At 35.0% G+C, this 922,746-nt stretch carries 868 protein-coding genes, 5 pseudogenes, 14 riboswitches and 11 other annotated features (2 of these 898 cut by a window edge); of the genes and pseudogenes, 417 read left to right on the forward strand and 456 right to left on the reverse strand.

The annotated features are described in order from the left end of the window. Positions 1-520 carry the 3' portion of a sensor histidine kinase gene (locus tag LKE46_RS03960; RefSeq protein WP_291718635.1) on the forward strand. Its footprint begins 281 nt before the window's first position, so the window shows 520 of its 801 coding nt (coding positions 282-801); the start codon falls outside the window, past its left edge; the stop codon is at positions 518-520. Positions 521-596: 76 nt separating this feature from the next. On the opposite strand, the gene LKE46_RS03965 is transcribed toward LKE46_RS03960, so the two are convergent. Continuing rightward, positions 597-992 carry a DUF6483 family protein gene (locus tag LKE46_RS03965; RefSeq protein WP_291718637.1) on the reverse strand — a complete coding sequence of 132 codons (396 nt, stop codon included), beginning with the start codon at positions 990-992 and terminating at the stop codon, positions 597-599. Between the two features lie 244 nt (positions 993-1,236). On the opposite strand from LKE46_RS03965, the gene LKE46_RS03970 reads away from it, so the two are divergent. From LKE46_RS03970 to LKE46_RS03980, 3 genes are all read left to right on the forward strand, one after another. Next, the gene (locus tag LKE46_RS03970) at positions 1,237-2,196 is read left to right on the forward strand and encodes a helix-turn-helix domain-containing protein (RefSeq protein WP_291718639.1); all 960 of its coding nucleotides are present in this window, start codon (positions 1,237-1,239) and stop codon (positions 2,194-2,196) included. A gap of 107 nt (positions 2,197-2,303) precedes the next feature. Next, positions 2,304-4,085, forward strand: coding sequence for an ABC transporter ATP-binding protein (locus LKE46_RS03975; protein ID WP_291718641.1), 1,782 nt, complete (start codon positions 2,304-2,306; stop codon positions 4,083-4,085). Further along, positions 4,078-5,808: an ABC transporter ATP-binding protein gene (locus LKE46_RS03980; protein WP_291725558.1), complete on the forward strand. Its 1,731-nt coding sequence runs from the start codon at positions 4,078-4,080 to the stop codon at positions 5,806-5,808. The genes LKE46_RS03975 and LKE46_RS03980 overlap by 8 nt, the downstream gene beginning before the upstream one ends. Positions 5,809-5,871: 63 nt before the next feature. Here LKE46_RS03980 and lepB (LKE46_RS03985) read toward each other — a convergent pair. Together lepB (LKE46_RS03985) and LKE46_RS17675 are read right to left on the reverse strand one after the other, a co-directional pair. Further along, positions 5,872-6,264, reverse strand: a pseudogene (gene lepB / locus LKE46_RS03985) (signal peptidase I); the annotation flags it as partial. Positions 6,265-6,276: 12 nt separating this feature from the next. Continuing rightward, a complete protein-coding gene (locus LKE46_RS17675; protein ID WP_366847184.1) occupies positions 6,277-6,444 on the reverse strand; it encodes a hypothetical protein in 168 nt (55 codons plus the stop codon). Positions 6,445-6,537: 93 nt separating this feature from the next. Between LKE46_RS17675 and LKE46_RS03990 the strand changes: the two genes are divergently transcribed. The 10 genes and pseudogenes from LKE46_RS03990 (at position 6,538) to LKE46_RS04035 (ending at position 14,744) form a co-directional block, all read left to right on the forward strand. After that, positions 6,538-7,230, forward strand: coding sequence for an ABC transporter ATP-binding protein (locus LKE46_RS03990; protein ID WP_291718643.1), 693 nt, complete (start codon positions 6,538-6,540; stop codon positions 7,228-7,230). Further along, positions 7,231-8,013, forward strand: a complete 783-nt coding sequence (locus LKE46_RS03995) for a hypothetical protein (RefSeq protein ID WP_291718645.1) — start codon at positions 7,231-7,233, stop codon at positions 8,011-8,013. Between the two features lie 57 nt (positions 8,014-8,070). Next, entirely contained in the window at positions 8,071-8,979 is a 909-nt protein-coding gene (locus LKE46_RS04000) for a sensor histidine kinase (RefSeq protein ID WP_291718647.1), read from the forward strand. A 12-nt stretch (positions 8,980-8,991) separates the two neighbouring features. After that, positions 8,992-9,693 carry a response regulator transcription factor gene (locus LKE46_RS04005; RefSeq protein WP_291718648.1) on the forward strand — a complete coding sequence of 234 codons (702 nt, stop codon included), beginning with the start codon at positions 8,992-8,994 and terminating at the stop codon, positions 9,691-9,693. Positions 9,694-9,727: 34 nt separating this feature from the next. Next, positions 9,728-10,630 carry an ABC transporter ATP-binding protein gene (locus tag LKE46_RS04010; protein WP_434735208.1) on the forward strand — a complete coding sequence of 301 codons (903 nt, stop codon included), beginning with the start codon at positions 9,728-9,730 and terminating at the stop codon, positions 10,628-10,630. Further along, positions 10,623-11,411 carry an ABC transporter permease gene (locus LKE46_RS17680; protein ID WP_291738910.1) on the forward strand — a complete coding sequence of 263 codons (789 nt, stop codon included), beginning with the start codon at positions 10,623-10,625 and terminating at the stop codon, positions 11,409-11,411. Before LKE46_RS04010 ends, LKE46_RS17680 begins: the two co-directional genes overlap by 8 nt. A gap of 502 nt (positions 11,412-11,913) precedes the next feature. Next, a complete protein-coding gene (locus LKE46_RS04020) occupies positions 11,914-12,294 on the forward strand; it encodes a VOC family protein (protein WP_291718654.1) in 381 nt (126 codons plus the stop codon). 87 nt (positions 12,295-12,381) lie between these two features. Continuing rightward, positions 12,382-12,643 (forward strand): annotated as a pseudogene (locus LKE46_RS04025) (TfoX/Sxy family protein). Between the two features lie 97 nt (positions 12,644-12,740). After that, positions 12,741-13,850: a C45 family autoproteolytic acyltransferase/hydolase gene (locus LKE46_RS04030; RefSeq protein ID WP_291718656.1), complete on the forward strand. Its 1,110-nt coding sequence runs from the start codon at positions 12,741-12,743 to the stop codon at positions 13,848-13,850. 21 nt (positions 13,851-13,871) lie between these two features. After that, positions 13,872-14,744, forward strand: coding sequence for an AraC family transcriptional regulator (locus LKE46_RS04035; protein WP_291718658.1), 873 nt, complete (start codon positions 13,872-13,874; stop codon positions 14,742-14,744). Positions 14,745-14,979: 235 nt separating this feature from the next. On the opposite strand, the gene LKE46_RS04040 is transcribed toward LKE46_RS04035, so the two are convergent. Genes LKE46_RS04040 through LKE46_RS04050 form a run of 3 tightly spaced genes read right to left on the reverse strand, consistent with a single transcriptional unit; the run spans position 14,980 to position 16,486 of the window. Then, positions 14,980-15,459 (reverse strand): flavodoxin domain-containing protein, encoded by a 480-nt coding sequence (locus LKE46_RS04040; protein WP_291718661.1) that lies wholly within the window; start codon positions 15,457-15,459, stop codon positions 14,980-14,982. Then, positions 15,460-15,876 (reverse strand): FMN-binding protein, encoded by a 417-nt coding sequence (locus tag LKE46_RS04045; protein ID WP_291718663.1) that lies wholly within the window; start codon positions 15,874-15,876, stop codon positions 15,460-15,462. A gap of 7 nt (positions 15,877-15,883) precedes the next feature. Beyond that, positions 15,884-16,486 (reverse strand): TetR/AcrR family transcriptional regulator, encoded by a 603-nt coding sequence (locus LKE46_RS04050; protein WP_291718665.1) that lies wholly within the window; start codon positions 16,484-16,486, stop codon positions 15,884-15,886. Positions 16,487-16,886: 400 nt separating this feature from the next. On the opposite strand from LKE46_RS04050, the gene LKE46_RS04055 reads away from it, so the two are divergent. The 4 genes from LKE46_RS04055 to LKE46_RS04070 all read left to right on the forward strand — a co-directional run bounded on the left by LKE46_RS04055 (position 16,887) and on the right by LKE46_RS04070 (position 19,822). Next, on the forward strand, positions 16,887-17,591 hold the full coding sequence (locus LKE46_RS04055) for an alpha/beta hydrolase (protein ID WP_291718666.1): 705 nt from the start codon (positions 16,887-16,889) through the stop codon (positions 17,589-17,591). 22 nt (positions 17,592-17,613) lie between these two features. After that, on the forward strand, positions 17,614-18,405 hold the full coding sequence (locus LKE46_RS04060) for a DUF1835 domain-containing protein (protein WP_291718668.1): 792 nt from the start codon (positions 17,614-17,616) through the stop codon (positions 18,403-18,405). Positions 18,406-18,424: 19 nt separating this feature from the next. Further along, the gene (locus LKE46_RS04065; RefSeq protein ID WP_291718670.1) at positions 18,425-19,003 is read left to right on the forward strand and encodes a stage II sporulation protein M; all 579 of its coding nucleotides are present in this window, start codon (positions 18,425-18,427) and stop codon (positions 19,001-19,003) included. A gap of 135 nt (positions 19,004-19,138) precedes the next feature. After that, a complete protein-coding gene (locus LKE46_RS04070) occupies positions 19,139-19,822 on the forward strand; it encodes a DNA alkylation repair protein (protein ID WP_291718672.1) in 684 nt (227 codons plus the stop codon). A 501-nt stretch (positions 19,823-20,323) separates the two neighbouring features. Here the strand turns inward: LKE46_RS04070 and LKE46_RS04075 are convergent. Continuing rightward, a complete protein-coding gene (locus LKE46_RS04075; protein WP_291718674.1) occupies positions 20,324-21,010 on the reverse strand; it encodes an aspartate/glutamate racemase family protein in 687 nt (228 codons plus the stop codon). Between the two features lie 6 nt (positions 21,011-21,016). Beyond that, positions 21,017-21,505 (reverse strand): peptide deformylase, encoded by a 489-nt coding sequence (locus tag LKE46_RS04080; RefSeq protein ID WP_291718676.1) that lies wholly within the window; start codon positions 21,503-21,505, stop codon positions 21,017-21,019. Between the two features lie 102 nt (positions 21,506-21,607). On the opposite strand from LKE46_RS04080, the gene LKE46_RS04085 reads away from it, so the two are divergent. The 11 genes from LKE46_RS04085 to LKE46_RS04135 all read left to right on the forward strand — a co-directional run bounded on the left by LKE46_RS04085 (position 21,608) and on the right by LKE46_RS04135 (position 33,262). Next, positions 21,608-23,032, forward strand: a complete 1,425-nt coding sequence (locus tag LKE46_RS04085) for a PLP-dependent aminotransferase family protein (RefSeq protein WP_291718678.1) — start codon at positions 21,608-21,610, stop codon at positions 23,030-23,032. 70 nt (positions 23,033-23,102) lie between these two features. Beyond that, on the forward strand, positions 23,103-23,927 hold the full coding sequence (locus tag LKE46_RS04090) for a pentapeptide repeat-containing protein (protein WP_291718680.1): 825 nt from the start codon (positions 23,103-23,105) through the stop codon (positions 23,925-23,927). A 42-nt stretch (positions 23,928-23,969) separates the two neighbouring features. Further along, positions 23,970-24,509 carry a flavodoxin domain-containing protein gene (locus tag LKE46_RS04095; protein ID WP_291718683.1) on the forward strand — a complete coding sequence of 180 codons (540 nt, stop codon included), beginning with the start codon at positions 23,970-23,972 and terminating at the stop codon, positions 24,507-24,509. A gap of 30 nt (positions 24,510-24,539) precedes the next feature. Next, positions 24,540-24,965, forward strand: a complete 426-nt coding sequence (locus LKE46_RS04100; RefSeq protein WP_291718685.1) for an HTH domain-containing protein — start codon at positions 24,540-24,542, stop codon at positions 24,963-24,965. Between the two features lie 170 nt (positions 24,966-25,135). After that, the gene (locus LKE46_RS04105; RefSeq protein ID WP_291718687.1) at positions 25,136-26,452 is read left to right on the forward strand and encodes a peptidase dimerization domain-containing protein; all 1,317 of its coding nucleotides are present in this window, start codon (positions 25,136-25,138) and stop codon (positions 26,450-26,452) included. 35 nt (positions 26,453-26,487) lie between these two features. Beyond that, positions 26,488-27,291, forward strand: a complete 804-nt coding sequence (locus LKE46_RS04110; RefSeq protein ID WP_291718689.1) for a DUF3100 domain-containing protein — start codon at positions 26,488-26,490, stop codon at positions 27,289-27,291. Continuing rightward, positions 27,292-27,744, forward strand: coding sequence for a hypothetical protein (locus LKE46_RS04115; protein ID WP_291718691.1), 453 nt, complete (start codon positions 27,292-27,294; stop codon positions 27,742-27,744). It begins immediately after the preceding gene. Positions 27,745-27,965: 221 nt separating this feature from the next. Then, positions 27,966-29,690 (forward strand): ABC transporter ATP-binding protein, encoded by a 1,725-nt coding sequence (locus LKE46_RS04120; RefSeq protein WP_291725560.1) that lies wholly within the window; start codon positions 27,966-27,968, stop codon positions 29,688-29,690. Beyond that, complete coding sequence (locus tag LKE46_RS04125; RefSeq protein ID WP_291718693.1) at positions 29,687-31,513, forward strand: ABC transporter ATP-binding protein; 1,827 nt, start codon at positions 29,687-29,689, stop codon at positions 31,511-31,513. The genes LKE46_RS04120 and LKE46_RS04125 overlap by 4 nt, the downstream gene beginning before the upstream one ends. A 71-nt stretch (positions 31,514-31,584) precedes the next feature. Further along, positions 31,585-32,403 (forward strand): nitroreductase family protein, encoded by an 819-nt coding sequence (locus tag LKE46_RS04130; protein WP_291718695.1) that lies wholly within the window; start codon positions 31,585-31,587, stop codon positions 32,401-32,403. A gap of 10 nt (positions 32,404-32,413) precedes the next feature. Beyond that, positions 32,414-33,262: an undecaprenyl-diphosphate phosphatase gene (locus LKE46_RS04135; RefSeq protein WP_291718697.1), complete on the forward strand. Its 849-nt coding sequence runs from the start codon at positions 32,414-32,416 to the stop codon at positions 33,260-33,262. Between the two features lie 188 nt (positions 33,263-33,450). Here the strand turns inward: LKE46_RS04135 and LKE46_RS04140 are convergent, their stop codons facing one another. Both LKE46_RS04140 and LKE46_RS04145 read right to left on the reverse strand, forming a co-directional pair. Beyond that, entirely contained in the window at positions 33,451-35,817 is a 2,367-nt protein-coding gene (locus LKE46_RS04140) for a PEP/pyruvate-binding domain-containing protein (RefSeq protein WP_291718699.1), read from the reverse strand. 26 nt (positions 35,818-35,843) lie between these two features. Next, the gene (locus tag LKE46_RS04145) at positions 35,844-36,467 is read right to left on the reverse strand and encodes a TetR/AcrR family transcriptional regulator (RefSeq protein WP_291718701.1); all 624 of its coding nucleotides are present in this window, start codon (positions 36,465-36,467) and stop codon (positions 35,844-35,846) included. A gap of 191 nt (positions 36,468-36,658) precedes the next feature. Here LKE46_RS04145 and splB point away from each other — a divergent pair, with 191 nt between their 5' ends. Then, complete coding sequence (gene splB, locus LKE46_RS04150; protein ID WP_291718703.1) at positions 36,659-37,666, forward strand: spore photoproduct lyase; 1,008 nt, start codon at positions 36,659-36,661, stop codon at positions 37,664-37,666. 58 nt (positions 37,667-37,724) lie between these two features. Here the strand turns inward: splB and LKE46_RS04155 are convergent, their stop codons facing one another. Then, positions 37,725-38,429, reverse strand: a complete 705-nt coding sequence (locus LKE46_RS04155; protein ID WP_291718706.1) for a lysozyme inhibitor LprI family protein — start codon at positions 38,427-38,429, stop codon at positions 37,725-37,727. A 101-nt stretch (positions 38,430-38,530) separates the two neighbouring features. Beyond that, positions 38,531-39,307, reverse strand: a complete 777-nt coding sequence (locus LKE46_RS04160; RefSeq protein ID WP_291718708.1) for an IclR family transcriptional regulator — start codon at positions 39,305-39,307, stop codon at positions 38,531-38,533. Between the two features lie 226 nt (positions 39,308-39,533). Between LKE46_RS04160 and LKE46_RS04165 the strand changes: the two genes are divergently transcribed. The 7 genes from LKE46_RS04165 to LKE46_RS04195 all read left to right on the forward strand — a co-directional run bounded on the left by LKE46_RS04165 (position 39,534) and on the right by LKE46_RS04195 (position 48,373). Beyond that, on the forward strand, positions 39,534-40,676 hold the full coding sequence (locus LKE46_RS04165; RefSeq protein WP_291718710.1) for an iron-containing alcohol dehydrogenase: 1,143 nt from the start codon (positions 39,534-39,536) through the stop codon (positions 40,674-40,676). 26 nt (positions 40,677-40,702) lie between these two features. Next, positions 40,703-42,385, forward strand: coding sequence for a dihydroxy-acid dehydratase (gene ilvD / locus LKE46_RS04170; RefSeq protein WP_363316084.1), 1,683 nt, complete (start codon positions 40,703-40,705; stop codon positions 42,383-42,385). Between the two features lie 28 nt (positions 42,386-42,413). Beyond that, positions 42,414-43,310 (forward strand): dihydrodipicolinate synthase family protein, encoded by an 897-nt coding sequence (locus LKE46_RS04175; protein ID WP_291718714.1) that lies wholly within the window; start codon positions 42,414-42,416, stop codon positions 43,308-43,310. Positions 43,311-43,517: 207 nt separating this feature from the next. Further along, on the forward strand, positions 43,518-44,786 hold the full coding sequence (locus tag LKE46_RS04180) for an MFS transporter (RefSeq protein ID WP_291718716.1): 1,269 nt from the start codon (positions 43,518-43,520) through the stop codon (positions 44,784-44,786). A 240-nt stretch (positions 44,787-45,026) separates the two neighbouring features. Beyond that, on the forward strand, positions 45,027-45,599 hold the full coding sequence (locus LKE46_RS04185) for a TetR/AcrR family transcriptional regulator (protein WP_291718718.1): 573 nt from the start codon (positions 45,027-45,029) through the stop codon (positions 45,597-45,599). A gap of 101 nt (positions 45,600-45,700) precedes the next feature. Next, on the forward strand, positions 45,701-47,119 hold the full coding sequence (locus tag LKE46_RS04190; protein WP_291718720.1) for a DHA2 family efflux MFS transporter permease subunit: 1,419 nt from the start codon (positions 45,701-45,703) through the stop codon (positions 47,117-47,119). A 39-nt stretch (positions 47,120-47,158) separates the two neighbouring features. After that, positions 47,159-48,373: a Bcr/CflA family efflux MFS transporter gene (locus LKE46_RS04195; protein ID WP_291718723.1), complete on the forward strand. Its 1,215-nt coding sequence runs from the start codon at positions 47,159-47,161 to the stop codon at positions 48,371-48,373. A 121-nt stretch (positions 48,374-48,494) separates the two neighbouring features. Here LKE46_RS04195 and hutI read toward each other — a convergent pair whose 3' ends face one another. From hutI to LKE46_RS04220, 5 genes are read right to left on the reverse strand one after another with little or no spacing between them, the layout of a single operon-like run. Continuing rightward, the gene (gene hutI, locus LKE46_RS04200; protein ID WP_291718725.1) at positions 48,495-49,736 is read right to left on the reverse strand and encodes an imidazolonepropionase; all 1,242 of its coding nucleotides are present in this window, start codon (positions 49,734-49,736) and stop codon (positions 48,495-48,497) included. Between the two features lie 5 nt (positions 49,737-49,741). Beyond that, the gene (locus LKE46_RS04205; protein WP_291718727.1) at positions 49,742-51,775 is read right to left on the reverse strand and encodes a urocanate hydratase; all 2,034 of its coding nucleotides are present in this window, start codon (positions 51,773-51,775) and stop codon (positions 49,742-49,744) included. A 27-nt stretch (positions 51,776-51,802) separates the two neighbouring features. After that, positions 51,803-53,143: an amidohydrolase family protein gene (locus LKE46_RS04210; protein WP_291718729.1), complete on the reverse strand. Its 1,341-nt coding sequence runs from the start codon at positions 53,141-53,143 to the stop codon at positions 51,803-51,805. Between the two features lies 1 nt (position 53,144). Further along, complete coding sequence (locus LKE46_RS04215) at positions 53,145-54,404, reverse strand: M20 family metallo-hydrolase (RefSeq protein WP_291718731.1); 1,260 nt, start codon at positions 54,402-54,404, stop codon at positions 53,145-53,147. Positions 54,405-54,435: 31 nt separating this feature from the next. Then, positions 54,436-55,299, reverse strand: a complete 864-nt coding sequence (locus LKE46_RS04220; protein ID WP_291718733.1) for a MurR/RpiR family transcriptional regulator — start codon at positions 55,297-55,299, stop codon at positions 54,436-54,438. A gap of 461 nt (positions 55,300-55,760) precedes the next feature. Between LKE46_RS04220 and LKE46_RS04225 the strand changes: the two genes are divergently transcribed. Genes LKE46_RS04225 through LKE46_RS04255 form a run of 7 tightly spaced genes read left to right on the forward strand, consistent with a single transcriptional unit; the run spans position 55,761 to position 62,755 of the window. Further along, positions 55,761-56,327 (forward strand): ABC transporter permease, encoded by a 567-nt coding sequence (locus LKE46_RS04225; RefSeq protein WP_291718735.1) that lies wholly within the window; start codon positions 55,761-55,763, stop codon positions 56,325-56,327. A gap of 19 nt (positions 56,328-56,346) precedes the next feature. Beyond that, entirely contained in the window at positions 56,347-57,264 is a 918-nt protein-coding gene (locus LKE46_RS04230; RefSeq protein ID WP_291718737.1) for a glycine betaine ABC transporter substrate-binding protein, read from the forward strand. 24 nt (positions 57,265-57,288) lie between these two features. Beyond that, a complete protein-coding gene (locus LKE46_RS04235) occupies positions 57,289-58,251 on the forward strand; it encodes an ABC transporter ATP-binding protein (protein ID WP_291718740.1) in 963 nt (320 codons plus the stop codon). Positions 58,252-58,264: 13 nt separating this feature from the next. Next, entirely contained in the window at positions 58,265-58,930 is a 666-nt protein-coding gene (locus LKE46_RS04240; protein WP_363316086.1) for an ABC transporter permease, read from the forward strand. Between the two features lie 24 nt (positions 58,931-58,954). Further along, on the forward strand, positions 58,955-59,896 hold the full coding sequence (locus LKE46_RS04245) for a 4Fe-4S binding protein (RefSeq protein WP_291718744.1): 942 nt from the start codon (positions 58,955-58,957) through the stop codon (positions 59,894-59,896). Further along, positions 59,889-61,169, forward strand: a complete 1,281-nt coding sequence (locus tag LKE46_RS04250) for an O-acetylhomoserine aminocarboxypropyltransferase/cysteine synthase family protein (protein WP_291718746.1) — start codon at positions 59,889-59,891, stop codon at positions 61,167-61,169. Before LKE46_RS04245 ends, LKE46_RS04250 begins: the two co-directional genes overlap by 8 nt. A gap of 17 nt (positions 61,170-61,186) precedes the next feature. After that, the gene (locus tag LKE46_RS04255; protein ID WP_291718749.1) at positions 61,187-62,755 is read left to right on the forward strand and encodes an HAL/PAL/TAL family ammonia-lyase; all 1,569 of its coding nucleotides are present in this window, start codon (positions 61,187-61,189) and stop codon (positions 62,753-62,755) included. A 57-nt stretch (positions 62,756-62,812) separates the two neighbouring features. Here the strand turns inward: LKE46_RS04255 and LKE46_RS04260 are convergent, their stop codons facing one another. Further along, positions 62,813-63,760, reverse strand: a complete 948-nt coding sequence (locus LKE46_RS04260) for a sensor domain-containing diguanylate cyclase (RefSeq protein WP_291718751.1) — start codon at positions 63,758-63,760, stop codon at positions 62,813-62,815. A 308-nt stretch (positions 63,761-64,068) separates the two neighbouring features. Here LKE46_RS04260 and LKE46_RS04265 point away from each other — a divergent pair, with 308 nt between their 5' ends. Together LKE46_RS04265 and hcp are read left to right on the forward strand one after the other, a co-directional pair. Beyond that, positions 64,069-65,322 carry an IS110 family transposase gene (locus tag LKE46_RS04265; RefSeq protein WP_291718422.1) on the forward strand — a complete coding sequence of 418 codons (1,254 nt, stop codon included), beginning with the start codon at positions 64,069-64,071 and terminating at the stop codon, positions 65,320-65,322. A gap of 257 nt (positions 65,323-65,579) precedes the next feature. After that, the gene (hcp, locus tag LKE46_RS04270; protein WP_291718753.1) at positions 65,580-67,241 is read left to right on the forward strand and encodes a hydroxylamine reductase; all 1,662 of its coding nucleotides are present in this window, start codon (positions 65,580-65,582) and stop codon (positions 67,239-67,241) included. Between the two features lie 116 nt (positions 67,242-67,357). Here hcp and asnB read toward each other — a convergent pair whose 3' ends face one another. Continuing rightward, entirely contained in the window at positions 67,358-68,947 is a 1,590-nt protein-coding gene (asnB, locus tag LKE46_RS04275) for an asparagine synthase B (RefSeq protein WP_291718755.1), read from the reverse strand. A gap of 48 nt (positions 68,948-68,995) precedes the next feature. Next, positions 68,996-69,268 (reverse strand) — a binding site (T-box leader). A 902-nt stretch (positions 69,269-70,170) separates the two neighbouring features. On the opposite strand from asnB, the gene LKE46_RS04280 reads away from it, so the two are divergent. The 11 genes from LKE46_RS04280 (at position 70,171) to ilvA (ending at position 84,828) form a co-directional block, all read left to right on the forward strand. After that, positions 70,171-70,527, forward strand: a complete 357-nt coding sequence (locus LKE46_RS04280; RefSeq protein WP_291718757.1) for a PilZ domain-containing protein — start codon at positions 70,171-70,173, stop codon at positions 70,525-70,527. A gap of 26 nt (positions 70,528-70,553) precedes the next feature. Next, a complete protein-coding gene (locus LKE46_RS04285; protein ID WP_291718759.1) occupies positions 70,554-72,548 on the forward strand; it encodes a methyl-accepting chemotaxis protein in 1,995 nt (664 codons plus the stop codon). 37 nt (positions 72,549-72,585) lie between these two features. Continuing rightward, positions 72,586-73,719 carry a glycosyltransferase gene (locus LKE46_RS04290; RefSeq protein ID WP_291718761.1) on the forward strand — a complete coding sequence of 378 codons (1,134 nt, stop codon included), beginning with the start codon at positions 72,586-72,588 and terminating at the stop codon, positions 73,717-73,719. Between the two features lie 22 nt (positions 73,720-73,741). Further along, positions 73,742-74,137 (forward strand): response regulator, encoded by a 396-nt coding sequence (locus LKE46_RS04295; protein WP_291718763.1) that lies wholly within the window; start codon positions 73,742-73,744, stop codon positions 74,135-74,137. Between the two features lies 1 nt (position 74,138). Next, the gene (locus LKE46_RS04300) at positions 74,139-75,371 is read left to right on the forward strand and encodes a lipopolysaccharide biosynthesis protein (protein ID WP_291718765.1); all 1,233 of its coding nucleotides are present in this window, start codon (positions 74,139-74,141) and stop codon (positions 75,369-75,371) included. Continuing rightward, complete coding sequence (locus tag LKE46_RS04305) at positions 75,364-76,536, forward strand: glycosyltransferase family 4 protein (protein WP_291718767.1); 1,173 nt, start codon at positions 75,364-75,366, stop codon at positions 76,534-76,536. Before LKE46_RS04300 ends, LKE46_RS04305 begins: the two co-directional genes overlap by 8 nt. A 2-nt stretch (positions 76,537-76,538) precedes the next feature. Continuing rightward, positions 76,539-77,426: a glycosyltransferase family 2 protein gene (locus LKE46_RS04310; RefSeq protein ID WP_291718769.1), complete on the forward strand. Its 888-nt coding sequence runs from the start codon at positions 76,539-76,541 to the stop codon at positions 77,424-77,426. Beyond that, complete coding sequence (locus LKE46_RS04315) at positions 77,423-81,757, forward strand: hypothetical protein (protein WP_291718771.1); 4,335 nt, start codon at positions 77,423-77,425, stop codon at positions 81,755-81,757. Before LKE46_RS04310 ends, LKE46_RS04315 begins: the two co-directional genes overlap by 4 nt. A gap of 23 nt (positions 81,758-81,780) precedes the next feature. Next, the gene (locus tag LKE46_RS04320; protein WP_291718773.1) at positions 81,781-82,836 is read left to right on the forward strand and encodes an HD-GYP domain-containing protein; all 1,056 of its coding nucleotides are present in this window, start codon (positions 81,781-81,783) and stop codon (positions 82,834-82,836) included. A gap of 17 nt (positions 82,837-82,853) precedes the next feature. Further along, on the forward strand, positions 82,854-83,213 hold the full coding sequence (locus tag LKE46_RS04325; RefSeq protein WP_291718776.1) for a PilZ domain-containing protein: 360 nt from the start codon (positions 82,854-82,856) through the stop codon (positions 83,211-83,213). A 72-nt stretch (positions 83,214-83,285) separates the two neighbouring features. Further along, positions 83,286-83,538: a binding site (T-box leader), on the forward strand. Between the two features lie 78 nt (positions 83,539-83,616). Next, positions 83,617-84,828, forward strand: a complete 1,212-nt coding sequence (gene ilvA / locus LKE46_RS04330; protein ID WP_291718778.1) for a threonine ammonia-lyase — start codon at positions 83,617-83,619, stop codon at positions 84,826-84,828. A gap of 46 nt (positions 84,829-84,874) precedes the next feature. Here the strand turns inward: ilvA and LKE46_RS04335 are convergent, their stop codons facing one another. Both LKE46_RS04335 and LKE46_RS04340 read right to left on the reverse strand, forming a co-directional pair. Further along, complete coding sequence (locus LKE46_RS04335; protein WP_291718781.1) at positions 84,875-85,750, reverse strand: DMT family transporter; 876 nt, start codon at positions 85,748-85,750, stop codon at positions 84,875-84,877. 20 nt (positions 85,751-85,770) lie between these two features. Continuing rightward, positions 85,771-86,046, reverse strand: a complete 276-nt coding sequence (locus tag LKE46_RS04340) for a metal-sensing transcriptional repressor (RefSeq protein WP_291718782.1) — start codon at positions 86,044-86,046, stop codon at positions 85,771-85,773. Positions 86,047-86,231: 185 nt separating this feature from the next. On the opposite strand from LKE46_RS04340, the gene LKE46_RS04345 reads away from it, so the two are divergent. Together LKE46_RS04345 and LKE46_RS04350 are read left to right on the forward strand one after the other, a co-directional pair. Then, a complete protein-coding gene (locus LKE46_RS04345) occupies positions 86,232-87,188 on the forward strand; it encodes an ROK family protein (protein ID WP_291718785.1) in 957 nt (318 codons plus the stop codon). A 74-nt stretch (positions 87,189-87,262) separates the two neighbouring features. Continuing rightward, positions 87,263-87,365, forward strand: a riboswitch (SAM riboswitch). A gap of 248 nt (positions 87,366-87,613) precedes the next feature. After that, a complete protein-coding gene (locus LKE46_RS04350) occupies positions 87,614-88,960 on the forward strand; it encodes an amino acid permease (RefSeq protein ID WP_291718787.1) in 1,347 nt (448 codons plus the stop codon). 146 nt (positions 88,961-89,106) lie between these two features. Here the strand turns inward: LKE46_RS04350 and LKE46_RS04355 are convergent, their stop codons facing one another. After that, entirely contained in the window at positions 89,107-90,030 is a 924-nt protein-coding gene (locus tag LKE46_RS04355; RefSeq protein ID WP_291718789.1) for a S66 peptidase family protein, read from the reverse strand. Positions 90,031-90,212: 182 nt separating this feature from the next. On the opposite strand from LKE46_RS04355, the gene LKE46_RS04360 reads away from it, so the two are divergent. From LKE46_RS04360 to LKE46_RS04370, 3 genes are all read left to right on the forward strand, one after another. Further along, complete coding sequence (locus LKE46_RS04360) at positions 90,213-91,928, forward strand: methyl-accepting chemotaxis protein (RefSeq protein ID WP_291718791.1); 1,716 nt, start codon at positions 90,213-90,215, stop codon at positions 91,926-91,928. 87 nt (positions 91,929-92,015) lie between these two features. Then, on the forward strand, positions 92,016-92,537 hold the full coding sequence (locus tag LKE46_RS04365; protein WP_291718793.1) for a peptidylprolyl isomerase: 522 nt from the start codon (positions 92,016-92,018) through the stop codon (positions 92,535-92,537). 13 nt (positions 92,538-92,550) lie between these two features. Beyond that, a complete protein-coding gene (locus LKE46_RS04370) occupies positions 92,551-93,081 on the forward strand; it encodes a flavoprotein (RefSeq protein WP_291718795.1) in 531 nt (176 codons plus the stop codon). Between the two features lie 70 nt (positions 93,082-93,151). On the opposite strand, the gene brnQ is transcribed toward LKE46_RS04370, so the two are convergent. After that, positions 93,152-94,510 (reverse strand): branched-chain amino acid transport system II carrier protein, encoded by a 1,359-nt coding sequence (brnQ, locus tag LKE46_RS04375; RefSeq protein WP_291718797.1) that lies wholly within the window; start codon positions 94,508-94,510, stop codon positions 93,152-93,154. A 69-nt stretch (positions 94,511-94,579) separates the two neighbouring features. Here brnQ and LKE46_RS04380 point away from each other — a divergent pair, with 69 nt between their 5' ends. After that, positions 94,580-95,092: an NUDIX hydrolase gene (locus LKE46_RS04380; RefSeq protein ID WP_291718799.1), complete on the forward strand. Its 513-nt coding sequence runs from the start codon at positions 94,580-94,582 to the stop codon at positions 95,090-95,092. 39 nt (positions 95,093-95,131) lie between these two features. On the opposite strand, the gene LKE46_RS04385 is transcribed toward LKE46_RS04380, so the two are convergent. Further along, on the reverse strand, positions 95,132-96,076 hold the full coding sequence (locus tag LKE46_RS04385; protein WP_291718801.1) for a sugar-binding transcriptional regulator: 945 nt from the start codon (positions 96,074-96,076) through the stop codon (positions 95,132-95,134). A gap of 260 nt (positions 96,077-96,336) precedes the next feature. On the opposite strand from LKE46_RS04385, the gene LKE46_RS04390 reads away from it, so the two are divergent. The 9 genes from LKE46_RS04390 to LKE46_RS04430 all read left to right on the forward strand — a co-directional run bounded on the left by LKE46_RS04390 (position 96,337) and on the right by LKE46_RS04430 (position 115,242). After that, on the forward strand, positions 96,337-97,137 hold the full coding sequence (locus tag LKE46_RS04390; protein ID WP_363316038.1) for an SDR family oxidoreductase: 801 nt from the start codon (positions 96,337-96,339) through the stop codon (positions 97,135-97,137). Positions 97,138-97,189: 52 nt separating this feature from the next. Further along, positions 97,190-97,855, forward strand: coding sequence for a fructose-6-phosphate aldolase (locus LKE46_RS04395; RefSeq protein ID WP_291718803.1), 666 nt, complete (start codon positions 97,190-97,192; stop codon positions 97,853-97,855). Between the two features lie 309 nt (positions 97,856-98,164). After that, a complete protein-coding gene (locus tag LKE46_RS04400) occupies positions 98,165-98,914 on the forward strand; it encodes a thioesterase II family protein (protein WP_291718806.1) in 750 nt (249 codons plus the stop codon). 30 nt (positions 98,915-98,944) lie between these two features. Then, positions 98,945-99,637, forward strand: a complete 693-nt coding sequence (locus LKE46_RS04405; RefSeq protein ID WP_291718808.1) for a 4'-phosphopantetheinyl transferase family protein — start codon at positions 98,945-98,947, stop codon at positions 99,635-99,637. A gap of 35 nt (positions 99,638-99,672) precedes the next feature. Then, the gene (locus LKE46_RS04410) at positions 99,673-101,292 is read left to right on the forward strand and encodes a (2,3-dihydroxybenzoyl)adenylate synthase (RefSeq protein ID WP_291718810.1); all 1,620 of its coding nucleotides are present in this window, start codon (positions 99,673-99,675) and stop codon (positions 101,290-101,292) included. Continuing rightward, positions 101,289-107,600 carry a non-ribosomal peptide synthetase gene (locus LKE46_RS04415; protein WP_291718812.1) on the forward strand — a complete coding sequence of 2,104 codons (6,312 nt, stop codon included), beginning with the start codon at positions 101,289-101,291 and terminating at the stop codon, positions 107,598-107,600. The genes LKE46_RS04410 and LKE46_RS04415 overlap by 4 nt, the downstream gene beginning before the upstream one ends. A 13-nt stretch (positions 107,601-107,613) precedes the next feature. Continuing rightward, positions 107,614-113,073 carry a non-ribosomal peptide synthetase gene (locus tag LKE46_RS04420; protein ID WP_291718814.1) on the forward strand — a complete coding sequence of 1,820 codons (5,460 nt, stop codon included), beginning with the start codon at positions 107,614-107,616 and terminating at the stop codon, positions 113,071-113,073. After that, the gene (locus LKE46_RS04425; protein ID WP_291718817.1) at positions 113,063-114,160 is read left to right on the forward strand and encodes a saccharopine dehydrogenase NADP-binding domain-containing protein; all 1,098 of its coding nucleotides are present in this window, start codon (positions 113,063-113,065) and stop codon (positions 114,158-114,160) included. The genes LKE46_RS04420 and LKE46_RS04425 overlap by 11 nt, the downstream gene beginning before the upstream one ends. Further along, positions 114,160-115,242, forward strand: a complete 1,083-nt coding sequence (locus tag LKE46_RS04430) for a Gfo/Idh/MocA family oxidoreductase (protein ID WP_291718819.1) — start codon at positions 114,160-114,162, stop codon at positions 115,240-115,242. Before LKE46_RS04425 ends, LKE46_RS04430 begins: the two co-directional genes overlap by 1 nt. Before the next feature lie 9 nt (positions 115,243-115,251). On the opposite strand, the gene LKE46_RS04435 is transcribed toward LKE46_RS04430, so the two are convergent. Next, entirely contained in the window at positions 115,252-116,232 is a 981-nt protein-coding gene (locus LKE46_RS04435) for a helix-turn-helix transcriptional regulator (RefSeq protein ID WP_291718820.1), read from the reverse strand. A gap of 194 nt (positions 116,233-116,426) precedes the next feature. On the opposite strand from LKE46_RS04435, the gene LKE46_RS04440 reads away from it, so the two are divergent. The 9 genes from LKE46_RS04440 (at position 116,427) to LKE46_RS04480 (ending at position 126,331) form a co-directional block, all read left to right on the forward strand. Beyond that, positions 116,427-117,035, forward strand: coding sequence for an MptD family putative ECF transporter S component (locus LKE46_RS04440; protein ID WP_291718822.1), 609 nt, complete (start codon positions 116,427-116,429; stop codon positions 117,033-117,035). An 11-nt stretch (positions 117,036-117,046) separates the two neighbouring features. Next, entirely contained in the window at positions 117,047-117,727 is a 681-nt protein-coding gene (locus LKE46_RS04445; RefSeq protein ID WP_291718824.1) for an energy-coupling factor transporter transmembrane component T, read from the forward strand. Between the two features lie 4 nt (positions 117,728-117,731). After that, positions 117,732-119,174, forward strand: coding sequence for an ABC transporter ATP-binding protein (locus tag LKE46_RS04450; protein WP_291718826.1), 1,443 nt, complete (start codon positions 117,732-117,734; stop codon positions 119,172-119,174). A 13-nt stretch (positions 119,175-119,187) separates the two neighbouring features. Further along, positions 119,188-120,945 carry an ABC transporter ATP-binding protein gene (locus LKE46_RS04455; RefSeq protein ID WP_291718828.1) on the forward strand — a complete coding sequence of 586 codons (1,758 nt, stop codon included), beginning with the start codon at positions 119,188-119,190 and terminating at the stop codon, positions 120,943-120,945. Then, positions 120,942-122,648: an ABC transporter ATP-binding protein gene (locus tag LKE46_RS04460; RefSeq protein ID WP_291718830.1), complete on the forward strand. Its 1,707-nt coding sequence runs from the start codon at positions 120,942-120,944 to the stop codon at positions 122,646-122,648. The genes LKE46_RS04455 and LKE46_RS04460 overlap by 4 nt, the downstream gene beginning before the upstream one ends. Positions 122,649-122,677: 29 nt before the next feature. Further along, positions 122,678-123,478 carry an alpha/beta hydrolase gene (locus LKE46_RS04465; protein ID WP_291718832.1) on the forward strand — a complete coding sequence of 267 codons (801 nt, stop codon included), beginning with the start codon at positions 122,678-122,680 and terminating at the stop codon, positions 123,476-123,478. A gap of 114 nt (positions 123,479-123,592) precedes the next feature. Further along, positions 123,593-124,078: a PH domain-containing protein gene (locus LKE46_RS04470; protein ID WP_291718834.1), complete on the forward strand. Its 486-nt coding sequence runs from the start codon at positions 123,593-123,595 to the stop codon at positions 124,076-124,078. Beyond that, positions 124,071-125,462 (forward strand): PH domain-containing protein, encoded by a 1,392-nt coding sequence (locus LKE46_RS04475; protein WP_291718836.1) that lies wholly within the window; start codon positions 124,071-124,073, stop codon positions 125,460-125,462. The genes LKE46_RS04470 and LKE46_RS04475 overlap by 8 nt, the downstream gene beginning before the upstream one ends. Before the next feature lie 272 nt (positions 125,463-125,734). Then, a complete protein-coding gene (locus LKE46_RS04480) occupies positions 125,735-126,331 on the forward strand; it encodes a TraR/DksA C4-type zinc finger protein (RefSeq protein WP_291718838.1) in 597 nt (198 codons plus the stop codon). Between the two features lie 103 nt (positions 126,332-126,434). Here LKE46_RS04480 and LKE46_RS04485 read toward each other — a convergent pair whose 3' ends face one another. Then, positions 126,435-127,547 (reverse strand): alpha/beta fold hydrolase, encoded by a 1,113-nt coding sequence (locus LKE46_RS04485; RefSeq protein WP_291718840.1) that lies wholly within the window; start codon positions 127,545-127,547, stop codon positions 126,435-126,437. 155 nt (positions 127,548-127,702) lie between these two features. On the opposite strand from LKE46_RS04485, the gene LKE46_RS04490 reads away from it, so the two are divergent. The 18 genes from LKE46_RS04490 to bioA all read left to right on the forward strand — a co-directional run bounded on the left by LKE46_RS04490 (position 127,703) and on the right by bioA (position 143,811). Next, complete coding sequence (locus tag LKE46_RS04490) at positions 127,703-128,263, forward strand: TetR/AcrR family transcriptional regulator (RefSeq protein ID WP_291718842.1); 561 nt, start codon at positions 127,703-127,705, stop codon at positions 128,261-128,263. A gap of 51 nt (positions 128,264-128,314) precedes the next feature. Next, positions 128,315-128,614, forward strand: a complete 300-nt coding sequence (locus tag LKE46_RS04495) for a DUF503 domain-containing protein (RefSeq protein ID WP_291718844.1) — start codon at positions 128,315-128,317, stop codon at positions 128,612-128,614. A gap of 110 nt (positions 128,615-128,724) precedes the next feature. Beyond that, complete coding sequence (locus LKE46_RS04500; protein ID WP_291718846.1) at positions 128,725-129,156, forward strand: Lrp/AsnC family transcriptional regulator; 432 nt, start codon at positions 128,725-128,727, stop codon at positions 129,154-129,156. Positions 129,157-129,434: 278 nt separating this feature from the next. Then, a complete protein-coding gene (locus LKE46_RS04505) occupies positions 129,435-130,298 on the forward strand; it encodes a D-amino acid aminotransferase (RefSeq protein WP_291718848.1) in 864 nt (287 codons plus the stop codon). After that, positions 130,295-131,407, forward strand: coding sequence for a DUF4392 domain-containing protein (locus LKE46_RS04510; protein WP_291718850.1), 1,113 nt, complete (start codon positions 130,295-130,297; stop codon positions 131,405-131,407). Before LKE46_RS04505 ends, LKE46_RS04510 begins: the two co-directional genes overlap by 4 nt. A 13-nt stretch (positions 131,408-131,420) precedes the next feature. After that, complete coding sequence (locus LKE46_RS04515) at positions 131,421-132,206, forward strand: putative hydro-lyase (protein ID WP_291718852.1); 786 nt, start codon at positions 131,421-131,423, stop codon at positions 132,204-132,206. A 9-nt stretch (positions 132,207-132,215) separates the two neighbouring features. Continuing rightward, positions 132,216-132,971, forward strand: a complete 756-nt coding sequence (locus LKE46_RS04520) for a LamB/YcsF family protein (RefSeq protein ID WP_291718854.1) — start codon at positions 132,216-132,218, stop codon at positions 132,969-132,971. A gap of 123 nt (positions 132,972-133,094) precedes the next feature. After that, complete coding sequence (gene alr / locus LKE46_RS04525; RefSeq protein ID WP_363316037.1) at positions 133,095-134,117, forward strand: alanine racemase; 1,023 nt, start codon at positions 133,095-133,097, stop codon at positions 134,115-134,117. Positions 134,118-134,137: 20 nt separating this feature from the next. Further along, positions 134,138-134,845: a 5-oxoprolinase subunit PxpB gene (gene pxpB / locus LKE46_RS04530; protein ID WP_291718856.1), complete on the forward strand. Its 708-nt coding sequence runs from the start codon at positions 134,138-134,140 to the stop codon at positions 134,843-134,845. Beyond that, entirely contained in the window at positions 134,842-135,843 is a 1,002-nt protein-coding gene (locus LKE46_RS04535) for a biotin-dependent carboxyltransferase family protein (protein ID WP_291718858.1), read from the forward strand. Before pxpB ends, LKE46_RS04535 begins: the two co-directional genes overlap by 4 nt. Positions 135,844-135,863: 20 nt before the next feature. After that, entirely contained in the window at positions 135,864-136,316 is a 453-nt protein-coding gene (locus LKE46_RS04540) for an acetyl-CoA carboxylase biotin carboxyl carrier protein (protein WP_291718860.1), read from the forward strand. Positions 136,317-136,318: 2 nt separating this feature from the next. Then, the gene (accC, locus tag LKE46_RS04545; RefSeq protein WP_291718862.1) at positions 136,319-137,662 is read left to right on the forward strand and encodes an acetyl-CoA carboxylase biotin carboxylase subunit; all 1,344 of its coding nucleotides are present in this window, start codon (positions 136,319-136,321) and stop codon (positions 137,660-137,662) included. Between the two features lie 101 nt (positions 137,663-137,763). Further along, entirely contained in the window at positions 137,764-138,429 is a 666-nt protein-coding gene (locus LKE46_RS04550) for an ABC transporter ATP-binding protein (protein ID WP_291718865.1), read from the forward strand. A gap of 1 nt (position 138,430) precedes the next feature. Continuing rightward, positions 138,431-139,723 carry an ABC transporter permease gene (locus tag LKE46_RS04555; protein WP_363316036.1) on the forward strand — a complete coding sequence of 431 codons (1,293 nt, stop codon included), beginning with the start codon at positions 138,431-138,433 and terminating at the stop codon, positions 139,721-139,723. Between the two features lie 16 nt (positions 139,724-139,739). Further along, a complete protein-coding gene (locus LKE46_RS04560; RefSeq protein WP_291718866.1) occupies positions 139,740-141,044 on the forward strand; it encodes an ABC transporter permease in 1,305 nt (434 codons plus the stop codon). A 113-nt stretch (positions 141,045-141,157) separates the two neighbouring features. Beyond that, on the forward strand, positions 141,158-141,700 hold the full coding sequence (locus LKE46_RS04565; RefSeq protein ID WP_291718868.1) for a biotin transporter BioY: 543 nt from the start codon (positions 141,158-141,160) through the stop codon (positions 141,698-141,700). A gap of 37 nt (positions 141,701-141,737) precedes the next feature. After that, positions 141,738-142,463, forward strand: coding sequence for a dethiobiotin synthase (gene bioD, locus LKE46_RS04570; RefSeq protein ID WP_291718870.1), 726 nt, complete (start codon positions 141,738-141,740; stop codon positions 142,461-142,463). Between the two features lie 4 nt (positions 142,464-142,467). Beyond that, positions 142,468-143,811 (forward strand): adenosylmethionine--8-amino-7-oxononanoate transaminase, encoded by a 1,344-nt coding sequence (gene bioA / locus LKE46_RS04575; RefSeq protein ID WP_291718872.1) that lies wholly within the window; start codon positions 142,468-142,470, stop codon positions 143,809-143,811. A 50-nt stretch (positions 143,812-143,861) separates the two neighbouring features. On the opposite strand, the gene bioB is transcribed toward bioA, so the two are convergent. Next, positions 143,862-144,848: a biotin synthase BioB gene (bioB, locus tag LKE46_RS04580; protein WP_291718874.1), complete on the reverse strand. Its 987-nt coding sequence runs from the start codon at positions 144,846-144,848 to the stop codon at positions 143,862-143,864. A 209-nt stretch (positions 144,849-145,057) separates the two neighbouring features. Between bioB and LKE46_RS04585 the strand changes: the two genes are divergently transcribed. From LKE46_RS04585 to LKE46_RS04715, 27 genes are all read left to right on the forward strand, one after another. Next, positions 145,058-147,058, forward strand: coding sequence for an FAD-dependent oxidoreductase (locus LKE46_RS04585; RefSeq protein WP_291718876.1), 2,001 nt, complete (start codon positions 145,058-145,060; stop codon positions 147,056-147,058). A 14-nt stretch (positions 147,059-147,072) separates the two neighbouring features. Further along, a complete protein-coding gene (locus LKE46_RS04590) occupies positions 147,073-148,383 on the forward strand; it encodes an aconitase X (RefSeq protein ID WP_291718878.1) in 1,311 nt (436 codons plus the stop codon). Continuing rightward, positions 148,376-148,813 (forward strand): aconitase X swivel domain-containing protein, encoded by a 438-nt coding sequence (locus LKE46_RS04595; RefSeq protein ID WP_291718880.1) that lies wholly within the window; start codon positions 148,376-148,378, stop codon positions 148,811-148,813. The genes LKE46_RS04590 and LKE46_RS04595 overlap by 8 nt, the downstream gene beginning before the upstream one ends. A gap of 35 nt (positions 148,814-148,848) precedes the next feature. Then, positions 148,849-149,688 (forward strand): methyl-accepting chemotaxis protein, encoded by an 840-nt coding sequence (locus tag LKE46_RS04600; protein ID WP_291718882.1) that lies wholly within the window; start codon positions 148,849-148,851, stop codon positions 149,686-149,688. 247 nt (positions 149,689-149,935) lie between these two features. Further along, complete coding sequence (locus LKE46_RS04605) at positions 149,936-155,101, forward strand: fibronectin type III domain-containing protein (RefSeq protein WP_291718884.1); 5,166 nt, start codon at positions 149,936-149,938, stop codon at positions 155,099-155,101. A gap of 121 nt (positions 155,102-155,222) precedes the next feature. After that, complete coding sequence (locus LKE46_RS04610; RefSeq protein ID WP_291718886.1) at positions 155,223-156,413, forward strand: acetyl-CoA C-acetyltransferase; 1,191 nt, start codon at positions 155,223-155,225, stop codon at positions 156,411-156,413. 143 nt (positions 156,414-156,556) lie between these two features. Next, entirely contained in the window at positions 156,557-157,237 is a 681-nt protein-coding gene (locus LKE46_RS04615) for a cobalt-factor II C(20)-methyltransferase (protein ID WP_291718888.1), read from the forward strand. Next, a complete protein-coding gene (gene cobM / locus LKE46_RS04620; protein WP_291718891.1) occupies positions 157,238-157,993 on the forward strand; it encodes a precorrin-4 C(11)-methyltransferase in 756 nt (251 codons plus the stop codon). A 26-nt stretch (positions 157,994-158,019) separates the two neighbouring features. After that, positions 158,020-158,577, forward strand: a complete 558-nt coding sequence (gene cobU / locus LKE46_RS04625; RefSeq protein ID WP_291718893.1) for a bifunctional adenosylcobinamide kinase/adenosylcobinamide-phosphate guanylyltransferase — start codon at positions 158,020-158,022, stop codon at positions 158,575-158,577. A gap of 128 nt (positions 158,578-158,705) precedes the next feature. Then, a riboswitch (cyclic di-GMP riboswitch) is annotated at positions 158,706-158,789 on the forward strand. Between the two features lie 111 nt (positions 158,790-158,900). After that, positions 158,901-159,911 carry a galactose ABC transporter substrate-binding protein gene (locus tag LKE46_RS04630; RefSeq protein WP_291718895.1) on the forward strand — a complete coding sequence of 337 codons (1,011 nt, stop codon included), beginning with the start codon at positions 158,901-158,903 and terminating at the stop codon, positions 159,909-159,911. Positions 159,912-159,944: 33 nt separating this feature from the next. Next, on the forward strand, positions 159,945-161,651 hold the full coding sequence (locus LKE46_RS04635; protein WP_291718897.1) for a methyl-accepting chemotaxis protein: 1,707 nt from the start codon (positions 159,945-159,947) through the stop codon (positions 161,649-161,651). A 165-nt stretch (positions 161,652-161,816) separates the two neighbouring features. Continuing rightward, the gene (locus LKE46_RS04640; protein ID WP_291718899.1) at positions 161,817-163,115 is read left to right on the forward strand and encodes a glutamine synthetase family protein; all 1,299 of its coding nucleotides are present in this window, start codon (positions 161,817-161,819) and stop codon (positions 163,113-163,115) included. Between the two features lie 38 nt (positions 163,116-163,153). Next, complete coding sequence (locus LKE46_RS04645; RefSeq protein ID WP_291718901.1) at positions 163,154-163,972, forward strand: alpha/beta fold hydrolase; 819 nt, start codon at positions 163,154-163,156, stop codon at positions 163,970-163,972. Between the two features lie 95 nt (positions 163,973-164,067). Further along, complete coding sequence (locus tag LKE46_RS04650) at positions 164,068-164,754, forward strand: DUF421 domain-containing protein (RefSeq protein WP_291718903.1); 687 nt, start codon at positions 164,068-164,070, stop codon at positions 164,752-164,754. Between the two features lie 263 nt (positions 164,755-165,017). Next, positions 165,018-166,178 carry a putative heme d1 biosynthesis radical SAM protein NirJ1 gene (gene nirJ1, locus LKE46_RS04655; RefSeq protein ID WP_291718905.1) on the forward strand — a complete coding sequence of 387 codons (1,161 nt, stop codon included), beginning with the start codon at positions 165,018-165,020 and terminating at the stop codon, positions 166,176-166,178. Positions 166,179-166,195: 17 nt separating this feature from the next. Continuing rightward, positions 166,196-167,209 (forward strand): putative heme d1 biosynthesis radical SAM protein NirJ2, encoded by a 1,014-nt coding sequence (gene nirJ2 / locus LKE46_RS04660; protein WP_291718907.1) that lies wholly within the window; start codon positions 166,196-166,198, stop codon positions 167,207-167,209. Next, positions 167,199-167,651, forward strand: a complete 453-nt coding sequence (gene ahbA, locus LKE46_RS04665; protein ID WP_291718909.1) for a siroheme decarboxylase subunit alpha — start codon at positions 167,199-167,201, stop codon at positions 167,649-167,651. The genes nirJ2 and ahbA overlap by 11 nt, the downstream gene beginning before the upstream one ends. Positions 167,652-167,659: 8 nt before the next feature. Beyond that, on the forward strand, positions 167,660-168,127 hold the full coding sequence (gene ahbB, locus LKE46_RS04670) for a siroheme decarboxylase subunit beta (RefSeq protein ID WP_291718911.1): 468 nt from the start codon (positions 167,660-167,662) through the stop codon (positions 168,125-168,127). A 22-nt stretch (positions 168,128-168,149) separates the two neighbouring features. After that, on the forward strand, positions 168,150-168,470 hold the full coding sequence (locus LKE46_RS04675) for a putative heavy metal-binding protein (protein WP_291725567.1): 321 nt from the start codon (positions 168,150-168,152) through the stop codon (positions 168,468-168,470). A gap of 141 nt (positions 168,471-168,611) precedes the next feature. Continuing rightward, the gene (locus LKE46_RS04680) at positions 168,612-169,175 is read left to right on the forward strand and encodes an HMA2 domain-containing protein (protein ID WP_291718914.1); all 564 of its coding nucleotides are present in this window, start codon (positions 168,612-168,614) and stop codon (positions 169,173-169,175) included. Positions 169,176-169,186: 11 nt separating this feature from the next. After that, positions 169,187-169,549 carry an HMA2 domain-containing protein gene (locus tag LKE46_RS04685; RefSeq protein ID WP_291718916.1) on the forward strand — a complete coding sequence of 121 codons (363 nt, stop codon included), beginning with the start codon at positions 169,187-169,189 and terminating at the stop codon, positions 169,547-169,549. Between the two features lie 12 nt (positions 169,550-169,561). Next, on the forward strand, positions 169,562-171,763 hold the full coding sequence (locus LKE46_RS04690) for a heavy metal translocating P-type ATPase (RefSeq protein ID WP_291718918.1): 2,202 nt from the start codon (positions 169,562-169,564) through the stop codon (positions 171,761-171,763). Position 171,764: 1 nt separating this feature from the next. After that, a complete protein-coding gene (locus LKE46_RS04695; RefSeq protein WP_291718919.1) occupies positions 171,765-172,598 on the forward strand; it encodes a hypothetical protein in 834 nt (277 codons plus the stop codon). Positions 172,599-172,611: 13 nt separating this feature from the next. Then, positions 172,612-172,917, forward strand: coding sequence for a hypothetical protein (locus LKE46_RS04700; protein ID WP_291718922.1), 306 nt, complete (start codon positions 172,612-172,614; stop codon positions 172,915-172,917). A 122-nt stretch (positions 172,918-173,039) separates the two neighbouring features. After that, complete coding sequence (locus tag LKE46_RS04705) at positions 173,040-173,375, forward strand: YnfA family protein (protein ID WP_291718923.1); 336 nt, start codon at positions 173,040-173,042, stop codon at positions 173,373-173,375. Between the two features lie 212 nt (positions 173,376-173,587). After that, entirely contained in the window at positions 173,588-173,839 is a 252-nt protein-coding gene (locus LKE46_RS04710) for a hypothetical protein (RefSeq protein ID WP_291718924.1), read from the forward strand. 166 nt (positions 173,840-174,005) lie between these two features. Further along, complete coding sequence (locus tag LKE46_RS04715; RefSeq protein WP_291718925.1) at positions 174,006-174,344, forward strand: hypothetical protein; 339 nt, start codon at positions 174,006-174,008, stop codon at positions 174,342-174,344. 85 nt (positions 174,345-174,429) lie between these two features. Here the strand turns inward: LKE46_RS04715 and LKE46_RS04720 are convergent, their stop codons facing one another. After that, positions 174,430-175,725, reverse strand: a complete 1,296-nt coding sequence (locus tag LKE46_RS04720; protein ID WP_291718926.1) for a hemolysin family protein — start codon at positions 175,723-175,725, stop codon at positions 174,430-174,432. Between the two features lie 732 nt (positions 175,726-176,457). Between LKE46_RS04720 and LKE46_RS04725 the strand changes: the two genes are divergently transcribed. The 6 genes from LKE46_RS04725 (at position 176,458) to LKE46_RS04745 (ending at position 179,549) form a co-directional block, all read left to right on the forward strand. Continuing rightward, positions 176,458-176,580, forward strand: coding sequence for a hypothetical protein (locus LKE46_RS04725; RefSeq protein ID WP_291718927.1), 123 nt, complete (start codon positions 176,458-176,460; stop codon positions 176,578-176,580). Positions 176,581-176,664: 84 nt separating this feature from the next. Beyond that, positions 176,665-177,030: a hypothetical protein gene (locus tag LKE46_RS04730; protein WP_291718928.1), complete on the forward strand. Its 366-nt coding sequence runs from the start codon at positions 176,665-176,667 to the stop codon at positions 177,028-177,030. Between the two features lie 16 nt (positions 177,031-177,046). After that, a complete protein-coding gene (locus LKE46_RS17685; protein WP_363316035.1) occupies positions 177,047-177,232 on the forward strand; it encodes a 2-dehydropantoate 2-reductase N-terminal domain-containing protein in 186 nt (61 codons plus the stop codon). A 57-nt stretch (positions 177,233-177,289) separates the two neighbouring features. Beyond that, a complete protein-coding gene (locus LKE46_RS04735; protein ID WP_363316033.1) occupies positions 177,290-178,012 on the forward strand; it encodes a ketopantoate reductase family protein in 723 nt (240 codons plus the stop codon). Between the two features lie 270 nt (positions 178,013-178,282). After that, a complete protein-coding gene (locus LKE46_RS04740; protein WP_291718930.1) occupies positions 178,283-179,032 on the forward strand; it encodes a hypothetical protein in 750 nt (249 codons plus the stop codon). Continuing rightward, positions 179,025-179,549: a QueT transporter family protein gene (locus LKE46_RS04745; RefSeq protein ID WP_291718931.1), complete on the forward strand. Its 525-nt coding sequence runs from the start codon at positions 179,025-179,027 to the stop codon at positions 179,547-179,549. Before LKE46_RS04740 ends, LKE46_RS04745 begins: the two co-directional genes overlap by 8 nt. A gap of 42 nt (positions 179,550-179,591) precedes the next feature. On the opposite strand, the gene LKE46_RS04750 is transcribed toward LKE46_RS04745, so the two are convergent. The 3 genes from LKE46_RS04750 to dapB all read right to left on the reverse strand — a co-directional run bounded on the left by LKE46_RS04750 (position 179,592) and on the right by dapB (position 182,636). Then, on the reverse strand, positions 179,592-180,242 hold the full coding sequence (locus tag LKE46_RS04750) for a CatA-like O-acetyltransferase (RefSeq protein WP_291718932.1): 651 nt from the start codon (positions 180,240-180,242) through the stop codon (positions 179,592-179,594). A gap of 138 nt (positions 180,243-180,380) precedes the next feature. Beyond that, entirely contained in the window at positions 180,381-181,640 is a 1,260-nt protein-coding gene (locus LKE46_RS04755) for a hypothetical protein (RefSeq protein ID WP_291718933.1), read from the reverse strand. 180 nt (positions 181,641-181,820) lie between these two features. Then, the gene (dapB, locus tag LKE46_RS04760) at positions 181,821-182,636 is read right to left on the reverse strand and encodes a 4-hydroxy-tetrahydrodipicolinate reductase (protein WP_291718935.1); all 816 of its coding nucleotides are present in this window, start codon (positions 182,634-182,636) and stop codon (positions 181,821-181,823) included. Between the two features lie 183 nt (positions 182,637-182,819). Between dapB and LKE46_RS04765 the strand changes: the two genes are divergently transcribed. The 3 genes from LKE46_RS04765 to LKE46_RS04775 all read left to right on the forward strand — a co-directional run bounded on the left by LKE46_RS04765 (position 182,820) and on the right by LKE46_RS04775 (position 186,620). Next, on the forward strand, positions 182,820-183,446 hold the full coding sequence (locus LKE46_RS04765) for a TrkA C-terminal domain-containing protein (protein WP_291718936.1): 627 nt from the start codon (positions 182,820-182,822) through the stop codon (positions 183,444-183,446). Between the two features lie 605 nt (positions 183,447-184,051). Continuing rightward, the gene (locus LKE46_RS04770; RefSeq protein WP_291718937.1) at positions 184,052-185,461 is read left to right on the forward strand and encodes an aspartate ammonia-lyase; all 1,410 of its coding nucleotides are present in this window, start codon (positions 184,052-184,054) and stop codon (positions 185,459-185,461) included. A gap of 43 nt (positions 185,462-185,504) precedes the next feature. Beyond that, positions 185,505-186,620: a 4-hydroxybutyrate dehydrogenase gene (locus LKE46_RS04775; RefSeq protein WP_291718939.1), complete on the forward strand. Its 1,116-nt coding sequence runs from the start codon at positions 185,505-185,507 to the stop codon at positions 186,618-186,620. Positions 186,621-186,671: 51 nt separating this feature from the next. On the opposite strand, the gene LKE46_RS04780 is transcribed toward LKE46_RS04775, so the two are convergent. Together LKE46_RS04780 and LKE46_RS04785 are read right to left on the reverse strand one after the other, a co-directional pair. Beyond that, positions 186,672-187,160: a GNAT family N-acetyltransferase gene (locus tag LKE46_RS04780; protein WP_291718941.1), complete on the reverse strand. Its 489-nt coding sequence runs from the start codon at positions 187,158-187,160 to the stop codon at positions 186,672-186,674. A 71-nt stretch (positions 187,161-187,231) separates the two neighbouring features. After that, positions 187,232-187,480, reverse strand: coding sequence for a hypothetical protein (locus LKE46_RS04785; RefSeq protein WP_291718942.1), 249 nt, complete (start codon positions 187,478-187,480; stop codon positions 187,232-187,234). 131 nt (positions 187,481-187,611) lie between these two features. Here LKE46_RS04785 and LKE46_RS04790 point away from each other — a divergent pair, with 131 nt between their 5' ends. From LKE46_RS04790 to LKE46_RS04800, 3 genes are all read left to right on the forward strand, one after another. Then, positions 187,612-189,000, forward strand: a complete 1,389-nt coding sequence (locus tag LKE46_RS04790; RefSeq protein ID WP_291718943.1) for a HAMP domain-containing sensor histidine kinase — start codon at positions 187,612-187,614, stop codon at positions 188,998-189,000. Further along, a complete protein-coding gene (locus tag LKE46_RS04795) occupies positions 188,993-189,682 on the forward strand; it encodes a response regulator transcription factor (RefSeq protein WP_291718944.1) in 690 nt (229 codons plus the stop codon). Before LKE46_RS04790 ends, LKE46_RS04795 begins: the two co-directional genes overlap by 8 nt. Positions 189,683-189,794: 112 nt before the next feature. Further along, a complete protein-coding gene (locus tag LKE46_RS04800; protein ID WP_291718946.1) occupies positions 189,795-191,645 on the forward strand; it encodes an APC family permease in 1,851 nt (616 codons plus the stop codon). Between the two features lie 85 nt (positions 191,646-191,730). Here LKE46_RS04800 and LKE46_RS04805 read toward each other — a convergent pair whose 3' ends face one another. After that, entirely contained in the window at positions 191,731-193,710 is a 1,980-nt protein-coding gene (locus tag LKE46_RS04805; RefSeq protein ID WP_291718947.1) for a methyl-accepting chemotaxis protein, read from the reverse strand. 248 nt (positions 193,711-193,958) lie between these two features. After that, positions 193,959-194,345 carry a winged helix-turn-helix transcriptional regulator gene (locus tag LKE46_RS04810; protein WP_291718948.1) on the reverse strand — a complete coding sequence of 129 codons (387 nt, stop codon included), beginning with the start codon at positions 194,343-194,345 and terminating at the stop codon, positions 193,959-193,961. 131 nt (positions 194,346-194,476) lie between these two features. Here LKE46_RS04810 and LKE46_RS04815 point away from each other — a divergent pair, with 131 nt between their 5' ends. The 15 genes from LKE46_RS04815 to LKE46_RS04885 all read left to right on the forward strand — a co-directional run bounded on the left by LKE46_RS04815 (position 194,477) and on the right by LKE46_RS04885 (position 211,007). Continuing rightward, the gene (locus tag LKE46_RS04815) at positions 194,477-194,878 is read left to right on the forward strand and encodes a pyridoxamine 5'-phosphate oxidase family protein (RefSeq protein WP_291718950.1); all 402 of its coding nucleotides are present in this window, start codon (positions 194,477-194,479) and stop codon (positions 194,876-194,878) included. Between the two features lie 91 nt (positions 194,879-194,969). After that, positions 194,970-195,545 (forward strand): TetR/AcrR family transcriptional regulator, encoded by a 576-nt coding sequence (locus tag LKE46_RS04820; RefSeq protein WP_291718951.1) that lies wholly within the window; start codon positions 194,970-194,972, stop codon positions 195,543-195,545. Between the two features lie 134 nt (positions 195,546-195,679). Continuing rightward, entirely contained in the window at positions 195,680-197,926 is a 2,247-nt protein-coding gene (locus LKE46_RS04825) for an efflux RND transporter permease subunit (RefSeq protein ID WP_291718952.1), read from the forward strand. Then, positions 197,916-200,108, forward strand: a complete 2,193-nt coding sequence (locus tag LKE46_RS04830) for a hypothetical protein (protein ID WP_291718953.1) — start codon at positions 197,916-197,918, stop codon at positions 200,106-200,108. Before LKE46_RS04825 ends, LKE46_RS04830 begins: the two co-directional genes overlap by 11 nt. A 172-nt stretch (positions 200,109-200,280) precedes the next feature. Then, entirely contained in the window at positions 200,281-202,446 is a 2,166-nt protein-coding gene (locus LKE46_RS04835) for a YhgE/Pip domain-containing protein (protein ID WP_291718954.1), read from the forward strand. A 24-nt stretch (positions 202,447-202,470) separates the two neighbouring features. Further along, positions 202,471-204,630, forward strand: a complete 2,160-nt coding sequence (locus LKE46_RS04840) for a YhgE/Pip domain-containing protein (RefSeq protein WP_291718955.1) — start codon at positions 202,471-202,473, stop codon at positions 204,628-204,630. Positions 204,631-204,749: 119 nt separating this feature from the next. Next, on the forward strand, positions 204,750-205,079 hold the full coding sequence (locus LKE46_RS04845; protein ID WP_291718957.1) for a PadR family transcriptional regulator: 330 nt from the start codon (positions 204,750-204,752) through the stop codon (positions 205,077-205,079). Continuing rightward, positions 205,079-205,447: a DUF1048 domain-containing protein gene (locus LKE46_RS04850; protein ID WP_291718958.1), complete on the forward strand. Its 369-nt coding sequence runs from the start codon at positions 205,079-205,081 to the stop codon at positions 205,445-205,447. The genes LKE46_RS04845 and LKE46_RS04850 overlap by 1 nt, the downstream gene beginning before the upstream one ends. Beyond that, positions 205,444-205,800 carry a DUF1048 domain-containing protein gene (locus LKE46_RS04855; RefSeq protein ID WP_291718959.1) on the forward strand — a complete coding sequence of 119 codons (357 nt, stop codon included), beginning with the start codon at positions 205,444-205,446 and terminating at the stop codon, positions 205,798-205,800. Before LKE46_RS04850 ends, LKE46_RS04855 begins: the two co-directional genes overlap by 4 nt. A gap of 9 nt (positions 205,801-205,809) precedes the next feature. Next, the gene (locus LKE46_RS04860; RefSeq protein WP_291718960.1) at positions 205,810-206,160 is read left to right on the forward strand and encodes a DUF1048 domain-containing protein; all 351 of its coding nucleotides are present in this window, start codon (positions 205,810-205,812) and stop codon (positions 206,158-206,160) included. A gap of 14 nt (positions 206,161-206,174) precedes the next feature. Further along, positions 206,175-206,933 (forward strand): ABC transporter ATP-binding protein, encoded by a 759-nt coding sequence (locus LKE46_RS04865; RefSeq protein WP_291718961.1) that lies wholly within the window; start codon positions 206,175-206,177, stop codon positions 206,931-206,933. Continuing rightward, entirely contained in the window at positions 206,934-207,704 is a 771-nt protein-coding gene (locus LKE46_RS04870; protein WP_291718963.1) for an ABC transporter permease, read from the forward strand. Between the two features lie 135 nt (positions 207,705-207,839). After that, on the forward strand, positions 207,840-208,529 hold the full coding sequence (locus LKE46_RS04875; RefSeq protein WP_291718964.1) for a FadR/GntR family transcriptional regulator: 690 nt from the start codon (positions 207,840-207,842) through the stop codon (positions 208,527-208,529). A 277-nt stretch (positions 208,530-208,806) separates the two neighbouring features. Beyond that, on the forward strand, positions 208,807-209,598 hold the full coding sequence (locus LKE46_RS04880; protein ID WP_291718965.1) for a TetR/AcrR family transcriptional regulator: 792 nt from the start codon (positions 208,807-208,809) through the stop codon (positions 209,596-209,598). Positions 209,599-209,624: 26 nt separating this feature from the next. After that, positions 209,625-211,007, forward strand: a complete 1,383-nt coding sequence (locus tag LKE46_RS04885; protein WP_291718966.1) for a radical SAM protein — start codon at positions 209,625-209,627, stop codon at positions 211,005-211,007. 233 nt (positions 211,008-211,240) lie between these two features. Here LKE46_RS04885 and LKE46_RS04890 read toward each other — a convergent pair whose 3' ends face one another. After that, complete coding sequence (locus LKE46_RS04890) at positions 211,241-211,822, reverse strand: TetR/AcrR family transcriptional regulator (protein WP_291718968.1); 582 nt, start codon at positions 211,820-211,822, stop codon at positions 211,241-211,243. 137 nt (positions 211,823-211,959) lie between these two features. Between LKE46_RS04890 and LKE46_RS04895 the strand changes: the two genes are divergently transcribed. The 5 genes from LKE46_RS04895 (at position 211,960) to ppsA (LKE46_RS04915) (ending at position 217,406) form a co-directional block, all read left to right on the forward strand. Then, positions 211,960-212,949, forward strand: coding sequence for a medium chain dehydrogenase/reductase family protein (locus LKE46_RS04895; RefSeq protein WP_291718969.1), 990 nt, complete (start codon positions 211,960-211,962; stop codon positions 212,947-212,949). A gap of 18 nt (positions 212,950-212,967) precedes the next feature. Beyond that, the gene (locus LKE46_RS04900) at positions 212,968-213,204 is read left to right on the forward strand and encodes a hypothetical protein (protein ID WP_291718970.1); all 237 of its coding nucleotides are present in this window, start codon (positions 212,968-212,970) and stop codon (positions 213,202-213,204) included. An 8-nt stretch (positions 213,205-213,212) separates the two neighbouring features. After that, a complete protein-coding gene (locus LKE46_RS04905) occupies positions 213,213-213,917 on the forward strand; it encodes a hypothetical protein (protein ID WP_291718971.1) in 705 nt (234 codons plus the stop codon). Between the two features lie 151 nt (positions 213,918-214,068). Beyond that, a complete protein-coding gene (locus LKE46_RS04910) occupies positions 214,069-214,686 on the forward strand; it encodes a TetR/AcrR family transcriptional regulator (protein ID WP_291718972.1) in 618 nt (205 codons plus the stop codon). A gap of 68 nt (positions 214,687-214,754) precedes the next feature. After that, a complete protein-coding gene (gene ppsA, locus LKE46_RS04915) occupies positions 214,755-217,406 on the forward strand; it encodes a phosphoenolpyruvate synthase (protein ID WP_291718974.1) in 2,652 nt (883 codons plus the stop codon). 19 nt (positions 217,407-217,425) lie between these two features. Here the strand turns inward: ppsA (LKE46_RS04915) and LKE46_RS04920 are convergent, their stop codons facing one another. After that, positions 217,426-218,004 carry a TetR/AcrR family transcriptional regulator gene (locus tag LKE46_RS04920; protein WP_291718976.1) on the reverse strand — a complete coding sequence of 193 codons (579 nt, stop codon included), beginning with the start codon at positions 218,002-218,004 and terminating at the stop codon, positions 217,426-217,428. 140 nt (positions 218,005-218,144) lie between these two features. Between LKE46_RS04920 and ppsA (LKE46_RS04925) the strand changes: the two genes are divergently transcribed. Continuing rightward, on the forward strand, positions 218,145-220,766 hold the full coding sequence (gene ppsA / locus LKE46_RS04925) for a phosphoenolpyruvate synthase (protein ID WP_291718978.1): 2,622 nt from the start codon (positions 218,145-218,147) through the stop codon (positions 220,764-220,766). Between the two features lie 93 nt (positions 220,767-220,859). Here the strand turns inward: ppsA (LKE46_RS04925) and LKE46_RS04930 are convergent, their stop codons facing one another. Together LKE46_RS04930 and LKE46_RS04935 are read right to left on the reverse strand one after the other, a co-directional pair. Beyond that, positions 220,860-222,218 (reverse strand): nitrogenase component 1, encoded by a 1,359-nt coding sequence (locus LKE46_RS04930; protein ID WP_291718980.1) that lies wholly within the window; start codon positions 222,216-222,218, stop codon positions 220,860-220,862. Then, a complete protein-coding gene (locus LKE46_RS04935) occupies positions 222,211-223,683 on the reverse strand; it encodes a nitrogenase component 1 (RefSeq protein WP_291718982.1) in 1,473 nt (490 codons plus the stop codon). The genes LKE46_RS04930 and LKE46_RS04935 overlap by 8 nt, the downstream gene beginning before the upstream one ends. 386 nt (positions 223,684-224,069) lie before the next feature. Here LKE46_RS04935 and LKE46_RS04940 point away from each other — a divergent pair, with 386 nt between their 5' ends. From LKE46_RS04940 to LKE46_RS05030, 20 genes are all read left to right on the forward strand, one after another. Further along, positions 224,070-224,558: a CBS domain-containing protein gene (locus LKE46_RS04940; protein ID WP_291718984.1), complete on the forward strand. Its 489-nt coding sequence runs from the start codon at positions 224,070-224,072 to the stop codon at positions 224,556-224,558. 369 nt (positions 224,559-224,927) lie between these two features. Continuing rightward, positions 224,928-225,005 carry a K(+)-transporting ATPase subunit F gene (gene kdpF / locus LKE46_RS17690; RefSeq protein WP_363316039.1) on the forward strand — a complete coding sequence of 26 codons (78 nt, stop codon included), beginning with the start codon at positions 224,928-224,930 and terminating at the stop codon, positions 225,003-225,005. Between the two features lie 22 nt (positions 225,006-225,027). Then, entirely contained in the window at positions 225,028-226,701 is a 1,674-nt protein-coding gene (gene kdpA / locus LKE46_RS04945; protein ID WP_291718986.1) for a potassium-transporting ATPase subunit KdpA, read from the forward strand. A gap of 23 nt (positions 226,702-226,724) precedes the next feature. Further along, entirely contained in the window at positions 226,725-228,782 is a 2,058-nt protein-coding gene (gene kdpB / locus LKE46_RS04950) for a potassium-transporting ATPase subunit KdpB (protein WP_291718988.1), read from the forward strand. A 25-nt stretch (positions 228,783-228,807) separates the two neighbouring features. Then, a complete protein-coding gene (kdpC, locus tag LKE46_RS04955; RefSeq protein WP_291718990.1) occupies positions 228,808-229,431 on the forward strand; it encodes a K(+)-transporting ATPase subunit C in 624 nt (207 codons plus the stop codon). A gap of 46 nt (positions 229,432-229,477) precedes the next feature. Then, complete coding sequence (locus tag LKE46_RS04960; protein ID WP_291718992.1) at positions 229,478-232,189, forward strand: sensor histidine kinase; 2,712 nt, start codon at positions 229,478-229,480, stop codon at positions 232,187-232,189. Between the two features lie 18 nt (positions 232,190-232,207). Further along, positions 232,208-232,906, forward strand: a complete 699-nt coding sequence (locus tag LKE46_RS04965; protein ID WP_291718994.1) for a response regulator — start codon at positions 232,208-232,210, stop codon at positions 232,904-232,906. Positions 232,907-232,988: 82 nt separating this feature from the next. Next, a complete protein-coding gene (locus tag LKE46_RS04970) occupies positions 232,989-233,675 on the forward strand; it encodes a sigma factor (protein ID WP_291718996.1) in 687 nt (228 codons plus the stop codon). Then, positions 233,668-234,573, forward strand: a complete 906-nt coding sequence (locus tag LKE46_RS04975; protein ID WP_291718998.1) for an anti-sigma factor domain-containing protein — start codon at positions 233,668-233,670, stop codon at positions 234,571-234,573. Before LKE46_RS04970 ends, LKE46_RS04975 begins: the two co-directional genes overlap by 8 nt. Positions 234,574-234,588: 15 nt before the next feature. After that, on the forward strand, positions 234,589-235,050 hold the full coding sequence (locus LKE46_RS04980) for a methylated-DNA--[protein]-cysteine S-methyltransferase (protein WP_291725569.1): 462 nt from the start codon (positions 234,589-234,591) through the stop codon (positions 235,048-235,050). Between the two features lie 45 nt (positions 235,051-235,095). Continuing rightward, positions 235,096-235,201, forward strand: a riboswitch (SAM riboswitch). A gap of 87 nt (positions 235,202-235,288) precedes the next feature. Further along, the gene (locus LKE46_RS04985) at positions 235,289-236,461 is read left to right on the forward strand and encodes a trans-sulfuration enzyme family protein (protein ID WP_291719000.1); all 1,173 of its coding nucleotides are present in this window, start codon (positions 235,289-235,291) and stop codon (positions 236,459-236,461) included. 179 nt (positions 236,462-236,640) lie between these two features. Continuing rightward, positions 236,641-237,237 (forward strand): zinc dependent phospholipase C family protein, encoded by a 597-nt coding sequence (locus LKE46_RS04990; RefSeq protein WP_291719002.1) that lies wholly within the window; start codon positions 236,641-236,643, stop codon positions 237,235-237,237. Then, entirely contained in the window at positions 237,234-238,379 is a 1,146-nt protein-coding gene (locus tag LKE46_RS04995; RefSeq protein ID WP_291719004.1) for a glycosyltransferase family 4 protein, read from the forward strand. The genes LKE46_RS04990 and LKE46_RS04995 overlap by 4 nt, the downstream gene beginning before the upstream one ends. 122 nt (positions 238,380-238,501) lie before the next feature. Further along, positions 238,502-240,559 carry a methyl-accepting chemotaxis protein gene (locus LKE46_RS05000; RefSeq protein WP_291719006.1) on the forward strand — a complete coding sequence of 686 codons (2,058 nt, stop codon included), beginning with the start codon at positions 238,502-238,504 and terminating at the stop codon, positions 240,557-240,559. Positions 240,560-240,816: 257 nt separating this feature from the next. Further along, entirely contained in the window at positions 240,817-242,304 is a 1,488-nt protein-coding gene (locus LKE46_RS05005; protein WP_291719007.1) for a methyl-accepting chemotaxis protein, read from the forward strand. A 115-nt stretch (positions 242,305-242,419) separates the two neighbouring features. Then, entirely contained in the window at positions 242,420-243,424 is a 1,005-nt protein-coding gene (locus tag LKE46_RS05010) for a ketoacyl-ACP synthase III (RefSeq protein ID WP_291719008.1), read from the forward strand. Positions 243,425-243,563: 139 nt separating this feature from the next. Further along, entirely contained in the window at positions 243,564-244,304 is a 741-nt protein-coding gene (locus tag LKE46_RS05015; RefSeq protein WP_291719009.1) for an alpha/beta fold hydrolase, read from the forward strand. Between the two features lie 91 nt (positions 244,305-244,395). Continuing rightward, positions 244,396-244,755 carry a PilZ domain-containing protein gene (locus LKE46_RS05020; protein WP_291719010.1) on the forward strand — a complete coding sequence of 120 codons (360 nt, stop codon included), beginning with the start codon at positions 244,396-244,398 and terminating at the stop codon, positions 244,753-244,755. 46 nt (positions 244,756-244,801) lie between these two features. Continuing rightward, positions 244,802-245,845 carry a BMP family lipoprotein gene (locus LKE46_RS05025; RefSeq protein WP_291719011.1) on the forward strand — a complete coding sequence of 348 codons (1,044 nt, stop codon included), beginning with the start codon at positions 244,802-244,804 and terminating at the stop codon, positions 245,843-245,845. Positions 245,846-245,865: 20 nt separating this feature from the next. After that, positions 245,866-247,890 (forward strand): methyl-accepting chemotaxis protein, encoded by a 2,025-nt coding sequence (locus LKE46_RS05030; protein WP_291719012.1) that lies wholly within the window; start codon positions 245,866-245,868, stop codon positions 247,888-247,890. A 9-nt stretch (positions 247,891-247,899) separates the two neighbouring features. Here the strand turns inward: LKE46_RS05030 and LKE46_RS05035 are convergent, their stop codons facing one another. After that, positions 247,900-249,297, reverse strand: a complete 1,398-nt coding sequence (locus LKE46_RS05035; RefSeq protein WP_291719013.1) for an MFS transporter — start codon at positions 249,295-249,297, stop codon at positions 247,900-247,902. A 201-nt stretch (positions 249,298-249,498) separates the two neighbouring features. Here LKE46_RS05035 and LKE46_RS05040 point away from each other — a divergent pair, with 201 nt between their 5' ends. From LKE46_RS05040 to arsB, 6 genes are all read left to right on the forward strand, one after another. Then, entirely contained in the window at positions 249,499-250,644 is a 1,146-nt protein-coding gene (locus LKE46_RS05040; protein WP_291719014.1) for an MGDG synthase family glycosyltransferase, read from the forward strand. A 216-nt stretch (positions 250,645-250,860) separates the two neighbouring features. Continuing rightward, positions 250,861-252,507: an FAD-dependent oxidoreductase gene (locus tag LKE46_RS05045; protein ID WP_291719015.1), complete on the forward strand. Its 1,647-nt coding sequence runs from the start codon at positions 250,861-250,863 to the stop codon at positions 252,505-252,507. A gap of 22 nt (positions 252,508-252,529) precedes the next feature. Beyond that, positions 252,530-252,895 (forward strand): ArsR/SmtB family transcription factor, encoded by a 366-nt coding sequence (locus LKE46_RS05050; protein WP_291719017.1) that lies wholly within the window; start codon positions 252,530-252,532, stop codon positions 252,893-252,895. Then, on the forward strand, positions 252,892-253,263 hold the full coding sequence (arsD, locus tag LKE46_RS05055; RefSeq protein ID WP_291719019.1) for an arsenite efflux transporter metallochaperone ArsD: 372 nt from the start codon (positions 252,892-252,894) through the stop codon (positions 253,261-253,263). The genes LKE46_RS05050 and arsD overlap by 4 nt, the downstream gene beginning before the upstream one ends. Then, the gene (gene arsA / locus LKE46_RS05060; RefSeq protein ID WP_291719021.1) at positions 253,263-255,008 is read left to right on the forward strand and encodes an arsenical pump-driving ATPase; all 1,746 of its coding nucleotides are present in this window, start codon (positions 253,263-253,265) and stop codon (positions 255,006-255,008) included. Before arsD ends, arsA begins: the two co-directional genes overlap by 1 nt. Positions 255,009-255,033: 25 nt before the next feature. Then, on the forward strand, positions 255,034-256,074 hold the full coding sequence (gene arsB, locus LKE46_RS05065; protein WP_291719023.1) for an ACR3 family arsenite efflux transporter: 1,041 nt from the start codon (positions 255,034-255,036) through the stop codon (positions 256,072-256,074). Here arsB and LKE46_RS05070 read toward each other — a convergent pair. The 4 genes from LKE46_RS05070 to LKE46_RS05085 all read right to left on the reverse strand — a co-directional run bounded on the left by LKE46_RS05070 (position 256,071) and on the right by LKE46_RS05085 (position 259,991). Continuing rightward, complete coding sequence (locus tag LKE46_RS05070; RefSeq protein ID WP_291719025.1) at positions 256,071-256,841, reverse strand: ABC transporter permease; 771 nt, start codon at positions 256,839-256,841, stop codon at positions 256,071-256,073. The genes arsB and LKE46_RS05070 overlap by 4 nt on opposite strands. Next, positions 256,838-257,494, reverse strand: a complete 657-nt coding sequence (locus tag LKE46_RS05075; protein WP_291719027.1) for an ABC transporter ATP-binding protein — start codon at positions 257,492-257,494, stop codon at positions 256,838-256,840. Before LKE46_RS05075 ends, LKE46_RS05070 begins: the two co-directional genes overlap by 4 nt. 60 nt (positions 257,495-257,554) lie before the next feature. Continuing rightward, positions 257,555-258,628, reverse strand: a complete 1,074-nt coding sequence (locus tag LKE46_RS05080; protein WP_291719029.1) for a GIY-YIG nuclease family protein — start codon at positions 258,626-258,628, stop codon at positions 257,555-257,557. 91 nt (positions 258,629-258,719) lie between these two features. Continuing rightward, complete coding sequence (locus LKE46_RS05085) at positions 258,720-259,991, reverse strand: LysM peptidoglycan-binding domain-containing protein (RefSeq protein ID WP_291719030.1); 1,272 nt, start codon at positions 259,989-259,991, stop codon at positions 258,720-258,722. 194 nt (positions 259,992-260,185) lie between these two features. Here LKE46_RS05085 and lipB point away from each other — a divergent pair, with 194 nt between their 5' ends. From lipB to LKE46_RS05170, 17 genes are all read left to right on the forward strand, one after another. Beyond that, positions 260,186-260,929 carry a lipoyl(octanoyl) transferase LipB gene (lipB, locus tag LKE46_RS05090; RefSeq protein ID WP_291719032.1) on the forward strand — a complete coding sequence of 248 codons (744 nt, stop codon included), beginning with the start codon at positions 260,186-260,188 and terminating at the stop codon, positions 260,927-260,929. Continuing rightward, the gene (lipA, locus tag LKE46_RS05095) at positions 260,904-261,770 is read left to right on the forward strand and encodes a lipoyl synthase (protein WP_291719034.1); all 867 of its coding nucleotides are present in this window, start codon (positions 260,904-260,906) and stop codon (positions 261,768-261,770) included. The genes lipB and lipA overlap by 26 nt, the downstream gene beginning before the upstream one ends. 145 nt (positions 261,771-261,915) lie before the next feature. After that, on the forward strand, positions 261,916-263,880 hold the full coding sequence (locus LKE46_RS05100; protein WP_291719036.1) for a sigma-54-dependent Fis family transcriptional regulator: 1,965 nt from the start codon (positions 261,916-261,918) through the stop codon (positions 263,878-263,880). Positions 263,881-264,118: 238 nt separating this feature from the next. Then, on the forward strand, positions 264,119-265,057 hold the full coding sequence (locus tag LKE46_RS05105; RefSeq protein ID WP_434735209.1) for a thiamine pyrophosphate-dependent dehydrogenase E1 component subunit alpha: 939 nt from the start codon (positions 264,119-264,121) through the stop codon (positions 265,055-265,057). 1 nt (position 265,058) lies between these two features. Further along, positions 265,059-266,030: an alpha-ketoacid dehydrogenase subunit beta gene (locus LKE46_RS05110; RefSeq protein WP_291719040.1), complete on the forward strand. Its 972-nt coding sequence runs from the start codon at positions 265,059-265,061 to the stop codon at positions 266,028-266,030. A 27-nt stretch (positions 266,031-266,057) separates the two neighbouring features. Further along, a complete protein-coding gene (locus LKE46_RS05115; RefSeq protein ID WP_291719042.1) occupies positions 266,058-267,401 on the forward strand; it encodes a 2-oxo acid dehydrogenase subunit E2 in 1,344 nt (447 codons plus the stop codon). A gap of 24 nt (positions 267,402-267,425) precedes the next feature. Beyond that, on the forward strand, positions 267,426-269,156 hold the full coding sequence (gene lpdA, locus LKE46_RS05120) for a dihydrolipoyl dehydrogenase (RefSeq protein ID WP_291719043.1): 1,731 nt from the start codon (positions 267,426-267,428) through the stop codon (positions 269,154-269,156). A 133-nt stretch (positions 269,157-269,289) separates the two neighbouring features. Beyond that, positions 269,290-270,273 (forward strand): D-isomer specific 2-hydroxyacid dehydrogenase family protein, encoded by a 984-nt coding sequence (locus LKE46_RS05125; RefSeq protein WP_291725571.1) that lies wholly within the window; start codon positions 269,290-269,292, stop codon positions 270,271-270,273. Between the two features lie 69 nt (positions 270,274-270,342). Next, positions 270,343-271,503 (forward strand): methyl-accepting chemotaxis protein, encoded by a 1,161-nt coding sequence (locus tag LKE46_RS05130; RefSeq protein WP_291719045.1) that lies wholly within the window; start codon positions 270,343-270,345, stop codon positions 271,501-271,503. 147 nt (positions 271,504-271,650) lie between these two features. Then, positions 271,651-273,525, forward strand: coding sequence for a molecular chaperone HtpG (gene htpG, locus LKE46_RS05135; RefSeq protein WP_291719047.1), 1,875 nt, complete (start codon positions 271,651-271,653; stop codon positions 273,523-273,525). Positions 273,526-273,616: 91 nt separating this feature from the next. Next, positions 273,617-274,510 carry a deoxyribonuclease IV gene (locus tag LKE46_RS05140; RefSeq protein ID WP_291719049.1) on the forward strand — a complete coding sequence of 298 codons (894 nt, stop codon included), beginning with the start codon at positions 273,617-273,619 and terminating at the stop codon, positions 274,508-274,510. Positions 274,511-274,525: 15 nt separating this feature from the next. Further along, a complete protein-coding gene (locus LKE46_RS05145) occupies positions 274,526-275,983 on the forward strand; it encodes a cell wall-binding repeat-containing protein (RefSeq protein WP_291719051.1) in 1,458 nt (485 codons plus the stop codon). A 180-nt stretch (positions 275,984-276,163) separates the two neighbouring features. Further along, entirely contained in the window at positions 276,164-278,737 is a 2,574-nt protein-coding gene (locus tag LKE46_RS05150; RefSeq protein ID WP_291719053.1) for an N-6 DNA methylase, read from the forward strand. A gap of 43 nt (positions 278,738-278,780) precedes the next feature. After that, positions 278,781-279,728 (forward strand): AEC family transporter, encoded by a 948-nt coding sequence (locus LKE46_RS05155; protein WP_291719055.1) that lies wholly within the window; start codon positions 278,781-278,783, stop codon positions 279,726-279,728. Between the two features lie 59 nt (positions 279,729-279,787). Further along, positions 279,788-279,989 (forward strand) — a binding site (T-box leader). A gap of 51 nt (positions 279,990-280,040) precedes the next feature. Next, positions 280,041-281,420: an FAD-binding oxidoreductase gene (locus tag LKE46_RS05160; RefSeq protein WP_291719057.1), complete on the forward strand. Its 1,380-nt coding sequence runs from the start codon at positions 280,041-280,043 to the stop codon at positions 281,418-281,420. Between the two features lie 205 nt (positions 281,421-281,625). Next, positions 281,626-281,823: a cold-shock protein gene (locus tag LKE46_RS05165; protein WP_291719058.1), complete on the forward strand. Its 198-nt coding sequence runs from the start codon at positions 281,626-281,628 to the stop codon at positions 281,821-281,823. A gap of 204 nt (positions 281,824-282,027) precedes the next feature. Further along, positions 282,028-283,320: a phenylacetate--CoA ligase family protein gene (locus LKE46_RS05170; RefSeq protein ID WP_291719059.1), complete on the forward strand. Its 1,293-nt coding sequence runs from the start codon at positions 282,028-282,030 to the stop codon at positions 283,318-283,320. 55 nt (positions 283,321-283,375) lie between these two features. On the opposite strand, the gene LKE46_RS05175 is transcribed toward LKE46_RS05170, so the two are convergent. Next, complete coding sequence (locus LKE46_RS05175) at positions 283,376-284,386, reverse strand: ketoacyl-ACP synthase III (RefSeq protein WP_291719061.1); 1,011 nt, start codon at positions 284,384-284,386, stop codon at positions 283,376-283,378. 175 nt (positions 284,387-284,561) lie between these two features. On the opposite strand from LKE46_RS05175, the gene LKE46_RS05180 reads away from it, so the two are divergent. Then, a complete protein-coding gene (locus tag LKE46_RS05180; RefSeq protein WP_291719062.1) occupies positions 284,562-286,094 on the forward strand; it encodes a methyl-accepting chemotaxis protein in 1,533 nt (510 codons plus the stop codon). 546 nt (positions 286,095-286,640) lie between these two features. Here LKE46_RS05180 and LKE46_RS05185 read toward each other — a convergent pair. Then, positions 286,641-286,976, reverse strand: coding sequence for a helix-turn-helix domain-containing protein (locus tag LKE46_RS05185; protein WP_291719063.1), 336 nt, complete (start codon positions 286,974-286,976; stop codon positions 286,641-286,643). A gap of 257 nt (positions 286,977-287,233) precedes the next feature. Here LKE46_RS05185 and LKE46_RS05190 point away from each other — a divergent pair, with 257 nt between their 5' ends. From LKE46_RS05190 to LKE46_RS05210, 5 genes are all read left to right on the forward strand, one after another. Continuing rightward, entirely contained in the window at positions 287,234-288,922 is a 1,689-nt protein-coding gene (locus LKE46_RS05190; protein WP_291719064.1) for a bifunctional diguanylate cyclase/phosphodiesterase, read from the forward strand. A gap of 20 nt (positions 288,923-288,942) precedes the next feature. After that, on the forward strand, positions 288,943-290,187 hold the full coding sequence (locus tag LKE46_RS05195) for a methyl-accepting chemotaxis protein (RefSeq protein WP_291719065.1): 1,245 nt from the start codon (positions 288,943-288,945) through the stop codon (positions 290,185-290,187). A 90-nt stretch (positions 290,188-290,277) separates the two neighbouring features. Continuing rightward, positions 290,278-291,216, forward strand: a complete 939-nt coding sequence (locus tag LKE46_RS05200) for a ketopantoate reductase family protein (RefSeq protein ID WP_291719066.1) — start codon at positions 290,278-290,280, stop codon at positions 291,214-291,216. Positions 291,217-291,248: 32 nt separating this feature from the next. Next, the gene (locus LKE46_RS05205) at positions 291,249-292,142 is read left to right on the forward strand and encodes an MBL fold metallo-hydrolase (RefSeq protein ID WP_291719067.1); all 894 of its coding nucleotides are present in this window, start codon (positions 291,249-291,251) and stop codon (positions 292,140-292,142) included. A gap of 34 nt (positions 292,143-292,176) precedes the next feature. After that, positions 292,177-292,695 carry a GNAT family N-acetyltransferase gene (locus LKE46_RS05210; protein ID WP_291719070.1) on the forward strand — a complete coding sequence of 173 codons (519 nt, stop codon included), beginning with the start codon at positions 292,177-292,179 and terminating at the stop codon, positions 292,693-292,695. A 96-nt stretch (positions 292,696-292,791) separates the two neighbouring features. Here the strand turns inward: LKE46_RS05210 and LKE46_RS05215 are convergent, their stop codons facing one another. Beyond that, entirely contained in the window at positions 292,792-293,067 is a 276-nt protein-coding gene (locus LKE46_RS05215) for a DUF2196 domain-containing protein (RefSeq protein WP_291719072.1), read from the reverse strand. 237 nt (positions 293,068-293,304) lie between these two features. Beyond that, positions 293,305-293,414, forward strand: a riboswitch (SAM riboswitch). Between the two features lie 246 nt (positions 293,415-293,660). On the opposite strand from LKE46_RS05215, the gene LKE46_RS05220 reads away from it, so the two are divergent. The 4 genes from LKE46_RS05220 to LKE46_RS05235 are packed head-to-tail and all read left to right on the forward strand — an operon-like array spanning position 293,661 to position 297,467. Beyond that, positions 293,661-294,716, forward strand: a complete 1,056-nt coding sequence (locus tag LKE46_RS05220) for a sulfate ABC transporter substrate-binding protein (protein ID WP_291719074.1) — start codon at positions 293,661-293,663, stop codon at positions 294,714-294,716. Between the two features lie 32 nt (positions 294,717-294,748). After that, complete coding sequence (gene cysT, locus LKE46_RS05225) at positions 294,749-295,567, forward strand: sulfate ABC transporter permease subunit CysT (RefSeq protein ID WP_291719076.1); 819 nt, start codon at positions 294,749-294,751, stop codon at positions 295,565-295,567. Between the two features lie 11 nt (positions 295,568-295,578). Continuing rightward, positions 295,579-296,406 carry a sulfate ABC transporter permease subunit CysW gene (gene cysW, locus LKE46_RS05230; RefSeq protein WP_291738341.1) on the forward strand — a complete coding sequence of 276 codons (828 nt, stop codon included), beginning with the start codon at positions 295,579-295,581 and terminating at the stop codon, positions 296,404-296,406. A 2-nt stretch (positions 296,407-296,408) separates the two neighbouring features. Then, positions 296,409-297,467: a sulfate/molybdate ABC transporter ATP-binding protein gene (locus LKE46_RS05235; protein ID WP_291725575.1), complete on the forward strand. Its 1,059-nt coding sequence runs from the start codon at positions 296,409-296,411 to the stop codon at positions 297,465-297,467. A 64-nt stretch (positions 297,468-297,531) separates the two neighbouring features. Here the strand turns inward: LKE46_RS05235 and LKE46_RS05240 are convergent, their stop codons facing one another. Beyond that, positions 297,532-298,008 carry a peroxiredoxin gene (locus LKE46_RS05240; protein ID WP_291719078.1) on the reverse strand — a complete coding sequence of 159 codons (477 nt, stop codon included), beginning with the start codon at positions 298,006-298,008 and terminating at the stop codon, positions 297,532-297,534. Positions 298,009-298,152: 144 nt separating this feature from the next. Here LKE46_RS05240 and LKE46_RS05245 point away from each other — a divergent pair, with 144 nt between their 5' ends. The 6 genes from LKE46_RS05245 (at position 298,153) to LKE46_RS05270 (ending at position 301,867) form a co-directional block, all read left to right on the forward strand. Further along, on the forward strand, positions 298,153-299,571 hold the full coding sequence (locus LKE46_RS05245; RefSeq protein WP_291719080.1) for an amino acid permease: 1,419 nt from the start codon (positions 298,153-298,155) through the stop codon (positions 299,569-299,571). 66 nt (positions 299,572-299,637) lie between these two features. Next, a complete protein-coding gene (locus tag LKE46_RS05250; protein WP_291719082.1) occupies positions 299,638-299,844 on the forward strand; it encodes a DUF1657 domain-containing protein in 207 nt (68 codons plus the stop codon). Positions 299,845-299,858: 14 nt separating this feature from the next. After that, positions 299,859-300,719: a DUF421 domain-containing protein gene (locus LKE46_RS05255; RefSeq protein ID WP_291719084.1), complete on the forward strand. Its 861-nt coding sequence runs from the start codon at positions 299,859-299,861 to the stop codon at positions 300,717-300,719. A gap of 38 nt (positions 300,720-300,757) precedes the next feature. Then, positions 300,758-300,958 (forward strand): DUF1657 domain-containing protein, encoded by a 201-nt coding sequence (locus LKE46_RS05260; RefSeq protein ID WP_291719086.1) that lies wholly within the window; start codon positions 300,758-300,760, stop codon positions 300,956-300,958. Positions 300,959-301,126: 168 nt separating this feature from the next. After that, positions 301,127-301,552, forward strand: coding sequence for a flavodoxin (locus tag LKE46_RS05265; RefSeq protein WP_291719088.1), 426 nt, complete (start codon positions 301,127-301,129; stop codon positions 301,550-301,552). A 120-nt stretch (positions 301,553-301,672) separates the two neighbouring features. Next, positions 301,673-301,867 (forward strand): hypothetical protein, encoded by a 195-nt coding sequence (locus tag LKE46_RS05270; protein ID WP_291719090.1) that lies wholly within the window; start codon positions 301,673-301,675, stop codon positions 301,865-301,867. 130 nt (positions 301,868-301,997) lie between these two features. Here LKE46_RS05270 and LKE46_RS05275 read toward each other — a convergent pair whose 3' ends face one another. Beyond that, positions 301,998-302,318, reverse strand: a complete 321-nt coding sequence (locus tag LKE46_RS05275) for a rhodanese-like domain-containing protein (protein WP_291719092.1) — start codon at positions 302,316-302,318, stop codon at positions 301,998-302,000. 154 nt (positions 302,319-302,472) lie between these two features. Between LKE46_RS05275 and LKE46_RS05280 the strand changes: the two genes are divergently transcribed. Continuing rightward, positions 302,473-303,348 carry a cation diffusion facilitator family transporter gene (locus tag LKE46_RS05280; protein ID WP_291719094.1) on the forward strand — a complete coding sequence of 292 codons (876 nt, stop codon included), beginning with the start codon at positions 302,473-302,475 and terminating at the stop codon, positions 303,346-303,348. 25 nt (positions 303,349-303,373) lie between these two features. Here the strand turns inward: LKE46_RS05280 and LKE46_RS05285 are convergent, their stop codons facing one another. Further along, complete coding sequence (locus tag LKE46_RS05285) at positions 303,374-305,068, reverse strand: M3 family oligoendopeptidase (protein ID WP_291719096.1); 1,695 nt, start codon at positions 305,066-305,068, stop codon at positions 303,374-303,376. 174 nt (positions 305,069-305,242) lie between these two features. Here LKE46_RS05285 and LKE46_RS05290 point away from each other — a divergent pair, with 174 nt between their 5' ends. The 4 genes from LKE46_RS05290 to LKE46_RS05305 all read left to right on the forward strand — a co-directional run bounded on the left by LKE46_RS05290 (position 305,243) and on the right by LKE46_RS05305 (position 309,338). Continuing rightward, entirely contained in the window at positions 305,243-305,974 is a 732-nt protein-coding gene (locus LKE46_RS05290; protein WP_291719097.1) for an ABC transporter ATP-binding protein, read from the forward strand. Further along, on the forward strand, positions 305,967-307,136 hold the full coding sequence (locus LKE46_RS05295) for an ABC transporter permease (protein ID WP_291719100.1): 1,170 nt from the start codon (positions 305,967-305,969) through the stop codon (positions 307,134-307,136). Before LKE46_RS05290 ends, LKE46_RS05295 begins: the two co-directional genes overlap by 8 nt. Before the next feature lie 156 nt (positions 307,137-307,292). Continuing rightward, on the forward strand, positions 307,293-308,030 hold the full coding sequence (locus LKE46_RS05300) for a LytR/AlgR family response regulator transcription factor (protein ID WP_291719102.1): 738 nt from the start codon (positions 307,293-307,295) through the stop codon (positions 308,028-308,030). Positions 308,031-308,075: 45 nt separating this feature from the next. Further along, complete coding sequence (locus tag LKE46_RS05305; RefSeq protein ID WP_291719104.1) at positions 308,076-309,338, forward strand: sensor histidine kinase; 1,263 nt, start codon at positions 308,076-308,078, stop codon at positions 309,336-309,338. Here LKE46_RS05305 and LKE46_RS05310 read toward each other — a convergent pair. Beyond that, positions 309,330-309,464 carry an AgrD family cyclic lactone autoinducer peptide gene (locus LKE46_RS05310; RefSeq protein WP_291719106.1) on the reverse strand — a complete coding sequence of 45 codons (135 nt, stop codon included), beginning with the start codon at positions 309,462-309,464 and terminating at the stop codon, positions 309,330-309,332. The genes LKE46_RS05305 and LKE46_RS05310 overlap by 9 nt on opposite strands. A gap of 1 nt (position 309,465) precedes the next feature. Then, positions 309,466-310,035 (reverse strand): accessory gene regulator ArgB-like protein, encoded by a 570-nt coding sequence (locus LKE46_RS05315; RefSeq protein ID WP_291719108.1) that lies wholly within the window; start codon positions 310,033-310,035, stop codon positions 309,466-309,468. Positions 310,036-310,254: 219 nt separating this feature from the next. Here LKE46_RS05315 and LKE46_RS05320 point away from each other — a divergent pair, with 219 nt between their 5' ends. From LKE46_RS05320 to LKE46_RS05395, 16 genes are all read left to right on the forward strand, one after another. Continuing rightward, positions 310,255-310,944 (forward strand): DUF3298 and DUF4163 domain-containing protein, encoded by a 690-nt coding sequence (locus tag LKE46_RS05320; protein ID WP_291719110.1) that lies wholly within the window; start codon positions 310,255-310,257, stop codon positions 310,942-310,944. A gap of 88 nt (positions 310,945-311,032) precedes the next feature. Further along, positions 311,033-311,270: a binding site (T-box leader), on the forward strand. Between the two features lie 46 nt (positions 311,271-311,316). Next, positions 311,317-311,417, forward strand: a riboswitch (SAM riboswitch). Beyond that, positions 311,411-311,656: a YezD family protein gene (locus LKE46_RS05325; protein ID WP_363316031.1), complete on the forward strand. Its 246-nt coding sequence runs from the start codon at positions 311,411-311,413 to the stop codon at positions 311,654-311,656. It overlaps the preceding riboswitch by 7 nt. 121 nt (positions 311,657-311,777) lie before the next feature. Next, a riboswitch (SAM riboswitch) is annotated at positions 311,778-311,889 on the forward strand. 139 nt (positions 311,890-312,028) lie between these two features. After that, positions 312,029-312,247, forward strand: a complete 219-nt coding sequence (locus LKE46_RS05330) for a hypothetical protein (RefSeq protein WP_291719112.1) — start codon at positions 312,029-312,031, stop codon at positions 312,245-312,247. 162 nt (positions 312,248-312,409) lie between these two features. Then, positions 312,410-313,417 carry an ROK family transcriptional regulator gene (locus LKE46_RS05335; RefSeq protein ID WP_291719114.1) on the forward strand — a complete coding sequence of 336 codons (1,008 nt, stop codon included), beginning with the start codon at positions 312,410-312,412 and terminating at the stop codon, positions 313,415-313,417. A gap of 95 nt (positions 313,418-313,512) precedes the next feature. After that, positions 313,513-313,680 (forward strand): YezD family protein, encoded by a 168-nt coding sequence (locus LKE46_RS05340; RefSeq protein ID WP_291719115.1) that lies wholly within the window; start codon positions 313,513-313,515, stop codon positions 313,678-313,680. A 60-nt stretch (positions 313,681-313,740) separates the two neighbouring features. Next, a riboswitch (SAM riboswitch) is annotated at positions 313,741-313,848 on the forward strand. 272 nt (positions 313,849-314,120) lie between these two features. Beyond that, positions 314,121-314,588, forward strand: coding sequence for a GNAT family N-acetyltransferase (locus LKE46_RS05345; RefSeq protein ID WP_291719117.1), 468 nt, complete (start codon positions 314,121-314,123; stop codon positions 314,586-314,588). Positions 314,589-314,655: 67 nt separating this feature from the next. Next, on the forward strand, positions 314,656-315,408 hold the full coding sequence (locus LKE46_RS05350; RefSeq protein WP_291719119.1) for a TetR/AcrR family transcriptional regulator: 753 nt from the start codon (positions 314,656-314,658) through the stop codon (positions 315,406-315,408). A gap of 119 nt (positions 315,409-315,527) precedes the next feature. Continuing rightward, entirely contained in the window at positions 315,528-315,734 is a 207-nt protein-coding gene (locus tag LKE46_RS05355; RefSeq protein ID WP_291719121.1) for a hypothetical protein, read from the forward strand. Between the two features lie 4 nt (positions 315,735-315,738). Then, positions 315,739-316,527: an ABC transporter permease gene (locus LKE46_RS05360; protein ID WP_291719123.1), complete on the forward strand. Its 789-nt coding sequence runs from the start codon at positions 315,739-315,741 to the stop codon at positions 316,525-316,527. 32 nt (positions 316,528-316,559) lie between these two features. Beyond that, positions 316,560-317,612: a taurine ABC transporter substrate-binding protein gene (locus tag LKE46_RS05365; protein WP_291719125.1), complete on the forward strand. Its 1,053-nt coding sequence runs from the start codon at positions 316,560-316,562 to the stop codon at positions 317,610-317,612. A 35-nt stretch (positions 317,613-317,647) separates the two neighbouring features. After that, complete coding sequence (locus LKE46_RS05370) at positions 317,648-318,442, forward strand: ABC transporter ATP-binding protein (protein ID WP_291719127.1); 795 nt, start codon at positions 317,648-317,650, stop codon at positions 318,440-318,442. 3 nt (positions 318,443-318,445) lie between these two features. Further along, positions 318,446-319,687, forward strand: a complete 1,242-nt coding sequence (locus tag LKE46_RS05375; RefSeq protein ID WP_291719128.1) for a radical SAM protein — start codon at positions 318,446-318,448, stop codon at positions 319,685-319,687. Between the two features lie 14 nt (positions 319,688-319,701). Continuing rightward, positions 319,702-320,166: a hypothetical protein gene (locus tag LKE46_RS05380; protein WP_291719131.1), complete on the forward strand. Its 465-nt coding sequence runs from the start codon at positions 319,702-319,704 to the stop codon at positions 320,164-320,166. Between the two features lie 125 nt (positions 320,167-320,291). Beyond that, positions 320,292-320,400: riboswitch (SAM riboswitch) on the forward strand. A gap of 227 nt (positions 320,401-320,627) precedes the next feature. Beyond that, a complete protein-coding gene (gene metK / locus LKE46_RS05385) occupies positions 320,628-321,830 on the forward strand; it encodes a methionine adenosyltransferase (RefSeq protein WP_291719133.1) in 1,203 nt (400 codons plus the stop codon). A gap of 143 nt (positions 321,831-321,973) precedes the next feature. Beyond that, positions 321,974-322,083, forward strand: a riboswitch (SAM riboswitch). Positions 322,084-322,095: 12 nt separating this feature from the next. Beyond that, on the forward strand, positions 322,096-322,527 hold the full coding sequence (locus LKE46_RS05390) for a hypothetical protein (RefSeq protein ID WP_291719135.1): 432 nt from the start codon (positions 322,096-322,098) through the stop codon (positions 322,525-322,527). An 11-nt stretch (positions 322,528-322,538) separates the two neighbouring features. Next, positions 322,539-323,630: an iron-containing alcohol dehydrogenase gene (locus LKE46_RS05395; RefSeq protein WP_291719137.1), complete on the forward strand. Its 1,092-nt coding sequence runs from the start codon at positions 322,539-322,541 to the stop codon at positions 323,628-323,630. A 51-nt stretch (positions 323,631-323,681) separates the two neighbouring features. Here the strand turns inward: LKE46_RS05395 and LKE46_RS05400 are convergent, their stop codons facing one another. From LKE46_RS05400 to LKE46_RS05415, 4 genes are read right to left on the reverse strand one after another with little or no spacing between them, the layout of a single operon-like run. Continuing rightward, positions 323,682-324,482 (reverse strand): ABC transporter ATP-binding protein, encoded by an 801-nt coding sequence (locus tag LKE46_RS05400; RefSeq protein ID WP_434735188.1) that lies wholly within the window; start codon positions 324,480-324,482, stop codon positions 323,682-323,684. Further along, entirely contained in the window at positions 324,458-325,510 is a 1,053-nt protein-coding gene (locus LKE46_RS05405; RefSeq protein ID WP_291719141.1) for an ABC transporter permease, read from the reverse strand. The genes LKE46_RS05400 and LKE46_RS05405 overlap by 25 nt, the downstream gene beginning before the upstream one ends. Positions 325,511-325,526: 16 nt before the next feature. Next, entirely contained in the window at positions 325,527-326,546 is a 1,020-nt protein-coding gene (locus tag LKE46_RS05410; protein WP_291719143.1) for an ABC transporter substrate-binding protein, read from the reverse strand. Positions 326,547-326,577: 31 nt separating this feature from the next. Then, a complete protein-coding gene (locus LKE46_RS05415) occupies positions 326,578-327,915 on the reverse strand; it encodes an O-acetylhomoserine aminocarboxypropyltransferase/cysteine synthase family protein (RefSeq protein ID WP_291719145.1) in 1,338 nt (445 codons plus the stop codon). Positions 327,916-328,180: 265 nt separating this feature from the next. Here LKE46_RS05415 and LKE46_RS05420 point away from each other — a divergent pair, with 265 nt between their 5' ends. Then, positions 328,181-328,630: a pyridoxamine 5'-phosphate oxidase family protein gene (locus tag LKE46_RS05420; RefSeq protein ID WP_291719147.1), complete on the forward strand. Its 450-nt coding sequence runs from the start codon at positions 328,181-328,183 to the stop codon at positions 328,628-328,630. A gap of 40 nt (positions 328,631-328,670) precedes the next feature. Here LKE46_RS05420 and LKE46_RS05425 read toward each other — a convergent pair whose 3' ends face one another. Then, positions 328,671-330,968 carry a heavy metal translocating P-type ATPase gene (locus LKE46_RS05425; protein WP_291719149.1) on the reverse strand — a complete coding sequence of 766 codons (2,298 nt, stop codon included), beginning with the start codon at positions 330,966-330,968 and terminating at the stop codon, positions 328,671-328,673. 214 nt (positions 330,969-331,182) lie between these two features. On the opposite strand from LKE46_RS05425, the gene LKE46_RS05430 reads away from it, so the two are divergent. From LKE46_RS05430 to LKE46_RS05635, 42 genes are all read left to right on the forward strand, one after another. Beyond that, on the forward strand, positions 331,183-332,577 hold the full coding sequence (locus tag LKE46_RS05430; protein WP_291719151.1) for a sensor histidine kinase: 1,395 nt from the start codon (positions 331,183-331,185) through the stop codon (positions 332,575-332,577). Between the two features lie 215 nt (positions 332,578-332,792). Continuing rightward, a complete protein-coding gene (locus tag LKE46_RS05435; protein ID WP_291719154.1) occupies positions 332,793-335,594 on the forward strand; it encodes a cell wall-binding repeat-containing protein in 2,802 nt (933 codons plus the stop codon). Positions 335,595-335,811: 217 nt separating this feature from the next. Continuing rightward, positions 335,812-337,263 carry a cell wall-binding repeat-containing protein gene (locus LKE46_RS05440; RefSeq protein ID WP_291719156.1) on the forward strand — a complete coding sequence of 484 codons (1,452 nt, stop codon included), beginning with the start codon at positions 335,812-335,814 and terminating at the stop codon, positions 337,261-337,263. A gap of 70 nt (positions 337,264-337,333) precedes the next feature. Next, a complete protein-coding gene (locus LKE46_RS05445; protein WP_291719158.1) occupies positions 337,334-338,521 on the forward strand; it encodes a sulfite exporter TauE/SafE family protein in 1,188 nt (395 codons plus the stop codon). A 68-nt stretch (positions 338,522-338,589) separates the two neighbouring features. After that, entirely contained in the window at positions 338,590-339,333 is a 744-nt protein-coding gene (locus LKE46_RS05450; protein WP_291719160.1) for a hypothetical protein, read from the forward strand. Between the two features lie 26 nt (positions 339,334-339,359). Next, on the forward strand, positions 339,360-340,076 hold the full coding sequence (locus LKE46_RS05455) for a response regulator transcription factor (protein ID WP_291719162.1): 717 nt from the start codon (positions 339,360-339,362) through the stop codon (positions 340,074-340,076). 38 nt (positions 340,077-340,114) lie between these two features. Continuing rightward, positions 340,115-340,219, forward strand: a riboswitch (SAM riboswitch). A gap of 189 nt (positions 340,220-340,408) precedes the next feature. Then, on the forward strand, positions 340,409-341,875 hold the full coding sequence (locus LKE46_RS05460) for a nitrogenase component 1 (RefSeq protein ID WP_291719164.1): 1,467 nt from the start codon (positions 340,409-340,411) through the stop codon (positions 341,873-341,875). 1 nt (position 341,876) lies between these two features. Continuing rightward, the gene (locus LKE46_RS05465; RefSeq protein ID WP_291719166.1) at positions 341,877-343,205 is read left to right on the forward strand and encodes a nitrogenase component 1; all 1,329 of its coding nucleotides are present in this window, start codon (positions 341,877-341,879) and stop codon (positions 343,203-343,205) included. 115 nt (positions 343,206-343,320) lie between these two features. Next, positions 343,321-343,677 carry a NifB/NifX family molybdenum-iron cluster-binding protein gene (locus tag LKE46_RS05470; protein ID WP_363316030.1) on the forward strand — a complete coding sequence of 119 codons (357 nt, stop codon included), beginning with the start codon at positions 343,321-343,323 and terminating at the stop codon, positions 343,675-343,677. Positions 343,678-343,703: 26 nt separating this feature from the next. Beyond that, positions 343,704-345,005: an O-acetylhomoserine aminocarboxypropyltransferase/cysteine synthase family protein gene (locus LKE46_RS05475; protein ID WP_291719168.1), complete on the forward strand. Its 1,302-nt coding sequence runs from the start codon at positions 343,704-343,706 to the stop codon at positions 345,003-345,005. A gap of 28 nt (positions 345,006-345,033) precedes the next feature. Further along, a complete protein-coding gene (locus LKE46_RS05480) occupies positions 345,034-346,464 on the forward strand; it encodes a nitrogenase component 1 (RefSeq protein WP_291719170.1) in 1,431 nt (476 codons plus the stop codon). A 4-nt stretch (positions 346,465-346,468) separates the two neighbouring features. Further along, positions 346,469-347,791 (forward strand): nitrogenase component 1, encoded by a 1,323-nt coding sequence (locus tag LKE46_RS05485; RefSeq protein WP_291719172.1) that lies wholly within the window; start codon positions 346,469-346,471, stop codon positions 347,789-347,791. A 12-nt stretch (positions 347,792-347,803) separates the two neighbouring features. Further along, positions 347,804-349,288: a nitrogenase component 1 gene (locus LKE46_RS05490; protein ID WP_291719174.1), complete on the forward strand. Its 1,485-nt coding sequence runs from the start codon at positions 347,804-347,806 to the stop codon at positions 349,286-349,288. Position 349,289: 1 nt separating this feature from the next. Further along, positions 349,290-350,588: a nitrogenase component 1 gene (locus tag LKE46_RS05495; RefSeq protein WP_291719176.1), complete on the forward strand. Its 1,299-nt coding sequence runs from the start codon at positions 349,290-349,292 to the stop codon at positions 350,586-350,588. A gap of 80 nt (positions 350,589-350,668) precedes the next feature. After that, a riboswitch (SAM riboswitch) is annotated at positions 350,669-350,774 on the forward strand. Positions 350,775-350,954: 180 nt separating this feature from the next. Beyond that, the gene (gene nifH, locus LKE46_RS05500; protein ID WP_291719178.1) at positions 350,955-351,773 is read left to right on the forward strand and encodes a nitrogenase iron protein; all 819 of its coding nucleotides are present in this window, start codon (positions 350,955-350,957) and stop codon (positions 351,771-351,773) included. A 92-nt stretch (positions 351,774-351,865) separates the two neighbouring features. Beyond that, the gene (gene nifB, locus LKE46_RS05505; RefSeq protein WP_291719180.1) at positions 351,866-353,104 is read left to right on the forward strand and encodes a nitrogenase cofactor biosynthesis protein NifB; all 1,239 of its coding nucleotides are present in this window, start codon (positions 351,866-351,868) and stop codon (positions 353,102-353,104) included. A gap of 99 nt (positions 353,105-353,203) precedes the next feature. Beyond that, positions 353,204-354,673, forward strand: a complete 1,470-nt coding sequence (locus LKE46_RS05510; protein WP_291719182.1) for a nitrogenase component 1 — start codon at positions 353,204-353,206, stop codon at positions 354,671-354,673. Further along, entirely contained in the window at positions 354,673-355,989 is a 1,317-nt protein-coding gene (locus LKE46_RS05515; RefSeq protein WP_291719184.1) for a nitrogenase component 1, read from the forward strand. Before LKE46_RS05510 ends, LKE46_RS05515 begins: the two co-directional genes overlap by 1 nt. A 30-nt stretch (positions 355,990-356,019) precedes the next feature. After that, positions 356,020-357,090, forward strand: coding sequence for an ABC transporter substrate-binding protein (locus LKE46_RS05520; protein ID WP_291719186.1), 1,071 nt, complete (start codon positions 356,020-356,022; stop codon positions 357,088-357,090). Positions 357,091-357,118: 28 nt separating this feature from the next. Continuing rightward, on the forward strand, positions 357,119-358,192 hold the full coding sequence (locus tag LKE46_RS05525) for an ABC transporter substrate-binding protein (protein ID WP_291719188.1): 1,074 nt from the start codon (positions 357,119-357,121) through the stop codon (positions 358,190-358,192). A gap of 31 nt (positions 358,193-358,223) precedes the next feature. Next, the gene (locus tag LKE46_RS05530; protein WP_291719189.1) at positions 358,224-359,075 is read left to right on the forward strand and encodes an ABC transporter permease; all 852 of its coding nucleotides are present in this window, start codon (positions 358,224-358,226) and stop codon (positions 359,073-359,075) included. Between the two features lie 36 nt (positions 359,076-359,111). Then, entirely contained in the window at positions 359,112-359,996 is an 885-nt protein-coding gene (locus LKE46_RS05535) for an ABC transporter ATP-binding protein (RefSeq protein ID WP_291719191.1), read from the forward strand. Positions 359,997-360,088: 92 nt separating this feature from the next. Next, a complete protein-coding gene (locus LKE46_RS05540; protein WP_291719193.1) occupies positions 360,089-361,636 on the forward strand; it encodes a nitrogenase component 1 in 1,548 nt (515 codons plus the stop codon). A gap of 37 nt (positions 361,637-361,673) precedes the next feature. Beyond that, on the forward strand, positions 361,674-363,029 hold the full coding sequence (locus LKE46_RS05545; protein WP_291719195.1) for a nitrogenase component 1: 1,356 nt from the start codon (positions 361,674-361,676) through the stop codon (positions 363,027-363,029). 38 nt (positions 363,030-363,067) lie between these two features. Then, positions 363,068-363,889: an ABC transporter ATP-binding protein gene (locus tag LKE46_RS05550; RefSeq protein WP_291719197.1), complete on the forward strand. Its 822-nt coding sequence runs from the start codon at positions 363,068-363,070 to the stop codon at positions 363,887-363,889. A gap of 25 nt (positions 363,890-363,914) precedes the next feature. Next, the gene (locus LKE46_RS05555) at positions 363,915-364,922 is read left to right on the forward strand and encodes an ABC transporter permease (protein WP_291719199.1); all 1,008 of its coding nucleotides are present in this window, start codon (positions 363,915-363,917) and stop codon (positions 364,920-364,922) included. 19 nt (positions 364,923-364,941) lie between these two features. Continuing rightward, positions 364,942-365,706 carry an ABC transporter permease gene (locus LKE46_RS05560; RefSeq protein WP_291719201.1) on the forward strand — a complete coding sequence of 255 codons (765 nt, stop codon included), beginning with the start codon at positions 364,942-364,944 and terminating at the stop codon, positions 365,704-365,706. Between the two features lie 21 nt (positions 365,707-365,727). Then, a complete protein-coding gene (locus LKE46_RS05565; RefSeq protein WP_291719203.1) occupies positions 365,728-367,227 on the forward strand; it encodes a nitrogenase component 1 in 1,500 nt (499 codons plus the stop codon). Positions 367,228-367,258: 31 nt separating this feature from the next. After that, entirely contained in the window at positions 367,259-368,617 is a 1,359-nt protein-coding gene (locus LKE46_RS05570) for a nitrogenase component 1 (protein WP_291719205.1), read from the forward strand. Positions 368,618-368,646: 29 nt separating this feature from the next. Beyond that, positions 368,647-370,134, forward strand: coding sequence for a nitrogenase component 1 (locus LKE46_RS05575; RefSeq protein WP_291719207.1), 1,488 nt, complete (start codon positions 368,647-368,649; stop codon positions 370,132-370,134). Positions 370,135-370,187: 53 nt separating this feature from the next. Further along, on the forward strand, positions 370,188-371,513 hold the full coding sequence (locus LKE46_RS05580; RefSeq protein WP_291719209.1) for a nitrogenase component 1: 1,326 nt from the start codon (positions 370,188-370,190) through the stop codon (positions 371,511-371,513). Positions 371,514-371,565: 52 nt separating this feature from the next. Continuing rightward, a complete protein-coding gene (locus LKE46_RS05585; protein WP_291719211.1) occupies positions 371,566-373,353 on the forward strand; it encodes a methyl-accepting chemotaxis protein in 1,788 nt (595 codons plus the stop codon). 82 nt (positions 373,354-373,435) lie between these two features. After that, on the forward strand, positions 373,436-374,710 hold the full coding sequence (locus LKE46_RS05590) for a 2-hydroxyacyl-CoA dehydratase subunit D (protein ID WP_291719213.1): 1,275 nt from the start codon (positions 373,436-373,438) through the stop codon (positions 374,708-374,710). Further along, positions 374,707-376,392, forward strand: coding sequence for an acyl-CoA dehydratase activase (locus LKE46_RS05595; RefSeq protein WP_291719215.1), 1,686 nt, complete (start codon positions 374,707-374,709; stop codon positions 376,390-376,392). The genes LKE46_RS05590 and LKE46_RS05595 overlap by 4 nt, the downstream gene beginning before the upstream one ends. Before the next feature lie 162 nt (positions 376,393-376,554). Beyond that, a complete protein-coding gene (locus tag LKE46_RS05600) occupies positions 376,555-378,024 on the forward strand; it encodes a nitrogenase component 1 (protein ID WP_291719218.1) in 1,470 nt (489 codons plus the stop codon). Positions 378,025-378,151: 127 nt separating this feature from the next. Continuing rightward, positions 378,152-378,733 carry an ANTAR domain-containing response regulator gene (locus LKE46_RS05605; RefSeq protein ID WP_291719220.1) on the forward strand — a complete coding sequence of 194 codons (582 nt, stop codon included), beginning with the start codon at positions 378,152-378,154 and terminating at the stop codon, positions 378,731-378,733. Between the two features lies 1 nt (position 378,734). Continuing rightward, complete coding sequence (locus tag LKE46_RS05610; protein WP_291719222.1) at positions 378,735-380,150, forward strand: sensor histidine kinase; 1,416 nt, start codon at positions 378,735-378,737, stop codon at positions 380,148-380,150. Positions 380,151-380,383: 233 nt separating this feature from the next. Then, positions 380,384-381,787, forward strand: a complete 1,404-nt coding sequence (locus tag LKE46_RS05615; RefSeq protein WP_291719224.1) for an ethanolamine ammonia-lyase reactivating factor EutA — start codon at positions 380,384-380,386, stop codon at positions 381,785-381,787. Positions 381,788-381,817: 30 nt separating this feature from the next. Continuing rightward, on the forward strand, positions 381,818-383,158 hold the full coding sequence (gene eat, locus LKE46_RS05620; RefSeq protein ID WP_291719226.1) for an ethanolamine permease: 1,341 nt from the start codon (positions 381,818-381,820) through the stop codon (positions 383,156-383,158). 21 nt (positions 383,159-383,179) lie between these two features. Continuing rightward, positions 383,180-384,550, forward strand: a complete 1,371-nt coding sequence (locus tag LKE46_RS05625) for an ethanolamine ammonia-lyase subunit EutB (protein ID WP_291719228.1) — start codon at positions 383,180-383,182, stop codon at positions 384,548-384,550. A gap of 13 nt (positions 384,551-384,563) precedes the next feature. Next, complete coding sequence (gene eutC / locus LKE46_RS05630; RefSeq protein ID WP_291719230.1) at positions 384,564-385,271, forward strand: ethanolamine ammonia-lyase subunit EutC; 708 nt, start codon at positions 384,564-384,566, stop codon at positions 385,269-385,271. A gap of 69 nt (positions 385,272-385,340) precedes the next feature. Continuing rightward, positions 385,341-386,075, forward strand: coding sequence for a phosphatase (locus LKE46_RS05635; protein ID WP_291719231.1), 735 nt, complete (start codon positions 385,341-385,343; stop codon positions 386,073-386,075). Positions 386,076-386,141: 66 nt separating this feature from the next. Here the strand turns inward: LKE46_RS05635 and LKE46_RS05640 are convergent, their stop codons facing one another. Then, positions 386,142-386,465 (reverse strand): DMT family transporter, encoded by a 324-nt coding sequence (locus LKE46_RS05640; RefSeq protein WP_291719234.1) that lies wholly within the window; start codon positions 386,463-386,465, stop codon positions 386,142-386,144. 266 nt (positions 386,466-386,731) lie between these two features. On the opposite strand from LKE46_RS05640, the gene LKE46_RS05645 reads away from it, so the two are divergent. The 7 genes from LKE46_RS05645 (at position 386,732) to LKE46_RS05675 (ending at position 393,094) form a co-directional block, all read left to right on the forward strand. Further along, the gene (locus LKE46_RS05645; protein WP_291719236.1) at positions 386,732-388,723 is read left to right on the forward strand and encodes an alkaline phosphatase family protein; all 1,992 of its coding nucleotides are present in this window, start codon (positions 386,732-386,734) and stop codon (positions 388,721-388,723) included. Positions 388,724-388,730: 7 nt separating this feature from the next. Further along, positions 388,731-389,096 carry a thioredoxin family protein gene (locus LKE46_RS05650; RefSeq protein ID WP_291719238.1) on the forward strand — a complete coding sequence of 122 codons (366 nt, stop codon included), beginning with the start codon at positions 388,731-388,733 and terminating at the stop codon, positions 389,094-389,096. Then, entirely contained in the window at positions 389,071-389,877 is an 807-nt protein-coding gene (locus LKE46_RS05655) for an ABC transporter permease (RefSeq protein ID WP_291719240.1), read from the forward strand. The genes LKE46_RS05650 and LKE46_RS05655 overlap by 26 nt, the downstream gene beginning before the upstream one ends. Beyond that, the gene (locus LKE46_RS05660; RefSeq protein WP_291719241.1) at positions 389,877-390,917 is read left to right on the forward strand and encodes a taurine ABC transporter substrate-binding protein; all 1,041 of its coding nucleotides are present in this window, start codon (positions 389,877-389,879) and stop codon (positions 390,915-390,917) included. The genes LKE46_RS05655 and LKE46_RS05660 overlap by 1 nt, the downstream gene beginning before the upstream one ends. A 12-nt stretch (positions 390,918-390,929) precedes the next feature. Continuing rightward, a complete protein-coding gene (locus LKE46_RS05665; protein WP_291719242.1) occupies positions 390,930-391,766 on the forward strand; it encodes an ABC transporter ATP-binding protein in 837 nt (278 codons plus the stop codon). Next, a complete protein-coding gene (locus LKE46_RS05670; RefSeq protein WP_291719243.1) occupies positions 391,759-392,094 on the forward strand; it encodes a thioredoxin family protein in 336 nt (111 codons plus the stop codon). Before LKE46_RS05665 ends, LKE46_RS05670 begins: the two co-directional genes overlap by 8 nt. Positions 392,095-392,188: 94 nt before the next feature. Beyond that, positions 392,189-393,094, forward strand: coding sequence for a LysR family transcriptional regulator (locus LKE46_RS05675; RefSeq protein WP_291719244.1), 906 nt, complete (start codon positions 392,189-392,191; stop codon positions 393,092-393,094). Positions 393,095-393,119: 25 nt separating this feature from the next. Here the strand turns inward: LKE46_RS05675 and LKE46_RS05680 are convergent, their stop codons facing one another. The 3 genes from LKE46_RS05680 to LKE46_RS05690 all read right to left on the reverse strand — a co-directional run bounded on the left by LKE46_RS05680 (position 393,120) and on the right by LKE46_RS05690 (position 395,421). Continuing rightward, complete coding sequence (locus LKE46_RS05680) at positions 393,120-393,605, reverse strand: dihydrofolate reductase (protein WP_291719246.1); 486 nt, start codon at positions 393,603-393,605, stop codon at positions 393,120-393,122. Then, positions 393,605-394,396, reverse strand: a complete 792-nt coding sequence (locus LKE46_RS05685; RefSeq protein ID WP_291719247.1) for a thymidylate synthase — start codon at positions 394,394-394,396, stop codon at positions 393,605-393,607. The genes LKE46_RS05680 and LKE46_RS05685 overlap by 1 nt, the downstream gene beginning before the upstream one ends. Before the next feature lie 101 nt (positions 394,397-394,497). Further along, positions 394,498-395,421: a metal ABC transporter substrate-binding protein gene (locus LKE46_RS05690; RefSeq protein WP_291719249.1), complete on the reverse strand. Its 924-nt coding sequence runs from the start codon at positions 395,419-395,421 to the stop codon at positions 394,498-394,500. A 149-nt stretch (positions 395,422-395,570) separates the two neighbouring features. Here LKE46_RS05690 and LKE46_RS05695 point away from each other — a divergent pair, with 149 nt between their 5' ends. The 14 genes from LKE46_RS05695 (at position 395,571) to LKE46_RS05760 (ending at position 406,994) form a co-directional block, all read left to right on the forward strand. After that, positions 395,571-395,975 (forward strand): NusG domain II-containing protein, encoded by a 405-nt coding sequence (locus LKE46_RS05695; protein WP_291719250.1) that lies wholly within the window; start codon positions 395,571-395,573, stop codon positions 395,973-395,975. 182 nt (positions 395,976-396,157) lie between these two features. Further along, positions 396,158-397,267, forward strand: a complete 1,110-nt coding sequence (locus tag LKE46_RS05700; protein WP_291719252.1) for a YibE/F family protein — start codon at positions 396,158-396,160, stop codon at positions 397,265-397,267. A gap of 102 nt (positions 397,268-397,369) precedes the next feature. Further along, complete coding sequence (locus LKE46_RS05705) at positions 397,370-398,425, forward strand: stage II sporulation protein P (RefSeq protein ID WP_291719254.1); 1,056 nt, start codon at positions 397,370-397,372, stop codon at positions 398,423-398,425. Between the two features lie 98 nt (positions 398,426-398,523). Then, positions 398,524-399,003, forward strand: coding sequence for an S-ribosylhomocysteine lyase (locus tag LKE46_RS05710; RefSeq protein ID WP_291719255.1), 480 nt, complete (start codon positions 398,524-398,526; stop codon positions 399,001-399,003). Between the two features lie 66 nt (positions 399,004-399,069). Then, on the forward strand, positions 399,070-399,609 hold the full coding sequence (locus LKE46_RS05715) for a nitroreductase family protein (protein ID WP_291725580.1): 540 nt from the start codon (positions 399,070-399,072) through the stop codon (positions 399,607-399,609). A 44-nt stretch (positions 399,610-399,653) separates the two neighbouring features. Next, positions 399,654-401,120 carry a PLP-dependent aminotransferase family protein gene (locus LKE46_RS05720; RefSeq protein WP_291719257.1) on the forward strand — a complete coding sequence of 489 codons (1,467 nt, stop codon included), beginning with the start codon at positions 399,654-399,656 and terminating at the stop codon, positions 401,118-401,120. 93 nt (positions 401,121-401,213) lie between these two features. Then, complete coding sequence (locus LKE46_RS05725; RefSeq protein WP_291719259.1) at positions 401,214-401,864, forward strand: LysE/ArgO family amino acid transporter; 651 nt, start codon at positions 401,214-401,216, stop codon at positions 401,862-401,864. Between the two features lie 152 nt (positions 401,865-402,016). Next, complete coding sequence (locus LKE46_RS05730; RefSeq protein ID WP_291719260.1) at positions 402,017-402,649, forward strand: YhbD family protein; 633 nt, start codon at positions 402,017-402,019, stop codon at positions 402,647-402,649. Position 402,650: 1 nt separating this feature from the next. Then, the gene (locus LKE46_RS05735) at positions 402,651-403,436 is read left to right on the forward strand and encodes a polymer-forming cytoskeletal protein (RefSeq protein ID WP_291719261.1); all 786 of its coding nucleotides are present in this window, start codon (positions 402,651-402,653) and stop codon (positions 403,434-403,436) included. Positions 403,437-403,586: 150 nt separating this feature from the next. Continuing rightward, the gene (locus LKE46_RS05740; protein ID WP_291719262.1) at positions 403,587-404,441 is read left to right on the forward strand and encodes a Rossmann-like and DUF2520 domain-containing protein; all 855 of its coding nucleotides are present in this window, start codon (positions 403,587-403,589) and stop codon (positions 404,439-404,441) included. Beyond that, positions 404,441-405,265, forward strand: coding sequence for a 3-methyl-2-oxobutanoate hydroxymethyltransferase (gene panB, locus LKE46_RS05745; RefSeq protein WP_291725581.1), 825 nt, complete (start codon positions 404,441-404,443; stop codon positions 405,263-405,265). Before LKE46_RS05740 ends, panB begins: the two co-directional genes overlap by 1 nt. A gap of 38 nt (positions 405,266-405,303) precedes the next feature. Continuing rightward, positions 405,304-406,158 carry a pantoate--beta-alanine ligase gene (gene panC / locus LKE46_RS05750; protein WP_291719264.1) on the forward strand — a complete coding sequence of 285 codons (855 nt, stop codon included), beginning with the start codon at positions 405,304-405,306 and terminating at the stop codon, positions 406,156-406,158. A gap of 18 nt (positions 406,159-406,176) precedes the next feature. After that, on the forward strand, positions 406,177-406,560 hold the full coding sequence (panD, locus tag LKE46_RS05755) for an aspartate 1-decarboxylase (protein WP_291719266.1): 384 nt from the start codon (positions 406,177-406,179) through the stop codon (positions 406,558-406,560). 104 nt (positions 406,561-406,664) lie between these two features. Beyond that, a complete protein-coding gene (locus LKE46_RS05760) occupies positions 406,665-406,994 on the forward strand; it encodes a HesB-like protein (RefSeq protein WP_291719268.1) in 330 nt (109 codons plus the stop codon). Positions 406,995-407,101: 107 nt separating this feature from the next. Here LKE46_RS05760 and LKE46_RS05765 read toward each other — a convergent pair whose 3' ends face one another. The 3 genes from LKE46_RS05765 to LKE46_RS05775 form a co-directional block, all read right to left on the reverse strand. Next, positions 407,102-408,052, reverse strand: coding sequence for a 3D domain-containing protein (locus LKE46_RS05765; RefSeq protein ID WP_291719270.1), 951 nt, complete (start codon positions 408,050-408,052; stop codon positions 407,102-407,104). 190 nt (positions 408,053-408,242) lie between these two features. Next, the gene (locus LKE46_RS05770) at positions 408,243-409,208 is read right to left on the reverse strand and encodes a polyprenyl synthetase family protein (RefSeq protein ID WP_291719273.1); all 966 of its coding nucleotides are present in this window, start codon (positions 409,206-409,208) and stop codon (positions 408,243-408,245) included. Positions 409,209-409,240: 32 nt separating this feature from the next. Further along, positions 409,241-411,112 (reverse strand): FAD-dependent oxidoreductase, encoded by a 1,872-nt coding sequence (locus LKE46_RS05775; RefSeq protein ID WP_291719275.1) that lies wholly within the window; start codon positions 411,110-411,112, stop codon positions 409,241-409,243. Positions 411,113-411,297: 185 nt separating this feature from the next. Here LKE46_RS05775 and LKE46_RS05780 point away from each other — a divergent pair, with 185 nt between their 5' ends. The 12 genes from LKE46_RS05780 (at position 411,298) to LKE46_RS05835 (ending at position 423,245) form a co-directional block, all read left to right on the forward strand. After that, the gene (locus tag LKE46_RS05780; protein ID WP_291719277.1) at positions 411,298-411,804 is read left to right on the forward strand and encodes an FMN-binding protein; all 507 of its coding nucleotides are present in this window, start codon (positions 411,298-411,300) and stop codon (positions 411,802-411,804) included. A gap of 64 nt (positions 411,805-411,868) precedes the next feature. Further along, complete coding sequence (locus tag LKE46_RS05785; protein ID WP_291719279.1) at positions 411,869-412,804, forward strand: 1,4-dihydroxy-2-naphthoate polyprenyltransferase; 936 nt, start codon at positions 411,869-411,871, stop codon at positions 412,802-412,804. A 38-nt stretch (positions 412,805-412,842) separates the two neighbouring features. Next, complete coding sequence (locus LKE46_RS05790) at positions 412,843-413,577, forward strand: class I SAM-dependent methyltransferase (protein WP_291719281.1); 735 nt, start codon at positions 412,843-412,845, stop codon at positions 413,575-413,577. Between the two features lie 222 nt (positions 413,578-413,799). After that, positions 413,800-414,732 (forward strand): nickel ABC transporter permease, encoded by a 933-nt coding sequence (gene nikB / locus LKE46_RS05795; protein WP_291719283.1) that lies wholly within the window; start codon positions 413,800-413,802, stop codon positions 414,730-414,732. A gap of 57 nt (positions 414,733-414,789) precedes the next feature. Continuing rightward, entirely contained in the window at positions 414,790-415,548 is a 759-nt protein-coding gene (locus LKE46_RS05800) for a class I SAM-dependent methyltransferase (RefSeq protein ID WP_291719284.1), read from the forward strand. Between the two features lie 48 nt (positions 415,549-415,596). Further along, positions 415,597-416,463 (forward strand): ABC transporter permease, encoded by an 867-nt coding sequence (locus LKE46_RS05805; protein ID WP_291719287.1) that lies wholly within the window; start codon positions 415,597-415,599, stop codon positions 416,461-416,463. Positions 416,464-416,486: 23 nt separating this feature from the next. Then, the gene (locus LKE46_RS05810; protein ID WP_291719288.1) at positions 416,487-417,272 is read left to right on the forward strand and encodes an ABC transporter ATP-binding protein; all 786 of its coding nucleotides are present in this window, start codon (positions 416,487-416,489) and stop codon (positions 417,270-417,272) included. Positions 417,273-417,289: 17 nt separating this feature from the next. Then, positions 417,290-418,225 (forward strand): oligopeptide/dipeptide ABC transporter ATP-binding protein, encoded by a 936-nt coding sequence (locus LKE46_RS05815; protein WP_291719290.1) that lies wholly within the window; start codon positions 417,290-417,292, stop codon positions 418,223-418,225. A 26-nt stretch (positions 418,226-418,251) separates the two neighbouring features. Beyond that, positions 418,252-419,871, forward strand: coding sequence for a nickel ABC transporter substrate-binding protein (locus LKE46_RS05820; RefSeq protein ID WP_291719292.1), 1,620 nt, complete (start codon positions 418,252-418,254; stop codon positions 419,869-419,871). Between the two features lie 46 nt (positions 419,872-419,917). Continuing rightward, positions 419,918-420,148: a binding site (T-box leader), on the forward strand. Positions 420,149-420,226: 78 nt separating this feature from the next. Beyond that, positions 420,227-421,918 carry an arginine--tRNA ligase gene (argS, locus tag LKE46_RS05825; protein WP_291719294.1) on the forward strand — a complete coding sequence of 564 codons (1,692 nt, stop codon included), beginning with the start codon at positions 420,227-420,229 and terminating at the stop codon, positions 421,916-421,918. 70 nt (positions 421,919-421,988) lie between these two features. After that, positions 421,989-422,786, forward strand: a complete 798-nt coding sequence (locus LKE46_RS05830) for a ribonuclease H-like domain-containing protein (RefSeq protein ID WP_291719296.1) — start codon at positions 421,989-421,991, stop codon at positions 422,784-422,786. A 75-nt stretch (positions 422,787-422,861) separates the two neighbouring features. Next, on the forward strand, positions 422,862-423,245 hold the full coding sequence (locus LKE46_RS05835; protein ID WP_291719298.1) for a CBS domain-containing protein: 384 nt from the start codon (positions 422,862-422,864) through the stop codon (positions 423,243-423,245). A 75-nt stretch (positions 423,246-423,320) separates the two neighbouring features. Here LKE46_RS05835 and LKE46_RS05840 read toward each other — a convergent pair whose 3' ends face one another. The 3 genes from LKE46_RS05840 to LKE46_RS05850 all read right to left on the reverse strand — a co-directional run bounded on the left by LKE46_RS05840 (position 423,321) and on the right by LKE46_RS05850 (position 425,589). Beyond that, positions 423,321-423,485: a FeoB-associated Cys-rich membrane protein gene (locus tag LKE46_RS05840; RefSeq protein ID WP_291719300.1), complete on the reverse strand. Its 165-nt coding sequence runs from the start codon at positions 423,483-423,485 to the stop codon at positions 423,321-423,323. Positions 423,486-423,499: 14 nt separating this feature from the next. Next, a complete protein-coding gene (gene feoB, locus LKE46_RS05845; RefSeq protein WP_291719302.1) occupies positions 423,500-425,263 on the reverse strand; it encodes a ferrous iron transport protein B in 1,764 nt (587 codons plus the stop codon). Between the two features lie 104 nt (positions 425,264-425,367). After that, the gene (locus tag LKE46_RS05850) at positions 425,368-425,589 is read right to left on the reverse strand and encodes a FeoA family protein (RefSeq protein ID WP_291719304.1); all 222 of its coding nucleotides are present in this window, start codon (positions 425,587-425,589) and stop codon (positions 425,368-425,370) included. A 154-nt stretch (positions 425,590-425,743) separates the two neighbouring features. Between LKE46_RS05850 and LKE46_RS05855 the strand changes: the two genes are divergently transcribed. The 6 genes from LKE46_RS05855 to LKE46_RS05880 all read left to right on the forward strand — a co-directional run bounded on the left by LKE46_RS05855 (position 425,744) and on the right by LKE46_RS05880 (position 435,190). Beyond that, positions 425,744-427,909, forward strand: coding sequence for a DNA topoisomerase III (locus LKE46_RS05855; RefSeq protein ID WP_291719306.1), 2,166 nt, complete (start codon positions 425,744-425,746; stop codon positions 427,907-427,909). Positions 427,910-427,924: 15 nt separating this feature from the next. Continuing rightward, positions 427,925-428,869 (forward strand): AEC family transporter, encoded by a 945-nt coding sequence (locus tag LKE46_RS05860; protein ID WP_291719308.1) that lies wholly within the window; start codon positions 427,925-427,927, stop codon positions 428,867-428,869. Positions 428,870-429,049: 180 nt separating this feature from the next. Beyond that, positions 429,050-429,250, reverse strand: a binding site (T-box leader). Positions 429,251-429,736: 486 nt separating this feature from the next. After that, positions 429,737-429,933 (forward strand) — a binding site (T-box leader). A 211-nt stretch (positions 429,934-430,144) separates the two neighbouring features. Next, entirely contained in the window at positions 430,145-431,158 is a 1,014-nt protein-coding gene (ilvC, locus tag LKE46_RS05865) for a ketol-acid reductoisomerase (RefSeq protein WP_291719310.1), read from the forward strand. A gap of 29 nt (positions 431,159-431,187) precedes the next feature. Next, a complete protein-coding gene (ilvB, locus tag LKE46_RS05870; RefSeq protein WP_291719312.1) occupies positions 431,188-432,888 on the forward strand; it encodes a biosynthetic-type acetolactate synthase large subunit in 1,701 nt (566 codons plus the stop codon). Positions 432,889-433,047: 159 nt separating this feature from the next. Continuing rightward, entirely contained in the window at positions 433,048-434,706 is a 1,659-nt protein-coding gene (ilvD, locus tag LKE46_RS05875) for a dihydroxy-acid dehydratase (RefSeq protein WP_291719314.1), read from the forward strand. Between the two features lie 91 nt (positions 434,707-434,797). After that, complete coding sequence (locus LKE46_RS05880) at positions 434,798-435,190, forward strand: hypothetical protein (RefSeq protein ID WP_291719316.1); 393 nt, start codon at positions 434,798-434,800, stop codon at positions 435,188-435,190. A gap of 88 nt (positions 435,191-435,278) precedes the next feature. Here the strand turns inward: LKE46_RS05880 and LKE46_RS05885 are convergent, their stop codons facing one another. The 5 genes from LKE46_RS05885 to LKE46_RS05905 all read right to left on the reverse strand — a co-directional run bounded on the left by LKE46_RS05885 (position 435,279) and on the right by LKE46_RS05905 (position 437,844). Further along, positions 435,279-435,464, reverse strand: coding sequence for a hypothetical protein (locus tag LKE46_RS05885; RefSeq protein ID WP_291719318.1), 186 nt, complete (start codon positions 435,462-435,464; stop codon positions 435,279-435,281). A 78-nt stretch (positions 435,465-435,542) separates the two neighbouring features. Further along, entirely contained in the window at positions 435,543-436,487 is a 945-nt protein-coding gene (locus tag LKE46_RS05890; RefSeq protein WP_291719320.1) for a sensor domain-containing diguanylate cyclase, read from the reverse strand. Beyond that, on the reverse strand, positions 436,480-437,112 hold the full coding sequence (locus LKE46_RS05895) for a chemotaxis protein CheC (RefSeq protein ID WP_291719321.1): 633 nt from the start codon (positions 437,110-437,112) through the stop codon (positions 436,480-436,482). The genes LKE46_RS05890 and LKE46_RS05895 overlap by 8 nt, the downstream gene beginning before the upstream one ends. 4 nt (positions 437,113-437,116) lie before the next feature. Then, positions 437,117-437,482: a response regulator gene (locus LKE46_RS05900; RefSeq protein ID WP_291719323.1), complete on the reverse strand. Its 366-nt coding sequence runs from the start codon at positions 437,480-437,482 to the stop codon at positions 437,117-437,119. Positions 437,483-437,652: 170 nt separating this feature from the next. Beyond that, positions 437,653-437,844: an alpha/beta-type small acid-soluble spore protein gene (locus tag LKE46_RS05905; RefSeq protein WP_291719325.1), complete on the reverse strand. Its 192-nt coding sequence runs from the start codon at positions 437,842-437,844 to the stop codon at positions 437,653-437,655. A 188-nt stretch (positions 437,845-438,032) separates the two neighbouring features. On the opposite strand from LKE46_RS05905, the gene LKE46_RS05910 reads away from it, so the two are divergent. Next, complete coding sequence (locus LKE46_RS05910; RefSeq protein WP_291719327.1) at positions 438,033-438,323, forward strand: hypothetical protein; 291 nt, start codon at positions 438,033-438,035, stop codon at positions 438,321-438,323. Between the two features lie 4 nt (positions 438,324-438,327). On the opposite strand, the gene dinB is transcribed toward LKE46_RS05910, so the two are convergent. Beyond that, complete coding sequence (gene dinB / locus LKE46_RS05915) at positions 438,328-439,533, reverse strand: DNA polymerase IV (protein WP_291719329.1); 1,206 nt, start codon at positions 439,531-439,533, stop codon at positions 438,328-438,330. Positions 439,534-439,691: 158 nt separating this feature from the next. On the opposite strand from dinB, the gene LKE46_RS05920 reads away from it, so the two are divergent. The 8 genes from LKE46_RS05920 (at position 439,692) to LKE46_RS05955 (ending at position 450,695) form a co-directional block, all read left to right on the forward strand. Then, positions 439,692-439,859 (forward strand): DUF1540 domain-containing protein, encoded by a 168-nt coding sequence (locus LKE46_RS05920; protein ID WP_291719332.1) that lies wholly within the window; start codon positions 439,692-439,694, stop codon positions 439,857-439,859. Positions 439,860-439,977: 118 nt separating this feature from the next. Next, positions 439,978-440,179 (forward strand) — a binding site (T-box leader). Between the two features lie 159 nt (positions 440,180-440,338). Then, positions 440,339-440,541: a binding site (T-box leader), on the forward strand. A gap of 51 nt (positions 440,542-440,592) precedes the next feature. After that, positions 440,593-442,203 carry a biosynthetic-type acetolactate synthase large subunit gene (gene ilvB, locus LKE46_RS05925; protein WP_291719334.1) on the forward strand — a complete coding sequence of 537 codons (1,611 nt, stop codon included), beginning with the start codon at positions 440,593-440,595 and terminating at the stop codon, positions 442,201-442,203. Positions 442,204-442,217: 14 nt separating this feature from the next. Beyond that, complete coding sequence (gene ilvN / locus LKE46_RS05930) at positions 442,218-442,703, forward strand: acetolactate synthase small subunit (RefSeq protein ID WP_291725583.1); 486 nt, start codon at positions 442,218-442,220, stop codon at positions 442,701-442,703. Positions 442,704-442,766: 63 nt separating this feature from the next. After that, positions 442,767-442,871, forward strand: a riboswitch (THF riboswitch). Between the two features lie 138 nt (positions 442,872-443,009). Beyond that, the gene (locus LKE46_RS05935) at positions 443,010-443,804 is read left to right on the forward strand and encodes a folate family ECF transporter S component (RefSeq protein WP_291719336.1); all 795 of its coding nucleotides are present in this window, start codon (positions 443,010-443,012) and stop codon (positions 443,802-443,804) included. 257 nt (positions 443,805-444,061) lie between these two features. Continuing rightward, on the forward strand, positions 444,062-445,213 hold the full coding sequence (nifS, locus tag LKE46_RS05940) for a cysteine desulfurase NifS (RefSeq protein ID WP_291719338.1): 1,152 nt from the start codon (positions 444,062-444,064) through the stop codon (positions 445,211-445,213). 32 nt (positions 445,214-445,245) lie between these two features. Beyond that, positions 445,246-446,322: a tRNA 2-thiouridine(34) synthase MnmA gene (gene mnmA, locus LKE46_RS05945; RefSeq protein ID WP_291719340.1), complete on the forward strand. Its 1,077-nt coding sequence runs from the start codon at positions 445,246-445,248 to the stop codon at positions 446,320-446,322. 64 nt (positions 446,323-446,386) lie between these two features. Next, positions 446,387-447,556 carry an exonuclease SbcCD subunit D gene (locus tag LKE46_RS05950; protein WP_291719342.1) on the forward strand — a complete coding sequence of 390 codons (1,170 nt, stop codon included), beginning with the start codon at positions 446,387-446,389 and terminating at the stop codon, positions 447,554-447,556. After that, a complete protein-coding gene (locus LKE46_RS05955; protein WP_291719344.1) occupies positions 447,543-450,695 on the forward strand; it encodes an SbcC/MukB-like Walker B domain-containing protein in 3,153 nt (1,050 codons plus the stop codon). The genes LKE46_RS05950 and LKE46_RS05955 overlap by 14 nt, the downstream gene beginning before the upstream one ends. 46 nt (positions 450,696-450,741) lie before the next feature. Here LKE46_RS05955 and LKE46_RS05960 read toward each other — a convergent pair whose 3' ends face one another. Next, positions 450,742-451,200 (reverse strand): peroxiredoxin, encoded by a 459-nt coding sequence (locus LKE46_RS05960; protein WP_291719346.1) that lies wholly within the window; start codon positions 451,198-451,200, stop codon positions 450,742-450,744. Between the two features lie 189 nt (positions 451,201-451,389). Here LKE46_RS05960 and LKE46_RS05965 point away from each other — a divergent pair, with 189 nt between their 5' ends. From LKE46_RS05965 to LKE46_RS05975, 3 genes are all read left to right on the forward strand, one after another. Then, positions 451,390-453,786 carry a VIT and vWA domain-containing protein gene (locus tag LKE46_RS05965; RefSeq protein ID WP_291719348.1) on the forward strand — a complete coding sequence of 799 codons (2,397 nt, stop codon included), beginning with the start codon at positions 451,390-451,392 and terminating at the stop codon, positions 453,784-453,786. A 120-nt stretch (positions 453,787-453,906) separates the two neighbouring features. Continuing rightward, a complete protein-coding gene (gene gltB, locus LKE46_RS05970; RefSeq protein ID WP_291719350.1) occupies positions 453,907-458,433 on the forward strand; it encodes a glutamate synthase large subunit in 4,527 nt (1,508 codons plus the stop codon). A 16-nt stretch (positions 458,434-458,449) separates the two neighbouring features. Then, the gene (locus tag LKE46_RS05975) at positions 458,450-459,877 is read left to right on the forward strand and encodes a glutamate synthase subunit beta (protein ID WP_291719352.1); all 1,428 of its coding nucleotides are present in this window, start codon (positions 458,450-458,452) and stop codon (positions 459,875-459,877) included. Between the two features lie 72 nt (positions 459,878-459,949). On the opposite strand, the gene LKE46_RS05980 is transcribed toward LKE46_RS05975, so the two are convergent. The 5 genes from LKE46_RS05980 to LKE46_RS06000 all read right to left on the reverse strand — a co-directional run bounded on the left by LKE46_RS05980 (position 459,950) and on the right by LKE46_RS06000 (position 467,524). Beyond that, on the reverse strand, positions 459,950-461,842 hold the full coding sequence (locus LKE46_RS05980) for a glutamine synthetase (RefSeq protein ID WP_291719354.1): 1,893 nt from the start codon (positions 461,840-461,842) through the stop codon (positions 459,950-459,952). 201 nt (positions 461,843-462,043) lie between these two features. Then, on the reverse strand, positions 462,044-462,592 hold the full coding sequence (locus LKE46_RS05985; protein WP_291719356.1) for a hypothetical protein: 549 nt from the start codon (positions 462,590-462,592) through the stop codon (positions 462,044-462,046). 115 nt (positions 462,593-462,707) lie between these two features. Then, complete coding sequence (locus tag LKE46_RS05990; RefSeq protein WP_291719358.1) at positions 462,708-463,022, reverse strand: hypothetical protein; 315 nt, start codon at positions 463,020-463,022, stop codon at positions 462,708-462,710. Positions 463,023-463,143: 121 nt separating this feature from the next. Then, positions 463,144-464,394 (reverse strand): efflux RND transporter periplasmic adaptor subunit, encoded by a 1,251-nt coding sequence (locus tag LKE46_RS05995; protein ID WP_291719360.1) that lies wholly within the window; start codon positions 464,392-464,394, stop codon positions 463,144-463,146. Between the two features lie 4 nt (positions 464,395-464,398). After that, entirely contained in the window at positions 464,399-467,524 is a 3,126-nt protein-coding gene (locus LKE46_RS06000) for an efflux RND transporter permease subunit (protein ID WP_291719362.1), read from the reverse strand. Between the two features lie 193 nt (positions 467,525-467,717). On the opposite strand from LKE46_RS06000, the gene LKE46_RS06005 reads away from it, so the two are divergent. Both LKE46_RS06005 and LKE46_RS06010 read left to right on the forward strand, forming a co-directional pair. Beyond that, entirely contained in the window at positions 467,718-469,652 is a 1,935-nt protein-coding gene (locus LKE46_RS06005; RefSeq protein ID WP_291719364.1) for a sigma-54-dependent Fis family transcriptional regulator, read from the forward strand. A gap of 242 nt (positions 469,653-469,894) precedes the next feature. Next, positions 469,895-470,968, forward strand: coding sequence for a 2,3-butanediol dehydrogenase (locus tag LKE46_RS06010; RefSeq protein ID WP_291719366.1), 1,074 nt, complete (start codon positions 469,895-469,897; stop codon positions 470,966-470,968). Between the two features lie 143 nt (positions 470,969-471,111). Here LKE46_RS06010 and LKE46_RS06015 read toward each other — a convergent pair whose 3' ends face one another. Further along, positions 471,112-471,627: a flavin reductase family protein gene (locus LKE46_RS06015; protein WP_291719367.1), complete on the reverse strand. Its 516-nt coding sequence runs from the start codon at positions 471,625-471,627 to the stop codon at positions 471,112-471,114. Between the two features lie 173 nt (positions 471,628-471,800). On the opposite strand from LKE46_RS06015, the gene LKE46_RS06020 reads away from it, so the two are divergent. The 6 genes from LKE46_RS06020 (at position 471,801) to LKE46_RS06045 (ending at position 476,276) form a co-directional block, all read left to right on the forward strand. Beyond that, on the forward strand, positions 471,801-472,619 hold the full coding sequence (locus LKE46_RS06020) for a purine-nucleoside phosphorylase (RefSeq protein WP_291719370.1): 819 nt from the start codon (positions 471,801-471,803) through the stop codon (positions 472,617-472,619). A 72-nt stretch (positions 472,620-472,691) separates the two neighbouring features. Continuing rightward, on the forward strand, positions 472,692-473,210 hold the full coding sequence (infC, locus tag LKE46_RS06025) for a translation initiation factor IF-3 (RefSeq protein ID WP_291719372.1): 519 nt from the start codon (positions 472,692-472,694) through the stop codon (positions 473,208-473,210). Positions 473,211-473,450: 240 nt separating this feature from the next. Continuing rightward, positions 473,451-473,660, forward strand: a complete 210-nt coding sequence (locus LKE46_RS06030; RefSeq protein WP_291725585.1) for a FeoA family protein — start codon at positions 473,451-473,453, stop codon at positions 473,658-473,660. Positions 473,661-473,712: 52 nt separating this feature from the next. Beyond that, positions 473,713-473,934, forward strand: a complete 222-nt coding sequence (locus LKE46_RS06035; RefSeq protein WP_291719374.1) for a FeoA family protein — start codon at positions 473,713-473,715, stop codon at positions 473,932-473,934. 49 nt (positions 473,935-473,983) lie between these two features. Then, complete coding sequence (gene feoB / locus LKE46_RS06040; protein WP_291719376.1) at positions 473,984-476,131, forward strand: ferrous iron transport protein B; 2,148 nt, start codon at positions 473,984-473,986, stop codon at positions 476,129-476,131. A 1-nt stretch (position 476,132) separates the two neighbouring features. Beyond that, positions 476,133-476,276, forward strand: a complete 144-nt coding sequence (locus LKE46_RS06045) for a FeoB-associated Cys-rich membrane protein (RefSeq protein WP_291719378.1) — start codon at positions 476,133-476,135, stop codon at positions 476,274-476,276. 68 nt (positions 476,277-476,344) lie between these two features. Here the strand turns inward: LKE46_RS06045 and LKE46_RS06050 are convergent, their stop codons facing one another. Further along, positions 476,345-476,683 carry a hypothetical protein gene (locus LKE46_RS06050; protein ID WP_291719380.1) on the reverse strand — a complete coding sequence of 113 codons (339 nt, stop codon included), beginning with the start codon at positions 476,681-476,683 and terminating at the stop codon, positions 476,345-476,347. A gap of 120 nt (positions 476,684-476,803) precedes the next feature. Here LKE46_RS06050 and LKE46_RS06055 point away from each other — a divergent pair, with 120 nt between their 5' ends. From LKE46_RS06055 to LKE46_RS06065, 3 genes are all read left to right on the forward strand, one after another. Next, complete coding sequence (locus LKE46_RS06055; protein ID WP_291719382.1) at positions 476,804-477,733, forward strand: patatin-like phospholipase family protein; 930 nt, start codon at positions 476,804-476,806, stop codon at positions 477,731-477,733. 93 nt (positions 477,734-477,826) lie between these two features. Next, positions 477,827-479,251, forward strand: coding sequence for a cysteine--tRNA ligase (cysS, locus tag LKE46_RS06060; RefSeq protein WP_291719384.1), 1,425 nt, complete (start codon positions 477,827-477,829; stop codon positions 479,249-479,251). Between the two features lie 229 nt (positions 479,252-479,480). Next, on the forward strand, positions 479,481-480,260 hold the full coding sequence (locus LKE46_RS06065; protein ID WP_291719386.1) for a potassium channel family protein: 780 nt from the start codon (positions 479,481-479,483) through the stop codon (positions 480,258-480,260). Between the two features lie 11 nt (positions 480,261-480,271). Here the strand turns inward: LKE46_RS06065 and LKE46_RS06070 are convergent, their stop codons facing one another. Then, the gene (locus LKE46_RS06070) at positions 480,272-481,045 is read right to left on the reverse strand and encodes a tRNA threonylcarbamoyladenosine dehydratase (RefSeq protein ID WP_291719388.1); all 774 of its coding nucleotides are present in this window, start codon (positions 481,043-481,045) and stop codon (positions 480,272-480,274) included. A gap of 270 nt (positions 481,046-481,315) precedes the next feature. On the opposite strand from LKE46_RS06070, the gene LKE46_RS06075 reads away from it, so the two are divergent. The 8 genes from LKE46_RS06075 to LKE46_RS06110 all read left to right on the forward strand — a co-directional run bounded on the left by LKE46_RS06075 (position 481,316) and on the right by LKE46_RS06110 (position 489,822). Continuing rightward, a complete protein-coding gene (locus LKE46_RS06075; RefSeq protein ID WP_291725587.1) occupies positions 481,316-482,722 on the forward strand; it encodes a glycosyltransferase family 2 protein in 1,407 nt (468 codons plus the stop codon). Positions 482,723-482,728: 6 nt separating this feature from the next. Beyond that, positions 482,729-483,436, forward strand: coding sequence for a pseudouridine synthase (locus LKE46_RS06080; protein ID WP_291719390.1), 708 nt, complete (start codon positions 482,729-482,731; stop codon positions 483,434-483,436). A 239-nt stretch (positions 483,437-483,675) separates the two neighbouring features. Continuing rightward, a complete protein-coding gene (locus LKE46_RS06085; protein WP_291725589.1) occupies positions 483,676-484,566 on the forward strand; it encodes a MurR/RpiR family transcriptional regulator in 891 nt (296 codons plus the stop codon). Positions 484,567-484,569: 3 nt separating this feature from the next. Continuing rightward, positions 484,570-485,805 (forward strand): NAD(P)/FAD-dependent oxidoreductase, encoded by a 1,236-nt coding sequence (locus tag LKE46_RS06090; protein ID WP_291719392.1) that lies wholly within the window; start codon positions 484,570-484,572, stop codon positions 485,803-485,805. Continuing rightward, positions 485,802-486,170 (forward strand): chorismate mutase, encoded by a 369-nt coding sequence (gene aroH / locus LKE46_RS06095; RefSeq protein WP_291719394.1) that lies wholly within the window; start codon positions 485,802-485,804, stop codon positions 486,168-486,170. Before LKE46_RS06090 ends, aroH begins: the two co-directional genes overlap by 4 nt. 99 nt (positions 486,171-486,269) lie before the next feature. After that, on the forward strand, positions 486,270-486,941 hold the full coding sequence (gene cmk, locus LKE46_RS06100) for a (d)CMP kinase (protein WP_291719396.1): 672 nt from the start codon (positions 486,270-486,272) through the stop codon (positions 486,939-486,941). Positions 486,942-486,950: 9 nt separating this feature from the next. Further along, the gene (locus LKE46_RS06105; protein WP_291719398.1) at positions 486,951-488,867 is read left to right on the forward strand and encodes a bifunctional 4-hydroxy-3-methylbut-2-enyl diphosphate reductase/30S ribosomal protein S1; all 1,917 of its coding nucleotides are present in this window, start codon (positions 486,951-486,953) and stop codon (positions 488,865-488,867) included. Positions 488,868-488,943: 76 nt separating this feature from the next. Continuing rightward, entirely contained in the window at positions 488,944-489,822 is an 879-nt protein-coding gene (locus tag LKE46_RS06110) for a GNAT family N-acetyltransferase (RefSeq protein WP_291719400.1), read from the forward strand. Positions 489,823-489,841: 19 nt separating this feature from the next. Here LKE46_RS06110 and LKE46_RS06115 read toward each other — a convergent pair whose 3' ends face one another. Together LKE46_RS06115 and LKE46_RS06120 are read right to left on the reverse strand one after the other, a co-directional pair. Then, positions 489,842-491,068 (reverse strand): pyridoxal phosphate-dependent aminotransferase, encoded by a 1,227-nt coding sequence (locus tag LKE46_RS06115; RefSeq protein WP_291719402.1) that lies wholly within the window; start codon positions 491,066-491,068, stop codon positions 489,842-489,844. A gap of 34 nt (positions 491,069-491,102) precedes the next feature. Then, on the reverse strand, positions 491,103-491,261 hold the full coding sequence (locus LKE46_RS06120; protein ID WP_291719404.1) for a hypothetical protein: 159 nt from the start codon (positions 491,259-491,261) through the stop codon (positions 491,103-491,105). Positions 491,262-491,455: 194 nt separating this feature from the next. Here LKE46_RS06120 and LKE46_RS06125 point away from each other — a divergent pair, with 194 nt between their 5' ends. The 7 genes from LKE46_RS06125 to LKE46_RS06155 all read left to right on the forward strand — a co-directional run bounded on the left by LKE46_RS06125 (position 491,456) and on the right by LKE46_RS06155 (position 500,497). Further along, the gene (locus tag LKE46_RS06125; protein ID WP_291719406.1) at positions 491,456-491,881 is read left to right on the forward strand and encodes a GNAT family N-acetyltransferase; all 426 of its coding nucleotides are present in this window, start codon (positions 491,456-491,458) and stop codon (positions 491,879-491,881) included. A 76-nt stretch (positions 491,882-491,957) separates the two neighbouring features. Next, on the forward strand, positions 491,958-493,304 hold the full coding sequence (gene miaB, locus LKE46_RS06130) for a tRNA (N6-isopentenyl adenosine(37)-C2)-methylthiotransferase MiaB (protein WP_291719408.1): 1,347 nt from the start codon (positions 491,958-491,960) through the stop codon (positions 493,302-493,304). Between the two features lie 56 nt (positions 493,305-493,360). Next, positions 493,361-495,985, forward strand: a complete 2,625-nt coding sequence (gene mutS / locus LKE46_RS06135) for a DNA mismatch repair protein MutS (RefSeq protein WP_291725591.1) — start codon at positions 493,361-493,363, stop codon at positions 495,983-495,985. Between the two features lie 14 nt (positions 495,986-495,999). Beyond that, positions 496,000-497,850, forward strand: a complete 1,851-nt coding sequence (gene mutL / locus LKE46_RS06140; protein WP_291719409.1) for a DNA mismatch repair endonuclease MutL — start codon at positions 496,000-496,002, stop codon at positions 497,848-497,850. Between the two features lie 27 nt (positions 497,851-497,877). Further along, on the forward strand, positions 497,878-498,825 hold the full coding sequence (miaA, locus tag LKE46_RS06145) for a tRNA (adenosine(37)-N6)-dimethylallyltransferase MiaA (protein WP_291719411.1): 948 nt from the start codon (positions 497,878-497,880) through the stop codon (positions 498,823-498,825). Positions 498,826-498,908: 83 nt separating this feature from the next. After that, positions 498,909-499,148 carry an RNA chaperone Hfq gene (hfq, locus tag LKE46_RS06150; protein WP_291719414.1) on the forward strand — a complete coding sequence of 80 codons (240 nt, stop codon included), beginning with the start codon at positions 498,909-498,911 and terminating at the stop codon, positions 499,146-499,148. 62 nt (positions 499,149-499,210) lie between these two features. Continuing rightward, positions 499,211-500,497 carry an aminotransferase class I/II-fold pyridoxal phosphate-dependent enzyme gene (locus LKE46_RS06155; RefSeq protein WP_291719416.1) on the forward strand — a complete coding sequence of 429 codons (1,287 nt, stop codon included), beginning with the start codon at positions 499,211-499,213 and terminating at the stop codon, positions 500,495-500,497. Here LKE46_RS06155 and lexA read toward each other — a convergent pair whose 3' ends face one another. After that, complete coding sequence (gene lexA / locus LKE46_RS06160) at positions 500,498-501,112, reverse strand: transcriptional repressor LexA (RefSeq protein ID WP_291719418.1); 615 nt, start codon at positions 501,110-501,112, stop codon at positions 500,498-500,500. Between the two features lie 146 nt (positions 501,113-501,258). Between lexA and LKE46_RS06165 the strand changes: the two genes are divergently transcribed. Continuing rightward, positions 501,259-501,672: a hypothetical protein gene (locus LKE46_RS06165; RefSeq protein WP_291719420.1), complete on the forward strand. Its 414-nt coding sequence runs from the start codon at positions 501,259-501,261 to the stop codon at positions 501,670-501,672. Between the two features lie 11 nt (positions 501,673-501,683). Here the strand turns inward: LKE46_RS06165 and LKE46_RS06170 are convergent, their stop codons facing one another. Then, positions 501,684-502,676 (reverse strand): tyrosine recombinase XerC, encoded by a 993-nt coding sequence (locus LKE46_RS06170; protein WP_291719422.1) that lies wholly within the window; start codon positions 502,674-502,676, stop codon positions 501,684-501,686. Positions 502,677-503,368: 692 nt separating this feature from the next. On the opposite strand from LKE46_RS06170, the gene LKE46_RS06175 reads away from it, so the two are divergent. The 4 genes and pseudogenes from LKE46_RS06175 to LKE46_RS06190 all read left to right on the forward strand — a co-directional run bounded on the left by LKE46_RS06175 (position 503,369) and on the right by LKE46_RS06190 (position 507,353). Further along, positions 503,369-504,265, forward strand: coding sequence for an acyl-CoA dehydratase activase-related protein (locus LKE46_RS06175; RefSeq protein WP_291719424.1), 897 nt, complete (start codon positions 503,369-503,371; stop codon positions 504,263-504,265). Beyond that, positions 504,262-505,360, forward strand: a pseudogene (locus tag LKE46_RS06180) (acyl-CoA dehydratase activase-related protein). Before LKE46_RS06175 ends, LKE46_RS06180 begins: the two are co-directional and overlap by 4 nt. Then, positions 505,341-506,306, forward strand: a complete 966-nt coding sequence (locus tag LKE46_RS06185) for an acyl-CoA dehydratase activase (RefSeq protein WP_291719429.1) — start codon at positions 505,341-505,343, stop codon at positions 506,304-506,306. Before LKE46_RS06180 ends, LKE46_RS06185 begins: the two are co-directional and overlap by 20 nt. A gap of 189 nt (positions 506,307-506,495) precedes the next feature. After that, a complete protein-coding gene (locus tag LKE46_RS06190; protein WP_291719431.1) occupies positions 506,496-507,353 on the forward strand; it encodes a YitT family protein in 858 nt (285 codons plus the stop codon). A 78-nt stretch (positions 507,354-507,431) separates the two neighbouring features. Here the strand turns inward: LKE46_RS06190 and LKE46_RS06195 are convergent, their stop codons facing one another. The 22 genes from LKE46_RS06195 to LKE46_RS06300 all read right to left on the reverse strand — a co-directional run bounded on the left by LKE46_RS06195 (position 507,432) and on the right by LKE46_RS06300 (position 529,936). Next, positions 507,432-507,644: a DUF3006 domain-containing protein gene (locus LKE46_RS06195; protein WP_291725593.1), complete on the reverse strand. Its 213-nt coding sequence runs from the start codon at positions 507,642-507,644 to the stop codon at positions 507,432-507,434. 197 nt (positions 507,645-507,841) lie between these two features. Further along, positions 507,842-508,630 (reverse strand): tryptophan synthase subunit alpha, encoded by a 789-nt coding sequence (gene trpA, locus LKE46_RS06200; protein ID WP_291719433.1) that lies wholly within the window; start codon positions 508,628-508,630, stop codon positions 507,842-507,844. After that, positions 508,623-509,804, reverse strand: a complete 1,182-nt coding sequence (gene trpB / locus LKE46_RS06205; protein WP_291719435.1) for a tryptophan synthase subunit beta — start codon at positions 509,802-509,804, stop codon at positions 508,623-508,625. The genes trpA and trpB overlap by 8 nt, the downstream gene beginning before the upstream one ends. Continuing rightward, positions 509,801-510,400 carry a phosphoribosylanthranilate isomerase gene (locus tag LKE46_RS06210; RefSeq protein WP_291719437.1) on the reverse strand — a complete coding sequence of 200 codons (600 nt, stop codon included), beginning with the start codon at positions 510,398-510,400 and terminating at the stop codon, positions 509,801-509,803. The genes trpB and LKE46_RS06210 overlap by 4 nt, the downstream gene beginning before the upstream one ends. 24 nt (positions 510,401-510,424) lie before the next feature. Continuing rightward, the gene (trpC, locus tag LKE46_RS06215) at positions 510,425-511,213 is read right to left on the reverse strand and encodes an indole-3-glycerol phosphate synthase TrpC (RefSeq protein ID WP_291719439.1); all 789 of its coding nucleotides are present in this window, start codon (positions 511,211-511,213) and stop codon (positions 510,425-510,427) included. Between the two features lie 5 nt (positions 511,214-511,218). After that, a complete protein-coding gene (gene trpD / locus LKE46_RS06220; RefSeq protein WP_291719441.1) occupies positions 511,219-512,229 on the reverse strand; it encodes an anthranilate phosphoribosyltransferase in 1,011 nt (336 codons plus the stop codon). Next, positions 512,219-512,800 (reverse strand): anthranilate synthase component II, encoded by a 582-nt coding sequence (locus LKE46_RS06225; RefSeq protein ID WP_291719443.1) that lies wholly within the window; start codon positions 512,798-512,800, stop codon positions 512,219-512,221. Before LKE46_RS06225 ends, trpD begins: the two co-directional genes overlap by 11 nt. Further along, positions 512,801-514,231: an anthranilate synthase component I gene (gene trpE / locus LKE46_RS06230; protein ID WP_291719445.1), complete on the reverse strand. Its 1,431-nt coding sequence runs from the start codon at positions 514,229-514,231 to the stop codon at positions 512,801-512,803. 46 nt (positions 514,232-514,277) lie between these two features. Then, positions 514,278-514,592: a binding site (T-box leader), on the reverse strand. 73 nt (positions 514,593-514,665) lie between these two features. Then, the gene (gene spoVAE, locus LKE46_RS06235) at positions 514,666-515,019 is read right to left on the reverse strand and encodes a stage V sporulation protein AE (protein WP_291719447.1); all 354 of its coding nucleotides are present in this window, start codon (positions 515,017-515,019) and stop codon (positions 514,666-514,668) included. A gap of 46 nt (positions 515,020-515,065) precedes the next feature. After that, a complete protein-coding gene (gene spoVAD / locus LKE46_RS06240; RefSeq protein WP_291719449.1) occupies positions 515,066-516,067 on the reverse strand; it encodes a stage V sporulation protein AD in 1,002 nt (333 codons plus the stop codon). Between the two features lies 1 nt (position 516,068). After that, a complete protein-coding gene (gene spoVAC, locus LKE46_RS06245; protein ID WP_291719451.1) occupies positions 516,069-516,551 on the reverse strand; it encodes a stage V sporulation protein AC in 483 nt (160 codons plus the stop codon). A gap of 184 nt (positions 516,552-516,735) precedes the next feature. Next, positions 516,736-518,151: an FAD-binding oxidoreductase gene (locus tag LKE46_RS06250; RefSeq protein WP_291719453.1), complete on the reverse strand. Its 1,416-nt coding sequence runs from the start codon at positions 518,149-518,151 to the stop codon at positions 516,736-516,738. Positions 518,152-518,193: 42 nt separating this feature from the next. After that, entirely contained in the window at positions 518,194-519,405 is a 1,212-nt protein-coding gene (locus LKE46_RS06255; protein ID WP_291719455.1) for an electron transfer flavoprotein subunit alpha, read from the reverse strand. 51 nt (positions 519,406-519,456) lie between these two features. Beyond that, positions 519,457-520,245, reverse strand: coding sequence for an electron transfer flavoprotein subunit beta/FixA family protein (locus tag LKE46_RS06260; protein WP_291719457.1), 789 nt, complete (start codon positions 520,243-520,245; stop codon positions 519,457-519,459). 257 nt (positions 520,246-520,502) lie between these two features. Next, a complete protein-coding gene (gene larA / locus LKE46_RS06265; protein WP_291719458.1) occupies positions 520,503-521,777 on the reverse strand; it encodes a nickel-dependent lactate racemase in 1,275 nt (424 codons plus the stop codon). A gap of 38 nt (positions 521,778-521,815) precedes the next feature. Continuing rightward, positions 521,816-523,357: an L-lactate permease gene (locus LKE46_RS06270; RefSeq protein WP_291719461.1), complete on the reverse strand. Its 1,542-nt coding sequence runs from the start codon at positions 523,355-523,357 to the stop codon at positions 521,816-521,818. A gap of 952 nt (positions 523,358-524,309) precedes the next feature. Continuing rightward, positions 524,310-525,014, reverse strand: a complete 705-nt coding sequence (locus LKE46_RS06275; protein ID WP_291725595.1) for a FadR/GntR family transcriptional regulator — start codon at positions 525,012-525,014, stop codon at positions 524,310-524,312. A 25-nt stretch (positions 525,015-525,039) separates the two neighbouring features. Next, positions 525,040-525,687 carry a ribonuclease H-like domain-containing protein gene (locus LKE46_RS06280; RefSeq protein WP_291719463.1) on the reverse strand — a complete coding sequence of 216 codons (648 nt, stop codon included), beginning with the start codon at positions 525,685-525,687 and terminating at the stop codon, positions 525,040-525,042. 98 nt (positions 525,688-525,785) lie between these two features. Beyond that, positions 525,786-526,511, reverse strand: a complete 726-nt coding sequence (locus LKE46_RS06285) for an HAD-IB family hydrolase (protein ID WP_291719465.1) — start codon at positions 526,509-526,511, stop codon at positions 525,786-525,788. A gap of 121 nt (positions 526,512-526,632) precedes the next feature. Beyond that, positions 526,633-527,289, reverse strand: a complete 657-nt coding sequence (locus LKE46_RS06290) for a methionine ABC transporter permease (RefSeq protein ID WP_291719467.1) — start codon at positions 527,287-527,289, stop codon at positions 526,633-526,635. 1 nt (position 527,290) lies between these two features. After that, a complete protein-coding gene (locus LKE46_RS06295) occupies positions 527,291-528,247 on the reverse strand; it encodes a methionine ABC transporter ATP-binding protein (protein ID WP_291719469.1) in 957 nt (318 codons plus the stop codon). A gap of 78 nt (positions 528,248-528,325) precedes the next feature. Beyond that, positions 528,326-528,434: riboswitch (SAM riboswitch) on the reverse strand. Positions 528,435-528,466: 32 nt separating this feature from the next. Beyond that, a complete protein-coding gene (locus LKE46_RS06300; protein WP_291719471.1) occupies positions 528,467-529,936 on the reverse strand; it encodes an amino acid permease in 1,470 nt (489 codons plus the stop codon). Positions 529,937-530,258: 322 nt separating this feature from the next. On the opposite strand from LKE46_RS06300, the gene rbr reads away from it, so the two are divergent. After that, positions 530,259-530,843: a rubrerythrin gene (gene rbr, locus LKE46_RS06305; RefSeq protein ID WP_291719473.1), complete on the forward strand. Its 585-nt coding sequence runs from the start codon at positions 530,259-530,261 to the stop codon at positions 530,841-530,843. Between the two features lie 40 nt (positions 530,844-530,883). On the opposite strand, the gene LKE46_RS06310 is transcribed toward rbr, so the two are convergent. The 6 genes from LKE46_RS06310 to LKE46_RS06335 all read right to left on the reverse strand — a co-directional run bounded on the left by LKE46_RS06310 (position 530,884) and on the right by LKE46_RS06335 (position 536,153). Next, positions 530,884-532,725 carry a MutS family DNA mismatch repair protein gene (locus LKE46_RS06310; protein WP_291719475.1) on the reverse strand — a complete coding sequence of 614 codons (1,842 nt, stop codon included), beginning with the start codon at positions 532,723-532,725 and terminating at the stop codon, positions 530,884-530,886. Beyond that, positions 532,726-533,193, reverse strand: coding sequence for a bacteriohemerythrin (locus LKE46_RS06315; RefSeq protein WP_291719477.1), 468 nt, complete (start codon positions 533,191-533,193; stop codon positions 532,726-532,728). A 149-nt stretch (positions 533,194-533,342) separates the two neighbouring features. Next, the gene (locus LKE46_RS06320) at positions 533,343-533,714 is read right to left on the reverse strand and encodes a phage holin family protein (protein ID WP_291719479.1); all 372 of its coding nucleotides are present in this window, start codon (positions 533,712-533,714) and stop codon (positions 533,343-533,345) included. 191 nt (positions 533,715-533,905) lie between these two features. Next, the gene (locus LKE46_RS06325) at positions 533,906-534,460 is read right to left on the reverse strand and encodes a rubrerythrin family protein (protein ID WP_291719481.1); all 555 of its coding nucleotides are present in this window, start codon (positions 534,458-534,460) and stop codon (positions 533,906-533,908) included. 82 nt (positions 534,461-534,542) lie between these two features. Continuing rightward, positions 534,543-535,772: an aminopeptidase gene (locus LKE46_RS06330; protein WP_291719482.1), complete on the reverse strand. Its 1,230-nt coding sequence runs from the start codon at positions 535,770-535,772 to the stop codon at positions 534,543-534,545. 180 nt (positions 535,773-535,952) lie between these two features. Then, entirely contained in the window at positions 535,953-536,153 is a 201-nt protein-coding gene (locus LKE46_RS06335; protein WP_291719484.1) for an alpha/beta-type small acid-soluble spore protein, read from the reverse strand. Positions 536,154-536,347: 194 nt separating this feature from the next. Between LKE46_RS06335 and LKE46_RS06340 the strand changes: the two genes are divergently transcribed. After that, a complete protein-coding gene (locus tag LKE46_RS06340; protein WP_291719487.1) occupies positions 536,348-537,187 on the forward strand; it encodes a PHP domain-containing protein in 840 nt (279 codons plus the stop codon). A gap of 65 nt (positions 537,188-537,252) precedes the next feature. On the opposite strand, the gene LKE46_RS06345 is transcribed toward LKE46_RS06340, so the two are convergent. From LKE46_RS06345 to hprK, 4 genes are all read right to left on the reverse strand, one after another. Continuing rightward, positions 537,253-538,653, reverse strand: a complete 1,401-nt coding sequence (locus LKE46_RS06345) for an aminopeptidase (protein ID WP_291719489.1) — start codon at positions 538,651-538,653, stop codon at positions 537,253-537,255. Between the two features lie 112 nt (positions 538,654-538,765). Continuing rightward, positions 538,766-539,710 carry a magnesium transporter CorA family protein gene (locus LKE46_RS06350; RefSeq protein WP_291719491.1) on the reverse strand — a complete coding sequence of 315 codons (945 nt, stop codon included), beginning with the start codon at positions 539,708-539,710 and terminating at the stop codon, positions 538,766-538,768. A gap of 108 nt (positions 539,711-539,818) precedes the next feature. Further along, positions 539,819-540,367, reverse strand: a complete 549-nt coding sequence (locus LKE46_RS06355) for a 5-formyltetrahydrofolate cyclo-ligase (protein ID WP_291719493.1) — start codon at positions 540,365-540,367, stop codon at positions 539,819-539,821. Further along, complete coding sequence (hprK, locus tag LKE46_RS06360) at positions 540,357-541,292, reverse strand: HPr(Ser) kinase/phosphatase (protein ID WP_291719495.1); 936 nt, start codon at positions 541,290-541,292, stop codon at positions 540,357-540,359. Before hprK ends, LKE46_RS06355 begins: the two co-directional genes overlap by 11 nt. A 360-nt stretch (positions 541,293-541,652) precedes the next feature. Here hprK and LKE46_RS06365 point away from each other — a divergent pair, with 360 nt between their 5' ends. Then, positions 541,653-541,811: an aspartyl-phosphate phosphatase Spo0E family protein gene (locus LKE46_RS06365; protein ID WP_291719497.1), complete on the forward strand. Its 159-nt coding sequence runs from the start codon at positions 541,653-541,655 to the stop codon at positions 541,809-541,811. A gap of 71 nt (positions 541,812-541,882) precedes the next feature. Here LKE46_RS06365 and helD read toward each other — a convergent pair whose 3' ends face one another. The 5 genes from helD to LKE46_RS06390 all read right to left on the reverse strand — a co-directional run bounded on the left by helD (position 541,883) and on the right by LKE46_RS06390 (position 547,813). Next, positions 541,883-544,174, reverse strand: a complete 2,292-nt coding sequence (gene helD / locus LKE46_RS06370) for an RNA polymerase recycling motor HelD (protein WP_291719499.1) — start codon at positions 544,172-544,174, stop codon at positions 541,883-541,885. Positions 544,175-544,265: 91 nt separating this feature from the next. Then, positions 544,266-545,438, reverse strand: coding sequence for an ABC transporter permease (locus tag LKE46_RS06375; protein ID WP_291719502.1), 1,173 nt, complete (start codon positions 545,436-545,438; stop codon positions 544,266-544,268). A 3-nt stretch (positions 545,439-545,441) separates the two neighbouring features. After that, on the reverse strand, positions 545,442-546,113 hold the full coding sequence (locus LKE46_RS06380; protein ID WP_291719505.1) for an ABC transporter ATP-binding protein: 672 nt from the start codon (positions 546,111-546,113) through the stop codon (positions 545,442-545,444). Positions 546,114-546,154: 41 nt separating this feature from the next. After that, the gene (locus LKE46_RS06385) at positions 546,155-547,093 is read right to left on the reverse strand and encodes an efflux RND transporter periplasmic adaptor subunit (RefSeq protein WP_291719507.1); all 939 of its coding nucleotides are present in this window, start codon (positions 547,091-547,093) and stop codon (positions 546,155-546,157) included. A 225-nt stretch (positions 547,094-547,318) separates the two neighbouring features. Beyond that, positions 547,319-547,813, reverse strand: coding sequence for an ECF transporter S component (locus LKE46_RS06390; RefSeq protein WP_291719509.1), 495 nt, complete (start codon positions 547,811-547,813; stop codon positions 547,319-547,321). Positions 547,814-547,981: 168 nt separating this feature from the next. Here LKE46_RS06390 and def (LKE46_RS06395) point away from each other — a divergent pair, with 168 nt between their 5' ends. Next, positions 547,982-548,455 carry a peptide deformylase gene (gene def / locus LKE46_RS06395; RefSeq protein ID WP_291719511.1) on the forward strand — a complete coding sequence of 158 codons (474 nt, stop codon included), beginning with the start codon at positions 547,982-547,984 and terminating at the stop codon, positions 548,453-548,455. Between the two features lie 4 nt (positions 548,456-548,459). Here the strand turns inward: def (LKE46_RS06395) and LKE46_RS06400 are convergent, their stop codons facing one another. The 9 genes and pseudogenes from LKE46_RS06400 to LKE46_RS06435 form a co-directional block, all read right to left on the reverse strand. Then, positions 548,460-548,762 carry a hypothetical protein gene (locus LKE46_RS06400; protein WP_291719513.1) on the reverse strand — a complete coding sequence of 101 codons (303 nt, stop codon included), beginning with the start codon at positions 548,760-548,762 and terminating at the stop codon, positions 548,460-548,462. 1 nt (position 548,763) lies between these two features. Beyond that, entirely contained in the window at positions 548,764-550,470 is a 1,707-nt protein-coding gene (locus LKE46_RS06405; RefSeq protein WP_291719516.1) for a B12-binding domain-containing radical SAM protein, read from the reverse strand. A 71-nt stretch (positions 550,471-550,541) separates the two neighbouring features. After that, positions 550,542-551,285 carry a class I SAM-dependent methyltransferase gene (locus LKE46_RS06410; protein WP_291719518.1) on the reverse strand — a complete coding sequence of 248 codons (744 nt, stop codon included), beginning with the start codon at positions 551,283-551,285 and terminating at the stop codon, positions 550,542-550,544. A 39-nt stretch (positions 551,286-551,324) separates the two neighbouring features. After that, positions 551,325-551,448, reverse strand: a pseudogene (locus LKE46_RS17785) (YbaK/EbsC family protein); the annotation flags it as partial. An 18-nt stretch (positions 551,449-551,466) separates the two neighbouring features. Then, a complete protein-coding gene (locus LKE46_RS06415; RefSeq protein ID WP_291719521.1) occupies positions 551,467-551,853 on the reverse strand; it encodes a VOC family protein in 387 nt (128 codons plus the stop codon). A 169-nt stretch (positions 551,854-552,022) separates the two neighbouring features. Beyond that, positions 552,023-552,214 carry a helix-turn-helix transcriptional regulator gene (locus LKE46_RS06420; RefSeq protein ID WP_291719523.1) on the reverse strand — a complete coding sequence of 64 codons (192 nt, stop codon included), beginning with the start codon at positions 552,212-552,214 and terminating at the stop codon, positions 552,023-552,025. Positions 552,215-552,217: 3 nt separating this feature from the next. Continuing rightward, positions 552,218-552,712 (reverse strand): hypothetical protein, encoded by a 495-nt coding sequence (locus LKE46_RS06425; protein WP_291719525.1) that lies wholly within the window; start codon positions 552,710-552,712, stop codon positions 552,218-552,220. Positions 552,713-552,889: 177 nt separating this feature from the next. Then, positions 552,890-553,426 (reverse strand): nitroreductase family protein, encoded by a 537-nt coding sequence (locus tag LKE46_RS06430; protein WP_291719527.1) that lies wholly within the window; start codon positions 553,424-553,426, stop codon positions 552,890-552,892. Positions 553,427-553,504: 78 nt separating this feature from the next. Continuing rightward, positions 553,505-554,290: a YhfC family intramembrane metalloprotease gene (locus tag LKE46_RS06435; RefSeq protein WP_291719529.1), complete on the reverse strand. Its 786-nt coding sequence runs from the start codon at positions 554,288-554,290 to the stop codon at positions 553,505-553,507. Positions 554,291-554,472: 182 nt separating this feature from the next. Between LKE46_RS06435 and LKE46_RS17695 the strand changes: the two genes are divergently transcribed. After that, entirely contained in the window at positions 554,473-554,553 is an 81-nt protein-coding gene (locus tag LKE46_RS17695; RefSeq protein ID WP_363316197.1) for a putative holin-like toxin, read from the forward strand. 329 nt (positions 554,554-554,882) lie between these two features. Here the strand turns inward: LKE46_RS17695 and LKE46_RS06440 are convergent, their stop codons facing one another. From LKE46_RS06440 to LKE46_RS06495, 12 genes are all read right to left on the reverse strand, one after another. Further along, positions 554,883-555,740, reverse strand: a complete 858-nt coding sequence (locus LKE46_RS06440; RefSeq protein ID WP_291719531.1) for an AraC family transcriptional regulator — start codon at positions 555,738-555,740, stop codon at positions 554,883-554,885. 225 nt (positions 555,741-555,965) lie between these two features. Then, positions 555,966-556,355 (reverse strand): VOC family protein, encoded by a 390-nt coding sequence (locus LKE46_RS06445; RefSeq protein ID WP_291719533.1) that lies wholly within the window; start codon positions 556,353-556,355, stop codon positions 555,966-555,968. 91 nt (positions 556,356-556,446) lie between these two features. After that, positions 556,447-556,707: a TfoX/Sxy family protein gene (locus LKE46_RS06450; protein ID WP_291719535.1), complete on the reverse strand. Its 261-nt coding sequence runs from the start codon at positions 556,705-556,707 to the stop codon at positions 556,447-556,449. Positions 556,708-556,765: 58 nt separating this feature from the next. After that, complete coding sequence (locus tag LKE46_RS06455) at positions 556,766-557,086, reverse strand: hypothetical protein (protein ID WP_291719536.1); 321 nt, start codon at positions 557,084-557,086, stop codon at positions 556,766-556,768. Between the two features lie 218 nt (positions 557,087-557,304). Then, a complete protein-coding gene (locus LKE46_RS06460) occupies positions 557,305-557,763 on the reverse strand; it encodes a hypothetical protein (protein WP_291719538.1) in 459 nt (152 codons plus the stop codon). Positions 557,764-557,982: 219 nt separating this feature from the next. After that, positions 557,983-559,278, reverse strand: coding sequence for a group II intron reverse transcriptase/maturase (gene ltrA, locus LKE46_RS06465; protein ID WP_291725597.1), 1,296 nt, complete (start codon positions 559,276-559,278; stop codon positions 557,983-557,985). Between the two features lie 508 nt (positions 559,279-559,786). Beyond that, on the reverse strand, positions 559,787-560,242 hold the full coding sequence (locus LKE46_RS06470; RefSeq protein WP_291719539.1) for an AraC family transcriptional regulator: 456 nt from the start codon (positions 560,240-560,242) through the stop codon (positions 559,787-559,789). A gap of 241 nt (positions 560,243-560,483) precedes the next feature. Next, positions 560,484-561,260, reverse strand: coding sequence for a hypothetical protein (locus tag LKE46_RS06475; protein ID WP_291719541.1), 777 nt, complete (start codon positions 561,258-561,260; stop codon positions 560,484-560,486). Beyond that, the gene (locus LKE46_RS06480; RefSeq protein ID WP_291719543.1) at positions 561,253-561,735 is read right to left on the reverse strand and encodes an RNA polymerase sigma factor; all 483 of its coding nucleotides are present in this window, start codon (positions 561,733-561,735) and stop codon (positions 561,253-561,255) included. Before LKE46_RS06480 ends, LKE46_RS06475 begins: the two co-directional genes overlap by 8 nt. A gap of 157 nt (positions 561,736-561,892) precedes the next feature. Continuing rightward, positions 561,893-562,693: a pyrroline-5-carboxylate reductase gene (proC, locus tag LKE46_RS06485; RefSeq protein WP_291719545.1), complete on the reverse strand. Its 801-nt coding sequence runs from the start codon at positions 562,691-562,693 to the stop codon at positions 561,893-561,895. Between the two features lie 54 nt (positions 562,694-562,747). Continuing rightward, a complete protein-coding gene (hypD, locus tag LKE46_RS06490) occupies positions 562,748-565,150 on the reverse strand; it encodes a trans-4-hydroxy-L-proline dehydratase (RefSeq protein ID WP_291719547.1) in 2,403 nt (800 codons plus the stop codon). Positions 565,151-565,196: 46 nt separating this feature from the next. After that, positions 565,197-565,970, reverse strand: coding sequence for a glycyl-radical enzyme activating protein (locus LKE46_RS06495; RefSeq protein WP_291719549.1), 774 nt, complete (start codon positions 565,968-565,970; stop codon positions 565,197-565,199). Between the two features lie 278 nt (positions 565,971-566,248). On the opposite strand from LKE46_RS06495, the gene LKE46_RS06500 reads away from it, so the two are divergent. Further along, positions 566,249-566,791 (forward strand): helix-turn-helix domain-containing protein, encoded by a 543-nt coding sequence (locus LKE46_RS06500; protein WP_291719551.1) that lies wholly within the window; start codon positions 566,249-566,251, stop codon positions 566,789-566,791. 43 nt (positions 566,792-566,834) lie between these two features. Here the strand turns inward: LKE46_RS06500 and LKE46_RS06505 are convergent, their stop codons facing one another. From LKE46_RS06505 to LKE46_RS06520, 4 genes are all read right to left on the reverse strand, one after another. After that, positions 566,835-569,126, reverse strand: a complete 2,292-nt coding sequence (locus LKE46_RS06505) for a hydratase (protein ID WP_291719553.1) — start codon at positions 569,124-569,126, stop codon at positions 566,835-566,837. A 109-nt stretch (positions 569,127-569,235) separates the two neighbouring features. Beyond that, positions 569,236-569,790 carry a class I SAM-dependent methyltransferase gene (locus LKE46_RS06510; RefSeq protein WP_291719555.1) on the reverse strand — a complete coding sequence of 185 codons (555 nt, stop codon included), beginning with the start codon at positions 569,788-569,790 and terminating at the stop codon, positions 569,236-569,238. A 76-nt stretch (positions 569,791-569,866) separates the two neighbouring features. Then, positions 569,867-570,583 carry a zinc dependent phospholipase C family protein gene (locus tag LKE46_RS06515; protein ID WP_291719557.1) on the reverse strand — a complete coding sequence of 239 codons (717 nt, stop codon included), beginning with the start codon at positions 570,581-570,583 and terminating at the stop codon, positions 569,867-569,869. A gap of 33 nt (positions 570,584-570,616) precedes the next feature. Continuing rightward, entirely contained in the window at positions 570,617-571,924 is a 1,308-nt protein-coding gene (locus LKE46_RS06520; protein WP_291719559.1) for a hypothetical protein, read from the reverse strand. A gap of 204 nt (positions 571,925-572,128) precedes the next feature. Between LKE46_RS06520 and spoVB the strand changes: the two genes are divergently transcribed. Continuing rightward, complete coding sequence (gene spoVB / locus LKE46_RS06525; RefSeq protein ID WP_291719561.1) at positions 572,129-573,460, forward strand: stage V sporulation protein B; 1,332 nt, start codon at positions 572,129-572,131, stop codon at positions 573,458-573,460. A 3-nt stretch (positions 573,461-573,463) separates the two neighbouring features. On the opposite strand, the gene LKE46_RS06530 is transcribed toward spoVB, so the two are convergent. The 5 genes from LKE46_RS06530 to LKE46_RS06550 all read right to left on the reverse strand — a co-directional run bounded on the left by LKE46_RS06530 (position 573,464) and on the right by LKE46_RS06550 (position 579,845). Next, positions 573,464-575,059 (reverse strand): putative polysaccharide biosynthesis protein, encoded by a 1,596-nt coding sequence (locus LKE46_RS06530; RefSeq protein WP_291719563.1) that lies wholly within the window; start codon positions 575,057-575,059, stop codon positions 573,464-573,466. A 22-nt stretch (positions 575,060-575,081) separates the two neighbouring features. Next, positions 575,082-576,041, reverse strand: coding sequence for an RluA family pseudouridine synthase (locus LKE46_RS06535; RefSeq protein ID WP_291719566.1), 960 nt, complete (start codon positions 576,039-576,041; stop codon positions 575,082-575,084). 40 nt (positions 576,042-576,081) lie between these two features. Beyond that, complete coding sequence (locus tag LKE46_RS06540; protein ID WP_291719568.1) at positions 576,082-577,254, reverse strand: M20 metallopeptidase family protein; 1,173 nt, start codon at positions 577,252-577,254, stop codon at positions 576,082-576,084. Positions 577,255-577,274: 20 nt separating this feature from the next. Beyond that, the gene (locus LKE46_RS06545; protein WP_291719570.1) at positions 577,275-579,335 is read right to left on the reverse strand and encodes a cell division protein FtsA; all 2,061 of its coding nucleotides are present in this window, start codon (positions 579,333-579,335) and stop codon (positions 577,275-577,277) included. A gap of 201 nt (positions 579,336-579,536) precedes the next feature. After that, the gene (locus LKE46_RS06550; RefSeq protein WP_291719573.1) at positions 579,537-579,845 is read right to left on the reverse strand and encodes a hypothetical protein; all 309 of its coding nucleotides are present in this window, start codon (positions 579,843-579,845) and stop codon (positions 579,537-579,539) included. Between the two features lie 246 nt (positions 579,846-580,091). Between LKE46_RS06550 and LKE46_RS06555 the strand changes: the two genes are divergently transcribed. Further along, complete coding sequence (locus LKE46_RS06555) at positions 580,092-580,991, forward strand: SDR family oxidoreductase (RefSeq protein ID WP_291719575.1); 900 nt, start codon at positions 580,092-580,094, stop codon at positions 580,989-580,991. Between the two features lie 67 nt (positions 580,992-581,058). On the opposite strand, the gene LKE46_RS06560 is transcribed toward LKE46_RS06555, so the two are convergent. The 4 genes from LKE46_RS06560 to LKE46_RS06575 all read right to left on the reverse strand — a co-directional run bounded on the left by LKE46_RS06560 (position 581,059) and on the right by LKE46_RS06575 (position 583,638). Then, the gene (locus LKE46_RS06560; RefSeq protein ID WP_291719577.1) at positions 581,059-581,646 is read right to left on the reverse strand and encodes a nitroreductase family protein; all 588 of its coding nucleotides are present in this window, start codon (positions 581,644-581,646) and stop codon (positions 581,059-581,061) included. Positions 581,647-581,688: 42 nt separating this feature from the next. Continuing rightward, positions 581,689-582,225: a flavin reductase family protein gene (locus LKE46_RS06565; RefSeq protein WP_291719579.1), complete on the reverse strand. Its 537-nt coding sequence runs from the start codon at positions 582,223-582,225 to the stop codon at positions 581,689-581,691. Positions 582,226-582,322: 97 nt separating this feature from the next. Next, positions 582,323-582,976, reverse strand: a complete 654-nt coding sequence (locus tag LKE46_RS06570) for a flavodoxin family protein (protein WP_291719582.1) — start codon at positions 582,974-582,976, stop codon at positions 582,323-582,325. Between the two features lie 35 nt (positions 582,977-583,011). Continuing rightward, positions 583,012-583,638, reverse strand: coding sequence for a flavodoxin family protein (locus LKE46_RS06575; RefSeq protein ID WP_291719584.1), 627 nt, complete (start codon positions 583,636-583,638; stop codon positions 583,012-583,014). 165 nt (positions 583,639-583,803) lie between these two features. On the opposite strand from LKE46_RS06575, the gene LKE46_RS06580 reads away from it, so the two are divergent. Continuing rightward, entirely contained in the window at positions 583,804-584,223 is a 420-nt protein-coding gene (locus LKE46_RS06580; protein WP_291719585.1) for a MerR family transcriptional regulator, read from the forward strand. 38 nt (positions 584,224-584,261) lie between these two features. Here LKE46_RS06580 and LKE46_RS06585 read toward each other — a convergent pair. Then, positions 584,262-584,810: pseudogene (locus LKE46_RS06585) on the reverse strand (DUF1287 domain-containing protein). Between the two features lie 40 nt (positions 584,811-584,850). Further along, positions 584,851-585,225: a MerR family transcriptional regulator gene (locus LKE46_RS06590; protein ID WP_291725599.1), complete on the reverse strand. Its 375-nt coding sequence runs from the start codon at positions 585,223-585,225 to the stop codon at positions 584,851-584,853. Between the two features lie 80 nt (positions 585,226-585,305). Here LKE46_RS06590 and LKE46_RS06595 point away from each other — a divergent pair, with 80 nt between their 5' ends. After that, positions 585,306-585,680 (forward strand): carboxymuconolactone decarboxylase family protein, encoded by a 375-nt coding sequence (locus LKE46_RS06595; protein WP_291719587.1) that lies wholly within the window; start codon positions 585,306-585,308, stop codon positions 585,678-585,680. A 181-nt stretch (positions 585,681-585,861) separates the two neighbouring features. Further along, positions 585,862-586,419: a prolyl-tRNA synthetase associated domain-containing protein gene (locus tag LKE46_RS06600; protein WP_291719589.1), complete on the forward strand. Its 558-nt coding sequence runs from the start codon at positions 585,862-585,864 to the stop codon at positions 586,417-586,419. On the opposite strand, the gene LKE46_RS06605 is transcribed toward LKE46_RS06600, so the two are convergent. From LKE46_RS06605 to LKE46_RS06615, 3 genes are all read right to left on the reverse strand, one after another. Further along, entirely contained in the window at positions 586,420-587,268 is an 849-nt protein-coding gene (locus tag LKE46_RS06605) for a DUF1129 family protein (protein ID WP_291719591.1), read from the reverse strand. After that, positions 587,261-587,599 (reverse strand): PadR family transcriptional regulator, encoded by a 339-nt coding sequence (locus LKE46_RS06610; RefSeq protein ID WP_291719593.1) that lies wholly within the window; start codon positions 587,597-587,599, stop codon positions 587,261-587,263. The genes LKE46_RS06605 and LKE46_RS06610 overlap by 8 nt, the downstream gene beginning before the upstream one ends. A gap of 119 nt (positions 587,600-587,718) precedes the next feature. Further along, positions 587,719-588,930 (reverse strand): APC family permease, encoded by a 1,212-nt coding sequence (locus LKE46_RS06615; protein ID WP_291719595.1) that lies wholly within the window; start codon positions 588,928-588,930, stop codon positions 587,719-587,721. Positions 588,931-589,104: 174 nt separating this feature from the next. Between LKE46_RS06615 and LKE46_RS06620 the strand changes: the two genes are divergently transcribed. Beyond that, on the forward strand, positions 589,105-589,980 hold the full coding sequence (locus tag LKE46_RS06620) for a LysR family transcriptional regulator (protein ID WP_291719597.1): 876 nt from the start codon (positions 589,105-589,107) through the stop codon (positions 589,978-589,980). Positions 589,981-590,034: 54 nt separating this feature from the next. On the opposite strand, the gene LKE46_RS06625 is transcribed toward LKE46_RS06620, so the two are convergent. The 3 genes from LKE46_RS06625 to LKE46_RS06635 all read right to left on the reverse strand — a co-directional run bounded on the left by LKE46_RS06625 (position 590,035) and on the right by LKE46_RS06635 (position 592,339). Continuing rightward, positions 590,035-590,562 (reverse strand): nitroreductase family protein, encoded by a 528-nt coding sequence (locus LKE46_RS06625; RefSeq protein WP_291719599.1) that lies wholly within the window; start codon positions 590,560-590,562, stop codon positions 590,035-590,037. Between the two features lie 5 nt (positions 590,563-590,567). Continuing rightward, positions 590,568-591,611, reverse strand: a complete 1,044-nt coding sequence (locus LKE46_RS06630; RefSeq protein WP_291719601.1) for an NADH:flavin oxidoreductase — start codon at positions 591,609-591,611, stop codon at positions 590,568-590,570. A gap of 194 nt (positions 591,612-591,805) precedes the next feature. Continuing rightward, positions 591,806-592,339, reverse strand: coding sequence for an NAD(P)H-dependent oxidoreductase (locus LKE46_RS06635; RefSeq protein WP_291719604.1), 534 nt, complete (start codon positions 592,337-592,339; stop codon positions 591,806-591,808). A gap of 173 nt (positions 592,340-592,512) precedes the next feature. Between LKE46_RS06635 and LKE46_RS06640 the strand changes: the two genes are divergently transcribed. Then, positions 592,513-592,860 (forward strand): winged helix-turn-helix transcriptional regulator, encoded by a 348-nt coding sequence (locus LKE46_RS06640; RefSeq protein ID WP_291719606.1) that lies wholly within the window; start codon positions 592,513-592,515, stop codon positions 592,858-592,860. 120 nt (positions 592,861-592,980) lie between these two features. Here LKE46_RS06640 and LKE46_RS06645 read toward each other — a convergent pair whose 3' ends face one another. Together LKE46_RS06645 and LKE46_RS06650 are read right to left on the reverse strand one after the other, a co-directional pair. After that, a complete protein-coding gene (locus LKE46_RS06645; protein ID WP_291719608.1) occupies positions 592,981-593,160 on the reverse strand; it encodes a hypothetical protein in 180 nt (59 codons plus the stop codon). A gap of 45 nt (positions 593,161-593,205) precedes the next feature. Continuing rightward, positions 593,206-593,415, reverse strand: a complete 210-nt coding sequence (locus LKE46_RS06650; RefSeq protein ID WP_291719610.1) for a helix-turn-helix transcriptional regulator — start codon at positions 593,413-593,415, stop codon at positions 593,206-593,208. A gap of 218 nt (positions 593,416-593,633) precedes the next feature. On the opposite strand from LKE46_RS06650, the gene LKE46_RS06655 reads away from it, so the two are divergent. The 3 genes from LKE46_RS06655 to LKE46_RS06665 all read left to right on the forward strand — a co-directional run bounded on the left by LKE46_RS06655 (position 593,634) and on the right by LKE46_RS06665 (position 595,740). Further along, on the forward strand, positions 593,634-593,777 hold the full coding sequence (locus tag LKE46_RS06655; protein WP_291719612.1) for a cyclic lactone autoinducer peptide: 144 nt from the start codon (positions 593,634-593,636) through the stop codon (positions 593,775-593,777). Positions 593,778-593,863: 86 nt separating this feature from the next. Next, positions 593,864-595,192 carry a sensor histidine kinase gene (locus LKE46_RS06660; protein ID WP_291719614.1) on the forward strand — a complete coding sequence of 443 codons (1,329 nt, stop codon included), beginning with the start codon at positions 593,864-593,866 and terminating at the stop codon, positions 595,190-595,192. Continuing rightward, positions 595,189-595,740, forward strand: a complete 552-nt coding sequence (locus tag LKE46_RS06665; protein ID WP_291719616.1) for an accessory gene regulator B family protein — start codon at positions 595,189-595,191, stop codon at positions 595,738-595,740. Before LKE46_RS06660 ends, LKE46_RS06665 begins: the two co-directional genes overlap by 4 nt. Before the next feature lie 15 nt (positions 595,741-595,755). On the opposite strand, the gene LKE46_RS06670 is transcribed toward LKE46_RS06665, so the two are convergent. After that, positions 595,756-597,570 carry an ATP-dependent helicase gene (locus tag LKE46_RS06670; RefSeq protein WP_291719618.1) on the reverse strand — a complete coding sequence of 605 codons (1,815 nt, stop codon included), beginning with the start codon at positions 597,568-597,570 and terminating at the stop codon, positions 595,756-595,758. Between the two features lie 134 nt (positions 597,571-597,704). Between LKE46_RS06670 and LKE46_RS06675 the strand changes: the two genes are divergently transcribed. After that, a complete protein-coding gene (locus LKE46_RS06675) occupies positions 597,705-599,186 on the forward strand; it encodes a nicotinate phosphoribosyltransferase (protein WP_291719620.1) in 1,482 nt (493 codons plus the stop codon). 20 nt (positions 599,187-599,206) lie between these two features. On the opposite strand, the gene LKE46_RS06680 is transcribed toward LKE46_RS06675, so the two are convergent. Next, the gene (locus LKE46_RS06680; RefSeq protein WP_291719622.1) at positions 599,207-599,821 is read right to left on the reverse strand and encodes an NUDIX hydrolase; all 615 of its coding nucleotides are present in this window, start codon (positions 599,819-599,821) and stop codon (positions 599,207-599,209) included. A 136-nt stretch (positions 599,822-599,957) separates the two neighbouring features. Here LKE46_RS06680 and LKE46_RS06685 point away from each other — a divergent pair, with 136 nt between their 5' ends. Beyond that, the gene (locus LKE46_RS06685) at positions 599,958-601,181 is read left to right on the forward strand and encodes a D-alanyl-D-alanine carboxypeptidase family protein (RefSeq protein WP_291719624.1); all 1,224 of its coding nucleotides are present in this window, start codon (positions 599,958-599,960) and stop codon (positions 601,179-601,181) included. A gap of 62 nt (positions 601,182-601,243) precedes the next feature. After that, entirely contained in the window at positions 601,244-602,761 is a 1,518-nt protein-coding gene (locus LKE46_RS06690) for an MBL fold metallo-hydrolase (protein ID WP_291719626.1), read from the forward strand. A 37-nt stretch (positions 602,762-602,798) separates the two neighbouring features. On the opposite strand, the gene LKE46_RS06695 is transcribed toward LKE46_RS06690, so the two are convergent. After that, on the reverse strand, positions 602,799-603,977 hold the full coding sequence (locus LKE46_RS06695; RefSeq protein WP_291719628.1) for a methyl-accepting chemotaxis protein: 1,179 nt from the start codon (positions 603,975-603,977) through the stop codon (positions 602,799-602,801). Positions 603,978-604,225: 248 nt separating this feature from the next. Between LKE46_RS06695 and gltX the strand changes: the two genes are divergently transcribed. Beyond that, the gene (gene gltX / locus LKE46_RS06700; protein ID WP_291719630.1) at positions 604,226-605,683 is read left to right on the forward strand and encodes a glutamate--tRNA ligase; all 1,458 of its coding nucleotides are present in this window, start codon (positions 604,226-604,228) and stop codon (positions 605,681-605,683) included. 57 nt (positions 605,684-605,740) lie between these two features. On the opposite strand, the gene LKE46_RS06705 is transcribed toward gltX, so the two are convergent. From LKE46_RS06705 to purB, 3 genes are all read right to left on the reverse strand, one after another. Then, entirely contained in the window at positions 605,741-606,154 is a 414-nt protein-coding gene (locus LKE46_RS06705; RefSeq protein WP_291725601.1) for an acyl-CoA thioesterase, read from the reverse strand. A gap of 575 nt (positions 606,155-606,729) precedes the next feature. Beyond that, positions 606,730-608,175 (reverse strand): NAD(P)/FAD-dependent oxidoreductase, encoded by a 1,446-nt coding sequence (locus LKE46_RS06710; RefSeq protein WP_291719632.1) that lies wholly within the window; start codon positions 608,173-608,175, stop codon positions 606,730-606,732. A gap of 39 nt (positions 608,176-608,214) precedes the next feature. After that, the gene (gene purB, locus LKE46_RS06715) at positions 608,215-609,645 is read right to left on the reverse strand and encodes an adenylosuccinate lyase (RefSeq protein ID WP_291719634.1); all 1,431 of its coding nucleotides are present in this window, start codon (positions 609,643-609,645) and stop codon (positions 608,215-608,217) included. Positions 609,646-609,801: 156 nt separating this feature from the next. On the opposite strand from purB, the gene LKE46_RS06720 reads away from it, so the two are divergent. After that, positions 609,802-610,026: a DUF378 domain-containing protein gene (locus LKE46_RS06720; protein ID WP_291719635.1), complete on the forward strand. Its 225-nt coding sequence runs from the start codon at positions 609,802-609,804 to the stop codon at positions 610,024-610,026. 44 nt (positions 610,027-610,070) lie between these two features. Here LKE46_RS06720 and LKE46_RS06725 read toward each other — a convergent pair whose 3' ends face one another. From LKE46_RS06725 to dprA, 49 genes are all read right to left on the reverse strand, one after another. Beyond that, positions 610,071-610,328, reverse strand: coding sequence for an HPr family phosphocarrier protein (locus LKE46_RS06725; RefSeq protein WP_291719637.1), 258 nt, complete (start codon positions 610,326-610,328; stop codon positions 610,071-610,073). A 72-nt stretch (positions 610,329-610,400) separates the two neighbouring features. Continuing rightward, positions 610,401-611,597, reverse strand: coding sequence for a pyridoxal phosphate-dependent aminotransferase (locus LKE46_RS06730; RefSeq protein ID WP_291719639.1), 1,197 nt, complete (start codon positions 611,595-611,597; stop codon positions 610,401-610,403). A gap of 33 nt (positions 611,598-611,630) precedes the next feature. Then, positions 611,631-611,987, reverse strand: a complete 357-nt coding sequence (locus LKE46_RS06735) for an EamA family transporter (RefSeq protein ID WP_291719641.1) — start codon at positions 611,985-611,987, stop codon at positions 611,631-611,633. A gap of 18 nt (positions 611,988-612,005) precedes the next feature. After that, positions 612,006-613,214, reverse strand: coding sequence for a hypothetical protein (locus LKE46_RS06740; protein WP_291725603.1), 1,209 nt, complete (start codon positions 613,212-613,214; stop codon positions 612,006-612,008). Positions 613,215-613,346: 132 nt separating this feature from the next. Beyond that, on the reverse strand, positions 613,347-614,204 hold the full coding sequence (locus LKE46_RS06745; protein WP_291719643.1) for a decaprenyl-phosphate phosphoribosyltransferase: 858 nt from the start codon (positions 614,202-614,204) through the stop codon (positions 613,347-613,349). 155 nt (positions 614,205-614,359) lie between these two features. Next, entirely contained in the window at positions 614,360-614,620 is a 261-nt protein-coding gene (locus tag LKE46_RS06750) for a stage V sporulation protein S (RefSeq protein ID WP_291719645.1), read from the reverse strand. Positions 614,621-614,767: 147 nt separating this feature from the next. Further along, entirely contained in the window at positions 614,768-616,312 is a 1,545-nt protein-coding gene (gene rny / locus LKE46_RS06755; RefSeq protein ID WP_291719647.1) for a ribonuclease Y, read from the reverse strand. Positions 616,313-616,518: 206 nt separating this feature from the next. Beyond that, positions 616,519-617,556, reverse strand: coding sequence for a recombinase RecA (gene recA, locus LKE46_RS06760; protein WP_434735210.1), 1,038 nt, complete (start codon positions 617,554-617,556; stop codon positions 616,519-616,521). A gap of 273 nt (positions 617,557-617,829) precedes the next feature. After that, positions 617,830-618,417: a CDP-diacylglycerol--glycerol-3-phosphate 3-phosphatidyltransferase gene (pgsA, locus tag LKE46_RS06765; protein ID WP_291719651.1), complete on the reverse strand. Its 588-nt coding sequence runs from the start codon at positions 618,415-618,417 to the stop codon at positions 617,830-617,832. Beyond that, positions 618,401-619,741 carry a 30S ribosomal protein S12 methylthiotransferase RimO gene (gene rimO / locus LKE46_RS06770; RefSeq protein ID WP_291719653.1) on the reverse strand — a complete coding sequence of 447 codons (1,341 nt, stop codon included), beginning with the start codon at positions 619,739-619,741 and terminating at the stop codon, positions 618,401-618,403. Before rimO ends, pgsA begins: the two co-directional genes overlap by 17 nt. 115 nt (positions 619,742-619,856) lie before the next feature. Beyond that, positions 619,857-622,121 carry an FtsK/SpoIIIE family DNA translocase gene (locus LKE46_RS06775; protein ID WP_291719655.1) on the reverse strand — a complete coding sequence of 755 codons (2,265 nt, stop codon included), beginning with the start codon at positions 622,119-622,121 and terminating at the stop codon, positions 619,857-619,859. Between the two features lie 190 nt (positions 622,122-622,311). Continuing rightward, entirely contained in the window at positions 622,312-623,478 is a 1,167-nt protein-coding gene (locus LKE46_RS06780) for an NAD(P)/FAD-dependent oxidoreductase (RefSeq protein ID WP_291719657.1), read from the reverse strand. Positions 623,479-623,492: 14 nt separating this feature from the next. Beyond that, the gene (locus LKE46_RS06785) at positions 623,493-623,816 is read right to left on the reverse strand and encodes a (2Fe-2S)-binding protein (RefSeq protein ID WP_291719659.1); all 324 of its coding nucleotides are present in this window, start codon (positions 623,814-623,816) and stop codon (positions 623,493-623,495) included. Between the two features lie 13 nt (positions 623,817-623,829). After that, on the reverse strand, positions 623,830-625,398 hold the full coding sequence (locus LKE46_RS06790) for an FAD-dependent oxidoreductase (protein WP_291719661.1): 1,569 nt from the start codon (positions 625,396-625,398) through the stop codon (positions 623,830-623,832). 3 nt (positions 625,399-625,401) lie between these two features. Continuing rightward, complete coding sequence (locus LKE46_RS06795; protein WP_291719663.1) at positions 625,402-625,713, reverse strand: (2Fe-2S)-binding protein; 312 nt, start codon at positions 625,711-625,713, stop codon at positions 625,402-625,404. A gap of 28 nt (positions 625,714-625,741) precedes the next feature. Then, on the reverse strand, positions 625,742-626,893 hold the full coding sequence (locus LKE46_RS06800) for an iron-containing alcohol dehydrogenase (RefSeq protein WP_291719665.1): 1,152 nt from the start codon (positions 626,891-626,893) through the stop codon (positions 625,742-625,744). Between the two features lie 14 nt (positions 626,894-626,907). Further along, positions 626,908-628,236: an aminotransferase class III-fold pyridoxal phosphate-dependent enzyme gene (locus LKE46_RS06805; RefSeq protein WP_291719667.1), complete on the reverse strand. Its 1,329-nt coding sequence runs from the start codon at positions 628,234-628,236 to the stop codon at positions 626,908-626,910. A gap of 67 nt (positions 628,237-628,303) precedes the next feature. Then, positions 628,304-629,017 carry an amino acid ABC transporter permease gene (locus tag LKE46_RS06810; protein ID WP_291719669.1) on the reverse strand — a complete coding sequence of 238 codons (714 nt, stop codon included), beginning with the start codon at positions 629,015-629,017 and terminating at the stop codon, positions 628,304-628,306. 42 nt (positions 629,018-629,059) lie between these two features. Then, complete coding sequence (locus LKE46_RS06815) at positions 629,060-629,788, reverse strand: amino acid ABC transporter ATP-binding protein (protein ID WP_291719671.1); 729 nt, start codon at positions 629,786-629,788, stop codon at positions 629,060-629,062. A 69-nt stretch (positions 629,789-629,857) separates the two neighbouring features. Then, positions 629,858-630,733 carry a substrate-binding periplasmic protein gene (locus LKE46_RS06820; protein ID WP_291719673.1) on the reverse strand — a complete coding sequence of 292 codons (876 nt, stop codon included), beginning with the start codon at positions 630,731-630,733 and terminating at the stop codon, positions 629,858-629,860. Between the two features lie 462 nt (positions 630,734-631,195). Beyond that, positions 631,196-632,461: a PucR family transcriptional regulator gene (locus LKE46_RS06825; RefSeq protein ID WP_366843399.1), complete on the reverse strand. Its 1,266-nt coding sequence runs from the start codon at positions 632,459-632,461 to the stop codon at positions 631,196-631,198. A gap of 114 nt (positions 632,462-632,575) precedes the next feature. After that, a complete protein-coding gene (locus LKE46_RS06830) occupies positions 632,576-633,268 on the reverse strand; it encodes a ClpP family protease (RefSeq protein ID WP_291719675.1) in 693 nt (230 codons plus the stop codon). A gap of 74 nt (positions 633,269-633,342) precedes the next feature. Next, a complete protein-coding gene (gene dapG, locus LKE46_RS06835) occupies positions 633,343-634,548 on the reverse strand; it encodes an aspartate kinase (protein WP_291719677.1) in 1,206 nt (401 codons plus the stop codon). Positions 634,549-634,636: 88 nt separating this feature from the next. Beyond that, positions 634,637-634,909: a YlmC/YmxH family sporulation protein gene (locus tag LKE46_RS06840; RefSeq protein ID WP_291719679.1), complete on the reverse strand. Its 273-nt coding sequence runs from the start codon at positions 634,907-634,909 to the stop codon at positions 634,637-634,639. Positions 634,910-634,977: 68 nt separating this feature from the next. After that, complete coding sequence (locus LKE46_RS06845) at positions 634,978-636,276, reverse strand: M16 family metallopeptidase (protein ID WP_291719681.1); 1,299 nt, start codon at positions 636,274-636,276, stop codon at positions 634,978-634,980. An 82-nt stretch (positions 636,277-636,358) separates the two neighbouring features. Continuing rightward, the gene (locus tag LKE46_RS06850; protein ID WP_291719683.1) at positions 636,359-638,530 is read right to left on the reverse strand and encodes a polyribonucleotide nucleotidyltransferase; all 2,172 of its coding nucleotides are present in this window, start codon (positions 638,528-638,530) and stop codon (positions 636,359-636,361) included. Between the two features lie 72 nt (positions 638,531-638,602). After that, positions 638,603-638,866 (reverse strand): 30S ribosomal protein S15, encoded by a 264-nt coding sequence (gene rpsO / locus LKE46_RS06855; RefSeq protein ID WP_291719685.1) that lies wholly within the window; start codon positions 638,864-638,866, stop codon positions 638,603-638,605. Positions 638,867-638,997: 131 nt separating this feature from the next. Next, entirely contained in the window at positions 638,998-639,924 is a 927-nt protein-coding gene (locus LKE46_RS06860) for a bifunctional riboflavin kinase/FAD synthetase (RefSeq protein ID WP_291719687.1), read from the reverse strand. Positions 639,925-639,926: 2 nt separating this feature from the next. Further along, positions 639,927-640,808 (reverse strand): tRNA pseudouridine(55) synthase TruB, encoded by an 882-nt coding sequence (gene truB / locus LKE46_RS06865; protein WP_291719689.1) that lies wholly within the window; start codon positions 640,806-640,808, stop codon positions 639,927-639,929. After that, entirely contained in the window at positions 640,809-641,774 is a 966-nt protein-coding gene (locus LKE46_RS06870) for a DHH family phosphoesterase (protein ID WP_291719691.1), read from the reverse strand. It abuts the gene before it with no gap. Position 641,775: 1 nt separating this feature from the next. Continuing rightward, on the reverse strand, positions 641,776-642,126 hold the full coding sequence (rbfA, locus tag LKE46_RS06875; RefSeq protein ID WP_291719693.1) for a 30S ribosome-binding factor RbfA: 351 nt from the start codon (positions 642,124-642,126) through the stop codon (positions 641,776-641,778). 51 nt (positions 642,127-642,177) lie between these two features. Further along, positions 642,178-644,286: a translation initiation factor IF-2 gene (infB, locus tag LKE46_RS06880; protein WP_291719695.1), complete on the reverse strand. Its 2,109-nt coding sequence runs from the start codon at positions 644,284-644,286 to the stop codon at positions 642,178-642,180. 17 nt (positions 644,287-644,303) lie between these two features. Beyond that, complete coding sequence (locus LKE46_RS06885) at positions 644,304-644,624, reverse strand: ribosomal L7Ae/L30e/S12e/Gadd45 family protein (protein ID WP_291719697.1); 321 nt, start codon at positions 644,622-644,624, stop codon at positions 644,304-644,306. Further along, positions 644,602-644,871 (reverse strand): RNase P modulator RnpM, encoded by a 270-nt coding sequence (gene rnpM / locus LKE46_RS06890; RefSeq protein WP_291719699.1) that lies wholly within the window; start codon positions 644,869-644,871, stop codon positions 644,602-644,604. Before rnpM ends, LKE46_RS06885 begins: the two co-directional genes overlap by 23 nt. 13 nt (positions 644,872-644,884) lie before the next feature. Beyond that, positions 644,885-646,000, reverse strand: coding sequence for a transcription termination factor NusA (gene nusA / locus LKE46_RS06895; RefSeq protein WP_291719701.1), 1,116 nt, complete (start codon positions 645,998-646,000; stop codon positions 644,885-644,887). A 15-nt stretch (positions 646,001-646,015) separates the two neighbouring features. After that, on the reverse strand, positions 646,016-646,474 hold the full coding sequence (gene rimP, locus LKE46_RS06900) for a ribosome maturation factor RimP (RefSeq protein ID WP_291719703.1): 459 nt from the start codon (positions 646,472-646,474) through the stop codon (positions 646,016-646,018). 211 nt (positions 646,475-646,685) lie between these two features. Then, the gene (locus tag LKE46_RS06905; protein ID WP_291719706.1) at positions 646,686-650,996 is read right to left on the reverse strand and encodes a PolC-type DNA polymerase III; all 4,311 of its coding nucleotides are present in this window, start codon (positions 650,994-650,996) and stop codon (positions 646,686-646,688) included. 28 nt (positions 650,997-651,024) lie between these two features. Then, complete coding sequence (gene ispG / locus LKE46_RS06910) at positions 651,025-652,074, reverse strand: flavodoxin-dependent (E)-4-hydroxy-3-methylbut-2-enyl-diphosphate synthase (protein WP_291719708.1); 1,050 nt, start codon at positions 652,072-652,074, stop codon at positions 651,025-651,027. Between the two features lie 35 nt (positions 652,075-652,109). Continuing rightward, positions 652,110-653,120 (reverse strand): RIP metalloprotease RseP, encoded by a 1,011-nt coding sequence (gene rseP, locus LKE46_RS06915; RefSeq protein WP_291719710.1) that lies wholly within the window; start codon positions 653,118-653,120, stop codon positions 652,110-652,112. Between the two features lie 26 nt (positions 653,121-653,146). Further along, positions 653,147-654,304 (reverse strand): 1-deoxy-D-xylulose-5-phosphate reductoisomerase, encoded by a 1,158-nt coding sequence (locus tag LKE46_RS06920; protein WP_291719712.1) that lies wholly within the window; start codon positions 654,302-654,304, stop codon positions 653,147-653,149. A 66-nt stretch (positions 654,305-654,370) separates the two neighbouring features. Beyond that, complete coding sequence (locus LKE46_RS06925) at positions 654,371-655,168, reverse strand: phosphatidate cytidylyltransferase (RefSeq protein WP_291719714.1); 798 nt, start codon at positions 655,166-655,168, stop codon at positions 654,371-654,373. Between the two features lie 40 nt (positions 655,169-655,208). After that, positions 655,209-655,970 carry an isoprenyl transferase gene (locus LKE46_RS06930; protein WP_291719716.1) on the reverse strand — a complete coding sequence of 254 codons (762 nt, stop codon included), beginning with the start codon at positions 655,968-655,970 and terminating at the stop codon, positions 655,209-655,211. Between the two features lie 87 nt (positions 655,971-656,057). Further along, positions 656,058-656,615 (reverse strand): ribosome recycling factor, encoded by a 558-nt coding sequence (frr, locus tag LKE46_RS06935; protein ID WP_291719718.1) that lies wholly within the window; start codon positions 656,613-656,615, stop codon positions 656,058-656,060. A gap of 18 nt (positions 656,616-656,633) precedes the next feature. Beyond that, positions 656,634-657,347 carry a UMP kinase gene (pyrH, locus tag LKE46_RS06940; RefSeq protein ID WP_291719720.1) on the reverse strand — a complete coding sequence of 238 codons (714 nt, stop codon included), beginning with the start codon at positions 657,345-657,347 and terminating at the stop codon, positions 656,634-656,636. An 85-nt stretch (positions 657,348-657,432) separates the two neighbouring features. Beyond that, positions 657,433-658,353, reverse strand: a complete 921-nt coding sequence (tsf, locus tag LKE46_RS06945; RefSeq protein WP_291719722.1) for a translation elongation factor Ts — start codon at positions 658,351-658,353, stop codon at positions 657,433-657,435. A gap of 93 nt (positions 658,354-658,446) precedes the next feature. After that, positions 658,447-659,148 carry a 30S ribosomal protein S2 gene (gene rpsB, locus LKE46_RS06950; protein WP_291719724.1) on the reverse strand — a complete coding sequence of 234 codons (702 nt, stop codon included), beginning with the start codon at positions 659,146-659,148 and terminating at the stop codon, positions 658,447-658,449. A 141-nt stretch (positions 659,149-659,289) separates the two neighbouring features. Further along, a complete protein-coding gene (gene codY / locus LKE46_RS06955; protein WP_291719726.1) occupies positions 659,290-660,063 on the reverse strand; it encodes a GTP-sensing pleiotropic transcriptional regulator CodY in 774 nt (257 codons plus the stop codon). Between the two features lie 326 nt (positions 660,064-660,389). Further along, entirely contained in the window at positions 660,390-662,507 is a 2,118-nt protein-coding gene (topA, locus tag LKE46_RS06960; RefSeq protein ID WP_291719728.1) for a type I DNA topoisomerase, read from the reverse strand. A 110-nt stretch (positions 662,508-662,617) separates the two neighbouring features. After that, positions 662,618-663,736 carry a DNA-processing protein DprA gene (dprA, locus tag LKE46_RS06965; RefSeq protein ID WP_291719730.1) on the reverse strand — a complete coding sequence of 373 codons (1,119 nt, stop codon included), beginning with the start codon at positions 663,734-663,736 and terminating at the stop codon, positions 662,618-662,620. 145 nt (positions 663,737-663,881) lie between these two features. Here dprA and LKE46_RS06970 point away from each other — a divergent pair, with 145 nt between their 5' ends. After that, complete coding sequence (locus LKE46_RS06970; RefSeq protein ID WP_291719732.1) at positions 663,882-665,399, forward strand: YifB family Mg chelatase-like AAA ATPase; 1,518 nt, start codon at positions 663,882-663,884, stop codon at positions 665,397-665,399. A 306-nt stretch (positions 665,400-665,705) separates the two neighbouring features. After that, positions 665,706-666,074 (forward strand): YraN family protein, encoded by a 369-nt coding sequence (locus tag LKE46_RS06975; protein ID WP_291719734.1) that lies wholly within the window; start codon positions 665,706-665,708, stop codon positions 666,072-666,074. Positions 666,075-666,078: 4 nt separating this feature from the next. Here LKE46_RS06975 and LKE46_RS06980 read toward each other — a convergent pair whose 3' ends face one another. The 21 genes from LKE46_RS06980 to pta all read right to left on the reverse strand — a co-directional run bounded on the left by LKE46_RS06980 (position 666,079) and on the right by pta (position 683,615). Beyond that, positions 666,079-666,939 (reverse strand): ribonuclease HII, encoded by an 861-nt coding sequence (locus tag LKE46_RS06980; protein ID WP_434735211.1) that lies wholly within the window; start codon positions 666,937-666,939, stop codon positions 666,079-666,081. Positions 666,940-666,968: 29 nt separating this feature from the next. Next, the gene (ylqF, locus tag LKE46_RS06985) at positions 666,969-667,814 is read right to left on the reverse strand and encodes a ribosome biogenesis GTPase YlqF (protein ID WP_291719736.1); all 846 of its coding nucleotides are present in this window, start codon (positions 667,812-667,814) and stop codon (positions 666,969-666,971) included. Between the two features lie 21 nt (positions 667,815-667,835). Next, positions 667,836-668,357 (reverse strand): signal peptidase I, encoded by a 522-nt coding sequence (gene lepB, locus LKE46_RS06990; protein WP_291719737.1) that lies wholly within the window; start codon positions 668,355-668,357, stop codon positions 667,836-667,838. Positions 668,358-668,418: 61 nt separating this feature from the next. Next, positions 668,419-668,766 (reverse strand): 50S ribosomal protein L19, encoded by a 348-nt coding sequence (gene rplS / locus LKE46_RS06995; protein WP_291719739.1) that lies wholly within the window; start codon positions 668,764-668,766, stop codon positions 668,419-668,421. 123 nt (positions 668,767-668,889) lie between these two features. Further along, positions 668,890-669,624 carry a tRNA (guanosine(37)-N1)-methyltransferase TrmD gene (trmD, locus tag LKE46_RS07000; protein ID WP_291719741.1) on the reverse strand — a complete coding sequence of 245 codons (735 nt, stop codon included), beginning with the start codon at positions 669,622-669,624 and terminating at the stop codon, positions 668,890-668,892. Then, the gene (rimM, locus tag LKE46_RS07005; protein ID WP_291719743.1) at positions 669,609-670,103 is read right to left on the reverse strand and encodes a ribosome maturation factor RimM; all 495 of its coding nucleotides are present in this window, start codon (positions 670,101-670,103) and stop codon (positions 669,609-669,611) included. The genes trmD and rimM overlap by 16 nt, the downstream gene beginning before the upstream one ends. Positions 670,104-670,161: 58 nt before the next feature. Further along, on the reverse strand, positions 670,162-670,389 hold the full coding sequence (locus tag LKE46_RS07010) for a KH domain-containing protein (RefSeq protein ID WP_291719745.1): 228 nt from the start codon (positions 670,387-670,389) through the stop codon (positions 670,162-670,164). Positions 670,390-670,407: 18 nt separating this feature from the next. Then, a complete protein-coding gene (gene rpsP, locus LKE46_RS07015; RefSeq protein ID WP_291719746.1) occupies positions 670,408-670,665 on the reverse strand; it encodes a 30S ribosomal protein S16 in 258 nt (85 codons plus the stop codon). 41 nt (positions 670,666-670,706) lie between these two features. Further along, positions 670,707-672,062 (reverse strand): signal recognition particle protein, encoded by a 1,356-nt coding sequence (gene ffh, locus LKE46_RS07020; protein WP_291719748.1) that lies wholly within the window; start codon positions 672,060-672,062, stop codon positions 670,707-670,709. Positions 672,063-672,075: 13 nt separating this feature from the next. Beyond that, positions 672,076-672,411 (reverse strand): putative DNA-binding protein, encoded by a 336-nt coding sequence (locus LKE46_RS07025; RefSeq protein ID WP_291719750.1) that lies wholly within the window; start codon positions 672,409-672,411, stop codon positions 672,076-672,078. Positions 672,412-672,554: 143 nt separating this feature from the next. Then, positions 672,555-673,466 (reverse strand): signal recognition particle-docking protein FtsY, encoded by a 912-nt coding sequence (ftsY, locus tag LKE46_RS07030; RefSeq protein ID WP_291719752.1) that lies wholly within the window; start codon positions 673,464-673,466, stop codon positions 672,555-672,557. 29 nt (positions 673,467-673,495) lie between these two features. Beyond that, positions 673,496-677,062, reverse strand: coding sequence for a chromosome segregation protein SMC (gene smc, locus LKE46_RS07035; RefSeq protein ID WP_291719754.1), 3,567 nt, complete (start codon positions 677,060-677,062; stop codon positions 673,496-673,498). 6 nt (positions 677,063-677,068) lie between these two features. Next, the gene (locus LKE46_RS07040) at positions 677,069-677,167 is read right to left on the reverse strand and encodes a DUF4044 domain-containing protein (protein ID WP_291719756.1); all 99 of its coding nucleotides are present in this window, start codon (positions 677,165-677,167) and stop codon (positions 677,069-677,071) included. Further along, positions 677,164-678,252 (reverse strand): elongator complex protein 3, encoded by a 1,089-nt coding sequence (locus LKE46_RS07045; RefSeq protein WP_291719758.1) that lies wholly within the window; start codon positions 678,250-678,252, stop codon positions 677,164-677,166. The genes LKE46_RS07040 and LKE46_RS07045 overlap by 4 nt, the downstream gene beginning before the upstream one ends. Positions 678,253-678,281: 29 nt before the next feature. Continuing rightward, positions 678,282-678,992, reverse strand: a complete 711-nt coding sequence (gene rnc, locus LKE46_RS07050; protein WP_291719760.1) for a ribonuclease III — start codon at positions 678,990-678,992, stop codon at positions 678,282-678,284. A 115-nt stretch (positions 678,993-679,107) separates the two neighbouring features. Then, positions 679,108-679,341 (reverse strand): acyl carrier protein, encoded by a 234-nt coding sequence (gene acpP / locus LKE46_RS07055; RefSeq protein ID WP_291719762.1) that lies wholly within the window; start codon positions 679,339-679,341, stop codon positions 679,108-679,110. Positions 679,342-679,478: 137 nt separating this feature from the next. Continuing rightward, complete coding sequence (gene plsX / locus LKE46_RS07060) at positions 679,479-680,480, reverse strand: phosphate acyltransferase PlsX (protein WP_291719764.1); 1,002 nt, start codon at positions 680,478-680,480, stop codon at positions 679,479-679,481. A gap of 110 nt (positions 680,481-680,590) precedes the next feature. After that, on the reverse strand, positions 680,591-680,773 hold the full coding sequence (rpmF, locus tag LKE46_RS07065) for a 50S ribosomal protein L32 (protein WP_291719766.1): 183 nt from the start codon (positions 680,771-680,773) through the stop codon (positions 680,591-680,593). Between the two features lie 15 nt (positions 680,774-680,788). After that, positions 680,789-681,292 (reverse strand): YceD family protein, encoded by a 504-nt coding sequence (locus LKE46_RS07070; protein ID WP_291719768.1) that lies wholly within the window; start codon positions 681,290-681,292, stop codon positions 680,789-680,791. Positions 681,293-681,370: 78 nt separating this feature from the next. Next, a complete protein-coding gene (locus tag LKE46_RS07075; RefSeq protein WP_291719770.1) occupies positions 681,371-682,570 on the reverse strand; it encodes an acetate/propionate family kinase in 1,200 nt (399 codons plus the stop codon). A gap of 40 nt (positions 682,571-682,610) precedes the next feature. Then, positions 682,611-683,615 carry a phosphate acetyltransferase gene (pta, locus tag LKE46_RS07080; RefSeq protein WP_291719773.1) on the reverse strand — a complete coding sequence of 335 codons (1,005 nt, stop codon included), beginning with the start codon at positions 683,613-683,615 and terminating at the stop codon, positions 682,611-682,613. A gap of 202 nt (positions 683,616-683,817) precedes the next feature. Here pta and LKE46_RS07085 point away from each other — a divergent pair, with 202 nt between their 5' ends. Both LKE46_RS07085 and ylbJ read left to right on the forward strand, forming a co-directional pair. Then, positions 683,818-685,044, forward strand: coding sequence for a nucleotidyltransferase (locus LKE46_RS07085; protein WP_291719775.1), 1,227 nt, complete (start codon positions 683,818-683,820; stop codon positions 685,042-685,044). A 107-nt stretch (positions 685,045-685,151) separates the two neighbouring features. Further along, positions 685,152-686,327 (forward strand): sporulation integral membrane protein YlbJ, encoded by a 1,176-nt coding sequence (gene ylbJ / locus LKE46_RS07090; RefSeq protein ID WP_291719777.1) that lies wholly within the window; start codon positions 685,152-685,154, stop codon positions 686,325-686,327. Here ylbJ and LKE46_RS07095 read toward each other — a convergent pair. From LKE46_RS07095 to LKE46_RS07120, 6 genes are all read right to left on the reverse strand, one after another. Continuing rightward, positions 686,310-686,834, reverse strand: a complete 525-nt coding sequence (locus tag LKE46_RS07095; protein ID WP_291719779.1) for an ATPase — start codon at positions 686,832-686,834, stop codon at positions 686,310-686,312. The two genes, ylbJ and LKE46_RS07095, sit on opposite strands and share 18 nt — an antisense overlap. A gap of 17 nt (positions 686,835-686,851) precedes the next feature. Further along, positions 686,852-687,346: a pantetheine-phosphate adenylyltransferase gene (coaD, locus tag LKE46_RS07100; RefSeq protein WP_291719782.1), complete on the reverse strand. Its 495-nt coding sequence runs from the start codon at positions 687,344-687,346 to the stop codon at positions 686,852-686,854. 4 nt (positions 687,347-687,350) lie between these two features. Continuing rightward, entirely contained in the window at positions 687,351-687,914 is a 564-nt protein-coding gene (gene rsmD, locus LKE46_RS07105; protein WP_291719784.1) for a 16S rRNA (guanine(966)-N(2))-methyltransferase RsmD, read from the reverse strand. A gap of 116 nt (positions 687,915-688,030) precedes the next feature. Beyond that, on the reverse strand, positions 688,031-690,067 hold the full coding sequence (recG, locus tag LKE46_RS07110; RefSeq protein ID WP_291719786.1) for an ATP-dependent DNA helicase RecG: 2,037 nt from the start codon (positions 690,065-690,067) through the stop codon (positions 688,031-688,033). 60 nt (positions 690,068-690,127) lie between these two features. Continuing rightward, entirely contained in the window at positions 690,128-691,774 is a 1,647-nt protein-coding gene (locus LKE46_RS07115; protein ID WP_291719788.1) for a DAK2 domain-containing protein, read from the reverse strand. 16 nt (positions 691,775-691,790) lie between these two features. Further along, the gene (locus LKE46_RS07120; protein WP_291719790.1) at positions 691,791-692,141 is read right to left on the reverse strand and encodes an Asp23/Gls24 family envelope stress response protein; all 351 of its coding nucleotides are present in this window, start codon (positions 692,139-692,141) and stop codon (positions 691,791-691,793) included. Positions 692,142-692,423: 282 nt separating this feature from the next. Here LKE46_RS07120 and rpmB point away from each other — a divergent pair, with 282 nt between their 5' ends. Next, on the forward strand, positions 692,424-692,615 hold the full coding sequence (gene rpmB, locus LKE46_RS07125) for a 50S ribosomal protein L28 (RefSeq protein WP_291719791.1): 192 nt from the start codon (positions 692,424-692,426) through the stop codon (positions 692,613-692,615). A gap of 150 nt (positions 692,616-692,765) precedes the next feature. Here rpmB and LKE46_RS07130 read toward each other — a convergent pair whose 3' ends face one another. From LKE46_RS07130 to LKE46_RS07310, 37 genes are all read right to left on the reverse strand, one after another. Continuing rightward, entirely contained in the window at positions 692,766-692,936 is a 171-nt protein-coding gene (locus tag LKE46_RS07130) for a hypothetical protein (RefSeq protein WP_291719792.1), read from the reverse strand. A gap of 76 nt (positions 692,937-693,012) precedes the next feature. Beyond that, positions 693,013-693,648 (reverse strand): thiamine diphosphokinase, encoded by a 636-nt coding sequence (locus LKE46_RS07135; protein ID WP_291719793.1) that lies wholly within the window; start codon positions 693,646-693,648, stop codon positions 693,013-693,015. Next, positions 693,648-694,301, reverse strand: a complete 654-nt coding sequence (gene rpe / locus LKE46_RS07140; RefSeq protein ID WP_291719794.1) for a ribulose-phosphate 3-epimerase — start codon at positions 694,299-694,301, stop codon at positions 693,648-693,650. Before rpe ends, LKE46_RS07135 begins: the two co-directional genes overlap by 1 nt. Positions 694,302-694,346: 45 nt before the next feature. Then, on the reverse strand, positions 694,347-695,216 hold the full coding sequence (rsgA, locus tag LKE46_RS07145; RefSeq protein ID WP_291725610.1) for a ribosome small subunit-dependent GTPase A: 870 nt from the start codon (positions 695,214-695,216) through the stop codon (positions 694,347-694,349). A gap of 30 nt (positions 695,217-695,246) precedes the next feature. Beyond that, entirely contained in the window at positions 695,247-697,076 is a 1,830-nt protein-coding gene (gene pknB, locus LKE46_RS07150) for a Stk1 family PASTA domain-containing Ser/Thr kinase (protein WP_291719796.1), read from the reverse strand. Then, entirely contained in the window at positions 697,051-697,800 is a 750-nt protein-coding gene (locus tag LKE46_RS07155; protein ID WP_291719798.1) for a Stp1/IreP family PP2C-type Ser/Thr phosphatase, read from the reverse strand. The genes pknB and LKE46_RS07155 overlap by 26 nt, the downstream gene beginning before the upstream one ends. Before the next feature lie 14 nt (positions 697,801-697,814). After that, complete coding sequence (rlmN, locus tag LKE46_RS07160; protein WP_291719800.1) at positions 697,815-698,852, reverse strand: 23S rRNA (adenine(2503)-C(2))-methyltransferase RlmN; 1,038 nt, start codon at positions 698,850-698,852, stop codon at positions 697,815-697,817. Positions 698,853-698,862: 10 nt separating this feature from the next. Next, positions 698,863-700,191 (reverse strand): 16S rRNA (cytosine(967)-C(5))-methyltransferase RsmB, encoded by a 1,329-nt coding sequence (rsmB, locus tag LKE46_RS07165; RefSeq protein ID WP_291719802.1) that lies wholly within the window; start codon positions 700,189-700,191, stop codon positions 698,863-698,865. Positions 700,192-700,210: 19 nt separating this feature from the next. Then, complete coding sequence (locus LKE46_RS07170; protein ID WP_291719804.1) at positions 700,211-700,891, reverse strand: zinc metallopeptidase; 681 nt, start codon at positions 700,889-700,891, stop codon at positions 700,211-700,213. 25 nt (positions 700,892-700,916) lie between these two features. Further along, complete coding sequence (gene fmt, locus LKE46_RS07175; protein ID WP_291719806.1) at positions 700,917-701,849, reverse strand: methionyl-tRNA formyltransferase; 933 nt, start codon at positions 701,847-701,849, stop codon at positions 700,917-700,919. Positions 701,850-701,852: 3 nt separating this feature from the next. Continuing rightward, on the reverse strand, positions 701,853-702,308 hold the full coding sequence (gene def, locus LKE46_RS07180) for a peptide deformylase (protein WP_291719808.1): 456 nt from the start codon (positions 702,306-702,308) through the stop codon (positions 701,853-701,855). A 31-nt stretch (positions 702,309-702,339) separates the two neighbouring features. Further along, positions 702,340-704,547: a primosomal protein N' gene (gene priA / locus LKE46_RS07185; RefSeq protein WP_291719810.1), complete on the reverse strand. Its 2,208-nt coding sequence runs from the start codon at positions 704,545-704,547 to the stop codon at positions 702,340-702,342. A gap of 56 nt (positions 704,548-704,603) precedes the next feature. Beyond that, positions 704,604-705,797, reverse strand: a complete 1,194-nt coding sequence (coaBC, locus tag LKE46_RS07190; RefSeq protein ID WP_291719812.1) for a bifunctional phosphopantothenoylcysteine decarboxylase/phosphopantothenate--cysteine ligase CoaBC — start codon at positions 705,795-705,797, stop codon at positions 704,604-704,606. Continuing rightward, complete coding sequence (rpoZ, locus tag LKE46_RS07195; RefSeq protein WP_291719814.1) at positions 705,797-706,015, reverse strand: DNA-directed RNA polymerase subunit omega; 219 nt, start codon at positions 706,013-706,015, stop codon at positions 705,797-705,799. The genes coaBC and rpoZ overlap by 1 nt, the downstream gene beginning before the upstream one ends. Then, on the reverse strand, positions 706,008-706,625 hold the full coding sequence (gene gmk / locus LKE46_RS07200; RefSeq protein WP_291719816.1) for a guanylate kinase: 618 nt from the start codon (positions 706,623-706,625) through the stop codon (positions 706,008-706,010). The genes rpoZ and gmk overlap by 8 nt, the downstream gene beginning before the upstream one ends. Continuing rightward, positions 706,625-706,903, reverse strand: coding sequence for an extracellular matrix/biofilm regulator RemA (gene remA / locus LKE46_RS07205; protein WP_291719818.1), 279 nt, complete (start codon positions 706,901-706,903; stop codon positions 706,625-706,627). The genes gmk and remA overlap by 1 nt, the downstream gene beginning before the upstream one ends. Positions 706,904-706,919: 16 nt before the next feature. Continuing rightward, positions 706,920-707,798, reverse strand: coding sequence for a YicC/YloC family endoribonuclease (locus LKE46_RS07210; protein ID WP_291719820.1), 879 nt, complete (start codon positions 707,796-707,798; stop codon positions 706,920-706,922). Between the two features lie 230 nt (positions 707,799-708,028). Continuing rightward, complete coding sequence (gene spoIVA / locus LKE46_RS07215; RefSeq protein WP_291719822.1) at positions 708,029-709,507, reverse strand: stage IV sporulation protein A; 1,479 nt, start codon at positions 709,505-709,507, stop codon at positions 708,029-708,031. A gap of 82 nt (positions 709,508-709,589) precedes the next feature. Then, positions 709,590-710,588: an NAD(P)H-dependent glycerol-3-phosphate dehydrogenase gene (locus LKE46_RS07220; RefSeq protein ID WP_291719824.1), complete on the reverse strand. Its 999-nt coding sequence runs from the start codon at positions 710,586-710,588 to the stop codon at positions 709,590-709,592. A gap of 2 nt (positions 710,589-710,590) precedes the next feature. Continuing rightward, a complete protein-coding gene (gene der / locus LKE46_RS07225) occupies positions 710,591-711,907 on the reverse strand; it encodes a ribosome biogenesis GTPase Der (RefSeq protein WP_291719826.1) in 1,317 nt (438 codons plus the stop codon). A gap of 19 nt (positions 711,908-711,926) precedes the next feature. Beyond that, on the reverse strand, positions 711,927-713,267 hold the full coding sequence (locus LKE46_RS07230) for a DUF512 domain-containing protein (RefSeq protein ID WP_291719828.1): 1,341 nt from the start codon (positions 713,265-713,267) through the stop codon (positions 711,927-711,929). A 91-nt stretch (positions 713,268-713,358) separates the two neighbouring features. Next, positions 713,359-714,357, reverse strand: coding sequence for an inorganic phosphate transporter (locus LKE46_RS07235; protein ID WP_291719830.1), 999 nt, complete (start codon positions 714,355-714,357; stop codon positions 713,359-713,361). Continuing rightward, positions 714,350-714,973 (reverse strand): DUF47 domain-containing protein, encoded by a 624-nt coding sequence (locus tag LKE46_RS07240; RefSeq protein WP_291719832.1) that lies wholly within the window; start codon positions 714,971-714,973, stop codon positions 714,350-714,352. Before LKE46_RS07240 ends, LKE46_RS07235 begins: the two co-directional genes overlap by 8 nt. Before the next feature lie 147 nt (positions 714,974-715,120). Further along, entirely contained in the window at positions 715,121-716,227 is a 1,107-nt protein-coding gene (locus LKE46_RS07245; RefSeq protein ID WP_291719834.1) for an ABC transporter ATP-binding protein, read from the reverse strand. A gap of 34 nt (positions 716,228-716,261) precedes the next feature. Next, positions 716,262-716,966: a glycerophosphodiester phosphodiesterase gene (locus tag LKE46_RS07250; protein ID WP_291719836.1), complete on the reverse strand. Its 705-nt coding sequence runs from the start codon at positions 716,964-716,966 to the stop codon at positions 716,262-716,264. 15 nt (positions 716,967-716,981) lie between these two features. Continuing rightward, positions 716,982-718,331, reverse strand: coding sequence for an ABC transporter substrate-binding protein (locus LKE46_RS07255; RefSeq protein ID WP_291719838.1), 1,350 nt, complete (start codon positions 718,329-718,331; stop codon positions 716,982-716,984). A 28-nt stretch (positions 718,332-718,359) separates the two neighbouring features. Further along, complete coding sequence (locus LKE46_RS07260) at positions 718,360-719,181, reverse strand: carbohydrate ABC transporter permease (protein ID WP_291719840.1); 822 nt, start codon at positions 719,179-719,181, stop codon at positions 718,360-718,362. Positions 719,182-719,212: 31 nt separating this feature from the next. Continuing rightward, positions 719,213-720,133, reverse strand: coding sequence for a carbohydrate ABC transporter permease (locus LKE46_RS07265; protein WP_291719843.1), 921 nt, complete (start codon positions 720,131-720,133; stop codon positions 719,213-719,215). A gap of 174 nt (positions 720,134-720,307) precedes the next feature. Then, a complete protein-coding gene (gene phoU, locus LKE46_RS07270) occupies positions 720,308-720,964 on the reverse strand; it encodes a phosphate signaling complex protein PhoU (RefSeq protein WP_291719845.1) in 657 nt (218 codons plus the stop codon). 75 nt (positions 720,965-721,039) lie between these two features. Next, entirely contained in the window at positions 721,040-721,789 is a 750-nt protein-coding gene (gene pstB, locus LKE46_RS07275) for a phosphate ABC transporter ATP-binding protein PstB (RefSeq protein WP_291719848.1), read from the reverse strand. An 11-nt stretch (positions 721,790-721,800) separates the two neighbouring features. Continuing rightward, positions 721,801-722,688, reverse strand: coding sequence for a phosphate ABC transporter permease PstA (gene pstA, locus LKE46_RS07280; RefSeq protein ID WP_291719851.1), 888 nt, complete (start codon positions 722,686-722,688; stop codon positions 721,801-721,803). After that, entirely contained in the window at positions 722,688-723,581 is an 894-nt protein-coding gene (pstC, locus tag LKE46_RS07285; protein WP_291719852.1) for a phosphate ABC transporter permease subunit PstC, read from the reverse strand. The genes pstA and pstC overlap by 1 nt, the downstream gene beginning before the upstream one ends. An 86-nt stretch (positions 723,582-723,667) precedes the next feature. Then, positions 723,668-724,567, reverse strand: coding sequence for a phosphate ABC transporter substrate-binding protein (locus tag LKE46_RS07290; RefSeq protein ID WP_291719854.1), 900 nt, complete (start codon positions 724,565-724,567; stop codon positions 723,668-723,670). Between the two features lie 128 nt (positions 724,568-724,695). After that, positions 724,696-726,411 carry a two-component system histidine kinase PnpS gene (gene pnpS, locus LKE46_RS07295; protein WP_291719857.1) on the reverse strand — a complete coding sequence of 572 codons (1,716 nt, stop codon included), beginning with the start codon at positions 726,409-726,411 and terminating at the stop codon, positions 724,696-724,698. A 10-nt stretch (positions 726,412-726,421) separates the two neighbouring features. Further along, the gene (locus tag LKE46_RS07300; RefSeq protein WP_291719859.1) at positions 726,422-727,117 is read right to left on the reverse strand and encodes a response regulator transcription factor; all 696 of its coding nucleotides are present in this window, start codon (positions 727,115-727,117) and stop codon (positions 726,422-726,424) included. Positions 727,118-727,165: 48 nt separating this feature from the next. Continuing rightward, a complete protein-coding gene (gene pgeF, locus LKE46_RS07305; protein ID WP_291719861.1) occupies positions 727,166-727,873 on the reverse strand; it encodes a peptidoglycan editing factor PgeF in 708 nt (235 codons plus the stop codon). Between the two features lie 188 nt (positions 727,874-728,061). Then, positions 728,062-732,204 (reverse strand): cell wall-binding repeat-containing protein, encoded by a 4,143-nt coding sequence (locus tag LKE46_RS07310; RefSeq protein ID WP_291719864.1) that lies wholly within the window; start codon positions 732,202-732,204, stop codon positions 728,062-728,064. A gap of 237 nt (positions 732,205-732,441) precedes the next feature. On the opposite strand from LKE46_RS07310, the gene LKE46_RS07315 reads away from it, so the two are divergent. Further along, positions 732,442-733,605, forward strand: a complete 1,164-nt coding sequence (locus tag LKE46_RS07315) for a YibE/F family protein (protein WP_291719866.1) — start codon at positions 732,442-732,444, stop codon at positions 733,603-733,605. Here LKE46_RS07315 and LKE46_RS07320 read toward each other — a convergent pair. From LKE46_RS07320 to LKE46_RS07465, 30 genes are all read right to left on the reverse strand, one after another. Further along, positions 733,596-735,728, reverse strand: a complete 2,133-nt coding sequence (locus LKE46_RS07320; protein ID WP_291719868.1) for a methyl-accepting chemotaxis protein — start codon at positions 735,726-735,728, stop codon at positions 733,596-733,598. The genes LKE46_RS07315 and LKE46_RS07320 overlap by 10 nt on opposite strands. Before the next feature lie 20 nt (positions 735,729-735,748). Further along, positions 735,749-737,524 carry a GGDEF domain-containing protein gene (locus LKE46_RS07325; RefSeq protein ID WP_291719869.1) on the reverse strand — a complete coding sequence of 592 codons (1,776 nt, stop codon included), beginning with the start codon at positions 737,522-737,524 and terminating at the stop codon, positions 735,749-735,751. A gap of 218 nt (positions 737,525-737,742) precedes the next feature. Next, complete coding sequence (gene nrdR, locus LKE46_RS07330; protein ID WP_291719872.1) at positions 737,743-738,198, reverse strand: transcriptional regulator NrdR; 456 nt, start codon at positions 738,196-738,198, stop codon at positions 737,743-737,745. Positions 738,199-738,306: 108 nt separating this feature from the next. Continuing rightward, positions 738,307-738,582 carry a YlmC/YmxH family sporulation protein gene (locus LKE46_RS07335; RefSeq protein WP_291719874.1) on the reverse strand — a complete coding sequence of 92 codons (276 nt, stop codon included), beginning with the start codon at positions 738,580-738,582 and terminating at the stop codon, positions 738,307-738,309. Between the two features lie 45 nt (positions 738,583-738,627). Then, complete coding sequence (gene sigG / locus LKE46_RS07340) at positions 738,628-739,401, reverse strand: RNA polymerase sporulation sigma factor SigG (RefSeq protein WP_291719876.1); 774 nt, start codon at positions 739,399-739,401, stop codon at positions 738,628-738,630. A 73-nt stretch (positions 739,402-739,474) separates the two neighbouring features. Continuing rightward, positions 739,475-740,182 (reverse strand): RNA polymerase sporulation sigma factor SigE, encoded by a 708-nt coding sequence (gene sigE / locus LKE46_RS07345; RefSeq protein ID WP_291719878.1) that lies wholly within the window; start codon positions 740,180-740,182, stop codon positions 739,475-739,477. A 74-nt stretch (positions 740,183-740,256) separates the two neighbouring features. Then, entirely contained in the window at positions 740,257-741,042 is a 786-nt protein-coding gene (gene spoIIGA / locus LKE46_RS07350; protein ID WP_291719881.1) for a sigma-E processing peptidase SpoIIGA, read from the reverse strand. A gap of 262 nt (positions 741,043-741,304) precedes the next feature. Continuing rightward, on the reverse strand, positions 741,305-742,438 hold the full coding sequence (gene ftsZ / locus LKE46_RS07355; RefSeq protein WP_291719883.1) for a cell division protein FtsZ: 1,134 nt from the start codon (positions 742,436-742,438) through the stop codon (positions 741,305-741,307). A 16-nt stretch (positions 742,439-742,454) separates the two neighbouring features. Then, positions 742,455-743,732, reverse strand: a complete 1,278-nt coding sequence (gene ftsA, locus LKE46_RS07360; protein ID WP_291719886.1) for a cell division protein FtsA — start codon at positions 743,730-743,732, stop codon at positions 742,455-742,457. Between the two features lie 171 nt (positions 743,733-743,903). Next, the gene (locus tag LKE46_RS07365; RefSeq protein WP_291719887.1) at positions 743,904-745,178 is read right to left on the reverse strand and encodes a glycosyltransferase family 2 protein; all 1,275 of its coding nucleotides are present in this window, start codon (positions 745,176-745,178) and stop codon (positions 743,904-743,906) included. Between the two features lie 134 nt (positions 745,179-745,312). Further along, complete coding sequence (locus LKE46_RS07370) at positions 745,313-746,368, reverse strand: type IV pilus twitching motility protein PilT (RefSeq protein WP_291719889.1); 1,056 nt, start codon at positions 746,366-746,368, stop codon at positions 745,313-745,315. A gap of 111 nt (positions 746,369-746,479) precedes the next feature. Next, positions 746,480-747,184, reverse strand: a complete 705-nt coding sequence (sigK, locus tag LKE46_RS07375; protein WP_291719891.1) for an RNA polymerase sporulation sigma factor SigK — start codon at positions 747,182-747,184, stop codon at positions 746,480-746,482. A gap of 72 nt (positions 747,185-747,256) precedes the next feature. After that, the gene (locus LKE46_RS07380; protein ID WP_291719894.1) at positions 747,257-748,939 is read right to left on the reverse strand and encodes a penicillin-binding transpeptidase domain-containing protein; all 1,683 of its coding nucleotides are present in this window, start codon (positions 748,937-748,939) and stop codon (positions 747,257-747,259) included. Between the two features lie 82 nt (positions 748,940-749,021). Then, positions 749,022-750,248, reverse strand: a complete 1,227-nt coding sequence (locus tag LKE46_RS07385) for a peptidase U32 family protein (RefSeq protein WP_291719896.1) — start codon at positions 750,246-750,248, stop codon at positions 749,022-749,024. Position 750,249: 1 nt separating this feature from the next. Further along, a complete protein-coding gene (locus LKE46_RS07390) occupies positions 750,250-750,903 on the reverse strand; it encodes an O-methyltransferase (protein ID WP_291719898.1) in 654 nt (217 codons plus the stop codon). 14 nt (positions 750,904-750,917) lie between these two features. Then, positions 750,918-751,943, reverse strand: coding sequence for an endolytic transglycosylase MltG (mltG, locus tag LKE46_RS07395; protein WP_291719902.1), 1,026 nt, complete (start codon positions 751,941-751,943; stop codon positions 750,918-750,920). Between the two features lie 12 nt (positions 751,944-751,955). Beyond that, positions 751,956-753,779: a translational GTPase TypA gene (typA, locus tag LKE46_RS07400; protein ID WP_291719907.1), complete on the reverse strand. Its 1,824-nt coding sequence runs from the start codon at positions 753,777-753,779 to the stop codon at positions 751,956-751,958. Positions 753,780-753,946: 167 nt separating this feature from the next. After that, positions 753,947-754,306: a YlbF family regulator gene (locus LKE46_RS07405; RefSeq protein WP_291719910.1), complete on the reverse strand. Its 360-nt coding sequence runs from the start codon at positions 754,304-754,306 to the stop codon at positions 753,947-753,949. A gap of 28 nt (positions 754,307-754,334) precedes the next feature. Beyond that, positions 754,335-756,002, reverse strand: a complete 1,668-nt coding sequence (locus LKE46_RS07410; protein WP_291719912.1) for a ribonuclease J — start codon at positions 756,000-756,002, stop codon at positions 754,335-754,337. Between the two features lie 21 nt (positions 756,003-756,023). Continuing rightward, positions 756,024-756,497 carry a Fur family transcriptional regulator gene (locus tag LKE46_RS07415; RefSeq protein ID WP_291719914.1) on the reverse strand — a complete coding sequence of 158 codons (474 nt, stop codon included), beginning with the start codon at positions 756,495-756,497 and terminating at the stop codon, positions 756,024-756,026. A gap of 159 nt (positions 756,498-756,656) precedes the next feature. Further along, a complete protein-coding gene (locus tag LKE46_RS07420; protein ID WP_291719917.1) occupies positions 756,657-756,914 on the reverse strand; it encodes a DUF1292 domain-containing protein in 258 nt (85 codons plus the stop codon). A gap of 44 nt (positions 756,915-756,958) precedes the next feature. After that, entirely contained in the window at positions 756,959-757,375 is a 417-nt protein-coding gene (gene ruvX / locus LKE46_RS07425; RefSeq protein WP_291719920.1) for a Holliday junction resolvase RuvX, read from the reverse strand. 54 nt (positions 757,376-757,429) lie between these two features. Next, complete coding sequence (locus LKE46_RS07430; RefSeq protein ID WP_291719922.1) at positions 757,430-757,681, reverse strand: IreB family regulatory phosphoprotein; 252 nt, start codon at positions 757,679-757,681, stop codon at positions 757,430-757,432. 62 nt (positions 757,682-757,743) lie between these two features. Then, the gene (gene alaS / locus LKE46_RS07435; protein ID WP_291719924.1) at positions 757,744-760,383 is read right to left on the reverse strand and encodes an alanine--tRNA ligase; all 2,640 of its coding nucleotides are present in this window, start codon (positions 760,381-760,383) and stop codon (positions 757,744-757,746) included. Between the two features lie 57 nt (positions 760,384-760,440). Next, positions 760,441-760,621 (reverse strand) — a binding site (T-box leader). 83 nt (positions 760,622-760,704) lie between these two features. Continuing rightward, entirely contained in the window at positions 760,705-761,730 is a 1,026-nt protein-coding gene (locus LKE46_RS07440) for an AI-2E family transporter (protein WP_291719926.1), read from the reverse strand. A 23-nt stretch (positions 761,731-761,753) separates the two neighbouring features. Further along, positions 761,754-762,191: a PRC-barrel domain-containing protein gene (locus LKE46_RS07445; RefSeq protein ID WP_291719929.1), complete on the reverse strand. Its 438-nt coding sequence runs from the start codon at positions 762,189-762,191 to the stop codon at positions 761,754-761,756. Between the two features lie 110 nt (positions 762,192-762,301). Beyond that, positions 762,302-762,748, reverse strand: coding sequence for an RrF2 family transcriptional regulator (locus LKE46_RS07450; RefSeq protein ID WP_291719931.1), 447 nt, complete (start codon positions 762,746-762,748; stop codon positions 762,302-762,304). Positions 762,749-762,834: 86 nt separating this feature from the next. Then, the gene (locus LKE46_RS07455; RefSeq protein WP_291719934.1) at positions 762,835-763,596 is read right to left on the reverse strand and encodes a histidinol phosphate phosphatase; all 762 of its coding nucleotides are present in this window, start codon (positions 763,594-763,596) and stop codon (positions 762,835-762,837) included. Between the two features lie 63 nt (positions 763,597-763,659). Then, a complete protein-coding gene (locus LKE46_RS07460) occupies positions 763,660-764,586 on the reverse strand; it encodes an AEC family transporter (RefSeq protein ID WP_291719936.1) in 927 nt (308 codons plus the stop codon). A 47-nt stretch (positions 764,587-764,633) separates the two neighbouring features. After that, positions 764,634-765,254 (reverse strand): phosphatase PAP2 family protein, encoded by a 621-nt coding sequence (locus LKE46_RS07465; protein WP_291719938.1) that lies wholly within the window; start codon positions 765,252-765,254, stop codon positions 764,634-764,636. A 394-nt stretch (positions 765,255-765,648) separates the two neighbouring features. Between LKE46_RS07465 and LKE46_RS07470 the strand changes: the two genes are divergently transcribed. Together LKE46_RS07470 and LKE46_RS07475 are read left to right on the forward strand one after the other, a co-directional pair. Next, entirely contained in the window at positions 765,649-767,427 is a 1,779-nt protein-coding gene (locus LKE46_RS07470) for an ABC transporter ATP-binding protein (protein ID WP_291719940.1), read from the forward strand. After that, positions 767,390-769,171: an ABC transporter ATP-binding protein gene (locus LKE46_RS07475; RefSeq protein WP_291719942.1), complete on the forward strand. Its 1,782-nt coding sequence runs from the start codon at positions 767,390-767,392 to the stop codon at positions 769,169-769,171. Before LKE46_RS07470 ends, LKE46_RS07475 begins: the two co-directional genes overlap by 38 nt. A gap of 53 nt (positions 769,172-769,224) precedes the next feature. On the opposite strand, the gene hisE is transcribed toward LKE46_RS07475, so the two are convergent. The 16 genes from hisE to LKE46_RS07555 form a co-directional block, all read right to left on the reverse strand. Then, positions 769,225-769,557 carry a phosphoribosyl-ATP diphosphatase gene (hisE, locus tag LKE46_RS07480; RefSeq protein WP_291719945.1) on the reverse strand — a complete coding sequence of 111 codons (333 nt, stop codon included), beginning with the start codon at positions 769,555-769,557 and terminating at the stop codon, positions 769,225-769,227. Positions 769,558-769,589: 32 nt separating this feature from the next. Continuing rightward, a complete protein-coding gene (hisI, locus tag LKE46_RS07485; RefSeq protein ID WP_291719947.1) occupies positions 769,590-769,937 on the reverse strand; it encodes a phosphoribosyl-AMP cyclohydrolase in 348 nt (115 codons plus the stop codon). A 13-nt stretch (positions 769,938-769,950) separates the two neighbouring features. Then, positions 769,951-770,712 (reverse strand): imidazole glycerol phosphate synthase subunit HisF, encoded by a 762-nt coding sequence (hisF, locus tag LKE46_RS07490; protein WP_291719949.1) that lies wholly within the window; start codon positions 770,710-770,712, stop codon positions 769,951-769,953. Positions 770,713-770,717: 5 nt separating this feature from the next. Next, a complete protein-coding gene (hisC, locus tag LKE46_RS07495; RefSeq protein ID WP_291719951.1) occupies positions 770,718-771,782 on the reverse strand; it encodes a histidinol-phosphate transaminase in 1,065 nt (354 codons plus the stop codon). 31 nt (positions 771,783-771,813) lie between these two features. Continuing rightward, complete coding sequence (gene hisA, locus LKE46_RS07500) at positions 771,814-772,527, reverse strand: 1-(5-phosphoribosyl)-5-[(5-phosphoribosylamino)methylideneamino]imidazole-4-carboxamide isomerase (RefSeq protein ID WP_291719953.1); 714 nt, start codon at positions 772,525-772,527, stop codon at positions 771,814-771,816. Next, positions 772,524-773,129 (reverse strand): imidazole glycerol phosphate synthase subunit HisH, encoded by a 606-nt coding sequence (gene hisH, locus LKE46_RS07505; protein ID WP_291719955.1) that lies wholly within the window; start codon positions 773,127-773,129, stop codon positions 772,524-772,526. The genes hisA and hisH overlap by 4 nt, the downstream gene beginning before the upstream one ends. A 36-nt stretch (positions 773,130-773,165) precedes the next feature. Then, positions 773,166-773,765, reverse strand: a complete 600-nt coding sequence (gene hisB, locus LKE46_RS07510; RefSeq protein WP_291719957.1) for an imidazoleglycerol-phosphate dehydratase HisB — start codon at positions 773,763-773,765, stop codon at positions 773,166-773,168. A 13-nt stretch (positions 773,766-773,778) separates the two neighbouring features. Next, positions 773,779-775,071 carry a histidinol dehydrogenase gene (gene hisD / locus LKE46_RS07515; RefSeq protein ID WP_291719960.1) on the reverse strand — a complete coding sequence of 431 codons (1,293 nt, stop codon included), beginning with the start codon at positions 775,069-775,071 and terminating at the stop codon, positions 773,779-773,781. Next, positions 775,068-775,745 carry an ATP phosphoribosyltransferase gene (hisG, locus tag LKE46_RS07520; protein WP_291719963.1) on the reverse strand — a complete coding sequence of 226 codons (678 nt, stop codon included), beginning with the start codon at positions 775,743-775,745 and terminating at the stop codon, positions 775,068-775,070. The genes hisD and hisG overlap by 4 nt, the downstream gene beginning before the upstream one ends. Positions 775,746-775,776: 31 nt before the next feature. Next, positions 775,777-776,952, reverse strand: a complete 1,176-nt coding sequence (gene hisZ, locus LKE46_RS07525) for an ATP phosphoribosyltransferase regulatory subunit (protein ID WP_291719966.1) — start codon at positions 776,950-776,952, stop codon at positions 775,777-775,779. Between the two features lie 149 nt (positions 776,953-777,101). After that, positions 777,102-778,484 carry a VanW family protein gene (locus LKE46_RS07530; protein ID WP_291719969.1) on the reverse strand — a complete coding sequence of 461 codons (1,383 nt, stop codon included), beginning with the start codon at positions 778,482-778,484 and terminating at the stop codon, positions 777,102-777,104. A gap of 27 nt (positions 778,485-778,511) precedes the next feature. After that, on the reverse strand, positions 778,512-779,174 hold the full coding sequence (locus LKE46_RS07535; RefSeq protein ID WP_291719972.1) for a hypothetical protein: 663 nt from the start codon (positions 779,172-779,174) through the stop codon (positions 778,512-778,514). A 448-nt stretch (positions 779,175-779,622) separates the two neighbouring features. Continuing rightward, positions 779,623-780,789, reverse strand: coding sequence for an iron-containing alcohol dehydrogenase (locus LKE46_RS07540; protein ID WP_291719975.1), 1,167 nt, complete (start codon positions 780,787-780,789; stop codon positions 779,623-779,625). A 176-nt stretch (positions 780,790-780,965) separates the two neighbouring features. After that, the gene (locus LKE46_RS07545) at positions 780,966-781,829 is read right to left on the reverse strand and encodes a DegV family protein (RefSeq protein ID WP_434735212.1); all 864 of its coding nucleotides are present in this window, start codon (positions 781,827-781,829) and stop codon (positions 780,966-780,968) included. Between the two features lie 95 nt (positions 781,830-781,924). Further along, positions 781,925-785,692 (reverse strand): phosphoribosylformylglycinamidine synthase, encoded by a 3,768-nt coding sequence (locus tag LKE46_RS07550; RefSeq protein ID WP_291719978.1) that lies wholly within the window; start codon positions 785,690-785,692, stop codon positions 781,925-781,927. Positions 785,693-785,805: 113 nt separating this feature from the next. Next, on the reverse strand, positions 785,806-786,042 hold the full coding sequence (locus tag LKE46_RS07555; RefSeq protein WP_291719983.1) for a hypothetical protein: 237 nt from the start codon (positions 786,040-786,042) through the stop codon (positions 785,806-785,808). Positions 786,043-786,309: 267 nt separating this feature from the next. Here LKE46_RS07555 and LKE46_RS07560 point away from each other — a divergent pair, with 267 nt between their 5' ends. Next, on the forward strand, positions 786,310-787,605 hold the full coding sequence (locus LKE46_RS07560) for an IS30 family transposase (RefSeq protein ID WP_291725614.1): 1,296 nt from the start codon (positions 786,310-786,312) through the stop codon (positions 787,603-787,605). A gap of 401 nt (positions 787,606-788,006) precedes the next feature. Then, positions 788,007-788,480 carry a DUF2975 domain-containing protein gene (locus tag LKE46_RS07565; RefSeq protein WP_291719986.1) on the forward strand — a complete coding sequence of 158 codons (474 nt, stop codon included), beginning with the start codon at positions 788,007-788,009 and terminating at the stop codon, positions 788,478-788,480. A 69-nt stretch (positions 788,481-788,549) separates the two neighbouring features. On the opposite strand, the gene glyA is transcribed toward LKE46_RS07565, so the two are convergent. Continuing rightward, positions 788,550-789,785: a serine hydroxymethyltransferase gene (gene glyA, locus LKE46_RS07570; RefSeq protein WP_291719991.1), complete on the reverse strand. Its 1,236-nt coding sequence runs from the start codon at positions 789,783-789,785 to the stop codon at positions 788,550-788,552. A gap of 171 nt (positions 789,786-789,956) precedes the next feature. Between glyA and LKE46_RS07575 the strand changes: the two genes are divergently transcribed. After that, a complete protein-coding gene (locus LKE46_RS07575; protein WP_291719994.1) occupies positions 789,957-790,727 on the forward strand; it encodes a threonine/serine exporter family protein in 771 nt (256 codons plus the stop codon). Next, the gene (locus LKE46_RS07580) at positions 790,724-791,212 is read left to right on the forward strand and encodes a threonine/serine exporter family protein (RefSeq protein WP_291719998.1); all 489 of its coding nucleotides are present in this window, start codon (positions 790,724-790,726) and stop codon (positions 791,210-791,212) included. The genes LKE46_RS07575 and LKE46_RS07580 overlap by 4 nt, the downstream gene beginning before the upstream one ends. A gap of 60 nt (positions 791,213-791,272) precedes the next feature. Here LKE46_RS07580 and LKE46_RS07585 read toward each other — a convergent pair whose 3' ends face one another. Further along, on the reverse strand, positions 791,273-791,545 hold the full coding sequence (locus LKE46_RS07585) for a metal-sensitive transcriptional regulator (protein WP_291720001.1): 273 nt from the start codon (positions 791,543-791,545) through the stop codon (positions 791,273-791,275). Positions 791,546-791,565: 20 nt separating this feature from the next. Then, entirely contained in the window at positions 791,566-792,393 is an 828-nt protein-coding gene (locus LKE46_RS07590) for a Cof-type HAD-IIB family hydrolase (protein ID WP_291720006.1), read from the reverse strand. Between the two features lie 101 nt (positions 792,394-792,494). Here LKE46_RS07590 and LKE46_RS07595 point away from each other — a divergent pair, with 101 nt between their 5' ends. Both LKE46_RS07595 and LKE46_RS07600 read left to right on the forward strand, forming a co-directional pair. After that, positions 792,495-792,965 (forward strand): DUF4883 family protein, encoded by a 471-nt coding sequence (locus LKE46_RS07595; protein WP_291720009.1) that lies wholly within the window; start codon positions 792,495-792,497, stop codon positions 792,963-792,965. Between the two features lie 92 nt (positions 792,966-793,057). Then, the gene (locus tag LKE46_RS07600) at positions 793,058-793,708 is read left to right on the forward strand and encodes a DUF4397 domain-containing protein (protein ID WP_291720013.1); all 651 of its coding nucleotides are present in this window, start codon (positions 793,058-793,060) and stop codon (positions 793,706-793,708) included. A 52-nt stretch (positions 793,709-793,760) separates the two neighbouring features. On the opposite strand, the gene LKE46_RS07605 is transcribed toward LKE46_RS07600, so the two are convergent. From LKE46_RS07605 to dapF, 45 genes are all read right to left on the reverse strand, one after another. Continuing rightward, entirely contained in the window at positions 793,761-794,402 is a 642-nt protein-coding gene (locus tag LKE46_RS07605; RefSeq protein ID WP_291720016.1) for a lactate utilization protein, read from the reverse strand. 85 nt (positions 794,403-794,487) lie between these two features. Beyond that, entirely contained in the window at positions 794,488-795,012 is a 525-nt protein-coding gene (gene scpB / locus LKE46_RS07610; RefSeq protein WP_291720019.1) for an SMC-Scp complex subunit ScpB, read from the reverse strand. Next, complete coding sequence (locus LKE46_RS07615) at positions 795,002-795,751, reverse strand: segregation/condensation protein A (RefSeq protein WP_291720022.1); 750 nt, start codon at positions 795,749-795,751, stop codon at positions 795,002-795,004. Before LKE46_RS07615 ends, scpB begins: the two co-directional genes overlap by 11 nt. Next, positions 795,720-796,907, reverse strand: coding sequence for a CCA tRNA nucleotidyltransferase (locus LKE46_RS07620; protein WP_291720029.1), 1,188 nt, complete (start codon positions 796,905-796,907; stop codon positions 795,720-795,722). Before LKE46_RS07620 ends, LKE46_RS07615 begins: the two co-directional genes overlap by 32 nt. Before the next feature lie 118 nt (positions 796,908-797,025). After that, a complete protein-coding gene (locus LKE46_RS07625) occupies positions 797,026-798,276 on the reverse strand; it encodes a D-alanyl-D-alanine carboxypeptidase family protein (RefSeq protein ID WP_291720036.1) in 1,251 nt (416 codons plus the stop codon). Positions 798,277-798,413: 137 nt separating this feature from the next. After that, positions 798,414-799,292 carry a site-specific tyrosine recombinase XerD gene (gene xerD, locus LKE46_RS07630; protein ID WP_291720040.1) on the reverse strand — a complete coding sequence of 293 codons (879 nt, stop codon included), beginning with the start codon at positions 799,290-799,292 and terminating at the stop codon, positions 798,414-798,416. A gap of 26 nt (positions 799,293-799,318) precedes the next feature. Further along, positions 799,319-799,528, reverse strand: a complete 210-nt coding sequence (locus tag LKE46_RS07635) for an endonuclease III (protein WP_291720043.1) — start codon at positions 799,526-799,528, stop codon at positions 799,319-799,321. Between the two features lie 20 nt (positions 799,529-799,548). Then, a complete protein-coding gene (gene spoIIM, locus LKE46_RS07640) occupies positions 799,549-800,202 on the reverse strand; it encodes a stage II sporulation protein M (protein WP_291720045.1) in 654 nt (217 codons plus the stop codon). Positions 800,203-800,276: 74 nt separating this feature from the next. Next, on the reverse strand, positions 800,277-800,798 hold the full coding sequence (locus tag LKE46_RS07645; protein WP_291720048.1) for an NUDIX hydrolase: 522 nt from the start codon (positions 800,796-800,798) through the stop codon (positions 800,277-800,279). A gap of 16 nt (positions 800,799-800,814) precedes the next feature. Then, on the reverse strand, positions 800,815-800,997 hold the full coding sequence (locus LKE46_RS07650) for a hypothetical protein (protein WP_291720051.1): 183 nt from the start codon (positions 800,995-800,997) through the stop codon (positions 800,815-800,817). A 134-nt stretch (positions 800,998-801,131) separates the two neighbouring features. After that, positions 801,132-801,947: a sporulation transcription factor Spo0A gene (gene spo0A / locus LKE46_RS07655; RefSeq protein WP_291720054.1), complete on the reverse strand. Its 816-nt coding sequence runs from the start codon at positions 801,945-801,947 to the stop codon at positions 801,132-801,134. Between the two features lie 203 nt (positions 801,948-802,150). Then, positions 802,151-803,353, reverse strand: a complete 1,203-nt coding sequence (spoIVB, locus tag LKE46_RS07660) for a SpoIVB peptidase (RefSeq protein ID WP_291720057.1) — start codon at positions 803,351-803,353, stop codon at positions 802,151-802,153. A gap of 112 nt (positions 803,354-803,465) precedes the next feature. Further along, positions 803,466-805,166, reverse strand: a complete 1,701-nt coding sequence (gene recN / locus LKE46_RS07665; protein WP_291720062.1) for a DNA repair protein RecN — start codon at positions 805,164-805,166, stop codon at positions 803,466-803,468. 11 nt (positions 805,167-805,177) lie between these two features. Next, positions 805,178-805,630 carry an arginine repressor gene (locus tag LKE46_RS07670; protein ID WP_291720066.1) on the reverse strand — a complete coding sequence of 151 codons (453 nt, stop codon included), beginning with the start codon at positions 805,628-805,630 and terminating at the stop codon, positions 805,178-805,180. Beyond that, a complete protein-coding gene (locus LKE46_RS07675) occupies positions 805,599-806,480 on the reverse strand; it encodes an NAD(+)/NADH kinase (protein ID WP_291720069.1) in 882 nt (293 codons plus the stop codon). Before LKE46_RS07675 ends, LKE46_RS07670 begins: the two co-directional genes overlap by 32 nt. Beyond that, the gene (locus tag LKE46_RS07680) at positions 806,477-807,301 is read right to left on the reverse strand and encodes a TlyA family RNA methyltransferase (RefSeq protein ID WP_291720072.1); all 825 of its coding nucleotides are present in this window, start codon (positions 807,299-807,301) and stop codon (positions 806,477-806,479) included. The genes LKE46_RS07675 and LKE46_RS07680 overlap by 4 nt, the downstream gene beginning before the upstream one ends. After that, a complete protein-coding gene (dxs, locus tag LKE46_RS07685; RefSeq protein WP_291720075.1) occupies positions 807,291-809,171 on the reverse strand; it encodes a 1-deoxy-D-xylulose-5-phosphate synthase in 1,881 nt (626 codons plus the stop codon). The genes LKE46_RS07680 and dxs overlap by 11 nt, the downstream gene beginning before the upstream one ends. 17 nt (positions 809,172-809,188) lie before the next feature. After that, positions 809,189-810,079, reverse strand: a complete 891-nt coding sequence (locus LKE46_RS07690; protein ID WP_291720077.1) for a polyprenyl synthetase family protein — start codon at positions 810,077-810,079, stop codon at positions 809,189-809,191. Between the two features lie 24 nt (positions 810,080-810,103). Then, complete coding sequence (locus LKE46_RS07695; protein WP_291720080.1) at positions 810,104-810,328, reverse strand: exodeoxyribonuclease VII small subunit; 225 nt, start codon at positions 810,326-810,328, stop codon at positions 810,104-810,106. A 16-nt stretch (positions 810,329-810,344) separates the two neighbouring features. Next, complete coding sequence (gene xseA / locus LKE46_RS07700; RefSeq protein ID WP_291720083.1) at positions 810,345-811,547, reverse strand: exodeoxyribonuclease VII large subunit; 1,203 nt, start codon at positions 811,545-811,547, stop codon at positions 810,345-810,347. 33 nt (positions 811,548-811,580) lie between these two features. After that, positions 811,581-811,994, reverse strand: coding sequence for a transcription antitermination factor NusB (gene nusB / locus LKE46_RS07705; RefSeq protein ID WP_291720086.1), 414 nt, complete (start codon positions 811,992-811,994; stop codon positions 811,581-811,583). A 92-nt stretch (positions 811,995-812,086) separates the two neighbouring features. Next, positions 812,087-812,476: an Asp23/Gls24 family envelope stress response protein gene (locus tag LKE46_RS07710; protein WP_291725616.1), complete on the reverse strand. Its 390-nt coding sequence runs from the start codon at positions 812,474-812,476 to the stop codon at positions 812,087-812,089. Positions 812,477-812,553: 77 nt separating this feature from the next. Continuing rightward, on the reverse strand, positions 812,554-813,066 hold the full coding sequence (locus tag LKE46_RS07715; protein WP_291720089.1) for a SpoIIIAH-like family protein: 513 nt from the start codon (positions 813,064-813,066) through the stop codon (positions 812,554-812,556). Between the two features lie 57 nt (positions 813,067-813,123). Next, positions 813,124-813,762, reverse strand: a complete 639-nt coding sequence (spoIIIAG, locus tag LKE46_RS07720) for a stage III sporulation protein AG (protein WP_291720094.1) — start codon at positions 813,760-813,762, stop codon at positions 813,124-813,126. Positions 813,763-813,807: 45 nt separating this feature from the next. Beyond that, positions 813,808-814,398: a stage III sporulation protein AF gene (gene spoIIIAF, locus LKE46_RS07725; protein ID WP_291720097.1), complete on the reverse strand. Its 591-nt coding sequence runs from the start codon at positions 814,396-814,398 to the stop codon at positions 813,808-813,810. Between the two features lie 13 nt (positions 814,399-814,411). After that, positions 814,412-815,635: a stage III sporulation protein AE gene (gene spoIIIAE / locus LKE46_RS07730; protein ID WP_291720106.1), complete on the reverse strand. Its 1,224-nt coding sequence runs from the start codon at positions 815,633-815,635 to the stop codon at positions 814,412-814,414. A gap of 8 nt (positions 815,636-815,643) precedes the next feature. Beyond that, positions 815,644-816,030: a stage III sporulation protein AD gene (gene spoIIIAD / locus LKE46_RS07735; protein ID WP_291720111.1), complete on the reverse strand. Its 387-nt coding sequence runs from the start codon at positions 816,028-816,030 to the stop codon at positions 815,644-815,646. Between the two features lie 9 nt (positions 816,031-816,039). Next, complete coding sequence (spoIIIAC, locus tag LKE46_RS07740; protein ID WP_291720115.1) at positions 816,040-816,237, reverse strand: stage III sporulation protein AC; 198 nt, start codon at positions 816,235-816,237, stop codon at positions 816,040-816,042. Positions 816,238-816,268: 31 nt separating this feature from the next. Next, positions 816,269-816,799, reverse strand: a complete 531-nt coding sequence (gene spoIIIAB / locus LKE46_RS07745; protein ID WP_291720117.1) for a stage III sporulation protein SpoIIIAB — start codon at positions 816,797-816,799, stop codon at positions 816,269-816,271. Continuing rightward, positions 816,789-817,706 (reverse strand): stage III sporulation protein AA, encoded by a 918-nt coding sequence (gene spoIIIAA, locus LKE46_RS07750; RefSeq protein WP_291720120.1) that lies wholly within the window; start codon positions 817,704-817,706, stop codon positions 816,789-816,791. Before spoIIIAA ends, spoIIIAB begins: the two co-directional genes overlap by 11 nt. A gap of 159 nt (positions 817,707-817,865) precedes the next feature. Then, complete coding sequence (locus LKE46_RS07755; protein ID WP_291720123.1) at positions 817,866-818,255, reverse strand: CD1247 N-terminal domain-containing protein; 390 nt, start codon at positions 818,253-818,255, stop codon at positions 817,866-817,868. A gap of 61 nt (positions 818,256-818,316) precedes the next feature. Next, complete coding sequence (gene efp, locus LKE46_RS07760; RefSeq protein WP_291720126.1) at positions 818,317-818,877, reverse strand: elongation factor P; 561 nt, start codon at positions 818,875-818,877, stop codon at positions 818,317-818,319. Positions 818,878-819,107: 230 nt separating this feature from the next. Next, positions 819,108-820,184 carry a M24 family metallopeptidase gene (locus LKE46_RS07765; RefSeq protein ID WP_291720129.1) on the reverse strand — a complete coding sequence of 359 codons (1,077 nt, stop codon included), beginning with the start codon at positions 820,182-820,184 and terminating at the stop codon, positions 819,108-819,110. Between the two features lie 185 nt (positions 820,185-820,369). Further along, a complete protein-coding gene (locus LKE46_RS07770; RefSeq protein ID WP_291720134.1) occupies positions 820,370-820,804 on the reverse strand; it encodes a hypothetical protein in 435 nt (144 codons plus the stop codon). Between the two features lie 15 nt (positions 820,805-820,819). Then, a complete protein-coding gene (locus LKE46_RS07775; RefSeq protein WP_291720138.1) occupies positions 820,820-821,329 on the reverse strand; it encodes a hypothetical protein in 510 nt (169 codons plus the stop codon). After that, positions 821,326-822,024 carry a hypothetical protein gene (locus tag LKE46_RS07780; protein WP_291720142.1) on the reverse strand — a complete coding sequence of 233 codons (699 nt, stop codon included), beginning with the start codon at positions 822,022-822,024 and terminating at the stop codon, positions 821,326-821,328. Before LKE46_RS07780 ends, LKE46_RS07775 begins: the two co-directional genes overlap by 4 nt. Positions 822,025-822,056: 32 nt before the next feature. After that, the gene (locus tag LKE46_RS07785; RefSeq protein WP_291720146.1) at positions 822,057-822,452 is read right to left on the reverse strand and encodes a hypothetical protein; all 396 of its coding nucleotides are present in this window, start codon (positions 822,450-822,452) and stop codon (positions 822,057-822,059) included. Beyond that, on the reverse strand, positions 822,449-822,940 hold the full coding sequence (locus LKE46_RS07790; protein WP_291720149.1) for a prepilin-type N-terminal cleavage/methylation domain-containing protein: 492 nt from the start codon (positions 822,938-822,940) through the stop codon (positions 822,449-822,451). The genes LKE46_RS07785 and LKE46_RS07790 overlap by 4 nt, the downstream gene beginning before the upstream one ends. After that, positions 822,909-823,358, reverse strand: a complete 450-nt coding sequence (locus tag LKE46_RS07795) for a prepilin-type N-terminal cleavage/methylation domain-containing protein (protein WP_291720152.1) — start codon at positions 823,356-823,358, stop codon at positions 822,909-822,911. Before LKE46_RS07795 ends, LKE46_RS07790 begins: the two co-directional genes overlap by 32 nt. Then, positions 823,339-823,791 carry a pilus assembly FimT family protein gene (locus tag LKE46_RS07800; RefSeq protein ID WP_291720155.1) on the reverse strand — a complete coding sequence of 151 codons (453 nt, stop codon included), beginning with the start codon at positions 823,789-823,791 and terminating at the stop codon, positions 823,339-823,341. The genes LKE46_RS07795 and LKE46_RS07800 overlap by 20 nt, the downstream gene beginning before the upstream one ends. A 22-nt stretch (positions 823,792-823,813) precedes the next feature. Continuing rightward, positions 823,814-824,230, reverse strand: a complete 417-nt coding sequence (locus tag LKE46_RS07805; protein ID WP_291720157.1) for a type II secretion system protein — start codon at positions 824,228-824,230, stop codon at positions 823,814-823,816. An 18-nt stretch (positions 824,231-824,248) separates the two neighbouring features. Beyond that, positions 824,249-825,445 (reverse strand): type II secretion system F family protein, encoded by a 1,197-nt coding sequence (locus LKE46_RS07810; RefSeq protein WP_291720159.1) that lies wholly within the window; start codon positions 825,443-825,445, stop codon positions 824,249-824,251. 11 nt (positions 825,446-825,456) lie between these two features. Then, complete coding sequence (locus LKE46_RS07815) at positions 825,457-826,878, reverse strand: GspE/PulE family protein (RefSeq protein ID WP_291720162.1); 1,422 nt, start codon at positions 826,876-826,878, stop codon at positions 825,457-825,459. A 142-nt stretch (positions 826,879-827,020) separates the two neighbouring features. Continuing rightward, positions 827,021-828,094 carry a TolB family protein gene (locus LKE46_RS07820; RefSeq protein ID WP_291720165.1) on the reverse strand — a complete coding sequence of 358 codons (1,074 nt, stop codon included), beginning with the start codon at positions 828,092-828,094 and terminating at the stop codon, positions 827,021-827,023. After that, on the reverse strand, positions 828,091-828,915 hold the full coding sequence (gene dapF, locus LKE46_RS07825; protein ID WP_291720168.1) for a diaminopimelate epimerase: 825 nt from the start codon (positions 828,913-828,915) through the stop codon (positions 828,091-828,093). Before dapF ends, LKE46_RS07820 begins: the two co-directional genes overlap by 4 nt. Before the next feature lie 152 nt (positions 828,916-829,067). Between dapF and LKE46_RS07830 the strand changes: the two genes are divergently transcribed. The 4 genes from LKE46_RS07830 (at position 829,068) to LKE46_RS07845 (ending at position 833,653) form a co-directional block, all read left to right on the forward strand. Next, the gene (locus LKE46_RS07830; RefSeq protein WP_291720171.1) at positions 829,068-830,804 is read left to right on the forward strand and encodes an Rqc2 family fibronectin-binding protein; all 1,737 of its coding nucleotides are present in this window, start codon (positions 829,068-829,070) and stop codon (positions 830,802-830,804) included. A gap of 189 nt (positions 830,805-830,993) precedes the next feature. Beyond that, complete coding sequence (gene pyrR, locus LKE46_RS07835) at positions 830,994-831,527, forward strand: bifunctional pyr operon transcriptional regulator/uracil phosphoribosyltransferase PyrR (protein WP_291720174.1); 534 nt, start codon at positions 830,994-830,996, stop codon at positions 831,525-831,527. Between the two features lie 46 nt (positions 831,528-831,573). Next, positions 831,574-832,878: a uracil permease gene (gene uraA, locus LKE46_RS07840; protein WP_291720177.1), complete on the forward strand. Its 1,305-nt coding sequence runs from the start codon at positions 831,574-831,576 to the stop codon at positions 832,876-832,878. A 7-nt stretch (positions 832,879-832,885) separates the two neighbouring features. Beyond that, positions 832,886-833,653, forward strand: coding sequence for an exodeoxyribonuclease III (locus tag LKE46_RS07845; protein WP_291720178.1), 768 nt, complete (start codon positions 832,886-832,888; stop codon positions 833,651-833,653). Positions 833,654-833,672: 19 nt separating this feature from the next. Here the strand turns inward: LKE46_RS07845 and LKE46_RS07850 are convergent, their stop codons facing one another. The 21 genes from LKE46_RS07850 to mraZ all read right to left on the reverse strand — a co-directional run bounded on the left by LKE46_RS07850 (position 833,673) and on the right by mraZ (position 852,006). After that, on the reverse strand, positions 833,673-834,584 hold the full coding sequence (locus tag LKE46_RS07850) for an RluA family pseudouridine synthase (protein ID WP_434735189.1): 912 nt from the start codon (positions 834,582-834,584) through the stop codon (positions 833,673-833,675). Further along, the gene (gene lspA / locus LKE46_RS07855; RefSeq protein WP_291720185.1) at positions 834,574-835,029 is read right to left on the reverse strand and encodes a signal peptidase II; all 456 of its coding nucleotides are present in this window, start codon (positions 835,027-835,029) and stop codon (positions 834,574-834,576) included. The genes LKE46_RS07850 and lspA overlap by 11 nt, the downstream gene beginning before the upstream one ends. A gap of 29 nt (positions 835,030-835,058) precedes the next feature. After that, positions 835,059-835,748 (reverse strand): 5'-methylthioadenosine/adenosylhomocysteine nucleosidase, encoded by a 690-nt coding sequence (locus LKE46_RS07860; protein ID WP_291720186.1) that lies wholly within the window; start codon positions 835,746-835,748, stop codon positions 835,059-835,061. Positions 835,749-835,773: 25 nt separating this feature from the next. Next, a complete protein-coding gene (gene aroB / locus LKE46_RS07865) occupies positions 835,774-836,844 on the reverse strand; it encodes a 3-dehydroquinate synthase (RefSeq protein ID WP_291720187.1) in 1,071 nt (356 codons plus the stop codon). 57 nt (positions 836,845-836,901) lie between these two features. Further along, entirely contained in the window at positions 836,902-837,555 is a 654-nt protein-coding gene (locus tag LKE46_RS07870) for a DivIVA domain-containing protein (RefSeq protein ID WP_291720188.1), read from the reverse strand. 18 nt (positions 837,556-837,573) lie between these two features. Beyond that, positions 837,574-838,350: an RNA-binding protein gene (locus LKE46_RS07875; RefSeq protein ID WP_291720189.1), complete on the reverse strand. Its 777-nt coding sequence runs from the start codon at positions 838,348-838,350 to the stop codon at positions 837,574-837,576. 3 nt (positions 838,351-838,353) lie between these two features. Beyond that, positions 838,354-838,620: a YggT family protein gene (locus LKE46_RS07880; protein WP_291720190.1), complete on the reverse strand. Its 267-nt coding sequence runs from the start codon at positions 838,618-838,620 to the stop codon at positions 838,354-838,356. A gap of 18 nt (positions 838,621-838,638) precedes the next feature. After that, entirely contained in the window at positions 838,639-839,097 is a 459-nt protein-coding gene (locus LKE46_RS07885; RefSeq protein ID WP_291720191.1) for a cell division protein SepF, read from the reverse strand. A gap of 30 nt (positions 839,098-839,127) precedes the next feature. Next, complete coding sequence (locus LKE46_RS07890) at positions 839,128-839,793, reverse strand: YggS family pyridoxal phosphate-dependent enzyme (protein WP_291725618.1); 666 nt, start codon at positions 839,791-839,793, stop codon at positions 839,128-839,130. A gap of 134 nt (positions 839,794-839,927) precedes the next feature. Further along, positions 839,928-840,659, reverse strand: a complete 732-nt coding sequence (locus LKE46_RS07895) for a DUF881 domain-containing protein (RefSeq protein ID WP_291720192.1) — start codon at positions 840,657-840,659, stop codon at positions 839,928-839,930. A 10-nt stretch (positions 840,660-840,669) separates the two neighbouring features. Further along, a complete protein-coding gene (locus LKE46_RS07900) occupies positions 840,670-841,014 on the reverse strand; it encodes a small basic family protein (RefSeq protein WP_291720195.1) in 345 nt (114 codons plus the stop codon). A gap of 20 nt (positions 841,015-841,034) precedes the next feature. Beyond that, positions 841,035-841,766 carry a DUF881 domain-containing protein gene (locus LKE46_RS07905; RefSeq protein WP_291720196.1) on the reverse strand — a complete coding sequence of 244 codons (732 nt, stop codon included), beginning with the start codon at positions 841,764-841,766 and terminating at the stop codon, positions 841,035-841,037. 1 nt (position 841,767) lies between these two features. Further along, positions 841,768-842,553, reverse strand: a complete 786-nt coding sequence (locus tag LKE46_RS07910; protein ID WP_291720198.1) for a cell division protein FtsQ/DivIB — start codon at positions 842,551-842,553, stop codon at positions 841,768-841,770. Positions 842,554-842,747: 194 nt separating this feature from the next. Beyond that, positions 842,748-843,866 carry a stage V sporulation protein E gene (gene spoVE, locus LKE46_RS07915; protein ID WP_291720206.1) on the reverse strand — a complete coding sequence of 373 codons (1,119 nt, stop codon included), beginning with the start codon at positions 843,864-843,866 and terminating at the stop codon, positions 842,748-842,750. Between the two features lie 72 nt (positions 843,867-843,938). Next, a complete protein-coding gene (mraY, locus tag LKE46_RS07920) occupies positions 843,939-844,892 on the reverse strand; it encodes a phospho-N-acetylmuramoyl-pentapeptide-transferase (protein WP_291720207.1) in 954 nt (317 codons plus the stop codon). A gap of 31 nt (positions 844,893-844,923) precedes the next feature. After that, a complete protein-coding gene (locus LKE46_RS07925; RefSeq protein ID WP_291720208.1) occupies positions 844,924-846,321 on the reverse strand; it encodes a UDP-N-acetylmuramoyl-tripeptide--D-alanyl-D-alanine ligase in 1,398 nt (465 codons plus the stop codon). 25 nt (positions 846,322-846,346) lie between these two features. Continuing rightward, entirely contained in the window at positions 846,347-847,792 is a 1,446-nt protein-coding gene (locus LKE46_RS07930; RefSeq protein ID WP_291720209.1) for a UDP-N-acetylmuramoyl-L-alanyl-D-glutamate--2,6-diaminopimelate ligase, read from the reverse strand. Positions 847,793-847,917: 125 nt separating this feature from the next. Next, positions 847,918-850,110 (reverse strand): stage V sporulation protein D, encoded by a 2,193-nt coding sequence (locus LKE46_RS07935; protein ID WP_291720210.1) that lies wholly within the window; start codon positions 850,108-850,110, stop codon positions 847,918-847,920. A gap of 5 nt (positions 850,111-850,115) precedes the next feature. Further along, on the reverse strand, positions 850,116-850,583 hold the full coding sequence (locus LKE46_RS07940) for a cell division protein FtsL (RefSeq protein WP_291720216.1): 468 nt from the start codon (positions 850,581-850,583) through the stop codon (positions 850,116-850,118). Positions 850,584-850,619: 36 nt separating this feature from the next. Further along, positions 850,620-851,549 carry a 16S rRNA (cytosine(1402)-N(4))-methyltransferase RsmH gene (gene rsmH, locus LKE46_RS07945; protein WP_291720220.1) on the reverse strand — a complete coding sequence of 310 codons (930 nt, stop codon included), beginning with the start codon at positions 851,547-851,549 and terminating at the stop codon, positions 850,620-850,622. Between the two features lie 28 nt (positions 851,550-851,577). Beyond that, the gene (gene mraZ / locus LKE46_RS07950) at positions 851,578-852,006 is read right to left on the reverse strand and encodes a division/cell wall cluster transcriptional repressor MraZ (protein WP_291720223.1); all 429 of its coding nucleotides are present in this window, start codon (positions 852,004-852,006) and stop codon (positions 851,578-851,580) included. Positions 852,007-852,246: 240 nt separating this feature from the next. Between mraZ and ychF the strand changes: the two genes are divergently transcribed. Beyond that, positions 852,247-853,347, forward strand: a complete 1,101-nt coding sequence (gene ychF / locus LKE46_RS07955) for a redox-regulated ATPase YchF (RefSeq protein ID WP_291720227.1) — start codon at positions 852,247-852,249, stop codon at positions 853,345-853,347. 54 nt (positions 853,348-853,401) lie between these two features. Here ychF and LKE46_RS07960 read toward each other — a convergent pair whose 3' ends face one another. After that, positions 853,402-855,714, reverse strand: a complete 2,313-nt coding sequence (locus LKE46_RS07960) for an AAA family ATPase (protein WP_291720230.1) — start codon at positions 855,712-855,714, stop codon at positions 853,402-853,404. Positions 855,715-855,888: 174 nt separating this feature from the next. Here LKE46_RS07960 and LKE46_RS07965 point away from each other — a divergent pair, with 174 nt between their 5' ends. Then, complete coding sequence (locus LKE46_RS07965) at positions 855,889-856,296, forward strand: hypothetical protein (protein WP_291720235.1); 408 nt, start codon at positions 855,889-855,891, stop codon at positions 856,294-856,296. A 34-nt stretch (positions 856,297-856,330) separates the two neighbouring features. Here the strand turns inward: LKE46_RS07965 and LKE46_RS07970 are convergent, their stop codons facing one another. Then, a complete protein-coding gene (locus tag LKE46_RS07970; protein WP_363316048.1) occupies positions 856,331-858,886 on the reverse strand; it encodes a calcium-translocating P-type ATPase, PMCA-type in 2,556 nt (851 codons plus the stop codon). Positions 858,887-859,053: 167 nt separating this feature from the next. Between LKE46_RS07970 and LKE46_RS07975 the strand changes: the two genes are divergently transcribed. After that, a complete protein-coding gene (locus tag LKE46_RS07975) occupies positions 859,054-860,697 on the forward strand; it encodes a putative manganese-dependent inorganic diphosphatase (RefSeq protein WP_291720238.1) in 1,644 nt (547 codons plus the stop codon). A gap of 42 nt (positions 860,698-860,739) precedes the next feature. Here the strand turns inward: LKE46_RS07975 and LKE46_RS07980 are convergent, their stop codons facing one another. The 33 genes from LKE46_RS07980 to LKE46_RS08140 form a co-directional block, all read right to left on the reverse strand. After that, complete coding sequence (locus tag LKE46_RS07980; protein WP_291720241.1) at positions 860,740-861,009, reverse strand: hypothetical protein; 270 nt, start codon at positions 861,007-861,009, stop codon at positions 860,740-860,742. A gap of 76 nt (positions 861,010-861,085) precedes the next feature. After that, positions 861,086-861,859 (reverse strand): flagellar hook-basal body complex protein, encoded by a 774-nt coding sequence (locus tag LKE46_RS07985; protein WP_291720244.1) that lies wholly within the window; start codon positions 861,857-861,859, stop codon positions 861,086-861,088. A 26-nt stretch (positions 861,860-861,885) separates the two neighbouring features. Beyond that, positions 861,886-862,665 carry a flagellar basal-body rod protein FlgG gene (locus tag LKE46_RS07990; protein ID WP_291720251.1) on the reverse strand — a complete coding sequence of 260 codons (780 nt, stop codon included), beginning with the start codon at positions 862,663-862,665 and terminating at the stop codon, positions 861,886-861,888. Continuing rightward, positions 862,662-862,847 carry a hypothetical protein gene (locus LKE46_RS07995; RefSeq protein ID WP_291720254.1) on the reverse strand — a complete coding sequence of 62 codons (186 nt, stop codon included), beginning with the start codon at positions 862,845-862,847 and terminating at the stop codon, positions 862,662-862,664. Before LKE46_RS07995 ends, LKE46_RS07990 begins: the two co-directional genes overlap by 4 nt. Positions 862,848-862,864: 17 nt before the next feature. Beyond that, on the reverse strand, positions 862,865-863,269 hold the full coding sequence (locus LKE46_RS08000; RefSeq protein WP_291720257.1) for a hypothetical protein: 405 nt from the start codon (positions 863,267-863,269) through the stop codon (positions 862,865-862,867). Positions 863,270-863,285: 16 nt separating this feature from the next. Next, positions 863,286-864,014 carry a FliA/WhiG family RNA polymerase sigma factor gene (locus tag LKE46_RS08005; protein WP_291720260.1) on the reverse strand — a complete coding sequence of 243 codons (729 nt, stop codon included), beginning with the start codon at positions 864,012-864,014 and terminating at the stop codon, positions 863,286-863,288. Next, positions 864,014-864,694: a flagellar brake protein gene (locus tag LKE46_RS08010; protein WP_291720263.1), complete on the reverse strand. Its 681-nt coding sequence runs from the start codon at positions 864,692-864,694 to the stop codon at positions 864,014-864,016. The genes LKE46_RS08005 and LKE46_RS08010 overlap by 1 nt, the downstream gene beginning before the upstream one ends. Before the next feature lie 15 nt (positions 864,695-864,709). Then, on the reverse strand, positions 864,710-865,585 hold the full coding sequence (locus LKE46_RS08015; protein ID WP_291720265.1) for a MinD/ParA family protein: 876 nt from the start codon (positions 865,583-865,585) through the stop codon (positions 864,710-864,712). After that, positions 865,579-866,712 carry a flagellar biosynthesis protein FlhF gene (gene flhF / locus LKE46_RS08020; RefSeq protein WP_291720268.1) on the reverse strand — a complete coding sequence of 378 codons (1,134 nt, stop codon included), beginning with the start codon at positions 866,710-866,712 and terminating at the stop codon, positions 865,579-865,581. Before flhF ends, LKE46_RS08015 begins: the two co-directional genes overlap by 7 nt. Further along, positions 866,712-868,727 carry a flagellar biosynthesis protein FlhA gene (flhA, locus tag LKE46_RS08025; RefSeq protein WP_434735213.1) on the reverse strand — a complete coding sequence of 672 codons (2,016 nt, stop codon included), beginning with the start codon at positions 868,725-868,727 and terminating at the stop codon, positions 866,712-866,714. The genes flhF and flhA overlap by 1 nt, the downstream gene beginning before the upstream one ends. A 56-nt stretch (positions 868,728-868,783) precedes the next feature. Next, positions 868,784-870,604, reverse strand: coding sequence for a fused FliR family export protein/FlhB family type III secretion system protein (locus LKE46_RS08030; RefSeq protein ID WP_291720275.1), 1,821 nt, complete (start codon positions 870,602-870,604; stop codon positions 868,784-868,786). A 22-nt stretch (positions 870,605-870,626) separates the two neighbouring features. Further along, positions 870,627-870,896 carry a flagellar biosynthesis protein FliQ gene (fliQ, locus tag LKE46_RS08035; RefSeq protein ID WP_291720278.1) on the reverse strand — a complete coding sequence of 90 codons (270 nt, stop codon included), beginning with the start codon at positions 870,894-870,896 and terminating at the stop codon, positions 870,627-870,629. 10 nt (positions 870,897-870,906) lie between these two features. Further along, positions 870,907-871,671: a flagellar type III secretion system pore protein FliP gene (gene fliP / locus LKE46_RS08040; RefSeq protein ID WP_434735214.1), complete on the reverse strand. Its 765-nt coding sequence runs from the start codon at positions 871,669-871,671 to the stop codon at positions 870,907-870,909. A gap of 19 nt (positions 871,672-871,690) precedes the next feature. Next, positions 871,691-872,074, reverse strand: coding sequence for a flagellar biosynthetic protein FliO (locus LKE46_RS08045; protein WP_291720286.1), 384 nt, complete (start codon positions 872,072-872,074; stop codon positions 871,691-871,693). A gap of 28 nt (positions 872,075-872,102) precedes the next feature. Next, entirely contained in the window at positions 872,103-872,630 is a 528-nt protein-coding gene (locus tag LKE46_RS08050; RefSeq protein WP_291720289.1) for a flagellar basal body-associated FliL family protein, read from the reverse strand. A gap of 70 nt (positions 872,631-872,700) precedes the next feature. After that, on the reverse strand, positions 872,701-872,901 hold the full coding sequence (locus LKE46_RS08055) for a flagellar FlbD family protein (protein WP_291720292.1): 201 nt from the start codon (positions 872,899-872,901) through the stop codon (positions 872,701-872,703). Between the two features lie 153 nt (positions 872,902-873,054). Then, positions 873,055-874,092 (reverse strand): flagellar hook-basal body complex protein, encoded by a 1,038-nt coding sequence (locus tag LKE46_RS08060; protein ID WP_291720296.1) that lies wholly within the window; start codon positions 874,090-874,092, stop codon positions 873,055-873,057. A 196-nt stretch (positions 874,093-874,288) separates the two neighbouring features. Further along, positions 874,289-874,684 carry a TIGR02530 family flagellar biosynthesis protein gene (locus LKE46_RS08065; RefSeq protein ID WP_291720299.1) on the reverse strand — a complete coding sequence of 132 codons (396 nt, stop codon included), beginning with the start codon at positions 874,682-874,684 and terminating at the stop codon, positions 874,289-874,291. 22 nt (positions 874,685-874,706) lie between these two features. Then, the gene (locus LKE46_RS08070; RefSeq protein ID WP_291720302.1) at positions 874,707-875,405 is read right to left on the reverse strand and encodes a flagellar hook assembly protein FlgD; all 699 of its coding nucleotides are present in this window, start codon (positions 875,403-875,405) and stop codon (positions 874,707-874,709) included. Positions 875,406-875,430: 25 nt separating this feature from the next. Beyond that, the gene (locus tag LKE46_RS08075) at positions 875,431-876,909 is read right to left on the reverse strand and encodes a flagellar hook-length control protein FliK (RefSeq protein ID WP_291720305.1); all 1,479 of its coding nucleotides are present in this window, start codon (positions 876,907-876,909) and stop codon (positions 875,431-875,433) included. Between the two features lie 19 nt (positions 876,910-876,928). Beyond that, positions 876,929-877,366 carry a flagellar export protein FliJ gene (gene fliJ / locus LKE46_RS08080; RefSeq protein ID WP_291720308.1) on the reverse strand — a complete coding sequence of 146 codons (438 nt, stop codon included), beginning with the start codon at positions 877,364-877,366 and terminating at the stop codon, positions 876,929-876,931. 11 nt (positions 877,367-877,377) lie between these two features. Continuing rightward, a complete protein-coding gene (fliI, locus tag LKE46_RS08085; RefSeq protein WP_291720314.1) occupies positions 877,378-878,694 on the reverse strand; it encodes a flagellar protein export ATPase FliI in 1,317 nt (438 codons plus the stop codon). Then, positions 878,684-879,451, reverse strand: a complete 768-nt coding sequence (locus LKE46_RS08090; RefSeq protein WP_291720317.1) for a flagellar assembly protein FliH — start codon at positions 879,449-879,451, stop codon at positions 878,684-878,686. The genes fliI and LKE46_RS08090 overlap by 11 nt, the downstream gene beginning before the upstream one ends. Continuing rightward, positions 879,435-880,451, reverse strand: a complete 1,017-nt coding sequence (gene fliG, locus LKE46_RS08095) for a flagellar motor switch protein FliG (RefSeq protein WP_291720320.1) — start codon at positions 880,449-880,451, stop codon at positions 879,435-879,437. The genes LKE46_RS08090 and fliG overlap by 17 nt, the downstream gene beginning before the upstream one ends. 5 nt (positions 880,452-880,456) lie before the next feature. After that, positions 880,457-882,055, reverse strand: coding sequence for a flagellar basal-body MS-ring/collar protein FliF (gene fliF, locus LKE46_RS08100; protein WP_291720323.1), 1,599 nt, complete (start codon positions 882,053-882,055; stop codon positions 880,457-880,459). 16 nt (positions 882,056-882,071) lie between these two features. Further along, entirely contained in the window at positions 882,072-882,374 is a 303-nt protein-coding gene (gene fliE / locus LKE46_RS08105; protein WP_291720327.1) for a flagellar hook-basal body complex protein FliE, read from the reverse strand. Between the two features lie 16 nt (positions 882,375-882,390). Next, positions 882,391-882,822, reverse strand: coding sequence for a flagellar basal body rod protein FlgC (flgC, locus tag LKE46_RS08110; protein WP_291720330.1), 432 nt, complete (start codon positions 882,820-882,822; stop codon positions 882,391-882,393). A gap of 10 nt (positions 882,823-882,832) precedes the next feature. Continuing rightward, positions 882,833-883,219 (reverse strand): flagellar basal body rod protein FlgB, encoded by a 387-nt coding sequence (gene flgB / locus LKE46_RS08115; protein WP_434735215.1) that lies wholly within the window; start codon positions 883,217-883,219, stop codon positions 882,833-882,835. Between the two features lie 366 nt (positions 883,220-883,585). After that, positions 883,586-884,428, reverse strand: coding sequence for a flagellin (locus LKE46_RS08120; RefSeq protein ID WP_291720336.1), 843 nt, complete (start codon positions 884,426-884,428; stop codon positions 883,586-883,588). 102 nt (positions 884,429-884,530) lie between these two features. Continuing rightward, positions 884,531-884,869, reverse strand: a complete 339-nt coding sequence (locus LKE46_RS08125; protein WP_291720339.1) for a hypothetical protein — start codon at positions 884,867-884,869, stop codon at positions 884,531-884,533. 216 nt (positions 884,870-885,085) lie between these two features. Further along, positions 885,086-885,418 carry a single-stranded DNA-binding protein gene (locus tag LKE46_RS08130; protein WP_291720341.1) on the reverse strand — a complete coding sequence of 111 codons (333 nt, stop codon included), beginning with the start codon at positions 885,416-885,418 and terminating at the stop codon, positions 885,086-885,088. A gap of 62 nt (positions 885,419-885,480) precedes the next feature. Next, on the reverse strand, positions 885,481-886,794 hold the full coding sequence (gene thiC / locus LKE46_RS08135) for a phosphomethylpyrimidine synthase ThiC (RefSeq protein ID WP_291720343.1): 1,314 nt from the start codon (positions 886,792-886,794) through the stop codon (positions 885,481-885,483). Between the two features lie 83 nt (positions 886,795-886,877). Next, positions 886,878-886,981: riboswitch (TPP riboswitch) on the reverse strand. A 58-nt stretch (positions 886,982-887,039) separates the two neighbouring features. Next, entirely contained in the window at positions 887,040-887,408 is a 369-nt protein-coding gene (locus tag LKE46_RS08140) for a VOC family protein (protein ID WP_291720345.1), read from the reverse strand. Positions 887,409-887,524: 116 nt separating this feature from the next. On the opposite strand from LKE46_RS08140, the gene LKE46_RS08145 reads away from it, so the two are divergent. The 4 genes from LKE46_RS08145 (at position 887,525) to LKE46_RS08160 (ending at position 889,399) form a co-directional block, all read left to right on the forward strand. Further along, on the forward strand, positions 887,525-888,283 hold the full coding sequence (locus tag LKE46_RS08145; protein WP_291720347.1) for an MBL fold metallo-hydrolase: 759 nt from the start codon (positions 887,525-887,527) through the stop codon (positions 888,281-888,283). Between the two features lie 152 nt (positions 888,284-888,435). Then, positions 888,436-888,681: a hypothetical protein gene (locus tag LKE46_RS08150; RefSeq protein WP_291720349.1), complete on the forward strand. Its 246-nt coding sequence runs from the start codon at positions 888,436-888,438 to the stop codon at positions 888,679-888,681. Between the two features lie 163 nt (positions 888,682-888,844). Next, complete coding sequence (locus tag LKE46_RS08155) at positions 888,845-889,090, forward strand: cache domain-containing protein (RefSeq protein WP_363316052.1); 246 nt, start codon at positions 888,845-888,847, stop codon at positions 889,088-889,090. Next, on the forward strand, positions 889,091-889,399 hold the full coding sequence (locus LKE46_RS08160) for a hypothetical protein (RefSeq protein WP_291720351.1): 309 nt from the start codon (positions 889,091-889,093) through the stop codon (positions 889,397-889,399). 67 nt (positions 889,400-889,466) lie between these two features. Here LKE46_RS08160 and dut read toward each other — a convergent pair whose 3' ends face one another. Then, entirely contained in the window at positions 889,467-889,895 is a 429-nt protein-coding gene (gene dut / locus LKE46_RS08165; protein ID WP_291720353.1) for a dUTP diphosphatase, read from the reverse strand. Positions 889,896-889,985: 90 nt separating this feature from the next. Here dut and LKE46_RS08170 point away from each other — a divergent pair, with 90 nt between their 5' ends. Then, a complete protein-coding gene (locus tag LKE46_RS08170; protein WP_291720356.1) occupies positions 889,986-890,468 on the forward strand; it encodes a DedA family protein in 483 nt (160 codons plus the stop codon). Positions 890,469-890,479: 11 nt separating this feature from the next. Here the strand turns inward: LKE46_RS08170 and LKE46_RS08175 are convergent, their stop codons facing one another. Further along, positions 890,480-892,171, reverse strand: a complete 1,692-nt coding sequence (locus LKE46_RS08175; protein ID WP_291720357.1) for a methyl-accepting chemotaxis protein — start codon at positions 892,169-892,171, stop codon at positions 890,480-890,482. A 139-nt stretch (positions 892,172-892,310) separates the two neighbouring features. Here LKE46_RS08175 and greA point away from each other — a divergent pair, with 139 nt between their 5' ends. The 6 genes from greA to LKE46_RS08205 all read left to right on the forward strand — a co-directional run bounded on the left by greA (position 892,311) and on the right by LKE46_RS08205 (position 897,864). Continuing rightward, positions 892,311-892,772 (forward strand): transcription elongation factor GreA, encoded by a 462-nt coding sequence (gene greA / locus LKE46_RS08180; protein WP_291720359.1) that lies wholly within the window; start codon positions 892,311-892,313, stop codon positions 892,770-892,772. A 115-nt stretch (positions 892,773-892,887) separates the two neighbouring features. Then, positions 892,888-894,123, forward strand: a complete 1,236-nt coding sequence (locus LKE46_RS08185) for a hypothetical protein (protein ID WP_291720362.1) — start codon at positions 892,888-892,890, stop codon at positions 894,121-894,123. A 125-nt stretch (positions 894,124-894,248) separates the two neighbouring features. Next, entirely contained in the window at positions 894,249-894,974 is a 726-nt protein-coding gene (locus LKE46_RS08190) for an ABC transporter ATP-binding protein (protein ID WP_291720364.1), read from the forward strand. Next, positions 894,961-895,713: an ABC transporter permease gene (locus LKE46_RS08195; RefSeq protein WP_291720366.1), complete on the forward strand. Its 753-nt coding sequence runs from the start codon at positions 894,961-894,963 to the stop codon at positions 895,711-895,713. The genes LKE46_RS08190 and LKE46_RS08195 overlap by 14 nt, the downstream gene beginning before the upstream one ends. A 17-nt stretch (positions 895,714-895,730) precedes the next feature. Beyond that, a complete protein-coding gene (locus tag LKE46_RS08200; protein ID WP_291720368.1) occupies positions 895,731-897,197 on the forward strand; it encodes a sensor histidine kinase in 1,467 nt (488 codons plus the stop codon). After that, positions 897,175-897,864 carry a response regulator transcription factor gene (locus tag LKE46_RS08205; RefSeq protein ID WP_291720371.1) on the forward strand — a complete coding sequence of 230 codons (690 nt, stop codon included), beginning with the start codon at positions 897,175-897,177 and terminating at the stop codon, positions 897,862-897,864. Before LKE46_RS08200 ends, LKE46_RS08205 begins: the two co-directional genes overlap by 23 nt. Positions 897,865-897,886: 22 nt before the next feature. Here LKE46_RS08205 and LKE46_RS08210 read toward each other — a convergent pair whose 3' ends face one another. From LKE46_RS08210 to LKE46_RS08295, 18 genes are all read right to left on the reverse strand, one after another. Next, positions 897,887-899,041 carry a GGDEF domain-containing protein gene (locus LKE46_RS08210; protein WP_291720374.1) on the reverse strand — a complete coding sequence of 385 codons (1,155 nt, stop codon included), beginning with the start codon at positions 899,039-899,041 and terminating at the stop codon, positions 897,887-897,889. Further along, positions 899,041-900,339, reverse strand: coding sequence for a homoserine dehydrogenase (locus LKE46_RS08215; protein ID WP_291720377.1), 1,299 nt, complete (start codon positions 900,337-900,339; stop codon positions 899,041-899,043). The genes LKE46_RS08210 and LKE46_RS08215 overlap by 1 nt, the downstream gene beginning before the upstream one ends. A 76-nt stretch (positions 900,340-900,415) precedes the next feature. Beyond that, positions 900,416-901,069, reverse strand: coding sequence for a PilZ domain-containing protein (locus LKE46_RS08220; RefSeq protein WP_291720380.1), 654 nt, complete (start codon positions 901,067-901,069; stop codon positions 900,416-900,418). A gap of 36 nt (positions 901,070-901,105) precedes the next feature. Next, entirely contained in the window at positions 901,106-901,762 is a 657-nt protein-coding gene (locus tag LKE46_RS08225) for a potassium channel family protein (protein ID WP_291720383.1), read from the reverse strand. Positions 901,763-901,786: 24 nt separating this feature from the next. Beyond that, on the reverse strand, positions 901,787-903,142 hold the full coding sequence (locus tag LKE46_RS08230; protein ID WP_291720386.1) for a TrkH family potassium uptake protein: 1,356 nt from the start codon (positions 903,140-903,142) through the stop codon (positions 901,787-901,789). A gap of 155 nt (positions 903,143-903,297) precedes the next feature. Continuing rightward, entirely contained in the window at positions 903,298-904,017 is a 720-nt protein-coding gene (locus tag LKE46_RS08235) for a hypothetical protein (protein WP_291720389.1), read from the reverse strand. A gap of 75 nt (positions 904,018-904,092) precedes the next feature. Further along, positions 904,093-908,295 carry a DUF5050 domain-containing protein gene (locus tag LKE46_RS08240; RefSeq protein WP_291720391.1) on the reverse strand — a complete coding sequence of 1,401 codons (4,203 nt, stop codon included), beginning with the start codon at positions 908,293-908,295 and terminating at the stop codon, positions 904,093-904,095. Between the two features lie 36 nt (positions 908,296-908,331). Continuing rightward, positions 908,332-910,563 carry a cell wall-binding repeat-containing protein gene (locus LKE46_RS08245; protein WP_291720394.1) on the reverse strand — a complete coding sequence of 744 codons (2,232 nt, stop codon included), beginning with the start codon at positions 910,561-910,563 and terminating at the stop codon, positions 908,332-908,334. Positions 910,564-910,585: 22 nt separating this feature from the next. Further along, the gene (locus tag LKE46_RS08250) at positions 910,586-913,237 is read right to left on the reverse strand and encodes a cell wall-binding repeat-containing protein (RefSeq protein ID WP_291720397.1); all 2,652 of its coding nucleotides are present in this window, start codon (positions 913,235-913,237) and stop codon (positions 910,586-910,588) included. Positions 913,238-913,371: 134 nt separating this feature from the next. Next, positions 913,372-914,625 (reverse strand): zinc-binding dehydrogenase, encoded by a 1,254-nt coding sequence (locus LKE46_RS08255; RefSeq protein ID WP_291720400.1) that lies wholly within the window; start codon positions 914,623-914,625, stop codon positions 913,372-913,374. A gap of 14 nt (positions 914,626-914,639) precedes the next feature. Further along, entirely contained in the window at positions 914,640-916,076 is a 1,437-nt protein-coding gene (locus LKE46_RS08260; protein WP_291720403.1) for a PTS mannitol transporter subunit IICB, read from the reverse strand. After that, entirely contained in the window at positions 916,066-916,833 is a 768-nt protein-coding gene (locus tag LKE46_RS08265; protein WP_291720406.1) for a nucleoside/nucleotide kinase family protein, read from the reverse strand. The genes LKE46_RS08260 and LKE46_RS08265 overlap by 11 nt, the downstream gene beginning before the upstream one ends. Further along, entirely contained in the window at positions 916,827-917,255 is a 429-nt protein-coding gene (locus tag LKE46_RS08270; protein ID WP_291720409.1) for a PTS sugar transporter subunit IIA, read from the reverse strand. Before LKE46_RS08270 ends, LKE46_RS08265 begins: the two co-directional genes overlap by 7 nt. Before the next feature lie 16 nt (positions 917,256-917,271). Beyond that, on the reverse strand, positions 917,272-919,299 hold the full coding sequence (locus LKE46_RS08275) for a BglG family transcription antiterminator (RefSeq protein ID WP_291720414.1): 2,028 nt from the start codon (positions 919,297-919,299) through the stop codon (positions 917,272-917,274). 199 nt (positions 919,300-919,498) lie between these two features. Next, positions 919,499-919,678 carry a YjfB family protein gene (locus LKE46_RS08280; protein WP_291720417.1) on the reverse strand — a complete coding sequence of 60 codons (180 nt, stop codon included), beginning with the start codon at positions 919,676-919,678 and terminating at the stop codon, positions 919,499-919,501. Positions 919,679-919,747: 69 nt separating this feature from the next. Then, a complete protein-coding gene (locus tag LKE46_RS08285; protein WP_291720420.1) occupies positions 919,748-920,845 on the reverse strand; it encodes a Ger(x)C family spore germination protein in 1,098 nt (365 codons plus the stop codon). 28 nt (positions 920,846-920,873) lie between these two features. Continuing rightward, positions 920,874-921,968 carry a GerAB/ArcD/ProY family transporter gene (locus LKE46_RS08290; RefSeq protein WP_291720423.1) on the reverse strand — a complete coding sequence of 365 codons (1,095 nt, stop codon included), beginning with the start codon at positions 921,966-921,968 and terminating at the stop codon, positions 920,874-920,876. Then, positions 921,968-922,746 carry the 3' portion of a spore germination protein gene (locus LKE46_RS08295; RefSeq protein ID WP_291720426.1) on the reverse strand. The gene runs 703 nt beyond the window's last position, so 779 of the gene's 1,482 nt are visible here — the last part of the coding sequence; its start codon lies off the right edge, out of view; it ends in the stop codon at positions 921,968-921,970. Before LKE46_RS08295 ends, LKE46_RS08290 begins: the two co-directional genes overlap by 1 nt.

Genomic DNA, 922,746 nt, shown 5'->3' on the forward strand with positions numbered 1-922,746 from the left:
GGTCAGGACACTACTGGAACAATTATTTGAATATGTACGTATTGAATCAGGAGAGATTACCTATGAACATGTGCCTATGGACGCGAAAAAAGTTTTGATGGATACACTTGTTATGTATTATGATGATTTTTACAAGAAAGGGGAGGAACCAACTGTTCACTTTCCGGAAAAGCCCTGTGTAATACAGGGGGATGAACAGGGAGTGAAAAGAATATTTTCAAATATTTTATTTAATGCAATTGTACATGGAAAGGGAGAGTATTGTTTTGAAATTCAGGAATCGAAGGAATCATCCAGTTACATGTTTACTTTTTCCAATCTTAGTGAACCCATGACAAGAGATGATTTAGATTGTATTTTTGAACGTTTTTACACAAAGGATAAATCTAGAAATAAAAAAACTACAGGACTAGGACTGACAATAGCCAGGGAAATTACCAGACAGTTGAATGGAACAATAGAAGCTTTTTATAATAATGGCAAATTCTCAATATGCTTGATTTTTTTAAAAAGATTGTAACGAAATTTACTTTCAAGAGTCTTATTTATGAGAGAGAGGTGAAACTGTGACTGATTTTGAAATTATTATAATTAACTCATATGGGTCCATCAATTCGGGTACAGGGCGGTTGAGTATATAATTTTTTTATGTTTTTTAATCCTTCCAGTATTTTTTGCTTTGAAAAATTACATTTACTAAGTTTATCTTCATCCCATTTGTTGATTTCTTCATAAAATGATAATGCTATCTTATAATTCTGCTTTGATCTATGTGATTTTATAGCATCAATTATCATATCTTGAGCTTTATTAATTTTGCCGTCACTTACATATTTTCTAACCATCATTTCCAATAATTCATCTTGAGAAATGGATATATTAAATTTATCCAGCCTGATATTGCTCTGTACAGTATCCCGTCCTGCAACGATGGCAACTGCCATTTCAGCAATTGATTTTATTAGTCTTTTTATGTAATCTTCCTCGTACATTTATAAATTTCACCATCCTTTAAGAATACAAAAATCCGCTGAAAATACATAAAATGTATTTATTAATAATAAAGAGACAAAATATAATGATATGATTATTATACGTAAGTTTCTATTATATTACAATGCGAGTTGAAATGTTTTTTATTGACTGTTTGGGATATGGATAGTATTATTATACCTATAGATTGATAATAATTCTCATTATCAATCTATAGGTATATTTTATATGTGAGGTGATATTGTGTATGTAACAGATAGAGATAAACAATTATATGGAAGTCAAGTATATGTAGTTAAAAAGGATGAAGATTGTACGATTTATAGAATCGATAATTCTACAGGTGATGCTGTTATGACGAGTTATTCGGTATTCCCGGGCATTGAATTGATTTATAATGACGTTCATGCACAATTTATAAGTATTGATTTAGATCCGCCAAAAAATATTTTGGAGATCAATCACTGCAGAGAAGGGATAATTGAATGTGAGAGCAGAAAAGGCGAGTATCTATATCTTTCCAATGGCAGTCTTGCAATAAATCGTAAATTCAGTGTGGATAATAGTTCCTATTTTCCGCTGAATCATTTTCACGGAATCACTGTTGCTCTGGATTTTGATAAAGTATCGGAGTGTTTGTCTTGTATTTTGGATGAAGTTTCAGTTGATTTATCAAAATTGAAGAGTAAATTTTTTGAAAATAATGAAGAGTTTTTAATAATAAGAGAAAATAGAAGTATACGTCATATTTTTTCTGAACTGTATTCAGTGGCTGAGGAAATAAGAAAAGGATATTATAAGGTAAAGGTTTTGGAAATTCTTCTTTTTTTAAGCAGTTTGGGAGAAGAAGAATTGAAGCAGAGCAAACGTTACTACCCGAAAAAGCAGGTGGATACAGTGAAGAAAATAAAAAATTATTTAACAATAAATCTTTCTGAAAAAATCACTTTGGATGAACTGTCGGCACAATTCAAAATTCCCCTTACAAGGATGAAGCTTGTATTTAAAGAAATGTACGGAGACAGTATATATTCTTTTATAAGAACGTATAAAATGCAGAAAGCAGTGGAACTTCTTAAAAGCACAGGCAAGGGAATCAATGAAATTGCAGCATGTCTTGGATATAGCAATGCAAGTAAATTTTCCAGGGCGTTTAAAAAAGTGATTGGCATAAATCCTAGTATATATAGAAAAGATGTCTAAATGGAGTATTGGAGTCTAGATAGAGTAGAAAGTGAATACATAATAAATTAGAATAAATTGTGTAACAGGGAATGTACTTCAAGAATTACAGGAAAGGGGAGTTTGAGATGGAGAAAAAATCTATCATGTCAAATCTATTTGAATATGCGGGAAAATTCAGATACTTGACAATGGTCTCATGGGTATTGTCTGCAGCAAGCGCACTTGTGGCGTTGATACCATTTATTTATATATGGAGGATTATCAAGGAAGTTTTGGAGGCTGCCCCAAATTTCAGCTATTCGAACAACCTGGTGCAGTATGGCTGGATGGCTGTAATTTTTTCTGCTTTGTCCATACTTGTTTATGTAGCCGCTTTAATGTGTTCCCATATTGCCGCATTCCGTGTTCAGGCAAACATAAGATCCAGAGCCATGCAGCATATTAGTACACTGCCTTTAGGGTTCATGGATGACATTGGAAGCGGGAAAATAAGGAGGATTGTAAATGAGTCCAGTGCAGCTACTGAAACTTATCTGGCACATCAATTGCCCGATCGTGCAGGTGCAGTGGCTGCGCCCGTTGGCCTTCTCGCAGTGCTTTTGGTATTTGACTGGCGGCTTGGTATTCTGAGCTTGATACCAGTTGTTATTGCTTTTGGAATTATGTCTGTGATGACTGGCAGACAGATGAAGCAAAAAATGAAGGAATACCAGAATTCACTGGAGCAAATGTCAAATGAGGCAGTTGAATACGTTAGGGGAATATCGGTATTAAAAACATTTGGACAATCCGTTTTTTCCTTTAAGCGATTTAAGGCATCAATTGATAATTATCAAAAATGGGTGATTTCCTATACAAAAGATTTGCGTCTGCCGATGATGTTTTATACTACAGCTATCAATGCTATTTTTGCTGTGCTGATATCGGCGGCTTTATTTTTTACATCAAGTGAAGTTACCGGTGAGTTTATGTTGAATTTGCTGTTCTATATAATCATCACACCTGTTATAACAGTTACTTTGAACAAGATCATGTATTCCAGTGAAAATATTATGATTGTTCAGGATGCGATGGAGAGAATCGATAGTATAATGAAAATGAAGTCTTTACATGACAGTGGAGAACATAATCATCCGCGTGACAATTCAGTTGCATTTCATGATGTGTCATTTCACTATAAAGGTGCAGAGCAAAATGTTTTGAACCATATTTCACTTGATATTGTTCCCGGCGAGCATGTGGCTTTTGTAGGCCCTTCCGGTGGTGGAAAAACAACCCTGGCAAGTTTGATACCACGTTTCTGGGATGTTGACAGCGGAAGGATTACAATAGGCGGGGTGAACGTAAAAAATATGTCCAAAGAAGAATTGATGAATACTGTTTCTTTTGTGTTTCAAAACAGCAGGCTTTTAAAGATGTCAGTTTTGGAGAATGTCCGTCTTGCCAGACCGGATGCAACACGGAGGGAAGTACTTAAAGCTTTGAAGGATGCCAGATGTGATGACATTATAGAAAAACTTTCAGAGGGAATAGACACCATAATTGGAACAAATGGAAATTATCTTTCAGGCGGAGAAGAGCAGCGTATTTCCATTGCAAGGGCAATGCTTAAAAATTCACCAATTCTCATACTTGATGAGGCAACAGCATTTGCTGATCCGGACAATGAATCCAAGGTACAAGCTGCATTTTCCACTTTGTCAAAAAGGAAAACGGTAATTATGATAGCACATAGGTTATCAACTGTGATAAGGGCGGATCGCATTTATGTGATGAAAAATGGGGAAATATGTGAATCAGGAAGTCATTCTGAATTGATAGAACAAGGAGGACTATACGCACATATGTGGAGAGAGTATAACAATGCTGTAAAATGGAAGGTTGGTGTACAAGGTGAGATTGGTTGAAAAACTGCAACATAAATATGCCCTTTCTGAAAAAGGTGCACAGGACATGATAAGAGCATTTGCTGCATGTACATTATCCAATATTGTACTGATACTGCCTGTAGGTCTTCTTTATTATCTGGTTTATGATTTAATGGATAAAAATATTGAGGATGGACATATTTCACTTTATGTATTTGGAATCATAGTGTGTCTTGTATTCATATTTGCAACAACATATGTTCAATATAATTCAACATTTTTTGCAACGTACCTGGAGAGTGGTGTCAGAAGAATATCGCTTGCCGAGAAATTGCGAAAGCTTCCACTTTCTTTCTTTGGCAAGAAGGATTTATCTGACTTGACAAGTACCATTATGGCAGATTGTTCCATACTGGAGACGGCATCATCTCACTGGATACCGGAGCTTGTAGGTTCCGTTATTTCAACTTTTATAATTGCATTGAGCTTGTTTTTCTTTGACTGGCGTATGGCAATTGCAGCATTGTGGGTACTTCCTGTTTCCTTTATAATTGTCATTTTTTCATCAAGAGTGCAGCATAATCTGGGGAAAAAGCAGATGAAGGTAAAGATGGCCTGTGCCGATGGAATTCAGGAATGCCTGGAATCTTTGAGGGATCTCAAGGCAAACAATGCAGAGAGGGCATATATGAATGAGCTTGATATAAAAATTAAAGCTGTTGAAAAACGTGCAATTATTACAGAACTTGGAACTGCTGTTTTTGTTGTAGCTGCACAGATGGTTCTTAAACTTGGAATTGCCACAGTTGCATTGGTTGGTGGAATACTTCTTGTGGATGGAAGCCTGGATGTTTTGACTTTCTTCATGTTTTTACTTTTGGTATCAAGGTTATACGATCCTATGCAGATGTCACTGCAGAATCTGGCAGCAATTATTTCCGCCGATATCCAGTGCCAGCGTATGGATGAAATTCTTGGGCATGAAATACAGACAGGATCAAACAATCTTACGAATAAAGGCTGTGACATAGTATTTGATTGTGTTGCATTTGCCTATAATGGCAATGAAACTGTACTTGAGGATGTATCATTCACTGCCAGACAGGGAGAAGTTACTGCGCTGATTGGGCCGTCTGGAGGTGGGAAAACCACCGTGTCACGATTGGCTCTACGTTTCTGGGATATCAGCAGAGGTAAGATCACTGTCGGGGGAATGGATATTTCAAAAATCGATCCGGAAACCCTTATGGCTCTATATGCTGTTGTTTTTCAGGATGTCACCTTATTTAATAATTCTATAATGGAAAATATCCGTATTGGACGAAAAGATGCCTCAGATGAGGAAGTAATGCAGGCTGCAAAGCTGGCACATTGTAATGAGTTTGTGGAGAAACTGCCGCAGGGGTGGAATACCGTGATTGGTGAGAATGGTTCTGAACTTTCTGGAGGCGAGCGTCAGAGGATATCCATTGCAAGGGCATTTTTGAAGGATGCGCCTATTATATTGCTTGATGAAGCTACAGCTTCACTGGATGTAGAAAATGAAACCATGATACAGGAATCATTATCCAGGCTTATCAAAAATAAGACGGTGCTTGTTATTGCACATAGAATGAGAGCGGTAGCAGGTGCTGACAAAATTGTAGTGCTGAAAGATGGGGTTGTAGCTGAACAGGGTGCACCAGGCGAGCTGTCCGGAAGAAATGGAATATACAAGCATATGGCTGAAATACAAATGGAGGCCGCTTCCTGGAAGTTATAAATGATATATATTTTAGAACGCTATTTGATTGATATTAATCGAATAGCGTTTTGCGTTTTGTAATTATTTGAAATAGTTTATATTATCAAAAGGATACACCCTTAGAATTACATGTCCCTTAACGTCCTTTAAATTTACAGGCCCTATTATTCTGCTGTCAGTACTATTTTGTCTATTATCTCCAAGTACAAAAATATAACCCTTGGCTACAACATACTTCGTAACAGCTGAATTGGATTCAGTGATAACTCCTTCTGGAAGATAATTTTCAGTGAGAATTTTTCCATTTAAATACACCTTTCCAGACATTATCTCAATCTTATCTCCAGGTATTCCTATAACCCTTTTTATATAGTTGTCCTCATTCTTGTCATGAGAATTGAAAACAACAATTTCACCTCTATTTATATGTCCTGTTTCAGTGCTTATCTTCTCCATAAATACAATATCCTTATCACTAAAAGTCGGCTACATGGAAGGTCCTATTACATCGGTCCGGGCAAAAACATAACTTCTGCATATAAAAGCCAATCCAATAGCCAGAATAATGGGAAAGGCATATTCCGTGAATTTCTTAAAAGATCCTTTATTTTCTATAATATCGCATCCCTTCAATATGTTTTCATTATAACACAAATATTAAGATTTTCTTAGGAAATTCTTCACAACTGCTTAGAAAGTGAGTTTTATAATTATGATGAAATCAAAAAGTTATGAAGGAGATTTAAAATGGATTATATATTACAGTGTAGCAATTTGACCAAAACATATGGTAGTAAGATAGTTCTGGACAATTTAAATTTAAAAATAAAAAAGGGAAAGATAGTCGGACTTTTGGGGCCAAATGGGGCAGGTAAAACTACATTTATAAAAATAGCGGCCTCACTTTTAAGCTGTGACGATGGGAATGTTATGATTGATGGTAAGCTTCCCGGGATTAAGACTAAAAAAATAGTTTCATATTTGCCTGATAGAGATTTTTTATATAACTGGATGACCATAGGTGAATCCCTTGAATTTTTCAGGAATTTCTTTGAGGACTTTGATTATGACAAGGCAACTAGAATGGTAACTGATTTGGGACTTGATTTAAATTTAAAGATACGTACCCTGTCAAAAGGTATGCAGGAAAAACTGAATATATCCTTGATATTTTCAAGAAAGGCAAAGCTTTTTTTATTTGATGAGCCACTTGCAGCAGTCGATCCGTCCATGAGAGAAAAAATAATTAACATTATACGGAATAATTTTGATAGTAGTAGTTCAATTATTTTGAGTACTCGCCTTATAAATGATGTAGAAAGGCTTTTTGATGAAGTTGTATTTATAAATGAAGGCAGAATTCTGATTCATGATGATGTACAAGTTCTTAAAGCAAAGTATAAAAAGTCCATTGAGGAAATTTTTAAGGAGGTAATATAAATGTTCTTTTCATTTTTCAAGCTTGAAATTAAAAAACATTTTCAAATATTTTTTATTCTCATATTGATTGAGACAGTTTTAGGCATATTTGTACTTGCCGACTACAATAAATATATAGATATTCACTTGCAGTTGAGTGCAGTTGTATGGATTGTGATTTCCATGTATATTTTTATTGACCTGTATAATAATTTTTACACGGGAAAAGATGTTATGTTTCATATGATACCTATAAAGACTTCGACAAAGTTTTTAATAAAGTCAACCGTGTTTTCTATAGGACTTATGCTTATGTGGTCAACATGTCTTATATTTGAGTTATTTAGTGTGAATGGAATTTATCATGCAAGGATACTCAATTCAACTAGTCCGGCAAGCGGAGTTGTATATTTCATATCTGCAAGATTTATCCGATTTATAAGTGGCCCGGTTATAATTGGAGTCTCTATAGCCCTTAGTAAACTTGTAAGAAAGAAATACTTGGGAATCGTTGTAATTGCTGTAGTACTACTGTGTATCACGTTAGGGCTGTATTTTATAATGAAATCAAACTTAGCCGGACAGGGAAAAGTATTTTATTCTATAGGGACTACGTCCCAGGAAGCATTTAAGCAGTCGGCAGGAATAGTTTCGATTTTAGTGCAGTCTGACAGACATCTTGATAATATTTCCAAAAGTATATACTGGAACAATATAATTTATAATTTTTTGACATATATATTTGGCTATGCTGTCATAACATTTATTTTTAATTCAAAAAAATATGAAGTATCAGGAAAGTAGTATTAATTTTGGATTATAATTAAGATATAAAACATTTTGAGGGGAATGAGTAAGTAAGTGAATTTTCTGATATTGATTTTGACTGTCTCTTCTGCTATTTTACTTGCTCGATTGATTTTTGTTAAAGTTGAGATTAGAAATATTATGAATCAACTTAATGATTATAATGATTTAAAATTACATAAGAAAATAGATGTTAGGTTATTTGACAGTGATATTGAAAATTTGGCAGAATGTATAAATAGACATATTGATATCAATATACGGGATAAGGCTATTCAGAAACAAACAGAATATGAGATAAGAAAATCCATAGCAAGTGTATCCCATGATTTGCGTACACCATTGACTTCTATAATTGGGTATTTGGAAATGATAAAATCCGGAAAAGTAACTCTTGAAAAACAATATGAATATATGGATATAGCTCTGAAAAGAGCATATTTTCTTAAAGAATTATTGAATAATTTCTTTGAACTTTCAATTATAGAGTCTCCAGAGTATAATATTGAACTGGACTATGTAAATTTAAATAACATATTGTGTGAAGTTATAACAGCTTTCTATGATAGTTTTGTGAACAAGGAAATAGTTCCAGAAATAAATTTACCTGATGAAGATATGATTGTTGCAGCAAACAAAGCTGCTTCAAAACGTGTGATTCAAAATTTAATTTCAAATATTATAGAACATGCACAGGGGAAGGTTTCTATAACTTTAAAGAAAGACGGGGAATTTGCAGTTGTAATAACTTCAAATACAACTAAAAATTTGAATGTTCATGATGTAAATCTTCTCTTTAACAGATTTTACAAGTCTGACCCTTCAAGGTCATATGGAATGAATGCAGGTCTTGGATTGGCTATTGCAAAAAGTCTTATGGACAAGATGAATGGATTGATTTATGGTAGATTGGATAAAAATATTTTATATATTTTTTGTAAGTGGAAACTGATAAAAAAATAGAGGGAAGAAGAAATGAAGAAGGGTAATATTAAAATTTTAGTAGTCGAAGATGACGTAGATATAAATAAATTATTGTGTGATATGCTTGAGATAAAAGGATATACTTCAAAAGCTGCTTATTCAGGAACGGAAGCGTTGATATATATAAATGAAGGAAGCTGTAATATGGTTCTGCTTGATTTGATGCTTCCGGGAATGAATGGTGAGGAATTGTTACTTAAATTGCGTGAAAACAGCAATATACCCGTTATAGTAATTTCAGCCAGGGAGGATATTGATATTAGAGTAAAAACCTTGAAAATAGGTGCGGATGATTTTATAACCAAACCTTTTAATATGGAAGAAGTGTCTGCACGTATAGAATCGAATCTGAGAAGATATATGAATTTTTCAAGTGAAATTCCAAGAGAAAATATAATAAAGTGTGGAGAAATTTCCTTGAATAAGGATACTAGAGAAGTATGTGTGAATAATTCATCTATAGATTTAACTATGAGGGAATTTGAAATTTTAAAACTCTTAATGGACCATCCTAAGAAAGTGTTTTCAAAAGCAAACTTATTTGAGAGTGTGTGGGGAGACAGTTATTTATGTGATGATAATACTCTCACCGTGCATATAAGCAATTTGAGAAATAAATTGTCAAATTCAGGGGTAAGCAGGAATTACATACAGACTATCTGGGGGATAGGTTATAAATTGAATGCTGAATAGAGGGAGAGTTAAGGTGCAAGCAATTTTAAAGACCATGAATTTAACTAAAATATATAATGATAAACCGGCAGTTGAAAATATAAATATGAATATAAATCAAGGAGATATTTATGGACTTATAGGTGAGAATGGAGCGGGTAAAACAACGATATTCAAGATAATAACGGGGATTGCCTCGAAGACTTCTGGAGTCCTTGAATTATTTGGTGAAAGTACGGAGGACAATTTGCATGTTGAGAGAAAGAGGATTGGAGCATTGATTGAAAAGCCTTTTTTGTATGCAAATATGACATTATCAGAGAATTTGGAGGCATGCAGGATTCAAAAAGGCATACCAGGGAAAAATTGTATAAAAGAAGTGCTGCAGCTTTTTAGATTAAATTATATAAAAGATAAAAAGGTACATGACTTATCTCTTGGAATGAGACAAAAATTAGGTATTGCCATGGCTGTAATTGGAGATCCTGAATTTTTGGTTTTGGATGAACCGATAAATGGCATCGATCCACTGGCAATTATGGAAGTAAGGAATATCTTGTTGGATTTAAATAAAAACAGAAATGTTACAATACTTGTGTCAAGTCATATTTTGAAAGAGCTCTATAATTTTGCGACTTGTTATGGGATTATACATAATGGAAAATTATTAAATGAATTTACTCTAAAAGAGTTAAATGAAAAGTTGAATAAAAGTTTAAGAATCGAAGTAGATGATGTGAATAAAGCTGTCTTTGTGCTTGAAACCAAATTGCATACACACAATTTTAAAATTCTACCGGACGGAACTGTAATACTTTATGATTACGTTGATAATCCTGGAAAAGTTTCATCGTTAATTTTTAGGGAAGGGGTTACAATATTAGGACTTGTAACTGAGTCGGGTGACCTTGAAAATTACTTTAAAGACGTAATTGAAGGAGTATCGGAAGATGTATAACCTATTTAAGTTTGAAATATATAAGTTAAAATACAACAGGACATTTTTAGTTTCAATAATTATTATATTCCTTTTGATTGCAGATTCCATATATTTATTTTTTTACAGTAAAAATACACTTAAAATACTGGATGTGTTCTTCCAGGGAAGTGAATATGGATTTTTAGTAAATAATTTTAAAGACAGACTTCATGTAAGCCCAGTTGAATTTTTTTATTCTTCATTTGGATTTTGTCCATTTATAGTTATAATCTTAGTATTTATGGTAGAAAGTATTGTATTAGAGGAATTTTCAAGTGGCACAATAAATAATCTTATAATATCTGGACATAAAAAAGAAAATATTTATATATCAAAGTTTCTTGTAATGGTATTATCGGCATTTTTACTGACTGTTTTTCTGCTGTGTGGTACAATGATTGCGGGAATTTTTATAAATTCCTTTAAAAAATTTGTTTTTTTTAGTGATTTAATTGGACTAATTGGTTTTATTTTTCTCATAACTTTAATACTGTCAAGTTTAGTGAGTATTTGTATGTGTCTGGCTGTGTTTATAAGAAATAAAGCTATATTTTTAATAACATGTATGGTATTATTTATTGTTTTAACAATTTTACCCAATAATTTTAATACTTTTATGAAAAATTCCCCTGTATTTATGTTAATAGAAATGGGTTCATTTAATATTGATCCATTTAGCATTGTATTTTCGTCAATTTCCATTATTACAGTTACAACTATTATAGGTGTGATTAAATTCAATAAGTTGGATACTGGGTAAGTTTGAAAAATAACAGATAGCTATCTAATCTCGAATTAAAAAGATTGGATGGTTATTTTTATTATTTTTGTGCTGAATTTAAGATAGGATATTGACTTGAAATTAATATTGATAAAAATAGTAGCGTACAATAAGGGTAAAAAGTTATTCAGGAGTATATGACATTGTATAAAAATGATATAATTTATTCATAAATTAATTTACAGTAGTAGATTATTGTGCATTATGGGGGTGATGGTATATGAAGAGTAATAAATTATTTCAAATGATAAATTTTCTAATTATATTTTTAGTATTTGTTTTAACTTTTTTTATAGGATTTGAGATTATTAAATTGAAAAATAATATAATTAATTATATTATACTTGGAGCAATAGGTTCATGTTTAGTACAATTATATATAAAAATAATTGTAAAACAAAATAATTCATAAATTTCTTAAAATGCGAAACAAAGACTATTTAAATGATACACAGATAAATAGTAATAGGAGGTAATTTCAATGGTTGATGGAATAAATTTGGGAAATATAATGGTGGACTGCGATGATGAACAAAAACTGTGTGAGTTTTATCACAAACTACTCGGGTGGGAAAAAAGCAAAATGTTTGGTGGTCCAGCGCTAAGAAATAAAAATGGAATTGTATTTTTGTTTATCGAGGAAAAAGATTATATTCCGCCTATATGGCCAGAAGAAGAAGGCAAGCAACAGAAACAAATGCACTTTGATTTTCAAGTTCCAGATGTTGCAGCGGCAGTTGAATATGCTAAATCACTAGGTGCTGAGAAGGCGACATTTCAATTCGGCGGAAGTGAATGGATTACTATGATAGATCCTGCAGGGCACCCTTTTTGCCTTTGTGCCCAAGAAAATGAAACATGATTGTAACCAATTTCAATTAAGTCATTTGAGAAATTTCAAATTTAAGTTTGAGTAATATAAATTAGTAATTTAAAAGGATGTCTCATTGTGGAACAATTATCAAAACTGCCTGATATCGGAAAAGAAGTTGAAAGGCAGTTGAATGAAGTAGACATATTTACTACTTATGATTAATTAAGAGATATTGGTGCAGAACAGGTGTGGCTGAATACAAGAAATTGATATTTCTGCATGTATTAATAGATTGCTGGCATTAGAAGGTGCAATTCACGGTGTCAAGAAAGCAGCATTACCAGAGGAACGTAAAGTGGAACTAAAAGATTTTTATAATTGGCATAAACATAAATAGTAATTTGAATAACAGATTATATAAATAATCCGCAGAAAATATCAAGTATATCATCTTACCTTGTCTTATAATTTTTTTAAAAGGTGAGGTGCTTTTAATGAAAAAAACAAAAACATACTTGAAGAATTTTATAGGAACAAGTTATGAAGTTGGGACACAGATTGGTAATTGGATTTTATCACAACCTGATTTATTGAAAAAGGTGATTTTACCACCTAAGGCCTATCCTCAAAGCAAATTAACGGAAATATTCAATTTGCTTGACCAATACTGCAGTGGTGTAAACGAGGAGATCAAAGGTTTTGCAGATACAGTTGGAATTTCGAAAGAACAAGTGATTTTTTATGCAATGACATATTTGGAACGTGGGTGCAGTTTGATGGCTGCGGTTCCAAACAAGACTGAAAATGGGCATACTCTAATGGCACGTAACTACGATTTTAATGATGAAATGGAAGAAATGTGTTTTGCATATACAGCTATTAGGAGAAAATATCGTTATATTGGCTCTACACTAAACCTATTTGGACGATGTGATGGAATGAATGAATATGGGCTGGCAGCTTGTAAGGCCAGTAATGGATTGCCTGTTGGCAACTTTGATGGAGGACAGAAAGCAGGTGTAACTGGTTTTTCTTTTTGGATTGTTATCCGAAGCATTTTGGAAAACTGCAAAAATGTTGAACAAGGCATTGCATGGGCAATGGATGCACCTATTGGATATAATATAAATCTAATGCTTGCCGATAGTAATGATAAAATTGCGTTATTGCAATGTATAGATGGTCATAAAGCATATTGCATTTTAGATAATGACTCCAGTGAGAATTTTCTGATTTCTACAAACCATGCAGTTTTGCAAGAAATAAAGCCCTATGAGAAAATGTTAATTGAAAACTCGGTAATCCGCTATAAAACCATAGAAAAAATGTTTTCTGAAAAAGAAAAAATATCAGCACAGGATTTAAAGGCCATACTGTCGGCACCTTATCCGCAGGGATTGTGCTGTCACTATTATCCCGAGTTTTTTGGAACTTTGCGCTCTGTGTTATTTGATACAACCGAGAAAAAAATAGAAATGACTTTTGGTTCGCCGCAAGCCAATGACTGGAAAACTTTTACGGTACAAAAATTACAAGAGCAAGAGATTATAGTAAATCTTCCTTATGAAAAGGCGGGAAAAGATTTTTATAATATTACCTATTAAAGAGGGGGAGGCTGTGCTGTATTGAAAGATAATCAAATCATTAGTAAAGCAGTTATATTTATTGAAACAAATCTGTATGAGCCTTTGACTGTAGAATCAGTTGCCAATGCAGTTTCCTATTCATATTATCATTTTCACCGTTATTTTCAAGCTGTGATGGGAGAAACTATTGGCAGCTATATCAGAAGCCGGAGGTTGACTCAAGCAGCATATGATCTCATATATGGCAATAGGAAAATTTTAGATATTGCAGTTTCCCTGTATTTCGAATCTGCTGAAAGTTTTACAAGAGCTTTTAAGAAAAGATATGGTATTACACCTACAGAATATAGAAAAAATGGTGTTGATGTATTAATAGGAAAACATCGCCCTATGCAGCTTGACAAAATAACCGAATGCAATTATGAAAATTTATCACCAGAAATCGTAACATTTGAGCCTAAATCTGTTGTTGGGTTTAGATTTAACATGAGTATTGAGAAAAATAACAGTATTGAAATGTGGGAAAAGTTGAATGCTCAATTGGCAAAGCAAAATTATATTTCAATGAATAAAAATCGGTATAGTATTTATGAAACAGGTGGTACATGCCTGTCAAATACATTTAATAAAAATAGTGAAGCTGCTATATTTATAGGCATTGAAACATCGGGTGGTTCTAATATTCCAGAAGGTATGGAGTTAAAAGAAATTAGTGGTGGAAGGTATGCTAAATTCATACATAAAGGTACAGTAAAAAATTTGCTTTCTACATATTATTATATTTGGGGTGTTTGGTTACCTAAGAGTAGTCTCCAACTTGATGACAGAGATGATTTGGAATGCTACACAGAGCAATTTTTAGGAGCTGAAAATGAAGAATCGCAGATTGAAATTTATTTTCCGATACAATAGCAAAAATACAATAAGAAGTTACTAAATTCCAACTTGTCGAGGAGGCTGGTTGGATGTACATATTGCAGCCTGGGCTTAACAAAGAAGTAGTATAAGCATAATGAGAAAGTGACCGAGCAGGTTGGCCCATAAGGTAGGAGCCGGCCTGATTTTTGAGCATATAAATGGTTTCAAGCTCCCTCATTATGCGTTTTTCTATCTGAATTAGGGTTTAACATAATTGAAGTAAACGAAATCATATATGTGAATTCACTAGTTCAACTAACGTATCCATATTTTGATAAAATGTTCCCTCTTCTTTATCTTCTTGTTTTGCGACCATCTTAGTAATATTACGCTCAAAGAAGTTAAGTTTCTTTTTGTTAAGTTTCCCTCCAAAATTGGCTCTAAATTTAGCAGACTTGTATATCTTTTTAGGAAAGCATTCTTGAATATATTTTTCTGATTCGTTTGGTGTCATACAACAAACAAATAGTGCAAGATTTTTAGTAATGAGTGTGTTTGTATTTTGTACTGCAAAGCGTTTTAAGTTTTTGTTCATTTTTGCCATGTATGCAGAGCCTCCCATGATAATCCAGTCATAATCATTGAGGTTAATAGTTTGATTTTCATTCACATTTACAACAGATACTTCGGATTTCAATTTGTCTTTTATATACTCTACACATTTTTCTGTGAATCCATGTTTACTCGAATATACGATTAATGTTTTCATCTAATGATTGACTCCTTTCTCTAAAGCATTCTCTACAGCCTTTAGAATAATATTACTGCTATAAGTGGCAGATGAAATTGTATCTACTTCCAAGCTTTGTTTAGCGATGATATCATCAACGATGGCTTCTGCTTTGCCACCGAAGCCATTATCATGTCTTAAGATATCAATGCTAGTAATTTTATGACCTGCGACTGTCACTTTTAACTCAACAACAATGATATCATTCTTGGCATTCCCCAAGTAAGTTCCATCAGAAACTTGTTGTAGATCTACATTATTGACAGGCTGTATAACCATTGATTTAGAAATCTTGTTTAAAACAACGGCACCAATACCAGCTCCGAAGATTAAAAAAGCGACAACGATAGTTAGAATTATTTTAGTTTTCTTTTTCATTTTTGTTTTTGACTTCATATTATTTTCAATTCTCCTTTGCAATTCCATTCATAAGAATGCTGACAAACGATTCAATTAAATCTTCCCAATTATCTAAAAGGTATAATTGGTTTTCAATAGAGTTCATACCAAAGCCAATAAGAGCAGTTAAAATCATCCAAGAAGAATTACTATCCACTTCCTTAATAATACCCTGTGTATGCCCTTCTATAAGCAGTGTTTGTAAGAGATTTTCTCCTGTTTTTTCATCAGCTTTAATTTTAAACATTACATTCGAACCACTTCTAATAAAAGCCTTACCCATTTCAGGATTACTGGTCATACTCAAAATGAATTGTTTAAATGATTGTTCTAGTTTTTCTTTGATTGTCAGATTATCTTGTTTCGATAATATTTCGGTAATATCCATAATAATCTTTTCGGATATTCTTATGCCAATATCTTCTGCTATTTGTGCTTTGTTTTTATAATAAAGATAGAGGGTAGTAGGAGAATACTCTATAACATTTGCAATTTTCCTCATTGACAACATATCATATCCATTATCATTGATGATTTTAATACTTGCATTTAAAATCAAATTTTTCATATCTTCCTTTTCTTGTAAACGTCGTTTTTTAAAACTCATTCCATCACCTTCATTAACAGTGGTAATAAACTTAACACTGTTAATATAACATTGATTTGTTTTTGTGTCAAGATTTGTATTTCCATTGAAAAGAAATACGAAAAAGCTGCTTCAAAAATGATACTTAGTTATTCTAAAAAAGTATATCAATGGTATAATGTCTGTATTGAATCCTTCCACGCAATTATAAAACGTGAGTGGATAAATCGCTTTAGAATTAAAAATTACAGCCATGCATATATTGTTGTATTTGAATACCTTGGCACATGATTTTATTGACAGCAGATATTTGCAAAATAATTTTGAGGTAGTTAAAGAAATGATGAATTAAACAACAATTTGTATAATGAACAATAATATTATTAGATGAATTATTTATAATTTATGGAGGATAAACATCATGATAAAACATAATTTTAAAATACAAGGTATTCCAGCAATTTTGTGGGGAGAAAAATCAGATAAATTATTTATAGCAGTTCATGGTAATATGTCAAATAAGGCAGATGACAGTATTATTATATTTGCAGAAGAAGCAGCTGCAAAAGGCTATCAAGTTCTTAGTTTTGATCTACCTGAGCATGGGGATCGTAAGGATAAGTCTTATCCCTGCAAAGTTCCAAACTGTGTTAAGGATCTTAGTATTATTATGAATTATGCAAAATCTATGTGGAGCAGCATAAATATATTTGCCTGTAGTATGGGTGCATATTTTAGTTTACTTACATACAAACATGAATTATTGAAACAGTGCCTATTTCTATCACCTGTAGTAAATATGGAACTTATCATAAGTAATATGATGGCATGTTTTAATATAACTGAAGACAACTTAAAATTAGAAAAACAAATTTGTACTCCTATAGGACAGACTCTTTACTGGGATTACTATTGTTATGTGAAAGAACATCCTGTTGATATGTGGGATACTCCTACTTCAATTCTATATGGCTCAGAGGACAGCCTATGTAAATTTGCTGTGATATCTTCATTTGCCAAACGTTTCAATTGTAATTTGGAGGTAATGGAGCATGGGGAACATTATTTTCATACCAAAGAACAATTGAAATATTTTAGGCAGTGGCTAAAATATTATGTACGATAGATAATAAGAGGAGGTTTATTAAGTGGCAAAAGGAGTAATGCATATATGCTGTTCTGACAGTGCCTGGGCGGGCATGAGACATGCAGTTAAAACAGGGCTGCTGGAGGGTAAAAAAGTAGTAGGATTTTTTGATGATCTATCCAATGGACCTATAGATGAACTCATTGAATTAAAAGAAAGAATTAATTGGTATAAAAAAATATATATTGAAGAAAATAGCATAATTTTTGGGGAGATCGAGGACCATTATAAAAAACTTGCTGAGGATCTGATGAAAATTAAAGATGAAGATATTTATATATGGTATAGCAACAATGCAAAGGAAATTTGTGGAATACTGTATATTCTGTCCACGATTAAAGACAAAATTCATAGTTTGTATACCATAAATGTATCAGACATTACTTATAATATCGGAAAAAGAAATGAGTATACACCAAGAGCAGTGGGAGAAGTTATTCCTGAAAGGTTTAGTGAATTTACAGGAATAAGGAAATTAATGGGCTTTAGCAGGTACTCCAGTTTAATGGCACTGTGGGAGAAACTGAAGAGAGAAAACTCAATTCTGCGTATTTGTGAAGGCAATGAAGTTAAAAGTGTTCAAGTGGATTATTTTGACGACATGATCCTTCATTATACATATAGGAATTTTATATGTAGTGCGAGAACAGTAGGGGAAGTCATAGGCAAAGCTAAAAATTATGTATCTGATATCTTTATTTTCTGGAGAATAACAGAACTGATAAAAGAGGGCAAAATTGACTATAGAGGTAATTTAAGCCTCATGCGAGAATTAAAAATAAAAAAATCATAAAAAATGAGAGGTTTATTTTATGCTAAAAGAGTCTGGAAAATTAATAATTAGATTTTCAATTGTCACATTAGGAATCATTATAATTGCTTTTGTTGTATCCTCACTTATCCAGCCGGATATCTCTAAGTTTATTAACTGGGCGGACAATAAAGGCATAGGAACCAGTAAAACACAATTAGAAAAATTTCTTCAATATGTAATCAATAATGGAGTCAAAGTTCCACTGCAAATGTTTATTTTATCTCTTGTACCTATTCCATTTATTTACTACTTGCCTATTGCACTAACCGCAGCTGTTACAGGTTTCATTTTTTACTTACCATTGGCACCGGATTTGCAAGGCAAAATAACAATTCCTGAGATTTTTTTAGGCATTTTACCTCATGCCATAATTGAATTGCTTGCATTTTTTGTTATACTGGCGGTCCTATACAGATTTAATCAAGCGATTCGAAGTAAAGTATTTAAGAAAGTACACGTTGAAGTTGATCTTGTTTCAGCTTTTAAGAAAGTCGTCAAATCTTATTGCTTGATTGCATTTCCTTTGCTTATTTTGGCGGCACTAATTGAAGCATTTATTACACCATACATAGGATAACAAAATAAAGATAATCCCCAAAGTATAATGGACGATTGATCAGTAAATGTAATATATAATCTTATTTAACTATTTATAAATTGACTAATTGCAGTCTGAACTTTCAAATCACAAATTAAGACAAGGAGAATTGAATTGAATCAAAAAATACGAGAAAAAATTTTTGAACTGGCAGATGAAAAATATAAAGAATTTCATACTAAAATATCTCCCACTGATTCCAGTATAATTGGAGTTAGAATGCCTCTTTTGAGAAAACTTGCAAAGGAAATAGCCAAAGGAGACTGGAGAGAATACCTCAAAACAGTTGAAAGTGAGTACTATGAGGAAATAATGCTTCAGGGAATAGTGATAGGATGTGTAAAGGTGGATGTGGAGGAAAGGCTTCGGCTTGTTGGTGAATTTATTCCCAAGATTGATGGCTGGGGTATTTGTGACAGCTTTTGCAATGGACTTAAATTTATAAAGTCAAATAAAGAAAAAGTCTGGAATTTCATACAGCCTTATTTGAAATCAGATAAAGAATTTTATATTCGTTTTGGTGTAGTGGTTCTGCTGGATTTCTATATAGATGAAGTTTACATAAATCCTGTGCTTGATGTTTTGGATGAGATAAAGAAAGATGACTATTATGTAAAAATGGCAGTGGCCTGGGCTGTGTCAATTTGTTATATAAAATTTCCCCAAAGCACAATGCTATATTTAAAGAATAATTCTTTAGATGATTTTACATATAATAAATCACTTCAGAAAATAACAGAATCTCTTAGAATTGATAATAAAACAAAGTTAATTATTAAAAACATGAAACGTAAATAACCATAGGAATACGTAGTGAAGTTAATCGCATGAATTCAAAATTAAACAGGATTTCTAAATATATTGGTATTTATGATGAATTGAAAGTGAAAATTGTTTTGGAAAGTGAAATGAAGATTAAGGTGGTAATAGTTAATGAATATAAATAAAGATTTTTCATTCTGGATAGCTTTGATATTATCTTTTGTTGTTGCAGTATTAAATTTTCTTGACCATAGATACTTTTATAGTTTGTTTATGTTTTTAATTTTTGTTCTGCTGATAATCTTTTTTATTAACTTTAGTTCTGCAAAATAAAAATCTAAATTGGTAATAATGATAAAAATTAGATATGACACACTGTACCCAACCGTGTTATAAAAAACTTGTAAGCAACATACGGGAGCTAATCAGTATGCCAAATAATATTTTATCCATAAATGATGAACTTTACAACTATAGTTAATGGATTTGCTCATATAATCATTACTGAAGGAAGGTATTTGAGGCTGTGACTCCAGTTCAGGATTCTACTAAAGCGTATGATAATGCCGCTTTACAATGAAGCTTGAGAGTGTCAATCAATGGAAGTTTCATATCCTTCTGATTTAGCAGCAGTGGTAATTCGGTACAGCCTAAAATCACACCATCCACATCATAGCTGGACAAGATTTTCCTGAAATTTTCTCTGGCATTTTCCGTTACCCTATTTAAAACAAGTTCACTGAAAATTATTGAGTTTATTTTATCCTGATGTTTTTCCGATGGGGTCAATACCTCTATGCCGCAGGATTCAAATCCTTTCTGATAAAAAGAGCTTTGCATGGTGTACTTTATCCCTGTCAATAATACTTTTTTCAATTTAAGTCTGCTGCATTCTTCGGCAGCTGCATCCACAATACTAAGCACAGGCAGATCTATTTGCTGCTTTATACTGTGAAATACTGAGTGGGGGGAGTTTGCAGCCATTATAACGAAATCGGCACCAGATTTTTGTAAGCTGTTTATACCGTTTATTATATAATTTATATATTCAGAAGTTTTATGCTCATTTTCTAAATCCGTAAAATATTGAAAATTCAAACTGTTGATTATTATTTCGGGATAATAGTAATCCGAGAATTTTTTATAATACATACTAAGTATGGTTTTATAATATTGAATTGTGGAAGCGGAACTGATTCCGCCCAGAATTCCTATTTTTTTCATAATTTTTTATACTCCTTTGTTTTTTAGATAGAAGGATCTGTTATCTATAGCTCTCATTGTTGCCAGTATTCCATCCAGGTGATCATATTCATGCTGTATCAATTCTGATAGATCTCCTTGAAATTTTATTGTTTTATCCATGAAATTTATATCTTTGTACTTTACGGTACATTCTTTATAGCGTTTAACTTTTACAAGCAGATTTGGAAAGGACATACAGTCATCCAGTACTTCCATTATTTCATCATCGTCAAATTTAAGTATGGGATTGATAAAAATCATAGGTTTGTCAATATACATATATATCAATCTTTTAAATATTCCAATCTGTGGAGCTGCAATTGCTCTTCCTGCATTATATTTTTTGCGGAAATCAATTAAGGTATCGTGCAAATCCGAAACAGTTTTCTCTATTGCATCTATTTCTCCTTTCTCAACAGGAAGGCTTTTCTTATATAGATCTTCATTTCCAAGTAACAGTATTTCTTTTATCATAAAACGATCTCCTTTACATGTGATATATATTTGATACAATATTACTATATAATTGTTACTATAAAAAGGTATAATTTTTATAAAAATTATGGGGATGATTTTATGGAAATACCAGTGTTCATTGAAAATAAAAGTGAAAAACCGCTGTATATTCAGATATATGGATGCTACAAAAAAGCTATACTGGAAGGGATACTTAAAAAAGACGATAGATTGGAGTCTATAGTACAGCTTAAGAACAGGCTTTGTATCAGCAGAAATACAGTTCAGGAGGCTTATAACCAACTGCTGTGTGAAGGCTATATTTATAGCAGAAAGGGCAGTGGTTATTATGTGGAAGGTATAGATAAGCAGATAAAAACCGTCAAGAGAGAAAATGTACCCTTAAAGCTTAAACCGTTGAGAAGTATTCATATAGATGATAGAGCATATCCCTATAATTTTAAACCCGGCTCGGTGGATCACGGCAGTTTTCCATTTGCAAACTGGAGAAAAATTGAACAGGGTATTATGAAAAAAGAAAATATGGGCATATTGACCTATTCGAATCCCAGAGGTGAATTTGAATTAAGAAATCAGATTGCAGATTATGTCAAAAGTTCAAGAGGAGTGGCTTGTTCTTCTGAACAGATAATTGTAGGTGCAGGGACACAGACTTTGATGGCTGTATTATGCGAACTGCTTAGTGAGCATTATAATAGGAATATTGCTTTTGAAGAACCGGGTTTTTCTCCTGTGAGAAAGGTTTTTGAATGGTATGGATATAATATAGAGCCTATTGAATTAACGCAGTCTGGAATGGACATAAAAAAACTTGAAATCCTGGAAACGGTCCCGGGGTTGATATATGTAACGCCGTCCAATCAGCATCCTATGGGTATGATCATGCCTGTTTCAAATCGTATAAGACTTCTTAATTTTATTGACAGATGCGGTGGCTATGTTATTGAAGATGATTATGACAGCGAATTTAGATATAATGTAAATCCGATACCTTCACTTCAAAGCCTGGATAATGAAAATAGAGTAATTTATCTTGGAACTTTTTCAAAAACTCTTTTTCCCGGAATGCATGTTGGATACATGATTTTACCTGAAAGCATAATGAATCTTTTTATTAAAAAAGGAAGCTTTATAAATCAGACTGCATCCAAAATTCATCAGCTGACAATTGCAGAGTTTATGAAAGAAGGATTATTTGAAGCCCATCTCAGGAAAATGCGAAATATATATGCTAGAAAACAGCAGTTTCTTATAGATTGTATAAAAAATGAATTTGGAAAAAATGCTGCCATCTATGGTGAGAAAGCAGGACTTAACATTGTACTTCAGGTAAAAAACAAGCTGGATGAGCAGGAATTGATAAATAGAGCTCGAGGTAAAGGGGTCAAAGTTTATCCTGTATCCTTTTATTATTTTGATAAAAATAATTATAAAAAACATAATATGGTGTTGATGGGATATGGACATCTGAGTTTTGAGGAGATGGAAAATGGAATAAGGTTTTTAAAAAAAGCCTGGTTTTGAGTTGATGTTTTCATATGAAGAACAATGATATAATATATTTAAAATTAGAACGTTTTGAGGAGATTATAATATGAAGATACACGAAAAAAATAAGGATAGATTAGAACAATTAAAGGTAGATTGTTCAGAATGTAGTGGCTTATGTTGTACAGCATTATTTTTTTCAAAAATAGATGGTTTTCCAGAGGATAAAAAAGCAGGTAAGCCCTGTACAAAACTACAAAATAATTATCGCTGTAAAATTCATCATGAATTGGAAAGACGTAATATGAAGGGCTGCATAGGATATGATTGCTTTGGGGCAGGACAACATGTAACACAATATATTTATAAAGGTGACACATGGAAAACCTTACCCAGGCAATCTGAAGAAATATTTGATATCTTTGTAATTGTTTTTCAATTATATCAAATACGCTACTTTTTAGAAGAATCAAGAATAGTAATTCCAGCAAAAAAATTATGGAGTGATATTGAAAGTTTGATTAATGAAAATGAAGGTCTATGTAATTCCATTCCACAAAGTGTCCTTAATATTGATATTGATAGTTATAGAAATAAAGTTAATATTACCTTGAAGCAAGTTTGTGATTCTATTATAAAGTGTTTTAGAAATAGTGATAATAAGAGGTTAACAGAGTTCTTAGGAAGGAATCTTAAAAAGAAAGATATGAGTGGACTGGACTTAAGCATGAAATTATTAATTGCAGCTAATTTTGACGGTTGTATATTTGACGGAACAGTTTTTTTAGGAGCAGATACAAGAGATACGAATTTTAGCAATGCAGATCTGAGAGAGGCTGTTTTCTTAACACAAGGACAAATTAATTCTGCCAGGGGAAATAGAAATACGAAACTACCCGAACATTTGGATTATCCCATAACATGGAAATAATAAATAAAAGAACGACAAATTTTGGATATATAGAGGTGAATAATGAAAACAGTAGTAATATATAAGTCCAAAACAGGTTTTACAAAAAAGTACGCTAAGTGGATTGCAGAAGAGTTATCAGCTGATATCTTTGATGCATCAAAGGTTAATGTTCATATGCTGGATAAATATGATACTATAATTTATGGTGGAAGTTTATATGCGGTGGGCATTATTGGAATAAAATTAATTAGAAAAAATATTAAGAAGCTTAAAAATAAAAAGTTAGTTGTTTTTGCAACAGGAGCATCACCTTTAAGAGATAATGTTATAAATGAAGTAATTGATAAAAATTTTTCGGTTGATGAGCGCAGATACATCAAATTTTTTTATTTAAGAGGTGGTTTTAATTATAGCAAACTAAATTTTTTTGATAAGTTTCTTATGATGCTGCTGAAATGGAAAATCAAAAATAAAAAACCGCGAGAGTTGTCAGCTGATGAAATAGGTATGCTTTCCATATATGATAAGCCGGTAGATTTTACAGACAAGAAGAATATACATAAAATAATAGCTTATGTTATTTCACAAAATTCTCATTGAAAAAATGTTTTTGTAAGAAAGGTGTCCAATATGAAAGATATGAAAGCGGTAATTTTGAAAGATGTAATGGAAACATTACATCTGTTGATTGAAAAATACAAGTTTAATGCAGATGTACTTTCAAAATTATTAGATGTAAAAAAGGAAGCCATTTTAAGTAAGGATGAAAAAAAGCTATTTGAGAATTCTAAAGATTTTGGTAAAATATCTGATCTGGTCTTTATGCTTGAACTAATTGGAAAAGATGATGCTGATTTTAAAGTTGGAGCATTTTTGCAGGTCTTATTAGAATATCATAATATTTCGGTAGAAACAATTGCATTGATGTCTGGAGTTAGTGAAAAAGAAGTTAGTGGTTTAGTTGAAACCCCTAAGTTGGTGTCTTTAGAGAGCAAATATAAAATATCCAAAACAGTAATGGCATTACGGTTTTTTTTAAAAGAATTAGAACCATAAATTTCAATAAAATTCTAGATAAAAAATAGCATCGAGGGTATAATTCCCAATTTATACAGTGCTTTTGACAAAGACTATATTTAGTAATAGAATATTTTTATGATAATTTTCAAATTGTCATTTTATAATGTACATATGTTGAGATTTGTCAATTTAGACAGGAGGCTATTATGGACAAAACAGAAGTTGAAGAATTAAAAAAGAAAGTGTGTAAGTCAATTGATGACAATTCCGAGAAAATAATAAATTTTTCTAAATCAGTTGAAAGTGAACCGGAGTTAGGCTTCAAGGAAAAAAAGTCATCTGCAAAAGTAAAAAAAATGTTTGATGAAATAGGCTTGAAGTATAGAGATGGACTTGCATTGACCGGAGTAAAGGCCAAGCTAAAGGATGATTCTGATGGTATAAATGTAGCTATTCTTGGAGAACTTGATGCTGTCATATGCAAGGGAAACAAAAATGCCGATCCGGAAACAGGGGCAGCTCATACCTGCGGGCATCATCTGCAGCTTGGAGCGATGGTCGGATCTGCCATAGGATTGAAGTTATCAGGAATCTCTGACAAGCTTGACGGTAATGTTGCATTTATGGCAGTGCCATCTGAGGAGTGCATTGAATTTGACTACAGGCAGAAGCTTATACAAGAAGGTAAAATACATTTTATGGGAGGAAAGCAGGAACTTATATATCAGGGTGAATTTGATGATGTAAATGTAGCAATGATGATGCACTCCGCAAAAGATTGTCCCGATCCTACCGTACTTCTCGGGAAGTCCAGCAATGGATTTGTGGCAAAAATGATACAGTATGTTGGAAAGGCCGCTCATGCTGCTGAAGCACCTGAAAATGGAATAAATGCACTGAATGCCGCAATGCTTGGACTTTCAAATGTAAATGCCCTCAGGGAGACTTTTAGAGATGAAGATTATATAAGATTTCATCCTATAATTACAAAGGGTGGAGATGTAGTAAATAGTGTTCCGGATGATGTCAGAATAGAGAGTTATGTACGTGCAAGGACAATAGATGCAATGCTTGAGACAAACAAAAAAGTAGACATGGCACTGAAAGCTGGTGGAGATGCAGTGGGTGCAAAAACCATCATAAAGACAATACCTGGTTATCTGCCTTTAGAGTGTTTTCAGGAGCTGGCCTACATATACAGGAAAAATTGCGGGGAGATTCTGCCTGAAAGCAGTATATTAGATGGAGGACATTTCTTTGCATCAACGGATATGGGAGATGTTTCACAGCTGATACCGAGCATTCATCCTTATATAGGTGGAGTGAGCGGCAGTCTTCATGCTCCGGATTTCAAAGTTGAAGATTATTATGCAGCTTGTATAGTTCCTGCTAAACTTTTTGCAATGACAGCAGTTGATCTGCTTGTGAATGATGCAGAGAATGGAAAAGATGTAATAAAGAACTTCAAACCGAAATTCTCAAAAGAAGAGTATTTAAAAACTCTGAATGAATTTAGAAACTAATATAAATCAATAAATAATTTTAGGGGGAAGAACCGATGATAAAAAAATATGCTAAAATCTTTTTATTTGCTCTTGTATTAGTTATAATAGCTGAGCTCATAGGTGAGAAAAAAATTAAACTTGGTCCCGGGTATTTAGTATTCCTGCCCATGCTATTTGCACTTGTTATGGGGTTAATTATAAGTATGCCTAGATTAAAACTTATCTCAACTAAAGAGATGAGTTTGTCAAATGAAATTATGGGAATCGCCGTAATATTATTTGTAGCTAAAATAGGAGCTACCATGGGGCCTACCATTGTCAAATTGCTTGAGTCTGGATGGGCACTTTGTTTTCAGGAATTAGGACACTTTTTTGGAACGGTAATTTTGGGACTTCCTATTGCACTACTGCTGGGGCTTGGACGTGAGGCGGTAGGTGCAACTTTTTCAATTGATCGTGAACCCAACATTGCCATTATTTCAGAAAAATATGGAATGGATTCTCCAGAAGGTCGTGGAGTTATGGGAATATACATATGTGGAACATTATTTGGGGCTGCTTATATTGGACTTCTTGCAGGATATATGGGTTCTCTTAAAATATTTGACCCAATTGCCCTGGCCATGGGTTCAGGTGTAGGTTCGGGAAGTATGATGGCAGCAGCCTCTGGTGCAATTGCAGCTGTCTTCCCTGAAAAAGCAAAAGAAATAGCAAGTTTTGCAGCAGCATCAAATCTTATAACTACCATTATTGGAATATACTTTACACTTTTTGTTTCACTGCCTGTTGCAAACAAATTGTATAATTGGCTTGAACCTAAAATTGGTAGAAGAAAGAAAAAGGGGGAGGAAGCCTAAATGAAAAAATTTGCTCAGGAAGCAGTTATTCTCTTTGTAGTTGGAATAATTGCCCTTGTTGGAAATACATTAAATCATAAAGTACCACTTATTACAGGAATTATTGGCATGGGCATACTTGTTGGAATTACACTTGTAGGAATTATTATAAAAAAAATTGTACCTCTTAATCTTCCGATGGTATTTTGGGTTTCTGTAGTTGCCATACTGGTTACATGTCCTCTTAATCCATATGGTGCCTATCTTGATGCCCAGTATCTTGATAAGATAGATATGCTTGCGCTTACTACACCGGTTTTGGCTTTTGCAGGGTTGTCGCTTGGAAAGGATTTGAAGTTATTCAAAGAACTCAGCTGGAAAATAGTAGTTGTAGCAATTGTGGTTTATACTGGAACTTTTTTCCTGGCCACGCTAATTGCGGAATTTGTTTTGAGAATTACCGGAAAGGTATAAAGGAGCTTGAAACTATTGTCATTTTTATAATATCCAATTTTATGATTGGTTTTATTGAGGCAGGGAATATTTTATTGAAAAGAAAAGCACTTATTGATTATATTAAAGTCAATAAGTGCTTTTCCCTAAGCGAATTTGCGGATGCTGTAAATATTACAGGGCAGACGATGAATTTATATTTTAAAAAGAATATTATTAATAAAATAAGTTGTGGGAGGTGTATGAATTTGAAATTCATGAAAAAATATATACATAACTACTGGAAGGGATTTTGTCTTGCACTAGTATGTCTTTCTGTAGAAGCTCTTTGTGACCTCATGCAACCTGCTATAATGTCAAAAATAGTGGACATAGGGGTTGCAAATGAACAGATGGATTATGTAATAAAAAATGGAATAATTATGCTTGTAATTACAGGTATAGGAGCACTTGGAGCTTCAGGACGTAATATATTGTCTGGAAATGTGTCACAGAAATTCAGTATGGAACTGAGATCGGATTTATTTGAGAAGATTCAAAATTTCTCATTTGCCAGTGTTGACAGATTTGACAGTAGTTCTCTTATAACACGACTTACAAATGATGTGGTTCAGGTTCAGAATTTTGTGAATGGACTTATGAGGATATTTGTGAAAGCCCCTCTTATATGTATTGGAAGTATTATTATGGCATCAAGACTTGATATGCATCTTTCTAGAATAATATATATAGTGATACCAACAGTAGGTATTCTTATATTCGCCAGTATGAATATAGGATATCCATACTTTATTAAAGTTCAAAATGCTCTGGACGGAGTCAATTCTGTTATAGGGGAGTATCTTTCTGCAGTAAGAGTAGTAAAGGCATTTGACAGATTTGACTATGAAGTTGATAGATTTGAGGATGCAAATGTAAATCTTGGACAATCGTCAGCCAGAGCTGTGCGTATTATGGCTGTATTTTCTCCAGGTATAAATTTGACTATAAATATAGGGATAGTATTGATCTTGTGGATTGGGGGAAGATATGTTGAAAGTGGAAGCATGCATGTAGGACAAATAATTGCATTTATAAATTATATGACACAGATTTTGTTTTCAATTATGATAATATCTTCTGTTTTCAACATGTTTGTGCGATTCAAGGCCTCAATGATCCGTATTGCAGAAGTATTTGAAGAAGAAACTGGATTTGTTTCGGGTAAAAAAAGTACTGATTATAGTGAAATTGGGAGAATAGATTTTGAGAATGTATCATTTTCATATCAAGATGGACGTCAGGTTATACATGATATCAGTTTTACATGTATGCCTGGTGAGACGATTGGCATAATTGGATCTACAGGATCAGGAAAAAACAGTCTTGTAAATTTGATCCCGAGGTTTTATGATGCTATTTCCGGGAATATAAAAATTGATGGAACTGATATTAAAGATATTGATGAAAGGATTTTAAGGGATAAAATAGCACTTGTACCTCAAAAGTCGGTGCTTTTTACAGGGAGTGTACTTGAAAATATAAGGTGGGGCAAAGAAGATGCCTCTGAGGAAGAGGTAAAAAAGATATCAGAAATTGCGGAAGTAGATGAATTTATTTCCAAACTACCGGAGAAGTATAATACTAAACTTGGTCAGGGAGGAGTAAATTTTTCAGGTGGACAAAAACAGCGTGTTTCCATAGCACGTGCGATTATCAAAAAACCTGAAATACTTATATTGGATGATTGTACAAGTGCTTTGGATGCGTCTACCGAGGCAAAGATTATATCCGGGATAAAAAAATACTCAAAGGACATGACTGTAATAATGATTGCACAAAAGATATCATCTATAGTGGCAGCAGACAGAATAATTGTACTTGACAATGGAAAGATAGCAGGTATGGGAAGCCATGATGATCTCATGAAAAGCTGTGAAGTTTACAAGTATATATATCTGTCTCAATTTGGGAAAAAGGAGGCATGATTGTGAATAGAAATGTAAGAGCATCATTTGATCCAAAAAAAGGGGTAAAGGGTAAAGGCAGCATTCAGCCCGTAGAGAAGCCGAAAAATTTTACCAAAACTATGGCAAGATTGTGGGAGTATTTTGGAAGTCAGAAAAAAGTGCTTATTATAATATTTATTTCCATAGTGCTGGATTCCATAGTGAGCTTTCTGGGACCTTATCTTATTGGGAAAGCTATTGACTCAATGTCTGATCTAAAAGGCGGGACAGATTTTAATCTGCTTTTTTTAATAGTTATGCTGCTTTTAGCTTCATATATAATTGATGCTCTGCTTACGTTCTTTCAGGGATGGATTATGGCGGTGACAGCTCAGAAAATAGTCATAAGCCTCAGGAAAAGTCTATTTGGGAAACTTCAAAAACTGCCGATTTCTTTTTTTGACAATAATACTCATGGAGAAATTATGAGCAGGCTTACAAATGATATAGAAAACGTAGATACTACAATATCACAGTCAACTGTTCAGCTTATGTCGGGGATAGTTACGGTTATTGGATCTTTTGTAATGATGCTCATGCTCAGCCCTATTTTAACTCTTGTAAGTCTTATAACAGTACCAATGGTATTCTTGTTGACCAGGATAATAGCAAAAAAGACCAGTGTACTGTTTAAAAATCAGCAGGTGGAACTTGGAATGCTTAACGGGCATATAGAAGAGAGCATATCCGGGCTTCAAGTTGTTAAAGCTTTCAACCATGAAAAGATGTCAATAATGCAGTTCAACAAGATAAATAGAAAGTTATGTAAAATAAGTATAAAGGCCCAGATATGGTCTGGATTTCTTATGCCCATCATGAATGTAATAAATAATGTAGGATTTGCAGCTGTGGCAGGAGTAGGTGGAACTTTAGCAGTAAAAGGAAGTATAACAGTTGGAATTATAGCCAGCTTTTTAAGCTATTCAAGGCAGTTTTCCAGACCTTTGAATGATATTGCAAGTGTATTCAACACTCTTCAATCTGCTGTTGCAGGTGCCGAAAGGGGTTTTGAAATACTGGATGAAAGTGAAGAAGCAAAAGACAAAAACGATGCAAAAATTATGAAAGATTCCGAAGGCCATGTTGCCTTTGAAAATGTAAGTTTTAGCTACAGAAAAGATGTTGAAATATTAAAGAATATTAATTTTGAGGTAAAGCCGGGACAGATTGCTGCCATTGTTGGACATACTGGAGCAGGAAAGACAACTATTATGAATCTTCTTACTAGATTCTATGACGTTGTAAAAGGTAAAATATCTATTGATGGTGTAGATATAAGAGACTATACAAGGGACAGCCTCAGAAGGTGCTTCGGTATTGTACTTCAGGATACGTATCTCTTTTCAGAAAGTATACTTGAAAATATAAAATACGGGAGACTAGATGCCAACTCTTCGGAAGTCAGAGCTGCTGCAAAAGTTGCAGGAGCAGATGAATTCATTGAACTGCTCCCTGAAAAATACAATACCATGCTTCAACCAGGCGGAGTTAACTTGAGTCAGGGGCAGAGGCAGCTAATAACAATTGCAAGGGCTGTGCTTTCAAATCCATCAATATTAATTCTTGATGAAGCTACCAGTAATGTGGATACCAGGACGGAATTAAAGATACGGCAGGCAATGAACAGTCTCATGAAAGGGAGGACCAGCTTTATAATTGCACATAGACTAAGTACTATAAGAAATGCAGATATTATAATGGTAATAGATGCCGGTAAAATAGTTGAACTTGGAAATCACAATGAGCTTATGAAGAAAAAAGGTATATACTACAACATGTATTTTAATCAATTATTTGAATAATGGAGAGAATAGTATAATAAAAGTGGCAGAATATTTGTGCCTGAGAATCGAAAAAGGGAGATGGACTAAAAATGATAAAAATAGATAGTGAAAGATGTATAGGATGTGGACAGTGTGTTAAGGACTGTTTTCCCATGTGTATAGAGATGAATGGAGATAAGGCAGAACTCAATAACAACTATTGTATAAAGTGCGGACATTGTATTGCAGTCTGTCCCAAAGGGGCTGTATCCATGGATGAATATGACATGGGAGATGTAAAAGAATACGATGTAAAAAATTTCTCAATAGATGCAGATAACATGCTGAATTTCATAAAATTCAGAAGGAGCATAAGGCAGTTCAAAGACAGAAAAGTAGAACAGGAGAAGATTGACAAGATAATAGAAGCCGGGAGATTTACTGAAACAGGCAGTAATGCACAGGATGTATCCTATATAGTTGTAAGAGATAATTTAAAACAATTGAAAGATCTTACATTTAAAAATATGGAAAGGATGGCTCATAGTGTCCTTGAAAGTAAAACCCCTGAGGCCAGGTTATATAGGAGGTATGCAGAAATATGGATAAAAATGTGTGAAGCCTACAGACAAAATCCTAAAAATGACAGGATATTTTTTAATGCACCGGTAGTGATTGCTGTTACAGCTTCATCACAGGTAAATGCGGCACTGGCATCCTCAAATATGGAACTTGTTGCTAATGCATTGGGACTTGGAGTCCTTTTTAGCGGCTTTTTTGTAAAAGCAGCAAGTGAGAGCAAAGATATTGTTGATTTTCTTAAGATTAAAAGAAGAAAAGAACTTGTAACCTGCATGATAATAGGATATCCTGATGTAAGATATTTTAGAACGGTTCCACGAAAACAGGCGGATGTGACCTGGAAATAGGGAGGATTATATGGACAGTATATTTTTGATAATAAAATCTATAATATTGGGAATAGTAGAGGGAATAACGGAGTTCCTGCCGGTGTCTTCAACAGGACATATGGTGGTTTTTGAAAATTTAATGAGATTTAGAGGAGACAACCCTACTTATGTTGGGATGTACACATATGTTATACAGCTTGGAGCCATACTGGCAGTGGTGATACTGTATTGGAAGAAAATAAAAGAAACTCTTGTAAATTTTCTTCCTCATAAAGTTGGTTATGAAAAATCTGGATTTAAATTTTGGTTCATGATATTTATTGCCTGCATTCCCGGAACTATCTGTCAGCTGTTATTGGGTGATTTGGCAGACAAATATCTGTTTACACCGGCATCTGTGGCAATGACTTTGTTTCTAGGCGGTATATGGATGATATATGCTGAGAATAAATTCAGGAATAAAAGTGCCGGAGACAGCGGATTGGATGTTACAGCAAAGCAGGCCCTGATAATCGGCACCTTTCAATGCCTGGCCATAATTCCAGGAATGTCCCGTTCGGCTTCAACAATTATAGGTGGATGGCTATCAGGACTTTCTACGATTGCTGCTGCGGAATTCTCCTTTTTCCTGGCAATTCCGGTTATGGTGGGGATGAGCGCCCTGGAGATATTGAAGATTGGCGGTATGGCAAACCTTACATCTGTGGAAATAATATCTCTTGCTGTAGGATTTCTGGTATCATTTTTAGTGGCTTTGATAGTAGTCAACGGATTTATCCTGTATTTGAAAAAGAAACCTATGAGAATATTTGCGGTATATAGAATGATATTTGCGGTGGTGGTATTAGCTGCAGGATTTACAGGGATATTTCATTAGCAGGGTAAGCTTGTTTTAAAAAGTTATTCAAAATTAAAGAAGTATTATATTGACTGTTTTTTTGACAGGTTCAATGTAATACTTCTTTTGAGCAGAATAAAGCTGATTGCCTTAAAATTTATTTTCTTCTATACTTCTGTAATTGCATGGCAGGTAAGTCCGGAAAATCCGAGTATATTTACATGCAGTTATTTACCTAAAATCTGAATTTCTCCACGACTTCCGTCAACTAAAACTTTATCACCGGTTTTAAGTTTTGAAGTGGCATTACCACATCCAACAACTGCTGGAATACCGAGTTCTCTGGCTACAATTGCCGCATGTGATAATGGTGCACCTATATCCGTAACAATAGCTCCGGCTTTCGGAAATATGGGAGTCCAGCCTATGTTGGTGGTTGATGCTACCAATATTTCACCGGGCTGAAGAAGATCTCCATCTTCCGGGTTCTTGAGAATTCGAGCCAATCCTTCAACTCTGCCGGCGGCTCCAGGGAAACCCTTCAATGTTTCGGAATTTGAATTCACTGTATCAGCAGGTGAGGTAAAATCGTAAAAATCCACCCTTCTATCTGGATCTTTGGTCCATTTATAAGGATCTATGCGCCCTCTGATAATAGAAGGAAGAGGAGGCAGAGCTCTGTAACTGTCGTAATTTTTTCGCCTTGCAGGTATGTGTTCCAAAGCCGATCTGTCTCCTGTCAATAAATTCAGGATTTCATTAATGTACAGAAAAAACACATTGCCGCCAATGCCTGTTAATTGGCTGGCTTTGAGTGCAAAAGTCCTGTTTACTCTGAATACTCTGGTCCATTCTGAGCGCAGTGCCTCTCTGATAGAACTTCCCTCACGGGCGTCTTCAATCTGTTTTTTTATCTGATCGTATTTAGAGGGGAAACGTTCCTTTAGATTTTTCATTTCACGAATATATTGGCTTTCCCGGTTTTTTAAAAGACTTTCTGCATCTATCCCAGCTTTTTTATTTTCGTCTATCTGTTTTTTCAACCACATTTTATCCTCTGATGGATCCGGTATGGATAATTCAAATTCATGAGGACTTCTGTGGCCATATCTTAACAGGAATTCTTCTTTGGTCATTTTTCCTTTGGCTATTTTTGAGATTCCAACAACAGGACCAAGGCTTTCAAGGCTGGAATTGCCGCCTAAACTGGAAAGCAAAATACCTGCAGCTTCTTTTCCCAAAAGCTCTGGAAGTTTTTCATTGAGTTTAAACAGGGCCATTATTTTTTTCCTGGGTGCATAGCGGCCTGCCAATAATATTTTACAGTTATAGGGCCAGAGTTCTTCTTCCCATAATTCAAGTAATTCATTCCCGTCATTTACCTGTTCTATACGTTTTTTAATATTTCTGCACCATGCAGGTGTATCTTTTATATAGAGAGGTATTGATCTTGAAATTTTTCTTGAGCATTTTAACATATGTCCTGTTCTTGGAAGCATAGCCTTTAATAATTGCAAACCTGAAAAGGGATATATGGGAATATCCATGTTCTTTGTGGTTTTTCCAAATATATAGTTCATTTTTTTGAGCACCGGTTTATAATCCCGGCCAAATGCCTTATACATGGACAACGCCACATTGACATTGGAATACATTCTTCCGCATATATTACCTGAAAACAGATAATAATTGGGAATGATTGATTGTTCCTCATCAAGGGCTCTTATTACAGACCAGCTTAAGGGAGTGAAAACATCAGACATGGCTTCGCCTACATTGGTATTTGTCCATAGATAGTCCCCGTCCAGAGAAGCATTCATCTCATAGGTGTCCAGATTATATGCTTTTAGGGTGGTAATTGGCCTTGCCTGCAGTATATATAGTTTGTCTTTGGAAACTGCCCATTCAATATCCTGCTGGCATCCAAGGTCTTTTACCAATCTGGAGGCATATCTGAATAATTTTGAAGAATATTTTTTAAAATCCTTCCGGCCTTCGTACTTTCCACCCGGTCTAAATAATTTAAAGGGATATGCATTGGATTCTCCGGATACAAGCTGCTCTCCCAATCCATATACATAATTGCCGGACATGTTTTGGTGGCTCCCGGTAATTGGATCTGCAGTAAACAATACGCCGGATATCTCAGATGGAACCATCAACATTATAACTACTGCAATCTGATGGGACTGGTCCATATCCTGTACAGTGGTATAAGCTTTCACTCTCTCCGACTCTTTTGATTCAAATACTGTATAAATAGCTTTTTTTATCTCATCATCTGTATTCACATTGAGAACTGTTTCAAATTCTCCTGCAAAGGAAGCTGCTGCAGAGTCTTCGCTTAATGCAGAGGACCTGACTGCAAACAGGCAGCCTGCATTTTTATTCCTGATTTTTTTCAGCAGACTCTGTATTTCACTCCAGGCCTCATCCCTGAGTTTATTCTCATGGAAGGCAGAGGGTAAAACCACAAATCCCTCCGGTACCGGATATCCATCCTGATACATTCTTGAAAGCATTGCACCTTTACCGCCTGCAAGAGACCTTTCATCGGAAGTCAGGTTCTTGAAACTTTTTATCATATTACTCATAATTATATAAGTTCCTTTCTTAATTATTATTTATAAAAAGTGTTTCTGAACAAATCCAGATAACTGTCAATTTCCGCCAAAAAATCATTATAATTCAATTCATTCAAGGAGGAAACTTTTAATTTTCCCCGTTCTCTTGAAGAAATACCTTCCAGAGTCCACATAATTACATGAACAGCCCGGTCCTTATCCACATTAGCTTTAAATCTGGAAACATCCACATCCTGCAGCACTTTACTGCTTCCACTGGCAATATAATTCCTGTTTCTTGTATCCAGCTCATCTTTTACTTCCTCTGATTCCTCGAAGTATGCGGACTTTACAAAGTCAAGCATATCCGGATATCTGCCTATCAGGGTAAATTCCATGACAATCACCTGTCTCAGCCTTTTTAGGATGTCTCTTTCACTCAAATCTATTTTTCCATAAAACTCATTCATCAAAGTTTTTACTGAATAATCGTATAGATATAAAAATAGATCTTTTTTACTGTGGAAGTAGTGAAAAAGCATTCCCTTGCCTATACTGGCTTCTTTTACTATATTGTTGGTGGATGCGTTCTTGTAACCCCTTAAGTTGAATTCCTTCATTGCTGCATTGAGTATTCTATTTTGCTTATGGGGTTCCAGTGCATGAAACTTTTCAAACATATGGCGACCTCCTGACTCAATTTATCGACCTAACTGGTCTGTAATACATTATAACATCATCGACCAGAATAGTCTATAACTTTTTATAAAAAGGCAGGCTTAATAATTTTTATATCTATTTGTTGCAATTGCTGCTATTTAAGGTATTATTTTTAATTATAGTCACATAATATTTCTGAGGTGAATTTATATTGTTTTGTCCTAAAAGAGTTATATTTCAAAATGCAGCCCTGGAGTATGAAACAGGGAAAAAGATAATGGAATATTTTAAAAATAAAAATGTGGAATTGGTATTTTCTAAAAGTGGAAGAATAACGCAGATACCAGGGAATACAGCTCCTGAAATGTACTTTCAAGGTAAGAATACGTTGGTAGTGGGAATTAGAAAGCCCTATAAGTTTCAATCCTGTAAGCCGTCTGCACATTATCAATTGCCATTGACAAGCGGCTGCATGGGAATGTGTGAATATTGTTATCTTAATACTCAAATGAGCAAAAGGCCGTATACAAAGGTTTATGTAAATATAGATGAAATATTGAGCAGGGCAGATAAATATATTGAAGAGAGACTGCCGGATATAACAGTATTTGAAGGTGCAGCAACTTCTGATCCTGTTCCTGTTGAGTCTTATACAGGTAATTTGGAGAAATGTATATTGCATTTTGGAAAAAGTAAAAGTGGGTATTTTAAATTTGTGACTAAATTTACTGATGTAGATAATCTTCTCAATTTAAATCACAATGGAAAAACTGCCATAAGATTCAGCATAAATACAGATAAAATAATAAGTAAATTTGAACACGGAACTCCCGAACTTAAAGATAGAATGAATGCAGCCGCAAAAGTTTTAAATGCAGGATATAGTGTCGGCTTTATAATTGCACCGGTATTTTTGTACTCTAATTGGAAAACTGAATATGGAAATGTTATAGATAAGATAGGAAATAATTTTTGCAATTCACCAATTTCTTTTGAAATAATATCCCATAGGTTTACCAGAAGGGCAAAAGAAAATATTTTAACAGTGTATCCTAAAACAATGCTGCCTATGGAAGAAGAAATCAGGAAATTTAAATATGGTCAGTTTGGATATGGCAAATATGTATATATAGATGATGAATTGAATTATATGAGAGAGTTTTTCAGAGAAAATATCAGAAAATACTTTGATAAGTCAAGTATAAAATATATAATATGAGTGCCTAACGAAAAGAAAAGGGTATGCCCATATTTGTATTGGGGTAGAATTAATGATATTATTTTATATACTTGTCCACCAATTCATAGCATCTTTCCTTTGTCGATTGAGCTAATGAATTGGTATATGATACGGATTCCAGTGTTCCACCCTGTATTTTTGAGGATTCTTCTTTTGCCTTAATCTCTCTTTTGTCCAGCCATTGAATTTCTTCATTTTGTAAATCTTCCATTTCACTAGCTGATAATTGTTCCTTTAATATGTCATAATAGATTTCATTCAAAGCAGCGCTCCACTGTTTATATCTTTCATTTGCATGTTCTATCATATCTTCTGCTGTTTTCTCGGTATTGTTAAAATCTTTAAATCCTAATTCAATATTGTCCAATTTAGTTATATATTCTTGTTTCTTATTTTCTTTATTCAAGTTATCATTTGGCTGATCAGAGTTGGAATTGTTTTTCTCTTCAGTATTGAGATTCGTGTTGTCTTCAGTTTTTGAAGTATCGTCTGTTATTATAGTTGGTGACTCAGCATGGTTGTTTTTTGCAGTATTTTCTGACGGCGTAGAGTTTTCACTGTCAGAGGGACTTTTTTCTAAACTGGTAGTTTTGTTTTCTAAAGTACTTTTTGGCGATTCGGTATTTTCACTTTTTGTAATATTTTTTGCTGACTCAGTGTTTTCACTTTTGATAGTGCTATTTTGGCATCCAGTTAGTCCTAAAACTAGAATTAAAACTATAATTCCTATAATTTTTTTCATTTTATAATCATTCCTTCTTCAGAAATAGATATATTAAATTTATCCAAATTTTTACGCTGATGCCACAGCCTTTTTTGTGGATTACTATTATGACAAGACTATTATAAATTACCCAGATCGATATTGCAGTTTTGAAAATAGGTTTCAAGTTTCTTTTTTGAAGACTTTAATACTTTGATAGTAGTTTCCAATTTTTTTTCTGAAAACCGAAAAGTCGGAATACATACACTTAGGGCAGCAATTGTTTGTTTCTTGCTGCATAATGATATTCCTATACAATTCACAAGTGGTGTTGATTCTTCATGCTCGATTGAATATCCCCGAGCGCGGGTCTTTTCTAATTCTTCAAATAATCTATCCCAGTCGGTGATGGTGTTTGGAGTAAAAGCCTTTAATCCTTCTGGATATAAATTATACACTTCCTCTTTTGATTTTTCTGCCAGTATAGCACGTCCTATGGCGGTACAATACAGTGGAAGTTGTTTGCCGACATAAGATACAAGACGAATTGGTTCTGCTGAATCTTCTTTTGCAATATAAAGTAGATTATTCCGGATTTGGATACCCAGTTGGCATGTTTCATTGATAACAGAAACAATATTTTTCATTTCTGTTTTTATTAATTGTAAAGCACCTGTATGGTTGTCATATGAAGAACCAACTGAAAAAGTTGCGATACCTATAAAATATTTTGAGGTTTCTTTTTGCATATAAATAAACTTTCTTGAAGTCATAGTATGAACCAACGGCATGATACTGCTTTTAGGTGCATCTAAAGCTTTTGATATTTCTGTTAATGTCATCCCATTACTATTGTTTGATAAAAGTTCAAGTATATCCAGTACACGCTTTGTTGGTCTGTGTTCATTAGATGTCATAATTTACCCACCCAGCTATTTTCTATATTATTATTTATTATATCAAAATCAAAAAAATATTTCTACTATAAAATATTAAAATAAATATTGACATAAGCGTAGAAAAGTGATAAATTTTAAACATGAAGTTCGTATTTACATATTAAGTACGTAAATACGAACAAAATATTTAAATTTAATGTAAAGGTTATATTATAAAAAATTTAATTATGGATGGAGGAAAATTATGGTTTATCATGTACCACCGATTAATTTAATTGGAAAAGATTGTTTAAATGATGCTGGAGAGCAAATTAAGAATATGGGATGCAAAAAGGCATTTATTTCAACTGACAAATTTCTTACACAAAATGGAACTGTGAAAAAGGTAACAAACATTCTTGATGAAATCGGCATTGCTTATATTGTTTATAATGAGGCAAAGCCGAATCCTACAGTAAAAAATGTTGAAGACGGGCTGAAAATTCTAAAAAAAGAGAAATGTGACCTGGTAATAAGTATTGGAGGCGGCTCCCCTCAGGATTGTGGAAAGGCAATTGCTATATTGGCAACAAATGGTGGAAATATAAAGAATTATGAAGGCGTAAACAAGACTACGAAAAAGTCCCTGCCAATTGTGGCAATTACCACTACTGCAGGTACTTCCGCCGAGGTGACGATTAATTATGTAATTACAGATGAAGAACGCCATGTCAAGATGATAATGGTGGATACCAATTCTCTTGCATACATGACTATAAATGATCCGGAGCTGATGGTAAGCATGCCGGCATCATTGACGGCTGCAACTGGCATGGATGCGCTGACACATGCTATTGAGGCTGTTGTTGCAAATGGAGCAAATGATGTAACGGATGCGACAGCACTATATTCAATCAAGGAAATATTTAAATTTTTACCTAGAGCAGTAAAAAATGGACAAGATATTGAAGCTAGAGAGCAGATGTGCTATGCCTGTTATTTGAATGGTATTGCATTTAGCAATGCAGGATTAGGTAATGTTCATGCAATGGCTCATCAGCTTGGAGGATTATATGATTTACCTCATGGTGTTTGCAATGCAATATTGCTTCCAGTAGTAGAAGAAGAAAATGCAAAGGGTGCACCGGAGAAATTCAGATTAATAGCGGAGACAATTGGATATGATGTAAATGACAGCACAAATGAGGAATGCGTGGATTATGTAATAGGCAGTATAAAAAAATTATCTGAAGAAGTTGGAATCCCGAAGTCATTGAGAGAAGTTGGGGTTTCAGATCCTGATTTTGATACACTAGCTGAAAATGCCATGAAGGACGCATGTGCTGCCGCAAATCCAGTATTTTTCAGTAAGGAAAAATTAATAGAGTTATTCAGGAAAATTGCATGATTAAAATGTAAAGGAGAGTTAAAGTGGTGAAAAGAAGTAAAAAAATTCTTTGTGGACTGCAAAATCAATATTACAGAGCTACTTGGAAATCAATGGGATTTTCAACGGATGACCTGAAAAGGCCTTTGATAGGAATTGCAAATGCGTGGAGTGAATGTGTTCCCGGACATTTTAATCTGCGTCAGGTTGCACAGAGGGTAAAAGATGGTATATATCGTGCAGGTGCAACACCAGTTGAGTTTGGAGTAATTGGAGGTTGTGACGGCATGGGACAGGGACATGATGGAATGCATTATATCCTTCCTTCCAGGGAATTAATTGCAAACTCTGTTGAATCAATGGCACAGATAAATTTGTTCGATGGCATCGTGTTGTTGGGCTCCTGTGACAAAATTGTACCGGGAATGCTGATGGCAGCAGCCCGTTTGGATATACCCTGCATCTTGTTGCCGGGTGGTCCTATGGATGGAGGAATTGTTTTTGACGGCCGCAAGTCGGATCAGACTTCAAGCACTGAAGCTTATGGAATGTTGACTGCCAATAAGATTTCCGAAAAAGAATATGTATCTTTGGAAAATCTTTCATGCCCTACATGTGGTTCCTGTTCTTATCTGGGAACTGCAAATACAATGTGTTCATTATCGGAAGCTTTGGGAATGACATTGCCTGATGGCGGAATTATACCAGCTGCTTCTGCTGCACGTCTAGCCATTGCAGAAAAAACGGGAACCAAGATTGTGGAGCTGGTACAGAAGAATATTACAGCCCGCAGGATTATAACCAAGGAGAGCATAAGAAATGCGATTAAAGTATGTCTTGCCATGAGCGGAAGTACGAACGCTGTAATGCATCTTACAGCTATTGCCTATGAGGCTGAGCTGGATATTAATGTGCTTGAAGAATTTGATGAGTTGTCAAAAACGACTCCACAGATTGCAAAAATCAATCCGGCATCCAAATATAATATGATTGATTTCTACCAGGCGGGTGGAGTTATACGTTTAATGGACGAAATGCAGACAATAATGAATACTGATCAGATGACAGTTACATGCCATACAGTTTCAGATAATATTGCAGATCATGTATATCAGTATCCGGAGAATTCAAATGTAATTAAAACCATGAAGGAACCATTTGGATATGAGGGTGGTGTTGCCGTGCTTCGCGGAAATATAGCACCTGATACGGGAATTACAAAACCGGGAGCATTTGATAAGAGCTTACACCATTTTACAGGGGAAGCCATCTGTTTCAATTCGGAAGAAGAAGCAGAAGAGGCAATTTTATCAGGCAAAATACATGAAGGGCATGTAGTTGTTATTCGATATGAAGGCCCTAAAGGTGGACCCGGCATGCGTGAAATGTATAAGGCCATGAAATATTTATATGGACGTGGATTATCCAAATCAACCGCATTAATAACAGATGGACGATTCAGTGGAACAAACAATGGGTGCTTTGTAGGGCATATATCTCCAGAGGCAGCAGAAGGAGGACCGATTGCAATTATAAAAAATGGTGACAAAATTGAAATTGATGTAGAGAGCCGCAGTCTGAATTTGCTTGTCAGTGATGAGGAAATTCATGAACGATTAAAGGAATGGAAACGTCCGGAACCAAAATTCAAACGTGGATATCTAGGGCTGTATTGCAAGATTGCAGCATCAGGCTCTGAAGGTGCAATTATGAAATATGATTTACTATAAAGTTTGATAATAAGAGAGGATATTGAGTATGTATAAGATAATTACCCCTGTTGTAACAATTTTTGATGATAACGAAAAACCAGATTATGAAGCGAATAAAAAGGTTATTGATTTTCTGGTTGAAGGAGGTGTGGATGGTATTCTCGTACTTGGTTCAACTGGAGAATTTACAGGTCTTACCAAAAAAGAAAAAAGTGACTTTTTTAAATTCTATGCCGAATACACCAATAATCGTGTTGAACTATATGCAGGCACCGGCTGTATGAATTCTCAAGATACGGTAGAGTTGACAAATGAAATATATTCCATGGGATATGCTGGACCTATGGTAATCGGACCTTATTATTATGGTCTGGATCAGGAAAAAATATTTGTTTTTTATGATACTCTGGCAAAAGCACTGAAAGGTGACCTCTATATTTACAATTTCCCTGCCAGAACAGGGCATTCCATTGATCCACAAACAGTTAAAAGACTTCTGGAGGAAAATAAGAATATCGTTGGATTAAAGGATTCTGTCTCAGAGCCGAATCATACAAACTTAATTTGTCTTGAAGCAGAGGGACATGCATTTACTGTATATTCCGGATTTGACGATCAATTTCTCTATAATATTTCATCAGGTGGAAATGGATGTATCGGAGGTCTTTCTAATATTGTTCCGGAAATATGGAGTGATTTGGTTAAGGCGTCCAACAATAAGGATTTTGATCGATCACTACATATGTCATATTTAATCCATAAACTTATGCCGCTTTATGATATGGACTCGAACTTTTCACTGCTATTCAAAAAGTTGATGGTTCATCGAGGAGTAGATATTTCTACAAAATCAATTTTCCCGTTTGATCAGATGCAGAATACAGTGTACAAAAAGGCAGAAGTTCTTTTGGACAGTGTTCTGGAAGAGTATAGTAAATTATAAATTTTATTATTTATTCTTATTGCATTCATTTGATCTGTAGGGGATTCCCTATGGTTCAATGAGTGCTTTAGAGAACTTTATTTCTTGATTTGAAGATAACGATACCATGTAAGCAATGAAATCGTATTATAGCTACTGAAACTTTAATGGAAATTTTGAAAAGGATTGCTTCTCGGTATAAATTATTAAGAAAGGATGTAAATTATTATGGATTATGTTAATGAGAAAAAGATTTCAAATGGACGCTGGAAACATATTATTCCTCCATGTATTCTTGTATATATAGTTGCATTTATGGATCGTACAAATATAAGTTTTGCAATTGCAGGAGGAATGGATAAGTCATTGGGCATGACTTCAACTATAGCAGGATTGGCATCAGGAATATTTTTTGTAGGATATATGATACTTCAAATTCCAGGTGGAAATTATGCTGAGAAAAAAAGTGCAAAAAAATTTATTGGTATATCTCTTGTTGCATGGGCGGTACTTTCTATAACGAGTGGATTTGTAACCTCGGTCTGGCAGCTTTTGATTCTAAGGTTTTTGCTTGGTGTTGGAGAAGGAGGAGTGTGGCCGGCAGTTCTTGTCATTATTTCTCACTGGTTTCCGAATGAAGAACGAGGAAGAGCAAATGGATTTTTTATGATGAATTTTGCTATAGCATCTATTATAACAGGACCTATTTCGGGATGGATTATATCATTTTCTAGTTGGAGATGGGTATTTATAATTGAAGGATGTCTCGCACTTTTACTTATATTAGTATGGTATCCGTTAATAAGTGATCGTCCGCAGGATGCAAAATGGATATCAGAGGGAGAGAAAGATTGGATTCTAGACAGCCTAAAACAAGAGCAGTTAAAGATAGACAGCAATATTAAACACTCAAATAATAAAAATAGTATTTATGCGAATCCAGAGCTATGGAAGCTTACTTTAAGTTATTTTTGTTATCAAGTTGGAATATATGGATTTTTCCTGTGGCTTCCAACTTTAATAAAACAGCTTACAAATTCAGGTATAGGAATAATAGGTGTTTTGTCTGTATTTCCATACATTGGGACACTGTTTGGTATATGGATATTTTCAGTTTTATCCGATAAAACCATGAAGCGTAAGATGTTTACAGCAGTACCTATGCTTGGGCTGGCATTAGCGTTATTTCTATCAGTTCAGTTCAAAAGCAATATATGGATTTCATATGGATTTTTAATATTATGTGGATTTTTCCTGCAAGGATATAACAGCAGTTTCTGGTCTATGCCTCCTCTTATTTTTTCTACAAGTGAAGCTGGTGGTGCACGTGGATTTATAAATGCACTTGGAAATCTGGGTGGATTTATAGGACCATATTTTGTAGGATGGTTGACTGTTGCTGTGAATTCAAACGTCAGCATATACTTTTTAACAATTGCTATAATAATAGGATGTTTGATTAATTCCTCAATAAAACTTGATGAGAAAATAATTTAATTATGCTTTAGTATGGCCTGGCTGCGTAAAAAACTGTTAGTCCAAAGTTTATTAAATAAAAATAGTAGATGCTGCCGACAAGTAGTAACTACTATTTTTTATTTAATCTAAAAAATTATTTTATGTAATCTGAAAGGTGACTGAAGCAAATTGTCAAATACTATATTGACATAATGACTAATTTATAATAATCTATTATATAGACTAGTTATTATAATCTTATTTGTGAAAGGATATATTATGAATTCTGAAAATAATTCAAGAGAAAAAATACTTAATACTGCCACTAAGCTTTTCCAAATCAATGGATTTAATGCTACTGGATTAAACCAAATTTTAAAAGAAAGCAACTCACCTAAGGGCTCTCTTTATTATTATTTTCCTGATGGTAAAGAACAATTAGCACTAGAAGCAATTCAATTGGCAAGCAAGGCCATAATGAAAAGATTGGAAGACACTCTGAATAAATATTCAAATCCCATTAAAGCTATAAAGCATTTAATAAATAATATAATAAATGACTTAGAAGAAGAAAACAAGCTTCAGAATATTTCAATAAGTTTGATAGCGTTAGAAACATATTATTCAAACGAGAATTTGAGAGAAGCTTGTAAAAATGCGTTTACAGCACTAAGTCATGTATATACCAAGAAATTGCTTCAAAATGGGTTTTCAAAACAGAAAGCTGAAGAATTAGGTATGACCATCGAAATAATGATTGAAGGGGCTATTACACTCTCTGTTACAAGAAAGGATTCTATTCCACTTTTAACAATTAGTAATATTATAGGCGTTTTGTTGGAGAAGAATTAATATATGTTCTATTAATATCTGACTCAATTATACAGACTGGTCTAAATATTAGAGAGAAAATTATTTTATTTTTAGAGATATTGAGGAGATGATTTGATATTATGCTACAACAACAGACATTTTCAAAAGCCAGAGTTGATGTAAAGCATCCATATCTGGTTATGATGGGATTATATTTAGGTACATTTAGTGGTATGTTCAGTGAGACATCTCTAAATATTGCACTTCCACAATTAATGGATACTTTTAATATTAGTATGGGAATTGCCCAGTGGCTGGTGGTTGGTTATATGCTTGTTATTGGAATAGTTCTGCCCTTTACCAGTTTGCTCATGAAATGTTTTTCTGTAAGAAAACTTACAATTTTTGCCCTGGGAGCATTTATGATCGGCTCCCTTATCAGTGGATTTGCATTTGATTTTAGATTCCTTCTAGCTGGACGTATGATTCAGGGAATTGGTACAGGAATGGTTCTCCCAATGATGTTTTCAGTTATTTTAGAAGTTTTTCCTTCAAATAAAATTGGCTCTGCCATGGGAGTAGCTTCTCTGGTTATTATGTTTGCACCAGTAATTGGACCTACTCTTTCGGGAATCTTTTTGGGAATGCTTTCCTGGCGCTGGATTTTCTTTTCATTTGTTATTATATTAGCAGTTGCCATGATTTTTACAGCAATATATATGGTAAATACTTATAAATTAACTAAACCGAAAATTGATGGAATGTCCTGCTTGACTTCTATTATTGGTTTTGGGTGTATAGTGCTCGGTGTTAGTCTAATTAGCGAATTTGGATTTTCTGTTCCTGTAATTTTGATACTTATAATCGGTATCATTGCTATTATAGTTTATGCAAAAAGACAAATGCAGATGGAAATTCCAGTCCTTGATTTAAAAGCTCTTAAGATTTCAAAATTCCGAACAGGGGCGGTACTGGTAATGGTGAATTTTAGTATCGTATTATCCGCTATGTATTTGTTGCCGCAGTACATTCAAAATGGGCTGATGATTCCAGTAGCCACTACTGGTTTGATTTTACTTCCAGGAGGGCTGATCAATGCTTTTGTTTCCTATATTTCAGGATCACTTTATGACAAATTTGGAGCAAAATACCTTGTTAAAATTGGCTTTTTTATTTCAATTGTGGGTATATTTTTATTGCTCTTTACATCAACCAGCAGTTCTGTTAGTTATATAATTTTCTGCAATATTATTTTATCAATTGGTATTCCACTGGCAATGTCTCCAGCACAGAGCAGTGGATTGAATGGACTTCCAAAGAACATGTCAAGAGATGGAAGTACCATTATAAATACAATGCAGCAGATAGTAGGTGCTGTTAGTACTGCAATTGCCACATGCATGCTTGGCATTGGACAAACTTTTTATTTTTCTGATGGCGGCAAAAATCAAGCGGAAGCATTTGTGAAAGGGTCCCATTACGGATTTTATTTTGCTTTGGTGCTTTCCATAATTGGTTTTCTGGTTTCTTTTCGAATCAAAGATACAAAACACAATTAAAATAGTCAAGTTTTAAGCAGTTTAAAGGGAGAAAGTGCTATGGAAAATATTTCAGAAAGAACGCAAAAATATCTTGGTAACAGGGGATTGATTTTATTTCTTGCGCTTTTAAGTGCGTTTGTACCTCTATCTACCGATCTTTATCTGCCGGCTCTTCCAATTATGGCAAGATTTTTTCATGTATCCGAATTTAAGATGAATCTGACACTTATTCTGTTTTTTGCATTTTACAGCCTCGCAACACTGGTATGGGGTCCTCTAAGTGATAAATATGGACGCAAACCCATCTTGCTCATTGGTTTAACTGGATACATGCTTGCAAGCATTTTGTGTGCAGTTTCAGGAAGTGTGAATCAGCTTATTCTGTTTCGAATTCTACAGGCTGTCGGCGGAGGGGCTGCCAGCGCAGTAGCTACTGCTGTGGTCAAGGATGTGTATCAGGGGAAAAAACAGGAATCAATTCTGGCAATTGTTCAGTCAATGGTAGTGATATCACCTGCTGTGGCACCGGTTATTGGTGCACTTCTACTGAAATTTACTTCATGGAGGGGAATATTTTTTGCACAGGCAATTTTGGGTTTAGTTGTAGTTATTGGTTCAATTGCATTTCAAGAAACGATTGGATCAGAAAATAGTACTGCAGGTCTGATTACTACGATAGGTCGTCTTGGTGTAGTATTAAGAAATCCCAGCTTTACTGTATTGTTAATTATTTTTTCAGCAGTGAACATCGCTTCTATGGCGTTCATTTCTTCATCTTCCTATATCTATCAGGATAGCTTTGAATTAAGCAGTCAGAAGTATAGCTACTTTTTTACATTTAATGCTGTTGGAATGTTGATTGGACCTCTTCTCTATATAAGACTTTCCGGTTGGTTCAAGCGTTTTCATATTATTTGTGCTTGTTTTGCAATTATAATTTTAAGCGGGATACTGATTTATACACTAGGATGGTGGAAGCCATGGATATTTGCACTGACACTCCTACCTGCAGCCATTACGGAAAGCTGTGTTCGTCCTCCGAGTACATATTTGATCTTGAAACAACAAGAGAATGATGCAGGTTCGGCGTCATCGCTTCTCAGCTCAGCTACAACTGTAATGGGAAGTGTTGGAATGCTTATTGTTTCATTCAACCAGTGGAATCCGGTACAGCTCATCGGTAAAATCAACATTATAGTTGGTTTTTTATGTGGAGGAGCTTGGCTGATTGCAGTCAAAGAACTATTTCTGGATAAAATTCAAAAGGAATGAAGTATGAACTTTTTATACCTGAAAAGGATAGTCCTGTTATTCTATCACAAAACAATGGCAGCACCCATAGTCCATACCATACCAGACCAATATTTTGATTCATAGCGGGACCAACTCCATTTTAGATTATTGTATTACCATTTTTAAGAACTTTATCAACTATATTTACTCCGGTATTATACATAAGATATTTGTAGCCGGGATATTTTAGAATTACCATATCGGCAATTTTACCGTTTTCGATGCTTCCGATTGTATCTGCTCTATTTAGCGCAGCAGCACCATTCAGGGTAAGTGCTGTTAGTGCTTCTTCAGCAGACATGTTCATGTATATACATGCCAGTGCAAAAATCAGGGGTATTGAGTTGCTGAAACAACTACCGGGATTAAAATCACTGGCAAGTGCCACAGCACATCCGCTATCAATCATCTTTCTCGCATTTGCATATGGTTTGTTTAGACAAAAGGCAGTGGCGGGAAGAAGAGTTGCCACCACTTTATTCTTGCTAAGTAATTCAATGCCATTTTCAGAGGCATTCAGCAGGTGGTCTGCTGAGACAGCATCTAGTCGGCCCGCCAATTCTGCTCCTCCCAAATACATGATTTCGTCTGCATGAATTTTTAATTTCAGTCCCAGTTCAGATGCCTTCAATAGTAATTTTTTGGATAATTCTATTGATATGACTCCTTTTTCGCAAAAAACATCACAAAATTCCGCCAGCTTTTTATCAACCACTTCTGGAAGCACCCTTTCAATAATAAAATCTATGTATTTGCTGCTTTTACCTGTGAACTCTTCTGGAACTGCATGTGCTCCCAGGAAAGTTCCTATTACATCAACTGCATGATCTTTGTTTAATTCTTTCATTACTTTAAGCTGCTTTATTTCAGTTTCCAGATCAAGTCCATAGCCGCTTTTACCTTCTACAGTTGTAATTCCAAAAGACAACATTGAATCCAGTCTTTTCATTCCAAGATTGTATAATTCCTTGAAGGAGCTCTTCCTCGTTGCCTTAACAGTATTTTCTATGCCACCGCCAGCTTTCATTATATTCATATAACTGCGGCCTCCAAGTCTCATGAAAAATTCATCAGGTCTGTATCCTGAAAATATAAAGTGAGTATGTGAATCTACAAAACCTGGAACTACACATTTACCTTCAGCTTTTAGAATTTCATAATTTCTCAAATCATATTTTTTTAAGATGTTTTGGGTGGTGTCCACAGCAGCAATTCTGCCGTTTTCTACAACTACAGTTCCATGCTTGATTATTTTAATATGACCCATTTCATTCCCGAATCTGGCACATTTTCCTATTGGCGTTGCAATTTCATCCGCATTTAATACTATAATATTTTTCATACATATCACTCTTTGGTAAATTTATTTTTATTCTTATCGATTAATGTCTTATCCACTAAATATGGTATAGTCAATTGGTTAAATCCATTATTTTTGTATTTTTCGTTAAAAGCTACAGCGGTTTCAATTGAGTGTTTATTTCCAGCCCAGCTCCTTCTAGCCACTCCTCCCATTACATCCCACAGTACAGCACTTTTTATTATATCATCTACTCTTTTACTTCCATCTAAAACTAATCCAAAACCACCGTTAATAGCTTTGCCTATACCTACTCCGCCTCCATTATGAAGTGTAACGAGACTCATTCCCCTTGCTGCATTTCCTGCAAAGCATTGAACTGCCATATCTGCCATTACATTGCTTCCATCTTTTATATTAGCTGTTTCTCTGAATGGTGAATCCGTACCACTTACATCATGATGGTCTCTCCCCAGCATAATAGAACCTATTTCCTTATTCCTGACCATTTCGTTAAATTTGAGAGCTATATTTATTCTTCCTTCTGCGTCCTGATACAATATTCTGGCTTTGGTTCCAACTACCAGTCTGTTTTTTTCAGCATCTCTTATCCAATTGTAATTGTCCATGTCCTGATATCTTCTGCTTGGATCAATGCAGCTCATAGCTGCTCTATCTGTTTTTATAAGGTCTTCATTTTTACCGCTCAAGCAAACCCATCTAAAAGGTCCATATCCATAATCGAATAATTGGGGCCCCATAATATCTTCCACGTAGGATGGAAGCATGAATCCATCTTTATCATCTATTCCATTTCTTGAAATTTCTTTTACACCTGCATCATAAACTGCTTTCAAAAATGAATTTCCATAATCAAAAAAATATGTACCTCTGTCAACACAGTTTTTTATCAGCTCGTAGTGATGTCTTAAACTTTTATCTACGAGTTTCTTGAAATTTTCTCTATTCTCGCTTAATAATCTTGTTCTTTCATCAAAAGTAATTCCCTGAGGGCAATAGCCACCCTCATAAACGGCATGGCAGGATGTCTGATCGGACAGGAGGTCAACCTTTATGTTGTTTTTGACTACATATTCCAGTAAGTCTACTATATTCCCGTGGTATGCAATTGACATGGCTTCTTCTTTGCTTATGCATTCCTGCGCCAATTTGAATATTCCATCTAAATCAGATGAAGCTTTATTTATCCAACCCTGCTTGATTCTGGTATCTATTCTTGATTCATCAACTTCTGCAATTATTCCAACCCCATTTGCTATTTCGACAGCTTTAGGCTGTGCTCCACTCATCCCGCCAAGTCCGGAGCTTATAAACAAATGTCCTCTGAGATCTCCGCTCCTTTTTATATGTAGTTTTAACCTTGCTGCGTTTAACAATGTATTGTATGTACCGTGAACAATTCCCTGGGGACCTATATACATCCACCCTCCAGCCGTCATCTGCCCGTAGTTGGCTACCCCCATCTGCTCTGCTGTTTCCCAGTCTTCCATATTATCAAACATACCAACCATGAGGGCATTTGTTATTATAATTCTTGGTGCATTTTCTCTAGTTTTGAACAATCCCAAGGGATGTCCTGATTCTATAACCAGAGTTTGATCTTTTTCTAGAATCTCAAGATATTTTTTTATCAATCTGTACTGCATCCAATTCTGGCATACGCTTCCTGTCTCACCGTAAGTAATCAACTCATAGGGGTATAGTGCAACCTCAAAATCAAGATTGTTGTCTATCATGACTTGAAATGCCTTGCCTTCAACACATCTTCCTTTATATTCATCTATAGGTTTTCCATAGATTCTTCCATCTGGTCTAAATCTATATCCATAAATTCTTCCTCTGGTTTTCAACTCTTCCAAAAATTCAGGCAACAGTATTTCATGATATTTTTCCGGTACATATCTGAGGGCATTTTTTACGGCAGTTTCTGTTTGTTCCTCATTTAAAGTATAGCTTCTATCAGGTGCCCGTCTTATCCCACTTGTAAATTCAGGCATCTCAGGTAATTCATCATCTAAGGTCACAGACATTGAATTTTTAATTTTCTCATTGAAATCCATTTTGTTTCCTCCATAATTTATTGTTTGCTATAAGATTTTGGTATTTTCCAATTTACATACTAGATTTTGTACAGAATTTATAATATTTTTTTCAGGTACACTTATTATATGACCATTTTTTACTCTTAAATTTCCATCAATTACTACGTACTTAATTGCACATGGCTGCATGGAATAGACTATATTTGGCAAAATCTGCTCTCTGGACTTGAAAATAGGCTGAATAGACAGATCATCCATATCTATACCTATAAAATCTGCCTTGTAGCCATTTTCAATTTTCCCGACGGGAAGCTGTAGGATATCTCCTCCAATTTCCGTTCCCATAGAAAATACTTGGTTGTAATTTACTGACAGTGAGTCAAGCGTATTTACTTTCTGAAGCAGTGCACACATTCTCATCTCTTCAAAAACACTTATTTTATTATTGCTGCACGCTCCATCCGTACCCAAACCTATGTCCACATCAAATTTCATCAATTCGGTAATATTGGTTATTCCATCTGCAAGGAACATATTGCTTGAAGGACAATAAGCCAGTTTAACTCCATTTTTCCCCATGAGCCTTATTTCATTATCATTAAGCCATACACAATGAATGGCAACCATATTATCATCAAGTACACCTATGTCATTAAGTAGTTCAACTGGTCTTGAATTGAATTTTCTCCTTATTTGATCGACTTCAAAAGGTTCTTCCGCCACATGTATGTGAAATTTTGTGCCGAGTTCCATTGCCAGCTTGTGACCTGCCTTGATCATGTCCAACGATGCAGCATGCAAACTGTGGGGAGCGGGTATAACTTTAACCATTTCATTGTCGTTGTATTTTATGGCAAGTTTTTTAATGCTTTTTACGGATTCATCTATACTTTCCACATATCCATTTGGTGCACCTTCCCAATCATACATGCATCTTGCCAGGACAAGACGTATTCCAATATCCCGGGCTGCTTTTATAATGGCTTCATCACTTTCTATACCATCATTGTGTACATAAAAGAAATCACTTACTGAAGTAACGCCGTATTTCATCATTTCCCCGAAGGCAAATAGTGCTCCGGTGTATAGATCTTCCGGATTGAGCTTAGGTGAGAATCTATATAATGATTTATCTCTCCATTCTAAAAAAGGTTTATCTACAGCGATACCTCTGAGTAAACTTTGGAATGAATGATTGTGGACATTTACTGTTCCGGGAATCATTATATTATTAGACCAATCGGCTATTTCTGCACTTTGATATTTTTGCTTGAGTTTGTCAAACAATCCAATTTCCAGTATTTCACCATTTTCTACAACAACACCTGAGTCTGCTTTGAAATGATTATTATGATATATTAAAGATGACTTGTATATTTTTTCCATATTAATTTAACTCCTTGTCTAATATTAACACAGTTTTAAGTAATACATTACCTGCCTTTTCAATATCGTCCATATCAGTTTTTTCGTCAGGGCAATGACTTTTCCCATTTATACTTGGAGTAAAAAGCATACCTGTTCGGCTGATTTCAGCCATATGAGCAGAATCATGTCCTGCCATGCTTGGAATTTCAATAAATGGTTCTTCAATAGATTTTATTGCGGATTTTATTGCATCTTTTACTATTTCATCCATGGGGACTGATTTTTGATTCAATATATTTTTTCGCAGTATCTTTACTTTTCTTTTATATGTAATATTATCTATCTTTTTATTCAATTTATCAATTATGGATTGAAGTATACAATCTTTATTGGTTCTTATTTCAACAATTAAAGATGATTCCCCTACAATTATATTTGGTGAATTGGGAAGAGCCTCTATATAGCCAACTGTGCCAACCACATCATCTCTATCAATATTCTTGATTATTTGCTCAAAATCCAGACATAATTCACATGCTGCCAACAGTGCATCCTTTCTGTAGTGCATAAGTGTAGTACCTGCATGATTTGATTCACCGAATATATGAATCTGTTCTCTATAGATACCTGTTATTTTGGTAACTACACCTAATGACAGATTCCTATCGTACAGTTTTCTTCCCTGTTCTATATGGCATTCTAAAAATGCACCTATATCGCCGGGTTTTATTAAATATTCATTTATATTTTCCAGATTTCCGCCCAATATCTTTACTGTATCTTTTAATTTAGTTTTACTAACTTGGTTTACAGCATCTTCTAACTGCCTTTTCTTTAACTTTCCTGTAATTGTTCTGCTCCCCAATGTAGATATATTAAATTGATTTGGTTCTTCTCCTGAAAAGGATACTGCAGCTATAGGATGCCTTAAATTATAATTTTCCTCTTTTATTTTTTGCAATACTTCTGTAGCAAGCATTATACCCAGTGTTCCATCGTACATTCCGCCATTTTTTACGCAGTCATGATGTGATCCAAGCACTATTGGAGGTAAGTTTTCTCTTCCTTCCAGTCGTGTCCATATATTTGCAATAGCATCAACTTTAACCGGCAGCTGTAAATCTCTTCTCCATAATGATTTTATCCATTCTCTTGCTTGAATATCAGTACTGCTGCCAAATGAACGGTTTATTCCTCCATTTTTACATTTTCCGAATGAGGACAATTTTTTTAAGCTTCTTTCTATTCTCTGTGTATTGACATGTAATTTATTTTTCATAATAACCCCTCATTCCTGACTATTTGTCAATTTACATTTTATAGTAGAAATTATTGCATTCATCAGATTTTTCTATACTCTCCAGCCTTTTATCCAAACCTTCTGTTTCTCTGGCTATGTCCCTTAGAAGTAAATTTAAAAACAGGATAGGGGTGCTGTAAATATCGAATATTGAAGATGTTGTTATAGGTACACTTATAACAGGATCAGCCAAATTGGTAACAGGGGACATAATACTGTCCGTAACTGCCGCAATGGTAAATCCCTTTTTCTTCAATTCCTTCAATTTTTGTATTAAATTATTTGGATATCTGGGAAACATTATAGTAAATATCAAGGTTGCAGTTACATCCCTGAATTCTAGTGTATCCCATAATGGACTCTCAGGGGTAACTTGTATTACATCGTTTCTAATTTTATTGAGTATGTAATTTGTATACGGAAGCAGTGTAGCTGACATTCTGGAGGAAGTTATAACCAGATGCCTGGCAGATACGATCTTTTCTATGAGCTTTTCATAGGATGGCTGATTTAAAATGAAATTCAGTTCATCAATATTCTTGTGTTCCATATTGAGTATGTTTGTAATACTGTTATTATCATGGGATGTATACTGTAATCTTTGTGGTGCAGTTATTTCTTCTCTTACAAATTGCTGCAGGTTGTGCTGAAAATCATTATATCCATGATATCCTAACGAACTACAAAATCTGGAAACACTTCCCTGACTTATATTGACTTCTGCAGCTACTTCTGCGGCTGTCATAAATATAATGTGTTTGTAATTTTCCACTATATAATAAGCAAGTTTTTCATAGGTAGATGATTCTTGTGAAATTAAAGCCATCTTCTGTTTTAAATCGTTAAGTTCTCTTATATCAGATTTAAAATTCATATACAACTTCCTTTCAGATCATAAATGTAGAATAACTTATATATATTTAACATTATATTTAAATACAAATCAATTGACTTTTGAATGATTGCATCATTTATATTTTATTTAATATAAATATATCTATTTAAATTTTAATAAACTATCTTATAATAACTATATTATTTATTATTTTAATAATTTTGAAATAGATTAATCAATAATTTGATAAATTTATTAAATTGTGGCAAATTGACAACAGTATCAAAAACATATATACTAATGCCTAAAATATGATTATACCTATTTAGTTGACTAGAAAAACTAGAGACTAAACTGGTTTTTTTAATGAATTAAAAAAACTGGCTTAGTCTCTCATATTTTAATACTTGACAAGGGGGGGAATCATCATACTGATTAGTATTATTGACTATATAAGAAGTAATTATATACAATATTATCAAGCTGTTAGAATACATGTATTGATAAGTATTTTAGCTGTTCTAGTTAGCACCGGTATAGCTGTTCCACTTGGAATTATGTGTTCTAAAAATAAAGTGTTTTCCATGCCCATAATGAACTTATTTAATTTTTTGAGGATTATCCCCAGTCTGGCAGTGCTTGTGCTGGTAATGCCAATACTTGGGACGGGCTTCTTGCCGGCTTTGTTGGCACTGGTAATTCTAGCGGTGCCTCCAACCTTAATAAATACATATCTAGGATTTAAAAATGTAGATGAATTTATTTTGGAAAGCAGCAGGGGAATGGGGATGAGCAGTAAAATGATACTGTTCAAAATTGAAATTCCCCTAGCAATGCCACTGATACTTACAGGTATAAGGACATCTGCTGTGGAGGTCATAGCCAGTGCTGCACTGGCATCATACATTGGTGCAGGGGGGTTGGGTGATTTTATATTTACAGGTTTAAGTTTAAATGACTATAGGATGTTGCTGGTTGGAGGAATTTCAATTGCGCTATTAGCTATTATTTCAGAGATATTGTTATCTTTATTGCAATATGGTATCACCAGATACCAGAGGATTTAATTAATTAGGAGGAATTCAAATGAAAAAAAAATTGAAGAAAACTATACTGCTCTCACTGACAGCCACATTTTTATTGACAGCTTCCCTTACAGGGTGTGGAAGCAAATCAGGTACTACAAGTTCAGATAAACCTACTATAAAAGTCGGTTCCAAGAACTTTACAGAATCACTTGTTTTGGGAGAATTATATGCTGATGCTTTGGAAAATGCAGGGTATAAAGTGGAAAGAAAATTGAATCTGAGTGATTCTGTAGTACATTCGTCTCTGGTCAAAGGTGAAATAGACCTCTATCCTGAATATACGGGAACTGGATTACAGTCGATATTGAAAGAGCAGCCTAAATTTGACGCAAAGCAGGTTTATGATGAGGTGTCCAAAAAATATAAGGAAAAATTTAATTTGATATGGCTTGATCCATCTTCAGGAAATGATTCGGAAGGATTGGTGATTACTAAAAAAGCATCAGATAAATACAATATACATACGATTTCCGACCTGCAGAAAAATGCCGGCAAATTAAGGTATGCATCCCAGGGTGAATTTGATGTAAGAGCTGATGGTATGCCTCGACTGACGAAAGTGTATGGCCCCTTTAATTTTAAAGATAAAAAAATATATGACAATGGAATAAAGTATGATGTACTTCACAATGACAAGGCAGATGTTGCTGTTGCTTATACTACGGAGGGACAATTGCGAAAAGACGAGTTTGTTGTTTTGAAGGATGATAAGCAGGCATGGCCGCCTTATAATGTGGCACCTGTAGTTAGAAAGGACATTTTAGATAAAAATCCTGAAATAAAGGATATCCTGAATAAGGTTACAGCTAAACTAGACGATAAGACTTTAATCGAGCTGAATGCTAAGGTGGATATAGACAAGGAAGAGTATGCAACTGTAGCAAAAGATTATTTTGACAAGGAATTCGGAAAATAATAGTTTTATAAAGAGGTGAACATAGTGGCAAATATTGCAATAGAGTTTTTAAATGTAAGTAAAAAATTCCCTAAAGCCTCTAAATATTCTGTTGAGAATGTAAACATAAGTATAGAAGAAGGACATTTCATAACAATCTTGGGGACATCAGGTTCTGGCAAAACCACATTTTTAAAAATGATTAACAGAATATACGAAACCACCTCAGGTGATATATTATTCTTTGGAAAAAACATAAGGAAACTTCCTGTGGAGGATTATAGGAGAAAAATAGGATATGTTATACAGCAAATAGGTTTATTTCCACATATGACTATAGAACAAAATATAGCTACAGTTCCACAAATATTAAAATGGGACAAGACTAAAATAAATGACAGAATAGATTACTTGATGAATCTAGTAAATCTTCCTCCAAAGGACTTCAGAAAAAGATATCCGCGCCAGTTGTCTGGCGGGCAGCAGCAGAGGGTTGGAATTGCAAGGGCCATGGCCGCAGATCCCTCTGTGATGCTTATGGATGAACCTTTTGGGGCTATTGATGCCATTACAAGGCAGAATCTTCAGGATGAACTTATAAAAATACAAAAGAAACTTCATAAGACTATACTTTTTGTAACTCATGATGTGAATGAAGCTTTTAAATTAGGAGATAAAATTATAATTATGAATGAGGGCAGAATTCAGCAATTTGATACTGCAAATAATATAGTATTTAATCCTGCTAATGACTATGTATCAAAACTGGTTTCCTCTGATAATATTTTGCAGAGATTAAAATTACTCAAGGCAGAATCCATAATGATACCTGTGAATTCTCAAATAGAAGGTACTGATTACAGGGTGGACAGGGAAGAGACTTTAGATACGGTATTATCACTTTTGCTTGAAAATAATAGGGAATATGTTGTTGTAGAAGATAAATGTAAAAAAACGGTAGGAAAGATAACTTTAGAACAGTTGAAGACAAACTCAAAACTAAGATAAATTAAGATTGGTGGTGAGAATTTTGCTGAATTACCTGATTAAAAATTATGAAGCAATGGCAAAATTATTTGTAGAACATCTCTATATTGTCTCTATAACACTTGCTCTGTCCTTGCTAATTGCAATACCCCTGTCAATTTTAATTTTCCGCTCGAAATTATTGTCCAACTTTCTGCTGGCTGTATTTGGTGCTATATATTCCATACCAAGTCTGGCACTTTTTGCACTTTTAGTTCCATTGCTGGGTATTGGGAAAAAACCTGCCATCTTTGTCCTGGTTGTTTATAATCAATATATTCTTGTAAGAAATGTTCTGGCGGGATTTAATTCTATAGATCCTGCAATAATAGAAGCTGCAAAGGGCATGGGTTTAAGTAAATCCCAGTTGTTTTTCAAAATTCAGCTTCCACTGGCCCTTCCAATAATACTTGGAGGTGTAAGAATATCTGCCGTAGTAACTATAGGAATTGCAACTATTGCAGCGGTAATCAATGCGGGAGGACTTGGAGTCATACTGTTTGATGGATTGAGAATGAACTATCTGCCGAAAATCCTCTGGGGTACTATTATGTCTGCAGGACTGGCATTTTTGGCAAATGAAATAATATTGTATTTTGAGAGAAGAGCCTCTCTAAAATCAAAGGGTGAATTTAAAAACAGCCTGTATTTGGGAAAATAATTCTATTAAAGTGGTGGTATATAAATGTCAAACGAGAATGAGTTGATAAAACTTTTAGATTTTCCAGAAATATTAATACCATATTTAAATTACATTTATACGGAAGATGATATAGATATTATACTTGCAATAAAAAATGAACCCCGCTCAGAAAAGGAATTGAAAGGGTTGTTGAAGCGAGATATAAGCAGTGTTTTGGAAAGCGCCTATAAAAATTCTGTAGTAAATAAAGTCATTGGTGAAGAAGTAAAATATACTCCCAATTCTTTAGATTCAAGGATGAGCAGGATGGCCTCATTTGAAAGGGATAAATGGCAAGGTATAAATAAAAATGACAGGGAAAAGATCTCAAATTGGATTTTTCAAAAATATGTAGATTATAAAAAACAGATGTCAATAAATGATCTATCTGAAAATGGAAACAAGATTTTCCCATTAAGAGATGCAATTCAATATTTAAATAGGGTAGAAAAAGATATTTATGTAATTCCCTGTGATTGCAAGTCTATTACTGAGAAATGCCAATTTGATAGAAATGTATGCATAAGTTTTGGAAATGAAGTAAATTCTTCACAAAATAGGGGAATGGGTAAAAAATTGACCAGGAATGAAGCAGTAGAATTATTGAAGCATGCCGAGAAAGAAGGACTTATTCATACAGTTGAAAAAAACGCCATATGTAATTGTTGTACATGCTGCTGCTATCCACTGAGGGCATCTGAAGAATTGAATCTAAAGGGAAAGTGGCCTGAAGTCAGTTACATTATATCAATGGATAGAAATAAATGTATAAACTGCGGCATATGTACACAAAGATGTCAGTTGAATGTATTTGAAAAAAAAGACAAAGTTGTGTATATGAATAATGAAAAATGTGTGGGATGCGGTATATGTACAACTACTTGTCCCAAAAATGCTTTAAAATTAAAAAGAATTAAATTGAAAGGGGATACATTAATTGAGTAAGAGAGAATTAAAGTTCGATACACTTCAGGTTCATGCAGGTCAAAAAGTAGATAGGCAGACAGGAGCTACTGCAGTGCCCATATATCAAACTTCAGCATTCCGCTTTGATACTTTTGATGATGCTAGGGCGGTCAGTGCCTATGAGAAACCTGGGTACAACTATACAAGATTCAGGAATCCAACTCAAAGTGCATTTGAGAAAAGAATAGCAGCTCTTGAAGGCGGCACTGCTGCACTTTCTACCAGTTCAGGGATGGCGGCTATCTCTTATTCCCTCTTGAATATAGTATCACAGGGTGATGAAATAATAGCTGCAGATACTTTATATGCTGGAACTCATACTACTTTTTCTGATTTATTCTCAAATATGGGAATAAAGACTAATTTTGTGAATCCGGACAATATAGATGGTTTTAAAAGATACATAAACGAAAACACCAAAGCCATATATATAGAATCCATAGGAAATCCGGGTATTAACATCATAGATATAGAACCTCTGGCAAAATTGGCTGATGACAATCAGATACCTTTGATTGTTGATAATACCTTTGCAACTCCATATCTTTTCAATCCAATAAAATATGGGGCTAATATTGTTGTACACTCGGCTACAAAATTCATAGGAGGTCATGGCTCTACTATAGGAGGAGTCATAGTAGAGGGAGGAAATTTTGATTGGGCTAAAGGTGGTAAATTTCCTGGCTTTACGGAACCTATCAATAATGGAATAAAATATTACGAAACTTATAAGAATACTGCCTTTGTAGCGAAAGCAAGAGGTCAGCTTATGGGAAGTTTGGGAGCAACTCTAAGCCCATTTAATGCATTTATATTGCTGCAGGGAATTGAAACACTGTCTTTGAGAATGAAAAAACATGTGTTCAATGCCTTGAAAGTAGCTGAATTTCTGGATGCCAATGATAAAGTCTCATGGGTAAACTATCCTGGCTTAAAAAGCAGTAAATACTATGAACTTGGAAAAAAATATTTTCCTAAAGGACCAGGATCCATACTTACATTTGGATTAAAAGGAGGACTGGATAATATAGAGAAGTTTATAGATAACCTGGAGATATTCTCTTTAGTCACAAATATAGGTGATATTAAATCTCTTGTGGTTCATCCTGCTACAACTACCCATGCAGAATTATCAGAAGAGGATCAGCGTCTGGCTGGTGTGACCCCTGATTTAATAAGGATGTCTATAGGCATAGAGGATATAGATGACATAATTTTTGACCTGGATCAATCTTTGAGCAAGTTAAATTGATATATAGGAGGATATCTGTGAGTGATACATCAATGTATTTTTATAGTCTCGGGAAGATAAAAAACATAACTCTCGGTAAAAAGGATATTACGCTGAGTGAATTTATTGCTGTAGTAAGATATAATGCAGGCGTTTATTTATCAGAGGATTATATTTCCCGGGTAAAAAGCTCAAGAAAACTGCTGGAAAAACTTATAGAAGAAAAAAGGATAATTTATGGGGTAACTACTGGATTTGGATATAATTGTGATAAGATCATAGATAAAGAAGATGCAGAAAAACTTCAGAAAAATATTCTGATTTCCCATGCCTGTTCCGTAGGAGAGGCCCTGAAGCCTGAAGCAGTGCGTGGCATTTTGCTTATGATGCTTTTGAATCTGGGACAGGGCTATTCGGGAATAAAGGTTGAGACTGTCGAATTCCTATGTGAGCTTTTAAATAAACGTGTTACACCCTTTGCTCCGGCTCACGGTTCGGTAGGTTATCTGTCTCCCGAAGCACATATTGCTTTGATAATAACAGGCAGAGGAAAGGCATGGTATAGAGGAAATCTTGTTGATGCAGATGAAGCCTTGAAGAGAGCCGATATAAAAGCTCCTAAACTGAGTTATAAGGAAGGACTGGCGTTGATATCCGGTACTACATCAATAACTGCCATATCGGCGATTGCTGTATATGATTCCATGAAATCAGCCATTAATCTTGATATTGCAGGTGCCATGTCTCTGGAAGTTTTAAAAGGTACAATCCATGCTTTCGATCCGAGACTTCAAAGTGTCAGACGCCATGATAATCAAAGGAATACAGCGGATAATATCAACAGAATATTAAAAGACAGTGAGATATCATCAAAGTATATAAATTACAGGCTTCAGGATGCATTATCTTTAAGGTGCATGCCACAGCTTCATGGTGCTGCAAAAAAAACGCTTAAGGATGCGTATACGACTATTTTAGATGAAATGAACTCATGTTGTGATAATCCAATAATATATCCGGTGAATAGTACAGACGGGGAAGCATTGATGGGTGGAAATGCTGATGGCTCGTATGTTGGAATAGAAGCGGACTCAATGGGCATAGCAGATGTCAATCTTGGTAAAATGTCTGAAAGAAGGCTTCAAAGACTTTTAAATGAAAATGAAAGTGGTATGCCTGCATTTCTGGTACAGAAACCTGGATTGAACAGTGGGCTTATGGTGACACAGTATTCTGCAGCTGGTATTCTTGGTGAAATGAGAATTTTAGCGAGTCCGGCTACAATTGACAATGTTTCCACCTGTGCTAATCAAGAAGATTATGTGAGCATGGGTTATAATGCTGCTAAAAAGGCTCTGCGTATATCGCAACTTCTTGAGAATATAATATCAATGGAAATTATTGCTTCATCACAGGCTGTAAAATTTTTACATCCGCTAAAACAATCTCCGGTCACATCTAAAATATGCAGTAAAATAAGAAATATAATGCCGGAAATGTATGAAGATATTTTTATCTATCCTTATATTGAAAAAATAAGAAAAATGATTCACAGTGGAACGCTGATCAAGTATGTTGAAGAGGAAATTGGTAGTTTGAAATTTTAATGCTACTTGTTGGGTTCTGATGGATAAAAGCCCTTAAATCCACTGAAATCAATGAATTCATGATATAATAACTTGATTGCCGCCACTTTTTTTGACTTGGTACAATGCTTTGTCTACCCTTACAAGCCAATGATCCAGAGATTCACCACGAATCCGTTCTACAGCACCGATGCTGATTGATATTTTAATGTTAGGACAGACCTGGCTGTTCTCTACCTTCAAGCGTAGATTTTCTGCTTCCAGTACGGCATCTTTAATAACTGTATCTGGCATAAGTATAATGAATTCATCTCCGCCAAACCTGAAAATTATATCTGTGTTTCGAAGAGAAGAAATCATGATCCTGGAAAAATTCTTTAACACCTCGTCACCTATGGGATGACCGAAGGTATCATTAATTTTTTTAAAATGATCTATATCCACCAGGAGTATTGTTATAGCAGTCTTGTTGAGAGTTGTTCTTTTTATTTCTTTGTATGCCTTTATATTGAAGTAAGTACGGGTGTATAATCCAGTTAACTGATCAGTAATACTCAAGTGCAGCAGTTTTAAATAAGATTCGATCAAATTGCGCATTTTCTCCATGAAGTCCCTCATATCTTGTGAAAAATCATTTTCCTTGTCATCAAGCATACAAATCGTTCCGAACAGGTTCCCGTTGGGCAGCCTTACAGGAAACCCCAGATAGCATTTCATGTTGTATTTCATATCAGGATTATTTCTCCATTCATCTGATTTTGATGCATCTGGAACTGACAGCATCTGGCGGCTTTTTATGACTCTTTCACAGTAAAGTCCGGAGTTTATGAGATATTCTTTGTTGCCTGGTACATAAGGGCTATTTTTAGTCTTGCTGGATACGAATACTTCAATTTCTCCATTTGTGACTCTCATTATAAGGGCTGCACGGACTTTTGCAATACGTGCAATGAGATCCACTATACTCTGCCACTCTTCGATCATATTATCCGGAATATCTGTATGATACGTTATCGTTTCATTCATAGTTATAATCCACCTTTCTGCGAAAGGCACCGATGGGGTTATGAAACCCTTCAACTCCCATCTTCCTTTCGCTCTTTTTTGTGTTATTCTTCTCTTGTAGGTCGCTGGCACACTACAGAACCTGAGGAGGTGAGTGGCGAGGCTGTATAGCGGCAACCCCGTATAGTTATATAGGTCGGTCATCCGTTAAGGCATCAATGAATGGCGCAAAACAGTAGCCCGTAAACTTATCTCTTCCGAAGTTGACTCGATTTCGCCGGATGACCAGTCCCTGCCAGCCCTACCATTCTTTTTGTAGGAGGAACTCTATGTTTAAAATCTTTCGTAAAAACTGCTGTGGACTTGATGTCCACAAAACCTGGATCTATGCCTGCATCGGAATTACCGATACCAATGGACGTACTGAGTACAAACAGGCTCGTTTTTCTTCCTTTTCTAAAGGTCTAAAAGAATTAGCTGAATGGCTTGCTAAATACTCCTGTTTGGATGTCTGTATGGAATCCTCCGGCAAGTATTGGATTCCTGTATTCAACATCCTTGAGAAAACCTGTTTTGTTACCCTTGCACATCCGAAATATACAAAGCCTCAAAAAGGAAATAAAACCGATGTCAAGGATGCCAGATGGATCTGTGATCTTTTTATGTGCGATATGATCAAACCAAGCTTTATTCCTTCCCCTGAAGTTCGTCAGCTGCGTGACCTGATACGTTATCGCTTTAAGCTGACAAATATGCTGTCCGGTGAAAAGAACCGTGCCCAGAACTGTCTTACTGTCTCAAATCTAAAGCTTGATGATGTTTTCAGCGATGTATTTGGTAAATCTTCCAGATCTATCACCAACTACATGCTCGACCATCCGGGTGAACGCTTTGACGTTGCTCCTTTTGTCGATGGACGTTGTAAAACTCCGCTTGAAGAAATACAGTCAGCTGTCGATGGTGCCATTTCCCCTGAGCAGGCTGTCAAACTCCGACAATGTCTCGCACACATCGACGAGCTTGAAGCCCACAGACAGGAAATTGAGCAGGAGATCCTTCTGATTGCAGAACCCTTCTCCGCTGTTTTGGATTTTCTTTACACGATTCCAGGGTTAGATAAAAATTCGATGACCGCTATTGTCATTCTCTCTGAGATTGGTCCCGATATGTCGGTGTTCCCGTCATCCAAACATCTGGTTTCCTGGGCTGGTTGTTGCCCACGTAACGACCAAAGTGCTGGTAAAGTGAAATCCACACGTATTTCTCGTGCTGGTTGTTATTTGAAGCCTCTTCTTGTTCAGCTTGCCAGCGCATTAATAAAATCCAAAAAGCATCCTGAATTCAAAGAGAGGTATCACAGAATCAAAACCCACAGGGGACACAAAAAGGCTATCATTGCTGTTTGCAAGATGCTTCTGACCGCTATCTGGAACATCTTAAGCAAACTGGAGCCATATACTCCGGAAGGGTTTTTGGAGCATCGCCCTGTCAAGGAATCCAAGATTCTGACAAGGTCACAAGCTCTGGAACTGTTCAGGAAAAGAGGTTACACAATAATTGATGATCCTGTTGTGACTGCGTAAGCCTGATTTTATAATGACAATTTATTCCATCCATTACTTGTGAATGGCTTGTTTGTTATGCACTTTTTTATTGGCCATCCACTACTTTTAGTTTCAAACTTAAACCACCTCAAACACTGTTGTAGTATTCTTATAGACATAATTATACTACATATAATTATGAAAGTGGAGTGAAGTTATCAAGAAATATGAATAGTTTGCAGAGAGGGAGTTAAAATAAAAAGTGAAAAAGTAAATACCATAAAGGGGAGATATGAATGGAAAGTTCCATGTTTTGTTATCAATGTGAACAGACAGCCGGAGGCAAGGGCTGCACGAAACTCGGGGTATGTGGTAAAACTCCGGAGATTGCAAATTTGCAGGATTTGCTGATATACCAGCTTAAAGGAATATCCTGCTATGCAAAACCCATTATTGAACAGGGTAAAACTATAGACAAGGAAATAGTAAAATTTGTGGAGAAGGCCCTGTTTACTACGTTGACAAATGTCAATTTTGATGCCGAAGTTCATTTAAAGCTGTTGAAAAGGTCACAAAAAATTAAAGAAGCGCTGAAAAATGAGGCACCTGAAGGAGAATACCCGGATGCAGCTGAGTATAATCTAAGCGATATCAGGGAAATGATGCTGAAGGATTCTGTGCAGGCAGGAATCATGTATGATCAGGATCTTGATGAAGATATACGTTCATTAAGGTCGACTATATTATATGGATTAAAAGGCATAAGTGCTTATGGACATCAGGCTCGATTTCTTGGATATAGCAATGATCAGGTAGATAATATCTATTTTTTAGGCCTTGAGGCTACTACAAATGATAATCTTACAGTTGATGAAATGATACGTATGACCATGAGGGTAGGGGATATGGCTGTGCAGGTGATGCAAACGCTGGATGAAGCCAATACTGCCAATTATAAAAATCCTTCACCTCATAAAGTAAGTGTCAATATCAAAAAGGGCCCGTTTATTATAGTGTCCGGTCATGATTTGAAGGATTTGGAAATGCTTCTTAAACAAACGGAAGGCAAGGGAATCAATATATATACGCATGGAGAAATGCTGCCGGCAAATGGATATCCGGAGCTTAAAAAATATAAACATCTTGTTGGAAACTTTGGATCTGCATGGCAAAATCAGCAAAAAGAATTTGACGGGATTCCAGGATGCATTTTGATGACTACCAATTGTCTGATGAGGCCGAGAGAAACATATAAGGACAGAATATTTTCAACAAATGTAGTGGGTTGGGATGGGGTAAGGCATATACCCGTCTCAGAGGATGGAACCAAGGATTTCAGTGAAATAATAGATAAGGCACTGGAACTTGGCGGATTTGAAGAGGATGAAGATGAAAAGGAAATATTGGTTGGCTTTGGACATCATGAAACGTTGTCTCATGCAGAAGACATAGTCAATGCAGTAAAACAGGGAAAGATAAGTCATTTTTTTCTCATAGGAGGCTGTGACGGAGCAAGACCTGGAAGAAGTTATTATACTGATTTTGCCAAAATGGTTCCAGAAGATTGTATAATTCTTACCCTGGCTTGCGGTAAATACAGATTTAATAAATTGGATTTTGGAACAGTGGCTGGTCTTCCAAGACTTTTGGATGTCGGGCAGTGCAATGATGCATATTCGGCAGTAAGGATAGCGACAGGACTTGCAGATGCCTTTGAAACAGATGTCAATGGACTTCCACTTACAATTGTGCTCTCATGGTATGAACAAAAAGCTGTAGCTGATTTATTGGCACTTCTGTCACTTGGAATAAAAGGAATCTATCTGGGACCAAGTTTGCCGGCATTCATATCTCCCAATGTGCTGCAATATTTGGTGGATACATTTGGAATAAGGCCGATCAGCACTCCGGAGGACGATTTGAAAGCTTCACTAAAACAGGAAAAATGCCTTATATGATGTGAAATTGTCTGCAGAAATATCGCTTTGTTAGTGCTAATATCCAAATTATAAAAGCTGCTATAACACATAAATGTGATACAGCAGCTTTCAGATTAATTTTGCAGTTTAGTTATTTATTTACCGCTTGCACCATAGTTTGATAGAACTCTGGCACTAGGATCATTTACATTACAGCCTTCCCAGTTTTTGTTGGGCATCCAGAAGTCAACTATCATTTCTGCCTGTCCTGGATAGTATTTTTCAAAGATTTCTCTATACAACAAAGATTCCTTTGTAAATGGTTTGGTATGATATTCATAGTTTTTACACAGCTTTTTAAATTGTTCGTCAGAATAGCATGTTTCAGCATATTCCTTTAAATAGTCCACCATGGAATGGCCTACGGCATCGCTGAATGCTGCTTTTTCACGATATAAAATGTCAAGTGGAAGATAATTCCCTTCAAATGAACGCCTTAAAAGGTATTTGCCCATGTTGTATTTGTTTAATTTCTTCTCAGGGTCAATTGACATAACATATTTTACAAAATCCAAATCGCCAAACGGTACCCTGGCTTCTATGGAATTTGAACTTATGCAGCGATCTGCACGAAGTACGTCATACATATAGAGCTCACGAACTCTTTTCTGGGATTCTTTTTGAAATTCTACTGCATTTGGAGCAAAGTCTGTATACTTATATCCGAACAATTCATCTGATATTTCACCGGTCAAAAGCACCCTTACATCTGAAATTTGATGTATCTTCTTGCAAATCAAATACATTCCAATGCTTGCCCTTATTGTTGTGATATCATATGTTCCAAGAATTTTAATGACTTCATCAAGTGATTCAATTACCTCTTCCTTTGTCATATATACAACAGTATGATCACTATGGATGTAATCTGCAACTTCCTTTGCATATTTTAGGTCAATTGCATCTTCGGTCATACCTATTGAAAATGTTCTGATTGGTTTGTCAGGCTGCATTTTTTGAGCAACTGCACATACTAGTGAACTGTCTAATCCGCCGCTCAGCAGGAAACCTACAGGAGCATCGGCGTCCATGCGTTTTTCTATGGCAGCCACCAATTTATCGTGTATTTTACTGCAGATAACTTCCAGGCTGTCATTGCAATAATCACCATCTGTTGCGGCAATATCAGAATAGCAAGTAAACTTACCATCGGCATAATAATGTCCCGGTGGGAATGGCATGATTTTATCTGTAAGGCCGACCAAATTTTTTGCTTCACTTGCAAATATGATTTTTCCCGATTCGGAATATCCATAGAATAGGGGCCGAATTCCAATTGGATCTCGTGCTGCAATGTAACTGTCTTTTTTTCCATCGTATATAACAGTTGCGAATTCTGCATCTAGTTTTGAAAACATGTCCAGTCCATATTCATAATACATTGGAAGCAGTATTTCACAGTCACTGTCAGAAATAAATTTATATCCTTTTTTTATCAGCTCCGTTTTTATTTTACGGAAGCCATAAATTTCACCATTACATATAGCTGCATCCATTTTTCTTGTAAATGGCTGCATTCCACTAAAACTTAAATCCATAATAGAAAGTCTTTGAAAACCCAAAATACCAGATGGTAGAGTGAGGATCTCTGTCATGTCTGGGCCTCTGGACTCCGTTCTCTGTAATGCTTCTGCAAATTTTTCGTGTTTCATGTCTGTCCCTGTATAACACATAATTGTGCACATATAAATATTCCTCCTTAGATATAAAAAACAGCGTCATTCGTCTTTAATACATAGGACGAATTGACGCTTATCCGTGGTGCCACCTAATTTACCATATCATTCTTGGTCTCTTTCCAGCTATTACTGGTATCCAACTAACGTATGGAATACGACGCCCCTACTTTACCTGAATTTACTTAAATGTGATTTTAAGATATGGACAGGTAGTTCAGTTTGCAACTCCGGAGTGTTATTCAAAAAAGCTCTGCCACCAGGTTCACACTATCCCCAGTTCACTATTGGTGAAATATTTTTTCTACTTGTCTCCATCAAAGTTTTTCTTGATAAGCTTAATTCTAAACTGCACGAGTATCTTTGTCAATACTTTTTTGACTTGATTTTAATTAAAAATATAAAAAACGTTGTTATATAGTGATAAAGTCTTAAATTTGAAGCTGAAATTATGAGTATAATGCCAATATCAAAGAAAATCCATATAGACAGAATAGAACTTGTAGAACGGACCGGTTATAATTAGAGACTTAACAGAACGAATTGCCGTATTTTAATAAATATGGCAATTATTTTTTAAATAATTAAACATTATAAATATACTGTTTAGTTTATTATATCATAATTTAGTTGCAAAACCAGTTTTTAATAATAATTTAGCTACAATTATCATAATATGTATATATTTGCTATAAATTATCAACGATTTATAAAAATCAATCGATTTATTTTGATATATAATAAAAAAATATCTAAATATAGAAATTAAATCAAACAGTATATTTATATTGTGTCAACAATCTAAATATATTGCTATGGTCTGGAAAGATTATAGGTAAATCGGCATATAGTTTTTTGTTAAAAGCAAATCTCTTTAAGTAAGTAGTTAAAGCCGCCCACATCATGTTTTATCTTAAAAAGTTTCCTATAAGGTAACTAATGGATATGTTTTCTATCAATGTTACAAATAATATTATATGAGGGGGAATTGATTAATGGAAAAGAAATAAGGAATGTACAAAAAGGAGCTTAGGCATGATGGGCAAGACAATGAAAAATTGAAGAGAATATGCCATGATACGCAGATTTTAAAATTTGACATTTTACTCAGAATTTACTCTAGTATAACTTTAACGTAACTATTCTATGCTTTAATATTAAAAACAGACTATTTTCTACATCAATTTCGATAATTGTGCAAAAATCTATAAACATAAGGAGAAATTTGTATTATGAAAGATGCTTATAGTTATTTATTCAATAGAGATCAGAAAATCAGAGAAAATGTCAGAGCAAATGAAAGATTCAAATATAATAAAAATTTCAAAGTTATCAGTATAAATAACAAAAGCTGCAATTATCAGGTGTTTGGGGTAGATATTTCAATTTCGGGTATGGGATTTTTATCGGAAGTAAATTTTGAAAAAGGTGATTTGGTTGAAATTGTATTCAAATGTGGAAATACTAATATTCCAGCAGTAATTGAAGTAGTCCACGCTAATTTAAGTGATAAAGGTTTTTTTGTTGGAGCACGGTTTGTAGTTATAAAGGACAAGTACAAGGAAATTTTAAATAAACAATTAATATAAATGAATATAATGGGGGGCATTGGATTTTGAAAACTATTAAAAACAAAATAATATTAGTGAGTTCCATTACATGCATACTAAGTTTGATATTAGCTTCTGCAGTAAGTTATTTTATATTCTATAATTCTATAATTTCAGAATCAAAAAGTAAAATTTCGGCACAATCAGACAAGTATGGAGAAACTATTAATGGCTGGATTGAAGGCCAGGGTAAAATAGTAGATGAAATAGGTGATGCCATAGAACAGATGGATACTTCAGATAATAAAGGACTATTGAGGTATTTGACATTGAAAACCAAGTCAAATCCATATTCTCTGGCAGTATATATGGGATTCCAGGATAAAAGATATATTGATGGATCAGGATGGATTCCTGACAGTAGTTTTAATTGTACTCAAAGAATATGGTATAAAGATGCTTTGCAAAAAAAAGGTCTTACGTATTCGGAGCCTTATGTTGATGCCCTAACTAAAAAAATGGTCATATCCATATCGAGGCCTCTAATAAAGAATGACAAGGTAATTGGAGTTGTGAGTTCAGACGTAAAAATTGATACTATTGTAAACATTATAAACAAGGCAAAACCGATAAACAACAGCTATGCTTTCCTTTTGGACAGTCAGAATAATTTTATGGTACATCCAAATAAAAATTTTAAACCTACTGAAAAGTCTTCACAGAATATAAACAAGGTCATGGACGGACGATTTTCAGCAATAATGAAAGGCAATATGATTTTGCTGGAAGATTATGATGGAGTAAATAAATATTTTACAACTTCAAAGATACCTTCCTGTGGCTGGACTGTTGGATTGTCGGTACCGGAAAATGAACTAAAAAAACCACTTAGAAAGTTACTTTTATGGCTGATACTTGTAATAGCTATTTCACTGGTATTTGCAGTGTGTGTTTCAATGTATTTTGGGAAGAGAATAGGAAATCCGATATTGTCTTTAGCAAAAGATGTGAACAGGATTTCAGATTTCGATCTTACTCAAGATAATAGTTTTGATTATTTGCTGAAAAGGGAAGATGAAATAGGTCAGCTTGCAAATTCTTTCAAAATCATGAGGGAGGAACTGACGGGACTAGTCAAAAATATATTTGATAATTCACAGAAAATGAGTGTGGACAGTGAAAAATTTTCTAAAGCTATTGGGGAAATATCCATTAAGACACAGAATATGGGTGGTGCTTTAAGAAACATAGTCAATTCTGTTCAGGAATCGGGGGCAGTGTCTGAAGAGATAAGTGCCTCTATAGAAGAAATTGATGCAAATATAAATGAACTTTCAAGCAAGGCAGATGAGGGAAATGATGTTGCAGACAAGTTTAGAAAAAGTGCTGAAAATATAAATGTGAAAGTTAAATTATCTACGAAGAATATTGAAAGCATATATAAGGAAAAGGAGCAGGGGATAATAAACGCAATTCAAGAGGGTAAGATAGTCGAAAATATAGTAATAATGGCAGATACTATTGCGAATATAGCGGAGAAGATAAATTTGCTTTCTCTCAATGCGGCGATTGAAGCTGCAAGGGCAGGAGAAAGCGGGAAAGGTTTTGCGGTAGTTGCTGAAGAGGTAGGGAAGCTTGCAGAACAGTCATCGCAAGCAGTATCAGGAATTCAGAACACTATTGTGGACGTAAGAAAAGCATTTGAAAAGATTTCTCATAATGCAGAGCAGGTATTAAATTTTATAAATGACGATATAAATCCCCAATTTATGAATTTTCAGAATATGGGAAATGAATTCTACAATGATTCAGATTATACAAGCAAGATGTCACGTGAGATAGCAGTATTTTCTGATCAGCTTACTGATACCATAAGTGAGGTAAGTAAGGCAGTTCAAGTTATGGCAGTAAATCTACAGAGCTCTTCGGGAAATGCAGAGATAATAAAAAGTGATATGGATAAAAACATCAGATCAATAGAACAAGCTGCAATCACAGCACAGGAACAGACAGAAATGGCACAAAAACTCAATGAGACAGTTAAGAAGTTCAAAATATGAAATGGACACAGAATATAATAATTGGGGAGTTAATTCTATGGATGGAAGAATATTAATAGTAACCGATGAAAGCAGAAAGATACCTTTCAGCAAAATAGTTACTTTTTATAAGCTGGATATAGTAAATCTGAGTAAATTTCAATTTATGAAAGAATCTCAGTACTCTCTTCTTGTAGTAAATGTTTTGAATTTTAAAGAATGTGTTTCTGTAAGCAATATGTGTAGATTGGGTTCAAGCTGGATTCCGATTCTAATAATAGTTGATCCGGAAACTCAACTGATGACAGAACTTGAATATATAAGATCAATAGATGGATCAGGGCAAATTAGATTGATAAGGTGGAAGGAAAAATATCCATATGAACTAATTGATAATATACAAAATATAATAAATCCTTCCTATGTTGTAAAGACATCGAGTATAGCAATTGTAATTCCTGTTTATAATGAAGAAAAAAGATTCAAGCATATATATGATTTTATAGTAAAGCTTAAGATTTTATTGAAAAATGGTATGCCAAATGCAAGTATCTTCTTTCTGAATGATGGAAGTACGGATGGCACTGAAAAGATGATAGACGAATTGATAGAGCATTATTCGGATAGTGTCGAATGGGTGGATGACATGGCAAGCATATCTTATTATAAATTAAGCTATAATACAAGAAAAGCAGGAACATACATAGAAGCCTTAAATAATATAAGGGCAAGTTTACTGATTTTTGTTGATTCGGATAATTCCTTTGAAATTGATGATATTGCTAAAATGATCAATATCATCAATCTTGGATATTTTGATATTGTAGTTGGAAGCAAGGATGCAGCCAAGGATAGAAAAATCACCAGAAAATTTGTCAGTTTCTTTAAGAGAATAATTACAAAATCTTTTTTACCTAAAGGTATAACTGATTCGCAGACGGGATTGAAAGTCATCAGCTGGGATTGTGCCAAGTATATTCTTCCATATTTACATAGAAATATGCAGCTGGCCATTGACCTTGAAATGATGTACATAGCTAAAAGGCTTAATTTCAGAGTTCTGCAATTATCCGTAAAATGCACGGATAGGCAGGGATCACATGTAAATATAGTAAAGGATTCTATAACATTTATTAAGAATTTACATAAAATAAAAAAGTTGGACAAGGATATAAAATTGAAATGTAAATGAATATTGGCAAGGAGGGTGCTATATGTATAAAAATACCATACTGTTTGTTGATGATACAAAATTTGTTTTGCGCATTTTGGATCGAATGCTGAAAGACGAGGAATACAACAAAATATATGTCAATAATGCAAGGGATGCTCTGAAAATACTTGAGGAAACTGAAGTGGATGTTATAATAACGGATATTCTGATGCCTGAAATAAATGGCCTGCAGCTGCTTAAGATTGCCAAGGAGAAGTATCCTAAAATTTGCCGTGTGGCATTGTCAGGATGCTATAATTCTGCTTGTATTATAGATGCCATCAACAAGTGTGAAGTATATAGATATCTTACAAAACCGTTAAAACTTACCGATAATTATAAAACTATATTAAAAGATATTCTCAAACATGCAGAATATTTAAAATCCATAAACTAATATGATTAGTCGTAAAGAAAAAATTGATATAATAATATTTCCTATACTGGATATAAGCTTAAATGGTGCAAATTATTTTTTCCATATATTTATAAGCTGGTATTTGCTGCCCAAGGATTACGGTATGCTTAATTCCATCTTATCTGTTTTAACTATACTTTTAGTTGTAGGAATTTCATTTCAGACGTATGTGGCAAAATATGTTTCAAAGAATGGAATGGAAGAGTTCAGGATATTTTACATTATAAAATGTGCCATATTGTTTTTTGTGTTCTTTGCATCAATTGTACTCATTTTTATTCCAAATTTAATAGAGGCAATACAGTACAACGGTACCATGCTTTTACTGATTTTTATATTTGGCATAAATATTCTATTGAGCATTTTTAGAGGTATTTTTCAGGGAAGAAAAAGCTTTTTCCTTTTAAATATAAGCTTTTATATAGAGATGGGATTCAAGATAGCAGCAATAGCTACACTGTTTGTATATTGTCCAACCATAAATACCATTCTGGTATCAATACTAATTGGCATGATTATTGCATTGATTCACGGAATTTACATGAACAGACAGTATTTAATATTTAACAAAAATGTTTTTACCGGAGGCATTAGCAAAAATATCATAGGACAATTATCCAATATATATACAGCAAACTTTTTCTTTAATTTTTTTACCTCCGTGGATATGATAATTGTGAATTATTATCTGCCTCAGAGCTCAGGGGTATATGCGATAGTACTAAAGTATAATCAATTGCTCACATTTGCCTCCAACAGCATATATACTGTTTTTTTACCTCTGCTGAGTGAAAGATCCAGAAATAAAAAAGGTTTTAAAAAGTGCATTTTTATATTGTTTGTCGTGATGCTGGCTGTAAGTTTTCTCGCATTGATAGTATATAAATTTATTATGCCCGCTACAATAGAAATATTTTTTACACATGAATACAGTTCCGCAAAAAACTATTTATTTTTAGGAATAATATCCTACATATTATTGAATTTTGTGTTTATGATTATAAATATAAATATAGTAATTGACAGATCCTTTTATTTAATAATATTATTTATTTCATCAATTGCCTTTATTTTTGGTATTGCAGCTTTTCATAAGGATATTTATATGATTTTATATGTAGAGATTGTTTTTTATGGTATATTGCTTCTGTTCGTGGCAGTAGATATGCTGAGAAATTTGTTTGCTAAAAAGGAGTTCTATTTAAATGATTGACTATAAACTAGATAAATCCAATAAAATAACAATCCTATTTTTATCATGGAGAGATATAAAAGCGCCAAAAAGTGGAGGAGCGGAGATATTTACACATGAAATGCTGAAAAGATTAAATTTTAATAGCTATAGAATAATTCACTTCTCACCAATTTTTGAAAATGCAAAATCAATTGAGATTATCGACAATATAACGTATTTACGGTGTGGAAATATAATTTCCGTAATAAGTTTTGCCAGAAAATTTTATAAAACTTGTCATGAGAGTATAGACTATGTAGTTGATCAGTGCAATACGCACAGATTTTTTACATTTGCATGGGTCGAAAGCAGTAAGAGAATATTTTTTATACATCAATTGACGAAAGACATATGGTTTAAAAATACAAGCTTCCCTATAAATATATTTGGATATCTGACTGAAACACTTTTTTTGAAAATGAACAAAGATGATTACACGATTACAGTATCCAGTTCTACTAGAAATGATCTCTTCAATGTTGGATTTAATAAAAATAGGGTATTTATTTTGCCGGAAGGTATTGGATTCAAGCATTGGTTGAAAAAAGATTTTTATCCGAAGAAGTCATATCCTGTTTTTGGATATGTAGGTCGTTTTTCAAGCTACAAGGGAATAGATGATACCATAAGAGCCTATTCAATGATTAAAAGAGAGTATCCGGACAGCAAATTGTGGATTATAGGAAAAAAGGACACGAAGTATGTAAATGAAGTTCTCATACCAATATTAAATGAGGAAAATTTATCTTACGATGATAGAGGACAGGATGGTAATGTTAGATTTTATGGATTTTTGCCGCAGAATGAAAAATTGAAACTTATGAGCCAGATGAATGCTCTTGTCTTTCCATCGAGAAGAGAAGGATGGGGCCTTACAATTACAGAAGCAGCGGCAGTTGGTACACCAAGCATAGTTTATAATTCTCCTGGGCTCATAGATGCTGTTGATTTTGGAAAAGCAGGCTATCTGTGCAGTGAAAACAATGAGGAAAATTTATTTCAAAAGATGAAAAAAGTTGTAGAAGATAAAAAACAGTATGATCTGATTCGAAAAAATGCCTACGATTTTTCACTTGAATTTAAATGGGACAACACTTCCGAAAGCTTTGATGAGTTTATATCCTCTATAAGGAGTGCTGAATAAGTATGTTGGAGAAAGTATCTATAGTGCTGTCAACGTACAACAATGAAGAATATATAAGAAAATGCCTTGACAGCTGTTTTATACAGGATTATGAAGGATTGAACGTGATAGTGGCAGATGATGGATCTACAGATGGGACACTGGAAATACTGCGGGATATAAAAAATAAACAGGATAATATGCAGATTATTTCCCTGACCCATGGCGAAAGAGGTATTGCAAGGAATACAGCCATAGAATTGGCGAAGAAAATAAGAAGTCAGTATATATATATTATTGATTCTGACATGATATTGGAAAAAAATCTGATCAAGAATTGTATGGATTATTTTAGCAGAAACAGAAGTGTTGGAGCCTTGATAATACCGGAGTATGGATTTTCAAATTATAAAAATTTTTATTCAAAGGTCAAGGTTTTTGAGAGAAACATAATAAACAATTCAGGAGAGGAAGTCGGAAGGAATTCCATAGAAGCCGCCAGATTTTGGAGAATTGAAGCATTCAACTTGTCAGGGGGAATTAATGCAGATGAAGTTTCATTTGAGGAAATACAGCCTACCATAAGATACATGGAAAGGGGAGGAAAAGTCAAGAGAGCCGTATTCACAAGGGTATATCATGATGAAAAGTTTGTGATGTTAAAAAATATATTGATGAAGAAAAGATACTATTTTTCGGTGATGGACAAGACCATTCAACAGGAGGAAAAAGGATTGAGGAAAACCCTTCAAAGATGGTATTTTTTTAGAACTGTACTGTATACAAAAAGTAATTTAAAACAATATTTGAAACATCCATTACTTACACTGGGTGTCTTAAATATGTATCTGCTGCTTACAATTGTAGGCATAATTGAACTTATAAAAATAAAGGTAAAAAGAAATATATGAAGCTGATGTTTATAAAAAATTTACATAAAATAAAAAAATACAAAAATGATTTTTTCTGCTTGTCACTATTGACCGTACTTGTACTACTGTGGTTAAAACCAATTTATGCCAGCGGGCAGATTGTTTTCAGTGATATAGATTTTGGGTTTTCCTCCAGTAGATATTTAAATGAAATTTTTGGAGCATGGAATGAAAGGTGGAGTTCTGCTACACTTCTGAATGTCCCCAGACTAGTTTATATACTGCCCTTTTACATATTGTCCATGGTATTTGACTACAGCGGGGAAGTATTTATAAAAAGTTTTTTGACTGTGATAATTTTGAGCTCCGGATTTTCAATGTACTTTTTTACCAGAAGGCTTATGAGGGTATACTTTGCCAAAGAATTCAACTTTATTGAGTCGTTTGCATTAATAGCTGGAGCTTTTCTTTATACTTTAAATCCATGGGTCATAGTCAGAATTCAGCATATATATCTGTTGTGCGGCTACGGACTTTTTCCCCTTGTATTTTTAAGTTTTTTTAATGCCTTTGATCCAAATTTTCAAAAATATTTAATTGAAGACTATGATGTAAACAATCCAAAACTTTACAGAAGAAATATATATGATTTATTTATGCTGAGCAGTGTCTTTTTATTTAGTGCCGCTGCCATACATTATTTTTTTTATGGGGTAATATTTTTATTCTGCCTGCTTTTTTTGATATTGGTAAAGCTGTTTGCAGCCTATTTGTCCAAAAGGGAATACAACTATAAAAATATAATCGTAAATTTAATATATAAAATACTTCTATTCGGGTTATTTTTTATACTCACCAATGCCTACTGGCTTTCCATGTATGTTTTCAGCATACTGTTGAAGGCACAGGTAACCCAGCACAATGTCAATGTGGTGGATACTTATTTTATGTTTGGAAGGCACAGTTCCATTCAAAATATAATCTATTTGATATCCTACTGGTGGCCGATGTTTGATCTTAAAAGTATTCCCAAAAGTTTTTATCTAGGTGGGGGAACAGTTATTGCAGTAATTTTATTTACAGCCCTGTTTAAAGGATACAGGAACAATATAATATTATTCTTCATTATGGCGTCAATTGTCTGCCTGATATTGTCCACAGGTATGAATATAGATGCTTTTTCCCAAATATTTATATTCATGACTGACCTGCCTGTAATAGGTTCTATTTTCAGAGATCCCAATAAATTGGATGGACTCATGCTAATGGGGTTTTGTGTGATCCTGAATTTTGGACTGCAGCTGATTATATCAAATTTCAAGGATAAATCTTTGGCAACAGCTTTAAACTTCTCTGTAGTTGCAGGAGTTATCGTGTGCATCATGATATGGATAAATCCATATTATGTTCATTATATAAAGGGCTTCTATTCACCGGTCAAGGAACCAAAAGAATATTCGGATTTACAAAATAAACTTGAAGATAAGAATTCCTATACGAGCAAGGTTTTATATCTTCCTACCTCGGAGGATATGATTCAGCCTGAAAGTGGGATTGCCACCCCCTATTGGAATGTAAATGGTGAAAAAGATGGCATGCTTAAGGCGACAGGGGATATACATATGTATTCATCACAAAAGAATACCATTTTTCAATATGAAGGCAACTCCGTAAATATAAAGTATTATATGAATTTTTTGCAGTATTTGATGGACTTCGGGAAATCACATAATATAGGTCAGCTTGTCAGTGCGTTTGGAGTGAATGAATTCGTGTATAACAGTGAATATCTCGGACAGGAAATAAGACAGAAGTTTAACAAGTATATCCTGGATTTACAAAGTGGTCTGCAAAAAAAATATGAAAATAAAATCTCAACACTCTATGAGATCAAGGACAGTATAGGATATTTATACAATGTTCCCAAAAAAATTTATACACCCTATGGGCTGAGCAGGCTTGAGAGTTATCTCAATATGCCCAATTTCAATTTTAACGACTATGGAGTTATATTTTCATCTATTGACAGAAAATCCTATATAGAAACCTTGAATAAGGGTGATTATATTGAAGCTTCAAGTGTAAATGACCTTTTATTGTCCAATCTGTCGAAAGACGATTATTTGCTGCCTTTTGATTTTGTAGACAGTGCCAATGCCTTTTTGAACTGGGCGAAAACCATGCCGCAGAATAATGATTGGCTTTGGTTCTTGGAATCTCAAGGTATTGATAATTTTCCGTTTGATTTTGACTATAATTCAGGAGTGGTGTTTACTTTTGCTTCCAATAAACTGGAGGTTCCGGCCAACAAGGTGGATACTGTGAAAGGAAAACCTATAAGTGATTTTAAGAAGGTAATCGACGAAAAAAAATTTTTTGTTGCAGACAATCCGGAAAACTTTAAAATTACAGCCAGTCCTGCAAGCAAAGCAGGTAGTTATCCTGTAGTTCACGGAGAAATTGCACAGGGTGAATCCGATAACATATGGGAGGTAGCTAAATTGGGTATTCTTGATGCAAAAGAGAACAATCCATATAGATTTAGAATCTTAGCTTCGGGTACTGGAGTCAACAAGATGCATTTCAAGGTTAAATTTTATGATAAAAACATGAAGGAATTAAACAGCAATTATATTGCCAGACCATCTGAAAGCTCAAACTTTAAAGCCATGGATTTCCGTGCAGCATTTGTATCTCCTCCTAAAACCAGATATATGCGTTTGGAGCTTTTGAGTTATAAAAATTCAAAGAAGAAAGCACAGCTGGATATTCACAATATCAACATAGACGATCTTGAAGAATACAAGGGCCCAAATACATTTACCATAGATAAAAATTTCAGGGAAAGCGCTGATAGAGATGTATATATGCGTGCCTTCGTATCGTCACGTGGCGGAAAATTGAAGGTAACCATTGGCGGCAAGTCAGTGGAAGCTGATACATATGACAAAAGTATGAATCAGTTTCAGTGGATCAACCTTGGAAAATTTCACTTTAATTCCGGAAGCAATGAAATTATTGTTCAAAATGAGAGTGGATTTAATGCCGTCAATGTATTTTCTCTGGTGTCCGAAGACGAATATAACAGTATGCTGAAAAAGGTCAAGGCTGCTGTAAATAAAAGCAACATCTTCTGCTTTTTTGAAGCGGAAAATGATTTTACCTACACTGGCAACATACAAAGTGACAGGGTGTTTCCAAAGCTCAGTTTGGGTAAGGGTATCAGTTCACAAAATGGGGTACTGGAGAGAAAATTTGATGTACTCAAAAGCGGCAGTTATTCATTTGCCTTAAATGCAAGTGCTTATAAAGGCAATAATGGACATATCAAATTGACAATACAAAACCTGGATAATAATAAGATTATTTCAAAAGTTCTGAACAGCAGTGCTTTTAATAAAAATAGTGGAGATGAGACATATGTGATAGACAAGGATGGTGCCGATGACAGTTTCAGGCAGGTACTTAAAAAGGTGGATGGAGAGATGGACTATTATAATCAGGTTGGTGTAAGCAATGTGTACCTTGAGAAAGGGAAATATAAAATAGAGATAGTATTTGACAGCAAGGTTCCATTTCTAAGTGAACTTACAGATATTCATCAATTTGATCATATGGAAACAAGTAATTCGGAAATGAATGATAATACATTGTATATTAATTTTAAGAAGGGAAAATCACAGGACTGGAAGGATTATGCTTCTAAAAAAATGCCGGTGAGAGAACAGGGACAATATTTATTACGCGCTGATCTGATATCAAAAAATATTAAGAACAGGCATATGAAAATAACCTTCTTTGATGAAAATTCCAATATTATATCTGTAAAATACATAGATGATGTTGAAGAAAATTTTAAAAGCAGCTGGAATAGCTATGAACAGATTTTGACTGCACCAAAGGATGCGGAATATATGCAGTTTCACATACTCTGCAGGAAGAATGAAGCTGGGGATGGATATATAGCAATGAAAAATTATGGTATTCTGGATTATTCGCAGCTGATTTGTGTAGATAATCTTATAATGTATGAGGGAAATAACTATAATGAATTTTTTACCCGGGATCTGCCTAAAAAAGATATGGATTACAGGAGAATTGATTCAATGAAAAGAAATTTCAAAATAGATAATCCTCAAAAAGAAAATGTACTTGTAAATTATATTGAATCTCCCACACCTCTATGGAATATGTCCATAGAGGGTAAAAATCAAAGGGACGATTTGATTTTAAATGGTGTGACTTCTGGATTTATGACGGATGGAAATGGAGAGGGAGAAATAAGTATAATTTTGAGAAAAATATACTATGCAAGCTTTGTGCTTATGGCGGTTTCCTTTATTTTGTTTATAATGTTTATGAGAAGATAGATAAAATATATATTTAGATTGGGGTGCTCAAATTGGATGAAATTTATATACATGAACTGAGAAAAGGCATGATTCTAGGCGATTCTGTTTATTCTAAAGAGACTGGCAAGCTGCTGCTGGTTGGAGGGACTACGCTTTCCGGCAAAATGATCAGGCTTCTCAAACAAAATGATATAGGTACCGTAAAAGTGGTGGACAGATATACATTATTTGTGACACCATTTGAAATTATGGCAAGGGAGCTGGAATACAACATTAAATCCGAAATAAAGAAACACGCTCCTGATAAGTTGGAGGCAAATAAATCCGATAATATGGTTACAGTATCAGAAACAGCAAGGGAAATTGTAGAAAATATAGTGAAAGATGATGATATCCTGGATTTTTGTATTGAAATGAAAATATTGAATAACAAGTACCTGTTCAGACACAGTATACATACATGCGCCCTGGCACTTCTGGTATCCGGTTCAATGGGACTTGAAAGGAAACAGATGTACAATATAGGTGTTGCTGCACTGCTGCATGATATAGGATTGTGTGAAATGCCTTTTTTAATTAACGTACCTGATATGGACTCAAAGCAGAAATTGTTATGGGAACAGCACCCTGCATATGGTTATCATTTTGCAAATGAAAAAAATCTTCCCATGAGTATTACTACAAATATTCTTTATCATCAGGAAAGGTGGAATGGTTCAGGTTTTCCTGAAAAGCTTTCAAATTCCGACATACCTATAGGTTCCAGAATTATTGCCGTATGTGATGAATATGACAAATTGATTGTGTTTGAAAAGTATCAGCCTTATCAGGCCATTGAATATCTCTATGGAAGCGGAGGATATTTGTTTGATATTGATGTGGTAAATGCTTTTACCAATAATCTGGCGGTATATCCCCTTGGGTCTCTCGTGAGACTGACTACGAAAGAAGTTGGGGTAGTTGTCAATGTCAGAAAAAATTTGGGACCTAGACCTGTTGTACGCGTGTACTTCAATCGGGTAAACAGGCCCTTGAGTGAACCAAGGGATGTTGATCTTGGCGTGGAAAATACTGTATTTATAGAAGAAGTGCTATAACAGAAGGAGGCTTTATTATGTTAAATGATGATTACAGCTACTTAATGAATAGAAAACAGATAATCAAAAAAGATAGGAGAATTAATTCAAGATACAAATATAATGACAGTTTTAAAATTATGAATATAAATGGACAGAATTGTAACTGTCAAGTTATTGGGGTAGATACATCTATTTCGGGAATAGGTTTTTTATCAGAAGTTAAATTTGAAAAAGATGATTTACTTGAAATAATATTTAAGTACAATACTATTAGTATACCAGCAACACTTAAAGTTAGGCATGTAAATTTACATGATGAAGGATACTTTATCGGAGGATATTTTATTGCATTGAAAAATATTTATAGAGATATTTTGAAACAGGATTTATCATAACAGCTAAATTGCCAAAAAAACAAGTTGACAACTTCAAAAAAAAATAATATACTTAACCTCATATTGTATATAGTACAAGTTGTGATGGAGAGGAAGATATTTAATGTATCGACTTAAGAGAGTCAGCGGGTGGTGTGAGCTGACGTTGATGATAATATCCGTTAATCACTCCGGAGCTTCCGAGTAGAAAGGCTTTTACCGAGTAAACGAGGACGTATACCAGCGATATATGGTTAGGGTTTACGGATGACCTGAAATGAGAGGCAGTTGGTGTAACAGCTGCAAATAAGGTGGTACCACGGAAATATAATCTTTCGTCCTTATGAATATATAAATTATGTTTGTAAGAATGAAGGATTTTTTTATTTATATTAAACTAGATGGAAAGGGTGGCTTTAAAGTTATGAAGGTAGATTTGACATTAAATGATGTATTGGAAGCTAGAGAAAGAATAAAGGACATATGTATAAGGACAAATTTGATATACAGTCCGGAATTCAGCAGGGAAAGCGGTAATGAGGTGTACATAAAACCGGAGAATCTCCAGATTACCGGAGCATTCAAGTTGAGAGGGGCTTCAAATAAAGTAAGTAAATTAAGCGATGAACAGAAATCCAGGGGGCTTATAGCTTCTTCGGCAGGAAATCATGCCCAGGGAGTGGCATATTCAGCGAAGAGACTTGGAATCAAGGCTACTATTGTAATGCCTGAGACAACACCTTTTATAAAAGTTCAATCCACTAGAAATTATGGGGCGGATATAGTACTTAAAGGGAAAGTTTATGATGAAGCATATGAAGAGGCAAAGAGGCTTGAAAGAGAAAACGGCTATACTTTTGTTCATCCTTTTAACGATGTAGATGTAATGGCAGGACAGGGAACCATAGCACTTGAAATAATAGATGAATTAAGTGATGTGGACGCAATATTGGTGCCAATAGGTGGAGGTGGACTGATAAGTGGAATATCAGTTGCTGCCAAGTCCATTAATCCAAATATAAAGATAATAGGGGTTCAGGCAGAAGGTGCAGATCCTATGAAAATTTCATTTGAAACGGGAAAGCTTACCTATGCGGATGAAGTGGATACAATTGCGGATGGTGCAGCAGTAAAACAACCGGGAGATCTTACATTCGAGGTAGTAAAAAATTATGTAGATGAAATTGTTACGGTAAGTGATCAGGAGCTTATGGAAGCTGTGTTTGTTGTTCTTGAAAAGCACAAGCTCATATCAGAAGCAACAGGGGCTATGTCGCTGGCAGCATTGAAAAGATTGAAATTTAAAGGCAAAAAGGTGGTTTCACTGATAAGCGGCGGGAATATAGATGTAGTTACAATAGCATCCCTTTTAAATAATGGATTATTTTCAAGAGGCAGAATATTCTGTTTTTCAGTTAAACTCAAGGATACTCCCGGACAGCTTCTTAGGATAGCTCAGATACTGGCAGAAAAGAGGGCAAATGTAATAAAACTTGATCACAATCAGTTCAAGGCAGTAGACAGGTTGAAGCATGTTGTACTGGAGGTAACAGTTGAAACCAATGGATATGAACACATAGAATCCATAGTGAAGGCATTGAACGATGAAGGATATAATGTGGATAGAATTTGTTAAGATAAATTTGAGACCTGTACTTTTGTACGGGCTTCTTTTATAATGTCTAATTGGTATCCGTTGACAACAGATAAGTTCCTGCAGCCATAACTATAAATGCAAAAATGAAATACACAGTTGGCTTTTCCTTTAAAATAATAAAAGAAAGTCCTGCCCCAATGAAAGGAGAGAGTGCATAATACGCACTTGTTCTTGCAGCACCAAGATATCTTTGTGCGTAAATATAGAAGAATATACTTAATCCGTATGAAAAAAAGCCAAGTATAACTGCAGCCAGGATATACAAAAAGCTGGTGGCGTACAAGCTGAAGACAGCAACAATCAGAAAAGAACCTGCACTTGCCCCAATACCTTTTATGACCACTATTTCTATAGGATCTTTTACCGACAGCATTTTGGTACAGTTGTTTTCGAATCCCCAGCAGATACATCCAGATATAATGAACAGGGAACCAATGGAAAGGGAAAAACTTGCAGAGTCCTGTAATGATAAAATAATGCAGGAAATTGTTATAAGTACAATTGCCAGGAACAGCCTTCTGCCGATATGTTCTTTGAAGATAATAAAAGCAATCAGGGAGGTAGCTGCAATTTCAAAATTGCTTAATAATGAAGCATCTGAAGAAGTGGTAAAAGTTAACCCAACCATTAAAAGAATTGGGGCAGCTATGTCTAGAACAATCATTCCAATTATAAAAGGAAGGCCATTTTTTGTAAGCCTTTTTTCTGCTCTTTTTGAGCCGTTTCTGCAATTGATTAAGTTGAATAGAAGCATACCTACTCCTGCACCAAGATAAAGAAGTGCGGACATCAGTGTTGGATTTATTCCTTTCAGCAGTATTTTTGATATAGGAAGACTGATTGCATATAATAATGCAGAAAGTATTGCACATAAAATTGAATTGTATTGATTTATATTCATTTTCATTACTCCAATGGTACTTATTTCATAAATTGGTCTATTGCTCTGTTTAAATCTTCAAGAGTTTTTTTATCATCTTCTTCTATTGCCTTTACCACACAGTGATTTATATGATCCTGAAGAATTATTTTACCGGTATTATTAATAGCATTTCTTACGGCTGCAATCTGAATCAGGATTTCACTGCAGTCACGTCCGTCTTCAACCATTCTTTTTACGGACTGCAAGTGCCCTATAGTCCTTGAAAGTCGATTTATAACAGCTTTTGTATTTTCATGTTTATGATCTTTAGTCATCTGTAACTCCTCCTTCAATATCCCATATAGGGGGATATTGAAAAGTATAGCACTATTTACGCTGTTCTTCAATACAAAGTATATAGTGTTGATTGAAATATTTTTTGATGTTACCATAGTACCAATGGATATCATTTACAGGTGAGTTTATAAAAATATTAATATTAAGAAAGAGTGAGGGTTGCATGAATAAGAAATATGTTTTAGGAATAGACTTGGGTGGAACTAAAATAAGTGGGGCACTTTCAGATATAAGTGGCAGTATATTGTATAAATATACTGTCCCTACCGATGCATTCAGGGGAGAAGAAAAAGTACTGGAAAAGATAATAGAAGTAATAGAAAAAGTTTTAGCAAGTGACGATAAAAGCATTGAAGATATTGAGGCCATCGGAATTGGTTCGCCCGGGCCGTTGGATGCTAAAAATGGAATAATAATAACGACGCCAAATCTTCCTTTCAGAAATTTTAAATTGGTGGATCCAATAAAGAAGAAATTTGGAATTCCAGTATACCTGGACAATGATGCAAATGTAGGTGCCATTGGAGAATTCATGTTTGGAGCAGGAAAGGGAACAAAAAATATGATTTTTATTACAGTCAGCACGGGAATTGGAGGCGGAGCGATAATTAATGGACAAATTTACAGGGGGAATACCTGCAATGCCCTTGAAATCGGGCATATGACGCTGGAGAAAAATGGTCCCAGATGTAATTGTGGAAATTATGGCTGTGCAGAAGCACTCGCATCGGGTACTGCAATAGGGAAAAAAGGAGAACAGGCTGTTCTGAATAAGGAATATACAGCTTTAAAGAAACACAATAAGGTAACTTCCTATGAGGTGTTTGAGGAAGCAAAAAAGGGAGATAAAATTGCTTGTGAAATATTGAATGAAAGCCTTGAATATCTTGGAATATGCGTAGCCAATGTCATAACCAGCTTTGATCCTGAAATGGTAGTTATTGGAGGGGGAGTTTCAAAAGGGGGAAATATCGTACTGAAGAAAATACAACAGGTAGTAAATAGGAGATGCTTTGCTGCAATGGCAAAGTCATGCAGAATTGTGAAAGCAGAACTTGGAACGGATGCAGGTGTAATGGGTGCTGCAGCACTTGCTGTGCTTCAAACTAAAATACAATAATTACCCAAATAGGCAAATTCATTCTTGACAGTTATATTTAAATTAAGTATCATGTAAATAATAATCAAATATGAATCTTATCAAGAGAGGTGGAGGGACTGGCCCTATGATACCCGGCAACCTGAATATATTGTTCAATGGTGCTAATTCCAGCAGGTTAAACCTGGAAGATGAGAAACTTTGAAAAAATTGGTCTTATAGTTTCTCTGTAAGATTTTTTTATTTTTGATTGACTAGAAAACTAGAGGTCAAATTCTACTTGATATGTTGAATGTATCTAATGTATCTTTGGAGGATTTGGCTTTTTGTTTTTTGTAGATAAGCTTTAACTTTTATAAATAAAGTTTATGAATAAATGATTTTACTGTAAAATAAGTTATTGTTGGTTTATATTTCTAGAAAAATTATAAGATTGGGATGTCGATATGGGAGGATATAAATTAAAGAGGAATTTAAAAAATCGTCATATTCAGATGATTGCTATTGGTGGAGCCATAGGAGTAGGGTTATTTTATGGCTCGGCAGATGCCATAAGTATGGGTGGCCCGTCTATTATATTAGCATATTTGACTGGCGGTTTGTTTGTTTTTATAATTATGAGGGCATTGGGAGAGCTTTCTGTAGATGATCCAAATTCAGGTTCATTTAGTGCTTATGCAACTAAATATTTAGGGGATTTCGCTGGATTTTTTTCAGGATGGACTTATTGGCTTCAAGGTGTTACAACTGTAATGGCCGAGCTTACGGCAGTTGGTATATATGTACAGTTTTGGCTGCCGGATTTTCCGAGGTGGATTTCCGCCCTAGTATTTTTATTGGTTTTAGTTTTAATTAATATAATTGGAGTGAAAGCTTATGGTGAGTTTGAATTTTGGCTGGCACTCATTAAAGTTGTGTGTATTATTTGCATGATTATTTTTGGACTTTTTATGATAGTATTTGGCTTTGGAAATAAAGGACATGCCATTGGATTTTCAAATTTATGGATGAATGGAGGTTTTTTCCCTAATGGGATCAGAGGATTTTTATTGTCATTCATCTTTGTTACTTTTGCGTTTGGTGGAGTGGAACTTATTGGTATAACTGCTGGTGAAGCAGAAAATCCTGAAAAATCCATACCCAAAGCAATCAATAATGTATTTTGGCGTATACTTATTTTTTATGTTGGCTCTATGTTGGTTATGTTAAGCCTTTATTCATGGAGTAAAATTGGAATTAAAGGAAGCCCTTTTGTATTAGTCTTCGATAAAGTTGGAATTCCGGCAGCGGCATCAATTATTAATTTTGTGGTTTTGACAGCTGCATTATCAGGTATGAACAGTGCATTATTTGTTGAAGGGAGAATGCTTTATAGTTTGGCTTTGAACAATAATGCTCCGGGTATATTTCGTAAAATCAGCAAATCAGGAATACCATATGTAGGAATTCTATTTAGTACAGCTATAGCTATGATTGCAATATTTTTAAATTATTTATTACCCTTCAAAGTTTTTAATTATATATCATCGGTAACAGTTATAGCAATTATAACTGCATGGATAACTATACTTTTAGTACAATTAAAATTCAGAAAATATAAGAGTTCCTTAGGACAAAAAGTAAAATTTAAAATGCCATTTTATCCGGTACTTACGTATACAGCTATTATATACTTGTTATTGATCGTTGCTTTACTATTTGTTTTACCGAGTACGAGAATATCCATATATGTAGTACCTGTGTGGATAGCAATTCTATTGACCATGTATAAAATATTAATTAAAAATAGATGATTTGTAAAAGGTAAGAAAGTTTAATAATAAGACCTCATGCTGTTGATAAGTATATTTTATCAACAGCATTGAGGTCTTTGATTTATAGGAAAGTATATTTAGTTGCCTGCAGGGTAGCAAATTCCCGGCACGATAATTGGGATAAATCATATACGCACCGTTGGCTCAAGTATCGTCAATGTATTTTCATAAGTATTAAGGTTGGCTTCGGCGCCTATAGGTATAGCCATCTTGTATGTGCCATGCCCAGATGCTAAGTTTGTCATAAGAGGTTTGTTCATCGGCATTATAACATCATTAATTAAATCTTCATATGACTTACCGTATGAATCATCACAATTTGTGCATTCTCCCATAAGGATACCTGCACAGTCACTGAGCTTGCCGGCCAATATTAGCCGGTTTATATGCCTGTAGACTGTATTAATGGGCTCGTGTACTTCTTCGATTAAGAGTATTTTCCCTCTGGTATCAACTTCAAATGGAGTGCCGAGGTTATCTGCAAAAGATGTAAGGTTGCCTCCAACTATAGGGCCTGTAACATTTCCAGGAATCCTGCTTATTAATGGCATTCCGGGAGGATTTTCAAGTTGCCTTGGCGAGGTAAGTGTAGATGTAGCAGTGAAAAACTGATTCATGTTGTATGCAGGGGCAGTCGGTTTAAAGTCTATTAAAAGAAGGCTGTGAAAAGTAATTAAATTAGCCCATATATACAAAACATTTAATAAAATTGTTATGTCGCTGTACCCTGTGATAATTTTAGGATTCTGTGTAATAACAGGATAATCAAGATACGGTATAATACCCGCAACACCTACTCCACCTCTTGAAGGTATAATAGCCTTCACATCAGGATTTTCGAACATTTCCATCAGATCAGAGGCCCTCTGTTGTTCTGTGGCTGCAACGTATCCATCATAAGAATATACATAATTTCCTAATACTATATTAAAGCCCATGTTTCTAAGAGTCTGTATACGAGCATTGATGATATCGGCAGATAATGGACTTCCTAAAGTAACTATTCCGATTGTATCTCCTGCACGTAAAATTTGCGGCCTTATTGCCATACTCCTTCACCTTCTAAATACCTTAATAGTATTATAATATTACAAATTCCATAAAAGTTGATTATTACTTAGAGTGGGGCTTACATTAAGCTTGTATTAAGGTTGTCTCTATATAATTACTTGATATAAATAGTAATTTCGATTTGAAATGATTTATGAAACTAAATATCAAGGAGGAATTTATGATGAGATGGCTTTCAAACTTAAAAATTCTAAAGAAATTAATGATGGGATTTATTATAACAGCGCTTTTTACTTGTGTAATTGGTGTTACATCTCTTTCAAGGATGAAAGATATATATTCCAGTTTGAACATCACATATAATAAAGATCTAAAAGGAAGCAACGACCTGCAGCAGTTGAAGACGAATTTGATGGCAATCAGGGGAGATATGCTTATTGTCATGGATAAATCCCAGAGGAATATGGTCAAGAACATGAATTCGGAAATTAACAGTTTATCCAGTAAAAATGAAAAACTAATATCTGAATACAAGTCGACTATCATTGTTGATGATGATAAAAAGTTATTTGCCCAGTTTGAACAGTATTTGAAAAATTGGACGAATTATAGAAAGGAGTTTCTGGAATTTGTCCAACAAGGTAATTATACTGCAGCAAAAAGTGAATTTATAAAAACTGAGGAATCCAGAACTCAAATGATATCCACGCTTGATAAAGCCATAAATTTGAGCATGAAACTGGCGCAAAGCAATTATGAAGATAGGACTCTTCAGTATAAACATTCCTATGTATATATAATTTCAACAATTTTAATATGTTTTATTTTATCGATTTTATTGGGAGTCATTATCTCGAATGATGTCAACAATCCATTAAAAAAAATAGAAGAATTTGCGGGTAAATTGGAAAAATTTGATTTTTCTTCATCTATAAATCTGTCTAGAAAAGATGAACTTGGTATAACAGCTTCAGGGCTTAATGTAGCAAGAAAGAACGTGGCGCAGTTTATTGAAGTAATATCAAACAATATAGACAATATGAACAGTTCAAGTGATGAATTGTTTTCCATATCCGAGAATCTTTTGTCAAAAACAAATGATATGAGCAGTTCGGTTAAAATTGTTTCCGAGGTAATTCAAAGAACCAATGTCACCACCGAAGAAATAACGGCATCAATTGAGGAAGTTGATTCAAGCATAAATGAACTGTCGCAAAAAGCTGTGGATGGAAATAATAATGCAAACGCATTCCAAAAAAGAGCAATTGATGTACAGAACAGAGGGAAAAGAGCTTTGGATACTACGGATAAGTTATATAATGAGAAAAAACAGAATATGGTCCAGTCAATTAAGGATGGACAGGTAGTAGAAAATGTCAAGGTAATGGCCAATACTATTGCAAACATAGCTGAACAGACCAATTTACTTGCCCTAAATGCGGCTATAGAATCAGCACGTGCAGGAGAGAATGGGAAGGGATTTGCTGTTGTTGCAGAAGAAGTGAGAAATCTTGCAGAACAGTCCTCTGATTCTGTTGCCAAAATTCAGGATACTATTGAAAAAGTACAGCAGGCATTCAACAATCTTTCCATAAGCGGTAATGAGGTTTTAAATTTTATGAATAACAAAGTCAATCCCCAATTCGAGATGTTCGGGAATATGGGTAAAAAATATTATGAGGATGCAGATTTTGTCAGCAAGATGTCTGAGGAGATAGCCTCAATGTCCGAAGAGTTAACTGCTACTGTAGGACAGGTGAGTGAAACAGTTCAGAGTATGTCGGGAGACGTACAGAGATCTTCAGAAAGTGCTGAATTGATAAAAAGGAATATTGAAGAAAATGTGAGAGCTGCTGAAAAGGTAAAGTTGTCGGCTCAAAATCAAATTCAGTTGTCACAAAAATTAAACAGTATGATAAAGAATTTCAGAATTTAGTATGAATTTATTACTATTACGTGTATTTTGACAGCATCCGTGATAAAATTTATTATATAAGTATATTTACAGAAAGAAGGAGAACAAATGAAAAATCCTGTAGTTACAATTGAAATGGAAAATGAACAGGTGATAAAAATAGAACTTTATCCGGATATTGCACCTAATACAGTAAATAATTTCATATCATTGATAGAAAGAGGATTTTATAATGGAACAATTTTTCACAGGGTAATACCGGGCTTCATGATTCAGGGAGGAGATCCGGAGGGTACTGGAACCGGCGGACCGGGATATTCAATTAAAGGTGAATTTTCGTCTAATAATTTTGAAAACAACCTGAAGCATGAAAGAGGAGTGATATCCATGGCAAGGACTATGGTACCTGATTCTGCCGGATCACAGTTTTTTATAATGACGGATGATGCACCTCATCTTGATGGTCAGTATGCTGCCTTTGGAAAAGTTGTAGATGGAATTGAGGAGATAGATAGAATAGTATCACAAAAAAGAGATTTCAATGATAAACCACGTGAGGATCAAAGGATGAAAAATGTGACTGTAGAGACTTTTGACGAAGAATATGCTAAACCACAAAAAATAATATAAAGGATGTGTGAATATGCTTGATGGTAAAAAAATAGTAGTTGGTATTACTGGATGCAGCATGGCAATACATGCTCTGGATTTAATTGCTGAACTGAAAAAACTTCATGCAGATGTATATGCTGTCATGACTCGAAATTCTACTAACTTTGTAACTCCGCTTATGGTGCAGAGAAGTGTTGATCATCCTATTGAAATTGAAGCATTTGATCTGCCTAAATCATGGGAGAAGGGTCATAAGTCCCTTTCGCAGGATACGGATCTACTCCTGATTGCACCTGCTTCTGCAGATATTTTGGGAAAAGCAGCTAACGGAATTGCGGATGATTTGCTGTCGACAACTATTATGTCGATGCGTGGCCCTAAAATCATAGCTACACATATCAACGACAAGATGTATAACAGCCCAAGTGTACAGCGCAACGTGAAGACCCTCAAAGGTGATGGCTTTACCTTCGTAAATAATGGAAACGGTGAACATCCTTCGCGTTTTCCATCTGTTGATCAGATAGTTGGTACAGTACTTCGGGTTTTAAATGCTGAATAATCATTACAAATACAAGTCAACCACCCTGAATGTTTTCAAAGTGGTTGACTTATTATATAAGGTTAAGTGGTTAAACTTGTATTGCTCTGGGTTTTATAAAAAAAGATATAACAACTGAAAGAATAAATCCTGTAATCATAGGTACAACCCATCCCATACCAAGATTAAAAAATGGGATATAGGTTCCGTAGAAATTTAAAATATGCTGTATAAAAGGGGAAGCTTTAACTGCAGCCGGCAGGGCGTTCATACAGTCGGCTACGCTTGCTAAAAGTGTGAACAAGGTGGTGAGTGCGTATACGCACTGGCGATTCTTGAAAAATTGAGAAAGCAAACCAAGTATGATCAATGCAATAGCTAATGGATATAGAAGCATTAATACGGGAATTGAAAGCAGAATTATCTGTGTTAGTCCGATATTAGCTATAAGACAGGCTAATATTGTAAAGAGAACTACATAGCCCCTGTAGCTGAAAATTCTTGGAAACAACTCGCAAAATGTTTCAGAACAGGCTGTTATAAGTCCAATTGCAGTCTTTAGACAGGCTACTGTTACAATTATTGCAAGCAGAATGCCGCCTCCGGAGCTGAAATAGTAATTTGCAATTTGAGCCAGTGCAATTCCACCATTTTCAGAAATGGAGAACTTTCCGACACTTGTTGCACCTATATATGCTAAAAATCCATAAATTAGTCCCATTAATAAAATAGTAATTATACCCGATTTAATTGTTCCAACAGCAATTCCACTGGGACTTTTAACCCCAAGTTCTCTCAAGGTTCTTACGACTATAATTCCAAAAGCAAGGGAAGCCAGTGCGTCCATGGTGTTGTATCCTTCCAGGAAACCTTTAAAAAAAGGGGCGCTGACATATGTTCCAACGACTTTTGCATCTGATATACTTCCCATGGGATGTATGATGCTCGTTATTATTAAAACAGCAAGAAATACCAGAAAAACAGGATTTAGGACCTTTCCCACCCAGGTGAGAATTTCATTTGGCCTCAAAGAAAAAAACAATGCTGTAAGAAAAAATACAATGGTGAATATAGCAAGTCCCAAATTGGTGTACTGACCTGGAATAAAAGGAGATATACCAATTTCGTATGAGACTGTTCCAGTCCTTGGAAGTGCGAAAAATGGACCTATTGTCAGATACAGCAGTATAGTCATTATGTATCCATAAATAGGGTGAATTCTGCTTGCAAGATCAAAAAGTCCCTTGCTTTTGGATACACCAATAGCAACAACACCTAAAAATGGAAGACCTATGGCCGTTATTAAAAATCCAATTGTTGCAGGATATACGCTGGCACCTGCTTCTTGCCCCATATGTACTGGGAATATGAGGTTTCCTGCTCCGAAGAAAAGCCCGAATAACATGGAACCGACTACTATGTACGATGACAGGGACAATTTTTTGTCCAAATAAACCATCTCCTTTATAAATTATCTATCTTTAATAATAACATATTTAAGACAAAGGTGGAATTTTACATGGAACTATGGGATATATATGATGAAAAAGGTTGTAAAACAGGTTTAATAAAAAAACGCGCTGACATTTTAAATACAGGGGAATATCATCTCGCTGCCGAAATATGGATAATAAATCATAAATGTGAAATATTGATTCAGAAAAGATCTGCCAATAAAAAAATTCTTCCTAATATTTGGACGCTTACCACAGGCTGCATGGTCAGTGGAGAAGATGCGCCAAATGGGGCTGTAAGAGAAGTAAAAGAAGAATTGGGCATAGCTCTTGAAAAGAAGGACTTGGATTTTGTCAGAAGAATATTTCAAAGCAGCAGCAACATGATCTGGGATATTTATTTTGTATATGCTGACATTGATTTATCCAAAATAGTTCTTCAAAATGAAGAGGTAAGCGATGTGAAATTTGTGTCGGTAGAAGAATTTAAGAACATGCTTTCTCAAGGGAGAATATTTCGGTACTCTGAAATTTATGATATTTTATCCCTGATAAAAACGAGAGTAGTAAAAAGATGAGGTTTTAATACTTCATCTTTTATATTCTAAGTATTTAAATTAAAATTTTGCTCTTTTAAGAATTTCTTTTGCTGTTTCTTCATCGGTAATCAAAGTATTAATATACTGCCTTTTTATAAAGGGTAGTATAGCTCGTGCTTTGTTTTTGGAGCGTGCTATTGCAATTGAAGTTGGTATTTCTGATAATTGCTCAATAGGCAGACCAATAGTTCGTTCATCAATTTCATTTTTAATTAAATTTCCATCTATATCAAAAAAACGTCCACAACAGTCACCGACTACTTCTCTAAGTTTAAGATCCTCAATATCATCCTCGTTTAATAAATCTCTCCATTGGCTTCTGGAATTAAGACCTCCGCCAATCCCAACAATAGCTATATCAAGGTTATTCCAGCTACTCTTTATTTTATCAAAATATCTTGAATTGACAATTGCATCTTTTGTTTGCTTGTTTTCTTCAATTACCGCTCCATTTATGAATATGCTGTTGCCGTTAAAGTGTCTGCTCATTTCGTAAACCAAGGTATTAACATGGTACTTAGATTTTATTTGGCTTGGTCCACCAGCCAGGGGTATAAATGTAACATTGTGCAGTTTCCTTTTTTCAAGTTTTTCAACCATGTTACCTATAGTTGAACCCCATGCTAAGCCAACAGTCATGTTGTCTTTTATGCATTTCTTTATAAAATTGGCTGCTTCAACTGCCAATAAATTGTTCTTTTCTATAGTGGTTGCTTCTGCTGGTGATTCAACAATAATGACCTCTTTCAGTTTGAACATTTTTTTAAAAATTCGTTCCAATTTGATAATTTGTGGATCAAAGTTTTTGATTTCAATATGGACAATTCCATTCTTTTTTGCTTGTTTGAGTAATCTGCTTATTGTGGTTCTATATACATTCAATTCCTTTGATATTTCTTCCTGAGTTTTATTTTCCATATAATACAAGTAGGCAATTTTAGCAATTAACTTATCATTTTGCATTTATTTCCACATCACTTTTTGGTTAATAGATTTATTATATTTAATTTTAACATTCAATAATGGTTTAGTAAAATTTATATACAAATAAAAGCACAAATGTGCAGATTACAAATATGTTTTTTATACTAGGTACTGATATAACGACAATTTTAAAACAATTGATTTTAAACATATATATAAATAGTTCACATTTGTTATAATTGAATTGTCGAAGATATCTCAACATATAAGTTTATATTTAAGAGGGAGTATAAAAAATAATGACTAGCTGGTTGAAAGTTGAAAATAAAGTAGTTATTGTCACTGGTGGTTCATCAGGAATCGGTAGAAGTATAGCCAGGAAGTTATTGGAAAATAGTTGCATAGTAATTAATTTTGATTTAAGTGATGATAATTCAATTGCTTCAAAAAAATATTCTTTTTACAAAACAGATGTTTCAAATAAAAAACAGGTAGATCGCAGTGTACAGCAAGTATGGGAGGAGTACGGAAAAATAGATGCTCTGGTAAACAATGCAGGAATAGCATTACCGGGAATGTTGGTAAATCCGGATGGTTCTGGGAAATATGAACTCACAGAGGAAATGTTTGATAGGATAACAGCAGTAAATCAAAAAAGTGTTTTTCTTATGTCACAGGCTGTAGCAAGGATTATGATCACGCAAAAATATGGAGTGATCGTCAATATGTCAACTGAAAGTGCACGTGAAGGATCAGTTGGTCAGGGATTTTATGTCGGCACTAAAGGTGCAATCAATAGCATGACGTGTACTTGGGCTAAGGAATTGGGAAAATACAATATTAGAGTACTGGGTGTTGCTCCTGGAATCATGGAACAAACAAAGTTGCGATCACTACAATATGAAGAAGCATTGGCTTTTACAAGGGGAATAACTGTAGAAAGTTTAAGAGAAGGCTACAAAAAATCTTCCAGTATTCCCTTAGGCAGGAGTGGAAAATTGACTGAAGTTGCAGATTTAGTCTGTTTTTATATTTCTGGCAGAGCAAGTTATATGTCAGGAATAATTACGAATATCGCTGGTGGAAAATCCCGTGGATAAATGTCCGCAAACAAGATATAAATGAAAGGGGAATGTGTAGAATATGGAATTTATGTTGGATACTATAAAATTGGACGAAATTAAGAAATATATTGACAGTATTCCTATTTCAGGAATAACGTCAACACCAAGCATTATTAAACGTGAAGGCAAAATTGATTTTATACCGCACATGAAAAAAACAAGAGGGATAATTGGAAATGAAAGAACACTTCATATGCAGGTTGTTGCAAGAAATTTTGAAGGCATGGTAAAGGATGCCAAAACAATTTGGAATGAAATAGACAAACATGTTTTTGTTAAAATTCCGGCGACTTATAATGGGATTAAAGCCATTAGATATTTGAAAAGTCAGGGAGAATGCAATATAACAGCTTCGGCAATATATTCAAAAATGCAGGCATTTTTGGCCATTCAAGCTGGAGCAGACTATATTGCCGTTTATTCAAATCGATCAGAAAATATTGGAGTAGATCCTTTTAAAATTATTAAAGCAAGTCGAAGATTTGTTGATAGAGAAGGACATGAAACAAAAATTATGGCATCAAGCATCAAAAATATTTTTCAGATTACCGAGGCAATTGAATCAGAAGCTGATGCAGTTACCTTTGCTCCAAATATATTAGCCACTGTTTTTGATAATGCATCAATAAAACAAGCAGTTGACCGTTTCTCCAAGGATTGGATCGAGCTATATGAAAAAGAAAATATTTTTTAAAATATGGATATCATGAAAATATTGACGGAAATGCGGCTGGATTATTGGGAAAACCATAACCGGCATCATAATTTTGTTTTTCATCGGAATAAATGTTAAGAAAAAGGTGAGGCTTTAATGTTTCACCTTTTTTATATTCTACAAAAATGTAAAGAAGCCATTTGATAATTAATCCAATAAAGATATTGATTATCATTATCAATTAGAGTATAATAAATTACAGTAGTTAGAATAAATAGATATAAACATTAAAATTGCAATCTATTGGAAATAAACTAAATTATATTAATAATAGTCGGAGGTTGTATAATGGAGAATGTATGTCAAAATCATTATATAGAAAGAACAAGTATTTTCGATGGAATCAGGTTATTTTGTTTTCCGTATGCAGGCGCAGGAGCTTCAGTATTCAAGACATGGAGGGAAATGTTTGAATATATTAAAGTTTATCCTCTTCAGTATCCGGGCAGAGAAAATAGGATTATGGAAAGACCAATTCCTGATATTAAAATATTAGTAGATGAAATATATGATGAATTAAAATATAGTATACAAGAATGCCCGTTTATTATGTTTGGACATAGTTTAGGGACAAAATTGGTGTATGAATTATCACTTAAAATATACAATGAGAAGAAAATTTGGCCCAAAGGTGTTATAGTTTCCGGAGGAAGAGCGCCAAATTTAATAGAGCCAAATCCTATATACAGTTTGGATGATGAAAGTTTTATAAGAGAATTAGTAAAAAGATATTCTAGTATACCTAATGAAATTGCAAATAATAAAGAAATGATGAGTTTATTTTTGCCTGCATTAAGAGCAGATTTTATTATGGATGAAAAGTATATAAAAAATAAGGTGGATAAAATAGATTGTCCCATCATGGGATTAATAGGAACCGAAGATTCAGAAATGACATTTGATGATTTAAATAAATGGTCAGATTTTACAATGAAAGAATTTTCTTATAAATATATAGAGGGAGATCATATGTTTATAAATAAAAATGGGAATGAAGTAATAGCTGCCATAAAAAAATTTGTAAAAAAGTTGAAATAGCTTATATCATAAAAATAAGGAAATTTATTAATGAGTAATACAATCAAAAAGTATTTATTTACTGATATTTTATCATTAAACTCAAAAAGTATTTTAAAATATATTCAAGAAAAAATAACTGTATTTATATTAATGGATATAGATAGGCTAAATGGTAATTTTTTTGAATTGAATTATTTAACTATAGAAGAAAAAGAAAAATTTTATAGTTATTGTCAAAGACAAGACAAGTTAAACTTTTTAATTTCACATAGTGTGATTAATTTTTTGTTTACCTCATGGTTAAATAATGAAATAAATCAAATAAATATTAAAAAAGGTAAATTTTTTAAACCATATATTTATAATAAACATCATATTCAATATAATATAACCCATTCGAAAAAACGTGCTGTAATTGCTTTGAGTAATAGAGAAGTAGGTGTTGATGTTGAATACATTGATAAAAAATTTGAATATACTGAAATTATTAACAGATGTTTTTGTGCCAATGAGATATCTTTGATTGGAAAAAGTCATAAAAAATTTTTTATTGCATGGGTGGCCAAGGAAGCATATTTCAAATACTTGGGAACAGGATTATATAAAAGTCTTAACAGCGTTTATATATCTGGAGACACAGAGGATGGAGTTTATCTTTCAGACAAGGAGTTAAATAAAGAAGTTTTTGTTTATATTTTTGAGCTGGAAGGAAAATATGTATTGGGTTTATGCATGGGATGATAATAAGAAAAATTAGTAACAGGGGGAGTTATGTAGTGAATACAAAAGTGAAAAATCAATTAGAAGATTTTTATTATGGTAATGTCTGGGAAGACATGACATTAGGAGAGGCATTGACCTGCTGGAGTAAAATTTATAAAGATAATGTTGCGGTATTGGATAATGAAATAGAACTTACATATCAGGAATTAAATATACAGGCTAGAAAATTAGCTTGTGGTTTTTGCGATAATGGATTTAAAAAGGGTGATAAAATAATTTTACAGGTTCCGAATAGTTGGGAGTTTGTAGTTATTTCATTCGCTCTTTTTAAAATTGGTGTAGTTCCTATTATGGCATTACCGGCCCATAGAAGGACAGAAATTAAGGGAATTATAGAAAAATCTAATGCGGCAGGATATATTATAAAGGACAAATATTTGGGATTTGATTATAGAAAAATGGCTAGAGAAATATTTAGAGAAACCAATGAAAAAATAAAAGTAATTGTTATTGGGGATAATGAAAAGTTTCAATCTTTTGACGAGTTGCCATCAGATAGAAAATTAAAAAAGGAAGAGAGGCAAGTGGACAGCAGACAGATGGGACTTCTTTTATTATCTGGAGGGACGACAGGAATTCCTAAGTTGATTCCTCGGAGACATACAGATTATTTATATGTAGCAAAAGAAACGGCAAAACGCTGTCAATTGGATGCTTCCTCGATATATTTGGTTGCGTTGCCAATTTCACATAATTTCCCTTTATGTTGCCCTGGATTATTAGGAACATTGAGTGCTGGAGGAAAAGTAGTGATATGTAATACTACCAGCCCTGATGAAATTATTCCTTTAATTGAAAAAGAAAAAGTTACTATCACCAGTTTAGTTCCTGCAATGGCAAATATGTGTATGGAATTTTTAAAATACGAAGATAATTATGATTTATCTTCTCTAGAGATTATTCAGGTAGGTGGTTCTGTATTAGATTCCTCTCTTGCTGAAAAAATTGAAAAAACGTTTGGATGCAAACTGCAACAAATCTTTGGGATAGCAGAAGGCTTGATCTGCTGCACATCTTTAGGTGATAGACCTGATACTGTATATCATACACAGGGAAAACCAATTTCCGCCTATGATGAAGTTCTAATAGTGGATGAAAATGGAAATGAATTGCCGGATGAAGAATATGGAGAATTAATTGTCAGAGGACCTTACACAATTTATGAATATTATAATTTAGATAAAATTAACAAGAAATGCATTACAAAAGACTGTTATTTTAGAACTGGGGATAAAGCAAGAAAATTGGAGGATGGAAATTACCAGGTGGTAGGGAGATTGGAAGAAATTATAAATCGGGCAGGAGAAAAGATTATTCCTTCAGAAATAGAAAAATTACTACTTAAACATAAATCTATTCATGATATTCAAGTAGTTGGTATTCCAGATGATTCTTTGGGGGAAAGAATTTGTGCTTTCATTTTGGATGAGAAGGAGAAACCTACGTTAAATGAGATAAGAAATTATTTGATAGGAAGAGGTGTTGCAACTTTTAAACTTCCGGATCAACTTATATTTATAAAAAACTGGCCACTAACAAGTGTTGGAAAAATAGATAAGATCAGATTAAAGAAAATGGGACAAGATAAATTTAGAAGGGGGAAAGTGTTTTGAAAAGTTTAGAAGATAATAAGGTCAAATTAGAAGCAATAAAATTTTTGAACAGAGAAATACTTACCATGCTAGGTAAAGATAAAATTGGTTCTGAGGCTAATCTAATAGAAGAAGGACTTAGTTCCATTATGGTTATGAAACTATCTAGTAAATTAAGAAAATTTGGAATTGTAGTGTCTTTTTCAAAAATGGTAGAGAATCCTACGATAAAAGTTTGGACAGATATAATAAATAACTGTGAAATTAAAGTGAAATCTAATGTAAAGAATATTCCAAAATCAGAAAGAATAAACAATAAGGAGTTTGATCTGACAGATGTCCAATATGCTTACTGGGTTGGGCGTGATGATGAGCAGGATCTGGGTGGTGTTGGCTGCCATGCCTATTTGGAGATAGATGGTAAAAATGTAGAACCATCTAAATTAAAAAATGCGTGGAATAAAATTCAGTACTACCATCCCATGTTAAGAGCAAAGTTTACTGAACAAGGGAAACAGACAATTTTACAGACTCCATTTTCTGAAGAAATTGATGTGTATGATTTTAGAGGATTGACAAAAGCGCAAGTAGAGGAAGAACTGTTGAAATTAAAGTCTATTTTATATCATCGCAAATTACAAGTTGAAAAGGGTGAAGTTGCAGGAATCTCTATTTGCTTGCTTCCAGATAATAAAACAAGAATAAATTTTGATATAGATTTGTTAGTAGCTGATGTCTTGAGCTTGAGTATTATAATTCGTGATCTTGCAGATGCATACAATGGAAAGAAATTTAATGATAATAAGAAAATTACATTTCAGAGTTATCTTGAGGATAGAAAAGAAGAGAACAACAGGGGAGAAAGAGAAGTAGATGCTGATTATTGGAACAACAAGATAAAAGCTTTGTCCAAAGAAGTTCCTAATATACCGTTGAAGAAACGGCCGGAAATGATAAAAAAGCCAATTTTTAAACGAAGAGAAAAAATTGTAGATAAAAAAGTATGGGATATTATAAAGAAAACATCAGCAGGATATAGAACAACACCGTCAATGTTTTTGCTTACTTGTTATGCTTTAGTTTTGGAAAGATGGTGCAATCAAGATGATTTTTTAATAAATATTCCATTGTTTGATCGATATACGGAAAATGAGGAAGTCCAAAATATGGTGGCGGACTTTACTAATTTACTCCTCCTGGATTTTCATAGAAATAAAAATGATACTTTTCTTACAACAATGTACAGAATAAAACAAACTTTTCTTGAAAATATATCTCATTGTAAATATTCTGGAGTGAGTGTCCAGAGAGATATATCTAAAAAAAGAGGAAATAATGGATTTGTGGCTCCAATTGTATTTGCTTGCAATATAGATATACCTCTTGAAACTAATTTATCTAGGAAGGTACTTGGAGAGATAAGTTATATGATATCTCAAACTCCCCAAGTATGGTTGGATTTTCAGACATATACTAAGGAGGGCTGTTTAATTTTATGTTGGGATGCAGTGGAAGAACTTTATCCTGAAGGATTACTTGATGATATGTTCCAATCCCTGACGGATATGATTTATACCCTTGCAGAAAATAAAGACTGGGATATGGTTCTTGATGTACTTCCAGTTCATCAAAGGAAAGAAAGACAACGTGAACTGAATAGAATATTGCCACTTCAATATCCAAATAAGCTTTTATTTTCAGGTTTTCTGAAAAATGTCAAGGAAAATCCAAATTTTACTGCAATTATAGATGGAATCAGTGGAAAAAGGATTACCTATCAAGAATTATATGACAAAGCAATCTACTTAGCTTCCTTGTTATTTGAAAAAGGGGTACAGAAGGGAGATTATGTGGCGATTACGCTTCCAAGGGGATATAAACAGGTAGAAGCAATCCTTGCAGTCCTATTTTCCGGAGCTGCATATGTTCCAATTGGAATTAATCAGCCAATAAGCAGAAGAGAAAAAATATATAAACAAATCGGAATCAAACAGGTCGTGAGTGATACCAAAACATTGGAAAAAGAGAATCTGATTTCTGAAAATATTGCATTTATTAATATGGATAAAAAAATAAATGTAGAAAGAATATTTGAACCAAAAGCTTCTTCGCCGGACGATAGCGCTTATATCATTATGACATCCGGAAGTACAGGAGTTCCAAAGGGAGTGGAAATAAGTCATCAAGGTGCAGTAAATACGATTGAAGCTATAAATCGAAAATATGATATTTCCAAGAGGGATACTGTGCTGATGGTTTCTGCAATTGACTTTGATTTATCAGTATATGATATTTTTGGCTTGCTATCTGTTGGTGGGAAAGTAATTGTTCTTGATGAAGACAATTATAAAGATCCGCAATTATGGCTTAAACTAATTAAAGACTACGAAATTAGCGTTTGGAATTCCGTACCGATACTATTTGATATGCTGGTTACTATGGCAGAAGGTTTAAATGAAAAACTTTCTATAAGGATAGTTATGCTTTCAGGAGATTGGATAGGAATAACCCTTCCCTCTAGATTTTATAAAATAAGTAAAAATTCGGTGATTGTAGCAATGGGTGGGGCCACGGAAGCTTCAATATGGTCTAATTATTTAAATGTTCCAAAGAAAATCCCCAAGGATTGGATTTCCATACCATATGGAAAGGCATTGGACAATCAAGTTTATAGAATAGTTGACAGTCTTGGAAGAGTTTGTCCCAATTATGTTCCTGGTGAATTATGGATTGGTGGTACCGGAATTGCGAAAGGATATAGGGGAGATAAGGAACTTACGGAAAGAAAATTTGTACAGAATATTATTCCATGGTATAAAACGGGAGATATAGGGAGAACTTGGAACGATGGGACTATAGAATTTTTAGGAAGAAAAGATAATCAAGTAAAAATAAAGGGACATAGAATAGAACTTGGAGAGATTGAAGATGCATTAAAAAATTATCCAAGTATAAATAATGCCGTTGTGGAAGTTATAGAAAAGAACAATGGAGGTAAAAGCCTGGCTGCCTTTTTGGAGCTCAGAAAAGCAGAAGAGAAATTTCATGATATAATCACCATCTCAGGGAAACAACTGGAGGAAAAAAGAAGGTTTATAAGAAATATTTGTAGAAACGTGGAATTTGATAAGAAAGAGAATAAGTTATTTCAAGATTTTATGCAAGATACTGATCTAACTTGTGAAAAATTTTTAATGAATATTTTCCAGGAATTTGGAATATTTACAGGGGAAAAGGAGTATTCAATTGCGGACATTTTTAGAAAATCAGACATAAAAGGAGATAAAAGAGAAATTATATTAAGGTGGTTAAATGTACTTGTTTTTTCTGGTATCTTAGAAAAAAGAAACGGATACCGATTGAAACGATCTTTTGATGACAATGATTATCCGGATGCAACAAAAAAGCCCGGGAGAGAAAACTTTGTGAGTAAGTATCTTGAATGTTTGTATCCATATGTATTGCCAATGTTGAGGGGATCAAAAAATGCAGTGGAAGTATTTTATGATGAAAAATTAAAATTAAGTCCAAATTATTTATTACAAAAGATTCCTGGTTATAAAGAAAATTGTAATAACTTATTGAGTATAATCAGAGAAGTATTTCAATATATATCACAAAAGAAAAAGAGATTTAAAGTTTTGGAAATCGGAACAAGGGATATACAATTTTCTTCTAAGATTATGGAAATGACAAGAGATATGAAAATGAATTATATTTATGCGGATAATTCTTTTTACTATAAGAAAACAATGGAAGAGTTATTGGAAAAGTATCCAGCTGTATCTTTTCAAACTATTCATTTGGACTTGGATATTGGGCAACAGGACTTTATAAAGCATGAATTTGACTGTATCATTGCGATAAATTCTCTACACAGGGAAAAGAATTTAAATCTTTCTTTTTCAAATATTGCTGAGCTGCTAGTTCCTGGAGGAATAATAATTGGGAATGAGTTCAGTGAAGTATCTTATTTACAGGAAGTATCTGCTTCTTTTTTAGAAAATGGTTTTATGGAAATAAAAGACTTTAGAAAAAAGAACTGTAAAGTGATTCCTACCTCTAATGAAATAATAAAGCTGATGAATAGAAATAAATTTTTAGCTTCGTATATATCAGAATACGATAAAAAGAGCATCTATGGGAATATTTTATTCGTGGGAATTTGTAAGTCTGCTATGAAATTATTTTCTTTTGAAAATTTGAAATCCTACTTGAAAAAGAAAGTTCCCCAGTACATGATCCCAGATAAATTTTATTCATTTGATAAATTTCCCGTAACTCCAAATGGTAAGCTTGATCGAAAAACATTAAAAAAGAGATTGATGGAGAAAAATGCTATGCAATATGGCAGTTTGTCGCAGCAAAAAGAAACAGTTACTGAAAAGAGAATGAAAGTTTTATGGATGGAAATTTTCAAAAATCGGAATATCAGTATAAAGGATAATTATTTTTCTCTCGGAGGGGATTCACTCGTTGCAACTAGACTTTTAACTATGATACAAAAAGAGTTTTCAGTGAAAATGACAATCAGTAATATATTTGAATATCCTACAATTCACGAATTGTCCATGGCCATAGATAAAGAATCTCTAAACAAATCTGATTGTGGAGGCAAAGCTTATAATTTGTCTCATGATGCTCAAAATGAAAATGAACCATTCCCTCTGACAGATGTTCAATATGCGTACTGGATTGGAAGAAGTGGAGTGTATGAGCTTGGAAATGTTTCTACACATTGTTATTTTGAATTGGATATAAAAGATGTAGATGTAAAAAGATTGCAGCAGGCATGGAATGTCTTGATAAGACATCATGACATGATGAGAGCTATTATTTTACCGAACGGAATGCAGAAAATACTAAAGAGTGTTTCAGATTATAAGATAGAAGTATATGACTTAAAAAAATTACCTGAATCGAAAATTAGAAATAAACTTAAGAATATTCGAGATGTCATGTCTCATCAAATACTTGATGTAGAAAAGTGGCCGATATTTGATGTTAAAATGAGCGTATTAGATGAAAGAAAAGGAAGACTTCATATAAGCTTTGATAATATTATATTTGATGGCTGGAGCATGTTTCATATTTTGAATGAATGGAAAGAAATCTATAAAGATGAAAACAAATCATTGCCTCATATGAATATTTCTTTTAGAGATTATGTTTTAGCATTAGAGAAATTAAAGAAAACTAAAGCATATGAAGAAGATAAAAAATATTGGGAAGACAGAATTCCATCAATTGCTTTGGCACCGCAACTTCCGATTGTAAAAAATGAAAGCTTTTTAGAAAGACAGATTTTCCGGAGACGAGCAATAACATTACCCAGTCAGGAGTGGAATGTTTTAAAAATAGTAGCTCAAGAATATAATATTACACCTACTGTATTACTAATAACTGCTTATTCAGAAGTTTTAAGAGCGTGGAGCAGGAAGGATGATTTTACAGTTAATCTAACCAGATTTGATAGAATCCCTATGCATCATGATGTAGATAAGTTAGTTGGAGATTTTACCTCATTAACATTGCTTGAATTAAAGAATATAGAAAACAGCAGCTTTATAGATAGAGCTGTTCAAATACAAAAACAGCTATCCATGGATTTAGGGCATTCTTTATATAGTGCTATTGAAATTCAAAGAGAACTGAGAAAAAAGAGAAATATTTCGGGATCCATCATGCCGGTTGTTTTTACAAGCGGACTTGGGATAGAGCAATGGAAAGAAGAAAAATGGCCAGGTAAATTAATATATAATATATCGCAAACACCACAGGTTTGGATTGACCATCAAGTGATTGAAAAAGATGAAAATTTGTATCTTATTTGGGATTCAATAGATGAGCTGTTTTACCATGGAATGCTTGATGATATGTTTAAGTCTTATGTAAATTTATTAAAATCATTGGTTAAAAATAAAAATATGTATGAAAAAATAAAAGATTCTTTAGTAGAAGCTGATAAATATTCTATAATTAAAAAGTTTAGTATTGAAAAGTCTCATATTGATGAACATGAAAACATTATTGATAAAGATGTTTCATGTTTTCAAAATAATCTGAATGATTATGAAAAGAAGATCTCAAAAATATGGATGACTGTTTTAGGACAAGCATCTGTAAATAAATACGAGGACTTTTTTAGATCCGGAGGTGATTCACTAAAGGCTATACAGCTGATAAATATGTTAAGAAGTGAGCTTAATGTAAGTATTTCTATTAAGGATATTTTTAAATACTCTAATATAGTACAATTATCAAAATTTTTAAAAGGTACCAAAAAAGAGAATTTTGCTGCTGGTAATTTTGATCAAGGATTGATTTAAGAAGGGAGAAATTATGAAAATAGAACATTTGATCTTGAAATATCAAGAAAAGGGAATTACTTTTTCAGTAGAGGATAATAAATTGAAATATAGCAGTCCAAAGGGTGCTATAAATAAAGAAGCTATTGATGAAATAAAAAAGCAAAAAATGGAATTAATAGAATATATAAAAAATAATCCAAGTAAGATTGTAGTAGATATTGATAACAAATATAAGGAATTCCCATTAACTGATATTCAATCTGCATATCTTGTAGGGAGAAATAGTGTATATGAATATGGTGGAATAGGCTGTAAAATTTATTCTGAATTTGAATTTCCTAAAATAGATATTTTAAGATTGGAAGCTGCCTGGGAAAAAGTAATAGAAAATAATGATATGCTCCATGCCGTCATACATAATAATGGGACACAAAGTATACTAGAAAATTATAAAATTCCAAGAATAACGAATTGGAATTTAGAGAGCCTAGATGAAAATGAAATAGATAAGCATTTTAAAAATATAAGAGAACGTTTAATAAAGAAGCAGTATCACCCGGAAAAATGGCCTTTATTTGATTTGGAACTATCAGAATTTAAGGAGAAAAGCATCATTCATTTTTCTCTGGATATGCTTATAGCTGATTTTACAAGTATAAATTTAATTGTTAAGGAATTAGAAGAATGCTATTTCAATATAAATATGAAAAATAAAGAATATAGAAAAATGTTATCCTTTAGGGATGTAATGATATATGATAGGAATAGAAAAAACAATCCGGAATATATTAACAAGAGAAAACATGATAAGCAATATTGGACAGACAGGGTTAAGAAGTTACCTTGCTCGCCAATACTTCCTATAGATAGTATGAAGGAGAAAAATGTCTCAATAACTCAGTTTAATACAATAATTAATAAAGATAATTATAAAAAATTAAAACAGTTGGCAAAAGATGAGAGAGTTACAGTATCTAATATTTTACTATCATTGTATATAGAAATATTGTCTTATTGGTCTCAACAAAAGAGTTTTTGTATAAATGTTACTATTTCAAATCGTCCTCCTATACATTCTGAGATTAATAATATTATTGGAGATTTTACAGTTAATGATATATTAGAAGTTAAGGATATCAATGACTGTAATTTTATAGAAAGAGTAAAAGCTGTTCAGAAACAATTATTTGATGATATTTCTCACTTATCTTTTACTGGTATTGAGGTTATACGGGAGATGAAAAAGATATATGGGAAAAGTTTTACTATGCCTTTTGTATATACAAGTACACTCGGTTTAGATAATAGCGATGATCGCAAAAATTATAAATCTAAATTGGTATATAAAATAAGTCAGACTCCCCAAGTTTTGATTGATTGTCAGGTTATGGAACATAATGAGGAAATATTAATAACCTGGGATGTCAGGAACAATATTTTCCCTGATAAAATTATAGAGCATATGTTTTCTATGTATGAAAATATTTTGGCAAAAATAGTTAAGGGTAATGTATTCAATGAAAAGAATATTGTTGGATTACCTTTAGAAATGAAGACAAAGAGAGATGAAATTAATAATAATAAAAAATATTTTAAAGAAGAAGCTCTGCATGAGGGATTTCTTAATAATGTAAAAATCCATCCAGACTTGGAAGCTTTAAATATAGAAAATAAAAGTTATTCCTATGAGGATTTATATCTTTATGCAAATGCTGTAAGAAATGTATTAATAGAAAAGGGAGCTAAATATGGAGATATAATTATAGTAGAATTGGATAAGGGCATATGGCAAATTGCATCAGTAATTGGTATTTTAATGATTGGAGGAGTATATCTTCCAATTGATAATGAACAGCCGGTAGAAAGAAAAAACCAGATAAAAATAGATTCAAAATCTAAATTTGTAATTACCTATGGTGCAGATAACATAAATAAAGCTAACAACTTGATTGAAATTAATGTTAATGAAATATGTACATTTGAACATTCAGGAATAATATCAGAAAAAGTTGATCCATCTAATCCTGCTTATATAATATATACATCAGGAAGTACAGGAGTACCTAAAGGGGTGGTTATTAGTCATAGAGCAGCTATGAATACAATAAATGACATAATTGATAGATTTAATATTACAAAAGATGACAAAGTCTTAGCAGTGGCAAATCTTGCTTTTGATTTATCTGTGTTTGATATTTTTGCAATTTTAAAAGTGGGTGGAAGTATTATTTTACCTGATGGAAAAAAGAATCCTTCAGAATGGGCTAAGTTAGTTATAGATAATTCTGTTACCATATGGAATAGTGTCCCGGCACAAATTCAGATGTTACTTTCCTATTTAGAATCGGAAAATATAAAAAATATACAATCGTTAAGGTTAATTTTGCTGTCTGGAGATTGGATACCGGTAAAATTACCTGAGCGATTGAACAAAATATTTGATAAAGCGTTGATTGTTAGTTTAGGTGGAGCAACAGAAGCTTCTATTTGGTCAATTTATTATAATATTGACTTAAAAAGGAAATATTTTAAGAGTATTCCCTATGGAAGGCCACTGTCGAATCAAAGCTTTTATGTCCTGGACTCAAATTTAAAGGAATGTCCTGATTGGGTAAAGGGAGAATTATATATAGGCGGAGATGGTTTAGCAATAGAATATTTGAATGAAAAGAAAATTACTGATAGTAAATTCATTTATCATAAGATATTGAATAAACGTTTATATAGAACGGGAGATCTTGGAAGATATATGCCTGATGGAAATATAGAATTCTTAGGAAGAGAAGATAATCAACTCAAAATAAGAGGGCATAGAATTGAATTAAATGAGATTCAGTCAGTTATTGAAAGTCATCCCTATGTAGAGAACTCAATAATTATCTCTTTCTCAGAAAATAAGGATAAGATAGCAGCTTTTGTTCAACCTATAATGGAAGAAAGTGGTGTATTACAAAAAAAATTAATTGATTTAAAAAAAGTAATATCAGAAAAAAGTAATGGTGTTAGTTTACATATTTCAAATGATAAACTAAATAAATGGCTCGAAATATCAAATAAAACACCTTTGTTGGACATTATAAATTTATTTTTGAAGTTAGATATTTTTACTGATGCTAAAAGAGGATATTCTTTAAATGAGATATGTGAGAAGGTAGATGTTATAGAGTCATATAGACCTCTTTTAAAGAGATGGGTAAATGCATTAAAAGAGGAAAAATATATTATTGAAGAAAATAAAAAATATAAAATAAATTATAAGATGAGTAAAAATGAAGTAGAAGAATCTTGGAAAATTTGGAATGAAATCGCAAAAAAAATTAATTATAGTGATATTATGATGAATTATTTTATGAAATCAAAAGAGAACTTGTTACCATTATTGCGAGGAGAGATTGATCCAATAGATTTATTTTTTCCTAAGGGAGATTTTTCTATAGCTTTGGCGGCTTATAGAGATAATATTATTAGTAAATACTTAAATAGGATTTTGATTATTAATATTATAACTATTGTTGAATTATTAACTAAAAAGAATCCTCAGCATCATATAAAAATTTTAGAAGTTGGTGCCGGAGTGGGAGGAGTTAGTATAGATTTAATTCCTGCTTTAGATAAATATAATATTAGCTATTTATTTACAGATATATCCTATTCGTTTTTAAATGAAGCTCAAAGAAGATTTAAGAACTATTCATGGGTGGATTATGCCTTATATGATATTAATGAAGATTTTTGGAAACAAAACATGGAATCCTCCAAGTGGGATATTATAATATGTAATAATGTTCTCCATAATGCAAATGATGAAATTAGAATATTAAAGCAATTTAATGAAATGAGCAAAATAAATGGATATGTATTTATTATAGATGCTACAGGCAAAAATTATGCGCTTTTAACATCAATGGAATTTCATAATGGATTAAATGGAGTTGAAGATTTTAGAGGCGGATCTGATCAAGTGTTTTTATCTAAAAAACAATGGAAAGATACCTTTAAAAAATCTGGAATTGAAATAGTATCTGCGTTCCCTGAAAGTGATAGTTATTTAAATAGGGTAGGTCAAACATTGTTTGTTGGGATATTCAAATCAAATAAAATTAAAATAGATAAAAAAGAAATAGATGAATTTTCAAGAAATAGACTTCCTGAATATATGATTCCATCTTATATTGAAATAATAAATGAAATACCAATAACACCTAATGGGAAAATAGATAGAAGATATTTACTTAAGAGAGTAGAAGAAAATAGTAATAACAAAATGAATAAATATGGAGAACTTCCGGCAAATGATCTGGAAAAGCGTATTGCAGGGATTTGGTGCAAAAAGTTAAAAAAGGATGTTATATATAGAGATGATAACTTTTATAATATAGGGGGAGATTCATTATTAGCAGCTCAAATTGTTGCTGAAATTAAAGAGAAAATTGTTGAAGCGAAAGAATGGACATGGGATCAGCTTATGTCTGCTATTATTGAAAATTCTACAATTAAATCACTTGCCGGTAAGCTACAAAAGTGTAGTATAAATATAACTTTGGAAAAGAAACATAATTTAGCTATTCTTGAAGAAAAAGCTGAGCATAATCTGTTAAGAATATTGATTCATGATGGAACTGGAACTATTACTCCATATAATGAACTTATACCATATTTAAAAGAGGATAATAACAGTCTAGGAGGATTTATATGTTCAGATATGAATGAATATTTGTCCATAGATTATTCTAGTTTAATTAGAACTCTTGGGAATAAATACGCAAATGAAATAAAAAAGACTGATTTCAAAGAAATTGAATTAATAGGTTATTGTATGGGTGGATTAATAGCATTAGAAATATATAAAAATTTGGCGGGAACTGATTTGAAAATAAGGCCGGTAATAAGTATTGATACTACTCCAAATGATCATATGGTTTATAATGAATTGTTGATGGAAAGAGCATTTGGACTTTTAATAGGAGCAGATATAATAAAAGCGGGTCATACAGTAGATGACAGATTAATAAAGTTAGCTGTCCAAAATTTGAAAATGGATTATAAGAGTATTGTTTCAAATAAAAAATTGATTTCATTATCAGGAGAATATGAAGCAATTGGTGATTGTTATAAAAAAATGCTAAATAAAAGTAAAAAAGATAGATTGATAAAAATATATGAAACATTGCCACAAGTAAATAAAGAATTATGGGGATATCAAAAAGAAAGATTGGATTTATTATTTGAAGTTTTTTGTCATAGCTTTAGAGCAGTGAAAGAATATAATGAAACTGTATTTGCGGGAGATGTATGGTCATTAAGTTGCAAAGACAAGTCATCATCATTTTTGCCAATAAAGGAGAATGATAATAATAAGTTTTGGGAAAATATAACATATGGAAATTTAAAGAAAACTTTAATTGATGGAAATCACTTATCATGTTTATCTAAAAAATATTCTAAAGAGCTTTCAAGTTTAATAATGAATGGAGAAGAAAATGCAGAATAGAAGAATTGGAATATTAGGGTATGGCGGAAATGTTGGAAGGGTAGTTGTGGATTATTTAAAACATAGATATTATTTAAGATGTGGACAAAGAAATATAAATTATATTGATAGTTCAAATTCTAATATTGAATATATTAAAATAGATATTTATGATAATTACTTGTTAAAAAGATTTTGTGAGGGATGTGATGTAATTATAAATTGTATTGGGCCATCATATTTTGTTTCAGAAACAATAGCCAGAACTGCTTTAAAAGTAAGTAATAATTATATTGATATATTTGGGGTAAATTTATTAAACAAAGAATGGATTTCCGGAAATAAAAAAATTATATTAGGGGCAGGAAGTTTTCCAGGATTATCTGGAATACTTCCTAATTGGCTGATAAATTCCCAATTTGACAGGATTGAGAATTTATATATATATGCTGGAGGAAAGGAATATATCAGTAAAGCAGCCTGTGCTGATCTATTATTGAGCATATTTCATAATTTTGGAAAGCCGAATTTTTATTACTCAAATCATAAAATGTTAAATAACAAGTATGTTATAGATAATAAGGTTATAGGATTTTCAGAAGATTATGATTTATTTGAATATATGACAAAAGAAATATTTGATTCAGCAAATAAACTTAATATAAACGAATTTCATTGGTATAATGTTCAGGTAAATAAACAATATAGATCTGTTTTGGAAGATGCTATTTTTAAAATAGTTAAAAATAAAACTAAAGAAGAAATTTACAGAGTTTCTGAAGATATAATTTTTAGAATGGGTGAAAATAATAACTCCAGGAATTGGTACAATATTTATATTAAGTCTAAGGGTTTAAAGAATGAAAAGAAAAAGACTTATAATGCATTATTTGAATGCAAAGAAAGTAATGCTATTAATGGGTTTATAGCATCTATGTGTGCTGAATGCATTTTAAAACTAAAAAGTTTGTGTGGAATATACTGGCCATTTCAAATATTAAATTCTATTGATGTAATGGATAAATTGCAGAAAGAAAATATTATTAAAATTACACAAATGTTTCATGGTGATATAGAAAAAAATGATATTGAGAAGGGGACAATCTAATGAATGATAGGATAAGAGTAATAGTATTTGGTATAGGATTTGGGCAATTCTATTTAGGAGGAATTTTAAAACTGAATAAAAAATTTAAATTGGTTGGAATTTTTTCAAAAGGAAGTGAATTATCTAAAAAATATGCTAAATTAAATAATGTCCCTCTCTATACAGATATTAATAAAATAAATAAAAATATAGCAGATATGGCTTGTGTAGTAATAAAGTCCACGGTAGTAGGTGGTGAGGGAACTAATATAGCTAAAAAATTATTAAAAAAGGGTATACATGTTTTGCAGGAACAGCCAATCCATTTAGAAGATTATTTAGACTGTATAAAATTAGCTAAAAAGTATAATTGTAAGTATCAATTAAATACATTTTATCCAAATCTTAAACCAATTTCGGGTTTTATCAATATAGCTAAAAATATAGCGAAAAAATGTAAAATAGTTTATATAAATGCGGAATGTAGTATTCATGTATTGTTTCCAATGATAGATATATTAGGGAAAGCGTTAAATGGATTATATCCTTGGAAGTTCAAACTTTTAAGAAAAGCAAATAAAAATATTCCATTTTGTATTGTTGATGGCAGTATTAATAATATTCCCATTTGCATGAATATACAAAATCAAATAGAGCCATATAATTCAGAAAATTATATGTATTTGTTACATAGAATATCAATAACAACGAATTGCGGAAATTTAATTTTAACTGGAAGTAATGGCATGGTGATATGGGAACCTTGTATTAGTAGACACAAAAATAAATATGATTTATCGTATAATGAAAAAATGGATAAATTTTTAGACTTACCTATATATGAAATTTATGACTTTTTTCCTCCTGTTCTATACAGAAAGTTATATGATGAAATATGGGAAGAAAGTATAAAGATATCATTGGAAACTTTTTATACCGAATTAAAAAATAAAAAGTATATAAATGAAGCTACTCAGCTTATTATAGATGTATGTAGAGTATGGAAGACTCTTGGATTAGAGGTTGGGAAAAGTATACTTATAGATGGATATATCAAGAAACCGTTGAAACTAAGCGATATCATTAATGGTAAGATGCAGTAGGCTAGTAAATTAAAGACTTGGTTTATTGCTTTTTAACAATTTTCTATAATCTTTTGGAAGTATACCTATATTGCGTTTAAATATTTCTGAAAATCTACTTGCACTTGTATAACCAACTGTTTCAGCAATTTGTGATATTGACAGATTAGTATTGGAAAGTAAATATTCAGCATGATTGATTCTGCAACTTTGAATATATTCTGTAATTGTGCAATTATTTACTTGTTTAAATGACTGTTTCAGCTTTGTTTTTCCCATGCAGGCGATTTTTGACAATTGATTGAGAGATAGTTTAAATGAAGCATGGTCATTAATAAAAGATGATACATTTTTTATTTGAGTATAATCACTGTTGGATAAAGGGAGGAGACTTGCTGCTGAAGTTCTCTGCTTATCAAGTACGAGTGAAATTGCTTCTGCTATTTTTGCTTCATAAAAAATTTTTGCACTAATGCCTGTACCTTTATAAAGCTTAATTTGTTTTAACAATAATATCATTTCTGGGAAATCAGTAGATTCATTTAATGTGAGAAACGCTTCCTTGGGATTTAAGTATTCATCAGGATACTTTTTTTTTAGATAATTTTCATAATATTCAGGTGTAATTTCAATTCCAATTGATTTAATTGGAATTTTTTTATGTATGAGAGCTCTAAAAGGTATCTTTCCACCCAAATAAGTTTTGACACAGTTTGCATTTATTCTCCTATAAGGGCATAATTCATCTCCGGAGACAGATTTATAATAGGTTATACTTAAACATTCAGGAAGAATGCATTCTATAAGAAAATCATCGTGAAAGAAAAAATCATGAATTTTTATATCAAATAAGTCTTCTTTGGAGTATACCCAGTAATATCCATATCCAAGTTCATTAGATAATTTCCATGTTTGTCCCATAGGATTGAATTTTCCCATCTTAGAGTCTATCTTATTAAAACCTTTTGTAAATAATAGATCTTCATAAAAGTTAGAAATATTTTTTCCCATTATTACCTAATTACCTCTCTTTAATTTTACTGCAATTAGCCGTAAAAATAGTATAATCAGCCGTAAAAAAGTATATCTATTGAATAGAGTTTTTATATGTGTTATATTATGCCTGAACCTAACAATATTTTATCAAAATAGGAATTGTTTGTCAAAGTAAAACTATGAATTAATAATAATTGTGGGAGGTTGCCATGAAAAAAAAGAATTATTCAAAAAAGAGTTTATCAGTTAAAGATCTAATTACTACTGGTATTTTTTCGGCATTACTATTTATTGCGATTATGATTGGAGGAATACCATTTGCGACTAATCCTATTACAACATTTTATATGCCAGTTGGAGCTAGTTTGCTGGGAGGACCAATTTTTTTATTACTGGTGGCCAAAGTTCAAAAACCAGGTTCTATAACTATTGCAGGAGTTTTATGTGGAATAATATTTTTTGCAACAGGAATGCATTGGGGCATGGATATAGGAATTGCAATAGGAGGATTTATTGGAGATATTATTGCTTCAAATAAGAAATATAAAAACATAAAAAATAATATTATTGCTTATAATTTCCTTTGCCTTGGGCTTACTGGAACTTATATTAGTTATTTTATTAATCCTGAAAAATGGTCAAGGTATATGTTGAATGGTGGAACGGATATCAATTACATAAATACTATGAACTCAGTTGCTCACAATTGGATGCTGATTGTGATAATACTAGGAACAATAGTGATAGCTACAATAAGCGGGCTTATTGGAAAAAAATTACTGAAAAAGCAATTTGAAAAGGCGGGAATTATCTCTTGATTACAATTAAATTGGATATAAGAACAAAGTTAATAATGTTATTATTATGTATTTTATCCACGGCTTTTTTACCAGAATTAAAATATGAATTCATTTTGATTCTATTGCTATTTATTGTTGGCATTTTTTCTGGCGTGTTAAAGTATTCTGCAGAATTAACTATAGCATATTGTATTATATACGGATTTTCTATTCTGAGTATTAATTATATCACCGGAAATTTAACTACTTCTTTTATTGCTTTTTTTGCATTATTAAATAAGGTTTATCCTTGTATAATGATGGCAGGGTTAATAATAAAAACTACAAAAGTAAGTGAATTTATTTCAGGTTTATATAAGATAAAAGTCCCCAGGAATATAATCATTCCTTTGGCAGTAATGATGAGATATATTCCAGTGATAGAAGAGGATAGAAGGTTTATAAAAGATGCAATGAAAATGAGAAATATTTCGCCATCCATCATAGGATTCATAAAGAAGCCTATGATGAATATAGAGTGCATATATGTACCTTTATTGTTATCTGCGTCTAAAACAGCAGATGAGCTTACAATTGCGTGCGTTACACGAGGAATAGAAAATCCCAATCCAAGAACCTGCTTAGAGAATATAAGATTTCGATTATGTGATTTTATTGTTTTTCTTATATTCGTTTTATATCTAATTTTTTTGATTTTAAAAGGAAGGTAGCTATATGATTCAGTTCAATAATGTAGGATTTACTTATAAAGATGCGAAGGATGAATGTATAAAAAGTTTAAATTTAACAATTAATGATGGAGAATGTGTATTGATAACGGGGAAAAGTGGTTGTGGTAAAACAACAATAACACGTTTGATTAATGGCCTGATACCAAAATATTTTGATGGTAAATTGGATGGAAATGTTATTATTGATGGAGTCGATTTAATGAATTTGCCCATATATAAAATATCTGAAAAGGTTGGATCAGTCTTTCAAAATCCTAGAACCCAGTTTTTTAATGTGGACACAAATAGTGAAATTGCATTTGGAATGGAAAATCAAGGCATACAAAGAGAAATAATGGACGAAACTTTAATCAAAATATCAAATGAACTTAAAATTAATGATTTACTAAAAAAAAATATTTTTTCATTATCTGGAGGACAAAAGCAAAAACTAGCTTTTGCCTCAGTTTATGCAATGAATCCAGATATCTATTTACTGGACGAGCCATCTTCAAATTTAGATGTTAATGCTATTAATATTTTGAAAAACAATATTTTATTGTTAAAAAAGAAGAAAAAGACAATCATTATTGTAGAGCATAGACTTTATTATCTAAGGAATATAGTGGATAGAATTTTGTATTTTGATCAGGGAAAATTAAAAAAAGAATTTACCTCAGAAGAGTTTAAAAATTTAGATAAATTGGAATGTAAAAAGTTAGGATTAAGAAATGTAAAATTAAATGTTGAAAGTATTATAAAAACAAATGAAAGAAATATGACAAATTCTCATACTTTAAGGGTAAGAGATTTTTTTATAGGATATGGGAAAAAATGTATATTATCAAATATCAATATAAATGCTGGTAGGGGTGAAATTATTGCAATTGTTGGAAACAATGGAGTTGGGAAAACCACCTTTGTTCGGACCATTTGCGGTCTTATCCATGAAATAAGTGGAAGTATCTATTGGAATAATAAAAAATTGTCATGTAAAGAGAGGTTAAATATATCTTATATGGTACTGCAAGATGTAAATTATCAGCTATTTGCCGATAGTGTTGAAAATGAGTGCGTATTGGGAATTGACAATCCAAATATGAAGTTAGTAGAGGAAACATTGAAAAGCCTGGATATTTATGATTATAAAGAAGTTCACCCAAATATTCTTTCAGGAGGGCAAAAACAAAGAACGGCTGTTGCAGTTAGTATATTATGCAATAAAGATTTGCTAGTATTTGATGAGCCAAGTAGCGGCTTGGATTATGATGGAATGAATGATATATCAAACGTTGTTAAAAAACTGTCTGATAAGGGAAAATTAATTTTTATTGTTACTCATGATTTTGAACTTATTTCACAAATTTGCAGCCGCATTTTGTATTTTGACAAGGAGGGAATACATAATGAGATAAAGGAAGATTTTTTTAGAAAAAGTATTATTTAAAAAGGAAGGTGTTTTGGTGGAGAGACAGATAGAGAAGATAAGAGCACTGTTGCAGTGGGCGGGTAAAGATAAATACTATCTTTATTTATCAATTTTAACAGCCTTTATAAGTGGGTTGTGTACTATGATACCATATTATGCTATATATAAACTTATTGATGAAGCTTATTCAGGATTATATACTAAAGAAAAAATTTTAAGTTTGGCACTTATTGTTGTTGTAGGAGTAATAATAAGATTTTTATTATTCGGAATGTCTGGAGCTTTATCTCATAAAGGGGCATATAATACTTTATACAAAGTTCGCTGCTTAGTTATTGAACATATGGCAAAAGTTCCTTTAGGTAGGTTAAGTGAAAGGAATACAGGACAAATAAAAACTGTATTGAATGAAGATATTGAAAAACTAGAATTGTTTCTGGCTCATCATTTGCCTGAGTTAGTATATTATACTTGTGGGCCAATTGCGGTATTTATTTATCTTTGCAAAGTTAATATTATATTGGCCATTATTTCATTAATTCCTTTTATAATTGCAATTTTAATAATAGTAAACATGTTTAAAAAATCAGAGAATAAAATGAAGGAGGCTAATTTGTCCATAGCTAATCTAAATGCAGTAATGATAGAGTATATCAATGGAATGAAATTAATTAAAGCATATAAAATGGGATCATCTTCTTTTAAGAAATTTTCAGATGCAGTTAATAATGAAAATAAAATATGGAATGAGATATCAAGAAAGATGGGACCGTCATATGCAGCTTATGTAGTTATTGTTGAGTGTGGAATCCTATTAATGGTTCCTATAGGAGGCTATCTATTTTTAAAGGGAAGTATTTCAGCAAGTGTATTTCTGTTGTTTGTGTTTATAGGCTCATTATATTTAAGTGAATTAAGACCGCTTCAGGAGTTAGCAACAAATTTTGCAGCTGTTTTGAATGCAGTGTCAAAAGTAAGGAAAATTTTAAGTACTGAAGTTTATAAAGCAGGAGTAGAATTCCCACAAAAACATGACATAGTATTAAACGATGTGTACTTTTCATATGACGGACATAGGGATATACTCAAAAAGTGCAATTTGAAAATAAACGATAAAGAGAAAATAGCATTGGTTGGTAAATCAGGTGCAGGAAAGAGTACAATAATCGAATTGATTTCCAGATTTTATGATGTAGATAAAGGAAGTATAAAAATAGCTGGAATTAATGTGAAGGATATAGATTATGAACAACTTCTCGATAATACTGGAATTGTTTTTCAAAAATCTTTCTTGACAAGAGATAGTATTTTAGAAAATATAAAAATGGGATTGGATGCTACTTTAGAAGATGTTAGAGAAGCAGCAAGAAAAGCCCAAATTGATGAATTAATAATGAGCCTGCCCGAGCAATATAATACGAATATGGGTAACTATGGAACAAGATTTTCTGGTGGAGAAAAACAGAGAATTGCCATTGCAAGGGCAATATTGAAAAATCCACCTATACTAATTTTAGATGAAGCCACATCAGCAGCTGATCCAGAAAACCAATTTGAAATTGATAAGGCAATAAAAAATTTATGTACAGATAAAACGGTTATAATTGTAGCACATAGATTAGGAATTGTTAGAATGTGCAATAAAGTTGCAGTAGTAGAAAATAATACTATTTCCTTTGTTGGAACGCATGAAGAAGCTTTGATTAAAAATAAATATTATAGTAAAACTTGGTCAGACTATAATAAATCTAGAACCATATCGTATGAAATGGGGATGAGATATGAATGAATAGAAAGAATATCATGAAAAAAAATAAATCATTTAAAGTATCTATTTTCTGTACTATTATAGAAGGAATATTGTCAAGTTTCAATGGTATGATTATTTATTTTATTTTAAGATTATTGTGGAATAAAGAACTTGACAATTTGAAATTAGTACAATATACGTTGTTTTTAACTGCCATTTTTATTTTAAGGTTGATTATATATAGTTATGGATATATACAAGGACAAATAGGTGGAGCTGAAATTAGCAAAAAAATTCGATTGTTTTTAGGAGATAAGTTAAGGAAGATTCCTATTCCTAGATTCTCAAAATCTCAAACAGGATGTTATATAAATGCCGTAACATTTAATGTAAATGATTATGAAAATATTCTAACACACAAGACAGGAGAATTAGTTAAAAATATTACATTAGTTATTATGCTGACAATATTTGTTTGCTATCTCAATTTTACTTCAGGAATAATTTTATTTGCCGTTGGCATACTTATTATTCCAACTTTGTATATTTCTATAAGCAAAGTGAGAAAGTACGGAAATGAAAAAAGTGAAATTTCATCTCAAAATGTAAGTTCCATAATAGAATATATTGCCGGTATTCAAACGTTTAGAGCTTATAAAATGGGCGGTGTTAAACATGAAAAATTGACTCAAATAATGAAAAAATTTAGTGATATCAGTTATATTTATGAATTGAAAATCATACCCGTAGGTGTTATTTACAATATAATATCCGGATTGTCTATGCCCGTTATTATTTGGATTGTTGGTAAACAGTGGATTTTGGGAAATATAGATACTGTATCCTATTTGACTGTCAGTATGTTGCCTTTGTTTTTAGTGAAATTATTAGGGACAATATTTGTAAACTTTACAAGTTATAAGAACCTGCTTATTTCTAAAAATAAAATAAAAAAATTGATTGAAGAAAAAGAGGAATTACAAAGTGATGAGGACTTTAAACCTAAAAATAATAACATAGAGTTTGAGAATGTCTCTTTTTATTATGATGAAGAAGAACCATTGTTTTGTAATTTGAATTTAGAAATAGGAAGTGACAAATTTACTGCTATTATAGGAGATTCTGGTTCGGGAAAGTCGACAATAATAAATCTAATAGCAAAATATTATGAACCTCAGTTAGGAAAAATAAAAATAGGGGGAATTGCTATTAATAAAATAGGTGCTGATAAAATATTATCTTATATTTCTATGGTGGATCAGGATGTTTTCCTTTTTGATGATACTATAATAAACAATATTAGATATGCGAATCAAGGTGCAAGTATAGAAGAGGTTAAAATGGCTTGTAAAGCTGCACAATGTGATGATTTTATAAGAAATTTACCTCAAGGATACGAAACTAGAATAGGAGAAAATGGTAATTTTCTTTCTGGTGGAGAACGACAAAGATTATCTATTGCTAGAGCCATACTTAAAAATTCTTCAATGTTGTTATTGGATGAAGCTACATCCAATCTAGATGTAGAGAATGAATTGAAAGTAAAATCGGCAATACGAAATTTGTTGAGCAGTAAAAAAACTGTAGTGATGATAGCACATTCATTATCTGTAATTAAACAAGCTGATTTGATAATTATACTGTCCAGAGGCAAGGTGATTGCACAGGGAACTCATGAACAGCTTATGAAACAGAGCAAAAAATATATATCTATGTTGGAGGCGGAGTGTGGAATATCATAAGTGAATTAATTAGTTAGGATAATATTGTTATGAAAATAAAAATAATAAATTTAAAAATAGGAATTACAGAATTTTATTTTGAGAAAAGTACACAGAATTTTATAAAAGGAGAAATATTGTTGGTTCATGGGGCAAATCATGGAGCCTGGTGTTGGAAAAATTTTATGAATAGATTTTCGGAAGAAGGCTATAATGTGTATGCGCTAAACTTGTTTAATCATGGTAGAAGTGAAAAAAAGAAATTTATAACAATGTCCATGTATAAAGAACAGTTAAATGAATTTATTCAAGCTATGAAGATAAATCCGATTATAATAGCACATTCAACTGGTGGCATGATTGCTCAGATGTTAATTGATGCATATCCCGATATATACAAATATTGTATTCTCATGTCATCTGTTTCGCCAAATGGAATGAAAAATGATTTTAAAATAACCAAGATGTGCTATTTTAAAGAAACTATCAGGTTAGTAATGTTTAACTATAAACTATCAAAACAATTTCCGTATAAGCTGTTTTTTTATTCTGATATAGGTAAAAACTTCATGGAATTATATATACCTGAACCAATATTGATTTGTTTTGAAACATTTGAAAAGTTTTGTTATAAAAGAAAGAAAAGAATTATGATAATAGGTTCTAAACTAGATAAAATAATATCTTATAAAACGTGTATTAAAACTTCCCAATATTATGATTCAGAATGTATAATATTAAATCATATAGGCCATGATATGATGCTTGATAGAGGTTGGGAATATGTTGCTGAAAAAATTATATCTTATCTAGAGCATATTTCTGAAGAGAGTTATCCAAAATCGAACTGATATTCTTTAAGATGCCAGCTAGAACTGCAAGAAAATACATGATTATATTTTGTATGATATAATACAGAGGTAAGATGTATTCAGTAAATAAGGATGAAAGGCTTGTGTGGAAATATGAACTATGAAAGTATTGACAGGAATGCTGTAAAAAGCTGGATTATCGGGAGAACCATAACTGGTATCATAATTTTTGCCATATATGTACTGATAAAAAATTTACTTGTAATACCACAGTTTGATTATATACCTATAGTCAATTATCTGATGGACGGACTGGAATTCATCATAATTTTGTTTTTCGTCCTGTACAGCTTTTTCTGGCCGTTTTTAGAGTACAAGCAGTGGAAATATACTATTTCCGAAGATAAAATAGAGCTGATAAAAGGGATTATATTTAGAAAGAAGATAATAATTCCTATTTCGAGAATCCAAAATTTAAAAATAGAACAGGGGCCTATTCAGAGAATTTATAGGATAAGTTCTATAAATATCATAACTGCCGGCGGCTGTCATGAAATACCAGCAATACCGGATGAACAGGCAGAAATGACTTCAGAAAGGCTCAGAAGAATTATAGAAATGGGAGAAAAGAATGCATAATTTGGAACGAAACCACATTCTAGGATTATTTTATGATATGGGGAGATTTATTAAAGAATCAATAGGAATTATAGTGGCAATAGGTTTTCTGGTTAACAAGATAGGGCTTGACAGGTCCATAGTTATAGCTGTTGCTTTATTCATCATGATTGTTCTATATGAATTTTTAAGGTGGAGAAAAAATTTTTTTATAGTAATGCAAAACTCCATATATCATCAGGAGGGAATATTGAATATAAAAAAGGTTGAGATTCCCTTTGAAAGAATCAATACAATAGATATTTCCCAGAGACTTATAGAAAGAATTTTCAAGGTTGCTACCATTAAAATTGACACTGGAAATGTTGAAAATAGAGGCAGTGAACTCAAATTCACCTTGAAAAAGTCCAGGGCTCAGGAACTGAAGAATATCTTGTTGAAAAAGGAAATTTACAGTGATGTAAAAAAAGATGCATATATTATAAAACCAGGGGAACTTATTGTCTATTCTCTTATTTCAAATTCAGTATTCAAGGGAATTGGAATGTTGTTTGTTGTACAGCAGTTTTTTGATCAGTATTTAAAAGATTTCATTCATATAGATACTTCACTTTATATAAATGAATTTCAAAAGGAAGATATCTACCATGCTGTATATACTGCAGCGCTTATAGTATTGGGATTGATATTTATCAGCATAATTTTATCTATAATATATGTTTTCCTTAAATATTATGATTTCAAAATGTGGGTGGATAAGGATAAATTACATGTGGGATACGGGGCCATAAGCAGAAAAGATTATAGTTTTGACCGAAAAAAAATAAAGGGAATACATATAAAGCAGAGTGTTCTCATGCAGCTTTTCGGTTTTTTTACTATGGAAATTGAGAGCATTGGATATGGGGATGAAAAAGGTGAAAAAGCTATATTATATCCTATATGCAGCAGCTCTTTAAAAGATGAAATCATTGAAAGTTTGCTTGGAGAATTCAAGTATGTGGGAGATATTTCAAGGCCGGAGAAAAAAGCTTGTTACAGGTTCTTTTATAAAAAGCTTGTTTTTTGGTTTATCATAGCTGTAATATGCTTTTTTATAAAGCCTGAAATTGTAATATTTACTCTGGCAATATTAGTATTTTTAATGTTTATGGGATATCTTGAGTATAGAAATACTGCATTTGGGATTTATGGAAACCTTGTGTATATGTGTTATTCGGGCTTCAATAAAACACAGTCCATATTGAAAATGGAGGCCGTTCAATCAATTAGTTTATCTTATACATATTTTCAGCACAGAGAAGGACTGTGCAATTACAGTATCCTCCTATACAGTTCAAGTGCGGGAAAAATTTTAAGCGTAAGGAACTTGAGGGATGATATCATAGGTGAATCTTTTAAGTAGCATTATGAGAAAGGTGGAACTGAGTTGAGTGAATGCATAAGGAATCAACTTCTAAAATTGTCAGATAAAAAATATCAGATCTTTCAAAGTAAATTGAGTCCTGGTGTTGTCAATATACTTGGTGTACGAATTCCACTTTAAGATTCTAAAAATATAAATTATTGTTTTTACATAATTGACAAATTTAAAATAAGTGTATTAAGAATAAACCTTTATCATTTTAGTAAGAATATATATATGCTGAAATATGATGAAAAGGAGTTTTTATAATTATGGACAATAATTTATTGAAAAGATTCAAGAGTAAATTGGAGGCACAGAAAGAGGAAGTAAAAAGCCTTTTGCAGCAGATGGAGAAAAATGGTACCATAAAGTCCAATGAGGAATTTTCATCTGAGCTATCCACTTACGACAATCATCCTGCGGACAGTGCCAGCAGCTTGTATGATAAGGAAAAAGGATTGATTTTCCAAAAAAATGAGGAAATTATTATAGATAAAATAGATAATGCCCTGAAAGATATAGAGAAGGGCACTTATGGAAAGTGTAAAAAATGCGGCAGGGAAATAGACGAAAAGCGGCTGGAATATGTTCCCTATGCAGAATACTGCATTGAATGCCAGAAAAAGATTGACAATTTAAAACCGGATGAGAAAAAGAACAGGCCCGCAGAAGAAGATGTAATCAAATATACTGTGAATCATGGACAAAATGATCAAACAGAGTTTGACACTGAAGATGGATATCAGTCAGTTGGAAGATTCAATAGAAGGGAAAACATAGTGGAAGAATATACAGACGAAGATGAGGAATATGTAGAACCAGTAGAGTCAATAAGCAATGATCAGTATAAGAACCAGCTGCCTTAAGCATTTATTTTAGCAAAAGATTTGACTAAAGTTAATATATAAAAATAGAAGGCAGTAATCCTATAAACCGGATACTGCTTTTGATTCTTGCAAATAAATTTTCTCAACCAAGAAATTTTTTGATTTCTTCGAAGGCAAGATTAATCTGGCCGACTTGACAATGCTGTTCCCCACCGGTTTTTCTGGTAAAAACCTTTGTTGTAACGGAGCCTGCATTGCAGAGTTCCTGCTGAATTTGAGGGAGTCTTGAGATTGGTACGTACTGATCATCTTCACCGGCCAATAGTAGAACTTCCTGGTTGATAAACTGCCCTATGCCCTTTATACTGTGACGTTTGAAATTTCTGTATAGATTAAAGGGCGTGGCCTCGCCGGTAATCTCGTAGCCTTTATTTATTTTCCATGTAAGATCAATATTGCCCTGCATCATTTTGTTTATGAAATTATTGAATTCATTAAATTTGTTGTTTTTAAACAATTTAACAAGGTTGTTTCCTATTTCCTTGGGAATTCGATTCATCAATGGATCCAATCCGGAATAGAAGATATCGAATGCTATTACTTTATCTATGCGCTTTTCAAAAGCTGCCGCACGCAGGACAAAATAACCTCCCCAAGACATGCCGATTGCACTGACACGTTTCAAATTGAAATAATCAATTACCGTCGAAACTGGTTTTTCCCAGTTTGGAATAAACTTAAGCCCGTTTTTTAAAGCCGTACCCTGGCCCGGGCCGTCAAAAACAATTATATTATAGTCTGTATTTTTTAAGAATACAGCTTCTTTGATAATTTCTTCCATATAGGAATCATAGCCTCCAAAAATAATCAGTGTTTTATGTGCGTTTAGGTTGAACAGCTCTACAGCTGGAAGAAAAGAGTTTTCATAGGGAACCTTGTAGCTTTTGAAATCAAAATCATTGTAGTATTTGTAAAAGTTTCTGCGGTATCCTTCATACATTTTCTGTTTGCTGGGATTTTTGGGCTGCAGGTAAAATTCAGCTGCCTTATAATAATTTGAGGCTATGCCGTAAGAGCCCTCATTTTCCCGTTTCACAGCAAGATGTGACCAGTTTTCATACCAGCTGTCAAAATCTTTTAATTTGGGCACTATTTGTTTTAAATCTTCCTTTACCCTGGGATCATTTTCATAGTCATAAGTAAAACGGGTTATCTGCAGATCGAATTGTTCATTGCCTGTATATTTTTTGAACATAAGAATACCTCCGCTTAATTGATTTGACCTATGGGCCATCAACTAAAGTATATTGTTATTTTGAACGACAAACAATTGTTAAAATGGTATAATATGTTCGTAATCAAACAAACTAGATAAAAATGTATTAAATCGGACAAGAGGGGTGAAGTTGATTGGCGGAGGATGTGCGTATTTTTAAAACAAAACAAACTATTGAAGCAGCTTTTATCAAATTGCTGCAAAAAAAAGATTTTGACAGCATTACAATTAAAAATATATGTGAGGCTTCATTAACAAGCCGATCCACTTTTTACAGCCATTACGTAGATAAATATGATCTTCTGGAAAAAGTTGTACAGTGCTATGCTGATATTGTGAGGAAGAAAGCTAAATTGCGTTTTTTACAGACGGAAAGCGGCGGTGTAGAGAAAATCATAGGCGATATTTCCCAAATATTTTCACATCGCAAGGAGGAGATAAAGACACTGCTGAAGGTTCATGTACCAAGGGGAGATCTGCGGGAAGAAATTGAAAAGATCCTTTTTTCGCAGTGTCGTATATATTTACAACAGCATAAAAAAGCTACAGATGTTTCAATGGATCTATTGGCAAAGCTTTACGTGGCGAATGTTTTTGTGCTTATGACATGGATACTGGAAAATGGTATGGATAAGAAGGCTGTCAGCCTTCTAAACAGAATGCAGTATTATTTTTTCACACAAATGTCCCTTTAAGCACTTGAAGGCAATTAAAAGCTATTTTATACTGTAGGGAGATGAAAAGAAATGAGAATTTTACTTATGGAAATCACATTGAGAGCATCCTGGGTTAGTTCGCTGAAGGAAAAGAGGATGATTGTAAAGAGTATAGTTCAGAAACTTAAAAACAAGTTTAATATTTCAGTATCTGAAATAGATAAGCAGGATATTCATAAAATTATAGTTATAGGTATAGCTGGAATTTGTGCAAATTCCTCACAGGCTGACGCTATTATGGAAAATATAATAGATTTTATAGAATATAATAGTGATGCTGAAATAGTTGATATCAAAAATGAAAGTATTGTAAATAGAATAAACTATTAAAAGCTGGTTTGAAGGCCAGCTTTTAATAGTTTAAAATTGTTTTCATATATTATAAAATAAAATAGGAAATTCATATTAGAATTAGATAAAAGGTTTGGAGTGATATATTTATGGATCATATGGATTATGAGATATTGGAGTGTTTAAAGCATAATGCAAGGACCAAGGCATCTGCAATAAGCAAAAAAGTACATTTGTCGGTTTCAGCAGTTCTTGAACGCATCAAGAAAATGGAAATAAATGGTATAATAAGAAATTATACTATAGTATTGGATGAAATTAAATTGGGTAATAATACGAGCGCTTTGATGGAGGTCAGTCTGGATCATCCGAAATTTTACGATTCATTTACGGATGAGATAAAGAAAAATAATAATATAATTTTCTGCTATTATCTTACAGGGGATTTTGATTTTATTTTGAAGATAATCTGCAAATCACCGGAAGATCTAGAAAAGATACATCGGGAAATAAAGGGTATAGAGGGAGTATCAAAAACAAAAACCTATTGTGTCCTAAAAAATGTGAAGGGTGATTGCTAATATATTTCATATAATATAATTGATAAATAAAAGTATGCTCAATTATTAAACTAAAAAAATTTTGCCATATATAATAAAATGAAATAAATATTTTTGCACAAAGTATGCTAAAAACTAAATTATACATAAATTTCATGAGATATTGAAAAAAAATATTTATTAATATAATATGTACTTATAAATTAAAAATTATTAAAAAATATATGTATTTAGATAGAGAAATGAAAATTTTTATATCTAAAATTATGATTTTCTTAATTTAAGGGAGGAAGTATTATATGGAAAATTTAGGCTACTACAACGGAAAATATGATTTGATTGAGAATATGACAATACCTATGAATGATCGTGTATGTTATTTTGGTGATGGAGTTTATGATGCTACCTACAGCAGAAATCATATAATATTCGCACTTGATGAGCATATTGACCGATTTTTTAACAGTGCAGGACTACTTAGAATAAAAATCCCATATACAAAAGATGAATTAAAGGAAATTCTTACTGAGATGGTTAAAAAAGTGGATTCCGGTGAACAATTTGTATACTGGCAGGTTACAAGAGGGACAGGTATGCGCAACCATATTTTCCCTGGAGATGAGGTAAAGGCAAATTTGTGGATTGTATTAAAACCATTGGAAGTAAAAGACATGTCACAGAAGCTGAAGTTAATTACCCTGGAGGATACGAGATTTTTACACTGTAATATAAAAACATTGAATCTTCTGCCAAGTGTTATAGCGGCACAAAAGGCTGAAGAAGCAGGATGCCAGGAGGCAGTGTTCCATAGGGGAGATAGAGTTACTGAATGTGCTCACAGCAATGTTTCGATTATAAAGGATGGGATATTTAGAACAGCACCTGCTGACAATTTGATTCTTCCGGGTATAGCAAGAGCACACATAATAAAAATGTGTAAAAAATTCAATATACCTGTAAATGAAACTGCATTTACAGTAAAGGATCTTATGAATGCAGATGAAGTTATAGTTACAAGTTCAGGACAATTTTGCATGACCGCTGCCGAAATAGATGGAAAACCTGTAGGTGGAAAAGCACCGGAAATAGTTAAGAAACTTCAAGATGCATTACTTGAGGAATATTTAGAAGAAACAAATGTAGAACAGGGGGCCATTTTATGAATCAGGAAGAATTGACCATATTGAATATAGGAGAAAATTTGGACAACCTAATGAATCTTGATCCGAGAGGATATGGAGTGTGCAGAATTTTATATAGTGCTGCAAGGGAATATACGGAAGGGCCTTTGACAATGAACAGTGCCCAGAAGCTGGTAGGTACATTAAAAGAAGGAGATCTTGTATATATATTGACAGGCTTTGTGCTTCTCCCATTCAAAAAGGCGGAGATGGATGGAATTGTAAGTACAATGCTTCTGGCAAGAGCTCTCGTAAAGGGATTTAATGTAAAACCAGTAATAATATGTCCTGAGGACAATATAGAGGCTGTAAAAAATCTGGCCTATGTAGTTGGACTTCATTTCTACGATAATATTGAGGAACTTAAGGAATATCCGCTTTCCATAGCTGGAATAACATTCACAAAAGATGCAGCCAAAGCTGAAGAACAAGCTGGTAAGATCATGGCTGAAGGTCTGCCGAGTGCAGTTATAAGTATAGAATGCCCGGGAGCAAATTCGGTTGGAGTATATCACAATGCAGTAGGCAAAGATGTAACTGAAATAGAAGCAAAGAGGGATATACTGTTTACCAAATTGAAGCAAAAAGGTGTACTGAATATAGCAATCGGTGATCTTGGAAATGAGCTTGGCATGGGAACTTTAAAGGATCATATTCAAAAGTATGTTCCATATGCAGCCAAGGGTAGTTGTTCATGTGGATGCGGTGGAGGAATACTGGCAAGTGTAGGTGCAGATAATATTATAACGGCTACAGTTTCGGATTGGGGATGCTATGGGCTTATAGCAGCATTATCCTATCTTAAGAAGGATTTGAATATAATGCATACTGTTGAGATGGAAAAGGAAGCTATGATTACTGCATCAAGAAGTGGAATGATAGATATGTATGGAGATTTGATTCCGGCCATAGATGGATGCAATATGTCAATGAACTTATCCATAGTAAACCTCATGAGAGAATGTATAGAATCTGCAATGAAACTTGACAGGACTTGTGCTGCGTGGTTTGATAAAGTAATAGAATTGGGTTTTTATCAGGATCAGAAAGCTTTGGATGGCAGAGAACAAAAATTGAAAAAGATAATTTAGGGGTGTTTGGAATATGGATTGTTCAAGTATGAAACCATATGATGTCCGCAGGTTGATACGTGAAGAAAAGATTACAACTCCAACGGCAGGAATGTGTGCAGGTTATGCCCAGGCCAACCTGGTCATTCTTCCTAAAGAGCTGGCTTATGATTTCCTGCTTTTTACGCAGAGAAATCCAAAGTCCTGTCCGTTGCTTGAAGTAAGTGATGAAGGCTGTAAAAAACTAAAGTATCTGGGAAATGATATTGACATCACGACGGATATACCGAAATACAGAGTATATGAAAAAGGAATCCTGACCGGTGAGTATACAGATGTGGATGATATGTGGAGAGATGATTTTGTCAGCTTTTTAATTGGATGCAGTTTTTCCTTTGAATCTGATCTGATTGAAGCAGATGTTCCTATAAGACATATTGAAGAAAATTGTAATGTGCCGATGTTCATAACAAATATTGACTGCACACCGGCAGGCATGTTCAACGGGAAAATGGTTGTAAGCATGAGACCTCTTCCATATAATCAGATAGTAAAGTCTGTTCTGATAAGCGGAGAGATGCCCAAGGTGCATGGAGCACCAGTCCATATAGGAGAGCCATCTGTAATAGGAATAAAGGACATAACAAAACCGGATTTCGGTGACGCTGTTACCATAAAAGAGGATGAAGTACCTGTATTCTGGGCCTGCGGTGTTACACCACAGTCAGTAGTTATGAATGTAAAGCCTGAAATAGTTATTACGCATTCACCGGGACATATGCTTATAACTGATATAAAAAATATAGATCTTAAATATTGAGGAGATATCATGTACAAGGTGGATTTGAATTGTGATTTAGGTGAAAGTTTTGGAAATTACAGAATTGGTTCAGATGAAGAGGTTATACCATACATTTCATCGGCTAACATTGCCTGTGGCTTTCATGCTTCCGACCCTGTGGTAATGGATAATACGGTTGAATTATGTAAAAAGTATAATGTTTCTGTGGGGGCGCACCCCGGATTTGCGGATTTGGTTGGATTTGGAAGGCGAAAAATGGATATTTCCTTCAGAGAGGCCAAACTTATTGTACAGTATCAGATTGGAGCACTTGATTCTTTCTGCAGGGCCAGGGATATAAAGATGAATCATGTAAAACTGCACGGTGCACTTTACAATATGGCAGCACGGGATCTGGAACTTGCTTCATCCATTTGTGAGGGAATATATGAAGTAAATCCTGATTTGGTTCTGCTTGCTCTAAGTGGAAGCAGAATGATTGAAGCTGCTCAAAATACAGGGCTGAAATCAGCAAGTGAGGTTTTTGCAGACAGGGCCTATAATGATGATGGCTCTCTTGTGGACAGGAAAAAGGCTGGTGCTGTCATAACCGATGAGAAAGTTGCCATTGAAAGAGTCACAAGGATGGTTAAAGAAAAGAAGGTAAAGACAATAAATGAAATTGATATTCCACTTAGGGCTGATTCCATATGTGTTCACGGGGATGGAGCGAAGGCCCTGGAATTTGTAGAGAAAATAAATGAAGCTTTTAAAAAGGAAAATATAAAAATAGCTTCATTATAATTATAGAAAGAAGGTTTATATATTTATGGAAAACTATTTAAGAACATATGCCAAAGTAAGTCTGGAAGCTATAGGGCATAATATAGACGAGGTAAAAAAAAAGTAGATGAGCATGTAAAAGTAATGGCTGTAATAAAAGCGGATGGATATGGTCATGGTGCCATAGAAGTGGGAAGTTTTCTTGAGGACAGAGTTGACTATTTTGCAGTGGCAACTATAGAAGAGGCGATAGAACTCAGGCAAAGCGGTATACATCTTCCAATATTGATTCTCGGGTACACTTCTCCAAGTCAGTATCCAGATATAGTTGAATATGATATCACCCAGACCATATACAATCTGGAAACTGCAGAGGCACTGTCAAGATGTGCAGCTCATCACGATAAAAAGGCAAAAATTCACATCGCTCTGGAAACGGGAATGAACAGAATTGGTTTCAAGGTCAATGAAGAAAGCGTTTCAGCTGTAGGAAAGATAATGAATATGGATAATGTAGTTGTTGAAGGGCTGTTCACACATTTTTCATGTGCCGATGAAGAGAACAAAAGTTATACTAGGATACAGATGAAAAGGTATGATGAGTTTTTGAAGATGCTTGGGGACAGAAATATAAACATTCCACTTAAACATATTTGTAATAGTGCAGGAATTATGGAATTTGGCGATCATCGCTTTGACATGGTAAGAAGCGGAATAATTACATATGGATTGTACCCGTCGGAGGAAGTAGATAAGAATTCTATAAAATTAATACCGGCACTGGAATGGAAGTCCCATGTCATAAATATTTCAGAAGTCGGCAGCGGCTGCGGTATAAGTTATGGAAAAACTTATGTTACACAGGGAAAAACCAGAATTGCAACTGTTTCTGTAGGGTATGCAGATGGATATATGAGGGCACTTTCTTCAAAGGCAAAAGTACTTATTCATGGACAATATGCTCCTATAATAGGAAGAATATGCATGGATCAGATGATGGTTGATATAACTCATATAGATAATGTAAAAATTGAAGATGAAGTAACATTGATTGGATGTGACGGTGAAAACAGGATTACTGTGGAACAGCTGGCTGAGATGGCGGGAAGCTTCAATTATGAATTTGTCTGTGGAATAGGAAAAAGAGTAAAAAGAGTTTATAAATAAGGCAGTGGATGTGATAAGTTATGGTGGAGAATGAATTTAATATTTTACAGGCAAGTGAAACTTCAGCTCTTGTTGAGTTTGGAAATAAGATTGATGAAGGTATAAATAAACAAATAAGAATATTTTGTGCCTATCTGGACGAAAATCCATTTCATGGACTTATAGAATATATACCATATTTTTCAAGCGTTTCACTAATCTATGATCCTTTAAAAATGGGGAGTGAAGAACCTTTTAAAGTAGTCAGGGCAAAAATTGAGGATATATTGTCGAAACTTGATTTTTCATGCAGTTATGAAGAAAATATAGTAGAGATTCCCGTTTGCTACGGAGGGGAATTCGGACCGGATATAGGACATGTGGCAGAAGTGAATAATCTTACTGAAGATGAAGTAGTGAAAATACACAGCAGTGGCAGATATCTTGTATATATGATAGGATTTGCACCGGGATTTCCGTATCTTGGAGGCATGTCGGAAAAAATCTATACGCCGAGGCGTAAATCTCCAAGAACGAAAATACCGGAAGGATCTGTTGGAATCGCAGGAAAGCAGACAGGTGTTTATCCTATAGAAACTCCTGGAGGATGGCAGATAATAGGAAGAACTCCTCTGAAACTATTTGATTTGGAGAGCAGCCGGAAGACTCTTTTAAAATGCGGAGATATAGCAAAATTTTATCCTATTTCCTGTAATGAGTATATTAAACTGAAGGAGAAGATGTTATGAGTGTGAATGTATTGACACCTGGACTTTTGACAACAATTCAGGATTATGGAAGATATGGATATCAAAGGTATGGAGTCATTGCCAGTGGAGCTATGGATGCTTATTCCATGAGACTCGCAAATATTGTTGTTGGAAATGATGAAAATGAAGGGGTGCTTGAAATTACACTGATAGGACCTTCATTGGAAATACCAGGAGGAAGTTTGATTTCCATAACAGGTGCAGATCTTTCACCATCAATTGACGGCAGAAGAGTTCCAATGGAAAGGCCTGTATATTTGAATGAGGACTCAATATTGAATTTCGGGAGATGTACATATGGCTGCAGATGCTATTTGTCCATAGCAGGAGGTTTTGATGTTCCGGCTTTCATGGGGAGCAAGAGTACATATATCAGAGCGGGCATAGGAGGTAAAGAAGGCAGAGCTCTTCAAAAGGATGATGTACTTGAAATTGGAGAAAAGCCGGAACTTTCCCTGAGCATAATTGATAAACTGAAACATCATGGAAAAGTTGGAAGTTTTACCGCCCCAGGATGGTATGTGAAGAATTCTTTCCCTGACGGCAGTGATGCAGTAGTGATAAGAGTATTTGAGGACAGACAGTTTGATTGTGTAAAAGAGGAGAGCATACGTGACTTTTTTAGTTTACCATTTAGCATAGATTCAAGATCAGATAGGATGGGATATAGGTTCAAGGGTCCTAAAATTGAATTCAGGAAAAGTATTGAGATGATATCGGGAGAGGTATCCTTTGGAACTGTACAGATTCCACCGGATGGGAATCCAATAGTTCTTCTGGCTGACAGGGCCACAGCAGGAGGTTATCCCAAAATAGCGCATGTTGCCGCCTGTGACGTTCAGAAATTGGTTCAGCTCAAGCCTTCTGAAAAAGTTAAATTCAGGAAGATAACACTTAAAGAAGCAGAAAATTTATATTTAAATAGAGAAAAATATATAGAAGAGTTAAAAAAATCTGTTGGATTGATAAGTATTTGATTGCATCAGGAGGTAAAAAGATGATTGAAATAGATGATTTGGATAGAATAATGGGAATTATTGAAAAACATGACTTTTCCCATTTTGAATTCGAACAGGAGAACAGCAAAGTAGTAATAGAAAGAGGAAATTCTAAAGAAGAAGGATTAAAAGAACAGAATAGCTGCAGTATAGAAAATACAGTGGATACTGAAGTACATATAGAAAATGATAAAAGCGGCGTAAAAAAAGACTATATAAAATCAACTCTTGCAGGAACTTTTTATTTGAGAAAGGAAGAAGATGAAGAGCCCTTTGTAAAACTTCATGATAGGGTGGAGGAAAATACGGTAGTGGGCCTGGTTGAGGTGATGAAGCTGTTCAATGAAGTTGAGGCAGGTATTAATGGAGAAATTGCTGACATACTGGTTAAGGATGGAGATTTTGTAGAGTATGGACAACCTTTGTTTGAGATAAAAGGAAGTGAAAAATAATTATGTTTAAAAAGATCCTTATAGCAAACAGGGGCGAAATTGCAGTCAGAATCATACGTGCCTGTCATGAACTTGGAATTGCCGCAGTTGCAATTTATTCGGAGAGCGATAAAGAGTCACTTCATGTTAAACTTGCAGATGAAACCTATTGTATAGGGAAAACTTCCGCAAAGGATACTTATCTGAATATGAACAGTATAATAGAGGTGGCAATCCATTCAAAGTCTGATGCCATTCATCCGGGATATGGCTTTCTTTCAGAGAGTTCAACCTTTGCCAGAGCATGTGAAGAATTCAACATATGTTTTATAGGGCCTGACTATAGAATTATTGACAGTCTCGGGGACAAGTCCAATGCAAAAGAGACCATGAAAAGAGCTGATGTACCTGTTGTAATGGGATCGGAAGGTGAGATAGAGGACAAGGACAGGGCAATGGAAATGGCTCAAAAAATAGGATATCCTGTAATAGTCAAAGCCTCTGCCGGTGGTGGTGGCAAGGGCATGAGAGTCGCGCGAAACAGGGAAGATCTTGCAGTGGCAATTGAAGAATCAGAAAAAGAAGCTGAAAATTATTTTGGCAATCCTGCAGTTTATCTGGAAAAATATCTTGAAGATACAAGACATGTTGAAATACAGATAATTGGAGACAACTATGGCAATGTAGTCTATTTGGGAGAAAGGGATTGTACAATTCAGAGGCGTCATCAAAAACTTTTAGAGGAATCGCCATCTCCGGCCATGAATGATGAGCTTCGTAAGATCATGGGAAATGCTGCAGTCAGGGCGTGCAGGGCTGTAAATTACAATAGTCTTGGAACAGTGGAGTTTCTTCTTGATTCAGACAACAAATTTTATTTTATGGAGATGAATACACGGGTTCAGGTTGAACATGGAGTTACTGAAATGACAACGGGAATAGATTTGATAAAGGAGCAGATATCCATAGCAGAGGGGAAAAAATTATCGTTTTCACAATGCGATGTCAAAAGAAACGGATGTGCCATTGAGTGCAGAGTAAATGCTGAGAACCCCTATAAAAATTTTATACCGTCACCTGGAAAAATCAATAATTATATAGCACCTGGTGGAATTGGAATAAGGATAGACAGTTCTGTATACAGCGGATATACTATTCCTCCATTTTATGATTCCATGATATCAAAGGTTATAGCCTGGGGAAGGGATAGAAATGAGGCAATAGCAAGAATGAGAAGAGCTCTTGATGAATTTGTTATTGAAGGAGTTGATACTACAATAGATTTTCACAAAAAGCTCATGCAGAATGATATATTCAAAAGTGGAAATTTCAACACCAAGTTTCTGGAAAAAAACAATATTTTATAGAGGATCTGTCCGTATAACCGGTCAGATCTTTTTTTATTGACAATCATATAAGTGTAGTGTACTATATATATAGTACACTACACTTATATGGAGGTAATAATATGATAGAGGTAAAGGATGTTTCCAAAATTTATATGATGGGAAAGGAAAAGGTTGTTGCACTTGACGACATAGATTTGAAGATAGATGATGGAGAATTTGCGGCTGTAGTCGGACCTTCGGGTTCTGGAAAATCAACACTTATGCATCTTATCGGTGGACTTGATACTCCTACATCCGGAAGTATTTTTGTAGATGGAAAGGATATAAGCAAGTTTAAGGACAAGGATATGTCGAGGTATAGAAATCAGACCATAGGATTTGTATTTCAATCTTTCAATCTTGAAAATACGCAGACTGCATTGGAAAATGTAATGATGCCACTGATATTTGCAGAAGTCGGCAAAAAGGAGAGAAAAATGAAGGCGATCAGGGCACTTGAAATGGTTGGACTTAGCGACAAAGCAAAGCATAGACCAAATGAAATGTCCGGAGGACAGAGACAGAGGGTCAGTATTGCAAGGGCGCTTGTAAATGAACCTAAAATAATTTTTGCCGATGAGCCCACAGGCAATCTGGATTCAAAAAATGGGAATATGATAATGAAACTTCTGATTGACCTCAATAACAGGGGATACACTATAATCATGGTTACACATAATATGGAAGAAGCCAGAAAAGCAAAGAGAATGATAAGAATAAAAGACGGCCGTATAATGGAGGTGTAAAATGATGAAATTCGGGGATGGATTTGGACTGGCCCTGCAGGGACTGAAAAGAAGAAAAGGAAGAACTTTACTGACATCTCTTGCTGTTGCAATAGGTACCATGCTTGTAGTTACAATGGTAAGTATTGGAACATCAGGTGAAAATCTTGTCCTGAAGCAAATTGACGATTCACATTTAAAGAGTGTTGAGGTATACAACTACAAATATTTTGATCAGTACAATGAAGATTTAGCTGACATTGATATAAATGATATGTTCAGAAAAATTGACAATAATACAGTAGAAAAATTAAAGAATATAAAGGGGATAGAGAAATTAACTGCGGTTTTAAACCAGAGTATAAGCAGTATTAATGTAAATGGAAAGATCAAGAAAGATGAAACCATTTTAACTGCTTCAAATGACAACACAGTTGTTTATGACAATACCAAAAAAGGGAGTAGGCCTATAATTGCAGGAAGGAATTTGAACAAATCCGACAAAAATTCAGTTGTTGTAGGTCAGAAATATCTTGATTCCATGGGAATAAAAAATTATAAAAGTGTTATTGGAAAGAATATGACTATAATTGAAAATCAGACTGAAAATGAGAATATAAAGCTTAAGCCTTTAAAACTGAATGCAAAAATAGTCGGTGTGCTGAATGAAAAATTTGAGACTAAAAATACTATATGGGCATCCATTGATGCTGTATCAAAAGTAAAGAGCTATTATTCTCTACAAAACAACTATATAGATAGGCAGGGGTACGACTCTGTAATCATATATGCAAGAAGTGTAGATGATGTCAAATATATAGGTGACAAAATAAAGAGAATGGATTATTTTTATATGAGTTATCAGGATGTAGTTGAAAAGATAAAGAGTTCATTCAAAATGATAGAGGCGATACTTTCCATACTTGGAATGGTAGTTCTCCTGGTCGCAAGTGTTGGAATTGTAAACACAATGATCATGGTTATATATGAGAGAACAAAATCCATAGGTATTATGAAGTCACTAGGAGCAAGCAGAAAGGACATACATGGTGTATTTATCATTCAATCCGGAATGATAGGTTTTGTAGGAGGAATAATGGGAATTATATTTAGCATGCTCAATTTAAAAATAATTCAGTTTGGACTTAAGATGTTCCTTGAGAATAAGAAAATAAATGAAACAATAAATTTTAACATGCCAATATCTCTTGCTTTTGGAACACTTTCATTTTCAATTGTAGTTTCTATAATTGCAGGAATATACCCATCTAGAAAAGCTTCAAAGATGGATCCAGTAAAAGCTTTAAATTCATAGGAAAGGGTGATTTGAAATGAAGATTGCAGATTGTTTGAAAATGTCCTTTAGTGATCTCAGAAAGAGAAAGCTCCGTACTGCACTTACTGCAATTGGCATATCGGTAGGTGCGATGCTTATAATACTTATGGCAGGGCTTGGCCAGGGAATTCAGAAGATAAGTTCCGAAAAAATGAGGGAAATTGATACCATGAAAATAATTACGGTAAAACCTGAAACAAATTCTGGAAAACACGAATTCAAGAAAATAGATGCAGCTGCACTGGATAAATTAAAAAAAATAGATGGTGTGTCGTTGATTAATGCATCCATCAATACTGTTGTAGAAGAAGTTAAAATAGATGACAAAACTGCAAGCAAAGTAGATATACGAGGATATAATCTTAATTATCCAGTTTTTACAAATGCAGAACAAAATGATGTAAAATCAAACAAGGACAAGGTAAAAAAATATGGATATGAGCCAGTCCTGCACGGAAATGCTTTGAGCAAGACGGAAGATGGCTCGGCACTTGTAGGTCAGGGACTGCTTGGGAAAATGGGTATAAAGAATTATAAAGATGCTGTAGGAAAGAATATGAAAATAAAGGTTTCACTGCCTGATATCTATGGGATCCAGTCTAGACAGCCGTTTACGGTGAATTTAAAAATAGCGGGAATAGTAAACAAGGTATATGAAAATGGAAGAAATGCAGTGGTCGTACCGGACAAAATTGCCGGGCAGATACAGGAATATTATATGAATGAAAGTAACTATCTGGCTAAAAAGGGTTATGATAATGTACAGGTAGAGGCCAGTTCGATCTCTGCTGTTAAACAGGTGGATGATGCAATTAAAAAGATGGGATATGTGGAGAACTCACAGATTGGATATGTCAACAGAATAAACAATTTACTTGCAATATTGCAGGCACTCCTTGTGGCCGCAGGTGTCATAGTACTTTTGGTAGCATCCATAGGTGTAGTAAATACAATGACAATGGCTGTATATGAAAAGAAAAAATCAATAGGTATAATGAAAGCACAGGGGGCATCGAAAAAGGACATAAGGAGGATGTTCACCGTACAATCTGGAAGTATTGGATTCATAGGCGGAATCCTTGGAACGATTATTTCGCTGGTGCTTGGGATTGTTATAAACAAATTAGTTGTAATATATAAAATAGGAGGTATAGAAAATGGGATGAAAATAGTGGATATCAGGGTTTCGATTATATTGTTTACAATAATTTTTACGATTATTGTATCGATGATATCGGCTATAATACCGGCAAGAAAAGCAGCTAAACTAGATCCTGTGGATTCACTTCGGTGTGAGTAGTTGTGGAGAAGCTGAAAATAAATTTATTGACAAAATTCAAAATAGGGCTATAATATTTAATTGTCAACCATACTATAATTATAAGTTTACAATTAAATATTGGAGGGATTCTATTGAAGACAAAAGATATGATTATGGTGGCAATTTTTGCAGCTTTGACTGCGGTAGGTGGTTTTATAAAAATACCTATACCCTATGTTCCATTTACACTTCAATGGCTGTTTTGTGCTCTTAGTGGGATTATACTTGGAGCAAGATTGGGGGCATTGTCACAAATCCTGTATGTTGTTATGGGACTTGCAGGGATTCCGATTTTTACAGAGGGAGGAGGTTTATATTACATATTCAAGCCTACCTTTGGATATTTGGTAGGCTTCATAGTTGCTTCATTTGTAATCGGAAAGTTAAGATCCAAAATAAGAAATCCCAATTTTATCAATTCATTACTGTGTATTTTATGCGGATTGTTTTTTGTTTATTTATTCGGTGTGTTACATCTATACCTGATTTATAACTTATATATGGGAGACAGAAAGACCATGGCCTGGGCAGTATTTTACGGATTTATAATTTGTGTAGGAGGTGATCTTGTAATAAGTGTGTCGGCTGCGTTTTTATCATTAAAATTGAAGGTACTGGATAAAATCTACAGTTAGTTCTATAAAAGGTTATAAGAGAAAGAAGGTATTTAGAATGACTAAAGGTGTATACATAGTAGGAACTGACACTGAAATAGGCAAGACATTGGTTACCGGGGCATTGACCTATATTCTGTGCAGAGATGGATATAATACGGTTTACTTTAAAGCTGCATTGAGTGGAGCTGAAGTAAAAGAGGGGAAGATGGTTCCTGGAGATACTAAATTTGTATGCTCCATTGCCAATATTCATGAAAAATATGATTATATTACTCCATATATATATATAACAGCAGTATCACCGTATTTAGCTTCAAAACTTGAGAACAATCCCATTGATATAGAATTAATAAAAAACAGATTTAATGATTTAAAGGAAAAGTATAACTATATAATATGCGAAGGCAGTGGAGGAGTGACCTGTCCTCTTACTGATTTTAATGAACAGATATACACTTTGGACAAGTTAATAAGGGAACTTGACATGGACGTGATTTTGGTTGCAAAAGCAGGCTTGGGAACTATAAACCATACCGTTTTAACTGTTAAGTATATGCAGAATGTAGGAATATGCATAAAAGGAATTATAATAAATGAATACAAAAATACGATTATGTGCAATGACAATATAGATATGATAAGAAGAATGACTGGAGTTCCTGTACTCGGAATTATGCCGCATATTGAGAAAAATGAACATAATTTCATGGAAAGCATAAAGAAAACAGCTGAAAAAGTATTTAATTCAAAGCAAATAATTGATTGTATGAAGGAGGTGTAGGTGAATGGAAAGTCTCGAGAAAAAGGATTTAAAATATATATGGCATCCCTGTACACAGATGAAGGATTGTGAGGAACTGCCTCCTGTTATAATAGAAAAGGGAAGAGGATGTTATTTACAGGATATACATGGTAATTCGTATCTGGATTGTATAAGTTCTTGGTGGACAAACATTTTTGGACATAGCAATCCAAGAATCAATGGAGCAATCCAAAAACAATTAAATGAAGTGGAACATGTTATTTTCGCACATTTTTCTAATAAACCTGCTGTTGAATTGGCAGAGAGGCTCATAAATATATCTCCAAAGAGTTTGGAAAAAATATTCTTTTCGGACAATGGATCTTCTGCAGTGGAAATAGCCTTGAAAATAAGCTTCCAGTATTACCAGCAGATAGGGAAAACTAAAAAAACAAGATTTGCTGCACTAACTGATGCCTATCATGGAGAGACCATCGGGGCATTGTCCGTAGGTGCATTGGACTTGTATAATAAAATTTACAAGCCTCTTCTTATAGATACACTCAGAGTTCAAGGGCCTGACTGCTATAGATGCAGATATGGAAAAGAAAGAAATAGCTGCAATGCCGAATGTTTTGAATATATGGAAAAAGAGCTGGAAATTCATAATGAAGAACTTTGTGCTATAATTGTAGAACCCATGGTTCAGGGTGCAGCGGGAATGAAAATCTATTCACATGTCTATTTGAAAAAACTAAGAGAAGCATGCAACTATTATGATATAATTTTGATTGCAGATGAAATAGCTGTTGGCTTTGGAAGAACAGGAAAGATGTTTGCGTGCAACCATGCTGGTATAAGTCCTGATATAATGTGTTTGTCTAAAGGAATTAGTGCCGGATATATGCCTATGTCTGCAGTTTTAACTACTCAAAAAATATATAATGCATTTTATGATGATTATGTCAAATTGAAAACTTTTATACACAGCCATACATATGCAGGTAATGCAATGGCATGTGCCGCAGCTTGTGAAAGTTTGAATATATTTGAGGATGAAAACATAATTGAAAAGAACAAAAGCAAGTCCAGATTAATTGGAGAACTTACAGTTGAGAAGGCAAAGAATGTCCCTTTTATAGGAGATATACGCCAACTTGGAATGATAACGGCAATAGAGCTTGTTAAAGACAAAAATACAAAAGAAGGTTTCAGTTGGAAGGACAGGGTAGGTTATGAAATATATAAGATAGCTTTAAACAAAGGGCTGCTTTTGAGGCCGATAGGAAATGTATTATATTTTATGCCTCCATATATTATTCAGAAAGATGATATGGAGTATATGGTCAATGGATGTTTTGAAAGTATAAGCGAATATTTTAATTGAAATATATTTTTAATGCTGGCAGTATATGCCAGCATGTTGAATTAAATTTATTAATAAGTTAAGTTCAGATCCTGAAGCATCTGGAAGTCTTTATTTACTTCCTGTCCGCTTGTGGTCAGGTAGTTACCTATCAGCATTCCATTTATACCGGCAATAAATCCAAGAGGCTGGAGGGTTCTGAGATTTTTCTCCCTTCCACCGGCAAATCTTATGTTTTTATCAGGCAGTATAAATCTCATTATGGCAAAAGTTTTGATTATTTCCATAGGAGTAAGAGGTTTTGCATTTTCAAGTTTTGTCCCTTTCACAGGATTCAATACATTTAAAGGTACTGCATTCACGTCGAGTTTTTTTAGTAAAAAGGCATGTTCAATACGCTGTTCCATGGTTTCACCCATTCCTATGATCATTCCTGAACATACTTCCATGCCTGCTTTTTTTGCATAACGTATCGTATCAATTCTTTCATCATATCCATGAGTTGATACGATTTTTGAAAAAAAGCTCCTTGCTGTTTCAAGATTGTGGTTATAACGTTCAACACCTGCATCTGCCAGCTGTTTTGCCGCATCCATGGTGAGAGTTCCAAGACAGGCGCACAGCTTTAAATTTGTACTTTTTTTCATTCTTTTAAATGCACTTAATATGATTTTGAAGTTTTCTTCCTTTCCTGTATATCCAAGACCGCTTGTACAAATGTCGCAGTGTCTTGCACCTGCCTTTTCACGCCTTATTGCAGTTTCAACAATTTCGTCTTCATCTACAAGTGGATAACATTTTGTGTTTGTATGATGATGAGCAGACTGAGAACAAAAGGCACAATCCTCGGGACATTTGCCTGATTTTGCATTTATCACCGAACACAAATCCACATTGCTTCCATTGAATTTCTCTCTTATTTTATTGGCAAAACTGCAAAGCAGAAATATATCACTTTCTCTGGCATTTGCCAGGGCTTCCGCTTCTTTTTTTGTAATATTGCCTTCATTAAGAAGTTTTTGGCCTGTTTCTAATATTGTATTCCATAATTCATCCATAAAAATATCTCCTCATATGATTTATTGTGAACTAAAATTTGTATAAAGGTTGACAATATGATTATATCAATATGCAAAAAATGTATCAAGATAATTTTTTATAACTTTTTATGGAATTTTTATTATAAAGATTTTATAATGTTAAACGAATTATTTAATATAAGTATAATTTTGATTTAAAGAAATTTTATGGAGGAAAAGCTAAAAATATGAATAAATACAAATGTTTATTTGAATGTACTGAAATAGGAAATCTGAAAATAAAAAATAAATTTTCCATGGCACCTATGGGACCTTTTGGGTTTGCAGGAGAGAATGGTACTTTTAATCAAAAAGGAGCGGAATATTACATAGAAAGGGCTAAAGGAAATACTGGCCTGATTATAACCGGACTTTGCAGTGTGGAAAATGAGATTGAGGAGATCATAAGGCCCAGCATTCCATGTCCAACCATGAATCCAGCTGCTTTTATCATGAGTACAAAGGAAATGGTTGAGAGAATACACGCCTATGATTCCAAAATTTTTCTACAATTAACAGGAGGTTTTGGACGAGCAGGTTTACCCAATATCATAAAAAAGGCGGTTGCTCCCTGTGATATAGAGAATAGATGGGACCCGAGCCTGAAGCACAGGGAGCTGACTGTTCAGGAAATTCAGAATTACGTAAAAAAATTTGCCGAGGCTGCGTTTATAGCTAAAAATGCAGGGTTTGATGGAATTGAAATTCATGCAGTTCATGAGGGGTATCTTATAGACCAATTTACCATTGGTCTATATAATAACAGAACAGATGAATATGGAGGAGATATCAGGGGAAGGTTGAAATTCCCTATTGACATAGTTAAAGCTGTAAAAAGAATTTGTGGAGAAGATTTTCCTGTTTCACTGAGATACAGCTTGAAAAGTTTTGTTAAAGGAATAAGGCAGGGAGCACTTCCAGGAGAAGATTTCAAAGAGCTTGGAAGGGATACGGAGGAAGGAATAGAGGCAGCTAAAATATTGGTTGAAGCTGGATATGATGCTTTAAATGTAGATTCGGGAACATATGATTCATGGTATTGGAATCATCCACCTATGTATTTCGATAAAAATGGGATATACCTTCCATTTGCCAGAATATTAAAGAGGTCGTTAGATGTACCAATAATAGCTGCAGGTAGAATGGATGATCCAGATGTGGCTTTAAAGGCTGTGCAGGAAGGATATTGTGACATAATTGGATTGGGTAGACCCCTTTTGGCGGATCCATATCTGCCAAGCAAGGTAAAAAGAGGTAAAATAGAAAAAATAAGACCGTGTCTGTCTTGTCATGAAGGTTGTATGGGAAGACTTGCAAAGGGTGGTTCACTTTCCTGTGCAGTAAATCCTGCCTGTGGCAGAGAGAAAAATTATGGAATAAGTCCGGCATCCACAAAAAAGAAGGTGCTGGTTATAGGTGGCGGTATAGCTGGAATGGAAGCATCGAGAGTATGCGCCATGAGAGGACATGAAGTACACCTGTATGAAAAAAGCCATGAACTTGGTGGACATGTTATAGCAGGAAGCATTCCATCTTTCAAAAATAATGATTATAAACTTTTAAAATGGTATGAAGGTGAACTTGAAGATTTAGGTGTAAATATTCATTTTGGTGTTGAAGCGGATTTGAATTTGGTGAGAAACGAGAAGGCGGATGTTGTAATTGTTTCTACAGGTTCTACACCTGTAAATTTAGATTTACCAGGTATGAAAAAGAACAATGTATTAACTGCCGACGAGGCTTTATTGGATTTCTCCAGGATTGGCAGTGATGTTGCAATTGTAGGGGCAGGCCTTGTAGGTTCCGAAACAGCATTGTGGCTGAAACAGAACGGTAAGAATGTTACTCTCATTGAATCTTCAGAAAAAATTCTGGGGGGAGGTCATGACATGCCTTTTATGAACTACGACATGTTAAAGGATATGCTGAACTACAATAAAGTTGATATAATGACTTCTTCACTGGTCAAAGAAATAAACGGGCAAGGTGGGGTTGTCAATACCAAAGATGGAGATAAATCATTTGAAGCGGATACAATAATCTTATCAGTGGGTTACAAGTCCAACAATACTTTATATCATGAACTTTGTGATGTAGTAGATGATATATATGTTCTTGGAGATGCTAAAAATGTAAAAAATATAATGTATGCCATATGGGATGCATATGAAGTTTCTAGAAATATTTAAGGAGAATATGAATTATGGAAGATTATAATATGGAACTTACTCATGAGGAAAAAGAAATACTCGAAGGAAAAAAAGGAGAGGTTATGAGGAAGGCTTTAAAGTCAGTTGTGCTTTATGGAAAAGCTTTCGGTGCTAAACGTCTTCTGGATATTGATGGACCGGTGCATCTTGTTACATCATTTGGTATGGTTGGGCTGGATACGGTATTTGACATGATGGATGAGATAATAGGGGCGGGTATTAGGACGAAAGAGCCATTTACTGTTGATCCAAGGCCTATTGATTATGAAAATGTGGAATGTAATGAAGTACAAAAAAAGGTATTTGGTGTTCTGTACAGTAATCAAGAAAGATATGAAACTCAGCTTAAGAAATTGGGAATCAAAAATGACAATGCATTTACTTGTACATGTTACATGCCTGAGGTTGGAAATAGACCGGAGAAGGGGCAGATAATTTCTTGGGCTGAATCTTCGGCAGTTGTATTTGCAAATTCAGTTATTGGTGCAAGGACAAACAGAAATTCTGGAATTATAGAGCTTTTGTGTGGAATAGTCGGGAAAGTTCCGGAGTTTGGATTGGTTACAGATAAAGGAAGACGTGCAAAATGGGTGATTCAAGTGAAAACTTCAAAATTGCCGAATGCACAGGTTCTTGGAAGTGCTATTGGAATGAAGGTAGTTGAAGATGTCCCATATATCATAGGACTTGATAAATTTTTAGGAAAAGGTATGAATAATACTACAATGGATTATCTCAAGGATATGGGAGCTGCCAGTGCATCAAATGGGGCTGTTGGATTATATCATGTTGAAAATATTACTCCGGAGGCAGTTGAAGAAGGCAGGGAGCTTCTGGAGAAGGAGTACAATACATATGTTGTAGATGACAATGAAATTAGAAATATAATTGAATCATATCCTGTATTGTGGGAAAACATGAATGCCAGACCGGCAGTTTGTTTTATAGGATGTCCACACTTGTCCATAGATCAGATATACGATTGGAGTGACAAAATATCCAGTGCCTTAGATAAAAAAGAAAAATCCAAAGTAGAATTAAATACTGTTTTGAGTGCCGCACCGGATGTAATTTCAAAATTCAGGTCTGATGAAAAGGCATATAAAAAACTGACTGATATGGGAGTACATCTTACTTATATATGTCCACTCATGTATATGAGTAATCCTGAATGTTCAAAGCAGCCGGTAATAACAAATTCCAATAAATTGAGAACATATTCGAAGGCCAGATTTCTTCTGGATCAAGATGTTCTATATGCAATTGTCAATGGTGATATCAAGGGGGCTGAGAAATTTGACTAAAAATTTTAAAGGAAGAGTTGTGCTGGGAGGAAATACGACCGGGGAAATTATTGTCACCCGTCAGGGATTCAATGTACTGGCATCTTATTTTGGAGCATTGAGTACGGGAAGTACAATCTGCTCGGACCAGAATAACAAGGATCTCTATGGGAAGGACCTGAAGAATAAAATAATATGTCTTCCTAAGACCATTGGTTCTACAACAGGAGGAATGATTCTGCAGAGTATAACAGAGAAAGGCATCGGACCTTCTGCCATGCTTTTTTCAGAACATATAGATTCTCTGGCGGCTGCGGGCATAATACTGTGTGATGTTTGGAATGACAGGAGGATAATAGCCATAGACCAGCTTGGAGATGAATTCCTGAATTGTGTAAGAAATGGACAGAAGATTCACATAAGGCAGGATGGTACTATAATTGTGGAGTAATATGAATTGAACTTAATGAAAGGTGTGAGTTAATTATGGATTTGAGTGACGAAGAATTTTTTTCAGCGGTTAAGGCTAGTTTTAATGTACTGCCGCTTTTGTTTAGGTCCGACGTAGGCATAGCCATTACAGATAAAGAGGAATATGTTGTGGCGAAGCAGCCGGAGTCTTTCAAGCTAAATCTTTCCGTTGGAGTAAAACTGGCGGAAAATAGTGCTGCGCTCAAGGCAATAAAAACCAAGAAAAAGCAGATGGCACGTTGGCCAAAAGAGGTATTTGGATTTCCGGTAATAGCATATAGTGTACCTCTGGTCAATGATTCTACGGGGAATTGTGTGGGAACCATATCTTATGTGGTTTCACTTGAAGAAGAAAATAAATTGATGGGAATGGTAGATGAACTGAAGGATCTGTCTATTGAGTTGGCAGCGTCTTCACAAGAGCTGGCAAGTTCTACTGAAGAATTATCCAGCAGTACACAAAACATCAATGACCTGGTCAATAAAACAAAAACGGGTATTACAAGTATGGATGAAATACTCAAATATATAAATAGTATTTCAGATACAACAAATTTACTGGGGCTCAATGCTGCAATAGAGTCTGCCAGGGCAGGAGAATATGGCAGGAGCTTTTCGGTTGTATCAAAAGAAATTAGAAAACTGGCATTAAATAGCAAGGATTCCGCGAATCAGATCAATGATACTTTAAATGAACAGAAGGAAAATATAAACAATATTATAAATTTTATAGACGAGTTTTCCGCTACAAGTGAAGCACAGGCTTCTCAATCACAGCAAATTGCTGTAAGCAGTGAGAAACTGAGTGGTCTGTCCTTGAAACTTCTTGAGATTTCCAAAAATACTATAGAATAATCGGAAATAACGGAGAAAGAAGCTGTAATATTAGCATGATTTTTTATACTAATGTTACAGCTTCTTTAATATACATTATTACTGTATTATACATTTTATTATATATTCTACAATAATAATAAAAAATGACTAAAATTTTACTTAAATATTACATACTTCGACTGTATTCTTATTGACTTGTATATCTTTTTTTATGTATAGTAGAATAAAATGGACTTTTATTTGGATATTTAAGAAGGGAATATCAATGAATAGGAAAAAATTGTATTTTTTCATATGTGTTTCATTAGTACTGGGTACTCAGTTAACATTACATAAGAATGTAGTATATGCTTATGTCAGCAATAATTCTGGAAAAGTTGATATTGCAGATAAAAAATTGAATTCTATCATAGCTATGTCCTATACTATAGATGACACATGGACTGTAATTGATACAACGTCTATTCCAGAAAATGAGACATTGGACAAGGTTATAAATGATTATATAGCAGATGGCAAAACGAAATTTTATATTAAAAATGGAGAATATATTCTTAGTGAAAGTATAGACATAAATGAGTCCAATGTTGTAATTCAAGGAGAATCAAAAGAAAATACAAAAATTATACAGAATAATAGTACAGTCAACGCAGTAACTGTAATGGCAGATGATGTTGAAGTATGTAACCTGACCATTGACAGTTCCCACGGAAGAATAGCCTTTTCTACAAGTGATTCTCAAACAATTAACAATGTCGACCTTCATGATTGTATAATATATGGCTCCCCCTATGTTTATGCTGTGGCATTTTATGGAACACCATATACCAATGATGTCGAGGATAATGCTGTAGTTGAAAGTGGAAACTTAGCTCTGGGAAATACTATTGAAAACAATGAGATACATGCAGAATTATCAGGAGTATCGAATCCAGAAGCGGATGGAATACTGTTTACAAAGCAGAAAGGTGGTACCATAAGTAATAATAAAATCTATGGACGCAGGATAGCATTTTATCTGAGTAGAGATTCTCAAGTTACAAATAACGAGATTCATGATTCGTCCACCAACGGAATCAGGTGTGCAGTACCGGCTATTGACAATGAAATTTCAGGTAATACTATAGACAACTCAAAAGAATCAGGTATTTCTGTAGTCAGGAATAATGGCAGTGTATCCAGTGACTATAGAGCTTCAAATATAGACATAAAAGACAATGTAATCAGCAATTCAAAATATTTCGGTATTGAAATAAATAATTTGAAAGATTCCGAGATAAGTGGCAACAAGTTGTCTGATATTGCTTTTAATGGAATATATCTTGTACTTTCAGATAATTTAAATATAAAAGAAAATCAAATAAATAATTGTAGCTTATCAGTTTCAGAAGGTTCCGAGTGGGGATGGAATGAATCGTTGAATTCAGGGATTTTTTTAGATTCCGGTGTCAAAAATTCAAATTTTAATAATAATACAATTTCACAATCTAAAGTTGATACAGCAGCAAGCAAACCTGTTGCATGTCCCTATGGTATTAAAATACAACCCGAAAATAATAATTCAGGCAATACAATTTCAGATAATACAATTACAGGATATTTTGCAGATGGAATAGACGTGCCTGAGACCGAAACTATTTCAGAAAATCCAATGAATTTAATCCCGACAAATTTATTGGCGGAAGGTATGGGTGCAAGTGAAATACATATGAGCTGGGATTCAATCGACGATGCAAGTTATAATGTATACAGGTCGGATAGTGAAGATGGGGAGTACATCAAGGTTAATACCACAGAAGTTCTATCGAACAGCTATGAAGATACTGGGTTAGAACCGGGCAAAACTTACTACTACAAAGTATCTACAGGGGATGTCTTGAGCTTTTCCAAATTTGCAAGTGCCTTGACCTGGCCGGGAGTACCTGAAGGCTTGCAGGGATCAGGACTGGATAAAAGCAGGATACAGCTTGATTGGAACGATATTCCCGGTGTGGAAGGCTATAATATATACAGGTCAGATAGTGAAAATGGTGTATATAGCAAAATCAATACTGATGGAATTACATCAAATACGTATATAGATACTGAGCTGGATTCTGGAAGAGCGTATTACTATAAAATAACATACTATTATAACGATGGGAAGGATGAGTCAGAAAAATCTAATTTTGCAAGTGCTATAACATTACCTGGAATTCCTGAAGGTCTGGCAGTAACAGATATAGATATTAACAAGGTAGGTCTAGGATGGAATAACGTATTAGGAGCACAAAGCTACAACATATACAGATCGGAGAGTGAAACAGGGGATTACTCCAAAATAGGTAGTACATCAGGGACTAGCTACGAGAATACAGGCCTTGAATCCGGGAAGACATATTATTACAAGATAACAGCAGTGAATGGAACAGGAGAGTCGGAGAAGTCATCAGGAGTAAGTGCAGCGACCCATAATGGAACTCCGACACCAGCTTTGCCGGGAGTGCCGACGGGTTTGCAGGCGTCGGGGCTGGATGAAATCAGGATAAGACTGAACTGGAACAATGTTTCAGGAGCTGACAGCTATAACATATATAGGTCAGACAGTGAAACTGGCGAATATACTAAAGTCAATATCGCAGAGGTTACGTCAAATACTTATGAGGATAATGGGCTGGAAGCAGGGAAGACATATTACTACAAGGTAACGGCAGTGAACGGAGCAGGGGAGTCGGAGAAGTCATCAGGAGTAAGTGCAACTACCAACAATGAAACTCCGACACCAGCTTTGCCGGGAGTGCCGACAGGTTTGCAGGCATCAGGATTGAATGAAAATAGTATAGGACTGAGCTGGGATAATGTTTCCGGAGTACAGAGTTACAACATATACAGATCTGACAGTGAAACTGGAGAGTACTTCAAAGTTGGCAATACATCGGGGACTACCTATGAAGATACAGAACTTGAATTCGGGAAGACATATTACTACAAAGTGACAGCATTGAACATAGCAGGAGAATCGGAGAAGTCGGCAAGTGTGAGTGCAGCAACAGAAAGTGAAACTCCACCCCCTGTTGAATCAGTTGTACCGGGAGTACCGACAGGTCCGCATGCATCAGGACTGGATGAGAGCAGTATAAGACTGAGCTGGAACAATGTTTCCGGAGCAGATAGTTACAATATATACAGATCTGAGACTGAAGCAGGAGAGTATTCCAAAGTAGGCAGTACATCAGGGACTAGCTATGAAGATACAGGCCTTGAATCCGGGAAGACATATTACTACAAGATAACGGCAGTGAACGGAGCAGGGGAGTCGGAGAAGTCATCAGGAGTAAGTGCAACTACCAACAATGAAACTCCGACACCAGCTTTGCCGGGAGTGCCGACAGGTTTGCAGGCATTAGGACTGAATGAGAGTAGTATAAAGCTGAATTGGGATGTTGTATCAGGAGCAGACAGTTATAATATATACAGGTCAGATAGTGAAGCAGGAGAATATTCCAAAGTAGGCAGTGCATCAGGGACTAGCTACGAGAATACAGGCCTTGAATCCGGGAAGACATATTATTACAAGATAACAGCAGTGAACGGAGCAGGTGAGTCTGAGAAGTCAGCAAGTGCAAGTGCGGCGACCCATAATGAAACTCCGACACCAGCTTTGCCGGGAGTGCCGACAGGTTTGCAGGCATCAGGACTGGATGAGAGCAGTATAAGACTGAGCTGGAACAATGTTTCCGGAGCAGATAGTTACAATATATACAGATCTGAGACTGAAGCAGGAGAGTATTCCAAAGTAGGCAGTACATCAGGGACTAGCTATGAAGATACAGGCCTTGAATCCGGAAAGACATACTACTACAAGGTAACGGCAGTTAATGGAGCAGGAGAATCGGAGAGGTCGGCAAATGCAGAAGCTACTACTCACAGCGAGATTCCAGTGCCAGCATTACCTACAGTACCTAGTGGTCTGCATGCAGAAGGACTAGATGAAAGTAGGATAGAGCTCAGTTGGAACAATGTTTCAGAAGCAACAGGCTACAACATATACAGATCTGAGAGTGAAACAGGAGGTTACTCCAAAATAGGTAGTACATCAGGAACTAGCTATGAGGATATCGGCCTTGAATCCAGAAAGATGTATTACTACAAGATAACGGCAGTGAATGGAGCAGGAGAATCAGAAAAATCATCAGGAGTGAGTGCAGCGACCCACAATGAAACTCCGACACCAGCTTTGCCGGAAGTGCCGACAGGACTGCAGGCATCAGGATTGAATGAAAATAGTATAGGACTGAGCTGGGACAATGTTTCCGGAGCGGACAGCTACAATATATACAGGTCAGACAGTGAAGTCGGAGAGTATGTTAAAGTAGGAAGTACATCAGGAACAAACTATGAGAATATAGGCCTTGAATCCGGAAAGACATATTACTACAAGGTAACAGCAGTGAATGGAGCAGGAGAGTCGGAGAAGTCGGCAAGTGTGAGTGCAGCCGCTAAAAACAAACATAGTGATAGTAGTGGAGGTAAAATATCAGAAACTATAGTAAAAAGGATGAATGGAAACAATGGAGTTGAAACATCTGTATTAATAGCTGAGGAATTGTTTAAAAATAGAGAACCTGGTGCCGCAGTGTTGGCATCGTCAGCTGTTTTCCCAGATGCATTGTCTGGTTCTGTATTAGCCTATAAAAGTAATGCACCGCTGCTTTTAGTTGGCAAATCCCTTAATGAGAGCAGAGAAGTGCTGGATTATATTTCTTCGAATCTGGGAAAAAATAAAAAAATTTATATTTTAGGCGGAGTTGCTGCTGTAAGTGTAGAAATATCTAATTATCTTAATGAACAGGGATATGATATAGTCAGACTTGGAGGAAAAGATCGATATGAAACAAACTATAAAGTTGCTGACTATTTAAATGTCAAAAAGGGCACTCCGGTAATAATTGCAAGTGGAAACAGTTTTGAAAATTCTCTTGGAATGTTGAGTATAGCCTGTATAAAGGAATATCCAATATTAATCAGCAATAGGAATACTCTGTCAGCTGAGGCTGCTGCATATGTAAGGAATATACAACCTGATAAAGTTTATTTTATTGGGGATACTCAAATAGCATTTCCGGATATTGAGGATAAAATACATGAATTATATGAAAATGCATATATAACTAAATTGACAGGAGATGATCAATACAAAACATCTGTTCAAATAATGAATGAATTTAACCTCAATAGAGATGTACTTACAATAACTTCGGGAAAAAACTTCCAATGTGCAATAGCAGGGTCATTACTTGCCGCAAAAAATAATTCAAATATAATACTTGTAAATAATGACAATGTAAAAACACAAAAACAATTATTAAAAGATAAAGTAATAAAGAATTTACTCGTATTAGGTGGAGAAGATGTAATAGATGCAAATACCATCAAGCTGCTCATAGAGTAATCATATAAAAAATAATTTATTCTTCGCAGTTGTTATAAATATTTAAATTTATAGGAAACCTATAGTTGTATTGCTTAATCAAAAATATTAAATATCTATAACTATGAAAGGAGAAAAAAATATGGGAAATAAGCAAGTGGTAATTGCCAGCGGAGTGAGGACTCCAGTAGGTAAATTCGGCGGCTCTTTGAAGGATGTAGGTGCAGCGGAATTAGGAGCTATTGTTATAAAAGAGGCTCTGAAAAGGGCTGGAATAAAACCGGATGATGTCAATGAAGTCCTGATGGGATGTGTTATTCAGGCAGGACTTGGGCAGAATGTAGCTAGACAGTGTTCAATAAAGGCAGGTCTGCCGGTTGAAATCCCTTCAATGACACTTAATAAAGTATGCGGCTCGGGACTTAGGGCGGTGAGTCTGGCTGCACAGACAATCATTGCAGGAGATAACGATATAGTTGTAGCTGGAGGAACGGAAAATATGTCGCAGGCTCCTTTTCTTCTGCCTAAGGCAAGATATGGCTATCGTATGGGAGACGGTGTGCTGGTTGATTCTATGATACGTGATGCACTTCTTGATATATTCAATGAGTATCACATGGGTGTGACAGCTGAAAATGTTGCCAAACAGTGGAATATTTCCAGGGAGGAGCAGGATGAATTTGCAGTAAAGAGCCAGAACAAGGCTGAAGAGGCCCAAAAACTTGGGAAATTTGATGAGGAAATTGTTCCCGTAACAGTTAAAACAAGAAAGGAAGAAATCGTTTTTGACAAAGACGAGTTTATAAGAGCGGGAGTTACTGTTGGAAAAATCGCAAACCTGAAACCTGCGTTTATAAAAGATGGTACTGTAACGGCTGCAAATGCCTCAGGGATAAATGATGGTGCTGCTGCATTGGTTGTAGCAAGCAAGGCTGCAGCTGACACAATGGGAATAAGTCCCGTGGCATCTATTGTATCCTATGCATCCTGTGGTGTTGATCCTTCAATTATGGGAGTAGGGCCCATAGGTGCAGTGAAAAAAGCTCTTGAAAAAGCAAACCTGTCGATTAAGGATATAGATTTGATAGAGGCAAATGAGGCATTTGCAGCTCAGGCACTGGCTGTTTCAAAAGATTTGGGCTTTGATATGAACAAAGTCAATGTGAATGGAGGTGCTATTGCCATAGGTCATCCTGTTGGTGCTTCAGGGGCGAGGATTCTTGTATCCCTTCTCTATGAAATGAAGAAGAGAAATGCAGTATTGGGTCTTGCTACTTTATGCATTGGAGGAGGACAGGGTACTGCAATCATTGTAAAAAGACAAGGAGCTTAGAATAGTATGTATCAAAGATGGCTTGAAAGGTTTGAGCCATCTTTTTACATTGGTAAAGAATGAATTGAAGTGACTGTCTTGAATATAGATATGATTTATGAAATAATAAATGTTAAAGTAGGTGGGAAAGCGGGGTATTGAGTATGGCAAAGGTGTATGGAGTAGGGGTAGGTCCGGGAGATAGTGAACTTCTTACCTTGAAAGCAGTAAAAGTAATTGAAAAATGCGATGTTATAGTTGCACCAAGTTCGATGAAGGACGGAAAAAGCATAGCTCTTGGTATTGCCGGGCAATTTGTAAAAAAAGGATCAGAGATAATAGTAAAGCATTTCCCGATGGGTGGAGCAGAACAGGAGGGAAAAATATACGAGGCTTTTCAAATTATTGAAAATAAAATCAGAGAAGGCAAAAATGTGGCCTTCTTAACTATCGGAGATCCGTTGATATACAGTACTTATATATATTTGCTGAAATATATTGAAAAGAAAGGATATGAGACCGAGACCATTCCAGGAATAACATCCTTCTGTGCATGTGCGGGTGTTGCAAAAGAGCCTCTTGTTATAGGCGATGAACCTCTGTTGATAATTCCGGGGGATAGGCTGGATGCAATAAAGGATGAAAAAAATGTGGTGATAATGAAAGTTTACAAAAGAGAGGAAGAAATATTAAATTGCCTTGAAGAAAAAGGATTTGAATACGTATGTGTAAAAAAAGCAGGAAGAGAAGGACAGAAAGTTATACATAATAGAGAAGAGATAGTTAAAGAAAAAGAATATATGTCTGTAATAATAGCACATAAGAAGGAAGGAGAAAACTTTTAAATGGTTTATTTTATTGGAGCAGGCCCAGGTGATGTTGATTTGATTACGGTAAAAGGCAGGCAGATTATAAAGGATGCGGATGTTGTAATATATGCAGGTTCTCTTGTAAGCAGGGAACACCTGGACTTTTGCAAGCAGGGAGCCAAAATCTACAATTCGGCTTCAATGACTCTGGAAGAAGTAATTGATATAATTGAAAAAGCAGAATGCCAAAATAAACTGACAGCAAGGCTTCATACGGGAGATCCAAGTATATACGGTGCAATCAAGGAACAGATGGATGAACTGTACAAAAGGAATATAAAATATGAGATAATTCCAGGAGTAAGTTCTTTTACTGCAGCAGCTGCCTCTATAAAAAGAGAATTTACACTCCCAGGGGTAAGTCAGACTGTAATTTTGACGAGAATTGAAGGCAGAACTTCTGTACCTGAAAAAGAAGATATACAAAAGCTGGCATCTATTGGAGCTTCCATGGCCATATTTTTATCTATAGGTATGATAGACAGGGTAGTTGAAAAGCTTAAAAAAGGATATAAAAAAAGTGTGCCAGTTGCAGTAGTGGAAAGAGCTTCCTGGAAAGATGAAAGAATAATAGTGGGAACCCTGGATGATATATGTGACAAAGTAAAAAAAGCTGATATTACAAAATGTGCTCAGATATTGGTCGGAGATTTCATAGATTGTGATTATTCAAAAAGTTTACTCTACGATAAGAGCTTTACCCATATGTTTAGGAAAGGCAGGAGCAGATGATTGTTTAATTCATGGAGGAGTGGACTATGGGAAAATTGATTTTTATAACAGGAGGAGCAAGGAGCGGGAAGAGTTCCTATGCAGAAAGGCTTGCAGAAGATATTAAAGGTAATATTTTGTATATTGCGACTGCAATTCCATTTGATGATGAAATGAAACTCAGAATAAAAAAACATATAGAAAGAAGACCAAAAAATTGGACAACGCTGGAAGCCTATAAGAACTTTAATATAAAGCTTCCTGAATTACTTGAGGATAAATCGGGTGTGCTTTTGGATTGTATAACAAATATGGTATCAAATCTCATACTTGAAAAATGTGATGATGAAATGAATATAAAAATATTGGAAGCACAGGACATTCAAAAATATGTGGAAGAGGAAATAGAAAAACTCATGAAGGTTGTAGAAAAAGAAGAGATTCCATTTATCATGGTTACAAATGAAGTTGGTATGTCTTTGGTCCCTGAATATCCTCTTGGAAGAGTTTTCAGAGATATTGCAGGTACAGTAAATCAAATGATTGCAGCAAAGGCGGATGAAGTTTATTTCTGTGTTTCAGGCATAAAGATAAAAATAAAATAGACCATGTGTAAAATTTCTACAGATGAACCCTAAAAGTTGCTAATTTCTGCATTATTATTGCTTTTTTTAGTTTTTAATTGTATAATTATACTAATAAAAAGTTTTATCCAATATTTTATAATAAACGTGTATAAATTGGAAATGAGGAAGAATTCTCTGTATATGGGCGCCTTGAGAATTTGGAGTTAGTGGTGCAACCTGCCAATAATCAGTTTAAAAACTGATTATTGGTTTTTTAATTTTTACACCAAAAATATTAACCTGAATTTAATTAAATCTATATAAGTGTATGTTAAAAATATAATTAAGGGAGGAGAATTAAAATGAAGTTATGTATTAAAATACTAATGATTATTGCATATGGCTTCCTGCTTGTCAGTTGTTCCTCTGCTTCAAAGGAGGCAAATATTACCAAAATTGGAATAATAGTAGGGAAATTTGACGATGCATGGAGAACAAAAGTTCGCAATGAGCTTTATAAATTATCTGAAAATAAATCGAATAAACCAGAGCTAGAAATATGGAATGCAGATAATTCACAAAAAACAGAAAATGAAAAAGTAGATGCTTTAATTAAAGACAAAGTTAAAGTTTTAGTTGTAAATCTTGTTGAAACAAAAAGTGCTGGAGAGATTATAGAGAAAGCAAAAAAAGCAGATATTCCTGTCGTATTTTTTAATGTTGAACCTTCAGAAGAAGATATGAACAAATGGGATAAGGTTTACTATATAGGAGCCAGGGGCCAGCAGTCTGGAACTATGCAGGGTCAGATTCTTGCAGACTATTTTAAAAGAAATCCTACCAAGGATGGGATCATAAGATATGTAATGATAAAGGGACCAGCGGGCAATCTGGATTCAGTAGAACGTACAAAATATTCTGTTGATACTCTAAAAAAGAATGGCTTTAAGGTACAGCAAGTCGGAGAATATTACGCTGACTGGGAACGGGATAAATCTCAAAAGCAAATGGAAAAACTTCTTGGTTCTCGAGGTATAAGTACTGACTGTGTAATTTCTAACAATGATGACATGGCTCTAGGTGCAATTGATGCACTTAAAAACGAAGGATATTTTAATAATGGAAAATATATGCCTGTGGTAGGAGTCGATGCCAACAGTAGTGCTGTGAGTTTGGAAAAGGACGGATATTTACTTGGTACAGTACTTAACGATGCAGAAGGACAGGGGAAGGCAATTTTTGATCTTGCGGGGATATTGGCCAATGGACAAAATCCAGATAAAAGCAGCTTCAACAATAAACTTACAGATGGGAAATATATATGGGTGGATTATAAAATCATTACAGCTCGGAATTTAATTGATGCAAAATAGATATTAAATTGCTGAATTTTGGAGGTTATTATATTGTTTAAAAATGCTAAAATAAGGGTGAAACTTCTCGTTGGTTTTGGAAGTATACTTGTGGTAATGTTGGTTATGATGTTTTTTGTCTATTACAATTTTAATGAAATAGGAACAAGCCAAAATAAAATTATAAATAATGTTATTCCTATGGACAAGTTAGTTAAACAGATTAGTACTGAGCTGGTCAGGGAGGAAACGGGAGTACGCGGTTACATTGCCAGTGATGGAAATGAAGAATATTTAGAATCATATGATGAAAGCCGAAAAAACATAGATAAAAGTTTGAAGGAGCTTGAAAGCTATTACGGAGATTATCAGGATATAGCAGTGATTGTGGAAAACGAGGAAATACCAAATATTAATGTTATAAATGCACATTTTGATTCTCAAATTCAACTTGTGAAGACAGGAAAATTAAAAATAGCAAAAGATAGGCTGGAAGACGGGAAAGTTTATATGGAAGCCTGCAGATATGTGGAAAATAAGTTAGACAATAAAATGAGCAATATAAATGACGAGGCGCTGGATAAAAGCAAAACAGCGAATTTTCAGGGGAAGTGCATTATGGCAGTAATGTTTTTAATCTGTCTTGTAATTAGTATAGGGATTACTCTATTTTTTTCTTACATGATTGCAACACAAATAAATAATAGCATTAAGTCCTTGAAAGCCATATCGGATGGGAATTTATTGATGGATCCAATCAAAGTGGATTCAAAAGATGAATTTGGACAATTAGGCAATGCAATTAATTCGCTGCAGAATTCTATGAAGGACATCGTTACTACTATAATAAAAGAAACTGAAAATGTAAACAGAGCAATAAAAATATCAAATGAGGATGTAGCAGATCTTACAGTCAAGCTTGAGGATATATCTGCTACAGTGGAAGAACTGTCTGCTGGAATGGAAGAAACTTCATCTTCTACTGAAGAGGTCAATGTATCAGCTTCTGAATTTCAAAAAGCAACAGAATATATTGCAGACAAAGCTCAAGACGGGGCTAGGTCTGCAGAGGAAATCAGCAGAAAAGCTGTTGCTTTGAAAAATAGTTCTGAGGGACTCCAGATGGATGCAAATGAAACGGGTTTGCGTATGAAGAAAGTTGTAGACAATGCCCTGGAAAAAGCAAAGGAAGTTGAAAAAATAAAGGCTTTATCAAATGCAATACTGAAAATATCCTCCCAAACCAATCTATTAGCTTTAAATGCTGCTATTGAATCCGCCAGAGCAGGAGAAGCGGGCAAAGGATTTTCTGTAGTTGCCGAGGAAATTAGAATGCTGGCAGAAAGTTCTGAAGAAACTGTGAAGGAAATACAAAAAACTATTAATATAGTATTTGAAGCCGTAGATAACCTTTCCAATGCATCAAAACAAACATTGGAATATATTGAGACAAAGGTAGTTAAAAGTTATGAGGAAACTGTTGCAGTAGGAAAGAATTATGATAAAGATGCCATTTATATTAATAATCTGGTATCAGAGTTGAGTACTATATCCCAGAAACTTTTAGCATCAATAAAAACAGTGAATGAAGCCATAAATGATATCTCAAAAGCGAATGTTGAAGGTGCAAATGGAACTAACAATGTTGCAGAAAAGATTTTAAAAATAAGGAATAGATCAGAGGAAATAAAAGGTCAAGCTTCTCATATTAAAGAAAGCTCGGATCTATTAAAAAGTGCTGTCCTTAGATTTAAAGTCTGATTACTTGCATACATCCAATTTTTAATGATATAATAAATAAAAATATAATATTTATATGTATTTAACTGTGACCAACTAGTAAACTGGAGGTCAATTGCATTTTCTATTTGAGAATGTAATTGACCTCTTTATTTATGTATCAACCAGCTGAAAGGATAGATTGATTTGATAAATGAGATAAAAAAGATTATAGAAGAAAAGCAAATTCATACTGTGGAAATAGTACATTCTGATACCCTGGGGATGCTAAGTGGGAAAATGGTTCCTGTGAGAAGTTTTCTAAAAAATTATGACAAGGGTTTCGGAGTATGTAAAGCCTCTCTAGGATGGGATATACAGGGTGATCTTTTTGGAGGAGTTGAAATTTCCGATTTTAAAACGGGATGCCCTGATGTAATAGTAAAGCCTATTCTTTCTACTTTTAAGGAAATACCCTGGAGAAAGGAAAGTGCTTTTGTATATGGAGAAATTTATGAAGAAAGTGGAGAGATTTTTAAATTAGCACCTAGGGAGGTACTGAAGCAAATAATAAAAAGATATGTAGATATTCAATATAGACCTTTGGTGGGAGTAGAATTGGAGTTCTATTTATTTGACGGTGAAAAAAAGCAGCTAAACCAGGGAATTCATGCATATTCGCTGAGTAAGTCGTTAGAATTAGAATATGTGCTTGGTGAAATAAGAAATGATTTGGAAAAGTTTGAAATAAACATTGAAGCCACACATAGTGAATATGGTCCTGCCCAAATTGAAATAATACTTGAATATGGTGATGCCCTGGATGTTGCAGATAAAACTATACTTCTTAAAGGAATTGTAAAGGAAGTTGCTAGAAAGCATGGGCTTTATGCTACTTTTATGGCAAAGCCATTGGAAAAAGAGTCTGGAAGTGGACTTCATATACATCAGAGTTTATGGGATCTGGGATTAAAAAATAATATATTTACCCAGAATAAAGAGATTGCAGAGCAATACATTCAGGGATTAACCAGTACTTCTGGAGAATTCATGGTATTCTCAGCACCATCTATCAATTCCTACAAGAGATTTAGCAGAAATTCATTTGCACCTTTGAATGAATCATGGGGTTATGATAATCGCACAGCAGCTGTAAGAGTGCTTTTAAGTAGTGGGAATATAAGCAGATTAGAGCAAAGAATGGGTTCTTCAGATGCAAATCCATATTTGGCAATTGCAGCAAGTCTGGCAGGAGGATTGTATGGATTGGAAAATAAACTAAATCTATATGTAGATGAATCTGATGATGCATATCAGGGCAAAAGCAGGCCTCTTCCAAAAACTTTGGGACATGCTTTGAATTGTCTTGAGAAAAGTGAAGTAGCAAAAAAATATTTTGAAGAGGATTTTATAAAACTAATTCTTCAAATTGGAAGGAATGAAGTTCAGCTTTATGAGGAGTCCGTTACAGACTGGGAATTTAACAGATATTTTGAGTACAGCTAGAACATTACAAAATCATATTGAAATGGAGATGGAAATAATTGAGTGGAAATTATCATTATTTTGAAGTCGAACCTGATACGGAAATTTACTATGTAGACAAAGGTAAGGGGACACCTATGGTTTTTGTGCCCGGCTGGACATTCACTTCCGATGCTTTTGAACATCAGATTGATTATTATTCTGAAAAATACAGAGTTATTGCTGTTGATCCGAGAAGTTACGGTAGATCTAACATAGTTTCGCATGGAAATGATTATGACACTCATGCAAAAGATCTTATAAAGCTTCTGGATCATCTTGAATTAGAGAATATAATTTTAGTTGGCTGGTCATTTGGTGGTCTGGTAACGTGGGGATATATCGAAAGATTGGGATTATCCAATGTAAAAGTATTGGTGAATATTGATGTTACACCAAAACAAATATCTACAAATAAGGATGATTGGGTAGGAGGGGAAATTGATGAAATATCAAATAATTATACATACAATATGAATTCAAATAGAAGTCTAAGAGATTTCATGCTGCCTTTTGCCAGTGAATTTATGACTGAACGTGAACTTTCTGAAGATGAAATCAATAAGATAATAAAATATTCTATACGAACACCCTATTATATAGCTAGAGAATTGTATGCAAGTGGCATGTTTTCAGATAAAACTGAAATAGCCAAATTAGTGGACAAATCCATACCTTCCTGTATGTTTATTTCAGAGCCTAGAGCTGATAAGGCAGTTCCCTTTATGAAAAAGTATTTTCCACATACTAAAATATTTGTTCTGGGGCGGCATATGATGTTCTGGGAATATCATGATAAATTCAATAAATTATTTGACAGGTTTCTTGAAAGTATTTGAAAAATTTTAAAATAAGTCCTTATAGAAAAATGAATATATATTGATCCAAAGGTCAATATATAAATATTGTAATGATTATATAAGGGGTTATACTTATGATAAGAAAAATTATAGAAACGGTTTTTAGAAGTTTCTCTATGTATATTCTTTTAGTAATATTAGGGAGAATTATTGGAAGAAAATTAATATCAAGGATAACATTTTATGATTTTATAGTTGGCGTTACCATTGGATCCGTTGCAGTAAGAATAGCATTGGGTGCACAAGAATCGCCAATTTTAGCCGTAATTTCATTAATTGTTATTAGTATATTAGTTGTTATAACAGATTATTTAAGTACTAAGAGTTTTAAATTTAGAATACTGTTGGATGGAGAGCCGGTTATAGTAATAAGCAATGGAAAAATATTGGATTATAATTTAAAAAAAATGAAAATTCCACTAGATCAATTAATTATGCAATTAAGAGAAAAAAATATATTTAATATAGATGATGTAGAGTTTGCAATTATAGAAAGTGATGGAGAACTGACGGTTCTTCCTAAAACAAATAAACAATTAATAACAGTTGAAGATTTAAATATTCAAAGGAAATATACTGGCTTGACAAATGATATAATTATTGATGGTAAAATAATGTACAATAATTTGAAAGCTGCTAATCATGATGAACTATGGGTTAAAGAACAACTTGAATATTATAATATTTACGATATAAAAGAAGTATTTTATGCTGGCTTAAATTCAGCAGGAGTTTTATATATTTCCACAAAAACAAAATAACTTTATAACCTGTATTAATATGTTCTTAACAATAGTTTAACAGTTAATACTTTATTTGGCAATAAATTACATATATAATAATGTATGTCCTAAGGAAAAATACTTAGAGAGAAAAGTAGGCATTTGATTAGCTATCAGGTGCTTATTTTTTTTATTTACAAATGAGAAAGTTAAATTTTAGTAAACTTATAAATAATTTTTTAAATTGATGTTATACTAATTACCATAATGAATAATTTTTAGAGTTGTAGGGAGTTAAAGTCATGATAGGAATATCTAAGTTATTGTGTAAAACTGAGAATTTTGGAGACAAACTAAGGTACATAGAAGGGGCCAGCAAACAAAAAAATGGCGTCAGTGCAGGAAGAGGACCTGTAGTTGTGTGGAATTGTACTAGAACCTGTAATTTAAAATGCAGGCACTGTTATGAAAATTCTGATTGCAGAGTGTATAAAAATGAACTAAATACACGTGAAGCGAAGGAGTTTATTTGTGAACTTAAAGAATTCAAGGTTCCTGTATTGATATTTTCAGGAGGCGAGCCTCTTCTGAGGGGCGATTTATTTGAACTGCTTCAATATGCCAAAGATTGCGGTATCAGAAGTACCATTTCAACTAACGGTACTCTTATTGACAGAGAAGCTGCAGATAGGTTTAAACAGTGTGGAGTTGGATATGTTGGTGTAAGTCTTGATGGAATTGGGAAAAAACACGACGAATTCAGGGGCGTAGAGGGTTCTTTCCATAGAGCGTTAAATGGAATCAGAAATTGCAGGGAAGCAGGTCAAAGGGTAGGATTGAGATTTACTATAAGTAAAGATAATTATGACCAATTGGAGAATATATTTTATCTTATTGAACGTGAGAAAATTGACCGTGTATGTTTTTATCATCTGGTATATTCGGGAAGAGGAAGTTCTATGATTGATGATGATATATCACATGATCAGGCAAGAGAAGCAATGAAATTAATTATGGATAAGGCCATTGAGTTGAAAGATAGTGTGGAAATACTTACCGTAGACAATCATGCGGATTCGGTTTATCTCTATTTGAGGATAAGAGATATGTACCCTAAACTTGCAGACGGTGTTCTCCGGATGATAAAATTTAATGGTGGGAATCGTTCGGGAATAGCCATTGCAAATGTAGATTATAGAGGGAATGTTCACCCTGATCAGTTTACACAGCAATATATCCTAGGAAATGTAAAGGACAGGAAGTTTGGAGACATATGGACAGATACTTCAAATCCCATCATGAAGGGACTGAAAAACAGGAAATCACTGCTCAAGGGGAGGTGCAGCAGCTGCAGGTGGATTGATATGTGCAATGGCAATTTCAGGTCAAGGGCAGAAGCTGTAACAGGAGATTTCTGGGGATCAGATCCTGCTTGCTATCTGACTGATGCTGAAATAGTTTAAGGGGGAAAAAATTTTTTATGATTGTGTCATGGAATACTACTAATAAATGTAATATGTACTGTAAGCACTGCTATAGAAATTCTGGAATTGAGGTTCAAAATGAGTTGAATACCAGGGAGGGAAAATCACTTCTGGATGAAATAGCGAAAGCGGGATTCAAAATAATGATTTTCTCTGGTGGAGAACCTCTTATGCGTCCGGATATATATGAATTGATAAGGTATGCATCAGAAATTGGGCTTCGGCCGGTTTTGGGAAGCAATGGTACACTGATAACTGTAGAAACAGCCATGAGATTAAAGGATGCAGGAGTTATGGGAATAGGAATAAGTCTGGACAGTCTGGATATGAAAAAACATGATACTTTTAGAAATTACAAAAATGGCTGGAATAAAGCAGTTGCTGGAATGAAAATTTGCAGAAAAGTTGGCCTGCCATTTCAAATACATACAACTGTAATGAACTGGAACAAGGATGAGATATCAGATATAATTGATTTTGCAGTCAATATTGGAGCATCCGCCCATCATATATTTTTTTTGGTACCTACAGGAAGGGGAATTAATATAGAAAATGAGATGCTGGGCAGGGAAGAATATGAAAAAACCTTAAAGAATATAATGTTGAGACAGAAAGAAGTGTCTATAGAATTAAAACCGACCTGCGCCCCCCAGTTCACTAGAATTGCAGCTGAGAATAATGTCAAAACCAGGTTTAGAAAGGGATGTCTCGCTGGAACAAGTTACTGTATTATAAGTCCGCGTGGAGATGTTCAAGCCTGTCCATATATGGATGCTTCCGTAGGCAATATAAGGCAGATTCCATTTAGCAGGATATGGAGTGAAAATTCAGTATTAAAAAAATTGAGAACCTCGAATTATAAAGGAAAATGTGGAAGCTGCAGCTATGGAAAGATATGTGGAGGATGCAGGGCACGGGCGGCTTTTTACAGTAATGGTGACATTATGGCTGAAGATATATGGTGCTCATATTCGGATGTAGAAGAGGAGAAAGTAAACAGTGGACAGTGAAAGTGCTGAAATACTCAACCTGCTGCAGGAGCAATTTCCACTTGATGACAGGCCATTTCTAAAAATTGCCCATAAACTGAACATTACCGAAAAGAAGGTCATTGATACAGTTAATAAATTGAAAAGTGATGGGTATATAAGAAGAATAGGGGCAATACTGGATTCTCGGAAATTGGGATATTTTAGCCTTTTATGTGCCATGAAGGTACCGTGTGACAGGGTATGTCAAGTAGTAAAGTTTATAAATGCTTATAAAGGTGTTACCCATAATTATGAAAGAGACAATCCATATAATATATGGTTTACAGTTATAGCATCATCACAGGAGGATATAAGAAATTTTTTAAAGAGTGTCAAGGACTATACAGGTATTGAAGAAATACTAGAATTGCCGGCGGTAGATGTATTCAAAATCAGGGCCAGTTTTTTTATCAAGGAGTGATCAATTATATGCTGAGTGATTTAGATATAAATATCATTAGGAAAATTCAAGGAGAAATTCCAATTGTACCGGAACCGTATAAGCAAATATCCAGGGAGCTTGGAATTCCCAAGAATTTATTGTTGAAGAGAATTGAAAAATTATTGGATAGGGGTGTCATCCGAAGATTTGGTGCTGTTGTAAATCATAGGAATGCCGGATTTATGGCAAATGCAATGGTGGTATGGAAGGTTCCAGAGGAGAAAATCAGAGATGCGGTTGATACCATGACGATATTTGCAGAGGTGAGCCACTGTTATAGGAGATCTGTCCCTCAAAATTGGGCGTACAATATATTTACAATGATTCATGGGAACACAAAGGGTGACTGTGAAAAGGTAATTGAAAAAATTTCGAAAGAAATTGGTATTTCCGATTATGAAATATTATACAGTACCTGTGAATTTAAGAAAACGAGCATGAAATATTTTGATTAAAATAATAATTGGAGGTAATGAGATAATTGTGACGACAACAAACACTGTGGAAGGCAGGAGAATAATTGAGTACAGAGGCATTATTTTTGGTGAAGTAATTTCCGGTGTAGACATAGTCAAGGATATTGCGGCAGGACTTACCAATTTTTTTGGCGGACGTTCAAAATCCTATGAAGGTGAACTCATACAGGCCAGGGAAGAGGCTCTTATGGAACTGCAGGACAGAGCAACTGCTGTGGGAGCCAATGCAGTTATTGGAGTTGATATTGACTATGAAGTGCTTGGTCAGGGAGGAAATATGCTTATGGTTACAGCATCTGGAACAGCTGTAGTGATTGAATAGTATTCATAAGATAAAAATTTAGATGTTATTGCAGCGAAATAATATACCACATATGATATTGATTATCAATATCATATGTGGTATATTATTTTTATCAGCATATTTTATCTGTTCAGTATAAATATGGAGGAGGTGGAATTTTTGAAAAATAGTCGCATTTTGTTTGGAATACTGACCGGTGCATTTTTAGGGAAAAGTATTTGTAAAAATGGAAGGACTGAACCTTGTATTGGAGGAATTAGAGATGTGGTTGAAATAAGACATTTGATTCCTGGAAGGGTTAGATTTTATGTGCCTTCTATAAAAGATAAAGATTCATCAAAAGAAAAGATAGCAGCTATTCTTCAAAATGTAAAATCCATTAAAAGTATTTCTGTAAATATTAAAACATGTTCAATAGTAATAAGTTATGATGTTGACCAGGATATTACACCTGAAATTTTAACAGGAATAATAATAAAAATACTTGATTTGGACAAAATAATAGAAGAACAAAAGGAGCCTTTAATATCAAAAGAAATAGGGCGACTTAAAGAAGCCCTTGATTATTCAGTGTATAAACAGACAAAAGGAGCCTTGAACTTTGCTGTTTTGATCCCATTGTTTCTTACATCTTTTTCCTTGAAAAAAATAGTTTTTGAAAAAAGTAACATAAAGCCAAATCCATACAGCATGCTCTATTGGGCTTACAAGTCATTTTTTTAAAAGGATTGGAAATGAGCTTAAGTACAAAGATTTTGATGACATTTTTTAAAGTAAAAATAGTGAGCAGTATCAAGGGGCGTATCAGGATAAACATACCAAATTTAAGACTTTATCTGAACAAGGCAAATCTTAAAAAAAGTGACATGGAAAGATTGCTGAAGCTGGTGAGAGGAATTAACTCTGTAGAAATAAATCTGTATACGGGAAGTGTTTTGATTCTATATGATCCGTATGTATTGAATGAAAAAAAGATAATGAATATAGTGGATCATGTGGTTAGCAGTGTTGCATCTAATATGGACAAGCTCCAGGACAGTAAAATTAGTATTGAACAGCTGATAAAAGAAAATGTCCAATTTTTAGACAGCGAGTGAGGTGATAATTTTATGAGGAAAGAAAGACCTTTGCTAAAGTGCAGTATAGTACATAGTATCAGGGGAAGGATTAGAATACGATGCAGGGCAGTGAAATATCTTTCGAAATACAGAAAGGACATAGAGAAAAATATTAGAAATGTTTCTTATATAAACAGGGCAAATGTTGAAGTTATAACTTCAGGAGTTCTTGTATACTATGATTTTGAGGTTGTAGATGCAGATGAAGTCAGAGAAATTATTGAATCCATTATCGCAGATTATTCCATACCAGCCTATCAGAAAGAAAAAAAAGAAAGAAGTAAAATGATTGTAGAGGAAAGAAGGCTGGATAATGAAAACAGTGATGAACTGCTAAAGCGACTTGCTGTAACTATAGGTGGACTTGCAACCCACAGGCTTACGGGTGACATTGCACTTATTTCCGGCATAGGATTTTTGTCGCGGTTTACGAATGTATCCTCTATTTTAAGCTTGGTTTTATCAAGACCCATTATAAAAAGTGGTATAAAATCCATAGTTAAAGCAAAAAGGCCGAATGCAGATACTCTTACAGCTACCTCCATAATTGTGGCGTTAATGACGGGAAGAGGGTTTTCCGCACTGACAACCATACTTTTATCTGACATTGCAGAATATCTGACAGTTTGTACCATGAATAAAACAAAGAAGGCAGTAAAAGATATGCTGGATACAGGTGAAAAGAACGTATGGAAAAGAGAACCGTCCGGCAATTTTGTAAACATACCTTCTTCGAAAATTGAAACAGGAGATATAATTTTGCATCAGAGCGGTGATAAAGTAAGTATAGATGGTACTATCGTAAAGGGATCTGCCGTGATTGACCAGTCAATGATTACAGGTGAGTTCATGCCGGAGAGTAAAGACGTTGGCAATAGTGTATTTGCAGGCACAATAATAAAATCTGGAAGTATACTTGTAAGGGCTGAAAAAATCGGAAGCAATACTACTGTTTCGAAAATTATAAATATGGTAGATGATGCAGCCAATAACAAAGCGCAAATTCAAATATATGCAGATAAATTTTCCGCACAACTTATACCTTTGAATTTCATCCTGGCTGGAATTGTATACATGTCTACAAAGGACATAACTAGGGCACTTAATATGCTTATAATAGATTATTCCTGTGGTGTAAGACTGTCTACAGCAACTGCATTGTCAGCTGTCATACACACCTCGGCAAAAAACGGTGTACTGCTTAAAGGTGGAAATATAGTTGAAACCATGTCTGAAGCTGACACTATAATTCTTGACAAGACAGGTACGATGACCGAGGGAAAACCGAAACTTGTGAGCATAATTGCAAATGGTGATCTGTCCAAGAAGGAACTTGTTGAATTTGCAGGGGCAGCCGAGGAAACTTCTATACATCCTCTTGCACATCCTATTCTGGAAAAAATCAAGAAATCCGGCTGGACTATTCCAGAGCATACCGAGCCAGTTGTCCATATTTCAAGAGGCATAGAAACGAGGGTAGATGGAAAAGTAATAAGAGTTGGAAATGCAAAATTTATGAATGAAAATAATATTGATTTAGGAAATATTGAAAATGAGGCAAACCGACTGGTGGATAGAGGAGAAAATGTGCTGTTTGTATCAAGAGATGATAATATAATCGGGATACTTGGAGTACACGATACTGTAAGGGGAAATATGAAAAAAGCAATAAACAGGCTTAGATATCTTGGGTTTGATGATGTGAAACTGCTTACGGGAGATCTGAATTATCAGGCTGAAGCCGTTGCAAGTAGAATGGCCATGGATGGTTATGAATCAGAACTTCTTCCAGAGGACAAGGCAAGATATATATTGAACTGCCAGAGTGGTGGTTCTAAAGTGATAATGGTGGGTGATGGAATAAACGATGCACCTGCACTGGCATTTGCAGATATAGGTATGTCCATTGGAAGCACCAAGACAGATATTGCAATGGAGGCTTCAGATGTTACGATAACAAGTGACAACCCGCTTTTGATTCCATCGACTGTAGTTATTTCGAGAAGGGCAATGTCAATAATAAAGCAAAATTTTGCAACTACCATTGGCGTGAATACAGTAGGGCTATTTCTTGGAGCAATAGGTGTACTCCCTGTATTCTGGGGAGCAGTACTGCATAACCTTACAACAATACTTGTGGTTATGAATTCCGGAAGGCTTTTATTCTATGATTTTGAAGGAGGTAGAAGGTAATATGATAAACTGCAGTATAAATCTTGTACATCATCTGCCTGGACGTCTGAGGTTGAAAACTTCCAGACCTCCCATAAAAATAGAAAATATGGTGAAGGAAATTTCAAGCCATTCAGGAGTTGAAAATATAACATTTAATCCCGCTTTACGATCAATTCTGGTATACTATAATCCATCTGAAATCGATGCTGTTGAAATAATGTTGAGGATAGCAATATATTTTTCTGTGGAGTTTGGAATGATACCCATAAATCTGATTGTTGAAAAAAGCAAGACTGTTTTTAGCAGAATAGACAATTATACTCTGATGTCTCTGTTTCTCTCCTGGATTTCAAGGATGATAGATACAAAACCCGGGATATACAGGATATTGAATTACAATGCAGGTTTGAGTACTTTGCTGTCTGTTGTAAAACATGCTGTAAACGAGACAAGGTCTTCCGGGACACCGCATCCGGAAGCAGTATCCATTATATATCTTCTCGGAGAATTTTCAAAAAATAACATTCTGTTGGCTTCCACTTTAACCTGGATAGCTACTTTTGCAAGACATCTTGTTTCCTTTGATTCGGACAATGTAACCATTCAGGCATTCAAAGTTTCAGGCGGCAGGGAAAATGAAAGTTATTATGATGTGGCAGTAAAGGAATTTAATCCGTTGGGTGGAGGTTATACTTCCATTGAATTTTTAGAGGACATAATAAGGCATGTTTTAGGTGTAGTAGGCCACAATAGATCATCCATGATGAACAGAATAAAAAATATCTCATTAAAACATGGTGATATATTGGAAGGATTGAAATACAAAGAAGAAATGATATTTTTAAGATTATAGGGAGGAATTTAAAATGATAATTACAAAAGAACATCTGGTTGGATTTGCTGCAGGTGTTGGAGTATCTGCTGCGACATATTATGTGTACAAGAAAAATCAGGTAAAGGTAGATGATTTTATTGAAAAGCACAAGATAGCAGTGGACAGTCATTCGGACAGGCCTTATGAAGAATTGAACCTTGAAGAATTGATGTTTGAGAAAGAAAGGATAGAGGATTTAATTGCTGAAAAGGAAATGGTGGTAAAAGAGCAGGTTGTCAAGCCAAAGGAAAATGATGAAAAAGTGGATTCACCTGATGAAACTTCACAGGAAGTTTGATATTAAATACCCAAAACTTTTATAAATAAAAGTCGACAGCTATTCAGAAGTTATTTTTCTTCTTGATAGCTGTACTGCTAAAATCGATGGCTGTGACAATGAAAATATGAGGAGAATTGTCATTGGAAATACTTAAATCAATATTTTATTTTATACTAGCAGGGATATTTGAAATAGGCGGAGGTTACCTTGTATGGTTATGGCTGAGGGATGGCAGAAGTATATTGTTTGGTTTGGCAGGAGCCACAAGTTTAATAATATATGGAATAATACCAACGTTACAGCCTCCAGGCTTCAATTTTGGCAGGGTATATGCAGCTTATGGAGGTATTTTTATTGTCCTCTCAATTTTGTGGGGATGGAAAATAGATAATGTAATGCCAGACAGGTTTGATTTGATCGGGGGAGCAATTGCTTTAATTGGCGTATTGGTAATTATGTATGCTCCGAGAGGATAAAATTTATTGGCATTTTTAAGAGCTTTGGAGAAATCCACAGTTCTTTTTTTATTTTAAAATAATTAACCAGGATACCTGATATGGAAAATGTTATCGGTATTGATTGAGATAAAGAACAATATACCGGCTATTTAACTAAATTAATTAGTGGGGCAGACAGATATGCTGCAACAAAGCTGGGTACAGACTTTATTGAAAATGGAGGTAAATAAATGGCGAAATATAGAAAAAGATCCGTTGTAATTGAAGCTGTTCAATGGACAGGTAAAAATATAGATGAAATAGCTAAATTTATGAGTAGTAATGGGATATATTGTTATAAAAATAATAAATTAATGATTGTAACCCTGGAAGGTGTCCATGTTGCCAGTATAAATGATTATATTATAAAAGGCGTGAACGGTGAATTTTATCCATGCAAACCGGATATATTCAAGAAAACCTACGATTTTGTATCAGATTAAAATTATGCTAGCTTAATAACGTTAATCCTGGGTCATTGATTTGATCCAGGGTTTATCTTTATGTAATTATGCACTGTATAGTTTAGATGTCTATGTTGACTTTTCGATTGAATTAATCTATACTAAATCAGATGCTTTTGGCATGACTAAGGGCGGGGTAAGTAAAATGATCAAACGGTTGCAAGTTAAAAATGCTATTGTACCGTTTAAAAAGCCAGACAATAACAAGAATATTTATTTTGAACTAACTGAGAAGGGCAAAAAAATATCTAAAAGGCATCAGGAAATTCATAAAAAATGGAAAAATCGAGACTCTGAAATACTTGCAAAATTAAAAGATAAAGAAATCCGTCTCGGTAAAATAAAAAGTGGAATCAGAACAAATTTATATTATTTAGCAAACTCATCGAAAGGCATTGAGTGTAAAGCCTGTGGGTCTAAGGCACCATCAGCTTCAGCAGACCAGACCAAGCAGCACGACAACTCCGACAAGCCAGCTCAATAGAAACAATTTTAACCCCAGGCCAAATTAATGAACCCAGGGCTTATAAAAATTTATTTTAAATAATAGGTGGATTTTATTTTTATAATTATTCTTTAGGTAATTTTTTAACCAATATCTTGTTTATCCTTTTACTGTTACATTTTAATATAATAAAATTATAGTTATTATAAATGATATTATCGTTTGTTTTTGGATATGATTTTAATTGTGAATAAATCCATCCACCAATAGTATCAATGTTTTCAACTTCAATATCTAGATTTAACAGTTCGTTTACATCTTCTATAGGAACTTTTCCATTAATAATATAGTTATTATCTTTAGTCCTATTTATTTCATTTTCATCTTTATCAAATTCATCTTGTATTTCACCAACAATTTCTTCCAGTACATCCTCAATAGTTACTAATCCAGATGTACCTCCAAATTCATCAATAACTATAGCCATTTGTGATTTTTCACTTTTAAATATTTTTAATAAATTACCTATTGACATGAATTCCGGGATGAATTTAACTTCTCGAATAATATTTTCAATATTTTTATCATTACCTTCAATCTTCTGCCTGTATAAATCTTTAATATGTATAAAGCCAACAATATTATCTTTATTGCCTTTACATACTGGATATCTAGTTAGATGTTTTTTTAAAGTAAATGATATAATATCATCAAATGAATCTTCTATAAATATACATACCATGTCAGTACGAGGCATCATTATTTCTTTTACATCCTTATCTGAAAAGTCAAATATATTATCAACAAATGTTAACTCGGTTTTATCGATTAAACCTTGTCTGTAACTGTCTTTAGCTAGTAGTTTTATTTCCTCATCAGTATGAGCTGCATCATGCTCGTCATTCTGTGAAATCCCAAATATTTTCAAGACCAAATTGGTACTATGGTTAAAAATCCACATTATAGGATATGTTAGCTTATAAAACATTATAAGAGGGAATGCTGTATACATAGCTATTTTTTCTGCATTTATAATTGCTAATGATTTAGGTACTAGTTCACCAAGCACAATATGAAATGCTGTTATAATTGAAAATCCTAGAATGAATGAAATAGAGTATATAGCACTTTCTGGCATATTAAATAAATTAAATATTGGTATTAAAATATGTGAGACAGTAGGTTCTCCAATCCATCCCAAGCCTAAGGAGGCTAAAGTTATTCCCAGCTGACATGCAGATAAATATAAATTTAGATTTTTGATAACTACTAGAATATACTTGGCATTTTTGTTTCCTTCAAGGGCTAATGTTTCTATTCTAGATTTTCTAACCTTTACCATGACAAATTCTGTAGCCACAAAGAAAGCATTCATAAAAATCAGTAAAAATACAATAATAGTATTTATTAAAATAGTCATATATTCTTACCCCATTTTGATGTCACTGTATTTATTTTTTTATGTGGCAAAGATGATTTTGAAAATATAAGAAAATTATTTATATATGACCCAATATAACTTAAGACATTTTGTGATCTTGTAATATTGGTATGCGCCGGGTCGGGCTCTGATTGCATTAAATATTCCTCCTTAAAATATAAAATTTTTTTATTTATAATATAAATATATTATCATATGATTAAAATTTTTACCATAAGAAGATGAAATAATATGAAATACGTGAAGAGGCAAGGTGTGATATATTCTGGTATATTGAAATATACTACAATCAACCGGAGAAGGAATCAGACAATTGGCTATAAGATACCATCTTAGTTAAGAAAAGAGCTTAATATATTTAAACAATGTATACAACTATAAATGTTTATCCATTAGTTGGAAATATTTTTATTTGGGTTATGCTAAAATTGTGAAGATTTAATATGCTTGACATTAAGTAGATTAAATGTTATACTTAATAAGCTACATAAAGCTAGTTACTCAGATAATCATGCAGAATGAGAGTTTTCTGCATAGTAAAGGTGAAATTATGAATATGGTTTTATGCCTGTAGTTGTAGGACATGTAAAATATAAATACAACAGCCAATAAATTTTTAGATATCTATTGATTTAGGTATCTTATTTTTTATATAAAAATAAATTTTATGGACTAATGCATCCTTGTTAGTTTTGATAAGAGGTGATTTGTTTGGGACGTAAAGGTAATAAAGGTAGAAAGAAAGAATTGACTGATTTCAGCTATTTACTTGATAAAGATGAAGGAAAGAATGACAGCAGTGAAATAAAGGAAAATGATAAGAAAGAGAAATAATTAAAAAAATAGATCTTATTAGGATTTGTAACTTCAAAGCAGGCATCCATTATTTGGGATGCTTATTTTGTTTTTACGAAAGGTATGGAAAATGGAAAAAATGCAGTTGAAATACTTTCCGATTTTTTACAACAGCAAAAAAGTGAATTACTAAATATTAAGACTACAATTAGAACAGCTGTATATGAGTTTTTTTTATTTCATAAAAACGATGTTTTGGATGATATATTAAAGCAAAATTACACTGAAACAGTATCTGTCATTTCTCAAATTCTTAATTATGGGATTTCCAGGAATGAGATTACCAGGTTAACTTCCAATGATGTAGAAAAATTTGCAAATCATATTATTGCTTTATTGGAGGGGTTGAGCATATTGACTTTGAGCAAGCAAATATCATCTAAGTTAATAGATGAGCAGTTGGATATAATTATAAAGGATTTAATATAACTTAAGGGGATAACTTATGAATATTTTAGTTTTGGGTTTGGGAGTTATTGGCACTACATATGCCTACATCTTGAAAGAAGCAGGCCATAATATTGAGCATTTCATCAGGAAAAATAAAATAGAAAAAGTAGGTTCAACAATAAATATAAAACTTCTTGATGGAAGAGAAAACCCAAAGGGTGTTGAGAAGAGGGATTCCTAGTCGGTAAAAATAGTACATTCTGATAGTAGTTACGATTTTATTATTGTAAGTGTATCTATGGGAAAATTGGAGTCGGCGATCGAAACCTTATCTCAAAACAATATCAAGGGGACTCTCTTTTTATTATGCAGTATATTGGACAGCAAGGAAAATATTGATAAAATAGTGGGAGACTATTCATACATATTGGGTTATCCAGTTGCAGGGGGTACAGTTACCAATAATTTGCTAAATTGCGTTTTATTCGACCATATTATGCTTGAAAGTGAAGAAAATACAACTATCTCAAATTATTTTGCGCTTATTCAGATATTAGGTAGTGCAAATATAAAAACAGAATATCCTGATAGCATGCTTGAATGGATATGGATTCATATGGCAATCAACGCGGCAGTAATCTCAACAGGGGCAAAATATGCTGGCTATAATAATTCAGAAAAAGCTGCTGAATCTCTTATGAGCAGTACAAAAGCATTGTCAGAGACGGTTCTTGTGATACGTGAAACCATAAAAATTGTGGAGGCAAGAGGAGTAGACCTGAAAAAATATAAAAGTGAGATTCTGCCATACAAAATTCCATCTAAAATTGCTGGATTAGTTATGAAAAGAATGTTTGCTAATAATGAACTTACCCGAAAAATAATGCAACTTCACAGTAATGTTGATGACCTTGTTTACGTCTGTAAAAGTGTCTATGCTTGTGGTCATCAACTTGAAGTAAAAGCCCCTCTGTTCTATAAAGATTATCAAATTTGTTTAAGAAATTTACAGATAACATGATACCTAGTTTCTATAATGCATATTTTAATAGCATTTCACAGTATTTAAGAATAGATAGGAAAAATAAAAAACGTTGAAAAACCTTGATTTTACAGACTCTATAGCATATAATAATATTTGTAAAATCAAATATGACAGTTCGAAACCATCCTGTCTATAAACAAAACTATGGATTTAACTATGTAAGAATATAGTTTATTATTAAAATGGCAGAGAATATCTCTGCCATTTTTTAATGTCAGGATCGATTCCGAGTTCAAGGAGGAAAAGATGATTGAGCTACAAAAATTAAAAAGGTATGGACAAGTCTCAAAAAGACTGCCGAGAGAAGTGATTCTGTTGAGGGGAAGCGGGTGTTCATGGGGAAACTGCATATTCTGTGATTATCATATGGATCAGGCTTCAAGTGCCTTGAGAAATCATGAATTAAATCATAAGGTACTTGAAAAGGTTACAGGTAAGTATGGTGTGCTTCAGGTAATGAATTCAGGAAGTGCCAGTGAGCTGGATACAGTTACCGTATTTGAGTTAGTCAGATTGTGCAGGGAAAAGAATATAAAACAGCTTATTATGGAAAGTCATGTCAAATATGAAGATGATATAAAGTTATTCAGGGAACAATTTGCACCTGTTGAACTAAAATTTATAGTGGGGGCTGAAAGCTTTGACATAGATTATAGGGAAAATATTTTAAAAAAAGGCATAGGAAATAGAAAAGTATCTGACTTTGATAATTTTGACTGGGTAAATCTTCTTTTTGGCATGGAGGGACAGAGAATTGAAAGACTTGAGGAGGATGTAGGACTTGCACTTAAGTATTTCGAAAGAGTTACAATAAATATATTCTGTGAAAATACAACGGAAGTAAAAAGGGACAATGAACTTGTAGAGAAATTTTACAATAGCAGATTGTTCAAAAACCTTCAGGATACTTATTACAATCGTGTTGAAGTGCTTGATGATATAGATGAAAGATGTAATGCAGATCTTGATGGAGTTGGAGGAAAAATAAATGAGTAGAACAAATAAAATGGTAAAGGTATCTGTGGTTGCTGCAATATATATAGTTTCAACTATTGCACTTGGGCAGCTTTCCTATTGGGGTCCTATAGGATTTAGAATAAGTGAAATGCTTAATTTTCTTGCTTTTATAGATCCATTTTACATAATATCATTGACCATAGGCTGTGCAGTGGCAAATTTTTACAGCTTTAGTATAGTGGATGTATTTGTAGGAAGCTTTGCCACACTTTTAGCTACCTATGCTATGTGGAAAACAAGGAGTATGGCCGTTTCAATTGTATGGCCGGTTTTGGGAAGTGCATTTATAGCAGCAGAACTTCATGTACTGTATAAAGTACCTTTCTTTTATACTTTTCTTACTCAGGCGGTGGGCGAATTGGCTGTGATGATTTTGGGGTACTTTGTATTTAAAAATATATTCAGAAATTCTGCGTTTCTTGATAAAATAAGAATAAAATCCAATAATGATAAGATTGATAAAGTTAAATCGTGGAGGAAACGTTTATGGAATTAGAACCTGAGCCTGTAAATATCAAGAGACTTAATCAAAAGATTATCACATCCATTTATAAATACGTTTTGCATAATACTGTATATCGTTGACGAGTTTACATGTATGATATCCATCTGCAGCTGCATGACTTACCAGTATTGAAAATGGCAATAACATTTTTCCATCCCTTTTAAAATATTTGCCGAAGGTGATAACTGGAAATAATATTTTTGACTCATTTAAAGACATGCTGCTATATCCGGTAAAGCTCACCCATGGTACTGCTGAAATTGGATAAAAATTTTCTGGTTGATCCGGTTTTGCTTTAATTCCTTTTATGTTTTTGTAGGTTTCCATATCTGCCACAGCATTTTTATAAAATTTTGGGAAGTCATCAGAGAATTCAGTCCATATATCGGAAAATGTTTTGTCATCTTCGTGAAATATTGTGTAAACTGGATTTACGTAGGTCCAATATCCAAGTTCACCACCACTATTATAAGACATGCGGAATTCCATATTCTGATTTATGGCTTTTGAAACTATATAAATAAATGTAGGATAGAATCTCAAATTTCTTTTTTTTGTTTCGATTAGTAAATCAGTTATTTCTATATTTACATTTATATTGTATTTGCATTTTATATTTTCTGTATAGTATTTGAAATGTTCCATTCTAGGCCAAGTGGTCATATCTATTTTTTTGAAACACATATAATTCAACCCCCAAAAAAAATACAAGTGATATAATACAATCTACAAATATATTATACCACTTGTAAAATCTATTTAAAAATAGAAATTGCGGTACATTTTCAGAATAAATGTCGCAATTTCATTTGTAGTACATATTTAAATCATTGACATTGATTTATTTGTCCTCGCTATTTCTGTATTGTCATTTTTCCTGTCCGACAAGCCCGGAACTGGATTTGGTTTGGATTCGGAGCGGTAATCTTCTCCTTTTTTGCTCTGGTGCTGTTGTATCACGACATGACTGGCTACCCTGGAGATATCGTGGTTAACTTTATTCTGATAGTAGAAGAATTTGTGATCTGAAGGGATATCATGGACATTCATGTAGCCTTCTTTATCTGCAGTTAGATCAATTTGACTTGCGAGTATGTTTCTCACATAGTCTCTGGTATCGTGAAATTTTAGCAATTCAGGAAAATTACCTGGTACAATCTGTTTCCATTGTTTGTTTTCATATTTTAAAAGAAGCTCAGCGGCTTTGTGAAGATGGGATATTTCCTGATTTAGATGCAACTCCCAGACTGATTTTATATTCTGATCAATTTCATCCTCATAGAACGAATAATACAGGTAACATTCCATATATTCATGAAGTAAAAGACTTTCAAGCCATGTGCAGTTTGGATCTATGAGTGATCCGTACTGGCTTACGTGCTGCTCTTCTATCATGCCGATTTCCTGATAGAGCTGGCGCCCCAGATCATTGTAGTATGTATTTCCGAGATTCATATAGAAATTCATGGTCTGCTGTTCGCCTGCAGTAATGATCATGGTGCTTAATTTGGTACGTATATCTGCTGTTTTAAAGTCAATGAATCGTTTTGCTTCTTCTTCGGGATAGCGGTGCTCTGCTATAGTCGGGCGTCCCGGTGTAATATCCACATATTTTTTTACGAGATTTTCTGAAGGGATATTTTCATCTAGATCCAATAGGTTTGAATAGCGGTAAAGATGGTCGAAATCTTCAAGCAGTGCAAAATCAAGTGCCTGTTTTACGTAGGGGTCAGGTTCCTTTTGAGCAAGCCATGCAGTAAGATCTACGGCAACGTGTTCATATCCTATAGTTGTTTCAAGCTGTGTCTCATCCAGAGGTTTCAACCAGTTGATATGCTTTTGCTGCTGCTGTTCAACACGGCGCATTACGGCAAGCTCACGTCTGAGATCATTGTTATTGCAGTGACGGTGGAATTGATGGGAAAAAATAGCTGCTTCCACTTCAATGCCATTCATCAGTATAATACGAACCTTTGTGTAAGGATCAACGGTTTGTTTGGAATATGGTTTTGGATACATGGTCTGCCAGTCCATGATAGTATCTTCGATAGGCATCGGTTTTTGGTCGAATGGGTTGAACATTATTATCACTCCTTTAAGTTGTTTTCTATATAAAGTATTATGTTCCCTGAACTATAAAAATATGTATATATTTTTATTTATTTGACTGGCAGCTATTAAAAATTTACATTGTAAAAAAGTTACTTGAAATTTTTGAATGATACAGTTAAGTATCCATTTCAAAAATTTCAATTTCCTATTTTAGCATAGTGCCCTATCTAATGAGTCAATGTATCCATACAAAACCCTTTTAAGATCTAATATATCTTTCATTTCATAGTATCCTGGTTTTTTATAAATATAATTTATTGCATTGATAGCCCCTGAAGCAAAGGCTTTTCTTGAAAATGATTCATGACTTATTTTTATTTGATCATTGTCACCGGTTATTAGGATTTCATGTTTGCCTACAATATTACCAGTTCGTATGGCGTTGACAGGTATATCTTTATTGAATACTCCAGATGATTGAAGTCCGCTTTTTATTTCCTGAGAAAGTTTTAGAGCAGTTCCTGAAGGAATATCATGTTTGTTCTTATGATGTATCTCTAAAATTTGAAAGTCATAATTGTTTAATACGGTTGTAGCAATATTGGCAAGCAGCATCATCACGTTTACACCTAAAGTAATATTTGGAGCATATACTATACCTGTATTGAATTTGTAACTCATACTTTGGAGCTTGTCAATATCTTCTTTAGAAAATCCTGTTGTACCTATGACCATATTTATTTTCATCTCTGATAAGGTCAAAGCGTTTTCCATGGTTGCTGAAGGAGTTGAGAAATCTACGGCTATATCAGGCTTAGTTTTAAAAATAATGGATTCAAGTTCCCTAGAAGTTGAAATTTTTACTTCCGATTTATTATTTCCAAGCAAATCTCCCAAACTCATTCCATTTTTTTTACTTTCAGGACTGCAGATTGCGGATACAATTTCCATATTATCCTGCTTTAGAATTTCATCGGCTATATGTCTGCCTGTTTTCCCAATTCCTATCAATGCTACTTTAATCATACAATTACCCCCTTGGTATTATAAAATTTAATATTAACAACTTAATTATATCATATAAGTTGTTAATTGTCATTATAAGTATAATTCAAATTATTATTTACATAGTATATAGAATAATCTATACTGATTATGATTTAATAAAAATAATATTTTAAATATATTGAAGGGAGATTTATTTAAAAAATGTCATCAAAATATATGACTAAACCCATATATCAGAAGATTGCAATTGATATAGCAAATAGAATAGCAACAGGAGATTTTTCCGTAGGGGATAAACTTTATGGACGATCATCTCTTGCCGGTCATTATAATGTTTCTCCTGAGACAATCAGAAGGGCAATTATTCTTTTAAATGATATGAATATAGTGGAAGTAGTAAAGGGAAGCGGAATTATTATTAAATCCGTAGAAAATTGTTTAAAGTTTATAGAAAAATTTAAAGAAATAAGATCAATAACTTCAATGAAAAAAGAAATACTGGATATATTGGATCAGAAGAATATACTTGAAAAAAAAGTTGAAGTGAAAATTAACGAACTTATAGATTATTCAAATAGATTTGCAAGGACAAATCCTTTTGTACCTTTTGAATTTCAAATATATGCCGGACTTAATATTGTTGGAAAAACTATTTGTGAGAGCAAATTTTGGCAAAATACAAATGCAACTATAATAGCTATAAGAAGGAAAGAAAAATTGATAATTTCTCCCGGACCCTATGCTACATTTGAGGAAGAAGACACCTTTATAGCAGTAGGCGAAGAGGAGAGTTACGATAAAATTAAGAAGTTTATTTATAATGTATAGCAAATGCATGCCAAAGTCATATTTTTTTGCATAAAAAAATATGACTTTGGCAATACAATAATCCAAATGAGTATTATCATGTTGTTGAAGCCTTTTTTTTATGAAGTTATTTAAGTCTAAAATTTCAATACTTGTAATTAGGCTGAATAATTTCACAAACTAGAAAGGCAATTGTATATATAAACTTTGGAACAAATAGATAAATATTTTATCTAATATGTTAAAATTCCTCATATAATAATTTTCAGATAATTAATATAAATACAATAAAAGAATTTATGCGATAAAATTATTCTTTTCCAATAAAATAAAAAGAAGGTATTCATGCATATTTTACTAGAAAAAGTAATGAGTGAATTATAATCCTACTAATTTATCTATTATGAATTTATCAATAAATAGATAAAATCGATAAAAATGTATTAAAATTAGCAAAATTATATTTGAAATATGCTTGAGAGTTGCTTATAATATTAAATAAAATAATTAAAGCATACTTGCTTTGCTGTATTGCATAGATTTTATATGAATTGATTTATGCAATTCGGAATGACCCAATTGCTGCAAAAATATTTATGGATTATATTTTAGGAGGTTTATTTGAAATGAGTTTTAGAACTGAAAGTGATTCTATAGGAATTAAAGAAGTGCCGGAGGATGCTTATTATGGAGTTCAGGCTTTGAGGGCATCCGATAATTTCAATATTACAGGACTAAAAATGCACCCGGAATTTGTAAAAAGTTTAGTTCAGGTTAAAAAGGCTTCTGCAATAACAAATTGTGGAATTGGAGCATTGGACAGTAAAATTGGACATGCAATTGTAGAAGCATGCAATGAGATAATTGAAGGTAAATTTAGAGATCAATTTATACTAGACCCTGTTCAAGGTGGTGCAGGTACATCCATGAATATGAATGCAAATGAAGTTATAGCCAATATAGCTATAGAGCTTCTTGGAGGTGAAAAGGGAAATTATAATATTGTGAATCCCAATGATCATGTCAATATGGGACAGTCTACAAATGATGTTATACCAACATCAGGTAAAATTACTACACTTAGATTGGTATCAAAAGCTATAAGACAATTAAATGAATTGTACAGGGTATTGAAAGAAAAAAGTGAGGAATTCAAGGATGTTATAAAAATGGGAAGAACTCAACTTCAGGATGCCGTCCCAATTACACTTGGACAGGAATTCAAGGCATACAGTGCCGTAGTAAAGAGGGATATCATAAGAATAAAAAGAGCATCCCAGGACATGCGGATATTGAATATAGGAGGTACGGCTGTTGGAACCGGAATAAATGCTGACATGGAATATATAGAGGAAATTGTCCCCAACCTGTCTGTAATTGCTGGAATAGAATTCTGTCAGGCAGACGATTTGATAGATTCCACTCAAAACCTGGATGCATTTTTAAATGTGTCTTCGGCAGTAAAAACATGTGCGGTTAATCTATCAAAGATATCCAATGATTTAAGACTGTTGTCTTCAGGCCCGAGGACTGGAATCGGGGAAATAAACCTCCCCGCAGTACAAAATGGATCATCCATAATGCCGGGGAAAATAAATCCTGTCATACCTGAGGTGCTGAATCAAATTGCATTCAATATAATTGGAAATGATGTTACAATAACAATGGCAGTAGAAGCCGGTCAACTTGAATTGAATGCATTCGAACCTGTTATATTTTACAATTTATTTGAATCTCTTGAAACTTTAAGCAATGGGGTAGGAACGTTCACGGACAACTGTATCAGGGGAATAACCGCAAACAAGGATAAATGCAGGCAGCTCTTAAATAATAGTGTTGGAATGATAACTGCACTTTCGCCTTACATAGGATATAAAAGAGCTGCCCAGGCTGCAAAAAAGGCTATTAATACGGGAAAATCCATAAAGGATGTAGTGCTTGAAGAGAAAATTTTAAAGGAAGAAGAATTTGAAAATTTTATAAACCCTTATGATATGATAGAACCACGATATATTAAAAAAGCAGTTGAAAAGTAATATCCAGCAAATAGTTATAAATTAAAAGATTGAGGTGTCATAAGTGAAACAATTGTCTATCAGACCGGAAATACACAAATTCAGTAATTGTAAAGAATTTATAGAGGAATTTAAAATTGGGAAAAGAGATCTAATAATTACAAGCAGGCATACCTATGATTCTTATTTTTCAAAATATGAACTGGACAGCAATTTTATATTTATCAGAAATTACGGCAGCGGTGAACCGAGCGATGAGATGGTGGAAGCCATGTATGATGATATTAAAAATATTTCCTATGAAAGGGTAATTGGAATTGGCGGTGGAAGTGTACTGGATGTTTCAAAATTGTTTGCATTGCAGAAAATTTTTCCTGTAGCTGACTTGTTTGAACATAAGCTGCAGTTTATCAAGGATAAGGAGCTTTTGCTTGTTCCGACAACTTGTGGTACGGGAAGTGAGGTTACGAATATTTCGATACTGGAATTAAAATCAAAGCATACAAAACTAGGACTTGCGGTAAATGAACTATATGCAGATTATGCTATACTTATCCCTGAACTTCTTAACGATCTTCCATTTAGGCCATTTGCTGCAAGTTCCATAGATGCACTCATACACTCTCTTGAATCCAGTTTATCTCCAAAAGCAACAAGCTTTACGAGAATGTTTTCCTATAAAGCCATGCAAATGATATTAGAAGGATACAGGAAAATTGCAGAAAAGGGGCAGGAGGCAAGAATACCTCTTATGGAAGAGTTCCTGACTGCAAGTACCTATGCTGGTATTGCATTTGGAAATGCAGGATGTGGAGCAGTACATGCAATGAGCTATCCTTTAGGTGCAAATTATCATGTGCCGCACGGAGAATCCAATTATCAGATGCTTGTCGGGGTTTTTAAGACCTACCAGAAATTGAATCCTGATGGTGAAATCAGAAATCTTAATAATTTTCTGGCGGGGATTTTGAGATGTGGTGAAAATGAAATATATGGCAAAATAGAAGAGCTTTTGAATGTGCTCATTCCAAAGAAAAAACTTCGTGAGTATGGTCTCCCTCAAAAAGAACTGGAAAGTTTTACAGAATGTGTGATGACAAAGCAGGGAAGACTCATGGCAAATAACTATACTGAATTGAACAGGCAAAATGTATATAATATATATAAATCTCTATATTGAATATGTTGTTGAAAATACAGATGTTCCATTTTTCATGGAGCATCTGTATTTTTAAAATTCAAGTATCATATCATACCAGGTGACTCCCCCGTGTACTGATTTGGATATTCCCATGTTTGCATATCCAAATTTCTCATAATATTGGATAAGTCTTTTCTTGCAGGTGAGAACAAGTCCTTTTTTCCCGGAGAGTCTGGATACTTTTATGAGATGATTCATCAAATTTGCTGCAATTCCATGATTCCTGAACTCAGGAAGGACATCAAGTCCGAAAACTGTCTGATAGGCTCCATCTGGAATATGAAGTGAAGGGTCTTCATAGAGATTGTCATTTATGACAGTTTCATTTATTATACAGCCATTTATAAAACCAACTATATTTTTATCTTTTTCTGCTACAAAAAAGCTTTCCGGAAATATTTTTATACGCTGTTTCAATGATTCTTTTGTGGCAGCTTCTGCCTCTGGGAAGCATCTGGCTTCAATTTTCGCAACTGCAGCCAGATCTTCATTTTTTACTTGCCTGATTGTGATGTCCATTGTTGACCTCCTTTGATATGATATTACTTAATTATACTATCATATCAAGGACAAGAAAAATATTTTTATAACTAATCGTTGATCTTTTTTATATTGTTGTCTCCATTGTCTTTATCTTTTCTGGAATGCATAAACATCATCGGCATCATTAAAATCATCATTATAGGGCATAGAAAAGGAGCTGCTGATGCAAGTATTGTTTTTAATCCAGGGGCCATTCCCAGAAAAGGCAGGGCTGCAGCCAGTATGAGCGGAACAGCACAGCAGATAACCATTATCAGCATATGGTTTGTTTTATTGTTATTTTTATGACAATTCATATACATTCTCCTCATTATATAAATATTTTACTTAATAATATTATATTGTTGTGTAGATACTATGAATTTCTTCATAATATCTATACATTAATTGAATAAAATAATACTATACAAATTTGGAGGTAATATTTTTGCAGAGCATAAGAAAAAGATTGAGTATAATAATTATTTCCTGTTCAATTATTGCGGTTGTTTTACTGGGGATTTTGATTAATTTGACCGTTAATAGAACTTTTAATAATTATGTGGTGAATACTCAAAACCAGAGAAATAATAGGATTGTAGATTATTTTCAGCAAATATACGAAAGAGACAGAAAATGGACTGTGAATTCAGGAAAGGAAATGATGCATGAAGCCTATATGAGCAATTATTGCCTGATTCTTTTGGATGGTGATAAAAATGTAGTATGGGGTATGAATCCAGATGATATAAAAGATAACTCCCATATGATGATGCAGAAGGTCTACAACAACCAGGGCATCTACAGATCAAAGTCATTTGAAATCAAATATGATAAGAAAGTTGTAGGCTATGTAGTGATCGGGCAGTATTTTCCAATACTTTTAACGCAGCAGGATGTAAATTTTAAAATGTCCATAAATAGAAATATAATAATAAGTATCATTATAGCAATGATTATATCAGTTATAATGAGCATAATTATATCAAGACAATTTTCAGAGCCAATTAAGTCGGTTTCAAATACATCCGTAAAACTGTCAAGTGGCGATTATAATTCAAAATCGGATATAAAAAGCAATATAAGGGAACTCAATGATTTAACCCAAAGTATAAATATACTGGGAGAAAAATTGAAAGAACAGGATCAGCTCAGGAAAAGGCTTGTTTCTGATATTTCCCATGAAATAAGGACTCCGCTTAATGTTCTTCAAAACAATCTGGAGGCAATGATTGATGGAATATTCCCTGTGAATGAGGAACGCCTGAATTATTTAAATGATGAAGTAATAAGGTTTGGCAAATTATTGGATAGTTTGAAGGTTTTGAAACAATTTGAAGATGAAAAATTGGCATTCAACATGAAGACAGTATTTTTGGACAGATTGATCTCGTCTGTAAGCAGTAAATTTTCGATTGGTTTCCAAAACAAGAATATCAACTTTAAGTTGAACATAGAAGAGGGAAGAGATTTTAAAATAATGGGAGATGAAGATAAACTGAAACAGGTTTTTATAAATTTGCTTGCCAATGCCATAAAATTTACAGGAGATGGTGGAAATATAAGCATCGATTTATATGAAGTAAAAAATAAAATTATAGCAAGAGTCAAGGATAATGGTATAGGTATAAAAAAGGAAGATATGCCATATATTTTTGAAAGACTGTATAGAGGTGACAAGAGCAGGAATAAAATAGAAGGTACCGGCATAGGACTGACCATTGTAAAGAGAATACTCGATTTACATTCAGCATACGTTGATGTGGAGAGTGTTTTTGGTAAAGGTACATCATTTACATTATACTTTAACAGGAGTAGGAGAATATTCAATGAATAATATATTAATAATTGAGGACGAATTGAAAGTGTCGGAAATAATCAAAGCCTATCTTGAAAGAGAGGGATATAATGTATTCTGTGCAGCTGGTGGATATGATGGACTCAGTTTGTTTAATAAAAAAGATTTTCAACTTGTTATATTGGACCTGATGCTTCCTGACATTGATGGTGAAGATGTATGCAGGATTATGAGGGAGACATCGAAGGTGCATATATTCATGCTTACTGCGAAGGTGGAGTTAAGCGACAAAATTCAAGGACTTAATATTGGTGCAGATGAATATCTTACCAAGCCGTTGAGTCCCCGGGAGCTTACGGCACGGGTGAATGCGTTGTTTAGAAGAATAAATTCCGACAAATCGGAAATATTTTCTTATGATAATGGAAAGTTTAAAATTGACAGAGAAAGAAGAAGAGTAGAGGTAAACGGCAAGGACATAGTTTTGACTCCAAATGAATTTGATATCTTATATGCACTTGCTTCAAACAAGGGCAAAGTTCTGTCAAGAGAACAGCTCATTCAAAATGTATATGGCATTGATTTTGATGGATCGGATAGAACTGTGGATGCACACATTAAAAATTTGAGGAAGAAAATAGAAAATAGCAGCAAAACGCCAAAATACATAATTACTGTTGTTAAATTAGGCTATAGATTTGGTGTTGAAAGGGATTATTGACATAAATCTTTATACAATCTTTATACAGACTAATACAATTTTAATCTCATCTTTATATTATAAGATGATAAAATAGGACTCAATTGAAATTTACTTTTTAGAGGTGTTGAAGATGAGCTTGAAATTGGGAAAGTTTTTAGATGGATTGACGGGAAAGAGCTTAAAGACCGAAGAATTAAAAAAGGAGAAATTCAGTGTATTCTGGGGACTTCCCATAATGTCCAGCGATGCTATTTCATCTGTTGCATATGCAGGTGAGGAAATACTTTGGATACTTGTTCCGGCAATTGGCCTGTTGTCTTATAAATATATGCTGTATGCATCCATGCTAATTGTATTTTTAATGTTTATGCTTACGTTCTCTTATAGACAAACTATAGATGCCTACCCCTCAGGAGGGGGATCTTATGTCGTAGCCAAGGATAATCTTGGGACTACCGCAGGACTAATAGCAGGTGCATCACTTACCATAGATTATATACTTACCGTGGCAGTAAGTGCTTCTGCCGGGACTGCAGCCATTACATCTGCAATACCTTTTTTGCTGCCTCATAAAGTCGGTATAACACTGGGACTCATAATTCTATTGGTAATTGGAAATTTGAGGGGAGTCAGGGAATCTTCAAAATTATTTGGAATTCCAACCTATGTATTTATAATTTCCATATTATTTATGATTGTCTGGGGGATAATCAAAGTTCATTTTATGGGATATGAGCCTGTTCCGATCTACAGTATACCGGAGGTTTCGGGAAATATAACCCTGTTTCTTTTCTTAAAAGCTTTTTCAGGTGGATGTACGGCGTTAACGGGCATAGAAGCAGTGAGTAATGGTGTGCCGAATTTCAAGGAGCCTTCACAGAAACATGCTAAAATTGTATTGGGACTTTTAGCTCTTATTGTACTTCTGGTGTTTGGAGGTATTTCCTATCTGGCTACGCTTTATCATGCTGTTCCGAATTCGGAGGTTACTGTAGTGGCACAGATTTCACAGCAGATATTCAACAAAACCATAATGTTTTATGTAGTTCAGGCAGCTACTGCTGTTGTATTGGTTTTAGCTGGCAATACAGCTTTTGCGGGGCTTCCGCTGCTTCTGGCATTTATGGCGGAGGACGGTTATGCACCAAGACAGCTTGCAAAAAGGGGGAAAAGACTCAATTATTCCAATGGAATTGTGATGTTGGGGCTTCTATCCTGCATACTGGTCATAATTTTTAAAGGGGATACACATTATCTGTTACCTCTTTATGCCGTAGGGGTATTTATATCGTTTACACTATCGCAGGCAGGTATGTTCAGAAGATGGATAAAAAATAGGGGCTCTGCATGGAGACATAAAGCGTTTATAAATGGGCTTGGTGCCCTTATGACTTTTATAACTGCGATTATCATAGGAGTCACAAAATTTGTTCATGGTGCATGGGTGGTGTTTATACTAATACCTTTTATAGTTTATATTATGAGAAAGATAAATATGCATTATGTGGAAGCGGGCAGGCAATTAAAGCTTTCCATGGATGAAAAACCTAAAAAAATAGACTTTGCTTCACAAAAAAGATATGTAATAGTACCTATAGACACTCTCAATAAATCTTTTTTAAAGGCATTGAACTATGCCAGAACCATATCGGACAATATAATAATATTTCATGTCTCCATAGACGACAATGTTACAGAAGAGCTTTTGGAAAATTGGCGTCGATATAATGTGGACATACCTATAATAGTAAGAAAATCCCCCTATAGGAGCATAGTGGGGCCGTTGGTCAAATTTATAGAATCAGAAGAATATGCTGCAGGACCAAATGATACGGTAACGGTAGTCATGCCCCAGTTTGTAGTTACAAAATGGTGGGGGAATATACTTCATAACCAGACGGCGCTGTTTATCAAGACAATGCTTCTTAGAAGAAGGAATATAGCAATAGTTACTGTACCCTATATAATAGATGAAGGTTAATTGGTTAAATACAGTTAGAAAAAAATTCTCAAAGTCATACCCTCATGTCACAAAATTGATATGAGGGCCTGTAATTATGTTCTAGTTAGATTTTAAATTTTAGGATGACTTCATTGAGCTTCTGAGCCAGATCCGTTTGATCTTTGGCGGTTTTATCAACTTGTACCATTCCATGTGCTGCATCATTTATAATATCTTGAATTTGCTTAGTACTTTCGGAGGATTTCTGTGCAATTTCAGCCATGCCGTTAATTGCTTTAGTCACCTCATTTGTTGTATTTTTTATTTCTTCTGTCATCGATGTAAGTTGTCTTAGAGAATCAGATGTAAATTGGGAGTCATTATAATATTTTCCTCCCGTGCTCATATAATTATCCAACTGGACATTTACATTTTGATCAATAAATTTTAAAATCTGAAGACTGGTATTTGAGAGGTTTTTAAATGCCTCCTGAACTTTTACTACAATATTTTGAATTGTGGAAACTGTTTCTGAAGATTGTTCAGCCAGAGTTCTCACTTCTTCAGCAACTACTGCAAATCCCTTGCCATGTTCTCCTGCTCTTGCAGATTCAATGGCTGCATTTAATGACAATAAATTTGTCTGCTCCGCAATATTTGCTATTATATCAGCCATTTCCCTTATTTTTAAAACAACTTTACCCTGATCTATAGCTTTCAGTATATTTGTTTCTTCGTTTTTATAGATGTCTTTACATTCGATTATTGCAGTTTGAGCATTTTCCTGGACTGAAAGAGCATTTTCCTTGGATTTAATTGCATTCATATTTACATTCATTGCCTTATTTGATAATTGATTTATATTTGAATCTATTTCTTCTACAGAAGCGGTAACTTCCTCAGCAGAAGCTGTTGTTTCCTGGGAACCATTTACAATATCATTTATGGAATTGTTTATATCCTGAAATTGAGATGTCATTTCCTGGACAGTTGCAGAAAGTTCCTGACTGGAAGCACTCATGTTTTCGGAATTGTCAATTATGGTCTTTACAAGGGATTTCACGTTCTCCTGGGCTGTATTGAGAGAAAAAGCCGTATCTGCAAATTCATCCTTTCTCCTTATAATTATGGGAGTACTGAAATCACATTCAGATAATCTTTTGGCAAATTGTTGTATATGAGTTAAAGGTTCTGTTGCATATTTTGCGATAAATATACCACATATGACAGCTATTGCCGACATAACCAACAAAATTGTAAGAGCCGTTGTAACAGCAGCATTTAGACCTTGTGCATAATCACTCTTAGGACTTACGGCTATAACTGTCCATCCCGTTTCCTGGGACTTATTGAATCCAGCTATTTTTGAGTCTTTTCCAGTTCCGTATTTAATATTTCCCCGCTTTTCATCTAGTATGGATTGTCCAGAAGAAATTTCCGATTTTATATTTTTCATTACTTTGTCCTTGTTAGAATGTGCAATAATTGTCCCATCCGTTGAAATTAAAAGGGCATATCCATTTTTACCTATTTTAGTTGCAGATAATTTGTTCCTCAATGTAGACAGATCAACATCAAACCCCAAAGCGCCTTTTTTGCCGTTATTAAGCTGAACTTTTTTAGCAATAGTTATGATAATTTTACCCGTGGAAACATCTTTATAAGGTGCAGTTATATATACTTTCCCATTGGCAGCTAAAGTATCTTTATACCACTGCCTGGATGTTGGATCATAACCTTTAGGTAATTTTACACTTTGAGGATATACTATCAATTGCTTGGTTTCATCCGCCAAATATGACTGCATTATATCCTTGTTACTTTGGGTTATGCTTCCAAGTGAGTTTAATAGGGCATTTTTATCCTGCGAAAGTACAGCTTTATTTACCGATAGTGATTGTAAATCATGTTTCAATGATAGAATTTGTAGATCAACATATGAGACCTTTTCGTCCGATACCTGTTTTGTCAATTCCTTTGCATTGTCATTTATGATTTTAGATGCTATGGAAAAATAAAAAACTGATAGTATGAGTACTGGTATTATAACTAGCAAGATTAAGATTCCTACTAATTTATGAAGTAATGATATTTTGCTGTTCATAACTTATCCTCCCTCCGCTGTGACTAAATTATTTATATATTATCATATTTTACCACTAAAATACATTAAACGACAAAAATATCTATTTATTTTTAAGTAGTGATATGAAAGGGCTAAAGTGGCATGAATAGTGTTAGTGAGAGTTTAGTGGAATTAGGATTTGGAATAAGCTTAAATAAAAGTGAAGTCACATAGAGATTGCTTCGGAGTGTGTTAAATAAGATATTGTCAGAGAGTTACAGAATTGTTCAGTCGATGCCTTTATAGCATTTTTCACAGGGAAATCCATTTAGTATGCAGATATCCATATTACATTTTTTCGTTTTTTTAATATATCCTGTTCCCCATTTTATAATTTCAATCATTATAGGAATGAAACTTATACCAATTTCCGTCAAGGAGTATTCCACCTTAGGTGGTACCTCTCTATATACCTTTCTATTTACAAGTTTGTCTCGTTCAAGTTCTCTCAATTGTTGTGTGAGCACTCCTCTGGAAATGGTCGTCATCAATTTCTGAAGTTCATTAAAACGCATTGTCTTATTATGAAGAGCCCATAAAATTGGTAATTTCCATTTTCCCATTAATACGTTTTGAGCTAAAGATACAGGGCAAAATTTAATTTTATCATTCACTTTAAATCCTTATCCTTTCACAATAGTCTATATTATATGACTATGTAATATAAATATGCGTACTTGTAATATAAAGCATATGCTTATATCATTATATTTGTAATAGATAAAAAAATCAAGGAGGAAAATAAATGGATGAGATAATAAAACTTTTCAAGGAGAATGGATTTGGATTTTTAGCAACTGTAGATAATGGGAAGCCTAGAGTAAGACCTTTTGGCTTCATGACCTGGGATGGAGGTAAACTTTATTTCTGCACCAACAGCACAAAAAAAGTTTATAAACAATTGATTGAATTGCCATATATTGAATATAGCACCACATCAAAGGACATGGTTACGGGAAGAATAAGCGGGAAGGTTGTATTTTCAGATGATAAAGAAAAAAAAGAACTGGTACTGAATTCATCGGAACTTGTAAAAAATATATATAAATCTTCAGATAATCCTATTTTTAAAATATTCTATATTGAACATGGTACGGCAACAATTTCAGATTTAACGGGAGAAAACTCTAAAGGAATAGAATTCTAGTTCAAAAGTATATTGACATGCAGAAAAAATAAATATAAAATACAAATAAATAAATGTTTATTTATTTGTATTTTTTGGATGGTGATATTAAATGGCTAGAATTGCGGACCCTAAAAAAATGGATAATATCAAGAAAGCGGTGATGGAGTGTATAATAGATTATGGCTATTCAGGGGTGTCAATTGCTTTAATTTGTAAAAAAGCAGGAGTTTCACCTGGATATTTATATAGATATTATAATAGCAAAGAAGAATTGGTACAGGAATTGGTAGATTTGGAAATGGGTGTAATAGTCAATAACTTTATATCAGATATTGAATCTTCTGATACCTTGTACGAAGTTGGATATAAGACGATAAAGAAATTGTTTATGAATGCAAACAGGAAACCTATGCTGGCAAAATTTGATGCCTCAGTTGTGATGGACCTAAAAATACTGACGGAAGAAAAATTTAATAATATCTTGAATTTGGCAAAGAAATGTATTGATTTAGGGAAAAAGACAGGTGAAATTAATTCTGATGTAACTGCTGCAGAGGTATTGGTCGTGTCTTTTACAATCCCATTTAGGTATTTATCATTTTCGCTGGAATTGGAAAATAATAAAAAATTTACAGAAGAAGAAGCTAGGAGAATAGCAAAAATATGTATTAATGCGTTAAAGTAATTTTTTTTGCTCAATTAATGAATAAATGTTTATTTATCAATAGTTAAGTAGGACCAGAGTGCTGTTCATACATATGATCTGATTGTATATTTTATTTGGAAAAATAGACGCATAAGAAATGGAGAGAAGCTTTGATGAGAAATGGAATAAAAATTAAACCACTCGACTTAGTAATTAATTTTATTGTAAATAAAAGTAAATACATTGAAGTATTTTTTGCAGTTATGGTCCTAATCAGCATGTTTTTATACCTATTTGTGAGGGTTAATTATGATCTCACCAAATACTTGCCGGATACGGCTGCATCCAAGGCTGGCCTGAATCTTATGGAAAAAGAATTTGGTTATCCAGGCACTGCACGTATTATGATAAAAGATGTATCACTGTATCAAGCAAAGCTGTATAAGGAAGAGATAGCGGCAGTAGATGGCGTGGATACGGTTTTCTGGGCGGATACGACAGATGATATTAAAAAATATACTGATGTATATACGTCCGATACCTTTATAAAAGCTGAAGACATACAGGATTATTACAAGGACAACTGTGCGGTGATGGATATTTCTTTTATTGAAGGTGATTCTGACACAAGGACATCGAAAGCATTGGACAAGATTCAGAAAATAGTAGGAAACAAGGGGAGGTTTACGGGCCCGGCTGTTCAAAATAAATCCTTGAATGAGAGCCTGAACAGGGAAATGAAGAGTGCTACAGTAATTGTTGTCATTGTTGTGGCATCGGTACTGCTTCTGACAACAACATCGTGGCTGGAGCCGCTGTTGTTTCTCCTGGTCATGGGAATCGCCATTGTGATCAATATGGGAACAAACGTGTTTCTGGGGAATATATCATTCATGACGGCAAGTGTGGCTCCCGTCCTTCAAATGGCTGTTGCAATGGACTACTCCATTTTCTTGATGCACGCTTTTACCAGAGAGAAAGATGCTGGAAAAGAGCCCAAAGAAGCTATTAGAATTGCCATACGCCAATCTTCCTCTTCAATTATTGCATGTGGCATGGCAACCATTATCGGCTTCCTGGCGCTGACAGTAATGAAGTTTTCCATAGGCTATGATCTTGGGATTGTTCTGGCAAAAGGAATTTTTATCAGTCTGCTGACGGTTTTGTTTTTGATGCCATCCATGATTATCCGGAGCCAAAAGATGATTCAGAAAACTGCACACCGCAAGCTGGTAAAACTGCCTAAAAATCTGGCCAAAAGTATTTTCAAGGTCAAATATGTGGCACTGGGGCTTGCAATATTTTTGGCAGTGCCATGCTTTATTGCAAAAGACATGAACAGTTTTCTTTTCGGAAATTCGGCGGTGGGTGCAGGAGAGGGAACTCAGGTTTATAAAGACGAGCAGGAGATTGACAGGATTTTTGGAAGAAGCAATATGCTTATGGCTCTGGTACCGAATGATTCCATTATCAAGGAGAAGCAGCTGTCCGATGAACTGGGAAAACTGAGTTATGTTAAAAAGGTAACCTCGCTGGAAAATACACTGCCGGATGGTATACCGGAAACTATCATTCCCAAACAAATAACCAAGCAGTTTCACTCTGAACAATATGCCAGAATACTAGTTTACATAAGGACACGTGAGGAAAGCCACGCTGCATTTCAGTATTCTGATGAAATCAAGTCCATAGTTAAAAAGTATTATCCACAGAGTTCATCACTGGTTGGAGCTACACCTTTTACGCAGGATATTAAAACCATTATCACCAGGGATTACACTTTTGTGGACAAACTTTCTCTATTGGGAGTTATAATTGTAGCGATAATTGTATTTCGCTCATTCCTGATTCCAGTCCTTATTGTAGTACCCATCGAGATAGCCATCTTTTTAAATATGGCAGTACCTTATTTCGTTGGACAAGATATGATTTTTATGGGTTATATTATTGTCAGCTGCATCCAGCTGGCTGCGACTGTGGACTATGCAATATTGATGACAAACTACTATCTGGAATACCGAATGCGGTTGGATAAAAAGAAAGCCATTCTGGAAATGATCTGGGCTGCAGTTCCACCTATTATGAATTCAGGAATTATTCTGTCCTTTGCGGGATATACACTTTACTTTACTTCCAGTATTGCGGCCATTGGTGCTATGGGACGTCTTATCGGGCGTGGTGCGCTGCTGAGTATTGCAATGGTAGTTGTATTGCTGCCGGCATTACTGTATATTTTTGATTCACAAATCTACAGGCATATTTTGAGGATGAATCGTATGAAAGATAAAATCAGGAAAAAACTCGAGGATAAGCTTCGGCTTGTTGGAATGTTATCAGAAACATTGAAGAAGAAAACACATTACAAAGGCAATAGTGATGAATCTGTTGAAAGTTTGGAGGGATTGAAGGATGAAAATTAGAAAAAGAATTATATCAAGTATGCTGGCACTTCTGATTTTGCCGGGCATCGTATCTACAACGGCCATGGCTGCGGCACCAAAAGTGTCGGTGGATGAATCCGCTTATGTAAATCTGGATTACTATGGATCACCCACCAATATAAATATTGTGAAAAGCTTGAGCTTGAATGGAAATCAACAATTTACGGACTATGGTAAATACGATAAAGTAGTTAATATGTCCAACAATGCTGTTCCAACGATGAAAGACGGGGAAATCAACTGGAACTTGAAAAACTACAATGGAAAATTCTATTATGAGTGTACACCCAAAAACGGAACGGTGGTTTTACCATGGAATGTTGATGTGTCCTATTCTCTCAACGGTACCCCTGTAGATGCATCCAGGCTGCCTGGAGTATCAGGACTGGTGCAGATTGATGTAAAGGTAACGCCAAATACCAAGGCCAACATATATTATAAAAATAACATGCTCCTGCAGATGCAGACCATAGTGGATATGTCAAAGGCATCCAGTGTGGATGCACCGGGGGCACAGGTTCAGACTATAGGTAATAAAAAGATAGTTATCTTTGCCGCACTTCCAGGAGAGAAAGATACCTTTACGCTTCGTATCGGCACGGACAGCTTTGAAACCGATGGTATCCTGCTGACCATGGTACCTGGAACCATGAAGCAGCTGCAGGATGTGAAAGAACTTAAAGATGATATCGACACATATAAAGGTTCACTGGATGATATATATGACAGCACAAATACACTTTTACAGACAGTTGAAAACATGCAGAGCGGTCTGTCGCAATCAAGGTCAGGCTTATCTTCGCTGGACCGTGCCAACAGCAGTATGAGTGCATCCAAGGACAGCCTGTTTGACAAGTCTGAAACGGCACTGGCTGATCTTTCAAAGATTACTGCCAATATGGCCACACTGATTCCGCATATCAATGAGGGTGAAAATGCCATTGAAGACCTGAACTATGATTTGAATGCCATTACAGAAACTATTGAAAGTACAAAGACGGAGCTGGAGCAGTACAAGACTTCAATAAAAAATGTACAGGACGACATTAATAAACTGCGTGATGTTGTGAAAGATGTACAGGACAAATCCGACGAAAGGGATAATCTGCTGCAGCGTACTAAATCGGATATAGGAAATATGAGAACAGACCTGGATAATTTAAGCGACAGCAGCTCCGATTTGAGAAACAGTCTAAATGAAATGAGTTCTGACATATCTGACTTATCGGATGTGATGAAAGCTGCAGCATCTGTCACCACTCCGGACTATTCTTCATATTTTACATCAACGGATGGCCAGATCCTGTACAAGACACTTATGGCAATGAATGACAGCTTGAAGACAATGAGTTCCTATATTGCTTCAACGCTATCATCCACGGCTGAAGTATCTGATTCTGCAGGTGATATGTTGAGCGAAACATCCGATGTATGTGAAGATGGAGAAGATTACTTGAACACTGCATCCAGAAGCATATCCTTGATGGAAGATTATTTCCAGGATTTTGATAAGGCAAATGAGGTTACGGATGATATGCTTGGTGAACAAAAGCAGATACTGTCAACGACCGACAGTATGCTGACAAAAAGCGGAGCTCTTATTGACAATATTTCGGCAATCAACAATACAGCCAACAAGTACAAGAGCAGCTCCATAAAAACACTGCAGGATATGGAAGTCCTGCTGAAAAGCATGGTGAAGGGTCTTGACAGTTCACAGAGTTTTCTGGGAAGTTTTGAGTCTACACTCAAAAACAGCAGTGGCGATATTAGCAAGGGCAACAGTGATACGCTCAAGGGTCTCATCAGTGTATTGAAGCAAAGTCTTGAAGGAATTAAAAGTACACCTGTAATGAGAAAGGCAAATGATTCTATCAAGTCTACTGCAGACAAGGAAATCGATAAGTTTGAGAATGAGAACAGGCTTCTGTATCTTGATCCGGAAGCAAAGTTAATTTCGTTTACTTCCAGCAAGAACCCTTCACCAAGGAGCATCCAGATAATTATGAGAACGCAGGAAATAAACAAGGACAGTGGCAATGACGATATTTCGAGTGCAGATAAGGACAAGCAAGACAAGGGTGTGCTTTACAGAATCGGTCGTGTGTTTGTTGAACTAAAGAACGATGTAGTATCAGTTTTCTCAAATATAAATCAGTAAAATTCCAAATAAATAAAATTTCTTTTGAGCTTATTCAGACGGCATATATTTGACGCCTGAATAAGCTTATTTTTATTTAAAACTGTTATCGATTTTTAGAATACAGACTGATAAATAAGGATACCATATAAGTACTTAAAAAATTTACACATATTTTATGGGAGTGTGCAGGATGATAAGAAACATTACCAGTATATTTAGAAGAGATGTAATGACCATTATAAAAAATAAAGCGGCACTTGTAATTTTAGTAGGAGTGTGTATAATGCCATGCCTATATACACTGGTAAATGTAAAGGCAATCTGGAACCCATATTCAAGTGCCAAATTGAGTAATATTTCCATAGCTGTGGTAAACAGGGATCATGGTACCATATTTCAAAATAGGTATATAAATATTGGAAACGAAGTTGTAAGCAATCTAAAGAGAAATCATGATATTGGATGGAAATTTGTTGATCCTGAAGAAGCCTATCAGGGGATGATGTATGGAAAATATTATGCTGAAATTGAGATACCCGAAGATTTTTCTTCTGACCTTTCAAGTATAATTACAAATACTCCAAGAAGGGCTCGGATACTTTATAAGACGAATACGAAGAACAGTCCCATGGGGACCAAAATCACTGAAAGTGCAGTTAACTCTCTTGTGAGTTCCATAAAATCAAATTTTATATATTCAGTGAACAAGGCTGTATTTTCTTCTCTGAATATTATAGGGGGAAAAGCAGATAAAGGTAAATTCCAGATAATAGACATGAAAGATTCATTAATAGCTCTAGGTAACAATATGGACCTTGTTACAGCGGTACTTGGAAGCATAAATGACAGCTCCAGCAGTATTGCACTGATTCTTACTCAGTTAAAGCCGGTTATTTATGCATCTGAAAATGTGAACATAACAAATCCGTTAACTGATGATAATGAAGAACTCATAAAATCAATAAAACTTTCTCTGAACAGTTCATTTGATAATATCCAGGTTAATTTGAACAATGCCAAAGCAAATATATATGGACTTCAGACACTTGCGGACAATCTGGATTCACTGACTCAAGGAGCAGACTCTTCGAATATAAAATCCGTGGCAGACAAAATGAATTACCAGATAGATATGCTGAACAATGAAATAGACAATGTAATAGACTTTTCACAGGCAGTAAACGGATTTGCACACAGCAGCAAAATATCAAATTTTTTAAATTCCTTAAGTGATATAAAAGATTGGTTGAGTAGTGAGAAGAACAATATAAACAATCTTCAGAAGAATTTAAACAATACAGATCAGATAAGCAGTGACCTGAAGAATTCCATAGTTAACAATACATGGAAAGCAAGGTTGAAGCTCATTAATGCAATTGACGAGTACAATAATGAAGTAAGGAGAGAGTTAAATTCCATAGCTGATAATTTAATTGTGTCTTCGAACAATTCTGCTGACATTTTGGAGACTGCAAGGAATATGAACAGTCAGGGTATAAAGTCCATAGATACTTTGATAAATGGAAGCAGACTTGTAGCTGATTCCTCTGGAAAACTTGAAAATAAGCTCCTTCAATTTAAGAATCCTATTATAAATCTCAGCAACGAACTAAAGCTTATAAATAATAATGATATAGTGAAAATAATAACAGTACTTCAAAACAATCCTGAACTCATGGGAAATTTCATGGCTAATCCGTTTAATATAAAGGAAGAAAATATTTATACAATTCCCAACTTCGGATCAGCTTTTGCACCTACTTATATGACAATTTCCATATGGGTAGGTTGTACCATGCTTGCAGCAATGCTTAAAACAACTGCAGCCAAATTTATAGGATCTGAAAGATTATCTCTGAGAGAGGAGTATCTTGGTAAGATGCTGATTTTTATTGCAATTTCCATAATACAATCTCTTATAATTGTATTTACCAGCAGGTTTATACTTCACGTTTATACTAAAAGTTTTTTCCTCATGATAATGTTTGGATTATTTTCATCTCTGGCATTTTCAACAATAGTATACGGCATGGTATCCATATTTGGGAATCTTGGAAAGGCACTGGCAGTTTTATTGGTTGTAATACAGATGGCAGGAAGTGGAGCTACTTATCCCATACAGCTCAATCCATTGATTTTAAGAATATTTCAACCTATGTTTCCATTCACCTATAGTCTAAGCGGATTTAGAGAATCAATTGGTGGTCCACTAATAAGTACTGTAGTTATGGATTTTTCAATGCTTATTCTTATGTCTGTAATTGCCGTATTAGTAGGATTATTTTTGAAAAGGCCTCTCAATGGGATAATGAGCAGACTTCACAGCAAATTCACAGAGTCAGGTATTGGAGTATAAGTATTGAAATGGGAGTGACACCAAATGAAGGTTGTATTTAAAATATTAAAAAGGGATTTTAGAAGTATAACAGGAAATCTTGCTGTACTCATAACTATTATAATATTCTGCTTTCTTCCATCTTCTTATGCAATTGTTAATATAAAAGCATCCTGGGATCCATACTCAAAAACTAATACGAGCAGGCTTCCCATTGCAGTGGTCAATAAGGATGAAGGCGGCAGTATTAACGGAAAAACTATAAATGTGGGAAATCAGATTATAAATGAATTAAAAAAGGACAGAAGTATCAACTGGGTTACCATAGACGAGTGGCAGGGAAACTATGGACTTAATACTGGAAAGTACTATTCATTGATAGAAATTCCAGAGGATTTTTCAAACAGGCTTCTTACGCTTGTTACTCCGGAGCCTCAAAAACCAAATATAGTATATAGATCTAATGAGAAACTGAATGCAGCGGCTACAGAAATTACAAGCCAGGCGAAAGATGTACTGGCAGACCGGATCAAATCAAATTTTGTAAAAATAAGCAGTAGAGAAGTTCTAAAACAGATGAATTACGCAGGTAAAAGATTAAACGATTATAAACCTGAAATTTTACAGATTAAGGATTCTCTGGAGAATTCCATTAAAGTCATAGATGAAACAAAAAAATATTTATCGGGAATAAATGAAAATTCAAGGGAAATGCAGGATTACCTGAATAAGCTTAAAAATGATACTCCAAAGCTTTTCAAGCAGATGGATAGCCTTCAGAATATTGTAAGTCATGGCAAATCACTTGCCCAGTCCACAAGACAGACTGTAAGTTCAGCACAGAGCGATCTGTCAAGCGGGATAAATGAGATCCAGTCCCGGAATACTCAGCTTCAAGCCATTTTGTCAGGACTTGAAAATATGAATAGTGAATTTGTAAATCCAACTGTTGTAAACAATGCTATAGATCAGATGGATAATCTAAGCGATTCAATGATAGAAAAAATCGACAGTAATATCAAAATACTCAATACTATAGATAATGTACTGCCAAACAATGGTGCGGTGAAACTCATAGATGCTCTGAGCAATATGAAGAATACCATGCAGATGGAAAAAGGTTACCTTTTACAATTGAAGCAGCTCATCAACATTAATGGCTCAAAGGAAAATATAGATTCAATTATAGCTCAGCTCTCTAAAATAGGAAATCAACTGTCATCAGATACAGCGAATATATATGATGTTTATTCAAGTACCGGACAGATGCTGGACAATATGAGTGATAATGTTGATAGAAGCCTGGAGAGTTATGATAAGATTCTTCAATCTACAAAAGAAATTATCCCACAGCTTAATTTGCTGGCAAATACAGGCATTTCAATCAGTGAAATATCAATCTCGCATATAAATCAGATAAACAAAAGACTTGGTGATATTCAAAACAAGCTGGATCAGTTAAGCAGCAGCATGAATATGATAAATGAAAAAAATCTTGATTACATAATACATATAATGTGGGAAAATCCTGAAATTTCAAACCTATTGTCATCGCCGGTAGAGTTGAAAAACGTTCAGCTTTATAATCTTGGATTATTTGGATATGGAGTAACTCCTTTTTATACTACGCTGTCCATATGGGTTGGCATACTTCTTCTCTCAACCATACTTACATGTAGATGCAGAGAATTTGAAGATGGAACAAAAGTCAATATGATTCAGGAATATTCAGGAAAATTATTTCTCTTTATGGGCCTTTCTTTAATACAGACATCTGTAACTATTCTCGGAGAATTTTTGATATTGGGAATAAGGCCAATGAATATACCTGCCATGATAGAAGTTGCATTTATGACCAGTATAACATTTTCCGTAATAATCTTCACATGTATATTCATATTAGGAAATGTAGGAAAAGCCCTGGTTACAGTTCTCATGATATTCCAAATTTTTGGAACAGGTGGTATATATCCTCTTGAAATTATTTCAACAAGACTTGCCAACATGGCACCATTTTTGCCATTTACATACTCCATAAATGGGTTCAGGGAAGCAATTGGAGGCCCAAATTGGGATCACCTTCTTAAAATATTTGGAATGTTTGGCTGTTTTATGGGGGCATTTTTTATAATCACTCCTCTTAAAAAGGTATTTCAAAAGCAGATACAGCAGATGGAAAATGAATTTAAAAAGTCACAACTTTAAATGTTGCCTTATAGGGCATTTTTTACGTAATCTTATTGACATCAGTACTACTACGTGTTACTATATAGCAGTAATAAGTAATACTTCATACAAGTCATACAAAATAGCAAGAGGTGATTATGCTGGAAAACCTAACGGAAATGCTCAAAGGCGTGCTTGAGGGCTGTGTTCTTGAAATAATCAGCCGCAAAGAAACCTATGGCTACGAAATCACACGGCGGCTGAATGCCCTCGGCTTCACAGATGTTGTGGATGGAACGGTGTACACCATTCTGATCCGGCTTGAAAGAAGCAAGCTGGTAGAGGTCACCAAAAAACCCTCCGACAAGGGACCGCCGCGAAAATTTTTCCTGCTCAATGACAGGGGGCGTGAAGAGCTGCAGAAGTTCTGGAAAAAATGGGAGTTCATATCATCAAAAATTAATGAGTTAAAGGAGGAGCAATTTTAATGTCTGAGTTTTTTGACAATTATTTGAATATCAAAAAAATTGTGAAGAACAAGCGGGAGTACAAACGACAGATGAAAAGAGTTGAAGCTCTGCCGGAAGATTATCAGTATGTATTTAAAAAAATCCAGAAATACATGTGGATGTTTGCAGCGGGTTCAGGATATGACATGATAAAGATCCATTATGACCTGATAGAACTATTTGAGGCCGGTGCGGCGGAAGGAAAGCATGTTTTGGAAATTACCGGTGAGGATGTGGCAGCGTTCTGCGACGAACTTCTGCGCAATGCCAGGACATATACGGAAGACTGGCACCAGGCGCTCAACCGTGACATACTGAAAAAGTTCGGAAGGGAGAAAAAACAATGAATTTTTGGGAAAAGATAACAGGCAGCGACATGACTAAAGAAATGAAAACTTTTGAATTGCGTGCCAAAAAGCTGCCGGATGATTACCAAGCGGCATGGGAAAAAATTAATGCTAATCTTTGGCCGCACTCAGATTTCACTGGCCGCAACCTGATGCCGATTCTTGACAGTGTACTCGGTTTTCTCGAAGAAGCAGCGGTGGACGGTGAGAGTGTTCAGGAGGTTTTGGGTGACGATATCAAAGGCTTCTGTTCAGCGCTGGCCGGTGAAGAAGGGGCAAAATCTTATCGCGACAAGTGGCGTCAGCAGCTCAACAATAATGTTGCCAGGAAATTAAGTAGATTAGATAAATAGGAGGATGAAATGAGAATACAGGATATCATCGAAGGCAAAAAAGAGTGGCGGGCGCACATGGCACGTGTCAAAGCGCTCCCGCAGGATTATCAGATTGTTTATAAAGAGATTCAAAAATATCTCTTTAAGGTCGGCGTTGTTGAGCTAACCGACGTGATGGGTTTGCTCTCGGGGATTATGGATCTTTTTGAAGAGGGCGCATCCTCGGGGAAAAACGTGCTCGAAGTGACGGGCCGTGACGTAGCGGCTTTTTGCGACGATCTGATTAAAGATTCAAAAACTTACGTTGACATCTATCAGGAATCTGTTGATCAGGAAGTTAGCAAGGCTATGAAAAAAGTTATGGATAAAACAAAGTGAAAGGGGATATGGGAATGGAAAAAGCAATTCAAGTGAAAGAACTTAAAAAGTCCTACAAGCAGCTTCAAGTTCTGAAAGGCGTGGATTTTGAAGTAGAGAAAGGCAGCATTTTCGCCCTGCTGGGATCAAACGGGGCAGGTAAGACCACCATCGTCAAAATCCTCACCACACTGCTGAAACCGGATGGTGGAACCGCAGCTGTCAACGGGTTTGATGTGGTGAAGGAACCTGACTATGTACGGCAGTCCATAAGTCTCACCGGGCAGTTTGCTGCTGTGGACGAGATCCTGACCGGACGGGAAAATCTTATCATGATTGCCAAACTGAGGCATCTCAAAAATCCGCATCAGGTGGCGGAAGATTTATTAAGCCGTTTCGGACTGGACGATGCTGCCGACCGCAGGGTTTCCGCCTATTCGGGTGGAATGCGCCGCAGGCTCGACATCGCCATGAGCCTGATTGGAAAACCGCAGCTTATTTTTCTAGATGAGCCCACTACCGGGCTTGACCCCGAGGCACGCATCGAGGTCTGGAACATTGTCAAAGAACTTGCCAAGAGCGGAACAACGGTGCTCCTGACCACGCAGTATTTGGAGGAAGCCGAGCAGCTTGCGGATCAAATAGCCATTTTGCATGAGGGCAGGATTATCGTGAGCGGCACGCTGGCGGAACTTAAAAAACTGTTCCCGCCTGCCAGGGTGGAGTACATTGAAAAACAGCCGGGCCTGGAGGAAATATTCCTTGCAATTGTCGGCAAGAAGGAGGAAAAATAAATGGAAACAATAAAGAGACACTTTTTCAGCGACACGGGTGTGATGCTGGAACGTTCCATGCGCCATATTACCCGCAGCATGGACACCATCATCACGGTAACCATCATGCCGATTGCGATGATGCTGTTGTTCGTCTATGTGTTAGGTGGTGCCATACAAACCAGTACAGATAACTATGTGAACTATCTTCTGCCGGGCATTCTGATGATGGCGATCGCCAGCGGTATATCATATACGGCTTTCCGTCTGTTTATGGATATGCAGAGCGGCATCTTCGAAAGGTTCCACTCCATGCCTGTTGCACCTTCGGCTGCACTGTGGGGGCATGTGCTGACCTCACTGGTATCCAATGCGATTTCGGTTGTCGTCATCATTCTCGTGGCACTGATTATGGGATTTCGCTCATCGGCAGGAGTATTGTCGTGGCTTGCCGTGGCTGGTATACTTGCACTTGTTACACTGGCCTTGACCTGGATCGCGGTAATTCCCGGACTGACTGCAAAATCGGTGGACGGTGCGAGCGCCTTTTCCTATCCGCTTATCTTCCTGCCGTTTATCAGCTCGGCCTTTGTGCCGACGGAATCAATGCCGGGTCCTGTCCGCGCCTTTGCCGAAAACCAGCCGGTCACTTTCATCGTGGACGCCATTCGTTCCCTGCTGGCGGGGCAGTCTGTAGGAAATGATATTTGGGCTGCACTTGCATGGTGTCTGGGTATTCTTGTTGTTGCGTATTTATTCGCAATAAGGATTTATAAACGTAAGGCAGCTTAATGTTGCAGGGATATTTTTAAAGAGCAATAAGTAAACAGAAGTTTAGCACTTTAAGCACTTGACATAAATGTAATTCCATAGTACTATTATTAGCATAATCCTATCATCCTATGTTTAAAAGAGGTGATTTTATAAATGCCTATTAAAAAAGCAAATCGCTCGACTTTGGTAGGTCAAGTTGCAGCGCAAATTGAAGAAATGATAGAAAATGGTCAATGGAAAGTTGGTAAGAAAATTCCTGCTGAACCAGAATTGATGATTAAATTTGATGTAAGCAGAAATACATTGAGGGAAGCAATTCAATCTTTAGTTCATATAGGACTGCTTGAAACTCGTCAAGGCATTGGAACTACAGTTAAATCAGACAGTGGTTTAGAATTGGTTTTACAGAAAAAAATTCAAAAAAGTGATTTGCTGGAAACTTTAGAAGTGCGTTTAGGGTTTGAACGGGAAGCAGCCCAACTTGCTGCTGAAAGAAGAACCGAAGATGATTTACAGAAAATTAGAAATTGCCTTAATGAATGTAAAACAGCAACACAAAATAATGATTTATTTCAATTTGTAAAAACGGATATTGCTTTTCATAAATCTATTGTGCAGGCTACACATAATAAAATGTTCATTGAAATTTATGAAAATATTACTGATGCATTACAAAGTTCCATCAATAAAAGTATGGAAATTAAAGATCCGGTTCATCTTGAAAATGAGGTTCATACGGATCTTTTTCGTGCTATTGAGTTGAAAGATTCAAATTTAGCTTTGAATTGTGTCAATCAATATTTAAATGATACAAAAAAATCATTGATTCTTCTGTATAAGTGAGACTTTATTAGGTATAAAGTATTCAGATATATTGATTTGAAAAAGTAAAAGTGTTAAAATTACAATGAATAGTGAATAACCGGTAGAATAGTATTCACTATTTGGCATAATCATTATATTATATTTTAGATAATTCTTTTTTGGAGGCAAAAAGGAGGTGGTATTTTAAATTTATGAATGGATACTAAATTATATGTTTTGTAACACTATTTTAATGGGAACAAATAGTGAACATACAGCTGTTTAGCATTCATAAAATTTAGAGGGGATATAATCAATGAATTATAGCATTAAACAAATAATAAAAGAAGCTGCGGAGAAACTCATTTTGCAGAAAGGATTCAAAGATACTACAATTAAGGAGATTTCAAAAAGTGCAAAGATATCTGTAGGTACTATATATCGCTATTATAAAAATAAGGAAGAAATCCTCAATGATATAGGAAGAATGGATTTAAAGTATGTATCTTATTCTCAGGACAGTAAGCGAAAGGAAATAATGGATGTTGCCCTTGATGTCTTTGGAACAAGAGGATACGCTAGAACAAATATGGAAGATATAGCTAATAAGGTAGGTATGTCAAAAGCTTTCATTTATCAATACTTTAACAATAAACATGAACTATTTATTTCCACAATTAGAGAATTCTCACAAGTACAGACCATTTTTGATCTGCATGAAGTTAATAAGGATCATATAGATGTAGAAAAAATTTTAACGCAAATCGGAACGATACTTCTTTCTATATTCAAGAATCCGCAAAAATTGAAACTGATGAGGATTATTATTGCAGAAACTCACAATTTCCCGGAAATAGGAGAACTCTTTTTTTGCCAGGTGGTTGAAAAAATTGCAAAAGATTTAAGTGAGATATTAAAATCTTATATTTATGGAGATATAGATCCTGTGCTGTCAATTAAATTTTTTGTTGGGGCTATTTGGTCATTAGTCTTTTTACAAGAAATGCTGCCGCTGGAAGATAGAAATTATGATGATGAAGCTATTGTTAAAAATGCTGTGAAAATATTTCAGTATGGAGCTTTGAAGTATAATGTTAATCTTTCATAAATAATATTTTATGAGGAGGGACTTTTATGAAAATAAAAGATAATTTAGAGAAAATTACCAAACAGACTATTGTAAATAAAATTGTTGGTTACCTTGATAAAAACCCGGAAGAAAACATAGATAAAATTTTTAAGGGTATTAAAATGCTGACTAAAGATGAATCTGCATTGGCCCAAATTGAATTTGTTGAGAATTATTATAACAATGATAAATACAAACATGAATATATTCAGGATATTTTAAAAAATACAGATACTAAATGTCTCAAAAAATTTTTTTCATGTTTTTTTGCAAATGCAAACTGGTTTGCCGGACCAAAAAGGCAGAAATATATGGAGGAAGAGGATACTAAAATACCATTTGTCATGCTTTTAAGCCCATCCATGAGATGTTCACTTCACTGCAAGGGATGTTATGCTTCAAGTTTTAGCAAAAAGGATGACATTCCACCGGAAGAAGTTGACAGAATTATAGGAGAGGCAAGAGATCTTGGAATTTATTACATTATTATTTTAGGTGGAGAACCTTTCTTCAATGACTATCTTCTGGACATTTATGAGAAATATGATGATATAATGTTTACACCATTTACTAGCGGACTTTTTCTTGATGAAAAAATTGCAGACAGACTTAAGAAAAGCGGCAATGTGATACCTATGCTTTCAATTGAAGGTTTCGAAAAGGATACTGATGAACGTAGAGGAAAAGGCACATATAAAAAGGTATTGAAAGCCATGGATATACTCCATGAGAGAGGAATACTGTTCGGAGTGTCTTCGGCTGTTACGAGGACTAATATAAATACGGTGCTCAGTGATGAATTTACAGATATGTTGATTGAAAAAGGTTCTAAAATGAGCTGGTACTTTTTATTCATGCCAGTGAATGGTGAAGATGAAGATTTTGATATGATGCTTACAGGAGAACAGCGGGATTATCTTGGACGAAGATCCAGGGAAATGAGAGCTAATAAACCATATTTTACCCTTGACTTCTTCAATGATGCTCCGTATGTTGGAGGGTGCATTGCAGGTAAATACTTCTTCCATGTCAACTCTAAAGAAGATGTCGAGCCATGCATATTTTCACATTTTTCAACTGTTAATTTGAAAGGCAGACATTTGATAGAGGCATTCAGGGATCCATTCTTTAAGAAATTAAGATCCATGCAGCCTTATAATAAAAACATGTTGAGGCCGTGCAGCATGATAGACAATACCAATGTGATAATAAATGTATGCAAGGAAGTAGGGGCTAAGCCGGACGATGCCGGAGCAGAGAAAATGCTTCATGATCCTGAATTTCACGAAAAGATAATGAAGTCATCGAAAGAATTTGCACCATATGCTGAAAAAACCTGGAAAGAATTTTTTAAAGAGAGTGGTAATGACAAGTTTGCCAAAGGATAAAATATAAATGGATAGCTATTTCCATAATAAAGATTTTCCCGGGCTTTTCAGCCCGGGAAAATCTTTATTATCAGCAAATGAATTCATCAATTAAGTATATAAGTTATCAAAGAGCCAGATGCCAAGACGCAGAGCCGATAACCGTGAGTGAAATCACAAAATCACAGTTGTCGGCCCTTTCTCTTTAATTTAAGAATTTTAACAGCAGAAAAAACAAATTTAATAGTTCATAATTATTTTTTCTTTATAAATGCATTCAAGAAGAGCATATATATTTCTTTTGAAAAAGTAGTGTCGTTGTTAAATAAAGCAGGATTGTTTATGAAATAGTATCGAATTATATCAAGGTACTTTAACATGGACTTTGTGGATATTGTAGCATCAAATACACCTTCGCTTTTCCCTTTCTCAATGAGAGTTACTGTTGCATCAGTATATTTTAAATAGTTATCAGAACCAATACATTCGCTAATAAAGTCTTCACCTTTAGGATCGGTTAAAGCGTACCATGAGAAATTTATAAAGAACTCGGTTTTTACAACTAATAGGTCCTTGAGTTTGTCAAGGACACAGTCTGAATTTTCTAGAATATTAATTGTTTTTAAGTAATCATCACATATTATTTTTTTTATTAATTCTTTCTTTAGATTTTCCTTGTTCGTATAAAAATTATAAACTGAAGACTCAGAAACATGCGCCAAATCAGCAATGTCAGTAATACTTGTTTTATTTGGTCCTTTTTGTTTAAATAGTTCAAGAGCTGCACTTAAAATTGACTCTTGCTTTTGTTTTCGTCTTTTTTCAAAACCGTTCATTGAACACCTCTTAGATATGGAGTATTTATTTAATTATACTACAAAATTCTTGACTTTAAAATACTTCTATGTATAATAAAATTATATAGTAAAATTAAGATTTTACTATATAATTTTATTGTGAAGGAGAAAACCTTATGACTAATAGTAAATACATTGTAATTAATCAGTTTGGTGGCCCAGAAGTGCTGCAATTAGCAGAGAAATCTATTCCTGACCCAAAAAACGATGAAGTTTTGATTAAAAATTTATATACAGGTGTATCATTCGGAGATATTATTTTACGCATTGGCAAGGCTCCATTTCAAAAGCCTCCGCTTATACCGGGAAATGAAGTTGTTGGAATTATACAGAAAACAGGAAATAATGTTACTTCATTAAAAGTTGGGCAGCTTGTTGCAGCATTAACTTTTTTTGGAGGATATTCTGAATATATTTGCCTTCATCAGAAAGAGCTTATGCCAATTCCCAAGGGTGTTAAACCAGAAGATGCAGCATGCCTTATACTAAATTATCTGATTGCCTATCAATTACTGCATCGCTGTGCCAAAATAAAAAAAGGTGAGAAAGTTCTCGTACATGGAGCATCTGGAGGAATTGGTACCGCTATACTTCAATTAGGTAAAATTATTGGAGCTGAAATGTATGGAACAGCTTCTCCCGAAAAGCATTCATATGTTTCAGGCCTAGGTGCTATACCAATTGATTATAAAAATTCGGATTTCTGTTTAAACATAAAAAAACGTTGCCCGGATGGAATAGATATAGTGTTTGACAGTGTAGGGGGTACCACTTTTAAAAAATCATATTCACTTTTAAGAAAAAATGGTCGGCTTATTGGATATGGATCACAGAATCTTATTTCCACACTTAGAACAATAATATTTCGGTCTCTGATCCCTGACAGTAGAAGAGCTTATCTATATTTGTTAATAATTAATAAAAGAACCAGGCCAAGGTGGATTAAAGAGGATCTACAATCTTTGTTTAAACTAATTATTGAAGGGACTTTAAAGCCGGTTATTAACGAATGCTTTCCTCTAAAAGATGCAAAAATAGCACATAAGAAATTAGAAAGCGGAACTGTCATGGGAAAAATTCTTTTAAAAGTAGATAAAGGAATATGACAGATCATATAGATTGGGATGAGCTGTTCAAAAAAGAGAACAAGCCCGTTGGCAAATCCGACCGTAGGCACTGACATCATTTCAAATCCTTCCAAAGATGCTCTGGCAGATATTCTCCTGGAAAATGATAAGCTGAAAAGAAACGTGACTTTGTCTATGCAGGCGTATATCCGAAACTTCACGGGGAGTCAGCCTATGTTTACACGGACAAAAAGTGGTGTGCTTACATCCTATTCGCCTTTGAAATTTACATAAATTACTATATGGAAAGGCAAAGGGATAGCCTGGTTGTTAGTGAAAGTGAGTTTAACAGGCATATGGGGCTTTCAATTGATGTTAAGCCTGATAAGTTGTTGCTTGTGTATAATTCCAGTGCAAATGCAAAAGAACCTGTTGATTTTGATACCATCATCACAATTGAGCCCTGGCTGAAAGGCGTAACCCGTGCAGAAACATTTGAGAAAAATCCTGTAGATATGAATACTTTTGTAGGAAAGTTGGGAAATGTAAAGCATCTGGCATATGACAGAGAAAACACAAGAAGTATATATGCCCCTTTCATTGATTCTTATGGAAATATTGAATATGCAGGTGCTTTGGCAGATGTAATTGACGATAAAATATATGCAGAACTGAAAGCCAAGGAAGAAACCGCCTATTTGTTTAATCTTAAATCAGGTAACGGCCAGAAAGTATTTGATGCCATACTTGATGGACTGCGCAATATAAATGGAAGTAATGAAAGCTTATGGAAAAGCTCTAGTTTAGTATTCGGCAAAAAAGATGACATAACAAATCTGCGTCCAATTTATAAACAGGAACGTTTTAACATGGCCTTTGGTATTGGTGGTTTTACATTCTTTGCATTTAGCTTCATAGGATTTTTATTCTTACTGTCATCAGGTATTGTGTTGTACTATAAAATTGTCACTGATATTGATGAAGAAAAGAACAGATTGTTATACTGAAAAGAATAGGGTTAAATGACAAAGAATGTAGGGGGTATCTGACAACTCATTCAGGCAATTAAAAAATTTTCAAACACAATTGACCTAATCGGTTAATTGTGTTATTTTATTATTAACCGGATCGGTAAATAAAATTGAGAAGGTGAGTTTTTTGGAGAAATTTTTAAGTCTACCCATAGACAAGCAGGATATAATTGTCAATGCTGCTCTTAAATGTTTTGGCACTAACGGTTACAAAAAAACTTCCATTAGCGATATTGCCGCTGCGGCGGGGATTTCAAAAGCGTTGATATTTCATTACTTTGGCACAAAAAAAGCTTTATATTTATATCTGATTGATCTATGCACCCGTACTATCATGAATGAAATTGATAAAAAGTTTGATAATAGCATTACTGATTTCTTTGATAGAATTGAACTTACAACCAGCATTGAAATTTCGGTTATGAAAAAACACCCTGCCATTCTCTCCTTTTTAGACAGTGTGTATTTTGAAAATGCTGACGAAGTTAAAGAGGACATAAAGGCTATTTTGGAAAATAGTGAAAGTGAAAGCTTTAGAAGCAAAATTGTTTTTGAAGGCATTGATACCTCAAAATTCAAGGATGACGTTGATCCAAAGCTGGTCATGAAAATACTTACCTTGCTTACTGATGGGTATTTAAGTAAAATGCCTAAAACAGGGATTGATCTTGATGCTTTATGTGAAGAATTCGGTGAGTATATAAATCTGTTCAAAAGAAATTTTTACAAGGAGAAATACCTATAACGTGTATTTGATCTACCTGAAACGGTTTATTGATATATGCTATGTGTAAAATAGAAGGGAGAATATGTATGAATTCATATGTACTTGGCTTTCAGGAAATCGATAAAACCAGGCCTGCACTGGTAGGAGGCAAAGGTGCCAACCTGGGGAAACTGTCCAGAATTGATGGGATACGAGTGCCGGAGGGATTTTGCGTTACCACTGAAGCCTATAGAGAAATTATTGGGAACAACAGAGAATTTAATTTACTGCTGGATCAGTTGTCCATCCTGAAAGCGGACAACGTGGAAGGTATTGGTAAAATCAGTGCCAAAATCCGCAAGGTCATAGAAGCAATCGCTATTCCTGATGCCATAGATAATGAGATTACCCGACATCTTGTACGGCTTGGTGAAAAAAATGCTTATGCCGTGCGATCCAGTGCTACGGCAGAGGATCTGCCTACGGCATCCTTTGCGGGCCAGCAGGATACGTATTTGAACATTATCGGAAAGGAAGCCATACTCAGATACATCAGCAAGTGCTGGGCATCGCTGTTTACCGAGCGAGCCGTAATCTACCGCATCCAGAACGGTTTTGACCACCGCAAGGTCTATCTGTCCGTTGTTATCCAGAAGATGGTTTTTCCGGAGGCTGCAGGAATCATGTTTACTGCAGATCCTATTACGATGAACAGGAAGGTTATATCTATCGACGCGAGCTTCGGGCTGGGCGAAGCCCTGGTCTCCGGCCTGGTAAATGCAGACAACTACAAGGTGCGTGATGGTGAAATCATTAATAAGAAGATCTCCACAAAGAAGCTGGCGATCCATGGACTAAAAGAAGGCGGTACGGAGGAGAAAAAGATCAATGCCGAATGTCAGAATAAGCAGACGCTGACGGATGAGCAGATTCTGGAACTTGAAAAAACAGGAAGACGGATAGAGACATATTTTGGCGGTCCCCAGGATATCGAATGGTGTCTGTATGAAAATAAATTTTTTATCGTTCAAAGTCGTCCAATAACCACTCTTTACCCAATACCGGATGTGCAGGATGGGAAAAACCATGTGTATATGTCTATGGGTCATCAGCAGATGATGACCGATGTTATGAAACCACTGGGGTTATCATTTTTTCAGTTGGAGTTTAAAGAAAAGTCTGAGGACAATCAGAATGAAAACACCTTTATTGAAGCCGGCGGCAGACTTTTTATCGATATTTCCTATGATATAAATTCTCCTCTGAGACGAAAAATAGTGCTCACTGCCATGAAAAAAATCGATCCTCTCATACTCGATGCTATAAAAAATTTGATGAAGCGAAAGAATTTTATGAGATCATTGGCACGGGGCGGCAAGAGATACTTCAATATGGGTTCAGGGTATTTTTCCTGGGAGCTGCTCCGTTATATTATCAAGATATCCCGAAGCAATGATGCATCTGTAGTTAAAACCTTAATGCTGCAAAATGAGGCATCCATCAGAAAGCTGCAGAAAAGAATTGAAAATTTGTCCGGAGACAAACTGTTTTCCTCAATTGAAGAAGAGCAAAAGCAATTGAAAAAAGCCATGTATGATTCAGAAAGCATGGCAGCAGTCTATGCGGGGGTGCTGGCGCTGAATTGGATTAATAAGAATATGGAGAAGTGGCTGGGTGAAAAAAACGCGGCAGACTCACTTTCCAAATCGGCACCCAACAACGTTACATCTGAAATGGGGCTGGAACTGCTGGACGTGGCAGATGTGGTTCGGCAATATCCGGAAGTGCTGGAGTATTTGGAGCACGCCAGTGATGAAACTTTTTTTGAGGATCTATCCAAGTTGGAAGGAGGCAGTGCTGTCAGCAAATCCATAGGGGCGTATCTTGAAAAATACGGTATGCGCTGTCCGGGTGAGATCGATATCACAAGACCCCGTTTCAGTGAAAAACCCACTGCCCTCGTTCCTATGATTCTAAACAATATTAAAAACTTTGATCCGGGTGCCCATAAAGTCCTTTTTGAGCAGGGGATGCTGGAAGCAAAACGGAGGGAACAGGATCTCTTAAAACGTCTGGAACAGCTGCCCGGTGGAAAACAAAAGGCCAAAAAGACCAGGAAGAAGATCAGCCTCCTGCGCAATTTTATCGGCTATCGTGAATACCCCAAGTATCTGATGATCTGCCATTACTGGGTTATAAAACAGGCCCTGATGAAGGAGGCTGTGAGGCTTGTGCAGAAGGAGGTTATCCGGCAGAAAGAGGATATCTACTATCTGACCTTTGAGGAACTTAGGCAGGTAGTCCATACAGATCAGCTGGATTACAGCATCATAAGGTCTCGAAAAGAGGAATGCAAGACCTATGAAAAATTGACACCTTCCCGTATAATGACCTCGGAAGGAGAGGCTTTATCCGGCGAGTATGATACCGGAAGCATTCCTGAAGGTGCTCTGGCAGGTATACCTGCTTCCTCAGGGACAATTGAAGGCCGGGCACGGGTGGTTTTAAGAATGGAGGATGCCGCCCTGGAGGAAGGCGATATTTTGGTCACAGCATTTACTGACCCAAGCTGGACACCGGTTTTTGTGTCCATTAAAGGCTTGGTGACGGAAGTAGGAGGGATGATGACTCACGGTTCTGTAATTGCAAGAGAATACGGCCTGCCTGCAGTTGTAGGCGTGGAAAATGCCACCAGGCTGATTAAGGACGGACAAAAAATTCGAGTGAATGGAACGGAAGGATATATAGAGATACTATAAAGTACTGAATATGATTGTGCTATTTCCCCAAGAGACCATATAGAAATAACATTGTAAGATTTTCTTTATATTTTACGCTTTTTTTATAGTAATCAGGTTGGTGCATAATAGATGCAGATGCAAGAAGAAATGCAAGAAGTGCTTCATCTGAAAGAGATGGGTCGATCGCTCCGGCCTTTTTTCCTACTTGTATGAATTTCAGATAGATAGATTGTGCTTGAATTGAGGCTGCTTCTTTGTAAATTTGCATCAATACTTTATCTTCCAAGGCTTGATGACTAAAATTAGAATGACTCAATTCTAAAATGGCGTTGTGTTTTTTCAACATGATTTGTTCTAGCTTCTTAGAAAAGGGAATATTTCTGTCCAACAACTCATCATATTCTCGAACGATTTGTCCAATATAGGAAATAAATGCTTCTCTCGCAAGATTGTTTTTATCTCCAAAATAATTATAAATCGATACCTGTGAAACACCTGCTTTTGTAGAAATTTCATTTATGCTTACATCTGTTATCCCCCGCTCTATAAAGAGTTTAGTAGCAATTTGAAGAATAGAATTTTTCTTGCGGTTTGTTCTTTTTTCATATCCATTCATAATTATATCACCCACTATTATTATAACATTATTTTGAAATTTATCAAATAAAATTTCAAAACAGTTGACAGTCATCTCACACAAGTGTATTGTGTAATATACAAGTTAATATTTCAAAACTTTATATGGAGGGATGAAAAGTGCATTCGTATATTATCAGATTTACTGACATAGATAAAACAGATTTACTGAAGGTTGGTGGTAAAGGATTAAATTTGGGAATGTTATCAAAAATTTCTGAAATTCGAGTACCGGAAGGATTTTGTATTACTACAGAAGTTTTTCAAGAAACTCTGGCGAATAATCTGGAATTTGAGTTGTTGTTGGAAGATTTGAAAAAGCTAAAGGCTACTCAACGGAAACGAATCTCAGAAATCAGTGGAAAAATACGGTCTGTAATTCAAAAAGTTCAATTGCCTGGGGACATTGAATATGAAATTGTAAAGGAACTTTCTAATTATGACAAGCAGACAGCTTTTGCAGTGCGTTCCAGCGCAACAGCGGAGGATCTCCCAAATGCATCTTTTGCGGGGCAGCAGGACACTTATCTCAATATAAAGGATCCACAGGAAATTCTGCGATATGTAATCAGATGTTGGTCATCTCTTTTTACAGATCGTGCTGTGATATATCGAATTCAGAATGGGTTTGATCATTGCAGGGTTTCTCTTTCCGTTGTTGTCCAAAAAATGATTTTTTCTGAGGCTTCCGGAATTGTATTTACCGCCGATCCACTTACTTCAGACCGGAGCACTCTTTCTGTTGATGCGGGATTCGGGCTGGGAGAAGCGATGGTATCCGGACTTACAAATCCGGATATTTATAAAATACGAGGGGGAAAAATTATTTCAAAGAAGATCAGAAGACAAGACTTGGAAATTTGTCTTGCGGAAAACGGAGGCATACAGAAAAAGCAGGTTGATACAGACAGGCAGGAAAAGCAGATATTGTCCGATGATCAAATTTTACAGTTGGCTTGTATCGGAAAAAAAATAGAATCTCATTTTGGATGTCCTCAGGATATTGAATGGTGTTTTTACAAAAATGAGTTTTATATCGTCCAGAGTCGAAATATCACAACTCTTTTTCCCATTCCAGTATCCATGGATGCACGAAAGCCCAGGGTATATATGTCGATTGGGCATATTCAGATGATGACGGATATAATACGTCCGCTTGGTATGTCATTTTTTCAAATGATCTCGGAAATCTCACTGACAGAAGCCGGAGGCAGGTTTTATGCTGATATTACACACGATTTGTCTTCTCCGATTGGGCGTAAGAGATTGGTTATGGCGACTGGTAAGCAGGATTTGTTGATACAGGGAGCAATCAAGCAGCTTTTGGAACAAAAAGAGTTTATGCATTCCCTTCCAAAAGGGAAAAGAAACGTAAAAGGGGGAATTTTTACTCCTGCTTCTATTTTAGAAACAATGAAAATCAGTCGAAAAAATGATCCTGAGATAATCAATGAATTGATCGGAAAATTTAATTCTGAGCTAAACAAAATATATCATCAGTTGTCAAAGCTTTCTGGGAAAGCGGCCTTGGATTTTATAAAGAATGATCGGGGCTCGCTGCTGGCAATGGCGTATAATCCCAAGATGTTGGGAGCGATCATTGCTGCGATTCTGGCAAGCGATTCCATTAATAAAAATGTGGAAGCCTGGATTGGTGAAAAAAACACAGCAAATTTGCTGTCAAAATCTTTGAAAAATAATATCACCACGGAAATGGGACTCGCACTATGTAATTTGGCCGACAGGATTCGAGAACATCCTCAGGTGTTGCAATATTTGTCTAAAAATCCCACAAATGACGATTTTTTTGAAAAAATGTGTCTGCTTCCGGGAGGAAAAATCGTTGAAGAAGAATTTAGAAACTTCTTGCTTAAGTATGGGATGCGCTGCCCCGGAGAGATTGATATTACTAGACCTCGTTTTGAAGAAAAACCCACACAGTTGCTGCCTATGCTGTTAAACGATATTCGCATTTTAAAACTTGGTGAACACAAAACCAGATTTTCAAATGGTAAAATAGAGGCAAAGAAGAAAGAAGAAGAACTCCTACACCGTCTGGTGGAATTACCAAACGGCAAAAGAAAAGCGAAAAAGGTGAAGAAAGACATTCGATTGATGCGTAATTTTATTGGATACCGTGAATATCCAAAGTATTGCATTGTCCGACGCTATCAAATTTATAAAAGAGCGCTGCAAAAAGAAGCAGATAGATTGGTTGAAAAAGGAGTGCTGCGTGCTCGCGATGATATTTTTTATCTGTATTTTGACGAGCTGTACAAAGTAGTTGAGACAGGCCAGGTTGACTACTCAGCGATTGACAAGAGAAGGCAAGATTATGTCCACTTTGAAAGGCTGAATCCTCCACGTGTGATTACCTCCGACGGTTTTGTTCCATCTCCAGATTTTTCAACAGAAAAAATTCCTTCAGATGCCCTTATGGGTATTCCGGTATCCTCCGGTGTTATAGAAGGACGTGCACGCGTTGCTTTGTCCGTAGAGGAAGTGGAACTGGAGGCAGGTGATATTTTGGTAACACGATTTACCGATCCAAGCTGGACTCCGCTCTTTACAACAATAAAAGGGCTAATTACCGAGGTAGGTGGCTTTACAACACATGGTGCGGTTGTTGCCAGAGAATACGGCCTGCCTGCAGTTGTAGGTGTGGAAAACGCTGTAAGTTTGATTAAAGACGGACAGAGAATTCGGGTAAACGGGACGGAAGGTTATGTAGAAATACTATAAGGAGGAAATGAGTATGGATTGCGTGAAAAAACACATCCATACTCATTGTGGTATCAAAATTTCAATTTGAAAAACAGTTTTTAATTTATTAGTCTATATAGATATGGCATTAACTCTTTGATTGAAATCCTTATTACTTAAAATGGAAGAGTAAATTTCTTCAATAAGATTTAATCCTCCAGTATAACCAATATAAGTTCTATTTACAATTAGCTTATCTAAAATTGGATTACTTATATAAACTATTGGTGCATTTAAATCTTCGGATAACTTATCCTCCCAGGTGCTTCCTAAAATGAGAGTTTTTCTAGGAATATTTACATCATTTCTTATTGCTTTTTCTATAATTCCTCCATCATTTTCAAAAAATACCTTTTCTTTATATTCCTTATGAATATCTTCAAATATTTTATTAATGTTATTTTTATGTTTTTCCTGAATATTATCTATTAAAAAAGCACCCTTGGGAACATACCCCAATTCATTGATCAGAAAGTTGCTGGTACCTATTGCATAAGCAGAATCAGCAATAGTATACAACTCAAATGGTAATCCGGCTCTTCCTTCAGCTATAAAATCACCAATATCTAAAAAATATTTATAAAATGAAAATTCCTCTTCCTTTATTACTTGTTCAACCCTATCTTTATCAAGGTTTGCAAACTCTCCCACAGTTCTTAAAAATTTGCTGGTTGCAGCCGCTCCAACAGGTAATTCTTGATAATGAAGAAATTTAGTTCCGAATTTTCTTTCAAGGAGTTCCGCAGCCTTTAATCCAACCCATGGGTTTAACACTAAATTAAATTCTGCATTGGGGATATCTTTCCATTCTTCAACACCTTTACTTTCATAACCAAAAAGTATATTTACTTCTAAGCCTATGGCAGTTAAAATTCTTTTTATTTCCTTTAAATCGCCTCTCCAGAATGGATTTTGATTTGGAACAACTGAAAATACATTTACCAATCCCTTTCTAACGTTTGGCTCGGCATCACCTATATATTGTTCAATTATACTTTTTATAACAAGCTCATGACCTACGTAGTTACTTCCTTTAAAACCCGCTGTTTCTGCATTAATGATCGGTTTGCCCTGCTTTTGGTATTTATTGACTATGGACGTAACATCATCTCCAACTATATCTGCAGTACATCCTGTCAGAACTACAAATAAATTACCCTTAAGTACCTTTAATGCACCATCAATTGTTTGATCAAGTTTCTTTTCTCCACCAAAAACTATATCCTTTTCCGATGAATTTGTACAAGGTATGTGGGTTCCTCCGACATCACTTTCCCCTTGATATCCTGCTGATGTTGTTAAAGCCAATGAAACCTTGTTGCTGCAGCCAGGTCCACAGTGTAGAACCGGTACAGCTCCTCTTATTGCCAGAACTGTATGCTGTGCTCCTATTGCACAAGTGTATCTTGGCTGTTCAATTACGTTACTCAAGTCTTTTCCCTCCTTTTGTAAATATAAATGGGTTTTGATTTAACCACCAGTCCGTATATGGTGACTCAAAATGTTTAGCTAATGTTTCAACATATTTTCGTGTCCTTATTGACTCATAAATTTTTTCGCCTAAGGCAATTACTCCATCATAACCTATTATCATGTTTGGATCAGCTAAATGAAAAGCTGGAATACCTAATTTATTGATTACTACTGCAATACCTGGATGCCTTGCAAGTACAAAATCAGGTTTGAATTTCTTTAATATATTTGTAAATTGATAAGGCTGTTTATTAGTTACACAATAATTTTGAATATTTCCAATATGCTTTAACATGTTTCCTACTGTATTAATTTCCTGATAATCATTATCATAAGCTTGATCATGATGGAAAGCTACCGTTCCTATTACTTCAAGTCCTAAGGAATTAGCAACACTTACGTAGCTTTGAACAATGGCGTCCCCAGCCATAATATATATTTTTTTCCCTTTTAATTTTGATCTGAGATTCTCCAATTTTGGCTTGATTTTAGCATGTTCTTCCTTTATTACTTCCTCAACTCTTTCAACTTTATTTGTCAATCTCCCTAGTTCTCTTAACCATTCATCAGTCCATTTTATACCTGTTGGAGCTGGTGCTTTAATCTCAGGTACATCAAATTCACTTTCTAAAGCTGCTGCCACATATGAAGCAAGAGTTTCGCATATGTTTGCCGTTGCCACTGCATCTGATATATTCTCAATTTCTTCAATGGTTGAAAATGGGAATATATATCTTGGTTTTAAATCAAGCTTTCTTAGTAAATCATCAAATACATGAGCTCCCTGAAAATTAATGATATTTATATAATTGGTCTTCTTACTGGACTTCTTCACTATTTTTCTCAATATTGCATGCCCGGATGCATCAAAACCAGTTGTCCAAACTTTAGATTTAAATCCTTCACAATAAACAGGTACAACATTAATACCCGTTTCTTTGCTTAAGGTATCTGTTAAACTTTCTAAATCTTCTCCGATAATTCCTGAAGCACAGGAGGCAGTTATAAATACTACCTTCGGATTAAATCTTTCTTTTGCAAGCAGCACAGCTTCTTTTAATTTAGCTGCTCCACCATATATAGTGTCCTTTTCTTCAAGATTTGTACTTATAGCTTTAAAATTTCCAATATCTATTCCTCTCAAAGCGGCCCCTCTTCTAATATTATTTTGTGCCGTAGCAAAATCTGATGCACAGCCGATTGGTGCATGATTTATAACTACAGAGCCAATAATATTTGATACAATTCCAAAAGCACAGGAGGATGAACAAGCTCCACACTGGCTGAAGCTTCTTTCCTGCGGTTTTATACTACGATTTAAAGATTTTTCATAAATATCCTGTGCAGAGCCATTATAAGATATAATCGCCCCTAATCGCTTATCTCTTATTTTTAGTTCTGCTAATTTTAGGTTTATTGCCATTTAAATCACCTCTTTATTTTTTTGATTAAATATATTTAATCCTTTATATGCAAAAAAGGAGCACAAAATTCAATAAAGAATATTTGTCCTCCGGTTTTCCAGTTAGAAAATAGCTATTTTTATATTTTTAAGTGATATAACTATGCAGTGAGCTGCTAATTTATATCCATATTTGCATATATAATTCATGTAATTTTAAGTATATAGAATTATTTATCTATTGTCAATAATTTTGAATTTAGATTATATCATATTTAATACAATTTTTATATTGTTAATTTTATCTTTATACTATCTTCATTAAAAATCGGTTATAATAAAATACGAAGTAGGTAATCCATTTTTTACCTATGACCAATCATATGAAGTTATTAGGGGGTTGATGCATGAAAGTTGTTCCTAAACATACAAATACCAGGGACTTTTGTCCTGATGATAGAAAGTTCAAATACAAAGGAGAAAAAAATATTATATTTTTATTAACTGCTAAGGCATCTGTTGCATTTCTGAATGATCGTTGTACTTTGAGACAGGGACTTGAAAAAATGAGATGCCATGGATATACGGCACTGCCTGTAATTGCTGAAGACGGAACTTATGTTGGAACGGTGAGTGAAGGAGATTTTTTATGGCATATGATGGACAGCAATATGTATTCTATGAAATCACAGGAGGAATATTTGATTTCCGATATACTTCGAAAAGGCTGGAATCCTGCGGTAAAAATTGATGCAACCATGGATGAGCTTCTCCTGCGCATTATGGACCAGAATTTTGTCCCGGTGATTGATGACCGGGAAAAGTTCATAGGGATTATAACACGAAAAGATGTAATAAAGTATTATTATGAATTTGTTGAAAACAAATGTGAATAAAAATAGACAATATTAAAGAGGACAAATAAAACTTCATGGTTAAAGTTTTATTTGTCCTCTTTTTATGATTTTATGTAATTAAATTTAACAGTTTAGTTAATTCTAATAAAAGTGTAAGTATAAGATTGAGTATGAGTCTTTATAGAATCTTTATATTTTTTTTATGGAATTATTATACAAGAGATTGTAATCTTTATACTGATTTTATGTTTTAGATGATAATATTGTATTCATAAATTGAAGGAGGGATGGAATGTGCTGGATATTTTATTTATTGCTGTGATTTTGGCAGGATTTTTATCATTGAAGTATTTCACAAGCTGGTGTGAAAAGCAGATCAGCAAAAAATAATTGTTAGGAGGCTTTTTTATGATTTTATTGGGCATTGTTATTATTTTATTGTTTGGATATTTGTGTTATGCATTATTCAATCCTGAAAAATTTTGATTAAAGGAGGTTGTCGGTAATTATGGGAATACTGGAAATTGTAATTATACTTGCTATTTTTGTATTGTTGTGTATTCCAGCAGGGAAATACGTCTATAAAGTAGCGGAACACAAGAAAACTTTTTTGGACCCTGTGTTTGATAAGGTAGATAATTTTATTTACAGGGTTTCAGGAATAACAAAGGAGGATATGACCTGGAAGCAGTATATAACTGCCCTTTTGATTTGTAATGTGGTTCCGGCTGTGATAGCCTATATAATTCTAAGGCTGCAGTTTGTTAATGTATTGAATCCAAATAATATAGAGAGTATGGAACAGGGACTATCCTTCAACACTGTAATAAGCTTTATAACAAACACAAATCTTCAGGACTACAGTGGTGAATGGGGACTTTCCTATTTCAGCCAGATGATTGTTATTACCTTTTTTATGTTTATCTCTGCAGCTACAGGGTTTTCTGCAGCGATAGCATTTATACGCGGGCTTGCAGGAAAGAAAAAGACACTTGGAAATTTTTATGTGGATTATGTGAGAATTATAACAAGAATACTTCTCCCATTATGTGTTATAGTAGCTATATTCTATATTCAGCAGGGAGTTCCTCAGACATTGTCATCTAATAAAACTGTGACTACTATAGAGGGCAAACTGCAGGATATTCCACTGGGACCTGTAGCCAGCCTGGAATCCATAAAATTGATTGGAACCAATGGAGGAGGATTTTTTGGAGGCAATTCGGCTCATCCTTTCGAGAATCCAACACCTCTTACCAATATTGTGCAGATGCTTTCAATGCTGCTTTTGCCTGGAGCAATTGTGGTATGTTTTGGACACATGATCAAGAGAAAAAAACAGGCTGTTGCTATATTTACAGCCATGGGAATACTGTTTATTATTGGTATAGCAGTTTGCTATGCATCTGAAAAAGCAGGCAATCCAATTCTTTCACAGATTGGACTCAATCAAATTATGGGAAATATGGAAGGCAAGGAGGTAAGATTCGGTATACCAATGTCGTCACTTTTTACTACAGTTACCACGGCGGCTACAAGTGGAGCTGTAGACAACATGCATGACTCCCTTACACCAATAGGTGGATTGGTAGCACTTGTAAACATGATGTTGAATGTAGTGTTTGGGGGAAAAGGTGTTGGCTTCATGAATATGATAATGTATGCCATACTCACTGTTTTCCTATGCGGGCTCATGGTAGGAAGGACACCGGAATATCTGTCCAAGAAGATTGAAGGCAGGGAGATTAAATTGATTGCACTTGCCATAATCATACATCCATTTTTGATACTCATGTTTTCAGCACTTGCACTGATAGTTCCCCAGGGGGTTGCGGGTATATCAAACCCCGGCTTTCACGGACTTACTCAGATAGTATACCAGTTTGCAAGCTCTGCGGCAAATAATGGTTCCGGATTTGAGGGGCTTACGGATAATACAATGTTCTGGAACACCACGGCAGGTGTAGTAATGCTGTTTGGAAGATATCTTTCAATGATAATTTTGCTTTCAGTAGCAGCATCATTGGCTTCAAAGAGAGCGGTTCCTGTGAGTGAAGGAACATTTAAAACAGATAATACAGTATTTACTTTCACATTGATATTTATTGTTTTGATAATTGGCGCCCTTACATTTTTTCCTGCATTGTCTCTGGGACCTATTGCAGAACAACTTATATTGTAAATGTCAAAAGGAGTGACGTTATTATGAAAAATGATAGATCCAGGCTTATTACAAAAGATATATTGAAAGATGCCATTGTTGAGTCTTTTAAAAAGCTGAACCCCAGGTATATGTTTAAAAATCCGGTCATGTTTGTAGTGGAGATTGGCTTCTTTATATCCCTGATAAGTACCATTTTTCCAAATATATTTGGTGACAGGGGAAGCAATCTGAGAACTTATGACTTCATAGTGTCTGTAATTTTATTTATAACCATTTTGTTTGCGAATTTTGCTGAAGCAATAGCTGAAGGGAGAGGAAGAGCACAGGCGGAAACCTTGAAAAAAACCCGAAAGGATACCAAGGCAAAGCTTTTGGACTCTAATGGAAATGTAAAAGTGATAAGTGCAGGAGAACTTAAAAAAGATGATATTGTTCTAGTGGAAAACGGGGATATAATTCCAAACGACGGTGAAGTTGTAGAAGGCATAGCTTCTGTTGATGAGTCTGCAATCACAGGTGAGTCGGCTCCTGTTGTAAAAGAATCCGGAGGAGATTTTGCCTCGGTAACAGGAGGTACTAAAGTTGTAAGTGACTGGTTGAAAATAAGGATAACCGCAGTTCCGGGAAAATCCTTTCTGGATAAAATGATAAGTCTTGTTGAAGGAGCTTCAAGGCAGAAAACCCCGAATGAAATTGCACTTAATACTGTGCTTGTAAGTCTTACACTTATTTTTCTCATAGTGCTTGTGGCTCTTTATCCAATGGCTTCTTATACAGGAGTCAGTATCTCAATATCCACACTTGTGGCACTGCTTGTTTGTCTTATACCTACCACAATAGGAGCACTTTTGTCTGCTATTGGAATAGCAGGCATGGACAGAGTTACAAGATTCAATGTAATAGCAATGTCCGGGAAAGCAGTTGAATCCTGCGGTGATGTGGATACAATGATACTTGACAAGACAGGAACTATAACTTTTGGAAACAGGCTGGCCGCTGAATTTATTCCTGTTGAAGGTGCAGATAAGAGAGAGCTTATAGATTATTCTGTCATATGTTCTCTTAAAGATGATACGCCTGAGGGAAAATCCACAGTGGAGCTTGGTTATAAATTGGGTTCCAAAGTAGAAAAAACTGAATATGATGATGTGGATTTCGAGGAATTTACGGCCCAGACCAGAATGAGCGGAGTGGATCTGAAGGAGGGTACTTCCATAAGAAAAGGTGCCTATGATGCTATAGGTAATAGAGTAAAAAAATTAAAAGGAAATATTCCTGATGACCTTGAGAAAATAGTCAATAAAGTAGCAAGCCTGGGAGGTACACCCCTTGTCCTGTGTGTGAATGATAGAATATACGGTGTGATTTACCTAAAGGATACGGTTAAACCGGGGCTTGTTGAGAGATTTCAACGACTGCGTGAAATTGGGATCAAGACAATAATGTGTACAGGAGATAATCCACTTACGGCGGCAACAATTGCAAAGGAAGCGGGAGTAGATGGATTTATTGCGGAATGTAAACCGGAGGATAAAATAGTAGAAATAAAAAAAGAACAGTCTGAAGGACGACTTGTAGCCATGACAGGAGATGGAACAAATGATGCACCGGCATTGGCTCAGGCTGATGTGGGGCTGGCAATGAACAGTGGAACTACTGCTGCAAAGGAAGCTGCAAATATGGTGGATTTGGATTCAGATCCAACAAAAATACTTGAAGTAGTTGAAATAGGGAAACAGCTGTTGATAACAAGGGGAGCATTGACTACCTTCAGTATTGCCAATGATGTAGCCAAGTATTTTGCCATAATACCTGCCATATTTATGGCTGTCATACCAGAAATGCAGGTTATAAATGTAATGAGACTGTCAACACCTTATAGTGCCATACTATCAGCCTTGATATTCAATGCAATAATAATACCTATGCTGATACCTATTGCCATGAGAGGTGTAAAATACAGGCCAATGAAATCAGAAACAATGCTTTTAAGGAACATGTTTGTTTTCGGACTTGGAGGGATAATTGTACCATTTATAGGAATAAAAATTATCGACATGATTATAACTCCTCTGGTCAGAATTCTCAATCTTGGTTAAACATTTATGAAAGGATGGTTTAAAAATGAAGAATTTTCAAAAGGCCCTTCGGGTAACCATTGTACTGATGATAATTTGTGGGATTATATATCCTCTTTTTATAACGGCAGTAGGCCAGGTTTTTTTCAGTAAACAGGCTAATGGCAGTATTGTAACTGCAGGTGGCAAAGAGGTAGGCTCCGAACTCCTAGGACAGAATTTCACCGATCCCAGATTTTTTAGAGGAAGGGTTTCATCTGTAAATTACAATACTTATACAGAAGAAGATACAAAACCTGATAAAACCGGAAAAGCGGCATATTCAGGTGTATCCTCCGGATCTCAAAACCTTGCACCTTCCAACAAGGCATTGCAGGACAGAGTTAAAAAGGACATGGAGGATTTCATGAAATCTCATCCTGGAGTCAAAAAAGAAGATATACCTGCAGATCTTCTTACAAGTTCAGGTTCCGGGCTTGATCCTGATATAAGTCCTCAAGCTGCTGAAATACAGATACCTGCGGTATCAACAGCAACTGGCATAGATAAGAACAGACTGCGACAAATAGTCAAAAAATATACAGCAGTTGGTCTGGGTGACCCGAGAGTAAATGTGCTCAGAGTAAATCTTGAAATATACTCGATTTTAAATAAATCCTTAGTGATATAATTAAATGTACGGACAATAGGTAATTTTCAGATAGGAGTTGTTTGCAATGAACGGTTATACGGGCCCGAATCCCGAATATCTTTTAAAGGAAGTTCAAAAAGACAAAAGTGAAAACAACAGGGGAAAATTGAAGATATTTTTTGGCTATGCTGCAGGGGTTGGAAAAACCTATTCAATGTTGAGGGAAGCGCGGGAAGTAAAGCAGCTCAAAAAAGACGTGGTAATAGGATATATAGAACCTCATGGACGGAAAGAAACCATGGAGCTGACAAGAGGCTTTGAAAGTATAGCTCCCAGAGTAATACACTACAGAGGCATGATTCTGAATGAACTTGATTTGGATGGAGCAATTTTTAGAAAGCCCGATATAATACTTGTTGATGAGCTGGCGCATACCAATGCAAGAGGTAAAAGAAACAGAAAAAGGTGGCAGGATGTATATGAGCTTCTTGATGCTGGAATTGATGTATATACCACGCTTAATGTCCAGCATATTGAAAGTCTGAATGATATAGTAGAGAGTATAACCCATGTGACTGTCAGGGAAACTATTCCCGACAAGGTATTTGAAGATGCAGATAAAGTGGAAATAATAGACATAGAGCCGGATGAACTTTTAAAGCGGTTCAGTGATGGAAAAATATACAGCAGAGAACAGGTAAGGAGGGCCTTTACCAATTTCTTTACAAAAAATAATTTGTATGCCTTGAGGGAAATTGCACTGAGAAAGACTGCAGACAGGGTAAATTATGAGGTGGAGGTTGACAGACTTTCCAGAGGACAGATTACTGTAATACCAACTTCGGATCAGATAATGGCATGTATAAGTTCTTCTCCATCCTCTGCAAGGGTAATACGTACGGCGGCAAGAATGGCCGAGGTTTATCATTCGAAATGGATAGTACTCTATGTAAAAACTACTAAAAATCAGAAAATGGAAAAGGATGATATAAAAAGATTGAACTCCTATTTCAGTTTGACAGAGCAGTTGGGAGGAGAAATAGCTACCGTATATGGAGACGATGACATATCCAATCAGATAATAGAATATGCGAAATTCAGGAACATAACAAAGATAATAATAGGAAAGAACAATAAAAAAACCAGCAGGGTATTTCATTTCTATGCCAAGGATGTGGTTGATAAACTCATGGATTCCAATTCCTATATTGATGTTTATGTCATACCAAATTCATTGTATGAGGAAAAAAAGAAAAAAATGCCACGAAAAATAGGCCTTGATTTTAAGTTATCTCCAAAAGAAACTCTGGAGACTGTTGGAATTACATTAGCCACTACTTTTCTTGCTCTATTCTGTGAATACATTGGATTTTCCGAATCCAATGTATTCATGATTTTAATTTTGGGTGTTATAATTGTATACATAAGAACCAAAGGATATTTTATGGGAATAATGTCTTCAATAATAGGAGTAGCACTGTTTAATTATCTCTTTATTGAACCGAAGTATTCCTTTCAATTTTATGACAAAAACTATTTGATAACTTTTGCCATCATGCTTATTGTGGCATTTATTATTGGAAAGCTTACCAACAGGATTCAAAAAAATGCCTCTGATTCAGCTGTCAGGGAGAAGAGAACACAGACCCTTTATAGAATCAGCAGCAAGCTTCTAAGTGCAGTGGGAAATTCTGATGTGGTATCCGTAGGAATAAAGTATATTTCAAGGCTTATTGGTAGAACTGTTGTATGCTATCTATCGGAAAATGGTAAACTTTCTACTCCTTTTGTATACAATGATGATAATGGAAGATCCAGGTTTTCTTTTTCAGACAAAAATGAAAATGCAGCGGCCTATTGGAGTTTTTTGAAGGGAAAGGAAGCCGGGGCAGGAACGGATACATTTTATGGAGCACAGGGGTATTATATGCCGATAAAAGTCAGCAGAAAGATATTGGGGGTAATAGGAGTGTCCTGCTCTGAGAGATTTCTTGAGCCAGACCAAAAATTCATGCTTGAAACTGTTGCAAGCCAGATAGCCATTGCACTTGACAGGGAAGCGCTTGTAAGTCAGCAGGAAGCTTCAAAAGTGGCTATTGACAGGGAAAGACTGAGAAGCAGTTTGCTGAGGTCTATTTCCCATGATTTGAGAAGCCCGCTGGCAGGAATTAAAGGTACTATAAGTACGATTCTGGAGGATGGAAGCTCAATACCAGAGGAAGCCAAGCAGACTCTTTTAAGGGGTGTTTATGATGATACTGAATGGCTTATAAGGCTTGTGGAAAATCTGTTAAGCATGACTAAATTTGATGATGGCAGTGTGAAAATCGATAAAAATATGGAACTGGTGGAGGAAGTACTGGCGGAAGCAACACAGAGAAGTTCCAAGTACTTCAAGGATCATGAAATAAAAATAAGTGTTCCGGAAAAGATGATAATGGCTCCTATGGACGGTAATCTGATTGAGCAGGTGCTCATAAACTTGATAGACAATGCTGCAAAATTTTCTCCAAAAGGAACTCTTATAGAGGTTAAAGCTTATGAAAAGAATAATGATGTATTCTTTGAAGTTATTGACAATGGCACAGGTATAGATGATAAAATACTGCCACACATATTCGACAGGTTCTTTACAGACGGAAGTAAAATATCCGATTCCAGAAGAGGGGTTGGTTTGGGCCTTGCAATATGTAAATCCATTGTGGAAATCCACGGTGGAAAAATAATGGCCTTTAATAAAAAAAATGGCGGTTCTATTTTTAGATTTAATATTCCCGGCAGGAAAATAATAGACTAAAGGAAGGTGGAAACAAAAGTGAATATCAAACCATATATTCTGGTTGTTGAAGATGATAAAATAATAAGAAAATTTATAACTACGGCACTGTCAGCTCAAAATTATAAGTACATTGAAACGGATATGGGCAATGAAGCTGTGGCACTTTCCATGTCCAACAATCCGGATCTTATAATACTTGATCTCGGCCTTCCGGATATTGATGGAATAGAAGTAATATCTAAAATAAGAGAATGGTCGAAGGTTCCTATTATAATTGTTTCTGCAAGGGAAAATGAGAGACAAAAGGTTGAGGCACTGGACAAAGGGGCAGATGATTATCTGACAAAACCCTTTGGAATAGGAGAACTTCTTGCCAGAATACGTGTATCATTGAGACACAGTGGAATCAATAGTGCCCGGGAAAAAAACATGAAAGAGTTTAGCGTTAAGGATCTGTTTATTGATTTTGAAAAAAGAAAAGTAGTTGTATCGGGGAAAAGTATACATTTAACTCCTATAGAATATAGAATACTTGAACTTTTATGCAGGTATTCAGGCAAAGTTCTGACACATAATTTTATTATAAATGAAATTTGGGGTTCTGCAGTTGGAAATGAAACACAATCCCTCAGGGTGTTTATGGCAAATTTGAGGCGAAAGCTGGAGAAAGATCCTACAAGGCCTGAATACATATATACGGAAGTAGGGGTTGGTTATAGACTTGTTGATGAATAGAATTTGGAGGTGTATTTTATTTTCGCTAAACCCCATTAAAAACATTAATTATTTCGTATAATAATTAATATGAGGTGATTTCATGCCGGATATTAATCACTTGATTCATAAAAATAGAAATGAATTTATTGATGAGAATAGAAATTTTATATACAAATGCACTTATTCTATTTCAAAAAGATATCTCCAGTGGGAAAATGATGATGAACTTAGTATTGCATTGATTGCGTTCAACAAGGCATGTGATACTTACACTGAGATCAAGGGAAATTTTTATACATATGCAAAGGTAATAATTAGAAATGCATTAATTGATTATTTTAGAAAGAATGGAAAATTCCCTCTGCTTTCTTTTGATAATGATGGATATGGCATGGAAAAATTGGAAAATAGCAATGCCATAGCTAATTTTGAACTGCAATTGGAAAATAAAAATAGGGCTGAAGAGATTATCGAGTTAAATAAAGAACTTTTAAAATATAAAATTGATTTCAATAGCCTGGTAAATAATAGCCCAAAACACAAGGATACTAGAGGTAATGCTCTAAAGCTTGTTTTAAAAATATATAATGATAGTGAAATCAGGAGTTTCATAGTAAGCAGTCGAAAGCTCCCCATTAAAAAAATATGTATGTATACCGGATTCAGCAAAAAATTTGTTGATAAGTGGAGAAAATATATTATTGCTTTATTTGTAATATTCAGTAATAAAAATTTTCCTTACATAAGGTCCTATTTAAATATAAAAGCAGGTGAAAACAATGAATAAAAGAGAAGGAATAGTAATTAGCATAAGTGAAAAATATGCTAATTTACTTACTCCCTATGGTGAATTTATAAAGGTAAATTGTGCTGGTAAAAAGCCAAATATAGGCGAAGAATTTATAGGGAATGAAGTTAAAGCAGGTTTTTTTTATTCTAATACCAGAAAAATAGTGACTGCAGCGTGTATATTGTTTATACTATCTATAGGTGGGGGCGTCAAGGCTTATTACAGTCCATCGGCTACGGTACTGGTGAGTATAAATCCGTATGTTGAACTGAAGGTAAATTTTTTAAATAGAATTATTTCTTCCAGGGCATTGAATAATGATGGAAACAAAATATTGAATCAGGTTGATATAAATAATGCTAATATTAATGATGGATTGAGAATTATAATTGATCAATCTAAAAAAGATAAATTCATTGATTCGGATTATACGAAGACAAAAACTATTTCTATTGATATAGACGGTAAAGATATAAATATTTCAAAATTCAAGTCTCAGATGAAGGCTTCCAACTTGAACATTGAAATTGAATCAAACGGTAATGTGATTTTAAATAAGAATTCAATCGATAATTCAAAAGGAAGTGTAAAGGCGACTGATAACATATTGAATAAAGTTGAGCAGCCAAGTACCGGAAGCAGCTCTAAAAAACCTGATAATATCAATCATACCAGTAGAAGTCATATAAATACAGGTAGCGGCAGGTCAGCCCTGGATAAAAACAATGAAAAGAAAAAATACAATTCGAGAGGACCACACCAGTATAATAATAAAAACGGCAGTAAAATCAAGAAAAGTTATCAACATAATAACGGTCCGAATGTCGAAAGGGTAAAGAGAGTTGAGAATCAAAAAAAGAGTCCATATAAAAAGGGTTCGAAGACATGGAGATAGAAAATGGAGGATAATATGTGCAGTGCATATTGCTATGAATTTGAAATCGGAAAGATGGTAATTGTTGAGGACAACAGGACAATTACTCGTATATATTTTGGAGAGCATATACCCGAAAATGCTGGAAAAATTGAGACACCCTTAATTAGAAAGGCACATGAAGAACTTGATGAGTATTTTAGTGGAACAAGGAAAGTTTTTGATTTGCCGCTGGCACCGCAGGGAACGGAATTTCAGACAAGAGTATGGAAAGCGCTTTTGAATATTCCCTATGGGAAAACCTGTAGTTATAAAGAAATAGCAGAAAGTATAGGAAATGGTAAAGCATGTCGTGCGGTGGGTATGGCAAATAATAAAAATCCAATTGTAATTGTAATACCATGTCACCGTGTTGTCGGTTCCAATGGACAGCTGGTTGGCTATGCAGGCGGTTTGAATGTGAAGAAAAAACTTCTGGATATGGAAAAGGCTTATTGACAATAAATTCATTGTAGTATATCATGAAGTAAATTGAATAATTAAATCTTATCAAGAGTGGTGGAGGGACTGGCCCTTTGAAACCCGACAACCAACATTTGTACATGAATGTATGGTGTCAATTCCAGCAGAATATTCTGAGAGATAAGAAAAATATTTTATGAAATTAAAGTTGTTTTTCTTATGGAAGACAACTTTTTTAATGCAAATATTTATTAAATTTATGGGGAGGAAATATATGACAAAAGAAACTAGCTTTATAACAAAATGTGTACATGTAGGTAATGGTGTTGATAAAGAAACTGGTGCTATAAGGCGGCCTATAACCATGGCAAATTGCTATAGACTTCCAGAAGATGCATCATCGATTAACTGGAGTGATCCGAACCAGATGCTTTATACAAGAAATACTTCTGCAAATCAGCTCTATCTTCAGCAGAGACTGGCTGCATTGGAGGGCGGTGAAGATTGTGTGGTACTGGCAAGTGGAGTTGCAGCACTTGCAGGAGTGTTTTTCACATTTCTTGAAAGCAAAGCCCATGTAATATGTTCAAATGTCTCATATATAGCGGTTTACAGACTGCTTAACCAATATCTCCCAGATAAGTATGGAGTAGAAGCAACACTTGTAGATACATCCAATCTGGAAGAGATAAAAAAGGCAATAAGACCTAATACGAAGCTTATTCATGTGGAGACACCGGGAAATCCAACTACAAAAATAAGCGATATTGCAGAAATAGCCAAAATTGCCAGGTCCATTGGAGCATTGTTTAGTGTGGACAGTACATTTGCATCTCCGTATCTGCAGCATCCTCTTGAACTTGGAGCCGACCTGGTGGTTCATAGCCTGACAAAGTACATAAATGGACATGGTGATGCCATGGGTGGAGCGGTAATAGGAAAAAAGGAACTTATAGACAAAATAAAAGGCCAGGCTATGGTCAATCTTGGAGGTACGATAAGTCCATTCAATGCATGGCTTATAATGAGAGGGGTTGTGACACTGCCTCTTCGTATGAAGCAGCACAGCGATACGGCACTCAAGGTTGCACAGTATCTGGAATCAAATCCATCTGTGAAATTTGTTGCATATCCAGGCCTTGAAAGTCATCCCCAGCATGAAATTGCCAAAAAGCAGATGAGGATGTATTCAGGAGTCATAGCTTTTGCACTTAAGGCAGACAGCGAGACTCACAATAAATTTATAAATGCACTTGAACTGGTTGTCCCGGCAGTTTCCCTTGGACATGATGAAAGTCTTATTGTATATACAGGCCCAAATGATGAAAGAATAAATTTCTATCCTGAAATATTCAGAGACGGATATATAAGATTCAGCATAGGACTTGAAAGTGCAGAGGATATTATTTATGATTTAAAACAGGCACTTGAAAAATGCGGACTGTGAATTGGAGTAAAACAGCATGCTGCAAAACTAAGTATTTAGTTTTGCAGCATGCTGTTTTGTTTACAGGATTTAACGTATATGAATATCTCTTAAATAAAACTTAACAAGAATGTGCAGTCAAAAATTACATATAGGAAATATTATTATATTGGGGATATAAATAAAGAGGTGTCAGGTTGATGATATTAAATACTCACTTAATATTTTCCAAAATTGTATATAAACATTGTTTAAAAGAACTGAATTTCAAATTAAATAAAATCCTTTTTATGTATGGAAATATCAAGCCGGATATTTCTCCTAATTCCTGTAGGAATCCTCATACTTTAAAGGATAGCTTGAATGTTGTATCTGAATGTTTTGATAAATTGTCTCATGATGAACTGGATATTAATCAGTTTTCGATGATTCTGGGGATTATGTGCCATTATATAAGTGACTATTTCTGTCTGTATCATACAGAGGAATACAGCAATAAAAATATCTTTGGACATATAGCATATGAAATAGTACTCCATTTTAATTTACGAATTCTTCTCATACGCGGCAAGCTGAAATTAATAAATAATAAAAGTTTACCGCAGAGAAATATTCTGTCGATTATTTTCAATATGCAGCGAGAATATTTCAAGCAGAAGAGGTCATTTCTAAGGGATATAACCTATGCTGTATCGACTATAAATATGACAGTAGAATCAATAATCTATTTCAATTCACACGATTTTTCAAATCTGGAAAGTTATGATTTGCCAAAAGACATAGGAGGGATAATGTGAAAGTAGCTATTTTTACAGATACTTTTTTACCCCAGATAAATGGAGTTACCAATACTCTAAGTAAACTTGTAGAATATTATGAAAAAAACAATATTGATTATATGGTATTTGCACCTGACAATAATGTAGATGAAGATGAAAATTATAATATCCAGAGGTTTTTCAGCATAAAATTTTTCCTTTATCCGGAATGTAGAATAGCTTTTCCTAATACCTTTAGGTTGAATGACCTATTGTCCAGTTTTAAACCGGATATAATACAGCTTATGACCGAATTCAATATGGGAATGGTGGGTCTGAAATATGGGAAAAAACATGGAATTCCTACCGTATCCAATTATACGACTAATTTTTGTCAGTATTTGAATTATTACAATCTGGATTTTTTAAGTGGTTATGTATGGAATTATCTGAGATGGTTTCACAATCAAAATAGTTTGACCTTGTGTCCATCAGAAGAGGCAAAATTCTATCTTAAAAAGAAAGGACTATCAAATACAGATATTTTTTCAAGGGGGATAGATTCTGAAAGGTTCAATCCTGCAGTGAGAAGTGAGAATTTAAGAAGACAACTTGGTATTAATAATAAATTGGTATTTTTATATGTAGGGAGGGTTTCACCTGAGAAGGATCTGGATATCCTGATTGATGCCTATAAAAAAATCTACTGTAAATATAGAGAAAGAGTGGCCCTTATTATAACAGGAGAAGGACCGTACATGGACAAGTGTAAGGACGATCTTCCGGAAAATACTATATTTACTGGATTTAAAAGAGGAAGGGAATTGGCGCAAATTTATGCATCCAGTGATATATTTACTTTTCCTTCTTCGACAGAAACTTTTGGGAATGTAGTACTTGAGGCAATGGCTTCAGGTATTACGGTTATAGGTGCCGATGCAGGAGGAGTCAGGAATATAATTGAGCATGGAATTAACGGACTTAAATTCAAGGCAAGGGATGCCAATGAGCTTGTTGATTTAATGATAGAGGTGATTGAGAATGAAGATTTGAGAAATGTATTGAGTATAAATGGAAGAAATACCGGACTGAATAGATCCTGGAACAAAGTTTTCGGCGGACTTATGGACACCTATAATGATATTTTAATAAATAAGGATAACAGTGTTATCAGTGCCTGATATATTTTGACATTTTTACTTGAAATTCTACAAAAAACTACGAAAACTATAGTAATAAAAACTATAGTCATGTTGTAGAACTTAAATTAGGACTGTAAAGTGGCTATACAGGGAGGTAACAAATGAAAAAGCGGAGTATATCAACTAAAATCAACTTGATAATCATACCGGTGATATTAATTGCAATGATTTTTTTAACAGTGATTACCTATTTTAGTACTAGAGCCATAGTAAATCAACAGATAACTGCAGAGATGAACAGCAGATTATCGGACGGTTCTGAAATGACTCAAAAATTGCTGCTGAATAACGCAAGAGTTGTCCAGACTCTGGCAAAGACGGTTGAAGCCTCATATAATGTTCTAAATAAAAATAATTATGTATCAATGTTAAAAAAGTTTCCAACAACAAATTATGAAACCTGTGGTGTCGGTGTCTGGTTTGAACCATACAAATACAAAAAGAATATCAAATATTTCGGACCGTATGCATATAAAGATAATGGCAATGTAGTTTATACTGATGACTGGAGCAAGCCTGAAAATGATTATCCGAATCAAGACTGGTATAAGATAGGATTGGATACTAGTAAAGATATAGCCTGGTCTCAGCCATATGTCGATCCGGTAACAAAAGTTTCCATGATAACGGCAACAGCTCATTTTTTGGATGCAGACAATAAAATTTTAGGTGTTGCTACTGCAGATATGGATTTAACCAATCTGCAAAAGAACATTAACAATATGAAGATAGGACAGACGGGAAAGGCGTTCTTAATAGACAAAAGCGGAATGTATGTAGCAACAGACGAAAAGTCAAAAATTATGACTAAAAAAATCCAAAATGAATCAAATTCATCTCTTGCAGCTGCGGGAAGAAGTATGATTTCAACAAATTCCGGTGAAAAAACCTATACTGTTAATGGAACACGGTACAGGTTATATTTCACTTCTGTCCCGAATTCAAATATGATTGTTGGGATACATATTTCTGAAAAGGAGTTGTTCAGCCCTGTTAATTCTTTAATGATAAGATCAATTATAATAGCAGGTGTGCTTATACTGTTAGTAGGATTGATTATCTTTAGGTCCACTAGAAGAATGACAAAACCATTAAATGTTGTTGTAGGACAGTTAAGTTCAATTGCAGAGGGCAATTTAACGACTGAGATATCTGAAAAATTTTTGACAATGAATGATGAAGTAGGGGATGTTTCACGGGCAGTAAAGGAAATGCAGGAATCACTAAAATCCTTACTTTTGGGGATGAGGGATTCATTTAATAAAATTATGGATTATACAAAGGAATTAAGGCATATATCAGATGAAGTGTCCGACAATTCTCATGGAGTTTCTTCAGCCATTCAGGAAATAGCAAAGGGAACCAGTGGACAATCAGAGGATTTAGTAAACATAGCAGGTATTGTAAATGAATTCGGTGAGGCAATCGATATGGTAGTAAATGAAATTGGTGAAATAGATGGTTCATCGAAGGGAATCAACAACAAGGCAAATGAAAGCAATAGCAAAATGCAGCTGGTAATTCAATCAATTAACAAGGTAAATTCAATATCTTCTGGATTTAAAGAAAAAATAGGTGGATTCACCACCAGTATTGTCAAAATAAATGAAATTACCGGATTGATCAACAGTATCGCAGAGCAGACGAATCTTCTTGCGCTGAATGCTGCAATTGAAGCGGCAAGGGCAGGAGAAGCGGGCAGGGGATTTGCAGTAGTCGCCGACGAGATCAGAAAACTTGCCGAGCAGAGTAAAAATTCATCTGAAAATATCAAGAATTTGATTGATGGTATTTCAAACAGCATGAGTACCATAGTTGATACATCGGAAGATATGAATAAAGAAATTACCGGTCAGGTTGAAGCGGTGAATTCGGCAATTGATTCTTATAAAATTATAATTGAAGAGATCAGTGGAATGATGCCTAAAATTGAATCAATAAATACTTCAGCTGTAAAAATAGATGAGGAAAAGGAAAATATATCAAATAAAATTGAATCAGTATCAGCAGTTGCTGAAGAAGTATCGGCATCTTCACAGGAAATTGCTGCATCCTCTGAGGAAATGGATAAATCCTCGAAAAATGTTGAAGAATCAGCCAGAACATTGGAAAATATGACAAATGATATGATGACTCATATGAATAAATTCAAGTTGTAATGCAAATGAGATGAGTATGGATCAGGTAAAATTAATCTGTACTCATTTTATAATTTGATCCGTTTTTACTTTTTAAAATGCTTATAGCATAAAAATTAATGTATGCTGTAAGTGCTTGTTTTTTGTTTGCAGTTAATTATGCTAAATAGTCCATATTTTAACATAGTAGTAACAAGGATTTAAAAAAAATGTAGTAGTGTAAAATACATAGCAGTATAATCATGATCTCATAAATACATAGAAAGAAGGATTTTATTATGGAATTAAATACATTGAAAAATGAAGAGAAAAGAATGAATCTATTTATGTTTTATGTAAATGCAATATTACCTATTATGGCATTCCTGTTCGTATATTTTTTCTTAAATGGTAATTCAAGAGATGCCATAGTTTTCTTAATGACTGCCATAAGCATACTTATAAAACTGATGGAGAAAATATTAGGAAAATATACTAAATATCTTTATATTTCAATTATTCCTGCTTTGGGAGCATTAACTATTGTATATACAAATGATGGTAGATTTGGAGCTATGACTCAAGCTTATTTTGTTATACTGATGTTGGCAATTGCATACTATGATAAAACTGTTGTAATAGTCAATAGTTCTGTGACAATAATATCGAATTTGATATTTGCAATTTTTTACACAAACCAATTTTTAATAATGTATAATATTCCGGTATGGATATACATTATGATAGTATTTATGTTGGGAACTGCAATAGCAATTCTTATATCCCAACGAACATATAATTTATTTGCTTCTACTGAAAACAAGGAAAAACAAACGACAAAAATGCTTGATGCTCAGAATAGCATAATGGAAAGTGTCAACAATGTATTCAATTCACTGCAAAACAGTTCAAAAAAAATCTATGAATCTCTTGATATTTTCAACGAAACCTCTCATCAGGTTGCCAAGGCCTCCCAGGAAATTGCAGTTGATTCAGGAAAGCAGGCAAAAGAGGTTGACAGTAATTTTAAGATTTGCAACCAATTGGCCGAAAAGCTTGAAATTGCAGAAAATAAAATAGATGAAACTGTCTCCACTATGAATAGTCTAAAACAGAATAATGATTCGGGAGCAAAAGCCATTGACAAGCTTTCAGATAAATTCAAGGAAAACAGAAAATCAACAGAAGATGTGGCACTTCAAATAACAAAGCTGTCCGAAAAATCAAACTCCATAAGAAAAATAATAGATTCAATCAACAGTATTGCAGAACAGACCAATCTGCTCGCCTTGAATGCGGCTATAGAAGCTGCCAGGGCAGGAGAAGCCGGACGTGGTTTTGCAGTTGTGGCAGAAGAAGTGAGAAAACTTGCAGAACAGTCCGCAGAATCAACTCAGGGCGTGGATTCCATTTTAGTAGAGATAATGGACATAATTTATAAAACCAAAGGAAACGTGGAAAGCAATAAAATCGTTGTAGAGGAATCCAATAAAAGTCTGGATGTTACGATAAAGTCCTTTGACAATATTGTACTGTCATCAGACAGCATAATTGAAATGATAAATTTTTTAAAGGAAGAATTAGATAAAATAAAGGATTTGAAAAATACTCTGCTTGAATCAATGAAGAAACTGTCTTCAATATCCGAGGCTTCTGCAGCATATACTGAAGAGACAGGTGCATCAATAGAAGAACAGACAACTTCAGTGGATATTCTTGTTAAATCCATGGATGAAGTTAAAGTTACTATTAATAAGCTTTCTGGAATTTTAAGTGAGAATTCATAAAATTTTAGAGCATTAAATTTTAAAATCGTTAAAGCCTAGATACATATGTTTCGTCAAATGTTTTTAAGTTGAATTTAATTAAACCTAGATTATAAAAAGAATGGAGGATTTTATAATGTACAATCATAATGCTGTAATTAGAGGAATTGAATATTATCATCCTAAAAATAAGGTTGATAATAAATTTTTTATTGACCACTTTAATGAACAGGGGAAAAATATAGATGATTTGTTGAAGACTACAGGAAGAAATACTAGATATATTTCAAAAGATTTTAATGAAACAGTAGTAACTATGGGAGTTAAAGCAGCTAAAAAAGTATTAGATAGTACTAATATTAATCCATCGGAATTAAATTTAATAATCTTTTCTTCAGGTACTCCTGAATATCTTTCACCATCTAATGCTTTGGAAATCCATGAGTTAATACAGGCAGGTCAAAAATGTGCAGTATATGATTTGAATGCTAATTGTGTTGGTATGATTGTTGCGTTAGAACAAGCTAGTAGAATTTTTAGAGATAACATTAATATAAAATATGCACTTGTTATCGGCTCAGATCAATTAAATAAATATTCAAGATTTGATGAAGCTATAACTTATTCTAATTTTGGAGACTCAGCTTGTGCCATTATATTAGAAAATATTTCAAATACAAATGCAGGATTTATTGACTCGGATTTTTATACAAACTCAAGAAATTATGATAAGATACTTTTACCAGCTAAAGGCTTAACTCTAACTATCCACGATAAAAGATTAAATATAAAAGATAAATTAGTTAAATGGATACCATTTAACTTCGATGGAGCTTTTCACAGTGCGAAAATATCTATAGAAGAAGTGCTTACCAGAAATAATTTGCAGAAAAAAGATATAAAAAAATATTTTGTATCCCAATTTGCAAAGAAAAGTATTGAACAAATATGTGATGATCTAAATGAAGATATAAAAAAATTTACATTTGTAGGTGATAAATTTGGGTATACAGGGACTACAAGTCCATTTTTAGCTTTTTCAACATCAATTGAAAAAAAAGAGATTAATAAAGATGATTATATAATTTTTTGGTCTGTTGGGGCTGGTACAACATGCAGTTGTGTTCTATACAAATATTGAATAATTTAACATTAAAATTATTTTTAAGTTTAGCTTATAGATACTTTGAGTTGTTTTTGCAGACTGCTGGAGTTTTTAATTTAGCAGCTGCTATTTTTTTAGAAATTGAAAAAATCACATTACATATGGAGGAATGTTTATGTATAACAAAATCAATGGTGTTAATTATGAACTTATAGAAAATTCATCAAGCAGTGAAAACCTTGTATTTGTACATGGTTCAGGATGTAATCGTAAATTTTTAAGGCCGCTGGCCCAAATGCTTCCCGAGTTCAATTGCTATCTGATAGATCTACCCAATCATGGTGATTCCGACAATAAAAATTGTATAGGAGCTGAGGATTATATTGATGCTGTGTCTGAATTCGTCTCTACTTTGAATAATGTCACTATAATAGGGCATTCCCTGGGAGGTACCATATGCATTGGTGTTGCAGCAAGGAACATTCCTTCAGTAAAAAGAAGCATAATTGTAAGCTCCAGTGCAAAATACTATAAATTGGATCAGAAAATTCACAATATGGTTGAAAAAGGAAAAGCAGATTGGGACTATCTTCTGGAATGTCTTTCTTCTTTGGACAATCCCGATGTTTCACAGATTATTTTAACTCTTGAATCTGAAGATGTATTGATTAGGGATTTCGATATTGATATAAAAGTTGATCTAGAGGATATTTCAGGTAATATTAGTATACCAACATTAATTGTAGCAGGCGGCGATGATATCCTTGCACTTCCTGAATATTCGACAAAGCTTCACGAGAAAATTGACAATTCTAAATTAATTATTGTTCCAAATATCAGACATATGCTTCCAGTTGCAAAAAAAATATATGTTGCTCAGTTGATTAGAGAATTTATAAGCCAGAATAGCATTTGATTTAACAAGCATATAACAAGTTATTAATATTCCAATGATATCATTTCTATAACAAATTTTATAAATAATTATATAAAAGGCGGGTTGTGATATGGGAAAAAATGATTATAGCTATCTGTCCAGGAGAAATCAGATATTTAAAAGGGATCGCAGAATAAATGAAAGATTTGGTTACAGCTCCAAATTTAAAATTGCAAGTGTGAATTCTGAAAAGTCGGATCTTGAAGCATCTGGTGTCGACCTCTCTATTTCTGGTATGGGATTTATATCAGACAGAAAATTTGAAGTGAATGATGTGCTTGAAGTTATATTCAAACATAAAAATATGACTATACCTGCAATTGTCAAGGTAAATCATGTGGATTTGTATGATGATGGTTATTTTATTGGTGGACAATTTATAGCAATACAAAATATATACAGGGACATGTTAAAGCAGGATCTATCATAGCTTCTAAAAATTCACTAATTTGTAGATTTTACAGGAGATGAATGAAATGAAACAAACGGGACTTAAGGTACTTTTGTTGGTTCTATGTATTTCTATTGTTTTTACAGGCTGTGCAAATAAGAATGCCAGGGTATATTCCGATTCTCAGGAACAGATCAGGTCAGCACCTCTTAATATCGGGATCATAACGGATGTTGGGGGAATTAATGACAAATCTTTCAATCAATCCGCATGGGAGGGTCTCAAAAAAGCACAGAAGGATTTCGGTTCAAAAGTAAGCTATATCGAAACAAAAAATAGCAATGATTATGCCAAAAATTTTGAATCTGCTTCAAATGAAAAAAAGGATCTGATATGGGGTATTGGATTTATGATGGCAGATGTTATAAAAGCCGAAGCTCAGGAACATCCCAAACAGAAATATGCAATAATAGACAATACTTATGGTAATGATACACCTTCGAATTTAGTAGGAGTAGTTTTTAAGGAAAATGAAAGTTCATTTCTTGTAGGTTACATAGCCGGGAAAATGACAAAGACAAATACTGTTGGATTTATTGGCGGTGTTGATAGTGCTTTGATCCAGAAATTCCAATATGGATATATGGCAGGAGTCAGATATGCAAATCCAAAGTGCAAAGTTGTAAGTGAATATGCAGGCTCGTTTTCCGACCCGGCCAAGGGCAAGGAGATTGCTTCCAGAATGTATGATGGTGGAGCTGATATAATATTCCATGCTTCAGGTGCAACGGGAAACGGATTGATAGAGTGTGCCAAGGAGAAGGGAAAATACTGTATAGGTGTGGATTCTGACCAGAGTGTTCTGGCGCCGGATAATGTTATAACTTCAGCTATGAAAAAAGTGGATGTTGCGGTGTATGATGTTGCAAAGGACCTGAAAAATGGTAAATGGAATGGAGGAGCAACACTACAATACGGTTTGTCTGAAGGAGGAGTCGACATAGCACCGACCACCGGTAAGCTTGTCCCAGAAAATATTTTGAATGAAGTAAATGGAATTAAAGCAAAAGTAACATCTGGCCAGTTGAAAATTCCCGAAACAAAGGAAGAATATGATAAATTTCATTAAACAGAGGAAGAGGTGTAGTCATGAAGTTTGTAGATAAAATACAAAAACTGTTGAGTTTCAGTTCATTTAATGTAAAAAAAGATTTCAAGGCAATGCTGGTCCTCGTTCTTGCGCTTCTTGTCATTGTACCACTTATAGGTGGTGGAGCGTATATAAGTATAAATTCCACAAATCTAATTAAAAAGAATATATATCTGTCAAATGAGCAGCTGATAGGAAGAATAAATGATGATATAAAATTCAATCTGGATAGTATAGCAAATCAGATACAGTCGATGGCAGACAATCCCAATATCAAATCAATGAATCATGATGAAATGCAAAGTATTTTAATCCAGGGGGCAAAGTCAAATGAGGCAATTGACGGTATATCAATCTCAGATGCAAAAGGACAGATTATATATAATACAGCTGGAGTTTATAAAAATATTTCCAGAGAAGAGTATTTTCAAAATGCAATTTCCGGTAAGATAGGGTATTCAAAAGTGAAAATATCCGAGATCAACAGCAAGCCTCTGGAATTTTACTACAGTGCACCTGTTAAAATGGGTACAAATATTGTGGGATGTGTTACTGCAACTATTGATGTAAATTCATTAAGTAAAATTATAAATGATGTGCAAAAGAATAAAAATGATATTACTTTTATAGTAGATAATAACGGCATGGTAGTTGCCCATAAAGATTGGTCTAATTTCAATAGGGTATCCATGTACAGAAATTTTCCTCCGGTAAAGGAGGTTATTGCAAACAAAAGCGGACAGGGAACCTATGATTTTAATAATAGCACATTGCTTGCAATATATTCGCCAATGTCAAATCTGAAATGGGGGATATTGACAATAGTTCCTTATGACGTTGCCTTTTCAGATGTAAAGGCGCAGAATGATGTTTTCCTGGCAATAGTGGTGTTTATGCTTATTGTCAGCATATTGGTTGCCCTGTTGATTTCACAATTTGTTACAAATCCTCTGTGTAATCTCAATATAGCTCTGGATGCTGTTTCTACAGGAAATCTTATGGCAGGGGTTGAAGAGAAATTTTTAAGGCGGCAGGATCAGCTGGGTGAAATAGCGAAAAATTTTAATGGTGTAGTTTCTAAACAGCTTATCCTTATCGATAAAGTGAAGGGTATGATTAAAGATGTACAGAGCAGCAATGAAGATACAAGCAATCAGGTGGATGAACTGATTTTAGCCAGCAAGAATGTGAGTACAGCCATGGGGGAAATTGCCAATGGCACAGTTGAACAGACAAGTTACATGTCCATAATAGTTGATAGATTTTCCACACTCAAGAAGAGCCTGGACAATATTAATACAAGTACGAATAAAATTGTAAATTACACCAGGCAGACTAAAGACAAGAACCAGCGGGGAATTGTGTCTGCAACAGAATTAAAGGAAGAATTTAAAAAGAATTATGAATCAATACAAAGTGCTGCATCTAATATAAAGGACTTGTCAGATAAATCAAAGTCCATAGGGACAATTACGGATTCAATAAAGTCTATTGCAGAACAAACCAATCTGCTGGCATTGAATGCTGCCATAGAAGCGTCGAGAGCAGGTGAAGCGGGGAAAGGTTTTGCTGTCGTAGCCGATGAAGTGAGGAAGCTTGCAGAACAATCTTCGGATTCAGCTAGAGAAATACAGGATATAATAACTGAAATAGGTGTCTTTGTAAATAAGATCGGGAAAGAATTTGTTAACACCACACAAATAGCAGAGAGATCCAATGATAAGCTGGAAACTACTATAGAAATATTTGAGTCCATAATAAACAACTCCGATGAATTGATAAAAGACATTGAATTTCTTTATGAAGAAATGTACAAGATGAAAAACAATGAGGACGAAGTTGACAAGTGTGTAGACAATACTTCCAGCATAATAGAGCAAGGATCTGCAACTACTGAAGAAGTAAATGCAACGATGGAAGAACAACTGGTTACAATGGAAAAAATATGTAACAAGATTCACGATATCAACAATAAGACGCGGGAACTGCAGGAATTTGTTGAGTTCTTCAAAACAGAAGCATAGAGTGGCAAGCTAACCTGATTCAGCTCTTTTTCGCATAGTATCTTTTACTTTACTTATGTCTTTCACATTGCTCTTTGTCATTTTTATATAAGCTAAAGCTGATGGAATTAAAAATAATTGAAATAGTGATAAAGTGATTATGTAATTCTGTGGTTCACCTGTATTTATAGAAATAATTGGAAAAAGGACTCCGATTCCAGCATTTCCAAGAGTCCTGCCAAGACCATTGGCCAGGTTGGCTATGCTAAAAGCAGTACCTCTATGTTCTGGAAAATTTACATCAGTTATTAAAGCAAGCCAATTTGGTGTGTTTGCAGACTGCAGGGCACTTGCAAGAAAGGATACGATGAATATTGTGGATATCCACGGATTTGTTGCAATTTGCTTTAACAGGTATACGAGTATCAACAGTGGATTGCTGTCTTCCGGGAGTTGAAGTCCATTCATGGGAAGCATGAAAACTGCTATGTAAAAAGGTATCATGGCAAGTATAAAGTATGATGTAAGAGTTGCCCTTCCCTTATATGTTTTATTCTGAAGTATATCCCCGATGTGGCCGAATAGAGGAGATACCAGACCACCCAACTGAAATATGGCAAAAAGGTATCCGGCAGCAATGATTGAAATTTTAAAACTGTAGCCCTGCTGATGAATTTTTGCAATATATAGCGTCGGAAGCCATATAAGAGTTCCTGTTGTAATATTCATAAAAAACGCTTGAAAAAATAATAAAACATTGCTTGGTTTTGAGATAATTTCATACAGATGGCTGAATTTAATATTATAATTATATTTATAACCTAGTTTGACAAGTCTTTGCAGTTCAGGTTCTGATTCGCCTACAGCAGGTTCATTTATGAAAAAGTACAGTATGACAAGCAGAAAGCCTATGATGCTTACAATTTCAAAAGGCCTTCTCCAGCTTGTAAAAGGAGCGACAAGTGATGCCATTAATGATCCGGAGATTCCTCCAAACCCCTGGGCCATTCCCCAGAGGCTCAGCAGCATTCCCCTATATTTATTTGGAATGCAGTCGGTTAATATGCTGAAACCAATTGAGGCTATACAGCCTAATCCTATGCCGGTGAAAATTTGTAAAATAAGTAATTGCATATAGTTGGTACATTGTGATGTCAGGAATACTGACAATGACCAGATTATGGTACCTGCAATTACAAGAAATTTTCTATTGAATTTACCGGACAGGTAACTCCATGGAATCGATGAAAATGATGTAACCAATATGTTAACGGCAGATATAATTCCTAGTGAGGAAATATGTACGTTCATATCTCCTGCAATAGATGAAAAAAGTGGAGGGAACAATCCTATTATGATATTGTCAAAAGCCGCAAGGACTATAAAAACAAAAATGGTGTAGATTGTTGATATGTTGTTGCCCTTCATAAAAGTTTACAGCTCCTTTACTTACTGTATTATAATTTATTGTAAGCTATTTCTCCATTGAGTATTAAAAAATTAATGAAATTTTAACCGATTTTTAATATTGTTTTAGATTTAATCGTATAAAGTATAATGTGTATACTGTAATGAGGTTCGCGCGATAAAAATAATATAAATAATATAACTTAATGGAAGGAACTGATTATGATTAGTAGTATACTTGTTATTTCATCTAATTTTACCGGACATGGTCATAAAAGTATAGAGGAGTCACTAAATGAAAAATTTTCGAGTATCAAAGATGTGAAAATTTACAGTGTAGATGGATTTTTACTTGGAGGAACTGCTTTGCTTGACATGGCCAAAGCATATGGCCCTATAACTAGGAAATCAGAAGGACTATGGAAAATCATATGGGATATATCTTGTGTCAGACCATATCTTATTAACGATATTATAGAATCCATGATAAAAGACGGATTTTTGGATTTATTGGAAAGGACAAAACCGGATTTGATTTTAACACTGCATCCAAATTTCAATGGATCTGTTCTAAATATACTGAAAAAGTATCATATCACGATACCATTTGTTACCCTTATTGCGGATCTTGTCAGTATATCTCCCCTGTGGGCGGACCCAAGGGCTGATTATATTATAAGTCCTACAGATGAGGCAAAGAATAGATGCATGGATTTTGGAGTTCCTGAGGAAAAAATAAAGGTTTTGGGTTTTCCTGTACGTTCGAGATTTTATGATCGCAGGGATAAATGCAGCAATAATATTAATTCCAAAAAAGATGAACCGTTTAGATGTATAATAATGAGCGGCGGTGAGGGCGTCGGAAATATGAAAAAGATAGCCCAGATTTTGCTTGATAATTTTAATTGTACTGTAAAAATTATAGCAGGCAGAAATACATCCTTGAAAAACAAGCTGGAGAAATCCCTTGTAAAAAAATATGGAGACAAGGTTAAAGTATATGGTTTTACAGAGAATATACAGGATTTGATGGAATGTTCTGATATTGCAATCACAAGAGGAAGTCCAAATGTAATAATGGAGGCAATAGCATGTAATACGCCTTTGATAATAACAGGTGCACTGCCCGGCCAGGAGGAGGAAAATCCACAATTTGTTGAAAAATACAATCTCGGTATAATATGTGAAGATATAAAAAATATGAGATCCATAGTAGATAATCTAATCAGCAATAATTCTCAAGAGCTGGATAGAATCAGATACTTTCAGAGAATTTATGCCAATCCAGATGTAGCAGAGAACATTGTAGATTTCCTTTTGAATATAAAAATGAATCCTGAGGAAATTGGATTAAAAGTTTTTATTTAGTTTAATTGAATGTACGGGATAAAAATAAAAATTACTGCAGAATAATCTTCTGCAGTAATTTTTATTTTTACCAGTATGGCTATGGGTTATCTGGTATATAGATATACATATATATAACTACATATAGATTACATGATTAAATAATTATATTGACACTACATAGATAATAGTCTATATTGTTAGACGTAGACTATTATCTATACAAGGAGGGATATTATGAAAATTATTATAATAGGTGCTGTGGCCGGCGGAACATCTGCGGCAGCAAAGGCAAGAAGAAATGATGAAGATGCAGAAATAAAAGTATATGATATGGATTATGATATATCATATTCAGGATGTGGATTACCATATTACATAGGTGAGGAAATACAGAATAGAGGTGATTTAACTCCGAGAAATACAGAATTCTTCAAGAAAAAATATAATGTGGATGTATTCAGAAGACATGAAGTCCTAAGAATAAATGCTGAAGATAGGATTTTAACTATTAAGAATCTGGAGACCGATGATGTATTTGATGAAAGCTATGATAAATTAGTTGTTGCAACCGGGGCAAAACCTATAGTTCCGAATATAGAAGGTGCAGAGAAAGAGAATGTATTTTATTTAAGAAATGTTCAGCAGGCGGATAAAATAAAGACATACATTTTAAATAATAAGCCTAAATTTGCATTGATAGTGGGGACAGGATTTATTGGGCTTGAAATGGCAGAAAATTTAGGCAGGCTTGGTATTGAGGTGACCCTTGTGGAACGCCTGAATCAAGTTGGTCCGGGACTTGATAGTGATATGTCCATATATGTTGAAAAGTATCTGAGAAGCAAAGATATCAATTTGATTCTAGGGGATTCGGCAGCAGAATTGAGAGGAAAAAATTTGGTCGGTGAAGTGGTGTTGGAAAGCGGCAGAGTCTTAAGAACTGATTTTGTTATAATGGCAATTGGTGTGAAGCCTAATGTTGAAATTGCTGAAAAAGCAGGCATAGAACTTGGAGTTAGGGGATCAATAAGAGTAGATGAAAAAATGATGACAAATATAGAGTATATATATGCCTGCGGCGACTGTGCCGAGAGCTTTTCTGCCATAAATAAAAAGCCTTTATATAGGCCGCTTGGTTCAACTGCAAATAAAATGGGAAGAATAGCAGGAGATCAACTCACTGGCGGCAATCTTGAATTTAGAGGTATTCTTGGTACGGGGATTTTCAAAGCTTTTGATATGACTGTTGCACAAACAGGGCTTACAGAAAAAGAGGCGCAGAATGAAGGCTTTGATACGGTAGTCTGTCATAATATTAAAATGGATAAGCCGCAGTACTACCATGGAAAAGAGATGATTATCAAAGCCGTTGCCGACAGGAATACAGGAAAATTGTTGGGAGCACAGATAGTGGGATACACTGGAGTGGATAAGAGAATTGATGTATTTGTCACGGCAATAAGCTTTGGAGCAAAGGCAAGTGATTTATTTCATCTGGATTTAGCTTATGCTCCGCCTTTTTCCACTACAAAAGATCCTGTAATGTATACGGGGATGATTTTGGATAATGAGATAAATAGAGGAAGGAAACTCATAACAGTGAAAAAGCTTAATGAACTTAAAAAAAATGAAGAAAATGTTACAGTAATAGATGCCAGAATAAATAAGCAATATGAGGAAGACCATATAGAAGGTGCTGTAAATATACCTCATTCAGAACTCAGGACTGAAATCAAGCATTTAGATAAGAACAATACATTTGTAACCTATTGTAATAAAGGTGTAACAGGAAATGCAGCGCAGAATATATTGATTAACAATGGTTTCAAGAAAGTATATAATCTTTCGGGCGGATATAAAAATTACAGGACTCAAAATTGAAATTTATACAAGAGGTGTTTTTATGAATTTAGATTATGAATTGAATGCAAAAATATTCAAGGCTCTGTCTGATCAAAACAGATTAAAAATCATTGACATACTTTCCTGTGGTGAAAAATGTGCCTGTGATTTACTGGAATATTTTGATTTTACGCAGCCTACGCTATCTCACCATATGAAAGTGCTCATGGATTGTAAACTTGTTAAATGTAGAAAAGAAGGAATCTGGAGTCACTATTCCTTGGATAATACTAATGCAAATAAGCTATTGCTGTTCCTCATGAATATTATAACAGACACTGAGGAGTGTATCTGCAAAGGACAGGGCGGTAGTGAATGTGGAACTGACAATGAAAATAAATTATATTATAAGGAGAGATTTATATGAAAAAAATGATAATTTTTGATCCGGCAATGTGCTGTTCTACAGGAGTATGCAGACCTTCTATAGATCCGGAGTTATTAAGGGTTTCTACTGTTATTAATACACTTCAAAAAAAAGGTATATTGGTTGGAAGGTACAATTTGACTGGCAATCCCCAAATATTTGTAGACAACAAAACGATTAATGAGGCATTGAATAAAGAAGGTACAGAAATACTTCCAGTAACTATGGTGGAGGGTGTAATAGTAAAGACAAAGGCATATCCAACAAATAAGGAATTTTGCGAATTGCTGGGTATATCGGAAGATTATTTAAAAACTGGACTTAAGGTAAAATCTAAAGGCTGTGATTGCGGAGGAAGGTGCTGCTGATGGTTAAAAGATTTAACCCTGACAGTATACATTTAACTAAATATTTGTTTTTTACAGGTAAAGGAGGCGTAGGCAAGACTTCTGCTGCTTGCGCCACTGCTGTTGCCCTTGCAGATCGAGGTGAAAAAATTATGCTTATCAGTACAGATCCAGCTTCCAATTTACAGGATGTGTTCGGCACGGATCTCGATAATAAGGGAGTTGAAATTAAAGGCGTACCAAATTTGACAGTAGCAAACCTAAATCCTGAAAAAGCTGCTGCAGAGTACAGGGAAAGTGTAGTAGCTCCATATAAAGGCAAACTTCCAGAAACAGCCATTAAAAATATGAAAGAACAGCTTTCGGGTTCTTGTACTGTGGAAATAGCTGCTTTTAATGAATTTTCAACCTTTATTACTGATGAAAAAATTGAAGAAAAATTTGATCATATAATATTTGATACAGCCCCTACAGGGCATACACTGAGGATGCTCCAGCTTCCTTCGGCCTGGAGTAATTTTATAGGAGAAAGCACTCATGGAGCTTCATGTTTAGGGCAGTTGTCAGGACTTGAAGATAAAAAATCATTATATAAAAATGCAGTTGAAACTTTATCAGATGGATCAAGAACTACTCTTGTTCTTGTATCAAGACCTCAAATTACGCCTCTTAAAGAAGCAGAAAGAGCATCTAAAGAATTAAGAGACATAGGCATAAATAATCAGATATTGATTATAAATGGCGTACTTGAAGTTCATGATGATAATATTTCAAATGCAATTTATTTAAAGCAGAAAAATGCTTTAAATAAATTGCCTGAAAGTATAAAATCTATTGAAACTTATGAAATACCACTTAGGCCATACAACGTAATGGGGATCAAAAATATAAGGGCATTTTTAAAAAAAGATAATACTGAGTATAAAAATACAAAACTAAACGTAAAAAGAATAAATAAGTTGAAAGATATAGTTGATGATCTGTATAATAATGATAAAAAAGTAATATTTACTATGGGAAAAGGCGGAGTAGGTAAAACGACAGTTGCAGCTGCCATTGCTCTTGGACTTTCAAAAAGAGGCAAAAAGGTTCATTTGACTACTACTGATCCAGCAGCACATTTAAAATTTGTTTTAGACAAAAATTATGGCATTACATTAAGTCATATTGATGAAAAGGAAGAACTTGAAAAATATAGGAAAGAAGTATTAAATAATGCCACAGAAACTATGGATGAAAGTGACATAGAATATATTGAAGAAGATTTGAGATCTCCCTGCACTCAGGAGATAGCTGTATTCAGGGCTTTTGCAGAAATAGTGGAAAAGTCTAAAGATGAAGTTGTAGTTATAGATACAGCACCTACAGGGCATACGCTGTTATTACTGGATTCTACAGAAAGCTATAATAGAGAAATTAAACGTTCAGAAGGCAATATACCCCAATCAGTTAAAGATCTTTTACCTGAACTCAAAAATGCCAATGATACAGAAGTTATTATCGTAACATTGGCCGAGGATACTCCAGTTTACGAGTCAATGCGTCTTGAAGCGGATCTGGAACGCTCGGGAATTGCAAGTAAATGGTGGATTGTAAACTCCAGCATGTATGCAGCTGATACTACGAATAATGTACTCAAGGCCAAAGCAAGCAATGAAATACCCTGGATAAACAAAGTCAATGAAATTTCCAATGAAAATTTTGCATTAATAGAATGGAAAGCAGAAGAAATTAAGGATGAAAAATTATTTGAGTTATTAGGTTAGGTTAAAGAAAACAGGAGGAATGTATATGAAAAGTAAATTATCATTACTTGATCGTTATTTGACGTTTTGGATATTTCTTGCCATGTTTGCAGGGATCTTGCTTGGATGGGGTGTACCTGGCATATCAAAGGAATTATCCAGTTTATCCATTGGCACTACATCAATTCCAATTGCCATAGGGCTTATTGTAATGATGTATCCACCCCTTGCAAAAGTAAACTATAAAGAACTTGGCAAGGTATTTAGAAATCCAAGAGTATTGTCTCTATCACTTATTCAGAACTGGATTATAGGACCTGTATTGATGTTTGCACTTGCAATAATATTCTTACATGCTTATCCTGCATATATGACAGGTCTTATACTTATTGGCCTTGCCAGGTGTATTGCCATGGTCATAATATGGAACAGTCTTGCAGATGGCGATACGGAATATGCAGCTGCACTTGTAGCTTTCAACTCCATATTCCAGGTTATATTTTATTCCATATACGCCTATATATTTATAACTGTAGTTCCAACCTGGTTTGGACTTACCGGTTATAGTGTGGACATTTCAATGGGAAAAATAGCTTCTTCCGTTGCAGTTTACCTTGGTATTCCTTTTGCACTTGGAATGTTGACCAGGTTACTCCTGGAGCCTAAAATGGGTATGGAATGGTATACAAAAAAATTTATTCCCAAAATAAGTCCACTGGCTTTGATAGCATTATTGTTCACTATTGTTGTAATGTTCACTTTTAAAGGAAAATATATTATAGAGTTGCCTTTGGATGTAATTAGAATTGCCGTACCACTTGTAGTCTATTTTGCAGTTATGTTTTCAGTTTCATTTTTTATAAGCTATAGATCGGGTATAGACTATAAAAAGACGGCTACACTTTCATTTACTGCTGCCAGTAATAATTTTGAGCTTGCTATAGCTGTGGCGGTTGCCGTATTTGGCATAGAGTCCGGGGAAGCTTTTACAGCAGTAATAGGACCTTTGATTGAAGTACCTGTAATGATAGGTCTTGTAAATGTAGCACTTAACTGGAAAAGGAGATTCTTTCAGCCTGACAGCTAGTCATTTACAATCAATTGTTTTCTGCTGTTAAAAAATTTCTTGTAAGTTAGATAACAGGCTGTAAAAGAAGTTATGGAGGTAGCAGAAAGCAGCATGAAGGTAACTATCATCTGATATTTTACGGCACTGACAGGTGAGGTACCTGCAAGAATAAGCCCGGTCATCATACCCGGGAGTGCAACTATTCCAAGAGTTTTAGCTGAATCGATGGTGGGGATCATTCCGACCTTTATAGCATCCTTTATTATATTTTCAGATGATTGATAGATATCTGCTCCAAGGCAAAGTTTTGTTTCAACCTCATCTCTATTATTTTTGAAGTCCAACTTTATTTGTTTAAAGCTCAGTCCAAGGCTTACCATGGAATTACTGACAATCATTCCCGCAATGGGAATAACCTGATAGGGCTCATATCTTATAAGCCCCAGACATAATAAAATAGTCAATGTTATCAATGCCCCGAGGGTTATTGATATAAAAGATATAATAAAGATATTCTTTATTCTTCCTCCTCGTTTTGCAGAATTATATGAAGCATTTATTATCATAAATATTAATAAAAATGTAGTGAATAATATATTTTTTAATCCAAATATATAATCCAGCAGATATCCTACAACAAGTAATTGTATTACAGCCCTTGCTATGCTTATAATTATGTCTTTTTCAAGTTTTAATTTCTGCCAGTAAGAAAATAGAAGGGAAATCAGTACAAGTGATACTGAAAATAAAATGGAATAAATACTAATGTCCTCAGTTCCGTTCATTTTATGTCCTCCAATGATTTTAATTCCCCACATTCAATTGTCAAAATCCTGTTTGCATATTTTTTACTTTGCTCTGGACTGTGGGTTATCCATAAAATGGTAATTCCTCTTTCGTTCAAGGATCTAATTACATTTTCAACAGTAGAAGTATTTTTTTCGTCAAGTGCTGACGTGGCTTCATCCAATAAGAGAATTTCAGGACTAAAAATTAAAGATCTGATCAATGAAATTCTCTGTTTTTCACCACCTGAAAGAGTGTCTATTTTTCTAGACAGATATTCTGTACTCATATTAAATTCTTCCAGAAGTTCTTTGATTCTAATCAAATTCACTTCTTTATTCCTTATGGAAAATGGGAATTTTAGATTATCAATAACAGTGTTTTCAAAAAAGCACGGAGTTTGAAAGCAATAGGCTATTTGCTTCCTCCATTCTTTTGGGTCATATTTGTTATAGGACATACCTTTATAAAATATATTTCCACTGGTGGGGCTTATAAGCTGTGAGCATAATCTGAAAAAAGTACTTTTACCACTGCCTGAAGGACCGACTATAGATATAAAATCCTTATGATTGATTTCTAAAGATAGATTTTTTAGTATGTATTTATTATCGCTGATATATGATACGTTTTTAAATTCTAGTAAAGTCATTAGAAAATTCCCCCATATAAAAGTATATATTTACTTTACATTATAAAGATTAAAATTGTATTAAAATAGTTTGTCAAGTTCACTGTCTATACCACTATCTTTATTGTCGAGTAAATCCTCGGCAATTATCACGTAACTGCAGTTCCTTGATTTATTTTTCAGATAAGTATAGATTATTTGAAATTCGTCTATTTCATATTTGTCTATGTATATTGGCTTTTCCTGGCTCCTGGCATTAAAATATAATAGGATCTTGGACTTGAGATCAGATTTTAGTTTTTTAAGGGCAAAATTTTTCAACTCATATTTTTTACTAAAAGGCACCTTGTTGCCTTTAATGAGAAAGAATTTGACAACACCATGTCCCAAGTGCTCCAGTAGTACGATATTTTTATTGCATCTTGCAAATTTTATAATTTTGTATCTGTTGATTGTGTACCCTATTGAAGCAATATAGTCTCTGTATTTGGCGGCATTTTCAAAATCAAATTTTTGTGAATACATGTTCATTTTGTATTTCAGTTCTTCAAGTATACTCTTGTCGGCCCCTTTTAAAATTCCTGTTATCTTTGTTATTAAATTCAAGTAATTTTTTCTTGATAGTTTATTCAGGCATATTCCCCTGCACAGTCCAAGAGAATAATTCAAACAGGATGAATTTCTCCGGAATCCGGTATTGCATGATATCTTATAATATTCTTTCAAACCCTGCAGGGCATTTCTTATCGTATTTGTACTTGTATAAGGTCCAAAATAAATATTTTTGTCATCTTTTAAATATTCACTTGAAATGTCGATTTTAGGATATTCTTCACTGGTGGTTATTTTTATATAACAATAGGACTTTGGATTTTTCATCTGTCTGTTATATAAAGGATTAATTGCTTTTATCAATTTACATTCAAGCATTAAAGCTTCGAATTCCGTATCAGTATATATACAGCTGAAATCTTTTAAATTTTTTACCAGTTTTATAACTTTTGGAGAATGTGATTTTGAGTTCTGGAAATAGGATGAAACTCTATTTTTTAGATTTTTGGATTTACCTACATAGATAATACTTTTAAGAGAATCTCTCATAAGGTAAACTCCGGGTGAGGAAGGAAGTTCTTTCAGTTTTTCTTTCAAACTCATGTTATATATCTCCAATTACATAGTTGTTATACATGATATTATTATAACATGTGCTCCTATAAAAAGGTATAGCCATGAAGACCATACCTTTTTACAGGAGTTTTACAATATTGAAATTGTCTTCCAGCAGAGTCCAGTTCTGCGGGAAAGGAAAACCAAGTGACCAGTAGCTTATGCCTTTCAAATTATAGTCCTTGACCATGTCGAATTTGGCCTGGGCGCTTCTTGCATCTTCAAACCATACTTCGTGATGTCTTCCCTGACTGTCCGTATATCTGTAGAAAGGTGTCTGGCTGAACAGATCAAAGTTTATAGCTGCACCATATCTTACAGCTCTTGATATAGCCTCCTGCATGCTGAAGGTTTCGGCTTCCATACCCTGTACATGGGGAATGATCCAATCCCTGGCATATAATTGGAATCCGAATAGTATTTTGTCGCGGGGTATGACGGTGACGGCATAGTCAAGTACTTCCTTTATCCTGTTCAAAGGTGAAATTGCCTGTGGCGGTCCAAGTCTGTAACCCCATTCATAGGTCATGAGTATTACGAAGTCAACGATTCTTCCATGGGCTTCATAATCATGGGCTTCGTATAACAAGCCCTGCTGTCCCGGACCAGTTTTGGGAGCCAGTGCGGTGGATACAAAAAAGTTTTCTGCATGAAGTCTTTGAACTGCAGATTCAAGAAATTGATTGTAATTTTCCCTGTCAGAGGGCAGTACATTTTCAAAATCTATATTTACGCCGAGATATCCTTTATCTTTCATTGTATCTATTATGTTGGTGATGAGGGTCTCTCTTGTGCTGGCGTCTGACAGGACAACGTGTGCCAGATTATGTCCCAATTCCGTAGAGGTAAAGTTTGTTATTGCCATCATAGGTACAACTCTGGAATCATATGCAGCATTTATCAGTGCAGAATCGTCTATAGGTTCCAATGTACCATCTTCCCTTATCCTATATGCAAATGGACTTAGGTAGGTCAGGTAATCTCCTGCCTCTCTTACTATAGCTGTAGAATTTTCAGTAAAGTCATAGATATATCCGTTCACGTATATATTCGGTCTTTCCCTTGGGATGACAAGTACGGTGCCGGGATATACCAAAGCCGGATTTTGAATTCCGTTTGCGTCTACAAGCTGTTGAAGTGTGATTCCATAGTTTTTCGAAATCTGCCATAGGGATTCTCCCGGCCTTACTGTGTGAGTATTGTTCTCCGTGGGAATTATAAGAGATTGTCCAACAAGCAGGCTATCGGGATATTCAAGTCCGTTTGCCTGAATTATTTCCTCTGCTCGAATACCATACCGATTTGATATCTGCCAGAGTGAGTCACCGGATTTAACTACATAAATGAACACATACTACCTCCATAATATAATTATATATATTAGAATATGTATCTTAATTGAAGATGTGATAAAATGCATGACTCAGTTTTCCCATTGTGGTATCTGCTTTCCCATATAAAGATTTTATACTGCAGTAAAACAAGTAAATTCAAAGGATTGGACACTGGTATGAATTATGCTTGTATATATTTAAAAAGATCACTTTGAATATATACTTGCGAAGGGACTTGTTTAAATTGAAAATATGTTATGCAGTGGAATTTAAGGAATTGATAGGCTACCAGGAAGGTATTCAAATCCAGAAAAAAGCTTTTGATTTTGTAAATAAAAACAATATAGACGGCATTCTGCTCCTTCTTCAGCACAAACCTGTAATTACCATAGGCAAAAGCGGCGGAGATGAAAATATACTTGTTTCAAGAGAAGAACTGAGTGATAGAGGAATTGAACTGTACCACACTTCAAGAGGAGGAAATATAACCTATCATGGTCCGGGCCAGCTTGTTGGATATCCCATACTGAACTTGAACAGTTTCCAGAAGGATGCACATCTGTATTTGAGAAAACTTGAAAATGTTCTCATAAATACGGTAAGGGAATGTGGAATAAATGCCGGAATAAAGCCAAAATATACAGGGGTATGGGCAGGTGACAGAAAAATAGCGGCAATCGGAGTAGGGATTAGAAAATGGATAACAAAACATGGTTTTGCACTGAATATTTCCGTGAACAGAGAACATTTTGGATTGATAGTACCCTGCGGCATAAGAGAGTTTGGAATATGTTCCATGGATGATTTTGTAGAAGATATAAGTTTTGAAAGAGTTTTGGAAATCATCAAAAAAAACTTCAAGGAAGTATTTCAAACAGAATTGATACAAGTACAGAATATGGATAATTTGTATAAAGGGAGTGATTGTATTGGCAAAAAGACCGGAATGGCTTAAGATGAAGGCACCTGATGAAAAGATACTGGAGAATATGGAGAATATGTTAAGGGATCTTTCACTTCATACGGTTTGTGAAAGTGCAATTTGTCCCAATATGGGAAAATGCTTCAGGAATAAAACGGCCACTTTTATGGTCATGGGAGATATATGCACGAGAAACTGCAGATTTTGTGCAGTGGAAAAAGGGCGTCCTTCACCTCTTGATCCGGAAGAACCTAAAAATGTGGCAATTGCCAGCAGAAAACTCGGACTCAAGCATACGGTTATAACCTCTGTTACCAGAGATGATCTTGAAGATGGAGGAGCAGATCATTTTGTCAAGATTATAAGAGAAATTAGGAAGGAAAATCCACAATCCACAATTGAGCTCCTGATACCGGATTTGAGAGGCAACTGGGGGGTACTGAAAAAAATAATTGATGCAAAACCGGATATACTCAATCACAATGTGGAAACTGTAGAAGCCTTATACGACAAGGTAAAGCCCATGGGAAATTATAAAAGATCCATTGAACTGCTTAAACAGGTTAAGGCTTTCAATGAAAACGTATATACAAAGAGTGGGATAATGGTAGGACTGGGAGAGACAAAAGAACAGGTCATAAGGGTGATGGAGGATCTTCTGGAGGTTGATTGCGATATATTGACAATAGGCCAGTATCTGAGACCTTCCAAAAAACATCTTCCGGTTTTTGAATATGTTTCTCCCGGTATGTTTGAAGAATACAGAAAGACGGCTCTCGGAAAAGGTTTTAAGTTTGCAGCTTCAGGACCTTATGTAAGAAGCTCCTATAAGGCCTATGATGGAATGAAAACCCTTTTGGAAATCAACAGCTGACAGACTATATTTATAATTCAAGACAGGTAATGTATATTAAGACATGCCTGTCTTATATTTTGTTCAATTTCAATCAAATATCACTTAAAAATATTGTATAATAAAATGAGAGTGGTATTTTTTAGTGGATACGGGGGGATACTTTATGGAACATATAGAAAAATATATGGAAAAAATTAAGGAACAGCGCGCAAGATTCATAGAATATAATGAAATACCTAAAGATGTCAGACCGGATATTTTAAATTCATGGATGAGATGTAAAAAATATGGAGTTGGAAAAGACAATAATGGGGCAAATGTTATCTCAGAAGATGAATTCAGGTCCGTGCTTGAGAGAAAAAACGAGTTCATAGAGATTTGTCTGCCTGTAATGCTGAATTTGTATGAAATTTTAAAGAACACAAACTACTCCATCATATTGACTGATGAAAATGCGGTAATTCTCAAAATACTTGGAAATGGAAAGATAATGGCTCAAAACAGAGATCTTGATTTTCTTGAGGGAAGGAGATGGAAGGAAGAGGATGTGGGGACAAATGCCATTGGCACGTGTATATATTTAGACAAACCAATTCAGACACTGGGTGCTGAACATTACTGCAGGAGACAGCATAAATGGACATGTTCTGCCGCTCCCATACATGACAGCAGCGGGAAAATAGTAGGCTGTATTGATTTGTCAGGAAGCTACGGAGATTTCCATACCCACACGCTTGGAATAGTGGCTGAAGCTTCAAATACCATACAGGAACGTTTTTCAACGGCTGAACACAGAAAATGGACTGAAGTTGCCTTTAATTCAATAAAAGAGGGAATACTTGTTATAGACAAGGACTTTAAATTGAAATATTTTAATGACAACATTTGCAGAATATTGGGGATCAATAAAAATCAGATGTACAAATTGTATATGAAAACTCTGCTTAAAGATTTAATAAGAGACATGAGCGACAGGGGAAGGGTCAATAAAATAGCTTACAGGGAAGTCAGCATGTATGTAAAGAATCGGAGAATAGAATGCAATGTAAACGTAAATCCTGTTGTCATGAATGAAAAACACAGTGGGTTTGTAATACTTGTCAAAGAGGCGAATACCATTCACACGGTGGTAAACAGGATAGCCGGATTCTCATCAAAATATGATTTTGAGAACATACTTACGAATAATAATAAAATGCTCCATATAATCGAGGATGCAAAGAGAATTTCAAAAAGTGACTGTACCGTACTTATAACTGGAGAAAGCGGTACTGGAAAGGAACTGTTTGCACATTCCATTCACAATGGAAGTGAAAGATGCAGGGGACCTTTTGTAGCTATAAATTGTTCAGCACTGCCGAAAGATCTTGTAGAAAGCGAGCTGTTCGGATATGAAAAAGGAGCTTTTACAGGAGCGCTGAAAGATGGAAATCCAGGTAAATTTGAACTTGCAAATGGAGGAACCATATTTTTGGATGAAATTGGCGAGCTTCCTCTGGAAATTCAGCCAAAGCTATTGAGAGTGCTTGACAACCATATGGTGACAAGAATTGGTGGAAAATATGAAAGAAATTTGAACGTACGGGTAATAGCGGCTACCAACAGGGAGCTTTTCAAGGAAGTGAGACTGAAAAATTTTAGAAGTGATCTGTATTTCAGATTGAATGTATTTAATATAAATCTGATTCCCCTCAGGGAGAGGAAAGAAGACATAGAAATGTTCATCAAGTTTTTTTTGAACAAACTTAGTTTGAATAATGAAATCAAGATAAAACATATAGATGAGGAATTCATGACCATTGTCAAGAATTACAGGTGGCCGGGTAATGTAAGGGAAATTGAAAATGTAGTCCAGAGGGCATATTATATGTCCAAGGATGGTGTTATAACCAAAGAACTGATTCCCGACTATATTATAAAAAATGAAAAGAGCACTGATGGTGAATACCAGGAAGATGAAGTCAAACCTGGAATTCAGACAGTAGATGAAGTGGAGAAACAGCTTATTATAAAGGCACTTAGATATTGCAGCGGAAATGTTGTAAATGCCAGCAGAATGATAAATATGGGAAAATCAACTTTATACAGGAAAATAAAAAAATATAATCTTGAAGTAGAAATAAGATAAAAAGAGGTTCCCTGTCGGGAATCTTTTCCCATATTGAAAACGTTTTTTCAATATGGTATCCCAAAATAGAAAATTTAATCCCCAAAAGGCCATTTAAGGGCCTTTTTTGATTGGCATGAATATTGCTCAATATATAGGTGTAAATAAAAATAAATATTGATCAGGGGTGATTGTTTTGGAACAGTTAAAAGAAGGGAATATTATAGAAGCTGCTACTCTGCTGGATATCTACAGCAAGATGCTTAAGATAAGGGCATTCGAAAATATGGCGAAGGATAGTTTTGCAGAAGGAAAAATTCCTGGTTTTGTTCATCTGTATATAGGTGAGGAAGCTGTAGCTTCTGGAGTTTGTGAAAATCTTACGGATTCAGATTATATAACAAGTACTCACAGGGGACATGGTCACATAATTGCCAAGGGCGGGGAGTTAAAATATATGACTGCGGAACTTTTCGGAAGGTCTACAGGATACTGCAAGGGAAAAGGCGGATCAATGCACATTGCAGATGCAACAAAAGGTATACTTGGAGCAAATGGTATAGTAGGTGCAGGGCATGATATAGCCCTTGGAGCGGGGATGAGTGCCCAGTACAGGGGAACGGACCAGGTATGCGTATGCTTTTTCGGAGATGCATCCACAAATCAGGGCACTTTCCATGAATCCTTGAATCTGGCCAGTGTTTGGAAGCTTCCTATTGTATATGTATGTGAAAACAATGGATATGGAATATCCGTAAGCCAGAAAAGGCATCAGAATATAAAAAATGTAGCTGACAGGGCAAAGGCCTATGGCATACCCGGGGTTGTAGTTGATGGAAATGATCCGATTGCGGTGTACAAAGCTTCAAGGGAAGCTGTGGAAAGAGCCAGAGCCGGGAAAGGACCTACTCTTATAGAATGCAAGACCTACAGGCAGAGAGGACATTTTGAAGGAGATCCTGCTCCATACAAACCTAAAGAAGAGCAGGAAGCATGGATAAAGAAGGACCCTATTCCAATATTTGAAAAATATCTTCTGGACAACAAGATTATTGATGAAAATGGCTTGAAGGATATAAAAGAAACTGTGGACAATGAGATAAAGGAAGCTGTTGATTTTGCCATGAAAAGTCCTGAGCCGGAATTGGATTCAGTATTTGAAGACGTATACACCGATATTAAAGAGGGGGTTGATTAATATGAAAAAAATAACTTATTCCCAGGCCATAAAGGATGCCATGTCAGCTAAAATGCGGGAGGACAAGAATGTACTGCTCTTTGGCGAAGACGTGGGGCCCTTTGGAGGATGCTTTGGTGTAAGTAAAGGAATGCACGATGAATTCGGAGAGATGAGGGTGAGAGATACTCCTATTTCAGAGGGTGCCATTGTAGGGTGTGCTATTGGAGCAGCGGCAACTGGACTCAAACCTATTGCAGAATTGATGTTTATAGATTTCCTTACTGTAGGAATGGATATGCTTGTAAACCAGGCGGCAAAAATGAGATATATGTTTGGTGGAAAAATAAAACTGCCCATGGTGGTAAGAGTACCATGCGGTGCCGGAACTCAGGCGGCTGCACAGCATTCACAGTCACTGGAAGCCTGGGTTACACATGTGCCCGGACTCAAAGTGGTCTATCCTTCAACTGCAAAGGATGCCTATGGACTTATGCTGACTGCAATAGAAGATGAAAACCCTGTAATATTTATAGAACACAAGGTTCTCTATGCTAAGAAGGGTGAAATTGATGAAAACCCTGTACCTATACCATTTGGACGTGCTGATGTAAAGAGAGAGGGAAAGGATGTTACAATAATTGCAACTGGAAGAATGGTGCATGAGGCACTGTCTGCTGCGGATAAGCTTTCAAAGGAAGGTATAGAGGCTGAAGTGATAGACCCGAGATCACTATATCCTTTTGACAGGGAAACTGTATTTGACTCAATAAAAAAGACCAACAGGGCGGTTGTTGTTACTGAGGAAACTAAAAGAGGAGGATACGGGGGAGAAATTTCGGCGGTCATAAGCGAAGAAATATTTGACTATCTGGATGCACCTGTAGTGAGAATAGGAAGTTTTGATGTTCCCATACCTTTCTCACCTAAACTTGAAAGCTATATAATCCCCAATGCTGGTAAAATAGTCGAAGCTGTCAAAAAAACGTTTTAAAATATTATGGATCTGGGAGGTGATTTGATGAGCTGTATAGAAGTAATGCCGAAGCTTGGCTTGACCATGACAGAAGGTGAAATAGAAGCCTGGCATAAAAAAGAAGGTGATGAAGTCAAAAAAGGGGAAATCCTGTTTGATGTAACCACCGACAAACTTACCAACGAAGTTGAGGCTAAGGAGAGCGGCGTACTCAGGAAAATACTTGTAGAAGAGGGGGAGTCCGCAAATTGTCTTGCCCCGGTGGCTATAATTGCAGATGAAGGAGAGGATATTTCACATCTGCTTGGAGAGTTTGGAAAAGTCATTCCTGTAGAAATGCATGTAAGCGGAGATGAAAATGAACAGCATTTGAAAAGGAGCATTCCTGTAAAAAGAGAGGGCAGGATAAGAATATCGCCCCTTGCCAGAAAAATTGCAATACAAAATGGAGTGGACTATGAAGCAATGACCGGCACAGGTCCACTTGGAAGAATAATAAGGAAAGATGTGGAAGGATATATTGAAAACAATAGAATAAAGGTGTCACCAGCTGCCTCAAAGCTTGCCCAAAAACTAAATGTGGATTTAAATAGTATAAAGAAACAGGGAAGAATAATGAAGGAGGACGTACTGAAGGCTGCAGGGAAAATTGAGACAGTTGCAAAAACACCTGAGGAGAAGCTTGAACGTAAATCACAGACAGAAGTTGAGAGCCGTGATGAAAAGGTAATAGACATGTCACCTATGAGAAAGGTGATTGCTGCAAGAATGAGTGAAAGCACTAAGATATCACCTACTGTGACCTATGATATTACTGTTGATGTTTCAGAACTCAAGAGGTTCAAAGATCGGTTGAAGGATACCATTAAAATAACCTATACTGATTTCCTAATAAAAATGGTTTCCACTGCGTTGAAACAGTTCCCGCTTGTAAACTGTTCCGTATCCGGAAATAAATTTATACTGAAAAACTATGTGAATATGGGAATAGCTGTTGCACTGGATGAAGGATTGATAGTTCCTGTAGTGAAGGATTCGGATATAAAGGGTCTTAAAGAGATAACACTTCAACTTGGAGAACTTGTCAGGAAGGCAAAGGAAAACCGTTTAAGTCCTGATGATATGACAGGAGGCACTTTTACTATAACAAATCTTGGAATGTTTGGCATAGATAGTTTTTCTCCTATTATAAATCAGCCAGAGGTTGCTATTCTCGGTGTCAATAGAATAGTGGAAACTCCTGTAGCAGAGGATGGAAAAATAGTTGTAAAACCTCTTCTCAAGCTGTCTCTTACAGCAGACCACAGGGCTATAGACGGTGCTTATGCGGCCAGGTTCCTGAAAAAAATTAAAGAATATATGGAAAAACCTGAATTGATGCTTTTATAAAATTTGATCTGGGAGGGATTTTTAATGAGCTGCATAGAGGTAATGCCAAAGCTGGGTTTGACAATGACAGAAGGTGAAATAGAAACCTGGCACAAAAAAGAAGGAGATGAAGTCAAAAAAGGGGAAATCCTATTTGATGTAACCACTGACAAACTTACCAATGAAGTTGAGGCTAAGGAGAGCGGCGTACTCAGAAAAATACTTGTAGAAGAGGGAGAGTCCGCAAATTGCCTTGCCCCGGTGGCTATAATTGCAGGTAGAGATGAAGATATTTCAAATCTTCTGGGAGAATGCAATGAAAAAACTGGCAAGAAGTCGGAGATTGAACAAAGCGGTGAAGGAAAGCAGAACAGCCATGGTGCTGTATGCAAAAAGGTAGTTGTAATAGGAGGCGGACCTGGAGGTTATATAGCTGCGATACGTGCAGCGCAGCTTGGAAACAAGGTAACTCTTGTTGAAAAGGAGAAGCTTGGAGGAACCTGCCTGAATGTAGGCTGCATACCAACAAAAGCACTGCTTAAATCAGCAGAACTGTTCAGTGAAATTAAAAACAGCAGCCAATTTGGGATTGAAGTGAAGTCCGCAAGCATAAACTGGAACAGAGTCCAGAATAGAAAGGCAAAAATAGTTAAAAGACTTGTTTCAGGTGTAAAAGGTCTTCTGGCTGCAAACAAAGTAAACGTAATTGAAGGGACTGCCGCCTTTGAATCTCAGAATTCCGTTTCAATCGTAAAAAGAGATGGCAGTATGGAGAATATTGATTTTGACGATGCAATAATTTCGACGGGTTCAGTGCCTTTCATACCAACCATACCAGGTGTTGAGCTGGATGGAGTAGTGGACAGTACGGGAGCTTTGAATCTGGAATCAATACCGGAATCAATTGCAATTATAGGTGGCGGGGTGATAGGAATCGAATTTGCAACTCTGTTCAGTTCTCTTGGAAGCAAGGTAACTATTCTGGAAATGCTGCCTTTTATACTTCCACCTATAGACAGGCAGATATCGGATATAATCTCGAAAAAACTGTCGGCTGAAGGTGTCAGCATAAATACAGGGTGCAGAGTGACCGGAATAAAAAATATCGGTGAAAATCTTGAAGTTGGTTTTATGAGAGAAAATGAAAACTTGAGTGTTGAAGCAGACAAGGTACTGGTAGCTATTGGAAGACGTTCTAATTTAGAAGGACTGGGAGCAGAGAAAATTGGAATCAAAACTGAAAAAGGGCATATATGTGTGGATGATCAGATGAGGACAAACCTTGGAAATATATATGCGATAGGAGACTGTACAGGTAAAAATATGCTTGCCCATGTTGCTTCGGAGCAGGGAGTTGTGGCTGCGGAGAATGTATCCGGGAAAACTGTATCAATGGATTATAAAACCGTACCTGCCTGCGTGTATACAAAACCTGAAATAGCCTCCGTTGGAATCACAGAGGAAAAGGCGAAGGAAAAGGGAATAGACTACAGGGTGGGTATTTTCCCTATGTCCGCCAACGGAAAGGCGATGATATCAGGTGATACCGGTGGAATCATAAAAATAATTGCAGATAAGGAAACCAAGGAGATACTCGGCGTTCATATTGCTTCACCCAGAGCTACGGATCTCATAACTGAAGGAGCCCTTGCACTAAGACTTGAAGCCACTGCGGATGAAATAATCACTACCATACATGCACATCCAACGGTGGGAGAAGCCATAAAGGAAGCTGTACTTGCACTGGAAAAGCGATCACTCAATATGGTAAATTAAATTTATATTTAAATTTAAAATTATAAGCCTCAATGAAATCCTGTGGGGCTTATAATTTTTTACAAATTGAATCAAATTAGGTTATAATATAAACATATAATATTATTAGTATTTGAAGGGAAGTCTGGATATAATGGGTATATTTGTCTATAGCTACAGAAAAGATGAAGAAGAATATTTTACAAAGTTCAGTAAAAAGTACAATGTTGAAATAAAATTCTGCAAAGACGCACCAGATATGGACAATGCAGATCTTGCACGTGGATTTGAGTGCATCAGTGTTATCTCAAGTCCCATTCCAGGGGAAGTAATTGAAAAGTTGAACAATGCAGGAGTAAAATTCATATCAACAAGAACCATAGGATATGACCACATAGATATGCAGAAGGTAAAAGAACTGGGAATGAGGGCTGGAAATGTAACCTATTCTCCAGAAAGTGTAGCCGACTATGCAATAATGCTGATGCTTATGACTCTTAGGAAAATCAAACTAATAATGGGAAGAAGCAGTGTTCAGGATTATTCCCTGAAGGGCTTTCAGGGAAGGGAAATAGGTAATATGACCGTAGGTGTAATTGGTACGGGAAAAATCGGAAGAACGTTAATAAGGCATTTAAGCGGATTTGGATGCAGATTTATGGCCCATGATCTGTATGAAAATGATGAAGTTAAAAAATATGCACAATATGTTCCACTTGAAGAGCTGTTTAAAAACAGTGATATTATTACTCTTCATGCGCCTGCAGCAGAAAATAACCATCATATGATAAACAGAGAGTCTATTTGTCTGATGAAAAAAAATGTGATTATCATAAATACTGCAAGGGGTTCGCTTGTTGATACCAATGCTCTTATAGACGGGATCAGGCAGAAAAAAATAGGAGGAGCGGCACTGGATGTTATTGAAGGTGAAGAAAATATTTACTACAGCGACTTGAAAGGTGAGATTGTAGATAATAGAGCACTTGCAGTCCTGCAGTCAATGCCAAATGTGATTGTTACACCCCATACTGCCTTTTATACGGATCAGGCTGTATCGGATATGGTGGAACATTCAATTTTAAGCTGTATTTTTTTTATGGAGGGAAAAGAAAATCCATGGGAAATTTCTAGGTGAAAGATATAAAGGTTTTGCCTAATGTTGACGATAATTAGTCAGCTTATAGTTTAAAGGAGTGGATTTAAGATGAATTTAACGAAAAAAGCAGTGATATCTATTTTTTTGATTGTCATGATACCTCTGGCAATTTTCTCGGCAGCTGTATTTAATCAAGTTTCAGTATCTATAATTTCAATAATGCTTGCAATAGGAATTGTTTTCAGTATAATAGGATCTGTTTTGTTTTCAAAGAAATTTTTACCGTCAAATACGGTACAGGAAAATTTGGATGAAGACACATCTACCCATTTGGAAGATTTGAGAGATGAGTGGACTTCGTTGGTAAACAGAATAGGCGAAGAAATAAGCAGTGTGAAGACTTTTATGATTGAGCTGGAAAAGAATCTGAATGAATCCACAGGAGCAATAGAAAACGTATCTGCAAGTTTGGAGGAAAATTCAGCATCTGCAGAAGAAATAGCAGCATCTTCGGGTGAAATGGGCAATGCCGTGAAAGATATAGCAAACAAGGCGGGAGAAGGTGCAAAATTTGCAGAGGAATTTTCCGAGGAGGGAAAGAAACTCCAGAAATCAACCAAGGAATCCCGTGACAGATCAACTCAGATTTATACAAAGATAAGGCAGGATATAGAAAGTGCAATAGAAGACAGTAAATCCGTAAATGAAATAAACAAGCTTACGGAAGCAATAATTGATATAACTGAACAGACAAATCTGCTGGCCTTGAATGCATCCATAGAGGCTGCAAGGGCAGGAGAAGCTGGAAGGGGATTTTCAGTAGTTGCGGATGAAGTAAAGGAACTGGCAAAACAGTCCGGAGAAACTGCGGGAAATATAAAGACAATAGTCGATTCGGTAGTAGACTCTGTAAAAAGGCTGGTGGATGGTTCACAAAGTGCATTGAGTTACATAGCTACGGAAGTTACACAGGATTATGATAAATTCGAGGGTGCTTCATCAAAGTATATGGAGGATGCCGGTACAATAAATGAATTTATGAACAACTTCAGTGCTTCATCCCAGGAATTGAAGTCATTTATTGATGGAATAGTAAAAGTTATAAATGAAATGGCACAAACCTTTACGGACAGTGCAGGCAATATGCAGGGAATATCTGAAAAAAACAGCAAATTACTTGACAGTTTGAATAATATCAAAAATGAGCTTGATGAAATGAGCAAGACAGGAGAGAAAATTTCACAAATTACAGAAAAAGCCGCTGAATAGTCTTGACAAAGATGAAATAATTGCTAAAATAAAATTAGCACTCAATTATGTGAAGTGCTAACAGAGATGTGATAATAAATAAACCATGCTGACCTAAAAAGACAAGCGTGGTTTTATTATATTTCTATATTGAAAGGAAATGATAGAATGGCTACAAAACAATTTAAAGCGGAATCAAAGAGACTGCTTGACTTAATGATTAATTCTATTTACACAAACAGAGAGATATTCTTGAGAGAGCTCATATCAAATGCAAGCGATGCAATCGACAAAAGCTACTATCGTTCACTTGTAGATGAAAATGTAAATTTCAACAAGGATGACTTTTATATTAGGATCTCGCTTGACAAGGACAAGAGGACATTTACAATTACAGATACAGGTATAGGCATGACAAAGGAGGAACTTGAAAATAACCTGGGGACAATCGCAAAGAGCGGATCACTGGCATTCAAGAATGAGAATGAAATAAAAGATGGAGTGGATATAATAGGCCAGTTTGGAGTTGGATTCTATTCGGCTTTCATGGTATCCGACCAGGTAACTGTAAAGAGCCGTGCACTTGATTCAGATACGGCGTATAAATGGGAATCAAGTGGCGTGGAAGGCTATGAGATAGAGCCTTGTGAAAAAGAAACCGTAGGTACTGAGATTATATTGAAAATCAAGGAAAATACTGAAGATGAAAAATACGATGAATTCCTGGACCAGTACAAAATTCAATCGCTGATTAAAAAATATTCAGATTTTATAAAATATCCTATAAAGATGATGGTAAAAAAGAGCAGACCTAAAAAGGACAATGACAAGGAATATGAAGATTATTTTGAAGATGAGACTTTAAACAGTATGGTTCCTATTTGGAGAAAGAATAAAAATGAGTTGAAACCTGAAGACTACGAGCAGTTTTACAAGGATAAACATTTTGGATATGAGAAACCGCTTAAGGTTATACACTCCAAGGCTGAAGGTCTTGTTAGCTATACTACGCTGCTCTTTATTCCGGCAAAGGCACCTTATGATTTTTATACCAAGGAATTTGAAAAGGGATTGGAGCTATATTCGAACGGTGTTCTGATAATGGAGAAATGCGCTGACCTGCTGCCGGATTATTTCAGTTTTGTCCAGGGGCTGGTTGATTCAGCGGATCTTTCCCTGAATATTTCAAGGGAACTTCTCCAACATGACAGACAGCTCAAATTTATTGCAAAGAAAATAAAGGATAAAATAAAGGGCGAGCTTCTCCTCATGATGAAAAATGACAGGGACAAATATATTGAGTTTTACAACAGCTTTGGAAAACAGCTGAAATATGGTGTTTATTCGGAATTTGGAGCCAACAAGGATGTACTTCAGGACCTGCTTATGTTCTATTCTTCTACTGAAAAGAAGCTTGTAAGTTTAGATGAATATGTTTCCCGTATGAAGGAAGACCAGAAATATATATATTATGCAGCTGGTGAGAACATAGAAAAAATCGAAAAACTTCCACAAACTGAGCTTGTTAAAGACAAAAACTTTGAAATACTCTACTTTACTGACGATGTAGATGAATTTGCAATTAAAATGCTGATGAAATACAAGGATAAAGAATTCAAATCAGTTTCAAGCAAGGATTTGGGATTTGACTCAGACGACAAGGAAAGCAAGAAGGAAACTGAAGAGAACAAGGAGCTGTTTGATTTCATGAAGGATGTCTTGAAGGACAAAGTCAAGGAAGTCAGGGCGTCAAATAGATTGAAGACTCATCCTGTCTGCCTTGCAAATGAAGGGGATCTTTCTATTGAAATGGAGAAGGTACTCAATATGATGCCAAATAATCAAAATATCAAGGCTGACAAGATACTTGAGATAAACACGAATCATGAGATGTTCAAAGCCATAAAGAAAGCATTTGAAGAAGACAAGGAAAAATTGAAAATGTACTCAAATCTGCTGTATAACCAGGCACTTTTGATTGAAGGTCTCCCTGTAGAAGATCCGGTACAATTTGCAAATGATGTATGCTGTTTAATCAAATAACGATACTGTAGTAAAAAAATGAAAGCCAGAGAGGATATTATACTCATCTGGCTTTATTATTTGGTATAATTAAAATACAGGAGATGATTATTTGAAAATAGGTTCACATGTTTCTATGAATGGGAATAAAATGCTTTTAGGCTCTGTTGAAGAGGCTGTCTCATATGGTGCAAATACATTCATGGTTTATACTGGAGCACCCCAGAATACTTTTAGAAAACCTCTGGATCAACTCAGGATTGACGAGGCTGTAAAGGAGATGGATATACATGGAGTTTCAGAGATAGTTGTGCATGCACCTTATATAATAAATATGGGAAATAGTATAAAACCTGCTACCTTTGAGCTTGGAATCAATTTTTTAAGACAGGAGATAGATAGGACTGCAGCTATGAAAAAGGCAGGAAATATAGTACTTCATCCCGGTGCACATGTGGGTGCAGGGGTTGATATGGGTATAAAACAGATTATAAAGGGACTCAATGAAGTCATTACAAAAGACCAGAAGGTTAATATAGCTCTGGAAACCATGGCTGGAAAAGGCTCGGAATGTGGAAAGAGCTTCGATGAAATAGCAAAGATAATAGATGGAGTGAAGTACAACGAAAAACTTTCTGTATGCCTTGATACCTGTCATATAAATGATTCAGGATATGATATAGTAAATGATTTTGACGGAGTATTGAATGAATTTGACAAAATAATTGGAATCGACAGGTTGAAGGTTATTCATCTCAATGACAGTAAAAATCCGCGTGGCTCCAGAAAAGACAGACATGAAATGATTGGCTTTGGAAGTATAGGATTTGATGTACTGTGCTATATTGCAAATCATAAAGATTTGAAAAATATACCAAAGATATTGGAAACACCATATCTTTCAAATGATAAAGGAATTAAGAAACCTCCGTATAAATATGAGATTGATATGCTCAAGTCAGGAACATTCAATGGAAATATAAAACAGGACATATTTAAAAATTAAGTGGAGGTAATAACAATGAAAAAGATTATAGCTGTAATTATGCTGATATGTTTAATTGCAGGAGTTTCCGGATCGGTATATGCCGAAGGTGATTATTCTGTAAGCAGAATATATGGAAAAGACAGATATGAAACTTCGCAGAATATAGCATATCAATTCGGCAGTGAAAAACTGGAGAATGTAATTGTAGCCAGTGGAACTGATTTCCCGGATGCATTATCTGGCTCCCTATTGTCAAAAAAACTGAATGCACCTATTCTTCTTGCTGGAAAGGATACGGCATCCCATGAAAGTGTCATGAATTTTATAAAGGACAGACTTAACCTTGATGGAACTGTATATATATTGGGAGGGGAAGCTTCGGTAGATAAAAATTTTTATGACAGCTTGAAGGCTGCTGGATATAAAAATGTAAGAAGATTAGGCGGAATTGATAGATTTGAAACAAATTCAATGATTGTGGATTCCATGAATGTGGAGAAAGGAAAGCCGGTAATTTTTGTCAATGGATTGAATTTCCCGGATGCTCTGAGCGTGTCGAGTATTGCAGCTTCAAAGTCATATCCAATTATTATGTCCAGCTCTGAAAAATTGTATGGAACAACGAAGGATATATTAAAGAAAATACTCCCCGACAAAATATATGTTGTAGGAGGAACAGGTGTTATAAATAACGGACTTATTGATGAACTGAAAGCGACCCTGCCTGCTTTGACGGAGGATGAAATAATAAGGATCGGGGGAGAAAACAGATATGCCACGTCTTTAAACTTGTGCAGATATTTTAACCTGGATTCTGATACTGCGATTATTGCAGGCGGCAATAATTTTGCCGATGCATTGTCAGGAAGCGCATTGGCTGCTAAAATGAATTCTCCTATAATATTGACGGATGATAAGGATATATATGAACAGAGGCAATATCTTGATGATTCAAATTATAAAAAATTTATTTTACTCGGTGGTACTGGTGCTATAAGTGAAGGAATTGAAAGTGATTTAAAGAGCAGGTTTTATATTTCTGACGGGAGTGCTAAAGCATTGTTGACAGATGGAGAAAATGCCATCAAGGATTTGCTCGATATTGAAGTGGATGGTAATTCGTATATTGATATTTCAGGGATAAGTTATGCGCCTTTAAAAGACAATACTGGTGTAAATTCCATTTACAATTACTTGAATTCAAATTATGGGCTCAATAAATATTATACTGACAGCTATATAAATAATTTTATAAGCTTTGAATTCAAGAATATAAATGGAAGGACATACATGAGATATGGTAATCCTGAGTCGGCAGTGGTGCTTGATAACTGCAGGATTATAGATAAGAGGTACGATGATAATGAAGTATATATGACTATCAGAGGTTACAATTATACTCCAGAAGATACTGTGGATATAGATGCTGTATTAATTTATAATGGCAATAAATGGCTCATAGAAAAATTCAACAACTGGGGTATAGAATAAAGGCTGAGGGGAATGAAAAAAATAAATCTGATTTTAGAATTAAGGGAGATCCATAAAGTATTATTTGAATTCTATAGAAAAACATCTGATTGTAAGTATGGTAATGATTTTTATGATAGGGCCGCGTATTCTCTGCTGAATAAAATATTATTTGTACGGATATGTGAGGATAAGGGCTTTATGAAAAATATGGAAGTTAATACAGTCATCAATTCTACACTGGCGGAATTGATTGAACTTGCTTTTAACTGTAAGGAAGGATCCTGCGGCAATATAATTTTATATAGTGAAGAAGAGTATGAATTTCTCAATCCCGTATGTGGAGATCCATGTTTTGATTATTTCAATGATATTTGTAATGATATTATGGGAAGGTTGAATTCAGACAGATTTAACTTTAAAAATACAGATGAAAATATTCTTGGAGATGTTTATCAGGAGTTCATGGATAAAAATTCCCGCAGAGCTGCAGGACAGTTTTATACACCTGGGTTTATTATAGAGTATATGCTGAAGAAGACAGTTGGTGAAGCAGATGTTCTGGAAAATCCTTTTGTAAATTTAGCTGATATTTCCTGTGGTTCAGGACATTTTTTAATTAGGGCCTATGACATTCTGAAAAAAAAATTTTTAGACAATCTTGAAAATTTAAGAGAAAGGTATGGTAAAAAAATTTATGTTATCAGGGGAAATAGATCGGAAAAACGACTACAGGGAAGTCAATACTGGGTAGAGAAAAATGTCCATTATCATATATTGAAATATTGTATTTATGGTGCTGATATAGATAGTTTTGCAGTACAATTGACAAGGATAAATCTGCTTTTGAAGGATTCTGACAACTTTACGGATAAACTGAATATAGTTCAGTGTGACAGTCTCGTAAGGTGGGAAACGGTAAAAAAGCGAATTTTGCCGTTGTTTGATTTCTGGAATACCAGGTTTGATTATGTAGTTGGAAATCCTCCTTATGTGGGGCATAAGCAACTGGATATAAAATATAAGAAATGGTTATTTAACAATTATGGAGAAGTCTTTAAAGACAAGTCAGATTTATCCTTTTGCTTTTTTTGCAGGATAAGAGAAGTTTTGAATATAAAAGGAAAAGCTGCTGTAATCACATCGAGATACTTTATGGAAAGTCCTACTGGAAAAAATTTAAGACAGTATTTGAAAAATAAGAGCATTATTTTTGAGATAGTAGATTTTTATGGAGCAGAAATTTTTGAAGGAGCGGGAGTTGCAGCTTCCATATATATTTTTGGAAATGATAGAAGTAAAAATAGCAAAGAGAATAAAATACAGGTAAACAAATTGCTGAAAGATACTTTTGTATTTGATGATCAGGCTGACCTTGAAAATACGATGAAAACTGATCTGTTTGAAAGTTTCCATATAAGTCAGCACATTCTGGGGGATGAACGATGGATTTTAATACCGGAAAATCAATATGAAATATATAGAAAGATTATAGATGGTACAAGTTACAGACTTAGAGATATTGCTGATAGTTTTCAGGGAGTGATAACGGGATGCGATAGAGCATTTGTAGTATCCAATGAAAATATTGCCAGGAATAAAATTGAAGAAGAATTGATAAAAAAGTGGATAAAAAACAGCAATATAAAAAAATATAGAGTATTGAACAGTGATTTGAATCTAATTTACTCAGATTTGATAGAGAATGAACAAGATTATAGTAACAGTCTGAAATTTATCGAAAATTATGTTCATAAATTAAAAAATAGGAGGGAATGTAGAAAAGGAGTTAGAAAATGGTACCAGCTTCAATGGGGAAGAGATCATAGACTATTTGAACAGAAGAAAATTGTCTTTTCATATAAGGGAAAAAACAATAAATTTGCTCTGGATTCAGACAATTCGTATTGTAGTGCAGATGTGTATTCATTGGTACTTAAGAATGAATTTAAAAATAAAGCTTCACTTGAGTACTTGACTGGAGTCCTGAATTCAAGTATATATGAATTCTATTTTAAGCTGTTTGCAAAAAAAATGGGTAAAGGTATATATGACTACTATCCAAATTCAGTTATGGATTTAAGAGTGACATTGAACTCTAACATAGAGAAGTCGGTAAGTGAAAAAGTAGAACAAATATTGAAAAATTTCTCTTTTATGAAAGATGCAAATATTGATGAAATATTGAAAGAGGATAATTTAGCAACAGGGTACTTCAAGATAAAATTTAATAATATAAGACTAAAAAAAAGAATTTACTTTTTGGAAAAAGAAATTGACAAAGTACTTGGGGACTTTTTTTGCCTAAATGACGAAGATTTTGATACAATAAAGAAAGTACTTGATTTACCGGAATCGGAAGGCGAAGTATTTTTGTCGGAACAGGAGAGTATCTATTACAAGTATATTCATATGAATGGAGGATATAGAAAAGCGGATTTGGGAGAGCTGATGAACATATTACTTATATATATAAGACAAAAATCCATTAAAATTTTGAAGGAAAATAAAAGGCCTATTTCACTTTGGGACATAAAAGAAAGATTTGAAAAAGAATTATTTGGATTTGAAAAGATAATTGATGTATTTAAAATTACTGATATTAAAACATCATCAGAGGAAGTTATAAAAAAATCTCTGAATAATGATTCATATACATGGAATGCCTATATGAAAGATAAAGAAAAGCATAAAACCAGAAAAACTTTTGTAAAATACTGTAAAAATAATTATTATGGCCTATCGGAATGGGGGAAGATCAATGATTATAAATAATATAACCTATGAAAGAAATACTTGGAAGAATAAAAACTAAAAGATGGATAGTCTCATATACAGTTTGAATGCCACAATGCCTGTATTTTTCGTTATTGTAATTGGATATATATTGAGATGTATAGGAATGCTCAATGAAGGTTTTATAGAGGCAGCCAACAAATTCAACTTTAAAGTTACCCTTCCAATACTTTTGTGTACTGATATAGGCAAGACGAACATAGCTGAAAATTTTGATGGAAGATACATATTGTTTTGTGCAGTAGTTACATCTATTTGTTTCTGGTCCATATGGTTTTTTACTAAAAAATTCATGAAAGATAAGAATATGACAGGAGCTTTTGTACAGGCTTCATTTCGTGGTAGTGCGTCAATTATGGGGATTGCATTTATCCAGAATATTTATGGAAATTCAGGAATGGCACCTATGATGATGATAGGAGCTGTACCTCTTTACAATATATATTCTGTTATAGTACTTACTTTTGAAGGCAGGGATATGGAGGGCAAAAATGTCAACATAAAAAGAACCTGCATAAATATTGTTACGAATCCAATTATTATTGGAATATTTCTTGGAATGGTTGTATCATTGCTGAAGATTCATTTACCCATGATGATGGACAAAACTTTGCAGAACTTTGCGGCTATGGCATCACCTCTGGCGCTAGTTACAATTGGAGCCGGATTTGAGGGAAGAAAAGCGCTTGCAAAAATAAAGCCAACCATGATAGCTTCAGTTATAAAACTTGTTGTTCAGGCTGCTATATTCTTGCCCGTGGCAGCATACTTTGGATTTAGAGATCAGAAGCTTGTTGCTTTGATTATTATGCTCGCTTCTCCGACTACAGTCAGCTGTTATATTATGGCAAAAAGCATGGATAATGATGATATACTGACTTCCAGTATAATTGTCGTTACTACACTTCTTTCTGCATTTACTCTTACTTTCTGGATCTTCTTGATGAAGATTATGGGACTTGTTGTATAGCGTGCTGTTAATACTATATTGACATATTGTTAAAATTATAGTAAACTTTTTTACAAAAGATAAATGCTGTGACGGGAATAAGTAGGTATATTTTTGATTGAAAAGAGAATGGGAAATGTGGTGAGAGCCCATATTATATATTGAAATTCATCCTTGAGCTGTAAGCTGAAACAGTAGTAGGCAGATCCGGTTTTAAGACCGTTATGTAAGATCAAGTAAATAATTGGGTGGTACCGCGACAGATCATGTTTCGCCCCGGCAGACATGGTCTGTTTTTTTGTATTTATTGTAAATAAAAGGGAGAGATATTAGTTGGAAAATGAAGTTGCAGAAAATCTAAAAAATATTTCAGGTAGTGACTGGGTAATAAATGATCTATCACAGATGAGGAGCTATCTTTATGATGAAACTGAACCGCTTATACGTCCGCAGGCATCAGAAGATTGTGTAGTAGTAAAACCTGGTTCACCTGAAGAGATATCTAAAATACTGAAATATGCAAATGATAAATTGATACCTGTAATTGCAAGAGGGGGAGGTACGGGAGTCGTAGGAGGTTCCATACCAACCGGGCAGAGTATAATATTGTCTCTGGAGAGATTGAACAAACTTGTGGAACTCGATGAGAAAAATTTAATGATAACTATTGAAGCTGGTGCTACTCTGTCAGATTTGCTTGAAATATTGAATAAACAGAGCAAACTGTTTTTCCCGATACATCCTGGAGATGAAGGGGCACAGATCGGAGGCATGGTTGTAACAAATGCGGGAGGATCGGGAGCTGTAAAACATGGCATTATGAGAAATCATGTAAAAGCCCTGGAAGTAGTACTGCCTACAGGAGAAATAGTTACTCTTGGAGGAAAATTACTTAAAAACAATATGGGATATGATCTAATGAATATGATTATAGGAAGTGAGGGAACACTCGGGGTTGTTACAAAAGTAACACTGAGGCTGTATGCAAAGAGCAGACATACGGGAACACTTATAGTAGCCTTTGACAGCAGAAGAAATGCAGCAGATGTAGTGCCTGAAATACTCCAGGAGGGAATTACACCGAGAGCAATAGAGTATATGGACAGATCTGTGACTGAAAAATCTGCTGAAGATCTTGATATGATATGGCAGTTAAAAAAAGGATCTGTAGATCTTATGTTTATAATCGATGCAGCTGATGAAGATGAACTTTACAACAACAGTGAAAAGATCGTTGAAATATGTGAAAAACATAATGCTCTTGACAGTGTTATAGCAGAAACTGCCAGGGAGCAGAGAGATATTCTTGAAATAAGGAGTAACGTATACGCTCCGTTTAGAGATAAAGTATCGGATGGATTGGACATGGCAGTTCCACCTTCATCTGTTCCGGATTTTTTAGATGACCTCACGAGACTTGCTGAAAAGTATAATACGTCTATTCCATCTGTAGGACATATAGCAGATGGTAATGTCCATAATTTCATTTTAAGTGACAATGGGAAACTGCCATCTTATTATGAAGAGCTTAAAGAGGAAATGTATAAAACTGCGATAAAATACGGTGGTACTATAACTGCAGAACATGGTACAGGAAAAACAAAGAAGAAACATATGTATTTACAATTTTCACCAAGAGAAATAGATATTATGAGGGCAGTCAAAAAGGCATTTGATCCAAATGAAATTTTAAATCCAGGTACTATAATATAATTTCAGTGAAAATTTTTTGATTAAATTACTTGATTTATAATTAAAAAAGTTATATAATCTAAATAAAGCTTAAATGAACCGTAAATAATTTAAACACAGATATATATTTCAATTAGCACTATTATAAAGTATGTTAAGTTCGAAATTTTATTGTGTATTATTGCAGAGAGTTTAAGGAAAATAAAATTTCGGAGGTATGAATTAAATGAGTGGTACAGTAAAATGGTTTAATGGAGAAAAAGGATATGGATTTATTACAGGAGAAGATGGAAAAGATGTTTTTGCACATTTCTCTCAGATAAATGCAGATGGTTATAAAACTCTTGAAGAAGGTCAAAAAGTTTCCTATGATGTAGTTCAGGGACAAAAGGGACCTCAAGCTGAAAATATAACTATTCTCTAATTGAATATTGAAATTACTGGATATTTTAGTCCTTCGGGTAGCAGTTACTTCCCGGAGGATTTTTTATGTGTAAATAGAAAAATAGTATTATTATGCTTTTTATTATATTATTAAAAAATATATTATAAAACTCTAAATTAATCAAAACTATGGTCGATAATTACTATGGAGAAAATATATGTAATTTATAAGGAGAAAATAGTTATGGATAATGTAAAAGAACAAAGTACTAGAGAAAATATTTTTAATATTCAAACATATAGGCTGAGAAATATTGTTAAGTATGCTTATGAGAATGTTCCATTTTACAGACAGAAATTTGATGCAATAGGATTGCTGCCGGAAGACATAAAATCACTTGAAGATGTCAAGTTCATTCCATTTACAACAAAACAGGATTTAAGAAATAACTATCCATATGGAATGTTTGCTGCACCTATGGATAAAATTGTAAGGATACATGCTTCCTCCGGAACAACAGGGACACAAACTATAGTTGGATATACGAAAAAGGACATTGCAATGTGGTCTGGTATAATAGCCGATACCCTGAGAAGATATGGGGTAACAAAAAATGATATAGTCCAAATTTCATATGGATATGGATTGTTTACTGGAGGACTTGGAATCCACTATGGTGTAGAAAATCTTGGAGCTTCCGTTATACCAATGTCTGGTGGCAATACTGAAAAACAGATATTGACCATGAAAAATTTTGGCGTAACAGTACTTGCATGCACTCCATCTTATGCACTGCATATATATGACACAATGGTAAAAATGGGAATATCACCTGAAGATCTCAATCTTAGAATCGGTGTTTTTGGAGCAGAACCATGGTCTGATGAGATGAGAAATGATATTGAAAAAAAGTTTAAATTTAAAGCATATGATATATACGGATTAAGTGAAGTTATGGGACCTGGAGTGGCTGGTGAATGCTGTTTGCAAAATGGGCTCCATATAAATGAGGAATATTTTCTACCTGAAGTAATTGACCCGGCAACTTTAAGAAATACTGAGCACGGTGAAGAAGGAGAACTTGTTTTTACAACATTGCTAAAAGAAGGACTTCCTATTTTAAGATATAGGACAAGGGATATATCCTCCATTGAATACGATGAATGTGAATGTGGATGCCCGTTTGTCAGGATGAAAAGGATATGCGGAAGAAGTGATGATATGATGATTATAAGAGGAGTTAATGTATATCCTATACAAATTGAAAAAGTGCTTTTGAGTTTCAAACAACTCTCACCTAATTATATGTTGACTATAGATAGAAAAAACAATCTTGATCAGCTGATAATTTCAATAGAGCTTCGTGAAAGTCTACAAGCTTATGGAAGAGAAAATTTATCTCAGTTGCATAAAAATATCAATACAAAGCTGCATAATATGCTGCAGATATACTGCAATATAGACTTGCTCAATCCTGGAACTATAACTAGAAGTGAAGGAAAAGCTAAAAGGATATTTGATAGAAGGGCAATATAAAAAAAGAAGGGGTATTTTAAAACACCTCTTCTAGTCTTGTGAAAGGTTTTGTCTACTAGAATTGATAAAGCAGTGAACACATTGCCACACCTGCACCAACGGAACAGAATACTGCTTTTGAATTTTCCTTTATTTTTTTGTTTTGAATAGTTTCGTGCAGTGCAAACATAGGACTTGTTGTTCCGGTGTAGCCATATTTGTCACCTATGTATGTAAATTTGTCCCAATAATTTTTAATATTAAGCAATTTTGCAGTTTCCATTATAAACTGTTTTGAGTATTGAGATAAAAAGAAGTATTCAATTTCATCTGTAGAAAAATTGTATGTGGATTCAAATTCATATATTGCCTTGCTCCATTCCAAAGCAAAAAAATCAAGGTGAAAAGGGGTCCACTGCTGTTTTTTATCGTATTCGCTTGTTGAGTTGAGTCGGGCTTTGGTAAGGCCGCAGCTTGGTGAAACAATTGTATTGTAGTATTCGGATTTTGTACAGTATTTTGAATCCAGTACTCCTCTTTGAATATCTTCTTCGACACATTCAAGAACTACTGCCGCACCGCCATCTCCGGAAGCTGGATAGGTATATTTGCAATCGCTTCTGGCAATTGAAGATACTAGCAAGCCGCCTGCCACGAGCGCATATTTTATATTTTTACTTGTCTTCATATAACGACTTATTTGATCCATTGCAACTATCATTCCGACACAATTAGAGTTCAGGTCATATACAGTATGCGCATTTGATGCTTTTAGTTCGTGGTTTATCATAACGGCATTGGAAGGAGACAAATATTCAGGTGTATCTGAAGAAAATACTATGGCGTCAAGCTGATTTGCAGATATACCGGCATTTTGAAGTGCTTTTTTCGAGGCCTCTATTGACATGGTTAATGCATTTTCCCTATCGTTGTCAACTAGATACCTTTCTTTCCTGCCCAGGTTGTCAAGAAAATTGGTTATATCCTTTCCAAATTTTTTAAAATGCTTGATATAATAATCATTGTAAACTTTTTTAGAAGGGTGGTATATGCCTGTCCCTATAATATTAACGTTTTTGTACTTCAATATGAGATTCCTCCTTGATATATATTAGCATAGCTGCTGGGTATGATTGTAAGATTAAAACAATTAATTTAATAAAAAAGTTAATATAACTAAAATTTATGTTATAATATAACATATTATAGCATAAATTTTAAAATTAGACTAAATTATTTAAATATACTTTTGGAGGTGTAAGATGGAAAATAAAGAAAGTAGTATATTGAGTTTTAACAAAAAAACTCTTAAATTTGTATTGATTATATATTCTATAAGCTGCCTTTTGTCACTTATGTTTTTTTATGGCTTAAAAATATTTGGATTAAATACAAGCATAACAACAAATTCTTTGATTACATTATGTTTTCTTGTCATAGTTTATTCATTAATATTTTTTAAATGCTACAGAGCTACGGTGAAAAAAGATAAATTCAACGAAAGGGCTTTTAAGATTACGAAGCTTGTAGTTTTATTCATAACTTATTTTCACTATATGTTTTTAAATTTTACTATGAACTTGAATGAGATGTGGCTTACAATTTTTTTCTTCGTAATTTTGGGAGCACTGTTTTTTGATATAAAAATGATTGTTTCTTCCATAATATTGAGCATATTATGTCAGGCGGTATTGTTTGTAAGCAGACCATCAATTTTACCGGGCGGGCGAATGATGCTTGCTGAAATGAGTATGAGAATAGTTGCTATAGTATTGATACTATCTGGAATATTTATGATCGTATATTTTTCAGCTAAATTGTTGAAGGAAATTACTGAAAAGGAAGCCCGAATTAGAGATGAAAATAAAAAAATGGCAAATGTATTTAAAAACATATCTGAGTTTTCAAACACTATTTTAGCATCCAGTGAAAGCTTGAGTGCGGTTATAGAGGAACAGACAAGTTCTCTTCAGGAGGTCTCGGGAGCAAGTAATAATGCAGCTAATGAATCAGAAGAAATACTCAATAAATCAAATAAGAATAAACACATACTGGATACTCTGCTGGGTGCAAATGAAGTCGTTGCAGAAAAAGCCAAAGCCAGTGAAACAAAGATAAAAGGATTTATTGATGCTACGGATAAAAATCAAAAATCACTAAATGATACAATTTCAATTATTACAGATATAAAAAATAGTATAGATGAAACATTTAATTCTACAAGGGAGCTTGAGAAAAAATCAAGCAAGGTAGACGAAATATTGAATCTTATAGGAAGAATATCTGAAGATACCAATCTTCTGGCACTCAATGCATCAATAGAGGCTGCTAGAGCAGGCAAATATGGAAATGGTTTTGCAGTTGTAGCTGAAGAAATAAGAAAACTTGCAGAAAATACAAAAAAATCACTTGAAGAAGTAGTGCAAATAGTGGAAGATCTTAAGAATAACATTTATGTAGTTGAACATCAAATGACTTCCAATACTGAAAAATCTAAAATGGGAAATAATCTGATCAATAACACTAATAAGAGTTTAAATGAAATGATTCTGAATTTAAAATCCTTTAGCGATGATATTGTAGATATAAGCACTGCATCCAATACTCTTTTAACGGAAACCAAAAATGTAGTTAAATTTAATGAGGAGGTCTCCGGTGTTACAGAAAATACGATATCAAAGTATAAGACTGTAACGGATGAAATAGGACAAAGTGCTGCTGCAAGTGAAGAAATTGAAGCAAATATAAATGAACTTAGAAATGTTGCAGTAGATATGAACAAGCTTATTAAATGATGAAGATAATTTATATAAATTAGAAAAAAGCCTTTATACATCTATTCTATTTTGTAAAAATAGAATAGCCTGTAATAAAGGCCTAATTCAAATGTTTCTTGTTTTTTCTGTTTGAAGGAGAAGTTTTTTCTCGGACTTCAAAGCATTCAGCTAAACATTCATCAATAATATCAGGAGTTATCAAAACAGGTTCTTTATCATGAAATTTATTCAATTGTTTCACCGCCTTTCATATATTAGCTTTATTATATACTTATAATACAGATCTGTCAATTGGAGCTTTATTAAAATTTAAAAATATTTTATAATGAAATTTTAAAAGAATTAATATATGGAATTTTCTCATAATTTTAATTAAAGTCAAATATAACAAAGAATTGGCTTATAAAAGTCAATGAAAATACTATGCTGTTATTATAATTTAATTTACATAATTAACGACAGAATTATAAAGTACACATTTATTTAACATATTTTTGTTAAGATTCAGTTAATTCTATAGATTAGTTTTAATAAAATTATAGCTGCCAATTTAAAACTGGCAAACTAATTATTTTCCTGTTCTTCAATCAATATATCAAGAAATCTGGAAATAAATCGTATGTTTTTATCACTGCATTTATTGAGTTTTTTAGCAATTTCATCCTTTATATATTCCCTTGATACATATATTGAATCCAATAATACCAAATCAGGGGTTACCTGCAAACTATTACATATCTTTAAAAGTGTCTCAATACTTGGAATAGACCTATTTCTTTCAATATTGCTTATGTAATTGTTTGAAAGACCTGTCATTTCGGCCAGCTGTTCCTGGGTAATATCATTGTCTTTGCGGATTGATCTAATTCTTTCACCTAATTTTTTATAATTTATTTCCATATGCACCACCTAATCTGACTTTAATAATTTTTTAAATAATATATAACAAATTAGAAGTGTATAATACACTTGTAATTGTAAAAAAAATTGTATATACTTAAAATATATATAATAAAATGTAAAAAGAGGAAGAATTGTGACATGGTTTAACTGGCAAAAAACGTATTTTATATTTATAAAATATGTTATATAATATATATTATGTTTTTTATGTTATACTTAAAAGACATTGCCTTTTAAAGGGAGGTGAGGTTTAATTGAATATAAAAAAGAAGTATGAATTTGTCCTAAATAATCTCAATGAAGTAATTGTAGAGTGGAACTCACAAAAAAATAAATTCTATTACTCTAATAATTGGAAAAATATTACAGGATATGATGTATATGATAAGAAAAATTTTTTTAATGAATTAAAAAATATCATTTTACCTGAAGATATATATATACTGGATAATACTTTGATGGAATATATGGAAAAAGATCTTGATTATTTTAACTGTGAATACAGGATAAGGACTAAAGATGGAAAAATAAAATGGATTTTGCATAAAGGTAAAAAAGTAAATAATAGTGATAAAAGTTGTAGTGTGACGATAAATTATATATCAGATATTACATACAAGAAAGTGTATGAAGATGAAATAAGATATCTTGCTTATTATGATACTACAACCAATTTGCCTAATAAGCTATTTCTGATAAAGAAATTAAATGAATATTTAAGTAAATTCAATCTAGTGCCTAATTTTAAAATGTCCTTGATTGTAGTTGATGTTGATAAATTCAAAACAATAGATAATATATACGGCAGTGAATTGGGAGACAGTTTGTTAAAAAAAGTTGCAGAAACTTTACAAATACAGTTAAAAGAAAATGATATCCTATCCAGTCTTGATAGAGACAAGTTTGCTATTTTAGTTACTGATTTCAAGGAAGTAGATGACATAGAATCCAGAGTTGAAAAATTTCTAAAAATGTTTGATAAAATAATTGAAATTGACAATAAAAAATTATATATAACTGTGAGCATAGGTATATCATTTTATTTTAAAAATATAAAAGATGCCGGTGAGATGCTCAAGATGTCTGACATAGCACTTTTAAATTCCAAGAAAAGTGGTAAAAATAGCTATTCGATTTATAGTGAGAGTATGAATAATAATCTTGCAGACAGAGTGAAAATTGAGATTGAATTGAAAGAGGCTATAGCAAAAAAAGAGTTTGTGTTATATTATCAACCTCAAATTGATACGAATATTAGTCAAATTTACGGGGTGGAAGCTTTATTAAGGTGGAATCATCCTCAACGGGGAATTATATCACCGGGATACTTTATAGATATTGCCGAACAAAATGGCATGATAAATGAAATTGGAAAACTTGTATTGTATGAAGCCTGTAGTCAGTTTAAAGAATTGGATAGTTTAGGATATGGAAATATTCATATGTCAGTAAATATATCAGAAAATCAATTGGAAGACGATTCTTTTTTAAAGTTTGTGGAGCATGTATTAGACAAAACAGAAGTAACCCCAAATTGTCTTTGTTTCGAAATAACGGAAAGGATACTTATGAATCCGGCAAAAAAGGTGCTGGACACTCTTTTCAAGTTCAAGGATATGGGCATAAAAATATTTGTTGATGATTTTGGAATAAAGTATTCTTCATTAAGCTATCTGACATATCTTCCTCTGGATGGAATTAAAATAGACAAATCATTTATTGATGAAATTGAAAGTTCCAGTAAAGCTCTTATAATTCTCAAAAATATTGTAAATCTAGCACATGAACTAAATCTTGAAATTGTGGCAGAAGGAGTTGAAACTAAAGGGCAGTTGGGCTATTTAAAGAATATAGCCTGCAGTAAGATACAGGGATTCATATTTAGCAGACCGCTTTCTTTTGACAAATTAGCTGAAAAATTAAAGTATGAACAGTTTAAATAATAAGGTTGGGTGAATTTTTTATGAAGGTAAAAACAGAATTGACTATAAGTTTTTTAATCATGATGTCATTTATTGCAGGTATTGGAATTGTAGGAATTACTACGTTTCCCTATAAGGATGTCATAACAACAATATTGATAATAACAGGAATAGTTGCAGCGTTGCTTTTTAGCTTTATTATACCGAGAAAGATAAATAAATACATTTTTAAAGTAGTAGATATATCTAAAAGTCTGGCCAATTTTGATTTCACAGGTGAACACGAAATTGAAACAAACAACGAATTTGCTCAAATATTTGAAGCTCTGAAAAAAGCACAGTCGAATATTAGAGAACTTATAAAGACGATTGGAGAAAATTCACAGAATATAAGTTCTTCGAGCCAGGAACTTTCCGCAATTTCAGAAGAATTATCTGCAAAAGTTATGAATATAGACGAGAGTGTGGCAAATATAACTTCAGGAATTGAGGAAAGAAGTGCCACAGCGGAAGAAATAACAGCATCCATTGAAGAAGTTGAGTCAAGTATCAATGAATTATCGGGAAGGGCTGTGGATGGCAGTAATAATGCGAGTAACTCAAAGGAGAAGTCAACTGCTTCCCGGATAAGAGGGAAAAAGGCTGTAGAAAAGGTAAGAAGCATGTATTCAGAGAAGAGAAAGAAGATGCTTCAATCCATTGAGGATGGGAAAATAGTGGCCAGCATAAGTACTATGGCTGATACCATAGCTGGTATAGCTGAACAGATAAATCTTCTTTCGTTAAATGCGGCTATTGAATCTGCGAGAGCCGGAGAACATGGAAAAGGATTTGCAGTAGTTGCAGATGAGGTGGGTAAACTTGCGGAGCAGTCTTCAGGTGCAGTAATTAATATTAAGGATACCATAACAAAAGTTCAAACTGCATTTTTTAATCTTTCACAGGAGAGCAGGGATATATTGAAGTTTGTAAATGAGGATGTACATAGTGAGTTTGAGAAATTCATGCAAATCAGTACAGAATACTATAATGATTCTGAATTTTTAAGCAAGATGTCCGAGGAAATGGCATCCATGGCAGAAGAACTTACAGCTACAATAAATCAGGTAAGTGAAGCTGTTCAAAATATGGCAAATACTTCACAGAAGTCTTCAGAGCATGCTGAAGCAATAAAGTCCAATATAGATGAAACTACCAAGGCTGTAGAACAGGTAGCACAGTCGGCTGCGGAGCAGGCGGTTGTTGCCCAGAAATTGAATGGCATGGTAATGAAATTCAAAATATAATTATAGAAAATCCAATTTCATTCTGTGAAATTGGATTTTCTATATGATAAAATAGTAAATAGTATATTGCTTTAAGAAAGGAAGAATTTCATGAAGACCATAAAGAGAATATCATCAATAGGACTCGGTGCAATAGGCTGTGCCTATAACAGCAAATTATACGATTTAAATCCGGAAGGATTGAGAGTTATAGCAGGAGGTGAAAGAGCTGATAGATATAGAAGGGATGGATTTATAATAAATGGGAAGCGCTATGACTTCATGTATGTGGACCCCAAAGACAGATGTGAACCGGCAGATTTGATTATTGTTTCAGTGAAGGCAAATCAATTGAAACAAGCTGTTGAGGATATAAAAAATCATGTAGGAGATAATACTATAATAATATCTCTCATGAATGGTATTACAAGTGAAAAAATAATAGGAAGCAAGTATGGAATGGACAAGATGCTTTATGCACTTTGTATAGCCATTGATGGAAACCGTAGAGGTAGTCACATCGAATTTTCAAGTTACGGAAGTATAGCTTTTGGAGAAGAGAATAATAGATATCATTCAGAAAAAGTAAAGGCTGTGGAGGATCTTTTTGAAAGAGCAGGGATTCAATATGAAATTCCTGAGGATATGAAAAAATCAATGTGGTACAAATTTATGATAAATGTTGGAATAAACCAGACATCAGCAGTACTTGGAGCAACTTATGGATTGTTCCAGAATAATGACAATGCAAGAAAATTTATGGAATCTGCCATGTGGGAAGTAATAAGATTGTCTCAAAAAGCTGGAGCCAATTTAAATGGAAATGATATCAAAAAGTGGTATGAAGTACTGGACACAATGCCTAAAGACAGCGGGACATCCATGTTTCAGGACATCAAATATGGAAGGGATACCGAGGTTGATATGTTTGCTGGTACTGTATGTGAATTGGGGGAGAAATACAATGTGGACACTCCGGTAAATAATACACTTTTAAATATAATAAAAGTAATTGAGAAGACTAAAGTACTGGCTTGTAAAGATTATTAATATAAAATTTAGTAGTGGATTTGGAGATAATTATGTTGGTAGATAATATAAGAGGTAATACATTTTACCTTGATACGGGAATATCAGATGTATCTTTTTACAAAATTGATGACAATGAAATTATAATGCTTGATTCGGGAATGGCTCACGGTGGAAGAAATATAATAGATGAATTTCTTAAAAAAAGCGGATACAAGGTTGCCGGCATAATATGTACACATGCACATATAGACCATGTAGGAAATAATACATATTTGAAGGAAAAATACGGATGTTATGTTGCCATGCCATATTATGAAGCATTTACCTGCAGCTCGGTAGTTGGACTAAAGGTTTACTATGGTTCATTGACATTATCTGAAGTTGAAAAACATTTTGGACATATGGTATGTAAAACCGATATTATGATTTCCGACAGTCAAAATTCAGTGTCCTTATGCGGTGTGGAATTTAAAGTTGTGCATACTCCGGGGCACAGTCCAGGGCATATATGCATTGTTACACCGGATGATGTAGGATATCTGGGAGATGCCCTTATAAGCCATGATGTTATGAAAAGTGCCAAAATGCCATATGCCTATATGCTGAAGCAGGATCTGGAAAGCAAAATGAAGCTTTATGATTTACACTGCAGCGATTATATATTGTCACATAAAGGTGTATATGATAATATTACGGGGCTTATAGAGGATAATATATACTTTTATAAAAATAGAGCCATGAATATATTAAGAAATATGGATGGAGCCATGAAATTGGAGGATATTTTCAGTACTGTTGTAAAAGACTTTAATATTCCTATAAACAGCATCTATAAATATAATGTAATAGAGAGGATGCTGGTTTCATATCTTGAGTATCTTGAAGAGGTGGGACTTATAAAGCAGGATGTATATGATAAAGAACTCAAGTATTCGAGAATTTAATTTGTATTAATTTTAATTACAGATTGGAGCGGCGATGACGTATAAAATTTATGATTTTGATGATTGTGAAATTAAAACAATTGGAACTGATGATATAAATATTATATCTGAATTTTGTAGAAGGTGCAGTGATTATTATGTAATGCATGGAGGAATTGAAGCTTCAAGGAGAGATGTTGAGGAAATATTTGAAGAGTTGCCGCCAGGTAAAGATTATGGAGATAAATTTGTTTTTGGAATATTTAAGAATAATAAACAGCTTGTAGGTATTGTTGACATTGTGAAGGATTTTCCTGTTTCCACACAGTGGATGCTTGGATTAATGCTTATTGATCCAATGGAAAGAGGTAGAGGTCTTGGCAGAATGGTACATTTTAGATTAACAGAATGGGCGGTCAATCTTGGGGCTGGGTCCTTTAGAATTGGTGTTATCGATAAGAATGTCAAGGGAATTGGTTTCTGGAAGAGTTTGGGTTACAGAGAAATAAGGAAGGGAAAAATTCAGTTAAAAGATAAGACAAATCAATTGTATGTAATGGTGCTCAATTTATAGATGAAATAGTGAGAGAGGCGGAGGGACTTGGTCCTATTGTGCCCGCCAACGATGAAAAGCGGATATAAATTTATGGCGGCACTGTTTATACAATATCTAAGTCCGCTTTCCATATATAATTTTGCCGTTTCTAACCAGGTATACAACCCTCCCTATGCTTACCCTTCCATCATTGGATTTTATTTCAACTTTTATTCCTCTTGGATGATCATGTTTTGTAAGTTTACGAACAACAACTCCAAAAGTTAAATCTTCTATTTTAGATGCAGATCTCTGCATTGACTTTTCACAGATATATACTGTATCACCTATATTGATGGAATTTACAAGTTTACATTCATTAGATCTGTCTTTAAAATAATCTTTTTCCATATGTATTCACCTCAGCTCAGCTATACTTATTTTCATATTAAGATAAGTATAGCAGACTTGGGGATGAAATGATATTATTTTAAGATATGAGGCTTATGGTGGTGCTTTGTTTCCAATCTTAAACAACAAAATATCATCTTTCATGCGTTTGCCCTGAAGAAAATTTAAGTTTTTCTTGACAAAAAATTATAAACACTATATTATAATAGATAAATTGCAAATAATTAAATATTTAATTTCTTATCAAGAGAGGCGGAGGGACTGGCCCTATGATGCCCGGCAACCTGGATGTATATTATATATGTTCAATGGTGCCAATTCCAGCAGGAATACCTGAAAGATGAGAAGCAAAGGAACATCAAACTTCCTATGGTTTCTCCATAGGGAGTTTTTAATTTATAGTCTTTAGTGGAAGTAAAGAACATACTTCTTACCTAAATGAAAGAAAGCACAGTGAGGAGGAAAACAAGTGCATAAACTATGTACTAAGTCAAAATACTTGAACTCTAATAAGTATTTTGACTTAATGGGAATTTTTAATTTATAGTGTAAAAAACTTTACACTAACCAAAAAAGATTTAGGGGGAATTTTTATGAAAAAATTTAAGTTTGGTATTTTGATTTCACTAATAAGTATTTTTATATTGTCATCTTTTACAGGATGCGGCAGTAAAAGCGATACAAGCAGTGACAAGTCAGCAGAAAGTAAAAAACCAGTTGAACTGTTGAACGTTTCTTATGATCCTACAAGAGAATTGTATGAAGAATATAATAAAGCTTTTGCAAAGTACTGGAAAGAAAAAAGTGGTCAGGATGTTACTATAAAACAGTCGCATGGAGGTTCAGGAAAACAGGGAAGATCAATTATAGAGGGACAGGAAGCTGATGTTGCAACGCTTGCCCTTGCATATGATATAGATGCAATTCAGAAGGCAGATTTAATTAATGAAGGCTGGCAGAAAAAATTTAAGGATAATAGCTCGCCTTATACGTCAACCATAGTATTTCTTGTTAGAAAAGGAAATCCTAAAAATATAAAGGACTGGGATGATCTCACAAAAAAAGGTGTATCAATAGTAACTCCAAATCCTAAAACATCAGGCGGTGCCAGATGGAATTATCTTGCAGCCTGGGGATATGCTTTAAAGAAAAACAATAATGATCAGGCGAAAGCAAAAGAATTTGTGAAAAATTTATATGCAAATGTTGCAGTGCTGGATTCAGGTGCAAGAGGTGCAACCACTACCTTTGTTGAAAGAGGAGTTGGAGATGTACTCATAGCCTGGGAAAATGAGGCTTTTCTATCAGTGAAAGAATTGGGAAAAGATAAGTTCGATATAGTTGTGCCTTCAGTAAGTATACTTGCAGAACCACCTGTAGCAGTAGTTGACAAGGTAGTGGATAAAAAAGGTACGAGAAAAGTTGCAGAAGCATATTTGAATTACCTGTACTCTAAAGAAGGACAGGAAATAGCTGCAAAGAACTACTACCGCCCGAGAGACAAAGAAATTGCCAAAAAATATGAAAGCCAATTTCCGAAGATAAATTTGTTTACAATAGATGATGTATTTGGAGGATGGGCTAAGGCACAGAAAACCCATTTTGATGATGGTGGAACTTTTGATCAGATATATCAACCTAAAAAGTAATAAGTTAGGTAAAAATAGGGAGGATACATGAGATGGCTAGAAAGACAAGAGTTATTCCGGGATTTAATATATCTATGGGATTAGCTGTTTTATATTTAAGTTTGATAGTTCTAATTCCACTCAGTACAATATTGATTCAGACGTCAAAAATGGGATTTGATGAATTCCTGAAAGTTGTTACAAATCCAAGGGTAGTTGCATCGTATAAAATAAGCTTTGGCTGTGCATTTATAGCAGCTTCCATAAATACCATATTTGGGTTGATTATTTCCTGGGTACTGGTAAGATATGATTTCCACTTCAAGAGATTTATTGATGGATGTATAGACCTGCCATTTGCTCTCCCTACAGCTGTTGCAGGTATTTCACTTACGACACTTTACTCAAAAAACGGATGGATTGGTTCTTTTCTTTCCAAGTTTGGCATAGAGGGATCATTTTCTACATTTGGAATCACTGTGGCATTGGTATTTATAGGTATACCATTTGTTGTGCGTACAGTTCAGCCTGTTCTTGAAGATCTGGATTCAAGTATAGAAGAAGCAGCTTCGACTCTTGGTGCATCCAGGATACAGATATTTTTCAAAGTAATACTTCCACAACTCCTTGCTCCACTTTTAACGGGATTTTCACTTGCTTTTGCAAGAGGTATAGGAGAATATGGTTCTGTTGTATTTATAGCAGGAAACAAGCCGATGAAGACAGAGATAGCTCCACTTTTAATAATGACCAAGCTTGAGCAGTTTGATTATTCGGGAGCTACAGCTATAGCCCTGATTATGCTTGTATTTTCATTTTTCATGCTGTTTGTTATAAATTTAATTCAATGGAAATCCAATAAGTATGCATAGGAGTGATAAAGTTGAAAAATAGAAATTATTCTGGATCTGGTGCTGTTAAATTTCTACTCATAGCAATAACAATAATATTTTTATTTATAATGCTTGGAATGCCATTGATACTCATACTGATGGAGGCCTTTAAAAAAGGTAAAGATGCATATATTATGGCTATTACAGAGGAAAATACTGTTTCAGCCATAAAACTTACTTTAATAGCTTCAGGTATTGCAGTTCTTTTAAATACTGTATTTGGTATAATAATGGCTTTTGCCGTATCAAAATTTAAATTCAAAGGCAGAAATTTTTTAATAACATTGATAGATCTTCCATTTGCTATTTCACCGGTTATAGCAGGACTTATATATGTGCTGACTTTTGGAAGAGGAGGTTTATTTTACAACTTTTTATTCCAGAATGATATTAAGATAATTTTCGCACTGCCGGGGATAATTTTGGCTACGATATTTGTTACATTCCCCTTTGTATCCAGGGAGATAATACCACTGATGATTACACAGGGAACTGATGAGGAAGAAGCAGCAGCCTCCATGGGGGCAAATTTATGGACAATATTCAGAAAAATAACGCTGCCAAATATAAAATGGGGACTGCTTTATGGAATAGTGCTGTGCAGTGCCCGTGCAATAGGTGAATTTGGAGCCGTTTCAGTAGTTTCCGGACATATAAGGGGTGAGACGAATACTCTTCCGCTTCATGTGGAAATATTGTATAATGAATATCAGTTTTCGGCATCTTTTGCAGTATCATCTATTTTGGTGTTTATAGCCATAATTATATTGATTCTGAGAAATATTATTGAGTGGAAAGCAAAAAAAGAGGTGAAATAGAGATGTATGTTCAAGTTAAAAATCTTAACAAGAAATTTGGAAGTTATGACGCTTCAAAAAATATATCATTCGAAATAGACAAAGGTAAATTAGTAGCCCTTCTTGGACCCAGTGGAAGTGGAAAAACTACGATACTTCGCATAATTGCAGGACTTGAGACTGCCGACAGTGGTGAAGTTTATATCGACGGAAAACTGGTAAACAATATACCTTCAGGTAAAAGGGGAATAGGATTTGTTTTTCAGAACTATGCCCTTTTCAGGAATATGACCGTTTATCAGAATATAGCATTTGGACTTTCCATAAAAAAAGCCGACAAAAAATATATAAAGCAGAGAGTCAATGAATTAATAGAACTTATAGGGCTTAAAGGACTGGAAAACAGATATCCAAGTCAGTTGTCCGGTGGACAGAAACAGAGAGTTGCTTTTGCAAGGGCACTTGCTCCAAAGCCACAGCTTCTTCTTCTGGATGAGCCTTTTGCAGCTATTGATGCTAAAGTAAGAAAAGAACTTAGGACATGGCTCAGACAGATGATACACAAACTTGAAATAACAAGTATTTTTGTAACTCATGATCAGGAAGAGGCAGTAGAGGTAGCAGATGAAATTATTGTAACCAATTTAGGAAGTATTGAACAAATTGGAAAAGCGGTTGACATATACAAAAATCCAAACACGACCTTTGTAGCAAAATTTATTGGTCAATCAAATGTCATTGAGAGTATTAATGAATTCAGGGCATTCAAGGATATTAAAGAGGGCAATGAATTTGTTATAAGACCTGAATTTGTTGAAATAGGTAAAAAAGGAGAAATACAATGTGAACTTGCCTGTGATAAAGGTGTTGTTACTGATATTTCTTTTGCAGGTTCCAATTGGATTGTAAGTGTTAAATTAGGAAATGTAGAAATTACAGGATTCCGTTCACTTGAAAAAGAGAGTTTAAATGTAGGCGAGGAAGTATTGGTACTTGTATATAGATTGTATGTATTTAAAGGTAATAAAGTAGAAATTATTGAAAATAAATTGAAAACCGATACTACATCGGCATATATATAAAAATTTTAGTTATGATGCTTGCAGATTATATACGCTTTGCAAGCATCAATAATTTTTTGAAAGGTTATTTTACAGCTATCTGCAAGCCTGACAAAGTTTGTATGATTTCATTTATGTCAGGCAATTGTGCCGGCTGATATACCTTCACCCATCTTACTATTCCAGTTTCATCTATTATTATATTGGCTCTTTTTGATATACCTTCTTTTTCTACAAATAAGCCGTAGTCCTGGGTAACCTTTCCATGGGGCCAGAAATCGGAAAGAAGCTTCAGATTCTCCAGTGCAAGTGCAGTTGCCCAGGCTTTTTTTGAAGGCTGGGCATCGACGCTTATCCCGAATGGAACAGTATTCAATTCTTGAAAGGTATTCCATTTGTTTTCAAGTTCTCTCATTTGATCCGTACAAACGGGTGTCCAGGCAAGAGGATGCCAGGAAAGCAATATATTTTTACCTCTATACTCTGATAATTTTACAAATTGTCCAAGATTGTCCTCCAATGAAAAATCTGGAGCTGTATCTCCTACAGAAATTAATTTCATAATTTTACCGCCTCCTTGTTCAAATATAGTATTTCGCATGATTCTATATTTATTCCGCAAATTCAATTCAAAAAGTCAAAGAATTTATTTTCTGTAATTCACACATACTATCTAAAAGTATATTAACCTGAGGTGGTATGTAAAATGAAAGACAAACGTAGAGGGTTATCTGTATGGCAGCTTGTAACCATGGCACTGGGAACTATAATCGGGGGATCTTTTTTTATTGGCTCGTCTGTAGCCATACGTTCAGCTGGACCTGCAATTGTAATATCATATGTGCTAGGTGGAATTTTGGTATATTTCATCCTTTCTGCACTTTCTGAAATGATAAAAGATGATCCATCTTCCGGATCATTTAGAAGTTTTACTGCAAAAGCCTTTGGAGCCGGTACTGGATTTGTCGTGGGCTGGGTTTACTGGACGGGAATGATTCTCGCCATGTCAAGTGAAGTTGCAGCCCTCTTTATTATATTTCACACCTGGATACCTTATGTACCGATTATTTTATTTGGGACTGTAACAATTGTTGGAATTACACTTCTTAATTTACTTGGAGCCGATAAATTGAGCAGGATTGAGAGTGGATTGGTTGTTTTTAAGCTGTTTGCAATAGTGTCCTTCATAGTTATTGGAACATTTTTGATTTCAGAATTAATACCAAAAAATCCAGAAGCATTGTTGGGAAAACTCACAGGTAGATCAATTTTTCCAAATGGAATAAAGGGCATTGCAGGAAGCATGCTTACGGTAATGTTTGCTTATGCCGGCTTTGAAATAATAGGTCTGGCATATTCTGAAACGGATAATCCAAAGGAAACAATTCCCAAAGCATCTTTATATACTGTAATCAGTCTTGTTGGACTATATGTAGTCTCGGCTGTGGTAATTACAATGTTGATCCCCACGGGATCACTCAATGAAAATGTGAGTCCTATGGTTTCGGCACTTGACAGGTGGGGCATAAGCTGGGCCGGGAATGTTATAAGCCTGATAATGTTTACTGCAGTACTTTCAACCATGCTGGCAGGTATGTTTGGTCTTGGTAGAATGGTTCGTTCTCTTGCGGATGAAGGATATACTCCGGTGATATTAAAGGACAGAAAAAATGTTCCCTACAGGGGAATAATTTTTTCAGGATTGTCCATGTTCATTGGACTTGTAATTGGTCTTCTGTTTCCTAAAGTCTATTTGTTTTTAATAAGTTCGGGAGGCTTTGCGCTGATGTTTACGTATGCAGCCATAGTTGCCTCACAAATCCGCATGCAGAAAAAGAAAAGAGAAAAATATACATATGCTTCATGGTTTACACTAGTTGTCCTTATTTGTGTTATTTGCAGCATGCCGTTTGTACAGGGACAGTTTGCCGGACTTGTGGCAGGATCTCTGATTGTTTTATTGTATTCATTGATATACGTATCAATGAGATATTATGAAAATGTAAAAAAATTAAAATATCAAGATATGAAGAATAGTAATATAAATTTGTTTACAGAATTTTCTAAAGAACTTGGGAAGAACGAGGAAAAGCAAAAGCACAATAATCATAGAAATGAGAAATAATTTAAATAATATTTTTATGTAAATTGGGTAATAATAATCTCAGCGATATGTTAGGAGTTGATGATTATGACAGTAGGTTCAGAAGTAAAGCAGACATTGGCTAATTTAAGGGGAATCGAAAGTACGTTGAGAATCTATTCCATTCAAAGTGGAAATAAACAAGAAATAAATGCTTATAAAGAAGCTCTCAAAACAACAGAGACAGTAACCAAAAATATAGAGAGTAGATTGAAGGATATACAACTTGAAGAACCTCAATATAAGAAAAACTAGAGGTGAAAAACATTATGGAAGGTTTGGGAATATTAATTTTAAGAGTTGTAATTTTATTTTTTTTAACTTTGGTATTAATAAGGTTGATTGAAAAAGGAAATATATCAGAAGCAGCACCCTTTAAACTGGTAAGTTACATTGTAGTCTCTGTTATTGCAGCAGTACTTTCCTTGGGCTTGATATCCAATATAACGGCGGGATTTGTTGTATTTGCTATATGGGTGGTACTCTCTCTTGTTGTGGATTATGCATCCTTGAAGGTTAAATGGATATATGATCTTATAAATGGGAAAGAAACCATTCTGATAAAGAATGGAAAGGTCATGGAAGAGAACTTGAAGAAAATAAGATACACCGGTGATGATTTACTGAGAGAACTGCGGTCAAAAAATATTTTTAATCTGTCAGATGTTGAGTTTGCCATAATGGAATCCACAGGAGATATAAATGCACTTTTAAAATCAGACAAAAAGCCAGTTACTCCCCATGACCTGCAGAGAGAGGTTGCACCGCTGTCTCAGCCTGAAACGGTAATACTTGATGGGAAAATACTTGACGGTGCTTTGACAAATAGAGGGTTAAACCGTGAATGGCTCAGAGTACAACTATCAAATCTAGGTGTGCTTCTTGAAAATGTATTTATTGGCCAGGTGGATTCTTCAGGAGACTTGTTTGTGGATACATTCGATGATTCAATGGAGATAATCCAGCCTAAAGTCAAAGAACTGCTTTATGCAAGTATGGCAAAAGTCCAGTCCGATCTTTTTGCCTTCTCGCTTCAAACTGAAAATCCTGAGGCGAAAAAAATGTATTCAAACAACGCCAATACAGTAAAAAGAATGATGGATAAACTTGAACCATATTTATTAAGATAGATGAAATTTTATATATTATTTGAAGGGAGGTGAAAAATATGACAGTAGGAACACAAATGCAGCAGGTCATAGCTGGAGTTCAATCAGCGGCTGCATCAATGAAGACTTTTGCACTGCAGACAGAAGATCAAACTGCAAAACAAGACTTTCAGCAGCTTGCCAAAACCTTTGAAGATGCACTTCAGGTTTTGAATGGAAGGTTGAAGTACATTCAGGAACAGGAAGTTCAGTACAGATAGTAGAGAGATGATTTAACATATAATACTTAGATAAATACTATGCATTTGTTTCCTGCATAGTATTTATTTATATATTTGTGATAATTTGTTGACAAAGTATAAATATATTGTTATCATATACATGAAAATGAAAATCATTATCATGTATATGAAAGGATGTAGATAATTATGGCAAATATAAACATAGTATATTGGAGTGGAACAGGAAACACAGAAAAAATGGCAAATTTGATTAGTCAGGGTGCAACTGAAAGTGGACATTCAGTAAAGTTGATAAATGTTTCAGAAGCATCTGAAGAAGATGTAAATACAGCAGATGTATTGGTACTCGGATCACCTGCCATGGGAGACGAAGTTATTGAGGAATCGGAAATGGAGCCATTTGTAGATTCCATAACTGATAAGCTCAAAGGAAAGAAGGTTGCTTTATTCGGGTCGTATGGATGGGGAGACGGACAGTGGATGAGGAGCTGGCAGGAAAGAATTGAAGATGCAGGAGCAACTTTGGTTGATGAAGGTTTGATTGTCAATGAAGCTCCGGAAGGCGAAGATGAAACTAAGTGCATAGAATTTGGAAAATCACTAATTAAATAATTTATATGGAAGTTCATACTACACAAGATAGTATGAACTTTTAAATTGCAATAATTTTGTAAAGAGTTTATAATAATTATTATAAGATAATTATTATAAACTAATATAGAAGGTGTTCATATGTCAAAAATTAAAGTTTGCAAGCATACTTTGAATTACACGGATTTAGTTAAAACCATGGCTGATAATGGAATTAAATTTAAAACTAAAGATTGTCTCCATAAATGTTCAAAATGTCATAAAAAAATTTTGCTTAAAAAAGGTAATAAATATATATCTGCGAAAAATATAGAAAATTTAATGGAGAAGCTGTAGGCTAAAGAATAAATATTGAAATGTTTTAAAAGCAGCATTACAGTTATTATAAGTATATTATGAAGAACTTGGAGTATAATAAATATTGACAACCGCACCTGTAAAATACAGATGCGGTTTGTATGAAAAACTATTTTTTAAGTTCATATTTCCAGTTATAGATTCCACCAAAATTATAAATACTCTTAAATCCCAATTTGTTCAATATATCACAGGCATTTGAAGCTCTTATGCCGCTTCTGCAATAAACTACAATATCTGTATTGAAATTTATATCCATCTTTTTAATGATATTTTCGAATTCTTGAAGAGGAATATTCTTACTTCCGGGGATATGTCCTTCAGAATATTCTTCAGGGGTTCTGACATCAATTAAAAGGAAATTATATTTACGGTCAAGCAATTTTTTCAGTCTGTGTCCTGATATTTCTTTAAAAGATGAACCATCCATCAATAATTACCTCCAATAGATTCTGACATTTTATAATAGATTTTATACTATCATAGTTATATAGTATGATTTATAGTTCAAGATTGACGTACTCATACGTAATATATATTAAACAAATTTATATGCTATTAAGGCATTTTAAAGGAGCATTACTATGAATGAAGAATATGAAAAACTTGAAATTGCAGAAAAAGGAGCCCGTCTTAGCATTGCTGCATATATTTTCTTGTCTATTTTCAAACTTTCAATGGGGTATTTCTTTAATTCAAAAGCACTTTTGGCGGATGGAATCAATAATTCCACAGATATAATTGCATCAGTTGCAATATTTATAGGTTTGAAAATATCTAGGAAACCTGCCGATGAGGATCATGCTTACGGGCATTTGAGAGCACAGACGGTATCATCTCTTGTTGCATCAATTATAATGGCGGCGGTGGGTATTGACGTTCTCTACAATGCAATTCATTCCACCATATATTTTAGAGAAGAATCACCTGATATGATTACAGCTGGAGTTGCTTCAGCCTGTGCTGTAATCATATATTTTGTATATAGGTATAACAGAAATATAGCTCTTAAAATCAACAGTTTATCATTGATGGCTACGGCAAAAGACAATCTTTCAGATTCCTGGGTCAGCATTGGTGCGGCCATTGGAATTACAGCATCTCAATTTGGGTATCCGTGGATAGATCCATTGGCTGCAGCAGTAGTTGGAATACTGATAATTAAAACTGGTATTGAGATATTCAAAGAATCCGCAAATAATTTAACAGATGGATTCGACAGTAGAAAACTTGACAATATAGTATACAAAATAGAGAGTACAGAAGGAGTAGAAAGTGTAAAAAATATAAAGGCCAGAGTACACGGAAACAATATTCTGCTTGATATAATTATAGGGGTTAATTCCAGATTAACTGTATCGGAGAGTCATAAAATAACCGAGAAGATAGAAAAAAAACTCAATGAAGAATGTGGTATAGAATATGTCATAATACACGTAGAACCCAGCTTTACAATATAGGTCCTGATTTTCAGGACCTATAAAATTAAAGAATTCTGTCATCTATTGAGTTTAACCATTCATTTACCGGATTTATAGTTGCATTTATACAGCCACTTTCAAAGGGAGATTTCAAATCTGAATAGTTTACCAGTTCCAAAAATGACTTAGTTCCACCTGCTTTACAGAGCTTTAGATAATCCTTCCAGGTGTTCTCTCTGTTCTCATTAGATTTCTTCCAGAATTGCAGTGCACATATCTGTGCAAGAGTATAATCTATATAGTAAAAAGGAACGTTGAATATATGTGATTGCTGGAACCACCAGCATCCTCTTTCAAGGAAATCACAGCCTTCATAGTTTTTGTGGGGTAGATATTTTTTTTCGATTTTTCTCCATGCATGTTTTCTCTCTTCCGGTGTAAGTTCAGGATTTTCATACATGCAGTGTTGAAATTCATCTACAGCAACTCCATAAGGTATGAATTTTATTGCGCTGCTTAAATGTGCAAATCTATATTTATCAGCATCTTCCTCGAAAAATAAATCCATCCAGGGCCATGTAAAAAACTCCATGCTCATCGAGTGTATTTCACAGCTCTCATAGGTTGGAAAATTACACTCAGGTATTTCTATCCATCTTGAAGAATAAACCTGGAAAGCATGACCTGCTTCATGAGTCAGTACATCAACATCTCCGGAAGTGCCGTTGAAATTTGAAAATATAAAAGGAGCTTTGTAGTCGGGTATATAAGTACAGTATCCGCCTCCGGCTTTTCCAGGTTTGGTTACAAGATCCATAAGATTGCAGTCCACCATGAATTTAAAGAATTCTTTTGTTTCAGGAGACAATTCCGAGTACATTCTTTTGGCATTTGCAATTATCCATTTTGAATCTCCCTTGGGTTTTGCATTTCCTGTAATAAATTCGAAATTTTCATCATAATAAGTCAAGTTCTGAATGCCTAACCTCTTTTTTTGTCGTTCATAGAGCTTTGAAGCCGCAGGAACAATATAATCCTGGACTTGTTTTCTAAAATCAGATACCATATGTGAATTGTAGTCGCTTCTCATCATTCTTATGTAACCAAGGTCTACAAAACTTTTAAATCCAAGCTTTTGTGCTATCCTGGTTCTGACTTTTACCAGCTCATCATATATTCTGTCAATTTCACCTTCATTCTCTGAAAAAAACTTGTATTTGGCATCGGAAGCATTTCTCCTAAGCTGCCTGTCTTTGCTTTGTATAAAAGGAGTCAAACCTGAAAGATTCCTGTCTTCACCCTGAAAGTGTATTTGGGCTGACGCTATTAATTTTGTATAATCTGAAGAAAGCTTGTTTTCCTGCTGGAGTTCACCTATTATTTCAGGTGAAAAAGCTTTGAGGGAGAATTCTGCTAAAGTAAAGAACTGCCTGCCAAATTTCTTTTCAAGGTCATTCCTGAAATTGGAATTTACCATTACTCTGAAAAACGTGGAATTAAGCTCGTCATATAGGGGCGTATACTTATCCCAGTAACTCTGTTCCCCATCATAGAATTTATTCTTTGTATCTATGCTGTGCCTTATTTCAGTTAAGGTAGACATGGTTTGTATGTGATTCCTGATTTTGTTTATATCTTTAATATATTCATACTGTTTTTCAGCGCTATTGGCATTTTCCACGTGCTTTACAAGGGATATAATTGATTTCCTGATACTATCATAATCCGGTCTCTCATATTTAAATTCATCAAAGTTCATCTAAAGTGCCTCCAATACTTTTTAATCACTATACATTATAAAATAAATCCTGTGATATAAAAAGACTTATGTATAATATTTACAAATTATCTATATTAAACTTGCAATTAAACTATAAGGCTGATTCCATATGCTATAATAAAATATAGATTATACAGATAAGGAGATGATGAGATGCTTGAAATAAAGAATGTGACTAAAATATTCAAAGATGTGAAAGCTGTGAGTGGGTTGTCCTTTAATGTAAATGAAGGTGAGATAGTAGGCCTCCTTGGAGAAAATGGTGCTGGAAAAACTACGACTTTAAGAATGATTTCCACGATGTTGAAGCCAAGTGAGGGAACTATAACAGTAAACGGATATGACTCAGCTGAGGATTCAGCAAAAGTTAGAGGAGAGATAGGTATCCTGTTTGGAGGCGAGGTGGGAATTTATGATAGATTGTCTGCAAGAGAAAATATGGGATATTTTGGAAGATTGTATGGAATGACTGAAGAAGAAATAGACAAGAAAATAGATGAGCTTACAAAGGAACTTAAAATGGAAGAGTATATAGACAGAAAAGCAGGAAAGTTTTCAAGAGGCATGAAGCAGAAAGTGTCAATAGCACGCGCCATAATACATTCTCCAAGTGTAATGCTTTTTGATGAGCCTAGTACCGGACTGGACGTTTCGGCAGCAAGGGTGATACATGAATTTATTTTGAAATGCAAGATTGAAAATAAGATAATTCTTCTGTCATCTCATTCAATGACAGAAGTTGAAAAGCTGTGTGACAGGGTTGTGATAATACATAAGGGAGTACTTGTAGAGAAAGGTACTATCCAGCAATTGAAGAAGAAATACAATAATGATGATCTTGAAGATGTATTTATAGAACTGATAGGTGGTGAAGTCCATGAATAACTTCTGGGTAATTCTAAAGAAAGAACTTGTAGATATATTCAGAGACAGGAAGACATTGATATTTACCATACTTCTGCCTATTATAATGTACCCGGCAATGTTCAAGATAATAGATTTGACTATGAGAAATACTATCGACTCAGTTCAGAAGAGTATAACCATTGCCTACAGGGGAAATGAAAGTTCTTCAGTTTACAAAATGCTCAAAAATATGAAAAATATAAAAATAGATAATAACGGAAAAGATACTGACAAATTGAACAAAGGTAAAATATCTCTCATAGTCGATGTACCCGAAGACTTCGACTCAAAGGTTGCAGGTGAAAATAAAACCGATATAAAAGTAATATATGATGAAACTTCAAATAAATCCTCCATGGCCTCTTCCATGATAAAGGAAGCCTTCAGCAATTACAGCAAGTCGATAGTTGATGGAAGACTCAGGGCAAAGGGAATAAGCACCGAAGTATTGACTCCATTTGAAGTAAAGGAGGAAACTGTCGGAAAACAGGACAGCAATTCCATAGGAATTCAAATACTCAATATTCTTCCCACCATACTGATTATATTCATGATAAGTCCCACTATAGGAATAGCGGCGGATCTTGTGGCAGGAGAAAAGGAAAGAGGCACTTTCGAACCACTTCTGTCTACATCTGCAGGAAGGATGTCAATATTTTGGGGAAAACTCATCGCCATATCATCTGTGGCATTTATTACACTTATAGTCACTCTGGCTTCAATGATAGGGTCAATGCTCTATATATTCTCGGGTGGAGGGAAAATAGGTATATCCATAGGTGCGTTTGCCATTATAGGGATAATTTCACTGTTTGTACTTGTAGCACTAAGTGCTGTAGAAATATCCATAAGTATATTTGCACGTTCCATGAAGGAGGCAAATACTTATCTTGGAGGTTTTATAGTTCCGGTAATGATACTTACGTATATACCATTTATGATGGATGCAAAGAGTATAGGATTCCTGTTCTTCAATATACCGATAGTAAATGCCGTTGTAGTTATGAAGGAAGCTATTGCAGGTGTATTCAATCCAGTACATATTTCAGTAGTGCTGGGATGGCATATTGTATATGTAGCAGCGGCGGTATTTCTGGCGAAATTTATGTTTTCCAAGGAAGAAGTTGTATTTAGATCTTGACAAAAGGGGGCTGTTTTATGACAGCTCTTTTTTATATTTACTGCATATATAATAAATTGAAATTTATTGTTTTATTAGGTAGAATTAAGGTATAAATACTTAAAGAAGACTGTTTAGCATAATTTGTCTATTACTTAACAATAAAGGGGGGACATTATGGTAAATGTATTGGTTGTAGAAGATGAAAAAGTGGAGAGGGAGACTCTTGCGAGGATGATATGTGAAGCCGGCAGGAACATAAAAGTATGGGGAGCCGAGAGCAAATACAGTGCACTGGATATATCAAGGAAAACACCAATAGACTTTTTCTATATAGATATTGCCTTGAAAAATTCTTCCGGAATGGATCTTGCCCTGGAATTGAGGTGTATGGAAAGGTACAAACTCAGCTGGATAATTTTTGTTACATCAAATGTGAATTACATGCTTGATGCATTCAAGAAAACCCACTGCTATGATTATGTAATCAAACCGTATGACAAGGACAAGGTAATTGAAATGACGAAGCTTCTTATTGCAGGAAGCTATGAAAAGAGTGTAGGCAAAAAAGTAGACAAGCATGTCTCCTTCAGTATTTCTGCGGATATAAGCGTGAGAATAAAGGTGGAGGATATAGTATTTATTGCAGTAAATCTCAGGTTGATGACAATATATACCAGAGACAGAAATTACAAGATTAGGAAGATGTCACTAAAGAAAGTGCTTGATATGGTAGATTGCCGAGATATAATACAGACACACAGGGCCTATGCAGTAAATATAAATTTTATAAGCAGCATACAGAAAATATCAAACAAATCCTGGGAGATAAGCTTTGGCTGCTGCGGCGAAAAGGCATTCCTGAGCTATAACTTCAAAGACGAAGTTATGAAGAAGGTTGGCATATATGCATGAACATACTATTTTGTCGTTTTATTAGATATAAGGAGGACTGAGTGATTGGAGCCATTGCAGGAATTTATTAGTACTTTTTTTGAGCTTACTGCCTTTATGATTTTGTGGTCAAAGTTTAATTTGAGAAGGAAATTGAATTTTAGTATTTTTTGTAAAAATTTTGTTATAGTAGTGTTAATATCAATTGTAGTTGTTATTTCTAATGATATGTTTGGATCATACTACAGTATTGCAGTTAATTATTTATTTATGACATTTTTAAGTTCTTTTGTTTATAAAAAAAATATAGTGAAAAATTTTGTACAGGTTTGCACAAGCATTATGTTTCTTATGATTATAGAACTAATTGTAATGTATCCACTGAAACTTATTGGATTTGATACAGATACGTTTTTGTTTGGTATAGTTGCAAATACATTTGTATGGATTTTTTGTATAATTATATATTATTTTATCCCAAATAGTAAATTTGAAGTTATAAGTAAAATTGATTATACAATTGTAAATTATATTTTAATAAATTTAATTTTATATGTCATAATCTACAAGGTATTATGGGAGTATGATAGCAAATTATTATTAAATAATTCTGTAATATTTATATGTATACTTATGATAATATTTATATTGAATTTATTTTTGTGCTATCATATTGTGAAGATAAATGAAAAAAACAAGGCAATGGAAGTAAACAGCAGATACATTCCCATAATAAAAAGTATGACGGAGGATATAAGGCGCAAGCAGCATGAATTCAAAAATCATCTCAATGCCATAGGAGGACTTGTACAGGTTTCAGAGGGAAAAGAATTGAAATACAATCTTCTTAAATACATAAAATCTGTTAATTGTTCAACTGAAGGCATTGAAAAAATAGCATATATAGACAATTTGATATTGAGGGCAGTAATATACAGCAAATCCAGTGAAGCTGAAATAAGGGGTATCAAATTTAAGTACAATGTTTCAAATGAACTGAATGAATGGAAGGTGGAGGATTACGAGCTGTCCGAAATACTTGCAAATATTTTAAACAATGCCTTTGAGGCAGTTGAGGATAACAGTAATAGATCTGTTGTATTGAATATATATAAAAATTTTGATAAAAACGTAATTGAGTTGAAAAATACTGTGGAAAATATAGATGAGGACAACTTGAAGAAGGTATTCAAAAGGGGATTTTCTACAAAGAAGGGTGAAAACAGGGGATACGGCCTTTACAATGCAAAAAAGATAGTTGAGTCTAAGGAAGGAAAGATTCAGCTATCTTTGGAAGACAATTTAATTTGTTTTGTCATATTACTTTAAAAGGCTTTTAGGTGGTTTTGGTTCTCCTAAGAAAACAAATGAATGGGTATTGCTGACTAAAACAGCAAAAGCAGCAAGAAGGAATCCACATTTTGTAATAGCGAGTTTTTTATTCAATTTATTCATATTAAACATCCTCTCTTTTTAGATATATTAATTGAGGCAGTTGAAGCAATATTGTAAAAAAGCCGCAGTTGAGATAGCTATCGTCTGATATAAAGAACAACAGTACAATCATCCAGAATACTGTAAAACAAGTCGATATTATCTTGAAATGCAAAATACGCTTTTTGTTTCTCGTTGGTCTTGTTTTGTTTTCACAAGGACTTTTCAGTAAAAATGTGGTTATGCCTGCTAAAGCGAGGATATAATAAATCCAAGCAGTGAATACAGGAATTAAGGGACAAATTATTGAAGTAAACAAAAAGAATGTGGTTGTCCAAAATAAACACAACAGTGTCGAGTTGCTGTGATATCCTCCTGAAAAAGTCCTTGTGGAAAGTAAGATTATAAGGGAAAATAAAAAGTAATTCAATTTTCCCAATACTGTAAACAAAGTAAAAAGCACTACCAACTTGAAGGTTTCATTTACGAGCACCTGTATTGAATAGTTGATCTTTTCAATACTGTCATTGTCTTTTATATAGCTGTTATATTTTATATATAGTGTGATTTTATCTGCTATATTTTTTACCATATTCATCACCTAACTCAATTTACATACACTATAGAATAAAGATTTGCCAGTGTAAATAGATTATGCATGAAAGGGAAAAAAGCAGGTTCAAGAGGAAGAAATTTTTACAAAAATTTCTTTGAATGCATTGTTATGTATTTTGAAAGAAACCATGCACATTAGCTGCATAAATATAATAGTATAATTGTAGAAAATGAGTTTATAGGGAGAATATATAAAATGCTTTATTTTAGCTATCCAGATAATTTAAGCGAGTTATTCGATGCTGAAGACTTTTATTTAAAATACAGCAGAAATGATAATAAAGATGTGCCTGTGAATTTGTCAGAACAAAAATTGATGCCTGAAGAGTTCAGCATATCGTATCCAGTGATAGAGAATGCCAGCAACGGAGAAAATATATCCAAAATTAATGAGGCGATTATAGACCAGGTAAGCAGACTTTTTAAAAGCCAGGTGCTTGTGGATGGAGTTACGGATTTTAATCAGGTACTTGGAACTTATGAGGTGCGGTTAAATAAAAGTAATTTACTGAGCATATTATTTGCAATGTATACTTATGTAAACAGAGCTGCCCACGGATTTACAAAATACTCTTCTTTAACGATTGATGCAAAGACAGGGCACATATACAGTTTCAATGAATTGTTCAACCAGAGCACAGACTATGCTGCAGTTTTGAATGAAATAGCATATCGGTATATAAAAGACAACAACATAACTTTAATTAATGAATACAATGGCATTACGAAGGATCAGGAATACTATCTAACTCCAGACAGTCTTGTCATTTACTATCAGGTATATGAGTACACACCTTATTCTTATGGACTGTTTAAAATAGAAATTCCATATGACAAAATCAAAGATATAATCAATCCTTCAGGGCCCATTGCCAGATTGATTTAAAGGGATGGAAAGGCAAAAAAGAATATTGACAAAAGAATATTTACATGTATAATATAACTATAATTTTAATGTTAGTGCTGAGAATTAATTAAAGACATTGAAAAAGGAAAGTAGTTTAAGTATGAATTTCAAGAGAGGAAATTTGATGCTGGAAGATTTCCAAATTTATCTTAGATGAAGTGCCCTTTTGAGTCATGTATCGAAATTATAGTAGACTACATCGGGTTTGCCCGTTACAGCAATGGGGTATAATGATGTACCTGAAAAAAAGAGGGACTTGTAGTCCAAAAAGAGTGGAACCGCGGAGTTTAAGCTTCGTCTCTATGATATAATAGGGACAAGGCTTTTTTTATTTTTAATTTTATATAGATATTCTTATCGAGAGAGGCAGAGGGACTGGCCCGATGATGCCCGGCAACCTGGATTTAATTTCAAGGTGCCAATTCCTACAGGATATACCTGAAAGATGAGAAATAGAAGAAATTTCAAACCTTCTTGCATTCATCTTGCGAGAAGGTTTTTTAAAATGATATTTGTAGGGGGAGTGGTAGCAGTGAATAAGAAGGAACTGCATAATAACAGTATTTCACAAGAAAATCTAGATAAGCTCATATGTATGCTGAGTACGATAAGGTATGGTTCTATAACTTTGGTCGTTCAGGATGGAAAAGTTGTACAGATAGAAAAAAATGAAAAAGTAAGACTGATTTAATAATAAATATAAAAGCTATCTCCTTATACGAGGAATTTTTTAAATTTTTGTATTGACAGAGTTAAGTATATGATGATATAATACAAGAAATATTTAAATAATTTGTATATAATTTAATATGGTCTTATCAAGAGTGGTGGAGGGACTGGCCCTTTGAAGCCCGACAACCGGCATTTATATATGTATCGGTGTCAATTCCTACAGAGTGAAGGTGGTATTCTGGAAGATAAGAAATTTAGTTGTGTAAAAAACTTGTTTTTATAAAAGCTATTTTTCTTATAAGAAAAATAGCTTTTTAATTTAGTCATAGTTACGATAGCTTTTTGAACAGAAGCATAGTTTAAATACAAAGTATGGAATGGGGGAATTTTTATGAATAGCATAGAGAGTAGATTTTTAAATATAATGAGAAATAATTTTTCACAGCAGGATGAACAAGAGGCTTTTATAAGTTGCCCGAAGGTATTTTATAATAGCCTAAGTGATAGAGAAATTAATGCGATGATGCAGCTTTATAGAGTAGCCTATAAAAAAGCAAAATCTGACACAAAAAATAAATTTGACATTTTCTACAATGGCAGCGAATTTTAGCAGATGCTTATTTATAGCTGAATGGTGATAAGTATTCTAATTGATTGACTAGAAAACTAGAGATCAAGTTCTTCATATTGGAGCATATTTGTTTTGTATTTATTATGAAAGCTTGATCTTTTTGTTTTAATTAAAATACATGGAACAAAAGGTATGATTGCTATGCTAAATGATTGCAAATTGTTACAAAACTTAAAAGTGGACGAAAAAAAGATATTTAATTTACTTCAGAAAAATGGAGCCATGAGTAAAAATGAAATCTTACTTAAAGCAAAGATGAAATTAACTACATTGAATCGTATTATGAATCCTCTTGAGAAAAATGGACTTATAGTTGAAAAATGTATAGGAGAATCTACCGGTGGCAGGAAACCTGTATTGTATGATGTGAATATATGCAGATTTTATATTTTATGTATAGACATATCTGAATCATGTATAGACATATCTATAGTTAACCTGAGAATGGAGATTATTCATAAAAAAGTTTTTCAAATTGAATATGGTACTTCTCCGAATGATTTAATAGAAATGATTCAAAAGAGCATAGGAAGTATATATGTAGAATTAAGGCTTGATTTTATTCAGCTTGCTGGAGTAGGACTTGCAGTTGATACAAGAGTATTGCCTGGTGTACCCATAAAAGAAATGCTGGAGAAAAAACTTAAATGCAGTATAGTCAGTGAGAACAGATCCAATTCAGCTGTTGTTGCAGAATATTTATATGGATATGGAAAAATGTTTAGTAATCTGGCTTATTTTAATTGTGGATTGTGCATAAGAGAAGGTACCATTCTACAGGGGAGAGTTTTAAGAACAGCAGGAAATAATGAATACGCTTTTGAACAGATTATTTCCAGAAGCAGAGATTATATTAATTTTAAAAGCATGTGTATTGAAACTAAAAAATATAACTTGATGCCTGAAAAAACGATTATGAATGTTGCAAGAACACTTGGGACAAGTATGAATTCATATGTAAATTTGTTGAATTTGAATTGTATCATACTGGATGGATGTTTGGCAAGTCTGGATTTATTTTATAATACATGTATTAAATATGTTGATGGAAAAGTTGTTTTTAAAAGAAGAGGATACTTCAAAGATGACGTTGTTCCTGTAGGAATTGCAGCGTTGGTATTTGAAAGATTAGTTGAAAATCAAATATAGTTTTGATGTCTGTTTAAATTCAAGCTTCTGTTGCTGAAATCAATAAATTATCAGTTTATACATAATAAAATTCAGTTAAGGTAGGAGAGGTTTCATTGAATAAAAAAGTAGTAAATGATAATATTTTAAAGAGTATTTCAAAGGAAAATTTGAATATGGTATTATGTATGCTAAAGATAATAAAGTATGGTTCAATAACTTTAGTTGTTCAAGATGGGAAAGTGATACAGGTGGAAAAAAAAGAAAAAGTAAGATTGATATAGACTGTTGACAAAGTATTTGAAATAATATATAGTATATGTAACTTAAAAGTAAATAAAAATTTCTTATCGAGAGAGACGGAGGGACTGGCCCTATGATGTCCGGCAACCTGGATTATTATGTTTATTCAATGGTGCCAATTCCAGCAGGAATACCCTGAAAGATGAGAAACAATAGGACATGTCTTCCTTTGGTTTCTCCGGAGGAAGTTTTTTGATGGAAGATTTAATATTATAATTGACTGACTAGAAAACTAGAGGTCAAGTTTCATGTATATGTGGATTAGTACTTTATATAATGTACATATATGGAAGCTTGACCTCTTATTTTTAAGAAAAAAAGCTGATTATGAGCAAAATAGAAAAGGGAGGGATGAAAATCTACAAAATATTTCAGAAGTCGGATCCGGGGAGAGACGAAATATAAGTGAGGTGTGAGAAGAGTGCCTGAAATTGTTATAAAGAAAGCAGCGCAAAAAGATATACCATTGATATTTCAATTAAGGGAACTTTTATTTAAAGAAAGTGGATTCAAAGATGATTTTTATATAGAAAATGTAAAAGAAAAAACTATAGATTTTTATAAGAATCAATATAATGAAAATAAAATGCAGCATTTCATTGGATATAATTCCGAGGGAAAGGTAATTGGCGTTGCAGGATCTCTAATCAAAAATGATTTTCCATATTTTTTATTTAAACCAGGATTTTATGGATGGATAGTTGATGTCTATACTCTTCCTAAATTTAGAAAAAATGGCATGGCGTCAAGATTGCTTGATCTAAATATACAATGGATTAAATCAAGAGGAGCATGTGAAATACAATTGTTGGCCTTCAGTAAGGAAGCTATCAAAGTGTATAGAGATTTTGGATTTAAAGATGTAAATGTAATGAAATTAAATTTATAGTGGTATACGAGATAATCCTGTCTACTACAAATATTGAATTTTATATTATTTTAGGAGAGATATTTGTATGAAGGGTGATAACAGATCCAAGATATTGAAATGTTCAAAAAAGATAATTAATGATTGTGGAATAAAATTTCTGAGCGTCGATAGAATTGTAAAAGAATGCAGAATAAGTAAATCTACCTTCTATGACAATTTTTACTCAAAGCAGAAGTTGCTTGAAAGCTTAAAGATGGAAGCTGATGACAAATTAGAGTATAAGCCCATAAAAGATAAAATTGTTTCAGCTGCTATACAAGAATTTTCTACAAATACTTTTAATGAAACAAATATGGATATAATAGCCCAAAAAATTGGAATAAATAGATCTTCCATATATAGATATTTTTCAAATAAAGAAGAACTGCTTGAAGCAAGTGTAGCTAATGAAATGAAAAATAGGAAAAAAATACTTGGATCAATTAAAAATAGAAAGTATGATCCTATTGTATTTATAGAAAAATATATAGAATATTTTGATTCATATGCAAATGATAAATATACTAATCTGCTGTTTGCTACTATGATTTATTATTCTAAAGATAATCAAAATGTAAAGGAATCTTTCGGAAAATTAAGAAAATATAGTGTTGATTTATTGGCTGATAATTTTGAAGAAGGCAAAAGAAAAAAAATATTCAAGAAGAACTTCGATTCTGTTTTAAAGGCACAAATGTTGTTTTCAGTAATGGCAGGTATGCATATTCATTGTCCTGAAAAGTTTTCGGTAGTAACGCATGATTTGTTGAAAATGCTTTATAAAGAAATAAAATTATAGTATCAATATTCTTAAAAATTTTAGTTGTTAGAATTCACTGATACTATAGCTTATTTATGCAAAATTGAGTACTATAAAGAACATTATGTATTATTTAGTATCTGAAATTTATATAACAATTGGAGGAACAGTATCTGGCAGATCTAATCAAAAATGCACAGAAAGAGGGTGTTATTGTAGGTAAGAACAGTGTTACCATACCGAATTATAGTAATGTATTGATACTTGCTCCACCTCTTATAATAAAGAAAAATGAGTTGAACGTTATAGTAGAAGTCCTGAAAAAGTTGTTAAAAAAATTATCTGATAAGTTAACAGGGAAGTGATTTTATGGATAAAAAAACTTCAGCATTTATTACAGTTGAGAATATAATTACATTAATTACGATAACTATATTGCTAATTATATGGTATGTGACGACAAAATTAAAAATATTGCCTGAATCTATTATACCTTCACCTTATGATGTTTTTACGGGTTTTAAAGAGGTCATTACCCAGGGATACAAAGGGAATACAATTTACAGACATTTTAGTGATAGTATGTTCAGGCTTATTACAGCATTTGCACTGGCAATAGCTACAGGAATCCCAATAGGACTGGCAAGTGGATACAGTACTAAGATAAGAGCTGTTTTTGAGCCTATAGTAAATTTTTTTAGACCGCTTCCACCTCTAGCTTATTATGCTCTTTTAATAATGTGGCTGGGTATAGGAAATTCATCGAAGATCATGCTTCTTTACCTTGCTGCATTTCCACCGGTATATATATCATGTGTATCGGGGGTAAAAAGTATTAGAGAAGATTATATCAATGGCGCATATACTTTGGGTGCAAGCAGGATCCAGACGTTTATACATGTTATATTTCCTACCTGTTTACCTTCAATATTTACAGGACTCAGGACATCCATGGGATTTGCCTATACAACTTTGGTTGCTGCAGAAATGGTTGCAGCAGTGTCCGGTATAGGATGGATGGTGCTTGATGCCAGTAAGTTTTTAAGGAGTGACATAATTTTTGTTGGCATTATAATAATGGGAATTACAGGAATATTGCTTGACAGAATAATTAGAATAATCGAAATAAAGGTTGTTCCATGGGAAGGAAAAGAATAATAAAAATATATATAAAATGGGAGGAATATTTTATGAAAAGATTTGGAAAATCAATAATAACAACTGTTCTAACAGGTATTTTAGTAGGGAGTTTGGCTGGATGCGGCAGTACTGCAAATAAAACATCCACTCAAACGGAAGGTGATGCAAGTCCAAGTGTTATAACTATTGGATATCAGCAGATACCAAATGATGAAATCCTTGCAAAATCAAAAAACTGGTATGAGAAGGAACTTGGGACAAAGGTTAAATTTGTTCAATTTGATTCAGGTAAAGACGTAAATACTGCAATGGCCTCAAAGAGTTTGGATATTGCGCTTTTGGGTTCAACTCCGGCAGCTATAGGAGTATCTCAGAATCTTCCATATGAAGTATTTTGGATACATGATGTAATAGGGAAGAATGAAGCACTTGCTGCAAAAAATAAGGCAAATATAAATTCTATTAAAGATTTAAAGGGTAAAAAAGTTGCAGTACCGTTTGGTTCTACAACTCACTATAGCTTATTGAATGCACTTAAAGCAGAAAATGTACCGGCAAGTGATGTCACCGTTCTTGATATGCAGCCTCAGGACATTTATGCAGCATGGCAGCGAGGAGTAATAGATGCAGCATATGTGTGGCAGCCCACATTGACAAAACTAATAGCTTTAGATGGAAAAGAAATAATCAATAGTGGAACATTGGCGAAGAAAGGCATTGTTACTGGAGATATTGGAATAGTCAATAAGGATTTTGCTAAAAAGTATCCGGATGTAGTTACAAAATATGTAAAACTACAAATTAAGGCTTATGACTATTTCAAAAGTAATTCTGACGATGCTGCGGGATCTGTAGCAAAAGAACTCAATATAAGCAAGGAAGACAGCAAAAAGCAAATGAATGAGCTTATATGGCTTTCGGGGCAGGAAGAAATATCTAACAAATATTTAGGTACAAGTTCTAAAAAAGGTGAATTTGTGAAAACACTTAAAGATACAGCTGATTTTCTGGTTCAGCAAAAACAAATAAAATCTGCGCCGGAGTTGTCTGAATTTGAGAAAGCTGTCAACCCCGAATTTGTAGAAAAAGCTTTGAAAAAATAGGGTATAGACGTGTGGTAATCTGGAGGTGGAATATTATGCAAAATAAGAAAAACAAATATATCATTTCTTTAAAAGATGTGGAGTTAACTTATAAATCAAGAAGTGCAAAAGTTGATGCCATAAAAAATATAAATATTGATATAAAGGAAGGAGAATTCATATGTATATTGGGTCCTTCTGGTTGCGGCAAAAGTACTCTGTTAAAAATCATAGCTGGATTTATAAGTCCCTCCAGTGGTATGGCGTTAGTAGACGGGAGCAAAATAGAAGGTGCTGGTTATGACAGAGGTGTTGTTTTTCAACAACCTGCCTTATATCCATGGCTTAATGTAGAAGATAATGTAAGATTTGGACTGAAAATGAGAAAAATTCCGAACATAGAGACAAGAAAAAAAGTAGATTTTTTTCTCGAGAAAATTGGATTGGAGGAATTTAGACAGCTAAAACCCTATGAGTTGTCAGGTGGTATGAAACAGCGTGTTGCAATAGCACGTGTGCTTTCGAACGATCCCAAGGTACTTCTTATGGATGAACCATTTGGTGCTTTAGATGCACTGACGAGAGAACAAATGCAAAACTTATTAAGACGTATGTGGAGTGAAAATAAAAAAACGGTGCTGTTTATTACTCATGATATTGATGAAGCACTGTATCTTGGTACAAGAGTCATGGTCATGTCTAAAAGACCTGGCACAATAGTAAAAGAGTTCAATATAAAATTCTCAAAGGATATAGAAAATAAAAATCTAAGCGACGTGAAATATGACAGCGAATTTAAAAAACTGCACAGGGATATACTTGATTTGATTATGAATAAGGAGGGCAATTGAGAAATGCTGGATAAAAAAAGAGAGTTGACACTGGAAGAAATTATAGAAAAGTATCCGGATGTTTCCCCTTTTGTGATTATAAAGGCAGATGTTCAGAGGAGAAGTGTAATATACACAGATAGGGCAATAAAGGCTGCAGATAAAAATATACATCAGCTTCAGTCAAGAGGTATATTTTTTTCAGTAGGTGAAAAAGAAGATTATTTTCCAGTATCTCTGCTGCTGAGGGACGGTACCTCAATTATAACCGGACCTATTTCTACAGCTGAGAATCCATATGTTGTAGATTGTATTGAAGGTAAGCTCTGTCTTACAGATAAGGGTAAAATAGTGGAGAAGGTTGAATACTGGAGTAAGCCGGATTACTATGAAAAATTTACAAGCAGGGGAACTCCAATGTGGCATGTTGCTACCTCAAGACCACAGCGCATAGACATAGATCCATATAGCTATTGTCATTTCTGGGATACCGGCAAAGGCTGCAGATATTGCAACATAGGTTCAAATTTCAACAAGAACAAAGTAGAAAATGACAAGCCTGCCAGATTGAATCCTCAGGATGTGTATGAAACTGTGAAAGAAGCATTGAAAGAACCGGGAACCCTGGAAAGTATCTTTTTAACAGCAGGTTCCATATTAAGTGGGAATGATATCTTTGACGATGAAGTAAGCTTATATATAGAAACACTTCAAGCTATAGGAGAAAATTTCAAGACAAAAAAATTTCCAAGTCAGATGATATCCTCGGCATTTAACGAAAAACAGCTTCAGAGAGTATATGAAAACACGGGTATTATGTCATTTACATCAGATATTGAAGTACTTAATGAAGAAAAATTCAGATGGATTTGTCCAGGAAAAGACAAGTTAATAGGGTATAAAGAGTGGAAAAGAAGAATATTTGCAGCGGTAGATATATTTGGAAAAGGAAATGTGAATTCCGGTATTGTGGGAGGAGTCGAACTTGCCAAACCATATGGATTTAAAGATGAAGATGAAGCACTTAAAGTGATACTGGAGGAGGCAGAGGAATTTGCTGAAAATGGGGTAAGTATAGTTCAATGTGTCTGGACTCCATATCCTGGATCGGTATTTCAAAATCAGGAGAATCCTTCACTTGAATACTATGTAATATTATCAAGAGCACTTGATGCTCTAAGAAAAAAATATGATCTGAACATAGATATGGATAATTACAGAAGATGTGGCAACCATCCGGATACAGATTTGTCACGGGTTATATAGGAGGTGAACTGAAGTTGTCAGTAAAATTGCAAGATAAAATTATAAAACTAATAAATGCTAGAGATACCATAAAGGTGTTATCGACAGTAGATAATAAAGGTATACCCCATACTGTTTTTAAAGACTTTCTGGAGGTTGACAACGATGGTAATATAATATATCTTGAGTTAATTGAATCGTCGGCAACAAACAATAATATGGTAAACAGCATATGGTTTAAGAAAAAAGTGTCAATAACTATAAGATCAAAGGATAATGAGAGTTATCAGATAAAGGGGATTCCAGTAAAAGCTCATATAAGTGGACAGATATTTAAGAGATATTATGAATTTGTCAAAGGAAATATTGAGGATGGAGATTTATCTACAGTATGGGTGATAAAACCGGAAGAATTGAGAAATGAAACGTACACATATAGAAAAAGGCAGGAAGAAGAAAAACACCCACTTTTGATTCATCTGGATAGATTAGCAAAGTAAAATTATATAGTAGGTGAGATAAGTAGAACTTTTTAATAATGTTTTATGTATGTTTTTTAAATCTTGTATTGACAAACTATTTCAAGAATTATATGATGTATATATAATATTAATTGAATAAGAACTTCTTATCAAGAGAGGCGGAGGGACTGGCCCTATGATGCCCGGCAACCTGAATATATTTATTATATTTAATGGTGCCAATTCCAGCAGGTTAGACCTGAAAGATGAGAAACAGTAGGATATGACTTTCTGTGGTTTCTCCATAGAAAGTTTTTTTGATTTCGCAGCAATGTGAATAAATTTAATATTCTAGGTGACTAACTAGAAAGACTAGAGGTCAAGTTAAACTTATCTGTAGAAATTGGATTCTTCGATAGTAATGTTTGGTCTCTTTTTAATATAAGTTAACCAGTATAGAAATAAAATTTAGAGTAAATGATGAAAGGAAGATTGATAAAATGAGTAGATTATTCACATCAGAATCTGTTACAGAAGGACATCCGGATAAAATATGTGATCAAATATCAGATGCAGTATTAGATGCAATTATTGAACAGGATAAGAATGGAAGAGTAGCTTGTGAGACAGTTGTAAATACCGGACTTGTACTTTTAGTAGGAGAGATATCAACCAAGGCATATGTGGACATACCTAAAATAGTAAGACAAACTATAAGCGATATAGGATATAATCATTCAAGATTTGGATTTGATGCATCCAATTGTGCAGTAATAACCTCCATAGATGAACAGTCACAAGATATTGCACTTGGTGTAGATGAATCATTGGAATCTAAAAAAGGTGAAAAAGACAATATAGAAGCAATTGGAGCAGGAGACCAGGGAATGGTATTTGGATTTGCAACAAATGAAACTCCGGAGTACTTGCCGCTTCCAATAGCACTGGCACATAAACTTTCAAGAAAGCTTGCTGAAGTAAGAAAGAATGGAGCAATCTCATATCTTGGACCGGATGGGAAAACTCAGGTTACAGTAGAATATGAAGGAGATAAACCTCTGAGAGTGGATACCGTGCTTATATCTTCACAGCATGAAGAAAATGTAACCCATGATGAAATTGAAAAAGATATAATAGACAAGGTAATCAAAGTAATAATACCTAAAGAGCTCATAGATTCAAATACAAAATATCTGGTAAATCCTACAGGAAGATTTGTAAAGGGTGGGCCTGAGGCTGATTCGGGCCTTACAGGAAGAAAGATAATAGTTGATACCTACGGCGGCTATGGAAGACATGGAGGCGGAGCATTTTCAGGAAAAGATCCAACCAAAGTTGATAGATCTGGGGCATATGCAGCAAGGTGGGTTGCAAAAAACCTTGTGGCAGCAGGTGTAGCAAGTAAAATTGAAGTAGAAATAGCATATGCAATAGGTGTTGCAAAACCTGTATCAGTAAGTGTAGATACATTTGGTACAGGCAAAATAAATGATGAAGAAATAGTCGAGATTATAAATGAGTTGTTTGATTTAAGACCTGCTGCAATTATAAGGGATCTTGATTTAAGAAGGCCTATATATAAAAGTACTGCTGCTTATGGACATTTTGGAAGGACAGATATAGATCTTCCATGGGAGAAACTGGATAAGGTTGATCAAATAAGAGATGCTTATAAAAATAAAGAAAGTTTGGTTTTAAAATAGATATGGCAATAAGAAATTTTTATTCTAGTTCGGCTGACTAGAAAAACTAGAGGTCAAGTTGAATTTATTATTGAGATAGATCATTTGTATAAAATCTTTTTAATAAATATAACTTGACCTTTTATTGTTTGGGGGAATACATTCTCTTATCAAGAGAAGCAGAGGGTAAGGCCCGATGAAGTTTCAGCAACCAGTATGTTCCATTTGCATACAAGGTGCTAAATCCTGCAGATTCAATTCTGAAAGATAAGGAAGGGATATGAAAATGAGTGAAATATTAAATGATGCAATGAAATATATAGATCATTCACAAAGGGGATATTTAGTTGCAATGGATGAACAAAATAAAACTTGTATTATAAATATACAGGAATTTATAAATGATTATACAAATGTGTATTTTATTGTAGATAAAGATGTCAAAAAAGTCAAAACCGGTTCAAAGGTCAATGTCTATTTTGAAAACAGTACACAAAAATATAGTGCATTCAAAAGCATACATGTTTCAGGAAAATTGGCTGAAATAATATATTCAAATGAAGTCTACAGTGTATTGAAAACCTTAATTGGAAAAAACAGGGGAAGACATTTCCTGAGTAGTAATTTCAAAGATTATAGTATATATAAGTTTAAGCCGGAGTATATAAATTTATGTGATTATATAAAGCCACTGGAGGAATTAAAGGAAATAATTTAACTCTAAAATTTATGGAAAGGATGAGTAAAATGACGGATATAAAAATACCGAAATTCTATGTCAGTGGGAAAAATATTCTGGATAAAACCGGTAAATATACTTCGAAATTTGGAAAATATGCATTGATTATATGCGGAAAAACTGCATGGAACAAGACTGGACAAAGGATACTTATGAATCTTGCAAGAGAGAGACTGGAATATAGAGTTGAAGTATACCATGGGCATTGCACTTTGAATGATATAAAAATATATTCGGAATCAGCCCGTAAACTGAAGGTTGATGTAGTACTAGGTGTAGGAGGAGGAAAGGTAATTGATATGGCAAAGACCATAGGTGATAGGACAGGTAAGCCTGTAATTGCTATTCCTACTGTAGCTACAAGTTGTGCTGCGTGTTCCAATATTTCCATAATATATGATGATACCGGAAGATATATTGATTATGTCAGGCTAAAGAAATTACCTGAACTTATATTGACGGATATAGATTTAATACTTGAATCATCCATACGATATCTAAATGCAGGTATAGGTTATGCAATGTCAGTTTTTAAATATTTTGATCATGTGAAACAAGACGAATATCCGGTTAACATACTGGAGAAGTATATTGAAGGATTGTATGAAGAACTGGATGAAAACATTGATGATGAATGTTACAGAAAATTGATAGATTCAATCATAGTATTATCCGGAATGAGGCAAAATCATGATATAGTTGATAACTCAATTGATATATGTAATTATGTAGTCAATAACATGACATATATTTCCGATACAAGGTATAGCCTATATGGTGAAAAAACTAGTTTTGCACTTGTTGTTCAATTTGTTCTTGAAAACAGGAGCAAAGATGAAATATTCAAGGCTATTGATATATTTACCAAGATTGGTTTACCTGTTACATTAAGTCAGCTTGGAATAAAATATGGATCTAAAATTAAAATATCAGGTATCAAGGATAATATTCATTTAAAATTCCGTGATTATGAAAAGGAAAACATTATTGAGAAGGCAATAATTAAAGCAGATGAGATGGGCAATGAATACTTGGGAAAAAAGAGTAGTGGCAATGATCAAATTCTGAATGCAATTATTTAAAATAAAAAACAATGTACAGACTCAAAATTTGTACATTGTTTTTTAATGGTGTTAATGTTTCCTTGCAAAATGGAGCTTATCTAATATTTTCTTTTTTAGTATTGTAAACTCCAGATCAGTTCTATCCCGGGGCCTTTCAAGATTTATATCTATGATTGATTCTATCTTTCCGGGACGCGGTGTCATAATTACGGCTCTGTCACTCAGATAAATTGCTTCATCTACGTCATGGGTAACCAGTATCATTGTGGTACCTCTTCTCTGCCATAATTCAATAAGTTTGTCCTGAAGGTCCATTCTTGTAAATGCATCCAGTGCCCCAAGAGGCTCATCCAGGAGAAGTACTTTTGGATCATTTATAAGTGCTCTGGCAAGAGAAGCTCTTTGAGCCATACCTCCTGAAACCTGATGGGGATATGAATTTTCAAATCCCTCAAGTCCGGTAAGTTTTATATATTCATGAATTTTATCTTTGCTTTCTTTATATATTTTTCGTGCTTTCAGTCCTGCAGCAATATTATTTTCTATTGTTTCCCAGGGAAAAAGATTTGCCTGCTGAAAAACATATCCTCTTTCAAAACTGGTGTCATTTATTTTGTCATTATCAATAAACAGTTCACCGGATTGAGGTTTGTCAAGTCCTGCTATCAATCTCATCAATGTTGTTTTGCCGCATCCTGACGGTCCTACAAGTGAAATGAATTCTCCGGCTCTAATGTCAAGATTTATATTTCTGAGGGCTTCTACAAGGTTGCCGGTTGCATCTATATATATTCTGTTTACATCCTTTATTTTAATAGAAGCATTATTTGCAACGGAGGATTTTATCATTTCAAAAGCCCCCTTTGCCATATAAGTACTCTGTCTCTGATTTTAAATATTATCGCAAGTACTATTGAGAAAACTACCGCCATTATAACTATTGCAGCATAAACTTTTGCATAATTGGACCAACCTTTGGCCCAGTTTATATACCATCCAAGCCCAGCCTCGGCGCCAAGCATCTCTGAAACTACGAGTGTGGTGAAGGAAAGTCCCGTCGCAGTGTAGATTCCAGTAAATATTGATGGCATTGCACCTGGAATAGCTATTTTGAATATGAGGAACTTTTCATCTGCACCTAAAGTTTTAGCTGCCTCAAAATAGGATTTGGGTATGTTTTCTATACCGCCGCATGCCATGAAGGCTACAGGAAACCACACACAGAGTACAATTAAAAATACTTCGGAAATCAAGGTTGAAGGAAATAATGACATTGCAACTGGTATCCATGCAACTGCAGGTACAACACCTATAATTTTAAGAACAGGGAAGAACCAATAATACCATTGTTTGTACCAGCCAATTAAAATTCCGGAAACAAGTCCCAAAAGAGTACCTGCAACGAAGCCAAGTACTAAAAGTCGCATGGAATAAAGTGTACTTATTAAAAGTGTGCCGGCATCTTCCACAAGGACCTGAACTATTTGTGCAGGCCCCGGGAAAAATGGGAGCGGAAGTATATTGGTTTTTGTGGATAGAATATCCCAAATTATAAATCCAACTCCTATGGCAAAGTAAAATTGTGATTTATGGTTTGCTTGTGCACTCAGTTTTTCATTGAAAAACGAAATTACATATTCTATACCAAGATAGGCTATAAAAAGTATAAGCATTATCCTATATGGAAAGACTTTAACAATCTGTACTGTAGGCAAAGCTATGTTTTCAACCAAAGCCGCTACAAAAGCAATGATTTGTAAAATTGGCCAGACCTTTGATTTAGGTTTCCAGTTTACAGTGTCGGATGCTTTGACAACCGGTACTTTATCAATATTTTTTGATTGAATATCTGATTCTGGTATGTTGTCTGAATTTGCAGATTCACTTAAAGCACTCACGTTAGTAATACCTCCATTAATTTTTTGAATTTCCGAGTGCATCGTAATACACATCATCAGCAAATTTAACAGGATCGGTGCCTTTTTTCAAAAATCCAGTCTTGTTAAGCTGTTCTACAAAATATTTGACGTCATCCTTTGCACCATCGGTAGTATATTTGAAATCATAATTTTTTATAAGCTCGGTAATTAATTTTACATCACCACCGGATACATATTTTTTGTCAAGTTCAATTTTTGCAGTTTCTTCAGGATGTTCTGCTATCCAGTCATCTGCTGCTTTGTAAGCTCGTACAAGAGCTGCAATTTTTTCCGGATTATCCTTGATTTCCTTATTGGAAGCATATAGGAAGCAGCATGATTTTCCCTTGAATAACGGATCCTGTGCGATATCGGTTATTACTCTGTAATTATCATTTTTTTCAGCCAGTGTAGCAAACGGATCCCATGCGGCAAAAGCGTCAACATCACCTTTCGAAACAGCCTTTGTCAGCTGGTCAAGAGGATAAGGAACCCATTTTACATCCTTTGTAGGATCAATGTTGTTGTTTGCCAGAACCACACTTGTTATAGCCATAGGAGTTCCCCCTACTTCATCCACACCTATTTTCTTTCCCTTCAAATCTTTTGCAGTTTTTATTGGTGAATTAGGAGGCACGACTAATTTTATACAACCTTTGTGGAGTCCGCCTATGACTTTTATATCCAGACCCTGCTGAACAGAAGGGAAAAATTGAAAGTCACCATTTGTAACAGTAAACTTTCCACTTGCAAGGCCGGTTTTCTGCTGTTCAAATGTTCCACTTACAAGAGTTACATCAAAACCTTCCTTTGCAAAAAAACCTTTTTCCTTGGCTATGTAGGCAGGGGCACCGCAAACACCACCTCCGAGAGCCTGAATTTGCAATTTCCCATATTTATATTTTCCTGTGCCATTTTCGCTTGAAGAAGTAGATGTACTTTTTCCACAAGCAGCAAGAGTAGGTACTGCAGTAACAAGCAATAACGCAGCAACTATTTTAGTAATTTTATTCATAATAATTCCCTCTTCTTTCTATATATATAATTTATTTAACAACATCCTTGTTTACTATTTTTTCAGATTCAAATGCTGCTTTGAAAGCCTGATCCAAATCGTCTATGAGATCTTCTGCATCTTCGAGTCCTATGGATAGTCTTATTGTATTAGGAAGCAAATCTGAAAGTTCTTTCTCATCTGGTGTAAGTTCACTGTGTGTTGTCTTAGGTGAATTGACAATCAGAGATCTTGAATCACCAACATTGGTATGATAGCTGAACAGATTTAATGAGTTCAAAAATTTGTCTATTTCGGAATCAGTACCTTTGAATCCGAAGGTAAATACTGATCCAGCTCCTTTTGGAAGATATTTATCAGCTAATTCTTTATATGGACTGTTTTCTAAAGTAGGATATTTTATCCATGAAACTTTGTCATTTTCTTTCAGATAACCGATTATTTTTTCAGTATTTTCAATTTGTTTCTTGACTCTTTCAGATAAGGTTTCCAGTCCTATAAGTGCAAGATATGCATCAAAAGGACTCAAAGAAGAACCAAAGTAATTCAAATAGTTCATTCTGATTCTCGTAGTAAATGGAAAATCAGGAAATACATCGAGAAAATTTCTGGCATCGTCATTATTATCTCTTAAAGTATAATAAGGTTCCAGAAAATGATTGAACTTGCCATTTGCCCAATTGAATTTACCGCTTTCAAGAATTACACCTGCAATAACATTTCCATGCCCGTTAAGTGCCTTTGTAGCTGAATAAATTACGATATCGGCACCGTATTTTATTGGATTCAAAAGATATGGAGTTGCAAAGGTGTTGTCTACCACAAGTGGAATATCATGTTCATGAGCTACTTTTGCAATTGTTTCTATATCTGATACTGAAGTGTTTGGATTGCTTATGCTTTCAACAAATATAGCCTTGGTATCTGGCTTTATTGCCTTGGCTATAGCCTCTGGATTATTAAAATCGTGAAACTTGTCTATGTTTATTCCAAATTTGGGATAAAGTTTTTTGAATCCGTCAAGTGTTCCTCCATATAAATATGGAGTTGTAAGTATTCTTCCACCGTTTTCTGCAAGATTGAGGAGAGTGTAAGTTATTGCAGCCATTCCGGAACTAACGGCAACTGCACCTGAAGCACCATCCAATTTTGCAACCCTTTGTTCCAGAACTTCAACTGTAGGATTGCTTAATCTTGTGTAAATAAACCCGGGTTCTGTAAATGAAAACAACCTCTTGGCCCTATCTGTACTTCCCAAATCAAATGCGGCTGTTTCATAAATTGGAACTGAAACAGAGTGATTGTGTTTGCTGGAATCATATCCGCCTCTTACTTTTAATGTGTCAAATTTTAAATTTTCTTCTGACATTTTTATTTCCCCCTTATTTTTTGTACCAAAAAAACCGGAGACTACACCATTTAAAAACGATGTAGCCTCCGGTTTGCCGGTCAGCTATAAAGAACATATTATTAATTCTTCTACTTTTTTATATGATAATATAAGTCCATTATTTTGTCAACTGCAATTCAAAAAGATTTAAAACGATAAAAAATATAATGTACTTGTATTAAATTACAAATTATGCTTATAATATATAAAACATAAAAATTATAAATTGGAGGATTGCATAAAGATGAGTGATGTATTGGATGCTGCTGTTAAATATGTGGAACAGTCAAAAACAGGACTACTTGTTACAATAGGTGAAGATGGTGCCCCTTACGTAAGAATAATGGGAGCTTTTTCAAATGATGGTGCAAATTTATATTTTGAGACAGGAAGAAAAAGCAATAAAGTAAAACACATACAAAAAAACCCCGTAGTTACATTCTATTTCCAAAATGAGGGACAGGTCTATGACACCTTCAAGAGTGTATCCATTACTGGAAAGGCGACCGAAGTTCTTGAGAATGATGATGATTTTAAAAAAGCAGTGGATGGAATAAGCGTGAGATATCCGGTGCTGAAGGAAAATTTATCTAAAGGTGGGCTTGGAGATTCAGTTATATACAGGATAAAGGCGCAATTTGTAAAGCTGGCTGATTATACCAAAAACCCTAAAGAAGTAAAACAAGTACTTTAATTAAAATGTGGACTGGTTTTTAAGCCAGTCCACATTTTAATTACTGAAATTTGTATTTTTTGAGACTTAACGAATTCAACAAAACCGATATGGAACTAAAGGACATGGCTGCAGCTCCAATTACAGGATTTAGATGACCTGTTACAGCTATTGGAATTGCAATTATGTTGTATATAAATGCCCAGAATAAATTTTGCTTTATTTTTTTCATTGTTGCCTTCGAAAGCTTTATTGCATCTGTTAAAGCTCTCAAATTTTCATTTAACAGTACAATATCTCCAGTTTCAATGGCAGCATCTGTACCTGAACCCATTGCAAACCCTATATCTGCAGTAGCCAGAGCCGGCGAATCGTTTATTCCATCACCTACCATGGCAACTGATCTGCCTTTATTTTTCAATTTTGAAATTTCATCTGCTTTGTCTTCGGGGTGTACCTCTGATATTATATTTTTTATATTTAATTTGTCTGCAACTGAAAGCGCAGTATTTTTATTGTCTCCTGTAAGCATATAAACGTCTATATGCATTTTTTCAAGAGAATCAACAACTTCTCCGGCATCAGTTTTTATTTTATCTGCAAAGGCAATTACTCCAGCAAGAATTCCATCAATTGCAACAAGTACAGCTGTTTTTCCTTTTTTTTGCAAAAGAATTAAAGTATCCTTTAATTCCGATAAATCTACGGCCTTTTCTTTTAAAAAATCTGCAGTGCCTATTAATATATTTTTATTATCTACAGATGCAGTTATACCTTTACCTGGTACCGCAGTGAAATCATCAGTATGTTTCAATTGAGTTTTGTAATTATGCTTTACATAACTGTATACAGCCTTTCCTAGAGGATGTTCAGAAAATTTTTCTGCCGAAGCGGCTAAAATCAATAAATCTTCCTGACTTTGTATGTTCAATTCATTTGCTCTATTGAATAGGACAGCATCGGTTATGTCAAGCTTACCTTCAGTTAGAGTTCCTGTTTTATCAAATACTACAGTATCAATTTTACATGCTTGTTCCAATGCTGTACCGTTTTTTATCAATATTCCATTTTCAGCTCCTTTTCCAAGCCCTACCATCAACGCAGCAGGTGTTGCAAGCCCGAGTGCGCAGGGGCAGGATACAACCAAAACGGATACAGCATATATTATTGGCAGATTTATTAAAAAAACTTTATGATCGAATATAACGAAGTACCATATTATGAAGGTAAGTGCGGATATACAGAGTATGACAGGTATAAAAATTCCAGAAGCCTTATCTGCAATTTTCTGTATGGGAGCCTTGCTTTCCTGAGCTTCTTCCACCAATTTTATAATATTTGAAAATACAGTGTCATCTCCAACCTTGGTAGCCTTGAAATTAAAGGTACCATTTTTATTCATTGAAGCTCCTGTTACAATATCGTCCTTATTCTTTTCTACAGGAAGACTTTCTCCTGTAAGCATCGATTCATCAACATTGGAATGACCGCTGGTTACAATTCCGTCTACCGGTATTTTTTCACCGGGTTTTACCATTAAGATGTCACCGATACATACTTTTTCCACGGGAATGGTGTATTCAATATTGTTTCTTATTACCCTGGCTGTTTTGGGTTGAAGTTTTACAAGAGCCTTTATGGAATTGGAAGTTTTGCTTTTGGCTATTGATTCCAGATATCTTCCCAGGATTACAAGCGTGATTATAGTTACAGAAGATTCAAAGTACAAATTAATCATTCCCAGAGTATAGGTAAAAGTTTCGAATAATGCAATATAAAGACTATAAAAATAAGCTGTAGTAGTCCCTATTACAACTAGTAAGTCCATGGTAAAAGCCTTGGCCTTCAATGCAAAAAAAGAACTTTTATAAAATCTGGCACCTATTATGAACTGTACTATGGTTGCCAATGTAATCTGAAGTTTCCAGTTGTGAAGAATTGAAGATTTCCATCTCAAAATTTCAATAAAGGCACCCCATTTATTTGCTGAATATGGATCGAAATCACTGTGACAGAAGCCTGTTCCGCCCAGTATCATTCCAAGTATCAATGGACTGCTGAGTACAGCCGATATTATAAATAGATTTCTCAATTTGTTCCGTTCTATTTCTTCTCTTGTGAGGTTTTCTCCTGAAGCTTTTTCATTTTCCTCGCCTACTGAAAATCCCAATGATTCTATTTTTTCTTTTATAGTATCCAGAGATGTGACTTTGCCGTCATACTGCAATTTTGCTTTTTCAGAAGCATAGCTCACATTTATACTGTCTATGCCATTGATCTCGTTGACTGCCGATTCTATTGTAATGGCACATAATGTGCAGGTCATGCCATAGATTTTCAATGCTCTCTTTTCAATCATGCCTTATTTTCCCCCCTATTTTCATAAAAATTAAAGACTAGCAGTCTATCCATACATGGAATCAAACTACTAGCCTCCAGTTATCTGGTCGACAAATATAATTTCTTGTATTCTAGCATGAGTAAGTATCTCTGTCAATATACATCCATTTTAAAATTGACAGCTAAAAATAATTCAATTAATATAGTAAAAAATGATGGAGAGGTAATAAAGAATGAAAATTAGTTTGAGAAAGAAACTTACAGTGTCTTATATTCTTGTTACAATTGTGTGTGTGTTTTTAATAAGCATTTTAATGAATGTACTTCTTGAGAAACAATTTAGGGAATATACAGTACATAATCAGGAACACTCCAATCAGGAAGTGGTTGATTTGATAAGCAGGCAGTATGACAATGGAAAATGGAACAGCACAGGTATAGAAAATGTAGGGGTAAATTATATTGAACGGGGTATGTTTATAAAAGTAAGTGACTCTTATAATAAAACGATATGGGATGCATCCACTCACAATAATGGACTGTGCAAGAAGATGCTTGACGATATGGAAAAAAATATGAACAAGTATTATCCCGGTTGGAATGGAAAATACAAGGATAAACGATATCCGCTTTATCATGATAATGAGAAAATAGGAATTATGACAATAGGCTATTATGGACCATTTTACTACAACAATATCGACCTTACTTTTATTTATAACTTAAAAAATAGAATTCTCATATTTGCATTTATATTTTCGCTTATACTCGCCGAGATATTGGGAACTATAATGGCTCAGATGCTGAGTAAACCAATTGCAAAGATTGTAAGAGCCACAGAAAGTATTTCAAAAGGGCATTTCGATAATTTTGTGGATGAAAACTCAAGTACAGAAGAAATCTATATATTGAACTCCGCCGTTAACAATATGGCAAAAACTTTGAAGTCACATGGGGAATTGAAGAAGAGAATGTCAGATGATATAGCACATGAACTTAGAACTCCTCTGACAACACTCCAAAGTCATATTGAAGCCATGATAGATGGTGTGTGGAAACCTGACATAGAAAGACTTCAAAGCTGTTATGAGGAAGTTGTTAGAATTGCCGGACTTGTAGGGGATCTTGAGATGCTTGGAAAATATGAAAACAGACATAGTAAATTGAGCAGGACAATATATGACATATATGATCAAATAAAAAATATAGTATTTAATTTTCAGGCGGAATTTAAAAATAGAGGCGTGGAAATAAAACTCAATGGGAACAGCCAGGAAATATTTGCTGAAAAGGATAAAATAGGACAGGCAATAGTAAATCTTATATCCAATGCACTTAAATATACACCTAGAGATGGAATGGTATTATTGGATTTGAAAGGGCTGAAAAATGAAATTAAACTGAATATAAAGGATACCGGAATAGGAATTTCTGATGATGACCTCCCATTTATATTTGACAGATTTTATCGTGCCGATAAATCAAGAAACAGGGCAACTGGCGGCAGAGGCATAGGGCTTGCAATAGCAAAAACAATTATAGAATCTCATGGAGGAAGAATAGAGGTAAACAGTGTTCTCAATGAGGGGAGTGAGTTTATAATTTTTCTTCCAAAAAACGTTGATTAAAATGTTGTTAATAAATTATTAATATTTTAAACATGCAATCTACACAATTTGTCTATTGACAAATTTTAAAAATTATAGAATAATGTATCCATAGTAATTTTATTCTTTATAATTTAAAATCAGCTAACTAGAAAACTGGAGGCTGGAATTTTCTTTAATTTCAAATTAGAGAAAATTCCATTTTTTTTATCAAAAATTAAGGGGGAACGGAAGCTATGAAAAGTAAAAAGTTATTGCCGTTTGTTTTGTCTGCAAGTGTTATAGCAGCAGCTTTAGGAAGTGTTTCATATCCATGGAAGGTAAAAGCAGCAGAAGGTTCCGTAACAAGAGCAGGTGGGATCAACAGGTATGAAACGGCAGCAAATGCTGCAAAGTCAAACTGGCCGAATGGAAGTGATTATGCTGTTGTTGTAAATGGTACTAAATATGCGGATGCAGTAAGTGCTTCCACACTGGCAAAGAAACTTGATGCACCAATATTGCTTACAGAAGGTGATGAACTGGATTCAAATGCCAAGGCTGCCTTGAAGACATTAAAAACAAAGAGCGTATATATTGTCGGCGGGGAGGGCGTGATTTCAAAATCAGTTGAAAATTCACTTTCAGGTTATAAAGTCAAGAGACTTCAGGGAAAGGACAGATATGGCACTAATCTTGCAGTAGCAAGGGAGTTGGTTGAAAAAGGAGTCAGCAAGGACAATATACTTGTAGTGGCCGGAGGCAGTTTTTCAGATGCACTGTCGGCAGCACCGGTTGCAGCAGCAAAGGATGAAATATTATTGCTGTCAAGCAATTACAAGGCTTCAATAAAAGACTCCATTGATTTTGCAAAAGGCTCTAATGTCACGGTAATAGGAACTACATACAGCATAAGTGATGATGTGAAAAACGCCTTTTCACCTGCTGCCAAAAGAATAGATGGTGGCGAGGACAGATTTTCAACTAATTTGAAGGTGCTGAATGCCTTCAAAGATGACTTGAATGGCGGCAGACTTTATATATCCTCAGCTTCAAGGAATGCTGCGGACAACCAGTTTGCAGATGCACTTGTTGCATCGGTACTTGCAGGGAAGTACAATTCTCCTCTGTTGTTGGTTGACAGGGAGGGATTAAAAAGTACAAACAATGCTGTTGAGTATATAAAGAACAATGCGGATAAAACTACAGATTTGCAGATAGTAGGAGGTACGGGAGCAGTTCCAGCATCGATTGAGTGCGCGATAAATGATGCAGCATCAGCAGAAAAGTCAGGTAACTCTGATAATTCTAACAATTCAAATGGAAATAATTCTACTGGAGATGATAATGACAGCTCCACATCTCAGACACAGACCTTTACAGGGTATATAACCACGGAAGATGATTTTGCAGCGGAACTTGGAGAGGATACGGCGGACATGGTATATATGAAATTAATGGCGCTGTCGGGACTTGGAATAACCTTCAAGGAAAATGGCAATTGGGTATTCTACTATTTTGATGGTGACATAGCAACAAACAATACAAAGGGAGAAGGAGGAAAATGGACATTTGACGGTACAGGCTCACAGCTGAAGGCATGGAAGCTTGTGGAGAACCAGGTTAAAAACGGGGAAGGTGAAAAACCAGTACCTGTAACGGTAAAAGGAACGCTTGATGGAAGCACGAGAACCAATCCAGGACCTGATGCAGACGGGGAACTCTTCAAGGTTATAAAAGTGAAATCCTTAACTGCAGATTCGGGGAGTTCAGGTACAGAAAACCCACAGCTCAGCGGTATAGCTGTAAGTTCTCCAGCAGACAAACTTGAATATGAAGTAGGGGAGGAACTTGATATAACTGGATTGAAAGTGAAGGGAACATATGAGGATGGAAGTACCAAAGACGAGACAATTACAGAGGCAAATATAACCGGGTTTGACAGTTCGAAAGCAGTGGAGGGACAGGTTCTGACAATTACAGTGGATGGAAAGACAACATCATATAAAGTGAGTATAAAAGATAAAGTTCCGCAGGAGCAGACTTTTACAGGGTATATTATTGACCAGCATTGTTTCAATTCTGATTCAAATCCTGGGAATGATACAAAATCCTGCTTGAAAATGAAAAGCTGTGCAGCAAGCGGATATGGAATAGGAGTTCCTCAAAATGATGGTACCTATAAATTCCACTATTTCGATGGTGAATTTGCTCCAAATGCCACTGGTACGCAAGTAAAGGCATATGAATTAATAGATAAAAGTTCAAAAAATAGCCATATTTCCATTACCGTAACTGGTGAATTGAATGGAGATGTTAAAGTTGTAGACGGTGTAAGTTATCCGGTGATAACTGTATCCTCATTGGCAGAAGGTCCGGAACCAGATCCATCAGAATCAAGTAACCTCAGCAGCATAGCTGTAAGTTCTCCGGCAGATAAGCTTGAATATGAAGTAGGGGAGAAACTTGATATAACTGGATTGAAAGTAAAGGGAACATATGAGGATGGAAGTACCAAAGACGAGACAATTACAGAAGCAAATATAACCGGGTTTGACAGCTCAAAAGAAGTAGAAGGCCAGGTATTGACAATTACGGTTGATGGCAGGACGACATCATATAAAGTGGATATAAAGGATAAAGCACCACAGGTACAGACTTTTACAGGGTATATAACTACGGAGGATGATTATGCGGCAGAACTCAATGAAGATACTGCTTTTATGGTATATATGAAGATGATGGCATTATCTGGTCTTGGCATAACCTATCAGGATGAAGATGGCAAATGGGTTTTCTATTATTTGGATGGTAATATTGCTACAAATAATACTAAAGGAAATGAAGGCAGCTGGATCTTTGACGGCACAGGATCCCAACTGGATGCATGGAATATAGTCGAGGAACAGGTTAAACGCAATAGTGGGGTAGACAAGATGAAACCAGTACCTGTCACAGTAACAGGAATATTAGATGGAAGCACGCAGACCAATCCCGGGCTTGATGCCGACGGCAAATATTTTGAAGTGATAAAGGCACAGTCTATAGCTGCAGATTAAAGTACTTTAATTAATAAATTATTAATATTTTATACATGTAATATCCACAATAATATATTTTTTTAATTGACAATAAGTAAAAATTATATTATTATATAGTTCATAAAAATATATAACTTTATAGCTAACTAGAAAACTAGAGGCTGAAATTTTCTTTGATTTTGAATTAGGGAAAATTTCAGCTTTTTTTATTAAAAATTAAGGGGGAACGGAAGTTATGAAAAGTAAAAAGTTATTGCCGTTTGTTTTGTCTGCAAGTGTTATAGCAGCAGCTTTAGGAAGTGTTTCATATCCATGGGAAGTAAAAGCAGCGGAAGGTTCCGTAACAAGAGCAGGTGGGATCAACAGGTATGAAACGGCAGCAAATGCTGCAAAGTCAAACTGGCCGAATGGAAGTGATTATGCCGTTATTGTAAATGGTACTAAATATGCGGATGCAGTAAGTGCTTCCACACTGGCAAAGAAACTTGATGCACCAATATTGCTTACAGAAGGTGATGAACTGGATTCAAATACCAAGGATGCCTTGAAGACATTAAAAACAAAGAGTGTATATATTGTCGGCGGGGAGGGCGTGGTTTCAAAATCAGTTGAAAATTCACTTTCAGGTTATAAAGTCAAGAGACTTCAGGGAAAGGACAGATATGGCACTAATCTTGCTGTGGCAAAGGAACTGGTTGAAGAGGGAGTAAACAAAGACAATATACTTGTAGTTGCCGGAGGCAGTTTTTCAGATGCACTGTCGGCAGCACCGGTTGCAGCAGCAAAGGATGAAATATTATTGCTGTCAAGCAATTACAAGGCTTCAATAAAAGACTCCATTGATTTTGCAAAAGGCTCTAATGTCACGGTAATAGGAACTACATACAGCATAAGTGATGATGTGAAAAACGCCTTTTCACCTGCTGCCAAAAGAATAGATGGTGGCGAGGACAGATTTTCAACTAATTTGAAGGTGCTGAATGCCTTCAAAGATGACTTGAATGGCGGCAGACTTTATATATCCTCAGCTTCAAGGAATGCTGCGGACAACCAGTTTGCAGATGCACTTGTTGCATCGGTACTTGCAGGGAAGTACAATTCTCCTCTGTTGTTGGTTGACAGGGAGGGATTAAAAAGTACAAACAATGCTGTTGAGTATATAAAGAACAATGCGGATAAAACTACAGATTTGCAAATAGTAGGAGGTACGGGAGCAGTTCCGAAATCGATTGAGAATACAATAAATAACGAAGTGTCAGGAGAAAATCAGACACCGCAGACACAGACTTTTACAGGATATATAACCACGGAAGATGATTTTGCAGCGGAGCTTGGAGAGGATACGGCGGACATGGTATACATGAAAATGATGGCGCTGTCCGGATTGGGAATAACTTATCAAGACAAGGACGGTAAATGGGTATTCTATTACCTGGATGGAGATATTTCTACAGACAATACTGATGGAGCTGACGGCAAGTGGAAATTTAATGGTACGGGCTCTCAGCTGAGTGCATGGAATATAGTTGAAAACCAGATTAAGAGCAATAATGGAGCAGACAAGATGAAACCAGTACCTGTCAAGATAACGGGAATATTAGATGGAAGCACACAGACTAATCCCGGACCTGATGCCGATGGTATAGACTATCCAGTAATAAAAGTACAATCAATAACTGATAACTAAAGAATAATGTAATTAAATACCACCAGGCCCGGCCTGGTGGTTGTGAATTATTTAAAAATAGGAGGGGAGTTTGAATTTGCAGGAATATAAGATCAAAAATATGAATCATAAAATAGGTAATAAACTGGCAATATTAATTGTAATATTAATTTTAATCCTAATCATTTTTTTAGTAACTATATTCAAAATAAATATAGTTGAATTTCTAAAAAATCTGTTCATGCTGAAATATCTGCCAAAGTTGGGGAACAACACAAGCTATATACTGTTGTTTACATTTGGAATATTGACATCTTTTCATTGTATAGGTATGTGTGGTGGAATAAATATGTCACAGACCATCAGCAAGAATGGTACTGCAACTCCAAATTCAGCATTCAGGCCTGCCCTGTTCTATAATATCGGAAGAATAATATCCTACACTATTGTGGGTGGAATTGTTGGAGGACTCGGAGGAATAATTGGATTTTCTGGTATGCTGAGGGGAATCGTTCCTATTGTAGGCGGCATATTCATGGTTATAATGGCAATAAATCTGCTTGGAATCTTTAAAGTTCTGAGAAGAGTAAATATCACAGTGCCATCCTTTTTTGCTAAAAAAATTCGTAGAAATAACAATTACAGTCCTATAATTGTTGGATTGTTAACGGGCTTAATGCCATGTGGACCAATTCAAATAGTCGAATTATATGCTCTTGGAACAAGAAGTGTGATACTTGGTGCCGCTTCCATGTTCTTTTTTTCAATCGGTACAGTGCCCTTGATGTTTATGTTCGGAATTTTAAATACTATTTTAACTAAAAATTTTTCAAAAATAATCTTGAAAGCCAGTGCTGTACTTGTACTATGTCTTGGAATAGCCATGATAGGCAGAGGATTTTCACTGTATGGTGTCTCTGTAGGAATGAAGAACATGCCTTATGGAAATGGGAAGGGATTTTCGGCTATTGAAGGCGGAACCCAAAATGTAAGGACGGAACTTGAAAGTGACAGCTTTACTCCTATTGAAGTGATAAAAGGAATACCTGTGAAATGGAATCTGCATGTTGACGAAAAAAATTTGAACGAATGCAACAAGGCAATTCAGATTCCAGAATACAATGTAAAAAAGAATTTGAAGGTAGGAGACAACATAATCGAATTTACTCCTGATAGAGGTGGAGAATTCGTGTATACCTGCTGGATGGGCATGATAAAGAGCAAAATTACAGTTGTAGACAGCATTGACAAGTTGAATCAGGACAAGACTAAAAATTAAATTTAAATTAAGAAGGAAGGTGAAAACTGTTATAATATTGTGCTATAATATTGTAACAGCAGATATTTATGAAGAGGAAAAATCAAATTGTAGTTGGAATAATTGCAGCAATATGCTTAATTATAGCTGGAAGTGTATGGATTATAGAGGCAAATTCGTCTAAAACTGAAGCTGGAAATAAGGATAAAAGTTCTATGAACAGCAAACAAATGCTGCAGTCACAACATTCAAATCATAATGCAGAGAAAACTCAGGAAAAAACTGTAGCCGTGGATAGAACAAAATCTTCAGCAAAATCAGAACTGGATAAAGAAGGCAAAGTTGAACTTAATAAAAAATCTCAATCCAATACTGTAAATTCACAGCCGGAGGAAAAAACTTCTGATATTTCAGATAACAATAGTAGTAAATCTACAGCCAGGTCTGTTAGTATTACCGGATATATTACTTCAGAAGATGATTTTGCAGCTGGACTTAAAGAAGATACTGCAAATATGGTATATATGAGATTGATGGCTCTGTCCGGACTGGGAATAACCTTTCAGCAAAATGGCAGCTGGGTATTTTACTATTTTGACGGTAATATTGCTTCAGACAATAAAAGTGGTAAAGACGGAAAATGGACTTTTAATGGTAGTGGATCGCAGTTGACTGCATGGAATATTGTCCAGAAACATGTAAAGGAAGGTAAGGGCAAATATCCGGTTCAAGTTACGGTAAAGGGAGTATTAAAAGGAAACACCGGTACTAATCCGGGGCCGGATGCTGATGGCAAAAAGTTCCCTGTAATAACTGTTGAATCCATAAATTAAAATAGGATTTGAATGGAGTCTTGGTTATGAAAGAACAGAAAAGAAGAATACTTGTAGTAGATGACGAGATAAAAATTGTGGAAGTTGTAAAATCATATCTTCAGAGAGATGGATATTCTGTATATTCTGCATACGATGGAAATACCGTTATGGATATGTTTGACAAAGTAAATCCTGATCTCATGATTCTGGATCTTATGCTTCCGGATATTTGTGGAGAAAAACTATGCAGTATTTTAAGAAAGAAGTCCAAGGTGCCTATCATAATGCTTACAGCCAAAACTTCAGAATCTGATATACTCAATGGATTTGACATAGGAGCAGATGACTATGTAATAAAACCTTTCAGTCCAAAACAGCTTGTGGCAAGAGTGAAATCACTTCTAAGAAGAACAGTGGATGATAAAGATATTATGGATTACATAATTTCCATAGATAACGGCAGGTTGACAATAAACAACTCAAGCTATGAAGTTAAAAAATCAGGCAGTATAGTCAATCTTACCCCTGTTGAGTACAATATACTTACAGTTATGGCAGGACATCCTGAAAAAATTTTTACAAGAGAAGAATTGATATCCATTGTACTGGGAAAAAATTTTGACGGATATAACAGGGCTATTGATTCACATATAAAGAACTTGAGACAAAAAATTGAAGATAATTCCAGAAACCCTGTATACATTTTGACTGTAAGAGGAATAGGTTATAAATTTGGTGGAATTGTAGAAAAAAGATATTGACATATTCAATAATATTGAATATACTAATAGAAGTATATAGCTTATCAAGAGAGGCGGAGGGACAGGCCCTTTGATGCCCGGCAACCTGGATTTTATTCAAGGTGCCAATTCCTGCAGGATGAAATATACCTGGAAGATAAGATAATGGAAGAAATAACCTTCCCGTATCTTTTGCAGGGGAAGGTTTTGTTTTTTATTTACAGTTAATTGGTTGACCAGATATACTGGAGACTAAGTAAAGCCGGCGATGTATATTCGTAGTGTTTTACCTAGTCTTTTTTGTCAATTGGATTTTAGTAATTATTGATAAATATAAAAGGGAGGATACAATTTTGAGCATAAATATAAAATCACCGGAAATTAAAATAAGAGAAACAAGACTTGGATCAATTACGGGCTTTTTTGGAAATGCATCCCAACTATGCGAAATGTCAAAGGGGAAAAGGCTTTGTGACAGAAAACATTCTTTCAGTCAATGCCTCGGATGCAGCTCGGGAAACGCACTTTGCCAGCTTGTAATGATACAGGATGCAGTTGTTATAAACCATGCTCCGCTTGGATGCTCGGCAGACTTTTCGGATTTTAATTTTACAAACAGAGTAGGCCAGAGAAAAAGAAATTTCAAACTTAGAAATGCCAGACTGCTGAGTACAAATCTTGAAGAAAAGGACACTATTTATGGAGGGGGAGAAAAATTAAAGACTACAATAGAAGAAGCTTTTAACAGATTCAATCCCAAGGCAATTTTTATAACTGCGTCCTGTGCATCTGGTATTATAGGAGATGATATAGAAACAATAGCTGAAGATGCAGAAAAAAAATTCAAAATACCTGTAGTGTATATTCCCTGCGAAGGGTTCAAGTCAAAGATGTGGACAACAGGCTTTGATGCTGCATATCATGGAATAATAAGAAAAATAGTCAAACCTCCTGTTAAAAAGCAAAAAGATCTAATAAATGTAATTAACTTCTGGGGAAGTGATATTTTTACAGATTTGTTTGGAAAAATAGGATTGAGGCCAAATTATATAGTTCCTTTCTCAACTATAGAGCAGCTTCAAAAAATGTCAGAGGCTGCAGCTACAGTTCAAATATGTCCTACACTTGGAACGTATCTTGCAGCAGCACTTGAGCAGGAATATGGAGTACAGGAGGTAAAGGCACCTCCTGCTTACGGAATAAAGGGAACGGATGAATGGTTTAGAGAACTTGGGAGAATTACAGGAAAAGAAGCCGAGGTAGAGGAATTGATAAAATCTGAAAAGGAAAAAATATATCCTGAACTTGAAAAGCTGAGGAGCAGGTTAAAGGGTAAAAGGGCTTACATTACAGCTGGTGCGGCACATGGTCACAGTTTGATGGCTCTTCTTGAAGACCTTGGAATGAAAATTGTGGGAGCATCCATATTTCACCATGATCCATGCTATGATAACGGGGCGGAAGCAGCTAAGAGCCTTGATCATGCAATAAATACCTACGGTGATATAGAGAATTTCAGTGTATGTGACAAGCAGGCATATGAACTGGTTAATTCGCTTAATAGATTGAAGCCTGATATATTTGTTGCACGACATGGCGGAATGTCAATTTGGGGAGCCAAGCTTGGAATACCAACCTTTTTAATGGGGGATGAGCAGTTTGGACTTGGATATCAGGGATTGATAAATTACGGTAAGAAGGTTCTGGATGTACTTGAAACTCCTGAATTTGTAAAAAATATTGCAGCCCATGCAAAATTTCCGTATACTGACTGGTGGTTCAAACAGAGGCCGGATACTTTTCTGAAGGAGGGAAAATAGCATGCCTAAAATAGTTCAGGAACCAAGACATTATTGTACCCTCGGAGCCCAGCAGTCTGTAATTGCAATAAAAGGGGCAATGCCCATACTTCATTCAGGACCTGGATGTGGTGTGAAGTTATTTAGGGGACTCAGTACGGATTCCGGATATCAGGGTACAGGATATTCAGGCGGCGGAGTAATTCCATGTACAAACGCAACGGAGAGAGAAGTTGTATTTGGTGGAATAAAGAGGCTGCGTGAAGTCATTGACGGAACATTAAAAGTATTAAAAGGAGATCTGTTTGTAGTACTGACAGGCTGCACATCCGATATAGTCGGAGATGATGTAGGCTCGTTGGTGGATGAATATAAAAAAAAGGGCATACCGATAGTTTTTGCTGAAACAGGCGGCTTCAAGGGAAGTAATTTTAAGGGACATGAAGTAGTATTGAAGGCAATAATAGATCAATTTGTCGGGGATAAAAAGCCTGAAGTTAGAAAGGGACTTGTAAATGTGTTTTCATCAATACCTTTTCAGGATACTTTTTGGGGGGGAAACCTTGGCAGCATAAAACATCTGCTTGAAAAAATAGGGCTGGAAGTAAATATACTTTTCGGACCTGAATCAGGTGGAGTGGATGAATGGAAAACAATACCGGATGCAGAATTCAATATAGTGCTTTCTCCCTGGGTCGGAGTTGAAACTGCGGAGCTTTTGAAGGCAAAATATGGGACACCGTATCTGCACTATGCCATCCCTCCTATAGGGGCAAGGGAAACAAGCAGTTTTCTAAGGTCGGTTGCTGATTTTGCAGGACTTGACAAAGAAAGTGTAGAAAAGGTAATAAAAACCGAGGAAGATATTTTTTATTATTACCTGGAAAGATCCGCCGACTTTTTTCTGGAATTCAGATACAGCATACCGGATAGATTCTTTAATATAACGGATTCATTCTATGCTTTGGGAATAAGCCAGTTTCTGTTGAATGAACTTGGCATTGTTCCCGGAGAGCAGTATATTACAGATGATACTCCAATTAAATATCAGGATTATATAAGGGATGAATTTAAAAAAATTTCAGATACAAGGGATTTTAAAATATTCTTTGAAATGGATGGAGAAAAAATAAATGAAAGACTCAGAAGATATGATTTGGGAACACACATTCCATTAATACTTGGAAGCTCCTGGGACAGGGATATAGCTGAAGAATTGAAGGCATTCAGAATAAATATATCAATACCTGTCATGCACAGGCTTGTATTGAATGGCGGTTATCTTGGATACAGCGGTGGACTGAGATTGATTGAGGATATATATGGCAATATTTTGGAGACTTATAAATAATAATTGATTGACTAGAAAACTAGAGGTCAAATTTCTTGTTGTGAGAACACAGTTCTCTTACAGGCAAATTTGATCTTTTTATTATGGAATTATTTAAAAGGAAGGATTTGATATCATGTATAAAATTGCAGTTGCGAGTAGTAATGGAGAAATAATAGACCAGCATTTTGGACAGGCCAATCAGTTCTATATATATGAAGTGAACGATGCTGACTACAAATTTGTGGAGCTTCGCAAATTGGAAAATGTGCCGGAAAATTTCAACTCTGATCATGATAAATTTTTATATATTATAAAAGCACTTTCAGGATGCAGAATTGTCGTCGTCAGCCAGATAGGTCAGGGGGCAATCAAGTTTTTAGGGAAAAACGGTATACATGCTTTTGACGTAGAGGGACCTATAGATTATGCCCTGAAAAAACTTGTGGAATACTATTATAAAGTAGACAAGATAGATAGATATTGCAATTAAAAATATAAAATCAAGGAGAGTTTGATATGTCTGAAGAAAAAGATTATGAATTTGAAACACTTCAGCTTAGAGCTGGATACAAACCTGAAGAACATAATTATGCATGTACAGTTCCAATCTATCAAACCGCATCTTTTAATATTGGTGATACGGATAGGCTCCAGAGATTGAAATCACGAGAGGAGAATGGATTTTTTTATACAAGGAGCGGAAATCCTACTCTTAATATACTTGAAAAGAGAATAACAGCACTTGAGGGAGGAACGGCTGCTATTGCTGTTTCGTCGGGAATGGCTGCAGTAGCTTATTCTCTATTGAATGCAGCAGAAGGCGGGGGAGAAATAATTGCAGTGTATTCAATATATGCAGGTTCATATAATTTACTGGAGCATACACTGCCAAAATTTGGTGTTAAAGTAAAATGGATAGAGAATCCCTATGATACGGAATCTTTTAAAAATGCAATAACAGAGAATACCAAATGCATATTCATAGAATCAATAGGCAATCCATTGATAAATGTCATAGATATAGAAACTATAGCAAATATAGCTCATGAAGAAAATATTCCACTTATTGTCGACAATACTTTTGCAACATCTTATCTTTTAAAACCATTTGAGTTTGGAGCTGATATAGTTGTTTATTCATCTACCAAATCCCTGGCAGGACATGGATCTACACTTGGAGGTTTGATTGTGGAAAATAATAAATTCGATTGGAGCAGTGGAAAATTTCCGCATTTTACAGAACCTGATTATAAAGTGGAAAATAAAAATTTGCTTGAAGTTTTTCCTGATGCACCTTTTACAGCAAGGGTAAGGCTGCACTATTTATCTGAACTTGGAGCAGTTCTAAGTCCATTCAATGCTTTTTTAATACTGCAGGGAATAGAAACATTATCTGTAAGAATTGAGAGAGAAGTTGAGAACACAGAAAAAATTATAGACCATCTATTAAATCACCCACAGGTTTCATGGGTAAGTTATCCTAATATAAAGGATGAAAGAAATTACAGAAACAGGGAGCTTTCAGAAAAGTATTTACCTAAGGGAGCAGGAAGTATATTTTCTTTTGGGTTTAAAGGAAGTCAGGAAGATATAAATAAATTTTTAAATAGTTTAAAGGTATTTAGTTTTCTTGTAAATGTTGGAGATTCAAAATCACTTGTTATACAGCCTTCCCGAACTACACATTCTTCTTTGAGTGAAGAACGGAGGGAAAAGGCAGGAGCTTTTGAAAATGCATTGAGGGTGTCTGTTGGACTGGAAAATGTTAATGATTTGATTTCAGATCTCGACCAGGCGTTTGAAAAATCACTGCAGTAAAATGATTATTTGATTTGGAGGAGATAGTATGAGTGTAGATATAGAAAAGGCTTCAGTTGAAGTGAGAGAAAGAAGGCTCGGTTCTATAACAGGATATTATGGTACTGCATCCAATCTGCGTGAAAGTTACAGCAATAAAACTCTTAAAAACTATGAGAGGAAGTTTACACAGTGTATATCCTGCAGTGCAAATCAGGTTATGAACCAGCTTTGCTGTATTCAGGATGCAGCAATTGTAGAGCATGGTCCTGCAGGCTGCAGCGGCGATATCCCGGGTCGTAATCTTGCTTATAGAACTGGAAGCAGAAACAGAAATCTAAAAGTGTCAAACTTGAAATATATAAATACAAACTTAACTGAAAAAGATATGGTTTATGGAGGTATCCCAAAGCTTGAAAGAGCAGTCAGGGAAGCAAAGAGAAGATTTGATCCAAAAGCAATATTTGTGACGACAACATGTGCTTCTGCCATAATAGGGGATGATATTGAAAGCATAGTTGATAAACTTGAAAAAGAATTGAATGTACCGGTAGTGACGATATATTGCGAGGGATTTCGATCTTCGATCTGGGCTACAGGATTTGATGCCGCATATCATGGGATTTTGAGAAAGATCGTAAAACCTGCAATAAAGAAAAAAAGTGATGAAGTGAATATAATTAATTTTCAAGGCAAGGACATATTTACTCCTCTTCTTGGAAAACTCGGGCTTAAAGTGAACTATATTGTACCATTTACGACCATAGAAAGTTTGAGCCGCATATCGGAAGCAGCAGCTACCCTGCAGATATGTTCAACCCTGGGAACATATCTTGCGTCAGGACTTGAAAAATATTTTGGAGTTCCGGAAGTAAAGGCACCGGCACCATATGGAATATCAGGTTTTAACGCATGGCTCAGGGAGCTTGGAAAGGTAGTTCACAAGGAGAAACAAGTGGAGGATTTGATAGAAGAGGAAAGGGGGAGGACAAAAGATAGAATAGCTGAACTCAGAGAAAAGCTGAATGGTAAAAAGGTGCTTATAGGTGCAGGTGCAGCCCATGGACATGGACTTGTAGCCATAATTAAAGATCTTGGAATGGAGCTTTCAGAAAATTGTACATGGCATCATGATCCTGTATTTGACAATAATGATGAAAGATCGGATACCCTTAAAAGTGATATAAACAATTATGGCGATTTTAAAATATCCGTGTGCAATAAACAATCTTTTGAAATAGTAAGAAGATTATATAAATATAGGCCTGATATTTATATAGCCAGGCATACAGGTACAATATGGGCTACAAAGCTTGGAATACCATCATTTCTTATGGGAGATGAGCACTTTGGAATCGGATATGATGGATTGATAAATTATGGAGAATTGATTCTGGATACTATAAGCAATCCGTCTTTTGTAAAGGGAATATCGGCACATAACGAACTTCCATATACAGATGATTTTTTAAGGGGGTAGAAAAATGGATGAACTACTTGAGGAACCAAGGCATTTTTGTGCACTTGGAGCACAGCAGACGGTTTCAGCCATAGAAGGAGCCATTCCAATACTGCATGCCGGACCTGGCTGCAGTGCAAAGCTGTTTGCCGGAATGGCAGGCTGCGGTGGATATCAGGGAACTGGATACGCAGGAGGAGATGCCATTCCCTGCAGCAATATGGTTGAAAGAGATGTGGTTTTTGGTGGAAAAAAGAAATTGAAAGAACTTATAGAGGGAACTCTTGGAATAATGAAGGGAGACTTCTTTGTAGTTCTTACAGGATGTACCTCGGATATAATAGGTGAGGATGTGGGAAGTATAGTAGGAGAATTTCAGAGAAAGGGAGTTCCAATAGTGTATGCAGAGACCGGTGGATTTAAGGGTGATTCGTATGCAGGCCATGAATTGGTCATGGAAGCCATAATAAATCAGTATCTGAAAGATGACGGCAGAAGAATCCCGGGGCTTGTCAATATATTTTCATCAGTTCCCATGCATGACCCGTTTTGGGAAGGCGATTTGAGGGAGATAAAGAAATTGCTCGGGAGCATAGGTCTTAAGGCAAATATATTATTTGGATATGACAGTGGAGGGATAAATGCAATAAATGACATACCCCATGCTGAGTTCAATATAGTCCTGTCACCCTGGATAGGAATAAAGACAGCCGAGCTTTTGAAGAAAAAATTTGACACACCTTATATTCACTGCCCTGTACTTCCTATTGGAGGAGCTGAAACTTCAAAATTTTTGAGGAAAATTGCAGAATTTGCAGGTGTTGATAAAAAAATTGTAGACAGAGTAGTGGAAAGGGAAGAAAATGAGTATTATCATTATTTAACCAGATTTGCAGATTTTTTTGTAGAATTCAGATATGATCTTCCCAAAAGATTTTTTAATATAAATGATTCCATATATGCACTGGCTATAAGCAAATTTTTATCAAATGATCTTGGACTCCTGCCGGGACATCAATTTATAACAGAGGATGTACCCAAGGTGTTTAGAGAGAATATCAGGAGCTATTTTAAAAATATTGCTCCAGGTATACCCTGTGAAATAACTTTTTCTCAGGACGGGGGAGTAATCAATGAAAAATTATCGGCATTTCATATAAAAACAGTACCGTTGATACTTGGAAGTTCATGGGATGTAGATATTGCTTCAAAGCTTGGAGGTATAAATTTAAGTGTTGCACTGCCTGTATCGGACAGAATAGTACTTGATCACAATTATGTTGGATATACTGGAGGTCTGAATTTAATAGAAGATATATACAATAAAATACTGTCAAGACATAGTTAGGAGGTAATTTTTATGTCAATCAATTTGAAAAACTCTCTTGCACCGTCGAGAGAAAGCCGACTGGGAGCAATTACGGGTTACGTGGGAAATCTCAATGACCTTGTAAGCAGATCCCAAAATGGTACTTTGAACAACAGGGAGAGATGTTTCAGCCAGTCAAGCTCCTGCAATGCAGGCTGTGCACTTGGACAGCTGTCTGGGATAAGGGATATTGCCGTAATAAACCATGCTCCCTCGGGATGTACTGCCATGGCTGCCAACATAAATGTAACAAACAGCCAGATGGCAGCTAAAAGGGGAATTGTAAACAACACTGTATTTGTGGGAACCGATATGAATGAAAGGGATACTGTATTTGGTGCAGCAGGTAGCCTTGGAGATATCATAAGAGAGGTATATGAAAGATACAAGCCTAAAGCCATATTTGTAGGAACATCCTGTGCTTCCGGAATTATAGGTGAGGATGTAGATAGTGTAATTGAAAAATCAAGGGAGGAAATACCGGTTCCCATAGCGGCAGTGCACTGTGAAGGTTTCAGATCCAGAGTGTGGGCATCAGGTTTTGATGCATCGGATCATGCAGTCCTAACGAGTATTGTAAAACCGCCCCTACAAAAACGAAATATAATAAATTTCAAAAACTTTTATGAAAGTGCACGAAACGAAATAACCGATATATTTGCAAATTTTGGAGTAAAACCCGTGTTCCTGTATCAGAATTCAACTGTAGAGGAGCTGGAACACCTGTCAGAGTCACTTGCCACTGTATGTATATGCGGTACTCTTGGAACATACCTTGGAAACGGGCTCGAGGAGAAATATGGAGTTCCCTATATAAGGACCATAAATCCACTTGGTGTTACCGGTTTTGAAACATGGCTGAGGCAGATAGGAAAGGTAATAAAAAAGGAAAGTGAAGTTGAAAATTATATAGAAGGGGAAAGGAAAAAATATATCCCCAAAATAGAAAAGGTTAAAGAGGAGTTGAAAGGACTCCGTGCAGTTCTTGGAATGGGACCCGGCTATACCTTTGAAGTTGCGAGAGTGCTCCAGGAACTTGGAATTGAAGTAGTATGGGCGGCATCCTGGCATTATGACAGAAAACATGACAATAATAATCTTCCGCCTGCAGCCAGCTATCTGTATAAAAATTCACCTGACAATATAAAGCTGAGTGTAACTGAGCAGCAAAACTATGAAGTGCTAAATATATTGAATGAATACAAGCCGGACATATATTTTTCGAGACATCCAGGTACTACTGTGTGGGCAATAAAACAGGGTGTTCCTGCACTCTGTGTAAATGACGAGTATATGATATTTGGTTACAGAGGAACACTGAATTTTGCATATAGTGTTCTTGATACCATTAAAAATAGAAGCTTTGAGAAAAATCTTGCCTCAAGGGTAAAGCTCCCGTACACGGATTGGTGGTACAAGCAGAAAAACTCGGCATTTTTCAAAAAATACAAAGCAGAAAAGGAAAAGGTGAAGTAATATGTCAAAAATACTGGACCAGCCAAGATATAAATGTGCCATGGCTGCCATGCAGACTGTACATGGAATAACAAATGCTATTCCAATCCTGCATTCCGGCCCTGGATGCGCAGAAAAACTTGAGAGGGATTTTGGAAGCTCGGGACATTTTTCATCCCATATATTTCCCTGCACAAATATAAGTGAAAAAGAGGTAATATTCGGAGGCGAAAAAAAACTGAAAGAAACTATAGAAAATGCACTGAAGGTCGTTGATGCAGACCTGTATGTAGTTCTTACCAGCTGCAGCTCGGAAATAGTCGGAGATGATTCGGAGGAAATTGTAAAATCATTCAAGAACTCAGAAAAACCGGTTATATACGCCTCGACACCGGGATTTAAAGGGAATAATTATCTCGGACACGAGTGGGTTGTAAAGGCGATAATAGAACAGTATTTAAAACCTTCGGATAAAAAGACAAAGGGACTTGTAAATATATGGGCAGGTATTCCCCTTCATGACCCATTCTGGGCAGGAAATTTGAGAGAACTTGAGAACCTCGTTTCACAGCTTGGACTGACACCTAATACAATATTTGGATATGGAAGAGGGATAAAAAATATAGACAAGATACCGGAAGCCGAATTCAATCTTCTGGTATCGCCCTGGGTTGGAATTGAAAATATGGAACTTTTAAAGAGCAAATTTGGTACTCCATATTTCCACTACCCGGTTCTTCCCATAGGAGCTTTTGAAACTAGCAAATTTTTGAGAGCTGTAGGTGAATTTGCAGGAATAGACGGAAAAAAGGTTGAAAAAATTGTAAACAGGAATGAAGAAGAATATTATTACTATATAGAGAGATTCGCAGATGTATTTCTGGAAACCCGTGTTATGTCCAAAAGATTTGTTGTGGTTTCCGATTCGCAGTATACTCTGGCTGTGACGAAGTTTTTGATAAACGATCTTGGACTGTTTCCATCTAAGCAGTATATAATTGATGATGCACCTCTAAAATATCAAGATGACATAAAAGGATATTTTAAAGAATTAAACGATGGTATAGAAGCAGAAGTAGAGTTTACAACGGACGGCTACAAAATAGATGAGGAGATCAGAAACACGGATTATTATGGATATCCGCTGATAATAGGAAGCTCGTGGGAGAAAAAGATTGCCAGTGAGACAAAAGCACATTATATAACGATATCATGGCCTGTTTTTGAGAGGCTCATAATAAGCAGCTCCTATGTAGGCTATAATGGAGGCCTTAGGCTGTTGGAAGACATATATTCAGTGGTGCTTACTAGATTTAATTAATAAATAAATCAAAAAAAGTTAAATTTGCTATTGACAATTATATTTAAATTAAGTATGATATATACAATAATTAAATATGGATCTTATCGAGAGTGGTGGAGGGACTGGCCCTATGATGCCCGGCAACCTGAATAATGTATTGTTCAATGGTGCTAATTCCAGCAGGTTAAACCTGGAAGATGAGAAATTTTGAAAGATTTAAGTCTTATAGTTTCTCTGTAAGATTTTTTATTTTTGATTGACTAGAAAACTAGAGGTCAAATTCTACAGGATATTTATTGAATGTATCTTGTAAGAAGTTGGCCTTTTTGTTTTCTATTGATAATTTATTCTGATTTACTTTAAAATATTTAGGAGGAAAATTAAATGAGACAAGTAGCTATTTACGGAAAAGGTGGAATTGGAAAGTCCACTACAACACAGAATCTTACTGCAGGACTGGCAGAGTTGGGAAAACATGTTATGGTAGTAGGATGTGATCCGAAGGCAGATTCCACGAGGTTGCTTTTGGGAGGATTGGCTCAGAAGACAGTCCTGGATACATTGAGGGAAGAAGGAGAAGATGTCGATCTTGATGCAATATTGAAGACAGGCTTTGGAAACATAAAGTGTGTTGAATCAGGAGGACCGGAACCGGGAGTTGGATGTGCAGGAAGGGGAATAATAACTTCCATCAACATGCTTGAACAGCTTGGTGCATATACGGATGATCTTGATTATGTTTTCTACGATGTACTTGGTGATGTTGTATGCGGTGGTTTTGCAATGCCTATACGTGAAGGAAAAGCACAGGAGATATATATAGTAGCCAGCGGTGAAATGATGGCAATGTATGCGGCAAACAACATATCAAAGGGTATAAGCAAATTTGCAAATGCCGGTGGAGTAAGACTGGGAGGAATAATATGCAACAGCAGAAAGGTTGACAATGAATATGAACTGCTTGATGCATTTGCTAAAAAGCTGGGAAGCCAGTTGATATATTTCGTACCGAGGAGTCCGGAGGTTACAAAGGCAGAAATAAACAAGCAGACTGTCATACAATATGATCCTAAGGCTAAACAGGCAGATGAGTATAGATCACTAGCTAAAGCCATAGACGGAAATGACATGTTTGTAATTCCAAAACCTATGGCACAGGAGGAATTGGAATCAATAATGCTGGAACACGGTCTTATTGGATAATAAGCAATGTTATTTAGTTGATCAGAAAAACTGAAGGCTAAAGAAATTGAAATTTTCTTTAGCCTTTTTTATTAATAATTGGGAGGAAATTTATGAGTATAGAAGCAGCAAAAAATATTGACAGTAAAACACTTCAACATCCATGTTACAACTGTATTGCCCATAAGTATGCAAGAATGCATATACCGGTAGCTCCAAAATGCAATGTAAGCTGTAATTTTTGTAATAGAAAGTATGACTGTGTAAATGAGACAAGACCGGGAGTTACAAGTGAGGTCCTGACTCCTGAGGGTGCAAGAGATAGATTCAAGGTTGTGAAAGAAAAACTGAATAATTTGACTGTAGTTGGAATAGCCGGGCCGGGAGATCCACTTGCAAATTTTGAAGAGACAAAAAGGTCAATAGAACTTATAAAAGAAGTTTCTCCTAATATTACATTCTGTCTTTCAACTAATGGACTGATGCTTCCGTTTTATGCAGATGAACTTATAAAGCTTGGAGTCAGCCACATAACGATAACAATAAATGCGGTTGATCCGAAAATAGGTGGACAAATCTACAAGTTCGTAAATTATCTGGGGAAAAAATATGAAGGTGAAGAAGCAGGAAGAATATTACTTCATAATCAGCTTTCAGGATTGAAGTATATTACCCAGAAGGGAATTGTATCGAAAGTAAACATCGTTCTTATAAAAGGGATAAATGATAATCATGTACATGATATAGTTAAAATGGCAAAAGAATGTGGTGCATATATGACCAATATAATGCCGCTTATACCGGTTGAGGGAAGTGTATTTCAAGATAGACCTACTGTAAATGATTTTGAACTGAACAAGATAAGGAAGGAATGCGGTGAAGATTTGAAGCAGATGTATCACTGCAAACAGTGCAGGGCAGATGCAATAGGAACACTTGAAGATGATGTATCGGCTGAATTCAGGGGAATTGATTTGAAAGGTATAAACAAAATTGACAACAAGAAGATAAAATTCAGATTTGCAGTTGCAACTAAATCAGGTGTAAGTATAGATGAACATTTTGGACATGCAACGCAGTTATATATATATGATGCCATAAATGGAAAAACTACTTTTGTTGAAAAGAGAAATGTGGATAAGTTCTGCAGTGGAGTAGATGAATGCAGCGGACATGATGACAGAATAACGCGTATTGTAGATGCAGTAAGTGACTGTAATGCAGTTCTGGCTTTGAGGGCAGGATTTGAACCTATAAATTTACTGGGCAGCAAAGGTATAAAGTTGTTCCAGATGTATGATCAGATAGAAAAGGGCATAAAACATGCCGTGGAATTATTGGAAAAAAGTTGACCAGAAATACTGGAGGCTAGGTATTTGTCCACTAGACAAATGTTTAGCCTCCTTTTCATATATTAAGTAATGTTTATTTTTATAGAAGGAGATGTGATTATGTCTATTAATGTTAAGAGTATAGAGGCTCCAACAAGAGAAAGCAGACTCAAATCCATTACAGGATATGATGGAACTATAAAAGATCTTGTCAAAAAAGCACAATCTGGATGTCTTAAAAATAGAGAAAGATGTTTCAGCCAGGCCAGTAACTGCAGTTCTGGATGTGCACAGGGATATTTATCAAGTATAGTCGATGCCGCTATTGTAAACCATGGAGCAGTTGGCTGTTCAGCAGATGTAATAGGAGAAACCACAGGTTTAAAATGGGGTCAGAATATAAGGAGTTGGGAAAAGACAAATGTTAAGTTGATAAATACCAACATGACAGAAGATTCTACGGTATTCGGAGGAAAGAACAAACTAAGGGAAGGTATAAGGGAGGCTTATAAAAGATTTAATCCTAAAGCTATATTTATAACTACCTCATGTGCTTCAGCAATTATTGGTGATGATATCAAAGCTATTGCAGATGAAATAGAAAGTGAAATAAAGATTCCGGTAGTTCCAGTATTGTGTGAAGGTTTCAGGTCGAAAATATGGGCTTCAGGGTTTGATTCAGCATTTCAGGCACTTCTGACGCGTATAGTAAAGCCGCCGAGAAAAAAGCGTCCTGAACTTATAAACATGATACAATTCAGTGGAAGCGGTAGAAAATATATAACTGAAATATTATCTGAGTTAGGACTTGTTCCTCAATTTGGTATTCCATATTCCAGTATAGATGAAATATCCAGAATGTCTGAAGCCGCAGCTACAATTAGCGTATGTGGAACCCTTGGAAGCTATTTTGGGAATGGACTTGAACAGAAGTATGGGGTTCCGTATGTAAAAACTATACAACCTCATGGAGTTGCAGGAATGGACAGCTGGCTGAGAGAGCTTGGGAAAGTAGTTGGAAAAGAAAAAGAAGTAGAAGATTATATAATAAAAGCAAAAGAAGAAATAAAGCCTGAGCTTGAAAAAATCAGAGAAAAGCTTAGAGGAAAAAAGGCTGTAGTAGGTATGGGCCCAAGTTTTTCACATAATTATGTAAGGGTGCTGAACGAGCTTGGCATTGAAGTAGTATGGGGTATTTCATGGCATTTTGATCAACATTATGATCATGGAAGTGTACCTGAATCTTCTATTACATTATCTAACAAGGACAAGGATATTCCTGTAAGTGTATGTGACGGGCAAAATTTTGAAGTATTGAATCTGTTAAATAAAATAAAACCTGATCTCTATATATCAAGACATCCAGGTACTACGGTATGGCCGAGTAAAATGGGGATACCGTCCATAATGGTAGCAGATGAATATACAGCTTTTGGATATAAAGGAATTATAAGCTTTGGACATAGAATAATAGATACTTTAGAGAATAACAGTTTATCTGAAGAATTATCTAAGAGGATAAAATTACCGTATAAATCATGGTGGTTTAAACAGGATGCATTTAAATTTCTTGAAGGTGAGGCGAAATAATGAGCAATCTAGTTGAGCAATTAAGACATGCATGTGCCCTTGGAAGTTATGAATCAGTACTTGCAATAGATAGAGCAGTTCCAATTATACACTCAGGACCTGGTTGTGCAGCTAAAATATGGGCAACACTTGGGCTGCAAAATGGATGTCAGGGAACAGGTTACATAGGAGGACATTCAATACCTTGTACAGACGTAGGAGAAAAAGAGGTAATATTTGGTGGAACTGATAAACTGGAAAAGGTAATTTCAAATTCTTTTAAAGTAATGGATGCTGATCTATATGTAGTGCTTACGGGATGTACTTCGGATATTGTTGGAGATTATGTAGGAGAAGTAGTAGACAGATTCAAAGCACAGGGAAAACCCATAGTATATGCTGAAACAGGAGGATTCAAGGGAAGCAATTTTATAGGACATGAACTTGTGATGGATGCTATCATAGACCAGTATCTGAAACCTGCAGATGAAATTGAAAAGGGACTCGTGAATATATGGGCTACAGTACCATATCAGGATACATTTTGGGCAGGAAATTTTGAGACTATTGAAAAACTTCTGAATTCTATAGGCGTCAAGACTAACATTATCTTTGGACACGGAAAGGGTATAGAAAATTTAAACAAAGTACCTGAGGCACAGTATAACTTGCTTATATCTCCATGGGTTGGACTTAAAAATGTAAAACACTTAAAAGAAAAGTTTGGTACGGAGTATTTACAGTATCCGGTTCTTCCAATAGGTCCAAAGGAGACAGGAAAGTTTTTGAGAACTGTAGGAGAATTTTTGAACATAGATAAAAATGTTGTAGAAAGTGAAATAAACAAGCAGGAGGACAGATATTTTTATTATCTGGAAAGGGCTGCGGATGTACTGCTTGAAACCAGACTATTGCCAAAACATTTTGTTACTATAGCAGATAGTTCATATGCTTTAGGCATATCAAAATTCTTGATAAACGATCTGGGACTTCTGCCTGAAAGGCAATTTATAACAGAAGATGTTCCAGCTGAGTACCAGGAAAAAGTACGTAATGATTTTACAGGATTTTATAATAACATTGTTCCTGAAGTCCAATTTACCGGTGACAGCGGAGATATAAATGAATATTTAGAAAGTACCGACTTCAGAACAAAACCATTGATTCTGGGAAGTGGATGGGACAGGGTGATATCCAAAAAATTGAAAGGCTATGAACTTTCCATATCCGCACCTGCAAGCGACAGGATGGTTCTTGACCGTTCATATTTAGGATATGACGGTGGCATGAGACTGATAGAAGATATTTATACTGTCGTACTTCAAGATTTTCAATAAGCAAAATCTGATTTCAAGGAGATGTATCAAATGATTAAAAAATTGTCCAGGAAAAAAATTCTGTTAATGGTTGTTTCATTGATCTGTATATCAAGTTTTGCACTAACTGCCTGCGGCAAGAGCACTTCTACTAGTTCAAGTAGTGGTTCTTCATCAGTAAAAGACAAATTGAAGCCCGATTCAGATGGATTGATTGCAATAAAAACTTCATCCAAGCTTGATTGTTCCTCTACACCCTGGGTTGTTGCGGACAAAAAAGGATTTTTAAAAAAATACGGCCTGAAAGTAGTCTATACAGGAGAAACTCAGTCAACCCAGCAAATTCCGGCAATTTTAAAGGGAGACAATTATGTAGAATCATTCCATCCGAATACATATGCACCGGCTATAGCAGGAGGAGCAAATATAATAGGTATAGGCCCTGAAGGAATAGATCCTGCTCCAAGTATAGACCCTAAATACAGACATATGTGGTGGTTTGTAAGTGCAAAAGCCAGCAAAGCCGGAGTCAAAACTTTCAAAGATCTGGTAAATTACAAGAAAGGTCAGAAGCTGAAATTTACAACAGGAGCAGCCAATATTTGTACTGATTTCATAGGTACTACTTTAGCGAAAAAGTATGGACTTCCAAAGGACAGAATAGAATGGGTTACAATGCCGGATGTTCAGGCGCTGCAGGCTCTTTCACAGGGAACAGTCGATGTATCCGCAGTACATCCTCCTTACTATAAAGGAATGGAAAAAGCAGGAAATGTAAAGATAGCGGATACCTTGGAAGCAGGTCTTGGACCAGCAGCAGGTTTGTCATACTGGGTTGTAAACAAAACCTGGGCAAAAGAAAATCCTAATGTAACCAGAAAGTTTCTCAAGGCTTTGACGGAAGCTGAGACGTGGGCAAATCATAATCCGGAAGAAGCGTCAAAATTGACTGCTGAACACATAAAACAGCCTGTTAGTGGTAATCATTACTACACTGAAAAATTGAATATAGACAATGTAAAATATCTGAAGCCTTGGCTGGAGTTTTCTGAAGAAGTTGGTTCAATACCTAAAGGCAAGGTCAAGGTTTCAGATATGGTCACAGACGAATATTACAAGTAATAATTATTAAAAAAAGGAGATGTATCGAATGATTAAAAAATTATCCCGAAAAAAAATCCTGTTAATGGTTGTTTCATTGATCTGTATAGCAAGTTTTTCACTGACTGCCTGCGGCAAGAGCACTTCTACTAGTTCCAGCAGTGGTTCTTCATCGTCAACAACAGACAAATTAAAACCTGATTCAGATGGATTGATTGCAATAAAAACTTCATCCAAGCTGGATTGTTCCTCTACACCCTGGGTTGTTGCAGACAAGAAAGGATTTTTCAAGAAATATGGCCTTAAGGTAGTCTATACTGGAGAAACTCAGGCAACTCAGGAGATCCCAGCAATTTTAAAGGGAGACAATTATGTAGAATCCTTCCATCCAAACACATATGCACCGGCTATAGCAGGTGGAGCAGATATCATAGGTATAGGTCCTGCAGGAATAGATCCTGCTCCAAGTGTAGATCCCAAATACAGACATATGTGGTGGTTTGTAAGTGCAAAAGCCAATAAAGCAGGAGTTAAAACCTTCAAAGACCTGGCAAATTACAAGAAAGGTGAGAAACTGAAGTTTACAACAGGAGCAGCCAATATCTGCACAGATTTCCTGGGTAGTACTATAGCAAAAAAATATGGAATTTCAAAGGACAGAATAGAGTGGGTTACAATGCCGGATGTTCAGGCGCTGCAGGCTCTTTCACAGGGAACAGTCGATGTATCCGCAGTGCATCCGCCGTACTATAAAGGAATGGAGAAAGCAGGAAATGTAAAGATAGCGGATTCTTTTGATGCAGATCTTGGGCCGACAGCAGGTTTGACCTATTGGGTTGTAAACAAAACCTGGGCAAAGGAAAATCCTAATATAACCAGAAAGTTCCTTAAAGCTATTACAGAAGCAGAGACATGGGCAAATCATAATCCGGAAGAAGGAGCAAAATTGACTGCTGAACATATAAAACAGCCAGTTAGTGGCAGTCATTATTACACCGAAACCTTGAATATACCAAATGAAAAGTATCTAAAGCCTTGGCTTGAGTTTTCAGAAGAAGTTGGTTCCATACCTAAAGGCAAGGTAAAAGCTTCAGATATGGTTACAAACGAATATTACAAATAAAAATTATTTTAGAAACAGGGGGGTAGATGTTATGACAGCTATTACAGCTGAAAAAGAGTCTAAAACTAAAGAAGCCAAAAAAACTAAAAAAGCTAAAAAGGAATTTAATTTGGCAAGTAAACTGGCGGTTTTTAGCAGAAAGTCCATTGCACTGATAGTATTCTTTGCTCTATGGGAAATAGCACCTAGAGTTGGATTGATAAATGAACAGTTTATACCGCCTATATCCACTATTGCAGTTTATCTTGTACAAATGGCGGCAGCGGGAGATCTATTCATTCACGTACAGGCAAGCTTGACAAGGGCACTGGAAGGTTTTGCACTTGCTGTATTAGTAGGTGTACCGCTTGGGTTCCTATTGGGTGGATGGTTCAAGAAGTTTGAACAAATACTTGATCCGTTGCTGCAGGTATTTGCAAAGGTAAATCCATTTACACTTTTTCCTATATTCATCTTGTTCTTTGGAATCGGTGAAGTTTCAAAAGTTGCAATAATTTTATGGGTAGCCTTATGGCCGGTACTTTTTCAGACAATTAATGGTATCAAGAATATTGATCCACTGTTGATAAAAGGTGCAAGGGCCATGGCCACACCAAAGTTTTCACTCTTCTACAAGGTAGTTTTACCTGGAGCAGCACCTTTGATTTTCGCAGGTCTCAAATCTTCTGTTGGTACTTCATTTTTGATGCTCGTTGCAGCGGAAATGATAGGAGCGAGCAAGGGGTTGGGCTGGTTAATACTGAATGCAGAAAATAACTATAACATTGTTAGATTATATGCAGGAGCAATTACTATTGCGGCACTTGGATTGTTTATGTCAAAACTATTGACGGTACTGGAGCATCTGATAATAACGTGGAAAGAAGATACAACTGCTGTTTAAAATAAAACAATTAAAATTAAAGGGGAGGGTTTTATTATGGGTAGTGAGAATGTAATATTGAAGGAATTTGATAAAAAGCTCAGTGATAATGAAAAGGAAGTAAAAATTTCGGCCAGAAATATAACACGCGTATTCAGAGTCAGAAATTCAGGTAAAAGAGGTTTCAGAGAATTCACTGCAATTAAAGATATCAATTTGGAAGTAAAAGCAGGCGAATTTGTTACTATTGTAGGTCCAAGTGGGTGTGGAAAATCAACATTTCTGGATATCCTCTCAGGCCTTTCCAAACCAACATCCGGCGAGCTGTATATTGATGGAAAATTAGTAACTGGACCGGCTCTGGACAGAGGTATGGTGCTTCAGGGATATGCACTGTTTCCATGGAGAAATGTCCGTAAAAATATTGAGTATGGCCTGGAATTGAAAAAAATTCCCAGGAAGAAAAGAAAAGAAATAAGCCAGAAATATATAGAGTTGGTTGGGCTAAATGGTTTTGAAGATAGATACATTCATGAACTTTCAGGTGGTATGAGACAGAGAGTTGCAATAGCCAGATCATTGGCCTATAATCCAGAGATTCTTCTGATGGATGAACCCTTCGCAGCTGTTGATGCACAGACAAGGGAGACTATGCAGGAGGAACTTTTAAAAATATGGGAGAAGACAAACAAAACTATAATTTTTATAACCCATAGTATTGACGAGGCGGTATTTCTTGCAGACAGGGTTGTAGTTTTATCAGCCAATCCTGGAGAGGTAAAGGAGATTATAGATGTAAATTTGCCAAGGCCAAGAAAACTAGGTGAAATTAAAAATACTTCCAAGTTTAATAATTTAAGCCATAGAATCTGGAAACTTCTTCATGGTGTTGATGATGAAAGTGAAGCTGAAGAAAATGTATCCAATACGGTAGGTCTATAGATTCGTATTATTTTGAAACATCTGTATATCAGATGTTTCAAAAGCTTTATATGAAATCAATAAATCAAAAGCTGTGTATGGGAGGAATATTAGTGAATAAACAAAAATCAATAAATCTTTCATTGGTAGACGTTGAAAATCGAGAGAAACGTTTGGGAACAATTATTGCATGGGACGGGAAAGCATCCGGACTGGTAAAAGAATCAAATTATCAGGCAAGAGCCCTTAAAAGAAAGAATAAATGCTCTGGCGAGGCAGGAGAAGGATGCAGGCTTTGTGAATTAAAAATGCCATTTAATCAGCAGACCATGTGCAGTCAATCGATAGTTGCATGTCAGGCCGGCAATATACCAGATGCCATTTTGATTGAACATTCATCTATTGGCTGTTCGGCATGTCATCCCAGGCACAATACCGGATATAGAATCGGACTTATGCGCAGGGGAAAAAAGATACAAAATTTACGAATTGTAAGTACTAATCTCTTGGAAAAGGATATGGTCTTTGGTGCTTCACAAAAATTAAAGCAGTCCATACAGGATGCATGGGTCCGTTTTAAACCCAAAGCTATTTTTATTTCAGCTGCTTGTGCTACAGCACTTATTGGAGAAGATATAGTAAGTGTAGCCAGGGAGGCTGAAAGAGAATTGAAAATTCCTGTTATCCCGCTGGCGTGTGAAGGATTCAGATCAAAGCATTGGAGTACAGGTTTTGATATTTCACAGCATGGTGTACTCAGACAGATTGTAAATAAGCACCCAAAGAAGCAGAAAAATTTAATTAACATCATATCTCTGTGGGGTACCGATTATTTTAGTGAGATGTTGAATCCTCTGGGCTTGAAGGTAAATTATATAATGGATATGGCTACTGTTGATGAACTTGCCCAGATGTCAGAGGCTGTTGCTTCTGCTGCATTCTGCTATACACTGGGTTCTTACACCGCAGCTGCACTGGAGCAGGAATATGGAGTTCCGGAAATCAAGGCTCCTCAGCCATACGGTTTGAGTGGAACCGATGCCTGGCTCAGAGCAATTGGAAAAATTGTCCATAAGGAAGATGAAGTAGAAAAATATATTGATAAAGAACATAGAAGAGTTAAACCTAAAATAGATGAGCTGAAAGCAAAACTGAAAGGAGTAAAGGGATTTGTAGCAACCGGTTCGGCGTATGCCCATGGTATTCTTTCAGTTTTAAGAGAGTTGGATATAGAAGTTGACGGTTCTGTAGTCTTTCATCATGATCCAGTCTATGACAGTGGAGATGAAAGGCAGGACACATTGAAATATCTGGTTAATACTTATGGTGATATAGAACATTTTACAGTGAGTAAAACACAGCAATTTCAATTTTATGGTTTGTTGAAGAGGGTCAAACCGGATTTTATAATTATCAGACACAACGGACTGGCACCGCTTGCTGCAAAAGTGGGTATTCCGGCCTTTGCTTTAGGGGATGAACACTTTCCTGTTGGTTACCAGGGAATAATAAGGTTGGGAGAAGCTCTTATCGAGGTGCTTGCACACAAAAAATTTGGTGAAAATTTAAGCAGACATGTCAAGTTGCCATATACAAAATGGTGGCTGGAACAGGAAGACCCGTTTATACTGGCCAAGCATCCGGAAATTTTAGATCAGTAAAATAATATATAGAATCTATTTGAAAAGGGAGATATCAATGTTAGGCAAATTAAATTCCAATAATCAGACTAATTCAATAGTACATCCGAGATATGGCTGTGCCATAGGGGCTGCATACACTGTATCCGCAATTCCAAGAGGAATTCCATTGGTACATTGTGGACCGGGATGTGTCGACAAACAATATTTTATGCTTTCTTACAATAATGGCTATCAAGGTGGCGGATACAGTGGAGGATCTGTAATACCAAGTGTAAATGCAGGAGAAAGCGAGGTAATATTTGGAGGAGCTAAAAAACTTGATGATCTCATTAGGTCTTCTTTTAAAATAATGGATGGAGATTTATTTGTTGTACTGAGTGGCTGTATTGGTGAACTTGTAGGTGATGATGTAGGCTCTGTAGTGAAAAAATACCAAAAAAAAGGTTATCCAATTGTATTTGCAGAGACAGGAGGATTTAAAGGAAATAATTTAATCGGACATGAGATAGTAATTCAATCCATAATAGATCAGTTTGTAGGAGAGTATGATGGGGAAAAGGAAAATGGATTGATAAATGTCTGGACGGAAGTTCCATATTTCAATACTTACTGGAGGGGGGATTTTATTGAAATCAAAAGAATACTTGAAGGCTGCGGCTTTAAAGTCAATATGCTGTTTGGCTCGGAAAGCAAGGGAATAACTGAGTGGAAAACTATCCCGAAAGCCCAATTCAATCTGGTGATTTCCCCATGGGTAGGTGTTAAAACTGCAGAGTACCTTAAAAACAAATATAATCAGCCATATCTTCATATTCCAATTATTCCAATTGGAGCGGAAGAAACAACCAAATTTCTAAGAAAAGTAGTTGAGTTTTCGGGAATAAATAAGGATATTTCAGAAAAATTTATTAGTGAAGAGGAAAATAGATACTACTATTTTCTGGATCATTTTTCTGATTTCTTCTCTGAATTTTGGTTCGGACTACCTTCAAAGTATGCTGTAATAGGAGACAGTGCATATAATATTGCCATTAACAAGTTCTTAGTAAATCAGATTGGACTGATTCCGGTAAAACAAATTATAACTGACAATCCACCGGATAAATACAGGAACAGTATTCAAAATGAATATGGACAGCTGGCATCAGATGTATCTACCAATGTGGAATTTATTGAGGATGGTTATATTATTGAAAAAGAACTCAGAGAATCGGAGTTTGGAAGCAGCCGTCCTATAATATTTGCATCAGCCTGGGAAAAAGATATAGTTGAGGAATTAAAGGGCATAATAATAGAAACAAGCTGTCCGTCTGCCTCCGAAGTGGTTATCAACAGGACATATGTTGGTTATACAGGGGGATTGACTTTATTGGAAAAAATATATACTACATCTATAGACAATGCTATATGAAATTTTTTATATAAGCAATATATTTGGGGGAATGTTCAATGGCCGAAAAAAATAATGATTATAAAATTATAATTAAAAATATAAAAAAAATTTATGATGTACTTTCAGATGATGAAGAGAGCAGTAAAAATTTTCTGGCAGTAGAAGACTTCAGCTTGAATATAAAAAAGGGAGAATTTATAACAATAGTGGGACCAAGCGGCTGCGGCAAATCAACTGTTCTGGATATTCTGGCCGGGCTTGCCAAGCCTACTTCGGGTGAAATTTATATAGATGATGAATTGGTTAAAGGACCTGGATTTGACCGGGGTATTATTTTGCAGGGATATGCACTGTTCCCCTGGCTGAATGTAGAACAGAATATTGAATTCGGCCTTGAGATAAAGGGTATTTCTAAAAGAGAGAGGAAAGAAACAGCAGAAAAGTTTATTAACCTTGTAGGTTTGGATAAATTTAAAAGTAGATATCCCCATGAATTATCAGGTGGAATGAAACAGAGAGTAGCCATAGCCAGAGCTCTGGCATATGATCCGGAGATTTTGCTTATGGACGAGCCATTTGCAGCTGTAGATGCTCAGACAAGGGAAATACTTCAGGAAGAATTATTGACTATATGGGAAAAGACAAAGAAAACTGTAATATTTATAACCCATAGTATTGAGGAGGCTATATTTTTGGCGGACAGGGTGGTCGTGATGAAAGATAATCCCGGCAGAATAGAGAAGATTATTGACTTGAATCTGGAAAGACCAAGAAATACAGCCAATATAAGAACATCCAAAGAATATAATATTGTATGGAATGAAATATGGCAGCTTCTTCACGATGACAGGAAGGAAAAACAACTTGATTACATTTAAATTTATAGTGTAAAAGGAGGAGCCTATGAATAAGTTAAAAAATAATTGCAACTATTATATTTTAAGATACAGTGGAGTAGTACTCCTTATAGTACTATGGGAGATATTGCCTAGAATTGGTGTTTTCAATCCTCAATTCATTCCAGCCTTTTCTACAGTCATAGCCCAGATTTATGTCTTGTGGCTAAAAAATAATTTGATTACAAATATAATGGTGACCTTATGGAGAGTTTTGGTGGGACTTATGATAGCAGCTGTAATTGCAGTACCTCTCGGACTTGTACTTGGCGGTTGGTTTAATAGAACTGCTGACCTGTTGGATCCTCTCTTTAGAATATTCGGGCAGGTAAATCCATTTTCATTGCTGCCGGCATTTATATTGTTCTTTGGTATGGGCGAGATTACAAAATTGGCCGTAATTGCGTGGACAAGCATATGGCCAATTTTGTATAATACCGTATCGGGTGCTAAAAGTACCGACAAACTTTTGATAAAAACTGCTGTCTCCATGAAGATATCCAATTGGCAGCTATTCAAAAAAGTACTTATACCTTCTGCGGCACCGTCAATTTTTGCAGGACTCAGAGTTGGAACTGAAATGTCCTTTTTTATAGTTATTGCTGCAGAGATGATAAGTTCAAATGCAGGATTGGGGTGGCTTTTCCATAATGCATCAATGAACAATCAGATCCCCAGAATGTACTCGGCAGGACTGTTTATCATAATTCTGGGAGTTCTGCTAAACAGATTTCTGGTGTATTTCCAGAATAAAATATTTTTTTGGAAAGACACGGGATACAATTTCAGCTTTATTAAATTAAAAAAGTTGAAAAGCAAATTCAGCAGACGACAAATCGCAGCACTGGCATTAGTTACTGTGATCATTATAGGAATCGGGAGCATTGAGGTCAGTTATTCAAATACTCCAAATTTTAACAGCGGGTTTATGAATAAAATGGATGAAGACCAGATGAATATGGAGCATGACAATAAAAGCAATTCTGACCACATGCATATGGATATGAAAAAATAAGATTTTAGGAGATATGAATATGAAAAAAAGAAAAAGGGATGTTGCTTATAAATTTTTAATAATAGTTATATTTATTTTAATATGGGAGGCAAGCAGTAGGCTTGGATTATTGGATCCTCAATTCATTCCATCTTTTTCTAATATAGTGGATACTTTGTTTAATATATTTCTTTCGGAAAACTTTATTGTGAATGTTGGTATAAGTGTAGAAAGAGCTCTGCTTGGTTTTATAGTTTCAATTTTAATCGGAATACCACTTGGATTTTTACTGGGTGGTTGGTTTCAAAAGCTGGATTTGGTAATGGAACCGGTTATAGAAATATTTTCTCAAGTTAATCCTTTTATATTATTTCATATTTTTCTTTTGCTTCTTGGAATTGGAGAGGGAACCAAAATAGCAGTAATAGCATGGACCTGTACATGGCCTATAATGTTCAATACAATTTATGGAATAAGGCATGTAGATCAATTATTGTTAAAGGAAGCCAGGTCCTTTGGAATTACAAGAACCAAGCTTTTTTATAAGGTAGTAGTACCTGCAACACTGCCATCAATTTTTGTAGGAATTAGAATCAGTGCAGGATATTCATTTTTTATGCTTATTGCGGCTGAAATGATGGGTGCAAGTTCAGGTCTTGGATGGCTGCTGTTAAGCTATCAGCAAATTTACGACATAAAGAGGATATTTGCCACAGCGGTTATCATAGCTTTTCTTGGACTGATTCTGGATATAATAATAAAAAATATTCAAAATGTGTTTGCAGCCGGCAGAGAAAATAATTGAGTAGAAGGAGGAATCTTATCATTGAAAAAATTGAGCCTGGATAATACTTTGGTAAAGACCCGTGAAGAAAGACTTGGTACTATTATTGCCTGGAGAACAGGTAAAGCCTCAGAAATACTTAGAGATTCTGAATACACATGTGCAGGATGCAAAAACAATGGAGGTAAAAGACTCTGTGAAGCCAGAGGGCCTTTTACTCAGGCATCCAAATGCAGTGAGGAAATGGTGGAATGCCAATATGGCAATGTAAGAGATGCAGTCATGATACAGCATTCACCAATAGGCTGCGGTGCCGGTCAGATATTGAGCAATTCACTATACCGCAATGGACTTTCAATAAGAAATCTGCCTGTGGAAAATGTAAAAATCATCAATACCAATCTTGATGAAGCTGATATGGTATTCGGGGCACTCAAAAAATTGGAGCAGTCCATACGTGATGCCTGGAACAGACACCATCCAAAAGTAATTTTTGTTGCAACATCTTGTGCTACCGGAATCATTGGAGAGGATATAGAAAGTGTAACAAACAAACTGCAGAAAGAACTCAATATACCGGTAGTTCCGACTTACTGTGAGGGATTCAGGTCAAAACATTGGACTACAGGATTTGATGCAGCGTATCATGGAATTTTGCGTCAGGTAGTCCGAAAGAATCCGAAGAGGCAGGAGGATCTTGTCAATGTAATTGATCTGTGGGGTGAGGACATATTTACCCCTATGCTTGCAGAACTGGATCTCAGGGTAAATTATGTTGTTGATCTGGCATCAGTTGAAGATTTGGAGCAGATGTCTGAAGCCGCGGCAAGTGTTTCATTTTGCTATACATTGTCTTCATATATGTCTGCTGTCCTGGAAGAACAATTTGGTGTCGTAGATATTAAAGCACCCCAGCCATATGGAATTCCTGCAACAGATGCATGGATAAGAGAATTGGCAAGAGTCACCAATAGAGAAGAACAGGCAGAAAAGTATATAAAAAAGGAGCATGAAAGAATATCAAAAAGATTGAGTGAACTTAGGAAACTGTTGAAAGGAAAGGTAGGATACGTGGCTACAGGTTCATCATATGCTCATGGAATTATTGCGGTGCTGAGGGACCTTGGAGTGGAAATAGACGGGTCTCTTACTTTTCACCACGAACCCATATTTGATGGAGATGATGCAGAAAAGAAGGATTCACTTAAATTTTTAGTAGATAATTATGGAGATGTTTCAAAATTCAGCGTAAGTAATGGACAGCAATATCAGTTTTATGGACTGCTAAAGAATATAAATCCCGACTTTATCATCATAAGGCACAATGGACTTGCACCACTGGCTTCACGTATGGGTATTCCATCTGCACCGCTTGGCGACGGACACCATGCCGTAGGATATCAGGGAATTATAAATTTAGGGGAAACAATTCTGGAAATTCTCGCACGCAGGAAATTTCACCAGGATCTATCTGAGAATGTAGAATTACCTTATACACAGTGGTGGCTTGATCAGAAAGATCCATATATACTTGCAGAGTAAAAAACACTTTAAATACAGAGGAGTTAAGATCATGACTATTGATACATGTAAAAAGATGACTAAAACAAATTCTATTGAACAGGTCAGGTATGGCTGCTCATTAGGTGCCATACACAGTGTTTTTGCTATACCAAAAGCTATACCAATTACTCATTGCGGGCCTGGGTGTACTCAAAAGCAGGTTACAAGTATATCATTTTATAATGGCTTTCAGGGAGGAGGATATGGAGGGGGATCTGTAATACCAAGTACGAACATTCGTGAAAAAGAGGTGGTCTTTGGAGGAGAGAAGAGGTTAAGAGAATTAATTGAATCGACTTTTAAGATTTTAAAAGCGGACTTGTTTGTAGTTATGACAGGATGTATTCCGGATGTGGTTGGTGATGATTGCGGTGCTGTAGTAAATGAGTTCCAGAAAAAAGGGCTGCCCATTGTGTATGCTGAAACCGGAGGCTTCAAGGGAAACAATTTTGTAGGTCATGAACTTGTTGTTAGAGCCATAATAGACCAGTATGTCGGCGATTATGATGGTGATAAGGAGAAAGGACTTGTAAATGTGTGGTCTCTTCTTCCATATCATAATACATTCTGGAAAGGTGATCTTACAGAAATAAAAAGAATTCTGGAGGGTATAGGACTGAAAGTAAATATTTTATTTGGAAATAGGAGTGCTGGAGTTCCAGAATGGAAAAATATTAAAAAAGCACAGTTCAATTTGGTTCTGTCACCATGGCTCGGGTTAAAAATAGCAGAGCACTTAAAAGACAAATACAATCAGCCATATCTCCATATACCGGTAATACCTATAGGAGCCAAAGAAACCAGCAAATTTTTAAGAAAGGTAGTTGAGTTTGCCGGACTGGATAGAGTCAAGGCAGAACAATTCATCGAAAAGGAGAGAAAAGAATACTACAGCTATCTGGAGGGATTTTCAGATTTTTATGCAGAGTATTTCTGGGGATTGCCATCGAGATTTGTTGTTATAGGGGACAGTGCATATAATCTTGCAATAACAAAGTTTGTGGTAAATCAACTGGGAGTAATACCGATGAAGCAAATCATTACTGATAATCCACCTGAAAAATATAGGAACGGCATTGCAGAAGAATACAAGAATATATCTGATGATATTTCCATAGACGTGGAATTTGAAGAGGACAGTTATGTTATACACAATAAGATAAAAGACATAGATTTTGGGAACAAACCGCCTGTCATATTTGGGACTACATGGGAAAGGGATCTGGCAAAGCAGCTGAATGGATATATGGTGGAAATAGGCTTCCCGGCATCTTATGAGGTTGTCATATCAAAATCCTATATTGGATATAGAGGAGCACTTACTCTGCTTGAAAAAATTTATACGACTACTGTAGGTTCAAGTGCATAAATATAAAAAAATAGAAAGGAATGGTATAAATGAAAATCAATTTGAAAATACCTGAAGTAGCAATAAGGGAGAAAAGGATAGGCTCGATTACCGGATTCTGTGGAACTGCAAAAGGTCTTGTTAAAGAGGCAAGATGCGGCAAACTTAAAGAGAAAAGCCGAGGTTTCAGCCAGTGTGCAGGATGTGCTGCCAATAAAGCTCTGTGCCAGCTTTTAATGATACAGGATGCGGTAGTAATACAGCATGGTCCCATAGGATGCTCGGGAGATTTTTCGGGTTTTGCTTTTATTAACAAGGTAGGTCAGGTGGAGAGAAATTTAAAAGTGAAAAATGTGAATGCAGTAAGTTCAAACCTTGAAGAAAAAGATACTATATATGGTGGGGCACAGAAGCTTAAAAAGACTATAAAGGATGCTTTTGAAAGATTCAATCCAAAGGCTATATTTATAACTACATCCTGTGCTTCCGGTATTATAGGAGATGATGTGGAATCCATAGCGGTGAATGCAGAAAAAGAACTTGGTATACCGGTAGTATATATTTCCTGTGAAGGCTTTAAATCAAGGGTCTGGACTACAGGATTTGATTCAGCTTTCCATGGGATTTTGAGAAAAATAGTAAAACCACCGGTGGAGAAGAGAAAAGACGTTCTCAATGTAGTAAGTTTCTGGGGAAATAATGCATACAGTGATATCACCTATTTACTGAATAAAATAGGAATAAAGCCCAACTATGTAGCTCCATTTTCCACAATTGAACAATTGTCAAAACTGTCTGAAGCTGCCGCAACAGCGGGAATATGTTCTACCCTTAGTACTTATCTGGCTGCCGGGCTGGAGCAGGAATACGGGGTTCCTGAAATAAAGGTTTCCCAGCCCTATGGGATAATTGGAACTGATGCATGGCTTAGAGAAATCGGCAGGGTAACCGGCAAGGAAAGTGAAGTGGAAGAATTAATAAAATCCGAGAAAGAAAGGACAGCACCTCAACTGGAAAAGTTAAGGAATAAGCTTAGCGGAAAGACTGGTTATATTACGGCTGGTGCTGCATACGGGCACATAATTGCCACATTGTTGAATGAATTGGGTGTAAATGTAATAGGTGCTTGTGTATATCACCACGATCCAATTTATGACAATGGAGATGTAAATGCAGATACTCTGGATTTTGTTGTTAAAAACTACGGCGACATACCGAATTATGATGTATCAAATAAACAGACATTCGAATTCGTAAATGTGTTGAATAGAATAAAACCGGATGTATGTATAACAAGGCACCCCGGCATGGCAGTATGGGGCATAAAATATGGGGTACCAACGCTTCTCTGGGCAAATGAAAACCTCAGTTTTGCCTATCAGGGATTGATAAATTTTGGAGAGAGGGTTGCGGAATTGCTTGAAAATGATGAATTTGTCAAAAATGTTGCAGAACATTCAGAACTTCCGTATACGGATTGGTGGATGAATCAAGATCCTTATTTTTTCTTGAAAAATAAGGAAAAAGCCAGGGTGTAAATATAGTTTTCCATTGAATGTTATGACTACATTATACAAGGAGGTAAATATAAATGGCAGAAATGATTGAACAGCCGAGATATGCCTGTGCAATAGGGGCACAGCAGACGGTTTTAGCCATAAATAAAGCAGTGCCAATTCTAAACTCCGGACCTGGATGCAGTGAAAAAATTTATGGTTTCATAAGTTTTAATTCAGGTTATCAAGGTGCCGGCTATGCAGGAGGAAGTACAATACCCTGCACAAATAGTCTGGAAAAGGAAGTTGTATTTGGAGGTGAAAACAGATTAAGAGAAGTAATAGACGGAACCATCAAGGTTCTGAAGGGAGACCTGTTTATTGTACTTACCGGATGTACTTCAGACATTATAGGAGATGACGTGGGAAAGGTAGTTTCTGAATATCAAAAAAAAGGAATCCCCATAGTTTATGCAGAAACAGGAGGCTTCAAGGGAACCAACTATATAGGACATGAACTGGTTACTGAGGCAATTATAAATCAGTTTATAGGAGATGTTCAGCCGAAAGTTAAAAAAGGACTGGTCAACGTATGGTCTTCAGTTCCGTATCAGGATCCATTTTGGGCTGGAAACTTGTCGGAAATAAAAAAGCTTTTAAATGGAATCGGACTGGAAGCAAATGTGCTTTTTGGACCTAGATCCAATGGTGTGGATGAATGGAGAACTATTCCCAATGCTCAGTTCAATATTGTGCTGTCACCCTGGGTAGGTTTAAAAACTGCAAAATTATTGAAGAATAAATATGGAACGCCATATCTGCATTATCCAATAGTTCCCATAGGGGCAAAACAAACTACTAAGTTTTTGCGTGATGTAACTGAATTTGGAGATCTGGATGTAGACAAAACAGAAAATTTTATAAAGTCAGAGGAAAAAAATTATTATTATTATTTAGAAAGATCTGCTGATTTTTTTGTGGAATTTCGTTATGATCTGGTACACAGATTTTTTACAATTACGGATTCTTTCTATGCAACAGGTATAAATAAATTTCTGATAAAAGAACTGGGATTTGTACCTGGACAACAATATATTACGGAAAATACGCCAAAGCAATATCAGGAATTTATAAGAGATCAACTTAAAACTTCATCAGAAACTACTTCTGCTGAAATCATATTTGAAACCGATGGTGGAAAAATTCACAGCGGCATACGAAATTACGATCACAGAAATCAGAAACCCTTGATCATAGGCAGCTTTTGGGATAAAGACATAATTTCAGAACTCAATGCATATGAGCTGGATATTTCTGTTCCAATACTAAATAATCTTATACTTAATACCAATTATCTGGGTTATAGTGGAGGACTCAATTTAATTGAAGATATATATAATAATGTTCTGCACAAATACTAAAATAGTTTAAATATTAGCTTGTTGAATAAGCTGCCATCTCTATAGTTATCTGATGAATGAATTCAACAAGCTAGTATATTTACAAAAATCAGAACGCGGGGTGGATACAATGAATATGCTGGATAAAATAAACAAGTTAGATAAAATAAAAGTAAAAGTAAAAATAGTCAGCGCTTTTTTTATAATAGTTTTGTTAATTGTTGCAGTTGGAATCACAGGAATAACTTCATTAAAAAAGGTAAACTTGAATTCGCAAAATATGTATAGTGACAGCCTTCAAAAAATTTACATGGTATCAAACATTCAGAAGAATTTAATAAAGGATAAAGATGACATAGTACAGTTGACATATTTAAAAAATCCTGCAAAGAATTATGCTTTAAAACAGGACGTTACTACGAATACAAATGCAGATGATATATACATCAAAGATATAGAAAAAATACATATGAAAGATTCAGACAAGAAGCTGTGGGACACGTTCAAAAATCAGCTTCAGCAATACAGAGAGGATAAAAAAAAGATACTGCAGCTTGTTGACAATAGTAATTTTGATGGAGCTGTCAGTGCCTATGAAACAGGAGCAGTTAAATGGGAGCTGATGTTTCAGACTATTGACAGTCTCGTGGCTACAAATTCACTTCAGGCCAAATCGACAAATGACAATAATATGATGGTCTATACTAAATCACGTACCAGCATTATAACATATATTATAGTAGGAATTATTTTTTCATTGTTATTGGGACTGATTCTGACTAGAGAAATAATGAAGCCTTTATTTAAAATAAAAGCTTTTGCAGAAAGACTTGCCTGCTACAATTTTTCTACGCCGATAGCTGTAAGCGGTTCAGATGAATTTTCACAAACCGGGAATGCACTTAATATTGCACAGGAAAATGTCAATAATTTAATAGGAGATATTATGGAAAATTCACAAAATATGAATAATATTAGCAAGAAACTTTTTGATATGTCGGAGAATCTAAAGTCAAGTTTTGAAATTATAAACAATGCTGTAAAGCAGATAACCACTGGTATTCAAGAAACAAGTGTTTCATCGGAAGAAATCAGTGCTTCTGTACAGGAGGTGGATGCAAGTATTGGACAATTATCCGATAAGGCAATGGAAGGAAACAATAATTCAGCACAATCCAAGGAAAGAGCAAGTAAAGTTCAGAAAAAAAGTGAAAAGTCTGTAAATGAGATAGAAAATGTGTATTCACAAACCAGGGAGAAAATAGTCAGGGCTATTGAAGAAGGCAGAGTAGTAGAAAGTATAAGTGCCATGTCAGATACTATAGCATCCATAGCAGAGCAGATAAATTTACTCGCCCTAAATGCAGCAATTGAAGCAGCCAGGGCAGGAGAACACGGTAGAGGTTTTGCAGTAGTAGCAGAGGAAGTTAGAAAATTGGCAGAACAGTCAAGTGAGGCAGTAACAGGTATAAAAGATACAATTGCAAAAGTAAAGGATGCTTTCAAAAATCTGTCTTCTAACAGCAATGAAATATTAAAATTTTTAAATGAAGACATACATTATCAATTTGAAACGTTCAAGGAAGTTGGAAATCAATACTATGAAGATGCGAATTTTTTAAGTTCCATGTCAGAGGGAATAGCATCAATGATGGAAGAAGTCAATGCAACAGTAGATCAAGTAGGTGTTGCAATACAGAATATGGCAGGTGCTGCGCAAAAATCATCTGAAAATACAGATACTATACAGATTAATATAGAGGAAGTGGGCAAAAATATAGGACAAATTACAGAAACATCACGAAATCAATCCCAACTTGCACAGAAGCTCAATGAGATAATTGGAAAATTTAAGATATAGACTAGCCTATAATATTGACAATTTATATCATATCTGATAACGTAAAGACAATAATCAACGTTTGTCTAAAAGAGGTCTTAAAATGGATTTAGTTGAATCTTATGGAAAATACATAAAAAAGAATATACACAATTCATCCAAAGTATTAAGATTACTGAAGATTGGATTTTCTCTAGAAAAATTTCTGGTTTCAAAGTTCAAGAATAAAAATATTTCCCCCTCACTTAATTATTTAAATGAACTATGTCTTGATTTTATACTAAAACCACTTGAAATTCCTCAAAATTCGGCGTTTGTAACTGTATTTTCACCGGTGGAAATACTGCATGCTTTCAATATAAACCCATTTCTTATTGAGGGATTTTCTTCCTTCCTGTCAGGAACTCGATGTGAAGACATATTTATAGATTATGCAGAGAAATGTGGTATTTCAGATACCCTTTGCAGTTATCACAAGGCATTTATAGGATCTGTAGAGGCGGGCGTGGTTCCAAAAACCGAATTTGCGATAACTTCATCCATGATATGTGATGGAAATTTAAATACTATCAGATATGTTTCAGACAAGTATGACATACCATATTATTACATCGATATACCTTATGAGTACAGCAGGGATACGGAGAGATACGTTGTAGGCCAGCTTCATGAATTGGTTGAATTTATTCAGGATATAACAAAAAGAATGTTTTCCGAGGAAAAATTCATGGAGGTCATAAAAATTGAAAATGATACAAAAAGGTACATGCGTAAATTCTACAGGAGGCTTGAGGGAAAGTACTATCCCAATACTCTTACACTTGAAATGTACAGACTATTTGCATCACATCTTGGTATAGGCAGAAGAGAGATACTTGATTTCTACAGGATGCAGTCGGAGGATATAGAAAATTATCCTGATTACAGCGGAAAGAGAATTTTATGGAGCCATATAATGCCATTTTACAGTGAAACCTTTAAAAGTTTCCTCAATTTGAATCCAGACTATCAGCTTTTGGCCTGTGACTATAATTTTGACAATATGGATGAAATGGACTATAAGCATCCCTATGAAGCTGTTGCCAGGAAATTTCTGCAAAACAGGCTCAATGGACCTTTCAATAGAAAAATTGGGAATATAATAAAAATGGCTGAGGATTTCCATACGGATGGTGTTATAAACTTGTGTTCATTTGGATGCAAGGAATGTAGTGGTGGAACCATGCTCTTGAAGAAGGCATTAAAACAGAAAAATATCCCTTATTTATCCATTGATGGTGATGGTGTCGATAGAAGGAATGCCCATGAAGGACAAATAAAAACAAGAGTTGAGGCATTCATGGAAATATTGGACAGTAGATCTGAGGTGATGAAATGATAGGGTATGTGTGCAAGTATACACCTGTTCATATTATAGAGGCATTTGGTGAAAGTACTGTAAAAATTGATCCGAATATTAGAAATTTCAACAATGCGGAAACTATCATGCATCCCAATATATGTACCTATGCGAAGGCAGTTCTTGAAGAATGTATTTCTTCAAATATTGACAGTATAGTTCTTGTAAACTGCTGTGACAGTATCAAGAGACTGTATGACGTTATGAAGGATAATTGCCGCTTCAAATTTGTTTATTTGATAGATGTTCCCAGGAAAAGAAGCAGAGCTTCAGATATGCTTATGAAAAAACAGCTTGAGAAATTTATAAATTCCCTGGAACAATTTACAGGAAAAAGATTTGATGAAGATGAATTTATAAAAAGAGTAAATTCCCACAGCGTTAAAAAAATTGTTAAATCTTCAAATATAAATATTGCCATTATAGGATCTAGAATAAGGGAATCCACGATTAAGCAGATTGAAGGTGCAGGTGCTGCTGTAGATTTCAACTTTACGTGTACGGGAGATTTTGAAAGATCAACCAGGCTTTTAAAAAATGAAGATTTTTTACTTGGATATTCCTCTTTTTTGCTGAACTCATTTCCGTGTATGAGAATGGTGGACAACAGAGAAAGGTTAAAAATTTTGAATGAGAATCTCGGAAATATTGATGGAATAGTATATCACACGACGAAGTTCTGTGATGCCTATTCATTTGAATATGCAAAACTCAAAAGTTCAGTTTCAGTACCGATTTTGAAGATAGAAACAGATTATATTGAGGAAGGCAATGGGCAGATGAAAACGAGAATAGAAGCATTTATTGAAACTATCAAGACAAAGAATAAAACAAAAGAAAAAGATTATACTTACGCAAGTGCAGATGAGGATGTTCTGGTGGCCGGTATAGACAGTGGCTCCACATCTACAAATGTAGTGATAATCAACAAGGATAGGAAAATATTATCCTATTCAGTAGTGAGGACAGGAGCTAAAAGTCAAAATGGAGCAGAAAATGCGATGAAAGAGGCTTTAGAAAAGCTTGATATTGGCATGGACAAATTATCCAGAGTAGTATCTACGGGATATGGACGTGTGAGTATACCTTTTTCAGATGAAGAAATAACCGAGATAACATGTCATGGAAAAGCAGCTTACTTTTTGAATGATTCAATAAGGACAATAATTGATATAGGTGGTCAGGACAGCAAAGCTATAAGGCTGGATGACAAGGGAAATGTCGTTGATTTTGCCATGAATGACAAGTGTGCAGCAGGTACTGGAAGATTCCTTGAAATGATGGGGAGAACTCTTGAAGTTCCACTGGATCAAATGGGACAAAAATCTTTAGATTGGAAAGAGGATATAGATATAACCAATATGTGTACTGTATTTGCAGAATCAGAGGTTGTATCACTTGTTGCGCAGAATAAGGAAATATCAGATATAATTCACGGCTTGAACAAAGCTGTTGCATCAAAGACGGTATCTCTTGTAAACAGGATTGGTAAAAAAGATGGATACATGATGACGGGTGGAGTTGCCAAGAATATTGGGGTGGTAAGATGTATAGAGGAGAAACTTGGCAGTAAGATGTTTATACCTCAAGAACCCCAGATAATAGGTGCACTGGGTGCAGCACTTATTGCATTGGATAAAATTCCAGTGAAAAGTGTTTAAGGGGAGAATAGAAATGAATAATTTGACAAAAGTAATCTTGATAATATATAATAAATAGCATATATTTAAATTTAGTGTTTGGCTGACTGGAATTCCAGAGGCTGTGAATAAGTTATTTCATTCATAGTCTCTGGTTTTATTTATAAAAAAGGAGATGGGATTGTGTCAATTAATATTAAAAGTATAGAAGCTCCAACTAGGGAAAACAGGCTTAAATCCATTACAGGGTATGATGGAAGCATAAAGGATCTTGTCAAAAAAGCACAATGCGGCCAACTTAGAAACAGAGGAAGGTGTTTCAGCCAGGCAAGTAACTGCAGTTCAGGGTGTGCACAGAGTTATCTGGGACGTATAATGGATGCAGCTATTGTAAATCATGGGGCTGTAGGGTGTGCAGCAGACATAATTAGTGAAACTTGTACTTTTAAATGGGGTCTGAATATACGAGATTGGGAAAAGACGAATATAAACGTCATAAATACAAATATGACAGAGGATTCCACGGTATTCGGGGGAAAGAACAAACTGAGGGAAGGTATAAGGGAAGCATACAGGAGATTCAAACCTAAAGCCATATTTGTAACGACATCCTGTGCTTCAGCAATTATAGGAGATGACGTCAAGTCAATTGCAGATGAGATAGAAAGTGAGATAAATATTCCTGTAGTTCCGGTATTGTGTGAAGGCTTCAGATCAAAAATATGGGCATCAGGTTTTGATGCAGCTTTCCATGCCATATTGACCCGTATAGTACAGCCGCCAAGGAAAAAACGTCCTGAACTTATAAATATGATAAATTTCAATGGGAGTGCAAGAGAATATGTAACTGAGATATTTTCCAATCTAGGACTTGTACCTCAATTTGGATTACCCTTTGCCACAATAGAGGAAATATCCAAAATGTCGGAAGCTGCAGCTACAATCAGTATATGCGGTACTCTTGGGAGTTATTTTGGAAATGGACTTGAACAGAAATATGGAGTCCCGTATATAAAAGCTATACAACCTCATGGAATTGCAGGAATGGGCAGCTGGCTCAGAGAGCTTGGAAAAGTAGTCGGTAAGGAAAAAGAAGTTGAGGATTATATAGCTGCTGAAAAAGAAAAGATAAAACCAGAGCTTGCCGAAATCAGAAAAAAACTGAAGGGCATAAAAGCAGTAGTTGGTATGGGACCAAGTTTTTCACACAATTTCATAAGAGTACTTAATGAACTCGGAATTGAAGTAGTACACGGAATTTCATGGCATTATGACCAGCATTACGATCATGGAAGTGTTCCGGAATCATCTATTTTTTTATCTAGAGAGCAAAAAGACATTCCTGTAAGTGTATGTGATGGACAAAATTTTGAAATATTGAATTTATTGAATAAGGTAAAACCGGATCTTTATATAGCACGGCATGGAGGAACCACAGTATGGCCACTCAAGATGGGAATACCGTCCATAATGGTATCGGATGAATATAGTGCTTTTGGATACAGGGGAATTATAAAATTTGGACATAGAATAATAGATGCGCTGGGAAACAATAGCCTGGCAGAAGAACTGTCCAAAAGAGTTAAATTGCCATATACTTCCTGGTGGCTCAAACAGGATGCATTTAAATTTCTTGAAGACAAAGTTGAATAAACAGAATTTACCCATGAATTTTATGAAATTATAGTAATTAACAAGGATTTTGTGATAAAATTATAATTAACTTATAACTTTATCATAAAATCCTTGTTTTTGTTTGTACTGAAAGGAGAATTGAAGTATGCATAGCAGGATATTGCTGGCTGAAGATGAACCTATTACCAGAATGGATATTTCAGAAATACTCACATGTTCCGGATATGAGGTAGTTGGGGCCTCTGATGGACTTGAAGCTGTAGAATTGTGCAGGGTAAACAGACCTGATCTGGTCATTATGGATATAAAAATGCCAAACTTGGACGGGATACAGGCTTCCAAGATTATAATGAAGGAAAAGCTTGCGGATGCTGTAGTCATGCTTACGGCCTATAGCGGAAAAGAGTTCGTGGATGAGGTAAAGGAAATTGGTGTAATTGGTTATGTTGTAAAACCTATAGATGAGAGAACACTAATTCCACAGATTGAAATTGCAATTTCAAAAAGCAAGGAAATAAAAGCAGTAATGGATGAGGCGGCCAATGCAAAACAAAGAGCTGAAAACGTAAGGACAATACATCGTGCAAAAGAAATGCTTATGGATAAATACTCCATAAAGGAGAATGACGCCTATAAAAGGATGAGAAAGCTAAGTATGGACAGGCATTGTACTATTTTGCAGACTTCGAGAAATTTAATTGAAAGATATGGGGGAAAGGTAGATTGATATGCTTAAAGAGTTGTGTATGACATATACGGATTTATCTGACAGTGATATTAATATATTGCAGGACATGGAAAAATATCTCCAGACTATATCTAATCTGGTTAAAGCCGACATTTTTATCGATTGTCTGACCAGGGAATCAGGTACTGCAATTGTAGTTTCAGAAGCCAAGCCTTCAAATTCCACATCTTTGTATAAAGGGTCGGTAGCAGGTCAGTTTGCATTGATGAAAAATGAACCAGCAGCACTAAGGACACTTCAAATAGGGATGGGTACATCGGATCTAAAAGCAGTTACACAGGAGGACAAAGTTGTAAAACAGAATACAGTTCCAATTAAAAATAGTCAGGATGCAGTTATAGGTGTTCTCATAATGGAGAGGGATATAACAGAAGATTTAAGCAAGAACAGAAATATGGAAATATTGTCTGAGACTACGGAACAGCTCAGTCAGACTCTTATGAACCTAAATAATCCACAATTTTCAAGTACAGTGGATTTCAATCTGATAAATGATGGTATTATTATATTTGACCGGTATGGTATTTCTACTTATGCCAATCATATTGCAGAGGAAATATATGTAAAATTTGGATACAAGGATAGAATAATTGGAATGAAATTTCATAATCTGGCACTGAGCAAAACCAGATTTTGTGAAATATTGAAAGAAAATAACTCTGTATATTATGAAGTTTCCATGGGAAAGTTTTCACTGCAGATAAAATATGCAGTACTTAAAAAGAACAGAAGCATATATGGTGTTGTCATGCTAATCAAGGATATAACCGATATAAAGGAAAAAGAAAAACAGCTTATTTTGAAAGCGGTGGCAATACGTGAAATACACCATAGAGTAAAGAACAATCTTCAGACGATAGCAAGTATTTTAAGGCTTCAATCGCGAAGAATAAATAATGAAGAAGCCAGAAGGGCGTTTAATGAAAGTATAGGCAGGATATTGAGTATAGCTGCAACTCATGAGGTGCTGTCACAGAATGGAATTGACGATGTGGATATAAAAACTATATTGTCCAAAATCAAGGATAATGCACTTAGAAATTTTGCACAATATAACAAGAAGATAGATATAAGATTGGTTGGAGACAGTTTTCATGTCAATTCCGACAAGGCCACGTCAATAGCTATAGTATTGAACGAGCTGCTTGAGAATTGTCTTCAGCATGCCTTTGTGAACAGAGCCAGCGGATATATAGAAATAGTTATAAAAAAGGGAATTATGTATTCAAACATATCGGTTATCGACAGTGGAGAAGGTTTTGATGTGAACTTGATTCGAAATGAAAGTCTTGGATTAGATATTGTAAAAAGTATAGTAAAAGACAAATTAAACGGAGATATAGATATTGAATCGAACGACAATGGTACAAAGGCAGTTTTGGGATTCAAAAACTAAGCGATTATCAATAATATAATATTTGTATTGATGATTTTTTATAAATACACTCTTTACATTGATAGATTATTATGATACACTGTATATAAATTATAGATCAAGTGCAATGGGGCATTTGTTTGAGAATCTGTAATTTATCTAAAAACTTATAATTTTGTAGGCAATGGAGCTTAAAATACATTTTTGGTGTTTTAGGCTCTTTTTAGTTCCAGAGGTCCGGAAGGTGATTTCAAATGAACAAAGTACTGAGTGTAGGAATTGATATTGGTACAACTACCACGCAGATTGTATTTAGTGAACTTACAATACAAAATACGGCAGGTTCATTTCTTGTACCTAGAATTAAAATTGTAGATAAAAATATAATCTACAAAAGCAATATATACTTTACGCCACTTGTATCCAGAGAAACCATAGATCTTTTGGAACTGGAGCATATCATAGAGAAGGAATATGATATGGCATGTGTAAAAAAGGATGATATTTCAACTGGTGCAATAATAATGACAGGCGAAACTGCCAGAAAGGAAAATGCAGAAAAAATTTTGAATATTCTGTCTGACTTTGCCGGAGATTTTGTGATTGCAACTGCAGGAGCAGATCTTGAATCAATACTTGCAGGATGTGGATCAGGAGCTATGGAGACATCTAAAAATATTTCAGGAAAAGTCATGAATTTCGATATAGGAGGGGGGACAACAAATGTTTCTGTATTTCAGAATGGAAAGATAGCTGACTGTTTTGCTCTCGATATAGGAGGGAGGTTGATACAGCTTGATAGTGAAGGAAATACAATTTATATTTCTCATAAGATAATGCCGTTGATAGAAAATTTGAATTTGAATATCAGAATTGGAATTAAAGCAGAATTTATGGATTTATATAATTTATGTAAAAAATTTGCACATATTATTTTAAAAATTGGAAATAAAGTAGATTTATCAGACGAAGAAGTAAGACTTTTTATAGGGCATGAAAATAGAAAATTCAAAACAGAAGTATTTATGTTTTCCGGAGGTGTTGCAGAATTTGTATATAGCGACTATGAGGTAGCCAAGCTTGAGGATACTTTAAAGTATGGGGATATAGGCCCCCTTCTTGGAAATTGTATAAGAGACAGTTTGAAAGAAAAAAATTATAGCTTTATGGAAACAAAAGAAAAAATAAGGGCAACGGTAATAGGAGCTGGAAGTCATTCTGTGAAAATAAGCGGAAGTACCATAGTTTTTGATGAAAATATACTTCCAATGAAGAACGTACCTATAATCAAAGCCGAGAATGATTTACCGCAAAATGATATTTATAAATATGTATCACATAAAATAAGCATGTACTGTAATTCTCCTGTAGCTGTTTCCTTTAGAGGGCCTGTAAGCCCATCGTATGCTCAAATACAGAAGATGGCAGATTCAATAATACAATGCTTTAAAGTTATAAGAAATTTTCCAATAATAGTAATTGTAGAAAATGATTTTGCAAAGGCACTTGGACAGGCTATAAAAATAAAATGTGAATTAAATAGAAAGGTAATATGTCTGGATGGGATTTCAACTGAAAATGGAGATTACATAGACATTGGGAGAGCTATATCCGGTGTGATACCTGTTTCAGTTAAAACATTGATATTTGACAATTAATAGAAAGTATAGTTTTAGGAGGAGATCTTAATGAAAAGTGAATTGAAAAAGACATTATCGCCATTTCAATTGTGGGCCATTATAGTTGGAATGGTAATATCGGGAATGTATTTTGGATGGAATAATGCATTGGCATTTGCAGGACCTGTTGGATTCATAATAGCAATAATAATTGTAACGCTCTTTTATACAGCTTTCATGTTTAGTTATGCAGAACTGGCAACTGCAATACCTGATGCAGGAGGATCTGCAGAATATGCAAACAGGGCAATGGGAAGATTTGGAGGATTTTTGGCAGGATTTTCGTCAATAGTTGAATTCTTGTTTGCTACTCCTGCAATAGCTATATCCATAGGTGCGTATATTCATTTTATAGTACCTGCGGTACCTATAACTGCAGCTGCACTTGTTGCCTATGGAATTTTTGTAATTATAAATTGTGGAGGAGTCAAGACAGCAGCTATAATTGAAACAATTGTTACTGTGGTTGCAATTGTGGGACTCTTGATATTTGCAGCAGCAAGTTTTACACATGTAGATACCACAAAGATAATAGGACAGGATGCCTTCAGAGGCGGCATTGGCGGAGTATTTAATGCCATACCATTTGCCATATGGTTTTATCTTGCAGCAGAAGGCGGAGCAATGTCTGCGGAGGAATGTAAAAATCCAAGAAAAGACGTACCAAAGGGATTCATACTTGCAATACTCACACTTGTTGTACTGGCGCTTATAACTTTCGTATGTACGGCAGGAGTGATGGATGCCAAAGTACTTGGTTCAACTGATTCACCACTTCCGGATGCACTTGATGCAATATATGGAAAAGGAAACGTATTTTCCAAACTGATGAGCTTTATAGGATTATTTGGACTTGTAGCCAGTTTGCATGGAATAATAATAGGATATTCAAGACAGATATTTGCAATGTCGAGGTCAAGGTATCTACCTAAAGTGCTTTCAAAAGTAAATTCAAAAGCATCTCCGGTAATGGCTACGATCATACCGAGCCTTATAGGCATGTTGTTCGTACTCTTGAACAGTACTGCCATAATTATAGTGATTTCAAGCTTTGGAGCTATTATCCTCCATGCCATAAGCATGATTGCACTACTGCTTCTGAGGAAAAAGGAACCTGATCTGGAACGACCATACAAGGTAGCAATAGCTCTCCCGATAATATCCGTTATACTTGATGTAATTTTGCTTGTAACTGTGGGTTACTCGAATATATCAACTGTATCTTTTGTAGTAGGAGCCTATGTACTCGCAACTGTATATTATTTCATATATTCCAAAGTTGCAAAAACTTCTTCATTATCCGAAGGGGAGATATCCGAAAAGATTACGGAGCAGGATAAAGCAATCTAAAATTATAAGACAGGTGATTTTATGAATTTAAAAACTACTTTGTTCAATAAAGTATATCAGTTCAGGGATGTAAAAGATGTGCTTGCAAAGGCAAATGAAAAAAAATCCGGGGATGTACTGGCAGGTATTGCAGCTTCAAGTACTGCTGAAAGAATTGCAGCCAAGATTGTACTGTCTGACATGACATTGAAGGATATAAGAAATAATCCGGTGGTTCCATATGAAAATGATGAAGTAACACGGGTGATACAGGATTCATTGGATGGTGAGACATACGATAAAATAAAATATATGACGGTAGGCGAACTTAGAGAATTTATATTGATGTCTGATGAATATGGTATAAAAAATATAAGAAATGGACTGACTTCAGAAATGGTTTCTGCGGTTACCAAATTAATGAGCAACATGGACCTTGTATATGCTGCCAGAAAAATTTGCAATACGGCCTGCTGCAATACGAAAATAGGCGAAAAGGGAACACTTTCATCAAGACTCCAGCCCAATCATCCATCTGATGATACGGAGGGAATAATGGCATCCGTTATGGAAGGAATGAGCTATGGTGTTGGAGATGCAGTAATTGGGCTGAATCCTGTAAATGACAGTATTGACAGTGTATCCAGGATTTTGACGAAGTTCAATGAATTTGTTTCTGAATGGAATATTCCAACACAGAATTGTGTTCTTGCACACGTTACAACGCAGATGGAGGTATTGAAGAGGGGAATACCAATGGATCTGATGTTCCAAAGTATAGCAGGCTCGGAGATATCAAACAGAAGTTTTGGAATAAGTACGGAACTTATGGATGAAGCCTACTTGTCAATGAGAGAAAATAAGCATTCAAAAGGAAATAATTTCATGTACTTTGAGACAGGACAGGGTTCCGAGCTTTCATCTGACGGTAACAATGGTGCGGATCAACTTACTATGGAGGCAAGATGCTATGGATTTGCAATGAGGTACAAGCCATTTCTGGTAAATACAGTTGTAGGATTTATAGGACCTGAATATTTGTACGATGGAAGTCAGGTCATAAGGGCGGGACTTGAGGATCACTTCATGGGAAAACTTACGGGACTTCCTATGGGGGTTGATGTATGTTATACAAATCATATGAAGGCGGATCAGAATGATATGGACAATCTTGCCCTGCTTCTGACAAATGCAAATTGCAATTATTTTATGGGTGTTCCTTGTACAGACGATGTAATGCTCATGTACCAGTCTACAAGCTACCATGATATTGCCTCATTGAGAGAAATTACTGGAAAAACTCCGATCAAGGAGTTTGAACGCAGAATGGAAGAGCTTGGCATATTGGAAGATGGAAAACTTACCGATATAGCCGGCGACCCTGCACTGTTTTTAAAAAAATCAATTGTTTAGGTGGGATGAAGCTGTGAACAGTAATTATGAAATTTACAGGCGTATGAAAGAATCTACAAATGCAAGAATTTGTGTCGGGAGAGCAGGCAGCAGATATAAAACCGAAACACTTCTGAAATTGAGGGCGGATCATGCTGTAGCCATGGATGCAGTATGGTCTTGTGTAGACGAGTCAGTTATAGACAGGCTTGGGTTCCTAAAGGTGCAGACCATGTCAAAGGATAAGGAAGAATATATACAGAGACCTGATCTTGGCAGGAAGTTTTCGGAGAAAACCATGAAATATATAATCAGCAAATGTACTAAGAATCCCGATGTGCAGATAATAGCAGGAGATGGGCTGAGTTCGCCTGCTATTACAGTTAATCTTGAAGATATATACAATATAATAACAGATGGACTTAAGGCAAAGGGGTATAAAATAGGTACTCCCATATTTGTAAAATATGCAAGAGTGGCAACCATGGACAAAATAAGTGAGACTCTGAATGCAGAGGCCACAATAATACTCATAGGTGAAAGGCCGGGACTTGCAACCGGTGAAAGTATGAGCAGCTATATGGCTTATAGGGCAAGTACTAAAAAGAATGAATCACAGAGAACCGTAGTTTCAAATATACACAAATATGGAACTCCACCTGTGGAAGCAGGTGCCCAAATAGTAGATTTGATAGATCTGATGATAAGAGAAAAGAAAAGTGGCGTTGATTTGAAGATATGATTGCTTTGACTTGCTGTGGTATAATTTAGGTGTATATCAGTTTTAGAGGTGAAAGGTAGGTATTAGTTTATGAAATATCCTGTTGACTTACATACACATACTGTAGCAAGTGGACATGCATACACCACTCTGTTGGAAAATGCAGAATATGCCAGCAAAATAGGAATTCAAATTTTAGGAACTACAGATCATGCACCAAGTATGCCCGGTGCACCGCACATATGGTATTTTGAAAATTTCAGAGCTCTGCCAAGAAAAATTTTCGGAGTTACAATGCTGTATGGTTCTGAAACAAATATTGTTGATTATGAAGGCAATATTGATCTGCCGGTGGAAACACAGGAAAAACTCGATGTTATCATAGCAAGTATGCATGACCCGGTAATGAAGCCAAATAAAAATATAGATTTGAATACCCAGGCTTTCTTGAACGTAATGGATAATCCGAGAGTTGATATAATAGGCCACTCCGGTAATCCAAGTTTTCCTATCGACGAGGAAGCTTTAATAAAAAAAGCAAAAGAGAAGGACATTCTAATTGAGATAAATAATAGTTCTTTTGTAAGATCAAGAGTAGGAAGCGACAAAACATGTACAAAAATAGCACGACTGTGTAAAGATTATAATGTAAAAATAATATTGAACAGTGATGCCCACTGCTGTTTTCATATCGGCAATTTTGATGCTGCATTAAAAATGTTGAAAAGCATAAATATGCCTGAAGAACTAATTATAAATAGAAATACAGAAGAAGTACTTAATTACTTGAAAAGCAGGGGAAAGAAAATCGAATTGCACAAGTAACTTATTTGGGCACCGGATATTTACAGTATCTGGTGCCTTTTTATGTAAAGGTGCAGTTTTTCTTTCTTAACGGCTTACACCGCTTAAATTTAGGCCTATTATTCCTGTAATAATCAGGATTATGGATATTACTTTGGTCATGTTTATTGACTCTTTAAAAAATGCTACTCCAAGAATTGATATTACTGTAATGCCAACACCCGACCATATTGCATATGCAATACTTACTTCTATTTTCTTGAGAGCCAGCGAAAATATACTGAAACACAGAAAATATGCAATAAACATACCTACAGATGGAATTAGCCTTGTCAATCCATTGGATATTTTCATAAGTGAAGTACCTATTAATTCCAGCGCAATTGCCAAAAATAAAAAAAGCCAGTACATTGGATGATCTCCTTGTGTAAATTTTATAGTTACAATATAACATAGATAAAAAGTAATGTATATATGGTCGATGGGTACTGACCATAATTAAAATTTATTGTGGGTATAAATATTAGTTAATTGACAGTAAGTATTAAATGCTATAACATGTACCTAAATTAATTGTTGACCAGAAAGACTGGAGACAAATCTTCATACAGTGTATAACTGTATGTTGAATTTGTTGTCCGGTCTTTTTTAGTTAAATATATTTCAAGGAGGAAAAAATGTCAAACAACAATGCAAAAACTAAAAAAGTACTTCTATTGGGCCTGGATGGAGCAGATGCACTTCAAGTAAAAAAATATGTATCGGAAGGTAAACTGACAAATTTTGAAAAAGTAATATCACAGGGTGTTACAACAAGAAACTATTCTATGAGAAGTGTACTGCCTGCAATTACTCCGCCCAATTGGGCATCTTTAGCTACTGGTGCGTTTCCAAACACCCATGGTATAACGTGTTTTTGGAATCATACTCTTGGCAATCCACTGGATCAGCTGGATTATGGTTTTGATTCAAGATTGTTGAAAGCAGAGACCATATGGGAAGCTTATGCCCGCTCGGGTAAAAAGAGTATATTGTTCAATTACCCAACTGCATGGCCGCCAAAGACTGAAGATGATATATATATAGATGGTACAAGCATATATACCAATTTAAGGGGATATGTAGATTATGAGAAAGTGTATAACTGCATTGAAGGAGATTTTCCTATAAAGGAAGTCCCTCATATATTGGACAATACAGGAACTGACTGCAGGGTTGAAGGAGAAGTTTCTTCAGTAAAAGCTGATATAAGTAAATCAGAATATGATGGATACGGGTATACTGCACCTGATATTGTTACATCCGAAGAAACAGGTGAAGCTTCTTCAGATGTTCCCAATGCCGATCAAATAACAACTCCCATCAAGTCCGCTTCTGGATGGAAAAATGCACCTGATGGTGCAAAGGAAGTGATACTTCCAGTGAACAGTGGCATGGCTAGAAGGTATGGACTCATAGTAGCAGGGGATGGGAAAAATTATGACAGCATAAGGATATATGGCAGCAGGAATGATGAAGAACCTATTGGAGAGGCAAAAGCAGGTGAGTGGAGCAGCTGGATATATGATACTTACAGAATAGAAGGTAAAAATACCAAAGTAGCTTATAAGATAAGGGTAATCGACATAGAAGGTGACGGAAGCAAATTGAAATTCTATTATTCGTTTGTACTGGATTTAAATAAAGGAAAATATTTTTATCCGGATAAAATAGGGAGAGAAATATATGACAAAATAGGTCCCATGCTTCAGCCTTCAAATTATGACAGGTTAAATGAAACTGCTGATAAAATTATGATTGAGTCCATTACAGAAATGTATGATTGGCACGTAAAAGCTATTGATTATTTACTGGATAATAAAGAATGGGATCTTTTTTATGTTCACATGCATGGAATAGATATGTACAATCACTTTTATCTGGACTATACGTTTAAGGAGACTTCAGAAGAATATAAGAGATATCAGGAGTTAATATACAAAATATATGAATTAAACGATAAGTTTATTGGTGAAATGTTGAAAAGACTTGATGGAGAAACAACTATATTTATAGTTTCAGATCATGGTGGTGTAGGTAAAAACCCTAAAACGGACTTTCCTCTAATAGGAGATATGTGGGGAATAAATACAGGAATAATGGGGGAACTTGGATACACCAGGCTGAAGGAAGTAAACGGTAAACTGCAGATAGACTGGCAGAATACTACTGCAATTTCTCAAAGAGCTACCTTCATATATATAAATTTAAAAGGAAGAGACCCTGAGGGGATTGTTGATCCTGAAGATTATGATGATCTTGTAAAAAAGATAATAGATGATTTATACAATTATAGAGATCCTAAAACTGGAAAGAGAATAATAAGTTTTGCATTAAATAGAAAAGATATGGAGGTACTTGGATTAGGCGGTGAAAATTGTGGAGATATATTCTATATACTGGAGCCTGAATTTACTAGATGTCATGGAAATGGATTAAGCAATCATGAACTTTTGGGACATTCCATGAGGGCATTGTTTGCAGCAGTAGGTGCTGGAATAAAGAAAGGCGAAATTATTGACAGAAATGTTGGAGTCGAGGATATAGTTCCAACTATAAGTTACCTTGCAGGAGTTGCCGTTCCGGGAAATGTTGAAGGTGGAATAATATATCAGGCATTGGAGGAATAATCATTTTATGAATAAGAGTACTATTTTAAATATTGATGAGAAAAATTTTGATAAGCTTACGTTCGATAATAGTATTCCTGTAATAGTACTATTTTATGCAAAAAGGTGTGGAGTCTGCAAGATGCTCTATCCAATTCTGGAGGAAATAGCTGAGGACTATTTTGGCAAGTTAAAGATTTATTCAGCTGATGTAGACAGATATGAATCATTGGCACAAAGATTTAGGCTAAAAGGTATACCTACACTTTTAATGTTTAGAGATGGAGAGATTGTAGAAAAAACTACAGGGTTTAATAATAAAGAAAATTTGGACAATATAATAAAATACCGTTTAAGGAATGATTTTGATGTTAAACAACACAGTAAAAAATAATCTTGCCGGGCAGAAATACAGGGTTGTTTCCATAATGTCGGTTATCATAGTATTTCTACTTTGGTATATAGGCAGTAAATTGAATTTGTTCAATCCTGTATTTTTGCCGTCACCAGCAACTGTCTGGTCGGCATTTGTTGAAATTTTGAAAGAAGGATATAAAGGCCATTCCCTGTATTTTCACATATTTGCAAGCATGAGGAGATTGTTTATAGCATTGTTTTTTGCTTTTATAACAGCAGTACCTTTGGGAATTGCAGCTGGCAGTTCAAGGCTGCTGCAGGCCATATTGGATCCATTCATTGAATTTTACAGGCCACTTCCGCCACTTGCATATTATACACTGTTGGTATTGTGGTTTGGAATAACTGACGTTTCAAAAATAATGCTGTTGTTTTTAAGTGGGTTTGCCCCATTATTCATCAATACGGTATTCAGTGTTAAAAAAATACCTAAAGACAGGATAAATGGATGCAAGTCCCTTGGGGCGGCCAAATTCAAATTATTTATTTATGTTGTATTTCCATCCTGTCTTCCGGATATATTGACAGGACTTAGGACTGCAGTGGGAGTATCCTATGCTACATTGGTAGCTGCTGAAATGGTGGCTGCAGTTTCTGGAATTGGCTGGATGGTATTGGATGCAAGCAAATTTTTAAGGAATGATGTGGTCTATATGGGGATTGTAATTATGGGCATAATTGCTATATTTATTGATGCCTGCATAAGACTGCTGCTTAGAAAAACATCACCGTGGATTGAAAAAGAGGGGGAAAAATAATGAAAATAAAAAGATATTTTAGAAGTACATTGGTATTGTTGATTATAGGAATTTTAACTTTTGCAGCAGGATGCCAGAATGGAAGCAAATCAAGTTCTGGAACTGCAGGAGATAAGCCTAAGGAGATACGAATTGGATATATGACTTCTCCAAATGGAGAACTTCTTGCAAAAGCAAATGGAGCTGTTGAGAAGAAGTTCCCGGGAACAAAAATATCATGGATAAAATTTGATGCAGGCCGTGATATAATTACGGCTATGGCAAGTGGATCTTTGGATTTGGCTACTATAGGAACACCTCCTGCAGCATCGGGAATAGCAAATAATTTACCCTATTATGTATATTATCTGGATGATATTATAGGAGACAGTGAGGCTCTTGTAGTCAAAAAGGATTCAGGAATAAATTCAATTGATGATATAAAGGGAAAGAAAATAGCTACTACTTTTAGTTCAACTTCTCATTTTAGTTTGATCAATGCCTTGAAATTAAATGGCATCCAGGAATCACAGCTGACAATTCTTGATATGCAGATGCCGGATATATTGGCTGCATGGCAGAGAGGGGATATTCAGGGAGGCTATGTATGGGAAACTACAAAATCCAAACTTCTGGCTGATGGTGGAAAGGTTATTGTAAGTTCGGGAGATTTAGCTAAAAAAGGAGCTATTACAGGTGAACTCGGCATTGTCCGTAAAGATTTTGCAGATAAATATCCTGATACTATGAAACAATATATTTCTGTATTGAATGATTCTGTGCATGAATACAAACAAGAGCCTGAGAAATCTGCTGCAGCCCTTTCAAAAGAATTGGGATTATCGGAGCAGGATACACTTAAGTCCATGAAAGAAATAATTGTTTTAGATGCCAGGGAACAAGCAGACCCAAAATATCTTGGTACATCGAGTAAACCAGGTGATTTTGGAAAATTATTAAAGAGTACAGGTGATTATCTTCTGACACAGAAGTCTATAAAATCTTCGCCGGAATTATCAGTGTATCAAAAAGCCATACTGACCAAGTTGTATGATAAATAAAGGGGGATATTTATGAGTTCTATAGAATTACTGTCAGAATATACATGCTTTAACCAGAAAAGTGCAGAAGCAAATATATCCCTTGAAAATATAAGCTTGAATTATAACCAGCCGGGAAAGGAATTTCGTGCTCTTGAAAATATCAACCTTCAACTATGCAGTGATGACTTTGTATGTGTACTTGGACCTTCAGGATGTGGGAAATCCTCGCTTTTAAATATTATTGCAGGCTATCTGAAGCCATCAAAGGGAAATGTTTTTATAGATGGCAATCCTCATACACGTCCGGATCCACAGGTAGGTGTAGTTTTTCAACAACCCAGTTTACTTCCCTGGCTCAATATACAAAAAAATATTGAATTTGGATTGAAAATGAAAGGAGTATCCAAATTAAAAAGGACAGAAATAGCTTCTCACTATTTGGAATTAGTTGGTTTACAAGATTATAATAAATCATATCCGCACCAGCTTTCAGGAGGAATGAAACAAAGAGCTGCAATTGCAAGAACTCTGGCTGCCGATCCGAAGATAATACTTTTGGATGAACCTTTTAGTGCTCTTGATGCACTCACACGTGAAAAAATGCAGAAACATCTTTATTTTATATGGCAGCAGACTCGAAAATGTTTGTTCTTTATTACCCATGATGTAGATGAAGCACTTTTACTTGGCAATAGAATTATTATCATGCACTCCAATCCAGGAAGGATTGTCAAAGAATATAAGAATCCCCTTGTTAGATCTGGAGGGCAAAATTTCAGAACACTTAGGTCACAGAAAGAGTTTTTTGAAATGAGGGAGTATTTAATAGATCAGATACAGGAAGATGATGAAGAGAAATATGAATAGATTGACGCTAAAAAAAATTGATGAAAGGGAATTTGATAAATTTACTTTTGAAAGTAATACACCATCTCTGGTATTATTTGGAGCTAGAAGATGTAAAGTATGCAGGGAACAGATCCCGATTGTAGAGCGGATAGCCTACAAGTACAGGGAAAAGATTGAAATGTACTGGGTAGATGTAGACAAATATGAAGATTTATTTTATAGATTTAGACTGCAGGGAATACCTAATATAGTTATATTTAATAATGGGGAGATTATAAAAAAAATTCGCGGGCTTAATTCAGAAGAAATTCTAATTGAAATAATAGAAGATATTTTGGACGTTTAATAAATATACAAATGTTATATGATAAGTTTGTAAACAAGTATTACTGCATGATATAATTACTTAAAATGCAGGTATGAAGGAGGAAAATTATATTATGCGGTTAGATCAACTTTATCATATAGTGGAGGTTGCCCAGTCAAAATCCATTTCTATGGCTGCTGAGAGAAGCTATATGTCACAGCCTGCAATTAGTTCGTCTATTTCAAAATTAGAACTTGAATTGGGTGTTGAACTTTTTAAAAGAACTAATAAGGGAATGTTACCCACAGAAATAGGAAAAGTTGTAATAGAAAAAGCGTCTAGTATTATAGATCAGATAGAGGATATAAAGAATATTACCAGAAACAGCGCTGAAGAGCTTACAGGGGATATAAGTATTGCAGTGGAACCAAGTTTTTGCAATACAATAATGGTAAATATACTTACTACATTCAAATATAAACACCCTAAAGTAAATTTAATGGTAAAGATCGGTGAATCGAATGATGTATTACATGATGTACTCTCTGGGAAAGCTGACATAAGCATCAATCTAAAGACAGAGCAGTATATGAAATCCAGCGATATTATTGTAAAAAAGCTATTTCAAGACAGGCTTATGGTAATTGCAGCCCAAAATTCCTTATTGGGAAATAAAAAAGAAATTTCTATAAAAGAGGCATTAAAATATCCTGTGGCACTCTATAATACAGGATATGAAACAAGTTGTGCAGTTTCTCAGATATTAAGAAAATATAGTAATTTTGAAATTGCATATAGACTCGATAACTTAAATGTAATAGAGGAGTTTGTGGGAAGCGGTGCATGTATATCATTTGTTCCCAAAATGATGCTTAATTATTATAAAGGCTCCAATTCAATACGTACACTTCTTATAAACGATGTTAATCTGGAAATAGAAGTGATAATGGTGATCAATAAAAGACACAGAATTTCTAACATTGAAAAAGAGCTGATAAATACAATTAAATCATTATGTCCGCGGTGTGAATTCAGTTAAATTGACATTATCAGCATTTTTGTGCCTAAGAAGGCTTTTTTTCAAGAGTTACGAAGCTGTATTCAATGCCATCATCACAGTGCTTTTCATACTCTATTATATTGTAGTCATTACTGCTGAATTCAGGGAAATAAGTATCACCATTTTCAGAAGAAATTATTTTTGTAAGATATAATTTACTGCAGTAGGGAAGCAATTGTCTGTAGATTTCACCGCCGCCTATTATAAAAACTTGCTCCGCAGAATCTGAATATTTTAAAATATCATTGATATCATGAATTATTTTAACATTGTCATTAGGTACTGAATATTTTTTATCCCTGGTTATAACTATATGATTTCTTCCTGGAAGTATTCCAGGAAGGGATTCAAAGGTTTTTCTTCCCATTACTATGGTTTTCCCGAATGTTATGGTTTTGAATCTTTTAAGATCCTCTGGTATATGCCATATAAGTTTATTGCCCCTGCCTATTAAATTGTTCTGATTAAGTGCAGCAATTATGTTAAGCATCAAACGGCCACCTCCATACTGATCTTTTCATGGTGTCTGTAGTTTATAAGCTTGATATCATCTATGGAAAACTCATAAAATTTTTTTATTTCAGGATTTATCCAAAGTTCCGGTGCACTATATGCCTTGTTTTTCCTTGTGAGCTGCAATTTCATTCCGTCTATTTGATTTTCATAAATGTGAGCATTATTTACAATATGGGTAAATAGACCCGGGGTGAGACCTGTAACATTAGCTATCAAATGAACAAGAACTGCATACTGGCACATGTTAAATGGAACTCCAAGAGGAAAGTCCCCGCTTCTCTGAACTAGCATACAGTTAAGTCTTTTATCCTGTACATCCCATAGAGTTTCATAACAGCAGGGTTGAAGCGCCATGTCGGGAAGATCTCCAATATTCCACATGGACATAATCATTCTTCTGTTTTGAGGGTCTGTCCTTAAAGTATCTATTAATTTGTCAATTTGTTTGAATTTTGAAATCTGATATCCATAGGCTTTTCCTATAGTACCGTCATCCAGCATCCATTCATCCCATATATGTACGTTCTGTTCCTGAAGTTTTAGTACATTGTTTGACTGGTCTCTGTATATCCATAATAGTTCTTTTACAGCTGTTTTGAAAGCTACAAACTTCGTAGTTAATATGGGAAATTCTTTTGAAAGATCAAATTGCATTATCTGGTGTGGAAGCTTAAATGTAGCTATACCAGTTCTGTTTTGAGAGTAGTATCCTCCTTTTAAAATATTTTCTACGATATCTAAATATTGTTTATCAGCAGTACTCATTCTATTTCCTCCAAAATAAATATGATATAATACAAAAGTATTATATCATATTTTGGATTGATTTAAATTGCATACATTATTTCCCTGGTAATAATATCAACTTATTTCAAACTGTTATAAATCATTTCAAGATTATCCTTCATGCTCTGAATATAGTTTTTATTGTCTTCCTTGCTTTCAATTGTGTATATCTTTTCAACCTTTGCTCCTACTTCTTTGGCAAGTGTATTGGAAACTTTAGGACTTACCATGTCTTCTACAAATATGGTTTTGATTTTATTTTTCCTGCAGTACTCAACCAATTCTTCAAGTTTTTTAGGTGAGGGCTCACCTTCAGCAAACACGCCTTCTACACTATTTTGTTTCAAATTGTAGTCCCTGCACAAATATGCAAAAGCTGCATGACCTGTTACAAAATTTTTATTTTTTACCGAGGCGAATTTTTTATTATATTCATTGTAGAGATCATTAAGCTGCTTTGAAAAGTCCTCGTAGTTCTTTTCATAGTAACTTTTGTTTGAAGGATCTGCCTTTATCAGAGCATCCTTTATGTTTTTTGATTGAATTTCAGCACCTTTTAAGCTTATCCATAGATGAGGGTCATATTCACCATGTTCTTTTATTTCGTCAGCATCGGTGTTCTTGATTGGATCTGCTCCCTTTGATGCATCTACTGCAATCAAATTTTTATTTCCCGAAGAATTTATAACATCATCTTTCCATGATTCCATTCCCAATCCACTGTATACAAATATATCTGCATCGTTTAAAACTTTGAGATCTTTTGCAGTTGGCTCAAAATCATGGGGTTCGGTACCATTTGGAATCATTGTTGTAATATCTATTTTATCCTTTCCAATAGCTGATGCAAATTCTCTCATTGCATTGAATGATACGACTACTTTTATTTTGGACTGCTTTTCATTTGCTGTATTTGTTTTGTTTGCATTACCGCATCCAGAAAAAATGAACATAATACATGCAAGAATTATGCTTAATATAGATAACCTATTTTTTTTGAACATCCTGGTTCCCCCTTAAAAATATATGTAAATGCAACTAAGTTGCATTTACATATATAATACATGACAAAATAAATTTTGTCAATAAATACAAAAATACGTATTGACATTTATATAATATAAAGTATTATATAAAAATAGGTGAGGCGTATATGAAAAAAGGAGATAAAATTGCAGCTGCATTTATAGGTATATTGATTATTGCAAGTATAGTGGCAAGCTTTTTATATATGGGATATGGATATAAGCTGCATAAAATTGCTGTTATAAAGGAAAATGGCAAAATAACAAAAATTATAGATTTGGATAAAGTGAAATATGGTTATGAGTTTACTGTAAAGTACGATAAAATTCATTTTAACAAGGTTGAAGTTGAGAAAGGAAGAATCCGCATTTCGGATTCAGACAGTCCTCAAAAAATAGGAATGAAGATGGGATGGATATCAGAACCCGGTGAAAGTGTAATATGTATTCCATATAAGCTTGTAATAGAGATAGAAGGGAAGAGTTCAGAAAAGAATAATATTGATGCTGTTGTAGGGCAGCCTGGCAGTTGATAAAATTTATAAAGCATCAAAATATAGTTTGTGTTTAATCACTATATTTTGATGCTTTATTTTTTTGTTGAAAAAATTTTAACGCTTGTAGAAGTTATATTTGAAACATTATTGAATAGTATTTATTAAAATTAGATTAAGGGGTGATGGTATTGGTTAAGAAATTACATAAATATATTTTTATGGCAGTATTTATATTGATATTTATTGCATGTCCTATCTTTGCAGAAGCAGACGGCATAAGCAGCACAGAAAATACCTCAAGTGAAAACTCGAATTTAGTTAGGGCCAGGATTATACAATCATCAGTCAAAAATAAGGGGGGTATGGATGCCGGAGATAAAACTCTTGTAGTAAAAGAGCAGATTTTAAAGATAAATATAATAGAAGGAAAACATTCAGGAGAAAAATTGGATGTTACCCATGATATGCAGCCATCAAAACCTGACAATATAGAGTATAAAGTTGGTGATGAGGTATTTTTATCAATAAGTGAAGGTGCTGATGGAAGCATAAATTCAGCAAGTGTGTATCAGGTCGTAAGAGATAAACCACTTTCCCATTTACTATTTCTTTTTATATTTTCCATGGTTTTGATTGGCGGATTCAAGGGAGTAAAATCATTGGTGTCACTTGGAATAACGTGCCTGATTATATTAAAGGTGTTTCTACCTTCTATTTTACAAGGACATAATCCTATAACGCTTTCCATATCAATTTGTATAGTTATAACGATAATCAATTTGGTTATAGTAAGCGGGTTTAATAAGAAGACTACTGCTGCGATTTTAGGTACAAGCGGAGGTGTCATTATATCAGGCATCATAGCTTTTATGTCAATAAATTCAGCAAGGGTTTTGGGAGTTGGAACGGGTGATGCCCAGCTTCTTATGGACACACCATTAAAAAATCCACTTAACTTTAAAGCTATTTTATTTGGCTCAATACTTATAGGTACATTGGGGGCAGTAATGGATGTAAGTATGTCCATAGCTTCCACCATGAAAGAATTAAGGGAGAACAATCCTGGCATGCCGCGTGGAAAAATAGTAAAAGCGGGAATGAGTGTAGGAAGGGATATTATGGGTACTATGGCTACAACCCTTATATTGGCATATATAAGTGGTGCAATATGCCTGGTTTTAGGATATATGGCGAACAACAGCACATTTGTCGATATAGTGAACCAGGATATGATAGCCTGTGATATAATAAAGACTTTTGCCAGCAGTATAGGATTGATATTTACTATTCCTATTACAGCATTTATATATTTAATTTTGGACTGTTAGTTATTTAATATAATTCTATATCATATAAATTAACTGATGAGAATAAATGTACAAACTAATGAAGGGGAGGGAAGCGGCTTTTAAATCTGAAGCAGCGAGTATATGAATTATAGGAAATTTAGCAGGAGAGACAATCCAAAATTAGAAATTTTGACTTTAATTATAAGTCTTGTATTTGTAATAATTTTGCCATATTTAGTTGAGGCAAGTAATAATACCAATAAGAACGTTAGAGGAAATATGTTTTATGTGCAGGTGCTGAACTATGCAATGCCGGCAGTTAAAGCTACTTGCTTCAATGAAGATGATATGGCCGAAAACAGTTTTTCTCTAGACAACTCACCTCTGGAGATTTTCAGCATAAATATTAGAAATCCACTGTCAATACTGGGAAGAGAAATGGCTTTTTTAGGTCTTGATGTTTCAAATAACAGTATTGATGAATTTAAATTGGACAATAAGCAGGTAGCCAAAGCGGGAGACAGTGAAAATTTGAGCAGGGGAAGCAGTTCAACCACATCAAAGGGAAGTGATATATTTGATCCAAGTCTAAAGAGAACCATGAATAAAGAAAAACCAGATGTACTTATATACCATACCCATACTACAGAAAGTTATAAACCAGGAGGAGCGAACAGCTTTGATGATGATAAAAATGTATGTGCAGTAGGTGACCAATTGGTGGCGGAGTTGAATAAATACGGCATATCCGCAATAAATGACAAGACAGTGCATGATGCAGAAGCATATACGCAAAGTTACGCAAGATCTTCTGTTACTTTGGACAAATATTTGAAGAAATATGGAGACTTCAAGCTAATAATAGATATGCACAGGGATGCTACGGAAAATAAAAATTCAGTTACAATGAATATAAACGGAGAAAATATATCCAAATTCATGCTTGTGATGGCAAGAAAAAATCCTCATTTTGACAAAAATATGGCGTTGGCAAATCAAATAGTTAATTTGGCAAATCAATTGTATCCAGGATTATCAAAAGGAGTTTGCTACTATAATTATGGTACTAGATATTTCAATCAGGACAAGAGCAACAATGCAATACTGCTGGAAGTGGGAGCGGATCTAAATACTACAGAAGAATCAAAAGCATCAATGAAATATATGGCCAGGATACTTGCCCAGATTATAAAATAAATAATTGCAGCTATCATGCTTTTAATTTACTTGAACTATAAAAAGTTGTAATATTAATGTATAGAGCACGACAATCATTTTTACAGGAGGTAATTTTAATGGAAAAGATAGCAAGTTTTACAGTTAACCACCTCAAGCTTAAACCGGGTGTATATGTTTCAAGAAAGGATAAATTTGGAGATACAGTTATTACTACTTTTGATATAAGAATGACCAGCCCGAATGATGAGCCTGTCATGAATACTGCAGAAGTTCATACTATCGAACATCTGGGTGCAACTTTTTTGAGAAATCACAAGGACTTTGCTTCTAAAACAGTATATTTCGGACCAATGGGCTGCAGAACAGGATTCTATCTTATTCTTGGTGGAGATTATGAATCAAAGGATATAGTAGGTTTATTGAAGGAAATGTATAGATTTATTGCAGACTTCGAGGGAGATGTACCTGGAGCTGCGGCAAAAGACTGCGGTAATTATCTGGACATGAATCTTCCTATGGCCAAATACTGGGGTAGGAAATATCTTGACGATGTATTGTCAGATATATCTGATGAAAGATTAAATTATCCAGATTAGTTTGTACTAAATAATAGCAGGTGATAAATTGTGATTGCCTGCTATGGTAAAAAGGAGTGGCTTCGATTGATGAGGGAAATTGAAATACGCAGAAGTATAAGAAAATACAAGGATAAGGCAGTCAGTGATGATAATATAAAACGGCTGCTGGAAAGTGCAAGGCTGGCACCGTCGGGCAGCAATACCCAGCCCTGGCGGTTTATTGTGATAAAGTCGCAAGATATGAGGGAAAAGATTTCTAGGGTGTGCCACAATCAGCAGTGGATGACAACTGCGCCATTATTTGTAGCCTGTGTAGGTGATATGGAATCTAGAATTGGAGATGGAGAAAATTCTAATATAGATGAAACAAGTCCTGAAGAGGAAGTTAAACAGATAATCAGGGATACTGCAATTGCATCGGAGCATATTGTCCTCGAGGCACAGGAGTTGGGACTGGGGGCCTGTTGGGTTGCATGGTTTACCCAGAAGGATATAAGACCTGTTTTGAATGTACCTGAAAGTAAATATGTTGTAGCCGTACTTGTAATTGGATATCCGGATGAATCACCGGAACAGAGACCAAGAAAGAAGCTTGAGGATATAGTTCATTACGAAAAGTGGTAGAAATATCATTTCAAGATAATTGGGGAGTAGAGGAGGAGTTCAACTTGCATAAAGATACAGAAAAATGGATTCCCGATAAAAAATCACTTGTTCCCATATATAAACAGATAATTATGTATATAAGAGAAAAAATATCTACGGGGCAATGGACTATAGGTAAAAAACTCCCCACACAGAGAGAAATGGCAAAAAATTTCAATGTAAACAGGAGTACGGTAATAGAAGCACTGAATGAGCTAAAATCAGAAGGACTTATAGATGGAAAGGGAGGCAGAGGAACTGTAGTTGTAAATAATACATGGTCATTACTGGCATCGATTAACAGGCCTGACTGGGACAGTTATATAAAGTATGGTATTTATAAGCCGAATTTACGTACAATTCAGATTATAAACAAACTTGAATTTCAAAATGACATAATTCGTATTGGAACTGGAGAACTTTCTCCGGAGCTGTTTCCATGTGATATGATGAAAAAGATAATGAACAGAATTTCAGATAAGATATATTCTCTTGGATATGAAGAGCCCAAAGGCTCCTTGTATCTTAGAAAGATAATAGGTGAATATGTAAAAAAAATTGGAATAAATGCTTCTCCAGAATCCATTTTAATTGTATCAGGATCTCTTCAGGCACTTCAACTGATTTCCACGGGGATTTTGCAGGTGGATTCCACGGTAATAGTGGAAAAACCGTCATATTTGAAATCACTTCGCATTTTTCAATCTTCAGGAATAAACCTGAAAGGCGTTCCAATGGATCATCGTGGTATAAAAATAGAGGAACTTGTTAATTCAATTGATCGTAATACATCACTGCTGTATTCTATACCGACCTATCATAATCCTACTGGTGTAGTTATGCCGTTAAGCAGGAGAAAAAAATTGATGGATGTATGTATGATAAACAGGATACCAATTATAGAAGACGATGCATACAGGGAACTTTGGATAGATGAAGTTCCGCCGTATCCATTAAAATCAATGGATACAAATGGAACGGTGCTGTATATGGGAACTGTGTCGAAATCACTGGCACCTGGATTCAGAATAGGATGGATTATAGGACCTGAACCTGTTATAGAACGTCTTGGAGATATAAAAATGCAGAATGATTATGGAGCAAGCTCAATTTCACAGATCGCTATAGCGGAATGGATGTCCAGCGGACTGTATGATAAATACATGGATGAACTTCGCAAGGATATAAAAAATAGAAGAGATAATGCGCTTTATATGCTGAAGAAGTATTTTCATGATATAGCAACATGGACAAGACCCAGCGGCGGCTTTTATATATGGATGAAAATAAATTCTGGAATATCAGTAGACAAGCTCTTTTCCTATGCATGTAAACAGGGAATACTTATAAATCCTGGCAGTATATATGATTTTTCAAAGAACTCCTTTATAAGAATTTCCTATTCATATGCCTCATATTCTCAAATGGAGTTTGCTTTGAAAAAACTGTCTGATATAGTTAGGAGTATGATTAAATCCTGCCGAGGTTAAATCTTTGGTTGGGTTGAATTTTTAAAATTTGGTTGCAGACATATAGGCAGATACTTAATATAATTAAAGAAAAAAGATCGACAGGAGGGAATTATGTCAGTAGAGAATTTTTTCCATGGATTGATATTGGGATTTGCCTATACTGCTCCAATAGGAATGCAAAATATGTATGTAATAAATTCAGCCTTGAACAATAGGAGACTTAGAGCCTGTATGACAGCAGCAGCCATTGTGTTTTTTGACTGTTCACTTGCCATAGCATGTTTTTTTGGAATTGGTTCCATAATTGAGAGGTCAATATATGTTAAACTAATTATTTTGTTTGCTGGATCCATTGCTGTTGTGTGTATCGGTATAAAGCTTATAATGGATAAATCCACCTGTATTAAAGGAAAATATACAGATGATAATTTTACAAAAATAGTGATTGCAAGCTTTGTTGTGACATGGATGAATCCACAGGCTATTATTGATGGATCACTTTTGCTTGGAGGATTCAGGAGCTCACTTGCATTATATGATGCCAATTTTTTTATAATGGGAGTATGTGCAGCTTCAATTATATGGTTTTTTATGTTGACAACTGTTGTAAGTACCTTCAAATATAGATTCAATAAAAAAATAATACGATTTATAAATGTAGTCTGTGGTTCAATTATAATTTTGTATGGATTAAAACTTGGAGTTAGTTTCATTTCCATGGCGGAGTATAGTATTCCCGCCATTTTTATATACCTCGTCTGAAATTTCACCCATGAGTCCAGTGGAAGAATCGCCGTATACAAGATCTATATGTTTTTTTGTCATTTCCTTCTTTATAAGTAAATTACCAAAATACAAACACTCATTTACAACATAACAATGTTATGTTACACTATTATTAAGGAGTGAGATTTATGGAGGAAAATTTAATTTCTAAAAAAGAACTTCTGGAATTAAGTAATATATCTTATGGACAGCTTTATAGATGGAAACGGAAAAAATTGATACCCGAGGAATGGTTTATAAAAAAATCTTCTTTTACAGGTCAGGAAACTTTTTTCCCAAGAGAAGAAATGCTTGGTAGAATAGAGAGAATAAAAAGTATGAAGGATGATATATCCTTGGATGATATGGCACAAATTTTTTCTAATAGAGTTTCAAATATTAAAATTTCTCATGATGATCTTATTGAAAAAGGCATTATTATGAAAAATGTTTTGAAAATGTATAGTGATTTTAATGCTGATTTTTCTATTTATTCATTTAATGAAGTATTATACATGGATATACTGCAGGAATTTCTTACAGTAGGTAATATATCAGTGGAGGAAAGTAAAATTGTAATTCAGACCTTACAGGACAATTACAACAAATATTCCGGCAGAAATTGTGAGATAGTTTTTGTGAGGAAAATTGGGGTGGGAGTGTGTTTTATTTCACTGCTTCCAAATGAGATTTGTTTTGATAATTTATCCAAGGTAATTATGAGACTGGATATTGGTAAAGTTATAGAAAAGCTGAAATTAAAAATTGAGGAGCTGTTTTAAAATGGAAGAAAGAAAAGATCTTAAGATTTCAGGTTCGGGAAGTGTTGGAGGAGGAATATATAATGAAGTGAAAATTAGCGGTTCGGGAAAAATCAATGGGGATATAGACTGTAAATTTTTGAAGGTAAGCGGGTCTGGTGAAATACAGGGAAGTGTGGTGGTAAATGGGGACATCAAGTTTAGTGGATCAGGCAGAATAAAAGGAAATATTAAATCGGATAGAATAGATATAAGCGGTTCCATGAAGGTTGAAGGAAATATAGAAAAGGCTGATGAGTTTAAAGCAAGCGGATCATCCAGTGTTTCAGAAGATGCGAAAATTGCAAAGATGAAGATATCTGGAAGTAGCAGTGTAGGTGGAAATTTATATGCGGAAGAAGTAGAAATATCAGGAGGAATAAATGTAAAAGGGGATTGCGAAAGTGAAAATTTCAAAGCGCATGGATTTATACGAATTGGAGGACTTTTAAATGCGGGCCAAATAAATATGGTTCTGCATGGAAAATCTGTGGCAAGAGAAATAGGGGGAGAAAATATAAATATAAGGATGTCAGCATTTGATGAATCAATAGTAGGAAAGCTTTTAAGGTCCGCATTTTTTTATAAAAAAGAACTTGTTGTCGAATCCATAGAGGGAGATGACATATATCTTGAAGGAACTACAGCTGATATAGTTAGGGGAAAAAATATTACCATAGGAAGGGAGTGTAATATAAATAGAGTAGAGTACAGCGGCAAGATAAATATTATAAATGGTGGAAAAGTTGAAAGACAGGTTAGAATTTAAGCAAAATAAATATTTGAACACGAAATCAACATGTGATAAAATTAACATGGGTAGTATCGTTTTGAACTGCACCAAAAGTGTTATTAATTTAATATTAAGGTCAAATGGGGGTAAGTATAAGCTATTTACTACGAAAGCGACGGTGATGCTGTGAAGTCGAGTATTGGTTTTATTGGTGCCGGAAGAGTAGGCGTAAGCTTGGGCAAGTATTTTACTATCAACGGATTAAATGTAAAAGGTTATTATAGCAGAAATGTAGATTCAGCAAAAGAAGCAGCTGAATTTACACATACAAATTTTTATATGGAATTAAGTAAATTTATTGAAAATTGTAATGTTATTTTTATAACTACTCCCGATGACATTATAAAGAAAATTTGGAATCAAATTAGAAAGTATAACCTCAAGGGTAAGATTATATGCCATTCAAGTGGTTCCTTATCTTCATCCATCTTTTCAGATATTAACACTTCAGGAGCGTTCGGATATTCTATCCATCCGATGTGTGCTTTTTCAGACAGATTCAGTACTTATAAGGTTTTAAAAAAAATTTATTTTTCAATCGAAGGTGATTCTAAATATTTGGTAACATTGATTTCTATTTTCAAACATATGGGAAATAGAGTACTTTTGCTTGATAAAACAAAAAAATCTCTATACCATCTTGCAAATGTCACAGTCTCGAATTTGGTACTTTCACTTTTAAATATAGGATGTGAGTATTTGAAAGAGTGTGGAATTGATGAAAAAGATTGTATAAATGCACTTATGCCTTTGATTGAAAGCAACATATCCAATATAAAAGAGACAGGTTTTACCGGTGCTCTTACAGGGCCTGTTGAACGGAGGGACATTGAGACTTTGAAGCATCATCTTGATGTCATACCAAATGAAGACATAGAATTGTACAGGCATTTGTCCATGAATCTGGTTAAATTATCTGAAAAAAAACACGGGGGAAATGATTATACGCTGGTCAAAAAGAATTTGGAGGTAAAAAGATGATGAAAAAAGGTGTTTCAACTTTTATGGATGCAAAGCGCAAAAGTGAAAAAATCACCATGCTTACGGCCTATGACTATTCAATGGCAAAGCTTGTAGACGAATCTGGCATTGACGGTATTCTGGTTGGTGATTCACTTGGAATGGTCTGTCTTGGCTATAAGGATACCTTAAGTGTAACCATGGAAGACATGCTGCACCATATAAGGGCAGTTTCAAGAGGGGCAAAAAATGCTCTTGTAGTTGGAGATATGCCATTTATGTCATATCAGAGTTCTGTATATGATGCAGTAAAAAATGCAGGAAGGATTATACAGGAAGGACAGGCAGGTGCTGTAAAGCTTGAAGGTGGAGCTTCTGTTTATGAACAGGTAAAGGCTATTGTAAAATCACAAATTCCGGTAATGGGACATATTGGGCTTACACCTCAGTCTATAAATATATTTGGGGGATTCAAGGTCCAGGGGAAAAACGAAATGAATGCCAGAAAAATAATAGAGGATGCAAAAAAATTGGAGGATGCAGGTGTGTTTTCTATTGTACTTGAAGGCATTCCGTACAAACTGGCGAAAATTATTACCGAATCTGTGTCAGTACCGACTATAGGAATAGGTGCAGGCAAATACTGTGATGGACAAATACTTGTATATCAGGACATGCTTGGACTTTTCAATGATTTCAAGCCTAAATTTGTGAAATACTATGCAAATGCCGGACAGATTGTAAGAGGGGCATTTAAAGATTATATAGAAGAAGTTAAAAGTGGAAGTTTCCCTGATGAGGAACATAGTTTTAAAATAGATGACAGCATCATAGATAAATTGTAGTACTTTGTACACTAGATATAAGAAGGAGAATGAAAGTTATGAATACAGTACATGAAATAGATGAAGTAAGAAGTCAGGTCAAGACATGGAGAAAGCAGGGATTTACCATTGGACTTGTTACTACCATGGGTTTTTTGCATGAGGGACATGAAAGTCTCATTAAAAGGGCGGTTTCAGAAAATGACAGGGTTGTTGTAAGTGTATTTGTGAACCCTACCCAGTTTGGACCAAATGAAGATTTTAAGACTTATCCAAGGGATATAAAGAGGGATGCGGAACTTTGTGAAGGTGCAGGAGCAAATTTGATTTTTAATCCAGAGCCTTCAACCATGTATTATGAAGATTCAAGCACAGTTGTCAATGTAAATGGGCTGACTGAAGGACTGTGTGGCGCAAGACGACCTGTTCATTTTGGCGGGGTTTGCCTTGTCGTTTCAAAATTTTTTAATATTGTAACCCCGGATAAGGCCTATTTTGGAGAAAAAGATGCACAGCAGCTTGCAGTTATAAAAAGAATGGTTAGAGATCTCAATTTCGATATTGAAATAGTAGGATGCCCTATAGTAAGAGAAGCTGATGGACTTGCCAGGAGTTCAAGGAACACCTACCTTTCCGAAGATGAGAGAAAGGCGGCTGTAATACTTAACAGAAGTCTTGACAAGGCAAAAAAGTTTTTGAATGCAGGAGAGAGAAATGCCGATAATATAAAAAAAGTGATTGTTGAAAAATTGAATTCGGAACCACTTGCCAGAGTAGATTATGTTGAAGTGGTTGACAGCCTGAATTTAAAACCGGTTTTAAATATTGACAGGACTGTTTTAATTGCAATAGCTGTCTATATAGGTAAAGTAAGGCTAATAGATAATTTTACCTTTAAAATACAGAAAAACTAATGACCAGGGAGGATAATTATGCAGTTAAACATGCTTAAATCAAAAATTCACAGGGCAACGGTTACGGAGGCAAATCTGAATTATGTTGGAAGTATAACGATTGACAGAAGATTAATGGAAAGTGCAAATATACTTGAATATGAAAAAATTCAGGTTGTGAATATAAATAATGGAAGCAGAATTGAGACCTATGTGATAGCTGGAAAGAAGGACAGCAGGACAATTTGTCTGAATGGAGCAGCTGCAAGATATGTACAGCCTGGTGACAAAGTTATCTTGATGACTTATTGTCAGATGGATCAAAATGAAGCCAGGGACTATAATCCAATAGTAGTGTTTGTAGATGAAAATAATTCCATAGTTAAAGTAGATAACCATGAAAATCACGGAGAAATAAAATAAATTATCAATATTGGTTAAAAAATATTTGGTAAATAATAAAAATGATGATATAATAATTACTAAATTATCATGTGATTGTATTAAAGTTGGAGGAGGTTATCGCTATGAAATTTATGAGAATAAGTGATAAAGCTTATGATGAGTTTAAGAGTTTCTTGGATTCCAGTAATGTACAGGATTATAACTTGAGAATAAGGTACTTGGGGACAAATTGCGGCGGACCGGTATTTAATATTGATGTTGGACAATTGGAGGATGATGATATTTCAGATAAAATTAAGGACATTAACTTTATTGTTGCAAGAGATGTAATAAATGTATGTGGTGGATTTTCAATTTTGTCCAGTGATGAAAATATGGGAAGAGGTTTGGAATTGAAGCCGTTTATAGATCCGCCTTCCGGATGCAGTGGATGTTCAAAGTATAATGTATAGATAGTTTTATATACTTAAAAACAACCCGGTAATTTGAATTGCCGGGTTGTTTTATGCAAAGTACTCTATACTTATTACAGCATATTTATGCTGACAGATTAATTGTTTTAATTAAGTATATGAATTTTGACAGACCTCATTCCCCAGCTTTGGGCATCGGATCTGGAAGGGAAAAACAAATCTATCCTGTTTCCGCGAATTGCACCTCCTGTATCGGCTGCTATGGCATATCCGTAGCCTTCAATGTAAACTCTTGATCCCAGCGGTATAACTCGTGGATCAACAGCTATTATACCCTTTCTTGTGGACATTCCCGAAGCAGTAATTCCTCCATCACAATATGCAGTCGCATTAACAGTAAAGGAACCCGAGCTTGTAACAGAAATAGATCCTCCACGGGATAATCTGCTTGACATTGTATTGTGCATGGTATTTAGAGCTAATTGTCTGGAATTTTCTTCAGCAATCAAGTCACTTTCTTTTTTTGATTCCTGTGCAAGAAGTTTCTTCTGAGTACTTATCTCTGAACCCAATTTTGCCAGAGTAGCTTCATTTGCCGTTTTTAAAGCATTGAGCTTTTCTTTTTCAGAAACTAGAGCCATCTTTTGGGATGATATAATTTCCTGGTTTCTTTTGAGGTTGTCTAAAATATTTTTATCAAATTTCATTATTTTAGATATTGTATCTACTCTGGAAATAAAATCGTTTATATTGTTGGATGTCAAAAGAATTTCTGCATATCCTCCTATACCGCTCATATACATCGCCCTTGCACGTTTTTTGAATAACTTGTTTTGAACTTCAGAACTATCTTCTATAACTTTTAACTTTTTTTCAGTAGTTTGAATGTTTCTAGCTATATTGTTCATGGATTTTTTATTCTGGTCAATTTTATCTATAACAGAATTGATTTGTGTATTTAGCTGTTTGACTTTTGTTTGCAATTTTGCTTTGTTATCTTGTGTTTGTTTTAATTCATTTGATGAAGCAAATACACTGCTGTTTATCATGACAGTGAATGCCAGAATCATAATCGCAGATAACGCTTTTTTCCTCATTTATTTTCCTCCCTATACCTGATTATAGGACTAAATTATCAGGCAGCCCTATATGAAAAAATAACATTGGTTTCTATTATAACATTAAATGCAGCAGAAACTCAAGTTTTTTTAACAATATATACCAATACATGGAACGAAGTACATAAATAAGTATATTAATTTATCCGTGAAAAAATTCAGGCAATAATCAATAATATCTTTTCAAAAGATGTTCTGTTATATCCTTGAAAATATGTTTATAATTGTTTTCAGGTAATTTATCTATCATACCAAGAGCCTTTCTTGTGTATTTTGAAGCCAGTTCAATAGATCTTTCTATACCATTGTGCTGCTTTACAATATATATCAAATTACGGACGTCTTCATCTGAAAAGTATTTTTTTGAAAGGTAAGGTTTAAATGAGTTCTTATCTTCCATTGCGGCGTATATGAAAGGAATGGTAAATATTCCCTGGCTTATATCTGAAGAAGGTGATTTTCTAAGAGAGGTTTCATCACCTGTATAATCCAAAATGTCATCTATTATTTGAAAAGACATCCCTATATTATGTCCAATTCTCCAAAATTGTCTGCATAGGGCATCACTGCAGCCGCTTTCTGCGGCACCTATATAAAGTGCCAGAGAAAATAATTCAGCAGTTTTTCCTGAAATTCTGTTCAAATAATTTTTAACTGAAATAGAACTCTCAAATTTTGAGTTGAACTGATCTATTTCGCCTATACAGATTTTTGACATTGAGTTGCTGTTGATTTCTATATTTTTCAAGGAAGTCATAGAAGCAAGTATTTTGAAGCACAGGCAGAATATATAATCTCCTATATAAACAGCATAATCTTTTCCATATTTCGATTGTACACTTTCTTTGCCGCGTCTCAATTTCGAATCGTCTATTATGTCATCATGCACCAGGGTTGCCATATGGAAAAATTCTATTACGGAAGCAAGCGGTACTGTTCTTTTCAAATCATGATCTCCGAAATGGGAGGATATTATTACGAAAGCCGGCCGCAGCATCTTTCCGCTGGAATAAATCAGATCCCTGATGGCCTTCTCTATTTTCTTGTCCTTGCATTTGGAGTTTTTATTCATGAACTCAACTACAGATTCAAGTTCACTTTTTACAATTCTATAGTTATCCCACAGTTTATCCATATAAGTAAGACCCCTTGAGTATATATTTGAAATTACTGCCGATACATCGGAATATTTTTGCCAAATCTCCAATTGCTTATTTTATCACGAATCCAGGGTATTATGAAATAATCCATGCCAAAAGTTCTTCCTGCACCGCCCATGAGTGCAATTGCTCCAAAAATGTACCAAAGTGTTTCCCAACCTGCCATTGCGGAAAGAACAAAGTTTATTACAAGAAATACTGAGGCTGCACTGGCTAGAAAGGTTAAAAATCCTGCAATTAAAGCCAGACCTATGAGTATTTCAGCAATTACAACTGTCCTTTGGAACCATAGTGCTGCAGTCTGATTGGGTATGAATATATTCATGATCCAGTTGTAAAAATCAGGTATATGATTGAATATTGGCTGGGTCTGTGAAGCAGAGGTAGAAGATGAATTCTTTACAGCTTCGGTAGCTCCTGAGTTTGCAGCTGTATGCAGCCATTCAAATGGAAGATTCATATTTCCGCTTTTCATCCAGCTGTCCTGTGCAATTCCATTTTTTAATGAGCTGAATCCCTGTGAATTCCATGTGCTTTCTCCTATAAATTTATGCAGCCCCTCAAGTACCCAAAGGCATCCAATAAATATTCTTAAAGGAAGAAGCCAAAGCCTGTTTGCTTTTGAGGAAAGGTGACCTCTCATTAGGCATCTGCTGTCTTTTATTGAAAAAAATTCATGAATTAAATAATGATAGCACGCATTTATTCCATTTAATCCGAACAGATAGTGCAAATTCACCAGATGCTTTATGAGCACAGCGAAGAATCCGGATAACTTTATACCTGATAGACTGGCCACACAGTATTTACCGCCAAGTGAAACCATAAATCCATGGTATTTTGGCCTGAATTCAATGCTTTTGGTATTTTCTATCTGGGAAATTATATTTTTAGCTATTGTTTCACCTGACTGAAGTGCAGTTTCAACTATTTGAGGAATAGCTTTTCCATTATCGTATTCATAATAACTTGTATCTCCACCAGCATATATATTGTCTTTTCCAAGCACCTGCATTTTGGAGTTGGTTTTAATTCTTCCGGATTTACCGGTTTCAAGTCCATAACGGGAAACTTGTTCGCTGGCATGTATTCCGCATGTCCATATGAGTGTATTTGTCTGTATTATGCTCCCATTTTTTAATTCTATGCTGTCCCTGCCGACTTTTGTGATTGGAGAATTCTTTAGTATTTTAATATCGTGTTTTATCATATAGGATTCTGCCTTTGCAGATTGATCTTTATCGAACAGATTTAATATATCTGGCTGCGCTTCCACAAGCATCAAGTTTACTTCATTTTCATCTACACTGTATTTTTTCGAAAGGCTTGTTTTCCATTCTGAAAGTTCTCCTGCCATTTCCACTCCTGTGAAACCGGAACCGGCAACTATGAAATTGAGCATTCTTCTTCTTGCAGTTGAGTCTGTTTCCATGGAGGCTCTTTTAAACATATCTATAATGTGATTCCGTATTTTTATGGCATCTTTTAATGACCAGAGTGTAAATCCATTTTCCTCTACACCGGGTATGTCGAAAAATGCAGGTTCGGCACCTGTGCTTATTACGAGATAATCATATGTATAATTTTCATTGTTGGTTTTGACAGTGTTTTTTTCCATGTCTATATTCTCTACACAGGCATTAACAACTTTTACACTGGATCTGTGAAAGATTCTATTAAGTGGAATTTTGACGGAATCTTCAGAAACCCTCCCTCCAGCCACTTCATGCAATTCAGTCATCAAAGTATGAAAGGGTTGTCTGTCAATCAATATAATTTCGATATTGGTATTGTTCCTGTATTTCATATTTAATTTTTGGGCTGTACGTATTCCAGAATATCCTGCTCCTAAAATAATAATACTTATATTTTTATCCATAAAAGCACTTCCCTTGATAATGTTTTATACTTAGAATTTTACATTTATTTTGTGGACATGTCTACAAAATTTGTAGAGTTTTTGTGAATTAGGAAAATTGTCTTTTTACTGTATAACTTGTACAAGTTGTAGTATAATTTAAGTGTGAAAGTAAAACGTTTTAAAATTGGAAAGGTGGAGCATATATGAGAAAAAGGTCTTTTTTAAGTATAATTATTTCAGCTTTAATGATTATTGCACTTTTTACCGGATGCGGAGGAAATACCCAGACAGATCAAAAAACTGATAAATCAAACACATCTACCGAAAAATCAGAGGCATTAAAAGATGGAGATTATAAAGCCGAAGCCCAGAATTTTGACAGCAAGGGATGGAAGCCATTTGTCCAGATTCAAGTTAAAGACGGTAAAATTGTCTCAGCAAAATATGATTATGTAAACAAGGAAGGAAAATATATAACTCAAGATCAGGATTATAATAAAAATATGTCAGCTAAAACTAATGGCATGAATCCGGTCAAATACAGCAAACAACTGGCAGATGACCTGGTAAATAGGCAGGATGCCTCCAAAGTTGACACTGTAACAGGTGCTACGGAATCTTCAGAGATTTTCAAGGAATTAAGCGAGAAACTAATAGAAAATGCAAAAAAGGGAGATACAGCTGACCTTAAAGTAGGTATCTCAGAATAATATTTTGCCTTAGGCTTTGAAAGTCTAAGGTTTTTTATATAATATCCAGGGTGGTGTTTTCGTTTTGAATTTAAAAGATTTTTTAGAATTTGTGGAGATCAAAACAAAAGTTGCAAGTATTATACCATTTTTTTTAGGTACTATCTATTCCATATACAGATATGATAGTCTAAGGACAGTCAATTTTTTTATAATGCTTGTTTCACTGATAAGTTTTGATATGGCAACTACAGCTATAAACAATTATTGTGACTATAAAAAAAGAGTTTGTACAGATGATGAAAAAATAGGAATCATATCCTCGGGAAAATTAAAAGAGTCAACTGCACTTGCTTTAATAGCAATACTTCTTGCAATTGCAGTTATATCGGGAATAATTCTGACAATCCATACAAATTTGATAGTATTTTTTATAGGAGCAGCTTCTTTTTCTGTAGGTATATTCTATACTTTTGGCCCCGTACCAATATCAAGAATGCCTCTTGGAGAAATATTTTCAGGATTTTTCATGGGGTTTGTAATAGTATTTTTGTCGATATATATAAATACATTCGACAGCAATATTATTTTGTTCTCATATAACAGTGGAATGTTGAACTTGAGTATAAACATTATTGAAATTATATATATTTTCCTGATTTCAATATCATGTATAAATGGTATTTTCAATATAATGCTTGCCAATAATATATGTGACTTATCAAAAGACACTGCAAACGATAGATATACTCTTGCATATTATATTGGAAGGAAAAATTCACTCCTATTGTTCAAATTCATGTATTATATTATATATGCAGCAATAATATTTTTAATTGTAATCGGGGTCTTGCCCAAAATATTTTTAATGTCACTATTTACATTTTTTATGGTTGATAAAAATATTAAAATGTTTTGCAGCAATCCGGTAAAAAGCAAAACTTTTATACTTTCCGTTATGAACTTCACAATAATCAATCTAGTTCAAATTGGACTTATGTGTATTACTATAATCTTTTAGCTGTGGAATTGGAAGTAAAATAGAATGGAGATATCAAAATGAAACAAAATAAATATGATGATAAAATTTTCTTTGAAAAATATAGGAATATGGATCGTTCAAAGAAGGGGCTTGAAGCTGCTGGGGAGTGGCATGAATTAAGAAAAATGCTGCCTGACTTTCATGGCAAGAAAGTTTTGGATTTAGGCTGTGGTTTTGGATGGCATTGCCGGTTTGCCATAGAGAATGGCGCAAAGTCAGTTATTGGAATTGATATTTCACAAAAGATGCTAAATGAAGCAAGGGACAAAACAAAATCAAAATATATACAGTATATACGTATGCCGATAGAAGACATTGATTTCCCTAATAATTCCTTTGATGTTGTTATCAGTTCCCTGGCTCTTCATTATGTTCAATCATTTGAAGATGTTTTAGACAAGATAAACAAATGCATTTCAAATGGAGGAGAATTTATATTTTCTGTAGAGCATCCTGTTTTTACTGCCCAGGGACCTCAGGACTGGCATTACGATGATAGCGGTAATATCATGCACTGGCCAGTTGACAATTATTTTACAGAGGGTATGCGTAAGGCCAATTTTCTAGGCGAGGAAATTATAAAATATCATAGAACATTGACAACATACTTAAACAGCCTAATAAAATCAGGATTTGAAATAAAAGGTGTTGTTGAGCCTAAACCTGCACATAACTTACTCAATACTGTTCCTGGAATGTTGGATGAATTACGCAGACCAATGATGCTGCTTGTATCGGCAATAAAAAAATAATTAAGACAGGTTATATGGAGTTTAAAAGTCATATTATTACTGAAATTTATAAAAAGTGTGGGTTGATTTAGGAGTATCATATTGATAAAATTTTATCGATATGATACTCCAATTTTATCAATATGATACTTTTTTAAATATAAGTATTGGAAATGCCATAAAAATAATTGGCATAAAACTTGCTGAATATAAAGTAAGGCTTCATTTGAAGGGGGTGAATCAGTGAAAGCTAAATATATTATGAAACGTATGCTGCAGGTTGTTCCAATCCTTATAATAGTTTCAATAGGAGCATTTGTTCTAAGTAATTTATCAGCAGGAAATTCAGCGGAAATCACAATTGTAAATGAGGGTGGACAGGTAAATTCAGAGAATGTCAAAGCGGTTAATAAAGAACTTGGACTGGATAAGCCGCTTTATGTGCAATACTTGAGATGGCTTGGCAAGGTTTGCAGCCTTGACCTGGGAGTGTCATATAGGAGCAAGCAGCCAGTTCTTGATGAAATATTATCCAGATTTCCGGCTACACTAAAATTAGCCCTTTGTGCAGCATTATTATCCATAGTGATAGCACTTCTGATGGCTGTTGTATCTGTCAGATACAGGAATAAATGGATTGACCACTTTTTACGGGTTATTTCTACAATAGGAGTTACAATTCCTGATTTTTGGTTGGGACTGCTGTTGTTATATTTTTTTGCAGTATATTTAAATGTATTTCCTGTAATAGCAGGTGATAAAATTCGAAATATTTTTTTGCCGGCTTTCACTCTCAGTATTGGCTATGCAGCTGCATATACCAGATTGCTTAGGGCAAACCTTATTGAAATAATTAACTGTGATTATATGAAAGCTGCACGTGCAAAAGGTTTAAGCGAAAGTGCTGTAATTATCAAGCATGGATTGAAAAATGCAGTACTTCCCTGTATGACTCTTGTTGGAAGTAATTTTGGATCGCTGGTTGCAGGTAATTTTGTATGTGAAACTATATTTTCATGGAATGGCATTGGGAAATATGCAGTTGAAAGTATAAAGGCAAAAGATTTTCCTGTAATTCAGGGATATATATTGGTAGTAGCCCTGGCTTTTATTGTTCTAAATCTGATAGTTGATATATGTTACATATATATCGATCCTAAAATCAGGCTTGAATAACTTTGGGCTTCATGAATGTGAATTTTAATATCTTTGTGATTGGAAGGGAGTTGTAAAATGGATTTACAGGATTTTGTAGAAGATAATTGGACCAAGGCTGCAGAAAATTACAGCAGCAATATACAGAAGGAACTCAACAGTTTTAAAAAGAGTGTATGGACAGATATAATAATGGAAAATGCACCTGAAAAGAAAAAACTTGACATATTGGATGCAGGTACTGGACCTGGATTTTTTGCAATTATTCTATCACTTGCAGGGCACAGGGTTACAGCTGTGGATTGTACGGAAAAAATGATTGAGGAAGCTAAAAAAAATGCACTGGAATCAAAAGTTAATCCTGAATTCCATGTTATGGACAGCCATGCATTGAACTTTGAAGATGAAAGCTTTGACTTAATAGTCAGTCGAAATGTAACATGGACTTTAAGAGATGCAGAAACTGCTTATAAAGAGTGGAAACGTGTACTTCACCCGGGTGGGAAAATACTTATTTTTGATGCCAATTGGAATCTAAATCTTTTTGATGAGAAATACAGACTGAAATTTGAAAGGGACGAAGAAGAGTATGAAAAGTATATTGAAAAGTATGGAAAAAGTCCCAATCATAACGGTCATCCTGATAATGGAGATGAATTCAGACGATCCATGCCTATGAATAGACGTCTGCGTCCTCAATGGGATTTTAATGTTTTGCTTAAACTCGGATTTACTAAAATTTATTGTGAAACAGATATTTTCGAAAAGGTATGGGATGAATATGAGAAATTGAAGTATAAATCAAGACCGATGTTTATGATATCTGTGGAAAAGTAGAATAGAGCAGCCTGAGTTAATTTTGCCGGAGTTTGGAGGAAATCACAAATGGATGAAGTAAAAACTGATGTTGGAGATAAGAGTTATTTTAATAATGTGCTCTATTGTCTTAGAAGTGATAAGTTAGCGGTGGCAGGAGGTGTAATAGTAGTATTTTTTATCTTAATAGGGATATTTGCACCCTATATAGCACCTCATAACCCTCTTGATATGGACCTGCAAAGACGGCTGTTGAAGCCCAGCTTTGAATTCCCACTGGGAACTGACCAGCTTGGAAGGTGTATTCTGTCCAGATTAATATATGGTACAAGGACATCCTTCAGCAGCTCATTGATTGTTCTGGCAGGTATACTTGCAATTGCTGTCCCTTTGGGAGTATTGGCAGGTTATATTGGAGGATGGGTAGATAATTTTATAATGCGTCTGGCGGATATTGTGCTGACTTTCCCATCCAGCATTGTGGCTCTGGCAGTAGTAGGAATTTTTGGACCGGGAATTTTCAATATTATGCTGGTACTAATTTCACTTTGGTGGGCACCATTTGCCAGAATCATCAGAGGAACTGTCCTTAAATTAAAGAAAATGGATTTTATAATGGCAGCAACAGCTGCAGGAACATCAAAATTCAATATTGTCATAAAACATATACTTTTAAATGCAATTTCTCCTATTATCGTACTTGCTACCTTAAAAGTGGCCAGCATAATTACCCATATAGCGGCATTTTCTTTTATTGGACTTGGTACACAGCCGCCTGCACCGGACTGGGGAGTAATGCTTAGTGACAGCAGACAATTTATTTCCAGCGACTTGATACTGATGATATGGCCGGGTTTGACGATTATGGTAGTTGTATTCGGGTTGAATATGTTCGGTGAAGGACTCAATGAAGCACTGAGTCCCAATTCAGACTAAAAATTACATGACGGGGTGAGCAAATGGAAGATCAAATAATACTGTCTATAAAAGATTTAAAAACATATTTTTACAATACCCAATATAGAACTATAGCAAAGGCTGTGGATGGAATAAGCATGAATGCATTGAGAGGCAAGATCACTGCAGTAGTAGGGAAAAGTGGCAGCGGCAAATCCGTAATGGCACTATCTCTTTTCAAATTGATTGAAGAACCGGGGAGAATAGAAAATGGCGAAATAGTGTTAAATGGAAGAAATATAAGCAGGTTAAATAAAAAAGAATTTCAGAAAGTATGTGGGAAAGAAATGACCATGATATTTCAGGATCCAACCAGTTCATTGAATCCGGTATTAAAAATCAAGCATCAATTAATGGAAGCTATATTTATTCATGAAAAAATGAGAAGTAAACATGCACTTGGAAAATGTGAAAGTGTTCTCAAGAAAGTTGGATTGAAAAATACAGATAAGATATTGAACAGTTATCCCTTCCAACTAAGTGGGGGAATGTGCCAGAGAGTAATGATCGCCATGGCTATCTTGTCCAACCCCAGCTTATTGATAGCAGATGAACCCACTACGGCACTGGATCTGACAGTACAGGCAGAAGTACTTGAACAGCTGGAGAAATTGAGAGATCTTGGTATGGCAATTGTACTTATCACCCATGATTTAGGTGTGGTGGCACAGACAGCTGATTATGTATATGTAATGAATAGAGGAAAGTTTGTTGAAAGCGGCAATGTATATGATATATTTGAAAGTCCACAGCATGAATATACAAAAAAGCTTATGGAATATGTTTGAAACGGGAAGGATTTAAAATGAATTTAATTGAAACTGCGAATTTATCCAAATGTTATTGTGAAAAAGCAAGAAAAAAAATATATGCAGTAAAGGACGTCAATCTTTCAATAAAGGAAGGGGAAACTCTAGGGCTTGTTGGAGAGTCAGGCTGCGGCAAGAGCACCCTTGGCAAAATGATACTCCAATTGGAAAAAAGTACAAGTGGGAAGGTATATTACAGGGGAGAGGATATCTGCCGGTATGATTTCAATAAAATGAGAACCATCAGAAATAAAATGCAGATGATATTTCAAAATAGTGTCAATCTGTTCAACCCTCATTATACTGTTGAACAAATCATTATGGAGCCTATAAACAATTATAATAAGCACAACACAGAAGTAAAAGAGCAACAGGTAGTTGACATACTTGAAAAAGTTGATCTGGACAGGGGATATTTGAATAGATATGGAATTCAATTGAGCGGAGGTCAAAGACAGAGAGTGGGAATAGCGCGTGCTCTCGTACTTAAACCGGAATTCGTAGTCTGTGATGAAGTTGTATCGAGCCTGGATTTTGAAATAAAGCATCAAATACTGGAGCTGTTGACGGATTTAAAAGGGCAATTTGGTTGTACGTATTTATTTATATCCCATGACTTACCTACAATAAAGAAGATATGTGATAGAGTTGCAGTTATGTATATGGGAAATATTTTAGAAATAATTCCTGATATCTACAGACATGCCAGACATCCTTATACGCAGGCACTAATTGCTGCAGCTCTAGATACCAATCCGAGAAACAGGCAAAAGAAAAAAATACTGTTCAGGGAAAACGAGGAACACAGTATTCCTGAGTATGGATGTGTATTCCAGAATAGGTGTCTGTATGTAAAAGATAAGTGTAAAGTTGTAAAACCTGAATTAAGAAATACATTTAGCAACCATTTTGTCGCTTGTCATCTTATATAACATTAATTATAGGGAGAAGATAGAAAATGAGAAAAATAAAATCGTACATAATATTGTCAATATTATGTATTTTTACACTGCTTATATCATCATGCAGTAGCAAGGAAGAAGCTGTACAGAAACAGCAGAAAAAAGAAATAATTGTGGCTATAGCTGGTGATGGACAGATGAATAAGTTGGATGCAGCCACTTATAATGGACCTCATCCAATTTATAAAATGATATACGAGGGGCTGGTGGAAGATGCAGGAACAAAAGGTATACAACCTCAGCTGGCAACCGAGTGGCATATAGCTGATGATGGCAGAACATATACTTTTAAACTGAGAAAAGGTGTCAAATTTTCCGATGGTACGGATTTTGATTCAAATGCTGTAATTTTCAATCTGAAAAGGTGGGTCAATAATCAGAGATATGCTTCACTAACTGCGGTGAATGTTACGAAAATGGAAGCTGTTGACAAGTATACGGTAAAAATAGTTTTCAAGGATAAGGCTTATCCTATATTGACGGAACTTTCATATCCGAGACCGGTAAGATTTTTAAGTCCAAAATCAATCCAGAAGATTGAAGGAAACCCGGCAGGTAAATTTATAAAACCAGTTGGCACAGGACCATGGATGCTGGAAAGCTATACGAGAGACAAGGAATTTTCACTTGTTCCAAATCCATACTATTGGGGTGAAAAACCAAAGATTGACAGGATCGTATTTAAAGTAATACCGGATGGACAGGCAAGAGTCATGGCACTCCAAAGCGGTGAAGTGGATATAATTGGAGGGGAACTGCTTGGTAAAGTGCCACTGGACAGTATAAATACATTAAAGAGTGATAAAAATTTCAAAATTTACAACTCTGAGACAAGGATGTCTGAGTTTATTACATTCAACTATGACAATTCTAATCTTCAAGATAAAAATGTGCGACTTGCCATCAACTATGCCATTGATAAAAGTAGCATGGTTGATAAATTACTCAATGGTATTGGAAAACCGGCAGAAGGATTGTTCCAAAATGGAGTACCCTATGTTACCAAACAAAACAGCAAAGGATATGGGTATGACAGTAAAAGGTCAAAAGAGCTGCTGGCTCAAAGTGGATATAAGGACGGTAACGGAGATGGTATTGTTGAGAAGGATGGGAAACCTCTTGAATTTAATATGGTATTGAGTACAGATGCTTTCCCGGAGTGGAAGTCCATGTCTGAGTTTATTCAATCACAGCTGTCAGCTGTAGGTATAAAAGTAAACTTGAATACAGTGGATTCGAATACTCTGACGGATATCGCAATGAACACTAGAAAGTTTGATCTGCTGATGCAGCGTACTTCGTCAGATTCATGGGTGCCGCATAGTGATCTCAAGCAGGATTTTATAAAGACGGGAACGACAAACAATAAGGCAAGGGTATGGTATAATGAAAAATTGGAGAAAAATATTAATTCTGCATTGGAAAGCATGGATGAAAAAATCAGGCAGGAAAACTATGACAGGGTATTTAAGTTTATTCATGATGAAGCAATATGTGCTCCCTTATATTACCCCGAAACTACTTTTGCCGTAAGTTCAAAGGTTATAGGATTTAAAACAGGTGTAAATTCCTATGATCCTATTCAATGGAGCAAACTTGACATAGCAGAAAATTAAATTTATATTGACAATAAAGTGATTGTGATAATATAATAGATAATAATTGAATTCCATGACGGGAAAAAGTATTTTTTGCTGCATGTTTCAGCGAGTAGGGACTGGTGGGAGCCTATTGATGCACTTAAAAGAAAGAGAGTCTCCGAGGAGCTTATGAGAAGTATCTGATATTTTTAATCAGATAAACAGTAAGCCGCTGACTGCGTTAAAGTCTGGAGGAGGGCAGATTTTATCTGCCAATTAGAGTGGTACCGCGAAAAAAAGATCCGTCTCTTTATATAAAGTGATAGATCTTTTTATATTGCTACAAATTAAAAATTTCACAACAGTATGGAGAGGAGTTTGGAAAATTATTATGGACTATAAAAAAATTGTAGTTGATAGAATAAAAGAACATGTGGATATGAAAATTGATGAAATAGAGAGGTTGATTGAAATACCACCCAGGCTTGAGATGGGTGATTATGCATTTCCGTGTTTCCAGCTGGCAAAGGTATTTAAAAAAGCCCCAAATATCATCGCAGCCCAGTTGAAGGAAAAAATAAACTCCGAAGACTTTTATAAAATTGAGAATATAGGTCCCTACGTGAATTTTTTTGTAGACAGGGAAGTGTTTGCAAAAGATATTATAAGTAGAATATTGACTGAAAAAAATAACTATGGAAGCTCTTCAGCAGGGGATGGTAAAAATATAGTTATAGAATTTTCATCTCCGAATATTGCAAAACCATTTCATGTAGGACACCTTTTCAGTACGGCCATAGGAAATTCTCTATACAAAACGATGGATTTTCAGGGATACAATTGTATAAGAATAAATCATCTTGGAGACTGGGGAACACAGTTTGGAAAGTTGATATCCGCATATAAAAGATGGTGCGACGAGGATGAATTAAACAAAGATCCTATAAAGGAACTTTTGAGAATATATGTTAAATTCCATGACGAGGCTGAAAAAGATCCTTCATTGGAGGATGAAGGAAGGATGTACTTTAAAAAGCTTGAAGACGGCGAGGATGAAGAAGTTCAGCTGTGGAAGAGATTCAAGGATTTGAGCCTGAAGGAATTCAGCAAGGTATATGATGAACTTGGAGTTGAATTTGATTCTATTGCAGGGGAGAGCTTTTATACCGATAAAATGGATTCTGTAATAGAAGAAATTGATAGATGCGGGCTTCTTAAGGAAAGCAATGGTGCAAAAGTTGTAATGCTTGATGATTACAACATGCCGCCATGTATAATAAAGAAGTCCGACGGAGCCACCATATATGCTACACGTGACCTGGCGGCAGCCATATATAGAAAAAAAACCTATGATTTTGACAAGTGCATATATGTAGTGGGGCTGGATCAGCGGCTTCATTTTAAGCAGGTATTTAAAACTCTGAAGCTCATGGGAAATGACTGGGCTGATTCATGTATACATGTGGGATTTGGACTGGTTAAGTTCTCCAACAAAAAACTTTCTACGAGACACGGAGATGTTATATTTCTGGAAGATCTTCTTCAGAGATCCATAGACAGGACACTTGAAATAATCAAACAAAAAAATCCGGATCTGGAAGACAAGGAAGAAGTGGCAAAAAAAATAGGAATAGGTGCTGTTATATTTACTTATCTGAAGAACAACAGGGAAAAGGATATAATATTTGACTGGAATGAAATGCTGAGTTTTGAGGGCGAAACAGGGCCTTATGTACAGTATAGTTATGCCAGAGGGAAAAGTATACTTAGAAAAGCAGGAAAGTTTGATGAAAATGTAGATTATGCGAATATGAGTTCACAGGAGGAATTTGAACTAGTAAAGATTCTCTCAGAATTTAATTCCAGTATATTGAGTTCAATAAACAGGCTGGAGCCGTTTATAATAACGAGATATGTAGTAGATGTTGCAAAAATATTCAATAAATTTTATAATTCTTGTAGTATATTAAATACTAAAGACAGCAATATAAAGAAATTCAGACTGCAGCTTGTAGAGGCGTCATGCCAGGTAATAAGGAATGGATTGTATCTGCTTGGGATAGATGTAGTAGAGAAGATGTAGGTTTGTTGTGCGGAGTCAGATATTGGCTTATGTGTCTGACTTCTCAATAATTGGATGTTTGGAGGTACATATGTTTATTAAAAAATATAGTCAGATGCTTAAAATTCCAGGTAACATATTCAATGAATACAATATGAATGACATAGCATATTTTGATATCGAGACAACAGGTTTTGACAGATGCAATGATAATATAATACTTATATCTTTTGGAAATTTCATAAACCATGAGGAATTTTCCATAACACAATATTTTGCAGAAGATCTTGAGGATGAAGGGGAAGTACTGTATAGTTTTGGACATGATATTTTAAATTATAACAACTGGTGTTCTTATAACGGCATTGCCTTTGATGAACCATTCATCTGTGAGAGAATGTTAAAATCCAATATAAACTTTGAGCCTCCCAAATATCATATAGATTTATATAGGCGTGTTAGACCATATTACAGACAACTTGGTATGGAAAGATGCAATTTAAAGACTGTAGAGAAATATATAGGTGTAAACAGACGTGATCAAATTGACGGCGGAGTAAGTGTGGATCTATATAATGAATTTTTAAGCACCGGAGATAAAAAGCTTGAAGAGGTTATAATGCTTCATAATTATGAAGATGTATTGAATCTTCCTAAAATACACGAATTTGTATATAAAATTGAAAATAACAATTCAATTGTAAGAAATGATTCAATTACGCAGAAACAGCTTAAATTTTTGACAAGCCTTCTCAAAAAAAATCATATTGAGATCAGTTTCAGCATAAATAAAATGTCAAAGAGATCTGCTTCACGTGCAATAGACTATATTTTGAAAGGAGGAAAAAATTCTGAAGAAATAGAAAGTATTTCAAACAATAGCTATTAATTTCTTAGACTTTTTAATAATATTATTATATAATTAAGTTAGATCAGTGTAAATGTTTAGAAAGGGGATTTTAATATGATTGGAGATATAATGCGTTCTGACATAGTTAAATTAAAACCGGACGATATATTGAGCAAGGCATTGAATGTTATGCATGAACATAGTGTAAATGGAGCGCCCGTTATAGATGAAAATGGTAAATTAGTTGGTATGATAGTAAAAGCCGATATATATAGATTTTTAATTGAAGAAGGTCATTATGATACATGCCCTGTAGAGTGGGTTATGACAAAGAGTGTAATAACTGCCAACAGGCATGAGGAAATACTTGATGTTGCAAAGAGGATACGTGAGAATGACATAATAGCCATCCCTGTGGTAGATGCTGATGAATTTGTAGAAGGCATAGTGTCTATAGAAGATATAGTTGATTATGGCATAAAGAAATCTCAAATTTAGTATGAATTCAGTGGAGGTGGAAAAGGTACCAGTCTTGTATTTGGAGACTGGTACCTTTTATCTGTTCCTGCCGGTTCAGCTTTTAGTATGAGGTTTATTTTTACTGGAACACTTACTGGAAATTTCACATGAATTGCAGCCGCAGCTGCAGCTACCGCTGGACTTCTTATGCAGGCTGCGTACAAAAATATATATTGCCAGTACAACTATGGCTGCGGTTATTAAAATTTCTATTATCATTTATAATGCCTCCATTAAAATATAAGAGAACCTACTCTGAATACAATAAGAGAAACAATCCAGGCCAGTATAAACTGGTATGTTACAGAAAGTGCCGTCATTTTTCCGCCATACTCTTTTTTCATGGTAGATATGGCAGATATACAGGGTGTATATAGAAGAACAAAAACTAGAAACGAGTAGGCGGAAACAGGATTAAAATAGTGGGGAAGCAAGGCTGCCAGGTTGTTTCCATATATAATGCCCATGGTTCCAATTACAATTTCTTTTGCCATCAATCCTGCAATGAGAGATACGGCATTTTGCCACGATCCATACCCCATCGGGGAAAATACAGGACTTATAAAATTCCCTATATGGAACAGAATGCTCTCATTCATGGGTACCATTCCATTCAAGTTGAAATTTGATAAAAACCATATTATAACCGACATTGAAAAGATTATTGTGCCCGCTTTTCTCAAAAATCCTTTGGCTTTTTCCCAGGTATGTATAAACAGACTTTTGAAATCAGGAACATTGTATTTGGGAAGTTCTATTATAAAAGGTTCTTCATCCTTTTTAAATATTGTATTTTTGAATAACAGCCCTATTATAAATGCCATGATTATTCCAAGTAAATACAATGAAAAAACTACTTCCGTTTCATTCCCTGCAAATAATGCAGATGCAAACAGAGCATATATAGGCAGCCTTGCATTACATGACATGAGGGGGATTAAAAGTGCTGTCAGTTTCCTGTCCTTTTCACTTTCAAGTGTCCTGGAGGACATAATTGCCGGAACCGAACATCCAAACCCGACTACAAGTGGAATAAATGCCTTCCCGGAAAGTCCCATTTTTCTCATAAGTTTATCCATTATGAGAGCACCTCTTGCCATATAACCACTGTCTTCTAAAAATGATATTCCCAAGAAAAGACAGAATATTATAGGAAAAAATACAATTACGGACCCAACTCCAGCAAGTATTCCATCTATTAAAAGCGAGCTGAACCAGCTGCTGGTTCCTGAAAGAAGATCTTTTAAGTATGGTGTTATTGTATTGGAGAGAAAGTCTCCCAGTCCGTCTGCAATAGGTTGTCCTACCCAGCTGAATGTGAACTTGAAAATTATAAAGAGAGCAAGTAAAAATACTGGATATGCAATAAATCTATTTAGCACTATCCTGTCTATTCTTTCAGTATATGATACCGGTTTTGTTTTTGGCATAGTTATACATTCATCAAGTATGTCTTTTATGAAAGAGTAAGCATCTTTTTCGGTTTTAAAATTAAAGTTCTTTATTTCAGGTGATTTGTATTCAAACTGCCTGCTTTTAAGTGTTTCCTCAAGTATGTCTATTCCTTTGTTTTTTGTAGCTATTACTGGAATAACAATAACATTTAATGATTTTGAAAGCTTTTCAATGTCAATATTTATTCCATTTTGTTCAGCTGAATCCATCATATTAAGAACTAATATTATAGGTTTTTTAAATTGTTTAAGCTGTGTAGTAAGATATAGATTTCTATTAAGATTTGATGCATCTACTATATTTATTATTACATCAGGATTGTTATTCAGCAAAAAATTTTTAGCGACTTTCTCCTCATTCGAATATGTATCCATGGCATATATTCCGGGTAAATCTACAATTCTTATATCGTCAAGATAACCCTCTTTTTTTTCTACTGTTACTCCAGGCCAATTTCCCACATACTGATTTGAACCAGTTAAATGATTGAACAGAGAAGTTTTGCCTACATTGGGGTTACCTACAAGAGCGGCTGTAATCATATATTTCCTCCAATATTATTTATAGTAATTAATTACAATATAAAAATACCATAGTATTTTAAAAATATACATGGTATTTAAAATTATAAAATATAGACACCAAATTAAGATAAGATGGATATATTTTTTGCATCATTTTTGCGTATGGCAAGATCAAAACCTCTAAAATTTATTACCAAAGGATCACCAAGTGGAGCGCAGGTCTTCAGAACAACCTCTGTTCCTTCTATGCAGCCGAGGGCCAACAGCCTTTTTGCAAGTTTTTTATTGCCGTGTATGCTTTTTATTGCTGCCTTTTGTCCAGGTTTTAAATCACAAATACTCATTTGAATCACCTCAAATATCAATTTATAATGAAATCCATTATCATCCCTTTATATAGTAACATCAAATGAAAAACTTGTAAAGAGAAAAGATAAATCGTATAATATGAACTGAAATATTTAGTTGCATTCAAATAATTGATGAAAGGATATAAATATGAACAAAATATTGGTATTGGCTGAAAAACCATCTGTTGGAAAGGATCTTGGCAAAGTACTCAAGTGCAGCAGAAAAAATGGAGGTTATATAGAGGGAGATAAGTATATTGTTACGTGGGCTCTTGGTCATCTTGTCACTTTGGCTGATCCGGATGCCTATGATAAAAAATACAAGACATGGAATCTGGAAGATCTGCCTATGCTTCCGGTACATTTGAAAACCGTAGTTATAAAACAAAGCAGCAAACAATTTAATGTGGTGAAATCACAGATGAATAGAAAAGATGTTTCGGAAATAATAATTGCAACTGATGCAGGAAGAGAAGGAGAACTTGTAGCCAGATGGATAATTGAAAAGTCACATGTAAACAAGCCTACGAAACGACTTTGGATTTCATCACAGACTACAAAGGCAATAAATGAAGGATTTAAAAACCTGAAACCGTCATCAAAATATGATGATTTATATAAGGCAGCCAGGTGCAGGGCTGAAGCGGATTGGATTGTAGGACTCAATGTAACACGTGCACTGACATGCAAATATAACGCACAGCTTACAGCCGGGAGAGTTCAGTCCCCTACACTGACCATGATAGTCAATCGTGAGGAGGAAATAAAAAATTTCAAGCCAAAGGATTACTATAATATAGATGTGAGAACCAAATATTTTACTGTTAAATGGACGGATAAAAATGGAAATGGGAATCTATTTGATTATGAAAAAGCCAGGAAAATAGCTAAAGGTTTGAGGGGGAAAAGTTGCAGAATAACGGACGTGACTTCCAGTTTAAAAAAGCAAATGGCTCCCAAGCTATACGATCTCACGGAGCTTCAAAGAGATGCCAATAAAATATTCGGCTATTCTGCCAAGCAGACTTTATCGATAATGCAGAGACTGTATGAAAACTATAAAATACTCACTTATCCAAGGACGGATTCGAGATATATTTCGGATGATATAGTTGCTACCCTGAAAGAACGTTTGAAATCAATATCATTGGGAGAATATAGAATCTTTGTAAATGAAATATTGAAAAATGGAATAAAGGCAAATAAAAATTTTGTAGACGGAAGCAAGGTGAGTGATCATCATGCTATTATACCTACAGATGAGAGTATTGCCGTTTCACGCCTGAGTTCAGAGGAAAGAAATATATATGATTTGGTTGTGAAGAGGTTTATAGCTGTATTGATGCCGCCTTATGAATATATTCAAATTGAAATAAAATCGGATATTGACGGGGAAACTTTTGCGTATAAGGGCAATATTTCAAAGAAGTATGGCTGGAAAAAAATTTATAAGGACAATAAATCCAATGAGGAAAACATACTTCTGGAAATTAAAAAATCAGATGTTTTTGATGTATTATCTGTAGATATAAACAAGCTCCAGACAAAAGCACCTGCAAGATTTAATGAAGCATCATTGCTTTCAGCCATGGAAAACCCACAGAAATATGTAAAATTAGACAAAATATATGCTAAAACGCTGAATGAAACAGGGGGAATTGGTACAGTAGCTACGAGAGCAGATATAATAGAAAAGCTGTTTAATATGTACTATGTAGAGAGAAAAGGGAAAGAAATGATTCCTACCTCAAAGGGAAAACAGGTAATTAACCTGGTGCCCAAAGGATTGAAATCACCATTGTTAACTGCCAAATGGGAAAAAACACTTGAAGAAGTCAGCAAGGGCAGGAAAGATCCACATTCATTTTTAAAAGATATGAGACGGTATGCAGTAGAATTGGTTAGCGATATAAAATCAAGCAGTGATAAATTCAAATATGACAATCTCACAGGAAATAGATGCCCGAATTGTGGTAAATATATGCTTGAGGTAAAAGGAAAATATGGAATAATGAATGTCTGCCAGGATAGAAATTGCGGATATAGGGAAACTGTAAGCAAGTTTACAAATGTAAGATGTCCTGAATGCCATAAAAAGCTTGAACTGAGGGGAAAGGGAGATGGACAAATCTACGTGTGCCCAAACTGCAGTTTTAGAGAAAAATTATCTTCTTTCAACAATAGATTCAGGAAAAATAATGCCAGTCTAAATAAAAAGGATACAGTGAAATATATGAAAAAATTGAATAAACAGAATGACACTCCAATAAATTCTGCACTGGCTGATGCACTGAATAAACTTAAGGAACAATAACTGGAGGCGATTTAAATGATTGCATTGAATGCGGCCGGAAGTATATTCAGTATAATAATTATGATTTCAATAGGGTATATTCTCACCTGTTTTAAATGGCTTAATGATGATATATCGAGAGTTTTTTCAAAATTAGTGTGCAATGTTGCACTTCCGTGTCTTATGATTTCCAACATTATGGGGAATTTTACAAAAGATAAACTGGAACACATAGGGAAAGGTCTTGTTATACCAGTTTTGTCTATGGCAATAGGATATGTACTAGCTATAGCGGTATCTAAAATTATAAAAGTTAAAAAAGGACGAATTGGGACATTTCGTTCCATGTTTTTTGTGTCTAATTCCATATTTGTAGGCTTGCCTATAAATATGGCTTTGTTTGGAACTAAAAGTGTACCGTATGTACTGCTCTATTACATATCAAACACTGTATTTTTCTGGACAATAGGTGCCTATGGCATAACTAAAGATGGAATAAATTCTGACAGCAGTGCAAGTATTTTTTCAAAAAATACATTAAAGAGAATACTTTCACCGCCACTTTTGGGATTTGTACTGGCAATTATATTTTTGTTCTGTGAAATTAAATTGCCATCATTTGTAATGGATACATGTAAATATCTGGGCGAAATGACTACGCCGCTTTCCATGCTGTTTATAGGTATAACACTTTATTATGTGGACCTTAAAAAAATAAAAATAAGTTTGGATATAGTTGCTGTTTTAATTGGGAGGTTTGTGGTTTCACCTGTCTTAATACTGATACTTGGCAGCTTTTTCACTGTACCAAATCTCATGAAACAAGTATTTGTAATACAGGCGGCAATGCCTGTAATGACGAATACGTCAATAGTTGCAAGAGAATATGGGGCAGATTGTGAATATGCTGCAGTAGTCACATCAATAACAACTATTTTGAGTATGGTAGTTATTCCGGTATATATGGTTTTGATATCATAGCATCAATGAAAGATCAATAGGAGTATACATCTAAATATAGATAAAATATTAAATATTCTGTAATTTAAAATGACTAAAGAAATAAATTGCAAAAATCTAAAATTCTAATTATTGAATTTTCAAACACTAAATAATAATTTAAAAGTAAAATAGAGTACAAAAAAGGCAGACCTTTATCCCCAATGGGGCGAAAGTCTGCCGCGGTACCACCCAAAATTATTACTCGATATATATAACGGCATTGCCGGCGTAACTTACTTTTATATAATTTCAGTCCGCAACTCTAGAGTGATTTTCAATAAACTTAGCCTATAGGTTCACACCAAACACCTACTCTCTGAAAACATGCATCTATTTACTCGTCTCTGTCATTGTTTTTGTATTTGCAACCTACTATACTATAAAATAATATCAATGTCAACAATTCAAATTCTCCATTTTTAATGTGATTATGGGTTATAAATACTAAATTATAAATTTCAGGGACAAAAAAATTACATATTCGAAATAGAATAAGCTAAAATTTAAATAATAAAGATTAATGTGTGGTTAATTTTAGAATGTTTGTAAATTATTTTTGATTTTTATAAAATTATAGACATATAAATTACAATTCAATAAATTTTTAATGATAATTTTAGGTATATTAATGTAGAAAAAAATGAGTGCAGTAAAAAAACAGAAAAAATTTTAAAAAACTATTGACATTATCTCCAGAAGGTATTATTATCGTCACATACACTAAATATTGATAAAGTAATTTTTAAAAGTAAAATTTAATTGATGAGGCTAATGTTAGGTATTTTAATTTTAAATACTTGAATGTTGGTAGTACTTGTTGATTAGTTTTAGCATAATTGTAGAGTATAAAAGACGATGAATTGGAAGAGTAAATAGCAAAAATTTCTAGAGAGTGAGAATTGGTGGAAACTCATAATTGTAGCTATTGAAGGTAGCCTTGGAGTCATGAGTCGAAATTTAAGTAGGCTTTATCGGTAGAACCGTTATTACTTTTAAGTAAAAATTTTGGGTGGTACCGCGCGACCAAACTTCTCGCCCCAAGCAGAGAATTGGTTGCTTTTTTTATACAAAAAATTCCTTTAATACAAACTAAACATCTAGATTTTACATAATAAAAGGTTAAGCTGAAAGTTTTTAAAATTTAAAATTAAAGGAATATTTACTCAATTGAATTAATGGTTTCATAATTTCTATTTAGATTGTAGTTAAACTTTATATTCAAATATCAACAAATTATTTTAGGAGGAAAATATTATGGAAAAATTAAAAGTTTATTATGATGAGGATGCAAATTTGGATCTTTTGAAGGGAAAAAAGATAGCTATTATTGGATTTGGAAGTCAGGGACATGCACATGCATTGAATTTGAAGGAGAGCGGACTTGATGTCATAGTTGGTTTGTATAAAGGGAGCAAGTCATGGAAAACAGCTGAAGAGGCTGGATTCAAGGTATATGAAACAGCTGAAGCCGTTAAACAGGCCGATATTATAACAGTACTTATACCAGATGAAAAACAAAGGGAAGTTTATGAAGAAAGTATAAAAGATAATCTTGAAGAGGGAAATGCATTGTTCTTTGCTCATGGATTCAACATTCACTTCAATCAGATAATTCCACCTAAAAATATAGATGTACTTATGATTGCACCTAAAGGACCAGGACATATAGTTAGAAGAGAATATACACTTGGTGCTGGAGTTCCTTGCCTTTATGCAGTATATCAGGACTTTACAGGAAAAGGTAAAGAAATTGCACTTGCCTATGGAAAGGGAATCGGAGGAACTAGAGCAGGTGTTATGACTACGACATTCAGAGTTGAAACTGAAACAGACTTGTTTGGTGAGCAGGTAGTACTCTGCGGAGGAATTTCAGAGCTTATAAAGGCAGGATTTGATACACTTGTTGAAGCTGGTTATGCACCGGAAAATGCATATTTTGAATGCATGCATGAGATGAAGATGATAGTTGATCTTATGTATGAAGGTGGATTGAACAGAATGAGATATTCAATAAGTGATACTGCTGAATATGGAGACTACAAGATTGGAAAGAGGATAATAAACGAAAATACCAGAGTGGAAATGAAAAAGGTATTAAAGGAAATTCAGGATGGTACTTTTGCTAGAGAATGGCTTCTAGAGAATAAGACTGGAAGACCTGGATTTACAGCCAGAAGAAGACTGGAACAGAATTCTCCAATTGAAAAAGTTGGTAAGGAACTTAGATCCATGATGTCATGGATTGATGAAAATCCTTCAAATGAATAATTTATTATAAAAAAGGAGGCTGTGATACTATGAAGGGGGCTGAAATGCTTTTAAAATGCTTGGTAAAGCATAAAGTTGACACTATATTTGGATATCCAGGTGGAGCAGTTTTACCTATATATGATGCATTATATGATATGCAGGATGAATTAAATCATATAATAACTGCGCATGAGCAAGGGGCAGCTCATGCTGCAGATGGCTATGCCAGGTCTACAGGAAAAGTTGGGGTTGTTATTGCAACCTCAGGGCCTGGGGCTACAAATACTGTTACGGGAATAGCTACAGCCTATATGGATTCTATACCGATTATAGTATTTGCAGGACAGGTATCTACAAGTATGATAGGAAAAAATTCATTTCAGGAAGTAAATATAAGAAGTATAACAAAATCCATAACAAAAAAAACTTTTACTATTGATAAAGCCTCTGATATAGAGAATATCATAGATGAGGCTTTTAAAATAGCGGTCAGTGGAAGAAAAGGTCCTGTAGTTGTAGAGATACCAAAAAATATTCAGACTTCAGAAGCTAGTGATAATACTTCAGAACTCGGGAATGTTTCCAGCACATCTAAAAATGAAGAATTCAAGTATGATCTGTTTTCAAATGAATATGAGGACAGTATAGACAAAGTTGTAAATATAATAAAATGCAGTAAAAAGCCTATGATCTATGCAGGCGGTGGAGTAATTTCATCTGGAGCGGAGAAACAGCTTGTGGAATTTGTTGACAAGCTTGATACACCGATTGCCTGTTCACTTATGGGAATTGGGGCATTCCCGGGTGACAGAAAAAATTATACAGGTATGGTTGGAATGCATGGAAGCCACTGCTCAAATTATGCTGTAAGCGAGTGTGACTTGCTCATAGCTATAGGTGCAAGATTCAGTGACAGGGTTATAAGCAAGGTAAGCACTTTTGCAAGAAAATCGAAGATAATTCATATAGATATAGATCGAAGAGAATTTGGTAAGAATGTTGATATAACAATGTCTGTAAGAGGAGATATAAAGAAGGTATTAAGTGATTTAACAGGGAAGCTTGAAAAACAAAATCACGGTGAGTGGATGAAATGTATATTGAAACTGAAAGAAAATGAAGAACTTAAATATTCAAATTTTAATCATAAAGAAGGAAAGTATCTGGATCCACGGGATGTAATAAATACATTGTACAGACTGACCGGCGGAGATTGTATAATAACTACTGAAGTTGGGCAAAATCAGATTTGGACGGCACAGTATTTTAAATTTCTGAAATCACGTACGTTTATAACATCTGGAGGACTTGGAACAATGGGGTTCGGACTTGGTGCAGCAATAGGTGCCTGTATAGGGAATCCCAACGAGAGAGTAATAAATGTAGCAGGGGACGGAAGCTTTAAAATGAATTCTACAGAACTTGCAACTATTGCAAAATACAGGCTTCCAATTATTCAGCTTGTGTTGAATAACAGATCACTGGGAATGGTTCACCAATGGCAGGAAATGTTCTATAAAAAGAGGTATTGTTTTACAGAATTGACTGAGGATGTAGATTTTGTGAAATTAGGCGAAGCCTATGGAATTAAATCTTTGAGGATAGAAAAGAGTAGTGAATTGGAAAATTGTTTGAAAATCGCTTTGAAAGGAAAGGAACCTATGATAATAGAGTGCAATATAAATATAGATGAAAAGGTATTTCCTATAGTTCCGCCAGGGGCATCTATAAGTGAAAGCATAGGATAATTTTTAAAGTGAATTTCGAATTCATAGATAAAAGGGGCTTGATTATATATATTTTAAAGATTATGATGAATAAAGGTATCTGGAATGGGGACCTGTAAAGCTTGATGCCTCAGGCATAGGCTTATTTTTTTACAACAAATGAAAAGGAGGATTTATAATATGAGAAGTGATTCAGTAAAAGGCGGAATAAAGGGAGCTCCCGCTAGATCGTTGATGTACGGTATGGGGTATACCAAAGAAGAAATCGAAAGACCACTTATAGGTATAGTAAATTCACAGAATGAAGTGGTTGCAGGTCATATGCATCTGGATGAAATAGCAAAAGCTGCCAAACTTGGAGTGGCCATGTCGGGAGGCACACCTATGGAATTCCCTGCAATTGCAGTTTGTGATGGAATTGCCATGGGACATGTAGGTATGAAATATTCTCTTGCAAGCAGGGAGCTTATAGCAGATTCCATAGAAGCTATGGCTATGGCTCACGGCTTTGATGGACTGGTACTTATTCCAAACTGTGACAAGATTGTTCCGGGAATGCTTATGGCAGCTGCAAGACTTAATATACCTGCCGTTGTTGTGAGCGGCGGACCTATGAGGGCAGGAAAGTTGAACAAAAGAGAGCTGGATTTTAGCACGTGTATTGAGCAGGTAGGGGCCTGCAGTGATGGAAAAATAACGGAAGACCAACTTGAAGAAGAGGTGAAAAAATCCTGCCCTGGATGTGGATCCTGTTCAGGACTATTCACTGCAAACAGCATGAATTGTCTTACAGAGGTACTTGGTATGGGACTTCCTTTAAATGGTACGGCACTTGCCCAGACAGGGGAAAGAAATCAACTTGCAAAATATGCAGGAATGTATGTGATGGATTGTGTAAAAAATAACAGATGTCCAAGGGATATATTGACATTGGATGCGTTTAAAAATGCTATAACTGTAGATATGGCAATGGCAGGTTCTACGAATACCGTACTTCATCTTCCGGCAATAGCTCATGAAGCAGGATTGGAACTTGATCTTGATCTATTTGATGAGATAAGCAGGAAGACACCTTGTATCATAAAACTGAGCCCAAGTGGAAAGCATCATATGGAGGATCTCCATATGGCAGGAGGAATACCTGCACTTATGAATGAGCTTTCAAAGAAAGGGCTTATTGCAGAAGAATGTATGACAGTACGGGGAAAGACAATAGGAGAAACCATAAAAGATTATGCAGTACTTGATTCAGATGTTATAAGAAGTGTGGATAATCCTTATAGTAAAAAGGGCGGGATAGCCATACTTAGAGGAAATCTTGCTGTAAATGGTGCCGTAGTCAAAGAATCGGCAGTTGCTGAAGAAATGATGGTACATGAAGGACCGGCAAGAGTATTTAATTCGGAAGAAGAAGCTGTAAGTGCAATCTTCGGAGACAGGATAAATAAAGGGGATGTAATTGTAATAAGATATGAAGGACCAAAGGGCGGACCTGGAATGAGGGAAATGCTTTCTCCAACATCAGCTATAGCTGGAATGGGACTTGACAAGGATGTTGCACTCCTTACAGACGGCAGGTTTTCAGGTGCTACGAGAGGAGCATCAATAGGACATGTTTCACCAGAGGCTATGGATGGCGGATTGATTGGACTTGTAGAAGAGGGAGATACTATATTTATAGACATTAGAAATAAAAAATTAGAACTTAAAGTAGATAAAAAGGAACTTTTGGCACGAAAAGAAAAGCATGTAAAACCTGATCCTAAAATAAAAAAGGGTTATCTGGCAAGATATGCAAAATTAGTTACTTCTGCAAATACAGGTGCAGTACTTAAATAAAAATTTATGTTCATACAATTTTTATTTTGTAAAAAAATATATATGCTATAATAAATGATACACTTTATTTTTTACAAAGGGGATTAATTATATGAATGTGATAGAGGTTAATATATACGGCTATGGAGATGAAATTTTCCCTGTTGGATGTAGAAATAGCAGAGGGAACTCAGGATGCCATTCCTGTAAAAAGGGGAATATGTGCACAAATTGTAATTCAAAGGAGAACCAATATCAGAATATACAACAATTGTGTCAGAATCTGAGAGGATTTTTAAAATCTACGGATATATCTCAAAAGGTGGCTGTTAATTTTATAGAATTGGGAAAAAGAAACGCTATATCTGATGAAAGAGCCAGTGTCCAGGAAGTTATAGGAAGAGGCTTTAATCCTCCTATAACTGTCATAGATGGTATAGTGAGGTATTATGGTGGTATATCCAATATACTCGTATACAAGGATGTGAAGGAGCTGTTGAGTTAAACGGCTCTTTTTATGCCGCTTATAACTGTGAAACAAAAAGAACACCGTATTATCAAAAGAATTTCACGGTGTTTTTTATATTGGCGGATCAATCCAATCGATAGCAATTGTATAAAAACAATTCTGTTTTTTTATAGCCAAAGACTTTTACAAGCCATTCATATACATTTTTGTCATAGAAAGATTTAGCGCTGTGAATTTTGAGAGTGCTTAATGCTATGTCATACATGATTTCAAAAAGTTCCGTATCAGCGGTTTCCTTGATATACATCATAGTATACACCCCTTTTTATTTTAGTATACTAAAATAAAATAAAAATGTAAATGATTTCAGAAAAAAATTATAAATATATTATGAATTGATACATATGCAATTGTCGTTTCCAGAATGTTTTTTTGCAATATACATTGCCTTGTCAGCTTTTATTATTAATTCATCTATAGTTTGCCCGTCTTTAGGATAAAAACTAACACCAATACTCATGGATATGGAAATCTTATTGCTGTTATAATCTATAATGCAATTTCTATTTTTGTTATCTATAATTCTAGAAGAGATGGTCTTATAGTCATTTAAATCCTTTAAATAAGGCAGCAATATTAGAAATTCGTCTCCACCATATCGTGCAACTACATCATTTTTCCTTGTGGATTCTGTCAACATATTTGCCACCTTTATTAGGACTTTATCTCCCGCCTTATGCCCGTAAGTATCATTTATCATTTTGAATTTATCTATATCTATGAACATTAAACCTAATAAAGTATTGGTTCTCTTGGCTGTATTCAGGAATACCTCCGCGAATTCATAAAACAACACCCTGTTTGCCACACCGGTTAATCTGTCATGATAGGCCATATTTCTTATAAGCTTTTCCTTTTCTTCCAGTTCTTTGTTGAGCTTATACAATTCACTGACATAGTTTTTTAATTTTGTTATTTGCATAAACTGATTTGTGACGTCGATAAACTCAAGAAGCACAAATTTGGATTTTTCATTTTTAAATCTCACAATTTTCAAGTTCAAGTCTTTTTTGCCGTTTATAAATCTGCCATGCATTGCAGATGAAAAAAACATTTTAAAATCCTTGTCCATTACGTCAGATATAGCTTTTTTAAAATAACTTTTATTTAAACCTAAAAATAATTCGTAAATATTGCGGTTTATAGCATTCGTAAATTTTATATTTGTCAGATGTTCCATGTAGCTGTTCCAGACACAAACGTTTAGTTTTTCATTCAACAATACTACTCCCTCACTGATATTGTTTAAAATATCATATGTAATTCTATTCATAGATTTTATCCTCTATACTATCTATTTTGTTGAAAATTTCATTCAAAGAATTTATTGTCATGTCTATTATTACAGCACCATCTATTTCCGTATCATCTATTGTAAAGGTTATATACAGTATCAATATATTTGGATGATTATGCACTATGTCTCTGGTGAAATCTATTTTTGTAAATACTTTTACTTCTGGGAGGGAATAATTTAAATCTATATCCAGATAGTTGCTGAATTCACCAATGATGGAATTAAGAAGTATGTTTCCTATTTCTTTGATAATGTCAAAATCTATAGTTGTAAAATCCATATTAAAACATGTATTATCCTCATATTGATTGTAGCAAATGCTTATGAATTTTTTCATTTTTTTTGCTGGAAAAATTAAATTTGCTGTTCCGCTAAGTTTTTTTTCAAATGAAATAGAGGATATCATCAATGTCCCATCGAATAAATTTTTATGATATTCATCTAGTCCCAATCCTTCATTTTCTAAATCAGTAATTTTAAAATTGGGAACATTTAATAAAATTTTCTTATCTGTTATTTCAGAGAGCATACTGGCTGCTTTGCCAACACTTATATTGAACAATTCCTTTAATATATCATATCTCAGATACCCATTATCCATTTTATCATTCCTTATTATTTATAATCCGACATATTTCCTTTGCTTTTTCTTCATTAAATGGTTTGTTGATAAATGATAATATATTGTAATTTTCTATTTCTTCCTTTATGTTTTTTTGTACATCTGCAGAAATTACAAATATATTTGCACTACTGTCGTGCTCTTTTATTAGTTTTATCAATTCTTTACCATTTAGTTTAGGCATTAACAAATCCAAAAATACATAATCGGGCATAATATCTTTATATAATTTTAATCCTTTAATACCATCACCTGCAAAAAATAGTTCAAGATTGTCCATAAATTTTTTCATCAGATTGGAAATTATCTTTTGGGAAAAAATTGAATCATCTACAATTAAAATTTTCATAATTAAAAGTTTTCTCCTATATTTTGTTACATAAAATATAATACTAAATAGATATAAAGTCAATAAGATATAGCCATTTTCAAGGATATTTGGAGGAAAATATGTAAATAAAACATGGTTTATAACAGTATAACAACTGCTATAAACCATGTTTTTTTCTGCCCTAGTTGCTATTTAAGTCCCTGCTCATAAGCCTGAACCATTTTTTTGACCATGTTTCCGCCTATGGAGCCTGCTTCTCTTGATGTCAGATCACCATTGTAGCCCTGTTTCAAATTTACTCCAACTTCTGCAGCTGATTCCATTTTGAATTGATTTAATCTCTGTTTTGCCTCAGGAACTACTAATTTGTTATATGACATAATAGTCACCCCTTTTTATAGTATCATTTACTTCTTACAATTAAAGTATTTGTATTATAGGATAAATTATTCGAGGTAACTGGAGGAACAGCTGGAATAATTAATAATATTTTTTTGAATATTAAAACGCCTGTTGTTATGAAATATTTAAATAAGATATAATAGGCATAGGAAGGAGAGATGTCATTATGGATATTACATCGCGAACTTATAAAATTGCTATAGCAATAGCAGAATTATTTTTGGGAATACCATTTCTGGGAGGCATTTTTGTAATAGTACATGGATGGATACCTCTAATGGTACTGTTTGTAATGCATATTGTTGGCATATTTATTGCAAGCAGAGAGTACAAGAGCATAATAGGTCATGTATTTGGTGCTGTAGGAAATGCAATTGCCTGGATACCGTTCTTGGGCTGGATATCCCACCTGATTATAGGAATAATACTTTTAGTAGAAGGTCTGAGTGACAGATAGAAATTTATCTTTTATTTTTTTTATTCAGTAATACTGCACGGTTTATTATTGAATAGCCATATTTTCTACGTATATATTCTATTACTGCTTCTATCTTGTCATATTTGTTTCTGGAAGTTTCCATGTTTCTCGTTTTTGAAATATCAAATATCGATATCTGCTTGCCTTCATGATTATTTATAAAACCGCTGAGAGTTACTCCAAGAAGGCGTACAGGCATTTGAGAATTCCAGTTTTTTTCAAGCAGTCCAACCCCTGCAGAATAAATTTCTTTTACAAGAAAGGTTTCCTTTATTGTAGTCCGGCGGGTAATGGTTTTAAAATTATTATATTTTATGCTGATAGTAACTATACGTCCTTTTTTATTCTGTTTTCTGGCTGCCATTCCAACTTTGTCGGAGAGCTGCATTAAAATGCGTTTTGCCTGATCAATATTACAGATGTCTTTTGAAAGTGTCACGGATTTACCTATGGATTTTATATCATCATGTGAATGGGGTTTTACAGGTGAATCATCTATGCCGTTTGCCAGTTCATAAATTTCCGAACCTGATTTCCCCAATTTTTTAATAAGGATGTTTTTGTTGTAATTTGCAATTTCACCTATGGTATTGATTTTCATGTTTCTAAGTTTTTCTGCAGTATGTTTTCCAATACCGTACATGGATTCAACCGGAAGATTCCACAGCTTTTTTTCAATATCTTTTCTCCAGAGTTCTGTAATACTTGAAGGCTTTTTTATTTCAGAAGCCATCTTTGAGAGAAATTTATTCTCGGATATACCTATGGAGCAGCTTAGTCCGAGTTCTTTTCCAATTTGCTTCATAATATCTTCCGCACATTTTCTTGGGTTTCCAAATATTCTTTCGCAGCCCGTCATATCAAGCCAGGCTTCGTCAATGCTGTTCTGTTCGATTGTCGGAGTATAAGAGAAAAGTATATCAATAACTTCATTGGACTTAAATCTGTAAAAATTGTGATCCGGAGCAATAACTGCAAGATCCGGACAAAGTTTTAAGGCATTGTTCAGGGTCATTGCAGTTTTTATTCCGAATTTTCGTGCTTCATAATTTGCTGTAAGTATTATTCCACAGCGTTTTCGAGGATCACCGGCTACTGCTGCCGGTATACCTGAAATTTCAGGATGTCGTGTTGACTCGCAGCTTATAAAAAAGGCATCCATATCTAAAAGAAAAATCGTCCTTTTCATGAAACATACTCCTCTTTTTTTATATAAATTATAGCATAAAATCTGTGTATTGATAAGAACTTTTGTTCCAAGTAATTGTATATAATTACCCCGAATATTATTTACTTTTTGATCAATACTAATTGGTGTAAATGATAAATGAAAGGGGATTTTATATTATGGATGCACCTAAAATGCAAGTTAAATGTGGAGTTGATTCATGTCATTATTGGAAAAACAGTCATTGTAATGCCAATGACTTGGAAGTTAATGCCATGCACGGCAAGAACGCCAATACCAGTGATGATACATGTTGTACAACATTCAAACCACATGATGCAAGATAACTATAATCTTGTATCAAATTAATTAATATTAAAAATGGGAATGGGTTTTCTATTCCCATTAATTTTTTGCCTATTGACATGAAATCCAATTTGTATTATACTTAGTTCAAATCTAATAGTAAAAGCTGTGACAGGGAATATTAAATATAAAGTTATTTTTAAGCGAATGGGAGATGGTGTAAGCCCGTAAGTATCTTATATTGAAACTCACCCTTGAGCTGCAGGCTGAAATTATTTAAAGTAAGCTGTGCCGATGCAAATCGTTATTGAATTGAGTAATAAATTTGGGTGGTACCGCGAACAGACTTCTCGCCTCATGAGCAAGGCTGTTTTTTTATGCTGATTTTGAATTGCTTTTAAAATTTATTGGATATTTAGTGTATAAAATATTTACAATAATTTTAACATTTTGAAAATTAACTTTATTGATTTAGTGTTATAGAAATTTGATAATGCAAATATGGATATATTTTTAATATATAAAAGCTGTGACAGGAATAAATAAGTATTTGTAATATCTTAAAGCGAGTGGGAAATGGTGGGAACCCATAGATATTGTTTACTGAAACTCATCCTTGAGCTGCAGGCTGAAATTATTTAAAGTAGGCTGTGCCGATGCAAATCGTTATTGAATTGAGTAATAAATTTGGGTGGTACCGCGAACAGACTTCTCGCCCCATGAGAGGTCTGTTTTTATATTATTTAAACTATTCTTTATTAAGGAGAGATAGATATGAAAGCTGCTGAAGCAGTTATCCAATGTTTAAGAAAAGAGAATGTAAGAACAGTATTTGGATATCCCGGTGCTGCAGTAGTTCCTATATATGAAGCTTTGAGAAAATCTGACATTGAGCATATACTTGTAAGGCAGGAACAGGCTGCCGGACATTGTGCCAGCGGATATGCCAGGGCTACTGGAAAAATCGGAGTCTGTATTGTCACTTCAGGTCCGGGTGCAACCAACTTGATTACTGCTATTGCGGCTGCATATATGGATTCCATTCCCATGGTTATAATCACAGGACAGGTCAAATCCAATTTAATCGGAAGAGATGTATTTCAGGAATTGGATATTACAGGTGCTACAGAGTCATTCACAAAGTATAATTTTCTTGTAAAAGATTCAAAATTTATACCAAAGACTATAAAGGAAGCTTTTTATATAGCAGGAACTGGTAGAAAGGGACCGGTTCTAGTGGATATACCTGTGGATGTAATGGATGATGATATTGACTTTGAGTATCCAGAAGAAGTCAATATAAGAGGATATAAACCTACTACAAAAGGCCATATTGGACAAATAATAAAAATAGTGGATAAAATAAAAAACAGTAGAAGACCGCTGATATGTGCAGGAGGAGGTATTATACTTGCCCATGCGGAAACAGAGTTCAGACGGTTTGTGGAAATTTCCCATATACCTGTTGTAAATACGCTTATGGGGAAAGGAAGTATAAATGAAACAAGCAAATATCATGTTGGATTAATAGGAACTCACGGATTTGACTATGCCAACAAAGCTGTAGAAAATGCAGATGTACTGATACTCCTAGGTGCAAGGGCCACAGATAGGACTACCTGTGGATTGAAGAATTTTGCGGAAAATGCAGATGTAATTCATATAGATATTGATCCGGCTGAAATAGGCAAAAACCTGAGGACAAATATTCCTGTAGTCGGAGATCTAAAAAATATTATATTGCAATTAATAGCGGAACTACATGATTTGGATACAGGAGAATGGCTTGAGGAAATAAATCGTTATAAAGAAGAAAAAAATGCATCACCTGGATCGAGAAACAAAATAAATCCCGGATATGTACTAAATATTGTATCTGAAATGCTGGATGAAGATAGTATCATTACTGCAGATGTGGGGCAGAATCAAATATGGTGTGCGCATAATTTTAAAATAGTAGGGAATAGAAAATTTTTGACTTCAGGAGGCCTGGGTACCATGGGGTATTCACTGCCTGCGGCAATAGGAGCCAAGATTGGATGTCCTGAAAAGAAGGTCATAGCCTTTATGGGTGATGGAGGCTTCCAGATGAGTTTTTTTGAAATGGCTACGATTTCTGAATATAATATAGACATTACTATAATTTTGTTCAATAATTCCGGACTTGGCATGGTAAGGCAGATACAGGATAAGAATTTTTTATCTGAGTTTGGAGTGAATTTCAAATTCAATCCTGATTTTCTTAAATTGGCGGGGGCTTATGGAATAAGAGCAGTATGTGCTAAAAATGATATTGAATTCAATGAAGCTCTTAAATGTTCAATGGCTTCAAGAGGTGCCTTTTTGATAGAGTGTATTGTAGATCCTCACGAGAAGACTTTTTAAGGGTGGTGTTTAATATAAAGAAATATGTACTATCAGTATTGGTTGAAAATCATTCCGGGGTTCTAAGCAAGGTTGCAGGATTATTCAGCAGGAGAGGATACAATATTCACAGTCTTACGGTTGGAATTACTGAAGATCCTCAAATATCAAGAATGACAATTGTATCTGTCGGGGATGATTATATGTTTGAGCAGATAAACAAGCAGCTGAATAAATTGATTGAAGTTATAAAAGTAGTGGATTTAACCAATTTTTCAAAGACAGTTCACAGGGAGCTGTCACTTGTGAAGGTATCTGCAGATTCAGATAATAAATTGCTTATAATACAGATAGCAAATACGTTCAGGGGCAACATAGTGGATATGAATGAAAAGAGTATTACAATCGAAATAACGGGAAGTGAGGAAAAGGTTTCTGCATTTATAGAATTAATGAAACCCTATGGGATTAAAGAAAGCATACGAACAGGACTTACTGCACTTTCGAGAGGAGCAAATTAAAAAATATACTCTATAGGCTTGTTTTATATATAATATGATATTATAATGGTTCATATAAAAAGTAGCAGAGTAAATATTATGCGTAAAGTGTTAGAGGATGGGAAGTTGTCTCTAAACGAAAAGCCCAAATTTCTTTGGAGCTTACGATATAATATTGCTTCCGCTGTTACATTAAAGGGATATTGTATTTATTGTCTGTTTTCTCTTTAGTGTGACTACATTAAAGAGAAAAGAGGTGTTTTTGTGCTGTCATCAAATAATTAATGCTGTTGTGAAAATGATATTTTTAAAATATGGAGGAAAAGCATGGAAAACAAAATGAATACAAAATCTGTTGTTACTACTGCATTGTTTGTAGCTGTTGCACTCGTTATAAGAAATTTTTCTATAAATATAGCGGCAGGCGGCATACTTACCATGAGGATAAGTTTTGCTGCTATATTCTACGTACTTCCCGGCTTTTTATTCGGTCCTTTATATGGAGGGATTGCAGGCGGACTTGTTGATGTACTTGGATATATTATGGCACCTATGGGTGGATATATTCCACTTTTGACCATAACCAACATAGTTGCAGGTGCCTTGCCGGCTCTTTTATGGAAACTTATAAAAAACTCAGATGTAAATAAAGTAAAAAAATTTTACAGAATATTTTTTATAGTTATGTTTCTTGTAGGGGTGATAAATTTTCTGTCAATAGAATTTATACCTGATACTTTATGGGGAAAGTTACTTATGATGACGGGAAAGAGGGCACAATATTTCGGCGTTGGTTTTATCATTGCAGCATCCATAGGACTTTTACTGTTTTTTGTAATCAATACTTTGAATAAAAAAGGTGGAATATCCTATAAATATATAAATGGAAGATATTTTAAATTCGTCATAGTGCTCGGCATATCCGGAGTAATAGTATCTACCCTAAATACATATATACTTCTGATATTTACACCCGCCCTCATGACAAAAGGATTTATGGTACTCTGGATTCCAAGAATGTTCCAGACTATTTTTATAACACTTATAGACTCCTATATCGTTTGCCTACTCGTGTATTACTACAATCTCGTTGAGAAGAAGATTGTTCAAAAAGTACAGTAGCAAGAAAAGAACTTCCGAGCCGGAAGTTCTTTTCTGTTAAATACTTCTTATACAGAAAAGGCGGATCAGGCAATAATTACATAACATTTTTAATATGATCAGAGTATAATAATATAGAATACCTTGGTAATAGTTTCTTAAATAGGTTGACAAAATGTGTATTTAAAAATAAAATAAATTATATTACGATGAATTCATAGTAAATTACTCTGAATTCAAAAGTGGTATTTACTAATTTATTTACGGGAGAGATAGCTATGGAAAGAGAAGTTTATATGGATTATGCTGCTACAACTTTTGTAAAACCAGAAGTTTTGAAGGCCATGAGTCCGTATTTCAATAAATATTTTGGAAATCCATCATCACTTTATCATATATCGACAAGAAACAAAGTCGAGATAAACAGGAGTAGACAAAAGATAGCAGATGTAATAAACTCAGGAAGAGATGAAATATTTTTTACAAATGGAGGCTCGGAATCAGACAACTGGGCTCTTAAAGGTGCAGCATTTGCAAACAGGGACAGAGGCAGACATATAATTACTACAAGTATAGAACATCATGCTATTTTAAATACCTGCAGTTATCTTGAAAAACAGGGATTTGATATAACCTATCTTTCAGTAGACAAAGACGGGTTTGTGAATGTAGATGAACTTAAAAGGGAAATAAGAGATGACACCATACTTGTTTCAGTAATGTTTGCCAACAACGAAGTGGGTACTATCGAGCCCATATCCGAAATAGGAAACATTTTAAAGGACAGGAATATATTATTTCATACAGATGCAGTTCAGGCAATTACACATGTGCCTATTGATGTAAGAGCCATGAATATAGATCTTCTATCAATGTCATCCCATAAATTCTATGGTCCAAAGGGAATGGGAGCCCTTTATGTAAAAAAAGGAGTCAATATAGATAATTTGATTCATGGAGGCGGACAGGAGCGAGGAAAAAGGGCAGGTACGGAAAATGTTCCGGGTATAGTTGGAATGGGCTGTGCAATAGAGCTTGCCTCAAAAAGTATGAAAGAGGAGACAGAAAGACTTACAGGACTTAGAGACAAGTTGATTCATGGCCTCTTGAAAATTCCAGGTACTAAACTGAATGGTCCTCAAGATCACAGGCTTCCAGGAAATGTAAATATATCATTCAGTGAAATAGACAGTGAGATACTTCTTGTCGTACTCGACGATATTGGAATATGTGCTTCCAGTGGAAGCGCCTGCTCAGCAGGTGCAATTGAACCTTCTCATGTACTCACGGCAATGGGTATAGACAGGGAAGCTGCAAAAAGTTCCATAAGACTTACACTTGGAGCAGGTACTACGGAAGATGAAATTGATTTTGTAGTTGATAAAATAACTGATTCCATTGAAAGATTGAGACGGAATAAGCAAAATTAAGAAAATTACAACGAAGATAAACGGGTGATAGGATGAAAAAAAGAGTAGTAGTAGGTATGAGCGGTGGTGTAGACAGTTCTGTTGCCGCCTATCTTCTTAAAAAACAGGGATATGATGTAATAGGTATAACAATGCAGGTATGGCAGGAGGATGAATACTATGAAGGCATGGAAAGCGGCTGCTGTTCGCTCAGTGCCGTGGATGACGCCAGAATGGTGGCATACAAGCTAGGCATACCCTACTATGTGATGAACTTCAGAAATGAATTCAAAAAAAACGTCATAGATTATTTTATAAGGGAATATATGAAAGGGAGAACTCCAAATCCATGTATTGCCTGTAACAAGTTTCTGAAATTTGATGAGCTTTTAAAGAGAGCTGCTCAACTTGGGGCGGATTATGTAGCTACAGGACATTATGCAACTGTAGATAAGATGAATGACAGATATGTCCTGATAAAATCACAGGATGACAGAAAGGACCAGACTTATGCACTTTATAGTTTGACTCAATTTCAGCTGGCACATACGCTGATGCCCTGTGGGGAATACAAAAAAACTGAAATAAGGGAGATCGCCAGAAAAATAGGACTTGGTGTTCATGATAAAAGAGACAGCGAGGAGATCTGTTTTATACCGGACAATGACCACGGTTCCTATATAAGCAGGCAGTTGAACGGCGGAATAAGAAAAGGAAACTTTGTGGATAAAGAAGGCAATATTCTTGGAAGACACAAGGGTATAGTTTATTATACTGTGGGTCAGAGAAAGGGACTTGGAATTTCATTTGGAATTCCAATGTATGTAATTGACATAGATCCTTCTCAAAATAGGATAGTACTTGGGAATGAAAGTGATTTGATGAAGAAGGAATTTATAATAAAAGATGTCAACTTTATGCTTTTTGAAACTTTGGACTCGAATTTGGATGTACAATGCAAGATAAGATATTCTGCAAAACCAGGAGAAGCTGTAATAAGTCCTTATGGAGAAGGACTTGTAAAAGTAAAATTCAAGGAACCTCAGAGAGCAATAACAAAAGGCCAATCGGCTGTATTTTATCAGGAAAATATAATGATTGGTGGAGGAACTATTGACGAACTGTTATAAAAATAGCCCATCATTTTAATATAAAGTGGTGGGCTGTTTCAAATCAGATAGGGAGGTGGAATATATGAAAATAGTGCATACGGCGGATTGGCATATAGGCAAGATTGTAAATCAGGTTCACATGACAGAGGATCAGGAGTATATATTGAATGAATTTGTAAGTTTTGTTTCCACAGAAAAACCCAATGTAATAGTAATCTCCGGAGATCTGTATGATAGATCCGTACCTCCGGTAGAGGCGGTTGATTTGTTGGATAGAGTATTTACAAAAATACTTATGGAACTGCATATTCCCATCATTGCCATAGCAGGTAATCATGACAGCGGCGAAAGAATTGAATTTGCAAACAGGATACTCAAGGCAAACGGACTATATATATATGGAAAACTTGGCAGTACTATAGAACCTGTCAGGATAGAGGATGAATATGGCTGTGTCAATTTTTATGCAGTTCCATATGCAGATCCTGCAGAAGTAAGAAACATCATGCATGATGAAAATATACATAACCACAATGATGCAATGAAAGCCATAGTCGATTCAATAAAAAAAAGCATGGATAGGAATTCGCGAAATATTCTGGTGGCACACGGATTCATTTCTGGAGGAGAGGTATCGGATTCTGAAAGACCTCTTTCCATAGGAGGCACAGAGTATATAGACCGCAATATTTTTGAAGATTTCAATTATACAGCTCTTGGACATCTTCACGGTCCACAGAGAATAGGAAGCGATAAAATAAGATATTCAGGTTCCCTGCTCAAATATTCTTTCTCTGAAGCAAGGCAGAAAAAATCCATAAGCATTGTCAATCTGGATAAAGACGGTGAAATACATGTTGAAAAGAAAAGCCTGAAGCCAAGGAGGGATATGAGAGTTTTAAAGGGAAAATTGAAGGACATATTGAGTCCTGAAATATACAGACAGGGAAATGTGGAGGACTATATATGTGTAAATCTCACAGATGAAGAACAGATTATAGAACCGATGAGCAAACTCAGGTCGGTTTACCCTAATATTTTGAAATTGACCAGGGAGTCTTTTGGCAGTTCCCTTAAAAATGATCGTATCGATATTGATAAAGTTTACGCAAAAAAAGATATATTAAAATTGTTTGATGAATTTTATACGGGAATTACGGGAAGAGAATTTACAAGAGAAAAAAAAGAGGTAATATTGGATGTACTGAAATATATAAAAAGTGAGGAAGGTGGTATTTATGAGACCGATTAAACTTGTAATGACCGCTTTCGGACCTTATGCGGGCAGGGAAGAGATAGATTTTAGAAAACTTGGTGATAAAAATATTTTTTTGATAACCGGACCAACCGGAGCCGGGAAGACAACTATTTTTGATGGAATAAGTTATGCAGTCTATGGAGAAGCCAGCGGCGACGGAAGAGATGGGGAAAGTTTAAGAAGTCAGTTTGCAAAAGACGATTTGATTACTTCAGTAGAGATTTACTTTGAACTTCGAGGCAGAAAATATTATATAAAGAGGATACCAAAACAGATGAAGCCCAAATCCAGGGGCAGTGGATTTACCGAGCAGAAAACGGATGCGGAGATGAGGATGTATCGGGGAGATGAGGACTATGACGTAATTTCGGGAGTAAGTTCGGTGAATGAAAAAATAGAAAATATAATGGGTATAAATTATCAGCAGTTCAGGCAGATAATGATGATTCCACAGGGTGAATTCAGAAAACTTCTTGTATCTGACAGCAGGGAAAAGGAAAAAATATTGAGGAAAATATTCAATACGGAAATATACAGCAGATTTGAATCCAGATTGTCAGACATGGCAGCAGCCATTTATAATGATATAAAACTATTGAACCAGAAGGTATTTGAAAATATAAATAAAATACAGTACGAAGAGGATAGTAGGCTTCATGCTGCAATAAATTCGGAAAATAAAAATTATACTGCCATTCTGGAACTTTTAAAGGAAAAAATAAATTTTGATACTGCAGAAGATGCTGAATTAAAAAATAGAATCTCAAAATTTACTTTTAAAATGGAGAATATACAGAAAAAGATATATGAATCTACGGAAAACAATAAAAAGTTAAATGAAAAAGTACAGCTTGAGAATGTATTGAAGTCTTTAAGGGATAGAAACAAGGACATAGTTTTAAAAGAAAAGAGACTTTCAATGGGAAAAGTGGCTTTGAAAATAAGGATGTTTGAGGAAAATTATGTATCCCGTAAAGAAGATCTCGAAGTTAGGCAAAAAGAACTGGAGAAAAATAAATTCAGCATAAAAGATGCAGAAAACAGGTTAAAAGAGGATGAAAGTATTTTTAAGCATGAAGAATCAATGGAAGACTATAGAAATGGCTTATCCGAAAAACTTGCCGAACTAAAAAGCTACAGAGATAAAGCCAAAAAACTACAGGAAGAGAAGGAGATTTTAAATACAGCCAGGTATAAATTTCAAAAGGTAAAATCAGAATGGGAAAATAAAAAGATTTTTATGGAAGAATTGAAGAAGGAAATAGACAGTCTGAGAGAGGTAGTAGATAATTCCGTAGATTTCAAAGAAAAAAAGCTTGTACTTGAGTCAAAATATGATAAACTGTCCAGACTGTATGCAATAATTCAGGATTTGGATAAAGAGAATATAAGCATAGTGAAAATAAGAAAAGATTACAAATTATATTACAGTGAGATGAATAAAAACAGAGCTCTGGTTGATAAGGAAAAAGAAAAGCTTGATCACATGGAGGACCTGTTCAGAAAGAATCAGGCGGCATTCATTGCAGCTTCGCTTAAAGAAGGAGAACCATGTCCTGTATGCGGTTCACTGCATCATCCTTCAATTGCAAGGGGAAAAGGCAGATGCGTGGATGATGCTGAAATAGAAATCCAGAAAAAATGTATGGAAAAAGCAGAAAACATATATGAAAAAACGAGAATAAAATTTCAGAACGTAGATGCAGAAGGTCAAGGCAAAAGTGAAATTATACGCAGAATTAAAAAAGATTATAATGCACTGAGCGGTGAAAATATAGCTGATATAGAAAAAGACAAATTGACTGAATTTATAAAGAATAAATTGGAGTGCCTTAATTTGGAATTGCAAAAACTAAAAAAGGGAATAGCAGAAGCTGAAAACAGCTGGAAATATATTGAAAATAAAAAGAAAAACCTGAGGGAGAAAGTTTCTGAATATAATACTTCCGATGAAATATTTAATAAAGTTAACGAGGAATATTCAAGCGAGTTTATAGAAGTTGAAAAGGTTAAGGGAATATTAAATCAGATGACACTTGACATACCCGAAAATTTGAGAGAACAGAAAGTACTGGAAAATACTATAGAAAAAACTGAAAAAATTCAAATTGATGCAGCGAAAGCGCTCAAAACCGCCAGGGAAAATTACATGAATTCAAAAACCAGGTATGAAAGATTATGTGCAAGTAAAGATTCCATGGAAAAAGATATATGTAATCTGAAAATGCGTTTGGAAGAGGCAGAAAAGATTTTCAAGGAAAAACTCAAAAGTGTTGGATTTTCAAACATGGACGATTATAAAAGTTCAAAGATATCCAGCATTGAAGAAGGTGAACTTGAAAAAACTATAAATGAATTTTACAGGGAGTTAAAATCTGCAGAGGACAGATACAGCAGGCTGTGTGATCAGATAAAGAGTATTGTAATTTCAGATGTAGACAAATTGAATGAGGAGTATGAAAATATAAAAAGTAAAAGAATTGAACTGGAGGAAAATAGATCATCCGTCAATACAAAACTGCAAATGAATAAAGCTATTTTAAGTCGTCTTTGGGATCTTTTTAGGATTATAAATGATAAAGAGAAAAGTTACGGAGTAGTAGGAGAACTGGCTGAAGTCTCAAAAGGTAAAAATGCAGCCAGAATAAATTTTGAAAGATATGTGCTTTCTGCGTTCTTTGACAGCATTATAGAAGCTGCCAATATAAGGTTTATAAGGATGAGTGAGGGAAGATATGAACTTGACAGGATAAGGGAAAGCGGAAAGGGAAGAGCTCAGAGCGGACTCGATCTCCAGGTATATGACAATTATACAGGGAAGTGCCGCCATGTCAAAACACTATCCGGAGGTGAAAGCTTTAAAGCAGCCCTTTCACTTTCCCTGGGACTTGCAGATATCGTCCAGTGTTATTCGGGAGGGATAAATCTTGATACAATGTTTGTAGATGAAGGCTTTGGAACCCTTGACCCCGAATCACTTGATGGGGCTATCAAGTGCCTTGTAGATCTGCAGAACAGAGGAAGACTTGTTGGGATAATATCACACGTACCTGAATTAAAGGAGAGGATTGATGCCAAACTCGAGATAATTCCAGGACCTGAAGGCAGCAGGGCAAGATTTAATATAAGATGAAGGGCGGATAATTATTCCCCGCCCTTTTCCCGTTACGATAAATAATTTATTGTATATCTTCTATGATCTTGTCCACATGCCCGTCTACTCTTACCTTCCGGTATACTTTTTTCACTACACCATTTTCATCAATTATAAATGTGCTTCGTTCTATGCCCATTTTCTTTTTCCCAAACATGTTTTTTTCTTTCATAACGCCGTATAGATTGCATACTTTCTCATCGGGATCTGAAAGAAGTATAAACGGAATATTTAATTTATATATGAATTTGTCATGAGAATCAAGAGAATCTCTGCTAACACCCAATACTATGGCATTCAGTTCAGTTAATGTATCAATGTTGTCCCTAAACAAGCAAGCTTCCTTACTGCATCCAGGGGTATTGTCCTTGGAGTAAAAATATAGTATAACCTTTTTTCCTATATAATCGCTCAGTTTATGTTCTTTTTTATCAGAACCGGTTAATGTAAAGTCAGGGGCTTTATTACCTACATCGATTTTCATAATATAAACCTCCTAAGTTTATGGATAAATTATATCCTTATTATATTATTTTATGACTAATTGAAGTGTGAGTAAAGTAAATTTTATCAGGTACAATAAATAATGAATAGTATAGGTAAATATGGTAAAATCTAAATATAATGTGACGTTTATCATCTTAATTATATTAATGTAGAGGAGGAGCTATCCATGCAGATGCCGTATAGATGTGACCATGAAGAAATGCAGCTGAAGGAGGTCAGTATAAATGGTAATTTATGTGCAGGATATGGGGAAATATTTATAAATCAGACCTATCAGAACACGAGCAAAGAGAATATTGAAGGAATATATGTATTTCCCATGCCGGATACCGCAGTAATTTCTGGATTCGAAGCAGAAATAGGTGGAAGAATATTAAAGGCTTTAGTGGAAGACAAGAATAAGGTAAATAAAATATATGAGAATTCAGGAAATTTGGAACAAAGCCATTTCTCACTGGAGGAATTTAATCCGCATTTTTTTAAAATAAGTTTAGGTAAAATAATACCTGGTGAAACGGTTAAAATAAAATTTTCATATATAGACGAACTTGAATACAGCAGCAATATATTCAGGCTCACCATACCGGGAATTTCTCGTCCTGGAATACTAAAAAATGAATCAGGGCCGGCTCTGATCAAAAATAGAATATTGAGGCGTATTAAAAAAAATACACATGAAAATGAAAAACTTGAATTTAAGTCCAACATAATAGTTGAATCCATGAGCAGGCTTAATTTTAAATCACTGTACCATAATGTTAAAATAGAACGTGAAGGATATACTACAGCGAGAATAAGTTTTAATGAAAGACCTGAATTGACAGCCAGGGATTTTGTCCTGCTTATGAAGGAGGAAAATACACAAGAGGCAGACGGAATGATATATGAGTATAAAAATGAGGATCACAAAAATGGAATAGTATATATGAGAATAATTCCCAAGCTGGATAAATTTGAATTTGATAGAGGTAAAAGATATATCTTTCTCATGGATATTTCATATACAATGTATGGTGAGAAGCTGAAGCATGAAAAAGATGCACTCCAGCTTTGCTTGAGAAATATGCTGCCGGATGATGAATTTAATATAATAGCAATGGGTGATAGACTTGAAAAATTTTCACAGGATATGCTGGATTTTAATCAGGATTCGCTGGACAGGGCTTCGAAATGGATAGATGAATTGAATATTGAATCGGATGCAAATATATTTGAAGCAATAAAATATTCCATTGAAGAAATCACAGAACCTGCAACCATACTTATGTTTACCGATGATGAAATAGGTGAAGAAGAAAATATACTTTCCTATGTAAGAAAAAATATTGGTCAAAACACGATATTCACCTTTGGAGTAGGTGATTTTGCCAACAATTATTTTCTAAGCAGGCTGGCTCATGAAAGTATGGGGAAGGCTGAGTTTATAGATGATAGTGAAAAAATTGAGGATGTTGTTTTAAGGCAATTCAATAGGATACAAAATCCTCAAATTGAAAATATAAAAATCGACTGGGGAAAACTGCAGGTAAAAGCTACCTATCCAAGGACTATTGAATACATTTATGATAGAGAACCTTTTTCTATATTTGCAAGAGTAGTCGGGGATGTTGGAGGTCAGGTAGTGTTAAGTGGAAATGTAAATGGAGAGGAATATCTCAGAGAAATAGATATAGACAGCTTTAATACAGAGGAAAATGCCAATCTACTTAAAAAGGTCTGGGGAAGAAAACGCATAGAATCAATAAAAACGAGCATGAAAACAGAGCGCGGTGATACAAGGGAGTCTATGAGAAAAAAGATAGTGGAGATTTCCAAAGAAAATGGAATTATAAGCTCCGAAACAAAATTCATACTTATGGAACTGAGGGAGGAACCTGTCCTCGGGATTCAGCTTAGAAATGTAATCCCGGTTAAGGTAAGTGAAATGACTGAAAGGAATCTTAAAAGTACAGTTGCCGAAAACAGGAGTATCAGGACAGGATTTTTATATAAGAATTCAAACACAGATGACAATCTGTATTTGAATAAAAAATATCCAAGAGAAAAATTGATTAAAATAATTGCAAAAAATCAGTTCGCAGATGGTTCTTTTGCGGATTATGAAAACTGCAGCAAGAGAGATAAAATAAAAACTACATCAATGGCAGTACTTTCATTTGCCATGGGGAAGGGAAATATAGATATATATTCGAATCAAATCAACAAGGCTGCCAATTTCATATGTGAAAATTATAAAAATATTGATTTTCACAAGGAAATAGATATTACAAGACTGATTATTTTATCTTTAACTATATTGAATAAAAAAAATTTCCTCAAGGATAAATACAAGGGAAAAGTGGAAAAAACCATAAGCGATATATGTGATATTTTATATTCATGTAAAAACACCAGGGATATTTTAGTATCACTCATGAATAATTCACTTGGTAAAAATGCAGGTTTACTGTTTAGAACAAGTGAAGACGGAAAGTTTATAGATGAAGAAATTATTCTAAAGGATGAAAAAAATTCTATTTTCAATATGTCAAAGTTGGCTGTCCTGATGTCGCTTGCAAGATAATTGTCAAATTTATAGATATAATAATGTAAAATAAATAAAATAATGAAATTTTTATATTGAAAAATTTCATAAACAAATATATAATTTAAACTAAACCGAAAATTAAAGGGGGCAATTTACATGAAATCAATTGAGGGATTACCACCAAAGCAGGGACTTTATGATCCAAGTTTTGAAAGGGACAATTGTGGAGTTGGCTTTGTTGCAAATATTAAAGGAGAAAAGTCACATGATGTAGTAAAAAAAGGACTTAGAGTCTTGGTCAATCTTACACATAGAGGTGCTGTTGGTGCTGATCCTAAAACTGGTGATGGAGCAGGAATACTTGTTCAAATACCAGACGAATTTTTTAGAATATGCTGTGATAATCAGGGGGTAATACTTCCTCCTGCCGGTAAATATGCAGTAGGAATGATATTTTTACCAAAAGAACCAGCTATTAGATATCAATGTGAGGGTATTCTGGAGAGAATTATAAAAGAAGAAGGACAAAAAATACTTGGATGGAGAACTGTTCCTACAGATGACAGGGGAATTGGCGAAACAGCAAGAGGAACAGAACCTATAATAAGACAGGTATTTGTAGAAAATTGTCTTGAAAACCAGACTGAATTCGAGCGTAAATTATATATAATAAGAAAAAGAGCTGAAAATGAAGTTGAAAAATTGGTTAAAAGAAATGCTGAATATTTTTACATATGTTCTTTTTCAAGCAAGACAGTAGTTTACAAGGGACTTCTTTTGGCAGATCAGATAACTGGATATTATCTGGATTTAAATGATGTCAATTTCAAAAGTGCTATAGCGCTGGTCCATCAGAGATTCAGCACAAATACATTCCCAACATGGGATCTGGCACAGCCTTTCAGATATCTGGCTCATAATGGAGAGATAAATACTATACGAGGAAACAGAAACTGGATGAATGCCAGGGAGGGGATTTTAAAGTCAAGTGCATTCAAGAAAGATATAGGCAAATTATTTCCTATAATAACGCCTAATGGCAGTGATTCTGCATCTCTTGACAATATGTTCGAGCTGTTGACAGTAGATGGGAGAAGCATTGCCCATTCGATGATGATGCTCATACCAGAGGCGTGGGAGAAAAATGACGATATGCCTGCATATAAAAAAGCATTCTACGAATACCATGGTTCGCTGATAGAACCTTGGGATGGACCGGCTGCTGTTTTCTTTACCGACGGTGATCAGGTAGGTGCTACACTTGACAGAAATGGTCTAAGACCTGCTAAATATGTAATAACGAAGGATGGTCAGGTTGCAATGGCTTCAGAACTTGGTGTGCTTGAATTCAATCCTGAGGAAGTAATCGAAAAAGGTCGTCTGAAACCTGGAAAAATGTTTCTGGTTGATACCAAAAAGGGAAAAATTGTAGACGATCAGGAACTTAAAAGAGAATTGTGCATGGATAAACCTTATGAAGAGTATATAAAAGACAGCAAAAGATTGCTTGAAGATTTTGAAGATGTATCTGAATATACGGAAATAAGTCCTGAAAAATTGAAAGAACAGCAGCAGGCTTTCGGGTATACTATGGAGGACTTGAAAGTCATACTTAAATTTATGGCTGAAAGCGGCAAGGAACCATTGGGCTCCATGGGAAATGATACTCCCCTTGCTGTTTTGTCTGACAGACCGCAGCTTTTATTCTCATATTTCAGACAGTTGTTTGCACAGGTAACCAATCCACCTATAGATCCAATAAGAGAAGGTGTGGTAATGTCACTTATGAATTACCTTGGACCTCAGAACAATATACTCAGCAAAGGTGCTATAGACAGTCCTTTTATAGAGCTTAAAAGCCCTGTTTTAACAGATGATGAGATGGCTAAGATAAAGAAACTTGGGGATGTCAATTTTAAGACAACTACCGTACCTATAACATTTAAATATGACAGCGGCATATCGGGCTTCAAGGAGGCACTTAAATTAATATGTGAAAGGGTGTCTAAAAAAGTTGACGAAGGATATAACATCCTAGTTTTAAGTGATAAAAAAATAGATGAGTATGAAGCTACTATACCTAGTCTTCTTGCAGTATCTGCAGTCCATCATTATCTGATAAAGAAAAAGACAAGAACCAAGGTATCCATAATAGTAGAGACTGGAGAAGCAAGGGAGACAACTCATTTTGCACTTTTGATTGGATATGGTGCCAGTGCTGTGTGTCCATATCTTGCTTACAGGTCAATTGAAAAATTGGTTGATACCGGCGTCATAAAGGATGTTTCAAAGGAAAAGGCAGATTCAAATTATAGGGAGGCTGTTTGTGCCGGATTACTGAAAATACTATCCAAGATGGGGATTTGTACAATTCAAAGCTACCACGGCGCCCAGATATTTGAAGCACTTGGTTTGAGTCAGGAGTTTGTAGATAAATATTTTAAGGGTACTACAACTACTATAGGCGGTATAGGAATAGACATTGTAGCCAAGGAAGTGCTTTTAAGGCATAGAAGAGCCTTTGACAGGTTTAGAAATCCTTCACTTGAATTGGACATAGGAGGTTTGTATTCATGGAGAAAAGAGGGAGAGTTTCATCTTTTCAATCCTATGACAATACATAAGCTTCAACTTGCATCAAGAAAAAATGATTATAAACTATATAAGGAATATTCAAATCTGGTAGATGACCAGAGAAAACAGCCGTGTACACTTAGAAGCTTATTGGATTTTGACTTTGACAGCAGCTGTGGAATTCCAATTGAGGAAGTGGAACCTGAGAGTGAAATAATAAAGAGGTTCTGTTCTGGTGCAATGTCACTTGGGGCACTCAGCAAGGAATGTCATGAAACTATAGCTATTGCCATGAATAAAATTGGGGCAAAGAGTAATTCAGGAGAGGGCGGAGAAGATTATAGAAGATTCAAGGTAGGAAGAGATGGACAGAACAAAAGAGGTGCAATAAAACAGGTTGCATCTGCAAGATTTGGTGTTACTACAGAGTATCTTGTAAATACGGATGAAATACAGATAAAAGTAGCTCAGGGTGCTAAACCCGGTGAAGGCGGCCATCTTCCTGGACCAAAGGTAGATCATTATATTGCGGAAGTCAGACATTCTACTCCGGGAATAGCTCTCATATCTCCACCACCGCATCATGATATATATTCGATAGAAGATCTGGCTCAGCTTATATATGATTTGAAAAGTGTAAATCCCAACAGCAGAATCAGTGTAAAACTTGTATCGGAAGTTGGAGTTGGAATTGTTGCAGCAGGTGTGGCAAAAGCACATGCAGATTTAATATTGATAAGTGGACATGACGGCGGAACGGGGGCATCACCACTTTCGTCCATGAGGTATGCCGGTACTCCTTGGGAAATAGGACTCTCAGAAACGCATCAGGTACTTCTTCTGAACAATTTGAGAAGCAAGGTAAGACTTCAAACAGATGGACAGTTGAAGACGGGGAAGGACGTAGTTGTTGCATCGCTGCTCGGTGCAGAAGAGTTTGGATTTGCAACTACGCTGCTTGTAACATTGGGTTGTACTCTTCTTAGAAAATGTCACTGCAACATGTGTTCCATGGGGATTGCAACACAGGATCCGGAATTGAGGAAAAATTTCAAGGGAAAGCCTGAATATATAATCAACTTTTTAACTTTTATAGCTAGAGAAGTTAGGGAATATATGGCTAAGCTTGGATTCAGAACAATGAATGAAATGATTGGGAGAGTAGATAAACTCAAGGTAAAGGATGGCGAGAATCTGGATCATTGGAAGATTAAGGGACTTGATTTTTCAAGTATATTCTACAGGCCGGATGTACCTGAAAGGATAAAGCCATATTGTACGATACAGCAGGATCACGGTATAGATAGTGCACTTGACCATACTTTGATACAGATTGCATCTCCGGCATTGAATGATAGAAAAAGCGTATGTGGGGATTTTGAAATAAAGAATGTCAATAGAAGTGTCGGAACCATGTTAAGCGGCAAGATAGCCAAGATTTTTGGAAGAGAAGGGCTTCCTGATGATACCATAGTGTTCAACTTCAAAGGATCTGCCGGTCAGAGCTTTGGAGCATTTGGAATGAAAGGGCTTACTTTAAAGCTTGTAGGAGATGCCAATGACTATGTAGGAAAAGGGCTGTCCGGAGCTAAACTCATAATAGAAACTCCTGAAAATGCTGGATATAAAGCTGGCAACAGTTTTGTTGCCGGAAATACTATATTATACGGAGCTACTAGCGGCAAGCTTTTTGTAAATGGAATGGCTGGTGAAAGGTTCGGAGTAAGAAATAGCGGGGCTTGTGCAGTAGTAGAAGGAGTAGGTGATCACTGCTGTGAATACATGACTGGCGGGACTATTGTAGTTATCGGAAAGACAGGAAGAAATTTTGGAGCAGGTATGAGCGGCGGAATAGCTTATGTATTGGATGAAGATAATGATTTTGACAAGAATTGCAATATGGATATGGTTGAAATAAATGAACTTGACAGCGATGACGAAAAGATGGTATATGACCTTGTAAGTGAACATCGCGAAAGTGCCAATAGTTTCAAGGCAAAATACATTCTCGATAATTGGGATAAATGCAGATCCAAATTTAAGAAAGTTATCCCTACTGCATATAAGCTTATACTTCAAAAAAACAAGCAGGCAGTAAAAGTATCTTAGTGAAGGGGGATATATAATGGGAAAATTAACTGGATTTAAAGAATTTAACCGTAAGGATTTTGCTACAAGGCCTGTGGAAAACAGGATTAAGGATTACAAAGAGGTTCATAATGCACTGCCTATAAAAGATATGGAAGACCAGGCAGCAAGATGTATGAATTGTGGTACACCATTTTGCAACTGGGGATGCCCACTTGGAAATTTAATTCCAGACTGGAATGATTTTGCCTATAATACTGACTGGAAAAAGGCTTATGACAGACTTTCGATGACCAATAATTTCCCTGAATTTACGGGAAGAATATGTCCTGCATTGTGTGAGGCATCCTGTACTTTGGGAGTAAATTATGATCCTGTATCTATAAGAGAGCTTGAATACATGATTATAGAAAAAGCTTTTAAAGAAGGATGGGTTAAACCTGTTCCTCCCAGAAATAGAACTGGAAGAAAAGTGGCTGTTGTTGGGTCAGGTCCATCAGGTCTTTCTGCAGCTGTGCAATTGAATTCCGTCGGACATGAAGTAGTTGTTTTTGAAAGACATGATGAAATTGGAGGGCTTCTGAGATACGGTATACCGGATTTCAAACTTGAAAAAAGTGTAGTTAGAAGAAGGATAGGCATCATGGAAGAAGAGGGTGTGGAATTTAGGACGAATGTTAATGTAGGTGCAGATATAACTGCTGAAGAACTTCTCAAGGAATTCGATGCAGTAGTACTTGCAGGAGGCTCGACTATTCCAAGAAATCTAGAAGTCCCAGGAAGAGAACTTGATGGAATACATTTTGCAGTTGATTATTTGACACTCCAGAATAAAAAGGTATCAAACAAAAATTCAGATCATGATATTACAGCCAGGGGAAAATCGGTGCTTGTAATTGGAGGAGGGGATACAGGTTCCGACTGTATAGGTACGGCAATACGTCAGGGAGCAAAAAAGGTGTATCAGATAGAGATAATGCCAAAACCTCCTGTATCAAGAGATGATAGTATGCCGTGGCCAATCTATCCTAAAATTTTAAAGACAACTACCTCGCATGAAGAGGGATGTGAGCGTATGTGGAATATATCGACAAAATGGTTTATAGGAAAGGATGGCAATGTAAACAAAGTTCATTGTGCAAAAGTCAAATGGCATAAAAACAACAATGGAAACATGTCCTTTGATGAGATCAGTGGAAGTGAGTTTGATATAGAGGCTGATTTGGTGCTTATAGCCATGGGATTTCTACATCCCGATCATGAAGGATTATTGAACGCTCTGTCATTGAACTTTGATGTCAGAGGCAATATAGATACATCCAAAACACATATGACAAATGTCAAGGGAGTATTTTCGGCTGGAGATATGAGAACGGGTCAGTCTTTGGTTGTAAAGGCCATTGAAGATGGAAGGATTACTGCAAGATACGTAGATGAATATTTGATGGGTGATACTTTTCTTTAATGTTGATATTGTAATTTAAATAGGATAGTGCGGTGAATTATTTTAATTCACCGCACTATCCTATAACTTTTTCTATATATCAAGTAAATTTTTCTTGTAATCGGAATACAGTGCTCTAAGTTCAGCTATATTATTTTCTATTTCAATCTGCAGCTTTGACACTTCTGCATAATCTTCTTTTTCAGTAGCTTCCTTTATTTTTGTAAACAGGCTCTTCTTTGTATAGGAATCCTTGATGAGATCATGTCTTAAAGCATCTATTTTCATCCATGTTGCCACATCGATGTCAAGTGCCTTTCCACTGCAGTGAAGCAGCTTGAAGCCTCTTATTTCCTCAGTGTACTGGTTTATGATTCTGTGGTTCAGTTCAACTATCCACTTCTCCAGGAATGCTTCCTTGAAGCTTTCTATATATTTATCCTTCAATATACCGCTGCCTGTAAGTACTGCAGTCTTCTCAGGATATTTTTCAAATGCAGACAGGTTGTCATATACTGTAGCCGGTGCCTTGCCGTAAAGTTTTTCCCTTTCCTCGTCCGTATAGGATTCGAATACGTCGATTTCACTTCTGTAAGCCCTGTCTTTTTCAAGGTAGTCTGCATCATCACCGTATTTCTTTGACAGCTCGGCAAGAAGATCATCTTCTGTTTTGCCGTTCTTTACTGCATATGCTATACCATCAACCATGGCAACATAAATTGCACCTACGGCAAGATAAGTGTTTGTTCCGGGATTTGGCGCCCTGAGTTCAAATCTTGTTGCAAGAGGGCTCTGAAGTTCCCTTACTACTCCGAGAAGTACCGACCTGTTCCTTGAAGGGACTTCTACAGAACGTCCTATTGAAGTTACTATGCAGACTGGAGCCTCAAAGCCCGGTTTCAATCTTCTGAGGGCATCTGTTGTAGATGAAACGAATGGGTTGAGGACTTCATAGTTCTTGAGTATTCCCATTATGGAAGCATATCCGAATATGCTGAGAAAGCTTTTCTTTGAGGAGAACAGGTTTATTCTCTTTCCCTCTTTAAGCTTCAATGCAATTCCAATATGTGTATGTTCTCCGTTGCCTGCTATACCCTCTACAGGTTTGGCCTTGAAGGTTACATTAAGTCCGTTTTCCTTGAAAGTCTCTTCTATTATGTTCTTTATGAAGGCCTCATTGTCGATTGCCTGTACTGCAGTAGAATACTTCCAGTCAATTTCAAGCTGCTCCATTATCTGATAGTCTCCATTTTCATCTACCTTTGCCTGTATGCCTCCAACTTCCTTGTGTCCCATCTCAGGCTCAAGCCCGTACAGGTCCATTACAAGCAGTGACTGCTCCAGTGCTGTCTTTACCGCACCTTTTGTTCTTGCCCAGTACTGCTCCTTGAGTACCTGTGAAGTTGAAAGTGCCTCCACCTCGGTCTTGTTGTTCGGGGTGTTGACCCAGAATTCAAGTTCTGTTGCGCATGTGCCTACTACATCTTCTATGTCATCATATTTTATTCCAAAGGAAGATAGTGATCCGGGGTACTGCTTGAACAGATCAAGAAGATTTGATTTGAGGTACTCTATGGAATGTTTCAATACATACCTGGAATCCACTGGTGCACTGCTGTGATACAGAAAGCAAGGTATTCTGAGTGTGCCTACAGGTTTTCCGGTTCCGGGGTCTATGTTATCCTTGTTGTAATCAACATACCAGTTTACGTCAGTATCAGGAAACATATCAACCTTGGCGTCATCCAGTGTTGCTATTCCCGGAAGTACTATTGATGAACCGTCTGTCTGAACTGATCCTTTGAGAAAACCTTCTATATCATCCAGAAATATTTTGATGGGAATTTTTTCGTCTGTATTGTTGCCAGAGAGATCGACACCTACAGCCGATACAAATTTTATTTCGGGATGGGAAGTTAAAATTTCCTTCAGATCTTTTTTGGAATGTTTGTTGTCAGGTATTGTGTAAACTAAATCTTTTGACATTTTGTTGCCCCCTTGTAAAATATAATAAAAAAATAGTAATTATCCAATATTTTATATCAAAATGATAAAAAAACAATTAAATTATTTATATATTGCAATCTATATACATTTATGATTTTATAATTTATATTTGTGTATGTCAATAGAAATGAACAAAAATAACAATAATGCTGGCATTTTTTTAATTATGCCAGCATTATTTTATAGGGCATTGTGAACAAAAGCTACTATTTTGTCAATAGGAATATCTACTAGAGATCCTAATTTTGAATTATCGTTATTTTCATAACAATCGTCATCCAGTTTATAAGGATCATAGCAGTTTTCCACCAAATCATCGGAATTGCATGAATTATTAATAGGACAATCAGGAATAGGTCCTATTTTGGTTATAAGTCTTAAAAAGTATCTGTTTACGGATATTAGAACACCTGAAAAACCATAGCCTGAATTTCCTCCACTTGAAGTGAATATTGTTACAGGTTTACCTATATATCTGCTTAAGTTATCTGAAAAGCTCATAGAACCTATACTGCAGTTGTTTTTTTCATGCCTATTCTTATTTCTTGAACTGCGGTTATTGAAATTTTCATCTTCAAGTAAGTTTGAAGTACCTGTTGTATTTTTCAAAATATCATCTTCTTCTATTGGTTTATAGTCGGCATCCATGTAAGTTTTGTTATCTGAGGAATTTCTATTTTCATATCTTTTGTTGTTTCCTCTATAATGTCTTCGATGGTGTCTGCTCAAAATATTCTCACCTCTTTTTAAAATTATTAAAAGACAAGCATTTTAGTGTGGAGTATTATAAAAGCACCACCAGTGTAAAATATGGGGATTAATGATGGTGCTCATATATCATAATTTATATTGAATTATGAACAAAGGATACTATGGATGATATAGGAATATCTACTACGGATCCTCTGTTATAGTTTTTACTGTTGTAGGAATTGTTGCGCCTATTTAAATCATTATCTGAAAAATTTGAACAGGAATTGGATATTGAACAGGAAGGTGCAGAGCCTATTTTAGTCAATAACCTTATAAAATCACTGTTTACTGACATTAAAACACCTGTAAATCCCGAACCAGAAATTCCACCGCTTGCCGTAAATATGGTTACTGTCTGTCCTGTAAATTTTGCCAGATGACTGGCAAAACTGCATCCATTTGACAATTTGTTCCCCTCCTTTTTAGCTCAAGTAACAGGAAATTATCCTTAATTCATAATATGCTAAATATATAATAGGTGACAGTAAAAAAAGGACTCAAAAGAGTCCCCTTGCCTTATATATATATTAGTTTAGTATTCTGACTTTGTCTCCATCATTTAGGAAAGTTTGTCCTTGGGATACTATGGCATCATCCACACTTGTCTTGGAAGATATTACTTCAGTTATTTTATCATTGGAAAGTCCTGTATTGATGGAAACCTTCTTTATCTTGTTGTCTTTTACTATATATAAATATGAAACACCATTTTCAACTTTTATAGATTGATTTGGTACTGCCAGTATGTTATTTTTAGTTTCATCGGGCAGTGATATTTTGGCAAACATTCCAGATTTCAAGTTTCCGTCATTATTATTAAGTTTGATTTTTACTGTATACTGCTTGGTTTTACTGTCGGCATCGGGACTTATAGTGTCCACTGTGGCGGTGAATTTTTTATCCGGCATTGAAGGAATAGTTATAGGAAGTGACTGACCTTTCTTGATTTTGGAAAGTATATTGTCAGGCACACTTATTTCTGCCATAATCGAGCTTGAATCTATTATAGTTAAAGATGGCTGGCCGGTTGGTGAAATTTCTCCTTCATGTACAGCTGATGAAGATACAGTGCCTGAAATAGGAGATCTAATTATATTGTCACTTATTTGTGACTGAATTGACTTAAGACCGGCTTCGGACTGGTTTACCTGTGCCTGTGCAACTTCAACTGATTCAGGACCAATTTTTTGCTGGATCAAATTTAAATTCTGTTCAGCTGCAGATAATGCGGCAGTTGCACTGTCCAATTTCGTTTTTGCAGAATCCAGTTCCTGTTTTGATAGTGCTCCTGCAGAGTACAGTTTTTGTGATCTATCATAATTGGTTTTTGCATCATCATAATTAATTTTTGCTGTTTTTATACTTTGTTCAGCCTGAATTACCTGTTGTTCAAATCCAGAACTCCTTGTTTTATCCAAATTTGCCTTTGCAGAATCGATACTTGCCTGCTGCTGTTCCAATTGAGCCTCCAGACTGCTGGAATCAATCGTAAATAAAATATCACCTTTTTTCACATTGCTTCCTACTTTTACATTCAGGGTCATAATTTTACCTGGAGTTTTAGGAGATATGGAAACTTCTTTATCAGCAACTAATTTTCCAGAATAATCTACAGTTGTAGATAAAGATGTAACTTTAGCGTGAGTTACACTTACATTTTTAATTGGGTTCTGACTCACTACTTTTTTATTTTTGATGATATTGTGGGCTATAGCAGCCACTGCAAGAACTGCTAATAATAACAGTACTATTTTCCATATGTTTTTTTTCAACTTCATTACATTACACCTCCTGGATATCTAATTTCTTTTTCTTGTTTTTAAATATATGATTTTTTAAATCATCCATCAATGTATATACAATAGGTAGTATTATTGGAGTCAGGATTGTGGATGCAATCATTCCACCGATGACTACGATGGCCATGCTTGATTTGTATTCGCTTCCCTCTCCCATTGACAATGCAGCAGGGAGCATTCCAACTATCATGGTTGCAGAAGTCATTATGATAGGCCTTAATCTTGTTGTACCTGATTCAATTAAAGCATCTTTTAAAGTTTCACCACGTTTCATAAGAGTATTTGTGTAGTCAATTAAAAGAGTGCCGTTTTTTGAAGCTAGTCCATCGAGCATGATAAGTCCTATAAGTGACATCATATTTAAGGTCTTACCTGTAATTGCAAGTATGGCCAGTGCTCCAATCAAAGCACATGGAAGAGAAATCATTCTTATAAATGGTGTTAAGAAGGATTCGTATAGTACAACAAGTATCATGTAGATTAGTATTAATGAAATAATCAATGCTTCTATTAAAGAAGTAAAACTAGTGTCCATGTCTTCCTGATTACCACCGTACTTGATTTCATAACCCTGAGGGATAGAGAATGATTTTAACTTTTTAGTTATATCTTTGTTTACAGCTCCCAATGCCCTTCCTTGAATATTTGCTGAGATTGTTGCAACATCCTGTCGATCCTCTCTTGTTATGGATGTAGGACTATCGGCTTTTACTACAGTTGCAACCTGATTGATTGGGATTGAATCACCTGATTGATTGAGTATTTTTATAGAACCGATATCTGAAGGAGTTTTTATATCACCATCTTCAAATTTTACCATTATATCATAGTCACTTCCATTTGTTCTGTATACACCTGCGGATGAACCCTGAATTGCCGTTCTGAGTACTGTTGATATATCTGAAGATGATATGCCGTATTGAGCTGCAGCCAGCCTGTCTATCTGAACTCTCAATTCACTTTCATTGGCTTTGGTTGAATTGTTGATATCGACGACTCCGGGGATATCTTTCAATATTCCTTCAACCTTGTTGGATATTTCCGTTAATGTGGTTGAATCTTTTCCAAGAAGTTGAATTGATATAGGACTGCTGCTTCCACCCATATCTGATTCAGTTACAGAGAAATCTGTTCCCGTCAATGATGCTTTACCCCAATCATGAACTTGTTTTGCTATTTCAGATTGAGATCTTTTTCTTTCACGCTTAGGATGAAGGTTTATGATTATACTTGCAGAACTTGATTTGCTGGATGTCAGCCCATTATTGCTGGCCCCGACTGTAGAATAATAGCTTTCAATTTCTGGAATTCTATGTATGTAATTTTCTACCTGCCTTACTTTTTTATCCATTTGATTTAATGTTGCACCCGAATCGAACTTCATATTTACAGTAAAAGTGCTTTCATCTGTTACAGGTGCAAGTTCTGTTCCTATTCCTCCTATGGGTATTAGAGCTATAACAGCTATTAAGGCTGCCACTGTAATAGCCAATATCCTTTTTCTGTGATCCAGTGACCATATAAGAGCCTTTCTATACACAGATGTTAATTCGTCTATTGATCGTGAAATTTTATCAAGTATTTTAAACAACTTTGTCTGTTTTGCTCTGCTAAGCAGCCTGGAAGGCTGTTTGGTTCCGATTTTATTGTACAATCTCGATGCGAGCATAGGTGTAACAGTAAATGAAACAAACAGTGAGAATAATGATGCAACAGCTATAGTGAGACCAAATTCCTTGAAAAAGGCTCCTGCCATGCCTGACATGAAAGCAACAGGAGTATATACAACTACATCGCATAAAGTTATTGCAATAGCTGCAAGTCCTATTTCGTTACGTCCATCTATGGAGGCGGTTATAGGATCTTTTTTCATGGCAAGATGCCGCTGTATATTTTCAAGTACAACAATTGAATCATCTACAAGTATTCCTATACATAATGATAATCCCATTAAGGACATCATATTAAGAGTGAATTTCATAACATACATCATGAAAAAAGTCGAAACAAGTGAAGTAGGTATTGCTACCAGCACTATGAGTGAAGATCTCCAGCTCCTTAGAAACATGAACAGAACCAATGCAGTGGTTATTACACCTTCTATCAAACTGCGTTTTATTTCGGAAAGGGAGGAGTTTATGAATGTAGTTGTGTCATAGGCAACTGTAAGATGAACGTCCTTTGGAAGAGCTTTTTTAATGATCTCCAGTTCTTTTTTTACACTGTTTACAGTTTCAACTACATTTGCATCACTTTGTTTCTGTATACTTATACCTATAGTATTTTTACCATTTAGTCTTAAATACTGTTCTTCTTCAGGATATTCAAGTTTTAAATCTGCTACATCTGAAAGGTGGACAGTACTGCCGTCTGCAGTCGGTATAAGCATATTTTTTACTTCATTTATATTTTGGAATTGGCCTATGATTCTTACAGATTCATTTAGATTTTCCTGCTTTATCTGACCGGCAGGCAAATTTGTATTGTCTGATTGAAGCTTGCTGAGTAAAGTATTTATATTAATACCATAATACTCTATAGTTGACTTGTTCAGCTTTATCATGAGCTGTTTTTTTTGTATTCCCTCAAGGCTTACATTTCCAACACCTTGAATTTTCTGAAGTTCTTCAGTTATATTATTAGATTCATTGTACAGTTCATCATAAGATGCGGTTCCTGATACAGAAAGAGTTAGAACAGGCATTGCATTTGTGTCTATCTTGAATAGAATTGGTTTATCCGCGTTTTTTGGTAATTTACCTTGAGCATTGTCTACTGCCTTTTGTACATCCAGAAAAGCTGTATTCATATTTGTACCCGTTTTAAAGGTTATAATAGTTTGTCCAACACCTTCGCTGGCTGTAGATTGAATTTTGTCAATTCCATTTATTCCCGATACAGCATCTTCAATTGGTTTTACAACATCGGTTTTAATGTCATCGGCACTGGCGCCAGAATAGGGTGTGGATATTGAAATTATAGGTATATCCATAGACGGCAGGAGATCCGCACCGAGATTTCTATAGCCAAATATACCTAGACCCAATAGAAGCAATATTACCATAGTTATTGTTGCAGGTTTTTTTACAGACAATCTAGTTAAATTCATTTTTCCCCTCCCTAATAAATTGTTCTTATACTTACGAAATATACATGTTACATTATATATTTATATAGTAGAGTTTTCAATGATAATTGACAAATTTTAATTTAGTGTTTACTTTCTTGAGTAATCATTGTCCGTTATGATAGAATATAAACTAAAGTGTTCTAAATTAGTATATTTTTTAGAAGGTGATATTTTGGAAGACTATATTAAATTTATATATAAAGCATGGAAGAATTTTATAGAAAAAGGATACATAAACGCTGCGGTTCGCATTGAAATAGCAGATTCATGGAAAAGGTGCATGAATTATGGGGTGGATCCTATGAGTGGTAAAGGGAAAGAAACTGAAAAATCAAATATGAAAAATATAATAGATGGAAATGCGGAATTGATATCTGTTGCACATTCTACTATGGAAAATCTCTATAAAGTTGTAGCAGGTTCGGGGTTTGTAATTATGCTTGTGGATAGATGCGGGTATGTAATAGATGTCATTGGAGACAAGGAAATAATGAAGAGGGCGGATGAACTGAATTTTGTAAAAGGTTACCTCTGGACAGAAGAATCAGTTGGAACAAATGCAATAGGTACTGCATTGTATCTGGATAAACCACTGCAGACCATTGGAGCCGAACATTATGGTATAAATCAACATTCCTGGACATGTTCAGCGTCACCAATCCATGACAAGCTTGGAAATATAATAGGGTGTATAAATATGTCAGGAAATTATTATAATGCTCATTCACATACACTTGGAATAGTTACAATGGCATCTCAGGCAATTGAGACACAATTTCAGCTTACCATATCCAATAAATTTATGAATGTGACTTTGAATTCTCTATCTGAAGGTATGGTTGTCATAGACAACAATTTTAAAATAACGAGAATAAACAAGATGTTTGCAGAAGTCCTTGACGTGGATAATGATATTCTTGGAAGTGATATTAGAAATATTATATCAAATGTAGATTTTAAAAGTATACTGGATAATCCCGACAAATCCTATAATAGTATTGAATGCAACTTTTCTATAAATGGCAGCATAATAAAATGTATGATAAATACTTCACCTGTAAAGATGAACGGAAAGTCGGCTGGAATTGTAATAACCTTTAGAGAATCACAATATTACCATAAGCTTGTGGGAAAGGTTATAGGATACAGGGCCAATTATACCTTTGAAGATATTATAACAGAGGATAAAAATATGGAGGATGTAATAAAATTAGCTAAGAAAGCAGCTAAAAGCGACTGTAATGTTTTAATAGAGGGTGAAAGCGGAACGGGAAAAGAACTGATGGCACAGTCAATTCATAATTACAGCAATAGAAGAAATGGTCCTTTTGTAGCAGTAAACTGCAGTTCAATACCTAGAGAGCTTGTAGAAAGCGAGTTGTTTGGATATGAGAAAGGCGCATTTACAGGAGCATCCAAAAATGGAAATCCAGGTAAATTCGAGCTTGCGAATGATGGAACTATTTTTTTAGATGAAATAGGAGAACTACCAATTGACATACAGTCAAAATTGCTGAGGGTCCTGGACAACAGCAAAGTAGTCAGAGTGGGTGGAAATTATGAAAAACAGCTTAATGTAAGAGTTATAGGTGCTACAAACAGAATACTTGCAGATGAAATAAAAAATAAAACCTTCAGGGAAGATCTTTATTATAGACTTAATGTCATGAATATAAGAACTATACCTCTCAGAAACAGAAAAGACGATATAGAACTTCTGACTAGATATTTTATAGACAAATTAAATTGTAAAAATCCCTTTCAGAAAAAAGATGTTGATAATGCTTATATTGAAGGGCTTAAAAAAAATTCATGGAGAGGAAATGTAAGAGAGTTAAGAAATGTAGTTGAGAGAGATTATTATTTAAGTGATAGGGAGATAATTTCCAGTGACTACTTGATAGAAGATAAACAAAGTTCTGGATTTGAGGAAGAAGAAAAATTGCAGAATGAGGTATCCACAATTGTTCCAATACAGATTGTTGAAAAAAACAGTATTGAAGATGCAATTCAAAAATGCGGTGGCAATATGCTTAAAACCGCAAAACTTTTGAATATAAGCAGATCCACCCTGTATCGTAAGATAAAAAAGTACAATATAAGATGATTATTTGAGTGGTATTTACGTATTGTACTATAATGATACATATTTATATTATGTATCATTATAGTACATAGTATCTTGTGCTATTATAGTACACTATGCTTAAAAAATGTTTATTTCCAATGTTTTTTGATCTGGCATGATATTTGCTGCACTATGTTAATAGATTAACATTATATATATTAGTATTAATTTTATCAAAGTATTAATTTTATCAATGCTGTTAGATCGAAGGAGGAAATTTTATGAAAGCTGCACTATGGTATGATAAAAATGATGTTAGAGTAGAAGAAATAAACGAACCTGAAGTAAAAAAAGGACAGGTAAAAATTAAAGTCAAATGGTGTGGGATATGTGGTTCTGATTTACATGAATATCTTGGAGGACCTATATTTATTCCTAAAGAACATCCTCATCCTTTAAGCGGAACTACTGCACCTGTAGTTTTAGGACATGAGTTTTCAGGAGATGTAGTGGAAACAGGTGAAGGAGTTTCGAATTTGAAAAAAGGAGACAGGGTTATTGTTGAACCTATAGTTGCCTGTGGCAAATGTCCTGCTTGTTTGGAAGGAAAGTATAATTTATGTGAAACACTTGGATTCCATGGTTTATGCGGAAGCGGCGGTGGATTTTCAGAATATACGACTTTCCCGGAAAAATTTGTTCATAAAATACCCGATACAATGTCTTACGAGGAAGCTGCCCTTGTAGAACCTATTGCAGTTGCACTGCATTCTGTCAGAATAGCAAATTTTAATGCCGGGGATACGGCTCTGGTACTTGGGGCAGGACCTATAGGACTTGCAACTATCCAATGCCTTAAGGCTGCTGGAGCAAGTCTTGTGGCAGTATTCCAAAGAAAGTCCATCAGGCAGGAATATGCGAGAAAATTTGGTGCGGATATAGTTTTGGATCCAAATGTAGTTGACGTGGTGGAAGAAATTAAAAAACTTACAAATGGGGTTGGAGTTAATGCTGCGTTTGAAACTACTGGAGCTGCTGTAGGACTTAATACTGGAATAGAAAGCATTAAATATGAAGGTACATTGGTTATAACGAGTATATGGGAGGGTGAAACCAATTTTAATCCAAATACGCTTGTCTTTACAGAAAAAAAGATAGTAGGAACAATTGCATACAGACATGAGTTCCCGGCAACTATAGCGCTTTTGAGCAGCGGTAAAATAAAAACCGATGGATATGTTACAAAGAAAATAGCACTTGATGATATAGCTAAAGAAGGTTTCGAGACTTTGACTGGGCCTGAAAAAAAGAAACAGGTAAAGATACTGGTAACTCCCGATAAATCACTCTTGTAATCTATAAAAAGTAAAATATAAGTTTATATAATTTTAGTTGAAAATAGAGCACCGGGCTTATAAAGGAAGTGCTCTATTTTTAATATTTGATTTTAAAACATATTTCACTGTCTATGGTATTTGTATTTTCCAGGATATATTTTCTATTTGTTCAATGTATAGCAGTCCAATATTTCACCGTGGTATATTGTATGATAGTCTTCGTTGTTGTAACTCTGAAGATTGATTTTCTCATCCAGGAAATCGGGTTTCATGTGCTCTTTATATAAAGTCCTGCATTCAAAGAATATACCGCATCCTTCAATAACCGGTGTAGATATGACTTCCCCAGGTATCAGCTTTAAATTGCATTCCTTTATTTTATCATAATCTCTTCCTGATTTAGAACCACAAAAGGATAGTGCTTTTTTTAAGTTGTCATTTACAGGTATACTTACAGTAAATTCCCCGGATTTTTCTATGAAACTATAAGTATATCTAGATTTCCTCACAAATATAGTAAATACAGGCTTTCCCCATATGAGTCCAATACTTCCCCAGCCTATTGTCATCGTATTTACTTTATCGTTAGATTTGGCTGTTAGAAATGCTCCTTCTTTGCGAAGATGTTTTATGCTTTTGTCTAAAGTTTCCGTAAATTCCAAACTAACATGTTTCATATGTGTAAAACTCCAATCATTAATTAGTATTAAAGTAATTAACATTATATATATTAATTATATTATATATCAAAAATCTAATAATTCAATATTAAAAAGTTTCTGTATATATGATAATATAGTTAAATATAGACTAGAATAGTTGTTTAGCAATTTTACAGGAGGAACATAGTATGGATATTGAAAGAGATTTAAAAGAATCTGTAAATTATATAATTGGCAAAACAGTATATAGACCTGAAATTGGCATTATTCTCGGATCTGGCCTCGGCGAAATTGCAGAGGAAATAGAAAATAGTGAAATTTATAATTATGTTGATATTCCAAATTTCCCTGTGCCTACAGTTCAAGGGCATAAAGGACGGCTGATTGTTGGAAGACTCAACGGAAGGACAGTATTGGCAATGCAGGGCAGATTTCACCATTATGAGGGCTACAGCATGCAGCAGGTTACGTTTCCCATAAGAGTTATGTCACTACTTGGAATAAATAAATTAATAATTACAAATGCTTCTGGCGCGGTAAATTTAGATTATGAACCGGGGCAGCTAATGCTTATAAAGGATCATATAAATTTGTCATTCAGCAACCCGCTTATAGGAAAAAATATGGATTCATTCGGTCCCCGTTTTCCTGATATGTCAAATGCATATGATAGGGAACTTAGAGAAAGAATAAAAGAAATAGCAAAAAAAAATAACATAGAACTCCAGGAAGGGGTATATGTATGTATGAGTGGGCCAAATTATGAAACACCTGCCGAAATAAGAATGATAAGGACAATTGGAGGAGATGCAGTCGGCATGTCTACTGTTCCAGAAGTCATAGTCGCAAATCACTGCAATATGAAAGTCATAGGAATATCCTGCATGACAAATATGGCGGCAGGTATATCTGACAGACCGCTTGATCATAGAGAGGTAATTGATATATCAGGAAATGTGAGCCAGAAGCTTAAAAAACTATTAAAAAATACAATATATGAGATATAAAATTATTCGATATTATTTAAAACTTTATATTTTTTTGATATAATATACCATATAAAATTATATTACTGAGAGGTGTTTTGTATTAATAATAAAAACTTTAACTTAAATGAGGGTATCAGGGTAAATGAAATTAGACTGGTTGGAAGTGATGATAGTAAAATTATCAAAACAAGAGATGCACTGAATCTAGCTATTGAAAAAGGGTTGGATTTGGTTATGATATCACCACATGCTAAACCACCGGTATGTAAAATAATGGACTATAGAAAGTTCCTTTATGATAAATCCAAGAAAGAGAAAGAGTCTAAGAAGAATCAGAAAGTAGTACAAGTAAAAGAAATCAGACTGAGTGCAACAATTGAGGAAAATGATATAGTTGTAAAAGTAAATAATGCTAAAAAATTTATTGAAAAGGGAAACAAGGTAAAGGTATCTATAAGATTTAGAGGAAGGCAAAACAATTATACTTCTATTGGCAGAAAGGTTTTTGATGTATTTCTCGAAAAAATGGGAGATATTGTATCTGTAGAAAAAAGGCCTAAATTGGAAGGAAACAATATGATTATGGTGCTTGCACCTAATAAAAAATAAGATGTTTTTATTGTTTTAATAAAAAATAAGAACCTGGGGTAGGGAATGGGTTCTTATTTTTTATTGCTGCTTATAATTAAAGAAGGCACTTATATTTTGTCAAATAGGTTTACAAAGTAAAAGACATGTATTATAATTAACCTATAAATGATATTGAGTATCATTTATCATTATAAATAATACTCAATATCATCAGCTTGATGTATCAAATCTGATAAATAAGTGAGGGAGATGAATATGATGCCGGTTACAATGGTAAAGGTCGGAGAGACAGGGAGTATAAAAAATATTGTAGGGAATGATAACACAAGACGACATCTGGAACATCTTGGATTTGTACTTGGCGAAGACATAACTGTAGTTGCTGGTATAGGCGGCAATCTAATTGTCAAAGTCAAAGATGCAAGAGTTGCTTTGAGTAAAGCAATGGCCAATAAAATCATGGTATAAATTAAATTTTATTTACTAATAAGTAGAAAATGTAGTATTGGGAGGTAGAAATATGAAAACATTAAAGGATACTAAATGCGGTGAGACAGTTACTGTTGTTAAAGTACATGGACAAGGAGCCGTGAAGCGAAGATTTATGGATATGGGATTGACAAAGGGTACTGAGGTTTATATACGTAAGGTAGCACCTCTTGGTGATCCGGTAGAAGTCAAAGTAAGAGGATATGAACTCAGCCTGCGTAAAGAAGAAGCAAATATAATTGAAATAAGCTAAAAATTTAGTTGTAGTATTGTAATAACAGATGTATATAGGAGGAATGTAAATGTCGATTAAAATTGCTCTTGCTGGTAATCCAAATTGCGGTAAGACGACGATGTTCAATGGTTTAACAGGAAGTTCTCAGTATGTAGGTAACTGGCCGGGTGTTACCGTAGAGAAGAAAGAAGGAAAATTGAAGGGTCATAAGGATGTTATTATACAGGATCTGCCCGGCATATATTCACTTTCACCGTATACTTTGGAAGAAGTTGTTTCAAGAAACTATCTGATTAATGAAAAACCGGATGTAATTGTAAATATTGTAGATGGAAGCAACATAGAAAGAAACTTGTATTTAACTACCCAGCTTATTGAAATTGGTGTTCCGGTAGTAATTGCCCTGAATATGATTGATATAGTTCATAGAAGGGGAGATATCATAGATACGAGTAAATTAAGTGAAATCCTTGGCTGTGAAGTTATAGAAACTTCTGCATTGAAAGGCATTGGATCTATGGAAGTTGCACAGAAGGCCATAGAACTTTCAAAAGCTAAAGAAAGTTCACCTGTAAGAAGTGTTTTTTCAGGACAAGTTGAGAATGCACTTTCTGAAATTGAGGGTCTTATTAAAGGCAAATTCGACGATATAAATTTACGATGGTTTGCCATAAAGCTATTTGAAAGAGATGAAAAAATACAGGAACAGATTTCTCTTTCTAATGATGTTAAATCACGTATTGAAGATATAATATCAAGTTGTGAGAAAAAGTTTGATGATGATGGTGAAAGTATTATTACAAATGAGCGTTATTCTTATATAAATAAAATAATAAAGCAGGTTTTCAAGAGAAAAAATAGAGTCAGCACATCTTTGTCGGACAAAGTTGACAGAATTGTAACTAATCGTATTTTAGGATTGCCTATTTTTGTTGGAATTATGTTTTTAGTTTATTATTTTTCAATTTCCACCGTAGGTGGTATAATGACCGGCTGGGTAAATGACAATTTGTTTGGAGATTATGTTCCTAATAATGTAGAATGGTTCTTAAATACAATTGGTACTGCTGATTGGCTGAACTCATTTATTCTTGATGGTATTGTTGCTGGAGTTGGTGCTGTACTTGGATTTGTACCTCAGATGGCAATGTTATTTTTATGCCTTGCCATATTGGAAGACTGTGGGTACATGGCACGTATTGCTTTTATAATGGACAGGTTGTTTAGAAGATTTGGACTTTCTGGAAAATCATTTATTCCTATTCTCATTGGTACCGGTTGTGGTGTACCGGGAATCATGGCAACTAGAACAATTGAAAATGAAAAAGATCGTAGAATGACTGTTATTGTAACTACTTTTATTCCTTGTAGTGCAAAAATTCCTATTATTGCACTTATTTCAGGTGCACTGTTCAATGGAGCTGCATGGGTTGCAACATCCGCGTATTTTGTTGGGATTGCAGCAATCATCATTTCAGGTATACTTCTTAAAAAGACAAAACTTTTTTCAGGAGATCCGGCTCCTTTCATAATGGAACTTCCTCCATACCATGTACCAGGTACAAAAGGTGTACTGATACATATGTGGGAGAGATCCAAAGCTTTCATGAAAAAAGCAGGAACAGTAATACTTCTTGCTACTGTACTTGTTTGGTTCTTGAGCTCCTTCAACTGGAGAATGCAGGCTGTTGATATGGAACAATCCGTACTTGCCAGCATAGGTCGTGTACTTGCAGTTATATTTGCTCCACTTGGATGGGGTAACTGGAAAGCTGCAGTTGCTACTATAACTGGCCTGATTGCAAAAGAAAATCTTGTAGGAACTTTTGGAATACTCTATGGGTTTTCCGAGGTTGCAGAAGATGGTTCCCAGGTTTGGGGAAGCCTTCAAGCATCACTTGTTCCACTTGCAGGCTATTCACTTTTAGTTTTTAACTTGTTGTGTGCTCCGTGCTTTGCTGCAATGGGTGCAATCCGTACTGAAATGAACTCAGGTAAATGGACGTCAATTGCTATTGGATATCAGTGTGTATTTGCATATGTCATTTCAATGATTATATTCCAGATTGGATCGCTTGTTACAGGGAAAGGGTTTGGATTTGGAAGTGCAGTTGCTATTGCCTTAGTTGTAGCTTTATTGTATCTCTTGTTTAGAAAACCTAGTAAAATTGATAATAAGGTAAATGATCCTATAAATATAAAAGAGGTGGTATAATATGTCGACAATCATAGTTGGAGTTATTATATTTGGCATTATAGGGTTCTCAGGATATAGGACTTACAAGTCCCATAAAAATGGAGGAGGTTGCAGCTGCGGTTGTTCCAGCTGCGGCAAGTCTGACAGTTATTGCAAACATTAGGCTGAATTATATATTACAAAAAATGTGGGTGCTGAAGAGAGCACCCACATTTTTTGCAGTAACCGAAGTTATATCGTAATTCTTAAATTTCCACCAGTTTCCTCTATTACTTTTTTCAGTTTATCCAATTCATCATAGGAATTGGAAGAATCAATATTTACAACTACTTTATAATTGGAATTCAATACATCATGGAAACTTCCCATTCCGCTTCCAAGTTTGCTGGATCTATTGTCCGAAAATACACCTGAATTGATTATAGCATCCGAAAAATTGTATTCATGGTTGTCAAAATCTATATAGCTGTCATTTAGGTCTACGGCAGAATTGCTGAAACCTTCGTTTCTGAATTTTTCTGCAGCATCCCGGGCATTTTTTATTCCATTATAATATATTTCCACTCTCATAAAAGACACCTCTTTTAAGATTCTATTTATTAATCAGTATTTTCTTTTTAACAAAAAAATATTCCTTATATTAAGTAGCTTTATATTTTAATATACATATTTATATATTGAGGTGGTGTTATGAAAGTAGATGTTGTATTTGATGGTGGAGGAGTTAAAGCTATAGGACTTATTGGAGCAATCTGCTGTTTTGAAAATTACGGATATGAAATAAACAGAGCTGCAGGTACATCTGCAGGGGCCATTATAGCAGCACTTTTATCTGTAGGATATACAGGCAAGGAACTTAAATCTATAATGCTTGACATGAATTATGATGATTTTTTTAATAAAAATAGAATATACAGAAAAATGAATGGTATTAATATATTGAAAAAATCTTTAAATCTGTTTAAAGATAAAGGGCTTTATTCATCGGATAATATAGAAAAATATATAAAAAATCTTATTTTGAGTAAAAGCAATAATACATTTTACGATGTATATGAAAAAGGTGAATCCAAACTCAAAATAATAGCATCTGATGTAACCGAAAAGAAAATTATGATACTTCCAGATGATCTTGCTAAATACGGAGTAGAACCAAGAAACTTTGAAATATCCCAAGCTGTTAAAATGAGTATTAGTATACCTCTTTATTTTAAGCCCGTAAAATTTTACCATAAGGAGGGATGCAGTTATGTAGTAGATGGTGGAATACTCAGTAATTTTCCAATATGGATATTTGATAATGAAAGCACACCTGTAAGGCCTACTATCGGATTCAAGTTGGTAGATACAAATAAGGACTACAGTGCAAACAGAAAGATGGATTTTATATCATATTTGTTTGATATAATGGGAACCATGCTGGATAAGAATGAGGAGATATATGTAAAAGACAAAGATGCAGTGAGAACTGTATTTATTCCTACATTAGGAGTTAAGACTACTGAATTCAGAATATCTACTGATATGAAAATTAAGCTTTTCAATTCAGGTTATGTAAGTGCAGAGAAATTTCTAAAATTTTGGAATTTCCATAAATATATTAGGGATTATTGTATGTAAATCAGTTAAAAATTGTTGAATTATTTTGCTATTATGATAATATCTATATAAATGATTATATTTTGGTGCTATTTAAAATTAAGGGGAGATACCATGGATTTTTACATTTATAATACGATGACGAGAAAAAAAGAGAAATTTATTCCTGTAGAAGAGGGAAAAGTGAGATTATATACTTGTGGACCCACAGTCTATAATTATGCACATATAGGTAATTTAAGAACTTATATATTTGAAGATATATTGAAAAAATCCCTGAATTATTTTGGATTTAAAGTTAAACATGTAATGAATATAACAGATGTAGGACATCTGGAATCAGATATGGATACCGGCGAAGATAAAATGCAGCTTGGAGCAAAACGTGAAAACAAGACAGTATGGGAAATTGCGCGTTTTTATGAAAATGCTTTCTTTGAAGACTGTAAAAAGCTTAATATAAAAAAGCCTGATGTAATTTGTCGGGCAACTGATCATATTGGCGATATGATTAATATGATCAAAATACTTGAGAAAAAGGGCTATACTTATTTGTCAAATGGAAATGTATATTATTCAATTGATAAATTCAAGGATTACAACAAGCTTGCAAATTTAAGCACGGAGGAATTGGAGGCTGGCAGAAGGGTAGAAGTAGATGAAAATAAAAAAAATCCTCTGGATTTTGTATTATGGTTTACGAATTCAAAGTTTAAAAATCAGATAATGCAGTGGGATTCACCATGGGGGAGAGGATTTCCTGGATGGCATATGGAATGTTCTACCATGTCAATGAAATACCTTGGAGATAGAATAGACATTCATTGTGGAGGAGTTGACCACATTCCGGTCCACCACACAAATGAGATAGCACAATCAGAAGGAGTACTCGGGCATAAATGGGTGAATTACTGGATGCATGGAGAATTTCTTGTATTGAACAGTGGAAAAATGTCTAAATCAAAGGGGGATTTTTTAACGGTTTCAAGTATAGAAAGAAAAGGATTTTCTGGTATGGATTATAGATATCTTTGCCTGCAGTCCAGATATAGGAAGCAGCTTCTATTCAGTTTTGACGCTTTAAAAGATGCACATAATGCCTATAAAAAGTTAAAAGATAGAGTTTCATATATAATAACCTTGTCATATAATGATACCTCTAAAATACGTGAAAATGTAATTTTAAATTATAAAGAAAAGTTTTCCAGGCAGATTGGAGACGATCTAAATATACCAAATGCCATTACAGTACTTTATGATGTAATAAAATCAGATGGGCTTTCAAATAATGAAAAGAAAATTTTGATTGACAGTTTTGACAGTGTTCTTTCTTTGGAGCTTTTAAATTCTGATGAAATGTCCTGTAAAAAAAATATAGACACTGTGGATAAAAACAAGGTGGAAGCACTTATTATGGAAAGAGATGAGGCACGGTCAAGCAAAAATTGGAACAGAGCTGATGAAATAAGGGATATGCTTAATTCATTAGGTGTCGAAATAATTGACTCAAAACAGGGCAGCAAGTGGAAAATCAAATAAGTATTAAAATAAGGAATGAATAGACTGATAATATCAGGTATCTTTTATTCCTTGTTTTTATATTGAATTTAAGAATACTCTTGAATACTTAATAATAAGATTTTATATAGAAATAAAATTATGTGAATTCGAGGTATATATGAAGTGGACTGTAAAGCAAAATTTTGTATATTGTATACTTTTTATATATATTTTTGTGCTGATATTTTTCGGAATTATATACTGGAATATGGCAAATCATTCAAGAGGAGAATTTTTTATATTTCAAAATGATATAAATTTGGATACAAAGGTGTCTATGTTTAAAAAAAAGATGAATATAAAATTTTATAGCAGAGAACTCAATGATAGTATAAAAAAACTGATTATATCCAAAGAATACAAAAGACCTATAGTAAAATTGAATGTTTTAAATGATTCTACATACAACAAATCCACTTTTGTATTTGACAGGGTACTTGGTGAAAACTGGTCAAATTATTACTATTTACTATTGATAAATAGTGGAGTCACACATATGAACATAGTAGATATTGGTGAAAACAAGCTAAATGGAGGATTTCACACCTATAAATTAAAAGTAGATTTCTATAGATCCAATGCTGGAAATTACGATAAAATACCTGGCTATACAAAAAATTCTCTAAATAAATTAAAAAAAATACAGACAATATATATATGGGTTGATAATTATGACATAATAAAAAAAGAGTATTTTGATGATAAAAATTATTTCTATCCGATAAATTTCTATTTTCAAGAAATTATAAAAAATTCAATTTGTTTTCCAGATGAAAGTCCACTTATATTGAGGGAAGTATCAATTGGAAATTTCAAATATCCAATATGGAATTTTATTTATTTCAGTGCAGTTACCATAACAACTCTTGGATATGGAGATATACTCCCTAATTCAACTGCAGTTCGTATAATTGTTATGATAGAAACTATAATTGGAGTAATTATAACAAGTATATTTGCTTCCGTAGTGCTTGTGGACAGACAATAGGAAAAACAGCACTAAAAAACTGTCTTTGTTTTTTTATCAATTATTGATTTTATTACTTCGCCGCCTAGTATCATTCCAGCTACAGGTGGTACAAAAGATATACTTGCAGGAATCTGGCGCTTTGCAAGACATTTTTTGGAACCGCCAACACATACACAACCTTCTTTACAGGTTACGACTTCATCTATTTTAGGCTTTAATGGAATTTCTTCAGAATACAGTACCTTTAGATTTTTTATATTTCTTTTTCTAAGTTCATGCCTCATTACTTTGGCTAAAGGACATATTCTAGTGTCATATATGTCAGTTATTTTAAATTTTGTAGGGTCCAATTTATTACCTGTGCCCATGCAACTTATTATATCTATTTTATTCTTTTTACACCACAATATAAGTGATATTTTAGAAGATACCGTATCAACTGCATCAACTACATAATCTGTATCTTCAGGTATTATGTCATCGATATTTCCTTTCTTTACAAAAGTCTGATATGCTTTTATGTCACAGTCTGGATTTATATCTAAAACCCTGTCCTTTAGAACCTGGACCTTGGGTTTCCCTATAGTTTTAAAATTGGCCTGTATCTGCCTGTTTATATTAGTTAAGCAAATTGTATCATCATCAACAATTACAATATTTCCAATTCCAGACCTTGCAATAGCTTCAAGACAATAACTGCCTACTCCACCAAGTCCAAATATGACAACAGTGCTTTTACGTAAAATTTGTATAGCTTCTTTTCCAAGCAGCAGTTCAGTTCTTGAGAGAAAATGTTGTTTCATTTACTATGTTTCAGCTCCTTTTACAAATATAAATATTATTAAATACTATATTATAATACCACAAAATCAATATTTTTTATACTGACTTATAATATCATGAATAAATGGTTAAATTAATATTAATATTAAACTAAATAAATTAATAAATGTAAAATAATTTTATGTAAAGCTAAAATAAATTAATATAGAGTGATATAATAAATTGAGTGGTATTGATGTAAATTATCCGGTTGAAAATTAGATAGAAAAACATAAGGGGAATGATTTATGATGAAAGAGTTTATTTTCAATTTTACATTTGTTTTTCAAATAGCTATTGTCTTAATTACAATGTATTACTTTGTACTTTCATTGTTTGGGCTTTACAAGAAGGAAGACAATGGTGCGAAGTACTGTACACCAAAAAAGCGATTTGCTCTTTTAGTAGCAGCTCATGATGAAGAAATGGTTATTGGAAAAATAATAGAGAGTTTAAAGGATATTGAGTATCCGAAAGATATGTATGATATATTTGTTATTGCAGATAATTGCAGCGACAAGACGGCAGCTATTGCTGGAAGATATAATGTAAATGTTTATGAAAGAAATGTGCCTGACAAGAGAGGAAAAGGTTATGCACTTGAATGGATGTTTAATAAGATATTTAAAATGGACAAATCTTATGATGCCATAGCTATTTTTGATGCGGACAATCTAGTTTCAAAAAATTTCCTAAATGAAATGAATTATAAAATGTTGAAGGGTTATAAAGTAGTTCAAGGTTACATAGATAGTAAAAATCCTGATGATTCATGGATAACTGAATCCTATTCAATATCATTTTGGACAGTAAATAGGCTGTTTCAACTTGCAAGAGCAAATCTTGGGCTTTCAAATCAAATAGGTGGAACCGGATTTTGTGTAGATACTTCAATATTGAAAAAACTGGGCTGGGGAGTAACTTGTCTTACCGAAGATCTGGAATTCACATGTAAACTTGTGCTAAATGGATATAAGGTAGGGTGGGCACACAATGCAATAGTATATGATGAGAAACCACTTACTTTAAAACAGTCCTGGAATCAGAGAAAAAGATGGATGCAAGGCTTTACAGATGTTTCCTCAAGGTTTTTCTTTAAACTATTTAAAAAAGCGATAAAAGACAAGAGTTTTACAGCTTTGGACTGTGCATTTTATACTGTACAGCCGTTTATAACATTACTTATGGGTGTTGCAGCAATTTTAACACTAATTCAGAATAATCATGGATCTAATATATTTGTAGTGAATTATTTATTTGCAGAAAATGAATTTACAAGAATGCTGTGGAAGTTATTTAGTATTTTTCAGTTTCTATTTACACCGTTTATAATGCTGCTGGAAAGAAAGCTGTCTAAGAAAATGTTTTATGCATTTGCTCTGTACTCTCTAAATATAATAGTTCTGTCATATATATTTGTGTCTCCTACATTTTCACAGATGCTGTTTGGAAATGCAGTATATTTGTTCGTATTTATATTGGGAATAGGTGTTTTGGGAAAGAAGAGATCAATCAAATTATTCATATGGTATCTATTGTATGGAATATACACTCTAACCTGGATACCAATTACAATACAGGGTATATTGGACAAGAACAACAAGGAATGGAGTCATACAAAACACATAAGACAAATAGGTATACAGGAAGTAGAATGATAATTTATGATGGAAAGATTACAGAAATATATGGCACACTGCGGTGTTGCTTCAAGAAGAAAATGTGAAGAACTGATAGTTGCCGGAAGAGTTAAAGTGAATGGGAAAACTGAAAATAAATTGGGATTCAGAATTGATACTGAAAAAGATATAGTTCAAGTGGATGGCAAGAATATAAATGTTGTATCAAAGAAAGTATATATAGCATTAAACAAACCTGAAGGATATTTGTCTACGGTAAAGGATGAAAGAAATAGAAAGACAGTTCTTGATATTGTAAAAGTTGATGAAAGAATATATCCCGTAGGGAGACTTGATTGTGATACTTCAGGTCTTCTTATATTAACGAACGATGGTGATATATACAATAAAATAGTACATCCTAAATTCCAAAAAAACAAAATTTACATTGCAGTAGTTAAAGGAATTCCGGATAATAATGATATATATAAATTTTGCAATGGAATAGACATAGGAGGGTATGTTACTAGTAAAGCATATCTCAAGCTGTTGAGAATTGGCAATAACACATCAGAAATTGAAATAAAGATACATGAGGGTAAAAATAGACAGATAAGAAAAATGTGTGAAGAAATAGGTCACCCAGTCATAACCCTAAAAAGAACAGAAATAGGAAATTTAAAATTAGGAACGTTGAAGGCTGGAGAATGGAGATATTTAAGCAAAAATGAGATAGACCATATTTTGGATTAAAAAATGGGTAATATATTATTCATTTTTTAATCCATTATTTTATTGCCTAAAATTTCTTTAATCCAGTTGTGGTTATTACTTTTATTTAGTTTTTATTAACATAAAAAATATTATGTTAATAAAAACTAAATGTAAACCAAAGAAACCGAATAACAATTGATAATTAACAAAATAGATGTTAAAATGAAATAAAAGTTGCATAATATAGAGCTTCTGGAATGGAAAGGAATGAACTAATCATGGAGGATGTAAATAAACAGGATTTAATGAGAATCATACAGACAAAATTTCCAAGATTAAGCAAAGGTCAGAAACTGATAGCAGAATACATATTAAAACATTATGATAAAGCAGCTTTCATGACAGCTGCAAAATTGGGAGTAAGTGTAGGCGTAAGTGAATCCACTGTAGTAAGATTCGCCAATGAGCTTGGATTTTCAGGATATCCGAAATTGCAAAAAGCTCTTCAGGAACTTATAAAGAACAAATTGACTACAGTACAGAGAATCGAGCTTTCAAATGATATAGTAAGTCAAGAGAATCCATTGAAGGGCGTGTTGAAAGCTGATATGGAAAATATACGTGCTACTCTTGAAAAAATAAACCATAAAACTTTTGATGATGTTATAAATAGTATATTTAAAGCAAAAAAAATATATATAATAGGACTTAGAAGTTCTACTGCAATTGCAGACTTTTTAGGATTTTATCTGAATCTCATATTAGATAATGTAAAGGTAGTTGGTTATGGAATAAGTGATATATTTGAACAGATGATAAATCTAAAGTCTGAAGATCTTGTAATAGGTATAGGATTTCCAAGATATGCTGTAAGAACTATAGAATCATTGACATTTGCAAAAAGCAGGGGTGCAGAAGTAGTGGCAATAACTGATAGTTTACTTTCGCCACTTGCAGCAAGTGCTGACTACACATTAATTGCCCAAAGCAATATGGCTTCTTTTGTAGATTCCCTTGTTGCTCCGTTAAGTGTAATAAATGCACTTATAATTTCAGTAGGTCTTAGAGAAAAAGAAAAAATATCTTCTACATTTTCAGATCTTGAAAACATATGGCAGGAATATCAAGTTTATTCCTTCAAGGATCAAGGTTATGATAGGAATGATTAATTTATGTCAAAAGTAATAGTGCTAGGTGGAGGACCGGCCGGAATGATGGCAGCTATAGCTGCATCTAAAAATAATAATGTTTTATTGATAGAGAAAAACGAAAAGCTTGGTAAAAAACTATACATATCAGGCAAGGGAAGATGCAATTTGACCAATGCCAAGGATATAAGTGAATTTTTTGATTATATTCCTGGAAATGCAGACTTCCTGTACAGTTCACTATATACGTTCACTAATCAGGATACTGTGAATTTTTTTAATAATTTGAATGTAAAATTAAAAGTAGAAAGAGGTGACAGAGTATTCCCTCTTTCAGATAAATCTTCCGATATAATAAAAGCTATGGAAAGAAAATTAAAGGAAAATAAAGTAGAAATACTTTTAAATTCACCGGTCAAAAAATTTTTACATAATGACGGCCATATTAGTTCAGTACAAATTTTAGACGAAACTGTCATACCTGGAGATTATTTTATATTGACTACAGGTGGGAAATCATATCCTCAAACCGGATCTACTGGAGATGGATATAAAATGGCAAAAGAATTAGGACATAATGTTACCAAATTGAAGCCCTCTCTTGTACCTATACAAATTGATGAAGATTGGGTAAAGGATATTCAGGGATTGTCTTTAAAAAATGTAGATTTGTATATAAAAGATTTAAATGATAAAATATTATACAGTGAATTTGGAGAAATGTTATTCACACATTTTGGTATATCAGGTCCCATAGTACTAAGTGCAAGCAGGACTGTATCGTCATATTTAGACAAATACAAATTGAAGGTTGTTGTAAATTTAAAGCCGGCACTTTCTTTTGAAGAATTAGATACCAGAATACAAAGGGATTTCACTAAATTTTCCAACAAAAATTTCAAAAACTCCCTGTACGAACTTCTTCCTAAAAAGATAATACCAACTATTATAGACTTATGCAAAATAAATCCTGATAAGAAAGTAAATTCTATAACAAAAAATGAAAGACAAAACCTTGTACATATAATTCGGAATCTTACCATGCACATAAAAGATTTAAGACCAATAGAAGAAGCAATAGTTACTTCTGGAGGAATAGATGTAAGGGAAATAAATCCTTCAAATATGCATTCAAAATTAATTGATAATTTATATTTTGCCGGTGAAATTATAGATATAGACGGATATACTGGAGGATTTAACATACAAATTGCACTTTCTACAGGATTCAGTGCAGGAAATGGGGTGAAGAAAATATGATAGTCTTACGTGGTGCAACTACTATATCCGAGAATACTGAAGCCGAAATAGAAAATGCTTCGATTGAATTGTTTTCAGAGATTATAAAATTGAACAATATTGATCTTGACAATATACTTTCAATAGAAATTTCCTGCACAAAAGATATAAGTAAAGCATATCCTGGAAAATTTATAAGAGAGCATTTTAAATTGAATCACATGGCCATAATGCATTTTAATGAGATGGAGGTGGATAAAACTTTAAATGGGTACATTCCTCTCTGCATAAGATTCCTTATTTGGGCAGATTTAAAAAAGACTAATAATAAGTTTGTATATCTTAAAGGTGCAAAAAAATTAAGAAAAGATTTATTAAGTGAATAATGTCATAAAATAGAGGATTTTATTTTTTTTTATAGAATATATATAGGATGTAAGGATTGATATTTATATTGCCTAACCTTGAGAGGAGAGAACTAAACTTTGAATATATCTGTGGCAATAGATGGCCCGGCAGCTGCAGGGAAAAGTACTATAGCAAACAGAATAGCTAAAAAATTCGGCTTTGTGTATATAAACACAGGTTCAATGTATAGAGCTGTTACACTGATGTGTTTGAGAGCAAAAATTAATTGTAAAGATACGAATAGGATATGTAACGTGATCAAATCCATGAATATATATTTTAAAAACAATAGGATTATAGTAAATGGAGAAGATGTTGAAGATGAAATAAGAAGTTTACATATAACTCAATATGTATCAGATTATGCAGCTATTAAGGAAGTTAGACAGCTACTTGTATCTATTCAGCAAAATATAGCAAACAAATACAATGTGGTAATGGACGGAAGAGATATAGGTACTGTTGTTCTTAAATCTGCTCCATTGAAGTTTTTCCTGACAGCAAAACCAGAAGCTAGAGCTAAAAGAAGATATTATGAACTAATCAAAAAAGGGTTATCAGTAGAATATAATAACATATTAAATGATATACTAAAAAGAGATCAAATTGATTCTAGTAGAAAAGAAGCTCCGCTAAAAAAAGCTTCAGATTCAATAGAAATAGATTCATCTGATCTTTCAATAGATCAAGTAGTAGATATTATATCCAATCATATAAAAAAGTATATGGAAATTTCATGTAGCAGCTGAGGTGATATTATGAAATTTATGTTGGCAGACAAAGCTGGCTTTTGTTTTGGTGTAAAAAGAGCTGTTGACGAGGCCCTAAATACAAAAGTTAAATATAAAGACAAAAAAATTTACACATTAGGTCCGCTGATTCATAATTCTGACGTTGTAAACAGACTAAAAAAGATGGGAATATATCCTATTGATCTAGACGACATTGATAGTTTGGATGATAATATCGTAATTATAATACGTTCTCATGGAGTTCCAAAAAGCATAGTTGATACTTTGCAGAAACGAAATATCATAATAGTTAATTCTACATGCCCGTATGTATTAAATATCCAGCAAAAAGTTCAAAAGTACAGCAAACTTGGATATTCTATAATTATAATAGGTGATAAAAATCATCCCGAGGTTATAGGACTAAATGGATGGTGTGAAAATACCGCCATTATATCGAAGGATGGTTCGGATCTAAAAAATTTGCCATGTAAATTATGTATAGTTTCTCAAACTACAGAGAAACAAATAAATTTTCAAAAAGTACTAGGTGTAGTAGTAAAGAATTGTAAAGAGTTCATAGCTTTTAATACTATATGCAGTGCTACGGAATCCAGACAAAAGTCTGCAGATTTAATGGCAAGAAAAGTTGATGCCATGATAGTTCTAGGCGGCAAAAATAGTTCTAATACAACTAAACTTTATGAAATATGCAAGACTCATTGTAATAATACAATTCATGTTGAAAATTCAGGAGAAATTCCTGATAATATAATTCATTCTAATAAAATAAAAACTATAGGTGTTACAGCAGGAGCTTCAACACCAGATTGGATAATAAAGGAGGCAATTTTGAAAATGAGTGACGACAAAAATTTAGAATTAAATGAGCAATTATCTTATATGGATGAAAATGACAAACAAGTAATACTAGGTGAAAAAATTACAGGTACAGTAATATCTGTAAATGAGAAAGAAGTATTTTTAAATATAGGGTATAAATCAGATGGAATACTTCCAAAATCAGAAATAACTAAAAATGAGGATGATGATTTAACTCAAATAGTTAAGCCTGGAGATCAACTGGAAGTAAAAGTAGTGCGCAGGCAAAATGAAGATGGTTATGTAGTTCTTTCAAAATTGGAACTAGAAAGAGAAAATGCCTATAGGGAATTAAAATCTGCAAATGAAAATGGAGATATATTGAAGGTAACTGTAAAAGAAGCTGTAAAGGGTGGACTTGTAGCAAACTACAAGGGTGCAAGAGTATTCATTCCAGCATCTCATGTAGAATTGTATCATGTAGATGATCTTTCAATATATACAGATAAAGAATTGGATGTAAAAATAATAGAATTCAAGGCTGAAAGAAAGGGTACCAGAGTAGTAGCTTCAAGAAGGGATATATTAAAATTAGAAAAGGCAAAACAGGAAGATGACACATGGAATACTCTTGAAAAGGATACTATAGTTGAAGGCGAGGTAAGAAGATTAACAGATTTTGGTGCGTTTGTAGATGTACAAGGAGTTGATGGACTTCTTCATGTATCAGAATTATCTTGGGGAAGAGTTGGTAAACCCAGCGATGTATTAAAAGCTGGTGACAAGATAAAAGTGTATATACTTGATGTTGATAAAGAAAAGAAGAAGCTTTCTCTTTCAATTAGAAAACTTCAAGAAAATCCTTGGGTAAATGTAGATGTCAAATATCCTGTAGGAAGTGTAGTACTTGGAAAAGTTGTTAGATTCGCAAGTTTTGGTGCATTTGTAGAATTGGAGCCAGGAGTTGATGCATTGGTTCATATATCGCAAATAAGCCATAAGCGAATAGATAAACCAGAAGATATATTAAAAATAGGTCAGGAAGTAAAGGCAAAAATCTTAGAAGTAAATAAGGAAGATGAGAAAATAGCTTTAAGTATAAAAGAAGTGGATGAAATTTAATTTATAAATAATTTGTATAAAAGCCTCATAATCTTATATAGAGGCTTTTTAGCTATTTTTGTTATAGGAGTAAATTATGTATACATGTATAGGACTTATAAAAAAAAATATAAACTGCTTTCAAAAATTAAATGACAGGAGAGATTATTTTAATCCACTTAACAAAGACTTCTTCAAAGATTATTTCAATTGTAATTTTGCAAAACAAATCCTATTGAGAAGAAGAGTAAAACTCATAAAGGATCATATTGATTATATAGGATATGTTTGGTCCGATATTTCTGATAAAAAAATTTGCAATATAAATGCCATGAATATTATAAAAAATTGCAGCAATGATTATTTGCCTTATAAATATCTCATTAATTCCATAAAAAAAAATCTACCTGTTACTTACATATGTGAAAAGAAAAATAATAATTTTGACATACTTGATTCCCTGGGATTTATAAAAAAAGATGGCACTTTGATTTTTAAAACCGATATTAATGAAGATGTATATATTGAGCCAGAAAAAGAAATGAGTTTTCACGCATTCAAGAAAGGAATAGATGAACAGCTGCGCTGTGACATACAAAACAGAATTTTTAAAGACGAAAGCCGGATGCCTTTGACATTGGAGGATATATATTATGATGAACTTCAGAACTACTACTTTGAAAAAGGAGCAATTTTTTTAAAGAAAGGCAATAAATTTATAGGTTATGGTCAAATTATAATAGAAAATAACTGTACACCAGTTATAGTAAACTTTGGTATAGTAAAAGAATACAGGGGCAGGGGGTATAGCAAATATCTCTTAAAATACCTGCTTAAAATAAGTTACTTGAATAAGTTCAACTGCATAAAAATAAGAGTAAAAAGTTCAAATAATACAGCCATAAATCTATATATGTCAATGGATTTCAAAATACAGCAGGAAATATATAATTGGGAATTGAAACCTTCAATTTAATATGCAACAAACAGCTTTTTTACACGGAAAGCTGTTTGTTGCATATTGATTGTTTTTTTATACTATTATACTCTTCTAATGCCAATTTCAGTATATTGAGAGCTTCCTTTATAGATTTTTTATTTATACAATACGATATTCTAACCTCATCTTTTCCCAATCCGGGAGTTGCATAGAATCCACTGGCCGGAGCCAGCATAACAGTACTTCCACTATAACTGAAATCCTTTAAAAGGAACTTTGCAAACTCTTCCGAATCTTCAACTGGAAGTTTTGCTATTATATAAAATGCACCACCTGGCTTCTTGCAAAAAACTCCATCTATATTATTGAGTTCTTCAACTATCAAATTTCTTCTACTTTCATACTTTTCCCTTGTTTCCTCAAAGTAACTGTCAGGGGTTTCTGACAAGGCAGCAGCTCCTATTTGTTCTATTGTTGGCGTACAAAGCCTGGATTGGCATAGTTTCATTATATTATACATGAAATCCTTGTTTTTTGAAGCCACAATTCCTATTCTTGCACCACAGGCACTAAATCTTTTTGATATGCTGTCTATTATTATTACCCTGTCCTGTATATCCTTGAGAGTGAGTGCAGAAGTAAACTCCAGTCCATCATATACAAACTCCCTGTAAACTTCATCGGCTATAAGATATAGATCATACTCCTTTACTATATCTGCAAGCATTCTCAATTCATCCTTGGAGTATACTATGCCCGTAGGATTGCCTGGATTTGATATTATTATCGCTTTTGTCCTATTTGTTATTTTATCAACTATATCGGATTTTTGGGGAATGTGAAAACCATCCTCTGATTTAGTTAAAAAAGGTACTATTTTTGTAGATGCAATTTGTGCAAAGCTATTGTAGTTTGTATAAAACGGCTCTGGAGAGATAACTTCATCACCAGGATCAAATATTGACATAAAGGTCATCATAAGTGCTTCGCTTCCGCCATTTGTTATAACAAGCTCCTTATCTGTAAACTCAGTCCCTAGCTTTTTATAATATTCTATAAAATTATTCTGAAGCTTATTTATTCCCTGTGACTCAGTGTATTTTAATACTTCCTCCTTAAAATTTGAAACCGCCTTGAAAAAAAACTCCGGTGTTTTTATATCAGGTTGTCCAATATTTAGGTGGTATATTTTTGTGCCTCTTTTTTCAGCTTCTTCTGCATATGGAATGAGTTTTCTTATAGAAGAAAACTCCATATTCAATATTCTATTAGATAGTTTCATAAAATTAATCCCCCTGCTCCTCAAATTTCCATTTTTATTTTTTAATAATACCTTCCGTGGGAATGTACATTGATTTTAATTCGAATATACAATTATACTTTAATTCACCAAAGTAAGGTCTATCACAAATGCAATCAGCTCTTATAGCATTATTTTTTTCCCTGGATTCTTTAACAGACTTTATATCATACATTTGAATCACTCCTCTAAAAGGAGTTTAACCAGAAAAACACTTAATTATTCTTTAATTACATTTTATATACCATCAAAATATAATTAAAGAGCCACCTTATATATTTTTTATATAGTTAGTGGTTCTTTAAGAGCTAAAACTTTTATTTATAATTTTAAATATATTAAAATACTTTGTGGAAGGTTGAAATTTATATGAAAAATTATACAATAGAAACTGCAACTAAACAAGATTTAAATTTAATTGAACAGGGATTAGTTCAATACAACTTGTCAAAAGTTCCCTTAGCACAAAGGAAACCTTTTATTCCTGTAAATAGGGTGCTGAAAGATTCAGAAGGATATATCATAGCAGGCATTAACAGCAGATTATATTGTTGGAACTGCTGTTATATAGATATATTATGGGTAAGAGAGGGATATAGAAATCAAAGATATGGAAGTATACTACTAAAAAAGGTTGAAATGTTGATTAAGCAAAATGGAGGATATATAATTCATCTGGATACATTTGACTTTCAAGCAAAGAACTTCTATATAAAACATGGTTATAAAATTTTTGGGGTTTTAGAAGATGTCCCTCCAGGACATAAAAGATATTATATGAGTAAAAAATTATAACCCATCCATTGTATTTACACAAATAATCATTAAGGATATAATTGTATAGTAAAAACAATATGAATGGAGTATTAAAATGAGCACAGGACAAATTTACATAAATCAAAAAACTTTTTTTATTGAAACATGGGGTTGTCAGATGAATGAAGAGGATTCTGAAAAATTATCTGGTATGCTTAAAAATATAGGTTATGTAAGAACTACAGAAAAATCCAATGCAGATATAATAATATTCAATACATGCTGTGTCAGAGAGAACGCAGAACTCAAGGTATACGGAAATCTTGGGATGCTTAGGAAACTGAAAAAAAACAATCCCGATCTGATAATAGCCATATGCGGCTGTATGATGCAGGAAAAGAATATGGCTGAGGATATAATAAAAAGATTTCCCTTTGTTGATATAATATTCGGCACTCACAATTCCTATAAATTTCCAGAATATTTAAATAGAGTACTGCAGGGAGGAAAATCCATAATAGAAATTCAGCAAAAAGAAGATAAGATTATAGAGGGTCTTCCTATTGACAGGGAAAACAGTACAAAGGCTTTTGTAACTATAATGTACGGCTGTAATAATTTCTGTACATATTGCATAGTTCCATATGTAAGGGGGCGCGAAAGGAGCAGGAATCCTGAAAATATAGAAGGAGAAGTACAATCACTTGTAAATCGTGGCTACAAGGAAATAACCCTTCTTGGGCAAAATGTTAACTCCTATGGAAAGGACTTGAATTCCAAAGTTACCTTTGCTCAGCTTTTAAGGCGGTTGAACAGCATACATGGATTAAGCAGAATAAGGTTCATGACTCCACACCCCAAGGACTTTACGGATGACGTTATATCCGCCATAGCTGACTGTGATAAATTGTGTGAACACGTTCATCTGCCAGTTCAATCCGGCTCTACAGGGCTTCTAAAAAAGATGAATAGAAGTTATTCTAAGGAAGACTATCTGAATCTCGTGTATAAAATAAAAAAAGCTATTCCAGATGTTTCTATAACTACGGATATAATAGTGGGATTTCCAGGTGAAACGGAATACGATTTTCAAGAAACTCTCAGCCTTGCAGAAGAAGTACAGTATGATTCTGCCTTTACGTTTATATTTTCAAAGCGAAAGGGAACTCCTGCCGATGAAATGGAAAATCAAGTTCCTGATGATATAAAGCATGAAAGATTCAACAGATTGGTCAAGATTATAAATAGTTTTTCTGCAAAAAAGAATAAATTATACGAAGGTAGAATAGAAGAAATACTTGTAGAAGGGAAAAGCAAAAATGACAGCAGCAAACTTATGGGAAGAACTCGAACTGGTAAACTAGTTAATTTTACAGGTAAAAGCTCAAGTATAGGCAAATTGGTAAATGTTCATATAACAGCTTCAAACTCATTTTCGCTTTCAGGTGAAGAGTTGAACTAAAAAATTTGAAAGGAGGGACTGACTACAATATCAGAATTTTGTAGTTGGAAACAAACATGGCATTAACTCCTATGATGCAGCAGTATTTAGATGTAAAGGAAAAACACAGGGACTGTATATTGTTTTTTAGGTTGGGAGACTTCTATGAAATGTTTTTTGAGGATGCCGAAATTGCCTCAAAAGAACTTGAATTAGTACTTACAGGAAGGGACTGCGGTCTTGAAGAAAGGGCTCCTATGTGTGGTATACCTTATCATGCAGCAGATAACTACATAGGCAGACTGGTAAACAAGGGTTATAAGATAGCCATATGTGAACAACTTGAAGATCCTGCTCTGGCAAAAGGAATAGTCAAAAGGGGCATTATAAAAATAATAACTCCTGGAACATATACAAATCCTTTATTCTTGGAGGAAAATAAAAACAACTATATATCGTGTCTTTACATAGATTATAAAACCAGAAGATTTTCAATTTGTTTTTCAGATGTATCTACAGGAGAATTTAATTGTACAGATTCATACTTGAATATTTCAACTATTTTAGACGAAATATCAAAATACAATCCTAGAGAGCTACTAATACAGGAAAGCATCCAAAATAAAATGTATGAAGATATTGGTACAGTCTTTAATGGCTCTTATACTCTATTGGATAAAGAATATTTTGACTGCAATTCTTGTGACATCCTTGAAAAGCAATTTGACAATTTTAACCCCGAGAATTCAACTGAAATTTTGACTAAGTGCTGTGGAGCACTTTTAAAATATATAGTAGAAACACAAAAAAACTCTCTTTCACATATAAATAAGATCAAGCACTACAACATAATAGACTATATGAGCATAGACTCAAATTCAAGGAGAAACCTTGAACTCACTGAAAGCCTTATAGAAAAAAAGAAGAGGGCCTCCCTTTTATGGGTGCTGGACAGAACGAATACGGCAATGGGAGGTAGACAACTTAGACGATGGATAGAACAGCCACTTATAGATAAAATCAAAATTCAGATGAGATTGAATGCAGTAGAAGAAATCATGAACAGTATATCATGTCACGAAGATCTTAAAACGGCTCTTAGAAGTATATACGATATTGAAAGGCTGGTAGGAAAAATATCTTCCCAAAGTGTAAACGCAAAAGAGTTGATTTTCTTAAAAAATTCCATAGAAAAACTGCCTGTTATAAAATCCATAATATCAAATTTCAACGGCAGTTTGCTTAAAGACATGTACTCGAATCTGGATGAATTGAGAGATATATACGACCTTATAGATAAATCTATAATAGAAGAGCCTCCAGTATCAATAAAAGAGGGAAATCTCATAAAGAAAGGATACAACCCGGAAATAGACGAACTAAAAGACATCAAGAGCAATGGCAAAGAATGGATAGCATCTCTTGAAAACAGTGAAAGAAAAGAAACAGGAATAAAGTCTTTAAAGATAGGATACAATAAAGTCTTTGGATACTATATAGAAGTAAGAAAGAGTAATCTGAATCTTGTACCTGAAGGAAGGTATGTAAGAAAACAGACTCTTGCAAATGCAGAGAGATATATAACTCCAAAGTTGAAGGAAATGGAAGATAAAATATTAAAAGCAGAAGATCAGCTTATAAACTTGGAATATTCTCTATTTGTAAAAATAAGAAATACTATAGAAAAGCAGGTAGACAGAATGCAGAAAACTGCAAAAATAATTTCGGAACTTGACTGTTTAAGTTCTCTTGCAGCAGTTGCGCTTGAAAACAACTACTGCAAGCCTGAAATAACCTCCAAGGATGAAATTTCCATAATAGAAGGCAGACATCCCGTAGTGGAGAAAATGCTTGAAAAAGGAAGTTTCGTCTCCAATGATACAAATATGGATATTGACCAAAACCAGCTTCTGCTTATAACAGGTCCGAATATGGCCGGCAAATCCACCTACATGCGCCAAATAGCATTGATTGTAATCATGGCCCAGATAGGCAGTTTCGTACCGGCAAAATCTGCTGTTATTTCAATTTGTGACAAAATATTTACAAGAATAGGTGCTTCCGATGACCTGGCATCCGGTAAAAGTACTTTTATGGTTGAGATGTGGGAGGTATCAAACATACTTAAAAATGCCACAAACAAAAGCCTGGTACTTTTAGATGAAGTAGGACGTGGTACCAGTACCTATGATGGATTGAGCATAGCTATGGCTGTAATTGAGTACATGTGTAAAAATAAAAAGCTTAGATGCAAAACACTATTTGCAACTCATTATCATGAACTTACAGAGCTTGAAGGAGATATACGTGGGGTCAAAAATTATTCTGTTGCTGTAAAAGAAATGGATGAGGAAGTTATCTTTTTAAGGAAGATCGTACCTGGAGGAGCAGATCAATCCTATGGAATAGAAGTTGCGAAACTTGCAGGACTTCCTGATGCTGTAGTAAACAGGGCAAGGGAGATTTTAAAAAACCTTGAAGCCAAAAAAGATACTGTGAACATACGCGATGCAGTAGAATTGAAAAAAAGCAGTCCAGATGCAGTCAAAGAGGAGCCTGCAGTCCAGATGGATATGCTTGATATAGAAAGGCAGAACATATTAAAGGAAATATCTGATATAGACATATTAAACATGACACCCATGGATGGTTTTAATAAACTTTATGATATAATAAAAATAGTAAAGTCAATGTCGAAATAAAAGGATTGATTACCATGAAGAGAATAAACTTGCTCGACATCAAAACCACAAATAAAATTGCAGCAGGTGAAGTAATAGAACGTCCTGCCTCTGTAGTCAAGGAACTGGTTGAAAACAGCATTGATTCTGAAGCCAGAGACATAACCATTGAGATACTCGAAGGCGGTCAAAAATTTATAAGGGTTGTAGATGACGGAACCGGTATCCATCCCGATGATGTAAAGAAAGCTTTCATGCCCCATTCTACAAGTAAAATAAAGCTGATAGATGATATATTCAAGATAAACACCATGGGCTTCAGGGGAGAAGCACTTGCAAGCATAGCTTCTGTTTCCAAGGTAAAACTTAAAAGCAGGATAGATAATATGGATTGTGGAAAAGAGATAAATATAAGTGGTGGAAAAATAGATTATTTTCAGGATACCGCCTGCAATACAGGTACAGCTGTAGAAGTATCCGATCTGTTTTTCAACGTACCTGCAAGGCAAAAGTTCTTGAAATCTCAAAGTAGGGAAACTGCCTACATATCAGATATTATATCAAGGCTTGCTCTTGCAAATTCGACAATCTCCTTTAAATTTTTCAACAATGGTAAAAAGTCTACTGCAACTTTTGGAACCGGAAAACTTATTGATACAATACGGGCTATTTACGGGAAAAATATTTATGAAAATATTATACCTATAGAAAAGCACGGAGACATAGCTTCGGTATACGGGTATATCGGCAATTCTGAAATCAGCCGCGGCAGCAGGAATAATCAGAGTATTTTTGTAAACAGGCGCTATGTAAAGGATAAGTCTATAACTACAGCTGTAGAAAGGGCATTTAAATCCTTTTTAACTATAAATAAATTTCCATTTTTTATAATATTTTTAGACATATTTCCAGAGTATGTGGATGTAAATGTTCATCCTTCCAAATCTGAAATAAAGTTCAGTGATTCAAGGACAATATTCAAATTTATATTTGATGCGGTACATGAAACTCTTAGAAACAGCTTGAAAAATTCATTTACCATAGATGATGTAGATGCAGAAGAGGATATTGAATCTTGTAGATTTGATCACAATGATAATAAGAATATTGTACAGCTTCCAATTGACTTGAAATCCCCTGAATCCGTTGCCTATAATATCATGGATTATGGAAATCAAAATATAAAGGAAGCTTCTTATGATAACAATAATAATAATGATACCCCTAAAGTAGACGATTCATCTGTCTCAAGCATGGAAAAATCAGAACTTGAGAAAAATGATATTTCACTAAATCCAGATCCCAAATTTCCTAAATTGAGAATAATAGGTCAGTTTAATAATACCTATATAATAGGGGAGGCTTTCAATATAATGTACCTTATAGATCAACATGCTGCCCATGAAAAGATACTCTTTGAAAAGTACAAAAAAGATATGATACACGGGACTGTAATCTCGCAGCTGTTGATTTCACCAGTAATTATTGAACTTACAGCTTATGATTACTCCACCTATACTGAAAACAGTGAACTGTTCAAAAGAGCTGGCTTTCAAATAGAATTATTTGGGGGAAATGCAGTATCTATAAGGGAAGTTCCCGTAATACTCGGGAACCCTGATGTAAAAAATTTATTTGTAGATATGCTTGAAAATATAAAAAACATGGGTTCCGGGGAGACCTGGGAGGTAAAATATCATTTAATAGCAACAATGGCCTGCAAAGCTGCTATTAAAGCTCATGACAACCTATCACAGGCTGAAATGGAGAACCTTGTTGAAAGTCTGAGGTTTATAGATGATCCTTTTAACTGTCCTCATGGAAGACCTACTATAATAAAAATTACTACTACGGATCTCGAAAAGAAATTCAAAAGAATACAATAGAAAGCATATAACTATTAGGAGGTTTCAATGATTGACCTATTTATACTTGCAGGGCCTACTGCAATTGGAAAGACAGATATATCCATAAAAATCGCAAAAAAACTGAATGCAGAGATAATATCGGCAGATTCCATGCAGATATACAAATATATGGATATCGGTTCTGCAAAGATAAAAAAAAGTGAAATGCAGGGAGTTATACACCATATGATAGACGTTGTTTCTCCGGAAGATGACTTCAATGTGTTAAAATACAAGCTCATGGCAGGCCGCTGTATAAGTAAAATACATGACAGTAAAAAGCTTCCCATGATAGTTGGTGGAACTGGTTTTTATATAAACTCCCTTATATTCAACTATGATTTTACTGAAGCACATATTGATAAAAATTACAGAAAATATCTTAAAAATCTTGCATGTGAAAAGGGCAGGGAATATGTACATGCTCTTTTAAAAGACATAGATCCCGGGTCTTTTCAGAGATTATATCCAAATGACCTCAAGAGAGTAATACGTGCACTTGAAGTATATAAATTAACCGGAAGGACGATGAGCGACTTCAATAGAGAAAACAATATATATGATATACCCTATAATGTATATTATTTTGTACTCACTATGAACAGGGAAAAATTATATGATAGAATAAATAAAAGGGTAGATATGATGATCTCAAAAGGACTCATAGATGAAGTCAAAAAGCTCAAGTCCATGGGCTATGACTCCTCAATGCAGTCCATGAAGGGAATAGGTTATAAGGAAATCCTGAACTATCTTGATGGCAGCATGTCTCTTGATAAAGCAATAGAGCTGATCAAACAGGGCAGTAGAAACTATGCTAAAAGGCAGCTTACATGGTTTAGAAAAGACAAGAGGGTAAACTGGATAAATAAAGATGATTTTAAGGATGACGCTGCTGTTTCAGACTATATAATAGACAAATTTTATTCTATGAAAAACTTGTTTAAAAGTTAAATACTGGTATAATATATTTATTGAAAAGATTTAAGGAAACTTTATAATATTGTATTATATAAAGCCGTGGAAGGGGGAGAAGTATGGGTAAACCAATCAATAATTTACAAGATATATTTTTAAATGGGGCAAGAAAAAATAAAACTGCAGTAACCATACATTTAACTAATGGTTTCCAAATTAAAGGTAGTGTAAAGGGATTTGACAACTTTACAGTTATATTAGATGTAGATGGAAAACAAATGATGATATATAAACATGCAATATCTACAATTACGCCTTTCAAGACAATTTTATTCAATACTATACAGGAGGGTGAGTAAAAAGATTAGGCAGTATTGCCTATTCTTTTTTATGTAACAACACATTCGGGAGGTAATCAACTTTGTTGGAAATAACTAAGAAAAAACTTAAAAATATATATAAAATAGATGAAGACATACTGAACTTGTATGAAAAAGCATTAAATGATGTTGAAGACCAATTCAAATATTATGACAATATAAGGGAGTATAACCAGCTTAAGGTTCTCAATGCACTTCAGGAAGAAGGAATAAGTGAATCTCATTTCACCAATTCATCAGGCTATGGATACGGTGACATAGGAAGGGATTCTCTCGACAAGGTATACGCACGTATATTCAATTCAGAAAGTGCCATTATAAGACCCCATTTTGTAAATGGAACCCATGCCCTTGGCTGTGCATTGTTTGGAAACTTAAGGCCCGGTTATACTTTGCTTTCAGTATGTGGCAAGCCTTATGATACACTTCATGGAATAATAGGTATGGATGGAAATAAGAACATAGGTTCTCTTAAAGAATATGGAGTCAATTATGAACAGGTAGACTTAAAAGAAGACGGCAGCATAGATTTTGATTCTATAAAAAGTCATCTTGAGAACAATAGCTCTATAAAATTAATACATATACAACGATCTACTGGATATGACTGGAGAAAGGCACTTCTAATATCTGAAATAAAGAATATAATTAACTTTGTAAAACGTATAAATCCTGATTTGATATGCCTTGTTGACAATTGCTATGGAGAATTTATAGATACACTGGAGCCAACGGATGTAGGTGCAGATATTGCAGCCGGATCTCTGATAAAAAATATAGGAGGGGGAATAGCACCAACAGGCGGATATATTGTTGGCAGAGAAAAATATGTAACTCAAGCTTCCTACAGGCTGACAGTACCCGGAATAGGAGGTGAATGCGGTTCCACCTTCGGGATTATGAGACAGCTTTATCAAGGATTATTTTTTGCACCTCATGTAGCAATTGAAGCCTTGAAGGGAGCTCTGCTCTGTTCAAGAATAATGGAGCTTGCAGGATTTTCCGTGCTTCCAAAATACACAGATAAGCGCAGTGACATAATCCAGGCAATCAAATTCAATGACAAGGATAAATTGATAAAATTCTGTAAGGGAATTCAAAAGGGCTCTCCTGTAGATTCTTTCGTGCAATGTGAACCTTGGGATATGCCAGGTTATTCAGATCAAATTATAATGGCCGCAGGTGCCTTTATTCAAGGATCTTCAATAGAGCTATCTGCAGATGCACCTATAAGAGAGCCTTATATAGCATATCTGCAGGGAGGACTCACATTTGACCATGCCAAAATAGGAATACTCATAGCATTATCAAATATATACAATAAATAATCAATATTCTCTATACAGTCCAACTAACCTTCCAATAATAGTACAATCAGGTACTATTATTGGTTCCATAGTTTCATTTTCAGGTTGAAGTCTTATATGATCGCTTTCCTTGAAAAATCTTTTCAAAGTTGCTTCATTTTCAATTAACGCAGCTATTACTTCACCATTTTCAGCTGAATTTGTTTTTTCAATTATAGCAAAATCTCCATCCAGGATGCCTGCATCTATCATACTTTCACCATGAATTTTAAGCATAAAAAGTTGGTTCCTATTTTTTATATAATCTATCGGGAGTGGAAATGTATCTTCTATATTTTCTACAGCAAGAATAGGCTTTCCTGCAGCTATAGTACCTATTATAGGTATGTTGACCATTTCTTTTCTATTTGATAGATTTTCTACAATTTCTATTGTTCTAGGTTTTGTTGCATCTCTTTTTATATATCCATCCTTCTCCAACCTTTCTAAATGCCTGTGAACAGTAGATGTAGATTTTGCACCTACAGCTGAACATATTTCCCTGACGGAAGGAGGGTAACCTTTTTGTTCAACATATGATTTTATATATTTATATATTTGCAGTCTTCTTTCACTACCTTGCTTTTTTTCCAACATAAAAACACCCCTTGCATTTTATTAATTTGAATTATATCATATATACTGTATAATAGCAAACTTATGTTCTGTTATTGACAATTTTTGAACTTATATTCTATACTAGGCTTTAGACTATAAATTTAAAAATTGTCCGGGAGGAAATTATGAGTAGAACGTTTTGTATATTTGATGATAAAAAATTATGCAACAACTGCGGAGAGTGTGATTTATGTGATTTAACTCCAGATAAAAAGTGTAATAACTGTGGTAAATGTCTTGAAATGGAAGGGTATGATATGAGAGCCATAAAGATTGACAGTATACTTGAAGATAATGATCCAGAAGAGCCCATTAGCAAGGTCGGTTCTCATTTATCAAACGAATTTTCTAATGACGAACACGATAAAAATAGTTCAGATGTTTTTGATAAATATTCCGTTCAATATATAGAAGATATAGATGGTTTATCAGAAATTTTGGAGAATGAAAACAATTTTAAAAAACTGGCACATGAAGAATATCCCGGATTCATTAAAATACAAAAAAAGCCGGGGAATGATAGGAATCAGTCCGAATAAAGGTCTGATTCCTATTTAAAATCATCTTCATCGCTAAGTGGATTGGAATTTACAGCTTCTCTCAACTTTTCATCATCTACATGTGTGTATATCTGAGTAGTAGATACATTTTCATGGCCTAGTATCTTCTGAAGACTTCTTATATCCACATTACCGTACTTATACATCAGAGTTGCAGCAGTGTGTCTCAATTTATGCGGGGTATATTTCTTGTCGTCAAGACCAGCCTTCTTTAAATACTTTTTCAGGATCATCTCTACGGATCTTTTGTTTATTCTACTGTAATTTTTACTTATAAAAAGGGCATCTTTATCTTTTATTTTATCATATTCTAGATTTCTAACAGCAAGATATCGGTTAAGTGCTTTCAAGCATGCATTATTCAAGTAAATAGTTCTTTCTTTGTTTCCCTTTCCTATAACAGTCAAAGTATCATCTTTTATATTGGATATGTTAATACCGCACAATTCCGAAAGTCTCATTCCACAATTAAGAAACAATGTTATCATGCAATAGTCTCTTTCCTGGAATTTTCCATCTATTGATTTTAAAAGCTCCTTGCTCTCACTAAGTGTAAGATATATAGGATTTCTTCTGTCTATTTTCGGAGATTCAAGCTCATCAGCAGGGTTTTCAGATATAATTTTGGACTTATTATATAAATATTTAAAAAATGATTTGAGCGAGGCAACTTTCCTGGCCCTGGCATAAGCTCCATTTTCCCTGTATTTTTCCGCAAAAGATATATAGGCAAACAAGTCACTCAAATTCACACTGTTTAAAAATTCATTGTCTATATCTGCTATATATATTTTTTGAAAATCACAATTCTCCGGAACCAAGTTTCTATATAGCTTCAGAAATCTAAAAAACATTGTTAAGTCAATTTTATAACCATCCAGAGTATTTTTTGATTTTCCACGTATAGTTCCAAGGTAATTCAGAAAATCATTCAGACACTTGGGCAGCGCCTTGTCATATACATGTTCAAGATTGTACTGCATTCAGCAATCCCCTCCTCATAAATACATTCAACTTCGCTAAATGGTTATTTAGCGAAGTTACTTTATTATAAATTTCTATAAATCAATAATAAATCCTTCTTTAATAAAGTTAATTTTTTATTAACTTTATTAAAGAACTACTTTTATTGTATAAATAATAATTATTTTGTCTATGAAATATCGACTTTATATTATTGCTTATTCAATTGATAATATTCTCATTTGATCTGCAATTTAACTTAAATTAAAAATGATTTTTCTTGTTGTCTAAAATTCATTTTTAAAAATCACGTTATTAACACATTGTGGAAAATAAGTGGGTACTTGTAAAATCAATATATTTCCACAATATGTTAATAAGGCTGTGCATTCATTTTTAGCCCTTTTACTCCCTTATTCTACTTATTTTTATATCACATAATATTTTAGAATATATTGTACTATTATGCAAAATTTTTATGGGCTTATTTGAAAATAAAAAAATAAAAATGTCTTTAAATAGTATTTTTACTTGTTTAAAGACATTTTAAAAATTTTACTTTTAAATAAATTGATTTTTTTATTTATAATTTTGTATACTTTTTGTATAATGAGGTAAAATATACTAATAGATTGATGTGGAATTTATAATTATACTAGTAAAGGAGGCATTCTGCTAATCTAATAGACCAATTTATTAGCAGAATATTTATATGATAGTTGGTATACCAAATGGATTGTTATATTGTAAGTATTCCCCTTTTTTAAACACATTTTTTACAGAATTAGGTGCCAGGATCATAGTATCCCCTAATACAAATGAAAAAATACTTAATCTAGGCACCAAATACTGTGTAGATGAAGCATGCCTTCCTATAAAAATATTTCATGGACATGTGGCCTATATAAAAGATACATGCGATATTATACTTATTCCCAGAATAATGCAGCTAAATAAAAAGGAATTTATTTGTCCAAAATTTTGCGGTTTGCCTGAAATGGTTGAAAACAGCATACCTGATATGCCCCCCACTATTTCTACCCCTATTTATGCTTTTTCAGAATCTAAGTTCAAACCATGGATTAGAAAAACAGGATTGGTGTTTACCAAAAATATTTTGAAAATAAATTTTGCCTATAAAACTGCATTAAAAGCACAAATGGATTTTAAACCTGGTGTAAGAGATGATTCTTCTCCAATAAAAGTTGCATTGGTAGGTCATCCATATAATATATATGATAAGTTTGCAAATATGAATGTAGTTAAAAAATTAACTGCACTTGGCATAGGCCTGCTTACAGAAGAACATTTAAGCAAGTCCGATATAGACAATCAATCTAAAAGTTTATTTAAAAGACCATTTTGGACCTTTGCAAAAAATTCATATGGTTTTTCCACTTATATGGCAGCTCATAAAAAAGTAGATGGAATCGTGTATATATCTTCTTTTTCTTGTGGTATAGATTCCGTAATAATTGAATTGATAAAAAATAAACTTGGTGATTTTCCCATGTTGGTGCTTAAAATAGATGAACAAACCGGTGAGGCCGGATTTGATACTAGATTGGAGGCTTTCTCCGATATGTTAAAAAGGAGATGCGTAAAATGAAAATAACTTTTCCAAACCTTGGAAACACTATTTTTGCAGCAAAAGCTGTTTTTGATGGACTTGATATAGATTATGTACTGCCACCCAAAAGCAATAAAACCATATTGGAAAATGGATGTCTTTATTCACCGGAAGAAATTTGCCTGCCATTTAAAATAATGATAGGTTCATACATTGAAAGTATAAAAAAAGGAGCTGATACAATACTTCTGGTTGGAAGCTGCGGTCCCTGCAGATTTGGGGAATATTGCGAACTTCAAATGAATGTTCTGAAAAATTTGGGATATAATTTGAATTTTATAGTTATAGACTCACCTGGTGATATAGGAACAAAAGAATTTATGAGAAGATTATCCGAAATAAATAATGAAAGCAGCAAATCAACCCACGAAAAATTGAAAGTATTGTTTTCCGCACTTAAAATAATAAATTTAATAGATTCCATCGAAAAAAAGGCAAAATATATGTCAGGCTACGAAATTAATACAGGTGAATGTAAAAGTATCCTAAGACAATGTAAAGAAGACGCAATTAAATGCAATTCTCCATATAAGATGTTATCCACCTTGAAATATTACAAAAATAAACTGGATGGTATTTTAGTAGATAAAAACAAAAATCCACTTAGAATAGCTGTAATCGGAGAAATATACACAATAATTGAACCTTTTTCAAATCTTTTTATCGAAGACAAACTTTTAAATTATGGTACTTCTGTAACAAGGTACCTGACCCCGAGCTGGTGGATAAAAAATACACTTTTATCCGTTTTAAAATTGAACTCTCCCCGAATAAGAAGTTATTCTAAAAAGTATCTCCCCTTTTACATAGGTGGGCATGCTAGAGAGTGTATCGGTGAAGCAATGATTGCCAAAAAAGATGGACTTGACGGAGCTATTCAAATTTTTCCAATGGGATGTATGCCTGAAATAGTATCTAAATCCATATTGCCAACCATATCAAGAAATGAAGATTTGCCAATACTCACCCTTGTTGTAGATGAACTTACCGGAGAGGATGGCTATATTACAAGAATTGAAGCTTTTTTAGATTTACTTGAAAGGAGAAAAAGCAAATGTATTATATAGGAGTTGACGTAGGATCAGTTAGTACTGATATCGTTATAGTAGATGAGAACATAGATGTAATTGAATCAATATACTTGAGAACAAAAGGAAGACCAATAAATGCAATTCAGGAAGGATTCAGGCTGCTCTGCACTAAATACAATGATTCACAGATAAAAGCTGTTGGAACCACTGGAAGTGGAAGAAAAATAGCTTCATCAATCATAGGGGCCGATATGATAAAAAACGAAATAACCTGTCATGCCGTAGCCGCACTCAATATGGATAAAAATGTGAGAACCATAATTGAAATTGGAGGTCAGGATTCGAAAATAATAATATTGAATAAAGGTATTGTTTCTGATTTCGCAATGAATACAGTATGTGCTGCCGGAACAGGATCTTTTCTCGACAGGCAAGCTGAAAGACTAGATATACCTATAGAACAATTCGGTACTTATGCTCTTAAATCCGATTCTCCAGTAAGAATAGCCGGCAGATGTGCTGTATTTGCAGAATCGGATATGATTCACAAGCAGCAATTAGGTTACAGTAACAGTGACATAATAAATGGTCTCTGTAATGCTCTTGTTAGAAATTATCTAAGCAATGTTGCAAAAGGAAAAGATATAAAGGAGAATATATTTTTCCAGGGAGGCGTTGCTGCAAATATAGGTATGAAATCTGCATTTGAAAAAGCATTGGGCTGCAATATAACTGTCCCCCTAAATTACAAAGTTATGGGAGCCATAGGTGCTGCAATTCTTGCAAAAGAAAATATGGAAAAAACAAAAAGTCAAACAAAATTCAAGGGATTTAATCTTGTTGCCACAGATTTTATATCAAAAAGTTTCCACTGCACTGGATGTTCAAATGGATGTGAAATAATTAAAATACTTGGAAGTAATAAAATAATAGGTTTCTTTGGTGACAGATGTGGTAAATGGAACAACAAAAATAATATATCTGCATAATTTTCTATAAAACAAATTGATTTTAGATCATATTTGTAAAGTTATTTATCATTTATGTAAAAAGACTTATATTTATTTGACATGTCATAAATAGTTAATATATAATTAATATATAATTATTTAATATATTAGCAATATTGTTAATAAAATTTGTATATAAATAAAAGTCTAAATAAAGGATGTGATCTAATGTCAAAAAAATACCATAAAACAATTACAATGATAACCAAATTTCTAGCTATGTATATAGGAACAACTCTAGCCTCAATAGGTCTGGAACTTTTTCTGATTCCAAATAATGTAATAGATGGAGGGATAACTGGTATATCCATTATGGCAGGTTATATTACAGGATTACCTCTTGGACTATTTATTTTCATATTAAATATTCCTTTTTTAATAATCGGTTATAAACATATTGGAAAAACATTCACAATCTCAACATTATTTTCTGTATGCTCTCTTTCAATAATGGTATCAGTTTTTAAGAACTTGAACGCTTTTACCAATGATACCTTGCTCGCTTCAATATTCGGAGGTATACTTCTTGGAATTGGAGTAGGTCTTGTTATAAGAAATGGTGGATCTACAGATGGTACCGAAATTGTTGCAATAATCTTTGACAAAAAAACTGGGTTTTCAGTAGGGGAAATAGTTATGTTCATCAATATATTTATATTAAGCAGTGCCGGCCTCATATTCGGTTGGGATAGAGCTATGTATTCCCTCGTTACTTATTTTATTGCATTTAAAATGATCGATATAACATCCGAAGGCCTTGATGAATCAAAATCGGTTATAATAATTTCAGATAAATATAAAGAAATAACCGATGCCCTTCTCGCTAGATTGGGAAGGGGTGTAACTCTTTTAGAAGGAAAAGGAGCCTATTCCAATGTACCTACCAATGTAATATTTGTAATAATCTCACGTCTTGAGATAGCCAAGCTTAAATCCATAGTAAATGGTTTTGATAAACAAGCTCTTATTACTATAGGTAATGTAGATGTAACTGGTAAGAGTTTCAAGAAAAAAACCATACATTAAAATCACTAAATTGTATACAATATAAACAGTAAAAAGAAGAGATAATCTTAAAAAGTTATTTCTTCTTTTTACTGTTTATCATTTCCAAATATCTTTTGTTAGTTCATTTATGTTCTTTTTTCTCTTATTCGTCTCTTCCTCATCTATTATTATAGAATCTCCCTCTATTTTCAATACATCTCCTTCTTTTGCATTCATCGGTATATTTATTCTTTTTATATCCATCATAGTCCTGTCATCTTTTTCACATACAGCATAAGGACCTTCAAATCTATCTATTACAACTTTTATACTATTCATTTTCCCTTCACCCCCTGTAATTACCATTATATTACTCTCTTAGCATACTTACAAGTATCTATTTTTTGTTGTTTGTTTACTTTTATTTTTAATTTACATAATATTTATTATATAAATTAAAAGCAGCAACCATGATTTCATAATTATATATTAACTAAGAAATCATGGCCCTGCTCACATCAAATTTCCTATAATACTGCCTTTACATCTTTGACAAACCCTTCGACATTTTCAAACATTTCTTTTTTATCCTCAATTTCATCAACTTTCTTTACGATTGCACTTCCTATAATTATACCATCACAATATTTTTTAAGTTCCTTAGCCATTTCAGGACTGGATATACCAAAACCAATAGCTTTAGGAATATCTGTATACTTTGATACTACATCCATATATCCATCCATGTTTGTACTTATTTTATCTCTTGCACCAGTAACTCCATTTGTTGAAACACAGTAGATAAATCCGCTGGCATTGCTTACTATCTTCTTTATTCTTTCCTTTGAAGTTGGTGCTATTAGAGGAATAAGTGCTACTTCATATTTATCGGCAATTTTAAGAATATCCTTTCTTTCTTCTATTGGTAGATCTGGTATTATTATTCCATCAATTCCTACATTTCTACACTGACTTATAAATTTCTCAATTCCATATTTGAATACTGAATTATAGTATACCAAATATACCAGTGGCACCTCAGTATTCAATCGTATATTTTTTACACAGTCCATTATCCTTGATATGGTTGTGCCATTTTTGAGAGATCTGGCAGAAGATTTCTGTATTGTAGGTCCGTCTGCTATTGGATCCGAATAAGGCACTCCAAGTTCTATAATATCTGCTCCTCCTTTTTCCATGGAGTATACAAGTTCTGCCGTAGTTTCAAAGTCCGGATCTCCTGCAGTTATAAATGATATCATGGCCTTCTCATTTTTTTCTTTTAATTTCTTAAATTTTGCATCTATTCTATTCATCCAGATTTACCCCCATTACTTTAGCTATGGTATTCATATCCTTGTCCCCTCTTCCTGATATGTTTACAATTATAATTTTATCCTTTGACAGTGTTGGAGCTAGTTTTATAGTATATGCAAGAGCATGTGAGCTCTCCAGTGCAGGTATTATTCCTTCTGTTCTCGATACTTCCATAAAAGCATTTACCGCCTCACTGTCATTGGCCGTTACATACTCCGCTCTTCCTATATCATGGAAGTATGCATGTTCCGGCCCTACGCCAGGATAATCCAGTCCGGCAGAAATTGAATATGCAGGGAGTATCTGTCCATCATTGTCTTGAAGTACATATGTCATCATGCCGTGGATAACACCGACAGAACCCTTTGTTATACTTGCCGCATGCTTGTCAGTATCAATTCCCTTTCCAGCTGCCTCCACTCCTATAAGTCTTACATCCTTATCCTCTGCAAAAGGATAGAATATACCCATGGCATTGCTTCCACCGCCGATACATGCAACAATGCAGTCAGGCAGTCTTCCTTCCTTTTCAAATATCTGCCTTCTGGCTTCATCCCCTATAACCCGCTGGAAGTCCCTTACAATAGTCGGATAAGGATGAGGCCCCATTACTGTTCCTATAACATAAAAAGTATCTTCTATTCTTGTAACCCAGTTTCTCATAGCTTCATTTACAGCATCCTTGAGTGTACCAGTTCCTGCTGTAACAGATGTAACCTTTGCACCAAGTATTTTCATCTTAAAAACATTGAGAGACTGTCTTCTTATATCTTCCTCACCCATAAATATTTCACATTCCATATTGAACATTGCAGCTATGGTTGCAGTAGCCAGCCCATGCTGACCCGCACCTGTTTCCGCAATTACTCTTTTTTTACCCATTCTCTTTGCAAGAAGCACCTGCCCCAAAGCATTGTTTATCTTGTGGGCACCGGTATGGTTTAAATCCTCTCTCTTGAAATATATTTTTGCCCCACCAAGTTTTTTAGTCAGATTTTCTGCATAGTACAAAGGTGACTCCCTTCCTACATAATCCTTTAAATAGTATTTGAATTTCTCTACAAAATTCTCATCATTTTTTGCCTTATTGTATTCCTCTTCCAGTTCAATAATTGCATTCATTATAGTTTCTGGGACATACTGTCCTCCAAATTTTCCAAATCTTCCAATCACTCTATGTTCCTCACTTTCTCAATAAATTTTCTTATTTTATCCGAATCTTTATATCCAGAAGTTTCAACTCCGCTTGAAACATCTACAATATCAGGCTTTATTATGTTTACAGCTGTTTCCACATTTTCATGATCAAGTCCACCTGCAAGTATTAAATCTCCATTAAATTTAAAATTCCCTGCAATGTTCCATTTAAAACTTTTTCCACTTCCTGCTGTTTTATTATCCAGAACTATTCCATCTGCATATCTATAATTTAAATTTAAAATATCACTTTTATCTCTTATTTTTATTGCTTCCCATATTATAAACTTCTTAAAGTATTTCATATACTCATTATCCTCAGAACCATGAAATTGAATTACATCAAGTTCAAGTATATTCGAAATATTCTTAACATATTCAAGTGATTCATCTACAAAAACTCCCACAGTTTTAATCTCTGCATCCAATCTGGATATAAGTTTTTTCCCCTGTTCCAGGTTTATCCTGCGATTACTTTTTGAAAATACAAATCCTGCATAATCGGGTTTATATTTGTTTATATAATCAACATCTTCTATTCTTCTCAATCCACATATCTTTATTTTTATCAATATCCAGTTTTCACCTCCAGTCTGTCAATTATTTTTTATATCATCTATGAACTCCTTCATATCATCAATACTGTCAAGTCTTTTCATGAATCCTTCCCCTATCAAAACTCCATTTACAGGAAGACTCTTTATATACTTAAAATCCTCTGAAGTCTTAATTCCACTTTCAGAAACCACAGTGATACTTTGATTTATATATTTAATTAAATCCTCTGTATTTTTTAAATCTACAGTGAAATTCTCAAGATTTCTGTTGTTTATTCCAATTATTTTAGAATCTATATCCAATGCCCTGTCCAGTTCTCTTTTATTATGAACTTCCACAATGCATTGAAGACCCATACTGGATGCTAATTTATAAAATTTATGGATTTCTTCGTTTAAAACTCCAACTATCAAGAGTATGGCATCCGCTCCCAGAAGCTTTGACTCGTAAATCTGATATTCATCTACAATAAAGTCCTTCCTAAGAACAGGCTTTGAAACTATGTTCTTAACTGACTTCAAGTATTCATCCTTTCCCTTAAAATAGTTTCCTTCTGTAAGTACGGATACTGCATCTATATCCAATTCTTCATATACTCTGGCTATATTTTCAGGATAAAAATCTTCAACTATTACTCCCCTGGACGGAGATGCCTTTTTTATCTCACCTATAATGGATATATTGTCTTTAGATAGTGCTCCCCTGAAATCCATTGAGTATGAATTATTTGACTTGTCAAGCTCACTTATAATACCCTGAAGAGGTTTATTTTTCTTTCTAACTTCAATTTCTTTCTTTTTTGATGCTACTATATCATCAAGTATCATAATAATCATCCCCTACTATAATTCAATATTTCCTGCAATTTTTCATAAGCTTTATTTGAATCAATAAGTTCATTTGCCATATCAATACCTTCTTTTATATTTTGGGCTTTTTTGCCTACATAAAGAGCGGCTGCACTGTTTAGTACTACTATATCTCTTTTCTTCCCCTTTCTTCCTTTCAATATATCTATAATTATATCTGCATTTTGTTTTGCAGTTCCTCCACATATGTCTTTATTACTTGCCTTTTCCATGCCATATTCTTCAGGATCTATTGTATAATCTTTTATCTCTCCATCTTTCAGTTCACTTACATATGTAAGTGAAGTAGTTGTAATTTCATCAAGTCCATCCTTCCCATGAACTACCATAACTCTTTCGCTTCCCAAATTTTTCAGAGCTTGTGCTATAGGATTTGTCAGTTCTCTTTTATATACTCCTAATATCTGTCCTTGTACAAAGGCAGGATTGGTAATGGGCCCCAGTATGTTGAATATTGTCCTGACACCAAGTTCTCTTCTGATACCAGCCACATTTTTCATGGCGCTGTGATACATGGGTGCAAATAAAAATCCCATACCTATGTCATCAATGGATTTCTCAACTTTTGACTTGTCAAGATTTATATCAATGCCAAGTTCATTTAAAACATCTGCACTTCCACTTTTACTGGATACTGCCCTATTTCCATGTTTTGCAATTTTTACTCCACCTGCAGCTGCTACAATGGAGGCTGCAGTAGATATATTGAAAGTCTTTCCACCATCTCCCCCGGTTCCGCAAGTATCGATGGCATAATCAGATTTCAACTTTACAGGTACCGCCATTTTTCTCATAGCTCTGGCACAACCCGTTATTTCGGAAATTGATTCTCCCTTCATCTTCAAAGCTATTAACAGCCCTGAAACAGTAGAAACCGGCTCTTTTCCACTCATTATACTATTCATGACCTCTTCCGATTCAGCTTCAGACAAGTCAATACCTGATACAACCTTTTTTATAGCTTTATTTAACATAACATACCTCCTGCAAAAAATTTTTTATTATATCATGTCCACATTCAGTCAATATGGATTCAGGATGAAACTGTAATCCATATATAGGATAACTCTTATGTTTAATACCCATAAGCACACCGTCTTCACTTTCAGCCGTCTTTATGAACTCGGATTCTATTGAACTTTTCTCAACAACCAGGGAATGATATCTCATTACCCTAATTGGGGTTTTGATTTTTTTGAACAACTTATTGTCTACATGATCTATCATGGAGGTCTTTCCGTGTTTTATCTCCTTCGCTCTAACTACATTTCCACCAAATGCCCTGGCTATTGCCTGATGTCCAAGACATATTCCGAGAATTGGTATACATCTGCCATATTTTTTTATCACTTCGATACATATTCCTGCATCATCTGGCGTACCTGGTCCAGGAGATATTATTATCCCCTGAAGATTCTTAATTTTCTCAATATCGTCCACTTCAATTTCATCATTCCTGACTACTTTTATATCCTGATAGAATTCCCCCACATACTGGTATAGATTGTAGGTAAATGAATCATAGTTATCTATAACAAGTATCAACTATATCACCTCCATAAGTGCTCTGGCTTTATTGATGGATTCATTGTATTCTTCCTCCGGATTTGAATCATAAACTATTCCCGCACCTGCCTGTATATATGCACATTTATCTTTGAGAACCAATGTCCTGATGGCAATACATGTATCCATATTTTTATTATAGGAAAAATATCCTACAGCTCCTGCATACAACAACCTTTTTCTGTTTTCAATTTCATCGATTATCTCCATGGCCCTTATTTTAGGTGCCCCAGAAACCGTACCTGCTGGAATACACGTCGTGAAAGCATCAAAGCTGGATATGTTGTTTTTTAATTGGCCTTCAACCTCTGAAACTATATGCATAACATGAGAATATTCTTCCACCTTCATAAATTTTGTGACCTGAACGGTTCCAAACTTGCTGACTTTTCCTATATCATTTCTGCCAAGATCAACTAGCATAACATGTTCTGCACGTTCTTTTTCATCATTTATAAGTTCATCTTTCAGTTTTTCATCTTCTTCCTTATTGGCTCCCCTTTTTCTTGTACCTGCAATAGGATTTGTACTTACTACACCATCTTGTACACTCACAAGTCTTTCAGGTGAAGATCCTATAATTTGAAAGTCATCAAAATCCATATAAAACAGATAGGGTGATGGGTTTTCATATCTTAATTTTCTATATATATCAAATGCCTCAAAATCAGTTCTGCATTTAAGTCTCTGGGAAACAACCACCTGAAATATATCTCCCTTTTTTATATATTCCTTGGCCTTTTCTACATTTCTACAGAACTCGTCTTTTGTATAATTTGAATTTATTTTTACCTTATTATAATTATTATGAATATTATGAATATGTGTTCCGCTAGTAATTTGTATATACATCTCTTTTAAATAACGTGTAATTTCAGAGTATTCAGTATCGTCTTCCGGAAACACATTATATACTAAAATAATTCTATGTTTTAAATGGTCATAACATATAAATGTTTTATAAAACATAAAACATGCTTCAGGTATTTTTAAATCATCTATATTGTTGTCACTTATATTTTCATATTGTTTTATTACATCGTAACCTGCATATCCAATTGCTCCTCCTGTAAATGGTATGTCAAGTACATCTGAATTATAGTTTATTTCCATATATTTTTCTACAAAATCCATGATCCTGCCTTTCTCCATAAAACCTGAATCTTCTTTCTCTACATATACATTACCTTTAAAGCCTTTTATCTTCATATAAGGATCAGAAGCTATAAAAGAGTACCTTCCCTTATCCTTGTCAAATTCAACACTTTCCATAATAATTTTATTTTTACCTTGTAAACCATAAAATATATTTATAGGTGTTATCTCATCTCCATTTAATTCACAGGCAACAGGAAATGCTGTATTTTGTTTTTTTAATCTTTCAAATTCATTCAGTTCTATACATATCAAGTTCATTACCTCCTAAATATAAAAATAAAAAGACATTATAATCCCAATCTGGGACGAAATGTCTTTTTCGCGGTACCACCCATCTTAGCTTTATATCAAGAATAGAAAAACATTTCTCCTAATCAGGAAGAAATGCACAACATTCTTAAGCCATCCAAATATAAAACTCAACTCATAAAGTACAGAGAATAATCTCAATACTCCGCCTTTTTAACGGTAGGATACCGGTTATCTGCTACTATCAAGTTCACATTACTTCTCACAGACCCATTCAATATCAGTTATAGTATCTAGATCTCACCACCCTAGATTCTCTTTAACTAAACTTATGATATCTACTACTTCTGCTCATAGAATTTAAAAATCATATTCATTGATATTAATTTTAAATCTATTTTTGGAATTTGTCAACACTTTAAAAATACCATTAATTTCTATCCTTTTGGTTTAAATATAAGTGATGCTATGAAACCAAAAATTATAGCTGCCGATATACCTGCACTTGTAACTTCAAAGGTCCCGGTCAGCACCCCTATTATTCCATATTTCTGTGCTTCCATAAGAGCTCCCTTTACAAGAGCATTACCAAAACTACTAATTGGAACCGAAGCACCTGCTCCTGCAAATTTTATCAGAGGTTCATATAATCCTAGTCCTCCCAATATGGCACCTATAACTACAAATGTAGTCATAGTATGTGCGGGAGTCAACTTAAATACATCCATCATTATCTGTCCTACAATGCATATACCCCCTCCTACCAAAAAAGCCCAAAGAAACTTTTCCAAAACAATACACCCTCTTTTTGAAACTAAGTAGTAAACTGAGTTATATTTATTTTTCTATGGAAACTGCATGTGCAATAGCAGGTATACTTTCCTTCTGCTGATATGACATTGGAGACATCAATGCACCTGTTGCTATTATTAGAATTCTGTTCAATTTTCCTCTTTCAATTTCTTTAAGAAAATGTCCATAGGTAACTACTGCCGAGCAGGCACATCCACTTGCACCTGAGAAAACAGGCTGATCATCACTGTATACGAGCATTCCACAGTCCTTGAATACCCCTGGTTTAAACTGAATTCCATCCTTTTTCAAGAGTTCCTCCGCAATTTTATGTCCTATTTTCCCAAGGTCTCCTGTTGCCACAATATCATAATAGGACGTATCCCTGTTCAATTCCTTGAAATGAGTCTCAATAGTCTCTACAGCTGCCTTCGCCATTGCTTCCCCCATATTGAATGGATCAGATACGCCCATATCAGTGACTTTTCCTATTGTAGCAGAAGTCACTTTTGGTCCATTTCCTGATTTGCCCAATACTACTGAGCCAGAACCCGTTACAGTCCATTGGGCGGTTGGCGGTTTCTGGCTTCCATATTCTGTTGGGTATCTGAACTGTTTTTCTACTGCTGCATTATGGCTTGCAGTACCTGTAAGTACATACTTTGCCGAACCACTGTCAATAAGCAGTGAGGCAGTAGCCAATCCCTCCATAGAACTTGAGCAGGCGCCAAATACTCCAAGAAACGGAATTGAAAGAGTTCTTGCTGCAAAGCTGCTTGTTATTATCTGATTCATCAGATCTCCGCTTATAAAAAAATTTATATCTTCCTTCTTTACACCCGATGCCGTTATAGCCAGATTACAGGACTCTTCCAAAAGTTTCTTTTCAGCCTTTTCAAAACTGTCCTGCCCAAGCCATATGTCAGCGAAAAGCCTGTCAAATTCATCAGCCAAAGCACCTTTTGACTCAAAAGGCCCCCCAACGGCTGCATGTGACAATATTACAGGTTTAGACTGAAAAATAAAAGACTGCCTTCCTAAAAGCATTTTATATCATACCACCTAACCACTTTATTAATATACTTATTATGGATACTGCAAATGCAGAAAACACTCCAAAAGTTATAACAGAACCCGCTATTTTAAACATATTTCCTCCAACTCCAAGAACATACCCTTCTGTTCTATGTTCTATGGCTGCAGAAGCAATTGAATTGGCAAAGCCCGTAATGGGAACTGATGTTCCTGCGCCTGACCATTGGGCAATATGGTCAAAAACTCCAAACCCCGTCAAGGCTGCGGCTATTATTATAAGTATAGCTGAAGCTGGATTCCCTGCAGTTTCTTCAGTGAATTTAAAGTATTTTATAAACATAAATTGAAGTGACTGATCAAACACACATATGGACCCTCCCACTATAAAGGCTCTTATACAATTTCTCAGTGCCTTTCTTTTGGGTACTTTGGTTTCAGCAAATTTCTGATATTTCTTTTGTTCTGGATTTAACTTTTCATCCTTGTTTGAAGCCATAATAAAAATTGCCTCCTTCCCATCTTTCAAAAATAGTTTAACCATATACAAACATAATTATTACTTGAAATATAAAATAACAAGAAAGAAATCCTGTAGAACTCTACAGGATTCCCTTCTTGTTATTTTAGAGGTAAATAGCAAATATCTATTTTAAATATACATACAAGCAATTTTAATTATTCTATTCACAAACTTTTCCTGGATTCAATATGTTTTTAGGATCAAAAGCTAATTTTATATTCCTCATGAGGTTTATATAGTCATCTCCATATTGACGGAATATATATTTTTTCTTTGCATATCCTATTCCATGTTCTCCAGAAACAAGGCCGTCAAGTTCTTCTGCCTTATTATACATAGCATCGAAAACATCACTTAATTTCTTATCCCATTTTTCCTTAGAAAGATCATCTCTAAGTATATATACATGCAGGTTTCCATCTCCTGCGTGCCCAAAGCTTCTTATTCTTATATCAAATTTCTTTTCAGCTTCGATAGTGAATTTAACAAAATCTGCAACTCTATTTCTTGGAACGACAACATCACATTCATCCATTTCAGTAGTAGTTGCTTTAACTGCTTCAAGGAAAGCTCCTCTTGCAGACCATACTGATTCTTTTCTTTCATCTGTATCTGAAATAAATACGTCAATTGCACCTTCTTCAAGACATATATCTGCTACTTTCTCATAATCTGCTTCTATTTGCTCCTTGCTGTTTCCGTCAAATGTAAGAAGCAGATATGCATCTGATGAATTGTCAGGGAATTTCTTTCCAAGGAATTCTTCTGCTGCAAGTATAACTTCCCTCTGCATGAATTCTATTGCCGTGGGTATCGATTTTGATTTTATTATCTTTGGAACTGTACTTATAGCTTTATCCAAATCAGGGAATGGTACGAGCAAGCTTATTGATTTTTTAGGAAGCGGAAGAAGCTTCAATACTAATTTTGTAATAATACCAAGAGTTCCTTCAGATCCGCATATTAAATCTTTTATACTGTAGCCTGAGCTGTTCTTTACTACCTTTCCACCTGCCTGTATAACTTTTCCATTTGGAAGAACTACTTCAAGTCCTCTGACATAATCTCTTGTTACGCCATATTTAACAGCTCTCATTCCGCCTGCATTGGTACTTACATTTCCACCTATTGTAGCAGATTTTTCACCTGGATCTGGTGGATAGAATAAATCATGCTCTTCTACAAACTTGGCAATCTCCATGAGCAGAACTCCCGGTTCAACTGTAAGAGTTAAATTTTCCTCATCCAGCTCAAGTATATTATTCATATTCGTAAGCTTGATCATTATTCCACCTTCTATAGGAACCGATGATCCAACAAGTCCTGTTCCTGATCCTCTAGCTACTACTGGAATATTATTTTCATATGCATATGCCATTATCTTGGAAACTTCTTCAGTACTCAAAACTTCAACCAATGCATCAGGATACTTGCTAATTCCACCCAATTCATCGTGACTGTAATCATCGCTTATATTTTTACCAGTAAATACCCTATCTTGTCCAAGCAAATCTACCAAGAATTTTATATCAGTATCATCTAATTTTTTATATTTTTGAGTATATGTTAATTCCATATTTTTCCCTCCAAACTAAATTTTAAATTGACTTGTGAAATACTATATTACCTTGCATACAGCATCTGAATTGTTCTTTATATTTTCTATGATTTTCGGTACTATTTCATATATATCTCCTACAATACCATAGTGAGCTATATTGAATATAGGCGCTTTAGGATCTTTATTTATTGAGACTATAACATCTGAGTTGTTCATTCCAGCTGCAAATTGAACTGCCCCGGATATTCCACAAGTTATTATAAGTTTTGGTTTAACTGTTCTTCCACTTAATCCTATCTGTTTCTTTGGATCTGCCCATCCCGCTTCTATTAGAGGTCTAGTTGTTGCTATTTGAGCTCCAAGTAAATCTGCAAGTTCCTTTATTATATCCAGATCCTTTTCAGATTTAACTCCTCTACCTACTGCAACTATTACATCAGCCTCGGATATATCCTCTTCAACCACTTTCTTGATTACCTTCAATACATCTATGTTGGACTTGAATTTATTTTTGTCCATGTATGCTATGTTTATTTTTCCCGAAGTCTCCTCTGTTCTGCAAGGTGCATCCATGACTTTATATCTTACAGTAGCAAGCTGTGGTCTATGATTTGGATTTAATATCTTAGCCATTATGTTACCGCCAAATGCCGGCCTTATTTGAACAAGGTCTGTATTTTCTCTCATATCAAGTATCGTACAGTCAGCTGTCAAACCTGTTCTAAACCTGGCTGCAACTCTTGGTGCCAGTGATCTTCCAACTGTTGTAGCTCCAACAAGAAGAGTACCTGGTTTAACTTTATTTATAAAATCTTCTATAGCTGAAGTGTAGGGTTCAATTCTAAAATCTTCAAGTTCTTCGTAGTCATACACAAAAGCTTCATCTATGCCATAATGTAAAAGCTCTTCTGCTTTATCTTTTATATCATATCCTACAAACACTGCATATACAGGCTGATTTATCTTTGCAGCAAGTTCTCTTGCCTTTCCTATCAGCTCATAAGTAACCGGATGGATATTTCCTTCAACATGATCTACATATACGGCAATACCTTTCCATAAGCTCTTATCTATTTCTTCAACTTTATCCTCTACAAACTCCATTACTCCTGCAGGTCCTTTTTTTACACAGAGTTTGCACATCTTACATCCTGCATTTACCTCAATTTTACCATTCTTCTCTTCAATAGCTCCAAAAGGACATATTTTAAGCAATTCTTCTATAACTTCTGGATTTACTTTATCATTATGAACTACCAATCTACCCATTTTTAATTCCTCCTAAATATTTAAAAATATATCTTTACAAGCAATGATTTTTTAAACGAATTTAAGTTCTTTAAGCTTTTCCGTAAGTTTGTCTGCAAGCTCTTCATTTGTTCCATTCCACATCTCTTTGTCTGTATTTACTTCTGGTGGAAATATTTTTTCAACCTGGGTCGGTGAACCATTCAATCCATATTTATTCTCATCTTTATCTTCAAAATCCTTAAGACTCAGAACTCCAACTTCTCTATCCTTTGTAGCCAATTTTTTTCTATAAGACGGAAGTCTAGGCTGAAATATATCCTTATCTACTGTCAAGAGGCAAGGGAATTTTATATCAGCAATTTCTATAGTATTTGGCATATCCATTTTAACCACTACTGAATTGTCCTTTATATCCTCAATACTTATCACATTTGCTATATGCGGTATTCCAAGATATTCTGCCATTTCAGGTCCTACCTGTGCTGTATCACCATCAGTGGTCTGCTTTCCACAGAGAATCAAATCTATATGGCCCATTTTTTTTATTCCCTGGGATATCGTATATGAAGTTGCAAGTACATCTGCTCCTGCAAATTTTCTGTCTGATAAAAGTACTCCCTCATCTGCACCCATCATATAAGCCTCTTTTATTACTTCAGTAGCTTGTGGAGGTCCCATACTTATTACTTTTATAGTTCCTCCCTGTTTTTCTTTAATTCTGAGTGCAGTTTCCAGTGCAAATAAATCATATGGATTCATTTTAGAATCTATACCATCTCTCTTCAATACTCCTGTTACTGGATCGACTTCAACTTTTGATGTTCCTGGAACTTGTTTTATACATACCAATATATCCATTTAAACTACCTCCAAAATTTAATATTTATATAAGTTTTATATTAAGATGACTATTCAAAATAGCTTTTTGTAGTATTCTGCAAAATATACATCAGTTGTCATACATCAGTTGTCCTACATCTATTATTGAATAACATCATATGTTCAACATATATTATGTAAAATCCCATCTAATCTGTTTCAGCTTATTTGCTTTCTTATCTATTATAAAACATTTTGATGGGATTTTTAATACCTATTTAGCTTATCAAGCTCATTTATCTCACTATTACAGCCACTCCATCTGGTACAACTGCAACTTTTGCATCTTTGCCAGCAATATCATATGCTTTTTTCAATGCTTCCTCAAAAGTGGATGCATGCTGCATGTGGATGTTCTTTATAATGTTAGGGTCACACATATCTGTCACCATGATTACAGTATGCTTATTTAATATTCTTGCAAGTATTTGTGATTCCCATTGGTCTGGTACAGTTTCATTTCTAGGAACTTTTTCAACTGTATCAAGATATTCCTTTGGAGTTTTAACATTTGCAAGGTTGTTATAAAAACCTTCTCCACCGTGGCCATCATTACAAGCAGCCACCATTATTATTACCCCTCCGTCTTTGCATGTTGCCTCTGCAGCTGTCATACCTTTAACCGATTGATATATATTTTGATCAAGAGGATATCCTCCATTGGTTGAAATAGCTATATCTGCATCTACTTTAGACACCTTGGATAAATCCAATACAAATTTACATCCATCTTCATGTGCAAGTTTGCTATGTCCTGCAAAGGCATTTATTATCTTCTTGTTGCTGTCTATGACTACATTTATTATAAATGCCAGCTTTGCCTTTTCTGCTGCATAGAGCATGTCTTTGTGAATCGGATTATCTTCAAGTATTCCAGTTCTTGAATGAGGGCTTGCGATAAATTCAGCACAATGATTAGCCATAACAGTCGTTGCAGAAGCTATTCCAGGCAGTATGCTCTTTCTACCTCCTGAAAACCCAGCAAAGAAATGTGATTCTATAAATCCCTCTGCTATTAGCAGCTCTGTTTCTACTGCTGTTTTATTGATTATAAGTTCCCCTCCAGATGGAAGTGTTCCTATTTTCACTAAACTACTTTTATCTCGTGAATCATGTACTATTATGTTTTCATTCTCCGCAATTTCTTTTCCAAATTTGTTTATTAACTCTTCTTTGGTTGTAAGTCTGTGAAAACCAGTTGCAATCAATATCTTTATATCAATATCAGGATTTACATTTCTTATTCTCTTCAATAGAATCGGCATTATAATCTTACTTGGAACAGGTCTTGTATGGTCACTGCTTATTATGACCATATTCTTCTTTCCCTTTACCAACTCTTCCAGTTTGGGAGAACCTATTGGATTATCAAGTGCTTTTTCAACTATCTCGGCTTCAGTCAGATCTGTTTTATATTCACCCGCTTTTGATTCCAAAACACCCGCAAGATTTTTATCGTCGATTTCAATTTCAATCTTCCTCTTATTATAAGGCAATTCTATTTTAGCCATGATTAATCCCTCCATTTATTTAATATTTTAGTTAAAATTTATATAAATTTTGCTCCTAAGAAGCATATGATGCCGGAAATAACTACATAAATTATAAAATATTTAAACACATTTCCTAAAACTTTACTTTCTGAACCTGGTTTATTAATTGCAGTTACACCAATTGCAATACCTTGAGGACAAATCATCTTTCCAATACCTGCTCCAAGAACATTTGCTGATGCCAGCCATGGTGCAGAAAGTCCAAGTCCTCGAGCTGTCTCTGCCTGTAATCCTCCAAATAAAACACTAGTTGATGTACCTGATCCTGTAACAAATGCCCCGATAGCTCCAATTAGTGGGGAAATTATCGGATATGCTCCTCCTGTAGCTACAACTAAAAGGCTTGCAATATCTGCAATCATTCCACTATAACCCATTACCTTTGCTACTGCCATAACCGCACAAATTGTAGCCATTGCTTTCCAGTTTGCTTTTAATGTATCAACCAACACGCTAAACATCGTTGATGCTTTCGCACCTTGAATAATACCTCCAATAATTGCAGCAATAAAAATGATGACACCTGGTGTATTGATCCAGCTAAAAGTCAACTTATTTCCACCTTGGCCTGCATATACAACTGCAACGGTTTTGTATTTTGCAATCACGTGATTAATTGCTGGAACTAAAGTTGATGTAAGTATTAACATTACAAATATTAGAATAAATGGGCTCCATGATTTTATTGCTTTACCCAGTGATAAGCCTGATCCTTCTTTTTTATCCTGAACTTCAATAGAATACTCGTCTTCTGGTTTTTTATTAAAGATTTTTGCTGCAACGACTGTAAATATCATGCAGCAGATAGAACCTACTATGTTTGGCAATTCTGCTCCAACTACTGTTGCTGTAATATACCAAGGTATTACAAATGCCAATGCTGAAATCAGCGTAATAGGGAGTACCCCTTTCAATGCCTTTATGCCGCCACCTATAATGCATACTAAAACAAATGGGCTGATAAAAGTAAGAATTACTTCAATTATTACTGTATTTGCCGCTAATACATGAGATGTAATTCCAGTTACCGATGAAAGTGTTACAAGTGGTATTCCAACTGATCCAAATGCAGTTGGTGTACTATTAACAACTAAACATCCTACAACTGCTGCAATTGGGTTTAATCCAATACCAGCGAGCATAGATGCCGGAATAGCAACTGCTGTACCGAACCCTGCCATTCCTTCCATGAAGTTACCGAATCCCCATGCAATAAGTAATGCTAAAACTCTTTTATCAGTAGAAACTCCAGCCAGCATTTCTTTTATGGAGTCCATTGCACCTGTACGTAAAGTCAAGTTATACGTAAACAAGGCTGCAACAATAACTAAACAAATCGGCCACAGGGCGTTTAATATTCCTTCCAGTACTGCTGATACAGTATAAATAGCATTTAACTTCCAAAAACCAATAGCTAAAATCACTGCAATGACAAGTGCAATAGAACAAGCTTTATGTCCTGGCATTTTTAATTTACCCAATGCGACTATAAGCCAAACAATTGGTAATATAGCTAATAAAAATTTTAAAAATAACATTTCTTTTTCCCCCCGTCAATCTTATGGTACTGCCTTCTTATTAATTAGCACTACCATTCACATTTTGATCATATAACGTTTTCCTTATTATTTAATACTATTTTCAGACTCTTTAATAATTCTCTCCAAGTATAAAATCATAATTTTGTTTTCGTTTCCAACCTAAAGAACTAAGGGACAGAAAAGCTTTACCTTGCTTCTTCTTTTGTTTTCTTCATTTCTTCAATCATAATCAAAAGAATATCAGTTACATTTCGTCTTCAATTGGTGGTATCGATGCATCTTCTACACTACCAAGTACACGTGCCAATTCTTCAAACATTTGTCATACTGCGAATGCCACACCTCTCAAGGTTGTAGTAATCGCGTTAAAAGCCGGCATTTTTCATACTAAAATATTGCAAGTAAGTATGGTTATAACTAATGTAAAAGGCCAGGTTCTATGTCCGGGTATCTTTAATATGCCTGGTGGAACCATTAGCAAAACTATTAGTATCAGTGCGATGGAAAAAAAGCAAATACATATTCATAATTATTATCCCCCCCAAGAATGTATTATGGTAATACCACCATGTTTTAAGTGTAACATAATTTTTATGAATTTTCTATAATTGTTATTAAGTTAACATCGTTTTCACAGTCAACAAAACATCGTTTTCATATGCTCAACAACGTTTACATGCATTTTTAGAACAGAAATTACTTTGTCATGTCAAAAATCAATGCATTTTGTTAAATTTATTGTTAAGTAATTCACAATGCATTTTCTATAAAGTATTTCATTTATAAGGATCAGTCTTAAAAAATATATTATATTCTTGATAAAAACAAATAATAATTTAAAATAAAATCATTTTTCAAATTGGTAATATGGTATTACCAATTTGTTATCTACATTGTACCACAATTTTTTTTATATTTCCACAATAATTATAAAACAATTATTATACTTTTAAGTATTTACATTCCTTCTTAGATACTCATTGGTAAAATCCAGATGTTTTTTCATTTCCAGAGAAGCTCTCGCTTCATCTTTGCTCTTAATTGCTTCATATATACATTCATGCTGATTTGCAAGCACTGTTAAATTATTTTCATCTATGAGTATTTTTTTTCTGGCATCCTTCAAAAATGAATCCATAATGGACGACATGGCATTCAATATATTTATTATTAAAAGATTACCTGATGCCTTGGCAATTTTATAATGAAACTCCTTATCATATTTAACATTTTTCTCTTCATCTTTGCATACTTTGAATGAATCGGATATTTTCTTCAAGTCATCCAGTTGCTCACTTGTTATTTTATTTACCGCAAGCGCTACAGTCTCTATTTCTATTATCTTCCTTACTTCAAGAACTTCCTCAGGATTGCTTTCCTGGAGCATAAACATTATAGATATAGGTTCTAGGAGAGTATTTTCAAAATTCTGCCTTATAAAATTTCCTTCACCTTGTCTGCATTCTATTAATCCCATAATCTGGAGTGCCCTTATTGCTTCTCTAACGGATGTTCTACTGACTTCCAGATTTTCAACAAGTTCTCTCTCTGAAGGAAGTCTGTCACCCTTTTTAAGTGTACCATCAATAATCATATTTTTTATTTGCTCTATTACCTGCTCATATACCTTTGTGCTCTTTATCGGACGAAAAATCATAATAATCCCCTTCCTTTTAGTTTCAATTTTTAAAAATATTTTTCCACTTTATATACATATCAAACAAGCTAACTACATCCTGTTCATTATATAAAAGTATTTTTTCCTTTTTATCTTCAGGCATCCTTCTTATATATTCGCTGTCTTTTATTATCCTGCTGAAAGTCCTCGCAAGATTCGAGCCACTTATAACATCACTATTTCTCTCAATGCCAAATTCCTTCTCCAATGCCTTAAGTCCTATTGAACTGTGTATTTCCTTCTCATACTGCTTTTGCAGGTCAATATGGAAAAAGTGTTCCTTGATATCAAATTCCAGATTATATTTTTTAAATAAATAGTCTATTACCGTAAAATCATTGTTGCCAGAGAACGTAACAATATACTTCTTACCTCTGTTCCACATATCCACAAAATAATTCTCTGTCATCTTAAGTATGTCCCTAGAATCCCTTCTGTTCTCTATCATATACTGGGTCACCTGCAGCACCTCTGCATCCCAGTTATAAAAGCAGCATCCAAAGACTCCTATACATATAGGTTTTCTATATATATAATGCTCAAGATCAAAAAATAAGGCATCCTTTAAAATAAATATATTCCCATTTACTTTCAAAGCCTCATCGCATGAAGGCTGCTTTACAAATATGTCATCATATTTTTTTATCACTTTATCACTCTTTTCACAAATTTACGTCATTCTTCTACAATTGGCACTATTACATTATAGCATTTTAAATATGCACTTGAAATAACAGCATCAAAATTTTAGATGAACTCTATACACGATGGATCTAAATTATAAACCATATCCTTTCTCTCGACTACTATTTTTATCTTATGCTTCAACAGTTTATTGTCCACCGCTTCTTTTACGAGCTCTCTGGTTGGATTTACACATACAGGATTCCCCACCATGTTCAACATGTCAAAATCACCTGCTGTGTCTCCATAGCTATAGCTTTTTTTTAAATCTATGTCATATCTTTTAACAAACATCTCTATAGATTTTTTTTTGCTCTCACTGTCCCACATTGGTATAACCTCTCCAGTATATATATTATTGCTATCTATAATATACTTTGCTCCAATGTAATCATCAAATCCATATTTTTTCGACATTTCCCTCACAAGTTCCACAGGACTCCCTGATATCGTTATTATCTTGTGTCCCTTTTTTTTATGCCACTTTATTCTGTCTCTTGTATAAGTATATACCCTGTCCCCTTTCTGTGATATTACTTTTTCTGCTATAAAATCTATCTGTGATTTGTGAAGTCCCTTTATAGCTTCTATATATATATATGCCATTTTCAAAAGATAGTTATCATAGTTGCCCTGTCTTCTATCCCATTTTTCATATTCCGGCTTTACTTCTTTATACCATCTTTCAGGTGGAATTACCTCATATTTTACAAGTTTCTTAAATACTTCAGTCATAAGTCCTTCTCTATAAAGAGTTCCATCTATATCAAAAAAAGCCGCTATGCTCATTTAAAGACCTCCCTTTCATTTCAATAATTACTATATAACATTGTAACATAAAAAATATATATTCTTAAAAAAATATAACTCCAAGCTTTTCATGCTTGAAGTTACATTCCATACTCTACTATTATTTATTAAGTTTTCTATATATCAGATTTCCTATAGTCTGAAGCAGCTGAACAAATATTATAAGTATTATTACCGTATATATCATTACGTCAGTTTCAAATCTATAATATCCATACTTTATAGCTACATCTCCAAGTCCGCCGCCACCTACAGTTCCTGCCATAGCCGAGCATCCAACTATACTTATAACTGTAAGCGTTATTCCAAGAACTATTGAAGGAAGTGCCTCCTTGATCATCACTTTGAATATTATCTGTGTATTGCTTGCTCCAAAAGATTTTGCCGCTTCTATTATTCCAGGATCTATTTCCTTAAGAGATGATTCAATTACCCTTGCTGCAAATGGAGCTGCCGCTATTGTAATTGGAACTATGGCCGCTGTAGTACCTATAGTTTTGCCAACTATCAATTTAGTTAATGGGAAAATTGCTATCATAAGTATTATAAAAGGAAAAGACCTCAATAAATTTATTATTACATCAAGTACCTTATACACTGCTCTGTTAGGCCTTAATCCATTTTCTTCAGTCACTATCAACAAAATGGCAGGTATGAAACCTATAATTACAGCAAGTATTGTAGACACAACTACCATATATAATGTCTGTCCAATGGCAGGAAGCAGTATTTCTGTAAATGTTTCTGAAAATCCCATATTATTCAACCTCCCAGCTTACATTTCTTGAAGAAAGATATTCACATATGATCTCTTTATCTTTTTCATTTATATTTATAACAAGACTTCCAAGTACATCACTTCGAAATTTCTCAAGTTTTCCCCATACTATTGAAAATTTTATATTCAAATCTATTGCCATGGACGTTATAAGATTCCCCTGACTTATATTCTTCGGGAAAAATATTCTTATGTTTATTCCCTGATCCGGCAATATGCTATCAGCACCAAGCAGCTTTTTTAAATTTTTACCAGGTTTCAAAAATATTTCTTCTACCGTACCTGATTTTTTTATCTCTCCCTCATCAATAATAGCTACTTTATTACATATTTCCTTTATTACTTCCATTTGATGTGTTACCACAACTATGGTTATTTTAAACTCTCTGTTTATTTTTTTCAGCAATTCAAGTATTGATTTAGTGGTATTTGGGTCAAGAGCCGAGGTAGCTTCATCACACAGTAATATGCTGGGATTTAGTGAAAGTGCTCTTGCAATAGCTACCCTTTGTTTTTGACCTCCGCTCAATTCCCTCGGCATACTTTCGGCCTTATCTTCCAATCCTACAAGTTGCAGCAAATTATTAACTGTTTTCCTCATTTCATTTTTATCAATACCCCACACTTCAAGTGGAAGTGATATATTCGAATACACATTTTTTCTATTGAGCAGATTAAAATTTTGAAATATCATTCCGAGATTTCTTCTAAATATCCTTATCTGTTTGCCTTTTAAGTCTTTTACTTCTTTATTCATAACTTTTATGCTTCCTGTATCATAGGTCTCAAGACCGTTTAAGCACCTGAGAAGAGTTGACTTTCCTGCACCGCTGTGTCCTACTATACCAAATATCTCGCCCTCTTCTATGTGGAGATTTATATCTTTTAATACATTTTTGCCACCAAAACTTTTACCAATATTACTAATATCTATCAATATATTTCATCCTCCCATATAAAGTCTTAGCAAAAAACAAAAGTCCGAGGAAAACCTCAGACTTAATTACAAAACAATATCTCATCTTTCAGCTCCCGCTGCAGGAATTAGCACCATTGTACAAAACACTTTCATACTGGTTGCCGGATTTCAAAGGGCCTGTCCCCTCCACCTCTCTTGATAAGTTCAGAATTTATACCTGACACGCAACTAATTATATCAACTTAATTTTGATGTGTCAATATTATCATTTAATTCTACATCTTTTAACTTTATAAATTTTGTATTCTCTCTTTTCTTATAAACTATCAATAAAATTAGAAATAAAGGTATCCCTATATAGGAAGATATTACTCCACCCCAGTCTATTTTACTTTCCTGAAAATATGTAATACCCTGTCCAAACACTACAATCGTACAAAGTATAAATGCAATTATAGGCCCCAGCGGGAAAAATTTAGCCCTATATTTGAGTTTTGATACATCCTTCCCCTGAACCATACATGCCCTTCTAAACCTGAAGTGACATATTGCTATACCAAGCCATGCTATAAACCCTGAAAGTCCTGACGCAGCTACGAGCCATACATACACCGAACTCTCTGCATAAATTCCTGTTAAAAAACAGGCAGAAGCAACTACTGTAGTAATAATAACTGCATTCACAGGTACACCCTTTGAATTTACCCTTCCAAAAATTCTGGGTGCCTTGCCGTCATTAGCCATGGAATACAACATTCTCGAAGATGCATACATACCTGAATTCCCACAGGAAAGTACCGATGTCAATATAACTGCATTCATAAGAGAAGCCGCCCCAGATATCCCCGCTTTTTGAAATATCATTGTGAATGGGCTTGTCTGAACACCTGCTTTAGTATATGGAATCAATGCGCCTACTACAATTATAGTTCCAAGATAAAATAATATTATTCTCCAGAATATAGTATTTATAGCTTTTGGTATTGTCTTGTCCGGATTCTCGCTTTCACCGGCTGCAATACCTACAAGTTCCGTACCCTGAAAGGAAAATCCTGCAATTAAAAATATCAGGAATATGGATTTTCCTCCTCCTACAAAAGGTGCATCTCCAACAGTAAAATTCTCAATTCCAACAGGATTTCCATTAAATATTCCAAATATCATGGCAACCCCTGTTATCAGAAATACTATAACTGTAGTAACTTTTATACCTGCAAACCAAAATTCAGATTCTCCATAAGCTTTTGCAGATAATAAGTTCAGTGTTACTATAATTGTCAAAAACAATATACTCCATATAACAGATTGTACATAAGGAAACCAGTATTTCATTATAACCGCACCTGCTACCATCTCTGCAGCTACTGTAATAGCCCAATTATACCAGTAGTTCCATCCAAGAGCAAACCCTAGAGCCGGATCCACAAATTTTGTAGCATATGTACCAAATGATCCTGAATCCGGCATAAAAGTTGCCATTTCTCCCAAGCTTGTCATTAAAAAGTATACCATAATGCCTATACATATATATGCTACCAGTGCACCTCCAGGTCCAGCTTGATTTATAGTTTTTCCCAGAGCTAAAAATATACCTGTACCAATAGCACCACCAAGTGCAATCATATTCAAATGTCTTGCCTTAAGCCCTCTTTTTAATTCATTGGCTGCCTTTGGATTTTTATATTTATCATCTAAAGTATTCTGCATTTTATTCCTCCTAGTCCTTTATCCTGACACTTAATCTACTTTTAACATTATGAACCAAGTCATACAATTAGTCAATATCTGTAAGTTTATGATAATTATTATTTGCTAGTTATTATTATAAGTCATTTCCTAATAAATTATATCATATATTATAATTACACAAAATTAAATCTAGTTTTTAAACTAAATCACTATTTTAAGACTCATACTATACTTTTTTTATACATTTAGAAGGATTTATTAAATATATATTGAATATAGTAGGTAATTGGATAGTTATATGTACTCATATAACTACTAAAAACATTTTAGGAGGTATTTTATGGGATCTTTAAAAAGTACAAAAACTGCAGAAAGTTTACTTAAAGCTTTTGCTGGAGAATCACAGGCTAGAAATAGATACACTTTCTATGCTTCTACAGCAAAAAAAGAAGGATATGTCCAAATTTCCAACATATTTACAGAAACCGCAAATAACGAAAAAGAACATGCCAAGAGATTTTTCAAATTTTTAAATGAAGATTTATGTGGAGAGGCTGTTGAAATAAACGCTTCCTATCCAGTTGCTTTAGGAGACACCAAAACAAATTTGAAAGCAGCAGCAGCAGGAGAAAATGAAGAGTGGTCTCAATTATACCCTGCATTTGCAAAAGTTGCCGATGAAGAAGGTTTTAGCACAATTGCAACAGTTTTCAGAAAAATTGCTGAAGTTGAAAAGCACCATGAAGAGAGATACAAAGCTTTACTTAAAAACATAGAAGAAGACAGAGTATTTACTAAGGACAAAGTATATAAATGGAAATGTAATAATTGTGGATATATATATGAAGGAACTTCAGCTCCAGAATCCTGTCCTGCCTGTGCACATCCAAAAGCATACTTTGAACTGTTGGCGGATAATTTCTAAATGAGTTAAAAAAATCAGGCGAGAATTCTTGCCTGATTTTTTAATCGGATTTTATATTGTCGGAAATATCAATTCCTGCCATTTTCATTAAGTATAAGGCATTACGCGTCTTGGATATACCTCTATGAAGCTTATAATCAAAATATATTTTATTGTTTTTATAATATTCTCTAAAGTAATAATTTTTTATACTACTGTTATTTTTATTTTCCAAATCACATAATTCCAGGTCATGAGTTGATACCATACCACATGTACTTAAGCTATTCAACTCATTTATTAGTATTTTAGCACCTGCATGTCTGTCTATTGAATTGGTACCCTTGAAAATTTCATCCAGAAGGAAAAATATATTTTCACCTCTTTTGGCAGCCTCTACAATGGATTTTATCCTTAAAATTTCTCCATAAAATGAAGATACATTTTTATCAAGATTATCACTTATTCTCATGCAGGTATATATATTCATTATGGAACATCTAAAATAATCAGCACATACAGCGGCTCCCGTATAGGCAAGTATTAAATTCACACCTGCCGTTCGTAAAAAAGTACTTTTCCCCGACATATTCGAACCTGTAATCAAAAGAATCTTTGAGCTTCTGTCCATATTTAAATCGTTACTGACAGCATTTCCCCTGATAAGCGGATGTGCCATAGATTCAGCCTTTATTTCAAGTTGATCAGATATGATTTCCGGAATCACCCAGTTTGGATGATCAGAATTTATGAGTGCCAGGCTGCAAAGCATTTCAAATTCACCAACTATGTCAATCCATTCCTGTACATGACCGCTATTGATTTTCCACTTTTCAAGAGCAAACATGCATTGATAATCCCATAGGAAAAATATATTGAGGAATATATATGCCATATTCCTTCTTTCTGAAATATTGTTTGCTATTCTTACCAGTTCTCTGATTGGTTTAAACTCTTTTTTGGGGCTGTTCCCGGCATCTCCACAGTCAAATACCTTCTTAAATCTATTTAGATATTCGGAGGAAAACTTTCCAGTATATATCATATCAATAATCTTTTTATAAGATTTTACATTCTCTTTAAGTTTGAATAGAATATCCATACTTTTAGATCTGTTCTTTGAATCAATACACAATAGTATCACAGAAAAAATAATTGCCATATATACAATGTAACTGTTCACCATATGAAGTGCAAAAAACATGAATAGAATAAGCATATTCACAAACGGAATTATCTTGAATGCTATTATTATAAAAGGATTTTTATAAATACCTTTTCCAGAACATTTAAGCAGATCCACAAGATCTGAAATATTATATGTGCCTTCTTCACATCTTGTAAAATACGCTTGAGCCTGAAGTCTCTGCCTAAAATTAAGTTTATCTGCCAGTTCCTGTATAGCAACTTGCTTTTCCAATATGTCTTCGGTCTCGTGTTGTCTGCATGATAATACCTCCTTCAACCTCTTCCTTCCATAATAAGTTTCTCCGGTATTTATCCACTGAAAAATAGATCCTTTTCCAAATACATCCAAATCATAAGCATAATTATGATTTTCATCCTTAAATTCATGTCCGTCATCATCAAAATATATCCATTTTCCCTGCAAGCGATGACATGAAATACGATTTATATCATAAAGTTTCATGGTAAACTTGAAATTTCTTGCTATCTTTTCATGCAATTTAACAGAGACAATAAAAAGTATAGTAAATACCAATACCATACTTATACTCAAAAAAATATAGCTGTACTTATATAATAAAATAACAGCTGCCAACCCGACGATAAATATAAAAAGCCTGACAATACTTATAAATTTAATAAAACTATTCTGCCTTTCAGAAAGCCATTTATAATGGCTTTTTCTCCTTTCGTAGATATCTTCTATATTTCTCATCTACTGCTCTCCTGATAAAAATTTACTATGAACTTTAACAATTTTGGAGGGTCTTAACTGTTCAAAATAATCTTTTAATTTTAAATCCATTCCCAGAATATGATCACTTATCCAGTTGTATACAAAATCCAAAAGTTTTAGAACCTCCTCCTGAGGATTTTCTTCTATTGATTCTAAATCCAAGTTTTCAATTTTATCTATAAATTTATCGTGTACTACCTTCTGTGCTTTATATCCAGGGTAATCATATAACTGCATGAGTCTTTCCTCATCTTCAAAATGATAAATAGTGTATTCCCTCAAGTTGTCTATGTTGTCCAGAATTTCATCTAAAATCTTATCTGTATACAAAAAATTATCTTGATTTTTTACAAGGTCATATATGGACTGTCCTATTTCAAAAAGCCTTTTGTGCTCATCATCTATTCTCTTTACACCACAGCTGTATATATCCTTCCATTCAAACATTTTTATTACCCCTTATCAGTATTTGGTTTTTTCCTTATTATTCTTATTATAGATTATAGCACACTCAAGTATCAAAAGGGGCAATATTTTTGAATATTGCCCCTAAATTGAAATCTGTATTCGTTTTTTATAAACTTCAAATATTTTTCCTACATAACCCCGCTAGGTAATACAGCATCTAAAATTCCTATTATGATAGCTGCAATAATGGCACCTATTATTGAAACCCTCATATTTGGAACTATAAATTGAGTTAAATATAATATTATGGCCGCTATTACAAATCCTTTAAATCCCTTGCCAAAAGGTGATGCATCCACACCCATAAACTTTTCTACCAGATAATCTATTATACTTATTACAACTGCAGCCGCCAAATATGACCAGAGTCCTGCTATACTGAAACCTGGTGTCAAAAATGATGTTATGGCCAATATTATTACGGTAATAATCAATCTGATAATATATCTTCCTACAGAAGACCTTTCCCTGTTATCCTTGTTATCACTTGTATCATTCACAAATAATCACTCCTTATACAATAGTATTGTAATTTAAAATAAACAAGCGAATTAAATTATTTTAATAAGCTTAATCTATATAGAAAAAATATTCAATTATATAATATAGCTTTACCTAAATTCAAAAAATTATTTATATATAAAATAAAAATAGCTATCGCCAAAGCAAAAGCTATTTTTTAGTAATTATCTTAAAATTTTTTGAACAGCTCGGCCCTTGCTCCACATACAGGGCAATTCTGAGGTGCTTCTCTTTCTACAGTAAACCCGCAAATTGGGCATACATATATTTCATTATCATATATGTCTTTTCCCTGTTTTGCAGTATCCTGAGCTTTTTTAAACAGTTTTGCATGTTCCTTTTCTGCACTTAGTGCAAAATTGAAGGATCTTTCTGCATCCTTTTCATTCTGGAACTTTGCAGTTTCAAGATATACAGGATACATTTGATCTATTTCATGAATTTCACCGTCAAAAGCTCCCTGCAAATTCTGGACTATATCAGTTAATCCAAATACTCCGCCTGCCGCTACGGAACTGTCCCCAAGCTGATCTTTGAGTACATTGAAATGATTCCTGGCATGAACCCATTCTGCATATGAAACAGCTTTGAATAATCTTCCTATATTGGGGAAACCATCTTTTTCAGCTTTTTCACCCCAGATCAGATATCTCATATGAGCCATACTTTCTCCACCATAAGCTGAACGCAAGAAATCCGCAGTCATAGCATTTCTTACTGCCATAGTACCACCTCGTTAAATAAATTTGTAATTTTAATTTACCCTATAATCGGCTGTAATATTCCTATGAAATATAGTATTACTTTTAAAAGTTAAAATTTCCATTTTTAAGCACTTCTATTTTATCTCCATTCTGGGTTGTGCCTGTTATGTTCAAGTCTTCTGTCCCAATCATAAAATCCACATGTTCCAGCGAGTTATTCACACCTGCAGATTCAAGCTGGTCTCTAGACATGTTTTCTCCACCTTTAATACATACAGGATATGCTTCACCTATGGCAAGATGACAGGAAGCATTTTCATCAAAGAGTGTATTATAGAACAATATATTGGAATTTGAAATTGGAGAATCAAAAGGTACCAATGCGACTTCACCAAGATAATGTGAACCTTCATCCGTTCCAATGATATGTTTTAGTGTTTCAAAGCCGTGCTCAGCCGTAAAGTCCACTATTTTACCGTCCTTAAATACAATAGAAAAATTATCGATCAAATTGCCATTGTAATTGAGCGGTTTGGAGCTGAACACTCTTCCATTCACTCCATTTTTAAGAGGTAGTGTATACACCTCTTCAGTAGGTATATTGGCCATAAATTCCGTGCTTCTTGGACTAAAGGATGAACCTCCAAGCCATATATGGCCTTCTGGAAGTTCTATTTTGAGATCTGTTCCCAAACCATTCCTATATTCAAGATACTTGAAATTATTTTCATTTAAAAATTTCATTCTCTTCTTTAAATTTTTCTTATGGTCTTCCCATGCTCTTATGGGGTCATCACACTTCACCCTTACAGTCTCGAATATTGAATCCCACAGCTTTTCAACAGCCTCACCTTCAGGAACATTTGGAAATATTTTTTTTGACCATGCTCTTGTAGGTACAGATACTACACTCCACACATTCTTATCTGACATGATTCTTCCCCTGTATTCTCTCAAAGCTGTATTGGCGGCTTTGTTTGCCCTCATTATCCTTCCTGTATCAACATCTTTCATAAGTTCTGGATCAGATGCATGTATGCTCAAAAAAGCAGCATCCTCTCTCGCATATCCTGTATACAGTTCTTTTCTCCACTCAGGGAAATCATCAAATATGTCATCTCTGCCATTTAGATACTTTATCTTTGAAAGCTTCTCATCACTCCAGTTGACAATTACATCTCTGGCCCCCTGTTTATATGCTATTTCAGAAACAGATCGCGTAAACTCGGCACATTCTATAGGTGAATTGACAACCAGGATTTGATTGTCCTGAATATTTACACCTATTTTTACAATAAGTTCAGCATATTTTTTTAAAAAGTTATTATTCATATTTCATCTCTCCATTACATAATGTCTATACTTTACTATATTATCCTTAATCTTGTGTGAGCACAAGCTTTATAGCGTTTTTATAATTTCTCATAATATAATTACCCCGATAAGTTGATGTTAAGACATTTAGCTTAACTTTATCTACTTATCGGGGTTAATTCAAAATCCTATTTTATGCTATTTTAAGCCCTGTTCGTATGCTTCAACCATCTTTTTAACCATGTTTCCGCCTACTGATCCTGCTTCTCTTGAAGTAAGATCTCCATTGTATCCATCTTTTAAGTTTACACCAACTTCTCTTGCAGACTCAATTTTAAATTTGTTCAATGCTTCTTTTGCCTGTGGTACGAGTACTCTGTTTCCTCTACTGTTCGACATAAACAATCCCTCCTAAATTTATATTGCAATTTATTGTGTATAAATTTTGTTCTGCATTTATAAGTTTGTTCTATTTTAAATTTATTACTCTATAAAATTATATGAAATTAGTCTATTTTATATCATAATTAGAAATTTAATAAAAATATAGTATAATAATTACATTGAATACTTTAACAGGGTAGGTGATTTTATTGTATAAAAAAGGAGATTTTCATTTACATTCCAGTGCATCAGACGGAAAATTTTCTCCTAAAGATGTTGTGAATCTTGCAAAGGAACAAAGCCTCGACATAATATCCTTAACAGATCATGATACTATTTCAGGCTTAGAAGAAGCAATTTCCCAAAGCATCCTAATGGAAATCAAGATAATTCCAGGCATAGAACTTTCAACACTATATAAAGGGAAAAGTGTTCATGTTCTCGGCTATTTCAAAACTACAGACAGCATTGACACAGCTTTTAAGAATTTTCTTCATGAAATGAATGATTACAGGTTACACAGGGCAAAAAAAATTGTAGGCAATCTATATAAATTTTTTAATATAAAATTGGACTATAGAAAAATGCTTGAGAATGCTCATGGAGTAGTTGCGAGGCCCCATATAGCAAAGGCAATAATAGATGCCGGGTATAATTACAGCTTTGATTACATATTCTCTGAATTCATAGGTGAAAATAGTCCTGCCTATGTTCCAAATAAAAAACTGACTACTGAGGACGCAATATCTCTTTTAAAATCCATGAAAGCCATGGCAGTACTTGCCCACCCGGTGCTTATAAAAGGTGTCGATATAGAAGAAATCATAAAACTGCCTTTCGATGGAATAGAAGCAATATATTCAGCCAACACACAGGATGATACTTTAAAGTTTATAAATTATGCAAATGAATATCATAAGATAATATCTGCAGGTTCTGATTTTCACGGTTTAGATGGCGGCGATTCAAAACATGCTTCCCACCCTGGTCAGGTATACCTTGGAGAGGACAGAATAGAACTTTTCTTAAAAAAGCTGAATTCAATATAAGTCAGGGACTAAACTGAACCGGGAAACTGCAACATAGACATTTTCCCGGTTCTTAAAATACAAACTTATATTCTGTTCAAAAACGAGCTGTAACCTTTCACTGCTTCATATATGTCAGCCTTGCTTGCAACTTCCCATGGAGCATGCATATTGTGGAGAGCTATACCGCAGTCTATTACCTGCATATTATATTTTGCAAGTATATATGCTATTGTTCCACCGCCTCCCTGATCCACTTTTCCAAGTTCTGAAGTCTGCCAGGATACATTGGCATCATCCATCACCTTTCTTATTTCAGCAATAAATTCAGGATTTGCATCATTGCATCCGGATTTTCCTCTCGCCCCGGTATACTTGTTGAATACTATTCCCTTTCCAAAGTAAGCAGCATTATTTTTTTCCATTACAGATGGATAGTTTGGGTCAAAAGCAGCACTTACATCAGAAGAAAGCATTTTTGAATTTGCAAGTGTCCTTCTAAGTTTCAATTCACTGTAGTCTCCAATTAAGTTCACAACCTCTGCCACCGTATTTTCAAAAAATCTTGACTGCATTCCAGTAGCTCCTACACTGCCTATTTCCTCCTTGTCTACAAGAAGTGCAGCACATGTCTTGTCTGGATTCTTTACTTTCATCATGGCTTCAAAAGAAGTATATGCGCATATCTTGTCATCATGCCCATAAGCCATTACCATACTGCTGTCAATACCATAATCTCTTGCCTTTCCTGCAGGTACGACCTCTAGTTCTGCGGAAACAAAATCTTCCTCCTCAATGTCATATTTTTTGTTGAGTATCTTGAGAATATTCTGCTTCACCCTGTTTTTTACATCTTTATCTTTAACAGGAATACTTCCTACCAGTATATTAAGATCCTCACCCTCTATCACCTTGTTTGCCTTTTTGAGCATTTGGTCACCTGAAAGATGAATAAGGAGATCTGAAATACCTACCACAGGATCGTTTTCATCCTCACCTATGACCAGATTGATCTTTGTTCCATCTTTCTTTACTATTATCCCGTGAATTGCAAGAGGAAGAGTCACCCATTGATACTTTTTGATTCCGCCGTAGTAGTGGGTATCAAGCAAGGCCAGATCCGTATCCTCATACAGAGGGTTCTGCTTTAAATCCAGCCTGGGTGAATCTATGTGTGCACCAAGTATTCTCATTCCTTCCTCTATATCATGTGATCCTATTACAAATAATGCCAGAGTCTTATCTTTATTATTGGCATAGACTTTATCACCTGGATTTAATTTTGTCTTATTTTTTATCAGTTGTTCTATATTTTTATAGCCCTTTGCCTCGGCTCTTTCTATAAATTCTACTGTACATTCCCTTTCAGTCTTGCATTTTGACATAAAATCCTTGTATTCATCTGATATCTTGAATAATTCCTTGAAATCCTCTTTTGAATATTTATCCCAAGCATAGTCATATTTCTTTTGAAGATCCTTTGTCATAGCCATCTCTCCTTATCCATATCATATTTATGTAAATATACAAACACCTATATTATACCAACCTTTTAAATTATTTTCCATAACATGGCTTCACCGTAAACCAGTTCGCATATCAGATCCATTTGTTTTTCTTGAATATGAATATCAATATGAAGGCTACACATCCCATGGTCATAACTACATAGTGACATCCATTTTCCATATCTATAAACGGAATTCCTTTCAAATTCATCCCATATACACTTGTTATAAGGTTGAGAGGCATAAATATACTGGTTATAACAGTAAATATTTTCATCAATTCATTTGTCTTGTTTGCCACCTCCGATTCAAATGCCTCCCTTACCATTGCCAGATCCTGTACCAAACTCTCCAGAGAAAGCATAAGTTTTTCTATTTTCTTGTTAAGTCCTATAAAATACACTATGACGTCATTTTCTATTATGAGATTGTCATTTAGGACAAAACTGTCTCCAATATATCTCAGTGGATTCAAATACTTTCTTACCTTGTATACCTGCCTTCTCAATGTTATAAGACTGTATAGCTGTTCCTTTTTGGGATCCTTCAATATTTTTATTTCTATCCTATCGACTTCAGCCTCCAGTTTTGATATAATATCAAAATTTCTTATTATTATTCTATCCAGTATATAATACAGAAGTATGTCAACCTGAGGTTTGTCTTTTAATATAAAACAGTTTTTTGATTCCCTGATATCTTTTATCAATTCATTCAATATATCTATGTTGTCTTTGTATACGGTTATCAAATACTTTTTACTGAGGAATACATTTAATTCCCTGGAAACAACTATATTATTCAAACAATTGAGCACGTTGAAAACTGCAAAAATATAATCGTTAAAAAAACTTATTTTTGAAGTTTTAGAGAAACTCCTGCAGTCCTCCATACTTTCACCATCAATTTCAATGAACTTGTTTAATTTCTCCATCTCAGTTGTATTTGCAACTATCCAATAATATCTGCCTCTCAAGCTCTCTTCATCCACTGCATTTACATTTATAAAGTCATTATCTACATCGATTATTCTCACAAAAACACCACCAATACAGCCATTCCAGTTGAACAGAACAACTATGGTGTTATTTTATGCAAAAATCATAGTTATTAGTCACTTTAAGCTCATGTCAGTGATTCCCATTTAATTGGAAATCATTTTATCCATCAATATATCATGTTCTTCCACAGGCACTTTATCTATAATCTGAAATTTATAGCATATACCGATTTTTTTGCAGTCATCCCTCAACTTTTCTAAAAATCTATCATAATATCCCCCACCATATCCGAGCCTTCCTCCACAATTGTCAAAAGCAAGTCCAGGAACATATGACAAGTCTATACGGGACCTACATACTTGAAATTTATCATCACGAGGTTCTAGAATATTGAATTTTCCATGAACCAGATCCTCAAATTTTTTTATCTGAACTGCAATCATACCTTTGTCCCTGGATATTACTTTAGGAACACATACAGTTTTTCCATCTGCAAGTGCCGCTTTTATTATCCTGTGGGTATCGACTTCGCTTTTATAGCTTACAAATATGAACACACAGGATGCCTTTTTATACTCGGAGCTATTTACAACCTTTTTAAATATGACGTTATCTAATTCTGCACGTTCTACAGTACCTAAATTATTTCTAAGCAGTACAATATTTTTTCTTATAATATTTTTAGTTTTCATATTCTCTTTGATTCCTGTCCTTCTCAACCTGTTTTATTCTTCTGCTTATAACATCCACAGGTGTTACTTTTGTAATCAGACCATATCTGAAATTAGCTGCTGCAGCTTCTATTATAACCGCAAGATTCCTACCTGGTCTTATAGGAATTGTCAGTTTTCTTATATGAACATTTAATATATCTACATACTCCTTGTCTATACCAAGCCTGTCATAATTCTGATCTTCCCTCCACTGTTCTATATACACCACTAGATTTATTACTTTTCTCTTTAAAATGGAACTCAATCCATATAATGCAGAGATATCAATTATGCCCATTCCTCTGACTTCTATCATTCCAGCAGTTATAAACGGCGATGTACCATAAAGTTCTCCATCTATTTCCTTTATATCAACGGCATCATCAGCTACCAGCCTATGTCCTCTTTTTATAAGTTCAAGGGCGGTTTCACTTTTCCCTATTCCACTTTCACCTGTTATAAGTATGCCAACACCATATACATCCAGAAGTACCCCGTGGAGTCTGGTTTCCGGAGCAAGTTTATAGTCGAGATAATTCATAAGCTTGTTTATAAATCTTGTAGATATCATGTCCGTTCTAAGTACCCATCTATTATATTCAATTGCACTTTCCATAAATTCCTTATGGGGCACAAGATTTCTAGTTATTATAGTACATGGATTGTCAAATTCAAAATACTTTCTCAATCTCTTTTCCCTGAGATCAGACTGCATTGCATCCAGGAAACTCCATTCAGCCTTTCCTACCACCTGTACCCTCTCATTTGCAAAATAATTGTAAAATCCACTGAATTGAAGTCCCGGCCTATTTATATCGCTTACATTTATTTCATTTAACCTCTTTCCCCTGTTCACTACCTCAAGATTCAAATCTTCTATTATATTCTTAATTGATACTGACATATTCTTCCCCCTAATTTAACCTCTTGCCTTCAGAACCTTATTTATGTTTTATATATTATAACATAAAAACAAAAAAATGTACTATATTAAGCAACTTCGTGGATATGCCAAAAACTTTTTGACAATATTCTAATCTTCAAATTTTTTATATTATGTTTTATATCAATATGTAAAAGACATTTTTTATGTTTTTCCACATTTTTTCCACAGAATAATTCACACCTTATCTACAGAAATTATGTTTATTCTTGTAATAATCTGTACATTATTGACTTATAAAATTTATGTTTACTTTTATATTATCTGCTAAAATATAATATATAAACTTAATGGATAAATTTTAATTATGAGGTAATTGTAATGAAAAATAATTTAAAGAACTTAGAGATGGAGATAACTAAACTAAAAGAAAATCTGTATACTTTAATTCAGAATAATGCTCTGACAGATTGTAATGTTATACGGTGCAGCGAAGAGTTAGACAAGCTGATCCTTGAATATCAAAAACTAAAAATATAATGCACTAGTATTTCCAGAGATTAAAAAAGGGGCAAAACCCCCGTAAACCCCTGTATTTAATCCAGAAATATTTATTTAATCAATTTTGAAATTGTACCTGAATAGAAAATATATTCAAAATGAAGTGCCCTTGTAAGTGCTACGTACAGTATTTTCTTATCCAGCTCATAGCATCCATAATTTTTTTCATCACAATTGTATATTACTGTACAATCAAACTCCAATCCTTTTGTCATATATGATGGTATTATTACAAAATCCAGCTTTAAGTTCTTATCGTTGTCTTTTATAAGAGTCCATTTGTATTTGCTGTATTTTCTCAGATAGTCTCTTATTTTTTTGCATTGATTATGGTCTTTACCTATAACAGCTATGCTTTTTTTGTTTCTAGAATATACATGTTCAACAATTTTATCCAGTTGTTCTCCGAATTCCCTGTTGGTTTTAAATTGAACTAATTTTGGCTTTTCCCCGTGTCTCAAAATTGGAGTGGCCGGTTTCAAACTGTTTTCCTGAAATTTTAGTACTTCATTTGCAAATTCAATTATTTCAATAGTCGATCTATAGCTTTGTGTAATTTCTACATATTTAAAATTGTCGTCAAAAATATCACGGACCAAATCTTCCCATTGTGATATTCCCTTATAATAATATATTCCCTGACCTACATCACCTACTATTGTCATGGAATTATTACATGTCAATTCCTTCAACACGGCAAATTGAAACTTGCTGTAATCTTGTGCTTCATCTATAACTATATGTTTGTATTTAAAAGCATCATCTACACCCTCTATTTTAAATTTCAGATATACCAGGGATGCCAGATCATCACTATCAAGAATTCCTCTTTTTATATTTTCATTGAATTCATCCCTCATAAATTTCCATATAGTCTTTTTGACTTTTCCCCCTGCTATCTGAAAAAATACGGTTTCATCATTTAAAAAATTGCTGTATTTATTTTCAGTATCCATTCCATTCCATTTATCGAAATATTCATAAAAACATTTTCTGGCATCCAATCTCAGCCTTTTTTTCTTTGCATCCCTCTCATTATACAATTGTATAAACTTATTTCTTCTCTCGCTGCAATCGTCCATCGACTTTTTTATCCTTGCAATTAAATATTCATAGGAAAAATCAATTTTATCCAGAATAGTTTTTATCTTATTGTCTATTTTTAATTCAAAATATCTTCTTATTTCTTCTTTTCTTTTATTTATGGGAAGGTTGGTCATATCTTTTAAATACAATCTTATAATTTCCTCTTTTTTGAATAATACATAATCATATACCTTTATATCATCTATTTTTGCATCTTCCTTTTCCATATAATTCACATACTCATCCAAAAAATTTTTATACAATATACTTCCTCTGAGACTACTGCTCTCAACCACAAATTTTCTGTCTTTCTCACTATTTTCTTCTACAAGATATGATAATTTTTGATCCTTCGTAAATATTTTAAATTTTATATTCAATATCTTTCTGCATATATCCTCAAAAGTATCCTGATTTACATTGTTCACTCCAAGATCCGGAAGAACTTCCGATATATAATCAAGGAACAACTTGTTAGGTGCTACTACGAGTATATCATTTCCACTTAATTTTCCCTTGTACTTATACAAAATATATGCCAGTCTGTGAAGCGCTACAGTAGTTTTCCCAGATCCAGCCGATCCCTGTACTACAAGTGCAGTGTTTTTCTCCGATCTTATTATATCATTCTGCTCTTTTTGTATAGTGGCAACTACATCCTTCAGCCTGCTGCTTACACTTTCCTCCAAATTTATCCTCAGGAATTCATCCACCAGAGCATTTCCTTCTTCATTAGAAGATCGTAGTATGATGTCATTTACAGCGTCATCAAAAGCATTCTCAAGTTTACCATACCTTATTAAAAATTTTCTTTTCAGGCTCAATTTGCCGCTGATTATTCCATTTGGAGCTCTATAAAATACATCTCCAAAAGTTCCGCTGTAATACAGATCTGCAAGGGGTGATCTCCAATCAATCACCTTTTCATCACCATCTTTTACATCGCCAAGTCCAAATTTTCCAATATAGAATGTCTCCTCATCCCTCTTGTACTCTCTAAAGTCTATACGTCCAAAATAAGGTCGTTCCTGACTTTCTATATACTTTTCCAGATGCTGCTGGGTCATCTTATACAATTTTTCCTTGGTTTCAAGCTCTTGATTATATTTCCCCTTTAATTGTTTTCTCAAACCATCTATATCTAATTTAAGTTTCCTGTCATCTTCAGTTATACTTTCAATCTGTTCCTTTATCCATTTTTCAGTATCTTTGAGATGTTTCTCCTCAATCTTCATATCCTCATCTTTTATAGCCATAATTATATCTCCCTTGTAGTATTGTCCATATAAGTTTCAATTTTATATTTACGTTATACATATGTCAAGGGTATAAAAAGTGGACAACTACCTATTCAAACCTAAGAGCATCTATTGGTTTAAGGTTTGAAGCTTTGTATGCCGGAAATATACCAAATACAATGCCTACAATCATTGAAAAGGAGAATGAAAAAATTACTACAGGTATTGAAAATGCTACGGAAACTCCAAAAGCAGATATTGCCTTTCCAAGTAAAATACCAAATACTACACCTATTATACCGCCCAGTGAACTCAGAACCAGGGATTCTATCAAGAATTGAATCAATATATCTTTTTTTGTCCCCCCAAGTGCCTTTCTTATTCCAATTTCCTTGGTACGTTCTGATACAGATACCAGCATGACATTCATTACTCCTATTCCTCCCACTATAAGTGATATGCCAGCTATCCCCCCAAGCAAATAAGTCATGGTACCCGTTATTGAACTCATGGTGTCAAGCAATTGTTTCTGACTCATGACCCTGCTGGTACTATTGTCTGTTGACTTGAAATAATTGTTCAAATAGGTATTTACTTGATTTGCAACCATATCTACATCTTGATCACTTGAAGATTTTATATACACACTTTGTACATTTCTACTACCAGCAAGGCTTATAGCCGTAGATGATGGTACAATCACCATATCATCCGTGTTGTTCCCCATGGAACTTCCCTGTGATTCCAACACCCCTATAACATTATAGGTATTTCCATTTACACTGATATCCTGACCTACAGGATCATTAAATCCATAAAGCTGGGTTGCAATATCAGATCCCAGAACTGCCACTTTATTTCTGTAATCTACATCCAGATCGGCTATAAATCTGCCTTCCGAAAGTGTCATATTTCTCACATCCATAAAATTCGGCGTAGTTCCAGTTACAGAAGTGCTTTGGGATTTTGCACTGACTTTAACCGTAGCACTGGCACTAATGGTAGGTGCTGCCTCGGAAATTCCCTGTAACTCCTGAATATTTTTCACATCATCAAGGGTAAATTGCCTGGTTCCACTGTTATTAGAAGTATTTGCCATAATAAGATTGGTCCCGAGAGCCTGGACCTGGGAAGTTATCTGTTTTGTGGAACCGCTTGCCATGCTTACCAATACTATAACGGAAGAAATTCCTATAATTATACCTATCATGGTGAGAACAGACCTCAGTTTATTGCTTATTATATTTTTTACAGCTAGCTTTAAAGTCTGAAATAATTTCATATGTTAATCCTCCCCCACGTATAATTTTCCATCTTCCATGGTCACAATCCTCTTTGCCTGCTTTGCAATTTTCAAATCATGAGTTATCAATATTATAGTCTGACCATTTTCATGGAGTTCTTTCATAATACCCATTATTTCCCCACTTGTCTTTCTATCCAGAGCACCTGTAGGTTCATCTGCCAGTATGATCTTGGGCTCTCCTGCAAGCGCCCTGGCAATAGCCACCCTTTGCTGCTGCCCTCCTGAAAGTTGATTTGGCCTGTGATACTCTCTTCCTTTAAGTTTTACCTTCTCAAGACATTCCATAGCTCTTTCCCTGGATTTTTTCTCACTTATCCCCCTGTATAGGAGAGGTAATTCTACATTTTCTACAGCATTCATTTTAGAAAGCAGGTTGAAATTTTGAAATATGAATCCTATCTGTTTATTTCTTACATCAGCTAACTGAGATTCACTCATTTCATTTATGTTTATACCATTTAGAATATAGTCTCCAGAATCACAGACATCAAGGCATCCGATTATATTCATAAGCGTAGATTTGCCGGAACCGGACGGGCCCACAATTGAAACAAATTCATTCTCAGATATACTTAAATTGATATTGTCCAGTGCTTTTATTTCAGTATCTCCCATAGTATAGTACCTGCACAGATTTCTAATCTCTATCATAAAAGTTCTCCTTTCACATATATTCCAATCTCATCCCGCAACTAATTTGTTCCTCCATTTTGACTTCCACCATTTCCTCCCTGCCTAAAACTGCCTGCTCCTCCGCCTCTCATCATTCCGAATCCGCTTCCGTTTCTTCCTGAAGATTGATTTCCGCTTGAACTTTCAGTCTGAGGCAATTGAACTTCTTGTCCTTTTGTAAGCCCTTCAACTATCTGAACCATTTTCCCGTTATTAATTCCTATCTGAACTTGCTGCATTTTTCTTTTTCCATCGTCAGAAGATAGTATTACAAATTTTTTACCATTCATATCTCTTATTGCTTCTATAGGCACAGCTAGTACATTATTCTTTGATGCTGTTATTATAGAGGCCTCTGCAGACATTCCGGATTTTATGTTATTTATTTTATCAAAATATATAATTACATTAAAAGTTGATACTCCATTCGAATACGTTCCCTGCTGACTTATATCCTTAACAGTACCTGTGAAACTAGTATCTGGAAATGCATTAACTTTTATATTGGCCTTTTGGCCGATCTTCAGATTGGGGACATCTGTTTCATCTACAGATATTGTGGTATAAAAATTCTTGTTATCAAATATACTCAAAAGAGCTTGATTGGGATTTACAATATCTCCTCCACTTACATTTACCTGACTTATTATTCCATTATAGGGAGCTGTTATTGCGGCACTTCCATTTTCAAAAGTAATAAGTTCCTGCCCTGCGGTTACCTCCTGGTCTTTGCTTACAAATACCTGAGATACAGTATCTGCTCCTACAGCTTTAATTGACTGGCTATTCAGGGGCATAACACTTCCTGAACCGGAAACTGTACTCTCAATATTCTGTACGGTTACTTGAGCTTGTGAAGACTGTACTTTATTATTTTCGGATTTTTTTGTGGTATTTCTATATACTATAACACTTACTGCTATTATCACTATTATTATTGGAATAAGTATCTTTTTCACGATATGATCCCTCTCTTCCCATTAAATTTATTTTTATTCAAATTAAGAATAAGTTTAAATTTCTTTTGTCACAATTTTGTTACAATATTATTAATATTTTATGTAAAAAAATAAAGCCACGTTTCCGGGGCAATGATTATTTTATGAAATATATAAATTAATAGCAACAAGAGCTTCAATAGACATTACAAAACTGCACTGTCCACTGAAGCTTTTATATATTGTCTAAGCTTTTCCAAGATTGACTTTCAATGTTCTGGCCAGCGTACTTACAAGTGTAAAAGCAATAACTCCATCAACTATATGGTGAGCAAAGGTACCTGCTCCAACTACTACAAGTACTTTGAACATGGTAAATCCAAACGGTATTACAAATATTGCCTCCAGGATAGCATGCACAGGTGCAGTCAAAGCAATGACTTTTTTAAATGACACACCTTTTTTCAGCAAAACAGCCCCTAAAAGTCCAACAAATATATGACTTGATGCCCTTGCTGCAATTACAGCCGGACTTGTTATTAAAAAACCAACTGCAGAGCCTATCCCAACTATTACAGCTGGTACCGGTCCAAGAAACATAGATAAAAACATAGGAACATGAGAAGCCAGTGTAGCACTGAAAGGTCCTAATTGAATTTTCAGAAAACCAAAAGCCGTTGGTATTATGATTGCGAGAGCAGTTAAAAGTCCTGCATAGGTCAATTTCTTTATATTATCCATTTATTATTCCTCCTACTTCATGTATATACATGAGTATATACTATTTTGTTCTTATTGTAAACCTGCTTAATTAAAATACACCAGATAAACACCTGAAAGTATCAATTGCTTGTTGTCAGCAATAAATGTATAATTTACTTATAATATTCATTTCAGGAGGTACAGAACTTGTCAGTAAGAGAAGTATTAAAATACGGGAATAAAACTTTAAAAAGGGTGAGCAGAAGAGTTGAAAAAATAGATGACACTATATTGGATACAGTAGAAGATCTTAGGGATACTCTAAAAGAGGATGCAGGCGGTATAGGACTTTCAGCACCACAGATAGGCGTACTGAAAAGAATCATACTCATAGATTTAAAAGAGGAAGACTTTACCCCAATTGTATTGATAAACCCTAAAATCATAAAAAAAATAGGACATGAGGAAAGCGTTGAAGGCTGCCTGAGCTATCCCGGCTATGAAGGAATTGTAATACGTCCAAAAAAAGTAATTGTAACCGGACTAAATTTAGATGACAAGGAAGTAAACTATACTGCAGATGGTCTTCTGGCAAAGGCTTTCTGTCACGAAATAGATCACTTAGACGGAATACTGTACATGGAAAAAGCTAAAAAAATATACAAATTAGATAAAAAGTAAAAAATCACAAGTATTTTACAGAAACTCCCTTTGCTCCAAATACCGTTCCAAGCAAGGGAAGTTTTATCTTTTGATATATTGTTATCTTATCTTCAAACTCCAATCCATTTTCTATAAATACGTTTATCCCCTTATAGCTCTCCAGCTTATATCCTGTATATACTTCAGGAAACTTTTTTATAAACTCAACAGATATTTCTTTTACTTCCATAGAACAGCATCCACTTGATGCTGAAATTGTTCTTACTAAAAATCCACCTCTATTTTTCTTTGCATACTCCAACGCTTTATCATCAATATAAACCATTTTATCTCTCCTTTAATATTATTCTTGTTTCATTTTCTCCATAGAACAATATGTACTCTTCCTGCCTGATTATAACTCCTTTATTTATGAAACTATCCATATCTATAAAAAACTTTTCCAGATGATAATTCCCGCAAATATGTATTCCACCATTCTGAAGCCTGTCTTTTATCCTCTTTTCCTCACTTCTTAATCTGCTTCTCTCCAGAAAATCTGGAAGCCATCTCTTTTTATTGAACTTTAAATAATCATACTTTATTATTTCCTTCAATTCAAAATTTTCATTTTTGAGATATTCTTCGTTGAATTCCAGAAATACTTTATAGTACTGGAGAACAGATATATTCCTATTTAAATATCCTTTATCATAAAAAAACATTCCCAATCTGGAATAAAAATCAAAGGGGGTTTCAAATATGTTTAAAAAATATTTTATTATATTCTCAAATTTTCCAGAATTATAATATTTATCAACCATTTTATCAACTTTTTTCAAAGTACATATTTCATCATAACTTATAGAATTTGTTTTGAGCACTTCATAAGGCGGATATGGTGAATATACTATTCCCCACTTTCCGCATTCATCTCTCATTGAAGATCCTTTTAAAAGTTTTAAAAATCCAAGCTGAAGCTTTTCAGGATTAATGGAATAAACATCATTAAAAGAGTTCTTAAATGATTCAAAGTTTTCTCCAGGAAGACCCGCTATCAAGTCTAGATGCTGATTTATATTATAGAATTCCTGTATCCTTTTTACTTTATTCTCTATATCACAGAATTTGACTTTCCTGTTTATATTTTTAAGCACTTCCCAATTAGTAGTCTGAACTCCAACCTCCAGCTGTATTCTTCCCTCCGGAGCTCTATTCAACAATTCTATCTCCTCATCCGTAAGTATATCTGCTGAAATTTCAAAATGAAAAGTCGCATCAATATCTTTTCCTATTAAAAATCTCCATATGTCCATTGCAAATAGAGGATTGCAGTTAAAAGTTCTATCTACAAATTTTATTAGTTTGATTCCCTTCCCTATTAAAAAATCGAGTTCTCTTTTTACTCTTTCTCTATTCAAGAATCTAACACCTTTTGTAGTAGATGACAGACAATAACTGCAATTGAATGGACATCCTCTGGAAGATTCATAATATACTATCTTGTTGTCCAGATTATCATTCCTGTCATAGGGAAAAGCAATGCTGTTCATGTCCATAGCCTCTCTGTCTCCATTAAATATAACTTTATCATCTCCTTTGAAGCACAGTCCTTTTATGTTTTTGATATTTACGGCGTGTCTTTCTGAAACATCTGATTTCTTGATTCTTTGAAGCTCAAAATCAACTAAATCATAATAGGTCTGTTCACCCTCTCCAGATATCACATAATCTCCTGAGTTCACTTCCAGGAACTCTCTGGAACTATATGAAACCTCCGGACCACCATAGCATATTTTTATATTCGAATCTATAAGTTTGACAAGCCTTGCAAGAGATGTGCAAAAATCTATATTCCATATATAACAAGATAGTCCAACCATGTCAGGCTTTTCTCTCATTATCTCTTCCAGTATTTTTTCTCTTCTGTCGTTTATAGAAAATTCCTTTATTGTGCAGTCATATTTCAATTCTCCCGTAAATGCCTTTAAATATCTGACTGCCAGATTGCTGTGAATAAATTTCGCGTTTATAGCTACAAGCACCACTTTCATTATAAGTATAATCTCCTCTCAAGCACCTGTTTGCACTATAGAATATAATAGCATAAATCCGATATATTATGTTAGACATCTGCAATAACTCTTAACCTCCTATAATCAGCAATCCAACATGTTCCATTCCATAGTTCATCACGTACCTTCGCCATTAAATTTTTTAATATTAAATTCTGTTCACTGGCTGAGAATCTCTCCAAATCTGCTTCAAAAAATTGCATGGCCCAATTATATAATCCCTTGTTTCCATTTTTTAAAGGTGTTGGACGGTCAAAATCATAAATCTTTTTAATAGAAAATCCGTTTTTTATCAGCAGCTGGCTAAAGGTATCAACTGTCGGGAAAGTAAATCTCGAGTTGTAGGTTATGCCCATGTCCTGTAATACAGCGCTAAACCCCTGTTCTATGATTTTGATATTTCCATATGCTCCAAACTCACAAATGAGTTTCCCGGGGGACTTTAATGAATCTTTGATTTTCCGAAGCAATAGGTCATGATTTGAAATCCAGTGAAATACGGCATTTGAAAAAACAACATCCCATTTCTGTTCACAAGGTATCTCCAGTGCATCCATAACCTGAAAATCAAGATTGGGATAAGCCTGCCTTGCTTTTTCAATCATTTCTGAAGAACTGTCTATCCCCAAAACATAATCACACAGCTTTGCAATTTCAGCAGTCAATACACCGGTTCCACACCCTAAATCAAGAATCTTTTGCGTCCTATCATCTTGAATAAACTCCAAAAGGTCCTTGCCATATTCAGCCACAAAGTCATGCTTACTATCATATAATTTTGAATTCCACTTCATATTTCCCTCCATTATATTTCTATATTTCTGATTTTTAACTCAATCATTCCATTTCTTGCACACATCAAGCCATTTTAAGTACCTTGAGTGTTTTTCTAACTCTTCTATATGTTAGTTCAATAGCGCTGCTGCTGCTCCCACAAGCCGGATAGACAGTTTCAAAAAGAAGCTTACGTACTTACTATATAATTTTCGCAAAAATTTCATGTATATTTCCATCTGGATCAGCAAATAGTGCTGTTCTTTGATTCCAAGGCATATCTTGTGGTTCATGAACAGAAATTGCTCCTTTGGAGATTAACTTCTTAAATGATTCATCAACATCATTAGGATTTTCACATGGAAAAGCAAGTTCAAAGCCCTGCCCAGATGACTCTTCCCTATATTCGCTACTATACACATACATAACATCTCTCATACACATAGCAAATCTTACTCCATCGTTTTCAAATTCAACATAATTACCAAGGTCATTTTCAATTCTAAACTCAAGAACTTGATTGTAGAATTTTTTCATTTTATCTATATCATTTGTCCAAATTGTAATAAGATTAATTTGTGCTTTCATCGTATATTTTTCCCCTTTCTTAATTTAACTTATAGTTCGCTTTAATGTACATTTATGAATTAAGCATTTAAATCAGCTGCAATTTTCTGCATTGCATTATCATCTTATTCTACATAAATTATACAATACACCTGCTAAATTAAAGTAATTTTTCTAGGAAATAATCCTTTCATTCCAGTATAAAAAGTTCTTCTACTGCCACCTGTAGATATTTTGCCAGTTTCATAGCCAGCTCAAGGGTTGGATTGTACTTGTCGTTCTCTATGGCTATAATGGTCTGCCTTGTAACCCCAATAACCTTTGCCAGTTCCTCCTGAGTCATACCATATTTTTTTCGATAATATCTTATATGATTTTTCATATACTATCCTCCAAGTTTTACAAGTACTAAAAATCTAGCCAGCATATAGACTATAAAAATAAATATCAACATAATTGCCGCAGGTCCAATGACACCATACTTTATTATATCCATAACTGCCCATATAACAAAATATATAGATATATAAGTCATACCTATTTCAATACTTTTTGCAGAGACCACTTTTTCCCTTTCATCCATAAATCTAAATTTATTGTCACCACTTACTATGGGCCTGCTTTCTCCTCCAAAACGTCTGTTTATAATCATTTGTGAAATAAATATTATAATAATCTGCGTACTCATTATAAAAGTAAAGCCATTCCTTATACCTTCATCAATATGGATTTTTATATGCCAGCCGTAAAATGCAACTATATCTCCAAGTAGACTCTGTACAATTATTAGACAAAACATAAGTAATGCTACTATCAAATTACTGTATTGAACTGCAACAGCATACGCACTTTTTTCACGTTCATCTTTCTTTCTAAACAATCTAATTCACCTCCTTATGTAAAAATATCTTTACATTTATAATATAGTGCTTTTTGAAAAATGTCAATACATCTTTACATTTAAAAAATATTTTTTACACAAAAAAAGCCTGAAGTACTTTTAAGTTACAGTATCCCAAGCTTTTATAAATCATATAAAAAAACAATCAAATAGTATTCAGTCTATAAACTGCAAAATCTCCTCCAGGTTCTTGCGAATTTTGCTGCGGAGTTTTGTATCTGCAGAGTATCCAACACTTATTACCAGCCTTATCCTCTTAGAGCTTGGTATGTCAAGCAGTTTCTTGAGTTTTTTCTCATTAAACCAACCCATAATACAGGTCGACAATCCCTGTTCAGTAGCCGCAAGACATAGATAAGCCGATGCAATGCCAATATCAATGGAAGAATAATCCTGATCTTTGATTGTTCCTCCGATTCGAGCCTTAATATCTCCTTTTTCTTCCAGTACAATGACAAAGGAAGGACATTTATCCGTAAATTTATTCATGCCAATATCCTGAAGGCACTTTGCCACTTTAAAGGATAGTTCCCTGTTATTTACAACTATGAATTTCCAGGGCTGCCCGTTACAAGCTGAAGGGGCAATTCGACATGCCTCTATGCAGGAAATCAATTTCTCCTTTTCCACCTGTTTATCCAGATAATTTCTGCAGCTCTCACGCTGTTCAATCAAATTAAAATAATTGGTCATAAATACACCCCTTTCAATAGAATATCTGCATTCCAGTACTTTCCAATATTTTTTCGTTTTTCCTTTGAATTAGTCCACCTAATAAGAAGATTGCGGCTCAAATATTCTCCTGGATTTAATGACAAAGAGCAATAATGCTATAGCTGACAGGGCAACAATAATCTCTGTTCCTGCTATGCTGAATTTCCCAATCTGGTATAAAGCAGGAAAGAAATCTATTAAAGCATGACCCAATATTGCAATAAATAGATAAAGAATTTTTTTGTTTTTAACTGCATAAAGTACTAAAATACTACCTGCCAAGTGGATTATAATTGCAAAAATTCTTTCTATACCTCCAACGGCAAATAAACTTGGTGAAGTGTTTATGAGTGAACTTCTAACTGCTTCTAAAGACTGCTTAGCAGCAGGAGTACTCGCTGTAGTCAATAAATTATTAAAACCATTGCTGTTTATAAGATTTGACAATACTAAATTTTGTACATTGGGCACAACGCCTATCAAAACAGCTTCAATTCCTCCATGACCTATACCAAATGCCAGGCCATTTTTCCACTCTAATTTGCCTTTTAAAAAGAACTTCATAGAAATAAATCTTCCTACTTCTTCAAAAATGCCCGCAGCTAAAGCTCCGTAAATAGCAAAAACTATTGTTGTAGTACTAATTAAATTATTACCTATTACTGCTACATGTATAGCCTTTTCTAAAATCTGCGAAAATACAATGAAGGTTAATATACCTAGTCCTACTGTCTTTATAGAAATATTATACTTTTTTCTAGCATATATGAATAATGCAACCGGAACTAAAATCGAGACTAATGCAGAAAATGCTATAAATACTATTGATAATGAACCAACCATATGAATCCCCTCTGTTTTTAGTTTTACCTATATTTCAAAGCAGCTAATAATTTAACAAGCCTTATTTATTGCTTTGATTTCGCAACATGAAACCTTTACGTCGATATTTTTTTGGCTTCTCTTCAAATCTTTGTCCCTCATCCCTGTTGAAGGGAGGTAATACAATGAGTAATGACATCTTAATGTTACTTTTTGAGGCAGGATTATTCCTGATTTCACTGTTAACATTTGTAGTATTACTTATTAAAGAAATAAAAAAATAGTAGCCCTTCTGCAAATGGTAGCTACTATTTTCTAATTAAACATTAAATAGTGATATCAGTTGCCTAGGCAACTAGATTGTATACTACAGGATGCTGGGAACATCCTGTTTTTATTTTTCTTCTTTGTATTTATATTATAACACATTTTATAATTTAAAATCATATTTTCTTAAAATTTTAGTAAACATTATCTTTAGTATAATTTCTTAATCCCACTCATATCAATTCATTACACAAAAAGCCTCCATCATTTGTGGTAAGGTTCACTGTAACTATATAACCGGATAACTTAAAGGAGATATATTGACTATTTATGCTCTTCTACGTAGTTATTTTTTCTTAACAGAAATCCAAATTTCACTGTAGTAGTTTTCATCTTGATTACCTTGTGGGTAATCATCTATATTGGTGTACATTTCAATATTATAACCTGCTGCAATTTCATAATCCTTGCAATTAGGCAGCCATTCTGAAAAAATTTTTCTGTTCACATCTTGCAGAGATTTCGGCATTTCGCCCTTGCAAACAAAAACAGCCCACGTGTGTTTAGGAATAATCTTTGTAACAAAACCAGTAGGTATTTCTATAGACGGATTATAATTGTCTGCAATCAAATATTCAAACTCATCTGAACCCATGCTCTCATCTATGCATACTCCGTACATTCCGCATACAAATTTCTCCTTTCCTGTTTGATAATGCTCTGTCCAAAACTGTGGAATTTCTGTAGTTGCACTATCATATTTAAACACCTTTGATACGCCCATGACAGTAAATGAATCTTTTTCAACAATTTTGTAATCCATAATATAACCGCCTTCCAATGAAAATTTGATTTTCAGAGGAGCAAACGATTTAATCATTGCTCCATCTTTTCGAACAGCAGTAGGTGTGACACCATGAAATCGAGTAAAAGCTCTTGTGAAACTATTAGGTGAGGCATAGCCATATTTCAGTGCAATATCAATTATTTTTTCATCAGTAGAAACAAGCTCACTACCGGCAATGGTAAGCCTGCGTTGTCTGATATACTCTCCCACCGTAAAACCACAAAGCATTGCAAAGCCTTTTTGGAAATAGAATGGAGACATAAATGTTCTTTTTGCAATATTTTTTATTGTGATTTCTTCAGTGATATTCTCCTCAATATAGTTAATAGCTTCACCAATTTCTTCAATCCATCCCATAATCATCATCCCACTGTTTGTAAATCTATCTTATCTATTTTCAAGCGGTTATTCCCGACTTTTTGTGTTATATTTTGTCCCGTCTAAAAGATTAAGCAGCATTTATTTTCTCAATATTTTCTGCATTGCTTTATCTTTTTGAAATTCTCCCTTGCTTTTTATAAAAAATAATTATCACATTTTACAAATAATCATAAGTTCCAAACTGCAGCATAAATTTAGAACTTATTTATTAAATGAACCAATCTCAATAAGATTACCCTCAGGGTCTGCAATATAACATGTCCTTTGACCCCAAGGTTCTGTTGTTGGTTTCATCACGGAATCTACTCCTTTAGAAATGATATTTTCATATGCTAAATCCACATCTTCATGTTTGGAAACACTTAAAGCAATCTCATAATGACCATTTATACCGTTAACATAATTGAATCGTTTATTTGTCATTTTTTCAAAATCATTTCTTCCGTAAAACATAAACAATACTCCATCTTTTTTTAACATTACATTTGGTTCTTTTCCATCCCAATGAATTTCAAATCCAAGAATATTTTTATAAAAATCAACCATAGTTCTCATATCACTAACAAATATTCCAATGCCATCTAATTTCATTTTAATCTTCCTTTCAGTAAATCTAATTGTCCAATAATAAAATCTAAATATTCCTGACTAGAAGCCATACCTTAACTCATCTACAAATTTACTATTTATGTTTATGCCAATTATAAAAATCCTTTAGTTTTGCTTTACGTTCCTGTGGTAAAGCTGTTTTCTTAACACCGTGAATTGCACCTTCTAATGCCAGCAATCTATGAATACATGCAGAAATATCAATTTCTTGTATTTTCAGCCACGCCTGTTCCGCACCAATATCTTTTAATTCATCATAAGTAAATATGCCTACTTCATTCAACTGCCTTTCAACTTCTTTTCCGATATTAGGCAGTTTTGATAATTCTCCCATAATAAAACTTCCTCTCCTATTTACTATTTTATGTTACTCAAATTCAAATTAGAGTTTATCATTCTCTGTTAATTTTTTCATATTGCGTCATTCCCCACCAATTTGGAAGTAGTTCTTCTAAATGAATGGTTTTACGTTTTTCATAATCAGCCATAATCTCTATATCTCTATTTTTAAGTGAAAGTTGCATCAAAAATTCTCTACACGCTCCACATAGCATCCCACTTACACCCGTTGGCAGCTCGTCACAAAAAGCAATTAATTTTTTAATTACAGTTTGTCCACTGTTTATATATATTAAGCGCAGCAACTCGTTCGGCACATAGTGATACGACACCACTACAACTTTCAATACAAAAGCCTGTAAATATTCTTCCATCTTCACTCTCCAAAGCACAAACAACATGATGTGCATATATAAATGGTGATACATCTGTAGGATAATACTGCTCTTTCGCCTTATTATATAATTTCTCCCATATATCAATAGTTCTCCTCCCTCTATTTTTTACTTTTCTACTTAAATGCATATAAACAATCTTTACTAATTGGAATTTGTCAGCTTTGTACTATGTTCACAATCTTATTTTTTTTATTCTACTTAATGGCAATATATAAATAACAATGTGGTTTTCCATCTTTCGTATATTCGCCGGGAACGGTACTCTCATAATCTTGGGTAAATGCTCTCTTTATATTGCCTGATTTTTGTTCAAGCCACACTTTTTTCCATGCCTTTCTTGTACATGCACCTATCTCTCCACTTTCATCTTTTTCATCATATTTTTTATATAGGCCTTTACTTACTGCTGTTTCCATTTTTCGAAAAAAGCCAGCTGTTACAGCCATTATTGTAAGGTCATAATCCCCACTTTCATCACTGGAATAATTACTGTATTTTGAAACTGGAGAAACGCCCTGTTGAAACATATGCTCGGTATCAAAAAGAATGGGTAGTTTTCCACTGACAATATCTTCCCAGATTTCACTAATTACTTTTGTTTCCTCTTCAGAATTATTCGTTCTTACTGTTACTTCCCTCAATTTATAAGCCATAGTTTTATTCATCTCCTTATATGGATAATTACCTTTTTATTTTTTATATAATATCACACTGAATATGACAGCAGTATGTCATAATAAATTACAAAGTCGTAATAGCATCTGTAAATATTATAGTATAGTCGAGTAGACTTACACCTCACAATGTAAGCCCCTCACAGAATCCGTACGTGCGGCTTTCCCGCATACGGCTCCTCATAATAACATTCACAGTTAAAACAGTTTAAAATATATCTTTGGTCTTGCTAGCGGATAATACTTTAGCATTTCTGTATATCCATCCCAGCAGTAGCTTTTCTTATCACTTCGTCTGTTAAGAGTCTTACATAGAAATTTCTGTACTCTATGCAAAAAGTTTGTTATCATCTTACCATTGAAAGATACGCCATAGTACCTATAATGCCCAACCAATTTCAGATTTAATGCCTTTATCATTTCTTTAACCGGCATAGTTCTATTATCATATAGCCACTTTTTAGTATTCTTCAGCTTTTGTCTGAATTTCTTCCTACTTGTTTGCAGCTTGATACATGGATATCCTCTGCGACTTCTTCCACAGAAAAATGTAAATCCTAAGAAATCGAATGTTTCTGGTTTTCCCTCCCCCCTTGCTTTCCGATTACTTTCTGCATATTTGCCAAATTCAAGCAATCTACTTTTACTATCTTCAAGTTCTAGGTTAAACTTTGCCATTCTTATCTTAAGTTGTTCATAATATTTCTTTGCTTCCCATTTATACTGGAATCCTGCTATAAAATCATCTGCGTAAACTACAAGGAAGCTATCTCCCTTAATTCCTTTTGAGAAAATAATCTTGTACCATAATATCAAAACATTGTGCATATAAATGTTTGCTATTATTGGACTCATTATATTTCCTTGCCCAGAACCATCCATGCTTTCCTGAAATACTCCATCGGTCATTACACCAGCTTTCAAGTATTTCTTAATCAGCCATAATACATTGGGGTCTTTTATGTACACTCCTAAAAATTTCATTATCCACTCATGATTCATATGGTTAAAGAATCCTTTGATATCTGCATCAACAATGTAGTTTATCTTTCCACTATGCATTCTGTTGTATACTTCCTTTATAGCATCATGACAACCACGTCTTGGTCTGAAACCATACATAATTCTTAGAAATCTTGGTTCATAAATTGCCTCCAGTATTTTCTTAACCGCAAATTGTACTATCTTATCTTCATAGGATGAAATTCCTAACGGTCGCATTTTACCATTACCTTTTGGTATAAATACTCTTAATGATGGTAACGGCTTGTATGACTTATTCTTTAGTCTTGTTACTAGGTTTGATATATTTTCTTCTAGATTTACTTCATACTCTGCTTTTGTAACTTTATCAATGCCTACTGCCTTCTTCCCGTCCAGTTCTCTGTGACATTGTTTAAGCATTTCAGCATTAATATGATGATACAGTGAAGTAAATTCTGGTCTTCTTGTATGGGCTGATATTTCTGCTATTCTTTCTAATTTTGTTTCCATCATTTCTCCTGTCCCTGAGTACAGATGATGTGTCCTCAGAAAGATTGTTATTATGTAGTCTCCTTCCCTCCACTGGCATTACCCAGTCTCATCAGTACTATGAGACTATCCGACTGCCTGTCATTCATTTGACATTCTCCGTTTTATTGTCGTTTGCCATACTTATTCTCAAGAAACAACAGGCTCTCCCCAGTTGATAATTAACCATAGTGTAATGCATGATTGGCCCTTTGACCCCGCAGTGCCACATAGTTCTTGCCATTATGACTTATGTGATGTTGTTTTCCGCAGTAATTAATACGTCAACCATCTGGATGTATAAAATTTCGAGGCTCAATAGCTCTTCAACCCTACTTTCTCGCTGTCTACGCTTAGCTCCCACCATTACTGATGATGACAACTCAAGACTCGCTACTGTTGGTTGGCTAGACCTTACTCAGACAGGATTTCCACCTGCTAGGTTAATTACCCTTTGCTGGGCGCACAATTACTATTTATCTTAATATTTTTATAATATTGGAACACAAATTTCACAGTAATGCTTATTTATCATCTTCATTGCATAGCGTTCAAGAATAGGTCTTCTATTGTCAAATCCATAATTTCTTTTTGATAACTCCGGAAATATCTCCATCCATGCTTTTTGCATGGCATCTACCGTATGGTCTACCTTAAATACACAATATTTTCCACCAATAGTTTTTCCAAAATTAATATACTTATTTTCAATCTTAAATTCATTTGAAATAGCCAAACATACATCATAACGACAATCTTTAGGTTCTGTAAATTGAGGGTTATTTTGGGTTATTCCCAATATGATTGAACTTTCATCCAATAAGTTCTTTTCTCTAGCCCAATTTTTTAATTGTTCCATTATTTGTACATTCTCTGAACCGTAAGATCCTGTCCTTCGTATATAAGCAACTTTATATGATGGTATCATCTCAATCTTAGTATTCACAACTTACCTTCCTTTTAAATAAAGTACATCGATGTCTGAATTCATCATATAATGCTTTAAAATATATTTCAACTTATTTTTTAAAATTGTCAAAATTTTAATTCACACTAAATAAGGCAGTAGCCATAATGATTTTTAATGTCATTGTGGCTACTGCCCTATACACAAAATCTAGCTACTCGCAGGAATATATAAAATGGACTTTTACTGAATATTGTCCCTCATATATACACTACCGTTTTTATTTAGTATTGATAACCTGCTGCGCCATTTTAACTAATTCATCTTTTGATATATTAGAATCAGATGCCAAAAAAGAATAGTTAATTCCATCCTGCATCCAATTTAAATATTGAACTTGAGAGATTTCTTCCTTATCAGAATCAGATCCATAACTAAATACATACTTACCAGATAATTTATCCTTTTTATCTTGTTCTGTCATTTTATGATTTGCTGGCACAAGCTTGCTGGTATATGAACGATAATATAAATCTATACCATTATAATTGGCAATAACAGTCTCTCTCTTTGAGCTTTCACCCAACCTTCCATTTTCCATATAAAGACTCAATTCATCACTCCCTTTTGTATAAGTAAAATCGAGTGATTTTGTCTTTCCTGCAAAGTTACCTTTATCATCAGTTCCTTTGTTGTCTACAATACATCCATTTACAAAAGTGTATCCGTTGTCGAATTTATTGATTAATTTAGGATTAAATTTAAGTTTCTTGCTAACCTGTTCTACTGTAGGTATAGTAGTATATGTTGGTATACCACTCGAATGTGAAGTTATAGAAGATATTTTCTCTGCAGCAAATACAGTTGTTCCTATTACCATAGTAGCTACCAATCCAACCAAGATTTTTTTCTTGATTGATCCTTTTTTAAAAATTTTTATATTTTCCATTTTATTATTCACCTCTTTATCTTGTAAACTATCCAATGTTGCACTTACCCTATTTTTAAAACCTTCTGGTGTATCCGGGAAGGCATTATTCCAATCATAGTTATTCATAATTTACCTCCATATCCTCCAGCTTTATTTTTAATAACTTCCGTCCTCTTGCCAATCTACTTTTTACAGTTCCTGCAGGTATTTCTAAAATCTCTTTAATTTCTTCTACTGAATATCCCTCTACATAATAAAGAACAATTGTAATGCGAATACGTTCTGGTAAATTCTGAATAGCCAAATATAATTCGCTGTAATCCTCTTTGTCATTAGCTTCAGCAGATTCAAAGTATTCTTCATAAGGTACCCGTAAACATTCTTTACGTTTCAAACAATAACATTCATTTATAAGTATTCTAACTAGCCACGTTTTAAAATATTGTTCTTTTTTTAGCGTATATAATTTATTATAGGCCTTTAAAATTGTCTCCTGAACTGCATCCTCACAATCTTGCTCATGAATCAAAATTGACTTAGATATATGATATAAAGTAGATTCAGCCTTAAGAACATTGACTATAAATGTATCTTTATTCAATTGACTTCCTACCTTTCTTAGCAAACTGCAGCGCTACTTTTTTTGCTTTACACTAATTAGATGGATATATCTACTAAATGGTTCATTTAATTTTTGATTAAAATCAACATAATAAAAAAGCTCGTCAATCTTAATTTAGATCAACGAGCTATAGGTATTACATATTTCTATTTTTTTCTGCAGCTGCATGAACAGTATCAATTACTGCTGATCTGAAGCCTTTTTCCTCCAGGACCTTTACAGCTTCCATGGTAGTACCTGCCGGTGAGCATACCATATCCTTTAATTCTCCAGGATGTTTTCCGGTTTCCAATACCATCTTGGCCGAGCCTAAAACTGCCTGAGCCGCAAATTCATAGGCCATGGCTCTTGGCATTCCCTCCAAAACGGCGCCATCTGCCAGAGCTTCAATAAACATATATACATATGCCGGTGAAGAGCCGCTGACACCTACCACAGCATCAATCAATTTCTCCTGGACAATCTGTGCCCTGCCAAAGCTTGAGAATATTGCCAGAGCTTTTTGCTGTTCTTCCTGTGATAAATTTTTATTAACAGCAACAGCCGACATTCCCTCACCAACAAGTGCCGGCGTGTTTGGCATGACTCTTACAAGCTTATGTTCCGGAGACAGCAGTTCTTCAAGCCTGCTTAAGGTTATACCTGCAGCAATGGAGATCACTATTTTATCCCTGGAAATATCTTCCCTGACTTCCTTTAAAACTGCTGGAAGTACGTTCGGCTTAACAGAAGCAATTAAAATCTCCGCATTTTCTACCAGTTTCCTGCTGTCGTCAACAGGATTGATTCCAAGTTCTTTCTGTAATCTTTCAAGAGCAGGAGCATAGACATCATAGACAAATATCTCTTCTGGCTTATAGAGCTTGGATTTAATTAACCCCCCTATAATTGCACCTCCCATGTTGCCTCCTCCAAAAAATCCAATTGTATTTTTCATAAATAAATCCTTCTTCCCTTTATTATTTTCTATCCCTTTATTATTAAATTTTTCTCACGCAAAACTTTGCTCTGTACGATTGATAATTTCATCCTGAAGGGCTCTATCCAGATTGTTGAAATAATCACTGTACCCGGCAACCCTTACTATCAAATCCTCATATTCTTCAGGACGTTTCTGGGCATCCAGCAGGGTTTTGCGATCAACCACATTGAACTGGATATGATGGCCATCCATTGCAAAATATGAACGAATCAAAGTAGACAAATTAGATACGCCATCTTCGCCCTGGACAACTGCCGGCGTAAACTTTTGATTCAGCAGTGCTCCTCCAGTCTTCAGCTGATCAATTTTAGAAGCTGACTTGACTACGGCAGTCGGACCGTTTCTATCAGCACCCTTTTCAGGAGATATTCCATCCGGCAGCGGTACTCCGGCATGACGTCCATTAGGACTGGCCTCCATTACCTGTCCAAAATATACATGACAGGTTGTCGGCAGGAATTCAACTACAGTCCTTGACCCTTTAGGTGTAGTCCTTCCTGCAATAGCATCCTGAAGTGACCTGGAAACAGCTCTCAAGACATCATCTGCATAATCGTCATCATTACCATATTTCGGTGTATGATTATAAACTATTTCAAATACTTCATCACAGTCTTCAAAATCAGCTTTACAAGCACTCAATAATTCATCCATGGAAAATTTTCTATCTTCAAATACATTTTTCTTTACGGAGACAAGGGAGTCAGTTATAGTTGCTATACCTACACACTGTATATAGCTTGTATTATATCGGGCCCCACCAGCATTGTAATCAACACCGGATTTGATGCAATCATCGGTGATAACGGATAATAGTGGAACCGGCATATATTCCATATACATACGTTCAATCAGGTTGTTTCCTGCAATTTTCACATTGACTACATATTCCAGTTGCCTGTAGAATGCATTATAAACTTCCTCATAAGACTTGAATTTACGTGGATCTCCAAGATCTAATCCTACCTGTTTTTTAGTATAACTGTCAAATCCCCGATTCAGTACCAGCTCAAAGATTTTTGGTATATTCAAATAACCGGTTAGAACATAAGCTTCTTTACCCGCTGTGCCGGTTTCCACGCATCCACTGGCAATTCCGCATTCTCTCGCATCATCAATAGATTTGCCAAGGAACAACAATTCCTGAATAATAGCTTCAGAATTGTAGAAAGCGGGCTGTCCCCATCCTTTACGTGAAATCTTCAATGCCTCACGGAGGAATTTTTCCGGGGTCTTGCGGGATATCTGTACATTTGAGCTTGGCTGCAGCAACTTCATCTCATCCATTACTTCCAGAATCAGGTAGCTGACTTCATTTACACCTGTTGTTCCATCGGCACGCAGTGCACCTGTATTGATGTTGCAGAAATCCGTATAGGTTGCACTTTCTTTTAAAGTTATTCCAACCTTCGGGGGTGCCGGCTGATTATTGAACTGTATCCACAGATTTTCTAAAATTTCACGGGCACCTTCACGGGTCAGGCATCCCTCTTCAATATCTTTTTCGTAGAAAGATTCCAAATGCTGATCCAATTTTCCCGGAGAATAAGCATCCCAATTATTCATTTCAGTAGTAACTCCTATATGGGTAAACCAGTACATCTGTACCGCCTGACGGAAAGTTCTTGGCGCATGCTCTGGCACTACTTCGCAAACTTCAGCAAGATCCAGCAATTCCTGCTTCCATTGCAAATCATGTTCCACAGATGCCATGGCACGTGCCTTGTCTGCATAACGCCGTCCAAAAATAATCATGCCTTCACACACCAGCTTCATGCCTTCCAATTCCTCTTTTTTATTGAGTGCACGTACATCGTTATTATAATCCAGGTGATCAATCTCATATTGAATATCATTGATGAAATCAGCATATCCTTTATGATATATCTTGCCATCAGCTACAGTATGTCCCGGTCCACGCTGCATCAAGAATTCAGTGTACAGCCCTGCATCAAACAACCTGTGCCATTCATCCGGCAATAATTTGTTCATTCGCGTCATCAATGCACGATCTTTCCAGTAGGGAATAATTATTTCCTTCTGAATTTTCCTGTCTTCCCCGGAAACCTTGAAAAAAACTTTCTCCCTGTTATTCATATTTTCAAAATCTTCCATGGTATGACAGCACAGCTCCGGAAAAGTTGGTGCCGCCCAAGGCTTGTGTCCTTTTTCACCTACTATGATAGCACCTTTTTCAATATAAAGTGTACGATTTTCCATGATATACTTAAAAGCCAATCCACGAAGGACTGGAATTGAAAATTTTCCTTCATACTTTTTGTAAGCTTCTGTTAATAGAACCGCCCTCTCCATGGAAATACTCGGTTTGCATTTTTTAGTACTTATCTCTCTCAATCGTCTTATACGTTCTGTTGAACCTCTCCCCGTCTCCTTTAATACCGATTCTGGCATTTTATTTTCCCCCTTCTTAAAAATAAATTACAGCAACAAGCAACTGCTAACCACCAATTTTTACAGCATAACCTGCTTTTTCAAAATATTGTTTGATTTCATTTATACGTTCATCACCTGGCTTTTTGAAATTCTGAGTACATTCCCTGTTTAAGTTATGATACTTGTCCCTGCCAAAATCGTGATATGGCAGAAGATTAATGCTCTCAATAGAAATGTTTTGTTCTTCAAGCCAGGAGGAAATTCCACAGATTGATTCATCATCAGCATTGACATCATTAATCAGAATCAGACGCAGATTGATCTTCCCTTCATGGCTGCTGATCAACTTGAGATTTTCCAATATAAGATCATTGGATACTCCTGTATATTTTTTGTGCATTTGTGGGTCAATTAGTTTTAAATCGTATAAAAAAAGATCCGTGTAGGGTAATATCCGTTTATAATTATCAGGCGGAACTACACCACATGTATCAATTGCTACCGATATTCCTACCCTTTGAAGCTCTCTTGCCAATTTTTCAACATAGTCCATATCCTGAGTCATAACCTCTCCTCCGGATAAAGTCACCCCTCCGCCGGATTGATCATAAAAAATCTGATCTGCTTGAACTATTTTTACAAGTTCCTTTATGGCATACTGCCTTCCTATCATTTCTTCTTTTCCATCCTTGTTTTTCATCAATTCAGGTTCATATCTTTGACTTTCCGGATTGTGGCACCACATGCACTTGATTGGACAGCCTTTAAAGAAAACAGTAGTACGAACGCCTGGACCGTCATGGACAGAAAATTTTTGAATATTAAATATATAAGGCATGTTAATTGGAAACACCCCTTTCTTATTTTACTTTTAATTGTAGTTCATAATAATAAAAATTTCAATATATATAAGTATATTTCTTCATAATAATGATTTCAATTTATCAACTCCAAATTTGTTATATTGGCTCATCAATGTTATAATTAAAGCAATCATATATGGATATACAGTAAACACTTTTTAAAAGAGCTAATTCATTTTTATGAATTTATGGCCTGGTATCCGCCAAAAATTTTTTTAGAACTCTGAACTTGCGAAAGGACTGATTACATTCCATGAATATAGGAGAAAAAGTTAAAGAACTGCGCAACAAAAAAGGCCTGACATTAAAGGACATGTCTGAAAAGACGGGATTATCTACCGGCTTTCTTTCTCAATTTGAACGTGGTATCACTACCATTGCAGTGGAAAACTTGTCCAATATTGCCGATGTACTTAAGGTGAAGATCAATTATTTTTTTGACGATGAAGAAAAGGAACTTATAATCAGAAGTTATGATCAACCCTTTATCCGCGAATTAAATAAAACCATATATAAAAGTCTAAGTCGTTATCCTGAAGATAAGATGTTTTCCCCCGAGCTGGTTGAACTTCTGCCAAAAAATGATCATCAATATCCAGATGTCTATTCACACCAGGGAGAAGAGTTTGTTTACATTTTAGAGGGAATTTTAACATTAATAATTGAAAAGGATGTATTCAACCTATATCCGGGTGATTCCGCCCACTATCTGTCTACACAAAAACATAATTGGGACAATCAAACCAACAAGGTAGTAAAATTCATTGTTGTCCATTATCCCAAAGACTGCAGCTAGTACGACAAAAAAGGAGAAACAACCCTCCTTTTTTGTCTGGTGATCATGCATTCTTTTTATTGAAATTTATCAAACATCCTGACAACAGTATATTCACTTCATCTCCTGTCAGCCTGTCAATTTTCAAAGTAAACTTTTTAAGCCCGTCTTTTACTATATATGCAGGTATTTCAGAAATACCTGCATTGACAAATTTTCTTATATGAGGAATAAATATATAGTCACCACAGTTAAATTCAGGCTCACTTTCCATGGTAAATGGCACTATTCCCCAATTGATCAAGTTGGATCTGTATCTCTTCGTGGCATACTCTTTTGCAATATTCGCATATCCTCCAAGAATTTTCTGGCAGCTGGCAGCCTGTTCTCTGGCAGAACCATCTCCCGGTTTTACCGCATATATTACACTTCCTATCCCCGTATTGTCGACAACTATACCATTACACTCCTTCTCAATTATAGCAAAGACTTCTTTTAGTTCTGCATTCTCATTGAAAGGAGACTTTCCTGCAATTCTGTCTGTTTCAGATTTCTGAATCTGTTTTGCCCTGGATACATATTCGGGATCTTTACGTGATAATGTGAATTCAGAAAGCTTCAGCGGATTTGATCTATAAGAAGATGCATCTCCTGATGGTATCAATTCATCAGTTGTCGTTACAGGATCCTGAATAAAAGAACATACTTTCAAAAGCAGATTGTCAGAAAGCTCCGGCATTGTCGGCCAGTCCTTTATATTGGGCCCAAACCTAAGATCTTCACTGCTGTCAGACTTCCCAAATCCGTTGTATACACGGTTTTCATAGATTTTACTGTTGAAATAGTACTTGGGAATATTGTAATTTGCATCTATTTCCGTTGCAGCGGTTATAAATCCCTTGTTCACTGCTGTAGCAGCTATTGAACGGGCATCCATGAGTGCGACACAGGAAAGCTGGTCATCATTTGGCTTCGAGCCCTCACGGTTTGGAAAATTCCTCGTTGTATGCCTTATACTGAGTGAGTTGTTTGCCGGAGTATCTCCTCCTCCAAAACAGGGACCGCAAAAAGCAGTTTTAAGTATAGTTCCCGTCTGCATCAAATCTGCTGCAATTCCATTTTTGACAAGGCTGTAATAAACAGGCTGGCTTGACGGATAAACATTCAGTGTAAATTCATCATTTCCAATTGAATTTTCCTTCAATATGCTTGATGCCTCACAAATATTCTCATAATTGCCCCCTGCACATCCAGCTATACATCCCTGTTCAACATATAACCTGTTTCCCTTTATCTTGTCCTTTAGAGAAAATTTTATATTTTTATTCGATACTCTGCCTTTTGCATCCTTTTCCACCTTATCCAATATGTCATGGAGATTTTCATTGAACTCGTCAATAGTATATATATTGCTCGGGTGAAATGGCATTGCAATCATAGGTTTTATTTCCGACATGTCTACGCATATCATTCCATCATAGTATGCAATACTACCCGGCTTCAATTCTTTATAGTCATCTTTTCTTCCATGGAGCTCAAGATATTCCCCGACTCTGCCATCAGTTTTCCATATTGAACTCAGACATGCAGTTTCCGTAGTCATTACATCAATTCCATTTCTATACTCTACGGACAAATTTTCTATTCCAGGCCCTACAAACTCCATTATCTTATTCTTGACAAAACTATTTTTGAAAACTTTTCCAATTATTGAGAGGGCAACATCCTGAGGTCCAACACCCTCCTGTGGTTTTCCAGTAAGGTACACGCCTATGACGTCAGGATAAGCTATGTCATATGTCTTGGACAACAATTGTTTAACAAGTTCTCCACCGCCCTCACCTATTGCCATAGTACCAAGAGCACCATAACGCGTATGACTGTCCGATCCCAAAATCATCCTTCCGCATCCTGCCATCATCTCACGCATGTACTGATGAATAACTGCAAGATGAGGGGGTACGTATATTCCTCCATATTTCTTCGCAGCAGACAGGCCAAACAGATGGTCATCTTCGTTTATTGTACCGCCAACAGCACAGAGACTATTGTGACAATTTGTAAGAACATATGGTATTGGAAATTTTTCAATGCCACTGGCACGTGCTGTCTGTATAATTCCCACAAAAGTAATGTCATGTGATGCCAGTGCATCAAATTTGATATTGAGATTTTCAATGTCTTCCGATTTATTATGTGCCTTCAAAATCGAATACGCTATGGTATTCTTCCTGGCTTCTTCCCTGTCAATTTTTTTTCCTGTTTTAGATTCAATTTGCACATCAGATTCTTTAATGTCAAAATATATTTCACTTCCATTTAATAAATATGCACCTTCACTATGTAGATTAATCATGATTACCTCCCCAATTAAAATCGACCAGAATACATTTTCTCAATTATAGTTAATTATATTTTTTAATCAGGTCCTAGTCAAGACTCCATCGTTATTTTGATGTTCAAATTCACATATCCGTGCTGATTGAGACTTCTTGAAGCTTCTCATCTTCATTCTCACATTTATTTTTTGCCTTTATATGATATATATCACCATTGAAGGTATATTCCTTCAAGTCAAAATACCTGCTTATAATGTCCAGTGTATTTTCTTTTGAATCATCCTCAACAGGGTTAAAATTTCTCACCTTTATCTTTTTCAGTTTTTTGCCCGGAACAAGTATTTTTATATCGCCATTGAAAATTTTACCTATCTTTTTGTCTATATCCCATATATACAGCATGCCATTTCCATTTAAATATCTGTGTATATGCTCTATAGCAGTCTTTTTTTTGGTTTTGGGCCATATGGTACTGAATGAGAAGAGCAGTATACACAGATCATAATATCCTTCCAAAATATTTTTTCCCTGATCTTCTCCACTTATATATTCCAAATTTATATTGTGATTGAATTCCTTGTATATGTTATATACTATTCCGTTATTCTCCAATCCAACGTCCAGCAAATTTCCATGAAAAACTTCATTTTCCATATTTATAAAGATCTCTTTTTTGAACATAAAATACCTCCTAATTACATAATAGTAAATATATTCTATATGTTATTTTCTCTAAAAATAAAAAAAATCCTTCAAATTAATGAAGAATTTTTAAAGATTTCATATCCGAATAATAATCCAGCATAAATCCTGAAGTAGTTCTCTGTGCTTCCTGCAATATGGAAGTTGCGATTTTCCAATATCTTTCATCTCTGGACTTTATATCAATATTCTTTATATATGTGCTGTTTGCCATTATAGCATTGTTTTTTATATATTCATCCAGGCTATCATATCTTACTGTGCCATCGATTGCAATAAATGAATAATCCGACATCAGTTTACTTATAATCCACAATTCAAATTTCCTATGACTTTTCAAAAGTCTGTTGTTTACATGCTGTGGAACCGTTACATCCTGGACCAGGTGACATGCTGCTCCAAAATAAAAAATTGATTTGCTTTTATCTCCATCTTTTGCTAGAGATATGGATTTGGAATAATATTTTTTGCATTCCGTAAGTGCATCTGAAAACCCATAGAGCCCCTTTTGCCTGCTTACATGATAGAAATGATTGGAACTTTTAAAATCCTGATCCGCCCAGCTGACTCCCAAATTCAAATTTACAATATTATTTCTAAAATAATCGGCTTGTCTTTCATATCCATCATTTTTCAGTATTTCAATGGATCTTATCATTATAAACTTATGAACAGTGCAGTTGGTCTTCATTATCTTTTTCTTCAGAGGATTTACAGCAAAAAATAACTTTTTAACCGCTCCGCCATAGGTTTTTTCGAGTTTTCCCTTCATCTTAAGAATAATTCCTTCCTTCCATAATTTATTTTAATCCCTTTTTACCCTCAAAATTAAAATTATAGTAAATACAATTACTGAAATTAGATAGATGTATATATTGTTATATTGCTTGAACTTTTTTATAGATTCATGTTCATGTCCATTTATACTGTACAGATATCCGTTTTGGCCGTCCAGTATCATAAGGCTTTTACCATATATTTTAATATTTTCAATTGAAGAATTCCTGTCAAATTCAATTTCATTTTTTTCAACCTTTGGAGACTTAAAACTATACAATGAATTATCTGCCTTATTGTAAAAAAATATACAGTTTTTCTCACCTATGTTTCCTGAAGTATCCACAGCAACAGCTCCTAAACTGGATACTCTGTCGTTTTGATATATAGGCGACGGTGGATTCATTGTTGGATGATTTTCAAGTAAAAAGCCGAGATTATTTTTGCCTCTAAATTTAGGCGACAACACAGGATCTCCTCCGCTGTAATCAGGCCATCCATACCAGAACCCCTTTTTCACTTCATATATATAGTCATTATCGCCTGATACAGGGCGTTCACCTCTGTTCTCCATTCCTCCTACAGAACACACAAGATTGTTGTTTCCATTGAAATCCATTCCTTCAACATTTCTTATTCCCCATGCAAACGTACTTCCATGTCCATTATTCATATTATATGCTATAATTGAAGCATTGCCGGGAAAATGTCCTGGTATTACCTGACCATTTATACTCTTGGTTCCAGAACTTTGAAATGCTCCCGTACTTCCGCCGTCAAAATTTATCCCCTTCAAAGTTATATCTTTTGGAGTTACATCATGTACATATGGTTTTTCACTCCTCCACTTATTGTCTTTCCCCACCACTCCTGAATTCGTGGCTGCTCCAACTGAAACATAAAGGTAGTTTCCCCTTGTTCTTACCATACTTCTATTATAATCTCCATAATTGGGAATTCCAGAAACAAATACTGTGTTTTTATGGTCATTTATGCTGTAGCAATATATTTTATCCCTGGAAGCATAATATAATTTTCCATCTTTATAATCTATACTGCTTATATCAAAATTTTTATTTTCTATTATATTGTAACTCCTTCCACTATTATCTATGAATTGAATTTTAAATTTATATGCTATGTAATAATTTCCATATTGGTCCGAAGTAAAATCTACCGCACCCTTCAAATCCTTGTATTTCAGCTCACAGTTCAATCCATTATTTTTCAGTTTAACACCGGCCTCCATATGGTTCTTATAATAATATAGTTGGGCTGCATAGGCAAATGCAAATGCAACAAGTACCAAAATCAAAATTCTAATCAATCTTTTCATCTATACAATCTCCCAAAATTATAACTCTTAGGATATATATATTTATCGAATTGTACATATATGAATGATTATTTGTAATATATTATAATGCATTTTCAGTGAAATTTACAAAGATAAATTTAAGAATATATTTATTTTGCCTTTCATACCTTTTAATAAGCATGTATTAAACTACAGCTTCAATTTCAAATTCAGGAGTTTTTTATGAAAAGAGATAGATTTTTAAAGAGTTCACTTATTTTGATATGTTCAAATTTAATTACAAGCATATTTGCATTTGTATTTTCAATAATACTTTCAAAATATCTGGGTGCGGAGGGTATGGGACTGTATGATCTAATAATGCCTGTATATGATCTTTTTATCTGCCTTATATGCGGCGGCATGGTAACTGCAATATCAAAAGTCGCAGCAATATATTTCGGAAAAGATGACTTTTCAAATTTGGAGAGTTCAATTTCTGTCTCTCTGCTGTTTGATTCAATATGGTCACTTATTGTAATATGTTTTGTATTTATAAACGCCAAATACATAGGAATGAACATCATAGACGATGTAAGATCTATTCATGCTATTCAGGTTATATGTCCTGCAATGTTCTTTATAGCATTATCCTGCATATTCAAGGGATATTTCTACGGTACCTCCGATGTAAAAATTCCCGCACTTGTAGATGTATTTGAAAAATTTCTCAGAATAGTTATAATAACAACTATAATTGTATCCTTTTCATTAAAAGATGTAAAAAGCACGGTAACTGCAGCATATTTGACTCTTGCCTTCGGAGAATTAATAAGCCTTGTCTGCCTTTATTGCATATATAAAATAAAGAGGAGCAAATACATTATTCCATCAGATTACATACCGGACAAGTTTCAGCTTCTGTTCAACATACTAGTTGTATCATTTCCTCTATGCATAAATGGTTTTCTGTCTACTGCACTGTCTGCCCTGTCTGCACTTATAATACCAAGGAGACTCGTTTCTTCCGGTATAGACTATAATATGGCACTTGCAATGATAGGTAAATTTAAAGCGATGTCTGCCAGTATTGTATTCTTTCCAACTAATATATTGAATTCAATATCAATAGTTCTGATTCCTGACCTATCGGAAAAGCTGAGCAGTAAAGATTATTTTTCAGTGGAAAACAGGATATCTCAGGTTCTAAAAGTATCCACAGTACTTGGAATACTCACAATGATACTTTGCCTCTGTATTCCCGACTACCTCGGCCAAATATTCTATAAAAGAAACGATCTTGGAAATTATATAAAATTTATGGCAGTATGTGCCCCTGTAAGCTTTATTGCCACAGCTACTTTCGGTATTCTGAACGGGATAGGCAAGCAGAATATACTGCTCAGAAATTCCCTGATAGTATCTGTAGAAGAATTGATACTCATATACATATTCACAGGAATACACTCTATAAATATATATGGCTGTGGAATAAGCCTTATAATAACCTCCATTACAAGTTTGATCCTGAATATGCGGGAAATAATAAAAAATAACTTCTATAATCCGTTCTAGAAGTTATTTTATTCTTGCAAGTATAAATTGAGGGATGAATTTTTTCATGCTCTCAGGCATGTTTGCAAGGTCTTTGGCAGTTATTCCCCCTATTATCACCATCATAAAAGTATATGCCAGTATTCCAACAATAATCGATAAAATCGTGGAAACAGCATTTGAAACATAGGCTATGCTTATAAGTCCCGTGATTCTATTCAATACATAATATGTAACAAAAACTATGGCTCCCATGGCACCCGACGAGATTACAGGCCTGACAGCATGTGCTGCCATATTTATCCTTATACCAAGGGATTTCTTTATCATTCTATGGTTTAAAATTATCGGTATCAAATATCCTATGACGGTTCCAACTATGGCCCCAAGTATATTTATACCTGGAATTGCAATCAAATAGTAATTAACTGCTATTTTACAGGCTATACCTATTACTGAATAAATAGTAGCCGCATAGAGCCTGCCTATTCCCTGGAGTATTGTAGTCTGTATCTGCATAACTGCCATCAATACAAGTACTATGGAACCACATGCCATTATATAAGAACCTATTCCAAACTTCAGCAGATAAAATATGGGATCACTCAACACCGCCAGACCTACAGCACATGGGATTGCTATGAGAAAACACAGCCTGAAGGAATAGTTTATACGATTTCTAACTCCATTTTCATCTTTTACAACTGCAGCTGCCGATATGGCTGGAAGTATTGCAGCAGACAGTGAAGATATAATGGCTATGGGAACATTCAAAAGCTGCTGATATTTGGTTAAAAGACCATACAATATAGTTGCACTGTCATCTGTAAAACCTCCAAACATGAGTCTGGACTTTGTATTGTACAAATCAACTATATTTCCTGCATAAGTCATGCCTACACAGAGAGTTATGGGAATTCCATAGTTTATGATCTTTCTCACAATCTGCTTCTGGCTTATTCTCTTTATCCCCTCCGCCATATTCTGTCTCTTTCTATATCTGTTATAACAGAACATAAGAAATGAAGCTGACATCAGTGCTCCAAGAGAAGTACCTATAGTACTTCCCGCACATCCTGCCTCGACTCCATATTTCATCAGAAAGGCTGCAAAGGCCAGTGAAAATGCTATATTTAAAAATTGTTCTATAACCTGTGATACTGCAGTAGGTGTCATATTTCCATTTCCCTGGAAATATCCTCTGTAGGCAGAGGATAGGGATGTGAACAATATGGCAGGAGCCAGGGAAATAAGTGATAGATACGCATTCTTGTATTTTGTCAAAGTTGCCAGCGGCATTGCAAAAACAATAAGCAGAACACACATCAATGAACCCATCACAACAAGCATCAACCTCGCTATTTTGAAACTTTTTACTGCATCTTTGTAATTCCCAACTGCCGTCAATTCGGATATTAATTTCGATATGGCTACAGGTATTCCCGAGTTGGTCATTACAAACATAAAAGTATATATCTGGTATGACGCCCCGTATATTCCATATCCCACATCTCCAATTATCTTTAATAAAAATGGAATATACAAAAGTGATAGTACCTTGGTAATCATTCCTGCTGCAGACAATACAGCAAATCCTCTTGTTGTTGACTGTTCTTTCATCTTTAAAACTCCCTGTCAAAGGTTAAAATTTTTCGAATATGTCATTTTTTATCTTTTTGAGCACAGGCGGAAGTGCTGCAGTAACGGTTCTGCCTTTCATATAATCAAGCTTCCCGCTGCAATTTTTAAAATACAATTTATGTGCATACAAGTATTGATAACTCAAATTGTATTTATTGTTGAAAAAACTGTTCAGGTTTGGATTCCCATATTTGGGATCTCCTATAATTGGATTTCCGAGATAGGCCAGATGTGTTCTCAACTGATGACTCCTGCCGGTAAGTAAATTCAATTCCAGGAAAGAATAAAGTCCGCAATTTTTCATGGTTTTAACTTCCATGGATATTTCCTTTGTATTTTTTCCCGGAGTATCGTATACCGTTGATATGTTTTCATCTTTATCCTTGTGTATGTATGCTGTATACAGGCCATCCTTCAGGCTTCCCTTCACTATGGCACTATAATATTTCTCCACCATTCTCTCACGTATCATTTCATTTAATATTTTAAGCATTTCATAGTTTTTTCCATATATGACCATTCCAGAGGTATTTCTGTCCAGCCTGTTGCATGGTGAAGGCGTAAAAGTAACGGATTCCTCAGGATCATACTCCCCCTTGTCATACAGATAGGACAACACATAATCTGTCAGCGTATAATTGCCGCCTTTATTATCGGCATGTACGAGTACCCCTGGCCATTTTTCCACTATTATCATATTTTCGTCCTCATATACTGTCTTCAGGAATCCGCTTTCTATACCTTTGAATTTACTTTTTTTACTGTTTGAAATAATATATTCTGCATCTACCATATCTCCCTGCTGCAAAAAATATTTTCCCTTTTCCCTTTTACCGTTTACTTTTATGTCCCCCTTTCTTATTGACTTGTATATGGCACCAAGCGGTACATCCTTGAGCCATTTCCTCAAAAATTTGTCCAGTCTTTGTCCCGATTCGTTGACTCCTATTTCTATTTTCATTTACTCACTCCTATAAAATACAAGCAATTACGCAATTAGTTTACCTCAAGAAATTGTACACCGATCTGCACTGAATTGCAACTCCTATTGGAATACAGTTCTCGTCTACATCGAAAAGATTTCCATGTGCAGGATGAACTATGCCCTTGTTTTCATTTCTGCTTCCAAGGTAATAAAAGGCTGCAGGCCTTTCCATTGAAAAATATGCAAAACTTTCAACCCCCATGCTGGGGTTTTCCAGGTTTATTATATTTTGACTTCCTATAATTTCTGAAGCTGCAGAAACTATATCCTTAATGGCAGAATCGTTGTTGTAGAGACATGGGTAGCTCTCCTCTATTTCTATTTCACAGTTTCCCCTCATGGAAGCCACTACTCCCTCTACGACCTCACGAAGTCTCTTTTTTACATAGGACCTGTGTTCCGTTTTCATGGTTCTTATTATTCCGCTCAAAATAACCTCAGATGGAATTATATTCCCGGCAGTTCCACCATGAATAGAACCTATTGTAATAAGTGCACCATCTGTTGGAGGCAGCTCCCTGCTTATTATTTCCTGAAGTGCCAGAATCACATAGCTGCTCATAACTACAGGATCAACGCCTGTGTGCGGTCTTGCTCCATGAGATCCTATTCCATTTATTTTTATGGTAAATGGATTGGAGGCTGCATTTACAACACCATATCTGACTCCTATTTTCCCGACTTCTATATTTTCCTCCACATGTAACCCTATAACTCTATCCACATGTGGATTCTCGAGAACCCCTTCTTTTATCATTACCTTTGCTCCGCCTGTAGTTTCTTCGGCAGGTTCAAAGAACAATTTTACATTTCCATTTAGTTTATCCTTTATACTGTTTAATATTCTAGTCGCACCGAGAAGTATGGTAGTGTGTGCATCATGTCCGCATGCATGCATTTTCCCCTTGACTTTGGATGAATACTGACATTTTTTCATATCCTGGATTGGAAGGGCATCCATATCCGCTCTAAGACCAATGGTTTTATCTCCATTTCCTCTTATTATGGCACATATTCCGGTACCGGCTACTTCTGTATAATCTATACCTTCATTTTTCAAAAATTCTTTTATTTTCCCCTGCGTTCTGAATACATCATAATCAAGTTCAGGATGCATATGAAAGTCTCTTCTGATTTCAATCAACTCGTCTTTTATATCCTGTGCCATTTTCAAAAAGTCAAATTCCATGTATATCCTCCAATACTATATTATTTTTCCCATCCTATTTCTATTATATCTCCCTCGGAAAGTTCATCGTAATATCCTGCATTTCTTCCATTCAAATGAAGATACAATCTGCCCTTTGGGCGAGATAAATCAAACTGTATATGATTGAATACATCTACAAATATATATTTTTCCTTTCCCTTTAAAACTATGGAACTGCCATTTGCAGTCACTGCAATATCATTTTTGATGGTTTTATTGTCATCTTTGTTTTTATTCACTTCCGTATGTTTTACAGGCTCTGTTTCTATAAAATTCTTGTGTTCAATTTTTTCATCCAACGTATCAATGGCTGCTTCTGCAGATATTCTGTACAATCTATCTCCTTCTTTTATTTCATAATCATCCTCCAATCTATTGCCATTCAGGAAATATGCCGCCTCATCGCCATAATCTGCAAAATATTTCTTGTAATCGCCCAAACTTTTAGGTATTATTATTTTCACATCATCATTCTCATGTATAGGACAATCCAGCTCAATCTTCTTGTCATTTAAATATGCTACAGGCTCAAGATTGTCTATTACATCATTTACAAAGAAACTTATTGAATAGGCCTCGCTAATATAATCTACTATCTTGGGATCTGCATCTCTGCCGTTTACAGAATAATTAAGTTCTATATTATCCCCCTCTTTTACTTCCTCATCAATACTCTTTTCAAATCCATTTATAGTTATACTTGCATTGGAACCAAGTGATCCAAATGCCACCCTTTTTATCCCGTTCAGGGTAAATCTTATATTTTTCCCGTTTCTCCCTATAAGAAGCTTTGGATTTATACCTGCCTGCATCATTACGTCCATAATAGTATGTGTATGTGAATTGAACAGACTTATTACATTTCCATTCAACATGACATCTATAAAATCGTGTCCAAGTCTTCTTATTGATACCAGGGCAATTCCAAGTACTGTTACTCCCGTACTTCCAAGAGAATTATCCGTACATACGCATTCCTTTACCGAATCCCTGCCTTTTATAGCTATTCTCTGAAGTGGTATATTCAGATTCTCAGACAGGAACTCCTCAATTTGGGGAGTATGTGCTCCTCCTCCTACGAGGAAAACTGCATTCGGTGGCTTGTCTCCGTTCAAATCTATTATCTTTGAAGCTATTTCCTCCGCTATCTTTTTAATCGTAGGAATCACAAGCTTGACTACTTCGTCACAGGATATTTTATTCTCTATTCCAAGTACATCCACATAGGTTATTTCCTTACCCCCATCATACTGTCTCTTTATCTTTTCTGCCGAATTAAAATCCACAAGATAATTCTGGGCTATAATTTCTGTAACTTCATCTCCAGCTTTAGGAACCATTCCATAGGCACTTATAGTACCATTGCTGCTTATAGCTATATCTGAAGTGCCTGCCCCTATATCTACAAGTGCCAGATTCAAAAGTCTCAAATTTTTTGGAACAGCTGCCTCCATTGCGGCTATAGGCTCCAATGTCAAGCTTATAACCCTCAATCCAACTTTTTTCATGACGGAATATAAACTATCCACTACGGATCTTGGAAGAAATGTTGCAATAATCTCTGCAGATATATCCTCTCCTTTTTGTGACAGCAGATTTCCTATCAAATATCCATTCAAATAATAACTTTTTACGCTGTAGCCTACACAGTACAACTTCCCACCCGTATCCTTCCTGACTTTGTCTTCCGCTGATTTAACCGCTGTCAATTCAAGGCTTCTTATTGTATTTTTGTCTATTTCCCTGTCATATTCAATTTTCATACTTTCCTTCGAAATTACAGTTCTCAAGAACCTGCCTGCAGCAGCTATGACTACATTTTCCATCTTCATGTTCAGGTCTTTTTCTATCTTTTGTTTTATGACATCTACAGTACCTGCCACAAGTTCAACATCATGTATCTGTCCATCTATCATGGCTCTCTCCGTATGTTCAAGGCAGTACTCCGATATTACGTTGAATTTTTTATTCTTGACTATTCCGGCAGTGCCTATTACCGTACGCGTACCTATATCTAATGCAAATATTACATCCTGTGGGTTAAGTTTAGCAGCTTTCATAATATTTACCTCTTTTTATCTTTCTAATGATTTCTATCTTAATAAATATTATAATTAATTATAAAATATTTGTAAACCAATTCCTAATCGTGGAAGCTGTCTGCATACAAAAAACTCTCTAAACCGATCATTGCAAAATTCCAGAATCAGCATAGAGAGTTTTAAATTTTTCAGTCAATCTGTGAAAACATACTCTGAGCATTAACAACATTTTTCTGATATCTTCAAACTTCCCTCGTTTTCATTTATATATGGAAGTCTCTTCAGTATATCATATACGAGTTTTTTACCCGAGCCCTCTTCTTTAAGTATTTCTTCTTCATCAATCTTATTCAGACATACAAGACTGCACCAGAAATCCACAAAATCCTGTTTTGTCAAAAAGTGCGTATCTGAGCCTTCCTTTACTACAAAACCATTTTTAAAATTTTCTACTATATCAATATCCTTTATTTCCCCATTTGATATTACACTACATACATCATCCCATATCTTCTTGAATGCAATCACAATAATTCCTCCTTATAACGTATACAATATATACATAGTATATCATATATTCTGCATAATTAAAATATGTGTACTGAAATCATCTAATAGTATATCATATTTGTAATATTGTTTTTTGTTTACATTTAATTTAATTTATATAATATTTTTACTGTTTACTAGATTAAATATAATGATATTCTTCTTAACATATATAGATGAATATGCATAAATTATAGAAAAAATATTTTTCAGGAGGAATTTCATTTGTTTTTTTCTTATCCTTATTTAAGTTATATAACCCAGTGCAAAAAAGTTCCCATAGCATTTCCACCCCAGCATCAATCTGTTCAACCAGGCCTTGAGTATATAATGAGACCGCAGCCAATATTTGACAATCCTGATTATACAGGCAGCTGTAAGTTAGAGGATAAAATCGCCTTGATTACCGGCGGAGACAGCGGAATCGGGAGAGCCGTATCACTGGCATTTGCCAAAGAAGGTGCCGATATTGTCATAGTATATTTAAATGAACACAAAGATGCAAGAAAGACAAAAGAATTAGTTGAAGCTCAAGGGCGTAGATGCCTTTTAATTGCAGGAGATTTGAGGGAGGAGTTTTTTTGTAAAAAAATAATCGAAGATACCATATCAACATTTGGCAGTCTTGATATTTTAATCAACAATGCCGCAGTACAATTTCCTCAGAAGGGACTTGAAGACATTACTACAGAGCAGTGGGATGATACATTTCATACAAATATATATCCGCTGTTCCATGTAACCAAGGCAGCTTTGCCTTATCTCGGATGTGGGTCCTCAATTATAAATACAACTTCAATTGTAGCTTACCGCGGAAACAGATTATTAATCGACTACTCGGCTACAAAAGGTGCTATTATCAGTTTTACACGTTCGTTGGCTCTCTCACTTGTCTCAAAGGGAATCCGTGTCAACGGCGTGGCTCCGGGCCCTATCTGGACACCTCTGCAGCCTGCAAGTTATCCAGCAGATTATATAGCAACTTTCGGAACAAATACTCCCATGAAAAGAGCCGGTCAGCCCGTAGAACTCGCACCTACTTACGTATACCTGGCATCAGATGATTCCACTTATGTTACCGGCCAAATTCTACATGTAAATGGTGGAGACTATATAGGTTCATGAATATCCATCATTTATAGTTTAAACAGGCCATATGCTTGAATTAATATTCACCATATGGCCTTGAAATTTATTTAACATAAGTAACGATATTGCCTGTTCTTTTAAGAGGTTCCATCTCTGACATCCGGGAATATCCAAGCGCAAGTCCTCCACAGATTGTTTCATTTTCTTTTAAACCCAGTTTCATTATATATTCACGGATATACTTATTATCATCAAGCCAGTGGAGCTGATTTATCCAGCAAGAGCCTATACTTAAAGATGCTGCCGCCAGCATCATGTTTTCCAGTGCAACCGAGCAGTCTGCCATCGCATTGCCATATTCTTTTTGGTTTGCAGCTACAATCAATGTAGGGGCATTGTATATAAAATCATAGCCTCCCTTTCTCGAAGCTAAAATTGAGTTCTTTATACTCTTGTAGGTATTTTCTTCAATCTCCATTTTTGCAAATTCTCTTTCCACCAGCAATTTCAGTTTCTGAAGTCTCTCTCTATTTTGTATTACGATAAAATGACTTGTTTGATTATTTCCCCCGCTTGGAGCAAAACGACCGGCTTCAATAATTAGAGAAAGTTTTTCATCCGGGACCTGTTCCTTTCCATATTTACGTATACTTCTGCGTTTATTAATGACCTCCAGCACTTGATTTTCCATAAGATCAACCTCCGATATTTAAAATCACAATGTTTCTTTATACTATTCAATAATGTATGCACTAACAATCTCTCCATAATAAGCAATATGAAAATCCTTGTTTGCGCCATGAAACAAGCTATCGACATCCTGGGGATAAAATATTTTCTTATTTTCTTCTGAAATTGCAGCACTATCTTGTCTTTGCTTATATATAACTTTACACTCAAGTGTTAGGGGAAGCTCCTTAATAGCAGGAACAGAAATATTATCAGGTGCTTCAAGTGTTAAATTAAGTTCTTTGATCTTATCAATTTCACGGCCAGATTTTGCTCCACAGATTTTTAATATATTTTTGTCAAAATCACCATATGGTATATTTATTGTAAATTCAGGATTCTTTTCAAGTTGATGTTTTGTAAAACGATTTTCTCTGACAAAAGCTATAAAAACCGGTTTTGCCCATTTAATTCCAAGTGTACCCCATCCAATAGTCATAGAGTTAACTTTATCATCCGTCTTTGTAGTCAATAAAACACCTGTTTTGACTGCATTTATAATTTCATTGGCATAGTCAAATACTTTAATTTGCTTTTTCATAATGCTATCCCTCCATAAAATTTTGTTATTTATATGATATTATAGTATAAATGAAAATAAATCCCAAAGTAAAATATATTAATTTATTTTCAATAATCTATATACTAGCTTGTTCTACAAATCTTACTCCCATATCAAAGGCAGCTTTACAATCTCTGGGAAATTGTTCCTTCCTCACTTTGGCTTTTTTATTTTCGTCAAACAATGTGGCATTATATTTCGAATAATCATCAAATTGATATGTGTCATTAACAGTTAATGATTCACATATACCAAAAATTCTTTCCATATCCTCTTCCATAAATCTAAGATTTTCCCTATATCTAAATTTTTTCATTTGTTCGTTGGTTACGTTCATAGTATAAATAAATCCTGTTGATATTTTTCTTCCAAAAATACTGGAATGATTTTTATCGTATTTTAAATATGGGAATATAAGTCTTTCTAAAAATGATTTCATAACTCCCGTAATTCCTTGAAGATAAATTGGTGAACCAAGAATAATTGCATCGGCTTTTTCAGCTTTTTGAAGAACAGATGTCAAATCGTCATTAAACCCGCATCTACCATGATTTATTCCATTTTTTATTTTACAGGCGAAACAACTTACACAGCCTTTGTAATTCAATTCATAAAGATGTATAAGTTCTGTTTCGGCACCTTTTGAAGCTGCTCCCTCAAGTGCTTTATTAAGAAGAGTAGCAGTGTTCTTATTTTTCCTTGGGCTTCCGTTAACAGCGATTACTTTCATAAACTTTTCCTCCTAGAATATTTTCACATAACAAATTATCTAATAAAATTTGTCATAATGCGATTTTCATCATCAGGCAAAGGAAATTTCTCCTTTCCATTATTGATTACTTTGAGAAGCCAGGCCATGGCTCTTGCATTTTTACGAAGTGTCTGTATGCCCTCATCATCCTTCATGACCTCACCTTTATCCATGCCATAGGCTGATGTCCAATATTGAGACGGTGGTAAAATCGTTTCCGCAAGATTGAGATAGTTGTTCAATTGATGTACTACATCCACACCACCTGCACGTCTGACAACCGAAATTGAAGTTGCCACTTTAAACTTGAAATAACCTGAACTAGTATAAAAAATCCTGTCCAAGAAAGATTTCATGGTCCCCGCAATTCCGGCATAATAAGTAGGTGATGCCAAAATAAATCCATCTGCCCATCTCATCTTTTCTGCTGCCTCATTGACAATATCCTTCTTAAAAACACATCTGTTTTTCTCTGAAGTCGAACAGTACCCACATCCTATGCATCCATGGATATCCAAATGTCCAATTTGAATAATTTCCACTTCTATATTTTGCTTTTGCAACTCATCTGCCATTACATTTAAAGCCTGACTTGTATTTCCGCCTTTTCGCGGACTTCCGTTGATAGCTACAACCTTCATAATTCAACCTTCTTTCAAATATTCATCATTATTACAACTATAAACCTTTTAGGTAACTGTAAGTCAATAGTATACAACAAAAAAATTTATTTATTCTTGCATTTGCCTTAGAGTTAACTATAAGATGTATAATAATAAAATAGAATATGATTTGAGGTGATTAATTTGGAATACACTATTTCCCAGGCAGCCAAAAAAATGAATTTAACCACATATACATTAAGATATTATGACCGGGAAGGATTGCTGCCTTCTATCAAAAGAAACGAATGGGGAAACCGCATTTTTACCCCAGATGACTTGGAAATGCTTTCTGTGGTCTGTTGTCTGAAAAATACAGGAATGAGCATAAAAGATATAAAAAAGTTTACAGACTGGCAGAATCAAGGAAATTATACACTACATGCCCGTAATGACATGCTCCTAAGACACAAAGAAAATGTACTAAAACAAATAGACTCCTTAAAGAAAAATCTCCATTTAATTGACCGTAAACTCAGCTACTACCAAAATGCCTGCAATGCTTATGATTCAGGTTTGCCTGTTCCTCATTGCTGCAGCTGTGAAGAGAAAATTTCGGATTAAAAATCGGACTAAAGATGGTGTCTATCTTTTATATATGATTACTTAGGGAATCTAAAATGACCTGTTATTCTGGGCATCCAGTACATAATTTCATCACCTTCTCTGGCATAGGGCGGCGTACTATGTATTATATATGGGATGCCATCTGATCTCCTTTTATCGGAAACTATCGCTATGTGTTCAGTGTGATCAAAAGTCAAGATATCCCCCGGCTGCCACTGTCTTAAGTTTTCAAAATCATTAGGTTTCAGCTTGGTAGTAATACCGGCTGAATGATTTTTAAAATAAACATAGAGAACAGATACTCTTCTGAAGTCTATATTTGAATCCGGTCTGCTCTGAATTGCCTTATAGTTTCCAGGATTCTCCCTCATATCCTCATCCACCATATCCTTGAGATTATACCCTGCATCCTTAAAAGCCCTCTAGACCAGGTCGGTACACACCCCTTCATCTTCCGGAGGGTATCCGCCCAAATAATAACCTGACTTATATTTTACTTTCTTGTCTGCTTCTTTTCTCGCTCCAAAAAGTATATCCTCCTGATCCTTTATGCCATCTCCGTCTTTATCCGAATTTTCAAACACTATTGTTTTCCTTAGTTTTTCATTAATTGTCTCATGTTTCTCATTTATCAACCTCTTGCTCCTTAATTTTTTCTTTATAAATGCCAATTTTTTGCTCCAAATGCAGTATATTATCCTCTATATTGCTTTTTTGAATATGCAGTCTATCCATCTGCTTTTCCAACAGTTTCAAGCGCTCTTTCAAAGTGGTATCTCCCATATATCGAAGCTTGGAATAATATTGGATTTGTTTAATCGGCATATTTGTATCTTTTAATCTAAATATAAAATTGAGCCATGATATATCTCTTTCACAATATATCCGCCTATTGATCCCATCTCTCTTGGGATGGATCAAGCCAATTTTTTCATAATATCGTAACGTATCAATACTTAATCCAACTTTTTTAGAAAATTCTCCAATATGGTAATTCAAATATATACACCTGCCTATTGACATGGAGTTAACTCCAGCATGTAACATAATCTTATCAAACACAAGGAGGTAATTCAACCATGAAAAGTCGTTATGAACTAGGAATAAATAAACTAAGTGAAGTTGACGGAACAGGAGGCACAGAAGTAGTAGAATCACTTAATGATATTGCCCCGGATCTAGGAAAATATATTATAGAGTTTGCTTTCGGCGATATTTATACCAGGCCGTCATTGGATTTAAAACAGAGAGAACTGGTTACCCTATCTACACTTGCGGCACTAGGCGGATGTGAAAAACAATTAGATGTTCATATTAACGGAGCATTAAATGTGGGAATATCAAAGAAGGAAATAATTGAAGTTTTTATACAGTGTATTCCTTATATCGGATTTCCAAAAGTATTAAATGCCGTTTCAGCTGCAAAGGATGTTTTCCTGAGTAGAGATCTATAAAATAATCACTGAGCACCGTAACATTCATATTTGAATTCTACGGTGCTCTTTAGTGTTTCAAACAAATAGTATAATTTTAAATTTTCCATAAAGCTGCTTTAAGCAATAGTAGTATAAATGATATAATGAGTATGGAATAAGTAAAGAAATTAACCAAGTAAAAGAGAGGTTTAATTAACTAATGTCAAAAATATATATCGATCCAACTATTTATACTACAAAACCATCCGGTTCTCGATTATCCAAGGAAATGGCAGTTTACAATTTGCTGGAAAAGCTTGATATACCCTATATTCGTATAGATCATGATGCAACAGCAAGTATCGATGACTGCCACGATGTAGATAAGCTTTTGGACATTACCATCTGTAAAAATTTATTTTTATGCAATAGCCGGAAAAACAATTTTTATCTGCTTATGATATCAGGAAACAAAAGATTTAAAGCAAAGGAATTATCTTCACAGATTCAATCTTCCCGTCTCTCATTTGCACCAGCAGAATATATGGAAAAATATCTTGATATCACACCAGGATCCGTGAGTGTTATGGGACTTATGAACGATACAGGACATAAAGTACGACTTTTAATCGATGAAGATGTAATAAAGGAAGAATATCTGGGATGTCATCCCTGTATTAATACTTCAAGCCTTAAAATTATGACAAAAAACATTATAGATAAATTTCTTCCTTATACAGGGCATTCTCCTGAATATGTAAAGTTAACAGGAGAATAACTATCCTTTCTTTTCCCTAAGGCACAAATAAGTCAATCCCCAGAAAATAATAAATCCAAAGCCGGTCAACACTGCCGAGGTAATTTTTCCATTACTGCTTGACATCCAGTTTTCCGTCATGGGCAGCCTTGAAGCAATTCCAATAAGGCCTGAAATCCATACAAAAGGTAGAAAAGGCCACCACATCCGCCCATCCTGTTTACTGTGGATAAGTACCAGAACAACACTTCCAATAAGCAGCATAGATATTATTAAAATTGCCGGTATATTTGACAAATGCAGTGTAAACAGAGGGGGAATAAATCTCTCAATCAATATAAATGAACCAATAATCAGAGAACATATTAGCCACGTAAACAGGAAGGATGCAACTTTCCCTTTAATGATTTTTGTATAGATACTCCTGTGTATTATAAAAAATACAATTCCCACAAATAAAAAGCTCAACATGCCATATATAATCAATACGAGAAGATTTATTCCCTTATCTGGAGAAGTCAATGCACCCAGAAGTTCAAAAAAGGAGCTGATGCCAAAAACAAGGCCTACCAATTTCAATGTTTCTTTCCTGCTTGCTTTGCCAAGATTGTGAATCAATTCATCCACCGCCAGCTGAGGCCTTTTCCCAAAGAATTCTTCAGCAGATTGTCCATCCTCCTGAGCAGAAATTATATCCTGCAAAATCTGCAGCAACAAGTTTTCTATCTCACAATCATCATAAAATAGTCCGGCACTGCGGATGTATACCAGGAGTTGTTCATAATACTCCTTATTTTCATCCGTTAATTTTTTTCGTAATTGATTATTCGTTTCAATAGCTTTTTTTACAGAATTATTTTGTTTATTCATCCAATTTTTCTCCTTTTAAACTTATCAGATCATCAACCTTTGACACCAAATCCTTCCACTGTTCAATAAAATCCCTGCAGTGAGCCTTCCCCTCCGGGGTTATACAATAATATCTTCTATCGGGGCCTTCCGGGGAAGGTTTTATCATACTGGAAAGATAACCTTGCTTCTCTAATTTTTGCAGCAGCGGATATACGGTACCAGCAACTATTTCCTTAAACCCGTGTTTTTTTAGCAGCTGAATCATCTCATATCCGTATACCTGATTCTCTAAAACAATCAAAAGCACGCATCCTTCCAGCACACCCTTCAAGAGCTGAGTCTGCTTCAAATTATCCCTCCTACCTCATCTATTGTGCAATGCATATTAGTGCTGATATTATTATATATTAATTCATCTATTATGTAAAGCATAATAGATGAAAAAGTATTATCCTCAAGCAATAAATATTATGATACAATTTTATTAGTATATATAGATAAAAGTATCACTGAAATTAGAAGTAAAAGACTCCATAACGCTGCTTTAAGCAATAATAGCACAAATGATATGATGAGTATGAAAATCGCAATTTTCAGCTTGATATTGTGCAGCAGCTTAAATCCAGCAGCTAATCCAATTATTGCATTGGATAGGAAAAATACATTGGCACAGGTTATAATTTTATCCAGATTTATAAAGTCTGCAGCAGACAGAGATAAGACTACAAAATGTATACATACAAGTGTTATGATAGCATTAATGGGACTTCCATATCTGTTTACATATGACAGATATGCAGGCAGTTTATTGTTTGCCCCACGCTGTGCACTCATTCTTGAAACTCCCCCGACTACCATAAGGTAGGTGCACATGCATAATCCTGATGCAGCAACAGTGATTACAGGCAAAGAAAACGAGCCAAACAGAGGCGTCATGATTGCCAGTATATCGTGATTACCGGCAGACACATTTTGTATGGAAAGGGCAATAATAATATATAAGCTGATAATTACTATTAAGCTTACAGTCATTGCTTCAACAAGCGTTTTTTTAGGATTTTTTATATCTTCAATATAGCTGCCTACAATTTCCCATCCTATGATTGCCCAAAATAAAATCAGGAGAGTATATTCAAATTTGGAAATGGAAAAGGAGGTTTGATGTACATGTACATTTGAAGCAAAAATCAGTGTATACATACCTCCGCAAAATAGTAGTACAGCTGTAAATCCCGTTAAGATTAAAGTGAATTTTCCCAGGGCTTTTACTCCATACATAAGAATTATGGTACATATGATTTCCATTCCAACTGCGATTATCTCCACCTTTATATTTGAAAAAAGGCTAAAGTTTTTTAAAAATTCTGAAGCTGTAATCAAAACTGCTGTAGGGCCAAAACAAACTGCCGCTGTGAGAAAATTTGAAGTCAGTTCTCGAAAAAAACCTCCGAAAGCATTTCCAACTGCAATTGCAACGCCTTCATTTCCAGGACTTTTCAAACTCAAGAATATAAAAACATAGGCAAATATAACACCAAGCAGCATTATAATAATCCAGGCAGCTACTGCCCATCTCCCGACCAGCTTGTAGGCAATGGGCGGCAGCAGTATTATTCCCGATCCCAGTACCGAGCCTGATATGAGGCCGGAAAGTGTTATTGTTCCAATATTTTTACTCATATTTTACCTCCTATCTTTTTTTAATTTGATTACAGCCGGCTGTGCTTTTTTAAAAATTCAATCAAAAATTCATTGAATTTCCAATGGATTTATATTAGCATAAGATTAACTATTAATAAAATTGAATTATTTGAAAATACAATTCGATTTTATTGAAGTGATTGGAGGTATATTATGGAGTTTAGAAATCTGATAACATTTTCAGAAATTGCCCATTTGAAAAGTTACACCAGGGCAGCAGAGGAATTGGGATATGCCCAGTCCACTATTACAACCCAGATTAAACTTTTGGAGGAGGCGCTTGGTGTAAAACTGTTTGAAAAAATCGGAAGAAAAATACACCTTACTTTAAAAGGCCAAGTATTTCTCAAATATACAGAAAACATAATAAGTCTTACAGAGGAGGCAATAGAAGCAGTGGGTGGCATAGGTATTCCCTGTGGAATTTTAAGAATAGGAATTGTGGAGTCCCTGTGTACTATGAGGCTTCCAGAACTACTTAAAAACTATCATATGAAATATCCTGAAGTAGAGATCATAATTAAAGTTGGAGTTTGTTCGGATTTAAGAAGTATGCTCAAAAACAATATAGTTGATCTTGCATTCATTCTGGATAAAAAAACTGTTGATCCGGATTTGATATGCTGTGTATCCTGCAATGAACCCATGATATTTCTGGCCTCTCCAGTAAACAGACTTGCCGGCAAAAGACAGGTTACAATGGAGGATATTAAAGATGAGCCTTTGATTGTAACAGAAAAGGGCTGCAGCTACAGAAATATTTTTGAGAAAATGTTTCAAAAATCAGGTCTAAAACCTAATATAGCTTTGGAAGTTGGAAGTATTGAAGCAATTAAAAGTTTTACCATGAGTAATCTTGGAATAACCCTGCTTCCCGTTATGACTGTAGAGAAAGAAATTCAAAATGGACGACTTGTGGGGTTTGATCTGGATGGATGTGAATTTAATATGGCAACACAAATACTATACCACAAGAATAAGTGTCTAACAGCTGCAATGAGAGCTTTTATATCAGAGGCTAAAGGTTAAGTACTCAATACTTGGAGCCAGCAGGCAATATCAACTTGACTGCTGGCTCTAATTTCACTGAGTATTAAAAGTATTGTGGACCACAGTTTTCGCTAGATCAAAGCGCTTATTGTGATTAGGATTTGGAATACTTATCTCATTTAGGTAGCCAATCGGCAGTACCACAACCGGAACGATATTCTCTGGCATAAAAAAAGCTGTCTTTGCTTTTTCAGGATCAAAATGGCCAACCCATGTGCTTCCTAATCCAAGATTGGCTGCTTCTAGTATAATATGGGTAGCTACAATACTTGCATCCACAATTCCCATATCCTGATTGTCAAATGTCCTTTTCCAACTGGTTATTTTATCATAACAAACAATTAAAGCTAATGGAGCATCAAATGTAAATGGAGTACAGACTTTTAGTTTGTCCATATCTTCCTTTGTATTCAGAACAAGGATTCTTTGTGGCTGATTATTACATGCTGTGGGAGCAAGCCTACCAGCCTCCAGAATCAAGTCCACTTTTTCTTGTTCTACTTGTTTTGTATCAAAATTCCGAACCGAATAGCGTTTCTTAGCCAACTCTAAAAAATCCATTATTCTCACCTTTCACTTTCCGCCGCTTTTGTCGCCTGGCGTTTTAGCAGCAGCCGTGCAGGACATTTTTCACCATTTGTAAACCACTGGCAGTTACCGCATTCAAAGCACGGCTTGTAGTCCATATTTCCAATGGAGTGCTTTACAAACGCACCATCGGCTAAAAACGGCTTTCCATATGCAGCAAAATCACAGCAACCATTTTCAATAAGCTTGTTTCCTCTTCCAAGCGTCTTAATGTCATTCACTACAATTATAGGGACACCTACATGCTTTTTTACATGACATCCAGTATAAACTACATCATTGTATTCAAAGGACTGAGGCAGTTCCAATTTCCGATCTTCCGGGATGCCGGTGGATACATGGAGCATGTCAATTCCAATTTTCTCCAGAAGCTGAGCAGTTTGTACATCAGTATCCAGGCTGTCACACCATCCCATTCGATAGGATACGATGAAGTTGTCCCCGGCAAAACTTTTGATTCCCTCAATGATCTCCTTTGCCAAAGTCAATCTGCCAAAAAGATCGCCGCCATAAATATCCTGACGTCTATTAGAACAGACCGAGGACATCATGTTCAGGAAAAAAGTATGGGCTCCATGCATCTCTATCCCATCCAGTCCGGCCTTTTTACAAATTTCTGCGGCATGGATAAATTTGTCCCGTATTTTGATTAAATCCTGTGTTGTCAAGCTGTTGACGTCTTTCATAAAATTGTCATAAAATGCATAACCTGGCATACCGAGTTGTGCAAAAAAACAGCTTCCGTTCCTATGTCCGGCTTCAGCCATCTTGTGGAGATAACCGATATGATCCTCTGAATAGGCGCCGGCTCCACCTGCAGTTTTTGCATCGGGCGATACACAAAGCACCTGACTTATCATCAAGCCTATGTCTTTGTCTGCCCGCTCCAAATATTCCTGCAACAACTTTTCACCCATGATTCCATTCTTGCAAGAAAAGCCAAAGCGAACCATAGGAGCCATCACAATCCTATTTGTAAAATGGACATCTTTTACTTGAAGTGGAGAAAAAATATTCGACATAATATCGACCCCCTAAGTCTTGCACCTATAATTATATTTTTTATTATAATCGTTGTAACAGAAAAAGGAAGTACGCACTTTTAAGTGTGATACTTACAATAAGCAGAGTATAGACTGAAAGAATACATGTCGAAACAATCAAGCTTCATTTCTAAATACACTTTTTATCATAGGAGACAACTGAAAGCCTGGAATCATGTATTATATTTTAAAATATACTCAACATAATCTTTTGCACTCTGATCTACTTCATCATCCGTAGCCTGAAATGAAGAACCGAAGAATGCAAAATGAGGTAGTACAATAGCACCTACATGATTAGCAGATGCCTTAAAGGGTGTAATCACTTCATCAACAGTAAATCCTACAGAACCGGTATGAGAGTAATTTTCCCTTTTGTCACCAATGGACAGAGCCAGTCCGAATTTTTTGCCTTCCAGTTTGTGCCCATTTGAACCGTAAGCCCAACCGTGGGTAAACACATCATCCAACCACTTTTTTAGCAGCGGCGGATAACTATACCAATATACCGGAAATTGAAAAATAATATAATTGTGTATATCTAACAACCCCTGCTCTTTTTCAACATCAATTTTCCAATCCGGATAGTCTCTGTAGAGTTCATGGATTTCAATATCATCAGGATATTTGACCAATTCCTGCTTCCAGATTTTATTTACCCTCGAATTTTCAATGTCCGGGTGAGTTAAAATTACAAGAGCTTTCATATAATTATCAGTCCTTTCTTTACCAACAAATATGCAATATTGGTTTCATATTTATTATCAACTCCAAATTCAAAAATGTAAATACGCACAATAAAGTAAGCAAGATACTAACTTTTAGGTATGTATAACAATTGCTTGCACAGACATGCTAAAATAATAGTGGAGGCGATACTGTGAAACAATATAATTTGGGAATCGAAGCAACACTTGAAATTCTAGGTGGCAAGTGGAAGGCTTTAATAGTATGTTTGTTGATGTCCGGTCCAAAGAGAACCAGCGAATTGCAACGGCTAATTCCTACCGTATCCGAGAAAGTTCTAATACAACAGCTCCGTAATTTAGAACGGGACGGAATCGTTGGAAAAACAAGATATAACCAAATGCCCCCGAAAGTTGAATACTATATCACCGAATATGGAAAAACTGCAAATAAGATCATTGACATTATGTGTCAATGGGGACGAAAAAATATTGAAATACGTAAACAACACGGTGAAGATGTATGCTTGTTAGATAAATAGAATTAAGAAATATTTCATTGTAATCATGACATGAAGAATAAAAAAGCCATTCCTTAACAAATACTCCATATATTAAATTCCAATAAATCAACCTAGCAGTAGATTTATTGGAATTTATCTTTATAACTCCAATTTCTTAATATCATATCCCCTGGCTTTTACCCGTCTTACAATGGCAACGTTACGTTCATCTTTTCTGTCAATTTCCATCTGCTTTTTAATGTCAGTATAATCCTTTATAGCTCTGCGACGGCAGAATTTTAAGTATTCCATAAGGTTCAATAATAACCGTCTTGACAAGATATACTCCTATGCTCACCAACTACAGTCATGACATAATAAATGCTATTTTTCATTCTCCTCCCCCTCATAAATAAAAATATCTTCAATACTCATGTTAAAATATCTTGCTATTTTAAAAGCCAGTATTATTGATGGATTATATCTGCCATTTTCAAGAGACCCTATTGTCTGCCTCGATACTTCAAGAGCCGCCGCCAGATCTTCCTGTTTTAACCCATGTTTCTTTCGTATTTCTTCCAGCCGGTTTTTCACATTTTAATCCTCCTTATGGAAAGCAAGCTTTCCATATATCAAGTATACCAAAATCCACTTGAATGTCAAATAAACTTTCCATGAAGTCTTTGTGGCTAATTTAATTTTTTAAATTAATTTCGATTTTTTTACAATTTATAGAGGAAATTTTAAATTATTGTAGAATGTATAAAATAATGTATTATTTACATTATTAAAACTTATGGGAGGTTGTTAAAATGAAAAACGTCAAAGGATTCATAACAAAAAATTTAATGAAAGGCATTGGTTCTTTAGCATTGGTATTGGGGGCATTGGTTATATTCCCTAATTCCCTTGCTAGTGGTTATCAGCCAAAATGCCCTGATGAACTGCTGAAGTAATTTAAATTAGGCTTTTCTATAGATATTTCTAATTTGTAATATGATATCTACAGGAAAGCCTAGATCAACTATATTAGGAGAAAAGTATGTACATTATAAGAGAACTAATAACAGATAGTATAGAATCTATACTTTTTTTAGTAACTTTTGAAGCCTTATATAACAACAAAAAATTTATACAAGAAAATAAACTTAAAACTATTTATTTTTGTATATTATATATTATTGCTAATTATTTTAGTACTTTTTATATTAGTAAAGTATACCACACAATATTTCTTTCAATATTTTGCATCTTACTATTATCATATATTGCAAAGATACGAATTTTTGCTTCGTGTGTAATATTTTTCCTATTTCTTTCCATAATTTTTGTTACAGAAAATTTTATCCAAGCAGTTGGAATATTTATATATAATATAAATTTAAATACATTCTTATCAATTAAAGAATATTACGTGATTTTTTTAATTACTTCAAAATTACTTCAAATATTTATCGTGATACTCATTTTTAGGTTTAATAAAATCTTTATTAAACTTAAATTATTTAATTCAAAAGATAAAATGTTATCAGAGTCAATAATTCAATTTGGTATTTTCGGTCTTATTATATTTATTATGAGTTTTGGTATTTTTAATGTAAAATATATTAAAATTTACAACTGTACTGTATTTATTTTATACTTTATATTTTTAATACTTCAATTAAAAGAGATAAACAGATACAAAAAGATGCTAAACATAGAATCCAGATATAAAATCCAAGAAAGTCAAATAAGCAACATGGAAGAAATAATCAGTATCATCAGGCAGGAAAAGCATGATTTTGCAAATCATATCAATGTTATATGGGGACTTTGCTCATTAAACAGACCAGATACCGTTGAAAAAATAAAAAATTATATAAACGGAATATCAGGTAATCTCCATTCATCATTTAAATTTATAAATACAGGCAATGCCTATTTAGACGGATTATTATCCATTAAAAATAATTTTGCCGATAAAAACAATATAGACCTTGATATAATGATTGATGAGCCCTTCAGCAAATTAAACATTAAAGAAAATGAATTGATAAGCATTGTAAGCAATCTTATAGACAATGCATTTGAAGCATTTCAGTCCAATCCCAATACTGAAAATAAAAAAATAACCTTTGATACTTTTATTGAAGGCAGTAAATTTTATATTGAAATTTCCGACAATGCAGGTATGATCCCTAAAAATATTCAAGATAGAATTTTTGAAAGAGGTTTTTCTACAAAGACTGAAAAATCGGATGATCATGGATTTGGTCTGTACATTACCAGGCAGTTGATAGAGCAAAATAATGGATGCATATCCCTGGAAAGTAATCTTGAAACCACAAAATTTTTAGTTGCATTTAACTTGGAGGAGGCAGATAAATGAACACTTTCATAACTTGTTTGGTAAAAAAAATTTCCGAGTCAAATCCTGAATTCTCAAAACTTCAATTAAAAAAGATGGAATATGGTTTGATTTGTTTCTTTGATGAAATTACAAAATTAGTCCCTTACTTTATTATATTCTGGATATTTTCTGTTCAGGACTATTATCTGATTGCCCTTTTGTTTTTTTGTCCAATTAGATTGTTTTCAGGCGGTTACCATGCAAAAACTTATTGGGGCTGCTTTTGCATTAGTTTTATCGTATTTCTATCAATAATTACTTTAGGCAGATATCTGTCAATAAATATTGTGGTCTTGATATTATTATTGACTATTTCTTTTGTATTAATTTGTATTTTTTCACCAGTAGACAATATCAACAAAAAAATAAAAAGTGAAAAAAGAAAGGTTTTACTTAACCACCTTTCTATATTAGCTGCCTTATCTCTAATTGTAGCTTGCTATTTTATTCCGGATAAGTTTCTGAATACCGCTGTAATATCAATTCTCAGCTCAACAATAATGATGATGCTTGGAAAAATAATTTAGGATAGTTCTTTGAATTTAAATGTATGGAACACATTCATTTATAAATCTGGATACTTTTTTTGGCTTTCCTCCAAATGTTTCTACGGAACACAGATGCAGATTATCTATGGCCCTTGTAATTCCAACATAAAATAGCCTCCTTTCCTCTTCTATGTTTCCTGGTATGCTGTTTACATGTGGAATTATTCCTTCATTACAGTTCACCATAAACACATTGGCAAATTCCATACCCTTCACACCGTGAATAGTACTCAGTACAATGCCTTCATTTGAGGACAAGCTTTTAGCTGTGGCATTTGAAAATTTGTCTATATATTTCAGAAGTTCATCTATACTGGAAAATTTCTTTGACACTTCCCTGAATTCTTCCACAATATATTCAATTTTAGAAATATCTTCATCAATCTTGCTGCAGTATACTTTAAGATATTGCATATACCCTATATCATACATTATAAAATCAACAGTTTTCTGTAATGGCATCTTATTCAACTTTTCCACTTTTCTTTTAAGTTTATGTACAACCTTTATTTGCGAATTTGAAATCCCTCCCATATCTTTCAATATATCAAAGCAGTTGTCCCTTATAGGGTTCTCCCTAACCTTTCCTATATTTATCCTGCTTATATATCTGTATGGTCTGTTTGCAATTCTCTCAAAACTTTTTCTATCATATCCATCAACAGAAAGTTTCAAATAGGCAATTATGTCTCTGCAGACATAATGTTCAAAAAAATTATATGGTTCATTCAGAAATCTGAATTTTATACCATGTGCTAGAAAACTGTCTATTATGCTCCTTGACTCCATATTGCTCCTGTAAAAAACGGCTGTGTCTTCAAAGTTATATCTATTTCCAGTTGTTTTAAATGAAATATAATCTGATTCTTCATTAACACTTTTAAAAGTCATAAATTCCATATTGCCATGTTTTTTTCTATGAGGCTTTATAATTTTGTCATTTCGGTTTTTATTATTTGATATGAGTACTTTGGAAAGTTCAACTATATTTTCCACACTTCTATAATTCATGTTCAGAAAAAGTTTTCTACCTCTGTCAAAGTACATGTCAAAATTCACCATACATTCCGGGTTCGAGCCTCTGAAGCCATATATGCATTGATCTTCATCCCCTACTGCAAATATTGAATTCCCATATGCTATAAGTTTCAAAAGTTCCATCTGTATTCTGTCGGAATCCTGAAATTCATCAATCAATATATATTTGAATATATTTCTGCATTTATTCAAAATATAGCTGTTCTCAAGGAATAATTCCCTAGCCTTAAATTGAAGATCGTCAAAATCCATTAGGCAGTGCTTTTTCTTGTATTCTTCATATACGTTGAAACAATGCTTAAAAATACTTTTATCTACCTTGCTCTTAAAATCATCCATATTGCAGCTCTCACTTTTTAAATGGGAAATATCATTTAAAATATACTTCACTTTCTGTGATTCAACCTGATCCATATACAATCGCAGAATACCGGTAATAAGCTTCTGAGCCCCGTCTTCACTTATTATATCAATTTTGTTTCCGTATTTGGATAATATTCTATAAAAGAGAGAATGAAAAGTTCCAAAAAAAGGAGTCCTGTTCCTGCCTGATGATATTTTCAAATATCTATACTTCATATTTTCCGCCGCAGATTTAGTGAAAGTTATCACCAGTATATTGGACGGATCTATTCCTCTATTTTCCACAAGATTGTATACCCTGTTTATAATAACGGTAGTTTTTCCTGAGCCGGGCGGCGCACAAACTACCACATTTCTGTAGTCTGTATAAACAGCTTTTTCCTGCATTGGGTCCAATTCCATTTTCATATCTATCTCCTGCAACTCATGTAATCCATTTAAATGTTGCTATTGTAATAATTTCATTAAAGTATTACAATATTCATATATTGATTATTGTCATAATTTATATGATTAAAACATAAACAGAGGAGATTTTATTTATGGAATACATAAAAAATTTCGATATAAGAACCAGCAGAAATCTCACCATGCTTGTTGATTTCTACGAACTCACCATGTCCAATGGATATCTGGAAAGTAATATAGGAAATAGAATAGCTTATTTTGATATGTTTTTCAGAAAAATACCCGATGAAGGCGGATATTGCATTATGGCAGGTGTTCAACAGGTAATAGAATATTTGTCCAATCTAAACTTTTCAAAAGACGATATAGATTATTTAAGAAGCAAAGAGGATTTTTCAGAAAAGTTTTTAGACTACTTAGAAAATTTTAAATTCACCTGCGATGTATGGGCAATTCCAGAAGGAAATCCTGTTTTCCCGAATGAACCTCTTATAACTGTCAGAGGCCCGGCTATACAAGCCCAGTTTGTAGAGACCATGATACTCTTGACTATAAACCATCAGACTTTAATTGCCACAAAGGCAAACAGGATCTGCAAAGCAGCCAAGGGAAGACCTGTCATGGAATTTGGCTCAAGACGTGCCCAGGGATATGACGGTGCAATATATGGTGCCAGAGCTGCCGTCATAGGCGGCTGCAGTTCAACAGCCTGCACTATATCAGAACAGATGTTTGGAATACCGGCCGTAGGAACAATGGCACACAGCTGGGTACAGCTTTTCTCATCAGAATATGAGTCCTTCAAGGCATGGGCGGAGATATACCCGGACAACTGCGTACTTTTAATCGATACCTATAATGTACTCAAATCTGGACTTCCAAATGCCATACGGGTCTTTAAAGAAATACTTCTTCCAAACGGGAAAAGGCCTAAAGGAATAAGAATAGACAGCGGTGATATAACCTACCTTACCAAAAAGTGCAGAAAAATACTTGATGATGCAGGTTTCAATGATGTTAAAATAGTAATTTCAAATTCTCTGGATGAATTCATCATAAGGGATGTACTTAGTCAGGGTGCATACATTGATTCTTTCGGCGTGGGAGAAAGACTCATAACCGCAAGATCGGAACCTGTCTTTGGAGGGGTATACAAACTGGTTGCCGTAGAAGCTGAGAATGGAAATATAATCCCAAAGATAAAGATAAGTGAAAATGAAGAAAAGATAACAAATCCTGGATTCAAAAAAATCTACAGATTGTATGACAAGGATGAAAACAAGGCAATAGCCGACTTGATAACTTTAAGAGATGAGAAACTGGATGCTTCAAATTCTCTAGAAATATTTGATCCGGTCTTTACATGGAAAAAGAAGAAATTGAAGAACTACTACATCAAAGATTTGATGGTAAAAATATTTGATCACGGAAAATTGATATATGAAAGTCCTGACGTAATGGATATCAGAAATATTGTAAAAGAGGAAACGGAAAAAATGTGGCCTGAGGTCTTAAGATTTGAGAATCCTCACAATTACTACGTAGATTTGTCTACAAAACTCTGGAATCTAAAACAGGATCTACTTCACAAATATTCATCAACCTATGAAGAGTAAATTTATTGCGGAGAGGAAATTTATAATTTTCCCCCGCATTTTACTATATCCGCAAATCTTTTCAATACAAGTGCAGTAAACCCCCATATGACATAGTCTTCATATCTATAAAAATAATCTCTTACACTTCCCTTTCTGAATTTGTAATTTTTGCCGTCATTTATGAGGTGATATGGAAATTTTTCATCCAATTCTTGAACCAGTGGAAGTTCATAAGCATCAGGCCTGGTATCTATAAAGAATTTCAGCGGTACCTTGAAAACATGATCCACCTCAGATTTATTTGGGACTATATTATAATCTCCTTTTAATCTTGATACAAAGGGAAACATCATAAAGTTGAATGGTGTAACTACATAATCCATGTCTCCTATAAAATCAATGTCTTCTCTGTTCAAATTCAATTCTTCCATGGTTTCCCTTATAGCAGCATCTTTTGGGAATTCATCCTTCTCTATCTTTCCACCTGGAAGGCATATATCTCCTGGTTGATGTGATAAATTCATTGATCTCACTTCAAATATTACCTGTGGATCACAATTACTTTCTGTCAAAAGAAGCATAACTGATGCCCTGTTGAAATTTCCTATTATAGTCGGCTTCCTATTTTTAAATATATTATATATATTATCCATTTGGATTCACTCCTTTTCAAAAATTCTTGCAATTGTAAAATACTATTCTTAATGATATACTTTTAGTATTATATTCATATTATAATATTGTTCAACATAAAGTACATATAAATTCAGACAATTGGAGTGATTCATTTTGAAGAAAAATAAACTTTGTTTAGTCTTGATGCTTATTATCGTTTTCTTTGCTAATTCCATTGTATTTTCAAAAGAAACCGGAAATGTTGCTCCTCAAATATATGGTCAGTCGGCAATTACAGTGGACATGCAGACTGGTGAAATAATATACGAAAAAAACATAGATACAAGAAGATACCCTGCAAGCACTACAAAACTTATGACTGCAATATTGCTTGCAGAGAACAAAGATAAAAATTCAACTTTAAAATATACCAAAAATGCAAAGATGCAGCCGGCTGCATCCTTGAATGACGACATACATCCAATAGATATAGGTGATACCATGACTGCACTCTCTGCAATGGATGCTCTCCTACTATATTCTGCAAATGATATAGCCTATATGATAGCAGATAATATTGGAAATGGTACTTCTTCTTTTTCAGATGAAATGAATAAAAAAGTACATGAATTTGGCTTGAAAAACACCCATTTTGTCACTCCAAATGGGCTTCATAATGCAGATCACTATTCTACAGCTTATGATATGAGTATTATAGCCAAGCATGCTTTTGAAAATCCATGGATAAGAGAAACCATGTCAAAACCCACCAGCAGCATAAAAACTTCAAAGGGCCTCACATTTCCTCTCGAAAATAGGAACAAGCTACTTGGGAAAAATGGGTGTATAGCGGGGAAAACCGGATATACCATACCTGCCGGAAGATGCCTTGTAGCCATATATGAACGTTCCGGCAGAAAAATGCTTGGTGTAGTCATGAAATCAGTTTATGATGCAGATGATACCAATGTATTCAATGACATGGAAAAAATAATAGATTGGAGTTACAATAAAGAACCTTCCACAATATTTAAAAAGGATTCCATTATAACCTACAAAAATCTAAAATACAAACCTCTTGGCTTTGGCCCAAGCGTAAAGCTATCTGTTCCTGTAATTGTATCTGAAAATGTAGGATACTATGATAACTCCATAAACAAAAAAGAGCTGAAGGAAAACATATCCTTCAATAGCATAAATTCAGACACGCTTGAAGGAATTTCTCCTATAGGAACTTTAAACGTGAGTCAGAGGGATTGCACAAAGAACTACAAGCTTTATTCAAATCTCTCTAAAACAGATATATTAAAAAAGAGTTTTCATGTTTATGCAATGGCAATTATTGCTGCCGCTCTCTTAATATATATATTAGTTAGGAAACTGAGACATTTGCAATAAAATATACAAATGTCTCAGTCAAAATAGATATTATAATTTTATAGCATGAAGGGGGAATCGAATTGAAAATAGAATTTTACGGTGCTGCAGGATGTGTTACCGGTTCCTGTCATCTACTAAAAATAGGAGATAAAAATATACTGCTCGACTGTGGTATGTATCAAGGTACAGATGAAAAAGAAAGAGGAAACGAAACCTTTAATTTCAATCCTAAGGTAATCGATTACGTAATTCTGAGCCATGCACATATAGACCACAGCGGGAGAATTCCGCTCCTGTATAAACAGGGTTTTAAAGGAACTGTCGTCTGCACGGAAGGTACAAAAGACCTCTGCAGTATAATGCTTGCTGACAGCGGCCATATTATGGAATCCGATGCTGAATGGAAAAACAGGAGGAGAATACGTCAGGGAATCAATCAGCCAATTGAACCTCTCTATACTGTAAAGCTCGCCCAGGTGTCCATGTACCTGTTCAAGGGATATCCCTATGATCAATGGATAGAACTGTTTGACGGCTTCAAGCTAAGATTCAGGGATGCCGGACATCTTCTGGGATCAGCCATAATTGAAATGCTAATATCAGAGGATTCCAAAGACATCAAGCTTGTATACACCGGCGATCTTGGAAATAAATGCATTCCAATTTTGAAAGATCCAACTTTAGTAGATTACGGTGATTATTTGATAATGGAAAGTACCTATGGTGACAGGCTCCACACCAACCTGACTGATGATATAAAAAATCTATCGCAGATTATACTTGACACTTTTAAACGGGGTGGAAATGTAATAATACCTTCTTTTGCAGTGGGCAGAACCCAGGAGGTCATATATTCTCTCAATAAATATGTCTCGGAAAATACACTTAAGGACATAAAAGTATATATAGACAGTCCTCTGGCCGCAGAATCCACTTCTATATTTTCAAAATATAAGAAATACTACGACAGTGAGGCAGCAGGTCTTTTGGAGAAAGGCATAAATCCATTGAATTTTAATGGACTGACTTTTGTCAGATCCCCTGAAGAATCCATTAAATTAAATAAAATAAATCAAGGTGCCGTCATAATATCAGCCAGCGGAATGTGTGAGGCAGGCAGAATAAAACACCACCTGAAGCACAACCTCTGGAGAAAAGAATGTTCCATAGTATTTGTAGGCTACCAGGCAGAAGGTACCCTTGGAAGAAAAATACTGGATGGTTCTAAAAAGGTAAAAATATTTGGTGAAGAAATAGCTGTAAATGCCAAGATATATAACCTTCAGGGATTATCAGGTCATGCAGACAGGGATGGTCTATTCAACTGGCTCTGCAAATTCAAAACCAAGCCTGAAAAAATCATACTGGTTCATGGTGACAGCCAGCCGCTGGAAAACTTGAGCAACTTTTTGAAATCCCATGACTATTCAACTTTTATAGCACATCCAGGTGATACTTTTACACCTGGAATGATTCCACAAAAATTCAGTATAGTAAGAAATAAAATACTATCCATAATAAACTCCATAGAGGATCTTGATTCTTTCGACAGAGAAACTCTGATAAAAAAAATAGACTCGGAAATAAAGGATATATAAAAATGAAGCAGCCATAAGCTGCTTCATTTTTATATATCTAAACGCCAATACTATTTAATTGCATTATACTGCTGTTTACTTTTACAGACAAATTTGAAAGTTCTTCTGTCGTTGTCAACAGTTCTTCAGATGATGCTGCTATTTCCTCCGAAGCTGCTGAAACATTCTGTGAAGCTTCAGAAACATTCTCCACCTTTTTGAGGACTTCATCATTTTTAGATAAAGTTCCATCAAGAGACTCATTGGTGTCATTTATCAAATTAGGTATGGACTTTACAGCATCCATAATGTCTTCAAATGATATTATGGTATCATTGGCTGCAGTAGCTTGATTTTCAAGCAAGGAGCCTATTTCACTTGAATTTTTAATGACAGCTTGCGTTTCAGCAGTTATAGAAGTAACTAGATTTATTACCTTCTCTGAAGATGTTTTCGATTTTTCGGCTAGCTTTCTGACCTCATCTGCAACCACTGTAAATCCCTTTCCATGCTCTCCCGCTCTTGCTGCTTCTATAGAAGCATTCAAAGCAAGCAAATTGGTCTGTTCGGATATACCGGATATTACATCTGTTATCTTCCCTATTTCTGAAACCGTCCCTGACAGACTGTTTACCTTCTCCATGACTATATCAAATGAACCTTTTATTTTCACTATAAAGTCTATAAGGTCATATATCTTGTTTTCGCCATCTTTTGCCTTTTCTTCAGTATCTGAAGTACCCTCCGAAACTACACCGAGTTTTTGCTTTACCTTGTCAATTTCAGTTTTCAAATTATCAATAATGGTCACTATATCCACTATTTCATCCGCCTGAACCTGCGAATCCTTTGATATGTCCTGTATGGAATGGGCCACATCATTTGCGGATGCTACTATTACCTTCGAACTATTCTCAAGATTATCCGTCAAGGATTTAAGTTTTTGAATTTTATCAGATAAAGACTCTTTACCCTCATCAATATTATCCAAAGCTCCTGAATCTGCTCCATATAAAACGTCTTCATGTATAGGCTTCACATACTCCAAATTGCTGCCCATACTTCTTCCCACAATAAAAGCTGCAATTAAAAATACAATTCCTATTACCACCGAACTTTCCAGAAAATAACTGGCATTTCCAAAATTATTGGATTGGAAAATATAATAAATGATATTGGAAACCAAAATCGGAATAATAGAAAAACATGCTAACATTACTACAAGTTTTTTTTTCATTTTTTATTTACCCCCAAAAGTTACAAAGTTTTGTATGTATATGATTATTGTACCAAAAATCAGTTGAGTTTTAAAGCGGGACTTAAATGTACGCACTTCTGCTCCTATATAGGATTATAGTATAATATGGATATGAAATTACCTTGACACAAAAACCTAACTATTATATTATTTAAGAGTGATTGATTTTGACCTTTCGTCTTTCTGATGAGAGGTTTTTACTTTAAAATAATGGGAGTGAATATATAATGTCCAAAGTCAGAACAAGATTTGCACCAAGTCCTACAGGCTATATGCACGTTGGTAATCTAAGGACTGCTCTTTATGCTTATTTAATAGCAAAACATGAATCTGGAGATTTTATACTTAGAATAGAGGATACAGATCAGGATAGATTTGTGGAAGGTGCTTTAGATATAATTTACGATACTTTAAAAATTACAGGCCTGAAATATGATGAGGGTCCGGATATAGGTGGTTCCGTAGGTCCTTATGTCCAAAGCAGGAGAACAAACATATACCTGGAATATGCAAAAAAATTGATAGAGAAAGGGGAAGCTTATTACTGTTTTTGTTCAAAAGACAGACTGGAAAAACTCAGAGAGGATGCTGAATCTAAAAAAGCTACATACAAATATGACAAACACTGTCTAAGTCTTTCCAGAGAGGAAGTAGAAAATAACCTGAAGGCCGGCATTCCACATATAATAAGACAAAATAATCCAGAAACTGGAACTACGATTTTTCACGATGAAATATACGGTGATATATCCGTAGACAATTCAGAACTGGATGACATGATATTGATAAAATCAGATGGATTCCCTACATACAATTTTGCAAATGTAGTAGATGATCATTTAATGGGTATCACCCATGTAGTGCGCGGGAGTGAATATCTATCCTCCTCCCCGAAGTACAATAGATTATATGAAGCTTTTGGCTGGAAAGTTCCAATTTATGTCCATTGTCCACCAATAATGAAGGATGCCCACCATAAATTGAGCAAGCGAAATGGAGATGCATCTTTTGAAGATCTTCTCAAAAAGGGCTATTTAAAGGATGCAGTACTTAACTATATAGCCCTTCTTGGATGGAATCCCGGTGGAGAAAATGAGATATTTGACCTTGAAGAACTTGTAAAAGTATTTGACTATAAAAATATAAATAAATCACCGGCAATATTTGACGATACGAAACTGAAGTGGATGAATGGAGAATACATCAGGAAAATGGATATCCAGGAATTTACACAAATTGCTATGCCTTATTATAAGAGTACAATTTCAAGAGATCTGGACTTTATGAAGATAAGCCAGCTAGTTCAGCCTAGAGTTGAGCTGCTGAGCGAAATACCTGATCTCATAGCTTTCTTTGATTCTCTTCCAGATTATTCTGCTGATCTATATATTCATAAAAAGATGAAGACCAATTTGGAAAATTCCCTTTTTACTCTTGAAAAAATTATTCCTGTATTTGAGTCAATTAAAAACTGGGACATAGAAAATATAGAAAAGGCATGCATGGATATGGTTCATGAACTCGGTGTTAAAAATGGAATAGTTCTCTGGCCAGTAAGAACTGCACTCTCCGGAAAGAAATCATCTGCCGGAGGCGCCTACGAAATTGCAGATATAATAGGCAGGGAAGAATCAATAAAGAGGTTAAATATAGGTCTCAAAAAGCTAAAAGATGCATTGAACTAATTTTAAAGCTTCAGAGGGTATATACTCCCTGAAGCTTTAAAATTTATTTTGTATTGACTACCGCAGTAATTGAAGCTTATCCCATAGCTCCGGATATTTTTTCTTGAGATTAACTATTTTAAATTTCTTATCTATAAAAGTTTGGGTTGTCTTCCCCTTTGCAAGAAGTTGACTGTTTTTTTCATTCAATACCCTGTAGTTAAATGATATTTTAACTGGATTGAAATCTGCTATGGAAGCCTCTATTATTAAATCATCATCATATTTTGCAGCCTTTGAGTATTTGCAGTAGGTTTCTACAAGCGGCATCATTATTCCTTTATCCTCAATGTCCTTGTAAGTAATACCTGCTTTTTTAATAAAATCTCCTCTGGCAGCTTCAAACCATATATAATAATTTGAATGATGAGCTATTCCCATCTTATCTGTTTCTGCATATCTGACTTTTATTCTTGTGCTGCTGGTATACATAATATTTTTATTCTCCTCTTTGCTTTCATCTTTATGCTGCGGGACATCATTTTTGGCAGGATCTTTATGGCTGTCACCATTGTCCTTTTTGGGACTCCTGTCGTGATCTGCAGTCATTGTATTATCAATAGCCTTGTCCAATATTTTATCTGCCTTCTCCATTCCCTTTTTCAATATAGTGTCATCAGGATTGTGCTTGTTTGACAGCTTACTTTTTTTACTGCCCTTTTCTTCGCCTGATAATGCATCTTTTTGATCAAAGAGATTTTTCTTTATAATATCCATTAACATCTTTTTATCTACAAACTCATCAAGAAAAAAATTCTCTTTTTTATCCTCTTTATCTTTATGATGATGAAATTCTTTTTCTTTTTTTATATATATCTTATCATATCTCCTTTTATATCTTTCAATTCTTCTAATATATCTAGGGAGCATATAAAGTGCAAATTCTATAAAATCGTCTGTATTACCCGCGTATCTTCTTCCCATTTTCATTCCTCCTATACACTCTCTGTATAGTATATACTATGGAAACTGTTATGTTCAGTTGCACTTTATATATAAGTGACAAATTATTTTTTTATATTCATAATATCAACTCTGCTTGCCCTCTTTGGGAGTATTGACGATCCAGGTCCCCTCTTTTTCACCTGTTCTTCCGGAATTTTTAGCTCTCTTGCTATGATCTTTCTAACTCTCGGTCCGCAGAACATACCCTGGCACATTCCCATTCCTGCTCTTGTACGCCTTTTTATTCCATCTATGGAATCTGTCTTAACAGTTCTGTGCAGCGCATCCACGATTTCCGATTCTGTCACTTTTTCACATCTGCATATAATATGTTTTTCGGGATCTTCAGAATCTATATCTCCCCTGAAATTTCCATCCTTTTTGACTATTATAGGTTTTCTAAATGGATTGAATTTTTCATCTCTATCCAGCTTTAATCCAGCCTTATACAATACATCAACCACTTTAAGCGCTATTGCAGGTGAAGATGTAATCCCAGGTGAGTCAATACCCGCTACATTTATAAAGCCCCTAACTTCCGTCTCTTCTATTATAAAATCCTTTGTACTGCTCGTGGGTCTGATTCCTGCAAAAGAAGTTATAGCCTTTTTCATATTGAATCCAGACACTGATTTTTTAGCTGTCTCTACAATATACTTCAATATCTCTTCATCAGTGGACACATCTCCCCTGTCTGATACTTCCTGTGCATTTGGTCCAATCATCAGGTTGCCATGATAGGTTGTAGTTACAAGTATCCCCTTTCCTTTCTCTGTAGGAACCTGAAATATTACACTGTTAACAAGATAGGACTGATCCTTGTTAAAGATAATATATTCACCCTTTCGTGGAACAATAGTGAAATAATCCAGTCCTACCATGTCAGATATTCTGTCACTATATGCACCTGCAGCATTTATTATATATCTGCTTTCCACTTTTTCTCCACCGCTTGACACCTGAAATGTTCCATTCTTTTTAACTATAGATGTTACTTCATGCCCTAATTTTAAATCCACTCCGTTTTCTACGGCATTTTCTGCCAGAGCAATAGTCATTTCATAAGGTGAACATACCCCTGCATTTTTACAATACAATGCCCATTTTACACGTTTATTCACATGTGGTTCCATTTCAAGTACCTTTTTCCCGTCAATTATCTCCATTCCGTCTACACCATTTTTTATTCCATTATCGTATAGCTTTTCAATATGTTTCTTTTCCTCATCATTAAATGCCAGCACAAGAGATCCAGTTTCTCTATAACCAAAATTCAATTCACGGTTCAAGCTTTCATACATCCTGTTTCCCCTGATACAAAGCTTGGCTTTTAATGTTCCAGGTTCATCTGAATATCCTCCATGGACTATACCACTGTTAGCCTTAGATGCACCACATGAAACATCATCATTTTTCTCCAGTATGCATATTTTCAACTTATATTTGGAGAGTTCCCTTGCAATTGCACATCCAACTGCACCTGCACCTATAATTACAATATCATACATATAAATTCCCCCCATAATCCATTTTAAAGTACATATAACCTAAACATTTATTTCAACCTTTTCTCCAAGCAGTTCTTTATTTTTCTGCAGCAAGGGTTTTATTTCACGATCTATGAATTCTTTCACCTGTCCGCCTGCCCTTCCCGTGAACTTTTCAGGATCTACAAGTTCAAGTATTTCATCTCTTGTCAATTTGAAGAATGGATCTTCTATTATCCTATCTATGAGATCATTTTCTGCCCCTTCCATTTTTACTCTTCTTGCAGACTCCATAGAATGCTTTCTTATTCTCTCGTGAAGTTCCTGTCTATCTCCTCCTCTTTTAACTGACTCCATTATTATATTTTCCGTAGCCATAAAAGGTAGCTCTCTCTTTACATGAGATTCAATTACTTTGTCATATACAACCATATTTTCCGATACATTAATATATAGATTAAGGACTCCATCCAGTGCAAGAAAAGCTTCAGGTATTGATATTCTCTTGTTTGCTGAATCATCCAGCGTTCTTTCAAACCATTGAGTCGAAGCTGTTATTGCCGGATTCAGTGCATCCACTATTATGTATCTGGCAAGAGATCCCATTCTCTCACATCTCATAGGATTTCTCTTGTATGCCATTGCCGAAGAACCAATTTGATTTTTTTCAAAAGGTTCCTCCATTTCCTTCATACTTTGAAGCAGCCTTATATCATTACTGAATTTGTATGCACTCTGTGCAATTTCCGAAAGCGTGTTTGTTATTATGGAATCCACCTTTCTAGTGTAGGTCTGCCCCGTAACCATGAACTCCTTTTTAAATCCCATTTTTTCCGTTACCATACTGTCAAGTCTCTTAACTTTTTCTTCATCCCCATTAAAAAGCTCCATGAAGCTGGCCTGTGTCCCAGTAGTACCTTTTACGCCCCTGAATCTCATATTATCTATTACAAATTGAAGATTTTCCAGATCAAGATAAAGATCCTGTATCCACAGTGTAGCCCTTTTCCCAACTGTTGTCAGCTGTGCAGGTTGAAAATGCGTAAATCCCAAGGTCGGGAGATCTTTGTATTTTATGGCAAACTTTGAAAGAAGATTTATAACATTAAGTACCTTTTTTTTGATAAGTTCAAGGCCCTCCCTCATAATTATCAAATCCGTGTTGTCACCTACATAACAGCTCGTTGCCCCGAGATGAATTATTCCCTTTGCCTTAGGGCACTGAAGCCCATAGGCATATACATGACTCATTACATCATGCCTTACTTCCTTCTCCCTTTTCTGTGCATCCTCATAATTTATATTATCGACATTGGCTTTTAATTCTTCTATCTGTTCATCAGTTATATTAAGTCCAAGCTTGCTCTCACATTCTGCAAGTGCAACCCATAATCTTCTCCATGTTTTGAATTTTTTGTCCTCCGAAAATATATAACTCATTTCTTCTGATGCATATCTTGTATTGAGCGGTGTATTATATGTATCTCTCATATTTAAAATTCCTCCACAAGTATTTTTAGTTTGTTTTCGTTCATATTATATCACACAACAATCCAGCATTTAAATATACTATATTTAAAAAGCAGTTCTATATTTTTAAAAATTTAATATACTTTAATAAAAAGCAGTTAAGGGGGATATAAATTAATGTACAAATTCAGTATTATAGATAAGATTTCTCTTTTTTTAATAGTTTTGACCGGAATAAACACCGGTATATCAGGGATATGCGGTTTCAATCCAATTGGAATTATATTTGGCGATCCACTTAATTTAATAGGAAGAATTCTTTACATAATTATAGGTGTAGCGGGAGTAGATATGATAATATTCTTGTTTAAAACAAAATCGGCTTATAAAACCCATAAATAAAAGACCTCAAAAGGTCTTTTATTTACGTGAAACATATATCATTATTATTCTAATGAATCTATCAACTTGACTATTTCTTCAACAGCAAGAGACTCATCATCACCTGATGCGATAACCTTTACTGTTGAATTTTTTGTAACACCTAATGATAATACTCCTATCAAACTTTTAATATTAGCTTTCTTTCCATCAAACTCTATAGACATATCTGATTTAAATGAAGAAGCCTTTTTGACTAATAGTGTAGCAGGTCTTGCATGAAGCCCTGTAGCGCTTTTTACTGTTACTTCCTTAGATACCATTCAATTCACCCCTAATTATAAGTATATTAACATTTTAAAACTTCTTCAACAATTATACCATTTTTTTAATAATCACTTCAACTCTTTTATAAACTTTTCTATTCTGTCAAGTCCCTCAACTATGTTGTCCATAGAAGTAGCATAGGACAATCTTACGTAATTTTCAACTCCAAAGCCGGCTCCCGGAATTACTGCAACCTTTTCCTTTTCTAAAAGTAATTTTGAAAAGCCCAGCGAATCTTCAATCAAAGTTCCATTACATCTTCTGCCAAATATCCTTGATATATTGAGCAGTACATAAAATGCACCTTCAGGTATAAATGCAGACAGACCGTCTATTTTATCTATTTTTTGAAGCATATATTTTCTTCTTTTGTCAAACTGTTCTATCATATTCTTTACATCAGGGCTGTCATATTTTAACGCAGCCACACCGGCATATTGCGTAATTGAATTTGGATTTGCAGTAGTATGGCTTTGGATATTTGACATCAATTTTATTACCTTCTCATTTCCAGATGCCGCATAACCAAGTCTCCAGCCAGTCATGGCATAAGTTTTTGAAAATCCATTTACAACAATAGTTCTATTGTATGCGTCCTCGGATATACCTGCTATGCTTACATGTTTGTTAGCATCATATATTAATTTCTCATATATTTCATCGGATACTATAAATATATCTTCCTTTTTCGCAAATTCCGCTATATCTTCAAGTTCTTCTTTAGTATACACAGTACCTGTTGGATTGTTCGGACTATTTATTATGATAAGCTTAGTTTTGTCTGTAACAGCTTTTTCAAGATCTTCTATGGTGTACTTGAAGCCGTTCTCCTCTCTTGTATTCACAAAAACTGGTGTCCCGTCAGCCAGCTTTATAAGTTCAGGATAACTTACCCAGTAAGGTACTGCTACAATCACCTCATCTCCCGGATTGAGGACTGCAGATAATACATTTGCCAGACATTGTTTGGCTCCTGTAGAAACTATAATCTGATTTTCACTGTAGCTTAATTTATTATCTTTCTCAAATTTCTTTTTTATGGCACTTTTTAATTCCAGAATTCCAGAAGCAGGAGTATACTTTGTAAATCCATCCTTCATAGCCTTAACTGCAGCATTTTGAATATACTCAGGTGTATTGAAATCCGGTTCCCCTGCTCCAAAACCTATTACGTCAATACCGTCTGCTTTCATTTGCTTTGCCTTGGCTGTAATGGCCAAAGTTATGGATGGCTCAATTTTCTCAGCTTTTTTTGACAGAATCATTTTATTTCCTCCTCGTAGGTAAATTCTAATTTTTTAGCTTCGTGAAATCAACACAACGCCTACTATTATAAAAAACATTCCCAATACCCTTATAAAGGTTATGTTTTCTTTAAATACAAAATAAGAAAAAATCATCACTATTATATATCCAAGGCTTACCATTGGATATGCATAACTGAGCTCGGTTTTACTCAAAACTTTTATCCATATAAGAAAACTTACACCATAAGATATTATTCCCATCATCACAGGCAGATTTTTTACTATGTTTAAAATACTTGGAATTAAATATTTAAGTGTAAAATTGATTTCCAGATTTGCTGAACCATATTTAACAAGTATCTGACCAAATGCACCTAGAAATATTGAAATTAATATTAATAAAATCATATACTTACTTCCATTCTATCAATTATTCTTTTTTATTGTTCTAAATATAATTCTACCAATTGACATGTAAAAACAATATACAAATAAAAATATTATGGGAAAAGAATATCTTCCCTGACCCTCCGTTATAAAATACACACCTGTAAACATGAAAAATAGAATTACAGAATATATATTGAATTTATCAATGGAATCACTCCTGCCTTTTACTAACTGTATAAGTATATATACACTATAAATCAATATATATATTATAGCCGGCAGAAAGATTATTTCTCTAGTTAAATTTGCATATACTATGAGAAATTTTCTAAATTCATCGGTTATTCCACTTGCATATGTACTATATACTATATCGTCCCCTACAAAATATGTATTAAAAAGTCTCATGGAACCCAGTTTTATAAAATCTGCAGGATGCGATTTTATCCACTTTTTGGCAGATGAACTCAACATTTTATTTTTCTCAGTCATATTTGCATTTTTGTATTCCTGTGTATTTACAACTGAATTTTCAACATTGGCGGCAGGCATCCATCTTCCCTTGTGGTTTTGGGAATTATTATTTATATAAAGTACTATCCCTCCGTTGTTGGATACATAGGTAAATTGCCCCATCAACTTTGAATTTCTATATATCCACGGTGAAATCACAATTGCACTCAATATCAATACAATAATTGAATTTTCTATTGAAAGCAGCAATTTTTTATGTTTTAAAACATCCACCAGGAATACTAGCAAAAAGAAGGCTATAAAAAACGGCTTAACCATTGTATTAAGACCCACAAGCACACCTATTAAAATATATTTGAATCTCATATTTCCCATATATATATCGGTTATAATCAATAAAAGTGCTGTAAATAAAAGTTCCGTTCCAAGTATACTGTTGTAGAATATATTATTTGGCATGAATACAAATATAGTAAATATTATCTTTCTATCTATTTCCTCCAGATCAAGTCTGAATAAAATCGATCTGAAAAAAATATAATTCACAATAGTTAAAACTATATTAAATATTTTTGCAGTAAGAACACTGGCCCCGAATATTTTAAATATACCTCCCAATACTATTGAATAACCCATGGATGTATATGTGTTCCCCCAGGAACCTCCGTTTGCTATACTTACAGCCATATTATAATAATAGTCAAAATCCGAAAATGGCATGGAATTTACAAATATTACCCATAGTATGGATACTGCCGTACCAAGCATCATAACTATCAGATAATAGTCCAGACTTATTTTATAATTGCTATCTGTCTTATTTTTTTTCGAAAAAGCTTCACTTTTTTTGAAAGATCCACCTTTAAAAAGGCTATTTATTTCCATATAAAAATGACATCCTCTCTAAAGCTTCAAATATATTATAGCCATAATACTTAAACTCCAGAAAATTATATTTACCAGAAAAGGTCTGTCTTTTGCAAATACATCTTCCGGTTTTCCACCTATATTTTTTTTATCCATCAAATATTCATATCTAAGTATTCCATATAGTACAAATGGAATAGTAAATATCATGGTCCTGCTTTGAGTAGAACTGAAAGTATAAAGGCAATATGCCATCAACACGGATGGATCAACTATGGTAAGCATTTTATCTATACTATTTACAGAATACTCCTCCAATATCTTTCTGTGCTCTCCACTTCTGTCCTGCAAAGTTATAATCTCACTCTTGCGCTTATTAAGTGCCAGAAACAGAGAAAGCAGAACAGTACATAAAAAAAGCCACGGTGAAACTTCAACTCCTGTAGCAATACTTCCACTTTCCACTCTCAATACAAATCCGAAAGTTATTGTCATCACATCTATTATAACTATGTTTTTTAATTTAAAACAGTATAATACATTGATAATTATATACAGCAGCATTATATAAAGTATCTTTACATCAACACCATATCCCAGCAAAATAACCACCATAAAAAGCAGAATATCCAAAATTACAGCTGACCTTTTGCTCACACGTCCGCTGGGAAGAGGTCTGTTCTTCTTGTCTGGATGGCATCTGTCCTTTTCTATATCAACTATGTCGTTCAATATGTATATTATAGAAGAAGTAATACAAAACAGTATAAAAGTCTCTATATTTATACCAAGCATATAGGGATTTAAAAAATTTCCGGAAAATATAATTGCTGCAAATACAAAAAAATTCTTAATCCATTGTTTTGGTCTCATCATTTCTAGCAGACTCTTCATGAAACTCCCCCTATATAAGTTGTACATCTTTTTACATTTTAACATAGTATATAATATAGTCAATATCAAATTGTTTTATACAGGAATCTATTGAAACAATTACTATATACTAACAAACAAGGACTTGATAACCTTCTCAAGTCCTGTAAATTAAATTATCTGGGTTGAATAATTAGTTTTATTGCAGTTCTCTCCTCACCATCTATTTCAACATCTGTAAAAGCCGGAATGCATATTAAATCGATTCCACTGGGTGCCACAAAGCCTCTAGCAATAGCTACTGCCTTGATAGCCTGATTCAGCGCTCCAGCCCCTATAGCCTGTATTTCAGCTTCCCCACGTTCTCTCAACACTCCTGCTAGTGCTCCTGCTACAGAATTTGGACTTGATTTTGCTGAAACTTTTAATACTTCCATAATAACCCTCCTATATATTAACTTTATTTAGTGCTGCTATTGTATAATATTCTACAAAAATTTAAAAATTCCTTTTAGATTTCATAAAGGCTTACAATTTTAAGAAAATCCAAAAGGAATATGTGTATTTTTGACTACCTATATTTACTATTTTGCATATTCAACTGCACGAGTCTCTCTAATTACATTTACTTTGATCTGACCAGGATACTCCAATTCTCCTTCTACTCTTTTTACTATGTTCCTTGCCATTTCAACGGCTCCTGCATCATCAACTTCTTCTGGTTTAACCATAATTCTAAGTTCTCTTCCCGCTTGAATGGCATATGACTTTTCTACGCCTTCACATGTATTTGCTATTTCTTCCAATTTCTCCAGACGCTTAATATAGGCTTCAAGGGTCTCTCGCCTAGCTCCAGGTCTTGCAGCTGAAATTGCATCCGCTGCTTGTACAAGCACTGCCTCTAAAGATTGAAATTCCATATCCCCATGATGTGCCCCTATGGCATTTATAATTACAGGGGACTCATGATATTTCTTGGCAACCTCTGCCCCTATAACGGCATGAGGACCTTCAACTTCATGATCTACTGCCTTCCCTATATCATGGAGCAATCCAGCTCTTTTTGCTATAGTTGGATCTATTCCTATTTCTGACGCCATAAGACCTGCCAGATATGAAACTTCTATAGAATGTTTCAGCACATTTTGACCATAACTAGTTCTATACTTCAACCTTCCAAGCAATTTTATCATTTCAAGGTGAAGACCATGTACACCCGTCTCAAATGTTGCCTGTTCACCTTCTTCTTTAATATCACTTTCCAATTCCTTTTTAGCTTTCTCTACCATTTCCTCTATTCTTGCCGGATGTATTCTTCCATCAATTATAAGCTTTTCAAGCGCTATTCTTGCAACTTCCCTTCGTATCGGATCAAATCCTGACAATATTACTGCTTCAGGTGTATCATCAATAATCAAATCAACACCTGTCAAGGTTTCAAGAGTTCTTATATTCCTACCTTCCCTTCCTATTATTCTGCCCTTCATTTCGTCATTGGGAAGAGTTACTACATGAACTGTAGTTTCAGCTACATGATCGGCTGCACACCTTTGGATCGCACAGGTTATAATCTCCCTTGCCTTCTTGTCAGCTTCCTCTTTAGCTCTCATTTCAACTTCCTTGATCATAACTGCAGATTCATGCTTAATTTCCTTTTTAACCTTTTCCAATAAAATTTCCTTTGCTTCCTCTGAACTAAGTCCCGATAGCCTTTGAAGCTCTTCATTTTGCTTTTTATAAAGTTCCTCTACGCTTACCTGCAGTCGTGCAATTTCCTGCTGCTTTTTATCCAGACTGCCCTCTCTTTTTTCAAAGGCCGCACTTTTTTTATCCAATAGTTCTTCCCTTTGAATCAACCTTCTCTCAAATCTTTGAGACTCATTTCTTCTGTCTCTTGATTCTCTTTCAAGATCGTTCCTTAATCTGTGGACTTCTTCTTTAGCTTCTAATATAGTTTCCTTTTTTATAGATTCAGCTTCCTTTTTTGCTTCTTCCTTCAATCTATTAGATTCCTCAATAGCTCCTGCTTTTATTGCAGATGATTTATTCTTTATAACATAAAACTCAACTAGTATAATAACTGCAATTATTATACCAGCAATAATTTCATATATTAATACAGAATTCACATGAACACCTCCTTTGCTCTTCTTTATGTATCTATAATTTTAGCAAAATATACAAGCATAGAAATGGTGTCATATTTATTCAATTGGTAATTCTAATACATGATAAACCAGAATTTGTCTTAATTTTATATTATATTTTATCCATTGTCAAGTTTGTAACTCCAATTTCACAGCCTAAATATTATCGCTTTAATGCAGGCACAAAATTATTTTGCCTGAGTTTTTGTTCCCTGCTTTTCTCCATCTGTCTTGCTGTTTTTCAATTCCTTATTTTCATCTTCAGGCTTTGCCAGAGGCAAATTATATTTTTTCCTTATCTTGTTCTCTATTTCATATCTTATATCAGGATTTTCCTTTAAAAACTGCTTGGAATTTTCCCTGCCCTGTCCCAATCTAGTTTCACCATAGGAAAACCATGCCCCGCTTTTTTGAACTAATTCTTCTCTAACCCCTACATCAAGGACATTACCCTCTCTGGATATTCCCTGATTGTACATTATATCGAATTCAGCCTGCTTGAAGGGAGGTGCCACTTTGTTTTTAATAACTTTGGCCTTGGTTCTGTTTCCAACTACAGCATCACCCTGCTTTATAGCATCAGATCTTCTTACATCTATTCTGACAGATGAATAGAATTTCAATGCCCTGCCGCCAGGTGTAACCTCAGGGTTGCCAAACATGATCCCTACTTTTTCCCTCAATTGATTTATAAATACAGTTACACATCTGGATTTGTTTATAGATGCTGTCAGCTTTCTGAGTGCCTGCGACATAAGTCTTGCCTGAAGTCCTACATGAGAATCCCCCATTTCGCCTTCTATTTCTGCTTTCGGCACAAGTGCCGCTACAGAATCAATTACTATTACATCAATAGCATTGGATCTTACAAGAGCTTCAACTATTTCAAGCGCCTGTTCTCCCGTATCCGGCTGTGAGACAATCAAATTTTCAATATCCACTCCCAAATTTTTTGCATAGGCTGGATCCAATGCATGCTCTGCATCGATAAATGCAGCAGCACCTCCTGATTTTTGAGCTTCCGCCACTATATGGAGTGCCACAGTTGTTTTTCCTGATGATTCAGGTCCAAAGATCTCAACTACCCTTCCTCTCGGTACTCCGCCTATACCAAGCGCTATATCCAGATCCAGGCATCCTGTTGAAATAGAATCTATGTTCAATTTACTGTTTTCTCCCAATTTCATTATAGAACCCTTCCCAAATTGCTTTTCTATTTGTCCCATAGCTGATTCTATAGCTTTCAATTTTTCACTATCAAAACTTGTCAAAACTTCACATCCTCTCTTATAAGAACTTACGTTCTTAATAATTATATATCATGGTTTATGTTTAGTCAATAGTACGTTTTATAAAAATGTACTAACTATATTATAGTATATTTTCAATTAAAGGTATATAAAGTTATGTTTGTGTTTATACACCATTCTTAATTATAGACATAATTTTAGAGTTTTAATCCATTGATTTTACAAATTAAAAACCAATGGACTGAAACTCTATCTGTCGGATTTCATTACTTCCTTATTTTTAACAAAATAATCCACACCGGATACTATGGTTATTATTATCGCCATGCCCATAGCAATATATGTTATTAAATTCAATACTTTGTGGGGATGATCTACAAATACTTTAAAAATCGACATTGATACATGATTATAGTTCAAATTTATAAGCGCCAGTATAATGGCAATTATCTGTGTTACCGTCTTTGCCTTACCCCATGGACTTGCAGCTATTACTATTCCTTCCGCTGCAGCAACCGTCCTTAGTCCGGTTACTGCAAATTCTCTCGCTATTATTATCATGGCTACCCAGGACGGTATTATATGATATTCTACAAGACAGACAAGAGCAGCTGTAACCAAAAGCTTATCCGCTAAAGGATCCATAAACTTTCCAAATCTTGTTATCTGATTCCTGCTTCTAGCTATGTATCCATCCAATTTATCTGTTATTGAGGCAATTACAAAAACTATTATTGCAATTATTTTAAAATAAGGTACATCTTTTACAGCCATAAAAATCAAAAATACCGGAACAAGTATCATCCTAATTATTGTAAGTTTATTCGCTAAATTCATCGCATACAACTCCCATTAAATCATATTCAAAGCTATTTGTTATTTTTACCTTTATCATACTTCCCATTTCTAAGCTGTTGCTGCCTTTTATGTATATGACCCCATCTATGTCGGGAGACATTTCATAACTCCTTCCATAATACATGTCATCTTTCCGGCCCTCCACAATAACCAAATAAGTTCTTCCTACTTTGAGTTCATTTATGTTTTTTGATATGTCCTGCTGCAAAAGCATGATCTCCCCTTCCCTCTGCACTTTAATATCTTCCGGGACCTGATTTCTCATGCTGTAAGCCGGAGTATCCTCTTCCCTTGAATACTTGAAAACTCCAAGTTTATCAAACTTCATATTTTTTACAAAATTTTTTAATTCTTTAAAATCCTCTTCATTTTCTCCGGGAAAACCCACTATCAAGGTTGTTCTTATGACAATATCCTTAACCTTGCTCCTCAACTTGTTTATGTTTTCTATTATCTGAGACTTTCTTCCCTTTCTGCCCATGGCTTTAAGTATCCTGTCACTTATATGCTGGACAGGGATATCTATATACCTGCATACCTTTTTGTTTTCGGCTATTTCATCTATAATCTCATCAGTTATCTCCTCAGGGTAGCAATAGAGAACTCTTATCCATTCTATTCCATCAATCATTGAGATGCGTTTCATGAGCTTGTGAAGCTGCTTGCTTCCATACAGGTCAATTCCATATCTTGTAGTATCCTGTGCAATCAAAATTATCTCCTTTACACCTTTATCTGCCAGATCCCTGCATTCATCCAATATTGATTCAATTTTTCTGCTCCTGTATCTTCCTCTTATCTTGGGGATTATGCAATAGGTACAGAAGTTGTCACATCCTTCTGCAATTCTCACATATGCAGTATGGGACGGCGTAGTGATAATCCTTTTTCCCTCATTTATTTTCACATCACTGTAATTAAAATTACATATTTTTTTGTCATTGTCTTTAAAATGGATTTTAATGCTCTCATTCAACTTATCATAATCATTGACTCCAAGCATTATATCTACTTCCGGCAAAAGCTCTGAAAGTTCTTTTCCATACCTCTGGGTTAAACATCCTGTTACAATTAATATTTTGCAATTAAATTCACTTTTATACTTAGACATCTCGAGTACCGTATCTATGGATTCCTGCTTGGCAGACTCTATAAATCCACATGTGTTTACGATTATAACATCTGCCTCTTTCATATCGGCTACTAGATTGTATTCAGCATTTAAATTGTTTAAAATAATTTCTGAATCAACCCTGTTCTTGTCACAGCCCAAACTTATAAGTCCAACTCTTAGTTTATACAATTTCACCCTCCTAAATTCAGGTCATATAGTCTATATTTAATTAATGTAATACACATGTTATTGTAAATCTACTTTCAACTTTTTACAAGATAAAAAGCAAATATTAATGCACAAATCACTCCTTGTATTCATTTTTATCCACAAGTATCTGCCTTGGTTTTGTACCATCTTTCCCGGATATTATACCTCTTTCCTCCATTTGTTCTATTATTCTGGCAGCCCTGTTGTAACCTACTCTAAGTCTTCTTTGGACAAGGGACGTAGAAGCCTGTCCTGAATCAATTACTATTCTTATTGCCTCATTCAGCAGTTCGTCACATTCATCGTTTCCGGCAGATGCATTGGTGTCGATTTCTTCCATTATATCATCTTCATACTGTGGTTCTCCCTGTTTATCCTTTATGTATTCAACTACATTTTCCACTTCTTTTTCCGATATAAAAGCCCCTTGGATTCTGACAGGTTTTGACTCTCCTACAGGATAAAATAACATATCCCCCTTCCCCAGGAGCTTTTCCGCACCGCTCGTATCGAGTATAGTTCTTGAATCAATCTGACTTGAAACGGCAAAAGATATTCTTGAAGGTATATTCGCCTTTATTACACCGGTAATTACATCAACTGAAGGTCTCTGTGTAGCTATAACGAGATGCATTCCCGCCGCCCTGGCCATCTGGGCAAGTCGTCCTATATAATCTTCAATTTCATTTGGACATACCATCATCAAGTCCGCAAGTTCATCGATTATCATGACTACAAAAGGAAGTTTGCCTTCTACTTTTTCATCCTGTGCCAAAGCATTATATCCCTCTATATTTCTTACTCCATTATCTGCAAACAACTTATACCTTCTTCCCATTTCCTGTACGGCCCAGTTGAGTGCGCCTGCAGCCTTTTTAGGATTTGTGACTACAGGTATCAAAAGATGTGGTATTCCATTGTATACACTCAGTTCAACTACTTTTGGATCTATCATGAGCAGCTTTACCTCATCAGGAGAATATTTATAGAGCAAACTTATTATCATTGTATTTATACATACACTTTTTCCTGATCCAGTTGCACCTGCAATTAAAAGATGGGGCATTTTCGTCAGATCAGAAACTATGCAGTTTCCTCCTATATCCTTTCCAAGTGAAAAGCAGAGTTTATCCTTTGAATTTGAAAATTCCTTGGATTCTATTACCTCACTCAGATATACAGCTGTAAGTTCTTTATTTGGTACTTCTATGCCTATGGCCGATTTTCCCGGTATAGGAGCCTCTATTCTAACTCCGGTAGCAGCAAGCCCAAGCGCAATATCATCAGACAAATTAACTATTTTGCTTACTTTTACACCCGGGCTTGGCTGAACTTCAAATCTGGTAACGGAAGGTCCCTTGCTCACCTGCATTACTTTTGCCTCAACTCCAAAGCTATTCAGAGTTTCTTCAAGTTTATTGGCACTGCTTATAAGTTCCCGTTTATCTTCCCTATTCAGCTTTGACTGGCTGTTTTTTCTGAGCAAATCTATTTTGGGATAATTGTATACCATATCCTGGGCTTCACTTTCAATCATCTTTTTATTCAGTTCTTCATTTATAGATTTATCCGGGACTTTATCCGAAGCTATTTCTATTTCAATTGGATGATCAAGAGACTTATTTTTGTCATCCTGTTTGCTGTTGTCCTGTTCCGGCAGAACATCATCTTCCTTGGACTTCATGAAATTCAATATCTTTATTCTGTTGTTCAAACCTTTAATAAATCCGTTCCTTTCCTCGCTGTCTTTCAATATACCTTTCCCGGCTCCACTTTTATCTTCTATAATAGTATCATCTGAATCACCTTCTTTAGATGCAAAAATACTTCCCATCCTATGTAAAATATCATATAAGGTTATCTTTGTAATCAACATGAAGGAAACAATATAAACAGCTGTAAATATAATATAACATCCTGTGTCACCAAAAAGCTTGAAAAGCGGTATGTCTATGAGCAGGCTTATAATTCCGCCATGAAGTACACCTTCTCGCATATACAACTTTTTTATACTTTCAAATATAGTATAATATGGATAGTAATCTGACATAATTATCATCTGCATAAAGAGCATTGTATTTATTACAAATAAAAGTATTCCATAAAATTTCCTGCTGAAACTTATTCTGTTTTTGGAAGCCAGAAGGCATCCTCCCGTAAATATTATCAAAACCGGAAATACAAATGCACCCAGCCCCATAACCGCTATCAATATTCTCTTTACAGTTTCTCCAACTATCCCGGATGTAGAAGGTGAAAACACACTTACAAGCATAAGAATGCCCATAGTAACAAATACTATTCCCTTTATATCATTGTTTTCATTGCGTGTTTTTCTTTTCCTTCGTCTCATTGACATGTAGTCATCCCACCTCTGAATTTTAGACTCCTATTTAAATATTCTACACTCTTTTATTATTTCCTTTTCTGCAAAACATAAATAAACTGTCCCATAACAAACTTTGAGACAGTTCACTTTTATAAACACTAATCAGTACAAAAAATTATAGCAGTAATTGTAAAATATATCAATACCCTATATTCATATATTATCTTGTTCTTGCATTTCCTGTAAAGGAATCTATAGGTAAAAATCTGTCAAACCTCAATTGGCTGATATCTGCTCCCAAAGGCTCCCCCAACACCATTTCACTTAATATTTTGCCTATGGGTGCACTGATTCCAAAACCATGTCCGCTAAATCCACAGGCTGCATATAGACCTGGAACGCCTTCTATTTGACCAATACAGGTAGTGTCATCCGGGGTCCTGTCATGCCACCCGCTCCAGGAGCGTACAATCTTAATCTTTGCAAGGCCGGGGAACAATTGTACCAAGCCTTTTGCCCCAGAAGGAATATTGTTTGGTGTCAGCCTTTTCTCCACATAAGTTCCTTCTCTTGCAAAGGCGCCAATTGTACTTCCTGCTCCAAATACCAGAGAACCATGCTCGGTCTGGTGTCCATAATAACCTGCATTGGATGAAATAAAAATTTCATCAATAAATCTCGGTACCGGTTCCGTTACAAACACTTCACATAGTGCATGGGTGAATGGAATGTCAAAATCCACTGTATTCAGCAATTCACGGCTTCCATAACAAGCTGCCACAATAATGTTGTCCGCCTCATAAATATGTCCCTGGTTTGTAATGATTCTCCTTGCCTTTCCTCTTACAAGATCAATTATCTCCGCCTTTTCATGATCATAGAATTTTGCCCCCAGCTCCCTGGCTTTTGAATACAGCTTCAGAGTTGTCTTCAATGGATTTGCCCTACCTTCCTCCGCACAGTAGGATGATCCAACAATTTTATCGGAAAACTCAGGTACTCTTCTTCTAAGTTCACTTCCATCGATGAACTCTAGATGCATACCATACTTTTCAGCATGAGGGATAAAAGTCTCCATTTTTTTCATTTCCTCATTTGTTACGGCATTTCTAAAGCCACCTGTGGTTTTGTACTCAATGCCGCCAAGCTCCTCTTCAAGCCGGGGCCATATATCTGTAACACCATACATTGCAACAGAAAGTTCAGGTACTCCCCTGAAATTCATTTTATTCAGTCCACCGTTACGTGTAGATGAACCATTCCCCACGGTTTCTTTCTCAAGTACAGTCACAGAAAGCCCCTTTCGGGCTAAAAAATATGCCGCTGCATTACCCACAGAACCGCTGCCTACTATGATTACATCAGATTTAATTACTTCATTGTTCATTTTTAACCCTCCTCTTATTCACGATAATCCGCATAAATTTTAGCCATTACAGGTCTTGCCGGTGGTCTTGATGTCGTCTCCTCCAATTCTGTTGGTTTGATTTTCAACTCTTTTGCAACAATGTCCCTGACAATTCTCTCACAGGTCAATCCCTGACACAATCCCATTCCAGCTCTCAAATATCTTTTGATCTCATTCAACGTAAGCATGCCATCATAAATTGCCTTTCTAATTTCACCTTTTGTAATCTCCTCACAGCGGCAGATAATTAAATCATCGTCCTTATGAGGCTCGAATTCTCCCAATGGCTTTATACGATCAATACTCCTGCTTTCCATAAATTATACCTCCCTATTTCTTAAAAAATCTTGCACTTCCTGACAGCTCTTTTGGTACCTTGATAGTTAAGAGAACCGTCTTGTCAAATGCTTCCGATTTCTTAATATCAATGACCTCCGCTTCTCCAACCACTTTACCTCTGCGGTCAAGGGCGCTTCCCCTGTCACCTACTGACGGCAGCGGTAAAAACTCATAAGGCAGTGTCACCGTTGCAAAACCATCACCGCAGTCATCATCTACAAGAAAAATGGCCTGACCCGAGCAGGATGCAACGCACATACCACAGTTCCTACAATCTTTGTCATCATCTACCGCCGGGAGGGCAGTAATCTTGTCGCCTATTTTGATACATCCAAATTTACAGGCATCCTGGCATGGGTTGCAGGGTATATTCTGTGTACACTCAATTACAGGATGAATTCCGGATTTTTTCGTTACACCAGGATACTGATCAATTTCTGTCTCATCAATGTATCCATTTTTAAGCAGAAACTGCGATATGCCGTATCCTTCATCAGTTTGAGCCAAATCCGTCCTGCCTCTATTTTCACGGGAAAACATACCCTGTCTCAATTGTTCAATGGAATTAGAATACTTTATGTACTCCTGTTCAAATTCTTTTTCTTCTATATATTTTCCATATTTGGCAGCCGCAAGCCCTGCAATATGTCCATTTATCATGGCAGAACTTGCCTCTTCAATTCCTGCCACATCACCGGCAGCAAATATTCCAGGTATAGAAGTACAGCCATATTTGTCACACACAGGTACAAGTCCACCTCTGTCCTCCATTTTCACTCCAGTCATCCTCACCAACTGACTCATAGGATTGAGACCAACTGCCACGCATATAGTATCTATATCAAAATGTTTTTCAGTTCCCGGAATTATATTCCATGTTTTATCCACTTCACCAATGGTAACACCAGTAACCTTGTCAGTGCCCTCCGCCTTGACAATAGTATGGGACAAATAGAAATTCACTCCCGTCCTTGACAATTTAGAAGCATGTACCCCATATCCGCCAATTCTTGGTGCAGCATCAATAACTCCAACCAATTCACATCCGGCCTGCAAAAGCTGAAAGCCAACTACCAATCCCACATTTCCGGAACCAACCATAAGAATTCTTTTGCCGGGGCACACACCGTGAAGATTAATCATTGTCTGTGCAGCACCTGCTCCAATTACTCCAGGAATTGTCCATCCTTCAAAGGGAATCATTCTTTCTGAAGCCCCGGTGGCAACAACAATACTATTTGCTTTACAAGTCTCTATATGATCTTCTTTCATGACACTCACAGTTTTCTCGGGGAAAATTCCTATAACCGGTGAATTCAAATTTACTTCTACACCACAATCCCGGGCCTCTTCAAGAAGTTCTTTTCCTATGTTAATACCTCTGACCTTTGCCTTATGTTCTTTTGAACCGAAGAATTTATGAATTTGTTTAAAAAGCTGGCCTCCTGGTTTTGCATTCTCATCAAAGACAACGGTACTCATGCCTTTTTTTGCACCTTCCACTGCTGCACACAGACCTGCGGGACCAGCACCAATTACTACCAAATCATATCTTTTCATCTCTCATGCCTCCTTTGCTTTCAGTCCATATTGTGTCTGTACTTTCATTCCCTCTTTTAATGGAGTGATACATGTTCGGACATTGATCTCACCATCCACTACCATTACACAGTCTGTACATCTTCCAATGGCACAAAACACCCCACGTGCTGTCCCTTTTTTTCTCGTATGTCTATGGGTCAATATTCCTGCAGCCATAAGTGCTGATGCAATAGGTTCATCTTCATATCCTTCCATCTCTTTACCGTCAAAGTAGAACTTTATCTTCTTCCCTTTCTCATATTTTCCTAAGACAGGATGTTCTAATATCCTCATATTATTCACTCCTCTTTATCTTTCTTGTTTAATACAATCTCTCATAAATTTTTATCATATCTTCTACCGTAACATCTTTTCTGGTATTTGAAGGACTTCCACTGTCAAAAGCATCTTTCGCCATCTTTTCAATGACTTTAAAAAACTCCTTTTTCTCTATACCGTATTGGTTCATATTCGGTACTTCGCATATATTGCAGATCTCATCAAGCTTGTCAATAAATATCTTTCCAGCTGTCATATCCTCATCTTCATCTCGGGCAGCTCCAATTGCTCTGGCCAATTGGGCAAACCTGTCATAAGCCCCGTCCAATGCAAATGACATACATTCCTTCAACAGTATTGCATTTGAAATACCATGGGGTATGTGAAAAAGTGCACCAATCGGGCGGCTCATTCCATGGACAATTGTTACAGAGGAATTATTAAAACTGATGCCTGCTTCAAGGGCGGCTATTGCCATTTCTTCACGGGCTTTTTCATTTTGTGTATCTTTATAGACAATGGGAAGATATTCAAAAATACGCTTTACTGCTGATATGGCAAAACTGTCTGTCAGCGGAAATGCCTTTTTAGAGGTATAGGCTTCTACTGCATGGGTAAGTGCATCCAGACCTGTAGCAGCTGTAACATTCTTTGGTGATGAATAAGAAAATTTGGGATCTACAATTGCAAGTGCCGGTATTAAAACCTTTCCTTTAAGCAGCATCTTTATATCATTTTTCGTATCTGAAACAATTGTAAACTGTGTTGCTTCCGAACCGGTTCCGGCCGTAGTCGGAATAGCCGCAACCGGAGGAAGTGGATTTTCAATTGTCTTGCCATTATAATCCGATATTCTTCCTTCATTAGTTGCCATTGCACCAATTGCTTTTGCCGCATCCAGCGGACTTCCTCCACCAAAACCTATAATGAAATCACATTTTTTTTCATTGTAAATATCAAGCCCTCTATAAATCATTTTATCTGTGGGTTCTGAAACAATTTCCGAATATACAGCAGAGCCTACTCCATTTTTCTTCAGCATATCTATAAGAATCTTTACATTTCCCTGTTTAAGCATGGATTTTCCTGTCACAATCAATGCCTTTTTTCCCATGCGGCATAAATCCAATTCACTCATTTTCAGTGCATCTTTTCCTAAAATTATTTTCCCTGGTGTTGTAAATTGATTTGCCATTATCAATTCCTCCATTAAATAAATTCTTTATCAACTACATACAAAACAGAATCTAATTTTTTCAGTTCTTCCAGCAGCTGTTCTTCGGTAATAATGAGAGGAGGTGAGACAAAAATCATATTTTCATGGGAGTATGTCATAAATTTCTTTGCTTTTAACATCCCAATTATCTTGCCCATAATTCCCTCCGTATCTTTTCCATAAGGAACAAGTGGTTCCTTCGTCTTTTTATCTTTTACAAGTTCTACTGCAGAAAAAAGTCCGATTGACCTTATATCACCAATGCACGGATGTCCATCTTTCATTTTCAAGAGCTCTTCTTTTAAGACAGCGCCTACCTTATTTACATTTTCCAGAATATGTGCCTTCTTATAATAATTTACGCATGCAACTCCTGCTGCACAAGCCAATGGATGTCCACTATAAGTCAACCCGCAGGATAATAAATGGTCGTCAAAATATTCTGCAATTTCTTTGCTTACTGCGCAGCCTCCCAGCTGCACATATCCGCAGGTGACTCCTTTCGCAAAGGATACAATATCCGGTTTTACATCAAAATTTTCAAAGGCGAACATTTTCCCGGTTCTTCCCCATCCTGCCATAACCTCATCACAGATCATCATGATACCAAATTCATCACAAATCTTGCGAACGCCGGGCAAATAGTTTTTTGGTGGAATAATAATACCGTTGGAGCCCGTAATTGTCTCCATTACAATTGCTGCCACACTGTCCGGCCCTTCATAAATTACCTGTTCCCTCAACTTGTCAACATAGTATTGTCCTGCTGCTTCTTCAGATTCAAATTTTATTTTTTCCCTGTATACATAGGGATCAAAGAACTTGACAAATCCGGGTATTCCAGGCTCTAGCGGATATCTCCTCGGTTCTCCCGTCAGGTTTCCTGCTCCGAAGGAGGAACCATGGTAACTTCTGTAACGGCTGAACACTTTATTTCTTCCCGTATACATTCTTGCCATCTTAATGGCATTTTCATTGGCATCTGCACCTGCATTTGTAAAAAAGACTTTGCCCATGTTGTCCGGCATCAGGTCGATAATCATCTTTGCAAGAACTGCCCTTGGTTCAGAGCCATAACTAGGTGCAATGTAGCACAATTTGTCAACCTGGGCCTTGATGGCATCTCCAATATCTTTATTTCCAAACCCCACATTCAGATTTACCAGCTGCGAGGACATATCCGTATACCGGTTCCCCTGATGGTCCCACATGTAAATTCCTTCTGCCCTTTCAATTACTATCGGATTCAATCCTCTCTGCTTGCTCCATGACTGCAAATTGTACTTCAATAATGTTTCTTTGATTTTCTCTTCTGTTGTCATATGAATCACTCCTTAATTTTTACAAAAACTTTATGATAATATTTTTATACATATACGCTGTAATAATTTATCTCTTCTCTATCATCCTAAACCTGTCCTCAGCATATTTAATAATTCTTGACAATGGTATAACAATAATTAAATAAGCCACCGCGAGAATAGTATAAGATTCTATAGTTAGAAACGTCTGTGAAGAAAATGTAGTTGCCTTCAATAGTAATTCCGGTACTGATATATAAGCTAACAAAGATGTATCTTTAACAATAGTTGCCAAATAGTTGCCAAATACCGGAATTGAATTTCGAAAAGCCTGTGGTAAAATAATCCGTATTAGTGTTTCCCAATTGCTGTAGCCCAAAGCCAGGGCTGCTTCTTTTTGTCCATAATCAATACTCAATATGGCAGAACGTATTACCTCCGACAGCAGGCATCCATAATTGAGTGCAAGACCCAGAGTCCCTGCTGCAACTGCCGGCAGTTTCACTGTATAATTTATTCCAATTACCTGAATAAATATAGAGAGAATAAGTGGTATTACATAGTACATATATACCAGCTGAACCAACAATGGAGTTCCTCTGATAATTTCAATTAAAACTGTCAATATTGCTTTTATAGATTTAAATCTGCTGATTCTTCCCAGTGCAATTACAAGTCCCAGTAACATTGCCAATACAAATGATAATATCGTCACCTCTAACACAATAAAGAATGCACTCATTAATTCAGGTGCCAATCCCTGTGTTGCTCTGGCGAAGTCCAAATTGCTTAAAGCTTGCATCTCATCACTCCTGTCACATATTTTTATAAAGAAATTGCTGTATTAGTTGTTTATTATTCTCGATAAAAATTGCTTTGTCCGCTCATTCTTCGGATTATTAAAAATCTCTTCCGGTATACCTTCTTCTACAATATATCCTTTATCCATAAAAATCACTCTATTTGCAACATCCCTTGCAAATGTCATCTCATGTGTAACGACTACCATGGTCATCCCTTCTTCTGCCAACTGCTTCATAACTGCAAGTACATCTCCTACCAGTTCCGGATCAAGAGCAGAAGTAGGTTCATCAAACAATAAAATATCAGGTTCCATAGCTAGTGCCCTTGCTATTGCAACTCTCTGCTGCTGGCCTCCAGATAAAACATTTGGATAAACATCGGCTTTATCCGCCAGTCCCACTTTATCCAGCAATTCCATTGCCTTGTCAACTGCTTCCTTCTTCTTTTTCTTTTTAGTCACAATAGGTGCCTCTATAATATTCTGCAATACCGTCTTTAATGGAAATAAGTTGAACCTTTGAAATACCATGCCCACTTTCTTTCTCAATTCTCTCACGCTAACAGATTTATCCAATATATTTTTACCCTCACAGTACATTTCGCCGCAGTTAGGGATTTCAAGCAAATTCATACATCTAAGGAAGGTACTCTTACCTGAGCCTGAGGGGCCAATAATACAGACTACCTCTCCCTTGCTAATTGTTAAGTTTATATTTTTCAAGACTTCTAAATCTCCAAAACTCTTTGCTAAATTATTCACTTTAAACATGCATTTCTCATTCCTTTCCTATATTCCATACGATATGGGGACAGTTATATCGTATGGAAATCATTCTTCTTAAGGATTTACTGTCTGTCCTTCCTTGACACCTACAAAATATTCTTCTGTCAAGCCATATTTTTTGAGGATTTTCATAACAGTACCATCTTCTTTCAACTCATCCAGTGCCTTATTCCACTCTGAAGCAAACTTCTTGTCATCAAGGGGTAATGCTGCACCAATCATACCGGAATATTTCATTTCATATGGAGAAAGCATCTTTGCCTTAATGCTCTTGTCTTGTGACAGCTTGTATGCAATAGCAACATTATCAACCATAACAGCATCTACTTTTTTAGAGGAAAGAGCTAAAAGTGCATCATTAATAGATGGATAAGTCTGTATATTTTTCATATATCCTTCTTTGACGTATTCCTCGGCTACTTTCACAAAGCCACTTCCCTGCTGCACTGCAATAGTAGCATTTTTAAAATCCTTCAAACTCTTGAATCCTGCATCCTGTGAAAACAATATGGCTTCTCCTTCTTTATAGTACACATTACTAAACAGTGCTGCCTTTTGTCTTTCCTTGGTAATATACATGGCAGATGAAACGACATCACAATTACCGTTTTTTAATTCAAGCAATAGGCTATTAAATGTTGCCTGCACAAACTGCACCTTATTAATCCCTAATTTTTTGGCAATAGCTGTTGTAATCTCTGCATCCACTCCTTTATATTGTTTTGTATCTACATCAATAAAACCAAATGGGGCAGTTCCAGTGCCTGCTACAACAATATAGCCTCTCTCTTTAATTTTTTTCAGTGTTTCAGACTCGCCACTATTTGTATTGCTCTTTGAATCATTGCCAGCAGTTGAACATCCTCCCAGAATAGTCATGGATAAAACAAATGCCAACATCAATACTGTAATTTTCTTAAATTTGTTCATTACTTTTCCTCCCTTGTATAATCTTTAATTTTCTTTAATATACTCACTTATTTTTAGATTTTTAAAATTGACAAAATAAAATTTATGGATATAATTTATATTTGTAAGATATACTGGAATTTTGATTCGGTCCGTATAAACAAAGTGTATATTATGGAAATACGTTTGGCAGTGGATTTTCATAATAGGTAAAGTACCTTAACTTTATGTGTTTTAGGATCGTCTTCTCTATTCCTGGTTTATGTCAAAATAATGTAATCTAAAAAACAAGTGGATAATCTATATTTAAAAAATTGATTATCAAATACAGTAAATGCTTGTAGATTATTAATTTATTGCTATGTTATTTGTGAAATTATTAAATAACATGTATATAATTTATCATATTATAATAGGAATTCATATGTCCACCGTGTACAAATATATATTGTCATATTTGTGCACACTTTTATATAAATATAATTAATTTCTAATTCTCAATAGTCTTAAAAATATGCCTATTCTCATGGAAAGTTTTATATTAAATACAGTTTCTTCATTTTTTAAATCGCAGTCCAGTATTTCCTCTATCCTTTTGATCCTGTATTTCATTGTATTTCTATGCAAATATAATTCTTCAGCGGTATTTCCCAAATTTCTATTATTTTTTAAATAGGCATCCAACGTTTTAACTAAATTTGAAGAATTTTTTTCATCATATTCCTTTAGCTTCATCAAATTTTCATCAAATAATCTTCTCATCTCTTTATATGAATTCATTTCAAAAAATAATCTGAATACACCAAGATCTTTATAATTTACAATACAATTATTCCTACTAAATTTCTTTGCTATCTCAAGTGACTTTCTCGCCTCCAAAATAACAGTTTTAAATTTTCCCAGCTCTTTACACATTCCTCCTATTCCTATACTTACCGTAATAGGTTTCGATTTTTCGTTGATTTCAGCTTTTATGGACTCTGCAATATGTATCATTTTACTTTCAACTGTATTATCATCTGCGCTTTTTTCATCCTTGTCCAAAGATACCATTATAAAAAAGGCATCACTTTGAACAACGCAAAAATATTTTCTGTTATTTTTATGTATTACTCCTTCAATAATAGCCTGAATTCTGCTTTTTATTTCAACAATAGTATTTTCATCATACAGCTCATTGCTTTTTAAAAATAAATTAAAATCATCAATATCAACTACCAGTGCACAATAATATGCATCTACATTATATCCATATAAAATAGCTCTGTTTAATATTTCATCAGTAATATCTATATTCTCAAAAATTATTTCCTTCATAAAATTATTCATGAACTGTTTTTGAGCATTCTTAGTAAAAATTGTCCTGCAGATATTTTGAGTTACATCTATAAGCCTTACCTGAAATGGCAATTCAAATATGGGGAAGTCAATCTTATTTGCAAGTTCTATTACTTTTTCAGGTGTTGATTTTATATAGGGTCCTACATTTATAACGAGTCCGGACAGTTTTCTCATATTTATATCATTAACAAATTTAAGCAGTTTCTCAACATTGTCTCCTATAGCAATACCTGTTATAAACAGAAGTTCTCCCCCTTTTACATAGTTGACCGCATCCGGTATTTCAATTACATGAACCCAGCTGATTATCCTGTCCAGTCCGCCGCTTCCCGCTACTATTTTCATTTCTTCAAGTCCAGGAAGATTCAATATACTTCTGCAGGTTACAAACATATTATTCATCTCCATAAAAAATTATGTATGTTAATTTTAATATTAATACCTGTTGAATATTATTAATTATATAAAATAAAGTACTATTTTATTATAATATAACAAAATAGTACATAAAACAATTACTTTCTATTTATTTTTATCATTTATAAGCTGATGCAGTTTCAAAATTGCCCTGCTTATTCCTCCCACCTCATCAATAAGTCCCTCATCTACTGCTTCTTTTCCTATAAGCATGGTCCCTACGTCATTTAACAGTTCATCAGTTTTTGACATCATTTCATGCAGCTTTTCTTCGGTAATATTTGATGTCCTGACTATAAATTCATTTATTCTGTCCTGTATCTTGTTAAAATACTCAAAAGTCTGATGTACACCTATTATCATTCCATTCATTCTCACAGGATGTACTATCATAGTTGCAGATGGCGAAATAAAGGAATAATCCGAACTTGTAGCCAGCGGCACCCCAATAGAATGGCCACCGCCTATTACCAGTGAAACAGTGGCCTTACTGAGACTGTTTATCATTTCAGCTATTGCAAGTCCTGCCTCCACATCTCCTCCCACGGTATTTAAAATTACAAGAACACCTTTTGTCTGCATGTTTTTTTCAATGGAAATAAGCTGTGGTATAACATGTTCATATTTTGTAGTCTTCGTCTGGGGAGGAAGTACTTCATGTCCCTCTATCTGTCCTATTATTGGCAGTATCTCAATCCCGTCTCTGGAGTCTTCAAGTGTCTCCCTTCCAAATTCCCTTATATTCTGTCTTCTATTTTCATCACCTGCTGAAGCTGTATTTTCTTCTTTATCTATCATAATATCTCCTCCATACTCAAAATGTGTATAGTATATTTTGTGCATAGGGGAAATTCAATATTCATTAAAACAATTTAATTTTTATTGAGGTTAAAGCCGCTGTGAAGTGCATTTATTGCCTTGTCTTCCATTCTGCTTTCCACAAGACACCATATTGTTGTGTGTGAATCTGCTGTCTGTAATACCTGTATATTCTCTCTTGAAAGTATTTTTAGTATCTTTGCCATTACCCCGGGAATTCCTCTCATTCCACTTCCTATAACTGCAATTTTTGTACAATCACTTATAAGTGAATACTTCAAGCCCAGATTTTCCATGACAATTTTGAAACTGTCAAGATCGCTTTCATCTATAGTGAATACTTTTTCCTTTGGAAATACATTTATCAGATCTATGCTTATTAAATTATTGGCCAGTTCATCCAGTATATTATAATAATTTTCATTATCGGCATTATTGCTGTGCTCCACTGTAACCTGAACTCTATTTTTCATGGAAGTTATTCCACTTATAAGCTTGTGTTGATTTTCCATGACGGAATTGCTGATTATAGTTCCCCTGCTGTTATTGAGGGTGTTTTTAATAACCAAAGGTATATTACTGTTCATGGCAAGTTTTACAGCCCTTGGATGTATAACCTTTGCCCCCTGGTCTGCAAGCTGGAACACTTCATTATAGCTTATTTCTTCAATCAAAGAAGCATCAGCTACTATCCTGGGATCTGCAGTCATTATTCCATCTACATCCGTATATATTTCTACACTCTCGGCATTCAGTGCATTTCCCAAAATCACTGCTGTAACATCACTCCCACCTCTTCCAAGAGTTGTCATAAAACCATTTTTAGTCATGCCCTGGAAACCGGCCACTACCGGAATTTTATCATCATCTATAATTCTATACAACTTTTCAGGGTTTACATCCGTTACCGATGCATCATTGTAATTGTCATCAGTAATTATAGATGCCTGTCCTCCCGTTACAGGGACAGCATTGAATCCCCTCTTTGAGATCTCATCTGACATGACCACAGTACTTATAATTTCCCCACAGCTCATTATCAGATCAGAAGCCAGCCTATTCTTATGTTTAAATTCACCGCTTATAAGAGAGAGAAGTGTGTCCGTGGCATAGGGCTGGCCCTTTCTTCCCATTGCCGATACTACAACTACAGGACTATATCCTCTTTTTTTTGCATCTATCACCCTGCCTGCAACATTTTCTCTTCTTTCATGCGTAGAAACAGAAGTTCCTCCGAATTTTTGAACCAATATCTTCATAATTTATCCCTCACTGTGTTACTCATTTTATAAAATTGATTTTACAATCATATATTCCTTACTATTTTATTCTCAAAAAGTTGAATTGTTAATGGGTTTTCTTCAAATTTTTTTCCTCTGCATCTATTATTATAGTTTTAGCACCTATTTTCTTAACACAATCCCAGGGTACTTCCATAAATTCATTTTTTCCGAAGATACCTAATTTTGATCTTGTATTATTCAAAAGCAGTATTTTCATGCTTCCATTTTCATCTATGATTATATCATTATTGCCAAGACAATTGAATCTTTCACCATCATTTACATTTATAATCTCATATCTTTCTATTTCACTGTAGAATTTTATATTATCGCTCAAAAAAACGCCCCCTTAAATCCATTGTATAATTTATATTAAATACTATGAATTTAAAGCAGGTGTTATTACTAAACCTCAGCACTATTTCCGAAATTAAATGGATTGCTACATTTATCAAGTAAATTCTCCACTATATCAATATCCACACTTTCACCTACTAATGCAGAATTTTTTATACCTTTTCCAAAGGTCTTATCCATTACCTCCCGCAATTTGCACTCATCAATTTTGTCTATCTTATCCATTATCTCCTTAGGAGTACTTACCTTGTTCAGAAATAATACGGATTTACCATTATTAAACATTCTGCTTGTGGTACTCTCCATTCCAAGTATGTAATTTCCCTTCAACTGCTCCTTTATCTTGTCAAGCTTTTTATTTCCAAGTCCATTCTCTACAAACTTGCTTATTTCCTCATTTATTATACTTACTGCATCATATATGTATTTCGGATTCAAACCTGTATATATGCTTATTGCACCTACATTGTTGAATGAAGAAATATAGGAATATATAGAGTAGCAAAGTGATTTTTCTTCTCTGATCTTTTGGAATAAAATAGAAGATGCGCCTCCCCCTAGTATGTTACTCAACAGAAGCAATGTATATAAATCATCATTTCCATTTTCTATTCCCTCTATTCCAAGTGTCAGATGTATCTGTTCTATGTTTTTTTTTCTAAAAAGATGATTGTTTTGAAATTCAGGTGTTGAATATGTAAAATTCTCTATACCATCATTGTTCCAGCGTCCAAAATACTCCTCTACTATATCCTCAATGCTGTTCAAGTCAAATTTGCCGCATATGGATATAATGGAATTTTCCGGTGTATAATGACGGTGTATATAATCAAGGAGTTGCTTTCTATCAAATGACATGACATTTTCTCTCGTACCCAGTATTGGATATGATATTGAATCCTCTCCCCATATTGCCTTGCTGTGCAAGTCGGAAAGCACTTCTTCAGGTGAATCCTCTTCCATATTTATTTCTTCAATTACGACACTCTTTTCTCTTTCCATGTCATCATGGGAAAACCTGCTATTGAATATCATGTCCGATATAACATCAAGGGCCAATCTCAAGTGGGAATCCAGTACTTTTACATAAAAACATGTAGCTTCCCTGCCTGTAAAAGCATTTATCTGTCCGCCGACTTCTTCTACACACTCAGCAATATCGAAGGCGCTCCTGTTTTCAGTACCTTTAAAAAACATGTGTTCTATAAAATGTGATATTCCATTTTCAGATATACTCTCGTTTCGAGATCCATTTTTGACCCATAGACCTACACTCACTGAATTCACATAACCTATGTCTTCTACGACTACTCTCAATCCATTATTCAGCTTGAATATCTTATACATGGATTACACTCCTTTATAAATTTATATTTTTTAAATAAGCCAATTGAAAGAAAATAAAAAGGCACTTGAGCCCTTCTATTTTTTATTCCTCTTTTATTTCCTTTTTTTCAGAATCCTTTTTTTCAGAATCCTTTTTTTCAGAATCCTTTATTGCATCTTTTCTTGAAAGATTTACTCTTCCCTGATTATCTATTTCTATTACTTTCACGAGTATTTCATCACCTATTGAAACTATATCTTCAACTTTATTAACTCTCTTGAAATCAAGTTTTGATATATGAACGAGTCCCTCTCTGCCCGGAAGTATCTCGACAAAAGCGCCGAAGTTGGTAATCTTGGTTACCTTTCCCAGATAAATTTCCCCTACTTTTACTTCCCTTGTCAGATCATCTATCATCTTCAATGCCTTCCTGTCTGCAGCTACATCATCTGACATGACAAATATTTTTCCATCTTCTTTTATGTCTATTTTCACACCGGTTTCAGCAATGATTTTGTTTATGATCTTGCCTCCTGCTCCTATTACATCCCTTATCTTGTCAGGATCTATATTTGTGGTAAAAGTCTTTGGAGCATATTCTGAAAGGTCTTTCCTAGGTTCTTTTATACAAGCATCAATTTTTTCAAGTATGAACAATCTTGCCGTTCTAGCTCTGTATAAAGTCTCCTCTATACACTTCAATGAAAGTCCATGTATCTTTGTATCAAACTGAATGGCAGTTATTCCTGCTTCAGTTCCTCCAACTTTAAAATCCATGTCTCCAAAGAAGTCCTCTATTCCCTGTATATCTGTCAATATCTTTTCCTGTGATAAATCATCACTTGTTACAAGTCCAATAGCTATCCCTGCAGCAGGCCTTTTAATTGGAACTCCTGCATCCAAAAGCGCCAGGGTACTTGCACATATACTTGCCTGTGAAGTCGATCCATTTGAACTCAAAACTTCCGATACAAGTCTTATTGTATATGGGAATTCTTCTTCAGGTGGAATAAGCGGTATAAGCGCTTTTTCTGCCAATGCTCCATGTCCAATCTCTCTTCTTCCCGGCCCTCTAAGAGGTCTTGTTTCACCTGTACTATAGGAAGGGAAATTATAATGGTGTATATATCGTTTCGAATCTTCGGAACTTATCCCATCCAGCACCTGGGCATCTCCCAGTGCTCCAAGGGTTGCAACAGTAAGAACCTGAGTCAGTCCTCTTGTAAATAATCCCGTACCATGAGTTCTAGGTAAAATTGAAACTTCACAGCTTATAGGCCTTATTTCGTCAAATTTTCTTTCATCCGGTCTTCTGTTTTCGTTCAGGATCATGTTTCTTACTATTTCCTTTTGAAGTCTGTATAATATGTCTGCAATATCACTTTTGATATCACCTTCATAATCCGGATGGGAATTTTTGAACTTGTCATCTTTAGTAAACTCATCGCTTAATTTTTCCTTCACTTCATCCAATGCTCTATTTCTTTCATCTTTATCAGTTATATACATTGCCTTCTTTACCATATCAAAGGAAAAATCTCTAACTTCTTTTTCAAGGACTTCATCCACTTTATACAATTCCGGAATATCCTTTTTCTTTCCATATTTGTTCATCACTTCTTCTTGGAATAAAGCTATTTTTTTACACTCTTCAAATCCAAACTTTATAGCTTCATACATCACAGCCTCAGGTATTTCGTCTCCTCCGGCTTCAACCATCATTACCCTGTCCTTGGTTGCACATACAGTGAGATTCAGTGTACTCTTTTCTCTTTCTTCAAGCTTGGGATTTATTACAAAGTTTTCATCTACTATTCCAACAGAAACGGCTCCAACCGGAGTATTGAATGGAATGCTCGACAGGCATAGTGCAAGAGATGCTCCATTTATAGCGAGTATGTCAGGCTGGTTGTCTTGTTCTACGGACAGTATCGTACATACTACCTGAACGTCATTTCTATATCCTTTGGGGAACAGCGGCCTAAGTGGTCTGTCTATTGCCCTCGCATGCAGTATTGCTTTATCAGTAGGCTTACCTTCCCTTTTTATAAAACCTCCCGGAATTTTTCCAACAGAATACAATCTTTCTTCATATTCTATACTTAACGGGAAAAAGTCAATTCCGTCCCTTGGCTTATCAGAAGAATTTGCGTTTACCAAAACAACAGTATCGCCATAACTTATTAAAATAGCACAGTTAGAAAGCATTCCAACCTTGCCATAATCAACTTTTAAAGTCCTTCCTGCAACTGTAGTTTGAAAAATTTCACTCATTGAATTACCTCCTTTACGATCCAATCACAATAACCTTTAAAATAATAGAGCGGTTCAGAGCCGCTCTTAAAGTTATTTTCTTAAATTTAATTCTTTTATAATAGCACGATATCTTTCAATATCCTGTTTAATTAAATAATTAAGAAGGCCCCTTCTCTTACCAACCATCATTAAAAGACCTCTTCTTGAATGATGATCTTTCTTGTGAATCTTCAAATGCTCGTTCAAATGATTGATTCTGTTGGTAAGAAGTGCAATTTGTACTTCAGGTGATCCTGTATCACCTTCATGTCTTGCATACTTCTTCATTATTTCATCTTTAACTGCCTTTTCCATTTTTGTAACACCTCCAAATTGTTAATCCCCTCTATTCCAAGAAAACCGTCGGCAAGTCGAATTCCTTAGCATAGGGATCACGTCTGTAATTATAGCAAATAAAACTACTATTGTAAATTAATTTTCAAAAATTAAATTTTTAAGCTTTTACTATATGCATAGTCTCTGTCATGCTCCAACTGTTTTATCAATCCATCCAAAGTTTTAAACTTGATCTCATCTCTAATTCTCTCTATAAAATATATACTAAGCTTTTTATCATATACATCACCGCTGAAATCCAGAATATTTGTTTCAACACTTAGGGCATTGTCATTGGTAGTAGGATTATATCCTACGTTTGTTATCCCTCTGTAATATTTACTATTCAATTTTACAATAGTAAAATACACACCTTCTTTTGGTACGAGGAATTTTTTGTTAAAGCTTATATTTGCCGTTGGAAACCCAAGTTTCTTTCCAAGATGCTTTCCCTGAATTACAGATCCACACATCATAAAAGGCCTTGTAAGCATATCTCTCGCCCTCTTCATATCTCCCATTTCAGATATTGTCTCTCTTATAAGTGAACTGGATACAGTTTTGTCTTCATATTTTACTGGTGGAATTACATCCAGAGAAAATCCATATTTCAGGCTCAATTTTCGCAGCAAATTTATATTTCCCATATTTTTATAGCCAAATTTGTAATTGAATCCTACTACAATTCCAAGAGCATTGTAATTTTTAATCAGGTTTACCACGAAATCCTCCGAACTCATTTTCATAAATTCACTGTTGAAATTGGCCATATTTATTATGTCCAATCCAGTATTTTTTAATACCTCAAGCTTGTTTTCATTGCTCATCAGTATCTTGGGCCCTGCATTCTTATTGATTACCGCCCTCGGATGGAATTTGAAAGTAAATACCATACTCTTTGCATTATTTTTTTTTGCAAGATCTATTGCTTTTTCCACAAGCCTCATATGACCAAGATGAAGGCCATCAAAGCTTCCCAGAGCTATATACGTTTTTTCTTCTAAATATGTTTTAAAATTATCCTCTATAACTATCATGGTTAATTACCCCGAATCAATAACTTTATCATTTTAAATCCAATATCTTTTTTATTCATGCCAATGCCAATAAAATTATTTTCACCTATATAGACCTTATATAGTATATTTTCTTCCACTTTGTTTAAAAAATTTTTATCATGTATTATAATACCATTTAATACGTGTTTTTCAAATTGCGCTCCTACATGTAGAGAAGGATATCTGGACAGTACATCTTCCATCGGAATTAAATATTTAAAAATACTGTCTTTATCCAGTTCTGAAATAGGAACTGATTCCAAAATGTCAAATTTACCTGTATGGGTTCTCACAAGGTCCCACATAGTACCTCCACATCCAAGCTTGCATCCGATATCATGACAAAGACTTCTTATATAAGTGCCTTTGGAACATTTTACCTTAATTGTAACATAAGGCAATTTCAATTCTAGTATTTCCATATTATGTATAACAATATTTCTGCTCTTTCGTTCAATTTCTATACCCTTCCTCGCAAGCTCATACAATCTTCTGCCATTCACCTTGAGTGCAGAGTACATCGGAGGTACCTGCTGTATATTTCCCACAAAACTCATAACTGCGTTTTCTACTTCATCTCTACTTGCATCTACCCTTTTTTCGGAAAGTATCTTCCCATACTTATCATAGGTATCTGTTTCAATTCCAAGTTTCAATCTGGCAATATATATCTTCTCATCCTTCATTATGTAATCCACCAATTTTGTAGCATGACCAATACATATTGGGAGTACCCCTGAAGCTCCAGGATCAAGAGTTCCTGCATGACCAACTTTTTTTGTACCTGAAACAGCTCTTACACTTTTGACTACATCAAAGGAAGACATTCCCACAGGTTTGTTTATGTTTAAAATACCGTCCATCTACACCATCTCTTTTTTTATTTCACCAACTATCAAATTATCAGCTTCATCTATATTTATTCCATCAAGTTCAAGTCCTGCAGCTCTTATATGTCCCCCGCCATCAAACTTTTCGGCAATTTTTCTCACATCCACGGTTTCTTTTGATCTTAAACTCACTTTTATTCTTCCTTCATCTGATTCCTTGAGCATTACTGATACTTCCACCCCTTCAATTTGAAGTCCCAAATTAACTATATCATGGGTATCAATATCTGCATCCTGAACAGTATCATGAATCATCTTCTTTGTAACTTTTATTACGCTTATACTATTATCCACAAGTTTCATATTTTCAATTGCAATACCGCACAACTTAATTTTTCCAAATTCCTTGTTGTCAAATATAATTCTATGGATTTTGCCGAAATCAAATCCCGTATCTATAAGATTTCCTGCAATTAGATGAGTCTTTTTCGTAGTGGATGGATACTTGAAAGAACCAGTATCAGTAATCAAAGCTGTATACAGACATTTCGCAATATCACGGTCTATGTCCACGTCTAATCCCTTCAACATGTCATATACAATTTCGGCCACAGCCGCAGCTTTTGTATCCACATAGTTAAAGTCTCCATAATATTCATTTGTAAGATGATGATCCACATTTATTATTTTATAGCTTTTATCTTCAAATTTCAATTTTGCATTTATTCTCTTTTTGTCTCCACAGTCCAGGACTATGACAACTTCAACATTGGATTTGATATCAGAAGTATTACCGTCTATTATGCTGGAACAAGGAAGAAATTTAAAATCTTTTGGTACTTCATCCATTGAAATCAATTCCACTTCTTTTCCAATGTTTTTTAATCCTTGAAACAGCGCCAGTGAACTTCCGATAGAATCACCATCTGGAGATTTGTGAAAAGTAATAGCCAGCCTATCACTTTTCCTTATCTCCTCAAGTATATTATCCATTGTCATTTTACTCATGCTCCTTTATTTTTCTTAGAAGCTCATCTATGTGCATTCCCTGCTCTATGCTGTTATCCAGTTCTATAATTATCTCCGGAGTATTTCTCAGTCTAATTCTATGCCCGACTTCTCTTCTTATAAAACCGGATGAATTTTTTAGAGCTTCCAGGGTTTCATTTTTTGACCTGGTATTTCCATATAAACTTACATATACTTTAGCATAGCTCAAATCTCTTGTAACTTCAACCTTTGTAACACTCACCATTGCTGTAATTCTAGGATCCTTTACATCTTCCCTTATTATATTGCTTATTTCCTTCTTCATCTCTTCATTTATTCTACCATTTCTGTACTTAGACATAAAATATCACCCTCCATATTCAGCGCAAAACATCAGTGCACAAATTACATTCTAAAGTTCTTTCTTTTTCACTTCTTCAATAATATAGGTCTCTATTATATCTCCCTCTTTTATATCATTGAACTTTTCCACTGAAATTCCGCATTCAAATCCCTGTGGAACCTCTTTGGCATCATCCTTGAATCTTTTTAGAGATGCAAGCTGTGATTCAAATATGACTATACCGTCTCTTATTATTCTCACATTGCTGTTTCTGACTATTTTTCCATCAAGTACGTAACATCCTGCAATGGTTCCTATGCTGGATATTTTATATATCTGTCGCACTTCAGCTTTTCCGGTTACATTTTCTTTGTAATCAGGTTCAAGCATTCCAAGCATTGCGGATTTTACATCTTCTATAGCCGTATAAATTACCCTATATGTCTTTATATCCACAGCTTCTTTCTCTGCAGCCTTTTCTGCATTACTGTCAGGCCTTACATTAAATCCTATTATAATTGCATTTGATGCGGACGCCAGGCTTACATCAGTTTCCGTTATGGCTCCAACGGCTCCATGTATTACTCTTACCTTGACTTCTTCAGTTGAAAGTTTCTGTAGTGACTGTCTCAAAGCCTCTATAGATCCTTGGACATCGGCCTTTACAATTATATTCAATTCCTTTACTTTTCCTTCTTTTATCTGATTGTATAAGTCTTCGAGGGATACTTTATGAGTTGATTGAAGGTACTCCTCCCTTACTTTCTGTTTTCTTCTGTCTGCCAGTTCTCTTGCAGTTTTTTCATCTTTTACCTGATGGAATCTGTCTCCAGCTGAGGGTACTTCTGATAATCCAAGTATTTCAACCGGTATAGACGGCCCTGCGGATTTAATATTTTTACCTTTGTCATCAAACATAGCTCTTATTCTTCCATAAGTAGTTCCAACTATTATCGAATCTCCAACTCTCAGAGTTCCATTTTGAACAAGCAGTGTTGCAACAGGTCCTCTTCCCTTATCCAATTTTGCTTCGATTACAGCTCCCTTGGCATTTCTATTTGGATTTGCTTTTAATTCCTGAACTTCAGCTGTCAAAAGTACCATTTCAAGGAGAGTATCCAACCCCTCTTTGGTATGTGCAGAAACTGGAACGCATATAGTATCCCCACCCCAGTCTTCCGGTGTAATACCATATTCGGTAAGTTCCTGTTTTACTCTGTCAGGATTTGCTCCTGGTCTGTCTATTTTATTTATAGCTACAACTATAGGTACATTTGCAGCTTTACAGTGATTTATTGCCTCCACAGTCTGCGGCATTATACCGTCATCTGCAGCAACTACAAGTATGACTATATCGGTGATTTGAGCTCCTCTTGCCCTCATGGCGGTAAAAGCTTCGTGGCCCGGAGTATCCAAAAATGTTATCTTCTCTCCATTTATATTTACAGTATAGGCACCTATATGCTGAGTTATTCCGCCGGCTTCATGTGTTGTTACCTTTGATTTCCTAATAGCATCCAAAAGCGACGTTTTACCATGATCAACATGACCCATTACCGTTACTACAGGCGGTTTTTTATCCAGATTTTCCTCATTGTCATCGTCTTCCTCCTGCTCCACTGCTTCTTTGTCAATATCCCTTTCTTTTTTCATTAAAATGACATTGAACTTTTCTCCTAATTTTTCTGCTGTAGAAAAATCTATTTCCTGATTTATCGCTGCCATTACACCCATGAATATAAGCTGTTTTATGACTTCTGTAGATGACTTTCCGATCTTCTCTGATAATTCTTTTACAGTTATTGTATCATCAATTTCTATTATCTTTTCTTCTTCATCTTCTCCAGAATTCTTTTTATTATCACCATCATCCTGTGTATTATTTTGAGATTTACTCTTGTATTTTCCCTTTGACCTGTTAGATTTGCTCTTTTTGGTAGAATCTTTTTGAACTGAAGGAATTTTATCCTTTACTTCCTCCTTCTCTTCTACTAGCTCCTCTTCTTTTTTATCATCCTTCTCAGAAAAGAATTCCTTTATAAGTTCCGCATCCTCTTCTTCTATAACACTCATATGATTTTTTACAGTTACACTAAATTCTTCAGAAAGAATTTCAATCAGTTCCTTGCTTGTAATATTTAATTCTTTAGCCAATTCATAAACTCTTATCTTTGACAAATATTTCACCCCCAAAATCAAGTTTGTACCTTATAAATATCTATAAGTTTTTCACTTATATTTTTATCCGTAATGCCAATCACCTTTATTGTCTGTTGTCCCACTGCGCATCCAAGTTCCTTTTCAGAGTACCTTTTTATTATCTTTATATTATATTTATTGCCATAATTTAAAAATTTATTTAAAGTGTTGCAAGAAACATCTTCAGACAATATTATGAGACGTATATTACGTTTTTTTATGCTTTGTTCACATTTATTATATCCTTCCAGAACCTTCCCTGCACGCTTGGCAATACCTAGAAATTGTAAGAAATTATCTTTCATTCTGTATTTCATCCTTTAATTTATTATAAAGTTCATTATCTATATCAGCTTCGAGATTTTTCTGGAGCCTCTTATTTTTAAATGCCTTCTCCAGGCACATGATATCCTTGCAGATATACGCTCCTCTGCCGTTCTTCTTACCGGTAAGATCTACAAAGACCTCTCCTTCTTTATTTCTTACAACTCTTATGAGTTCCCTTTTGGGTTTCATTTCCATACATCCAAGACACATTCTCTGTGGTATTTTTTTCTTTTTCATAAATCACACCACCTTACTTTATAATATGATTTTCTACGCCTTCATCTTCACTCTCTTCTATTTTACCATTACTTTCATCCAATTTCTTTATCTGCGATTTGCTCTTTATGTCAATTTTCCAACCTGTAAGCTTTGCAGCCAACCTTACATTCTGCCCTTCCTTTCCTATTGCAAGAGACAACTGGTCATCATCTACTATAATTTGTGCAAATTTACTGTCCTCATCCAGCTGCACATCTAAAACCCTGGCAGGACTAAGTGCATTTGATATATACTCTTCTGGAAGTTTGCTCCACTTTATTATATCTATTTTTTCATTTTTGAGTTCATTTACTATGCTCTGTACTCTTGCTCCTTTAGGACCTACACAAGCTCCCATGGGATCAACATTTTCATCGTTGGAATGTACAGCAATCTTTGTCCTCGAACCTGCTTCCCTTGCAATGGATTTTATATCCACTATACCATCGAATATTTCCGGTACCTCCAGCTCAAACAATCTCTTTATGAGTCCTGGATGAGTCCTGGATATGACAATTTGAGCACCTTTTGTAGTATTTTTAACCTCCACTATATACAGTTTAATTCTATCGTTATAATTATACCTTTCACCCGGCATCTGCTCATTAGGGCCAAGTACTGCTTCTGTTTTTCCAAGATCTATAAGCACATTGTTTTTATCTTTTCTAATTACTACTCCTGTTATTATGTCATCTTCTTTTTCTGCAAAATCATTGTATATTATCCGTCTTTCTTCTTCTTTTATTCTCTGGACTACAACCTGTTTTGCAGCTTGTGCGGCAACTCTTCCAAATTTTCTGGGAGTCACTTCTATACTTACCAGATCACCAAGTTCATATTTTGCATCTATTGATTTCGCATCCTCAAGTGATATTTCATTTATATCATCTTCCGGAGATTCCACTACTGTTTTCTGTGAATATACATGTATTTCTCCATTTTCTCTGTCCATAGTAACTTTTACACTTTGATTTCCGCTACCGCGCACAACATAATTTTTCTTGTAAGCTGCTACTAGTGCATCTTCTATAGTGGTAAACAGCAAATCTTTACTTATTCCCTTTTCTTTTACTATCTCTTTCAAGGCCTCTATAAATTCCTGATTCATTTTCATTACCTCCCCTTAGAAATTGACCTTTAAACTAACATCGGAAATTTTATTTCTCGGAATATCAATACTCTGAAATTCAGTTTTTAATTTCAATTCCTCAGAATTAAAATCAAGAAGTTCTCCTTCATATTCTTTCTTTCCATTAAGCAGTCCAGCTATATTGACTCTTACCATATTTCCTATATACCTCTTGAAATGTTCATCAGTATAAAGTTTTCTCTCTATTCCCGGTGAAGATACCTCAAGATAATAAGAAAAACTTATTGGATCCTTCTCGTCCAGAATACTGCTTACAGCCCTGCTCACTTTTTCACAGTCATCCAGAGATATATTGCTATCCTGCTTATCTATATATATTCTCAAATAATTCTCGTTTTCCTCCTTTACCAGTTCTAAATAATACAATTCATAATTTAGACTTTCTACCAGAGGATCTATCAATTTATGAAGTTTATTTATAAGGTTATTCATATCTTACTTCCTCCTCAATACATAGTTTAAACAATTTGATTTAAAAAGATGTTAACAGCTATAATAAAAACGCAACTTATGCTGCGTTTTTGCATTTTTACAAATAGAAAGAGTGGGCTAAAACCCACTCTGCAATTAAACAAGCTTCCGTAAAATTACTAAATACATTCTATCATACTAAAATACTTATTTCAAGACAAATATTTTTACCTTATGCAAACAGGCACAGTTGGTTTGTTTCAGGAAGTCCCTTGAGGCATCCATGTTCATCCAGCATTTCCATTACACTCTTTGAAACTTTGGCTCTCGTTCTCAGATCCTCCTTTGAAATAAATTCTCCCCTCTCTCTGGCAGACACTATATTTTGTGCTGCATTTTCACCTACACCCTGAAGTGTATTTATGGGAATTCTTATGCCGCTGTCCTCTATCAAAAATTTTACAGCATCCGATTTGTATATATCCACCGGGAGAAATTTTATCTTTCTTTTGTACATCTCATATGAAAGCTCCAAAATAGTTAGCAGTCCCTTGTCTTTCTGGGTTGCATTATTACCCATGGCATATATTTCATCCATCTTTCTCTTTATTGAATCCTCCCCTTTTACAATTACATCAACATCAAATTCATCTGCCCTTACAGTAAAATAAGTCGCATAATATGCTTCCGGATAGTACACCTTGAAGTATGCAATTCTCATTGCCATCATTACATAGGCAACTGCATGACCTTTGGGGAACATGTATTTTATCTTCTTGCAGGATTCTATATACCAATCCGGGACATCGTGCTCTTTCATAAGAGCCTCTCTCTCCTCTGTAAGCCCTTTTCCCTTCCTCACTTTCTCCATTATGGTAAAAGCATCCTTGGGCTGAAGTTCCTTTCCAATAAGATACATCATTATATCGTCTCTGCAGGCTATACAGTCACTCAGAGTTGTATACCCTTCCTTTATATAGTACTGCGCATTATTAAGCCACACATTGGTACCATGTGAAAGTCCAGATATTCTCACAAGATCTGAAAAACTCTTTGGTTTTGTATCCAGAAGCATCTGTCTTACAAATTTAGTACCAAATTCAGGCAGGCCGTAAGTTCCAACAGGGCATCCGAGCTCCTCTTCTGTAACGCCAAGTGCCTCCGGTGACGTAAAAAGACTTATTACCTTAGGATCCCCAAGTGGAATCTTTTTGGGATTAACTCCGGTCAAATCCTGAAGCATCCTGAGTACTGTAGGATCATCGTGGCCCAGTATATCAAGCTTCAACAGCCTTCCACTTATAGAATGATAATCAAAGTGTGTTGTTATTATATCAGTATCATTGTCATTAGCAGGGTGTTGAACTGGTGTAAAATTATATATTTCATTGTCACTTGGAACTACCATTACCCCTCCAGGATGCTGCCCGGTAGTTCTCTTTATCCCTGTACATCCCATTGTGAGTCTCTCAACCTCGGCCTGGGGTACTGTTATATTTCTTTCAGACAAGTACTTTTTCACATACCCGTAGGCAGTCTTCTCGGCTACGGTGCCAATTGTTCCGGCTTTAAAAACGTGACCCTTTCCAAATAGCTCTTCCGTGTACTTGTGAACTACTGATTGATATTCACCGGAAAAATTCAGATCTATATCCGGTTCCTTGTCTCCATTGAATCCAAGAAAGGTTTCAAAAGGTATGTCATGACCGTCACGCCTCATTTCTGTTCCGCATTCAGGGCAGTTCTTCTCCGGAAGATCTGCTCCCGAGCTCACGGAACCATCCGTAATAAATTCACTGTGTTTGCACTTTGGACATACATAATGGGGTGGGAGTCCGTTTACTTCAGTAATATTTGACATTGTTGCTACAAATGAAGATCCTACCGATCCCCTTGATCCTACCAGATAACCATCCTGTGAGGATTTGGCCACAAGCTTTTCCGCAATGAGGTACAGAACTGCATATCCATTGTTTATTATTGAATTCAACTCTTTATCCAGCCTTTTCTGTACTATGTCAGGTAACTTTTCGCCATATATGGAGTGTACCTTGTTAAGTGTCATTTCCTTTATCTGCTCTTCCGCCCCTTCTATTTTAGGAGGAAATGTCTCATCAGGTATAGGCTTTACATCACCTATCATATCTGCAATCATGTTTGTGTTTTCTACAACCACTTCCATGGCCTTTTTCTCACCTAAATATGTAAATTCCGAGAGCATCTCTTCTGTAGTTCTGAAGTAAAGCGGCGGTTGACTGTCTGCATCGGAAAATCCCTGGCCGGCCATTATTATACGCCTGAACACCTCATCCCTTTTATCCATGAAATGTACATCTCCTGTAGCAATTACAGGTATATTGTACTTTTCTCCAAGTGAGCATATTCTCTCGTTTATTCTTATGAGTTCGTCATCATCCTTAACAGTTCCATTTTGAATCATGAACTTATTGTTCCCTATAGGCTGTATTTCCAGATAGTCGTAAAATTTCAGAATATCCTCCATTTCAGCATCACTTTTCCCGCTGAGTACCATCCTGTATACCTGTCCTGCTTCACAGGCTCCTCCTATTATAAGTCCTTTCCTGTATTTCATTATGAGACTCTTCGGCATTCGTGGTCTTTTGAAAAAATAGTCAAGATGGGAAAGTGAAACAAGTTTGTATAGATTTTTCAATCCCACCTGATTTTTAACAAGTATTATGAGATGATATGTAGGCTGTTTTTTAACATCTATATTTTTCAGGAATTCCTCATTAAGTGTTTCCAAATCCGATATATTCCTGTCTTCCAGCATTTTAAAACACTTTAAGAGTATTTGGGCCGTCGCCCCTGCATCATCTACGGCTCTATGGTGATTTTCCAGAGACACTCCAAGATGTTTGGCAACTATATTCAATTTGAATTTCTTCAGTTCTGGAATGAGGAATCTGCACAATGCCACCGTATCCATAATAGGGCAGTTGAATTCCAGATTCATATCCCTGCAGTTTTTCTTTATAAATCCCGTATCAAAGCTTGCATTATGGGCCACAACCACAGCATCACCTACAAACTCCAAAAAATCGGGGAGTATTTTCCCTATTCCATCTGCCTTCTCTACCATTTCATCTGTAATGCTTGTAAGTTCTACAATATTCATCGGTATTGGTATTCCCGGATTTACAAATTCACTGAATTTGTCTATTACCTTACCGTCTTTTATCTTTACCGCACCTATTTCTATTATCCTATCATTGATACTGGACAGCCCCGTGGTTTCAATATCAAATACAACATATGTGTCCTGCAAGCTTCTCTTTCCTGGATTTATAGTAATTGGTATTCCATCATCTACAAGATAGGCTTCCACGCCATATATGACCTTTATATTGTTCTTTTGGGCAGCAGCCATGGCCTCGGGATATGCCTGAACTACACCATGGTCCGTTATAGCTATGGCTTTATGTCCGTAAGATGCCGCCCTTTCTATAAGACTTGATGCAGAACTTACTGCATCCATGGCACTCATCTGTGTGTGCAGATGCAGTTCCACTCTCTTTTTCTCCGCATCGTCCTGTTTTTTTATCTTAATGGATTTTACTATGTCCTTTGCCATTATTACCAGTTCTCTTGCATAGGGATCATTTACGGTTTCACCTCTTACCATACAGTAGAGGCCTTCTTTTATCTCCTCAATTATTCTGTCCGCATCCCTGGGTCTCGGAAAAAATTTTACAGTAATTGAACTTGTATAATCCGTTATGTAAAATGTAATTATTTTTCTTCCCATCTTGGTCTCTATTATTTCCTTTTTGAATATGGTTCCCTGTATTGCAACTACACCCTGGACTTCTGTTATCGACTTTATTTCAACAGGTGATATCGTTATATTCCTTCCAAATATTACATTGGCGGATTTTGAAGCATTCTTTTCATTTTGAAACTTTAATTTTTTCTCTTTCTGTGTACTGTTCGATTCCGGAGCAGAAACAACTTTTCTGTTTTTCATCAGGTACTTTATATAATCTTTTTCCTTGTCTTCACTTTCATCTAAAAAATTTTCATTACTGAGAGTTTTATCATATACAATATGAACACTGCAGTCTATGCCGAATATATCCTTTATAATTTTTTTCATTTTATTTTCAACGCTTTTGTCCTGAAGAAAACTGCACAGGAAACTATTGCCGTTATACAGATTTATAGAGCTGTCATCTACCGTTCTTGAAGACTTTGCCAAAAACTGTCTGCATACCGGAACATATGAAGATACCACATTTACAACTTCCATCCAATAATTTTCGCAAATATCCTTTAGGGATACATTCGATATATCTTTGCAGCATATGAGATCAATATTTTGAAAGCATCCAAGCTGCTTTGACACAAGCTGCTTTATCCTGGATTGAATGGAATCATTGAGTTCATTTACAGATTTAACTATTATATTGAGCTTGTTGCTCTTTTTCAAATACTGTACTTTTTGAAGTTTTATGTCCTCCAGGACACCATCAGTGCTGCAATCTATATTCTGCTGTAAAATCTTTTTAATATCAGTTCTCATAATTCACCTCCTTAACTTCAAAGGCAAGCTACATATTTTCAATTTCCTCCATGAGTGCTTCAACCAGATTGTCTTCACTCACCTTTTTTATAATCCTGCCATTTTTAAATATAAGTCCCATACTATTTCCTCCAGCAATTCCAATATCTGCTTCTGCTGCTTCTCCAGGTCCATTTACCACGCATCCCATAACTGCAACTTTAATGTTTTTATTCACATTGGAAAGGCGCTCTTCTACTTCCTCTGCTATCTTTATGAGATCAATTTGTGTCCTGCCGCAGGTCGGACACGATATAAGTTCAATTCCCTTCTTCAAAAGTCCACAGGCTTTTAAAATTTCCTTTCCGGTCTCAACTTCCTTTACCGGATTTCCTGTAAGTGAAACTCTTATAGTGTCTCCTATTCCCTCCATTAGAAGCGTGCCTATTCCCACACTGGATTTTATTGTACCTCTAAATGGAGTACCTGCCTCAGTCACTCCAAGATGGAGAGGATAATCCGTAATTTTTGATATACTTCTGTAACTTTCAATCATCTGGACGACATTTGAAGACTTTATAGATATCACTATATCGTGAAAATCCTCATTTTCCAGTATGGAAACATGATGCATTGCACTTTCAACAAGTGCTTCAGATGAAACTCTTCCATATTTATCTAGTATATCCTTGCTCAGGGAACCCGAATTTACCCCTATTCGTATAGGTATTCCCGAGGCCTTCGCACTTTTTGCAACTTCCTTTACTCTATGTTCGTCTCCTATGTTTCCTGGATTTATTCTAAGAGCCGATACTCCGTTTTTTATTGATTCAAGTGCCAGCCTGTAGTCAAAATGTATATCTGCAACTACAGGTATACTGGAAGCTTTTACAATATCCCTTAAAGCATCACAGGCTTCCATATCCGGTACGGCACATCTTACAATATCGCATCCTGCCTTTTCCAGTTCCAGTATCTGATCTATGGTGCTTTTTTTATCTCTCGTATCCGTATTTGTCATGGATTGAACCGTTATATCAGAATTCTCCCCTACAAATACATCTCCCAATTTTATCTTTTTTGTATGTGATCTTTTCATTTTGAATTCTCTGCCTTTAGATTAAATTTTATACTTTAAAACTGAACAGGATGCAGCACATCCTTTACCGTCACAAGAACCATCAGAATCATCAATATGGCAAATCCTACATAATTAATTACTCCAACTTTATTCTGGTCGACTTTTTTTCCTGTTATTATTTCAAATATAAATAAAAATATATAACCTCCGTCCAGCGCAGGGAATGGTATTATATTAAATATTGCAAGCTGGATGCTTATATAAGCACAAAAGGCCAGCAATGTAAATATTCCCGCTTTTGCAGCAGCACCCGACATTTTTATTATGGTTACAGGGCCACCTACATTATCCATATTGGCTTTTCCCATAAACAATGTCTTAAAAAAAGCAATTGTTTGATTTATTAGAGACCTCGTTTCTATAACTCCATAATATACAGACTGTCCTATACCCGGATTTAAAATCTGTTTTCCATAGGCTCCAATCATATACCTGTTTTCAGATTTGTCAAATACAGGTTTTACCACAACCTGTTTGGTTGCATCCCCTCTTTTGTAAACTATATTTACTGGATTCTGCCCATTCATATACACTTCTGTCAGAAAGTCTTCCCAGGTGAGAATTTTAGAATTATTGGCCTTTATTATCCTGTCTCCGGCTTTTAGTCCTACTTCTTGAGCTGGTTTGTTTGCAATCGTCTTGTCTATTATCGGTGCCCAGTATCCTTTTTGTGATGCTATAACGGCAAATAGAACTATTCCCAGCAAAAGGTTCATTATAGGTCCGGCAGCTACAATGCTGAGTTTTCTAATGGGGCTTTTATTGTTGAAAGCTCTCGGGTCTGCACTATCCCCTTCTTCACCAAGCATTTTTACATATCCTCCTATGGGAAGCAGTTTGATGGAATATTTGGTTTCCTTTCCTTTTATTCCAACAAGCTGTGGTCCCATGCCTATGGCAAATTCCTCAACTTTCACTCCATTTATTTTAGCAAGTGTAAAATGTCCCAATTCATGAATCAAAATCAACAGTCCAAAAGCCAGTATAGCTGCAATTATATACAAATAGCATTCCTCCTAAATAATCAATTCTATTTACAATATCGTAATTTCATATATTCTTTTATCTTAACATTTAATTCCAATATATCCTCTAATGTATAGTCGTCTTTCTTTTCAAACTTGTTCATGCAGTCTTCCAGTATATCCATTATATCCAGGAATTTGATTCTGCCTTCCAGAAACATGGAAACCGCTTCTTCGTTGGCACAATTTAATATTGCAGGCATGGTTCCTCCACTTTCTCCTGCCTCATATGCAAATCTAAGCGGCCTGAAAGTATCCATATCCGGCTTTTCAAAATGTAGTTCATTCAGCCTGTAAAAATCCAGCCTATCCACTACCGCGCTTTTTCTTTCAGGATAGTTCAGTGCATATTGTATCGGCAGTCTCATATCAGTACTTCCAAGCTGTGCAATAACACTTCCGTCTACATACTCCACCATGGAATGAACTACACTTTCAGGATGCACTACAACCTGTATCTTTTCATATGGTACATTAAAGAGCCAGTGTGCTTCTATGACTTCAAGCCCTTTGTTCATAAATGTAGCTGAATCAACTGTAAGTTTTTTACCCATATTCCATTTTGGATGATTCAAAGCCTCTTCAACAGTTACACCTTCAAGATCATTCTTCTTTTTGCCTCTAAAGGGCCCTCCTGAAGCTGTAAGCAGAATTCTGCTTACAGCTTCACCTTCATTTCCCCTGAGGCATTGAAAAATTGCTCCATGTTCAGAATCCACGGGAACTATACTTGCATTGTGTTTTTTCATTTCATCGATGACTATCTTGCCTCCTGCAACCAGTGTTTCCTTATTGGCAAGAGCTATAACCTTCCCGGACTTAATTGCCTCAAGAGTTGGTACAAGTCCTGCAATTCCAACCACGGATGTAACAACTATATCCACTTCTTCCAATGAGGCTATAGTGTTCAATCCCTCTACTCCAAATAATATTTCTATATTCAAACTTTTATTACTGCAGTATTCTTTAATTTTATCATAAGCCGCTTTTTCATTCAAAACAACATATTCCGGATGGAATTCATCTATTATTTCCATAAGTTTGTATACATTTTTCCTGGCAGAAATTCCGACTAGCTTAAAATTTTCTCTATCTCTTCTCATTACATCCAATGTCTGTGTACCTATCGAACCCGTAGCTCCAAGTATAGAAATTTTTTTCATTAAAACATCTCCTGTATTACAATTAGTAAAAACTAAATATGATATGCCCATTATACCATATTTGCCTTAGGTTAGATTTGCAAATATCACATAATAATAGACTATGAAGCTTGAAAAGAGCACACTGTCAAACCTATCCAATATTCCACCATGTCCGGGTATTAAATTGCTGTAATCTTTTGCTCCAGCATATCTCTTTATAGAAGAAGCAAATAAATCTCCAAACTGTGAAAAAGTTCCGCATAAAATTCCTATTGCAATGTAATGATATATCTGAATAGGAACCCCCATGCTTTCCGCAAAGATTCCAAATATTATACAGCTTATAGTACTTCCGGCAACTCCACCAATAGAACCTTCCACTGTCTTTTTGGGACTTAATTCCGGACAGAGTTTTCTTTTTCCGAAAAATCTGCCGCTGTAATATGCAGTAGTATCACAGATCCATGAGGAAATAAATATAGTCCACACCAGATACTCACCATGGTTTACATTATCTACTAGTACGATAAAACTAAAAAATACGGCTACATACAGAAATCCAAGTACTGTAATAGAAATATCAATAAAGTTGTACTTTAAATCCAATACCACTGTACACATGAGAACAAATATTGATATCATCAATACAAGAAATATAAATCTGTAGTTTACCTCATATCCCATTGAAATAAAATAAGCTATGCACATCAGGTACCCTACTTTATTAATCGCCTTTACTTCTTTTTTTTCAGATACTTTATAAAATTCATACATTCCCATAAGCGATAAAATCATAATTGCATATTTCAAATATATGCCGCCTACAAATAGAAATAAAATAAAAGGAGCAATTACAACTGCCCCCAAATATCTATTATTCACACTAGCACCTCCCCAAAATCAATTAACATCATACTTTCATCTATTTAATTCCGCCAAATCTCCTGTTCCTGTTTTGATAGTCATATATGGCCTTAAGAAGATCTTCTTTCTTAAAATCAGGCCAGTATATATCCGAATACCAGAACTCGGAATATGCACACTGCCACAGCATAAAATTACTCAGTCTTTTCTCTCCGCTAGGTCTTATTATAATATCAGGGTCCGGCATATTTTTCGTATACAGATAATTTGAAATCATACTCTCGTCTATATCCTCAGCTTCAAGCAAACCATCTTTTATGTCCGAAGCTATCAATTTGAATGCCCTTGCAATTTCTGCCCTTCCACCATAGTTCAGGGCAAGATTCAAAATCAGTCCGGTATTGTTTCTGGTATTTTCATAGGCACTTTCCAGTTCCTTCTGACATAATTCTGGAAGTTGTGATATATCTCCGATATGATTTATTATAACATTATTTTTGTCGAGTTCACTAAATTCTCTTCTCAAATACTGGACTAATAATCTCATGAGTGCAGATACCTCATCCCTGGGTCTGCACCAATTTTCAGTAGAAAATGCATACAGCGTAAGATACTTGACACCTATATTGCTGCACTCTTTTACAATTTCCCTTATAGCCTCAACTCCAGCCTTGTGCCCCAAAGTTCTGGGAAGATTTCGCTTTTTTGCCCACCTTCCATTTCCATCCATTATGATGCCTATATGTTTAGGTATATTATTAATATCAATATGTATTATAGTATCTGCATTATCTGTATTTATATTAAAATTTTCCGCCATTTTCAAACCTCCCCTTTCAATAAATAGTTCTTTCAGTGCAGTATTTTAATAAAACCTGCGAATTCGCAGGTTTAAAAACATTACAGACTATATTGACATAACTTCCTTCTCTTTAGCTTCAACTATGTTTTCTATATCCTTTATAAAACTGTCTGTCTTTTTCTGTATGTCTTCTTCTGACTTTTTCAGTTGATCCTCGGTTATGTCATTATTTTTTTTAAGGGATTTCAGTTTATCATTACAATCTCTTCTAATGGCCCTTATTGCAACTTTTGAATTTTCTTCAGCTTTTTTAACATTTTTAACTATTTCTTTTCTGGTTTCTTCAGTAAGTTCAGGTACTACCAGTCTTATTACTTCACCATCATTTGACGGATTGATACCGAGATCAGATTTCAGTATGGCTTTTTCTATAGCCTTGATGGAACTTTTATCCCAGGGCTGAATGGCAAGTACTCTAGGTTCCGGTATGGATATATTTCCAAGTTGGTTTATAGGTGTATTGCTGCCATAATATTCGGCCTCTATTCTATCCAGCATTGCTGTATTAGCTCTCCCTGCCTTCATGGATGCCAATTCTTTTTTCAAAGTCTCGGTAGTTTTCTTCATTTTTTCATCTGCAATTTTCAAAATATCTTCAATCATAGAAATACCTCCTAAAATTTATTCTTTGCACACAATTGTACCAATTTCTTCTCCAATAACTGCCTTTGATATGTTCTCCGGATTGTCAAGTCCAAACACCAGAATAGGAATATTATTGTCCATACAAAGTGAAGTTGCAGTAGAATCCATTACCTGAAGCCCCTTTTCAAGCACTTCAATATATGACAACTTACTAAATTTTACAGCATCACTGCATTTGTGAGGATCTTTATCATATACTCCATCAACCTTTTTTGCAAGAAGTATGACATCCGCTTCTATTTCCGCTGCACGTAAAGCCGCAGTTGTGTCCGTAGAAAAATATGGATTTCCGGTACCTGCCGCAAATATAACCACCCTGTCTTTCTCAAGATGTCTCATGGCTCTTCTTCGTATAAAAGGTTCAGCAACTTCTCTCATTTCAATAGCCGTCTGTACCCTTGTAGTGACTCCCAAGTTTTCAAGAGAATCCTGAAGTGCAAGTGCATTTATACATGTAGCAAGCATTCCCATGTAATCTGCCGTGGTTCTATCCATACCTCCTCCATTTCTTCCTCTCCAGATATTTCCGCCGCCGACAACAGCTCCAACCTTAACGTTCATATCCACCAATTTTTTTATCTGCTCAGCTATCTTTTTTGTTACATTAAAATCTATACCATATCCGTTATTTCCTGCAAGAGCTTCTCCTGAAAGCTTAAGCATGACTCTATTATACTTGGCAATGCTCATTCAATACAACCTCCAATAATAAAAATTAGATTTTATATATCCCTATTCTAAAAAAAGAGAACACACAGTGTTCTCTTTTCAGTTTCTATTTACCCTGCATCTGCTTTTTTACTTCTTCGGCAAAATCTTCAGTCTTCTTCTCTATTCCTTCACCTTTTTCAAATCTTTCAAAAGCAGTAATTTTTATGGGCGCTCCATTTTCCTTGGACTTGTTTTGAAGATATTTGGCAATAGTCAAATCCGAATCCTTTATCCAAACTTGATCCACCAGACAATTTTCCTTATAGAATTTCTTTATTCTTCCCCCAATCATTTTCTCAATGATTTTTTCAGGTTTACCTTCATTCAATGCCTGTGCTCTATATATTTCCTTTTCCTTGTTCAATACATCTTCATCTACTGAATTTTCATCTAAAAAAGCTGGATTGGCTGCTGCAACCTGCATGGCAACATCCTTTGCAACTTCTTTAAGGATTTCACCCTGTTTGTCACTTTCAACCTTAACCAAAACTCCAATTCTTCCACCACCGTGTATATAACTTGCAATTACTCCATTTTCAACGGATAACCTTTTAAATCTTCTTACTGTCATATTTTCACCGAGTTTTGAAATAAGTTCAGTAAGGGCCTGGGATATAGTCTTTGTTTCATCCAATAAATATTTTTCCTCCACAAGTTTTTCCACTGAATCTGAACTTGTGTATGATGCCTGTTTTGCAACTGTATCTGCAAACTTTACAAACTCACTATTGACAGCAACAAAGTCTGTTTCACAATTTATCTCAACTATTGAGGCACTCTTTCCATCTTCAGAAATATAAGTTTTAACAAGACCTTCTGCTGCTATTCTTCCTGCTTTCTTAGCTGCTGCAGCCAATCCCTTCTCACGTAATACTTCAATAGCCTTATCCAAATCTCCATTTGTCTCAGACAAAGCTTTTTTGCAGTCCATCATGCCTGCACCAGTTCTCTCTCTTAAATCTTTTACCATATTTGCAGTTATCATAAGTATTTCCCGATTTTAGCACCAATGAATATAAATGCTAAACTGCGGTTTTCAACTCCCTTCAATATCCGTATTTAATCCTTTTATAATGTATTATTCAGCCAGTTGCTCTCCCTGTCTTCCTTCAACTACTGCATCAGCCATTTTTGAAGTAATCAATTTTACCGCCCTTATTGCATCATCATTTCCAGGTATTACATAATCCACTTCATCAGGATCGCAATTAGTATCTACAATTGCTACAACTGGAATACCGAGAATTTTAGCTTCTGATATGGCATTTCTCTCTTTTCTTGGATCTACTACAAATATTGCTCCTATATTATTGGCATCCATAGCTTTGATTCCGCCTAGGTTCTTCTCGAGTTTCTGCTGTTCACCCTTAAGCTTAATAACCTCTTTTTTAGGAAGGACTTCAAAGGTTCCGTCTTCCTCCATCTTCTGCAAACCTTCTAATTTTTGAATTCTAGTTTTTATAGTTTGAAAATTTGTAAGCATTCCACCCAGCCATCTGTTGTTGACATAGAACATATCACATCTTGTTGCTTCCTGCTCAATTGCTTCCTGTGCCTGCTTTTTAGTCCCAACAAAAAGTACATCCTTTCCACTAAGTGCAACTTCCCTTACAAATTCATATGCTTTTTCAACTTTCTTCACAGTCTTCTGTAAATCTATTATATAGATTCCATTTCTCTCTGTAAATATATATGGAGCCATTTTAGGATTCCATCTTCTCGTCTGATGTCCAAAATGGACACCTGCTTCCAGTAACTGTTTCATTGATATAATTGACATATTTTTTCCCTCCTAGGTTTTTTCCTCCATCATCTTCATACTCATAGGTTTACCATATGGCACCCGCCTATAAATTAGATAATGTGTGTAATTATTACTGTAAGTAGTATATCACAACAAATCCATCTGTTCAATAAAATTCTATTTTATTTTTTTAAGTTCATCCAAAAGTTTATTATTTAATATTTTAATATGGGTTCCTTTCATACCAAGTGATCTTGATTCAATTACACCTGCACTTTCAAACTTTCTAAGTGCATTTACAATTACAGATCTCGTTATTCCAACTTTATCTGCTATTTTGGATGCAACAAGCAGTCCTTCATTTCCATCCAGTTCTTTAAATATATGTTCAACAGCTTCTAATTCTGAATAGGAAAGAGTCCCTATAGCCAGCTGGACTACCGCTTTCTTCCTTGCTTCTTCCTCGATCTGATCATTTTTGGCTTTTAAGATTTCAAGACCTATTATAGTTGCACTGTATTCTCCAAGGACAATATCTTCGTCTGTGAACTTTTCGTCAAATCTTGCAAGAAACAATGTGGCAAGTCTCTCTCTTCCTCCTATTATCGGAACTACCATCAATAATTTATCATCAAACTCCAATTCACTTTCACCAGTATTAAATATTTCTTTATCAGTTATATTTGAAACCGTTTCATATACTCCCAATAATTTGTTGTTATATTTTTCTGGGAAGTTATTTTCATCTGTAAATTTCTTCTCAAAAGTATTATTATCAAAACTTTCAGAAAAGTCGCTACCTAATATATCTCCTGTTTTGCTTATAATATATACATTGCAGTTTAATACTTCTCCCAGCAAGTTGCATATATCATTAAAAACTACTAGTTCGGTACCTGATTTTTGCAATATTTTATTTAACATTCTTGTCTTGTTTAACAAAGACATCATTAAAAATTCCTCCTTAGGACAATTCATATTTGACACCAGAGCTATGGATATGTTTACACAAAGGTATAATAAAAACAAATATATAAATTGCAGCAATTATGTAAATAAATTTTACACAAAATGCAAATTAAAATCAGTTTAATTTTTTAAATATTTAGAATTATTCCATATCCTTAAACATAATACCATAACACATACTATAATTCAACAATAATTTTTAATTTACTGTATTATTGGAATATAAGCTTAGGCACAATAAATTGATAGAAAATATATTTAAAGTTTAAATACATTTTCTATCACTCAAGTGTCCCTTTTAATAGTGCTTATTTTGTCACATTATTGCTGTCATCCTCATCACTTTTAATATTATATTCTCTATGCTTGCATTCACTATTAGAACACTCCAGATAATTTCCCTTTGATTTATTGTATTTCTTTACCATATAGCTGCCACAAGCAGGACACTTTTTATCTGTAGGTTCAAACCAGCTTACAAAATCACACTCAGGATAGTTGGTACATCCATAAAATTTTCTTCCCTTTCTGCTTCTCTTTTCAACTACTTTTCCATCGCCACATTTAGGGCATTTTACATCCAGTTCTTTAACTATTGGTTTTGTATTTTTACATTCAGGATAACCTGGACAGGCTAAAAAATCACCAAATCTTCCATGCTTTATAACCATGAACCTTCCGCATTTGTCACATTTTATATCTGTTACTTTGTCTTCTATTGTTATTTTTGCTACTTCTTTTTCAGCTATGTCTATGGATTTTTTCAGAGGTTCAAAAAAACCTCCGACAACATTTCTCCAATTCTCTTTTCCCTCTTCTATGCTGTCCAGTTTGTTTTCCATATCCGCTGTGAATTCCACATCGACTATCTGCTTAAAATATTCACTTAATATATTATTTACTATATTCCCCAATTCCGTCGGAGACAGTGTCTTTTTGTCACGCTCAACATACTTTCTATCTAGTAAAGTAGATATTATAGGTGCATAGGTACTTGGTCTGCCTATGCCATTTTCCTCCAGCGTCTTCACAAGCGATGCCTCCGAATACCTTGCCGGCGGCTGTGTAAAGTGCTGTTTGCCTTCAATAGATTTTCTCATAAGCATTTCATCTACAGTTAACTCAGGGAGATTGGAATCCTCTTTTTCATCTTCTGTAGAATAGTCATATACCTTCATAAATCCATCGAATTTAACCTTTGATCCGCTTGCCCTGAGGATATAGCTGCCATTTGCTATGTCTATGGATTTTACCTCGATTATACTTGAAGACATCTGGCTGGCAACAAATCGCTTCCATATAAGATTGTACAGCTTATATTGTTCCGGTTTTAAGCTTTCCTTGACTATATCAGGTGTTATAGATACATTTGTTGGTCTTACAGCTTCATGTGCATCCTGTATATTCTTTTTTCCCTTGAAATTTCTTGGACTTTCAGGAATATATTTTTGTCCAAAATTATCTACCACAAAATTTCTGCAATCATGCTGTGCTTCTTCTGCAATCCTTACAGAATCAGTTCTCATATAAGTTATAAGTCCTATGGTACCATATTTTTTAATATCCACTCCTTCATACAACTGCTGTGCTATTGACATTGTCCTCTTGGTGGAAAAGTTCAATTTTTTGTATGCGTCCTGCTGGAGGGTACTCGTTGTAAATGGCGGAAGTGGATTTTTATTTTTGGACGTCTTCTTTATATTTTTTACTATAAAATCCCCTGATTTTAAATCCTCTATTATTTTATCCGCTTCTTCTTTATTTTTAATTTCAAGTTTCTTTTTTTTAAAAGTGGTAAGTCTGACTTTAAAATCTTTTTTTGAGGATTGTTTGCTTAAAAAACATTCAATTGTCCAATATTCCTCCGGTACAAATTCCTTTATCTGCTTTTCTCTTTCACATATCATTTTAAGTGCTACGGATTGAACTCTTCCTGCACTCAGTCCCCATTTTACTTTTCTCCAGAGTATAGGACTTATCTTATATCCAACAAGTCTGTCTAATACTCTTCGTGCCTGCTGGGCATTTACAAGATTGATGTTTATCTTTCTGGCATTTTGTATTGACCCTTTAACAGCCGTCTTTGTTATCTCATGAAATTCTATTCTGCACTTTTCACTGTCGTCTAGCTTAAGTACATTGGCCAAATGCCATGAAATAGCTTCTCCCTCTCTATCAGGGTCAGTAGCCAAATATATTTTATCGCTTTTCTTGGCTTCCTTTCTTAATTTGCTTAAAAGTTCACCCTTGCCTCTTATAGTTATATATTTAGGATTATAATTATTATCTGTATCTACGCCAAGCTGACTTTTGGGAAGATCTCTTACATGACCCATGGAAGCTTCTACCACATAGTTCTTTCCTAAATACTTTCCTATTGTTTTAGCTTTTGCCGGTGATTCAACTATAACTAATTTTTGTCCCATATCTTAACTCTGGCCAAAATTATGCCAGAGCATCACACCCCCTCATTTTATTCAAGTAATATATATCTGTAATTAATTTATAATAAATAGTTTCGTATTTTAGAATTATATCAATCTATTATTACACTTTTATCTGGATCTTTAACATAATAATTACCTGAAAGACATATTATTTGTTTTTTTAACTGCAATTCAAATAATAACTCATATAATTGTTTTATGTCAACATTAGCTATTTTAGAAATGTCGTCTATATGTATTGGAGTATCTCCTATAATACTGTAAATTTTTTGTTCGGTTTTAGTTAGATTGTCTGATTTCTTATCAAATTCAACTGACCTTGTCTCATACTCAACTTCTAAGATTTGAAATATATCTTCAATATTGGTAAGCGGATATGCACCTTGCTTTATCAGTCTATTTGTTCCCCTGCTTTCCTCCGAAAAAATTGAACCCGGAACTGCCATAACGCTTTTCCCCTGTTCCAATGCCATATCTGCAGTTATCAAAGCCCCGCTTCTTTCAGCAGCCTCCACTACAACCAGTACATCACTCAATCCACTTATTATTCTATTTCTTTTCGGGAAATTGTATGAAATTGGTTTGACCCCGGGTATAAATTCTGAAACAACTGCACCATTAGCCAGAATATCTTTATATAATTTCCGGTTTTCCCTTGGATATATAACGTCCACTCCCGATCCGAACACAGCACAAGTATATCCATTTGACTCAATTGCTCCCCTGTGGGCATATGAGTCTATTCCTCTGGCCATGCCACTAATTACATTAATATTATTTTTTGATATCTCCCTGCTTATTATTTCAGCGGCATTTCTGCCATATATACTGCATTTTCTTGAACCCACTATACCTACATTTAAATTTTTATCTAATTTTACTACATTTCCTATATAGAATAAAACAGCTGGTGAATCTTCATAATTTTTCAATCTTGAAGGATAAGAGTCCTCATTAAAATTTACACTTCCTATACCTTTCTCATAGCAGTATTCCATCTTTAACTCCAGCTGATCTTTTTGCCACGCCCTTTTTAATGCCGAAATTACATTCATATTTTCATATTTGCTCTCGCATGAATCCACCAAAGTATTATGCCTAATTACATTCATCCATACTTCCTCCACGCTGCTGAATCTCTTTAAGATATTCAGTTTTAGCCTGCTGGATATTTGTGCTGAAGAAAACCACAAATCATAAATATTCATTTAAATTTTATCCTCCATACTCAGAAATTGATATTTTAATTATTTACATTACCCGCAATTTTATTCTCTGATATTTTTTAAATAATAGTGAAATTTTCCGTTTAATTTGGATTATTTATGTCCATAATTTAGCAGAGGTGATATTATGGCTGTAAAGATTACTACTGCCTTTCTTGTTGGAATAGCGGGAAACATAATATCTGTAGAGATAAATATTGAAAATGGGTTCCCATGCTTCAACATAGTAGGACTGGCGGATACTTCTGTAAGAGAATCCAGGGATAGAGTCAGGGCCTCCATAATAAATTCCGGCTTTAAATTTCCCATAAAGAAAATAACTGTAAATCTGGCTCCAGCTGACATTAAAAAGTTCGGCTCCCTGTTCGATCTTCCAATAGCATTGGGCATATTATATGCTACAGCTCAGATAGACTTTAAAGATTCAGAAAACTTTATAGTACTCGGTGAGCTGTCTCTTTTCGGCAACTTAAACAGGGTTACCGGTGTACTTCCAATAACAATTGAAGGAGTCAGGAACAACATTAAGAATTTCATAGTACCTTTGGGGAATTCCGAAGAGTGCTCTGTTGTCAAAGGGGCAAATTGCTATGCTTTCAAGAATTTAAAGGAGGTTGTACAATTTATAAAATACAGGAATACATGCCCTTACGTAAATAAAAGCCACAGGAAGAGTACAACTTCCAAACTGGATTTTTCAGATGTACTAGGCCAGGAAAGCTGTAAAAGGGCAATAGAAGTAGCTGCAGCCGGTCATCATAATATATTGATGATAGGACCTGCAGGCTCCGGGAAAACCATGCTGGCTATGAGAATACCATCTATACTTCCCGACCTTAATTATGAAGATGCATTGGACGTAACCAGGATATACAGTGCTGCCGGCATGCTTGACAAAGATAAATCTCTTATTCTGGAGCCTCCCTTCAGAAATCCACATCATACTACAACTTCTATAGCCCTTATAGGAGGAGGTTCCAAATTAATGCCCGGGGAAATTTCACTTGCACATAATGGAATATTGTTTTTGGATGAAATACTCGAATTTAAAAGGAACGTCCTTGAAGTATTAAGACAGCCCATGGAAGAAAACATCATAACAATAAGCAGATCAAACGGCAAGGTAAATTATCCATGCAATTTCATGACAGTAATGGCTACAAATCCTTGTAAGTGTGGAAACTTTGGTTCCAACAGACACTGCAGCTGCACAGAATATGAAAGAAATCGATATATATCAAAACTTTCAGCACCTATACTCGATAGAATTGATATATTTATTTTTGTAAACACACCTTCTTTTATAGATCTAAAAGTTCCTTACGAAAATAGAAGTTCCAAAGACATGAAAAAAAACGTTATATATTCAAGAAAACTTCAAATGAAAAGATTAAAAGATGAGAATATCCAGTACAACTCACAGATGAATGGCAAACTTATAAAAAAATACTGCGCTGTTGATGACAATTCAAACAAGTTATTCAGTAAAATATTTTCAAAATACAATTTAAGTGCAAGAGCTTATAATAAAATACTTAAAGTATCCAGAACCATAGCCGATCTGGATAATAAGGAACTAATTGAAACCAGTCATATAATAGAGGCCTTAAATTACAGGAAATTCATGAACAATAAAATAGTGTAATATTCTTCCATGAACCCTTTTATTTAAATGTACAATATATTATAATATTTTATATATAAGTAATTTTTTTCCATAAAGCATATGATAATCTATTTATGAATAGGAGTTAATACAAATGAATTTTTTGATAATTATACTATTGTTGATACTAGGTTTTATATTGTTTATATTAGGCCTGAAAACTAAAAATCATCATATGATAACATCAGGCGGAGTTATAGTACTATTTCTTTTACTGATATCCATCAACATATATATTCCTCCAATATTAAGTGCATTCAAAAGATAAATTATAAAGGAGAAGCTATGAAAACTTCCAATAAATACAAAGGGGATCTAGGCGAATCTATAGCTGAAATTTACCTGTCTTCAACAGGATATACTATACTTGAAAAAAACTTCAGATGCAGAACCGGTGAAATTGATCTGATAGGAAAAGACAGGGAGTTCTTATGCTTTATAGAAGTTAAAGCTAGAGAATCCAAAAAATACGGACTGCCCTGCGAATCCGTAAATTATAGAAAAAGGAATAAAATTTATAACACAGCAAAATTATATATTGCAAAAAACAGATTGTACAATTACAGTTTCAGATTTGATATAGTGGAAATTATGCTGAACACGGATTGCAATACCCACATCATCAAGTTAATCAAAAATGCTTTTCACATATGATATATTAAATTATATTTTTCAAAAAACTCAGCCTGTGTATTCTGCAGACTCCATATTTTTTTATAGCTTCAATATGTTCCCTTGTACCGTATCCTGAATTGCTGGGGAAATTATAATATGGATAAGTCACGCCATATTCCTTCATGAGGTTATCCCGGTAGACCTTGGCTATAATGGACGCTGCAGCTATACTTGCACTCTTTGCATCACCTTTTATAATAAATTTATTGTCCATATTCAGGTTGTTCACAGCATATCCATCGGATAATACCATGTCTACAGGAACCTTTAGCCCCTTCACAGCCCTTCTCAAAACTTCATTGTTGCACCAGGAAATTCCCCTCTCATCTATTTCATCACTGTTTATAATTGAAATACTATAACTTACAGCTCTGTCTTTTATAATCCTGGAAAGTTGTTCTCTTCTTTTAGGTGAGAGTTTCTTTGAGTCTTTGATACCAAGGATTAAACTTTTTTGTTCTATATGATTCAAGCTGAATACAACTGCCCCTGCAGCTATGGGTCCTGCCAGTGGTCCCCTCCCAACTTCGTCAACACCCGCTACGTATATGTAATTTCCAAAAGATCTGTCAAACTCATACATTTTTTCAACTCTGGAAATTTCATCTTTCATTTTTGCAATAAAATTCAACAGGTTTTTTGATAGGTTTTTGACACCTTTTCTGCTATCTGAATTCAATGAATCAGCTATTTTATTGAAAATATCCTCTTCAATGTCAAAATAATTACGTTTCAATTTACCTACCATGTCATTTATGTCCGAAAAACTCATGTGGGATTTTTCGTTTAGAATAGACTTCTTTATGGACTGTAGGTCAAATTTTACCTTGTCAGTGTTTTCCATCACAACACAACCTTCTCTGATAATAAAAATCACTCTGGAATTTCGAGAGAAATCCCGCCGAACTTTCCCGATCTGTATTCATCCAAAATCATATTTGAAACCCTATTGTAATCTATTTCTCCTCCACGCATCAACATTCCTCTTTTTCTTGCTATGCTATCTATATTATTTATTGCACTGTAACTTAGCGAATCAAGTTTATATCTTTCAATAATTCTGTCACCATAATTTTCAGATAATATATCTATGAGCTTTAACGCCAGTTCCTCTGTATCCATTATCTCATCTTTTATGGCACCTGTAAATGCAAGGTTCAATTGAGTTTCCCTACTTTCAAGCTTGGGCCAGAGTATTCCTGGAGTATCCATAAGTTCCATTCCAAATCTCGTCTTGATCCATTGTTTTGATTTTGTGACGCCTGGTCTGTTACCCGTTCTTGCAATTTTATTCCTGGCTATCTTATTTATAAAAGAGGACTTGCCTACATTTGGTATGCCGACCACCATAACCCGGTCTATTATACTTTTTATGCCTTTGGACCTCAATTTATCGTGTTTGGATTTCAAAAGACTGTTCAATGCTGGTTTTATGTAATTTATTCCAAATCCTGTATTGCAATTCACTGCCAGTACACTGACATTATCAGATAACAGAACTTTACACCACTTTTTTGTAATACTGTCCTCGGCTAAATCACATTTGTTCAAAAGAATTATTCTAGGTTTGTCTTTACACAAATCGTCTATTTCTGGATTTTTACTTGATATGACTATTCTGGCATCTCTCATCTCTATTACAGCATCTACAAGCCTTATATTTGCATTTATTTCCTTTTTTGTCTTGAGCATATGTCCCGGAAACCAATTTATATTCACACAAATAAACCTCCCTGATATTTATCTATAGGATTCAAAAGTTCCCATTTTATTAAATGGATATATCCTAAATGCAGCTCTACCAACTACTAACTTGTATTTTACAAATCCAACATCCTGAAATCTACTGTCCCGGCTGTTGTTTCTATTATCTCCCAGTACAAAGATTGTATTGTCCGGTACTGTAACTTCACCGAAATCTCCAATCATTGTTTCCAATATATACGGTTCATTTTTAATCTTGTCGTTTATATACAGTTTCCCATTTTGTATTTTTACCCTGTCACCACCTACCGCTATCACCCTCTTAATAAACTTCTCACTTGGGTCGGCAGGATATTTTATTACTACTATATCTCCAGGTTTAGGATCTCTAAAATAGTAACTGACTTTTTCCACTATAAGTCTGTCTCCATTATTCAAGGTTGGATCCATGGAATGTCCATCAACACTTACGGTTTCAAACACAAAAGTTATAATTAAAAATGCCGCTACAACTGCAATCAATATTGATTTTCCAATATCAACTAATTCCTTTAACAAATTCAACACCACCCTGATATGCAAAAAATGGGACTATTGCAAGCCCCGTTTAGATTCAATCCTACTTTAATATTTCCTTTACCTTTGCTGCCTTACCAACTCTGTCTCTTAAATAATACAATTTAGCTCTTCTTACTTTACCTCTTCTTGTAACTTCTATTTTATCTATTATAGGTGCATTAACCGGAAAGGTCCTTTCAACACCAACACCATAGGCAACTCTTCTTACTGTAAATGTCTCTCTCAAGCCTCCGTTTTGCCTCTTTAAAACTACGCCTTCAAATACCTGTATTCTCTCCCTGTTTCCTTCATTTATCTTTACATGTACCTTTACTGTGTCACCAACATTAAACTGTGGCAAGTCGTTTCTAATCTGTTCTGCTTCTATAGCTTTTATTACATCTAACACTGTGCATTACCTCCTTATAATTACTAAACGTTCTTATCCAGTATAAAACTACAGACAGAGGACCGTTCGTGCAGCACAAAATTCATTGTATCATATTCAAAATCTATTTTCAATACATGCTTTTTATTTTTTATTTATTTCATCTGCAGCTTTAAGTATTTTCATATCTTCCTTTGAAAACTTTATCTTTTCAAAAAGGTCGGGTCTTTTTTCTCTCGTTATCAAAATGGATTCAAGTCTCCTCCATTTTCTTATATTCTCATGATGTCCCGATATCAATACCTGCGGCACTGCCTCGCCTTCAAAGCACTCAGGTCTTGTATATTGGGGATACTCAAGCATTCCATCGTAGAAAGATTCCTCAACATAACTTTCACTGTTTTTAAGTACTCCAGGCACCATTCTGCATATGCCGTCTACAATAGGTATACATGCAGATTCTCCACCTGTAATTACAAAATCGCCCAGGGATATTTCCATATCTATATATTTGTATGCTCTTTCATCTATTCCCTCATAATGCCCGCACAAGAATATAAGTTCCTTTTCCCCTGCAAGGTGCTTTGCCATTTCCTGATTAAATGTCTTTCCTCTTGGGCCTAGAAATATCACCTTTCCATTATTGACCTGCTTCACAGCTTTTATACAATCCACTATTGGTTGTGCAGCCATTATCATGCCTGCTCCTCCACCATAGGGATAATCATCGACTTTTCTATGTTTGTCTTTCGTATAATCTCTTATGTCAACTGTATTTATATCTAAAATTCCCTTCTCCCTGGCCCTACCTATTATACTATAGTTGAATACATCAAACATGCCAGGAAAAAGTGTCAAAATATCTATTCTGACATCCATGTGCTCACCGGCTTTATAAGTATCCTAGATTTTTTTACATCTATATCCAAAATTATATCTTCCAGTGCTGGGATCAAAAGTTCTTTTCCTTCTTTTATCCAATAGACATCATTATTCGGGGTATGTATTACTTCTGCAACCTTTCCATAATTTACTCCATTATTGTCAAAAACACTACACCCTATTATATCGGAAATAAAATAACTTCCTTCTTCAAGTTCAACTGCATCTTCCCTTTTGACTTCAATATACTTCTCCTTGTAGCTGTCCGCATCTTCTATGGAATCTATACCTTCTATTTTCAATATAACTCTCTTTGACTGCAGCTTGCAGCTTGCTACCTTTCTCACTTTTCCATCAACATATACACGTGTCAATTCCTTGAATCTTTTAAAATCATCAGTAAGCGGATATATCTTCAATTCACCTTTTATTCCATGTGTATTTACTATCTTACCTATTGTAATGAATTGTTCCATAAGTATATTCACCCCTTTCAACTGATAATATCAATATAAGAGTTAGGAAGCCTAACTCTTATATTATCTCTACAACAACCCTCTTGTTCTCTTTTATAGCTGCTGCCTTTACCACAGTTCTTATAGCCTTGGCTATCCTCCCCTGTTTTCCTATTACTTTTCCCATGTCTTCTTGTGCAACTTTCAATTCAAGAATTATAGATTGTTCTCCTGCGATTTCATTTACTTGAACCATATCTGGGTTATCTACCAACGATTTAGCTATAATTTCAACTAATTCTTTCAAGTTATCCACCCCCAGTAACTACTTGCCAATCTTTTCACCTAATCCAGCCTGAGTAAAAAGTCTTTTTACAACATCAGTTGGTTGAGCACCATTTTTTATCCATTGTACAGCTTTCTCTTCGTCAAATTTTATAGTAGTTGGTTCTGTTGTAGGATTATAGTATCCTAATTCTTCTATAAATCTTCCATTCCTTGGAGATCTTGAATCTGCAACAATTATTCTATAAAATGGAGCCTTTTTTGCACCCATTCTTCTCAATCTTATCTTTACTGCCATTTATATCACCTCCTTGGCTGTATTGAATCTTTAAAATCTATTTAAAAAGGCAACTTTCCAAACATACCCTTCTTAAATCCTTTTTTGCTGCTTATTCCATTGAATTGTTTCATTATCTTCTTGATTTTTTCAAAGTCCTTGAGCAGCCTGTTTACCTGCTGTATAGTGGTACCCGATCCAGATGCGATTCTCTTTTTTCTTGATGTTGAACTACTTATAATGGACGGATTGGCTCTTTCCTTCATGGTCATGGATTTTATTATGGATTCCTTTGTCTTCAAATCCTTCTCACCCTGTGAGAGATCCACTCCACGAAGAGCCTTAGAATCTACCCCCGGTATCATTTCCACAAGTTTGCTAATGGGTCCCAGTTTCTTAGTCTGCTGCATGAGATTTAAAAAGTCCTGAAAATTGAATTCCTTGTTAAGCATTCTCTCGCCAAGTTCTTTAGCCTCATCCTGATCTATGGACTGCTGTGCCTTCTCTATAAGTGAAAGTACATCTCCCATTCCAAGTATCCTCGATGCCATTCTGTCAGGGTGAAAGACCTGAAAATCACTCATCTTCTCACCTACACCTATAAATTTTATAGGTGTTCCAGTCATTGCCTTTATAGAAAGTGCAGCTCCGCCTCTCGTATCACCATCCAGTTTTGTGAGTACAACTCCACTTATGCCTATCTGTTCATTAAAAGCCTGGGCAACATTAACTGCATCCTGACCTGTCATAGAATCTACAACAAGTATGGTTTCACCTGGATGAACCGCATCTTTTATATTTTTAAGCTCATTCATAAGTTCTTCATCTATCTGGAGCCTTCCGGCAGTATCTATTATAACCACATTCAAATTATTGTTCTTTGCATATTCAAGTGCTCCTCTGGATATGTCTACTGCAGTCACCTTGTCTCCCATTGAAAATACTGGAATATCTATCTGCTTTCCGACTACCTGAAGCTGTTTTATTGCTGCAGGTCTGTATATATCACAAGCTACCAGAAGAGGTTTCTTGTTCTTTTTTCTGAGTTCCAGAGCCAGCTTGCCGCACACGGTAGTTTTACCTGCTCCCTGGAGTCCTACAAGCATTATCACTGTCAATCCACTTGATGAATATTCAAGGGAACTCTCGCTGCTGCCCATTAAACTCGTTAATTCCTCGTTTACAATCTTTATAACCTGCTGTGCAGGAGTCAAACTCTTGAATACTTCTTCTCCAAGGCATTTCTCACTGACACTTTTTATGAAATTACGTACAACCTTGTAGTTAACATCTGCTTCTAAAAGTGCCAACTTTACTTCCCTCATAGCATCTTTTATATCTTTTTCCGAAAGCTTACCTTTTCCCCTAAGCTTCTTCAAGGTATTCTGAAGCTTAGATGCCAATCCTTCAAAAGCCATGTTAATCCTCCTACTAAATATTATCCATTATATATTTCTTTATATAATCTATTTTAATTCCGTTATCTGCAGTTTTGATAGAATCAAGCATCTCCAGAACATTTTCCATGCTTTTTTTCAATTCCAGCCTTCTATCCATCAGGCCCAATTTCTCTTCATAGTGTACCAGAAGCCTGTTGCATCTTCTTATAATATCGTATACCGCCTGTCTGCTTGTATCTGTATGTTCAGCTATTTCAGACAGTGACAGATCCAGATTGTAATACAAATCCATTATATTTATTTGCTTATCCGTCAATAATTTACCATATATATCTAACAATATGGAGAACTGTACTCTTTTTTCCATGAAATATCAAGCAAATAATGCTCTTTCACTTCCTCAAGACTTATTCAAATTCACTTAATTCCATAACTAACTTCTGACAGAAATCATAATATCAAAAATATCAGAGACTGTCAAGTAAATTTACTTAACAGCTTTCTTATATTTTAAAATAATACTTCCACAAAGCTTTCCGGATTAAATTCCTGAAGATCTTCAATGCCTTCCCCTACACCTATCAATTTAACTGGTATATTAAGAGAATGTTTTATAGATATTACGATACCTCCCTTTGCAGTCCCATCCAGCTTTGTCAAAATTATCCCGTCTATTTTGCAAACCTCCATAAACTGCTTTGCCTGCTGTACTGCATTTTGTCCTGTTGTAGCATCCAGGACCAGAAGTGTTTCCCTGTGTGCTTCACTGTATTCCCTGTCAATTACCCTGTTTATTTTTCCAAGTTCATCCATTAAATTTTTCTTGTTGTGGAGCCTTCCTGCAGTGTCACATATAAGCACATCCACCTTTCTTGCCCTGGCTGCTTGAACTGCATCAAATATTACAGCAGCAGGATCTGATCCTTCCTGATGTTTCACTATATCAACGCCTGCCCTGCTGCTCCATATTTCAAGCTGGTCTATAGCGGCTGCCCTGAATGTATCCGCAGCAGCCATGAGGACTTTGTAGCCGGCACTCTTTAATTTTGAACTCATCTTGCCTATGGACGTTGTCTTTCCAACTCCGTTTACTCCTATAACCAAAACAACTTCCGGTATTTTTTCAGGCTTCACACTGCCCCGTTCCGTACCCAGCATATCTATAATTACTTCCTTTAAACAATCCTTTACGAGTGAAGGTTCCTTTATCTTTTTTTCCTTTATCTTCTCTTTCAATTTATCTATTATGTAAATAGTTGTATCCACACCTATATCAGCTGTTATAAGTATTTCTTCAAGTTCTTCATAAAGATCATCATCTATGGAAATTGATCCACTTAATACTTCCATTATTTTTCCTGTAAAATTATCCTTTGTCTTCGTAAGTCCACTCTTTAACTTATCAAAAAATCCCTGTAACATATATTTCCCTCTTTCCATTTATTAATCTATCAAGATGCCTTTTCACTTAAATCTACGGATACAACCTTGGATACTCCCTTTTCCTCCATAGTAACTCCATACATGACATCACTGGCTTCCATGGTGCCTTTCCTGTGAGTTATTATGATAAACTGGGTATTTGCAGAAAACCTCTTGAGGAATTCCGCATATCTGGATACATTGACATCATCAAGTGCGGCCTCTATCTCATCAAGTATGCAAAAAGGAGTCGGCTTCATCTTCAGTATGGCAAATAAAAGTGCTATTGCAGACAATCCTTTTTCACCACCAGACATGAGATTTATATTTTGAAGCTTCTTCCCCGGCGGTTGAACTGTTATTTCTATATTCCCTGTAAGTTCATCACCCTCTGTAAGCTTCAGATCCGCACTCCCTCCTTTAAACAGTTCTATAAATGTTTCATTAAAATTTTTTCGCAGTTTTTCAAAATTTTTATTGAACAGTATCCTCATCTTTTCTGTCATTTCAGTAATTACATTTTCTAATTCTTTTCCTCCATTTACCAGATCTTCTTTTTGAAGACTCATAAAATCAACCTTTTCTTTTACTCCCCTATATTCTTCAATAGCTCCCAAATTTACAGCTCCTATATTGGATATCTCTTTCTTGAGAGAATCTATCTTCTTTTTGAATACATCTATGTTTTCTATGTATGTCCTATATTTTGTTCCTTTTTCATATGTTATTTCAAGATCTGAATTTAATTTCAAATTCAAATTTTTCTTCTCTGTAGAAAGCTTGGTGAGACTGATCTGGTGTTTATGAATTTTCTCCTCCTGTTTATTTATTTTTACTGCAAGCAGCCGGGAATTTTCATTGCTGTAATTTATTTTTTCTTTAAGGCTTATTTGTCTTTTTTTCAATCTGTCTATATCTTGTTCAAGCTCAGATATACCCATTTTTACGATTTTTATTTCATTTTTATTATTCTCAATTTCAATGCTGAATTTTTTCTTGTCGCTGCAGAGTTCGTTCTTCTGAACTTTTAAATTGTCTATTTTAAGCTCCATTTCTTCAATATCACTGCAGATCCTTTCTATGGAAAAAGATCTGTTCATTATATTTTCATCCAGTTTTGCCTTCTCCACCTTTATTTCCGTGAGTCTGTTTCTTGAATCATCAATATTTGAATTTTTGCCTTCTATTTCTTTTTCCAGATCCAATATATTTTTGTTGTTGGTTTCCTGCTTTAAATTTAGTTCTTTTAAATCAATCTTTTTATTTTCAAGCTCCAGTACAAACGTTTCTTTCTGTCTGGATATGCCCAGCAGCTCTTTTTTAGATATATCCATGTTCTTCTTCAGCTTTATATTTTCACTGTTTATAGTATTTATCTTTTCCTTAAATTTTACTATATCTATATTTTTCGAATATATATCATCTTTTAAATTCAGATTTAATTCATCCAGCTCTTGTATATTTCTTTGATGTTCACCTATAACATTACTCAAAGAATTTCTATCCTTGTCCATAGCTTTAATTTTATTTTTCAGATCATTTATTTGTCTCTTTCTTCCAAGTACATTTGACATTTTGGATTTTAGGCTTCCTCCAGTCATTGATCCACCGGCATTCACTACCTCCCCTTTTAATGTAACTATTCTCATGGTGTAGTTGGTGGCTTTTGCTATCTTCAATGCACTATCCAAATCCTCTGAGATTATGGTTCTACCAAGTATATTTCCAACTGCATTTTCAAATCTTGAATCGTAATTTACAATATCACTTGCAATCCCCAAATACCCATTTATGTCACACATACGTCTGGATTCTGAAATTTTTCTGTTCTTAATTATATTGAGTGGTAAAAATGTAGCTCTGCCAAGATTATTTGCTTTCAAATAATCTATTAGTTTTTTTGCGATATTGTCATCTAGAGTTATTATATTTGAAATAGCTGCACCCAGGGCTATTTCCACAGCGATCTCAAATTTTTTCTCAACTTCAATTATTTCACCCAATAAAAAACATCTGTCATTATTTACTCCTGTCCTGCCCGATTTTATATCCTTCATAAGGATCTTGGATGACCTGTTGTACCCTTCATACTGTTTTTCCAAATTTGCAAGCATATTGAGACCTGCAGTGGCTTTCATGTAATCGTCATCTGCTCTTTTTAATTCATATGTATATTTTTTCAAATTCTCCCTGGAAGATTTAATTTCACTTTTATTCTTTTCTATTGCAGTTCTATCATTTTCAACTCTTTTTTCTATATCCTCTATTTGAGATTTGATAGTGGATATAGTTGCATTATTTATCTTTATAGAATTTTCACAGTCACTGCAGGATCTTTTTATATAATCATCCTTGTCATCTATTTTTTTTATATTGTCCTTAAGGGAAACCATATTGTTTTTAATATTTGACATGGAACTCAAATACTCTATTTGATTGTCCTTCAATTTCTTAAGTAAATCATCCCTGTCACATATATTTTTTATTATTTCATTTAAAGCTCTGCCTCTCTCTTCTATTTCACCTGATAATTTTTTTTGAATTTCAATCTGGTCGGAAAGTTCTTTTTCCTGAAGGTATTTTTGCTTAAAAACTTCACTCAACTTGTTTTTAATCACTCCATATTCTGAATCAATCTTTTCAATATTGTTCTCAGAATTAGATATCTTTTCTTTCAAGACATCTATATTTGAATGTAACTTCTGAATTTTTGATTTGCTGTCATAATATTTTTTTTCACAATCAAGTTTTTCCTTTTCTATATCGGATAATTCCTTATTACATCTGTCTATATCACATTTCAATACGGCAAAATCTGAATTCAATTTTTTTACGTAGTTTTCACCTTCAGAAATTATTTTATCCAGATCATCAATTTCTATCTGCAATTTGTCAATTAAATTTATCAATAAATTTATTTCCTTTTCTTTCAATCCTTCCGAAAGTTCCAAAAATCTATTTGCCTTTTCATTTTCAATGCGCAGCGGTTCAAGTCTTTCTCTATAGGTAGAAAGTATATCCTCTATTCTCATGAGATTTTCATCGGTATTTTTAAGTTTCTTCTCCGCTTCTTCTTTTCTCCACTTGAACTTCACAATTCCAGCCGCTTCTTCCAAGAGCCTTCTTCTGTCCTCAGGCTTTCCACTCAATACGGCATCAATTTTTCCCTGTCCTATTATGGAATAGCCTTCTTTCCCTATGCCTGTATCCATAAAGAGTTCATATATATCTTTTAATCTGCATCTTGTATTGTTTATATAGTATTCACTTTCTCCAGATCTATAAATTCTCCTTGTAATCGTAACAGAAGTATATTCCAGGGGCAGTGACTTGTCTTCATTGTCAAGGTTCAACGAAACCTGACACAACCCCAAAGGTTTTCTGAACTGGGTACCTGAAAAGATAACATCCTCCATTTTGCCCCCTCTCAGATTTTTTATGCTCTGTTCTCCCAGTACCCATCTTACTGCATCGGAAATATTGCTTTTGCCGCTTCCATTTGGGCCGACTATGGATGTGATGCCCTTTGTAAATATCAATTCAGTCCTGTCTGCAAAAGACTTGAAGCCTCTTATTTCTATACTTTTTAAAAACATATTCCTCTATCTCCCAAACATCATTGGAATCAACCCAATTATAAACATAATTACTATGCCTACTGCAAATATTTTAGTCATTTTTACCCTGGTATTTTTTTTCATACTTCACCCTCCTTTAGTTTTCTGCTGATTTGACCTATATAGCTTTTCAATGATAGTATATTTTCTTTCTTATCAAAAAACAGTTTTAAGTTTTCTCTTTCCACAGATTTATCCTGAATCACACGGATGGAAGTAAATTTTAAATTTGATTTCATGCTTTCGAAAAATTTTTTGCCGTCAGCATACAATATTGATATGTCCCTTGGATTTATACTTATATCCAATACGCCGTCATATACTTGAGGTACGACACCTTGAATCATTTCCACATAAAGGCTGCCAAGTACAAGTTCTCTAAATGCAGGATGAAAAGGGCCATTCACTACTTCTCCTCCCAAATTTATCTCTTCTGTAGGCTGAAGTCCGACTCTTATAACATTTATTCCTTCAGACACAAGCATACAGTAAAGCAGTTTGCTTATATCAACGGCATCACAAAGACTGTATGGACTATAAATGCCATTGCTGTACATGTACTCCATAGGAGTATTTTTTATTATAAGTGCCGGATAAATTCTATATATATCAGGCTTCATATCTATAGATTTTTTAACTGTAGCTATATCCTTGTCAAAATTATCACCTGGAAGTCCGAGCATAATTTGATGTCCCAATGTAAATCCATATTCTTTGATAAGCAGTGAAGCTTTTCTCACATCTTCCTCAGAATGTCCTCTTCCCGATTTTAAAAGTACTTCCTCGTCCAGAGACTGAACCCCGAGTTCTATAACATCAACACCATAATGTTTCAGATTATCCAGAATGGGAACATCTATATAATCCGGCCTTGTGGAAAGGTGTATAGAATCTACAAGTCCCCTGTCCTTGTACTGTTTGGCTGCATCCAGAAGTTCTTTTTGCTTACGGATATCTATGGCGGTAAAGGTTCCACCAAAAAAAGATACTTCTATAAATGCCCCATCTTTTTTTATCGTACCAAGATATGTATCTATAGTATGTCTCGTAAAAGCCTCATCTACCTTTTCTTCACTTCCTGTAATCTTTGTCTGATCACAGAATACGCAATTATGCGGACATCCTTCATTGGGAACAAATATAGGAATTATATAGTGTTTTTTGCCCATTTATTTTCACCTCCGGTAAAGTAACTTCTTCAAAAATGCCGGTCATTACTTTTTATATTTGCAAGAGCCCTGTATGCAGCATCTTGTTCAGACTGCTTCTTGCTGTATCCAACTCCGCTTGCAAGTATATTGCTGTCTACAGCTACCTGAGTATAGAATTTTCTTCTATGGGGCGGTCCTTCAAATTTAACCAGTTCATAATCTATGTCCACTTCTCCATTTTGCTGCAGGATTTCCTGAAGCCTGGTCTTATAGTCGAATACTATTTCATCCTTTACAGCTTTCTCTATAATATCCTGAAAGTTTTTTATTATGAATTCATCAACTTTTTTATATCCATTATCTATATAAAAAGCCGCAATTATGGCTTCAACACAATCAGCAAGTATGGACATTCTTTCCCTTCCGCCTGTCATTTCCTCGCCTTTGCTCATCTTTATATACTTTCCTATGTTCCATTTCTTCGCTACCTCATAAAGTGACGTTTCACATACTATAAGTGATCTTTTCTTTGTAAGAACTCCTTCCTGCTCATCTCTATAGTTTAAAAACAGGTACTTTGATATGGCAAGCTGAAGTACTGCATCTCCCAGAAATTCCAGACGTTCATTGAACTTTACAAACTTTTTCCCATTTGCATAGGAACTATGGGTAAGTGCCGTTTCAAGAACTTTTTTATCCTTGAAATGGGCATCAAGCCTTTCTTCCAATTCTTCAATATTATTTGAAATACTCTCCATTTTTTCTCCTTCTGAAGTTTATTCCTCAGTCTGTTCTTTCAAGAACAAATTCAAGAATAAACTGCATGATAAAAATAAATTTAAAGCCCCGCACTATAAAACGGGACTTGCCTTTCTACTCCTCTGTATGAGCTTTTATGTACTCAACTACATCCCCTACAGTAGATATTTTTTCTGCTTCCTCATCTGGTATTTCCAAATCAAATTCTGTCTCAAGAGCCATAATAAGTTCAACTATATCAAGTGAATCCGCACCAAGATCATCCACAAAAGATGATTCCGTAGTTATTTCCTCTTCACCAATTCCAAGTTGTTCGGATATTATTTTTTGTATTTTTTCAAAAATCATAATTCCACCTCCTAAAAAATTCATACATAAATAATATTACACAAATATCCCATAGCGTCAATATTAATTAACATCAAATTTATTATAACAATTTATTTTACATTAATACATTTATATTATAACTTTTTTATATTATTCTATATGTTTCCAAACAGGCTCTCTATTTCAGACTTTATTTTATCTATAACTGAATTTTCTATACATTGCTCAGCCTGGAAAATAGCATTCTTAAATGCCTTGACATTAGAACTTCCATGGGCTTTTACACATACTCCCTTTGACCCCAAAAATGCAGAACCTCCATACTCTGAATAATCAAATTTTGTCTTAAATTTCTTAAAGGTATTCTTCATAAGCAGGGCACCTATTTTTGCAGAGTACGACTTCATGATTTCTTCTTTCAACATCCCAGCTACATTCAATGAAACGCCTTCATACATCTTAAGTACAGTATTTCCGACAAATCCATCACATACCAGTATATCTACATTTCCATCTGATATGTCTCTAGGTTCCACATTCCCAACAAAATTTAAATTTACATCCTTCAAAAGCTTGTATGCCGCCTTTGTAAGTTCATTTCCCTTTTCTTCTTCTATTCCTATATTAACAAGCCCTACAGATGGATTATTTATCTTGAGCACATTTTCAAAATATATTTTTCCCATCATTGCAAATTGAAGCAAATATTGGGGTTTGCAGTCCACATTAGCTCCAGAATCTATAACCATGAAGTTTCCATTCCTGCCCGGCATTATAGGTGCGAGAGCAACCCTATCTATACCCCTAATTCTCCCGACTATCAACGTGGCACCAGTCATGAGAGCTCCTGTGCTTCCTGCAGATACAACTGCCTCAGCTTCACCTCTGGACACTATATTCAATGCCTTTACAAGACTTGAATCCTTTTTTTTCCGTACAGCCATAACGGGAGGCTCATTGGTGTCTATTATCTCTCTTGAATCAACAATGCTTATTTTATTTTTGTCATAGGTATATTTTTGAAGTTCCCGCATTACTTCCTCATGTCTGCCTGTTATCACGATTTGCATATCATGTTCCTTTAAAGCAGCAACTGCACCCCCTACAGCTGCTGCTGGTGCGAAATCTCCCCCCATGCCATCTACAACTATTTTCATCTACTCACATCCTCGTTAATTACACTTTGAGATCAAGATCATAATTATATCATATAATATAATTTGGCTGATATAAAGTCAAAAAAAGAAAGTCTGACGACTTTCTTTAGCTATTTTTTAATTGAAACGACTTCCTTACCATCATAATAACCACAACTCTTACAAACTCTATGAGCAAGTTTCATTTCATGGCATTGAGGACATTCTACAATTCCCGGCAACTTTAATTTAAATACCTGTGCCTTTCTAGCATCTCTTCTTCCTTTTGATGCCTTTCTAGCTGGACTCGTCATAATAAAAACACCTCCTTAATTCGAAGAAAACATATTTTTCAATTTTGCCCATCTTGGATCAATTTCATCCTTACTACAATCACAGGTTGAATAATTTAAATTCGTACCACATTTCGGACACAATCCTCTGCAATCTTTTTTACAAAGCCTCTTTATGGGCAGCATCAATATAATATTATTTTCTATAACTTCAGTAATATCTATATAATCATTGTCAATGAAAATAACGTCATCGCCTTCATCGACCGTTTTCCTGCCTGTAAAGTTTTCATTTATTTCAATCTTCATGGGATAAGAAAACTTCTCCAAGCATCTTGAACAGGTAAGTCCCAAAACTGTATTTACATTTCCCGTCAATACAAACAGATCCCCGACTTTTTTCAAAGTTCCTGAGAACCTGATGGGCTTCAAAATATCTATGTATTCACCGCCATCATAGAAACTGCTTTCCTCTAAAGTAATATCCAAATCCTTATCGAGAGTTTCATTGTCAAGCAAACTAGATACATCCAATTTCATAATGCTCACCTCTAATAATAGCCACAATTCATTATATAGAGATGGGCATTAAAAGTCAAGATTTATTTAAGCTAGAACTTATCTGCTGGATTCAACTATTCGTTGAGTATCTCTTGCTATCATGAGTTCCTCGTTGGTAGGTATGGCAAGAACTTTTACTTTTGAATCCGATGCGCTGATTTCAGCTGCTTCTCCTGCTATATTGTTCTTCTGTTTATCCAGCTTGACTCCAAGATATGTAAGTCCCTCGCATATTTTAAGTCTTGCAGCTGAAGAATTTTCTCCTAAGCCTGCCGTAAACACTATGCAGTCAACTCCATTCAGTACTGCAGCATAGGAACCAACTACAGATCTAACCCTGTAATAAAACAGTTCAAGGGCAAGTTTAGCTCTTTTATTTCCCTTATCCGCTTCAGCTTCAACATCCCTGAAATCACTGCTTACTCCTGATATTCCCAATATTCCCGACTTCTTATTCATTAAATTATCAACCTCGTCCACAGACAAGCCAACGGATTTCTGCAGGAAAGGTACTACAGCTGGATCTATATCACCGCACCTAGTTCCCATACATATACCGGCAAGTGGAGTAAATCCCATGCTGGTGTCGATGGATTTCCCGCCATCTACAGCACATATGCTTCCACCATTTCCAAGATGGCAGGTTATAATTTTAAGTGACTTTATGTCCTTGCCAAGCATTTTGGCTGCCTCGCCTGAAACAAATCTATGTGAAGTTCCATGAAAGCCATATTTCCTTACCCCGTATTTTTCATAAAGTTCATATGGTATGGCATAGGTATATGCATAATCTGGAAGAGTCTGATGAAATGCAGTATCAAATACAGCTATCATAGGCACATCCGGCATTAACTCCCTGCATGCATTTATTCCTATCAAATTAGGTCCGTTGTGAAGAGGAGCCAGCTTGATACAATCCTCGATCACCTTTATGACATTATCATCTATAAGTACTGATTCAGCATATTTTTCTCCTCCATGAACCACTCTGTGTCCAACGGCCGATATTTCAGACATGTCTTTAATTACCCCATGCTCCTTGTCTACGAGAGCATTGAGTACCAATTTTATGGCTACCTTATGATCTTCCATCGGTTGTTTGATTACATGTTTTTCTCCATTTACCTTATGTGTCAATATTGAACCTTCTATGCCTATTCTCTCCACAAGTCCTTTTGCAAGTACTCTTTCATCTTCCATATTTATCAATTGGTATTTCAAAGATGAACTCCCACAGTTTATTACTAGAACCTTCATAAATTAACTCTCCTTACTTTTATTTTCATACATGACAAAATTATTTTTCTGCTGCCTGAGCCTGTACTGCAGTTACAGCAACAACATTTACTATATCATCTGAACTACATCCTCTAGACAAGTCATTTATAGGCTTTGCAAATCCCTGACATATAGGTCCTATAGCTTCTGCCTTTGCAAATCTCTGAACAAGCTTATAGCCTATATTACCAGACTGGAGTTCTGGAAATACAAGTACATTTGCCCTGCCTGCCACAGGACTACCTGGTGCCTTCAAATTTGCAACTTCCTCTACAAGCGATGCATCAAGCTGAAGTTCTCCATCTATCTTAAGTTCAGGGTTCATTTCCTTTGCAAGTTTTGTTGCATTTCTGACTTTATCTACAGTTTCATGCTGTGCACTGCCTTTGGTTGAAAATGAAAGCATGGCTATTTTAGGATCCATACCACATAATTCCTTGGCAGTCTTTGCAGTAGTTGCGGCTATTACTGCCAGCTGCTCTGTGGACGGATTAGGATTTACAGCACAGTCTGCAAACAAAAGCATTCCATGATCACCGTATTCACAATTTGGAATTTCCATCATAAATATGCTGGAAACAACTGAAGTTCCGGGAGCAGTTTTTACAATCTGAAGACCTGGTCTTAAAAGATCCCCCGTAGTATGTATAGATCCGGAAACCAGTCCATCTGCTGCTCCAACCTTAACCATCATAGTTGCAAAATAAAGAGGATCTCTAACTATCTTGTTCGCCTTTTCAGGTGTCATACCTTTTTTCTTCCTTAGTTCATAAAATTCATTGGCATATGTTCTAAGGCACTCGGAAGTTTCAGGATCTTCAAGTTCAACCCCTGTCAGATCTACTCCCAATTTTTCAGCTTTTTCTCTTATTATATCCTTATTTCCAACCATTATTACATGTGCCAGTCCATTTTTAACTATTTTTTCACTGGCCTTGATATTCCTTTCTTCTTCTCCCTCTGCCAAAACAATCTTCTTCTTATCTGTTTTGGCTTTAGCCCATATTTGTTTCATCAATTCCATTTTCGTTTCTCCCTTCGATATTAAAATTATATAATTATATATTTTAATATAATCATTTTTGAAACCAAATTTCAATAAAAACAACTAAAATTTGAAATCCTTAATGGCATTTTTAGCTGTTATAATAATAAATTTAATCTGTTATAATAATTATACATTAAAAAATCAATTATTACAAAAAAAACAGGAGGATAACATAGTAATGAGTATAACTGGAATTATAGCAGAATATAATCCTTTTCACAATGGACATATATATCATATCAAAAATGCATCCCGATTGGCAAATTGTCATGGAATCATAGCTGTAATAAGTGGTGATTTTGTTCAAAGGGGAACACCTTCCATAATCGATAAATGGAATAAAACAAGAATTGCACTTTTGAATGGAATTGATTTAGTAATAGAACTTCCTGTTCTATATAGTATATCTTCTGCAGAGTTTTTTGCCCATGGAGCAACAAGTCTTCTAAATTCTCTTGGAGTTGTGGACAATATTTGCTTTGGAAGTGAATGCACTGATATTCAAATACTGGATCTCATATCTCAGATTTTAGTGGATGAGCCACCGGAATTGAAGGCAAATATAAAAAATGAACTTATGACAGGTAAGTCTTATGCAGAAGCCAGAAGCAACTCCCTGATCACTCTTATACGCAAAAAATATAAATACACTTTATCTGATGATTTAAAATCAATACTGTCTTCCCCAAACAACATACTGGCTATAGAATATATAAAGAGCTTGAAAAAATTACATAGCTCCATGAGAGTATTTCCTATAGAAAGAATTGGAGAGAGTTACTGCAGTTCCAAAATAACGGAGAATTTTCCCAGTTCTTCTGCAATCAGAGAGTTTTTAAAATCAGGAAATGACATCAGTACAATTCGCAGAAACCTTCCCGATGATACCTACAATCTTGTAAGCAGATTTCGCAGTCAAAATTATAATTTTTCCATGGAGGATTCCATTGTTCCATATCTAAAATATAAATGTTTTTTCAGTAAAAATAACATGAATAACCTTCCTGATGTTTCTGAAGGCCTGGAAAACAGAATTTTTAGGGCAATAGAAAACAATTCCTCATACAATGACATAATACTCAGCTCAAAATCCAAAAGGTATGCCTATACAAGGATAAGCAGAATACTCTGTCAATTTTTTCTTGGATTTGAAAAATTCGATACAAAGGCTCTACGGGAAAAAGATTGTCCCTATGCCAGAGTTCTCGGCTTCAATAGAAAAGGCATGGAAATATTGAAAAAAGCTAAACATACCTCCTCCATACCCATTTACACTAAATTTCCCAAGAAACTAGATGAAATTTTGACCCTTGACCTGCTTGCCACAAAAGCATACAGCCTTTTGAATAGATATGTTGATTTTAATTCCGATTATAAAAAAGGACCTGTTATATTCAAAAATTGATGCATGATCTCCATGAATAATATCTACAGGAATAAGTTTAACTGATATTTAATATACTCTAATATATTTATATAAAATTCAGTTGACAAAAAGCAGGTGGGTTGTTCATGGAAATATTATTTTATACTCTTCTAGTTGTAATAATAGTATTATTGTCTTTTCTTTTAAAAAACAGAAACTTGTTTATAACTATAGTATGTTCTATTTTTATAATACAGATAATACTTGCTCCCAAAATATGTATAGATGGCGCTATAAATGGAGCCGTACTTTTTTTCTACAAGGTATTTCCATCCTTGTTTTCTTTTTTGGTGGTTTCCAATATAATAATAAACTGTGACGGAATATCCATATACGCAAAATTATTCGGGAAAATACTGTGCCGGCCTTTGAGACTTCCAAACAGCTGCAGCTTTACACTTATTATAAGCATGCTGTGCGGATATCCTCTAGGTGCAAAGTACGCCTGTGACTTGTATGAAAACAGATCAATAAATTATAATACACTTCAAAGGCTCCTAAATATTGCCTCGAATTCAAGCCCTCTTTTTATGCTTGGTTCTGTAGGAATTTCCATGTTTAAAAGTCCTTCTATAGGATACATATTTCTGCTTTCAAACTTAATATCATGTATGATTATGGGCATGATACTGCCGTCTTCACAGGATTATACAAATACTAATTTCATAGAAAATTCATCATATCCACAGGATACTGCAATTGGTATATTCAAAAGCAGTATAGAAAATTCAATAAAAACCTGTCTTTCCATAGGGGGATTTATTACTGCTTTTTCAGTTGTAAACAATATATTGAATCACAACTCCGTGTTTAATTTAATTACTATGAAGATTTCACATATTCTCGGTATTTCAAACAGCGTTGTGGCAGGTACACTGCTTGGAATAGTAGAGATGACAAATGGCTGCAATATAGTATCCGATTCGGCTGAAAATATTTACATAAAAATATTCCTGGTAAGCTTTTTATTTACATTCAGCGGTTTTTCCATAATATCTCAGGTATATTCCTTTACATATAAGTTCAAGGTTTCCATGAAAATATATACCCTGAGAAAAGTGCTTCATGGAATAATATGTTCCTTCATAAGTATAATAATGTTTAAAATATATGAGACTGCAGCTTCCAGGGAAATATTCTCCTACTACTATGTATCAATTGCAGATGGTAGTGGATTAAGCTGGCTCTTTATACTCATATTATTCATATTGGTATTCCCAATTGTAATATGTGGACTAAAAAAGCTATTTCATATTATTTAACTCCTTTATATTCTCTTTTATAGAATCTGTATCCAACTTTATGTTTCCATCAAGATTATCTATAAATTGTTGAAACTCCATTTTTAAACTTGAAAGCATTTCCTTGCTCTTAAGATTTATTTCAACATCCAGCTGTTTCAATATATCATTTGCATAATCTCTTGCTCCAATACGTATAGCCTTTGCATTTTTTTTTGCAGATGATATTATTTCTGCAGACTTTCTATTTGCCTCTTTTGTTATATCATGATTTTCTATTTGACGTCTCAGTATATTTAAATTCTCCCTTTTCATATTCTCAGCCTCCTGTATTGCATCGCTGAGTATTCTCTCTTTTTCTTCTACTACCCATTGTGCCTTTTTTAAATCGGCAGGAAGATAATTTACTATTTTATTTAGTATATCCAATACTTCTTTTTTATTTACCATAACTTTTCCTGTCATAGGTACCTTAGCAGATGTTTCTATAATTTCCTCAAGATATTCTAACAACTTGATAGTTTCCATACTCTCCCCCCTAAGGATTAACTTTTTATATGATATTTATCAGTTCTTTTTATTATATCAGATATAATTTCATCTGGGACAAGTTCCTTAATGCATCCTCCAAATACTGCAACCTGTTTTACTGCCGAAGAACTCAAATATGAATTTACTGCACTGGTCATCATAAACACAGTTTCTATTTCAGGACAAAGTTTTTTATTCATGAGCGCCATTTGAAATTCATACTCAAAATCCGATACCGCCCTTAAACCTTTTACTATAACCCTGGCATCTCTTTGTTTCATAAAGTCTATCAGAAGCCCGCTAAAACTGTCCACCTCCACATTTGGTATGTCACTTATAACTCTCTTTATCAAATTCACTCTCTCATCCCTGCTGAAGAGTCCTTTCTTGTCGGGGTTCACCAGAACTGTGACTATTAATTTGTCAAATATCTTAGCTGATCTTTTTATTATATCCAGATGTCCATTTGTAATTGGATCAAAACTCCCCGGATAAACTGCTGTATTCACCTTATTAATCCTCCCTGTTCTCTTTATAAATACATACGGTGGTTTTACCGTATTTTCTATGCTGATCTAAAACAATTGACTTACTGCCGTTGTATATTTCTTCACTGCTGTCAATTTTAGTCATTATAATACCATCTTCCATGAGCATGGAACTTTCATCAATTATTTCTATGGCTTTCGGAATCATGTCCTTTCTATAAGGTGGATCTATAAATATTATATCAAACTTTATATTTTTATCTGCAAGTTCTTTCAATGCCTCATAGGAATCCATATTCATGCATCTGCACTTTTCACCGAATTGCAGATTTTCAACATTCTGTTTCAAAAATGAAAAGGTTTCTCTGCTCTTATCCACCAAATAACAAAATTTTGATTCCCTGCTCACAGCTTCCAGTCCAAGACTTCCCGTACCTGCAAATACATCCAGGACTATTGAATCTCTTATTTTATTTTGAATTATACTGAACATTGCCTCCTTAACCCTATCCAGAGTAGGTCTTGTAACACCATATCCTTCTGGAGACAATAACTTTCTTCCTTTTGCAAGTCCTGCAATTATTCTCATTCCATACTTCCTCCTACAGTGTGATTTTACAATAATACATATAACATACTAATACTATGAATAATTACATAACATTTTAACATATATATAGTCCATACACAAAAGCCATATAAATATCAATTGAAACATATGTATTTTGAACTGCTCTTTATTTTATCCAATATTTCATTTTTGACCTGTATGTCATCATCCTTATTGCTCTTTACAAGCTTTCTTGCTTCATAATTGGCTGCTCTAAATATGTTTATATCCGACATGAAATCTGAAATAACAAGACCATCCTGACCATGCTGCCTAAATCCGAATACTTCCCCTGAGCCCCTTATTTTCAAATCCTGCTCCGATATAAAAAATCCGTCTGTGCTGCTTTTCATAATTTCCATTCTTTTTCTTATTATATCATTTTTTATATCTGCAATTAGAATACAATAGGATTTATACGTACCTCTTCCTACCCTTCCACGAAGTTGATGAAGTTGAGCAAGCCCGAATCTTTCTGCATTTTCTATTATAATCAAAGAAGCATTTAAGACATTTATTCCTACTTCGATGACAGTTGTAGATATTATAACCTTTATTTCGCCGCTTTTAAATCTATTCATTACTTCCTCTTTGGTTTTTGGCGGCATCTTTCCGTATAATATCTCAACAGGTATATCTTGAAAATATTGATTCGTTAACTCTTTATACAGCTCTTTCACAGAAGTCAAATCCATATCCTCATTTTTATCTACCAGAGGACATACTAAATATACCTGCCGCCCTTTTCCTATTTCCTTTAATGCAAATTCATAGGCCTTATCTCTAAAAGGTTTGTCAATATACAAGGTCTCCACCTTCTTCCTGCCAGGCGGAAGCATATCTATATTGGATACATTCAAATCTCCATACAAGTATAGTGTAAGTGTTCTCGGGATAGGTGTGGCTGTCATAACCAGAATATCAGCATCTCTACCTTTGTTAAGCAGCTTATTCCTCTGCATAACTCCAAATCTGTGCTGCTCATCTGTAACTATGATTCCAAGATTCTTGAAATCTACGTCATCCTCGATAAGAGCGTGAGTTCCTATTACAATATCCGTATCTCCATTTTTTACTTTCTGTTTTACAATATCCTTGTCTTTCTTGGAGATACTTCCACATAGAATGTCTATATTTACTTCAAACTCTTCAAGTATATTTATAATTTCATCATAGTGCTGTCTTGCCAGTATTTCTGTAGGTACCATAAGTACAGCCTGATACCCATTTTTAACTACATTGAAAATAGCTATCAACGCAACTATGGTTTTACCACTTCCTACATCCCCCTGAACCAGTCTATTCATTGGTATATCTCTTTTTTCATCTACAAGTATCTCTCTTATGACTTTATTTTGTGCCTCCGTAAGAGTGTATGGAAGTTTTTCTTTTAACCTGACGAGATCTTTTGAAATTTTGAATGCTATACCCCTTTTACTCCTATTATAGTATTCCTTTATCATCAAAATTTTCAGTGAATAGGTAAATAACTCCTGAAATTTAAGTCTCCTTCTGGCTTCTTTTAGATCTTCAGAATTTACAGGAGAGTGAATTACCCTCAAAGCTCTGTCAAGACTGCAGAGTCTGTATTTTTCTATTATTCCCTGCGGAAGATTTTCAGATATATCAATAGATTTAAGTATATTAGAAATCAATTTGATAAATAGGTTGCTTGTCAGTCCATCTCTTAGAGAATACACCGGCAATATCTTACCTTTGATTTCTGAACTTTCATAGTTTGTCATAAATGACGGATTTATTACATATAATTTCCCCCTGAACTCCTGAAACCTTCCAATTAAGATATATTCTAAATTTATTCTGAATTTTCTCTTCATATAGGGCTGGTTAAACCATTTCCCTGTAAAATTCCCCTTTTCATTTTCAAATACAACCGTGGATATTATTTTTCCATTTTTGGTTCTTATATCTTTTCCAATTGACTTAACTCTGCATCTGAATACAACCTTGCTGCTTTTATAGTCTGCATCATGTAAGGTTGATACATTTTTGTAGTCCCGTGGAAAATAGAGAAGCAGATCCAATATATTGAATATACAACATTTATTCAAACTTTTCAAAGTTTTTGGACCAACCCCTTTCAAGGTTGATACATCATCATATACATTCATAAAACAACCAGTCCTTTTTTACCTTGATTACTATAAACAAAAAAAGCCCTGGGGCTTTTTTCATTCAACTGAAACTATAAAATAATACAGAGGCTGCTGCCCGTTATAGCATTGTACATCCATACTTGAATAAGTTCTTTCAACCTCTTCCGTAAATGCTTTAACTTTATTTAAATCACAATCTTTGCCGTAATATATGCTTATGAGGTCACTATTTTCACTCACCATACCGGCTATAATGTTCCTGCATACTTCAAACATATCATTTCCGACCTGTACTATCCTTCCATCGACAATCCCAAGCATATCTCCTTTTTTAACAGATTTTCCATCTATCTCCGTGTCCCTTACAGCATAAGTTACTGAACCTGTAATTACATTATCTATAGATTCCTCCATTGCCTTTACATTGGCTTCCAAATCAAGATCGGAATTGAAGGCTGTAATAGCAGTTATGCCCTGGGGGATAGTTTTTGTAGGTATGACTTTTACGGTCTTTCCACTTATTTCTGAAGCCTGGTTGGCTGCCATAAATATATTTTTGTTATTTGGAAATATGAATATATTCTCAGCATTTATTTTGTCTACAGCATTGAGAATATCCTGAGTACTTGGGTTCATAGTCTGCCCGCCCTCTATGACACAGTCAACCCCCAGATCCTCAAATATACTCTTAAAGCCTTCTCCCATGGCAACAGAAACAAATGCATATTTCTTGATTTCCTCAACATCCTCTACACCGATATCTTCAAGCTTATGTTCGGTTAAATCCTTTTCTATACCAAGTACATGCCTGTGCTCTTCTCTCATATTATCTATCTTTATTTTTGACAGTTCTCCTAATTTAACAGCCTGAGACAGCACCCATCCCGGATCATTGGTGTGTATATGAACCTTTATTATATCATCATCATCTACAACCACCATTGAATCTCCAACAGCAGAAAGTCTGCCTTTAAATTCAGGTACATCAACACCTTTAGCATGTATGAGAAATTCAGTACAATACCCATACTTTATATCCTGTGTTTCCAGATTTTTAGCCGCAGGTTCTATCTTTTCATCTTTAAAGGCCTTTACTTCTGCATCTTCAATTCCATCTCTAAGTGCACCGTACATACCCTGAAGTATTATGAGGAGCCCCTTTCCTCCAGAATCTACGACTTTTGCTTTCTTCAATACCGGAAGCATATCAGGTGTCTTATTTAATGTAACCTCGCACTGATCACATACTTCCTTCAAAAGCAGAGTTATATCCTTTTCTTTAGAATTCAAGGCACATTCGCCTGCTGACTTTATGATTGTAAGTATTGTACCCTCAGTCGGTCTCATAACAGCCTTGTAAGCAAATTTAGCTCCTTCATTTATGCTATTTGAAAACTCCTCAGAATTTGCTTCCACTTTACCTTGAAGTCCCTTTGCCATACCTCTAAATATTTGAGAAAGTATTACACCTGAATTTCCTCTTGCCCCCATAAGTGCACCTTTTGCAAGCTGATTTGCTATGCGGCCCAGGGAGTCATTTCTCATATTTTTTATCTCCAATACAGCTGTTTTTAACGTCATGGACATATTGCTACCCGTATCTCCATCTGGAACTGGAAAAACGTTTAGAGAATTTACAACATGTTTCTGCTCTTCTAAATAATTACAAGCATTCACCACCATATTATAAAAACGATGTCCATCTATCTTTAAGTAATTCATATTTACAAATTCCTCCCTAGATTCTAACACCTTGAACATTTACCGTAATAGTTGAAACCTTAAGTCCTATATAGTTCTCTACATTGTACTTTGTCTTCTGTATTACATTATTGGCAATTACCGATATTTTGGTTCCATATTCAACCATTATATACAATTCTATTGAAAGCTCATTGTTTTTGGAACGAATTTTTACTCCCTTACTAAGGCTTTCACCTTTTATCAATTCCCAAAGGCCGTCTTTTGCATTTTTGGATGCCATACCAACTACACCATAACACTCCATAGTGGATATTCCAACTATATTGGCAACAGTCTCATCAGAATAATCCAATTTTCCCAATCCATTTTCTATACTGCCTATCACTTTCAAAACCTCCTTCTATAAAAAACAACTTTAAAATAATAAAGTATCAACATTTCCAAATTTTTTCTTAGTCGTAATCCATCCTGTATTTGCCTAAAATACCTGTTTCAAATATAGTATTACATAACATATTTTATATTAAATACAGTATTTATTCAAGAAAATATTGATCTTTGTAACTAAAATCACTTTATATCACACAATTAAATTTTACTATATACTTGCAAAAATTATTCATTTTGTGGTAAAATAAATGATGTTTGAGTTGAGGAGGTGTTTGTAATGTCAAGGAAATGTGATATATGTGGAAAAGAAGTTGTATTTGGTGTACAGTACAGCCATTCACACCGTCAGTCAAAAAGAAATTGGGCTCCAAATATAAGAAAAGTAAAGGCAATTGTTGATGGAACTCCCAAAAGAATTCATGTTTGTACAAGATGCCTTCGTTCAGGAAAAGTACAACGTGCAATATAGAGAATAAAAAATGCAGTTGTCAATCAGCAATTGCATTTTTATTTTCTATCAATATGTTTTCTAGTTGTTCTTTTTCTTCCTGAACAACCTTAAGATAGCAGATAAAATACCTGGTAGTTTAACTGTAATAATTTTCATAAGATAATCCCCCTATCTATAATTTCCTATCAGACACCATCCACAATAAATAAGTAGTGCCCCACCGGCTATTATCCATCCCCATATAGGGATAATAACTGTAAGTAAAAGACCTGCACCTATTGATAAAGTAATTAATCCTATTTTCTTTTTAGTTCTCCTTCTTAAAAACTTTTTTCCCAATGCTATTATCCCTCAAAAATTACTTTATAACATTATATGCATACAGCTTTAGTTTTGTTACTATAAAAATTTAATTCTAGTCCCTGCTTCTAAATAATAAAATAAGTCCACTTTTAAACGATACACTTACTTCCCCATCCAGGAATTCATTTGATACAGTTCTGGAATCTCCCAATGTCAGATTATAGTTATTAAGCTTATACTTTGCTCCTATTATATTCAGGTTCTCCACTATATCACAATATGCATAGAGTGAAAAAAGCTCTCCTCTTTTCCCTTTTATAATGCTGGATTTATCCAGTATTTCTATTGAATTGTTTTCATCCTTTATATATGCCCTTATACCATGTTCCAGACTTTTTTTCAACATACCCATACTCCCCATGAAATGATCCAGCCTACTTCCCGTACATCCTAAAAATGTTATTTCATCTGCATTCAATTCAACGGCCTTGCTGAATACAGCTTCTGTATCAGTGAAATTTTTTTTTGCAGGATATTCTGATATTACAGAACCTGAACTTTTAAAGAATTTCAGGGCTTCTGCACTTATGGAATCAAAATCTCCCATTAAATAATCAGGTTTAATATTATATTTATAAAGACAGTTTCCACCGCCATCAGCACATATTAAAAATGAACTTGAACTGAGCTCATTTTCCAACAAAGCTTGAGATGGTGCATTTCCTCCTGATACTATTGTTACTTTCATTATTTGAGTTCACCTCTTAAAGCGGCCATATTTTCCTTTACCTTACCATCCCTGAACACTGCAGAACCTGCTACAATAACGTTTGCACCGCTTTCCACAACCTTTTTTATATTTTTTATTCCTATTCCCCCGTCTACTTCTATCATCATATCCTCATTATGCTTCTGACTTAATTTTTTAATGCCGGCTATTTTATCATAGCAGTAGTCTATGTAATTTTGACCTCCAAAACCTGGATTTACAGACATTACAAGAACCATGTCCAAGTTTGGTATTATGTACTCTATGTTTTCTATCTTTGTAGCCGGATTCAGGGCTACTGCAGCTTTAACGCCAAAACTCTTTATATAATTTATTGTCCTGTCTATGTGCCTGTCCGCCTCAAAATGTACTGTTATAATATCAGCCCCGGCCTTCACAAAATCCTCAACATATCTTGAAGGCTCTTCTATCATAAGGTGTACATCGAAGGGGAGCCTGGTTATAGCTCTTATGGATTTAATTACAGGTATTCCAAAGGATATATTTGGTACAAACATTCCATCCATTACATCGATATGTACCATATCTGCTCCATATTCATCTATTTTTTTTATGTCATCTCCCAATTTTGAAAAGTCCGCTGACAGTATTGAAGGTGCTATTTTTATCATAAGTTTTTCCCCCTGACAAAATTATTTTGTATAACATTATTACCTCTACCACTTATTTTTCCTGTTATTGTTTATCTCTTCTAAAATCTTTACATAAAATTCATATCTGTCTTTATGTACTGCGCCCTGTTGTACAAGCTCTTTCACAGCACAACCAGGTTCTTTATGATGAAGACAGCTTGAAAATTTACACTTTCCCAGGGCATCACTGAATTCTGGAAAACAATATTGCAGTTCTTCCTCTTTTATGTCCTCCACTTTTAAAGATGAAAATCCAGGAGTATCTACCAGAAACCCATGGTCAATTTCTATCAACTCACTGTGCCTTGTAGTATGCTTCCCCTTTTTCAATTTATTGCTTATAACACCTGTTTCCATCAGTTTTTCACCTGCAATATGATTCAAAATAGTGGATTTTCCAACTCCTGAAGGTCCACACAGCACTGTTATCTCACTCTTCAGACGTTTACTCACTTCATCTATTCCGAATCCTTCTTTTGCTTTTAGAAACAAAATATCATAACCTGCACTTTTTACCATATCCACAATATAATTTTCCTTTACATGGGGATCCAGATCAACCTTGTTTATACAGACTGTAATCTTCAAATTACTGATTTCACAGTTTACAAGGAGCTTATTCAGAAGTTCCTCGTTTATTTCAGGGTTCTTAATTGCAAAAACCACCAGTGCCTGTGTCACATTCGCAACAGCAGGCCGGGATATCTGCGTTTTTCTCTGATATATTCTTTCAATAACACCTGAAGTACCATCAAAATTTATATCAGCCTTATCACCAACCATTGGAGAAAGTCCATTATACCTGAACTTTCCCCTTGATTTGCATTCAATTATTCTATCTCCTGATTTTACATAATAAAAGCCTGCTATTCCTTTAATTATAGTTCCCTGCATAATCTCTCCAATCAAATTTTTCATATATTCTCAATTGCCCGTCTTGGACTTATTGTTGTTTTGGTCTTTGGATGGTGGATTCTGGTTATTTCCATCATTGTCATTATCATTTTGATCCGAGTTATCTTTCCCGTCATTTTCTCCTTCACCATCCGGATTTTGCGGAGTAGACGGATTCGGCTTCTCCTCTACATAATTATAATATGTCAAATTGACGGTAGTACCTTCTTTAACCTGTGACCCAACTGCACTTTGATATTTTACTATTCCATTCTTTGACTGATCTTTTGTATTCACAGCTGATTTTGTATAGCTTATTCCTGCACTTGCCAGTATCGAAGCTGCTTCATCAACATTTTTACCAGTTACATCAGGTACGGTAATATACCTTTCCTTTGGTCCATTGCTTACAACCAGATCTACGGAAGATCCTTCCTCCGCATTTGAGTCCGATTCGGGATTCTGTCTCATTATACAGCCGCTCTGGACATTGTCACTGTATTCATAACTTACATTTCCTACTTTTAATCCACTGCGTTGTATAATATCCCTGGCTGTATTATAATCCACTCCCATAACATTAGGAACCGTGAGTTTCTCCTCGCCGCTGCTTACACTTACCCTCACTTCTGAATTCACTTTCACTTTAGTACCTGCCTCCGGCATGGCTTTTATTACAGTTCCCTCAGGCTTATCACTTTTTTCCTTGCTGACTACCACAAATTTCAGTTTTTTTGCTTCTACGGCTTCTTTTGCCTTGTCTTGCTTCATACCGACTATATTCGGAACAGTTGTCTCTGCTGAAGCGGCATATTCCTTGCTGTAATAAAAATATCCGAGTATAGATACTATTACAATGGTCATCACTACTATAGCTGCTGCTAAAATTCTTCTTTTTTTCTTGGGATCAAGTCCTGTTTGGGGTTTAATATTTTCATGTTTTGGATAATCCGAATACTCCTGTTCTCTACTATTTACATCTATAGGATCCATTATCCTCGTCATGTCTTCTTCAAAATCGTCATCTATAATATTTGGTATTTCATTGTTCTGTATTTTTTTCAAATCCATAAGCATATCTGTCATAGTTTGATATCTTCTAATAGGTTCCTTCTCCACAGCTTTCAATATCAACTTGTTCAGGCTTTCAGGAATATTCTCATTCAGTTCCCTCGGTGGAACTACCGGTTCCTGTATATGCTTTAAAGCAACGGAAACGGGGCTTTCTGCATCATATGGTACTTTTCCCGTAACCATTTCATACATTACAATCCCCAGTGAGTAAATATCCGTTCTAAAATCTACAAAACTTCCCTTTGCCTGTTCCGGTGAAAAATAGTGTGCCGATCCCATTATTTTGTTTGAATTGGTTATGGTTACAGAATTTGAAGCTTTGGCTATGCCAAAATCAGTTACTTTTACTATTCCATCCTCTGTAACAAGGATATTGTGGGGTTTTATATCTCTATGTATGATATTGTTCTTATGGGCACATTCCAGAGCTTTTGCTATTTGAATGGATATTTCTACAGCTTCTCCCGGAACAATTTTCCCCTTTTCTCTGATAAACTGCTTCAAGGTTTTCCCTTTTACATACTCCATAACTATATAATTTATATTGTTCTGACTTCCAACATCGTATATATTGACTATATTGTTGTTTGAAAGACTGGCAGCTGCAGTAGCTTCTCTTTTAAATTTTTCTACAAATTCGCTGTCACTGGAGAACTGTTCTTTTAGTACTTTAACTGCCACGTTACGGTTTAAGAGGTGATCCTTTGACTTGTATACAATAGCCATTCCACCCTCGCCTATTTTCTCCAAAACTTCATATCTATTTCCCAGCATAGTCCCTATCATCTTTACACTCTCCTTCAAATACAATAACCGATATATTATCCCTTCCACCTTTAAGTTTACTCAATTCTATCAATTGTCTACAGGCATCATTGTTATTGTTATTTCCCATTATGATATCATACATTTCATTTAGTTCTACCTCATTAGATAATCCATCAGTACACATCAGTACCTTATATACGTCTCTCAAATCTATTTTAAAGATGTCTGCTTCTACGGATAAGTTCGTACCCAAAGCTCTAGTTATTATATTCTTGTTCGGATGTATAGCAGCTTCTTCTTCAGTTATGCTTCCTTCATCCAAAAGTTGTTGCACGAGAGAGTGATCTTTTGTAATTTTGGTTATACCATTTTTCTTCAGAATATAGCATCCACTGTCTCCAACATTTGCTGTTACCATTTTATCTTCTTTTACGAGACACACCGTTATAGTTGTTCCCATTCCGGATAATTTCTCATTCTGTTTTGACAATTGAAATATCTTTCTATTGGCCATATCTATTGCACATAATAGATGATCTTCCATGTCTTTTGAGTTGATATCTGCTGATTTCATATAACAAATAGTAGTATCTACAGCAATTTTGCTTGCCACTTCTCCTGCATTGTGGCCTCCCATTCCATCAGCTATGACATATATGCTAAAATCACTGCCTATATAGAAATTAAGGCTGTCTTCATTTAATTTTCTCACTTTTCCTACGTCTGACAAGATCCCCACCATTTTCTACACCCTTTCTACTCCTTTTTCGATTCCAGGTAGCTTCTTCTAAGCTGTCCACAAGCTGCATCTATATCTGCTCCCATTTCTTTTCTTATAGTAGTCTCTATTCCATTCCTGGATAGCACATTTGAAAATTTTTCTATATCCTTCCTGGAGGATTTTATATAATTTTTCTCTTTAACATCATTTATAGGTATCAGATTTACATGACAGAGAATTCCCTTTAAAATTTCAGAAAGTTCATCAGCATGTCTGTCGCTGTCATTTACACCTTTAACAAGTGCATACTCAAAAGAAACTCTTCTCCCAGTTTTTCCTATATAATAACTGCAGGCCTCGATAATTTCTTCTATTGAATACTTATTGGCAACAGGCATCATCTGCTTTCTAAGATCGTCTTCCGGAGAATGCAGTGATATGGCAAGAGTTATCTGGAGGTTTTTCTCTGCCAGCTCAATTATTTTAGGTACTATGCCGCATGTGGAAAGTGTTATGTGTCTCTGCCCTATATTCAAGCTATAATCAGAGTTGACCACATCTATAAATCTTATAACATTGTCATAATTGTCAAGTGGTTCTCCACTTCCCATTAAAACAACATTTGATATTCTATCTTTTATAATTTTCTGTGATATCAAGATCTGTGCAATTATTTCTCCTGAAGACAGATTTCTTACCATACCATCTATAGTTGATGCGCAGAAACTACAGCCCATTCTACAGCCAACCTGGGTGGAAACACATATTGAGTTTCCCCTGTTGTATTTCATTACAACAGTTTCTATGACATTCCCGTCCTCATATCTATATAAAAATTTAGTAGTATCCTTTTTACTGGATTCGTAGCAATTTAAAAGTTCCGGAATTCCTATATAAAAATTTTTCTTTAGAAGTTCCCTCAATGCTGTAGGTACATTTTTCATTTCATCAAAACTCCATATATTGTTCTTATATATCCAATCCATTACCTGAGCTGCTCTGAACCCGCTTTGTTCATTTTTCTTCATCCATTTTTTAAGTTCATCTATATTAAAATCTAAAATATTATACATAAAAATACACCTAAATATTCTTTTTAATTTTCGCTATAAAAAATCCATCCATATTTTTGTCTGGAAGTATCGTAACATATCCTTCATCATGGTAAATAACATTGTCTATACTCCCGAAATCAAGTTCTTCAACTGTAAATTCGGGATTGTTTCGAATAAACCAGTTTACATTTTCTTCATTCTCCAATTTATTCAGAGTACATGTAGAATATACAAGTTTACCACCTGTTTTCAGATATTTTGCTGAGTTTGAAAGTATCTTTTTCTGAATATCAGTTATGTTATTGAGCTGCAGTATATCTTTATTCCATTTGATTTCAGGTTTCTTTCTTATTATGCCAAGCCCTGAACATGGAACATCGGCAATAATCCTGTCTGCAATTTTTTCCATTTCTGGATTATATATTTCAGCATTCTGAAGGCTTGTTCTGACATTTTTTATTCCCAATCTATTCAAATTACCTTTTATGAGTTTTATCTTGCTGCTGTATATATCAAAGGCATAGATAGTACCTGTATTTTTCATCATTCCAGCCATATAGGAAGTCTTTCCTCCGGGAGCACTGCACATGTCAAGTACAATCATGCCTTTACCCGCATCTGTAGAAGCTGCAGCAAGCATTGCACTTTCGTCCTGAACAGAAATCATCCCTTCTTTGAAAAGAGTATTTTTCTCCAGGTTACTTCCTCTATTTATAATTATAGCATCTTTGCAAATTATTCCTTTTTCTAAATTATATCCGTTTTCTATAAGTTCATTCCACACTTTATCAAAATTGGTCTTTAAATTGTTTATACCTACTGTTATTTTAGGAACAGCATTCAACCCACCGAGTATCCCCTCCACCATGTCTTTTCCATATTGTTCCACAAAGAGCTTTGTCATCCATGGTTCAAATGAATAATCAAAACACAATCTATCAATATAATTTTGTGTATTACAGTACTTTCCGTCTTTGTTTCTCAAATAATTTCTGAGAACTCCATTTACAAGCTTTGAAAATTTATTGGATCTCTTCTTTGACAATTCCACGGCTTCATTAACCACTGCAAATTCAGGTATCTTATCCAGATACTTTATCTGGTAAATAGACATCCTCAATATATTCAATATAAAGTTGTCCATACTATTAAGACCATTTCTTAAAAAATGACCCAATATACTGTCAATGGTAAATTTATATTTCAATGTCCCGTAAACTATTTCTGTAACAAGCCCTCTATCCTTCAAACCTAGATTGCTTCTGTTCAATTTATTGTTCAAAGCTATATTTGAATACGCTCCCTTATATAATACATCTTCCAACGTCTCAACTGCAATAAGTCTTGCACTGTTCATATTTTCTCCTCTGTACAAATTAATTTCTATCTCTGCTTATAAATATAAGCCTGAGAAGATTTGCTATTGCTGTAAGAGCTGCAGCTACATAGGTCATGGCAGCAGCACTCAGTACACTTCTTGCTCCATCAAGTTCATCTCCATATAATATGGCTTTGCTGTCCAGTATTCTCAGAGCCCTTCTGGATGCATTCAGTTCTACCGGCAGTGTTACTATCTGGAACAGTACAACAGCAGTAAATAATATTATTCCAAGATCAACAAGGCCTCTAATTCCAAACATGAAGCCCAGTATGAACAATATCCATGAAGCATTCGAGCCAAAGCTTGCTATGGGCACTATGCTGTTTCTTATAATCAATGGAATATATCTATTCTGATGCTGGATTGCATGACCGGTTTCATGTGCTGCAACACCTATGGAAGCAACTGAATTCCCGTAGTATACATCCTGTGACAGACGCATTACCCTCTTTCCAGGATCATAGTGATCTGTCAATCTTCCAGGTATTACTTCCACAGGTATATCATACAATCCGCTTGAATCCAACAGGCTTCTTGCAACCTGTGCACCTGTATATCCGTTTCTGCTTCTGTATCCAGAATATTTATTGAAAGTAGCTGATACCTTGTACTGTGCATAGGCAGCAACTAAAAGTGCCGGTATCAATATAATAAAACTGCTGTCAAAAAACAACATTACTATCTAACTCCTTCCCATATTATTATTTCCCGAGTATCTTTTCCTCATCTATAGAATTTCCCCTTATATATTCGCCTACCTTCATAGTCCTTTTCCCGGGGAATTGAATTGTATCAACCAAAATTATTTTGTCCCTGCAGCATACTTTTATACCCTTTTCCGATGCTTCAACTATAAGTCCGGGCTGTCCTTTCGAATTCTCACCAGTCTCTTCAGCACTATATATTTTCATATTTTTGCCTTCATATATTGTATATGCAACAGGCCATGGATTCAATCCCCTTATAAAATTTCTTATATCTTCCGCATTTGAATTCCAATCTATCCTCGCTATATTCTTATTTAACATTTTAGCATATTTTGTAGTGGTTTCACCTTGTTTTTTCCTAACCACGGTTCCATTTTTAACACCCTCAAGCGTCTTGACAACAAGTTCAGCCCCATCTTCCATGAGAATATCATGAAGTTCTCCTGCGGTCATGTCTTCTGTAATTTTAACTGTGCTGCTAAGTAATATGTCACCTGTATCCACTCCTTCATCCATAAACATTGTTGTATTGCCCGTTTCATTTTCTCCATCTATTATGCACCAATTTATAGGTGCGGCTCCCCTGTACTTCGGCAAAAGCGAGGCATGAAGATTTATACAGCCATATTGCGGTATATCAAGCACCTGTCTGGTCAATATCTGTCCATAGGCAACTACAACTATAAAATCCGGGTTTATCTTATTCAATTCATTTATAAGGTTTATGTCACTTTTCAATTTCTCCGGCTGGTAAATTTTTATTCCGAAGGATAGAGCAGTCTGCTTTACCGGGGACTGCGAAAGTTTTTTTCCCCTTCCGCTGGGCCTATCCGGCTGGGTAAAAACTGCCTTTACATTATATTTTTCTATTAATTTTTTCAAAGTAGGTACTGCAAAATCTGGAGTTCCCATAAAGACTATATCCATAAGTTATTTTACTCCTTCTGATTTCCTAATTCTATCTATGAACAAAATACCATCCAGATGATCTATTTCATGACAAAATGCTCTTGCCAGAAGATCTTCCCCTTCTATTGTAATTTTTTCACCTTTTTCATTAAGCGCCTCTACTCTTACTTTCTTTGGTCTTTCAACTTCCTCCTGCCTTCCTGGAATACTCAAGCAGCCCTCTGAGTCAATATAACTCCCCTCTTTATATACTATTTCCGGATTTATAAGTTTTATTATTCCTTCTCCCACATCTATTACTACAACTCTTTTCAATACACCTACCTGGGGAGCTGCAAGCCCTACTCCATTTGCAGCATAAAGGGTTTCCTCCATATCCTTCAACAATGTAATTATTCTATCATTTATAACATCCACTTTTCTGCTTTTTTTCCTAAGTAAATCATCACCATATTTCACTATATTTCTTAATGCCATTGTTAAATCTCCTCTCTAAAATTAAAACATGCTACAGTGTATTGTTTGGATTTAAATCTATACTGATCTTTACATCACCAGAGATGTCTTTATTTAAATTATACACTGTTTTTTTTATATTTCTTGCTATATTTAAATCAATTTCACCTTTTATAATCAACTGCCATCTGAACATTTCCTTTATACGCGATATGACGCAGGGACATGGCCCAAGCACTTTAATTTTATCATTTTTTTCAAATACTTTTTTTAAATATATACCAACATTCTGTATATTTTTTATTAATATGTTTTCATCCTTGCTGCTCATATTTATAAGCAGTAGAGACGAGAAGGGCGGGTATTCCATTTTCTTTCTTATGCTCATCTCTTTTTCATAAAACTTGATATAATCATTGTCAGCAGCAAATTTTATGCTGTAATTGTCAGGACTATAGGTTTGAATTATTACCTTCCCTCTTTTTTGACCTCTTCCAGCTCTTCCCGATACTTGGGTTATAAGTTGATAGGTCCTTTCAGAAGATCTGAAGTCCGGCAGATTTAGTGAAAGATCTGCTGCTATAACTCCTACAAGAGTAACATTTTCAAAATCCAGACCTTTGGCCACCATTTGAGTCCCTATCAATATATCTGCCTTGTGCTCCTTAAATGAGTTATAAATATTTTCATAGGAATGTTTAAATCTCGTAGTATCAAAATCCATCCTTAAAACTCTGGCTTCGGGAAAACTTTCCTTTACAGACTGCTCTATCTTTTCTGTACCCACTCCAAAATATTTGACATATCTGCTTCCACATTTCGGACACACCCTTGGTACGTTCATCCTACTGCCGCAATAATGACAGACTAATTTTTTTATATCACGGTGATAGGTAAGTGATATATCACAGTTATTGCATTTGAATATATATCCACATTTCCTGCAGGATACAAATGTTGAAAATCCTCTTCTATTTAAGAACAGTATTATCTGTTCCCTCTTTTTCAGTCTGTCATGTATCAATTCATGGAGTTCTTTGCTGAATATTGACTTGTTGTTGTTTATCAGTTCCTGCCTCATGTCAACTATTTCTACCTCCGGCATGAACGCATTGTCCGCTCTGTTTTTTATTTCAATAAGTTCCATGTTTCCACTTTTACATCTGCTGTAAGTCTCTATGGAGGGTGTCGCAGAACCAAGTACCATCTTGCAGCCGCACTGTCTGCATATCATCTCCCCAACTTCCCTGGCATTGTATTTGGGATTGCTGTCGGATCTGTAGCTTTCCTCATGTTCCTCATCTATTATTATAAATCCGAGATTTTCAAATGGAAGGAATATTGCAGATCTGGCACCTATGGCTACTTTTACCTGACCCTTTTTAACCCTCATCCACTCGTCATATCTCTCTCCATCTGAAAGTCTGCTGTGAAATACACTTATATTATTTCCAAAACGCCCCTTGAATCTTTCCACCATCTGAGGTGTAAGTGCTATTTCCGGTACCAGTACTATGCTTTCTCTGTTTTCAGAAATAGCTCTGTCCACAAGATTCATATATATTTCAGTTTTGCCGCTTCCCGTAACTCCATGGATTAAAAATATTCTGCTTCTGGAATTCAATATGTAATTGACTGCATTCACCTGTTCCACATTAAGTTCTCTTCGCGAATATGTTCCATAGCTGCTGTCATCATATCTTTCAACAATTTTTTTTTGAGTGAATATAAATCCATGTTTAATCATAGTATTTACAGATGATAATGACAATCCATATTTTTTGCTCAATGAGTTTTTTGTATATTTTCCATCATCCCTACATAAAATATCATAAATCTCAGTATATGGATATTTTAAAAACTTCTCGGTTAAATTATTTCCCCTGTATAAAAGAGTCTGTTCTTTATTTTTTACTCCCTTTATTATACCTGTAGGTAGGAATACTTTTATACATTCTAGATAAGTACATAAATATCTATTTCTCATCTCTTCCATCAGTTCCAGATTTTTTTCTGTAAAAAGAGGAAACTCATCGCATATTTCCAGAATCGATTTAATTCCCCTTTTAAACTTCATATTATCTATATTATCATATATTCTGACTACAAAACCGTCTATACTCTTATTTGAAATTCCAAAGGGAACCTTGACTCTGGTACCTATATGCACTGAATCTTTCATTTTATCAGGTACTTTATAAGTAAAAATTCTATCCAATTCCACAAAAGTATTATTTACAATTATGCCTGCATAATTCACCTTATCACCTTTTTAACCTTATACATCAAATAAGAGAGGTATTTTGCCAACCCCTCTTAGTTACCGTCATTTATTATATCAAACAATCTCCTTGCAAGATTTCTCTTGCTCATCTTTACCAAATCCAGCTTTCTTCCATCTCTGGACAATATAACAACCTTATTGTCATCCGAGGCAAAACCTGTATCATCATGTACTATATTATTTGCCACTATGTAATCCAGGTTCTTCTTTTCAAGTTTTCGGCCTGCATTTTCTATCAAATCATTGCTTTCTGCGGCAAATCCAACAAGAATCTGGTTTTTTTTCATTTCTCCGAGTTTTTTCAATATATCATTGTCCCTTACAAAATCGAGAGAAAGCTCATCGCCGCTCTTCTTTATCTTTTTTGTTGAATATACTTTGGGTTTATAATCAGATACTGCTGCTGCTTTAACAACTATATCCTGAAATTCAAAATTATTTACTACTGCTTCAAGCATGTCGTTATTGGTAGTTACCTTTATAAATTTAATACCAAAGGGTACAGGTAAATTCGTAGGTCCTGAAACAAGTGTAACTTCAGCTCCCCTGTCTCTTGCCTCTTCAGCTATGGAATATCCCATTTTTCCCGAAGATCTGTTGGTTATATATCTTACAGGATCTATATTTGCAAGTGTAGGTCCTGCAGTCACAAGTACTCTTTTCCCTCTCATGTCCTTCTTATCATAAAGCATGCTTTCTACAGCATCTGCTATAAATGCTGTATCGGCAAGCTTTCCTTCTCCTATATCACCACAGGCAAGTCTTCCACTTTGCGGTTTTATAAAATCATAACCAAGCTTTGACAACTTATTTATATTTTCCTGTACAATAGGATTTACATACATGTTTGTATTCATAGCAGGTGCAAAAACTACTGGTGCCCTGGTTGCCATAATCGTAGTTGACAGGAGATCATCCGCTATCCCTGATGCAATTTTTCCTATTATATTTGCAGTAGCAGGTACGACAAGCATGAGATCGGCCCGTTTTGCCAAAGATATATGCTGTATCTCCCAGGCTTTGGGTTCACAAAACATATCCGTACTTACCATATTCTGGCTGATTGTCTGAAAACTCAGAGGTGCAACAAATTCGACAGCAGATTTTGTCATTATAACATGAATATCAATATTTCTTTTTTTCAATCTGCTCACTACATCAAGAGCTTTATAAACAGCTATTCCTCCTGTTACGCCCATAACCACTGTCTTTTTATTTCCATTCATTATTTTATACCTTCTCTTACACTTTCAAAATGTATTAACCCTTTGTCAATTTCATTTATAGCTACAGTAACGGGCTTAGTGGAATCTAGCTTTACAAGCGGTTTTGCTCCATCTACCAATTGTCTTGCCCTTTTAGAAGCTACAGTAATTAAAGTATACCTGCTGTCAACTTTTTTCAATAAGTCTACTATAGATGGATTAATCATAGAATTATTCATTTGAAATATCCTCCTTAAACTTGAATATGTCGTCCTTCAATCTATATACTCTGCACTTTTCAGCCGTAATTATACTCTCAATTTTTTCTACTGCATTTTGTACGGTATCATTTATGACTGCATAATTGTACTTGGATATGTAATTTATTTCATTATATGCTGATTTAAATCTGATCATCAAGGATTCTGCAGTTTCGCTTCCCCTGTTTATTATTCTGTGTTTGAGTTCATCCATGGAAGGTGGAAGTATAAATATAAAAATTCCATCCGGGTAGCTTTCTTTTACTTTAAGGGCTCCCTGTATGTCGATCTCAAGCAGTACATCTCTTCCCTGATTTATAGCTTCCAATACCTTGTCCTTAGGTGTACCGTAATAGTTGCCATAGACCTCAGCATATTCCAAAAAATCATTATTTCCTATTTTACTTTCAAAGTCCTGTTTTGTCAAAAAATAATAATTTGTACCGTTTATTTCACCTTCCCTTGGATTTCTGGTAGTTGCTGAAATGGAGAGCCAGAAATCATTTTTTTTCAGCAGTGACTTACAGACAGTACCCTTTCCGGTACCTGAAGGTCCTGATATTATTATCAAAAGTCCATTTTTAGCCATTATTCCTCAACCTCTGCTATATCTTCTTCTACGTCCTTGTTGGATGATAATCTGTGTGCTACAGTTTCCGGCTGCACAGCAGATAATATTATATGATCACTGTCAGTTATTATAACCGCCCTTGTTCTTCTTCCATAAGTAGCATCTATAAGCATTCCCCTGTCGCGTGCCTCCTGTATTATTCTCTTTATCGGGGCGGATTCGGGACTTACTATAGCTACCAATCTATTAGCTGAAACAATATTTCCAAAACCTATATTTATTAATTTTATGCCCATATTTTCCTCCTATACATTATTCTATGTTTTGAATTTGCTCTCTTATTTTTTCTATTTCGTTTTTTATGTTTAAAACAAATTCCGTTATTTTCAAGTTTGTGGATTTAGAAGCTATAGTGTTTGCCTCCCTATTCATTTCCTGTAATATAAAATCTAATTTTCTGCCAACAGGTTCATTCAACTCAAGTGTATCCCTGAATTGTTCCACATGACTTCCAAGTCTTACAATCTCCTCGTCAATACAGGATTTATCTGCGAATATTGCAGCTTCCATTGCAATTCTGCTTTCATCTATATCGTATCCTTTAAGCAGTTCCTTTAATTTTTCATCCAATTTCTGTCTGAATTCGTCTACCAGAGTATATGATTTTTCACTTACGGCCCTTAAATATTTCAGAATAGAATCGCATTTTAAAGTAACGTTATTCTTAAGCTTGATTCCCTCCTTCTCTCTCATACCAAGAAGCATATTCAGTGCTTCCCCGAGAGCTGGCTTCAATATGTTCCAGATTTCATCCAGATCCTCATCTTCCTGTTTTATTGTTATTACATCTGGGAATTTAGAAATAAGCCCTGCAGACAGCTCCTCTTTTATATTATACCTGTCTTTTATCTTTTTGAGACACTCAACATAGCTGTCTGCAAGATTTTCATCCAGTACCGCTTTAGTCGTCTTGTTTTCATAGTTGATTTGAGTAATAAATACATCTATTTTCCCTCTGTTTATCTTCTCCAGTATAAACTTTCTTATTTTGTCCTCAATAGGCATAAAACTTTTAGGCATTCTTATATTCAAATCACAGTACCTGTGATTGACAGTTTTCATTTCTACCATAAAGCTCCTGTCAGGACTGTCTGCATTTCCCCTTCCAAATCCCGTCATACTTTTAATCATTAAAATTTCATCCTTCCACATTACCTTATAAGTCAATATTAATTATTATACGTTAATAGCAATTATAATTTCAAGAGATTTTGTACTATTAAATCATCTAGATTAAATACTGATTTAAAACGATTATACCATAAAATATATGTTTTTATAAAATATTTTTCTAATCATCTACAAAAATAGGATTTAATGCTGAAAACAAAATAATTTTAGCATCAAATCCTATTTTTAGTTTAAAGTATTATACATATCAGCCCGCCGTTTCCTTCATTTATTATCTTCTGAAGAGTCTTCTGTATCTTAATTTGGACATCCTCAGGCATTTTATACAATTTGTTCTGCAGCCCCTCTTTTACTAGTATTTCCAGAGACTTACCAAACATATTGCTCTGCCATATTTTTGAAGGATCACTTTCAAATTGCTCCAAAAGTGATTTTACCATTTCCTCGCTTTCCTTTTCTGTTCCCATTATAGGCGATATTTCCGTTTCTATATCCGCCCTTATAAAATGAAGTGAAGGTGCACTGGCCTTTAATTTCACCCCAAATCGGTTGCCCTGTTTGACTATCTGCGGCTCCTCCAGTTTCATTTCAGACAGCTGTGGTGCAACCAGTCCATATCCATTTTCCTTTACATCCTTTAAAGCATCCGCCACCTTGTCATACTCAACCTTTGCACCGTGCATATCAATTATTGCATTCAGGAGATCGCTCTCACTGTGAAGTTCCTCATCGCATACTTCACTGAGTATTTTATAAAACAAATCCTTTTTAGGCTGAATTTCAATCCGCGACGTTCCTTCTCCCATGTTTATCTCTTTAATTGTAGATGTCCCTATAAATTCAACATCACTGAATCCATCTATTGACTTTTCTATATCCCTTACCTTGTATATGTTCTTGCACATGTCCCTGGCAAGATTTATAAAATCAACCTTAAGCCAATGCGAAAGATCCAATTTTTCTATCCATTCCGGAATATCTATGTTGATTTCCTTTATAGGAAATTCTTTTAGAATTCTCTGAAATACATTTGTTATATCTTCATCCTGCATGTTCAGCACATCCATTATCTGCACCGGAACATCATACTTGTTCTCCATGGATCTTTTAATATCTATTGTATCAGGATCATAGGGATGCTTTGAATTAAGTATTATTATAAATGGCTTGTTTATAGATTTGAGTTCATCAACAACTCTGGATTCAGGTTCCACATAATCTTCTCTTGATATGTCGGCAATAGAACCATCCGTAGTTATCAAAAATCCTATAGTTGAATGTTCATTTATTACTTTTTTGGTGCCTATTTCGGCAGCTTCTTCAAATGGTATCTCATGATCATACCAGGGAGTAGATACCATTTTGGCTTCTTCTCCCTCCTTGTATCCAAGTGACGTCTTAACAATGTATCCTACGCAGTCGACCATTCTCACCTTGAATTTTGTATTCTCGTTCAGGTTTATTTCCACCGCCTCATTAGGAATAAATTTAGGCTCCGTAGTGTGGATTGTTTTACCCGATGAACTCTGCGGCAATTCATCCTTGGCTCTCTGTTTCTTATAGGAATTATCCATGTTAGGCAGCACCATGAGTTCCATAAATCTCTTTATGAAAGTTGACTTGCCTGTTCTCACGGGTCCTACAACTCCTACATATATATCTCCCTGTGTCCTTTCAGCTATGTCCTTATATATATCAAAGTTATCCAAAATATACCCCCCAAAATATAATAATAACAATATATATATATTTAACATACTTGAATATTATTCTTATTGCTCACAAAAAATTTTAACTATTTTCATCTTTCTTATCTCTTGTCATAAGTTCATAAACAGCTTCCTCGGGAGCCTTTCCCTCAAAAAGCACTCTATACAGTGCATCTGTTATGGGCATCTGGATTCCAAGTTTATTCTTCAGGTTGTAAAAAGCCCTGCAGGCCCTTATACCTTCAACTACCATTCCTACCTCTTCAACAGCTTCTTCTTTGGACCTTCCCTGGCCTATAAGTATTCCAGCCCTTCTGTTCCTGCTGTGCATGCTGGTACATGTAACTATAAGATCTCCTATTCCTGTAAGTCCTGAAAATGTATCCTTCTTGCCACCAAGCTGCACTCCTATTCTTGTTATTTCGCTTATTCCCCTAGTCATAAGTGCGGCTTTTGAATTGTCACCATATCCTATACCATCACATATTCCCGCCGCCAGAGCAATTATATTTTTAACTGCCCCACCTATTTCAACACCTACTATGTCTGGATTTGTATATACTCTGAATTTATCCATCATAAAAGTGTCCTGGACATCTTTTGCGGCTTCCATGTCTTTTGAAGATGCAACTATAGCCGTAGGTATAAATCTTGCCACTTCCTCAGCATGGCTCGGCCCCGAAAGTACAACTACTCTATTGTGTGGAAGTTCTTTTTCTATTATCTGTGAAAGTCTGTTTCCACTTTTTTCATCAATGCCTTTGGCAATATTTATAATTATCTGATAATCTTTTGTATATTTCTTAATGCTTCTACACATGTCTCCAATAACATGAGAAGGTACAGAAAGAACTATACCGCTGCTTACACTGACTGCATATTCCAGATCATTGGTAGCTTCTATTCCAGATGGAAGAAATATATCCTTCAAATACTTTATATTTTGTCTTGTTCTGTTAATATTATCAACCATGTCTTTATTTCTATCCCAGAGCAAAACTTCTTTTCCACTCGTTGACAGTATTAAAGAGAGCGCCGTTCCAAAACTTCCTGCTCCCAGAAAACATACACGATTTTTCAATATCATTCCTTCCTTTCCCTAAATTCAAGTTTTATTCCCGTACCTGTAAAGTCAAAATTTTCTCTAAGCTGATTTTCAAGATATCTACTATATGAAAAATGAACACATCCACTATCGTTTACGAAAAATACAAACGTAGGAGGTTTTACCCCAATTTCCGTAACGTAATAGATCTTAAGTCTCCTGGTTCCCATTACAGGTGGTTCTTTCATCATAATAGCCCTGTTTATCACATCATTCAGTATTCCCGTCTTGATCCGCTTGTTGTAATTGTCATAACATGTTTTTACTGTATCCAGAACCTTTCCAACTCTCTGTCCCGTTTTAGCAGATATAAAAATATATGGAGCATAAGACATGAAGGATAGGCTTTTATCTATCATGTTCTTGAATTTATTCATGGTTTTTGTGTCCTTTTCTATAAGATCCCACTTGTTTATTACAACCATTATGGATTTTCTCATTTCATGTGCATAGCCTATTATTTTTTCATCCTGGTCACTTATTTCCTGAGTGGCATCCAGCAACAGAATACATACATCAGCCCTTTCTATGGCAGTGTAGGTTCTTATAACACTGTATTTTTCGATTTCTTCTTTTACTTTGTTCTTCCTTCTTATACCTGCAGTATCTATTAGAATGAATTTGTCTCCGTCCCTTTCAAGATAACTGTCCACAGCATCCCTCGTAGTACCTGGTATATCACTTACAATTACCCTTTCTTCTCCAAGCAGTTTATTTATGAGTGAAGATTTTCCTACATTGGGTTTCCCTATGAAAGCTATCTTTATGTATTCATCATCTTGAGAATCGGTATTTTCATGTTTGAAGTATTTGACTACCTCATCAAGCATATCTCCAAGTCCAAGTCCCTGTGAAGCCGATATGGCTATAGGATCACCTATACCCAGATTATAGAATTCATAAGCATTGTCCTCAAACTTGATATTATCTATTTTATTTACTGCAAGGACTATATTTTTCCCGCTTTTCCGCAGCATCTGGGCAACTTCTCTGTCTGCATCGGTAAGGCCTTCTTTTCCATCCACTATGAATATTATTACATCAGCTGTTTCTATGGCTATCTGTGCCTGCCTTCTCATCTGTGAAATAAGCATGTCGCTGCTTTCAGGCTCAATTCCTCCAGTATCTATTATAGTAAAATTATATTTAAGCCATTCTGCTTCTGCATATACTCTGTCTCTTGTAACTCCAGGCTTATCTCCTACTATGGATATCCTCTTTCCTGCCAGCTTGTTAAATAGTGTGGATTTTCCTACATTCGGCCTTCCCACTATTGCTACTATCGGTTTTCCCATAACTCATTTCTCCTTTATATTACAAAGTTGAATTTTCTATTATAATATCTACTAAATCCTCGCCGCTGTATTTGCATATACATATTTTCCTGCCAAGTTCATGTTCAAGCTCCTCTACTGTTATATCGTCCAAAAATACCCTTCTTTTATCCATGGCAATTTCATATCCCTTTCTGAGCATACATTCTGGAATAATTACATTCTCCCCCAAACTGCATCCTCCTAACTGTTTAATTATATCACATGCCGTAACAAGACCAGCTACAGTTATTGTACTTCCAAAAAAATTATTCACTATTCCTCTCACTTCTATAGAAATATTATTATTTATTTTCATAATTTTATCCGCTGCACTTTTTATTTCGTTATAAGCAGATTTTCCTGTAATAAACGTAAAAGAACCCTTTAAATTAGAAGGGTAATTTTTAAGGTTTTCAAGACCAATATTTATATTATTTCTAAACAGCCGTATCATTCCAACGCCATCTTCCAATTGACTGAATCCATTATAAAAACTGGAATCCGGAACGTCTCTTCCTGCAATAACATAAAATTCATCTGACATTTTGATAAAAGGTTGACCTATTTTAGAAATATACTTCTGCTGGAGAATATTCATCCTGTCAAGCTGCCTGACTGCGGAACACTTATCATATAATTTCATATTAAAGAGGCCCTTTCTGTATTTAGTAACTCCAACAGGTACCACCGCCACGTCTTTAATTTCGGGATATAATTTAAAAAGATCCTCAATTGTTTTCTCAAGCTTTTCATTGTCATTTATATCAGGACATAAGACTATCTGGCAATTCATTTTTATATGGGCGTCAGCAAGCTTTTTCAACCTATCATATAAATTGCCAGCGAATCTGTTGTTAAGCATTTTTACTCTCAATTCCGGATCAGTTGTATGTACAGATATATTTATGGGACTTATTTTATATTTAATTATCCTATCCATATCTGTTTCACTCATATTTGTAAGAGTAACAAAATTACCCTGAAGAAATGCAAGTCTCGAATCATCGTCTTTAAAGTACAGTGTTTCTCTCATTCCCTCTGGCAATTGATCTATAAAACAAAATATACACTTGTTATGGCAGCTTTTTGGTTTATCCAATATAAAATCTTTGAATTCCAGGCCCAGATCCTCATCATATTCCTTGTCTATTTCAAGTGTCCATAACTCTCCGTCTTTTTTCTCTATTTCAACCTCTATGTAATCATCACTTATCAAGAATTTATAGTCTATTATATCTTCAACTTCTTTGTTGTTGACGGTTAAAAGTCTGTCTCCAACTTCTACGCCCATTTCCTCTGCTATACTGCCTTTTTTCACTGCAGATATTTCATTCTTCATTAGAAAAACTCCCAAATATAATTGTACTATTAGAATATATTAATATCAGTATTTAGTCAAATAGGCTTGTATATAAATATGTAGAAAATACTTAGAGAATCTTCATCAGTTTCATGATTATACTTGAAATAACAGCACATCCTGGTATGGTAAATATCCATGTTACAAGTATATCCTTTGCTACAGTCCATCTTACTGCTGAAAATCTTTTTGATGCACCTACTCCCATTATCGCAGTAGTTATTATATGTGTCGTACTTACGGGGGCATCAAACATAGTGGCTGTAAGGATTACGCTGGATGCACCCAGTTCAGCCGAAAACCCGCTTACAGGCGATATTTTGGCCATTTTCGATCCCATGGTTTTGATTATCCTCTTTCCTCCAAGTGCTGTACCAAGTGCCATTGCAAGTGCACAGGTTATTTTTACCCATAGAGGCACCGAAAATTCTTTGATGAAGCCTGCGCTCATCAAAGTCATAGTTATAATTCCCATTGTCTTTTGAGCATCGTTTGCCCCATGATTTAAAGCTAAAAACATAGTAGATAATATCTCAGCTTTTGAAAATATCTTTCTTACGCTTGATGGTCTTGAATTAACCAGAAATGTGTTTATAATATTCATATAAATAAATCCTACTATAAATCCTATTATAGGTGATAATATGAGCCATATTATTACCTTCCAAAAAAGATTTGACCAGTATACAATTAGAAATGAACTTTTATATACAACAGCTGCACCTATCAATCCCCCTATAAGGGCATGTGAAGAACTGCTTGGTATTCCAAAATACCAGGTTATCAAATTCCATATTATAGCTCCAATCAATGCAGCTATAATTACTTTCTGGGTTATATCATTTGGATGAACTATGCCACTTCCAACAGTCTCAGCAACTTTTACACTCATAAAAGCACCCGTAAAATTCAGTGCAGCAGAAATAACTATAGCTTGTTTCATAGATAGAACCCTGTTTGAAACCGAACAGGCTATAGCATTGGCACTATCATGGAATCCATTGATAACATCAAACACTACAGCTATTAAAACTATTATAATAGTTAATATCAACGTATAACTAAGCATTTTTCATTACTACCCCTTCAACAATGTTGGCTATATCCTCACAAGAATCAAGTGTATCTTCAAGATATTGATATATCTCCCTCCATTTTATGATGTCTATAACCTTCATATTACTTCTGAATATTTTCTTAATGGCCTCTCTTGAAATCACATCTCCTTTTTCCTCTATGCCGTTGACCTTTATTATCTTTTGCGAAAGCTTTTTTGTTGCCTTCATGCCTTTCAGTTCTTCCATTATAGTTATAATTTCACTGCAGCAGTTCAAAATCATTCCTGCAAGCTTTTTTGCCTCATCGGTACAGACATCTACATTTAACATGACAAATCTGCTGGCGGTAGATTCTATAAGATCGATAATATCATCCATTCCCTTGGCTATACTGTAGATATCCTCCCTGTCAAAAGGGGTAATAAACGTCCTGTTTAACTCTTTTAAGATTTCATGCTGCTTTTTGTCGCCCTCATGCTCTATATTTTTCAAATTCTCTATGTTTTGTTCAGCATCACCAAGATTATACAAAAAATCCACCAATAAATTAGCAGCCTTATAAGCTATATTGGCATCTTCTATGAAAAGATTATAAAATTTATCTTCCTTAGGAGTAAAACTAAACAATTATATTTCCTCCAATCATTGAAATATGCATAACTAACCTTATAAAGTATAACATAAACTTAACAATATTGAAATATAAACTTAACATACAAATATAGCTAAAAGAAGAGCTGCTGCAAAGTAAACTCTGCAGCAGCTCTTCTTAATTTACAAAACTGCTAATTGTGTTTTTTTGTCGAATATATGAATCTTGTCTGAATCAAAATATATTCTTATTTTATCCCCTGATCTGGCATTTACTATTCCTTCTACCCTACTTATAATACTGACATTGCCTCTAGATAAGTATACATAGCTTTCCGCCCCCATCAGTTCTGTCAGATCCACATTAAACTCCATTAAATGTTCATCTTCACAACCATCCTGCTGAATTTTTATGTTTTCAGGCCTTATTCCAATTATCACGTCTTTATTAACAAGATCTTTCTTTTCTAGAAATTTTGCCGTGTCATCCTGCACATCTATCTTTCCGCCATCTCCAAACAAAGCTGCAAGTTTTCCATCTATATACCTCAGACCAGCATCAATAAAGTTCATCTGTGGACTTCCAATAAAACTTGCTACAAATACATTTACAGGATGATTGTATATTTCCTGTGGAGCATCAACCTGCTGAATAATACCATCTTTTATAACCACAATTCTGGTGCCAAGTGTCATTGCCTCCATCTGGTCATGGGTAACATATATAAAAGTCGTCTTCAGTTTCTTATAAAGCTTGGATATCTCCGCTCTCATCTGAACTCTTAATTTAGCATCCAAGTTTGACAGAGGTTCATCCATTAAAAATACTTTTGGATTTCTGACTATAGCCCTTCCCATGGCAACTCTCTGTCTTTGACCGCCTGAAAGTTCTTTGGGTCTTCTGCTCAACAAACCAGATATATCAAGTATTTCAGCTGCTTCTTTAACTTTTTCGTCTATTTTATGTTTTGGTACCTTCCTCATTTTAAGTCCAAAAGCCATATTGTTATACACGGTCATATGTGGATATAATGCATAATTCTGAAATACCATGGCAACATTTCTATCCTTGGGTGTCACTTCATTCACAAGTTCATCTTCTATATACAATTCCCCCTCCGTTATCTCTTCAAGTCCTGCAATCATTCTTAGCACTGTGGACTTACCACATCCTGAAGGTCCAACAAATACTATAAATTCTTTATCTTCTATATCCAGATTAAAATCTTTAATTATATCAACACCGCCTGGATATACCTTACACACATGTTTTAAAGACAAACCTGCCATATTTAATTATTACCTCCTAACTTGATATCTGCCACTAAAGCAATTTTTCAAGTATATTAGGATAGTTTGTTATAATACCATCCACTTTCAGATTCATAAGTTTTCTCATGTCATCTACCTTGTTTACCGTATAGGTATTTATGAGTATGCCATTTTTTTTGATATCATTGACTATCTTCTCATTCATTACAAGGGAAAACAGGGGATGAAGTGCATCTGCCCCCATTTTCTCTGCATATTCTTCCGGCTTATAAATTGGCGAACCATACAATAATCCTGTTTTTATACTGCCATCATACTCTTTTACCCTTTTCATGGAGTTGTGGTTGAAAGAAGATAATATCACATTACTTTCCATACTATACTTATATATTTTGTCTATTACATTTTTCTCAAGATTGTCATAATGAACAATATCATTTTTAAGCTCCAGATTTAAAAGCAACTTCTTATCTTTCATATAACTCAATATCTCATCCAAACTCGGGATTTTCTCGCCACTTCCTGCATCAAGCTTTCTTATATATTCATAAGTACGGTCTTTTATAAATCCGGTTCCACTAGTAGTTCTATCCAGAGTTTCATCATGACAAACAACTATAACACCATCTTTTGTTACATGAAGATCTGTTTCTATGCCATCTGCACCAGCTTCCACCGCTTTTCTAAAGGCCAGCATGGTATTTTCAGGATATACTCCACTGAATCCCCTATGTGCAATATTCAAAGTTCTATTCATACCTGGAATCCTCTCTTATTTTTTATTCTCTTGATTATATTTTTGAATGGCTGAATTTATGCTATCTGCAGAATTTTTTACAGTTTGTTCTGGAGACTGCTTGTTCTGGAGCATTTGTTCTATATTGGATTCAACTGTCTGCCTAGCTTCAGGAAATACCGACATAAGTGCTCCTCTAGCTGTTTTAGGTGATGCATGAAGCTGTTCTATGGCAGTTTGAAATTGCGGCTTGTTCTTTAAATTGTCTTTCATGAGTTGTGAATCATAGGCTTTTTGGGTTACAGGAAAATATCCTGTCTGTGTAGCCCAGTAAGCCTGTTCATCAGGTGATACCATATACTTTATAAATTCCCACGTTGCTTTTTCCTTTTCAGTATCCTTTGTATCAAGTGCCCATAAAGAGGCTCCTCCTATAGAAACGCCACCGTCTTTTACTCCATCAAAGGATGGTAAAAATGCAGTTCCAACCTGAAATCTGCCGCCAACACCACTTAATACAGCTGACAAATCTGCCGTAGACTCGATATACATGGCAGTCTTACCTGCTATAAAAGCATTTTCCGTATCATCTTCATTTCTTCCAAAATTGCCTGCATTGCCGGACTTCACTAGTTTCTGCCATTCATTCAATACCTTTAATCCTGCTCCATTTTTATCAAATTCCACTGATGTTGGAGCTGCTTCTCTTCCATTTCCATTATCCGCATAGTTTTGTCCCTGTTTAACTATAAATTGTTCAAAAAACCAACCATATATGGCCATTGCATATCCATACTGAGTAACTTTTCCCGATCCATCCTTTTTAGTCAGTTTCGCAGCTGCACTTTCAAGTTCCGAAAATGTCTTCGGCGGCTTGTTTGGATCCAAACCTGCTGCTTTAAAGGCATCTTTATTATAATAAAGTATAGGTGTAGATGAATTGAACGGCATGGAATATAATTTGTTATTAACTGTATAATAACCTGCTATATTGGGTTCCAGACTTGATACATCATACTTTTCATCATCTATAAAATCCTGCATCGGCTTGACCCACCCGCTGTCTATCATGAATCTTGTACCTATATCATAGGTCTGCATTACATCAGGTCCATTTTTTGTCCTTTGCGCACTTTTCAATTTATTTATGGCATCATCGTATTTCCCCTGATATTGAGCATTAACCTTGATGTTCTTGTGGGAACCATTGAAGTCATTTACCATTTTCTGAAGTGCTTGTCCGTTTTTCCCTGACATGGAATGCCAGAAAGTTATTTCAACAGATTTATTACTATTTGACGTCTGCCCCCCACTACTGCCGCAGCCCGTCACCATACTTCCTGTCATCAATGCAGCTATCAGCAAACTTACAAATTTCTTTTTCATTATAATTCTCCTCTCAAAATTTATTATTTTAACCTTTTACTGATCCGGATGTCATTCCTTCTATCAGCTGTTTCTGACCAAATATAAAGATTATAATTGAAGGCAACAATACCATGACAATACCTGCCATTATCAATCCGAATGACTTATTTTCAGAAAATTGCAACATACTTATCCCTATCTGAACAGTTCTTGAGTTATCTTTACTTGTCACAAGCAGCGGCCATAAATATTGATTCCATGTAATCAGGAATGTATAGACTCCAAGAGAACCTACCACTGGCCTTGACATCGGGAATACTATTCTGGTAAAAAACTTGAAATTGCTACAGCCATCTATTTTTGCAGCTTCCTGAAGTTCTTTTGGGAGTGTCAGATAATACTGTCTCATCATAAATATTCCCATTGCAGCACTTAAATACGGAACAACAAGAGCCTTGTAACTGTCCAGCCATCCAAAGGAACCAACAGTAAGATAATTGGATATCATAATTGATTCCGCCGGTATCATCATGGTTGCAAGTACAGCTATAAACAATATTTTCTTTCCCCTAAAATTGAAAAATGAAAATGCAAAAGCTGCTAAACATGATGTTATAATCTGTCCTGCAGTAACTCCCAAAGACACAATAAAGCTATTGATTATAAATTTTATTATTGGAGCTGCATTCAGTGCATCCATGTAATTTTGGAAATAAAGTCTTTTAGGTATTAATTTCGGTGGATATGAAAATATCTGATCAGGCGGCATAAGACTAATCGTTAACGCATATAAAATAGGTGCTATTGCCATCAGTCCAAATATTATATTCACAATATAAAGAATCGGTTTGTTTATGTTTCTTTTCATAAAATTTACCTTCCAACATATTATTTATTTTCTATTTATAAAATACCTTTTTATTCTCATATCTGAATTGAAACAATGTTATTATCAGCATAAGTAAGAACAGAATTATTGATTCCGCACTTGCAGCACCGAATCTGTTATTGAAAAATGCGTCTCTATAAATAGAATACACAAGTACATTGGTAGCCTCACCAGGACCTCCCAACGTCATTATATTTATCTGCCCGAAAGTTTGAAATCCATTTATAATATTTATAATCAATACAAAGAAAAGTGTCGGTGAAAGGCAGGGTATTATAACATTTTTCAAGCGCTGAAGATAACTTGCCCCATCTATAGATGCACTTTCCAGCAATTCCTTTGGAATATTTTTAAGTCCTGATGTTATAAATATAAAATTTATACAGCTGTTAAGCCATATGCCAACTATGGATACTGCCACAAATCCCCAGAATGGACTTGTAAGCCATCCTATATTTCTTTTCAAAAGAAAATTTATCAGTCCTATACTTGGATTGAATAGAAGCATCCATATTATCGCCGCCGAAGCCGAAGAAACTGCCATGGGCATGGCATACATGGTGCTGAACAATCCCCTTAATTTCAGCCTGTTGTTACACACAAGTGCCAGCATGAATCCTATTAATATAGATGGTATTGTAGTCACAATTACATATTTAAAAGTAACAATCATGCTATTGATAAAAGAAGGCGACTTGAGTAAATCAATGTAATTTGACAAACCTGCAAAGGAACTCATTTCTCCTTGTGCATTTGTATTGAATAAACTTAAATATATAGTCTTGAAAAATGGGAAATAAGTAAATCCAATAAATATTACAAGACATGGTGCAATATAAAAGTACGGTTCTACTGCACTTAGGATCTTCTTATTGTCAAAAGTTCTACTTCTAGTTGAATTTACCTTATCTACTGATTTTGATCCCTCCATAATTAAATACCTCCGTTAATTTTTGCTTACAGATTATATAGTACTATTTAAATATTAAATAAAATTTATATGCAGGTTAAATAAAATTTTACATAGTACTTTTATAAAAAAGGATTAGCTGAAGACAGTTTAAATTTGTCTTCAGCTAACCCCTTAAAGTCATGAAATTGAAACTTATTCATTTAAATCCTTTTGCTCCCCTGTTACTAGATATATAGTTCCTTCACATACATTTGTCACCCTATCTGCTATTCTTTCCAAATACTTGCATACAAATAAAAGCTGAGTCATCTGATTGATCTTGCTGCCATCTTTTACCATAATCTTAAGCATTTCAGTAAACACATTTTTAAAAAGGGCATCTATTTTGTCATCCATATTACAAGCTTCGTAAGCCATCTTTACATCTCTTTTTACATAAGAATCCAGAGCTATTTTTATCATTTCATTCACTATTCTTGACATTTCCGGTATATCCACTAGCTCTTTTCCATAATCCTCATCCTTCAGCCTGATGGTAACTTTAGCTATATCTACCGCATGATCTGCCATTCTTTCGAGATCCGTTACAAGCTTGGTAGTAGTAAATATTGTCCTTAAATCTATGGCCAGCGGCTGCTCCTTTGCAGTTAATTTTATACATTTGTCTTCTATTTCTCTCTGGAGGTCGTCAACCAAATCATCATTTTTTATAGTTTGTCTTGCTAGATCTTCATCATGATTTACCAGAGATTCTATACACTTATGAATTTGCTTTTCAACTATGCTTCCCATTCTCAATAAATCATTATGCATTTCATCTAACGCATAATCAAAACCCATCCTTGTCATAATCATCACTTCCTCTCATATTTTTATAATTATAACTGTAGTTACCATAATATTCAAGTTAATTCTAATCCAATATTAGCCAAATCTTCCAGTTATATAATCCTCCGTTCTCTTATCCTGCGGTTTATAAAATATATCTTCAGTTTTTCCATCTTCAACTATTTCTCCATTTAGGAAAAAAGCGGTATAATCCGATATTCTCCCTGCCTGCTGCATATTATGAGTTACGATTATGACAGTATACTTTTTCTTGAGCACATCCATAAGCTCTTCTATTTTCAAGGTTGATATAGGGTCCAGGGCAGATGTTGGTTCATCCATCAGCAATACCTCGGGTTCCACAGCCAAAGTCCTGGCTATACAAACTCTTTGCTGTTGACCTCCGGACAATCCAAGGGCATTTCTGTCCAGTCTGTCTTTGACCTCATCCCATATAGCAGATCCTTTTAAACTATTTTCTACAATTTCATCCAGTTTGCCTTTATTTTTTATTCCATGTATCCTTGGACCATAGGCAACATTGTCATATATTGACATTGGGAAAGGATTAGGACTTTGAAATACCATACCAACTCTTTTTCTCAATTCTATTATATCATAATTCTCATATATATCTTTTTCATCAAATAAAACTTTTCCCTCTATTCTCACCGAACTTATAAGATCATTCATTCTATTGAGAGTTCTTAAAAATGTTGACTTTCCACATCCTGAAGGTCCTATCAATGCTGTGACCGAATTTTTTTCCACATCCAGATTCACTTTTTTAAGAGCTTGAACACTCCCGTAATACAAATCCAAATCCTTAGTCTGTACTATATACATCAGTTTCCTCCTTATCTTTTACCTGTATAGGATTCATATATCTTTCTGCCCAGTATTCTGGCAAGAACATTGAACAACAGTACCATAACAACCAGTACAGCAGATGCTTTATTTGCAATCTGTGCTGCATCAGGTACCATACCTTCGGAATTAAGCTTCCATATGTAAACTGCCAGTGTTTCTGCCGGTCTGAATAAACTAAAGGAAGAAGCACTATTTGTCAAACTTACAGTTGTAAAATTCAGTTTAGGCGCACTCATACCTGCAGTATAAAGAAGTGCTGCAGCTTCTCCGAAAATTCTACCTGCAGCAAGAATTATACCTGTTAGAATTTCAGGTATTGCAGATGGCAGAACTATCTTCCATATTGTCTGCCACCTCGTTGCACCAAGTCCGAGGCTTGCCTCCTTTACAGGTTTTGCAGCTTCTCTTATAGCATTTTCACTAATACGTGTAAGAGATGGAAGATTCAGTACGGATATAGCCAATGCACCTGACAGAAGTGTAAATCCCCAATTTGTCATTCCTACAAATATCAGCAGACCAAATAGTCCGACTACTATGGAAGGAAGTGATGCCATAGTTTCTATACACAATCTTATTACATTCAATAAAATTCCTTCCTTGGCATACTCAGCCAAGTATATTCCAGCTCCCAGTCCGAAAGGTATACTTATTACAAGTGCTACAATCAACATATAAAAAGAATTGAAAAGCTGTGGTCCTATTCCTCCTCCAGCTTCACCAAATTTGGCATTACCAAATAAAAAGGATGGGCTGTAGAATCCTTTGCCTTTAAATAGTATATATGCTATTAAAGCCACTAAAAGCAATATAACAAATCCAGATAATCCATATAAGATTCCAGTCCAAATTTTATCTTTAACTTTAGCATCCACTATTTAACCTCACTCCTCTTTCCAATTATCCTGATTATGATAATAAATATAAATGATATTATAAGCAATAGTAGCGCCAGAGACCATAATGCATCATTCCATGCAGTTCCCGATACGGTATTTCCCATATCCATGGTCAATATACTCGTAAGTGTAGACGTAGGTCCCAAAAGATGGTTAGGGAATTTTATTGAATTACCAATTACCATCTGCACTGCAAGTGCTTCTCCAACGGCTCTTGCAAGTCCCAGTACTATCCCTGTAAATATACCATTTTTAGCTGAAGGCAGTATAACTTTGGATATAGTCTGCCACCTGGTAGCTCCTAGTCCATAAGAGCCTTCAAGATAACTTTTGGGTACAACTTTAACTGCATCGGCAGATATACTTGCAATAGTTGGAAGTATCATTATACTCAATACCAATATACCTGCCAGTAAACTGAATCCTATACCACCAAAATTCCATTTTAAAAATGGAATGAGTACGCTGAAACCTATCCAACCATATACAACAGAAGGTATTCCAACAAATAATTCCAATGCCGGCTGGAGTACCCTTGAACCAAATTTAGGAGATATGTAATGCATAAAAACAGCAAGTGCAACACCTACCGGTGCACTTATCAAAACTGCTCCAAGTGATACAAACGTAGAACCTGCAATAAATATAAGTGACCCAAGCTTTGGATTGTCGCCATCAGGATTCCACTGGGAACTGAACAGGAATTGAGTCAATGAATATTCATGTTTTATAAATGTATTCAATCCCTTTGATGCTATAAATACTATAATGGTAAGTGTTAAAATTATTATTGCAATCCCGCAAAATATTGAAAATCCTCTTCCTATGTATTCATTTTTTAAACTTTTCCACAAAGATCTATTATTCATTTTTATCAACCTCAAAATCAGACTTAACTAATAATTTGACAGCCGGGTATACAATTAACCCGGCCGTTTAAAGCATTAAAATAATCTTACTGTGCTTTTATATCACTCATTGGAATATATCCAAGTTTAGTTATTGTTTCCTTATTTGCATCATCCAGTACATAATCTATAAATGCCTTTGAAATATCTTTGGCCTCTCCTTTGGTATACATATGTTCATAAGACCAGAATGGATATTTCCCACTTTCTATATTCTCATTGGTAGCTTCAACACCTTCTATTTTCAAAGGTTTAACATTTTGTTTAACAGCATCGGTCAAGTAAGACAGTGCAAGATAACTTATTGATCCTTTAGTACCCTTTATTGCATTTTCTACATTACCATTTGAATCCTGTGTTGTTCCAAGTCCTTCTTTTTCATCTTTTCCACCCATTACAGTATCCTTGAATGTAGCTCTGGTACCTGATGATTTAGTTCTATTGATAACATTTATGGCTAAATCGTCGCCACCTACCTGTTTCCAGTTAGTTATCTCTCCTGTAAATATTTTTTGGATCTGATCTTTTGTAAGATTATCAACCTTAACTCCTGAATTGACTACTACTGCAAATCCTATTGCACATACTTTATGATCTACCAATTTTTTTGCGTCATCTGGTGACAATTTTGATTCTGCCGTAACATCAGAATTTCCTATATTGGCAGTTCCGTCTAGTGCAAGCTTTAATCCTGTACCACTTCCGCCGCCCTGTACGTTAACAGTAACACCTGAATTCTTTTCTGAAAAAGTTTTACCAAGCTGTTCTGCAAGTGGTTGAAGTGCTGTTGACCCTGCCAAGGTTATTGATCCTGATAATTTCTCAGATGTTGAGTTGTCCTTTTTTGAAGTACTTCCATCTCCAGTGGAACCACATCCTGCAAAAACTCCAACTGTCATTGCAACTGTCACAGCTGCCACAAGAGCTCTCAAGCTTCTTTTTTTCATAATTAGTGTAGACCTCCTCAAATTTGCTATATTTTACATAAACTCATTCTACATAAGTATATTATTCCACAAAAGTTAAGGTATTATTATTCTAATGTTAAATAAAATTAACACTAATATTTCAATAATCAAGAACCCTCTTCAATTGGTATTCTAACTATGAATTTACTTCCTTTTCCAATTTCACTCTCTACTTTTATACTACCGGCGAATCCCATAACTATATGTTTTACTATGGCAAGTCCCAGACCTGTTCCACCTTGGCTTCTGGATCTGGCCTTATCCACCCTGTAAAACCTTTCAAACAATCTTTCCTGATGTTCCTTTGATATGCCCACACCGTTGTCTTCAACCTCTATTACACAAACTTCATCTTCAGAGCTTGCTGTTATTTTTACCTGTCCACCATTATCTGAATATTTTATTGCATTATCTACCAGATTTATCATCATCTGCTTGAACTTATCTTTGTTGCCATAGATATAAAGTGATTTTGAAAACTCTGTAATTATCTTTATGTTTTTCTTTCTGGCTGCAGTATCTACAAGATAACATACACTCTTTATCTCAGAAACAACATCAATCTTCTCTACAATTCTATCTCTATTATTCTCTATATGTGAAAGAGTAAGAGTATCATCTATAAGTCTGGTAAGTCTATCCGCCTCATCATTTATTATATCTATAAACTTGTTCTTATTTTCCGTATCATCCACATACCTCAAAGTTTCTGAAAATCCCTTTATAGAAGTAAGGGGCGTCTTCAACTCATGAGAAACATTAGCTACAAATTCCGACCTCATGTTCTCAAGTTTCTTTATGTCTGTTATATCCTGAACTACAGCCACTGTTCCAATTTTATTTCTTGAATTATTTATTATATCCGCAGTCTTTATCCTTAAATTTCTTTCTCTTGGCCATATAATTTTTATCTCACGGTACTTGTTGTCATCATTTTTAAATACATTCTCCAGTTCAAAATCCCTTATGCTGTCCATTAAATTTCTGCCTATTATCTCTGAATTTATGCCAAAGATCTCTTCTGCATATGGATTTATCATTATTATCCTGTAATTTGTATCTATGGCTATAACTCCACTATCCATACTTTTAAGTATGGCTTCCAGTTTGTTGTTCTGGTTTATGGAATCATTCAGTGTGGACTGCAGCCTTTCAGCCATGTTGTTAAAAGTATCCGCAAGCTTGCCAATTTCATCTTTTCTGTCTATCTTCACCCTTCTGTCTAAATTTCCATCTGCCATACTTCTTGTTATCTCCTGAAGTTTTTTGACAGGTGCAACTAGCGAATGTGACAATCGCGTTATAAAAATTGAAGACAGGAGTATAGACAGTATCATTACAAGAATATAATACTTATAATATGTCATTTCCAACCCCTTTATCATCTGCATGGTCATGGCACTTCTGACTATGTCTCCATCCCCTGTCATAGTGGCAAAATAAAGGGTTTTCTTGTTTGTAGTAGCACTTACTCTCACATCATAACCTGTCCCATACTTTCTAGCATCTTCTATTTCTTTCCTGCTATTATGATTCTCGAGTTTTTTCCCATATTCCTCGGAATCACTTATTACATCCCCCTTTTTATCTATATATGTTCCCCTTAAAGTTGTATCTTTAAAATAGTTTTTAAAAATAGCACCTTTATTATTTTTATTGTCAGTTTTTCTCATGGCGTTTATTACCATTTGGTTGTTTATTTTTAAAGTCTGCTTCATATTCTGTATATATTCTTGATTCTCAATAGTCATAAATAAAACAGTCATAGTTATTAAACTGAGCATAAGTATGCCCAGCATTGACTTCATTAACTTTTTTTTCATAATATTATCACTACTCTCCAGAATTAAATCTATATCCTATTCCACGAATAGTTTCAATAAATCTAGGTTTCTTGTCATCTTCTTCAATTTTCTGTCTCAAATGCCTTATATGCACATCAACTGTTCTAGTTTCGCCTATATACTCATATCCCCAAACCCTGTCAAGAAGACAATCTCGTGTGACAACTCTCCCCTTGTTCTTTACAAGTATTTGCAGGAGTTCAAATTCCTTTAAAGTAAGTTCCACCTTCTTATCACTTCTTAAAATTTCATGCTTGTCAAAATTAATCTTTAAATCCCCAAACACATAGTAATTGTTATTATCATTGACATTTGTTCTTCTCAGAAGTGCCTTTACTCTCGCCACAAGCTCTCTTACAGAAAATGGCTTTGTAATATAATCATCCGCCCCAAGTTCCAATCCAAGCACCTTGTCAAATTCCTCACCCTTTGCAGTTATCATTATAATTGGAATTGATGATATTGAACTATCTTTTCTTATCTCCTTGCATACATCATAACCATCCATTTCAGGCAGCATAACATCCAGCAATATCAGTTTAGGTCTTTCATCCCTGACCTTTTTTATAGCATCCAGCCCATCAGTTGAGGTTATAACCTTATAGCCACTTTTTTCAAGATTAAACTTGATTAACTCACATATGTGTTCCTCGTCATCAACTACTAAAATTTTTTCTTCCGACATAATTGCCTCCATTTATATTAATTTATAAATTAGTTCTATACATATAGGTTAATTCAAATAAATAAATGAAAATAGTCTGCCGCACTTCTTGTTCTTTCTATATGAATACAACTCATAATCAGTGCTGCAGTCCGTACATATATCTAAACAATTTATATTTTCATCTTTAATTCCCTCATACTCAAGCTGATACATAAGACATTTTTTTAAATCCAGCTTATTACCTGCAAATATATTTTTTCCGCCATAAAAACTTGAATTTCCGAATTTATCTATTAATTCATCTCCAACAATATAGCAGCATACTCCTATATGAGGACCTATACATACCATAATATCATTTGCATCACTATTATAATCTGTTTTGAACTTTTGAACAGCTTTCTTAAGTATGAGGCTGAGTGTTCCCCTCCATCCACTGTGCACAGCAGCAACAACTGAATTCTTCCTGTCATATAAAAGTACGGGAACACAGTCTGCATTAAATACACCTACTGCAGTATTTGCACCTGTTGTAAATATCCCATCTGCATCTTCTAATTTTCCATTATACACTATAAGCTTATCACCATGGACCTGATTCAAGTAGCCTATATTTTTCAAATCAAACCATTTGCTCAGATTTTCTATATTTTGCCTTCCCGGAATTGTAGCCTTGTTAAAGTCCAAGTTGTTTTTAGCCGTTGAAAATACAGCCGTTGCTCCATCTAAATCCACTTTTATAAACTCATATCCTGCAATTGAAATAGTATCCATGCCCATCCTCCAAATACAAAATAATTAATATTACACCATACATTTTAACATTGTTTATATATAAATTGAACTCCGTATATGTAACTTAAATTTATTAACCTAAATTTAACACAGTCAAAGATACAAAAGAGGGATACCTCAATATTCTACTTTTGAGATATCCCTCTTCTAGTTTAAAATACCTTCCGCTATTGTAATAGTTGATTAACAGTATTCTCTGAAATTGACCCTTCTCCTCCGAGAATGGTAATTTGACTGGCAGAGCCAAGTTTTGAGTTAATATAATTTTTTGTATTACCGGAATCAATTCTTCCAATAAGTACAATGGGTGCCTTCTCCTTGCCCGCTGCTGAAGAACCACAGAGTGCATCTGCAAAATCACTTCCCGATGCAAAATAAATATTTGACAGATCATAGCTGTCATTAAATTTATTCAATACAGCAGTGTTTGTAGAATATCTGTCCGCTCCTGATATTCTCTCAGCCTTCAAACTCTTGACTATACTATCGCTTACGACGCCATTTCCTCCAATTACATATGATTTACTGCCATTTTCCGTTATATACTGCAGCACATCATTTTCTAGATGGCTTCCATCTACCAGAAGTATTGGACTTCCCGATAGAGCCGCATAAGATGATATTGTCAATCCATCTGCAAAGCCTTTTCCTGAAGCTATGAATATCTGTGCAGGTTTTCCAATCTGTTTTGCAACTGCAAGTGAAGTGGCATATCTGTTTGCTCCAGATATTCTCTCTACACTTATTTTCATACTCTTTACAGCATTTGTCACTGAATTAGACACGACTCCGGTACCACCAATTATATAAACTTTTTTAACTTTCAGTCTCGAAAGTTCTGCCGATGTACTTTTATCCAGTGAGTTATTTGAAGTCAGCAGTATAGGTGCATTCAACTGCTTTGCAAATGGTGCTGCACTAAGTGCATCTGCAAAAGCCTTACCTGATACCAGTATTGCCGAATCTGCACTTGACCATTTGTTCTGTGATATTTTTGCCGAGGTTTCATATCTGTCTGATCCACCCAGTCTCACCTGCTTCAGGGAAGTCAATTCTTTATCCGATATTATATAATCACTATTATGTGTTACATCAAAACTTATATAATTATCAGAAGCAACTTTTAAATTGTTTGCTATATTGCTGAAAGTATCGTTGGATTCATTGTAATAATATACATTCATATTATTTTTGTCTTTATCTTCAAGCCAGCTATTGTCAAGTTTAATCTTAACTGTAGCTTTCCCAGGAAGTTCTCCATTATCTGCAAAAGATACTACAGTAACATCCGCATTATTTGTCTTCTGCTGAATTGCTTCCTTATTTGACGACTTGGAATCTTTAATTTTAGCTATATCAACTGTCATATCAACCGATTTAGTATCTGATATGTCATTTCCATTAAATGTCCATTCTATTCCATCTTCTGTGAACACCAATTTTTTGTCGGTCCCCTTCACTGCATCAAATACATCTTTCTCCACTTTTTTATTGTCATCTACCTTTATAGTTACAGTTGCATTATCACTTGATTTCTTTATTGCATTAACAACTGAATTTGTATTTGAGTTTGTTACATTAACTGATGAATTTGAACCACTACTTGAACTGCCACCACCTGATCCACCACCTGATGAAGTTTTCTTAGTTATAGTATAGGTGTCTATAGCTTCCATTGTATCAGTTCTATACGTTGTTATTGTAAAGTTGTTGCTGTCCACTTTTACATCTGAAAATGTTGGGACATGATCCTGCCATTTTACAGCTTCATAGTAATTGTTCTGATTTGGTTCCTGCATTTCATAGTATTTACTTCCACTTGCAGAGTTTGCAGTTATATACAGAACCCCTTCCGGATTGGTAACCTTGCCGTCTTTTGCATCTTCCACATCAACTGCTTCTCCAGCCTTCATCTGGTATGTTCTCGTATAGCAGTGGTCATGTCCGTCCAGGACAACATCCACTCCAAGTTCCTCGAATACCTCAGGATGTGTAAGTCTTCTCTGCGCTATATCCTTGTCCGTCTCATGGTTTGCAGAACTGTAGATTGAATGGTGCATTGCCGCTATCTTCCATTTTACATTTGGATTCGCTGCTATCGCCTCTTTCATGAATGCCTTGTGGTCCTCTGCATTAATGTCGTTGCTGTTCAGCATCATGAAAAGCGTATTTCCATATACATAGTAATAGTCATTTCCTGTTGTTCCATTACTTTTATCTTCCTCGAATCCGTTATTGGTGAATATACCATACTTGTCTGACATATTAGGAACATTGAAATGAGTTATGTGACCCGGTCCATATCCTTCGTGGTTACCCGGAATTGCTGCAAGTGGTATATTTTTTAGCTGCTCAGGTCTGAAGAACTGGTCGTATTCTCCTTCATTCTTGACTGTACTGCCTTCATCCAGAGATTCCTTACCGTTATTTACCTGATCTCCTATCGACATTATAAAGTCAGTGTCCTTGAATTTATCAAAAGCTTTATTCAGTGTATCAACCCATCCGTTTCCATCTTCAGTTATTTTGCCACTGGCACCGATCTGAGGATCTCCTGCAAATAGAAAATTGAATCCCTTCGATATATCCTGTGTTGTATAGTCATTGACCGGACTCCAGTTGGTTCCGTCTCCTACACGGTATACATATGCAGTAGCCTGTTTAAGTCCCGTTACTGTTGCCTTGTTGGAAGTGTATCCTTCATTTCCCTCTGATTTCTTTCCCTTGAATGTCTTTGCCTTGTCTTCAGGAAACTGGCTTCCAGTCATGTCGGACTTCAGTGCAATCTGTACCTGTGGATCTGCAGTACCCTTTGAATACCATGCAAAATTTACCTGTGATTGATCTGCTCCTGGTGCAAAAGTTACATCTTTAATATCTTTGTCAATTCCAGGTTCATCTGATGTTTTAGTTATAGTATAGGTATCGATGGCTTCCATTGTATCAGTTCTGTATGTTGTTATTGTAAAGTTGTTATCATCCACTTTTACATCAGAGAATGTTGGAACATGATCCTGCCATTTTACAGCTTCATAGTAATTGTTCTGATTTGGTTCCTGCATTTCATAGTATTTACTTCCACTTGCAGAGTTTGCAGTTATATACAGAACCCCTTCCGGATTGGTAACCTTGCCGTCTTTTGCATCCTCAACATCAACTGCTTCTCCAGCCTTCATCTGGTATGTTCTCGTATAGCAGTGGTCATGTCCGTCCAGGACAACATCCACTCCAAGTTCCTCGAATACCTCAGGATGTGTAAGTCTTCTCTGCGCTATATCCTTGTCCGTCTCATGGTTTGCAGAACTGTAGATTGAATGGTGCATTGCCGCTATCTTCCATTTTACATTTGGATTCGCTGCTATCGCCTCTTTCATGAATGCCTTGTGGTCCTCTGCATTAATGTCGTTGCTGTTCAGCATCATGAAAAGCGTATTTCCATATACATAGTAATAGTCATTTCCTGTTGTTCCATTACTTTTATCTTCCTCGAATCCGTTATTGGTGAATATGCCGTACTTGTCTGACATATTAGGAACATTGAAATGAGTTATGTGACCCGGTCCATATCCTTCGTGGTTACCCGGAATTGCTGCAAGTGGTATATTTTTTAGCTGCTCAGGTCTGAAGAACTGGTCGTATTCTCCTTCATTCTTGACTGCGCTGTTTTCATCCAGAGATTCCTTGCCGTTATTTACCTGATCTCCTATCGACATTATAAAATCCGTATCCTTGAATTTATCAAAAGCTTTATTCAGTGTATCAACCCATCCGTTTCCATCTTCAGTTATTTTGCCACTGGCACCGATCTGAGGATCTCCTGCAAACAGAAAATTGAATCCCTTAGATATATCCTGTGTTGTATAGTCATTGACCGGACTCCAGTTAGTTCCGTCTCCTACACGGTATACATATGCAGTAGCCTGTTTAAGTCCCGTTACTGTTGCCTTGTTGGAGGTATATCCTTCATTTCCCTCTGATTTCTGTCCCTTGAAGGTCTTTGCCTTGTCTTCAGGAAACTGGCTTCCAGTCATGTCGGACTTCAGTGCAATCTGCACCTGTGGATCTGCATTACCCTTTGAATACCATGCAAAATTTACCTGTGATTGATCTGCTCCCGGTGCAAAGGTTACATCTTTAATATCTGGCTGAGTTCCTTCTTCTGCTGTTGCTGTAACTGACTGACTTGTAGAAGTATCATCATTTTCAGCTGCTTTTGTCGATATCGGCATTCCCAGTCCTGAAAATACAACTAGAGAACATAGCATGAATAACGCTATTTTTGACGTTGCTTTTTTGAGATATTGCATCATGATGAACTTTCCTCCTAAAACAATAATTTTATTAACAGTTCATTAATACATACACTATTATATTAACAACTTTCATATTTCTATCTGTTATATTCATGTAAAGTCTATGTAAAATAATAATAACATTTCATATTTAACCTAGATTTTACACGCATTTTATAATTACATTTCATTTGCGTAATATAATGGTGTGTATATCAAATTTCAGATAATTTCTATATTATGATGGAGGTAATTATGATTAAATCTTCAAAAACATTTCAAGTATTAATTTTTTCAGCAGCCGTAATATTATTCGGTATTTTTTTATACCATTTTAACATGAGCCATCCCGTAACATATAATAAACAAAATGGGAAATCCTATATAAAATATGAAAAAGCTCAGGTTATATCCGTAAAAAACAATTCTCTAAAACAATTCACACAATCAAAAGACATATATTTTGGGACTCAGAAAGTGCAAATTAAAATTCTTTCGGGGGAATACAAAGGAGATGTAGAAAACGTAACAAATTATTTAAGTGATACCCATAACGTATACCTAAAATCTGGAATGAAAGTAATTGTGGAAATTTCTACGGCTAATTCCGCCTCACATGGCATAACGATATACAATTACTATAGAGCCCCTGTTCAATATGCATTCATTTTTATTTTTTTCACTTCTTTATGTATAATAGGCGGGAAAAAAGGCTTCAGATCTGTAATTGGGCTTGTATTTACACTGTCATGTATCATATTTTTGTTTGTTCCAATGTTATACAGAGGATATTCACCAATTATGGCTTCAATTCTAATAATAGTTATAACAAGCTGTGTAACATTGTTTTTGTTAAATAACTGGAGTCCAAAGACTTTGTCTGCCATACTTGGTACCATATCCGGAGTTGTTATCGCAGGAATAATTGAACTGGTCTCTGGCCACTTGGCTCATCTGACAGGGTTTAACTTTGCCGATGTAGAAACTTTGAACATGATTTCAAATGTATCAGGCATGAAAGTACACGAATTATTAACTGCCGGGATTTTAATAGCATCTCTTGGAGCAGTAATGGATCTCAGCATATCAATAGCCTCTTCTATACAAGAAATATATATATCAAATCCTAATATGAGCAAAAAAGAACTTTTCAAATCCGGAATGAATGTGGGAGGAGACATGATGGGCACAATGGCAAATACATTGATTCTAGCATTTGCAGGAGCATCACTTACCATGATTATAATAATTTATTCCTACAATGTAAGCTATAATCAGCTTATTAACATGGATATGGTAAATTTAGAGATAATTCAAGGACTAACCGGAAGCATGGCGATAATTTTTACAGTTCCCATTGTATCATTTATTTCATCAGAAATTATTACACGATTTTTGGGAAAATCCGATCAATCTTGAACTTTAAATTGCTCGACAATGTCGATGAGTTTCTTTGCTTCATCGGCATTTTGGGCAGTTTTTAAAGATATATCCGAATTTTTTTCTTCTATTGAACTCATACTGCCGGATATGTTTATTACTGCTTCAGTACATTTGCCTACAGAGTCCGTAATATTACTGATTATACTTGAAAATTCCTGCTGGGACAAATTTATATCATCTGTAAGATTACAAAATTTTTTTATAACCAATTCAATCTTTATACCTTCATCCTGATATTCTTTGCTCATTTCAATTATTTTTGAATAGTCCTTCATTACATTTTCCTCTATAAGCTGAAGTATATTTTTTGAAGAATCTATCAGTTCTCCCACCGCCGTCATTATATCCTTTATATTTACCTGTATATCATCTGCCATGCTCGAAGACTGGTCTGCAAGCTTTTTTACCTCCCCTGCAACTATCATAAATGCCCTTCCAGACTCTCCCGCCCTTGCAGCTTCGATATGTGCGTTTAAAGCAAGTATATTTGTCTTTTTTGAGACATTTCTAATTTCATTCAACATTTTAGATATATTGTTCACAACCTTTATAGTTTCCAGAGAACTTTTAAGTTTTTTACTCGATTCTGCATAACAGATTTTCAAATCTCCTCTTGATTTTTCTATATTGTCTTTTATATAGACAGCCTTTTTATTCATTTCATCAGATAAACTCAATCCGGCACTAGCCTCATCAACAGTCTTCTCCACCATATGTTTGACTAGATCTACTTTTTTACCTGCATTTTCAATAGCTGACAGTGTTTCTTCCATATTCGTCGTTATTTCATTGGACATACTTGATACAGTTTCAATATTGGCCTGTGATTCTTGGAACATCTTATTCACGTAGTTGCTGGATTCCAGAGCAGTGCTGCTCTCTTTTTTAGCATATTTCATCATATTGCCTATATTTTCCAACGCGGAATTGAGGTCACCTACCGTTTGACCAAATTCATCCCTGCTTTTTATATCTATTTTATATTCCAAATTAAATCCTGACAGTTCTTCAGCATATTTTCTAATTTTAACCAGAGGCTTTTTTATTTGTCCAGCTATAATTATGCCAATAAAAATTCCTATCAATATAAATATTATAGTAGCAGCTATCATCTTGTATTTAAGTATGTTTACAGACGCAAATATTTCCTCTTTAGCTATAGTAACTCCCAAATACCAGTTCATTTCCGGTATAGGAGCATAAGCCATAAGCATATATTTTCCATCTTCTTTATAATATCCGGAACCACTTTTACCCTGTATCATCTTTTTTTCAATATTTGATAGTTCTACAAGAGATTTATCCTTTTCTGCATTTTTTATAGTATTATCTTTATTTAAAACCAGGGTCAAATTTTTATGTATTACCTTATTTCCTTTTTTATCGATTATAAAGCAATACCCACTTGCACCAACCTTCATCTTCTGAACAAGTTTATTCAATTCTTCTGTACTTATATTTGAAAACAGAACTCCTACGACTTTATTACTATCATTTTTTATAGGAACCGCCACTGCTATTATCTGATCCCCATTAACATTAAAATATGGTCCATCAATTTTGGGTTTTCCCTGCAGCGCAGTTTTAAGATAATCCGAATCGCTGCTATTCAAATCTATATTTGTTTTACCGCCGGTTTGCATATAAGTTAATCCTTTTAGATCCATTACATTAAGACTTAAATAATTTAATTCTTCAGCTCTCCTGGCTAAAACTGGAATTTGACTTTCAGGAGTCATTGATTTTATTTCAGGTCTGTTGGCTATTTCAACCATGGCTTTAATCTGCTGTTGCAGCATTGAATTTATTAATTTAGATGAATCAACAGCTTTGTCTTGAAGAGACTGCTTTATATTTTGTTCCATAGCTGCATAAGAATTGCTATAAGATATTACTCCAATAACTCCACAAATAACTATTACCAGTAAGCCAATTTGTGCAATTATTTTTGTCCCCACACTATTCAAGATTGATAAACTAGGTAAATTTATTCTTTTTGCTATTCTTATTCTTCCCTCTATTCCTCTTAGCTTGGCAAATATTCTTTTTTTCATACCGTCAAACGTATGCAAAAACTCAAAGTTGAACTTTTTTTTCATGTCGGCTCCTCCAAATTTTATTAATTATAACACAAGCTGTCATGATTAATATTTAAGACAACATAACTGCTATTTTTGTTCTTTTTTGCTTTCTTCTTAATCTTGCTCATATACACTCCAATTTCATCAATGTCTTTAAATCTACTGAAATTACCATACATACATCCTAGTGCTATGGACGTAAGTGGGAAAATATCTTTGTTGCCCTTTCGATCGAAGGATTCAATATACCCGTTGTTTTTATCTTTTTCATTAAAAAAATCCAATATTTTTAAATCAAACTCCGAAATTATATTTTTGCATAACTCATGACATATCTCACCCTGATTTTCTATTATACATACAAAATCATCCCCTCCGATATGTCCTACAAAACTATTATATATGCAAAACTTCTTAATCTGTTCTTCTATAAGCCTGGCCGTAAATTTTAATACTTTATCTCCATTTTCAAAACCATAGGTATCATTATATGTTTTAAAGTTATTCAAATCTGCATAGATTAAAAAAAAATTACTGTTGCAATTTATCATATTATCAATTGTCTTATTTATGATCTCATTTCCCGGTAGACCTGTTAACGGGTTGAGATTCTTGGCATGATTTTTTTCAAACTCTATAGTATATTCAAGCAAGTTCTTAATTGTTACAATTCCATAGTATTTATTTTTCTTTGTAACTATAACATAATCATATATTTTTTTAGGATCTCTTTCCATTGCAACTCTTGACACATCACTTATATCAGTATAGTAATCAACTATAAGCGGTGAACAATCCATAATTAGTGATACCGGCCGCCTTAAAAAAACTGAAAGTCCGTATTGGGTAGCAAGTACATAATCAAGATTATGTTGCATAATCAGACCCACTGGATAACCATTTTTTTCAATACATGCCCCTGTAACACCTGAACTATCAAAAAACTTTTTCATGTCCCTGCCAGTAGCACTTAATGGAAATGCAGGATTTCTCTGTACAATATTTCCCACATAGTTCTTATCAAATTTATTGTTTTCTATCTTATTGTATTTGATTATTTTTTCTTTTACACTTTCAGAAATATCAAGGAATGTACCCGATGGTCTCTGAAGGAAATAACCCTGGCCTGCAGTAATTCCTATACTTATAAGTTTCAGGAGTTCACTTTCGGTTTCAATTCCTTCTGCAATAACTTTCATATTCGTAGAATTGGCAAATGATAAAAATGTCTTTACAAGTTCCTGCTTGAATGCATCTTTATCTATGTCTTTTATAAACGATATGTCAATTTTAATATAATGCGGCTTTGTCTCCATCAAAGTTTTAAGTCCTGAATAGCCTGTTCCCATATCGTCAATTGCAATTTTATAGCCTTGATTTACATAATTGTCCAGAGCCGTCTTGAAACTTTTATAATCTTCTATAGCTGTTTTTTCCGTTATTTCAAAGATAATTGAATCCGGACACATATTGTTGTCTTTTAAAAAATCTTTGGTAAATCCACTTCTAAATCTTTCATCTTTAAATATTTTAGGATCTACATTTATAAATAAAAACTTGTTTTTATCTATAATATTTGCCTTTTCAATAGCTTTAAGCCTGCACAGCAACTCAAGTTCCCATATTCTTCCGAAGCATTCAGCTGCTGAAAAAAGTTTTTCAGGCGAATGCAGTGGAGAGTTCTTCGGTCCTCTACTCAATGCCTCATATCCTATAATTGATGCATCCTTAAGGGATACAATAGGTTGAAATACTGTATTAATGCTTTTATTATCCAGTATTTTTTCCAATTCATATTTATCACATAGATTCATCTGATTCACCTCATATACCGACATCTGAAGAAAGTATACAATTGTTATGTTAAATACATAATAATTATCTGTTAAATTCAGTTAATAATTCAATAAGTTCTACGTACAATCTATTAAATCCACTATATCTATTTTTATAATAAAAATACAGTTTTTTCCTATAAGATATAGTGACTGCTTGATTAACTATAAAAAGTAGATGACATATTATATATCATCTACTTTTTTGAAATAAGATTTTTAATTTCTTCCATAAATGTATTTATATCTTTAAACTGTCTATATACTGATGCAAATCTCACATAGGAAACCTCATCAACATTCTTAAGTCTTTTCATAACCATTTCACCTATATCAGAAGAATTTATTTCAGTTATCATTTTATTATTTATACTTTTTTCAATATCATCTACTATACCTTCAAGCTGTTGTCTGGAAACAGGTCTTTTCTGACAAGCTTTTATAAGTCCATTCAATATTTTATTTCTGTCAAAATATTCCCTGCCCATATTTTTCTTTATAACCAGTATCGGAATATCCTCAATTTTTTCATAAGTAGTATATCTTTTTTTACAATTGAGACATTCTCTTCTCCTTCTGATAGCTTTATTATCCTCCGTAGATCTTGAATCAATGACCTTGCTTTCCGGATATCCACAATAAGGGCATTTCATTTCATTTCACGTCCTTTATACCTATATATGACTTATATTATACACTTTTTTGAATGCATTTTCATCAGGCTGCACACATATATAGATATACAATAAAAAATAATGTATTTAAGTCAATGCATTTTCTGCATCTACAAGGAGTACATCTATTCCTATTTTCTTTACATTATCCCATGGAAGTTCAAGATCATCATTTTTACCGAACCAGCTTATCTTGGCTGTCTGTGACGGCAGTATCAAAGATAATATTCTGTTGTTTTCACAGTCTATTTTCAAATCCTTTATAAAACCCAGTTTTGCCCCCGTATTTATATCTATGACTTCCATAGATCTCAAACTTGCCAGTGAATACAATGAGTTTTCCTCTGCAATATTATTCTCCATATATGTAGGCACCCCCTAATTAAATATAATCTAGTTATATTATATTTATATATACTTTTTCATATGCCTTAAAGCAGTTTTTTCCAATCTGGATACTTGGGCCTGAGATATTCCTATCTCCTCCGCCACCTCCATCTGTGTTCTACCATCAAAGAACCTGAGATTCAATATCAGTTTTTCCCTGTCATTTAATTTTTTCATAGCCTCCTTTATTGATATGTCTTCAAGCCAATTTTCATCTACATTTTTCGTATCACTTATTTGATCCATGACATATATGGCATCTCCCCCGTCACGATATATTGGCTCGAAGAGCGAAACAGGATCCTGAATCGCATCCAGTGCAAACACCACTTCTTCTCTCGGCATATCAAGTTCCTTGGATATTTGTGATATTGTAGGTTCCTTGTTATTTTCCTTTACAAGCTTATCTCTTGCCTGAAGTGCCTTATAAGCTATATCTCTGAGGGATCTACTTACTCTTATGGAATTATTGTCCCTCAAATATCTCCTTATTTCACCTATAATCATGGGAACCGCATAGGTGGAAAACTTTACATTCTGCTTCAAATCAAAATTATCTATTGCCTTTATTAGCCCTACACATCCTACCTGAAAGAGATCATCAGCATTTTCACCCCTATTATTGAATCTTTGTATTACGCTTAATACAAGTCTTAAATTTCCCTTAATGAACTTTTCTCTAGCTTCACAATCTCCATTTCTAGTCCTGGTCAAAAGTTCTTTCATTTCATTTTCCTTAAGAACTGGCAATTTTGACGTATTTACTCCACAAATTTCGACTTTGTTAATTATCATGCAATCAGCCCCTTTAGAATACATAGCATTTTAAGTATTTACTAAGAAGCTGAATTTTATACCAAAGACAAGCTCATAACATTTTATTTATTTCTTTTTTTAAACGCTTTATTATTCTCTTTTCCAGTCTTGATATATAGGATTGGGATATACCAAGCATATCCGCCACTTCCTTTTGTGTCTTTTCTCTATAACCATTTAATCCAAATCTTAAATTAACTATTTTTCTTTCCCTCTCACTTAACTTTTCCATGGCTATTACAAGAAGTTGCTTGTCTACCTCATCTTCAATAAGGTCATAAACTATGTCATTTTCCGTGCCCAATATATCTGACAGCAGCAGCTCATTGCCATCCCAGTCTACATTCAGCGGCTCATAAAATGATATTTCGGCCTTTACTTTATTATTTCTTCTAAGGTACATTAATATTTCATTTTCAATACATCTGGACGCATAAGTGGCAAGCTTTATTTTTTTATTTGGATCAAAAGTATTTACAGCCTTTATGAGACCTATTGTACCTACAGATATCAAATCTTCTACATTTACACCCGTATTTTCAAATTTCCTGGCTATATACACAACAAGTCTTAGATTTCTTTCAATTAAAGTTGACCTTACTTTTTCATCACCATCCACCAACTTCAATACCAAATTCTGTTCTTCTTCTTTGGTAAGAGGAGGTGGAAGCACATCACTGCCTCCTATGTAGTAAAGATTCTTAAAAAATATTTTGAACTTTAACATCAATCTATTCAATATCACATCTATTTTAAACATAACCGATCCTCCATTAGCCCTAGTTTTTAATTCTATATCTTCATGCATACTTACTTTTTTACCAGCTGTTAATTTTAAATTACCCCTCTGGGCAACAATGCATGATAATCACTGAATTCACTTAATCTATCTTCACAAAAAGCTATTATAGCCTCCCTGATTTCAACATTATCTCCTATGCCTATTTTTACTGCCTTTGGTTTAAATCCCCTAAGCCTTCCACATTTTCCATCTACAACCTTGTAGGGTATATAAAATTTGTCATAGCCTTCAATATCTATATTGCCAAGCATTGATTTTTCAACTATGATTACCGGAAGATTGGTTGCAGGTTCTTTTAATTCATTTCCAGTATCTAAAAATGCCTTCACTCTTTTGCTCCCATTGTTTAATACAATATCTACATTGAATATCAAAGTGGTAAGTGTCTTCCTGTCCCTTATAAATACCACCAGCCTGTCAATTACGATATATGCAATCATAATGGCAATTACAAGCCACTTGCATGAAAAATTGTCCGTATATTCCCCATAGATATTATATTGAATAAAAATACATATTCCTGCAAGAAGCATTGAATACATTACAAATATGGATAAGGCTTTTAAGTTAAAAACGATATTTCTTTTTCTAAAGGTTATTAATACTAAAATTGCAGCAGCCAGTATCTTAAAAGGCATTCTAGAAAATACCGATAATACAGGAAAAATCATTGTTATAACATATATTCCCCCCAGAAGAGATGATAAAACCATATATCTAAATTTTACCATTATCCTAAGAGTTTTCGCTGTAATATACATAATAAAAAAATTTACTACTACATTTACAAAGATCAGTACATCAAGAAATACAATCAAATATCCATCATCTCCCCATATTGCTCTCCAATATTTACCTCTATTATATACTTATGTTCTTCAAAATTTTGTCATTTTATAATGTCATATAATATTTTCATTTTCTATAATATGCCATAGTATTTAAATTTATACTTAATATAAGATTACATGGATACAAATGTATATAAAAAAAAAGAAATGTAATTTTGATATGAAAATTTGACAACAATGAAAAACAAATAGAGTCCATGTGCAATTGATTGCACATGGACTCTATTTATTATCTGCCATTTCTCTGCTGTCTTCTGAGAAAGGCTGGTATTTCAAGATCGTCTTCATTTAAATCGTTGTAATCCGAAGTAGCTGCAGCCTCACTTTTTGCATCTGATCCATTTTTAAACCGTCTACCGCCGCTATTTACATCTTTTTTTAAATTGTTATCTGGCTTGATTTTTTCCTTGTCCTCTTCAAACCCTGTAGCTATTACTGTAATTCTTATTTCATCTTTAATGTCCTCATCTATTACTGCTCCAAATATTATATTGGCATCCGGATCAGCAGCATCCTGAACAATTTCTGCAGCTTCATTAATTTCAAGTAATCCAAGATCCGAACCACCTGTTATATTTAGCAGGACTCCAGTAGCACCAACTATGGAAGTCTCAAGAAGGGGGCTTGATATAGCCTGTTTTGCGGCATCCTGTGCCCTATTGTCACCATTTCCCTTACCAACTCCCATGTGGGCAAGACCTCTATCCAGCATTATAGTTCTTACATCTGCAAAATCCAGATTTACGAGCCCCGGTATCGTTATAAGATCGGATATACCCTGTACGCCCTGTTTTAAAACATCATCTGCATATTTAAAAGACTCCATAAGCGTGGTCTTCTTGTCGACTATGGAGAGTAACCTCTCATTTGGAATTGTAACAAGGGTATCCACTCTATCCTTTAAATTTTTTATTCCCATTTCAGCATGTATCATTCTCTTCCTTCCTTCAAAAGGAAAAGGTTTTGTCACCACCCCTACAGTAAGTATTCCCATAGACTTGGCTGTCTCTGCAATTACAGGAGCTGCACCGGTTCCAGTTCCGCCGCCCATTCCTGCAGTTATAAAAACCATGTCTGCACCTTTTATTGCCTGAGCTATCTCATCCTTACTTTCATCGGCAGCTTTTTGCCCTATTTCAGGGTTTGCTCCAGCTCCCAGTCCTTTGGTAAGTTTTTCACCTATTTGTATTTTCTGTGATGCCTGTGAAAGCATCAAAGCCTGTTTGTCTGTATTTATAGCTATAAATTCTACATTTTTCAATCCCTCAGTTATCATTCTGTTTACAGCATTGTTTCCTCCTCCGCCGCACCCTATTACCTTTATTTGAGCAAACTGCTGAACATCAACATCAAAATCTAGCACAATAAAACCCTCCTCATTAGAAAAAATCTGTAAAAAACTCTTTTATTTTTGATACGAACCCACTATTTTCATATTTTTCATTTTCTATTTCAATATCTTTCTCTTCCATCTTTTTAATATTTTCCATCTTATTGTTCTGATGCTTGTCTAATTTTTTTTCATACCTGCCCCTTACGGAATTAGCTGCATCCTCCACTATTCCAACTGCAGTTACATATATTGGACTTGATGCCCCTATGTAATTTGGTATTCCAATTCTAACCTGTTTATTCAATATATCACTGCTAAATTCCTGTATTCCTTTTATCTGAGATATTCCTCCACCTACAAAAACCACTTCTGATATGCTTTCATAATTACTAAGGGATTTTAATTTATTATTTATTATGGACAACATTTCCTCTACCCTTGCTTCTATTACCTGAGTAAGCATATTATAATCTACCTGTATCTTATTGTTATAATCTGTATTGATTTCTATCTTCAAAGTTTTTTCTCTGGATTCTGCTCCAACAATACCATATTTCTTCTTCAAATCTTCAGCAGATGATATAGGGATTTTCAGGCAAACGGAAATATCATTGGTTATACTATTTCCTCCAATCAATACAGTTGTTATATTGTTTAATTTTCCCCCTTCATAATTATAAATATTTATAGAATCTGCACCTATATCTACAAGTGCAACCCCTCTCTGCATTTCTTCATCCTTTAAAACAACTCTGGATATGGCCGTAGGTTCAAATACAAGTCCAAGTACCTTAATTCCAGCTTTGTTTACACTTTTAAAAAAATTGTTTATTATACTGGATTGCGCCAGTATAATCTGTGCATCTACCTCAAGCCTGACTCCACTCATACCTACAGGATCTTTTATCTTGTCATATCCATCAATTATATATTGTTCGGGTATTATACCTATTATTTCTTTATCGTTGGGAATAGTAACTATTTTAGATGCTTTTAAAACTCTTTTTACGTCATTTTCTTTTACTTCGCCGTCTTCTGAAGATATGGCAACTACTCCTTTTGTTTCTATAAGTTCACTCAATCCCCCTGGAAGTGCTATATATGCTTCTTCTATTTTAATGTCTATCATCCTTTCAAGATCGTATACACACTTTCTTATAGATTCCGAAGTACTGTCTATATCTATTACGACTCCCTTTTTTACACCATTACAATCAAAAGAAGTAATCCCCATTATCTGCATTTTACCATACTTGTCTAATTTACCCGCTGCAGCACATATATTAGATGATCCGACATCTATTCCTATTATATAATCATTCATTAAATATTCTCCCCCTTAAAACAGAACCATCAAACATATATATTCAACAAGAAAGTTAAATTTCCTCTTATTATTTTATCATATTTTAATAAATTCTAAAATATAATTAACTTGATTACTCACATACAATAAAAGGAAAAGGCTGTCTGCTCCTTTTCCTGTAATTTTATTTTAATTGGCTTTTCTAAGATCCTTTATTTTAACACTTCTTGTATGAACTGTATGAATCCAGTCCTTACTGTTCTTGTTCAAAATTCCCTGAATAGAAATTGGGAACCATGTAAATACATAAATTGGGTATATTATGTAATAAAAAAACACTTTGCAGTTCAACTTTTTTTCCATCACAAGTATAATCGGCGTATATATATACTGCATCAGTGAAAATATTATAGCCAAAATAGTAAACATATTAAAATCTATAGAATATATCACCGTATTGAAATTTGATATTATATTGTATGTCATCATAAAATATTGAATCAGACCACTTAATGCAGATATACCTATTAAAACTGCAATTATTGGTTGAATGCTATAAAGTGCACAATCTATTGGAATAAAACTAAAACTGGTTATACCTTTTTTTATAAGCTTAAAAAAGTACCTGCTTGATACATCTGCAAATCCCTGCATCCATCTTTTTCGCTGCTTCCATGACTGAGAAAGCGTAAGAGGCTTTTCATCATATACTATCGCATCATGAGCCCAGCCAACTTTATATCCATTTAATATGAATTTACAGGTAAACTCCAAATCCTCAGTAAGGCATGTAGCTCCCCATCCCAGATTTTTCAATACATCTGTCTCTATACAAAAGCCAGTTCCTCCAAGCTGTGTAGATAATCCTAAATTGCTCTTTGCAAGCTGGAACATCCTGTTGTTAGTCCAGAATGCAATGGAATAACTTCCTGTAATCCAAGTATCTTGAGGATTTTTACTATCCAAATATCCTTGAACAACCTTGTACCCCTTGTTGAGTTTTCTGTTCATGGCTCTTAAAAAATTTTTGTGTACCAAATTATCGGCATCGAATATGGCAACTGCAGAATACTTTTTATTCATCTTAAATAATTTATTGAACATCCATTCCAGTGCATATCCTTTTCCTCTTTTATCTTTATTAAAGCGTTCATATACTAGAGCACCTTTTTCCCTTGCCTTTTTGGCAGTTGCATCATTACAATTGTCTGCAATGACAAATATATCATACAACTCCTTAGGATAATCCAGTGCCTTTAAACTTTCAACAATATCGCCAATTACTATTTCCTCGTTGTGAGCTGCAACAACAAGTGCAAAACTCATCTGATTTTTTACCTCTTTATCATCCTTTTTTCTCCATAAACCAAAAAACGATATGCACAGGTAGTATATCGATATTATATAAACAGTATAAGTTAAAATGCGAGAGGCACCATGAATTATTTGCCGAAAAACGTCCAATTTAATCCCCCCTAATTTAAGGTTATTTTAACACAAATATTAATTAATTACTATAGTAGTTATATATAATTAACTAATATTTTGCACAAATTCCTTAACCTCTATATGGAGGTAAAAACCTTTAAAGTCCTCATTTAAAGTTCTATTATTCTCCTTGTCATTTCTCTATCTGTTGCATAAGCAAGTGCCGATTCCACTGATATCACATTTTTTTTACACAACTCGGATAATGACATATCCATAGTCTTCATTCCATATTTAACTCCGGTCTGCATGGAAGATTCAATCTGGTGAGTTTTTCCTTCCCTTATCATGTTCTTTATAGCTTCTGTGGCTATCATTATTTCAAAGGCGGCTACTCGCTTTTTACCATCTATACTAGCTATTAATTGCTGTGATATTATTCCCTGCATAACTGATGCCAATTGTATCTTGACCTGCTGCTGCTGATATGGCGGAAATACATCTATAATTCTATCTATGGTTTTCGCAGCACCTATAGTATGTAGTGTTGAAAATACCAGATGCCCTGTTTCCGCAGCAGTAAGAGCAATTGATATTGTATCCAGATCTCTCATTTCTCCAACCAGAATTACATCAGGATCCTCCCTGAGTACAGATTTTAGTGCAGTTGAATAACTTTTAGTATCTTTCCCTATTTCTCTTTGATTTATAATCGATTTATTATGTTTGTGAAGATATTCTATTGGATCTTCAAGGGTTATTATATGTGCTGCTCTCGTTGAATTAATCTCATTTATCATTGCAGCCAAAGTAGTACTTTTGCCACATCCCGTAGGTCCTGTTATCAAAATCATACCTCTCGTATACGAAACAAGTTGTCTTACTACGGAAGGAAGTTTAAGCTCATTTAAATTCGGCACCTTGAGTCCTACTACCCTTATGGCAATTGCAGTACTTCCTCTCTGCTTGAATACATTTACCCTAAACCTTCCAAGGCCCGATACTGAAAATGAGCTGTCAATTTCTCCTCTCTCAATATATTTTCCATAATCATTTTTAAGTATTTCTTTTGCATATATTTCTGTATCACCTGGCTTTAACTTTTCCTTTTCAATTTCACTTAATATCCCATTTTTTCTTATAACCGGCGGGATACCTACAGTTAGATGTAAATCAGATGCTTTTTCCTTAACAGTTATTTCTAATAAATCTTCTAGTAACCTCACTGTGTTTCTCCTTTCGTTGATGTTCACCTTAAACAAGTTCCTATATTTATTATTCGTATCATATTTAAAAGTATTTAATTGTGTATGTTTAAATTCGACGAAATATATGAGTTACTTGTTTTTACCATAATTCATCTCTTTATATAGTTTCTTTAAGGCCTTTTTTTCAATTCGTGAAACATAGGATCTTGATATTCCAAGAAATTTTGCTATTTCCCTTTGAGTCCGCGGCTTGCCTTCAGACAGCCCATATCTCATTTCAACTACACATTTTTCCCTTGTTGTAAGACACGTATTTATTTTTGAATACAGTCTTTTTACCTGCATTTTATGTTCCACAATTTCAACTATAGAATCTTCATCACTTCCCAGTACATCCATAAGCGATATTTCATTGCCTTCCTTGTCAATTCCTATAGGATCCTGCAGATACACTTCACCCTTTATTTTTTTATTATTTCTTATAAGCATAAGTATCTCATTTTCAATACACTTTGCAGCATAAGTGGCAAGTCTTGTACCCTTGGATGAATCAAAAGAATCTATAGCTTTTATTAATCCAACTGTTCCAATCGAAATAAGATCATCTATATCTTTTCCTGGATAAGAGTACTTTTTCACAATATGTGCTACCAATCTTAAATTTCTTTCAACCAAAATACTTTTAGCCAGTTGATCTCCCTCTTGTAGTTTATTTAAATAACATTTTTCTTCCTCGTCATTTAGAGGTTGTGGAAATGAACTGTTATTCGTAACATATGCTGTCATAAACAACATGTTACTGATAATATCTAATAAGCAATTTGTTAAAAACACAGCTGCTCCTCCTAATAGTGCTTATTAATATACTATGAAATTCATTAATAAAAAGTGCCTATATATTCTGATTTAATTTTTTGTTGAATCCTGTTTAAGATTTGACACTATATCTTTAAAAATTGGTGCAGCTGTATTACCTCCACTTTCATTATCTTTATCTATATCCTGAACAAATACTATCATTGAATAATTTTTGCCATTTAAATTGAAGAAACCCGCAAACCAACCGTCAGAATGTTCTTCTATGGACTTGCTCTTTGAGGAAAGTTCCATTCTCTGGGTAGTTCCTGTCTTTCCTCCTATCTCTACATCATCCATATAAGCTGCTATACCAGTACCCTTTTTTACTACATCTATCATCTGACTTTTCATTTCATTGGCAGTAGATTCTTTTAAAATCTGTTTGCTGCTGTATTCTGCCTTTTCTATAACATTGTTGTCATTATCCACATAGGCGTCAATTATGTGTGGCTTTACATATACACCTGAATTCACCACAGTATTAGGTATACTTATAGCTTCAACTGGAGTTATCCTGATATTCTGACCTATGGATGTCAGTCCAAGACTTCCATCTGAAATTTTGGGATCTGTGGTTTCAAAAGCTCCATTTTTTTCCTCATCAAAATTCAGTACTTTTTCAAGAAGCCCCTGTTCACTGGAATTTTTATAAAGACTTTCATATCCAACTTTGCTGGCTATCTGTGAAAATACATCATTACTTGATGCAACAAAAGCTTCTGCTGGAGTATACGTGCCGTGATCAAGCTCTTTTTCATGTTCATCTTCCTTTTCATACAATCCCGTTGACGTAAATTTGTCAGATAAAAATATCTTATTTTCATCAAGCCCGGCTTCCTCCACTATTACTTTAAATATGGAACCAGGAAAAAATCCATGATTTGTAGATACTCCAAGATTTACATTTGGATTTGTATCGTCTTTCTGAACTATTGCCCGGATGTCACCTGTGTTTGCCTCCATCAAGACTGCACCTATCTGGCTGAATTTTTTATATTTATAATTGTTCAATATACTTTTTATATTGTCTTCCATATTCTTGTTCAATGTAAGTCTTAAATTAACATTATTTTTCCCTGTTTTTTTAGTTTCGCTTATTATATTGTTATTCACGTCTTTTTGAAACACAACTTGTGATGTTTTATTATTCTTCGTCTTCTCACTCAGCTGCATTTCTATGGAATTCTTTGATTTTGTGGAATCATCCACGGTTCTCCTTGGATTTATAAGCAAATTTTCAATTTTCCATACACCGTTTCTGTCCACCGGCATATATTCATAAGCGTAAAACCCCTTTATTCCTTTAAGCTTTTTTAATTTTTCGTAAGTGCTCTCATCTACCTCAAAGTACATTTTCTGACTGCTTTTCAATACTCCGATTTTTGAAATATCATAATCCTTATTATAATTTCTAAGTATGTATATCAAAGTGAGAATTTCTTCGGATTTTATATTTTCATTGTCCCTTATAAATACATCAGGACATATTACAGCATAATATTTCTTGTTGTAATTCAGCAGCTGATTGCCATCGCAATCAAATAGAAGGAAATTAACGTCAGTTGTATTTTCTGCATAGGCGTACTGTGAGTTTGCCATAACACTTAATTTGTTATATTCAAAATGCTGTATTCCAAATATCTTGAAACCCAATATCAAAAATAATACAATGAATATTAAGAAAACACAATTCTGCCTTTTCCCAATTTTATTTCTATCTATCTCCAACATATAAAACACCTCATCTAGACTAATTTTTGTCCAAAATAAGGTGTTTTATACACAATATACTATAATTTTTCAACCAATTTGTTTATAGTATTGCTTTAGGTTTTATAAGCATGTCATCTGCCTTCAAATCAACATCAGACTGCACCGTAAATATCATCTGGGCTCTTGGTGCGCATGATATCTTCCTGCCATCATCATCCTTCATATAATCCAGATTCAAGTACACATTGTCATCTTTTGGGCTGAGCACTTCAACTCTGTCACCATCATAGACCTTGTTTCTCTGTTCTATAGTTGCAATCCTCTTTTGCCTGTCATAATACCTCACTATTCCCACTATATCATAATCCCTTATATATGACGAAGTTTCATATATCTGGGAATCCGGCCTTCCAAAATAAAATCCAGTAGAATAGATTCTATGACTTACCTTCAACAAATTGTCAAGCCACTTCTGCTGAAATACATAACTTTGAGAATTCTCAAAATAAGAATCGATTGCCTGCCTGTAAGATTTAACAACAGCCGCTACATAGTAGGAACTTTTCATCCTGCCTTCTATTTTAAACGAGTCAACACCAGAATCCACAAGTTCAGGAATATGTTCTATCATGCATAAATCCTTTGAATTCAATATATATGCACCTCTGTCATCCTCAAATACGGGGAAATATTCACCAGGTCTTTTTTCTTCCATAAGATAATACTTGTATCTGCAGGGCTGTGCACACTCACCTCTGTTTGCATCCCTGCCCGTCATATAATTTGATATAACACATCTTCCAGAGTAGGACATGCACATTGAGCCATGTATGAACACTTCCATCTCACATTCACCTGGAAGATGATTTCTTATATATTTTATATCTTCAAGAGATATTTCTCTTGCCATTACTATTCTCTTAACACCCTGATTATACCAAAATTCAGATGATTTCAAGTTTACAGTATTTGCCTGGGTGCTCAAATGAAGTTCCAGCTCTGGAACAACTTCTTTTGCAGTCATTATTATTCCCGGATCGGATACAATTATTGCATCTACTCCCATTTCATACAAATCCTCCAGGTAATCGGAAAGCCCCTTCAAGTCATCATTGTGGGGAAACACGTTCACTGTTACATAAACCTTTCTGTTTTTGCCATGTGCATACTTTATTCCATCTCTAATATCTTCGTCTGTAAAATTATCTGCAAAGGCCCTCAAATTAAGCTTGCTTCCGCCCAAATAAACTGCATCCGCGCCAAAATTTACGGCGGTCTTCAATTTTTCAATATTTCCTGCCGGTGCCAGAAGTTCTGGTTTTTTCATATTAACTCCTCCTGATCGTAATAGATATCCCATCACCCATGGGTATAACAGAAGTTATAAATTTTTTGTCGTCAGATATCATCTCTAGATATTTTCTCATTCTCTTGACTATCGTTATTTTTCTCCTGTCAATCAGTTCGTCGCATGCTATCATGCCCCTAAAAAGTACATTATCCGCCACTATTATGCCATCCTTTTCAAGAAGTTCCAGACATTTAGGCAAAAAATGATTATAATGACCTTTTCCTGCATCTATAAATATAAGATCATACTTGCAGTCCAATTGTGAAATCTGCTCCATACAATCTCCTTCTATTACATCTATATTATTTTCCAGTCCACATTTCTCTATATTCTTCCTTGCAGTCCTGACCATATTGGCATCTCTTTCAATAGTAGTTATATGATGTCCTTTATTTTTGCAGCCAAGACTCATGAGAATTGAAGAATATCCTATGGCAGTACCTAATTCCAGTATTCTGTCAGGTTTCTTTATATCAATCAACAGTTCCAAAAATCTTGCAACCTCTCTTTGAACTATGGGAATCGAATTCTCCTCTGCATAATCCTCAAGATGTTTCAATATGCTGGAATGTTCTCCAATCAATGACCTTATGTAATCCTCTATATAGCCAACGCTAACACCTTTGCTCATTTCTTCCTCCAAAATCAATCTCCCTGTGTAACTTTTTTAACTTCCAAAAATTTTTTCTCATCATCAGTAAAAAAATGTGTACCATCATTATTGGACACAAAATACAGATAGTTCGTGTTATCCGGATTTATGGCCGATTCAATACATCCCCTGCCGGGATTTGATATAGGCCCTTCTGGAAGTCCATTTACAATATAAGTGTTAAAAGGTGATTTAACCTCCAGATCCTTATAATAAAGTTTGTCTTTGTGCACATTCAGGGCATAGAGTACTGTAGCGCATGACTGCAGTTTCATACCCTTTCTGAGTCTGTTGTAAAATACAGAAGCTGCCTTTGGCCTCTCATCAGGTTTTTCAACTTCCTTTTCTATAATGGATGCCATTGTCACTACCCTGTCCAATTCCTTGTTTGAAAATTCCTTGTTGTTCTCCTTTTCAATTTCCGACATAACCTGTGAAAATCTGTTCAACATTGTTTCTATTATAATATCTCCACTGGTTCCTTTCAAAAATTTATAAGTATCTGGAAACAAATACCCTTCCAGCACATATCTTCTCTTCATATCTGCAGTTATAAATTCAGGATATCTATAATTTCTACAACTCGACAAGAATTCCTTTCTGCCTATAATTCCCTTTTTATCAAGTTCTCCAGCTATATGTTCCACATCGTATCCTTCCGGTATTGTAACTTTAACAGGCCGATCATCCTTGATACCATCCTTTAAATAATCCACAAAACTATTCAATGTAATATCCCTTGAAAAAGAATACCCACCTGCTTTTGCTGACACATCTGCATAATTACGATTCAAATACCATTTCAGCAAGCTGTTCTTCCTGATAATATTGCTGTGTTCAAGCTCATCAACAACTTTATCTATATTCTTGTCCTTATCTACAGTAAAATTAATTCTACCACTGTTATTTTGAAGGGGATGAATTATCCCCTCATATTCATAATAAACCATGCCGACGATAAAAACAATTAAGGCAAAACCACAGATTAGAAAAATTCTTGTCAAATTATTTTTCAACACAAACAATCCTTTCTATTTTCTTCTCATGGCTTTCTTTCTCAGATCTGTCTTCAATATTTTCTTTCTCATCCTTATATTTTCAGGCGTAACCTCAACCAATTCATCAGATGCTATGAACTCAAGTGATTTTTCAAGACTCATAGGTGTAACAGGAACCAGCTTTAACGCTTCGTCTGCTCCAGAAGATCTTGTATTTGAAAGATGCTTTTTCTTGCATACATTTACCTCTATATCCTCAGGACGTGAACATTCTCCAGCTATCATTCCCTCATAGACTTCCACTCCCGGTCCTATAAAAAGCGTTCCCCTTTCCTGGGCATTGAACAGTCCGTATGTTATTGATGTACCAGGTTCAAATACCACAAGTGAACCCTTGGTCCTCTCAGATATATCACCCTTATACGGCTCATATCCATCAAGCACATGATTCATTATCCCATTACCTTTTGTATCGGTCATAAATTCACTTCTAAACCCGATAAGTCCTCTTGCAGGTACTCTAAATTCAAGCCTTGTATATCCATTAACTGCTGAAGTCATATTTACCATTTCAGCTTTTCTGGGACCAAGCTTCTCCATTACTACTCCCATAAATTCTTCCGGAACATCTATTGTAAGATATTCAATAGGCTCCAGCTTGTGTCCATTTTCCTCCCTGAATATAACCGTCGGTTTTGAAACCTGAAATTCATAGCCTTCTCTTCTCATAGTCTCTATCAATATGGAAAGGTGAAGTTCACCTCTTCCGCTTACTTTAAAACAGTCCGGTGAATCTGTTTCTTCAATTTTAAGAGAAACATTTGTCTCCAGTTCTTTAAAAAGTCTGTCTCTCAGATGTCGTGAAGTTACATATTCACCTTCCTTTCCTGCAAAGGGTGAATCATTTGTCATAAAATACATGCTAAGTGTAGGTTCATCTATGTCTACAAAAGGAAGTGCCTCCGGATTGGATGTATCAGCTATGGTCTCACCTATATTTACATCCGGGATTCCAGATATGGCTACTATATCTCCAAGTTTGGCTTCATCCGTCTCCTCCTTTTTGAGGCCGGTATATACAAACAAGTTGGAAACTCTTACATTTTCTACACTTCCATCCCTCTTTATATGTGCAACCTGCTGATTTTTCTTTATAGTTCCCCTTGTTATTTTTCCTACTCCTATTCTCCCAACATATTCATTGTGATCTATTGTTGTAATAAGCATTTGAAAAGGCATATCCATGTATCCTTCGGGTGCAGGTACATTTTTAACTATTGTATCGAACAGCGGGTCCATATTAGTGGAATCGTCCCCGACATCCAATTTTGCGACTCCTGTTTTTGCAGAACAGTATACCACAGGGAAATCAAGCTGTTCGTCATTGGCTCCAAGTTCCACAAACAGGTCAAACACTTCATCCAAAACCTCGTTTGGCCTTGCATTTGGCTTATCTATCTTATTTATGACAACTATCGGATTTAATTTTAATTCCAGTGCCTTTTTCAATACAAACTTTGTCTGAGGCATAGGTCCTTCATAGGCATCTACCAAAAGCAGAACGCTGTCTACCATCTCAAGCACACGCTCTACTTCGCCGCCAAAATCAGCATGTCCCGGTGTATCTACAATATTTATCTTTATTCCATCATGCACAACGGAAGTATTTTTCGAAAGTATAGTTATACCTCTTTCTTTTTCAAGAGCATTTGAATCCATAACTCTTTCTTCAACTTTTTCATTTGCCCTAAACACATGACTTTGTTTAAGCAATGCATCAACCAATGTGGTTTTACCATGATCTACATGCGCTATTATCGCCACATTTCTTATATCGTTTCTTGTAAATAAATTCATTATTATTCCTCCAATTTATACTTAAACTCATCAAATGCATTAATTATGATAAGCGCTCAAAAAAATTGGATACTTTTTAGTATCCAATTAAGTTAACATATCTATTTTAATATCATAGTCTAAAAAAGTCAACGTGCTTCAATCAGTTTTTGAAATTTTAACATCAGTTATCTCTTGTCTTTATTTATACCAAAGGAAAAATCAATACCTATGGCATCATTCAATATTTTCAATATATCCTGCCACATAACAGTAAACTTCTGCTCCGACTGTATATATTCATTTACAGAAGAATTACCCATTATCACAGTTCCAATATCATTAAACCTTTTCCTTGTACCATCCGATATCTTACCATTTTTCATCTGTTCTGCATATGCATTCATCTGTATAGTTCTAAAATCATCCAGAACTTTTTTATTGGAATCACTATTCTCTATATCTTTGCTTGCCTTTCGCAGATTAATGACTTCCTCACAACTCTCAAGCTCTTTTGCGAACTCCCTTGCCTTGTCATATATACTCATTTCAAATTGAATCCCCTTTATAAAAATTCTATATTTCCATAATTATAGGAAGTATCATAGGTTTTCTCTTGGTTTTTTCATATAGAAATGTTCTCAAAACTTCCTTGACGTTAGACTTAATATTTGCCCACTCTGTTATATGCTTTTCTTCACAATCTTTAAGCACATCACGTACAAGTTCTTTTGCTTCTTCCATGAGGTCTTCCGATTCTCTTACATACACAAAACCTCTTGAAATTATATCAGGCCCTGCAATAACACTTCCACTTTCCTTTTCAATAGTGACGACTACTGTAAGTATTCCATCCTGTGAAAGATGCTTTCTGTCCCTCAATACTATATTTCCTACATCTCCAACACCAAGGCCGTCTACAAATACCTGACCTGAAACCACGGTACCATTTTTCCTTATAGAATCCCTTGAAAGTTCTACTACATCACCATTATCTGCTATAAGTATATGCTTTGAAGGCATACCAAGCTTCATTGCCAAATCTGCATGCTGTTTCAAATGTCTGTATTCACCATGAACCGGCATAAAGAATTTTGGCTTTACCAGTGTATGCATGAGTTTCAATTCTTCCTGGCAGGCATGACCTGAAACGTGTACATCTGCAAGCGCCTCATATATAACTTCTGCACCTTTTTTAAACAGCTGATTTATAACTCCGGATATCAATTTTTCATTTCCCGGTATTGCACTTGCTGAAATTATTATCCTGTCGCCAGGTATTATATTTACCTTTTTATGCTCGGAAGCCGCCATCCTTGAAAGTGCAGACATTGGTTCTCCTTGTGTACCCGTGGTTATTATTACCAACCTGTCATTTGGATATCTGTTTATAGCGTCTATACTTATAATCGTATTCTTGTCTGCCTCAATATATCCAAGATTTACGGCTACCTCCATTATATTTTCCATGCTTCTTCCAGATATGGCAACTTTTCTATTATACATCTGTGCTGCTGTTATTATCTGCTGTATCCTGTGTATATTAGAAGCAAAGGTTGCCACTATTATTCTATTTTTAGCACTTGCAAAGTACTTCTGAAAAGTTTCCCCAACAGTACTTTCGGACATTGTATATCCGGGTCTTTCAACATTTGTACTATCTGCCAGCATAAGAAGCACACCTTTTTTGCCGAGTTCGGCAAACCTTGCTAAATCAATCGGACTTCCATCAATGGGAGTATAATCCACTTTGAAATCTCCTGTATGAAGTATTACTCCAATGGGGGTGTGTACTGCTATAGCAGTTGAGTCAGCAATACTATGGCTGGTTCTTATGAACTCAACTGACATATTATTAAGCTTTATAATATCCTTTGGTTTTACAGTAATGAGTTTAACCTTATCCGAAAGTCTATGCTCCTTCAATTTTGTCTCAACTATGCCAAGAGTCAATTTTGTACCATATACAGGTATATTCACCTCCTTAAGTACATATGGAAGAGCTCCTATATGGTCCTCATGACCGTGGGTGAGAAACACACCTCTCACTCTGTCAATATTCTTTTTAATATAAGTGATATCGGGTATGACTAAATCTATTCCCAGCATCTCTTCATCCGGAAATTTAAGTCCACAGTCAATTATTATGATGTCATTCTTGTATTCTATGGCTGTCATATTCTTCCCTATTTCACCTAATCCACCTAGTGGAATAATTTTTACCTTATCTTTTTCTTTACGCAAAAAAATCCTCCTTTCCTCTATTTATCCTTTTTCTTCTTTTTCTGATTTCTTTAAACAATCACTGCATATTCCGTAAAACTTTAGACTATGATTTAAAATTTTAAAATTATATTTACTCTCTATTTGTGATTCCAGACCTTCCAGAAGATGATCCGGAACTTCAATTATCTTTGAACACTTCGTACAGATAAGATGATGATGATGATGTATTTCCTTTTCATGAACTATTTCATACCTGCCACATCCATCGTCTAAATCCAACTTACATATGACACCTATATCCTCCAGCAATTGGACTGTTCTATAAACTGTTGCCAGTCCTATTTCAGGACAGTCTTTTTTCACCATGTCATATATCTGCTCTGTTGTCAAATGTCTACCTTCATTTCTTATTATTATATCAACTATAGCCCGTCTCTGCGGCGTAAGTTTATACCCCTTTTCCTTTAAACTGTTTTTCAATCTTTCTATTTCACCAGATGAAAGTCTTGACATTATAATACCTCATTTCAACTATAATTTTATAGGTTAACTACATCTTAGTTTGATGCTCAAAAAGATAATAGTCAATTGAAAATCAATTAATATCAAAATTAAAAGCTATGATGAAATCATAGCTTTTAATTTTGATATTAATACCTTGTAAAAATTATACTATATATCATCTTCAAAAAGCATCTCATATGCACTAACTACATCGGAAAATTCACTATCATCTTCCACAGTACTAAGTACACTATTTCCGTTTTCATCTTCATCTATTCTAAGAGCTATTGCTTCTTCATTATTGCCATCATGTGGGATTGCAATTATATATTCTCTGTCTTCTATGTCAAATTTAGTAACAAGTTCGAATTTTACTTTATTTCCATTTTCGTCTTCAAGGACTATATCCTTCAAATCATTTTCCATAAAGGCACAACTCCGTTTTTTACAAAATTCATTTTTATAGAAGATTACTTTTTATAAATGCTGTCCAAATATCCCTGTAATATATATGTAGATGCTATTTTATCCACTAGCTTTTTTCTCTTCCTTCTGGACATGTCCGCCTCAAGCATAGCTCTGTTGGCCGCTACCGTAGTCAATCTTTCATCCCACATCTTTATTGGAATATCTATTTTCCCTTTTATAAGATTACAAAATTCAATTACTTTTTCACTTTGGGGGCCAAGAGTACCGTTCATATTCTTTGGAAGCCCCGACACAATCAATTCTATATTATAACTATTACATATTTTTGTCAATTGTTCTATATCTTCATCTGAATTTTTTCTTCTTATAGTTGTAATTCCCTGGGCTGTGATCCTAAGTGGGTCGCTTACCGACACTCCTATAGTCCTATCTCCAATATCCAGGCCCAATATTCTCATCTGCATTCTCCTAAATAAAATATTATATAAATAAAAGTGCCTTAGAGGCCACTTTTATTTTATATTCAAATAAGCCTTCAATACTTCTTCAAGTATTTCATCTCTCTCAAGCTTCTTAATCAAAGATCTTGCACCATTATAATTGGTTATATAGGTTGGATCATCGGAAATCAAATATCCAACAAGCTGGTTTACCGGATTATATCCCTTTTTAATTAGCGAATCATAGACTTCAGTCAATATTTCTTTCGTAAGAACCTTTTTACTTTCAGATATATCAAACTGAATAGTATTGTCTTCACTCATTTATATCACCCCGCTAACAATTGTAATACTTATATTATAGAACATATTTTATAAAATGTATACTACTTGACTATGTTTTCCACAATTGACAGTGAACTGCCTACAGCTTCTTCCAGTTTATCCGGCAATTTTCCACCTGCCTGCGCCATGTCAGGTCTTCCGCCGCCACCGCCGCCGCACAAAGCTGCTACTTCTTTTATTATTTTTCCACAGTGGACTCCTTTCTTTACTGCAGCCTTGGATGCCATAGCAATCAGCTTCACTTTTCCATCAACATTGCTTCCCAAAACCACAACTGTTTTTTCATTCCTATCTCTTATCTTGTCTGCCAGATTCCTCAGTGCATCTCCGTCAACGTCCTTCAATACTCCAGTATATATCTTAATATCACCTATGCTCTTTTCACTCTTTATTATTGCATCTTCAGAATCTCCTGCGAGTTTCAGCTTCAGATTATTTATTTCCCTTTCCCTATCCTTCAGCCCGGCTGCAATATTATCTATCTTGTGGATTATTTCCTTATCGGAGCATTTGAGCATGCTCGATATATTTCTTAGTATATCATCTTTTTCCTGGATATATTCAAGGGCATATTTTCCTGTAACTGCCTCTATTCTTCTTATACCCGCAGCTATTCCCGTTTCATACACTATTTTGAAAAGTCCTATTTCCCCTGAATTTGTGGCATGAGTTCCTCCACAGAGTTCTCTACTGAAATCTCCTACCGAAACAACTCTTACTTTATCTTCATATTTACTGTCAAACAGTGCAACAGCACCACTTTGCTTTGCCTCTTCCAGATTCATTATTTCCGTTTTGACATCTGATGCACTCATTACAACCTCATTAACCATTTTCTCTATTTTAACAAGCTGCTCATGGTTTACAGACTCAAAGTGATTAAAATCAAATCTCAATCTTCTGTCATCAACATAGGAACCCGACTGATGAACATGTTTCCCAAGTACTCTTCTAAGTGCCTCATCAAGAATGTGGGTTGCGGTATGATTCTTTCTTATATTGTCCCTTCTAGTCTTATCTACATTTAAATTAACCCTGCCATTCACACGGACCTCACCTGATAGTACATTTACAAAATGGAGTATTTTCCCTGCCACATTGTTTTTACAATCCAGAACTTCACATTTGAATCCATCACTGTATATTATTCCCCTGTCTCCTACCTGTCCTCCCATTTCTGCATAGAAAGGAGTAGCTTCGGTTACTATTACACCTCTATCTCCCTTTTTTAGACTTTCTACCAGTTTTTCGTCTTTTACGAGGACACTTATGTTCGATTCCAGGCTTAAAGTATCATATCCCTCGAATTTCGTATTGATATCAAGAGGTATTTTATCTAAAATGGTGTCATCTGCTCCCATATAATTTGTATGTTCCCTTGCAGATCTTGCCCTTTCCTTCTGCTTTTCCATCTCTCTCTGAAAAGTTTTCAGAACTACAGTCATATTATTTTTTTCGAGTATTTCCTTTGTAAGCTCTATCGGAAACCCATAGGTATCATACAGCTTAAAGGCCTTTTCACCTGAAAGTTCCCTTATTTTGTCCTTTTTCATATCATCTATGAAAGAGTTCAGTATGGTCATTCCGCTGTCTATTGTTTCATTGAATCTCTCTTCTTCAATTCTTATAATTTTCTCAATATAGTCCTGTTTGCCTTTCAATTCAGGATATCCTTTAATTGAGTTCCGTACTACTGCATCAACCAGTTTCCACAAAAAGGTTCTGTCTATATTCAAAGCCCTGCCGTGCACGGCAGCTCTTCTGAGAAGCCTTCTCAAAACATATCCCCTCCCTTCGTTTGACGGCAGTATTTCATCACTTATCATAAAAGCAATGCTCCTTATGTGATCGGTTATTACCCTCAACGATACATCGCTGTCACCATCTTTTCCATAATCGATATTTGCAATTCTGCACACTTCATTCAATATATTCCATATTGTATCCACTTCAAATATACTGTCCTTTCCCTGCATTACCGTTGCCATTCTTTCAAGTCCCATTCCTGTATCTATATTGGGGTTGGGCAGTTTATTGTATTTTCCACTCTCATCCTTGTCAAATTGTGTAAAAACAAGGTTCCATAATTCAACTATCTTGTCTTCATCTCCTGCTTTTACAAATTCTTGGGAACTGTTTATATTTAATCCGACCTTGTCAAAGTGAATTTCAGAACATGGTCCGCATGGTCCTTCTCCGTGTTCCCAGAAATTATCCTCTTTGCCAAGTCTGAATATTCTGGATGGATCCATATCTGTTTTCTTTGTCCATATGTCATAAGCTTCATCATCATCCAGATAAATGGTAACATACAGTCTGTCTTTAGGCAGCTTCATAACCTCTGTTACAAACTCCCATGCCCACGGTATTACCTCGGATTTAAAATAATCTCCAAAAGAAAAATTACCCAGCATTTCAAAAAATGTACCGTGTCTCGAAGTCTTTCCTACATTTTCAATATCGCCAGTTCTTATACATTTCTGACATGTTGTAACCCTTCTTCGAGGTGGGACCTGAAGCCCGGTAAAATACGGCTTGAGAGGTGCCATTCCTGCATTTATGAGAAGAAGGCTCTTGTCATGATTGGGAACAAGAGAAAAACTCGGCAGTCTCAAATGTCCCTTGCCTTCAAAAAAATTCAAATACATTTCTCTTATTTCATTCAATCCTAAATTTTTCATTATATGTATCTCTCCTTTTCTTGTTAAAAACGGTATAAAACAAAAAAGCCAACATCCCAAAGGGACGAAAGCCTATTCCGTGGTACCACCCTAATTACATAAACCAGAATCCAATTTATGTCTCTTAATACTCCAAGAACTCCTGGATAGCTTCGATATATCCTGACAAGAAGTTTTCACCTACCACTTCCTCTCTCAATGAAAAAATAGATCTACTTATTCCAATCATTATCCTGATTTATTCAATTACTATAGAATTATAAATAAAATACTCCCTACTGTCAATACACTAATCCCATGTATGCGCGGAAAATATATATTTTAGAATATATAGTAACTCAGATCCTTATAGATTATTTTTACCACAACACCCAGAGGCACTGCAGCAACCATGCCTATAAAGCCTGCCATTCCACCTCCTATGAGAAGAAGTACAATTACTGTAAGGGGATGCATGCTTATACTGTCTGCCGTTATTTTAGGGGATAATATGTTTCCTTCCAGCTGCTGGAGTACATACAACCATATTGCAACTTCAACTGCAGTCTTTGGAGAATTCATGAAAGCCACAAAAATGGCAGGAAGTGCTCCAAATATTGGGCCGAAATAAGGTATTATATTAAAAAATGCATTTATTATAGAAAGTACTATTGGAAAATCCACTTTCAATAGTACAAGTATTATAAATGTAACTATTCCCACAACCAGACTTAAAATCAACTGACTTACTATGTATCTGCCAAGTATTTTATCTATATGACAGCTTATCTTATATACTGCATTTCTGCTCCTTATAGGGAAAAGATTCAATATCCCGTGTTCTATCTGCTTTCCATCCACCAGAAAATAATATACTATAATAGGTACTATAACAGCATATATGAGCATGCTGCTCATATTTATTATAAATTCATATATTTTCCCGGATATTTTCATAGTCATATCGTGCATCCTATAGTACATATTATCCGTAAAAGTATGGAGTATTCCACTATTTTCATCAGGTTTGAGACTGGCATATATATTGTTTATCAGATCCTGTATACTGTTCAGGGTATTTTTTACATTTAGATTTTCCCTGAATAAATATGGTATGAAAACCATAAAGCCTCCAACTAATATGGCTGCTATGCCAGCTATAAGCAAAAGAGCCGATATGGACTCACCAGCTCCTGAATCCAGAAGTTTCATATAAAAAGGTTTCAAAACATACGTTATTAAAAAAGATATGACGAATAAGTAGATGAGTTCCCTAAGTATAGAAACTTTCATGACAAATATAATTACCAGAATTGCTGCCAGAAATACCGTACCATACTTTAATATTTTATCTTTTTTAATCTCCATCTCAATTTTCCTCTTTATCAATTTTAAATTTTCATATACAAAATATTTTTCTCTCCAAGTATAAGATTCTTTGACGGCAGTACTTTTCTCCCATGCACAATATCATATACAAATCCTCTTGAGATGACAAAGGCTCTTATGATAAAACTTTTCTCATAGAATATCATATCCTCCAGATTGCCCATTATGTTTCCTGTTTTGTCCACAACATCTATAGTCCGTATATCATTGAATTTAAGATCCTGTGCCCTATTTGATTCAGATGCAATAATAACAGGGAAAAGGCTCACTGTATTTTCCAGATACACGCTGGCATCCTTTTTCAATATACTATTTGAAACTACATTAAATCCTTTTATTGATTTTGAGTTGAAATCCACCAGTAAATCTCCCACAAAGCCCATGCTTTTTCCATCAATTCCTATAACTTCCGAAAAAATAAAATCTCTTACTCTGTACAAGCTATCACCTTTTTCAGTTAATCATTACAATTGTATAAATAGTTTTTCCATATAAATAAAAAAATATAACCCTAAAAGAAAAAATTCTTTAAAGGTTACATTATTGAAAATCATACTTTTTTAAGTACCTTCTTGTTATTCATATTTTTATAGTCATCTACAATATCCTGCAATGTTGTCGATTCCATGACGCTATCTATACTGTCCCTGATTTTCGACCATAAAAGCCTCGTTGCACAACAGTCGATATTATCGCAGGAATTTCCCTTCGTATCATCTATACATTCAGATATTTCTACAGGTCCTTCAAGTATTCCCATAATATCACCTATCGTTATATCCTCAGGGTGTCTGCTAAGCATATATCCTCCCTGGGCTCCCCTTACACTTCTAATTAAATTTGCCTTTCTCAGTGGAGAGAACAGTTGTTCCAAATAGTATTCAGATATACCCTGTCTTTCTGAGATCTTTTTTATTGATGCAGGCTCGTCACCATAGTGGATAGCAAGATCAACCATGGCCTTGACCCCATATCTTCCCTTTGTGGATAGTTTCACTTAACCACTTCCTTTGATACTCAACTTATAGTTATCCTATTTAATATTATCAAATCCGAGTAAATCTGTCAACAATAAGAATTCATCTAGTATTCCATTTTTCTGTCTTTAAAATATACTATTCTAAGATTGCAGTCCTCAGCTATCTGAGCCGCCTCACGGAAGTTGTTCCCTATGCTTTCCGCAGTGTGTGCATCAGATCCAAGAGTTATATACTTTCCACCAAGTTCTCTGTATCTTCTATATATCGGGTAAAAATTTTCAACAGCCGATTTGCTGTTCAACCTCCTTGTATTCAATTCTATACATTTTCCTCTCTGTATTATAAGCTTCAATATTTCATCCAGGATATCGGGAAACTCTCCGTAATGCAATTCCGGATCTTCATATCCTGAATATCTGCATATATAATCTATATGTGCAAGACTGTCTATGAAATCAAATTTTTTCAAATTCAGTAACATGCTCTCAAGATATCTTCTGTACGCGTCTTTTTTACTTTTTCCAATATAAAAATCATCGTAATACAAATCCAGATTATCCACAAGATGAATTGCTCCTATCACATAGTCGAAAGGGTTGTCTCTAGCTATAAGTCCTGCTTTCTTTACGCAGTCTTCCTTCATTCCAATCTCTATACCTAAAAGCATTGTTTCACCCCTTAAACCAGAATAAGCTTTAAAATAATCCTCTATGTTAAACAAAAATTCATTCCCGTCAGGATATCCAATATCCATATGTTCAGTGAGTATAAGTCCCAATCTATTGTCCCTCGCCGACTTTAATGCTTCTTCTATTTTCATATCTGAGTCAGTGGAAAATCTTGTATGTACATGGGTATCAAACATAAAATTAATTCACCTCATTCTGTTAATATTCCTTGTATTTACTATATCACTTATACCTAAAAATCAAAACAGATTATTCAAATATTGGAGCAGTATCACAATGAGCGGTATAGTTATCATGGAAACTATGGTAGTTATAAAAACACTTTTTGAAGCAAGCTTTTCATTGGAACCGTATTTCTGGGCAAATATGGGAGAAAGTACTGCAACAGGCATTGCTTCAATAACTACAATTATCTGAAGCATAAAGTTATCTGCACCTATAAGCTTCAATATTACAAAACTTAAAGTCGGGGCTATAATCAATCTCAGAAAACAGATATAGTATACTATGCTTCCACTGAAAATCTCCTTCAATTTCATTTCTGCCAGCATTGAACCAACTATAATCATGGAAAGTGGAGTAGTCATGGAACCTATGGAAACTACAGCCTTATTTAAAACCGGCGGTAGTTTTATGGAGAACAAAAACATAATGAATCCTATTATGGTTGCTATTATAACTGGATTAAATACAACTCCCTTCATAGCCCGCAAATCCCTTTTATCCGTATATATCATAATTCCCAAACTGAAGAGTATCATATTAAAGGGTATATTAAAGATAGCTCCATAAAATATGCCTGTTTTCCCAAAAAGTCCTTCCAGCACCGGATAACCCATAAATCCACTATTTGAAAATATGGCCGCAAATCTAATGACCCTGCTCGAATCCTCATCGTAGCCCGGCGTCATAAATCTGCTCGAAAACAATATTACAATATTGACTATAAAAGAATATACAAATATGTGTTTTGCTTCCACAAACATTTTCAGTGAATAATTATAATTGAAAGAAGTCAGCAGAAGTGCCGGAAGCGTTATGTTTATAAGCAGATTTGACAGATCTTTACTACCCTTTTCAGTTATAATATTCTTTTTTCTTGCAAATACACCGGATGCCATGACAAGCGACAAAATTATTACTTCATTTATTACATTATAGTTCAAGTGTGTTTTTCCCCCCCCAAATCAAAAACTAAAAACACGTCTAAATATTAACTCCAATACAATCTTCTCGCAATATATTTGTATATCATCTCTCCCAATATTACTGCAGTAACTAAGTCCATGATTACATGCTGTTTTACAAATTGAGTTGATAATATTATCAAAATGCCAATTACACATATAAATATTTTTGATTTTGCTTGTCCATAAGGCAGCTCCAATGATCCCCTCATCACTGCATAGGTAGTAAGGACATGTATACTAGGTAAACAATTGAAGGGTTTGTCAATTTTATAAGTATCCCTTACAAAATCCGACAAAATATCACTTCCGTAAACTGCAGGCCGTGGCACAGTAGTTTGGAAGAAGAAATACACAATGTAGCATATTATCATCCCCAAAATTATGGTAAACAGCACTTTATAATAGACTTTTCTGCTTTTAAAGCAAAAAAATATCAATGATATAATTATAAAAGGATACCACATCCAATAAGCAATAATAAATTGTTTTACAAAAGGAACACGCCTATCTACATTCATCACCAGCATATAGTATCCTCTTGATGAATTATCTAGTAGTCCATAAGCTATATTTATAATTGGTATGGCAATCATCAGACTTAAATACAGCATATTTTTTCTAAAATTTTTTATTACATTCTCCATATTAAAATTCTCCAATATAAATGTCTTTTAAATTATAGTATATACCCAATTTATATTTTAGTTATAAAAAAACATATTGACAACAATTATAAAGAATTGTATTCTTAGGTGGTAGCAAATCATATTATTAAAAAGGAGGCAGTAAGATGTCAACGAAAATTTTATTTGGCAAAGATTTTGAATCAGCTTTTAAAAACATACTTCAGCCCTGTCTCTATATTAATTTCATCAGGTATATTGATAGTTAATTATGTGTCATGGGTTGTACATTAATCCATGACCTTTTTAAATTAAAATATAAACGGGATTTAATCGTCCTGTAAACTTATTTTTAGATCATGGTCAGCCAGGGTCTTTTATTTTGCAATATTTTATTAACAAAGGGGGATACCAAATGAAACAAATTTTCAGATATGTATTTAATTACAAAGGTCTTGTAATACTGCCTTCTGCAGCAATGGCAGTTGCAATTTTTTTAGATATGATAAATCCATATCTTCAAAGTAAAATAGTGGATAAGGTATTTATAGAAAAAAATTTTGATCTCCTCTTCCCTATACTGACAGGCTTTGTCATAATAGCAGTATCCAGGGCTGTATTGGGATACGTAAAAGAATACATATTCGATGTTCTTTCTTCAAAAGTCAGTATTGATATGAAAAAAGATCTATTTGACCACATCCAAAGTCTTCAATTTAGTTACTTTGACAACATAAATACAGGAGAACTGATGTCCAGAATAGGTGAGGACATAGACAATGTCTGGAGAAGCATTTCCTTTGGAATAAGATTATTTATTGAAAATATAATATATTTTGTAACAACTTCTGTAATCCTGTTATTCCTAAATTGGAAATTAGCTCTGATATGCCTTATAGGTATGCCTCCAATAGCTTGTCTCGCCTTGAAATTTGAAAGAAAAATATCACAATCCTACAGTAAATTGAGCGATCAGGGAGTTATATTAAATACCAGCGCCCAGGAGAATATTGCAGGTGTGAGACTGGTGAAGGCCTTTGCCAGAGAAAAATATGAAATAGCAAAATTTTTAAAATTCAACAGAGAAAATTTTGATCTCAGTATGGAGCAAAATAAGATAATAGCTGATTATTTTCCTCCCATAGATTTTTTAACAAACATGTGCATAGTACTCCTAATTGCTGCAGGCGGTATTTTCGTAATGAAGGATAGCATGACAATAGGTACCCTGGTGGCATTTAGCGGGTATATCTGGATGCTAATAACTCCTATGCAAATGCTTGGATGGCTTGTAAACTTAATATCACAAGCTGATGCGTCGGCCAAAAAAGTAGTGAAAATAATGAATATTTACCCGGAAATCAAAGATTGTGAAAATCCACTGAGACTCAGTAACATACTTGGGAACATAAAATTTGAAAATGTATATTTCAAATACAAGGATGAATATGTACTTGAAAATATAAATATTGAAATCAAACCGGGAAGTACAACAGCCATTATGGGAACTACAGGTTCAGGCAAATCATCAATTGTAAATCTTATTGGAAGGTATTACGATACGACAAATGGTACTGTTTATATAGACGGCCATGATGTAAGAAAAATAAATCTCAAGGATTTACGCAGTAAAATAGCAGTTGTTTCACAGGATACTTTTCTATTCTCGGAAAGCATTAAAGAGAATATAAGTTTGGGAAACAACAACTACTCGCTTGAGGAAATAAAAAAAGCTTGTGAACTGTCCTGTGCAGACGAATTTATAGAAAAGCTGGATCAAAAATACGATACCGTTATTGGAGAACGTGGTATCGGACTCTCCGGGGGGCAAAAGCAGCGTCTTTCCATTGCCAGAGCCATTATAAGGAACTCAAGCATACTAATACTGGATGATGCCACTTCCGCACTTGACATGGAAACTGAGTACAATCTTCTAAAGAATCTTGGTAATACTCATAAAAATACTACTAAAATAATAATAGCTCACAGAATTTCAGCAGTAAAAAATGCAGACATGATAATCTGCCTGGAAAACGGTCATATAGCAGAGAGCGGCAGTCATGACGAACTTCTCGCAAGAAAAGGCAGATATTATGAGATATACGAAGAGCAATTTAAGGACTTCAATCCAAACTTCTCAAAGGAGGAATGTTGCAATGGCAATAAATACAGTAAAGCAGGACGAGAATCTTAAAAAACTTTCTAACTTTGAGATAGGAAGGCGACTGCTTTCATATTTAAACTCCTATAAATCCCAGGTATTGATAGTGCTTGTACTATTAATATTCGTAATGGCTGTAAACCTGATGAATCCATACCTCTTGAAGGTAGCTGTAGATAAGAATATATCCAATAGTGACATAAATGGGTTAATTAAAATAGGTTTCGCCATGGTCATATTGAATTTTTTGTCCATGCTTGCTTCCCGGCTTAGAATATTGAAGATGTCTTCTGTTACAAACAATATACTGCTGAATATACGTCATAATTTATATTCCCATATTCAAAAGCTGTCCTTTTCTTTTTTTGATGAAAGACCTGTAGGTAAAATACTGGCAAGAATCATAGGTGACGTCAATTCACTTCAGGATTTATTCAACAACAGTGTAACTAATTTTATACCTCAGATACTTACCATAATCTGCGTGGGTGTAATGATGTTCTATTTAAATGCGAAGCTTGCACTAGCCTCTATAATGCTTCTGCCTCTGCTTGCCCTTCTTATGTTCATGATCCAGATATTATCCAGAAGGCGATGGCAGACTTATAGGAAAAAGCGTTCCAATTTCAATGCCTATACTCACGAGGATTTTTCCGGCATAAAAGTGGTACAGTCTTTTGCAGCGGAAGAGAAAACTTCCTCCACATTTTTTATTCTGGTAAAAGATATGATGGATTCGTTTATAAATGCGGTTAGACTGAATGATTTATTTTGGCCTCTTGTTGATATATGCTGGGGTTTTGGTATGGTAATACTTTATTGGTACAGCAGCAAATTAATTTCGGAAGGCAGCCTGACCATAGGTACTATCATGGCATTTGGTATGTACATAGGTATGTTCTGGAGACCTATTCTGGAAATAAGCAATTTTTATAATACACTAATAATGAATTTCGCCGCAGCCGAACGCATTTTTGAAATAATGGATGTAAAGCCTGATATATCAAATTCTATAAATTCCGTTGAAATGCCTGAAATAAAGGGTCAGGTTGAATTTAGAAATGTTTCATTTGAATATGAAAACGGAGAAACTGTACTTGATCATGTAAGTTTCAAGGTTAATGCAGGTGAAACTATTGCTTTAGTAGGACCTACCGGTTCCGGCAAAACTACAATAGTAAATCTCATAAGCCGTTTCTATGATACAAAAAGTGGCTGCGTCCTAATAGATGGCAAAAATGTAAAGGACGTAGAAATCGAATCTCTCAGAAATCAGATGGGCATAATGCTTCAGGATACATTTCTTTTTTCATCAACTATAAAGGAAAATATAGAATACGGTAAAATTGGGGCTTCAAATGAAGAGATAATTGCAGCTTCCAGAGCTGTAACCGCACATGATTTCATAATGAAACTTGGAAATGGCTACAATACGAAAATAAATGAGAGGGGTTCACGCCTCTCTGTAGGTCAGAGACAGCTTATTTCCTTTGCAAGAGCTCTTCTTGCCGATCCAAAAATACTTGTACTCGACGAGGCAACTTCAAATATAGATACTGAAACAGAAAAACTTGTCCAGAATGGGATTCAAAAGCTGCTTCATGGAAGAACATCCTTCGTTATAGCCCATAGATTGTCAACTATAAGGAACTGCGACAGAATATTGGTAGTTGACAAAGGTAAAATAGCTGAATGTGGAAATCACCAGGAGCTCATGAAAATGAAAGGAATATATTACAATCTGTATATATCTCAATATAAATTTTTAAAAGATTGATTGAAAAACAGCTGTCCCTTAAAACTTGGGACAGCTGTTTTTCAAGCTTTATTCTATATCTTCTCTATATTTCTTCTCTCCGGCTTTTTATTTTTTATCTTCTTTCTTCTCTTCTCAAGTTCTTCCTCTATTTCTTCCAGAGTTATATCCTGGTTTACCATAAGTACAAGCATGTGGTATATAAGATCACATATTTCTGGAATTTCCTCATCTTTTTTTCCATTTTTACTTGCAATTATAACTTCAGTTGACTCTTCTCCAACCTTTTTCAAGATCTTGTCTATCCCTTTTGCAAATAGATAATTTGTATAGGAATCCTCTACAGGATTTTTCTTTCTATCCTCTATCAACTTGTAAAGTTCTTCAATAACACTTTTAATTTCCATGAGTATCCGTATCCTCCTTCAGTTTACATTTATCAATTATCTCTTGTCAATTGATTGAAAAAGCAGCTCCTGCTTCCTGTATGGCAGGCTGCTCCTATTTGATCCACCTTTATTAAAAGTGTATCATAATCACAGTCCACAGCTATACTCTTCACATGTTGAAAATGTCCTGAAGTGGCTCCCTTGTTCCAGTATTCCTGCCTTGATCTGCTCCAGAACCAGGTAGTACCGGTTTCTATAGTCCTTTTAAGTGATTCTTCATTCATATAGGCAAGCATGAGTACCTGGTTATTTTCAAAATCCTGAACTACTGCAGGAATAAGTCCGCCTCTAAAATCAACCTTTTCAAGCAGCTTGCCGTCATAATTTAGTTTGGGCATATTCTGTACCTCCCTATAACCTGACCGGTATATTTTTTTTATAAAGATATTGTTTTACTTCTTTTATGGTAAGTTCTCCATAGTGGAAAAGTGATGCAACTAATGCCGCGTCTGCACCGGTATCTTCAAAAACGTCATAAAAATCTCTCAATGAACCACAGCCTCCTGAGGCAATTACAGGAATATTGACCAAATCTGAAACTGCATTTGTTACAGGTATATCATACCCTTCCTTCGTACCATCTGCATCCATGCTTGTAAGAAGAATCTCACCCGCTCCAAGTTCTTCAACCTTTCTGGCCCATTGGAGTGCATCAAGCCCGGTATCTATTCTTCCACCATTTATGACTACATTCCAGCCGCTCTTGTCCTTTCTCATTCTGGCATCAATGGCAACTACTACGCATTGACTTCCAAATCTATCTGCCGCCCTTGTTATTAAATCAGGATCTCTGATAGCCGCTGAATTAACCGATATTTTATCTGCTCCCGCCCTCAAAATATTTTTGAAGTCATCAAGGTTTCTTATTCCGCCACCTACAGTAAGTGGTATAAACACCTGTTCTGCAGTCCTTCTCACTACATCTATCATGGTCCTGCGTTTTTCATGAGTTGCAGTTATGTCCAGGAAAACTATCTCGTCTGCCCCATGAGAATTATATACTTTTGCTATTTCAACAGGATCGCCCACATCCTTCAAATTCACAAAATTTATTCCCTTCACAACCCTTCCCATATTTACATCCAGGCATGGAATTATTCTTTTTGTAAGCAATTTTTTCACTTCCTATCCATTATTTGCTCAAGTGCCGATATAAAAAATTTCATATCTTCTTCTGAACCTATACTGACTCTAAGATAATTATCTATTTTGTCCTTGTTGAAATATCTTACAAGAACACCTTTCTTCCTCAATTCTTTAAAAAGTACCTCAGCTGTATAAAGCGGGTGGTTTATAAAAATAAAATTGGCTTTTGAAGGTATAACCTTGAATCCAAGTTTATTGAGTTTAACTGTAACCTTTTCTCTCGTATTCATTATACGTACTGTACATTTTTTAAAATATGCATCATCCTCTATGGCAGACACCGCCGCTGCATTGGCTATTCTGTCCACTGTATAGGAATTGAAGGAATTCTTTATTCTATTCAATCCATCTATGAGCTCTTCCTGTCCCATGGCAAAACCCACACGGATTCCTGCAAGTGAACGTGATTTGGATAATGTCTGAACTACAAGGAGATTTTTATAATCCTTTATAAGTCCAACTACTGAATCACATCCAAAATCAACATAGGCTTCATCGATTATTACAACTTTGCTTGAATTATAATCAAGTATTTTCTTTATTGAATCCACATCAAGACATCTTCCCGTAGGAGCATTTGGATTTGGAATTACTATACCTCCATTTTCAGAAAGAAATCTATTTACCGGAATGGAAAAATCCTCATTCAGTTCTGCAAGTTTGTATTTTATATTGTACAATGATGCGTACACAGGATAGAAGCTATAACTTATGTCCGGAAAAATTATAGTTTCATCGGTATTGAAAAATGTAAGAAATGACATTGCCAGTACCTCATCGGAACCATTTCCAACAAAAACTTGATTTTTATTCAGTCCATAGTATTCTGCAATAGTCTCTCTAAGCACATCACAATCCGGATCCGGATAGAGTCTCAAATCTCCATTTGCCGTATTCTTTATTGTTTCAATAACTTTCGGCGATGGTGGATATGGATTTTCATTGGTATTCAATTTTACATATTTTTTGTCTTTAGGCTGTTCCCCGCATACATATGGCTCCACACTTTTTGTAAGTTTGCTCCAATATATACTCATAATCGGTTCACACCTCCCATGTATAATCTTTTTATCTGCATAATTCTATCGCTTCCTTTAAATCTATGTTTCCCGAATATATAGCTTTGCCTGTAATAACACCATAAATTCCCATTTCACTTATATGCTTCAAGTCATCTATATTTTTAATTCCACCTGAGGCTATTATATTGCACCCCACGTTATCATTGATTTCGGAAAGTTGTTCAATATTCGGACCCTGCAGCGTTCCATCCTTGCTTATATCTGTAAATATAATGGTTTTGATCCCTATGTTCTCCATCTGCCTTGCGAAATCTATGTAATCCACACTGCTTACATCGAGCCATCCATTTACAGCAACTTTTTTATCCTTTGCATCTATGCCTACAGCTATCTTGTCTCCATGTCTTTTCACTGCTTTCTTTACAAAATCCGGGTTTTTCAGTGCTGCAGTTCCAAGTATTACCCTTGACACTCCACCTTCAACAAGCATATCTACAGTTTCCATGTCCCTTATTCCACCGCCGAGTTCTACTGGAATTCCTACAGTTTTAACTATATTTAATATGACATCCAAATTTTTTATTTTTCCATTTAGTGCCCCATCCAGATCCACCATGTGAATATATTCTGCCCCAACTCTTCTAAATTCCAATGCCACCTTCAATGGATCTTCTCCTACGACTTCCGATTTTTCAAACTTTCCCTGATACAATCTTACACATTTGCCATCTCTTAAATCTATAGCTGGAAGTATTATCATTTTATCAGCTCCCAAAAATTTTTTAACATCTGCATGCCAGGTTCTCCGCTCTTTTCAGGATGGAATTGAAGCCCATATACATTTCCCTTGCTCACTACTGCAGGAGTATCTATGCCATAAATGCTGTGGGCATTCAGTATTCCTTCCTCCTCAATTGCAGCATAGTAAGAATGTACAAAATATACATAGCTTCCTTCCTTGACATTTCTCAGTATCTTGCATGGGTTGTCAATTACAAGATTGTTCCATCCCATATGCGGTATTTTCAAATCCACTTCCAATTTTTTGATCTTTCCTTTTAGAAAACCAAACCCTTTTGTCGGTCTTACTTCTTCACTTTCTTCAAACAGCAGCTGCATTCCAAGGCATATTCCCATAAGCGGTATTCCAGCTTCCACTGCTCTTTTCAAAACACCGTCTATACCCAATTTCTTTATATTTTCCATGGCATCCGGGAAAGCCCCTACTCCAGGAAGAATTATCCCCGAGCTTTTTAATATTCTATCCCTGTCACCAGTTATCTCAGCTTCAGCACCTATGAACTCCAGAGCTTTTTGCACACTTCTCAAATTTCCCATTCCATAATCTATAATAGAAATCATTCCACAGCCCTCTTTTCATCTAATAAATTATTGCACTTATATTGTTCCCTTTGTAGACAATACACCCTTTATATCATCATCTATAGTATAGGCCTCTTTAAAAGCATGCCCAAATGCCTTGAACATTCCCTCTATGATATGATGGGTATTCTTACCGTAAAGTGACTTTACATGCAGTGTCATATCTGAATTAAATGCCAGTGCCCTGAAAAACTCCTCTACAAGTTCCGTATCCATTTCGCCTACCTTCTGGCTCTTCAGCTCACCTTCAAATACAAGATAGGGACGGCCGCTCAAGTCTATAGATGCCATCTCGAGACTCTCATCCATTGGAACAAAGAATGTACCATAGCGTCTTATATGTTTCTTGTCTCCAAGTGCACCTTTTATACACTTTCCAAGAACTATGCCCGTATCCTCAATTGTATGGTGAAAATCCACATTCAGGTCCCCCTCTGCCTTTACATTCAAGTCGACCATGCCATGCTTTGCTATCATGGTAAGCATATGATCGAAGAATCCTATTCCAGTATCGATATTATAGTTTCCTTCTCCATCTATATCCATATCAGCAGTTATATTTGTCTCCAAAGTATTTCGTGAAATCGAGAATTTCCTGTGATCTTTCAGTTCCATAAATTTCACCCCTCTAGTTTTTCCTTACATATATGGAATTTCTGTGGGCTGTAAGCCCTTCGTCTTCCGCTATGGTCATAATGCTGTCCGCCGCCTTTTGAAGCTCCTCTTTTGAATAATATATATAACTTGATTTCTTTACAAAGTCATCTACGGAAAGAGGTGAAAAAAATCTGGCCGTTCCGCTTGTAGGCAGCACATGATTGGGGCCTCCAAAGTAATCTCCAAGAGGTTCTGGACTATAGGACCCCAGGAACACAGAGCCTGCATTTCTGACACATGGAAGATATGAAAATGGATCTTTTATACACAGTTCCATGTGCTCCGGTGCTATTTCATTTCCCATGTCCAGTGCCTCCTCCAGGCTGTCAACTACAATGATTATTCCGTTATTTTTGAGGGATTCCTCTATTATATCCTTTCTTCCAAGTTGTTCTATCTGTCTTTCTATTTCCTCATCTACCTGTTTTGCAAAATCATAGGATGTAGTTACAAGTGCAGCCGATGCCAGTTTGTCATGCTCCGCCTGTGACATGAGATCTGCTGCCGTAAACACTGGATTTGCAGTTTCATCTGCTATAACGAGTATTTCGCTGGGTCCTGCTATCATGTCTATGTCCACTTCTCCATAGACAAGCTTTTTTGAAGTTGCAACATATATATTCCCCGGTCCAACTATCTTATCCACTTTTGGAATTGTTTCCGTACCATAGGCAAGGGCTGCTACAGCCTGAGCCCCTCCTATCTTGTATATTTTATCCGCACCCGCTATGTCTGCTGCTACAAGCACACTGGGATTTATGTCAAGATTCTTTCTAACCGGCGTTACCATTACTATTTCATCCACCCCTGCAATCTTGGCAGGAATTATATTCATGAGTACAGATGAGGGATAGGCTGCTGTTCCTCCCGGTACATAAACACCCACCCTCTTTAGAGGTATATATCTCTGGCCCATTATTTTCCCTGGTTCATCTGCCACTACAAAGGAATTATGCTTCTGTTTTTCATGGAACTTTTCAATATTTTTCTTCGCCTTTTTTAGAGCCTCAATAAATTCTTTATCTACTTTTTCATAGGCTTCATCTATTTCACCTCTATCTACTAAAATATTACCAGAATTCAGTTCTTCCGAGTCAAGCCTGTTGGTATACTCAATCAAGGCTGAATCCCCTCTCTTTCTTACTTCATCCAGTATACCGGCAACTGTTTTGACAACATCTGAATCCACTTCAGTTCTTCTGCTCTTCAGGAGTTTTAAATAATCTTCTTTTCCTTCTTTGTTGCCCTTAATTATTTTAATCAATTTATAGCCTCCTTCAACTTCATTGACTGTTCTCTTCTCGCTACTTCATCCTTCAAATTGTCTACTATATCCTCTATTTCATCCTTTTTCATCTTCAAGCTTGCCATATTTACTATAAGTCTTGTACTTATGTTGCATATATCGCTGTAAACCTCAAGACCATTTTCCTTCAAGGTTGTTCCTGTCTCCACTATATCCACAATAGCGTCGGACAATCCGAGGATGGGGGCAAGTTCTACTGAACCTTCTATCTTTATTATTTCGATATCGCACCCCAATTTTTTAAAATAATTCCTTGCTACATGAGGATATTTGGTTGCTATTTTTTTTCTGCTGTATCCCTCATAAAAGTTTTTACCTTTAGGTCCTGCAAGGGCGAATTTGCATTTTCCAAATTTCAAATCCATTATTTCATAACAGTTTTTATCAAATTCCATCATAGTATCTTTTCCGACTATTCCTATATCCACCACTCCATGTTCTACATAGGTTAGTACATCCGGGGCTTTTACAAGTACAAAATCCATATTGTACCTGTCATCATGGAAAATGAGCTTTCTTCCCTTGTTTTCAATTCCACTGCAGTCTGCTCCTATTGCTTTGAACATCTCTACTGCATTTTTTTCTATTCTTCCCTTTGTAAGTGCTATTTTTAAAGGCTTTCTATTATCCAAAAAATTCACTTCCCTTATAATATCTTTATATCTATATTACTATAAATTCGTCCATTCCCTTTGAATCGAAATATCTATGTGCGCTGTCTTCATCATCAAAGATGCTCAATTCTACAATTGCACCTTGTTTTCTAAGTTTTTCAGCCTTGCTATATGCATTTTTATAATTCCCGTCAGCATAGTATATAAGAACTTTTTTCTTTTTAGTCCCATATTCCTCCACACTGCCAATTGCTTTCATGATATTGTTGACATCTATGGCAAGTCCTGTGGCACACTCATTATCGCCAAATTGTCTGGACAGGTTGTCATATCTACCCCCGCTTAATATGCTGTCCCCTACACCCTGCACATAACCTCTGAAGATTATTCCGGTGTAATAGTCAATATTTTGTATCATTCCCAAATCAACCGATACGTACTTTTCATAACCTGCATCACAAACTGCCATGTAGATTTTTCTCAAGTTATCGATGGAATCGAGTGCTCCGGCGTTGTCCGTCATAGATGCCGCCCTATCCAAAATGGTGATATCCCCGAACAACTTTGGAAGCTCCGCAAATATGCACCTATATTTTTCATCTATATAATATCCATTTTCATCAATAAAATTTTCAAGCGCCGTAAAATTTTTATTTTCAATATAATTTTTAAGTAGTTTTTCTTTTTCAAAATCCATTTTAGCTTCTTTTATTATGCTCTTGAAGAAATCAATCTGACCAAGCTCTATTTTGAAATCATCAAGTCCGCATTTTAAAAGAGCTCTTATGGCAGTCGTGACAATCTCCACATCCGCCTTCATACTTTCCGTACCCAGTATTTCTATGCCTGATTGGGCAATTTCTATGTCCTTGCCATTTAGGTTTTCATTCTGTCTATATATATTTTCCATATAGCAGAGTTTCAGCGGGTGTGGTGCCATCTTTAGTTTTGTAGCTGAAATCCTGACTGCAGGCGTAGTCATATCAGGCCTTAGTACCATCATCCTGCCCTGTTTGTCAAAGAGTTTATACATATTCTCCTGCTTGAATATTGTTTTATCATAATTAAAAACATCATAAAATTCCAGAAGAGGTGACGATATTTCCATGAAACCAGCATCAATATAGGTTTGTCTCAATATAGTCTGTATCTCGACTTTTTTGCTGCACTCCTCGAAAATAAGATCTTTGGCTCCCTCCGGTATATATCTGTTCCAGTTTTCCATATAAGTCCTCCTAATTTAATTTATCATGGTAAAGTGATAAATCGATATAGTGTTACTATATCAGATATTCATTCAAAATTCAATAGTCTTTTACCTATAAAAATACCTGACCAAATTATTTTTATAAGGTCAGGTATCTTTACAAAATTTTATTTGGATATTGAAGCTCCTAATTTAGTTACACCTGGAACTGCCATATACAGATCATCTGAAATAACTTCAGATGCAACTAATTTTTCATTTTCATAAATATCCCTTGTAACTCGGGATCTGTATCCATTGCGGCCTTGTTGAACAATGACAGATTCGCCTTCAGGTATGTCAAAACCATTTACGACTTTAGTACCTGGTGGTATTTCTTCATAAATATTATTTGAAACAATATATTTTCTATCCAGCAGGTTTGAATTTGAGTATATGTTTATATGTATGTTTCCATTTTCGGTATGTGATTCTATATAAATAGGATACTTCAAAGTATTTCTAAATTTAAAATCTATATTGTTCCAGTCAACCGTAGCATCCAAACCTATGCCAACATATGAAGGCGGTATAGTATGATGTGCCCTTTCAGCAGGCACAAGTCCTGCCCTCAATATGGCATTGTATAAAGTACTGGATACTTGACAAATTCCGCCACCTAAACCGGAATCAATTTTATCACCTACTATTACCGGTGCTTCCATAAACCCTCTATTCCGTGTTCTCTGTCCAACACAATAATTGAAGCTGAAAATTTCACCAGGCATGACAAGTTTATCATTTATTAACTTCGAAGAAAGCTCTATATTATGAGCTCTTTCATAAGATGATGAACTGAAATTAGTGCTGAAATGAGCTATATTTGCATTGACCAAAGAAAGTTTGTTCTTGTCAATATAAGCTCCATATTCTACAACCGGTGCAATTATCTTTACATTATGAATATTTTTACTGTTGATCCTGCTCTTTATTTCATCTTCAAGCTTGTCTTTTTGCAGCTTATAACCTTTGATATCAGGATTGATTCCTATTTTCCAATTATTCAGAGTTTTAATACTGGCATCAACAGGTTTTTTATCCACATTGCTTCTTATAGTACCTATCACATTCTCCATGTAAGTCTGATCATAGATAAAAACTACATCATATAATTTTGAAAATCCCTTTTTTAGAATTTTATCTCTTTCACTCAATGTCAGTTTACCTTTTTCAGTGCCAACCTGGCTATCAAATTTATTTTCAATATAATAGTTTTTGATTAATTTGGAATTTTTCAAAGTGTAAATTTTGCCATTTGCCTGTATGCTTATTTTTTCTTTCATCAAAGGTTCTATATATTGAACCTCAATCAGCTTTTCATCTTCTTTTATACTTCTACTGTTCAAATGCAGCCCATTCACCTTTACACCATAATATATCAGATTGTCCCATTTTCTATTATCAGTATATGCCTTCCAGACTAATCCATAGATTGTGCCTATGGAAAAAAGTATTACCTGTAGAATCAAAATTTTTGCAGTAAAAGTCATTCGATAGTTTCTTTTGAACATAAATTCCCTCTTGTTTTCAGCCATTGTCTAATCATCATTGCCAAAAAAACTAATAATATTGTTTATTTTCCTTGTTTCATACTCTACTATATTATCTTGTTCATTCAACAAATTCTCATTTATTTGTATCTGTTTCCTGTAATCATCCACCAACTTGGTTAGGTGCTCTATTTCATCCTTATAATTTTGTATTATTCCATTGATTGAATCACAGTGTTCCTTTGAAAACTGTTTCAGGATATTTAGTCTTTCCCTGCCGTCAGAAATAAGTTTATCCAAATCTATATTTGAAGAATTAATAATGTTAATTATTGATTCTTTTTTAACTTTATGCGGTAGACTTTCAGGGAGTGCATTTATAAAATTTCCCAGCATAAAAATTGTATTAACATTACTATTTTCTATACCATATGATGAATATATCTCTTCAATGGTCAAATTATTTTCTTTGCTTGAATCAATTTTATTCACAATCTTGATATCTGTGCCGCTGTTCTGGGAATATAAAGGCTTGTCTTCTTTAATTTCATTTTCTCTTTTCTTAGTGTTATCAGCTTCATTTTTCACTTTGGTCTCATCATCATTATTCTTGAGGTTAACATCTTCTTTATCTGAATTACCAACTATCTCTTTATTATTGGCTTTTTCAACTAAGTTGAGTTTTTCAAACACTGACATAATTTTTGACATATTTGCTTCTCCCCTATTATCAATCTACTTTCATTCATCTTTAATATTTAAACCCGCTTTGGCACTTTTTTATAAAAACATATAAAAAATTTCTTTTCCAGAAACTATACCTACTGTAACTAAAATAAGAGATATTATTATATTATAAAATCTTTGTGTCAATTTATAATTTTTTCCTTGTAGACACCTCTGTATTAACGCTATAATCAATCTGCTGCACAGCAGCGTCACAATAAAAATGAGTGTTTGAACTATAATTGGCTTCCACAACATAAACAATACCATCCATTTAAATTTGAATTATTTATTAAATATTATATAATATTATATTAAATTAGGCAATATATCTGTAATCATAATTAATATAGAATAAATTTACATATAAAAAGCAGCATTTGATCCAATAAAACAGGATTCAATATGCTGTCTTTTATATTATACCTTAAAATTAGAAATCAACTTTTTGTCCGTTATAAATATATTGAAATAATCTTTTCATTTCCGACTCTGTTATTTCCCTTGGATTGGATCCGGTGCAGGCATCTTTAATGGCATTATGGGATATATAATCAAGATTTTCATTAAAATCATTTTCACTTATCCCATAATCTTTGATAGTAGAAGGAATATCCATTTTTTTATTCATTTTTCTAATCAGTTCAGTTAAGAAATCTATCAGCTCATTATTAGTGTTTCCTGGAAGTTTAAGTACCTTAGCTATACTTGCATATCTTTCTTCACATGCTTTTTTATTAAAATCTATAACATAAGGAAGGAATATAGCATTTGCACATCCATGCGGTATATGAAATACTGCCCCTGTCTTATGTGCCATACTGTGTGTTATTCCAAGAAGTGCATTTGAAAATGCCATTCCTGCCAGACATTGTGCTATATGCATATGGCCTCTGGCCTCTTTATCTCCTTCATATGACTTAAGTAAATATCTATTGATCATGACTATTGCATGAATAGCAAGTGGATCTGAGAAATCAGAATGCAATCCTGCAACGTATGCTTCTATTGCATGCGTAAGTGCATCCATTCCAGTATGTGCTGTAAGCTTTTTCGGCATAGTTTGTGCAAGAGCAGGATCTATTATTGCTACATCTGGAGTTAAATTGAAATCGGCAAGTGGATATTTGATTTTTGATTTATAATCTGTTATTACAGAAAAAGCAGTTACTTCACTGGCAGTTCCGCTTGTAGAAGGTATTGCCAGAAATCTTGCTTTCTGTCTCAACTTTGGAATTCCAAATGGAACTACTGCCTTTTCAAAAGTAAAATCCGGGTATTCATAGAATATCCACATTGCTTTTGCTGCATCAATCGGGGACCCACCGCCTATGGCAACTATCCAGTCAGGTTTGAACTCTCTCATAACTTTAGCGCCATCCATAACGGTTTCAACAGATGGATCAGGCTCAACACCTTCTATTAACTTTATTTCGATACCTGCTTCTTTCAAATATTCTTCGACTCTATCCAAAAATCCAAATCTTTTCATAGAGCCTCCACCTACAACTATTACTGCTTTGTTGCCTTCTAAATTTTTAAGTTCACCTAGGGAATTTTCTCCAAAATAAATATCTCTTGGTAATGTAAATCTTGACATCTACAGTCCTCCTTTGTCAAACATATGATTAATTTACCAATAGTTTATGAACTCCTATACTGCATCTGTACACCCATTCAATAAACTGATTATATTATACAACAATCAATTCGCAAATGCACAGCAATAGAGTCAAAAAGAGCAAAGTCAAATTTTAAAACTCTACTCTTTTCATTCTACAATTCATAATCTCTGGTTTTTCCCAGAAAACAAAGGGATACCATACCATTTCCACAGTGCGTACCTATGCCGAGCCCCAGTGGATTCACAACAAATCCGTTATTGGGGAATTCCTCTTGAAACATCCCTTTTAAAGTTTCGGCATCTTTTAGGCAATATCCATGGGATATTCCTATAAGTTTATTTTCTTTAAAATCCGTCATCTCCCTAAATCTGTCTATAAGATATTTAAACGCCTTTTTCTTTCCTCTTACATTAGTTACATTTTTAAGGGTGCCATCCTTATGTATTGCTATTATGGGCTTCATATCCAGAAGTGTTCCAATTACGGCTTTAGATGAAGATATTCTTCCTCCCTTTTTAAGATGGTTCAAATCCTCCACCACGAACCAATAATTCATCTTGTTTTTGTTTTCTTCCACCCAGTTGACTATATCCTCTTTACTGTGTCCCTTTTTTGCCATGTCAACTGCATGATGGACCAAAAGTCCCTGCCCTATAGAAGCTCCCTTGCTGTCTACTACTGTTATATCCGCATCTTTGTACTCGCCCATTATCTCTTCTGCTGCAAGCTTGGAGCTGTTGAAAGTTCCACTTATCTTTGATGACATCCCTATATATATTACGGGTCTATGTTCTTTCAAAAGCTCTTTGAACTTTTTCAGAAATCTGTATTCATTTATCTGTGTTGTATATGGCATCTCCCCGCTTTCAAGTCCGGTATAAAATTCTTTATAGCTCAAAGAATGTCCAAAATCATCTTCGTACTCATTTCCATTAAAATGGCATACAAGACCTAAAAAGGGAATATTATTCTTCAATATATAACTTTCCGGCATATCACAGCTGGCATCTGTCATGATTATAGGTTCTATCACAGGCAATCTCCCCTTATAAATTAGATAATACCACAATATATATCAGTATACCATCAATATAAAATTAATACTATGAATCAAAGCTTGAAATAACCTACGCCAGCTTCAAATATCTTCTGATCTTTATCTCCCTTAATGTTTTTTATTACATTTTTTCCTATTCTTTCCGAATGCCCCATTTTTCCAAGTATTCTTCCATCCGGACTGGTTATTCCTTCAACAGCATAGAAAGATCCGTTTGGATTAAACTCATCTTCATAGCTTGGATTTCCCTCAAAATCAACATACTGTGTTGCTATCTGCCCATTGTCTATGAGCTTCTTGATCATGTTTTCAGGGGCAATAAATCTTCCTTCTCCATGAGATATGGCAATCGAATGTATATCTCCTACATTTACATTGTTGAACCATGGTGACAGGTTTGAACATATCCTCGTATTTACTATGCGTGAAATATGTCGCCCTATTTTGTTATATGTAAGAGTAGGGTAATCGCCCTTTATGTCTCTTATATCCCCAAATGGCACCAGGCCAAGCTTTATAAGTGCCTGAAAGCCATTGCATATTCCAAGCATAAGCCCGTCTCTTCTATTCAAAAGATCCTCGACAGCAGATTTTATCTTTGGATTTCTAAATACATCCGCTATAAATTTACCTGATCCATCCGGTTCATCACCTGCACTGAATCCTCCGGGGAACATAATTATCTGCGAATTGTTTATTCTATCCACTATTTCATCTATAGATTCTTCTATCTGTCTTACATTCAAATTTCTAAGAACCAGAGTATCGACTTCAGCTCCCGCCCTTATAAATGCCCTTTCAGAATCATACTCACAATTGGTTCCAGGAAATACAGGTATGAAAACTCGTGGTTTTGCAATTTTGACAGCTGGTGATACACAATTCTCTTTTTTAAAGCTTATTGGCTCTATTTTACCGCCGTTTTCTTCTGTCTTCATAGGGAACACTTTTTCCAGAGTTTTGCTCCATGCTTCTATCATGTCATCTATAGAAATACTTTCACCCTTGAATTCTATGGTTTCATCAATATGTGTAGCTCCAATTAATTTATAATCGATATTCTTCAACACATTTTCTACATCTGCATCTTTATCAATTTCTACTATTATTGAACCGTAATACGGGAAAAACAACTCTTCTGTATCCAGTTCATCTGAAAATTTAATTCCTATCCTGTTTCCAAAACTCATATTGCTGACAGTATGTGCTATTCCCATATCCTTAACTGCCTCTGCGGATATTACAATTCCCTGTTCAATAAGTGAATGTATAATTTCATAGTACTTGTTCATCATCTCAAAATCCGGCATTCCATATTCATCTATAGCTGTCGGTACAATAACTATGCTGCTTCCTGTCTGTTTGAATTCAGGCGATATTATAACATCTGCATTTTCAGTAGTTATGGCAAAAGATACTAGAGTTGGCGGAACATCCATATCCTTGAAAGTTCCCGACATACTGTCCTTGCCTCCTATAGCCGCTATATTGAATTTTTCCTGGGCATAGAGTGCACCAAGCAGTGCGGAAAATGGTTTTCCCCATCTCTCGGGCTCCTTTTGAGGACTTCCAAAATATTCTTGAAATGTAAGTCTTATATCAGATGCTTTTCCCCCTGCAGCCACTATTTTTGCCACCGATTCACACACTGCATATACGGCACCATGGAAAGGACTCCATTTTGCTATATCCGGATTATATCCATAACTCATTATAGTTGCTGTATTCGTATTTCCGGAAAGTACAGGAAGTTTTGCCGCCATGGCATCTATCTTTGTCAGCTGATATTTACCGCCAAAGGGCATCAGGATTGTGCCTGCACCTATAGTGCTGTCAAATCTTTCAACAAGTCCCTTCTGGCTGCATGCATTCAATTGTCCAAGCATGTCGAACCATCTCTTCTTTAAAGATTCCCCTTTTCTACTGTATCTGTTTTTATTAAAATATGATGAAGATTTATTCGGCAATTTTACAAGTACATCTGCCTCCGCCCTGACTCCGTTGGTATCTATAAATTTTCTGCTCAAATCGACAATAAGCTTTTCTCTCCAGTAAAGCCTCATTCTTCCAGTATCCGTAACTACCGCCACTGCAGTTGCCTCCAGATTCTCCTCTTCTGCATACTTTATAAATCTATCCCTGTCATCCTTTGAGACTACAACTGCCATACGCTCCTGTGACTCGGATATTGCAAGTTCGGTTCCATCCAATCCCTCGTATTTCTTAGGTACAAGATCAAGATTTATATCCAGTCCTTCTGCAAGTTCTCCTATTGCAACAGATACACCCCCGGCTCCAAAATCGTTGCACCTCTTTATAAGTGTGCTTACTTCAGGTTTTCTGAAAAGCCTCTGAAGCTTTCTTTCAGTAACTGGATTTCCTTTTTGAACCTCGGCTCCAGATGTCAATATGCTTTTTTCAGTATGCTTTTTAGAAGACCCCGTAGCTCCACCACAGCCATCCCTTCCAGTTCTCCCGCCGAGGAGTATGACAATATCAGATGCTTCCGGTCTCCTTCTAACTACATTTTCTGCTGGTACAGCGCCTACTACAGCACCTATTTCCATTCTCTTTGCAACATAACCGGGATCATATATCTCACTTACAAGTCCTGTAGCGAGTCCTATCTGATTTCCATAGGAACTATAACCCTGGGCTGCACCTGTAGTTATCTTTTTTTGTGGAAGTTTTCCATCGAGAGTTGATTTTAAATCTACTGTGGGATCTCCACTTCCTGTAACTCTCATGGCCTGGTATACATATGATCTTCCTGACAGAGGATCTCTTATTGCACCGCCTATACATGTTGCCGCACCTCCAAATGGTTCTATCTCCGTTGGGTGGTTATGGGTTTCATTTTTAAACATTACAAGCCATTTTTCCGTTCTTCCATCTATATCAGCGTCCACCAATATACTGCAGGCATTTATCTCTTCAGACTCATCAAGATTCTCAAGCTTTCCTTCAGTTTTTAATTTTTTCATGGCAATGGTTGCAATATCCATGAGACAAAGAGGTTTATCCTGCCTTTTCAACTCACTTCTGAATTGAAGATAATCATCATAGGAAGCCTTAATAGGGGCGGAAAACTTTCCTTCCTCTATCTTTATATTTTTCAATTCCGTCATGAAGGTAGTATGTCTGCAGTGATCCGACCAATATGTATCTATGACTTTTATTTCAGTTATGGTAGGATTTCTCTTTTCCTCATTTTTAAAGTAGTCCCTGCAAAATTCAAGGTCCTCAAGACTCATTGCAAGTCCCTTTTCTCCTAAAAATTCAATTAGTTCTTCCTCTGTCTTATCTACAAACCCATTTAAAATTTCAACATCCTGCGGCAGCTCCACATTTTCCTCCATCACAGCAGGCTTTTCAAGGGAAGCCTCTCTGGAATCCACCGGATTTATACAGTAATTTTTTATATTGCTGAATTCTTCATCCGTTATATTTCCTTCGATTACGTATACTTTGGAAGATAATACATCAGTTTTTTCTTTTTGGGTTAATATCTGAATACACTGTGAAGCTGAATCAGCTCTCTGATCATACTGGCCGGGAAGATATTCAACTGCAAAAATTCTATTTTGTCCTATATCTGGTATGTCTTCATCATAAACAACATCTACTGTTTTTTCCGAGAATACGGTATATTTCAACTTTTCATATTCAGAATCTTCTATATTTCCAATATCGTATCTGTTTATTACCCTGATATTTTTTACGCCGTCAATGCCAAGACTTTCCCTTATGTCCTTCAAAAGCGCCCGTGCTTCTATATTGAATTCCGTCTTTTTTTCCACAAATAATCTTCTAATATTCATACTGTTCTCTCCCCTAACTGTATTTTCGAACATTTTCCACATTTTAATCCGAATAATTCGTGTATATTATATCATACATACTCATTCAGGGGAATAACTACCGCAAAATAAGCTTAAAAACTTTTAATCATGATTATTTCCTTGGCTTTTCTGGCTAGATGGTGAACATTGCCCTGAAAATACATATCCCTGTATACCACTCCCCTTACCATTTGACCTGACATTGTTTTTATATCAACATGTTCTCCTATATTACAGTCTTTTATGCATATTCCCCTGAACAACACCCTCATGTCACTTCCTACATATTTGCAGTGCTCCACTTCAACCATACTTCCCTTTTTTATCATAAAATCACTCCATCATATAAATTTATAATTTATAAATCTATATGATATATATAGTAAATTTATTCAATTCAATTTTACGTTCCTCAATTGTAAATTAAATTGCAACCCTTGCGATTCCAGTTTCACATAATCCATACAAAAATAAATATTTATAATATGTGGTTGCATCTTGGATTGCAGAAGATTGGCGATTAGCCAGTCTTTTTGTTTGCTAATTGTTATAATTTCATATATCCTTTATTAGTTGGCGGCAGAAATGGAGGATATATGTCAAAGTTTTTTATTTATGAAGCGAGATTAGATTTGCAAAAGTACCTAAAGGAAGGCCTTTCATTTAAAGAAATCGCTCGCCGTATGGGAAAAGATCCAACCACTATTTCCAGAGAAGTTCGTAAATACAGTTCTGAAGTAGCAACAGGCTATCCTGGATTTCCATTTAACGCTTGCAAGAATCGCTTTAACTGTAGATTAAAAAGCATTTGTGGAAAGGACTGTAGCAGGAAATCTGTAACCTATTGTAAACTATGTTCTTCCTGTAACACGAACTGCAAAGAGTACATAGAAGAAATATGTACTGCAAAATATCGTGTTCCTTATGTCTGCAATGGCTGTGAAGCCATTGGCAAATGCACTCTCATGAAAAGTATCTATGATGCTGAACATGCTCACATCAAAGCTCACGAGAAGATTTCTAATTCTAGAAGTGGTCTTTGCGTTTCTGAAAATGAAATTAGCAGATTGAATCGTATAATTTCACCACTCATTCAAAATGGGCAGTCTGTCAATCAGATTTACATTAATCATCAGGATGAGTTGATGTGTAGTGAAAAGACCATTTATAACTATATTGATGCCTGTCTTTTTGATATTAGAAATATCGACCTTCCACGAAAAGTAAGATTTCGTGAACGCTATAAAAAGCCGGAGTTCAAGGTGGATAAAGGCTGCCGCATTAGCCGCAACTACAAAGATTTTGAAACCTTTATTAACAAGAATCCTGATACTGCAATTGTGCAGATGGATTCTGTCATGGGAGTCAAGGGCGGTAAATGTCTTTTAACTATTCACTTTGTTGATTGCAGCCTGATGCTTGCGTCCCTGAGGGATGCCAACACTTCAAAGTCTGTTACTGATGTATTTAATCATCTTGATAAGATACTTGGCCAGGAATTGTTTTCAGAGTTATTTCCTGTCATTCTTACAGACAACGGGAGTGAGTTTTCCAACCCAAAAGCCATTGAATATCGGGATAGATTTCCATTTTTGCGTACACATATATTTTATTGCGATGCAGGTAGTCCTTATCAAAAAGGTGCTATCGAAGTAAACCATGAATTGATTCGTCGGGTTCTTCCAAAAGGTAGTAGCTTTAATGAACTTACACAGGATGATATCAATCTGATGATGAATCATATTAATTCCTACAAAAGAAAAAAGCTGAATAAACGCAGTCCGTACGAAACATTCAGCTTTTACCACGGAGAAGAGGTTTTGCATAAACTTGGATGTTATCCGGTTGCCGCCGGAGATATCATGCTAAAACCAGCTCTTCTTAAAAAGTAACCTTTAAATAATCAGTGCCGCCAACCTATTATCTGACCAAAGATTCAGGGGTGGATTCTCCGATTACAAAAAAAATCGAGAGGGAGTTGACCTCCATTTGGCATGCTTATTTTTCACAATCATACACTAGAAATGAAGAGAAATCAAACAGCATTTGAATTACAAATGTGGCTCTTCGCTTACAAAACTGGACTTTAGGTTACAAAAACTGCGTTTCATTTACAAGGATTAAGTTTTAAATTACAAACATAGTTTTTCGTTTTACAAAGTGGCATCTCATCTTTCAATTAACCTTCAATTTTACGTTATTATTGAAAAACAATAAATATATATTGAAATTTAATAATATTTTATTTATAATATATACAAATACACAATTTAACAGAAAGGAAGTTAATAATATGTCCAACAAAAACCATTATGGAATTGCAGAATTCCTATATGTAATACTCAACGTATTTTTTATAGGTGGAACACTGGGGATGATATTTATTCCGGGTCTCTTCGCAAAATTTGCATCTGATAAAAGTATCATCAGATATATAATTTTTGCAGAGGCTGAATGTTTATTAAGTCTGCTCATTATATATGAACTCAAGAATATAATGGGAAAAATTACAGAAACTAAAATTTTTAATTTAGATAATGTAAAAAGTTTTTCAAGAATCGGAGCATATACCTTTATACTCGGGGCGATATATATGATCGGCGATATAGTCAATAAAAATTTCCATATAATATATGCATTCAATAAGGACGGTTCGCTTAAATTGGATATTTTTGTATTTATAATAGTTGGATGTACTTTTCTCACTATTTCTGAAGTGCTGAGAAAAGCAATAAATATAAAAGATGAGAATGATCTTACTATCTAATCATGGCAAAAAATAAATCAATCACCAATAATCCTGCAGTAGATTATTGGTGCTCCTTTATCCATAATACTATTTATATATAGGAAACTTGTCGCAAAGTTCCTTTACTTCGGCCCTCAAGCCTGACAGGTCTTTATCTCTATTTTCAACTACATAATTGATGAAATAGGCAATCTTTTTCATCTCTTCTTCCTTAAATCCCCTTGTAGTTGCTGCTGGCGTTCCTATTCTTATTCCACTTGTAACATTCGGTCCAAGTTTGTCAAAAGGTATGGCATTTTTATTTACTGTGATTCCTGCATTTTCAAGAAGTTTTTCAGCTTCTTTTCCTGTAATATTTTTATTTGTCAGATCAATCAGTATCAAATGATTGTCAGTTCCACCGCTTACAAGTCTGAAGCCGTAGTTTTTAAGTTCTTCTGCCAGAACCCTTGCATTTTTCACTACCTGTTTTATGTATTTTCTGTAGTCATCCGTAAGTGCTTCTCCAAAACATACTGCTTTAGCAGCAATTATATGCATCAGAGGTCCTCCCTGCACTCCAGGAAATATGGTTTTGTCAAGAGCTTTGGCATATTTCTCCTTGCAGATTATTGCTCCTCCCCTCGGTCCCCTGAGTGTCTTATGGGTAGTAGTAGTTACAAAATCCGCATAAGGTACTGGTGACACATGTTCACCTACTGCAACCAATCCTGCAATATGAGCTATATCGACCATCATATAAGCTCCTACTTCATCACAAATTTCTCTTATCTTCTTGAAGTCAATTTCTCTTGGATAGGCACTGGCTCCTGATACTATCATCTTAGGTCTGTATTCAAGGGCAATTCTTCTCATCTCATCATAGTCAATCGTTTCAGTCTCCTTGCTTACGCCATATGACACAAAATTATATAACTTTCCTGAGAAACTCACTTTACTGCCATGACTCAGATGACCTCCGTGGCTTAGATTCATCCCCATAACAGTATCTCCAAGCTTCAGCACCGACATATATACTGCCATGTTAGCCTGTGATCCGGAGTGAGGCTGCACATTTACGTGTTCAGCTCCAAAAAGCTTTTTCATTCTGTCCCTTGCCAGATCCTCTACCTTGTCCACAACATAACATCCACCATAATATCTCTTCCCAGGATATCCCTCTGCATATTTATTAGTAAGAAATGAACCCATGGCTTCCATTACCGACTGGCTTGTAAAATTTTCAGAAGCTATCAGCTCTATTCCATCTTCCTGTCTGTTCCTCTCCTCGTCTATCATTTTGTATATGTCTTTATCAGTTCTCTCAAGATTACTAAAATCCATATGTTATTCCTCCTTGTCAATATCCGTTATTGCTATTTATTATACAGCTTATAATTATTATACGCAATTCATATATAGAATAAAAAATTTATATTTATTTATAGCAAATGTATTTAACATATACTATAATGAGTTTGAATTTATAATTCTATATGATCAAGGAGATTTGCCATGGATATCAATCATATAATAAATACAGCAGCCTTTGCAGGGAAAATACTTCTGGAAAGCGGTGCTGAAATATACAGGGTTGAGGAAACTATAACCAGGATATGCAACTCCTGCGGGGTTGCAAAAGTGGATACTTTTGCAACCATAAATGTTATAATAATAACTGCTGAAGATGACTATGGCCAACCTGTATCCATCATAAAAAGGGTAAAGAGAGGAAATCAAAACCTGGAGAAGGTATCTCAGGTAAATAATATATCACGTCACATAAAGGATAAGGGCTATACAATCAAGGATATCGAAAACAAGCTCAGAGAAATAAACATACTTAAATCCTACGGCTTAGGAATAAATACTCTTTCTTCCGGAGGAGCTTCTGCATTTTTCTGTCTGGTATTTGGAGGAGATATGAAGGACTTTGCAATATCCTTTATAATAGGCTGTTCAATAAAATTGATATCCACCTCACTAAATTATTTTCAATCCAATGAATTTTTTATAAATGCAATCTGCGGTGCTGCCGTAGCATTCATAGCCCTTGCAGCTAACGGACTCCACCTTGCAATACATACGGATATTATAATAATCGGTTCTATAATGGTGCTTGTACCAGGAATTTCTATAACAAATGCAATAAGGGATACCATAGCAGGAGATCTGATGTCCGGAATTCTGGGTGCCATGGAATCGCTTCTGGTAGCTGTAGCCATTGCAGTCGGCACTGGAATTGTCATTAGATTGTGGATTATTACCGGAGGGATAAAGCTATGATTATAAATTCCATATACGCTTTAATTGCCACATTATGCTTTGCAGTGCTGTCAAATACACGAGGCAAGAATTTAATTTTTTCTTCTATAGGCGGCGGCCTAAGCTGGTTTATGTATTTATTTATGAACTCATATCTTAATATGTCCTATATACTTTCATATTTCTTTGCCTCATTAATCGGAGCCATATATTCTGAAATAATGGCCCGAATACTCAAAACGCCGGTTACCACCTTTGTAATAGGCGCCATAATACCCCTTGTTCCCGGGGGCGGTATGTACAATACAATGTTTGAAACAGTACAGGGAAACATAGACAAATCCCTTGAAACAGGAATAAAAACTCTCGCTATAGCAGGAACAATAGCCGTAGGTGTATTTTCTGTATCCTCTATATCAAAAGCTTATGTGCTGTTCAGAAGAAAAATAAATATTGAAAAACTCAAACTGCTAAAAAATAAATCCCATATACATGACTCCAAATAGTGAATCGGACTTTAATTAAAATATTAAAGTCCGACTAATAGCATTAAAACAATCTGTAACTCATTTTAGAAACATGGTAAGAGATGAAACAAGATCCTCTATTTTTTTTTCTTCAGATTCATTGCCATACTCGGATAAAAGACAGGTCTTGGCATAATTTTGTATCATCAGTCCTCCAACTTTATTTATAGCCGCCCTCACTGCAGCAACCTGTATGAGTATATCTTTACAGCAGCTTTCACATTCAATCATCTTTTCAATTCCCTTTATCTGTCCTTCTATTCTTCTGAGTCTAACTTGAATATCCTTTTTTGTAATTAACTTTTCTTCCAAAATATACACTTCCTATTTTGTTAATTTAATATAAATTTATCTATAATTTCTCCTACTGCTCCATTGTTATTATCCTTCAAAGTTACATAATCGGCACAGTTTTTCACGGTTTTTACGGCATTGTCCACTGCAGCACCTACTCCGGAAATTTTAATCATACTTATATCATTTTCATCATTGCCAACAGATATGCACTCTTCCAGCGGTATATTGTAATATCCTGACAAAATATTCAAACCATATCCTTTCGATATTCCCTCGTTTGTTATTTCAATGTTGTCTACATTTGATCTTGTGACTTCAATTCCCGATACTTTTTCCAATTTCTCTCGAAGTTCCATAAGATAATCATTGTCGTCGTCAACAACAACCAGTTTATTAACATATCTGCCTGATTGTTGTATAAATTTCTTTGTGTCAACTATAATTCTTATCTCTGATCTGAATTTTCTGTCCAACCTTCTATTGAATTTATAGAACTCATTCATATAACTATTGAATTGTTCAGTATAAATAGTGTCTTCATCATAAAAATGATAGTATGTATCTTTCTTTTCTCTAAGTATATCTACAACCTCAAGCATGCTTTTATTACTTATATGGCTCGAATACATAATCTGCCCTCTCTCATCCAAAATCACAGCACCATTGCAGCATATTATAGGTTCATTTTTTGCTATAGCTTCAGCATAGTTTCTAATACCACCCGGCATTCTTCCAGAACAAAGCACAAACTTTACACCGAGTTCTACAGCTTTTCTTATTCTAACAATATTGTAATCCGTTATAATTTTTCTATCATTCAAAAGAGTTCCATCCATATCTACAGCTATAAGTTTATATTTCACGAAAAACCTCCCATAAAAAATTTTAAAATTTAGAGCAAGTAATAAACTCCACTATAAAAACATATGTTTAATCTATAGTAATTTATATATAAGGTGTAATGATGAAAAAATTATTATGTTATTTTTCCACAATACTCTCAATAATTATTTTGTTTACTGGTTGTAATAACTTAGACCTGCTGAATTTCAAGTCTCAAAAGCCAAGTACATTTTACTATACCAATATACTGCTGAAGGATTTGTCACGTGAAAAAAGTCCAAAATGCATTATCATAGAAACCAACTTTCACAAAGAAAAGCAATTGGATACCAGTAGTATCAATGACTTAACGGCAATGTTCAAATCTCTGAATGAAAAGGACTTTATAAAAGTTCCTAAAAATCTACCAGATAAACCAGCTTACAAAATGATTATAAGCTTCAAACAGGAGAAAATGCTTATTAATATATATAGTGCCAATTATATATCTGTATATCCATGGGATGGAGTATATCCGGAGGATTACATATCAACAGGCAAAATACCTATATCACTAAATCTATACAACCTTGGAAATTATATATTCAAATAAGTAAATTACAATCATATTATATAATATTGTATCACAGTCAAAATGGTAAACATATATTATACTGTAAATAAATACAGTAAAGGTGGCATATAATGTTTATTTTTCCTTATCCATTTTATAGTAACTTTTACAGGTCAGTCAATCCAATATCACATATGAGAATTTTAAATTCAAGTATAAATTCTCCCGCTGTAGACGTCTACTTAAATGACCGGCTGTTTTTCAGAAATCTGAGTTATAAGGCATTTTCAGATTACCTGCCTTTTCCTGCCGGCACCTATAATATTTCCATATTTCCCGCCGGTACCACAGGCAGTCCTATTATTAACAGGAGATTGTTTATACCTCCGGAAAAAATACTAACTACTGCAATTATAGGGACCTATCCAAATATAAATATACTGCCTATAGAAGATGTTGTACTGCCTAAAATTCCAAGCAGGGCATTAGTTAAATTTGTAAATTTATCAGAGGATTCCCCGAACTTAAATGTATCACTTCAAAATGGAAGAACATTGTTCGGAAATATACCCTTCAGGGGAGTTTCAACTTATGAACCATTGGATCCAGGTGTATACACAATCTATATAACTGATGCAAACAGCAATCAAAGACTTCTCACCGTACCAAATGTAAGACTGACTCCCAACAGATTCTACAGCATATACGCCGTAGGCAGCCCGTCTCAGTCAAATATGCAGGTACTTATTCCCCTGGATGGAAACAGCTATTTGAGAATTTAATTTTAAATATGCTTAAGGTCGGCATAAATCACACCAACCTTAAGCATATTTGTCAATATCCAAGATCTTTGTTTAATATAATAACCTTTACTCTTCCTTTTACATTTTCTCTCTTTATTAAAACATAGTCATTGCAAATCCTTCCATCAGATTTGCAATCTACACAATACCCGACTTTTGTACAGGGAGTATTCAAATTCAATCTTTTTGTATTTGCAGGTGCAGAATTGTACTTGACTCTTTCTATGGCTGCATTTAAATTACTTACAATTTTATTTGCCCCAATTATGACTATGACCTGATCGGGACCGTATATCATTGCTGCCACCCTATTGCCATTTCCATCTATATTATAAAGTTCCCCGCTTTCAGTTACAGCATTACTACTTGTTATGTAGCAATCGCACAAAAAAGTTTTCCTGTATATATCCTTCAATTCTACAGGTGTAATTCCATCTTTATATCTATCCATGAAATTATATTTTCCATTTCTTAAAAAGTCTATGATACCAGTTTCAAAAAGTGTCATTGATCCTCCTACAGATACTGCACTTCCTTCTTTTATCAAGGACTTCAGCTTTTCCATCAAATCCTTTTCATCCTTCACCAAGTATGCCTCCATGTTGTTCTTTTGAAGATTTTCCATTGTCCTGTTAATTTTCTGGTCTATCACCCATTTCTCATTCTTATCCATAAATCTTTCTCTCCTTTTGTTTATAATAAAAATTATCAGTCTGCAATTTAATAAATATAAATTTGCAAGCTGCAGTAATCAATCGTCATTCTTCTGAAAGTTCATCCAAATCCGGCAGTGCCTCTATATTTTCAATTCCAAAATATTTCAAAAAATCCTCGGTGGTACTATAGAGTATGGGCCTTCCAGGAACATCCATACGTCCGCTTTCCCTTATCAATCCACTATCAAGTAGTTTGTAGACAGCCCTGTCACTTTTTACACCCCTTATTTCATCTATATCTACCCGTGTTATAGGTTGTTTATATGCAATTATAGACAATGTTTCCAGAGCCGCCTGGGATAATGACTGTCTGGAATTTATCCCGAGCAATTTTTCTATATATTCACTGTTTTCTGCTTTTGTAACCAGACTATATTTATTTTCTGAATTTATAAGTTTTATTCCTCTTGCTGAATTGTTGTATATTGAAGCCATTTCCTTCATTATATTCTCTGTAAAATTTATGCTGCACTCTATTATCCTTGCAATTTGAGTGATCTTTAAAGGCTCTCCTGACACAAAAAGAAGTGATTCAATTACAGAAAAATATTTTTCATTACCCCTCAATTTCAACTACCCTCTCTATATATATTTCCTCAAAATTTCCATTTTGCGCTGCAGATATTATTCCTAGCCTTACCAATTCCAGAAGTGCCATGAATGTAACTATCTTTTCAATTTTGAATTTGCATTCATCCAATATATTTGAAAATTCAAGTACCTGTCCAACTTTTATATTAACTGTAAGATAGCTCATTTTATCTTCAACCTTAAATTTATCTGCAGATATTTTTCTTTCCAGCCTATTTTCCATATTGGATTTTTCCATATATGTATTTATAAGTTTGAAATAAATATTATACAATTTGAGTATTGTCAAATCCTTCATGAAGCTTTCAGGTTTGAGAACATCTTTCTTCTTAATTATTATTTCGGGCTTCTTGCTGAAGTTTCTTCCAATTTTATATTTACGATTTTCCAAAAAACTGGCTGCTTTTTTGAATCTGCTGTATTCTATAAGTTTTTCCACAAGTTCTTTTGCCGGATCTTCTTCCTCATCTTTATCCTCCTCAACATACCTTGGAAGCAGCATTTTTGACTTTATCTCCAGAAGTGTTGAAGCCATGACAACAAATTCGGAAGTAAGTTCAAGATCCATTTCCTTCATTTTATGTATGTATTCTACATATTGATTTGTTATTTCACAAATTTTTACTTCATATATGTCCATTTCATTTTTTTTTATAAGGTGAAGCAGCAAGTCAAAAGGTCCCTCAAAATTTTTTATTTTTATGTTTAAAGACATTTTCAATCTCTCCTGCATCCAAAACAATCTCTATACCTGTATTTAGTTTGACCTTCATTATATATTTTAGTATTTTCCCGATATATTTTCCATCGTTTATACCTAATAATTTTATATCATTTCCATTTGTACAAAGACTGCATTTCTGTAAATTGTCAATATAATTGTATATTTTGTAAACCACCCTGTAATTCCATGTCAGATATGCCAGACAATATGAGTTCATATTTTTTAACGACAAAAATATGGAGTAGTTATCAACAGTACATTTCAAATCTTCTTCAATTTTTCCATTATCATCCTTAAAATTGCACATGACCTTTTTTATATCCTGGTTCAGTATGGAATTTTCTATAAAATACTGTCTATTTTCCACATCCTTTATTGAGTAGAACAAGTTCAATATTCTTACATTCTTATCGTCATAATCAGCCAGCGGGTTTGTTTTTCCAATACAATCCAGATTTAACTTGAATACATTTAATTCATCCAGCATACAGAATGCCCTTTTCCAATTTTTTTCAAAGGCCATAAGATATATCTCCCTTATAATTCTATCATTACTTATTGTATTCAAAACCCTGCTGTGAATACATTCATTGATCTCCGGTCTGTCCTTAATCTGGAATCCATATCTTGACGCATATCTCAGAGCTCTAAATATTCTTGTAGGATCTTCTTCATAACTATTATCATGTATTTTTCTAATTGTTTTTGCCTGTATGTCATAAATTCCCCCGTATAAATCAATCAGTTCATTTGAATTCAAGCTATAGGCCAGTGAATTTATGGTAAAATCTCTTCTGTACAGATCATCCCTTATGCCGGATGGTACAATAACGGGAAGCATTCCAGGCTTACAATATATTTCAGATCTGCACCTTATAATGTCTATTTCAATACCATTCTGAAACTTCACAGAAGCAGTCTGAAATTCTCTGTGATACTTAAAGCTTTCAATTTCACACAAACTTTTTATGACCACCATTGGATTCTCATTCATACATATATCCAGATCATTCACCCGATAGCCCATAAGTATGTCTCTAATTGCACCACCTACTATATATGCTTCTATATTTTTACTTTCACATGTTTCCCTTATGATATCTATAATATGCAGCTCTCCTGTATTAAATCCACTAAGTATATTCATATCTATTTCTCCATAACATAATTGAAGACAGAAAACTAAAAAATCTTCTTATAATTTTCTGTCTTTATTATATCATTTCATTCTTACAAATAAGGTCATTTATTAAAAATTTCTATAATTAAACCCCTTTATTTATAATTTCTGAAAGACCATTTTTCAAATTTTCTATAATACCCGGCAGTTTTACATCTCTATCACAATATAATCCAACTTTACCTATGCTTTTTCCATTTACATATACGCTGCAGTATCCTATATCATCACCTTTTTTGTATTTTCTCTTGTTCTTGTTTAAAACGCAGTCATAAGTTACCTTGTCATTACTGGTTTTTTCCATAACCGCATTCAGATTGTCCTTTGCAACTGCATAAAAAAATCTATTTCCCTTTTTATTCAAATTTATTTTTTTGATCGGCTTATCCTTATTAATTACATTAATGGATTTATATTTTGAGAATCCATAGTTCATAAGCATACTTGCATCCTTATTTCTGATTTTATAAGTTGGTGACCCCATTATCACTGCGAGCATTCTTACATTATCCCTTGATGAAGTAGCTGATATGCAGTACTTTGCTGCATCTGTGAACCCTGTCTTTAATCCGTCACATCCCTTGAAAAATCTTACAAGCTTATTGTGATTTACAAGTTCTATAGGGCTCTTTCTTCCTTCTGATATGGTTTCCATATAAGTACCCGTATATTTCAATATCTTTGGATGCTTAAGAAGTTCCCTTGACATTATGGATATATCATAGGCAGAAGTAAGATGACCCGGTGCTGTAAGTCCCGTACAATTCTTGAAGGTCGTATCCTTCATTCCCAGCTCCTGAGCCCTTTTGTTCATCATTCCTACAAAGGCCTGCTCGTTCCCTCCAAGATATTCCGCCATGGCCACTGCGGCATCATTTCCTGAAGCTATTCCTATTCCCTTTATGAGCTCCTCTACTGTCCTGACCTCTCCTGTATCAAGCAGCATTGAACTGCCTCCCATTTTTTTTGCATTTTCACTTACCGTAACCTTGTCATTCAAACTTATCTTGCCTGAATCTACAGCCTCCATTGTCAAAAGCATGGTCATTATTTTAGTAACAGATGCCGGCTCCAGCTTTTCATGGGAATTCTTCTCGTATATCACCTTTCCAGACACGGGTTCCATAAGCAGTGCTGATTTTGCATCTACTGATATGTCTCCGGTATTTTCACTTTTAGAGTTTTCATTGTCCGGAACTTCGGCCTTGTATGTACTTAAAGTCCTGCTTGCAGCACTCTCGTAGGCTCCAACATCATAGCTGTAAACAACGCATATCCCAAACACAAGAAAGGCACTCAAAAGTCTGCTTGCAAAAGTCTTATATGAATTTTTCATTAAAATATTCTCTCCTTCCAATTTTACTAGATTAAATTAAGCTAATCTTATTATTCTCACTTTAAACAGTTAATTATTCATAATAATTAAAAAAGGCTTAATGACCAACTTCAAGTCAATCACAAGCTTAATTCAAACTATGCTCTTGGATGAGCTTTTTTATAGACTTCTGCAATCTTATTTTTCTTTACTATGGATTCATATATTTCAGTAGCTGATAGATCCTTATGCCCAAGAAGTTCCTGGACGGATCTTATATCAGCACCATTTTGAAGCAGATGAACTGCGAAAGAATGTCTTAGAGTGAAGGCATTTATATTCTTGTTTATGCCGGCCATATCTGCATAATATTTTACTATTTTCCAGAAACCCTGGCGGCTCATCTGGACTCCTCTCATATTTAAGAATACAAAATCCAGATTGTATGTATTCAACTCAGGCCTTATATCCAGATATTTGCCTAAATATTCAACTGCCACAGAACCTATAGGTATTATTCTCTCCTTATTTCTTGTATTTCTGCATTTTATATATGAGAGTTTCAAATTTATATCATATATTGTAAGACTTAATAATTCCATCACTTTCATACCGGAAGCGTACATGGTTTCAAGCATTGCCTTGTCTCTTATTCCCTTGTTCCTGCCTGTATCCGGAGCAGACAGGAGACTATCCACTTCTTCTACAGTAAGTATTTTGGGTATGCTGTGTTTAACTTTTGGAACATCATAATACAGCACAGGATTTTCGTCTATTTCACCTTTAATTACAAGATACTTGTAGAAATTCCTGAGGGATACTATATTTCTAACTATTGATGAAACAGCCTTTCCTTCTTTCTGCAGATACTGCACATAGGCCATTATGGATACAACATCTATGCTTTTTATGTCCTCATCCCTGTCTTTTACAAAATCATAGAATTTATTTATATCCCTTACATAAGCATCCACGGTATTTTGGGATACTTCTCTTCTTTGAAGCTCATAGACATAATCGAGCAAAAATTTATTCAAAAAAGTCACCACTCTCCGAAATGCAACTAAAATTTTATAAATTCATTAAACACAACAGCAAAATTATATAATAAGATAATATTTTTATTATATGCACTGTACACAAATATGCTGTTCTGATACATATCCGGCTTAATCATAAAATAGTATAACATATAATCCAGAAATTTTGGAAGAAATATTCCAAATAAAACAAGTATCAAAAAACATTTGAATATTGTAACTATAAATTTCATAGAACATCCTCTCAATATCACTATAATGTCACAAATGTCACAAAATTTGCTGCAATCAGCTTCATTATATTTGGAGTAAGATATACTTCCATAATAAGTCCAATGCACATTACCCCAATAATAAATACGAATGTTATTGAATAGGAGGCTAGTTTAAGCAAAACATGGCTCTTCCACTGACTTCCAGATCTGTCTTTTAAAATAGTGAGGGAAAATTCTACAGCCAGTACAGAAGAAAATATTATGCAGGGTATATATACTATATTCTGCGGGAATATTCCAAGGAGTACAAAACACATACCTTTCATGCCAAGTTCGTTTATTATAAAACTCGAAGCAAAACCAACCGTAAATCCTTTAATTACATCTATTACAAGTATAACTGGTATTCCAATCATGGTAAGTCCTAAAAACCATATGGCTGCAATCATTGGAATATTCAGTTTTATTGTCTCTATAAATATTGTTTTGTAATTTATTCCATTTGAATTTACTGAATTCTTAAAACTTCCCAGATAACTCAAAAGATCACTTTTCTCAAATCCTCCCATGTATCTTACACTGTATATTCCAAGTACTACACCTGTAAAAAAGCACAATAATGTTATTACATACAGCCAAAAATTATCCTGAACATGTTTATTTATTAAATTTGATACCTTGCCATCCAGCATAGTTCATCCCCCTTTTGTTAATCTCTATCTATATTTATGACAAACAAAAGAGTTATATTACTATAGGCAATTAATTAAATAAACATAAATGCACTTATTGTCTTGGCATCAACTATTTCACCTGATTTTATCATTTCCTTGACTCTATTTATTTTTATTTCCTTTAAATTTATGAATTCATCTTCATCACCTATATTACTTCTTCCCTTATACAAGTCTCTGGCTTCATATATATATATTCTTTCATCACAAAATCCGGGACTTGTAATTATTTTACCCAGGTATTTGAAGCATCGTGATTTGTATCCTGTTTCCTCTTCAAGTTCCCTTCTACCACATATTTCAGGTTCTTCTCCATTTTCTATCTTTCCAGCAGGTATTTCCAAGATCATTTTTTCAAAAGGTTTTCTGAATTGTTCCACGAAAATAAGGGTATCTTTATCCTTATATGTCAGAATTGCCACTCCACCCGGATGATTTACTATTTCCCTGCTTCCAGTTTTTCCATTCGGCAGCAAGACCTCATGTCTGTTCAATTCAATAATTTTGCCTTTGTATATTAACTTCTTGTCTATAGTCTTTTCCACAAAGTCCATAAATAATATCCTCCATTTATTTTATCTGGTCATCTAAATTCCTTATTATCTGTTTATAATATCTTATTATTTGCTTGAGTTCTTCTTCTCTTTCCATGTCATTTGACATTTTATCCCTGAGTTCATTGATTCTGCTTTTGATTAAATTCTCTATTACATCTATCTCTTCCAATTCCAATTCGATATTTACTTTATTCATTTCACATCTCCTCCCCGTTAAATAATATGCTAATATATTTAGCTTATTACTAAATATATTAGCATATTTAAGGTACATATAAAATCCCCTTATCAGCTAAAATACTTGATTTTGCCAATAAAAGGATTTTATACTTAGCTGACTTTGTTTTTCAATCTCAATTTGTCAGCCACCATGGCAATGAATTCCGAATTGGTTGGCTTCCCCTTGTCATTGTGTATGGTATATCCAAAAATTCTGTTTATAGTATCTACCTGACCTCTCGACCAGGCAACCTCTATAGCATGCCTGATAGCTCTCTCCACCCTGCTTGCAGTTGTGTTGTATTTTTTTGCTATAGATGGATATAATTCCTTTGTAACTGCAGACAAAAGTTCCATATTATTTACTACCATAGTTATAGCTTCCCTTAAATATATATAACCTTTGATATGTGCCGGAACTCCTATTTCATGTATTATATCCGTTATTTCCTGTTCAAGGCTGTCAGGACCACTAATGGAATACCTTCTTCCCATACCCTCAAGCATTGAAACTGTTTTCTTGCTTTCATTACTGTCAGTTATCACATTGTTGAACATCTGTCTTATTCTCTTTATAAAGATATCCATGTCAAAAGGCTTCACTACATAATAATCTGCCCCAAGATTTATAGCTCTCTGTGTTATTTTGTCCTGTCCTACCGCTGACAATACAATTACTCTCGGCATAGGGTTAATATTTGTATTATTCAATTTTTCCAGAACTCCCAGGCCATCAAGATGAGGCATTATTATGTCAAGCACTACTAAATCCGGTTTTTTTTGCTGGACTAGTTCAAGAGCCTCCAGTCCATCATTGGCAATACCTGTAACTACAATATCCTTCTGACTTAGTAGATAATCATTGAGAATATTACAAAATTCCTTATTATCATCTGCAATAACTACATTTATTTTAGATTGATCCATATATCCTACTCCCCTTTTTTGTTAATAAATTCCCATATGTTAACAATAAATTAATTCGACAAAAGAATTTTAATTCCTGCCTGTAAAAAAAAGTTTTTCATTATATCTATAATAAAAGACACTACAGAACAGCTCACATTATCATTCTGTAGTATCTTATCCATATTTGTTAATTTTTTGTTACAATCATTTAAAAAGTGCTTTTATTTTGTCTGATTGTTAAGTAAATTTGCATCATTTAACATCCACTCTATATATATCCCATAGCCTATATCAGGTTTATTTACAAGTACATGGGTAATTGCTCCAACTATCTTTCCATTCTGTATTATAGGACTCCCACTCATTCCCTGAACTATTCCGCCAGTTTTTTCCAAAAGTTTCTTGTCTACAACTTTTACAATCATGCTTTTTGCTCCCGGCGAATCCTGGGCAAGTAACTTCTGAATCTCAATATCATATTCTTTTACGCCTTCTTTATCTACAGTTGTAAGAATTTTTGCAGGTCCTTCCTTTATTTCATTTCTAAGCCCTATTTTCATAGGTTTCAACTCGTTATCCACAAATTTTCCATTTGTTTTGCCGAATATGCCGCACTGGGTATTCTTGTATATATTTCCTAATATGCAATTCTCGTTTATAAATATACCCTTTAACTCCCCGGGATTTCCCTTGGCACCTTTCTTTACAGATACAATAGAAGAAGAAATTATTTCTCCAGAATTCACACTCAACATAGTGCCAGTATCAATATCCGTTATAGGATGCCCTAGCGCCCCAAACATCCCTCTTTCTTTATCATAAAATGTCAACGTACCTATTCCTGCAGTTGAATCCCTTATCCACAATCCTATTTTGTAGTTGTCGTCTTCAGAGCTTCTTGCCGGTTTTATAATTTTTTCTATGTCTTTTCCTTTATGACATATCAGTATTTTAATATCTTTTCCTTCACTTCTATTTATTTCTTCTCTTGTCTGTTCAGAAGTCTTAATACCTTTCCCATTTATCTTTAATATGCTGTCTCCTATCTCTATTCCAGATACCGCTGCAGGGCTTGTTATTTTGCCTTTGCTTGTAGTAACATCAGACAGTGCCACAACTAATACTCCCTTTGTATTTAATTTTACACCTATAGGCTGCCCTCCAGGATAGACAATCATATTGCTTCTAACTGGTTTCATTGTTACAGTACCCACAGGTACAACTCCCAGAAGATTTATACTAGCATTTTCAGCTTTTTTCTTACTGCTATTATCTACTTTCAAAAAAATATTCTGTTTTATATTCTGATTTTCTCTGAAAAATATAGTTGTTGGTATATTTTTCAATTCATAGCATGTAAATAGCATAATAAGCAAGATAAAAATAGAAATATAGTACAGCACTTTTTTCAAATGTTCCTTCATGCTTTACTGCCTCCTGTCTGCATTACTTTTTTTCTACGTTTAAGTTGCCCTTTTAAATATTTTATTATGCTATTATAAACTTTCATTTTAAGTAAATGTATTGCTTTTTAGTCTAAATTTTTTTACTGTTTTTCTTTGCCTTTGCAATATTTATAAGCTCTCTTGCATGTGCCAGAGTAATAGCAGTAACTTTTGAACTTCCAACCATTCTTGCAATTTCATATTCTTTTCCTTTTAGATTTAATTTTTTGACTTTTGTGTAGGTTTTATGATCATGCACTTCTTTTTCAACTACATAATTTGTATCCGACATAGCTGCTATCTGGGGTAGATGTGTAACACACAGCACTTGATGTTTTGTTGATATTTCATACATTTTTTCTGCTACGCATTCTGCTATTCTTCCACTTATCCCCGTATCTATTTCGTCAAATATTACAGACGGTATGCTGTCTTTATCCACAAATACCGTTTTTAATGCAAGCATTATTCTGGACAATTCTCCTCCCGACACAATTTTTTCAAGAGGACGCAGAGGCTCTCCAGGATTTGTAGATATATAAAATTGGACTAAATCCATGCCTTTATCTGTAAATTTATCTTTAAGATCAACCTTTATCTTGAATACACTTTTTCCCATTCCTATAAAATCCAGTTCATCTTTTACATTTTTTTCTAATTTTTCTGCTATATCACATCTCTTTTCATGCATTTCAATAGATTCCAATTTTAACTTTTTTTCAATTTTCTGCCTTTCTTTTTCAAGGTTTTTTACTATATTCTCACTGTCTATAATTTCATTATATTGTATAAGTATTTTATCTCTGTATTCAAGTATATCCTTTATAGTACTTCCATATTTTTTCTTATATCCGTTTATTTCATATATTCTATTGTTTATATACTCCAGTTCACCCTTATCATAAGTTATATTGTCAATTAAATTTCTTATTTCATCTACAGATTCTTCAATATTATAATAAGCATCTTGAATCAATTTATGTATATTTTTTATATCGGAAGACATACCTTCTACAGAGCTTATATCCTTTACTATATTTCCCAGCTCATCATATATAGACTTTCTATTGTCAAAACCGCTGTAAAGACTTTCATAGCATGTGCTAAGAATACTGCTTATCTTTTCAGAATGAGACAGCACCTCAAATTTCTTGTTCAGTTCGGATTCTTCCTCTTCGCTTAAATTTGAAGAGTTTATTTCATCTATCTGATATTTTAAAAAGTCCGCTATTTTTTTTCTCTCACCGTTTTCACCGGATAATTCATCTATTTTTTTCTTGATTTTGTTTAATTTTTCATAATCCAGCGTATAATCTTCAAGTAACTTTTTAATTGCAATATCACCATAATTGTCTACATAATTTATATGATTGTCGGCAAGCAACAAATTTTGATTCTGATGTTGACCATGTATATCAAGCATAGTAGAAGTTACTTCCTTTAAATCTGCAAGGAGGATTGATTTTCCATTTATTTTTGCAATACTCCTTCCTGATTGAAAAGTCTCTCTACTGATTATCACCATATTTTCCTCAAAATCTAGTTCTTTTAAATTTAAAATTTGACATGTTTTGGAATTTCCAATAGTAAATACAGCTTCAACAAAAGTTTTCTTTTCCCCTGTCCTTATAAGTTCTTTGTTGAACTTGCTGCCGATTATGTAATTTATTGCATCAATAAGTATGGATTTACCTGCACCGGTTTCACCTGAAAGTACATTAAACCCTGAACTAAAAGAAATTGTCAAATTTTCTATAAGTGCAAAATTTTTTATATTCAATTGAAGAAGCATAACAACGCCTCCTATTTTGAAATCATTTTTTTCATTTTTTGAGTTATGTCATGTGCCTTTTCCCTGTTCCTCGCCAATACAAATATTGTATTGTCACCTGCTATAGTTCCTGCAATACCTGAAAAATCCAGTGAATCTATAGCCTCTGCAGCCGCAGGTGCAGAACCTGAAATAGTTTTTATTATGACAAAATTATCTATATTTTCAACTCCTATAACCGTCTGTGAAAATATAGATGCCAGCTTATCCGGCAAAAATTTACCTGTATGGTTTATGACAGCATATTTGTATTTTCCCGAATCCGACAGTACTTTTATAAGCTTCAATTCCTTTATGTCCCTTGATACGGTAGCTTGAGTTACATTCATACCGCTTTTTCTGAGTTCTTCAGCCAATTCCTCCTGGGTTTCTATATCCCTTGAATTGATAATTTCAAGAATTTTCGTGTGTCTTGTCACTTTCATATATATCACCTTCACATTCCTTTGCACCAAAAGTAATTTTATCCCTCAAAGTTTTAAAAAAAGAACTATTGCTGAATTTGATTAATTTTCTCTTGTATATGGATTTACTTATATTTATAGTTATAGGTCCCTTTATATCAATCCATTCCTGACCATCTACCGATATAAATGCGCTTTCATTATTTCTTCTCATCTTTATTGTTATATGGCTGTTATTATTGAGTACAATAGTTCTAGCCGTGAGAAACTGGGAATACATAGGTGTTATACAAAAGGCATCCAGTGATGAATGTATTATAGGACCACCTGCAGATAAATTATATGCAGTCGATCCTGTAGAAGTACATATAATAATTCCGTCTCCACTGAACACATTGTAGAATTCATTGTCTATGAATATATCATATTTTTCAATTCTATTCCTGATTCCCTTGTAAAGTATTACATCATTCAATCCATGAAAATTTTTCATTCCATGTCCATTATCAAAGCTGCATTGAATCATGGTTCTGTCTTCAATAGTATAATTTCCTTCGAACAAATTTATAAGAGCCGGTCTTATGCTGTTTATTTCCACCTGTGCCAGAAATCCGAGGTGCCCTATATTTACACCAAGTATGGGAGTTTCTGATTCAGGAAGATTTCCTGAAGTATTGAGTATAGTTCCATCTCCTCCAAGGACTATTACAACGTCTAATTTTCTACTCTCTTCAGTATCCAATCCAATACAGTCCCTATATACTTTTATATTTATATCTTTATTTATACTATATATAGTTTTTACGATAAAATCCAACATTTTATTTTCGGGGTCCTTGGTAGTGTTTACATTTATTCCAATATTTTTCATGACTTTTCTCCATTTAGTTCCCTATGTGCCATACTGACTTCCTTGAAAATATAGTCTTCCTTAAAAGACTCATTAAAATTTTCATCTCCGGTGAAATAAATCAAATATTCTATGTTGCCTTCCGGACCCTTAATTGGAGAATAACCGAGCTCTATTATTTTAAGTCCGGCCTTATGTATGAATTCCGCAACCTTTTTTATAACCTCCATATGTGTTGACTCATCTCTAACTACACCTTTCTTGCCTACTTTATCTCTTCCCGCCTCAAACTGTGGTTTTATAAGTGCCATTATGCTTCCATTTTTTTTTAATAAATTTAAAACAGCAGGGATAACTTTTTCGAGAGATATAAATGATACATCTATACTTGCAAAATCTATATACTCACCTATATCTTCAAATTTCACATATCTTATATTTGTCCTTTCCATGCAAACCACTCTTTTATCCGTTCTGAGCTTCCATGCAAATTGTCCGTAACCAACATCCACCGAATACACTTTACTTGCTCCATGCTGCAGCATACAGTCGGTAAACCCTCCTGTTGATGCTCCTACATCCATACAGACTTTATTTTCCAGATCTATATTGAAATTATTGACGGCTTTCTGTAGTTTTAATCCTCCTCTGCTCACAAAGGGGAATTTATTTCCCTTGAATTCAATTCTGGAATTAATTTTAATTTTTTGTCCGCATTTGTCTATCCTGCTTCCATCTACAAATATTTCTCCTGCCATTATACTTGCCTGTGCTCTATGTCTTGATTCAAATATTCCCCTGTTCACTAAAATGACATCCAGCCTTTCCCTGCTATCTGACATAATTAACTCCTTCATTTACAAATTTTAATATATTGTTTTTTATTCCTTCGGCATCAAGTTCGTGCAGTTTATATATCAATTCCGGTTTGCCCTGTGGAACAAATTCGTCATTAAATCCCAGATTCAGAACTCTTATCTTATTGTCCAGTGTATTTACGTATTCAAGTATATATGAGCCCATTCCTCCCCTTAATATGTTATCTTCCACGGTTACAATATCAATATTTTTATTCACAAGTTCACAAATCATCGATTTATCTATAGGTTTTGCAAAACAGGCATTTATTAAAATTACATCAATACCTTCCTTTAAAAGTTCTCTTCTGGCAAGCACGGCATATTGAAGCATTTTTCCTTCTGCAATTACTGCAATGCGGCCATTTCCCTCTATTCTCTCCCATTTTCCCATTTCAAAATTTTTACTGGGCTTGAGGGAGATTACATCTCCGCCTCTTGGATATCTTATCGCAACAGTGCTATTCTGCTTCAATGCAAATTCAAGTATGTTGTACATCTCTTCAGTACACTTTGGACACATAACTGTCATATGTGGTATATGGGTAAGATAGGAAAGATCAAATATTCCCTGATGCGTTTCTCCATCCGCACCTACAATTCCAGCCCTGTCAACGGCAAATACAACCGGAAGTTTCTGTATACAGACATCATGGACAATCTGATCATATGCCCTTTGAAGGAAAGTTGAATATACTGCAAATACAGGCCGCATCCCCGCCTTTGCCATTCCTGCAGCCAGAGTAACACCGTGCTGTTCCGCTATCCCAACATCAAAAAACCTTTTGGGAAATTTCTGGGAAAATTTTTTCAATCCTGTACTATCCCTCATGGCTGCAGTTATGGCTGCTATATTCCCATTCTGTTCAGCCAGTTCAACCAATTTGTTTCCAAAGGCTTGGGAATATGTTTCTGCAGAAGATACTGCTATCTCGCCGTTTACACAATTAAACGGGCCTATTCCATGAAATTTGCCTGGATTGTTTTCTGCAAATTTATATCCTTTCCCCTTCTTAGTAATTACATGTATCACTACAGGTCCATCCATCTTTTTTGCCAGAGTGAGTACTTTCGTAAGTTCCTCTATATCACATCCATCTATAGGGCCAAGATATTTAAGTCCTATATCCTCGAAAAACATCCCGGGAACTACCATCTGTTTTACTCCATTTTTAAGTTTTTCCAGATACTTCGCCATTCCTTTCCCTATATTGGGGATTCTCTTCAACAGGGTTTCCACATCTTGTTTGAACTTATTATACTTGGGGTCGATTCTCAATTTGTTCAAATACTTCGACACCCCACCTACATTCTTGCCTATTGACATCTGATTGTCATTCAATATAATAATAAGCTTTGTCTTCCTGTATCCCACATCATTCAATGCTTCCAGTGCCATTCCACCAGTAAGTGCACCATCTCCTATTACTGCTATTACATTGTAATTTTTATTTTGGACATCACGTGCTCTTGCCATTCCAAGTGCTGCAGATATGGATGTACTGCTGTGGCCTGTTTGAAAAAAGTCATACTTGCTTTCACTGCATTTCGGGAAGCCGCTCATTCCTCCAAACTTCCTCAGGCTGTCAAAGCCACTTTTCCTTCCTGTCAGCATCTTATACACATAGGATTGATGTCCTACATCCCATATAATCTTATCCCTGTTAAAATCAAACACATCCAATATACACATGGTGAGTTCCACAACTCCCAAATTTGACGCCAGATGCCCGCCTGTTTTGGAAACCTTGTCTATTAGAAATTTTCTTATCTCACGTGCCAGCTGAATTTTTTCATTGAACGTCATCTTTTTAATATCGTTTATATCATTATAATTATCAAGTAGATTGCACATACCTTTTTATCTCCATTCTACTTATCTCTATTTAACAGTAGTAAAGTAATTTTTTCCAGATTCTCAGTATTTCTTTTGATTTTGTTGAGCACATTTATACATTCACTCGTAATTGAATTGCACATTTCAATACATTTATTTAATCCGTAGGTAGTGATAAAATTTGTCTTTTTATTATCTACATCACTTTTTACTTTCTTGCCCAGCTTTTTTGTATCTCCGGTTATATCCAATATATCATCCCTTATTTGAAATGCCAGGCCCAATTTTTTACCATAATAGTCCAGTTTTTCCACTTCACTTTCACTTGCACCTGCATATACTGCTGCCGATATGATGGATGCTTTTATAAGTGCCCCTGTTTTCTTGCTGTGCATATAATAAAGCTGATCTATGGGTATTTTTGTATTCTCGCTCAGTATATCCACTGTCTGCCCTCCAACCATACCCTCTATCCCCGCACTCTGTGCAATCATATAGCATGCCCTTATCCTGTTCCTGTCATTGTTTTTCAGGCAATGGCCGAACATGAGATTCATGCCTTCATTCAGAAGTCCATCTCCTGCAAGCACTGCTATGGCCTCTCCAAACATTTTATGGTTTGTAGGCTTCCCCCGTCTCAAATCATCATCATCCATGGCGGGAAGGTCATCATGAATAAGTGAATAGGTGTGAATCATTTCTATGGCGGCTGCAATTTCCATAACACTTCTGTAATCCTGTTTGTACATCATGTAAGTCAAGAAAAACAATATGGGCCTTACTCTTTTTCCGCCGGCATCAAGACTGTACTGCATCGCTTCATAAATTTTTCTGTTGTAGGTTCCTTTTCCCTCCATATAGCTGTGAAGGTAGACATCTATTTCCTCCTTCAATTCTGAAATTATATCCTTGCATTCCGTTGCCATAATTATTTCCCCATTTCCATATAATTAGTTTTGTTCTTTCATATCAAAATTTTTTTCCCCTTCTTCCGTCAAAATATTTATTTTTCCCTCTGCATCCCTTAGTACTTTATACATTTTACTGCAGAGTTTCATTCCCTCTTCATATTTTTTCATGCTATCATCTATGGACAAATTATCTCCATCCATTTTATTTACTATATCCTCCAACTTTGCCATCATATCCTCATAACTCTCAATTTTTCTAGGCATCTACACTACCTCCCAATCAACTATTGCCCCTGGAAAGATGGAATTCGGCACTTCCATCCTTCATGGTAACTTTTACTTTATCCGTTTTATCCAGCTTATCTATGGAACTTACAATATTCCCATCCACATCCTGTATTATTGAATAACCTCTGTCCAATATGTTGAGCGGATTTCTGGATTTCAGTAATTCTTTCAGCTTACTAAGTTTTTCTCTATCTGCAGCCAGTTGTGTTTTTATTTTCATATTCAACATATCCCTCAATCTGTCTATGTTTACATATTGATTGGCAACATGCACAAGAGGGCTGTTTGAGTTCAGTCTTTTTTTCGTATAAAGAAGTTTTTCTCTTTTGCTTTTCAGTAGGGATACTATATTCCGGTTCAATGAAGTTTTATAGTATTCAATCCGCTGAGCTGCAGAATTGAGATCAAAAACTGCAATTTCAGCCGCCGCCGACGGAGTCGGTGCCCTCTTATCTGCTGCAAAATCAGCTATGGTATAATCTATTTCATGTCCTACTCCTGTTATTATAGGCTTGTCAGAATTATATATTGCTTCCGCAACTTTTTCATCATTGAAGCACCACAAATCCTCTATGGAGCCACCTCCCCGCGCCAGAATTATAACATCAATATCTTCTATATCGTTTAAAGCTCCTATTCCTTCCACTATATTGTCCGATGCATTTACTCCCTGCACCAGTGAAGGATAGATAATAAGCTCCACACATCTGTTTCTTCTTCTTGCTACATTTATTATATCACGAAGTGCAGCTCCTGTAGGGGAAGTAACTATACCTATTTTAAAACAATAGGCCGGTATGGTCTTTTTGTGTTCTTCATCAAACAGTCCTTTTGCACTGAGTGCTTTCTTTAATTTTTCAAAAGCTATATAGAGTTCCCCAACCCCTTCAATTTTCATTTCACTGCAGTACAATTGATATTGACCTTCCTTTTCATAAACGGATATTCTTCCCTTTATTATTATTCTCATACCGTTTTCCGGAACAAACTTCAGATTTTTAGCTGAATTCCTGAACATTATACAGTTTATTTTACTGAACTCATCTTTCAAAGAAAAATATATGTGACCACTGCTGTGAAATTTTATATTTGAAATTTCACCCTTTACAGAGGAATTTTGAAGTATGAAGTCATTATCAAAATTTCTCTTTATGTACCCGTTAATATCCGATACTGTCAATACCTTTATATACATATACTCCCATCATCCTTTATATAAAGACTGTCATTAATCTATATCTTTAATCATGCTCCCAAGTACTCCATTTATAAAAACTGCCGATTTATCCTCACCATATGTTTTGGCAAGTTCAACCGCTTCATTTATTGATACATTTTTCGGTATATCCTCTTCATGGAGAAATTCGTAAGTGCATATTCTCAGAATTGTTATATCAATTCTGGAAAGTCTGTTCAACTTCCACTTTTTCAAATATACCTGTATCTTCTCATCAATCTCGTCCCTGTTGTCCTGCACTCCCTTTATAATTCCTACTATATATGCCATATCTGCATCTTTTAAATCCAGATTCACATTCTCCTTGTTTTCAAGTTCCTCTATGATTTCATTTAAATCTTCTTTATTTATAGTCATTTGAAACAGCAGCTTCATTGCTATTTCCCTAGATTTCTTTCTATTCATATTGACCTCCATTTTAGATATATTATACTTAAACTATTATATCAATTCAAGCACATAAAAAACACCCTCTCAAACGAGGGTGCATATATTATTTATTCTTCTTCCTCTTCATCTTCTTCAGATTTAGGAATCATGACATTTTGAACATGTACGTTCACTGCAGTTACTTCGAGTCCCGTCATGGATTCAACTGCCTTTTTGACATTTTCCTGAACCTTTAGTGCAACATCTGGAATTCTCACTCCATATTCAACAACTACATACAAGTCAATAGCTGTACTATTCTCACCCACACTTACCTTCACACCTTTTGACAGATTTTTCTTGCCGCTCAATATCTGTGTAATTCCCCCTACAAGATTTGCACTCATTCCAACTATTCCATTTATTTCTGTGGTGGCAAGTCCTGCAATTACCCCTACCACTTCATCGGATATCTTTACAATGCCCATATCTACTTCTTTATTTGTATTATCTTCCATCATGGCACCTCCTAGATTTTCACCCATTAAATAATTATATGTTTACATTATATCAAATGCAGAAATTATTTACAAATTTACTTCCTTGCTTCTATTTCTACATCCTCCAGCTTGGATATGCTCATAACTACATCCTTTATCTCCCTGGTGTTCTTATCTGTCAAGTTGTCGCTTGCCTTTACTATAACCCTTGCCTTGCTGCCTTCTATGGAGCATATGACATCCTCATAGCCCTTGCTTTTCAGCGTTGTCTCTATTTTGGATTCATAATCCGTATCCATAGCCAGTTCAGTATACTCTTTTTCAGCTTCCACACGATTTTCCTGCGATACATTTTTATCATCAATCAAATTTTTTAACTTCTGCAGGGTCTCGGCATCCTTCTGGTCTCTGTTGAGCCTGGCCTCTTCAAAGAACTGCGACTTGGACTTCTGACTGTCATTGCTGTTGAAAGATACTGCACTTTTCCCGGTGCTTCCATCTGAATTCTCAGCAACACTGAAAGGACTGTTCACTTTTGTAGCAAGTACACCAACACAAACTATCAGTGCTAAAAGAGTTACAATAATTATGGCCTGTTTTTTATTCATTTTAAATTCCCCCTCTATGTTCTCTTAAAATTATATGATCACCACTGTCCATATATACTATTTTTTCATAGGATATACATTGACCTTGTCTTCTGTTATATCAAAAAGATCTACTACCGCCTTGGATATTCTGAGTTCGGTTATCTTGTTTTCTGCTCCCTCTGCCACGACACATACTCCGGATACTTTAGGCTTATAGGTCTTTACGATCAAGGGCTCGGATTTTTCCCCATCATTTGTTATAACTACAGTACTTCCATTGTTGCTTTGAGTTGTAGTTCTTGTTCCTCCAGAATTGTCCTTTTCATTTGTAGTATTGGTAGAATCATTTACATTCACTGCCGGAACCTGTTCTTCCCCGCTTTCAAAATTTATCATCACATCTACTTTTCCTACTCCATCTATATTTTCAAGAGTACTTTTCAGTTTATCTTCTACAGATTTTTCATAATCATTCAAGTTATATGAAGTATCTTTTGTGGAAGTCTGTTCAGTCTTATCACTTTCAGAATTGCTGCTGGTTACAGATTCTGATTTATTTGAATCTGAAGTTTTAAAAAAGCTTACTGTTATAAGCATCAATATTCCCATCAAAAAAATTATTATAAGATTTACAGTTTTATTTTTATTCTTGCTATTGATACTTTTGTTGTTTACTCCCTCTTTAATATAAGAAAACCACTTTTTAAAATTCATAGTTTTTCACCTATCCATTTCTAAAATTAACTTCTAATTAAATTTTCAGCCCTTTTTAACATGAATTATATCTTCGGATATACCAAGCTGGCTGCTTAAATAGGATTTTATGCTATTGCCCGTGCCTCCATTCAAATCTTCGGCACCAGAATCAGCATCTTCTTGAGTATTTATTGTAACTTCCTTTATTTTGCTGACACTTCCATCACTTACATTAACATATATGTTGTTTATATTTACATTATTGTTTTTATCATCATATCCTACATCGGCTTCAACTTTATAAGTTTCATCTGGATATTTCTCCTTCAACTTCTGTTCACAGTTTTTTTCAAGATTCAGTTTGAAAGTATCCATGGTCTGTTTTAAATCCTTCTCCCTGTAATTTTCTATATCATCCATATTCTGCTTCTGGTCAAAGCTGTCAAATATCTTTGTGCTGTAGGAACTTATGTTGAAGTTTTTGTTGAATATGCTGACTATTGGATTTACAAAAACAGTTATCAAAATTAACCCAAGTACAAATCTGGAATATTTCTTCATGCTGTTATCAGGTAATATCATTTCAACTGCTGTTATAAAAAATACTGCCGTACATATATTTATAAGCCAATTTCTAAGCGAATCCAGAAACAACAAATCACCCCCCCTACATTGCGGCCGTACCAGAGGCTGCAATAATGGCTATCATTATAAAAAACATTACGGATATACATATGAGACATGCCGTTATAAGCACGAGTGAATCCCCGGCTGAATTTATACAGTTCACCATTCTGCTGTCGCTTATAGGTTCTATAAATGCAGCAGTCAGCTTATAAAGTACTATGAGAACCGCCAGTTTAATAACAGGAAACAGCAATATCAGAACGAGGATTATGAGTCCTACACTGCTGATTGAATTCTTTATCAATATGGAATATCCCGCTACAGTGGAAACTGCATCCGAAAGACTTTTACCGACTATAGGTACAAAGTTGTCAACTGCAAATTTTGCAGTTTTGGCAGTTACCTGATCTATAGTTTTAGAAGTTATCCCCCTCACTGTAATTATTCCTACAAATATGGTCATTATTATTCCCTGCATCCAGAGTGCGCCTTGATTCAGAAGTTTCGTAAGTTTGTCTATTTTATATTCCGAAGATAGATTATTTACAAATTGAAGTACAAATGACATGCATATTATTGGAATTATAAAATTTATAAATATCTGTGTGCTTATGGTAATGGCTCCTATTATAATGGGATCCATTACTGCAGCCTGTATAACACCATGGGCTGAAGCCAGCAGCATAATGAGAACTGGTATAAGTGCCAGCATAAAATCACTCATATCCTTGATAGTTGTTCTGGCCAGATCCACACCTATATAAAAACTTTTAGCCATTATTATTATGAGAAGTGAATAGCATGCATAATAAGCTATATTTGACAGGCTGTCGGAACTAAATGCCCTCTGAAGATTGGTAATCAAAGCACATATTATACTTATTACCACTAAAATAGCCAAAAGCTTTATAGATGCAGTAATCTCCCTTACAAGATACATTCCTGAAGCATTTACAATTTTCTTTACAGATATATTTCCATCTCCTGATTTCATAAAATCTTTTACATATTCTTTGAAATCCACGTCTTTTAATATTTCATTTTTTGTCTTCATGTTGGATATGTAGTCATATAGCTTGTTTATTTCGGATGTTTCTCCACTTATATTTTTATCTAAATCTTTACTCTCAGTCTCATTTACAACTTGAGTGTATTTTGTTTCATTTTGTATATCTGTATCCTCATTACTGCCTGGTGCATCAAATGCCTGTACATTAAAGGCAAGCGTCAAGGCAATAATCATTCCCAATATAATATTTTTCATATGAACACCTACATAATCTTTAAGATTGACTGTAAAACAGCCATAAGTATAGGAATTGCAAGTCCAAGAATTAAAATCTTGCCTGCAAATTCAACTTTTGTTCCCAGATTTCCTTCTCCCGCATCCCTGCATATTTCACTGCAAAATGATGCAATATAGGCAATAGCAAGTATTTTGAATACAGTGGTCAAGTATACGAAATCTATATTTGCTTTTAAGGCCAGTTTCTGTATAAATTGAATTACTGCCGTTATTTTGGTAAACATAAATATGAATATCAGAACTCCTGCTGTAATACTTATATAAACCGCAAAATCATCTCTTCCTTTTCCCTTGAACATAAGCACTATAAACAGGGCAATAAAAGCAAACATTACAATTTTTATTATCTCCATAAGCTTCTCCTAAAGTTGGAACATGGTTCTAACTGTATTAAACAATTTATTTACTACAGTTATAACCATCATAAGTACTATTACAATACCTGCCAGATTGGTTACTACTGCGTATTCCGCCTTCCCACTGGTCTCCAGAACTTTGTTTATTACTATTACAACTATACCCACTGCCGCTATTTTAAATACCAAACTTATATCTAACATATCGTATCTCTCCTTACAATCTTTTTAAGAGTTAAATCAACAGTATAGTTACCACTGCTCCTGCAGAAAATCCAAGATATCTGTACATCTTCATATTTTTTTTCAAGATAATCTCCGACCTGTCAATCTGTTTTTTGAGACTTTCAATAGCAAGAGAAAATATGTTTTTCTGACCCTCTATATCTGATTCTCCAAGAGATTTTGAAAAATCCAGGATTATATCTATATCCTCATCCTTCAAGCTTAAAATATGTGCTTTATTTGAAAATGCCTGCTTAAATGCTTCATATACATTGTTCACCCTGTTTTCAGACAGGACTCCGGAAACTTCCATAAATAATATAGAGATAGGTTTTTCAACCTTTGAAGCCGCATCGAATATAGCTTCTGGAAGCGTAGTATGGGTATATACTATGTGATTTTGTATTTCATATATGCATCTTCTCGTTTGTCTTAGTTGATTTGTTCTGTTTTTTAACTTTTCGCCGCAGTTGAATCCAAATGCCGTAGTAGAACACATTATCATGATGCATCCCAGTAATTTAATTACCTCATTCACCATAAATTTTTTCCTTATCCGAAAAATCATATATATATTCCACTGTTCCGGCACCTTTTTTACCACTTAGAACTACTGCTCTTTTAAATACTTTGTTTTCAACTATATCTTTAAAAACCGGTCTGCTGTATAAATCCTCTATTCCAAACCCATGTATGGTCGTTATAAGATTCACCCCTGAATTCAGGGCTGTGACTATGCTTTCCATATCCTTGTGGCTTCCGATTTCATCACATACTATGACATCCGGTGACATACTTCTTATGGCCATCATTATCCCTTCACTTTTCAAACATCCATCCATAACATCAGTTCTTATTCCTACATCAAGCTGTGGTACCCCTGCGGAACATGCACCAATTTCACTTCTTTCATCTATTACACAAACTTTTTTACCGTGGAAACTCATTGAATCCACTCCATTGGATATATTTCTTGTTATATCTCTTATAAGAGTAGTTTTACCGCATTTGGGAGGAGAAATTATTATAGAATTTATTACGCTGTCCTCTTCCAATATGAATTTCATCAGATTTTTTGAACATCCTGGAATTTCTCTGCATATTCTAATATTAAGTGATGATATGTCCTTTATAGTTTTTACTTCACCCTTTTCAATTACACATCTTCCGCAAATGCCTATTCTATGGCCGCCGCTTATTGTTATATAGCCTCTTTTCATTTCTTCTTCAAATGCATAGATAGAATAATTACTTATTCTCTTTATTATGGTGTTCAAATCTTCAAAGTCTGGATTGTATCTGCATACTACCTCTCTGGTACCCAACTGAATAATCAGAGGTTTTCCTATCTTGATTCTTATCTCCTGAAGTCTGTCATTATATGCAAAGTTTATAACTTCCCTCTTTAATTTTTCTGGCAGTATACTCAATATTTCTTTAGTGTCCATATTTTCATCTCCCTTCTTTATATTAATCTCTATTTTTATTTTCCCGAAATTATTCCAGATAATAAAAAAAACTTGCAATACAGAATTCCAAAAAATATAGAAGAACCGTTTAGATAAAGTATCTAAACGGTTCTTCTATATAGGTTTATTTTTAAACAACTAATTGTCCTTATTAAGAAGTAGTGATATTTTTTTATGACAATGAGGGCATGCTATATCTTCTCTCTGTGCAATTATATCCTTATCTATATAAACCTGCTCATTACAGTTTGGGCATTTAATTTCTTCAAAATTATCATAGGCATCCTCAATTGATTCATATCCATCGTATCCTATGCTGTCGGATAAATCACATAATTCGTCATCTATTTCGTCTATGTATTCATGTAATGATTTATGGGCTGTTGACAGATCAGAAATCTCTTCAGATATATCATAGAGCACATTTATAATCTCAAATAAAAGTTTACCCTCATTGCTGTTCTTGTCTATCTCAAGTCCTTTAGCCAAACCTTCGAGATAGGCCACTTTTGAACTTATGGAATTCACAATATCACGCCCTTAAAATTATTTTTTCTATAGTATGCCCAAAATTTTGGAGATATATTCATTACTGAACTCTTTCCATGTATTCTCCTGTTCTTGTGTCTACCCTTATAACTTCACCTTCATTTACAAATATAGGTACAGATACAACAGCTCCTGTTTCAAGTGTAGCTGGTTTCAAAACATTTGTAGCTGTATTTCCCTTTACTCCTGGTTCCGTATGAGTTATATGAAGCTCAACAAAATTAGGTGCTTCTACAGAAAATGCCTCTCCCTTGTAAAACTTTATTGTTGCGAACATATTTTCCTTCAAAAATTTTATTGCATCCTGTACTTTTTCATGTTCCAAAGGTATTTGTTCAAATGTTTCCTGGTCCATGAAATAATACAATTGTCCATCAGAGTACAAATACTGCATTTCTTTTCTCTCTATAACTGCTTCCTGAAGCTTTGCAGTTGGGTTGAATGTTGTTTCTGTAACTGCCCCCGTCAAGACATTTCTGAGCTTAGTCCTTACAAAGGCTGCTCCCTTGCCTGGTTTTACATGAAGAAAATCAATAACAGTATACACTTGTCCATCCTGATCAAAAGTTGTTCCTTTTCTTAAATCTCCTGCTGATATCATATAATATGCCGTTATGCAGACTCAAAATTAACTTTTGGATATCTAAAAGTCTGCTTCCCCATTCATAGTACTCAATTTCACATTTAATGCTACTTTATTTTGGTCCAGTACTCCCGGGGCTTAAATTCGGATGATATTACACCCTATACTGTCAGCAGCATTATATTTTACTGACTTACTAACGGCTTTTTACCCCTTTCTTTCTTAAATTATTTGACCTATTTAATATTTCATTTCAAACAAATCAATTCCTTTGGAGACTTCGACAAAGCTTCCCCGCCATTTGCTGTAACTACGAGAAGATCTTCTATTCTAACACCTCCAAATCCAGGTATATATACACCTGGCTCATCTGTAACAACCATTTTTTCCTTCAACTCATTTTTGTTCCTGTATCCAATTATAGGTGACTCATGAATCTCTCTGCCAACACCATGACCAAGACTGTGTCCGAAATATCTTCCATAACCCTTTTCAGTTATATAATCTCTGGCAAAAGCATCTACAACTGCAGTCGGTACTCCGGGCTTATATTCCTTTAATGCCAATTCCTGAGCTTCCAGTACTACATTGTATATTTCAATCATTCTGTCAGATGGCCTTCCTATAACCAGGGTTCTTGTCATATCCGAACAATATTCTTTATATATGCATCCAAAATCCAATGTGAGGAATTCACCACTCCTTACCACCCTTTCTGTAGCTTCACCATGAGGAAGACTGGATCTCAGCCCCGACGCAACTATAGATGGAAAAGACAGTGCTGATGCACCTAATTTTTTCATGTAGAACTCCAACTCAAGTCCTATTTCCCTCTCGGTCATTCCTTCCTTTATATAGTCCAGCATATGAGAAAATGCCTTATCCGCAATTTCTGCAGCACTTTTTATCAGTTCCAGTTCTTCGTCGTCCTTAATCATCCTTATATTTTCAACAATTCCGTTCAGTGGAGCAAGTTCACAGCTTAACTTGCTCCTATATAGGCTGTAGATATTGTAAGTTACTATATCTTCTTCGAATCCAAGTCTTCCAACTCCATTCTTTTCAACAAGTTGAGACAAAAAGTCAACAAAAGGCCCACTTTTGCTGTATTCCATTACTTCATAGTCAACAACCTGCTGATGAGCCTGTTCTGTAAACCTGGAATCCGTTATAAAAAATGCATTGTCCTGAGTTATAAGGGAATAGCTTTCATTTCCTGTAAATCCACTCAAATAATTTCTATTTGGATCTCCTGTCAGCAAAACTCCATCCAGTTTCTCTCTTTTCATGGATTCTCTCAATTTTTCAATTCTATCCTTGAACACTCAAAATCCCCCTAACAACTTCGATAAGCTCATATACTATATATTTGCCAAACTTATATATTAATATTCGCCATGGAAATAATACTATGTTAAACAATGTTATTTTATCAAAACTTATGGTTATTTGCAAATATTAATTGCCGGGGCACTTCAAAAAAATCACTTTTTATTAATATAATAGCAATTCATTGAAAGCTTACATAAATTGTTGCTTTCATGTTTTTATTTTTATTGTTGAATTCGCTGATTGTTATACTATCTATACTATGGAACTTATCTATAGCTTCAATTTGTTCCAAAATATTCTGGATTTTTGTGTCATTTCCTTCTGTTTCAATTACAGAGGTTATTTTATTTTTTTCCTTACTGCTTTCAAAATTCAAAATATCTATATCTTTTATCTGTTTCAAACTGTCAATCATTTTGCTGTAATCCACTTTATCTTGTGTTTCCAAGCTATATATATTTTTATTCAGTATGTAGAGTTCAGACTTTTTTGAACTCATATTTTTCATAGTAATTGTATTTTGCAGCATGAGTACAACCAATATTGCCAATAAAATGCTCAATATGGATTTATACTTTATATTGTTGAGAAATCTATATTTCAAGTGCTCCATATTCTCCTCCAAACATCATAAGTGTTTAAGTTCAACTTTCCATACTTTTTTATTGCTGTTCTCAAAATCACTTTCAGGATTTTTATCCAGCTTCACTTCATAACCATCTTTCAAATAGGATATACTGATTATATTGAATTTATTTCCGCATTCAACTGCCCTTATAAAGTTTAAAAACAAACTATTTTCTCCTACAAACTCCAGATCAATATTTTTGTTATTTATATTTATATTTCTGAATTGCCCGTATTTGGAAAATTGATCTAAAAAATCATGATAGGTTTCAGTTGATTTATTGCCGTCTTTTTCAGAATACGAATTATAGTTTTTACTACATAGATATATCTTTTCCTTTATGTTTTCATCTAGAATATTCAATCTGTTTCTATTTATATACATCAAATACAGCAGGCACAGATCTACAATTAAAAATATAACAATTGTGATTTTAAACTTTTTTATGGTTTTTCCATTTATATTTTTCATATACCATGGGGGGAGAAAATTAAAATTCATTTTTATCATATTGCAAATTCCCCCAAATCGCTGCAGCTGTAATTATTTTCAAGGTCTTTAAATATGTCTTTATAGGGTAAATTTACAAACTCCATGTCATGAAATTTTATATTTGGTATTAATATATTTAATTTTAAATTGAATTCATCCACACATTCCAGAAGCTGATTCTTTGATTTAACTTTAAACAATCCGCTGAACACTATGTTGTTTTCATAGCATGCAATAAAATATGTTTCTGTTTCAAAGCAGACTACAAGTATATAACTTTTTTTATTTATGCTGTGTTTATATTTGTCCATGACGTAGATTTGTACCGGAACCATACCTTTTATATTTATTTTATTATCACTGAATTTCTTAATCACTTCACTGTAGTTGTGGTTTATACAAAGTACAGTCAAATTGAATTCAAATTTATTTTTATTCCATATTTTATACGAGAACATCATATTGTCAATATTCTTGAACTTGTCTTTTAATCTATCTTCAATTAATCCATATATGTATTTTCTTCCTGTTCTTGGTAATGCCATATTTTCTACATATAATTCCTCTCCATGTATTAATATTAAAACACTTCTATGCTTTAAATCCATTTTTATGCTGCTTATTTCATTAATCTTGAATATATCCTTGACATCTCCTCTATCTTTGATTGTTATACTTCCTTCATTCAATTCACAAACTGCGGTTTTCCACATTTTTATCACCTCTGCTTAAAATAATAAATTTATCAAAGAGAATAATCTACACATCCATATTTTATCTGGCCATCTTCCACTGCATACTCGTATATCTCTTCCTTATACAACTTATTGTCTATAATATACTCCAATTTAAAAACATCATTGTCTCTGTCATAATACACATAACTGCTTCCATAATATATTCTGAAATCCTCTATGCCAAGCATATGTTCCCGTATATCCTTATCATCATCATAATCAATTTTTTCCACTATATAGGAATTCAATCTTGTAATTAAAGTTTCCCTCTGCTTTTGAATACCTTCAATTCTAAATGTACTTCCATACTCATAAAATACATCTGATTTTACAAGTGTCTCCATATGATAACCTGCAATTGAAATAAACATGCATATAAGTCCTATAATAAGTACATATATCAATACGAATCCCCTTTTACACTTTTTGAATTTATTCCTAAGCATCTCCTGTAGACATTTCCTCTCTTTGTTTTTATACTTATATAGCATAAATTTTTCTTTTCAACTACACTAAACTCCAATACATCTTTTAATATATTGTTGCTGGTCTGGTTGCTGGTATATCCATAGACCAGAACTATACTTGAATTTTTGTTCTTTTTTATATAATCCCATCCCCTGTTGTCATATCGCTTCAATGCAATCATATTGTCCTCAATTTTTATATATTTGGCACTGTCTATCTGGGAATTTATTATAGTGAATGCTTCATTTACATAAAAGCTGTCCCTGCTTGATTCAATTTCAATACTGTTCAGTTTCATGTATTTCAATATTGCCTCAGCTTGAACTGACGTGAATATGAATATAATGGACATTGCCATAAGGATTTCAATTATAGTAAATCCCCTTTTTACATTATCTCTTAAAATTCCCTTTATAAAATTCACACTCCTCTGACTTCTCCACTCCATATATGTCTGCATTCAATTTCAAATTAACCTTCAATACTTCTCCCTTTTCGACTTTCATTTCAATATACTCTGTTCCATAATTGTTTTCTGAAAATAATTTCCTAGGGTCGATTCCTGCATAATCATAATTTGAAATATTCTTTAGTTCTACATATTTCCTGCCACTATCATAGAGCTCAACTATATCCTTATAACTCATATTGTAAATTATGCTGTCTTTTATATACCTCATTTCATAAGTGTAATTTCGTATCTTCTCATTGTATTTTTTTATAATGTAAGTATTCAACTGCATACACAGGGCTGCATTGAACAATATTGTAAATATCGCCATACTGCACAACACTTCAATTAAGGCAAAACCCTTTTTAATTTTAATATTTGATATATTCACTAAAAGTCCCCACACATACCGTTATACAGTGCATGTTCTCCTTTCTATCCTTAAACTCTATACTGCCGGCATCCTCTACTATTCCCCTGCTGCTAATATCAATCTTTTTATTGTCCGTATTTATTGTTACTATAAAACCCTCAGGAAAATTAATCCTGAATATTCTTTTAGACCCACTGTTAAAAGTCATATTTTTATTGATCAGGTCAAAACTTATATAACCCCTCATACCATGGTCATGGCAATATATTCTCGACCTGTTTATAAAATGAAGTATTTCGTTATCAAAGGTATTTACTTCTATATCATTTTTCAAATTGCCCAATGCCCCTAAATTTATCATGCTGAAGCCAAGTATAATCGACATCATTCCCAATACTATCAGCAATTCAATAAGTGTAAATCCTTTTTTCTTTAAAAAAGCACTCTTCATAAAAACAACCCCAGATCAACTCTTATTTTGGAAATATCCTTTTAACTGAATTATTTTCAACAATTTCATCTACCGTATACTCATTTTTTCCAGCATCTATATCCACTAAATAGTTTTTATCATCACTCTCATAGCTTATACTTATGTTCTTGCCATCATCTCCTACCTCCGATATTTCAACTGTTTGTGCAGAAGTAAGCTGATCTATGCAATCTTTCACATCCTGATCTATAAATACTCCGTCATTTTCACCATAACTTGCCATTGCAGCTGTTTGAATCTGCTTTGCAGTATTGATTGCCTTGGTTGTCTTTACCTTGCTCTCATAACCTGAAAATTTAGGTACTAAAAATCCCATTAGTATTAAGATTATGGAAACAACAAGCAAAAGCTCTATCAGTGTAAAGCCTCCATAAATTGACTTTCTCTTTTCTTTCATAAAATGCTCTCCTTTCTTTTAAGAAAATGAATCCATTATATTAAACACCGGCATTATTGCTACCATTATAAAGAATCCAATAAAAAATGACAAAAAGATTATAATTACTGGCTCGGTTATTCTTACCATACTTTTTAGGCCTCTATAAACATCTTCACCGAATATCTCTTCAAGTTTATTGAATATATAATCAAGCTTTCCAGCCTCTTCACCTGTTTTTATCATATATATGAACATTTCATTTCCTATTCCTGATTTTTCAAAAGCTGAACTGATACTTTCACCGGATTTTACAGCTTCAATGGAGGTAATCATCTTTTTATTCATGATACTGCTTTCCAGTGTTTTGGAAGTTATATAGAGAGATTTTAAAATATTTACTCCAGATATACCAAGTATCCTCATGGAAGATGCTATCTTAAACATTAAAATTTCATTGTACAGCTTTCCGAAATAAGGTATGTTGATTTTTACAGTATCAAGAATATACTTCCCTTTCTGGCTTGTTGAAAATTTATACACTATAAGCATGAAAAGGATTACTCCTGAAGTTATAAACATAAAATAGCTTTTCAAAAAATCAAATCCACTTATAACCAGCTTTGTAATGACAGGAATTTCTGCTTTATTTGACTGAAGAATGTTTATAAACTGTGGAATTATGTTGTTCATGAGAAACACTATAATACAGATTGAAATTACAAATGTCAGTGCAGGATAAACAAGTGCAGATTTTATACCTGATCGTATCTTGTACTGGTGTTCATAATATTTAGATAATTCTTTTAGTACCTTTTCAAGATTCCCGGCCTCTTCTCCTATACCAATCATCTCTACCATATATCCGGGAAATATGCTGCTGAACTTTTTCATGCTTGAATACAGACTTTTTCCCTGCATTACCTGCAGCTTTATATCAGACAGGGCATCTCTTAAAGCCGCGTTGTTACTTTGCCTCTCCAGCATCATGAATATCTTTGATATTCCTATTCCCGATTCCATCATTACATTAATTTTGTTGCACAAAAGGGATATTTCCATAAAGCTGGGTCTTGTAAAAAGTATTTTACGCCACTGTACCTTATTTGATGTTTTATATATATAAAAACCTTTTTCCCTGAACTTTTTCTTGACTTCATCCAGGCTGCCATATTCACAACTTCCCTTTATATTTTCCCCCTGCAAATTCAATGCAGAATATTTTATTATCCTCATATTTACCTCTCTCAAATACCCAGTTTCATTATTTCATCGAAAGTAGTAACACCATCTTTTATAAGGTCTATCGAGTTGTCTTTTATAGACTTGCTGTTCAAACTGTCGTCTTTCATGGATTTTATTTCATACACTGCCGTTCTGCCAGTATATCCTGTATAGTTACATTTAAAACATCCTTTACTTCTATACAATATTTGACTTTCATCAATATTTAGAAAATTGTTTATAGAATCCCAGCTTTTCATTTCATAACTTTCCCTGCAGTAGGGACACAGTTTTCTGACCAGTCTCTGTGATATGACTCCTATCAATGCATCCTTTATAAAATATGAAGGCACTCCCATATTTTCAAGTCTCAGTACAGCTTCTTGAGGACTGTTTGTATGAAGTGTACTCAATACAAGATGCCCTGTTATGGAAGCTTTAACCGCTATCTTTGCAGTTTCCTCGTCGCGTATTTCACCGATCATTATGACATCCGGGTCCTGTCTTAGAATACTTCTAAGCCCAGATGCAAAATCCAGTCCTATTTTACTGTTTACATTGACCTGGTTAACTCCATCCATTGCATATTCTACAGGATCTTCAATGCTTACTATATTCTTTTTCTCCCAGTCTATATTGTGTACAAGTGAATAAACCGTGGTGGATTTGCCAGCTCCGGTCGGCCCGACGGAAAGAATGAGTCCATTCGCATATTCAATCATTCTTTTTATCCTCTCTACATCAGCTTTTAGAAAACCAAGACTCTCAAAGCTGGATATATCTCTATCCTTATAGAGTATTCTAAGTACTATTTTTTCACCATAAATAGTTGGGAGTGTGGATACCCTTATGTCATAATCTTTTCCTCCACTTGAGAATATAATTTTTCCATCCTGCGGCATTCTCTTTTCTGCTATGTCCAGATTCGCCATTATCTTAATACGCATACATATAAAATTATATATATCCCTTGGTATTTTTACATATCTTCCTATAATACCGTCTATTCTAAAGCGCACATTTATATAAGTTTCAAAAGGTTCTATATGTATGTCACTTGCCCTTTCATCTATTGCTCTTTGAATTATGTAATTAGCCGCCTTTACTACCGGTGAGTTGGTGCTTTCTGAATTCCCCATTTCAGGAATCCCTGTACTGTTGATTTCAATGCTGTTTATGGTGAAATCCAGTTTTTCCCTGAAATATAAATTGTCTATAGACTTCAGAATGTATTTTCTCCCGGACTGAAAAAACAAAGTATCTTTTTTAAGCATAAATCTCAATTTCTCTCTAAGATAAAAATTGGGAGGCTTATCTATAGCTATATAAATCTTATCATGGATTTCTTTAAAGGCTATCATGCAATTTTCTCTGGCTATTTCCTCAGGCAGTATTCCAGACAGCTTTTTATCTATCTCAATATTCATAAGATCTATCTGCTTCATTGTATCTTCATCACCTCTGATAGTATTTGTATTTCATATTATTTCCAGAAATATTATCTTTAATCACCTATACTTCAAAAATAAAAAAATCCAATGACAAAAAGTCTTGAATTTCATCATTGGATTTGTATTTAAAATTGTGCTAATGACTTCCATAAATCCTGTATTTGCCTTCATGAGTTGACATAAGGCTTACGGAACCGTCATGTTTGCTGTATACAAATATGTCTATATTATCTTTTGAATTTTCACTGTTTTTACCTGTAAAATATATATTTCCCATGTTGTCTTCCGCAATTCCCGAAGATACTCCTATGTACTGCGGAAAATCATAGGTGATTCTGTTAAGTCTGCCGCTTTTACAGGAGAACTCATAAACATCAGAGTCACCGTTTTTCTGTTCTGCTATAAAAAATATATCTCCATTTCTGTAGTCTTTAACACTTCCATATATTTTAGCCATATTGTCATCTACTAGTGTACATGTCCCTCTTTCCTGACTATAATAATACAAATCAAGATCATCACCTATACCTGACATGTACAGTATATTGCCTCCAATATTTGTAAAGTACATACAATATTTATTAATATCTTTGAAATAAATTGATTCCTCGTTGCTATTCAGGTCATACACATATATGTTGGTGGAATTCTGTTTTCCAGGAATACTTCCGTAATAGATCAACCTGCTGTCATCCAACCAGCTGTACAAGCTTCCTGAAATAAGAACCTTTGATTTCAATTCTACATATTTATTGCTCTTTATATCATATACACTTATATTCCGGACGCTGTCTATAGAACTGCCTGCATAGCTTCTAAAAGCTATCCTGTCACCATCCGGACTTAATTTCACATCTTCTGCAGAAAAAAAATCATTCAATTCTATTCTGGAATTTTGGCTGATTACTTCGATTTTATTTCCAGCAGTCCTTCCATCTTCCTTTTTTGCAATTAAATATACATAAACTGATTTCTTCAGATCATAGGTCATATCTACGACATCGTTCACCTTACCGGTTTCCTTTAAAGCTTTTCCACCCAGATTAAAAATCAGATTTTGTCCGTTCCTTTCTTCAACAACAACTGCATCAGAATATTCAGGGGTCGGTGGAACCATTACTTTTTTATCTTTTCTGCTGCAGCCGGTAAGAACACCAACTGCCATAAAGAATAAAACTGCAAATATAATACCTACAGTAAGCTGTTTCATTTAATTTTACATTCTCCTCTAAAAGAAACCTCTGCAGGACCTGTCATAAATACACCCTCCTCTTTTATTTCTATTGAAAGCTGTCCTCCCGGAGCTGCAACTTCAACTTTTCTGCCTGTAAATCCAAGCTTGTAGGCAGCAACAGCAGATGCACAGCACCCAGTACCGCAGGCAAGAGTAGCTCCTGCTCCTCTTTCCCATGTTTTTATCTTGATTTTTCTGCCGTTCACTACTTCACAGAAGTTAACGTTGGTACCTTCTGTGAAAATTTCATATTTTTCAATATACTTTCCCTCATTTACATCATAGTCATCCAGTTTTCCAAATACAACCGTATGGGGAACACCCATAAGCATCGTAGTAATATTGTATTTTCTATCATTTATATAAACTTCTCTATCCACTATATCGCCATTATACTCTGCAGGTATTTTTTCCGGCTCAAAAAAGGCCTTTCCCATGTTTATGGTCACCTTTTCCGCAAATCCATCTTTTACATCTAAAAATGCCCTTTTTATACCGTCACCCGTTTCTATATCCATCGGATTCCTTCTTATCATGTCATTATCGAATACATATTTTGCAAAACATCTTATACCGTTTCCGCACATAGCTGCGTAAGAACCATCTGAATTGATTATAACCATTTTTATTGAAGCAATTTCACTTCTTCTTATTAAGAGTATTCCGTCTCCACCTATTCCAAAATGTCTATCGCAAAGTTTTCTGGCAAGTTCCCTTTCCCTTCCAAGATAGCTGTTTTCTCTATCGTCAATTAAAATAAAATCATTTCCACTGCCCTGAATTTTAGTAAACTCCATATTTTAACCTCCACCATCCCGATCCTGTAAAATAATATTTGTTTTAAGTTTACTACTGGAACATAGTTTAATCAACAAATATTCCCCAACTTTATTTTAAAAATTTAAAATGGTATAATTTATAAATACATAAATATGAAAGGATGAACTACATGGCTTTGGATGGCATTTTTATTTACAGCATATTAAACGAATTGAATGATACTCTGCTCGGTGGAAGAGTTGAAAAAATAAATCAACCGGAAAAAGATGAAATAATACTCACAATAAAAAACAGGAGAAAGAGCTACAGGCTTTCAATAAGTGCAAGTTCTGTATATCCCAAAATTCATATTACCGGGATAAATAAAATAAATCCTAAAAAGGCACCAATGTTCTGCATGGTTTTGAGAAAACATATAAGTTCGGCAAAATTAATAAATATAAGTCAGCTTGATATGGATAGAGTAATATTCATGGACTTTGAAAGTTCAGACGAGATGGGCTTTAACAGTATATATACTTTAGTAGTAGAGATAATGGGAAGGCACAGCAATATAACCCTGATCCGCAAAAGGGACAATATTATAATGGATAGCATAAAGCACTTAACCCCTGAAATAAATTCAGTAAGATCCGTATATCCAGGAATACAATATATGCTTCCTCCTTCTTCCTCTAAATTAAATCCTCTTGACTTTAGTCTGGAGACCTTTGAAAAGTTTGTTTCAGATAATTCCATAAAGTTCAATGAAAAGTTTTTTTCAACCGTCTTCACCGGAATAAGCAATATATTCTCAATGGAGCTATACGAATCGTTTTCACGCAAAAATGACACAACTTCTTCTTCCTGGGTCAATGCTGTATTTGATTTTTTCACTCCAATATATATAGATATAAAAAACGATAGATTCCATTTTAGTTCCTATGTAAAAGATGGAAAAATAAAGGATTTTTACTGTCTGAGACTGTACAATATATACAACGAGGACTACAAATCATATGATTCACCTTCAAAACTTCTTGAAGAATTTTACTTTCAGAAAGATAAAACAGACCGATTGAACAATAAAAGTTCAGATCTTCATAAATTAATAAATGTGAATCTGGAGCGCTGTGAGAAAAAGAGAAAAATACTTACTAAAAATATTGAGGAAGCCAGAACAAAGGACAAATACAGAATACTTGGGGAACTTCTAACTTCAAATATATATGCAGTAAAAAAAGGTGATCAATCTATACGTGTTCAAAATTTCTACAGCAGCAAATCTGAATATATAGATATAAAACTTGACAAAAACAAAACTCCTTCAGAAAACATTCAGACATACTTTAAAAAATACAACAAACTCAAGAAAACAGAAAAAGCTGCATTAAATCAATTGAAATTAACACATGAGGAAATTGAATATTTGAATTCCGTACTTGCCAGTATAAGGACAGCCGACAGTTATGAGGATATCGAGGAAATAAAAAGAGAGCTTATGGAAAGCGGCTACATACGCTATAAAAAATCCAACAAGCTCAAAAATTCAGGGCATTCAAAGCCTTTGAAATTCATTTCCAGTGACGGAATAGAAATATATGTCGGTAAAAATAATATTCAAAATGACCATTTGACTTTGAAATTTGCAGACAAAAGGGATATATGGCTCCATGCAAAAAATATTCCCGGTTCTCATGTTATAATCAAAAACTTCGGAAATATACCCGACAGAACTCTTGAAGAGGCAGCCTCCCTCTCTGCATATTACAGCAAATCAAGAGATTCTTCAAAAGTAGCTGTGGACTACACCGAAGTAAAAAATGTCCACAAGCCGAATGGCTCAAGACCTGGTATGGTAATTTATTATACAAACAGAACTATATACGTACCACCTGAAAAACCCGATCTAGTCCAGGTTCAATAAAATTTTATCAAACAACTTGAATTTGAGTACTATATATTCTATAATGTACTAGAATTTATTATCCTTTAAGTGATCCAGTGAGATCAGCAAGGTAATTATACTGTTTTAATGAAATTACTATGCCCTTCACTGAGAAGGGCTATTTTATTTGCAGTAATTTTATCATAATGGAACAAAGGTGGTGATAATTTGAAATTAAAAGCACTCATATTGGATGAGAAGGCCATGAAGAGAACTCTTACGAGAATATCTCATGAAATAATTGAAAAAAACAAGGGTACAGAGAACATGCTTCTTATAGGAATCAAGAGAAGAGGCTATCCTCTTGCCATGAGAATAGCCAGAAATATAGAAAATATAGAAGGTATTCATCTCAAAGTTGAAAGTGTAGATATAAGCTTATACAGAGATGACTTAACTAATATTTCCGATAATCCTCTAATAAAAGAAGCAAATCTGATAGATGTGGAAGACAAAAAGATAATACTGGTAGACGATGTAATCTACACAGGAAGAACTGCAAGGGCTGCAATAGATGCCATAATACATTCAGGACGGCCCCGGTTGATACAATTGGCGGTACTAATAGACAGAGGTCATAGAGAACTTCCTATAAGGGCTGATTACGTAGGTAAAAACATTCCTACGTCAAGAAGCGAAAAGATATCTGTTGAAATTTCAGAAATAGATAAAAACGATTCAGTCAAAATTTATGAGTTGTAAAACTTTTAGAATAATCACACGAAACTAGAAGGAGTGTTATTGATAAATGAAAACTTTTGTAGACGTAGAGGATAAACTACCCATACCACTCACCATACCACTTAGCTTCCAGCATCTGTTTGCCATGGTGGGAGCCACCATACTAGTACCAATACTCACTGGAATGAGTCCTTCCATAGCCTTGTTCTGCAGTGGAGTCGGTACACTTCTTTACATACTGTGCACTAAGGCCAAGCTTCCTGCCTATCTAGGTTCTTCTTTTGCTTTTATAAGCCCGATACTCATATCTTCTAAAAACTATGGACCTGGGGCCATGCTTTCAGGTGTAATAGCTGCGGGAATTGTCTACATAATTGTAGCAGTCATAATAAAATTTTGTGGGGTAAACTGGCTTAACAGAGCACTTCCACCTGTAGTAGTCGGATCCATAGTTATAGTAATAGGCCTTGGACTTGCAGGTACTGCAATAAGCTGGGCAGGTTTCAATCCTTCTTATTCGACGGATCAGATGCAGAGCATTCCAAGGTGGGCATGGATGACAGTATCCATAATCACCTTGGTTGTGGGTGTAATCGGTAGTATGTATTTTAGAGGATTCTTTGGAGTGATACCTATATTGATAGCTATAGTTGTAGGATATATATCAGCTTTGATCCTGGGAGTAATTCCAAAAATCACAATATACAGCATACTAGGCACCAGTATTTTTAAACTTCCACCTTTTATATTCCCGGAGTTCAACACAAGTGCAATGCTCCTCATGGCGCCGGTTTCATTCGTAACCCTTGCAGAACACATAGGTCATATTTATGTAACAAACAATGTAGTGGGAAAGGATTTTACAAAGGATCCGGGTTTGCACAGATCTATACTTGGCGATGGTATTGCCACAATTTTTGCAGGCTTTGCTGGTGGACCTCCAACTACAACTTATGGAGAAAACATAGGAGTCATGGCAATAACCAAGGTTTACAGTGTATGGGTCATAGGAGGTGCCGCAGTAATAGCAATAATTCTATCCTTCATAGGTCCAATAGCTGCATTGATTGAAAATATGCCCATGCCTGTAATAGGTGGTGTAAGCATTCTTTTGTTCGGAATAATAGCCTCTTCAGGTTTCAGAGTATTTGTAGAAGATAAAATAGACTTCAGCAGAAACAGAAATCTAATACTTGCTTCCGTAATAATAGTAATTGGAATCGGCGGTGCATCCTTAAAATTTACTGTAGGAGGCTCTCCTGTTCAAATATCCGGAGTTGCTCTTGCAACTGTCATAGGAATAATTTTAAATTTGATACTTCCGGAAAACAGTGCTTCCGAATCAAACAATTCCATAAAGAAAGGAGCTTGAATTGCATATGAACATATATTCTTGGAATGTAAATGGACTGAGGGCAATCTGCAGAAAAAACTTTTTTCAGTGGATACATGAAGAAAATCCGGATATACTGTGTATCCAGGAAACCAAACTTCAGGAAGATACACTGGAGGACAAACTGAGAAACATAACAGGTTATTATTCTTACTTCAGTTTTGCAGAAAAAAAGGGCTACAGCGGTGTAGCTGTATACACAAAATTCAAACCACTGTCTGTTGGGCACGGTATCGGCATAGACAGCTTTGACAGTGAAGGCAGGATACTTATACTTGAATTTGCTGATTTCACACTGCTGAATATATACTTCCCGAATGGGCAGATGAGTGATGAAAGATTGGAATACAAGATGAAATTTTATGATGCAATACTGGATTACTGCAACAAACTTGTAGATGAAGGTAAAAGACTTGTAATATGCGGTGATTACAATACTGCACACACTGAAATGGATATAAAAAATGCAAAGGCAAATTCAAATCGTTCCGGTTTTCTTCCAATTGAAAGACAGTGGATTGATAAGTTCATACAGAATGGATATACAGATACATATAGATACATAAATTCTGATAAAATAGAGTATTCCTGGTGGAGCTACAGATTCAAGGCCAGGGAAAGAAATGCAGGATGGAGAATAGACTACCTTTTTGTATCCAACAACTTTCTTTCAAAAATAAAAGATGCAAGAATACTTACGGATGTACCTGGATCGGATCACTGTCCGATTATGATAGACATAGAATTACGATAAAATCATGGAGAACAGATTTTTATGTACTGTTCTCCATGATATTTATTATCCTCTTGAAATACTCCGGAAGTTCAGAACTGAATTCAATATATTTTCCCGATGTGGGATGAATAAACCCAAGCTTCTGCGCATGCAGGAGCTGTCCGTTTAAATTGAACCTCTGCTTTTTATACCCGTATACGGGATCACCTACTATCGGATGTCCGATATATGCCATATGGACTCTTATCTGATGTGTCCTTCCAGTTTCAAGTATACATCTAATCAAAGTATTGTTCTTGAATCTCTCAATTACCCTATAGTGTGTAACTGCTCTTTTGCCGTTTCTGACAACCGCCATCTTTATCTTGTCCCGTGGATGCCTTGCAAGCGGTTCATCCACAGTTCCTTCACCAACCTTTATAATTCCTTCAACAAGAGCAATATATTCTCTCGTCATGGAATGATTTTTAAGCTGTTCTGCAAGTCTATTATGTGCAGTATCATTTTTGGCGACCACAAGTATCCCGGATGTATCTTTGTCTATCCTGTGGACTATACCTGGACGCATAACTCCATTTATGCCCGACAGATCACTGCAGTGATTCAAAAGGGCGTTTACAAGTGTACCAGTTCTTATACCTGCCGCCGGATGAACAACCATTCCCTGGGGCTTATTTACTACAATAATATCACTGTCTTCGTACAGTATATCAAGCTTTATATCTTCTGGTTCCACATCAAGATCTACAGGATCATTAAAAGTTACAGCTACCTCGTCACCAAATTTAAGCTTATAATTGCTTTTTCTTGTCTTTCCGTTTACAGTTACAAGCTGTTTTTCTATGAGCTTCTGTATATATGACCTGGACTTGTCGTGAAACTGTACATTTAAAAACACATCAAGGCGTGGAGCCGGGCTGTCCTCAAACAAAAAAATTTTAGTTTCCATGTTTTTCATCCCTCAATAAGCAGATCACAAGAATCAGTGTTCCTATTACAACCATTATATCAGCCACATTGAATATGGGGAAATAATAGATATCCTTGTAGTGGACGGATATAAAGTCAACTACATACTTGTATTTTATCCTGTCTATGAGATTTCCAAGGGCACCGCTTATTATAAGAGCCAGACTTATTCTCATAAATTTATTTCTGGGTCTGTACTTCACAATATAAAATATAATGAAACACATTATAACTATGGATATTATAGTTAAAAATGTAGTTCTGCCTTGGAAAATACTAAAGGCTGCCCCCTTGTTTTCAGTATAAAAAAATGAAAAGAAATTTTCTATTATAGTAATCTCAGAAATTTTAGACAGGCTGTTTACGGCCCACAGTTTTGTAATCCTGTCCAGTATCAAGCCTGCTGCTATTATAAATATAGTCATGAAATTCCTCCCAGTATATCAAAAATGCTTTAATCTGCAAGCATGTGCTTCAATATTTCAGTAGAATTTTTTATGGCAATAGGTCCGAACTCCTCATATTCCATATGTGCACCATTATTGGCATTGTCGGATATAGACCTTACAACTACAAAAGGTATTTTATTCAAATAACATACCTGTGCAATGCTTCCCCCCTCCATCTCACATGCAAGTGCTCCAAACTCGCTTTGAAGCCATTTTGTCTTGTCTCCGCTTGATATAAACTGATCTCCTGTTACGATCCTGCCTACGAAACTATTTTTATTTTTAAGAAAACTGCAAGCCTCTTTTGCTTTTTCAACCAATAAGCTGTCACATTTAAATTCATAGGCATCAAGCCTCGGGATCTGACCAAGTTTATCTCCAAAAGCAGTGGCATCCATATCATGCTGTACCAGATTGTCCGCAATCACAATATCACCGGGATACACTTCATCTCCAAGTCCGCCGGCTATACCTACATTTATTATTCTATCCACTTTAAAATCATCTATAAGTATTTGTGTGCATACAGCTGCATTGACTTTTCCTATGCCACATACTACTACAGCCGCCTTTTTACCATATACTTTTCCAAAGTTAAAATCCATGTTGGCCTTTTTATTAACTTTTTCAACATCCATTTCAGACAATAAAATTTCCAGTTCTTCATTCATTGCCCCTATAATTCCTATCGTCATAAAATCATCCTCTCCCATAGGTTTTTTAATTATCTATAGATTCTCTAAGTGCTCTATTTATTTCTTCTTCTTCTACTTTAACCTTTATTCTGTATTTTCCTATTCCCTCAACCAGTACAAATCTTATGCTGGCATCATTCTTCTTGTCGTGTCTTATCGCATACAGAAATGAAGGATAATCCTCGATTTTATAGGTTGTGGAAAGTCCAAGTTTTTTTAAAAGAGTCAATGCAGAAATATATATATCAGGTGATATATTTAACTTATATTCCGACAGTTTCAGTGCAGCCAGACTTCCAAGCGCAACTGCCTCACCATGAGATATACTGAAATCAGAGGATACTTCAACTGCATGACCTACAGTATGGCCGAAATTGAGTATGTTTCTGAGCCCTGTATCTCTGAAATCTTTTGTTACAACATTTTTCTTTATGTTCAGGCATCTTTCTATTACATAGAGAAGTACATCTTTATCTCTGGAAAGTATGCTGTCAGAATTGTCATATATGTAGCTAAAAAATTGTTCGGAATCTATTATTCCATATTTAACAAGTTCCCCCAGCCCATCTTTGAACTGCATGTCACCAAGAGTATTCAAAAAATAAGGGCATACATATACAAATTCAGGATCAAAGAAATTTCCTATCAGATTTTTTACCCCCCCAAAATTATATCCTACCTTTCCTCCAATGCAGCTGTCAATCTGTGACAACATTGTAGTTGGTATGTTTATGAACTTGATCCCACGCATATATGTGGAAGCTGTAAAACCTGCTATATCCCCCACAAGACCTCCACCGATTCCTATTAGGACACTTTCCCTGTTTGCTCCATTTTTCAACAGGAAATCATATATACGGGTAACGGTATCCACACTCTTGTTTTCCTCTCCATGGGGAAAGCAAAATGACTTGCAGCTTATTTTCTCTTCAAATTCATGTATTGTATTTCCGTGCAGTTTATATACTATATCATCCGTAACAAGAAAAATTTTTCTATCCCTGTACTTTTCAATTAAACTATAGAACTCATCAAAGTCAGTATCTATATAGATTCTATAATTGCTGTTTTGTGAATTCACCTGTATTTCTTTCACAATTTCACCACCTAAAAAATAATATCAACAAAAAATCCACTCCTAAGAGTGGCTTTTTCATCCTTTTACAAAGAAATTCTTAATTTCCTCAAGCTCATCATCATTAGTTGGAACTTCCTTATCAATGCTTTCATCAAATTTATCTTCATCATCACTGCCGCTGTCATCCTGGGAAATAACTTCTATTTCCTTTTCCTTTACAGGCAGTTGATTAATACTGTTGCTTTCATTTTGCTCATACCCTATATTATAATTCTTAACAAAACTCTTCTCCATGTCATCAAACATTTCCAGCTGGGATTCCATAAAATTTCTATATCTGGTTCTAAACTTGGTGAATTCCTGCTTTACTCTCTCAAATTCATCATTTATCTCAATTACATCTCCATGTGCCTTGTCTATTATCCTTTTTGAAGTTTCATTTGCATTTTTTATTATGAGCTCACTTTCCTTTTTTGCATTTTCCTTGGCCTGTTCAGAAGCATTTTGTGCCAGAAGGAGAGTATTTTGTATGGTATTCTCCATTTTGCTGTAGTGTTCCACTCTCTCTTCCATTGATTTTAACTTGTCTTTCAACTGTGAATTTTCCCTGCAGATGGCCTCATAATCCCCTGTTATTTTATCCAGAAATTCATCCACTTCATCTATACTATATCCTCTGAATGCTTTTTTAAATTCTTTATTAGTTATATCTAAAGTTGTCATAGCCATTATATTCAACACCTCAAATCAAATGAATTTTTTTACGAGAACCTTTATTCTTCCCTTTCCTGTAGTACCAACTTTCTCCAGAAGCTTGAACTTTCCATACCCTCTTATGGTTATCGTAGAGTTGTATTCCAGAATCCTGTCTTTCTTATCACATTCAAAGTAGTCCAGCTGGACTCTACCCTTCTTTACAAGCTCCTCACCACCGCTCCTGGACAAATTGCAGATGGAACTAACTATACAGTCAATTCTCAAGGATGAAACCACTATAATCTCAGTTTCAAAATTATAGTCTGGTATTTCAGCATTATTTAAATCCATAATATGCGCTTTACAACTTAAATTCCCCACTCTAGTGAAACTAGATTCTATGTATTGGCTTATATCCCTGGAACAGGCCACGTAACAGCATCCGTCTTCCTGCAATATCAAATCGCCAAATTTTTCTCTTTTAAGTCCAAGGGACATAAGTGCTCCCAAATAATCCCTGTGACAGAGCTTGGAAAATTTGGAGCTTGTAGCTATTTTAATTAAATCCACAGGATATTCTTCCTCATGGCAGCCTTCAGAAAATACCAATATTCTTCTCTCAGCATTTTCAAATATACCGTAACTGGATACACTTAATCCAATCTGATCCTCCATATTTTCAATCATTTTCCATACATGCGGAGTATAAAATTCATTGGTATATACATTTCTGCCTGTTTTTTGGGCCACTATTATCTTATCATATATATTGGATATATCATTCTCATGTTGGAAACTCATCTTATCCATAAATTTTTTCTTGTTCATAGCCTACAATATGGAAAAAACAATTCCCCTTAGTACATCTATTATAACAAAAGCGATTATAGGGGAGAAATCTATCATAAGTCCCGGCATAATCTTCTGTTGGAGTTTTCTTCCCGGTATCATAAAAGGTTCTGTAAATACATGTAGCAGTTCTATAAAACCTCCTCTTCTTCCAGGCATTACCCATGACAATATTACATCCAAAAATATAGCACCTTCCAAAAATCTAAAAAGCAGTCCTAACGCAACCTCTAAAGTAGTGCTTATCATATCTTCCTCCAATATACTTTATTTCCAGTTAAACAATCCTTTTCCTGAAAGTTCACTTTTCAAATCATTACTTACTTCAACACATGATGGGGAAAGTATATAGACACCCTTCTCTATTTCTTCCAGACTTCCTCCAAGTGAATAACTTGAACCTCCCATAAAATCAAGCAATCTCTGTGCTATCCTATTTTCAAGTCCTGTAGTATTTATAACTACAATCTTTCTGTTTTTCAACTCATCGCAAATATCTGCAGCCTCCTCATAGGTTGTAGGCTTAACTATCTTTATCTTGGCTGAAATAGTTGTATGTATACTAACTACTTTATTTTGCTTCTTTGAATTTATAATTGGTTCTACATCCGTAAATTCATTCACGGCTTTTTTGTTGTTTTCTGCCTCCGTTTCTTCAATTTCATCCTCAAAATCATCTTCAAGTCCTAAAAAGCTCATCATTTTATTCAACATCTTACCGGCCATAATAAAATTCCTCCTATGTTTAATTATAAATTATTTTTTGGAATAATTCCTTTTACCGAATATTCCTTCACCCACTCTAATCAAATTGGAACCTTCTTCGATAGCTATCTTATAATCATGAGTCATACCCATAGACAATATATCCATCTCTATATTATTGGAATTTCTTTTTTTCAGATCATCAAAGATGGTACGAACCTTTTTGAAATAATATCTGCAGCTCTCCTCATTTCCCTTTGGAATCACTGACATAATCCCCTTTATCTTGACATTTTTACACTTTTCACAAGCTTCTATCAATGTTTCCAAATCCCTTACATATATACCTGTTTTGCTTTCTTCTTCACCTATATTTATCTGGATAAGAGCATTTGCTGTTAAGTTTACTGCTCCATAACGTTTCTCTATTTCTTCAAGAAGTTTTATATTGTCCAAAGAATGGATTAAATAGACCTTTCCTACAATGTATTTCACTTTGTTTCTCTGAAGATGCCCTATTAAATGCCATCTTATGTTTTTTGGAAGTTGCGGTTCTTTTTTTATCAATTCCTGAACCTTGTTTTCTCCAAAATCCCTGATTCCAAAATCATAAGCCTGTTTTATATCCTCTACGGGCTTAGTTTTAGAAACAGCCAACAAAGTTACATTGTCTCCCAGTTCTTCAGTAATCTCATTCAAATTTTCTTTTATTGACAATACTCTCGTCTCCTTCATCATAATAAGCCATCTATAGAAATTCTTTATTATAATATTCTTCATTAAAATTAAAAATCCTTCAATTTTTAATTATTTTTTTAGTTAAATACAATAAAAAATATAGAATTATATATCTATTTATCTTCTTTCATAAATTGCATATTATAATTTCCATTGTACGCAGGTACTTTTAAATTATCTACTTCATCTACACTTACAAATATTTTCCTTGACATCATTATCTTTAGATAGTTTTCGTTGTCCATCATGTAACTGTGGAGTACATCCTTGTTGCCGATTGAATAAATTAAAAATGGAGCTGCTATCTTAACACCATTTACCCTTAAAAAAGGTCCACTGCAGTAGATTTCAGATCTGTCTGTTATTCTATGTCCATTTATCGATATTGCTTCAGCACCTGCATTGTTAAGGTCATTTATTACTTCTATTATATCAGTATTATGAACAATTCTCATCTGATATTCAAAAGCATCCATTGAATCATCGGTAATTCCATCTTCTATATATATTTTTATTCCCTGTCCTTCTACCTCAGTTTCCCCAAGTATTATTCTGTTCTGCTTCAATTCCTCTTCTATATTTTTCTTTACCTCTACTTGATTTCTATCATCATTTTCATACTTTCGAAGCTTATTGGAATAGTCATTATATTGCTGCATATATCCCAATATATCATTACGGAGTTTGTTTCTGTAAGTGTAGGCCTCCTGATACTGCTCGGAGCTCAGAAATACCCTTTTGTTTTCCTTTGCATTATTTTGGGAAATTGAAATATTCATGGATATAAGAATTCCAATTATGAGTGATGCCATAAATACAAATATATTGGCTTCGTTATTTTTCATTCACTTCACCTCATTGTTTCCGTGACCTTGCCTTTTCTATCAATAAACGTCGTATCATGGCAAAATTATCAAATATCCTTCCTCCGAAGACTATGACCGCTGCAAGATATATGGGAACTCCAAGTTTATCTCCCAAATATGCAAGAGCTGCCGCAAGAACAGCGTTTCCAAAAAATCCGGATATAAATATATCCGCCTGAAAATTTTTTGACAGACTTGCCCTTATTGCACCGAACACTGAATCGAGACACGCAAGGATGGCCACCGACATATATGGTGAAAATTTATCCGGAATATTTACATTCCAAATCACACCTACTATTATTCCCAATATAAGACCTATAAAACCTAACATGTTTATATTCACTCCCCAAATTAATCTTTAACCGGTCTGGCATATTGAAGTTTATACGTTTTGTTGTACTTTTTTATACTTATATTATCCTTCTTCTCAAATTTTATATCCGCCAGATTCTTGAAATCAGCAAAGACTTCTGGAAAGCTCATATCGCTGTACAAGAGCTTCTGATCTCCTATAGCCTCAATTACTATTCTACTGGATGGAGATATTTTTTCATCATTATTTATAAGTATATAGTTGCCTGCTGTCCTTATCCCCGTATTGGATACAATTCTTATATCGTTTATGGATATTGCCTCAGCTCCTGCAAATCTGAGTTCATTTACCAAATACGCCAAATGCTTGTCAGTTATTTTGTCCGAAACATTTTCGCTCAGGTTATTTCCAAACATGCTGCTGCTTGGAGTAATATATATGATTATGCCCGGCCCCTTTACATCCGTTTCTCCCGTCAGTATTCTTGTATCCTCAAGTTCATCCAGAAGGTTCTTTGTTGAAGCACTGGTGCTGGCTGCTGCATCTTCATATTTCTTCACCTTGCCCTGCAGTTCATCAACTTTCTTCTCCAATTCCTGTTTCTGAGTCTTATATCTCTCTATCTCAACAGTGATATCGGTACTATTATTATTGCCGGCAAGATTTAATGTATTGTCCTGATTCATAAGAACCTTGGACTGGTAGGCGAGCATAAATCCCAATATACCGCATACAATAAAAATACTTATCTGTGAAGCAAATTTACGCATATTATCTATCCTCCTGCTTACCATCAATAAAAAATACGGGATTCCCATGAAATCTTACATCTACATAGCCGCTTTTATTTTCCAGCTTTTCCTGTTTTATTATGTTCAACGCATTATTCAGTTTTTCTTTCATATCATCGGCACTCCCAAGTTTTATGTACATATTGTTTATATAAGCTTTTACATCCAATGAATCAGAAACATCAACCCGTACAATTCCAAAAGATGTCCTATTTTTTTCAATCAACCCGCCAATGTTTTTGACTGCATCTATTTTTCTGCTGTCACTGCTTTTTATCCTATTCCCAATTTCCACATTTTCAACGTTTAATCCCGTCAACTTGACAAGTTTCATGTCGGAAACACTGTCTTTTTTTTGAAGAAGTACTCCATTTTTATCTATTATATAAAATTTTCCACTCAAATCCGTATAAAATACGGCATCTCTCTCCGTCACATTTATATTTATTCCCGATGGCAGTTTCCGCTTGATGTTTACAGTATCTATATACGGATTTCTCATTATATTCTTTTCTGAAGCCTTCAGATTTATATAAAATATATTGTTTCCCGTACATATGCCTGAAAGCTTTACAATATCATGGGACTTTATATTCTTGTTACCATATACTTCAATGCTTTTAATATTAAAATATGGTAATTTTATAGACAGTACAAACAACACCGCCAGAAGGAACAGAAAGAACAGAAGACAATTTCTTATCTTTTTCTTTCTTCTTCTCCTAATTATAAGTTCGTTATCAGTATTAACCACTTCATCGCTCATATTCACACCAACTTACAGCAATCTAACTTACAACATATATATTAACACTTAATAAAAATAATTTCATTACAATTATTATTAATTTTTTCTATACTTTTTATTAATTTTATTATAAAACGGCAGCACTGCTTGATTTGCCAGTGCTGTAACATTTTATAATAATTATAATTTTTATTCATTTTTACATTTAAATGTTAAGTATGGTAATTTACGTTTTGCCGCGATATATTCAAAAGTATGCCCATAGCAAGCATGTTAAACAACAGTGACGAACCTCCATAGCTTATAAACGGAAGAGGAACTCCTGTTACAGGCATGGAACCAGTTACGACTGCAATGTTTATTATGGCTTGAACTGCTATTACTGAAGTTATTCCCGTTGCCAATATAGTTCCATAAGTGTCGCTTGCCTTTATAGCTGTCACAATTCCCCTCCATATGAGAATTATAAACAGGATTATTATTATAAGACACCCTATGAGCCCCAGTTCTTCCCCTATTATGGAAAATATGAAATCAGTATGGGGTTCTGGTATGTAGTAGCATTTCTGCCTTGACTTTCCAAGACCTACTCCCCATATTCCCCCCGATCCCATGGCAAGCAGGGATTGTATAAGTTGATACCCCTTTCCTTTAGGATCTGCCCATGGATCCAGGAAGCTTGTAAATCTTGCCATTCTATATGGTTCCAGAATTATTCCTGCTATTCCACCGATTACAACAACAAGTACAACTCCTGCCATGTGTTTGATTTTTGCCCCTGAAGAGTAAAGTACTATGAGGGTGACTATCATGATTACCGCCGCTATGCTCAAATTCTTCTCTGCCAGAACAAGACCTGCATAAAATCCTGATACGAGGAGATATGGCAGCACTCCATACAAAAAACTTCCTATTTTTCTCCCGCCTTTTATTTCTATGCTCTTGGCCATATACAGCACAACTATATATTTTGCTATTTCCGATGGCTGAAGCCCCACTGAACCAAACCTTATCCATCTCTGCGCCCCCTTTGTAGCCGAAAATGCAAACACCACCAGGAGCAGCAGAACCGTAAATATCATAAGTATTTTTGTATACTTCTTTATCCTGTGATAATCAAATTTTATTGCCGCAAACATCAGAATTGTCCCCAATATTGCCCATAATCCCTGTCTTTTCAGATAGTACATGCTATCCTGTATATCCTTGTCAAAGAAGGCCATGTAGGAACTTGCACTGTATACCATGACAACTCCAATAGCTATGAGCAGCATTATAGTAGAAAACAGTATGAAATCTATGGACCCCATTTTCTTATTCAATTTGTACATACATATGATCCTCCTACCCAATTACTAAGCCGGCATGGATAAAGCAGGGAAACTACCAGTCAAATGACAGCCCTAAAGAGATAAAAATCCTACCAGGCAGAGTATGACTGTAATTATGCAGAACATGGAAACTACCCTTGTTTCATGCCAGCCTGAAAGTTCAAAATGATGATGTATAGGACTCATCTTGAATATTCTCTTTCCTGTAAGCTTAAAGCTTGCAACTTGAAGTATGACAGATAATGCCTCTATAACATATATTCCACCAACTATTATAACCAATAATGGTAATTTTAATATCATTGCCACGACAGCAACTGCACCTCCCAGTGCCAGGGAACCTGTATCCCCCATAAATACCTTGGCGGGAAAGGCGTTGTATCTCAAAAATCCAAGAAGAGCACCTGATATAACTGCACAAAAAATAGCAAGAGTGGTACGCCCCATTGCAAAACTCACTATTGAAAAAAATGTCATTACTAAAATTGTAATTGATGCATCAAGTCCGTCAAGTCCGTCCGTAAGATTTACAGCATTGGTAGTCGCCGCAAAAAATACAACTATAAATGGTATATAGAACGCCCCTAAATTTACATTTCTATGAATAAATGGAACTACTATATCTGTACCTATATATGGATTGTTTGCTGAATAATAGGCAAAAATACAGGCAACTGCAAGAAGCAGAAGCATTTTTTGATATGCCCTCAGCCCTAGATTCTTTCTTCTGGCTATTTTAAGTCCGTCATCCAGTGCACCTATTATTCCAAATGCCACAAAGGCATAAAGTGCAACCATTGCCTCATCTGAAGGCCTTTTAACTATTATGAACATCGTAATAAAAGCCGCCGCTATAAATATTATGCCGCCCATAGTGGGAGTTCCTGCTTTTTTCTGATGGCTTTTAGGCCCTTCCTCCCTTTCACTTTGGCCAAATTTAAGTTTATGTAATAGTGGAATCAAAATAGCTCCCGCCATAATTGCAATAAAAAATGCCAACAGAACTGAATAAATTAATATATACATATATACGCTCCATAAAGAGCAGTGTCACCTCCTAATTGTTTATCTTATCTTCCAGCCGAGATACTATTTTTTCAAATTTCATGGAACGGGAAGCTTTTACAAGCACAACATCATCTTCTTTTAAATACTTCACGGCAAGCAGATTTACTATGGATTCGTAATCCTGAACTTCCATTACTTCACACTGTGGAGCTTTACACTTCTCAAATCCTCTCCTGTAATCAGCGCTGTATTCTCCAACTGCAATCAATAGATTTATATTTCTCCTTGCCGTATATTCTCCAATTTTAGCGTGAAGTTCACTTGAATTCTCCCCAAGTTCACCCATGGTACCGAGTATGGCAATTTTCCTATTTCCACTATAATTCATGAGTACATCTATGGCTGCCATCATTGAATCAGGGTTGGCATTGTAACAGTCATTTATTATGGTGAATTTACTTCCATGTATAGTTTCAAGCCTCATTTTTGTAGTTTCCAGTTTCCCCAATCCGTCCCTTATTTCATCATAGCTCATGTTGAAAATTCTACCTACAAGTACGGCAAACAGTGCATTCATGACACTGTGCTTTCCCGGAACTTCAGCACATATCTTCTCTTCTGTTATTCTATTGTTCTCCATTACATAAAATTCCACGGAATTTTCCATAAGTTTTATGTTGAAGGCGGAGATATTGGCTTTTTCTTTCATTGAAACAGTTTTTACATTATATGAACCACCTTTCACCTTCGAGAGCATGTCATTGTCTATATTTATTATCAAAGTATTCTCTTCCAAGAAAAAATCTGCTATTTCCATCTTTGCCTTCAATATATTTTCCCTGGACTTCAATCTTCCAATATGTGCCGTGCCAATATTGGTTATAAGTGCTATATCCGGTCTTGCTGCCTTTGCCATGTTGTGGATTTCCCCAATGTTGTTCATTCCCATTTCAAGTACGGCAATATCATAGCTGTTGTCAATCTTGAATATCATATGTGGAAGTCCTATCTCATTGTTGAAATTCCCCTCTGTCTTGAATACCTTGAATCTGGAGCTCAGTGCAGCTGCTACAAGATCTTTTGTGGATGTCTTTCCTACAGATCCAGTAATACCTATGATCTTTATGTCAAGAAGGCTTCTGTAGAACTCCGCCAGATCAAGAAGTGCCTGTCTTGTATTTTCAACCCTGACTATGCTCGTATTTTCCTGTATTTCATCTGTATTGTATTTTACTTCATCTATAATACATATGGATGCACCTTTTTCACTGGCCTGTTTTACATAGTCATTTCCATCAAAATTCTGCCCTCTTATAGCAATAAATATATCATTTTTTTCTATTTTTCTCGTATCTGAATTCACCTTGTTGAAATTATTGTATTTTCCCCTCAGTATTACTTTTCCGCCTACCGCATTAACAATATCATCAAAGCTCATGTATTCCAATATCCATACATCCTCTCTTCATATGTTATTTTCTATCAATTATTTCCCTCACTATTTCCCTCTCGTCAAAATGTATTGTCCTGTCTTTGAGTATCTGGTAGTCCTCATGTCCCTTTCCTGCTATTACTATTACATCACCTTTTTCTGCCATGTCAATAGCAGTTTTTATGGCCTCTCTTCTGTTTTCAATGACAATATAATTATCTCCCTTGATTCCATCTACAACCTCATCTATTATATGCATCGGATCTTCAGATCTCGGATTATCGGAAGTGATTATTGCAAAATCCGATAATTTCGTGCCTATCTCACCCATTATGGGTCTTTTGGTATTATCCCTGTCTCCACCGCATCCATATACAGCTATGAGCCTTCCTCCTGTAAATTCCCTTGCAGTCTTCAATATATTTTCAAGTCCGTCCGGAGTATGTGCATAATCAACTATAACTTCATAGCCGAGATTGTATCCATGCGTAACTATTTCACACCTTCCGGGCACTGCAAGCATCTTCTCAAGCCCTGATCTTACAGTATCCATGTCAATTCCCTCACTTATGCATGCCCCTATGCTTCCAAGTGCATTCATCACATTGTATTTTCCAGGTATATTTAGATTTATATGCTCTTTTTTACCTTTATATGTTACATCAAAACCTGCACCTCTGGAATGAATGTCAAGATTGTACGCCCTTATATCTGCGCAAGTATCTGTTCCATAGGTGACCTTGCTCCCTCCTGCATCTTCATATACCCTCTTCCCATATTTGTCATCTATATTTATTATTGAATTCAACGTATTTTCAAATAAAATCAGCTTTGCCCTGTAATAATTTTCAAAGGTCTTGTGAAAGTCAAGGTGATCCCGTGTAAGATTTGTAAATACAGCCTGAGAAAATTCAACACCATAAACTCTGTTTAAATACAGTGAATGGGAGGATACCTCCATAACGCAGTAATCTACCCCGCAATCAACCATCTCTCCAAATAGCTTTTGAAGTTCCAGTGACTCCGGTGTAGTCCTGTCCGAATGAAGTTTTTTACTGCCTATATAATTCGCAATGGTTCCAACCAGTCCAACCTTATATCCTGCTTCCTCAAGAATCGATTTTATCATGAACGTAGTAGTAGTCTTGCCGTTTGTACCTGTTACCCCTATTATTTTAATCTTTTCAGCAGGATTTCCATAATAGTTTGAAGCCGCAGCAGCCAGCACCTTTCTGCAGTCCCCGACCATTACAACTGTACAATCCGGAAGATTGTCTATATTTTTACTGCATACTACAACTGAAGCTCCATTTTTACAGGCATCCCCTGCATATTTGTGACCGTCCGTTTTATACCCTTCAATACATATAAAAAGATCTCCATTTTTTACCCTTCTGGAATCATATTGAATCTGCTTTATATCTACATTGTCCGTTCCTTTGACAACCTTGTAATCTATATCACACAGTATACTTTTTAATTTCATCTTTTAACCACTCCTTAAGTTCTCATTGCCAGCCATAATTATTATACACATATATTGGTATAAATCAAAATATATTTAAAGCACTGGCATGCAGTGTACCTCCTGGTGACACCGCATGCCAGAATTCAATCTCCAAGTATCTCCGTATGAATATTTATAACAGTACCTTTCTGAACCTCTTTACCTGGTTCTATGCTTTGCTCGTCTGCCATTCCATTTCCATCAAACTGTGCTTTAAGTCCCAGTGTATTGAATACACTTACTACATTATCAGGGCTCATTCCCTGAACATCAGGAACTGTAACCACCCTGTTGTAATCCTGGCTCTGTGATGTATACAGCAGTACTTTGCTGCCTTCTTTTATTGTATATCCCGGCTTAGGATTCATGTCAACTACATATTCTCCTTTGTCATCGGACTCCGGAACAAGATTCATCTTCTTCAATGTACTTTCTGCGTCCGAAACCTTCATTCCCCTTACATCGGGGACAACAACATTTTTGAGCATGCTTCTTGCAATTTCCTCGGAACTTGCATCACTTTTCATTGCAAGATAGTTGAATATGTCAAGGAAAAGCTGTTTTGCTGCAGGTGCCGCAGTCTGTGCCGCATAGTAATTGGATGGATCGGGTTCATCTATGGATACTAGCAGTGTAATTTTAGGATTGCTTGAGGGAGCCATTCCTGCAAAGGAAGCAATATATTTGCCTGACTGATATCCTCCTACACCGGCCTTTTGTGCAGTTCCCGTCTTTCCTGCTATATGATATCCATCTATGAAAGCATTTTTACCTCCACCATCTGAAACCACCCTCTCCAGATATCCTCTAAGCTGGGCAGCCTTGCTGGAATCTATGATCTTCTGCTTATTTTTACCTGACAGGTCATATTTGCTGTCAACTACTTCCTGATTTTTATTTTCATCATAATGTCCTATTTCCTTCATCAAATGTGGTGTAATCAGATACCCTCCATTTGCAACGGTATTGAATGCCCTCAAATACTGAACCATAGTAACAGTATTTGCCTGTCCAAATGATATTGTAGCCAGATCTATATCACTTATATCCTTGGTACTCTTGATAATTCCCTTTGCCTCCCCCGGGAGATCTATTCCGGTTTTCTGTCCGAAGCCAAACTTCTGTATATAGGCATTAAGTTTATCCTTTCCTATCATCTTTCCAAGCTGTGCAAAACCTACATTGCATGAATTTTTCAATATGTCGGGGAACTTCTGTGTTCCATGACCGGTGGATTTCCAGCAGTGTATCGTCCTATTTCCTATCGTTATGCTTCCATCACAGACAAAGGTATCTTTATCTACATCCACAGAATTTGTTTCAAGTGCCGTGTCAGCCGTAACTACCTTGAATATGGATCCCGGCTCGAAAGTATCACTTACAGCTCTGTTCCTCCAGCTTTTCTGAAGTTCATCATAAGTTTTTCCCTCTATCCAGGGATCATTTGGATTGTAATCCGGCTTGTTTACCATAGCAAGCACTTCACCATTGTTCGGATTCATGACAACTATACTTACGGCCTTTGCCTTGTTGTCCTTCAATGCCTGCTCAGCTGTTTTCTCTGCAAAATGCTGTATCATACTGTCTATTGTAAGCTCTACATCCTTCCCATCCACAGGTTTTGTAAACTCAGATATAGTATATGGCAGATCCTTGCTCTTGCTGTCCGTTTCCGCTATTCTACGCCCGGGTGTTCCCGAAAGCTCCTTGTTGTAATACAGCTCTATACCGGTAAGTCCCACTCCATCTGAATTGGTATGCCCGAGCACATGGGCGAGAAAATTGTCGTTGGGATAATATCTCTTCGTGTCCGCAGACACAAGTACTCCGTTTAGGTTAAGACTTCTTATCTTATCAGCTTCTTCCTTCTCTATCCTTCTCTTTAAAGTAGCAGCTGCAAGGGGAAGTCCTCCTGGAAGTTTCTTGTCCAATACCTTTAAAATGTCACCTTTTTCCATGGAAAGAGCTGAAGACAGCATTGACGCAACCTTATCCTTTGACAGTTTTTTGTCTTTCATGGTATCCCTAAGCGCATTCATGTCCAAATCCACCCTATAGACATTGGCACTTACCGCCAGTTCATTCCCATTCCTGTCCAGAATTCTTCCTCTTTTTGCATCTATCTTAACATCACTCGTCCATTGTTCTACGGCCGTAGCCTTGTATTGAGGTGATTTATAGATCATTATGTAAAACATCCTGCCAACCAGTAAAAAAAAAGTTATAAAAAGAAAACAAAATATAATCACCATTCTCTTTCTAGTTATAACCTTGTCCCTGTATTTATTTGTAGACAACTACTTTACCTCCATTTAAATTGCTTGATCATATCCAAAATGCTGTTGATTTTTTTATTATTTTTTTGAGATGCTTCATCTTTTACAATAGGCTTGTTCAGATCAGCATATACTGCAAAACTTTTCTCAGGCTCTGACATATGAAGTTTTTTTACTGCATTATCTTCTATGTATTGAAGATTGTTGTATTTCACCAGATCTACCGTAAGATTTTCATTTTCTCTGCTCAGTTCATTAACTCTGGTCTGGGTTAAGCTCAATTCCTGCTGCATATTATATATAATCGAATATCTTGCAATAAGCACTACTCCCGCCACAAAAATTATGGCAATATTCCTAAGCACCTTCAACTTGTTCCACTTACTTTTTCTTTTCTTTCTTGTCTTGATTTTTCCGTACTGTTCAGCAGATTCATAGGATTCATATTCAGGATTTATTGCATTGTTTCCGTTTGTCATTTTGTTTTCGTTCATCACTATCAATTTATTCACCCCACCTAAACTTTAGAACTAAATTCTCTTTCCAACCCTCAGCTTGGCACTTCTGCTCCTGCTGTTCACCGCCATTTCATCTTCTCCGGGCAGTATAGGCTTTTTGTTGACAATTTTTAAAATGGGAACTTTTCCGCACACGCATACGGGAAAGTCAGGAGGACATGTGCACGGGTTTTCAAGCTGTTTGAATTTTGTCTTTATCTTCCTGTCTTCAAGAGAATGAAAGGTTATAACTGCTATTCTTCCTCCGATTTTAAGCCTTTTTACACTATTTTCAACTGCAGTGTCCAGTATTTTAAGTTCACTGTTTACTTCTATTCTTATGGCCTGAAAGGTTCTCTTTGCAGGATGTCCGTCCTTCTGGAACCTCATCGGCACTGCCTTTTTTATTATATCCACCAGCTGGAACGTAGTTTCGATAGGTGACTTTTGCCTTGACTCAACTATATACCTGGCTATTCTTCTTGAAAATCTATCTTCTCCATAATCCTTTATTATCCTCGTTATGGCATCCATATCATAGTTGTTCACTATATCATAGGCAGTCAAACTTCCATCTGGATCCATTCTCATGTCAAGAGGTGCATCTTTCATATAGCTGAAGCCTCTCTCCGCATTGTCCAGCTGATAGGAAGAAACTCCCAGATCCATCAGTACTCCATCTATGTTCTCAATGCCCAGTTCATCCAGTATATTCTCTATATTGTAAAAATTGTCATGAACATAAGTTACATTGCTGTATTGCTTGAATCTTTCTTTTGAAGCTTCTATTGCTTCCCTGTCCTGATCAATTCCAACAAGCCTTCCATCCCCGCCTATTCTCTTCAATATCTCATTTGAGTGTCCTCCACCGCCTAAGGTGCAGTCCACATATGTACCACCATCTTTTATATTCAGTCCGTCTATTGTTTCTTTCAAAAGTACAGGCACGTGCTTAAATTCCATAAAATTGCATCCTCCAATTTGGATTAATCTATATTCCAAGCTGACTCATCTGTTCAGCTATATCATCAAAATCTATATTGGAATTATTATACTCAATCCAGTTAATCTTGCTCCATATTTCAATTCTATTTGATACCCCTATACTCACCACTTCTTTTTCTATAGAAGCATATTCCAGAAGGGACTGGGGCACAAGTACTCTACCTTGCTTGTCTATGCTGAGTTCATTCGCTCCTGAAAAGAAAAATCTCACAAAAGCTCTCGCACTCTTGTTGGTAAGTGGCAGTTTTTCAAGCTTATCTTCTAATATTTTCCATTGATCTGTAGTATACACATAGAGACATTTATCCAGACCCTTTGTTATTATAAAACTATTTCCAAGATCCTGTCTGAATTTCGAGGGTATAATTATTCTATTTTTACTGTCAAGGCAGTGTTCGTATTCACCTATAAACATAACTACACCCTTTTCTTATATTTTAGCTCCACTTGCTACCACTTTAAACCACTATTTTATTTTATTCTATATCAGCATAAAAAATCCTGCTTTTTTATAAAATTTTAATATTTATTTTAAATTTATTAAACTTTTATATGTGAGTTTCACGCATTCATCTACTTTCAGCCTGTTTTATTGAAATGCTGTAATTTGTAGAGTATAATTTAAAATGAATTTTTATGAAAGGAATGTACATAGATGAAACTTGGAATTGTAGGTTTGCCAAATGTTGGCAAAAGCACTTTGTTTAATGCAATAACACAGGCTGGTGCAGAGTCTGCCAACTATCCTTTTTGTACTATAGAACCAAATGTCGGCGTAGTGAGTGTACCTGACAGCAGACTTGACACCCTGGAAAAGATGTACAAATCTCAGAAAAAGGTTTATACTGCCATAGAATTCTACGATATTGCAGGTCTTGTAAAGGGAGCCAGCAAAGGTGAAGGTCTCGGGAATAAATTTTTATCACATATAAGGGAGGTTGAGGCAATTGTTCATGTTGTGAGATGCTTTGAAGATGAAAACATAGTACATGTAGATGGTTCCATAGACCCTATCCGTGATATCGAAACCATAAATCTTGAACTCATATTCTCCGATATGGAAGTAATGGACAGGAGAATAGAAAAAATTGTAAAGCTTGCAAAAAGCGGTGCAGATAAAAATGCAAAGTCAGAATATGAATTGATGCTCAAGGTAAAAAAACATCTGGAAGATGGCAATCCTGTGAGAACCCTGGAACTTACAGAAGACGAATCCCTCAAGGTAAAAGGATATTTTCTTCTCACTACCAAACCTGTACTATATGTGGCCAATATATCAGAAGACGATTTGATTTCCGGAAATGATGACAATGAATTTGTGAAAAAAGTACAGGACTATGCCAAATCTGAAAACGCAGAGGTTATAACCATATCTGCAAAAATTGAAGAAGAACTCTCCTCCCTTGAAGAAGATGAAAAATCTGAAATGCTCAAGGAATACGGGTTAAATGAAGCCGGACTTGATAAATTAATAAGTGCAAGCTATAAACTTCTTGGACTTATAAGCTTTTTAACTGCCGGTGAAAAAGAAGTACGGGCATGGACAATAAAAAAAGGTACAAAAGCTCCCCAGGCAGCCGGCAAAATACATTCAGATATAGAAAAGGGATTTATAAGAGCTGAAGTCATATCCTATGAAAAATTAATAGAATCCGGTTCAGAAACTTCTGCAAAGGAAAAAGGATACTTCAGACTTGAAGGAAAAGATTATGTAATGGAAGACGGGGACGTAGTAAATTTCAGATTTAATGTATAATAGTATCCATAAAAAGGCAATAGTAGGATATTCCTATTGCCTTTCCTGTCATCTCTAGCTGTGCCTGCTCCTTTTTTCCTGCTTTCCATAATACTTTTTACACTCTCTCCTTATTGAATTTATAACATCCTCATATCGGATATTATCCTCTCCCATTAAAATTTCTACAGCATCTTCTACTGTTGTCATGGAGTATATATGGAAATTCCCCCTGTTTATTTCTTCTTCAACTTCATTTTTGAGTGCAAGGCTTATAATATTCGATTCTGGAATAAGCACGCCTTTCCCTTTAGTATTTCCAATTATATTGCATATATTAAAAAATCCCTCTATTTTTTCATTTATTCCCCCTACTGGCTGTACTTCCCCGAACTGGTTGATTGAACCTGTAACTGCTATATTCTGCCTTATTCCAATTTTTGATATGGAGGATATTATGGATACCGCTTCCGCTACAGATGCACTGTCACCATCAATACTCCCATAGAGCTGTTCAAAACTGATATGAAAATTAACCGGCAGTTTGACATATCCCCCAATCAAGTTGTTTATATATCCCTTTATTGTATTTATGGCTTTGTTGTGTATTTTCCCGGACAGGTTGCTTTCCCTCTGTACATCGATTATGTCTCCATTACCGCCGGTACAGGAGCAGGTAAGTCTCATGGGCTTTCCAAAAGTAAAATATCCTGTATTCAAAATAGAAAGTGCATTTACCTGACCTATCTTCTTGTCCTCCACATCTATAAATATCTGATTTTGCCTGTACCCCTCATCTATCTGCTGTTCCGCCAATTCTCTTGAATAAGCAGCATTTTCTATATCCCCTGCTTCTATATAGGCACCGCCGTTTTCCCTTGAACTCCCATCTGCAATTACAAGCAGCTTTTCAAGCTCATACTCATCTGCCAGCAATTTATTTCTATTTTCGGCTTTTCTCGATAAAAACTTTGCAATTTCTCTAAGTCCTTCATCCGTAACAGGTTTGAGGTTTTTATTTTTGCACATCTGTATAATTTTTTTCAGAAATGACATTTTGATATTATCATCTATATCCAATATAGAATTATATTCGGCCCTTATCCTGAATACCTTCTTGAAATCCGAATCATAATTGTATAAAAAGTTATAAGTGTTGTAATCCCCTATAATTATTACTTTTTCATCAATATCAATTGGCTGCGGATTTAATCCGTTCAAGGACAATAGCTCAAGATACCCTTTTTTGTAATCCAGTTTTACCTGACCGCTAAGAAGTGATTTTTTCAAGTAATAATAAGAATTCTGATTATTTAAAAGGCTGCTCATTGTAAGTATGAGACATCCTCCATTGGCTTTCAGAATTGAGCCTGCTCTTATAAGGCTTATATCAGTAACATAATTTCCATCTTTATTTTCATATTCAATATTTCCCATGAGACTTGTAACACTTGGATCTTCTTCATATATTACAGGAGGTTTTTCTCTGCCGCTGTTGTCCACCAATACATTTACTGAATACTTGAATATTATATTCTTTATACTCTTTTCATCATCTTCATAGTTTATGGAGTATATCTTTCTTATATCTTTTTCTATACTGCTGCACATGTTGTCCAAAAATTTCAATACAGACTCATTCCCTTTAAATATTTCAGAATATTCCTTTTTAATACTGGATGTCATTTTATTGTAATAATTGTCCATAATCAACTTTATTTTTTCAGTTTCAGTCATTTCCATATCCTTTAAATTATCCAATATTTCCTGGGAACTATTTTTTAATATTCCAACGTTGTTTATTATATCCTGTTTTTCATCAAGACCCAGAAGGGCATATTCCTCTTCACTCATTACCTTTCCGTTTTCTTTAAGTGGAATGAATACAAAACCGTCTTCTGTGGGTTTCAAAGTGAAATTTTTCTTTTTCGCCTCATTTAGCAGCCCATCTATCAAGTTGCTTTTCTTGCTGTTGATTGATTCTACAATAAATTCTTTTTCTTTATTGGACCCATTATAGAATTCAAATGTGATTTTAAAATACAGTGTCTTTATTTTTTTTACCATGTTCTCAAGTTTTCTTCCGTATCCAGATTTTAGAAACAGTGCTTTTGGATTTTTCACATCGTCATAAATTACATAGCATATATCCTGTACTTTTCCATCTCCAATGTTGTCCCGTATAAAATTCTCAATATCTTCAAGTTTATCTTTTGAAAAATCATCAACAATATATAAATTGTACCCTTCCCTGTCTATGTTAAATGCCATCTTTATTTTCCTGTACACATCGCCATATTCTATATTGTCATCTATCCTACTTTCTAAATCTATATCCTTCATATCAAAATCATATATTATTTCCTCAGGCTTCAATTCTCTCTTCATTCTAGACCCTCCCTGATTAACATGCTTACATATTATATTAATATTCCTCATACATACATTTAGGAACAAAAATATGAAAACTATTATTGGAGTCAAAACTGTGATATAATATAGTAAATTCTTATGGAATTAATTATCTTTTATAAAATAAACGACAAAGGAGTTAGTATGTAAATGAGTCTTAAGGAAAAAATTTCACAATATTATACAAGATCTTATCTGAAAAAATACGGAGACAGATTGACACAGCTTCAGGGTACCGTCGTATCTGTAAAAATAAAAAGAAAAACCATATTGTGGATATTCAACAAATTAGTAGTTACCCTTCTCGTAAGACCGGAGAGAAGTAGAAATATATCCAAATGCACTTATATTAAGAAAAAATGGTTCAAAAATCCGGAGTTCATCTCCATAAATCAGGGGAATTTTATATTGGTTCAGGGCCTGAAGGCAAAGAAAGGCAAGGAAAAGCGGGAACAGGTTGAAATTATAAATGTAAGAAACATGACTACAAAAAAGGATCTCATTCCAATTGAAGGAAAGGCACCTAAAGTCCAGAGAAAAATTCAGAGATTTAAATAAAAGGGATTAGAGTCAATCTAAATCCCTTTTATTTTTACTTGAAATAAAGATACAGACTGTTTATAAGTGCAATTATACCCGAGAAAAAGACTACTATACCCCACTGTGCCAGACTCAATGCGGAAGTATGAAATACATTCTGCAAAAATGGAAAATAACATATTGCCATAATCATGCAGATGGATACGGATATTGCACCTAGAAGATACATATTTGTAAACAAATTTATTTCAAATATTGAATGTTTTTCCGATCTGCATTCAAAAACATGAACAAGCTGTGACATTACAAGTGTTGCAAGCGCCATGGTTCTGGCTGTTTTCAGTCCAAACCCCAGATACTGACCTACTGCAAAAGAGAGCACTGTACACGTACCGATCAGTGCACCTCTTACAACTATTTTTTCCGTAAGTCCTCTTGCGAATATGCTCTCATTTTTGGCCCTTGGCTTCTCTCTCATTATATCCCCTTCCGGAGGATCAACCCCGAGAGCTATGGCAGGGAGACCGTCAGTAGCAAGATTTACCATGAGTATTTGTATTGGAAGAAGCGGTATCGCCAGATTGAAAGCTGAAGCCAGGAACATGGTGAGAACTTCTCCAAGATTGCAGGACAGAAGATATCTTATAAATTTTCTTATATTGTCATATATGACTCTTCCTTCTTCTACCGCAGAAACTATGGTCGCAAAATTATCGTCGAGAAGTATCATGGATGATGCTTCTTTTGTAACATCAGTTCCAGAAATCCCCATGCATATTCCTATATCCGCTTCCTTTACAGCAGGTGCATCATTTACTCCGTCTCCTGTCATGGCAACGACTTTATTCTTTGATTTGAATGCCCTTACTATTCTGAGCTTGTGCTTTGGAGTGACTCTTGCAAATATTACCTTTTTTTCTACTGCAGCCGAGAGCTGTTTGTCCGACAGCTTATCCAGTTCCTCGCCTGTTACTACCTGATCCTGAGAGCTGCATATGTCAAGATCCTTTCCTATTGCAAATGCAGTGTTTTTATGGTCTCCCGTTATCATAACAGGCTTTATGCCAGCCATTCTGCATTTCAGTACTGCATCCCTCGCCTCTTTTCTGGGAGGATCAATAATTCCGGCAATTCCTGCAAAAATAAGATTTTCCTCAAGAGATTTTCCCCTTGCCAGATTTTTCTCCTTGTAAGCACCTGCTATGCATCTCAGTGCATTGAGTGACATTGTCTCTATTGCTTTAAGTATTTTGTTTTTTTCAGCAGCGGTCAGAATTCTAACCTGTCCCCTGTCAAGTATATACTTGCACCTTTTTATTACTCTTTCAGGAGCTCCTTTTACATATCCTATTTCCCGGGAACCTTCCTTGACTATGACAGACATCATCTTCCTGTCGGAGTCAAAAGGTATATCATATAGTCTTCTGGATTTTTCCAGAAAATTTTTGAGTTCCCTGCCCTGTGTGAAATACGCCTTTATGAGTGCAACTTCCGTTGGATCACCGATCACGCTCTCCGATAAATTCCTCTTGTCCACATCAAAATTACAATCATTGCAATATGTAAATATCTTCTTGAGCATCACGTTTTCAGGTACAATATCCTTGTCCACACTGTATATCCTGCCATTAAAATATATGGCCTTTACAGTCATGTTGTTTTCTGTAAGAGTTCCTGTCTTGTCGCTACATATTATCGAGGTGCACCCGAGTGTCTCCACTGCAGGCAGCTTCCTTATGAGTGCATTTCTCTTGAGCATTCTGGAAACTCCAAGTGCAAGTGCAACCGTAACTATCGCCGTAAGACTTTCCGGAATGGCCGCCACTGCAAGACTGACTCCGAGAAGAAACATTTCATATTTGTCCTCTCCCCTGAGTATTCCAGTAATGGTTACTATTGCACACACTACAAGGCACAGCACTACGAGCACCTTTCCAAGATTGTTCAGCTTTTCCTTAAGTGGTGATGTATCCTTTTCTATCCCCTGGAGCATACCTGCTATTTTTCCCATCTCAGTATTCATGCCTGTTCCGGTTACTATTGCCTTTCCATTTCCCGTGAGAACTATGGTTCCCATATAAATGGAATTTTCATTTTTTCTGCAGCTTTTGCCCACTCCCGTGGATTCGCCTGTAAGAAGGGATTCATCCATCATAATATTGCTGCCTTCTGCCAGCATGCAATCAGCAGGTACTTTGTCCCCGCTTTCAACAATTATCAAATCTCCAATTACGAGTTCCTCTGCATTTATGATTTTTATTTTCCCGTCCCTTATTACTTTTGACGTGGGGGAAGCCATATTCTTGAGCGCCTCCAGTGATTTCTCCGTTTTGAATTCCTGGGCAAAGCCAAGCGTTGCATTCATTATTATGATTATTATAATAGTTACGGCATCCGCCTTCTCTCCCATAAACCCGGATGTAACTGTAGCTGCAATCAAAACCCAGGTTATAAAATCATTGAACTGGGACAAAAATATTTTCAAAGGTGATACCTTTTTCTTTTTTTCCAGTAAATTAGGTCCGTACTTCCTTAGTCTTCTCGATGCTTCAGCCTGAGTTAAACCACTTTCAATTTCCCTCTCATTTATCAACTTTAATACCTCCATGTGATCTTTATGTTTGTATTTATTAATGTATATGCAAAAATATATGTACATTATTCTAATTGACCGATTAAACTTCACCTGTAAACTGGAACTATTCTATATAATAATATATAATAATATAAGCACATAGTAACTCTGCACTAATAAACGTTAGGAGGAAAATACAAATGAACGATACCGTATATATAACCGGGCATAAAAATCCAGATACGGATTCAATATGCTCTTCCATAGCTTATGCGGAATTTAAAAATAAAACAGGAGTAAATGCAGTACCTATACGACTGGGGGAGATCAGTAAAGAAACCCAGTTTGTTCTGGATTACTTCGGAGTTGAACCACAGAAATTAATGGATACAGTAAAAACACAGATAGCGGATTTAAACTTCGACAGTGTAAATCCAATATCGCCCCAGACTTCACTTAAAACCGCCTGGGCAATGATAAGAAAAAATAGTGTAAAAACCCTGCCTATAGTAGATGATGACGGCATACTGATCGGGATTGCATCCCAATCAAACATAACTTCATCCTATATGGATATCTGGGACAGCAACATAATTCAGAAAAGCGGCACCACCCTCGACAATATACTGGATACTCTGGCTGCAAAATGTATATATGTTTCCAGTGAAAACAGCGAATTCAAAGGGAAGGTAATAGTGGCAGCCATGCAGCCGGAGAGTATAGATGAAGTTATTGAAGACGGTGACATCGTAATATGCGGCGACAGAACCGATGCCCAGAATGCAATACTGGATTCAAATGCCTCCCTCATGATACTTACAGGGAACCACGAGGTGTCGGAAGAGGTTGCCGACAGGGCAAAAGAAGTTAACTGTTCCATAATAGTAACCCCTTACGACACTTTTACTGCTGCAAGACTCATACCTCAGAGCATACCTATAAGTTATGTCATGAAAAAAGATGGCATACTCTCCTTTAAAACCTATGATTTCATAGATGATGTAAGGGAAGTCATGCTGGACACCAGATACAGAAGTTATCCCGTAGTTGACGAAAGCAACAGGGTAATTGGCAATCTATCCAGATATCATCTTATATCCCGAAATAAAAAGAAGGTCATACTTGTTGATCACAATGAAAGATCCCAGTCTGTAAATGGACTTGAAGATGCGGAAATACTTGAAATAATCGACCATCACAGAATAGCCGACATACAGACCGCTTCCGCCATATACTTTAGAAATGAGCCTGTTGGATGTACGGGAACAATAGTAGGTACAAGATTCTTTGAAAATGGTATAAGACCGTCCAAAAAAGCAGCAGGACTTTTGTGCGGTGCCATAATATCAGATACCCTTTTCTTCAAATCACCTACATCAACTGAGACGGACAGGATAATGCTGAACAGACTGGCCTCCATAGCGGATATTGATCCTGAAAAGTTTGCAAAAGACATGTTCAAGGCTGGTTCATCCCTTGATGGAAAGACTCCTGAAGATATATTGAACCAGGACTTCAAAACATTTAATCTTGAAGGTGTAAAAGTTGGAGTATCACAGGTTTCAACTACCGATCCCGAGAGTTTCTCCCCTGTCAAGAATGATATTGTAGATCTCATGGAATCAATGTGCAGCAGTGAAGGATTCGGGCTCATGGTATTCATGGTTACAGACATATTGAAAAGTGGTTCGGAATTGATATCAATAGGTGAATACAGTGATGTAATATCTTCTATATTTGATGTGAAATTAATCGACCACAGTGCCTATGTTCCAGGAGTATTATCAAGGAAAAAACAGATAATTCCACCGCTTACCACTGCCATTGCAAAACATAGAAATTAAAAACAGACCCGAAGAATATTGTTTGTATCTTCGGGCCTGTTTTTAATCCGTTATTTCGCTTATATCCACAGTTTTCATCCTCAAGTTTCCAAAGTTTCCTCCAGTTCCGTCATCTCCCGCATAATCCTCCTGCTCCCCACGGGAAAGTGATGGATATGTTTGTATCTGCATGTTTTGATTATAATCTACTGGTGGATACATGTAAGGATCCACGGCATAAATCGGAATTGTTGGAATAGAAGGATATATAAACGGCATACCATAATAAGTATAAGGTGGATAACCATATCCCATATCCGGATATTTGTACATACAAAATTCCCCCCAAAATATTAAATCAATATATTATATGTATGTACAAACCATAAGTTTACTATAAAATAGATTTTTATCTTTTCATGCTGTTTATAAGCCCCCACATCTCATCTGACGTGCTCAATGCCTTGGCGCTCAATTCAAAAGCACGCTGGGAGAGTATCATCTCCGACATTTCCTTTCCCACATCAACATTCGACTGTTCAAGAAATCCCTGCTGTATGGATACATCATTATTTTGGTATATCCGGGCTCCCGGCTTTGGAGAATATAAATTGTTCCCTATGGATATCATTGAATCATCTCCAACAACATTGTAGACATTTATCTTTCCATATAATACGTCCTGATCCCCATTTTGTATATATACATATCCCTCTTTGTCCACAAGAAAGTTATCCTTTGTAAGTTCACCTGCACGTGCACCATTTTCAAGGACCATATTGACCCTGTTTCCACTCTGGTCAACCAGTGTACCAGCACTATCTACAATAAAATCTCCTGCCCTTTCATAGGCTGCCTGCCCGTTTGCAAGGGTAACTCTGAAAAAACCCTGCCCGTCTATGGCCAGATCTGTTTTTTTGCCGGTTTCAACAAGACTTCCCTCCTGTGTGTTTCTGATCCATTGTGAAGTTTTTGAGCCATCTCCGCTTATCAACTTTGTATCAGAATTTTGATTTACAGGATATCCTCTTCTGTCGAGAGTTTCATACATCAAATCCTGAAAATTCACATTCTCGGATTTGTATCCGGTAGTATTGACATTCGCCAAATTGTTTGATATACTATTTAATTTTTCCTGCTGAGCATTCATTGCACTTGTACTGTTCCATATTGCCCTAAGCATGTTATCCACCTCCCAAAATTTAAATATCAGACCCTTCCAACTTCATTTACAAGCTTATCCAAAGTTTCATCTATTGACTGTACCGCCTTCTGATTTGTCTCAAAAGTTCTCATTGTAGTAAGCATGTCTGCCATTGCATTTACTACATTCACATTCGAGCTTTCAAGGGAATTCTGCTTTACATTCACAGCGTTGGACTCTACGGCACCATTTCCACTGTATAGATTGTCTCCTACCTTGGTGAGAGCATTGTAGTCATTGAAATCAACAGTATCCAATTTGTATCTTTGGGTACCGTCTATACTTATATTTCCCTGGGAATCACATACCATCTTTCCATTTCCAACATCCACAGGCCCCAATGCACCAGTTTGAGTATTCCTGGCAAGTACCGTATCTCCTGCATCATCCACAAGAATTCCGTTTATATTTACGTGGAAGTGTCCGTCTCTAGTATAATATGTAGTATTGCCATTGCCTTCCTGCCTGGACACTGCAAAAAATCCCCTCCCGTCTATGGCAAAATCCGTAGCTATTCCCGTATCCTGAATAGTACCACTGCTGAATTCGGAATTCACGCCGTTTACTCTACTTCCAAGACTTATATCACCTATAACATTCCTTACATTCTTTCCACCAACTACCTTGTCATAATTCTGAAGAAGCATTTCTCCAAAATCTCCAACTGAAAGATCATCCTGCTTGAAACCAACAGTATTGGCATTTGCAATATTATTCGTAAGTACATCCTGCTTTGCTTCCTGTGTTATCATTCCTGAAACTGCCGTATAAAAGCTTCTAATCATTTTTTACCTCCATTATCTTTATTTATTACTTTCATTTCTTCAGGATACTGCATACCCAGAGATCTTGCCTTTTGTTCTATCTGGGTTTTGCTCATTTGATATTGAATTTTTGCCTGCAGCATTACTGAAGTTGCAAGTATTATTCCGATACCAATACCTAGAAGAATCTTTCCGTCACTCAAGAAATCCGTGATTTCAGTTATTTTATGTATAATTCCTTTATTAATAGCAATTCCCCCTTGCCTATACCAGTTTTTTCTGATATCTCATCCATTGATACTTTATCATCAATCATTCTCTTTATTTCATCTATTTTAACATTATTGTAATTTTCAAATTCAGAATTTCCAGTTTCCTTTTCATCTTTATCTCCATGTTTATTTAGTTTGACACTATTTTCCTTTAGATTTTCTATTTCCTTTTGGAGTTCAAAAATTGTCTCCCCGAATTCATTTCTGAGTTTTCCTATTTCAATCTCAAATTTTTCACTTGATTCCTGTTTTAAATCAAGTTGATTTTTAAACGAGTTCTTTTCTCTAAGTACAGCTCGTGCATTAAAAATTATAATTACTATTCCTATCACAAAAAGTACAATTGTCTCCATTTAAATATCTCCATTCCTAGGCCTTGTATTTTAATTTGGACATTGCTTTTCTAAGATGTATGATTGCCCTGCTGTGAAGCTGGCATACTCTTGATTCTGAAACATTTAAAATATGTCCTATTTTCTTGAGTGTCAGTCCCTCGTAATAATAGAGTGTAAGTATAAGGTTGTCCTTTTCATTTAGCAATTGCAGAGCCATAGTCAAATATTCCAGTTCTTCTTTCTCCTCAAGTATCTTTTCAGGACTCGGACTTTTATCATCTTCTATAGTACCCATGATTGGAATATCATCATCATCTGAAAATATTAAATTTTCCAGGGATACTACGGATATGTAATTTATATAGTTCTCTATTTCAACCATGCTTTTTATGGAAATATTGAGTTTTTGAGATATCTCTGAAGCAGTTGGTTCTCTGCCAAGTTCCTTCTGCAGAGTTTCTACAGCCTGATTGTATCTGTTGAGTTTATCCATCGCGCCTTTTGAAATTGGACTGTTTTTTCTGAGTTCATCTATCATTGAACCCCTTATACGGATTGAGGCATAAGTTGAAAATTTCATTCCACGCTCTTCATCAAATTTGTTTATAGCATCCATAAGTCCAACTATGCCATAGCTCACGAGATCTTCATATTCTATATATTTTGTCTTTCCTATTATAACTCTGGATGCAATATACTTTACAAGAGGAAGATATCTTTTTACTAGTTCTTCTTTTATATTTGACTCTTTTGATATGGCCATTATTCATCCTCCCTTGTTCTTTTCTTTACTTGTTCTCTCATAATTCTAAATACAAGTGCTATTATCTTCTCCCTGTTTTTCTCGTCTATATTTATAAAGGATACACCGCATATTAATTTTCTCTTCTTTATATCCCTGTCAATTCTAACAAGTCTGCCTTTTACTGTTATATTTTCATTTCCAGCGGGTATGGTAAGCAGAAGTATCTTTCCGTATGAGAACCTTCTCTCTAAGCCAATGTCTATAGAAAGTTTCATACCCCCTCCACTTATGTTAAGTGACGTTGCATTGAAAAAATCTATCTGATCATCCAGATGCTTTGAGTCCTTAACCGTTGGAACAATTGCACATAGTATATCCATAGTCATTGGAACTCTCACAAAATTTCTTCTCTGGTAGAATCTAATATTCTCAGGTTTTTTAATATCTATTATGAGAACCCTGTCTATTCTTCGGGAAGTTACAACCGTATCAAAACTATACATCTGCTTTTGCTTTTTATGAAAATATATGCATCTTATGCTGTCACCTCTTCTAAGTGGAAGGTATTTACCTTCATTTACCGGAATACTTATTCCTATAGTGTCTTCCCCCACGTCCTGTATATTGCTCTTGTAAAAACCATCTTCCATTTCAATTTCTATTTTGCTGTTCACTCGAAATTCAATGTTGCAGTCCATACACCCATCTTCTCCTTACGAAAAAATATTAAAAATCTTCTTGAATAACTCCTGAACTCCACTCTGATTTTCAGCTGATTTGACACCAATCAATTTATTTACTATGAAGTTCACATCTTTTGATGCATCTGATACAGGGTAATTTATTATAAATGGAATCTGTTTTCTAACTGCCTGTACTATTTTTCTGTCTTCCGATATGCAGCCTAGATAATTGAGTTTGATGTCCAGGAATCTACATACAGCGGCATTAAACTTGTCAAAAGTTTTTGCGCCTTCTTTCCTACTTGCAACCTTGTTTATAATCACATTGGCAGAATCTTTGATTTTAAAATGATCTACAGCCTTTACCAGACTATAGGCATCCATAAGCGCAGTAGGTTCAGGTGTAGTAATTACAAACAGTTCATCACAGCAGTTTATAAAGCCAAGTACTGTTTTATTTATACCAGCTCCTGTATCCATTATTATGTAATCGAGATTTTCAAGCTTTGAAAGTTTTTTAATAAAGCTGTTTCTTTTTTCATCATCTGCATCACCAAATTTTGGTATTCCCGTTCCACCAGGCAGCAGCTGTATACCAAAAGGTCCTTTTATTATTACATCTTCAATAGTCTTATCTTTAAACATTATATCATATACACTGTATTTAGGTAAAAATCCCATAAGTAAATCGTCATTTCCCATTCCCATATCTGCATCAAATATCAGCACCTTTTTTTTCATCTTCTGCAGACATATGGCTGCATTTACAACAAAATTGCTCTTTCCGACTCCGCCCTTCCCGGAAGTAACTGTAATTATGACAGGTTTTGAACTGCTTGAGTTTTTCACATCTGATTTTTGGCTTTCCTCTGCAAGTTTTCTTAACTTTTCCGCTTGATCTAGCATATTATATCCTCTCCTGTCACAAGCTTTGCCAGTTCACCGGAATTCATAACCTTGATATCCTCTGGAACATTCTGTCCTGTAGTTACAAAACTTACAGGCTTCTTTGCCGCTTCTATAATATTCAATATGGAACCATATGTAGAGGTCTCATCAAGTTTTGTTATTATTATATTGCTGTAGTTCAATTCCCTGTATCCATCTACTATTACATCAATATCCCTATTTTTAGTGGTACAGCTTATTACCAGATGTATATTATTGGTATTTACCTTGTCTATAAAAGCCCTCAGCTCGGATATCTGCATCTTGTTTTTACTGCTTCTTCCCGTTGTGTCAACAAGAACCACATCACATTCCTTCATGCTGTCAATGGCCTTTTCCATTTCCTTGATGCTTATGACTACTTTAAATGGTATGTTCATTATGTCGGCATAGGTTCTCAGCTGTTCTACCGCACCTATTCTATATGTATCTATGGTTATAAGCCCGACTTTCTTTTTTTCAATCAAAGACAGTCTTCCTGCAAGCTTTGCAATAGTAGTAGTCTTTCCAACACCTGTAGGGCCTACGAGAACTACTGCATTTTCAAGTGGTTTGTTTTCAACCTTTATCATTTCAGCTACAATGCTGTCAAGTTTTTCACTTTCCTCGCCGTCATCCCCTGCATCCTCCATGTTCCTCATTATTTTCTTGATTACAGCTTCATCTAAATCAATGCTTTCCAGTCTGAGTTGAAGTTTGGTCTTCCCCACCGGTACATTCTTGCTGTTCATCATGTCATCCAGCATTCCCCTCATTTTTCTGACTTCTTCAACCAGACTGTCATTATTTCTATTCTGGGGATTATATACGGGCTGAATTTTTTTTGAGCTGTTAATCTTTGCTTTATTACCTACAGCTTTTTTTAATGCCTCTATGCTTCCTCTCATTTCCTCTGAATTATCATCTTTTTGCCTCGAATTGTCCACTGCTGCTGTAACTTCAAGTATCTTCTTTGAGAAAAAGCCGAGGAATCCCCCTTTTCTTATTTTTCTCTGACTTATTATAACCGCTTCTCTCCCGAGTTCATACCTGATTCTTGTAATGGCTTCATTCATATTTTTGACCTTGTACCTTCGTATAATCATTATATTGAAACCACTCCTTCTGTTTTGATTTCCACATCATTTGGTATTTCATTCAATGAAAGAACATTAACTGAAGGAAACACCATTTCAATAAGCTTTCTGAAGGCTGCACGAATTTTGGGAGATACCAGTATTACCGGCTGATTGTCATAAAAATATACGGAATCCAGTACTTTTCTTATGGAGGCCAGTACTTTGCTTGTAGTATCAGGATCTATAGCCGGAAAAGAACCCTGCATGGACTTCTGTATATTCTGTCCTACAATATCCTCCAGCTGCTGTGAAAGTGTAACCACTGTTATAGTGTTGTTGTCATCAATCAGAGAATTGCATATGCTCCTTCCAAGGGCAAATCTCACATATTCGGTAAGCAGTTCTATATCCTTGGTATTTCTAGAGTTGTCTGCCAGGGATTCCAGTATTGTAACCATATCCTTTATAGGTACCCTCTCCCGGAGAAGATTTTGAAGTACCTTCTGTACCTCTCCTATTGTAAGCAGGTCAGGTATGAGTTCCTCAACCACAGTAGGATACTTTTCCTTGACGGAGTCAAGTATGAGTTTGACCTCCTGTCTTCCAATAAGCTCATGGGAATGCTTCTTGATTGTTTCAGTAAGATGCGTCACCATTACCGTAGTAGGATCTACCACGGTAAATCCCTTTATTTCCGCCTCTTCCCTCTGGTCGTTGTTTATCCACGTAGCCGGCAGTCCAAAAGACGGCTCCTTTGTACTTATACCTGCAATCGTGTTTTCCCCATTGGCAGGGTCCATACATAGAAGCATGTTTGGCATGAGCTCTCCTTTTGCCACAACAGTCCCACGTATCTTTATCACATACTCATTTGTGCTAAGCTGCAGATTGTCCCTTATTCTTATGGGCTGGACTATAATACCCATTTCTATGGCACACTGTCTTCTGACGGAAGTTATTCTCTGCAGCAGATCTCCCCCTGAGCTTTCATCTGCAAGTGGAATCAAGCCATAGCCTATTTCCACCTCCATGGGCTCTACGGATATAAGATTCATCACATTTTCAGGCTCTTTATCCTCTATCTCGGAAATCTGCTGCTGTTCTGCATGTATCTGCTCCATATTTCTCTGAAGTTCATCCTTGTACAGAAAATATGCGGCGGCTACACAGAAAGCAGACAGGACCAAAAATGCTATGTGCGGAAGTCCTGGTATCATTGCCATAAAAAGAAGTACGGCACCGGCAATACCTATTACCTTTGGAAATCCTGTAAGCTGCTTCACAGCCAGGGTACCAAAATTTTCGTTGCTTCCAGAACGTGTAACCAGTATACCTGATGCCGTAGATATCAAAAGGGCAGGTATCTGTGATACCAGTCCGTCTCCTATAGTAAGCCTTGTATAAGTCTGTGCAGCAGTAGCTGCATCCATTCCATGGAATACTACACCCATAACAATTCCGGCTACTGCATTTATAACTACAATTATAAGTGATGCTATTGCATCTCCTTTTACAAATTTCGAGGCACCATCCATGGCACCATAGAAGTCCGCCTCCTTCTGGAGTTTCGTCCTTCTGTCTCTCGCACCTTTTTCATCAATAAGTCCCGAGTTCAAATCTGCATCTATGCTCATCTGTTTTCCAGGCATTGCATCCAGTGTGAATCTGGCTGAAACCTCTGCAACCCTGCTTGCTCCATTGGTTATTACAATAAACTGAACTATTATTATAATCAGGAATATAATTATTCCGACTACATAATTGCCTCCTACGACAAACCCTCCAAAAGCATTTATAACTTCACCTGCATAAGCATCCCTGAGTATGAGTCTTACAGATGAGATATTCAGGGCAACCCTGAACAGGGTAGTTATCAAGAGCAGTGTAGGAAATACTGAAAACTGCAATATCTCCGTGGTAAACATTGTTAAAAGTATGATAACTATTGACAGGGTTATATTGAAGGCAATAAATATATCCAGTAATTTGGAAGGAAGTGGAATTATAATCATAAATACCACCATTATAACAACCATTGCCATTATTATGTCAATATTATCTTTTAAACTGAATCTCTTCTTGCTGTTTTCCAAAAATATCACCTCATCTTGTAAACCAGAGCCAGTATCTCAGCTACTGTCTGGTACATGTCCACTGGTATTTCCTGATCAATTTCAACCTGCTTGAATATAAGCCGTGCCAGTGTCCTATTTTCAAATATCGGCACTTTGTTGTCCTTTGCCACCTGTTTTATCCTGAGAGCTACGGCATCCAGCCCCTTTGCTACGAGAACAGGTGCATTCTGTCCATCTTCATATTTAAGTGCTATAGCTACATGTGTAGGGTTTGTAACTACCACAGTAGCTTTGGGAACCTCCTGCATCATTCTCCTCATTGCAATTTCCCTCTGCTTCTGCTTTATCTTTCCCTTTATCTGGGGATCTCCTTCATCCTGCTTGTATTCTTCTTTGACTTCCTGTTTGGACATTTTAAGATCCCTGTTGTACTGGAATATCTGAAACATATAATCTATAATTGCAATGACAATCAAAATAAGGGTTATCCTGAAAAATATACTTACAGCAAGACTTCCTACAGCCTTTGCTACAGCCTGTACATTTAGCTGTCCCAAAGTCAATATGTACATATAATTGTCTTTTATGAATTTATAACCTACATATCCTACTATTACAACTATCAAAGTGTCCTTCAGAAGCTCCATTACAGCTCTAAGTGAAAACATCCTCTTGAATCCATTTATAGGATTCAGCTTTGTAAAATCCGGTTTTAAAGGTTCAAAGCTCATGAGTCCCCTTGTCTGCACCAGATTTGCAAGCACACCCATTACAAGTATTGGAAGGACAAGCGGCAGAAAAACAACTGCCAGTCTCCATATAGTTATGAACAATATCTTGTTCAAACTTTCGTAGTTTAGGGAAATCCTCATGTAATCATTGAGGAAGGTCCTCATTGTATAACCAAGCTGTGATCCTGCGTATCCACCGAGAACTGCAATAACCAGAGTTGATGCAAGCAGCGTTACAGCCAGACCTATTTCTTTGCTTTTTGCAATCTGCCCCTTCTTCCTTGCATCACTTTTTTTCCTCGGTGTTGCCTGTTCCGTTTTATCATCTTTTGCAAATACGAGAAGCACAGGAAGGGTATTGTAAAATCCCTTCATGGAATCGGGTATTGCATTGAATGAATTTTCCACAAGTTTCAAGAATATCGGGAGTGCCAGGCAGAAAGATGCAAGTCCCACCAGAATTTTAACTGGAAGTCCCAGTATCATTATATTCAACTGGGGAACAGTTCTGGCAATAAGCGACATTGTCAAATCGGTAAACAGAATTATCAGGACTATAGGTGCAGCTATCTGCACCGCAATAGTGAAGTACTCTATAAATGCCTTTATTATCACATTAATAGATCCCTGTGCCAGGAAAAAGTTTCCAAGCTTTATTATATTAAAACTCTCTATTATGGACCTTATAAGCATATGATGTCCATCAACTGCAAGGAAAACCACCATGCTGAACCAGTACAGAAGGCGCTCAAGCAAGGTAGTATTGCTGCTTGAGGAAGGATCGAACATACTCATCATTGCAAAACCCACTTGCATATCCATAACATTACCCGCGAATCTCACCATTGAAAAACAGAGATTTGTCAAGAAACCAAGGGTAAGTCCCGCAGATACTTCATTCAGACAGTTGAATATAAACGGCAGGGTACTATTTATATCATTTATGGAAGAATAATTTATACCAGGCATCAATATATAGGCTATTACCAATGCAAGTCCTACCTTTACCGATGCCGGAGTTCCTGCAGGGAAAAATATAGGTACCAGTGCAAAAAAGCAAAATATCCTTATGGATACAAGCACCAGTGCCGTAAAATATAAAGTATCTATCACATCATTCCACTCCTATTTGCATCTACCGGGTTATCTGCGCTATATATGTAAAAATCCTTTCAGTAAAATTTACAAGCTGATGAAGCATCCAGCTTCCGGTAATAAGTCCTACTACGGCCACGGCAATGAGTTTAGGCACAAAAGTAAGTGTCTGTTCCTGTATCTGGGTAGTAGCCTGAAATATACTTATTATCAGTCCAACCAGTATTGCAACCAGAAGAATGGGTGCCGATACCAGAAGGCCCGTCTGTATTGAATCCTTTATAATTCCGATTACCATGTTCTCACTCATCTAATTCACCTCACGAAAAGCTCAAAATCAGCGATTTTACAAGCAGATACCAGCCATCTACCATAACGAACAACAACAATTTAAATGGAAGTGATATCATTACAGGTGGAAGCATGAACATTCCCATGGACATGAGGACACTTGCCACCACAAGATCTATTATCATAAAAGGTATGTATATCAAAAATCCTATTTGAAAAGCAGTCTTGAGTTCACTTATTACGTATGCGGGAATAACTACATTCAAAGGTGCATTGTCCGCTGTTACCTTGTAGTTCAATTTAGCCTCGTCTACAAACAATTTCAGATCCTTCTGTCTTGTCTGTCTGAGCATGAAGCTTCTGAGAGGCTTTGCACCAGCCTCTATCGCCTGCTCCTGCGTAATTCTGTTCTGCATATACGGCTTGAGGGCATTTGAATTTATAGTTGAATATACAGGATACATTATGTACACAGTCAGGAACAAAGCAAGTCCAACTAATACCGTATTGGGAGGTGACTGCTGTGTTCCCATGGCATTTCTTAAAAAACCGAACACCACTATGATTCTCACAAAACTTGTCATCATCATTATAAAAGAAGGAAGCAGGGTAAGCACCGTCAGCATTATGAGCAGTCTTATATTTTGAACATACTGCTGTGGAGTAGAGGCACCTGCATTGTCCATGGATATATTTATATTTGGTATGGGCATTGCCTGTGATGGATCCGGTGCCGCATATGCGGTGCTGGAAGCCATGACAACTACAGCAATTGCCAGAATTGAAACAGCCATAAAATTTCTGCTAAGTTTACTATTCATGTCTATCTTCCTTTTTTGCAACTAAGTTTTTAATAAATTTTTCCATGCCTGATCTCCTGTAAAAGTCCTTTAAATTTTTATATTCCGGTATAATTTCCCTCTTCTTGAGTTTCAGTATTTCCTCTTCGTTTAGTTCATGAACTATTTCAATTCTTCCTGCTGTGGAAGAAATTACGCATACTTTTTCTCCAATTTTGACCACAAAAATGGCATTATCCTTTGACAGCTGTGACCTCTCAAGTATACGTATGAATTTTCCCTTCTGGATGCTCTGAAATTTTGCCCCTCCATATTTGAGTGAAATATATATAAGCAGGACTACACACAAAAGAGCCAGCAGGGTTTTAAATATCATCCATACAAATTGTAAATCCATTCATATTCTCCTCTATAGAATTCCCGGACTATTGTACTATAAGGTCTGTAAAATATACATTGTTGAGCTTTCCTTTTTCAAGCATCGGATTTATCTTCTGAATTATTTCCATTTTTATATTGTCCATGTTCTTGGGTGTTATTTCCTCGGCTTTTTTGCTGCTCAATATTCCAATAACCGCATCTGTTACAATAGGTTTTTTGTCATTCAACTCCGAATCCAGTTTTTTATCATCATATCCCAAAGAAACTGCAGCCTTCAAATATCTGCTTGATCCCTTGTCTGCCAGATTCACAGTTATTTCATCAAGCTCAAAGGTCTTGGCAGAAACTACCTGACTCAAAAAAGAAGCACTGCCGCTTTGTGACTGTGTTTGATTTGCAGTCTGCTGTACATTGGCCTGTGGAATTGTATTCTGGGTTGTATTTGATTTGCCGTTTTTCAGTAGTTTGTTGTATCCAAAATATGCGCCACCACCTACAACTGCCAGTATCAGTATTCCAAGCAAAATTACCTTTATTTTTGAAGAACCGGTTTTTTCAATTTTATTTTCCACTTTGCATACCTCCAGTATTCAATTCACAACTCATAATTTATAAATAAGACAGAAGCAGCTAAAAATATACTTATTCCACCTGAAAGTTGCCATTATATATTTTTCTCTTGTAATCTATAACTTTTTGCACTATCTCCTCATTTGATTCCTTCACAAGAAATTTTTTCCCGTTGGTGAGGGTTATTACACTTTCCGGGATTGCATCCAGTCTCTCTATTTTATCTGCATTCAAAATAAACTCCTTGTTGTCGAGTCCAGTCAGCTTTATCATTGAAATCCTCCTAAAAATAATATAGTTACATTATAAATCCAAATGCAGACATATGTATACAGTTATTTATTAGAAAATTTCATTATGGGAATGTGTATGTCCGAGAAAGAATACAGTCCCGTCAATACACATTCAAAATATTCAAATTAGATTTTATCTTTTGAGATTGATGAGATCCTGGAGTATTTCATCATCAGTTGTTATTATCTTTCCATTTGCCTGGAAAGCCCTGCTTGCCACTATCATATCCGTAAACTGCTGTGCCAGGTCCACATTTGACATCTCTAGCATTCCCTGTGCCATACTGCCGTAGCTTCCACTATTATCGACTTCAGCATCCACACCTCTGGCACTTCTTACTATAGGCTGTCCCGAGTTTGCTGAAACTGAATAGGTGTTGCCACCATTTTTTATGAGTCCACCTTCATTTACAAAGGAGACCATTGCTATCTGTCCAAGTGCCGCCGTAGTTCCATCTGCAAGCTGTGCCGTTATATATCCATCTTTTGATACAGAGAAGGTTTTGACTTTTGATTCTGCACCTTCCTCACCTATTGCATCCGGAATGGACAGCGGTACCAGATGAGTTGTATCTGCTTCTATGCCATCTGCATTGGCATCCTGAAATGCAACTGTATTCTGGGCATTGGGATCATCCGTGTATGAAATTGCAGCATCACCTATCTGATATCCCATAACCCTTTTACCATCTACTGTGAGAAGATTTCCCTGGGTGTCAAGGAAAAATGCTCCGTCTCTTGTATAGGTAGGATCTATTGGATACTCCACGTCCTCACCTCCTCCTAATGCATTGGTTTCCTCATTTACAGCTACTCCGCCAATACCATCAGAAGTTTGTCCTGCTACTGCTCCCGTACCTACTACAAAGTATCCAGGACCATCTATGGCAAAGTCGAGAGTCCTGTTTGTAGTCTGCATACTTCCAGTTGTAAAATCGGTGCTTATCCCTGCTACCTTGACTCCAAGTCCGCTCTGCTTCCCATTTATCCCACCTATACTGTTGCTTGGTGCACTTGGATCTGAAAGTGTCTGGCTTATCATGTCCTGAAAGTTCATGCTCTGGGATTTGAATCCCGTAGTAGTCGAATTTGCTATGTTGTTTCCTATTACATTCAATTTCTGCTGATTGGCTCTAAGTCCGCTAATTCCTGAGTACAATGATGGTAACATTATTTTCCCTCCAATTTTATTTCTATATTGTCCTGCTTCCTTCATTCCGCAGAACCTGACTCCCACATCGTGGTCCGGCCAGCTTTTTTTAATTTATAATCAACGATTTACAATTAACAATTTATGAGGATTTTCGGCTGCACCAAAAATCAACAATATTTGATATTTTATATCTGAACTTTAATACTTGAAATAATTACACTATGACCATGCTGTCTATGTTTGTAAATACTCCTCCATTGCTCGATTTCCTGTCCAGAGCAGTAATAACAGTCCTGTTCTTTATGGAAGTAATAAGTACTGTGTCTCCATAAAGCAGTGCAGATTCACTGCATCCCTTGTCTTCCGCCCTGTTTATGGCAGAATTTATATTCTTCATATCACTTTCGCTGAAAGCTATGTTCCTGTTTTTAAGTCTTTCTGCAGCATGATTCGATATGGTGAATCCATTTTTTCCGTCTACCTGCCTGTTCAGCACATCTTTAAAAGATTCACTGCCCGATACACTGCTTTTCAACCTGCTTTTATTATCATACAGCTGTGACAGATCCTGGGCAAAGTGCAGCTTGCCGTTAATAATTCTATATCCCACGGATATCACACTCACTTTTCTTCTATGGATTTTCTACATTTGAAATGGAATCAATATAAAAATCCTTTGTTTCACCATCTCCGACATCCACTTTTACAGCAATTCCCAGTGAACCTCTCGATACTGATTTCACAATACCACTGTAGTAATCTCCATTATCATCTTTCTCATTTATATCCACTTTTTTTCCTATAAGTGCCGATGCATTCATAAGAAGATTGTTGTTTGCACCTGAATCGAATATATCTCCTGTATCATCAATTTTAACTACATTGTTTATGTCAAGAAGTTTGTAACTGTCTACTGTATTTCCACTTTCATCAGTCGTATTTCCTACAATTGTATTCAGGAATATGTCATCGCCGTCCTTTACAACTCCAACGACCTGTCCACTGTACATGTTCCCATTTGAATCCGTATCACTAAAAGTAACATATTTGTTCACAAGTGAATTGGCCGTACCAAGTTTGTTTGAACTGTTCAGGTTTGCCATCTGCTGCAGTGCAGAAAACTGTGCAAGCTGACTTATATACTCGGTTGAATTCTGTGAACTTGTGTTGGTTGGATCCTGATTGGCAAGTTCTGCCGCCAGTATTTTGAGAAACATGTTTTCATCTATGTCCTGTCCCTTTTTTACTATTTTCGTACCTCTTTCGGTCCTTGTAGGATCCAGGGACGAAACAATGGAATTTGAATCCGAATTGTCTACTGCTGCTGTCATTATTGCCCTCCTTTATTCATTCTAATTATGCAAGTATGTTTACATTGTTTTCACTGTAATAGTCGTCTTCTGGTTCCTCTTCAGGAATATTGCCCTCAATTGAGTTCAAATGTCCCCCTTTTCTATCCTGGTCTTCCTGCCCTCTTCCGTTTCCGCCTTTGAAGAATGTTGTATCCTCATGGTATAAATTAAGTGAAAAGTTCTGGACTTTTATCTCGTTGCTCTGGAGCTTGTTTGACATGTCCTGGAGATTGGAATTCAGAATATTATAAGTATCCTTGTTTGAAGCTGTAAGAACTGCCTTCATCCTTCCTTCTTCCATTACAAGGTTTATTGTTATGTTTCCAAGCTCTTTAGGTGTGACTTTGACAGTGAGCTCCTTGACATTATTCAGCTCCATATATTTTATGCTCTTTATCAAATCCGAGCTGAAGCTGTCTTTATTTACTGTCATGTTCTGTACTTGACCTTGTATTGAAGAATTATCACCCTTTATACTGTTGAACTGTGTCATAAAATTGACTGCCCTGGATATTTTGCTTTCTCCTTTGCTGTCACCAAGTATCTTGCTGAGTGTATCATTGTCCTTGCCTTCTGCAAAACTATTGCCGTCTTCTGAATCCAGGCTGTTCTGTATATTGACATTTTCAGCTGGTTTATTTACCGTGTCAACCTGCTGATACAGCTTGATATTATTCAAGCCATCCTTTACCTGCTGTACCTGAGGGGTGTCCTGAAGTTTTACATCAAGTTTTGAAAGCAGTTCCTCATATATGGCAGACTTTATATCTGATCCATCAATACTTGTCTTATTCCCTGAAACAAATTGATTTAATTTCAGCATGACATTATCTGCTATTTTTTTCGACAATTTTCCTGCAAGCTGTTCACTTTTATCCACATTTCCCAAGCTGCTTAAAATATCCTTTAAGATCCCCATATTCTCATCAACTGCACTGTCTACCGCATTTTTGACATCTTGAATCGTGCTGTTATCTGAAAGCTTATCTGCTATAAGCTGTACACTTTTGTCAATGGCCTGTAGAAAATCCAGTTTTTTATCAGAATTATTATCTGCAATACTGCCTATAACCTGCAAGTTACTGTCAGATGCTGAATTTTTGTCATTTACCACATTATTCAACTGACTTTGAATATCTGCATTGCTGCTAAAAAGCAAACTCAGCAGTGACAAAATACTGTCCTTGTCTATCTGTCCATTATCAATCTTGTCTTCAATTGTTTTTATCTCTTCGTCTGTAAATCCGGCTTTTTTGAGATAAGTCTCAATCTCCGCCTTTTTTTCATCTTTTCCTGTATCAGTAGTATTCTGGGTATCCTGCTTTTGAATCTTTTTATTGCCATTGTCAGCCTGTACCTTTTTAACTACGGAACTAAAGTTGTCATTACTTTTACCTGAAGAGCTTATCTTCGTTGATTCGTCTTTAACATTGGAAGCTGCATCTGGAAGAGATACCTTTAAATTTATCATATCTACACTCATATATTAATTTCACCTCCTTTCAATGCATATGGGATTTTCTTATAAATCCATACAGTGCAAATTCGTCATTTGCATTCTGTTCAAGCCTGTTCTGCTCCTTTGTAAAAGCAGCCTCTTTTTTATACTTTAAAATATCAACTGTCTTGCGTTCTATCTGGCTTTGCTTTAATTCCTCTCTCTTTAAATCAACCATTTTTTCTTTTACCTGAAGTTCACTTTCTGTTTCATCCATGTTGTAAACCAGTGTGTTAAGATACACCCTTGTCATTTTCTGCTCTACTGTATTTCCCATTTTAGTTACATCCTTGTATCTGTTGTAATTATCCTTCAGCATATCAAGTTTTTGTTTTACTTCAAGGCTTTCCTTCCTCGCCTTCTGGAAATCCATTATACTTTCATTTTCCCTGTCCAATCTTATGTCTAAAAGTTTTTGAAGTCTGAATTCATACTTTTTCATAGATTTCCTCCTCAATTATGACTAAACATCTTTTCCAGTCCATTTACGCTTTCCTCAAATGAGGAACTTTCATCCATTCCCTGTTTAAGATAATTTATTATGTCATCATGACAGCTTATCGCCATATCTATTTTTTTATTGCTTCCCTTGACATAGGCACCTATATTTATAAGATCTTCAGAATTCCTGTAAGTCGAAAGCATATCCCTTGCAAATGAGGCCTTTTTCCTGTGCTTGTCAGTTACTATTTCAGACATGAGCCTGCTTATGCTTGCAAGAACATCTATAGATGGATAGTGATTCCTGTTTGCCAGTTCACGTGAGAGAACTATATGTCCGTCAAGTATGCTCCTTACAGAATCTGCAATAGGTTCATTCATGTCATCTCCATCTACAAGCACCGTATAAAATGCCGTAATAGATCCTGACTCCGACATACCTGCTCTTTCCATAAGCCTTGGAAGCTTTGCAAATACAGATGGGGTATATCCTTTTGTAGCTGGAGGTTCACCAATTGCCAGCCCTATTTCCCTCTGGGCCATGGCAAATCTTGTAACCGAGTCCATCATGAGTATCACCTTTTTGCCCTTGTCCCTGAAATATTCGGCAATTGCAGTAGCCGTAAAAGCTCCCTTGAGCCTTACAAGTGCAGGTTTATCCGATGTAGCACATACAAGAACAGATTTCTTCATTCCTTCCTTGCCAAGATCCTTTTCTATAAAGTCCCTGACTTCCCTTCCCCTCTCTCCGATGAGGGCTATTACATTTATATCTGCTTCCGCATATTTTGCAATCATTCCAAGAGTTGTACTTTTTCCAACACCACTCCCTGCAAATATACCTATTCTCTGTCCCTGGCCGCAGGTTAAGAAACCATCTATAGCCCTTATTCCAGTTGGAATTACCTCCTTGATCCTCTTTCTCTTGAGTGGATCGGGAGGCTCCGAATCAAGAGGATATGAAATCCCCGAGGATATAACCGAACTATCTATGGGCTTTCCAAGTCCATCCAGCACCTTGCCTAGGAGATTGTCACAGCACGTTACGCTCAGCGGCCTTCTTTCAGGTACAACCCTGCATCCCGGAGAAATCCCATTGAGTTCACCAAGTGGCATCAAAATAACATTGTCTTCATTAAATCCCACAACTTCGCATACTATTCTGTGATTTATCTCATTGTAGATGCTGCACACCTCTCCCACAAAGGCTTTTATGCCCTCGGCTTCCACAGTCAATCCTATGACTTTCTTTACAATCCCCTCCTGATAGCTGTAGCTTGCTTCTGATATTTTCCTGTTTATCCTTTCAAAATCTATATTAATCGCCATCTTTGAGAATCTCCTCTATCTTCCTGCAGGCAATATCCACACTGGAAATCATTTTCCCATTGTCCCTTTCAACTACAACACTTCCATCTTCAACGGATTCATCTGGTATGACAAATATATCTCCCTTGAAGGGAATTTGTTCCTTCCACATATCAACTTTTTTTCTGAATTCACCGCAGTATTTTTCCCTGCTCTTTATTATGAAAGTCTTCGTACCCCTCATCTGCTTAAGGGATTCAAATACTACATCATTCAGACTGTTTGTGTCCCTGACCTCATGCCTCAATATATTTTCGATGGAATTCAATATAAGTTCTTTTATCTTCTGCTCATTTTCCTTCAAATATTTATTCTTCTCCTCTACAGCCTTTCTGAGCACATCATCTGCTTTTTTCCTTATGGCCTCCCCTTCTTTTTGAGCTTTGGCATAATTCTTCCTGTAGCCTTCCTCATAGGCTGAGTCATAGCCGTCTTTCCTGCCCTTTTCCATTCCCTCTGTATATCCCTTTTTATAGGCCGTCTCTTCTATACTTGAAGCCTTCTCATATGCCTCTGAAATTATTCTTTCTTTCTTCCTGTTGGAATCCTGAATTATTGCCTTTCCAAGATTTTCATAACTCTCCATTATAGGATCCTTCTGGAGAGCTTCTCTATTCTTTTCCTGCTTTCTGACTGTAAATTCGGTAAATATTTCTTTCCTGCCGTATTCATTTATGCTGTCACCTTTAAATATACTGCCATTATACGATGATCGCATCTTCTCCTCCTCTTGACAGAACTATCTCCCCTGCCTCGTCCAGTCTTCTTATTATATTGACAATCTTCTGCTGGGATTTTTCAACATCCATAAGTCTGACAGGTCCAAGGAATTCTATATCTTCCTTCAAAGTAGCAGAAGCCCTCTTGGACTGGTTTCTGAATATTGCATCTGCAACCTCCTCGGAGCAGCCTTTGAGTGCAAGAGCAAGTTCCTTTGTATCCACTTCCCTGAGTACCCTTTGGATAGATACGTCATCAAGAGTAATGATATCTTCAAATACGAACATGGACTCCTTGACTTTTTCAGCAAGTTCCGCATCCTGCTTCTCAAGTCCTTCAGTTATATTCTTTTCCGTAGTCCTGTCAACCTGGTTCAGTATATCTACAATTGTAGGCACACCGCCAATTATCTTCATATCGGATTTTACTACGGATGACAATTTGTCATCCAGAACTTTTTCTATTTCCTTCACTACCATATGCGATGTATTCCTCATGGTTGCTATCCTGTAGGCCACTTCAGCCTGAATATTCTCAGGCAGTGCAGACAATATCTGACCTGCCTTGTCAGCTTGAAGATAGCAAAGTATAAGCGCTATTGTCTGTGGATGCTCATCTGATATTGTATTCAAGAGCTGATGTGCATCTGCTTTTCTAGCTATTGCAAATGGTCTGAACTGCTGAGTCGCCTCTGTGACCTTCTCCAAAATCTCCATGGCTCTCTGACTTCCGAGGGCTTTTGACAGAAGATTTTTTGCATATTCAACGCCGCCTTCTATAAGATAGTCCTTTGCCTTGTTCATTTCTATGAATTCATCCAATATATCCTTTTTCTGGTCAGATTTTACAGAACTTATATTGGCTATTTCATAAGTTATCTTCTGTATTTCAGCTTCCGGAAGTTTCTTTATTATTCCAGCTGCAGCCTCCGGCCCCAATGTTATAAAGAGTATGGCCGCCTTCTGAACTCCAGTCAAAAACTTGGTGTCTTTAGCCATTTATATCACCTCTCATCCTCTGCCAGCCATGACTTAACTATATCTGCAACTTGATCTGGCTTCTCCTTGGCATACTTCTTTATCTCATTTTCAATATGGGTATCTTCATTTTCTTCTTCAAGATCTACAGGTTTGAATTTAGATTTAATCTGTTCTGCCGTCAAATCATTGTTCTGGTCCATAATCTCCTGTGGATTGATACCTTCCTCCCCAAATATATCTTCTTCATCTTCACTGTGCTTTCTTCTCCATATTACAAATGCCACTATTCCCGCTATTACAGCTGCTCCTAAAATCGAACCTGCTATTATGAGCTTCTTCAGCTTTTCCTGCTGTGCGGCCTTCTCCATTGCATCTATGTCCTTTTTGGCATTATCCTGTGCCGTAGTATCAAAAGGAAGTGATTCCACACTTATAGTATCTCCCCTCGCCGGATCATATCCTACTGCAGATACTGCCAGGTTCCTTATGGCGGTTCTCGTGGCATCATCCACATTCCCATCAAGTGCAACGGATGCAGTAAGTCTTTTCACACTTCCGGGGGCTTTCACAGTCTTCTGTTCCACAGTAGGTACGTCGTAGTTTCTGGTAACCTCGTTGTGAGTAGAATTCCCTCCATTTGCAGTATTTGTAGTGGTATTGCTCATATTGTTGTCTACAGGGCTTGTCCCTGCGTTGTCGGTTCCACCTGTATTCGTATCGTTTATAGTGTGCTCGCTTACTACAACATTATTTTTGTCATAGGTTTTACTGTCCTGCTGAACCGCATCAAAATCCAGATCAGCATTCACTTTCACCTTGACTTTGTCCTTTCCATACACAGGTTCCAGAAGTGCCAGAAGCTTTTTCTCCGCTTCATCTTCATATTTCGTCTGAAGCTGCTGCTGGGTTTCTGCAGGAACAGATGAATTTCCCAAATCATCGCCATTTGAATCACCTTCATATAAATCCCTTGAAAGAAGGTTTAACTTGTCATCCACTATCTCAACATTTTTCTTGGGTACATTTTTTACACTCCCGGATACAAGGGAAACAAGTGCCTTTACCTGATCTTTTGAAAGCTGCTGGCCCGGCTTGAGCTTTAAAGTGACAGAAGCACTTCCCGGATCTGTATCTTTCACAAATTCAGTATCATCCGGCAGAACCAGGTGCACCCTTGCATTGTCAATTTCAGGAAGAGCCTTTATAGTTCTTTCAAGTTCACCCTGAAGTGCCCTTTGATAGTCAATTTTCATCTGCTGATCCGTTTCACCGAACTTATTCTTGTCAAGAATTTCAAACCCCTGACTTCCATCAGTCATCTGTACCTCCGAAAGAACCTGCATTCTCACTTGATCCACCTGATCCTTCGGAACTAGAATGGAATTTCCCTCCACCTTTACATCTACCTTGTCACTTTTCAGCTGTTTGTAAACTGCCGCTGCATCCGTACTGTTCATGTTTGAAAACAACACGGCATATTTTTGCCTTCCCAGAGTCATTCCTCCAAATATCAAAGCCGCTATAATTCCTGCCGCTATGATACCAAAAGCTATCTTTTTATTTTTACTGGAATCTTTCCATTTACCTATTAAATTTTTAAAGAATTGTGATAGCCTACCCATCAATCTAGCTCTCCTTCTACATCTGCGTTCTATTCAATTCCTGATATGCATCCACAAACTTGTTTCTGATCTGTACTGCAAGCTCAAGTGACATCCTTGCCTGTTCTGCATCCAGCATTACATTATGTATATCTGTTCTATCACCTTCTATAAAATCCTGAACCGCCTCATCGGCATTTACCTGTTCGCTATTTACTTCATCCAATTTTTGCTTCAGCAAATTTCCAAAATCATTTTCACTGCCTGCATTATTGGTTGAAATACCGGCACCTATCTTTTCAAATATACTCGTATCAGGTGTAAATTCATTTATTTTCATATATTGGTCAGACCTCCTACTTTCCTATTTCTAATGCTTTCGAGAACATACTCTTTTCAGAATTTATAGCACTTACATTGGCTTCATACGATCTTACAGCCACCATCATATCGGCCATTTCATTGAGTATATTTACATTTGGCATTGATACATATCCTGAAGCATCTGCATCTGGATTGGATGGATCATACACTCTTCTAAAGGGTGAATTATCTTCCTCTATTCCTACAGCCTTTACTCCCATTGGAACATTTTCATAACTTCCATTACTTCCAATTTCTCTATTCAAATTCTCCTGAAATACTGCAACCTTTCTTCTGTAAGGCTGTCCATTTGCACCATGGGTTGTCTCTGCATTCGCCATATTTGAAGCCACGGTGTCCATTCTAAGCCTTTCTGCAGAAAGTCCGCTGGCACTTATTCTCATTGTATTAAAAGCTTGAATCACAAAATCACCCCTAGTTTCCGTTTATTACATTTCTTCTCATATTCAATTTATTGTTCTCAAGAGTTATGAGAGCATTGTACATAAGCTCATTTGCCGCCTGATTTACAGTTTCGACATCAATGTCCACATTGTTTCCATCTTCCCTCATGCTGGTTGAATTGTCCACTTTATTGGTTATGGCTCCATAACTGTTTCCAAGGCTAATATGTCTGTCATCGTCTGTTTTCAATTCAAGATTGTCCATGCTGTTTTTAAGATTTTCTTCAAAAGTGACATACTGCCTTTTATATCCCTTTGTATTTATATTGGCTATATTGTTGGATATGGCCCTGCTTCTGGCGGATGATGCATCCAGCGCCTTTTGAATCAGATTTCCAGCAGTTTCATCAATCGACATATTCTGTATATTCAATACAATTTCTCCTTTCCTCATATATTTATATATTATAATATGTATTAGATATTTATTATGGAATTCCTTGTTAAATGCATGTTAAAAGTTGACTTTTAATATAATTTTACTTTTGATTAAAACTATTTACTAACATAATTTATTCTAACATAATTGTACTCTATATTCTATATTTTTACACAAATTATGTAAATTATTTTGTGTCATCCATCCAACATCAGTCAAATTATGTAAGTTACTGTTATAGACCTTATAACGTTCTACTACATCATGTCCAAAAAATCAAAAAAATAAGATACCATTCTACAATTAATAAAAAATAGGTATCTCATCATTTATATTTTATCTATATCATTGTCTTACATTTTCCAGCACTCTCAACACATCCTGGGGCAGTTTGTTCGCCTGGGCTATCATTGCATTTGACGCATCTACAATTATATTTTCCTTGGTATAACCCACAATTTCTTCTGCTATGTCAGAATCCCTCAAGCTGCTGTCAGCTCCCACCATTCTCTGGCTTATATCCTGTATGCAGTCATATGTGCTTTCAAATCTATTTTCAAGTGCACCGTACTTGCTTCTTATTGAAACCACTTCATCAAGAGAACTGTCTATTGCATCCAGTGCCCCGTCAATATTTCCTTCCAATATGCCTGTATCATCCTTGATTCCATAAATCCCGGCAATTTTGCTTCCCGTGCCGTTACTTAGATTTACCTGTGGTATTTCAACACTTTCCCCGGGGTTGGCACCTACAGGCAGCTTCAAGGTAGTATTGTCTGCGAGCAGCTTCAATCCGTTGAATTCCGCACCGTTTGCCATACTGTCTATTCCATCCAGCATCTGATCTATTTCATTTTTTATTATACTTCTGTCGCTCTCCGTAGTAGTACCATTTCCTGCCTGCACTGTAAGCTGTCTTACCCTCTGGATCATTCCTGTAATCTCCTGAAGGGCTCCTTCTGCCGTCTGAAGCATACTCACTCCGTCCTGTGTATTTCTGGACGCCGACTGAAGTCCGCCTATCTGCATTCTTATATTTTCACTTCTTACAAGTACACTTGGGTTGTCCTTTGCACTGCTTATTTTATATCCGCTGCTTATTCTGAGCAGATTTCCACTTTGCCTGTCCAGTGCCTTGTTCTGAAGCAAGTGCATGGTTAGGGCGGGCATATTGTAGCTTATCCTCATAAAAAAGCTCACTCCTCCTGTTTATTTGATAAAAGCAGAATAATTCTTACAATCATTATCGGACACAGTTCAAAAATACTTTAGACAAACTACGTCATTAATCTACTCTATAGTCTTTTCATAAGGCTCTATCTTCGAATATATATTGTAGCTGTCCAGAGCCTGTTCCTTGCTTATACGTCCATTTACAAGATTCTGATACAATATATACAGATTTGCATTCATGTCCGGATCGGAACCTTTTGTCTCCTTCATCTTTTTCAATATCTTATCCTCAAGAGACAAATTCCCATAATTCAGTTCCGTGTCAATCATATTAAGCATGTCCGAAACCTGTCTTCTGATAAGTTTATTCTTCTCATTTATTTTAATAGTTTTAAGTCCTGAAAGTATCCTGTCTATACACTGCTTGCTTATCAATATTTTTTCATCATTATCCACATTTACCACCGCCCCTGCAATTAATCTTAAACCTTTTATGAAGACTTTGAAATAAATTCAAAGATTGTTTAAAAAACTTTACTATATAATTAATATTATCAATAATTATATATATATGTCAATTATGTATAATTGACATATATAGGGGAAATGTACCTAAAGTCCATTTCCCCCAATATAAAATAAAATATAGAATTTTAATCATCCTGCATACAACTAGGCCAGAGTTTCCTTCTTGTACTCAAGGAATTGAATCGTATCTGCTTCCACATTCATATAATATCTTCTCGTATCTCCCTTTGTGTAGCTTCTGGTAGTTATTTTTCCGTTTACCCCGAGCAGCCTCCCCTTTTTCAGATACTGCTGGAGTTTTTCAGCTCCTCCGCTGAAATAAGTTACAGAAATAAAATCAGCCTGTTTTTCTCCATTTCTGGTCGTAAAATTTTTATCTACGGCCAGTATGAATTTCAACATACCTCTCTTGCTGTTTTCTATTTTAAAGAGTTCAGCATCTTTGGTGAGCCTTCCTATAAGAGTAACATTATTCAAATGGATTACCTCCCAACTATTTTTTTAATAATTATATCCATGTTGGGAGTTTTTAATCACAGTTAATCATCTTTTCTAAGTATATTTACATCCTTTCCACTCATTACCCTGTTCATATTCCTTACTGCACACATTTTTCCACACATTGTGCATGTATCACTGCATTCAGGAGTAGATTCCCTCCTGTATCTTATTGCTTTTTCAGGGTCTATTGAAAGTTCGAAGGTCTTTTCCCAATCGAGTTTCTGCCTTGCCTCTGCCATTTTGTTGTCCCAGTCAATGGCTCCCTTTACACCCTTTGCTATATCTGCCGCATGTGCAGCTATTTTGGAAGCTATGATTCCCTCCTTCATGTCATCAAGCGTAGGCAGTCTGAGATGTTCCGCAGGCGTAACATAGCAGAGGAAATCCGCCCCTGATGCAGCCGCAATGGCTCCACCTATGGCGCTCGTAATATGGTCATATCCGGGAGCAATATCCGTAACAAGTGGTCCCAGAACATAAAAAGGTGCATTATGACACAGTTTCTTTTCCAGAATCATATTTGCCTTTATCTCATTCAATGCCATGTGTCCGGGTCCTTCTATCATAACCTGTACATTTTTCTCCCAGGCAGCTTTGGTAAGTTCGCCAAGTGTTATAAGCTCCTTTATCTGGATGGCATCTGTAGCATCCGAAACACATCCCGGCCTGCAGGCATCTCCGAGACTCAAGGTTACATCATATTTTGCACATATATCAAGTATTTTATCAAAATGCTCATAAAAAGGATTTTCCTTGTTGTTGAGCTCCATCCAGGCATACATGAGTGAGCCTCCCCTTGAAACTATGTTCATGCGTCTCCTGTTTCTCTTGAAAACCGCTGCAGTTTCCCTGTTTATACCTGCATGGATTGTCATAAAGTCAACCCCGTCCTGTGCCTGTTTTTCAATGACCTCTATGAATTCTTCCTCGGTTATGTCCTTCAGTTCCTTGTCATAAAATCCAACTGCATCATATATTGGAACGGTTCCAATCATGGCACTGCTCATGCCTATGAGTTTTTTTCTGAATTCTTCGGTTTTTCCAAAGGAGCTCAGGTCCATTATTGCCTCGGCCTTCATTTCAATTGCCTTCTTGACCTTTTCAAGCTCGGTATCTACATCAGGGCAATCTCTTGATATTCCAAGATTTACATTTATCTTTGTCTTGAGCCCGCTTCCCACAGCCTCAGGGTCAAGTGAAACATGGTTCTTGTTGGCCGGTATTACAGCCTGTCCCTTTGCAATCAGATCCCTCAGCTTTTCCAAATCTATATTTTCCTTTTCAGCTACTACAGCCATCTCTCTAGTAATTATGCCTTTTTTTGCGGCATCCATCTGAGTAGAATAGTTCATAATACTTCCTCCTTTAAATTCATACAAATTACCCATAAAAAAATCAGCCTCCCTAAAGAAAGCTGAAATATATTTCGTTTAACTCGCAATATAAGATACTTTCCCTACGGTAGAATTAACTACATCAGGTTCTAAGGTTTGAGATTCAAAAATCTCTCTCAGCCCTGCGGCACACCCAGTAAAAATCTATTCAGTTATTTAATTCAAGTTTAACACAATTTGATTTTCTTGACAATGAACAATTTCTATTTCTGTGGCAGTATTTCCGTCCAGTAGCCGTCGGGGTCAGCTATGAAATACAATCCCATCTTCTTGTTTTCATAGCATATACACCCCATTTTTCTGTGAAGTTCATGGGCAGCATCATAATCATCTGTTCTGACTGCCATATGTATTTCATTGTCTCCCAGGTTATACGGCTCCTTCCTGTCTCTAAGCCAGGTAAGTTCTATTTTGTATTTGCTGTCCCCGTCTCCCATAAAAACAAGTATGAAGCTGTCGTCCTCCGATATCTTCCTGTCAATTTCTCTGAATCCAAGTGCTTCTTCATAAAACTTTTTTGATTTTTCAATATCCAGTACATTTATATTGTTGTGGTCAAATTTGAATTTCAAAACTATCCCTCCATTTATTCAATTCACCTTCATTATAGCCTACATTCATATATTTGTGAATATGTCTCCTGTTTGTGATATTATAATAAAATAAGTACTGAAGAGAGGTGTATAAATTGAGCAATCACAATATAAAAGTCCACTACCTTTATCACAGTGGATTTGCAGTTGAAATGGAAAAACATCTGTTGATATTCGACTACTATAAGGACAGTTTTACAGGAAAGGAAAAATCTATAGAAAACGGCCTCATATCGGCGGCTTTTATAAAAAGCAAAAAAAATATAATTGTATTTGTATCCCATAGTCACCCGGATCATTTCAATCCAGTAATATTCAAATGGAACAGGATAAATAAAAAAATCAAGTATATACTGAGCAGCGATATATCCATATCGAACCCTTCAGAAAATTATTTTAAATTATCAAAGTACGAAGATATTGCCTTAAAAGAAGAAGGTGTCTATGTAAAGGCCTTCGGCTCCACTGATATAGGAATTTCATTTTTAGTAAAACTGGAAGGCATCACCCTTTTTCATTCCGGTGACCTGAACTGGTGGAACTGGAAGGAGGATACGGCTGAAGATCGAAAAGCTGCCGAAATAAATTTCAAAGATGAAATAGACAAATTGAAAGGACAGAAAATCGATATAGCATTTTTCCCGGTAGATCCAAGGCTGGATGAATACTACCTGTCCGGAGGAGAATATTTTATAAAGGAGATAGACCCCCGTTTCTTCTTTCCAATGCATTTTTGGAATAATATGTCAATAACTACAAAATTCAAGGATGCAGTGAAAAGTTACAGTACAAAGGTCATTGATATACACAGCATAGGTGAAATATTTCAGCTTGAAATAGAAGGAAGTGTATAACAAAAGACAGTTAAGATATATTTAACGGGTTATAAATCTCTATTTAATATTGAATTATTATAATTCCTATAGTAGATACTTTACAATAAAATAATGTATGCTGGGGAGGAAAATATGAATTACAAAAAAACATACTAAAATCTGCTATAGGTATGAAGCTTACTATTATACTAATAGCTTTGTCTGTAATACCAATTACACTTCTTGGTTTAATAGCATACCACAAAACTCAGGATATACTTACACAGAGATTTCAAGTAACTACCAAGCAGACAGTTTCAGAAGTAAACAGAGGACTGGATAAATATTTTGGCAAATTCAATGAAGAATTAAATATATTATCACCAGTCCTAATCTTACGGAGCTTAATACACATCCGGGAAATACGACTTTTCTAGTTGACATGCTTAAAAACTTCAAAGATAACAACAATGAGGTTACGTCCATTTCTATGGAACAAGCAGTAAGAATATGTACATATGTCCGTAGGGGAATTTAGGAAAAAACTTTGACCCGACAGCAAGGCCCTGGTATACAGAAGCTGTAAAAAATAGAGGAAATATCATTATAACTAAATTTTATAGGGATGCCGAGACTAATATGCCTATTGTAACCATAACAAAAACTGTTGAATACAATACAAAAATTGTTGGAGTTGTTGCAATGGATATCAATATGAACAAGGTAGCTAAACAACTTTCAAATATAAAGATCGGTGAAAAAGGTTATGTGTTCATCGTAGATAAAGAAGGAATTGCTCTCACACCTCCTGATAAGGCTGAAATCGGGAAAAAGGATGTTACATAGATGAGCTACTGGAAAAATGTAATCAAAAATAGCAGTGGATTTGATGAATATATCTACAATGGACAGAAAAAATACAATATTTTCATGACAAACAAGGAAAGCGGCTGGAAGATATTTGGAGCAATACAGATTGAGGCCGCCGGAGCTGGTAAATACGGTAAGGGCTTCGCAGTTGTAGCAGCTGAAGGAGGTTTCTCATCAATCTTCAGAATCCACCGAATGAATGAATTTACTGGCTATGCAAATAACCTCAATAAATTATCACTAAAATTCAAAGAAAAGATTAGTAAATTCATCATCAATAACTAAAGTCAAAATATAAAGAAGGATGTACTGAAAGTTAAAATTTTACAGTACATCCTTTCTAAAACAGAAATCACAGTCCGGTAGAACCAAATCCACCTTCTCCTCTTTCCGTATCGGTCAATTCACTGACCTCATTTACCTGTACCCTTTCCACAGGTTTTATGACCATCTGGGCAATTTTCATATTCTCTTCAATCAAAAAAGGTTCCTCTCCAAGATTTATCATAAGAACTTTTATTTCTCCCCTGTAGCCTTCATCTATGGTTCCCGGGGAATTTAAAAGTGTTATTCCATTTTTTAGTGCAAGTCCGCTTCTTGGTCTTACCTGTGCCTCAGTATTTTCAGGCAGCTGTATTCTTATGCCCGTAGACACGAGTTTTCTTTCCATGGGCTTTATCAATACCTTCTCCACGGAAAAAAGATCAAGTCCTGCATCTCCTTCATGTGCGTAAAACGGAACAACCGCCTTTTCATTTATTTTCTGTATAAGCAATTTCATAAAACTTCATCTCCTTCCATAGTGCCTTTATATTTACACGGAAAACATACTATGCTAAACTGGGTGTAAAAGAAATCGGGGTGATTTATATTGGAGTCAATAGCACATCTGTTCAATCAATATGGTTACATAATATTGACTGTATCTTTGATTCTCGAACTTCTGGCACTTCCACTTCCCGGTCAGACTATCATGACCTACTGCGGATATATAATACAGGAACAGAACATGAATCTGGCGCTTGGAATCTTAATGGCCTGCATAGGTGGAATTACGGGAATAACCATATCCTATTTCCTCGGCAGGGCACTTGGAAGACCATTTTTTGAAAAATACGGTCATTATATTCACCTGAAACAGTCCACTCTGGATAAAATATCGAAGTATTTTGACAAATACGGTATCTTTATGCTGTTCATATCATATTTCATACCTGGTGTAAGACATTTTACAGGATACTTTTCAGGTATAATAAGGCTTCCTCTTAAAAAGTTCATGATAAGTGCCTATCTGGGTGCACTTGTGTGGACAGGCACTTTTATATGCTTCGGAAGATTTCTTGGCAATCTATAAAATGAATACTCTCAGATCTTGAATTTTTTCACCATTTGACCAAGTTGTTCAAACATCCCCGTCTGCTGCTTAGAAGAAGCAGCTATTTTCTTCATGTCCTCCATCGTTTTTGATATATTGTCCTTTATTACATCTGTACTTTCAGAAGATTTCTGTGCATTTTCAGTCATACCCTGGATCGCCTCACCTACCTGATCCATCGTAGCTGTAAGTTCTTCAGCCATGGAAGCTATGTCATCCGACATCTTGTTTACAAAATCCGCATCATTAAGATAGCTGTCCCCAACCTTTCTCAGACTGTCGAGCTCCGGATTTATCTCTTCATTTATGAAAGTAAGTATTTCACTTCCTGTACCTGCCATATTTTTAAATGCCTCCTGAACCTTCAAAATAGTATCTTGAATTCCGGATACAGCTTCTTTTGACTGTTCTGCAAGCCTTCTGACCTCTTCGGCAACTACTGCAAATCCCTTTCCGTGTTCTCCCGCCCTTGCAGCTTCTATAGCAGCATTCAGTGCAAGGAGATTTGTCTGCTCCGCAATAGCTGCGACTGTATCGGACATGAACTTTATATCCTCTACAACCTTTCCGTCTTCAATCGCCTGTAATATTTTCTTTTCCTTTTCGCCGTACATGTCCTCTATTTTTTTGAGGGACTTTTTACCCTTTTCCTGAAGCTCCACCGCTCTCTTCCTGGCTTCACCCGAATTTTCACTTCCATCAAGAGCTCTTGAAGAAAGTTCATTTATACTGGAATTCACTTCTTCCACGGAAGCACTTATTTCCTCCGAAGAGGCACTTGTTTCCTGTACTCCGTTGAGTATGATTTCAGTTGAATCACTTATATTTTTGAATTCCACCGCAATTTTCCCGGATGATCCAGCCAAATCACTATTTGACTTATTTAGATCTTCGGAACAATTCACTATACCCTTGAGAAGCCCGGACAAATTTTCTTTCATCAAATTTAATGAGTGAGTTAACTCTCCTATCTCATCATTTCTCTTCAAAAACTTTTCTGGAACTTCAGCCGTAAAATCTCCTTCAGCATACTTCTTAAGTTCGGAACTGACTATATTGATAGGTCTGGCCACATTGTCGGAAAGCACCTTTGCACATACAATATTGATTACAAGCATTCCTATGAAAAGTATCATGGATGCAGTCACTATAAATACTATGACATCCCTTCCCTGGGATATTGACATGGCACTTACGCTGCCCTCATTTTTGACAAGCTGATCCAGATTGCTGAAGAGCTGCTTTTCCTGTCTGCTGAATTCAGCCATTTCCTCATCTGGCACCTGTGTTATATCTCCCCTGAACAATATCATGTTCAATTGCGCAAAATATGTACTTGAATTCCGGTCCATGCTTTTAAGCAGTTCCTTGTCCGCCTGAGCCATGATCAAGGGCTGTATATTCTTTCTGTACTTCTTGTATTCCTCTTCTGCCTCACTGATCGATTTTTTCCTAGTTTCTATATCCGACCCGTTCTTCATGAATTTCAGATCCCTGGTATTTATCCCGCAGGAATTTATGGAATTTCTCATGTTCTCGGCAGTATTCAGAACAATATTTGTATTCCACGTAGTCTCCAGAATCCTGACCTTCGATATTATACCGATCAAAAATATGAGTGAAAAAGCACTCACTAAAATAAACGCTGAAAATATTTTTCCTCTAAATTTCAATTTTTTCAAAGATACATCCCCCTTAAATCATAAAAGTTCTATAAGAGCATTATTACCATAATACTACTAAGTTTCAAAATAATCTATCATATTTGTATAATAAATGATATTATATCTTTATAAAATTTGCAAAGGGATGTATTCAAACATGTATAACTATCTTACAAAAAAAGCTATAGACAAACTAAACCAGGAAATAGAACACAGAAAAGTAATCGTCAGACGAAAGATAAATGAAGATCTGAAGGAAGCACGGGCACAGGGGGATTTAAGTGAAAATTTCGAATACAAATCGGCAAAAAGGGACAGGGCACACAACGAGAGCAGAATAAGGTACCTCGAGAAAATGATAAAAACGGCAAAAATAATAGAGGACACTGCAGCAGACAATGAAGTCGGCATCGGCAAAACAGTGTACCTCAAATTTGAAGATGAAGCTGAAGCAGAAAAATTTTTCATAGTAACCACAATAGAAGCAGATCCTCTAAACAACAGGATCAGCATAGAGTCACCCCTCGGTTCCGCCATATACAGGCATACCACGGGAGAAAAAATTACTGTCAAATCACCTGACGGCATATATTCTGTTACCATACAGGCTATAGAATGATGTATTATTTGTAAAGTTTAGATTTTGTTTATAATTAGTTTATATAAAATAGAGACTTGTATTTTAAAATATAATCAGGAGGTACTTCCAGACAAGCAAAAAGGAGATGTAAAAAATGAAGCTAGGTAAAAAAACAGCCATTGCAATAAGTTTTACCGTTGGAACACTGATGTTTGCCACCACTGCCTTTGCCGAAGTCACATCCAAAAGCGGCTATGACCAGCTGAAGGACTCATTGAAATATACTGCAAAGGCCTGCACCGGTGAACTTTCGAACTATACTGTCGATGCATCCTTTGTGGTAAAGGACGGCTCAGCCACAATATACTCAAGCAGCTATTTATCCAGGGTCGATGTATCAAATAAATCAAAGGAGGATACAACCACAACCTATACAGGTTCAAAGAAAACCGAATCCTATCACTATACAGACAAAAAAAGTATGATAATAAAGGATACGGGATCATCTACCTACTATGTGACCAATTTCCCGGATGGCACAAAATGGGACATAAAAAATCCCTTTGAGGAGGACAGGGCTTCAGACATTGAAAAAATAGCAGATGCCCTTGTAGGAAGTCTCAAGGATTCAGTTGCCGTAAATGTAAAACAGGATGGAAGCAGGGAAATTTCAGGTTCTCTTACCAATACACAAATTCCATCCCTCATAAACGCACTTGTATCCTTTCAGGTCAAGGATTCATTTGGGAGGAACAACGACGGTATAAATGCCCCACAGCTTACAGACAATATTTTCGTGAAGAACATCAAGGGAAATGTAGTTACAGATAAAACTGGATTGATTAAAAATGTACTCGGATCAGGAGTCCTTTCAGGTACGGATAAAAATGGACAAAATCACAACCTGACTTTCGAACTGCTTGTAAAAATGGAGAACATCAATTCAAGCTCAGTGAAAAAGCCGGATCTTTCAGGTAAAAAGACAATAGTTCAAACCGGGCAATCTTCGTCGGAAAAGTTTTCCAATCCGGAAAAGTATATCGGGAAATACAGTCAAAATATAGTAATCGAAAAGGACGGAAAATTTGTGAAAATTGGAGAAGGAACCGTAACTATTGAAAAAATAAACTCCAACACTGTAAGCGGAACCTATGAAGCAAAATATATAAAGGGCTATGAAGATAAAAATGAAAACTTCAAGTTCAGCGGCAGCCCTGACAAGCAAAGCGGCGGGGGTGGTTTCAATGCAAACATTACTGCCAGCATCGGCTCAAATGAAACTGCAAAGGGAAGCCTTTATCTCAATTCCACCAATGCAAATATAAGCTTCTATATAGATGGAAGCGGCCCAATGAGTTCTGATTCACAGTACAACAGAGTATTCGACTAATAATGATATCAAGCTCAAAGAATGAATATCAAACTAAAATGTGAAGATTTTCGGTTAATACCGAAAGTCTTCCAAATTTTATATTCAAACTACGATAATCGAGTTTTAAAAAGGAAGGTGTATAGATGGAAACGGTCATTGAAATAAAAAATCTGTGCAAAAGGTTCAAAAACGGCAGAGGCATAGAAAATATAAATCTCGACATACATAAGGGGGAAATATTTGGATTTCTGGGACCGAACGGTGCCGGAAAAACTACGGCCATGAAAATAATGACGGGACTCATGAAACCGGATACTGGAGATGTCAGAATACTCGGCCACAGCATTTTGTCGGAATTCGAAAAGGCAATCTACAATGTTGGATGTATTATAGAAACTGCAGAAGCCTATCCTTATCTCACGGCTTTTGAGAATCTGAAGCAGTTTTCACGATATTACAAAGATGTGGACAATTCCAGAATTGAAGAGGTTCTTGAAATTGTGGGACTTATAAAGCACAGGGATGAAAAGCCTGTAAAATTCTCTCTTGGAATGAAACAGCGGCTTGGAATTGCATCCGTACTACTGTCCAGGCCCCAGATCATAATTTTAGATGAGCCGCTTAACGGAATGGATGTAGAGGGAATGCTGAATGTAAGAAATATAATAAAAGATCTTTCGGAAAATGAGAATACTACTTTTTTTATTTCAAGTCATCTCATACATGACATTGAACTTACCTGCAGCCGCATAGGCATTTTATACGGCGGCAAAATCATAAATGTAGATACTACGGAAAACATATTGAGCAATTATGCTTCTCTTGAAAATTATTTTGTCAGCGAGGTGGATAGAAATGGTAAGATTTAAACAGGCTCTGATAAATGAAATTGAAAAACTATATAAAAAGAAAAAAGCAATAGCGGCAGTTGTACTTTCACTTGTCTTTATAATATTCGGCCAGATCTTCATATCCGTAGTGAGAAACAACTTTGGCGTCCAGGGTGTGTCAAGCAGTGAGTTTCCCCTGTTTATACTTTCCATAATCATAAACACACTGCTCCCTCTTTTTGCATCACTTGTAACTATAGATAGTTTTTCCGGCGAATTTTCTCAGAACACCATGAAAATAACCCTTACAAGACCTGTCAGCAGGTTAAAATTGTATTCGGCAAAAATAGCAGCCATATGTATGTTCATATTGTCGGTTTTAATACTTTCCATGTTGTTTTCCATAATATCCGGCCTTATATTCAATTCAAACTCCCTCAACCTCCCGGATATACTTAAAATAATAATTTCATACATAGTAACTCTGCTTCCCATGGTAGTTCTATGTCTTGTAATTGCACTGCTTGCCAATATACTCAAAAGCGGAACAGCTGTGTTTTTTTTGTCCATACTTATTTTCATAGGCTTCAAAGCCCTTGAAGTTTTTTTCCCTGCCTATTCCGGCATTTTATTTACATCCATGTTCGGGTGGTACAACATATGGATCATGGACAATCTTCCCCTGCTCAAAATTTTTCGCGGCTTCATGATGATGCTCAGTTATGCTATAATACTGTTTACAGCCGGATACTACATGTTTGACAAAAAAGATTTCTGATTACAGGAAGGGTAAAAATGGATATAAAGAAGCGCCTTATTATCTACAATAATCTGACTATAATAATTCCATTTATAATTACAGGTATAGTTGCCTTCATATTTATATTTGTCTCTTCAGAATTTTTCAACAGCAGCGTAACCTACAAGGACTTCAAAAGAGTCTCCCTTGTAGAGTCGGAGCTGCTGAATGTATCCAAGGATATAGCAAAATCAGGTTCCAAAGATATCAAACAGGATGTTGAATTTCAAAAATACATCCTGGGAAAGCTTTCAACCATAAACGGCAGGATCATAATAGTCAAGGACGGGGAAATTGTATTCTCTTCAAAAGGCCTCGAGAAAATAGATACGGCAAAAGCTCTGGAAGAATCGGACAGCAGAAACAGAAGCTCCCTGCAGATAGAGAATACCCATTACTCCATTGACAGCTTTCCACTCATATTCAAAGATGGACATTCCGGAAGAGCTGTATTCCTTGTCCCCGCTGCATTTGAGCCGGATATTTTCAAAAACTTCATCACTGCCCTAGTTGTGACATTTCTCGTATCTTTTATACTGATGAGTGTAATCATATCCTATATATTTTCCAAAAAAATACTGGAGCCCATTTCAGATCTGAAAAAAGCCATGGAAAAAATAAGCCGCGGCGATCTTGATTGTGAAATTGCAGAAACCGGAGATATGGAAATAAAGGAACTTTGCGCTGATTTCGAAAAGATGAGGATACAGTTGAAGGATTCTGTAAGAATGAGAATGAAATACGATGAAAACAGGAAAATGCTTGTATCCAGCATATCCCATGACCTGAAAACCCCTATAACTTCAATAGAGGGTTATGTTCAGGGAATTCTGGATGGTGTGGCAAACACACCTGAAAAATCAGAGCATTATCTGAATACAATAGCTTCAAAGGCAAAGCAGATTGATTCAATGATCAATGACCTTCTGCTGTATTCAAAGCTGGATTTAGGGCAGATCCCCTTTTCCTATGAGAAAACCGATATTGTGGAATACTTGAGCTGCTGTGTTGAGGAAAGCAAATTTGAACTGGAAAAATCGAACATAGGCATATCATTTGAAAACAAGCTGAAAAATACATTTTTTCTGATGATCGACAGGAAAAGATTTATGAGGGTGATATTGAACATTATAGACAATTCCAGAAAATACATGGACAAAGAATTCGGCATTATAAAAATAATCTTAAGAGATACAAAGACAAGTGTTATAATTGAAATCAAAGACAATGGCTGCGGAATCAGCAAAGATGACCTTAATAAAGTATTCAGCAGATTCTACAGGTCCGATTCTTCAAGGAGCAATGCCAGAGGAAGCGGACTCGGGCTTGCAATAGCAAAGGAGATTGTCCAGGGGCACAATGGAAACATATGGGCTGCTTCCAGCGCATCTGAGGGTACAAGCATAATAATATCACTTGCAAAATACAAAGGAGAATACCATGAAAAAGATTTTGATAATTGAAGACGATCTTAGCATAGCGGAGCTTCAGAAGGACTATCTTGAGCTAAATAAATTTAAAGTTACAATATGCACGGATGGAATAAAAGGGCTGGATACGCTGGTCAAAGAGGATTTCGACCTGCTGATTCTGGATATCATGCTTCCAGAAATAGACGGATACAGTATACTGAAGAGCATACGCGACAAAAAAGACATACCGGTTCTCCTCGTCTCTGCAAAGAAGGAGGAAATCGACAGAATAAAAGGATTTACCCTGGGAGCGGATGACTATATTACAAAACCTTTCAGTCCGGGCGAGCTGGTGGCGAGGGTAAAGTCACATATAAACAACTACGAGAGGATAAAAAACAAATTTGCAAAAAAGAGAGACAGTATAACAATACGCGGACTTGAAATATTCAGGGATTCCATGCAGGTATTTGTAAACGGAAATGAAGTGGAGCTGGCACAAAAAGAATTTGAACTCCTGCTGTATATGGCGGAAAATCCAAACAGGGTGTTCAGCAGGGAAACCCTGTTTGAAAAGATCTGGGGGCTTGATTCTCTCGGAGACAATGCAACCGTTACAGTTCACATAAGAAGAATCCGCGAAAAAATAGAGACATCACCTTCCGAACCCCAGTACATAGAGACAGTATGGGGGGCAGGCTACCGGATGAGAGCTTAAAAAGGCCATCTCATCCATCAGTTCATTTTTTTATGGATCCATCTACAAATTTCTTGTGCTTCTTGTTTTTATACATAAGCTTGTCAACACGGCTTATATACTCCTCCGGGGTTATTGGATTATTAAAATCATATATTTCATATCCATAGCTGAAACTCAAATTGTAAGTCCTCTTTGACGAAAAATTGTGTCTTTCAAAAGAATTGTATATCCTGCCTATAACCTTTTCAACAATTCTCTTGCTGCCTGTATTTAGAAATATTATGAATTCATCTCCCCCGTAACGCGTTATAAAATCATCCCTGCGTATGCTTGACCTTATCAGCTTGACCACTGTTATAAGCGCCCTGTCGCCTTCTCTGTGTCCATACATGTCATTTATATTTTTAAATTCATCAAGGTCTATAAAAATAATGGAAAATCTCCTGAAGTTATTCTTTTTCATCCTGTTTTTCAGATAAGTCTTCAGTCTGATGCGTGTCCATGCTCCTGTAAGTATATCCAGCTGCGACATCTCGTGCTGGAAAAGTATATATATTATGATAAACGAATATGCAGAAATGCTCCATACAACAAGCAGTCCATACATGCCAAGCTGAATTGCTCCTCCAATAGAGCCAAAAATCAGAACCATGACAAGTGGTATAAATTCAGTACTTATCATCATTTTTCTGTTTTTAAAAACATATACCAGACTGCATATCATATAAAAATAAGTACATGCCACAGGTATAAAAATCATGGGCTGTCTTATATACACATTGCCCTGCGTAATCTTGAATACAAGGTCAAAATGCAGTGTGAGAACCGAAACAACAGCATTGAGTATCAATGGTGAAATCAGCAGCATCTTTTTTATGGACAGGCTTTCTTCACCTTTATTTTCCCCTATCCACTCCCGGACAAACAGAAACCACAGATATGAAATAACCGGACCAAAAACAAATAAAATTACATTTAATATCATCGATACCGGCAAAAGCCAGTTCAAGGATATTCCATCTATAATACAGGTTACAGTCTCCACAATGATTTCAATCGTATTAATACTGAACAGCAGCAGATATATTCTGTTTTTTCTGTCAATCCTGTCCAGATAATTTTGAATATATATTAAAAAAATTATGGAGACAACAGCTGCAATAACATTATTTTCAATTCTTAATGCTATATGCATTACCTGAAATCTTCTATTCTTATAATATTATCTATTTTAATAACTGATTCAAGACTGACAATTTCCTTTACTGCAGCATCTATATCCGCCTGTTTTGTCCTGTGTGTAATCATGATTATAGTAACTTCCCCTTTTGAATTTTCATCACCTTTCTGTATTACAGAACGAAGACTCACGTTATACCTTCCCAGAATGGTTGTTATTTCTCCAAGCACTCCCGACCTGTCAAGCACATTCACTCTTATATAAAATTTGCTCTCGCTCTGCCCTATATCCATTATTTCCCTGTCCCACAAGTTGTTTTTTACCACAGGATTGCTGTTTTCAATATCCACATTGTTTCTCAGCATTGAAATAATATCACCTACAACGGCACTTCCTGTTGGAAGGCTTCCAGCTCCCCTTCCATAAAACATAAGATCTCCTACTGCATTTCCCTTTATAAATATGGCATTGAAGGAATCATATACATTTGCAAGGGGATGTTCTTTTGGAATCATTGTAGGATGCACCCTGAGCTCTAGTTTGCCATCGCTGTCCTTTGCAATTGCAAGCATCTTTATTACCATGTCGAACTTTCTGGCATACTTTATATCCGTGGATTGAATCTTTGTAATACCTTCCCTGTATACACTGTTGACGTCAATCTTGGTTCCGAAAGCCAGCGAGGAAAGTATGGCAAGTTTATACTGGGCATCAAAACCTTCAACGTCAGACGTCGGATCAGCTTCGGCATAACCCATGTCCTGTGCCTGCTTCAGGGCTACGTCAAAATCCATCCTCTCAAGCTGCATCTTTGTAAGTATATAATTCGTAGTACCATTTACTATGCCGTATAGTTCTCTTATCTTGTTGGCAGTCAGACTTTCCTCAATACCATTTATTATGGGTATGCCGCCGGCCACACTTGCCTCGTAGTTGAACATTACCCCCATGCTGTCGGCCTTGTGGAAAAGCCTGTCACCATCAGTTGCAATGAGCATCTTGTTTGCAGTTACTATATGCTTCTTTCTGTCCATGCACTTCAATATATATTCCCGTGCCGGCTCTATACCTCCCATAACTTCAACTACAATTTTAATTGAATCGTCCTCGAGTATATCATTGATATCCGTAGTTATAACATCATCGGGGATATCAATTTCCCTCTCCTTGTTCTTATCCTTCACAAGGATTTTACCGATTTCAATTTCATACCCGGATCTCTTCATTATCTCCTTTTTATTGGAGTACAGTATTATCCAGACTCCCATACCTACGTTTCCAAGTCCCATAAGCGCTATTCTAATCTTCTTCATATCTATTTTCCTTTCATAAAACTCCGATTTATAAATATTATTTTACCACATTTATACTAGAAATTAAGAGTAAATATCACTTTTTTAATTTTGAATGTATGAATTCATTTATGTACTGCCATCTATTGTTGTCAAGATCCTCAAAATGCATTGCAGTCCTGTAATTCTTGTTCAGTTCATCGTAGTCACTCCTTACTATGGTGCAGAGTATGTCAATTTTTTCCTTTATAAAAAGAGAAATCAGTGCATATTTGGGAATGGTCTTGTCCCCGTATGTTATAAGCTTTATGCCATTTGCACTCAAATCCATACTGAAGGTCTTCTTCAGCTTTGAGAAATAGGCCTTCGGCACTTCTTCAAGCTTTTTATACTCCAGATTGTCATTTATAAAATAATAACCAACATCCATCACAGCTTTTACCCTGGGATATTTTCTTCTTTCTATGCTTTTCAATATGTTTGGATTATCTACTATAACAAGTGAAAATTTGTCTCCCACCTTGCATCCAAGTATCTTTGACTGACATCTCAAAGCTTTGTCCTTGTACGCCACAAGATAGTCCACATTGTCCGCAAGTTTTACAGCATAATAATTGTCCTGATCCACAGGTACATTTACGGCAAAATAATCATCGTATACCTTTATGACTACTCCCTCAAAAAATTTTCTGTTGTTTATAAATTCAATTCTCAGTCCTTCATATATATTTCTTTCGTGAATATCTTCCATTCCACTGCCCCCATTTCTCATAATGAATAATAATATCTAAAAATGTCTTTCAAGCTTTTCTATCTCTTTCTGTCCTCCAATGGCTATGATTGTATCTCCTTCCAGCAATACAAAATCCGAGGATGGTGATACATTTATCTCTCTATTTCTTTTTACAGCTATAATATTTATACCATACCTTTGTCTTATATCAAGACTGCTGAGGTCCTTCCCAATCCACTCCTTCATGCACAGTATTTCCGTCAGCCTGTATTCAGAGGACAGCTCTATGAAATCCAGTATGCTGCTTGATACAAGATTGTGTGCAACTCTTATGGCAGTATCCTTTTCGGGAAAAACAACCTTGTCCGCACCTATTTTGTACAGAATTTTTGCATGCAGTTCCGTATTTGCCTTGGCAATTACGTATTTCAATCCCATTTCCTTCAGCAGCAGAGTCACTATGACACTGCTCTGGATATCATTTCCTATACCTATTACCGCCACATCAAAATTGCCTGCACCTATGGCTTTCAGATTTTCTTCCTCTGTTGCATCAGTCTGAACAGCTTCAGTTGAATAATGAGATATATTCTGTACATTATCTTCTCTTGAGTCAACTGCCAGTACATCATTTCCAAGCTCATAGAGTGTCTTTGCCATGGATTTTCCAAATCTTCCAAGTCCTATTACAAGATACTGCTTCTTTTTCATAACTCAACCTCCCTGCCCAACATTTTATCCAATCAATATCCTGTCCTCTGGATATTTTATGGATCTTGGAATTTTTCTGTTTGTCATTGACATAACTATTGTAAGTCCTCCAAGCCTTCCGAAAAACATGACTGCAGTTATCAGAATTTTGCCGGTTGTACTCAGTCCCGCTGTAACTCCGGAAGTCAGCCCAACAGTTCCAAATGCGGACACACATTCAAAAAATATGGTCTGAAGTGATTCGTCTCCTTCAGTCAGTCCCAGTATCATGAAGGATACAAAAACCAGAAATGTGTCTATTACTACTATTACAATAGCTTTATATACAAGCTCCTTTTTTATTGTCCTGTTGTAGATTTCAGTTTCCTGCCTTCCTCTCACGGCAGATACCGCAGTCATTACAATCAGTGCCGCAGTGGTTATCTTTATTCCCCCTGCAGTAGAACCGGGTGCACCGCCTATGAACATAAATGCTATGATAAGGGACTTGCTGCTGCCGGTCATATCCTGGATGGAAACAGAGTTGAAACCTGCGGTTCTTGAGGATACCGATGCAAAAAAGGAGGAGAGCAGCTTGTTCCCGAAGGTCATATTTTTCATTGTACTGGAATTGCCGGATTCAAAGATGAAAAACAGCAGGGTTCCTGAAATAATGAGCAGTGCAGTCATGCTTATGCAGATCTTTGAATTGAGTGAAATTTTCTTCATGTCCCTGAAGCTTCTCAATCCGTATATATCCTGCCATACGTAAAAACCTAGGCTGCCTATGATCACAAGGACGCTTACAGTCAATACGACAAGATCGTTGCCGTAATATGGGGTAAGGCTTCTATCCCTTCCCATGAGATCCATCCCTGCATTGCAGAAGGCCGAAATGGAATGGAAAATTGAATAAAACATGCCTTTTGCAAATCCAAATTCGGGGATAAACTGGATAGACAGCACGGCAGCACCGGCAGTCTCCACTAAAAAAGTGAAAATCAATATGTATTTTGACATTTTTATGAGACCCTGTATGTTGAAGGAGTTGAGGGACTGCTGTATAAGAAGCCTTTCCTTCAATGTTATTTTCCTACCTGACAGCAGTGCCAGCAGAGTTGAAAATACCATGAATCCAAGACCTCCTATCTGAATGAGTGCAAGGATTACGGATTTTCCAAAATAACTCCAGTAGGTTCCCGTATCAACAACTGCAAGTCCCGTAACACAGGTTGCAGAAGTAGCCATGAAAAGAGCATCTATGAAATTCGTGTATTTATAGCCCTGTGACGATATCGGGAGACAGAGCAGCAACGCTCCCACAAATATTATAATCAAAAAACCGAATATCAGAATATGAAGTTCATTTATCTTAAATAGCCTTCTACTGTGTAATTTCATTGAAAAGCCGCCTTCTGTATCTACGGGTATATTCCCATAATTGATAACATATATTTTAACATATTTACGCTGCATTAGATATCTAAAATATGTTAAAAAATCAGGAAAATGCTTCTTACAGCACTTTCCCGATTTTGTTATATGAAGTTATATTTCTAATTTGATTCTATATCTATACCACCATCCGGACTTGATTCCTTCACAGGCAAAACAAAAGTATCCAGAACATTGTAGTTATCGTCCAGTATATAGGCTTCTACAGTATCACCATCTGCTATCAATAATGCTTTATCCTTGATATCATATACCTTATTCAAACCTTCAAGTTTGAACTTTGTTCCTGACGGTACCGTAGTGGAATCTATGGTTATATTTTTGAACACACTCAACACTGGAGATACCTCAACTTCAGCATGTATTTTATAAGTTTTGTCATTTCCATCGTCTGGATCTTCATCCCCATCTTCTGGTGGGAAATCATCCGGGTTATCGGAAACTTTAAAATCCATTGTAATGTTTTTATTAAGTAGTTTGCCGCTTGAAGACCCTAAATCCTCATTCACACTTATTCTATAAGTATGATTCATCTTATAACCGCCGCTTGGAGGAAGTATACTTACAAGATTGGAAGCACTTCCCGGGAAAATATCCACCTTTAAAGTAGAGCCTGACAGATCCTTCACACTTATATTATCTTTCACAGTATTGAAGTCCACATTGCCGTTAAATTTTACCGTCCAGACTTTGTTTACATCTGAAACCACTTTATTATCAAATTTAACCTGACTGTTCCCGCTTTCAGATGCTGCAAACACAGTAAAACCTGATAGAATGAAAATCAAAGCAGTAACAGTCAAAAATACCCTCTTTTTCATCTTATTCCTCCTTCTCAAACATATTCATAGACATGAATTTACATAAAGGGGCAAATGCCCCCTAAAATCAATTTTCTAATTTGCTGTAAATATAACATCAGATCCTGCAGTATTACCAGCTCTGTCAGTGACTTTATTTGCATCAATAGTTATAGTATCTCCAACAGCCAGAGTAGTCCCTGTCCCCAGAGTAATTCTAAAGGTAGTAGCATATTCGCCAGAAGCATCCAGAGGGTTTATAGAAGCTGTATCAAAAGTATGTCCACCGCTTATACTTAAATTTTCTATAGCTATATCAGATGTCTTAACAGGTTCACTGAATTTAAGTGTCACACTGTCTCCCACATCATATCCACCTGCCGTGAAACTTCCAGAAGCTGCTTTATCAGGTGCCGTTGTATCCACTATCAGTCTCTTAGTAACGCCTTCAGATGCTGCATCCGACTTGTAAAGTACAAGCTTCAGCTCATGGTTACCCTCTGAAAGATCTTTAATTGCAGCTAAATTATCAGAATCAACATCAATGCTTGCAGATGTACCACTCAAGTTAGGATTCTCTCCTGCAAAAGATCCGTCTATAAACAATCTTGCCTCATCAGCCTGTCCTTCTGTAAAGTTAAATTCTACATTTAAATCTGGTGTAGAAGGTCCCACATAAACATCATTATTATCTGGAAAGGCTGCAGGATCAGGTGCTTCACCGTCACCTACAACTGCCCTAAACACTCCAAATCTTTGTGCTTTATTTAAAGAATCAACCTCTACTATGCTTATATACTGTCCATCGCTAGCTGTTATACATTTATCAGTCGGCCAAGTTTCCCAATCATCAGTGCCTGCAGTTATAGTATCAGTGCTTGTTGGCGCATCTTTTGGAGTATCAGAAACTACATACAAATATTTATTTGTCAGGCTTAATTTAGGTGGAACAGTTGTCGCTTTTGTCTTGCCGTTGTTTTCCGCACCAGGTGCATCTTCAAATACAAAAGGATTCTCATCAAATGAATCAACAGGTGCAATTTTATTTATTTCACTATTTAAAACTAGGTGGCTGTCTATGTTTGTTATATTATTATTCCCATCCACCTGTACAACAGTTATATATTTATTCAATGAAACTGGGATCCAATCTTCATTTTCAACATTCGTCCATCCGCTGGAAGCAGAATCACCTTTACTTATATTACCGGATATATTATCCGATGTAACTTTATACTTGAATGTGCCACTCGAAGTAATAGTAATCTGAGTCTGTCCATTATGTGCACCTGTTCCATTGCCATAACTTACTCCCGTAAGAGCTGCAGGTGGATACTCCGTTATAAGATTCTCACCTTCTACTACCTTTGCATATCCATATTTATAGGCAAGTTTTGTATTTTTAGGAGTTTCAACTACATATACATACTGTCCATTTGAAGCATCTATAGGTGTATTTGCATCAACAAGTGGCTGCCATCCTCCACCGATATCAGAATCTGTATCCAGGTTTGCTTTCAGAGGTATTTCGATTGGTGAAGAAACTACCCTGTAATAGTAATCATATCCATTTTCCCTGTTGATATTGGCAGTAACTTCATTATTATTATCTACTCCATGTACATCGGTAATATTGATTATATCACTGTTATAATTAATAGGCAGTGCCAGGTCCGGACCAAATTCAACTTTTACAGCTTCACTTTCAGCACTTCCAGTATTTCTTGCCACATATATATAATTGTTTTCCGGATGATCCTTATCGTATTTTATTGAATTTGCATTTGAAAGCTGTATTCCAAGTGCACGATATCTGAATCCATCAAAAGGCCCGCTTGCAGAGTCAGGATCAAGCTGCACCTCTACATTTGCTATAGGCATGGTCTTTTCAGTATCTCTGTATATGACTATTCTGTCGCCTTCCTGGAGTACAGGATCATCAGATACATCTACAATATCCGTGGTAGGTACGGTAGTATTGTCAAGATCTCCGTAATTTGTAATCTTTATGTTGGAAACAGTTAATTTTTGAGGTAATTTAGCATCTCCGAATTCACAGCTGTATAAATCACTTTCCGTTTTTCCGGTACTTGTCCTTGATAAATAAATTTTGCCGGCTTTATCCGGAAGAACATTACTGCCCGTCAGTCTTATGGTAACAGTACCTGCACTGGCTGTAGCAGTTCCCAGTAAATCCTGACCTACTCCATTTGAGTCCATCGTCCTGTAAATGTTGATAACATCACCATCATTCAGATTTTTAACCGTAATTGTATCATAGGATGTCCCTGGATTGTTAACAATATCCTCTGTAATAATATTATCAACAGTAAGCGGATCACTTGCCAGAGTCATTTTAAACTGTACGGTATTTCCATAGCCAACTATAGCCCCTCTGTAGGTTATAGTACCATCCTTGCCAATTATAGGGTTTTCAAGATCCCAGTTTACCAGAACCTCTGAAACACTTGAATCACTGAATGTGGCTGTAACCTTGTCTGGTAAATAATTTATTATATTGTCAAGAGTTACGCCTGACGGAATATGGTCAGTAGGAAATGCCACCTTATCATAACTGACAAGCTTTAAAGAAGGCTTTACTGCTTTTACTGCTACAGGCGAATATTTGTAAATGGTCTTGCCTGAACTGTCGGTAGTCTGTACAGGATTCGCAATATACAGCTTTCCGCTTTTAGTATAGTAGGCCTCTCCGCTACTGGTTAGATTAACAGCATCAATAGCATCATCGCCTATTTTATCACCAGTAATTTTGGAGCTTATACTGTTCATAGGTGCCTTGTACAATTTATTTTCTCCATTGTAACTCCAATAATAAAGGTTATCCTCTGTTATATTTATTCCATATATTTTATCATCAACCTGTGTTGAATTTCCAGCTTTGTCTACTACATTGCTCTTTACCGTTATCTTTGTAGGATTTTGATCTAAGGTAGACAGTCTGAATAAGTCACCGCCATAAGTAATATAATATATATTGTCTCCAAGTAATGTGGCATACTTAATCGATGAATCACCGGAATTCATCTTGTGCCTATAGGTGCCGTCCGTATGTATGGAATACAGTGATCTGCTCTCAGTTACATTGATAAAATATATAACATCTCCCTTTACACTTATATCTTCTACTTCATCTTCATCATTTGATATTTTATCTCCTGATGTTGCATTCTGAGAATCAAGTTTAACTTTATACAACTTTCCTATATTGCTCAGATTGTTTTCCTGATGGGCTGCATAGTATATATATTCACCTGATACATTCAGATAGGATGACTGATCCCTGCATACTATTCTTCTCCCTGTTCCATCCTTCCTTATCTTGTATATTTTCTGGCCATCTGAATAATTGGAATAATATATCCATTCTCCAACTACATTTATAAATTTAGCATTATCTTCACATATTCTCTGGTCATACAAAGTTACAGTATTATCGGCAGATTGTACCTCTTTCTTTTTATACAACTTACCCCCATCCGCCAGGTTGCTGTAGTAGATCCAGCTTCCATCGTCTGACAGTAATCCATTATTGTTTATATTTCCTGAAGTATTCCCACCATTTGAGTTATATTCCACAGAACTGTCTATATTAAGTACAAGATTCATATCTTTATTCAAACCATCTTCCAGATCAGAATCCAGCTTTATGGCAACTGTTCCTATTTCCGTTCTGTCATTGGCAAGAATGGCCAATGTAAGTGAAGGTTTATACGTCATAAGTGTTATCTGATAATCGTCTATAACCTCACCCTCTCCAGGTATACCTATTCTCTTAACAAGATCACTCTCATCTACCACTTTAAAAAATTGTGGCAATAAGTCTGACGGATTCACCAAATCAGCACTTTTCACATGAATATTTATAAAATATCCTCCTGATATTTCTGTCTTGGTAATATCTGCCTTTATAGTGGAATTGGATTGTGCATATTCGCTACCTGAATATGCATAATTGGTTTTTATACCTGTTCCATTATTATCTATATCATAGTAGGTTATATTTTTAATCAGCCCCTTAGATGACACAGTATCCTCTGTAACATCAGATCCATTAAACAGAGAAACAATGCTGCCGCTGTTATTTTTATAATATATATCCTTATAACTGTTTGAATTGTTTAGTATATCATTCAACTGCGATATGTGCGATACTACATAATTTAAACTGTAAGCATTATTCCCTACTATAAGGGCATTGTCAGGCAGTTCAGCATAGGCAACAGTACCAATCCCCAGTACAAATGCTGCTGTTAAAACCAACAATCTAGTTTTTTTCATTGAATTCCCTCCCAAAATTTCATAGTTTTAAATTAATTAGTTAACTGTTAAATTTACAAGTATAGGATTTGCAAAATATTCTACAGTACCTTTTATATAATAGGTTTGAGGAGTGTTTATATTTACATATGGTTTATCCCAGGATGTTACCTTAGCTATTTTAATCTTGCCATCAGCTGTAACAACTCTTATAGTATCAGGTAATTTATATTCTTGACCTGCGTAATCTTCCGCATTTATATTTATAATCAAGTCCGGCTGATATACTGATACAATTCTTGGTTTTATATAAACTGTAATACCGGCCTTTTTATCTGACCCATTTATAATTCCCTCAAAATTTATTATGGTAACTGAGCAATCATCATAATCTTCAGAATCAATTCCATTGACATCAATAGATTTAGTACTCCAGGAATCTATCTTAAATGATTTTTTAGTTGATGGATTAGTAACTTTTTTAGGCAAATCATAAGATTCACCCTGAATAACATACATCGGATCTGCCTGGATATCAGTATCATTATCTCCTGGATTATCCGGATTGTCCGGGTTATCAGGATAGTCTGGATCATTAGGGTCCTGTCCACCTTCACCGGTAACTACAAGCATAAGCTCTACCTTCTTGCTGTACCCACTTACAGTTCCCTCATAGGTATACACACCCTCGGCATAATCATTTTCAGGTCCCCAGGTTACAGATACATTTTCTGTGGAGCCGTCCGTCATTATGGCAGGTATCTTGGTTGGCAGGCTATAATCGGACTTGTTGCTTACAGTTTTCTTTATATTGTTTATGGTCTTTATAGTTTTGGTTGTCGACCCGCTGTCGGTAACTGTCAACGTAAGCTTGACCTTCTTGCTGTATTTGTCCACTGCACCGTAGAAGACATAGACACCTGGCTTGTTTCCCGACTGCGTTCCATAGTCCCAGGACACTGCAACCTGGCTTGTAGTGCCGTCGGTCATCTGTGCCGGAACCGTGGTAGGCAGGCTGAAGCTGTTCCTGCTTGCCGCTGTTTTTTCAATGTCATCAATCTTGTAAGGCAGCGGTTTTACCGTGAGTGTTGCATATACTTTTTCGTCAGTGCCCTTCACCGTCCCGGTAAATGTGTAAATACCGGGCTTTGTGGTGTTTACTTTGGTAAGATTCCATTCAACGGGCATTTCCTTTTTAGTACCGTCGGTAGCTGTTATAACTATTGTTTCTCTAGGTGTGTACTTTTCATTCTGCCATATGGTATCGGTTATGTTGTCAGTATTACCCACTCCAAGAGACAGGCTCTTTGCTATGCTTTCCGCTTCATAGCTTACAGCTCCCGTACCTCCAAGCACCTTCAGGTCGTTGACTATGTGGGTTTTAAGAAAATTTGACGTAGCTTCATCCAGGGGACTGTCTACGAAGAGTATCGGCGATGAAGTTTTTGGTGCAAGTGCGGAAGCTCCCAGTGAATCCGGAAAATCCCTGGCAGAAGCTATGTATAAAGTACCTGTATCCACTTCATTCTGGAAAGCCTGTATTACTCCTACATTTTTACTATATGAATTTCCCGACCCTATTCTCTTTACATTTGACAATCCATTTATGACACTGTCACTTATAGTATTGCTGTCGCCCACTACATATATCTGATCCATTTTGGAACCATTCCCAAGATATTTCTTTACAGAAGCAGGCATATAATTCCCGCCGGTCAGTATTATTGGCATCTCCTTTAAGGCCGCTATGGAGGCTATTGTCATGCCGTCTCTGAAGTCATTCCCATTGACCAGTGCTACCTCCCCGGATTTTCCGACCTTGGCCGCAACCTTCAGGGCCGTTTCATATCTGTCATCCCCTCCGATTCTTGTAACTTTTATATTTCTAGCCGCCAGCGAATCCTCTATACTCTGGGATACAACACCCTTTCCTCCCACTATGAACACATTTTTTACATTCAATCTTGTAAGCTCGGAAGATGTGTACGGACTCAAGGTACCGGCACCTGTTAAAAGTATGGGTGCATCATATTTTTTTGCAAGCGGAGCCGCAGAGAGAGCATCGGGATAGTTTTCCCCGTTTGCCAGAACTGCATATTTCGTATCGGTATTCCACCCTGCATCACACACCTTGGCCGCCGTTTCATATCTGTCTATACCACCGTATCTTTCAACGGATGGTGCCGCATATGCTTTTGTAGTACTCAAAACACCTGCAATAGCCGCAGCTGCAACCAATAAAGCCAACTTTCTGCTTCTGAGCACTCCCGGCATTTTTAGATTATTCATTAATATATAGGCACTCCTTTCCCTAATTCTCCTCAAGTACGGAATTAACTGCATTAAAGAAATTCCTGTAGTTATCGTACATATTTATTTTTTGTTCTGCAAAATCCCTGTCATCTTTTTTATCTTCAAGTGCATTCTGAAGGCTGTCAATAGTATCACTTCCGCTGTAACCCGGATCCTGCAGCCCTATTGTCTGGATCTGTGCCTCTATATTCTGTATATCATCGGCATACCTTTTCTCAAGCGTTCTATAATAATCATATCTGTAATCAGAATATATATAGTTGATTTTATTTATTATCTCTTCCATATCATTTGCCTTGTTGGATGTTGACAGCTGATTTTCAAGATCTTTGACCTTCTTGTTCATACTGTCTTTTTTGTCTATATCCGCCAGCTCATTCTGGACACTTGAAAGGCTTTCATTTGCATCCTTGAGTTCAGTATCAGACAGACCGCCTGAAGCTATCTTCTGCTTCAGCCAGGACATTTCACTTCTAAGAGTCTGAAGTGTTCCATTGTAGGCTCCGGAATCATAGGACCTGTAAAGCACTCTGAATCTGAGTTTATCGTAGTTTTTATAATTGTATGAACTCTCAAAATCACTTATCTGACTTTTTATTTCGGCATTTATTGTACTGTCCGGAGAATATACTGCATCGCCGCTTATGGAGCTTATATCAAAATCCCTGTAATAGAGAGATTCTTCATAGGACAGTATCGGTGTATAGTCCAGTATGGGATTGTCTTCCAAGTAAAGTGTTTTCAAATTTGTAAGGCCGCTTATGTAGGTCAGTTTATCGATATCGTTGTTGCTCAGATTCAAGTACTTCAGCCCCGTCAGATTCTGAAGCGGTTTCAGGTCATTTCCGTCTATGCTGTCATTACTGCTCAGATCCAGATAAGTAAGGTTTGTCAGCTTTTTCAGGGTATCCAGATTGCTTACATTTGTATCACTCAAGTTGAGAGTATTCAAGGTTGTAAGTTTTTCAAGATTTGTAAGGCTTCCTACATTTGTTCCCTTAAGATTCAAAGACGTAAGCCTTATCAGGTATTTCAAATCACTCAGATCGGAGCTGCTTATAGAATTCTTGTATTTGTAGCTTCCATCTGTACTGGAATTGCTCAAGTCCAGAGAAGTCAGCCTCGTCATGTATTCAAAAACACTGTCACTTGTCTTGTCATAATCATCGTCGTCATCATCCTTGGAATTTTTTCGTGAATAGCCAAGGGTATCTATATCATTGTCACTTAAATTCAACTGACCAAGGCTCGTAAGATTGGACAAATACGAAACATCGGATATTCTGTTGTGGCTCAGATTGAGATCCTGAAGATTGTACAGTTTCAGGAGAGGTTTTACGCTCGTTATCTGATTATAGCTAAGATCCAGACTCTTCAAATTTACACAGTTTTCAAGTCCGCTGATATCCTTTATTCCCTGATTGCTCAGATCCAGTGATGTAATATTTTTCAGGTCTGAATAATTGAGAGTTCCTACAGGCATTCCCACCTTTTCTCTTATGAGCTTTTCCAGATTGCTGTCCTTGAAAACAGTTGTGGATGAATCTCCCGTACTTGCATTTTTGTCCCAGAACACGTCGCCAAATATGTCGCCTACCCTGGAATCTGGCATAACTCCCTGTCCTCCCAGAACCGTAAGATATTCAGGTATATCACTGTCATATTCATAATTGGGTATCTTGGTAAGTATGAAATTCTTTATCAGCTCTGAATTCGATTCCCCGGAAAGTATTACAGGAGCCTTGTTTTTAGCCGCTTCAGCTGCACCTGACAGCGCATCGGCAAATCCCTCGCCTGAAGCAATATACAGATTGTTCAAGCTGAACAGGTCGCTGCTGCTGTTGTAATCTTCACTGGTTCCTGTTTTTTCAAGAAATCTGGCTATTACATTTATGTTTCTCTCATACTTGTCCTTCCCTGTTATTCTCTCCACATTCCCAAACTGCTGGGCACCATCATCGCTTTCCAGCGTATTTTCAAACTCACCTGCTACATTGTCGCTTACCACACTATTGTCACCTACAATAAAGACCTTGTCTACTGTAGTATTCAAATTTTTAACGTAAGCTTTTGTCTCCTCCGGCATGATGTTCTTTGGCACCAGGATCACCGGAATTCCCATAAGCGCAGCTGCCGGACCTATGGACAATGCATCAGCATAATCCATACCTGTTGCAACTGCAAGGGTATCCACCTTTCCGAACTTCTCAGCAATTTTTACGGAGGTGTCATATCTGTTTGCCCCACCTATCCTCTCCGTCTGCATGCCAAGCGAATTCAGCCTGCTGATTACACTGTCGTTGACAGCACCTCTACCACCTATTACAAACACCTTTCCAATATTAAGGTTTTCAAGTTCCGTAACTATGGAACCATCTATATAATTTCCATGAGTCAAAAGTATAGGTGCATCATACTTTTTTGCCAGTGGAATGGAACTCAATGCGTCCGGATAATTCTCCCCGGAAGCAAGGACAGCGTAATATGAGGAAGACCAGCCATCCTGCGCAACCTTTAAAGACGTAGCATACCTGTCGGCTCCCGCCAGCCTCTTTGTTGTCGGAATTGAGGCACTGACTTTATGCAATGAGGCAAAGCTGAAGATGGCAGTCAATGTCAATCCAATTATAAATTTTCTTTTTATAGTCACAGTCTTTCCTCCAAACTCAATGTAAGTTTCACTTTAAAATAATCTTTCTTTAATAAGTTATCGGAACCTTATTTGTCATACTTTAGCATTTACCAATAAAAAAACAGCCTTTTACAGCTGTTTAAATAGTATTCTCATTTCTCAAGTGAATTCAGCAGGAATTTTTCAGCCTCTTCACACCAGATGTTATTGTGTTTTTTGCATATTTCAGCTAATTTTCTATAAAGCTCATTATCCTCACCCAGCTTTTCAAAATCCTCAATTGCCGTCAGCTCCATTTCTATATGGGGATAAATCAGCTTCTTTCCTCCTGGAATATGAGGCAGATTCCTTATAGTTTCCGGAACTGCATTCAACCCTCCAACATGGGTTATCATGAAGGATGGATTAATAAGACCCTTTTCCGACAGTTCTATGGATTCCAGCATATCTCCGGTTGATCCGCCTGATGTTCCAACTATGTGGGTTCCTTCATAGTGAACCTTGTAAAAATTGAACGGAGCCTTGAACCTGTCATCGGTTGGTCCGGAGAAAAAGTTCAGGCAGCCGTCATTGCCCAATATATCGTCGGCAGTTTCCACCAGCTGCCCGACAGCTGCAAATACAAATACATCGTCATACCCTTTGTCCCCTGACAATTTCATCAGCTCTTTCACCGCATCTTTATTCCGGGTATTAAGATATATCAGTTCAACACCTTTTTTCATGGCTTCCTCAGCTTTTATCAGTCCGGCCACCCTGTTCAATCTCGCTTCATCTATATCTACAACTATAACCAGTTCCGGCTTTACCGGGCCATTGATGGCATACTCTATGGCTCCCAGTCCCATGGGACCGGCACAGCCAAGAAGTGCAACCTTTCCTCCTTTCTTTATTCCCATATCATGCTCGTAAACATACTGCTTTGTGTGGTAGCTGGCATGAAATGCTCCTATTATGCAGGACATTGGCTCTGAAAGTGATCCATTTGCAAAGTATGTTTCGTTTAGGGGAAGCACACAGCCTAAATCAATTGCTATTTTGGGAATTATGCAATAGGTGGCGCACCCTCCAAAATACTCATAGCTGTATCCGGCAGAGTAGCCTGATTCAAGTCCCATTGCGGGCTGCAGTACAAATCTCTGCCCTTCCCTAAATTTATTTTTTAAATTGTTTCCCACCTTTTCTATAATTCCTGCAAATTCATGGCCTACGATTGCCGGATGCTCTGATACATCTTCGGGAACCCTCTTGTGTTCTTCTCCTCTTATCAGAGCTTTGTAAGTAGATAAACAAGCACTGTCCGAAATCACCTTTACCAGCAATTCATCATCTGTAATTTCCGGCAAATCAAATTCTCTTATATATATTTTATTCTTTCCTGCCAGAACTGCCGCTCTCGTTTTCATAAATCAACATCTCCTTATTTTTTGTACTTTTCAGTTTGTTTCCTTAATTCTGATAATAATTCATCTATATTGCTGTCACTCATGAAATTTTCAATAGTTATTATACGTTTATCCGGCCATACGGATCTAGCTCTTTCCAGCAGGCTTTCATGGGTCACAATTACATCGGCCTCCTGTGGTACCTTTTCAATGGCATAGTTTTTGACTGTGACTGAAAGTCCTTCCTTTTCCATTCTCTTTCTAAATGCACTGGCTCCCATGGCACTGCTTCCAAGACCTGCATCGCAGGCAAATGCAATAAATTTTATCGGTGCATCAACAGGAGTTTCATCCTGCGTCAATACATCCTTTAATACTTTCTTGCCTTCATTTTGCATTTGTTTTGACTTTTTAACCGACTCTTCAAATTCTTCATCTGTCTGTTTCGATGATTTCAGTATTAAAGATGATATAAGGAAACTTACCAATGCAGCTACTGTCACTCCTGCAATTACTCCTACAAAATTTCCCTTTGGCGTCAATGCCAGATATGCAAATATTGATCCCGGACTCGGTCCTGCAACCAGTCCTACCTTGAAGAAACTGAATGTTGCTATACCTGAAGCACTTCCGAGTATCATACTCACAATCAATATCGGCTTCATCAGTACATATGGAAAATATATCTCATGTATGCCGCCCAGGAAATGTATTATTATTGCTCCCGGTGCTGTTTCCTTGGATGTACCCTTTCCAAACAGAGAATATGCAATCAGCAGTCCAAGACCTGCTCCGGGGTTAGAAGCTACCATGAAGTAGATAGACTTTCCTGCCTTCAGTGCCGCCTGCATTCCCAATGGATAGTAAATTCCCTGGTCGATTACATTGTTTAAAAACAATACCTTTGCAGGCTCGTTTATAAGTGACAGAACTGGTAAAAATCCCGTTTTTATGAGACCTTCTATAGCCACGGTTATTGCCTTGTTGGCCTGAAGTATTACAGGTCCTATCAGGGAATAGGAAACAAGACAGAGCAGCAAACCTATTATTCCCAGTGAAAAATTGTTGATGACCATTTCAAATCCAGTTGGTATTTTATTTTCAATAAGCTTGTCAAATTTCTTTATTATATATGCACTGAGCGGTCCCATGATCATTGCCCCAAGAAACATTGGTATATTTGCACCTACTATCAACCCGAAAGTTCCGATGGCACCTGCCACTCCGCCTCTCGCTCCTGCTACAAGCGTACCGCCTGTATATGCAAGCAGCAGCGGAAGCAGATAAGTTATCATGGGTGATACAAGCTTTGCAAAGTACGCATCGGGAATCCACCCCGTCGGTATGAACAGTGCAGTTATGAATCCCCACGCAATGAATGCACCCATATTTGGAATAACCATCCCCGTCAAGAATCCACCAAAAGCCTGTACTTTTGATCTCGCACTCTTTTTTTGTTTACTAATTTCCATTTATAATACCTCCTGTTTCATATTTTCCATCTTTCGACAGCTTCAAATATAAATCGGCACCGGAACTATTGTCCATCACTCTTCTCAAATTTTTGCCGTCGCTTTTTTCATAAAACTTCACTGCATCTTCCCTGGATAATCCCCCCCTCGTTTTTCGCTGTACCAGCCTTTCCTTCAGCATTGCTTCATCGGCGTCTATAAAGATACTGTAGTCGCAATATTCTTTTAATTCTCTCCATTTGTCCTCATCCAGCAAAAGCCAGTTGCCTTCAATCAACACAATATCCTTTGTTACAAGTATTTGGTCCTCTACTACATCATGAAGGTTTCTGTCATAGACCGGCCACATGACATTTTCATGTTTTAAAGCTGCTATTTTTGATTTCAATCTATCCAGATCAAAAGTTTCCGGACACCCTTTGACTTCTACCATAGGTACTTTTTTTCCATCCACTACTATACTGTTGTTTTTAATGTAATCCTGATGATAGTGAAATCCATCAATTCCAACTGCTTGTATTTCCAGAACCTCCTCATTGTCCCTTGAGAGAAATTCCAGGAATGAAGCTAAAGTACTTTTACCCGCCCCGGGTGGAGCCGCCAAATACACAAGGAATCTCCCATTTTTATTTTTCTTCATATGAGTCAACTTTTTCAATATGGGTATGAATATATTTTTTATATCCCTTTCATAATAATCTGCATTCACCTCAAAGGAATTAACTGAAAATTTATATGACACAATTCTATCTAACATATACACTCAAGTACCTCTTCCCTGGATTTTGCCGAAAACAGTTTTTTTACAGATTCATCTTCCATAAGCAGTTCAGTCAGTTCAGAGATCAATTTCAAGTGTCTGTCGGAATCTTTTGCCGCCAGGACAATGATCAGTTTTACATCTTTATCCTCCGGGAACTTTACACTTTTCGACAGCTTCAAAAGTGACATTCCCGTTTTCAATACCCCATCCTCCGGCCTTGAATGCGGCATGGCAACACCAGGCATGATAACCACATAAGGTCCGTTGTCTATTATATTGTTCAGCATTGCATCAATATATTCATCCTTTATGAATCCACCATTCTTCAATGGAGCAGCTGCAATTTTAACGGCCTCCTTCCAATTTGCCACTTCATCCACCACATTTATATTATTTTCCAGCATCTCTTTCAGCATACTATCATCTCCCCATTCATAAGTTTTTTATCTGTTCCGCAAGATATTCCTTCAACACCTCTTCTATATAACTTTTCACAGCTTCCCTGTTTCCATTTTTTATATCATCCAGGAATATTTCATCTTCAAACAGTGCACTGCTTATACTTGAAATTGCCGGCACATCTCTCGGATCGCCCTCCGGTATAAGCATAACCAAAGCTACTTTAGCCTTTGAAAAATACTCGTTTTCAAAATGATCAGATTCAGGTTTTATCAATATGAATTTTGATTCATCCACTCCTTTGGTCTTCGCATGGAGCAGTACAAATTCAAACTCCGGTATAACCTGTGTAGACAACATCTCTCTTTTCTTCAGATCATTGTATATATAATTTTTATTGCTTTCATTTTCTCCAAGTATTTCACTCACAAAAGTCATAATTTCATCCAGCTGGATATACGAATTTACAGTATATAATTCAAAATTTTTGATAATAGAGCTTATTTCCCTGCTTATCAAGTTTATCTTTTCCACCTGGGTAAGTGTATCATCTGTTTTTTCAGTACTTTCATCCAATTTTGAATTTTTTAATACGTTTTCAATCTCCTTTGAAATCAAAAGAACGTCTTTTTCCGTAAGCATTGCATTTACCTTTATATAATTGTATTTGGAAGTATTCAGGTCAAAGGTTGATATCAATATTTCAACATCACTTATTTTATCAGAGTACAGGTCCTCAAAGGAAAGAGTTCTTATCCTTACCTTGTCATGAAAAATATTGGATATTCTTGAAGACAGCAGTGCAGAAATTCCTATTCCACTGGAACATATGACACCTACATTTACTTTTCTCCTGAATTTATAATTATTTTTCAGCCGTACCTCAGCTCCGCCAAAATGTATTGCCAGCAGGCCCAGTTCCTGCTCTGGAATTTCAACATCAAATTTTTCTTCAATTACCTTTGCAGCTCTCTGGGCTTTTTCATATACCCTAGGATATAAATCCTTTATCTCATCCTGAAATGGATTTTGAATCTCGATTCCATGTTTCAATCGCACTATTGTAGGTCTTACATGTGCTATCAACCCCTTTATAAAATCCGTATCCTGTTTAAGCTGATAAGCTATAGTACTATCATATTGCTGAATCATTTCATATATCATATATCTGATGTCGGGTTCTGTATCAACTACATCTTCGCTTTCATTTATGTGCTGAAGCTTGGAACCCTTGATGTATATATACACATCTATTATATCTGTAGTAGTATATTCTATTGAAAATCGCCCACCGAGCATGGAAATTAATTCTATTACAAATTCATAGTCCCTAATATTTTTCTCTGTTAAATCTATACTCTTTTCTCTTATATTTTTCCTGCCCATAAGTACCCTCTTTGTGATTATGGACAAATACGCTGTGAGTTCCGTATAGGAACTCTCCGCCATTTCACTTAATATACTGTTCTTTACATGTTTCATTGAAGCAATTATTTTATCTATGATATCAGGCTCTATTAGATCAGATAATAATTTAAACGGGTCCTCTGAATTCTGATATACATATCTCATACATGCTTTCCTGTAATCTTCTTCTTTATAATCCAGGTAAATTCCAAGCCCGGATTTTCTAACCAATTTTATATTGTTTTCTAAAAACCAGTTTTCTACAGTGTCCAGATCATTGCTGATTGTACCTTCACTAACCTTTAAAAGGCTTGAATAATAATACATCTTCTGAGGTTCTTCCTGCTTTAATAACTCCAGAATAAGATGATTATGGCGCTCTTTTCTGTTTTGCGGATCAATATATTCCAGGTTCTTCAATTCTTCCAGCAGTCTGTTCTCATCGGATTCATTTCCAGTAATACTGACACCCTTTTTAGATTTAGTATCCAAGCTAAGATCATATTCTTTCAAACAATTATCTGCTTTTCTCAATTCTCTAAATATAGTTCTTTTGCTTATCTGCAAATTTTCAGCAAGAACTCCAGCGGGAATAGGTTTATCCGACCTGAGCAAAAGGAATAAAATTTGGATTAATCTTGCTGAGAACCTCATAGCGTCACCTCTTTTCGCTTTAATTATAATACGTTTTCAATGGGTTTCTCAACCAAAAGAAAATCATTATTGTCATCATTGTACACTGACAAATTTATATTTTTATTTCAAACTAAATTACAGTAGAGCTGTCACCATATAATAATGACAACTCTACTGTATATGTTAGTCAGTCAAGCTATAGATTGAGAACATCGATCTATGCCCTCATATCTATATTATTTCCGAGGTTGGGATCTACTGTAATATCATCCAACATTTCAGTCATCTGCAAAGCAGTATCATTATTGTTGTCCATAGCCATTTTCATAACTGCTATTCCTGCATCCTGCTGAACCTTTGACTGATTCATTACAATTGATAGTGCTGCTATATCCATATTATCATCTCCCAGATGTATTTGATTACCCGAACATATTTATTATCGTTTTTATATATACTTTCTTTATTATTTTTGAAAAGAGCCGCGTCCGCAGTTCTCTACAGATACTTTTACATTTACGTCTATACTGGAATCAAGCACTTCTTTGTTCCAATCCGTATTGCTCCACCTTCCATATTTTGCTGCAGCATACTGTCCAAGACCTATGCAGTCTGTTTTATATTCCATTTTCATCTTATTTATAACCAAGCAACAATTTTTATGCACTATTTCTCCAATTTCTTTTTCAAAAAGTTCTCTAGTATTTACGTTTTTTGAAAGATCTTTAAAATAAGTATTCGTAATTGTATTTCCCTTCAATTTCAATTCTATTGTGAAATGAAGTTTTCCATCAATTCTGTCTACACTGATTTTTCTTGATGAATCCGCATAAAAGTCTGCATAATTTTTTGAACTCTTCTGAAGGCTCACAATTCCAAAGCTTCTATCATTTCTCATTAGATTAAGCCATTTGCTGTCATCAGGGTTTGATTTTGCAACCATATTTGCATCTTTGAACAAAGCCATACCCGATACTTTTATCTTGCCATCGCATATTTCAATATAGGGTATAACAGGATTGACACCTTCAACATAAAGTGAGGTATATAAGTCCGTTATCTTTGTATTCTTTGGGAAAAAGGAATAATTGAACTCGTTTTTCATCAGGCCTTCTATAAAATCAGAGGAACTCGGATATCCCTTTACCTTGTGTGAAAGCATATCCTCAGCTTTGCCCTTGCATATTACAAAATAACCGGTATCATTCAGCTGCGGATTTTTGAATAATACATCTATTATCGGCTCAATTCCATAAACAGCATTGCTCTCACTTATCACATACACCTTTTCAAATCCGAGTATGCTCTTTTTATCCGATATTGACTGCCTGTTTTCCCTAGTTTCACCTATGGTTTTCCCCACACCTTTTCTTATTGTACTGCTTATTCTGGTATTTTCTCCATCTTCACCCGTATCTCCAAATATATAGGTAGATAATGGTATACTATATGATACCAAATTCGGAGTATTGTATTCAATATCCGAACCTATTCCTGCAACTATCTCAAGATTCTCAACTGCATCTGCATTTTTTATACCTACCATAAAAAATGCGCATATCATACATAAGAGTGGTATAATAATCAGGATTTTATTTTTTTTCATTTAAATCATTCCTTTTTACAAGTACCATACAGCATATTATAGTAAAATATACTATGTTGAATAAAACATATTTTGGAATTATAAATTTTAAAAAAGTTCTCCTGGATTCTTCATTTATGAAGTTGGAAGCCATAAACACTAAAATGGGATACATAATTATGGACAGCTTCTTGACTGAAAACTTTTTAAGTAAATCGTGCAATATAAATACAGATGCAAAATAATTGTTAGAAATAGTTTTAAAATTGACTATGGTCCATAGAAACATGAATATAAATCTGAAATTGTTTATTATGGGTATTTCAATTGATTTAGTAGATATAAGTATTGCCCAGAAGGATTTTTTTATCAAGTCTATTCCGCAATAGTATATTGTCAAAAAAGTTATGGATGAATACAGAAATATTATAAACAGCACAGCTATTACCGCATAACTTTTAAAGTTCTTTTTATCGCTCAGTAAGGGATATAGTAAAAAAATTATTTCCGTACCGCCATATGAGAAATATGATTTAAAACTTGCACTGAGCAGGGATTTAACATCCAAATCGAATACAGGAAGAACATTTAAAATTTTCCCTTTGCCAAGTGCAACAAGAGAAATAAGACAAACAACTATAGTAATTACAAAAATCAATTCATTTATACTTGCCAGAGGTTTCAGTCCGCTGTAACTTGATATGGCTCCCAGAAAAATTACAAATATGAGTAGTTTTATCGGCGACATAAAGCTCATTATAAAGGTAGCCAGAAGAATAGTCAGCCCTGACGCAATAGTAGTAGTATATATTATAAAATTAAGCATAAAAATTATATTAAGAAAATTTCCTATAAAGTTTCCAAAAAATTTCTTGCTCAACTGTAATATGTTCTTTTCCGGAAACTTATTCTGAAGTATACATGCAATACATACCATATACAGTGGATAAATTCCTCCGACAATAACTGAAATCCAGCCATTTTGCCTGGCAATTTCAGTTACTTCATTTGGAAGGCTGAGCAGACCTACACCTATAACGGTACCTGTTAAAATGCATAGCAGCTGATATGGGGTTATTTTATTTCCCAGACTGTATTGCATCAATGTTTCCCCCTAAATTTCTTCATGGAATTTCCCTGTCTGGTCCTGTTTTTATTTGGTATGGCCTCTGGTCTTCTGTCCATATTCCACAATTGTGCCCTGATGAATGTGTCCTCCAGATCATGTTTTTTTAAGGATAGATAGGGAATTCCGAAGCTGTTCATTGAAAATAAATGCAGCAAAATCAGATACCATCCGGCAGCAATCCCAACAATTCCAAATATGTCGGCAAGTATTATCATTGGAAATCTCACTATACGTATAGAAAGCGACATATCATAATTTGGAATAACAAATGTTCCAATTACAGCTGTCCCTACAACCACAAGAGTGGCAGGGCTTACAAGACGTGCCTTTAGTGCTGCATCACCGATTATGAATCCTCCAACCAGGCTGAGAGTCTGACCTATTTTCCCAGGCAGTCTCAGTCCTCCTTCCCTTAAAAATTCCACTATCATTTCCATGGACAATATTTCAATTAAAGGAGTCAGCAGGAGCCCTCTTCTTGTAGACACAAGAGGGAGAAGAAATTTTATCGGTATAAGTTCCGCATTGAATTTTATAAATGACAGATAGGCGGCAGGAAGAGTTATAACCAAAACAACTGCAATCAGTCTTAGAATTCTAATTGTAGAAGACAATATACTTCTTTCATAATAATCTTCTATTGCCTGAAAAAATTCTGTAAACACCGCAGGTACTACAAGAACATATGGTGTACCCTGACATAATATTGCAGCCCTGCCCTCCATCAAATCATTTATGACTATATCCGGCC

The organism is Clostridium sp. (genome assembly GCF_022482905.1).
Taxonomy (GTDB): Bacteria; Bacillota; Clostridia; order Clostridiales; family Clostridiaceae; genus Clostridium_B.

Bases quoted from the DNA above. Each gene is read 5' to 3' on its own strand.
- LKE46_RS03965 (WP_291718637.1), bottom strand. From the start codon at position 992: ATGTACGAGGAAGATTACATAAAAAGACTAATAAAATCAATTGCTGAA.
- LKE46_RS03975 (WP_291718641.1), top strand. From the start codon at position 2,304: ATGGAGAAAAAATCTATCATGTCAAATCTATTTGAATATGCGGGAAAA.
- LKE46_RS03990 (WP_291718643.1), top strand. From the start codon at position 6,538: ATGGATTATATATTACAGTGTAGCAATTTGACCAAAACATATGGTAGT.
- LKE46_RS03995 (WP_291718645.1), top strand. From the start codon at position 7,231: ATGTTCTTTTCATTTTTCAAGCTTGAAATTAAAAAACATTTTCAAATA.
- LKE46_RS04005 (WP_291718648.1), top strand. From the start codon at position 8,992: ATGAAGAAGGGTAATATTAAAATTTTAGTAGTCGAAGATGACGTAGAT.
- LKE46_RS04010 (WP_434735208.1), top strand. From the start codon at position 9,728: ATGAATTTAACTAAAATATATAATGATAAACCGGCAGTTGAAAATATA.
- LKE46_RS17680 (WP_291738910.1), top strand. From the start codon at position 10,623: ATGTATAACCTATTTAAGTTTGAAATATATAAGTTAAAATACAACAGG.
- LKE46_RS04020 (WP_291718654.1), top strand. From the start codon at position 11,914: ATGGTTGATGGAATAAATTTGGGAAATATAATGGTGGACTGCGATGAT.
- LKE46_RS04030 (WP_291718656.1), top strand. From the start codon at position 12,741: ATGAAAAAAACAAAAACATACTTGAAGAATTTTATAGGAACAAGTTAT.
- LKE46_RS04040 (WP_291718661.1), bottom strand. From the start codon at position 15,459: ATGAAAACATTAATCGTATATTCGAGTAAACATGGATTCACAGAAAAA.
- LKE46_RS04045 (WP_291718663.1), bottom strand. From the start codon at position 15,876: ATGAAGTCAAAAACAAAAATGAAAAAGAAAACTAAAATAATTCTAACT.
- LKE46_RS04050 (WP_291718665.1), bottom strand. From the start codon at position 16,486: ATGAGTTTTAAAAAACGACGTTTACAAGAAAAGGAAGATATGAAAAAT.
- LKE46_RS04055 (WP_291718666.1), top strand. From the start codon at position 16,887: ATGATAAAACATAATTTTAAAATACAAGGTATTCCAGCAATTTTGTGG.
- LKE46_RS04065 (WP_291718670.1), top strand. From the start codon at position 18,425: ATGCTAAAAGAGTCTGGAAAATTAATAATTAGATTTTCAATTGTCACA.
- LKE46_RS04075 (WP_291718674.1), bottom strand. From the start codon at position 21,010: ATGAAAAAAATAGGAATTCTGGGCGGAATCAGTTCCGCTTCCACAATT.
- LKE46_RS04080 (WP_291718676.1), bottom strand. From the start codon at position 21,505: ATGATAAAAGAAATACTGTTACTTGGAAATGAAGATCTATATAAGAAA.
- LKE46_RS04085 (WP_291718678.1), top strand. From the start codon at position 21,608: ATGGAAATACCAGTGTTCATTGAAAATAAAAGTGAAAAACCGCTGTAT.
- LKE46_RS04090 (WP_291718680.1), top strand. From the start codon at position 23,103: ATGAAGATACACGAAAAAAATAAGGATAGATTAGAACAATTAAAGGTA.
- LKE46_RS04095 (WP_291718683.1), top strand. From the start codon at position 23,970: ATGAAAACAGTAGTAATATATAAGTCCAAAACAGGTTTTACAAAAAAG.
- LKE46_RS04100 (WP_291718685.1), top strand. From the start codon at position 24,540: ATGAAAGATATGAAAGCGGTAATTTTGAAAGATGTAATGGAAACATTA.
- LKE46_RS04105 (WP_291718687.1), top strand. From the start codon at position 25,136: ATGGACAAAACAGAAGTTGAAGAATTAAAAAAGAAAGTGTGTAAGTCA.
- LKE46_RS04110 (WP_291718689.1), top strand. From the start codon at position 26,488: ATGATAAAAAAATATGCTAAAATCTTTTTATTTGCTCTTGTATTAGTT.
- LKE46_RS04115 (WP_291718691.1), top strand. From the start codon at position 27,292: ATGAAAAAATTTGCTCAGGAAGCAGTTATTCTCTTTGTAGTTGGAATA.
- LKE46_RS04120 (WP_291725560.1), top strand. From the start codon at position 27,966: ATGAATTTGAAATTCATGAAAAAATATATACATAACTACTGGAAGGGA.
- LKE46_RS04125 (WP_291718693.1), top strand. From the start codon at position 29,687: ATGATTGTGAATAGAAATGTAAGAGCATCATTTGATCCAAAAAAAGGG.
- LKE46_RS04130 (WP_291718695.1), top strand. From the start codon at position 31,585: ATGATAAAAATAGATAGTGAAAGATGTATAGGATGTGGACAGTGTGTT.
- LKE46_RS04135 (WP_291718697.1), top strand. From the start codon at position 32,414: ATGGACAGTATATTTTTGATAATAAAATCTATAATATTGGGAATAGTA.
- LKE46_RS04140 (WP_291718699.1), bottom strand. From the start codon at position 35,817: ATGAGTAATATGATAAAAAGTTTCAAGAACCTGACTTCCGATGAAAGG.
- LKE46_RS04145 (WP_291718701.1), bottom strand. From the start codon at position 36,467: ATGTTTGAAAAGTTTCATGCACTGGAACCCCATAAGCAAAATAGAATA.
- LKE46_RS04155 (WP_291718706.1), bottom strand. From the start codon at position 38,429: ATGAAAAAAATTATAGGAATTATAGTTTTAATTCTAGTTTTAGGACTA.
- LKE46_RS04160 (WP_291718708.1), bottom strand. From the start codon at position 39,307: ATGACATCTAATGAACACAGACCAACAAAGCGTGTACTGGATATACTT.
- LKE46_RS04165 (WP_291718710.1), top strand. From the start codon at position 39,534: ATGGTTTATCATGTACCACCGATTAATTTAATTGGAAAAGATTGTTTA.
- LKE46_RS04175 (WP_291718714.1), top strand. From the start codon at position 42,414: ATGTATAAGATAATTACCCCTGTTGTAACAATTTTTGATGATAACGAA.
- LKE46_RS04180 (WP_291718716.1), top strand. From the start codon at position 43,518: ATGGATTATGTTAATGAGAAAAAGATTTCAAATGGACGCTGGAAACAT.
- LKE46_RS04185 (WP_291718718.1), top strand. From the start codon at position 45,027: ATGAATTCTGAAAATAATTCAAGAGAAAAAATACTTAATACTGCCACT.
- LKE46_RS04190 (WP_291718720.1), top strand. From the start codon at position 45,701: ATGCTACAACAACAGACATTTTCAAAAGCCAGAGTTGATGTAAAGCAT.
- LKE46_RS04195 (WP_291718723.1), top strand. From the start codon at position 47,159: ATGGAAAATATTTCAGAAAGAACGCAAAAATATCTTGGTAACAGGGGA.
- hutI (WP_291718725.1), bottom strand. From the start codon at position 49,736: ATGAAAAATATTATAGTATTAAATGCGGATGAAATTGCAACGCCAATA.
- LKE46_RS04205 (WP_291718727.1), bottom strand. From the start codon at position 51,775: ATGGATTTCAATGAGAAAATTAAAAATTCAATGTCTGTGACCTTAGAT.
- LKE46_RS04210 (WP_291718729.1), bottom strand. From the start codon at position 53,143: ATGGAAAAAATATACAAGTCATCTTTAATATATCATAATAATCATTTC.
- LKE46_RS04215 (WP_291718731.1), bottom strand. From the start codon at position 54,404: ATGAAAAATAAATTACATGTCAATACACAGAGAATAGAAAGAAGCTTA.
- LKE46_RS04220 (WP_291718733.1), bottom strand. From the start codon at position 55,299: ATGAATTTTAAATCTGATATAAGAGAACTTAACGATTTAAAACAGAAG.
- LKE46_RS04230 (WP_291718737.1), top strand. From the start codon at position 56,347: ATGAAAAAAAAATTGAAGAAAACTATACTGCTCTCACTGACAGCCACA.
- LKE46_RS04245 (WP_291718744.1), top strand. From the start codon at position 58,955: ATGTCAAACGAGAATGAGTTGATAAAACTTTTAGATTTTCCAGAAATA.
- LKE46_RS04260 (WP_291718751.1), bottom strand. From the start codon at position 63,760: ATGAATGAAACGATAACGTATCATACAGATATTCCGGATAATATGATC.
- LKE46_RS04265 (WP_291718422.1), top strand. From the start codon at position 64,069: ATGTTTAAAATCTTTCGTAAAAACTGCTGTGGACTTGATGTCCACAAA.
- hcp (WP_291718753.1), top strand. From the start codon at position 65,580: ATGGAAAGTTCCATGTTTTGTTATCAATGTGAACAGACAGCCGGAGGC.
- asnB (WP_291718755.1), bottom strand. From the start codon at position 68,947: ATGTGCACAATTATGTGTTATACAGGGACAGACATGAAACACGAAAAA.
- LKE46_RS04280 (WP_291718757.1), top strand. From the start codon at position 70,171: ATGAAAGATGCTTATAGTTATTTATTCAATAGAGATCAGAAAATCAGA.
- LKE46_RS04290 (WP_291718761.1), top strand. From the start codon at position 72,586: ATGGATGGAAGAATATTAATAGTAACCGATGAAAGCAGAAAGATACCT.
- LKE46_RS04295 (WP_291718763.1), top strand. From the start codon at position 73,742: ATGTATAAAAATACCATACTGTTTGTTGATGATACAAAATTTGTTTTG.
- LKE46_RS04300 (WP_291718765.1), top strand. From the start codon at position 74,139: ATGATTAGTCGTAAAGAAAAAATTGATATAATAATATTTCCTATACTG.
- LKE46_RS04305 (WP_291718767.1), top strand. From the start codon at position 75,364: ATGATTGACTATAAACTAGATAAATCCAATAAAATAACAATCCTATTT.
- LKE46_RS04310 (WP_291718769.1), top strand. From the start codon at position 76,539: ATGTTGGAGAAAGTATCTATAGTGCTGTCAACGTACAACAATGAAGAA.
- LKE46_RS04315 (WP_291718771.1), top strand. From the start codon at position 77,423: ATGAAGCTGATGTTTATAAAAAATTTACATAAAATAAAAAAATACAAA.
- LKE46_RS04325 (WP_291718776.1), top strand. From the start codon at position 82,854: ATGTTAAATGATGATTACAGCTACTTAATGAATAGAAAACAGATAATC.
- ilvA (WP_291718778.1), top strand. From the start codon at position 83,617: ATGAAGGTAGATTTGACATTAAATGATGTATTGGAAGCTAGAGAAAGA.
- LKE46_RS04335 (WP_291718781.1), bottom strand. From the start codon at position 85,750: ATGAATATAAATCAATACAATTCAATTTTATGTGCAATACTTTCTGCA.
- LKE46_RS04340 (WP_291718782.1), bottom strand. From the start codon at position 86,046: ATGACTAAAGATCATAAACATGAAAATACAAAAGCTGTTATAAATCGA.
- LKE46_RS04345 (WP_291718785.1), top strand. From the start codon at position 86,232: ATGAATAAGAAATATGTTTTAGGAATAGACTTGGGTGGAACTAAAATA.
- LKE46_RS04350 (WP_291718787.1), top strand. From the start codon at position 87,614: ATGGGAGGATATAAATTAAAGAGGAATTTAAAAAATCGTCATATTCAG.
- LKE46_RS04355 (WP_291718789.1), bottom strand. From the start codon at position 90,030: ATGGCAATAAGGCCGCAAATTTTACGTGCAGGAGATACAATCGGAATA.
- LKE46_RS04360 (WP_291718791.1), top strand. From the start codon at position 90,213: ATGATGAGATGGCTTTCAAACTTAAAAATTCTAAAGAAATTAATGATG.
- LKE46_RS04365 (WP_291718793.1), top strand. From the start codon at position 92,016: ATGAAAAATCCTGTAGTTACAATTGAAATGGAAAATGAACAGGTGATA.
- LKE46_RS04370 (WP_291718795.1), top strand. From the start codon at position 92,551: ATGCTTGATGGTAAAAAAATAGTAGTTGGTATTACTGGATGCAGCATG.
- LKE46_RS04380 (WP_291718799.1), top strand. From the start codon at position 94,580: ATGGAACTATGGGATATATATGATGAAAAAGGTTGTAAAACAGGTTTA.
- LKE46_RS04385 (WP_291718801.1), bottom strand. From the start codon at position 96,076: ATGCAAAATGATAAGTTAATTGCTAAAATTGCCTACTTGTATTATATG.
- LKE46_RS04390 (WP_363316038.1), top strand. From the start codon at position 96,337: ATGACTAGCTGGTTGAAAGTTGAAAATAAAGTAGTTATTGTCACTGGT.
- LKE46_RS04395 (WP_291718803.1), top strand. From the start codon at position 97,190: ATGTTGGATACTATAAAATTGGACGAAATTAAGAAATATATTGACAGT.
- LKE46_RS04400 (WP_291718806.1), top strand. From the start codon at position 98,165: ATGGAGAATGTATGTCAAAATCATTATATAGAAAGAACAAGTATTTTC.
- LKE46_RS04405 (WP_291718808.1), top strand. From the start codon at position 98,945: ATGAGTAATACAATCAAAAAGTATTTATTTACTGATATTTTATCATTA.
- LKE46_RS04420 (WP_291718814.1), top strand. From the start codon at position 107,614: ATGAAAATAGAACATTTGATCTTGAAATATCAAGAAAAGGGAATTACT.
- LKE46_RS04425 (WP_291718817.1), top strand. From the start codon at position 113,063: ATGCAGAATAGAAGAATTGGAATATTAGGGTATGGCGGAAATGTTGGA.
- LKE46_RS04430 (WP_291718819.1), top strand. From the start codon at position 114,160: ATGAATGATAGGATAAGAGTAATAGTATTTGGTATAGGATTTGGGCAA.
- LKE46_RS04435 (WP_291718820.1), bottom strand. From the start codon at position 116,232: ATGGGAAAAAATATTTCTAACTTTTATGAAGATCTATTATTTACAAAA.
- LKE46_RS04440 (WP_291718822.1), top strand. From the start codon at position 116,427: ATGAAAAAAAAGAATTATTCAAAAAAGAGTTTATCAGTTAAAGATCTA.
- LKE46_RS04450 (WP_291718826.1), top strand. From the start codon at position 117,732: ATGATTCAGTTCAATAATGTAGGATTTACTTATAAAGATGCGAAGGAT.
- LKE46_RS04460 (WP_291718830.1), top strand. From the start codon at position 120,942: ATGAATAGAAAGAATATCATGAAAAAAAATAAATCATTTAAAGTATCT.
- LKE46_RS04465 (WP_291718832.1), top strand. From the start codon at position 122,678: ATGAAAATAAAAATAATAAATTTAAAAATAGGAATTACAGAATTTTAT.
- LKE46_RS04470 (WP_291718834.1), top strand. From the start codon at position 123,593: ATGAACTATGAAAGTATTGACAGGAATGCTGTAAAAAGCTGGATTATC.
- LKE46_RS04475 (WP_291718836.1), top strand. From the start codon at position 124,071: ATGCATAATTTGGAACGAAACCACATTCTAGGATTATTTTATGATATG.
- LKE46_RS04480 (WP_291718838.1), top strand. From the start codon at position 125,735: ATGGACAATAATTTATTGAAAAGATTCAAGAGTAAATTGGAGGCACAG.
- LKE46_RS04485 (WP_291718840.1), bottom strand. From the start codon at position 127,547: ATGTTCAAAAAATATACAGGCAATGAACAATTCGATCTGCAGATAACC.
- LKE46_RS04495 (WP_291718844.1), top strand. From the start codon at position 128,315: ATGAGAATTTTACTTATGGAAATCACATTGAGAGCATCCTGGGTTAGT.
- LKE46_RS04500 (WP_291718846.1), top strand. From the start codon at position 128,725: ATGGATCATATGGATTATGAGATATTGGAGTGTTTAAAGCATAATGCA.
- LKE46_RS04505 (WP_291718848.1), top strand. From the start codon at position 129,435: ATGGAAAATTTAGGCTACTACAACGGAAAATATGATTTGATTGAGAAT.
- LKE46_RS04510 (WP_291718850.1), top strand. From the start codon at position 130,295: ATGAATCAGGAAGAATTGACCATATTGAATATAGGAGAAAATTTGGAC.
- LKE46_RS04515 (WP_291718852.1), top strand. From the start codon at position 131,421: ATGGATTGTTCAAGTATGAAACCATATGATGTCCGCAGGTTGATACGT.
- LKE46_RS04520 (WP_291718854.1), top strand. From the start codon at position 132,216: ATGTACAAGGTGGATTTGAATTGTGATTTAGGTGAAAGTTTTGGAAAT.
- alr (WP_363316037.1), top strand. From the start codon at position 133,095: ATGGCTGTAATAAAAGCGGATGGATATGGTCATGGTGCCATAGAAGTG.
- pxpB (WP_291718856.1), top strand. From the start codon at position 134,138: ATGGTGGAGAATGAATTTAATATTTTACAGGCAAGTGAAACTTCAGCT.
- LKE46_RS04535 (WP_291718858.1), top strand. From the start codon at position 134,842: ATGAGTGTGAATGTATTGACACCTGGACTTTTGACAACAATTCAGGAT.
- LKE46_RS04540 (WP_291718860.1), top strand. From the start codon at position 135,864: ATGATTGAAATAGATGATTTGGATAGAATAATGGGAATTATTGAAAAA.
- accC (WP_291718862.1), top strand. From the start codon at position 136,319: ATGTTTAAAAAGATCCTTATAGCAAACAGGGGCGAAATTGCAGTCAGA.
- LKE46_RS04550 (WP_291718865.1), top strand. From the start codon at position 137,764: ATGATAGAGGTAAAGGATGTTTCCAAAATTTATATGATGGGAAAGGAA.
- LKE46_RS04555 (WP_363316036.1), top strand. From the start codon at position 138,431: ATGATGAAATTCGGGGATGGATTTGGACTGGCCCTGCAGGGACTGAAA.
- LKE46_RS04560 (WP_291718866.1), top strand. From the start codon at position 139,740: ATGAAGATTGCAGATTGTTTGAAAATGTCCTTTAGTGATCTCAGAAAG.
- bioD (WP_291718870.1), top strand. From the start codon at position 141,738: ATGACTAAAGGTGTATACATAGTAGGAACTGACACTGAAATAGGCAAG.
- bioA (WP_291718872.1), top strand. From the start codon at position 142,468: ATGGAAAGTCTCGAGAAAAAGGATTTAAAATATATATGGCATCCCTGT.
- bioB (WP_291718874.1), bottom strand. From the start codon at position 144,848: ATGGATGAATTATGGAATACAATATTAGAAACAGGCCAAAAACTTCTT.
- LKE46_RS04585 (WP_291718876.1), top strand. From the start codon at position 145,058: ATGAATAAATACAAATGTTTATTTGAATGTACTGAAATAGGAAATCTG.
- LKE46_RS04590 (WP_291718878.1), top strand. From the start codon at position 147,073: ATGGAAGATTATAATATGGAACTTACTCATGAGGAAAAAGAAATACTC.
- LKE46_RS04600 (WP_291718882.1), top strand. From the start codon at position 148,849: ATGGATTTGAGTGACGAAGAATTTTTTTCAGCGGTTAAGGCTAGTTTT.
- LKE46_RS04605 (WP_291718884.1), top strand. From the start codon at position 149,936: ATGAATAGGAAAAAATTGTATTTTTTCATATGTGTTTCATTAGTACTG.
- LKE46_RS04610 (WP_291718886.1), top strand. From the start codon at position 155,223: ATGGGAAATAAGCAAGTGGTAATTGCCAGCGGAGTGAGGACTCCAGTA.
- LKE46_RS04615 (WP_291718888.1), top strand. From the start codon at position 156,557: ATGGCAAAGGTGTATGGAGTAGGGGTAGGTCCGGGAGATAGTGAACTT.
- cobM (WP_291718891.1), top strand. From the start codon at position 157,238: ATGGTTTATTTTATTGGAGCAGGCCCAGGTGATGTTGATTTGATTACG.
- cobU (WP_291718893.1), top strand. From the start codon at position 158,020: ATGGGAAAATTGATTTTTATAACAGGAGGAGCAAGGAGCGGGAAGAGT.
- LKE46_RS04630 (WP_291718895.1), top strand. From the start codon at position 158,901: ATGAAGTTATGTATTAAAATACTAATGATTATTGCATATGGCTTCCTG.
- LKE46_RS04650 (WP_291718903.1), top strand. From the start codon at position 164,068: ATGATAAGAAAAATTATAGAAACGGTTTTTAGAAGTTTCTCTATGTAT.
- nirJ1 (WP_291718905.1), top strand. From the start codon at position 165,018: ATGATAGGAATATCTAAGTTATTGTGTAAAACTGAGAATTTTGGAGAC.
- nirJ2 (WP_291718907.1), top strand. From the start codon at position 166,196: ATGATTGTGTCATGGAATACTACTAATAAATGTAATATGTACTGTAAG.
- ahbB (WP_291718911.1), top strand. From the start codon at position 167,660: ATGCTGAGTGATTTAGATATAAATATCATTAGGAAAATTCAAGGAGAA.
- LKE46_RS04685 (WP_291718916.1), top strand. From the start codon at position 169,187: ATGAGCTTAAGTACAAAGATTTTGATGACATTTTTTAAAGTAAAAATA.
- LKE46_RS04690 (WP_291718918.1), top strand. From the start codon at position 169,562: ATGAGGAAAGAAAGACCTTTGCTAAAGTGCAGTATAGTACATAGTATC.
- LKE46_RS04695 (WP_291718919.1), top strand. From the start codon at position 171,765: ATGATAAACTGCAGTATAAATCTTGTACATCATCTGCCTGGACGTCTG.
- LKE46_RS04700 (WP_291718922.1), top strand. From the start codon at position 172,612: ATGATAATTACAAAAGAACATCTGGTTGGATTTGCTGCAGGTGTTGGA.
- LKE46_RS04710 (WP_291718924.1), top strand. From the start codon at position 173,588: ATGGCGAAATATAGAAAAAGATCCGTTGTAATTGAAGCTGTTCAATGG.
- LKE46_RS04715 (WP_291718925.1), top strand. From the start codon at position 174,006: ATGATCAAACGGTTGCAAGTTAAAAATGCTATTGTACCGTTTAAAAAG.
- LKE46_RS04720 (WP_291718926.1), bottom strand. From the start codon at position 175,725: ATGACTATTTTAATAAATACTATTATTGTATTTTTACTGATTTTTATG.
- LKE46_RS04730 (WP_291718928.1), top strand. From the start codon at position 176,665: ATGGAAAATGGAAAAAATGCAGTTGAAATACTTTCCGATTTTTTACAA.
- LKE46_RS17685 (WP_363316035.1), top strand. From the start codon at position 177,047: ATGAATATTTTAGTTTTGGGTTTGGGAGTTATTGGCACTACATATGCC.
- LKE46_RS04735 (WP_363316033.1), top strand. From the start codon at position 177,290: ATGGGAAAATTGGAGTCGGCGATCGAAACCTTATCTCAAAACAATATC.
- LKE46_RS04740 (WP_291718930.1), top strand. From the start codon at position 178,283: ATGATTGAGCTACAAAAATTAAAAAGGTATGGACAAGTCTCAAAAAGA.
- LKE46_RS04745 (WP_291718931.1), top strand. From the start codon at position 179,025: ATGAGTAGAACAAATAAAATGGTAAAGGTATCTGTGGTTGCTGCAATA.
- LKE46_RS04750 (WP_291718932.1), bottom strand. From the start codon at position 180,242: ATGTGTTTCAAAAAAATAGATATGACCACTTGGCCTAGAATGGAACAT.
- LKE46_RS04755 (WP_291718933.1), bottom strand. From the start codon at position 181,640: ATGTTCAACCCATTCGACCAAAAACCGATGCCTATCGAAGATACTATC.
- dapB (WP_291718935.1), bottom strand. From the start codon at position 182,636: ATGATTAAAGTAGCATTGATAGGAATTGGGAAAACAGGCAGACATATA.
- LKE46_RS04765 (WP_291718936.1), top strand. From the start codon at position 182,820: ATGTCATCAAAATATATGACTAAACCCATATATCAGAAGATTGCAATT.
- LKE46_RS04770 (WP_291718937.1), top strand. From the start codon at position 184,052: ATGAGTTTTAGAACTGAAAGTGATTCTATAGGAATTAAAGAAGTGCCG.
- LKE46_RS04780 (WP_291718941.1), bottom strand. From the start codon at position 187,160: ATGGACATCACAATCAGGCAAGTAAAAAATGAAGATCTGGCTGCAGTT.
- LKE46_RS04785 (WP_291718942.1), bottom strand. From the start codon at position 187,480: ATGAATTGTCATAAAAATAACAATAAAACAAACCATATGCTGATAATG.
- LKE46_RS04795 (WP_291718944.1), top strand. From the start codon at position 188,993: ATGAATAATATATTAATAATTGAGGACGAATTGAAAGTGTCGGAAATA.
- LKE46_RS04800 (WP_291718946.1), top strand. From the start codon at position 189,795: ATGAGCTTGAAATTGGGAAAGTTTTTAGATGGATTGACGGGAAAGAGC.
- LKE46_RS04805 (WP_291718947.1), bottom strand. From the start codon at position 193,710: ATGAACAGCAAAATATCATTACTTCATAAATTAGTAGGAATCTTAATC.
- LKE46_RS04815 (WP_291718950.1), top strand. From the start codon at position 194,477: ATGGATGAGATAATAAAACTTTTCAAGGAGAATGGATTTGGATTTTTA.
- LKE46_RS04820 (WP_291718951.1), top strand. From the start codon at position 194,970: ATGGCTAGAATTGCGGACCCTAAAAAAATGGATAATATCAAGAAAGCG.
- LKE46_RS04825 (WP_291718952.1), top strand. From the start codon at position 195,680: ATGAGAAATGGAATAAAAATTAAACCACTCGACTTAGTAATTAATTTT.
- LKE46_RS04830 (WP_291718953.1), top strand. From the start codon at position 197,916: ATGAAAATTAGAAAAAGAATTATATCAAGTATGCTGGCACTTCTGATT.
- LKE46_RS04835 (WP_291718954.1), top strand. From the start codon at position 200,281: ATGATAAGAAACATTACCAGTATATTTAGAAGAGATGTAATGACCATT.
- LKE46_RS04840 (WP_291718955.1), top strand. From the start codon at position 202,471: ATGAAGGTTGTATTTAAAATATTAAAAAGGGATTTTAGAAGTATAACA.
- LKE46_RS04845 (WP_291718957.1), top strand. From the start codon at position 204,750: ATGCTGGAAAACCTAACGGAAATGCTCAAAGGCGTGCTTGAGGGCTGT.
- LKE46_RS04850 (WP_291718958.1), top strand. From the start codon at position 205,079: ATGTCTGAGTTTTTTGACAATTATTTGAATATCAAAAAAATTGTGAAG.
- LKE46_RS04855 (WP_291718959.1), top strand. From the start codon at position 205,444: ATGAATTTTTGGGAAAAGATAACAGGCAGCGACATGACTAAAGAAATG.
- LKE46_RS04860 (WP_291718960.1), top strand. From the start codon at position 205,810: ATGAGAATACAGGATATCATCGAAGGCAAAAAAGAGTGGCGGGCGCAC.
- LKE46_RS04865 (WP_291718961.1), top strand. From the start codon at position 206,175: ATGGAAAAAGCAATTCAAGTGAAAGAACTTAAAAAGTCCTACAAGCAG.
- LKE46_RS04870 (WP_291718963.1), top strand. From the start codon at position 206,934: ATGGAAACAATAAAGAGACACTTTTTCAGCGACACGGGTGTGATGCTG.
- LKE46_RS04875 (WP_291718964.1), top strand. From the start codon at position 207,840: ATGCCTATTAAAAAAGCAAATCGCTCGACTTTGGTAGGTCAAGTTGCA.
- LKE46_RS04880 (WP_291718965.1), top strand. From the start codon at position 208,807: ATGAATTATAGCATTAAACAAATAATAAAAGAAGCTGCGGAGAAACTC.
- LKE46_RS04885 (WP_291718966.1), top strand. From the start codon at position 209,625: ATGAAAATAAAAGATAATTTAGAGAAAATTACCAAACAGACTATTGTA.
- LKE46_RS04890 (WP_291718968.1), bottom strand. From the start codon at position 211,822: ATGAACGGTTTTGAAAAAAGACGAAAACAAAAGCAAGAGTCAATTTTA.
- LKE46_RS04895 (WP_291718969.1), top strand. From the start codon at position 211,960: ATGACTAATAGTAAATACATTGTAATTAATCAGTTTGGTGGCCCAGAA.
- LKE46_RS04900 (WP_291718970.1), top strand. From the start codon at position 212,968: ATGAGCTGTTCAAAAAAGAGAACAAGCCCGTTGGCAAATCCGACCGTA.
- LKE46_RS04905 (WP_291718971.1), top strand. From the start codon at position 213,213: ATGGAAAGGCAAAGGGATAGCCTGGTTGTTAGTGAAAGTGAGTTTAAC.
- ppsA (WP_291718974.1), top strand. From the start codon at position 214,755: ATGAATTCATATGTACTTGGCTTTCAGGAAATCGATAAAACCAGGCCT.
- LKE46_RS04920 (WP_291718976.1), bottom strand. From the start codon at position 218,004: ATGAATGGATATGAAAAAAGAACAAACCGCAAGAAAAATTCTATTCTT.
- LKE46_RS04935 (WP_291718982.1), bottom strand. From the start codon at position 223,683: ATGGCAATAAACCTAAAATTAGCAGAACTAAAAATAAGAGATAAGCGA.
- LKE46_RS04940 (WP_291718984.1), top strand. From the start codon at position 224,070: ATGAAAGTTGTTCCTAAACATACAAATACCAGGGACTTTTGTCCTGAT.
- kdpF (WP_363316039.1), top strand. From the start codon at position 224,928: ATGATTTTATTGGGCATTGTTATTATTTTATTGTTTGGATATTTGTGT.
- kdpA (WP_291718986.1), top strand. From the start codon at position 225,028: ATGGGAATACTGGAAATTGTAATTATACTTGCTATTTTTGTATTGTTG.
- kdpB (WP_291718988.1), top strand. From the start codon at position 226,725: ATGAAAAATGATAGATCCAGGCTTATTACAAAAGATATATTGAAAGAT.
- kdpC (WP_291718990.1), top strand. From the start codon at position 228,808: ATGAAGAATTTTCAAAAGGCCCTTCGGGTAACCATTGTACTGATGATA.
- LKE46_RS04960 (WP_291718992.1), top strand. From the start codon at position 229,478: ATGAACGGTTATACGGGCCCGAATCCCGAATATCTTTTAAAGGAAGTT.
- LKE46_RS04970 (WP_291718996.1), top strand. From the start codon at position 232,989: ATGCCGGATATTAATCACTTGATTCATAAAAATAGAAATGAATTTATT.
- LKE46_RS04975 (WP_291718998.1), top strand. From the start codon at position 233,668: ATGAATAAAAGAGAAGGAATAGTAATTAGCATAAGTGAAAAATATGCT.
- LKE46_RS04980 (WP_291725569.1), top strand. From the start codon at position 234,589: ATGTGCAGTGCATATTGCTATGAATTTGAAATCGGAAAGATGGTAATT.
- LKE46_RS04985 (WP_291719000.1), top strand. From the start codon at position 235,289: ATGACAAAAGAAACTAGCTTTATAACAAAATGTGTACATGTAGGTAAT.
- LKE46_RS04990 (WP_291719002.1), top strand. From the start codon at position 236,641: ATGATATTAAATACTCACTTAATATTTTCCAAAATTGTATATAAACAT.
- LKE46_RS05000 (WP_291719006.1), top strand. From the start codon at position 238,502: ATGAAAAAGCGGAGTATATCAACTAAAATCAACTTGATAATCATACCG.
- LKE46_RS05005 (WP_291719007.1), top strand. From the start codon at position 240,817: ATGGAATTAAATACATTGAAAAATGAAGAGAAAAGAATGAATCTATTT.
- LKE46_RS05010 (WP_291719008.1), top strand. From the start codon at position 242,420: ATGTACAATCATAATGCTGTAATTAGAGGAATTGAATATTATCATCCT.
- LKE46_RS05015 (WP_291719009.1), top strand. From the start codon at position 243,564: ATGTATAACAAAATCAATGGTGTTAATTATGAACTTATAGAAAATTCA.
- LKE46_RS05020 (WP_291719010.1), top strand. From the start codon at position 244,396: ATGGGAAAAAATGATTATAGCTATCTGTCCAGGAGAAATCAGATATTT.
- LKE46_RS05025 (WP_291719011.1), top strand. From the start codon at position 244,802: ATGAAACAAACGGGACTTAAGGTACTTTTGTTGGTTCTATGTATTTCT.
- LKE46_RS05030 (WP_291719012.1), top strand. From the start codon at position 245,866: ATGAAGTTTGTAGATAAAATACAAAAACTGTTGAGTTTCAGTTCATTT.
- LKE46_RS05035 (WP_291719013.1), bottom strand. From the start codon at position 249,297: ATGAAGGGCAACAACATATCAACAATCTACACCATTTTTGTTTTTATA.
- LKE46_RS05040 (WP_291719014.1), top strand. From the start codon at position 249,499: ATGATTAGTAGTATACTTGTTATTTCATCTAATTTTACCGGACATGGT.
- LKE46_RS05045 (WP_291719015.1), top strand. From the start codon at position 250,861: ATGAAAATTATTATAATAGGTGCTGTGGCCGGCGGAACATCTGCGGCA.
- LKE46_RS05050 (WP_291719017.1), top strand. From the start codon at position 252,530: ATGAATTTAGATTATGAATTGAATGCAAAAATATTCAAGGCTCTGTCT.
- arsD (WP_291719019.1), top strand. From the start codon at position 252,892: ATGAAAAAAATGATAATTTTTGATCCGGCAATGTGCTGTTCTACAGGA.
- arsA (WP_291719021.1), top strand. From the start codon at position 253,263: ATGGTTAAAAGATTTAACCCTGACAGTATACATTTAACTAAATATTTG.
- arsB (WP_291719023.1), top strand. From the start codon at position 255,034: ATGAAAAGTAAATTATCATTACTTGATCGTTATTTGACGTTTTGGATA.
- LKE46_RS05070 (WP_291719025.1), bottom strand. From the start codon at position 256,841: ATGAACGGAACTGAGGACATTAGTATTTATTCCATTTTATTTTCAGTA.
- LKE46_RS05075 (WP_291719027.1), bottom strand. From the start codon at position 257,494: ATGACTTTACTAGAATTTAAAAACGTATCATATATCAGCGATAATAAA.
- LKE46_RS05080 (WP_291719029.1), bottom strand. From the start codon at position 258,628: ATGAGTTTGAAAGAAAAACTGAAAGAACTTCCTTCCTCACCCGGAGTT.
- LKE46_RS05100 (WP_291719036.1), top strand. From the start codon at position 261,916: ATGGAACATATAGAAAAATATATGGAAAAAATTAAGGAACAGCGCGCA.
- LKE46_RS05105 (WP_434735209.1), top strand. From the start codon at position 264,119: ATGCTTAAGATAAGGGCATTCGAAAATATGGCGAAGGATAGTTTTGCA.
- LKE46_RS05110 (WP_291719040.1), top strand. From the start codon at position 265,059: ATGAAAAAAATAACTTATTCCCAGGCCATAAAGGATGCCATGTCAGCT.
- LKE46_RS05115 (WP_291719042.1), top strand. From the start codon at position 266,058: ATGAGCTGTATAGAAGTAATGCCGAAGCTTGGCTTGACCATGACAGAA.
- lpdA (WP_291719043.1), top strand. From the start codon at position 267,426: ATGAGCTGCATAGAGGTAATGCCAAAGCTGGGTTTGACAATGACAGAA.
- LKE46_RS05125 (WP_291725571.1), top strand. From the start codon at position 269,290: ATGGGTATATTTGTCTATAGCTACAGAAAAGATGAAGAAGAATATTTT.
- LKE46_RS05130 (WP_291719045.1), top strand. From the start codon at position 270,343: ATGAATTTAACGAAAAAAGCAGTGATATCTATTTTTTTGATTGTCATG.
- htpG (WP_291719047.1), top strand. From the start codon at position 271,651: ATGGCTACAAAACAATTTAAAGCGGAATCAAAGAGACTGCTTGACTTA.
- LKE46_RS05145 (WP_291719051.1), top strand. From the start codon at position 274,526: ATGAAAAAGATTATAGCTGTAATTATGCTGATATGTTTAATTGCAGGA.
- LKE46_RS05150 (WP_291719053.1), top strand. From the start codon at position 276,164: ATGAAAAATATGGAAGTTAATACAGTCATCAATTCTACACTGGCGGAA.
- LKE46_RS05155 (WP_291719055.1), top strand. From the start codon at position 278,781: ATGGATAGTCTCATATACAGTTTGAATGCCACAATGCCTGTATTTTTC.
- LKE46_RS05165 (WP_291719058.1), top strand. From the start codon at position 281,626: ATGAGTGGTACAGTAAAATGGTTTAATGGAGAAAAAGGATATGGATTT.
- LKE46_RS05170 (WP_291719059.1), top strand. From the start codon at position 282,028: ATGGATAATGTAAAAGAACAAAGTACTAGAGAAAATATTTTTAATATT.
- LKE46_RS05180 (WP_291719062.1), top strand. From the start codon at position 284,562: ATGGAAAATAAAGAAAGTAGTATATTGAGTTTTAACAAAAAAACTCTT.
- LKE46_RS05185 (WP_291719063.1), bottom strand. From the start codon at position 286,976: ATGGAAATAAATTATAAAAAATTAGGTGAAAGAATTAGATCAATCCGC.
- LKE46_RS05195 (WP_291719065.1), top strand. From the start codon at position 288,943: ATGAAGGTAAAAACAGAATTGACTATAAGTTTTTTAATCATGATGTCA.
- LKE46_RS05200 (WP_291719066.1), top strand. From the start codon at position 290,278: ATGAAGACCATAAAGAGAATATCATCAATAGGACTCGGTGCAATAGGC.
- LKE46_RS05205 (WP_291719067.1), top strand. From the start codon at position 291,249: ATGTTGGTAGATAATATAAGAGGTAATACATTTTACCTTGATACGGGA.
- LKE46_RS05210 (WP_291719070.1), top strand. From the start codon at position 292,177: ATGACGTATAAAATTTATGATTTTGATGATTGTGAAATTAAAACAATT.
- LKE46_RS05215 (WP_291719072.1), bottom strand. From the start codon at position 293,067: ATGGAAAAAGATTATTTTAAAGACAGATCTAATGAATGTAAACTTGTA.
- LKE46_RS05220 (WP_291719074.1), top strand. From the start codon at position 293,661: ATGAAAAAATTTAAGTTTGGTATTTTGATTTCACTAATAAGTATTTTT.
- cysT (WP_291719076.1), top strand. From the start codon at position 294,749: ATGGCTAGAAAGACAAGAGTTATTCCGGGATTTAATATATCTATGGGA.
- LKE46_RS05235 (WP_291725575.1), top strand. From the start codon at position 296,409: ATGTATGTTCAAGTTAAAAATCTTAACAAGAAATTTGGAAGTTATGAC.
- LKE46_RS05240 (WP_291719078.1), bottom strand. From the start codon at position 298,008: ATGAAATTAATTTCTGTAGGAGATACAGCTCCAGATTTTTCATTGGAG.
- LKE46_RS05245 (WP_291719080.1), top strand. From the start codon at position 298,153: ATGAAAGACAAACGTAGAGGGTTATCTGTATGGCAGCTTGTAACCATG.
- LKE46_RS05250 (WP_291719082.1), top strand. From the start codon at position 299,638: ATGACAGTAGGTTCAGAAGTAAAGCAGACATTGGCTAATTTAAGGGGA.
- LKE46_RS05255 (WP_291719084.1), top strand. From the start codon at position 299,859: ATGGAAGGTTTGGGAATATTAATTTTAAGAGTTGTAATTTTATTTTTT.
- LKE46_RS05260 (WP_291719086.1), top strand. From the start codon at position 300,758: ATGACAGTAGGAACACAAATGCAGCAGGTCATAGCTGGAGTTCAATCA.
- LKE46_RS05265 (WP_291719088.1), top strand. From the start codon at position 301,127: ATGGCAAATATAAACATAGTATATTGGAGTGGAACAGGAAACACAGAA.
- LKE46_RS05270 (WP_291719090.1), top strand. From the start codon at position 301,673: ATGTCAAAAATTAAAGTTTGCAAGCATACTTTGAATTACACGGATTTA.
- LKE46_RS05275 (WP_291719092.1), bottom strand. From the start codon at position 302,318: ATGGATGGTTCATCTTTTAAAGAAATATCAGGACACAGACTGAAAAAA.
- LKE46_RS05280 (WP_291719094.1), top strand. From the start codon at position 302,473: ATGAATGAAGAATATGAAAAACTTGAAATTGCAGAAAAAGGAGCCCGT.
- LKE46_RS05285 (WP_291719096.1), bottom strand. From the start codon at position 305,068: ATGAACTTTGATGAATTTAAATATGAGAGACCGGATTATGATAGTATC.
- LKE46_RS05290 (WP_291719097.1), top strand. From the start codon at position 305,243: ATGCTTGAAATAAAGAATGTGACTAAAATATTCAAAGATGTGAAAGCT.
- LKE46_RS05295 (WP_291719100.1), top strand. From the start codon at position 305,967: ATGAATAACTTCTGGGTAATTCTAAAGAAAGAACTTGTAGATATATTC.
- LKE46_RS05300 (WP_291719102.1), top strand. From the start codon at position 307,293: ATGGTAAATGTATTGGTTGTAGAAGATGAAAAAGTGGAGAGGGAGACT.
- LKE46_RS05310 (WP_291719106.1), bottom strand. From the start codon at position 309,464: ATGAATAAATTGAATAAAAAACTCGCTATTACAAAATGTGGATTCCTT.
- LKE46_RS05315 (WP_291719108.1), bottom strand. From the start codon at position 310,035: ATGGTAAAAAATATAGCAGATAAAATCACACTATATATAAAATATAAC.
- LKE46_RS05320 (WP_291719110.1), top strand. From the start codon at position 310,255: ATGCTTTATTTTAGCTATCCAGATAATTTAAGCGAGTTATTCGATGCT.
- LKE46_RS05325 (WP_363316031.1), top strand. From the start codon at position 311,411: ATGAGAAATAGAAGAAATTTCAAACCTTCTTGCATTCATCTTGCGAGA.
- LKE46_RS05330 (WP_291719112.1), top strand. From the start codon at position 312,029: ATGAATAGCATAGAGAGTAGATTTTTAAATATAATGAGAAATAATTTT.
- LKE46_RS05335 (WP_291719114.1), top strand. From the start codon at position 312,410: ATGCTAAATGATTGCAAATTGTTACAAAACTTAAAAGTGGACGAAAAA.
- LKE46_RS05350 (WP_291719119.1), top strand. From the start codon at position 314,656: ATGAAGGGTGATAACAGATCCAAGATATTGAAATGTTCAAAAAAGATA.
- LKE46_RS05360 (WP_291719123.1), top strand. From the start codon at position 315,739: ATGGATAAAAAAACTTCAGCATTTATTACAGTTGAGAATATAATTACA.
- LKE46_RS05365 (WP_291719125.1), top strand. From the start codon at position 316,560: ATGAAAAGATTTGGAAAATCAATAATAACAACTGTTCTAACAGGTATT.
- LKE46_RS05370 (WP_291719127.1), top strand. From the start codon at position 317,648: ATGCAAAATAAGAAAAACAAATATATCATTTCTTTAAAAGATGTGGAG.
- LKE46_RS05375 (WP_291719128.1), top strand. From the start codon at position 318,446: ATGCTGGATAAAAAAAGAGAGTTGACACTGGAAGAAATTATAGAAAAG.
- metK (WP_291719133.1), top strand. From the start codon at position 320,628: ATGAGTAGATTATTCACATCAGAATCTGTTACAGAAGGACATCCGGAT.
- LKE46_RS05390 (WP_291719135.1), top strand. From the start codon at position 322,096: ATGAGTGAAATATTAAATGATGCAATGAAATATATAGATCATTCACAA.
- LKE46_RS05395 (WP_291719137.1), top strand. From the start codon at position 322,539: ATGGAAAGGATGAGTAAAATGACGGATATAAAAATACCGAAATTCTAT.
- LKE46_RS05400 (WP_434735188.1), bottom strand. From the start codon at position 324,482: ATGGCAAAGGGGGCTTTTGAAATGATAAAATCCTCCGTTGCAAATAAT.
- LKE46_RS05410 (WP_291719143.1), bottom strand. From the start codon at position 326,546: ATGAATAAAATTACTAAAATAGTTGCTGCGTTATTGCTTGTTACTGCA.
- LKE46_RS05415 (WP_291719145.1), bottom strand. From the start codon at position 327,915: ATGTCAGAAGAAAATTTAAAATTTGACACATTAAAAGTAAGAGGCGGA.
- LKE46_RS05420 (WP_291719147.1), top strand. From the start codon at position 328,181: ATGAGTGATGTATTGGATGCTGCTGTTAAATATGTGGAACAGTCAAAA.
- LKE46_RS05425 (WP_291719149.1), bottom strand. From the start codon at position 330,968: ATGATTGAAAAGAGAGCATTGAAAATCTATGGCATGACCTGCACATTA.
- LKE46_RS05430 (WP_291719151.1), top strand. From the start codon at position 331,183: ATGAAAATTAGTTTGAGAAAGAAACTTACAGTGTCTTATATTCTTGTT.
- LKE46_RS05435 (WP_291719154.1), top strand. From the start codon at position 332,793: ATGAAAAGTAAAAAGTTATTGCCGTTTGTTTTGTCTGCAAGTGTTATA.
- LKE46_RS05440 (WP_291719156.1), top strand. From the start codon at position 335,812: ATGAAAAGTAAAAAGTTATTGCCGTTTGTTTTGTCTGCAAGTGTTATA.
- LKE46_RS05450 (WP_291719160.1), top strand. From the start codon at position 338,590: ATGAAGAGGAAAAATCAAATTGTAGTTGGAATAATTGCAGCAATATGC.
- LKE46_RS05455 (WP_291719162.1), top strand. From the start codon at position 339,360: ATGAAAGAACAGAAAAGAAGAATACTTGTAGTAGATGACGAGATAAAA.
- LKE46_RS05465 (WP_291719166.1), top strand. From the start codon at position 341,877: ATGCCTAAAATAGTTCAGGAACCAAGACATTATTGTACCCTCGGAGCC.
- LKE46_RS05470 (WP_363316030.1), top strand. From the start codon at position 343,321: ATGTATAAAATTGCAGTTGCGAGTAGTAATGGAGAAATAATAGACCAG.
- LKE46_RS05475 (WP_291719168.1), top strand. From the start codon at position 343,704: ATGTCTGAAGAAAAAGATTATGAATTTGAAACACTTCAGCTTAGAGCT.
- LKE46_RS05480 (WP_291719170.1), top strand. From the start codon at position 345,034: ATGAGTGTAGATATAGAAAAGGCTTCAGTTGAAGTGAGAGAAAGAAGG.
- LKE46_RS05485 (WP_291719172.1), top strand. From the start codon at position 346,469: ATGGATGAACTACTTGAGGAACCAAGGCATTTTTGTGCACTTGGAGCA.
- LKE46_RS05490 (WP_291719174.1), top strand. From the start codon at position 347,804: ATGTCAATCAATTTGAAAAACTCTCTTGCACCGTCGAGAGAAAGCCGA.
- LKE46_RS05495 (WP_291719176.1), top strand. From the start codon at position 349,290: ATGTCAAAAATACTGGACCAGCCAAGATATAAATGTGCCATGGCTGCC.
- nifH (WP_291719178.1), top strand. From the start codon at position 350,955: ATGAGACAAGTAGCTATTTACGGAAAAGGTGGAATTGGAAAGTCCACT.
- nifB (WP_291719180.1), top strand. From the start codon at position 351,866: ATGAGTATAGAAGCAGCAAAAAATATTGACAGTAAAACACTTCAACAT.
- LKE46_RS05510 (WP_291719182.1), top strand. From the start codon at position 353,204: ATGTCTATTAATGTTAAGAGTATAGAGGCTCCAACAAGAGAAAGCAGA.
- LKE46_RS05515 (WP_291719184.1), top strand. From the start codon at position 354,673: ATGAGCAATCTAGTTGAGCAATTAAGACATGCATGTGCCCTTGGAAGT.
- LKE46_RS05520 (WP_291719186.1), top strand. From the start codon at position 356,020: ATGATTAAAAAATTGTCCAGGAAAAAAATTCTGTTAATGGTTGTTTCA.
- LKE46_RS05525 (WP_291719188.1), top strand. From the start codon at position 357,119: ATGATTAAAAAATTATCCCGAAAAAAAATCCTGTTAATGGTTGTTTCA.
- LKE46_RS05530 (WP_291719189.1), top strand. From the start codon at position 358,224: ATGACAGCTATTACAGCTGAAAAAGAGTCTAAAACTAAAGAAGCCAAA.
- LKE46_RS05535 (WP_291719191.1), top strand. From the start codon at position 359,112: ATGGGTAGTGAGAATGTAATATTGAAGGAATTTGATAAAAAGCTCAGT.
- LKE46_RS05545 (WP_291719195.1), top strand. From the start codon at position 361,674: ATGTTAGGCAAATTAAATTCCAATAATCAGACTAATTCAATAGTACAT.
- LKE46_RS05550 (WP_291719197.1), top strand. From the start codon at position 363,068: ATGGCCGAAAAAAATAATGATTATAAAATTATAATTAAAAATATAAAA.
- LKE46_RS05555 (WP_291719199.1), top strand. From the start codon at position 363,915: ATGAATAAGTTAAAAAATAATTGCAACTATTATATTTTAAGATACAGT.
- LKE46_RS05560 (WP_291719201.1), top strand. From the start codon at position 364,942: ATGAAAAAAAGAAAAAGGGATGTTGCTTATAAATTTTTAATAATAGTT.
- LKE46_RS05570 (WP_291719205.1), top strand. From the start codon at position 367,259: ATGACTATTGATACATGTAAAAAGATGACTAAAACAAATTCTATTGAA.
- LKE46_RS05575 (WP_291719207.1), top strand. From the start codon at position 368,647: ATGAAAATCAATTTGAAAATACCTGAAGTAGCAATAAGGGAGAAAAGG.
- LKE46_RS05580 (WP_291719209.1), top strand. From the start codon at position 370,188: ATGGCAGAAATGATTGAACAGCCGAGATATGCCTGTGCAATAGGGGCA.
- LKE46_RS05585 (WP_291719211.1), top strand. From the start codon at position 371,566: ATGAATGAATTCAACAAGCTAGTATATTTACAAAAATCAGAACGCGGG.
- LKE46_RS05590 (WP_291719213.1), top strand. From the start codon at position 373,436: ATGGATTTAGTTGAATCTTATGGAAAATACATAAAAAAGAATATACAC.
- LKE46_RS05595 (WP_291719215.1), top strand. From the start codon at position 374,707: ATGATAGGGTATGTGTGCAAGTATACACCTGTTCATATTATAGAGGCA.
- LKE46_RS05605 (WP_291719220.1), top strand. From the start codon at position 378,152: ATGCATAGCAGGATATTGCTGGCTGAAGATGAACCTATTACCAGAATG.
- LKE46_RS05610 (WP_291719222.1), top strand. From the start codon at position 378,735: ATGCTTAAAGAGTTGTGTATGACATATACGGATTTATCTGACAGTGAT.
- LKE46_RS05615 (WP_291719224.1), top strand. From the start codon at position 380,384: ATGAACAAAGTACTGAGTGTAGGAATTGATATTGGTACAACTACCACG.
- eat (WP_291719226.1), top strand. From the start codon at position 381,818: ATGAAAAGTGAATTGAAAAAGACATTATCGCCATTTCAATTGTGGGCC.
- LKE46_RS05625 (WP_291719228.1), top strand. From the start codon at position 383,180: ATGAATTTAAAAACTACTTTGTTCAATAAAGTATATCAGTTCAGGGAT.
- LKE46_RS05635 (WP_291719231.1), top strand. From the start codon at position 385,341: ATGAAATATCCTGTTGACTTACATACACATACTGTAGCAAGTGGACAT.
- LKE46_RS05640 (WP_291719234.1), bottom strand. From the start codon at position 386,465: ATGTACTGGCTTTTTTTATTTTTGGCAATTGCGCTGGAATTAATAGGT.
- LKE46_RS05645 (WP_291719236.1), top strand. From the start codon at position 386,732: ATGTCAAACAACAATGCAAAAACTAAAAAAGTACTTCTATTGGGCCTG.
- LKE46_RS05650 (WP_291719238.1), top strand. From the start codon at position 388,731: ATGAATAAGAGTACTATTTTAAATATTGATGAGAAAAATTTTGATAAG.
- LKE46_RS05655 (WP_291719240.1), top strand. From the start codon at position 389,071: ATGTTAAACAACACAGTAAAAAATAATCTTGCCGGGCAGAAATACAGG.
- LKE46_RS05660 (WP_291719241.1), top strand. From the start codon at position 389,877: ATGAAAATAAAAAGATATTTTAGAAGTACATTGGTATTGTTGATTATA.
- LKE46_RS05665 (WP_291719242.1), top strand. From the start codon at position 390,930: ATGAGTTCTATAGAATTACTGTCAGAATATACATGCTTTAACCAGAAA.
- LKE46_RS05670 (WP_291719243.1), top strand. From the start codon at position 391,759: ATGAATAGATTGACGCTAAAAAAAATTGATGAAAGGGAATTTGATAAA.
- LKE46_RS05675 (WP_291719244.1), top strand. From the start codon at position 392,189: ATGCGGTTAGATCAACTTTATCATATAGTGGAGGTTGCCCAGTCAAAA.
- LKE46_RS05680 (WP_291719246.1), bottom strand. From the start codon at position 393,605: ATGCTTAACATAATTGCTGCACTTAATCAGAACAATTTAATAGGCAGG.
- LKE46_RS05685 (WP_291719247.1), bottom strand. From the start codon at position 394,396: ATGAGTACTGCTGATAAACAATATTTAGATATCGTAGAAAATATTTTA.
- LKE46_RS05690 (WP_291719249.1), bottom strand. From the start codon at position 395,421: ATGTTCAAAAAAAATAGGTTATCTATATTAAGCATAATTCTTGCATGT.
- LKE46_RS05695 (WP_291719250.1), top strand. From the start codon at position 395,571: ATGAAAAAAGGAGATAAAATTGCAGCTGCATTTATAGGTATATTGATT.
- LKE46_RS05700 (WP_291719252.1), top strand. From the start codon at position 396,158: ATGGCAGTATTTATATTGATATTTATTGCATGTCCTATCTTTGCAGAA.
- LKE46_RS05705 (WP_291719254.1), top strand. From the start codon at position 397,370: ATGAATTATAGGAAATTTAGCAGGAGAGACAATCCAAAATTAGAAATT.
- LKE46_RS05710 (WP_291719255.1), top strand. From the start codon at position 398,524: ATGGAAAAGATAGCAAGTTTTACAGTTAACCACCTCAAGCTTAAACCG.
- LKE46_RS05725 (WP_291719259.1), top strand. From the start codon at position 401,214: ATGTCAGTAGAGAATTTTTTCCATGGATTGATATTGGGATTTGCCTAT.
- LKE46_RS05730 (WP_291719260.1), top strand. From the start codon at position 402,017: ATGGAGGAAAATTTAATTTCTAAAAAAGAACTTCTGGAATTAAGTAAT.
- LKE46_RS05735 (WP_291719261.1), top strand. From the start codon at position 402,651: ATGGAAGAAAGAAAAGATCTTAAGATTTCAGGTTCGGGAAGTGTTGGA.
- panB (WP_291725581.1), top strand. From the start codon at position 404,441: ATGAAAAAAGGTGTTTCAACTTTTATGGATGCAAAGCGCAAAAGTGAA.
- panC (WP_291719264.1), top strand. From the start codon at position 405,304: ATGAATACAGTACATGAAATAGATGAAGTAAGAAGTCAGGTCAAGACA.
- panD (WP_291719266.1), top strand. From the start codon at position 406,177: ATGCAGTTAAACATGCTTAAATCAAAAATTCACAGGGCAACGGTTACG.
- LKE46_RS05760 (WP_291719268.1), top strand. From the start codon at position 406,665: ATGAAATTTATGAGAATAAGTGATAAAGCTTATGATGAGTTTAAGAGT.
- LKE46_RS05765 (WP_291719270.1), bottom strand. From the start codon at position 408,052: ATGAGGAAAAAAGCGTTATCTGCGATTATGATTCTGGCATTCACTGTC.
- LKE46_RS05770 (WP_291719273.1), bottom strand. From the start codon at position 409,208: ATGGATAAACTGTGGGATAACTATAGAATTGTAAAAAGTGAACTTGAA.
- LKE46_RS05775 (WP_291719275.1), bottom strand. From the start codon at position 411,112: ATGGATAAAAATATAAGTATTATTATTTTAGGAGCAGGATATTCTGGA.
- LKE46_RS05780 (WP_291719277.1), top strand. From the start codon at position 411,298: ATGAGAAAAAGGTCTTTTTTAAGTATAATTATTTCAGCTTTAATGATT.
- LKE46_RS05790 (WP_291719281.1), top strand. From the start codon at position 412,843: ATGAAACAAAATAAATATGATGATAAAATTTTCTTTGAAAAATATAGG.
- LKE46_RS05800 (WP_291719284.1), top strand. From the start codon at position 414,790: ATGGATTTACAGGATTTTGTAGAAGATAATTGGACCAAGGCTGCAGAA.
- LKE46_RS05805 (WP_291719287.1), top strand. From the start codon at position 415,597: ATGGATGAAGTAAAAACTGATGTTGGAGATAAGAGTTATTTTAATAAT.
- LKE46_RS05810 (WP_291719288.1), top strand. From the start codon at position 416,487: ATGGAAGATCAAATAATACTGTCTATAAAAGATTTAAAAACATATTTT.
- LKE46_RS05815 (WP_291719290.1), top strand. From the start codon at position 417,290: ATGAATTTAATTGAAACTGCGAATTTATCCAAATGTTATTGTGAAAAA.
- LKE46_RS05820 (WP_291719292.1), top strand. From the start codon at position 418,252: ATGAGAAAAATAAAATCGTACATAATATTGTCAATATTATGTATTTTT.
- argS (WP_291719294.1), top strand. From the start codon at position 420,227: ATGGACTATAAAAAAATTGTAGTTGATAGAATAAAAGAACATGTGGAT.
- LKE46_RS05830 (WP_291719296.1), top strand. From the start codon at position 421,989: ATGTTTATTAAAAAATATAGTCAGATGCTTAAAATTCCAGGTAACATA.
- LKE46_RS05835 (WP_291719298.1), top strand. From the start codon at position 422,862: ATGATTGGAGATATAATGCGTTCTGACATAGTTAAATTAAAACCGGAC.
- LKE46_RS05840 (WP_291719300.1), bottom strand. From the start codon at position 423,485: ATGATAATAGAAATTTTAATAACCGCAGCCATAGTTGTACTGGCAATA.
- feoB (WP_291719302.1), bottom strand. From the start codon at position 425,263: ATGATTACAGCCGCTCTTGTAGGTAACCCCAATGTAGGCAAAACTTCT.
- LKE46_RS05850 (WP_291719304.1), bottom strand. From the start codon at position 425,589: ATGAGTATTTGTGATTTAAAACCTGGACAAAAGGCAGCAATAAAAAGC.
- LKE46_RS05855 (WP_291719306.1), top strand. From the start codon at position 425,744: ATGAACAAAATATTGGTATTGGCTGAAAAACCATCTGTTGGAAAGGAT.
- LKE46_RS05860 (WP_291719308.1), top strand. From the start codon at position 427,925: ATGATTGCATTGAATGCGGCCGGAAGTATATTCAGTATAATAATTATG.
- ilvC (WP_291719310.1), top strand. From the start codon at position 430,145: ATGGAAAAATTAAAAGTTTATTATGATGAGGATGCAAATTTGGATCTT.
- ilvB (WP_291719312.1), top strand. From the start codon at position 431,188: ATGAAGGGGGCTGAAATGCTTTTAAAATGCTTGGTAAAGCATAAAGTT.
- ilvD (WP_291719314.1), top strand. From the start codon at position 433,048: ATGAGAAGTGATTCAGTAAAAGGCGGAATAAAGGGAGCTCCCGCTAGA.
- LKE46_RS05880 (WP_291719316.1), top strand. From the start codon at position 434,798: ATGAATGTGATAGAGGTTAATATATACGGCTATGGAGATGAAATTTTC.
- LKE46_RS05885 (WP_291719318.1), bottom strand. From the start codon at position 435,464: ATGATGTATATCAAGGAAACCGCTGATACGGAACTTTTTGAAATCATG.
- LKE46_RS05890 (WP_291719320.1), bottom strand. From the start codon at position 436,487: ATGAATAGAATTACATATGATATTTTAAACAATATCAGTGAGGGAGTA.
- LKE46_RS05895 (WP_291719321.1), bottom strand. From the start codon at position 437,112: ATGGATAATGGGTATCTGAGATATGATATATTAAAGGAATTGTTCAAT.
- LKE46_RS05900 (WP_291719323.1), bottom strand. From the start codon at position 437,482: ATGAAAATTTTAATTGTAGATGATTCAATTTTTTCCCAAAAGATAATT.
- LKE46_RS05905 (WP_291719325.1), bottom strand. From the start codon at position 437,844: ATGTCATATAACAAATTAGTAGTTCCTGAGGCAAAACAGAGATTAAAT.
- LKE46_RS05910 (WP_291719327.1), top strand. From the start codon at position 438,033: ATGGATATTACATCGCGAACTTATAAAATTGCTATAGCAATAGCAGAA.
- dinB (WP_291719329.1), bottom strand. From the start codon at position 439,533: ATGAAAAGGACGATTTTTCTTTTAGATATGGATGCCTTTTTTATAAGC.
- LKE46_RS05920 (WP_291719332.1), top strand. From the start codon at position 439,692: ATGGATGCACCTAAAATGCAAGTTAAATGTGGAGTTGATTCATGTCAT.
- ilvB (WP_291719334.1), top strand. From the start codon at position 440,593: ATGAAAGCTGCTGAAGCAGTTATCCAATGTTTAAGAAAAGAGAATGTA.
- LKE46_RS05935 (WP_291719336.1), top strand. From the start codon at position 443,010: ATGGAAAACAAAATGAATACAAAATCTGTTGTTACTACTGCATTGTTT.
- nifS (WP_291719338.1), top strand. From the start codon at position 444,062: ATGGAAAGAGAAGTTTATATGGATTATGCTGCTACAACTTTTGTAAAA.
- mnmA (WP_291719340.1), top strand. From the start codon at position 445,246: ATGAAAAAAAGAGTAGTAGTAGGTATGAGCGGTGGTGTAGACAGTTCT.
- LKE46_RS05950 (WP_291719342.1), top strand. From the start codon at position 446,387: ATGAAAATAGTGCATACGGCGGATTGGCATATAGGCAAGATTGTAAAT.
- LKE46_RS05955 (WP_291719344.1), top strand. From the start codon at position 447,543: ATGAGACCGATTAAACTTGTAATGACCGCTTTCGGACCTTATGCGGGC.
- LKE46_RS05960 (WP_291719346.1), bottom strand. From the start codon at position 451,200: ATGAAAATCGATGTAGGTAATAAAGCCCCTGACTTTACATTAACCGGT.
- LKE46_RS05965 (WP_291719348.1), top strand. From the start codon at position 451,390: ATGCAGATGCCGTATAGATGTGACCATGAAGAAATGCAGCTGAAGGAG.
- gltB (WP_291719350.1), top strand. From the start codon at position 453,907: ATGAAATCAATTGAGGGATTACCACCAAAGCAGGGACTTTATGATCCA.
- LKE46_RS05975 (WP_291719352.1), top strand. From the start codon at position 458,450: ATGGGAAAATTAACTGGATTTAAAGAATTTAACCGTAAGGATTTTGCT.
- LKE46_RS05980 (WP_291719354.1), bottom strand. From the start codon at position 461,842: ATGTCAAAAGATTTAGTTTACACAATACCTGACAACAAACATTCCAAA.
- LKE46_RS05995 (WP_291719360.1), bottom strand. From the start codon at position 464,394: ATGAAGTTGAAAAAAAACATATGGAAAATAGTACTGTTATTATTAGCA.
- LKE46_RS06000 (WP_291719362.1), bottom strand. From the start codon at position 467,524: ATGAATTTAACTAGATTGTCTGTAAAAAAACCTGCAACAATAACTATG.
- LKE46_RS06010 (WP_291719366.1), top strand. From the start codon at position 469,895: ATGAAAGCTGCACTATGGTATGATAAAAATGATGTTAGAGTAGAAGAA.
- LKE46_RS06015 (WP_291719367.1), bottom strand. From the start codon at position 471,627: ATGAAACATGTTAGTTTGGAATTTACGGAAACTTTAGACAAAAGCATA.
- LKE46_RS06020 (WP_291719370.1), top strand. From the start codon at position 471,801: ATGGATATTGAAAGAGATTTAAAAGAATCTGTAAATTATATAATTGGC.
- LKE46_RS06030 (WP_291725585.1), top strand. From the start codon at position 473,451: ATGCCGGTTACAATGGTAAAGGTCGGAGAGACAGGGAGTATAAAAAAT.
- LKE46_RS06035 (WP_291719374.1), top strand. From the start codon at position 473,713: ATGAAAACATTAAAGGATACTAAATGCGGTGAGACAGTTACTGTTGTT.
- feoB (WP_291719376.1), top strand. From the start codon at position 473,984: ATGTCGATTAAAATTGCTCTTGCTGGTAATCCAAATTGCGGTAAGACG.
- LKE46_RS06045 (WP_291719378.1), top strand. From the start codon at position 476,133: ATGTCGACAATCATAGTTGGAGTTATTATATTTGGCATTATAGGGTTC.
- LKE46_RS06050 (WP_291719380.1), bottom strand. From the start codon at position 476,683: ATGAGAGTGGAAATATATTATAATGGAATAAAAAATGCCCGGGATGCT.
- LKE46_RS06055 (WP_291719382.1), top strand. From the start codon at position 476,804: ATGAAAGTAGATGTTGTATTTGATGGTGGAGGAGTTAAAGCTATAGGA.
- cysS (WP_291719384.1), top strand. From the start codon at position 477,827: ATGGATTTTTACATTTATAATACGATGACGAGAAAAAAAGAGAAATTT.
- LKE46_RS06065 (WP_291719386.1), top strand. From the start codon at position 479,481: ATGGCAAATCATTCAAGAGGAGAATTTTTTATATTTCAAAATGATATA.
- LKE46_RS06070 (WP_291719388.1), bottom strand. From the start codon at position 481,045: ATGAAACAACATTTTCTCTCAAGAACTGAACTGCTGCTTGGAAAAGAA.
- LKE46_RS06075 (WP_291725587.1), top strand. From the start codon at position 481,316: ATGAAAGAGTTTATTTTCAATTTTACATTTGTTTTTCAAATAGCTATT.
- LKE46_RS06080 (WP_291719390.1), top strand. From the start codon at position 482,729: ATGATGGAAAGATTACAGAAATATATGGCACACTGCGGTGTTGCTTCA.
- LKE46_RS06085 (WP_291725589.1), top strand. From the start codon at position 483,676: ATGGAGGATGTAAATAAACAGGATTTAATGAGAATCATACAGACAAAA.
- LKE46_RS06090 (WP_291719392.1), top strand. From the start codon at position 484,570: ATGTCAAAAGTAATAGTGCTAGGTGGAGGACCGGCCGGAATGATGGCA.
- aroH (WP_291719394.1), top strand. From the start codon at position 485,802: ATGATAGTCTTACGTGGTGCAACTACTATATCCGAGAATACTGAAGCC.
- LKE46_RS06105 (WP_291719398.1), top strand. From the start codon at position 486,951: ATGAAATTTATGTTGGCAGACAAAGCTGGCTTTTGTTTTGGTGTAAAA.
- LKE46_RS06110 (WP_291719400.1), top strand. From the start codon at position 488,944: ATGTATACATGTATAGGACTTATAAAAAAAAATATAAACTGCTTTCAA.
- LKE46_RS06115 (WP_291719402.1), bottom strand. From the start codon at position 491,068: ATGAAACTATCTAATAGAATATTGAATATGGAGTTTTCTTCTATAAGA.
- LKE46_RS06120 (WP_291719404.1), bottom strand. From the start codon at position 491,261: ATGTATGATATAAAGTCTGTTAAAGAATCCAGGGAAAAAAATAATGCT.
- LKE46_RS06125 (WP_291719406.1), top strand. From the start codon at position 491,456: ATGAAAAATTATACAATAGAAACTGCAACTAAACAAGATTTAAATTTA.
- miaB (WP_291719408.1), top strand. From the start codon at position 491,958: ATGAGCACAGGACAAATTTACATAAATCAAAAAACTTTTTTTATTGAA.
- mutS (WP_291725591.1), top strand. From the start codon at position 493,361: ATGGCATTAACTCCTATGATGCAGCAGTATTTAGATGTAAAGGAAAAA.
- mutL (WP_291719409.1), top strand. From the start codon at position 496,000: ATGAAGAGAATAAACTTGCTCGACATCAAAACCACAAATAAAATTGCA.
- miaA (WP_291719411.1), top strand. From the start codon at position 497,878: ATGATTGACCTATTTATACTTGCAGGGCCTACTGCAATTGGAAAGACA.
- hfq (WP_291719414.1), top strand. From the start codon at position 498,909: ATGGGTAAACCAATCAATAATTTACAAGATATATTTTTAAATGGGGCA.
- lexA (WP_291719418.1), bottom strand. From the start codon at position 501,112: ATGTTGGAAAAAAAGCAAGGTAGTGAAAGAAGACTGCAAATATATAAA.
- LKE46_RS06165 (WP_291719420.1), top strand. From the start codon at position 501,259: ATGAGTAGAACGTTTTGTATATTTGATGATAAAAAATTATGCAACAAC.
- LKE46_RS06170 (WP_291719422.1), bottom strand. From the start codon at position 502,676: ATGCAGTACAATCTTGAACATGTATATGACAAGGCGCTGCCCAAGTGT.
- LKE46_RS06175 (WP_291719424.1), top strand. From the start codon at position 503,369: ATGATAGTTGGTATACCAAATGGATTGTTATATTGTAAGTATTCCCCT.
- LKE46_RS06185 (WP_291719429.1), top strand. From the start codon at position 505,341: ATGTATTATATAGGAGTTGACGTAGGATCAGTTAGTACTGATATCGTT.
- LKE46_RS06190 (WP_291719431.1), top strand. From the start codon at position 506,496: ATGTCAAAAAAATACCATAAAACAATTACAATGATAACCAAATTTCTA.
- trpA (WP_291719433.1), bottom strand. From the start codon at position 508,630: ATGAATAGAATAGATGCAAAATTTAAGAAATTAAAAGAAAAAAATGAG.
- trpC (WP_291719439.1), bottom strand. From the start codon at position 511,213: ATGATACTTGATGATATAGTAGCATCAAAAAAGAAAGAAATTGAAGTT.
- trpD (WP_291719441.1), bottom strand. From the start codon at position 512,229: ATGTTAAATAAAGCTATAAAAAAGGTTGTATCAGGTATTGACTTGTCT.
- spoVAD (WP_291719449.1), bottom strand. From the start codon at position 516,067: ATGCTTTTAGGAAGGCAGTCTTTTATTTTTCAGTCTAAACCTGTAATA.
- spoVAC (WP_291719451.1), bottom strand. From the start codon at position 516,551: ATGGCTTCAAACAAGGATGAAAAGTTAAATCCAGAACAAAAGAAATAT.
- LKE46_RS06250 (WP_291719453.1), bottom strand. From the start codon at position 518,151: ATGGAATTAACATATACTCAAAAATATAAAAAATTAGATGATACTGAT.
- LKE46_RS06255 (WP_291719455.1), bottom strand. From the start codon at position 519,405: ATGGGTAGATTGGTAGTTCATAATGATAAAGTAAATCCAGAAGTTATA.
- LKE46_RS06260 (WP_291719457.1), bottom strand. From the start codon at position 520,245: ATGGATATATTGGTATGTATAAAACAAGTTCCAGGAACATCAAAAGTT.
- larA (WP_291719458.1), bottom strand. From the start codon at position 521,777: ATGGCTAAAATAGAATTGCCTTATAATAAGAGGAAGATTGAAATTGAA.
- LKE46_RS06270 (WP_291719461.1), bottom strand. From the start codon at position 523,357: ATGTTATTTTTAAAATTTTTATTAGCTATATTACCAATTGTTTGGCTT.
- LKE46_RS06285 (WP_291719465.1), bottom strand. From the start codon at position 526,511: ATGAGCATAGCGGCTTTTTTTGATATAGATGGAACTCTTTATAGAGAA.
- LKE46_RS06290 (WP_291719467.1), bottom strand. From the start codon at position 527,289: ATGGGATTTTCAGAAACATTTACAGAAATACTGCTTCCTGCCATTGGA.
- LKE46_RS06300 (WP_291719471.1), bottom strand. From the start codon at position 529,936: ATGCAGAATACTTTAGATGATAAATATAAAAATCCAAAGGCAGCCAAT.
- rbr (WP_291719473.1), top strand. From the start codon at position 530,259: ATGGGATCTTTAAAAAGTACAAAAACTGCAGAAAGTTTACTTAAAGCT.
- LKE46_RS06310 (WP_291719475.1), bottom strand. From the start codon at position 532,725: ATGAGAAATATAGAAGATATCTACGAAAGGAGAAAAAGCCATTATAAA.
- LKE46_RS06315 (WP_291719477.1), bottom strand. From the start codon at position 533,193: ATGTTTGAATGGAAGGATATATACAGCTGTGGTGTAAAGAGAATAGAT.
- LKE46_RS06325 (WP_291719481.1), bottom strand. From the start codon at position 534,460: ATGGCAGTAAGAAATGCTATGACTGCGGATTTCTTGCGTTCAGCTTAT.
- LKE46_RS06330 (WP_291719482.1), bottom strand. From the start codon at position 535,772: ATGAATAATAACTTTTTAAAAAAATATGCTGAACTTATTGTAAAAATA.
- LKE46_RS06335 (WP_291719484.1), bottom strand. From the start codon at position 536,153: ATGTCGAACAGTAGAGGAAACAGAGTACTCGTACCACAGGCAAAAGAA.
- LKE46_RS06345 (WP_291719489.1), bottom strand. From the start codon at position 538,653: ATGACAAAGGATCTTCAAAAGAAATATGACTATGCTTGGGATAAATAT.
- LKE46_RS06355 (WP_291719493.1), bottom strand. From the start codon at position 540,367: ATGAAAACTAAAAATATTATAAGAAAAAATATTGTACTGCTTAGAAAT.
- hprK (WP_291719495.1), bottom strand. From the start codon at position 541,292: ATGTCAGTATCAATTAAGAATATAATAGAAGATTTGAATCTTGAGGTA.
- LKE46_RS06365 (WP_291719497.1), top strand. From the start codon at position 541,653: ATGAAAAATAATTTAAAGAACTTAGAGATGGAGATAACTAAACTAAAA.
- helD (WP_291719499.1), bottom strand. From the start codon at position 544,174: ATGGCTATAAAAGATGAGGATATGAAGATTGAGGAGAAACATCTCAAA.
- LKE46_RS06375 (WP_291719502.1), bottom strand. From the start codon at position 545,438: ATGAAATTATTTCAGACTTTAAAGCTAGCTGTAAAAAATATAATAAGC.
- LKE46_RS06380 (WP_291719505.1), bottom strand. From the start codon at position 546,113: ATGATAGAGATTAGAAATCTGTGCAGGTACTATACTATGGGAGATACT.
- LKE46_RS06390 (WP_291719509.1), bottom strand. From the start codon at position 547,813: ATGGATAATATAAAGAAATTGACCTATGCAGGACTTTTAACTGCTCTC.
- LKE46_RS06400 (WP_291719513.1), bottom strand. From the start codon at position 548,762: ATGGTTTATATTGATGATAAAGCGTTGGAGTATGCAAAGAAAAATAGA.
- LKE46_RS06405 (WP_291719516.1), bottom strand. From the start codon at position 550,470: ATGAAAGTGGTGCTTGTAGCTATAAACGCGAAATTTATTCACAGCAAT.
- LKE46_RS06410 (WP_291719518.1), bottom strand. From the start codon at position 551,285: ATGAAGTGGAATTCAAAATTATATGATAGTAAGCATGACTTTGTGGCT.
- LKE46_RS06415 (WP_291719521.1), bottom strand. From the start codon at position 551,853: ATGAAAGCACAAATTAATCTTATTACAATTTGGACAAATGATATAGAT.
- LKE46_RS06420 (WP_291719523.1), bottom strand. From the start codon at position 552,214: ATGAAAAATCATATAAGATATTATCGAAAAAAATATGGTATGACTCAG.
- LKE46_RS06430 (WP_291719527.1), bottom strand. From the start codon at position 553,426: ATGACCAATTATTTTAATTTGATTGAACAGCGTGAGAGCTGCAGAAAT.
- LKE46_RS06435 (WP_291719529.1), bottom strand. From the start codon at position 554,290: ATGGTTGGTTCATTATCAATAGTATTTATAGCATTTTCTGCATTAGTC.
- LKE46_RS17695 (WP_363316197.1), top strand. From the start codon at position 554,473: ATGTTACTTTTTGAGGCAGGATTATTCCTGATTTCACTGTTAACATTT.
- LKE46_RS06440 (WP_291719531.1), bottom strand. From the start codon at position 555,740: ATGGGATGGATTGAAGAAATTGGTGAAGCTATTAACTATATTGAGGAG.
- LKE46_RS06445 (WP_291719533.1), bottom strand. From the start codon at position 556,355: ATGAAATTAGATGGCATTGGAATATTTGTTAGTGATATGAGAACTATG.
- LKE46_RS06450 (WP_291719535.1), bottom strand. From the start codon at position 556,707: ATGGGAGAATTATCAAAACTGCCTAATATCGGAAAAGAAGTTGAAAGG.
- LKE46_RS06455 (WP_291719536.1), bottom strand. From the start codon at position 557,086: ATGGAAGAATATTTACAGGCTTTTGTATTGAAAGTTGTAGTGGTGTCG.
- LKE46_RS06460 (WP_291719538.1), bottom strand. From the start codon at position 557,763: ATGGCTTATAAATTGAGGGAAGTAACAGTAAGAACGAATAATTCTGAA.
- ltrA (WP_291725597.1), bottom strand. From the start codon at position 559,278: ATGGAAACAAAATTAGAAAGAATAGCAGAAATATCAGCCCATACAAGA.
- LKE46_RS06475 (WP_291719541.1), bottom strand. From the start codon at position 561,260: ATGAATAACTATGATTGGAATAATGCCTTCCCGGATACACCAGAAGGT.
- proC (WP_291719545.1), bottom strand. From the start codon at position 562,693: ATGAAAAATACAATTGGATTTTTTGGAGGAGGCAACATGGGAGGTGCA.
- hypD (WP_291719547.1), bottom strand. From the start codon at position 565,150: ATGCCAGAATCGGTATTAAAGGAGACGGGGAGAGGTTCAACAGAACGT.
- LKE46_RS06495 (WP_291719549.1), bottom strand. From the start codon at position 565,970: ATGCCTTATATATTTAATATTCAAAAATTTTCTGTCCATGACGGTCCA.
- LKE46_RS06500 (WP_291719551.1), top strand. From the start codon at position 566,249: ATGAATATAGGAGAAAAAGTTAAAGAACTGCGCAACAAAAAAGGCCTG.
- LKE46_RS06505 (WP_291719553.1), bottom strand. From the start codon at position 569,126: ATGATTAATCTACATAGTGAAGGTGCATATTTATTAAATGGAAGTGAA.
- LKE46_RS06510 (WP_291719555.1), bottom strand. From the start codon at position 569,790: ATGTTCAAAAAAGAGATCTTTATAAATATGGAAAATGAAGTTTTTCAT.
- LKE46_RS06515 (WP_291719557.1), bottom strand. From the start codon at position 570,583: ATGAAGGGAAAACTCGAAAAAACCTATGGCGGAGCGGTTAAAAAGTTA.
- LKE46_RS06520 (WP_291719559.1), bottom strand. From the start codon at position 571,924: ATGAAAAGATTGATTAGAATTTTGATTTTGGTACTTGTTGCATTTGCA.
- spoVB (WP_291719561.1), top strand. From the start codon at position 572,129: ATGAAAAGAGATAGATTTTTAAAGAGTTCACTTATTTTGATATGTTCA.
- LKE46_RS06530 (WP_291719563.1), bottom strand. From the start codon at position 575,059: ATGAAAGAACAGTCAACAACAAGAGGATTTGCTGTATTGTCTGCAGCA.
- LKE46_RS06535 (WP_291719566.1), bottom strand. From the start codon at position 576,041: ATGAAAATAGAAATAGGAGTCAACGAATCGGGACAAAGACTGGACAAA.
- LKE46_RS06540 (WP_291719568.1), bottom strand. From the start codon at position 577,254: ATGGAATTTGACTTTTTGAAAATGGCACAGGATATAAAAGACGAGTTG.
- LKE46_RS06545 (WP_291719570.1), bottom strand. From the start codon at position 579,335: ATGAAAGCTGCTAAACTTAACCCACAGGATGTAATATTTGCATTAGAT.
- LKE46_RS06560 (WP_291719577.1), bottom strand. From the start codon at position 581,646: ATGGAAAATCAAGTGCTGGAGGTCATTAATAAACGCAGAAGTATACGT.
- LKE46_RS06565 (WP_291719579.1), bottom strand. From the start codon at position 582,225: ATGAAAAAGCAAATTAAAGTATTTGACTATGCCAATGAAATTATAAAT.
- LKE46_RS06570 (WP_291719582.1), bottom strand. From the start codon at position 582,976: ATGAAAGTAATCGCTGTTAACGGAAGCCCAAGGAAAAATAAGAACACT.
- LKE46_RS06575 (WP_291719584.1), bottom strand. From the start codon at position 583,638: ATGAAGGTTGTAGCTATCAACGGAAGTCCGCGAAAAGGCGGAAATACA.
- LKE46_RS06595 (WP_291719587.1), top strand. From the start codon at position 585,306: ATGAAAAGTCGTTATGAACTAGGAATAAATAAACTAAGTGAAGTTGAC.
- LKE46_RS06600 (WP_291719589.1), top strand. From the start codon at position 585,862: ATGTCAAAAATATATATCGATCCAACTATTTATACTACAAAACCATCC.
- LKE46_RS06605 (WP_291719591.1), bottom strand. From the start codon at position 587,268: ATGAATAAACAAAATAATTCTGTAAAAAAAGCTATTGAAACGAATAAT.
- LKE46_RS06615 (WP_291719595.1), bottom strand. From the start codon at position 588,930: ATGAGTAAAAATATTGGAACAATAACACTTTCCGGCCTCATATCAGGC.
- LKE46_RS06620 (WP_291719597.1), top strand. From the start codon at position 589,105: ATGGAGTTTAGAAATCTGATAACATTTTCAGAAATTGCCCATTTGAAA.
- LKE46_RS06625 (WP_291719599.1), bottom strand. From the start codon at position 590,562: ATGGATTTTTTAGAGTTGGCTAAGAAACGCTATTCGGTTCGGAATTTT.
- LKE46_RS06630 (WP_291719601.1), bottom strand. From the start codon at position 591,611: ATGTCGAATATTTTTTCTCCACTTCAAGTAAAAGATGTCCATTTTACA.
- LKE46_RS06635 (WP_291719604.1), bottom strand. From the start codon at position 592,339: ATGAAAGCTCTTGTAATTTTAACTCACCCGGACATTGAAAATTCGAGG.
- LKE46_RS06655 (WP_291719612.1), top strand. From the start codon at position 593,634: ATGAAAAACGTCAAAGGATTCATAACAAAAAATTTAATGAAAGGCATT.
- LKE46_RS06660 (WP_291719614.1), top strand. From the start codon at position 593,864: ATGTACATTATAAGAGAACTAATAACAGATAGTATAGAATCTATACTT.
- LKE46_RS06665 (WP_291719616.1), top strand. From the start codon at position 595,189: ATGAACACTTTCATAACTTGTTTGGTAAAAAAAATTTCCGAGTCAAAT.
- LKE46_RS06670 (WP_291719618.1), bottom strand. From the start codon at position 597,570: ATGAAAATGGAATTGGACCCAATGCAGGAAAAAGCTGTTTATACAGAC.
- LKE46_RS06675 (WP_291719620.1), top strand. From the start codon at position 597,705: ATGGAATACATAAAAAATTTCGATATAAGAACCAGCAGAAATCTCACC.
- LKE46_RS06680 (WP_291719622.1), bottom strand. From the start codon at position 599,821: ATGGATAATATATATAATATATTTAAAAATAGGAAGCCGACTATAATA.
- LKE46_RS06695 (WP_291719628.1), bottom strand. From the start codon at position 603,977: ATGAAAAAAAAACTTGTAGTAATGTTAGCATGTTTTTCTATTATTCCG.
- gltX (WP_291719630.1), top strand. From the start codon at position 604,226: ATGTCCAAAGTCAGAACAAGATTTGCACCAAGTCCTACAGGCTATATG.
- LKE46_RS06705 (WP_291725601.1), bottom strand. From the start codon at position 606,154: ATGTATACCAGCAGCACAAGAATAAAAGTCAGATATGCAGAAACAGAT.
- LKE46_RS06710 (WP_291719632.1), bottom strand. From the start codon at position 608,175: ATGTATGATATTGTAATTATAGGTGCAGGTGCAGTTGGATGTGCAATT.
- purB (WP_291719634.1), bottom strand. From the start codon at position 609,645: ATGAGAGATACATATAATACACCGCTCAATACAAGATATGCATCAGAA.
- LKE46_RS06720 (WP_291719635.1), top strand. From the start codon at position 609,802: ATGTACAAATTCAGTATTATAGATAAGATTTCTCTTTTTTTAATAGTT.
- LKE46_RS06725 (WP_291719637.1), bottom strand. From the start codon at position 610,328: ATGGTATCTAAGGAAGTAACAGTAAAAAGCGCTACAGGGCTTCATGCA.
- LKE46_RS06730 (WP_291719639.1), bottom strand. From the start codon at position 611,597: ATGATTCTGTCAAAAAAAGCTGAGAAAATTGAGCCATCCATAACTTTG.
- LKE46_RS06735 (WP_291719641.1), bottom strand. From the start codon at position 611,987: ATGATTTTATTAATATTAATTTCAATATTTCTAGGTGCATTTGGTCAG.
- LKE46_RS06740 (WP_291725603.1), bottom strand. From the start codon at position 613,214: ATGATGCTTGGTACGGCAGTATCCATACTATGGGTAATATTTGTAAAT.
- LKE46_RS06745 (WP_291719643.1), bottom strand. From the start codon at position 614,204: ATGAAGAGTCTGCTAGAAATGATGAGACCAAAACAATGGATTAAGAAT.
- LKE46_RS06750 (WP_291719645.1), bottom strand. From the start codon at position 614,620: ATGGAAGTATTAAAAGTTTCAGCAAAATCAAGTCCAAATTCTGTAGCA.
- recA (WP_434735210.1), bottom strand. From the start codon at position 617,556: ATGGGACAAATAGAAAAGCAATTTGGGAAGGGTTCTATAATGAAATTG.
- pgsA (WP_291719651.1), bottom strand. From the start codon at position 618,417: ATGAATTTAGCGAATAAACTTACAATAATTAGGATGATACTTGTTCCG.
- LKE46_RS06775 (WP_291719655.1), bottom strand. From the start codon at position 622,121: ATGTCAATGAGACGAAGGAAAAGAAAAACACGCAATGAAAACAATGAT.
- LKE46_RS06780 (WP_291719657.1), bottom strand. From the start codon at position 623,478: ATGAACAATGAAGTAATTAAATCTGATGTAATCATAGTAGGCAGCGGT.
- LKE46_RS06785 (WP_291719659.1), bottom strand. From the start codon at position 623,816: ATGGAAAGCAGGAGTATTGATCGTATAAAGCCATTGGGAGAATTCGAG.
- LKE46_RS06790 (WP_291719661.1), bottom strand. From the start codon at position 625,398: ATGAAAAGATATGATTTGGTAGTAATTGGTGCTGGTCCCGCAGGTCTG.
- LKE46_RS06795 (WP_291719663.1), bottom strand. From the start codon at position 625,713: ATGAGGATATTAGAACATCCTGTCTTAGGAAAATATGAGAAAGGGAAG.
- LKE46_RS06800 (WP_291719665.1), bottom strand. From the start codon at position 626,893: ATGGCAAATCAATTTACAACACCAGGGAAAATAATTTTAGGAAAAGAT.
- LKE46_RS06805 (WP_291719667.1), bottom strand. From the start codon at position 628,236: ATGACAACAGAAGAGAAAATCAAAGAAACATTATTGAAGTACAATTTG.
- LKE46_RS06810 (WP_291719669.1), bottom strand. From the start codon at position 629,017: ATGCAAGCTTTAAGCAATTTGGACTTCGCCAGAGCAACACAGGGATTG.
- LKE46_RS06815 (WP_291719671.1), bottom strand. From the start codon at position 629,788: ATGTTTAAAGTGAATAATTTAGCAAAGAGTTTTGGAGATTTAGAAGTC.
- LKE46_RS06820 (WP_291719673.1), bottom strand. From the start codon at position 630,733: ATGAACAAATTTAAGAAAATTACAGTATTGATGTTGGCATTTGTTTTA.
- LKE46_RS06825 (WP_366843399.1), bottom strand. From the start codon at position 632,461: ATGGAGATGAATAATATGTTTGTAACCTGCAGAAGTATATTGAATCTT.
- LKE46_RS06830 (WP_291719675.1), bottom strand. From the start codon at position 633,268: ATGATAGATAAAGAAGAAAATACAGCTTCAGCAGGTGATGAAAATAGA.
- dapG (WP_291719677.1), bottom strand. From the start codon at position 634,548: ATGAAGATATTGGTTCAAAAATTCGGAGGAACTTCTGTTTCTACGCAT.
- LKE46_RS06845 (WP_291719681.1), bottom strand. From the start codon at position 636,276: ATGTATAAGATATTCAAGCTGAATAATGGATTGAGAGTAGTCGTAGAA.
- LKE46_RS06850 (WP_291719683.1), bottom strand. From the start codon at position 638,530: ATGAGTGAAATTTTTCAAACTACAGTTGCAGGAAGGACTTTAAAAGTT.
- rpsO (WP_291719685.1), bottom strand. From the start codon at position 638,866: ATGGAAAAGGCAGTTAAAGATGAAATAATGAAGAAGTATGCAAGACAT.
- LKE46_RS06860 (WP_291719687.1), bottom strand. From the start codon at position 639,924: ATGATAGTTATAGAGGATAATTTTAAAACATATTTAGAAGAAAAAACG.
- truB (WP_291719689.1), bottom strand. From the start codon at position 640,808: ATGGACGGTATTTTAAACATAAACAAACCTGTGGGAATGTCTTCCTTT.
- LKE46_RS06870 (WP_291719691.1), bottom strand. From the start codon at position 641,774: ATGACAATGGATAATATACTTGAGGAGATAAGGAAAAGTGATAGGCTG.
- rbfA (WP_291719693.1), bottom strand. From the start codon at position 642,126: ATGTCTAAGTACAGAAATGGTAGAATAAATGAAGAGATGAAGAAGGAA.
- LKE46_RS06885 (WP_291719697.1), bottom strand. From the start codon at position 644,624: ATGAAATACAGAATGAAAGATAATTTCTTACAATTTCTAGGTATTGCC.
- rnpM (WP_291719699.1), bottom strand. From the start codon at position 644,871: ATGAAAAAGAAAAAAATACCACAGAGAATGTGTCTTGGATGTATGGAA.
- nusA (WP_291719701.1), bottom strand. From the start codon at position 646,000: ATGAATCAGGAATTTATAGAGGCCTTGAAAGAGATAGTAAAAGAAAAG.
- rimP (WP_291719703.1), bottom strand. From the start codon at position 646,474: ATGAATAACCTTATAAATAAACTTCATAAATTGATAGATCCTCTGGTA.
- LKE46_RS06905 (WP_291719706.1), bottom strand. From the start codon at position 650,996: ATGAGAACTGATATTAAAAAGATTTTACAGCAGAATATAGATTGCAGC.
- ispG (WP_291719708.1), bottom strand. From the start codon at position 652,074: ATGAAAAGATCACATACAAAAAAGATAAAATTGGGAGATGTATTTGTA.
- LKE46_RS06920 (WP_291719712.1), bottom strand. From the start codon at position 654,304: ATGAAAAAAATTTCTATACTTGGAGCTACGGGTTCGATAGGTACACAG.
- LKE46_RS06930 (WP_291719716.1), bottom strand. From the start codon at position 655,970: ATGGCGGAAAATTTTAATATAAATACAGATAATGCAGATACTATAATA.
- frr (WP_291719718.1), bottom strand. From the start codon at position 656,615: ATGATTGAAGATATTTTGAAAATTGCAGATGAAAAAATGAAGAAAACT.
- pyrH (WP_291719720.1), bottom strand. From the start codon at position 657,347: ATGAGCATTGCCAAGTATAATAGAGTCATGCTTAAGCTTTCAGGAGAA.
- tsf (WP_291719722.1), bottom strand. From the start codon at position 658,353: ATGATAACTGCAAATATGGTAAAAGATTTAAGAGAGAGAACTGGTGCA.
- rpsB (WP_291719724.1), bottom strand. From the start codon at position 659,148: ATGTCAATTATATCAATGAAACAGTTACTGGAAGCAGGTGTCCATTTT.
- codY (WP_291719726.1), bottom strand. From the start codon at position 660,063: ATGATGTCTTTGTTAAACAAGACAAGAATGTTAAATAAAATATTGCAA.
- topA (WP_291719728.1), bottom strand. From the start codon at position 662,507: ATGGGACAAAAATTAGTTATAGTTGAATCACCGGCAAAAGCTAAAACA.
- dprA (WP_291719730.1), bottom strand. From the start codon at position 663,736: ATGAATATTTATGATTTGTGGTTTTCTTCAGCACAAATATCCAGCAGG.
- LKE46_RS06970 (WP_291719732.1), top strand. From the start codon at position 663,882: ATGGCTGTAAAGATTACTACTGCCTTTCTTGTTGGAATAGCGGGAAAC.
- LKE46_RS06975 (WP_291719734.1), top strand. From the start codon at position 665,706: ATGAAAACTTCCAATAAATACAAAGGGGATCTAGGCGAATCTATAGCT.
- LKE46_RS06980 (WP_434735211.1), bottom strand. From the start codon at position 666,939: ATGGAAAACACTGACAAGGTAAAATTTGACCTACAGTCCATAAAGAAG.
- trmD (WP_291719741.1), bottom strand. From the start codon at position 669,624: ATGGATGTCAGAATAGATATTTTGACACTTTTTCCTGGCATGTTTGAT.
- rimM (WP_291719743.1), bottom strand. From the start codon at position 670,103: ATGGAACAATTCATTACAATAGGTAAGATAGTAAATACACATGGAATA.
- rpsP (WP_291719746.1), bottom strand. From the start codon at position 670,665: ATGGCAGTAAAGATAAGATTGAGAAGAATGGGTGCAAAAAAGGCTCCA.
- ffh (WP_291719748.1), bottom strand. From the start codon at position 672,062: ATGGCTTTTGAAGGATTGGCATCTAAGCTTCAGAATACCTTGAAGAAG.
- LKE46_RS07025 (WP_291719750.1), bottom strand. From the start codon at position 672,411: ATGGAAAAAAGAGTACAGTTCTCCATATTGTTAGATATATATGGTAAA.
- ftsY (WP_291719752.1), bottom strand. From the start codon at position 673,466: ATGTTACAGGGATTTTTTGATAAGTTAAAGAGTGGACTTACGAAGACA.
- smc (WP_291719754.1), bottom strand. From the start codon at position 677,062: ATGTTTTTAAAAAGTATAGAAATAAGAGGCTTCAAGTCTTTTGCAGAC.
- LKE46_RS07040 (WP_291719756.1), bottom strand. From the start codon at position 677,167: ATGAAAAAAAATACCAGGGTAAAAATGACTAAAATATTTGCAGTAGGC.
- LKE46_RS07045 (WP_291719758.1), bottom strand. From the start codon at position 678,252: ATGGGCAAAAAACACTATATAATTCCTATATTTGTTCCCAATGAAGGA.
- rnc (WP_291719760.1), bottom strand. From the start codon at position 678,992: ATGGAGAGTATTTCAAATAATATTGAAGAATTGGAAGAAAGGCTTGAT.
- acpP (WP_291719762.1), bottom strand. From the start codon at position 679,341: ATGATTTTTGAAAAAATACAAAAAATAATATCCGAACAACTTGGAATT.
- plsX (WP_291719764.1), bottom strand. From the start codon at position 680,480: ATGAAAATAGTTGTAGATGGCATGGGGGGAGATTTCGCACCAGCAGCA.
- rpmF (WP_291719766.1), bottom strand. From the start codon at position 680,773: ATGACGAGTCCAGCTAGAAAGGCATCAAAAGGAAGAAGAGATGCTAGA.
- LKE46_RS07070 (WP_291719768.1), bottom strand. From the start codon at position 681,292: ATGAAATTGGATGTATCTAGTTTGCTTGACAATGAAACTCTCGATAAG.
- LKE46_RS07075 (WP_291719770.1), bottom strand. From the start codon at position 682,570: ATGAAGGTTCTAGTAATAAACTGTGGGAGTTCATCTTTGAAATACCAA.
- pta (WP_291719773.1), bottom strand. From the start codon at position 683,615: ATGGAATTGATGAAACAAATATGGGCTAAAGCCAAAACAGATAAGAAG.
- LKE46_RS07085 (WP_291719775.1), top strand. From the start codon at position 683,818: ATGAGTATAACTGGAATTATAGCAGAATATAATCCTTTTCACAATGGA.
- ylbJ (WP_291719777.1), top strand. From the start codon at position 685,152: ATGGAAATATTATTTTATACTCTTCTAGTTGTAATAATAGTATTATTG.
- LKE46_RS07095 (WP_291719779.1), bottom strand. From the start codon at position 686,834: ATGGAAACTATCAAGTTGTTAGAATATCTTGAGGAAATTATAGAAACA.
- rsmD (WP_291719784.1), bottom strand. From the start codon at position 687,914: ATGAGAATAATTGCAGGACTTGCAAAAGGAAGAAAGTTATTGTCTCCA.
- recG (WP_291719786.1), bottom strand. From the start codon at position 690,067: ATGAATGTATATGATGATGTATCAACCTTGAAAGGGGTTGGTCCAAAA.
- LKE46_RS07115 (WP_291719788.1), bottom strand. From the start codon at position 691,774: ATGAATTACTTAAAGATAGATGGACATCGTTTTTATAATATGGTGGTG.
- rpmB (WP_291719791.1), top strand. From the start codon at position 692,424: ATGTCAAGGAAATGTGATATATGTGGAAAAGAAGTTGTATTTGGTGTA.
- LKE46_RS07135 (WP_291719793.1), bottom strand. From the start codon at position 693,648: ATGAAAGTAACAATAGTATCAGGAGGAAATGCACCATCTCAAGCTTTG.
- rpe (WP_291719794.1), bottom strand. From the start codon at position 694,301: ATGATAAAAATAGCACCTTCAATACTGTCAGCGGACTTTTCAAAATTG.
- rsgA (WP_291725610.1), bottom strand. From the start codon at position 695,216: ATGCAGGGAACTATAATTAAAGGAATAGCAGGCTTTTATTATGTAAAA.
- pknB (WP_291719796.1), bottom strand. From the start codon at position 697,076: ATGATAGGGACTATGCTGGGAAATAGATATGAAGTTTTGGAGAAAATA.
- LKE46_RS07155 (WP_291719798.1), bottom strand. From the start codon at position 697,800: ATGGTGGGGATCTTGTCAGACGTAGGAAAAGTGAGAAAATTAAATGAA.
- rlmN (WP_291719800.1), bottom strand. From the start codon at position 698,852: ATGTATAATATTTTAGATTTTAATATAGATGAACTTAAAAAATGGATG.
- rsmB (WP_291719802.1), bottom strand. From the start codon at position 700,191: ATGAACAGTGCAAGACTTATTGCAGTTGAGACGTTGGAAGATGTATTA.
- LKE46_RS07170 (WP_291719804.1), bottom strand. From the start codon at position 700,891: ATGTTGTTTTTTGACAGCAGTTTTATTATATTGATACCGGCACTTTTA.
- fmt (WP_291719806.1), bottom strand. From the start codon at position 701,849: ATGGATATAGTCTTTATGGGAACTCCAGATTTTGCAGTACCTACTTTG.
- def (WP_291719808.1), bottom strand. From the start codon at position 702,308: ATGGCATTAAGAAATATAGTGAAATATGGTGATGATTTACTTAGGAAA.
- coaBC (WP_291719812.1), bottom strand. From the start codon at position 705,797: ATGAATGGAAATAAAAAGACAGTGGTTATGGGCGTAACAGGAGGAATA.
- rpoZ (WP_291719814.1), bottom strand. From the start codon at position 706,015: ATGAATAATTCTATGATTAATCCATCTATAGTAGACTTATTGAAAAAA.
- gmk (WP_291719816.1), bottom strand. From the start codon at position 706,625: ATGGCTAAAAATGGACTTTTGATAATAATATCAGGACCTTCAGGTACC.
- remA (WP_291719818.1), bottom strand. From the start codon at position 706,903: ATGGGCATAAAATTAATAAATATAGGTTTTGGAAATATTGTTTCAGCT.
- LKE46_RS07210 (WP_291719820.1), bottom strand. From the start codon at position 707,798: ATGATTAAAAGTATGACGGGATTTGGAAGGGGAAATGCAGACAGTCCT.
- der (WP_291719826.1), bottom strand. From the start codon at position 711,907: ATGGGAAAACCGATAGTAGCAATAGTGGGAAGGCCGAATGTAGGAAAA.
- LKE46_RS07230 (WP_291719828.1), bottom strand. From the start codon at position 713,267: ATGAAGAATGAAATATCTGCAGTGAAAAAAGGCAGTATAGCAGAGGAA.
- LKE46_RS07235 (WP_291719830.1), bottom strand. From the start codon at position 714,357: ATGCTTAGTTATACGTTGATATTAACTATTATAATAGTTTTAATAGCT.
- LKE46_RS07245 (WP_291719834.1), bottom strand. From the start codon at position 716,227: ATGGCAGGTTTGTCTTTAAAACATGTGTGTAAGGTATATCCAGGCGGT.
- LKE46_RS07250 (WP_291719836.1), bottom strand. From the start codon at position 716,966: ATGAATAGAACTTTGAATATTGCACATAGGGGATTCAGTGGAGTATAT.
- LKE46_RS07255 (WP_291719838.1), bottom strand. From the start codon at position 718,331: ATGAAAAAGAAATTTGTAAGTTTGCTGATAGCTGCATTGATGACAGGA.
- LKE46_RS07260 (WP_291719840.1), bottom strand. From the start codon at position 719,181: ATGAAAAGAAACATAAACAAACCGATTCTTTATATTGTGAATATAATA.
- LKE46_RS07265 (WP_291719843.1), bottom strand. From the start codon at position 720,133: ATGGAGGGATCAAAATCAGTAGATAAGGTAAATTCAACTAGAAGTAGA.
- phoU (WP_291719845.1), bottom strand. From the start codon at position 720,964: ATGACAAGGATGGGTTTTGATTATGCGTTAGATGAAATGCATAATGAT.
- pstB (WP_291719848.1), bottom strand. From the start codon at position 721,789: ATGTATATAGTACAGACTAAGGATTTGGATTTGTATTACGGGAGTGTT.
- pstC (WP_291719852.1), bottom strand. From the start codon at position 723,581: ATGAATAATAGATCTTTGTGGAAAAGTTTAAAAAATGAATACATAGGA.
- LKE46_RS07290 (WP_291719854.1), bottom strand. From the start codon at position 724,567: ATGAAAAAAAGAAGCTTGAGAGCTCTTGTGGCAGCTGTGACAGTTGCA.
- pnpS (WP_291719857.1), bottom strand. From the start codon at position 726,411: ATGAAAAAAAAGTTAATGAAGTCAATGCTGGGCATACTTATGCTCAGT.
- LKE46_RS07300 (WP_291719859.1), bottom strand. From the start codon at position 727,117: ATGTCGGAAGAAAAAATTTTAGTAGTTGATGACGAGGAACACATATGT.
- pgeF (WP_291719861.1), bottom strand. From the start codon at position 727,873: ATGGATACTATTTCAATTGCAGGATATGAGTTTATAAAAGTGGATTTA.
- LKE46_RS07310 (WP_291719864.1), bottom strand. From the start codon at position 732,204: ATGATGCAATATCTCAAAAAAGCAACGTCAAAAATAGCGTTATTCATG.
- LKE46_RS07315 (WP_291719866.1), top strand. From the start codon at position 732,442: ATGATTAAATCTTCAAAAACATTTCAAGTATTAATTTTTTCAGCAGCC.
- LKE46_RS07320 (WP_291719868.1), bottom strand. From the start codon at position 735,728: ATGAAAAAAAAGTTCAACTTTGAGTTTTTGCATACGTTTGACGGTATG.
- LKE46_RS07325 (WP_291719869.1), bottom strand. From the start codon at position 737,524: ATGAATCTATGTGATAAATATGAATTGGAAAAAATACTGGATAATAAA.
- nrdR (WP_291719872.1), bottom strand. From the start codon at position 738,198: ATGAAATGCCCTTATTGTGGATATCCGGAAAGCAAGGTCATTGATTCA.
- LKE46_RS07335 (WP_291719874.1), bottom strand. From the start codon at position 738,582: ATGGAGAATAATATTGCAGAGGAAAACTCATTGTATTCACTGGCAAGT.
- sigG (WP_291719876.1), bottom strand. From the start codon at position 739,401: ATGATAATTAACAAAGTCGAAATTTGTGGAGTAAATACGTCAAAATTG.
- sigE (WP_291719878.1), bottom strand. From the start codon at position 740,182: ATGTTTAAAATAGATGTGATATTGAATAGATTGATGTTAAAGTTCAAA.
- ftsA (WP_291719886.1), bottom strand. From the start codon at position 743,732: ATGAATGATTATATAATAGGAATAGATGTCGGATCATCTAATATATGT.
- LKE46_RS07380 (WP_291719894.1), bottom strand. From the start codon at position 748,939: ATGTTGGAGATAGATAGAAATAAAATTGGGAAAAGGCAGAATTGTGTT.
- LKE46_RS07385 (WP_291719896.1), bottom strand. From the start codon at position 750,248: ATGAAAAAACCAGAACTTCTGGCACCGGCAGGAAATATTGAAAAATTG.
- LKE46_RS07390 (WP_291719898.1), bottom strand. From the start codon at position 750,903: ATGAGCAAAGGTGTTAGCGTTGGCTATATAGAGGATTACATAAGGTCA.
- typA (WP_291719907.1), bottom strand. From the start codon at position 753,779: ATGAATTTATTTACAAGAAACGATATAAGAAATGTGGCGATAATAGCG.
- LKE46_RS07405 (WP_291719910.1), bottom strand. From the start codon at position 754,306: ATGAGTATATATGACAAGGCAAGGGAGTTCGCAAAAGAGCTTGAGAGT.
- LKE46_RS07415 (WP_291719914.1), bottom strand. From the start codon at position 756,497: ATGTCAAGACTTTCATCTGGTGAAATAGAAAGATTGAAAAACAGTTTA.
- LKE46_RS07420 (WP_291719917.1), bottom strand. From the start codon at position 756,914: ATGGAAAATGATTTGAAGGATATAGTCCTTGAAGACGAAAATGGAAAT.
- ruvX (WP_291719920.1), bottom strand. From the start codon at position 757,375: ATGAGAATATTGGGCCTGGATATTGGAGATAGGACTATAGGAGTGTCG.
- LKE46_RS07430 (WP_291719922.1), bottom strand. From the start codon at position 757,681: ATGAGTGAAGACAATACTATTCAGTTTGATATATCTGAAAGTAAAAAG.
- alaS (WP_291719924.1), bottom strand. From the start codon at position 760,383: ATGAAAAATTTAGGATTGAATGAAATAAGAGAAATGTATTTGAATTTT.
- LKE46_RS07440 (WP_291719926.1), bottom strand. From the start codon at position 761,730: ATGGAGATTAAAAAAGATAAAATATTAAAGTATGGTACGGTATTTCTG.
- LKE46_RS07455 (WP_291719934.1), bottom strand. From the start codon at position 763,596: ATGTTTGATACCCATGTACATACAAGATTTTCCACTGACTCAGATATG.
- LKE46_RS07465 (WP_291719938.1), bottom strand. From the start codon at position 765,254: ATGGAGAATGTAATAAAAAATTTTAGAAAAAATATGCTGTATTTAAGT.
- LKE46_RS07470 (WP_291719940.1), top strand. From the start codon at position 765,649: ATGAAACAAATTTTCAGATATGTATTTAATTACAAAGGTCTTGTAATA.
- LKE46_RS07475 (WP_291719942.1), top strand. From the start codon at position 767,390: ATGGCAATAAATACAGTAAAGCAGGACGAGAATCTTAAAAAACTTTCT.
- hisE (WP_291719945.1), bottom strand. From the start codon at position 769,557: ATGGAAATTAAAAGTGTTATTGAAGAACTTTACAAGTTGATAGAGGAT.
- hisI (WP_291719947.1), bottom strand. From the start codon at position 769,937: ATGCCCAAACTAAATTATGACGGCAAGCTGCTTGAAAAGGTTGATTTT.
- hisC (WP_291719951.1), bottom strand. From the start codon at position 771,782: ATGAGTATATATTGGAGCAAACTTACAAAAAGTGTGGAGCCATATGTA.
- hisA (WP_291719953.1), bottom strand. From the start codon at position 772,527: ATGATAATACTTCCAGCTATAGATTTAAGAGATGGCAAATGTGTAAGA.
- hisH (WP_291719955.1), bottom strand. From the start codon at position 773,129: ATGATTTCTATTATAGATTATGGAATGGGAAATTTGAGAAGTGTGCAA.
- hisB (WP_291719957.1), bottom strand. From the start codon at position 773,765: ATGGAACTGAAAGATCACAGGAAATTCTCGATTTCACGAAATACTTTG.
- hisZ (WP_291719966.1), bottom strand. From the start codon at position 776,952: ATGGAAAACTGGAACAGATATATACCGGAGGGAGCCAAAGATCTTATT.
- LKE46_RS07530 (WP_291719969.1), bottom strand. From the start codon at position 778,484: ATGTTCAAAAGAAACTATCGAATGACTTTTACTGCAAAAATTTTGATT.
- LKE46_RS07535 (WP_291719972.1), bottom strand. From the start codon at position 779,174: ATGTCAAAAATTATGTCAGTGTTTGAAAAACTCAACTTAGTTGAAAAA.
- LKE46_RS07540 (WP_291719975.1), bottom strand. From the start codon at position 780,789: ATGTCAAGATTTACATTACCAAGAGATATTTATTTTGGAGAAAATTCC.
- LKE46_RS07545 (WP_434735212.1), bottom strand. From the start codon at position 781,829: ATGACAGATGCCAGCTGTGATATGCCGGAAAGTTATATATTGAAGAAT.
- LKE46_RS07550 (WP_291719978.1), bottom strand. From the start codon at position 785,692: ATGAATATTAGAAGATTATTTGTGGAAAAAAAGACGGAATTCAATATA.
- LKE46_RS07555 (WP_291719983.1), bottom strand. From the start codon at position 786,042: ATGATAAAAAAGGGAAGTATGGTTGAAGTGGAGCACTGCAAATATGTA.
- LKE46_RS07560 (WP_291725614.1), top strand. From the start codon at position 786,310: ATGTCAAAGTTTTTTATTTATGAAGCGAGATTAGATTTGCAAAAGTAC.
- LKE46_RS07565 (WP_291719986.1), top strand. From the start codon at position 788,007: ATGTCCAACAAAAACCATTATGGAATTGCAGAATTCCTATATGTAATA.
- glyA (WP_291719991.1), bottom strand. From the start codon at position 789,785: ATGGATTTTAGTAATCTTGAGAGAACTGATAAAGACATATACAAAATG.
- LKE46_RS07575 (WP_291719994.1), top strand. From the start codon at position 789,957: ATGGATATCAATCATATAATAAATACAGCAGCCTTTGCAGGGAAAATA.
- LKE46_RS07580 (WP_291719998.1), top strand. From the start codon at position 790,724: ATGATTATAAATTCCATATACGCTTTAATTGCCACATTATGCTTTGCA.
- LKE46_RS07595 (WP_291720009.1), top strand. From the start codon at position 792,495: ATGAAAAAATTATTATGTTATTTTTCCACAATACTCTCAATAATTATT.
- LKE46_RS07600 (WP_291720013.1), top strand. From the start codon at position 793,058: ATGTTTATTTTTCCTTATCCATTTTATAGTAACTTTTACAGGTCAGTC.
- LKE46_RS07605 (WP_291720016.1), bottom strand. From the start codon at position 794,402: ATGGATAAGAATGAGAAATGGGTGATAGACCAGAAAATTAACAGGACA.
- LKE46_RS07615 (WP_291720022.1), bottom strand. From the start codon at position 795,751: ATGTCTTTAAACATAAAAATAAAAAATTTTGAGGGACCTTTTGACTTG.
- LKE46_RS07620 (WP_291720029.1), bottom strand. From the start codon at position 796,907: ATGAATATACTTAGTGGATTTAATACAGGAGAGCTGCATATTATAGAT.
- LKE46_RS07625 (WP_291720036.1), bottom strand. From the start codon at position 798,276: ATGAAAAATTCATATAAGACTTTTGCAAGCAGACTTTTGAGTGCCTTT.
- LKE46_RS07635 (WP_291720043.1), bottom strand. From the start codon at position 799,528: ATGAAATTTATAGTTACAATATTCAAATGTTTTTTGATACTTGTTTTA.
- spoIIM (WP_291720045.1), bottom strand. From the start codon at position 800,202: ATGCTGGATGGCAAGGTATCAAATTTAATAAATAAACATGTTCAGGAT.
- LKE46_RS07645 (WP_291720048.1), bottom strand. From the start codon at position 800,798: ATGGACTTTGTGGAAAAGACTATAGACAAGAAGTTAATATACAAAGGC.
- LKE46_RS07650 (WP_291720051.1), bottom strand. From the start codon at position 800,997: ATGAATAAAGTAAATATCGAATTGGAATTGGAAGAGATAGATGTAATA.
- spo0A (WP_291720054.1), bottom strand. From the start codon at position 801,947: ATGGATCAATCTAAAATAAATGTAGTTATTGCAGATGATAATAAGGAA.
- spoIVB (WP_291720057.1), bottom strand. From the start codon at position 803,353: ATGAAGGAACATTTGAAAAAAGTGCTGTACTATATTTCTATTTTTATC.
- recN (WP_291720062.1), bottom strand. From the start codon at position 805,166: ATGCTTCTTCAATTGAATATAAAAAATTTTGCACTTATAGAAAATTTG.
- LKE46_RS07670 (WP_291720066.1), bottom strand. From the start codon at position 805,630: ATGAAAGTGACAAGACACACGAAAATTCTTGAAATTATCAATTCAAGG.
- LKE46_RS07675 (WP_291720069.1), bottom strand. From the start codon at position 806,480: ATGAAAAATATTGGAATAAATGTAAACACTACCAAGGACCCCGAAAAT.
- LKE46_RS07680 (WP_291720072.1), bottom strand. From the start codon at position 807,301: ATGTCAGATAGCAGGGAAAGGCTGGATGTCATTTTAGTGAACAGGGGA.
- dxs (WP_291720075.1), bottom strand. From the start codon at position 809,171: ATGTGCAATCTACTTGATAATTATAATGATATAAACGATATTAAAAAG.
- LKE46_RS07690 (WP_291720077.1), bottom strand. From the start codon at position 810,079: ATGGCAACGGAATGCAAGGATATAATTTCAGAATTGAAGGAGGAAATA.
- LKE46_RS07695 (WP_291720080.1), bottom strand. From the start codon at position 810,328: ATGCCTAGAAAAATTGAGAGTTATGAGGATATGATGGCAAAGTTGGAG.
- xseA (WP_291720083.1), bottom strand. From the start codon at position 811,547: ATGTATATAAAGGTATTGACAGTATCGGATATTAACGGGTACATAAAG.
- nusB (WP_291720086.1), bottom strand. From the start codon at position 811,994: ATGAATAGAAAGAAATCTAGGGAAATAGCAATGAAGCTGCTGTTTCAA.
- LKE46_RS07710 (WP_291725616.1), bottom strand. From the start codon at position 812,476: ATGGAAGATAATACAAATAAAGAAGTAGATATGGGCATTGTAAAGATA.
- LKE46_RS07715 (WP_291720089.1), bottom strand. From the start codon at position 813,066: ATGAATAAAAAACAGGCCATAATTATTGTAACTCTTTTAGCACTGATA.
- spoIIIAG (WP_291720094.1), bottom strand. From the start codon at position 813,762: ATGAATTTTAAAAAGTGGTTTTCTTATATTAAAGAGGGAGTAAACAAC.
- spoIIIAE (WP_291720106.1), bottom strand. From the start codon at position 815,635: ATGAAAAATATTATATTGGGAATGATTATTGCCTTGACGCTTGCCTTT.
- spoIIIAD (WP_291720111.1), bottom strand. From the start codon at position 816,030: ATGGAGATAATAAAAATTGTAATGTTTGCTTTTATTGCCCTGTTTATA.
- spoIIIAC (WP_291720115.1), bottom strand. From the start codon at position 816,237: ATGTTAGATATAAGTTTGGTATTTAAAATAGCGGCAGTGGGTATAGTT.
- spoIIIAB (WP_291720117.1), bottom strand. From the start codon at position 816,799: ATGGTGAATGAGGTAATTAAATTACTGGGATGCATCATGATAATGTGT.
- spoIIIAA (WP_291720120.1), bottom strand. From the start codon at position 817,706: ATGGACACTAAAGAAATATTGAGTATACTGCCAGAAAAATTAAAGAGG.
- efp (WP_291720126.1), bottom strand. From the start codon at position 818,877: ATGATATCAGCAGGAGATTTAAGAAAAGGAACAACTTTTGATCAGGAT.
- LKE46_RS07770 (WP_291720134.1), bottom strand. From the start codon at position 820,804: ATGGAGCACTTGAAATATAGATTTCTCAACAATATAAAGTATAAATCC.
- LKE46_RS07775 (WP_291720138.1), bottom strand. From the start codon at position 821,329: ATGATAAAAATGAATTTTAATTTTCTCCCCCCATGGTATATGAAAAAT.
- LKE46_RS07780 (WP_291720142.1), bottom strand. From the start codon at position 822,024: ATGTGGAAAACCGCAGTTTGTGAATTGAATGAAGGAAGTATAACAATC.
- LKE46_RS07800 (WP_291720155.1), bottom strand. From the start codon at position 823,791: ATGAAGAGTGCTTTTTTAAAGAAAAAAGGATTTACACTTATTGAATTG.
- LKE46_RS07805 (WP_291720157.1), bottom strand. From the start codon at position 824,230: ATGAAAGAAAAGAGAAAGTCAATTTATGGAGGCTTTACACTGATAGAG.
- LKE46_RS07810 (WP_291720159.1), bottom strand. From the start codon at position 825,445: ATGAGGATAATAAAATATTCTGCATTGAATTTGCAGGGGGAAAATATA.
- LKE46_RS07815 (WP_291720162.1), bottom strand. From the start codon at position 826,878: ATGAAGCAGATAGATCTTATGAATATTGAGATAGATAAAAAGCTGTCT.
- LKE46_RS07820 (WP_291720165.1), bottom strand. From the start codon at position 828,094: ATGAAACAGCTTACTGTAGGTATTATATTTGCAGTTTTATTCTTTATG.
- dapF (WP_291720168.1), bottom strand. From the start codon at position 828,915: ATGGAGTTTACTAAAATTCAGGGCAGTGGAAATGATTTTATTTTAATT.
- LKE46_RS07830 (WP_291720171.1), top strand. From the start codon at position 829,068: ATGGCTTTGGATGGCATTTTTATTTACAGCATATTAAACGAATTGAAT.
- uraA (WP_291720177.1), top strand. From the start codon at position 831,574: ATGAAAACTTTTGTAGACGTAGAGGATAAACTACCCATACCACTCACC.
- LKE46_RS07845 (WP_291720178.1), top strand. From the start codon at position 832,886: ATGAACATATATTCTTGGAATGTAAATGGACTGAGGGCAATCTGCAGA.
- LKE46_RS07850 (WP_434735189.1), bottom strand. From the start codon at position 834,584: ATGGAAACTAAAATTTTTTTGTTTGAGGACAGCCCGGCTCCACGCCTT.
- lspA (WP_291720185.1), bottom strand. From the start codon at position 835,029: ATGACTATATTTATAATAGCAGCAGGCTTGATACTGGACAGGATTACA.
- LKE46_RS07860 (WP_291720186.1), bottom strand. From the start codon at position 835,748: ATGACGATAGGAATTATAGGGGCAATGAATGAAGAACTGGAAATTTTA.
- LKE46_RS07870 (WP_291720188.1), bottom strand. From the start codon at position 837,555: ATGGCTATGACAACTTTAGATATAACTAATAAAGAATTTAAAAAAGCA.
- LKE46_RS07875 (WP_291720189.1), bottom strand. From the start codon at position 838,350: ATGAACAAGAAAAAATTTATGGATAAGATGAGTTTCCAACATGAGAAT.
- LKE46_RS07880 (WP_291720190.1), bottom strand. From the start codon at position 838,620: ATGATAAGCACTACTTTAGAGGTTGCGTTAGGACTGCTTTTTAGATTT.
- LKE46_RS07885 (WP_291720191.1), bottom strand. From the start codon at position 839,097: ATGGCCGGTAAGATGTTGAATAAAATGATGAGCTTTTTAGGACTTGAA.
- LKE46_RS07895 (WP_291720192.1), bottom strand. From the start codon at position 840,659: ATGAAAAATAACGAAGCCAATATATTTGTATTTATGGCATCACTCATA.
- LKE46_RS07900 (WP_291720195.1), bottom strand. From the start codon at position 841,014: ATGTTAGGTTTTATAGGTCTTATATTGGGAATAATAGTAGGTGTGATT.
- LKE46_RS07905 (WP_291720196.1), bottom strand. From the start codon at position 841,766: ATGCGTAAATTTGCTTCACAGATAAGTATTTTTATTGTATGCGGTATA.
- LKE46_RS07910 (WP_291720198.1), bottom strand. From the start codon at position 842,553: ATGAGCGATGAAGTGGTTAATACTGATAACGAACTTATAATTAGGAGA.
- spoVE (WP_291720206.1), bottom strand. From the start codon at position 843,866: ATGTACAAATTGAATAAGAAAATGGGGTCCATAGATTTCATACTGTTT.
- mraY (WP_291720207.1), bottom strand. From the start codon at position 844,892: ATGTATATATTAATTTATTCAGTTCTGTTGGCATTTTTTATTGCAATT.
- LKE46_RS07930 (WP_291720209.1), bottom strand. From the start codon at position 847,792: ATGAAATTAAAAAGTATACTGTGTGATATAGATTACAAGGTTGTCAAA.
- LKE46_RS07940 (WP_291720216.1), bottom strand. From the start codon at position 850,583: ATGAACGAAAACAAAATGACAAACGGAAACAATGCAATAAATCCTGAA.
- rsmH (WP_291720220.1), bottom strand. From the start codon at position 851,549: ATGGAATTTAAGCACGTGCCTGTACTTTTGAAAGAAACAATAGACGGA.
- mraZ (WP_291720223.1), bottom strand. From the start codon at position 852,006: ATGTTTATAGGTGAATACGAACACTGCCTTGACAGTAAAAATAGAATA.
- ychF (WP_291720227.1), top strand. From the start codon at position 852,247: ATGAAACTTGGAATTGTAGGTTTGCCAAATGTTGGCAAAAGCACTTTG.
- LKE46_RS07960 (WP_291720230.1), bottom strand. From the start codon at position 855,714: ATGAAGAGAGAATTGAAGCCTGAGGAAATAATATATGATTTTGATATG.
- LKE46_RS07965 (WP_291720235.1), top strand. From the start codon at position 855,889: ATGAGTCTTAAGGAAAAAATTTCACAATATTATACAAGATCTTATCTG.
- LKE46_RS07970 (WP_363316048.1), bottom strand. From the start codon at position 858,886: ATGGAGGTATTAAAGTTGATAAATGAGAGGGAAATTGAAAGTGGTTTA.
- LKE46_RS07975 (WP_291720238.1), top strand. From the start codon at position 859,054: ATGAACGATACCGTATATATAACCGGGCATAAAAATCCAGATACGGAT.
- LKE46_RS07980 (WP_291720241.1), bottom strand. From the start codon at position 861,009: ATGTACAAATATCCGGATATGGGATATGGTTATCCACCTTATACTTAT.
- LKE46_RS07985 (WP_291720244.1), bottom strand. From the start codon at position 861,859: ATGCTTAGGGCAATATGGAACAGTACAAGTGCAATGAATGCTCAGCAG.
- LKE46_RS07990 (WP_291720251.1), bottom strand. From the start codon at position 862,665: ATGATTAGAAGCTTTTATACGGCAGTTTCAGGAATGATAACACAGGAA.
- LKE46_RS08000 (WP_291720257.1), bottom strand. From the start codon at position 863,269: ATGGAGACAATTGTACTTTTTGTGATAGGAATAGTAATTATAATTTTT.
- LKE46_RS08005 (WP_291720260.1), bottom strand. From the start codon at position 864,014: ATGGCCATATCAAAAGAGTCAAATATAAAAGAAGAACTAGTAAAAAGA.
- LKE46_RS08010 (WP_291720263.1), bottom strand. From the start codon at position 864,694: ATGGACTGCAACATTGAATTTCGAGTGAACAGCAAAATAGAAATTGAA.
- LKE46_RS08015 (WP_291720265.1), bottom strand. From the start codon at position 865,585: ATGCTAGATCAAGCGGAAAAGTTAAGAAAACTTGCAGAGGAAAGCCAA.
- flhF (WP_291720268.1), bottom strand. From the start codon at position 866,712: ATGATTATACGAAGGTACAAGGTCAAAAATATGAATGAAGCCATTACA.
- flhA (WP_434735213.1), bottom strand. From the start codon at position 868,727: ATGGCAATGGTTGTTATAATGGTGGTATTTATGATTATAATTCCACTT.
- fliQ (WP_291720278.1), bottom strand. From the start codon at position 870,896: ATGAGTGAGAACATGGTAATCGGAATTATAAAGGATTCAATACAGACG.
- fliP (WP_434735214.1), bottom strand. From the start codon at position 871,671: ATGGCTGTTTCAATTCTGGCAATTGCTGTAGTTGTCATGGCTTCCAGC.
- LKE46_RS08045 (WP_291720286.1), bottom strand. From the start codon at position 872,074: ATGGATTTACAATTTGTATGGATGATATTTAAAACCCTGCTGGCTCTT.
- LKE46_RS08055 (WP_291720292.1), bottom strand. From the start codon at position 872,901: ATGATAAAGCTGACTGGACTCGACAACAAGGAGTTTATTTTGAATGCA.
- LKE46_RS08060 (WP_291720296.1), bottom strand. From the start codon at position 874,092: ATGTTACCATCATTGTACTCAGGAATTAGCGGACTTAGAGCCAATCAG.
- LKE46_RS08070 (WP_291720302.1), bottom strand. From the start codon at position 875,405: ATGACAGCAGCAGTAGACAATTCGGATTCAAATTCCATTGTTTCGTCC.
- LKE46_RS08075 (WP_291720305.1), bottom strand. From the start codon at position 876,909: ATGAGTGTAGATATGATAAATTTAAAGGTATCTCTTCCAGATGCAGCT.
- fliJ (WP_291720308.1), bottom strand. From the start codon at position 877,366: ATGAAAAAGTATGAATTCAGACTTCAAAAACTTTTAGACATAAGATTG.
- fliI (WP_291720314.1), bottom strand. From the start codon at position 878,694: ATGGCGATTAATATAGATTTTGAAAGGATAAACAGGAAAATATCAGAA.
- LKE46_RS08090 (WP_291720317.1), bottom strand. From the start codon at position 879,451: ATGCGATCATCGTATAATGGCAGTATATTTAAAGGTGACAGCATAAAT.
- fliG (WP_291720320.1), bottom strand. From the start codon at position 880,451: ATGGCTAAAGACACCAAGTTTTTGACTGGAGTTCAGAAGGCGGCCATA.
- fliF (WP_291720323.1), bottom strand. From the start codon at position 882,055: ATGGGTAGGCTATCACAATTCTTTAAAAATTTAATAGGTAAATGGAAA.
- fliE (WP_291720327.1), bottom strand. From the start codon at position 882,374: ATGAAAATAAATGAATTTACACCTGATACGAGTATATTTGAAAAGATA.
- flgB (WP_434735215.1), bottom strand. From the start codon at position 883,219: ATGTCGATTGATGAAACTGCTGGAAATCTGATTCAAAAGGCGCTGGAT.
- LKE46_RS08120 (WP_291720336.1), bottom strand. From the start codon at position 884,428: ATGAGGATAAGCTACAATATGCCCGCCCTAACCATGCACTTGCTTCAG.
- thiC (WP_291720343.1), bottom strand. From the start codon at position 886,794: ATGAACTATTCTACTCAGATGGATGCCGCAAAAAAAGGCATAATTACT.
- LKE46_RS08150 (WP_291720349.1), top strand. From the start codon at position 888,436: ATGAAGCTTACTATTATACTAATAGCTTTGTCTGTAATACCAATTACA.
- LKE46_RS08160 (WP_291720351.1), top strand. From the start codon at position 889,091: ATGAGCTACTGGAAAAATGTAATCAAAAATAGCAGTGGATTTGATGAA.
- dut (WP_291720353.1), bottom strand. From the start codon at position 889,895: ATGAAATTGCTTATACAGAAAATAAATGAAAAGGCGGTTGTTCCGTTT.
- greA (WP_291720359.1), top strand. From the start codon at position 892,311: ATGTATAACTATCTTACAAAAAAAGCTATAGACAAACTAAACCAGGAA.
- LKE46_RS08185 (WP_291720362.1), top strand. From the start codon at position 892,888: ATGAAGCTAGGTAAAAAAACAGCCATTGCAATAAGTTTTACCGTTGGA.
- LKE46_RS08190 (WP_291720364.1), top strand. From the start codon at position 894,249: ATGGAAACGGTCATTGAAATAAAAAATCTGTGCAAAAGGTTCAAAAAC.
- LKE46_RS08195 (WP_291720366.1), top strand. From the start codon at position 894,961: ATGGTAAGATTTAAACAGGCTCTGATAAATGAAATTGAAAAACTATAT.
- LKE46_RS08200 (WP_291720368.1), top strand. From the start codon at position 895,731: ATGGATATAAAGAAGCGCCTTATTATCTACAATAATCTGACTATAATA.
- LKE46_RS08205 (WP_291720371.1), top strand. From the start codon at position 897,175: ATGAAAAAGATTTTGATAATTGAAGACGATCTTAGCATAGCGGAGCTT.
- LKE46_RS08210 (WP_291720374.1), bottom strand. From the start codon at position 899,041: ATGCATATAGCATTAAGAATTGAAAATAATGTTATTGCAGCTGTTGTC.
- LKE46_RS08215 (WP_291720377.1), bottom strand. From the start codon at position 900,339: ATGAAGAAGATTAGAATAGCGCTTATGGGACTTGGAAACGTAGGTATG.
- LKE46_RS08220 (WP_291720380.1), bottom strand. From the start codon at position 901,069: ATGGAAGATATTCACGAAAGAAATATATATGAAGGACTGAGAATTGAA.
- LKE46_RS08225 (WP_291720383.1), bottom strand. From the start codon at position 901,762: ATGAAAAAGAAGCAGTATCTTGTAATAGGACTTGGAAGATTTGGAAAA.
- LKE46_RS08230 (WP_291720386.1), bottom strand. From the start codon at position 903,142: ATGAAATTACACAGTAGAAGGCTATTTAAGATAAATGAACTTCATATT.
- LKE46_RS08235 (WP_291720389.1), bottom strand. From the start codon at position 904,017: ATGAAAAAGAGGGTATTTTTGACTGTTACTGCTTTGATTTTCATTCTA.
- LKE46_RS08240 (WP_291720391.1), bottom strand. From the start codon at position 908,295: ATGAAAAAAACTAGATTGTTGGTTTTAACAGCAGCATTTGTACTGGGG.
- LKE46_RS08245 (WP_291720394.1), bottom strand. From the start codon at position 910,563: ATGAATAATCTAAAAATGCCGGGAGTGCTCAGAAGCAGAAAGTTGGCT.
- LKE46_RS08255 (WP_291720400.1), bottom strand. From the start codon at position 914,625: ATGAAAACGAGAGCGGCAGTTCTGGCAGGAAAGAATAAAATATATATA.
- LKE46_RS08260 (WP_291720403.1), bottom strand. From the start codon at position 916,076: ATGGAAATTAGTAAACAAAAAAAGAGTGCGAGATCAAAAGTACAGGCT.
- LKE46_RS08265 (WP_291720406.1), bottom strand. From the start codon at position 916,833: ATGTTAGATAGAATTGTGTCATATAAATTTTCAGTTAATTCCTTTGAG.
- LKE46_RS08270 (WP_291720409.1), bottom strand. From the start codon at position 917,255: ATGCTGAAAGAGATGCTGGAAAATAATATAAATGTGGTGGATGAAGTG.
- LKE46_RS08275 (WP_291720414.1), bottom strand. From the start codon at position 919,299: ATGAGGTTCTCAGCAAGATTAATCCAAATTTTATTCCTTTTGCTCAGG.
- LKE46_RS08280 (WP_291720417.1), bottom strand. From the start codon at position 919,678: ATGGATATAGCAGCACTATCAATTGTAATGAATCAGTCAAAGGTTCAG.
- LKE46_RS08285 (WP_291720420.1), bottom strand. From the start codon at position 920,845: ATGATATGCGCATTTTTTATGGTAGGTATAAAAAATGCAGATGCAGTT.
- LKE46_RS08290 (WP_291720423.1), bottom strand. From the start codon at position 921,968: ATGCAATACAGTCTGGGAAATAAAATAACCCCATATCAGCTGCTATGC.